Annotated in this window: 809 protein-coding genes, 25 tRNA genes, 3 rRNA genes, 16 pseudogenes and 2 riboswitches (2 of these 855 running past the window's edge); of the genes and pseudogenes, 488 read left to right on the top strand and 365 right to left on the bottom strand. The window is 62.3% G+C overall.

Annotation, left to right across the window (positions count from 1 at the left end; genetic code table 11):
- The 4 genes from AC5O5I_RS21445 to AC5O5I_RS21430 all read left to right on the top strand — a co-directional run.
- Positions 1-523, top strand: the final stretch of a protein-coding gene (locus tag AC5O5I_RS21445; RefSeq protein WP_494511527.1) for an NAD(P)/FAD-dependent oxidoreductase. Its footprint begins 797 nt before the window's first position; the window shows 523 of its 1320 coding nt (coding positions 798-1320); its start codon lies beyond the left edge, outside the window; it ends in the stop codon at positions 521-523.
- A 179-nt stretch (positions 524-702) separates the two neighbouring features.
- Positions 703-2031 carry an MFS transporter gene (locus tag AC5O5I_RS21440; protein WP_494511526.1) on the top strand — a complete coding sequence of 443 codons (1329 nt, stop codon included), beginning with the start codon at positions 703-705 and terminating at the stop codon, positions 2029-2031.
- A gap of 73 nt (positions 2032-2104) precedes the next feature.
- Positions 2105-2998 (top strand): dihydrodipicolinate synthase family protein, encoded by an 894-nt coding sequence (locus AC5O5I_RS21435; protein ID WP_494511525.1) that lies wholly within the window; start codon positions 2105-2107, stop codon positions 2996-2998.
- A gap of 12 nt (positions 2999-3010) precedes the next feature.
- Complete coding sequence (locus tag AC5O5I_RS21430) at positions 3011-4501, top strand: aldehyde dehydrogenase (RefSeq protein ID WP_494511524.1); 1491 nt, start codon at positions 3011-3013, stop codon at positions 4499-4501.
- Between the two features lie 189 nt (positions 4502-4690).
- Here the strand turns inward: AC5O5I_RS21430 and AC5O5I_RS21425 are convergent, their stop codons facing one another.
- Positions 4691-5161, bottom strand: a complete 471-nt coding sequence (locus tag AC5O5I_RS21425) for an RNA methyltransferase (protein ID WP_172229342.1) — start codon at positions 5159-5161, stop codon at positions 4691-4693.
- Between the two features lie 71 nt (positions 5162-5232).
- Positions 5233-5604: a YajD family HNH nuclease gene (locus AC5O5I_RS21420; RefSeq protein WP_172229340.1), complete on the bottom strand. Its 372-nt coding sequence runs from the start codon at positions 5602-5604 to the stop codon at positions 5233-5235.
- A gap of 132 nt (positions 5605-5736) precedes the next feature.
- Here AC5O5I_RS21420 and AC5O5I_RS21415 point away from each other — a divergent pair, with 132 nt between their 5' ends.
- A complete protein-coding gene (locus AC5O5I_RS21415; protein ID WP_172229338.1) occupies positions 5737-6015 on the top strand; it encodes a hypothetical protein in 279 nt (92 codons plus the stop codon).
- Positions 6016-6154: 139 nt separating this feature from the next.
- Here AC5O5I_RS21415 and AC5O5I_RS21410 read toward each other — a convergent pair whose 3' ends face one another.
- Positions 6155-8197 (bottom strand): S9 family peptidase, encoded by a 2043-nt coding sequence (locus AC5O5I_RS21410; RefSeq protein ID WP_494511523.1) that lies wholly within the window; start codon positions 8195-8197, stop codon positions 6155-6157.
- A 120-nt stretch (positions 8198-8317) separates the two neighbouring features.
- On the opposite strand from AC5O5I_RS21410, the gene AC5O5I_RS21405 reads away from it, so the two are divergent.
- The 5 genes from AC5O5I_RS21405 to AC5O5I_RS21385 all read left to right on the top strand — a co-directional run bounded on the left by AC5O5I_RS21405 (position 8318) and on the right by AC5O5I_RS21385 (position 12085).
- Complete coding sequence (locus AC5O5I_RS21405; RefSeq protein ID WP_172229334.1) at positions 8318-8815, top strand: MFS transporter; 498 nt, start codon at positions 8318-8320, stop codon at positions 8813-8815.
- 13 nt (positions 8816-8828) lie between these two features.
- The gene (locus tag AC5O5I_RS21400) at positions 8829-9602 is read left to right on the top strand and encodes a class II glutamine amidotransferase (protein WP_172229332.1); all 774 of its coding nucleotides are present in this window, start codon (positions 8829-8831) and stop codon (positions 9600-9602) included.
- A gap of 9 nt (positions 9603-9611) precedes the next feature.
- Positions 9612-10133: a DUF2937 family protein gene (locus AC5O5I_RS21395; RefSeq protein ID WP_494511522.1), complete on the top strand. Its 522-nt coding sequence runs from the start codon at positions 9612-9614 to the stop codon at positions 10131-10133.
- A gap of 329 nt (positions 10134-10462) precedes the next feature.
- Entirely contained in the window at positions 10463-11458 is a 996-nt protein-coding gene (locus AC5O5I_RS21390; RefSeq protein ID WP_494511521.1) for an IS110 family RNA-guided transposase, read from the top strand.
- A gap of 171 nt (positions 11459-11629) precedes the next feature.
- A complete protein-coding gene (locus tag AC5O5I_RS21385; protein ID WP_494511520.1) occupies positions 11630-12085 on the top strand; it encodes an REP-associated tyrosine transposase in 456 nt (151 codons plus the stop codon).
- A 129-nt stretch (positions 12086-12214) separates the two neighbouring features.
- Here the strand turns inward: AC5O5I_RS21385 and AC5O5I_RS21380 are convergent, their stop codons facing one another.
- The gene (locus AC5O5I_RS21380; protein ID WP_172229328.1) at positions 12215-13129 is read right to left on the bottom strand and encodes a LysR family transcriptional regulator; all 915 of its coding nucleotides are present in this window, start codon (positions 13127-13129) and stop codon (positions 12215-12217) included.
- A 129-nt stretch (positions 13130-13258) separates the two neighbouring features.
- Between AC5O5I_RS21380 and AC5O5I_RS21375 the strand changes: the two genes are divergently transcribed.
- From AC5O5I_RS21375 to AC5O5I_RS21350, 6 genes are all read left to right on the top strand, one after another.
- Positions 13259-14545 carry an MFS transporter gene (locus AC5O5I_RS21375; RefSeq protein ID WP_494511519.1) on the top strand — a complete coding sequence of 429 codons (1287 nt, stop codon included), beginning with the start codon at positions 13259-13261 and terminating at the stop codon, positions 14543-14545.
- Between the two features lie 9 nt (positions 14546-14554).
- Positions 14555-15337 carry a 5-oxoprolinase subunit PxpA gene (locus AC5O5I_RS21370; RefSeq protein ID WP_172285692.1) on the top strand — a complete coding sequence of 261 codons (783 nt, stop codon included), beginning with the start codon at positions 14555-14557 and terminating at the stop codon, positions 15335-15337.
- A complete protein-coding gene (pxpB, locus tag AC5O5I_RS21365; protein ID WP_494511518.1) occupies positions 15334-16020 on the top strand; it encodes a 5-oxoprolinase subunit PxpB in 687 nt (228 codons plus the stop codon). Before AC5O5I_RS21370 ends, pxpB begins: the two co-directional genes overlap by 4 nt.
- Entirely contained in the window at positions 16017-16934 is a 918-nt protein-coding gene (locus tag AC5O5I_RS21360; protein WP_172285695.1) for a 5-oxoprolinase subunit C family protein, read from the top strand. Before pxpB ends, AC5O5I_RS21360 begins: the two co-directional genes overlap by 4 nt.
- 266 nt (positions 16935-17200) lie before the next feature.
- Positions 17201-17962: an RHS repeat-associated core domain-containing protein gene (locus AC5O5I_RS21355; protein WP_494511517.1), complete on the top strand. Its 762-nt coding sequence runs from the start codon at positions 17201-17203 to the stop codon at positions 17960-17962.
- A 208-nt stretch (positions 17963-18170) separates the two neighbouring features.
- Positions 18171-18959 carry an RHS repeat-associated core domain-containing protein gene (locus tag AC5O5I_RS21350; protein ID WP_172285697.1) on the top strand — a complete coding sequence of 263 codons (789 nt, stop codon included), beginning with the start codon at positions 18171-18173 and terminating at the stop codon, positions 18957-18959.
- A gap of 110 nt (positions 18960-19069) precedes the next feature.
- Here AC5O5I_RS21350 and AC5O5I_RS21345 read toward each other — a convergent pair whose 3' ends face one another.
- The 3 genes from AC5O5I_RS21345 to AC5O5I_RS21335 all read right to left on the bottom strand — a co-directional run bounded on the left by AC5O5I_RS21345 (position 19070) and on the right by AC5O5I_RS21335 (position 22390).
- Positions 19070-20248, bottom strand: coding sequence for a vWA domain-containing protein (locus AC5O5I_RS21345; RefSeq protein WP_172285698.1), 1179 nt, complete (start codon positions 20246-20248; stop codon positions 19070-19072).
- A 13-nt stretch (positions 20249-20261) separates the two neighbouring features.
- The gene (locus AC5O5I_RS21340) at positions 20262-21107 is read right to left on the bottom strand and encodes an AAA family ATPase (RefSeq protein WP_013973748.1); all 846 of its coding nucleotides are present in this window, start codon (positions 21105-21107) and stop codon (positions 20262-20264) included.
- Between the two features lie 209 nt (positions 21108-21316).
- The gene (locus AC5O5I_RS21335) at positions 21317-22390 is read right to left on the bottom strand and encodes a DUF748 domain-containing protein (protein WP_172228909.1); all 1074 of its coding nucleotides are present in this window, start codon (positions 22388-22390) and stop codon (positions 21317-21319) included.
- Positions 22391-22524: 134 nt separating this feature from the next.
- Here AC5O5I_RS21335 and cysK point away from each other — a divergent pair, with 134 nt between their 5' ends.
- Positions 22525-23499: a cysteine synthase A gene (cysK, locus tag AC5O5I_RS21330; protein ID WP_172285699.1), complete on the top strand. Its 975-nt coding sequence runs from the start codon at positions 22525-22527 to the stop codon at positions 23497-23499.
- A gap of 42 nt (positions 23500-23541) precedes the next feature.
- Here the strand turns inward: cysK and AC5O5I_RS21325 are convergent, their stop codons facing one another.
- Complete coding sequence (locus AC5O5I_RS21325; protein ID WP_256676262.1) at positions 23542-23676, bottom strand: hypothetical protein; 135 nt, start codon at positions 23674-23676, stop codon at positions 23542-23544.
- Between AC5O5I_RS21325 and AC5O5I_RS21320 the strand changes: the two genes are divergently transcribed.
- Positions 23675-24610, top strand: coding sequence for an aspartyl/asparaginyl beta-hydroxylase domain-containing protein (locus tag AC5O5I_RS21320; RefSeq protein ID WP_172228905.1), 936 nt, complete (start codon positions 23675-23677; stop codon positions 24608-24610). The genes AC5O5I_RS21325 and AC5O5I_RS21320 overlap by 2 nt on opposite strands.
- A gap of 251 nt (positions 24611-24861) precedes the next feature.
- Here the strand turns inward: AC5O5I_RS21320 and AC5O5I_RS21315 are convergent, their stop codons facing one another.
- On the bottom strand, positions 24862-26514 hold the full coding sequence (locus AC5O5I_RS21315) for a cyclic peptide export ABC transporter (protein WP_494511516.1): 1653 nt from the start codon (positions 26512-26514) through the stop codon (positions 24862-24864).
- A gap of 34 nt (positions 26515-26548) precedes the next feature.
- A complete protein-coding gene (gene azu, locus AC5O5I_RS21310) occupies positions 26549-26998 on the bottom strand; it encodes an azurin (protein WP_172228901.1) in 450 nt (149 codons plus the stop codon).
- Positions 26999-27178: 180 nt separating this feature from the next.
- Between azu and AC5O5I_RS21305 the strand changes: the two genes are divergently transcribed.
- The 4 genes from AC5O5I_RS21305 (at position 27179) to AC5O5I_RS21290 (ending at position 55710) form a co-directional block, all read left to right on the top strand.
- Positions 27179-28162, top strand: a complete 984-nt coding sequence (locus tag AC5O5I_RS21305; protein WP_494511515.1) for a TauD/TfdA family dioxygenase — start codon at positions 27179-27181, stop codon at positions 28160-28162.
- 180 nt (positions 28163-28342) lie between these two features.
- Positions 28343-34810: an amino acid adenylation domain-containing protein gene (locus AC5O5I_RS21300; protein WP_494511514.1), complete on the top strand. Its 6468-nt coding sequence runs from the start codon at positions 28343-28345 to the stop codon at positions 34808-34810.
- A 1-nt stretch (position 34811) separates the two neighbouring features.
- A complete protein-coding gene (locus AC5O5I_RS21295) occupies positions 34812-47129 on the top strand; it encodes a non-ribosomal peptide synthetase (protein WP_494511513.1) in 12318 nt (4105 codons plus the stop codon).
- A 1-nt stretch (position 47130) separates the two neighbouring features.
- Entirely contained in the window at positions 47131-55710 is an 8580-nt protein-coding gene (locus AC5O5I_RS21290) for an amino acid adenylation domain-containing protein (protein ID WP_494511512.1), read from the top strand.
- Positions 55711-57451: 1741 nt separating this feature from the next.
- Here AC5O5I_RS21290 and AC5O5I_RS21285 read toward each other — a convergent pair.
- Together AC5O5I_RS21285 and pvdO are read right to left on the bottom strand one after the other, a co-directional pair.
- Entirely contained in the window at positions 57452-59911 is a 2460-nt protein-coding gene (locus tag AC5O5I_RS21285) for a TonB-dependent siderophore receptor (RefSeq protein WP_172286525.1), read from the bottom strand.
- 125 nt (positions 59912-60036) lie between these two features.
- On the bottom strand, positions 60037-60897 hold the full coding sequence (gene pvdO / locus AC5O5I_RS21280; RefSeq protein WP_494511511.1) for a dihydropyoverdine dehydrogenase: 861 nt from the start codon (positions 60895-60897) through the stop codon (positions 60037-60039).
- 190 nt (positions 60898-61087) lie between these two features.
- Here pvdO and AC5O5I_RS21275 point away from each other — a divergent pair, with 190 nt between their 5' ends.
- Together AC5O5I_RS21275 and AC5O5I_RS21270 are read left to right on the top strand one after the other, a co-directional pair.
- Positions 61088-61249, top strand: a complete 162-nt coding sequence (locus AC5O5I_RS21275; protein ID WP_172225539.1) for a hypothetical protein — start codon at positions 61088-61090, stop codon at positions 61247-61249.
- A gap of 116 nt (positions 61250-61365) precedes the next feature.
- Positions 61366-62247: a DMT family transporter gene (locus tag AC5O5I_RS21270; protein WP_494511510.1), complete on the top strand. Its 882-nt coding sequence runs from the start codon at positions 61366-61368 to the stop codon at positions 62245-62247.
- Positions 62248-62250: 3 nt separating this feature from the next.
- Here AC5O5I_RS21270 and AC5O5I_RS21265 read toward each other — a convergent pair whose 3' ends face one another.
- Both AC5O5I_RS21265 and AC5O5I_RS21260 read right to left on the bottom strand, forming a co-directional pair.
- Complete coding sequence (locus AC5O5I_RS21265; RefSeq protein WP_494511509.1) at positions 62251-62709, bottom strand: DUF4265 domain-containing protein; 459 nt, start codon at positions 62707-62709, stop codon at positions 62251-62253.
- A gap of 13 nt (positions 62710-62722) precedes the next feature.
- Positions 62723-63598 (bottom strand): DMT family transporter, encoded by an 876-nt coding sequence (locus AC5O5I_RS21260; protein WP_172286522.1) that lies wholly within the window; start codon positions 63596-63598, stop codon positions 62723-62725.
- A 649-nt stretch (positions 63599-64247) separates the two neighbouring features.
- On the opposite strand from AC5O5I_RS21260, the gene aceK reads away from it, so the two are divergent.
- Positions 64248-65963, top strand: a complete 1716-nt coding sequence (aceK, locus tag AC5O5I_RS21255) for a bifunctional isocitrate dehydrogenase kinase/phosphatase (RefSeq protein WP_494511508.1) — start codon at positions 64248-64250, stop codon at positions 65961-65963.
- A gap of 71 nt (positions 65964-66034) precedes the next feature.
- On the opposite strand, the gene AC5O5I_RS21250 is transcribed toward aceK, so the two are convergent.
- The 8 genes from AC5O5I_RS21250 to AC5O5I_RS21215 all read right to left on the bottom strand — a co-directional run bounded on the left by AC5O5I_RS21250 (position 66035) and on the right by AC5O5I_RS21215 (position 76685).
- On the bottom strand, positions 66035-67078 hold the full coding sequence (locus AC5O5I_RS21250) for a phytanoyl-CoA dioxygenase family protein (RefSeq protein ID WP_172286521.1): 1044 nt from the start codon (positions 67076-67078) through the stop codon (positions 66035-66037).
- A 3-nt stretch (positions 67079-67081) separates the two neighbouring features.
- Complete coding sequence (locus AC5O5I_RS21245) at positions 67082-69217, bottom strand: capsule polysaccharide biogenesis protein (protein ID WP_494511507.1); 2136 nt, start codon at positions 69215-69217, stop codon at positions 67082-67084.
- Positions 69218-69370: 153 nt separating this feature from the next.
- Positions 69371-69937 carry a GNAT family N-acetyltransferase gene (locus tag AC5O5I_RS21240; RefSeq protein WP_494511506.1) on the bottom strand — a complete coding sequence of 189 codons (567 nt, stop codon included), beginning with the start codon at positions 69935-69937 and terminating at the stop codon, positions 69371-69373.
- Positions 69938-69941: 4 nt separating this feature from the next.
- The gene (locus tag AC5O5I_RS21235; RefSeq protein WP_494511505.1) at positions 69942-71507 is read right to left on the bottom strand and encodes an LTA synthase family protein; all 1566 of its coding nucleotides are present in this window, start codon (positions 71505-71507) and stop codon (positions 69942-69944) included.
- 7 nt (positions 71508-71514) lie between these two features.
- Complete coding sequence (locus AC5O5I_RS21230) at positions 71515-72291, bottom strand: SDR family NAD(P)-dependent oxidoreductase (RefSeq protein WP_172225515.1); 777 nt, start codon at positions 72289-72291, stop codon at positions 71515-71517.
- Positions 72288-73607, bottom strand: coding sequence for a capsule polysaccharide biogenesis protein (locus AC5O5I_RS21225; RefSeq protein WP_494511504.1), 1320 nt, complete (start codon positions 73605-73607; stop codon positions 72288-72290). The genes AC5O5I_RS21230 and AC5O5I_RS21225 overlap by 4 nt, the downstream gene beginning before the upstream one ends.
- Positions 73547-75571, bottom strand: a complete 2025-nt coding sequence (locus AC5O5I_RS21220) for a capsule polysaccharide biogenesis protein (protein WP_494511503.1) — start codon at positions 75569-75571, stop codon at positions 73547-73549. The genes AC5O5I_RS21225 and AC5O5I_RS21220 overlap by 61 nt, the downstream gene beginning before the upstream one ends.
- A 178-nt stretch (positions 75572-75749) precedes the next feature.
- Complete coding sequence (locus AC5O5I_RS21215) at positions 75750-76685, bottom strand: phosphotransferase (RefSeq protein WP_256676294.1); 936 nt, start codon at positions 76683-76685, stop codon at positions 75750-75752.
- A gap of 404 nt (positions 76686-77089) precedes the next feature.
- On the opposite strand from AC5O5I_RS21215, the gene AC5O5I_RS21210 reads away from it, so the two are divergent.
- Positions 77090-78025: a KpsF/GutQ family sugar-phosphate isomerase gene (locus AC5O5I_RS21210; protein WP_172286030.1), complete on the top strand. Its 936-nt coding sequence runs from the start codon at positions 77090-77092 to the stop codon at positions 78023-78025.
- A 363-nt stretch (positions 78026-78388) separates the two neighbouring features.
- The gene (locus AC5O5I_RS21205; protein ID WP_494511502.1) at positions 78389-79405 is read left to right on the top strand and encodes an XcbB/CpsF family capsular polysaccharide biosynthesis protein; all 1017 of its coding nucleotides are present in this window, start codon (positions 78389-78391) and stop codon (positions 79403-79405) included.
- Positions 79406-79471: 66 nt separating this feature from the next.
- Here AC5O5I_RS21205 and galU read toward each other — a convergent pair whose 3' ends face one another.
- Positions 79472-80311: a UTP--glucose-1-phosphate uridylyltransferase GalU gene (gene galU, locus AC5O5I_RS21200; protein ID WP_172286033.1), complete on the bottom strand. Its 840-nt coding sequence runs from the start codon at positions 80309-80311 to the stop codon at positions 79472-79474.
- Between the two features lie 47 nt (positions 80312-80358).
- Positions 80359-81135 carry a S1/P1 nuclease gene (locus AC5O5I_RS21195; RefSeq protein WP_494511501.1) on the bottom strand — a complete coding sequence of 259 codons (777 nt, stop codon included), beginning with the start codon at positions 81133-81135 and terminating at the stop codon, positions 80359-80361.
- A gap of 279 nt (positions 81136-81414) precedes the next feature.
- Here AC5O5I_RS21195 and AC5O5I_RS21190 point away from each other — a divergent pair, with 279 nt between their 5' ends.
- On the top strand, positions 81415-86109 hold the full coding sequence (locus AC5O5I_RS21190) for a CDP-glycerol glycerophosphotransferase family protein (RefSeq protein WP_494511500.1): 4695 nt from the start codon (positions 81415-81417) through the stop codon (positions 86107-86109).
- Positions 86110-86409: 300 nt separating this feature from the next.
- Positions 86410-87093: an acyltransferase gene (locus AC5O5I_RS21185; protein WP_172286036.1), complete on the top strand. Its 684-nt coding sequence runs from the start codon at positions 86410-86412 to the stop codon at positions 87091-87093.
- Between the two features lie 164 nt (positions 87094-87257).
- Here AC5O5I_RS21185 and AC5O5I_RS21180 read toward each other — a convergent pair whose 3' ends face one another.
- The 10 genes from AC5O5I_RS21180 to kdsA all read right to left on the bottom strand — a co-directional run bounded on the left by AC5O5I_RS21180 (position 87258) and on the right by kdsA (position 97261).
- Positions 87258-88241 carry a CDP-glycerol glycerophosphotransferase family protein gene (locus AC5O5I_RS21180; RefSeq protein WP_172286037.1) on the bottom strand — a complete coding sequence of 328 codons (984 nt, stop codon included), beginning with the start codon at positions 88239-88241 and terminating at the stop codon, positions 87258-87260.
- Between the two features lie 11 nt (positions 88242-88252).
- Positions 88253-88672, bottom strand: coding sequence for a glycerol-3-phosphate cytidylyltransferase (gene tagD, locus AC5O5I_RS21175; protein WP_172286038.1), 420 nt, complete (start codon positions 88670-88672; stop codon positions 88253-88255).
- Positions 88673-88730: 58 nt separating this feature from the next.
- Positions 88731-89504, bottom strand: a complete 774-nt coding sequence (locus AC5O5I_RS21170) for an acyltransferase (protein WP_172286039.1) — start codon at positions 89502-89504, stop codon at positions 88731-88733.
- A gap of 35 nt (positions 89505-89539) precedes the next feature.
- Positions 89540-91069, bottom strand: a complete 1530-nt coding sequence (locus AC5O5I_RS21165; protein WP_172286040.1) for a stealth conserved region 3 domain-containing protein — start codon at positions 91067-91069, stop codon at positions 89540-89542.
- On the bottom strand, positions 91062-92054 hold the full coding sequence (locus AC5O5I_RS21160) for a capsular biosynthesis protein (RefSeq protein ID WP_172286041.1): 993 nt from the start codon (positions 92052-92054) through the stop codon (positions 91062-91064). Before AC5O5I_RS21160 ends, AC5O5I_RS21165 begins: the two co-directional genes overlap by 8 nt.
- A 128-nt stretch (positions 92055-92182) precedes the next feature.
- The gene (locus AC5O5I_RS21155) at positions 92183-93268 is read right to left on the bottom strand and encodes a polysaccharide biosynthesis/export family protein (RefSeq protein WP_494511499.1); all 1086 of its coding nucleotides are present in this window, start codon (positions 93266-93268) and stop codon (positions 92183-92185) included.
- Positions 93261-94367 (bottom strand): KpsE/RkpR family capsule polysaccharide export protein, encoded by a 1107-nt coding sequence (locus AC5O5I_RS21150; RefSeq protein ID WP_172286043.1) that lies wholly within the window; start codon positions 94365-94367, stop codon positions 93261-93263. Before AC5O5I_RS21150 ends, AC5O5I_RS21155 begins: the two co-directional genes overlap by 8 nt.
- A 50-nt stretch (positions 94368-94417) precedes the next feature.
- Entirely contained in the window at positions 94418-95071 is a 654-nt protein-coding gene (locus AC5O5I_RS21145; RefSeq protein ID WP_172286044.1) for an ABC transporter ATP-binding protein, read from the bottom strand.
- 12 nt (positions 95072-95083) lie between these two features.
- Positions 95084-95875: an ABC transporter permease gene (locus AC5O5I_RS21140; protein ID WP_172286045.1), complete on the bottom strand. Its 792-nt coding sequence runs from the start codon at positions 95873-95875 to the stop codon at positions 95084-95086.
- A 543-nt stretch (positions 95876-96418) separates the two neighbouring features.
- On the bottom strand, positions 96419-97261 hold the full coding sequence (kdsA, locus tag AC5O5I_RS21135; protein ID WP_172286046.1) for a 3-deoxy-8-phosphooctulonate synthase: 843 nt from the start codon (positions 97259-97261) through the stop codon (positions 96419-96421).
- Positions 97262-97594: 333 nt separating this feature from the next.
- Here kdsA and pgi point away from each other — a divergent pair, with 333 nt between their 5' ends.
- A complete protein-coding gene (gene pgi, locus AC5O5I_RS21130) occupies positions 97595-99259 on the top strand; it encodes a glucose-6-phosphate isomerase (protein ID WP_494511498.1) in 1665 nt (554 codons plus the stop codon).
- 75 nt (positions 99260-99334) lie between these two features.
- Here pgi and AC5O5I_RS21125 read toward each other — a convergent pair whose 3' ends face one another.
- Positions 99335-100372, bottom strand: coding sequence for a hypothetical protein (locus AC5O5I_RS21125; protein WP_172288819.1), 1038 nt, complete (start codon positions 100370-100372; stop codon positions 99335-99337).
- A 427-nt stretch (positions 100373-100799) separates the two neighbouring features.
- Between AC5O5I_RS21125 and AC5O5I_RS21120 the strand changes: the two genes are divergently transcribed.
- Positions 100800-101534 carry a hypothetical protein gene (locus AC5O5I_RS21120; protein ID WP_494511497.1) on the top strand — a complete coding sequence of 245 codons (735 nt, stop codon included), beginning with the start codon at positions 100800-100802 and terminating at the stop codon, positions 101532-101534.
- A gap of 287 nt (positions 101535-101821) precedes the next feature.
- On the opposite strand, the gene AC5O5I_RS21115 is transcribed toward AC5O5I_RS21120, so the two are convergent.
- A complete protein-coding gene (locus AC5O5I_RS21115) occupies positions 101822-102097 on the bottom strand; it encodes a DUF3077 domain-containing protein (RefSeq protein WP_172286839.1) in 276 nt (91 codons plus the stop codon).
- Between the two features lie 910 nt (positions 102098-103007).
- Between AC5O5I_RS21115 and AC5O5I_RS21110 the strand changes: the two genes are divergently transcribed.
- Entirely contained in the window at positions 103008-103343 is a 336-nt protein-coding gene (locus AC5O5I_RS21110; RefSeq protein WP_172228590.1) for a ComEA family DNA-binding protein, read from the top strand.
- Between the two features lie 185 nt (positions 103344-103528).
- Here the strand turns inward: AC5O5I_RS21110 and AC5O5I_RS21105 are convergent, their stop codons facing one another.
- Positions 103529-103696, bottom strand: coding sequence for a DUF2897 family protein (locus AC5O5I_RS21105; protein WP_172228589.1), 168 nt, complete (start codon positions 103694-103696; stop codon positions 103529-103531).
- Between the two features lie 181 nt (positions 103697-103877).
- Here AC5O5I_RS21105 and pyrF point away from each other — a divergent pair, with 181 nt between their 5' ends.
- Positions 103878-104579 carry an orotidine-5'-phosphate decarboxylase gene (gene pyrF, locus AC5O5I_RS21100; RefSeq protein ID WP_172286838.1) on the top strand — a complete coding sequence of 234 codons (702 nt, stop codon included), beginning with the start codon at positions 103878-103880 and terminating at the stop codon, positions 104577-104579.
- A 228-nt stretch (positions 104580-104807) separates the two neighbouring features.
- On the opposite strand, the gene AC5O5I_RS21095 is transcribed toward pyrF, so the two are convergent.
- Complete coding sequence (locus AC5O5I_RS21095; RefSeq protein WP_494511496.1) at positions 104808-105809, bottom strand: NADP-dependent oxidoreductase; 1002 nt, start codon at positions 105807-105809, stop codon at positions 104808-104810.
- 176 nt (positions 105810-105985) lie between these two features.
- On the opposite strand from AC5O5I_RS21095, the gene AC5O5I_RS21090 reads away from it, so the two are divergent.
- Positions 105986-106747 carry an SDR family oxidoreductase gene (locus AC5O5I_RS21090; RefSeq protein ID WP_172286836.1) on the top strand — a complete coding sequence of 254 codons (762 nt, stop codon included), beginning with the start codon at positions 105986-105988 and terminating at the stop codon, positions 106745-106747.
- 307 nt (positions 106748-107054) lie between these two features.
- Here AC5O5I_RS21090 and AC5O5I_RS21085 read toward each other — a convergent pair whose 3' ends face one another.
- Both AC5O5I_RS21085 and AC5O5I_RS21080 read right to left on the bottom strand, forming a co-directional pair.
- Complete coding sequence (locus AC5O5I_RS21085) at positions 107055-108050, bottom strand: IS110 family RNA-guided transposase (RefSeq protein WP_494511495.1); 996 nt, start codon at positions 108048-108050, stop codon at positions 107055-107057.
- 395 nt (positions 108051-108445) lie between these two features.
- Entirely contained in the window at positions 108446-109606 is a 1161-nt protein-coding gene (locus AC5O5I_RS21080; RefSeq protein ID WP_494511494.1) for an MFS transporter, read from the bottom strand.
- Positions 109607-109770: 164 nt separating this feature from the next.
- Here AC5O5I_RS21080 and AC5O5I_RS21075 point away from each other — a divergent pair, with 164 nt between their 5' ends.
- On the top strand, positions 109771-111159 hold the full coding sequence (locus AC5O5I_RS21075) for an aminotransferase-like domain-containing protein (RefSeq protein ID WP_494511493.1): 1389 nt from the start codon (positions 109771-109773) through the stop codon (positions 111157-111159).
- Positions 111160-111169: 10 nt separating this feature from the next.
- Here AC5O5I_RS21075 and AC5O5I_RS21070 read toward each other — a convergent pair whose 3' ends face one another.
- Complete coding sequence (locus tag AC5O5I_RS21070) at positions 111170-111913, bottom strand: outer membrane beta-barrel protein (RefSeq protein ID WP_172228584.1); 744 nt, start codon at positions 111911-111913, stop codon at positions 111170-111172.
- A gap of 405 nt (positions 111914-112318) precedes the next feature.
- Between AC5O5I_RS21070 and AC5O5I_RS21065 the strand changes: the two are divergent.
- Together AC5O5I_RS21065 and AC5O5I_RS21060 are read left to right on the top strand one after the other, a co-directional pair.
- Positions 112319-113398 (top strand): annotated as a pseudogene (locus tag AC5O5I_RS21065) (HAMP domain-containing protein); the annotation flags it as partial.
- A complete protein-coding gene (locus AC5O5I_RS21060) occupies positions 113387-114259 on the top strand; it encodes a methyl-accepting chemotaxis protein (protein ID WP_372242898.1) in 873 nt (290 codons plus the stop codon). The pseudogene AC5O5I_RS21065 and the gene AC5O5I_RS21060, both read left to right, overlap by 12 nt.
- A 152-nt stretch (positions 114260-114411) precedes the next feature.
- On the opposite strand, the gene AC5O5I_RS21055 is transcribed toward AC5O5I_RS21060, so the two are convergent.
- On the bottom strand, positions 114412-115602 hold the full coding sequence (locus AC5O5I_RS21055; protein WP_172286831.1) for a benzoate/H(+) symporter BenE family transporter: 1191 nt from the start codon (positions 115600-115602) through the stop codon (positions 114412-114414).
- Positions 115603-115779: 177 nt separating this feature from the next.
- Here AC5O5I_RS21055 and AC5O5I_RS21050 point away from each other — a divergent pair, with 177 nt between their 5' ends.
- On the top strand, positions 115780-116382 hold the full coding sequence (locus AC5O5I_RS21050) for a glutathione S-transferase family protein (protein WP_494511492.1): 603 nt from the start codon (positions 115780-115782) through the stop codon (positions 116380-116382).
- Between the two features lie 130 nt (positions 116383-116512).
- On the opposite strand, the gene AC5O5I_RS21045 is transcribed toward AC5O5I_RS21050, so the two are convergent.
- The 5 genes from AC5O5I_RS21045 to AC5O5I_RS21025 all read right to left on the bottom strand — a co-directional run bounded on the left by AC5O5I_RS21045 (position 116513) and on the right by AC5O5I_RS21025 (position 119288).
- A complete protein-coding gene (locus AC5O5I_RS21045) occupies positions 116513-116884 on the bottom strand; it encodes a glutaredoxin family protein (protein WP_172286829.1) in 372 nt (123 codons plus the stop codon).
- 60 nt (positions 116885-116944) lie between these two features.
- Positions 116945-117490, bottom strand: a complete 546-nt coding sequence (gene folE / locus AC5O5I_RS21040; protein ID WP_172228841.1) for a GTP cyclohydrolase I FolE — start codon at positions 117488-117490, stop codon at positions 116945-116947.
- Positions 117491-117559: 69 nt separating this feature from the next.
- The gene (locus AC5O5I_RS21035) at positions 117560-118120 is read right to left on the bottom strand and encodes a Smr/MutS family protein (protein ID WP_172228843.1); all 561 of its coding nucleotides are present in this window, start codon (positions 118118-118120) and stop codon (positions 117560-117562) included.
- Positions 118121-118291: 171 nt separating this feature from the next.
- Positions 118292-118612: a hypothetical protein gene (locus AC5O5I_RS21030; protein ID WP_172286960.1), complete on the bottom strand. Its 321-nt coding sequence runs from the start codon at positions 118610-118612 to the stop codon at positions 118292-118294.
- Positions 118613-118697: 85 nt separating this feature from the next.
- Positions 118698-119288 (bottom strand): cysteine hydrolase family protein, encoded by a 591-nt coding sequence (locus AC5O5I_RS21025; RefSeq protein ID WP_156859403.1) that lies wholly within the window; start codon positions 119286-119288, stop codon positions 118698-118700.
- Between the two features lie 180 nt (positions 119289-119468).
- On the opposite strand from AC5O5I_RS21025, the gene prmB reads away from it, so the two are divergent.
- On the top strand, positions 119469-120377 hold the full coding sequence (prmB, locus tag AC5O5I_RS21020) for a 50S ribosomal protein L3 N(5)-glutamine methyltransferase (RefSeq protein WP_494511491.1): 909 nt from the start codon (positions 119469-119471) through the stop codon (positions 120375-120377).
- Positions 120378-120487: 110 nt separating this feature from the next.
- Here the strand turns inward: prmB and AC5O5I_RS21015 are convergent, their stop codons facing one another.
- Both AC5O5I_RS21015 and AC5O5I_RS21010 read right to left on the bottom strand, forming a co-directional pair.
- Positions 120488-121270, bottom strand: coding sequence for a hypothetical protein (locus AC5O5I_RS21015; RefSeq protein WP_494511490.1), 783 nt, complete (start codon positions 121268-121270; stop codon positions 120488-120490).
- A gap of 65 nt (positions 121271-121335) precedes the next feature.
- Entirely contained in the window at positions 121336-122298 is a 963-nt protein-coding gene (locus tag AC5O5I_RS21010; protein WP_172228855.1) for an alpha/beta hydrolase, read from the bottom strand.
- A 235-nt stretch (positions 122299-122533) separates the two neighbouring features.
- On the opposite strand from AC5O5I_RS21010, the gene aroC reads away from it, so the two are divergent.
- From aroC to AC5O5I_RS20995, 3 genes are all read left to right on the top strand, one after another.
- Positions 122534-123625: a chorismate synthase gene (aroC, locus tag AC5O5I_RS21005; protein ID WP_172228851.1), complete on the top strand. Its 1092-nt coding sequence runs from the start codon at positions 122534-122536 to the stop codon at positions 123623-123625.
- 131 nt (positions 123626-123756) lie between these two features.
- A complete protein-coding gene (locus AC5O5I_RS21000) occupies positions 123757-124911 on the top strand; it encodes an MFS transporter (RefSeq protein WP_172286957.1) in 1155 nt (384 codons plus the stop codon).
- Positions 124911-125447 carry an oxidase gene (locus AC5O5I_RS20995; protein WP_494511489.1) on the top strand — a complete coding sequence of 179 codons (537 nt, stop codon included), beginning with the start codon at positions 124911-124913 and terminating at the stop codon, positions 125445-125447. Before AC5O5I_RS21000 ends, AC5O5I_RS20995 begins: the two co-directional genes overlap by 1 nt.
- Positions 125448-125572: 125 nt before the next feature.
- Here the strand turns inward: AC5O5I_RS20995 and AC5O5I_RS20990 are convergent, their stop codons facing one another.
- Positions 125573-125845: a DUF3509 domain-containing protein gene (locus AC5O5I_RS20990; RefSeq protein WP_172230193.1), complete on the bottom strand. Its 273-nt coding sequence runs from the start codon at positions 125843-125845 to the stop codon at positions 125573-125575.
- A 270-nt stretch (positions 125846-126115) separates the two neighbouring features.
- Between AC5O5I_RS20990 and AC5O5I_RS20985 the strand changes: the two genes are divergently transcribed.
- Positions 126116-126640, top strand: a complete 525-nt coding sequence (locus AC5O5I_RS20985; protein ID WP_172230195.1) for an ankyrin repeat domain-containing protein — start codon at positions 126116-126118, stop codon at positions 126638-126640.
- 59 nt (positions 126641-126699) lie between these two features.
- On the top strand, positions 126700-127230 hold the full coding sequence (locus tag AC5O5I_RS20980; protein WP_172286956.1) for a hypothetical protein: 531 nt from the start codon (positions 126700-126702) through the stop codon (positions 127228-127230).
- Between the two features lie 123 nt (positions 127231-127353).
- On the opposite strand, the gene AC5O5I_RS20975 is transcribed toward AC5O5I_RS20980, so the two are convergent.
- Complete coding sequence (locus AC5O5I_RS20975) at positions 127354-128292, bottom strand: ZIP family metal transporter (RefSeq protein WP_172286955.1); 939 nt, start codon at positions 128290-128292, stop codon at positions 127354-127356.
- Between the two features lie 126 nt (positions 128293-128418).
- Between AC5O5I_RS20975 and AC5O5I_RS20970 the strand changes: the two genes are divergently transcribed.
- The 4 genes from AC5O5I_RS20970 (at position 128419) to AC5O5I_RS20955 (ending at position 131758) form a co-directional block, all read left to right on the top strand.
- Complete coding sequence (locus tag AC5O5I_RS20970; protein ID WP_172230200.1) at positions 128419-128610, top strand: PLDc N-terminal domain-containing protein; 192 nt, start codon at positions 128419-128421, stop codon at positions 128608-128610.
- A 141-nt stretch (positions 128611-128751) separates the two neighbouring features.
- Positions 128752-130809: an LTA synthase family protein gene (locus AC5O5I_RS20965; protein ID WP_172286954.1), complete on the top strand. Its 2058-nt coding sequence runs from the start codon at positions 128752-128754 to the stop codon at positions 130807-130809.
- A 203-nt stretch (positions 130810-131012) separates the two neighbouring features.
- Entirely contained in the window at positions 131013-131249 is a 237-nt protein-coding gene (locus AC5O5I_RS20960) for a hypothetical protein (RefSeq protein ID WP_172229379.1), read from the top strand.
- A gap of 176 nt (positions 131250-131425) precedes the next feature.
- On the top strand, positions 131426-131758 hold the full coding sequence (locus tag AC5O5I_RS20955; protein ID WP_172229381.1) for a ribonuclease E inhibitor RraB: 333 nt from the start codon (positions 131426-131428) through the stop codon (positions 131756-131758).
- A 114-nt stretch (positions 131759-131872) separates the two neighbouring features.
- Here AC5O5I_RS20955 and AC5O5I_RS20950 read toward each other — a convergent pair whose 3' ends face one another.
- On the bottom strand, positions 131873-132673 hold the full coding sequence (locus tag AC5O5I_RS20950; RefSeq protein ID WP_494511488.1) for a cytochrome c: 801 nt from the start codon (positions 132671-132673) through the stop codon (positions 131873-131875).
- Between the two features lie 527 nt (positions 132674-133200).
- On the opposite strand from AC5O5I_RS20950, the gene AC5O5I_RS20945 reads away from it, so the two are divergent.
- The gene (locus AC5O5I_RS20945; RefSeq protein WP_172229385.1) at positions 133201-133932 is read left to right on the top strand and encodes an amidotransferase; all 732 of its coding nucleotides are present in this window, start codon (positions 133201-133203) and stop codon (positions 133930-133932) included.
- Between the two features lie 175 nt (positions 133933-134107).
- Here AC5O5I_RS20945 and AC5O5I_RS20940 read toward each other — a convergent pair whose 3' ends face one another.
- The 3 genes from AC5O5I_RS20940 to AC5O5I_RS20930 form a co-directional block, all read right to left on the bottom strand.
- Positions 134108-135079, bottom strand: a complete 972-nt coding sequence (locus AC5O5I_RS20940) for a magnesium and cobalt transport protein CorA (RefSeq protein ID WP_172229387.1) — start codon at positions 135077-135079, stop codon at positions 134108-134110.
- A 79-nt stretch (positions 135080-135158) separates the two neighbouring features.
- Positions 135159-135878 (bottom strand): lysophospholipid acyltransferase family protein, encoded by a 720-nt coding sequence (locus AC5O5I_RS20935; RefSeq protein ID WP_494511487.1) that lies wholly within the window; start codon positions 135876-135878, stop codon positions 135159-135161.
- A gap of 164 nt (positions 135879-136042) precedes the next feature.
- A complete protein-coding gene (locus tag AC5O5I_RS20930; protein WP_494511486.1) occupies positions 136043-136732 on the bottom strand; it encodes a crotonase/enoyl-CoA hydratase family protein in 690 nt (229 codons plus the stop codon).
- Between the two features lie 198 nt (positions 136733-136930).
- On the opposite strand from AC5O5I_RS20930, the gene AC5O5I_RS20925 reads away from it, so the two are divergent.
- Positions 136931-137020, top strand: a tRNA-Ser gene (locus tag AC5O5I_RS20925).
- A gap of 187 nt (positions 137021-137207) precedes the next feature.
- Here the strand turns inward: AC5O5I_RS20925 and AC5O5I_RS20920 are convergent.
- The 3 genes from AC5O5I_RS20920 to AC5O5I_RS20910 all read right to left on the bottom strand — a co-directional run bounded on the left by AC5O5I_RS20920 (position 137208) and on the right by AC5O5I_RS20910 (position 141210).
- The gene (locus tag AC5O5I_RS20920; RefSeq protein ID WP_494511485.1) at positions 137208-139340 is read right to left on the bottom strand and encodes a TonB-dependent siderophore receptor; all 2133 of its coding nucleotides are present in this window, start codon (positions 139338-139340) and stop codon (positions 137208-137210) included.
- Positions 139341-139524: 184 nt separating this feature from the next.
- Positions 139525-139905 (bottom strand): hypothetical protein, encoded by a 381-nt coding sequence (locus tag AC5O5I_RS20915; RefSeq protein ID WP_172287296.1) that lies wholly within the window; start codon positions 139903-139905, stop codon positions 139525-139527.
- A 123-nt stretch (positions 139906-140028) separates the two neighbouring features.
- Positions 140029-141210: an MFS transporter gene (locus AC5O5I_RS20910; RefSeq protein ID WP_172232454.1), complete on the bottom strand. Its 1182-nt coding sequence runs from the start codon at positions 141208-141210 to the stop codon at positions 140029-140031.
- Between the two features lie 107 nt (positions 141211-141317).
- On the opposite strand from AC5O5I_RS20910, the gene AC5O5I_RS20905 reads away from it, so the two are divergent.
- Positions 141318-142202, top strand: a complete 885-nt coding sequence (locus AC5O5I_RS20905; protein ID WP_494511484.1) for a LysR family transcriptional regulator — start codon at positions 141318-141320, stop codon at positions 142200-142202.
- 498 nt (positions 142203-142700) lie between these two features.
- On the opposite strand, the gene AC5O5I_RS20900 is transcribed toward AC5O5I_RS20905, so the two are convergent.
- A complete protein-coding gene (locus AC5O5I_RS20900; protein ID WP_172222889.1) occupies positions 142701-143450 on the bottom strand; it encodes a 3-oxoacyl-ACP reductase family protein in 750 nt (249 codons plus the stop codon).
- Positions 143451-143568: 118 nt separating this feature from the next.
- Between AC5O5I_RS20900 and AC5O5I_RS20895 the strand changes: the two genes are divergently transcribed.
- Positions 143569-144507, top strand: coding sequence for a LysR family transcriptional regulator (locus tag AC5O5I_RS20895; protein WP_172222893.1), 939 nt, complete (start codon positions 143569-143571; stop codon positions 144505-144507).
- A gap of 33 nt (positions 144508-144540) precedes the next feature.
- On the opposite strand, the gene AC5O5I_RS20890 is transcribed toward AC5O5I_RS20895, so the two are convergent.
- A complete protein-coding gene (locus tag AC5O5I_RS20890) occupies positions 144541-145011 on the bottom strand; it encodes a GreA/GreB family elongation factor (protein ID WP_172287294.1) in 471 nt (156 codons plus the stop codon).
- Between the two features lie 2 nt (positions 145012-145013).
- Positions 145014-145406, bottom strand: a complete 393-nt coding sequence (locus AC5O5I_RS20885) for a hypothetical protein (protein ID WP_172222899.1) — start codon at positions 145404-145406, stop codon at positions 145014-145016.
- Between the two features lie 89 nt (positions 145407-145495).
- On the opposite strand from AC5O5I_RS20885, the gene earP reads away from it, so the two are divergent.
- Together earP and AC5O5I_RS20875 are read left to right on the top strand one after the other, a co-directional pair.
- Positions 145496-146629 carry an elongation factor P maturation arginine rhamnosyltransferase EarP gene (gene earP, locus AC5O5I_RS20880; RefSeq protein WP_494511483.1) on the top strand — a complete coding sequence of 378 codons (1134 nt, stop codon included), beginning with the start codon at positions 145496-145498 and terminating at the stop codon, positions 146627-146629.
- Positions 146630-146677: 48 nt separating this feature from the next.
- Positions 146678-147250: an elongation factor P gene (locus tag AC5O5I_RS20875; RefSeq protein WP_172222905.1), complete on the top strand. Its 573-nt coding sequence runs from the start codon at positions 146678-146680 to the stop codon at positions 147248-147250.
- Positions 147251-147308: 58 nt separating this feature from the next.
- On the opposite strand, the gene AC5O5I_RS20870 is transcribed toward AC5O5I_RS20875, so the two are convergent.
- The 3 genes from AC5O5I_RS20870 to AC5O5I_RS20860 form a co-directional block, all read right to left on the bottom strand.
- The gene (locus AC5O5I_RS20870; protein ID WP_172285498.1) at positions 147309-147737 is read right to left on the bottom strand and encodes an organic hydroperoxide resistance protein; all 429 of its coding nucleotides are present in this window, start codon (positions 147735-147737) and stop codon (positions 147309-147311) included.
- A 139-nt stretch (positions 147738-147876) separates the two neighbouring features.
- A complete protein-coding gene (locus tag AC5O5I_RS20865; protein ID WP_494511482.1) occupies positions 147877-148332 on the bottom strand; it encodes a MarR family winged helix-turn-helix transcriptional regulator in 456 nt (151 codons plus the stop codon).
- Positions 148333-148389: 57 nt separating this feature from the next.
- The gene (locus tag AC5O5I_RS20860; protein WP_172222914.1) at positions 148390-149343 is read right to left on the bottom strand and encodes a LysR family transcriptional regulator; all 954 of its coding nucleotides are present in this window, start codon (positions 149341-149343) and stop codon (positions 148390-148392) included.
- Positions 149344-149455: 112 nt separating this feature from the next.
- Between AC5O5I_RS20860 and AC5O5I_RS20855 the strand changes: the two genes are divergently transcribed.
- Positions 149456-150205, top strand: a complete 750-nt coding sequence (locus AC5O5I_RS20855; RefSeq protein WP_172222917.1) for a sulfite exporter TauE/SafE family protein — start codon at positions 149456-149458, stop codon at positions 150203-150205.
- A 126-nt stretch (positions 150206-150331) separates the two neighbouring features.
- Here the strand turns inward: AC5O5I_RS20855 and AC5O5I_RS20850 are convergent, their stop codons facing one another.
- A complete protein-coding gene (locus AC5O5I_RS20850; RefSeq protein ID WP_172222920.1) occupies positions 150332-151183 on the bottom strand; it encodes a LysR substrate-binding domain-containing protein in 852 nt (283 codons plus the stop codon).
- Positions 151184-151279: 96 nt separating this feature from the next.
- On the opposite strand from AC5O5I_RS20850, the gene AC5O5I_RS20845 reads away from it, so the two are divergent.
- Positions 151280-151498 carry a DUF1127 domain-containing protein gene (locus AC5O5I_RS20845; protein WP_494511481.1) on the top strand — a complete coding sequence of 73 codons (219 nt, stop codon included), beginning with the start codon at positions 151280-151282 and terminating at the stop codon, positions 151496-151498.
- Positions 151499-151615: 117 nt separating this feature from the next.
- On the opposite strand, the gene AC5O5I_RS20840 is transcribed toward AC5O5I_RS20845, so the two are convergent.
- Positions 151616-152962: a class II 3-deoxy-7-phosphoheptulonate synthase gene (locus tag AC5O5I_RS20840; protein ID WP_172222927.1), complete on the bottom strand. Its 1347-nt coding sequence runs from the start codon at positions 152960-152962 to the stop codon at positions 151616-151618.
- 114 nt (positions 152963-153076) lie between these two features.
- Here AC5O5I_RS20840 and AC5O5I_RS20835 point away from each other — a divergent pair, with 114 nt between their 5' ends.
- Both AC5O5I_RS20835 and AC5O5I_RS20830 read left to right on the top strand, forming a co-directional pair.
- The gene (locus tag AC5O5I_RS20835) at positions 153077-153832 is read left to right on the top strand and encodes a spermidine synthase (RefSeq protein WP_172222930.1); all 756 of its coding nucleotides are present in this window, start codon (positions 153077-153079) and stop codon (positions 153830-153832) included.
- Between the two features lie 476 nt (positions 153833-154308).
- A complete protein-coding gene (locus AC5O5I_RS20830; RefSeq protein WP_172222933.1) occupies positions 154309-156000 on the top strand; it encodes a DEAD/DEAH box helicase in 1692 nt (563 codons plus the stop codon).
- A 150-nt stretch (positions 156001-156150) separates the two neighbouring features.
- Here the strand turns inward: AC5O5I_RS20830 and AC5O5I_RS20825 are convergent, their stop codons facing one another.
- The gene (locus AC5O5I_RS20825; protein ID WP_172222936.1) at positions 156151-156918 is read right to left on the bottom strand and encodes a DODA-type extradiol aromatic ring-opening family dioxygenase; all 768 of its coding nucleotides are present in this window, start codon (positions 156916-156918) and stop codon (positions 156151-156153) included.
- A 101-nt stretch (positions 156919-157019) separates the two neighbouring features.
- Between AC5O5I_RS20825 and AC5O5I_RS20820 the strand changes: the two genes are divergently transcribed.
- Complete coding sequence (locus tag AC5O5I_RS20820) at positions 157020-157670, top strand: thiopurine S-methyltransferase (protein WP_172222939.1); 651 nt, start codon at positions 157020-157022, stop codon at positions 157668-157670.
- A 52-nt stretch (positions 157671-157722) separates the two neighbouring features.
- On the opposite strand, the gene htpX is transcribed toward AC5O5I_RS20820, so the two are convergent.
- Together htpX and AC5O5I_RS20810 are read right to left on the bottom strand one after the other, a co-directional pair.
- Entirely contained in the window at positions 157723-158610 is an 888-nt protein-coding gene (gene htpX, locus AC5O5I_RS20815; RefSeq protein WP_003259721.1) for a protease HtpX, read from the bottom strand.
- A 233-nt stretch (positions 158611-158843) separates the two neighbouring features.
- Positions 158844-160055: a pyridoxal phosphate-dependent aminotransferase gene (locus AC5O5I_RS20810; RefSeq protein WP_172222943.1), complete on the bottom strand. Its 1212-nt coding sequence runs from the start codon at positions 160053-160055 to the stop codon at positions 158844-158846.
- A gap of 167 nt (positions 160056-160222) precedes the next feature.
- Between AC5O5I_RS20810 and msrB the strand changes: the two genes are divergently transcribed.
- Together msrB and AC5O5I_RS20800 are read left to right on the top strand one after the other, a co-directional pair.
- Positions 160223-160618: a peptide-methionine (R)-S-oxide reductase MsrB gene (gene msrB, locus AC5O5I_RS20805; RefSeq protein WP_172222947.1), complete on the top strand. Its 396-nt coding sequence runs from the start codon at positions 160223-160225 to the stop codon at positions 160616-160618.
- Between the two features lie 13 nt (positions 160619-160631).
- Complete coding sequence (locus AC5O5I_RS20800; protein WP_172222950.1) at positions 160632-161120, top strand: glutathione peroxidase; 489 nt, start codon at positions 160632-160634, stop codon at positions 161118-161120.
- Here AC5O5I_RS20800 and AC5O5I_RS20795 read toward each other — a convergent pair.
- Positions 161110-163467 carry a hybrid sensor histidine kinase/response regulator gene (locus AC5O5I_RS20795; protein ID WP_494511480.1) on the bottom strand — a complete coding sequence of 786 codons (2358 nt, stop codon included), beginning with the start codon at positions 163465-163467 and terminating at the stop codon, positions 161110-161112. The two genes, AC5O5I_RS20800 and AC5O5I_RS20795, sit on opposite strands and share 11 nt — an antisense overlap.
- A 183-nt stretch (positions 163468-163650) precedes the next feature.
- Here AC5O5I_RS20795 and AC5O5I_RS20790 point away from each other — a divergent pair, with 183 nt between their 5' ends.
- Together AC5O5I_RS20790 and AC5O5I_RS20785 are read left to right on the top strand one after the other, a co-directional pair.
- Positions 163651-164538: an ATP-binding protein gene (locus AC5O5I_RS20790; protein ID WP_172222957.1), complete on the top strand. Its 888-nt coding sequence runs from the start codon at positions 163651-163653 to the stop codon at positions 164536-164538.
- Positions 164539-165021, top strand: a complete 483-nt coding sequence (locus AC5O5I_RS20785; RefSeq protein WP_172222961.1) for a GAF domain-containing protein — start codon at positions 164539-164541, stop codon at positions 165019-165021.
- Between the two features lie 129 nt (positions 165022-165150).
- Here AC5O5I_RS20785 and AC5O5I_RS20780 read toward each other — a convergent pair whose 3' ends face one another.
- Positions 165151-165918 (bottom strand): hypothetical protein, encoded by a 768-nt coding sequence (locus AC5O5I_RS20780; protein ID WP_172231799.1) that lies wholly within the window; start codon positions 165916-165918, stop codon positions 165151-165153.
- A gap of 274 nt (positions 165919-166192) precedes the next feature.
- Here AC5O5I_RS20780 and AC5O5I_RS20775 point away from each other — a divergent pair.
- From AC5O5I_RS20775 to AC5O5I_RS20755, 5 genes are all read left to right on the top strand, one after another.
- Positions 166193-166268, top strand: a tRNA-Glu gene (locus AC5O5I_RS20775).
- A gap of 4 nt (positions 166269-166272) precedes the next feature.
- Positions 166273-166348, top strand: a tRNA-Gly gene (locus AC5O5I_RS20770).
- Positions 166349-166440: 92 nt separating this feature from the next.
- Positions 166441-166516 (top strand) — tRNA-Glu (locus tag AC5O5I_RS20765).
- Positions 166517-166519: 3 nt separating this feature from the next.
- Positions 166520-166595, top strand: a tRNA-Gly gene (locus tag AC5O5I_RS20760).
- A gap of 85 nt (positions 166596-166680) precedes the next feature.
- Positions 166681-166756: transfer RNA gene (locus tag AC5O5I_RS20755), tRNA-Gly, on the top strand.
- Between the two features lie 47 nt (positions 166757-166803).
- Here the strand turns inward: AC5O5I_RS20755 and AC5O5I_RS20750 are convergent.
- The 4 genes from AC5O5I_RS20750 to AC5O5I_RS20735 form a co-directional block, all read right to left on the bottom strand.
- Positions 166804-168315 carry a hypothetical protein gene (locus AC5O5I_RS20750; protein WP_256678546.1) on the bottom strand — a complete coding sequence of 504 codons (1512 nt, stop codon included), beginning with the start codon at positions 168313-168315 and terminating at the stop codon, positions 166804-166806.
- 63 nt (positions 168316-168378) lie between these two features.
- Positions 168379-170580: an autotransporter outer membrane beta-barrel domain-containing protein gene (locus AC5O5I_RS20745; RefSeq protein ID WP_494511479.1), complete on the bottom strand. Its 2202-nt coding sequence runs from the start codon at positions 170578-170580 to the stop codon at positions 168379-168381.
- 189 nt (positions 170581-170769) lie between these two features.
- Positions 170770-172767, bottom strand: coding sequence for a hypothetical protein (locus AC5O5I_RS20740; RefSeq protein ID WP_494511478.1), 1998 nt, complete (start codon positions 172765-172767; stop codon positions 170770-170772).
- Positions 172768-172823: 56 nt separating this feature from the next.
- Positions 172824-177806: an RHS repeat-associated core domain-containing protein gene (locus AC5O5I_RS20735; RefSeq protein ID WP_494511477.1), complete on the bottom strand. Its 4983-nt coding sequence runs from the start codon at positions 177804-177806 to the stop codon at positions 172824-172826.
- Between the two features lie 231 nt (positions 177807-178037).
- Here AC5O5I_RS20735 and AC5O5I_RS20730 point away from each other — a divergent pair, with 231 nt between their 5' ends.
- From AC5O5I_RS20730 to AC5O5I_RS20700, 7 genes are read left to right on the top strand one after another with little or no spacing between them, the layout of a single operon-like run.
- The gene (locus AC5O5I_RS20730; RefSeq protein ID WP_494511476.1) at positions 178038-179876 is read left to right on the top strand and encodes a hypothetical protein; all 1839 of its coding nucleotides are present in this window, start codon (positions 178038-178040) and stop codon (positions 179874-179876) included.
- A gap of 26 nt (positions 179877-179902) precedes the next feature.
- The gene (locus AC5O5I_RS20725) at positions 179903-182392 is read left to right on the top strand and encodes a hypothetical protein (RefSeq protein ID WP_494511475.1); all 2490 of its coding nucleotides are present in this window, start codon (positions 179903-179905) and stop codon (positions 182390-182392) included.
- A gap of 3 nt (positions 182393-182395) precedes the next feature.
- Complete coding sequence (locus tag AC5O5I_RS20720; protein WP_494511474.1) at positions 182396-184825, top strand: hypothetical protein; 2430 nt, start codon at positions 182396-182398, stop codon at positions 184823-184825.
- 4 nt (positions 184826-184829) lie between these two features.
- Complete coding sequence (locus AC5O5I_RS20715) at positions 184830-187478, top strand: hypothetical protein (protein WP_494511473.1); 2649 nt, start codon at positions 184830-184832, stop codon at positions 187476-187478.
- Positions 187475-187729, top strand: a complete 255-nt coding sequence (locus AC5O5I_RS20710; protein WP_494511472.1) for a hypothetical protein — start codon at positions 187475-187477, stop codon at positions 187727-187729. Before AC5O5I_RS20715 ends, AC5O5I_RS20710 begins: the two co-directional genes overlap by 4 nt.
- Positions 187726-188247 carry a hypothetical protein gene (locus AC5O5I_RS20705; RefSeq protein ID WP_494511471.1) on the top strand — a complete coding sequence of 174 codons (522 nt, stop codon included), beginning with the start codon at positions 187726-187728 and terminating at the stop codon, positions 188245-188247. The genes AC5O5I_RS20710 and AC5O5I_RS20705 overlap by 4 nt, the downstream gene beginning before the upstream one ends.
- Complete coding sequence (locus AC5O5I_RS20700) at positions 188244-192047, top strand: RHS repeat domain-containing protein (RefSeq protein WP_494511470.1); 3804 nt, start codon at positions 188244-188246, stop codon at positions 192045-192047. Before AC5O5I_RS20705 ends, AC5O5I_RS20700 begins: the two co-directional genes overlap by 4 nt.
- Positions 192048-192093: 46 nt before the next feature.
- Here AC5O5I_RS20700 and AC5O5I_RS20695 read toward each other — a convergent pair whose 3' ends face one another.
- The 6 genes from AC5O5I_RS20695 to AC5O5I_RS20670 all read right to left on the bottom strand — a co-directional run bounded on the left by AC5O5I_RS20695 (position 192094) and on the right by AC5O5I_RS20670 (position 200530).
- Positions 192094-193179 carry a fimbrial protein gene (locus AC5O5I_RS20695; protein WP_494511469.1) on the bottom strand — a complete coding sequence of 362 codons (1086 nt, stop codon included), beginning with the start codon at positions 193177-193179 and terminating at the stop codon, positions 192094-192096.
- 56 nt (positions 193180-193235) lie between these two features.
- Positions 193236-195731, bottom strand: coding sequence for a fimbria/pilus outer membrane usher protein (locus tag AC5O5I_RS20690; protein ID WP_172226194.1), 2496 nt, complete (start codon positions 195729-195731; stop codon positions 193236-193238).
- Positions 195732-195762: 31 nt separating this feature from the next.
- Complete coding sequence (locus tag AC5O5I_RS20685) at positions 195763-196518, bottom strand: fimbrial biogenesis chaperone (protein WP_494511468.1); 756 nt, start codon at positions 196516-196518, stop codon at positions 195763-195765.
- 93 nt (positions 196519-196611) lie between these two features.
- The gene (locus tag AC5O5I_RS20680) at positions 196612-197157 is read right to left on the bottom strand and encodes a fimbrial protein (protein WP_494511467.1); all 546 of its coding nucleotides are present in this window, start codon (positions 197155-197157) and stop codon (positions 196612-196614) included.
- Between the two features lie 446 nt (positions 197158-197603).
- Entirely contained in the window at positions 197604-198014 is a 411-nt protein-coding gene (locus AC5O5I_RS20675; RefSeq protein WP_172226203.1) for a PA2817 family protein, read from the bottom strand.
- A 68-nt stretch (positions 198015-198082) separates the two neighbouring features.
- Positions 198083-200530: an acyl-CoA dehydrogenase gene (locus AC5O5I_RS20670; RefSeq protein ID WP_494511466.1), complete on the bottom strand. Its 2448-nt coding sequence runs from the start codon at positions 200528-200530 to the stop codon at positions 198083-198085.
- 282 nt (positions 200531-200812) lie between these two features.
- On the opposite strand from AC5O5I_RS20670, the gene AC5O5I_RS20665 reads away from it, so the two are divergent.
- From AC5O5I_RS20665 to AC5O5I_RS20655, 3 genes are all read left to right on the top strand, one after another.
- Positions 200813-201436: a glutathione S-transferase gene (locus tag AC5O5I_RS20665; protein ID WP_172286056.1), complete on the top strand. Its 624-nt coding sequence runs from the start codon at positions 200813-200815 to the stop codon at positions 201434-201436.
- A 145-nt stretch (positions 201437-201581) separates the two neighbouring features.
- Complete coding sequence (locus tag AC5O5I_RS20660) at positions 201582-202514, top strand: ABC transporter ATP-binding protein (protein ID WP_172226212.1); 933 nt, start codon at positions 201582-201584, stop codon at positions 202512-202514.
- On the top strand, positions 202511-203290 hold the full coding sequence (locus tag AC5O5I_RS20655; RefSeq protein ID WP_172286055.1) for an ABC transporter permease: 780 nt from the start codon (positions 202511-202513) through the stop codon (positions 203288-203290). The genes AC5O5I_RS20660 and AC5O5I_RS20655 overlap by 4 nt, the downstream gene beginning before the upstream one ends.
- Here AC5O5I_RS20655 and AC5O5I_RS20650 read toward each other — a convergent pair.
- Positions 203174-203800, bottom strand: a complete 627-nt coding sequence (locus tag AC5O5I_RS20650; RefSeq protein WP_172231560.1) for a DUF2062 domain-containing protein — start codon at positions 203798-203800, stop codon at positions 203174-203176. The two genes, AC5O5I_RS20655 and AC5O5I_RS20650, sit on opposite strands and share 117 nt — an antisense overlap.
- A gap of 142 nt (positions 203801-203942) precedes the next feature.
- Between AC5O5I_RS20650 and AC5O5I_RS20645 the strand changes: the two genes are divergently transcribed.
- The 8 genes from AC5O5I_RS20645 to murB all read left to right on the top strand — a co-directional run bounded on the left by AC5O5I_RS20645 (position 203943) and on the right by murB (position 210822).
- Positions 203943-206216 (top strand): DNA internalization-related competence protein ComEC/Rec2, encoded by a 2274-nt coding sequence (locus AC5O5I_RS20645; RefSeq protein ID WP_494511465.1) that lies wholly within the window; start codon positions 203943-203945, stop codon positions 206214-206216.
- Between the two features lie 68 nt (positions 206217-206284).
- Positions 206285-206920, top strand: a complete 636-nt coding sequence (locus tag AC5O5I_RS20640; protein ID WP_172231566.1) for a MotA/TolQ/ExbB proton channel family protein — start codon at positions 206285-206287, stop codon at positions 206918-206920.
- Positions 206917-207351 (top strand): ExbD/TolR family protein, encoded by a 435-nt coding sequence (locus AC5O5I_RS20635; protein ID WP_172231569.1) that lies wholly within the window; start codon positions 206917-206919, stop codon positions 207349-207351. The genes AC5O5I_RS20640 and AC5O5I_RS20635 overlap by 4 nt, the downstream gene beginning before the upstream one ends.
- Positions 207351-208352, top strand: a complete 1002-nt coding sequence (gene lpxK / locus AC5O5I_RS20630; RefSeq protein WP_172230905.1) for a tetraacyldisaccharide 4'-kinase — start codon at positions 207351-207353, stop codon at positions 208350-208352. Before AC5O5I_RS20635 ends, lpxK begins: the two co-directional genes overlap by 1 nt.
- Positions 208353-208395: 43 nt before the next feature.
- A complete protein-coding gene (locus AC5O5I_RS20625; RefSeq protein WP_003247142.1) occupies positions 208396-208581 on the top strand; it encodes a Trm112 family protein in 186 nt (61 codons plus the stop codon).
- Positions 208578-209342: a 3-deoxy-manno-octulosonate cytidylyltransferase gene (kdsB, locus tag AC5O5I_RS20620; RefSeq protein WP_172230896.1), complete on the top strand. Its 765-nt coding sequence runs from the start codon at positions 208578-208580 to the stop codon at positions 209340-209342. Before AC5O5I_RS20625 ends, kdsB begins: the two co-directional genes overlap by 4 nt.
- The gene (locus AC5O5I_RS20615) at positions 209342-209806 is read left to right on the top strand and encodes a low molecular weight protein-tyrosine-phosphatase (RefSeq protein ID WP_172230899.1); all 465 of its coding nucleotides are present in this window, start codon (positions 209342-209344) and stop codon (positions 209804-209806) included. Before kdsB ends, AC5O5I_RS20615 begins: the two co-directional genes overlap by 1 nt.
- Positions 209803-210822 carry a UDP-N-acetylmuramate dehydrogenase gene (murB, locus tag AC5O5I_RS20610; RefSeq protein ID WP_494511464.1) on the top strand — a complete coding sequence of 340 codons (1020 nt, stop codon included), beginning with the start codon at positions 209803-209805 and terminating at the stop codon, positions 210820-210822. The genes AC5O5I_RS20615 and murB overlap by 4 nt, the downstream gene beginning before the upstream one ends.
- Positions 210823-210926: 104 nt before the next feature.
- Here the strand turns inward: murB and rne are convergent, their stop codons facing one another.
- Entirely contained in the window at positions 210927-214214 is a 3288-nt protein-coding gene (rne, locus tag AC5O5I_RS20605; protein ID WP_494511463.1) for a ribonuclease E, read from the bottom strand.
- Positions 214215-215013: 799 nt separating this feature from the next.
- Between rne and rluC the strand changes: the two genes are divergently transcribed.
- From rluC to AC5O5I_RS20590, 3 genes are read left to right on the top strand one after another with little or no spacing between them, the layout of a single operon-like run.
- Positions 215014-215970 (top strand): 23S rRNA pseudouridine(955/2504/2580) synthase RluC, encoded by a 957-nt coding sequence (gene rluC, locus AC5O5I_RS20600; RefSeq protein ID WP_172286050.1) that lies wholly within the window; start codon positions 215014-215016, stop codon positions 215968-215970.
- A gap of 3 nt (positions 215971-215973) precedes the next feature.
- Positions 215974-216648, top strand: a complete 675-nt coding sequence (locus tag AC5O5I_RS20595; protein WP_172233436.1) for an HAD family hydrolase — start codon at positions 215974-215976, stop codon at positions 216646-216648.
- A 6-nt stretch (positions 216649-216654) separates the two neighbouring features.
- Positions 216655-217650, top strand: a complete 996-nt coding sequence (locus tag AC5O5I_RS20590) for a S49 family peptidase (RefSeq protein ID WP_494511462.1) — start codon at positions 216655-216657, stop codon at positions 217648-217650.
- An 89-nt stretch (positions 217651-217739) separates the two neighbouring features.
- Here AC5O5I_RS20590 and AC5O5I_RS20585 read toward each other — a convergent pair whose 3' ends face one another.
- Positions 217740-218318 carry a Maf family protein gene (locus AC5O5I_RS20585; RefSeq protein ID WP_172232202.1) on the bottom strand — a complete coding sequence of 193 codons (579 nt, stop codon included), beginning with the start codon at positions 218316-218318 and terminating at the stop codon, positions 217740-217742.
- Positions 218319-218414: 96 nt separating this feature from the next.
- Here AC5O5I_RS20585 and AC5O5I_RS20580 point away from each other — a divergent pair, with 96 nt between their 5' ends.
- The 17 genes from AC5O5I_RS20580 to AC5O5I_RS20500 all read left to right on the top strand — a co-directional run bounded on the left by AC5O5I_RS20580 (position 218415) and on the right by AC5O5I_RS20500 (position 232173).
- Positions 218415-218942: a YceD family protein gene (locus AC5O5I_RS20580; protein WP_172232200.1), complete on the top strand. Its 528-nt coding sequence runs from the start codon at positions 218415-218417 to the stop codon at positions 218940-218942.
- A gap of 13 nt (positions 218943-218955) precedes the next feature.
- Positions 218956-219138, top strand: a complete 183-nt coding sequence (rpmF, locus tag AC5O5I_RS20575) for a 50S ribosomal protein L32 (RefSeq protein WP_003247154.1) — start codon at positions 218956-218958, stop codon at positions 219136-219138.
- A gap of 3 nt (positions 219139-219141) precedes the next feature.
- On the top strand, positions 219142-220152 hold the full coding sequence (plsX, locus tag AC5O5I_RS20570) for a phosphate acyltransferase PlsX (protein WP_172287012.1): 1011 nt from the start codon (positions 219142-219144) through the stop codon (positions 220150-220152).
- Positions 220153-220347: 195 nt separating this feature from the next.
- Positions 220348-221286, top strand: coding sequence for an ACP S-malonyltransferase (fabD, locus tag AC5O5I_RS20565; RefSeq protein ID WP_172287011.1), 939 nt, complete (start codon positions 220348-220350; stop codon positions 221284-221286).
- Positions 221287-221301: 15 nt separating this feature from the next.
- The gene (gene fabG / locus AC5O5I_RS20560) at positions 221302-222042 is read left to right on the top strand and encodes a 3-oxoacyl-ACP reductase FabG (protein WP_172229537.1); all 741 of its coding nucleotides are present in this window, start codon (positions 221302-221304) and stop codon (positions 222040-222042) included.
- A gap of 203 nt (positions 222043-222245) precedes the next feature.
- Positions 222246-222482, top strand: a complete 237-nt coding sequence (gene acpP / locus AC5O5I_RS20555; protein WP_008096410.1) for an acyl carrier protein — start codon at positions 222246-222248, stop codon at positions 222480-222482.
- Positions 222483-222671: 189 nt separating this feature from the next.
- Entirely contained in the window at positions 222672-223916 is a 1245-nt protein-coding gene (fabF, locus tag AC5O5I_RS20550; RefSeq protein WP_172229535.1) for a beta-ketoacyl-ACP synthase II, read from the top strand.
- On the top strand, positions 223916-224731 hold the full coding sequence (pabC, locus tag AC5O5I_RS20545) for an aminodeoxychorismate lyase (protein ID WP_494511461.1): 816 nt from the start codon (positions 223916-223918) through the stop codon (positions 224729-224731). The genes fabF and pabC overlap by 1 nt, the downstream gene beginning before the upstream one ends.
- Positions 224732-224735: 4 nt before the next feature.
- Positions 224736-225929, top strand: a complete 1194-nt coding sequence (gene mltG / locus AC5O5I_RS20540; protein ID WP_494511460.1) for an endolytic transglycosylase MltG — start codon at positions 224736-224738, stop codon at positions 225927-225929.
- Between the two features lie 9 nt (positions 225930-225938).
- Positions 225939-226571, top strand: a complete 633-nt coding sequence (tmk, locus tag AC5O5I_RS20535) for a dTMP kinase (RefSeq protein WP_494511459.1) — start codon at positions 225939-225941, stop codon at positions 226569-226571.
- Entirely contained in the window at positions 226564-227550 is a 987-nt protein-coding gene (locus AC5O5I_RS20530; protein WP_494511458.1) for a DNA polymerase III subunit delta', read from the top strand. Before tmk ends, AC5O5I_RS20530 begins: the two co-directional genes overlap by 8 nt.
- Positions 227551-227581: 31 nt before the next feature.
- Entirely contained in the window at positions 227582-228364 is a 783-nt protein-coding gene (locus AC5O5I_RS20525; protein ID WP_172229526.1) for a TatD family hydrolase, read from the top strand.
- A 341-nt stretch (positions 228365-228705) separates the two neighbouring features.
- Entirely contained in the window at positions 228706-229341 is a 636-nt protein-coding gene (locus AC5O5I_RS20520; protein WP_494511457.1) for a TetR/AcrR family transcriptional regulator, read from the top strand.
- Between the two features lie 97 nt (positions 229342-229438).
- On the top strand, positions 229439-230407 hold the full coding sequence (locus AC5O5I_RS20515) for a GTP 3',8-cyclase MoaA (RefSeq protein ID WP_494511456.1): 969 nt from the start codon (positions 229439-229441) through the stop codon (positions 230405-230407).
- Between the two features lie 66 nt (positions 230408-230473).
- Entirely contained in the window at positions 230474-231079 is a 606-nt protein-coding gene (locus AC5O5I_RS20510) for a DUF4823 domain-containing protein (protein ID WP_172231480.1), read from the top strand.
- A gap of 10 nt (positions 231080-231089) precedes the next feature.
- Entirely contained in the window at positions 231090-231650 is a 561-nt protein-coding gene (locus AC5O5I_RS20505; protein WP_172231477.1) for a DUF1285 domain-containing protein, read from the top strand.
- 106 nt (positions 231651-231756) lie between these two features.
- Positions 231757-232173 (top strand): cupin domain-containing protein, encoded by a 417-nt coding sequence (locus tag AC5O5I_RS20500; protein ID WP_172231474.1) that lies wholly within the window; start codon positions 231757-231759, stop codon positions 232171-232173.
- A gap of 129 nt (positions 232174-232302) precedes the next feature.
- Here AC5O5I_RS20500 and AC5O5I_RS20495 read toward each other — a convergent pair.
- Both AC5O5I_RS20495 and AC5O5I_RS20490 read right to left on the bottom strand, forming a co-directional pair.
- Positions 232303-232378, bottom strand: a tRNA-Asn gene (locus AC5O5I_RS20495).
- 73 nt (positions 232379-232451) lie between these two features.
- The gene (locus tag AC5O5I_RS20490; protein WP_494511455.1) at positions 232452-233648 is read right to left on the bottom strand and encodes an amino acid aminotransferase; all 1197 of its coding nucleotides are present in this window, start codon (positions 233646-233648) and stop codon (positions 232452-232454) included.
- 288 nt (positions 233649-233936) lie between these two features.
- Between AC5O5I_RS20490 and uvrB the strand changes: the two genes are divergently transcribed.
- Positions 233937-235952 (top strand): excinuclease ABC subunit UvrB, encoded by a 2016-nt coding sequence (gene uvrB, locus AC5O5I_RS20485; RefSeq protein WP_172228051.1) that lies wholly within the window; start codon positions 233937-233939, stop codon positions 235950-235952.
- Positions 235953-236032: 80 nt separating this feature from the next.
- Here the strand turns inward: uvrB and AC5O5I_RS20480 are convergent, their stop codons facing one another.
- Both AC5O5I_RS20480 and AC5O5I_RS20475 read right to left on the bottom strand, forming a co-directional pair.
- Positions 236033-237583, bottom strand: coding sequence for an MDR family MFS transporter (locus AC5O5I_RS20480; protein WP_172228050.1), 1551 nt, complete (start codon positions 237581-237583; stop codon positions 236033-236035).
- Positions 237573-238628 (bottom strand): HlyD family secretion protein, encoded by a 1056-nt coding sequence (locus AC5O5I_RS20475; protein ID WP_172287419.1) that lies wholly within the window; start codon positions 238626-238628, stop codon positions 237573-237575. Before AC5O5I_RS20475 ends, AC5O5I_RS20480 begins: the two co-directional genes overlap by 11 nt.
- 143 nt (positions 238629-238771) lie before the next feature.
- Here AC5O5I_RS20475 and gltX point away from each other — a divergent pair, with 143 nt between their 5' ends.
- The 12 genes from gltX (at position 238772) to AC5O5I_RS20415 (ending at position 244961) form a co-directional block, all read left to right on the top strand.
- Positions 238772-240253, top strand: a complete 1482-nt coding sequence (gltX, locus tag AC5O5I_RS20470) for a glutamate--tRNA ligase (RefSeq protein ID WP_172228048.1) — start codon at positions 238772-238774, stop codon at positions 240251-240253.
- A gap of 281 nt (positions 240254-240534) precedes the next feature.
- Positions 240535-240610 (top strand) — tRNA-Ala (locus AC5O5I_RS20465).
- A gap of 72 nt (positions 240611-240682) precedes the next feature.
- Positions 240683-240758 (top strand) — tRNA-Glu (locus AC5O5I_RS20460).
- Positions 240759-240811: 53 nt separating this feature from the next.
- A tRNA-Ala gene (locus AC5O5I_RS20455) sits at positions 240812-240887 on the top strand.
- 42 nt (positions 240888-240929) lie between these two features.
- A tRNA-Glu gene (locus AC5O5I_RS20450) sits at positions 240930-241005 on the top strand.
- Between the two features lie 60 nt (positions 241006-241065).
- Positions 241066-241141: transfer RNA gene (locus tag AC5O5I_RS20445), tRNA-Ala, on the top strand.
- 42 nt (positions 241142-241183) lie between these two features.
- A tRNA-Glu gene (locus AC5O5I_RS20440) sits at positions 241184-241259 on the top strand.
- 171 nt (positions 241260-241430) lie between these two features.
- Positions 241431-241970, top strand: coding sequence for a TetR/AcrR family transcriptional regulator (locus tag AC5O5I_RS20435; protein WP_172228047.1), 540 nt, complete (start codon positions 241431-241433; stop codon positions 241968-241970).
- Positions 241971-241985: 15 nt separating this feature from the next.
- A complete protein-coding gene (locus AC5O5I_RS20430; RefSeq protein WP_172287417.1) occupies positions 241986-242819 on the top strand; it encodes an alpha/beta fold hydrolase in 834 nt (277 codons plus the stop codon).
- An 81-nt stretch (positions 242820-242900) separates the two neighbouring features.
- A complete protein-coding gene (locus AC5O5I_RS20425; RefSeq protein WP_172228045.1) occupies positions 242901-243335 on the top strand; it encodes an acyl-CoA thioesterase in 435 nt (144 codons plus the stop codon).
- A gap of 51 nt (positions 243336-243386) precedes the next feature.
- A complete protein-coding gene (locus AC5O5I_RS20420) occupies positions 243387-244358 on the top strand; it encodes a tRNA dihydrouridine synthase (RefSeq protein WP_494511454.1) in 972 nt (323 codons plus the stop codon).
- Positions 244359-244517: 159 nt separating this feature from the next.
- Positions 244518-244961 (top strand): Hsp20 family protein, encoded by a 444-nt coding sequence (locus AC5O5I_RS20415; protein ID WP_172232658.1) that lies wholly within the window; start codon positions 244518-244520, stop codon positions 244959-244961.
- Positions 244962-245017: 56 nt separating this feature from the next.
- Here the strand turns inward: AC5O5I_RS20415 and AC5O5I_RS20410 are convergent, their stop codons facing one another.
- Together AC5O5I_RS20410 and AC5O5I_RS20405 are read right to left on the bottom strand one after the other, a co-directional pair.
- The gene (locus tag AC5O5I_RS20410; RefSeq protein ID WP_172287679.1) at positions 245018-248314 is read right to left on the bottom strand and encodes a PAS domain S-box protein; all 3297 of its coding nucleotides are present in this window, start codon (positions 248312-248314) and stop codon (positions 245018-245020) included.
- 62 nt (positions 248315-248376) lie between these two features.
- The gene (locus AC5O5I_RS20405) at positions 248377-249255 is read right to left on the bottom strand and encodes a LysR family transcriptional regulator (RefSeq protein ID WP_172218609.1); all 879 of its coding nucleotides are present in this window, start codon (positions 249253-249255) and stop codon (positions 248377-248379) included.
- Between the two features lie 132 nt (positions 249256-249387).
- Here AC5O5I_RS20405 and leuC point away from each other — a divergent pair, with 132 nt between their 5' ends.
- The 21 genes from leuC (at position 249388) to AC5O5I_RS20300 (ending at position 269464) form a co-directional block, all read left to right on the top strand.
- Positions 249388-250821 (top strand): 3-isopropylmalate dehydratase large subunit, encoded by a 1434-nt coding sequence (gene leuC / locus AC5O5I_RS20400; RefSeq protein WP_172218607.1) that lies wholly within the window; start codon positions 249388-249390, stop codon positions 250819-250821.
- Positions 250818-251462: a 3-isopropylmalate dehydratase small subunit gene (gene leuD / locus AC5O5I_RS20395; protein ID WP_494511453.1), complete on the top strand. Its 645-nt coding sequence runs from the start codon at positions 250818-250820 to the stop codon at positions 251460-251462. Before leuC ends, leuD begins: the two co-directional genes overlap by 4 nt.
- A 160-nt stretch (positions 251463-251622) precedes the next feature.
- Entirely contained in the window at positions 251623-252387 is a 765-nt protein-coding gene (locus tag AC5O5I_RS20390; RefSeq protein ID WP_172287676.1) for a class I SAM-dependent methyltransferase, read from the top strand.
- Between the two features lie 54 nt (positions 252388-252441).
- Positions 252442-253524, top strand: coding sequence for a 3-isopropylmalate dehydrogenase (leuB, locus tag AC5O5I_RS20385; RefSeq protein ID WP_172218601.1), 1083 nt, complete (start codon positions 252442-252444; stop codon positions 253522-253524).
- Between the two features lie 63 nt (positions 253525-253587).
- Positions 253588-254700: an aspartate-semialdehyde dehydrogenase gene (gene asd / locus AC5O5I_RS20380; protein WP_172218599.1), complete on the top strand. Its 1113-nt coding sequence runs from the start codon at positions 253588-253590 to the stop codon at positions 254698-254700.
- Between the two features lie 159 nt (positions 254701-254859).
- Positions 254860-255864, top strand: a complete 1005-nt coding sequence (locus AC5O5I_RS20375; RefSeq protein WP_172218597.1) for an aspartate-semialdehyde dehydrogenase — start codon at positions 254860-254862, stop codon at positions 255862-255864.
- 71 nt (positions 255865-255935) lie between these two features.
- Positions 255936-258680, top strand: a complete 2745-nt coding sequence (locus AC5O5I_RS20370) for a FimV/HubP family polar landmark protein (protein WP_494511452.1) — start codon at positions 255936-255938, stop codon at positions 258678-258680.
- Positions 258681-258775: 95 nt separating this feature from the next.
- Positions 258776-259636 carry a tRNA pseudouridine(38-40) synthase TruA gene (truA, locus tag AC5O5I_RS20365; RefSeq protein ID WP_172218593.1) on the top strand — a complete coding sequence of 287 codons (861 nt, stop codon included), beginning with the start codon at positions 258776-258778 and terminating at the stop codon, positions 259634-259636.
- A 62-nt stretch (positions 259637-259698) separates the two neighbouring features.
- The gene (locus AC5O5I_RS20360; protein WP_172218591.1) at positions 259699-260319 is read left to right on the top strand and encodes a phosphoribosylanthranilate isomerase; all 621 of its coding nucleotides are present in this window, start codon (positions 259699-259701) and stop codon (positions 260317-260319) included.
- Positions 260320-260539: 220 nt separating this feature from the next.
- Complete coding sequence (gene accD / locus AC5O5I_RS20355; RefSeq protein WP_172218589.1) at positions 260540-261433, top strand: acetyl-CoA carboxylase, carboxyltransferase subunit beta; 894 nt, start codon at positions 260540-260542, stop codon at positions 261431-261433.
- Positions 261433-262740, top strand: coding sequence for a bifunctional tetrahydrofolate synthase/dihydrofolate synthase (gene folC / locus AC5O5I_RS20350; protein ID WP_494511451.1), 1308 nt, complete (start codon positions 261433-261435; stop codon positions 262738-262740). Before accD ends, folC begins: the two co-directional genes overlap by 1 nt.
- A complete protein-coding gene (locus tag AC5O5I_RS20345) occupies positions 262724-263368 on the top strand; it encodes an SPOR domain-containing protein (protein WP_494511450.1) in 645 nt (214 codons plus the stop codon). Before folC ends, AC5O5I_RS20345 begins: the two co-directional genes overlap by 17 nt.
- Before the next feature lie 244 nt (positions 263369-263612).
- Positions 263613-264170 (top strand): CvpA family protein, encoded by a 558-nt coding sequence (locus AC5O5I_RS20340; protein ID WP_172218586.1) that lies wholly within the window; start codon positions 263613-263615, stop codon positions 264168-264170.
- Positions 264171-264212: 42 nt separating this feature from the next.
- Positions 264213-265718: an amidophosphoribosyltransferase gene (purF, locus tag AC5O5I_RS20335; protein WP_172218585.1), complete on the top strand. Its 1506-nt coding sequence runs from the start codon at positions 264213-264215 to the stop codon at positions 265716-265718.
- Positions 265719-265734: 16 nt separating this feature from the next.
- Entirely contained in the window at positions 265735-266946 is a 1212-nt protein-coding gene (locus AC5O5I_RS20330; RefSeq protein ID WP_172218584.1) for an O-succinylhomoserine sulfhydrylase, read from the top strand.
- Entirely contained in the window at positions 266946-267716 is a 771-nt protein-coding gene (locus AC5O5I_RS20325; RefSeq protein ID WP_172218583.1) for an SDR family oxidoreductase, read from the top strand. Before AC5O5I_RS20330 ends, AC5O5I_RS20325 begins: the two co-directional genes overlap by 1 nt.
- Positions 267717-267831: 115 nt before the next feature.
- Positions 267832-267907: transfer RNA gene (locus AC5O5I_RS20320), tRNA-Val, on the top strand.
- Positions 267908-267972: 65 nt separating this feature from the next.
- Positions 267973-268049, top strand: a tRNA-Asp gene (locus AC5O5I_RS20315).
- A gap of 100 nt (positions 268050-268149) precedes the next feature.
- Positions 268150-268226, top strand: a tRNA-Asp gene (locus AC5O5I_RS20310).
- A gap of 141 nt (positions 268227-268367) precedes the next feature.
- Positions 268368-268444, top strand: a tRNA-Asp gene (locus AC5O5I_RS20305).
- 201 nt (positions 268445-268645) lie between these two features.
- Positions 268646-269464: a DUF2242 domain-containing protein gene (locus AC5O5I_RS20300; RefSeq protein ID WP_494511449.1), complete on the top strand. Its 819-nt coding sequence runs from the start codon at positions 268646-268648 to the stop codon at positions 269462-269464.
- A 249-nt stretch (positions 269465-269713) separates the two neighbouring features.
- On the opposite strand, the gene AC5O5I_RS20295 is transcribed toward AC5O5I_RS20300, so the two are convergent.
- Positions 269714-270754 carry an AraC family transcriptional regulator gene (locus tag AC5O5I_RS20295; protein ID WP_494511448.1) on the bottom strand — a complete coding sequence of 347 codons (1041 nt, stop codon included), beginning with the start codon at positions 270752-270754 and terminating at the stop codon, positions 269714-269716.
- A 4-nt stretch (positions 270755-270758) separates the two neighbouring features.
- Positions 270759-271877, bottom strand: coding sequence for a nitrilase-related carbon-nitrogen hydrolase (locus AC5O5I_RS20290; RefSeq protein ID WP_172218577.1), 1119 nt, complete (start codon positions 271875-271877; stop codon positions 270759-270761).
- A gap of 267 nt (positions 271878-272144) precedes the next feature.
- Here AC5O5I_RS20290 and AC5O5I_RS20285 point away from each other — a divergent pair, with 267 nt between their 5' ends.
- Entirely contained in the window at positions 272145-274181 is a 2037-nt protein-coding gene (locus AC5O5I_RS20285; protein WP_172218576.1) for an NADPH-dependent 2,4-dienoyl-CoA reductase, read from the top strand.
- 135 nt (positions 274182-274316) lie between these two features.
- On the top strand, positions 274317-275210 hold the full coding sequence (locus AC5O5I_RS20280; protein ID WP_494511447.1) for a 1-aminocyclopropane-1-carboxylate deaminase/D-cysteine desulfhydrase: 894 nt from the start codon (positions 274317-274319) through the stop codon (positions 275208-275210).
- On the opposite strand, the gene AC5O5I_RS20275 is transcribed toward AC5O5I_RS20280, so the two are convergent.
- Both AC5O5I_RS20275 and AC5O5I_RS20270 read right to left on the bottom strand, forming a co-directional pair.
- Positions 275201-275746, bottom strand: a complete 546-nt coding sequence (locus AC5O5I_RS20275) for a cytochrome b (protein ID WP_172287434.1) — start codon at positions 275744-275746, stop codon at positions 275201-275203. The two genes, AC5O5I_RS20280 and AC5O5I_RS20275, sit on opposite strands and share 10 nt — an antisense overlap.
- 223 nt (positions 275747-275969) lie before the next feature.
- Positions 275970-276992: a DUF1853 family protein gene (locus AC5O5I_RS20270; RefSeq protein WP_494511446.1), complete on the bottom strand. Its 1023-nt coding sequence runs from the start codon at positions 276990-276992 to the stop codon at positions 275970-275972.
- Here AC5O5I_RS20270 and AC5O5I_RS20265 point away from each other — a divergent pair.
- The 11 genes from AC5O5I_RS20265 (at position 276991) to AC5O5I_RS20215 (ending at position 289102) form a co-directional block, all read left to right on the top strand.
- The gene (locus AC5O5I_RS20265) at positions 276991-277881 is read left to right on the top strand and encodes an NAD(+) kinase (RefSeq protein WP_016485536.1); all 891 of its coding nucleotides are present in this window, start codon (positions 276991-276993) and stop codon (positions 277879-277881) included. The genes AC5O5I_RS20270 and AC5O5I_RS20265 overlap by 2 nt on opposite strands.
- On the top strand, positions 277881-278852 hold the full coding sequence (locus AC5O5I_RS20260) for a metallophosphoesterase (RefSeq protein ID WP_172218573.1): 972 nt from the start codon (positions 277881-277883) through the stop codon (positions 278850-278852). The genes AC5O5I_RS20265 and AC5O5I_RS20260 overlap by 1 nt, the downstream gene beginning before the upstream one ends.
- Positions 278849-279736: a rhomboid family intramembrane serine protease gene (locus tag AC5O5I_RS20255; RefSeq protein WP_172218571.1), complete on the top strand. Its 888-nt coding sequence runs from the start codon at positions 278849-278851 to the stop codon at positions 279734-279736. The genes AC5O5I_RS20260 and AC5O5I_RS20255 overlap by 4 nt, the downstream gene beginning before the upstream one ends.
- A 13-nt stretch (positions 279737-279749) precedes the next feature.
- Entirely contained in the window at positions 279750-280010 is a 261-nt protein-coding gene (locus AC5O5I_RS20250) for a YeaC family protein (protein WP_172218569.1), read from the top strand.
- Complete coding sequence (locus tag AC5O5I_RS20245; protein WP_172218567.1) at positions 280007-280837, top strand: DUF2797 domain-containing protein; 831 nt, start codon at positions 280007-280009, stop codon at positions 280835-280837. Before AC5O5I_RS20250 ends, AC5O5I_RS20245 begins: the two co-directional genes overlap by 4 nt.
- 13 nt (positions 280838-280850) lie before the next feature.
- Positions 280851-283508: an aminopeptidase N gene (gene pepN / locus AC5O5I_RS20240; protein ID WP_494511445.1), complete on the top strand. Its 2658-nt coding sequence runs from the start codon at positions 280851-280853 to the stop codon at positions 283506-283508.
- A gap of 332 nt (positions 283509-283840) precedes the next feature.
- On the top strand, positions 283841-284866 hold the full coding sequence (locus tag AC5O5I_RS20235; protein ID WP_494511444.1) for a WD40/YVTN/BNR-like repeat-containing protein: 1026 nt from the start codon (positions 283841-283843) through the stop codon (positions 284864-284866).
- A complete protein-coding gene (locus AC5O5I_RS20230; RefSeq protein WP_494511443.1) occupies positions 284863-287262 on the top strand; it encodes an efflux RND transporter permease subunit in 2400 nt (799 codons plus the stop codon). The genes AC5O5I_RS20235 and AC5O5I_RS20230 overlap by 4 nt, the downstream gene beginning before the upstream one ends.
- A 151-nt stretch (positions 287263-287413) precedes the next feature.
- Complete coding sequence (locus tag AC5O5I_RS20225) at positions 287414-287704, top strand: DUF5629 family protein (RefSeq protein ID WP_172218561.1); 291 nt, start codon at positions 287414-287416, stop codon at positions 287702-287704.
- Positions 287670-288800, top strand: a complete 1131-nt coding sequence (locus tag AC5O5I_RS20220) for a lactonase family protein (protein ID WP_494511442.1) — start codon at positions 287670-287672, stop codon at positions 288798-288800. The genes AC5O5I_RS20225 and AC5O5I_RS20220 overlap by 35 nt, the downstream gene beginning before the upstream one ends.
- A 122-nt stretch (positions 288801-288922) precedes the next feature.
- A complete protein-coding gene (locus AC5O5I_RS20215) occupies positions 288923-289102 on the top strand; it encodes a hypothetical protein (protein WP_172218557.1) in 180 nt (59 codons plus the stop codon).
- Positions 289103-289222: 120 nt separating this feature from the next.
- On the opposite strand, the gene AC5O5I_RS20210 is transcribed toward AC5O5I_RS20215, so the two are convergent.
- The 15 genes from AC5O5I_RS20210 to AC5O5I_RS20140 form a co-directional block, all read right to left on the bottom strand.
- Positions 289223-289816 carry a glutathione S-transferase gene (locus AC5O5I_RS20210; protein WP_494511441.1) on the bottom strand — a complete coding sequence of 198 codons (594 nt, stop codon included), beginning with the start codon at positions 289814-289816 and terminating at the stop codon, positions 289223-289225.
- On the bottom strand, positions 289813-293457 hold the full coding sequence (locus AC5O5I_RS20205; RefSeq protein WP_172287141.1) for an AAA family ATPase: 3645 nt from the start codon (positions 293455-293457) through the stop codon (positions 289813-289815). Before AC5O5I_RS20205 ends, AC5O5I_RS20210 begins: the two co-directional genes overlap by 4 nt.
- Positions 293454-294692 carry an exonuclease SbcCD subunit D C-terminal domain-containing protein gene (locus AC5O5I_RS20200; RefSeq protein ID WP_172218551.1) on the bottom strand — a complete coding sequence of 413 codons (1239 nt, stop codon included), beginning with the start codon at positions 294690-294692 and terminating at the stop codon, positions 293454-293456. Before AC5O5I_RS20200 ends, AC5O5I_RS20205 begins: the two co-directional genes overlap by 4 nt.
- Before the next feature lie 145 nt (positions 294693-294837).
- The gene (locus AC5O5I_RS20195) at positions 294838-296469 is read right to left on the bottom strand and encodes a BatD family protein (protein WP_172218549.1); all 1632 of its coding nucleotides are present in this window, start codon (positions 296467-296469) and stop codon (positions 294838-294840) included.
- Positions 296466-298184, bottom strand: coding sequence for a vWA domain-containing protein (locus tag AC5O5I_RS20190; RefSeq protein WP_494511440.1), 1719 nt, complete (start codon positions 298182-298184; stop codon positions 296466-296468). The genes AC5O5I_RS20195 and AC5O5I_RS20190 overlap by 4 nt, the downstream gene beginning before the upstream one ends.
- Positions 298181-299257 (bottom strand): vWA domain-containing protein, encoded by a 1077-nt coding sequence (locus tag AC5O5I_RS20185; RefSeq protein ID WP_494511439.1) that lies wholly within the window; start codon positions 299255-299257, stop codon positions 298181-298183. The genes AC5O5I_RS20190 and AC5O5I_RS20185 overlap by 4 nt, the downstream gene beginning before the upstream one ends.
- Entirely contained in the window at positions 299250-299744 is a 495-nt protein-coding gene (locus AC5O5I_RS20180; RefSeq protein ID WP_172218544.1) for a DUF4381 domain-containing protein, read from the bottom strand. The genes AC5O5I_RS20185 and AC5O5I_RS20180 overlap by 8 nt, the downstream gene beginning before the upstream one ends.
- Positions 299741-300685: a DUF58 domain-containing protein gene (locus tag AC5O5I_RS20175; RefSeq protein WP_172218542.1), complete on the bottom strand. Its 945-nt coding sequence runs from the start codon at positions 300683-300685 to the stop codon at positions 299741-299743. Before AC5O5I_RS20175 ends, AC5O5I_RS20180 begins: the two co-directional genes overlap by 4 nt.
- A 4-nt stretch (positions 300686-300689) precedes the next feature.
- On the bottom strand, positions 300690-301649 hold the full coding sequence (locus AC5O5I_RS20170; protein ID WP_172286477.1) for an AAA family ATPase: 960 nt from the start codon (positions 301647-301649) through the stop codon (positions 300690-300692).
- Between the two features lie 255 nt (positions 301650-301904).
- Entirely contained in the window at positions 301905-303095 is a 1191-nt protein-coding gene (locus tag AC5O5I_RS20165; protein ID WP_494511438.1) for an MFS transporter, read from the bottom strand.
- Between the two features lie 56 nt (positions 303096-303151).
- A complete protein-coding gene (locus AC5O5I_RS20160; protein ID WP_172286479.1) occupies positions 303152-304366 on the bottom strand; it encodes a benzoate/H(+) symporter BenE family transporter in 1215 nt (404 codons plus the stop codon).
- A gap of 171 nt (positions 304367-304537) precedes the next feature.
- Positions 304538-305425 (bottom strand): dihydrodipicolinate synthase family protein, encoded by an 888-nt coding sequence (locus AC5O5I_RS20155; protein WP_172231368.1) that lies wholly within the window; start codon positions 305423-305425, stop codon positions 304538-304540.
- Between the two features lie 45 nt (positions 305426-305470).
- Positions 305471-306253, bottom strand: coding sequence for an aldolase (locus AC5O5I_RS20150; RefSeq protein WP_172286481.1), 783 nt, complete (start codon positions 306251-306253; stop codon positions 305471-305473).
- A 250-nt stretch (positions 306254-306503) separates the two neighbouring features.
- Complete coding sequence (locus AC5O5I_RS20145; protein ID WP_172231374.1) at positions 306504-306905, bottom strand: hypothetical protein; 402 nt, start codon at positions 306903-306905, stop codon at positions 306504-306506.
- The gene (locus AC5O5I_RS20140; RefSeq protein ID WP_494511437.1) at positions 306886-308286 is read right to left on the bottom strand and encodes a PAAR domain-containing protein; all 1401 of its coding nucleotides are present in this window, start codon (positions 308284-308286) and stop codon (positions 306886-306888) included. The genes AC5O5I_RS20145 and AC5O5I_RS20140 overlap by 20 nt, the downstream gene beginning before the upstream one ends.
- A 286-nt stretch (positions 308287-308572) precedes the next feature.
- Between AC5O5I_RS20140 and AC5O5I_RS20135 the strand changes: the two genes are divergently transcribed.
- The 3 genes from AC5O5I_RS20135 to AC5O5I_RS20125 are packed head-to-tail and all read left to right on the top strand — an operon-like array spanning position 308573 to position 309940.
- Positions 308573-309088 carry a hypothetical protein gene (locus AC5O5I_RS20135; RefSeq protein WP_494511436.1) on the top strand — a complete coding sequence of 172 codons (516 nt, stop codon included), beginning with the start codon at positions 308573-308575 and terminating at the stop codon, positions 309086-309088.
- Positions 309089-309133: 45 nt separating this feature from the next.
- A complete protein-coding gene (locus AC5O5I_RS20130) occupies positions 309134-309574 on the top strand; it encodes a GNAT family N-acetyltransferase (protein ID WP_494511435.1) in 441 nt (146 codons plus the stop codon).
- 48 nt (positions 309575-309622) lie between these two features.
- Positions 309623-309940, top strand: coding sequence for an aminoglycoside phosphotransferase family protein (locus tag AC5O5I_RS20125; RefSeq protein ID WP_494511434.1), 318 nt, complete (start codon positions 309623-309625; stop codon positions 309938-309940).
- Between the two features lie 81 nt (positions 309941-310021).
- Here the strand turns inward: AC5O5I_RS20125 and mtlD are convergent, their stop codons facing one another.
- The gene (mtlD, locus tag AC5O5I_RS20120; RefSeq protein WP_494511433.1) at positions 310022-312166 is read right to left on the bottom strand and encodes a bifunctional mannitol-1-phosphate dehydrogenase/phosphatase; all 2145 of its coding nucleotides are present in this window, start codon (positions 312164-312166) and stop codon (positions 310022-310024) included.
- A gap of 397 nt (positions 312167-312563) precedes the next feature.
- Between mtlD and AC5O5I_RS20115 the strand changes: the two genes are divergently transcribed.
- Positions 312564-312860 (top strand): DUF3144 domain-containing protein, encoded by a 297-nt coding sequence (locus AC5O5I_RS20115; protein ID WP_172229421.1) that lies wholly within the window; start codon positions 312564-312566, stop codon positions 312858-312860.
- Positions 312861-312965: 105 nt separating this feature from the next.
- Here the strand turns inward: AC5O5I_RS20115 and AC5O5I_RS20110 are convergent, their stop codons facing one another.
- Positions 312966-313859 carry a LysR family transcriptional regulator gene (locus AC5O5I_RS20110; protein WP_172229419.1) on the bottom strand — a complete coding sequence of 298 codons (894 nt, stop codon included), beginning with the start codon at positions 313857-313859 and terminating at the stop codon, positions 312966-312968.
- Between the two features lie 146 nt (positions 313860-314005).
- Between AC5O5I_RS20110 and AC5O5I_RS20105 the strand changes: the two genes are divergently transcribed.
- The 4 genes from AC5O5I_RS20105 to AC5O5I_RS20090 all read left to right on the top strand — a co-directional run bounded on the left by AC5O5I_RS20105 (position 314006) and on the right by AC5O5I_RS20090 (position 319207).
- Entirely contained in the window at positions 314006-315085 is a 1080-nt protein-coding gene (locus AC5O5I_RS20105; protein WP_494511432.1) for a 4-oxalomesaconate tautomerase, read from the top strand.
- A 72-nt stretch (positions 315086-315157) separates the two neighbouring features.
- A complete protein-coding gene (locus AC5O5I_RS20100; RefSeq protein WP_172229415.1) occupies positions 315158-316474 on the top strand; it encodes a dicarboxylate/amino acid:cation symporter in 1317 nt (438 codons plus the stop codon).
- 118 nt (positions 316475-316592) lie between these two features.
- Entirely contained in the window at positions 316593-317897 is a 1305-nt protein-coding gene (locus AC5O5I_RS20095) for a CitMHS family transporter (protein ID WP_172229413.1), read from the top strand.
- 56 nt (positions 317898-317953) lie between these two features.
- Positions 317954-319207, top strand: coding sequence for an OprD family porin (locus AC5O5I_RS20090; RefSeq protein WP_172229411.1), 1254 nt, complete (start codon positions 317954-317956; stop codon positions 319205-319207).
- A 55-nt stretch (positions 319208-319262) separates the two neighbouring features.
- Here AC5O5I_RS20090 and AC5O5I_RS20085 read toward each other — a convergent pair whose 3' ends face one another.
- Together AC5O5I_RS20085 and soxR are read right to left on the bottom strand one after the other, a co-directional pair.
- On the bottom strand, positions 319263-319511 hold the full coding sequence (locus AC5O5I_RS20085) for a CsbD family protein (RefSeq protein WP_172229409.1): 249 nt from the start codon (positions 319509-319511) through the stop codon (positions 319263-319265).
- 251 nt (positions 319512-319762) lie between these two features.
- Complete coding sequence (soxR, locus tag AC5O5I_RS20080) at positions 319763-320218, bottom strand: redox-sensitive transcriptional activator SoxR (protein ID WP_172230580.1); 456 nt, start codon at positions 320216-320218, stop codon at positions 319763-319765.
- 85 nt (positions 320219-320303) lie between these two features.
- On the opposite strand from soxR, the gene AC5O5I_RS20075 reads away from it, so the two are divergent.
- On the top strand, positions 320304-321401 hold the full coding sequence (locus tag AC5O5I_RS20075) for an efflux RND transporter periplasmic adaptor subunit (RefSeq protein WP_494511431.1): 1098 nt from the start codon (positions 320304-320306) through the stop codon (positions 321399-321401).
- Entirely contained in the window at positions 321398-324478 is a 3081-nt protein-coding gene (locus AC5O5I_RS20070) for a MexW/MexI family multidrug efflux RND transporter permease subunit (protein WP_494511430.1), read from the top strand. Before AC5O5I_RS20075 ends, AC5O5I_RS20070 begins: the two co-directional genes overlap by 4 nt.
- Positions 324479-324651: 173 nt before the next feature.
- On the opposite strand, the gene AC5O5I_RS20065 is transcribed toward AC5O5I_RS20070, so the two are convergent.
- From AC5O5I_RS20065 to AC5O5I_RS20040, 6 genes and pseudogenes are all read right to left on the bottom strand, one after another.
- Positions 324652-325389: a GntR family transcriptional regulator gene (locus tag AC5O5I_RS20065; RefSeq protein WP_494511429.1), complete on the bottom strand. Its 738-nt coding sequence runs from the start codon at positions 325387-325389 to the stop codon at positions 324652-324654.
- Between the two features lie 49 nt (positions 325390-325438).
- Positions 325439-326953, bottom strand: coding sequence for a DHA2 family efflux MFS transporter permease subunit (locus AC5O5I_RS20060; RefSeq protein WP_172227988.1), 1515 nt, complete (start codon positions 326951-326953; stop codon positions 325439-325441).
- The gene (locus AC5O5I_RS20055) at positions 326943-328088 is read right to left on the bottom strand and encodes an HlyD family secretion protein (protein ID WP_494511428.1); all 1146 of its coding nucleotides are present in this window, start codon (positions 328086-328088) and stop codon (positions 326943-326945) included. Before AC5O5I_RS20055 ends, AC5O5I_RS20060 begins: the two co-directional genes overlap by 11 nt.
- A 159-nt stretch (positions 328089-328247) precedes the next feature.
- A complete protein-coding gene (locus AC5O5I_RS20050; protein ID WP_494511427.1) occupies positions 328248-329666 on the bottom strand; it encodes an efflux transporter outer membrane subunit in 1419 nt (472 codons plus the stop codon).
- Positions 329667-329765: 99 nt separating this feature from the next.
- Positions 329766-330476, bottom strand: coding sequence for an AraC family transcriptional regulator (locus AC5O5I_RS20045; protein ID WP_172227982.1), 711 nt, complete (start codon positions 330474-330476; stop codon positions 329766-329768).
- A 210-nt stretch (positions 330477-330686) separates the two neighbouring features.
- Positions 330687-330809: pseudogene (locus AC5O5I_RS20040) on the bottom strand (GNAT family N-acetyltransferase); the annotation flags it as partial.
- 255 nt (positions 330810-331064) lie between these two features.
- Between AC5O5I_RS20040 and AC5O5I_RS20035 the strand changes: the two are divergent.
- The gene (locus AC5O5I_RS20035) at positions 331065-331991 is read left to right on the top strand and encodes a LysR substrate-binding domain-containing protein (protein ID WP_172227980.1); all 927 of its coding nucleotides are present in this window, start codon (positions 331065-331067) and stop codon (positions 331989-331991) included.
- Between the two features lie 101 nt (positions 331992-332092).
- Here AC5O5I_RS20035 and AC5O5I_RS20030 read toward each other — a convergent pair whose 3' ends face one another.
- The 4 genes from AC5O5I_RS20030 to lysA all read right to left on the bottom strand — a co-directional run bounded on the left by AC5O5I_RS20030 (position 332093) and on the right by lysA (position 337506).
- Entirely contained in the window at positions 332093-334579 is a 2487-nt protein-coding gene (locus AC5O5I_RS20030) for a TonB-dependent siderophore receptor (protein ID WP_494511426.1), read from the bottom strand.
- A gap of 113 nt (positions 334580-334692) precedes the next feature.
- Entirely contained in the window at positions 334693-335628 is a 936-nt protein-coding gene (locus AC5O5I_RS20025; RefSeq protein WP_172227978.1) for a FecR domain-containing protein, read from the bottom strand.
- 5 nt (positions 335629-335633) lie between these two features.
- The gene (locus AC5O5I_RS20020; RefSeq protein WP_172227976.1) at positions 335634-336134 is read right to left on the bottom strand and encodes a sigma-70 family RNA polymerase sigma factor; all 501 of its coding nucleotides are present in this window, start codon (positions 336132-336134) and stop codon (positions 335634-335636) included.
- A 139-nt stretch (positions 336135-336273) separates the two neighbouring features.
- Entirely contained in the window at positions 336274-337506 is a 1233-nt protein-coding gene (gene lysA, locus AC5O5I_RS20015) for a diaminopimelate decarboxylase (RefSeq protein WP_494511425.1), read from the bottom strand.
- Positions 337507-337628: 122 nt separating this feature from the next.
- Here lysA and AC5O5I_RS20010 point away from each other — a divergent pair, with 122 nt between their 5' ends.
- The gene (locus tag AC5O5I_RS20010) at positions 337629-338534 is read left to right on the top strand and encodes a LysR family transcriptional regulator (protein ID WP_172287309.1); all 906 of its coding nucleotides are present in this window, start codon (positions 337629-337631) and stop codon (positions 338532-338534) included.
- Between the two features lie 173 nt (positions 338535-338707).
- On the opposite strand, the gene AC5O5I_RS20005 is transcribed toward AC5O5I_RS20010, so the two are convergent.
- The gene (locus AC5O5I_RS20005; protein ID WP_494511424.1) at positions 338708-339061 is read right to left on the bottom strand and encodes a hypothetical protein; all 354 of its coding nucleotides are present in this window, start codon (positions 339059-339061) and stop codon (positions 338708-338710) included.
- Positions 339062-339336: 275 nt separating this feature from the next.
- On the opposite strand from AC5O5I_RS20005, the gene AC5O5I_RS20000 reads away from it, so the two are divergent.
- Positions 339337-344202 (top strand): NAD-glutamate dehydrogenase, encoded by a 4866-nt coding sequence (locus AC5O5I_RS20000; RefSeq protein WP_172286941.1) that lies wholly within the window; start codon positions 339337-339339, stop codon positions 344200-344202.
- A 158-nt stretch (positions 344203-344360) separates the two neighbouring features.
- Here the strand turns inward: AC5O5I_RS20000 and ppsR are convergent, their stop codons facing one another.
- Positions 344361-345179: a posphoenolpyruvate synthetase regulatory kinase/phosphorylase PpsR gene (gene ppsR / locus AC5O5I_RS19995; protein ID WP_012271263.1), complete on the bottom strand. Its 819-nt coding sequence runs from the start codon at positions 345177-345179 to the stop codon at positions 344361-344363.
- 190 nt (positions 345180-345369) lie between these two features.
- Between ppsR and ppsA the strand changes: the two genes are divergently transcribed.
- The 8 genes from ppsA to AC5O5I_RS19955 all read left to right on the top strand — a co-directional run bounded on the left by ppsA (position 345370) and on the right by AC5O5I_RS19955 (position 353599).
- Positions 345370-347745 carry a phosphoenolpyruvate synthase gene (ppsA, locus tag AC5O5I_RS19990; RefSeq protein WP_172286940.1) on the top strand — a complete coding sequence of 792 codons (2376 nt, stop codon included), beginning with the start codon at positions 345370-345372 and terminating at the stop codon, positions 347743-347745.
- 100 nt (positions 347746-347845) lie between these two features.
- The gene (locus tag AC5O5I_RS19985; protein ID WP_494511423.1) at positions 347846-348838 is read left to right on the top strand and encodes an alpha/beta fold hydrolase; all 993 of its coding nucleotides are present in this window, start codon (positions 347846-347848) and stop codon (positions 348836-348838) included.
- 221 nt (positions 348839-349059) lie between these two features.
- A complete protein-coding gene (rraA, locus tag AC5O5I_RS19980) occupies positions 349060-349551 on the top strand; it encodes a ribonuclease E activity regulator RraA (protein WP_172227770.1) in 492 nt (163 codons plus the stop codon).
- A 27-nt stretch (positions 349552-349578) separates the two neighbouring features.
- The gene (locus tag AC5O5I_RS19975) at positions 349579-350574 is read left to right on the top strand and encodes a zinc transporter ZntB (protein ID WP_172227772.1); all 996 of its coding nucleotides are present in this window, start codon (positions 349579-349581) and stop codon (positions 350572-350574) included.
- 100 nt (positions 350575-350674) lie between these two features.
- On the top strand, positions 350675-350947 hold the full coding sequence (locus AC5O5I_RS19970) for a CrfX protein (RefSeq protein ID WP_494511422.1): 273 nt from the start codon (positions 350675-350677) through the stop codon (positions 350945-350947).
- A gap of 2 nt (positions 350948-350949) precedes the next feature.
- The gene (locus AC5O5I_RS19965) at positions 350950-351774 is read left to right on the top strand and encodes a mechanosensitive ion channel family protein (protein ID WP_172227774.1); all 825 of its coding nucleotides are present in this window, start codon (positions 350950-350952) and stop codon (positions 351772-351774) included.
- 112 nt (positions 351775-351886) lie between these two features.
- A complete protein-coding gene (gene sigX / locus AC5O5I_RS19960) occupies positions 351887-352453 on the top strand; it encodes an RNA polymerase sigma factor SigX (protein WP_003248665.1) in 567 nt (188 codons plus the stop codon).
- Between the two features lie 111 nt (positions 352454-352564).
- On the top strand, positions 352565-353599 hold the full coding sequence (locus tag AC5O5I_RS19955) for an OmpA family protein (protein ID WP_172230820.1): 1035 nt from the start codon (positions 352565-352567) through the stop codon (positions 353597-353599).
- 70 nt (positions 353600-353669) lie between these two features.
- Here the strand turns inward: AC5O5I_RS19955 and AC5O5I_RS19950 are convergent, their stop codons facing one another.
- The 4 genes from AC5O5I_RS19950 to AC5O5I_RS19935 all read right to left on the bottom strand — a co-directional run bounded on the left by AC5O5I_RS19950 (position 353670) and on the right by AC5O5I_RS19935 (position 358557).
- Positions 353670-355340, bottom strand: coding sequence for a bifunctional protein-serine/threonine kinase/phosphatase (locus AC5O5I_RS19950; RefSeq protein ID WP_494511421.1), 1671 nt, complete (start codon positions 355338-355340; stop codon positions 353670-353672).
- Positions 355341-355349: 9 nt separating this feature from the next.
- Complete coding sequence (locus AC5O5I_RS19945; RefSeq protein ID WP_172230826.1) at positions 355350-356561, bottom strand: nitrate/nitrite transporter; 1212 nt, start codon at positions 356559-356561, stop codon at positions 355350-355352.
- Between the two features lie 194 nt (positions 356562-356755).
- Positions 356756-357331 carry an ANTAR domain-containing response regulator gene (locus AC5O5I_RS19940; RefSeq protein WP_494511420.1) on the bottom strand — a complete coding sequence of 192 codons (576 nt, stop codon included), beginning with the start codon at positions 357329-357331 and terminating at the stop codon, positions 356756-356758.
- An 11-nt stretch (positions 357332-357342) separates the two neighbouring features.
- On the bottom strand, positions 357343-358557 hold the full coding sequence (locus tag AC5O5I_RS19935; protein WP_494511419.1) for a CmpA/NrtA family ABC transporter substrate-binding protein: 1215 nt from the start codon (positions 358555-358557) through the stop codon (positions 357343-357345).
- A 146-nt stretch (positions 358558-358703) separates the two neighbouring features.
- Between AC5O5I_RS19935 and AC5O5I_RS19930 the strand changes: the two genes are divergently transcribed.
- Positions 358704-359729 (top strand): quinone-dependent dihydroorotate dehydrogenase, encoded by a 1026-nt coding sequence (locus tag AC5O5I_RS19930; RefSeq protein WP_172228292.1) that lies wholly within the window; start codon positions 358704-358706, stop codon positions 359727-359729.
- A 97-nt stretch (positions 359730-359826) separates the two neighbouring features.
- Here AC5O5I_RS19930 and rmf read toward each other — a convergent pair whose 3' ends face one another.
- Positions 359827-360042 (bottom strand): ribosome modulation factor, encoded by a 216-nt coding sequence (gene rmf, locus AC5O5I_RS19925; protein ID WP_003248687.1) that lies wholly within the window; start codon positions 360040-360042, stop codon positions 359827-359829.
- A 559-nt stretch (positions 360043-360601) separates the two neighbouring features.
- Between rmf and rlmKL the strand changes: the two genes are divergently transcribed.
- Positions 360602-362794 carry a bifunctional 23S rRNA (guanine(2069)-N(7))-methyltransferase RlmK/23S rRNA (guanine(2445)-N(2))-methyltransferase RlmL gene (gene rlmKL, locus AC5O5I_RS19920; RefSeq protein ID WP_172228290.1) on the top strand — a complete coding sequence of 731 codons (2193 nt, stop codon included), beginning with the start codon at positions 360602-360604 and terminating at the stop codon, positions 362792-362794.
- 94 nt (positions 362795-362888) lie between these two features.
- Entirely contained in the window at positions 362889-365273 is a 2385-nt protein-coding gene (locus AC5O5I_RS19915) for a sensor domain-containing diguanylate cyclase (protein ID WP_494511418.1), read from the top strand.
- Between the two features lie 68 nt (positions 365274-365341).
- On the opposite strand, the gene dacB is transcribed toward AC5O5I_RS19915, so the two are convergent.
- The 8 genes from dacB to AC5O5I_RS19875 all read right to left on the bottom strand — a co-directional run bounded on the left by dacB (position 365342) and on the right by AC5O5I_RS19875 (position 374375).
- Entirely contained in the window at positions 365342-366799 is a 1458-nt protein-coding gene (gene dacB / locus AC5O5I_RS19910; RefSeq protein WP_172228269.1) for a D-alanyl-D-alanine carboxypeptidase/D-alanyl-D-alanine endopeptidase, read from the bottom strand.
- A 200-nt stretch (positions 366800-366999) separates the two neighbouring features.
- The gene (locus AC5O5I_RS19905) at positions 367000-367344 is read right to left on the bottom strand and encodes a YggL family protein (protein WP_172286470.1); all 345 of its coding nucleotides are present in this window, start codon (positions 367342-367344) and stop codon (positions 367000-367002) included.
- A 41-nt stretch (positions 367345-367385) separates the two neighbouring features.
- The gene (locus AC5O5I_RS19900; RefSeq protein ID WP_494511417.1) at positions 367386-371015 is read right to left on the bottom strand and encodes an ATP-binding protein; all 3630 of its coding nucleotides are present in this window, start codon (positions 371013-371015) and stop codon (positions 367386-367388) included.
- Between the two features lie 8 nt (positions 371016-371023).
- Positions 371024-371641 carry a response regulator transcription factor gene (locus AC5O5I_RS19895; protein WP_172286472.1) on the bottom strand — a complete coding sequence of 206 codons (618 nt, stop codon included), beginning with the start codon at positions 371639-371641 and terminating at the stop codon, positions 371024-371026.
- A 286-nt stretch (positions 371642-371927) separates the two neighbouring features.
- Complete coding sequence (locus tag AC5O5I_RS19890; protein ID WP_172229141.1) at positions 371928-373259, bottom strand: deoxyguanosinetriphosphate triphosphohydrolase; 1332 nt, start codon at positions 373257-373259, stop codon at positions 371928-371930.
- Between the two features lie 91 nt (positions 373260-373350).
- Complete coding sequence (locus tag AC5O5I_RS19885; RefSeq protein WP_172229139.1) at positions 373351-373680, bottom strand: hypothetical protein; 330 nt, start codon at positions 373678-373680, stop codon at positions 373351-373353.
- On the bottom strand, positions 373677-374051 hold the full coding sequence (locus tag AC5O5I_RS19880) for a phage holin family protein (protein WP_172229137.1): 375 nt from the start codon (positions 374049-374051) through the stop codon (positions 373677-373679). The genes AC5O5I_RS19885 and AC5O5I_RS19880 overlap by 4 nt, the downstream gene beginning before the upstream one ends.
- Positions 374052-374060: 9 nt before the next feature.
- Complete coding sequence (locus AC5O5I_RS19875) at positions 374061-374375, bottom strand: ElaB/YgaM/YqjD family protein (protein ID WP_172229135.1); 315 nt, start codon at positions 374373-374375, stop codon at positions 374061-374063.
- 312 nt (positions 374376-374687) lie between these two features.
- Here AC5O5I_RS19875 and AC5O5I_RS19870 point away from each other — a divergent pair, with 312 nt between their 5' ends.
- The 5 genes from AC5O5I_RS19870 to AC5O5I_RS19850 all read left to right on the top strand — a co-directional run bounded on the left by AC5O5I_RS19870 (position 374688) and on the right by AC5O5I_RS19850 (position 378058).
- Positions 374688-375896 (top strand): ammonium transporter, encoded by a 1209-nt coding sequence (locus tag AC5O5I_RS19870; RefSeq protein ID WP_172229133.1) that lies wholly within the window; start codon positions 374688-374690, stop codon positions 375894-375896.
- 73 nt (positions 375897-375969) lie between these two features.
- On the top strand, positions 375970-376209 hold the full coding sequence (locus AC5O5I_RS19865) for a glutaredoxin family protein (RefSeq protein WP_172229131.1): 240 nt from the start codon (positions 375970-375972) through the stop codon (positions 376207-376209).
- Positions 376210-376316: 107 nt separating this feature from the next.
- Positions 376317-376748: a D-Ala-D-Ala carboxypeptidase family metallohydrolase gene (locus AC5O5I_RS19860; protein ID WP_172229129.1), complete on the top strand. Its 432-nt coding sequence runs from the start codon at positions 376317-376319 to the stop codon at positions 376746-376748.
- Positions 376749-376813: 65 nt separating this feature from the next.
- The gene (locus tag AC5O5I_RS19855) at positions 376814-377122 is read left to right on the top strand and encodes a transcriptional regulator (RefSeq protein ID WP_172229127.1); all 309 of its coding nucleotides are present in this window, start codon (positions 376814-376816) and stop codon (positions 377120-377122) included.
- Between the two features lie 51 nt (positions 377123-377173).
- The gene (locus AC5O5I_RS19850; RefSeq protein ID WP_494511416.1) at positions 377174-378058 is read left to right on the top strand and encodes a pseudouridine synthase; all 885 of its coding nucleotides are present in this window, start codon (positions 377174-377176) and stop codon (positions 378056-378058) included.
- 57 nt (positions 378059-378115) lie between these two features.
- On the opposite strand, the gene AC5O5I_RS19845 is transcribed toward AC5O5I_RS19850, so the two are convergent.
- Positions 378116-379681 carry a methyl-accepting chemotaxis protein gene (locus AC5O5I_RS19845; RefSeq protein ID WP_172229123.1) on the bottom strand — a complete coding sequence of 522 codons (1566 nt, stop codon included), beginning with the start codon at positions 379679-379681 and terminating at the stop codon, positions 378116-378118.
- 139 nt (positions 379682-379820) lie between these two features.
- Positions 379821-382562: an aconitate hydratase AcnA gene (gene acnA / locus AC5O5I_RS19840; protein WP_172287926.1), complete on the bottom strand. Its 2742-nt coding sequence runs from the start codon at positions 382560-382562 to the stop codon at positions 379821-379823.
- A gap of 224 nt (positions 382563-382786) precedes the next feature.
- On the opposite strand from acnA, the gene rlmM reads away from it, so the two are divergent.
- Complete coding sequence (gene rlmM, locus AC5O5I_RS19835; protein ID WP_172232018.1) at positions 382787-383851, top strand: 23S rRNA (cytidine(2498)-2'-O)-methyltransferase RlmM; 1065 nt, start codon at positions 382787-382789, stop codon at positions 383849-383851.
- 348 nt (positions 383852-384199) lie between these two features.
- Here rlmM and AC5O5I_RS19830 read toward each other — a convergent pair whose 3' ends face one another.
- A complete protein-coding gene (locus tag AC5O5I_RS19830) occupies positions 384200-384355 on the bottom strand; it encodes a hypothetical protein (protein WP_494512797.1) in 156 nt (51 codons plus the stop codon).
- Between the two features lie 363 nt (positions 384356-384718).
- Here AC5O5I_RS19830 and tusA point away from each other — a divergent pair, with 363 nt between their 5' ends.
- On the top strand, positions 384719-384961 hold the full coding sequence (gene tusA / locus AC5O5I_RS19825; RefSeq protein ID WP_027596647.1) for a sulfurtransferase TusA: 243 nt from the start codon (positions 384719-384721) through the stop codon (positions 384959-384961).
- Between the two features lie 60 nt (positions 384962-385021).
- The gene (gene pdxB / locus AC5O5I_RS19820; RefSeq protein WP_172224900.1) at positions 385022-386164 is read left to right on the top strand and encodes a 4-phosphoerythronate dehydrogenase PdxB; all 1143 of its coding nucleotides are present in this window, start codon (positions 385022-385024) and stop codon (positions 386162-386164) included.
- A 176-nt stretch (positions 386165-386340) separates the two neighbouring features.
- Here the strand turns inward: pdxB and AC5O5I_RS19815 are convergent, their stop codons facing one another.
- Positions 386341-386514, bottom strand: coding sequence for a PA1571 family protein (locus AC5O5I_RS19815; protein ID WP_172224903.1), 174 nt, complete (start codon positions 386512-386514; stop codon positions 386341-386343).
- A gap of 209 nt (positions 386515-386723) precedes the next feature.
- Between AC5O5I_RS19815 and AC5O5I_RS19810 the strand changes: the two genes are divergently transcribed.
- From AC5O5I_RS19810 to AC5O5I_RS19800, 3 genes and pseudogenes are all read left to right on the top strand, one after another.
- A complete protein-coding gene (locus AC5O5I_RS19810) occupies positions 386724-388487 on the top strand; it encodes an ABC transporter transmembrane domain-containing protein (RefSeq protein ID WP_172224906.1) in 1764 nt (587 codons plus the stop codon).
- A 142-nt stretch (positions 388488-388629) separates the two neighbouring features.
- Positions 388630-389313, top strand: a pseudogene (locus AC5O5I_RS19805) (methyl-accepting chemotaxis protein); the annotation flags it as partial.
- A gap of 165 nt (positions 389314-389478) precedes the next feature.
- Entirely contained in the window at positions 389479-390246 is a 768-nt protein-coding gene (locus AC5O5I_RS19800; RefSeq protein WP_391132624.1) for a methyl-accepting chemotaxis protein, read from the top strand.
- 46 nt (positions 390247-390292) lie between these two features.
- Here the strand turns inward: AC5O5I_RS19800 and AC5O5I_RS19795 are convergent.
- Positions 390293-390369: transfer RNA gene (locus AC5O5I_RS19795), tRNA-Pro, on the bottom strand.
- A gap of 81 nt (positions 390370-390450) precedes the next feature.
- The gene (locus tag AC5O5I_RS19790) at positions 390451-390672 is read right to left on the bottom strand and encodes a YgdI/YgdR family lipoprotein (protein WP_172224912.1); all 222 of its coding nucleotides are present in this window, start codon (positions 390670-390672) and stop codon (positions 390451-390453) included.
- Positions 390673-390857: 185 nt separating this feature from the next.
- Here AC5O5I_RS19790 and moaB point away from each other — a divergent pair, with 185 nt between their 5' ends.
- Together moaB and AC5O5I_RS19780 are read left to right on the top strand one after the other, a co-directional pair.
- The gene (gene moaB, locus AC5O5I_RS19785) at positions 390858-391397 is read left to right on the top strand and encodes a molybdenum cofactor biosynthesis protein B (RefSeq protein ID WP_494511415.1); all 540 of its coding nucleotides are present in this window, start codon (positions 390858-390860) and stop codon (positions 391395-391397) included.
- Positions 391381-392607, top strand: a complete 1227-nt coding sequence (locus AC5O5I_RS19780; protein ID WP_172224918.1) for a molybdopterin molybdotransferase MoeA — start codon at positions 391381-391383, stop codon at positions 392605-392607. The genes moaB and AC5O5I_RS19780 overlap by 17 nt, the downstream gene beginning before the upstream one ends.
- Here the strand turns inward: AC5O5I_RS19780 and AC5O5I_RS19775 are convergent.
- A complete protein-coding gene (locus tag AC5O5I_RS19775) occupies positions 392596-393843 on the bottom strand; it encodes a glycosyltransferase family 4 protein (RefSeq protein WP_494511414.1) in 1248 nt (415 codons plus the stop codon). The genes AC5O5I_RS19780 and AC5O5I_RS19775 overlap by 12 nt on opposite strands.
- 360 nt (positions 393844-394203) lie before the next feature.
- Between AC5O5I_RS19775 and yegS the strand changes: the two genes are divergently transcribed.
- Entirely contained in the window at positions 394204-395091 is an 888-nt protein-coding gene (gene yegS, locus AC5O5I_RS19770; RefSeq protein ID WP_494511413.1) for a lipid kinase YegS, read from the top strand.
- On the opposite strand, the gene AC5O5I_RS19765 is transcribed toward yegS, so the two are convergent.
- The 3 genes from AC5O5I_RS19765 to AC5O5I_RS19755 form a co-directional block, all read right to left on the bottom strand.
- Positions 395075-395734, bottom strand: coding sequence for a response regulator (locus AC5O5I_RS19765; RefSeq protein WP_172224927.1), 660 nt, complete (start codon positions 395732-395734; stop codon positions 395075-395077). The genes yegS and AC5O5I_RS19765 overlap by 17 nt on opposite strands.
- Positions 395724-396620 carry a sensor histidine kinase gene (locus AC5O5I_RS19760; protein WP_172224960.1) on the bottom strand — a complete coding sequence of 299 codons (897 nt, stop codon included), beginning with the start codon at positions 396618-396620 and terminating at the stop codon, positions 395724-395726. Before AC5O5I_RS19760 ends, AC5O5I_RS19765 begins: the two co-directional genes overlap by 11 nt.
- 376 nt (positions 396621-396996) lie before the next feature.
- Positions 396997-397506, bottom strand: coding sequence for a histidine kinase (locus tag AC5O5I_RS19755; RefSeq protein WP_494511412.1), 510 nt, complete (start codon positions 397504-397506; stop codon positions 396997-396999).
- Positions 397507-397857: 351 nt separating this feature from the next.
- Here AC5O5I_RS19755 and AC5O5I_RS19750 point away from each other — a divergent pair, with 351 nt between their 5' ends.
- Positions 397858-398793, top strand: coding sequence for a chemotaxis protein CheV (locus tag AC5O5I_RS19750; RefSeq protein ID WP_494511411.1), 936 nt, complete (start codon positions 397858-397860; stop codon positions 398791-398793).
- 56 nt (positions 398794-398849) lie between these two features.
- Positions 398850-399653, top strand: a complete 804-nt coding sequence (locus AC5O5I_RS19745) for an MOSC domain-containing protein (RefSeq protein WP_172224935.1) — start codon at positions 398850-398852, stop codon at positions 399651-399653.
- A 129-nt stretch (positions 399654-399782) separates the two neighbouring features.
- On the opposite strand, the gene AC5O5I_RS19740 is transcribed toward AC5O5I_RS19745, so the two are convergent.
- Complete coding sequence (locus AC5O5I_RS19740; RefSeq protein WP_172224938.1) at positions 399783-401708, bottom strand: transglycosylase SLT domain-containing protein; 1926 nt, start codon at positions 401706-401708, stop codon at positions 399783-399785.
- Positions 401709-401929: 221 nt separating this feature from the next.
- On the opposite strand from AC5O5I_RS19740, the gene AC5O5I_RS19735 reads away from it, so the two are divergent.
- The gene (locus AC5O5I_RS19735; RefSeq protein ID WP_172285874.1) at positions 401930-403858 is read left to right on the top strand and encodes an ATP-binding cassette domain-containing protein; all 1929 of its coding nucleotides are present in this window, start codon (positions 401930-401932) and stop codon (positions 403856-403858) included.
- A gap of 124 nt (positions 403859-403982) precedes the next feature.
- On the opposite strand, the gene AC5O5I_RS19730 is transcribed toward AC5O5I_RS19735, so the two are convergent.
- Positions 403983-404423: a universal stress protein gene (locus AC5O5I_RS19730; protein ID WP_172225638.1), complete on the bottom strand. Its 441-nt coding sequence runs from the start codon at positions 404421-404423 to the stop codon at positions 403983-403985.
- Positions 404424-404533: 110 nt separating this feature from the next.
- Here AC5O5I_RS19730 and AC5O5I_RS19725 point away from each other — a divergent pair, with 110 nt between their 5' ends.
- The 7 genes from AC5O5I_RS19725 to AC5O5I_RS19695 all read left to right on the top strand — a co-directional run bounded on the left by AC5O5I_RS19725 (position 404534) and on the right by AC5O5I_RS19695 (position 412937).
- Positions 404534-404971 carry a hypothetical protein gene (locus tag AC5O5I_RS19725; protein ID WP_172225636.1) on the top strand — a complete coding sequence of 146 codons (438 nt, stop codon included), beginning with the start codon at positions 404534-404536 and terminating at the stop codon, positions 404969-404971.
- Positions 404972-405458: 487 nt separating this feature from the next.
- Positions 405459-407606 (top strand): fatty acid oxidation complex subunit alpha FadB, encoded by a 2148-nt coding sequence (fadB, locus tag AC5O5I_RS19720; protein ID WP_172225634.1) that lies wholly within the window; start codon positions 405459-405461, stop codon positions 407604-407606.
- A 31-nt stretch (positions 407607-407637) separates the two neighbouring features.
- Positions 407638-408813: an acetyl-CoA C-acyltransferase FadA gene (gene fadA / locus AC5O5I_RS19715; protein WP_172225632.1), complete on the top strand. Its 1176-nt coding sequence runs from the start codon at positions 407638-407640 to the stop codon at positions 408811-408813.
- Positions 408814-408889: 76 nt separating this feature from the next.
- On the top strand, positions 408890-409141 hold the full coding sequence (locus AC5O5I_RS19710) for a DUF1653 domain-containing protein (RefSeq protein WP_172225629.1): 252 nt from the start codon (positions 408890-408892) through the stop codon (positions 409139-409141).
- A gap of 100 nt (positions 409142-409241) precedes the next feature.
- The gene (topA, locus tag AC5O5I_RS19705; protein WP_172225626.1) at positions 409242-411851 is read left to right on the top strand and encodes a type I DNA topoisomerase; all 2610 of its coding nucleotides are present in this window, start codon (positions 409242-409244) and stop codon (positions 411849-411851) included.
- Between the two features lie 286 nt (positions 411852-412137).
- The gene (locus tag AC5O5I_RS19700) at positions 412138-412653 is read left to right on the top strand and encodes a DUF6586 family protein (protein WP_494511410.1); all 516 of its coding nucleotides are present in this window, start codon (positions 412138-412140) and stop codon (positions 412651-412653) included.
- Between the two features lie 50 nt (positions 412654-412703).
- Positions 412704-412937 (top strand): hypothetical protein, encoded by a 234-nt coding sequence (locus AC5O5I_RS19695; protein ID WP_003248777.1) that lies wholly within the window; start codon positions 412704-412706, stop codon positions 412935-412937.
- Between the two features lie 50 nt (positions 412938-412987).
- Here the strand turns inward: AC5O5I_RS19695 and sulA are convergent, their stop codons facing one another.
- Both sulA and lexA read right to left on the bottom strand, forming a co-directional pair.
- Positions 412988-413464 (bottom strand): SOS-induced cell division inhibitor SulA, encoded by a 477-nt coding sequence (gene sulA / locus AC5O5I_RS19690; protein WP_172225620.1) that lies wholly within the window; start codon positions 413462-413464, stop codon positions 412988-412990.
- Between the two features lie 13 nt (positions 413465-413477).
- The gene (gene lexA, locus AC5O5I_RS19685; RefSeq protein WP_172225617.1) at positions 413478-414086 is read right to left on the bottom strand and encodes a transcriptional repressor LexA; all 609 of its coding nucleotides are present in this window, start codon (positions 414084-414086) and stop codon (positions 413478-413480) included.
- A 215-nt stretch (positions 414087-414301) separates the two neighbouring features.
- On the opposite strand from lexA, the gene AC5O5I_RS19680 reads away from it, so the two are divergent.
- Together AC5O5I_RS19680 and nagZ are read left to right on the top strand one after the other, a co-directional pair.
- Positions 414302-415009 carry a TetR/AcrR family transcriptional regulator gene (locus AC5O5I_RS19680; RefSeq protein WP_172225614.1) on the top strand — a complete coding sequence of 236 codons (708 nt, stop codon included), beginning with the start codon at positions 414302-414304 and terminating at the stop codon, positions 415007-415009.
- A gap of 83 nt (positions 415010-415092) precedes the next feature.
- Positions 415093-416091 carry a beta-N-acetylhexosaminidase gene (nagZ, locus tag AC5O5I_RS19675; protein ID WP_172225642.1) on the top strand — a complete coding sequence of 333 codons (999 nt, stop codon included), beginning with the start codon at positions 415093-415095 and terminating at the stop codon, positions 416089-416091.
- Positions 416092-416224: 133 nt separating this feature from the next.
- On the opposite strand, the gene AC5O5I_RS19670 is transcribed toward nagZ, so the two are convergent.
- From AC5O5I_RS19670 to mfd, 3 genes are read right to left on the bottom strand one after another with little or no spacing between them, the layout of a single operon-like run.
- Positions 416225-419542, bottom strand: coding sequence for a DEAD/DEAH box helicase (locus AC5O5I_RS19670; RefSeq protein WP_494511409.1), 3318 nt, complete (start codon positions 419540-419542; stop codon positions 416225-416227).
- 4 nt (positions 419543-419546) lie between these two features.
- Complete coding sequence (locus AC5O5I_RS19665; RefSeq protein ID WP_172285878.1) at positions 419547-420119, bottom strand: peptidoglycan binding protein CsiV; 573 nt, start codon at positions 420117-420119, stop codon at positions 419547-419549.
- Positions 420120-420128: 9 nt separating this feature from the next.
- Positions 420129-423578 carry a transcription-repair coupling factor gene (gene mfd / locus AC5O5I_RS19660; protein WP_494511408.1) on the bottom strand — a complete coding sequence of 1150 codons (3450 nt, stop codon included), beginning with the start codon at positions 423576-423578 and terminating at the stop codon, positions 420129-420131.
- Between the two features lie 167 nt (positions 423579-423745).
- Here mfd and AC5O5I_RS19655 point away from each other — a divergent pair, with 167 nt between their 5' ends.
- The 3 genes from AC5O5I_RS19655 to sthA all read left to right on the top strand — a co-directional run bounded on the left by AC5O5I_RS19655 (position 423746) and on the right by sthA (position 428003).
- Entirely contained in the window at positions 423746-425209 is a 1464-nt protein-coding gene (locus AC5O5I_RS19655) for a glyceraldehyde-3-phosphate dehydrogenase (RefSeq protein ID WP_172218532.1), read from the top strand.
- 196 nt (positions 425210-425405) lie between these two features.
- A complete protein-coding gene (locus AC5O5I_RS19650; protein WP_494511407.1) occupies positions 425406-426404 on the top strand; it encodes an FAD:protein FMN transferase in 999 nt (332 codons plus the stop codon).
- Positions 426405-426608: 204 nt separating this feature from the next.
- Positions 426609-428003 carry a Si-specific NAD(P)(+) transhydrogenase gene (gene sthA, locus AC5O5I_RS19645; protein WP_172218528.1) on the top strand — a complete coding sequence of 465 codons (1395 nt, stop codon included), beginning with the start codon at positions 426609-426611 and terminating at the stop codon, positions 428001-428003.
- Positions 428004-428051: 48 nt separating this feature from the next.
- On the opposite strand, the gene AC5O5I_RS19640 is transcribed toward sthA, so the two are convergent.
- Both AC5O5I_RS19640 and AC5O5I_RS19635 read right to left on the bottom strand, forming a co-directional pair.
- Positions 428052-428768 carry a glycerophosphodiester phosphodiesterase gene (locus tag AC5O5I_RS19640; protein WP_172218526.1) on the bottom strand — a complete coding sequence of 239 codons (717 nt, stop codon included), beginning with the start codon at positions 428766-428768 and terminating at the stop codon, positions 428052-428054.
- 31 nt (positions 428769-428799) lie between these two features.
- Positions 428800-429384, bottom strand: coding sequence for a PilZ domain-containing protein (locus AC5O5I_RS19635; protein WP_172218524.1), 585 nt, complete (start codon positions 429382-429384; stop codon positions 428800-428802).
- A 93-nt stretch (positions 429385-429477) separates the two neighbouring features.
- On the opposite strand from AC5O5I_RS19635, the gene AC5O5I_RS19630 reads away from it, so the two are divergent.
- Genes AC5O5I_RS19630 through AC5O5I_RS19620 form a run of 3 tightly spaced genes read left to right on the top strand, consistent with a single transcriptional unit; the run spans position 429478 to position 432721 of the window.
- A complete protein-coding gene (locus AC5O5I_RS19630) occupies positions 429478-430728 on the top strand; it encodes a lipoprotein-releasing ABC transporter permease subunit (RefSeq protein ID WP_494511406.1) in 1251 nt (416 codons plus the stop codon).
- Between the two features lie 7 nt (positions 430729-430735).
- Entirely contained in the window at positions 430736-431419 is a 684-nt protein-coding gene (lolD, locus tag AC5O5I_RS19625) for a lipoprotein-releasing ABC transporter ATP-binding protein LolD (RefSeq protein WP_172218520.1), read from the top strand.
- Positions 431420-431479: 60 nt separating this feature from the next.
- Positions 431480-432721: a lipoprotein-releasing ABC transporter permease subunit gene (locus tag AC5O5I_RS19620; RefSeq protein WP_172218518.1), complete on the top strand. Its 1242-nt coding sequence runs from the start codon at positions 431480-431482 to the stop codon at positions 432719-432721.
- Between the two features lie 136 nt (positions 432722-432857).
- On the opposite strand, the gene AC5O5I_RS19615 is transcribed toward AC5O5I_RS19620, so the two are convergent.
- Both AC5O5I_RS19615 and cinR read right to left on the bottom strand, forming a co-directional pair.
- A complete protein-coding gene (locus tag AC5O5I_RS19615; protein ID WP_494511405.1) occupies positions 432858-434207 on the bottom strand; it encodes a heavy metal sensor histidine kinase in 1350 nt (449 codons plus the stop codon).
- Positions 434204-434884, bottom strand: a complete 681-nt coding sequence (gene cinR / locus AC5O5I_RS19610; RefSeq protein WP_494511404.1) for a two-component system response regulator CinR — start codon at positions 434882-434884, stop codon at positions 434204-434206. The genes AC5O5I_RS19615 and cinR overlap by 4 nt, the downstream gene beginning before the upstream one ends.
- A 174-nt stretch (positions 434885-435058) precedes the next feature.
- Between cinR and AC5O5I_RS19605 the strand changes: the two genes are divergently transcribed.
- Positions 435059-435565 (top strand): cupredoxin domain-containing protein, encoded by a 507-nt coding sequence (locus AC5O5I_RS19605; RefSeq protein WP_494511403.1) that lies wholly within the window; start codon positions 435059-435061, stop codon positions 435563-435565.
- 68 nt (positions 435566-435633) lie between these two features.
- Positions 435634-436464, top strand: coding sequence for an NADPH-dependent 7-cyano-7-deazaguanine reductase QueF (gene queF, locus AC5O5I_RS19600; protein ID WP_494511402.1), 831 nt, complete (start codon positions 435634-435636; stop codon positions 436462-436464).
- Positions 436465-436567: 103 nt separating this feature from the next.
- Here queF and AC5O5I_RS19595 read toward each other — a convergent pair whose 3' ends face one another.
- Together AC5O5I_RS19595 and pcrP are read right to left on the bottom strand one after the other, a co-directional pair.
- Positions 436568-436831, bottom strand: coding sequence for a DUF4404 family protein (locus AC5O5I_RS19595; protein ID WP_172218508.1), 264 nt, complete (start codon positions 436829-436831; stop codon positions 436568-436570).
- Between the two features lie 122 nt (positions 436832-436953).
- A complete protein-coding gene (gene pcrP, locus AC5O5I_RS19590) occupies positions 436954-437517 on the bottom strand; it encodes an HAD superfamily inactivated hydrolase PcrP (protein ID WP_172218506.1) in 564 nt (187 codons plus the stop codon).
- A 201-nt stretch (positions 437518-437718) separates the two neighbouring features.
- Between pcrP and AC5O5I_RS19585 the strand changes: the two genes are divergently transcribed.
- On the top strand, positions 437719-438426 hold the full coding sequence (locus AC5O5I_RS19585) for an MlaA family lipoprotein (RefSeq protein ID WP_172286066.1): 708 nt from the start codon (positions 437719-437721) through the stop codon (positions 438424-438426).
- Between the two features lie 29 nt (positions 438427-438455).
- On the opposite strand, the gene AC5O5I_RS19580 is transcribed toward AC5O5I_RS19585, so the two are convergent.
- The gene (locus AC5O5I_RS19580) at positions 438456-438755 is read right to left on the bottom strand and encodes a PilZ domain-containing protein (protein ID WP_494511401.1); all 300 of its coding nucleotides are present in this window, start codon (positions 438753-438755) and stop codon (positions 438456-438458) included.
- A gap of 270 nt (positions 438756-439025) precedes the next feature.
- Between AC5O5I_RS19580 and rssB the strand changes: the two genes are divergently transcribed.
- Both rssB and rssC read left to right on the top strand, forming a co-directional pair.
- Complete coding sequence (rssB, locus tag AC5O5I_RS19575) at positions 439026-440207, top strand: two-component system response regulator RssB (RefSeq protein ID WP_172218540.1); 1182 nt, start codon at positions 439026-439028, stop codon at positions 440205-440207.
- Positions 440204-440686, top strand: a complete 483-nt coding sequence (gene rssC, locus AC5O5I_RS19570) for an anti-sigma factor antagonist RssC (protein ID WP_494511400.1) — start codon at positions 440204-440206, stop codon at positions 440684-440686. Before rssB ends, rssC begins: the two co-directional genes overlap by 4 nt.
- Positions 440687-440743: 57 nt before the next feature.
- Here the strand turns inward: rssC and AC5O5I_RS19565 are convergent, their stop codons facing one another.
- The 3 genes from AC5O5I_RS19565 to dusA form a co-directional block, all read right to left on the bottom strand.
- Positions 440744-442594 carry an alkaline phosphatase D family protein gene (locus AC5O5I_RS19565; protein ID WP_494511399.1) on the bottom strand — a complete coding sequence of 617 codons (1851 nt, stop codon included), beginning with the start codon at positions 442592-442594 and terminating at the stop codon, positions 440744-440746.
- A gap of 185 nt (positions 442595-442779) precedes the next feature.
- Complete coding sequence (gene tal / locus AC5O5I_RS19560; RefSeq protein ID WP_172218500.1) at positions 442780-443706, bottom strand: transaldolase; 927 nt, start codon at positions 443704-443706, stop codon at positions 442780-442782.
- Between the two features lie 170 nt (positions 443707-443876).
- Positions 443877-444887, bottom strand: a complete 1011-nt coding sequence (gene dusA / locus AC5O5I_RS19555) for a tRNA dihydrouridine(20/20a) synthase DusA (protein WP_494512782.1) — start codon at positions 444885-444887, stop codon at positions 443877-443879.
- Between the two features lie 96 nt (positions 444888-444983).
- Here dusA and AC5O5I_RS19550 point away from each other — a divergent pair, with 96 nt between their 5' ends.
- Positions 444984-446126, top strand: coding sequence for a tyrosine-type recombinase/integrase (locus AC5O5I_RS19550; protein ID WP_494511398.1), 1143 nt, complete (start codon positions 444984-444986; stop codon positions 446124-446126).
- On the opposite strand, the gene AC5O5I_RS19545 is transcribed toward AC5O5I_RS19550, so the two are convergent.
- From AC5O5I_RS19545 to AC5O5I_RS19505, 9 genes are read right to left on the bottom strand one after another with little or no spacing between them, the layout of a single operon-like run.
- Entirely contained in the window at positions 446095-446376 is a 282-nt protein-coding gene (locus tag AC5O5I_RS19545) for a pyocin activator PrtN family protein (protein WP_054903719.1), read from the bottom strand. The genes AC5O5I_RS19550 and AC5O5I_RS19545 overlap by 32 nt on opposite strands.
- A 10-nt stretch (positions 446377-446386) precedes the next feature.
- Positions 446387-446563 (bottom strand): hypothetical protein, encoded by a 177-nt coding sequence (locus AC5O5I_RS19540; protein ID WP_494511397.1) that lies wholly within the window; start codon positions 446561-446563, stop codon positions 446387-446389.
- Positions 446560-446793 carry a hypothetical protein gene (locus AC5O5I_RS19535; RefSeq protein ID WP_173890020.1) on the bottom strand — a complete coding sequence of 78 codons (234 nt, stop codon included), beginning with the start codon at positions 446791-446793 and terminating at the stop codon, positions 446560-446562. The genes AC5O5I_RS19540 and AC5O5I_RS19535 overlap by 4 nt, the downstream gene beginning before the upstream one ends.
- 39 nt (positions 446794-446832) lie before the next feature.
- Complete coding sequence (locus tag AC5O5I_RS19530) at positions 446833-447249, bottom strand: hypothetical protein (protein WP_012273088.1); 417 nt, start codon at positions 447247-447249, stop codon at positions 446833-446835.
- Positions 447250-447305: 56 nt separating this feature from the next.
- Complete coding sequence (locus AC5O5I_RS19525; RefSeq protein WP_494511396.1) at positions 447306-447665, bottom strand: hypothetical protein; 360 nt, start codon at positions 447663-447665, stop codon at positions 447306-447308.
- Between the two features lie 43 nt (positions 447666-447708).
- Positions 447709-448266, bottom strand: coding sequence for a hypothetical protein (locus AC5O5I_RS19520; protein WP_494511395.1), 558 nt, complete (start codon positions 448264-448266; stop codon positions 447709-447711).
- A complete protein-coding gene (locus AC5O5I_RS19515) occupies positions 448263-448592 on the bottom strand; it encodes a hypothetical protein (protein WP_494511394.1) in 330 nt (109 codons plus the stop codon). The genes AC5O5I_RS19520 and AC5O5I_RS19515 overlap by 4 nt, the downstream gene beginning before the upstream one ends.
- Positions 448589-448954 (bottom strand): HNH endonuclease, encoded by a 366-nt coding sequence (locus AC5O5I_RS19510; RefSeq protein ID WP_494511393.1) that lies wholly within the window; start codon positions 448952-448954, stop codon positions 448589-448591. Before AC5O5I_RS19510 ends, AC5O5I_RS19515 begins: the two co-directional genes overlap by 4 nt.
- Positions 448945-449565, bottom strand: coding sequence for a hypothetical protein (locus AC5O5I_RS19505; RefSeq protein ID WP_494511392.1), 621 nt, complete (start codon positions 449563-449565; stop codon positions 448945-448947). The genes AC5O5I_RS19510 and AC5O5I_RS19505 overlap by 10 nt, the downstream gene beginning before the upstream one ends.
- Positions 449566-449744: 179 nt before the next feature.
- On the opposite strand from AC5O5I_RS19505, the gene AC5O5I_RS19500 reads away from it, so the two are divergent.
- Positions 449745-450047, top strand: a complete 303-nt coding sequence (locus AC5O5I_RS19500; protein ID WP_256676225.1) for a hypothetical protein — start codon at positions 449745-449747, stop codon at positions 450045-450047.
- A 10-nt stretch (positions 450048-450057) separates the two neighbouring features.
- Here the strand turns inward: AC5O5I_RS19500 and AC5O5I_RS19495 are convergent, their stop codons facing one another.
- From AC5O5I_RS19495 to AC5O5I_RS19435, 13 genes are all read right to left on the bottom strand, one after another.
- Complete coding sequence (locus tag AC5O5I_RS19495) at positions 450058-450318, bottom strand: hypothetical protein (protein ID WP_494511391.1); 261 nt, start codon at positions 450316-450318, stop codon at positions 450058-450060.
- Positions 450315-451019 (bottom strand): hypothetical protein, encoded by a 705-nt coding sequence (locus AC5O5I_RS19490; protein WP_494511390.1) that lies wholly within the window; start codon positions 451017-451019, stop codon positions 450315-450317. The genes AC5O5I_RS19495 and AC5O5I_RS19490 overlap by 4 nt, the downstream gene beginning before the upstream one ends.
- Positions 451020-451081: 62 nt before the next feature.
- Positions 451082-451444: a hypothetical protein gene (locus AC5O5I_RS19485; RefSeq protein ID WP_494511389.1), complete on the bottom strand. Its 363-nt coding sequence runs from the start codon at positions 451442-451444 to the stop codon at positions 451082-451084.
- Positions 451419-451784, bottom strand: a complete 366-nt coding sequence (locus tag AC5O5I_RS19480) for a DUF7740 domain-containing protein (protein ID WP_494511388.1) — start codon at positions 451782-451784, stop codon at positions 451419-451421. The genes AC5O5I_RS19485 and AC5O5I_RS19480 overlap by 26 nt, the downstream gene beginning before the upstream one ends.
- A 72-nt stretch (positions 451785-451856) precedes the next feature.
- Complete coding sequence (locus AC5O5I_RS19475; protein ID WP_494511387.1) at positions 451857-452375, bottom strand: hypothetical protein; 519 nt, start codon at positions 452373-452375, stop codon at positions 451857-451859.
- A gap of 7 nt (positions 452376-452382) precedes the next feature.
- A complete protein-coding gene (locus AC5O5I_RS19470; RefSeq protein WP_494511386.1) occupies positions 452383-453000 on the bottom strand; it encodes a lambda exonuclease family protein in 618 nt (205 codons plus the stop codon).
- Positions 453001-453003: 3 nt separating this feature from the next.
- On the bottom strand, positions 453004-453762 hold the full coding sequence (locus AC5O5I_RS19465) for an ERF family protein (protein WP_494511385.1): 759 nt from the start codon (positions 453760-453762) through the stop codon (positions 453004-453006).
- Positions 453763-453769: 7 nt separating this feature from the next.
- Complete coding sequence (locus tag AC5O5I_RS19460; protein ID WP_494511384.1) at positions 453770-454894, bottom strand: hypothetical protein; 1125 nt, start codon at positions 454892-454894, stop codon at positions 453770-453772.
- A 294-nt stretch (positions 454895-455188) separates the two neighbouring features.
- Positions 455189-455410: a hypothetical protein gene (locus AC5O5I_RS19455; RefSeq protein ID WP_494511383.1), complete on the bottom strand. Its 222-nt coding sequence runs from the start codon at positions 455408-455410 to the stop codon at positions 455189-455191.
- The gene (locus AC5O5I_RS19450) at positions 455407-455628 is read right to left on the bottom strand and encodes a hypothetical protein (RefSeq protein WP_494511382.1); all 222 of its coding nucleotides are present in this window, start codon (positions 455626-455628) and stop codon (positions 455407-455409) included. Before AC5O5I_RS19450 ends, AC5O5I_RS19455 begins: the two co-directional genes overlap by 4 nt.
- Positions 455625-456161: a hypothetical protein gene (locus AC5O5I_RS19445; RefSeq protein ID WP_494511381.1), complete on the bottom strand. Its 537-nt coding sequence runs from the start codon at positions 456159-456161 to the stop codon at positions 455625-455627. The genes AC5O5I_RS19450 and AC5O5I_RS19445 overlap by 4 nt, the downstream gene beginning before the upstream one ends.
- Positions 456158-456352 (bottom strand): hypothetical protein, encoded by a 195-nt coding sequence (locus tag AC5O5I_RS19440; protein WP_494511380.1) that lies wholly within the window; start codon positions 456350-456352, stop codon positions 456158-456160. Before AC5O5I_RS19440 ends, AC5O5I_RS19445 begins: the two co-directional genes overlap by 4 nt.
- Positions 456349-456771 (bottom strand): hypothetical protein, encoded by a 423-nt coding sequence (locus tag AC5O5I_RS19435; RefSeq protein WP_494511379.1) that lies wholly within the window; start codon positions 456769-456771, stop codon positions 456349-456351. The genes AC5O5I_RS19440 and AC5O5I_RS19435 overlap by 4 nt, the downstream gene beginning before the upstream one ends.
- A 488-nt stretch (positions 456772-457259) precedes the next feature.
- On the opposite strand from AC5O5I_RS19435, the gene AC5O5I_RS19430 reads away from it, so the two are divergent.
- The gene (locus AC5O5I_RS19430) at positions 457260-457763 is read left to right on the top strand and encodes a hypothetical protein (RefSeq protein ID WP_494511378.1); all 504 of its coding nucleotides are present in this window, start codon (positions 457260-457262) and stop codon (positions 457761-457763) included.
- A gap of 17 nt (positions 457764-457780) precedes the next feature.
- Here AC5O5I_RS19430 and AC5O5I_RS19425 read toward each other — a convergent pair whose 3' ends face one another.
- From AC5O5I_RS19425 to AC5O5I_RS19410, 4 genes are all read right to left on the bottom strand, one after another.
- Entirely contained in the window at positions 457781-457990 is a 210-nt protein-coding gene (locus AC5O5I_RS19425) for a hypothetical protein (RefSeq protein WP_494511377.1), read from the bottom strand.
- A gap of 423 nt (positions 457991-458413) precedes the next feature.
- Complete coding sequence (bamE, locus tag AC5O5I_RS19420) at positions 458414-458722, bottom strand: outer membrane protein assembly factor BamE domain-containing protein (protein ID WP_494511376.1); 309 nt, start codon at positions 458720-458722, stop codon at positions 458414-458416.
- Positions 458723-458763: 41 nt separating this feature from the next.
- Positions 458764-459681: a hypothetical protein gene (locus AC5O5I_RS19415; RefSeq protein WP_494511375.1), complete on the bottom strand. Its 918-nt coding sequence runs from the start codon at positions 459679-459681 to the stop codon at positions 458764-458766.
- A 53-nt stretch (positions 459682-459734) separates the two neighbouring features.
- Positions 459735-460367, bottom strand: coding sequence for a S24 family peptidase (locus AC5O5I_RS19410; RefSeq protein WP_494512781.1), 633 nt, complete (start codon positions 460365-460367; stop codon positions 459735-459737).
- 287 nt (positions 460368-460654) lie between these two features.
- On the opposite strand from AC5O5I_RS19410, the gene AC5O5I_RS19405 reads away from it, so the two are divergent.
- From AC5O5I_RS19405 to AC5O5I_RS19180, 46 genes are all read left to right on the top strand, one after another.
- On the top strand, positions 460655-460852 hold the full coding sequence (locus tag AC5O5I_RS19405; RefSeq protein ID WP_197843788.1) for a Cro/CI family transcriptional regulator: 198 nt from the start codon (positions 460655-460657) through the stop codon (positions 460850-460852).
- A gap of 29 nt (positions 460853-460881) precedes the next feature.
- Entirely contained in the window at positions 460882-461091 is a 210-nt protein-coding gene (locus AC5O5I_RS19400; RefSeq protein WP_266034360.1) for a hypothetical protein, read from the top strand.
- An 18-nt stretch (positions 461092-461109) separates the two neighbouring features.
- The gene (locus tag AC5O5I_RS19395; RefSeq protein WP_119140677.1) at positions 461110-461322 is read left to right on the top strand and encodes a hypothetical protein; all 213 of its coding nucleotides are present in this window, start codon (positions 461110-461112) and stop codon (positions 461320-461322) included.
- A gap of 57 nt (positions 461323-461379) precedes the next feature.
- Positions 461380-461586 (top strand): hypothetical protein, encoded by a 207-nt coding sequence (locus tag AC5O5I_RS19390; RefSeq protein WP_027907143.1) that lies wholly within the window; start codon positions 461380-461382, stop codon positions 461584-461586.
- 19 nt (positions 461587-461605) lie between these two features.
- Positions 461606-461818 carry a hypothetical protein gene (locus AC5O5I_RS19385; protein WP_494511374.1) on the top strand — a complete coding sequence of 71 codons (213 nt, stop codon included), beginning with the start codon at positions 461606-461608 and terminating at the stop codon, positions 461816-461818.
- 122 nt (positions 461819-461940) lie between these two features.
- Positions 461941-462795 (top strand): Rha family transcriptional regulator, encoded by an 855-nt coding sequence (locus tag AC5O5I_RS19380; protein ID WP_494511373.1) that lies wholly within the window; start codon positions 461941-461943, stop codon positions 462793-462795.
- The gene (locus AC5O5I_RS19375; RefSeq protein WP_172286094.1) at positions 462792-463028 is read left to right on the top strand and encodes a hypothetical protein; all 237 of its coding nucleotides are present in this window, start codon (positions 462792-462794) and stop codon (positions 463026-463028) included. The genes AC5O5I_RS19380 and AC5O5I_RS19375 overlap by 4 nt, the downstream gene beginning before the upstream one ends.
- The gene (locus tag AC5O5I_RS19370; protein WP_494511372.1) at positions 463025-463783 is read left to right on the top strand and encodes an LvrA C-terminal domain-related protein; all 759 of its coding nucleotides are present in this window, start codon (positions 463025-463027) and stop codon (positions 463781-463783) included. The genes AC5O5I_RS19375 and AC5O5I_RS19370 overlap by 4 nt, the downstream gene beginning before the upstream one ends.
- Positions 463780-464505 (top strand): replication protein P, encoded by a 726-nt coding sequence (locus AC5O5I_RS19365; protein WP_494511371.1) that lies wholly within the window; start codon positions 463780-463782, stop codon positions 464503-464505. Before AC5O5I_RS19370 ends, AC5O5I_RS19365 begins: the two co-directional genes overlap by 4 nt.
- Positions 464502-464870 (top strand): hypothetical protein, encoded by a 369-nt coding sequence (locus tag AC5O5I_RS19360; RefSeq protein WP_494511370.1) that lies wholly within the window; start codon positions 464502-464504, stop codon positions 464868-464870. The genes AC5O5I_RS19365 and AC5O5I_RS19360 overlap by 4 nt, the downstream gene beginning before the upstream one ends.
- The gene (locus tag AC5O5I_RS19355; RefSeq protein WP_494511369.1) at positions 464870-465211 is read left to right on the top strand and encodes a phiTE_015 family protein; all 342 of its coding nucleotides are present in this window, start codon (positions 464870-464872) and stop codon (positions 465209-465211) included. The genes AC5O5I_RS19360 and AC5O5I_RS19355 overlap by 1 nt, the downstream gene beginning before the upstream one ends.
- A complete protein-coding gene (locus AC5O5I_RS19350) occupies positions 465208-465678 on the top strand; it encodes a hypothetical protein (protein ID WP_494511368.1) in 471 nt (156 codons plus the stop codon). Before AC5O5I_RS19355 ends, AC5O5I_RS19350 begins: the two co-directional genes overlap by 4 nt.
- Complete coding sequence (locus AC5O5I_RS19345) at positions 465675-465953, top strand: hypothetical protein (RefSeq protein ID WP_494511367.1); 279 nt, start codon at positions 465675-465677, stop codon at positions 465951-465953. Before AC5O5I_RS19350 ends, AC5O5I_RS19345 begins: the two co-directional genes overlap by 4 nt.
- A complete protein-coding gene (locus AC5O5I_RS19340) occupies positions 465953-466549 on the top strand; it encodes a recombination protein NinG (protein ID WP_494512780.1) in 597 nt (198 codons plus the stop codon). The genes AC5O5I_RS19345 and AC5O5I_RS19340 overlap by 1 nt, the downstream gene beginning before the upstream one ends.
- Positions 466546-466677 (top strand): hypothetical protein, encoded by a 132-nt coding sequence (locus tag AC5O5I_RS19335; RefSeq protein ID WP_265960000.1) that lies wholly within the window; start codon positions 466546-466548, stop codon positions 466675-466677. The genes AC5O5I_RS19340 and AC5O5I_RS19335 overlap by 4 nt, the downstream gene beginning before the upstream one ends.
- The gene (locus tag AC5O5I_RS19330; protein ID WP_494511366.1) at positions 466668-467258 is read left to right on the top strand and encodes a hypothetical protein; all 591 of its coding nucleotides are present in this window, start codon (positions 466668-466670) and stop codon (positions 467256-467258) included. Before AC5O5I_RS19335 ends, AC5O5I_RS19330 begins: the two co-directional genes overlap by 10 nt.
- Before the next feature lie 130 nt (positions 467259-467388).
- Positions 467389-467715, top strand: a complete 327-nt coding sequence (locus tag AC5O5I_RS19325; protein ID WP_026034491.1) for a hypothetical protein — start codon at positions 467389-467391, stop codon at positions 467713-467715.
- Positions 467712-468023, top strand: a complete 312-nt coding sequence (locus tag AC5O5I_RS19320; protein ID WP_494511365.1) for a hypothetical protein — start codon at positions 467712-467714, stop codon at positions 468021-468023. The genes AC5O5I_RS19325 and AC5O5I_RS19320 overlap by 4 nt, the downstream gene beginning before the upstream one ends.
- Before the next feature lie 306 nt (positions 468024-468329).
- The gene (locus AC5O5I_RS19315; protein WP_494511364.1) at positions 468330-468911 is read left to right on the top strand and encodes a putative metallopeptidase; all 582 of its coding nucleotides are present in this window, start codon (positions 468330-468332) and stop codon (positions 468909-468911) included.
- Positions 468912-468942: 31 nt separating this feature from the next.
- Positions 468943-469464, top strand: a complete 522-nt coding sequence (locus tag AC5O5I_RS19310; RefSeq protein WP_494511363.1) for a DUF2280 domain-containing protein — start codon at positions 468943-468945, stop codon at positions 469462-469464.
- Complete coding sequence (locus tag AC5O5I_RS19305; protein ID WP_494511362.1) at positions 469439-470719, top strand: terminase large subunit domain-containing protein; 1281 nt, start codon at positions 469439-469441, stop codon at positions 470717-470719. The genes AC5O5I_RS19310 and AC5O5I_RS19305 overlap by 26 nt, the downstream gene beginning before the upstream one ends.
- The gene (locus tag AC5O5I_RS19300) at positions 470716-472512 is read left to right on the top strand and encodes an anti-CBASS protein Acb1 family protein (protein WP_494511361.1); all 1797 of its coding nucleotides are present in this window, start codon (positions 470716-470718) and stop codon (positions 472510-472512) included. Before AC5O5I_RS19305 ends, AC5O5I_RS19300 begins: the two co-directional genes overlap by 4 nt.
- An 8-nt stretch (positions 472513-472520) precedes the next feature.
- A complete protein-coding gene (locus AC5O5I_RS19295; protein WP_494511360.1) occupies positions 472521-473651 on the top strand; it encodes a DUF2213 domain-containing protein in 1131 nt (376 codons plus the stop codon).
- Positions 473652-473663: 12 nt separating this feature from the next.
- Positions 473664-474149, top strand: coding sequence for a structural cement protein Gp24 (locus AC5O5I_RS19290; protein WP_494511359.1), 486 nt, complete (start codon positions 473664-473666; stop codon positions 474147-474149).
- Positions 474150-474167: 18 nt separating this feature from the next.
- Complete coding sequence (locus tag AC5O5I_RS19285) at positions 474168-475127, top strand: DUF2184 domain-containing protein (protein WP_494511358.1); 960 nt, start codon at positions 474168-474170, stop codon at positions 475125-475127.
- Between the two features lie 12 nt (positions 475128-475139).
- On the top strand, positions 475140-475520 hold the full coding sequence (locus AC5O5I_RS19280) for a hypothetical protein (RefSeq protein WP_494511357.1): 381 nt from the start codon (positions 475140-475142) through the stop codon (positions 475518-475520).
- Positions 475521-475563: 43 nt separating this feature from the next.
- A complete protein-coding gene (locus AC5O5I_RS19275) occupies positions 475564-475722 on the top strand; it encodes a hypothetical protein (RefSeq protein ID WP_494511356.1) in 159 nt (52 codons plus the stop codon).
- 36 nt (positions 475723-475758) lie between these two features.
- The gene (locus AC5O5I_RS19270; protein ID WP_494511355.1) at positions 475759-476283 is read left to right on the top strand and encodes a DnaT-like ssDNA-binding protein; all 525 of its coding nucleotides are present in this window, start codon (positions 475759-475761) and stop codon (positions 476281-476283) included.
- The gene (locus tag AC5O5I_RS19265) at positions 476280-477281 is read left to right on the top strand and encodes a phage minor head protein (RefSeq protein WP_494511354.1); all 1002 of its coding nucleotides are present in this window, start codon (positions 476280-476282) and stop codon (positions 477279-477281) included. Before AC5O5I_RS19270 ends, AC5O5I_RS19265 begins: the two co-directional genes overlap by 4 nt.
- 1 nt (position 477282) lies before the next feature.
- Positions 477283-477666, top strand: a complete 384-nt coding sequence (locus tag AC5O5I_RS19260; RefSeq protein ID WP_494511353.1) for a hypothetical protein — start codon at positions 477283-477285, stop codon at positions 477664-477666.
- On the top strand, positions 477666-478085 hold the full coding sequence (locus tag AC5O5I_RS19255) for an HK97 gp10 family phage protein (protein WP_494511352.1): 420 nt from the start codon (positions 477666-477668) through the stop codon (positions 478083-478085). Before AC5O5I_RS19260 ends, AC5O5I_RS19255 begins: the two co-directional genes overlap by 1 nt.
- Positions 478082-478495 carry a hypothetical protein gene (locus AC5O5I_RS19250; protein ID WP_494511351.1) on the top strand — a complete coding sequence of 138 codons (414 nt, stop codon included), beginning with the start codon at positions 478082-478084 and terminating at the stop codon, positions 478493-478495. The genes AC5O5I_RS19255 and AC5O5I_RS19250 overlap by 4 nt, the downstream gene beginning before the upstream one ends.
- 66 nt (positions 478496-478561) lie before the next feature.
- On the top strand, positions 478562-479725 hold the full coding sequence (locus AC5O5I_RS19245) for a phage tail tube protein (RefSeq protein ID WP_494511350.1): 1164 nt from the start codon (positions 478562-478564) through the stop codon (positions 479723-479725).
- 76 nt (positions 479726-479801) lie between these two features.
- A complete protein-coding gene (locus AC5O5I_RS19240; RefSeq protein WP_494511349.1) occupies positions 479802-480275 on the top strand; it encodes a phage-derived protein YdaY family protein in 474 nt (157 codons plus the stop codon).
- Positions 480276-480322: 47 nt separating this feature from the next.
- On the top strand, positions 480323-480532 hold the full coding sequence (locus tag AC5O5I_RS19235) for a hypothetical protein (protein WP_258653006.1): 210 nt from the start codon (positions 480323-480325) through the stop codon (positions 480530-480532).
- 10 nt (positions 480533-480542) lie between these two features.
- A complete protein-coding gene (locus tag AC5O5I_RS19230) occupies positions 480543-480704 on the top strand; it encodes a hypothetical protein (RefSeq protein ID WP_494511348.1) in 162 nt (53 codons plus the stop codon).
- Between the two features lie 71 nt (positions 480705-480775).
- Positions 480776-481126 (top strand): hypothetical protein, encoded by a 351-nt coding sequence (locus AC5O5I_RS19225; protein ID WP_392513903.1) that lies wholly within the window; start codon positions 480776-480778, stop codon positions 481124-481126.
- A gap of 56 nt (positions 481127-481182) precedes the next feature.
- Complete coding sequence (locus AC5O5I_RS19220) at positions 481183-484779, top strand: phage tail length tape measure family protein (RefSeq protein ID WP_494511347.1); 3597 nt, start codon at positions 481183-481185, stop codon at positions 484777-484779.
- A gap of 12 nt (positions 484780-484791) precedes the next feature.
- A complete protein-coding gene (locus AC5O5I_RS19215) occupies positions 484792-485262 on the top strand; it encodes a transposase (RefSeq protein WP_494511346.1) in 471 nt (156 codons plus the stop codon).
- The gene (locus tag AC5O5I_RS19210) at positions 485259-485738 is read left to right on the top strand and encodes a DUF1833 family protein (RefSeq protein ID WP_494511345.1); all 480 of its coding nucleotides are present in this window, start codon (positions 485259-485261) and stop codon (positions 485736-485738) included. The genes AC5O5I_RS19215 and AC5O5I_RS19210 overlap by 4 nt, the downstream gene beginning before the upstream one ends.
- Positions 485739-485740: 2 nt before the next feature.
- Positions 485741-486145, top strand: a complete 405-nt coding sequence (locus AC5O5I_RS19205; RefSeq protein ID WP_494511344.1) for a hypothetical protein — start codon at positions 485741-485743, stop codon at positions 486143-486145.
- Positions 486114-489167, top strand: coding sequence for a host specificity factor TipJ family phage tail protein (locus AC5O5I_RS19200; protein ID WP_494511343.1), 3054 nt, complete (start codon positions 486114-486116; stop codon positions 489165-489167). The genes AC5O5I_RS19205 and AC5O5I_RS19200 overlap by 32 nt, the downstream gene beginning before the upstream one ends.
- 56 nt (positions 489168-489223) lie before the next feature.
- Positions 489224-491161, top strand: coding sequence for a hypothetical protein (locus AC5O5I_RS19195; RefSeq protein WP_494511342.1), 1938 nt, complete (start codon positions 489224-489226; stop codon positions 491159-491161).
- Positions 491162-491187: 26 nt separating this feature from the next.
- The gene (locus tag AC5O5I_RS19190; protein ID WP_494511341.1) at positions 491188-492024 is read left to right on the top strand and encodes a hypothetical protein; all 837 of its coding nucleotides are present in this window, start codon (positions 491188-491190) and stop codon (positions 492022-492024) included.
- 97 nt (positions 492025-492121) lie between these two features.
- A complete protein-coding gene (locus tag AC5O5I_RS19185; protein ID WP_494511340.1) occupies positions 492122-492559 on the top strand; it encodes a structural protein P5 in 438 nt (145 codons plus the stop codon).
- A complete protein-coding gene (locus tag AC5O5I_RS19180; protein ID WP_494511339.1) occupies positions 492556-493095 on the top strand; it encodes a DUF2514 family protein in 540 nt (179 codons plus the stop codon). Before AC5O5I_RS19185 ends, AC5O5I_RS19180 begins: the two co-directional genes overlap by 4 nt.
- 35 nt (positions 493096-493130) lie before the next feature.
- On the opposite strand, the gene AC5O5I_RS19175 is transcribed toward AC5O5I_RS19180, so the two are convergent.
- On the bottom strand, positions 493131-493655 hold the full coding sequence (locus tag AC5O5I_RS19175; RefSeq protein WP_494511338.1) for a hypothetical protein: 525 nt from the start codon (positions 493653-493655) through the stop codon (positions 493131-493133).
- 70 nt (positions 493656-493725) lie between these two features.
- Here AC5O5I_RS19175 and AC5O5I_RS19170 point away from each other — a divergent pair, with 70 nt between their 5' ends.
- The 12 genes from AC5O5I_RS19170 to AC5O5I_RS19115 all read left to right on the top strand — a co-directional run bounded on the left by AC5O5I_RS19170 (position 493726) and on the right by AC5O5I_RS19115 (position 506354).
- A complete protein-coding gene (locus tag AC5O5I_RS19170) occupies positions 493726-493926 on the top strand; it encodes a hypothetical protein (protein ID WP_494512779.1) in 201 nt (66 codons plus the stop codon).
- Between the two features lie 75 nt (positions 493927-494001).
- Positions 494002-494361, top strand: a complete 360-nt coding sequence (locus AC5O5I_RS19165; protein WP_494511337.1) for a LexA family protein — start codon at positions 494002-494004, stop codon at positions 494359-494361.
- Between the two features lie 690 nt (positions 494362-495051).
- A complete protein-coding gene (locus AC5O5I_RS19160) occupies positions 495052-495606 on the top strand; it encodes a helix-turn-helix domain-containing protein (RefSeq protein WP_172218496.1) in 555 nt (184 codons plus the stop codon).
- Between the two features lie 27 nt (positions 495607-495633).
- Positions 495634-496980, top strand: coding sequence for a glutamine synthetase family protein (locus tag AC5O5I_RS19155; RefSeq protein ID WP_494511336.1), 1347 nt, complete (start codon positions 495634-495636; stop codon positions 496978-496980).
- Between the two features lie 84 nt (positions 496981-497064).
- A complete protein-coding gene (locus tag AC5O5I_RS19150) occupies positions 497065-497838 on the top strand; it encodes a gamma-glutamyl-gamma-aminobutyrate hydrolase family protein (RefSeq protein WP_172218492.1) in 774 nt (257 codons plus the stop codon).
- Between the two features lie 67 nt (positions 497839-497905).
- Complete coding sequence (locus tag AC5O5I_RS19145) at positions 497906-499264, top strand: aspartate aminotransferase family protein (RefSeq protein WP_172218490.1); 1359 nt, start codon at positions 497906-497908, stop codon at positions 499262-499264.
- Between the two features lie 197 nt (positions 499265-499461).
- The gene (locus AC5O5I_RS19140) at positions 499462-500016 is read left to right on the top strand and encodes a helix-turn-helix domain-containing protein (RefSeq protein WP_172218488.1); all 555 of its coding nucleotides are present in this window, start codon (positions 499462-499464) and stop codon (positions 500014-500016) included.
- Positions 500017-500132: 116 nt separating this feature from the next.
- On the top strand, positions 500133-500846 hold the full coding sequence (locus AC5O5I_RS19135; RefSeq protein ID WP_172218487.1) for a tellurite resistance TerB family protein: 714 nt from the start codon (positions 500133-500135) through the stop codon (positions 500844-500846).
- Between the two features lie 393 nt (positions 500847-501239).
- Positions 501240-501722 (top strand): formate dehydrogenase subunit gamma, encoded by a 483-nt coding sequence (locus AC5O5I_RS19130; protein ID WP_172218485.1) that lies wholly within the window; start codon positions 501240-501242, stop codon positions 501720-501722.
- The gene (locus AC5O5I_RS19125; protein ID WP_494511335.1) at positions 501716-503275 is read left to right on the top strand and encodes a formate dehydrogenase beta subunit; all 1560 of its coding nucleotides are present in this window, start codon (positions 501716-501718) and stop codon (positions 503273-503275) included. The genes AC5O5I_RS19130 and AC5O5I_RS19125 overlap by 7 nt, the downstream gene beginning before the upstream one ends.
- The gene (gene fdhF / locus AC5O5I_RS19120) at positions 503272-506154 is read left to right on the top strand and encodes a formate dehydrogenase subunit alpha (RefSeq protein WP_172218481.1); all 2883 of its coding nucleotides are present in this window, start codon (positions 503272-503274) and stop codon (positions 506152-506154) included. Before AC5O5I_RS19125 ends, fdhF begins: the two co-directional genes overlap by 4 nt.
- Positions 506151-506354 carry a formate dehydrogenase subunit delta gene (locus AC5O5I_RS19115; protein ID WP_172218479.1) on the top strand — a complete coding sequence of 68 codons (204 nt, stop codon included), beginning with the start codon at positions 506151-506153 and terminating at the stop codon, positions 506352-506354. The genes fdhF and AC5O5I_RS19115 overlap by 4 nt, the downstream gene beginning before the upstream one ends.
- A gap of 135 nt (positions 506355-506489) precedes the next feature.
- Here the strand turns inward: AC5O5I_RS19115 and AC5O5I_RS19110 are convergent, their stop codons facing one another.
- On the bottom strand, positions 506490-507353 hold the full coding sequence (locus tag AC5O5I_RS19110; protein ID WP_172218477.1) for a universal stress protein: 864 nt from the start codon (positions 507351-507353) through the stop codon (positions 506490-506492).
- Positions 507354-507504: 151 nt separating this feature from the next.
- Between AC5O5I_RS19110 and AC5O5I_RS19105 the strand changes: the two genes are divergently transcribed.
- On the top strand, positions 507505-508122 hold the full coding sequence (locus tag AC5O5I_RS19105; RefSeq protein WP_172218475.1) for a MiaE family protein: 618 nt from the start codon (positions 507505-507507) through the stop codon (positions 508120-508122).
- A 21-nt stretch (positions 508123-508143) separates the two neighbouring features.
- Here AC5O5I_RS19105 and AC5O5I_RS19100 read toward each other — a convergent pair whose 3' ends face one another.
- Positions 508144-508464 (bottom strand): ElaB/YgaM/YqjD family protein, encoded by a 321-nt coding sequence (locus AC5O5I_RS19100; RefSeq protein WP_172218473.1) that lies wholly within the window; start codon positions 508462-508464, stop codon positions 508144-508146.
- 124 nt (positions 508465-508588) lie between these two features.
- Here AC5O5I_RS19100 and AC5O5I_RS19095 point away from each other — a divergent pair, with 124 nt between their 5' ends.
- Positions 508589-508852: a hypothetical protein gene (locus AC5O5I_RS19095; protein WP_172218471.1), complete on the top strand. Its 264-nt coding sequence runs from the start codon at positions 508589-508591 to the stop codon at positions 508850-508852.
- Between the two features lie 21 nt (positions 508853-508873).
- Here AC5O5I_RS19095 and AC5O5I_RS19090 read toward each other — a convergent pair whose 3' ends face one another.
- Entirely contained in the window at positions 508874-509353 is a 480-nt protein-coding gene (locus tag AC5O5I_RS19090) for an LEA/WHy family protein (protein ID WP_172218469.1), read from the bottom strand.
- A gap of 133 nt (positions 509354-509486) precedes the next feature.
- Between AC5O5I_RS19090 and AC5O5I_RS19085 the strand changes: the two genes are divergently transcribed.
- Positions 509487-510611 (top strand): sigma-70 family RNA polymerase sigma factor, encoded by a 1125-nt coding sequence (locus tag AC5O5I_RS19085; protein ID WP_494511334.1) that lies wholly within the window; start codon positions 509487-509489, stop codon positions 510609-510611.
- Between the two features lie 143 nt (positions 510612-510754).
- Positions 510755-513181 (top strand): TonB-dependent receptor, encoded by a 2427-nt coding sequence (locus AC5O5I_RS19080; RefSeq protein WP_494512778.1) that lies wholly within the window; start codon positions 510755-510757, stop codon positions 513179-513181.
- A 116-nt stretch (positions 513182-513297) separates the two neighbouring features.
- Here AC5O5I_RS19080 and AC5O5I_RS19075 read toward each other — a convergent pair whose 3' ends face one another.
- On the bottom strand, positions 513298-514188 hold the full coding sequence (locus AC5O5I_RS19075; RefSeq protein WP_494511333.1) for a LysR family transcriptional regulator: 891 nt from the start codon (positions 514186-514188) through the stop codon (positions 513298-513300).
- Between the two features lie 102 nt (positions 514189-514290).
- Here AC5O5I_RS19075 and AC5O5I_RS19070 point away from each other — a divergent pair, with 102 nt between their 5' ends.
- The 6 genes from AC5O5I_RS19070 to AC5O5I_RS19045 all read left to right on the top strand — a co-directional run bounded on the left by AC5O5I_RS19070 (position 514291) and on the right by AC5O5I_RS19045 (position 519941).
- The gene (locus tag AC5O5I_RS19070) at positions 514291-515370 is read left to right on the top strand and encodes a polyamine ABC transporter substrate-binding protein (protein WP_172218463.1); all 1080 of its coding nucleotides are present in this window, start codon (positions 514291-514293) and stop codon (positions 515368-515370) included.
- A 25-nt stretch (positions 515371-515395) separates the two neighbouring features.
- Positions 515396-516361, top strand: coding sequence for an agmatinase (gene speB / locus AC5O5I_RS19065; protein WP_494511332.1), 966 nt, complete (start codon positions 515396-515398; stop codon positions 516359-516361).
- Between the two features lie 198 nt (positions 516362-516559).
- Positions 516560-516877, top strand: coding sequence for a hypothetical protein (locus AC5O5I_RS19060; RefSeq protein ID WP_172218459.1), 318 nt, complete (start codon positions 516560-516562; stop codon positions 516875-516877).
- A 23-nt stretch (positions 516878-516900) separates the two neighbouring features.
- On the top strand, positions 516901-518049 hold the full coding sequence (locus AC5O5I_RS19055) for a PQQ-dependent sugar dehydrogenase (protein ID WP_494511331.1): 1149 nt from the start codon (positions 516901-516903) through the stop codon (positions 518047-518049).
- A 189-nt stretch (positions 518050-518238) separates the two neighbouring features.
- Positions 518239-519345, top strand: a complete 1107-nt coding sequence (gene zapE / locus AC5O5I_RS19050; protein ID WP_494511330.1) for a cell division protein ZapE — start codon at positions 518239-518241, stop codon at positions 519343-519345.
- Positions 519346-519359: 14 nt separating this feature from the next.
- Positions 519360-519941, top strand: coding sequence for a DinB family protein (locus AC5O5I_RS19045; protein ID WP_172218453.1), 582 nt, complete (start codon positions 519360-519362; stop codon positions 519939-519941).
- A 156-nt stretch (positions 519942-520097) separates the two neighbouring features.
- Here the strand turns inward: AC5O5I_RS19045 and AC5O5I_RS19040 are convergent, their stop codons facing one another.
- The 6 genes from AC5O5I_RS19040 to trhP form a co-directional block, all read right to left on the bottom strand.
- Positions 520098-521096, bottom strand: coding sequence for an alpha/beta fold hydrolase (locus AC5O5I_RS19040; RefSeq protein WP_172218451.1), 999 nt, complete (start codon positions 521094-521096; stop codon positions 520098-520100).
- A 75-nt stretch (positions 521097-521171) separates the two neighbouring features.
- The gene (locus tag AC5O5I_RS19035) at positions 521172-521609 is read right to left on the bottom strand and encodes a YqaA family protein (RefSeq protein ID WP_494511329.1); all 438 of its coding nucleotides are present in this window, start codon (positions 521607-521609) and stop codon (positions 521172-521174) included.
- Complete coding sequence (locus AC5O5I_RS19030; protein WP_494511328.1) at positions 521609-522037, bottom strand: DUF411 domain-containing protein; 429 nt, start codon at positions 522035-522037, stop codon at positions 521609-521611. Before AC5O5I_RS19030 ends, AC5O5I_RS19035 begins: the two co-directional genes overlap by 1 nt.
- 14 nt (positions 522038-522051) lie before the next feature.
- Positions 522052-522915 carry a copper resistance protein B gene (locus AC5O5I_RS19025; RefSeq protein WP_494511327.1) on the bottom strand — a complete coding sequence of 288 codons (864 nt, stop codon included), beginning with the start codon at positions 522913-522915 and terminating at the stop codon, positions 522052-522054.
- Positions 522908-524596 carry a copper resistance system multicopper oxidase gene (locus tag AC5O5I_RS19020; protein ID WP_494512777.1) on the bottom strand — a complete coding sequence of 563 codons (1689 nt, stop codon included), beginning with the start codon at positions 524594-524596 and terminating at the stop codon, positions 522908-522910. The genes AC5O5I_RS19025 and AC5O5I_RS19020 overlap by 8 nt, the downstream gene beginning before the upstream one ends.
- An 81-nt stretch (positions 524597-524677) precedes the next feature.
- On the bottom strand, positions 524678-526012 hold the full coding sequence (trhP, locus tag AC5O5I_RS19015; RefSeq protein WP_494511326.1) for a prephenate-dependent tRNA uridine(34) hydroxylase TrhP: 1335 nt from the start codon (positions 526010-526012) through the stop codon (positions 524678-524680).
- A gap of 133 nt (positions 526013-526145) precedes the next feature.
- Here trhP and AC5O5I_RS19010 point away from each other — a divergent pair, with 133 nt between their 5' ends.
- The gene (locus AC5O5I_RS19010) at positions 526146-527210 is read left to right on the top strand and encodes an AI-2E family transporter (RefSeq protein WP_172286365.1); all 1065 of its coding nucleotides are present in this window, start codon (positions 526146-526148) and stop codon (positions 527208-527210) included.
- Between the two features lie 99 nt (positions 527211-527309).
- Here AC5O5I_RS19010 and phnX read toward each other — a convergent pair whose 3' ends face one another.
- Positions 527310-528137, bottom strand: a complete 828-nt coding sequence (phnX, locus tag AC5O5I_RS19005) for a phosphonoacetaldehyde hydrolase (protein ID WP_172228558.1) — start codon at positions 528135-528137, stop codon at positions 527310-527312.
- Positions 528138-528171: 34 nt separating this feature from the next.
- Positions 528172-529278, bottom strand: coding sequence for a 2-aminoethylphosphonate--pyruvate transaminase (locus AC5O5I_RS19000; RefSeq protein WP_494511325.1), 1107 nt, complete (start codon positions 529276-529278; stop codon positions 528172-528174).
- A gap of 112 nt (positions 529279-529390) precedes the next feature.
- On the opposite strand from AC5O5I_RS19000, the gene AC5O5I_RS18995 reads away from it, so the two are divergent.
- The 13 genes from AC5O5I_RS18995 to AC5O5I_RS18935 all read left to right on the top strand — a co-directional run bounded on the left by AC5O5I_RS18995 (position 529391) and on the right by AC5O5I_RS18935 (position 548502).
- Entirely contained in the window at positions 529391-530254 is an 864-nt protein-coding gene (locus tag AC5O5I_RS18995) for a LysR substrate-binding domain-containing protein (RefSeq protein ID WP_172228562.1), read from the top strand.
- A gap of 64 nt (positions 530255-530318) precedes the next feature.
- Positions 530319-531341: an AraC family transcriptional regulator gene (locus AC5O5I_RS18990; RefSeq protein ID WP_172286363.1), complete on the top strand. Its 1023-nt coding sequence runs from the start codon at positions 530319-530321 to the stop codon at positions 531339-531341.
- Positions 531342-531418: 77 nt separating this feature from the next.
- Positions 531419-535906 (top strand): NEL-type E3 ubiquitin ligase domain-containing protein, encoded by a 4488-nt coding sequence (locus tag AC5O5I_RS18985; protein ID WP_494511324.1) that lies wholly within the window; start codon positions 531419-531421, stop codon positions 535904-535906.
- 121 nt (positions 535907-536027) lie between these two features.
- On the top strand, positions 536028-540455 hold the full coding sequence (locus AC5O5I_RS18980) for a dermonecrotic toxin domain-containing protein (RefSeq protein WP_494511323.1): 4428 nt from the start codon (positions 536028-536030) through the stop codon (positions 540453-540455).
- A gap of 115 nt (positions 540456-540570) precedes the next feature.
- A complete protein-coding gene (locus tag AC5O5I_RS18975) occupies positions 540571-542217 on the top strand; it encodes an acyl-CoA synthetase (RefSeq protein WP_494511322.1) in 1647 nt (548 codons plus the stop codon).
- 13 nt (positions 542218-542230) lie between these two features.
- On the top strand, positions 542231-542998 hold the full coding sequence (locus tag AC5O5I_RS18970) for a 3-hydroxyacyl-CoA dehydrogenase (protein WP_172229047.1): 768 nt from the start codon (positions 542231-542233) through the stop codon (positions 542996-542998).
- An 11-nt stretch (positions 542999-543009) separates the two neighbouring features.
- Complete coding sequence (locus AC5O5I_RS18965) at positions 543010-544203, top strand: acetyl-CoA C-acyltransferase (RefSeq protein ID WP_172286983.1); 1194 nt, start codon at positions 543010-543012, stop codon at positions 544201-544203.
- Between the two features lie 8 nt (positions 544204-544211).
- The gene (locus tag AC5O5I_RS18960; protein ID WP_172229043.1) at positions 544212-545339 is read left to right on the top strand and encodes an acyl-CoA dehydrogenase; all 1128 of its coding nucleotides are present in this window, start codon (positions 544212-544214) and stop codon (positions 545337-545339) included.
- 13 nt (positions 545340-545352) lie between these two features.
- A complete protein-coding gene (locus AC5O5I_RS18955) occupies positions 545353-546126 on the top strand; it encodes an enoyl-CoA hydratase (RefSeq protein ID WP_172229041.1) in 774 nt (257 codons plus the stop codon).
- 513 nt (positions 546127-546639) lie between these two features.
- Positions 546640-547044 carry a TraR/DksA family transcriptional regulator gene (locus AC5O5I_RS18950; RefSeq protein ID WP_172229039.1) on the top strand — a complete coding sequence of 135 codons (405 nt, stop codon included), beginning with the start codon at positions 546640-546642 and terminating at the stop codon, positions 547042-547044.
- Between the two features lie 178 nt (positions 547045-547222).
- Positions 547223-547417 carry a hypothetical protein gene (locus AC5O5I_RS18945; RefSeq protein WP_172229037.1) on the top strand — a complete coding sequence of 65 codons (195 nt, stop codon included), beginning with the start codon at positions 547223-547225 and terminating at the stop codon, positions 547415-547417.
- A 408-nt stretch (positions 547418-547825) separates the two neighbouring features.
- Positions 547826-548296: a hypothetical protein gene (locus AC5O5I_RS18940; RefSeq protein ID WP_172229035.1), complete on the top strand. Its 471-nt coding sequence runs from the start codon at positions 547826-547828 to the stop codon at positions 548294-548296.
- A complete protein-coding gene (locus AC5O5I_RS18935; protein WP_172229033.1) occupies positions 548293-548502 on the top strand; it encodes a hypothetical protein in 210 nt (69 codons plus the stop codon). The genes AC5O5I_RS18940 and AC5O5I_RS18935 overlap by 4 nt, the downstream gene beginning before the upstream one ends.
- Positions 548503-548514: 12 nt before the next feature.
- Here AC5O5I_RS18935 and AC5O5I_RS18930 read toward each other — a convergent pair whose 3' ends face one another.
- From AC5O5I_RS18930 to AC5O5I_RS18900, 7 genes are all read right to left on the bottom strand, one after another.
- Complete coding sequence (locus tag AC5O5I_RS18930; protein ID WP_172233724.1) at positions 548515-548880, bottom strand: Na+/H+ antiporter subunit G; 366 nt, start codon at positions 548878-548880, stop codon at positions 548515-548517.
- Positions 548877-549155 carry a K+/H+ antiporter subunit F gene (locus AC5O5I_RS18925; RefSeq protein WP_003250109.1) on the bottom strand — a complete coding sequence of 93 codons (279 nt, stop codon included), beginning with the start codon at positions 549153-549155 and terminating at the stop codon, positions 548877-548879. Before AC5O5I_RS18925 ends, AC5O5I_RS18930 begins: the two co-directional genes overlap by 4 nt.
- A complete protein-coding gene (locus AC5O5I_RS18920; protein ID WP_172286981.1) occupies positions 549152-549640 on the bottom strand; it encodes a Na+/H+ antiporter subunit E in 489 nt (162 codons plus the stop codon). Before AC5O5I_RS18920 ends, AC5O5I_RS18925 begins: the two co-directional genes overlap by 4 nt.
- A complete protein-coding gene (locus tag AC5O5I_RS18915) occupies positions 549637-551316 on the bottom strand; it encodes a monovalent cation/H+ antiporter subunit D (RefSeq protein ID WP_494511321.1) in 1680 nt (559 codons plus the stop codon). The genes AC5O5I_RS18920 and AC5O5I_RS18915 overlap by 4 nt, the downstream gene beginning before the upstream one ends.
- Complete coding sequence (locus AC5O5I_RS18910; RefSeq protein WP_494511320.1) at positions 551313-551657, bottom strand: Na+/H+ antiporter subunit C; 345 nt, start codon at positions 551655-551657, stop codon at positions 551313-551315. The genes AC5O5I_RS18915 and AC5O5I_RS18910 overlap by 4 nt, the downstream gene beginning before the upstream one ends.
- A complete protein-coding gene (locus AC5O5I_RS18905; protein WP_172287075.1) occupies positions 551657-554572 on the bottom strand; it encodes a monovalent cation/H+ antiporter subunit A in 2916 nt (971 codons plus the stop codon). Before AC5O5I_RS18905 ends, AC5O5I_RS18910 begins: the two co-directional genes overlap by 1 nt.
- 149 nt (positions 554573-554721) lie before the next feature.
- A complete protein-coding gene (locus AC5O5I_RS18900; RefSeq protein ID WP_172287074.1) occupies positions 554722-555672 on the bottom strand; it encodes a DMT family transporter in 951 nt (316 codons plus the stop codon).
- 83 nt (positions 555673-555755) lie between these two features.
- Here AC5O5I_RS18900 and AC5O5I_RS18895 point away from each other — a divergent pair, with 83 nt between their 5' ends.
- Positions 555756-556319: a helix-turn-helix domain-containing protein gene (locus AC5O5I_RS18895; RefSeq protein ID WP_494511319.1), complete on the top strand. Its 564-nt coding sequence runs from the start codon at positions 555756-555758 to the stop codon at positions 556317-556319.
- 30 nt (positions 556320-556349) lie between these two features.
- On the opposite strand, the gene AC5O5I_RS18890 is transcribed toward AC5O5I_RS18895, so the two are convergent.
- Complete coding sequence (locus AC5O5I_RS18890; RefSeq protein ID WP_494511318.1) at positions 556350-556898, bottom strand: cysteine hydrolase family protein; 549 nt, start codon at positions 556896-556898, stop codon at positions 556350-556352.
- Between the two features lie 82 nt (positions 556899-556980).
- Between AC5O5I_RS18890 and AC5O5I_RS18885 the strand changes: the two genes are divergently transcribed.
- Entirely contained in the window at positions 556981-557964 is a 984-nt protein-coding gene (locus tag AC5O5I_RS18885) for a GlxA family transcriptional regulator (protein WP_172228314.1), read from the top strand.
- An 88-nt stretch (positions 557965-558052) separates the two neighbouring features.
- Positions 558053-558433 (top strand): antibiotic biosynthesis monooxygenase, encoded by a 381-nt coding sequence (locus tag AC5O5I_RS18880; protein ID WP_172228306.1) that lies wholly within the window; start codon positions 558053-558055, stop codon positions 558431-558433.
- On the opposite strand, the gene AC5O5I_RS18875 is transcribed toward AC5O5I_RS18880, so the two are convergent.
- A complete protein-coding gene (locus AC5O5I_RS18875) occupies positions 558412-559182 on the bottom strand; it encodes an alpha/beta hydrolase family protein (protein WP_172228304.1) in 771 nt (256 codons plus the stop codon). The two genes, AC5O5I_RS18880 and AC5O5I_RS18875, sit on opposite strands and share 22 nt — an antisense overlap.
- Entirely contained in the window at positions 559166-560284 is a 1119-nt protein-coding gene (locus tag AC5O5I_RS18870) for a DUF3182 family protein (protein ID WP_172287073.1), read from the bottom strand. Before AC5O5I_RS18870 ends, AC5O5I_RS18875 begins: the two co-directional genes overlap by 17 nt.
- A gap of 219 nt (positions 560285-560503) precedes the next feature.
- Here AC5O5I_RS18870 and AC5O5I_RS18865 point away from each other — a divergent pair, with 219 nt between their 5' ends.
- Positions 560504-562312, top strand: coding sequence for an aminopeptidase P family protein (locus tag AC5O5I_RS18865; protein ID WP_494511317.1), 1809 nt, complete (start codon positions 560504-560506; stop codon positions 562310-562312).
- 39 nt (positions 562313-562351) lie between these two features.
- Here AC5O5I_RS18865 and AC5O5I_RS18860 read toward each other — a convergent pair whose 3' ends face one another.
- The gene (locus AC5O5I_RS18860) at positions 562352-562633 is read right to left on the bottom strand and encodes a hypothetical protein (RefSeq protein WP_172228298.1); all 282 of its coding nucleotides are present in this window, start codon (positions 562631-562633) and stop codon (positions 562352-562354) included.
- A gap of 189 nt (positions 562634-562822) precedes the next feature.
- Complete coding sequence (gene rhtA, locus AC5O5I_RS18855) at positions 562823-563710, bottom strand: threonine/homoserine exporter RhtA (RefSeq protein WP_172228296.1); 888 nt, start codon at positions 563708-563710, stop codon at positions 562823-562825.
- A 627-nt stretch (positions 563711-564337) separates the two neighbouring features.
- On the opposite strand from rhtA, the gene AC5O5I_RS18850 reads away from it, so the two are divergent.
- The 6 genes from AC5O5I_RS18850 to AC5O5I_RS18825 all read left to right on the top strand — a co-directional run bounded on the left by AC5O5I_RS18850 (position 564338) and on the right by AC5O5I_RS18825 (position 571618).
- A 16S ribosomal RNA gene (locus AC5O5I_RS18850) occupies positions 564338-565874 on the top strand.
- A gap of 86 nt (positions 565875-565960) precedes the next feature.
- A tRNA-Ile gene (locus AC5O5I_RS18845) sits at positions 565961-566037 on the top strand.
- Positions 566038-566150: 113 nt separating this feature from the next.
- A tRNA-Ala gene (locus AC5O5I_RS18840) sits at positions 566151-566226 on the top strand.
- Between the two features lie 244 nt (positions 566227-566470).
- Positions 566471-569363 (top strand): 23S ribosomal RNA (locus AC5O5I_RS18835).
- Between the two features lie 143 nt (positions 569364-569506).
- Positions 569507-569622: ribosomal RNA gene (gene rrf, locus AC5O5I_RS18830) — 5S ribosomal RNA — on the top strand.
- Together the 16S, 23S and 5S rRNA genes with 2 tRNA genes alongside form the textbook arrangement of a ribosomal RNA operon.
- Before the next feature lie 187 nt (positions 569623-569809).
- Positions 569810-571618, top strand: a complete 1809-nt coding sequence (locus AC5O5I_RS18825; RefSeq protein WP_494511316.1) for an ABC transporter ATP-binding protein/permease — start codon at positions 569810-569812, stop codon at positions 571616-571618.
- On the opposite strand, the gene AC5O5I_RS18820 is transcribed toward AC5O5I_RS18825, so the two are convergent.
- Entirely contained in the window at positions 571615-572829 is a 1215-nt protein-coding gene (locus AC5O5I_RS18820; RefSeq protein ID WP_494511315.1) for an MFS transporter, read from the bottom strand. The genes AC5O5I_RS18825 and AC5O5I_RS18820 overlap by 4 nt on opposite strands.
- Before the next feature lie 324 nt (positions 572830-573153).
- On the opposite strand from AC5O5I_RS18820, the gene AC5O5I_RS18815 reads away from it, so the two are divergent.
- The 5 genes from AC5O5I_RS18815 to AC5O5I_RS18795 all read left to right on the top strand — a co-directional run bounded on the left by AC5O5I_RS18815 (position 573154) and on the right by AC5O5I_RS18795 (position 578216).
- Entirely contained in the window at positions 573154-575388 is a 2235-nt protein-coding gene (locus AC5O5I_RS18815) for a TonB-dependent siderophore receptor (RefSeq protein WP_494511314.1), read from the top strand.
- Positions 575389-575460: 72 nt separating this feature from the next.
- Positions 575461-575748 (top strand): iron transporter, encoded by a 288-nt coding sequence (locus tag AC5O5I_RS18810; RefSeq protein WP_494511313.1) that lies wholly within the window; start codon positions 575461-575463, stop codon positions 575746-575748.
- The gene (locus AC5O5I_RS18805) at positions 575745-577265 is read left to right on the top strand and encodes a PepSY-associated TM helix domain-containing protein (protein ID WP_494511312.1); all 1521 of its coding nucleotides are present in this window, start codon (positions 575745-575747) and stop codon (positions 577263-577265) included. The genes AC5O5I_RS18810 and AC5O5I_RS18805 overlap by 4 nt, the downstream gene beginning before the upstream one ends.
- Complete coding sequence (locus AC5O5I_RS18800) at positions 577262-577594, top strand: DUF3325 domain-containing protein (protein ID WP_494511311.1); 333 nt, start codon at positions 577262-577264, stop codon at positions 577592-577594. Before AC5O5I_RS18805 ends, AC5O5I_RS18800 begins: the two co-directional genes overlap by 4 nt.
- Positions 577595-577676: 82 nt before the next feature.
- The gene (locus AC5O5I_RS18795) at positions 577677-578216 is read left to right on the top strand and encodes a histidine phosphatase family protein (RefSeq protein ID WP_172287083.1); all 540 of its coding nucleotides are present in this window, start codon (positions 577677-577679) and stop codon (positions 578214-578216) included.
- 14 nt (positions 578217-578230) lie between these two features.
- Here AC5O5I_RS18795 and AC5O5I_RS18790 read toward each other — a convergent pair whose 3' ends face one another.
- Both AC5O5I_RS18790 and AC5O5I_RS18785 read right to left on the bottom strand, forming a co-directional pair.
- On the bottom strand, positions 578231-579016 hold the full coding sequence (locus AC5O5I_RS18790; RefSeq protein ID WP_172230977.1) for a sulfite exporter TauE/SafE family protein: 786 nt from the start codon (positions 579014-579016) through the stop codon (positions 578231-578233).
- Positions 579017-579121: 105 nt separating this feature from the next.
- Entirely contained in the window at positions 579122-579715 is a 594-nt protein-coding gene (locus AC5O5I_RS18785) for a helix-turn-helix domain-containing protein (protein WP_172287084.1), read from the bottom strand.
- 115 nt (positions 579716-579830) lie between these two features.
- Between AC5O5I_RS18785 and AC5O5I_RS18780 the strand changes: the two genes are divergently transcribed.
- The 3 genes from AC5O5I_RS18780 to AC5O5I_RS18770 all read left to right on the top strand — a co-directional run bounded on the left by AC5O5I_RS18780 (position 579831) and on the right by AC5O5I_RS18770 (position 582495).
- Positions 579831-580967 (top strand): NAD(P)/FAD-dependent oxidoreductase, encoded by a 1137-nt coding sequence (locus tag AC5O5I_RS18780; RefSeq protein WP_494511310.1) that lies wholly within the window; start codon positions 579831-579833, stop codon positions 580965-580967.
- A 12-nt stretch (positions 580968-580979) separates the two neighbouring features.
- Entirely contained in the window at positions 580980-581357 is a 378-nt protein-coding gene (locus tag AC5O5I_RS18775; RefSeq protein WP_172287086.1) for a RidA family protein, read from the top strand.
- Between the two features lie 73 nt (positions 581358-581430).
- On the top strand, positions 581431-582495 hold the full coding sequence (locus AC5O5I_RS18770; protein WP_172230989.1) for a YkvI family membrane protein: 1065 nt from the start codon (positions 581431-581433) through the stop codon (positions 582493-582495).
- Between the two features lie 69 nt (positions 582496-582564).
- Here the strand turns inward: AC5O5I_RS18770 and AC5O5I_RS18765 are convergent, their stop codons facing one another.
- The 3 genes and pseudogenes from AC5O5I_RS18765 to AC5O5I_RS18755 form a co-directional block, all read right to left on the bottom strand.
- On the bottom strand, positions 582565-583305 hold the full coding sequence (locus tag AC5O5I_RS18765) for a methyl-accepting chemotaxis protein (RefSeq protein ID WP_374045940.1): 741 nt from the start codon (positions 583303-583305) through the stop codon (positions 582565-582567).
- Between the two features lie 114 nt (positions 583306-583419).
- A pseudogene (mcpA, locus tag AC5O5I_RS18760) lies at positions 583420-584451 on the bottom strand (methyl-accepting chemotaxis protein McpA); the annotation flags it as partial.
- Between the two features lie 142 nt (positions 584452-584593).
- Complete coding sequence (locus AC5O5I_RS18755; RefSeq protein ID WP_494511309.1) at positions 584594-585472, bottom strand: LysR family transcriptional regulator; 879 nt, start codon at positions 585470-585472, stop codon at positions 584594-584596.
- Positions 585473-585570: 98 nt separating this feature from the next.
- On the opposite strand from AC5O5I_RS18755, the gene AC5O5I_RS18750 reads away from it, so the two are divergent.
- On the top strand, positions 585571-585999 hold the full coding sequence (locus AC5O5I_RS18750; protein WP_172230627.1) for a PACE efflux transporter: 429 nt from the start codon (positions 585571-585573) through the stop codon (positions 585997-585999).
- A 21-nt stretch (positions 586000-586020) separates the two neighbouring features.
- Here AC5O5I_RS18750 and AC5O5I_RS18745 read toward each other — a convergent pair whose 3' ends face one another.
- The 4 genes from AC5O5I_RS18745 to AC5O5I_RS18730 all read right to left on the bottom strand — a co-directional run bounded on the left by AC5O5I_RS18745 (position 586021) and on the right by AC5O5I_RS18730 (position 590061).
- Entirely contained in the window at positions 586021-587079 is a 1059-nt protein-coding gene (locus AC5O5I_RS18745; protein WP_172230624.1) for a hypothetical protein, read from the bottom strand.
- A 237-nt stretch (positions 587080-587316) separates the two neighbouring features.
- Positions 587317-587985: a GntR family transcriptional regulator gene (locus AC5O5I_RS18740; protein ID WP_172230619.1), complete on the bottom strand. Its 669-nt coding sequence runs from the start codon at positions 587983-587985 to the stop codon at positions 587317-587319.
- A gap of 16 nt (positions 587986-588001) precedes the next feature.
- Positions 588002-588706 carry a FadR/GntR family transcriptional regulator gene (locus AC5O5I_RS18735; protein WP_172230616.1) on the bottom strand — a complete coding sequence of 235 codons (705 nt, stop codon included), beginning with the start codon at positions 588704-588706 and terminating at the stop codon, positions 588002-588004.
- A gap of 44 nt (positions 588707-588750) precedes the next feature.
- Entirely contained in the window at positions 588751-590061 is a 1311-nt protein-coding gene (locus AC5O5I_RS18730) for a C4-dicarboxylate transporter DctA (protein ID WP_172230613.1), read from the bottom strand.
- A 469-nt stretch (positions 590062-590530) separates the two neighbouring features.
- Here AC5O5I_RS18730 and AC5O5I_RS18725 point away from each other — a divergent pair.
- The 3 genes and pseudogenes from AC5O5I_RS18725 to AC5O5I_RS18715 all read left to right on the top strand — a co-directional run.
- Positions 590531-590812: pseudogene (locus AC5O5I_RS18725) on the top strand (PAS domain-containing protein); the annotation flags it as partial.
- A 408-nt stretch (positions 590813-591220) separates the two neighbouring features.
- Entirely contained in the window at positions 591221-592096 is an 876-nt protein-coding gene (locus AC5O5I_RS18720) for a methyl-accepting chemotaxis protein (protein ID WP_494512776.1), read from the top strand.
- 13 nt (positions 592097-592109) lie between these two features.
- Positions 592110-593798: a putative bifunctional diguanylate cyclase/phosphodiesterase gene (locus tag AC5O5I_RS18715; RefSeq protein ID WP_172285619.1), complete on the top strand. Its 1689-nt coding sequence runs from the start codon at positions 592110-592112 to the stop codon at positions 593796-593798.
- A gap of 24 nt (positions 593799-593822) precedes the next feature.
- Here AC5O5I_RS18715 and AC5O5I_RS18710 read toward each other — a convergent pair whose 3' ends face one another.
- The gene (locus tag AC5O5I_RS18710) at positions 593823-595562 is read right to left on the bottom strand and encodes a sigma-54-dependent Fis family transcriptional regulator (RefSeq protein WP_494511308.1); all 1740 of its coding nucleotides are present in this window, start codon (positions 595560-595562) and stop codon (positions 593823-593825) included.
- A 223-nt stretch (positions 595563-595785) separates the two neighbouring features.
- On the opposite strand from AC5O5I_RS18710, the gene AC5O5I_RS18705 reads away from it, so the two are divergent.
- Genes AC5O5I_RS18705 through AC5O5I_RS18680 form a run of 6 tightly spaced genes read left to right on the top strand, consistent with a single transcriptional unit; the run spans position 595786 to position 601705 of the window.
- The gene (locus AC5O5I_RS18705) at positions 595786-596880 is read left to right on the top strand and encodes an ABC transporter ATP-binding protein (protein WP_494511307.1); all 1095 of its coding nucleotides are present in this window, start codon (positions 595786-595788) and stop codon (positions 596878-596880) included.
- Positions 596880-597977 (top strand): ABC transporter ATP-binding protein, encoded by a 1098-nt coding sequence (locus AC5O5I_RS18700; protein ID WP_172220666.1) that lies wholly within the window; start codon positions 596880-596882, stop codon positions 597975-597977. The genes AC5O5I_RS18705 and AC5O5I_RS18700 overlap by 1 nt, the downstream gene beginning before the upstream one ends.
- Positions 597974-598837, top strand: a complete 864-nt coding sequence (locus tag AC5O5I_RS18695) for a carbohydrate ABC transporter permease (RefSeq protein WP_494511306.1) — start codon at positions 597974-597976, stop codon at positions 598835-598837. The genes AC5O5I_RS18700 and AC5O5I_RS18695 overlap by 4 nt, the downstream gene beginning before the upstream one ends.
- Before the next feature lie 3 nt (positions 598838-598840).
- Complete coding sequence (locus tag AC5O5I_RS18690; protein ID WP_172220672.1) at positions 598841-599641, top strand: carbohydrate ABC transporter permease; 801 nt, start codon at positions 598841-598843, stop codon at positions 599639-599641.
- A 12-nt stretch (positions 599642-599653) separates the two neighbouring features.
- Complete coding sequence (locus tag AC5O5I_RS18685) at positions 599654-599926, top strand: DUF2160 domain-containing protein (protein WP_172220675.1); 273 nt, start codon at positions 599654-599656, stop codon at positions 599924-599926.
- 39 nt (positions 599927-599965) lie between these two features.
- Complete coding sequence (locus AC5O5I_RS18680) at positions 599966-601705, top strand: ABC transporter substrate-binding protein (protein WP_494511305.1); 1740 nt, start codon at positions 599966-599968, stop codon at positions 601703-601705.
- A gap of 148 nt (positions 601706-601853) precedes the next feature.
- Here AC5O5I_RS18680 and folD read toward each other — a convergent pair whose 3' ends face one another.
- A complete protein-coding gene (gene folD / locus AC5O5I_RS18675; RefSeq protein WP_172220681.1) occupies positions 601854-602708 on the bottom strand; it encodes a bifunctional methylenetetrahydrofolate dehydrogenase/methenyltetrahydrofolate cyclohydrolase FolD in 855 nt (284 codons plus the stop codon).
- Between the two features lie 270 nt (positions 602709-602978).
- Between folD and AC5O5I_RS18670 the strand changes: the two genes are divergently transcribed.
- The 11 genes from AC5O5I_RS18670 (at position 602979) to AC5O5I_RS18620 (ending at position 612806) form a co-directional block, all read left to right on the top strand.
- Positions 602979-603055: transfer RNA gene (locus tag AC5O5I_RS18670), tRNA-Arg, on the top strand.
- A 41-nt stretch (positions 603056-603096) separates the two neighbouring features.
- Positions 603097-603172 (top strand) — tRNA-His (locus AC5O5I_RS18665).
- A gap of 52 nt (positions 603173-603224) precedes the next feature.
- Positions 603225-603309: transfer RNA gene (locus AC5O5I_RS18660), tRNA-Leu, on the top strand.
- A gap of 44 nt (positions 603310-603353) precedes the next feature.
- Positions 603354-603429, top strand: a tRNA-His gene (locus tag AC5O5I_RS18655).
- Between the two features lie 354 nt (positions 603430-603783).
- Complete coding sequence (locus tag AC5O5I_RS18650) at positions 603784-604083, top strand: DUF6388 family protein (protein ID WP_172220684.1); 300 nt, start codon at positions 603784-603786, stop codon at positions 604081-604083.
- A gap of 247 nt (positions 604084-604330) precedes the next feature.
- Positions 604331-605644: a trigger factor gene (tig, locus tag AC5O5I_RS18645; protein WP_172285617.1), complete on the top strand. Its 1314-nt coding sequence runs from the start codon at positions 604331-604333 to the stop codon at positions 605642-605644.
- A 90-nt stretch (positions 605645-605734) separates the two neighbouring features.
- Positions 605735-606376: an ATP-dependent Clp endopeptidase proteolytic subunit ClpP gene (gene clpP, locus AC5O5I_RS18640; protein ID WP_027593952.1), complete on the top strand. Its 642-nt coding sequence runs from the start codon at positions 605735-605737 to the stop codon at positions 606374-606376.
- 108 nt (positions 606377-606484) lie between these two features.
- The gene (gene clpX, locus AC5O5I_RS18635) at positions 606485-607768 is read left to right on the top strand and encodes an ATP-dependent Clp protease ATP-binding subunit ClpX (protein WP_172285616.1); all 1284 of its coding nucleotides are present in this window, start codon (positions 606485-606487) and stop codon (positions 607766-607768) included.
- A 163-nt stretch (positions 607769-607931) separates the two neighbouring features.
- Entirely contained in the window at positions 607932-610328 is a 2397-nt protein-coding gene (lon, locus tag AC5O5I_RS18630; protein ID WP_172220693.1) for an endopeptidase La, read from the top strand.
- Between the two features lie 152 nt (positions 610329-610480).
- Positions 610481-610753, top strand: coding sequence for an HU family DNA-binding protein (locus AC5O5I_RS18625; protein ID WP_172220696.1), 273 nt, complete (start codon positions 610481-610483; stop codon positions 610751-610753).
- A gap of 181 nt (positions 610754-610934) precedes the next feature.
- Complete coding sequence (locus tag AC5O5I_RS18620; protein ID WP_172220699.1) at positions 610935-612806, top strand: SurA N-terminal domain-containing protein; 1872 nt, start codon at positions 610935-610937, stop codon at positions 612804-612806.
- A 72-nt stretch (positions 612807-612878) separates the two neighbouring features.
- Here AC5O5I_RS18620 and AC5O5I_RS18615 read toward each other — a convergent pair whose 3' ends face one another.
- Entirely contained in the window at positions 612879-613919 is a 1041-nt protein-coding gene (locus AC5O5I_RS18615) for a patatin-like phospholipase family protein (protein ID WP_494511304.1), read from the bottom strand.
- A gap of 176 nt (positions 613920-614095) precedes the next feature.
- Here AC5O5I_RS18615 and AC5O5I_RS18610 point away from each other — a divergent pair, with 176 nt between their 5' ends.
- The 3 genes from AC5O5I_RS18610 to AC5O5I_RS18600 all read left to right on the top strand — a co-directional run bounded on the left by AC5O5I_RS18610 (position 614096) and on the right by AC5O5I_RS18600 (position 616043).
- Entirely contained in the window at positions 614096-614374 is a 279-nt protein-coding gene (locus tag AC5O5I_RS18610) for a hypothetical protein (RefSeq protein WP_172220705.1), read from the top strand.
- Positions 614375-614388: 14 nt separating this feature from the next.
- On the top strand, positions 614389-615168 hold the full coding sequence (locus AC5O5I_RS18605; RefSeq protein ID WP_172220707.1) for a CHAD domain-containing protein: 780 nt from the start codon (positions 614389-614391) through the stop codon (positions 615166-615168).
- A 77-nt stretch (positions 615169-615245) separates the two neighbouring features.
- Positions 615246-616043 carry an acyl-CoA thioesterase gene (locus AC5O5I_RS18600; protein ID WP_494511303.1) on the top strand — a complete coding sequence of 266 codons (798 nt, stop codon included), beginning with the start codon at positions 615246-615248 and terminating at the stop codon, positions 616041-616043.
- A gap of 17 nt (positions 616044-616060) precedes the next feature.
- On the opposite strand, the gene AC5O5I_RS18595 is transcribed toward AC5O5I_RS18600, so the two are convergent.
- The 3 genes from AC5O5I_RS18595 to AC5O5I_RS18585 form a co-directional block, all read right to left on the bottom strand.
- Complete coding sequence (locus AC5O5I_RS18595) at positions 616061-616429, bottom strand: Mpo1-like protein (RefSeq protein ID WP_494511302.1); 369 nt, start codon at positions 616427-616429, stop codon at positions 616061-616063.
- 75 nt (positions 616430-616504) lie between these two features.
- Entirely contained in the window at positions 616505-617983 is a 1479-nt protein-coding gene (locus AC5O5I_RS18590) for a methyl-accepting chemotaxis protein (protein WP_494511301.1), read from the bottom strand.
- Positions 617984-618249: 266 nt separating this feature from the next.
- Entirely contained in the window at positions 618250-619044 is a 795-nt protein-coding gene (locus AC5O5I_RS18585) for a TatD family hydrolase (protein WP_494511300.1), read from the bottom strand.
- Positions 619045-619201: 157 nt separating this feature from the next.
- Here AC5O5I_RS18585 and AC5O5I_RS18580 point away from each other — a divergent pair, with 157 nt between their 5' ends.
- The 4 genes from AC5O5I_RS18580 (at position 619202) to greB (ending at position 622203) form a co-directional block, all read left to right on the top strand.
- On the top strand, positions 619202-620608 hold the full coding sequence (locus AC5O5I_RS18580) for an MltF family protein (protein ID WP_494511299.1): 1407 nt from the start codon (positions 619202-619204) through the stop codon (positions 620606-620608).
- 113 nt (positions 620609-620721) lie between these two features.
- Positions 620722-621159 carry a DoxX family protein gene (locus tag AC5O5I_RS18575; protein WP_172285676.1) on the top strand — a complete coding sequence of 146 codons (438 nt, stop codon included), beginning with the start codon at positions 620722-620724 and terminating at the stop codon, positions 621157-621159.
- 250 nt (positions 621160-621409) lie between these two features.
- On the top strand, positions 621410-621718 hold the full coding sequence (locus AC5O5I_RS18570) for a hypothetical protein (RefSeq protein WP_172220740.1): 309 nt from the start codon (positions 621410-621412) through the stop codon (positions 621716-621718).
- Positions 621719-621729: 11 nt separating this feature from the next.
- On the top strand, positions 621730-622203 hold the full coding sequence (greB, locus tag AC5O5I_RS18565; protein ID WP_172220743.1) for a transcription elongation factor GreB: 474 nt from the start codon (positions 621730-621732) through the stop codon (positions 622201-622203).
- Positions 622204-622247: 44 nt separating this feature from the next.
- On the opposite strand, the gene AC5O5I_RS18560 is transcribed toward greB, so the two are convergent.
- Complete coding sequence (locus AC5O5I_RS18560) at positions 622248-624755, bottom strand: ABC transporter permease (protein WP_494511298.1); 2508 nt, start codon at positions 624753-624755, stop codon at positions 622248-622250.
- Positions 624755-625438, bottom strand: coding sequence for an ABC transporter ATP-binding protein (locus AC5O5I_RS18555; protein WP_172285674.1), 684 nt, complete (start codon positions 625436-625438; stop codon positions 624755-624757). Before AC5O5I_RS18555 ends, AC5O5I_RS18560 begins: the two co-directional genes overlap by 1 nt.
- Positions 625439-625448: 10 nt before the next feature.
- Here AC5O5I_RS18555 and AC5O5I_RS18550 point away from each other — a divergent pair, with 10 nt between their 5' ends.
- The 3 genes from AC5O5I_RS18550 (at position 625449) to AC5O5I_RS18540 (ending at position 627493) form a co-directional block, all read left to right on the top strand.
- Entirely contained in the window at positions 625449-626054 is a 606-nt protein-coding gene (locus AC5O5I_RS18550) for an arylesterase (RefSeq protein ID WP_172231727.1), read from the top strand.
- A 58-nt stretch (positions 626055-626112) separates the two neighbouring features.
- Positions 626113-626403 (top strand): hypothetical protein, encoded by a 291-nt coding sequence (locus tag AC5O5I_RS18545; protein WP_494511297.1) that lies wholly within the window; start codon positions 626113-626115, stop codon positions 626401-626403.
- Between the two features lie 112 nt (positions 626404-626515).
- Positions 626516-627493, top strand: a complete 978-nt coding sequence (locus tag AC5O5I_RS18540; RefSeq protein ID WP_172285673.1) for a L,D-transpeptidase family protein — start codon at positions 626516-626518, stop codon at positions 627491-627493.
- A gap of 133 nt (positions 627494-627626) precedes the next feature.
- Here the strand turns inward: AC5O5I_RS18540 and oprI are convergent, their stop codons facing one another.
- Positions 627627-627878, bottom strand: a complete 252-nt coding sequence (gene oprI, locus AC5O5I_RS18535; protein ID WP_003259780.1) for an outer membrane lipoprotei OprI — start codon at positions 627876-627878, stop codon at positions 627627-627629.
- A gap of 506 nt (positions 627879-628384) precedes the next feature.
- Between oprI and AC5O5I_RS18530 the strand changes: the two genes are divergently transcribed.
- Complete coding sequence (locus tag AC5O5I_RS18530; protein ID WP_016500542.1) at positions 628385-628666, top strand: GNAT family N-acetyltransferase; 282 nt, start codon at positions 628385-628387, stop codon at positions 628664-628666.
- Positions 628667-628724: 58 nt separating this feature from the next.
- Here the strand turns inward: AC5O5I_RS18530 and AC5O5I_RS18525 are convergent, their stop codons facing one another.
- On the bottom strand, positions 628725-629801 hold the full coding sequence (locus tag AC5O5I_RS18525) for a 3-deoxy-7-phosphoheptulonate synthase (RefSeq protein ID WP_172285672.1): 1077 nt from the start codon (positions 629799-629801) through the stop codon (positions 628725-628727).
- Between the two features lie 232 nt (positions 629802-630033).
- On the opposite strand from AC5O5I_RS18525, the gene AC5O5I_RS18520 reads away from it, so the two are divergent.
- The 3 genes from AC5O5I_RS18520 to cysB all read left to right on the top strand — a co-directional run bounded on the left by AC5O5I_RS18520 (position 630034) and on the right by cysB (position 632709).
- Entirely contained in the window at positions 630034-630981 is a 948-nt protein-coding gene (locus AC5O5I_RS18520; RefSeq protein ID WP_494511296.1) for a putative 2-dehydropantoate 2-reductase, read from the top strand.
- A 127-nt stretch (positions 630982-631108) separates the two neighbouring features.
- The gene (locus AC5O5I_RS18515) at positions 631109-631606 is read left to right on the top strand and encodes a universal stress protein (RefSeq protein WP_172233833.1); all 498 of its coding nucleotides are present in this window, start codon (positions 631109-631111) and stop codon (positions 631604-631606) included.
- 128 nt (positions 631607-631734) lie between these two features.
- A complete protein-coding gene (gene cysB, locus AC5O5I_RS18510; protein ID WP_016485905.1) occupies positions 631735-632709 on the top strand; it encodes an HTH-type transcriptional regulator CysB in 975 nt (324 codons plus the stop codon).
- 39 nt (positions 632710-632748) lie between these two features.
- Here cysB and AC5O5I_RS18505 read toward each other — a convergent pair whose 3' ends face one another.
- The 5 genes from AC5O5I_RS18505 to rloA all read right to left on the bottom strand — a co-directional run bounded on the left by AC5O5I_RS18505 (position 632749) and on the right by rloA (position 638187).
- Entirely contained in the window at positions 632749-633483 is a 735-nt protein-coding gene (locus tag AC5O5I_RS18505) for a phosphoadenylyl-sulfate reductase (protein WP_172233260.1), read from the bottom strand.
- An 80-nt stretch (positions 633484-633563) separates the two neighbouring features.
- Positions 633564-634907 (bottom strand): aminodeoxychorismate synthase component I, encoded by a 1344-nt coding sequence (gene pabB, locus AC5O5I_RS18500; protein WP_494511295.1) that lies wholly within the window; start codon positions 634905-634907, stop codon positions 633564-633566.
- Between the two features lie 222 nt (positions 634908-635129).
- The gene (locus AC5O5I_RS18495; protein WP_172228877.1) at positions 635130-636110 is read right to left on the bottom strand and encodes an alpha-L-glutamate ligase-like protein; all 981 of its coding nucleotides are present in this window, start codon (positions 636108-636110) and stop codon (positions 635130-635132) included.
- A complete protein-coding gene (gene rloB / locus AC5O5I_RS18490) occupies positions 636110-637645 on the bottom strand; it encodes an osmotic stress tolerance membrane protein RloB (protein ID WP_172228875.1) in 1536 nt (511 codons plus the stop codon). The genes AC5O5I_RS18495 and rloB overlap by 1 nt, the downstream gene beginning before the upstream one ends.
- A gap of 5 nt (positions 637646-637650) precedes the next feature.
- On the bottom strand, positions 637651-638187 hold the full coding sequence (gene rloA / locus AC5O5I_RS18485; RefSeq protein WP_019470703.1) for a retropepsin-like aspartic peptidase RloA: 537 nt from the start codon (positions 638185-638187) through the stop codon (positions 637651-637653).
- A gap of 294 nt (positions 638188-638481) precedes the next feature.
- Here rloA and AC5O5I_RS18480 point away from each other — a divergent pair, with 294 nt between their 5' ends.
- From AC5O5I_RS18480 to prpD, 6 genes are all read left to right on the top strand, one after another.
- On the top strand, positions 638482-639198 hold the full coding sequence (locus AC5O5I_RS18480) for a GntR family transcriptional regulator (RefSeq protein WP_172228873.1): 717 nt from the start codon (positions 638482-638484) through the stop codon (positions 639196-639198).
- Positions 639195-640085, top strand: a complete 891-nt coding sequence (gene prpB / locus AC5O5I_RS18475) for a methylisocitrate lyase (RefSeq protein ID WP_172285670.1) — start codon at positions 639195-639197, stop codon at positions 640083-640085. The genes AC5O5I_RS18480 and prpB overlap by 4 nt, the downstream gene beginning before the upstream one ends.
- A gap of 117 nt (positions 640086-640202) precedes the next feature.
- Positions 640203-641330, top strand: coding sequence for a bifunctional 2-methylcitrate synthase/citrate synthase (gene prpC, locus AC5O5I_RS18470; RefSeq protein WP_172228869.1), 1128 nt, complete (start codon positions 640203-640205; stop codon positions 641328-641330).
- 272 nt (positions 641331-641602) lie between these two features.
- Entirely contained in the window at positions 641603-644191 is a 2589-nt protein-coding gene (gene acnD / locus AC5O5I_RS18465; protein WP_494511294.1) for a Fe/S-dependent 2-methylisocitrate dehydratase AcnD, read from the top strand.
- A 130-nt stretch (positions 644192-644321) separates the two neighbouring features.
- Positions 644322-645512 (top strand): 2-methylaconitate cis-trans isomerase PrpF, encoded by a 1191-nt coding sequence (gene prpF / locus AC5O5I_RS18460; RefSeq protein WP_494511293.1) that lies wholly within the window; start codon positions 644322-644324, stop codon positions 645510-645512.
- Positions 645513-645680: 168 nt separating this feature from the next.
- Positions 645681-647165, top strand: coding sequence for a 2-methylcitrate dehydratase (gene prpD / locus AC5O5I_RS18455; protein ID WP_494511292.1), 1485 nt, complete (start codon positions 645681-645683; stop codon positions 647163-647165).
- 133 nt (positions 647166-647298) lie between these two features.
- Here the strand turns inward: prpD and acnB are convergent, their stop codons facing one another.
- On the bottom strand, positions 647299-649908 hold the full coding sequence (gene acnB, locus AC5O5I_RS18450; protein WP_172228406.1) for a bifunctional aconitate hydratase 2/2-methylisocitrate dehydratase: 2610 nt from the start codon (positions 649906-649908) through the stop codon (positions 647299-647301).
- A 406-nt stretch (positions 649909-650314) separates the two neighbouring features.
- On the opposite strand from acnB, the gene AC5O5I_RS18445 reads away from it, so the two are divergent.
- Positions 650315-650782: a DUF1289 domain-containing protein gene (locus AC5O5I_RS18445; RefSeq protein WP_172228402.1), complete on the top strand. Its 468-nt coding sequence runs from the start codon at positions 650315-650317 to the stop codon at positions 650780-650782.
- Positions 650783-650855: 73 nt separating this feature from the next.
- Positions 650856-651470, top strand: coding sequence for a hypothetical protein (locus AC5O5I_RS18440; RefSeq protein WP_494511291.1), 615 nt, complete (start codon positions 650856-650858; stop codon positions 651468-651470).
- A 12-nt stretch (positions 651471-651482) separates the two neighbouring features.
- Here the strand turns inward: AC5O5I_RS18440 and queD are convergent, their stop codons facing one another.
- Positions 651483-651839, bottom strand: a complete 357-nt coding sequence (queD, locus tag AC5O5I_RS18435) for a 6-carboxytetrahydropterin synthase QueD (RefSeq protein WP_016392794.1) — start codon at positions 651837-651839, stop codon at positions 651483-651485.
- A gap of 234 nt (positions 651840-652073) precedes the next feature.
- Between queD and AC5O5I_RS18430 the strand changes: the two genes are divergently transcribed.
- The 5 genes from AC5O5I_RS18430 (at position 652074) to AC5O5I_RS18410 (ending at position 656048) form a co-directional block, all read left to right on the top strand.
- Entirely contained in the window at positions 652074-652382 is a 309-nt protein-coding gene (locus tag AC5O5I_RS18430) for a PepSY domain-containing protein (protein WP_172228398.1), read from the top strand.
- Positions 652382-652696, top strand: coding sequence for a PepSY domain-containing protein (locus tag AC5O5I_RS18425; protein ID WP_172228396.1), 315 nt, complete (start codon positions 652382-652384; stop codon positions 652694-652696). The genes AC5O5I_RS18430 and AC5O5I_RS18425 overlap by 1 nt, the downstream gene beginning before the upstream one ends.
- Positions 652697-653365: a response regulator transcription factor gene (locus AC5O5I_RS18420; RefSeq protein ID WP_172228394.1), complete on the top strand. Its 669-nt coding sequence runs from the start codon at positions 652697-652699 to the stop codon at positions 653363-653365.
- Positions 653362-654681: an ATP-binding protein gene (locus AC5O5I_RS18415; protein ID WP_172286991.1), complete on the top strand. Its 1320-nt coding sequence runs from the start codon at positions 653362-653364 to the stop codon at positions 654679-654681. The genes AC5O5I_RS18420 and AC5O5I_RS18415 overlap by 4 nt, the downstream gene beginning before the upstream one ends.
- A gap of 212 nt (positions 654682-654893) precedes the next feature.
- Positions 654894-656048 carry an HPP family protein gene (locus tag AC5O5I_RS18410; RefSeq protein ID WP_494511290.1) on the top strand — a complete coding sequence of 385 codons (1155 nt, stop codon included), beginning with the start codon at positions 654894-654896 and terminating at the stop codon, positions 656046-656048.
- On the opposite strand, the gene AC5O5I_RS18405 is transcribed toward AC5O5I_RS18410, so the two are convergent.
- Positions 656022-656888 carry a LysR family transcriptional regulator gene (locus AC5O5I_RS18405; protein WP_172286989.1) on the bottom strand — a complete coding sequence of 289 codons (867 nt, stop codon included), beginning with the start codon at positions 656886-656888 and terminating at the stop codon, positions 656022-656024. The two genes, AC5O5I_RS18410 and AC5O5I_RS18405, sit on opposite strands and share 27 nt — an antisense overlap.
- Positions 656889-657068: 180 nt before the next feature.
- Here AC5O5I_RS18405 and AC5O5I_RS18400 point away from each other — a divergent pair, with 180 nt between their 5' ends.
- On the top strand, positions 657069-658958 hold the full coding sequence (locus AC5O5I_RS18400; protein ID WP_172286988.1) for a propionyl-CoA synthetase: 1890 nt from the start codon (positions 657069-657071) through the stop codon (positions 658956-658958).
- A 61-nt stretch (positions 658959-659019) separates the two neighbouring features.
- Here the strand turns inward: AC5O5I_RS18400 and zapE (AC5O5I_RS18395) are convergent, their stop codons facing one another.
- Positions 659020-660090, bottom strand: coding sequence for a cell division protein ZapE (gene zapE / locus AC5O5I_RS18395; protein WP_494511289.1), 1071 nt, complete (start codon positions 660088-660090; stop codon positions 659020-659022).
- A gap of 131 nt (positions 660091-660221) precedes the next feature.
- Positions 660222-660464 (bottom strand): hypothetical protein, encoded by a 243-nt coding sequence (locus AC5O5I_RS18390; RefSeq protein WP_172228817.1) that lies wholly within the window; start codon positions 660462-660464, stop codon positions 660222-660224.
- A gap of 261 nt (positions 660465-660725) precedes the next feature.
- Here AC5O5I_RS18390 and AC5O5I_RS18385 point away from each other — a divergent pair.
- A tRNA-Gln gene (locus tag AC5O5I_RS18385) sits at positions 660726-660800 on the top strand.
- 151 nt (positions 660801-660951) lie between these two features.
- Here the strand turns inward: AC5O5I_RS18385 and AC5O5I_RS18380 are convergent.
- Genes AC5O5I_RS18380 through AC5O5I_RS18370 form a run of 3 tightly spaced genes read right to left on the bottom strand, consistent with a single transcriptional unit; the run spans position 660952 to position 666078 of the window.
- The gene (locus AC5O5I_RS18380; protein ID WP_172228815.1) at positions 660952-663339 is read right to left on the bottom strand and encodes a hybrid sensor histidine kinase/response regulator; all 2388 of its coding nucleotides are present in this window, start codon (positions 663337-663339) and stop codon (positions 660952-660954) included.
- A gap of 13 nt (positions 663340-663352) precedes the next feature.
- Positions 663353-663814: a response regulator gene (locus tag AC5O5I_RS18375; protein ID WP_172228813.1), complete on the bottom strand. Its 462-nt coding sequence runs from the start codon at positions 663812-663814 to the stop codon at positions 663353-663355.
- Positions 663815-663828: 14 nt separating this feature from the next.
- A complete protein-coding gene (locus tag AC5O5I_RS18370) occupies positions 663829-666078 on the bottom strand; it encodes an ATP-binding protein (RefSeq protein WP_494511288.1) in 2250 nt (749 codons plus the stop codon).
- A gap of 268 nt (positions 666079-666346) precedes the next feature.
- Between AC5O5I_RS18370 and AC5O5I_RS18365 the strand changes: the two genes are divergently transcribed.
- The 7 genes from AC5O5I_RS18365 (at position 666347) to AC5O5I_RS18335 (ending at position 672687) form a co-directional block, all read left to right on the top strand.
- Positions 666347-666874: a Csu type fimbrial protein gene (locus AC5O5I_RS18365; protein ID WP_172286018.1), complete on the top strand. Its 528-nt coding sequence runs from the start codon at positions 666347-666349 to the stop codon at positions 666872-666874.
- 30 nt (positions 666875-666904) lie between these two features.
- Entirely contained in the window at positions 666905-667441 is a 537-nt protein-coding gene (locus tag AC5O5I_RS18360; RefSeq protein ID WP_172226134.1) for a Csu type fimbrial protein, read from the top strand.
- An 18-nt stretch (positions 667442-667459) separates the two neighbouring features.
- Positions 667460-667993: a Csu type fimbrial protein gene (locus AC5O5I_RS18355; RefSeq protein WP_172226131.1), complete on the top strand. Its 534-nt coding sequence runs from the start codon at positions 667460-667462 to the stop codon at positions 667991-667993.
- 3 nt (positions 667994-667996) lie between these two features.
- Positions 667997-668500 (top strand): Csu type fimbrial protein, encoded by a 504-nt coding sequence (locus AC5O5I_RS18350; RefSeq protein WP_494511287.1) that lies wholly within the window; start codon positions 667997-667999, stop codon positions 668498-668500.
- A 39-nt stretch (positions 668501-668539) separates the two neighbouring features.
- On the top strand, positions 668540-669316 hold the full coding sequence (locus AC5O5I_RS18345) for a fimbrial biogenesis chaperone (RefSeq protein WP_172286015.1): 777 nt from the start codon (positions 668540-668542) through the stop codon (positions 669314-669316).
- Between the two features lie 108 nt (positions 669317-669424).
- Complete coding sequence (locus AC5O5I_RS18340) at positions 669425-671722, top strand: fimbria/pilus outer membrane usher protein (protein ID WP_494512775.1); 2298 nt, start codon at positions 669425-669427, stop codon at positions 671720-671722.
- The gene (locus tag AC5O5I_RS18335) at positions 671719-672687 is read left to right on the top strand and encodes a Csu type fimbrial protein (protein WP_494511286.1); all 969 of its coding nucleotides are present in this window, start codon (positions 671719-671721) and stop codon (positions 672685-672687) included. The genes AC5O5I_RS18340 and AC5O5I_RS18335 overlap by 4 nt, the downstream gene beginning before the upstream one ends.
- Before the next feature lie 42 nt (positions 672688-672729).
- Here AC5O5I_RS18335 and AC5O5I_RS18330 read toward each other — a convergent pair whose 3' ends face one another.
- A complete protein-coding gene (locus tag AC5O5I_RS18330) occupies positions 672730-673878 on the bottom strand; it encodes a M14 family metallopeptidase (protein ID WP_172226119.1) in 1149 nt (382 codons plus the stop codon).
- A 178-nt stretch (positions 673879-674056) separates the two neighbouring features.
- Between AC5O5I_RS18330 and AC5O5I_RS18325 the strand changes: the two genes are divergently transcribed.
- Positions 674057-675340: a dermonecrotic toxin domain-containing protein gene (locus tag AC5O5I_RS18325; protein ID WP_494511285.1), complete on the top strand. Its 1284-nt coding sequence runs from the start codon at positions 674057-674059 to the stop codon at positions 675338-675340.
- Positions 675341-675358: 18 nt separating this feature from the next.
- On the top strand, positions 675359-678382 hold the full coding sequence (locus AC5O5I_RS18320) for an NEL-type E3 ubiquitin ligase domain-containing protein (RefSeq protein WP_494511284.1): 3024 nt from the start codon (positions 675359-675361) through the stop codon (positions 678380-678382).
- 86 nt (positions 678383-678468) lie between these two features.
- On the opposite strand, the gene dkgB is transcribed toward AC5O5I_RS18320, so the two are convergent.
- Complete coding sequence (dkgB, locus tag AC5O5I_RS18315) at positions 678469-679272, bottom strand: 2,5-didehydrogluconate reductase DkgB (protein WP_494511283.1); 804 nt, start codon at positions 679270-679272, stop codon at positions 678469-678471.
- A 248-nt stretch (positions 679273-679520) separates the two neighbouring features.
- On the opposite strand from dkgB, the gene AC5O5I_RS18310 reads away from it, so the two are divergent.
- Positions 679521-684662: an NEL-type E3 ubiquitin ligase domain-containing protein gene (locus tag AC5O5I_RS18310; protein WP_494511282.1), complete on the top strand. Its 5142-nt coding sequence runs from the start codon at positions 679521-679523 to the stop codon at positions 684660-684662.
- 68 nt (positions 684663-684730) lie between these two features.
- Here the strand turns inward: AC5O5I_RS18310 and AC5O5I_RS18305 are convergent, their stop codons facing one another.
- Together AC5O5I_RS18305 and AC5O5I_RS18300 are read right to left on the bottom strand one after the other, a co-directional pair.
- Entirely contained in the window at positions 684731-685225 is a 495-nt protein-coding gene (locus AC5O5I_RS18305; protein WP_172232303.1) for a DUF934 domain-containing protein, read from the bottom strand.
- Positions 685209-686862 (bottom strand): annotated as a pseudogene (locus tag AC5O5I_RS18300) (nitrite/sulfite reductase). The gene AC5O5I_RS18305 and the pseudogene AC5O5I_RS18300 overlap by 17 nt, the downstream one beginning before the upstream one ends.
- A gap of 213 nt (positions 686863-687075) precedes the next feature.
- On the opposite strand from AC5O5I_RS18300, the gene AC5O5I_RS18295 reads away from it, so the two are divergent.
- Positions 687076-688149 carry an ABC transporter substrate-binding protein gene (locus AC5O5I_RS18295; protein WP_494511281.1) on the top strand — a complete coding sequence of 358 codons (1074 nt, stop codon included), beginning with the start codon at positions 687076-687078 and terminating at the stop codon, positions 688147-688149.
- A 378-nt stretch (positions 688150-688527) separates the two neighbouring features.
- Here AC5O5I_RS18295 and AC5O5I_RS18290 read toward each other — a convergent pair whose 3' ends face one another.
- Positions 688528-688743 (bottom strand): DUF2970 domain-containing protein, encoded by a 216-nt coding sequence (locus tag AC5O5I_RS18290; RefSeq protein WP_043201995.1) that lies wholly within the window; start codon positions 688741-688743, stop codon positions 688528-688530.
- A gap of 171 nt (positions 688744-688914) precedes the next feature.
- Positions 688915-692622, bottom strand: coding sequence for a methionine synthase (gene metH / locus AC5O5I_RS18285; RefSeq protein ID WP_494511280.1), 3708 nt, complete (start codon positions 692620-692622; stop codon positions 688915-688917).
- A gap of 175 nt (positions 692623-692797) precedes the next feature.
- Between metH and AC5O5I_RS18280 the strand changes: the two genes are divergently transcribed.
- The 5 genes from AC5O5I_RS18280 (at position 692798) to AC5O5I_RS18260 (ending at position 698318) form a co-directional block, all read left to right on the top strand.
- Positions 692798-695098 carry a fatty acid cis/trans isomerase gene (locus tag AC5O5I_RS18280; protein WP_494512774.1) on the top strand — a complete coding sequence of 767 codons (2301 nt, stop codon included), beginning with the start codon at positions 692798-692800 and terminating at the stop codon, positions 695096-695098.
- A gap of 207 nt (positions 695099-695305) precedes the next feature.
- Positions 695306-696340, top strand: coding sequence for an acyltransferase family protein (locus tag AC5O5I_RS18275; protein ID WP_172218735.1), 1035 nt, complete (start codon positions 695306-695308; stop codon positions 696338-696340).
- 58 nt (positions 696341-696398) lie between these two features.
- The gene (gene nfuA / locus AC5O5I_RS18270) at positions 696399-696983 is read left to right on the top strand and encodes a Fe-S biogenesis protein NfuA (RefSeq protein WP_172218736.1); all 585 of its coding nucleotides are present in this window, start codon (positions 696399-696401) and stop codon (positions 696981-696983) included.
- Between the two features lie 243 nt (positions 696984-697226).
- Entirely contained in the window at positions 697227-697835 is a 609-nt protein-coding gene (locus AC5O5I_RS18265; RefSeq protein ID WP_172218737.1) for an SCO family protein, read from the top strand.
- Positions 697836-698318 carry a copper chaperone PCu(A)C gene (locus AC5O5I_RS18260; protein WP_494511279.1) on the top strand — a complete coding sequence of 161 codons (483 nt, stop codon included), beginning with the start codon at positions 697836-697838 and terminating at the stop codon, positions 698316-698318.
- 49 nt (positions 698319-698367) lie between these two features.
- On the opposite strand, the gene AC5O5I_RS18255 is transcribed toward AC5O5I_RS18260, so the two are convergent.
- The 8 genes from AC5O5I_RS18255 to AC5O5I_RS18220 form a co-directional block, all read right to left on the bottom strand.
- Positions 698368-698595, bottom strand: coding sequence for a hypothetical protein (locus AC5O5I_RS18255; protein WP_172218739.1), 228 nt, complete (start codon positions 698593-698595; stop codon positions 698368-698370).
- Positions 698596-698669: 74 nt separating this feature from the next.
- Positions 698670-699503 carry an AraC family transcriptional regulator gene (locus AC5O5I_RS18250; protein ID WP_494511278.1) on the bottom strand — a complete coding sequence of 278 codons (834 nt, stop codon included), beginning with the start codon at positions 699501-699503 and terminating at the stop codon, positions 698670-698672.
- On the bottom strand, positions 699500-699814 hold the full coding sequence (locus AC5O5I_RS18245; RefSeq protein WP_172218741.1) for an AzlD domain-containing protein: 315 nt from the start codon (positions 699812-699814) through the stop codon (positions 699500-699502). The genes AC5O5I_RS18250 and AC5O5I_RS18245 overlap by 4 nt, the downstream gene beginning before the upstream one ends.
- On the bottom strand, positions 699811-700503 hold the full coding sequence (locus AC5O5I_RS18240) for an AzlC family ABC transporter permease (RefSeq protein WP_172218742.1): 693 nt from the start codon (positions 700501-700503) through the stop codon (positions 699811-699813). The genes AC5O5I_RS18245 and AC5O5I_RS18240 overlap by 4 nt, the downstream gene beginning before the upstream one ends.
- Before the next feature lie 96 nt (positions 700504-700599).
- Positions 700600-701295 carry a sel1 repeat family protein gene (locus tag AC5O5I_RS18235; protein ID WP_172218743.1) on the bottom strand — a complete coding sequence of 232 codons (696 nt, stop codon included), beginning with the start codon at positions 701293-701295 and terminating at the stop codon, positions 700600-700602.
- A gap of 138 nt (positions 701296-701433) precedes the next feature.
- The gene (locus tag AC5O5I_RS18230; protein ID WP_494511277.1) at positions 701434-702516 is read right to left on the bottom strand and encodes a hypothetical protein; all 1083 of its coding nucleotides are present in this window, start codon (positions 702514-702516) and stop codon (positions 701434-701436) included.
- Positions 702517-702555: 39 nt separating this feature from the next.
- Entirely contained in the window at positions 702556-703182 is a 627-nt protein-coding gene (locus AC5O5I_RS18225) for a LysE family translocator (RefSeq protein ID WP_172218745.1), read from the bottom strand.
- A 2-nt stretch (positions 703183-703184) separates the two neighbouring features.
- A complete protein-coding gene (locus tag AC5O5I_RS18220) occupies positions 703185-703973 on the bottom strand; it encodes a YqcI/YcgG family protein (RefSeq protein WP_172218746.1) in 789 nt (262 codons plus the stop codon).
- 161 nt (positions 703974-704134) lie between these two features.
- On the opposite strand from AC5O5I_RS18220, the gene AC5O5I_RS18215 reads away from it, so the two are divergent.
- Positions 704135-705055, top strand: coding sequence for a LysR substrate-binding domain-containing protein (locus tag AC5O5I_RS18215; RefSeq protein ID WP_172218748.1), 921 nt, complete (start codon positions 704135-704137; stop codon positions 705053-705055).
- Here the strand turns inward: AC5O5I_RS18215 and AC5O5I_RS18210 are convergent.
- On the bottom strand, positions 705036-705932 hold the full coding sequence (locus tag AC5O5I_RS18210; RefSeq protein ID WP_172218750.1) for a LysR family transcriptional regulator: 897 nt from the start codon (positions 705930-705932) through the stop codon (positions 705036-705038). The genes AC5O5I_RS18215 and AC5O5I_RS18210 overlap by 20 nt on opposite strands.
- A 116-nt stretch (positions 705933-706048) precedes the next feature.
- Here AC5O5I_RS18210 and AC5O5I_RS18205 point away from each other — a divergent pair, with 116 nt between their 5' ends.
- The 7 genes and pseudogenes from AC5O5I_RS18205 (at position 706049) to AC5O5I_RS18175 (ending at position 717161) form a co-directional block, all read left to right on the top strand.
- Positions 706049-707245, top strand: coding sequence for an MFS transporter (locus AC5O5I_RS18205; protein ID WP_494511276.1), 1197 nt, complete (start codon positions 706049-706051; stop codon positions 707243-707245).
- 84 nt (positions 707246-707329) lie between these two features.
- On the top strand, positions 707330-709690 hold the full coding sequence (locus AC5O5I_RS18200) for a DNA polymerase II (RefSeq protein ID WP_494511275.1): 2361 nt from the start codon (positions 707330-707332) through the stop codon (positions 709688-709690).
- A gap of 77 nt (positions 709691-709767) precedes the next feature.
- The gene (locus tag AC5O5I_RS18195; RefSeq protein ID WP_494511274.1) at positions 709768-714213 is read left to right on the top strand and encodes an NEL-type E3 ubiquitin ligase domain-containing protein; all 4446 of its coding nucleotides are present in this window, start codon (positions 709768-709770) and stop codon (positions 714211-714213) included.
- Positions 714214-714455: 242 nt separating this feature from the next.
- Positions 714456-715016, top strand: a complete 561-nt coding sequence (locus AC5O5I_RS18190; RefSeq protein WP_494511273.1) for a DUF4174 domain-containing protein — start codon at positions 714456-714458, stop codon at positions 715014-715016.
- Between the two features lie 171 nt (positions 715017-715187).
- Positions 715188-715481, top strand: a pseudogene (locus AC5O5I_RS18185) (HvfA family oxazolone/thioamide-modified RiPP metallophore); the annotation flags it as partial.
- A 143-nt stretch (positions 715482-715624) separates the two neighbouring features.
- The gene (locus tag AC5O5I_RS18180; protein WP_494511272.1) at positions 715625-716473 is read left to right on the top strand and encodes an HvfB family MNIO-type RiPP peptide maturase; all 849 of its coding nucleotides are present in this window, start codon (positions 715625-715627) and stop codon (positions 716471-716473) included.
- Positions 716466-717161 (top strand): HvfC family RiPP maturation protein, encoded by a 696-nt coding sequence (locus AC5O5I_RS18175; protein ID WP_172218771.1) that lies wholly within the window; start codon positions 716466-716468, stop codon positions 717159-717161. The genes AC5O5I_RS18180 and AC5O5I_RS18175 overlap by 8 nt, the downstream gene beginning before the upstream one ends.
- Before the next feature lie 51 nt (positions 717162-717212).
- On the opposite strand, the gene AC5O5I_RS18170 is transcribed toward AC5O5I_RS18175, so the two are convergent.
- The 3 genes from AC5O5I_RS18170 to AC5O5I_RS18160 form a co-directional block, all read right to left on the bottom strand.
- Positions 717213-717701 carry an HvfX family Cu-binding RiPP maturation protein gene (locus AC5O5I_RS18170; protein WP_172218773.1) on the bottom strand — a complete coding sequence of 163 codons (489 nt, stop codon included), beginning with the start codon at positions 717699-717701 and terminating at the stop codon, positions 717213-717215.
- A gap of 177 nt (positions 717702-717878) precedes the next feature.
- A complete protein-coding gene (locus AC5O5I_RS18165) occupies positions 717879-719165 on the bottom strand; it encodes a sensor histidine kinase (RefSeq protein ID WP_494511271.1) in 1287 nt (428 codons plus the stop codon).
- Positions 719162-719902 (bottom strand): response regulator, encoded by a 741-nt coding sequence (locus AC5O5I_RS18160; protein WP_172218777.1) that lies wholly within the window; start codon positions 719900-719902, stop codon positions 719162-719164. The genes AC5O5I_RS18165 and AC5O5I_RS18160 overlap by 4 nt, the downstream gene beginning before the upstream one ends.
- Before the next feature lie 218 nt (positions 719903-720120).
- Here AC5O5I_RS18160 and AC5O5I_RS18155 point away from each other — a divergent pair, with 218 nt between their 5' ends.
- From AC5O5I_RS18155 to tam, 3 genes are read left to right on the top strand one after another with little or no spacing between them, the layout of a single operon-like run.
- Positions 720121-720396, top strand: a complete 276-nt coding sequence (locus tag AC5O5I_RS18155; RefSeq protein WP_172218779.1) for a DUF2790 domain-containing protein — start codon at positions 720121-720123, stop codon at positions 720394-720396.
- On the top strand, positions 720386-720922 hold the full coding sequence (locus AC5O5I_RS18150) for a thioredoxin family protein (protein ID WP_494511270.1): 537 nt from the start codon (positions 720386-720388) through the stop codon (positions 720920-720922). The genes AC5O5I_RS18155 and AC5O5I_RS18150 overlap by 11 nt, the downstream gene beginning before the upstream one ends.
- A gap of 60 nt (positions 720923-720982) precedes the next feature.
- Positions 720983-721759 (top strand): trans-aconitate 2-methyltransferase, encoded by a 777-nt coding sequence (gene tam, locus AC5O5I_RS18145; RefSeq protein WP_172218783.1) that lies wholly within the window; start codon positions 720983-720985, stop codon positions 721757-721759.
- On the opposite strand, the gene AC5O5I_RS18140 is transcribed toward tam, so the two are convergent.
- The gene (locus AC5O5I_RS18140) at positions 721749-722120 is read right to left on the bottom strand and encodes a DUF2784 domain-containing protein (protein WP_172286389.1); all 372 of its coding nucleotides are present in this window, start codon (positions 722118-722120) and stop codon (positions 721749-721751) included. The two genes, tam and AC5O5I_RS18140, sit on opposite strands and share 11 nt — an antisense overlap.
- A 24-nt stretch (positions 722121-722144) precedes the next feature.
- Positions 722145-723065: a LysR substrate-binding domain-containing protein gene (locus AC5O5I_RS18135; protein ID WP_494511269.1), complete on the bottom strand. Its 921-nt coding sequence runs from the start codon at positions 723063-723065 to the stop codon at positions 722145-722147.
- Positions 723066-723309: 244 nt separating this feature from the next.
- Between AC5O5I_RS18135 and AC5O5I_RS18130 the strand changes: the two genes are divergently transcribed.
- The 5 genes from AC5O5I_RS18130 (at position 723310) to AC5O5I_RS18110 (ending at position 729472) form a co-directional block, all read left to right on the top strand.
- A complete protein-coding gene (locus AC5O5I_RS18130; RefSeq protein WP_494511268.1) occupies positions 723310-724626 on the top strand; it encodes an MFS transporter in 1317 nt (438 codons plus the stop codon).
- Positions 724627-724641: 15 nt separating this feature from the next.
- A complete protein-coding gene (locus AC5O5I_RS18125) occupies positions 724642-726033 on the top strand; it encodes an FAD-dependent oxidoreductase (protein ID WP_494511267.1) in 1392 nt (463 codons plus the stop codon).
- Between the two features lie 97 nt (positions 726034-726130).
- Entirely contained in the window at positions 726131-726841 is a 711-nt protein-coding gene (locus AC5O5I_RS18120; RefSeq protein WP_172218793.1) for a YebC/PmpR family DNA-binding transcriptional regulator, read from the top strand.
- A gap of 94 nt (positions 726842-726935) precedes the next feature.
- Positions 726936-727880 (top strand): LysR family transcriptional regulator, encoded by a 945-nt coding sequence (locus AC5O5I_RS18115; protein ID WP_172218795.1) that lies wholly within the window; start codon positions 726936-726938, stop codon positions 727878-727880.
- A 179-nt stretch (positions 727881-728059) separates the two neighbouring features.
- A complete protein-coding gene (locus AC5O5I_RS18110) occupies positions 728060-729472 on the top strand; it encodes a DOPA decarboxylase (RefSeq protein WP_494511266.1) in 1413 nt (470 codons plus the stop codon).
- A gap of 135 nt (positions 729473-729607) precedes the next feature.
- Here the strand turns inward: AC5O5I_RS18110 and AC5O5I_RS18105 are convergent, their stop codons facing one another.
- Complete coding sequence (locus AC5O5I_RS18105; protein ID WP_172286392.1) at positions 729608-730981, bottom strand: MFS transporter; 1374 nt, start codon at positions 730979-730981, stop codon at positions 729608-729610.
- A gap of 288 nt (positions 730982-731269) precedes the next feature.
- On the opposite strand from AC5O5I_RS18105, the gene quiC reads away from it, so the two are divergent.
- On the top strand, positions 731270-733177 hold the full coding sequence (quiC, locus tag AC5O5I_RS18100; protein WP_172218801.1) for a 3-dehydroshikimate dehydratase QuiC: 1908 nt from the start codon (positions 731270-731272) through the stop codon (positions 733175-733177).
- Positions 733178-733213: 36 nt separating this feature from the next.
- On the opposite strand, the gene AC5O5I_RS18095 is transcribed toward quiC, so the two are convergent.
- From AC5O5I_RS18095 to AC5O5I_RS18075, 5 genes and pseudogenes are all read right to left on the bottom strand, one after another.
- Positions 733214-733882 (bottom strand): class I SAM-dependent methyltransferase, encoded by a 669-nt coding sequence (locus AC5O5I_RS18095; protein ID WP_172218803.1) that lies wholly within the window; start codon positions 733880-733882, stop codon positions 733214-733216.
- A gap of 5 nt (positions 733883-733887) precedes the next feature.
- Positions 733888-734751 carry a diguanylate cyclase domain-containing protein gene (locus tag AC5O5I_RS18090; RefSeq protein WP_494511265.1) on the bottom strand — a complete coding sequence of 288 codons (864 nt, stop codon included), beginning with the start codon at positions 734749-734751 and terminating at the stop codon, positions 733888-733890.
- Positions 734752-734843: 92 nt separating this feature from the next.
- Positions 734844-736172: a TolC family outer membrane protein gene (locus AC5O5I_RS18085; RefSeq protein WP_494511264.1), complete on the bottom strand. Its 1329-nt coding sequence runs from the start codon at positions 736170-736172 to the stop codon at positions 734844-734846.
- Between the two features lies 1 nt (position 736173).
- Positions 736174-737514 carry an HlyD family type I secretion periplasmic adaptor subunit gene (locus AC5O5I_RS18080; RefSeq protein ID WP_172232859.1) on the bottom strand — a complete coding sequence of 447 codons (1341 nt, stop codon included), beginning with the start codon at positions 737512-737514 and terminating at the stop codon, positions 736174-736176.
- Positions 737515-737520: 6 nt separating this feature from the next.
- Positions 737521-739258 (bottom strand): annotated as a pseudogene (locus AC5O5I_RS18075) (type I secretion system permease/ATPase).
- 546 nt (positions 739259-739804) lie between these two features.
- Here AC5O5I_RS18075 and AC5O5I_RS18070 point away from each other — a divergent pair.
- From AC5O5I_RS18070 to AC5O5I_RS18055, 4 genes and pseudogenes are all read left to right on the top strand, one after another.
- The gene (locus AC5O5I_RS18070) at positions 739805-750631 is read left to right on the top strand and encodes a peroxidase family protein (RefSeq protein ID WP_494511263.1); all 10827 of its coding nucleotides are present in this window, start codon (positions 739805-739807) and stop codon (positions 750629-750631) included.
- A gap of 96 nt (positions 750632-750727) precedes the next feature.
- Positions 750728-750976, top strand: coding sequence for a helix-turn-helix transcriptional regulator (locus AC5O5I_RS18065; protein ID WP_494512773.1), 249 nt, complete (start codon positions 750728-750730; stop codon positions 750974-750976).
- Positions 750977-750995: 19 nt separating this feature from the next.
- Positions 750996-751226, top strand: a pseudogene (locus AC5O5I_RS18060) (type II toxin-antitoxin system HipA family toxin); the annotation flags it as partial.
- 69 nt (positions 751227-751295) lie between these two features.
- The gene (locus AC5O5I_RS18055) at positions 751296-751790 is read left to right on the top strand and encodes an isochorismatase family protein (RefSeq protein WP_494511262.1); all 495 of its coding nucleotides are present in this window, start codon (positions 751296-751298) and stop codon (positions 751788-751790) included.
- A 260-nt stretch (positions 751791-752050) separates the two neighbouring features.
- Here the strand turns inward: AC5O5I_RS18055 and AC5O5I_RS18050 are convergent, their stop codons facing one another.
- Both AC5O5I_RS18050 and AC5O5I_RS18045 read right to left on the bottom strand, forming a co-directional pair.
- Positions 752051-753619, bottom strand: a complete 1569-nt coding sequence (locus tag AC5O5I_RS18050; protein ID WP_494511261.1) for a sensor domain-containing diguanylate cyclase — start codon at positions 753617-753619, stop codon at positions 752051-752053.
- Between the two features lie 43 nt (positions 753620-753662).
- Positions 753663-754142 carry a hypothetical protein gene (locus tag AC5O5I_RS18045; RefSeq protein ID WP_494511260.1) on the bottom strand — a complete coding sequence of 160 codons (480 nt, stop codon included), beginning with the start codon at positions 754140-754142 and terminating at the stop codon, positions 753663-753665.
- Between the two features lie 131 nt (positions 754143-754273).
- On the opposite strand from AC5O5I_RS18045, the gene AC5O5I_RS18040 reads away from it, so the two are divergent.
- Positions 754274-754771: a GNAT family N-acetyltransferase gene (locus tag AC5O5I_RS18040; protein WP_172220334.1), complete on the top strand. Its 498-nt coding sequence runs from the start codon at positions 754274-754276 to the stop codon at positions 754769-754771.
- A gap of 168 nt (positions 754772-754939) precedes the next feature.
- Here the strand turns inward: AC5O5I_RS18040 and AC5O5I_RS18035 are convergent, their stop codons facing one another.
- The 7 genes from AC5O5I_RS18035 to AC5O5I_RS18005 all read right to left on the bottom strand — a co-directional run bounded on the left by AC5O5I_RS18035 (position 754940) and on the right by AC5O5I_RS18005 (position 763345).
- On the bottom strand, positions 754940-756277 hold the full coding sequence (locus tag AC5O5I_RS18035; RefSeq protein ID WP_494511259.1) for an OprD family porin: 1338 nt from the start codon (positions 756275-756277) through the stop codon (positions 754940-754942).
- Positions 756274-756708: a pseudoazurin gene (locus tag AC5O5I_RS18030; RefSeq protein WP_494511258.1), complete on the bottom strand. Its 435-nt coding sequence runs from the start codon at positions 756706-756708 to the stop codon at positions 756274-756276. The genes AC5O5I_RS18035 and AC5O5I_RS18030 overlap by 4 nt, the downstream gene beginning before the upstream one ends.
- 17 nt (positions 756709-756725) lie before the next feature.
- Complete coding sequence (locus AC5O5I_RS18025; protein WP_172220295.1) at positions 756726-757514, bottom strand: ABC transporter ATP-binding protein; 789 nt, start codon at positions 757512-757514, stop codon at positions 756726-756728.
- Positions 757511-758527, bottom strand: coding sequence for a FecCD family ABC transporter permease (locus tag AC5O5I_RS18020; RefSeq protein ID WP_172220292.1), 1017 nt, complete (start codon positions 758525-758527; stop codon positions 757511-757513). The genes AC5O5I_RS18025 and AC5O5I_RS18020 overlap by 4 nt, the downstream gene beginning before the upstream one ends.
- Positions 758527-759537 (bottom strand): ABC transporter substrate-binding protein, encoded by a 1011-nt coding sequence (locus AC5O5I_RS18015; protein WP_172220289.1) that lies wholly within the window; start codon positions 759535-759537, stop codon positions 758527-758529. The genes AC5O5I_RS18020 and AC5O5I_RS18015 overlap by 1 nt, the downstream gene beginning before the upstream one ends.
- A 111-nt stretch (positions 759538-759648) precedes the next feature.
- A riboswitch (cobalamin riboswitch) is annotated at positions 759649-759846 on the bottom strand.
- A gap of 27 nt (positions 759847-759873) precedes the next feature.
- Positions 759874-761040 carry an acetyltransferase domain-containing protein gene (locus AC5O5I_RS18010; RefSeq protein ID WP_172286003.1) on the bottom strand — a complete coding sequence of 389 codons (1167 nt, stop codon included), beginning with the start codon at positions 761038-761040 and terminating at the stop codon, positions 759874-759876.
- Between the two features lie 178 nt (positions 761041-761218).
- On the bottom strand, positions 761219-763345 hold the full coding sequence (locus tag AC5O5I_RS18005; protein ID WP_494511257.1) for a TonB-dependent receptor: 2127 nt from the start codon (positions 763343-763345) through the stop codon (positions 761219-761221).
- Between the two features lie 109 nt (positions 763346-763454).
- Positions 763455-763661, bottom strand: a riboswitch (cobalamin riboswitch).
- A gap of 163 nt (positions 763662-763824) precedes the next feature.
- Here AC5O5I_RS18005 and AC5O5I_RS18000 point away from each other — a divergent pair.
- The gene (locus tag AC5O5I_RS18000; protein WP_494511256.1) at positions 763825-764571 is read left to right on the top strand and encodes a hypothetical protein; all 747 of its coding nucleotides are present in this window, start codon (positions 763825-763827) and stop codon (positions 764569-764571) included.
- A gap of 33 nt (positions 764572-764604) precedes the next feature.
- On the opposite strand, the gene AC5O5I_RS17995 is transcribed toward AC5O5I_RS18000, so the two are convergent.
- From AC5O5I_RS17995 to lpxO, 3 genes are all read right to left on the bottom strand, one after another.
- A complete protein-coding gene (locus AC5O5I_RS17995) occupies positions 764605-765174 on the bottom strand; it encodes a GNAT family N-acetyltransferase (RefSeq protein WP_494511255.1) in 570 nt (189 codons plus the stop codon).
- A gap of 78 nt (positions 765175-765252) precedes the next feature.
- On the bottom strand, positions 765253-765597 hold the full coding sequence (locus AC5O5I_RS17990; RefSeq protein WP_013973174.1) for a carboxymuconolactone decarboxylase family protein: 345 nt from the start codon (positions 765595-765597) through the stop codon (positions 765253-765255).
- Positions 765598-765716: 119 nt separating this feature from the next.
- A complete protein-coding gene (gene lpxO, locus AC5O5I_RS17985) occupies positions 765717-766616 on the bottom strand; it encodes a lipid A hydroxylase LpxO (RefSeq protein WP_172220274.1) in 900 nt (299 codons plus the stop codon).
- A gap of 158 nt (positions 766617-766774) precedes the next feature.
- Between lpxO and thpR the strand changes: the two genes are divergently transcribed.
- A complete protein-coding gene (gene thpR, locus AC5O5I_RS17980) occupies positions 766775-767320 on the top strand; it encodes an RNA 2',3'-cyclic phosphodiesterase (protein ID WP_172220257.1) in 546 nt (181 codons plus the stop codon).
- A 6-nt stretch (positions 767321-767326) separates the two neighbouring features.
- On the opposite strand, the gene AC5O5I_RS17975 is transcribed toward thpR, so the two are convergent.
- The 6 genes from AC5O5I_RS17975 to AC5O5I_RS17950 form a co-directional block, all read right to left on the bottom strand.
- On the bottom strand, positions 767327-769759 hold the full coding sequence (locus AC5O5I_RS17975; RefSeq protein ID WP_172286005.1) for a TonB-dependent siderophore receptor: 2433 nt from the start codon (positions 769757-769759) through the stop codon (positions 767327-767329).
- A gap of 93 nt (positions 769760-769852) precedes the next feature.
- Positions 769853-770827, bottom strand: coding sequence for a FecR domain-containing protein (locus tag AC5O5I_RS17970; protein WP_172220252.1), 975 nt, complete (start codon positions 770825-770827; stop codon positions 769853-769855).
- Positions 770824-771330, bottom strand: coding sequence for a sigma-70 family RNA polymerase sigma factor (locus AC5O5I_RS17965; protein WP_494511254.1), 507 nt, complete (start codon positions 771328-771330; stop codon positions 770824-770826). Before AC5O5I_RS17965 ends, AC5O5I_RS17970 begins: the two co-directional genes overlap by 4 nt.
- 103 nt (positions 771331-771433) lie before the next feature.
- Positions 771434-772210 carry a ParA family protein gene (locus AC5O5I_RS17960; RefSeq protein WP_494511253.1) on the bottom strand — a complete coding sequence of 259 codons (777 nt, stop codon included), beginning with the start codon at positions 772208-772210 and terminating at the stop codon, positions 771434-771436.
- Positions 772211-772306: 96 nt separating this feature from the next.
- Positions 772307-775081 (bottom strand): amino acid adenylation domain-containing protein, encoded by a 2775-nt coding sequence (locus AC5O5I_RS17955; RefSeq protein WP_494511252.1) that lies wholly within the window; start codon positions 775079-775081, stop codon positions 772307-772309.
- A 157-nt stretch (positions 775082-775238) separates the two neighbouring features.
- Entirely contained in the window at positions 775239-775721 is a 483-nt protein-coding gene (locus tag AC5O5I_RS17950) for an Lrp/AsnC family transcriptional regulator (RefSeq protein WP_172220241.1), read from the bottom strand.
- Between the two features lie 123 nt (positions 775722-775844).
- On the opposite strand from AC5O5I_RS17950, the gene AC5O5I_RS17945 reads away from it, so the two are divergent.
- Together AC5O5I_RS17945 and AC5O5I_RS17940 are read left to right on the top strand one after the other, a co-directional pair.
- Positions 775845-776876 (top strand): histone deacetylase family protein, encoded by a 1032-nt coding sequence (locus AC5O5I_RS17945; RefSeq protein ID WP_172220238.1) that lies wholly within the window; start codon positions 775845-775847, stop codon positions 776874-776876.
- An 87-nt stretch (positions 776877-776963) separates the two neighbouring features.
- A complete protein-coding gene (locus AC5O5I_RS17940; protein WP_172287991.1) occupies positions 776964-778391 on the top strand; it encodes an amino acid permease in 1428 nt (475 codons plus the stop codon).
- A gap of 36 nt (positions 778392-778427) precedes the next feature.
- On the opposite strand, the gene catR is transcribed toward AC5O5I_RS17940, so the two are convergent.
- Positions 778428-779300 (bottom strand): HTH-type transcriptional regulator CatR, encoded by an 873-nt coding sequence (gene catR, locus AC5O5I_RS17935; RefSeq protein WP_172220232.1) that lies wholly within the window; start codon positions 779298-779300, stop codon positions 778428-778430.
- 135 nt (positions 779301-779435) lie between these two features.
- On the opposite strand from catR, the gene AC5O5I_RS17930 reads away from it, so the two are divergent.
- From AC5O5I_RS17930 to catA, 3 genes are read left to right on the top strand one after another with little or no spacing between them, the layout of a single operon-like run.
- Positions 779436-780557, top strand: coding sequence for a muconate cycloisomerase family protein (locus AC5O5I_RS17930; RefSeq protein WP_172287996.1), 1122 nt, complete (start codon positions 779436-779438; stop codon positions 780555-780557).
- Between the two features lie 21 nt (positions 780558-780578).
- Positions 780579-780869: a muconolactone Delta-isomerase gene (catC, locus tag AC5O5I_RS17925; protein ID WP_013973066.1), complete on the top strand. Its 291-nt coding sequence runs from the start codon at positions 780579-780581 to the stop codon at positions 780867-780869.
- 43 nt (positions 780870-780912) lie between these two features.
- A complete protein-coding gene (gene catA, locus AC5O5I_RS17920; RefSeq protein ID WP_494511251.1) occupies positions 780913-781848 on the top strand; it encodes a catechol 1,2-dioxygenase in 936 nt (311 codons plus the stop codon).
- Positions 781849-781950: 102 nt separating this feature from the next.
- Here the strand turns inward: catA and AC5O5I_RS17915 are convergent, their stop codons facing one another.
- A complete protein-coding gene (locus AC5O5I_RS17915; protein WP_494511250.1) occupies positions 781951-782880 on the bottom strand; it encodes an electron transfer flavoprotein subunit alpha/FixB family protein in 930 nt (309 codons plus the stop codon).
- 16 nt (positions 782881-782896) lie between these two features.
- Positions 782897-783646, bottom strand: a complete 750-nt coding sequence (locus AC5O5I_RS17910) for an electron transfer flavoprotein subunit beta/FixA family protein (protein WP_494511249.1) — start codon at positions 783644-783646, stop codon at positions 782897-782899.
- Positions 783647-783961: 315 nt separating this feature from the next.
- On the opposite strand from AC5O5I_RS17910, the gene AC5O5I_RS17905 reads away from it, so the two are divergent.
- The 3 genes from AC5O5I_RS17905 to AC5O5I_RS17895 all read left to right on the top strand — a co-directional run bounded on the left by AC5O5I_RS17905 (position 783962) and on the right by AC5O5I_RS17895 (position 788316).
- Positions 783962-785149 carry a porin gene (locus AC5O5I_RS17905; RefSeq protein ID WP_172232772.1) on the top strand — a complete coding sequence of 396 codons (1188 nt, stop codon included), beginning with the start codon at positions 783962-783964 and terminating at the stop codon, positions 785147-785149.
- Between the two features lie 139 nt (positions 785150-785288).
- Positions 785289-786452: a nitric oxide-sensing protein NosP gene (gene nosP / locus AC5O5I_RS17900; protein WP_172288192.1), complete on the top strand. Its 1164-nt coding sequence runs from the start codon at positions 785289-785291 to the stop codon at positions 786450-786452.
- Positions 786421-788316, top strand: a complete 1896-nt coding sequence (locus AC5O5I_RS17895) for a hybrid sensor histidine kinase/response regulator (RefSeq protein ID WP_172231498.1) — start codon at positions 786421-786423, stop codon at positions 788314-788316. Before nosP ends, AC5O5I_RS17895 begins: the two co-directional genes overlap by 32 nt.
- 29 nt (positions 788317-788345) lie before the next feature.
- On the opposite strand, the gene AC5O5I_RS17890 is transcribed toward AC5O5I_RS17895, so the two are convergent.
- Together AC5O5I_RS17890 and AC5O5I_RS17885 are read right to left on the bottom strand one after the other, a co-directional pair.
- Positions 788346-789011 (bottom strand): response regulator transcription factor, encoded by a 666-nt coding sequence (locus AC5O5I_RS17890; protein WP_172231495.1) that lies wholly within the window; start codon positions 789009-789011, stop codon positions 788346-788348.
- A gap of 57 nt (positions 789012-789068) precedes the next feature.
- On the bottom strand, positions 789069-789629 hold the full coding sequence (locus AC5O5I_RS17885; protein WP_172231492.1) for a PQQ-dependent catabolism-associated CXXCW motif protein: 561 nt from the start codon (positions 789627-789629) through the stop codon (positions 789069-789071).
- 218 nt (positions 789630-789847) lie between these two features.
- On the opposite strand from AC5O5I_RS17885, the gene AC5O5I_RS17880 reads away from it, so the two are divergent.
- A complete protein-coding gene (locus tag AC5O5I_RS17880; RefSeq protein ID WP_494510981.1) occupies positions 789848-791098 on the top strand; it encodes an IS256 family transposase in 1251 nt (416 codons plus the stop codon).
- Positions 791099-791172: 74 nt separating this feature from the next.
- On the opposite strand, the gene AC5O5I_RS17875 is transcribed toward AC5O5I_RS17880, so the two are convergent.
- The 3 genes from AC5O5I_RS17875 to AC5O5I_RS17865 are packed head-to-tail and all read right to left on the bottom strand — an operon-like array spanning position 791173 to position 793609.
- Positions 791173-791757, bottom strand: a complete 585-nt coding sequence (locus AC5O5I_RS17875; protein ID WP_172231489.1) for a LysE family translocator — start codon at positions 791755-791757, stop codon at positions 791173-791175.
- A 49-nt stretch (positions 791758-791806) separates the two neighbouring features.
- On the bottom strand, positions 791807-792637 hold the full coding sequence (locus AC5O5I_RS17870; RefSeq protein ID WP_494511248.1) for an AraC family ligand binding domain-containing protein: 831 nt from the start codon (positions 792635-792637) through the stop codon (positions 791807-791809).
- Positions 792638-792685: 48 nt separating this feature from the next.
- Positions 792686-793609 (bottom strand): LysR family transcriptional regulator, encoded by a 924-nt coding sequence (locus tag AC5O5I_RS17865; RefSeq protein WP_172287192.1) that lies wholly within the window; start codon positions 793607-793609, stop codon positions 792686-792688.
- Positions 793610-793713: 104 nt separating this feature from the next.
- Between AC5O5I_RS17865 and nfsB the strand changes: the two genes are divergently transcribed.
- On the top strand, positions 793714-794367 hold the full coding sequence (nfsB, locus tag AC5O5I_RS17860; RefSeq protein ID WP_172230965.1) for an oxygen-insensitive NAD(P)H nitroreductase: 654 nt from the start codon (positions 793714-793716) through the stop codon (positions 794365-794367).
- 54 nt (positions 794368-794421) lie between these two features.
- On the opposite strand, the gene AC5O5I_RS17855 is transcribed toward nfsB, so the two are convergent.
- Together AC5O5I_RS17855 and AC5O5I_RS17850 are read right to left on the bottom strand one after the other, a co-directional pair.
- The gene (locus tag AC5O5I_RS17855; RefSeq protein WP_172287190.1) at positions 794422-795576 is read right to left on the bottom strand and encodes a cysteine desulfurase family protein; all 1155 of its coding nucleotides are present in this window, start codon (positions 795574-795576) and stop codon (positions 794422-794424) included.
- A 192-nt stretch (positions 795577-795768) separates the two neighbouring features.
- Positions 795769-796695, bottom strand: a complete 927-nt coding sequence (locus AC5O5I_RS17850) for a LysR family transcriptional regulator (protein ID WP_172230959.1) — start codon at positions 796693-796695, stop codon at positions 795769-795771.
- Between the two features lie 140 nt (positions 796696-796835).
- Here AC5O5I_RS17850 and AC5O5I_RS17845 point away from each other — a divergent pair, with 140 nt between their 5' ends.
- The 3 genes from AC5O5I_RS17845 (at position 796836) to AC5O5I_RS17835 (ending at position 800114) form a co-directional block, all read left to right on the top strand.
- Positions 796836-798065, top strand: a complete 1230-nt coding sequence (locus AC5O5I_RS17845; RefSeq protein ID WP_494511247.1) for an acyl-CoA dehydrogenase — start codon at positions 796836-796838, stop codon at positions 798063-798065.
- A gap of 266 nt (positions 798066-798331) precedes the next feature.
- The gene (locus AC5O5I_RS17840) at positions 798332-799732 is read left to right on the top strand and encodes a PAAR domain-containing protein (protein WP_494511246.1); all 1401 of its coding nucleotides are present in this window, start codon (positions 798332-798334) and stop codon (positions 799730-799732) included.
- Positions 799725-800114, top strand: a complete 390-nt coding sequence (locus tag AC5O5I_RS17835; RefSeq protein WP_494511245.1) for a hypothetical protein — start codon at positions 799725-799727, stop codon at positions 800112-800114. Before AC5O5I_RS17840 ends, AC5O5I_RS17835 begins: the two co-directional genes overlap by 8 nt.
- Before the next feature lie 21 nt (positions 800115-800135).
- On the opposite strand, the gene AC5O5I_RS17830 is transcribed toward AC5O5I_RS17835, so the two are convergent.
- The 7 genes from AC5O5I_RS17830 to ribBA form a co-directional block, all read right to left on the bottom strand.
- Positions 800136-801200, bottom strand: coding sequence for a TerC family protein (locus AC5O5I_RS17830; protein ID WP_172287181.1), 1065 nt, complete (start codon positions 801198-801200; stop codon positions 800136-800138).
- A 186-nt stretch (positions 801201-801386) separates the two neighbouring features.
- The gene (locus AC5O5I_RS17825) at positions 801387-802694 is read right to left on the bottom strand and encodes a substrate-binding domain-containing protein (RefSeq protein ID WP_494511244.1); all 1308 of its coding nucleotides are present in this window, start codon (positions 802692-802694) and stop codon (positions 801387-801389) included.
- 280 nt (positions 802695-802974) lie between these two features.
- Positions 802975-804123 carry an ABC transporter ATP-binding protein gene (locus tag AC5O5I_RS17820; protein WP_172228800.1) on the bottom strand — a complete coding sequence of 383 codons (1149 nt, stop codon included), beginning with the start codon at positions 804121-804123 and terminating at the stop codon, positions 802975-802977.
- Between the two features lie 19 nt (positions 804124-804142).
- Positions 804143-804952 carry an ABC transporter permease gene (locus AC5O5I_RS17815; protein ID WP_172228802.1) on the bottom strand — a complete coding sequence of 270 codons (810 nt, stop codon included), beginning with the start codon at positions 804950-804952 and terminating at the stop codon, positions 804143-804145.
- A 6-nt stretch (positions 804953-804958) separates the two neighbouring features.
- Positions 804959-805876 (bottom strand): ABC transporter permease, encoded by a 918-nt coding sequence (locus AC5O5I_RS17810; protein WP_172228804.1) that lies wholly within the window; start codon positions 805874-805876, stop codon positions 804959-804961.
- Positions 805873-806898 (bottom strand): ABC transporter substrate-binding protein, encoded by a 1026-nt coding sequence (locus AC5O5I_RS17805; RefSeq protein WP_172228805.1) that lies wholly within the window; start codon positions 806896-806898, stop codon positions 805873-805875. Before AC5O5I_RS17805 ends, AC5O5I_RS17810 begins: the two co-directional genes overlap by 4 nt.
- A gap of 215 nt (positions 806899-807113) precedes the next feature.
- Positions 807114-808235: a bifunctional 3,4-dihydroxy-2-butanone-4-phosphate synthase/GTP cyclohydrolase II gene (ribBA, locus tag AC5O5I_RS17800; RefSeq protein ID WP_172228807.1), complete on the bottom strand. Its 1122-nt coding sequence runs from the start codon at positions 808233-808235 to the stop codon at positions 807114-807116.
- Positions 808236-808313: 78 nt separating this feature from the next.
- Between ribBA and AC5O5I_RS17795 the strand changes: the two genes are divergently transcribed.
- Positions 808314-808607, top strand: coding sequence for a DUF1330 domain-containing protein (locus AC5O5I_RS17795; RefSeq protein WP_172228809.1), 294 nt, complete (start codon positions 808314-808316; stop codon positions 808605-808607).
- A 158-nt stretch (positions 808608-808765) separates the two neighbouring features.
- On the opposite strand, the gene AC5O5I_RS17790 is transcribed toward AC5O5I_RS17795, so the two are convergent.
- Positions 808766-809785 carry an alpha/beta hydrolase gene (locus AC5O5I_RS17790; protein WP_494511243.1) on the bottom strand — a complete coding sequence of 340 codons (1020 nt, stop codon included), beginning with the start codon at positions 809783-809785 and terminating at the stop codon, positions 808766-808768.
- A gap of 146 nt (positions 809786-809931) precedes the next feature.
- Between AC5O5I_RS17790 and AC5O5I_RS17785 the strand changes: the two genes are divergently transcribed.
- The 6 genes from AC5O5I_RS17785 to AC5O5I_RS17760 all read left to right on the top strand — a co-directional run bounded on the left by AC5O5I_RS17785 (position 809932) and on the right by AC5O5I_RS17760 (position 814061).
- Positions 809932-810816 carry a LysR family transcriptional regulator gene (locus AC5O5I_RS17785; protein ID WP_494511242.1) on the top strand — a complete coding sequence of 295 codons (885 nt, stop codon included), beginning with the start codon at positions 809932-809934 and terminating at the stop codon, positions 810814-810816.
- Between the two features lie 84 nt (positions 810817-810900).
- Entirely contained in the window at positions 810901-811302 is a 402-nt protein-coding gene (locus tag AC5O5I_RS17780; RefSeq protein WP_172285232.1) for a hypothetical protein, read from the top strand.
- Between the two features lie 133 nt (positions 811303-811435).
- Complete coding sequence (locus tag AC5O5I_RS17775; RefSeq protein ID WP_172285231.1) at positions 811436-811657, top strand: MbtH family protein; 222 nt, start codon at positions 811436-811438, stop codon at positions 811655-811657.
- The gene (locus AC5O5I_RS17770; RefSeq protein ID WP_494511241.1) at positions 811654-812373 is read left to right on the top strand and encodes a thioesterase II family protein; all 720 of its coding nucleotides are present in this window, start codon (positions 811654-811656) and stop codon (positions 812371-812373) included. Before AC5O5I_RS17775 ends, AC5O5I_RS17770 begins: the two co-directional genes overlap by 4 nt.
- A 57-nt stretch (positions 812374-812430) precedes the next feature.
- Positions 812431-812982, top strand: a complete 552-nt coding sequence (locus tag AC5O5I_RS17765; protein ID WP_172226935.1) for a hydrolase — start codon at positions 812431-812433, stop codon at positions 812980-812982.
- Positions 812979-814061 (top strand): DUF1615 domain-containing protein, encoded by a 1083-nt coding sequence (locus tag AC5O5I_RS17760; RefSeq protein WP_494512772.1) that lies wholly within the window; start codon positions 812979-812981, stop codon positions 814059-814061. Before AC5O5I_RS17765 ends, AC5O5I_RS17760 begins: the two co-directional genes overlap by 4 nt.
- A gap of 47 nt (positions 814062-814108) precedes the next feature.
- Here the strand turns inward: AC5O5I_RS17760 and AC5O5I_RS17755 are convergent, their stop codons facing one another.
- From AC5O5I_RS17755 to AC5O5I_RS17715, 9 genes are all read right to left on the bottom strand, one after another.
- Entirely contained in the window at positions 814109-814972 is an 864-nt protein-coding gene (locus AC5O5I_RS17755) for a metal ABC transporter solute-binding protein, Zn/Mn family (protein WP_172226953.1), read from the bottom strand.
- Positions 814969-815868 (bottom strand): metal ABC transporter permease, encoded by a 900-nt coding sequence (locus tag AC5O5I_RS17750; RefSeq protein WP_172226957.1) that lies wholly within the window; start codon positions 815866-815868, stop codon positions 814969-814971. The genes AC5O5I_RS17755 and AC5O5I_RS17750 overlap by 4 nt, the downstream gene beginning before the upstream one ends.
- Positions 815865-816614 (bottom strand): metal ABC transporter ATP-binding protein, encoded by a 750-nt coding sequence (locus AC5O5I_RS17745; protein WP_172226960.1) that lies wholly within the window; start codon positions 816612-816614, stop codon positions 815865-815867. The genes AC5O5I_RS17750 and AC5O5I_RS17745 overlap by 4 nt, the downstream gene beginning before the upstream one ends.
- Positions 816611-817513, bottom strand: coding sequence for a metal ABC transporter substrate-binding protein (locus AC5O5I_RS17740; protein WP_172226963.1), 903 nt, complete (start codon positions 817511-817513; stop codon positions 816611-816613). Before AC5O5I_RS17740 ends, AC5O5I_RS17745 begins: the two co-directional genes overlap by 4 nt.
- 16 nt (positions 817514-817529) lie before the next feature.
- A complete protein-coding gene (locus tag AC5O5I_RS17735) occupies positions 817530-818099 on the bottom strand; it encodes a DUF6162 family protein (RefSeq protein ID WP_172226966.1) in 570 nt (189 codons plus the stop codon).
- Positions 818096-818416, bottom strand: a complete 321-nt coding sequence (locus AC5O5I_RS17730; protein ID WP_172226969.1) for a hypothetical protein — start codon at positions 818414-818416, stop codon at positions 818096-818098. The genes AC5O5I_RS17735 and AC5O5I_RS17730 overlap by 4 nt, the downstream gene beginning before the upstream one ends.
- Positions 818413-818952, bottom strand: coding sequence for a PA2404 family protein (locus tag AC5O5I_RS17725; RefSeq protein ID WP_172226972.1), 540 nt, complete (start codon positions 818950-818952; stop codon positions 818413-818415). The genes AC5O5I_RS17730 and AC5O5I_RS17725 overlap by 4 nt, the downstream gene beginning before the upstream one ends.
- Positions 818949-820142, bottom strand: a complete 1194-nt coding sequence (locus tag AC5O5I_RS17720) for a PepSY-associated TM helix domain-containing protein (protein ID WP_494511240.1) — start codon at positions 820140-820142, stop codon at positions 818949-818951. The genes AC5O5I_RS17725 and AC5O5I_RS17720 overlap by 4 nt, the downstream gene beginning before the upstream one ends.
- Positions 820143-820317: 175 nt before the next feature.
- The gene (locus AC5O5I_RS17715; protein WP_494511239.1) at positions 820318-821652 is read right to left on the bottom strand and encodes a lysine N(6)-hydroxylase/L-ornithine N(5)-oxygenase family protein; all 1335 of its coding nucleotides are present in this window, start codon (positions 821650-821652) and stop codon (positions 820318-820320) included.
- A gap of 172 nt (positions 821653-821824) precedes the next feature.
- Here AC5O5I_RS17715 and AC5O5I_RS17710 point away from each other — a divergent pair, with 172 nt between their 5' ends.
- Positions 821825-822271 carry a hypothetical protein gene (locus tag AC5O5I_RS17710; protein ID WP_172226981.1) on the top strand — a complete coding sequence of 149 codons (447 nt, stop codon included), beginning with the start codon at positions 821825-821827 and terminating at the stop codon, positions 822269-822271.
- Positions 822272-822376: 105 nt separating this feature from the next.
- On the opposite strand, the gene pbpG is transcribed toward AC5O5I_RS17710, so the two are convergent.
- Both pbpG and AC5O5I_RS17700 read right to left on the bottom strand, forming a co-directional pair.
- Complete coding sequence (pbpG, locus tag AC5O5I_RS17705) at positions 822377-823303, bottom strand: D-alanyl-D-alanine endopeptidase (protein WP_172226984.1); 927 nt, start codon at positions 823301-823303, stop codon at positions 822377-822379.
- A 191-nt stretch (positions 823304-823494) separates the two neighbouring features.
- A complete protein-coding gene (locus AC5O5I_RS17700; RefSeq protein ID WP_172285172.1) occupies positions 823495-824169 on the bottom strand; it encodes a polysaccharide lyase family 7 protein in 675 nt (224 codons plus the stop codon).
- A gap of 242 nt (positions 824170-824411) precedes the next feature.
- Between AC5O5I_RS17700 and AC5O5I_RS17695 the strand changes: the two genes are divergently transcribed.
- Positions 824412-824723: a DUF1654 domain-containing protein gene (locus tag AC5O5I_RS17695; protein ID WP_172230372.1), complete on the top strand. Its 312-nt coding sequence runs from the start codon at positions 824412-824414 to the stop codon at positions 824721-824723.
- A gap of 37 nt (positions 824724-824760) precedes the next feature.
- Here AC5O5I_RS17695 and AC5O5I_RS17690 read toward each other — a convergent pair whose 3' ends face one another.
- Complete coding sequence (locus AC5O5I_RS17690; RefSeq protein ID WP_172230414.1) at positions 824761-825582, bottom strand: S24 family peptidase; 822 nt, start codon at positions 825580-825582, stop codon at positions 824761-824763.
- Between the two features lie 164 nt (positions 825583-825746).
- Here AC5O5I_RS17690 and AC5O5I_RS17685 point away from each other — a divergent pair, with 164 nt between their 5' ends.
- Positions 825747-826061, top strand: a complete 315-nt coding sequence (locus AC5O5I_RS17685; protein WP_172230374.1) for a chemotaxis protein — start codon at positions 825747-825749, stop codon at positions 826059-826061.
- Between the two features lie 93 nt (positions 826062-826154).
- Here AC5O5I_RS17685 and AC5O5I_RS17680 read toward each other — a convergent pair whose 3' ends face one another.
- Positions 826155-826337: a hypothetical protein gene (locus AC5O5I_RS17680; RefSeq protein WP_172230376.1), complete on the bottom strand. Its 183-nt coding sequence runs from the start codon at positions 826335-826337 to the stop codon at positions 826155-826157.
- Between the two features lie 94 nt (positions 826338-826431).
- Entirely contained in the window at positions 826432-826779 is a 348-nt protein-coding gene (locus tag AC5O5I_RS17675; RefSeq protein ID WP_172230378.1) for a hypothetical protein, read from the bottom strand.
- A gap of 160 nt (positions 826780-826939) precedes the next feature.
- Here AC5O5I_RS17675 and AC5O5I_RS17670 point away from each other — a divergent pair, with 160 nt between their 5' ends.
- Positions 826940-827761, top strand: a complete 822-nt coding sequence (locus AC5O5I_RS17670) for a shikimate 5-dehydrogenase (protein WP_494511238.1) — start codon at positions 826940-826942, stop codon at positions 827759-827761.
- A gap of 89 nt (positions 827762-827850) precedes the next feature.
- Here the strand turns inward: AC5O5I_RS17670 and AC5O5I_RS17665 are convergent, their stop codons facing one another.
- The 3 genes from AC5O5I_RS17665 to AC5O5I_RS17655 form a co-directional block, all read right to left on the bottom strand.
- Complete coding sequence (locus AC5O5I_RS17665; protein ID WP_172230400.1) at positions 827851-828093, bottom strand: hypothetical protein; 243 nt, start codon at positions 828091-828093, stop codon at positions 827851-827853.
- 96 nt (positions 828094-828189) lie between these two features.
- The gene (gloA, locus tag AC5O5I_RS17660) at positions 828190-828717 is read right to left on the bottom strand and encodes a lactoylglutathione lyase (RefSeq protein ID WP_172230403.1); all 528 of its coding nucleotides are present in this window, start codon (positions 828715-828717) and stop codon (positions 828190-828192) included.
- A 222-nt stretch (positions 828718-828939) separates the two neighbouring features.
- Positions 828940-829299: a histone-like nucleoid-structuring protein, MvaT/MvaU family gene (locus tag AC5O5I_RS17655; protein WP_172230408.1), complete on the bottom strand. Its 360-nt coding sequence runs from the start codon at positions 829297-829299 to the stop codon at positions 828940-828942.
- Positions 829300-829664: 365 nt separating this feature from the next.
- On the opposite strand from AC5O5I_RS17655, the gene AC5O5I_RS17650 reads away from it, so the two are divergent.
- Both AC5O5I_RS17650 and cobF read left to right on the top strand, forming a co-directional pair.
- Positions 829665-830954 (top strand): OprD family porin, encoded by a 1290-nt coding sequence (locus AC5O5I_RS17650; protein WP_494511237.1) that lies wholly within the window; start codon positions 829665-829667, stop codon positions 830952-830954.
- A 65-nt stretch (positions 830955-831019) separates the two neighbouring features.
- Positions 831020-831769 carry a precorrin-6A synthase (deacetylating) gene (cobF, locus tag AC5O5I_RS17645; protein WP_494511236.1) on the top strand — a complete coding sequence of 250 codons (750 nt, stop codon included), beginning with the start codon at positions 831020-831022 and terminating at the stop codon, positions 831767-831769.
- Positions 831770-831808: 39 nt separating this feature from the next.
- Here the strand turns inward: cobF and AC5O5I_RS17640 are convergent, their stop codons facing one another.
- Positions 831809-832159, bottom strand: a complete 351-nt coding sequence (locus tag AC5O5I_RS17640; RefSeq protein ID WP_172285167.1) for a response regulator — start codon at positions 832157-832159, stop codon at positions 831809-831811.
- Between the two features lie 247 nt (positions 832160-832406).
- Here AC5O5I_RS17640 and AC5O5I_RS17635 point away from each other — a divergent pair, with 247 nt between their 5' ends.
- Genes AC5O5I_RS17635 through AC5O5I_RS17615 form a run of 5 tightly spaced genes read left to right on the top strand, consistent with a single transcriptional unit; the run spans position 832407 to position 838906 of the window.
- Positions 832407-835874, top strand: a complete 3468-nt coding sequence (locus AC5O5I_RS17635; RefSeq protein ID WP_494511235.1) for a response regulator — start codon at positions 832407-832409, stop codon at positions 835872-835874.
- Positions 835871-836692, top strand: a complete 822-nt coding sequence (locus AC5O5I_RS17630; RefSeq protein ID WP_172224700.1) for a CheR family methyltransferase — start codon at positions 835871-835873, stop codon at positions 836690-836692. The genes AC5O5I_RS17635 and AC5O5I_RS17630 overlap by 4 nt, the downstream gene beginning before the upstream one ends.
- Entirely contained in the window at positions 836689-837264 is a 576-nt protein-coding gene (locus tag AC5O5I_RS17625) for a chemotaxis protein CheB (protein WP_172224703.1), read from the top strand. Before AC5O5I_RS17630 ends, AC5O5I_RS17625 begins: the two co-directional genes overlap by 4 nt.
- Positions 837258-838484, top strand: coding sequence for a hybrid sensor histidine kinase/response regulator (locus AC5O5I_RS17620; RefSeq protein WP_172224706.1), 1227 nt, complete (start codon positions 837258-837260; stop codon positions 838482-838484). The genes AC5O5I_RS17625 and AC5O5I_RS17620 overlap by 7 nt, the downstream gene beginning before the upstream one ends.
- Before the next feature lie 44 nt (positions 838485-838528).
- A complete protein-coding gene (locus AC5O5I_RS17615; protein ID WP_172224709.1) occupies positions 838529-838906 on the top strand; it encodes a response regulator in 378 nt (125 codons plus the stop codon).
- 204 nt (positions 838907-839110) lie between these two features.
- On the opposite strand, the gene AC5O5I_RS17610 is transcribed toward AC5O5I_RS17615, so the two are convergent.
- The 3 genes from AC5O5I_RS17610 to AC5O5I_RS17600 are packed head-to-tail and all read right to left on the bottom strand — an operon-like array spanning position 839111 to position 841751.
- On the bottom strand, positions 839111-839692 hold the full coding sequence (locus AC5O5I_RS17610; protein ID WP_172287321.1) for a TetR/AcrR family transcriptional regulator: 582 nt from the start codon (positions 839690-839692) through the stop codon (positions 839111-839113).
- Positions 839693-839704: 12 nt separating this feature from the next.
- Positions 839705-840553 (bottom strand): 3-hydroxybutyryl-CoA dehydrogenase, encoded by an 849-nt coding sequence (locus AC5O5I_RS17605; protein ID WP_494511234.1) that lies wholly within the window; start codon positions 840551-840553, stop codon positions 839705-839707.
- 13 nt (positions 840554-840566) lie between these two features.
- The gene (locus tag AC5O5I_RS17600; RefSeq protein ID WP_494511233.1) at positions 840567-841751 is read right to left on the bottom strand and encodes an acetyl-CoA C-acyltransferase family protein; all 1185 of its coding nucleotides are present in this window, start codon (positions 841749-841751) and stop codon (positions 840567-840569) included.
- A 168-nt stretch (positions 841752-841919) separates the two neighbouring features.
- Here AC5O5I_RS17600 and AC5O5I_RS17595 point away from each other — a divergent pair, with 168 nt between their 5' ends.
- Positions 841920-842930: an AraC family transcriptional regulator gene (locus AC5O5I_RS17595; RefSeq protein WP_172224721.1), complete on the top strand. Its 1011-nt coding sequence runs from the start codon at positions 841920-841922 to the stop codon at positions 842928-842930.
- Positions 842931-842949: 19 nt separating this feature from the next.
- Here AC5O5I_RS17595 and AC5O5I_RS17590 read toward each other — a convergent pair whose 3' ends face one another.
- Together AC5O5I_RS17590 and AC5O5I_RS17585 are read right to left on the bottom strand one after the other, a co-directional pair.
- Positions 842950-844479, bottom strand: coding sequence for a catalase (locus AC5O5I_RS17590; RefSeq protein WP_494511232.1), 1530 nt, complete (start codon positions 844477-844479; stop codon positions 842950-842952).
- A gap of 106 nt (positions 844480-844585) precedes the next feature.
- On the bottom strand, positions 844586-845023 hold the full coding sequence (locus AC5O5I_RS17585; RefSeq protein WP_172287320.1) for a carboxymuconolactone decarboxylase family protein: 438 nt from the start codon (positions 845021-845023) through the stop codon (positions 844586-844588).
- 119 nt (positions 845024-845142) lie between these two features.
- Between AC5O5I_RS17585 and AC5O5I_RS17580 the strand changes: the two genes are divergently transcribed.
- Both AC5O5I_RS17580 and AC5O5I_RS17575 read left to right on the top strand, forming a co-directional pair.
- Entirely contained in the window at positions 845143-846393 is a 1251-nt protein-coding gene (locus tag AC5O5I_RS17580; RefSeq protein WP_494510981.1) for an IS256 family transposase, read from the top strand.
- A gap of 201 nt (positions 846394-846594) precedes the next feature.
- Positions 846595-847791: a CynX/NimT family MFS transporter gene (locus tag AC5O5I_RS17575; RefSeq protein WP_494511231.1), complete on the top strand. Its 1197-nt coding sequence runs from the start codon at positions 846595-846597 to the stop codon at positions 847789-847791.
- Here AC5O5I_RS17575 and AC5O5I_RS17570 read toward each other — a convergent pair.
- A pseudogene (locus AC5O5I_RS17570) lies at positions 847784-848119 on the bottom strand (MocR-like pyridoxine biosynthesis transcription factor PdxR); the annotation flags it as partial. The gene AC5O5I_RS17575 and the pseudogene AC5O5I_RS17570 overlap by 8 nt on opposite strands.
- Before the next feature lie 346 nt (positions 848120-848465).
- A complete protein-coding gene (locus AC5O5I_RS17565; protein WP_070383727.1) occupies positions 848466-848942 on the bottom strand; it encodes a helix-turn-helix domain-containing protein in 477 nt (158 codons plus the stop codon).
- 265 nt (positions 848943-849207) lie between these two features.
- On the opposite strand from AC5O5I_RS17565, the gene AC5O5I_RS17560 reads away from it, so the two are divergent.
- From AC5O5I_RS17560 to AC5O5I_RS17540, 5 genes are all read left to right on the top strand, one after another.
- A complete protein-coding gene (locus tag AC5O5I_RS17560; RefSeq protein WP_172830917.1) occupies positions 849208-849588 on the top strand; it encodes a hypothetical protein in 381 nt (126 codons plus the stop codon).
- A 233-nt stretch (positions 849589-849821) separates the two neighbouring features.
- Positions 849822-850352, top strand: a complete 531-nt coding sequence (locus tag AC5O5I_RS17555) for a hypothetical protein (protein WP_237141845.1) — start codon at positions 849822-849824, stop codon at positions 850350-850352.
- A gap of 59 nt (positions 850353-850411) precedes the next feature.
- On the top strand, positions 850412-850651 hold the full coding sequence (locus AC5O5I_RS17550) for an antitoxin VbhA family protein (RefSeq protein ID WP_070383730.1): 240 nt from the start codon (positions 850412-850414) through the stop codon (positions 850649-850651).
- Positions 850652-850868: 217 nt separating this feature from the next.
- Entirely contained in the window at positions 850869-851597 is a 729-nt protein-coding gene (locus tag AC5O5I_RS17545) for a metallophosphoesterase family protein (protein WP_494511230.1), read from the top strand.
- Between the two features lie 56 nt (positions 851598-851653).
- Positions 851654-852013 (top strand): hypothetical protein, encoded by a 360-nt coding sequence (locus AC5O5I_RS17540; RefSeq protein ID WP_070383732.1) that lies wholly within the window; start codon positions 851654-851656, stop codon positions 852011-852013.
- 36 nt (positions 852014-852049) lie between these two features.
- Here the strand turns inward: AC5O5I_RS17540 and AC5O5I_RS17535 are convergent, their stop codons facing one another.
- Positions 852050-852328 (bottom strand): hypothetical protein, encoded by a 279-nt coding sequence (locus AC5O5I_RS17535; RefSeq protein WP_081343586.1) that lies wholly within the window; start codon positions 852326-852328, stop codon positions 852050-852052.
- 178 nt (positions 852329-852506) lie between these two features.
- On the opposite strand from AC5O5I_RS17535, the gene AC5O5I_RS17530 reads away from it, so the two are divergent.
- The 3 genes from AC5O5I_RS17530 to AC5O5I_RS17520 all read left to right on the top strand — a co-directional run bounded on the left by AC5O5I_RS17530 (position 852507) and on the right by AC5O5I_RS17520 (position 855883).
- On the top strand, positions 852507-853493 hold the full coding sequence (locus AC5O5I_RS17530; protein WP_494512771.1) for a CaiB/BaiF CoA transferase family protein: 987 nt from the start codon (positions 852507-852509) through the stop codon (positions 853491-853493).
- A gap of 173 nt (positions 853494-853666) precedes the next feature.
- Entirely contained in the window at positions 853667-854986 is a 1320-nt protein-coding gene (locus AC5O5I_RS17525) for an MFS transporter (protein WP_081343589.1), read from the top strand.
- A 126-nt stretch (positions 854987-855112) separates the two neighbouring features.
- On the top strand, positions 855113-855883 hold the full coding sequence (locus tag AC5O5I_RS17520; RefSeq protein ID WP_070383745.1) for an IclR family transcriptional regulator: 771 nt from the start codon (positions 855113-855115) through the stop codon (positions 855881-855883).
- 12 nt (positions 855884-855895) lie between these two features.
- Here the strand turns inward: AC5O5I_RS17520 and AC5O5I_RS17515 are convergent, their stop codons facing one another.
- A complete protein-coding gene (locus AC5O5I_RS17515; RefSeq protein ID WP_081343590.1) occupies positions 855896-856966 on the bottom strand; it encodes an AbrB family transcriptional regulator in 1071 nt (356 codons plus the stop codon).
- A gap of 124 nt (positions 856967-857090) precedes the next feature.
- On the opposite strand from AC5O5I_RS17515, the gene AC5O5I_RS17510 reads away from it, so the two are divergent.
- From AC5O5I_RS17510 to AC5O5I_RS17495, 4 genes are all read left to right on the top strand, one after another.
- On the top strand, positions 857091-857993 hold the full coding sequence (locus AC5O5I_RS17510; RefSeq protein ID WP_070383746.1) for a LysR family transcriptional regulator: 903 nt from the start codon (positions 857091-857093) through the stop codon (positions 857991-857993).
- A gap of 120 nt (positions 857994-858113) precedes the next feature.
- Positions 858114-858272: a hypothetical protein gene (locus AC5O5I_RS17505; protein ID WP_172830919.1), complete on the top strand. Its 159-nt coding sequence runs from the start codon at positions 858114-858116 to the stop codon at positions 858270-858272.
- Between the two features lie 12 nt (positions 858273-858284).
- Entirely contained in the window at positions 858285-858509 is a 225-nt protein-coding gene (locus AC5O5I_RS17500; protein ID WP_070383747.1) for a DUF2188 domain-containing protein, read from the top strand.
- A complete protein-coding gene (locus AC5O5I_RS17495; RefSeq protein ID WP_070383748.1) occupies positions 858506-858934 on the top strand; it encodes an HhH-GDP family DNA glycosylase in 429 nt (142 codons plus the stop codon). Before AC5O5I_RS17500 ends, AC5O5I_RS17495 begins: the two co-directional genes overlap by 4 nt.
- Positions 858935-859215: 281 nt before the next feature.
- Here the strand turns inward: AC5O5I_RS17495 and AC5O5I_RS17490 are convergent.
- Positions 859216-859380: pseudogene (locus tag AC5O5I_RS17490) on the bottom strand (con-10 family general stress protein); the annotation flags it as partial.
- 305 nt (positions 859381-859685) lie between these two features.
- Between AC5O5I_RS17490 and ligD the strand changes: the two are divergent.
- The 3 genes from ligD (at position 859686) to AC5O5I_RS17475 (ending at position 863364) form a co-directional block, all read left to right on the top strand.
- Positions 859686-862469, top strand: coding sequence for a DNA ligase D (gene ligD, locus AC5O5I_RS17485; protein ID WP_237141847.1), 2784 nt, complete (start codon positions 859686-859688; stop codon positions 862467-862469).
- Positions 862470-862531: 62 nt separating this feature from the next.
- A complete protein-coding gene (locus tag AC5O5I_RS17480; RefSeq protein ID WP_070383750.1) occupies positions 862532-862894 on the top strand; it encodes a hypothetical protein in 363 nt (120 codons plus the stop codon).
- Positions 862895-863073: 179 nt separating this feature from the next.
- Complete coding sequence (locus AC5O5I_RS17475; RefSeq protein WP_301158920.1) at positions 863074-863364, top strand: hypothetical protein; 291 nt, start codon at positions 863074-863076, stop codon at positions 863362-863364.
- Between the two features lie 27 nt (positions 863365-863391).
- Here the strand turns inward: AC5O5I_RS17475 and AC5O5I_RS17470 are convergent, their stop codons facing one another.
- Together AC5O5I_RS17470 and AC5O5I_RS17465 are read right to left on the bottom strand one after the other, a co-directional pair.
- The gene (locus tag AC5O5I_RS17470; protein ID WP_070384469.1) at positions 863392-863628 is read right to left on the bottom strand and encodes a hypothetical protein; all 237 of its coding nucleotides are present in this window, start codon (positions 863626-863628) and stop codon (positions 863392-863394) included.
- Entirely contained in the window at positions 863603-863944 is a 342-nt protein-coding gene (locus tag AC5O5I_RS17465) for a hypothetical protein (protein ID WP_081343591.1), read from the bottom strand. Before AC5O5I_RS17465 ends, AC5O5I_RS17470 begins: the two co-directional genes overlap by 26 nt.
- Before the next feature lie 158 nt (positions 863945-864102).
- Between AC5O5I_RS17465 and AC5O5I_RS17460 the strand changes: the two genes are divergently transcribed.
- On the top strand, positions 864103-864336 hold the full coding sequence (locus AC5O5I_RS17460) for a hypothetical protein (protein ID WP_070383752.1): 234 nt from the start codon (positions 864103-864105) through the stop codon (positions 864334-864336).
- 14 nt (positions 864337-864350) lie between these two features.
- Here AC5O5I_RS17460 and AC5O5I_RS17455 read toward each other — a convergent pair whose 3' ends face one another.
- A complete protein-coding gene (locus tag AC5O5I_RS17455; RefSeq protein ID WP_070383753.1) occupies positions 864351-864731 on the bottom strand; it encodes a helix-turn-helix domain-containing protein in 381 nt (126 codons plus the stop codon).
- 167 nt (positions 864732-864898) lie between these two features.
- Positions 864899-865585, bottom strand: a complete 687-nt coding sequence (locus AC5O5I_RS17450) for a hydrolase (protein ID WP_070383754.1) — start codon at positions 865583-865585, stop codon at positions 864899-864901.
- Between the two features lie 208 nt (positions 865586-865793).
- Here AC5O5I_RS17450 and AC5O5I_RS17445 point away from each other — a divergent pair, with 208 nt between their 5' ends.
- A complete protein-coding gene (locus tag AC5O5I_RS17445) occupies positions 865794-866279 on the top strand; it encodes a RidA family protein (RefSeq protein ID WP_070383755.1) in 486 nt (161 codons plus the stop codon).
- Here AC5O5I_RS17445 and AC5O5I_RS17440 read toward each other — a convergent pair.
- Positions 866276-867262, bottom strand: a complete 987-nt coding sequence (locus AC5O5I_RS17440) for a LysR family transcriptional regulator (protein WP_172830920.1) — start codon at positions 867260-867262, stop codon at positions 866276-866278. The two genes, AC5O5I_RS17445 and AC5O5I_RS17440, sit on opposite strands and share 4 nt — an antisense overlap.
- 124 nt (positions 867263-867386) lie before the next feature.
- On the opposite strand from AC5O5I_RS17440, the pseudogene AC5O5I_RS17435 reads away from it, so the two are divergent.
- Positions 867387-867536: pseudogene (locus AC5O5I_RS17435) on the top strand (DUF6555 family protein); the annotation flags it as partial.
- A 771-nt stretch (positions 867537-868307) separates the two neighbouring features.
- The gene (locus AC5O5I_RS17430) at positions 868308-868739 is read left to right on the top strand and encodes a response regulator (protein WP_070383757.1); all 432 of its coding nucleotides are present in this window, start codon (positions 868308-868310) and stop codon (positions 868737-868739) included.
- On the opposite strand, the gene AC5O5I_RS17425 is transcribed toward AC5O5I_RS17430, so the two are convergent.
- Both AC5O5I_RS17425 and AC5O5I_RS17420 read right to left on the bottom strand, forming a co-directional pair.
- Positions 868705-869151 carry a response regulator gene (locus AC5O5I_RS17425; protein WP_081343592.1) on the bottom strand — a complete coding sequence of 149 codons (447 nt, stop codon included), beginning with the start codon at positions 869149-869151 and terminating at the stop codon, positions 868705-868707. The two genes, AC5O5I_RS17430 and AC5O5I_RS17425, sit on opposite strands and share 35 nt — an antisense overlap.
- 96 nt (positions 869152-869247) lie before the next feature.
- Entirely contained in the window at positions 869248-869661 is a 414-nt protein-coding gene (locus AC5O5I_RS17420; protein ID WP_070383758.1) for a low affinity iron permease family protein, read from the bottom strand.
- Positions 869662-869823: 162 nt separating this feature from the next.
- Between AC5O5I_RS17420 and AC5O5I_RS17415 the strand changes: the two genes are divergently transcribed.
- Positions 869824-870870: a zinc-binding metallopeptidase family protein gene (locus AC5O5I_RS17415; RefSeq protein ID WP_070383759.1), complete on the top strand. Its 1047-nt coding sequence runs from the start codon at positions 869824-869826 to the stop codon at positions 870868-870870.
- Between the two features lie 19 nt (positions 870871-870889).
- Here the strand turns inward: AC5O5I_RS17415 and AC5O5I_RS17410 are convergent, their stop codons facing one another.
- The 4 genes from AC5O5I_RS17410 to AC5O5I_RS17395 form a co-directional block, all read right to left on the bottom strand.
- Positions 870890-871138 (bottom strand): hypothetical protein, encoded by a 249-nt coding sequence (locus AC5O5I_RS17410; RefSeq protein WP_081343593.1) that lies wholly within the window; start codon positions 871136-871138, stop codon positions 870890-870892.
- Between the two features lie 372 nt (positions 871139-871510).
- Entirely contained in the window at positions 871511-871954 is a 444-nt protein-coding gene (locus AC5O5I_RS17405) for a DUF421 domain-containing protein (RefSeq protein ID WP_070383760.1), read from the bottom strand.
- A gap of 9 nt (positions 871955-871963) precedes the next feature.
- The gene (locus AC5O5I_RS17400) at positions 871964-872470 is read right to left on the bottom strand and encodes a hypothetical protein (protein WP_070383761.1); all 507 of its coding nucleotides are present in this window, start codon (positions 872468-872470) and stop codon (positions 871964-871966) included.
- An 11-nt stretch (positions 872471-872481) separates the two neighbouring features.
- Entirely contained in the window at positions 872482-872985 is a 504-nt protein-coding gene (locus AC5O5I_RS17395; RefSeq protein WP_070383762.1) for a CinA family protein, read from the bottom strand.
- A 184-nt stretch (positions 872986-873169) separates the two neighbouring features.
- On the opposite strand from AC5O5I_RS17395, the gene AC5O5I_RS17390 reads away from it, so the two are divergent.
- On the top strand, positions 873170-873334 hold the full coding sequence (locus tag AC5O5I_RS17390) for a hypothetical protein (protein ID WP_172830921.1): 165 nt from the start codon (positions 873170-873172) through the stop codon (positions 873332-873334).
- Positions 873335-873364: 30 nt separating this feature from the next.
- Here AC5O5I_RS17390 and AC5O5I_RS17385 read toward each other — a convergent pair whose 3' ends face one another.
- The gene (locus tag AC5O5I_RS17385) at positions 873365-874222 is read right to left on the bottom strand and encodes a glucose 1-dehydrogenase (RefSeq protein WP_070383763.1); all 858 of its coding nucleotides are present in this window, start codon (positions 874220-874222) and stop codon (positions 873365-873367) included.
- Between the two features lie 440 nt (positions 874223-874662).
- Here AC5O5I_RS17385 and AC5O5I_RS17380 point away from each other — a divergent pair, with 440 nt between their 5' ends.
- On the top strand, positions 874663-874929 hold the full coding sequence (locus tag AC5O5I_RS17380) for a hypothetical protein (RefSeq protein ID WP_070383764.1): 267 nt from the start codon (positions 874663-874665) through the stop codon (positions 874927-874929).
- Positions 874930-875020: 91 nt separating this feature from the next.
- Here AC5O5I_RS17380 and AC5O5I_RS17375 read toward each other — a convergent pair whose 3' ends face one another.
- Positions 875021-875254 (bottom strand): PLD nuclease N-terminal domain-containing protein, encoded by a 234-nt coding sequence (locus AC5O5I_RS17375; RefSeq protein ID WP_008091025.1) that lies wholly within the window; start codon positions 875252-875254, stop codon positions 875021-875023.
- Between the two features lie 19 nt (positions 875255-875273).
- Positions 875274-876476 carry a zinc-dependent alcohol dehydrogenase gene (locus tag AC5O5I_RS17370; RefSeq protein WP_070383765.1) on the bottom strand — a complete coding sequence of 401 codons (1203 nt, stop codon included), beginning with the start codon at positions 876474-876476 and terminating at the stop codon, positions 875274-875276.
- 272 nt (positions 876477-876748) lie between these two features.
- Here AC5O5I_RS17370 and AC5O5I_RS17365 point away from each other — a divergent pair, with 272 nt between their 5' ends.
- The 4 genes from AC5O5I_RS17365 (at position 876749) to AC5O5I_RS17350 (ending at position 879092) form a co-directional block, all read left to right on the top strand.
- The gene (locus AC5O5I_RS17365; protein ID WP_070383766.1) at positions 876749-877630 is read left to right on the top strand and encodes a manganese catalase family protein; all 882 of its coding nucleotides are present in this window, start codon (positions 876749-876751) and stop codon (positions 877628-877630) included.
- A gap of 14 nt (positions 877631-877644) precedes the next feature.
- Positions 877645-877875 carry a hypothetical protein gene (locus tag AC5O5I_RS17360; RefSeq protein WP_070383767.1) on the top strand — a complete coding sequence of 77 codons (231 nt, stop codon included), beginning with the start codon at positions 877645-877647 and terminating at the stop codon, positions 877873-877875.
- Between the two features lie 30 nt (positions 877876-877905).
- Positions 877906-878406: a YciE/YciF ferroxidase family protein gene (locus AC5O5I_RS17355; RefSeq protein WP_054881379.1), complete on the top strand. Its 501-nt coding sequence runs from the start codon at positions 877906-877908 to the stop codon at positions 878404-878406.
- A gap of 395 nt (positions 878407-878801) precedes the next feature.
- On the top strand, positions 878802-879092 hold the full coding sequence (locus tag AC5O5I_RS17350) for a hypothetical protein (RefSeq protein ID WP_256818917.1): 291 nt from the start codon (positions 878802-878804) through the stop codon (positions 879090-879092).
- Between the two features lie 302 nt (positions 879093-879394).
- Here AC5O5I_RS17350 and AC5O5I_RS17345 read toward each other — a convergent pair.
- Both AC5O5I_RS17345 and AC5O5I_RS17340 read right to left on the bottom strand, forming a co-directional pair.
- Positions 879395-879601: pseudogene (locus AC5O5I_RS17345) on the bottom strand (helix-turn-helix transcriptional regulator); the annotation flags it as partial.
- A gap of 24 nt (positions 879602-879625) precedes the next feature.
- Positions 879626-880006: an NUDIX domain-containing protein gene (locus tag AC5O5I_RS17340; RefSeq protein ID WP_070383768.1), complete on the bottom strand. Its 381-nt coding sequence runs from the start codon at positions 880004-880006 to the stop codon at positions 879626-879628.
- 161 nt (positions 880007-880167) lie between these two features.
- Here AC5O5I_RS17340 and AC5O5I_RS17335 point away from each other — a divergent pair, with 161 nt between their 5' ends.
- From AC5O5I_RS17335 to AC5O5I_RS17320, 4 genes are all read left to right on the top strand, one after another.
- Positions 880168-881541, top strand: coding sequence for a PAS domain-containing protein (locus tag AC5O5I_RS17335; protein ID WP_494511229.1), 1374 nt, complete (start codon positions 880168-880170; stop codon positions 881539-881541).
- 6 nt (positions 881542-881547) lie between these two features.
- Positions 881548-882810, top strand: coding sequence for an ATP-binding protein (locus AC5O5I_RS17330; protein WP_494511228.1), 1263 nt, complete (start codon positions 881548-881550; stop codon positions 882808-882810).
- Between the two features lie 99 nt (positions 882811-882909).
- Complete coding sequence (locus tag AC5O5I_RS17325; protein ID WP_494511227.1) at positions 882910-883344, top strand: NUDIX domain-containing protein; 435 nt, start codon at positions 882910-882912, stop codon at positions 883342-883344.
- Between the two features lie 227 nt (positions 883345-883571).
- Positions 883572-884111, top strand: coding sequence for an isochorismatase family protein (locus tag AC5O5I_RS17320; RefSeq protein WP_494512770.1), 540 nt, complete (start codon positions 883572-883574; stop codon positions 884109-884111).
- 200 nt (positions 884112-884311) lie between these two features.
- Here AC5O5I_RS17320 and AC5O5I_RS17315 read toward each other — a convergent pair whose 3' ends face one another.
- Positions 884312-885106 (bottom strand): OBAP family protein, encoded by a 795-nt coding sequence (locus AC5O5I_RS17315; RefSeq protein ID WP_494511226.1) that lies wholly within the window; start codon positions 885104-885106, stop codon positions 884312-884314.
- Between the two features lie 452 nt (positions 885107-885558).
- Positions 885559-885927 (bottom strand): helix-turn-helix domain-containing protein, encoded by a 369-nt coding sequence (locus tag AC5O5I_RS17310; RefSeq protein WP_367864081.1) that lies wholly within the window; start codon positions 885925-885927, stop codon positions 885559-885561.
- 192 nt (positions 885928-886119) lie between these two features.
- Here AC5O5I_RS17310 and AC5O5I_RS17305 point away from each other — a divergent pair, with 192 nt between their 5' ends.
- Positions 886120-886365: a hypothetical protein gene (locus AC5O5I_RS17305; protein WP_070384472.1), complete on the top strand. Its 246-nt coding sequence runs from the start codon at positions 886120-886122 to the stop codon at positions 886363-886365.
- A 107-nt stretch (positions 886366-886472) separates the two neighbouring features.
- Positions 886473-886815: pseudogene (locus AC5O5I_RS17300) on the top strand (DUF4113 domain-containing protein); the annotation flags it as partial.
- 54 nt (positions 886816-886869) lie between these two features.
- Here AC5O5I_RS17300 and AC5O5I_RS17295 read toward each other — a convergent pair.
- Positions 886870-887616 carry a DUF2971 domain-containing protein gene (locus tag AC5O5I_RS17295; RefSeq protein WP_070383769.1) on the bottom strand — a complete coding sequence of 249 codons (747 nt, stop codon included), beginning with the start codon at positions 887614-887616 and terminating at the stop codon, positions 886870-886872.
- Positions 887617-888900: 1284 nt separating this feature from the next.
- On the opposite strand from AC5O5I_RS17295, the gene mblB reads away from it, so the two are divergent.
- The 6 genes from mblB (at position 888901) to AC5O5I_RS17265 (ending at position 897617) form a co-directional block, all read left to right on the top strand.
- Complete coding sequence (gene mblB, locus AC5O5I_RS17290; protein ID WP_070383770.1) at positions 888901-890082, top strand: anti-phage 6A-MBL system MBL-fold protein; 1182 nt, start codon at positions 888901-888903, stop codon at positions 890080-890082.
- A complete protein-coding gene (gene cap2-3, locus AC5O5I_RS17285; protein WP_070383771.1) occupies positions 890079-892307 on the top strand; it encodes an anti-phage 6A-MBL system cap2_3 protein in 2229 nt (742 codons plus the stop codon). Before mblB ends, cap2-3 begins: the two co-directional genes overlap by 4 nt.
- A gap of 128 nt (positions 892308-892435) precedes the next feature.
- Positions 892436-893185, top strand: a complete 750-nt coding sequence (locus tag AC5O5I_RS17280) for a hypothetical protein (RefSeq protein ID WP_070383772.1) — start codon at positions 892436-892438, stop codon at positions 893183-893185.
- A gap of 208 nt (positions 893186-893393) precedes the next feature.
- Positions 893394-896192 (top strand): dsDNA nuclease domain-containing protein, encoded by a 2799-nt coding sequence (locus AC5O5I_RS17275; protein ID WP_070383773.1) that lies wholly within the window; start codon positions 893394-893396, stop codon positions 896190-896192.
- 768 nt (positions 896193-896960) lie between these two features.
- A complete protein-coding gene (locus AC5O5I_RS17270; RefSeq protein ID WP_070383774.1) occupies positions 896961-897326 on the top strand; it encodes a histone-like nucleoid-structuring protein, MvaT/MvaU family in 366 nt (121 codons plus the stop codon).
- Between the two features lie 90 nt (positions 897327-897416).
- Positions 897417-897617 (top strand): hypothetical protein, encoded by a 201-nt coding sequence (locus AC5O5I_RS17265; RefSeq protein WP_155766704.1) that lies wholly within the window; start codon positions 897417-897419, stop codon positions 897615-897617.
- 49 nt (positions 897618-897666) lie between these two features.
- On the opposite strand, the gene AC5O5I_RS17260 is transcribed toward AC5O5I_RS17265, so the two are convergent.
- Entirely contained in the window at positions 897667-898038 is a 372-nt protein-coding gene (locus AC5O5I_RS17260) for a hypothetical protein (RefSeq protein WP_155766705.1), read from the bottom strand.
- A gap of 337 nt (positions 898039-898375) precedes the next feature.
- A complete protein-coding gene (locus tag AC5O5I_RS17255) occupies positions 898376-899068 on the bottom strand; it encodes an HAD family hydrolase (RefSeq protein ID WP_070383776.1) in 693 nt (230 codons plus the stop codon).
- Positions 899069-899172: 104 nt separating this feature from the next.
- On the opposite strand from AC5O5I_RS17255, the gene AC5O5I_RS17250 reads away from it, so the two are divergent.
- Both AC5O5I_RS17250 and AC5O5I_RS17245 read left to right on the top strand, forming a co-directional pair.
- Positions 899173-899361 carry a hypothetical protein gene (locus tag AC5O5I_RS17250; protein ID WP_172830952.1) on the top strand — a complete coding sequence of 63 codons (189 nt, stop codon included), beginning with the start codon at positions 899173-899175 and terminating at the stop codon, positions 899359-899361.
- A 215-nt stretch (positions 899362-899576) separates the two neighbouring features.
- Positions 899577-899786 carry a hypothetical protein gene (locus AC5O5I_RS17245; RefSeq protein ID WP_070384473.1) on the top strand — a complete coding sequence of 70 codons (210 nt, stop codon included), beginning with the start codon at positions 899577-899579 and terminating at the stop codon, positions 899784-899786.
- Positions 899787-899794: 8 nt separating this feature from the next.
- On the opposite strand, the gene AC5O5I_RS17240 is transcribed toward AC5O5I_RS17245, so the two are convergent.
- Positions 899795-900292, bottom strand: a complete 498-nt coding sequence (locus AC5O5I_RS17240; RefSeq protein WP_237141854.1) for an SH3 domain-containing protein — start codon at positions 900290-900292, stop codon at positions 899795-899797.
- Between the two features lie 353 nt (positions 900293-900645).
- Positions 900646-901104 carry a DUF7693 family protein gene (locus tag AC5O5I_RS17235; protein ID WP_494511225.1) on the bottom strand — a complete coding sequence of 153 codons (459 nt, stop codon included), beginning with the start codon at positions 901102-901104 and terminating at the stop codon, positions 900646-900648.
- Between the two features lie 175 nt (positions 901105-901279).
- On the opposite strand from AC5O5I_RS17235, the gene AC5O5I_RS17230 reads away from it, so the two are divergent.
- Both AC5O5I_RS17230 and AC5O5I_RS17225 read left to right on the top strand, forming a co-directional pair.
- Positions 901280-901597, top strand: a complete 318-nt coding sequence (locus AC5O5I_RS17230) for a hypothetical protein (protein WP_081343597.1) — start codon at positions 901280-901282, stop codon at positions 901595-901597.
- Positions 901598-901858: 261 nt separating this feature from the next.
- Positions 901859-902551 carry a hypothetical protein gene (locus AC5O5I_RS17225; RefSeq protein ID WP_070383779.1) on the top strand — a complete coding sequence of 231 codons (693 nt, stop codon included), beginning with the start codon at positions 901859-901861 and terminating at the stop codon, positions 902549-902551.
- Positions 902552-903495: 944 nt separating this feature from the next.
- Here AC5O5I_RS17225 and AC5O5I_RS17220 read toward each other — a convergent pair.
- A pseudogene (locus AC5O5I_RS17220) lies at positions 903496-903871 on the bottom strand (transposase); the annotation flags it as partial.
- Positions 903872-904476: 605 nt separating this feature from the next.
- Between AC5O5I_RS17220 and AC5O5I_RS17215 the strand changes: the two are divergent.
- From AC5O5I_RS17215 to AC5O5I_RS17200, 4 genes are read left to right on the top strand one after another with little or no spacing between them, the layout of a single operon-like run.
- Positions 904477-905955: a site-specific integrase gene (locus AC5O5I_RS17215; protein ID WP_155766706.1), complete on the top strand. Its 1479-nt coding sequence runs from the start codon at positions 904477-904479 to the stop codon at positions 905953-905955.
- Positions 905933-907837 (top strand): hypothetical protein, encoded by a 1905-nt coding sequence (locus tag AC5O5I_RS17210; RefSeq protein ID WP_494511224.1) that lies wholly within the window; start codon positions 905933-905935, stop codon positions 907835-907837. Before AC5O5I_RS17215 ends, AC5O5I_RS17210 begins: the two co-directional genes overlap by 23 nt.
- Entirely contained in the window at positions 907834-909807 is a 1974-nt protein-coding gene (locus AC5O5I_RS17205) for a hypothetical protein (protein WP_155766708.1), read from the top strand. Before AC5O5I_RS17210 ends, AC5O5I_RS17205 begins: the two co-directional genes overlap by 4 nt.
- Entirely contained in the window at positions 909807-910211 is a 405-nt protein-coding gene (locus AC5O5I_RS17200) for a hypothetical protein (RefSeq protein WP_070383782.1), read from the top strand. The genes AC5O5I_RS17205 and AC5O5I_RS17200 overlap by 1 nt, the downstream gene beginning before the upstream one ends.
- A 449-nt stretch (positions 910212-910660) precedes the next feature.
- On the opposite strand, the pseudogene pdxR reads toward AC5O5I_RS17200, so the two are convergent.
- A pseudogene (gene pdxR / locus AC5O5I_RS17195) lies at positions 910661-911758 on the bottom strand (MocR-like pyridoxine biosynthesis transcription factor PdxR); the annotation flags it as partial.
- 176 nt (positions 911759-911934) lie between these two features.
- On the opposite strand from pdxR, the gene AC5O5I_RS17190 reads away from it, so the two are divergent.
- On the top strand, positions 911935-913185 hold the full coding sequence (locus AC5O5I_RS17190; RefSeq protein WP_494510981.1) for an IS256 family transposase: 1251 nt from the start codon (positions 911935-911937) through the stop codon (positions 913183-913185).
- A gap of 182 nt (positions 913186-913367) precedes the next feature.
- Here the strand turns inward: AC5O5I_RS17190 and AC5O5I_RS17185 are convergent, their stop codons facing one another.
- Positions 913368-913673 carry the 3' end of an 8-oxoguanine deaminase gene (locus tag AC5O5I_RS17185; RefSeq protein ID WP_172286758.1) on the bottom strand. 1053 nt of this gene lie beyond the right edge of the window, so only the last 306 of its 1359 coding nucleotides appear in the window; its start codon lies off the right edge, out of view; it ends in the stop codon at positions 913368-913370.

The raw sequence follows: 913673 nt of genomic DNA, 5'->3' as shown, positions 1-913673 counted from the left end.
CCCGCTGACCGAGCAAGAGCAGGCGCGCCTGGGTGGCAAACCCTACTGGGGCGTGATCCCTGCCGACCCGTTCGGCACCACCATGCGCCGCACCGTCGACAACCGCCTGCTGATTCGCAACAGCTTCAGCTACAACCCCGACGGGCGCAGCAACCGCAAATACCTGGAGCGTTTCGTCCAGCGTCACCGCGAATCGTTCGCCCGGCGCTTCCCGATGCTGCCCGGGGTCAACTTTGAATATACCTGGGGCGGTGCATTGGCACTGTCGCGCAACCACATGGGCTTCTTTGGCAAGTTGGCGCCCAATGTAGTTGGCGCACTGTGCTGCAATGGCCTGGGCGTTACCCGTGGCACGGTCACCGGCAAGTTGCTGGCCGACTGGCTGGCCGGTGACAAGAACCAACTGATCGAGTTTTTGCTGAATGCCCCCGGGCCTTGCGCCAACCCGCCGCAGCCTTTGGTTTCACTGGGCTTGAACGCCAACCTGATGTGGGGGCAGTTCCGCGCTGGCCAGGAAAGCTGAGCGCTGAGGAGTTGTAATTTGAATACTTGATGCCGGAGGTTATTTAGCCGGCACGGGCACTCTTTGCCCGAAATCAATGATTGGCCAGCAGGCCATTCACCCGGGGCTGAGTGCTGTATTCAGTTTCGCGGACTCGCTCGCCTTGAAAATGTGCATGTAGCAGAGTGGTAGGAACAACAATGACAAGTACCAATGTTTCGATTGAAGATGTACCGATCAACAACTTCCACCAGTTGCTGACCTTGCGTTCCGGTGGCGGTTCGTTCGTCGACGGCTATGTATTGAGCATCATTGGCGTGGCCATGGTGCAGATGTCTGCAGGCCTCAGCCTGACCAGTTTCTGGCAGGGCATGATTGCCGCCTCGGCGCTGATCGGCATTTTCTTCGGTGGCTTCTTCGGCGGTTGGCTGACTGACCGCTTTGGCCGCAAACGCGTGTTTTTCGTCGGCCCGACCTTGTTCATCCTGGCCTCGGTGGCGCAGTTCTGGGTGGAATCGGCGCTGGCCCTGTTCCTGCTGCGCTTTGCCATCGGCATTGCGGTGGGTATCGAATACCCGGTCGCCACCTCGCTGCTGGTGGAGTTCCTGCCCAAGAAAAACCGTGGCCCACGCCTGGCCACCCTGACCGTGCTGTGGTTCGCCGGTGCTGCCACTGCCTACCTGGCGGGTGAGGCGATTTTGCGCCACGGCGGCGACGATGCCTGGCGCCTGGTATTGGCCAGTGCCGCCGTGATCGGTGCGCTGCTGTTCGCAATTCGCCTGGGCACCCCGGAATCACCGCGCTGGTTGATCAGCAAAGGCCGTTCGGCCGAAGCCGAACAGGTGATCAAGCGCGTGTACGGCAACGGTTTTTCACTGAAAAACCTGCCGGAGGAGCCCAAGACCCACAAGCTGTCGTTCCTCAGCCTGCTGCACTCCGGCTACGGCAAGCGCATGCTGTTTGTCACCATGTTCTGGACCTGCTCGGTGATCCCGGTGTTCGCCGTCTACGCGTTCGCCCCCCGGGTGCTGGGCGCACTCAACCTGAAGGGTGACTGGGCATCGATCGGTTCGATCGCCATCACGTTCCTGTTCGTGGTCGGCTGCATCATCGGCACCCGCCTGCTGAACACCATCGGCCGCCGCACCACGTTGCTGCACAGCTTCTTCTGGTCAGGGCTGGCGCTGCTGGGCCTGGGTGCCTTCAGCAACGGTAACGAGATGCTCATCCTGGCCCTGTTCGGCGCCTATGCGCTGTTCATCGGTGGCGCCCAGGTGTTGCAGCTGGTGTACCCCAACGAACTGTTCCCGACCGAGATCCGCGCTGGCGCGGTGGGTGTGGGCACCTCGATGTCGCGCATCGGCGCTGCCGTCGGCACCTGGCTGGTGCCCATCGCGCTCGACAGCTACGGCATCGGCGCAACCATGTATGCCGCCGCCGTGGTCACCTTCGTCGGCCTGGCCTTCTCGCTCGCCCTGGCACCGGAAACCCGTTCGCTGAACCTGCAACAAGCGGCTTCGCTGGGCTGAACCCTTACAACCTGCCGCAGCGACGTTGCGCTGCGGCCTTTACAACACTGAGCAACGCACTGGAGAACCTACCGTGAAATTCGAAGGCATCTACACCCCGGCAATTACTCCGCTGGCTGCGGACGGCTCGATCGACAAGGCGGCGTTCGCCGAAGTCCTCGAATACCTGGTCGACTCGAAAATCCACGGCGTGATCATCGGTGGCTCCACCGGCGAGTACTACGCCCACACCACCCAAGAGCGCATCGAGCTGGCCGCCCAGGCCAAGGACGTGCTCAACGGCCGCCTGCCGCTGATCGTCGGCACCGGTGGCATCCGCACCGAAGACGCCGTGGCCTTCGCCCAGCACGCCAAGGAAATCAAGGCTGACGCCCTGCTGGTGGGCACCCCGCCATACGCGCTGCCGACCCAGCAGGAAATCGCCCTGCACGTCAAAGCTGTCGACGCCGCCGCCGGCCTGCCGATCATGCTCTACAACTACCCGGGCCGCATGAGCGTGAGCATGGGCGAGGAGTTCTTCGATGCCGTTGCCGATGTGAAAAACATCGTCGCCATCAAGGAAAGCTCCGGTGACATGGCCCAGCTGCACCGCCTGGCCATCCACCGCCCGAACATCCAGCTGTCGTGCGGCTGGGACGACCAGGCCCTGGAATTCTTCGCCTGGGGCGCCCAGAGCTGGGTCTGCGCCGGCTCCAACTTCATCCCGCGCGAGCACGTGGCCCTGTACGAGGCCTGCGTGATCGAGAAGGACTTCGCCAAAGGCCGCAAGATCATGGCTGCCATGATGCCGCTGATGGACTTCCTCGAAGGTGGCAAGTTTGTCCAGGCGATCAAGAACGGTGTAGCCCTGAACGGCCTGAAGACCGGCGGCGTGCGCAAGCCGCTGTACGACCTGAATGAGGCCGAGAAGCAAGAACTCAAGCGCGTGGTCACCGAACTCAAGGCCACCATCGCACAGATCAAATAAGGAGCCGGGACCATGGCTGATTTGCTGAGCAAGGAACAATACGCGGCCATTGCCGCCGAACTGCAGCTGCGCACCCAGGCGTTCATCGACGGTGAATTCCGCGACGCCATTTCGGGCCGCACCTTCGTCACCACCAACCCGGCTACCGGCAAGCAGCTGGCAGAAGTCGCCGCCTGTGACGTGCAGGATGTCGACGTTGCCGTGGCTGCCGCCAAGCGCGTGTTCGAGGAAGGCACCTGGTCGAAGATGCAGCCGAACGACCGCAAGCACGTGCTGCAGAAGTTCGCCCAGCTGCTGGAAGACAACGCCCACGAGCTGGCGGTGCTGGAAGCGCTGGACAGCGGCAAGCCGGTCAGCGAGTGCCAGAACGTCGACGTGCCGGAAACCATCCACACCATTCGCTGGCACGCCGAGCTGATCGACAAGATCTACGACGCCACTGCCCCGACCGGCAACGCTGCCGTGACCATGGTGGTGCGTGAAGCCATCGGCGTGGTCGGCCTGGTGCTGCCGTGGAACTTCCCGCTGCTGATGCTGGCCTGGAAAATCGCCCCGTCGCTGGCCGCCGGTTGCTCGATCGTGGTCAAGCCCGCCAAGGAAACCACCCTCAGCGCCCTGCGCGTGGCCGAGCTGGCCCATGAGGCTGGCATCCCGGCCGGTGTGTTCAACCTGGTGCCTGGCGGTGGCCGTGAAGTGGGCGAAGCCATTGGCCGCCACATGGACATCCCGATGGTCAGCTTCACCGGCTCCACCGATACCGGCCGCCTTTTCCTGAAGTACGCTGCCGAGTCCAACCTCAAGCGCATCGTTCTGGAGCTGGGTGGCAAGAACCCGGCCGTGGTCATGAACGACTGCGAAGACCTGAACGAAGTGGCCGAATTTGTCACTGCCGGTGCGTTCTGGAACATGGGCGAAAACTGCTCTGCATCGTCGCGCCTGATCGTCCACAAGGACGTCAAGGACGAGCTGCTGAGCCTGATCGGCAAGCACCTGAAGGACTGGAAGCTGGGCGACCCGCTCGACCCGGACAACCGCCTGGGCGCCATGGTCAGCAAGTCGCACTTCGAGAAGGTCAAGTCGTACCTGGAATACGCGGCCGAGCACAAGCTTGACGTCGTTCAAGGTGGCGAAGCGGAACAGGGCGTGTTCATTCAGCCGACCATCGTCGACAACGTTGGCCGTGACAACAAGCTGTTCATCGAGGAAATCTTTGGCCCGGTGCTGAGCGTGACCAGCTTCGAGACCATCGACGAGGCGATCGAACTGGCCAACGATACCGTCTACGGCCTGGCTGCCTCGGCCTACACCGGCAGCCTGCGCAATGCGCTGCGCCTGTCGCGTGAAATCCGCGCGGGCGTGGTCACGGTCAACTGCTTCGGCGAAGGTGATGTCACCACGCCGTTCGGTGGCTACAAAGAGTCTGGTTTCGGTGGGCGCGACAAGTCGATCTGGGCCCACGACCAGTACACGGAGCTGAAGACCATCTGGATCAACGCTTCGTGATCCGAGCAAGACCGGTGCTGTTCTGACGGAGCTCAGCACCTGGCCGCTTTTGTGGTGGCTGTGCGGGCCTCATCGCCGGCAAGCCAGCTTTCACAGGTACCCGCAGTCTTCACGGCCTGCGCACTTCCTGTGGGAGCTGGCTTGCCGGCGATGAGGCCGGTACAGGCACTGCAAGTGCGGCCTTTTTCCTTACTTGAACTTGGGCCCCGAACGGGTATTCAACCCTTTGGCCAAACGGTCATACAGCACCACATTCACCGTCGCCGCCAGGTTCATGCAACCTTCGGTCGGGATATAGATGGTCTCTTCACACCACGCCCGCACATCCTCGCTCAACGAACCATCCTCCGGCCCGAAGATATAGATGGCCCGGTCCGGGTGAGTGTATTCGGGCAGCGGCCGCGCGCCCTCCACCAGCTCTACCGCTACCGGTGTGCACCCCAGCGGGATGATGCGCTGCAGGTCGTCGATGCCGATCAGGGGAATGTCGTAGTGCACGCGCTTGGTGTCGGTGACGAAGTCACGGGCGCGTTCGTAGCGTTTGCCGGTATAGAACACCGAATTGACGCCATAGCAGCCGGCGGCGCGCATCACCGAGCCGACGTTTTCGGCAGACTTGGGGTTGAACAGGCCGATGCAGCTGTATCGTTTGTTTGCCACGTACCGGGGCCCTTCGCGAAAAAAGCGCGATTATACGGGCTGCCCGGTAGCAGCGGGGGGCGAATCGATGGTCAGTCTTTCTTCATCATCCCGGCCAGCGCGGCAAACGGGTTGTGGGTGGCCTTGGCAATGCTCGGGGTGCTGAGCGAGCCATCGCTGAAGTACTGCTGGTCGGTGTAGCGCGAGTGCTCGTTGTCGTGGCAGTACAGGCACAGCAGCTCCCAGTTGGAGCCGTCCTGCGGGTTGTTGTCGTGGTTGTGGTCACGGTGGTGCACGGTCAGCTCGCTCAGGCGCTTGCCGGCGAATTCACGGGCACAGCGGCCGCAGACGTGCGGGTACATTCTCAGGGCCTTGTCGCGGTAGCCCATTTCCTTGTCGCGCTTGGCATCGGCCAGGATGCGGTCCAGGCGCGCGGTGGCGGCGGCGGAAGAGGTGGCGCTCATGGTGTTTCCTTTGTTCTGATCAGGCAGATGACGGTTATGGCATTGAGTCTAGCGCGCTTGCCGGGCAGGCGGACAGGCGAAAGCTTCGATTTAGGCGTAGCCTGTAGGAAGGTTCCCGACAGGAGGTTGCTGATGTTTCACGCGATCCTCGCCGCGCTGGTTGTGGCTGGCCTGCCCTTGGCTGAAGCCGCCAGTACACCCCCCCGGCTGACCACGCCGGTGCCGGGTGCACCGGGTACGCCAACGCCCACGCCTTACCCGCAGATAACCCCGAGCACACCGCCCAAGGCCTATGACAGCCAGCCGGGGGCACCGTTGTTGCCGCCGATGCCGGTGCCCGGGCCGCCTAAGGACCAGCCATTGCCGGGGATCCGGCCAGAGCCTGCGAAGCCGGCGGGGCAGGATGATTGAACAACTCCGGTCGACACCAGCCCCCTGTGGGAGCGGGTTCACCCGCGAACACGGGCGAAGCCCGTGCCATCCTCCGCGGACCCTTTTTCGCGGGTAAACCCGCTCCCACAGGGACGGCGCACGGGCTCAACTGTAAATTTTACACCACACCCAGCTCGCCAAACACGAACGCATACTCCAGGGCCACATCCTTCAACCCCTGATACCGCCCGCTCATTCCGCCATGCCCGGCGCCCATCTCGGTCTTGAGCAGCAGCAGGTTGCTGTCGGTCTTGCGCGTGCGTAGCCGTGCCACCCACTTGGCCGCTTCCCAGTACTGCACGCGGCTGTCGTTGTAACCCGCCACCACCAGCATCGCCGGGTAGGCCTGCGCCTTCACGTTTTCATAGGGGGCGTAGGCCTTGATTCGCTCGTATACCTGCGGCTCTTGAGGGTTGCCCCATTCGTCGTACTCGGTCACGGTCAGCGGCAGCTCGGGGTCGAGCATGGTGTTGAGCACGTCGACGAACGGTACTTCGGCAATCGCACAACGGAACAGCTCGGGACGCAGGTTCAGCACCGCGCCGATCAGCAGGCCCCCGGCGCTGCCGCCACTGATGGCCAGGCGTTCGGCAGCGGTCACGCCTTCGGCGATCAGGTGCTCGGCGCAGGCAATGAAGTCGCTGAAGGTGTTGTGCTTGTGCTCCTGCTTGCCAGCGCGGTACCACGCCTCGCCCAGTTCGCCGCCGCCGCGCACATGGGCGATGGCAAAGGCCACGCCGCGTTCCAGCAGGCTCAGGCGGGCATGCGAGAACCACGGGTCCAGGCTCTCGCCGTAGGCACCGTAGCCATACAGGTAAAGCGGCACGGTCTGGCCAAGGTCCTGGCGGCGGCGCACCAGGCTGATCGGCACCTGGGTACCGTCCGCCGCAGTGGCCCACAGGCGCTCGCTGACATAGTCATCGGCATCGAATGCACCTAGCACCGGGGTTTGCTTGAGCACAGCCTGCTCGCCGCTGGCGAGTTCCAGCTGGCGTACCTGCGCCGGGCGGTTGAGTGCCTCGTAGCGCAGGCGGATGCGCGTGCTGGCGAACTCCAGGCTGTCCTGCACGTACAGGCTGTAGGCGGCGTCTGGTAGCTCGACGCGGTAGGCCGGCAGGCCCTGCGGGCGCACGTCGATGATCGGCAGGCCGCCCTCGCGCAGGCTCAGGGTCAGGGCGCCGGCATTCAGGCTGAGGCCTTCGAGCATGATCGCGTCGCGGTGCGGCACCAACACCTGCCATTGCTCACGGCGTGGTACCGGCGAGACCTGGGCGTGGTACAAGGCGAAGTTGATGCCGTCCTGGTTGGTGCGGATGAACCAGCGCCACTCGCCATCGAGCTGGCCGTGGTCGGGGAAGTATTCGTGGCCTTCGACCCGCGGCGCCAGGCAGGTGAACGGCGCCTGCGCGGTTTCGGCGTCCAGCACCCAGGCCTCGCTGGTGGTCTTGCTGTTCAGCAGCAAGACCAGCTGGCGTTCGGAGCTGGTGCGGTAGCAGTGCAGGAAGAAGCGCCCGTCAGGCTCTTCGAACACGGTTTGGGCGTTGTCGCTGCCCAGCGTGTGGCGACGCAGGCGCCAGGGCCGGTGGGTGTCGTCCAGCTCGGCGAAAAACAGTGTCTGGCTGTCGTTGGCCCAGGTCAGGCTGCCGTCGCAGTCGTCGAAGGGCAGGGTGGTGACGCTGCCGCTGGCCAGGTCCTTGACGTACAGGGTGTAGATTTCATCGCCACTGGTGTCGAGGCTGTAGGCCAGCAGGCGATGGTCGGGGCTGACATTGAACGCGCCCAGCGACAGGAAGCCGCCGTTGGCCAGGGCATTGGGGTCGAGCAGCAGTTGCTCGCGGCTTTCATCGACGGTGTTCGAATCGTCGGCCGGGCGCGGGCAGCGGTAGTGGCGCGGGTACTCGTCACCCGCGGTGGTGCGGGTGTAGTACAGGTAGGGGCCCCACGGTGCCGGCAGCGACAGGTCGGTTTCGAGGATGCGGCCTTTGATTTCTTCGAACAATTGCTCGCGCAAGGACGCCTGCTCGGCCAGGCAGGCCTCCTGGTAGGCGTTTTCGGCCTGCAGGTAGGCGAGCACCTCGGGCGTGTCGCGCTGTTGCAGCCAGGCATAGGGGTCGGCGGCCTGGGCCTGGTGGGCGATTGGGGGTTGGGGCTTGGTTGGCATTGAGGATCTCTTGATTGGGGTTGCCTGTGCCGGCCGCTTCGCTGCGGTACAGGCAAACACTGTGTGCGCCCGGAAAAGTGTTTATCATAGGCATCTCTTTGCCTGGCTTGCACGAACACCATGACCGAGAACGACTACACCCTCGCCTGGGGCCTCTATGCTGTCGCCGCCCTGGGCTGCCTGCTGGTTGGCTTCAAGCTCACCGGCTGGATGTGGCGCTGGCTGCGCGAACCGCTGCGGGTGGTACTGGCCGTGCTGCTGCTGACCCCGACCATCGTCGACCCGGTGAAGGAAAGCTTCGCCCCGGCCATCGCCATCACTGCTTTGGATGTCGCCTTCAAGGTTGGCAACAACGCCTGGCGCGCCGTTTCCGACTTCGCCATGTACGGTTTGATCGCGTTCGGCCTGTATCTGCTTTTCGTATTGCTGCGCTGGCCGCTGGAAAAGCGCGCCCGCGAGCGCCGCGCCCAGGCCGAAGCCGCCGCCCAGCGCGAGGTGGCCGAGGATGACCAGCTCGGCACCCAGGCCCCGCTGGCCGCCGAGCGCCACGACCGTTACCGTGACAACCCGCCCCCAGCCGCCCCGCGCGGCGGTGGCCGGGTCGAGCCCCGTCTGTAAGCGGAGACACGCCATGTGCGAACTGCTGGGCATGAGTGCCAACGTCCCGACCGACATCGTCTTCAGTTTCACCGGGCTGATGCAGCGCGGTGGCCGTACCGGTCCGCACCGTGACGGCTGGGGCATCGGCTTCTATGAAGGCCGTGGCCTGCGCCTGTTCCAGGACCCGGCGGCGAGCAGCGAGTCGGAAGTGGCCAACCTGGTGCAGCGTTACCCGATAAAAAGCCAAGTGGTCATCGGCCATATCCGCCAGGCCAACGTCGGCAAGGTCTGCCTGTCCAACACCCACCCCTTCGTGCGGGAAATGTGGGGCCGCAACTGGTGCTTCGCGCACAACGGCCAGTTGGGCGACTTCAAGGGCGAGGTCAGCTTCTACCGGCCGGTGGGCGACACCGACAGCGAAGCTGCCTTCTGCGACCTGCTCAACCGCATCCGCAGCGCCTTCCCCGAACCCGTACCGGTGGAACAGTTGCTACCGGTGCTGGTCGAAGCCTGTGCCGGCTACCGTGGCCGGGGCGTGTTCAACTGCATGCTCAGCGATGGCGACTGGCTGTTCTGCTTCTGCTCGACCAAGCTGGTGCACATCACCCGACGTGCACCGTTTGGCGCAGCGCGGTTGAAGGATGTCGACCTGATCGTCGATTTCCATACCGAAACCACCCCCAATGACGTGGTCACGGTGATCGCCACCGAGGCCCTGACCGAGAACGAGACCTGGCAGCGCTACGAGCCGGGTCAATGGGCCTTGTGGCGGCACGGCGAGTGCACAGCGCACGGCCAGAGCTAAGGACGCTGCATGTTCAGAAGTTACCTGCGGTTGCTGCTGTTCACCTTCGGCCTGCTGGCCGGTATCCAGGTCCCGGGGTTGGTCAAGGACTACAGCCAGCGCGTCGAAGCGCACCTGTTCGAGTCGCGCGAAGCGCTGGATGGCTTCCGCCAGACCGCCGAACGCTTCTTCGACGGCGACCTGCAGGCGCTGCTGCGGCATTACCGCAGCAGCGACGACCCGGTGTTCAACAGTGATGCCAACAGCATCGAAAGCCTGATGATCCGCAACGAACTGCTGGAAAACGAATGGCAGGCGCTGCAAGGGCCCTGGGCACAGCGGACCTGGCATGTGCTGGTGCAGGCCGACCCGCAGTTGCGTGAAGAAACGCTCAATAGCTACAGCTACCAGATTCTGCTGGTGCCCGAGGCGGTTGGCTGGGGGATTGGTGCAGGGTTTGTTCTGGCGTTCCTGGTCGAGAGCCTGTTGCTGGGGATTGGCTGGGTGATCCTTGGCGGGCGGCGTGGGGCGGTCAAAGAGAGCTGGCGCTGACGTTCGCCTTGAGCAATACAGTGCTTGGGATATCGAGCGCCGCCCGCGCGGCGCATCGCGGATGAATCCGCTCCTTGTATGTTGTGTCTGACCCTGACGAGAGAGGTTATTCTGGTCAGGTTCGAGAAGCACTTCCGGGGAGACCGATCGCTCCTGAAGGCAGGCTTGCCCTGACCTTGTATGTAGAGAGGTCCCCCGCCTCATTGCCCACTACGAAGAGTATCGAGAAGCCGACTAGTCGGACTTCGCATTACAAGGTTGCAGCGGCATGAATTTCGAGGTCGGGGAACCGGAGGCCATTGTTACCTAACTCACATGCGGTGGGAAGAATGAGTGTCTGTGTTGGCGTGGATATCGGTTCGCGTACTTCGATTGCTGGGGTGCGTAAAGATGGGCGCCCTGTCGGGCAATGGGACATCGCCCAGACACCCGCTGGCCGCAAGGCAGCGGTGAAAAAACTGCAGGCCCTCAAACCCAGGACGATCGTGATGGAGGCCACGGGGATCTATTATTTGGACCTCGCGCTTGAGCTGCATGCGGCCGACCTTCCTGTTTCAGTCATCAACCCCAAAAGTTTCCATAACTTCGCCAAGCTCATGCTGGTCAACAGCAAGACTGATGCAATAGATGCTCAGTTGCTAGCCGAGTACGGCGAGCGTATGACGCCGCGCTTGTGGACACCGCCAAGCCCTGTACAGCTTGAGCTCAGGGCCCTCGGTCGGCACATCAATCGGCTGGTAGGACACCGCACCAGGGCGAAAAATGAGCTGCATGCACTGCAGGCGACCGCTACGACCATTTCTATTTTGATCGAGGATCAGGAGGAGGCGATTGCCACCCTGGACACTCGCATTGAGCGCTTTCGTAAAGCAGGACGCGAACTGATCGCCCAATGTCCAACCCTCACCCAGCAATACAAGCAACTACTCGCAGGCCCCGGAATAGGAGAAGTTACGGCACTTGCAGCTTTGGCTGAATTGACCACACTGCCTGAACTGCTCAAGTCCTCTCAGGTAGCACGCCATGCGGGGCTGGATGTTCGACAGACACAATCTGGAACAAGCATCGACAAGCCAGGCCGGCTCGGTAAGAGTGGGAATGCGTATCTACGCGCAGCCATGTATATGCCAGCGTTGACTGCGGTGCGCTGTGACCCTTATGCAAAGGCCTTTTACGAGTCGCTGATCGGTAGAGGCAAGAAAAAAATGCAAGCTATCGCCGCTGTCATGCGCAAATACCTGACAGGTATCTGGGCATGCATGCGCGGGGATGTGCCATTTGATACGGCCAAGCTTTTCAGCTCTGAACACCTCAGAAAAGCTTGACCGCCAACAGAGTATCTACATTTGTTGCAACGTGCCTAACCTGTTGCGCCATGGTCGCCTGCTTTGGCGCATGACATGAACTCGGGACACATTTGCAAACCATATCGTCCGAGCACCAATTGCAGGCAATTCTAGGCTGAAACGTGAATCGACAATTCATGGATGACCGTCATGCTCAGCCCGAAAGGCTGCCTGCTGCGCCGCGGTAGGTGCTCAGAACCCGGCAGGCTCTATATGCTCACTACAGTCACTCAGAACCGCCACCCGTTGTTCGACAATTTCCAGCGCGCCCGCATCGTGATTCGCCATCTGCGCATGGCAGAGCAGGAGAACAGCTGCCATTCACTGGCCTGGGTTGTCATGCCTGACCATGTACATTGGCTGATCGAGCTGAAAGAAATAACTCTGAGCACACTGATGCGTCGCTTCAAAGCGAGGTCAAGCCACTGCTTGCGAAAGTCTGGAGCCCTCACGGTCCCCGTCTGGCAAGCCGGTTATCACGACCGCGCTCTGCGCAGGGAAGAAGATGCAGTCAAGGCCGCCAGGTACATCATTGCCAACCCATTAAGAGCAGGATTGGTGACCAGAATCGGTGACTATCCCCATTGGGATGCGATCTGGATCTGATCCCAAAGACTGACAACCATGGCCTGACAGGTGCGGCACGTTGCAACAAATGTAGGGGCGGATTCATCCGCGATGCGCCGCGCGGGCGGCGCTCGATCTCACAGGCGCGGAAAACCTAGCGGCGAACAGCTACGAAGCCAACACAATCCGTCGCCCCCCCACATCCCGCGCATACCGCTCCAGCACCTGCCGGCAGACCCCGACCACCTCATCCACCAGCGCCACCCCGGTTTGCCAGGCCACCACCAGCTCCAGGCTCGGCGGGGGTTGCAGCCCCGTCAGTAACACCAGCTCACCCCGGCCCAGCTCACCGTCCACCAGCGCCGGCGGCAGCGCACCAATGCCAAACCCGTCGCGCAGCAGCCGCGTAATCGCCGCTACGGAATTCACGCAGTTCAGTCGCGGCGCCTCGGCCCCCGCGCCCTGCAGCAGGCTCAGCACCTCCTGGTGCGGCCGAGAGTTCTTCGAGAAGGTGATGATGCGCTCACGGCCAAGCTCGGCCAGCGATGCATAGTCGCGGTGCTGGTGCGAACCGGCCGCCACCACCCAGCCCATCGGGTAACGTGCCAGGTCCAGGCTGCGGATCGACTGCTCGCGCAGCAGGTCGGTCTGCAGGATCACATCGAGAAAGCCCTTTTGCAGCTGCTCGCGCAGGTTCAGCGCAGTGTCGGCCACCAGTTCGATCTCCACCTGCGGGTAGCGCTCGGTCAGCTCGGCCACCAGCGCGCTCATCCAGGTGTGGATCACCGTGTCCATCACCCCGATGCGGATGCGTCCAAGCTTGGCCCGGTCACTGTCCAGCGACTGCTTCATGGCTTTGGCGGTTTCCAGCATGCGCTCGGCATATTCCAGCACCTTGCCGCCCTCCGGGGTCAGGCTGACGCCGCGGGAATCGCGCAGCAGCAGCTTCACGCCCAGGTCAGCCTCCAGCGCGGCGATGCGGCTGGACACCGAGGCCTGGGTGGTGAACAGCTTTTCTGCGGTCAGGCGGAAGCTCTTGAGCCGGGCGACCCAGACGAAGGTTTCGAGGAAGCGAAGGTTCATGATCAGTTTTTCTTGTTCCAGACCGGCGGTTTTTCTCGTTGGACGCAGGCGACACGGCCTCTGAACAATGACGCCCAGGCCGCGACCCTCAAGTCGCCTATAAAACAATACCAACAAGCCGAGGCAAGCATGAACCCCACCGGCGTGCAGCAGCAGGTCAGTTCCCCCTCTTCGTCCGGGCCATTCGCCTGGTATCGCGATATCGACTCACAACAACGGCGCACCTTCTGGAGCTGCAAGATCGGCTATGGCCTGGACGGCATGGACACGCAGATGCTCAGCTTCGTCATCCCCACGCTGATCATGCTGTGGGGCATCACCACCACCGAGGCCGGGTTGATCCACACCAGCATGCTGATCGCCTCGGCCGTGGGTGGCTGGGTGGCAGGCATTCTTTCCGACCGTATCGGCCGGGTGCGTACCCTGCAGTTGACGGTACTGTGGTTCGCCTTTTTCACCTTCCTTTGCGGCTTTGCGCAAAACTACGAACAATTGCTGATCGCCCGTACCCTGATGGGTTTCGGCTTTGGCGGTGAGTGGACCGCCGGTGCGGTGCTGATCGGCGAAGTCATCCGTGCCCAGGACCGCGGCAAGGCGGTCGGGATGGTGCAGTCCGGCTGGGCGCTTGGCTGGGGCCTTACCGCCATCCTCTATGCGCTGCTGTTCTCCTGGCTGCCGGCCGAGCAGGCCTGGCGTGCACTGTTCCTGCTGGGATTGGTGCCGGCGATCTTCGTCATCTTCGTTCGCCGGCTGGTCAAAGACCCGGAGGTGTACCGCGAGGCCAAGGCGGTGGAAAACGCCGAGGCACCTTCGCACTTCTACGAAATTTTCGCCCCCGGCATGCTGTGGACCACCGTGCGTGCGTCGCTGCTGACCACCGGCGCGCTGGGCGGCTACTACGCCATCACCTCGTGGCTGCCTACCTTCCTCAAGAACGAGCGCGGCCTGAGCGTGCTGGGCACGGGCGGCTACCTGGCCATGGTGATCGTCGGCTCGTACATCGGCTATGTGGTCAGCGCTTATCTGTCCGACCTGCTGGGGCGCAAGAAGAATTTCATCCTGTTTGCCGTGGGCTCGTTCGTCATCGTGCTGCTGTACACGCAGATGGCAGTCAGCGATGGGGTCATGCTGTGGCTGGGTTTCCCGCTGGGCTTCTTCGCCTCGGGGATCTTCAGCGGCATGGGGGCGTTCCTGACTGAACTGTTCCCCACCCGCATTCGCGGTTCGGGGCAGGGCTTCTGCTACAACATCGGCAAGGTCATCGCGGCACTGTTCCCGCTGATGATCGGCATGCTGGGCCAGAAAGTCCCGTTGGGCCTGGGCATTGGCGTGTTCTCGGCCGTGTCCTACGGCGTGGTGATCGTGGCCGCGCTGAGCTTGCCGGAAACACGCGGCAAACAGCTACAGGCGCGGTAAGGTAGGCATATGGACAACAAAAACAACGGAGGCCGCGCGGTGGAACGCCTGCTACTCAATTGCGACATGGGCGAGAGTTTCGGCAGCTGGCGCATGGGCCTGGATGCCGAAGTGATGCCTTACATCGATTGCGCCAACATCGCCTGCGGCTACCACGCCGGCGACCCAGGCATCATGCGCCGCACCGTCGCCCTGGCGCTGGAGCATGGGGTGCGCATCGGTGCGCACCCGGCCTACCCGGACCTGGCCGGTTTCGGCCGCCGCTCCATGGCCTGCAGCAACGAGGAAATCCGCGACATGCTGCACTACCAGATCGGCGCCCTGGACGGCATCTGCAAGGTGCTGGGCGGCCGCGTAGCCTATGTGAAACCCCATGGCGCGTTGTACAACGACATGATGGCCGACCCGCTCAAGCTGCGTACCGTGCTGGAGGCCGTGGCGGCCTACGACAGCACCTTGCCGCTGATGCTCATGGCCACGGCCGACAACCGCGCGGCCCAGGCCTTGGGCGACGAGATCGGCGTGCCACTGTGGTTCGAGGCCTTCGCCGACCGCGCCTACACCGCCAGTGGTCACCTGCGGTCGCGGCGCCTGCCTGGTGCTGTACACCACGACCCGGCGCTTGTGGTGGAGCAGGCCGTGCGCCTGGCCCGGGGCGACACGCTGGTGGCGGACGACGGCAGTGCACTGAAGCTGGTGGCCAGCACCCTGTGCGTGCATGGCGACAACGACAGTTCGGTGGCGGCTGTGCGGCAGATTCGCCTGGCCCTCGATGCACTGGAGCCACGATGAACCCACGCGTTGAAGTAGTGGCCTTCGATAGCCTGATGGTGCGCCTGTTCGAGCGTATCGACGAGGCCAACATGCCCTGGATGCTTGCCGCCAGCCAACGCTTGAGCGTGGCGTTCGGTGAACATTTGCTGGATCTGGTGCCGTCCTATACCACGCTGATGGTGCAATTCGACCTGCCGCCGGGCGAGGCGAGGGCATTGATCAAGCAAGCGCTGGACGGTTTGCGGCCAGACGCCGGCAGTGGCGGTCGCCGTCACGAAATCCCAGTGTGGTACCACGCCAGTGTCGGCCCTGAGCTTCCCGTGCTGGCAGCCCGCAGCGGCCTGAGCGAAGCCGAGGTGATCCGCTTGCACGGCGAGCGCGATTATCCGGTGTTCGCCCTGGGCTTCGCCCCGGGTTTCGGCTTCATGGGCCTGGTCGACGAACGCCTGGCCAGCCCGCGCCTGAGCACCCCACGCAAGCGAGTGGCGGCGGGCAGTGTCGGCATTGCCGAACGCCAGACAGCAGCCTATCCGGCGGTGTCGCCAGGCGGCTGGAACCTGATCGGGCGCACGCCCGTGCGCCTTTTCGACCGCGAACGTGAGGGCTACAGCCTGCTGCAGCCGGGGGACCGGGTGCGCTTTGTGGCGGTATCGAAGGCCGATTTCGTCGCCTTGGGCGGCGATGTGGAGGCGCAGGCATGAAGCAGTTGAGGATCGAAACCAGCACCGCGTTGTGCCAGTTGCAGGACGCCGGGCGCTTTGGCGTGCGCCACCTGGGCGTGACCCAGGGCGGGGCGCTGGACTGGGTGGCGATGCACTGGGCCAACTGGCTGCTGGGCAACCCGTTGGGAGCACCGGTGGTCGAGGTGACGCTGGGTGGTTTCTGCGTGGTGGCCGAGCAGGATTGCGTGCTGGCGCTGGCCGGTGCCGATCTGGATGCACGGGTCGAAGAGCAGCCGATCGCACCCTGGCGCAGCTTTGCCTTGGCCAAGGGGCAGCGTTTGACCCTGAAACAGCCGAAACGGGGTGTGCGTGCGTACCTGGCGGCGCCTGGCGGGTTCCAGGGCGAGGCGGTGCTGGGCAGTTGTGCCACCGTTGTGCGGGAGCAGCTGGGCGGGGTTGATGGTCAAGGTTCGGCGCTTGGCGAAGGCCAGGTGCTGGCGTTCGCAGATGCCGCGGTCAGCCTGCGCGAGGTGCCTGAGGCGCTGCGCCCGCGTCATCAGCCCAAGCCTGTGCTCGACCTGGTGATGGGCGCGCAGATCGGCGATTTCAGCGGTACCAGCCTGTTCGAAGCGTTCAACCGCGAGTGGACGCTGGACAGCCGCGCCGACCGCATGGGCATTCGCTTGCTGGGGCCGCAGTTGGTCTACCAAGGGGCGCCGATGATTTCCGAAGGCATTCCGCTGGGGGCGGTGCAGGTGCCGCCGGATGGGCAGCCGATCGTGTTGCTCAATGACCGGCAGACCATCGGCGGCTACCCGCGGCTGGGGGCGTTGACGCCGCTGGCGCTGGCGCAACTGGCGCAGTGCATGCCGGGGGCTTCTGTGCGGTTCAGGGCGGTGGTGCAGGACGAGGCCTGGCGGGAGCAGCAGCTTTATCTGGGGCGTTGGGTGTAAGGCTGCTGGCCTGTTTGCGGGCTCCTAGAGGGGTTACATAGGGAGCGGCGCATCCCTCCCTTTTTACGTTTTTTAAAGGCAGTACCTGATAATTTTGTCAGTTGTGGCGCGACCGCTGTTCGCCTAGGGTGAAGAGAGTGTCTTATCTTCTTCGTTGGCCACTGATGGAACCGTATTTGATAGGTGTGCCATTGAGTTTGTGTCGGTAAGCCACTGTGTGAAAATAGGGTGGTCTACATGTGTCGTTATCCGTGTTGGAGATTAGGGTGAGAGCCAATAAGCTCCGCATAAGTGTTAAGAAGTCTTCTTATACAATTTACGGTGGTGCATCAGAGTCGCACGCTTCACTCGGGTTTTCTGGTGAACGGCGAGATGTATTGAGTGGTTCGTATCTGCTGGGCTTAGGGCGTAGGATTTACAGCCCGATATTGATGCGGTTTTATAGCCCTGACCCAAAAAGTCCCTTTGGTGCTGGAGGGTTGAACCTTTATGGTTATTGCTTGGGTGATCCGCTAAATCGCATTGACCCCACGGGGCAAAATAGTAGGGTGGTTCAGGCATCACCTAAGCGTTCTAATGTTTTGCACCAACTGCTGGGTCGCGAAATGCATGGGGGGCGGGTCAGTCATTCATTGAAATGGGTAGATCATTCAAATATGTCAGAATATCTATTAGGATTCAAAAAAAGTGAGCTCCCCAGTTTGTATCGCTACATGACGAAGGAGGCGCTTGCCGATCTGTTTTCAGGGCATCTCGCGCAGAGTGGGATAACAAGGTTAGATGCGTACTATTACGAAAATAATGTGAAATTTTGGAATCGGATGGCGGAACTTCTGAAAGCAGCGGGCTCCGGGGCTGTGGCGTCAGCTAAAGCCGAAATTGCGCAGAAGGGCCTCAAGACCCTAATAGCGTTGTTTGAAAGCAGGCTTGATTTTTTCGATGGTCGAGGCCTGTTGGATAAAAACGATCCGTCGCATGATGAGATTGTCACGATGATGAACTCCGTGCGTGTGTCAAGGGGTGATTAGCTGACCGTATGGCGAGCAACTGAAACTTTTGCCAGTGGCCGTTTGCTGCTTCAGATGATACTAGTCTAGGAATGATTTATGTTTGACAGCGTTGGGTATGGTGATCCGATGCTTTTATGCTAAGGATCAGTTCAGGCAGGCGGAACGTGATAAACGTCATTGGATGTGTATTCGCGTATGCCATTTTTTGCTCCCGGCGCGCACTTGTATGAAAAGTGATGATCAATCGATTTTGGTTTATCAGGACTCAGCGGGTTCGGTGGCTACCCATTCATCCATCAAAACATGGGTGAATTATACGTATGCCCCTTATGGTTATTCTGAAGGTAAGACGGCGCATGATTCGCTGCTCCGATACACTGGGGAGCGATTCGACTCGTTGATTGATGGCTATTTTCTAGGCAGCGGAAGACGATTTTCAAGTGTGGTGAGGTCAGGTTTTTTGTCATATGACAGCCTCAGTCCCTTTGGTAGTGGCGGGGTCAATGGCTATAGCTACTGTGGTGGTGATCCGGTAAATTATACTGACCCGACTGGCAAAATTCGATTGCAAACCGGCACGTCGCGACCACTCAAGCGCACGTGGAGGGAAACGAAAAGGATGATTAATCAGTCCAGTCCAGCGGAGTTGATAACGCTAGTGCAAGATTCGCCGGATTATCTTCTGCATATCGAGGGGGCGGAAGCGTCAAATGTTCTAAATCATGTTTTGGCTTTGAGTCGTGATCCATTGGCCCCGGTGCCGAATGGTTTATTTGCCTCTTCCAATGAGATATTTCATGGTGTGCGTGAGCGACGACTCAAGGTTAATTCTAAACTCGACGCGTTTAGTCAGGCTCCGTCTCCTGAGGCGGCTGGGGAAATAGTTCAGCAACTTTATATCTTGAGGAATCAAGTTAAATTTGAAAGAGATCGTGCCCATCTCCGGCTGAAGTCGGTTGCCAGGCGGCTGATTGCCCCGATGCTTGAAGATATAAGCTCTTGGCGCCGACAGTAGGTGGTTTAGAACTCAACCCTTGTTCAAATCACGTCGCTGAAAATACGTAATTGCTCGCAAGGGGCTTCGGGCTGCTGTACTGCAGTGCGTCTCGCAGCCCGTCGTCTATCTCACTTGGACAAATACCGCATCCCTTCCTCCAACCCCTGCAAGGTCAGCGGATACATCTTGTCCTCGATCAAATCACGCACCAGGTGGGTGGAGGCGGTGTAGTCCCAGGCCTGTTTCGGATACGGGTTGATCCAGATGATTTTCCTGAATTTCTCCATGAACCGCTGGATCCACACATACCCGGCCTCTTCATTCCAGTGCTCCACGCTGCCACCCGGCTGGGTGATTTCGTACGGGGCCATGGCCGCATCGCCGACGAAGATCACTTTGTAGTCGTCGCCGTACTTGTGCAGCAGGTCGAACGTGGAATAGCGCTCCGAAGTGCGCCGCAGGTTGTTCTTCCACACCGACTCGTACACGCAGTTGTGGAAGTAGTAATACTCCAGGTGTTTGAACTCGGTCTTGCACGCCGAGAACAGCTCTTCGCAGACCTTGATGTGGGCGTCCATCGAGCCGCCGATGTCGAACAGCAACAGCAGCTTCACCGTGTTGCGCCGCTCGGGGCGCATCTGGATATTCAACAGCCCGGCGTCACGTGCGGTGTGGTCGATGGTGCCGTCGATGTCCAGCTCTTCTGCGGCGCCTTGCCGCGCGAACTTGCGCAGCCGGCGCAGGGCCAGCTTGATGTTGCGTGTGCCCAGCTCCACCTGGTCGTCCAGGTTCTTGTATTCGCGCTGGTCCCACACCTTCACCGCCTTGCCCTGGCGCTTGCCGGCCTCGCCCACGCGGATGCCCTCGGGGTTGAAGCCGCCCGAGCCGAACGGGCTGGTGCCGCCGGTGCCGATCCACTTGTTGCCGCCGGCGTGGCGCTCCTTCTGCTCTTCGAGGCGCTGCTTGAACGCCTCGATGAGCTTGTCCAGGCCGCCCAGCGACTGGATCTGCGCACGTTCCTCGTCGGTGAGCGAGCGTTCGAATTCCTTGCGCAGCCAGTCTTCGGGGATCAACGCCTCGATGTGCCGGTCGAGGTTTTCCAGGCCTTTGAAGTAAGCGGCAAACGCCCGGTCGAACTTGTCGAAGTGGCGCTCGTCCTTCACCAGGATGGCGCGGGCGAGGTAGTAGAACGCGTCCATGTCGGCGAACACCACGTGCTTTTCAAGGGCGTGGTGCAGGTCGAGCAGCTCGCGTACCGATACCGGCACCTTGGCTGCGCGCATTTCATTGAACAGGTTGAGCAGCATGGCCCGGCTCCTGTCAGCGGTTGCCGCGCCGGCTCATGAAGGCCAGGCGCTCGAGCAGTTGCACGTCCTGCTCGTTCTTCACCAGTGCCCCGGCCAGCGGCGGAATGGCCTTGGTCGGGTCGCGTTCGCGGAGCACCGCTTCACCGATGTTGTCGGCCATCAGCAGCTTGAGCCAGTCGACCAGCTCGGAAGTGGACGGTTTTTTCTTCAGGCCCGGCACCTTGCGCACGTCGAAGAACACGTCCAGCGCCTCGCTGACCAGCGACTGGCTGATGTTCGGGTAGTGCACATCGACGATCTGCTGCAGGGTGGTGCGGTCGGGGAAGGCGATGTAATGGAAGAAGCAGCGGCGCAGGAAGGCGTCCGGCAGTTCCTTTTCGTTGTTGGAGGTAATGATGATGATCGGGCGCTGCCTGGCCTTGATGGTCTCGTCGATTTCGTAGACGTAGAACTCCATCTTGTCGAGTTCCTGCAACAGGTCGTTGGGGAACTCGATGTCGGCTTTGTCGATTTCGTCGATCAGCAGGATGACCCGCTCTTCGGCCTCGAAGGCCTCCCACAACTTGCCCTTTTTCAGGTAATTGCGCACATCGTGGACCTTGTCCACGCCCAGCTGCGAGTCACGCAGGCGGCTGACCGCATCGTACTCGTACAGGCCCTGGTGGGCCTTGGTGGTGGACTTGATATGCCAGGTAATCAGACGTGCGCCGAACGAGGCCGCCAGCTGTTCGGCGAGCATGGTCTTGCCGGTGCCGGGCTCGCCCTTGACCAGCAACGGGCGTTCGAGGGTGATGGCCGCGTTTACCGCCAGCTTCAGGTCGTCTGTGGCGACGTAGTCGCGGGTGCCTTCGAACTTCATGGATCTGTCCTCTGCGGTAAGCCTGTACTGGCCCTTTCGCGGGTAAACCGTCTCCGACAGGTAGTTGCGACCTCTGTGGGAGCGGGTTTACCCGCGAAAGGGCCAGTACAGGCAGCACATATTTTGATTTGTTACCGACTATAACGCGGGCTTGGGCGGCTGCAAACGCAGACCGGGTATTCAGTCCCTGAATGCCCCGTCACTTCCCATCAGTCAGACTTCGGTGCCGGCTGCTCATAGCGTGCATTGAACGCCTGGATAAAGCCGTTTCGCAGGATCTGCAAGAACGCCTCGAAAGCGCTGATGTCCTGCTTGTGCACGCTGCCGCTCAGCTCAACACGGGTAGCGAACTGGTTTTTCGGCTGGTTCTTCAACACGGTCTCGGTCGCGCCTACCACTGCTTCCCATACCGAGCGGAAAAAACCTTTGTCCTTCTCCTTCACATCCTGCTGCCAGTCGAATACATCGACATCGCGCAGCAGCGGCTTTATGTAGCCGTTCAGGCGGCCATTCTCGGCCTGGGCCTCGATGACCACGTCGCCATGCCCGGCATTGAAGTCGAATTTTCCGTAGGCGCTGGCGAAGTCGTTGAGCTTGCGCAGCTCGATGCCGGTGGCGCGCAAGCGGAACTCGAAGTCATCAAAATCGCTGAACGGGTCGAAGGTGGCACGGCTTTCCACCTTGGCATCGCCCGCGATCAACGCAGTACCGTCGAAGCTTGCGTCGCGTCGGCCTTTCTGATCGCGAACATTGGTCAGGTTGCGGATATTCGCTTGCAGCCGGGTCGCCTTGAGGTCCACCGGCGGTTTGGAGTTGAAATTGCGGAAGGTGAGGGTGCCATTTTCGATGTGCACTTCGTCGAGGGTGATGGGCAGCAACTTCTCCAGCTGCTGGCGCCAGTCGGTGCCCTGGCCGGTCTGCGAGGCCTGCTTGCTGCCACCGTCGACGAAATTCAGCTCGGGGCGGTCGAAGGTTACTTTGGCCACTACGGCCTTGTCGTAGATCAGCGAATGCCAGCTCACCGACAGGTCGATCAACGGTGCATCAAGAAACGGCACCGGCACCTTGCCGCTGGTCTTGACGATCTTCAGCCCGTTGATCTGGTACGCACCGCGCCACCAGGCCAGGTCCACATCGGCTACTTGGCCACGGTAGTCGCCCATGTCGGCCAGCTTGTCGTTCAGGTAGTCGCGTACCAGGTAGGGCAGGGCCAGCTGCAGGGCGACCAGCAGCACGACCAGGCTGGCCAGGCCGATCAGCGGCCAGCGATAACGGGCTCTCATCGGGGTGTCTCCAAGGCGGGATGTGCGGTTGACCGCAACCCACCGCGCGGAGTTCGAACAGGCTTTACGGGTCACCGGCCGGGGCTTACCCTTGGGGTCTTACCCTGCTTTTTTTCATGCCAAGGACCCCTGCCATGAGCCGTATCTTTGCAGACAACGCCCATTCCATCGGCAACACGCCGCTGGTGCAGATCAACCGCATCGCCCCGCGCGGCGTGACCATCCTGGCCAAGATCGAAGGGCGCAACCCGGGCTACTCGGTCAAATGCCGCATCGGCGCGAACATGGTCTGGGACGCCGAAAGCAACGGCAAGCTCAAGCCGGGCATGACCATCGTCGAGCCCACCTCGGGCAACACCGGCATCGGCCTGGCCTTCGTCGCCGCTGCCCGTGGCTACAAGCTGATGCTGACCATGCCCGCCTCGATGAGCCTGGAGCGTCGCAAGGTGCTGAAGGCGCTGGGCGCCGAACTGGTGCTGACCGACCCGGCCAAGGGCATGAAGGGCGCCATCGAGAAGGCCAATGAAATCGTCGCCTCCAACCCGGCCCAGTATTTCCTGCCTGGCCAGTTCGAGAACCCGGCCAACCCTGCGATCCACGAGAAGACCACCGGCCCGGAAATCTGGAACGACACCGACGGTGCGGTTGATGTGGTAGTGGCCGGTGTCGGCACCGGTGGCACCATTACCGGTGTTTCGCGCTACATCAAGCATACCCAGGGCAAGGCCATCACCTCGGTGGCCGTGGAGCCGGTGGCGTCGCCGCTGATTACCCAGACTCTGGCCGGTGAAGAGCTCAAGCCCAGCCCGCACAAGATCCAGGGCATCGGTGCCGGCTTCGTGCCGAAAAACCTCGACCTGTCGATTGTCGACCAGGTGGCGACGGTGACCGATGAAGAGTCCAAGGCCATGGCCATCCGCCTGATGCAGGAAGAGGGCATCCTTTGCGGTATTTCCTGTGGCGCGGCGATGGCGGCGGCCGTGCGCCTGGCCGAAAAACCGGAAATGCAGGGTAAGACCATCGTCGTAATTCTGCCTGATTCCGGCGAGCGCTATCTGTCGAGCATGCTCTTCAGCGACCTGTTCAGCGAGCAGGAAAACCAGCAGTAACCGGCGTTTCCGCTGATCCGGGGCAACATCCGGCGGCGGGCTTCATTGCAAAATCTTCATCAATGCGATCCCGCCGAGGTTGTTTTTACCTCGGCGGGATCGGTTTATGATGGCAGGATGATTTTTCTGGAGTGCCAGGCCGCGCAGCCCTGGCGCTTCCCCAAGGAGTGAAAGCATGACCTTTTCCTTTGCAGCCAAGGCGGGTGTCTTGCTGGTGTTCTTCGGCAGCGTGCTGTTCGTGCACCTGCGCGGCAAGGCCCGGCTGCCGGTGTTGCGCCAGTTCGTCAACCATTCAGCACTGTTCGCGCCGTACAACGCCTTGATGTACCTGTTTTCCGGCGTGCCGTCCAAACCGTACCTGGACCGCCAGCGTTTCCCCGAGCTGGACGTGCTGAAGGACAACTGGCAGGAAATCCGCGAAGAGGCCATGCGCCTGTTCGACGAGGGCTATATTCGCGCCGCCGAGAAGGACAACGACGCCGGCTTCGGTTCATTCTTCAAGAAGGGCTGGAAGCGCTTTTACCTGAAGTGGTACGACAAACCGCTGCCGTCGGCAGAAGCGTTGTGCCCGCGCACTGTCGAGCTGGTCAGCAGCATCCCCAACGTCAAGGGCGCAATGTTCGCGCTGCTGCCCGGCGGCAGCCACCTGAACCCGCACCGCGACCCCTTCGCCGGCTCGCTGCGCTACCACCTGGGCCTGTCCACGCCCAACTCCGATGCCTGCCGCATCTATGTGGATGGCGAGGAATATGCCTGGCGTGATGGCGAAGACGTGATGTTCGACGAAACCTACGTGCACTGGGTGAAGAACGAGACCGACGTTACCCGGGTGATCCTGTTCTGCGACATCGAACGCCCGCTGAGCAGCCCGCTGATGTCCCGCATCAACCGCCAGGTGAGTGCCTTCCTCGGCCGCGCCACCGCGCCGCAGAATACCGACGACGAGCGCGTTGGCGGGATCAACCAGGCTTATGCCTGGAGCAAGCGCTTCAGCAACCGCATCAGCGGCCGTGTGAAGACGTTCAAGCGCGCCAACCCCAAGGCCTACCGCATCCTGCGGCCGGTGCTGGCGGTGGTGGTGGCGTATCTGTTGTATCGCTGGTTGTTCTGATTACAGGTTGTTCACGGCGCCTGTGGCGCAGCATGGCCAGCTTGTCCAGTTGGAGCCTGTACACACGATGCGAAGGCAATGGTGCTTCGTGAGTTGCTGCTTTATAGGAAATTATAGAGCGACTATAGAGCGACTATGGGCCGGTCAAAAAGGGCCGCTCAGCGGCTAATCAATCAGTCAAGGCTATGGGGCTGCGTAGCAGCCCCAATTGCTTGACTGACTGGCATTTCACTCAGCGGCCCTTTGCTGAGTTACGCCGGTTCGAGTGCCTCCACCACCTTCCCACGGCTAAGGTGCACCACCTTGTCCGCCGTATCGAAGTACCGGTCATCGTGCGAGATCACGATGATGGTCTTGCCCAACCGCTTCAGGTCCGGCAGCAGCTCGGTGTAGAACACCCTGCGGAACGTCGGGTCCTGGTCCGCTGCCCATTCGTCGAACACCAGCACCGGTCGCCCGTCGAGCCAGGCATTGACCAGCGCCAGGCGCTTGCGCTGCCCGGTCGACAGGTCGGTGGTGGTGAAGGCACCGTCGCGCACGCTGACCTTGTGCGCAATCTCCAGCCGCTCCAGATAACGCGTGGCGTCCTCGGGCAGGCTGTGCTCGTGTTCTGGCAGGTCGTCGAACAGGTAGTAATCGGCGAACACGGTGGTGAACAGCTGCCGGTAGTCATCCAGCCCCTCTGGGCCGACGGCCTTGCCGTTCAGGCGCACCTCACCGCGTTGCGGGGTGTACAGGCCTAGCAGCAGCTTGATCAGCGAAGTCTTGCCGCAACCGTTTTCACCGACGATGAACAGGATCTCGCCCGGCTCGATGCTCAGGTTCACCGGCCCCACGCGGAACGGTTCTTTACCGTCTACCGGCGGGTAGGCGTACTCGACGTTGTGCAACTCCAGGTGCGCGGTGGCGGCAGTGGCACGCTTGACCGGCGGCTCCAGCAGCAGGTGCGGCTCGGGGGAGGAGAAGCGCTCGGACAGATCAGCGATACGGCGGAACGCGATTTGCGCGCGACCGAGAATCGGCAGGTTGCCAATCAGCGTTTCCAGCGGGCCTTTCATGTACAGCAGCACCAGCACGAAGCCGCTCATCACCGCCGGGTCATTGCTCGGCCACAGCGATTGCAGCGCCAACGTCAGGCCGATGACCACGAAAAACAACATCGACCCCAGGCTCTTGGCCGCAACGAAGATGTTGATGGCACGGATATGGGTGTTGGCGATGAAGTCGGCGGTGCCCTGGATATTGCGCGTCAGCATGGCGTGGCGACGGCGGCGGTCGATGCGCAGCTCCTTGGCGCCTTCGGCGATGGCCGAGTAGTGCTTCTGCAGGTTGTCCTCGGCATCGCGGGCAGCGTTGAAGCCGGCCACGCCCTTTTGCCGGGCGATGTACTGCACGCCGCTGCCGATACCGATGGCCACCAGGGTGATGAGGAAGATCGGCCACGACAGGTAGGCCAGGTAGGCCAGGCAACCCAGCACGGTGGTGAGCGAGATGGCCAGTGGGGCGAAGGCGAAGGCGAAGTCGCTGATGGTGTCGACGTCACGGGTCAGCACCGGGATCAGACGGTGCGTGCGGTAGCGCTCGATCTGCTCGATGGGCGCCGACAGCACTTTGGCCCCCAGGTCTTTGCGCAGCCTGGCGATGACTTTCTGGCCGACATAGTTGGTGCCGCTGTCAGCGGCCACGCTGCTGACCAGCGCCAGTACGCACAGGCCGGCAAACGCCAGGATCACGCCCTGGCTCATGCCGCCGGCCGCATGCAGGCCCTGGTTGACGGTGGCTAGCAGGGCGGTGACGGCCAGGCCACCGACCATGCCCAGCACAACCGAGACGATCACCGCCGGGCGGTAGGGTTTGAGCAGGCCCAGCAATTCGCGGATGGCCCCGGGGGAGGAGGTTTTCATGAAGGGTGATCTCGCTGGTGGAGTGGGGGCGGGGTCAGCTGCCGAGGGTCAGGCTGCCCTTCATCAAGGTGCTGTGGAACGGGAACGAGCAGTAGAAGCTGTAATCGGTACCGGCCTTCAGCGACCGGGTATCGAGGCTGACGCTGTCTTTTTCGCCGCCGCCGATCAAACGGGTGTGGGCGATGACCCGGGTGTCGCCGGGTTTCACATAGTCCTGCGCCTCGCCGGCCTTCTGGCCGTCGTCCAGCACGCCCTGCATGTCGGCCTGGGTGCTCAGTACCCAGTTGTGGCCCATCACGTTCTTCGGCATGTCGCCGGGGTGGGTGAGGGTGACGGTGAACGAGGTGCAGGCCTTGGGCACGGTGATGGTGGCCGTGTCGAAGGTCATCTGGTCGGTGCCGTTGATTTCCACGGCGCATTGCTCTGCCGACCAGGCGGCGGGGGCCGTGGCGAGCAGGGCGAGGAGCAGGAGCTGGCGAGTCATGTACGGTTCCTGGGCGATAAAAGGGTGCACATCGTTCAGACGAACCGGCGCGCGCTGGCTTTACCTGTGTGTGCGGCCTTGGTGAATTTCCCGCAGGCCCGCTCGTTCATCTAGTCAGGCGCCGCAATGGCGCACATCCCGATTTCGCCGCCAACGCGGCCCTGGCTTGAGGTGACCGTCATGAGTGAACTGCTGAGCTTTGCGATCGAACCCCTGGACGCCGCGCGCGGCAACCTGCCGCTGCTGGTACGCGCGCCGGAACCGGGTATCGACCTGCTGGACGCCTTTGCAGCGTTGCAGCCGCTGGTGGACCGGCATCTGTTGCAAGCGGGCGGCATTCTGTTCCGCGGGTTCGAGGTTGGCGGCCCCGAAGCCTTCCGCCAATTCGCCGCGTCGTTTGCCCACCCGCTGCTCAACTACGAGTTCGGCTCTACCCCGCGCAGCAACGTGACCAAAGGCGTGTACACCTCCACCGAGTACCCGGCCCACCAGAGCATCCCGTTGCACAACGAGCAGGCCTATACCCTGGAATGGCCGATGAAGATCTGGTTCTACAGCGTGATCCCTGCCGAGACCGGTGGCGAAACGCCGATTGCCGACAGCCGCGAGGTATACCGGCGCATGCCGTCGCGTATTCGTGAGCGCCTGGTGGAAAAGGGGTTGATGTACGTACGCAACTACGGCAACGGCCTGGATGTGGAATGGTCCCAGGTGTTCAACACCGACGACCCGCGCCAGGTCGAGGCGTACTGCCGGGCGCATGCCATCGAGTGCATCTGGAAGGATGACGGCGAACTGCGCACCCGCCAGCGCTGCCAGGTGGTAGCGCGCCACCCGGTGACAGGGGATGACGTGTGGTTCAACCAGGCGCACCTGTTCCATGTATCGAACCTGCAGCCAGAGGTGCGTGAGTCGCTGATGGATATCGTGGAGGAAGAGGACCTGCCGCGTAACGTGTATTACGGCGATGGGACGACCATCGAAGATTCGTTGCTCGATGAAGTGCGCGGGGTGCTGGATGAATGCACCATCCGCTTCCCGTGGCTGGCGAACGATGTGCTGATGCTCGACAACATGCTGGCAGCGCATGCGCGGTCGCCGTTTACCGGCAAGCGCAAGGTGGTGGTGGCGATGGCGCAGGGGCACAGTGAGGTGTTGGGCTGACAGGTGCATGCCGCAAGATGTGCAGCGCCTGTGAGATCGAGCGCCGCCCGCGCGGCGCTCGATCTCACAGGCGCTGAACCTGCCATGGCGAACACCTTTCAGCCCCGCAGCCCTCCACTAAATAACCCCCCCACCCCTTCGTCTGACAGTTACCGCTCGACTGCCAGGACTCCGCTCGACATGAATGCCGACCAAACGCTCAAGCTCGCCCGCCGCTTCATCGAACTCAGCCCCGACAAGCGCCGTCTGTTCCTCAAGGCGCTGCAGGGCGAGGGCATGGACTTCTCCGTGCTGCCGATTGCACCCGGCGTGGACGTGGCCGAGCGTGACCAGCTGTCGTACGCCCAGCGGCGCATGTGGTTCCTCTGGCAGCTCGACCCGCAGGGCGCGGCCTACAACTTGCCCATGGCCGTGCGCCTGCATGGCCCGCTGGACCTGGCGGCGCTGCAGCACGCCTTCGATGCGCTGGTGGCCCGCCACGAAACCCTGCGCACCCGCTTTGTTGCCGACGGCGATGATGTACGCCAGCAGGTAGACGTCAGCGCCGCGCCCCTGCAGCTGCGCCAGGACGCCCTCACAGAGCTGGACGAGAACGCCCGCCAGGCCGCCATCGAAACCATCGCCGAAGCCGAGGCGCTGGCCCCCTTCGACCTGGCCAGCGGCCCGCTGCTGCGCGTGCGCCTGCTGCAACTGGCCGCGCAGGAACACGTCCTGTTGCTGACCCTGCACCACATCGTCGCCGACGGTTGGTCGATGAACGTGCTGATCGACGAATTCCTGTGCCTGTATGACGCTGCTGTAGCGGGCACTGAAGCCACCCTCGACGCGCTGCCGATCCAGTACCGCGACTTCGCCCTGTGGCAGCGCAGCTGGCTTGAGGCGGGCGAGCAGGAGCGCCAGCTGGCCTACTGGCAGGCACGCCTGGGCGACGACCATTCGCCGCTCGAGCTGCCACTGGACCGCACCCGCCAGGGCCGCCCCAGCTACCGCGGCGCTCGCCACGAATTCCCCATCGCCACGGACGTCACCGAGCGCTTGCGCGGCCTGGCACGCAAGCACAATGTCACCCTCTTCATGGTCCTGCTCGCCGCTTTCAAGCTGCTGTTGCAGCGCTACAGCGGTCAGGCTGCGATCCGCGTCGGTGTACCGATCGCCAACCGCAACCGTGCCGAGGGCCAGGGCCTGATCGGCTGCTTCATCAATACCCAGGTGCTGCACACCGAAATCGACCCGCTGCTGGACATCGCCGGTTTGCTGCAGCGCGTGCGTGAAACCGCCGTGGGCGCGCAAAGCCATCAGGACCTGCCATTCGAACAGCTGGTCGAGGCCCTGGATTTGCCGCGCAGCAGCGAAAGCCCGCTGTTCCGCGTGCTGTTCAACCACCAGGCGCAGGTGGCGGATGTGCAGGCCATCGAGACCCGCTCCGGCCTGCGCCTGGCGCCGATCGCACTGGAAAAGCACAGCGCCCGCTTCGACCTGGCGCTGGATACCCACGAGCGCGGCGGTCAGCTGCAGGCGGCCTTCACCTACGCGACGGACGTGTTCGATGCGGCCACCATCGAAACGCTCGGCGAACAGTGGCTGGCCCTGGTGCAGGCGCTGGCCGCTGAAACCGCTGGCGCAGTAGGTGAGCTTGCACTCCCGCGCCTGGCTACGGCCACCGGAGTGACAGACCCGGCCGATGATGCGCCGCTGGTGCACCAGCGGTTTGCCGCTGCGGCTCGCCGTCATCCCGAACGCACCGCAGTGATGGCCGCAGGGGAGCAGGCCAGCTTTGCCGAGCTCGATGCCCGTGCTGAAGCCATCGCCAACCGCCTGGTCGAAGCCGGGGTTGGCCCGGACAGGCTGGTCGGCGTGCTGGCCGACCGCAGCGTCAGCATGCTCGCCAGTATCCTGGGTGTGCTCAAGGCCGGTGGCGCCTACTTGCCGCTGGAGCCTGAACAACCGGCTGAGCGCTTGGCCTACATGCTTGCCGACAGTGGCACGCGTGTGCTGCTGGCACCTGGAAACTGGCAGGCCGAGTTGCCCGCCAACGTACAGCGCCTGGACTGGGCGCAAGGCGGCACTGGCAGCCCCGCACGAACCGCCCCGGCCGCGGCCAACCTGGCGTACGTGATCTACACCTCCGGCACCACCGGCCAACCCAAAGGCGTGGCGATCAGCCATGGCGCCCTGGCCAACTATGTCGATGGCATCACCGCGCGCCTGCCGGTAGAGCGCATCCGCAGCATGGCCCAGGTCTCGACCCCGGCTGCCGACCTGGGCCACACCATGCTGTTCGGCGCCCTGTGTGGCGGCCACACGCTGCATGTGCTGCTGCGCGAACAGGTACTGGATGCCGAAGGCTTCGCCGCCTACCTGGCCGAGCACCAGGTGGATGCACTGAAGATCGTGCCGTCGCACCTGGAGGCGATGCTGGTGGCGGGGCGCGCGGCGTTGCCGGGCCAGTGCCTGGTGCTCGGCGGCGAGGCCGTCAGCCCAGGCCTGCTGGGCAAGATCCGCCAGCTGGCACCGGCACTCAAGGTGCTCAACCACTACGGCCCGACCGAGACCACCGTTGGTGTGCTGGTTGCCGAACTGCACGACCAGACCAGCCTCGGCCAGCCGCTGGCCAACACCTGCGTAGCGGTGCTCGACCGCTGCCTGCAGCCGCTGCCGGCCAAGGCCAAGGGCGAGCTGTACATCGGTGGCGCCGGGCTGGCCCGCGGCTACCTGAACCGCCCGGCGCTCACCGCTGAGCGTTTTGTCCCCGACCCGAACGGTGGCCATGGCCAGCGCCTGTACCGCAGCGGTGACTGGGTGCGCCAAGGCAGCGACTTGCAGTTTGCCGGGCGCATGGATGGCCAGGTGAAAATCCGTGGCTACCGCGTCGAGCTGGCAGAAATCGAAAACCAGTTGCGCGCACTGGACGGCGTTGCCAACGCGCTGGTCCGCGTGCATGGCCAGGCACCGCAGCTGCAACTGGCCGCCTGGCTGGTGCCCAGCCAGTTGCCGAGCGACAGCCTGGCCTGGCAGGCGTCGATCCGCACCCGCCTCAAAGGCCTGCTGCCCGAGCACATGCTGCCGACCCACCTGATGGTGCTGGCGCAGCTGCCGGTCACGGTCAACGGCAAGGTCGACATCAAGGCCCTGCCGGAACCGGTCGCCAGCCAAGTGGCCTACCAGGCGCCGCAGACCCCGCTGCAAACGCAACTGGCGCAGATCTGGGCCCAGGTGCTGCAAGTGCCGCAGGTGGGCCTGAGCGACAACTTCTTCGCCCTTGGCGGCCACTCGCTGCTGGCCACCCAGGCGGTATCCCGAGTGCGCAAGCAACTGGGCCTGGACGTCCACTTGCGCACCCTGTTCGACACCGTCGACCTGCAGGCTTTCGCCCAGGCGGTGGCCGACGCCGAGCAGGGCACGGGCCTGGACATCGAAATCCTCGACCGCCAGCAGCCGCTGCCGGTGTCCCGTTCGCAGAACCGCCAGTGGCTGTTCTGGAAGCTCAACCCGCAAAGCCTGGCCTACAACACGCCGATGGCGGTGCGCATGCACGGCAATCTCGACCGTGACGCGGTGCAAGCGGCGCTGGACGCACTGGTTGCGCGCCACGAGTCACTGCGCAGCGTGTTCGTCGAAGCCGAGGGCCTGCCTTGGCAGCGCATCCTGCCGGCCGCCACGGTGCCGATCGGTTTCGAAGACCTCAGCGGCCAGGACCACGCCGCGCAAATGCGCAAGCTGGAAGCCGAAGCCTTCGTGCCGTTCGACCTGGAGCACGGTCCGCTGCTGCGTGCGCGGCTGTTCAAGGTGCACGCCCAGGAGCACCTGCTGTCGCTGACCCTGCACCATATCGTTTCCGACGGTTGGTCGATGAGCCTGCTGGTGCGCGAGTTCGCCGCCGCCTATAACGCGGCAGCCACCGGCCAGGCCCACGCCATCGAACCGCTGCCCGTGCAGTACGCCGACTTTGCCGCCTGGCAGCGCAAATGGCTGGCCGAGGGGCAGATGCAGGCGCAGATCGATTACTGGAAGGCGCGCCTGGAAGACGACTTCGAAGTGCTCGAATTGCCCGCCGACCGCATTCGCCCGCAGGTCAAGAGCTACCAGGGCAGCCGCTTCGACGTGCGCCTGCCGCTGGCCCTCACCGAGCGCCTGCGGGCGCTGGCGGTGACGTCCAACGCCACCTTGTTCCATGTGTTCCTGGCGGCCTACGCCATCGTGCTGTCGCGCTACAGCCGCAAGGGCACGTTGAACATCGGCGTACCGGTCACCAACCGCAACCGCCTGGAGCTGGAAGGGCTGATCGGCTTCTTCATCAACGTGGTGGTAGCCCGTATCGGCGTCGATGGCAGCCAGCCGTTCGCCCAGCTGCTGGCGGCGATCAAGGAAACCACGCTGCAGGCCCAGGCCAACAAGGATGTGCCGTTTCTGGAGGTGGCCGAGGCGCTGTACCCGGACCGCGACCAGGGCGTGAACCCGTTCTTCCAGGTGCTGTACAACCACCTGCGCGACCTGGGCGAGCAGGTGTCAGGCGATGCCCTGCACGGGCTGCAGGTCAAGGAAGTGGATCTGCTGGAGCCCGGCGCGCAGTACGACATCTCGCTCAATACCCTGGAGCGTTCCGATGGCGTGACCGCTTCGTTCAACTACTCCACCGACCTGTTCGACGCCCCGCGCATCGAGCGCATGGCCGGGCACTGGCAAGCGCTGCTCGAGGCCATCTGCGCCGAGCCGCAGCGCTGCATCGCCGAGCTGGATTTCCTCAGCGGCGAAGAGCGCCAGCAACTGACCCATGGCTGGAACCCCGCAGCGCAGCAAGGCAGCGGCCTGTGCGCGCACCAGTTGCTGCAGCGTCAGGCCGGTGAGCGGCCGGACGCGCTCGCGCTGATCTTCGACGACCAGCAGATGACCTACGCCGAGCTCGACCGTGCCAGCAACCAGCTGGCGCACCGCCTGCGTGCATTGGGTGTGGGGCCGGATCGCCTGGTCGGCGTGGCCGTGGAGCGTGGCCTGGGCATGGCCCTGGCATTGATCGCCATTCACAAGGCTGGCGGCGCCTACGTGCCGCTGGACCCGGACTACCCGCAAGAGCGCCTGGCCTACATGGTCGAGGACAGCGGCATCAGCCTGTTGCTGGCGGATGCGCCTTCGCGCGAGCGCTTGCAACTGGGCAAGCAGCTACCTTGCGTGGTGCTGGAACCGGGCACCGAATGGCTGCAGGCCTGGCCCTGCGAACCCCTGGCCAACCTGGCGGCGCTGCACAACCTGGCCTACGTGATCTACACCTCCGGCTCCACCGGCATGCCCAAGGGCGTGGCCATCGACCACCATGCCTTGTCGCTGTTCTGCCAGGTGGCCGGCGATTATTCGCGCCTGAGCCCGGACGACCGCGTGCTGCAGTTCGCCACCTTCAGTTTCGACGGTTTCATCGAGCAGTTCTTCCCGCCGCTGGCCCAGGGCGCCTGCGTGGTGCTGCGTGACCTGCGGCTGTGGGACACCACCACGCTGCTGGACGAGATCAACCGCCACGCGGTGACCGTGGCCGACCTGCCGGCGGCCTACTGGCGCCTGCTGGCGCTGGAGCGCCGCGCCCCGCAAGCCTATGGCCGGCTGAAGCAGATTCATGTCGGTGGTGAAGCGGTAGCGGAAGACGCCCTGCGTGCCTGGCTGGCCGATGGCCCGCCAGCGGTGCGCCTGCTGAATACCTATGGCCCGACCGAAGCCACGGTGGTTGCCACCACCTACGACTGCTCGCAGATGACCCTGGAGCAGATCAGCCAGGGCGGCGTGCCCATCGGCCGCGCGTTGCCAGGCCGCAGCCTGCATGCGCTGGACGAAGGCCTGGCGCCGACCCCGGTTGGCGTACCTGGCGAGCTGTTCATCGGCGGGGCAGGGTGCCTGGCGCGCGGCTATCACCAGCGGCCGTCGCTTACCGCCGAACGCTTCGTCCCCGACCCGTTCGACGCGGTTGGCGGTGGTCGGCTGTACCGCACCGGCGACCTCGGTTACTACGACGCAAACGGCCAGCTGGCTTATCGCGGGCGTGTCGACCACCAGGTGAAAGTGCGCGGGTTCCGCATTGAACTGGGCGAGATCGAGCAGTACCTGCGGGCGCACCCGGACGTGCGCGAAGCCACGGTGCTGGCTATCGAGCTGCCCGGCGGCAAGCAGCTGTGCGCCTATGCCGTGCCAGCCGAAGGCCACAACGGTGACCTGCGCCTGACGCTGAAGCAGTACCTCAAGGCCAGCCTGCCGGACTACATGATCCCGACCTACCTGGTGACCCTGCCGGACATGCCGCTGACGCCCAGCGGCAAGCTCGACCGCAAGGCCCTGCCATTGCCCGACCCGAACCAGCCGCAGCACGACTACCAGGCGCCGCAAAGCGAGCGCCAACAACAGCTGGCGAATATCTGGGCGCAGCTGTTGAACGTGGCCCGGGTCGGTCTGAGCGACAACTTCTTCGAGCTGGGCGGCCACTCCTTGCTGGCGGCCCAGGCGGTGTCGCGGATCAACGTCGAGCTGGGTCTGGATGTCCCGCTGCGGCTGATCTTCACCCACCCCGAGCTGCGCGCCTTCGCCCAGGCGCTGGAGGAACAGGCGCTGTCACTGAGTGACGACGGCCTGAGCGATATCGAAAAAATGATGAACGAATTCACAGAGGCCTGACATGGAACTCACAGCAGCACAACGTATCGCCCAACGTTTCGTCGGCCTCCCTGTGGAGCAACGCCAGCAGATCCTGGAAAAGATGCAGGCCAGCGGGCAGAGCTTCCGCTTGCTGCCCATCGTGCCAGCACGCCAGGGCCTGGCCCGTATTCCGCTGTCGTTCGCCCAGCAGCGGCTGCTGTTCCTCTGGCAGCTGGAGCCCGACAGCCCGGCCTACAACGTGCCGATGGCGGTACGCCTGAAGGGCGCGCTGGACCAGGCGGTGCTGCAGCAGGCGCTGGATGCGCTGGTGCAGCGCCATGAGTCGCTGCGCACGCGCTTCGCCTCGGAAGAAGGCGAGTTCCACCAGGAAATTCCCGACCACTGCCCGCTGCCACTTGAGCTGGTGATGTTCGATGGCGTCGCCGATGAGGCGTCGCTGAGTGTGGCGGTGGACGCCGCCCTGAAGCAGCCCTTCGACCTGCTGACCGGGCCGCTGCTGCGGGTGACCCTGCTGCGCGTGGCGGCCGAGGAGCATGTGCTGGTGCTGAGCATGCACCACATCATCTCCGATGGCTGGTCCAGCGACGTGCTGGTGCAGGAGTTCATCCAGCTGTACACCGCCTTGGCCGAGGGGCACCAGGCCGACCTGCCCGCCTTGCCGATCCAGTACGCCGACTACGCCATCTGGCAGCGTGCCTGGCTCGAAGCCGGTGAAGCGCAGCGCCAGCTGGCCTACTGGCAGGCCCAGCTGGGCGACGAGCAGCCGGTGCTGAGCCTGCCGCTGGACTTCGAGCGCCCGGCCACGCCAAGCCAGCGCGGTGCGGTGGTGCGGGTGGACATCGCTGGCGAACAGGCCGAAGCCTTGCGCAACCAGGCGCGCAAAGGTGGCCACACGCTGTTCGTGCTGGTTTTGGCGGCCATGGCAGTGGTGCTGTCGCGCTACAGCGGCCAGGCCGACATCCGCATCGGTGCGCCCAATGCAGGGCGTAACCGCAAGGAACTGGAAGGCCTGATCGGCTTCTTCATCAACACCCAGGTACTGCGCGTGCAGGTGGACGAGCGCGCGACCTTCGCCGCGCTGCTGGAGCAGGTGAAAGACGTGATCGGCGGCGCCCAGTCGCATCAGGAACTGCCATTCGAGCACCTGGTCGACGCCTTGCTGCCCGAACGCAACCTGGCGCACAACCCGTTGTTCCAGTTCAAGATCAACCAGCACGTGGCGGCCAGCGACGCCGGGCGCAAGCGCCTGGGCGCGCTGGAAGTGGAAGGCTTTGCCCGTGACGGCGGCGATGCCCGTTTCGACCTGGCGTTCGACTTCTCCGACAAGGCCGACGGCATCGAAGGCTACTTCACCTACGCCACCGACCTGTTCGCGCAGGCTACCATCGAGCGCATGGCGGGCTCGCTGCGCCAGGTACTGGACGCGCTGATCCGCGACCCGCAGCAGGCCATGGTGGACTGCCCGGAGGTGGCGAGCATACTGCCAGCCAGCACGCAGCCCTACCCGCATGGCGACTTCCTCGCCCTGTGGCGCCAGGCAATGGCGCCAGGCCAGGCCCACGGCGGCGTGCGCGCCGGTGACCGGTTCATGACCCAGGCCGGCCTGGAGGCAGCCTCCAACCGCCTGGCCGACTACCTGCGCCAACGCGGGGTCGGCGCGGGCAGCATCGTTGCCCTGTGCCTGCCGCGCTCCATCGAGTGGGTCAGCGCCGTGCTCGCCGTGCTCAAGACCGGCGCCGCCTACCTGCCGCTGGACGCCCAGCAGCCGCAAGAGCGCCTGCAGCAGCTGATTGCCGACAGTGCTGCGGCCGTGCTGCTGCACGAGGCGGGCGACCATCGCTTTTCGGCCATGCCAGGCGTGCAGGTGATTGCCTGCGATCACACCCAGTGGGCGACCTGCAGCGACAGCCCGGTCGAGGTGACCATCGCCCCCGCACAGCCGGCCTACCTGATCTACACCTCGGGCTCGACCGGCCAGCCGAAAGGCGTGGTGGTCAGCCACGGGGCGCTGGCCAGCTACACCCAGGCGGTGCTGGAACGCCTGCAGCTGCCGGCCGCGGCGAGCATGGCCATGGTCTCCACCCCTGCGGCTGACCTGGGCCATACCGTGCTGTTCGGCGCCTTGGCGTCTGGCCGCCTGTTGCACCTGCTGCCACAGGACCTGGCGTTCGACCCGGACGGCTTCGCCAGCTACATGGCGCAGCACAAGGTGGGTGTGGTGAAGCTGGTGCCGAGCCACCTGCAAGGCCTGCTGCAAGCTACCCGCGCTGCCGATGTACTGCCGGCCGAAGCACTGATCCTGGGCGGTGAGGCTTGCAGCTGGAGCCTGCTGGACAAGGTCCGCGAACTGCGCCCGGGTTGCCGGGTCATCAACCACTATGGGCCTACCGAAACCACGGTCGGCGTGCTCACCTTCGAGCCTGATCAGCCGCTGCCCGGCTGCCGTACGGTGCCGGTGGGGCGCCCGCTGGGCAATGCCTGCGCCCAGGTGCTGGATGGCTACCTCAACCCGATGGCGGCCCACGTGGCCGGCGAGCTGTACCTGGGCGGGCAGGGCGTGGCCCAGGGTTACCTGGGTCAGCCTGCGCTGACCGCCGAGCGTTTCGTGCCCACCGAAGGGGGTGCCCGCTTGTACCGCACCGGCGACCGCGCCCGGCTTGGCGCCGATGGCCTGGTAGAGTTCATCGGTCGCGCGGATGACCAGGTGAAAATCCGCGGTTACCGCGTGGAGCCGGGCGAAGTCGGCCGTGTGCTGCTCGGCCTGCCAGGCGTAAGCGAGGCCGCGGTGCTGGCCTTGCCTCTGGAAGGCGATACCGAGCGCCTGCAACTGGTGGCCTACGTGGTGGCCGACGGCGGGGTAAGCGTGCAGCAGTTGCAGGCGCAACTGCAGGCACGCCTGCCGGACTACATGCTGCCAGCGCAGATGCTGCTGCTGGAGCGCCTGCCGCTGACCGCCAACGGCAAGCTCGACAAGCGCGCATTACCGGCACCGGGGGCGGTCAGCCGCGGCTATGTGGCGCCAGAAGGTGAAATCGAAGAGAAGCTGGCTGCGGTGTGGGCCGATGTGCTGAAGCTGGAGCAGGTCGGCAGCAGCGACAACTTCTTCGAGCTGGGGGGCGACTCCATCCTCAGCCTGCAGATCATCGCCCGCGCCAAGCGCCAGGGCATCAAGATCACCCCCAAGCAGCTGTTCGAACAACAGACCATCGCCCAGCTGGCCCAGGTGGCCAAGCGCATCGAGGCCAGGCAGCCTGCGCCGACAGCAGTGATCGACAGCGCAATCACTGGCGAGGTGGCGCTACTGCCAGCGCAGGCGCGCTTCTTCGAAATGGATATTGCCCAGCCGGCGCACTGGAACCAGTCGGTATTGCTGAAACCGGCCAGCCCGGTGCAGCTGCAACCGCTGGAGGCGGCCCTGCGTGCTGTAGTTGAGCAGCACGATGCGCTGCGCCTGCGCTTCAGCCGTGGTGCCGGCCAGTGGCAGGCGCGCTTCCAGCCGCTGAGCAACGCGCCGCTGCTGAGCCAACGCAACCTGGCCGCGCTGAGCGAGCTGGATGCTGCTGGCAGCCAGGTACAGGCCAGCCTGAACCTGGAGCAAGGGCCGCTGCTGCGCGCCGAGCTGTTTGACTTTGCCGACGGCCAGCAGCGTCTGCTGCTGGTGGTTCATCACCTGGTCGTCGATGGCGTGTCATGGCGGGTGCTGCTGGAAGACTTGCAGCAAGCCTATCGACAAGTGCTCGGCGGCCAGGCCGTGAGCCTGCCCGCCAAAAGCACGTCGGTGAAAACCTGGGCCGAGCACCTGGCCCGCCACGCCAGCAGCCCGGCACTGCAGGCACAGCGCGATTACTGGTTGCAGGCGGTGGCCAGCGACAGCGCCGAGCTGCCGCGTGACAACCCGCAGGGCAGCCTGGCCAATACCCATGCACGCACCGCTGCCACACGGCTGGACGCCGAGCGCACCGCCAGGCTGCTGAAGCAGGCCCCGGCCGCCTACCGCACGCAGATCAACGACCTGCTGCTGAGCGCGCTGGCGCGCACCCTGTGCCAGTGGAGCCGCCACGACAACGTGCTGGTGCAGCTGGAAGGGCATGGCCGCGAAGACCTGTTCGACGACCTGGACCTGAGCCGCACCGTGGGATGGTTCACCAGCCTGTTCCCGGTACGCCTTACCCCCGGCAACGATATCGGCCAGTCGATCAAGGCCATCAAGGAGCAACTGCGCGCCGTGCCGGACAAAGGCATTGGCTACGGCCTGCTGCGCTACCTGGGCGATGCCCAAGTGCGTGAGCAGCTCGGGAACACCGCGCAGCCGCGTGTCACTTTCAACTACCTGGGCCAGTTCGACGCCAGCTTCGCTGCCGAAACCGGCGCACTGTTCACCCCAAGCGGCGAAAGCGCTGGCCGTACCCAGTGCGCCGGCGCCCAACTGGGCAACTGGCTGAGCATCACCGGGCAGGTGTACGGCGGCGAACTGTTCCTGGAATGGACCTACAGCGCCGACGTGCATCCCCCGGCCACCATCGAGGCCCTGGCGCAGGCCTACGAGCAGGCCCTGGCGGAGCTGGTCGAGCATTGCTGCGATACCCGGCATCAGGGCGTGACGCCTTCGGACTTCGCGCTGGCCGCGTTGACCCAGGCGCAGCTGGACAACCTGCCGCTGGCTGCCGGGCAGATCGCCGATGTGTACCCGCTGTCGCCGATGCAGCAGGGCATGCTGTTCCACACCCTTTACGACCAACAGGCCGGCAACTACATCAACCAGCTGCGCGTGGATGTGCACGGGCTGGATGTGCAGCGCTTCAGGCAGGCCTGGCAGGCCACCGTGGATGCCCACGACATCCTGCGCACCGGTTTTGTCCTGCAAGGCGACCTGGACCAGGCCGTGCAGCTGGTGCGCAAGGCTGTCGAGCTGCCGTTCAGCGAGCACGACTGGCGCGGCCAGCCGGCCCTGGAACAGGCCTTGCAGACCCTGGCCGATGATGAGCGCCAGCGCGGCTTTGACCTGGCCGCTGCGCCGCTGCTGCGGCTGGTACTGGTGCGCACCAGCGATGCCAGCCACCACCTGATCTACACCAACCACCATATCCTCATGGACGGCTGGAGCACCTCGCGCCTGCTGGGCGAAGTGCTGCAGCGCTATGCCGGCCTGGCGCCGCAAGCGCAGGCCACGCACTACCGCGATTACATCGCCTGGTTGCAGGGCCAGGACGCAGCCGTTGCCGAGGCCTTCTGGAAGGCCCAGCTCGCCACCCTGGATGCGCCGACACGCCTGGCCCAGGCCATCGCCGGCAGCGCAGGCGGCAGCGGCCATGGCGACTATCGCCTGGCCTTCGACCGCGAGCAGACAGCACGTATCGAAGCCTTCGCCCGGGCCAACCGGGTCACGGTCAACACCCTGGTGCAATCGGCCTGGCTGCTGCTGTTGCAGCGCTGCACCGGCCAGGCCAGTGTGTGCTTCGGCGCCACTGTCGCCGGCCGCCCGGCAGATCTGCCAGGCGTGGAAGAGCAGATCGGCCTGTTCATCAACACCCTGCCAGTGATTGGCGCGCCTCGCAGCGAGCAGACCGTGGCCGAGTGGATCGGCCAGGTCCAGGCCATCAACCTGGCCGCGCGCGAGTTCGAGCATACGCCGCTGTACGATGTGCAGCGCTGGGCCGGGCAGGGCGGTGACGCGCTGTTCGACAGCATCCTCGTGTTCGAGAACTACCCGGTGTCCGAGGCGCTGCAACAGGGGGCGCCCGGTGGCCTGCGCTTTGGCGATGTGGCCGTGCAGGAGCAGACCAACTACCCGCTGACCCTGGTGGTGGAGCTGGGTGCGACCTTGTCGATGCAGTACAGCCACGACCGTACGCAGTGGGGCGACGCAACCATCGGCCGCCTGGCGGGCTACTTTGCCAACCTGCTGCAGGCACTGGTGGAAAACGCGGACGCAGTGGTCGGTGAACTGCCGATGCTCGGTCAGCCAGAACAGCAACAAATGCTCGAAGGCTGGAACGACACCCACGCTGCCTACCCGGACGCGCGCAGCATTCATCAGCTCATCGAAGCCCAGGTGTTCGCCACTCCGGATGCCCCGGCCCTGGTATTCGGCGAGCACACGCTGACGTACGCCCAGCTCAACCGCCGGGCCAACCAGCTGGCGCACAAGCTGCGCGAGCAGGGCGTGGGCCCGGATGTGCTGGTGGGCATCGCCATGGAACGCAGCCTGGAGATGGTCATCGGCCTGCTGGGCATCGTCAAAGCCGGCGGGGCCTACGTGCCGCTCGATCCGGAATACCCGCAGGACCGCCTGAGCTACATGTTCGAGGACAGCCGCATCGCCTTGCTGCTGACCCAGTCGCACCTGCGCGAAACCTTGCCGATTCCCGCCGGCCTGCGCAGCCTGGACCTGGATGGCGAAAACCTCGAAGGCTACAGCGACGCCAACCTCAATATCGACGTGGCGCCGCTGAACCTCGCCTACGTGATCTACACCTCCGGTTCCACCGGCCGCCCGAAAGGTGCCGGCAACAGCCATCAGGCCCTGGTCAACCGCCTGTGGTGGATGCAGAAGGCCTACGGCCTGGACGCCAGCGACAGCGTGCTGCAGAAAACCCCGTTCAGCTTCGACGTGTCGGTGTGGGAGTTCTTCTGGCCATTGATGACCGGCGCCCGCCTGGTCGTGGCCCAGCCGGGTGCCCACCGCGACCCGCAGCTGTTGGTCGACACCATCAACCAGCACGGCATCAGCACGCTGCACTTCGTGCCGTCGATGCTGCAGGCGTTCATGACCCATGAGGCAGTGGAAAGCTGCGTCAGCCTCAAGCGCGTGGTGTGCAGCGGTGAAGCACTGCCGGCCGAGCTGGCCCGTCAGACCCTGCAACGCCTGCCCGCAGCCGGCCTGTACAACCTGTACGGCCCGACCGAAGCGGCCATCGACGTCACCCACTGGACCTGCCAGGCGGACGAAAGCATCAGCGTGCCGATCGGCCAGCCGATCGACAACCTGAAAACCCATATCCTCGAAGGCAGCCTGCAGCCAGCCGTGCGCGGCAGTGCCGGCGAGCTGTACCTGGGCGGCGTTGGTCTTGCCCGTGGCTACCACCAGCGCCCGGCGCTGACTGCCGAACGCTTCGTACCGGACCCGTTCAGCGACAACGGCGGGCGGCTGTACCGCACCGGCGACCTGGCGCGCTACCGCACCGATGGCGTGATCGACTACGCCGGGCGTATCGACCATCAGGTGAAGATTCGCGGCCTGCGTATCGAACTGGGTGAAATCGAAGCCCGCCTGCTGGAGCTGCCAAGCGTGCAGGAAGCGGTGGTGCTGGCCCAGGACGGCCCGAGCGGCAAGCAGTTGGTGGGCTATGTGGTGCCGGCCGACAGCACGCAGGACCACAGCGCCTTGCGCGACAGCCTGCGCGAAGCGCTGAAGGCAGGCTTGCCGGACTACATGGTCCCGGCGCACCTGCTGCTGCTCGACCAACTGCCGGTGACGCCAAATGGCAAGCTGGACCGCAAGGCCCTGCCGCAGCCGGATGCCAGCCAGTTGCAGGGTGAATACATCGCCCCGCAAACCGAGCTGGAGCAGCAGATTGCGGCGATCTGGGCAGATGTGCTGAAGCTGGACAGGGTGGGGCTTGACGACAACTTCTTCGAGCTGGGTGGCGATTCGATCATCTCGTTGCAAGTGGTTAGCCGAGCACGCCAGGTGGATATCCACTTCACTCCCAAGGACCTGTTCGAGGCACAGACGGTGCAAGCGCTGGCGCGACTCGCCTCGCGTGGCGACATCGTGCTGATCGATCAGGGCGCGGTGACTGGGGTTACACCGCTCACGCCCATCCAGCACTGGTTTTTCGAACAACCCATTGCCAAGCGCCATCACTGGAACCAATCGGTCCTTCTGACCCCAGGCGAAGCGCTTGACGCGCTGGTGCTCGATGCCGCACTGCAGGCATTGCTGAACCACCACGATGCCTTGCGTTTGCGCATGGTCAAGCATGGGGTGCAGTGGCAGGCGGAGTTTGCCGAAGCGGGTCATGTCCAGTTGTGGCAGCGGGATTTCGCCAGCATCGAGCAACTGGAGCAAGACGCCGCCCAAGCCCAGCGCAGCCTCGACCTTGAGCACGGCCCCTTGCTGCGCGCCATGCTCGGGACGCTGCCTGACGGTAGCCAGAGGCTGCTGTTGGTGATCCACCACCTGGTGGTGGACGGCGTGTCGTGGCGTGTACTGCTGGAGGACCTGCAGCAGGCCTACCAGGCCCTGGCCGCCGGGCAGCCGCTGCAACTTGCGCCCAAGACCACGTCGTACAAAGCGTGGGCCGAGCGTTTGCAAACCTATGCCGCCGCGCCGGAGCTGCAACAGCAACTGGGCTACTGGCAGGCGCAGTTGCAAGGCACCCGCGAAGCGCTGCCCTGTGATAACCCGCAGGGCAGCCGGCAACTCAGGCATGCTGCTTCAGTCAGCACCCGCCTGGATGCGCAAAGCACCCGACGGCTGTTGCAGGCGTGCTCTGTGGCCTATCGCACGCAGATCAACGACCTGCTACTGACGGCGCTTGCGCAGGCAGTCACCCAATGGAGTGGCCAGCCTGAGGTGCTGGTGCGCCTGGAGGGACATGGTCGCGAAGACCTGTTTGCGGGCATCGACCTGACGCGCACGGTGGGCTGGTTCACCAGCCTGTACCCGGTGAAGCTGAGCCCGCAAGCGGACCTGGCGGGTTCCATCAAGACCATCAAGGAACAGTTACGCGCCGTGCCTGACAAGGGCCTTGGCTATGGTGTGCTGCGCTACCTGGGCGATGCTGCCAGCCGCGAAGCCCTTGCAGCGTTGCCTGAGGGGCAGGTCGTTTTCAACTACCTTGGGCAGTTCGACGGCAGTTTCGACGGCGAAACAGGCTTGTTCACCCCTGCCAAGGAGCATGACGGGGCCAGGCAGGATGCCCAGGCGCCGCTGGCCAGCCTGTTGACCGTCAACGGCCAGGTCTATGGCGGCGAGCTGCGCCTGGAGTGGACTTTCAGCCAGGACGTGCACCACCGCGAAACCATCGAGCGGTTGGCCCAGGCTTACCTGCAGGCCCTGGGTCAGATCATCGAGCATTGCTGTGCGAGCGGGCATCGTGGCCTGACGCCATCGGACTTCCCGCTGGCTGCACTGAGCCAGGCACAACTCGACCAGTTGCCGGTTGCAGCGGCGCACGTCACCGATGTCTACCCCTTGTCGCCCATGCAGCAAGGCATGCTGTTCCACAGCATCTACGAGCAAGGCAGCGGCAACTACATCAACCAGATGCGCGTGGATGTGGATGGCCTGAATGTAGACGCCTTCAGGCAAGCCTGGGAGGCTGCCCTGCAAGCCCACGATATCCTGCGCAGCAGTTTCATCTGGCAGGGTGATCTGGGCCAGGCGGTGCAGGTAGTACGCAAGCGTGTAACGCTGCCGTTCAGCGAGCACGACCTGCGTGCCGAGGCTGGGCTGGATCAGGCCCTGGACGCCCTGGCAGATACCGACCGGCAGCTTGGGTTCGACCTGGCCGAGGCGCCATTGTTGCGTCTGGCGCTGGTGCGTACGGGGGCTGCGCGTCATCACCTGATCTTCACCTGCCATCACATCCTGATGGATGGCTGGAGCACTTCGCAGTTGCTCGGCGAGGTCTTGCAGCGTTATGCCGGCCAGCCTGTGGTGGCCACGACGGGCAGTTATCGCGACTATATCGCCTGGCTGCAGCGCCAGGATGCACGGGCTGCCGAGACATTCTGGCGGGGCCAGATGGCTGAACTCCACGAACCCACGCGCTTGGCCCAGGCGGTGCGCAGTGCCGAGCCAGAGGGCCAGGGGCATGAGGTGCATCACCAGGTGTTCGATGCCGCGCGTACCGCTCGGGTAGAGGCGTTTGCCCGCGCTCAGCGCGTCACCGTCAACACCTTGGTGCAGGCAACCTGGCTGCTGTTGCTGCAGCGTTATACCGGGCAGTCGTCGGTGTGCTTTGGCGCCACGGTCGCAGGGCGGCCGGCGGAGCTGGCTGGCGTGGAAGCGCAGATCGGATTGTTCATCAACACCCTGCCGGTGGTGGGCGCGCCGCAAAGCGAGCAAAGCGTTGCGCACTGGATCGGGCAGGTACAGGCCAGCAACCTGGCCATGCGCGAATATGAGCACACGCCGCTGTACGACGTGCAGCGCTGGGCGGGCCTGGGCGGTGAAGCGCTGTTCGACAGCCTGGTAGTGTTTGAAAGCTATCCGGTATCAGAAGCGCTTCAGCAGGGTGCGCCGAGTGGGGTGCAATTTGGCGCGGTGCAAGTGCGTGAGCAGACCAACTACCCGCTGACCGTGTTGGTGAGCCTTGGCGACAGCCTGGCCATCCAGTACCGGCATGACCGCGCTCAGTGGAACGGCGAGGCGATCGAACAGTTGGCGCATCACTTTGCAACGCTGCTTGACGCGCTGGTAAGCGATGCGGGCGCTGCACTGGGTGATCTGCCGCTGCTCGATGCTGCTCAGCACCAGCTTATCGTGCAGGACTGGAATCGCACGGCGGCCAGCTACCCGGCCGAGCGTTGCATTCACCAGCTGTTCGAGGCGCAGGTGGCCAGCGCACCAGACGCCGTCGCGCTGATCCACGGCGAGCAGACGCTCAGTTATGCCGTGCTGAATGCGCGGGCCAACCAGCTGGCGCACAAATTGCGCGAGTCCGGTGTCGGCCCGGAAGTACTGGTGGGTGTCGCCATGGAGCGGGGCCTGGACATGGTGGTCGCGTTGATGGCGATCCTCAAGGCGGGCGGTGCATACGTGCCGCTTGACCCGGGCTACCCGCAGGAACGACTGGTGTACATGCTGGAAGACAGCCAGTCGCTTTTGTTGCTGTCGCAATCACACCTGCTCGAACGTGTGCCGTCCAGCTTCCAGGCGCGCACGCTGCTGGTTGACCAGTTGCACCTCGACGGCTACGACGAGATCGACCCGGTGTGCCTGACTACACCGGACAACCTGGCCTACTGCATCTACACATCCGGCTCCACCGGCAAGCCCAAAGGGGTGCAGATCGAACATCGCAACGCCGTGGCGATGATCGCCTGGGCGCAGTCGGTCTACAGCCGGCAAGACCTGTGTGGCGTATTGGCGTCCACATCGATCTGTTTCGACCTGTCGGTCTGGGAGCTGTTCGTAACCCTGGGCTCGGGTGGTTACGCGGTGCTGGCAACCAATGCCCTGGAACTGCCCCACCTGCCGGCCAAGGACCAGGTACGCCTGGTCAACACGGTGCCGTCGGCCATCAAGGTGCTGCATGAAACCGGCCAGTTGCCGCCCGGCGTACGCATCATCAACCTGGCGGGAGAAGCGCTCAAGCAGGGGTTGGTCGACGCGCTTTACGCGACCGGCCATGTGCTCAAGGTATACGACCTGTATGGCCCGTCGGAGGACACCACCTATTCCACCTTCACCCTGCGCAGGCAGGGTGGCCAGGCCAATATTGGCCGGCCGCTGTCCAACAGTGCGGTATACCTGCTGAGCGAAGCCGGCGCGCCGCTGCCGACAGGTGTGGTGGGGGAGTTGCACATGGCCGGTGCAGGGCTGGCGCGTGGTTACCTGGCGCGCCCTGGCCTTACCGCTGAGCGTTTTCTCCCAGACCCGTTCGGCAAAGCGGGCAGCCGCCTGTACCGCACTGGTGACCTGGCCCGTTATGGCGCCGATGGCGTTATCGAATATGTCGGGCGCGTCGATCATCAGGTGAAGATCCGTGGTTTCCGTATCGAACTGGGCGAAATCGAGGCGCGACTGCAGCAGCAGGACACCGTGCGTGAAGCGGTGGTTCTGGCCCAGGATGCAGCGGGAGGCCAGCAACTGGTGGGCTATGTGGTGCCAAGTGATGCTGCGTCGGTTGAAAGCCAGGAAGCGCAGACGGCGCTGCGCGACACCCTGCGCGCCCAACTGAAAGCCAACCTGCCGGATTACATGGTGCCAGCACACTTGCTGCTGCTCGAGCGCCTGCCGTTGACACCGAATGGCAAGCTGGACCGCAAGGCTTTGCCTCAGCCGGACGGCAACCTGCGGCAAGCAGCTTATGTGGCGCCGGACACGGAGCTCGAACGTAAGGTTGCGGCAATATGGGCTGAAGTTCTGGGCGTGGAAAACGTATCTCTTACCGACAACTTCTTCGAGCTGGGCGGCCATTCCTTGCTGGCAACCCAGGCGGTAGCACGACTGCAGATCGAACTGGGCACGAACCTGCCACTCGCGTTGTTGTTCCAGACAGAGAACCTGCAGGCCTTTGCGCAAGAGGTAGGCAGTCTCGGTACCCGAAACGACGGAGACCTGGATGAGCTCCAGGACTTCATGGCAGAGCTCGAGGCGGTTTGAGATGCACACGGACAATAGAAACGCAGACCTGGTTTATCGCTTCATTCGTCTGCCGCAGGCACAGCAGAAGCTGTTTCTCGAGAAACTGGCGTCCAAGGGCGTCACCCTCGCGCAGCTGCCCATTCCAGTGGTCAGGAACGAAGTCGAACGCCCTGTGCTGTCCTATGCCCAGCAACGCCAGTGGTTCCTCTGGCAGATGGAACCTGACGGCTCGGCCTACAACATACCAACCGCGCTCCGGTTCCGCGGGCAGCTGGACCTGGCCGCCCTGCAGCGCAGCTTCGAGACGCTGATCCAGCGTCATGAGGCCTTGCGCACGACCATTGGCGAGGAAGATGGGCAGTTGCTGCAGGTGATCCACCCCTGCCAGCCTTTCGAACTGGCCCGTCAGGCCGTGGGTACCCTGGATGAGGGCGCTTTGCAGGCGCAGGTTGCACTTGAGGTACAGCAGCCATTCGATTTGGCTCGGGGGCCACTGTTGCGGGTGAAATTGCTGGATCTGGCGCAGGAAGAGCACGTGCTTGTGCTCACCCTGCACCATATCGTTGCCGATGGCTGGTCGATGCCGTTGCTCATCGATGAACTGGTAAGCCTTTATGAAGGCTACAGCCAGGGCCGTGAGGTGGCGCTGGCCGAACTGCCGATCCAGTACGCCGATTATGCGATCTGGCAGCGAGCATGGATGGACGCTGGCGAGCGCGAGCGGCAACTGGCGTACTGGATATCGCAATTGGGTGATGACCACCCGGTGCTCGAACTGCCCACCGACAGACCACGCCCGGCGCAGCAGAGCTACCGGGGCCAGCGGATCAACGTCGACCTGGGTGAGGCGCTTGGCCTGTCGCTCAAGCAGCTGGTACAACGCCAGGGTGCGACAGCCTTCATGCTGTTGCTGGCCAGTTTCCAGGTGCTGCTGCATCGGTATTCCGGGCAGGCTGATGTGCGAGTGGGGGTGCCCATCGCCAACCGGAACCGGGTAGAAACCGAACGGCTCATCGGCTTTTTCGTCAACACCCAGGTCATGCGTGCCGCGTTCGACACGCAGCTGACTTTCAGCGAATTATTGGCACAAGTGCGCCAGCGGGCGTTGGCTGCGCAGGTCCATCAGGACCTGCCATTCGAGCAACTGGTCGATGCCTTGCAGCCAGAGCGCAGTTTGAGCCACAGCCCCTTGTTCCAGGTGATGTACAACCATCAGACCCGAGTGAAAGGGGAGCGTCGCAGCTTGCCCGGCCTGGAGGTGGAGAGCCTGCCATGGCGTGTGCATGCGGCGCAGTTCGACCTGAGCCTGGACACTTTCGAGCACGAGCATGGCTTCAGCGCCACCCTGACCTTCGCAACCGACTTGTTCGATGCCGCGACCATTCAGCAGATGGCTGCTCACTGGCGCAACCTGCTGCAAGGCATCGTCGCCAACCCAGACCAGCGAGTGGCTGAACTGCCGCTGATGGATGACACTGACCGGCAGCATATCGTGGATGGCTGGAATGCAACGCAAGCCGATTATCCAGATGATACCAGCATTCATCAGCTGATCGAAGCCCAGGTGTTCGCCACCCCGGATGCCCCGGCCCTGGTATTCGGCGAGCACACGCTGACGTACGCCCAGCTCAATCGCCGGGCCAACCAGCTGGCGCACAAGTTGCGCGAGCAGGGCGTGGGCCCGGATGTGCTGGTGGGCATCGCCATGGAACGCAGCCTGGAGATGGTCATCGGCCTGCTGGGCATCGTCAAAGCCGGCGGGGCCTACGTGCCGCTCGATCCGGAATACCCGCAGGACCGCCTGAGCTACATGTTCGAAGACAGCGGCATCACCTTGCTGCTGACCCAGTCGCACCTGCGCGAAACCTTGCCGATTCCCGCCGGCCTGCGCAGCCTGGACCTGGATGGCGAAAACCTCGAAGGCTACAGCGACGCCAACCTCAATATCGACGTGGCGCCGCTGAACCTCGCCTACGTGATCTACACCTCCGGCTCCACCGGCCGCCCGAAAGGCGCCGGCAACAGCCACCAGGCCCTGGTCAACCGGCTGTGGTGGATGCAGAAGGCCTACGGCCTGGACGCCAGCGACAGCGTGCTGCAGAAAACCCCGTTCAGCTTCGACGTGTCGGTGTGGGAGTTCTTCTGGCCATTGATGACCGGCGCCCGCCTGGTCGTGGCCCAGCCGGGTGCCCACCGCGACCCGCAGCTGTTGGTCGACACCATCAACCAGCACGGCATCAGCACGCTGCACTTCGTGCCGTCGATGCTGCAGGCGTTCATGACCCATGAGGCAGTGGAAAGCTGCGTCAGCCTCAAGCGCGTGGTGTGCAGCGGTGAAGCACTGCCGGCCGAGCTGGCCCGTCAGACCCTGCAACGCCTGCCCGCAGCCGGCCTGTACAACCTGTACGGCCCGACCGAAGCGGCCATCGACGTCACCCACTGGACCTGCCAGGCGGACGAAAGCATCAGCGTGCCGATCGGCCAGCCGATCGACAACCTGAAAACCCATATCCTCGAAGGCAGCCTGCAGCCAGCCGTGCGCGGCAGTGCCGGCGAGCTGTACCTGGGCGGCGTTGGTCTTGCCCGTGGCTACCACCAGCGCCCGGCGCTGACTGCCGAACGCTTCGTACCGGACCCGTTCAGCGACAACGGCGGGCGGCTGTACCGCACCGGCGACCTGGCGCGCTACCGCGCCGATGGGGTGATCGACTACGCCGGGCGTATCGACCATCAGGTAAAAATTCGCGGCCTGCGTATCGAACTGGGTGAAATCGAAGCCCGCCTGCTGGAACTGCCCAGCGTGCAGGAAGCGGTGGTGCTGGCCCAGGATGGGCCGAGCGGCAAGCAGTTGGTGGGTTATGTGGTGCCGGCCAACAGCACGCAGGACCACAGCGCCTTGCGCGACAGCCTGCGCGAAGCGCTGAAGGCAGGCTTGCCGGACTACATGGTCCCGGCGCACCTGCTGCTGCTCGACCAACTGCCGGTGACGCCAAATGGCAAGCTGGACCGCAAGGCCCTGCCACAGCCGGATGCCAGCCAGTTGCAGGGTGAATACATCGCCCCGCAAACCGAGCTGGAGCAGCAGATTGCGGCGATCTGGGCGGATGTGCTGAAGCTGGACAGGGTGGGTCTTGACGACAACTTCTTCGAGCTGGGTGGCGATTCGATCATCTCGTTGCAGGTGGTCAGCCGAGCACGCCAGGCAGACATACGCTTCACACCCAAGGAGTTGTTGCAGCATCAGACCGTGCAAGGCCTGGCCGCGGTTGCCCGGCGCAGCGAAACACGGGAGCTGGAGCAGGGCGAGGTCAGCGGGCCTCTGCCACTGATTCCGGTGCAGCGCTGGTTCTTCGAGCAGGCGCTTGAGGTACGTGACCACTGGAACCAGTCGCTGCTGCTTGAACCTGGTGAAGCACTGGATGCGCGCTTGTTGAGCGCTGCACTGGCCAACCTGCATGCACATCACGACCTGTTGCGGCTCAATGCCTGGCACCAGGGCGAGCATTGGCACGCCTCGATTGGCGCGCCGACATCGGCCGAGCTGCTGTGGGTACGCGCATGCGCCGATGCCGAAGACCTGGCCCATCTGGCTGACCAGGCCCAGCGCAGTTTGAACCTGGCACAGGGGCCACTGCTGCGCGCCGTGTTGGCCACGCTCGCAGACGGCAGCCAGCGGTTGTTACTGGTCATTCACCATCTGGTGGTGGATGGCGTGTCCTGGCGGGTTCTGCTCGAAGACCTGCAGCAGGCCTATCAGGCGCATGCCCTGGGGCAGCCCGTGAAGTTGCCGGCAAAAACCAGCGCGTTCAAGGCCTGGGCCGAACAGCTGCAGGCATATGCCGGCGACCCGGCGCTGCAGCGTGAGCTGCACTTCTGGCGCGATCAACTGCAAGGCAGCAGCGATGTCTTGCCGTGTGATTACACTCACGGCGAAAACCGGCAGAAACACGCGGCGTCGGTCAGCACCCGGCTGGATTCGGCCTGGACCCGCAAGCTATTGCAACAGGCGCCGGCGGCCTACCGCACACAGATCAACGACCTGCTTTTGACGGCACTGGCCCGTGTCGTGAGCCGCTGGACCGAGCAGCCGCAAGTACTGGTGCGGCTGGAAGGCCATGGCCGCGAAGACCTGTTCGACGGCATCGACCTGAGCCGCACTGTGGGTTGGTTCACCAGCATGTATCCGGTCAGGTTGAGCCCGCAGCCTGAGTTGGCAGGCTCGATCAAGAGCATCAAGGAGCAGCTGCGCGCGGTGCCCAACAAGGGGCTTGGTTATGGCGTGCTGCGTTACCTGGGCAGCGCCGAAGCGCAGGAAACGCTGGCGGCTCTGGCCCAGGGCACGATCATCTTCAACTATTTGGGGCAGTTCGATGGCAGCTTCGACCAGCAGGCCAGCTTGTTCAAACCGGCCAAGGAGCACGCCGGGCCGAACCAGGATGAAAACGCGCCCTTGAGCGGCTTGCTGGCGCTCAATGGCCAGGTCTACGGCGGTGAGCTGATGCTGGGCTGGACGTTCAGCCGTGAGGTCTTCGACGCCGCGACCATCCAGCACCTGGCTGATGCGTATGCCGAAGAACTCAAGGCGGTGATCGAACACTGCTGCCAAGAGGATACCCGAGGCCTCACGCCATCGGACTTCCCGCTGGCCAGCCTCGACCAGGCACAACTGGACTGCCTGCCAGTACCTGCTGCGCAAATTGCCGACATCTACCCGCTGTCGCCGATGCAACAGGGCATGTTGTTCTACACCCTGCAGGAGTCGGAAGCTGCGCTGTACATCAACCAGACATCTGTCGATGTGCACGGCCTGGACATTGATCGCTTCGTCGCTGCCTGGAACCAGGTGATTGCCAGCCATGACATCCTGCGCACGGCATTCCTGTCGTCAGCGCAATGGGCCGAGCCACTGCAGGTGGTGCAGCGTCAGGCCAGCCTGCCACTGCGCGTGATGGACTGGCGGGGGCGCAAGGTGGCCAGCGATACACTGCAGGCACTGGCTGCCGAGGACGCTGCCGAGGGCTTCGATCTGACCTGCGCGCCGTTGATGCGGTTGACCTTGGTCCAGCTGGATGAACAACGCCTGCACCTGGTCTGGTCACGTCATCACATCCTGATGGACGGCTGGAGCAATTCGCGCTTGCTAGGTGAAGTGCTGCAGGTTTATCACGGCCGCTCCGTCAGTCATGTGGGGGGACGTTTCGGTGACTACATCCGCTGGCTGGGTGAGCAACCTGTCGGCAAGCTGGAGCAGTTCTGGAGCGCAAAACTGCGAGCGCTGGAGGGCCCGACGCTGTTGGCCGAGAGTGTTGCGCCACAGGCGGACGGCAAGCTTGTCGGCCATGATGCGCTGTACCTGCGCTGGGATGCGCAGCGTACGCAACAGCTGCGAGACCAGGCTCGGCGCCTGCGCGTCACGCCAAATACCCTGGTACAGGCAACCTGGCTGTTGCTGCTGCAACGCTACACCGGCCAGGACACCGTGTGCTTCGGCGCCACCGTGGCCGGGCGCCCCACCAGCCTGGCGGGTGCGGACGAGATGCTGGGGTTGTTCATCAACACGTTGCCGGTGGTACAGGCGCCACAACCCGAGCATATTGTCAGCGACTGGTTGCACCAGTTGCAGCACTACAACCTGGAGTTGCGGGACCATGAGCACGCAGCGCTGGCCGATGTGCAACGTTGGGCGGGGCGGCCTGGGCAAGCGCTGTTCGACAGCATCGTGGTATTTGAAAATTACCCGGTTGACGAGCGCCTGCGCGAAGGTGGGGGCGGTACGCTTCGCTTTGGCGAAGTGCGCAACCGTGACGTCACCAACTACGCCATGGACCTGGCCGTGCAGTTGGGCGAAACCTTCTCGGTAGAGTTCCTTTACCTGCGCAGCCGCTTCACCGAAGCCGCCGCCGAGTGCTTGCGCGGCAGCTTCGAAAGCCTGCTGACCGCCATGCTGGGCAACCCGCAGGCCACGCTCGGCAGCTTGGGTATGCTGACCCCTTCACAGGTGCAGCACGCCGACCTTCGCAACCGGCTGGCGGCCCCGCAGGGCGAGCAGCCGTTGCTTGCCGAGTGCATTGCCCTGCATGCCCGTGAGCGCGGCGAAGCCTTGGCGGTAATCTGTGGTGCCCAGCAGTTGACCTACGCCCAACTGGACGCGCGTGCCAACCGCCTTGCCCACCAGCTTATTGCGCAGGGCGCATGCCCGGAAACCTGCGTCGGCATAGCCCTGGAGCGGTCGGTTGAAGTGATCGTGGCATTCCTGGCAGTCATGAAGACCGGCGCCGCGTATGTACCACTGGATATCGACTATCCACAGGAGCGCCTGCAGTGGATCGTCGAAGACTCCGCCATGCACCTGCTGGTCACCAGCAGTGGCTTGCGCCAGCGCTTTGCCCAGGTTGCCCAGTGCGTCGAACTCGACCGGCAGGAACTGGAGCACCTGCCAGCAGATGCACCTCAAGCGCAGGCATGTGCCGACAACCTGGCCTACCTGATCTACACCTCCGGCTCGACAGGCAAGCCTAAAGGCGTGGCGGTCAGCCACGGGCAGATCCGCATGCATTGCCAGGCAATCGCCAGATTGTATGAAATGGACGGGCAAACCCGCGAGTTGCTGTTCATGTCGTTTGCCTTTGACGGTGCTCAGGAGCGTTGGCTGTCGACATTGTCCTCGGGCGGTTGTCTGGTAGTGCGCGACAACAGGCTGTGGACAGCCGAAGAAACCTGGCAGACCTTGCATGCCCAGCGCATCGACATCGCCTGCTTCCCGCCGGCCTATCTGCAACAGTTGGCAGAATTCGCCGAGAGCCAGCAGCAAGCTGCGCCGGCAGTGCGGGTGTACTGCTTTGGTGGTGATGCAGTACCCGATGCATTGTTCGAGCAGGTCAAACGTTCGCTGCGCCCGCGCTGGCTGACCAATGGTTATGGGCCCACTGAAACCGTAGTCACACCGCTGCTGTGGAAAGTGCCTGCGCAAGAGACTTGCGGGGCAGTTTACGCGCCCATCGGTGAGCGGGTGGGTGAGCGCACGCTGCACGTGCTGGACCATAACCTCAACCCATTGCCAGACGGTGTGGCCGGCGAGCTTTACATCGGTGGTGATGGCGTGGCGCGTGGGTATCATCAACGCTCAGCGCTCACAGCCGAGCGATTCGTTGCCGACCCGTTCGCCACCGGTGGCCGCCTGTACCGCACCGGTGACCGGGTGCGGCGCCGCGCCGATGGGGTTATCGACTTTTTGGGGCGGCTGGACAACCAGCTGAAAATTCGCGGCTTCCGCATCGAGCCTGGCGAAATCGAGGCTCGCCTGCGCAATCTGGCCGGCGTGCGCGATGCCGTGGTGGTGGCACGTGACATCAGCACAGGCAAGCAACTGATCGGCTACGTAGTAGTGGCCAGTTCCGACATCCGCGCCGAGCAGCTACGCGATGCCCTTCGCGCCGATCTGCCGGATCATATGGTGCCAGCGCAACTGGTGCTGATGCCCTCCCTGCCGCTCACTCCCAATGGCAAGATCGACCGCAATGGCCTCCCAGCACCTGAATTTTCCGCAGGCCAGGCGTGGGTTGCACCGCGCAATGCCGTCGAACAGGCGCTGGCTGATATCTGGCAGCAGGTACTGGAGGTGGAGCAGGTCGGGGTAGATGACAACTTCTTCGAGCTGGGTGGTGACTCTCTGCGCGTGCTCAAGATGTTGTCCAGGGTACGGGCTCGCGAAGATCTGCCGATCGAGCTGAAGCTGCGTGATGTGATTGCCCGGCCGACCATCGCCGAGTTGTCTGGCTATGCACCCAACGACACCAGCCTGGACCCACTGTTGTTGCTCAATAGCCGGCTGAATACAGGTACGCCGCTGTTCTGCCTGCATGCCGGGTTTGGCACTGTGTTCGATTACGAGCCGTTGGCACGCCAGCTGGAAGGCCGGTGCACGGTGTATGGCCTGCAATGCCGGATGTTGCTGGACCCCACCTGGGTGGACGATTCGCTCGACACCATGGCCATCGACTACGCGCAGTACATCCGGCAGAAACAACCCGAAGGCCCTTATCAGCTGGCCGGTTGGTCGCTTGGCGGTACGCTGGCGGTGCTGGTGGCCCGGGAGCTGGAAAACCAGGGCCAGCGGGTATCGGTGCTGGCGTTGGTGGACAGCTTTGTGCCTTCGGCAGGTCAACATGTGCAGGAGAGTGACTGGGCGGCTGACCTGTGCGGCTTCCTGGCGGTGGTTCTGGGGGGGGCGGTTGACGCGCTGACTGTGCCGGCGGTACCGGCTGGGTGCAGTAACGAGGACTTGGAGCAGGTGATCCAAGCCGCCCGTGCTGCGCAGAAGGTGCAGTCGGCTTACGCCGAAATTGGCAACGCTGACCTGGCGCAGACCTTTGTTGTGGCCATGAAGCTCAAGGAACTGTCGCGCCAGTTGAACCCGTTACCGACTACCAAGGCCGCGGCAGTTTGCTGGTGGGCCGATGAGGCAGCGCACGCGGGGAGTATTGCCGGTAGCTGCCAGGACATCGGTATCAATGCCGGGCACTATGACATCCTTCAACAGGCAGAGGTGCTCGAGGGCGTGATTGCCAGGCTGTTGCTGGAAGACACCGTTAACCCGTAAACCCTGTGAATCCACGCAGAGGTGAGAAGGGGCCGCATTAGCGTAATGCCAGTCAGTCAAGCAATTGGGGCCGCTTTGCGGCCCATCGCCGCGGTTCGTCGCCACGACAAGCCAGGCTCCCACAAGTACGGCGCATGGCTTGAATTAGATGCGGTCGGGGTGGGAGCTGGCCTGCCGGCGATGGGCTGCGCAGCAGCCCCATCCAGTTAAACAATTGGGGCCGCTGTGCGGCCCATCGCCGGCAAGCCAGGCTCCTACAAGTACGGCGCATGGCTTGAGTTCGATGCGGTCGGGGTGGGAGCTGGCTTGCCGGCGATGGGCTGCGCAGCAGCCCCATCAAGTTAAACAATTGGGGCCGCTGTGCGGCCCATCGCCGGTAAGCCAGGCTCCCACAAGTACGGCGCATGGCTTGAATTCGATGCGGTCGGGGTGGGAGCTGGCTTGCCGGCGATGGGCTGCGCAGCAGCCCCATCAAGTTAAACAATTGGGGCCGCTTTGGGGCCCATCGCCGGTAAGCCAGGCTCCCACAAGTACGGCGCATGGCTTGAATTCGATGCGGTCGGGGTGGGAGCTGGCTTGCCGGCGATGGGCTGCGCAGCAGCCCCATCAAGTTAAACAATTGGGGCCGCTGTGCGGCCCATCGCCGGCAAGCCAGGCTCCCACAAGTACGGCGCATGGCTTGAGTTCGATGCGGTCGGGGTGGGAGCTGGCTTGTCGTGGCGACGAACCGCGGCGATGGGCTGCGCAGCAGCCCCATCAAGTTAAACAATTGGGGCCGCTTTGGGGCCCATCGCCGGTAAGCCAGGCTCCTACAAGTACGGCGCATGGCTTGAATTTGATGCGGTCGGGGTGGGAGCTGGCTTGCCGGCGATGGGCTGCGCAGCAGCCCCATTAAGTTAAGCAATTGGGGCCGCTTTGGGGCCCATCGCCGGCAAGCCAGGCTCCCACAAGTACGGCGCATGGCTTGAATTTGATGCGGTCGGGGTGGGAGCTGGCTTGTCGTGGCGACGAACCGCGGCGATGGGCTGCGCAGCAGCCCCATTAAGTTAAGCAATTGGGGCCGCTGTGCGGCCCATCGCCGGTAAGCCAGGCTCCCACAAGTACGGCGCATGGCTTGAGTTCGATGCGGTCGGGGTGGGAGCTGGCTTGTCGTGGCGACGAACCGCGGCGATGGGCTGCGCAGCAGCGCCATTAAGTTAACCAATTGGGGCTGCTGCGCAGCCCATCGCCGGCAAGCCAGGCTCCTACAAGTACGGCGCATGGCTTGAGTTCGATGCGGTCGGGGTGGGAGCTGGCTTGTCGTGGCGACGAACCGCGGCGATGGGCTGCGCAGCAGCCCCATCAAGTTAAACAATTGGGGCCGCTTTGGGGCCCATCGCCGGTAAGCCAGGCTCCCACAAGTACGGCGCATGGCTTGAATTTGATGCGGTCGGGGTGGGAGCTGGCTTGCCGGCGATGGGCTGCGCAGCAGCCCCATCAAGTTAAACAATTGGGGCCGCTTTGGGGCCCATCGCCGGTAAGCCAGGCTCCCACAAGTACGGCGCATGGCTTGAGTTCGATGCGGTCGGGGTGGGAGCTGGCTTGTCGTGGCGACGAACCGCGGCGATGGGCTGCGCAGCAGCCCCATTAGCTTTAACTGACTGGCATTAGCCGCATTAGCGGCCCTTTTTTTGCGGCCTGTATGCCGGGCATGAAAAAACGGCGCTTCCCGAGTGGGAGGCGCCGCTTTTCATTGGGGGCATCAGAAGTCGTAGCGCAGGTTCAGCGTCGCGTTTCTTGGTGCGCCGTAGTGGCCGTAGTTGCCGGCCAGGCCCGCGTAGTACTTCTTGTCGAACAGGTTTTCCACATTCAGCGTGGCGGCCAGGTGCTCGCTGATCTTGTAGCGGGCCATCAGGCTGGTCACGGCGTAGTCTTCCTGGGCGATACGCGTGTTGTAACGGGTGGCCACTGACTGCTTGGAGTTCCAGTTAACGCCGCCACCGACGGTCAGGCGCTCCCACTCGCCCGGCAGGCGGTAAGTGGTCCACAGGCGGAATGTATCCAGCGGCAGTTGAGTGGTCAGGCGGGTGCCATTGGCATCCTCCGTGCGGGAGTGGCTATAGCCAGTATGCAGCTCCAGCCCGCGGGCCACTTCGCCGGACAACTCAAGGTCGAAGCCCTTGGTTTCTGCTCCGCTGACTGCGCGATAGGCGGTGGAGTTGGGTACGCCGGGGACAGCGAAACCTACGTCTTCTTCTGCAAGGTTGTCACGCTTGATCAGGTAGATCGCAGCGCTGGCATTCAGGCGGCCATTGTAGAACTCACCTTTCCAGCCCATTTCATAGTTTTGCCCGATAACCGGGTCAAGCACTTTACCGGTTCGGTCGCGGCTGGTCTGGGGCTTGAAGATATCGGTATAGCTGGCATACACCGATTGTTCGTCCGTCAGGTCGTAGATCAGGCCCGCATAAGGTGTTACCTCGCCGCGCTCCTGCAAATGGGTGGGGTTACCGGTGCCTGTGGTCAACACGACCTGGTCGGAGTCGGATCGATAACTGGTAGTGCGGGCACCGAGGATCATGTGCAGATCATCGGTGAAGTTGAGCCGGGTAGCGATGAAGTAACCGGTCTGGCGGATGAACAGGTCATAGTCCAGCAGCGGCGAATAACTGCCAGGCTGCGGCAAGCGGTTACCCCAGTTGTAGAAGTTGGCATCCACCGCCCCGGCCGTACCGGTGAAGTGGTTGTTCTCGTAATCCATGTAATCGAACCCGGTGACCAGCTCGTGGGTCTGGCCGAAGAGCTGGAACGGGCCCTGCAGGGTGACGTTGACGCCACGTTGTACCTGATGGGCATCCACCTCCAGGCGATCGAATGAGGCGTTGCCAGTGGCCTGGTCGAGGGTGGATACACCCGCGCCGGTACGATAGAACGCCGACAGCGAGTCGCGATCAACGTCCATGTAGTTGCCGGCCACTTTCAGCTGCCAGCCATTGCCAAGCTCCTGGTCCAGGCCAAAGGAGTAGTTCTTGGTGGTGTAGTCTTCGTACATCCAGCGTGGGCCGGAACTGGTGGAACGAGAGAAATGGGTGGGCTGGCCGTTGCTGAAGAACAACGGTACGCCCGGAGCGCCGTTGGCGTCGTAAGTCTGGTAATCCATGCCGAAACGCACGGTCGTGGTATCGGTGAGGTCTGCTTCCAGCACGCCGTACACCAGGTCGCGGTCCTGGCTGTACCAGTCCATGTAGCTCTGGTTGCTTTGCTTGGCTGCCACCAGGCGGCCACGCAGTTTGCCGCTTTCGATCAGCGGGCCGGAGACATCGGCCTCGGTGCGGTAGTAGTCCCATGAGCCGACACCGGCCTGCACATACGACTGGAACTCGCGCGTAGGGCGCTTGCGCACCATGTTGACCACACCGTTGGGTTCGCCGGCACCCGTCATCAGGCCAGTGGCGCCGCGGACGATTTCTATGCGGTCGAACATGGCCATGTCCATCAGCGTATTGGGCATGTTACGCGTCAGGTAGTCTTGTGTGGTATTCACGCCATCGAGCTGGTACGTGCTGATTTCCGAGCCGCGCGAGTAAATGTGAAAACGCTCGCCACCGTCCTGGGACATGGTGATGCCCGGGTTCTGCTTCAACACGTCGGTGATGCTTGCCAAGTGTTGGTCGTCCATCTGCTGGCGGGTGACAACGCTGATGCTCTGCGGCGTTTCGCGGATAGACAGATTCATGCGAGTGGCGGTGCTGGTGACGCCAGTAGTATAGGAACCCGTGCCTTCGGTAGTGGCCCCAAGGCCCATGCTATTGACGTTGGTCGCCGAAAGCTCGACCTGGCCGTCCTTTGCGGCTGAACTCGCCGTGACGGTGACCGTGTCGCCGTCGATCTGATAGCGCAGGCCGCTGCCCCCCAGCAGGATACGCAGCGACGAGGCGAGGTCGTGACGCCCCTTCAGCGTAGCGGAGCGGACCCCGCTGATATCTTCCGGGCTATACAGCAACTGGGTATCGGTCTGCTTGGCCAGCGCCTGCAACGCCGAGTTCATCGACTGCGCAGGAATATCCAGGGTCCATTCCTGCGCCTGCACCTGGGCAACCAGCGCCCCGGACAGGGCCATGCCCAGGCCAATGCGCGACAACGCGCGCTGTGGGCGAAGGGAATGACGGATCAGTAACGCTTTGGCAAGCGGGTTGAGCGGGCCGGGCAAGGACTTGGACATCTATTGCGGTCTCGTTGGCAGAGGGTTTTTTTCTATGTCAGCTATGGGACGCAGCACCTGCAAAAAACCGGAACGATTCTTATTGGCGATTTTTTTGTCGGCGCTGCGTTAACCGCGTCACAACTTCACAGTTCGCGTGCTACGCGAAAACCGAGGAAGTCGCCGCGGGTGGTCTTGAGGCGGTCGTTGCGGTTGGCCGAGCGCGAGAAGATCGGCGGCTCGCCCCAGTCGTTGCCACGCATGTGCGCGCGGATGCACTTGGGGTCCTGGATCCAGGCGCTGCCGTCGGCGGGGGCGCCTTGATAGCTTTCGTGGTAGCAGTCGGCAACCCACTCGTAGACGTTGCCGTGCATGTCGTACATGCCAAAGGCATTGGCCGGGTAGCTGCCCACCGGGGCGGTGTAGGTGTAGCCATCGCGTGGGCCGTAGGTGTTGGCGTGCTTGCTGATCTCGTACTTGCCCGGCTCGTCGAAGGGGAAGGGGAACGCACCGGTGGAACCGCCGCGGGCGGCGTATTCGCGTTCGGCTTCGCTGACCATGCGGTAGGGCTTGCCGGTGGTTTTCGCCAGCCACCGGGTGTAGGCCTGCACTTCGTCGTAGTCGACGCACACCGCTGGCTGGCGGGGGCCTTGCTTGTAGCTTGGCTTGCTGGCTTGGCACCAGCGGCCGGGGCGGTCGTCGCCACTTTTGATCACGGTGCCGGTGGCCTTGATGTAGGCATCCAGCTCGCCGGCGGTGACCTGGTAGCGGCTCATGGCGAAGGGCTTGGCGAAGGTCACGGTGTGCAAAGGGCCTTCGTCGGGCTGGCGGCCGACTTCGTCGTCGGGCGCGCCCATCACATAGCTGCCGGCGGGCAGCACGACCATTTCCGGGCAGTTTTGGCAGTCCTTGAACACGTCGCCTGGTTTGGCGGCATGGGCGTAGGCGCTGACCAGCAGCAGGCAGGTGATCTGGGCTGGCCGGTAGAGCCAGGTGGATACGTTCATCGGTGATCCTCGAATCGGGTGAATGCGTGCTGCGTTTCGCATTCAGACGAGACGGGGCGGTGAAAAATTAACCAGGGGGCGATGCGCTGCAGCCTGTGCGGGGCTCGCGGCAAAGCCGATGGCAGCAGTTGCCAGGCCCGATACACCGGGCTATAGTCCAGCCCATTGTTCTCTTCCTGAAGACTTGTTCATGCCAGCCAGCCCTTCCACCACAAGCTTTGCCATCGCGCCAGTCGCGGGCATGGTCGTGCGTGGCAGCCAGCAGCCGGTCATGATCAGTCACTACCCACCACCGGTCAGTGGCGTCGTAGGCGGCGTAGCTCCGCCTGCTTGCGTGGTCGTGCTGGGCTGATCGGCTTTAGGCCGCACCCCTTCGCACACGCAACCTACTGAACACGGTCGGCTACTTCCCACGCTGAAGCGCACGCCGTCCGTTTGGCTTTTTCGCCTAACATCAGGTGGCAATACATGTCTGTCATTACCAAAGCATCCGTGGCCTCGGCGGCCACTACCAGCCTGTTCGTCCTGCTGTGGAGCAGCGGCGCAATCGTCTCCAAACTGGGCCTGGCACATGCCAGCCCGTTCGCCTTCCTGCTGTTGCGCTCGGCACTGGCCCTGAGCGGCCTGCTGCTGATCGGGCCGCTGCTGGGCCTGCGCTGGCCGCGCAGCCGCGGGGCCATGCTGCGGGCACTGGGCACCGGGTGTGTGCTGCTGGGCGCCTACCAGATCTTTTACCTGCTGGCGCTCAATACCCATGTCACCCCCGGCGTGATGGCCACGGTGATGGGGGTGCAACCGATCCTTACCGTGGTGCTGATGGAACGCCAGCGTTCCTGGAGCCGGTTGTTCGGCCTGGGGCTGGGGCTGGGTGGCTTGATCATGGTGGTGTACCAGGGCATCAACCTGGGCGGGGTATCGCTGGCGGGCATGCTGTTTGCCTTGCTGGCGCTGGCCAGCATGACCTTTGGTTCGATCCTGCAGAAACGCATTACCGACAACCCGATGGGCACGCTGCCGCTGCAGTACCTGGCGGGCTTTGCCATGTGCGCTGTGTTCGCACCGCTGCAGCCGCTGCATGTCGAGTGGACCGGCGGCTTCATCGGCGCGCTGCTGTGGATGGGGCTGGTGGTTTCGCTGTTGGCGACCTTGCTGCTGTACCGGCTTATCGCCAAGGGCAACCTGGTCAATGTCACCAGCCTGTTCTACCTGGTGCCGGCGGTGACGGCGGTGATGGACCTGCTGATCTTCGGTAACCGCCTGGCACCGCTCAGCCTGCTGGGCATGGGGCTGATCGTGGTGGGCCTGCTGTTCGTGTTCCGCAAGCCCGCTGCGCGCTTGGCCGAGGCGTAAGCGCTAGCGGAATTCTTCGGGGATGGTGTGGCGCAGCACGCCTTCCTCGAAGTCCAGCAGGCCGGCTTCGCGCTGGGTGAGCAGGTAGTAGAGCAGGGTATCGAGCGAACGCAGCGACGGCACCTCGACCGCCAGCATCTTCACTGCCGGCTCGGTTTCACAGGCGCAGCCGAAATCGAGCAAGGCTGCACGTACCTGGTCGAGGGTTTCCGGTGGCCTGACCACAACCCGGAACACCGAGCTGCCACTGCTGCTGCGCAGTTCATCGAACCAGGTTTCGCCAGCTTCTTCACGGGTGCCGATGAGGTCGCCCGGGGCTATGCCGTAGACATGAAAGGGAATGCTGTCGACGCTGTATCCGCCTTCCACGGCCTTGGCCCACAACCCCTCGACCGAGGCGGGCGGGTAGCCGTTCGGGTCCTGTACCAGGCGGAACAGGACTTTTTTATATGCGTTGTCCATCGTTTACCCCGCGTCAGTTGCGTGCCGGGCGCAGCACCAGCCACAACGCTGCAGCAATCAGCAGGCCGCCGTACAGGTGTGCCAGCGACAATGGTTCGTCCAGCAGCCATGCCCCCCACAATACGCCGAATACCGGAATCAGGAAGGTCACCGTGCTGGCCTTGACCGGGCCGATTTCTTCCAGCAGGCGGAAGTACAGGATATACGCGAACGCCGTGCACAGCAGGCCCAGGCCCAGCAGCGACGACCAGACCTGCCAGCCACCCCAGCTGGCCGGTGGCTGGCTGATGGCGCTCCAGGCGAACAGCGGGCTCAGCAGCAGCGTGGCGCCCATCATGCTGCCCAACGCCGAGAGGCGGCTGTCGAGGCCGCTGACCCAGCGACGGGCAAGGAACCCGGCAAAGCCGTAGCAGGTGGTGGCCGCCAGGCAGGCGAGGGCGCCTTGCACCAGGGCCATGTCCAGCGCCACCGGGCCGGCGCCGCTGAGGATGCCGACGCCGAACAGGCCGAGGAAGATGCCGCAGAGCTTGGCCAGGGTCATCGGCTCGCGGAAGAACAGCACGCCCACCAGCACGCCCATCAGCGGTGTGGTGGCGTTGAAGATCGCCGAATAGCCCGCCGGCAGCACCTGCGCGGCCACCGAGTAGAAAGTGGCCGGGATACCGGAGTTGATCATGCCCAGCACCAGGCAGGCGCCAAGCTTGCCCTGGAAGTCCCAGCGCACGCGGGCGGCGGCGACGATGGCGACCAGGCCCAGGCAGGCGATGGAGACACGGAAGAACGCGGTCGGCACCGTGCCCAGCTCGGGTGCGATGATGCGCATGAACAGGAAACTCGCCCCCCAGACGGCGGCAAGTGTCAGCAGGCGGGCTAGGGCGATGGGGCTCACAACGGTCTCCGGAGGCAGGGCAGGGGCGCGAGTGTACGCCAGGGGGCGGTGCGATTCTTGTGCTTTCTTGCGCTGTAAACCTGTACCGGCCCATTCGCGGATGAATCGGACCACCGCACCGCGGCTCCTGCTTGCAGGAGATTGCCCAGCCCACAGGTCTCTGCTAAATCAGTCAGTTATGTGCAGTTCAATGTGAGATTGCCCAGCCCAGTGGGAGCGGGTTCACCCGCGAATGCGGTGGCGGCGACAACAGTGAATGCCCAAGGATATTGGCTGGCAGGTCCGGCCTCTTCGCGGCGGTTCGACGCCTCGATGAACCCGCTCCCACAGGGGCCCTGCTAAATCAGTAGTTATGTGCAGTCAATGTGAGATTGCCCAGCCCAGTGGGAGCGGGTTCACCCGCGAATGCGGTGGCGGCGGCGACAGTGAATGCCCAAGGATATTGGCCGGCAGGTCCGGCCTCTTCGCGGCGGTTCGACGCCTCGATGAACCCGCTCCCACAGGGTCCCTGCTAAACCAGTGAGTCATGTGCAGTTCTATGAGAGAGGGTTTACCGAGGCGTCGAACCGCCGCGAATGGGCCGGCACAGGCACCGCATTTCAAACAGGCCGACTAAGCTGTGTAACTCACCCCCATCGAGGTTTCCGGCATGCCCCAACCCTGGCCCGCTGTCGAAATCGCCCGCACCATCCTTGCCGGCTTCGACGACTACCGCGACCACTTCCAGCGCATCACCCTTGGTGCCCGCCAGCGCTTCGAGCAGGCGCGCTGGCAGGCTATCCAGCAGGCCTCCGCCGCGCGCATCACCCTCTATGAAGAAAAGGTCGCCGAGGTCAACGGCTGGCTGCGCCAGGCCTTTGCCGCAGAGGTGCTGCTGGACGTGGAGCAGTGGCCGTTGGTGAAAAACGCCTACATCCAGCTGATCGACCCGCGGCTGGACGACGAGCTGGCCGAGACGTGGTACAACTCGCTGTTCTGCAGCCTGTTCAGCCACGACCTGATCAGCGATGGCAGCATGTTCATCCACACCACCCGGCCGTCCATGCGTGGCCGTGAGCGCGCTGCGCAAACCCGCACCTATCGGCCTGAAGGTGGCATCAAGGGGTTGCTGCGGGCGGTGTTCGACGATTACCCGTTCGATACGCCCTACGGCGACCTGGACGGCGACCTTGCACGCCTGGAAGAGCAACTGCGCGAATGCCTGCCGGACTGGGTGTGCAAGGACCCGGCCCTGGCCGTTGAGCTGTTCGTGCCGGTGCTGTACCGCAACAAGGGCGCCTACCTGGTGGGCCGCCTGTACAACGGCGACGAGCAATGGCCGTTGGCGATTGCCCTGCTGCACCGCGAGGGCCACGGCATCGAGGCTGATGCGCTGATCACCGACGAGGCCGAGGTCTCGATCATCTTCTCGTTCACCCGCTCCTACTTCATGGCCGATGTACCGGTGCCGGCGGAGTTCGTCAATTTCCTCAAGCGCATTCTGCCGGGCAAGCACATTGCCGAGCTGTACACCTCGATCGGCTTCTACAAGCAGGGCAAGTCGGAGTTCTACCGGGCGCTGATCAACCACCTGGCCAGCAGCGACGACCGCTTCGTCATGGCGCCCGGGGTGCGCGGCATGGTCATGAGCGTGTTCACCCTGCCGGGCTTCAACACCGTGTTCAAGATCATCAAGGACCGCTTTTCGCCGTCCAAGACCGTCGACCGCGCCACGGTTATCGACAAGTACCGGCTGGTGAAAAGCGTCGACCGGGTAGGGCGTCTGGCCGATACCCAGGAGTTTGCCGATTTTCGCTTTCCGCGCAGCAAGTTCGAGCCGGAGTGCCTGGCCGAGTTGCTGGAGGTGGCACCGTCGACGGTGGCGCTGGAGGGCGAAACCGTGCTGATCCGCCACTGCTGGACCGAGCGGCGCATGACGCCGTTGAACCTGTACCTGGAACACGCCAGCGAAGCCCAGGTGCTGGAGGCGCTGGAGGACTATGGGTTGGCGATCAAGCAATTGGCGGCGGCGAATATCTTCCCTGGCGACATGCTGCTGAAAAACTTCGGCGTTACCCGGCATGGCCGCGTGGTGTTCTACGACTATGACGAAATCTGCTTCCTGACCGAGGTGAACTTCCGCCATATACCGCCGCCACGTTACCCGGAAGACGAAATGTCGGGTGAGCCGTGGTACTCGATCGGGCCGCACGACGTATTCCCCGAGGAGTTTCCGCCGTTTCTGTTTGCCGATATCGGCCAGCGGCGGTTGTTCAGCCGTTTGCATGGGGAACTGTATGACGCGGATTACTGGAAGGGGCTGCAGGCGGCGATTCGCGAGGGCAAGGTGATCGATGTGTTCCCCTATCGGCGCAAAGGCAGGTAGTTGCCACGCCAGCACCGCCGGCCCTGCGTCGATCGGGTAAACCCGCCCACACAGGGCAGGTTTACCGTGGGTCAGATATACGGCGCCTCATACGCATTCAACTGTTCCACAAACCGCCAATGGCTTTTCTTCCCGAACCCCATCAACCGCTTCAAGCGGATATCCCAGCGCATGTGGTGATTGGCAATCCACGGCAAGGCAAACAGGTGCGCCCCACGCCACGGTATGAACGGGTTACGCCGCAGGCTGGCGTAAATCTCTACCCGGTGGCTGGCCTGGTGGCTGGCACAGCGGGCATGGAAGCCCGAGGTGTCCGCCACCACCAGGGTATTGGCCGGCACGGCAAAGCGCCGTGGCGGCGGCAGGCCGAGGGCGGCCAGGTCGGGCTCGTCGATGCGGAACGACCCTTCGCGGTGCATCCGCTCGACAGACCGCGCCGCCCCCAGGCTTTGCCGGTATTCCCACGCCAGCCGCTCCGGCGTCAGCCGATGCGACCCCGGCACATAACTGAACGGCCCCTGGTCATCCTCCACATCATCCAGGAACAACCAGGCCTTGGCCGTGGGGTGGAAGGTGTCGGCATGCAGCCGGGTCTGCGGGTCCTGGTCGGCATTGGCCGCGTCAATCACGATCGACTGCAACTGATAGGTAATGCCACCGGTATTGGACGACGCATAGGCAATCAGGTCGCGCACACCCTTGTCCGCCACAAACGCAGCACTGGCCGGGTTACACGCCAGCACATCCTGGTCCAGGCTTACCCGGCGCGTTACCGCGCGGCCCTGGCGCATTTCCCAGCCAGTGCTGCGCAAGGCGCCCAGCTCGGCGCGCAATGCCGCAAACTGTTCGGCGGGCAGGGCGTTTTCACGGATGAAAAAACCGTTCTGCTCAAAATGCTCGCGCTCACCGGCATCCAGCCGCGAGGCCAGTGCCTGGCGGCGGTAGCCGGCCATGGCCATCGCCAGCTGGCGACGCTGTACATGCAAACCCAGCGCGTTCAGCCGGGCACTGCCCAGCACCGGGTTGTTCTCGAACGACTTGGCATGGGTAGCCAACTGCAAGCAATGCCAGGGGAGCGCCGCGTAACGGCCGATGTCCTTGATCGATACAGGCATGTTCTAGTCCTTTGATGGGGCCAGTGGCCGGCCGCAGCCGAGCATGGTCCGGGTATAGTTGAGCAACGGCGCCAATCGCTTGTTTGCCGCGCGCGCCGGGTGTGGCGCGCTGAGGCAGGCGAGGGCGTGCCAGGCATCGCAGGGCAAGTCTTGCTGGACGTCGGCATAGCGCGCATAGCGCAGCAGGGCGCCGGCTACCAACTGGTCCAGGGTCAGGCGCCGGGTTCGGCGCGGCAGTGGCTGGTGGTCCTCGGTCAGGCCCCAGCCGGCATAAAACGGCGTACCGTAGGTGACAACCGGCACACCGCGCAGCAAGGCCTCGAAACCGGCAGTGGAACTGAGCGTATGCAACGCATCGACCTGGCCATACAGGCCGGCGATGTCCACCCCGGCCAGCACCTGGTCCGCCAGCCCCACCAGTTGGGCGGGTGCCACCTGGCCCCGGCGCTTGCCGGCCTCTACGTCCGGGTGCGGCTTGTACAGCACCCAGGCATCCGGCAGCTGCGCCCGCACCTGTTGCAGCAAGCGCAGGTTGCACCCGGCACCGCCGCCGCTGCACAGCGCCGAGGCATCGTCCTCGACCTGGCCCACCACCAGTACCCGCAGCTGGCCCGGTTGCCCCAGCAGCGCGGGCCGCGCGTTGCTGCGCAGGTTGAACTTGCTGGCACCGCGGGCCACGATCTGCGCCCGCAGGCTTGCAGCCTCGGCCAGGGTTGCGGCATCGAAGGTGTCATGCTGCAGCAGTTGCTCCAGGTCGCTGGCAGACTGCGCATCGTAATGAATGCCACCCCGGTCCAGTACCAGCGACAGCGCCGGGCTGTTGCTGGCGCCCAGCCCCGTGGAGCGCAAAAAACCATCCTCGACTCGCCACAGCGGCACACCGGCCTGGCGCGCACGTTCGGCAAGGCCGGCCGGCTCGCGTGCCGCCCACACCAGCAGCCGGCCCTGTTCGGCGGCTACCTGCTGCACCAGCTGCGGCGTGTCCAGCGCAAAACGCAGCTGCCCCCAGCGGCTGGCAAAAAAGCGCCGGATATTGTGCTGCTTGTGCCGCTTCACCCCCAGCACCGTGGTCGGCCCGGCAAACCCGGCATCGCGGGCCTTCTTGCGGGCCAGCTGACGGGCAACGGTCAAGGCATCGGTCAGCTGGCCGGTCAACGGGTCCACATAGCGGCAATAGCGCACATAAGCCGCAGCCACCAGCTGCACCAGGTCTGGCCGGGCCTGGCGGCGGGGGATGGCCATGCGGTCATCGGTCAGCCCCCAGCCCGCATAGAACGGCAGCCCGAAACAGGTCACCGGCACACCCTGGATCAACGCCTCCAGCCCCGCCTGGCTGGTGCCCACGTACACCCGCCGGGCACGCCGCGCCAGGGACGCCCAGGCCACCGGCCGCGCCTCCAGCGCTACCCCACGCGCCTGCGCCGCTGCCAGCAGGCAGCTAGGCTTCTGCCCGCCCAGGCAGTCGGGGTGAATGCGCACGCGCACGTCGGCGCCGGGGTTTTCGGCCAGCGCCACATCCAGCATGCGCACATAGTCGGCCTCGCACAGCCCGCCGCCCGGGATCGAATAGTCCCCGGCCGTCTGGTCCACCACCAGCACCAACGGCCGCTCGCGGCCCAGCGGGTCGTCTGCGGGCAAGTCCTGGGCGTTGTTGTATTTACCGATGCCGCTGCTGCGCATCAAATCGATCAGTTCGCGGGCGCAGCCCAGCTCGTAGTCGCTGAGGGCCTCGGGCTGCTGCAGAATGTTTTCCAGCAGCGAAGGGCGGTCTGCCAGGTAGTGAATACCCACCGGGTCGACCACCATCGACATCGGCGTGTCGCCCTCGATGCCCAGCGAGGAAGACCGCAGAAAACCGTCCTCCAGCGCAACGTAAGGCAGCCCCCAGCGCTGGCACAGCACCCGGGCCTGGGCCGACGACTGCTTGTAGCCGATACCGGCAATGGCCTTCAGCCCCTTGGGCGCCTTGCGCCCGCGCCGCCACAGCCAGAAGGGCGGGCCTTCCGGGCCGAGAAACTGCGGCAGGTGCAGCACCTTCCAGGCCACCCATTGCGACATGATGCCGACCCAGCCGGTGCCGTCTACCAACGCCTGCGGGGGCGTGAACTGGCCGATGTTGACGGGCAAGTCAGCGCTCATGGCAACCACCGCATATAAAGGGCTGCACAGGCCTTGTGGGAGCGGGCATGCCCGCGAAGCAGGCGCCACCGTGGCTGGCAGCGGCGCAGCCGGTGTTCGCGGGCCAAGCCTGCCCCCACAGCCCCAAGGCAGCTGGTTGTTCCATAATGTGCATTACACCGCCCGCCACATGTTGCGCACCGGCGGAAACGGCACCCAGCGCTTGCGGCGCGGGGCAAAGCCGTTGTGCAGGTACAGCCGTTGCGCCCGAGGGTTGTTCAGCGGCACCTCCAGCTCGACCTGGGTAAAACCCTGGCCCGCAGCATGCGCACAGCACGCCTGCACCAACGCCGCCCCCACGCCTTGCTGGCGGGCAGCCTTGCTCACCCGCAGCCCGTACAGCAGGAACGGGTAGCGCCATTCTCGCAGCTCGCTCAGGCAAAAGCCGGCAAAGCGCACCCCGCCAGCCAGCACGCCGAACTCCCGAATGAACGGCCGCCAGCGCAAGGCAAACGGCCCACGCTTGCCATGTTTGAACGCGGCAAAGCCCAGCACCTGCTCGCCGTCGAAGGCCAGCAGTACACGGTCCCAGTTGATGGCCGCGCCCAGCAGGCGATAACGGCACGCCGTATCGCCGATCAGAAACGCCAGCGAGCCCCGCCCCTCGGCCAGCAAGCGGGCCAGGGCAGGGGCTGCGGCACGCTCCGGCGCCAGGTCCGATCCCAGAACGATGTGCACCACCTTGTCAGGCTACCCCGGCGCTGGCAGCCGGCGCATGCCGGCCTTGCGCAGGCGCCTGGGCATGGGTGCAGGCATGGCCGAGCAAGGTACTGGACAACTGCTGTACCGCCAGTGCACTGGCACGGCAGCCCGGTTGGTGGCGGTTGGACCAGATCAGGTAGTCGGTGTCGCCCGCGGGTGCGCCGATTGCCTGGTACACCCCAGGCAAGATCGGCACATGGTCACCATAGAAGCACAGCAGCGCCTCGTTCGGCCGGGCCATCAGCGTTTCGCGCAGCATGCCCAGCATGCGGTCGGCATTACAGATATGGCGCACATAAGGGCCCAGATCCTGCATGCCCGGTTGCAGCGGGCGGTCGAACCAGGCGGGCAGCTCGTGCGCGGCCGCGCTTTCCAGGTGCAGCGGGCCGTGGTTTTCCATGGTTACCGCATGGATGAACAGCGGCTGGGTACGGCCCGGCGCCTGCAGCAGTTCGCGGATCTTTTCCGCCACGGCGCAATCACCAATGAACGGCCCGGCCTTTTGCGAAGCGTCGAACGCCTTTACATCGATAAACTCGTCAAAGCCCAGCGCCGGCAGCACCTTGTTGCGCCCATAAAAGCCGCCATCGTAGGGGTGAATGCAGACAGTGCGGTAACCCTGCGCCTTGAGCGTGGAGGCGATGCTGGGCAGGCCCTGACGGGCCAGCACGCGGTACGGATTGAAGCGGTGCACCCCCAGCCGGCCCGTGGGGATACCGGTCAGGTAGGCGAACTCGGTACGCACCGTATTGGCGCCCCAGGCCGCGACCTGCAGCTTGCCCCGGGCCAGCGCCTGGCTGGCCAGCAGGTCGTACTGGTCGAGCACCTGCGGGCGCACGCCCGGCCACAGGTCGCGCACATCGAAGAACGACTCGCTCTGTACCGAGACCAGGTCTGGCAGCGTTGTGGGCTGGCCAAAGCCCGATGCAGCAGCGGCCTTCGCCGGCGAAGAGGCCGGCACAGGCTCACCCGCAAACGGCGACCCCAACCCCGCCCGGTCGACCGGCGCCCGCGCCGCCCAGAAGTACCGCCATAAACTGGCCGCCAACCCCCAGTCACGCACATCGCGCTCGGCATCAAAGCTCGGCTGCACCTGCCGACGCCCCAAACGCAACAGCCCCAGCCCCACCGCCAGTGGCAGCAGCGCCGCAAGCCGCGCACCCGGCACCTCGAAGCTCAGCCCCGCCCACAGGTAAACCAGAAAGCCCACCGCCAGCAACGCCGCCTTGCCGAAACCGAAAAACGGCAGGTACAAGCGCGGAAACTTCACTGCATCGCTGAAATATTCAAAGTCTGCACACACAAACGGCTCGCGCAGCGAGTGATACTTCGAATTGCTCACCAGCACGATCAACAGCCACAGCAGCAGCAGGTTCACGCCACTGAACAACGGCCGCGCCGTCAGCGCATACAGCAGCCCAAGCCCCACGCACCACAGCCCGGCATGCAGCATCCAGCAGTCGGCCGGGCGGCGCAGGGCAGGGCGGGGCACCAGCAGGCGCTCGACGCCAACGGTCAGCGCCAGGCCACCCAGAGCAACCGGCAACAAGGAAACATCAATCACTGTACTTCAACCCACGCAGGATCATCGAAGAAAGCCACTGCGGGATAAGCCCCAGCAGCCAGGTGCCCAGGTTGAGCGGAAACGGAAAGCTGATACGCGCCTGGTTCGCCGCCAGCCCGCGCTTGATCCGCCTGGCCGCTTTTTCGGCCGTCCACAGAAAAGGTTTAGGCCCAGGCATTTCGAAGCACATCTTCGACTCCACATAGCCCGGCACAATCACATTCACCTTCACCCCTTCCGGCGCCAGCCAGTCACGGATGGCCTCGCCATACACGCGGATCGCCGCCTTGCTGGCGCTGTAGGTTGGCGTCACCGGCAACCCACGCCAGCCCGCCAGCGAGCTGAACAGCGCGATCTGCCCATGGCCACGGCTGCGCATGGCCGGCAGCGCGGCCTCGACGGTGGCCAGCGCGGCCATCACGTTCACTTCCATCAGCGCCCGGCTGTCGTCCCAGGCCTCCGGCTCGCCATTGGCACCCACCGCCGTATTTAGCCCGGCCCCCACCAGCACCAGGTCGGGCTGATGGGCGTCGCTGACGCGCCGGACCATCGCCCGCAGCGCGTCCAGGTCGCGCACGTCCAGGGCCTCCAGCAACACCAGCGCCCCCAGAGCGCGGCACTGCTCGGCCATTTCGTCCAGGCGGTCCTGGCGCCGGCCTTGCAGGATCAGGGTCACGCCAGGGGCCGCGTAGGCCGGCGCCAGCGCGCCACCGATGCCGCCGGTGGCGCCGGTGATGAGGATGCAGCGAGGTGAAGCGTGCGAACTCATAGGTATTTTTCGATTCTTGAGGTTTTCGCCATCAGGACTTCCAGGCAGTTGGTCACTGCCATGTCCATGCCGCAGCCGGTGTAGAAGCCGCCGTTGACCTGGGTGGTGTGGATGACCGTGTTGCGGAAGCGATGGAACAGCTTGATATCCGGCATGTCCGGGTCGTGCCAAAAGTCCGCCAGGCTGCCCTGGTGGGTGAGGCCCGGCATTGCATAGATCGGGTCGGCCAAGGTGATGGTCGGGCGCCCGTGCAGCAACGCGGAAGCACCTGCAGTGCTGTTGACGGTAATCATGCCGTTGATGTGTGAGAGCAGCGTGGGCATATGCCCGCTCTCCATGAACTCGACCCGGTCGGCTACGTCGTATTCACGCGCCAGTGCTTCGGTAACGTGGCGATAGTTCACCAGCCCAGGTGTCAACGGGTGGTTCTTGATCAGCAGGCGGGCATTGAACGGGGCGTTCAGCGAGAACGAGTCGATCACGTGCTCGATGACCTGGGTCATGTTCTCGAACGGCGAGTGATCGCGGATCTGGGCGTCGCTGTCCAGCTGCAATGGCAGCAGGTAGGTAGGCTGGCGCTCACGGGCGACATCGGCGACCAGGGCATCGTCGCGGCTGCGGGCGCGGAGTAGGCGCAGGCCTTGGCGGATGAAGCCGGCGTACTCCACTGCGGCGTTGAAGGGCGCGTGGGTGCGGTATTTCGGGTAGAACAGCGCATTGAGGGCGCCGCCTGCGTGGTACATCACGTCATGGGCCGCGCGCGCGGTGAAGGACAACTTGAACGAGTTACCGTTCTGGTAGCGCGGAATGTACTTGCCCACGTCGCGGTACCAATCTGGGTCCTTTGGCAAGCGCGAGTTGTTGTTGACGCCGTCGCGCTCCAAGGTGATCCAGTAGGGGCGGAAGTAGCCTTCTTCGAATACGTGCACACGAATGCCCTGCAAGCGAGCGAGCGTTATCGCGGTGCGGTGCACCGGGCGGCAGTCGCCGAACAGGACAAGGTCGGTGATGTCCAGCCGGCGGAATGTATCGGCATACCAGCCTTCAAGACCATCGGCGTCACTTGGGCAAGCCATGTTTGGGCCATCCGCGCCGTATAGCTCATCACCAACGTTGAATCGCACGCTGTGCACATACTGGCCGATGTCCCGGAGTGCTTTTGCAAGGCGAGCAAAGAACGGTGAACTAACGCCTTGAAGGAACAAGAAGTTGCAGGTGGGAATGCGCAGCAGAGGACCACGCGGCGCCCTTGCACTCAGTCGGTCGGGCGCTTCATGCCCAACAAACTGCTCAAGCGTCGTTTCAAGTCCTGCCATCGGGAAGTAGCTCCGGGCTGCGGTGGTAGCGCATGCCAATTTTGTAGTTCGTACAGTATCTGTTCTGGTGTGGTGAAACGGTTAGTGATGCGGCTTACGTAAGTGGGGTAGAGGAGTAGTGTTCCCGCCACCAGTTGGTCCAAGGTCAGCTTTCGGCTTCGTCTCGCCTGCACCTCGGGTCGCAGGTCCATGTCCTGGGTCAACCCCCAGCCGGCATAGAAAGGCTGGCCGTAGGTGGTCACGGGCACGCCGCGCAACAAGGCTTCGAAGCCCGATTGCGAGGTCAGAACGTGTACTTCGTCGACTACTTCCAGTAGTTGCTGCAGCGGAGTGTCGCTGATGACTTCGTCGCACCAGTGCACTGTCTGTTCTTCATCATCGCCGCGAGGGCGAGTGCCTGCGAGCACTTCAGGATGAGGCTTGTACAAGACCCAGGCGTCGGGATTGCGTTCCCGGACGGCGCGTAATAAATGCAAGTTGCTGTGGATACGGTTGCTGCCAAAGCGGATGGATGCGTCGCCCTCCACCTGACCCGTTACCAGAATCACTTGCTGCACTGCTGTGGGCCTTTGCCACACGCAACCTGGCAGGTTGTACTTGGTCAGCCCTGCATTGCAGATGGCCAGCCGTAAAGACTTGGCTCGCTCTATCAAATGCGGGTCAAAGGCATGGTCGGCGAGAATCCGTTCCAGGCGCGATGTTCGGGTGGCGTCGTAATAGATTCCCAGGTCGTCAACAACCCAAGACAGGGGCCGTGCCTTGCCTGCACCCAAGCCGACGGAGCGTAAAAAACCATCCTCTACACGATGTACAGACTGGCGGTGGCCCTGTAGACGCTCGTCCTGCTTGCACCCCCAGGAAACCACCGACAACGAGTGCGAAAGACGCCTCTTGGGTTTGACGAACCGAATTGAGCTCCCATCGAAGAACAGCTTGGCAAGCGGCTCTTTCCAACGGCTGAAACCGCAAACCTGAACCTGTGCCGGTATCTGACTGCGCTGGCGCCGCTGCAGGCCCAGCCATTTGATCAGTGTTTCCGGCGTGCTTGGGCCGCTTCGTTCCGGGCATATATAGCGAGGGTAGCGAACCAGGCTTGCGTGAATCAGTTGGCCCAGGCTGACTGGCCTGCGGCGCACTGGGGCTGACAGGCGATCATCGGTCAACCCCCAGCCGGCATAGAACGGCATGCCCCAAGTGTGCACCGGCACGCCCCACAGCAGGGCATCGAAGCCGAGTTGCGAGGTCATGACATAGACGGCTCGCATTTTAGGCAGCAACTCAGCGGGGTGAATGTTCTCGGCCAAAACCCGCACGCGCGGATTTGCCGCCACTGAACTCAAATCGAAATGGCCGCTTTTGCGACCAGCCACCACATCAGGATGTACTTTGAGCAGGATGGTGCTGTTCGGGTAGCGGGCCAACGCCGCCTGCAGCATTGCTGCGAAGTCCTCGACGCTGGCGTTCTGCAACGAAGCATCACCCTTGGTCTGGTCTGCTACCAGCACACAGTTATCGGGTAGCGCGGGTATTTCGATGCGGGCACTGTTGTATTTCGAGACCCGCTGCTCCTGCCACAGTACTTGTAGCTCTGAAGCACGCACCTGCTCCTGCGCAGACAAAGGTTCAGCGATCAGTTGCTCAAGTCGAGAAGGCTGGCTGGCGTCATGATAGATGCCTACCGTGTCGACGATGATCGACAACGGAGGCTCCTCAGCCCCTAAACCCACAGAGCGCAGGAACCCATCTTCCAGTGTCAATACAGGCTTACCGGCGCTTTGAGCCTGCGTCATGGCAATGGCCGCACTTGGCTTGCGGCCCCAAGCCATTACCCAGTCCGATTGCTGAATGTCATCCACACCACCGCACTGCAGCTCAAAATCAGGCAGCAGCGCAGGCAGGGTGGCTATTCGCTGAGCCCCCTTGGAGAGGAGCAGCAAACGTGGGCGAGGTAAAACGTCATCCATAAACGTGCAGCAGCGTTCCGTGAAAGGGCGGCAAAGCGCTGGAAGGCTTCCGGATCCATTGAGGCTTTTAAGGGCGCGAATCTTAATACAAATTCACAAAATTAGGATGGCTTCTGTCGAAAAATTCCTAATTGTCCACAGGGATCTTCTTGATCTAGGCCACTAAAATGACATCATTTCACAGGAGCTTGAGGAGATAGTGGTATTTCTCCAGAAGCAGCGTCAGGCGATCCTGGTCTTTGTACTCCTGAATGGTTTCTGGGCGCAGGCAGTGATACAGAGCTGTAAGCAGGAAGATATAGCGCTGGTTCCTCGTGGCTTCCTCACGTTCAAAATGAGCGGCGAGTGCATCGCTGTAAGCTTTGTTGAACTGGGCTTCGGCGGCCAGGAATGCTGCCATCTCTTTGCGCCGGAAAAGGCTACCGAGGTACGCCCCGCCGTCGAACCCTATGCGGCCGACCTTCACCTCGCTCCAGTCGATCAGGTACAGGCGGCGCTTGCGAATGAATAGGTTTTTCCGCAGGTAATCCATGTGGCTGATGCACTTCGTGCTGCGTTGCGCCTGGCCTGCAAGTGTACGAAGCAGCGGCTTGAACGCAGTAAGGCGTTCGGCTAAACCAGCGAAGCGAGGGTCTTCAAGTGCCAGCTGCCTGAGTGCTGGGAGGCAGCGCGCAAAATTGAAGCGCGGACGCAGCAAGAACCAGGGGCGGAAGAAATCCATGCTCCAGAGTAAAGCCGCCTTGGAGCGGGGGCTGGCCTGAAGGTGGTCATGGCTTCGGTTTTCAAGCTCAGCAATACCGCGAGCCAAGTGGAAGCCGACTGCCTCCATGCGAGGCGGTTTGCCCCGCACGTACCGAGTGAAGATCAGGCTTTCCCACGGGGTTTCGATCACTCCCAGGCAAGGTGGGTAGCGAAAGTAGATAGAGCCTTTAAGCATGCCGTCTTGGCGGTGAAAGCGAGCTTCCTGGCTGCTGATGAACGCCAGTTTGCGAATCGATTTTTCCACGACGTCATACGGGTTACCCGTGATGGGGTCTATCAGGCGATGGTAGCGGACGTAATTCACGAACGACGCGTTTGAGGCCAAGTCGCGGCTGGTGATCGTCAACGGCATGCCCGCCCACTCCGGGAAAAACGTGTGGACGTGTTGCTCGAGCGAAGCTCGATGCCAACGGAAATGGGTTTTGCCGCGAGCGGTGGGGTGAGAAGAAGCAGTCATCAGGTCTGATCAAACATAGCCATCACGCTACAGTTTTTTTTGGGGGGGATATCCTGAGCCATCAGAGATCGGCACACAACAAAAAGTTCTAAGGCCTGTTGATGCGGCCGAAGTCATTGGAGGAGCGATGCGAAGCGCAAAACGGTCGTTCAGCATTGTCTGTTCTGCAGGCGCTGGCGGAGTCTCCGAAATGCGTGGAGCCGGAGCTATGGTGAGGCTGCGGTGCTAGAGTCCTTTGCTTCGGGTGCTAAAGACTTTAAGATTCACAGCCTCGCAAACCAGTACCGTCAGGGAAGGAAATGAATCACCTCACCATCGCCAAAGAAGCCCTCATTGCCCAGGCTCAAGCTGTTACTCAGCTAGCCGACAGATTGGATGGCGAGTTCCAGAAAGCGGTCGAATTGATTCTCGGCTGCAAAGGGCGAACGGTGGTTTGTGGAATGGGCAAATCTGGCTTGATCGGCCAAAAAATGGTTGCCACTTTCGCTTCCACTGGGACGCCAAGCTTCTTCCTGCACCCTGCGGAAGCCTTCCATGGCGACCTCGGAATGCTGAAGCCCGTGGATGTCTTAATCCTTATCAGTTATAGCGGTGAAACTGAAGAGTTGATCAAGTTGATTCCCAGCTTGAAATCGTTTGGCAATAATTTGATTGCCATGACGGCTAGCAGGACTTCTACGTTGGCACAGCACGCTGATATTTGGTTGGATATCTCGGTTGAGCGGGAAGTCTGCCCGAACAATCTCGCGCCTACTACGTCAACAATTGCGACCATGGCAATGGGTGATGCACTGGCTGTAGCGCTGATCGAAGCCATACAGTTCAAGCCCATGGACTTTGCGCGCTATCACCCCGGTGGTAGCCTCGGTAGAAAACTTCTGACACGTGTTTCGGATGTGATGCATAGCCCAGCACCTTTCGTAACCCCGTCAACCAGCTTTCATGATTGCCTGCTGGTGATGACGCAGGGGCGTCTTGGGTTGACCTTGGTGAGCGACGAAGGACGTCTGGTTGGAATCGTCACTGACGGTGACCTGCGTCGGGCCCTTCTCGACAACCCAGGTGTTGTCAATGAAAGGGTACGTGCTTTTATGACGGTGAGTCCGCATGAAATTGCCTCGGATGCCCTGATTTCTGAGGCAGAAGGGTATATGCATGAGAACAAAATTCGCGCTTTGGCTGTGAGGGATGTGTCGACAGGGCAGGTGAGTGGGGTAGTAGAGATCTTCGATTGATTAGCCTGAGTTCTCAATGCGGCGCTTGGCTCGCGATCGGCTAACCTGGGCTATGTCGTGTAGCCTGTTTCCGATGGCCGGTCGAGTCCCTGACACTGAAACTGAAATATTGGGAGTCCTATGATCAGCTAGGTAGGCACCTAGAGTTGATCATATAGTTCCATTATTTGGGGGTCAGGGTGATGCTAGTTACTGCCTGTTGTCTGATTTCTCTTATTTTGTTTTTTTCTGTATTAGGTTGGGCCTTTCACTTGAGTCACGATGACGATTACTGATTTTTGAGGGTTGGTGTCGAAAGTGTTGACTTGAGAGTGCTTTGCGTTTGATACTCGTATCCATTTTTTGAGGGGGTGCGAGACTCATATGGCGGTAAGAATAAAAAAAATTGTTTTGGGTGGGGAGGTAGCAGAGGCGCTGGCTGATCTGGGTTCCGTGGACTATTTTCATGTTGATCACTCTGAGCATGTTGGGTTCGAAAATCTTTTACATGTTAGTCGCAAGGTTCCTGCCGCCAAGTCGTGGGTAGTTGCTTTAGCGAATGCTGGATTCAGCTTGTATAAGTCTTGTGATGGTGTTTCTAGTTTCGTCAGAAATAGTGAGATTGCTAATTTTTGGCATAGGATAAAAGCTGGGGAATTTAAAACCTTCGGCGGCCTTGTATATCAACTGGAACTCCCTGAAAAACAGAAGGCTTCAAGAGTCCTGGTAGTGTTCTCATCAATCGGTGAGGATATCTTCACTTCAAGCCTGATGAGGCTTTTTACCTTTAATTTCAAATCTATCGGCAAATTTATTCCTGCGGATACGGCGGTGTTGCGCATTGCTGATGTGGGGGGGGTTGTGGGTAGCTTCTACTTGAATAACAATTCCGATAAGGAGTTTGCAGATCGTGTAACTGCACTGATCAATGAAGTGAGTAGTGGCTTGGGTGTCAAGGCTGACAGGGTCACTGTCTATGGAGCGTCAAAGGGTGGTACTGGTGCCTTGTACCATGGTGTTACGGGTGGTTTCAATGCTGTCGTAGTGGATCCCATAGTTTCTGATGAGTACTATGAGAAGGTATATGCTGACTCTCACTTTACAATCGGTACGTTCCCCGAAAGCAAGCAACAAGTTTTTGCTAGAGTCCTCAATACTGGGCGACAGTTAAAGCAGAAAATCTCCATTATATACTCATCACGGTCCCCGCAGTATGAGTACATAACGAAGATCGTAAAGTCGTCAGAGCTTGGAAGGCAGTTTAGTTATTTTAACTCGACAAACACATTGATTAATGATCATCCCGACGTGGGGGCGCAGACGGTGAATGTCGCGGTTATGCTGATAAACATGTCGTTGTATCAACTTCGGTCGGATTGCTGCAGTGTAGATGTTGTTTGATGGGTGAGGTGGCTAAAACTGTGCCTGTGATCTAGTAGAGGGGTCATCAAAAATGACCCCGATGCATCAGTAAGCCTTTCCAGATTTATAATAAGTTTCGAAACAGAAGTTGGTGGCGTCGATGTATCCTTCCGCGCCGCCGCAGTCGAAGCGCCTGCCCTTGAACTTGTAGGCTATCACGCAGCCGCTCTGCGCTTGTTTCATTAGCGCATCAGTGATCTGAATCTCGCCTCCCTTGCCTGGTTCGATGTCCGAAATGATGTCAAAAATATCTGGCGTCAGGATGTAGCGACCAATGATGGCCAAGTTAGAAGGCGCATCTTCCGGCTTTGGTTTTTCTACCATATTGGTGACGCGGTAGATATCGTCTCTTATCATGTCGCCAGCAATAACACCGTATTTGTAAGTGTCAGCTGGATCCACCTCTTGAATGGCGACAATCGAGCACCGGAACTGGTTGTAGAGTTTGACCATTTGCGTAAGAATACCGTCGCCCTCAGGGTTGACGCAGAGGTCGTCGGCTAGTACAACGGCGAAAGGTTCGTCTCCGATCAGTGGGCGACCGGTCAGAATCGCATGCCCTAACCCCTTCATTTCTGTTTGGCGCGTGTAAGAGAAGGAGCACTCATCGAGAAGTCGGCGGATGCCAACAAGATATTTCTCTTTGTCTGTGCCTTTGATCTGAGTTTCAAGCTCATAGCTTATATCAAAGTGATCCTCTAGAGCGCGTTTTCCGCGGCCGGTCACGATGGATATTTCGCTCAGTCCTGCATCCAGGGCTTCCTCGACCCCGTACTGAATAAGCGGCTTGTTAACAACAGGCAGCATCTCTTTCGGCATGGCTTTGGTGGCAGGCAAGAAGCGCGTTCCATAGCCGGCCGCAGGAAACAAGCATTTTTTGATCATGTGAAACCTTAGTTGAGCTTTAAGTGGAAACTACTGGTATAGAAAGTTTACTTGAATATTGAGTTGAGAAGGTTTCCAAGTCTTACCCCTGCTGCTAACAAGCGCTCGTCTACAATCTCGGTGTTTTCTTTGTAATAGCCATCACTCAGAGGGATTGGGCGTTTTGATCGTGCCAAGGCATAACTTCCGCCGTAGATTACCCGTTTCGCAATATCATGGCTTTCCATAGCCCAGTCTTCAGGTGTGTACTGCTCAATTCGCTTGGGGTGGCTGAGCAGTCGTTCGGCGATGCGCTCGGGGCTTTGATGCAGGCTTCTGATTATAATGGTGTCCCAGACTTTATGCAGTTTCCAGCGTTGACGGCTTGGGAGGGTGCGCATAACGCCGGTCTCGCGAATGGCGTGCAAGGGTTGGTGAACGTCCCCTACATAGTGTACAAGAAACTTCAAGGCTTGCTGAGTGTCGGGAGTGATTTCTTTGCTTTTTGCATACATCCCGAGCTGGGCTTCAGATTGGTAGATGCCTTCAATTACACACCTGTACTTGCCTGAACAGTCACGTTTGGCTGAGTAACTGCGGGCATTGAAAGGTATCTTCACGACATGGCTAATCTGGGGTACCGAATCGTTCCCCCGCATGTCATCTGCCCAAGAGGCTATATCTGAGATCTTGCCGCCAGCATCACGTTGTAGGAGCTGATCGATACCCTGTTTTGCCTCTGGAGACAATCTAGCTTCGGCGACCAGTGCGACAACCTTATGGCCTTCGACGCCCCATGCAAAAGAACTTTGGGAGTATGACGTAGCGAGAAAGTAGATCAGCATGAGTTGTAGGATCTTCAATGGATGCGGCCTGCTCACCTTTGTGTCAATAAATTCGCGCCAATAAATTGGCGACTTAGGTTTTCGGTTTGATTCGTTTGGTACCTAGGGTATCATTCGTCGTTTTCGAATCAAGCGTAAATGTGATGTCATCACGTGGCGCGCCAGAATACTGTAAGGCGCAAGCATAAAGGTTACGAGGATTAGAGCAACGATGGACTGTTAGCAGAAACGTTATTTTTTTAAGATTTTTTTGAGCTAAGTATTCTGAAAAGGTGCGTGATGACTGAAGTAGTAATTTTTGATGGCTCTTTGCCATTGCCTGAGGCTCTCAGTATTGAGGGTAAGCGACAAGTCAAGTTGGTCGGTGATGATACAGAAAATTTAAAGCTGCTTCGTACGCAGATTTTCTACCAATTGAAGTCGGATGGCACTACTGATTTTGACTGGGTGCCAACCTCGGAGCACGAGAGGGATGATGCGTCCCTGAGCGTCTCTCTGTTTGCTGGGGTGCCTGCAGACGTATTCCTCATGTTTGACCTGGCTGACCGGCAACATCTCCACCAGCTTCAGGCTGATGGCAGTTCGGTGCTTAGCAATTTCAAGAAAATCCTGGTGCCGGGCCTGTGGATGGCACGCAGTCTCTTGAATGATAAAAAGCTTGGTCTGAAATCCTCAGACGTCGTAGTAGTCGGATCTCCGAGGGTTGATTATCTTCGCTCATTGGCAGGGCGAGTCAATAAGCCAGATAGCAATGATGTACCACGCGTATTGTACGCGCCGATTCATGGTAATTGGTTTGATCACACTGGCAATTCGATGAGTTCGAATAGCCATTTTGAGGGCTTTTTGGACGAGTTGAGCCGTCATTGCACTTTGGTGGTGGCTGAAGATCAGCGAAATAAGCTGAATAAGAGACCGATCACACAAGAACTATTGGATGCTGATGTCGTCATTACAGACTATACGTCGGTAGCGTACGAAGCTTGGGCACTTGGCAAACCAGTGATTTTTCCTCGATGGATTGTGGGAGATGCCATCTTTGAAAAAGCACCCAAATCAGCGGAAGCAGAAATTTATAGCCGACGTTTGGGCTATCACGCTGAAAGCTTTGAAGAGCTGATTGAGTTCATAAAGTCTGGTAGTGGTTTACAAGTAAGCGGCGAGGTCAAAGAATTTTGCCGCGATTATCTGAGTAATTTTGATGAGTCCAATAGTGCTTCGAAAATATGTAATCTATTGAGCTATCTGAGTGAGCCAGACTCGGCAGTAGGTGAATCAAAAGTTCGCGCTGAAATCGATTCTTACTTGAAAGAAAAACACTGGGCGCAAGCGGAAGCAGCGCTTATGGGTTTGGTTTCAATCTATCCCGACGATGCAAGCTTGAATAATAAGCTGGCGATCGCGTATCAGGGGCAGCATAAGTGGTGGCAAGTAGTATCAGCGTTGAAGAATGTTGTCAGTATATTCAACGAAGATGCCGAGCTTTATCAGCGCTTGGGTACTGCTGAAAAAAAAATGGGGCACTTCCGTTCCGCCGCAACCGCCTATGAAAAAGCGATAAAATTCAGCAAATCGGTACCTGCGGAGTGGTTTTATCGATTGGGATATTGCTACGAAAGCGACTGCCATGAAGGCGCTTCAGATCAACAATCCGCTGTCGTTGCATACAAAAAAGCGTGTGAGCTTGATAAGAAACATAAGTCTGACAAATATGGTATCGGTGCTTTCCATGCTGCCGTCGGACGCTGGTCTAACGCTAGCAACGCATTCAGTGCACATAAAAGCGTCTTAAAGTTTGATTTTGACTTGAATTTCCGCTTGGGTAGGGCCCAGGAGCGCTGCTATCTCTGGGATGATGCGGAGGTTTCATATCGTACCGCCATTGGCTTGCGAATGAAATCGGCTGAATCCCATTTCCGCCTGGGTTTCACGCTTGAGCGGCAGCAGAAATATGCGCAAGCCTTCGAGTCCTACAAGTACGCGATCAAACTAAGTGGTAAAGGTCTTGCTGAATGGCGTTACCGCGCAGGGATGGTTTTGCTTAAGCTGGGTCGATTTGACGAGGCGTGTAACTTCTTCTTGGCAGTGACTGGCACTGGCGCACCTGTCGATTTTGAGGCGAAGCGCTACGAGGCGTCATTGATGTCTTACCGCGTTGAAAATGTCCGGTCTGACCTTCACCAGAATCCAGGCGAGAGCGCATCATGGTTCGAATATTACGAAGCCCAGCTTCAGCAGGGTAACACCGTTCTCGCTAAGGAGGGTTTGGCCAACGCTACGGTTTATGCTGATGAGAAAGCCGTTGGGAAATTGATTTCTCTTTCCAATGCGCTAACCAATAAACTGGATGAAGCGGCGCTTGTTGAAGCACGTCTACAGCGCGACTGTACGAATCCCGAAACTTGGGTTTCATACAGTAAGATCCAAGTCGCATTGGGTCGGGTACCGCAAGCAGCAGAGGCTATGCAGCAAGCTATCTGGCGCTCCAATGAGCACAAGCCAGCGATGTACTATGAGCTTGGTCGTCTGTTGGCGTTGGCGGGGCAATCACAGGAAGCTTGCGAAGCATTCCGCGCTTACAAAGTGATTCAGCGTCCGCATGGCGCATATGAAGACAAATTGCTTACCGATAACGCACTTAACTTTCATGCTACTTACAAAGAGTTTGTTGAAGTTCTTCCGATCATGGAGGATGCTATTTTGTATGAAGTGCATAACGGCTCTTCAATGGCATGTAACCCATTGGCGATCTTTGAGTACCTGCTCGCTGATGAAAGTTATCGCGATCGAAAGCATTTTTGGGTAATCAATGACATTTCAGGCGTGGAGGCGAAGTATCGAAGCCTCAAAAATGTTTTCTTTGTGAAACGAGGAAGCAATCTTTATCTGCGGTTGATTGCATCTTGCAAGTATCTAATTTGCAACGGTACATTTGCTGAATACTTTGTGAGAAAGCCAGGTCAGCAATATCTCAATACTTGGCATGGTACGCCATTGAAGACGCTGGGTAGAGCGATGAATACCCCGCCGTACACCCGCGCTAATACTGCGAGAAATTTCTTGCACGCAACTCACCTGATCTTCCCTAACGAGCATACTCGCCTCACTCAAGTTGAAGGTCACAGTATCCATCGTGTTTTGAATGGTGTTCAGCTGATTAGCGGCTACCCGCGGAATGATCAGTTATTCACCATCGATCAAGATAAGCTTGACACAATCCGACTTGCCCTGGGTATCACCGCCAGAAAGCCAGTTGTTCTGTTTGCCCCTACCTATCGTGGTAGTTGGAACTCTCCTCAGTTAGAGGCAGAATTCTTGATTGAGCAGCTAAAAAGCATAATCTCCGACGATTACACTTTGCTGTTCCGTGGTCATCATCTGGTTGAAAAGAAGCTCGCAGATCTAGATTTGCCAGTTAAGCTTGCGCCGCAGTCAATTGATACAAATGCATTGTTGCCTGTGGCAGATATTTTAATATCTGATTATTCTTCGATCATCGTCGACTACATGACGCTTAAGCGTCCGGTTCTGCATTTCATCCCTGACTGGGATGATTACAAAAGTGAGCGCGGGCTTTACTTTGAGCGTGATGAACTTCCTTGGCCGCAATGTGAAACAGCTGAGGAGTTGAGAGGTTTAATTCAGAGTGCCCTGAATAATCCAAGTCAGTACGTGAATGATGCGTATAACGAATTTCACGAGCGATTCTGCGGTGTGGAGGATGGCAAATCGACGCAACGGGTCGTTGAATTCTTCTTTAATCATCGGGAGCTGAAGAATACTCAGAGCGCCAAAAAACCAATTGTTGTACGTTCCGCTCTGGGTACGATCAATGGCGTTGCGACTTCAGCAATTTCCTTGGTGCAAAATCTAGCTGCCCAAGGCAATAAGGTAGTCGTGCTTTTGGATGCTGTAGAGTTGCGCAAAGAAGAAGCTGGTTTTGATGGGATTCGGAAACTAGAAGAAGTAGCAGACGTAATTTTCAGAACCGGCCGGAGCTCTATGAGCTTGGAGCAGCAGTGGGTTTCGGATAAATTTAACTCTGAAGGTGTCTTCTACTCCGAAACGATGCGCGATGTATATGATGGGGCGGCGAGACAGGAATGTTATCGCGTTCTGGGAGATCTCGAGGCAGAGTTTAGCGTCGAGCACCAAGGTTATCATCCTTTCTGGGCGGGCTTCATGGCCGCATTACCAGCAACTCGGCATTTAATTTACCTGCATAATGACATGCTGGAAGAGTCTGAGAAACGGCTACCGAACTTGAGAAAGGTATTCAAGTTCTATGATAAGTTTGATGCGTTTCTCAATGTATCAGAAAGCTCGATGAACATTAATAGGGAGAGCTTTAAGGCTATTAATCCGGAAATTGTGAGTTCATTCCATCTGGTTAGGAATGGACTGGATGTAAGTCGCATCATAAATGATGCTGAGTTGGATCTTGATGATGAAGGCCTGATTGCTCTTAAATCAGACACCAGGTTCAAGATTGTGAACGTCGCCCGTATGTGGCCTGAGAAGAATCAGGTGCGATTGATTGAGATGGCCAAGATACTCGTTGATGACGGCCATGACATAGCAGTATATATCCTGGGGACAGGCCCACTGCATGCGCAGCTCGAAAATCTTGTTAAAGAGCTTGGCCTGCACGACCGAGTAATGTTGCTGGGAGTTAAAAGAAATCCGTTCCCATTCGTTAAGGCCTCGCAGTGTCATGTACTGTCTTCCGATTATGAAGGTCAAGGCATCGTACTGCTCGAAGCGATGACGCTTGGAGTGCCCTGTGTTTCAACCAATATTCCAGGGCCCGATGATGTTCTGGAGAACGGGCTGGGTATCCTGACACCGCTCTCCGCAGAGGGCCTGGCAGAGGGCGTTAAGCAGGTTATTAGCGGAAGCTTCCAACCGCGCCATTTTGATGCTCGAGAGTATAATTCGATAGCTTATCGTGACTTCACAGTAGCCGCTCAGTGAAGGTGCGTGCTGGTTGAAGCCGGTACTTTACAATAATGGGGCACTTGTTGCCCCATTGTTGTTTTCGATGATAATAATGCCGGTGAATATCGAACTAGCTGTTAGTCGGCAATGTTTGGTTAAAGATGGTGCGCATATTCAGGGTTCTGCCCATTGCTCTAAGCTGGGGCTGAATTACAGTTTGCGCTCTCCCTGAAGAGTACGCTTTTTGCATTCATTGGTTTTGCCTCGAATTTTTATATCTTTGGTTGTCGTATCGCTGAAATTGTTCTTTTTATAATTTTGCACGGAGTATTTGATGTGGCTGTTAATGTTAAGAGGCTGAGTGCTTACGAAGACGACAACGGAAACAAAATTGAATTCAAGGGGGTCATAGAGCACAATGTTAATATTGTTTTTCGTGGCGTAAACAATAGATTGGTGGTGCACGAAGGCTTCGCAACTGCAAGTCTTACTGTTACTTTCGACTGTAATGATGCCGTGTGCACCTTAGGTGAAAATACTTTCCGCGGATTTATAAGGGTTGGGGAGAGTTGCGTGCTTTCGATCGGGCGTGGGGTGACTTGCACCGACAATGCTTATATCTCTACTGCGGAACACTCAAGCCTTAGTATCGGTGACGACTGCATGATAGCGGCATCCGTTCAAATAAGAGCAGATGATGCTCATCCTATATTTTGCGTCAAGTCGGGGGAGCGTCTCAATCTGCCTGAGCCAGTTATTATTGGTAATCATGTATGGATTGGGGCGCGTGCGGCGATCCTAGGAGGGACATCTATCGGGGATGGTTCAATCATTGGATTTGGCAGCATCGTTAAAGGAGTATTCCCTAACAATTGTATAGTTGCAGGAACTCCGGCAAGGCTCATTCGGAAAGATGTTGCATGGGAAAGGCCTCACCTAACTCTAAGCAAGCCATTTTTCAAGCCAGATGCATCTGCTGTGGAAAAATCGGTCTATTGGAACTTGACCAGCGAAAGCTGAATGGCTGGATATGATATGCCGCATAACCCGGAGCAGATCTCCGGGTTATGGCACTACAACACTAAGCTGATACTAACAAGGCTGATCGCAATTGCTCGCTAGCTATCGAGAGCGCCCATCCTGAAATTCTGTATTACTTGTGTGTATCAGCTCGGATCTCGAAGCTAGACCTGAACGGGTTTCATAACTTTTTTTGCTATTCGTAAATTCCCAGACTCCCAAACTTCGCTGACACAGTTTGCGATCAGTTCGTAAGACCTGCCCAGGGTTCGTCTAGGTAGGTAAGACTCCATGAACTGCAAGGTCCGCATGTCTGGTTTTTTTACTTCCCGAATCATATCCACCATTTCATCAAAGCTGTTGGCGTGTAGGCCCAATCGCTCATGGTAGATATGGCTCTCTGCGGAGCCCAAGTCGTCGTACAGGTTACCCTCGCCAATAAGCCAGGAAGGAAAAATTACAGGCTTGCCCAGCGCCCAGGCTTCATAGACGAGGGTTCCGCGGTCGGCGATAACCACATCCGCTTCGATCAGTTTCTCGAAGGTCGGCTTTTTCGACTCTCGCAAATTGGGATGCAGTGAAAAATCGTAATCAAAGAGCGCCCGTAGCCTATCCTCATAGGGGAGTATGCCTGGGTAGCTTGAAATTATCCCCGCTTTACTCTCAGCGTTATGTGTTGGAGCCCACAAGACTTTGATCTTACGAAAGGGCGACAGCTTAGCGATTTTGTCGGCCATCGTCTGCTCAGACAACTGCTTTTTCTGTGCGGCGAGCAGTGTATCTATTCGAGGCCAACCTACGACCTTAATTTGATTAGCTGACAGTTCCACACCCCGGGTGTTGAGCAACTTGCGCTTGAGCCAGTCGCCCGGTACGCAAACCGAGCGGTACTTATTGATCTCAAAGCCACGTTGTGGGTCGCGGCGGGTGAGGTAGTTTTTGTCGGCCAAGCCGTGGGACATCATGACGTGAGCTCGACGATAAATGAAGAACGTCACATTCACCGCCCCAGCGCGCGTGGACACTGGGGCTTGCGTCGACTCCCAATCGGGCAACTGAGCGCTTATGCCTGCAGCAAACTCCTCCTCCAGCAAGCGAAGATTTTCGCTTGCTACATAGGCGTAATGAACCTGTTTGGCGTGACTCATTGCATAGGACCTCAGGCGACCGCTGAAGTCGTTGGCGTTTTAAGGTGAGCCTTGATGAGGCTGCTGGAAATCTCTGGGGTGCGAGCCAAGTAAACGACTTCGCAAATGTCATTAAGGAAGTCAAATTTACCTTCCCAGTCATCGCCCATCACAAAAATGTCAACATTGTGCGCGATGATGTCTTCTCGCTTCTGCTCCCAGGTCAGTTCCGGGATGACGAGATCTACGTGGCGGCATGCTGCTACCAGCTGGCTGCGGTCGGCGTAGCTTGAGTAAGATTTTTTACCCTTGCCTTCGTTGAAGCTGTCTTCAGAGACTGCCACGATCAGGCGGTCGCCCAGTGAGCGCGCGCGCTCGAGTAGGCGAACGTGGCCGACATGGAACAGGTCGAAGGTGCCATAGGTGATTACTGTTTTAGCACGAGTGCTCATGTGATCTTCCTGATTATGAGTCGATAGAGGATATAGGTTGATTAATGGACTAAATACTTCAAAGGGCTTTGATAAAATCTCTGCATTCATCATCGACTTTGTAACGCGATCGAGACCACGTTACCCCGTGCTTGATTACTTTTGCCGGTATGCCGACCGCTAAGGAGCAGGCTGGTACATCTTTGGTGACTACGGACGATGCGCCAATGATTGCGCCTTGGCTGATTCGGTTGCCTGGGAGAACCATGACCCTCTTGCCAAGCCACACCCGTTGCTCGATAACCGTATGGGAGTCTTCGGAGTTGACCAGTTCAAGAGTGTCGATATCGACGATCCCATGGGCATCATGGCCTTGAATCACAACATCTTCACCGATCAGGCATTGCTTACCGATGCTGATGCCGTTGCCGTGTACCGCAATGTGGATTCCTCGGGAAGTAACGGCATCGCCTACACAGATCTTCGGCTTGAGGTTGTTAAGACGAATGTCGAATTTGCCCTCACACTTTGCCCCGATGAATACCTTTGCGTGACTTTGGCGGAACATCACCCGGATTTGAGCCGTGTCGCTTAGGATTACAAGTGTGCAGTTTGCAACCTTCTTTTTCCCCAAAAACTTAATTTCAACATTTTTCTTTCGCTGAAGAATGTCGTTGAAAATCTTGGCCGTGGTAAACAGTTTGCAGTTTGCCTCAAAGAGGTCCGGCAGTATCTGCTTGGCGGACAACTCGCTCAGGGCATATTCTTTGATCGGCAGTGCGTGCGTTTCTGCGTCCAGCATCGTATCGATACTGATCTCGGGAAAGATGGATTTAAAAATTTTTGCAATCACCAGTTTTTTCCTTGATCGAGCTTGCGTGAGCGTCTTTAAACGCTGGCCTGAGGGCGATGACGCTCCCACGGGGCGCTTTGGAATAGACGCTGATCAAAGAAAATCTGTGTCTGGTTTTTATAGGTCGTGTCTTCTGCGCTGCCGTTGCCATCGTTGAAGCATATGAGCTTGTACTTGAAACGCTCTTTGCTGACGACACGCGCAATGTTGGTCGGGCGAATAATGATGCCAGGAGCGTCGGCCTTGACGGCTAGGCCCGATGCATAGGCAAAGTGGTGATAAAGGAAGGATGTCAGGTTAATATCCTCCAAGCTGCGACGTTTCGCTGAGCGAGTCTTAGTGAAAACCTCTGGGAAGAGGTCTTCTATCTTGGTCAGTACGGACTTCTTCAAGCAATACGGTACATGCCTATGAAGGTTCTTTGCTTGGTAACCTGGGAACAGGTCACGTAACAATTTGCGCGAATTGCTGGCAGCCACCAGATAGTCGGGAGTTTCATCGGTGATTAAGTCACCTGCCATGCCGTAGGGTTCGAAATAGGCAAGTGAGCGGCCAATCTCATCGAAAAAGTCAGTAGGCAGACACGGTTGGCCCAGTACAAAGTCATCATTGAGGTAGATGAAGTTTTCGCACAGCCCTGGGATCCGATGAAGGCAAGCTTCGATGGCATGGGAATTGAAGTTTGGCAGCACGGTGGTGTCGGGGAAGATCTCAGTGTGATCGACCCACACCACTTTAGGATCTTCGCGCAGCCATTCCGGTCTCTGGCAATTGGAAACCACGTAGATTTTGTTCAGCCAGGGTGCATATTTGTTCAGCGAACGCAGCGAATAGCGCAGTTCGTCGTTGTTGGTGTAGCGGTCGGGGTCGAAACCTTCTTCTGGGAACGACTCTGTCCAGAGGGCCTGCCAGCCTTCATCGGCGTGATTCACCCAAGTGTAGACCGCATCGACCGACTGGTAATCCGCGCGCTCGGCTTTTGATGCGTAAATCTGTTCGAACATGTCGATTGGGAAACGGCGCTGCCAGGCACGACCCGAACGCATGGTGGCCTCACCGGAAGGTGCGAGGTCATACAGGTAGAAGTGCAGGACATGAGTCTCGCCGAGGATGTTGCACAGCTCAACGACAAAGTCTGGCCGTTGGGCCAATGCGGAACATACCGCTTTTACGTCAAAACGCTCGTCGGCTCGGGACGATATATTGAAGCCACCACCAAGCGTGTAGATTGTCACGTTAGTAGGTGTTGAATCTTTCAAGCCACCAATAAAACTGATGAGGCCATTAAGGTAACCACTCCACAGAACCAAGCTGTTGGGGTTAACTCCGTCCTCGGCGCCAATCCCTGCATTCAGATACTTGCGGATGTACTCGGGCAGGCCTAAGCGGTTTACCTCCAGGAGGTCGACACTGCGTGTCACCTGTTGGGGTTTGGCCTCAGTTTTGGTGATCGCCGCAGGAGGGGCATCTTTGAAGACGCGTTTACGGAACATGTCATAGAAAAACATGTTTGGATCCCGCAAAAATTTGCGAATCTTTTTGTACTTAACTGGTTTCTTATTCATTTAATAAAAATCTCAAACGTCGTTTGAAAGTATCAAATCTGTCTATGTGTCCAGGCTTGTTCTCGAACAGCGCGGAGTAATCATCGACGCTGCGTTCGGAGAGGCGACAGGCTTCGATAAAATCTTCTAGTAGGCTTTTGGAAACTTCGTCGCCCCAATGCCTGTCATGGGTCTCTACGAACTTTGAGTAATTAGACTCCCGCTTCTCTTTGTGCGCAACGATGCTGGGCCTTTCATGGTAAAGATGGAAAACAAAGTCTTTATTGAGTAGGGCATCGAGCGAGAGGCGGCCGAGCGCGCGCCGGAAACCGGAGGTGAATAGGGGAGACCGTGCGCTTCTGTTAGACATCATCTCTCTGCAGGGCTGCAGCGAGCCATGATGCTGTGCCAAGCGCATCATGAAATCGAAATCTTCGTAGCCATGCCCATTGTAGGACTCGTTGAACCGGCCGATCGCCACGTAGTCTGCGCTTTTCATCACGGTGACAGAAGATGGGTTGGCCAAGTGCAGAAATTCTTTTCGGGAAAACGAGAAATACTTGTCTTTGAGCTGAGCCGGCGTTGTTTTCCCTTTGCAGAGGTCTTTAGAGCCCTTGGCAGTCAGATACATACAGGGAAGGAAATAGAACGGAGAGTGCCCTCCGACTATCAGGCTTTTGTACTTTTCTAAGAGTGAGAAATCAGGCCAAATATCCACGTCCAAAAGGGCAATGAGTTCGGTGTTGATGACCTCAAATGCGCGGTTTCGGAGCAAGGCTGGGTTGACTGAACCAGTATAGTGCTTTTCGGCCAGGAGCGTAGTGTAGGTATTGTTCTGAAGGCACTTCTTTAGCCGACGATCATTCGCGCTATTATGATCGTTGAGCGAGAAGATCAGAGGAACGCGCGCACGCTCAGCGGCATCCGACATCCTGACGGCTTTTCGCAAGATATCCAGCGGGCGCTGTGATAAGTCGAGAGGTACGATAATCGATATGTCATTCATCGTTCAGATTGCTGCTTACTCAGGACTGTCGGTTCCGTCGGTGTACTCAAGAGCCTGTGAAAATGGGCTTGGCCATCTGACTCTTCGTGCCAGCATGCTCGGGTGGCCGAGCATGCTGGCAATGGCTATCAGTTAACGCCGGTCGCGCGCCCCAAAATCATGGTCTGCACGATAGGCGAAATGACTTTCTGCCACTCGTACACTGCTGCGTTAGTAACGTAGATCGTATCATCTGGCTTAACCATGACTTGGCGCGCATAGAATATGGCAGCCGGATCTCGTAGGTTGAGGCGCAATACAACAGGTTTTGATTTGCCGTTTTCCATGCGGAAGACGAAAACACCTTCGGCGTTGGCGCTACCTTCACGCAGGCCGCCCACGCTGCCTAGAGCATCCAGCAGGCTCGTGTTGCGGTCGGGGAGGTCTTTGAGGCCAGGCGAGGTAACTGCGCCCATGGCGACAAAGCGCTGGCGTGCTCTGTCCAGTACCACTTCGGAGTTCGGACGCAGGACCATGTTATTTCCGGCCAGCACTTCTTCGTAGTTGATCTGTTGAACTTGGCTACCATTGCGCACTGTCACGTTCACCAAGTGAGGCTCTAGTACCGGCCCGCCCGCTTGATTGACCGCATCCAGCAGCGTTAGTGGGCCCTGCAGAGTGCTGAAGCGACCAGGGGTTTTGACTGCGCCGGCAACTAGAACTGAGCCAGAGAGGTCTCCTACCAGTTCGATGTGCGTTTGTACGTCGGTGGTAATACCTTTGAGCTGGCGATGAATCATGGTTTCGACTTGATTCAAGGTCATGCCGGCCACGAACTGACGCCCGACGTAAGGCAATGAAAGCATCCCTTGCGAGTCGATGCGCGCCTTTAGTTGCGTGCCCCCAGTTGCCAGTGGTGCAAATAGGGACGAGCCCTCTGGCGCGGTGTCAGCGATCAAGACGTTGAGCGTGTCACCTGCCATCAAGCGCACTTCTGGCGACACAGGCTTGGTTACGCTGGCCAGTACTGGTGGCACGGTGCCGCGCATGTAAGGTGCGATGGTGTTTGCGCTGATGTCGACGAGGGTATAGGCCTCGGTCTTGCTTTCGATCGCCCCTTTATAGGGGCCCGCACCGGAAACCGTGCCACCGCAACCGGCCAGGCTCAAGCTTGCCAAGGCCAGTGCTGCCAACCTGAGCTTGAAGTTGTGAGAGACAGCCAGGGATTTAATCACGATGATCCTCGATCGAAGCCAGAATGAAGCGGGTGATGCCGTACAGCATCAGCAGGCCAAGCAAAATTGTCGCCAGGTTGTACCAGCGTTCTGGGTACAGGGCGAGCTGTGGGGTATTGGGGCTGACAACCGTGACCAGCGTGCGAATTTTTTTACTGGCTTCGATGCGCGCGTTATCCACAGCAGCAACGGCGGTTTTGTAGCTTTCTTCGGCAATGCCGGCGTCCAGGGTCAGTTGCTGGAAGCGCGAAGCCACCACGTTCAACTGTGAGCCTTGAGGGGAAGAGACCAACAGTCGTTTTTCCTTGGCCAACTGTTGGGTAATTGCTTCGACTTTCTGGCGTTGTTGGCGTACCTGAGGTGCATCGCCGCGCAGCTTGAAGGTCATTTCGGTGAGCATGGCCTGTTCTTTGGTGTACTGGCTTTCGAGGTCGGCAACGATGGTCGCGCGGCTCTGGGCAGTAGTGCCACCGTCAAGCACCTTGTTGACGTTCTGGAAGGTCAGCAGCTGCGTTTTTTGCAGGGCGTAGTTCTGGCGTGCGGTTTCCAGTTCGCCTTGGGCAAACTTCATCTGCTCGCGGGCGATGTTGTGGCTGACTTCGTTAACGAAGTGCTCACTGGCCTGCAGGATGGTGCGCAGCATTTTCTCGGAAAGTTCTGGTGTGAATGCCTGCACTTCAACGCGTAGCAAGCCGGTCGTTTCGTCATAATGGGCCGAGACCATGCGCTGGTAGTATTTGAGCAGGTCTTCGCGCTCGGCGTCCTTGTCCAGCCAGAAAAACAGGTCGCTGCGCTGTGCGGCGTACTGCTCAATCCAGTGCACGCGGTCTTCAAGCAGCAGCATCATGTCCATCGACGTGATGTACTCGCGAAGATACAGCGTCTCTTCCCGCGAGGCCGGGTTGGTACCGGTTAGCAGGGTTGCAAGGCCAGGGACCTGCGCTGCTTGGTTGTTGCCGTCTTGACGCACCACCACTTGGGATGAGCTGACGAAGCGGTCCACGGCGAACACGCCGTAGTAGACGACCGCCAGGACCATTGGTAGGACGACCATAGCGATTGCTAGGCCCCAACCCTTGAATTTACCCGTGCTGCTCATAATGTGATGCATCCTTGAGTGAAACAGTCTTGCTTGAAATTAATGGGGTATTACGCGCTGTAGGCCTTGATGCCTTCCATCACGTCTTCGTAGATCTCTATGCCGCCATCTTTAACAAGCAGGACGATGTCGCAGAGCTTCGAGATTTCTGACATGGAGTGCGAGACCAGCACGACATTGGAAGTTTTCAGCTTTTGCCGGAAAACCTTTCTGCACTTACGTTTGAACTGTGCATCACCGACCGACATTACTTCGTCGATCAGGTAGTAATCGAAGTCAAACGCCATGCTTAAGCCGAACGCTACCCGAGACCGCATGCCGGATGAATACGTCTTAATCGGCTCATCGATCCAGGTACCGATCTCGGCAAACTCCTGAACGTAGCGAATTTTCTCGCGCATGGCTTCGCCCTCCGCGCCATACACCCGGCAGACAAACTTGATGTTGTCTCTTCCAGACATGCTGCCTTGAAAGCCGCCGGTCAAGCCAACGGGCCAGGAGATGCTGCGGTCGGTGACGATCGTGCCGGAGTCTGGCACATCAGCGCCGCCCAGCAGACGCATGAGCGTTGACTTGCCAGCACCGTTGCGGCCGATTAGGCCGATGTTCTTCCCGGGTGGAATAGCAAGCGACAGATTCCGAAAGACATACCGGCGCCCTTTGGGGGTCAGGTATGACTTTGTAACGTTTCTCAATTCGAACACGGTACCTGGGTCTCATCCATTCTTGGTGGAAATCAAATGCAGCCTGCGCGCCCTGTAACTGCCTAGCGAAATGAACAACAGCACTAAGGTGAAGCCCGCCACGTACCCAATCGAGATGCCATCGACCATTGCGTAATTGGGCAGCACCTCGCCGCGGATCAGCTCGGTCAGGTGGAGGAACGGGTTCAGCAACAGTATTGGCATCAGCGCATGCGGGAGATAGGCAGCGGGAATGAGCACCCCAGAGATGAAATAGAGGGGAAAGAAGATCATCCGGATGACGAGTTTCAAGCTAGGCAGCGCGTGAGTGATCAGTGCCAGCAGCATGCCAAGGCTGAAGGCAAAAAGCAGGCCGAGCGCCAGCGTCATGAACCACATCAAGGGGTTATGGATGGACATGTCAAACCCCCACCACGCGAACCCGAACACAATCAGTGCGTACACCAGCCCGCTGATGCAGGCCTCAACGATCACGCGAGCGATATAGGTGTCGAGTGGCTTGATCTGCTTGTAACCAAACAGGGACCGGTTCTCCCGGAGGCTGTCCATCAGCCTGAGTGCGGTGTTGCGATACAGCAGGAAGGGTGCCATGCCTACGAGCACGAAGACCGGGTACTCGACCCCAGAGATCGTGCGCCCCCGGATCATGGTGTATAGCAGTGAGAAAATCAGAAGGTGGCAAATTGGCTCGATCAGGATCCACACTGCGCCCATGCGGCGATCCCCAATGCGGGCTCGCGCCTCGCGCAACACCAGCGCGAAGATGACTGATTTTTGAATCTGCAGCGACGAACGAGGCTTCAAGATGGTTACCGCAAAGCAAAGCAGCGCGCCTAGGCACGCCGGAATTCATCTTCACGAAAGGCCCGATTCCCTGAGCGAGTAGGCTGGGGATTTCCCGGATACTTCCATGTTCTAAGGGGCGCGAGGTTAATTCCCTGAGACGCAAGCGTCAAGAAAATTGAAGAAAATCCCATGTCGGGCTCAAGCCGATTGGCTCCAGTTGACGTGCTCGCATCAAGGCCAGCAGCACGCATATCCGTTTGTTTTTAACAAGCTCCGTATGTCGCTGATTCAGGCTTCGTCCTCTTCCTCTGCCATAGGACGCTTGCGTTCACGCTGATCGGTCATGATAGTTCGCTAACTAGTATAAGAGCCTGGCGATATCAGTAGGAAATGCGTTGTTTGTTAATGTATTAAAGCAGCATATTCGTTTTCGTTTAAGAAAGCCGCTGCTAGTTCCAAGGCGGCTTTATGCTTGTCTACATGGTCGTGAAATTCACAAGGTTCTGTCAGCGGCCGCTAAATGTTTCTGGCTGCTTGAAGAACAATGAAATTTCAAATTCATCATGAGATGGTCAGGGGGGCGAACGATTTAACCAAGTCGTCTAGCGCTTTGATCTGAGCCAAGAACGGCTCCAGTTTATCGAGTGGCAAAGCGCTCGGGCCGTCGCACTTCGCTTGATCTGGGTTCGGGTGCGCTTCCAAGAACAAACCCGCCAAGCCTACGCCCATGCCTGCACGCGCCAGGTCTACCACCTGATCACGCCGGCCACCTGATGCAGCACCCGAAGGGTCGCGATTTTGCAATGCGTGCGTGACGTCAAAGATGATAGGCAGGTCATCACACGTGCGCTTCATGACGCCAAACCCAAGCATGTCCACGACCAAATTGTCGTACCCCATGCAAGTACCACGGTCACACAGGATCAACTGGTCGTTACCAGCCTCCTTGAATTTGTGCACGATATTTTGCATTTGCGATGGGCTAAGGAACTGAGGTTTCTTGATATTGACAGGCTTGCCAGTCCTGGCCAGCGCGACCACAAGGTCGGTTTGCCGTGCAAGGAAAGCAGGAAGCTGCAACACATCAACCACTTCAGCAACCGGGGCAGCCTGATAGATTTCATGAACGTCGGTGATGATTGGTACGCCGAACTCAGCTTTCACTTTTTCAAAAATGCGCAGTCCTTCTTCCATGCCAGGGCCGCGGTAGGAATGGATCGAAGAGCGGTTGGCTTTGTCAAAACTGGCTTTGAATACATAGGGAATGCCCAGCTTCTCTGTAACGCGTACGTATTCTGCGCAGGCAGTCAGGGCAAGATCTTCGGACTCAAGAACGTTGATGCCGCCGAACAGAACGAAAGGAGTCGAGTTCGAGCATTCGATTGCTGGGGTGATTTTGATCATTTTTTACTCAATAACTCAAAGTGGAAGGAGCCTGTAGGATGTGGCGAGGGGAGGCTGTCATCATCCGCTTGCCGACCGTGATTGGTCTGATTCTACAATTTTTTGCCAGGTTGATCAGGGTTTACAGATGTAGTGAGATCCAGGCAGCGAGCCTCGTGTCTATCTGATCAAGGGGTTTTTTCAATTTTTCCAGAGGGTTTTTTCGCCTCTGAAAACCTCCCTTGCAGGCCTTTCCCTTCCCCGCGCGTGCTCAATGCCTATAATGGCGCCGAGTCTGGACCTGGCAATGACTGTCGGGGTCAAGCATTACCAAGCATCAAGGATCTCTCTGCAATGGCGTTCTACCGTACACCCCATGATGTCACTGCTCTGCCAACCTGGAAGGCGCTTCAGCAACACCGCGACGCCATGCAAGGTTTCAGCATGCGTGAGGCTTTCGCCACCGATGCCAACCGTTTCGACCAATTTTCCCTGAGCAGCTGCGGCCTGTTCCTGGATTACTCCAAAAACCTGATCACTGAACATACCCGTGACTTGCTGATTGACCTGGCGAACCAAACGGGGTTACAGGGCGCCATCAAGTCGATGTTCAGCGGTGAGCTGATCAACGCTTCAGAGGGGCGTCCGGTGCTACATACGGCGCTGCGTCGACCTGTGGCTGACAAGCTGTGTGTCAACGGAGTCGACATCATTCCCGAAGTGCACAAGGTACTTAACCAGATCACCGAGTTGGTCGCCCGTATCCACAATGGCTTATGGCGCGGCTACAGCGAAAAGCCCATTACCGACGTGGTCAATATCGGGATTGGCGGCTCGTTCCTCGGCCCTGAGCTGGTATCCGAAGCGCTGCTGCCCTACGCCCAGCGTGGCGTGCGCTGCCACTACCTGGCGAACATCGACGGCAGCGAGTTCCACGAACTGTCGGCAAAGCTGCGTGCCGAAACCACCCTTTTCATCGTCTCGTCGAAGTCGTTTAACACCCTTGAGACTCTGAAGAACGCAACTGCCGCACGTACTTGGTATCTGGCACAGGGGGGGACGGAAGCTGAGCTGTATCGTCACTTCATCGCTGTATCCAGCAATAAGACCGCTGCTGTGGCTTTCGGCATCAGCGAAGAGAACATCTTCCCCATGTGGGACTGGGTGGGTGGGCGCTATTCGTTGTGGTCTGCCATCGGTCTCCCGATCGCATTGGCTATCGGTACTGCCAATTTCAAAGAGCTGTTGTCTGGTGCGCATGCCATGGACCAACACTTCCAGACAGCGCCGTTCGACAAGAACATGCCAGTACTACTGGCCTTGTTGGGTGTGTGGTACGGCAATTTCTGGGGTGCCAGCAGCCACGCGATCCTGCCGTACGACCACTACCTGCGCAACATCACCAAGCACTTGCAGCAGCTAGACATGGAGTCCAACGGCAAGAGCGTGCTGCAGGACGGTACCCCAGTGAAGACTGAGACCGGTCCGGTGATCTGGGGCGGCGTAGGTTGTAACGGCCAGCACGCCTATCATCAGCTGCTGCACCAAGGCGCCCAGCTGATTCCGGCTGACTTCATCGTGCCGGTAGTGAGTTTCAACCCTGTGGCCGACCATCATCAGTGGCTGTACGCCAACTGTCTCTCGCAGAGCCAGGCGTTGATGCTGGGTAAAAGCCGTAGGGAAGCTGAGACTGAGTTGCGTGAAAAGGGTTTAAATTCTTCGGACATCGAGAAGATCGCCCCTCATAAAGTTATTCCAGGTAATCGCCCTAGCAATACGTTGGTGGTTGAGCGCATCAGTCCCCGACGGTTGGGCGCGTTGGTGGCGATGTACGAGCATAAGGTATTCGTACAGAGCGTGGTTTGGGGTATCAACGCCTTTGATCAGTGGGGAGTAGAGTTGGGTAAGGAGTTGGGGGAAGGGGTCTACCAGCGGTTGGTCGGTGGTCTTGATGAGCGTGCCGAAGATGGATCGACCCAAGGGTTAATTGACTATTTCCGTGGCCGGCATCGTGGCTGAACTCGGCGAATACTAACTCATGTGCCTGTCCGGTTGGGCAGCGGCTGCTCTCGCTGAGGGTAGCCGCAGGCATAACTAAGGCTCAATAAGCAGGAAGAGCAGCTTTCCGCCCCGTCCACCTTGGGTGCGAATAATTTGTAATGTTACCAGCTTTCCATCTTTAAGTTCTTGCAGTCCTTCGTTCTCGATTGAGTAAGCCTGAATACCCATTTCTGCGATTTGGGCGGAAAATGCTTCGGGTGACATATATTCAGATTTGATGGGCTTTCCATTCTTGTCAAAGAAATTGATACCAAAGTAGTTGTAAGGGCTAGTCTTGGTGCGAACGTCCCAGTACCCACCCATTGTCATCGCATATCCGTTATCCAAGACTGCAAATCCTTGATGCTTTGGTATATTCCATTTTTCCGAGTTTCGGTAGCCTGCATACTGAGGCGCAAAAGTTACCTCCCCAATGGTGTTGAATTCGCTGTCGAGAATCATATACCGGCCTCGGCTCTCCCCGAGACTGTCTTTAGAAATTTTAAATTTTTCGACAAACCACTCATTATCCTTGTGATAAAAGCTTTGAGCTACATTGTTGGCGACAGAGCCGAGCCTTTGTGTGTTGCCAAAGCCTGAGGGGGAATCGATAAGCAGAAGGCGAGCCAAGGTGTTGCCCGATCGTATGTAGGCTACATCGCCGTCTGTTTCTTTTTTAATTACCAGGCCTTCTGAAACAGTGGGTTGGGGCTCAGGGATGATATAGGTCATCATTATTTCGCCCGACTTCCAGTGGTATTTTTCAATTACGCCTCGAGTAGGTCTGCCGTTGGAGTATCGGAGTACGTAGACCAATTCGCGCTCTTCATCAATTTGAAAGCCCTGCGGATACGTATAGCGAGCATCAAGGCGCTCGATTGTCTCTTGATAATGGCTTGACTGAAAGTTTAGGGTTTTGAGGATCGAGAATTTGGGTTGATTTTGTGTTGATAGTGCCTCGTTAAACCTGCCAATCATCTTGTCGCGTGCAGCACTCGCGGCAGTCTGTTCGGTGTGGCTTTGTGCATAGGTGCATGTGGTTAATGATAATGTGGCAGTGAAGGCCATAACCAGCCTCAAAGACAGTGCCATCCGAGAGGTCTCCTTGTTTGGGGTGTCATCAAGCTAGTGCTTTCCTGGGTTTGTTACTATCCCTGACTACGTACAAATTCTGCGGTTCAAATTATTTTACTCATTCTCCAGGCTGGCGGTTGATGAAGTTAGGCGGAAGTCAGGGTTCAGTTTATCCACCATTTTTCTCGAATAGCCATCCTCTGCAACTTTACGACACGGCTTCTATCCTGGTCGAATACCCCCATAACATCATCCTGACGCACCACCTCATCGGTCAGCAGCCAACACGAGTCTGAGTCGACTTAGCCCACCCCCACAGTCCTCTTGCATCAAGACTGTCGTTAGCTACGTAAATATGGCACTCTGCCGCTGCGTCGCGCACTGTGAAACTCTACGTGTACCCGAGACAGGTCCCCATGTTGCCCGTCTTCCCGATCGTGAAACGATGAAAACCTTTAACCTCAAGAACCTTTTCATGCCGGATATCTCAGCAGGCACCGCCAGCCTGATCCACGCTATAGCATCTGCCACTGCTGTCATCGCAGCGTTGATCGCGGCCAGTGCGATGATACTTGCCCACATGACCTCGGACGTGAAAAGCCAGCACTCCGAATTGACGATTTCGCGGGCCTCGCAGGAGGTTGACGTCGTCAATGAATCGGATGTGCAGGCGCAGTTGGAAATCCAGCAGCTCCTGGAGCAGAACGAGACGCTCAAGGCCGAACTCGAACGTGAGAGGGCCGAACTGGAGCGGGAGAGGGCGGATAGGCTTAAGCTGGAAGCCAGCCTCAAGCCCCGAACGCTGACGCCGCAGGCGCAGGATGCATTCAAGGCGTTGGCGGTTGAGCTGAAGGCTAAAACGCTGGCACCGGTGGTACTGCTGAATATCCACAAGGATGATAAAGAGGCGGTTCGCTTTGCCAAGGAAATCGCCGTTGCGCTGACCAAGTCGGGTTTGCATGTGCAGATCAAGCAGTTGCCTCTGCAAAAGCACAATACCGGCACTCAGGTGGTTGTGTATGCCGGTGCGGGCAGTGATGAGCTTGAGCAGGCATTCAAGGCGGCGGATTTTGCTTCTGACATCAAACGGTCGGGGCAGAGTCCGCGGGTGAAAGTGGATGACGGGGAACCGATCGCCATATCGGCGTTTATCAGTGTTTATCCTCGAACTGTGATTTGAGGGCTGATAGGGGAATGCCAGTCAGTTAAATAATTGGGGCCGCTTTGCGGCCCATCGCCGGCAAGCCAGGCTCCCACAAGTACGGTGCATGGCTTGGCGGCGAAGTGCTGCGCAGCAGCCCCATTGGCCACCCAGGCGCGGGTTTGCCCACACGGGGCTGCTGGCCAGTTTTTACTGGCCATGTGGAGTTGTCGGTGCGGACGCATTCGCGGGTAAACCCGCTCCCACACAGGCTTGCGTTTTGCGGCGAGCGGGGAAGAGGCCTGCCGGGCTTGGGGTAGCGCCTTTCAGTGGCGTTTGTTCTTCGCAATCTCGATGTCGTTCATCAGGGCCTTGGCGATGGCCAGCAGATAGTCCGCTGCGCCCAGCATTTTGTGGTCATCTTCCATGTCGCCTTCGCGCACCAGGTGCTTGCAGTAGCCCAGCAGGACCGAGACGTGTTCATAGGCATCGTCGACGGGGACGCCGGGTTGCACGCGGAGCAGGTCAAGGGTGGGGTTGCCGGCTTCGAGGAAGGTTTCGATGCCTGCGGTGAGGATGGGGGAGTAATCGTTGTTTTTCATGGTAGTAGCTCCGGGTTAGTGGAACTGCCACGCGAATCTTTCTCACGGATCAGGGCGGCAGTCGTACACGGGGTGAGAAACCGAGGGAGCTACAAAGCTCGGCCAGACAGAAGTCTGCCCGGGTACGACCGCCATGACAGGCAAGCCAGGTAACTCGCAACAGGTTCTCACACCTGGTCACCAATATGGCGACCCGGTGAAGTTATCCCTGGGGCATTTCCCCGACAATTCAGCTGCTTCTGACTGGTGCGTAGGATAGTTCGCTTGCTCACCCAACCTGAAGAGGTGGGGCAAGGTTTCAGGAAAGTCTGACGCGCTGGCTATGCACTTGGGCTGGCGGGCGCATGAGTTGAATCTTGTTGTGCTTGTGACATCGAGCGCCGCCCGCGCGGCGATTCGCGGGCAAGTCGGATCGCCGCACCGTCTCTCCTGAATCTGTTTCGAGCCAGGACCGCCTGTGAGATTGCCTCTGGCCGCCTCGTTTGTTCCCTTTGATATCGAAAGGGACGCAGCTGCTCATGTTCAAGTCGTGGTTCGGGTTGATAGCAGCTGGGCAGTGGGGTACCAGCCTGCAGCGAAGCGCATTGCGGGCTGCGGGATGGGTTTTTCTGGGCGGGCCTTGTGCGCCGGGTGTTGTAAGGCGATGGGCGGGCAGGGGTGGGAAGGCGGTATTGGGCAAGCAGGGATTGGGCTACACGCGCGGGATCATTCCATTGATGGTCTTGGTTTTGCGCTCGCGGGAGTAAAACGGCTGTTTTTTGGGTGGGGGAAGTTGGCCAGGTTGTTGACCGATTCAGTAACCATTCGCGGCTGTGGGTGGCTGTCTGCAGGGCGCTGCAACCGCTAGGGTTTGTTGCGCAGCCGAAGGAAAACGGCTGCTGGCAAATGACCAACTGAAGGAGTGTTCACCATGCGCAATAACGTTCTGTCGTACCTGCTGCTGCCGCTGTTCGCCAGCTTGTCGTTCTCCCTTAGCGCCGCCCCGGCCGGTGCCATGGCGGTACCCGAGCCGGTGCCGGTGGTAAGCCAGCAGCAGGCCCAGCAGCCGGGGCGGCTGGACCTTAACAAGGCCGATGCGTTGACCTTGCAGAAGGAGCTGAATGGAATTGGTAAGGCGAAAGCCGAGGCTATTGTGGCTTACCGCGAGGCCCATGGGCAGTTTGCTTCGGTGGATGAGTTGCTGGAGATCAAGGGGATTGGGAGTGCGTTGCTGGAGCGTAATCGGGACAAGGTGATGGTGGAATAGAGGGCGGGGAGTGGGGCCGCTATGCGGCCCATCGCCGGCAAGCCAGCTCCTACAGGGATTGCATCAGGGCTGACAGGTGCTTGGCGCAAGATATGTAGCGCCGGTGAGATCGAGCGCCGCCCGCGCGGCGCTCGATCTCATAGGCGCCGCTAATACTCGCGCAGTCTGCGTTTAAGCCCGGCCCACTAACGGTCCTGCGCATCCTTGGCATCTGCCTCTGCATTGCGCTCATGCACCTTGCGCAGTTGCTCGTCGGTCAGTGGCAGTTTTTTTGCGGTGTCGCGCAGCATCATCAGCCCGCCGACGATCGAGCCAAGGGCTAAGATAAGTATCAGCCAGGCATACCAGGGCATTGTCGTTCTCCTTTACCGGGTACAGGCAGTGCTTGTATGAAATTTGAGCAAATTGCCGTTCCGTTGGTTCAATTATAGAACCCAGCCGCCGCCGGGCCAATTCCGTGACCCGCGGCCCCCAAAGCCTGCGCCACTTCGTTTACAATGCGCGCCGTTTTCGACTTGCCAAGAGACCCTGCCCATGTCCGCCTGCCAGACGCCCCTGATCGTCGCCCTGGATTTCCCTACCCGTGAGGCCGCCCTGAAGCTGGCTGACCAGCTTGACCCTGCGCTGTGCCGGGTCAAGGTGGGCAAAGAGCTGTTCACCAGCAGCGCTTCGGGCATTGTCGAAACCTTGTGCGACAAGGGCTTCGAAGTGTTCCTGGACCTCAAGTTCCACGATATCCCCAACACCACGGCCATGGCGGTAAAGGCCGCTGCCGAGATGGGCGTGTGGATGGTCAACGTGCATTGCTCCGGTGGCCTGCGCATGATGGCGGCCTGCCGCGAAGAGCTGGCCAAGCGCAGCGGCTCGCAGCCGTTGCTGATTGGCGTGACCGTGCTGACCAGCATGGAGCGTGAGGACCTGGCCGGTATCGGCCTGGATGTCGACCCGCAAGAGCAGGTGCTGCGCCTGGCGGCGCTGGCGCAGAAGGCGGGTATGGACGGCCTGGTGTGCTCGGCGCTGGAGGCCCCGGCACTGAAGGCGGCGCACCCGTCGCTGCAACTGGTAACCCCGGGTATTCGCCCGGCGGGCAGTGCGCAGGATGACCAGCGCCGTATTCTGACGCCGCGCCAGGCACTGGATGCCGGTTCGGATTACCTGGTGATCGGCCGGCCGATCAGCCAGGCGGCAGACCCGGCGCAGGCGCTGGCTGCGGTGGTGGCGGAGATTCGTGGGTAAATAGCCTGCGGTATTGAAAAAGGCCAGCACGCGTGTGCTGGCCTTTTCGTTTGGGGTTGGTGCAGTGTGTAGCACGACGTGCATGGCACCGGCTGCGCCGGTGTTCGCGGCGGTTCGACGCCTCGATAAACCCGCTCCCACAGGGATCGCGCATGCTATTGAATTTTGCGCGAGACCGTAGCTCCTGCGACACACACCGCTGTCCCTAAATTGGCCCCGCAGGGGCGGTTATACCTTCAGTACCAGCTTGCCAAAGTTCTCCCCGCTGAACAGCTTCAGCAAGGTTTCGGGGAACGTCTCCAGCCCGTCCACCACATCCTCCTTGCTCTTCACCTGCCCGGTGGCCAGCCAACCGGCAATCTCCTGCGCGGCCTTGCCGTAATCCTTGGCATGGTCCATCACCACGAACCCTTCCATGCGCGCGCGGTTAACCAGCAGCGACAGGTAATTGGCCGGGCCTTTTACCGCTTCTTTGTTGTTGTACTGGCTGATCGCGCCGCAAATGACGATGCGGGCCTTGAAGTTGATGCGCGTCAGCACTGCATCCAGAATGTCGCCGCCGACGTTGTCGAAGTACACGTCCACGCCTTTGGGGCATTCGCGCTTCAGGCCGGCCAGCACGTCTTCGGCCTTGTAGTCGATCACCCCGTCAAAGCCCAGCTCGTCCTTCAGGTACTGGCACTTCTCGGCGCCGCCGGCAATGCCGACCACGCGGCAGCCTTTGAGCTTGGCAATCTGCCCGACGATGCTGCCCACCGCACCGGCCGCACCGGAAATGACCACGGTCTCGCCGGCCTTGGGCTGGCCAACGTCCAGCAGGGCGAAGTAGGCGGTCATGCCGGTCATGCCCAGCGCCGACAGGTAGCGGGGCAGCGGGGCCAGTTTAGGGTCGATCTTGTGCAGGCCCTGAGGCTCGCCGGTGAAGTAGTCCTGCACACCCAGGGCACCGCTGACATGGTCGCCGGGTTTGAAATCGGGGTGGTTGGAGGCGATCACTTCGCCAACACCCAGCGCCCGCATCACCTGGCCCAGGCCCACGGGCGGGATATAGGACTTGCCTTCGTTCATCCAGCCGCGCATGGCCGGGTCCAGCGACAGGTACAGGTTTTTCACCAGCACCTGGCCTTCGCCGGGTTGTTCGGCAGGCACGCGCTCGAAGCTGAAGTCGTCACGGCGCACGGCGCCGACCGGGCGTTTGGCAAGCAGGAAGCGGCGGTTGGTCTGGGTCATGGCGGGTCCTTGTGGGCAGTGGAGGGTATAAGGCGTTCAATTTACCTTGTTGATGTAGGCAGGTGGCCAACATCACTGACAAGCATGGTAGCTCAACCGTTGGTGTGATGATGCTGCTCGGCCCAGTGGTGGCTGGCTATGCTCTGAATCCCTCCACCCTTGTACAGGAGCACGCGATGAGCATGACCTTTTCTGGCCAGGTAGCCCTGGTCACCGGCGCCGCCGCCGGCATTGGCCGGGCAACGGCCCTGGCGTTCGCCCAGGAAGGCCTGAAAGTGGTGGTGGCCGACCTTGACCCGGTTGGTGGCGAAGCTACCGTGGCGCTGATCCACGCTGCAGGGGGGGAAGCGCTGTTCATTGCCTGCGACGTTACCCGCGACGCCCAGGTGCGTCAGCTGCACGAGCGCCTGATCGCCAGCTATGGCCGGCTGGACTACGCCTTCAACAACGCCGGCATCGAGACCGAGCAAGGCCGCCTGGCCGAGGGCAGCGAGGCAGCGTTCGATGCCATCATGGGCGTGAACGTGAAGGGCGTGTGGTTGTGCATGAAGTACCAGTTGCCGTTGCTGCTGGCCCAGGGCGGCGGGGTGATCGTCAATACCGCCTCGGTGGCGGGGCTGGGGGCGGCGCCGAAGATGAGCATCTACAGCGCTTCCAAGCATGCGGTGATCGGCCTGACCAAGTCGGCGGCCATCGAGTATGCGAAGAAGGGCATCCGCGTGAATGCCGTGTGCCCGGCGGTGATCGACACCGACATGTTCCGCCGTGCGTACGAGGCCGACCCGCGCAAGGCCGAGTTTGCCGCTGCCATGCACCCGGTGGGGCGCATCGGCAAGGTCGAGGAAATCGCCAGCGCCGTGCTGTACCTGTGCAGCGATGGCGCCGCGTTTACCACCGGGCATTGCCTGACCGTGGATGGTGGGGCTACGGCGATTTGATTTTGGTTGGCTGATTGGGTGATGCTGCTGTTTCCAGGGGATCGGATCAGGGCTGACAGGTGCTTGCCGCAACATATGCAGCGCCTGTGAGATCGAGCGCCGCCCGCGCGGCGCATCGCGGATGAATCCGCTCCTACATTTGTTGCAACGTACCTAACCTGAAAGGTCATGGTTGTCAGCCTTGTCAGCTTGACTGGATTTCCCGGTTGGCCCCACTGCAGCCTGTCTCAAGCCAAGCACCAAGGCGGGCAACCCCGCTTCCACAGGCATGGCCACGTTGCAACAAATGTAGATACTCTGTTGGCGGTCAAGCTTTTCTGAGGTGTTCAGAGCTGAAAAGCTTGGCCGTATCAAATGGCACATCCCCGCGCATGCATGCCCAGATACCTGTCAGGTATTTGCGCATGACAGCGGCGATAGCTTGCATTTTTTTCTTGCCTCTACCGATCAGCGACTCGTAAAAGGCCTTTGCATAAGGGTCACAGCGCACCGCAGTCAACGCTGGCATATACATGGCTGCGCGTAGATACGCATTCCCACTCTTACCGAGCCGGCCTGGCTTGTCGATGCTTGTTCCAGATTGTGTCTGTCGAACATCCAGCCCCGCATGGCGTGCTACCTGAGAGGACTTGAGCAGTTCAGGCAGTGTGGTCAATTCAGCCAAAGCTGCAAGTGCCGTAACTTCTCCTATTCCGGGGCCTGCGAGTAGTTGCTTGTATTGCTGGGTGAGGGTTGGACATTGGGCGATCAGTTCGCGTCCTGCTTTACGAAAGCGCTCAATGCGAATGTCCAGGGTGGCAATCGCCTCCTCCTGATCCTCGATCAAAATAGAAATGGTCGTAGCGGTCGCCTGCAGTGCATGCAGCTCATTTTTCGCCCTGGTGCGGTGTCCTACCAGCCGATTGATGTGCCGACCGAGGGCCCTGAGCTCAAGCTGTACAGGGCTTGGCGGTGTCCACAAGCGCGGCGTCATACGCTCGCCGTACTCGGCTAGCAACTGAGCATCTATTGCATCAGTCTTGCTGTTGACCAGCATGAGCTTGGCGAAGTTATGGAAACTTTTGGGGTTGATGACTGAAACAGGAAGGTCGGCCGCATGCAGCTCAAGCGCGAGGTCCAAATAATAGATCCCCGTGGCCTCCATCACGATCGTCTTGGGTTTGAGGGCCTGCAGTTTTTTCACCGCTGCCTTGCGGCCAGCGGGTGTCTGGGCGATGTCCCATTGCCCGACAGGGCGCCCATCTTTACGCACCCCAGCAATCGAAGTACGCGAACCGATATCCACGCCAACACAGACACTCATTCTTCCCACCGCATGTGAGTTAGGTAACAATGGCCTCCGGTTCCCCGACCTCGAAATTCATGCCGCTGCAACCTTGTAATGCGAAGTCCGACTAGTCGGCTTCTCGATACTCTTCGTAGTGGGCAATGAGGCGGGGGACCTCTCTACATACAAGGTCAGGGCAAGCCTGCCTTCAGGAGCGATCGGTCTCCCCGGAAGTGCTTCTCGAACCTGACCAGAATAACCTCTCTCGTCAGGGTCAGACACAACATACAAGGAGCGGATTCATCCGCGATGCGCCGCGCGGGCGGCGCTCGATCTCACAGGCGCTGCATATTTCATGGCAAGCACCTGTCAGCCCTGATGCAATTTATGTTGGTAAATTTCCCGCCCCCACAAACCCATCCCAAGGCCTATCACCCCAAAAGCGGATCTGTCCGTGAAACGGCCCTGTCAGCCCGCCGCAAACCCACCCCGACACCCAGGCACCCCAGCACCAGCACCCCGCCAAACACCGCCAGGGCCAGCCCCGCCCCCAACCGGTCACTCAGCATCCCGGTAAAGATCACCGGCAAGCTGAACCCCAGGTACGCCAGCAGGAAAAACCCGGCACTGGCCCGGGTCTTCTCGCTGCCCGCCAGCTGGTTCACCGCTGCCAGCCCGCCCAGGTAGACAAACCCGTAGCACGCACTGCTGGCCGCCACCGCACCCAGCAGCACCGCAACCAGCTGCCCGGCGTGCGCGCCCCAGGCCAGCAGCGCATAACTGCACGGCAATATCACCAGCCCCAGCAAGGTGGCGGTGTGGCTGCTCAGGCGCCGTGCCATCGGCTGGAACAGCAGCCCGCAGCTGATCACGCAAAACGTCGAGAACCCCGACCAGTCGCTAAGGCCATGCTGGCGCAGGATGCCCGGCAGCAGGGCAATCACCAGCCCCACGCAGGCCCATGCCAGCAAAATCGCCAGGCCGTAAGGCACGCTGCCGCGCGGGTAAAAGGGCAGGCGCAGCATGGGGTGGCGCTGTGCCGGGCGCGGGTCGGGCAGGCGCCATGCCAGCACGACGGCCAGCGCCGCCAGCAACAGCTGCAGGTGGAAACTGCCGGGGGTCAGGCTGGGCCCGCGCAGCAGGAACAGGCTGGTCAGCGCGGCGCCCAGGCCAAAGCCCAGCGAAGTGCTGGCGGTAACCCAGTTGGCGGCGCGGGTGCTGTGCTCGCCGCCCATCAGTTCGCCCATGTAGGCCGTGGCGGTAGCCGAAGCCAGGCCGGTGCCAAGGCCCAGCAACAGGCGCGCCAGGGCCAGGGTTTGCAGGCTGGGGGCCAGCAGCATCAACACCGTGGCGTTCATCGACAGCGCCAGTGCCGCCAGGATGAGTGGCCGGCGGCCGACCCGGTCGGCCAGGCCGCCCAGGGCCAGCAGTACCGGGAGCACGCCTAGCACGTAGCCGGAAAAGGCCACGGCGGTGGCTGCCGCGCCTTGGCCAGACAGGTCGGCGTAGGTGATGTACAGCGGGGCCTGCAGGTTCACCGCCAGGGTGATCAGGCAGAGGGCGAAGGCCAGGCGGGCCGGGGCGCAGGGCATGGGGTTGGGTCCTGATTCTGGGTGGCTGTACCGGCATATTGGCGGGGTTTACCTGCGAAAACGCCGGGCCTGCTCACTGTGATCGCTGCCCCATCGCCTCTCCAGATACACCCAGCGCCCATTTATGCTTAACTGTTCGCTCAAAATCAGCGAACACCTGGCCCATGCACTTCCCCCTCGACCGCACCAGCACCACCCCCTTGGTGCAGCAACTCACCGACCACCTGCAAACCTGGATCAGCCAGCAACGCCTGCGCCCAGGGGCGCGCCTGCCGTCGATCCGTGCGCTGGCGCGCAGCCAGGCGGTCAGTGCGTCGTGCGTGATCGAGGCCTACGACCGCCTGGTCGCCAGCGGCTGGCTGGAGGCCCGCCACGGCACCGGCTTTTTCGTCGCCGAGCGCAAACCCGGGCTGCCGGTGGAAGACGCACAACCCTGGGGCGACGCGGGCGACGGCAGCTGGCGGCAGTTTCGCGAAGGCCATGAGCAACTGCTGAAACTGGGGTGTGGCTGGCTGCCCAACAGCTGGCGCGCCGCCACCGAGCTGGCCCAGGCCGTGCGCCAGGTCAGCCGCGGCAACCCGCAGGACCTGTTCGACTATTGTCCACCCCTGGGCCTGGCCAGCCTGCGCCAGCAGTTGCACAAACGCCTGGCGCAAGCCGGTATCGCCGCCGGCCCCGAGCGCATCCTCACCACCCACGGCGCCAGCCACGGGCTGGACCTGCTGGTGCGCACCCTGCTGCGCCCGGGCGACACGGTGCTGGTGGAAAACCCCGGCTACTACAACCTGTACAACCTGCTGCGCCAGCACCAGGTGCACATGCTGCCGCTGGCGCGCACCGCCGAAGGCCCCGACCTGGCTGCCCTCGAAGCCTTGCTGGCCGCGCACAAGCCGCGCTGCCTGTTCATCAACAGCCTGTACCAGAACCCGACCGGCACCAGCCTTACGCCCAAGGTGGCCTACCGCCTGCTGGAGCTGGCGCGCGAGCATGACCTGCGCATTATCGAGGACGACATCTATGCAGACTTCCAGGAAGGCCCGGCCACGCGCCTGGCCACCCTGGACAGTGAGCAGCGGGTGATCTACATGGCCAGTTTCTCGAAAACCCTCAGCAGCTCGCTGCGGGTGGGCTACCTGGTCGCCGACCCTGCGCTGCTGGCGCGCCTGGCCGAGCTGAAAATGGTCAGCGGCATCGGCACGTCGCGCTTTGCCGAACAGGTAGTGGGGCAGATGCTGGCCAATGGCAGTTATCGCAAGAGTGTGCAGCGCCTGCGTGTGCGCCTGGGCCAGCACATGGCCCGGTTGCTGCGGCAGCTGGAGCAGTGGGGGTGGCAGGTGTTCTGCGAGCCGTATGGCGGGATGTTCATCTGGGCGCGTATGCCGGGGCAAAGCTTTGCCAGCCTGGAGCGCCTGGCCCTGGCGCATGCCGTGTTGCTGACACCCGGCAGTGCCTTCGATTACCAGGGCGCCCCCAGCGACTGGCTGCGCATCAATGTCGCGTATGGGCAGGATACACGTGCCCAGGCCTTCCTTGAGCAAGCAGGCCGGTCATGATCCGCTCGGGCTAAAAGCTGATACCCAGTTTCACCCCATATTCATTGCGGGTCTGCTCGTCCGAATCGGTCATCAGGAACTGCCCGTCCAGGTCGTACTCGTAGCGGCTGTAATACAGCGAAGCAAGTACCGGGACGGAACCGTTCTGATTGAACAGCAGGCTAAGTTCGGCAAAGGGGTTGCTGGTATCTTTCAAATCAACGTCTTCGCTACTGATGCCATGTATTTCCAGTTGCGAATCGCCATTGATAACTTGCCGTATACCCGCTTCAAAACGCAGCGTGGCATTGTTGAAGCGGTAGTTGTAACCGGCGGCAATCTTGGCAAACGGGGTGCGGTTGGTGAGGTCGACGTCATAGCGGCTGGTATTGGGTTGCAGGCGGTTCCACTTGTAGCCGCCGCCCAGCAGCACGTCCAGCGAGTGGCGCTCGCTCAGCTCGACGCGCCAGCCCAGGTCCAGGTCGGCCTGGCCGTCCTTGAGCTTCTGGTTATGCTGCTTCGAGTACATGCCGCTGGCTTCTGCGTTGTAGACCAGGCCCGCCTTGGCCGTCATCTTGTTGCCGTAGCTGATGAACACGCCGCCTTCAGGCAGGTGCTCGGTGTCATTGCCGCGGCCATTCAATTCCAGCTCGGTGTAGCTGCCTTGCGCGCCCAGGGTCAATAGCGGCCCTGTGGAAGTGGCGGCGTGGGCAACAGTTGCAATACTGCCGAACAGCAAGGGGGTGACCACTGCAGTAAAAATGGCTCTTTTCATAAAGAACTCCATTGATGCACTACGGGTCCAGAGGGCGGGCCAGTTACGCATCACGATAGCGGTGTTTTTGCCGCGGTAGTGGCTCTTTAATATTTTTTTTGATGCCCCAGATTTGGCGCAAATTAAATGGCGCCAAGGTAACTTCATAAAGAAAGGAACGGAATAAATCGGGACTTGAGTTGCTTCTATTTAATATTGTTCCGGACTTTGTGAAGGATCAGGTTGGGCTAAGCTTGATGGCTTTGTGATGGCACTCGAAAATTCACCAGAAACGACATCAAGGCAGCCAAAAACGACAATACATAGCTATTTGACACTATTCCGGCGCCAAGCCCTTGTTCAGCGGCTGACAACGTTGCCACCCTTGGCCTCTGGATAACCTCACTGGCTGAAAGGGGATCGGCGATGGGCACGAGCAAGCATGGTGTGCTGGCCAACCTGGGCATGGCCCGCAAACTAGGCCTGGGCTTTGCCCTGGTGCTGCTGCTGACCGTGGCGGTGGCGGCCATCGGCATCGCCGCACTGCACAGCGTCGGCCAGCGCTTCGACGGTTTGCGCCAGTTGTCGCAGTTCAATACCGACCTGCTGCGCCTGCGCCAGCATGAGCAGGCCTTTGCCCTGAGCTCGGACATCCACCAGGCCGAGGCTTTGCGCACTGGGCTGCAGGGCCTGGCCGAGCGCGCCCGCAGCTTGCCGGCGCTGGCGGCGGCCGAAACCGAGCTGGCGGCTTACGGCCAGGCATTCGAGGCGTTTGTCGAGGCGGTGCAAGCCAAGGAGCTGGCGCTGGACACGGCCAGCTGGTCGGTGTCCAGTGTCGCCAACAACCTGGATGTGCTGCAGGCCGGGCTGGCCGATGACGGCGTGTATACCCTCAAGCAGTCCCAGGGCCAGCAGGGTGGCGAGTTTCTGGAGCAGGCCGCGCAGGTGGCGCAGGTTTCGCGCTTGATGCTGCAGGCCATGGACGAAGCACGGGTGCGCCTGGAAAAAAGCCGCAAAGGCGAAGAGGGCGCTGGCCAGCAACGCATCGCCCAGACAGTGGAGGCGGCCAGCCTGGTCGGCCAGCTGCAGGGCGCGGTGGGTGATGCCGGCTACCAGAGCGTGCTGGGCGAAGTGGCCGGGCACATTGGCAGCTTCTCGGAAAAACTCAATGAATACACTGACCAGCTGGCCCGTGAGCAAGGGCTGAAGGCGCAGTTGCAGGCCACTGCCGAGCAGGTGACTGGCCGTGTCGATCAGGCCTTCCGGGTGCAGCAGCAGGCCCTGCAGGCTGAGTTGCAGCGCAATGCCGTGGCCATCGCCCTGGCCACCGGCCTGGCGCTGCTGGTAGGCGTGCTGGCGGCCTGGCTGATCACCCGCGCCGTGGTCGGCCCGCTCAAGCAGGTGATCGCCCGCGCGCAGCGCATTGCCGCCGGCGAGCTGGGCTTTGCTGCCCAGGCCCCGCGCCGTGACGAAGTGGGGCAGCTGCTGCAGGCCATGCAGCAGATGGCGGTGGGCCTGTCGGGCATGGTCAGCGGCTTGCAGCAGGGTATCGAGCAACTGGCGGGCAACGCCCAGGCCTTGTCGGCGGTGACCGAGCAGACCAACCGTGAGGTCGGCAGCCAGAAGGAAGAAACCGAACAGGTGGCCACCGCCATGCAGCAGATGACCGCCACCGTGCACGATGTGGCGCGCAATGCCGAACAGGCGGCGCAGGCGGCCCAGGCGGCGGACGACAAGGTCGGTTCCGGCCAGCAGGTGGTGCGCCAGAGCATGCAGCGCATCGAACAGCTGGCGGCGGCGGCGGAAACCGCCAGCGCCGGCATCGATAGCCTCAGTGCCGAGATCCACACCATTGGCGACGTGCTGGCGGTGATCAAGAGCGTGGCCGAGCAGACCAACCTGCTGGCGCTGAATGCCGCCATCGAAGCCGCCCGGGCCGGCGAGCAGGGCCGTGGCTTTGCCGTGGTGGCCGATGAGGTGCGCGCGCTGGCGCGGCGTACCCGGCAGTCCACCGAACAGATCGAGGCCTTGGTTGCCAGCTTGCGCGGCAATGCCCAGCAATCGGTGGCGCAGATTCGCGGCAGTACCGAGCTGGTGCGCCTGGCGGTGGCGGATGCGTTGCACACGGAGAGTGCGCTGGGCAGCATTGCGGCGGCGGTGTCATTGATTCAGCAGATGAACCAGCAGATTGCGGCGGCCGCCGAGCAGCAGAGTTCGGTGGCCGAAGAGATCAGCCGCAGTGTCACGCAGATCCGCGGCAGTGCGGACCAGGCGGCGCTGGCGATGCAGGACAATGCCCGGTCGAGTATCGAGCTGGCGCAGCTGGGTACCGACCTGAAGGGGATGGTGGGGCATTTCCGGTTGTGATGCTGGCGGTTTTTGGGTTGCCTGTGCTGGCCTCTTCGCGGGTGAACCCACTCCCACAGGGATATCACTGTCCACCACAGGCTTCAGACCTTGTGATTACTCTGTGGGAGCGGGTTCACCCGCGAATAGGCCGGCACAGGCAATAAAAACCCTCAGGCCTTGCGGGGGTTAAGGATCACCAACGCCAACACCCCAGCCACGATCCCCCAGAACGCCGAGCCGATCGAGAACAGGGTCAGCCCCGAAGCCGTGACCATGAAGGTAATCACCGCCGCCTCACGCTCACGCGCTTCGCTCATGGCCACGGTCAGCCCGTTCATGATCGAGCCAAATAGCGCCAGCGCCGCAATCGACAGCACCAGCTCTTTCGGCAATGCGGCAAACAGCGCCGCCAGCGTCGCCCCGAACACCCCGGCAATGCCGTAGAAAATCCCGCACCACACCGCAGCGGTGTAGCGTTTGCTCGGGTCTTCATGGGCATGCGGCCCGGTGCAGATCGCCGCACTGATGGCCGCCAGGTTGACCCCGTGCGAGCCAAACGGCGCCAGCAGCAGCGAGGCAAAGCCGGTGGCCGAAATCAACGGCGAGGCCGGCACCTGGTAGCCGTCGGCGCGCAGCACGGCCACGCCGGGCATGTTCTGCGAGGTCATGGCCACCACGAACAGCGGAATGCCAATGCTGATAGTGGCTGCCAAAGAAAAGCTCGGCGTGGTCCACACCGGCTTGGCCACCTCCAGATGGAAGCCGCTGAAGTCCAGCAAGCCCAGCGCGCCAGACAACGCCGTGCCCACCAGCAGCGCCGCCAGTACGCAATAGCGCGGCGACAGGCGCTTGACCAGCAGGTAGCTGAAGAACATGCCCAGTACCAGCAAGGTGCGGTGCTGCGCGGCGACGAAGATCTCGCTGCCGATCTTGAACAGGATGCCGGCCAGCAGCGCCGACGCCAACGAGGCCGGAATGCGCTTGACCAGCCGCTCGAAACTGCCGGTCAGGCCGCACACCAGCACCAGCAGGGCGCAGGTGATGTACGCACCAATCGCTTCGCCATAGCTGACCCCGCCCAGGCTGGTGATCAGCAAGGCGGCGCCGGGGGTGGACCAGGCAATGGTGATGGGCGTGCGGTAGCGCAGCGACAGGCCGATGCTGCACACCGCCATGCCGATCGACAGCGCCCAGATCCATGACGAGATCTGCGCAGTGGTCAGCCCGGCGGCCTGGCCGGCCTGGAACATCAGCACCAGTGAGCTGGTATAGCCGGTCAGCATGGCGATAAAACCGGCGACAACCGCCGACGGGGAGGTATCTGCCAGGGGCCGCAGGCGTGCGGAAGTGGCATCGGTCATGAACAAAATCCTTGTAAAGGTGTAAGCAGTTTTTTCAGACTACAGCGCGAAAGGTTGATCCTTGCCATACAGCGGCCATTGCTTTTAGCCGTACAGTCGCCAACTATTGGGCGGGATTACACAACTGCACAGGTTGGCGCCCGACATGGGCATTTCTGTTTCACAGGGGGAGGGGCGATGTACAAGGTTTATGGCGATTACCAGTCGGGCAACTGCTACAAGGTCAAGTTGATGCTGAGCCTGCTGGGCAAGCCCTATCAATGGCACCCGGTGGACATCCTCAAGGGCCAGACCGAAACGCCCGAGTTCCTGGCCATGAACCCCAACGGCAAGGTGCCGGTGCTGGAGCTTGAAGACGGCAGCTACCTGTGGGAGTCCAATGCCATCCTCAACTACCTGGCCGATGGCAGTGCGTTCCTGCCCAGCGAGCCGCGCCTGCGCACTCAGGTTTTGCAATGGCAGTTCTTCGAGCAGTACAGCCATGAGCCGTACATTGCCGTGGCGCGCTTCATCCAGTTTTACCTGGGCCTGCCGGATGACCGCGTAGAGGAATACCGCAAGCTGCACAAGGGCGGCTACAAGGCGCTGAAGGTGATGGAGCGGCAGCTGCAGATGACCCCGTACCTGGTGGGTGAGCAGTATTCGATTGCCGATGTGGCGTTGTATGCCTATACCCATGTGGCGCAGCAGGGCGGGTTCGACCTGGCCGACTACCCGGCGGTACGGGCCTGGCTGGAGCGCGTCGCCAGCCACCCGCGGCATGTGCCGATGGTGGGCTGACCTTCAGCCTGTACCGGCCCTATCGCCGGCAAGCCAGCTCCCACAGGTAATCCACAATGCCTGGGCCTGTGGTAAACCTGTGGGAGCTGGCTTGCCGGCGATAGGGCCCGGACAGGAGAGCTACAAGCTGTCAGATGGCAGCAAACCGCTCATCCAGGTAGGCAATGATGGCCTTGGACTCATACATCCAGGTCACCTTGCCGGCCTCTTCAATGCGCAGGCACGGCACTTTCACCCGCCCGCCACCTTCCTGCAGGGCCTGGCGGTGCACCGGGTCGTTCTTGGCATCGCGCAGCGCCAACGGCACGTTCAGGCGGTGCAGGGTGCGGCGGGTCTTGACGCAGAACGGGCAGGCATGGAACTGGTACAGCGCCAGGCCCTTGGCCGCTTGCTCGACGCGGGCCTGGGCCGCGGCGTCGCGCTTGCGCTTGGCCGGGCGGCTGACCCAGTCACCGAACACGATGAGCTGGCCGAGGCCAACCCGCAGGGCTTTGACGATCATGGGCAACTCCTGAAATGCAAAAGGCCGACCCGGCAGGGTCGGCCTGGTGTCAGCGACCGATCACTTGATCAGGCTGAGGAACTCGCTGCGGGTGGCGGCGTTATCGCGGAACTCGCCCAGCATCACCGAAGTGATCATGCTCGAATTCTGCTTTTCCACACCGCGCATCATCATGCACATGTGCTTGGCTTCGACAACCACGGCCACGCCTGCGGCGCCGGTGACCTGCTGCACGGCTTCGGCGATCTGGCGGCTGAGGTTTTCCTGGATCTGCAGGCGGCGGGCGTACATGTCGACGATGCGCGCCACCTTCGACAGGCCCAGCACCTTGCCCTTGGGCAGGTAGGCCACGTGGGCCTTGCCGATGAAGGGCAGCATGTGGTGTTCGCACATCGAATACAGCTCGATGTCCCGGACCAGCACCATTTCGCTGTTGTCAGAGCTGAACAGCGCGTTGTTGGTGACTTCTTCCAGGGTTTGCTCATAACCGCGGCAAAGGTACTTCATCGCCTTTGCAGCCCGCTTGGGCGTGTCGAGCAGGCCCTCACGGGAGACGTCCTCGCCAATCTGGCTGAGGATCTCGGTGTAGTTCTGTTCCAGGGACATGGATCTACCTGTTGGAAAAATCGCAAAAACGAAGGGTACGGCGGCAACGGCGGCGCTGCAAGCGCGGCGTTACTCGTCGCGGCCTTCGAGCATGGTTCGCTTGAGCATCACATACACCGCGCCAGTGCCGCCGTGGCGGGCGCTGCACGAGGCAAAACCGAGCACCTGCTGGTGCTGGCGCAGCCAGGTGTTGACGTGGCTCTTGATCATCGGGCGCTTACCGTCCAGGCGTGCGGCCTTGCCGTGGGTCACGCGCACGCAGCGCACTTCCAGCTTGGTGGCTTCGGCGATGAAGTCCCACAGCGTCTCGCGAGCCTTTTCCACGGTCATGCCGTGCAGGTCGAGGCTGCCTTCGAACGGGATCTGGCCCAGCTTGAGCTTGCGCAACTGGCCTTCCTGCACGCCGTCGCGGCGCCACATCAGCTCGTCTTCGGCGCCAACGTCGATGACGAACTGGTCGGACATGCCGTCGATCACCAGGGCTTTGTCACTGCGCACGGTCGCCGCCTGGCGCAGGCCGGCCAGCTGGGTGCGGTCGGCCTTGGGCTTGCCGACTTCGGCGCGGTCGTGCCGGATCGGTTTGACACCGCGCACTTCGGCCTTGAACAGGGAAAAATCGTCGTCTTGCATGATGCCTCCACGTGGGCGGCGTAGTTTACGCGACTGTGGGGCCTTCTGCAGCCTGTGCCGGCCTCTTCGCGGGTAAACCCGCTCCCACAGGATCGCTACAGGCCCGGGCAATCCGACATCCCTGTGGGAGCGGGTTCACCCGCGAAGAGGCCCGCAAAGGCTATACACACATCAATCGTGTTTTTTCATCAGGTGCGGCGACAGGTTCAATTCCCGCCCCCGGCGCAAGCGAATGCGGCTGCGCCGCCAAAAGCGTACCCCCAGCCACAACAGCAGCAAGCCCGCCCCGGCCAGGATGCCGGCCAGCGGTTTGTTGGCGTTGAGTTCCGCCAGCGCAGGGTAGTTGCCCAGCAGGCCGGCAACCCCGGCCATTGCCAGCAGCACGCCAAGTGTCGCCAGCAGGGCCGACAGCCCAGCCGCCAGGCGAGCGCCCCAGTTACGCGGTTCGCGCGGGCGCAGGCGCTTGGCGTCAAAACTGCCTTTGAGCTTCATTCCGCTCTCCTCTGTGGATATCCGGAATTCGACCTGCTGCCGCCCATCGGGTTCCGCCCGGCTGCCGGGCGGTCGTGCCCGCCGTTCAGATCAGGCTGGCGGTGGGGGCCACGCAAGCGAAGTTGTCGGCCATCACGGCCATTTCGCATTGGTGGATCTGTGCGGCCGGAATCACCCCGTCCTTGAAGGCCAGGTCACGGGTGGCCGAGGCGTCTTCCACCAGGGTGCACCGATAACCATAGTCCTTGGCGCGGCGCACGGTGGTGCTGACGCTGGAATGGCTCATGAAACCGCAGACAATCAGGTCCAGGTGCCCCAGCGCCTGCAAGGTTTCGTGCAGCTGGGTGTTCTTGAAGGCGTTGGGCATGCGTTTTTCGATGACGGTTTCGCCTTCCAGGGGCTCCAGCCCCGGGATGAACTGGCCGGCCGGGCCTTGGGGGTCGAAGCGGCCACCAACGGTGCCCAGGTGGCGAACATGGATGATCGGACGGCCGCTCTTGCGCGCGGCGTCGAGCAACCTGGCGATGTTGGCCACGGCCTCGTCCATGCCCGACAGCTGCAGGGGCCCACTGAGGTACTCCTTTTGCGCATCGATGATGATCAGGCTGGCGTGGCTCAGCTTGGCCGGCGGGTAGTCGCGGCCAGTGAGGCGGAACATCGTGGTTGGAACGGACATCAATGGCTCCTTGAGCAGGGCTTTTGTACACCTATTCTCCCTTGCATTGGCGCCAATGGGAATGGTTGACAACGCAAGCGGCGTAGTTACTGGCTTGTGGCTAGCCTGGGGGCGATCCGGGGGAACAAATGTACGGCCTGGGCTGTTAGACTTTTGTACGGTCTGAAATAGGAGTACCCCGTGATCACATCCCGTCTGCGCACGCTGCGCGACTACATCCGCTGGGCGGTCAGCCGCTTCCACGAGCATGATCTGTTCTTCGGCCACGGTGCCGACAACGCCTGGGACGAGGCCCGCCTGCTGGTGCTGGGCGCGGTGCACCTGCCGTGGGAAGTGGCCGACAGCTACCTGGACTGCATGCTCGAGGACGACGAGCGGGTACGCCTGCAGCACCTGCTGAAACGCCGGATCGAAGAGCGCGTGCCGGCCGCCTACCTGCTGGGCGAGGCCTGGTTCTGCGGCATGTCGTTCATCGTTGACGAACGGGTGCTGGTGCCGCGTTCGCCGATTGGCCAGTTGATCGAAAAGCGCTTCGAGCCGTGGCTGGCCAGCGAACCGGCGCGCATCCTCGACCTGTGCACCGGCTCGGGTTGCATCGGCATCGTCGCCGCCGACGTGTTCCCCGAGGCCGAGGTGGTGCTGGCCGACCTGTCGTTCCAGGCCCTTGAAGTGGCCAACCAGAACATCGAACGGCATGGCCTGGACGGCCGTGTGTTCACCGTGCAAGGTGACGGCTTTAGCGGCTTGCCGGGGCAGCGTTTCGACCTGATCCTGTCCAACCCGCCGTATGTCGATGCCGAAGACTTCGACGACATGCCGGCCGAATACCACCACGAGCCCGAGCTGGGCCTGGCCTGTGGCAATGATGGCCTGGACCTGGTGCGGCGCATGCTGGCCGAGGCGGCAGACCACCTGACCGACAAGGGCTTGCTGATTGTCGAAGTGGGCAACAGCCAGGTGCATGTCGAGGCGCTGTACCCTGAGGTGGACTTCACCTGGCTGGAGTTCGAGCGCGGGGGGCATGGCGTGTTCATGCTGACCGCCGAGCAGTGCCGCCAGCATCAGGAACTGTTCAAAGCCCGGGTCTGACCTGCAGGGCCTCTTCGCGGGTGAACCCGCTCCTACAAGGCCATCACTGGCCTCGGGCCCGGTGCTATCCCTGTAGGAGCGGGTTTACCCGCGAAGCAGGCAACGCGGTCTCAGCGGGTAGCAATCCAGATCAGCAGCCCCGCCTGAAACACCGCAAATGCCACCAGGCAGGTGATGGTAAAGCGCAACCCGCTGTCTTCCCGGTGGTACTTGGCCACCCGCTCATCGCGCTCGCGCAATTGCGCTTCCTTCTCCAGCAATAGCTGGTCAGCCTGCTGCAGCAGGTTGGCGGCATCCAGAATGTCCACCCGCTGCAGGCGCTCGTTGCTCCAGGCCGCTTTCAGCTGGCCCACGGGCATGTCCACGGTGCGGCCCTTCAGGTGCTGGCTGTCTTCGTACTCCACGGCGATACCCACCCCGCGCAAGCAGTGGTCACGGCGCAGGCGCGAGTCTTCGCTCAGCGCATCCTTGCTCGGCAGCGCCATGCCCTCGACCCGGTAATGCGACCAGCGGCGTTGCAGCCACTGCGCAGCCTGGGCCAGCAGGAAGCGGCCGATGCCCCGGTTGACGGGCTCCAGTTGCAGGCCATGCTCGCTGCCGATACGCACCAGATGCTCGGCATGGTCGACGCGGATGTCCAGGCGGTTCTGCTCTTTGTGCACCTTCTGCCCGGGCAGCTGGATCTCCATGCGCAGCAGGCTGTGCGCCTTGTCATGGCGCTCGGCATAGCCGAACTGCACAAAGCGCAGCGGCCGCGCGCCGGTGCTGCGGTCGGTGGGCAGGGCGGCCAGGCGCAGCAGCTGGAAGTGTTCCGGGGCCAGGTCGGCCCAGGGCAGGGCAGGGGGTTGCTGGGCCTCTTCGGCCGGCTCTACGGCGGCGGGTGTGGTTGTCATCGGGGCTTGTCCTCGGCTATGCCTGCTGTATCGGCAGGCTTGCCAAGGACCTGAGCCTGTTCAGCTCACGCCGAAGGCAAATGCTGGATGAACGTCACAATCCGCTCACCCAGTTCCTGCGCCAGCGGTAGCTCGGGGTTGAGGTAGCTGTCGCGCTGCTGGCTCATGCCCTTGGGGCTGATGCGCAGCATGTGGTTCATGCCGTCGATCAACACCAGCTGCGCATCCGGCTTGGCGGCCTTCAGCCGTTGGGCATCGACCACGTCCACCTGCACGTCGTTGCGCCCCTGCACGATCAGCGCGGGCATGGGCAGGCGGGCAAAGGCTGCAGCCGGGTTTTGCCGGAACAGCGAAATCAGGTACGGCTGCACACTGGGGCGAAACACCTGGCGCAGCGGCGCCGGCACTTCCAGGCTGGTCTGCCCGGCCTGCAGGCGGTCGAGCAGGGCGCTGCCACCGGCCAGCTGCGCCGGCGGCAGGCGTTGTGCCAGCTGCTCGCGCAGCACATCGGCCAGCGGGCGGCCGCTGCCGGCCAGGGTGATCACGGCGCTGGCGCCGGCCCGCTCGGCGGCCAGGCTGGCGATCAGTGCGCCTTCGCTGTGGCCGATCAATATCAGCGGGCCAAAGCGCGGGTCGGCCTTGAGCTTGTGGCTCCAGGCGACCACATCGGCCACGTAGCGCTCCACGCTGAGGTCACGCTCGTCGGGCGTGGCCGGCTGGCTGGCAGCCACACCGCGCTTGTCGTAGCGCACGCTGGCGATATGCTCGTTGGCCAGCAGCAGGGCCAGGCGCTTGAGGTTGTCTACCCTGCCTGAAGCCGGGTTGTTGCCGTTGCGGTCGGTGGGGCCGGAGCCGGCGATGATCAGCACCACCGGTGGCGGGGTGGCCTGTTGCGGCAACAGCAGGCTGCCGTGCAGCACGCCCTGGCCGGTGTCCAGGTCAATCGGGCGTTGCAGCACGGTGGGGGCGGCGGCCTGGGCCAGGCCGGAGCACAACAGCAGGAACAAGGCGACGAGGCGCGACATCAGGCGGTACTACATGGGGAGATGAGGGTTTGACCCAATGTCTGCGGGAAGGTTCTCGGGCTTTGTATGGGGGTTCGGCCTCATCGCCGGCAAGCCAGCTCCCACAGGGAATCCACAATGCCTGGGCCTGTGGTAAACCTGTGGGAGCCTGCTTGCCGGCGATAGGGCCAGTACAGACAACCAATCCATCTGTATACTGCCGCTTTCGTCCATTTCAGGCTGATCTCGCGGAGCGTCCATGTCCGGCAATACCTACGGCAAGCTGTTCACTGTCACCACCGCTGGCGAAAGCCATGGCCCGGCGTTGGTCGCCATTGTCGATGGGTGCCCACCCGGCCTGGAAATTTCCCTCGCCGACCTGCAGCACGACCTGGACCGGCGCAAGCCCGGCACCAGCCGGCACACCACCCAGCGCCAGGAAGCCGACGAGGTGGAAATCCTCTCCGGCGTGTTCGAAGGCCGTACCACGGGCTGCTCGATCGGCCTGCTGATCCGCAACACCGACCAGAAGTCCAAGGACTACTCGGCGATCAAGGACCTGTTCCGCCCGGCCCACGCCGATTACACCTACCACCACAAGTACGGCATCCGCGACTACCGCGGCGGCGGCCGCAGCTCGGCCCGCGAAACCGCCATGCGCGTGGCCGCCGGTGCCATCGCCAAGAAGTACCTGGCCACCCAGGGCATCACCGTGCGCGGCTACATGAGCCAGCTGGGCCCGATCGAAATCCCGTTCAAGACCTGGGAATCGGTGGAGCACAACGCCTTCTTCAGCCCCGACCCCGACAAGGTGCCGGAGCTGGAGGCCTACATGGACCAGCTGCGCCGTGACCAGGACTCGGTAGGCGCCAGAATCACCGTGGTCGCCGAGGGCGTGATGCCGGGCCTGGGCGAGCCGATCTTCGACCGCCTCGACGCAGAGCTGGCCCACGCGCTGATGAGCATCAACGCCGTCAAGGGCGTGGAAATCGGCGCCGGCTTTGCCAGCGTTGCCCAGCGCGGTACCGAACACCGTGACGAGCTCACCCCCGAAGGCTTCCTCAGCAACAACGCTGGCGGCATCCTCGGTGGCATCTCTTCGGGTCAGCCGATCGTGGCGCACCTGGCGCTGAAACCGACCTCCAGCATCACCACCCCGGGCCGCTCCATCGACGTTGACGGCAATCCGGTGGATGTCATCACCAAAGGCCGCCACGACCCTTGCGTGGGCATTCGTGCCACACCGATCGCCGAGGCAATGATGGCCATTGCGCTGATGGACCACCTGCTGCGCCACCGTGCGCAGAATGCCGATGTGCGCGTGAATACCCCGGTGCTGGGCCAGCGCTGATTCCCCTGCACCGGCCCTATCGCCGGCAAGCCAGGTCCCACAGGTACCCCACAGTCTTCAGGTATGAGGTGATCCTGTGGGAGCTGGCTTGCCGGCGATAGGGCCGGCCCAGGTTCCCACAAGGCCACCCCATGCAACCCATCCCCTACTGGCGCCTGTCCACTTTCTACCTGTTCTACTTCGCCCTGCTCGGCTCCACCGCCCCGTTCCTGGCGCTGTACTTCGACCACCTGGGCTTTTCCCCGGCGCGCATCGGCGAGCTGGTGGCCATCCCCATGCTGATGCGCTGCGTGGCGCCCAACCTGTGGGGCTGGCTGGGCGATCGCAGCGGCCAGCGCCTGCTGATCGTGCGCCTGGGGGCGTTGGCGACCCTGGCGAGCTTCGCCCTGATCTTCTTCGGCAAAAGCTACGCCTGGCTGGCATTGGTCATGGCCCTGCACGCGTTCTTCTGGCATGCCGTGCTGCCGCAGTTCGAGGTGATAACCCTGGCGCACCTGCACGGGCAGACCGCGCGTTACAGCCAGGTGCGGTTGTGGGGCTCGATCGGCTTCATCCTCACCGTGGTGGGGCTGGGCCGGCTGTTCGAATGGCTGAGCCTGGATATCTACCCGGTAGCGCTGGTGACCATCATGGCGGGCATCGTCGCGGCCAGCCTGTGGGTGCCCAATGCCCAGCCGGTGGAGCAGGGCGAGCGCCGCAGCGCGGGTGGTTTCCTGCAGCAGCTGCGCGCCCCGGGGGTGATCGCATTCTATGCCTGCGTGGCGCTGATGCAGCTCAGCCACGGGCCGTACTACACCTTCCTCACGCTGCACCTGGAGCACCTGGGCTACAGCCGGGGTGCCATCGGCTTGCTGTGGGCGCTGGGGGTGGTGGCCGAAGTGCTGATGTTCATGCTCATGAGCCGCCTGTTCGCCCGCTTCAGCGTGCAACGGGTGCTGCTGGTCAGCTTCCTGCTGGCGGCTGTGCGCTGGTTGCTGCTGGGTAACCTGGCGGACGAGCCGACAGTACTGATATTCGCCCAGTTGCTGCACGCGGCCACGTTCGGTTGCTTCCATGCCGCCTGCATTGCCTTCGTCCAGGCCAGCTTCGGTGCCCGCCAGCAGGGCCAGGGCCAGGCGCTGTACGCCGCGCTGTCGGGTACCGGCGGCGCTTTGGGCGCCTTGTATTCGGGCTACAGCTGGAAGCTGCTGGGGCCCGCCTTCACCTTTGGTATGGCCAGTGCCGCAGCCTTGGCTGCAGCCGTTATCATGGCCCTTTGTTCGCAACCTGCCAGGACCCGCCCCTGATGAGCATTCTCAGCGTTTTCCACCCCGCCAGCCCGGAACTGCCGAACAAGGTGCTGACCCACCATGATGACATTGCCGCCACCCTGGCCGAGCAGGGCGTGCATTTTGCGCATGCCGAACACGGCCTGCGGGTGCGCCCGGGTTCGGCCCGGGACGAGGTACTGGATGCCTGCCGAGGGTACCTGGACCAGCTGATGACGGCGCATGGCTGCAAGGCCTTCGTGCTGCTCAACCGTGATGGGGAAGACCCGGCGCAGGTGGATGTGCGCGATGAGCATGTGCACGACAGCGACGAGGTATTTGCAGTTGTCAGCGGGCGCGCACAAGTTGGCCTGCGGCTTGCTGGAGGGGTGTACTCGGTGCTGTGCGAGAAGGGAGACCAACTGCTGGTCCCGGCGGGGACCCGGCGCTGGGTGGAGCTGGGTGATACGCCGTTTTGCCTCGCGGTGCGCGTGTTTGGCAGCGAGCAGGGCGTGGAACCGCGGTTTACCGGAGATCTGACTGCACGGGCATTCCCGGGGATTGACGAGCTGTAGTGGCCTCGCGGGACTCTTCTCGGGTAAACCCGCTCCCACATTGATTGACCGCGAACCCTGAGGGTTACGCGATCAGTGTGGGAGCGGGTTCACCTGCGAAGAGGCCCGTGATACCACCACAAAAATCAACGATAGGTCGGCAGGGCAAACCGCTGTTGGCTCTGCAGCATGGTAATCACCGGCAATTCACTGGCCTGCTCAGCCAGATCGCGGCGAATGGCGCTGATCGCCCAGGACAGCTGTTCGGCGCTGTGCAGTTGTCCGTAGGTCAGCACCCGGCGGGTCACCTTGCCATCGGCAGCACGCAAGGTCAGCAGCACGCCGCCATCGGGGCGGGGCTGGGTATTGACCTGATAAGCCGAGAATACCGAAACGAACTTTTCCTGGATGAGGTCCATATCAACTCCTGACAAAGGTGGTGTGGCAATCGTGATGAAGTAGATTGCAGTGACCGTGCCAGAAATTGATTTGCAGAAAAGTCCTTTTAAATCAGTGATTTATAAAGATTTTTCAGAGGGGTTACCGTGCATCCTGCAAGGTCGTGCAATTTGCACAGTGCATTTTGCACGGCCCGGCTTGTGCCTATCGGCTCGATAGAAACTGAACCTTTGACCCAAAGCGTGAGCCTGACAAACACTTAGGCACCGATTTCTGCCAGGAGGTTCCCGATGTCCAGCCAAACCGCGCCCGCCACCATGACTGCCGATGAAACCGCTGCCTTCGCCGAACAGGTGTTCGACACTGCCCGCCACGGCGATGCCGAAATGCTCGCGCGCCTGCTTGCCAGCGGCCTGCCGGCCAACCTGCGCAACCACAAGGGCGACACCCTGCTGATGCTGGCCAGCTACCATGGCCACCATGACGCGGTGCGCGTGCTGCTGGCGCAGGGTGCCGACCCGCTGATCGCCAATGACAACGGGCAACTACCCATCGCCGGCGCCGCCTTCAAAGGCGACCTGGCCATGATCCGCCTGCTGCTGGAGCATGGCGTGCCAGTGGACGCCTGCGCGCAGGACGGGCGCACCGCGCTGATGCTGGCGGCCATGTTCAATCGCAGCGACATCCTCGACTATCTGCTGGCACAAGGCGCCGACCCGGCCCACCAGGACGCCCGCGGTGCCACCGCCCTGATGGCGGCGCAGACCATGGGTGCCGTGGACGCCACGGCGCGCCTGCAGGCGCTGGCCGGCTAACAGCAAAGGGGCTTTTGCGGCTATCCTTGGCGACTTTTCACCCGTCGCAGGCCCCTTTCATGAAAACTCAGTTGCTCGAATTCATCAGCCTCATCGGCGCTGGCTGCATGCTCGAGGCAGACATCGAGCGCATTGCCGACGAGGCCGCCCAGGCCTACGCCGACCCGGCCGCCTTCCTGGCCGCCAACCCTGACATCAATTACGACGACAGCTTCCCCATGCCGCTGGGCGAATGGGTGGTGCTGGGCAGCCTGCCGGACACCGTGGTGTTCCAGGCTGACAGCTACCAGGACCTGTTCCAGCAGATCAGCGATTCATTCGACAACAGCGTGCCGTTCACCCTCAAGCCCAAGCAGCTGGCCCGTACCGAGCCGCTGACTGCACTTAACCGCATCCAGGTGCAGATGGGCGCGCTGAACAAAGAGGCCGGCGGTTATGTGCTGTTGAATTTCAGCCAGTTGCTGGATGACGAGCTGCAGATGGTAATGGTGGGGCAGCATGACCTGGCGCGGGTCCAGGCGCTTGGGGCCGAAGTGGGCATCAAGGTCGAGCCGGCCCTGGAAGCCCTGAAAGTGGCTGTCCACGTCTGATTTCGGCGTTTGCATCTTCGCGGGCTCGCCCGCTCCCCCAGGATCATCACTGGACCCAATTGCAGTGGAACACCTGTGGGAGCGGGTTCACCCGCAAATAGGCCGGTTCAGGTAACTTCAAGTTCAGCCCAGCGCGGTATCCAGAAACATCATCACCGCAAACCCGCCCATCAACCCCAGGGTCGCCGCTGTCTGGTGCCCGTTCCGGTGGGTTTCGGGTATCACCTCGTGGCTGACCACAAAGATCATTGCCCCCGCCGCCAGCCCCATGCTGATCGGGTAGGCCAGGGCAAAGCCGGTGGAAATCCCCAGGCCGATCACCGCACCCAGCGGCTCCATCAGCCCCGACCCGACCGCCACCAGAGCCGCCTTCATGTTCGACAGCCCGGTTGCCCGCAAGGCCAGGGCCACGGCCAGCCCTTCGGGGATGTCCTGGATGGCGATGGCGGTAGTCAGCGGCAGGCCGATGTTCATGTCGCCGTTGGTAAAGCTCACGCCAATGGCCATGCCCTCTGGCAGGTTGTGCAGGGTGATTGCCAGCACGAACAGCCACACCCGACTGAACCGCTCGGTTTCCGGCCCGACCACACCGACGGTTTGATGCTCGTGCGGGGTAAAGCGGTCCAGGCCCAGCATCAGCAGCACACCCAGCCCCATGCCCAGCACCACGGTGAAGGCCGCGGCGGGCCCGCTGCCGGTGATGTCCCGGGCGGCGTCCAGTCCCGGCAGAATCAGCGAAAATGAGCTGGCCGCCAGCATCATGCCGGCGGCAAAGCCCAGCATCACATCCTGGTTGCGCGTGCTGACATCACGCAGCACCACGGCCAGTACCGCGCCCAGGGCGGTGGCGCCGAAGCCGGCAAACCCGCCCAGCGCCGCCAGGTGCAGGTTTTCGGCATGGTCGCCATGAATGGCATTCCACAGGCTCGCCGCCAGCAGCGCCAGCACGGCCAGCAGGCTCAACGCCAGGCCGGCGCCCACCCACGGGCTGCTGGCTATCTGTTGCCGCCAGGCACTGAGGGGGGAGGGCGGGGCGGCGCTGTGACTCTGGGCTGGGGGCATGTGAACCTCGGATTCGGCGTATAAGGCAGTTTATGCAGTGACCGGCCCGCATTGCCAAGGTTTCCCCTCTATCGACGTGATAGCTGGCTATGCTGTGCAGCAAAGCCTTAGCACAGGAGCCATGGCATGGGGTCTACATTCAACAGCCTGGTAGGGCTGATCATACTGGCGCTGGATATCTGGGCCATCTTCAACGTGATCAAGAGTGGCCGCGAGGTGGGCATCAAGGTGTTGTGGATCTTGCTGATCGCACTGCTGCCGGTGGTGGGCCTGGTGATCTGGGCGATTGCCGGCCCGCGGGGGAATGCGCGCATTTGAAGGCCGGCGCAGACAAAACCGGCAACACCCTCGTGACAAAATTTTCACATTGGTTTAAACAGAATCCGCACCCGCACAATGCTGCGTTGGTCTAGCACCAGCGCCATCTCCGCAAACCGCAATCCTAGGACCTTCCCATTCATGGCTAACACGGACGCCCTGAAGCAACGGGGCGGGCGAGCGTCGTTCTCGCCGACCCTGAAATCCCACCTGGCCTACACGCTGCTCAGCGCCCTGGTGATCATGCTGATGCTCAGCCTCGTGCGCCTCGCGCTGCTGGTCTACAACAGCGACATGATCGGCGATACACCCTATACAACCGTCGCCGAGGGCTTCCTCAACGGCTTGCGCTTCGACCTGCGGGTGGTGGTGTACCTCAGCATACCGCTGCTGCTGGCCATTCTCAGCCCCTGGGCGATGGCCCGGCGTGGCGTGTTCCGTTTCTGGCTGACCCTCACCTCGAGCGTGGTGATGTTCCTCGGCCTGATGGAAATGGACTTCTACCGCGAGTTCCACCAGCGCCTCAACGGCCTGGTGTTCCAGTACATCAAGGAAGACCCGAAAACCGTCATGAGCATGCTCTGGTACGGTTTCCCGGTGGTGCGCTACCTGTTGGCCTGGGCCTTTGGCACCTGGCTGCTGAGCCTGTTGTTCAAGGGCATCGACCGCATCACCCGTGGCGATGGCGTGCAGCGCGTGGCGCCGTGGTACAACCGCCTGGCGGTATTCATGGTGATTCTGCTGGTGGCCGTGGTCGCCGCCCGTGGCACCTTGCGCCAGGGCCCGCCAATGCGCTGGGGTGATGCCTTTACCACCGACTCCAACTTCGTCAACCAGTTGGGCCTGAACGGCACCCTGACCCTGATCGACGCCGCCAAGAGCCGCTTCGGCGAAGACCGCGCCAACATCTGGAAGCCGGTGCTGGACCAGGCTGTGGCCACGCAAAGCGTGCGCGAGCAGTTGCTGACCGCCCACGACACGCTGGTCGATGCCGATGAGGCTGCCATCCGCCGCGACTTCCTGCCGCCGGCCGAGCGCACCCTGCCGATCAAGAACGTGGTGGTGATCCTGATGGAAAGCTTCGCCGGCCACTCGGTGGGCGCGCTGGGCAGCCCCAACAACATCACGCCGTACTTCGACAAGCTGGCCAAAGAAGGCCTGCTGTTCGACCGCTTCTTCTCCAACGGCACCCATACCCATCAGGGCATGTTCGCCACCATGGCCTGCTTCCCCAACTTGCCCGGGTTCGAATACCTGATGCAGACCCCGGAAGGCGGCCACAAGCTGTCGGGCCTGCCGGCCTTGCTCAGCGCCCGCAATTACGACGACGTGTACGTGTACAACGGCGACTTCGCCTGGGACAACCAGTCCGGGTTCTTCGGCAACCAGGGCATGACCACGTTCATCGGCCGCAACGACTTCGTCAACCCGGTGTTCTCCGACCCGACGTGGGGCGTGTCCGACCAGGACATGTTCGACCGCGGCAACGAGGAGCTGGCCAAGCATGATGGCAAAAAACCGATCTATGCCCTGCTGCAGACCTTGTCCAACCACACCCCGTACGCGCTGCCTAAAGACCTGCCGGTCGAGAAGGTTACCGGGCAAGGCCGCCTGGACGAGCACCTGACCGCCATGCGCTACTCGGACTGGGCGCTGGGCCAGTTCTTCGAGAAGGCGCGTAAAGAGCCGTACTTCAAGGACACCCTGTTCGTCATCGTGGGTGACCATGGCTTTGGCAACCACCAGCAGGTGACCGAGCTGGACCTGGGCCGCTTCAACGTACCGCTGCTGCTGATCGCCCCGGGTATCCAGGAGAAGTTCGGCGCGGTCGACCACACCGTGGGCACCCAGGTCGACATCGTGCCGACCATCATGGGCCGTCTGGGTGGCCAGGCCCGGCACCAGTGCTGGGGCCGCGACTTGCTCAACCTGCCTGAGGGCGACCAGGGTTCGGGCATGATCAAGCCGTCGGGCAGCGAGCAGATCGTCGGCCTGGTGCAGGGCGACCGTATCCTGATCGAGTCCAAGGATATGACCCCGCGCATGTACCGCTACCAGCTGGGCAGCGAGTTCAAGGCCGAGCTGATCGAAAGCCCGGACCAGCCGGAAATGCTCAAGAAGCTGGAAGCGTATATCCAGACGGCGACCAAGAGCCTGCTGGATAACACCGCGGGTGTAGTGCACGGTACGCCGAAGTAAGGCGGCAACAGGGGCCGCTTTGCGGCCCATTCGCGGGTGAACCCGCTCCCACAGGGAAGTCACAGGGCCTGAGGTTGATGGTATCCGTGTGGGAGCGGGTTTACCCGCGAAGAGGCCGGCACAGACTGAACATTCTCCCAACCCCAAGGTCAGTTATTCAGGCATCACACACCTTGTGGTATTTGATGGAGAGGGCTCGTTCAATGAAAGAGTGGGAAGTCATCTTTGCCGACCAGAAAGGCGAACCGTCCAGGTTGCTGCTGCATGCCGAGCATATCCCCAGCGAAGAGGACGCCGCGCGGGCGATCCGTTCGCACCTGTTCCCGGTGATGGACGAGCTTGACCTCAACGACTTCCAGGACCGCGCCATTTCCCCCACTGCACGCTGGCTCAAGGAACAGAGCGGCGTCACCATCACCAGCATCCACGAAGCGCCCTGAACCACACGTTTGCGTGGTGCCGTTGCAGGCACTACGCTGGTGGAAGGTGCCTGCCTATTCTGCGGGTTGGTGCCTTTTCTATTCGCGTCTTGCATCAGCTCGAACTGCGCGGCCACTGCCGGCAGGTGCGTAGTGCACGGAAAGTCTATCCATTGCTTTATTCAGGAGGACGATTCATGAGCAGCCAGAACGACGATATCAGCAGCAACGTCCTGCGCCAGATGAAAGCAGGCGGTTTCGACTTCACCCGGATCCACCCCATCGAGTTCTATGCCGTGTTCCCCGACGAAGCAGGGGCCCGCCGTGCGGCCGGGCAGTTTCGCGGTGAATCCCTCAATGCCCAGGTAACCGAAATGGGCGACGGTGCCTGGCACTTGGAGCTGAGCAAGGTCATGTACGCCACGTATGGCGGGATTGGCGATTTCGAGGAGGCGTTCGAGCAGCTGGTGACACCTTATGGTGGTGAAGTGGAAGGCTGGGGCGTCAAGCACGAACGGCTGACTGCCTGACGGTCCGTAGTGGCTTTTTCGCAAACTTGCCCACGCCCACAGATATTCACAAGGCCTGAAACCTGTGCGATCCCTGTGGGAGCGGGCATGCCCGCGAATGGCCAGGCACCGCAGTCAAGGCCTGCGCCCGGCCATATGCCCCAGATAGGCCAGCAGCGCATCCAGCTCCTGCTCACTCAACACGCTTTCGGCAAACCCCGGCATCTTCGCCTGCGGCCAGCGGCGCAGGCTCTGCGGGTCACGTATCAGCTTGCGCAGGTAAGCAGGCTGGAAATACTCGGTCGGGTTGTGCGGCACGTTCAAATCCGGCCCTAGCTGCGCATCTCCCGCGCCGTTAAGCGTATGGCACGCCAGGCAGTTCTGCTGGAACAACGCAAACCCCTGGCGCACCGGGCTGTCGCCAGGCAGCGTCGGGTCGGGCAGCAGCGCCGGAAAACGCTGCGCCACCGGCGACAGCTGGCGCAGGGTGGAAATCTGGAACGGCCACTGTTCCGGGCGTATGCCGCTGGCCTGCGGCGCCGTCCACACCAGGTAGAACGGCCCGGCGCTTGGCTTGCCCTTGCTCAGTGGCGGCCAAGGCTTGCTCGGGTCTTCCACGGCCAGCCAGGCCCGTGCAGGCCCTTGCTGCAGCAGCGGCGCAGCAGGCATTTCGGCGGCAAAGCCATCCAGCGCTACTGCTTGCAGGTGGTCGCTGGCGTTCACACCCTCCAGCAGTGCGGCCAGCGGCACCGCCCGATAGTGCATGGGGCGTTTATAGGACACGTCCTGTTCGATGCTGATTTCACGCGCCTGCGGGTGGCCGAGCAGTTCGGCGCTGCTCCACTCGCGCGTGCTGGCGCCCAGCGCCAGGTGCAGCTGCGCCGCCGACAGTGGCAGGCTCAGCAGCATCATCAACAGGGCAAGGCAGTGGCGCATGGGCAATCTCCGACCATCAAGGCCAGCAGATTACCTGTGCACTGCCCGTTGGCGCCACCGCCGCAGTCAGCCGAACAAACGTGTCAGGTTCGGCAAGATCAACAGCAAAGTCGTGGCGAAAAGAATGAGCCCAGCTTGGCGAATTTTCGATTGTCTGAACATGGCGGACCGCCTTCTTGTTGTTATTCCTGAATACCCGTTGGCTTCCCTGTCGTACTGCGGGTCGATCGCAGTGGCGTCGATGGCGCCTGAACTGCATGCCTCTTGTAAGTGCATATACATCCAACAGTAGGGTGTGTGTCAGGCATGTTTGAGAACCCTTTGTTCTAACCGTATAGCCGCACGATTCCGTGTGGCTATGAGGCCTTGTGCCAGCCGGCTGGCATGCTCTGACTAGACACTGGCGCAACTGCTGGCGACATACCGACAAAATGTGACCGTTCGTCAGTGCAGCCTACTTGCTTGTACGTGCCTTTCGCGTCAGTCTCTACAGCAGATTCCCACTCATGTCGTTCAGGACTATTCCTATGTCGTTACGCATCTGCATCCTTGAGACCGATGTCCTGCGTCCGGAGTTGACCGCGCAGTATCAGGGCTACGGCAGGATGTTCGAGCAGCTCTTTTCGCGTCAGCCGATCGCCGCCGAATTTTGTGTCTACAACGTGATGCACGGCGACTACCCCGCCGACAATGAAGTGTTCGATGCCTACCTTGTGACGGGCAGCAAGGCCGATTCGTTCGGAACCGATGCCTGGATCCAGACCCTCAAGGCGTATCTGCTGAAACTGTACGAGCGTGGCGAGAAATTGCTGGGTGTGTGCTTCGGCCATCAGTTGCTGGCGTTGACCCTGGGTGGCAAGGCCGAGCGCGCCGAGAAAGGCTGGGGCGTGGGCATCCACCGCTACACGCTGGCGGCCCATGCGCCGTGGATGGACCCGGAAGTGTCCGAGCTGACGTTGCTGATCAGCCATCAGGACCAGGTGACCCAGTTGCCCGAGGGCGCCACGGTGATTGCGTCCAGCGATTTCTGCCCGAATGCGGCGTACCACATTCGCGACCAGGTGCTGTGCTTCCAGGGCCACCCGGAGTTCGTCCATGACTACTCCCGCGCGCTGCTCGATGCGCGCCAGGCGTACCTGGGCGACGAGGTGTACCACAAGGCAGTGGCCAGCCTGGCCACCGAACACCAGGGCGACCTGGTGGGCGAGTGGATGTTGCGGTTTATCCAGCAGCCGGCCAGCAACCACGACGCCGCCTGATGGCCGGGGCCGCTTGGCGGCCCATCGCTGGCAAGCCAGGCTCCCACAGACCGCACCAAATTCAAGCCATGCGCCGTACTTGTAGGAGCCTGGCTTGTCGTGGCGACGAACCGCGGCGATGGGCTGCGCAGCAGCCCCATTAACCTTGACTGACTTGCATAGGGTCCGGGCTCTCCTACAGCCAGCCAGACCGCTTGAAGCTGGCATACAACCCTGTGCACCCCGCCACAATCACCCCCAGCACCACGAAATACCCGTAATGCCAGCCCAGCTCGGGCATGTTCTGGAAGTTCATCCCGTAAATCCCGGCAATGGCCGTGGGGAACGCCAGGATCGCCGCCCAGGCCGCGAACTTGCGTTGCACGATGCTTTGCCGTGACGATTCCAGCAGCATGCCGATCTCGATGGTCTGGCTGGCGATGTCGCGGATGCCGGCCAGGTCTTCCATTTGCCGCGTCACGTGGATCTGCACGTCGCGAAAGTACGGGCGCATGTTCTTGTCGATGAACGGGAAGCTCAGCCGCTGCAGCTCTTCGCTCACTTCCACCATCGGCGCCACGTAGCGGCGCAGGCGCAGGATGTCGCGGCGCAGGCTGTGCAAGCGGCGGATGTCCTCGTCTTGCAGCGAACCGCCGAGCACGCTTTGCTCCAGTTCTTCGATCTCGCCATGAATGGCCTCGCTGACCGGCTGGTAGTTCTCGGTCACGAAGTCGAGCAGGGCGTACAGCACGAAATCTTCACCGTGCTCCAGCAGCAATGGCCGCGCCTCGCAGCGCTGGCGCACCAAGGCATAGGATTTGGAGTGGCCGTTGCGGCAGGTGATGATGTAGCCGTTGCCGGCGAAGATGTGGGTTTCGATGAACTCCAGCTTGCCCTCGTGGCGCACCGGCGAATACGTAACGATGAACAGGGCATCGCCGAAGGTTTCCAGCTTGGGCCGGCTGTGTTTTTCCAGGGCATCCTCGATGGCCAGTTCATGCAGGTTGAACTGGCGCTGCAGGTTGGCCAGCTCCTCGGCGTTGGGTTCTTCCAGGCCGATCCACACGAAGTGCCCCGGCTTGCGCGCCCATTCGCTGCCTTCGTCGATGCTGATGTTGGTGACCTTTCTGCCGGCGCTGTACACCGCCGATGCCACGACTCGCCCCATGGTTGTGCGCTTCCCCGATTGAACACGGGTTACAGCTTGGGCCGTAGCCGGCGCGAGGGCAACCTGCACGGGCGCCGATTTAGCCTTCGGCCAATTCCGCTTCCATGCGGTCAATGCACTGCTGCATCTGCGCCCGGCACTGTTCGATCAGCACCGGCAGGTCCCGCACCGTCATGCCTGCCGTGGCAATCGGCGGCAGCGAGCGCACGATCACCGTACGCTGGCGCCAGCTGTTCAGGTTCAGTCGCCCGGCATAGCGGCTGACGCACACCGGCACGATCGGCACGCCAGCCTCGATGGCCATGTGAAACGCGCCTTTCTTGAAGGCCAGCAGGTGCTCGCCAGGGTTGCGCGTGCCTTCGGGGAAAATCCAGATGGAGGTGTCAGCCTGCAGCACGCGGGTGGTCTTGTGCATGGCCTTGCGCGCCTGGTAGGCATTGTTGCGATCGATCAGCACGTTGCCGCCCAGCCAGAACAACTGGCCGAACAGCGGGATCCAGCCCAGGCTTTTCTTGCCGATGGCCACAGTACGTTTTGGCACTGCCTGGCCGAGCACGAACAGGTCGAAGTTGGACTGGTGGTTGGCGATGATCACGCAGCCGGGCGGCTGGTCCCACAGCGGGCCTACCTCGGCCTTGACCTTGATGCGCATCAGCCAGGTAGCCGGCAGGCTGTAGAGGTGGGCGAACAGGCGGCTGTTGTCGGGGTTGAAGGGGCGGCACAGGCCAATGACCAGGCCAACGGCGCCGACGACAAGAAAATGCAGCGCCAGCAGGAGCATGCGCAACGAGTAAAGCATGGTACGACTCACACCAGACAGTCGCGGGGGAGTGTACGGGTGTGCACTGGTTGGGGCAAACCTTGGTGTAAGTCTGTTCCGGCCCTTTGGCGGGTAAACCCGCTCCTACAACGGGCATTCATACCTGTGTGGGAGCGGGTTTACCCGCGAAGAGGCCCGCAAGGTCAGCCCATATGCTGCTGATCCCGCTCGATCGCTTGGTCCAGCGCCTCCAGCAGCCCTTTGCGCACTTTCAGCTTGGTGTTCTTGTGCGCCAGCATGTTCAGCTTTTTCAGTTCCCGCGCCGCTGCCAGTGCCGCATCGTGCAACTGCTCGGCCGGCACCACCTTGTCGAGGAAGCCGGCATCCACCGCGCCTTGCGGGTCGAATACCTCGGCATTGATCACCGAGCGGTGGAAAGCCGAGCGGCGCAGGCGGTCGCGGGCCAGTTCGATGCCGGCATGGTGCATGGTCATGCCGATCTGCACTTCGTTCAGGCAGACCTTGTACGGCCCTTCGACGCCGATGCGGTAGTCGGCCGACAACAGCAGGAAGGCCCCTTTGGCCACGGCGTTGCCCGGGCAGGCGACCACCACCGGGAACGGGTGCGACAGCAGGCGGCGGGCGAGGGTGGAGCCGGCAGTGACCAGGCTGATTGCCTCTTTTGGCCCGCTGGTCATCACCTTGAGGTCGTAACCGCCCGAGAGAATGCCCGGCTGGCCGGTGATGATCACCACCGCACGCTCTTCGGTGGCGCGGTCGAGCGCGGCGTTGAAGGCGGTGATGACATCCGGCGAAATGGCGTTGACCTTGCCGTTGTTCAGGGTCAGGGTGGCGATGCCGTCTTCGGCGTGGTAGGTAATCAGCTCGCTCATGGCAGAGTCCTTTTGTTGGCGTGGCGACGACGTTACCCAGCGCCAGGGGCAAGGTAAAGCAGCAAGGCTGACTGGTCGGTCAGCGCTCAGCGTGGCTCAAGTGCAAATACATGAAAAATTTGAAAAAAATGCTTGCCAAAGGGAATGTCTTTCACTAAATTAGCGCACCTCGACAGGCCGCAGGGCTTGAAGAGAAACGGTGAAGTGTCCGAGTGGTCGAAGGAGCACGCCTGGAAAGTGTGTATACGAGAAATCGTATCAAGGGTTCAAATCCCTTCTTCACCGCCACATTCTACGAAAAGCCCCCGCGTTGAAAAGCTCGGGGGCTTTTTGTTTCTGCTACTTTTTTGGGGCCGCTTTGCGGCCCATTCGCAGCGCAAGGCTGCTCCTACAAATGACCGCGAACCTGCTGCTGACACGTTCTCGGTAGGAGCAGCCTTGTGCTGCGAATGGGCTGCAAGGCAGCCCCAACCCGCTAGAAGCTGACCGAAGCCGACAGCCGGGCAGTACGCGGCGCACCCTGGAACAGGTAGTTGTCCCCCAGGTAATCCCCCACATCGCGCCAGTAGCGTTTGTCGAACACGTTATCCACGGTCAGCCGCAGCACCGTGTCATACCCGCCTACCTGCGTACGGTAGCGGCTACCCACATCGAACACGGTATACCCGCCCACCTGCACATTGCCCGCCTGGCTCGCATACTTGCTGGCGCTGTAGCGCGCCCCACCCAGCAGCGCCAGCCCCGGCACCGGCAGGCTGTACTCCGCGTGCAGCGCAGCGCGGAACCTGGGCACATTGATCGCCTGATGGCCTTCGTAGGCATCGGTGCCGCTGTTCTGCACCCGTGCACGAATGGCCGCCGCGCTGGCCTGCACCTGCAGGTTCGAGGTCACCCAGCCGCTGGCGCCAAGCTCCAGGCCGGTGTTTTTCTGCCGGCCTTGCTGCACGTAGGTGAAGTTGCCGGCACCGTCCGGGCGCGCGTACTGGTAGGCCTGGCGGAGCTGGAACAGCGCGGCGCTGAGGCTCAGGCCCTGCCAGTCGTGCTTGAGGCCCAGCTCGAGCTGATGCGAGGTGGTCGGCGCGAGAATTTCGGCGGCATTGCTGGCAAACCAGGGCGCAGTCCCACCGGCTGACAGGCCCTTGGAATAGCTGGCATAGACGGTGGTGTTCGGCTGCGGCTTGTAGATCAGCGCAGCATTGGGCAGCAGCTCGTACTGGCGGGTATGGCGCCCGGCAACACCGGTCTCGTCCCAGGTCTTTTCATCCAGACGCACTTCGCGAGCGCCCAGTACGGTCTGCCATTGCTCGTTGAAACTGATGCGGTCGCTGATGAACAGGCCGTACTGGCGGCTGTCCAGGCGCCGTTCGCTGGCGCCGATCGGCTTGTCGGACGGGGCGAAGGCGGGGGCGCCACTGTAGATATTGCCGCTACCGAGCCACTCGTTGTAGTAGGGGCGCTGGTCCAGCGTGCGCCGCTGCGCGCTGGTACCCAGGGTCAGTTCATGGCCCACGCCCAGCGCCTCGAAGCGCCCGGCGAGCATGGCCTGTGCCTCATCGGTGCGGCGGGTGTCGTCGGGGCTGCGGAAGTCGTAGATGTCGTAGTCGCCATTGCTGGCGAAGAACGCGCCTTCGCTCGAGCCCCAGGCAAACGCGCTGTAGTCATCGATCACCACCTTGCTGCGCGAGGCGCTCAAGGTGCCGGTCCAGGCCTCGTTGAAGCGGTACTCGAAGCGCCCGCCCAGGTTCAGCGAGTCGTTCTGCACAGGTTTTGCCCACTGCTGGTAGGCCAGGCGGTCACTGGGGTCGATGCCGTGGGGCACTTGGGTGCCGCCGAGCAGCTGGTAGCCGGGCACCGAGCGTTGTTCGCGGTGCTGGTATTCGGCATCCAGTTGCAAGGTGGCATCCGGGCTTATCTGCCAGTCGAAGGCCAGCGAGGCGAAGTCGCGCTTGCCATCGGCGTGGTCGACGTAAGAGCGGATGTCCTCATGGGCCAGGTTGGCGCGCAGGCCAAACTGCTTTTCGCTGCCGAACCAGCCGCCCAGGTCGGTGGCCAGGTAGCGCTCGCCTTGTTCGTTGGTCGACACGGTGACGCTGCGCACGTCTTCGGCACGCTTGGTCACGTAGTTGATCAGGCCGCCGGGCTCCGACACGCCGCTCTGCAGGCCGGACAGGCCTTTGAGCAGCTCGACCTGCTGTTTGTTTTCCAGGGCCACGTTCTGCTCGCCGGCGATGGTCTGGCCGTTGATGCGGTAACTGCTGGCGGCGTTCAGTTCGAAGCCGCGCACGTTGAAGTTTTCGTAGTAGCCGATGGGCGCATAGCTTTCGCCCACCGAGGCGTCGCTTTGCAGCACTTCGCTGAGCTTGCGCACCTGACGGTCTTCCAGCAATTGCTGGCTGAACACGCTGACCGAGGCGGGGGTGTCGAGCAAGGGTGCGGGCTGGAAGCCGCCCACTGCAGCCTGGCGTGCCTGGTAGCCATCGTTGGCGTAGCTGTCGGAAACCTGCAGCGGGGCCAGTAACACGCTGTCTTCGGCAAGCACATTGGGGCAATGCAGGGCCAGGCCCAGGCTGAGCAGGCTCAGGGGCAGGCGGGGGTGACGCGGGGGCATGCGGGGCTCCTGGATGCGCGACACCTGTGCGGGCCTCTTCGCGGGTAAACCCGCTCCCACAGGGGCATCGCCACCCGTTGTAGGCGCGGGTTCACCCGCGAAGAGGCCCGCACAGGCCATGAAAAAAGGCGGCATCTTAGCAGCCGCCTTCAATACAAAACGATCCAGGCCTTGCGATATTCAGTCAGTCTGCGCGGGTTGGCCGCTTGTGCTGCCGCCAGTTGTCATCGATCTTCGACCAGGTCTTGCCATCGGTAATGGCCATGAGCTTGCGCCCATCCTTGAAGGTGGCCAGGAAGGTGGCTTCTTCTTCCTTGCCACCCAGCCACAGCCCGGCCAGCAACCCCACCGGCCCGGCCACCAACGCCCCGGCCACGCCCCAGCCAAGGGTGCTGCCGAAGCTGCGGCTGGACTCCAGGCTGGCCAGCCTCAGGTCGCTGATACGTGCCAGGGAAATCCGCTCGCCCGGGGAGGGGCTGCGCGGGGTCTTGAGTGTGAGCGATCCGTTGCGATACTCGCCTTCACCTTGCAAGAAATCGCCGGATTGCACCGTGAGTCTTGTCATAAAGTCGTCCTGTCAGGGAAAGGGCATTGACCAGCGCCTACTGAGCGCTGCCCGGGCAGGCAAGTCAACGGCAATACGACGGAGGGTAGTGCGGTGCAATGTCGCCCTCAGGCCGGCACGCGCCTACACAATTGATGTGGCAGGTTTGCGGTTCGCCAGCAGCCACGCCAGCAATGCGAGAGCGCCAATCACCAACCCTGCCACCACAATCCCCATCCAGCCCTGGCGCTGGAACAACTGCGTCCCCAGCAGCGACCCCAGTGCCCCGCCAATGAAATAGCAGGTGATGTACCCGGCATTCAGCCGCGTGCGCGCCTCGGGCCGCAGCGCAATGACTGCGTTCTGGTTGCTCACGTGCACCAGCTGCACCGCCAGGTCGAGCATCAGCACACCTAGCAGCAAGGCCAGCAGCGATTGCTGGGCAAACCCCAGCGGTACCCACGACAGCAGCAACACCACCAGCCCCACCGTGGTCCCCAGCGAGCCCTTGCCACGGTCGGCCAGGCGCCCGGCCCAGTTGGCCGACAGCGCGCCCGCCGCACCGGCCAGGCCGAACAGGCCGATCACTGCATCGGAATAGTGGTACGGGCCTTGCGCCAGCAGGAAGGCCAATGGCGTCCAGAACAGCGCGAACAGGCTGAACGCCAGCAGGCCGAGCAGCGAGCGCAGGCGCAGCACCGGCTCTTCGATGAACAGGCGGAACACCGAGCCGATCAGTGCGGGGTACTTCAAACCAGCATGGCTGTGGTGCTGTGGCAGGCTGCGGTACAGGGCCACGGCGGTGATCGCCATCAGTACGGCAGCCAGCACGTAGATGCTGCGCCAGCCGCCTAGTTCGGCCATGAAGCCGGCAGCGGTCCGCGCCAGCAGAATGCCCAGCAGCAGGCCGCTCATCAGCGTGCCGACCGCGCGGCCGCGCTGGTGCGGCGGGCTCAGCGCGGCGGCCATGGGCACCAGGATCTGCGCCACCACCGAGAACAGGCCGGTCAGCGCGGTGCCGAGCAGCAACCACGGCAGGCTCGGTGCGCAGGCACTGATGACCAGGCCCAGGGTGGCAATGACGGTCATCACGGTGATCAGCCGGCGCTGTTCGAACAGGTCGCCCAGTGGCGCCAGCAACAGCAACCCGGCGCCGTAGCTGAGCTGTGCGGCAATCACGATACTGCCTGCGCTGGCGGTGCTCAGGCCAAATTGCTGGGCAATGCTGTGCAACAGCGGTTGCGCGTAGTAGTTGCTGGCCACGGCCAGGCCGGTGGCGGTCGCCATCAGCAGGATCAGGGCGCGGCTGAGAGTGGGGGTGTTCATGCGGTTCTCGTGGCGGGCAGTAGTAAGTGGTGGTGATTATCTGGAAGTGTCAGGCATGACGCCAATGTATAGTTTTCAACTTATCAATCTCGAAAACAGATAGATCAATGAACCTCAAGCAGCTTGAGTACGCCCTCGCCGTGGCCGACACCGGCAGTTTTACCCGTGCGGCTGAACGTTGCCATGTGGTGCAGTCGGCGCTTAGCCACCAGGTGGCGCGCCTTGAGGCACACCTGGGCGTCAGCCTGTTCGAGCGCAGTTCGCGGCGGGTGCGCCTGACGCCTGCCGGCGAGGCCTTTGTGCTCAGCGCCAGGCCGGCGGTGGAGGCGGCCCGGCGCGTTGCTGATGATGTGGCGGCGGCTTGCGGCCAAGTGCGTGGGCGCTTGGCGATTGGTGAAATCAGCTCGCTCACCGCGCTGGACCTGGTCGACCTGCTGGCGGTGTTTCACGGCCGTTACCCGGATGTGGACGTGCGCTGGCTTACGGCCAAGAGCGAATTGCTGATCGCCGATGTGATCGAACGGCGCCTGGACGTGGGTTTCATCGGCCTGTGGCAGGGCGAAGTGGTGCAGGGGGTGCAGCATCGTTTGCTGGCCAGGGAAGCGCTGGTGGCGTTGTTGCCGCCGGGCCATCGGCTGGCGGGCAGGGCGCAGCTGGCGCTGGCCGATCTGGCCGGTGAAGTGCTGGTGGACTTCCCCGAAGGCACCGGGGCGCGACGGCAGACGGACGAGGCGTTTCAGGCGGCGGGGTTGCAGCATCGGGTGCAGTTCGAGATTGGGCATGTGCGTCTGGTCGAGAAGTTCGTGCAGCGGGGCATGGCGGTCGGCCTGGTGCCGGAGCGGGTGGCCGAAGGTATGGACGGCGTGGCGGTGGCGCGGTTGGTGGATGCGCCGGTGCGGCACCTTTATGCCGTGTGGTCATCCAGCCCGACACCGGCTGCCCGGGCGTTTTTGGAGGTGATGGAGCAGAGTTTGGGGGCTGGCGAAGGATGAGCCTTGTTCTATGGTCATGGAATCTCTCATTGGGATTGCATCAGGGCTGACAGGTGCTTGCCGCAAGATATGCAGCGCCTGTGAGATCGAGCGCCGCCCGCGCGGCGCTTCGCGGGTGTCCGCCACCACATCTTCATCGCCTGTCAGATCGAGCGCCGCCCACGCGGCGCTTCGCGGGTGAACCCGCTCCCACATTTGTTGCAACGTGGCCATGCCTGTGAGAAAGGGGTTGCCCGCCTTGGTGCATAGCTTGAGACAGGTGAGGCTGCAGTGGGGTCAACCGAGAAATCCAGTCAAGCCAACAAGGCTGGCAACCATGGCCTGACAGGTTTGGTGCGTTGCAACAAATGTGGGAGCGGGTTCACCCGCGAAGCGCCGCGCGGGCGGCGCTCGATCTCACAGGCGCTGAAAATGCTGCGGCAAGCACCTGGGAGCCCTGATGCGATTACAAAAACAGCAGACTTGCCCGCACACAGCCCCACACAGGCAACCCTCCAATCAGGCCGCAAACCCCCCATCCACTGTCAAACTGGCCCCGGTGATGTACCCCGCCTCAGGCCCCGCCAGGTAAGCCACGAAGCTGGCAATCTCATCGGCCTCGCCATACCGCCCGATCGCCATCAGCGGGATCAGGCTTTCGGCAAACTCGCCGCTGGCCGGGTTCATGTCGGTGTCCACCGGCCCTGGCTGCACGTTGTTCACGGTGATGCCCTGCGGCCCCAGGTCACGCGCCATGCCGCGGGTCAGGCCAACCAGCGCCGACTTGCTCATGGCATACGGCGCGCCACCGGCAAACGGCATGCGTTCGGCGTTGGTGCTGCCGATATTGATGATGCGCCCACCCTGGCCCATGTAGCGCGCCGCGGCCTGGCTGGCGACGAACACGCTGCGCACGTTGATGGCGAGGGTGCGGTCGAAGTCTGCCAGGTCAAAGTCTAGCAATGGCGCCACGGCAAGCACGCCGGCGTTGTTGACCAGGATGTCGAGCCTGCCGAAGGCCTTCACGGCGTCATCCACGGCCAATTGCACAGCAGCGGCATCGGCGCTGTCGGCGCGCAGCGCCAAGGCCTTGCCACCGGATGCCTTGACTTCATCGACGAGGGCCTTGGCCGGGCCTTCGGAACTGGCGTAGGTAAAAGCGACCTGTGCGCCTTCCTTGGCCAGGCGCCGCACGATGGCCGCACCAATGCCACGGGAACCGCCCTGTACCAGGGCCACTTTGCCTTCGAGGGTAAATTGCTTGGACATGCTCATCTCCTGCTGGAAGCCAGGCTGAAATGCCTTGGATGGGCGCAGTATCGGCGCTCGATTACCTGCTGATAAGATGGCAATCACTATCAGCAGAGTAAACCTTTGGTTGCCAATCATGGCCATGGAATCGTTCAACGCGTTGGAGTGCTTCATCCGCAGTGCCGAGGTCGGCAGTTTTGCCGAAGCCGCCAGGCGCCTCAGCATCACCCCGGCTGCCGTGGGCAAGCATGTCGCCCAGCTGGAAGCGCGGCTGGGGGTGCGGTTGTTCCAGCGTAGTACCCGCAAGCTGACCTTGACCGAAGCGGGGCAGCGTTTTCTTGGGGAGATCAGCGACAGCTTTCGCACTATCCAGTACGCCGTGGCCAACCTGGCCAGTTCCGAAGGCCAGCCTGCCGGGCTGCTGCGGGTGAGCATGGGCACGGTATTCGGGCGTTTGTATGTGTTGCCCTTGCTGGCTGAATTCCTTCGGCGCTACCCGGCCATTACCCCGGACTGGCATTTCGACAACCGCCAGGTGGACCTGATCGGCCAGGGTTTCGACGCAGCGATTGGTGGCGGTTTCGAGCTGCCGCCGGGGGTGGTGGCGCGCAAACTGACCCCCGCCCACCGGGTGCTGGTGGCGGCGCCGGGGTATCTGGATCGGCATGCACCGATCAACGACCCGCAGGTACTGCAGCGGCATGACGGCATCCTGATCCGCTCACCGCAGAGCGGGCGGGTGCGGTCGTGGCCGTTGACCAGCCGCTGGCAGGCGCAGCAGCCGCTGCAACTGCGCCAGGCGATGACCATGAGCGATTCGGATGCGGCGTGTGCGGTGGCCGAGCAGGGGTTGGGGGTGGCCCTGGTAAGCCTGCCGTTTGCCGTGCCCTACCTGCAGGCCGGGCGCCTGCGGCGGGTGTTGCCGGACTGGTACGTGGACGATGGGCATATCAGCCTGTATTTCGCCCAACACAAGCTGTTGCCCGGCAAGACCCGGGCGTTTGTCGATTTTGTCGTGGAGCAATTTGCCGAGCAGGGGTTGGCGGGGCGCTTCGATGCCTTGCAAACCCTTTGACTGTGTAGCGCCTGTGCCTGTCAAGAGGCCAGTTCAGACCACATCCACTATGAACAGTACCTGCGGCCCCAGGTTCACCTCGTCATCCACCTTCTTGCCGAGCAATTGCTGCCCCAGGGGCGAGCGCGGGGTGATCACCGTCACCAGTTCATCCCCCTGGCCAATCTTCAGGCCGGCAGCCTCGGGCCCGAGGAACACCCGGCGCTGGCCGCCGTGCTCATCTTCCAGCGTCACCAGGTTGCTGACCTGCACCCCGCGCGCCGGGTCATGCTCACGCAGCAGCAACTGCTGGTAGATCAGCAGCGCCTGGCGGATTTCGGCGCTGCGGCGGGCTTGCCCGGTAGCCAGGTACGAGGCTTCCAGCCCGAGGGTGTCGTACTTGTTCTCGGCGATGTTCTCTTCGGCGGTGGCGGTTTCGTAGGCTGTTTGCGCCGCACGGGTCAGCACCTCCAGATCATGCTCGAGGATGGCGACGATCTGTGCCAGCAGGTGGGGCTTGTTCATGGTCAGTAGCAGAACTCCAGCACGTTGGCCTGGCTTTTGTCGGTGGGCGCGGTGCGGTTCTGCTGCAGCCAGAACTGGCACCTGGGGCTGTTGAGGTTGCGCGGGTTGCCCTGGGCGGCATCGGCAGCCTGCTGCTGTTGCTGTTTGTTCAGGATGTGTTGGTAGCGTTCGAACATCTCACCCTGCGCGTCCATCGGCTGTGCCGCCGGGGTTACAGCCGGCGCGAGCGCCGGGGCCACGGCCTGGGCCACCGGCAGTACCTGGGCCGGCCACAGTTGCAGGGCCAGCCACAGGCTCAGGGCGATGGCGACGGCGCCAAGCCAGAGGCCGAAGGCTACACAGAGTATCAACGGCAGCGGCTTCAAAGTGATCTTCAGTTCACGTGGGCGGGGCATGGCTACCTCCTTGGCAGGGTGGGGCGGGGTGCATTGTCGCATGCTGTCGGGCAAAATCCGCGTTTTTCAGTAGGCAAGGGGAGGGGCACATGAAAGCCACCTGGGACATCTTCTGCAGCGTCGTCGACAACTATGGCGACATCGGCGTGACCTGGCGCCTGGCTCGCCAGCTTGTCGCTGAGCACAACCTGGCGGTGCGCCTGTGGGTGGATGACCTGAATGCCTTTGTGCCAATGTGCCCCGGGGCGGATGCCACTGCCGCCCAGCAATGGCAGCACGGCGTGGATGTGCGGCAGTGGCCGGCGACCTGGTTGCCGGTGGCGCCGGCCGAGGTGGTAATCGGTGCGTTCGCCTGCCTGCTGCCGCCTGCGTATGTAGATGCGATGCGCGCGCGCTCCGTGCCGCCGCTGTGGCTCAACCTCGAATACCTCAGCGCCGAAGACTGGGTGGAAGGTTGTCATGGCTTGCCCTCGCCACAGCCCAACGGCCTGCGAAAGGTGTTTTTCTTCCCCGGCTTTACCGAAAAAACCGGTGGCCTGCTGCGCGAGGGTTCGCTGCTGGCACGGCGTGACGCGTTCCAGCAGTCTGCCGACGTTCGCCAGGCATTCCTGCACGGGCTTGGCGTGCATCCAGCGCCGGGTGCACTGCTGATCTCGCTATTCGCCTACGAAAACCCGCAGTTGGCCAGCTGGCTCGATGCCTTGGCCACCGACGCCCAGCCCTGCCACTTGCTGGTACCGCAAGGGCGGGTTGTTGCCGGCCTTGGCCAGTGGCTGGGCGAAGCGCAGTTGAACGTAGGTGCGGTGCACAAGCGCGGGGCGCTGACCGTGCAAGTGTTGCCTTTCGTCAGCCAGGACGATTTCGACCGGCTGCTCTGGAGCTGTGATTTCAATGCGGTGCGCGGCGAAGACTCATTTGTACGCGCGCAGTGGGCCGGTCAGCCGATGCTATGGCACATCTACGTGCAGGACGAAAATGCCCATTGGGAAAAGCTCGAAGCATTTCTCGGGCATTATCGACGTGGCCTGTCAGACGCTGCCGACGCCGCACTGCTTGGCCTGTGGCGTGCCTGGAACATGGATCGCGACATGGGCCTGGCGTGGCAGGCGGCCCGCCAGCATTGGCCAGAACTGCAGCAGCACGCCCGCGATTGGGCAGCCCGGCAGGCCGCTCAGCCGGACCTTGCCATGACGCTGGTACAGTTTTACCGAAATTGGCTATGATATGCGGCCTCGATTTTTATAAATCCATCCAGATTCGGATACTTCGCAATGAAAACTGGTAAAGAACTGAAACCCGGTACCGTCCTGCGGATCGACAACGACCCGTGGCTGGTACAAAAAGCTGAGTTCACCAAATCGGGCCGTAACAGCGCGATCATGAAGACCAAGCTGAAGAACCTGCTGACCGGCTACAAGACCGAAACCGTCTACGGTGCGGACGACAAGCTGGACGACGTGATCCTGGATCGCAAAGAAGCGACCCTGTCGTTCATCAGCGGTGACTCGTACACCTTCATGGACACCACCGACTACACCATGTACGAGCTGAACGCCGAAGACATCGAAGCCGTTCTGCCGTTCATCGAAGAAGGCATGGAAGACATCTGCGAAGCCGTGTTCTTCGAAGGCCGCCTGGTATCGGTTGAACTGCCGACCACCATCAGCCGTCAGGTTGTCTACACCGAAAACGCTGCTCGAGGCGACACCTCGGGCAAGGTCATGAAGCCTGCCAAGCTGAAGAACGGTACCGAACTGCAGGTTGCCGACTTCATCAACATCGACGAGTGGATCGACATCGACACTCGTGAAGGTGGCGTGTACAAGGGCCGTTCCAAGAAGTAATCCTTCTTGCGAACTGCAAAAAAACCCGGCCAAGGCCGGGTTTTTTTATGCCTGGGATTTACACGGTCACATGCAACCGAACGTCCACATTACCGCGTGTAGCGTTGGAATACGGGCACACATGGTGCGCCTTTTCCACCAGCGCTTCGGCATCGGCCTGTGCCAGGCCCGGCAGGTTGATGTGCAGGTCGATGTCCAGGCCAAAACCGCCCGGGATCTGGCCGATGCCCACCTTGGCGGTGATCGACGCATCGGCCGGCAGGGCTTTTTTCTCTTGGCCGGCGACAAATTTCAAGGCGCCGATGAAGCAGGCCGAGTAGCCGGCAGCGAACATCTGCTCGGGGTTGGTGCCTTCACCCCCTGCGCCGCCCAGCTCCTTTGGGGTGCTCAGCTTGACTTCCAGCTTGCCGTCGCTGGAGCGGGATTTACCGTCACGCCCACCGGTGGAGGTGGCTTCTGCGATGTACAGCGGAGTGACCTTTTGCATCTTGAGCCTCGCTAATGTGCTGTGCGCTCCCGGTTGCAGGAGGGCAGGGTTGGTGTGGGATTTAAATTAGCGCGCAATTAGTTTGCGCGCAAGATAAATAATTGCCGGGCCGCCGAACGGCCATTGCACAGCATAGCAATCAGAGGTTTTTCTGCAGGTTCTCGCGCAGGTTCAGCAGGTCAGCCTGCAGTTGCTGAAGCTGCTGCAGGCTGCGCCCGCTGGCCTTCAGAATGCACTGCGGCACGTCCTTGGCCTTGTCTTGCAGGTCGCGGCCTTTGTTGGTCAGTTGCACCATCACCACCCGTTCGTCCTCGCGGCTGCGGTTGCGCTGCAGCAAGCCTTCGCTTTCCAGGCGTTTGAGCAGTGGGGTCAGCGAGCCCGGGTCGGTGAGCAGGTGCTGGCTGATCTCGCCCACGGTCAGCCCGTCACGTTCCCACAACACGAGCATGGCCAGGTACTGCGGGTAGGTCAGGCCCAGGGCCTGCAGCAGCGGTTTGTAGACTTTGGTCATCAGCAACGAGGTGGAGTGCAGGGCGAAACAGACCTGGTTGTCCAGCAGCAGCTCGTCACAGGAGGCTTGGGTGTCGGCGTTCATGCAGGTCCTTGGAATAATCAATGGGATAGTCTGGCACGCTGATCATTAGTGCGCGCGTTACTGGCGCAGTTCACTGCGCAAGGCCAGGTCCCAGGGTGGAATCGGGCTGAAGCGGCTCTTGAGAAATTCGAGCAGCAAACGGCTGCGAGAGTTCGTTTCATGTGCCAGGCGTAGCGCGTATATACCACTGGTCTCGGCTGCGGGCAGGCCGCCGTCGCAAAACAGCGGTATCAACTCGCCACGCAGCAGGTATTCGCTGATCAGCCAAGTGGGCAGGTGGGCGATGCCCAAACCGGCCAGCGCGCCGAACAGCAGGGTTTCGGCGTTGTTGGCGGCCATGCGCATGCGCGCGGGGCGGTACAAGCGGGTTTGCCCGGCCACGCTGAAGCGCCAGGCGAAAGGCGGCGCTAGGCCGTCCCAGTCCAGGCCGTGGTGCCCAGGCAGCTCGCTGGGGCAGGTGGGTATGCCGCGGCTGGCCAGGTAGGCAGGGCTGGCGCAGGCGATGCGCACCATGTACGCCAGCGGCGTGGCGACCAGGCGGGTGTCGGCCAGCGGGCCGGCGCGCAACACCAGGTCGACCTCGCCCAGGTGGCTGCCATGCATGTCGACAAAGCTGTCGATCAGGCGCAGTTGAACGTCCAGGCCCGGGTATGCCACCAGGAAATCAGCGATGGCCGGGGCCAGGTGACGACGACCGAAGGCCGCGGGGGCGTCGATGCGGATCAGGCCTTCGGGGGCGCTGCTCAGCGACACTGCCTCGGCCCGGGCCAGGCGCAGTTCCTCGATAATGCGCCGGGCCCGCTCGGCGAAGGCGTTGCCGGCGGGTGTGGCACGCACGGCGTGGGTGCTGCGGGTGAACAGGCGGCTGCCGACGGCGCTTTCCAGGTTGTCGATACGCCGGGCCACGGCCGATGGGGTCAGCGGGTGGCGGCGGGCGGCGGCGGAAAAGCTGCCAGTCTCGAGCACATCGAGAAACAGGCTCAGTTGGTCGGTCAGGGTGTCGGGGCTCATGGGTGCCTTGGTTTTGCGGAAAACGCACAGCCATTGTGCGTTGCTGTGCGTTTCCCCGCTAGCGCGCAATCGTTAGCATGCTCGCATTCATAGACAGGCGGACGAGGCCCTGATGATCGAGTGGTTGTTGTATATCGTGCTGGGCGCTGCGCTGGGCACCATGGGTGGCCTGTTCGGCATAGGTGGCGGGCTGATCGCGATTCCGGCGCTGGGCGTGCTGTTTGGGCTGGACCAGCAGCTGGCGCAGGGCACGGCATTGGTGATGGTGGTGCCGAACGTGCTGCTGGCGCTGTGGCGCTACCACCAACGCAACCGCATCGAGCTGCGCCACGCAGTACCGCTGGCGCTGTGCAGCTTCCTGTTCGCCTGGCTGGGATCGATCTGGGCAGTGGGGCTGGATGCGCACTCCATGCGCCTGGGCTTTGTCGGCTTTCTGGTGGCGTTGGCGGTGTGGAACGTGGCGCGCATGTTCATGAGGGTTACGCCGCCCAGTGCGGAGTTGCGCTATGCCTGGCCCTGGTTGGGGGTGCTAGGTAGCTTTGCCGGCACCATGGGCGGGTTGTTCGGGGTAGGTGGGGCGGTGGTGGCCACGCCGATCCTGACCAGCGTGTTCGGTACCACGCAGGTGGTGGCGCAGGGGCTGTCGCTGGCGCTGGCGGCGCCGAGTACCCTGGTGACGCTGGTGACCTATGGCGTGCACCAGAGCGTTGACTGGGGGGTGGGGATTCCACTGGCGGTGGGTGGCATGCTCAGCATCAGCTGGGGGGTGAGGCTGGCCCATGCCTTGCCGGAGAAGGTATTGCGGGCGATGTTCTGCGTGTTCCTGGTGGTGTGTGCGGTGATGCTCGGCTTTGAACTTTGAGAATTTGGGGCCGCTTTGCGGCCCATCGCCGGCAAGCCAGCTCCCACAGGCACCCCACAGTGTTCGGGCCTGTGATAACCCTGTGGGAGCTGGCTTGCCGGCGATGGGGTGCGAAGCGCCCCCGGCTTACTTGAACCCTTCGACGATATAATCGGCCATGCAGTCAGTAATCGGTGAAGGGTTCTGGGTACTGCGCACCAGCATCACATTGGCCACTGGCAACTGCGGTAGCCCATCCTGTTCACCCAATATGCGGATGTTTCCGCCAATCAGGCTTTGCAATTGCGCCGTCACCGCCAGCCCCGCTGTGACAATGGCAAAGATCGCCGCCAGGCTTGGGCTGGTATAGGCAATGCGGTAATCGATGCCCTGTGCCTCAAGCGCATTGCACGTCCAGGCGCGGCAGAAACAATCGGTGTTGAACAACGCTACAGGCATCGGCCGTTGCTCCTGCGGGCAGAAGCCTTCGGCAGCGGCCCATACCAGCCGTTCCTGACGCAGCAGCTGGCCAATCTCGTTGCCCGGTTCGCGGGTGACGATGGTCAGGTCCAGGTCCTGGCGCAGCATGAGTTGTCGCGAAGTATCGCAGTGCACCTCAACCTGGATCAGCGGGTAGGCCTGGGCAAAACTGGAGAGAATGGTCGGCAGAAAGCGCATGGCGTAGTCGTCTGGCGTGCCGATGCGCACCTGCCCGACCATGTGTGGCATGCGCAGGGTGTTGAACACCTCGCCGTGCAGCTTGAGGATGCGCCGCGCATAGCCCAGCAGCACCTGGCCCTCGGCGGTCAGGCGTACCTGCCGACCATCACGCTCGAACAGCTGGCGCTGCAGGATGTCTTCCTCCAGGCGTTTCATCTGCATGCTCACCGCCGACTGGGTGCGGTTGACGACCTCGCCGGCACGGGTGAAGCCGCCTTGTTCGGCGATGGCGACGAAGGTGCGCAGTACGTCCGGGTCGAGGCTCTGGTACTGGGACATTGCATCAATCTCTGAGATGCATGGCATCAGAAACATTCGTTGGATTGATCTTAAGCCCGGCGTGAAACTGAGGCCATCAACACGGAGGGCTTCACGATGAAAGGTCAAGTCAGCAGCATCCGGCAACCTGTGTTTTCCCTGAATCACCTGTGGCATGTTGCCTTGCAGCGCCCGTTGCGCTGGCTGCAACTGCACCGTCAGCGGCGGGAGCTGGCCAGTCTCAGCGATGCGATCTTGCATGACCTGGGGTTGAGCAGGGTAGATATCCAGCAAGAGGCCGAGCGGCATTTCTGGGATGATCCGCTGCGTAAATAGGCTGAGTTTGTCGGTGGGCTTACCGGCCTATTCGCGGGCACGCCCGCTCCCACAGGTACTGCACAGCTCTCAAGTCTTGTGCAAAACCTGTGGGAGTGGGCGTGCCCGCGAATGCTTTTAGCGCCGCACCTGCTTGAGCGTCTCGGCAATCAGAAAGGCCAGCTCCAGCGACTGGTCGGCGTTCATCCGTGGGTCGCAGTGGGTGTGATAGCGGTCCGACAGCGCATCCTCTGTGATCGGCCGGGCGCCGCCGATGCACTCGGTGACGTTCTGCCCGGTCATCTCGATATGGATGCCGCCGGCATGACTGCCCTCGGCCTGGTGCACCTGGAAGAACTGCTTCACCTCGTCCAGGATCTGCGCAAAGTCACGGGTCTTGTAACCGCTGCTGGCCTTGATGGTGTTGCCGTGCATCGGGTCCGAGCTCCACAGCACCTTGCGCCCTTCGCGCTCGACGGTGCGGATCAGCCCCGGCAGGTGATCGCCGACCTTGCTCGCACCCATGCGCACGATCAGGTTCAAACGCCCCGGGTCGTTGGCCGGGTTGAGCGCGTCGATCAGGCGGATCAGCTCTTCGGGGTTCATGCTGGGGCCAACCTTGACCCCGATCGGGTTGTGCACGCCGCGCAGGAACTCGACGTGGGCTCCGTCCAGCTGGCGGGTACGGTCGCCGATCCACAGCATGTGCGCCGAGCAGTCGTAGTAGTCGCCGGTCAGGCTGTCCTGGCGGACAAAGGCTTCTTCATAGTTCAGCAGCAGTGCTTCGTGGGCGGTGAAAAAGCTGGTTTCGCGCAGTTGCGGCGCACTGTCCAGGCCGCAGGCGCGCATGAACGCCAGGGTCTCGTCGATGCGGTTGGCCAGCTGGTGGTACTTGTCGGCCAGCGCCGAGTTGGCGATGAAGTCCAGGTTCCACTTGTGCACTTGGTGCAGGTCGGCAAAGCCGCCCTGGGCAAAGGCACGCAGCAGGTTGAGGCTGGCGGTGGCCTGGTGGTAGGCCTGCAGCAGGCGCTCCGGGTCGGGGATGCGGCTTTTCGGGTCGAAACCGATGCCGTTGACGATGTCGCCGCGATAGGCTGGCAGGGTGATGTCGCCGATGGTTTCATCGCCCGCCGAACGTGGCTTGGCAAACTGCCCGGCCATGCGCCCCACCTTGACCACCGGGCAGCCGGCGGCAAAGGTCATGACAATGGCCATTTGCAGCAGCACCTTGAAGGTATCGCGGATTTTTGCCGCCGAGAACTCGGCGAAGCTCTCGGCGCAGTCGCCGCCCTGCAGCAGGAAGGCGCGGCCTTCGGTGACCTCTGCAAACTGCCGGCGCAGCTCGCGTGCCTCGCCCGCGAACACCAGCGGCGGGTAGCTGGCCAGGGTTTGCTCAACCTTCAGCAGGTGCGCGGCATCGGGGTAGGTCGGTTGCTGCTGGATCGGCAGGGCGCGCCAGCTGTCGGGGCTCCACGGTTGGTTCATCTCGGGCTCGGTCTTGTAGGTTATAGGCTTCAGGCCATGGTATCAGTTGGCGCTGTGCTTGTTGCATCACGGGTGTTGACGGACAATGCGCGTTTTGCGCGGGCGGGTGTGAGCATGACGGCGGAACGGGAAGAGCGGCTACTGGCACGGGTGGAGGATGCCTTTGGCGTCATCAGCGTGTACGAAGTGGACGACTACCGCTTTCTGGAGTTCGGCGATGCCATCGAGCAGAGCTGCGTGTTCACGGCCGACCCCAGCTGGCTGGAGTATGACTACACCCGCGCCATGCTGGTCGGGGCGCTGTGCCATCCGCAACCGGAGAGCGCGCTGTTTCTTGGCCTGGGTGCCGGCACGCTGACCCAGGCCTGCATGAAGTTCCTGCCGCTGGAAGACATCGAAGCCATCGAGCTGCGCCCGGACGTGCCGCGCCTGGCCATGGAGCACCTGGGCCTGGATGACGACCCGCGGCTGTACGTGCGTATCGGCGATGCCCTGGAGTTGCTGCCCACGGCAGAGAAGGCCGACCTGCTGTTCGTCGACCTGTATACCGACCATGGGCCGGGGGTAGGGCACCTGGCGTGGAAGTTTCTGGAAAACTGCCAGCAGCAGCTGAACCCGGGTGGTTGGCTGGTGATCAACCAGTGGGCCACCGATGACGGCAAGCCGCTGGGCGCGGCGTTGCTGCGCGGGTTGTACCACCGGCATTACTGGGAGTTGCCGGTGAAGGAGGGCAATGTGATATTGCTGGTGCCGGCGGACCTGGAGCAGATGCTGGATATGGACGGGCTGCGAGCACGGGCGCAGGCTTTGGCCCCGACCTTGGGGTATGGCCTTGAAGGGTTGATCCGCGAGATTCGCCCCGCTACTTGATGAAACTGTGCTGTGGCTGCTGGCCCTATCGCCGGCAAGCCAGCTCCCACAGGGGGCGCTTTTGGCTTTAGATTCATGTACCCCTTCGCGAGTGCAGTGATCTCAACCGTGATGCTGTCCCTGTGGGAGCTGGCTTGCCGGCGATAGGGCCGGTGCAGGCAGTAAAGCATTATCGATTCAGCCCCAGGCCATCTGATGGCCCGATACTGGCGCCGCACCCTGAAAATATTCCTCACTTCCTGCGCTATTTCGGGTATAGTACGCGCCGGTCTTTTAGCGGACCTCAAAATCAGGTGGTGCAAATCCTCCGAGTCCAGCTTCGGCTGCACGTCCGCTAGGCGGACCTTCCCAAGTTTTCTTTTTCAATCGTTTTCGCAAATCCCCGCCGACAAAGCTGCCTGGGTGACCTTCCGGTCTTTCAAGGCATGTGCAGCTTTGCAGCATGGGTCTTTGCGGATGCACTTAGAGGCAGACCCATGACCCAGGAAACCGGCGGCTTCGCCGCTCTCGATCTTAATCCGAATATTGTTGCTGCCGTTCTGGCGACCGGCTACGAAGAGCCGTCCGCCATTCAGCAACAATCGATCCCGATCATCCTCGCCGGTCACGACATGATCGGCCAGGCGCAGACTGGCACCGGCAAGACCGCTGCCTTCGCCCTGCCGATCCTCAACAAGATCGATGTGAGCAAGCGCGAGCCGCAAGCCCTGATCCTGGCGCCAACCCGTGAGTTGGCGCTGCAAGTTGCTACCGCTTTCGAAACCTACGCCAAGCAGATGCCGGGCGTTAACGTGGTAGCTGTATACGGTGGTGCCCCGATGGGCCCACAGCTGCGTGCCATCCGTAACGGTGCGCAAATCGTCGTGGCCACCCCAGGCCGTCTGTGCGACCACCTGCGTCGTGACGAAAAAGTCCTGTCGACCGTGCAGTACCTGGTACTGGACGAAGCCGACGAGATGCTGAAGCTGGGCTTCATGGATGACCTCGAAGTGATCTTCGACGCAATCCCGGCTACCCGTCAGACCGTGCTGTTCTCCGCTACCCTGCCGTCGTCGATCCGCTCGATCGCCGAACGCCACCTGCGCGAACCCAAGCACGTCAAGATCCAGAGCAAGACCCAGACCGTCACCGCGATCGACCAGGCCCACCTGATGGTCCATGCCGACCAGAAGATCCCGGCTGTGCTGCGCTTGCTGGAAGTGGAAGAGTTCGACGCGCTGATCGCCTTCGTACGTACCAAGCAAGCCACCCTGGACCTGGCCGCCGCGCTGGAAGCCAAGGGCTACAAGGCTGCCGCGCTGAACGGCGACATCGCCCAGAACCAGCGTGAGCGCGTGATCGAATCGCTCAAGGATGGCCGCCTGGACATCGTCGTCGCCACCGACGTCGCTGCCCGTGGCCTGGACGTACCGCGCATCACTCACGTGTTCAACGTCGACATGCCGTACGACCCCGAGTCCTACGTACACCGTATCGGCCGTACCGGCCGTGCCGGTCGCGATGGCCGTGCACTGCTGCTGGTCACCCCGCGTGAGCGCCGCATGCTGCAGGTGATCGAGCGTGTTACCGGGCAGAAAGTTGCCGAAGCCCGCCTGCCGAACGCTCAGGCTGTGCTGGATGCCCGCATCAAGAAGCTGACCTCGAGCCTGGCGCCGCTGGTAGCCGAAGCAGAAGCCACCCATGGCGAACTGTTCGACCGCCTGACCGCCGACCTGGGTTGCAGTGCCCGTGCCCTGGCTTCGGCCCTGCTGCGCAAGGCCACCAATGGCCAGGCGCTGGACCTGGCAGCGGTAGAGCGTGAGCAGCCGCTGGTGCCGGGCGTGGGTGCCCCGCGTGGCGAGCGTACCGAGCGCTCGGACCGTGGCGAGCGCAGCGACCGTGGTGATCGTGGTGACCGCGAGCGCCGTGCGCCGCTGCCGCTGGCCGAAGGCCGCGTACGTTGCCGTACTGCCCTGGGTGCCCGTGACGGCATCGCAGCCAAGAACCTGCTGGGCGCGATCCTCAACGAAGGTGGCCTGGCCCGTGATGCGATCGGTCGTATCCAGGTGCGCGACAGCTTCAGCCTGGTCGAGCTGCCGGAAGACGGCCTCGAGAAGCTGCTGACCAAGCTCAAGGACACCCGCGTGGCCGGCAAGCAGCTGAAGCTGCGTCGCTATCGCGAGGATTGATCCTGGCGCAATAAAAAAATCCCCGGCCTCGGCTGGGGATTTTTTTTGCCTGAACCATTTTGCGGCTGCTGCGCAATCCATCGCGGCGCGCGGTCCCCTGTAGGAGCGGCCTTGTGTCGCGAAAGGGGTGCAAAGCGCCCCCGGCGATCTTCAGTCGAACCGATAAATGTCCATGCCCAGCGCTCCCAGGGTGAACCCCTGGTGCACCACCCCAAACCTGCCCCCAGCCCCCAGGGCAAAGAACAACGGCAGCAAATGTTCGTCACTCGGATGGTTACGCACGGCAAACGGCGCCTGCTGCCGATAGCCCAGCAATGCCTCCTGATCATCCGTCCGGAGCTTCTCCACCACCCAATCCCTGAACGCCAGCGCCCAAGGCTCGATCACCTCGGGCCCGGCGTGCCAGTCCAGCTCGCCCAGGTTATGGGTAATGCTGCCCGAGCCAATCAGCAGCACACCTTCGTTGCGCAACTGCGCTAGCGCCTGGCCGACCTTTACCTGCAGCAGCGGCCCCCTGTGGCTGGGCAGCGAAACCTGCACCACCGGAATACTGGCCTCCGGGTACATCAGTGACAGCGGCACCCAGGCGCCATGGTCGAATGGCCGCTGCGCGTCCAGCCGCGCTGGCAACCCCGCAGCCTGCAACAAGTCACTGACCTGGCCGGCCAGGCCGGGCTCGCCGGGCGCGGGGTATTGCACCGCATACAAGGCCGGCGGGAAGCCGTGGAAGTCGTGCCAGGTTTGCGGCTGTGCGCTACCGGTTACCAGCAGTTCGCGGCTCTCCCAGTGCGCCGACACCACCACGATCGCTTTCGGCCGTGGCAGAGCGTTGGCGAGCCCGGCCAGGGCTGGGCCACTGGCACCGGGGTGCAGGGCGAGCATGGGGGAACCATGGGAGATGAACAGGCTGGGCAGCATGGCGGGGTCCTGAGGGTTAAGATGCACTCATCTTCGAGCATGTACAGATCGAAATCCAAACCAAGTTTTACCAACAAACCATCTAAAAATCGGGAGTGATCATGGAGCCAGCGTTCTGGCAGCAGCGATGGGCAGACAATCAGATCGGCTTTCACCAGGCGCAGGTGAACCCCTACCTGCAGCAGTACTGGCCACAGCTGCAGCTGGCGCCGGGCAGCCGCGTGCTGGTGCCGCTGTGTGGCAAGAGCCTGGATCTGGTCTGGTTGGCGGGGCAGGGGTATCGGGTATCGGGCGTGGAGCTGTCGCGGCGGGCGGTGGAGGATTTCTTTCGCGAGCATGGTCTTGAAGCCGAGGTGCGGCAGTGCGGGGTCTTTGAGGTGTGGCGCAGTGGTGACCTGGAGCTGTGGTGTGGCGATTTCTTTGCGCTACGCAGTGAGGACATTGGCGACTGCGTGGGGCTTTATGACCGGGCGGCGCTGATTGCGTTGCCGGTAGAAATGCGTGCGAGGTACATGCAGGCACTATCGGCTTTGTTGCCGGAGGGTTGCCGAGGGTTGGTGGTGACGCTGGAATATGACCAGTCGCTGCTGGCCGGGCCGCCGTTTTCGGTGGGGGATGGAGAGTTGCGGCGCGGGTTTGCCGGCTGGCAGGTGGTTGAGCTGGAGGGGGTGCAGGTGATCGGGAGCAGCCCGAAGTTTGTGCAGGCCGGGGTATCCAGTTTGCTGGAGCGGGTTTACCGGGTCAGCCGCTGACAGGCGTACAAAAAAGGGCGACCGAAGTCGCCCTTTTCGTTTACTTGATGAATCAACCGCGACGGCGCAGGGCTTCGATACGGTCTTCCAGTGGCGGGTGGCTCATCAGCAGCCCGGCCAGACCGTGCTTCAGGCCGCCGTTGATGCCGAACGCCTTCATGGTGTCGGGCATGTGCACCGGCAGGCCTTGCTCCACGCGCAGGCGCTGCAGGGCGCCGATCATGGCGGCGGTGCCGGCCAGTTGTGCACCGGCTTCGTCGGCGCGGTACTCGCGGCGGCGCGAGAACCACATCACGATCATGCTGGCCAGGATGCCCAGGATCAGCTCGGCAACGATGGTCGCCACGTAGTAGGCGATGCCCTGGCCTTCTTCGTTCTTGAAAATGACCTTGTCGACGAAGTTGCCGATGATGCGGGCGAAGAACATCACGAAGGTGTTCACCACGCCCTGCACCAGCGCCAGGGTGACCATGTCGCCGTTGGCCACGTGGCCGATTTCGTGGGCCAGCACCGCGCGCACTTCATCGGGCGAGAATCGCTCCAGCAGGCCCTGGGAAACCGCTACCAGGGCGTCGTTGCGGTTCCAGCCGGTGGCGAAGGCGTTGGCCTCGTAGGCGGGGAAGATACCCACCTCGGGCATTTTGATGCCCGCCTCGCGGGACAGCTCCTCGACCGTTTGCAGCAGCCATTGCTCATGGCGGGTACGCGGCTGGCTGATGATCTGGGTGCCCGTGGTCATCTTCGCCATCCACTTGGAGATGAACAGCGAGACGAGGGAGCCGGCAAAGCCGAACACGGCGCAGAACACCAGCAGGCTGCTGAGGTTGAGATCGACGCCGTTGGCCGCCATGAACCCGTTGAAACCGAACAGGCTCAGGGTAATGCTTGCAACCAGCACCACCGCAAGGTTGGTGGCTACAAACAACAGAATGCGCATCATGGTTGTTACGTTCTCCTGACGGATAAGTTGTCGCTTACTGCGGGGTATATAAGGGCCCTGCGGCGCTGATTCAATCGGGCGACTATTTCAAACTGTGTACGGCGGAGTATGGCAGAGGATGGCGTGGGGGCTTTGGGGTAGAGCGTTGCAGGATGTAAGAAGCGGCGCATGCCCTGTGATGCGCCGCGCGGGCGGCGCTCGATGCAGGCGCCACCACAAAAAAACGCCGAACCTTACTGCGAATAAGTCCGCAGGAAATTGCCAATCCGCCCAATCGCCGCTTCCAGGTCATCCACCCGCGGCAAGGTCACCACGCGGAAGTGATCCGGCCACGGCCAGTTGAACGCGGTACCCTGAACGATCAGCAGTTTCTCTGACAGCAGCAAGTCCAGCGCGAACTTCTCGTCGTTGAGAATCGGGCAAACCTTCGGGTCGATCCGCGGGAACGCATAAAGCGCGCCCATCGGCTTCACGCAGCTTACCCCGGGGATGTCGTTCAGCAGCTCATAGGTGCGGTTGCGCTGCTCCAGCAGGCGGCCCGGCGGCAGCACCAGGTCGTTGATGCTCTGGTAGCCGCCCAGCGCGGTCTGGATGGCATGCTGCGCCGGCACGTTGGCGCACAGGCGCATGTTGGCCAGCATGTCGATGCCTTCGATGTAGCTTTGCGCGTGGTGCTTGGGCCCGGAGATGATCAGCCAGCCGGAACGGAAGCCTGCCACCCGGTACGACTTGGACAGGCCGTTGAAAGTCAGGCACAGCAGGTCGGGGGCCAGCGAGGCGGTGCTGATGTGCACGGCTTCGTCGTACAGGATCTTGTCGTAGATCTCGTCGGAGAACACCACCAGGTTGTGCTGGCGGGCCAGCTCCAGCATGCCCAGCAGCAGCTCTTTGGAATACACCGCGCCGGTCGGGTTGTTCGGGTTGATGATCACCAGCGCCTTGGTATTGGGGGTGATCTTGGCCTTGATGTCTTCAAGGTCGGGGAACCAGTCGGCCTGCTCGTCGCACAGGTAATGCACCGGCTTGCCACCGGCCAGGCTCACGGCGGCGGTCCACAGCGGGTAGTCCGGCGCCGGGATCAGCACCTCGTCGTTATTGTTCAGCAGCGCCTGCATCGACATCACGATCAGCTCGGACACACCGTTGCCGAGGTAGATGTCCTCGATGGTGACGCCTTCGATGTCCTTCTGCTGGCAGTACTGCATCACCGCCTTGCGCGCGCTGAACAGGCCCTTGGAGTCGCTGTAGCCTTGTGCGGTGGGCAGGTTGCGGATCACATCCTGAAGGATTTCATCGGGCGCCTCGAAGCCAAACGGCGCCGGGTTGCCGATGTTCAGCTTGAGGATGCGGTGGCCTTCCTCTTCCAGGCGCTTGGCGTGCTTGAGCACTGGGCCGCGAATGTCGTAGCAGACATTGGCGAGCTTGTTCGATTTGCTGAACTGCATGATGGGATCCCGGTTGAGAATACGCACAATGCCCCGCCGAAAGGTTTGAAAGGGCAGGGCGCGGGTGCCAGACTGAACGCCTGGCACACGAAGCCAACTAATATACGTGCCACCCGCGCCCCGGAAAAGACGGCGCGGGGTGAAATTCAGCCTGCCGAGGTCCCTACATGAAAAAGATCGAAAAAACCCTGGATGAATGGCGGTCGATGCTCGACCCCGAGCAGTACCAGGTCTGCCGCCTGAAGGGCACCGAGCGACCGTTCAGCGGCAAGTACAACAGCGAGCGCCGCGACGGCATCTACCATTGCATCTGCTGCGGCCTGGCGCTGTTCGATGCGCAGACCAAATTCGACTCCGGCTGCGGCTGGCCGAGCTTCTACGCACCGATCGAAGACAGCGCAATGATCGAGATCCGTGACACTACCCATGGCATGATCCGCACCGAAGTCACCTGTGCCAAATGTGATGCGCACCTGGGCCACGTGTTCCCCGATGGCCCGCCACCGACCGGCCTGCGTTACTGCATCAACTCGGTGTGCATCGACCTGCGCCCGCGCGACTGACAGGAGCCCGACCATGGCGGCATCGATGCTGGACATCCCCTGCGTGACCCTGGGCGGCGAGCACAAGAAGCTCGGCGACTTCCCGGGCAAGCTGCTGCTGGTGGTGAACACCGCCAGCCAGTGCGGTTTTACCCCGCAGTACAAAGGCCTGGAGCAGCTGTGGCAGCACTACCGCGAGCGCGGCCTGGTGGTGCTGGGCTTTCCGTGCAACCAGTTCGGCAAGCAGGAGCCGGGCGAAGCGCGGGAGATTGCGCAGTTCTGCGAGCGCAATTTCGGCGTGAGCTTCCCGCTGTTTCGCAAGGTCGAGGTCAACGGCGCGGGGGCGCACCCGCTGTTTGTCGAGCTCAAGCAGCGTGCGCCGGGCATTCTGGGTAGCCAGAAGATCAAGTGGAACTTCACCAAGTTCCTCGTCGATCCGGCCAGCGGCCAGGTCACGCGCTATGCCCCCACTACCAAGCCGCAGGCCCTGGAAGCGGACATCGAGCGCCTGCTCAGCCGTTAAGCGGCACCCAGTGGTCGACCAGCGCCAGTAGCTCTTCGCGGCGAAACGGCTTGGCCAGGTAGTCGTTCATGCCCGCCGCCCGGCAGCGTTCGCGCTCTTCGGGCATGGCGTTGGCGGTGAGGGCGACGATTGGCAGATCTGGCCAGCGCCCGCTGTGGCGGATGCGCCGGCTGGCCTCGTAGCCATCCATCACCGGCATGTTGCAGTCCATCAGTACCAGGTCGAACGCGTCTTGCTCCAGCAGCTCCAGGGCCTCGGCGCCCTGGGTGGCCAGTTGCACCTGGCAGCCGAGCTTGGCCAGCATGCCCTTGGCCACCAGCTGGTTCACCGGGTTGTCTTCCACCAGCAGAATCCGCGCGCGGCCTTGCTCGCGGCTGATGGCGGGGCTGGCCAGCGGGTGCTCGGGCTCCTGGCCTTGCAGGGTGCGGCGCAGGGTCTGGTACAGGGCGTTGCGGGCCAGGGGCCGGGCCAGTTGGTGCAAGGGGGCGAGGGCCAGCGACTGCTCACTGGACAGGAAATTGCCATAGGCGGTTACCAGCAGAATCGGTATTTTCAGCGCCGGGCGCAGCTCGAACAGGTGGTCCACATCGTCAGTGATCAACAGGTCGATGGTGGCGGCGTCCAGCGCAGTGACGCTGTCATGGCGCTGATAGCTCAGGCCCCAGCCGGGCAGCAAGTCCTGCAGCAGTTCATTGAGACCGCTGCCGGCGGCGCTCAGCGCTGCCACACGGCCATGCAGCGGCGCCGGCGGGATTGCTTCGGTGTGCACGGCCAGCGGCAGCTCGGCGGTAAACCAGCTGCCAAAGCCCGCTTCGGAGCGAATGTGCAGGTGGCCGTGCATTGCCTTGCACAGGTTGCGGGTCAGTGCCAGGCCCAGGCCGGTGCCGCCGTACTGGCGGGTAATGCCGGCGCCGGCCTGGGTGAACGGCTGGAAGATGCGCGCCTGGGCGTCTTCGGGGATGCCGATGCCGGTGTCGCGCACTTCCAGGCGCACACCGCCGACGATGGCCACCAGGCGCACGTCCACGCGGCCGAAGCGGGTGAACTTGAGCGCGTTGGACAACAGGTTGCTGACGATCTGCCGCACCCGTGTGGGGTCGCCGAGCACGCTGCTGGGGAAGTCGCGGGCGATCAGGCAGGTCAGCTCGACGCTTTGTGCGGTGTTTTGCGACAGCAGGTTGGCGGTGTCTTCGACCATCGAGCCCATGTCGAAGGCGATGCGCTCCAGCTCCAGCTGGCCGGCGTCGAACTTGGACAGGTCGAGGATATCGTTCAGCAACTCCACCAGCACCTTGCCCGAGTCGTGGGCGATTGCCAGTTGCTGGCGCTGCTCGCTGGGCAGCGGGCTGTCCAGCGCCAGGGCGATCATGCCGAGCATGCCGTTTAACGGGGTGCGGATTTCGTGGCTCATGTTGGCCAGGAAGGCGGCGCGCGCCTGGGCCATGTCCAGGGCACGGCAGCGAGCGATCTCCAGCTCCTGGTTGGACAGGCTCAGGCTGCTGTTGCTGGCTTTCAGCTCATTGGTGCGCGCCGAGACGATGTCTTCCAGCTCGTTGAGGTACTGGGTGAGGCGGTTTTCCGCCGTGCGCCGCTGTTCGATCTCGGTGGCCATGCTGACGAACTGCTGGTTGGCGACCTTCACCAGCACGCCGATTTCGTCGTGCTCGTGGCCGTGTGGGCATGCCAGGCGGGTTTGCCGCGGCTTGCGCGGGTCGCTGCCGCTGAGCGCGCCGATCACGGTTACCAGCGGCTTGGTCAGCATCATGTAGAACAGCCCCAGCAGGATGCCGGTGAGCACCAGGCTGCGGGCAAAGCCGTTGAGCAGGGTAATGCCGGCACGCTCCAGGAAGCGGCTGCCGAAGGCATAGGTGTCGACGTCCAGGTAGAGGGTGCCGAGGTACTCCTCGGGCATGTGGGTGAGGTACAGGCGCTCGTCGAGCTGGCGCTTCTCGCCGAACAGGAAGTCGCTCAGTGGCCGGTAGCGATCCTCCAGGCGGGGGCGCTCGACATCGGCCAGCACCGTGTCGTTGTTGTCGATCAGCCGTGCGCGGATGATTGCCGGCGACTGCAGCAGGCCGCGGGTGAGCTCCAGCGCCAGCTCCGAGTCGATGTTGTAGGCGATGCGCGAGGCCGGGTTGTGGCTGATTTGCAGCAAGGCACGCACTTCGCGGTTGATGGACGCGTCTTCGCTGGCATAATCGATGCCGATCTGGATGAGACTGAGCAATGTTCCCAGGATGAAGCCGACCAGGACTGTCAACCGGGCTTGCTTGTATGACAGGCGATTGGTGAACTTGATATCCATGAGTCCCGAGCCGGTTTCACGTCCCTTGCGCTGCGCAAGCATAGCCGAATAGCCCCGGCTGCTGGCGGGCCTGTCACACATTCAGCCTTGATAGCTCACCGGCCTGTACCGGCCTCTTCGCGGCTGAAGCCGCTCCCACAGGGATACCACAAAACCTGTGGGAGCGGCTTCAGTCGCGAAGAGGCCGGCACAGCAGGCCCCAAATCCGAATTTTCAGGAGCCCTGATGGACGCTCGCTTGATTGCATTTCTGGACCGCGCCGAATCGGTACTGGCGCGCCTCGAACCCTTGTTGCCGGCAGTACGCCCGGACATCGACTGGGGCACCACCCTGGCCGCGCGCTGGCAGCGCGATGGCCGTAGCGGCTACCTGCTGCCGCTGGAAGTCAGCCTGGATATCCGCCTGAGCGACCTGATCGGCGTCGACCAGCAGCGTGACCAGCTGGGCCGCAACACGCACCAGTTCATCAATGGCCTGCCCGCCAACCACGCGCTGCTGTGGGGTTCACGCGGCACCGGCAAGTCGTCGCTGGTGCGCGCCTTGCTGGCCGAACATGCCGGCGCCGGGCTGCGCCTGATCGAAATCGAACGCGACCACCTGGCCGATCTGCCACGGGTGGTCGAGCAGCTGCAGAAGCTGCCGCAGCGTTTCATCCTGTTCTGCGACGACCTGTCGTTCGAAGCCGGGGAGGGCGATTACCGGGTGCTCAAGAGCGTGCTCGACGGCTCGCTGGAGCAGGCCCCGGACAACGTGCTGCTGTACGCCACCTCCAACCGCCGGCACCTGGTGCCGGAGAAAGAAAGCGACAACGAGAACTGGAAGCGGGTTGACGGTGAGCTGCACCCCAGCGAAGCGGTGGAAGACAAGATTGCCTTGTCGGACCGCTTTGGCTTGTGGCTGTCGTTCTACCCCTTCACCCAGGACCACTTCCTCAATGTGGTCGAGCACTGGATCGGCCAGCTGGCAAGCCCGGCCGGCCTGCGTTGGCAGCGTGACGAAGCCCTGGACATCCTCGCCGTGCGCTGGGCTACCGGCCGCGGTAACCGTAATGGCCGTTGTGCCTATCAGTTCGCCCGCTACTGGGTCGGGCTGCAATTGCTGGAGCAAAAGTAAATGATCGACCTCAATGCCAGTGGCGCCGGCCTCGACGGCTACAACCTGCTGGCGGCGCAAGTGCAGGCACTGTTTGCCGACGAGCGTGACTTCATCGCCAACGCCGCGCAGTTTTCGGCGTTTCTGTACAACCAGGTGGACGACCTGAACTGGGCGGGGTTCTACCTCAACCGCAACGAACAGCTGGTGCTGGGGCCGTTCCAGGGCCAGGTAGCCTGTGTGCGCATTCCATTCGGCAAAGGTGTCTGCGGGGCGGCGGCGGCTACCCGGCAAACCCAGCGCGTGGAAGACGTGCACGCATTCCCGGGGCATATCGCGTGTGACAGTGCGTCGAACAGCGAACTGGTGATTCCGCTGGTGAAGGAGGGCAGGTTGATTGGTGTGCTGGACCTGGATAGTCCGAAGCTCGGTCGGTTCAGCGAAGCGGACCAAATTGGGCTGGAGCGGTTGGCGGCGGTTTTTCTGGCGTTGACTGACTGCTGATTGGTGTGTCGCCTGTACTGGCCTCTTCGCGGCTAAAGCCGCTCCCACAGGGACTGCATCAGGCTTGACGGCCTTGCGGTCCCTGTGGGAGCGGCTTTAGCCGCGAAGAGGCCAGTACAGGTTAATGCATCAGTCGTACATCACCTTCTTCTTCCAGGTCTCTTCCTCATCGGTCTTGAGCCCTTCAGTCAGTTCGTTCTGCTCGTCCTGCGCCGGTTCCATCTTGTCCAGCACCTGGGCGTTGGCGCGGGCCAGCAGCTTCTCCAGATAGGTCAGCTGCTCTTCATACACCTTTGGCTCCGGCTGCTTGCGCAGGTATTGCACGCCGCGCTCGAACGCCAGGCGGGCCTGGCCCGGCTGGTTCTTCTGCAGGGCCATCTGGCCGAGGCTGTTGAAGAACTCGATGTGCAGCAGCACCAGGATATGGCGGATTTCCTTGACCCAGTGCTTGGCCTCGGCGGCAGGCAGGAAGCCTTCCTGGGCGGCACGGGTGACCTGGTTGTGCAAGGCTTCCAGCAAGAAACGCACGTCCTTGGCCTTGACCTCGGTCTGGATCGGGTTGGGCGGGTTGTTGACCGGGATCTGTTCGCCCTGGGCTATCAAACCTTCAAGCTCGGCAATGCGCGCCTTGAGCTCGGCATTGTGCTTGTCCACCGCCAACTGGCGCTGGTTCAGGTTGAGCTCCAGACGGGTCAGCAGCAGCTTCAGCGCCGGGGTCATGAACTGGCCGGGGAAGGTCTCGGTGATTTCACCGCAGCGGCGCAGGCGGTCGGCCAGCTCGATCTTCATCCGGGCGCGCTCGAGCTTGCCGTTCTCGACCACATTGTTGAGGTAGCCGATCACGATCAGCAACGCGATACCCGCCACGATGAGCAGGGTGATCAGAAGTGGTGTCACCGTTAATGCCTCATTGAAGAAGAATTGCAGCTTTGAGTGTAGTGAGTTTGCGCGTGAGCGAACAGGCGCCGTATGTCTGTGCTGGCCCTCTCTCTATATCGACCACCTGACGCGCAGCTGCACCCCTACCGACCCGGAAGTCATTGATTTAAATAAATTTCTACAAAGGGGTTGACGCATGTTCCAACCATCCATAGAATGCGCGCCACTTGCAGCGTAAAGCACACAGCGAAACGCGGCAGGAAGTGAAAGCAGGCAGCAATGCCAGCAGCGTGTCCCCTTCGTCTAGTGGCCTAGGACACCGCCCTTTCACGGCGGTAACAGGGGTTCGAGTCCCCTAGGGGACGCCAAATTGCGGGAATAGCTCAGTTGGTAGAGCACGACCTTGCCAAGGTCGGGGTCGCGAGTTCGAGTCTCGTTTCCCGCTCCAAATTATCCGGCAACGCTTAACGGCGGGGCAGGAAATAGAAATCCAGTCTGAATCGTGAGGTTCAGGTCCTGGTGCACTGAAAAGTGTTGTGTGTCCCCTTCGTCTAGTGGCCTAGGACACCGCCCTTTCACGGCGGTAACAGGGGTTCGAGTCCCCTAGGGGACGCCAAATGCGGGAATAGCTCAGTTGGTAGAGCACGACCTTGCCAAGGTCGGGGTCGCGAGTTCGAGTCTCGTTTCCCGCTCCAGTTTAAATACTGTGGCGTCTATGCGGTACAGTGGTGGTGAAGGTCTTCATGGCGCTTCACGCCAATAGCGGTAAAGCTTCAAATTGCGGGAATAGCTCAGTTGGTAGAGCACGACCTTGCCAAGGTCGGGGTCGCGAGTTCGAGTCTCGTTTCCCGCTCCAAATACAAAAACGCCACTCTTTCGAGTGGCGTTTTTTTTTGCTTGGGATCAGGCCTTGTCTTCCAGCTGGGCAGCGGCACTCGGGAATTTCAACCAGCTCACCTTGTCGTCGAATGACACCTCGACGAGCACATGGAACTGGAAGGTGAGGGCCAATTCTCGCAGGTCGGTTTCGCTCACGTTACCCAGCACTATCTCGCCAGCTTCGGTAGGAACGGGTAGCGCATTGGCAATGGGTAGTGTGATTTCCACCTCGGTATTGGTGCGGCTCACCCCAAGGATCCAGGCGTTGACGAGCTGTGATGTATGCCGGAATTCCCAGTCGCCCAGCGTAAAGGTGGCGCTGCCCAGATTGCGCACGTTCAACGCGCCGTTGATGATTTTGGTGCACTGGACCGTTGGCAGGCCTTCGATTTTCCGTACTGTGACAAAGTGCAAAGGTGATGGCGGTACGTCAGGTTTGTCGATCTGGTAATGCAACTCGACCCGGCTGTTCATGTGCGGCGGCACATGCACGCGAGGGATCAGGTATTCACGTGCACCTGGCGAAGTGGGTGTGCTGGTGGAGTAGCCGCCGAGTGTGCCTGGTTCGCCCCAGTATGCGGTGACTGTTTCACCGGGCCTGATGTCGGCATCGTCCGGTATGACGAATGTGACGCCATTGACGGCCTTGCCTGGCTCCAGCGTGCTGAAGAAATCACTGCCTGTCGCCTCTTTGATGCGCGGCGGTGGCAGCTCGCGGGGTGGGGGGGACGGGTCTGATTTTACCGAGCGCGCCAAGGCTCGCTGAGTTGCCGTGCCGGCCCGGTCCTGGACTTCATAACGGGCAAAGCGAGTGCCGTTGCCGGCCTGGCGAATAAAGTCGCCTGTAAACACCAGCTTCAGCGTTTTGCTGCTACTTTGCGTACCCAGGAGTTCGATGTCCTCTTTGCTCAGCGTGATCATGCCGACCATCTGTTTCCCGACCGGGTCGTCGCTCCAGAACCACTTCACGGTGTCTCCTGGTTCGGCGCCAAGGAAGGGCGGGACTTCGGCCGTGACCTCGTCGTCATTGGCCTTCAGGTAGTCCTCGGTCACCCCATCACGAATGATTAGCGGGGGAAACTCCAGCTGGTCTTCATCTGGGAGCAAGGGGGGGGTCTTGTCGATGTAAACAGTCAGCGGCCGCGACTCGGAAAGTTCACCCGCGTAGTTGAGCACGTCGTAATGCAGATCATGCTCGCCTTCGATCATCAAGCGGACAGGTGCGAGGATATACAGATCTGCAGGCTGAATTGGCTTGTCGAACGCCTTTTTCTCGACCTCTTTACCATTCCAGTACAACGTCAGGTACTCGGTCCCCAGCTCTGGCGCCGAGTGTGCCCACAGCGGGAACTCGACGCGCAATGGCTTGTAGGTGGCGACAAACGCCACGACATTGGTCGGCGCTCCCTCCACATCAGGCACCAGGTCCAATACCGTTGGCGGAACGAGCAGTGCCGTATCCGTGGCCGGTGACGGCGCTGCGGTCGATGTATTGCACGGGGCTGTGGCTTCCTGGGTGGTTCTTTTACGAGTCATCGGCCTTCTCCGAGCCTGACGTTAAGACGAAAAAGGGAAGGCGCTACGGCCTTCCCTCAGTGTTCACCAGCTGTACCGCACCCCGAGATTGACGCCCCAGGGCTGTTCGATCTTGCTGCCGTGGCTGTAGTCGAAGTCGGCATGCGCTTGCCATTGCTCTGCCCATGACAGCGCCAGGCCCACACCAACCTCACCGCGCGTACCGGACAGGTCGTTGGCGAAGCGGTTGCCGTTCACCTTGATCTGGTTATCGTTGGCCCATTCATGCACGGCCGCGACGCGCAGGTAGGGCTGGAGGGTGCGCCCGTCCGCCGCGGTGAAGGTGCGCCCTGTTGTGGCGCCGAGCTTGCCCAGCAGCGAGCGTGTGCGTTCGCCCTCGGTACTCATACCGTTGTCCAGGCTGTAGTCCTTGCCCTGCACCACCAGCCCCGAGAGCTGCGCGAATGGCTCGAGGAAGTAGCCGTCTGCCAGGCTCAGGTGCCGGCCGACTTCCAGCGAAACCCCCAGCCCTTGACTGGTGTAGTCCCCCTCGGTTTTCTTGCCGTCGCTCAGGCGTACGTCCAGGCTGTTCTCGAAGCGGTTGAGCCGAGCCGTGGCGTCGAAGTAATAGCCGCTTTCGGCCTCGAACCAGCTGGTATAGGCACCGATGTGGTAGCTGTCGACGGTTGCAGATGAACCACGTGCCAGGTTGAGGTCGGACGTGCTGATGCCCGCCGTAACCCCGACCAGCCAGTTGCCATCACCGGCTGACAAGGGGGTATCGGCGCCGAACGACAAACCTTGCTGATGCTGCTGATAAGCCACGCCAGCGCTGGCCGCGACATTGTATTTATTGCCGAAGGTACGCACCCAGGCGCCGGAGTTGCCAGGGTTGCGTCGCACCTCACCCATGCGGCTGCGCAAGGTGCCTAGTTCGCCGTACCAGATGGTTGGGGCTGCGTTGGCCAGGGCCATGACCGATTGCGTACCAGGGCTGACCACTCGGGTAGTCAGGTCGAGGAACCAGTCGTTGTCGCCTTTGCGCACCAGGTCGTAGGAGTAGGCACCCAGGTCCACCGGCCCGCCTTGCAGTTCGAATTGCGCGTCGCCGCCGCCGGTGTGCACCATGTGCAGGCTGTTTTCCGCGTGCGGGTCGTGGCCACTGCTGTTGATCAGCAAGGTATGGTTGCCGCTGGCGTTGCCGGTCACGTCCAGTTTGTCCGATTGGCCGCTGCTGAAGTCAGCTTCCATCACGAAGGTGCCGTTGCCCGCCAGGCTGTCCAGCGAGAGGGTGAAGAACTCGTTCAGCTCGCCAAAGCGCACCGAGCCGCCATCCATGCTCAATGCGCCGACATGGGCATCGCCGACCATCACCCATTGGGCATTGCTGTCGATGGCCAGGCTGGCGACGTTTTCCAGGCGCCCTTTGAGAGTGGCAAAATTTTCGAGCTGAACTGCGGCACTGCCGCCTTCGGCGACGACGACGTCGCCCTCCAGCTGGCTGTCATTCACCCGCAAGGTCGCGTCAGCACTGTGCTCCACTTCCAGCAGCACGCCATTGCCCGCGCGCAGGGTCGAGCGGTTGAGCACGTCGATATGCGCAGAAGCCGGGCGAATGGCGCCGATACCCACGACGATTGCCGATCCGTTCACGCCCTCGACCAGGCTGTTGTCCACCACCAGCGTGGAGTTGCCCGAAGGGCTGCTGCCTTCGCGCAGGCGTACGCCGTTCTGGCTGCCGCTGATGGTGGAGCCTTCGCGGGCTATCAGCGTGCCGTTGAACAAATCGGCGCCCAGGCCGGCTGCGCCAGTGCCACGCAGCTCGCTGCGTTGCAGTTCGAGCGTACTGTCGTTGACCAGCGCGCCCTGGCGTGCGCCGCTTATGTTGCTGTCGATGACAAGCGCCTGCGAGTGCCTGCCCGCGCTGCCATCCGCTGTCAGGCTCAGGCCGCGGGACTCGCTCACCACAGTGGTGCGCTGCAAGGTAGCATCTGCCCCCCACAGGGTGAGACCGTTGGCATTGTTCAAGGCGTCGATACGGCTGTCGCTGAACGTGACTGTGGCGCCCGCCTCTGCAAACACCTGCAACATCTTCGCGCCATTGGCCGTCAAGGTGGCCGGACCTATGACGCGGTAACTGTCGAGTGCGCTGTCGGCATCGATCAGGGTGTCCTTGGTAACGTTGGTCTGGGCCCAGGCGGAGGTTGCCAGCAGCAGCGGGCTCAGTTTGCCCAGCAGGGTCAGATGCCGAAGAGAATAGAAAGTTGATCGCGGGTGGCTAGACATGGAATTTCCTTGTGTATATGGCTGCGTTTGTAAGATCCATCTCTCCTTTTTGTAGGGGGATCTTTCAGGCCGTCAGCCTATGTGCGCCACTTCGCGATGAATGTAGGAATTACCCTACAATTCACCAGGATAAGTCCTACATTTAGTGCTGGCGGCGGCCCGATTTCCAAAGGCCGCTGCCAGCGGCGGTCAGGGGCGGGTCAAATCGCAAGTGCTCCCTGTGCCGTTGTCAGCGATGCTGACTCTTTTTTCCGCGGGAGCCGATACCAGCCCTTTTCCGGGGAAGCTGTACTTCACCCGGCCGCGTGCCGCCAGCGGTGAAGGGACATAGATCGGCAGAATACGATCCTCGTACGGCTGAATTTTCCAGACGAAGCCGTCCTCGATCATTGATTGAGTCAGCGTCAGCGTTTCGGGGAGGCCCACGTCGATGGGGACTTCACCGTTAAGCCCCTGGACGACCGTCCATTCGAGCGTGATCTTGTCGCCAGGGACGAGGTTGTACTGGGCACTGGCCGGGATCCTGATCCTGAATGCAGGAGGGGCTGTAGCGTCGTCCGGGTCCCACAAGGATGAGCAACTCAGCCCCTCGAACTGCCCCGCATCCGGGGTAATCGTCACCGCGTCGGCATCGACGTACTGGCGCTCCGACTCTTGTTCATTGAGCGCGTCGGCTGCTGCGCGCACGGTGTAGTGCACCGGCAGCCTCGGGTTGTTGCCGGCCGCAAGGATGTACTTCCACAGGATCGTGACTTGTTTGACCGCGCCAGTTACCCGGTCGACCACCCAGCTAGCCTCGTCCATCAGGATGCCATTCCAATAGAAGTCGACGACCTGTCCGACCTCGATGCGGTCGTACAGATCGATACTCAGCGTCGCGTCCTTACCGGCGTCAGCCCGCACCAGTCGGTTGCTCTGCCCCGACTCGCTGGTGATCTGGGGTGCGGTCAAGTAAGGGTTGACAGGCGCCGGCCATTCGGGGTCCGGGTCGGGGCGCCCGGGGCCTGCGATGGAAAAGTCGACGTTGATGCCGTCATTTGCCGGGCCATAGGGCACCTCGCCGCGCAAGATTCGATAGCTGACGTTGGTGGCTTCTACACCTGTACTGGCGCCGTACTCCTCGCGCAATACCTCCGGGGGAACCGGGACGCTGATAGGGAAGGGGCGTGAGCCCACAGGCTCAGGGCGCAACACGGAGCCGGCTGGGGTTACCCCGTGCCATGTGACTTCGATGGTGTCACGCAAGCCGCGGTTCTTGTACTCCGGGATGTCCACCGTGACCCCGAGCTGCGCATCCTTCAGGTCAAGTGCGCCGTCCAGTGCCAGCGGTACTTGTGGTTTCTGCAGATCTTCCGGTTCGTCCCCGAGCACTACGTCGACCGAGCCCGGGAAAGCCATGCGGCTCTTGTTGGTCGCTTTGTCGAACTCGAAGTAGGTGATAAAGAAGCGGCCATCGCCCATGCGCCGTATCTGGTCGACCGGGATCATCACCTTGCGGTCATCGGGAACGGGCCCCTCGGCCACTGGCGTGCCGAATTCGCTCTGTTCTTCTGGCCATTTCTCCAGATAGTACAGCGTGAACGTATCGCCCGGCTGCTGATTTGCCCGGGGCGGTAAAATGGCTTCAATCCCACCGGGGTGCGCGGCCAGGTAGGTTTCGTTGATGTAGCCGGCGGGCAGCTGTACCGGATTCGGCACTATCTGTTCACCCCATGGCGGGATGCTGTCACAGATCAGCCTGATGGCCTCCGACCGACGGTGAACGCCCATGTAATCTTCGTGCCTGTAGCGGATCCATAGCGCGCCATTGACGGGGATATTGCCCTGAGGGTATGACAGGGGAATAGGGAAATCGTCCGGCACGATCGGCGGAAAGCATTCCTCCGGGGTGCCGATGTCTTTGAAAGAGTCATTGGTGCCGGTCAGGGAATATTCCAGCTGCAGTTTTTCCGATTCCAAGTCGGGGTCGTCCGGTAGAAATGCCCATGGCGGAATGCGGACTTCAAGATCATCCGTCAAGGCATTTCGGTGCAGAGTGCCGTCCAGGGGATCAATGATGCCTTTGACATCGGGGGCGTCCAGGCTCTTTGGGGATGGCTGAAGTTTGGCTGTTTTTGATTTCAAATAGTGCTTGCGGGTTAAATTGGCATCGGCTCGGGGGGAAGAAGTGCTCGCTGGCTTTTTCATTTTAATGTCCCTGAAAATAAATTTGATGATTTTAACCCTGGAGGGTATGTTGCTGTTTAATCTCTGGGGGAGGCGCCGGGTAAGTGCATGTTGCTGCGTAACTTGGATGGGCCAGCCTTTCCAGGCTTGGATGTAGGCCTAAAAATAGCTTTAGGTATATGTCTAGGGCGTGGCTTGAAAACAAAATACGGGCTGACAGCGTATTCTGCGAAGTTATTAGACTTATAACTGCCAGCTCTTGATTTAGGCGCACCCAACCAGAGCATCCCCCCCGCGATAGCACCCGTAACGCCAGCCGCGATATTAAGAATCAGGCCTATATTGCTTCGCGTTTCATGTCCGGAAAGGACACCTTCCGTTTGCACCGCCGTACCAGCCACTGTCAGCGTGGCTGTGATGATCGCCGCCGCGACCTGGGTGCCTACTATGAAGGCGCCTCCACCCGCTGCTACCGATACCGTCAATGCCGCTCCCGCTGCCGCTGCCGCTGCCGCACCCGTACCTCCTCCGGCTGCCACCGCCGCCGCCGCCGCACTTGCTCCGGCCGCCGCCGCCGCCGCCGCCGTACCTGCTCCGGCTGCCGCCGCCCCCGCACTTGCTGCGACACCTCCGGTGGCTGCCGTCCAGGCGGCAGCTACTGCAGGCGTTGCCGTACCATACGTCACCACAATCGCCACCACCGAGGCGATGGCGGCGAAAATGAAACCGACACCCATGCCGACCCAGCCCATCACACCGAGCTCCACGCGCGGCGAGATCCGATGCCGCTCAAGCTCCTGCCGCGACTGGCTGGTACCGCTGTAACCGGTGCTGAAATGCCCAGTAGGGTCGCGGAAGGTAACCGGGTTGCCCAGGCAGTAGCCGTAATAGTTCAGCCCCCCTTCGCCGAACGGGCTGAGCGAGTCCGGGCTGTGGAAGCGCATCAGCACCGTGTTGTAGGCGCGATAGCCGTTGCCCAGCAGGTACCAGCCGCTGTCCGGGTCAAGCGCCTCGCCGTTGTAGCCCAGCGCAGCCAGCGCAGGGTCGTCGCTGTGGCCTTCGCCGTATGCCGTATAACGTATGGCCCGCGTGCTACCGGCCTGGCTTTCGGCAATCACGCTGTGGCTGGCACTGGTGTGCAGCAGCAACGGTGAGTGCGCGCCGCTGCCGCTTTGCTGCACACCCAGCGGTTGCTCGCCGTGGTGCAGGTACAGTGTCTGCACGCCGTCACGCACGGCCAGGCGCAATCGTTCACCGTCATGCAGCAGCAGCGTGCGCTTGCCGGCGTCGTGGCGACTGACCAGCAGGCCATTGCCGTCATAGCCATAGGTATCGGGCTGGCCCGCAGCGTTCAGGCCCAGCAACCGGTTCTGGCTGTCATAACGCACCGGGCGGTTACGCTCGTCGCGGGTCAGGTTGCCATTGGCGTCGTAGCTGAACCAGGGGGCCGGCTCGGCACGCGCAGGCGTGTATTTGATGTGTTGCAGCTGGCAGGGGTCGCGTTCCGCATGAATGAACTCGGCCCTTTCCGGGCGCAGCACGCCGGTGAAACTGGTAATTGTGATCACGATATTGTTGAAGGCATCGAAGGTGAATACCTGTGATTCGATACCGCGGCCCAGCGTGTCGCGGGGCAGGTCCGGCCCCTTGCAGGTGTGCCGGACCAGACGCGCATGGCTGTCATAACCAAAGCCTTCTTCAAGACGCAAAACACCGGCGACATGCAGTGTGCGGCTGAGCATCAAGTCATCCGCGCCCCAGGCCGATTCCTGCAGGCGATCTGGCTGACCGCTCTGGCGCCAGGAGCGCTTTAATTCGCGATCATGATCATCATATTCAACCGCCGTTTGCAGCGAATGGGTGCCTGCCCGGTCGTGGCTGGTGATCAGTTGCACGCGGCCCAGCTCATCGTATTCGAAGACCGCCTGCAACTGGCCCTGAAGCGTGGATTTCAGGCGACCATCCGGGTAGTACTCGTGCGTGGTAGGTACACCATTGGCTTCTTGTGTACTTTTCAATCGGTCATGCAAGGTGCTGACGTGGGTCCTGCTCCAGGACTTGCCTGTGTGCACGTCGTCCCAGTGTTCTGCAGTCAGCTGGTTGGCCATGTTGTATTCGTAACGTCGCTTGCCTTGCCCGTTGTCACTGCTAAGCAAACGCGCGCTGGTGGGGTGATAGCCGAAGCGGGCGTGGTCTTCGGGCGCATTGTTGCTGGTCGGCATATTGGTGAGCTGCAGGTTGTAATCCAGCTCGATGGTGTCCCCGGCAGGGGTGATGTGCTGGCGTGGCATGCTTTCGCCTTCACGGAACACGTAATACTCAGTCCGCCCGCCCGTGGTAGCGCCGACCAGGCGGTCCAGCCCGTCGTGGTACTGCGCACCGATTTCGCGGGCGGGTAACGAGACGTTCGCCGGGGTCACCACCAGGCTGGCGGGTAGCTCTTCGCTGGAATGCTCGGCGTAGGTGCGGGTCAGCTGTGTATTGTTGGCCTGCCGGGTGCTCAGCATGCGGCCCCAGGGGTCGTAGGCAAATAGTGTGGTGTGGTTGCGTTCATCCTTTTCGCTAAGGGTGTGCCCGAGGCCGTCATAGGTGTAGCTGCGCTCGCCGAGCAGCTCGTCGAAGGCATCCAGGCGCTTGCGGCGCACGGGCTTGTTGAACAGGTTGAGCCAGGTCTCGGTCTTGCCGCTGATCGCCCGCGCCACGTGCGTTACCTGGGTTTTGACACCGTTACGGGTGTTTGTCCGGGTACGTGATTGCAGCTTGCCGCCTTCGCGCCAGGTGTAACGGATGGCGCCTTTGTGAGCGGCATTACCGATAGGATCGAGTACGTTGTGTTGTTCAACGCCATCCGGGCCAATGGAGCAGCATTGCTCACCCCAATCGTCATACCTCATGCGCTTGGTCAGCGTCAGGAACTGGCTACCTTGCAGCCAGTCGGTAACGGTTTCCTGGACCCGGTGGCCGAAAGCGTCGTATTCAAGGGCCATGACTTTGAAAAAGCTGCCCGGCCGTGAGGGATGAACGTTGTCCCTTTGCTCGAGGACAGGCCGGCCCAGGCCGTCCAGTACCGTCTCGGTAGTGATACCGCGCGCGTTGGTCACTCGATGCCGGGCGATGTCCCCGTCGCGGGCACACAGTTCATAGGCGTAGCGTCTGCCCGCCTCGAAGTCGGTCCCGGCCGATACCCGCTCACGGATAACACGGCGCAGTGCATCGAATTCCCAATGTGTTTGCACGCCGTTCTCATCGCATTCGAAGACCGTCTCACCGACCAGCAGCGAACGCCTTTCAGCGGTTGAGCGCAGCGCGCCGTCATAACCGATGAGGGTGGTGCGGGTTTCCAGTACCGGGTGCTGGCTGAGTGGGTCGACCATCCTCTTGAACTGATACTGGGTGGTGGTTTCCAGCGTGTTGCGTTTGAGCGTCTGCTGATAGAGGCGGCCATGCAGCAGGCTGGCAAACGGCGCGTCAATGTAGGCGCTCACCGTTTGCGCCAGCACCTCTGCCGGGTTGGCTTCCTGCACCAGTGTTTCGGTGTGCTCGACAACCATTGGGCTAAGCGTGATGGTGTCGCTCGCCAGCGGCGTCAGCGCGCGGTACCGATAGTGGCGGGTCAGGGTGGGTGCCGGCCCTTGGCCGTCGCTGGAGGGTGTGGTGGTCCGGCTCTTGAGGTGCCGAACGAAACCATTGGCATCCCCCGGGTACCCGTCTTCAGCCTCTACGCCGTACCAGGTATTGGTTTCGGTCACCCCGCTGGCCAGTTTCCGCCAGGTGATGTTGCCATGGGTGTCGTACTGTGTTTCGACCGTTTCCAGGCGGCTGCGGGTAATGTCGTTGGCCAATGACCAGCGGGTCTGCTCCCTGATCGGCATCTGCAGGGTTGGCGCCTGGTCGTCGAATGAGCCTGGCCTGAGGTTGTAGGTGGTGTTGATTTCATGAACGCAGTTGTTCTGGACGGTTCTGGTGGCAGTCAGCAGGTGGAAACGGTTGAAGGTACGGGTAACGCTCTGCAGTGGGTTGCTATCTGCGTCGCATAAGGTTTCGACGGTCTGATACTCGTAGTCGGCCGAGTACTTGTAGAGGTTGTCCAGCCCGTCGTCAGTCCAACCAATGCCACTGCCGAAGCCCAGGAAATTGTGCAAGCCCGGATAGGCATAGGCTCGCTGAAATGCGGGTTGTCCCTGACCTGGCTCGATGATGTGGCGGGTAACACGGGGCAAGGCCAGGGGGCGGCTGGTACCTGGGAACTGATGCCCACCATCCTGATAAAGCAAGTATTCCCGAGCGCCGGTAGGGGTCTCGACCTTGCTCAGGCACAGATGATCGAGCACCTGCCTGTATTCCAGGCGCCAGCTTGCATGCTCGGCGGTTGGCAAAACAACCGATTCGACCCAGTCGGTGTTGATCAGGTTCATCACATAGCGGGCGAAGGGCTGGCCGTCATCGCCCTGGTAAGGCCGTTCGCGCAACTCGATGCGGCCATCCTTGCGCTCTACTTCCAGAAGGATCTGCCCGCTGCCATCGGTGATCGAGCTGAGCATCATGTAGGCCGGGTTGAACGGCTGGTACGCCAGGCTGATGTGGTGCCCTGTCGCCGAATAGATCTGCACCGGCAGGGCGATGCGCCCGGTCATCCCGCCCATTTCTTCGAGAATTTCCACCACGCCAGAACGGTGTACCACCCGATAACGCGCGTTGCCACCAGGGCCGGCAGGTTCGCGATACAAATGAAAGTGCGCCAGCAGTTGCTCGCGCAGGTGCAGGCGGTTGCCGGCGGTTCCGGTGACCTTGAAAGTTTCACCGGTAGAGGTGGTGACGACTTGGTTGTGCGCAGTGAACTGGGTCAGTGACAGGTTCCAACCTTTGCCCCACCCAGAGTCGCTCTTGTTGAGCGGGCTGAAGTTGAGGCTGAGTTCCGGGTCGGGGCCCTGGAAGTCATTGGCGCGCAGGTCGGGAAGTTTGATCGACAACGTGTACTGGCCGGTGCGCGTATCGACACCGTTTTCCATGAAGCTCATGAAGTTAAGGGCGTTGGAGTGAATTGAAGGTTCTGAGCTCATGGTGGTGTGTCTCATCGTGTGCATGAGGAATGAACAAAGGCGTTTCAACTTTCAATGCGCCCATGCTGTACAGAGCTGGAACATGACAGCGCGGTGCTGCGGTACGGATCGACAGTAGTTGAAGTTACCTGGGCTGGCACCTAGCAGTTTTGCCAGGTGTCGAGCCACAGGGCGGGTGTTATATCTAGCTCAAGTTGCCGATTGGCCCTGTGTTGCAACGGAGACGCCACAATGGAAATGCCAGAGGTCGCGCACCTTGATGAAAGAAGTAACTCGGTCAGCCTGGATGCACTAGGCGATGCCGAGCTGGAGACCTGGATCAAATACCCCGGTATCGCCGAAGGGGATTACGTACGTGTCAACTGGCGAGGGTGCAGGGCGGACAATACGGCCGATGATATCTTTGGGGCTCGCCAAGTCCTTCGCCTGGACCCCGTAAAGGGCTGGGTGTTTCCAATCGCTAACGACAAAGTCAAGGCCTTGCGCGGTGGTCAGGTTTTCTACTCGTACATGCGAGTGACTGATGCAGGCGAGCCGCTCAGTGAGGAGTCCCTGCGTCGGGCCTTCTATGTCCAGCGGCCGGACGAAGGCTACTGGTCATTACCGGTTCCCCACCTTCAGGACGCCCATCAGGGGAAAATCGATGCCAGTGCGCTGAACCCTGAGGGCGTGCTGTTGGCGACAGCGCCGTATGCGGCCATGAGCGAAGGTGACGAGATTACGCTGACCTGGACGCCTTTCTATACCGAAACTGCAGAGGGCACGCCGGTTCAGCAGGAATATGTAGTTGAGGAGCGCGACATCGGTCAGCCACTGTTGTGGCACCTGGAATATGGCGATGTATACAACTACCTGTATGGTTACGGTTTGTTGCAATACCGCATCAAGTACGCCAGCGGTACTAGCAGCGAGTCCTTGGTGCAGCGCTTCGAAATCGTCTGGCCCGAACCTGAATCTGAACCCGAACCCGAACCCGAACCCACCGACCCGGCACCCGCGCCACTGTTGCCGCCACCCCGCATCGACGGGCATACGGGGGGCGCCCTGGACCCCGATGACGAAGCCTATCAAGACGGGGTGTGGTTGGAACTGGAGGTTGACCCGCAGATGCGAGTCGGTGATTCGTTGATGCTCTACGCCGTGGGGCCTCAAGTGACATTGCGAAGCCTGCGCGCGGATGTGAGCTCCCTGGACGGCAAGCGGGTTGCCGTGCTTTTGGACCGCGCGTGGCTGCAGAGCGACGAGAACCGTGGCAAGCAGGTTACTTTCAGCTATGAATTTGCGCGGCAAGGCGTGCAGAAGCGCTCCCAGGTGCTCACTGTGATACTGCAACGCAAACTCCACCTGCCGCTGCCGGTAATCAAACATGCAGTGCAGGAGCCTGGTGATGAGTCGCACCAAGCCACGGTCCACCCACGCAACCTGGGCAGTGGGGCTGAAGTCAGGATTCCGCAGGATGCAGAACTCGGCGAGGGAGAGGTGCCTGCGCCGCAGATCAGGCTCCACTGGCAGGGACACGGCAGCACAGGGAACGTCATCGTGCCTCAGCCTGCTTCTGGCGACCGGCGCTTGTTCAGGGTGCCGCGATCGGCAATGGCGGCCAACCTGGGCAGGCGGCTTGACGTGTACTACACCCTCACGCGTCACGGCGAGGCGCCTAGGGAGTCGCAAAAGTTTGACTTGCGGGTGGCCGATTTCGACAGCGCAAGTTACCTCCCTATCCAGGTTTCAGGCGTTGAAAACGGGCAGTTGAAATTGAGCGAAGTTCCAACGCATGGGGCCCTCTGCACGCAGGACAGTTGGACGTTCATGGCAGAAGGGCAATTGCTCGGCATCCAGGCAGAGGGTGAGCCGAGAACCGGTAAACCCGCCACTCATGTTCTACGCCCGCGCACGGCGGAAGTGACCGAGGATGAGTACTATGACGGCAGCATTGAAGCGCTTCTTCCCATACAGTTTCTCGAAGGCCTGAATTTGAACAGCACCCTGAGACTGACAGCATCTGCCAGTTTCGATGACGGTGAGACGTGGCGAGACTTTCGGTCTGCCGATATTAAACTGATTGGCTGAAATATAATTAATTTCGGAGGTTACCCGTGTCGAATAATTCGAAGGCGGCGCTGCTGGCGTGGCTTCAAGCCGGCGATCGAATGCTGAACTGCGATTCGATCTTTGCCATTAAAAAGGACAAGGCCAACCCCTTGTTGATCCAGGAATATATAAGGCGTTTTCACACAGGCTCCTACCTGGAGCCGATCAACGGCGAAACGCCTGCGGACAATGGTTATAAAGTTTATATGCAAAACTTTATCCTGGATCATCCGCGCTTGTCTTTTGACAACGCCGAAATCACAAGCTCGCGGGCCAGCCTGCGCATGAAGATCGTTGGCGGTAACCAGGTAGGGTTGAAGAAGGTCGGTGCACACTGGTATCCCCAGCGCATTGACCGGATTGAACCCCTGGTGGGCCCGGAGTTGCGCCTGCGCCTTGAGCTTGCCGACGTGCCAGGCTATGTGAATGAGGAGGCAGGCCTGATCCTCGATTTGCGCAACAGTGATGATTTTGTGGTGACCTTCTCCGATTCCAGACGTATTCGAGAATTGGGAGGCGATTTTTTCAAGACCTTGTTCAAGGCGTTGCCCGACAGCAAACGCATCTGGTCACTGGGGCGTATCGAGCAAGGTAATGATGAACTGCTTCGACCCGAGTCGTTCCGACTGTTCACTCAGCGTAATCCGGCGGTCGATCCTTCGCCGATGGAAGAGGATGATGAAGATGTTGATGGCGCGGTAGTTGGGTTGATCAGCATGGTTGCAGGCAGCGGGCAGCCAGATATACCAGGGCCGGAATACCGCTACTTGATCCCTGATGACAGTGACGTTTACTCGGCCAGTGTGCTTTTCGAGCGCAAACGCGTGGCGCTTGCGACCGTCATCAGGCTCCTTCCGCGTGACATTTTCAAGAACGTGGAATTCAAGATTGAGCGGACGCCAAACGGTGAGATGTCAGCGATCGCAACGGCGGGGGAGTTGGCCTTTCTGTCAGAGCGCAAGACATTTAGCTACCAAAGCGAAAACGCTAAAGGCAGCGTTCACTGTGAAATTGATGCTCTTCTGGTTACCGATAAAGTTCCCCTTGCAGGCATTTTGAAAATCAACGTGGTGGCAGATCGCGTCACGCTGGAACTGTTGATTGATCGGCATGAAGTTTTCACCCAACTGGAGGCGTACCGGGAAGTCAGCTACGCACCGCACCCCTGGGTGAACCCGGATTTTGTCGTGGGCATCTGGAAGTGTGAAACCAGATTAACAGTGCGCGGTGAATGGCGGATGAAGGATCTTCACGGCGCCACGTTGGAGTTGTCCAGCTTTATCGCACAACCAGGAATGCTCAAGTCCCCTGAGCGGCTCTTCCCATGGGAGGGGGAGTCGACGGGAGGGGCGCTGGATGTGAATCATATGATGTTTGTCCTGCTGCTCCCTTACACGTCCTACCTCGACATAGGCGACTTGAGAGCTTTTGGGCCGATCAGGGCCGCGCTCGCCAAGGACCTTGCCACCCAGTTACGTATGGATGAAGTGGTCGAGCAAACCATCAAGCTGAATTTCGGTGGCGCAATTTTGAGCCGCGAACAGCATATGCCCAATGACATCATCTGTTTCGGCCACGTCGACCCGCGGTCGACCACGTTCACCGTGACGCCGCTGGAAAAGATCCTGGTCCACGGCGACAAGTTGCAGCTTGCATGCGTGCCTGCGCAAGCCGGTGTGAAGTGGTCGGCCGAGTCGGTCGAGGGGGCGACGGACGACGCGGGCCATTTCGATCAGCATGCCAACGGCTTGTACTTGGCGCCGGGCAGCACAGGCATTCAGGGTGAGTTCACCCGAGTGCGGGTCACCGCCACGGATCCGGTCAGCGGTTTTTTCAGTTCAGCACTGCTCACCGTGGTCAAACACGCCCTTCAGGTCAGCCCTTTGCTGGACGTATGTCAATCGGGCGACGAGGGGGTCAGCCTCAAGGCCGAGCACGTGACCGGTGGTGAACTGCAATGGCGCATCCTGGGCTCACAACCCTTTGGCAAGCTGGCGCATCCGACCGGCACGGCCAACACCTATCACCCTGGCAAGGACGTGGTGGGGAAATCGTTCGTGGTCGAGGAGGTGGAGGTGCGCAACAGCCTGACCGATGAACGCCGGACGCTATGTATCGTCACCCAGATGACCGGGAACCGCCCCGCTGATGTGCTGGTGGACGAACGCGATGACAAGTTGGGCAGAGTCTGGCTTTCCATCAGTGCGGGGGGGGCGGCCGGCGTCAGTGAACTGACAGTCGCGTATGGCCCGGGGCGGATCGACATCGATCAGGGCGGTAAGCCTTACTACCAGGCGACCGCCGAGAGCCCTGCACATTTCTGCGTTGTCCGCGCCGTCTGGCAGCCCATGCCAGGGTTCCCCTTCAGCTTGGAGGGTTTCATCGTGTTGCCGCTGCCCTTGGGTGAGCACATCAACGCTTATCAGGCCCTCGAACAGGCTGCACAACGCGTGGGTGCACGAATGCTGTACAGCACATCAATGGAACAGGGCTAAATCATGGCTACCAATTATCTGTCGGTCATCACGGCTTGGATGAAGCAGCAAACAAGCCATCTTAACTGGGACCTCACATTTGCCACACGTCCCGAGCAACTGAACCAGCTGGTCGAGCAGGCGCATTTCAGTCAGGAGGACAGCGCTTGGGGCGATATCGAAGGCGAGATCGCCCTGCCTGGCTCCGGCGTTACCCATATCCTGACCGGCTACCGCATGGGGCCGCCAGTATTGGCGGCCATGCAGGCAGCGCATGCTTCGGCAAAGGTCCAGCAACGCATCGCCCTTGAGGGTGGTACGCACCTGAGCGTGGACAAGGTCGACGGCCTGCTCGGTCTGGCGGTGCATGATGTGCTGGACCCGCTGCCAGTGTCGCAGGCCCTGGTGCTTGCCAGCGATGCCCAGGGCGTGAGGGCCGACCTGCGCGATGGCACTGATACCGAACTCGATCTGGGCGGCGGCCTGCCCCAGCGCCTGGCCGCCGGGCGCTTCTTCAAGGATGTGCTCAGCGGCCTGGGCAGTGCCCGGCAAGTCTATCCTTTGGTGACGTTCAGGCGGCTGCCCAGCAACCCTTACCTGAACGTGCGCCGCAGTGAAGTACGTACCCATGTCAGTAAAGCCAATGGCACGCCTGCATTAGTCATCTTCGCAGGCGTTGACAACGGGCCGACGGGCGACTTCCCAGGCGAGGACTCCGGGTATCCTTTCCTGTTACCTGACGACCTGGAAACACCGGTGAGCAGCAGTGTGTTGCTGACCTCGCGCTTCCTGCATCGGGCCGCCTACGGTGTCGGCCTTGAGCATATGCTTGAAGGTGGGGCGTTCGACGCCACTTTCGACGCGGATAACAACCTGCAGCGCCTGGATGCCAAGGCTGGTCTGCTGCCTGTGCACCCCGGCACCTATGAGAGCAACGCTTATCAGTTCAGCTGTGAGGCGTTCGAGATTGCCGTGGCCGGCGCTCCGCTTGACGCCGATACCGATGCGCGGATCGCCAGCCAACACGGCCAAGGATGCTGCTGCTGCACATCAGCCCTGAGCAATGCGCAGGGCCAGGAGTCTCAGGCTGATTTCCAATCGCCCCTCAGTATCTCGTTCGAGCGTGATGAAGTACGTCAGCACTGGAAGTCCCACTGCACCCTGTCATTGACCTACAGCGCCAAGCCGAACGGAGCGGAGCAGACTCACACGGCGACCTTCCAGTTCGACCTGCAGACGTTGTTCAACTTGAATGAACCGGCGTCATCCGAGGAAAGCGCCGGCGGCATGCTGCTCGGGCAAGTGTTGTGGCCATGGCAGCAGTCGGCCGAAGTGACCCCTGTCAGTGGCCTGCCGAACAACATGCCGGCCGAACTACGCGAAGAGATCTGCGCGTTTGTCGCGTTCTTGATCAAACAGGCGGTACTGGAAGGCCTGGCCAAGCAGCTGACCGCGTTGATTCCGGAGCAAGTGCTGGACGGCGTCACGTTGGCGGGGTGGTACAAGCTCGCGCCGTTCCGGCACGAATTGCCCAATGGCATGGCCTTGTTTGCCAGTGACGGTGGCGCTGCCGGTTTTCGTATCGTCGATCCACCCATCACACTGGCCCCGGCACAGCGTCATGCCTTTACCGTCAACCCGCCGCTGGAAAACGTGACATGGTCGTTGCGGGAGCTCCCTGGCAGCGTCGGTGACCTTGGCCGGATCGATCCCGCTACCGGTGACTACCGGGCTCCTCCAGCGCATGCCATGGGAAGCGAGCCGATGCGCGCCACGGTTGTCGCCACTGACTCGAAAACCGGCCAGAACAGCACCACCCTAGTCACCGTGGTGCCCTCTGCAATGACGGTCAACCCGCTGGTTCAGGTGTGCTACGTCGATGACGCTTTTCCACTGACGGCCGGCACCCTGGGCGGAGCCTTGGAGTGGTCGGTGGCTGACGCCGGGGAGGACGGACGCGGTTCGGTAGCCCCCGATGCTGATGGCAAGCGTTGCACCTACACCACAGGTGCCAAGGTTGAAGGCAACGAAACCTATGTACTCGACGAAGTCAGGGTGCGCAACACGCTGACAGACGAGGTGCGCTCGACCTATGTGCTGGTGCGCCAGCGCGGCCCGGAGATCGCGGTGACGCTTACCCAACGGCCAGACGGCAAGTTCCAATTGCAGGGCCGCGCCTACGGTACGGACCTGGTGGACGTGGAGTGGAAACTGCCGATTGATGGTACTGGCACGATCGATGGCGAGAAAAACGACCAATACACGCCGCCCTTCGCTGATTCCGACGCGCGTTTCACCCTGATCATCGGCAAATGGGTGCTACCGGATTCCGAGTTCATCTTCGAAGGCCACCTGCTGCTGCAGCTGCCTTTGTCACAGCATTTTGCAGCCATGCATCGCGCCGCCAGCCCGGCAGGCCTGCGCGTGGCCCCTGCACCGTCGCTTGGAGGTTGAAGCCATGTTCTATTCATTGGAGCAACTGCTTGAAAAAATGAAGCAAGGATCGATGACGCTTGGCTGGGGCGCAGTCGCGGTGTACAGCCGTCGCCAGCTCAATCGTTTGCTCGAGCAGCAGTATCTGCAACGCCTTGCGGAGAACAACTTTCTTCCACCGTTCAGCGACATACTCAAGCGCAAGGCGGTGGGTCAGACAGTCTCGGTGGAAGGGCTCGAGTTCGGCACGCCGATGTTGTCATTCAGCAGCGCCTCGGTCAGCGACTCCAAGGCCACGCTGACCTTGAACATCATCAGCGGCACGCTGACCTTCAACGGGGAACTGCTGCGCAGCTATGTAATCACCGAAGCGCAGGGGCATTCGCTGACAATGGAGGTCGACCTCCAAACCGTGCGCGGTGAGGTGGCCCCCTATGGTCGGGTCGCGCTGAATCTGGCCAAGGGTGCGAAGTTCACCAGCAAGCTCTTCGATGATGAGGAGGAAGACAAGGACCACCTCCACCAACAGCTGGACAGGGCATTGGGAGATTGGCTAGGCGCCATGCCAGCGCGCTGCGTGATGTTTGAATTGGGCACGGTGGACTTCGCCGGTTATGACGAGTTGACCCCTACGAACTTCATACTGCGCACCCAAGCGGCCCCCGGGGCACGTATACGAAATGCAGACAATTACGGTGATGGCGCAGTGCTGGTGTTCATGCGCCTGCGTGGCAACGCTACTGATGGCGAACAGCCCGATGGCGCATACCCTTATCTGCTCCCCGAAGGCGACTATTCGGCCACGCTGGTGCTGAACAAGGATCTGTTGAAGCACGCTTCCGCAGAAGGCTTCGAGCTGCTCGCTACCCTGCTGTTTCCGGAACTCAATGCTTTCGTCAAGACGGCAGACCACACGCCGCTGGATCGAGCCCTGTTCGGCAATATAAACCCGTTGCTGATGAGCATGAAGGTTAAGCCGGCCATGGGTACGGTTGTGCCGGCGGGCCAAACGCATCAGTTCGAACTGTACGATGGCGAGGACAAGGAGCAAAAAGCCAGCGCCTGGTCAGCGCTCAATCCACAAAGCCATGACGATAAAGGGCATGGCACGATCAACGCCGATGGCCTCTACACTGCCCCCGCTGCGGACGAGGTAGGGGAGGATGTGCTGAACGTCATCATCACGGCGGAATTCAAGAAAGGTAACGATACCTACAAGGCCTCTGCTCGCTTGCTGGTGACGTCCGCGCAGGTACTGGCGATGCCCGTTGCTGGCGCCTATCAGCCCAGGCAGAGTGCAAATGGCATAGATGTGTGGAACGCGGGCAATGATCCGGTCAGATTCCGATTGCTGGGCCAGCCTTTGGGCGAGCTGGCGTATGTGGGAGGCGGGCGATCAAGGTTCGTACCGGGTGGACAAGCCCAGCGGCGAGTCATGAGTGTGCAGGAACTGCAGGCTGAGTCGGCGGAGCAGAACCGCACTGCTCTCGTTCTGGTTCACAACCAGCCCCTGGTGGCGCTCGACCCACCCTTCGTGCCGAAACAGGCCTTCGGTGGCACCACCCAGCTACGCGAAGTGAACCGCATCATGCCCAATGAACAGCGGCGCTGGCGAATGTTGTCAGGCCCCGGCAACGTGTCCCCATCGGGGCAGTTCACGGCCTCTACACAAGGCATACAGCAACCCAATGTGGTGGCCTGTGAAGTGGTGCGCAATGGCGTGGTATTCGCATCGGGCTATAGCGTGCTGAAAGAGACGCCGGTAAAGCCACTGAGCAGCTGGGTGGCACTGCAGCGCTTCACCGTCACGGTTGGCAAAAGCCCCGAGGGCGTGCGCGGGACAGTCGGCTCCAGTGGCTTCCAGCAACTGGAACTCGAGTTCACCGTGGAAACCTTGCAAGCGGATGGCGCGGACTACAAGTTGAGTCCGGCAGAAATTGCCACGCTCACGCTTTTCGACCGCGCAGGGCAGAAAGTTGCCAGCCTGTGCGACAACGAGGAAGGAATCGGCAAGGAGTATGGCAATGTCTGGCGTACCAGCCTGACAAAAAACCGGTTCGTATTGGCCAATGAAGGCCCCATGCAATCTGCAACGCCGCGTGGTCCGGAGGACCGGACCATACGCCAGACGCTCCACCTGCACCGCCGCGGAACGTCGGGGTCGCAAGTGTTTTACGCGGGTTTCAAGTCCGCGAGTGGCAGGTGGTTTTATTCCAATGACACGGATCATCGCAACGCCACCATCGAGGTTCAGGTGCGGACACCGGAGCCGTACAAGTCCAGCGATTATACGTTGACTCGCAAGCGTGTGGTTGGTGGTGGTGCAGTTATGGATCCTCCAGGCGTCCCTGTGGACCCGCAACATGAAGCCTTCGACCTGCACCCGGTCACTGAAGATTACTGGTTGCTGGACTACCGGAGCGGGACTTTCTATACAGCGGAGTTCATAAAATCCAAGGCGAGTGATGAGGATGGCGATGTCAACACGTCGATCGCTCGCTGGGAAAGCCCTTACTCGAATGAGCGCTTCTACAGTTACACGGGATATATGTTCCAGAATCATGGCGAGCCGGAACCCACTGCTGTTTCTTCGATAAACGAATCAAGGACCTGCTGGGGACGGAAGATTACCATCGCCCGGTGCGCTCGGAATACGAAGCGGGGCTGTTGGTGATCGCCAACCACCGAAACATGAATCGTGAGCTGGGTGAGGTTGATCCGAACGTGCTGTCGAAACTGTCCAAGCCATTACGCGTGCAGTTACATGATGCACTGGGGCATGTCCATGTGGTGCAACTCGATTATCTGCCTTCCACCACAATCGGTGATCGAAACGTATTGGTGCACAGCGTGCCTTCACGGCCAACGGCCGGCGATGACTCGATCATTCGCCTGGGTAACTTGAATGCGGGGGAGTCGGTATGAAATCAACAACCTTGAACAGCGTTTTCGCCTGTTTGCTCTCTGTGTGTAGCTTTGCCTGGGCCGATCAACCGAATTTGCCCAAGCAGCTCAATAGCAGAATCGAGTTTGCGCAAAAGATGGATGGCGAGCAGATGCCTGGCGGCCGGCAATGCTCAATCGGTATTCCGGAAAGTGGATACAAGCTTAATAAAATGTCCGATGCCGGGTGTGGCAATGACGTTGTGACGTTCTTCAGATTCGTCGATGTCCCGTCCACGACGAGCGTGCATTTATCATCCGAGCGGAGTTGCTCGGGGGGGGACTGGACGTTTGGTGTGCAGGCAATCAAGCACCCCACCACCTCGAAGTGGGTGGACATTCGAACGCTCAGAGGCGTGGACGTAGGAACTATCCTCCAACCGGGCCTGATTAAAAGTCATGATCGCTACAGTAGCGGAAATATTGAAGGCAAGCTGAGTTGCGCAGTTGTCTATGCGCCAGGAGGCTCCGCCTCTGTCGCAGAGGGAGAGCGACCATGAGCGCATCCACCGCTGTGCACTCCAACGCTTTCAATTTCTCTGCCTATATTGAAACCGGTGTCGATCCGCGTACCGGTCAATATACGATGTCCATCAAACTGCCTGCATTGAAGGGCAACGCCCTGCAGGGCCCGGATTTCGGTCTGACGTTGTTCTACAGCCCGTTGAACAACGAGGATTCCGGGTTCGGCAAAGGCTGGAATCTGCAACTTACGCAAGTGCGCAATAACCTCGTGACGCTGAGCAACGGTGAGTCTTACAAGATTACCGGTACCTCCTCGTCTACCGGGCGCCTGGAAATGAGCGAGCAGAAGCTGCGGCACTTCGACCTGTACCCGGAACCTGCAGGCCCCGACGGTGCCGAGCGTTTCCGTGTGGAGCATCGCTCCGGCCTGGTCGAGGTGCTGAAAACGATGGGCTCGGGCGCAGGCCAGGTTGCCTTGCCCGTCGAACTGCATTCGCCGCTTGGCCATGTGCTGTACCTGCAATACACGCCTTTTCAGAACGGTCACGTGCTGCTGAGTGAGGTGCGGGATGAGGATGAAACACTGCTGACGTTGCAGCGTGTGGGCAACAGCCGCGTCGAAATCCTGTGCTATCCCTACGGGGGCGCGGGCGGCGACCCGCTGGCGCGCTATGGCATGACCTTGAGCGGCAGCGACTTGCGGGTCAGCGAGATCACCCTGCCCACGGCCAACCAGGCACGTTGGCGATTCACCTATCGGGATGTGCGTGGGTACCTTTGTGTGAGCGAGGTGCGTACGCCTTTTGGCGGCCACGAGCGGATTTTTCACGAGGACGCCGGGCACCAATTCCCGCCCAGCGCCAACCGGGCCAATCTGCCACGGGTCACCCTTCACGAAACGCTGCCAGGTTTTGGCCAGCCTGCCAGCGTGGTGCGCTATGAATACCCCGACGCGCACAATTTCATCGGTGGCGGCAGTACGGTTCCTTGGTCTGATGAAGGCCTGGACAACCTTTACCGGGTAGACAAGGGGTATACCTACCAGACCGTTGAGCGTCATGAAGTGCAGGGTAGAACCGTGCGTTCGATCACGCGTACGTTCAACCGTTTTCATCTGCTGACCGACCAGGACACCGTTCAGGGAGACAAACGGCTGCAGGCGTTCAGCGTCTATGGGGAAGTGGACGGTTCGTTCGATCAGCAGCCGCCTTTCTTCCAGTTGCCCCACCAGGAAACCCAACGCTGGTCACTGGTCAGCAACCCTTTGAAGCAGCGCGAAGAAACGCAGGCGACAACCTACGATACCCACGGCAACGTGCTCACTCGCTTACTGCCGAACAAGGTGCTTGAGACCAATGTCTGGTATCAGGGCGCAGAGGAAGGGGACCCGCACGGTTTCGTGCGCAACCTGAAATCCAGGGAGGTGAAGCCTGCAGCTACAGGGCAGGGCAGTGCGCGTACCTTGATCCAGCAGTACCAGTACAGGCAGTTGACGCCGCTGGGCGGCTACCTGAAGAAAGCCTGGCGGTTGGTCGATGTCGAGACACTGAGCGAGCCTGGCGCACAGCCTGGCGAATTCCACGAAAAAGTGGCCAGGGTGTATTTCGACGCCACTGCCGAGCCATTCAGCTATGGTCGAGTGCAGTTGCAGACCCTGAGTTACCCGGGCGACGAGCCGGGCAAGGCCCTCGACACCGCAACGCATTACGTTTACAGCCTGCCTGACGACACGCGTGCATTGCAGACCCTGCAAACGCAGGTAGGTTTTGACGGCGAAACCAAGACCATTACCTTGCAGCATGGCCTTGAAACGGGTGAGCCGGTGCTCAATCGGGACGATAACGATGTCGAAATCCGCTATGAATACGATGCTTTGCGCCGAGTGGTTGTTGAAATCGTTGCGCTAGGCAAGCCAACCGAGGCTTACCGTCAGTATAAGTATTTCCTGTGCGCTTACGACAACGAGCAGGCTCAGCAATGGGCGTCCGATGTCAAGCAGGTAGAGACCCATACCCTGTTCGACGGCCTCAGTCGCCCGGTCTTCGAAGAGCGTGAAGACCGGGACAGCGCCACGTTCGCCGGTGCATCCCGGCCTATTTATCGCGCGCAATACGACGAGCTCGGCCAGCTGTCGAAGGAAACAGAGATCGATTGGCTGGGTGATCGCCTGCTCGAGTTGACCAGCACCTACCACTACGACGACTGGGGTCAGCAGTACAGTGTCACGCTGCCTGAAGGTGTGACCGAGGTCGAGGAAGTCGACCAGGTGGCAAGCAAGGATGGCCCGGTGCATCGCACCTGGCGAGAAGTGGGTGGGGTACGCTGTAGCGGTATCACCGAAACTTGGCAAAACCTGTTTGAAAAACCGTCGCGGATCGAGCGTTTTGCCCTCGACGGCAGTACTGTTGTCAGTCTGCAGGTCAATGAATACGACGGCCTCGGTCGCCTCAGCGCGGAAAAACGCGGGAGCGGTACCGGCCAGCGCATCGACCAATATCGCTATGACGTTTTTGACCGTGTTATACAACATGACCTGTCGGACCGTGCCAACAAGGTTTATCGTACGTACGCCCTTCATAGTCGCAATGACCTGCCTGAAAGCATCAGCGTGGGTAGTTCCGAGGCGACGGCGCGGTTGCTCGGTCTGCAGAAATTCGATGGCCTCGAGCGGCGCATCATGGCGACGACAGGCGGACGGCGACAGGTGTTCGAGTTCGCCCCGGGCGAACGGCAACCGTGCAGGGTGCGAGCGGCTGACGGCAGGGTGATCGAATACCAGTATGACCCCTCGCTCAGTGAGGAGCCGGTAACGCGGGTGTTGGCCGGAAAAACCGCGCAATATGACTACGACCCTAAAAACGCCAGGCTGAGGCATTGCGAAGAGAACAGTGCTGACGATGGCACCCGCTATCTCATGGACCGTGACTACTTCCTCGGCAATGGTGAGGTCCGGACAGAGACGCGGACCGTGGAAGGTGAAGCCTTCACCATGGTTTACGACTACAGCTACCGCAGTCGCCTGCGCGGTTACCTGGACGTGCTGAACCAGATGCAGTGCTACGAATATGACGACTTCGGCCGCCTGGTGAAAACTACGTTGAGCGCGCCGGTGGCTGCGAACTCCCGCTACCGGATGCGTCGTGAACCAGCAGCGCAGCAGTTGTTGCTGATATCGACGTTCGAGTATGACGAGCAGGGGCGCATGGCGTCCTACTCCACGCAGGATGTCGTGACGGGGCAGGCGTTGACCACCCGGCTTGATTATGACGAGTTCGACAGAGAGATACTCCGTACCTTCGATTTTGGCGACACCCTGCAAACCCTCAAGCAGGATTATGACCAGTTCGATTGCCTGAACTATCGAATCCTGGAAGAGCTCGACAAGAACGCTGACCCGAGCGACGCCAAGCTGCTGCGTCACGAAACATACCAGTATGATCGGCGTGGTAGGCTGCAGATATACACCTGCACGGGCCCCGCGGCGCCTGTCGACCCCTCCGGTAAGGTTATTGCCCGCCAGACGTTCGGCTTCGATGCGGTCGACAACATCACCTCGGTCATCACCCAGAGCCCTGGAGAGAGCCCACTGCGAACGCTGTACGAGTTCACCAATATCGCCGACCCGGCGCAACTGACCAGAATCGTCCCACCTGCCCCGCTGCTGCCTGTTGAACTGGAGTACGACTTGAATGGCAATTTGACCAGGGATGAGCAAGGCCGGGTGTTGATCTATGACTCACTCAACCGCCTGCTGGGGGTCGAGACCTCCACAGGTGAACACTGCCTCTATCATTACGACCCCGAGAACGTCCTGTCCGGGACCTCATCTGGCTGAGGGCTTACGCTGAAGCAAGGCCGGTGTCATGGCCGGCCTTGTTTTGCTAGCGGTAGCGAATGGTAAAGTTCAGGGCCCCTTTGGCAAGGCCAGCACCTACTGCGCTGCTCGCCTCCAGCTGATAGAAGCGAGCCTCGAAGTCCAAGGGTACCTCGCCCTTCTTCAAGGGTATCAGTTCGTGCTCCGTGCCCAGTTGCATCGGCTTCCCGGCGTAGAGCATCTGGATGCCCACGCCGCGTGCATCGGAGTCGTCGGTCAGGCTGAACACGTGTTCTCCCGCGGGGCCTACTGGCTTTGAACCATTGATGCCATGGAGCTCGATGGTGGCCAACGTCTCATTGTCCGGATCGCTATCCACCTGGCAATTGCTCAAGCGAATCCGGAAAGGCTTCGCGGTCGTGGTGAAGCCCGGGCCGGTGAAGTCTTTGGTGTTCCATTCGCCGAGATCCACCGGTAAGGCGCTGGTCGCAGCGAGTACATCGCACTGGGTCTGGATGATCGATGCCCGCAGGCTGAATTCGAGTACCTTGCCCAGGCCGGTATCCACGTGGCCAGTGATCAGTGGGCCGTCCACTACATGGATCCCAGGTGACAAGTCGCCCGTCTTGACCAAGGTGAGAGTGTGGTTAAAAAAGAACATCTCGACGGGGGCCAACCTCACTTGCTCGTACCAGGAGGTGAATGGCACATAGGGTGAAGGTTCCGGGTTGAATTGGTCGGTTCCCCCCTGAAACGGAAGCCCCATCATTATGATTGCGCCGACGCCTGGGATGCTGGTGTTCAGGATAGGCGCATCCGAAAGGTGGCTGTCAACAGTGGCTATGGGGGGGTGAACACCGAAGGAGGCTGCCATGTCGAAGTTGATTCGCTTGCCCTTGGGATCACAGGTAAGGACCAAAAGGTTTCTGTCAGGAAGAGACGTTGATCCGAAAGTGGCGATCGTTCTGCCGATCCGCGCGTCGCGCGGGACGTAGAGGGTGCCCAGGTCCCGTTCATATTGCATGATCCCGGCGCTGCGCAGGGGGTCGAACCAGCACCGCTCGTCTCGGTCGGACGTTGCCATAGCCTGAGCTGCTGGCCAGACCAGCGCCATCAGCAAGGCTCGGCGCAGGTTTTTCTTGATGTCTTTCATGGCTTTCCTGAAGCGCGTAGGGCAGCCACTTGCGAGGCTGCCGTGCGATTGATTTGCTAGATACAGGTGAGGGTTTGCAGGCGATAACCGTCGACCAGCGGAGCGGCCAGCGGGTCGACGTTTAGCTGGCAACTGGCCTCGGGCTGGTCGCCCCAGCTCACCAGCAAGGGGTGATCCACACTCGGGCTGGTGAGCATGACTACGCCGGCTTGCCCAACCATGCCGATCGGCTCGCCGTCTTTACCCAGCACCTGGGCACCAAAGGGCAGGGGCTGGCCGCCCGCGCCGTGCAGGGTCAGCACCAGGCGCGAGACGCGGCTGGCCTCAAAGCGTCGTTTCACCACTGCACCTCGCCGTGGCACCACTTGTGCGGTGCCATTGTCGATTTGCACATCAGGGTCCAGGCGGTCGGTTTCCAGCACGATCGCGTTGGCCCTGTAAGGTTGCAGGTGGGGCAGCAGTGCATAGCCGTGCGCATCGGTGCGGGTGCCGACCGCGTTCTGCAGGCCGACATCGGCCACGCCGGGGACTTCGACCAAGGCTGCGGTATCACCCAGGTAGCGACCGAATGCCAGCCCATCCGCGTGCAGCAGCACAGCGCCACTGGCATTCAACGACAGGCTGCGATAAACGCTGCCCTCGGTAATACCACCACTCAAGCTTGCGTAGGGCGCCTGGTGGCCGAGGGACAGGGCCGCAGTTTTACGGTCGCTTTCGTCACGGCTGAGGCTGGCGCTGTAGCTGAGTGCGCGTTCGGTGTCATTGCCGCTGAGCGTAGCGCGTTGGCTGTGGCCTCTGGCGTTGTGCTGCAGGCCGAAAGAGGCATTGAGGGGGCGGCCGAAATGCAATGGCATCGACACGCTCAGGCCGAACTGGCGATCGCTGCCGTAGCGGTCGGCCAATGACTGTGAGGCGAACAGGCTGTAACTGACACCGCGGTGATGGGTGTTGAAATTGAACTGATATTGCCGCTGGCTAGCACTGCGCTGCCAGTAGTCCTGTTGTGACAAGGTGAGGGTCATCGAACTGCTCCTGCCCAGGCTCTGGTGCACAGATGCCTCCAGCCGACTACGGCGGCCGCCGCTGAACTTTGCGTCATTGCTGCGCTGGCGCAGCGCCTCATCGAAGTCACGGTAACCTTGTGTCGAATAGCGGTAACCTGCGAAACGCAAGTTGGTATTGCTAGTGAACGCTTTACCGTACTTCAGTGCGTAGCTCGTACCCTGCACATCGCGCTCATGGGTGTTGTCTATTGTGCTGAATGCCTGAGTAACGTCGAAGGCCAGCGCCCCAAAGTTGCCGAGGTCCTTGCTCAGGCCCAAGTTGCCCGCGCGGTAGAACTCACTTGCCATCAACCCGCCGTAAAGGGTGGTGTTCCACTGGGTGCCAAGTGCCAGTGTGCCCTGCCAGAGCAGGGGGGTGTCGAGTCGAGAAGAAGGATTGTAGCGCCCCAAGGTTGCACTGTAGCGCCAGACACCCGGTCGCATCAGGCTGTTGATGGTCGAGAATGGCTGTATGAACCGCCGTACCTGGCCATCGGCCTCGGTCAGGACGACTTCCAGCTCGCCACTGCCTGCTGTGCTGAGATCGTCGATGGCATAGGGCCCGGCGCTGACGTATGTCGAATAGATCGGATAGCCATTCTGCCAGACCTCGACCTTTGCCCGGCTTTGCGCTACCCCGCGAATGATGGGGGCGTAACCGCGCTGATTGTCGGCCAGCATGCTCATGTCAGACGCCACACGCATACCCGAGATCGGGACTGAGCGAAACACGTCGCTGTCGGTGAAAGTTTCGCCAAGGGTCAGATTGGCACGGGTACCCGGAATATCCCGCTGAGCGAAAGTTTGCACTCTGGTCCATTCACGCCCGCCCTGGCTGTCGTGGCGCCAGGATTGTGTGCTGCGCAGGCGCCACTCGCCTAGATTGACGCCAGTGTTCAGGTACAGGTCGCCACTGTTGAAGCGGCCTGCGTAGCGATTGTTGCCTTGCAGGGTCGACGCTTGGTAGCTGATGAAGGCGGCATTGATACCGCTTTCCCAGCGAGACGGGTCGACCTGCCCGGCGCTGTCTCGGCGCATGGCGATCTGGGGGATTGAAATGCCCAAGTGCAGCTCCCCCGGTGAAAAGATGACTTGCGCGCCCGGCACCACTGCCGTGAGGTCCAGGCAATCTTTGCTCTGATCATCCGGGTTGGCCAGCGCTTCCAGGCGCAGGCCCCATTCGCCGAGCAGCTTTGCGGCAAGGCAAGGTTGCAGTTCGCCGTCCGGGTTCGGCTGGAAGTCGAGCTCATGTTGACCGACCGGTTCGAGGTTGACCTGCACGCTGACGCGGTAAACGCCAGGCGCCAGTGCCTGGTCGCTGGTGAGTTTGCTCAGGGACCAGACGCCAACCTCTTCAGGCTGGCCCGGTACCTGGCGCAGGAAGCCGCTCTGGAACCCTGAGTCTGCGTGTGCGCACGGCAGTGCGAGCAAGGCCGAGCCACCCAACACGCGCAACAGTGCGCTGCGCGGGCTGTGCGAAATGCACCAGCGTAGTGAGGGGAGGAACATGGTGATGTCCTTTGTTGCTGCGAGGCCGGCCCTAGTTGGGCAAATGAATAGGTGAAGTCAGCGGGGTGGTATATCCACCGTAGTCATTGATAACGGAAAATTCGGCGCGCAAGCCGGCGGTTCGGGTAATACCGTCAACGGGGTAATCCTGTGCAGCGAAGGGCGCTACCATGGCGGTGTTCCTTAGTTTGTGTTGCTGCCCTGGGCCATGCACGTTCAGGCGAATGAAGGTGACATGAAACGGTGAGGAGTTATCAACCCGCAAATAGGGCTTACCGTTTTTTTCTATCAATGAAAACTTCAGGGATTTCAATTGGCTGGTGGACGAACCTTTCAGTTGCTGCGGTCGATAAAACATCTTGATGCGGGTTCGCATCGCAATGTTGAGGGTGTTGCCAGGCGCGTCACTGGCTTCGGGTATTTCCTGAACATTGAGGAAAAACAGCGACTCGCGATCGTCGGGCAGTGTGCGAGGTAGTCCATTGATTTGCACAAGCTGCTCTTTGCCGGGTGGCAATTTGAACAACTGTGGTGCTGGCAGAAACGGTACGGCGGTTGTATTGTCATCGGCACTGGTGTTGATCCACGTCTGCACGGCATATGTCTGCGTGCTGGGATTGCGCACGACCACCGTTGTATTGCGCTTGTCACTGTGGAACACCAGTCGGGTATTGTTCAAGGCCAACGCCGCCTGGGCACTGGTAATGGGCAAGGTGTACAGCAATATGGCCATGCAGGCGCCCATGAACGGGCGCAGGCATGCCGCCGCTGGAAATAAGCCGGGCATGAAGGAGGTTCCTTTGGGACCCAGACGCCGAGGACGCCTGGGTGATGCAACGAAGCGAAGTGACACGCCAGGTCAGGCCGGGCGCGCTTTCTATCAGATGATATCGACGGTGAAGGTTACCACTGCAGAGGCTACGCCAGCGGTCACCGTAGGCGCAATGGAGCGGTAGTAGGCGTTAAACGACAGGCGCGTTTCATCAGTGTTATTCAGATCATACGCATCAGTGGCGATGCCGGGCTTGATGACTTTGCTGTCTTTATCACGCAGCGAAATGGCCACACCTTTTGCGCCGTCAGAGCCTCCTGTCACCGCGAAGTAGTCACCGCTTGGATCGGCGGTACCGGTGAAGGTGACGGTAGCGCTGTTGTCAGCGAAGCCGCATTTGGCCCCATCGCGAATTACCAGATCGAAGCGTTTGCCAACATATTCTTCACCCACGTTCTCGAACTTGCTGGCTGGCACGTCACCCAGGCGGATAGCGCTGACGGGACTGTTGTCACCAGGATTGACGATTTCAATCGGGCAGCCGTCGGCGGTAATGCGGCCTTCGAAATTCAGGGTGCTGGTGCTGGCGAAAGCCGAAGTGCCTGCGGTGAGGGTAAGCAGGCCGAGCGAAAGTGCCACGAGGGATTGTTTCATGGGTTCGATAATTCCTGAGTCAAGTTGTGATGGAGTACTGCTGAAGTCACGGCTATATGTGGGGCGTTATGCATTGCCACTGCTGCGCTTCGGCGCTGATTCTATTGATGGTACTTGGTTTATTTCAATGGGAATTTAAGCCGTTTATTTGTTATTTATTTATGTATAGGGGGCGGGGTTATTTACTGTTGTATTTTCTGTGTGTGGTGGCGGATATTTACCGATGCTGCGTTGAGTGCTGTGGGTGCAATAAGTGTTTTCTGAATTATGATTGGGATGCGTTACCGTCAGAGGGCATAACGTAATTGCAAGTAAGAGGGGCAAGCGGGGGAGCGGCGGGCGAGCGCAGGAGAACAGTTGTGTGCTGGCGACAAGGCAGAGGTGGCGCGGTGCCGAGAAGGTGCAGACGCCTCGCGGTGCAGGGTCGAGGCGTCGGGGAAAGGTTGCTAGTGCGAGCTGTCGCCGCCATTGAAACTCAGCAGTTGTTTTTCCTGGTGCCAGTCAAAAGGTTCATCGGCCTGTTCGGCCTCATAGCGACGCTCTTCCAGTTGCTGGTAGAGCGCCAGCTCATCATCCGGCATGAAGTGCAGGCAGTCGCCGGCAAAGAACCACAACAAGTCACGCGGGACCAGATGGGCAATCTGCGGGTAGCGCTGGATCACCTGGCAGATCAGGTCCTGGCCCAGGTACTGGCTTGCCAGCGGGTCCTGTGGCAGCAGCGTGAGCAGTTCGTCGAAGCGTTCGAGGAACAGGGCGTGGCTTTCTTCTGGCACCTGCTCTGCTTCACCCAGTGCCACCAGGATGGTGCGCAGGTGCTGGAGCAGTTGCAGGTGATATTCCAGGTGGGGGGTGGCCATGGAATGGGTCCTCGGTATGGCTGAAACGGGGGGCGGAGTATACGCCGCCCCCCGTTGCCCGCGAAGGGTCAGCGCACTTTGCCCGGTTCAGGTAGCAGCTGCGCCTTGTCGAAGGCATCGACATCGATCACCTTGCGGCGCGCCTGTTCGGCCTCGTGCAGGCGCTGGCCTTCGCCCGGCTGCAGCACGCCGGCCTCGACGGCGGCGTCGATGGCGGACTGGCCAGGTGCAGGCTGTACTTTTCCTTCTTTGATGGCCTGGTGCAATGCTTTACCTGTTGGCGCCGCATCGTCCAGCAGGTCGCTGGCCCTTTGCAAGGCTGCAACCGGGTCATCTTCGCCCTGCGGGCGATAGCAGCCCGCCAGCAGTTCTTCCAGCGCCGGGTCGCCCTTGCGACGGCCAATCAGCTCTGCCACTTCGGCATCCAGTTCATCGCAGGGGCCGGTATGGCGACGGCCGAAGGGGAACACCAGCACCCGCAGCGCGCAGCCGACGAAGCGGTTGGGGAAGTTGTCGAGCAGGCGGTCCAGCGCGCGCTCGGCCTGGCCCAGGCTTTCTTCCATGGCCCAGCGCAACAGCGGCTGCAGGTGTTCAGGGGAGCCCTGGTCGTGGTAGCGCTTGAGCGCAGCGCTAGCAAGGTACAGGTAGCTCAGCACATCACCCAGGCGGGCACTGAGGCGTTCGCGGCGCTTGAGCGCGCCGCCCAGCAGCATCATCGACAGGTCGGCCATCATCGCGAAGGCGGCAGCCTGGCGGTTGAGCGCGCGGAAGTAGCCCTGGCTCAAGGCATCACCGGGCACGCGCTCCAGGCGACCCAGGCCCAGGTTCAGCACCAGCGTGCTGGCAGCGTTGCCGGCGGCGAACATGATGTGCTTCATCAGCAAGTCGTCAAACTCGCGCAACGCCTGCTCACGGTCTTCGCGCCCGGCCAGGGCCATTTCCTTGAGCACGAACGGGTGGCAGCGGATGGCGCCCTGGCCGAAGATCATCAGGTTGCGCGAGAGGATGTTCGCGCCTTCGACGGTGATGAAGATCGGCGCCCCTTGCCAGTTGCGCCCCAGGTAGTTGTTCGGGCCCATGATGATGCCCTTGCCGCCATGCACGTCCATGGCGTGCTGGATGCATTCGCGGCCGCGCTCGGTGAGGTGGTACTTGAGGATCGCCGACAGTACCGAGGGCTTTTCGCCCAGGTCCACGGCCTTGGCCGTGAGCAGGCGTGCGCTGTCCATCAGCCAGGCGTTGCCGCCGATACGAGCCAGCGACTCCTGGATGCCTTCGAAGGCCGCCAGCGGCACATTGAATTGCTCGCGGATGTTGGCGTACTGGCCGGTGACCAGGCTGGTGTACTTGGCGGCGCCGGTACCGACTGCGGGCAGGGAGATCGAGCGGCCGACCGACAGGCAGTTCATCAGCATCATCCAGCCCTTGCCGAGCATGGCCTGGCCGCCGATGAGGAAGTCCAGCGGTACGAATACGTCCTTGCCGCTGTTGGGGCCGTTCATGAACGCGGCGCCCAAGGGCAGGTGACGCTTGCCGATATCCACACCCGGGGTGTCGGTGGGGATCAGTGCCAGGCTGATCCCCAGTTCCTCCTGTTCGCCCAGCAGGTGGTCAGGGTCGTATGCCTTGAACGCCAGCCCCAGCAGCGTCGCGACGGGGCCCAGGGTGATGTAGCGCTTCTCCCAGTTCAGCCGCAAGCCGATGACTTCCTCGCCCTGCCATTGGCCTTTGCAGATGACCCCCGTGTCGGGCATCGCGCCGGCGTCGGAGCCGGCCAGCGGGCCGGTCAGGGCGAAGCAGGGGATGTCATCGCCGCGGGCCAGGCGCGGCAGGTAGTGGTTGCGCTGCTCGTCGGTGCCGTAATGCAGCAGCAGTTCGGCCGGGCCCAGCGAGTTGGGCACCATCACCGTGGAGGCGAGGTCGCCGCTGCGGGTGGCCAGCTTCATGGCTACCTGCGAGTGGGCGTAGGCGGAAAAGCCTTTGCCGCCGTACTCCTTGGGAATGATCAGGGCGAAGAAGCCATGGTCCTTGATATGCGCCCAGGCTTCGGCTGGCAGGTCCATGTCCTGGCCGATCTGCCAGTCGCTGACCATGGCGCACAGTGCTTCTGTGGGGCCATCGATGAAGGCCTGTTCTTCATCCGTCAGCTTGGGTGCCGGATAGGCGAGCAGGGTGCGCCAGTCGGGGCGACCGCTGAACAGCTCGCCGTCCCACCACACGGTGCCGGCGTCGATCGCTTCGCGCTCGGTCTGCGACATCGGCGGCAGGGTGCGCTGAAACCAGTTGAACACCGGGCCGGTGAATACCTTGCGGCGCCAGTCCGGCAGCGCGACCAAAGCGACTTTGAGCGCCAGCACGATCCAGATCAACGTCAGCAGCCAGCCAGGGGCACTGCTGAAAATGCCCATCAGCAGCACATACGCCGCCATGGTGCCCAGGATCTGCAAGGGCGCCAGGCGCCGGTGCGTGAGGTACGCCGCGCCGACCACCAGCACTACCAACCACAACAGCAACATAATCGGTCCTCCTTGGAACCAAGGGCTTGAGCCGTCCCGGATAGCTTAGACGCAACGCCGGGAACGACAGGGTCAGAACAGTGACAGGGTGTGGCGGCGGGAGTTTCAGATCCTTGTTTTTCCGTACTTGCCCAAATCGCCGGCAAGCCAGCGCCCACAGGTCACCACGGGTTGAAGGTTTGCGTGGTACTTATGAGCGCTGGCTTGCCGGCGATCGGGCCGGTACAGGCGACGAAACTCTGGAGTAGACTGTGCCACCTGCGCATTCATAAGGACGTTGCCATGCTGAAGATCTGGGGCCGCAAGAATTCGAGCAATGTACGCAAGGCGCTGTGGATCGCCCACGAACTGGGCCTTGATTTCGAATCCATCGACGCTGGCGGCGCCTTCGGCGTGGTCAATGAGCCGCACTACCGCGCCCTTAACCCCAATGGCCTGGTGCCGATGCTCGAAGATGGCGACCTGACCCTGTGGGAGTCCAATACGATCGTCCGCTACTTGTGCGCCGAGTACGGCGCCCAGCAGGGCTGGTACCTGGCAGACCCGCGCCAGCGCGCCCTGGCCGACAAGTGGATGGACTGGACCACCTCATCCTTCGCCGCGCCGTTCCGCCCGCTGTTCTGGGGCCTGCTGCGCACCCCGCAAGACCAGCGCGACTGGGTTGCCATCAACGCTGCCCACAAACAGTGCGCGCAGTTGCTGGCCATCGCCGACGAAACCCTGGCCACACAACCGTACTTGTCCGGTGACCAGATCGGCATGGGCGACATCCCACTGGGTAGTTTCATCTATGCCTGGTTCGAGATGCCCATCGAACGCCCGACCATGTATCACCTCGAAGCCTGGTATGAACGGCTCAAGTCACGCCCGGCCTACCAGGCTGCGGTGATGACTGCACTGACCTGATCGAACACAACGCGTGCCTCGATAGTCATTATCAATACACATGACTGTACTTGTGCGGCCCGGCCTTGCACCATGGGCCGCACTCACTGCGCCAGTGACTTTGCCTGGCGTGTCCCGCACCTTTTTCCTCGGTAAGTGACCCGCTATGAGTTCCGCCCTGTCCATCCGACAGCTGACCAAGACCTACGGCAACGGTTTCCAGGCCCTCAAGGGCATCGACCTGGACGTTGCCGAAGGCGACTTCTTCGCCTTGCTCGGCCCTAATGGCGCCGGCAAGTCCACCACCATCGGCATTCTCTCCACCCTGGTGAACAAGACCAGCGGCACGGTCAACGTGTTCGGCCACGACCTGGACCGCGAGCCGTCGGCGCTCAAGCGCTGCCTGGGCGTGGTGCCGCAAGAGTTCAACTTCAACCAGTTCGAGAAAACCTTCGACATCGTCGTCACCCAGGCCGGCTACTACGGCATCCCGCCCAAGCTGGCCAAGGAGCGCGCCGAGCAGTACCTGACCCAGCTGGGGCTGTGGGACAAGCGCGACGTGCAGTCGCGTTCGTTGTCCGGCGGCATGAAGCGCCGCTTGATGATTGCCCGCGCGCTGATCCACGAACCGCGCCTGCTGATCCTCGACGAGCCTACTGCGGGCGTCGATATCGAGTTGCGTCGCTCGATGTGGAGCTTCCTCACCGAGCTGAACCAGAAGGGCATCACCATCATCCTCACCACGCATTACCTGGAGGAGGCTGAGCAGCTGTGCCGCAACATCGGGATCATCGACCACGGCACCATCGTCGAGAACACCAGCATGCGCAAACTGCTGGGCAAGCTGCATGTCGAAACCTTCGTGCTCGACATCAAGCAGGACCTGGCCAGCGCCCCTGTGCTGCAAGGTTACCCCTGCCGGCTGCTGACCCCGCATAGCCTGGAAGTGCAGGTGGACAAGGACATCGGCATCACCGCGCTGTTCGGCCAGCTGGCGCTGCAGAACATCGAAGTGCAGAGCCTGCGCAACAAGACCAACCGACTTGAGGAGCTGTTCGTGTCCCTGGTGGAAAAAAACCTGTCGAAGGTGGCGGTATGAGTGTGGAACTGCGCACCAACTGGGTCGCCCTCAATACCATCGTCTACCGCGAGGTGCGGCGCTTCTTGCGTATCTGGCCGCAGACGTTGCTGCCGCCGGCGATCACAATGGTCTTGTACTTCGTCATCTTCGGTAACCTGATCGGCCGGCAGATCGGCGACATGGGTGGCTTCACCTACATGCAGTACATCGTGCCGGGGCTGATCATGATGTCGGTGATCACCAACTCTTACGGCAACGTGGTGTCGAGTTTTTTTGGCAGCAAGTTCCAACGCTCGATCGAAGAGCTGATGGTGTCGCCAGTGTCGCCGCACATCATCCTTGTCGGCTATGTGCTGGGCGGCGTGCTGCGTGGCTTGGCGGTGGGGGTGATCGTGACCATCCTGTCGATGTTCTTCACCGACTTGCAGGTGCATCACCTGGGTGTGACGGTGGTTGTGGTGCTGCTGACCGCCACCATCTTTTCGCTGCTGGGCTTCGTCAACGCAGTGTTCGCGCGCAACTTCGATGACATTTCGATCATTCCGACGTTCGTGCTGACGCCGCTGACTTACCTGGGCGGGGTGTTCTACTCGATCAACCTGCTGCCGCCGTTCTGGCAGACCGTGTCGCTGGCCAACCCGGTGCTGCACATGGTCAACTCGTTCCGCTACGGCATTCTAGGGGTGTCGGATATCAGTATTGGTACGGCGATCACCTTCATGCTGGTGGCCACTGCGGTGCTCTATACCCTGTGCGTTCGCCTGCTGGTCAGCGGCCGTGGCATGCGTGCATGAGCAACGCAGCTTGCGCCGGCGCCACTGCCGGCCAATCCACCAGCGCCAGTACAGCAGGGTGGTGAAGTAGGCAGCGACGCCCAGCACCACCCCGCACACCACCGAACCCAGCAGAAACGGTTGCCAGACGGTCGCCAGCTGGTCGGTGATCCATTCGAAGGTGAGGGCGTCGGGCAGGCTGCGTGGCGGGACTTGCATCAGCCAGGCGCCGGTCATGTAAGTGACGAAGAACACCGGCGGCATGGTCAGCGGGTTGGTCAGCCACACCAGGCTGACGGCAATGGGCAGGTTGCCACGCACCGGGATCGCCAGCGCGGCAGCCAGCAACATCTGCATGGGGATGGGTATCAGCGCCGCGAACAGGCCTACCCCCATGGCCCGTGCTACCGAATGGCGGTTCAGGTGCCAGAGGTTCGGGTCGTGCAGCAGCTTGCCGAAAAAGCGTAAGGACTTGTGTTCGCGAATGCTGGTCGGATCCGGCATGTAGCGTTTGAAAAGTCGGCGCGGCATGTAGGCTCCCGGGGCGTTGATCGAGGCAGTATGCCCTTATTCCCGTTCAGCCTCGTTTAGAGTTTGTGACAATTGTTGAGCAAGCTGGGCCGACAATTGCGCTATGCCTCAGAAGGTGATTTCGCTTCTGGAGCTCTATCTCATGCGCACAGGGATGTTGGCGCTCGCGCTCGGGCTTCTGGCCCTGGGCTTTCTCCCCGCCTTGCCATCGGTCGGATGGCTGATGCTGCTGGCTGCCTGTGCGGTTGCCAGCCTGTTCGGCCGGCTGTGGCCGTTGGGGGTTTTCTTGCTGGGGCTGTGCTGGGCCTGCTGGTTGGCGCAGCAGGCGCTGGATGACCGCCTGGCCCCCGCGCTGGACGGTCGCACCTTGTGGCTGGAGGGCAGGGTGGTGGGTCTGCCGGCGCGCACGGCGCAAAGCGTACGCTTCGAGCTGCAGGCCGCCCAGTCGCGGCGGGCGCAACTACCAGGGCGCTTGCAGCTGAACTGGTTCGACGGGCCACCGCTGCGGGCGGGTGAGCAATGGCGGCTGGCGGTGACCTTGCAGCGCCCGGCCGGGCTGCTCAACCCGCATGGGCCAGACCGCGAAGCGCAATTGCTGGCGCGGCGCGTTGGCGCCACGGGCACGGTCAAAGCCGGGCAATTGCTGGCGCCGGTTACTGGCGGCTGGCGTGATTCGCTGCGCCAGCGCCTGTTGGCCGTGGACGCCAATGGCCGGCAAGCCGCGCTCGTGGCGCTGGTGCTGGGCGATGGCGCGGGCCTGGCCCGGCAGGACTGGCAGACACTGCAGGCCACCGGCACGGTGCACCTGCTGGTAATTTCCGGGCAGCACATCGGGCTGGTCGCTGGTTTGTTGTATGGCCTGGTCGCCGGGCTGGCCCGTTGGGGCCTGTGGCCTGCGCGGTTGCCTTGGTTGCCCTGGGCCTGTGGCCTGGCCATGGCTGCGGCGCTGGCCTATGGCTGGCTGGCCGGTGGCGGCGTGCCGGTGCAGCGGGCCTGCCTGATGCTGGCGGTGGTGTTGCTCTGGCGGCTGCGTTTTCGCCACCTTGGGGCGTTCTTGCCTTTGCTGCTGGCGTTGGTTGCCGTGTTGCTGGTCGAGCCGTTGGCGGCACTGCTGCCTGGCTTCTGGCTGTCGTTTACCGCCGTGGCCACGCTTATCTATTGCTTCAGTGCCCGCCTGGGCGGCTGGCGACCCTGGCAGGCCTGGACGCGTGCGCAGTGGGTGATCGCCATCGGTTTATTGCCGGTGCTGCTGGCTACAGGCCTGCCAGTCAGCCTGAGTGCGCCGCTGGCCAACCTGGTGGCAGTGCCGTGGATCAGCCTGGCAGTGTTGCCGTTGGCGCTGTCGGGTACGCTGCTGCTGCCGCTGGGCGGGGCAGGTGAGGCGTTGTTGTGGCTGGCGGGTGGGCTGCTGGACCTGTTGTTCCGAGGTTTGGACCTGGTGGCGCAACAGCGCGCGGCGTGGCTGCCGCCGGCCCCGCCACTGTGGGCCTGGCTGCTGGTGTGCGTTGGGGCGTTGCTGGTGCTGCTACCCCGCGGCGTGCCGCTGCGCGGTTTGGGCGGGGTGATGCTGCTGGCGCTGTGGGTGCCCCGGGAGCCAGTGCCGCTGGGGCAGGTCGAGGTGTTGCAGCTGGACGTTGGTCAAGGGTTGGCGGTGCTCTTGCGTACCCGCCATCACAACCTGCTGTACGACGCCGGGCCGGCCAGGGGGGATAGTGACCTGGGTGAGCGGGTGGTGCTGCCGACCTTGCGCAAGTTGGGGGTGGGCAGCCTGGACATGATGTTGATCAGCCATGCGCATGCCGATCATGCGGGCGGTGCAGCGGCCGTCGAGCGGGGCTTGCCGGTCAGGCGGATGATCGGGGGCGAAGCGCTGGAGCATGTTCAGTTGCAGCCGTGCAGCAGCGGCGAGCAGTGGGAGTGGGATGGTGTGCGTTTTTCGCTGTGGCGCTGGGCTGACGGGCAGAGCAGCAATGACCGCTCCTGTGTGCTGCTGGTCGAGGCGCAGGGTGAGCGATTGCTGTTGGCGGGTGATATCGAGGCCGCTGCGGAGCGGGCCTGGCTTGCGCAGGCTGACATGCCCCGAATCGACTGGCTCCAGGCGCCCCATCATGGCAGCCGGAGTTCGTCCACCGAGGCTTTCATCCGTGCGACGGCGCCGCAGGGGGTGTTGATTTCCCGGGGGCGCAATAACAGCTTTGGGCATCCGCATGCGCAGGTGGTGGAGCGGTATCGGCGGCATGGGGTGGTGATGCATGACACGGCGGTTGAGGGGGCATTGCGGCTGGTTTTGGGGGGGCACGGGGCGGTTGAGGGTATGCGCGGGCAGCGGCGGTTTTGGCGGGTTCGTGCGGCGCTCGATCTCGCAGGCGCTGAAAATGTCGCGGCAAAAACCTCCCGGCCCCCACCAATTCCCTGACCTCTGGCAGATGAGCCCTCGGCGCGCCTATGGTAGAGTGGCGGCCTTTTTCCGAAGGGGCGTTTACTGTGTGGGAATTGGTCAAGTCCGGTGGTTGGATGATGCTGCCGATCATTCTGAGTTCCATCGCTGCCATGGCTATCGTCGGCGAGCGCCTGTGGACCCTGCGCGCCAGTCGCGTCACCCCGCCGCACTTGCTGGGCCAGGTGTGGATCTGGATCAAGGACAAGCAACTGACCAGTGACAAGCTCAAGGCGCTGCGTGCCGACTCGCCACTGGGTGAAATCCTCGCGGCAGGCCTGGCCAACTCGCGCCATGGCCGCGAAATCATGAAAGAGTGCATCGAGGAGGCCGCCTCGCGTGTCATCCACGAGCTGGAACGCTACATCAGCACCCTCGGCACCATCGCCGCCATGGCCCCGCTGCTGGGCCTGCTGGGTACCGTGCTGGGCATGATCGACATCTTCAGCGCCTTCATGGGCTCGCAGATGACCGCCAATGCCGCAGTGCTGGCCGGTGGTATTTCCAAAGCGCTGGTAACCACTGCTGCCGGCCTGATGGTCGGCATTCCGGCGGTGTTCTTCCACCGCTTCCTGCTGCGCCGCATTGATGAGCTGGTGGTGGGCATGGAGCAGGAGGCGATCAAGCTGGTGGAGGTGATCCAGGGCGACCGTGAAGTGGAAGTGGCCGGAGGCAAGGCGTGAAGTTTCGGCGCAATCGCCAGCGGGAGAACGTCGACATCAACCTTGCGTCGCTGATCGACGTGGTGTTCGTCCTGCTGCTGTTCTTCGTGGTCACCACCACCTTCACCCGCGAGACCCAGCTGCGCGTCGAGCTGCCCGAGGCCGCCAGCGCCGAGCCGGCGCCGGCCGAGCAGGGCAAGCTGGTGGAAATCACCATCAGCGCCGAAGGCGTGTACTCGGTGAACAACCACCTGCTGCCCAAGAGCGACCTGGCCACCCTGAGCGAGGCGATCGAGCGTGAGTCGGGCGGCGACAACAAGCTGCCGCTGGCTATCAGTGCCGACGGCAAGACCCCGCACCAGGCGGTGGTCACTGCAATGGATGCCGCCGGCAAGCTCGGCTTCAGCCAGTTGCGCATGACCACCGTCGAGGCGGCCCAGGGCACGCCCTGATGGCCTTCGCCGACCGCCTGCTCGCTGCCTGGTACGCCGGCCACCCGGCGCTGGCGCTGCTGCGCCCGCTGGAGGCGCTGTACCGCCGTGTGGTCACGGGCAAGCGGGCGCGTTTTCTCAGTGGTGAAAGCGCCAGCTACCGGGCGCCGGTGCCGGTCATCGTGGTGGGCAACATTACCGTGGGCGGTACCGGCAAGACGCCGATGATCCTGTGGCTCATCGAGCACTGCCGCCAGCAGGGCCTGAAGGTCGGCGTGGTCAGCCGTGGCTATGGTGCCAAGCCACCACAGCTGCCTTGGCGGGTGCGGGCTGACCAGCTGGCTGCCCAGGCGGGTGACGAGCCGCTGTTGATCGTGCAGCGCACCGGCGTGCCGCTGATGATCGACCCCGACCGCTCGCGCGCGGTGCAGGCACTGCTGGCCAGCGAACCCCTCGACCTGATCCTGTGTGATGACGGCATGCAGCACTACCGCCTGGCTCGCGACCTGGAGCTGGTGCTGATCGATGCTGCCCGCGGCCTGGGTAACGGCCACTGCCTGCCCGCCGGCCCCCTGCGTGAGCCTGCCGAACGTTTGCAAGACGCTGACGCGGTACTGTTCAACGGCGCCAGCGCAGACCGCGCCGATGGCTTCGGCTTCTGCCTGCAGCCCAGCGCGCTGGTCAACCTGCGCAGTGGCGAGCGCCGCGCGCTCGATTATTTCCCCGCCGGCCAGCGTCTGCATGCGGTAGCCGGTATCGGCAACCCGCAACGTTTCTTCAACACCCTGCTGGGGCTAAACTGGCAGCCGCTGCCGCACCCCTTCGCCGACCATGCGCAATTCAGCGCCGAGCGCCTGGCTTTCAGCCCGCCGTTGCCGCTGGTGATGACCGAGAAGGACGCGGTTAAATGCCGGGCCTTCGCTGCTGACGACTGGTGGTACCTGGCCGTCGAGGCCCAGCCCACCGCGGCGTTCAGCGCCTGGTTCGACAGCCAGCTGCGGCGCTTGCTGCGCAAGCCCTGAGCTTTTTTCATTTTCCGGCCATCTGGCCTCAAGGAAGCCTCCAATGGACACCAAACTGCTCGATATCCTGGCCTGCCCGATCACCAAGGGCCCGCTCAAGCTCAGCGCCGACAAGACCGAGCTGATCAGCAAGGGCGCCGGCCTGGCCTACCCGATCCGCGACGGCATCCCGGTGATGCTGGAAAGCGAAGCGCGGACCCTGACCGACGACGAGCGTCTGGACAAATGAGCGTGAATTTCACTGTGGTGATCCCCGCCCGCCTGCGGTCCACGCGCCTGCCGGGCAAACCGCTGCTGCTGATCGCCGGCAAGCCGATGGTCCAGCATGTCTGGGAACAGGCGCGCAAAAGCGGCGCCAGCCGGGTGGTCATCGCCACCGACGACACCAGCATCTTCGAGGCCTGCCAGGCGTTTGGTGCTGAAGTGCTGATGACCCGTGTCGATCACGAGTCGGGCACCGACCGCCTGGCCGAAGTGGCTGCGCAGCTCGGCCTGCCCGCCGACGCCATCGTGGTCAATGTGCAGGGCGACGAGCCGCTGATCCCGCCGGTGATCATCGACCAGGTGGCCGCCAACCTGGCCGCTCACCCAGAGGCTGGCATCGCCACCCTGGCCGAGCCGGTGCATGAGCCGGAAACCGTATTCAACCCCAATGCGGTCAAGGTGGTCAGCGACAAGCATGGCCTGGCCCTGAGTTTCAGCCGCGCGCCGCTGCCGTGGGCCCGCGATGCCTTCGCCAATGACCGCAGCCAGTTGCCGCCGGGCGTACCTTACCGCCGCCACATCGGCATGTACGCGTACCGCGTCGGCTTCCTGCAGGACTTCGTCAGCTGGGGCCCGTGCTGGCTTGAGCAGACCGAAGCGCTGGAGCAACTGCGGGCCCTGTGGCATGGGGTGCGGATTCACGTCGAGGACGCCATCGAGGCGCCTGCCGTGGGCGTGGATACCCCGCAAGACCTGGAGCGCGTGCGGCGCTTGCTGGAGGCCTGATGCGCGTCCTGTTCGTGTGCCTGGGCAACATTTGCCGCTCGCCCACCGCCGAAGGCGTGCTGCGCCAGCAACTGCAAGCCGCCGGGCTTGCCGACCGGGTGCATGTGGCCTCGGCCGGCACCGGTGACTGGCACGTCGGCAAGGCCCCCGACAGCCGTACCTGCAAAGCCGCGCTGGCGCGTGGTTACGACCTGTCGCAGCAGCGTGCGCAGCAGGTCAAGGCGGCACATTTTGCCGAATATGACCTGATCCTGGCCATGGACGAGAGCAACCTCCGCGATCTGCGCGCCCTGCGCCCGCATACCTCGGCAGGTGAGCTTGACCTGTTCCTGCGCCGCTACGGTGCTGCACTGGATGAAGTGCCAGACCCGTATTACGGCGGTGCCGACGGTTTCGAGCAGGTGCTCGACCTGGTTGAAGCGGCCTGCCAAGCGCTGGTGCTGGAAATCAAGGGGCGGCTATGACAGTGCAGTGGCAGGAGCAGGTATCGCTCAAGCCGTACAACACCTTCGGCATCGACGTGAAGGCGCGGTATTTCAGCCAGGTGCACGATGACCAGCAAGTGCGCCAGGCCCTGAGCATGGCGCACCAACGGGGGCTGCCGGTACTGGTGATCGGGGGCGGGAGCAACCTGTTGCTGACCCGTGATATCGATGCGCTGGTGCTGCACATGGCCAGCCGCGGTCGCCGCGTGCTCAGTGATGACGGCGAACGTGTCGTAGTCGAGGCCGAGGCCGGTGAGCCATGGCATCCGTTCGTGCAGTGGACGCTGGCGCAGGGCTACTGCGGGCTGGAGAACCTCAGCCTGATCCCGGGTACGGTAGGGGCTGCGCCGATGCAGAACGTGGGTGCCTATGGGGTGGAGATCAAGGACGTGTTCGCCGGCCTGACCGCGCTGGACCGTGAGACCGGTCAGCTGCATGACTTCGGGCTGGCGGAGTGCGCCTTCGGTTATCGCGACAGCCTGTTCAAGCGCAGCCCGGGCCGCTGGTTGATCCTGCGTGTGCGGTTTGCCTTGAGCCGGACCTTGCGGGCGCACCTGGACTACGGCCCGGTGCGCCAGCGCCTGGCCGAGCAGGGCGTGACCCAGCCGACAGCTCAGGCGGTCAGTGATGCGATCTGCAGCATTCGCCGCGAGAAGCTGCCAGACCCGGCGGAGCTCGGCAATGCCGGAAGCTTTTTCAAGAACCCGGTGGTAGCGGTTGAGCTGGTCGAGCGTATTCGTGGCCAGCATCCGGGGGTGGTGGCTTATCCCCAGGCTGATGGGCAGGTGAAGCTGGCAGCGGGCTGGCTGATCGAGCAGGCGGGCTGGAAGGGCTATCGCGAAGGGGATGCGGGCGTGCATCGCTTGCAGTCTCTGGTGCTGGTCAACTACGGCCAGGCGAGCGGGGCGCAGATGCATGCGCTGGCGCTGGAGATCCAGGCGGATGTGCTGCAGCGGTTTGGGGTTGAGCTGGAGATGGAGCCTAATCTCTACTGATTCCTTGCCTGTACTGGCCTGTTCGCTGTTGCAGGCAAAACCCCCGGCCAAGAAAAAGCCCCGCCAGTTCGCACTGGCGGGGCTTTTTCATTCAGCCTTGGTTATCAACCGTGATGAGGCTTGTGCTCATCGGCGGCTTCCAGGGCTGGCTCCTCGGTAGTTACAGCAGCTTGCTGTGCGGCCTTGGCAGCAGCCTCGGCCTCACGCTTGCGGCGGCGCACTTCACGCGGGTCGTTCGGCGCACGGCCGTTGGACAGCATGACAGTGGCAGGCTCTACCACAGCAGGGGCTTCGACAACTGCAGGCTCGACCACTGCAGGTGCAGGCTCGGCCACCACTTCTGGCTGGGCTTCGACAACCGGGGCAGCTTGCTCGGCAACCGGAGCGATTTCGATCACGGCCGGAGCCTGTTCGATTTCACCGGCTTCGACAGCGGGGGCTTCTGCCGGTGCTTCAACAGCCCCGGCTTCGGCAACAACGGTCGACTCGATCACCGGTGCTGCTTCGGCAGCCGGCTCTGGAGCCACTTCCACCACAGGCTCGGCAGTTGCCTCGACCACGGCGACAGGCTCGCTGACCGGTTGCTCCACAGCTGGGGCAACGGCGGCTTCTTCAGCCTTGGCGACCGCTTCGACCTGCTCGGCTTTTTCAGCCTGCTCAACCGGCTGGACGGCTTCGCTGTTGTCGGTTTCTGCAGTGGCAGCGACTTCGGCGGTGGCGCGCTCGGCCTGGTGATTGGCCTGGGCCTCGGCGTCGGCGCTGATATTGCTGCTGGCGACAGCAGCAGTGACGGCCAGGCCGGCGGCCAGTTCGGCACCCAGCTCGGTGGCCTGGTGCTGCTGTGGCTGCTCTTCGCTGCCTTCTTCGTCGCCGTCGATCAGCTCGCCATTGGCATTGCGCTGGCGTTCACGACGATTGCTGCGACGACGCTGGCCACGGGAGCGGCGACGCGGGCGCTCGCCATCGGTGCCTTCTTGCTCGTCTTGCAGCAGCTCTTCGTTCGGCAGTTGCTCTTCGGCCAGCTCGGCAGCCTGCTCGGCTGTTCCTTCAGCGGCGCTTGGCTGACGCTCTTCGCGTGGTGGGCGCGGTGCACGTTCTTCACGTGGGGCGCGTTCTTCGCGGGGTGCGCGTTCTTCACGTGGTGCGCGTTCTTCACGTGGTGCACGTTCTTCACGTGGTGCACGTTCTTCACGCGGCGCACGTTCTTCGCGTGGTGCGCGTTCTTCACGCGGTGCACGCTCTTCACGTGGGGCGCGTTCTTCGCGTGGAGCACGCTCTTCACGGGCTACACGCTCTTCGCGTTCGGCTGGTGGGGTGGCGTCCAGCGGTTCACGCAGCTCGCGCACGCGCTCTTCACCGCGGTTGCTGCGGCGATCTTCGCGTGGCTGACGTGGTGCGCGTTCTTCACGCGGTGCACGTTCTTCACGTGGGGCACGTTCTTCACGCGGTGCACGCTCTTCACGTGGTGCGCGTTCTTCCCGTGGCTGACGCTCTTCGCGTGGAGCACGTTCGGCACGTTCTTCGCGCGGCTTGCGCTCTTCGTCGCGGCGGCCGTTGCGGTTGCGGCTTTGCTGGCGGCCGTTACGGCGTTCTTCGTTGCGCGGGCTGCGCTCGGCGGCCGGTTTTTCGGCGGCGGCGACAACCGGTGCGGCGGCGGGCTCGTCCTTGCCGGCGAACAGGCTGACCAGCGACTTCACCAGGCCCTTGAACAGGCTCGGCTCCGGAGCGCTCGGGGCTGGGGCGACGACGGGGGCGGCAGGCTGCGGCTCTTCAGCGGCGGCGGGAACCGGCGCGTTGGCGCGGGCCGGGGCAGTCTTGACCGCAGCTTCCTGGCGTACCAGGGTGCGAGTGGCGGTCGGCACCGGCGCCTCTTCGGTCTCGGCAGCCGCGATCTCGTAGCTGGACTGGTTGTTCAGCACTTCCGGGTTGTCGTCGCGCAGGCGCTGGACTTCGAAGTGCGGGGTTTCCAGGTGATCGTTCGGCAGGATGATGATGCGCGCACGGGTACGCAGTTCGATCTTGGTGATCGAGTTGCGCTTCTCGTTGAGCAGGAACGCGGCCACCGGGATTGGCACCTGGGCGCGTACCTCGGCGGTGCGGTCCTTCAGGGCTTCTTCTTCGATCAGGCGCAGGATGGCCAGCGACAGCGACTCGACGTCACGGATGATGCCGGTGCCGGAGCAGCGCGGGCAGACGATGCCGCTGCTTTCGCCCAGCGATGGACGCAGGCGCTGACGGGACATTTCCAGCAGGCCGAAGCGCGAGATGCGGCCAACCTGCACGCGGGCGCGGTCGGCTTCCAGGCATTCGCGTACGCGCTCTTCAACAGCGCGCTGGTTCTTCGCCGGGGTCATGTCGATGAAGTCGATGACAATCAGGCCGCCGATGTCACGCAGGCGCAGCTGGCGGGCGATTTCTTCGGCCGCTTCCAGGTTGGTCTGCAGGGCGGTTTCTTCGATGTCGCTGCCTTTGGTGGCGCGCGCCGAGTTGATGTCGATGGACACCAGGGCTTCGGTCGGGTCGATCACGATCGAGCCGCCGGACGGCAGTTCGACCACGCGCTGGAAGGCGGTTTCGATCTGGCTTTCGATCTGGAAGCGGTTGAACAGCGGTACGCTGTCTTCGTACAGTTTGACCTTGCTGGCGTACTGCGGCATCACCTGGCGGATGAAGGTGAGGGCTTCTTCCTGGGCATCGATGCTGTCGATCAGCACTTCGCCGATGTCCTGGCGCAGGTAGTCGCGGATGGCGCGGATGATGACGTTGCTTTCCTGATAGATCAGGAACGGCGCGGCGCGGTCCAGGGACGCTTCCTTGATGGCGGTCCACAGCTGCAGCAGGTAGTCGAGGTCCCACTGCATTTCTTCGCTGCTGCGGCCAAGGCCGGCAGTGCGCACGATCAGGCCCATGTCGCCCGGTACGGTCAGGCCGTTCAGGGCTTCGCGCAGCTCGTTGCGCTCTTCGCCTTCGATGCGGCGCGAGATGCCACCGGCACGCGGGTTGTTGGGCATCAGCACCAGGTAGCGGCCGGCCAGGCTGATGAAGGTGGTGAGGGCGGCGCCTTTGTTGCCGCGCTCTTCCTTCTCGACCTGGACGATGACTTCCTGGCCTTCGCTGAGCACTTCCTTGATGTTGACCCGGCCTTCAGGGGCTTTCTTGAAGTATTCGCGGGAGATTTCTTTCAGCGGCAGGAAGCCGTGACGTTCGGAACCGAAGTCGACGAAGGCGGCTTCGAGGCTGGGTTCGATGCGGGTGATCTTGCCTTTGTAGATGTTGGCCTTTTTCTGCTCGCGCGCGCCGGACTCGATGTCCAGGTCGTAGAGACGTTGGCCGTCCACCAGGGCTACACGCAACTCTTCGGGTTGAGTTGCGTTAATCAGCATTCTTTTCATGTTGTACCGTCGGTTTCCGGGCTGCCGGAAACGGCGTTCGGCACACACGACGTCTCATGGTCGGTGCCAAGGTGCGCAAAGGGTGGCGGGGCCACCCCCGTGTCGAGCGACGTTCGGCACCAGCCGGTTGCCCAGCCTGCCGTTGTCGCGACGACGCGTCCTGTTTGCTGCGGTGCCAACAAGGCCCCGGTGGCTTCGAATTGGAATCCGAATCAACCAAGCGGGCCTTGTGCACTCAGTCAGGAGGAGGAATCAACCTTCAGCCGTGGACGCCCGGGGGCATCTGTTCAGGACCTTATCCGCTCGCCGGCCATATCAGTGGGCCGGTGGCCGGACGCGGTGCTACACGGTCCGAGGGCTGTGCATCTCCACCCTGCACGTATCCCTGATAATTCGGGTGCTGCCGCGCGCTGAATCCGCAACGGGTTGCATTTTTCGCCAGCGCTGGTTCGACGCTGACGCCATTCATGTCCAAGGCAGGTATTTCCGAAGCATTCGCCGTGCGTTGCGTGGAAGCGACGGGGCGGGCAGAGGTACAGCGAAAAGAATCGGGTAAGCAGGTGAAACACCGCACTTGTCGTTTTTTTTCGGTCTTCTCTACACAGCGCTGGTGGCGATTCCAGGCAATTCGGTAAACTGGCGAAAACCCCGTAGGACGGCCTCGCGTCCTGGAGAATTGCGATGGTCAGGGACCGGCCAAGAGCCTGATTCCGCTGGCCTGCCGCTTTTGGCGGCGTTCGCGACTATAGCAGCAATGATTAAGTGCTTCAATTCCATAAAAAATTGTTATGATCCCGCCATGACGACCAATACCCCTCCGACTTCCGGCGTTCAGCTGATCGAAGTCGCGCCGGAGCTTGCCGGCCAACGCATCGACAATTTCCTCATCACGGCCCTCAAGGGCGTGCCCAAGACCTTGGTCTACCGCATCCTGCGCAAGGGTGAGGTGCGGGTCAACAAAGGGCGCGTCAAGCCGGAATACAAGATCCAGGCCGGTGACATCGTGCGCGTACCGCCGGTCCGCCTGCCCGAGCGTGATGCCCCGGCGCCGGTGGCCCAGGGCCTGCTGCAGCGCCTTGAGGCGGCCATTGTCTACGAAGACAAGGCCCTGATCGTGATGAACAAACCGGCCGGCATTGCCGTGCACGGCGGCAGCGGCCTGAGCTTCGGCGTCATCGAGGCGCTGCGTCAGCTGCGCCCGGACGCCAAGGAGCTGGAGCTGGTGCACCGCCTGGACCGCGACACCTCCGGCCTGCTGATGATTGCCAAGAAACGCAGCATGCTGCGCCACCTGCATGCCGCATTGCGCGGCGATGGTGTCGACAAACGCTACATGGCGCTGGTGCGCGGCCACTGGCCAACCGCAAAAAAACAGGTCAACGCGCCGTTGCTCAAAAGCAACCTGCGCTCTGGCGAGCGCATGGTCGAAGTCAACGACGAGGGCAAGGAGGCACTGACCCTGTTCCGCGTGCTGCGCCGCTTTGGCGATTTCGCCACCATTGTCGAGGCGCGTCCCATTACCGGTCGCACCCATCAGATTCGTGTGCACACCCTGCATGCCGGGCACATGATTGCCGGCGACAGCAAGTATGGCGACGAAGACTTCAGTCGCGAGATCCGTGACCTGGGCGGCAAGCGCCTGTTCCTGCATGCGTATGCGTTGACCGTGCCTTTGCCGGACGGTGGTGAGCTGAAGCTCGAGGCACCGGTGGACGAAGTCTGGGCGAAAACCATCGAGCGGTTGAGTGCGCCCTGATCCATGAAAAAAGCCTATGAACTACTGATCTTCGACTGGGATGGCACGCTGGCCGATTCCATTGGGCGTATCGTCGAGGCCATGAATGCCGCCGCCGAGCGTGCCGGTGAGGCGCAAAGCAGCGATGATGCAGTCAAGGGCATTATCGGCCTGGCGCTTGGCGAGGCCATCCATACCCTGTATCCGCACCTGGAGCCGGCGCAGGTCGAGCGCTTTCGTCAGCACTATGCCGATATCTACATGGCGCTGGATCAGCAGCCATCGCCGCTGTTCGAGGGCGTCATCGAATCGCTGGATGCGTTCCGCGCCGAGGGCTACCGCCTGGCGGTAGCGACCGGCAAGGCCCGGCGCGGGCTGGACCGGGTGCTCAAGGCCAATGGCCTGGACCAGTTCTTCGACATTACCCGCGCCGCCGACGAAACCCGTGGCAAGCCGCATCCGTTGATGCTCGAGGAAATCCTCGGCCATTGTGGTGTCGAACCGGGGCGGGCGCTGATGGTCGGCGATTCGGCCTTCGACTTGCTGATGGCCAGCAATGCTGGCATGCATTCGGTGGCTGTGGGCTACGGTGCCATGTCGCTGCAGGCGCTGGCCGAATTTGCTCCGCAGGTATGCATCGATCATTTTTCCCAGCTGCGCGAGTGGCTGGCAGGTTCCCTGATTCCACTTCCAAGGTAGGTAAGCATGGCAGACGAATGGAAAGCCCCCGAGGCCGAGGCCGAGCCCGAGGGGCGCGAAGAGCGCAAAAGCTGGAGGCTGCTGGAAAAGACCTTGCTGGCCAGCGTGCAGGAGCAGCGCCGGGCGCGGCGCTGGGGCATCTTTTTCAAGCTGCTGACCTTCGTGTATCTGTTCGGCCTGCTGGCGTTGTTTTCGCCGCTGATGGACATGGACAAGGCGGCGTCGCGCAGTGCCAGCCACACCGCGCTGGTCGAGGTGCGCGGGGTGATTGCCGATCAGGAGTCTGCCAGTGCCGACAACATCGTCAAAAGCCTGCGCGAAGCGTTCAAGGACGGCAAGACCAAGGGTGTGGTGATGCGCATCAACAGCCCGGGCGGCAGCCCGGTGCAGGCGGGTTACGTGTATGACGAGATTCGCCGCCTGCGTGCCGAGTACCCGGCCATCAAGCTGTATGCGGTGATTACCGACCTTGGCGCTTCCGGTGCCTATTACATCGCCAGTGCGGCAGACGAAATCTACGCCGACAAGGCCAGCCTGGTGGGCTCCATTGGCGTCACGGCGGCCGGTTATGGCTTTGTCGGCGCAATGGAGAAGCTGGGTGTCGAGCGGCGCTTGTACACGTCGGGCGAGCACAAGGCCTTCCTTGATCCGTTCTCGCCGCAAAAGCCCGAGGAAACCCGGTTCTGGCAGGGCGTGCTCGATACCACGCACAACCAGTTCATTGCCATGGTCAAGCAGGGGCGCGGTGACCGGCTGAAGGACAAGGAGCATCCGGAGCTGTTCAGTGGCCTGGTCTGGTCGGGTGAGCAGGCCAAGGCGCTGGGGCTGGTGGATGGGTTGGGCAGTGCCAGCTATGTGGCGCGTGAGATCGTTGGCGAGAAGGAGTTGGTGGACTTCACTGTGCAGGAATCGCCGTTTGATCGGTTTTCCAAGCGCGTGGGGGCCAGCGTGGCTGAGCACCTGGCGATGTGGATGGGGTTCCAGGGGCCGCAGTTGCGCTGAAGTTCGTCACGCATTTTGTGGTGTTTCTGAGATCGAGCGCCGCCCGCGCGGCGCTCGATTTCCCAGGCGCCACAACCCTCAAGCCAGGCTCAAGGAACCACCACCCCTTCCTTGGTCAACATATCCACCAGCCGAATCAATGGCAGGCCGATCAGGCTGGTCGCATCGCACCCATGGGTGCTCTTGAACAAACTCACCCCCAACCCCTCGGCCTTGAAGCTCCCGGCGCAATCCAGTGGCTGTTCCGCCGTCACATACCGCTCGATCCGCTCCCGGTCCAGCTCGCGCAGGGTCACGGTAAACGGTACGCAGTCCACCTGGCACTGCCCGGTGGCGCTGTTCAGCAATGCCAGTCCGGTCAGAAAGCTCACCTGCTGCCCGCTGCACTCCAGCAACTGCTCGCACGCCCGGTCGAACGTCTGGGGCTTGCCGAGCACCTGTTCGCCCAGTACCGCCACCTGGTCCGAGCCGATGATCAGGTGCCCGGGATGGCTGCCTGCCAATGCCTCGGCTTTCTGTCTGGCCAGCCGGCGCACCAGGTCCACTGCCGGCTCGTCAGCGAGGCGCTGCTCGTCTATATCGGGGCTTGCCCAGGTGAAGGGCAGGCGCAGGCGTGCGAGCAGTTCACGGCGATAGGCAGAGCTGGAAGCCAGTAACAGAGGAAGCATGGTAGACTCCTGAATCAGTTGAACTAATTCTATCACGCACGATGCCGCCTAATTTCCTTTGACAGGGGCGGGGGGCATCCCTAGAATGCTGCGCCTATGTTGAATGACCCGATTCCACCTCACGTTGACCCGCGCAAATTAGCCGATCGTGGCGTAACCCTTAACGGTTCGCTGCAGCTCGCTGATTTGGAAAGACTCTGCGACCCGCTTTCCGACAATGTCGGTACGGTGCAGGCGAAGTTCGATTTTGAACGAGATGAACAGCACGTGGTGGTTATCCACACCGAGCTGGACATCGAAGTCAAAATGGTTTGCCAGCGTTGTCTTGAGCTGGTCACCCTGCCAATCCACAGCGAATGTACTTACGCCGTGGTGAAGGAGGGTGCGAATACCCAGTCGTTGCCGAAAGGCTATGACGTGCTGGAACTGGGCGAAGATCCTTTGGATCTGCAGTCACTGGTCGAGGAGGAGCTTCTGCTCGCCTTGCCCATCGTGCCTGCTCATCATCCGGAAGAATGCCAGCAGCCGGCGGGCGCAGACGAGCCCGATTCGAGCAAGGACGAGGTATCGCGGTCCAACCCGTTCAGTGTTTTGGCGCAGTTAAAGCGTGACCCAAACGTTTAGGAGTTAATCAATTATGGCTGTTCAGCAGAACAAAAAATCCCGCTCTGCCCGTGACATGCGCCGTTCGCACGACGCCCTGTCGGAAAACGCGCTGTCGGTAGAGAAAACCACTGGTGAAGTTCACCTGCGTCACCACGTTTCGCCAGAAGGCGTATACCGTGGTCGCAAAGTGGTCGACAAGGGCGCTGACGAGTAATCCTTGTCCGCTCAGATCATCGCGATCGACGCAATGGGCGGGGACTTCGGTCCCCGCAGCATTGTCCAGGCTAGCATTGCCTGCCTTTCGGCTACTCCCTCGCTGCACCTGACCCTCGTCGGTCAACCCTCCCTCCTTGAAGATCTTGTCAGCGGCCTTGCGGCTGCAGATCGCGCGCGCCTGCAAATTGTGGCGGCCAGCGAGGTGATCGGCATGGACGAGCGGCCATCCCAGGCATTGCGGGGCAAGCCGGATTCGTCGATGCGCATTGCCCTCGAACTGGTGCGTGACGGCAAGGCCCAGGCCTGCGTCAGTGCCGGCAATACCGGTGCGCTGATGGCGCTCTCGCGTTTCGTGCTCAAGACGTTGCCGGGTATTGATCGGCCAGCCATGGTGGCGGCGATCCCGACCCAGGCGGGCTACTGCCAGCTGCTTGATCTGGGCGCCAATGTCGACTGCAGCGCCGAGAACCTCTACCAGTTCGCCGTGATGGGCTCGGTGGCCGCCCAGGCCCTGGGGGTGCACCGTCCGCGTGTGGCGCTGCTCAATATCGGTACCGAAGACATCAAGGGCAATCAGCAGGTCAAGCTGGCGGCCAGCCTGTTGCAGCATGCGCGGGGCCTTAATTATGTAGGCTTCGTGGAAGGTGACGGGTTGTATCGCGGTGAGGCTGACGTGGTGGTCTGCGACGGGTTCGTCGGCAATATCCTGCTCAAATCCAGCGAGGGGTTGGCGACGATGATCGGTGCGCGTATCGAGCGGTTGTTCAAGGGTGGCCTTTTGTCGCGGGCGGCGGGGGCGGTGGCCATGCCGTTGCTCAAGCGCCTGCAGGCCGACCTGGCACCGGCGCGACACAATGGCGCGAGCTTCCTTGGCTTGCAGGGTATCGTTATAAAGAGTCATGGCTCGGCTGGCGTGCAGGGCTTTCAGAGTGCCATCCAGCGGGCGCTGATCGAAATTCAGGAAAACTTGCCGCAGCGCCTGCATGGGCGGCTGGAAGACCTGTTGTTGTGATCTGTACGGCCGCTGTGGGAGCGGGTTTACCCGCGAGAGGGCCGTGGCTGAAGGAACAAAGACCTTAGGCAGAATCCCGATGAAGTGCTTAAATGTGACCGCTTGGTCCGTGTCTTCATCCAAGCTTTCAGATTCCGCGCCTGGCCGAGCGCCCGGCGCACCCTATCCGACGACAAGATCATAAGGGCTTGTTCAATGTCTGCATCTCTCGCATTCGTCTTTCCCGGTCAAGGTTCCCAGTCGCTGGGCATGCTCGCCGAGCTCGGCGCCGAGAAGCCAGTGATCATCGAAACCTTCAAGGAGGCTTCCGCGGCACTGGGTTACGACCTGTGGCAGCTGGTCCAGGAAGGCCCGGAAGAACAACTCAACCAGACCGACAAGACCCAGCCGGCCATCCTCACCGCGTCCATCGCGCTGTGGCGCCTGTGGCTGGAGGAGGGCGGCGCGCAGCCGGCCTTCGTTTCCGGTCACAGCCTGGGTGAGTACAGCGCCTTGGTCGCTGCTGGCAGCATCAGCCTGAAGGACGCCGTTCGCCTGGTCGAGCGTCGCGGTCAGCTGATGCAGGAAGCCGTGCCTGCCGGGCACGGCGCCATGGCCGCCATTCTCGGCCTGGATGACGCTGTAGTCGTGGAAATTTGCGCCGAAGCGGCCGAAGACCAGGTGGTCAGCGCTGTCAACTTCAACTCGCCAGGCCAGGTGGTCATCGCCGGTAACAAGGCCGCGGTGGAGCGCGCCATGGAGCTGTGCAAAGCGAAAGGCGCCAAGCGCGCCTTGCCGCTGCCAGTAAGCGTACCTTCGCACTGTGCCCTGATGAAGCCGGCAGCCGATCGTTTCGCCGATGAAGTCAACGCCATCGATTGGAAGGCTCCGCAGATTCCGGTGGTGCAGAACGTAACTGCTGCTATCGCAGCCGACCTCGATACGCTGAAAAAAGACCTGCTGGCCCAGTTGTATCAGCCGGTACGCTGGGTCGAGTGCGTGCAGACCCTGGCTGCCAACGGTGCGGTCAACCTGGTCGAGTGCGGCCCGGGCAAGGTTCTGGCTGGCCTGAACAAGCGTTGCGCCGAGGGCGTAACCACCTACAACCTCAACACCCCTGACGCCGTTGCCGCCACCCGCGCGGCTCTGGCCTGATTTGGAGAAGCTTGCATGAGCCTGCAAGGTAAAGTTGCACTGGTCACCGGCGCCAGCCGTGGCATTGGCCAGGCCATCGCCCTCGAGCTGGGCCGCCAGGGCGCGACCGTGATCGGCACCGCCACTTCGGCATCTGGCGCCGAACGCATCGCTGCCACCCTGAAGGAGCACGGCATTGCCGGCACCGGCATGGAACTGAATGTCACCAGCGCCGAGTCCGTAGAAGCTGTGCTGGGCGCCATTGGCGAGCAGTTCGGTGCTCCGGCGATCCTGGTCAACAACGCCGGCATCACCCGTGACAACCTCATGCTGCGCATGAAGGACGACGAGTGGTTCGACGTGATCGACACCAACCTGAACAGCCTCTACCGTTTGTCCAAGGGCGTGCTGCGTGGCATGACCAAGGCACGTTGGGGTCGTATCATCAGCATCGGCTCGGTCGTTGGTGCCATGGGTAACGCCGGTCAGGCCAACTACGCTGCCGCCAAGGCCGGCCTGGAAGGCTTCAGTCGCGCCCTGGCGCGTGAAGTGGGCTCGCGTGGCATTACCGTCAATTCGGTAACCCCGGGCTTCATCGACACCGACATGACGCGCGAACTGCCAGAAGCGCAGCGCGAGGCCCTGCAAACCCAGATCCCGCTGGGCCGCCTGGGCCAGGCTGATGAAATCGCCAAGGTGGTTTCGTTCCTGGCCTCCGACGGCGCAGCCTACGTAACCGGTGCTACTGTGCCGGTCAACGGCGGGATGTACATGTAACACTGCAACTCAATGTGACGGATTTCGTAAAAAAAGAGTCATACTGCGAGCCTAAAATCCGTTATAAAGCTGCAACCAGATTCCAGGCAGCGGGTAGGGTGGCCAGTTTTAAGGTGCGTTTAGCTTGAAAAGCAAACGTGTTTCTATAAAATTAGCCACCGGCCAGCTGCCTGACATATGTCCATTAGGAGTGAAAACTAGGTATGAGCACCATCGAAGAACGCGTCAAGAAAATCGTCGCCGAGCAACTGGGCGTCAAGGAAGAGGAAGTGACCAACGAGAAGTCCTTCGTCGACGACCTGGGTGCCGATTCGCTTGACACCGTTGAGCTGGTGATGGCTCTGGAAGAGGAATTCGAGACCGAAATCCCTGACGAAGAAGCCGAGAAGATCACTACCGTTCAAGCTGCCATCGACTACGTCAACAGCCACAAGGCCTAAGACGCTGTAGTCGACGCTTCTTGTCGGGAAAAACCGCACTGCCTTTGCCGGCGTGCGGTTTTTTCTTTGCGAGCGTCCTGCTTCGTTTGTCGGGGTCTCGATCCCCGAGCGTCGAGAGCTTGTTGCCATTTCATTCCGTTGCGTTGAATGCAATGGCAAGAAACTCTGTCATTAGAAAAGGAGAGTACTGTGTCGCGTAGACGCGTCGTGGTCACCGGTATGGGTATGCTGTCGCCACTGGGTACAGATGTACCGAGCACCTGGCAGGGCATTCTGGCTGGCCGCAGTGGCATTGGTTCGATCGAACACACGGACCTGTCTGCCTACTCCACCCGTTTTGGCGGCTCGGTGAAAGGCTTCGAGGTCGAGCAATACCTGTCGGCCAAAGAGGCTCGCAAGCTCGACCTGTTCATTCAGTACGGCCTGGCGGCCGGTTTCCAGGCCGTGCGTAATGCGGGCCTGGAGGTCACCGACGCCAACCGCGAGCGCATCGGCGTGGCCATGGGCTCGGGTATCGGCGGCCTGACCAACATCGAGGAAACCAGCCGCACCCTGCACGATTCGGGGCCGCGGCGTATTTCGCCGTTCTTCGTGCCGGGCTCGATCATCAACATGATCTCCGGTTTCCTGTCGATCCACCTGGGTCTGCAGGGGCCGAACTACGCCATTGCCACCGCCTGCACCACGGGCACCCACTGCATCGGCATGGCCGCGCGCAACATCGCCTACGGTGAAGCGGACGTGATGATCGCCGGTGGCGCCGAGATGGCCGCCTGCGGCCTCGGCATGGGCGGTTTTGGGGCATCACGCGCATTGTCCACCCGCAATGACGAGCCAAGCCGGGCCAGCCGCCCGTGGGACAAGGGCCGTGACGGTTTTGTGCTGTCCGACGGTGCCGGCGCCCTGGTGCTCGAAGAGCTGGAGCACGCCAAGGCCCGCGGCGCGACCATCTATGCCGAGCTGGTCGGTTTCGGCATGAGTGGCGATGCCTATCACATGACCTCGCCACCCGACACCGGTGAAGGCGCTGCCCGCTGCATGACCAATGCCTTGCGTGATGCCGGTATTCAGCCAGAGCAGGTCAGCTACATCAACGCCCACGGCACCTCGACCCCCGCGGGCGATGTCGCTGAAGTGGCGGCGATCAAGCGCGTGTTCGGCGAGCATGCCTACAAGCTGGCGGTCAGCTCGACCAAGTCGATGACCGGTCACCTGCTGGGCGCCGCCGGTGCGGTAGAGGCGATTTTCAGCGTGCTGGCGATCAACAGCCAGATGGCACCGCCCACCATCAACCTGGACGAGCCGGACGAAGGCTGCGACCTCGACTTCGTGCCGCACCAGGCGCGGAGCATGCCGATCGACGTGGTGTTGTCCAATTCGTTCGGCTTTGGTGGCACCAACGGCTCGCTGGTGTTCCGCCGGTTCGCCGGTTGATGCAAAGCTGGATCGACGGCCAGCCGGCTGCTGCAGTCAACCTGCAGAACCGCGGGCTGGCCTACGGCGATGGGCTGTTCGAGACCATCGCCGTGCGTGGCGGCCGGCCCAGCCTGCTGGACGGCCACTGTGCACGCCTGGCGCTGGGCTGCCAGCGCCTGGCAATCAGCGTCGACCTGGCGCTGGTGCGCGACGAACTGATGCGTTATGCCGGCCAGCTGGGTAACGGCGTAGCCAAACTGATCCTTACTCGTGGCGACAGCCAGCGTGGCTATGCCCCGGCTGCGACGGCCGCGCCGCGGCGTATCCTGCAGGGCAGCCCGTTGCCCAGCTATCCTGTGGAGCATGCCGAACACGGCGTGCGGCTGTTCCCCTGCCAGACCCGGCTTGGGGAACAACCCCTGCTGGCCGGCCTCAAACACCTCAACCGCCTGGAGCAGGTGCTGGCCCGCGCCGAATGGCAGGACAGCGAGCATGCCGAAGGCCTGATGCGTGACGGGCAGGGCAGGGTGATCGAAGGGGTGTACAGCAACTTGTTCATGGTCCGCGATGGTGTGCTGTTAACCGCCGACCTCCACCGCTGCGGTGTGGCCGGGGTCATGCGCGCGGCGTTGCTGGAACAGGCTGCGCTGCTGGGTATCCCGGTACAGGTTTGCGATTTGCCTTTCGATGCGCTGGAGCAGGCTGATGAAGTATTCGTTTGCAATAGCGTGTACGGCATCTGGCCCGTGCGTGGCGTAGCCGCGCTAAACTGGTCGCCGGGCCCGCTCACCCGTAAACTGCAGGCCGTTGCCCGTACGTTACTGGAAAACTGAATTCGTGAGACGCAAACTCCTGCTGTTGCTGGAAATGAGCTTGATCCTCGCCGGCCTGGCGCTTGGCTGGTCGGCGTGGAAGATCAACTCGGTCCTGGAGCAGCCCCTGCACGTAACGCAGGAACGCCTGCTTGACGTGCCCAATGGCACAAACCCCAACCGCATGTTCTACCGCATGCAGGCCGAGGGGTTGCTCGATGATGCCGTCTGGTTGCGCTTGTACTGGCGCTTCAACATGGCCGGTACCCCCCTGCACACCGGTGAATACCGCCTGACCCCGGGCATGACTGTCGAGCAGCTGTTCGATGCCTGGCGCCGTGCCGACGTGGTGCAGTACAACCTGACCTTGGTCGAAGGCTGGACCTTCCGACAGGTGCGCTCGGCCGTGGCCAGGCACGAAAAGATCAAGCACACCCTGGAAGGCCTGTCGGACACCGAGGTAATGGACAAGCTCGGTCATGCCGGCGTGTTCCCCGAGGGTCGGTTCTTCCCGGATACCTATCGCTTCGTGCGCGGCATGAGCGATGTCGAGTTGCTCCAGCAGGCCTACATGCGCCTGGATGAAGTGCTGGCCAAGGAATGGGCCGCACGCACCACCGACCTGCCGTACCGCGACCCGTATCAGGCGCTGATCATGGCCTCGCTGGTGGAAAAGGAGACAGGCATCCCTCAGGAGCGTGGGCAGATCGCCGGCGTCTTCGTGCGGCGCCTGCGCCTGGGCATGATGCTGCAGACCGACCCGACTGTGATCTACGGCATGGGTGAGCGCTATAACGGCAAGATCACCCGCGCCGACCTGCGCGAGCCGACGCCCTACAACACCTACACCATCACTGGCCTGCCGCCGACGCCGATCGCGATGGTCGGTCGCGAAGCGATTCACGCAGCCCTCAACCCGTCGGACGGCACCAGCCTGTACTTCGTCGCCCGTGGCGATGGCAGCCATGTGTTCTCCGACGACCTTGACGATCACAACTCGGCGGTGCGCGAGTTCCAGCTCAAGCGCCGGTCGGACTACCGTTCCAGCCCCGCGCCGCAGTCTGAGTCGCAGCCGGGTATTGATGAAGCCGCGCCGCCTGAAGCACCGCCGGCGGATGAGCCGGACGCGGAGCCAGAGCCCGATGCGCCACCTGCGCAGGATGCCCCTGCCGGTGGCGCGCAAGCGGCCGAACGGCCGACGCCCGACGAACAACCTTAAGGACTGCCTGTGAGCGGCTTGTTTATTACCCTGGAAGGCCCCGAAGGCGCGGGCAAAAGCACCAATCGTGATTACCTGGCCGCACGCCTGCGCGAGCATGGCCTGGACGTGATGCTGACCCGTGAGCCTGGCGGCACGCCATTGGCCGAGAAGGTCCGTGAACTGCTGTTGGCCCCCAGCGATGAGAGCATGGCGGCCGACACTGAGCTGCTTCTGGTGTTCGCGGCGCGTGCCCAGCACCTTGCTCAGGTGATTCGTCCAGCCCTGGATCGCGGGGCTATCGTCTTGTGTGACCGCTTTACCGATGCCACCTATGCCTACCAGGGCGGTGGTCGCGGTTTGTCGGTCGAGCGCATCGCGACCCTGGAGCAATTCGTCCAGGGCGACCTGCGCCCGGACCTGACCCTGGTCTTTGACCTGCCCGTCGAAGTGGGCCTGGCCCGGGCCGCCGCCCGTGGCCGCCTGGACCGTTTCGAGCAGGAAGGCCAGGGCTTCTTCGAAGCCGTGCGCGACGCTTACCTGCAGCGCGCCCAGCGCGAGCCGCAGCGCTACAGCCTGCTGGATGCCGCACAATCCCTCGAGGCTGTGCAGCGTGCCATCGACGCCCTGTTGCCAAGTATCCTGGAACGTTGCCGTGGCTGAGGCCTATCCATGGCAGCAGGCGCTGTGGCCACAGCTGGCCGGCCGCAGCCAGCACGCGCACGCCTACCTGCTGCATGGCCCGCAAGGTATCGGCAAGCGAGCGCTGGCCGAGCGGCTCATGGCCCGCCTGCTGTGCCAGCAACCGCAGGGCCTGGACGCTTGTGGCGGGTGCAAGTCGTGCCTGTTGCTCAGGGCCGGCAGCCACCCGGACAACTTCGTCCTTGAGCCAGAAGAAGCCGATAAGCCGATCAAGGTCGACCAAGTGCGCGACCTGGTGGCCTTCGTGGTGCAGACCGCGCAGCAGGGCGGGCGCAAGGTGGTATTGATCGAGCCGGTGGAGGCGATGAACGTCAACGCCTCCAATGCACTGCTCAAAAGCCTTGAGGAGCCTTCCGGCGATACTGTGCTGCTGCTGGTCACCCATCAGCCCAGCCGCCTGTTGCCGACCCTCAAGAGCCGCTGTCAGCAGGTAGCCTGTCCGCAGCCCAGCCTGGCGCAGAGCCGGGCGTGGCTTGCCGGGGCCCTGCCTGACAGCGATGAGGCCGAGCGTGACGAGCTGCTGACCCTGGCTGCCGGGTCGCCACTGATGGCGGTCAGCTTGCAGGCGCAAGGCGTGCGCGAGCAGCGTGCGCTGGTCGCCGACGGGGTGAAGAAGCTGCTCAAGCAGCAGCAATCGCCCAGTCAGCTCGCCGATGCCTGGAGCGGTGTGCCGTTGTTGCTGCTGTTCGACTGGTTCTGCGACTGGGCGCACCTGGTCCTGCGCTATCAGTTGACCCAGGACGAGGAAGGTTTAGGCTTGGCCGATATGCGCAAGGTGGTGCAATACCTTGCGCAAAAAAGCCCCCAGGCCAAGGTACTGGAAGTGCAGGCGTGGATCCTGGAGCAGCGCCAGAAGGTGCTGGGCAAGGCCAACCTCAACCGTGTCCTGTTGCTTGAATCGCTGCTGGCGCACTGGCTGCAATTGCCGGGCGCCCGCTGATTTTCCTTTTCTTCATGTGTGCCGTTATCCCATGCTCGTAGATTCCCATTGCCACCTCGACCGTCTTGACCTCAGTGCCCACCAGGGGTCGCTCGATGCCGCCCTGCAGGCAGCGCGTGAGCGCGGGGTCGGGCATTTTCTGTGTATCGGCGTCAGTGCCGAGAACGCTGGCGCGGTGAAGGCGCTGAGCGAGCAGTACGCTGATGTCGATTGCTCGGTGGGTGTGCACCCGCTGGACCTGGCGCCAGGCGAAACCCCGGCGCTGGAGTGGCTGCTGCGCGAGCTGGCCCACCCGCATGTGGTGGCGATTGGTGAAACCGGGCTGGACTACCATTACGAGCCGGAGGCAGCCGAGCTGCAGCAGGCGTCGTTCCGCTTGCACCTGGAGGCGTCGCGACAAACAGGCAAGCCGGTGATCGTGCATACCCGGGCGGCCAGGGCCGACACTCTGGCGCTGTTGCGTGAGGCCAGCCTGCCCCAGGCGGGCGTGCTGCACTGCTTTACCGAGGATTGGGAAATGGCCAAGGCGGCGCTGGACCTGGGGTATTACATCTCGCTGTCCGGCATTGTGACGTTCCGCAATGCCGATGCCCTGCGTGAAGTGGCGCGGCAAGTGCCGGTTGACCGCTTGCTGGTGGAAACGGATTCGCCGTATCTGGCGCCTATTCCGCATCGGGGCAAGCCGAATCTGCCGCAGTATGTGCGGGACGTGGCGGAGTATGTGGCTTCGTTGCGGGGGGCCAGCTACGAGCAACTGGCGGAGCAGACCACTGCCAACTTCAAGCGGTTGTTCCCGTTGGCGCGGGTGCGCTGATTCGCAGCCCGTGCGCAAGCAAAAAAAAACCCGGGTTCTGGGGGGGGAATCCGGGTTAAGACCATTAGGAGTAAAACAAAGGTACGCGGTCCCTGAGCACCTTTATCAGCGCGCCACTCGGGGGGGATGCGTCGCGCCAACACTTCAAGTATTGGCCAGGTTTGGCGCAGTGCCAGTGTTTATTGATCGTTTTTTAAACAGATTTGGAATACGCCGCGCTTTCATTCCTCCTTCAGCGAATGGCCGTAAGCATCGTGAAACACTGCCGTGCGTGGATGATCCGTGCAATTTCCCGCAAGATAGGCATAATAAACCGCTTCGATTGTCATCCAGTCCTTCCCATGCAGAAAGAACCTCGTAAGGTCCGTGAATTTCGCCGCCGCGAACAGGAAATCCTCGACACCGCGCTCAAGCTGTTTCTCGAACAGGGTGAGGACAGTGTCACCGTCGAGATGATCGCCGACGCCGTGGGTATCGGCAAAGGCACGATCTACAAGCACTTCAAGTCCAAGGCGGAGATCTACCTGCGCCTGATGCTCGACTATGAGCGCGACCTGAACGAGCTGTTGCACTCGGCCGACGTCGACCGCGACAAGGAAGCCCTGTCGCGCGCCTACTTCGAGTTCCGCATGCGCGATCCGCAACGCTACCGGCTGTTCGACCGCCTTGAAGAAAAGGTGGTCAAGGGCAACCAGGTACCGGAAATGGTCGAGCAGTTGCACAGCATTCGTGCCTCCAACTTCGACCGCCTGACCCAGCTGATCAAGGGCCGTATCAGCGAAGGCAAGCTCGAAGACGTGCCGCCGTATTTCCACTACTGCGCCGCCTGGGCGCTGGTGCATGGCGCCGTGGCGCTGTACCACTCGCCGTTCTGGAGCAATGTGCTGGAGGATCAGGAAGGCTTCTTCCAGTTCCTGATGGACATCGGTGTGCGTATGGGCAACAAGCGCAAGCGCGACCCTGAACCCTCGACCTGACACCCCGACAACACTCGGCAATGTGCCTGGGGCTTGCAAAAACCTGATTTATGAGTCAGGTTTTGCCAGCCCCCCATCATCAGTGCCGGAGTCATCCATGATCGTCGATCGTCAAGGCAGGCGTTTTCGCAACCTGCGTGTCAGCCTGACGGCTGCCTGCAATTATGCCTGCACGTACTGCGTGCCCGACGGCAAGCGCCTGGTAGCAGGACAGGACGAACTGTCCGCAGATGCCCTGGCTCGCGGCGTGGCCTACCTGATCGAAGCCGCCGGCATCGAACGCCTGCGCATCACCGGTGGCGAGCCTTTGGTCAGCCCGCGCCTGGATGCCTTCCTTGCCGCCGTGAGCAAGCTCGACCTCGACGATATCTCGCTGACCACCAATGGCCAGCTGCTGGCGCGCAAACTGCCGCAGCTGCAGGCAGCTGGTATTCGGCGCCTGAATGTGTCCCTCGATACCCTCGACCCCACGGCTTTCCGTACGATCGCCCGGGGCGGCGACCTGAGCAGCGTGCTGGCGGGCATGGAGCAGGCCAGTGCCTTGGGTATGCGGGTGAAAGTGAACATGGTGCCGATGCGCGGGCAAAACCTCGACCAGGTACTGCCGCTGCTGGATTATTGCCTTGAACGCGGCTTTGAGCTGCGCTTCATCGAGCTGATGCGCATGGGCCACCTGGCGCGTGACCGCAATGCCTTCCTGCAGCAGTTTGTCGGCCTTGATCAACTGCTTGCACTGATCGGCGGCAAGCATGCCTATGCCCAGGTCGACGCGCCGCTGGACGCCACTGCCTTGCGTTATCAAGTCCCCGGCAAAGGCCACTTCGGTGTGATCGCCAACGAGAGCGTCCCGTTCTGCCGCACCTGCTCGCGGCTGCGCCTGTCGTCTACGGGGTGGCTGCATGGTTGCCTGTCGTCGGGCAACCGTCACTTCATCGGCGACCTGCTGGAAAAGCCCCGCCATCAGGCGCTGCCGGCCTTGCAGCGGTTGCTGGTCAAGGCGCTGGCAGACAAGCAGGACCTGGCGTTTGCCGGTGGAGTGACGGTGATGAAAGTGATCGGTGGCTGAAGCTGGCGCAAAAGCTGCATCCGCCGGCTATTCGCCGGTTTTTCGTCGCCGGCCACTGGAGGAAAGATGCGTAGCCTGGTCTTGCTGCTGGCGCTGATGGCGCTGGGCGGCTGCATGAATGTCAGCGATATGGGCGAGGGCGTCCGTTACCACATGAGCGATGCTGGTCTGCTGGACCACAGCGAGACCCGTCGCACGCTGTCGATCCGCCTGCAGCCCGATTCCTTCATCTTCATCGGTCAGGGTGCATTCGTCCCCCCAGGCAAAGGGCCGGTGCCACGGCAGAACGCGGTGGCCGATGAGGCCTTCAAGAGCTTCGTCGAGTACTTCCCGCTGGTGCGCCGCGCGCAAGGCCCGCTTGGCCTGGAAGAGGCCATTGCCCAGGCCCGCGCTGTGGGCGCCGACTATGTGCTGTACACTCGCTTCGCGCGCACCGACGACCGTATCGGCAATGGTGACGAGTGGTATGACGAACAGGCCGTCGACCGGTTGGGCTGGGACACCGGCGTGGTGCAGATGATGCTGATTGAAACCAACACCCGCTACCTGATAGATACCGCTCGTATCAAGAGCCGTGGCGGTTTGTTGACGTTCCACGACAACACGCCGCGGGATTTGCTTGCGGCGCCGATGCGCGAGTACGCTCGTAGCCTTCTGGGCATGAGTGAATGAGGCAAGCAAGATGAGCGATTCGGGCAAGGCCAATGACCTCCTGGCACAAATCCCCAAGGCCAAGGGCCTGCCGCCGGTGCATCTGTGGAACCCGGATTTTTGCGGTGATATCGACATGCGCATCGCCCGTGATGGCACCTGGTATTACCTGGGTACACCGATTGGGCGCAAGCCGATGGTGCGGCTGTTCTCGACGATCATGCGGCGCGACGGCGATGACTATTTCCTGATCACCCCGGTCGAGAAGGTCGGTATTCGCGTCGACGACGCGCCGTTCGTGGCGGTGGCGCTTGAAGTGCTGGGTGACGGTGAGCAACAAGTGTTGCGCTTCACCAGCAATGTCGAGGACCAGGTCGAGGCCGGGCCGGCCAACCCGCTGCGCGTGGTGACCGACCCGCTGACGCAGGAGCCATCGCCCTATGTGCTGATGCGCAGCAACCTTGAGGCGCTGATTCATCGCAATGTGTTCTACCAACTGGTGGAACTGGCGGTGCCGCAGGCGATAGCGGGGGAGGAATGGCTTGGCGTGTGGAGCCACGGCGAGTTCTATCCGATCGGGCGTAGCCACTAAGGGCCCGGAGTCTGCTCTGGCCTCCTGCTTTTACCCCGGATTGGCCATTTGCCTCTCGCTTCCCGGGGCCTAACCTGCAGGCAATCGCCATGCAGGAGAAGCCCCCATGAAACCCGTAGCCCTCATCCTCTTCGGTCTGCTCGCCGCCCAGGCGCCTGTCTGGGCGCACGGCGACGTTGCCAGCCAGGTCAAGCTGCTGCAGCAACAGCAGCCCAGCAACGCCCCCGGCAAGAATGCCATCATGCTCACCGTCAGCTACGCACCTGGCGAGGCATCACCCGCGCATCAGCACCCGGGCGCGGTAATGGCCTACGTGCTTGAAGGCGCGGTGATATCGAAGCTGAACGGCGAGCCGGAGAAAACCTACAAAGCGGGCGATTACTGGTACGAGGCACCGGGTACCGTGCACAGCGTGTCGCGCAACGCCAGCGACACCCAGCCAGCCAAGCTGTTGGTCTGGAGCCTGGTAGAGGAGGGTAGCGAGGTCACATTGCCCTATCCGGCCTCAGGGGCTGCGCACTGAGCCTGGATCAACTCGCCAGTGACGCTCCGGCCTTCTTGCTCAAACGCCCGATGGGGAGGTCGAACCGGCTGTTAGGGGGGCGGGCACAAAAAAACCTCCAGTGCTTGCGCAACTGGAGGTTTTTCAAATTGGCTCCGCGACCTGGACTCGAACCAGGGACCCAATGATTAACAGTCATTTGCTCTACCGACTGAGCTATCGCGGAATCTGCGCATATCTTACTAATTGCCCGAGGGAAGTCAACCCTCCCCCAGGCAAATTATATTGCAATCAAGCAGTTACAGTACTTCGACGATGGCCTTGGTGACCACGTGGATGTTGCTCTGGTTCAGCGCAGCTACCGCAATGCGGCCGGTGTCCAGGGCATAGATACCGAACTCGTTCTTCAGGCGGGCGACCTGTTCAACGGTCAGGCCCGAGTAGGAGAACATGCCTGCCTGGCGGCCAACGAAGCTGAAGTCGCGGTTGGCGCCATATTCAGCCAGCAGGCTGACCATTTGCTGGCGCATGCCGTGGATACGCTGGCGCATCTCAGCCAGCTCGGTTTCCCACATCAGGCGCAGTTCTTCGCTGTTGAGCACGGTAGCGACGATGGTCGCGCCGTGGGTCGGCGGGTTGGAGTAGGTGGTGCGGATGACGCGCTTGACCTGCGACAGCACGCGAGTGCTCTCGTCCTTCGAGGCGGTGACGATCGACAGTGCGCCAACGCGCTCGCCGTACAGCGAGAACGACTTGGAGAACGAGCTGGAAACGAAGAAGTCCAGGCCCGACTCGGCGAACAGGCGTACAGCGAACGCGTCTTCGGCGATGCCGTCACCAAAGCCCTGGTAGGCCATGTCGAGGAACGGCACATGGCCCTTGGCCTTGACCACTTCCAGCACGTTTTTCCAGTCGTCCAGGCCCAGGTCGACGCCAGTCGGGTTGTGGCAGCAGGCATGCAGCACGACGATAGAACCGGCCGGCAGGCTGTTCAGGTCTTCGAGCATGCCGGCGCGGTTGACGTCGTTGCTCGGTGCGTCGTAGTAGCGGTAGTTCTGTACCGGGAAGCCGGCGGTCTCGAACAGTGCGCGGTGGTTTTCCCAGCTCGGGTCGCTGATAGCTACCACAGCGTTTGGCGAGAGGCGCTTGAGGAAGTCGGCGCCGATCTTCAGCGCACCGGTGCCGCCAACGGCCTGCACGGTGACCACGCGGCCAGCGGCCAGCAGTGGTGACTCGGCGCCGAAGATGAGTTTTTGCACGGCCTGGTCGTAGGTGGCGATGCCGTCGATCGGCAGGTAGCCGCGCGAGGCGTGCTGGGCGGCACGCTGGGTTTCGGCTTCGATCACGGCGCGCAGCAGCGGAATGCGGCCCTCCTCATTGCAGTACACGCCTACGCCCAGGTTGACCTTGTCGGTACGTGGGTCGGCGTTGAATGCTTCGTTGAGGCCCAGGATAGGGTCGCGGGGTGCCAGCTCGACAGCGGAAAACAGGCTCATTGTTACCTTGGCTCTGAATAGGAGTGTGATAGGACGTACACGCTCCAGCCGAATGCACTGAAGCGGTGCACAAACGGGGAGTCAGTATAGTGATACCGACCGGTCACCGCGACACTCTGGCGCACCTTTTCAGACGTTTTGCGCAAATATTTTTCGACCATTGGTCCAATTGCCGTGTCCACCGTAGCAAGCGTTCACAGCTGCGCCTTGAAAGCGCCACCCTAGGGGCGCATTTGGGTATAGACTACTGGCTAAATTTACAGTTGCTGCAACACCGCGAGGTCCGTCATGTCCGAGTTCCAGCTCGTCACCCGTTTTCAGCCGGCCGGCGACCAGCCCGAGGCCATCCGCCAGTTGGTCGAAGGTATCGAGGCGGGCCTGTCGCACCAGACGCTGCTCGGGGTGACCGGCTCGGGCAAGACCTTCAGTATCGCCAACGTCATCCAGCAGGTGCAGCGGCCGACGCTGGTGCTGGCGCCGAACAAGACCCTGGCCGCGCAGCTGTACGGCGAATTCAAGGCGTTTTTCCCCAACAACGCGGTGGAGTACTTCGTTTCCTACTACGACTACTACCAGCCTGAGGCCTATGTACCGTCGTCGGATACCTTCATCGAGAAGGACGCCTCGATCAACGACCACATCGAGCAGATGCGCCTGTCGGCAACCAAGGCGTTGCTGGAGCGACGCGACGCGATCATCGTGACCACGGTCTCGTGCATCTACGGCCTGGGCAGCCCCGAGACCTACCTGAAAATGGTCCTGCACGTGGACCGCGGCGACAAGCTTGACCAGCGCGCGCTGCTGCGCCGCCTGGCCGACCTGCAGTACACCCGCAACGAAATGGATTTTGCCCGGGCCACCTTCCGTGTGCGCGGTGATGTGATCGACATCTTCCCGGCCGAATCCGACCTCGAGGCCATCCGCATCGAGCTGTTCGATGACGAGGTGGAAAACATCGCCGCCTTCGACCCGCTCACCGGCGAAGTATTCCGCAAGCTGCCGCGTTTCACCTTCTACCCCAAGAGCCACTACGTGACCCCGCGCGAGACCTTGCTCGATGCCATGGAGGGTATCAAGGAAGAGTTGAAAGATCGCCTGGCGTACCTGCACCAGGGCAACAAGCTGGTAGAGGCGCAGCGGCTGGAGCAGCGTACCCGCTTCGACCTGGAGATGATCCTGGAGCTGGGCTACTGCAACGGCATCGAGAACTACTCGCGCTACCTGTCCGGTCGGCCCGCCGGGGCGCCACCGCCCACCCTGTACGATTACCTGCCAGCCGATGCCCTGCTGGTAATTGACGAGTCTCACGTCAGCGTTCCGCAGGTTGGCGCCATGTACAAGGGTGACCGCTCGCGCAAGGAAACGCTGGTCGAGTACGGCTTTCGCCTGCCCTCGGCGCTGGACAACCGGCCCATGCGCTTCGACGAGTGGGAGAATGTCAGCCCCCAGACCATCTTCGTTTCCGCCACCCCGGGCCCTTACGAGGCCGAGCATGCCGGGCGCGTGGTCGAGCAGGTGGTACGCCCGACCGGCCTGGTCGACCCGCAGGTCGAAATTCGCCCGGCACTGACCCAGGTGGATGACCTGCTTTCGGAAATCCGCAAGCGGGTCGCGGCGGGTGAGCGGGTGCTGGCGACCACGTTGACCAAGCGCATGGCCGAGGATCTCAGTGATTACCTGGCCGATCACGACGTGCGGGTGCGTTACCTGCACTCCGACATCGACACCGTGGAGCGGGTGGAGATCATTCGTGACCTGCGCCTGGGTACCTTCGACGTGCTGGTCGGCATCAACCTGCTGCGCGAGGGCCTGGACATGCCCGAGGTGTCGCTGGTGGCGATTCTCGATGCCGACAAAGAAGGTTTCCTGCGCTCCGAACGATCACTGATCCAGACCATCGGCCGGGCCGCCCGTAACCTCAACGGTCGGGCCATCCTTTACGCCGATAACATGACCGGCTCCATGCAGCGGGCCATCGATGAAACCGAGCGTCGTCGGGAAAAGCAGATCGCGTTCAACCAAGCCAACGGCATCGTCCCCAAGGGCGTGGTCAAGGACATCACCGATATCCTGGAAGGCGCCACTGTGCCCGGCTCGCGCAGCAAAAAGCGCAAGGGCATGGCCAAGGCGGCGGAGGAGAGCGCCCGTTACGAGGCCGAACTGCGTACCCCGGGCGAGATCACCAAGCGCATCAAGCAGCTCGAAGAGAAGATGATGCAGTTCGCCCGCGACCTGGAGTTCGAAGCGGCAGCGCAACTGCGCGACGAGATTACCCAGCTGCGCGAGCGGTTGATTACCAGCTGATTGCCACGTTATCTGCAATGGCCTCTTCGCGGGCGAGCCCGCTCGCTCAAGCGAAGAGGCCGCTACAGGCAACCGAAAATTCAGTGGGCTTCCCCAGCCTTCAACCCCTGCGGCAACTTGCGGGTCATCAACACCGCTATCATGCTCACTGCTAACCCGATCCCGACAAAGTGGAAGGCATCGTTGTAAGCCATGATCAACGCTTGTTGGTGGGTAATCTCGCTCAACTTGCCCAGCGCCGCACTGTCATTCCCCAGCCGCTCCGCCAGTTGCGCCAACCGTTCCGCCACCTGCGGGTTGCTTGGCACCACCGACTCCCTCAGGTAATCGAAATACACCTTGGTCCGCGCATCCAGCAGGGTGGCCAGCAGGGCAATACCAATCGCCCCACCCAGGTTGCGCAGGATATTGAACAGGCTCGAAGCCGAGCCGGCATCCTGCGGCTGGATATAGGCCGTGGCGATCAGCGAAATGGTCACCATGATCATCGGCTGGCCCAGCGCACGGATGATCTGGATATGGTTGAACTGCGGCCCCGCAAAGTCCGGGTTGAGTACACCCGAGCCGAAGCTGGCGGCGCCGAACAGGCAGAACCCCAGCGCACACAGCACCTTGGGTGAAATCACCTTCATCAATTGCGGCACCAGCGGGATCAGGAACAGCTGGGGAACGCCCATCCACATGATCACCTCGCCGATCTGCAAGGCGTTGTAGCCCTGGATCTGCGCCAGATACAGCGGTAGCAGGTAGATCGACCCGTACAGGCCGACGCCCATGCCCAGGCTGGCGATGCTCGACAGGCCGAAATTGCGGTTGCCAAGGATGCGCAAGTTGATCAGGGGATGCGGCTTGGAAAACTGCACGATGACAAAGGTGATCAGGCTGACCAGCGCAACGCTACCCAGGCCGACGATCAGGTGTGATTCCAGCCAGTCCTTGCGGTGGCCTTCCTCAAGAAATACCTGCAGGCAGCCCAGGCCCAGCCCGAGGGTGAGGATGCCCGCGTAATCGGTGCTTTTCAGCAGTTCCCAATGCGCTTCTTTCTTCTCCAGCCCGTACAGCAGGCCGGCGATCATCACCAGCCCCGGCGGAATGTTGATATAGAAAATGTACTCCCAGCCCCAGTTTTCGGTGAGCCAGCCGCCTAGAGTAGGGCCGATGGAGGGGGCGAAGGTGGCGGTCATGGCGAACATGGCCATGCCTTTGGCGCGGTGGTGTTCCGGCAGCTTGATCAGGGTAAGGGTAAACGCCAACGGGATCAGCGCGCCGCCGGTAAAACCCTGCAGGGCGCGGAACAGGATCATGCTCTCCAAATTCCAGGCCATCGAACACAGCAGTGACGAAAGCAGGAAACCGCCGGAGACCCACACCGCGAGCCGTCGCGCCGACAGCAGCTGCACCAGCCAGGCGGTCAGCGGGATCATGATGATTTCCGCGACAAGGTAGGAGGTGGAAATCCACGAGCCTTCCTCCAGGGTCGCCGACAGCGCGCCCTGGATGTCCTTTAGCGACGAGTTGGTGATCTGGATGTCCAGCACTGCCATGAAGGCGCCAAGCATCACGCTCATTACCGCAATCCAGTCGCGCCGGCTGGGCTCGGCAACAGGCCGCAGCAAAGCGTCACCGGCCATGGGGGCCTTCGTCTTCGCTGCGCAGGTCGACGGTGGCGGTGACCGACATGCCGGGGCGGATCCGCCCTCGCAGCGGGTTGTCGGCGCTGAAGGTCAGTTTTACCGGAATACGCTGCACCACCTTGGTGAAGTTGCCGGTGGCATTGTCCGGCGGCAGCAGGCTGAACTGCGCGCCTGAGGCGGCAAACAGGCTGTCGACCCGACCTTCGACGGGGGTGTCCGGGTAGCTGTCGAATACCAGTTCGGCGCGCTGGCCGGGCTGCATATGGCCGATCTGGGTTTCCTTGAAGTTGGCCTGCACCCAGATGTCTTCGTCCGGCACGATCGACAGCAGGTAGGCACCTGCCTGCACCACCTGGCCATTGCGGGCGTTGCGTTGGCCGATGGTGCCGCTAATGGGCGCGCGGATCTCGCAGCGGCTCAGGTTGAGCTCGGCCTGGGCCAGGTCGGCGCGGGCGTTGGCGATTTGCGCATCCAGGCGCTTGAGGTCGGCGTTCAGGGCGTTCACCTGCTGGCGCTGGCTTTGCAGGTCGGCGCGGGCCTTGTCGACCTGGGAGCCGGCCACGTGGCTGTCCGCCGACAGAGTGGTGACCCGTTCTTCAGAGACATAACCTGGCTTGCGCAGTTTTTCGGCGCGGCTCAGGTCCAGGCGCGAGCGGTCGAAGGTGGCCTGGTTGGCCGCCACCTGGGCCTGGCCGGCAGCGATCAGGCTGCCCTGCTGGGTCAGGCGGCTTTGCGCCTGGGCGTGTTCGGCCTCGCGGGTAGCCAGGGCAGCGCGGGCGCGTTCGATCGCCAGCTCGAAGTCAGCGGCCTCCAGGCGCACCAGCAAGTCGCCTTTGTCGACGTGCTGGTTGTCCTCGACCGGCACCGTGTCGATGCGGGCACCCAGCTGGCTGGAAATGCGGGTAATCTCGCCTTGCACGTAGGCGTTGTCGGTGCCTTCGTAGAAGCGGCCCTTGAAATACCAGTGGGCCAGAAAGGCGAGGGCGATGATGGCCACCAAGGTGAAAAAGATCGCCAGGCGGCGTTTGAGTTGGGTAGGCATGGCGGCTATCGTTGCAGAAATGTAAGCAAATTTAACAGTGGTGCAGGGCCCGTCGACAAGTGACGTTCGCGCCATTGCTGGAGCCCGGTGCCTGCCTCCTGCTAACATCCCGCCTTTGTTTCATCTTTCGTTCGAGACCCTCCATGACCACCGTACGCACGCGTATCGCGCCATCGCCTACCGGCGACCCCCATGTCGGCACTGCCTACATCGCCCTGTTCAACTACTGCTTTGCCAAGCAGCACGGCGGTGAGTTCATCCTGCGCATCGAAGACACCGACCAGTTGCGCTCCACGCGCGAATCGGAACAGCAGATCTTCGACGCCCTGCGCTGGCTCGGCATCGAATGGAACGAAGGCCCGGACGTCGGCGGCCCGCACGGCCCGTACCGGCAGAGCGAGCGTGGCGCGATCTATGCCGAATACGCCAAGCAGCTGGTCGACGCCGGCCACGCCTTCTACTGTTTCTGCACCGCCGAAGAACTGGAGCAGATGCGCGCCGAACAGCAAGCCCGCGGCGAAACCCCTCGCTATGACGGCCGCGCACTGCTGCTGAGCGCCGAGGAAGTGCAGCGCCGCCTGGCCGCTGGCGAGCCGCACGTGATCCGCATGAAAGTGCCGAGCGAAGGCGTGTGTGTAGTGCCTGACATGCTGCGTGGCGACGTCGAGATCCCGTGGGACCGCATGGACATGCAGGTGCTGATGAAGAACGACGGCCTGCCGACGTACTTCCTGGCCAACGTGGTCGACGACCACCTGATGGGCATCACCCACGTGTTGCGTGGCGAAGAGTGGCTGCCATCGGCGCCCAAGCTGATCAAGCTGTACGAATACTTCGGCTGGGAGCAGCCCAAGCTGTGCTACATGCCGCTGCTGCGCAACCCGGACAAGTCCAAGCTGTCCAAGCGCAAGAACCCGACTTCGGTCACGTTCTACGAGCGCATGGGCTTCATGCCCGAGGCGATGCTCAACTACCTGGGCCGCATGGGCTGGTCGATGCCGGACGAGCGCGAGAAGTTCTCCCTGGCCGAGATGGTCGAGCACTTCGACCTGTCGCGCGTCTCGCTGGGCGGGCCGATCTTCGACATCGAGAAGCTGTCCTGGCTTAACGGCCAGTGGTTGCGTGAGCTGCCGGTCGAGGAGTTCGCCACGCGCCTGCAGAAGTGGGCGTTCAACAGCGACTACATGATGAAGATTGCCCCGCATGTACAAGGCCGGGTCGAAACCTTCAGCCAGGTCGCACCGCTGGGCGGGTTCTTCTTCGAAGGCGCGCTGAAGCTGGACGCCAAGCTGTTCGAAAGCAAGAAACTGTCTGCCGACCAGGTGCGCCAGGTCATCCAGCTGATCCTGTGGAAGCTCGAAAGCCTGCGCCAGTGGGAAAAAGAGCGTATCACCGGTTGCATCCAGGCTGTGGTCGAGGCGCTGGAGCTCAAGCTTCGCGACGCCATGCCGCTGATGTTCGCTGCCATTACTGGCCAGGCCAGCTCGGTGTCGGTACTGGACGCTATGGAAATCCTCGGCCCGGACCTGACCCGCTATCGCCTGCGCCAGGCGCTGGACCTGCTGGGCGGTGTGTCGAAGAAAGAAAACAAAGAGTGGGAAAAGCTGCTGGCCTCAATCGCCTGATTCAGCTTTGCACCTGACCTGTGGGAGCGGGCGTGCCCGCGAATGCGGTGTTTGATCTACCATCGCATTCGCGGGCACGCCCGCTTCCACAGGTCCAGCTAAACCCGGAAAAACTAGGACAGGGCGGTAAGTGATTGTTATCTGTGAAAAAACTTTTGAATATTTTCGAAATTTCGTTTGACAGCAGTGCAATCCGATCTTAATATGCGCCCCGTCCACAGCGATGAACGAAAACGAAACGCCAGGCACCCAGCCAGCGATTCGGTTCAAAGCGACATTGTGGGGCTATAGCTCAGCTGGGAGAGCGCCTGCATGGCATGCAGGAGGTCAGCGGTTCGATCCCGCTTAGCTCCACCAAATTCCGCTTGGCAGCTCAGGCTGGCAAGCAAGACCGGGTCCAGCAACCGGGTCTTGAAGGTAAGAAGGTTCGTCCCCTTCGTCTAGTGGCCTAGGACACCGCCCTTTCACGGCGGTAACAGGGGTTCGAGTCCCCTAGGGGACGCCAGTTTTACACAAGCGATGTTTCATTATGTCGCTGGGCCGCGAGGCTAGAAATCCGGGGCTATAGCTCAGCTGGGAGAGCGCCTGCATGGCATGCAGGAGGTCAGCGGTTCGATCCCGCTTAGCTCCACCAATTTTGCCGCGGTTTGCGTAAGCAAGCCGGCACGAAGGTTACGTCCCCTTCGTCTAGTGGCCTAGGACACCGCCCTTTCACGGCGGTAACAGGGGTTCGAGTCCCCTAGGGGACGCCACTTTTCCTGCGTTTTGCAGGGCTTGAAAGGCTCGTCGATTATTGATGAGCCTTTTGTTTCGGGGCTATAGCTCAGCTGGGAGAGCGCCTGCATGGCATGCAGGAGGTCAGCGGTTCGATCCCGCTTAGCTCCACCATTTCTGCCAGGGTTCACGTTAGTGAATCTTCGCGAAGGTTACGTCCCCTTCGTCTAGTGGCCTAGGACACCGCCCTTTCACGGCGGTAACAGGGGTTCGAGTCCCCTAGGGGACGCCACGTTTACCCGCGTTTTGCGGGACTTTAAAGGCTCATTCGCTTATTGAATGGGCCTTTTGTTTTTCTCCCTCGCGAAAATTCCGCTGCCGACGGGCGGCGAGAAAATCTGCTTGCCAAAAAATATGATATGGATAATATTTCGATCATCATATTTTTCCCGGCGACCGCCCCATGAGCGACAAGAAGAGCAAAACCCGCGAACGCATCCTCGAGGCGGCGCGCAGTGCCTTGATCCAGCATGGCCCGGCCGAGCCTAGTGTGAGCCAGGTAATGGGTGCGGCAGGCCTGACGGTTGGCGGCTTCTATGCCCACTTCGAGAGCAAGGACGAGCTGATGCTCGAAGCATTCAGCCAACTGCTGGGTGAGCGCCGTGCCTTGCTTTCGCAGGTCGACCCCAGCCTCGATGGCGCCGGGCGGCGCGCGCTGGCCAGTGCGTTCTACCTGTCGCGCAAGCACCGGGATGCCGAGGTGCATGCCTGCCCGCTGCCGAACTCACTGGCAGAAATGCAGCGCCTGCCGGAAGCCTTCCGTGAGGTACTGGCCGAGCACATCGAGCTGATGGCAGCGGCCATGGTCGACCGCCCCGAGGATGCCGACAAGGCCTTGGCCGACCTGGCCCTCATGGTCGGCGGGCTGGCCCTGGCCCGCGCCTTGGGCACCAGCGACCTTTCTGACCGAATCCTGCGCGCCGCCAAATCGGCAGTGCTGTAACCCTGGAGCATGGCAATGACTACCCTGAGCTGGATTCGTGGCGTCAATGGCACCCTGGGCCGCCTGGCCCCCGAGCACGTCGCTGGCAAGATGCGCCGTGCCTTCATGACCCCGCGCAACCTGCCGCCACGGCACTGGGAATTGCCCATGCTGGCAAGTGCCGAGCGCATTACCTTGCGCTTCGGCCTGTCGGCATTACGCTGGGGGCAGGGGCCGACGGTGCTGCTGATGCACGGCTGGGAAGGCCGCCCCACACAGTTCGCCGCCTTGATTGAAACCCTGGTCCAGGCCGGGCACACGGTGGTGTCGCTGGAGGGGCCAGGGCATGGTCGCTCGCCGGGTGAGCAGGCCAACGTGGTGCTGTTTGCCAGGGCGCTGCTCGAGGCCGCCGCCGAGTTGCCGCCGCTGCGTGCGGTCATTGGCCATTCGATGGGCGCTGCCAGCGTGCTGCTGGCCTTGCAGATGGGCCTGCGCACGGAGGCGGCGGTGAGCATCGCGGGCCCGGCGCGGTTGCTGGGGGTGTTGCGAGGGTTTGCCCGTCACCTGGGGCTGCCGGCGCGTGCACGGGCTGCGTTCATTCGCCAGGTGGAGCGGGATGTGGGCATGCAGGTTGCGCGGCTGGATGTTACCGGTTACCAGCTGGAGCTTCCGGGGCTGGTAGTGCACGCTGCCGATGACGCCCTGGTGGCTGCCGATGAAGCCCAGGTCATTCACAAGGCCTGGTTCGACAGCCGGCTGTTGATGTTGGAGGCGGGCGGCCACCAACGGCTGCTAGCCGACCCGCGCCTGGGTGAAGCCGTGCTCGAATTGCTCGCCAGGGCGGGTGCGCCAGCGCGGCAAAGCGCCTGATGAGCCCGGTAAATCCATCCAAGGGCTGGACTTCCCCTGCCGGTCGCTGCTAAATCGCAATTTTGCGCCAAGGAAGCGAACATGAGCTGGGACCTGGCAACACCCTTCGTCATCGACCTGCGCGTCGGCAGCGAGGATATCGACGGCCTCGGCCACGCCAACAACGCCGTCTACGTGACCTGGCTGGAACGCTGCGCCTGGCGCCATTCCCAGCGCCTGGGCCTGGACCTGGCCGCGTACCGCCGGCTGGACCGGGCCATGGCCGTTGTGCGCCACGAAATCGACTACCTGGCCGCCGGCTATGAAGATGACGAGCTGCAATTGGCCACCTGGATCATCGACTGGGATCAGCGCCTGCGCATGACCCGGCGCTTCCAGCTCAAGCGCCCGCGTGACGGCGTTACCCTGCTGCGGGCTCGGACCACCTTCGCCTGCATCGAATTGTCCAGCGGCAAACCCAAGCGTATGCCGGCAGAATTTGTCGAGGGTTACGGCCAGGCGCTGATCGGCGGCTGAAACGCCGGCAATGTTTGCTAGACTGCCGGCTTTTTCCGCCGAGACCCCGACATGCAAATTGCCCTGGCCCCCATGGAGGGGCTGGTCGACAACATCCTGCGCGACGTGCTGACCCGCGTGGGCGGTATCGACTGGTGCGTCACCGAATTCATTCGCGTGTGCGACCGCCTGCTGCCGCCTTCCTCGTTCGACAAGCTCGCGCCCGAGCTGCGGCGGGGCGCCCGCACAGCCGCCGGGGTGCCCATGCGCGTGCAGTTGCTGGGCTCGGACCCGGTGTGCCTGGCCGACAATGCCGCACTGGCCTGTCAGCTGGGCGCACCGGTGATCGACCTGAACTTCGGTTGCCCGGCCAAGACCGTGAACAAGTCGCGCGGTGGGGCGGTGCTGCTGAAAGAGCCCGAGCTGTTGCACGCCATCGTGCGTGAAGTGCGCCGGGCAGTGCCCGCGCATATCCCGGTGACGTCGAAAATGCGCCTGGGCTTCGACAGCCCTGATGGCGCGCTGGAATGTGCCACGGCACTGGCCGAAGGTGGCTCTGCGCACCTGGTGGTGCATGCGCGGACCAAGGTCGAGGGCTACAAGCCACCGGCACACTGGGAGTGGGTGGCGCGGGTGCAGGACGTGGTCAAGGTGCCGGTGTTCGCCAATGGCGAGATCTGGACCGTGGATGACTGGCGGCGTTGCCGGGAGGTCAGTGGGGCCGAGGACATCATGCTGGGCCGTGGCCTGGTCTCGCGCCCCGACCTGGGCCTGCAGATTGCTGCGGCGCGTGATGGTCGGGATTATCAGCCGATGAGCTGGGATGACCTGCTGCCGTTGCTGCGCGAATTCTGGCGCCAGGCCCAGCACAAGCTTTCGCCGCGTTATGCGCCGGGGCGCATGAAGCAATGGCTGGCGATGTTGACCCGTAGTTACCCCGAGGCGGTGGTGCTGTTTGCCGAGTTGCGCCGGGAAGATGATTGCGCGCGGATCAGTCGGTTGTTGGGGGGGGATGCGCCTTCCTTCGAGGCCTGTGTAGCCTGATCGGGCCGATTCACCCGCGAAAGGCCAATCCAGAGCAATTATCCAGATTTTTTCTGCTTGCCCCTTGAAAGGATTTCTCTCGGCCATATCTCTTGAGTGCGCGATGCCGAAGTCGGGTCGCGTAATGACTTACTTGCTGAATCTCAGGAGTTCATGACCATGACTACCGCTTTCTCTCTCGCTCCACTGTTCCGTCATTCTGTTGGTTTCGACCGTTTCAACGACCTGTTCGAATCCGCAGCGCGTAACGAGGCCGGTAGCAGCTACCCGCCCTACAACGTGGAAAAGCATGCCGAAGACCACTACCGTATCGTGGTTGCTGCAGCCGGCTTCCAGGAGCAGGATCTCGACCTGCAGGTTGAAAAAGGTGTCCTGACCGTGACCGGTGGCAAGCGCGAAAATGCTGCCGCTGAAGTGACCTACCTGCATCAGGGGATCGCCCAGCGCGCCTTCAAGCTGTCTTTCCGCCTGGCCGACCATATCGAAGTCAAGGCCGCAGGCCTGGCCAATGGCCTGCTCAGCATCGACCTGCTGCGCATCGTGCCTGAAGAAGCCAAGGCCAAGCGCATCCCGATCAATGGCGACAAGCCAGCGCTGAACTGATCGCGCTGATGTGAAAAAAAGGGCACCTTCGGGTGCCCTTTTTGCGTCTGTGGTGATCAGTAATCCGCCGGCGCCTCCATCAGCATCTGCCGAAACTCCTGCAGCGGCAGTGGCCGGCTGTGCAGGTAACCTTGATACAGGTGGCAGCCCAGCTGTTCGAGAAACTCCAGTTGCTCGGTCAATTCGACCCCTTCGGCAATGACCGCCAGGTCCAGGCTGCGGGCCATGGCGACGATGGCGCGGACGATCTCGGCGTCGTTGGGGTCGATGGGCGCATCGCGGACGAAGGTCTGGTCGATTTTCAGCGCATCCACCGGCAGGCGCTTGAGGTAGGTGAGCGAGGAGTAGCCGGTGCCGAAGTCATCCATGGCAAAACTGACCCCGTAGCGCTTCAGCTCGCGCATCTTGCTGATGGTGTCCTCAAGGTTCTGGATGACGATGCCTTCGGTAATTTCCAGTTTCAGCATCTGCCGCGGCAGGCGGTAGTCGTCCAGGCTGCGCAGCACCCGGCCGACAAAGTCGTTCTGGCGGAATTGCCGCGGGCTGATGTTCACGCACAGGCTGAAATCATCGGCATCGATCAGCCCGTCGGCGAGCATGCGTGCGCAGGCATCGCAGGCTTCGTCGAGGATCCAGCTGCCAACTTCCAGTATCAGGCCACTTTCCTCGAGCACCTGGATGAACTGCCCTGGCGGTTGCTGGCCCAGCTGCGGGTGGTGCCAGCGCAGCAGCACCTCGGCGCCGACGATGCGGTTGTCGCGGGCGTCTACCTGTGGCTGAAAGTGCAGCGCCAGTTCACCGCGGGCCAGGGCCAGGCGCAGGTCGTTTTCCATGCGCAGCCGCTCGCTGGCGGCCTTCTGCATGGTGGTGTGGAACAGCTGGGTGGTGTTACGCCCGGAGTCCTTGGCCCGGTACAGGGCGATATCGGCGCGTTTGAGCAGGTCGGCCGGGGTGGTGCCATGGTCGGGGATCAGCGCCACGCCGATGCTGGGCGTTACCTGTAGCCGTTGGCCGTCCAGTGTCATTGGTTCGGCCAGCAGTTCGCGCAGGGTATCGGCCAGCTCGCGAACTTTCTCTTCCACCAACTCGCGGCTGCCCTCCAGGCCGCTGAGCAGTACCACGAACTCATCGCCACCCAGGCGCGCCACAGTGTCTTCCAGGCGGACGCTGGCCTCCAGCCGTGCGGTGATGATTTTCAACACCGTGTCGCCCACCGGGTGGCCCAGCGAGTCGTTGATGTGCTTGAAGTGGTCGAGGTCGAGGAACAGCAGGGCACCGCGCAGGTTGTGGCGCTTGAGCAGGGCGATCTGTTGGCTCAGGCGGTCCATCAGCAGGGCGCGGTTGGGCAGGTTGGTCAGCGGGTCATGGTAGGCCAGGTGGCGTATCTGCGCCTGGGCATTCTTCAGCTGGCTTACGTCGCGGGCGGTCAGCAGCAGGCAATCGATCTCGTTGAGGGTGATCGGCTCCACCGACACCTCCACGGTCAGGATGTCGCCGCGCTTGTTGCGCCCAAGCATCTCGCGGTGGTGCACCCGGCCGCGATCGCGCAATTCGCCGAGCAGGGCGGCGCGCTGCTTGTCATCGGCCCAGATGCCGAGCTCGTACACGGTGTGGCCGACCACCTCGGCGGTGCTGTAGCCGGTCAGGCGGCAAAAACCGTCGTTGATTTCCAGGTAGCGGCCGCTGTGGCGTTCGGTGATGGTGATGGCGTCGGGGCTGGAGTGGAAGGCCTTGGCGAACTTCTCCTCGCTGGACTTCAGGGCCGCCTCGGCGCGTTGCTGCTGGGTGATGTCGCGCAGGGTGGTGACGCTGCAGGGCTGGTCGTCGACGGTGATCAGGCGGCTGGAAATCACGCAGGTCAGCGGCGCGCCGTTGCGGTGGTTGACCACTACGGCGACGTTGCTAAGGGCCTGCTCGCGGATGACCCGTTCGATGCGTTGCGCGCGCTCGATGGACTCGGCCCACAGGCCGATTTCTTCGGCGGTGCGGCCGATCACCTGGTCGGTGGCCCAGCCGAAGGTCTGGGTGAACGCCGGGTTGATCTCGATGAACTGGCCGGTGTCTTGGCGGGTCACGCAGATGGGGTCGGGGCTGACCTGGAACAGGCTGGCGAATTTCTCTTCAGAGGCGCTCAGGCGCTGCTCGCGTTCCACCTGGTCGGTAATGTCGAGCAGGGTGCCGGCCATGCGCAGCGGGTTGCCCTGGTCGTCACGGTACAGCCGCGCGCGGCTTTCGATGTAGCGCGATATGCCGTTTTCCAGCTGTACCCGGTAGGTGATCTGGTAGTTGCCCGCCGGGCCTTCGCGCAGGCTGCGGTAGGCCTGGCGCATCGAGTTGCGCTCGTCCTCGGGCACCCCTTCGAAAAAGGCATCGAACGATTCGTGAAACGGGATGGGCGGCAGGCCGTGCAGCTGCGCAGCCCGCGCCGAGCCGTAGAGCATGCCGCTGGGGATATGCCAGTCCCAGGTGCCGAGTTGCGCCGAGTCCAGGGCCAGGTCAAGGCGTTCCTGGCTGTCCTTCAGGGCTTGTTCGGCGCGCTTGCGTTCGGTGGTGTCGACGAAGGTGCTTATAAGGAATGTCACGCCTTCCAGTTCGATGCCCTGGGTGCACAGGATCCCGTCATGTACCTTGCCGCTGGAGGCGCGGAACTGCACTTCGAGGATCAGCGGGCCGTTGTTGGCGCGGGTCGATTCAATCACCTGATGGCGCTGCTCGGGGTTGGCCCACAGGCCGAGCTCCAGGCTGGTCTTGCCGATCACCTGGCTACCGGGCCAGCCGAACATGTCCTCGAAGTGCTGGTTGACCTCGAAGATCATGCCGTCGTGGCGACGGGTCAGCAAAATGGCGTTGGGGCTCAGGTGGAACAGGGTGGCGAAGCGTTTTTCCGAATTGATCAGCGCGGTTTCGCGCTCGCGCTGGCGGGTGATTTCGCGGATTACCCCGATCATCTGCGGCCGCCCATGCTGGTCAAGGGTGAGGCTGCCGTTTATTTCCAGCCAGTGCAGGCTGCCGTCCGGCCAGCGGATGCGGTGGCGCATCGCCTGCTCCACCGGCTCGCCATTGAACACCGCCTGGAACACCTGGCGCGTGCGGGCGCGGTCTTCTTCGGGCAGCAGGTCGAGGTAGTCGACATCGGCCGGCAACGGGCGCTGCGGGTCGAAGCCGAACAGGGCCTGGGTACCCCGTGACCAGCTTACCCGGCCGCTTTCGATGTCCCACAGCCAGGCTCCCAGGCGCGCGCCGTTGAGCGCGGCCAGCAGTTGTGGGGCATTCTGCCAGGCTTGCTCCGATTCCTGGGGGTCGGCCGCCGGTATGCGCGGCAGGCGCAAAAAGCGGTTTGCTGATTTGGGCATCGGTACCAGACCTTTGGCGAATGACGCGTCCTTGAACTTGGAAATGCCGAGCTGACTACCGGTCAGGCGGGCCCTGCGTGGCTGTCGAGCAGTGCCATGAATGCCCTGGCTGCGTTCGACAGCGTTCGCTCCGTGTGCAGAATGTAGCCTAGCTGGCGCGACAGCTGTATGCCGGGCAAGGCGATGGGTGCAACCTGTTCGTCGAGCATGGTGCGCGGTAGCACGCTCCACGCTAGGCCGATCGAGACCATCATCTTGATGGTTTCCAGGTAGTTGGTGCTCATGGCGATGTTCGGCGTCAGGCCCTGGCTTTCGAACAGGCGCTGGACGATATGGTGGGTAAAGGTGTTGCCGCCGGGGAACACCGCCGGGTGGCGGGCGACATCCGCCAGGCTGACGGCCTGGTCGTTCGCCAGTGGGTGCTCGGGGGCGGCGACGAAATCCAGGGCGTCGTCCCACACCGGCACGGCCTTGACCAGATGGTGGGGCTCGGGGGCCAGGGTGATCACGGCAATTTCGGCGCGGCCATGCAGAATCTCATCGTAGGCCTGTTCCGAATCCATGAACTGAATATCCAGCGCTACGGCGGGGTGCTGGCGGGTGAATGCCCGTAACAGTGGGGGCAGGCGGTGCAGGCCGATGTGATGGCTGGTGGCCAGGGTCAGGCGACCGCTCACTTCCCCGGTCAAATTGGTCAGGGCCCGTCGGGTATCATCGAGCACATTGAGTATCTGGTAGGCCCTTGGCAGCAAGGCGCGCCCGGCCTCGGTCAATGTCACCTCACGACCCAGGCGGTCGAACAGGCGCACGCCCAGTTGCTGCTCCAGGCCGGCGATGCGTTTGCTGATGGCCGGCTGGGTCAGGAACAGGCGTTCGGCCGCCCCGGAGAAACTGCCGGTTTCGGCAATGGCGATAAAGGCACTGAGGTTGGCCAGATCCATGGGCTTGTATTCCTTTGGGTTATCCAAAGCATAAAAATTATGAATTTGAGTTATTCAATCTAACCCCATAGCATCGTCCATACAAGCCAAGGGGTTTTTGGCATAGAAAGAACGCTGATGAGGAACAGTCTGATGGCTGGCAAAACGCTCTACGACAAACTCTGGGAAGCCCATGAGGTCAAGCGCCGTGATGACGGCTCGTCCTTGATCTACATCGACCGCCACATCATCCACGAAGTGACGTCGCCCCAAGCCTTCGAAGGCCTGCGCCTGGCTAGCCGCAAACCTTGGCGCATCGACACCAACATCGCCACGCCAGACCACAACGTGCCGACCACGCCAGAGCGCAAGGGCGGCATCGAGGCCATCGCCGACCAGGTATCGCGCCTGCAGGTGCAGACCCTTGACGAGAACTGTGACGAATACGGCATCGTCGAATTCAAGATGAACGACGTGCGCCAGGGCATCGTCCACGTCATCAGCCCGGAGCAGGGTGCCACCTTGCCAGGCATGACCGTGGTCTGCGGCGACTCGCACACCTCCACCCATGGCGCCTTTGGTGCCCTGGCCCACGGCATCGGTACCTCCGAGGTAGAGCATGTGCTCGCCACCCAGTGCCTGGTCGCCAAGAAGATGAAGAACATGCTGGTGCGCGTGGAAGGCCAGTTGCCTGCCGGCGTTACCGCCAAGGACATCGTCCTGGCCGTGATCGGCAAGATCGGCACCGCCGGCGGTAACGGCCACGCCATGGAGTTCGCCGGCAGCGCGATCCGCGAATTGTCGATGGAAGGCCGCATGACCATCTGCAACATGTCCATCGAAGCCGGTGCACGTGTCGGCCTGGTGGCCACTGACGCCACCACCGTTGCCTACGTCGAAGGCCGCCCGTACGCGCCGAAGGGCGAGCAGTGGGAACGTGCTGTAGAAGCCTGGAAAGACCTGGTTTCCGATGACGATGCGGTGTTCGACACCGTGGTCGAACTGGATGCCGGCCAGATCAAGCCGCAGGTCAGCTGGGGCACCTCGCCCGAGATGGTCCTGGCCGTCGACCAGCGCGTACCGGACCCGGCCGCCGAGGCCGACCTGGTCAAGCGTGGCTCGATCGAGCGCGCCTTGAAGTACATGGGCCTGACCGCCAACCAGGCCATCACCGATATCCAGCTGGACCGCGTGTTCATCGGCTCGTGCACCAATTCGCGTATCGAAGACCTGCGTGCTGCGGCGGAAATCGCCAAGGGCCGCAAGGTGGCGGCTACCGTCAAGCAGGCCATCGTTGTGCCGGGTTCGGGCCTGGTCAAGGCCCAGGCCGAGCGTGAAGGCCTGGACAAGATCTTCGTCGAAGCCGGTTTCGAATGGCGTGAACCAGGCTGCTCGATGTGCCTGGCGATGAACCCGGACCGGCTGGAGAGTGGCGAGCACTGCGCGTCCACCTCCAACCGCAACTTCGAAGGCCGCCAGGGCGCCGGTGGGCGTACCCACCTGGTCAGCCCGGCCATGGCTGCCGCTGCTGCGGTGACTGGCCACTTCATCGATGTTCGCGAGTTGATCCAAGGGAGCGCAGCATGAAAGCCTTTACCCAGCACACTGGCCTCGTCGCGCCGTTGGACCGTGCCAACGTCGACACCGACCAGATCATCCCCAAGCAGTTTCTGAAGTCGATCAAGCGCACCGGCTTTGGCCCCAACCTGTTCGACGAATGGCGTTACCTGGACGTGGGGCAGCCCTATCAGGACAACAGCAAACGCCCGCTGAACAATGAGTTTGTGCTCAACCACGAGCGTTATCAGGGTGCCAGTGTATTGCTGGCGCGGGAGAACTTCGGTTGCGGTTCCAGCCGCGAGCATGCCCCGTGGGCCCTGGACGAGTACGGCTTCCGTAGCGTGATCGCGCCAAGCTTTGCCGACATCTTCTTCAACAACAGCTTCAAGAACGGTTTGCTGCCGATCATCCTCAGCGATGAGGAAGTGGACGAGCTGTTCAAGCAGGTCGAGGCCAACCCGGGTTACCAGCTGACCATTGACCTGCAGGCGCAGGCAGTGACCCGCCCGGATGGCAAGGTGCTGCACTTCGAAATCGACGCGTTCCGCAAGCACTGCCTGCTCAATGGCCTGGACGATATCGGCCTTACCTTGCAGGAAGGCGATGCGATCAAGGCCTTCGAGGGCAAGCACCGCGCCAGCCAGCCTTGGCTGTTCCGTGATGCCTGATTGATATAGCCGGCATTTGTACTGGCTGTGCCGGCCTCTTCGCGGGTAAACCCGCTCCCCCAGGAATACAACAGGTCTTAACACTGTGGGTTCTTTGTGGGAGCTGGCTTGCCGGCGATAGGGCCGACACAGGCAACAAAAAATACCAAAGGATTTAGCCATGACCAGCACCCAGCACACCGATGTGGTCCAGCGCCAGTTCGGCGAACAGGCCAGCGCCTACCTCAGCAGCGCCGTGCACGCCCAGGGCAGTGAATTTGCCCTGCTGCAAGCCGAGCTGGCAGGCCAGGGCCATGCCCGCGTGCTGGACCTGGGCTGCGGTGCCGGTCATGTCAGCTTCCACGTTGCCCCGCTGGTCGCCGAAGTGGTCGCCTACGACCTCTCGCAAGCCATGCTCGACGTGGTCGCCAGCGCCGCCAGCGAGCGCGGCCTGGCCAATATCACCACCGAGCGCGGCGCGGCCGAGCGCCTGCCGTTCGCCGATGGCGCGTTCGACTTCGTCTTCAGCCGCTACTCCGCCCACCACTGGAGCGACCTGGGCCTGGCCCTGCGCGAAGTGCGTCGGGTGCTCAAGCCTGGTGGCGTGGCGGCGTTCATCGATGTGATGTCACCCGGCAGCCCGCTGCTCGACACCTACCTGCAAACGGTCGAAGTGCTGCGCGACACCAGCCACGTGCGCGACTACTCCGCCGCCCAATGGCAGCGCCAGGTCAGCGAAGCCGGCCTGCATGTGCGCAGTCACACCCGCCAGCCGTTGCGCCTTGAGTGGAACACCTGGGTCGAGCGCATGCGTACGCCCGAGCCGATGCGCGTGGCCATTCGCCAATTGCAGCAAGCGATGGGTGAAGAAGTACGGCAGTATTACCAGATCGAGGCCGATGGCTCGTTCAGCACCGACGTGCTGGTGTTGTGGGCAGAGCGTTAAGAACCTTTCGGTGGGGCCCGCATGGCCGCACCGCGTGAATGAATAGAGGAAAGCATGAGCAAGCAGATTCTGATTCTCCCAGGTGATGGTATCGGCCCGGAAATCATGGCCGAAGCGGTCAAGGTGCTGGACCTGGCCAATGACAAGTTCCAGCTCGGTTTCAACCTCCAGCACGACGTGATCGGCGGCGCTGCCATCGACAAGCACGGCGTGCCGCTGGCCGACGAAACCCTGGAGCGTGCGCGCAAGGCCGATGCCGTGCTGCTGGGCGCCGTGGGTGGGCCGAAGTGGGACAAGATCGAGCGTGATATCCGCCCGGAGCGCGGCCTGCTGAAAATCCGTTCGCAACTGGGCCTGTTCGCCAACCTGCGCCCGGCCATCCTCTACCCGCAACTGGCCGATGCCTCGTCGCTGAAGCCGGAAATCGTCGCCGGCCTGGACATCCTCATCGTCCGCGAGCTGACCGGCGGCATCTACTTTGGTGCCCCGCGTGGCCAGCGCGAGCTGGAAGGTGGCGAGCGCCAGGCTTATGACACCCTGCCGTACAGCGAAAGCGAAGTGCGCCGCATTGCCCGTGTCGGCTTCGACATGGCCCGGGTACGTGGCAAGAAGCTGTGCTCGGTGGACAAGGCCAACGTCCTGGCTTCCAGCCAGCTGTGGCGTGAAGTGGTCGAAGAGGTGGCCAAGGACTACCCGGATGTCGAGCTGAGCCACATGTACGTCGACAACGCTGCCATGCAGCTGGTACGTGCACCCAAGCAGTTCGACGTGATGGTGACCGACAACATGTTCGGTGACATTCTGTCGGATGAAGCTTCCATGCTGACCGGTTCCATCGGCATGCTGCCTTCGGCGTCGCTGGATGCCGACAACAAGGGCATGTACGAGCCGTGCCACGGCTCGGCGCCGGACATCGCCGGCCTTGGCATCGCCAACCCGCTGGCGACCATCCTGTCGGTGTCGATGATGCTGCGCTACAGCTTCAACCAGACGGCTGCCGCCGATGCCATCGAGAAGGCGGTAAGCCTGGTCCTGGACCAGGGCCTGCGCACCGGCGACATCTTCTCGGAAGGCTGCCGTAAAGTAGGTACGCAGGAAATGGGCGACGCAGTAGTCGCAGCGCTGCGGAATCTGTAATCTCTCTGGCCCGCCACCCCAAATTCCTGGTGGCGGCCCACTTTTAGCAAAGGTGTAGTTGCGATGAAACGTGTAGGTCTGATCGGTTGGCGCGGTATGGTCGGTTCCGTGCTCATGCAGCGGATGCTGGAGGAGCAGGATTTCGACCTCATCGAGCCGGTGTTCTTCACTACTTCCAATGTCGGTGGCCAAGGCCCCAACGTCGGCAAGGATACAGCGCCGCTCAAGGACGCTTATTCGATTGAAGAACTCAAGACCCTCGACGTGATCCTGACCTGCCAGGGCGGCGACTACACCAACGAGGTGTTCCCCAAGCTGCGTGAAGCCGGTTGGCAGGGCTACTGGATCGACGCTGCTTCGTCCCTGCGCATGCAGGATGACGCAGTGATCATCCTCGACCCGGTCAACCGCAAGGTCATCGACCAGCAGCTGGACGCCGGTACCAGGAATTACATCGGCGGCAACTGCACCGTCAGCCTGATGCTGATGGGCCTGGGCGGCCTGTTCGAAGCCGGCCTGGTCGAGTGGATGAGCGCCATGACCTACCAGGCAGCTTCGGGTGCCGGTGCGCAGAACATGCGCGAGCTGATCAAGCAGATGGGCGCCACCCACGCGGCCGTCGCCGAAGACCTGGCCAACCCGGCCAGCGCCATCCTCGACATCGACCGCAAGGTGGCCGAAGCGATGCGCAGCGAGGCGTACCCGACCGAGAACTTCGGTGTGCCGCTGGCGGGCAGCCTGATCCCTTGGATCGACAAGGAGCTGCCAAACGGCCAGAGCCGCGAAGAATGGAAGGCCCAGGCCGAGACCAACAAGATCCTCGGCCGCTTCAAGAGCCCGATCCCGGTCGATGGTATCTGCGTGCGCATCGGCGCCATGCGTTGCCATAGCCAGGCGCTGACCATCAAGCTGAACAAGGACGTGCCGATCGCCGATATCGAAGGCATGATCAGCCAGCACAACCCTTGGGTGAAGCTGGTGCCGAACCAGCGTGAAATCAGCATGCAGGAACTGAGCCCGACCAACGTCACCGGTACCCTGAACGTACCGGTTGGCCGTTTGCGCAAGCTGAACATGGGTTCGCAGTACCTGGGTGCGTTCACCGTGGGCGACCAGCTGCTGTGGGGTGCCGCCGAACCGCTGCGCCGCATGCTGCGGATTCTGCTGGAGCGTTGATCGTTCTGCTGTGACCGAAAACCCGTGCTGGCGACAGCGCGGGTTTTTTTATATCCGCAAATGTTCATCGAGGCCGATACGAGAAGCGCATAGACGGCATTGGCCTCGCCCCAACAATCCGAGTAAAGTGCCGCTCCCGTTTCGCCAGAGGCAGCCCGCATGAACCCAACATTCGATATCGCCGTCGTCGGCGCCACCGGCAGCGTCGGTGAAACCCTGGTACAGGTCCTCGAAGAACTGGCGTTCCCGGTCGGCACCCTGCACCTGCTGGCCAGCATGGAATCGGCAGGCAGCAGCGTCATGTTCGCCGGCAAAAAGCTCAAGGTGCGTGAAGTCGACAGCTTCGACTTCGCCCAGGTCAAGCTGGCCTTCTTCGCCACCGGCGCCGCTGTCAGCCGCAGCTTCGCCGGCAAGGCGCTGCAGGCCGGCTGCTCGGTCATCGACCTGTCCGGTGGCCTGGACGATGCCCTGGCACTGGTGCCCGAAGCCAACGCCGAACGCCTGGCCGGCCTGGCACTGCCGGCACGCATTGTCAGCCCGTGCTCGGCCGCCGTTGCCCTGGCCGTGGCGCTGGCGCCGCTTAAAAGCCTGCTGGACATCGAGCGGGTGCAGGTGATGGCCGCGCTGGCGGTGTCTGCACAAGGCCGCGAAGCGGTCAGCGAACTTGCCCGGCAAACCGCCGAACTGCTCAATGCCCGCCCGCTTGAGCCGCGTTTCTTCGACCGTCAGGTGGCGTTCAACCTGCTGGCCCAGGTCGGCGCAGCCGATGAGCAGGGCCACACGCTGCTGGAGCGCCGCCTGGTCAGCGAGCTGCGCGTGCTGCTGGACTTGCCTGAGCTGAAGATTTCCGTGAGCTGCGTTCAAGTCCCGGTGTTTTTCGGCGATAGCTTCAGTGTGGCCGTAGAAAGCCGTCGCCCGGTCGACCTGGACGCCGTCAACCAGGCCCTGGAGGCGGCTGACAGCCTCGAGCTGGTGGAGCGTGATGATTATCCGACCCCGGTAGGTGACGCAGTGGGCCAAGACGTGGTCTATGTTGGTCGTGTGCGTCACGGTGTTGATGAAGACCAGCAGCTCAACCTCTGGCTCACCACCGACAACGTGCGCAAAGGCGCCGCGCTCAATGCCGTGCAAGTGGCACAATTGTTGATTAAACACATGCCGTAAAAGATACTGGCGAGCATATTTGTCCTGCTCCGCATGCAGGTTTCGGGACGATTCATACAAGGGAAGAGGTCATGCTTCGAATTCGCAAACTGGTTCTGGCCATGGCTGCAGCATCCGCGCTGTCGTCTGGCATGGCGAATGCCCTGGGCTTGGGGGAGCTGACCCTGAAGTCGGCACAGAATCAGCCGCTGGACGCCGAGATCGAATTGCTCGACGTGCGCGACCTCAAGGCGGCCGAAGTGGCGCCGAGCCTGGCGCCCCCGGAAGAGTTCAGCAAGGCCGGGGTGGCGTTTCCGACCTACCTCGAAGACCTGACCTTCACACCAGTGATCAACCCCAACGGCAGAAGCGTGCTGCGGGTGACCTCTAGCCAGCCGCTGCCGGGGCCAGTGGTCAAATTCCTGGTCCAGGTAATGTGGCCGCAAGGCCGTCTGCTGCGTGACTACAGCGTACTGCTCGACCAGGCCAAGGCCCAGGGCGACAAGCAGGCGGCCGGCAACGTTGCCTCGGCGGTCACCGGTGCCAGCAGTTACACCACCCAGCGCCGCGACACCTTGTGGCAGATTGCCGCGCGCAACACCCAGGGTGGCTCGATCCAGCAGACCATGATCGCCATCCAGGCGCTGAACCCGGACGCATTCATCGGCAACAACATCAACCAGCTGAAGGTTGGCCAGGTACTGCGCCTGCCCGACCAGCAGCAGGTCCAGAACATCGCGCAGGGCGAGGCCAACAGCGAGGTGGCCGAACAGTATGCCGCCTGGCGTGAAGGCCGCCGCCTGGGCCCGCGTGCCCGCCAGCTGGACGCCACCCGCCGTGGCGCCGCCGAGGCCGCGCCGTCGGTTATCGCCCAAGGTGACAACCTGCGCCTGGTCAGCCCGGGCAACCAGGCCAGTGGCGGTCAGACCAAAGCCCTCAGCGACAAGCTGGCCTTGGCCCAGGAAAGTCTGGACACCAGCCGCCGTGACAACGAAGAACTGCAAAGCCGCATGTCCGACCTGCAGAGCCAGCTGGACAAGCTGCAGCGTCTGATCGAGCTGAAAAACAACCAGCTCGCGCGCCTCGAAGGGCAGGGCGCAGCCACCCCGGCAACGGCTGCCGCTGCTGTGAGCCAGCCAGCCGCCGCTGCGCAGCCTTCGGTCGAGCCAGCGCCCGCTGCCGTCGACACCGCGCCCGAGTCGGCACCTGCTGCCGCGCCAGCGCCAGCGCCTGCCAGCCAGCCGGACAGCGCACTCCAGCAGATCCTCGGCAACCCGTGGCTGCTCTGGCTGATTGCCGGTTCTACCATTCTGGTACTGGCCCTGCTGCTGTGGCTGCTGGCGCGCAAGCGCAAGGCCCAGCAAGAGGCCGAGAAACACTTGCGGATGGCGCGGGCACTGGAAGAAGAGCAAGGCACGGGCTTTGACACCGATACCGATAGCCTTGATGGCGTTGAAGTCTCGGAGCCCAGCGTCACCCTGTCGCCAGCCGTGGTGGCCGCGTCGGCCGCCGCTGCCGTTGCTGCAGAAAAAGCGGCTGCGCCAGTCGCCGAACCGCTGCCCGAGCCTGAAACAGATCCGTACCCCGGTTTGCTGGCGGAGGTCGATCAATGCCTGGCCGAAGGCCGCCTGAACCGCGCTACCGAGCTGCTGGAGCCCGCCGTGGCCGCAGCGCCGCAGCGTGATGACCTGCGCCTGAAGCTGATGGACGTGTACGCCCGCCAAGGTGACCAGAGCGCGTTCGTCGAGCAGGAGCGCAAGCTGCCGGCAACCGAGCAGAATGCTGCAGAAGTCGCCGGGCTGAAGGAACGCTACCCGGCGATGCTCAGCCTGGCCGCAGCCGGCCTGGGTGCGGCGGCGCTGGCTGCCGAAATGGATGAGCAGTACGTGCAGGGCCTGCTGCAGGATCAGCCTGAAGCGCCAGCGGTGGCTGACGTTGTGCCTGAAGAAGTGCCGGAATTCGAGCCCGAGCCGGATGTTGTAGCGCAAGCGGAGCCTGAGGCAGCACTCGAGCCGGAGGCTGAACTGGATGCCTTCGACGAAGTGTCGACCCTCGATGAGCCAGGCCTGGACGAGCAGGACCTGGACAGCGCCTTTGACTTGAGCCTGGGTGAAGACCTGCCCGAAGAGGACCCGCTGGCAGCACCGCTGCTGGACGAGCCGCTGGCGCAGGCGCCCGAGCCCGACGAACCGGTACTGGATGAGCCTTCGCTGGAAGAGGCGCAGCCTGAAGAAGAACCGTTTGCCGTGGACGCCGAGCTGCAGGCTGAGGCCGATGCAGACTTCGAGGCCATGCTGGCCCAGGCCGAGCCCCAGCCTGCTGTGGACCTGTCCGATTTCGACCTCGATATCACCGAGCCTGTCACCCCGGCTGCCCCGCAAGCAGTGGCAGAGACCCCGGTGGATGTCGCTGCGGAGCTGGATGCCTTCGACAGCGTGCCGGCGTTCGACCCGATCTCCGATTTCGACCTGCCGTCAGACTTCGACCTGTCGTTGTCGCTGGAAGATGACTCGCCAGCCGCCAAGAGCTTCGCTTCGGAGCTGGACGACGTCAACGCCGAGCTGGACAAACTGTCGCAGAGCCTCGAGTCGCCGTCGCTGGAGCCGCACTTCACCAGCGAGGATGCGGCTGCACAGCCAGAGCCAGAGCCGCTGGACGACCTCGACTTCGACTTCTTCTCCGGCAGTGATGAAGTCGCCACCAAGCTCGACCTGGCCCGTGCCTATATCGACATGGGTGACAACCAGGGCGCGCGCGACATCCTTGATGAGGTAGTCAAGGACGGCGACGACACCCAGCGTCAGGAAGCCGAGGACATGTTGTCTCGACTGGTCTGATCGAGGTCCTGGAACGCGATACACCTTCAACGGCAGCCCTACGCGGCTGCCGTTGTCGTTATAATCCCCGCCATTCCGTACACCCCACAGGTTTCATGCTCTTGGACATCATCGACAGCGCCGCCACCGAATCTGCGGCCGAAGGCTACTCCCGTATCGCCCTGGGCGTTGAATACAAGGGCGCGCGTTACCGCGGCTGGCAGCGCCAGGCCAGCGGTGTGCCGAGCGTGCAGCAAGCGCTGGAGCAGGCGCTGTCCACGGTGGCCAACGAGCCAATCGCGGTGGTCTGCGCCGGGCGTACCGATGCCGGCGTACACGGCTGCGGGCAGATCGTGCACTTCGACACCCGCGCCGTGCGCGACGAACGCGCCTGGACCATGGGCACCAACTTCAACCTGCCGCACGACATCAGCGTGGTCTGGTCGCGGCCGATGTCGGCCGACTTCCATGCCCGCTTCAAGGCCTGTGCCCGGCGCTACCGCTACGTCATCTACAACGACCCGATCCGCCCGGCGCACCTGGCCGAGGAAGTTACCTGGAACCACCGTCCACTGGACGTCGAGCGCATGGCCGAGGCCGCGCAGTTCCTGCTCGGCACCCACGACTTCAGCGCCTTCCGCGCCAGCCAGTGCCAGGCCAAGTCGCCAATCAAGCACATCTACCACCTGCGCGTTACCCGCCATGGCCAGATGATCGTGCTGGACGTGCGCGCCACCGCCTTCCTGCACCACATGGTGCGCAACATTGCCGGGGTGCTGATGGCCATTGGTGCCGGCGAGCGCCCGGTTACCTGGGCGCGCGAGGTGCTGGAAGGGCGCAACCGCAGCGAAGGCGGGGTGACCGCACATCCTTACGGGCTGTATCTGGTGCAGGTGGAGTACCCGGAGGAGTTCGCGCTGCCCCAGCGTTACATTGGCCCACACTTTCTGACCGGTTTCGAGGCGTTGGCTGACTGACGGGCGCTAAAGTCATTTGCTAACATCCGGCCTTTCACCGTAACCAGCAGGGTTCGCTGTCCATGAGCAATGTACGCACCAAGATTTGCGGGATCACCCGCATCGAGGACGCACTGGCCGCTGCCGAAGCGGGTGCCGATGCCATCGGCTTCGTCTTCTATGCCAGGAGCCCCCGGGCTGTGGACGTGCTCCAGGCTCGGGCGATCATCGCCGAGCTGCCGCCGTTCGTGACCACGGTCGGGCTGTTCGTCAACGCCACGCGTTGCGAGCTGAACGAGATCCTCGAAGTGGTGCCGCTGGACCTGCTACAGTTCCACGGCGATGAAGCCCCGCAGGACTGCGAGGGTTTCCACCGCCCCTGGATCAAGGCCTTGCGCGTACGCCCGGGCGACGACCTGGAAGCAGCCTGCAAAACCTATTCGGGTGCTCGCGGTATTTTGCTGGACACCTACGTGAAGGGCGTACCCGGGGGAACCGGTGAAGCCTTCGACTGGTCATTGGTGCCGGCGCGCCTGAGCAAGCCAGTCATCCTCGCCGGCGGGCTGTCGGCCGATAACGTCGGTCGGGCCATTGCCCAGGTGCAGCCTTACGCGGTGGATGTCAGCGGCGGCGTCGAACAGGCCAAGGGCATCAAGGATGCGGCTAAAATCGAAGCCTTCATGCGTGCGGTGAAACAGGCGTGATGGCAGATGTGACGGCTGGCTGCGCGCCATCGTCCATAACTTTCGCAGCCCTGCGCGGCAGTCGTCAGTACATCTGACGGCAAAACAACACATTAGCGCTGGAGTGGCGCGCGGGAAGTCTCGCGGCCGGTCCAGCAACGTTCCATAAGATTTTGAGCTCAAGGGCAGGGCAGGGCCGGCGACACCGGTCCCCCGCCTGCCAATACTGGAGAAAGAAAGCATGAGCAACTGGTTAGTCGACAAACTGATCCCTTCGATCATGCGTTCCGAGGTGAAGAAGAGCTCGGTGCCAGAAGGCCTGTGGCACAAGTGCCCGGCCTGCGAGGCCGTGCTGTATCGTCCGGAGCTGGAAAAGACCCTGGATGTCTGCCCCAAGTGCAACCACCACATGCGCATCGGTGCACGCGCGCGTATCGACATCTTCCTCGACGCCGAAGGCCGTGCCGAGCTGGGCGCTGACCTGGAGCCGGTCGACCGCCTGAAGTTCCGTGATGGCAAGAAGTACAAGGACCGCCTGACCGGCGCGCAAAAGCAGACCGGCGAGAAAGACGCGCTGATCTCCATGAGCGGCACCCTGATGGGCATGCCGATCGTGGTCAGCGCCTTCGAGTTCTCGTTCATGGGGGGTTCCATGGGCGCCATCGTCGGCGAGCGTTTCGTGCGTGCTGCCAACTACGCGCTGGAAAACCGCTGCCCGATGATCTGCTTCTCCGCCTCTGGCGGTGCACGCATGCAGGAAGCGCTGATCTCGCTGATGCAGATGGCCAAGACCTCTGCCGTGCTGGCGCGCTTGCGCGAGGAAGGCATCCCGTTCATCTCGGTGCTGACCGACCCGGTGTACGGCGGTGTTTCCGCCAGCCTGGCAATGCTCGGCGACGTTATCGTCGGTGAGCCGAAGGCACTGATCGGCTTCGCCGGCCCGCGGGTGATCGAGCAGACCGTGCGCGAGAAGCTGCCAGAAGGCTTCCAGCGCAGCGAGTTCCTGCTGGAGCACGGCGCCATCGACCTGATCATCTCCCGTGGCGAACTGCGCCCGCGTCTGGCCCGCCTGCTGGCGCAGATGACCGGCCAGGAAACCCCGGAGCAAGCGCGTGAGGCGGCTGCCGTCGCGTGATGAAACAACGATCCCTGGGCGAATGGCTCGCCTACCTCGAGCAATTGCACCCCTCGGCCATCGACATGGGCCTGGAGCGGTCGCAGAAGGTGCTTGCCCGGCTGGCGCTGGGCAAGCTGGCGCCACGCGTGGTGACGGTAACCGGCACCAACGGCAAGGGTTCCACCTGCGCCTTCGTAGCCTCGCTGTTGCGTGCCCAGGGGCTGAAGGTTGGCGTGTACAGCTCGCCGCACCTGTTGCGTTACAACGAACGGGTGCTGATCGAGGGTCAAGAGGCCAGCGATCAGCAACTGTGCGACGCCTTTGCCGCCGTCGAGGCGGCGCGGGGCGAAATTTCCCTGACCTACTTCGAGATGGGCACTCTGGCCGCGTTCTGGTTGTTCTACCAGTCGCAGCTGGATGCCGTGGTGCTGGAAGTGGGCCTTGGTGGTCGCCTGGACACCGTCAATGTGGTGGATGCCGACCTGGCACTGGTGACCAGCATCGGCGTCGACCATGTCGATTACCTGGGCGATACCCGCGAACGGGTGGCCTTCGAGAAGGCCGGCATCTTCCGCCAGGGCAAGCCTGCGTTGTGCGGTGACCTGGATCCGCCGCAGCCGTTGCTGGACAAGGCTGCCGATCTGGCCGCGCCGTTGTTCCTGCGCGGGCGTGACTTCGACCTGAGTAGTGCCGATGGCAGCTGGAGCTGGCGCGGGACTGCGGCCGATGGCGCGCAAGTCGAACTAGGCGGCCTGCCGCTGCTCGACCTGCCCATGGAAAACGCTACCCTGGCTTTGCAGGCTTACCTGTTGATGGGCCTGCCTTGGGACGCAGGGCAAGTTCGCCAGGCGCTGCTGGATACCCGCATCACCGGTCGCCTCGACCGCCAGGTGCTGAGCTGGCAGGGCAAGCCGGTGGAGCTGCTGCTGGATGTGGGGCATAACCCCCATGCTGCGCAGTACCTGGCCCGACGCCTTGCAGCCCGGCCGCTCAAGGGGCGCCGCCTGGCGGTGTTCGGCCTGCTGGCGGACAAGGACCTGGGCGGTGTTGTCGCGCCGCTGCAGGGTCTGGTCGACCACTGGGCCGTGGCGCCGCTGGATACCCCGCGTAGCCGCCCGGCTGCAGAACTGGCTACGGCCTTGACGAACCTCGGCGCCGCAGTGAAGTCTTATGCCAGTGTCGACGCCGCCCTTGAGGGGCAATGCGCGCAGGCGACGGCGGATGACCAGATCCTGCTGTTCGGTTCGTTTTTCTGTGTTGCCCAGGCGCTGGAATGGCTGGAGCGGCACGCCCATGAGGGTGGAGTAGATGGCAGTGCTGGATAAAGGGATTAAACAGCGCATGGTGGGTGCGCTGGTGCTGGTGGCGCTGGCGGTGATTTTCCTGCCCATGCTGTTCACCCGCGAGGACGAGATGCGCCAGGTGCACGTCGAGGCCCCGCAGGCACCGGCCATGCCCAGCTTGCCGGAAGTGAAGGTAGAGCCGGTCGCCGTGCCTGAGCCACAGGTGATTCCGGAAGAACCGCAACCGGCGCCGGTGGTGGTCAACGAGTCGACGGCACCGGCCAGCCCCCCCAGCCAGCCGATCACGCCGTCGCCGCAGGCTCAGGCCCAGGCCCAGGCCCAGGCCCAACCGGTCAAGCCGCAGGCGTCGGCACCTGCAGCTAAAGTCGAGGCCAAGGCTGCAGCGCCCTCGAAGATCGATGTCAATGGCTTGCCGGTCAGCTGGTCTATCCAGTTGGCCAGCCTGTCCAACCGTGCAGGGGCAGAAAAACTCCAGCAGACCTTGCGTAGCCAGGGTTACAACGCCTATATCCGTTCGGCGGGTGGCATGAACCGGGTGTACGTCGGGCCGCTGATCGAGCGGGCCGAGGCCGAGCGCGTGCGTGATGCGGTCAACCGCCAGAACAGCCTCAAGGGCTTTGTCGTGCGCTTCCAGCCCGAGCGCAGCTGATAGCCGCGGGGCGGCTATGCCGCCCATCACCGGCAAGCCAGCTCCCACCTCGACCGCATCGGCCTCAAGTCATGTGCAATCCCGGTGGAAGCAGCTGTTTTCCCCAGATTCCAGAAGCTTGCGCGATCCCTGTCGGAGCTGGCTTGCCGGCGATGAAGCAAACACCAATCCAGCTGACATTCCGCTTACTCCCAGCCCTGCGCTCTGGTAAAATGCGCCGCCTCAAACGTCTGCAGGCAGCACCGTGGCATTTACCCTGGTTGATTGGGCGATCATCGCGATCATCGCCGTCTCCACACTGATCAGTCTCAAGCGCGGCTTCGTCAAAGAGGCTTTGTCCTTGCTCATCTGGATCATTGCCGGTGCGGTTGCCTGGATGTTCGGCGGTTCGCTCTCGGTGTATCTTGAGAGCTATATCCAGACGCCATCGATGCGCGTCATCGCTGGCTGCGCCATTCTTTTCGTCGCCACCTTGCTGGTGGGGGCCATGGTCAACTTCCTGGTCGGCGAGCTGATCCGCGTGACCGGATTGTCCGGCACCGATCGTTTCCTGGGCATGGCATTCGGTGCCGCGCGCGGAGCTTTGCTGGTGGTGGTGGCCATAGGCCTGATCAGCCTGGGGCCGGTGCAACAAGATACCTGGTGGCAGGAATCACGCCTGATACCACAATTTCTCCTGGTCGCCGACTGGTCGAAAAACCTGATCCTGGGTTTTACCGGCCAATGGACGCCCGGTGGACTGATCAGCGCTCCCGCTGATCTTCCGTTCAAGGAACAGTTGCTCGGGCCTGCTAAGCCCTGAGCGCTATTCACTCAAGTTTCGTCAAAGTAGGGGTTGCGTCGCATGTGTGGCATCGTCGGTATCGTCGGTAAGTCGAACGTCAATCAGGCGCTGTATGACGCGCTTACGGTCCTCCAGCACCGCGGCCAGGACGCTGCCGGTATCGTGACCAGCCATGACGGCCGGTTGTTCCTGCGCAAGGATAATGGCCTGGTGCGCGATGTGTTCCAGCAGCGCCACATGCAGCGCCTGGTCGGCAGCATCGGCATCGGCCACGTGCGCTATCCGACTGCGGGCAGCTCGACCTCGGCCGAGGCCCAGCCGTTCTATGTCAACTCTCCGTATGGCATCACCCTGGCACACAACGGCAACCTGACCAACGTCGAGCAGCTGGCCAAGGAGATCTACGAGTCCGACCTGCGCCACGTCAACACCAACTCCGACTCGGAAGTGCTGCTGAACGTGTTCGCCCATGAGCTGGCGGTGCGCGGCAAGCTGCAGCCCACCGAGGAAGACGTATTCGCTGCAGTTTCCCACGTGCACAGCCGCTGCGTCGGCGGTTACGCCGTGGTGGCGATGATCACCGGCTACGGCATCGTCGGTTTCCGTGACCCTAACGGCATCCGCCCGGTGGTGTTCGGCCAGCGTCACACCGACGAAGGCGTGGAGTACATGATCGCCTCCGAAAGCGTGGCCCTCGACGTGCTCGGCTTTACCCTGATCCGCGACCTGGCCCCGGGCGAAGCGGTGTACATCACCGAAGGCGGCCAGCTGTTCACCAAGCAGTGCGCCGAAGCGCCAAAACTGCAGCCGTGCATCTTCGAGCACGTGTACCTGGCGCGCCCGGACTCGATCATCGATGGCATCTCGGTGTACAAGGCCCGTCTGCGCATGGGTGAAAAGCTGGCCGACAAGATCATGCGCGAGCGCCCCGAGCATGATATCGACGTGGTTATCCCGATCCCGGACACCAGCCGCACGGCCGCGCTGGAGCTGGCCAATCGCCTGGGCGTGAAGTTCCGCGAAGGCTTCGTCAAGAACCGCTACATCGGCCGTACCTTCATCATGCCCGGCCAGGCCGCGCGCAAGAAATCGGTGCGCCAGAAGCTCAACGCCATCGAGCTGGAATTCCGCGGCAAGAACGTGATGCTGGTGGACGACTCGATCGTGCGCGGCACCACCTGCAAGCAGATCATCCAGATGGCCCGTGAAGCTGGCGCCAAGAATGTCTACTTCTGCTCCGCAGCCCCGGCTGTACGCTACCCCAACGTCTACGGCATCGACATGCCGAGTGTTCACGAACTGATCGCCCACAACCGTACCACCGACCAGGTGGCCGAGTTGATCGGCGCCGACTGGCTGATCTACCAGGACCTCCCGGACCTGATCGATTCGGTCGGTGGCGGCAAGATCAAGATCGATCACTTCGATTGCGCGGTATTCAACGGTGAGTACGTCACCGGCGATATCGACGAAGCCTACCTCGAGCGTATCGAGCAGGCCCGTAATGACCTGGCCAAGGTCAAGCACCAGGCGGTCAGCGCGATCATCGACCTCTACAACAACTGATTCAGGGAGCGACGGCATGACGGATCAATGGGATGCCGGGCGACTGGACAGCGACCTCGAGGGTGTCGGATTCGACACCCTGGCGGTACGCGCCGGTCAAAACCGTACACCGGAGGGCGAGCACAGCGAAGCGCTGTTCCTGACCTCCAGCTATGTGTTCCGCACGGCAGCCGATGCTGCTGCGCGCTTTGCCGGTGAAACACCGGGCAACGTCTACTCGCGCTACACCAACCCGTCCGTACGCGCCTTCGAGGAGCGGCTGGCGGCCATGGAAGGCGCCGAGCAGGCCGTGGGCACCTCCACCGGCATGGCGGCGATTCTGGCCGTGGTGATGTCGCTGTGCAGTGCCGGCGACCATGTGCTGGTGTCGCAAAGCGTCTTCGGCTCGACCATCAGCCTGTTCGAAAAATACTTCAAGCGCTTCGGCCTGCAGGTGGACTATGTGCCTCTGGTCGACCTCGGTGGCTGGGAACAGGCCATAAAAGCCAATACCAAGCTGCTGATCGTCGAGTCGCCATCCAATCCGCTGGCCGAGCTGGTCGATATCACCGCCCTCAGCGAAATTGCCCATGCTCGTGGGGCCATGCTGGTGGTCGACAACTGTTTCAGCACCCCGGCGCTGCAGCAGCCGCTGAAACTGGGCGCCGACATCGTGTTCCATTCGGCCACCAAGTTCATCGACGGCCAGGGTCGCTGCATGGGCGGCGTGGTTGCCGGCCGTGCCGAGCAGATGAAAGAAGTGGTGGGCTTCCTGCGTACCGCAGGCCCCACCCTCAGCCCATTCAACGCCTGGATCTTCACCAAGGGGCTTGAAACCCTGCGCTTGCGCATGCGCGCGCACTGCGAAAGCGCCCAGGCGCTGGCTGAATGGCTGGAGCAGCAGGATGGCGTGGAAAAGGTGCATTACGCCGGCCTGCCGAGCCACCCGCAGCACGAACTGGCCAAGCGCCAGATGAGTGGTTTTGGTGCGGTGGTCAGCTTCGAGGTCAAGGGTGGCAAGGAAGGCGCCTGGCGCTTCATCGACGCTACCCGGGTAATTTCGATCACCACCAACCTGGGTGACAGCAAGACCACCATCGCCCACCCGGCTACCACCTCCCACGGCCGCCTGTCGCCGCAGGAGCGAGAAGCCGCAGGTATCCGCGACAGCCTGATCCGCGTTGCCGTGGGCCTGGAAGACGTGGCCGACCTGCAGGCCGACCTGGCGCGTGGGCTGGCCGCGCTGTGATGGAGATCGGCGGCGCTGTGCCCGGCCACAACGGCCGGGTAGCCTTGGTAACCGGTGCCGCCCGCGGCATCGGCCTGGGCATTGCCGCGTGGCTGATCTGCGAAGGCTGGCAGGTGGTGCTCAGCGACCTTGATCGCTCGCGTGGTGCCAAGGCGGCCAAGGCCCTGGGCGACAATGCCTGGTTCATCACCATGGATGTCGCCGACGAGGCCCAGGTCAGCGCCGGGGTCTCCGAGGTGCTGGGCCAGTTTGGACGCCTGGACGCGCTGGTGTGCAACGCGGCCATCGCCAACCCGCACAACCAGACCCTCGAAAGCCTCAGCCTGGCGCAGTGGAACCGCGTGCTGGCGGTCAATCTCAACGGCCCGATGCTGCTGGCCAAGCATTGTGCGCCGTACCTGCGTGCGCACAATGGGGCGATCGTCAACCTGACGTCTACCCGGGCGCGCCAGTCCGAGCCTGACACCGAAGCCTATGCGGCGAGCAAGGGCGGCCTGGTGGCCTTGACCCATGCGCTGGCCATGAGCCTGGCCCCGGAGATCCGCGTCAATGCGGTGAGCCCGGGCTGGATCGACGCCCGCGACCCGTCACAGCGCCGTGCCGAGCCCTTGACCGAAGCCGACCATGCCCAGCACCCCACGGGCAGGGTAGGGACCGTCGAAGATGTAGCGGCCATGGTGGCCTGGCTGTTGTCGCGTCAGGCGGCTTTTGTCACCGGCCAGGAGTTTGTGGTCGATGGCGGCATGACCCGCAAGATGATCTACACCTGAGCGTGATGCTCTGCCCTGTCTTTTTGAAAAAAATTCAATGGGGCTATTGACTTAGCTTCGCCACCTGCGTAAATTTCGCGGCCTCAGCGAAGCAAACGCAACAAGCAACATCGCGGGGTGATTAGCTCAGCCGGGAGAGCATCTGCCTTACAAGCAGAGGGTCGGCGGTTCGATCCCGTCATCACCCACCACTTCCTGAGAGTTCCTGGTGCAAACGGTTTCGCAAGAAGCTGAATGCCGGAGAGGAATGCACTGCGCAGCGGTAGTTCAGTCGGTTAGAATACCGGCCTGTCACGCCGGGGGTCGCGGGTTCGAGTCCCGTCCGCTGCGCCATTTTCAAGTAACAGATGGGTGCCTGGCACCGGTCTGAAGCCACAAGGCAAATTGCCTTTGGCTGATCCCAGTTTCAATCGGGCGCAAGCCTGAACGATACGCAGCGGTAGTTCAGTCGGTTAGAATACCGGCCTGTCACGCCGGGGGTCGCGGGTTCGAGTCCCGTCCGCTGCGCCATCTTCGTTTCAAGGTCCCTAGAACACCTTGAAGCACACACAGAGGAAGCGATCACGTCATCGCTTTTTTTGTGCCTGCCCTGAGGCCACTGCGCCGGAAGGGTAGACCCAGGTTTCAATCGGGCGCAAGCCTGAATGATACGCAGCGGTAGTTCAGTCGGTTAGAATACCGGCCTGTCACGCCGGGGGTCGCGGGTTCGAGTCCCGTCCGCTGCGCCATCTTCGCCTCAAGGCCCCTTGAACGCCTTGAAGCTACGAAAAAAGCGACCTTCGGGTCGCTTTTTTCGTTTCTGCACCTGGCGATCCTCTGTCTTTACCCGGATTTACACCAACCTGACAGGTTCTTCACCGACCAGCGGTTCCTGTGCCTGCCTGCTGTGTTGCACAATAGGCACCTTCTCGACATACCCGGAATTCGCAATGACCAGATCTTCCGTCTTTGGTGCGCTCGGGCTGGCCCTGGTGCTGGCGGGGGTGAGCGGTTGCTCTTCGAAAAAGGCCGCCGTCTACGAGCACGAGAACTTCGATGACTCGGGCACCTACTCGCGCAGCTTTCCGGTGAGCGACGCCGGCTCTTGCGAGGCCGCCCGGCGTGCCTTGCTCAGCCAGGGCTACATCATCACCAACAGCGGCGCCAACCAGGTGGTGGGTAACAAGAGCTTTCAGCAGAACAGCGACAATCACCTGCAGATCAGCTTCAACGTCACCTGCGCACCGGACGCGAGTGACGAGCAGCGCTCGACCATGTTCGCCAACGCCCTGCAGGATCGCTACGCGCTGAAAAAGTCCAACACCTCTGCCAGCCTGGGTGTGGGGGTGCTCGGTTCGGTGTCGATGCCGATCGGCTCCAGTGACGACTCGATGGTCAAGGTGGCCAGCGAGACGGTGACGGCGGCGCAGTTCTATGACCGCTATTTCGCTTTGGTGGAGAGCTACCTGCCCAAGCCGAAGAAAGTGGACAAGCCCAAGGCCGAGGCGCCCAAGGCCGAAAAGCCGACCGTGACCCTCGGCCTGCCCGAGCAGGCTGTTGCGGCTCCAGCTCCAGCTCCAGCTCCAGCTCCAGCTCCCGCTCCGGCTCCAGCCCCAGCCCCTGAAGCGGCACCGGTGCCTGAGGCGGTAGCGGCGCCAGTAGTGGATGACAGCCAAGGCTCGCAGCCTGTGGTACCGCCCGCGGATGCGGCGCCGATTCAGGTACAGCAAGACGCGCAGCCTGCCGAAGCCGCTTCCCCCTCTCTTTGATCGACCGGTGCGGAACGTACACAACTTCTGTAACAGACGCGCGGCGATAACTTCCGGAACACCTGCTACGTTTACCACTCATAAGCTTGTCATCATTTCTTCACCCTACCTGCTTAGGTTGAAGGCGATACCGACCAAGATAAAATGAGCAAGAGGACGCAGGGCCATGGATGAATACCAGGAAGAACTACTCGAAACCCAGGCTTACGAACTGGACACCCCGGAACCGGCTGACGACGCCACTGAGCTTTAGCCCGCCCGCCGCTGGCTGCGGCGGAACTCCCCCGGCGTAAGGCCCGTCCAGCGCTTGAACGCGCGCTGGAAGGCCTCCGCCGACGCAAACCCCAACAGATAGGCAATTTCGCCGAAGGCCAGCTCCGTATCGCGGATGTAGGTTTCGGCGAGGTCGCGCCGTGTTTCGCTGAGCAAGTCGCGAAACCGCGTGCCTTCCTCGGCCAGCCTGCGGCGTAGCGTCCAGGTCGGCAGTTGCAGGTGCAGCGCCACTTCTTCCAGGTCCGGTTCACGGCCACCATGCAGCAGCGGGCCAAGCAGGTGCGTGATGCGCTCACCCAGGCTGCGCACCCGTGTGCGCTGCTGCAACTCGCCCTCGCAAAGTTGAAGCAGGTGCTGCCAGGTGCTCGGGCAATGCCGTGGGTTGGCCAGCTGCAGCGTAGTCTGGCTCAGGCGTAGCTGGTTGCCGTCGGCATTGAACTGCACGGGTGAGCTGCACAGGGGCTGGTAACTGGCAACATAGGCGGGCGCGGCGAATTCTATTTCCAGGCGTTCGGCGTGCACCGGCGTACCGGCCAGGTCCGCAAGTTGTGCCAGCCAGCCAGCCAGCAGCGAGTCGACCACAAAGCGGTTGTAGGCGTTGTAAGGGCTGATGGAGTAGAAGCGCAGCCAGGCACCGTGGGCATCTTCATGGAAGCTGGAGTGCCCACGGTAGTTGGCCGCATACAGCGGCTCGAAGCGCAGCAGGGTACGCGCCGCCTCGCCCAGGGTGGGCGCCTGGGCCGCAGTGACCCCGGCCAGGCCGGCATGCGCCAGGCGGCTCAGGCGCCCCATGTACAGGCCCAGCGCAGGCTCCCCGCACAGTTCGATGGCGGCGTGGCCCAGGTGCATGTAGCGGGGGATCGACAAGCGCGCGCCCGCTGTACCCAGGCGTGCCGCGTCCAGGCCATAGCGGCGCAGCAGCGGCTCGGGGTCATGGCCCAGCTGGAGCAGGGCTTCGCTCAGCGGCTGGACAAAGCCGACCGACAGGTCGCCCAGGCGCACGCGGGGGCGGGGCATGGGCCTACAACCACAGGTTCAGCAGGCGGGCGCCGGGGCTTGGCGTACCCGCCAGCAACTCACCCGACTGGCGTGCAAAGCCCTGGCCATCACCGGCCTGTTCCCAGAACTGCCCCCGCATGAACACGCTGATGCTGCTGACGCTGGCTCCGGCTGCCTCGGTCAGGCGTTGCCAGGCGGTGCGCTCGCTGACTTCGCCGCGCTGCAAGGCAAGCCCGTTGCTGGCCTGCTGATGACGATTGCCACGCCACGGCGCGTCCCAGCTGCCCTTGCCGGTCAGGAACACCGGGTTGGCAATCAGCTGTACCGACTGCTGTGCCAGCTGTTGGTGGTTCTGCGGGTACCAGCTGTCGCTGCCCACCAGCACGCCCAGGCGCCCGGCAGGGGTTTGCACGACCTGCAACGGGTGCTGGCGGCCATCGTGAACGTAGCGGCGCATTTCGCTGTCGGGGAACTGCTGGCGCTGGGGCTCGCCCAGCAGCGAGCCGTCACCGGCAAACACCACGCTGCTGTTGAACAGCGGGCCACGGCCGGCATGCAGTACGCCGTGTTTCACATAGGGCGCAGGCAGCACGATGGAGCCGGCTACCAAGGTAACGCCGAACTCCTTGGCCAGGCCGCCGAACAGTTGCTGGTAGTCCGCCGCCATCTGTTCGGCCTTCATGCGCAGGTGCGCATCGGCGCGCCAGTCGTCGCCGTCGCTGCCGAGCATGGCCAGGCCGTAGCGCAGCGGGTTGCTCAGCTCCAGCCATTGCAGGGCCTCGCGGCTTTGTGTCACCTGGTAAAGCTCGTTTTTCTCACCGCGCGCCCACAGCCAGGTGCCGATGTGCTCCGGCAGCACCACCACTGTGCGTGGGCTGACCAGCCCGTGGGCACGCGCCTGCTCCAGGTAAGCGGCCAGCTTGCGGTGCAGGCGCTGCAGGTTCTGGTAATCACTGGGGTAGAGCAGTGGCTCGACGCCCAGCAGGTTGCCGCGCTCACCTGGCACCCCATGGTTGAGTGCCAGCTCGATGCGCAGGTCGGACAGGTAGTGGCCTTCCGGGCGCTGCTGGGTCCAGAAGCCGTAGCCGCAAAGGGCGGCGATCATCACCAGCGCCAAGGCGCTTGCCAGGAGTTTTCGCATTGAACCGTGTCTATTTCAGTTGAAACCGTGACAAGGGTACGAGCAAACCGTCTGCCAGCGGAAGGTCATTTGTTCATAACCTGCTATCGACGCCACCAAGGATACCCCACCGGCACAATTGCGCGACCAGCTGTTCGATAGGGTCATGAACTTGTGAGTTAAGATCATTGAGCAGATTCAAACGGCTGTTTAATGTCGCTGACAGACAATCGACGGGGCCCGGTGAGGCACCCGCATTCCGTGATCACGCCACCTGGGGACCTTTCCATGGCCGCCGACCGCTACCCGCACCTGCTCGCACCGCTGGACCTGGGCTTCACCACCTTGCGTAACCGTACGCTCATGGGCTCGATGCATACCGGCCTGGAAGAACGCCCCGGTGGTTTCGAGCGCATGGCGGCGTATTTTGCCGAGCGCGCCCGTGGTGGCGTCGGCCTGATGGTGACCGGTGGTATCGCGCCCAACGATGAGGGTGGGGTGTACTCCGGTGCGGCCAAGCTCAGCACCGAAGAAGAGGCCGACAAGCACCGCATTGTCACCGAGGCGGTACATGCTGCCGATGGCAAGATCTGCCTGCAGATCCTGCATGCCGGGCGGTATGCCTACAGCCCGCGCCAAGTGGCGCCCAGTGCGCTCCAGGCACCGATCAACCCGTTCAAGCCCAAGGAACTGGACGAAGCGGGCATCGAGAAGCAGATCGCCGACTTCGTCAATTGCGCGGTGCTGGCCCAGCGCGCGGGGTATGACGGCGTCGAGATCATGGGTTCGGAAGGCTACTTCATCAACCAGTTCCTCGCTGCCCATACCAATCACCGTACCGATCGCTGGGGCGGCAGTTATGCGAACCGCATGCGCCTGGCGGTCGAGATCGTCAGCCGGGTGCGTGGCGCGGTGGGGCCGAATTTCATCATCATCTTCCGCCTGTCGATGCTCGACCTGGTGGAGGGGGGCAGCACCTGGGACGAGATCGAGCTGCTGGCCAAGGCCATCGAGCAGGCTGGCGCGACCCTGATCAACACCGGCATCGGCTGGCACGAAGCGCGTATCCCGACCATCGCCACCAAGGTGCCGCGCGCGGCGTTCAGCAAAGTTACCGCCAAGCTGCGCGGCGTGGTGAGCATTCCGTTGATCACCACCAACCGCATCAACACCCCCGAGGTGGCCGAGGCGGTGCTGGCCGAGGGTGATGCGGACATGGTTTCGATGGCTCGGCCGTTCCTGGCCGACCCGGATTTCGTCAACAAGGCGGCCGCCGGCCGGGCTGATGACATCAACACCTGCATCGGCTGCAACCAGGCCTGTCTGGATCACACCTTCGGCGGCAAGCTGACCAGCTGCCTGGTCAACCCGCGTGCCTGCCATGAAACCGAACTCAACTACCTGCCTGTGCGGCAGGTGAAGCGTATTGCCGTGGTCGGCGCAGGCCCGGCCGGCCTGGCTGCGGCCACGGTGGCGGCCGAGCGTGGCCACACGGTGACCCTGTTTGACGCCGCCAGCGAAATCGGCGGGCAGTTCAACGTGGCCAAGCGCGTGCCGGGCAAGGAGGAATTCAATGAAACGCTGCGTTACTTCCGCAACAAGGTGGCCAGCACGGGCGTGAACCTGCGCCTGAATACCCGTGTCGACGTCCAGGCGCTGGTAGACGGTGGCTTTGACGAGATCATCCTGGCCACCGGTATCGCCCCACGCATCCCGGCCATTCCCGGGGTCGAGCATGCCAAGGTGCTGAGCTACCTGGATGTGCTGCTCGAGCGCAAGCCGGTGGGCAAGGCGGTTGCGGTGATTGGTGCGGGCGGCATCGGTTTTGACGTTTCCGAGTACCTGGTACACCAGGGCGTGGCCACCAGCCAGGACCGTGATGCGTTCTGGAAGGAGTGGGGCATCGATCGCCATCTTGAAGCGCGCGGTGGTGTGGCCGGGATCAAGGCCGAGCCGCATGCCCCGGCGCGTCAGGTATTCCTGCTGCAGCGCAAGAAATCCAAGGTGGGTGATGGCCTGGGCAAGACCACCGGCTGGATTCACCGGACCGGGCTGAAGAACAAGCGGGTGCAGATGCTGAGCAGTGTCGAATACCTGGGTATTGACGACGCCGGCTTGCATATTCGCGTGGCGGACGGCGAGCCGCAGGTGCTGCCGGTGGACAACGTGGTGATCTGCGCCGGGCAGGATCCCTTGCGCGAACTGCAGGAAGGGCTGGTGGCGCAGGGGCAGTCGGTGCACTTGATAGGCGGGGCTGATGTGGCGGCCGAACTGGATGCCAAGCGGGCGATCAATCAAGGGTCGAGACTGGCGGCTGAGCTTTGAGGATGCCGGGGCCGCTATGCGGCCCATCGCCGGCAAGCCAGCTCCCACAGGTACCGCGTAGCTTTTCAGGCCTGTGGGAACTGGCCTGTCGGGGATGGGCGCAAAGCGACCCGATTTCCCTGTAAACTGCGATGCATGCATGCACTCGAGCTTCCCCCAGCCCCCCTGCAACCCCTGAGCCTGCATTGGCTGCAACACGGCGGGGTTGAAGCCGCGATCCTCCGCCTGGACCTGATCGACCCGCTGATCAGCGGCAACAAGTGGTTCAAGCTTCGCCATCATCTGCAGCAAGCTGGCAACAGCAAAGCCCCGGGCTTGATCAGCCTCGGCGGCAACCATTCCAACCACCTGCACGCGCTTGCCGCCGCCGGCAAGCGCTTCGGCTTTGCCACCGCCGGCCTGCTGCGCGGCCACGCCCAGGACACGCCCACGGTGCGCGACCTGCAGGCGCTGGGCATGGAGCTGCACTGGCTTGGCTATGGCGGCTATCGCGCACGCAACGAACCAGGGTTCTGGGAGCCCTGGCAGGCACACTACCCCGGTTGGCATTGCATCCCCGAAGGCGGCGGCGGGCTGGCCGGTGCCCAAGGCTGTGCACTGATCCTGCAGCAGGCGCGCTCACAAATCGCGACATTGGGCTGGTCGGACTATGACAGCTGGTGGCTGGCTGCCGGTACAGGTACCACCTTGGCCGGGCTGGTAATGGCCGAGGCGGGTGCGCACACCGTGCATGGCGCATTGGCCGTACCCAGGGATCATGGCGTGGCGGAAACGGTGGCGGCACTGGCAGGCGGACAAGGCTACCAGCTGCACGATGCTTGCCGGGGTGGCTTCGGCACGTTCGACGATGAGCTGCTAGCCTTCGTCGCCCACTGCGAGCAGCACACCGGCGTACCTCTCGAAGCACTCTACACTGGCAAGGCGCTGATGGCGCTGCGCGAACAGGTCGAGGCCGGGCTGTTCGCGCCCGGCACTCGCCTGATCTTCGTGCATACCGGTGGCCTGCAGGGTCGGCGCGGCTACTTGTAAGGCAGCATGCGCAGCAGCGTGTTGTCGCGCTGCACATAGTGGTGATACAGCCCTGCCAGTGCATGCAGGCCGATCAGCCAGTAGCCCCAACTGCCGATACGTTCATGCCAGCCTTTGATGAACTTGGCCTGGTCCGGGTCCGCGCCGATCAGGTGCGGCAGCTCCAGGCCGTAGAACGGCACCGGCTTGTCGGCGGCGCTGAGGATCAGCCAGCCGGCCAGCGGCAAGCCGATCATCATCAGGTACAGCGCCAGATGCATCAGGTGCGCCAGGCCGGTCTGCCAGGCCGGTGGCTTGGGCAGGATCGGCGGGGTCGGGCGGCTGAGGCGCACGGCCAGGCGTAGCCAGACCAGCACGAACACGCTGAGCCCGAGCATGAAATGCAGGTCTTTCATCAGGTTGCGTTCAGCGCTGTCCTTGGGGAACAGGCCGCGCAGTTCGATGCAGGCGTAGACGGCTGCCAGCAGCACCAGCATCAGCCAGTGCAGGGCAATCGACAGGCGCGCGTAATGGGTCGCGGGGGTGGATGAAACCATGGTCGTTCCTCGTCATCAGGTCGGGATGGCGCTCTTGTTGGCGCTCAGGTACCACTTTAAGGGTTACCGGGAACAGATCATTGCGCTGGGTCTGTGAAAACTGTGTTGTCTGTGCTGGCCCCATCGCCGGCAAGCCAGCTCCCACAGGTACGGCGTTGAGCCCGAGGCCTGCGCAGTACCTGTGGGAGCTGGCTTGCCGGCGATAGGGCCGGTACAGGCAACATCATGCCTCGGGCAAAAATGGCCAGCTGTCAGCCACCAGAAACACCCGCTCTGCCTCCTGCCAGGTACCGTCGGGATCCGGCTTCAGCCGCACCAGCAACTGCGCCGGCGCCTGCCGTGCCAACACATGCAGCCAGGCCGCAAACTGTTCTGCCTGCCAGCACTCACCCGCTTCTACCCGCGCCGGCGCCAGCCAGGCATGCCTTTGCAGTGGCTGCCAGCGCTCACCCTCAGCCATGACCCAGTCCCGCCGCCGCAGCCAACGCCCGCGCAGATGCTGCGGGTTGGCACCCGCCGGCGGCTCGGCATGTCCGGCCCATGGATAAAACAGGTAGCCGCCCAGCCAGGCATGTGCCTGCACCTGGCCAACCCCAAGCCGGGCCAGCAGAACGCGGCTGTGTGCCCCCGCCGACATCGGCAACTGGTGCTTCGCCAGGTGCCCAAGCTTGATCCCCAGCCGGTCATGGCAGCCCGGCCCCAGCCAGGTGCAGGGGTCGTGTCCGGAGCCTTCCGGCCCCAGATACAGCTTGATGGCCAGTTCCAGATGGTGCACCCCGTCGCGGTCGCGCAGCACCACGTCCAGCTCACCCAGGGTGTGCCCGCCGTCGCGGATCGCCAGGTTGGCCGCCAGCAGTTCGATGCCCGGCGCCTGGCCCAGGGCAAACTGCCACAGCCGTTCGTAATAGTGCCCCAGGCGCCCGCTACCCAATTTCGCCAGCCAGTCCTGCAAAGGGCGATCGTCGGCATCCAGCGCTCGCAGCCAGTCTTCAAGCTGGCGCGGTTGATCCGCCCAAAGGCTGCCTGCCAATGGGTGGCGCTGGGGGCAGGGCGGGGCACTGAGCAAGGGCGGCGACAGCAGCGCCCAGGCCAGGTCGCGCACGGCGGGGCGCTGCAGTTGCCGGGGCAGGTCGTCGATCTGGGCGAATGGCGTCATGCTGCGAGCATAGCCGGTTTGCCGCTGCCCGGTGGTTTCGCCCATAATCGGCGCATCGTCACCCGCCGCAGAGCCTCGCAGGAGCCCCATGGAGCAATTTCGCAATATCGGTATCATCGGTCGCCTTGGCAGCTCGCAGGTGCTCGACACCATTCGCCGACTGAAAAAATTCCTCCTCGACCGCCACTTGCACGTGATCCTCGAGGACACCATCGCCGAAGTGCTGCCCGGTCACGGCCTGCAAACCTCCACCCGCAAGCTGCTGGGTGAAGTCTGCGACCTGGTCATCGTCGTCGGCGGCGACGGCAGCCTGCTGGGCGCCGCGCGCGCCCTGGCCCGGCACAACATTCCGGTGCTGGGTATCAACCGTGGCAACCTGGGCTTCCTTACCGACATCCGCCCCGACGAACTGGAAGAAAAGGTCGCCGAAGTGCTCGACGGCCACTACCTGGTGGAAAACCGCTTCCTGCTGCAGGCCGAGGTGCGTCGCCATCACGAAGCCATCGGCCAGGGCGATGCGCTGAACGATGTGGTGCTGCACCCGGGCAAGTCCACACGCATGATCGAGTTCGAGATCTATATCGACGGCCAGTTCGTCTGCAGCCAGAAGGCCGACGGCCTGATCGTCGCCACCCCCACTGGCTCGACCGCCTATGCGCTGTCGGCTGGCGGCCCGATCATGCACCCCAAGCTCGATGCCATCGTCATCGTGCCGATGTACCCGCACACCTTGTCGGGCCGGCCGATCGTGGTCGACGGCAACAGCGAGCTCAAGATCGTGGTGTCCAAGGACCTGCAGATCTACCCGCAGGTGTCCTGTGACGGCCAGAACCACTTCACCTGCGCCCCCGGCGATACCATCACGGTCAGCAAGAAACCGCAGAAACTGCGGCTGATCCACCCGCTGGACCACAATTACTACGAGGTCTGCCGCACCAAGCTCGGTTGGGGCAGCCGCCTGGGGAGCAGGGACGACTGATGCTCGATCCGGCGCGAAGTTTCGACATCATCGGTGACGTGCACGGCTGTGCACTCACCCTCGAACGCCTGCTCGACGCCCTCGGATACAAGCGTGTAGCCGGCGTATGGCGCCACCCGAGGCGCCAGGCGCTGTTCCTTGGCGACATCGTCGACCGCGGCCCACGCATCCGCGAGGCGCTGCACATCGTCCACGACATGGTCGAGGCGGGGCAGGCGTTCTGCATCATGGGCAACCACGAATACAACGCCCTCGGCTGGGTGACCCCGGCGCTGCCCGGCAGCGGCAAGGAATACGTGCGTGAACATACGCCACGCCATGCCCGGCTGATAGACGAAACCCTCACCCAGTTCGCCCAACACCCGGGCGACTGGCACGACTTCGTCAACTGGTTCTACCAGCTGCCGCTGTTCATCGACGCCGGGCGCTTCCGCCTGGTGCATGCCTGCTGGGACCCACGGCTGATCGAGCCGCTGCGCCAGCAATACCCCGATGGGCGTATCGACCAGCATTTCATCCAGGCCTCGGCGGTAAGCAACAGCTTCGCCGCCACCGTGTGCAACCGCCTGCTGCGCGGCACCGACATGCGCCTGCCCGACGGCCTGACCCTGACCGGCGGCGATGGCCTGACCCGCGCCTTTTTCCGCACCAAGTTCTGGGAAGAAGACCCGCAAACTTACGGCGACATCGTGTTCCAGCCCGATGCCCTGCCCGAAGCGGTGGCCAGTGCACCGCTCAGCCACAGCCAGAAGAACGCCCTGCTGCGCTATGGCGAAGACGAGCCGTTGCTGTTTGTCGGCCACTACTGGCGCAGCGGCCATCCCGCGCCCATCCGCCCCAACCTGGCCTGCCTGGACTACAGCGCCGTGCTCTACGGCAAAATGGTTGCGTACCGGCTGGATGATGAAACCCGCATCGACCCGCACAAGTTCGTCTGGGTCGACGTCGACCGCCCACAGGCCAACCAATGAACATTATCGAAGTGATGCGCCTGCCGCTGTCGGTCGACCTCAGCGGCTTCGTCCACCTGCTGCAGCGCCTGCAGGTGCCGCACCGGGTCAGTGAAGAGGGCGAGGTCCAGGTGCTCTGGGCCCCCGATACCCTGGCCGAAGACGTCCGCGAACTCTACCAGCGCTTCCCGGAGGGTAACGCCGATATCCCGGCAACCGATGACCCCGCAGGAGCGGGTTTACCCGCTAATGGCCCCACGCAACCTTCCCTGGCAGCCCAGGCCAAAGCCTGCAAAATCACCACCCTGACCCTGCTGCTGTGCTTCATCGTCGCCGGCCTGACCAGCCTGGGCGACAACTTCACCACCATCAGCTGGTTCACCTTCCTCGACTTCCGCGTGCAGGGCGACTACCTGTACTTCACCTCGCTGGCACAAAGCCTGGATCAAGGCCAGTGGTGGCGCCTGGTGTCGCCCATGCTGCTGCACTTCGGCGTGCTGCACCTGGCCATGAACAGCCTGTGGTACTGGGAACTGGGCAAACGCATCGAACTGCGCCAGGGCCCGTGGATGCTGCTGGGCCTGACTCTGCTGTTCAGCCTGGTGTCCAACCTGGCCCAGCACTACACCAGCGGGCCGAGCCTGTTCGGTGGCCTGTCCGGCGTGCTGTACGGCCTGCTCGGGCACATCTGGCTATACCAGTGGCTTGCCCCCAACCGTTACTTCAACCTGCCCAAGGGTGTGCTGGTGATGATGCTGATCTGGCTCGTGGTGTGCCTGACCGGCGTGGTCGGCACCCTGGGCCTGGGCCAGATCGCCAACGCCGCGCATGTCGGCGGGTTGCTCATCGGATGCCTGACCGGGCTCTTGGGCGGGGCGCTGGCCCGGCGTAAACTGTCGGCTTGAATCAGGAGACACTATGTCCACTTTCGCGCAAATGATCGAAAACATCACCCCGGATATCTACGAGAGCCTGAAACTGGCCGTGGAAATCGGTAAATGGTCGGATGGCCGCAAGCTCACCGCCGAGCAGAAAGAACTGTCGCTGCAGGCCGTTATTGCCTGGGAGATGAAAAACCTGCCCGAAGACCAGCGCACCGGCTACATGGGCCCGCAGGAATGCGCCTCCAAGTCGGCGCCGATCGCCAATATTCTGTTCAAGTCGGACTCGGTACATTGATCGAACTCGCTCGTGGCTCTTTGAGCAAGATGACGGTAAGCCTGCAGGCACCGGTGGTGCAGTACAGCTTTCGCCTGGATGACACGCAGGTGCCGGTCAACCCGCTGATTGGCCAGCGCCTGCGCCTGGAATACCTTGGCGCCATTCACTGCAGCCATTGCGGCAAGCGCACCAAGACCAGCTTCAGCCAGGGATACTGCTACCCGTGCATGACCAAGCTGGCCCAGTGCGATGTGTGCATCATGGCCCCGGAAAAATGCCACTATGACGCCGGCACCTGCCGCGAACCGTCGTGGGGCGAACAGTTCTGCATGACCGATCACGTGGTCTACCTGGCCAACTCGTCGGGCATCAAGGTCGGCATCACCCGCGCCACCCAGCTGCCCACCCGCTGGCTCGACCAGGGTGCCAGCCAGGCCCTGCCGATCATGCGCGTGGCCACCCGCCAGCAATCCGGGCTGGTCGAGGATATCCTGCGCAGCCAGGTGCCAGACCGCACCAATTGGCGCACGCTGCTCAAGAGCGACGCCGAGGTGCTGGACCTGCCGGCCATCCGCGACCAGATCTTCGATGCCTGCGCCGACGGCCTGCGCGAGCTGCAGGGACGCTTCGGGCTGCAGGCCATCCAGCCGCTGGCCGACGCCGAAGTGGTGCAGATGCGCTACCCGGTCGAGGCCTACCCGACCAAGATCGTCAGCCATAACCTGGACAAGAACCCAGTGGTTGAAGGTACGCTGATGGGTATCAAGGGCCAGTACCTGATCTTCGATACCGGTGTGATCAATATTCGCAAGTACACGGCCTACCAGTTGGCCGTGCTCCAGTAAAAAGGACCTGCACATGCGTACCGAACAACCGCAAGTGATCTACCTCAAGGACTACCAGGCGCCCGAGTACCTGATCGACGAGACGCACCTGACCTTCGAACTGTTCGAGGACCACACCCTGGTCCATGCGCAACTGGTCATGCGCCGCAACCCCGAGCGCGGGGCCGGCCTGCCGCCACTGGTGCTGGATGGCCAGCAGCTGGAGCTGCAGCGCGCGGCCCTGGATGACCAGGAACTGCAGCCGGGCGACTACCGGCTCGAAGCCGACAGCCTGACCCTGCACCCCAAGGCCGCGAACTTCACCCTCGATACCAGTGTGAAGATCCACCCTGAAAGCAATACCGCGCTGGAAGGCCTGTACAAGTCCGGCAAGATGTTCTGCACCCAGTGTGAGGCCGAGGGCTTCCGCAAGATCACCTACTACCTCGACCGCCCGGACGTGATGAGCACCTTCACCACCACGGTGATCGCCGAGCAGCATCGCTACCCGGTCCTGCTGTCGAACGGCAACCCGACGGGCAGCGGGCCGGCCGAGGATGGCCGCCACTGGGCAACCTGGGAAGACCCGTTCAAGAAGCCAGCCTACCTGTTCGCGCTGGTGGCCGGTGACCTGTGGTGCGTCGAGGACAACTTCACGCGTCAGTCAGGCCGTGATGTGATGCTGCGCATCTACGTCGAGCCCGAGAACCTCGACAAGTGCGACCACGCCATGGTCAGCCTTAAGAAGTCCATGCGCTGGGACGAAGAAGTCTATGGCCGTGAGTACGACCTGGACATCTTCATGATCGTCGCGGTCAATGACTTCAACATGGGCGCCATGGAAAACAAGGGCCTGAACATCTTCAACTCCAGCTGTGTGCTGGCCCGCGCCGAAACCGCTACCGATGCCGCGCACCAGCGCGTCGAAGGTGTGGTCGCGCACGAGTACTTCCACAACTGGTCGGGTAACCGGGTTACTTGCCGCGACTGGTTCCAGCTGTCGCTGAAGGAAGGCTTCACGGTGTTCCGCGATGCCGAGTTCAGCGCCGACATGAACTCGCGCACGGTCAAGCGGATCGAGGACGTGGCCTACCTGCGCACCCATCAGTTTGCCGAAGACGCCGGCCCCATGGCCCACCCGGTGCGCCCGGACAGCTTCATCGAGATCTCCAACTTCTACACCCTGACCGTGTACGAGAAGGGCGCCGAAGTGGTGCGCATGGTACGTACCCTGCTGGGTGCCGATGGCTTCCGCAAGGGCAGCGACCTGTATTTTGAGCGCCACGATGGCCAGGCGGTGACCACCGACGACTTCATCAAGGCCATGGAAGACGCCAATGGCGTCGACTTCACCCAGTTCAAGCGCTGGTACAGCCAGGCTGGCACCCCCCGCCTGGACGTCAGTGAAGCCTATGATGCCGCCGCGCAGACCTACAGCCTGACCTTCCGCCAGAGCTGCCCGCAGACTCCGGACAAGGCGCAGAAGCTGCCGTTCGTGATTCCCGTGGAACTGGGTCTGCTGGATGCCGCAGGCAATGACCTGCCGCTGCAACTGGCTGGCGAAACCGCTGCCCAGGGTAGCAGCCGCGTGCTGTCGGTGACCGAGGCCGAGCAGACCTTCACCTTCCATGGCCTCAAGGCCAAGCCGCTGCCGTCGCTGCTGCGCGGCTTCAGCGCCCCGGTCAAGCTCAGCTTCCCTTACGACCGCGATCAGCTGATGTTCCTGATGCAGCATGACAGCGACGGTTTCAACCGCTGGGAAGCGGGCCAACAGCTGTCGGTGCAGGTGTTGCAGGAACTGATCGGCCAGCACCAGCGCGGTGAAGCGCTGCAGCTCGACCAGCGGCTGATCAAGGCCTTGGGCACTGTGCTGGGCAATGAATCGCTGGACCCGGCCATGGTCGCGGAAATGCTCTCGCTGCCGGGTGAGGCCTACCTGACCGAAATCAGCCAGGTGGCCGACGTGGATGCCATCCACAATGCCCGCGAGTTCGCCCGCAAGCAGATCGCCGCACAGTTGTTCGACGCCCTGTGGGCGCGCTACCAGGCCCATCGTGAGGTGTCGCGCGGCACTGCCTACGTGGCCTCGGCCGAGCACTTCGCCCGCCGCAGCCTGCAGAACATCGCGCTGTCGTACCTGATGCAGAGCGGCAAGCCGCAGGTGCTGGAGGCGACCCTGGAGCAGTTCGAGCACTGCGACAACATGACCGAGCGCCTTACCGCGCTGGCGGTGCTGGTCAACTCGCCGTTCGAAGCCGAGCGGGCCAAGGCGCTGGAAGCCTTTGCCGAGCACTTCAAGGACAACCCGCTGGTGATGGACCAGTGGTTCAGCGTGCAGGCGGCCAGCACGCTGCCGGGCGGGCTGGCGCGGGTCAAGGCGCTGATGCAGCACCCGGCGTTCACCCTGAAGAACCCGAACAAGGTGCGTGCGCTGGTCGGTGCGTTTGCCGGGCAGAACCTGGTCAACTTCCATGCGGCGGATGGCTCGGGGTATCGCTTCCTGGCCGACCTGGTGATCGAGCTGAATGCGCTGAACCCGCAGATTGCCTCGCGTCAACTGGCGCCGCTGACCCGCTGGCGCAAGTATGACGCTGCGCGTCAGGGCCTGATGAAAGGCGAGCTGGAGCGGATTCTCGCGTCTGGCGAGCTGTCCAGCGATGTCTATGAAGTGGTGAGCAAGAGCCTGGCGTAAGCCTGCTAGAAACCGGGGCTGCTGTGCAGCCCATCGCCGGCAAGCGCGGCTCCCACAAGATAATCACAAGCGCCGAAGGTTGTGATAGTCCTGTGGGAGCCCACAAGATAATCACAGGCTTGAAGGTTGTGGTATTCCTGTGGGAGCCGCGCTTGCCGGCGATGGGCCGCACAGCGGCCCCGGTTTTTTCCGGTTAACAAAACATAACGTCCCGCGCGTTGTAATCGCGCAACCTTCCCCGATACGATCCCCCCAAGCCTCTAACACAGGCTTTTCACAGCACAGACCCAACAAGAACAACACAACAGGGGATGGTCATGAAGCAGCGGGTGATGACGCAGACCAGGCGTGGTGCCTGGCCATTGGCCGCCAGCGCAGCGCTGGCGCTGGCATTGGGGGTATGGGCCGACAGCGCCCAGGCCGCCGCAGCCGACGAATACTCCACCGAATCGGCCAAGGCCAGCCAAAGCCTGCTGATCGGCGCCACCCATGCCGGCAAACGCCTGGTGGTGGTGGGGGATCGCGGCCACATCCTGTTCTCCGATGACCAGGGCAGCACCTGGACCCAGGCCCGGGTACCCACCCGGCAACTGCTCACCGCCGTGTTCTTTTTCGACGACAAGCGCGGTTGGGCGGTCGGCCATGACGCGCAAATCCTCGCCAGCAGCGACGGTGGCGCCACCTGGAGCAAGCAGTTCGAAGACCTTGCCCGCGAAGCACCCTTGCTCGACATCACCTTCCTTGACGCCCAGCACGGTTTTGCCGTGGGTGCCTACGGCGCCTTGCTGGAAACCACTGACGGCGGCCAGCACTGGCAGGACGCGGCCGAGCGCCTGGACAACCCCGACCAGCTGCACCTCAACGGCATCGCCCGGGTGCGTGACGCCGGGCTGTTCATCGTTGGCGAGCAGGGTGGCATGTTCCGCTCCGCCGACAACGGTCAAACCTGGGCCAAGGTCCAGGGTCCCTACGAGGGCTCGCTGTTCGGCGTGATCGGCACTGCCCAGGCACACACCCTGCTGGCCTACGGTCTGCGCGGCAACCTGTTCCGTTCCACCGACTTCGGCGACAGCTGGCAGCCTATCGAGCTGAAGGCCGCGCGCGGCGCGCTCGAATTCGGCCTGGCAAGCGCTACGCTTCTCGATAATGGCAACCTGGTGCTGGTCGGCAATGGCGGCAGCGTGCTGCGCAGCAGCGACGACGGCCACACCTTCAGCGTCTACAACCGCGCCGACCGCATTGCCCTGGCCGGCGTCAGCGGCCTGGCCGACGGTGGCCTGCTGCTGGTGGGACAGGGTGGTGTACACCTGGCCAGCGCCGAAGGTGCGGACCAGCCTGCCGCGCAGGTGCGTCCATGACCAGCAGGGAGAGCATCAGCATGCAGCCGCACCACCAGGACAAGGCCACACTGCTCGAACGCCTGATCTTCAACAACCGCCCCGTGGTCATCGCCCTGTGCGTGCTGGTCAGCATTTTCCTGTTCTGGCAGGCCACGCAGATTCGCCCCTCCACCAGCTTCGAGAAGATGATCCCGCTGCAGCACCCGTTCATCGAGCAGATGATGGAGCACCGCAACGACCTGGCCAACCTTGGCAACACCGTGCGCATCTCGGTGGAAGCGGTGAATGGCGACATCTTCGACAAGGACTACATGGAGACCCTGCGGCAGATCCATGACGAGGTGTTCTACATACCGGGCGTCGACCGCGCCGGGCTGAAGTCACTGTGGAGCCCCAGCGTGCGCTGGAGCGAGGTCACCGAAGAGGGCTTTTCCGGTGGCGAGGTGATCCCCAACACCTACAACGGCTCGCAGGACAGCCTCGACACTTTGCGTGACAACGTGCTCAAGTCCGGCCAGGTTGGGCGCTTGGTGGGCAACAACTTCAAGTCCAGCATCGTCGACGTGCCGCTGCTGGAGAGCTACCCCGACCCGCAGGACCCGGGCAAGCAGGTGAAGCTGGACTACCAGCAGTTCTCGCACCTGCTCGAAGAAAAGATCCGCGACAAGTTCCAGGCGCAAAACCCCAATGTGAAAGTGCACATCGTCGGCTTCGCCAAGAAGGTCGGTGACCTGATCGATGGCCTGGTGATGGTGGCGATGTTCTTCGGCGTCGCCCTGGCCATTACCTGTGTACTGTTGTACTGGTTCACCTGGTGTATCCGCAGCACCATCGCCGTGCTCATCACCACCCTGGTAGCGGTGGTCTGGCAGCTGGGGATGATGCATGCGGTGGGCTTTGGCCTGGACCCGTACTCGATGCTGGTGCCGTTCCTGATTTTCGCCATCGGTATTTCCCACGGGGTGCAGAAAATCAATGGCATCGCCCTGCAGTCGAGCGGCGCCGACAATGCGCTTACGGCAGCGCGGCGTACCTTCCGTCAGCTGTTCCTGCCGGGGATGATTGCCATCCTCGCCGATGCGGTGGGCTTCATCACCCTGCTGATCATCGACATCGGGGTGATTCGCGAACTGGCGATCGGCGCCTCTATCGGCGTGGCGGTGATCGTGTTCACCAACCTGATCCTGTTGCCGGTGGCCATCTCCTATGTCGGGATCAGCAAGAAGGCGGTCGAGCGCAGCAAGAAGGACGCGACCCGCGAGCACCCGTTCTGGCGCCTGCTGTCGAACTTCGCCAGCGCCAAGGTGGCACCGGTGTCCGTGGTGCTGGCGCTGGTCGCCTTTGCCGGTGGCCTGTGGTACAGCCAGAACCTGAAAATCGGCGACCTCGACCAGGGCGCGCCAGAGCTGCGCCCAGACTCGCGCTACAACCAGGACAACAACTTCATCATCAGCAACTACTCGACCAGCTCAGATGTGTTGGTAATCATGGTCAAGACCCCGTCCGAGCAGTGCTCGGTGCATGCGACCATGGCGCCGATCGACGAGCTGATGTGGACCATGCAGAACACGCCCGGCGTGCAGTCGGCAATTTCCCTGGTGACTGTGTCCAAGCAGGTGATCAAGGGTATGAACGAGGGCAACCTGAAATGGGAAACCCTGTCGCGCAACCCCGATATCCTCAACAACTCCATTGCCCGCGCCGACGGCCTGTACAACGGCGACTGCTCGCTGGCGCCGGTGCTGGTGTTCCTCAACGACCACAAGGCCGAAACCCTGGAGCGGGTCACTGCTGCGGCCAAGGCGTTTGCCGACAGCCATAACAAGGAAGGCCTGCAGTTCCTGCTGGCGGCGGGCAACGCCGGGATCGAAGCAGCGACCAACGAAGTGATCAAGTCGGCCGAGCTGACCATCCTGATCCTGGTGTATATCTGCGTGGCGGTGATGTGCCTGATCACCTTCCGTTCGTTTGCCGCCACCTTGTGCATCGTGCTGCCGCTGGTGCTGACCTCGGTGCTGGGCAACGCACTGATGGCTTACATGGGGATCGGGGTGAAGGTGGCGACCTTGCCGGTGGTGGCGCTGGGGGTGGGCATTGGCGTGGACTATGGCATCTACATCTACAGCCGTCTGGAAAGCTTCCTGCGTGCCGGGCTGCCGTTGCAGGAGGCCTATTACGAAACCCTGCGCTCGACCGGCAAGGCGGTGTTGTTCACCGGGTTGTGCCTGGCCATCGGGGTGTGCACCTGGATCTTCTCGGCGATCAAGTTCCAGGCGGACATGGGGCTGATGCTGACCTTCATGCTGTTGTGGAACATGTTTGGTGCGCTGTGGTTGTTGCCGGCGCTGGCGCGGTTCCTGATCAAGCCTGAGAAGATGGTGGGCAAGGAAGGGGGATCGATTTTCGCCCATTGAATCGCAGGGGGCCGCTGTGCGGCCCATTCGCAGCACAAGGCTGCTCCTGCCAGGGCGTTCGCGATCTGCTGTAGGAGCAGCCTTGTGCTGCGAATGGGCTGCAAAGCAGCCCCAAGGCTATAATGCCGGCTCATTTCAAATTGGTACCTCCATGTCCCCCCTCGCCACCGCCCTGCAGTCTTGCGACATGCTCCTGATCGACGGCCTGCATGCCTTCGACTTCACCAGCGACGAAACCGGCCTGACCATCGAATGCATGGACGGCCGTCAACTGCGCCGCTGGTCTTTCACCTCTGAACAAGTCGCCGCCGCCATCGCCAACGGTGATGAATGGCAGCTCGACGATGCCAATGGCGAGCATCGGCTAGTCTGTATGAGTGCCTTTCGTGCCCCGGATGAAGACCAAGATGAACCGGATCTGGACCAGCCTGCTGACCGCTAGCCTGATGAGCCTGACTTTCAACGCCCATGCCGCCACCTTGCTGGTCGGTAGCTACACCGATGGCGCCAGCCAGGGTATCTACCGTTACCAGTTCGACGAAAAAACCGGCCATATCGACCCCGTGCCGCAGCAGGTGGTGAAGAGCGTCAGCCCGTCGTGGCTGGTGCTGTCGGCCGATCAGCGTCAGCTGTTCACGGTCAATGAAACCCCCGGTGGTCACGCCAGCAGTTTCAGCGTCAGCACCAAGGGCGAGATCAAGCCCCTCAACCAGGTGACCACCAAGGGCGACGAGCCAACTCACGCCAGCCTCAGCCGTGACCAGCGTTACCTGTTCGTGGCCAACTATGCAGTTGCACCCGACCCCGGTGGCAGCCTGGTGGTGATCCCGGTGGCCAAGGACGGCAAGCTCAAGCCGCTGGTACAGCAGTTGCGGCACAAGCCCAGCGGCGTCAACCCCGAGCGCCAGGCCGGTGCTCACGTGCATTCGCTGGTACTGTCGCCCAACGGCCAGCATGTCTACGCCTGCGACCTGGGCGCAGACAAGGTGTTCATCTACAGCTATGACGGTGCCAGCGTGGACAAGCCATTGAGCCCGGCAAGCCCTGCTTCGGTGGACTTGCCGCCGGGCAGTGGACCCCGTCATTTGCTGTTCGACGCCAAGGGCCGGCATGCCTACCTGACGCTGGAAATGAGCGGCGAAGTGGTGATGTTCGACGTCAAGGACGCTGCGCTGCTCCCGCGCCAGCGCTTGCCGCTGACCGAACAGCCGGATGCGGCAGCCAAGGCGGCGGGGGGGCTGCACCTGTCGGCCGACGGGCGCTTCCTGTATGTCAGCAACCGCGGCACGGCGAACCAGATCGTGGTGTTCAGTGTGGGCAAGGACGATGGCCAGCTGACGCTTCTGCAGCGGCGGTCGGTAGAAGGCGATCACCCGCGCGAGTTTGCCCTCGACCCGAGTGACAACTTCTTGCTGGTGGCCAACCAGAAGAGCAACCAGATCGTGGTCATGCGCCGCGATCCGCGCAGCGGCAAGCTGCTGGAGACGGTGCAGACGCTGAAGCAGGAGGCGCCTTCGGACTTGAAGTTCCTGGAGTGATATCGATCGGCGTGATAATCGATACTGCCGCAATGAATTTTTGCATGCGGCCTCTGCGGCGTAAGTTTGATCCAAGGCCCAAACGGGCCACCGTCAAACCACCGCCGTCGAGGTCAGCCCAGATGAACTTCAATCTCTTCCCGGTCATCGCCGCATCCGCCATTTCTGCCTCAGTGGTACTGCCCACGCATGCCCATGCCGATTCCACTCGCAAGGCATCCGCAAACCACAGCTACACCGAGCAGTACCTGCGCCAGAGTGCCAACTTCCACGCGGCCCTGAGTGGCAAACATAACCATTGAATCCTGTACTGGCCCTATCGCCGGCAAGCCAGCTCCCACAAGGGATATGCAGGCCTCACGCCCAGCGCGGTACCTGTGGGAGCTGGCTTGTCGGCGATAGGGCCAGTGCAGGAGCAGATTTCATTTGGCCATGACCGACTTGAACAGCTCCGAAGCCAGCCACCTCTCCAGCCAGCTCCGCACCCGCGGATAAGCCGCCTCGGCGAACCACAGCGGTTCGACCCCGGCAAACTGGCGCATCAGGGGTAGCAACGCGGCATCGGCCAGGCTTGGATGGTCAGCCAGCAAGTTGCCCCGCCCATCCAGCAGGCCTTCGAGCTCCGCCAGCCAGGCCTCGGCCTGCAGGCGGTAATGCTCGCGGGAATGCTCGGGATAGCGCTCGGCATACTTGTACAGGTTTACCTGCACCTTGAACGTGCTGTCATTGCGCGCAATCAGATCCTCAGCTTGCTGCGCTGCGGCCGGGGCGCCTTGTAGCCGCCAGTCCTGCGGGTCGTTCTGCTCCAGCGCCCAGCGCATGATATCCAGGCTTTCCTCCAGCACCCCGGCACCGGTGTCCAGCACCGGCACCGTGCCCTTGGGCGACAAGGCCAGCAATTCTGCCGGCTTGTGCTTCATCGCCACCTCGCAGATCTGCACCTGGCACCCGGCATAGCGCAGTGCCAGGCGCGCACGCATGGCCCATGGGCAGCGGCGGAACGAGTAGAGAATCACCCGCACACCTCCACATCGCTCAGGCCATTGCCTTGACGACGCACCTGGATCTGCACCGGGATGCGTTCGTGCATCTCCTGTACATGGGAAATCACCGCCACCTTGCGGCCCTGGGCCTGCAAGCCATCGAGGGCGTCCATGGCCAGTTGCAGCGACTCGGGGTCGAGGCTGCCGAAACCTTCGTCGATGAACAGCGATTCGATGCGCAGGGTGCTGGAAGCCATCGAGGCCAGGCCCAGGGCCAGCGCCAGCGACACCAGGAAGGTTTCACCGCCCGACAGCGAGTGCACCGAGCGCAGCTCGTCGCCCATCTCGGTGTCCAGCACCAGCAGGCCGAGGGCGCTGCCGCCGCGCTTGAGGCGATAGCGCCGGGCCAGTTGGCGTAGCTGGGCGTTGGCGTGGTGCAGCAGCAGGTCGAGGTTGTAGCCCTGGGCGATCTTGCGGAATACATCGCCCGAGGCTGAACCGATCAGCCCACTCAGGCGCGCCCAGCGTTGCCACTGCTGGTGGGCCTGCTCGATTTCTGCTGCCAAGGCCTGGGAGGCCTGCTGGCGACGTTGGTCGTCGGCCTGCTGCGCACGCAATTCGGCGCATTGCTGCTCATGGCCGGCGAGGCGTTCGCGCAAGTCGGCCAGGGCTTGCTCCAGCGCTTCGGCCGAAGTTTCCACGGTGGTTTGCGCGGCGTGGTGCTGCAGGCGCTGTTCGCGCTCCTGCAGGAGCACGCGACCCTGCTCAATGGCTTTTTCGGCGCCTTGCAGGCGCTGGCGCAGTTCACTGACCTGGGCATCGTCCATGGCCAGCAATCGATCCAGCCCGGCGTCATCCAGTTCAGGGTGTTCGCTGCGCCACTGCGCAATCTGCCCTTGCAACTGCTGGCACTCGTTGTCCAGCGCCTGATGCTGTTGAGCATTGGCGTTGAGCTCGCTGGCCAGCTGCACGCCCTGGGTGCGCAACGCCTGCAGGCGCTGGGCGGTGTCGGCGTCGAGGGCGCGCGCGTGCTCCAGCGCGGCGTCCATGTGCTGTTGCCAGGCTTCGGCGCTGGCATGTTCGCCCAGCAGTTCGGCCAGCGAAGCCTGGGCCTGCTGGCGCTGCTGGTCGAGTGTGGCGAGTTTCTGCTGCAATTGCTGCAGCGCCTGTGCGCGCGCCTGTTGCTGGTCGCGCAGCTTGTCCAGCTGAGCTTGACGGGCTTGCTGTTCCTCCTGCTCGTCCTTGCGTTGTTCCAGTTGTTGCAGGCGCTGGGCGATTTGCTGATCGAGGGCGAGAAAGGCATTGGCCGGGTCGTCGTTCAAGGCCTTGAGGGCTTCATCGGGCAACACGCCGGCCAGGTCGTTCAGGCCTTGCTGCAGCTGCTGCTCGTCGTTTGCCAGGGCCTGATGCTGTTGCTCCAGATGGCGCTGGGCCTGCTGTTGGGCATCGTGCGCGGCTTGCAGCTGCTGGTTGAGGCGGGCGGCGTCGCGTTGCAGGGCGAGCAGCGCGCTCTGGCGCTTCTCGTCCTGGTTGATCACTTCGTCCAGACGCCGTAGCTGGCTGTCCAGCCAGGCGCGGCGGGCCTTGTCGTCCTGCGGCGCAAGTGCCGGCCACAGGCTGTGCGCCTGCACCTCGGCCATCAAGGGTTGCAGCTGCTCATCCAGTTGCTGCTGTTGCTGCTGATAATCCTTGAGCTGGGCGTTGATCACCCCCAGCTGGGTGCGCAGCTCCACCAGCGTGCTGTTGAGGTTTTCCACCTGCTTTTGCGCGGCGGCTTCTTCTGCCTGGTCATGGCGACCCAGGCTTTGCAGCAGCGCTTCGGGTTGATGGAAGGGATGCTCGGCGCTGCCGCATACCGGGCAAGGCTCGCCGTCGCGCAGTTGGGCACGCAGCTCTTCGACGCTCGTGTTGCGCGCCAGGCGCTGGCGTTCCAGCAACTGGCGGGTGAGGTTGAGCGCCTGCTCGGCGGCTTCCAGTTCGGCCTTGGCTGCGGTGCCCTGGCTGATCAGCTGCTGGCGCTGCTGCATGGCCTGCTGCTGGCGCTCGCGCACGGCATTCAGCTGTTGGCGCAGCTCCTGTTCACGGCCATGAAGGCGCGCGAGCACTTCAACGGCGCGTTGCTGCTTGCGGTTTTCCTGCAGCATGCTGCCCAGCAGGTCGATCTGCTCCGCCAGGGCCTGGGGCTCGGCCTTGGCCTCGCGGAACAGCAGGTCATGGGCGTCACGCTCGGCTTGCAGGTGCACATTGGCCTGGCTGGCCAGAGCTTGCAGGCCGGGCAGTTCTTCACGGCCTTTGGCCAGGCGGGCGCCGATCTGCATCACCTGCTTCAGTTGCGGCAGGTAGGCGTGCCAGGCGTTGGCCAGGCCCGCCAGGTGCTGGCTGTCGGCGAGCGCCGTGTCGATCTGTGCCAATTGTTGCAGGCTGCGCTGCTGATTGGCCTCCAGCTGCTGCACGTGCTGCTGGCCGTCGGTAACTTCCTGCTCGGCCTGTTGGCGGGTGCTGTGTTGTGTCACCAGCTCCTGATCCAGCCGCGCCAGGTTGTCCTGGACGGCAAAAGCCTGGCGCAGGCGCGGGGCATTTTCGCCGTGCTGTGCCTGCTTATCGGCAAGGGCCTGGCGCGCGGTGACCTGCGCTTGTTCGAGCTCGGTAGTACGCACCTGCAGTTCGGTTTGCTGCTGGTGTTGTTCAGTGATCCTCGTCGCCAGTGGCAGCAACTGCGCAGTCAGCGTCTGCTGGCGGTGAAACTGGTGGCGCTGCGGGGCCAGGCGCTCCAGGCGCGCAAGGTCCAGGCGTGGCTCGGCCAGCTGCTGCCAGTCCTGTTCGGCGGCCTGCAGGGCGTTGCTGGCCTCGCTGTGCTGGGCCTGCAGCTGGCGTTGTTCATTCAGCCAGCTGCGTTGCTGTTCCAGCTGGCGCTCGCCGGCCTGGTCGGCCTTGAACTGCTGCTGCGCCTGCTCCAGCTGCTGGTCGAGCTCGGCACGGGCTTCGGCGGCCATCGGCAGCAGGTGGCTGGCGCGGTCCTTCAGGGCGTTGTGGGTGTCGCCGGCCTCGCGGGCCTTGCTGAAGGCACGTTGGCCCAGGCGGGTGTAAATGGCGGTGTTGGTGAGCTTTTCCAGCAGTTCGCTGCGGTCTTTGTCGTCGGCCTTGAGGAAGGCGCCGAACTCGCTCTGGGCCAGCATCACCGCACGGGTGAACTGTTCGAAGTTCAGGCCCAGACGGGCTTCGACCAGTGCCTTGAATTCGTTCTTGGCGCTGGCCAGCACCTGCTCGCTGTCGAGGTCGTAGAAGCTCTGGCGGCTGAGTTGCAGCTTGCCGTTTGCCTTGTCGCGGGCGCGGTTGGCTTCCCAGCGCGAGCGGTAGCGACGGCCGTCGATGCCGACGAAATCCACCTCGGCAAAGCCGCTGCCGGTGCCACGGCGCAGCAGGTTGCGCGGGTCGGAGGTGGGGATCTCGCCGTCGGCGTCCGGCACCTTGGCCTCGCGGCCAATGTCGTTGAGCCGCGGTACGGTGCCGAACAGCGCCAGGCACAGGGCGTCGAGCAGGGTGCTTTTGCCGGCGCCGGTAGGCCCGGTGATGGCGAACAGGCCGGCACTGGCCAACGGTTCGGCGGTGAAATCGATGTCGATCGGGCCGGCCAGCGATGCCAGGTTCTTCAGGCGAATGGCGAGAATCTTCATGGCTGCTCCTCTTCCAGCTGCACGTCCTGCAACAGCAGGGCAAAGTCGGCCAGCGCCTGCTCGTCGGCGGGGTTGCCGTAGGCCTGTTCCCAGGCCCGGCTGAACAGGTCCTGCGGGGTCATCTGCGACAGTTCGACAAAGGCCAGGCCATCGTCTTCGGCATTGTTGCGGCCGGCGTATTCGGCGCTGATGCGGATCAGCCGCACGGCCTTGCTTTGGAGTGCGCTTTCGATCTGCTGGCGCAGGTCCGGTTGCGGTTCATCCAGTATCACCCGCACCTCCAGCCAGGGCTGGCGGTTGGGGTCTTCGAGCAGGTCGATCACCGGCAGTTCGGCCAGTTGCTGCAGCAGTTCGCCCAGCGGCGCCGGGCCGACCCGTTGCAGCGCCACGGCGCGCGGCACCGGGCGGGGTTCGATGCTGACCAGATCGCTGCCGTTCAGCTCCACTTCCAGCACCTGGTGCGGGTAGTTGACTTCGGCGAACGACAGCGGGATCGGCGAGCCACTGTAGCGGATGCGCTCTTCGCGGTTGACCTTCTGCGGCTTGTGCAGATGGCCCAGGGCGACGTAGCTGATGGCCTTGTCGAACAGCTTGGCCGGCAGGGCTTCGGCGTTGCCGATGATCAGGCTGCGTTCGGAGTCTTCCGACACCGCGCCACCGGCCATGTGGGCGTGGCTGATGGCGATCAGCGCCTGGTCTTTCTTGCGCTTTTTCTGCGCGGCGGCGATCAGTTGCTGGTGCACCTGGGTGATGCCCTGCAGGTAGTCGTCACCCAGTTGCGGGCCAGTCACTTCGGCCGGACGCAGAAACGGCAGGGCCAGGCACCAGGCGGCGACCTTGCCACGGCCGTTGGTCAGCGGGATCAGCAGGCGTTCGGCATCCAGCTGGCCCTCGTCCAGCCAGTGCACGCGGCCCAGGGCATGGGTGCGCAGGCGGCGCATGAGCGCGGCGGGCAGCTCGATGCGCGAGCCGGAGTCGTGGTTGCCGGCGATCATCACGATGTCCAGCTTGGGCTGTTGCTCGTGGGCCTGGACGATGAAGTCGTAGAGGCGTTCCTGGGCTTTGACCGGCGGGTTGACGGTGTCGAAGATATCGCCGGCGATCAGCAGCGCATCCGGCTGGCGCAGGCGCAGCTGGCCGAGCAGCCAGTCGAGGAAGCAGGCGTGTTCGAAGTCGCGTTCCTGGCCGTGCAGGCTTTGGCCCAGGTGCCAGTCGGAGGTATGAAACAGACGCATGGATGACCTGTTGGTGTCGAGTCGAGCAAGCGAGGGCTTGGCTGGGGATGGGCGTTGCGTGAAGGGGGTATGGTAACCCAAGCCGGAGAATTGTCGGCAGGCCCATTGTGATCCCCCCCCCCGGATACGCCGCCCACCAGCCGGATCATTTCGGATAAAGCGGCGGCAAGCTGCCATTCTCCCCAGCCGGCACCAACACCTGCTCCGCCGAGGGAATAACCCCGATCGCCCGCCACAAATCCTCCCCCTGCCAATACTGCCCGCTCTCGCTGTACAGCGCCCCGTTCAACCCATCCAGCGCATCCGACAACGGCACAAAGCGCGCTGCCATCTCAGCCAGGGTCTCCGGCTGCTGTCGCGCCCAGGCATCCAGCGCCTGGCGAGTGGCATGGGGATCATTGGCCTGGCACGCGCGCTTGAGGTCATCCAGCAAGGTGCGCGGGCTGGGCCCGGTCTGCGCGGCACGCAGCACCGCCGGTCGCGAGCGCGCACGCCACCACAGGGCAAAGCCCAGCACTGTGCTCAGGGCAAACATCAGGGTGGCCAGCTGCCACGGCCACAGCAGGGCGCTGACACTGCTGCTTTCACCCACCGGCGTGTCGGCGCTCAAGGCCGGGTTGTCCTGCACATCCAGTGTGCGCGCCGGCAGGCTGCTGTGCTCCAGATGGTCTTCGCGGGTGTTCCACCAGGTCACCTCCAGCGCCGGCAGCGCCAGTGTGCCGCTGTGGGTCGGCACCAGCGCTTCACGCTCTTCGCGGTTGGCTGTCATGCCACGCTCGCTGATTTCGTTGCGCAGCAACGGCTGGTCCGGGTAGCGGCGCAGGCCGGTGATTTCGGTGGCCGGCAGCGGTGGCAGCTGGGTGCTGGACAGGCCATCGGCACGCAGCGTGATGTTGCGCGTCAGCGAATCGCCAATCTGCACCTGCTGGGTGCCGGGGTCGGGGTTCCAGTGTTCTTCCAGGGTCAGGCTGCGCGCTGGCAACCACGGCACACCCGCGGGCCAGGCCGGCGGAATCGGCCGCACGGCCAGGCGCAAAGGCAGCGAGCTGACCTGCACCTGGCGACCGGCGCGGGCCGTGCCGTTGCCTTGCGGCGCTTCATCGCTGCTGGCAGCGGCGGTGGCGGTGAACGTCAGTGGCGGGATGTCGAGGCTGCCGCTTTGCTGGGCATACAGCGCATAGCGGGTCTCGATCACGCCGTGGCGCACACCATTGATTTCCTTTTCATAGGTGCGCGATTCGCCCAGCGGCTCGACCTTGGCATTTTCCAGTTGCAGCGGGCTGAGGCTGCTGTCGTCGTACAGCGCCACCGAATGGTAGATGCGCAAGGTCAGCACGGCCTGGGCCTGCACGTAGACCTCGGTGCTGTCGAGGGTTGCCTCGACGAACACTTGGGCGCTGTCCTGGCGGCTGGCATCGGCCTGCAGCACCTGCAGCTCGATCGCCTGGCTGTGCGACTGGCCCAGCTGTAGCTCGGGGATGCGCAGGCTGCCGCTGCGGCGTGGCAGCAGGGTGATGATCCAGCGGGTGCTGGCGCGGGTTTCACCGTCCAGCGTGTGCAGGCTGTTGAGCTGGCGCGTGCCGCGCACTTCGAAGTCGCCTTCCAGGGCGCGCAGGTCGGGCTTGCCGAACTGCGTCACGTCCTGGCTTTCCAGGGTCAGCTCCAGGCTTTCGCCGGCTTCCAGGCGGGTACGGTCAACACTCGCCTGTAGCAGCGGTTCGGCCTGGGCCAGTACGGCCCAGAGTGCACTGAGAATAAAGACGCCGAAGCGACTCATCGTGGGTTTTCCTGATGCAATTGCTGTTCATACCAGAATTTGCGCCGCAGCAGCTCCGCCGGATTATCCGGAATCTCCCGCAGCCATTGTTCCAGGGCCTGGCGCTGTTCGGCATCGAGGCTGGTCGATACCGGTCGCTGGGGCGGCTGGATGACGCTGTCATCCGCGCCTGCCTGGTTACCGGGTGTGGCCTGGGTGTTGTTGCTGCCTTCGCCGGGTTGTTCGGCGTTGGCTTGTGGGTCACCGCCGGGCGTGCCTTGCGCGGGGCTGCTGGCCGAACTGCTGTTGCCTTCGGTTTCGCTGCCGGGTGTGCTTTGGGCATCGCTGTGTGGCGGCTGTTCTTCGGCCTGGGCTTCGCGCTGTTGCAGCATTTGTTGCACCAGCGCCTGGTTGTCCAGCGCCAGTTGCAGGTCGGGCTGGCGCTCCAGGGCTTGCTCGTAGGCGTCGAGCGCGGCTTCCAGCTCGCCGCTGCGGGCCAGGGCATTGCCTCGATTGTAGTGGGCTGCGGCCGTGTCGCCTTGGGAAAAAGCGTCGGCGGCAGCGGCATAATCGCCGGCCTGGTACAGGGCCATGCCACGCCATTGCGGGTCGTGGAAGTGGCGCGCGGCGCTGGCCGGACGGTTTTGCTCAAGCAGGCGCTGGCCTTGCTGGTCGGGGCGCAGCCACAGGTCGTTGAACTCGAACGCCTGGCTGGGCTGAGGCAGTGCCAGCAGCAGCGGCAAACAGAACAGCCAGCCACGCCGGCCGGCGCAGGCGGCCAGCAGCAACAGCGGGATCAGCAGCCAGTAGCCCTGGTCGGCCCAGCTGTCCAGCTGCACGGTCTGGCCGTCGTTGCGGGCGCTGCGCGGGTTGTCGAAAAGGCCCAGGCCACGCAGGTCGAGGTCGTCAATGCGGGCATGGCGGTAGCGCCCCCCGGTGCCGCTGATGAAGCTTTTGAGGCTGCTGCTGTCCAGGCGCGGTACCAGGATGCCGCCCTGATCGTCCTTGAGGTATTCACCGTTGGCCTGGCGCACCGGTGCGCCTTCGCGGCTGCCGATGCCCAGCATCAACAGGCTCGGGCCCTGGCGGCCAAGGGCTTGGGCGATGCCCTGGCGCTCGGCTGCACTGAGCGCCGAACCGATCAGCAACAGGCGGCCCTGGCCCAGGCCGCTCTGGGCCAGCAGCGCCAGTCCTTTTTGCACGGCCAGGTCGGCGCGCTGGCCGGGTTTGGGCATGATCGACGGGTCGACGGCCTCGAGCAGATTGCGGGTGGTGGCCAGGTCATCGGACAACGGCACCAGTGTGTGCGCGGAGCCCGCATAGACCACCAGTGCAGTCTGGCTGTCGCGGCGGTGTTCGAGCAGGTCGAGAACCTTGCGCCGGGCCTGCTCCAGGCGGTTGGGCGGGCTGTCCTCGGCGAGCATCTGCGGGGTCAGTTCGAGCAGGATCACCAGCGGGTCGGCCGGGCGCTGGCGGTTTTCTTCCAGGCGCTGCCAGCTGGGCCCGAGCAGGGCCAGGATCACCAGCGCCCAGGCCAGGCCCAGGGCCACCCACGGCAGCTTGCTGCTACTGCCGCTGCCGCCACCCAGCAGCACGCCATGAAACGCCGGCGGTAGAATCATCTGCCAGCGCCCGGCACGTTTGCGCCGATGCCACAGCTTGTACAGCAGCCAGCCGAGCAGCGGCACGGCCAGCAGCCAGAGCGGGCGCAGCCATTGTGGCCACAGGTCGATCATCGCCGTCTCCTCAGACGCAGGCGCTTGAGGCGCTGGCGCCATTCCGGGTGCGGCTGCAGGAAGCTCGGCTTGCGCAGCAGGCGATGCAGCAGGTTGTCGGGCCATTGCACCGCTACTACCAGCAGCACGCTGAGCAGCAGCGCCAGGGCCAGGGGCCAGGCATACAGGGCCTTGGCCGTGCGCGCCTGGGTCGGTTGCTGGGCCACCGGCTCCAGTTGGTCCAGGGTGTCGCCAATGGCGTCCAGCTCGGCGCCGTCATGGGCACGGAAGTAGGCGCCGTGGCTGATGTCGGCGATTTCCTTGAGCGCGGCTTCGTCCAGGTCCAGGCTCGGGTTGAGGCCGAGCAAGCCGGGGGTGCCACTGGCTTCGGGGTTGGCGCCGATACCGATGGTATAGATGCGCACGCCTTCCTGGGCTGCCAGGCGCGCGGCGGTCAGCGGGTGGATCTGCCCACCGTTGTTGGCACCGTCGGTGATCAGTACCAGCACCCGGCTTTGTGCCGGGCGCTCGCGCAGGCGCTTGACCGCCAGGCCGATGGCGTCGCCGATGGCGGTGTTCTTGCCGGCGATGCCGATCTGCGCCTCCATGAGGAAGGTGCGCACGGTGCGCCGGTCGAAGGTGAGCGGGGCCTGCAGGTAGGCCTGGCTGCCGAACAGGATCAGGCCCACGCGGTCGCCTTCACGGTCTTGCAGAAAGTCGCCAAGCAGCGCTTTGACCAGATCGAGGCGGCTGATGTCTTCGTTCTCCCACTGCATGTCGGGGAAGTCCATGGACCCGGACACATCGACCGCCACCAGCAGGTCGCGGCCGCTGGCGGCCACCGGCACCGGCTCGCCCAGCCATTGCGGGCGGGCGGCGGCGCACAGCAGCAACAGCCAGATGATGACGAACGGCGCCTGCTGGCGCCAGGTTGGGAGGTTGAGCCGCGCACGGCGCCCGGCCAGGCTTTCCAGTTCGTTCAGGAAGCCCACCTTGAGCACTGGCTCGCCGCTGTCGGCGGCAGGCAGCAGCAGGCGCGCCAGCCATGGCAGCGGCAGCAGGGTGAAGACCCAAGGCCAGGCCAGTTCAAACATGCTTGCGGATCCAGGTTTCGACGGCCTGGCTGAGCCCGACGATGGCTTTGTCGTCGAGCTTGCACTCGGGTTTGTAGGCGCCTTCGACCAGCACCATCCAGCGGGTCAGGCCGGCGGCCGGACAGCGGTTGTCGAGAAACGCCAGCCACTGGCGGCCGTTGAGGGTATGGCTGTTGGCCCCCGGATAATGGTTGCGGCACAGGCGCTTGAGCAGGGCGTTGATCTGCTGCAGCCACGCACCGGCCGGGGCGCCGTCGTACGGGCGAGGCAGGCGGGCCAGCTCGGCCAGGGCTTCGACGCGCACCGGGTCGAGCGGTTGTTCGGCACGCACGATGCGGCGCTTGGTGGGGCGCCAGCGGCGCAGCCGCCACAGGCCCCAGGCCAGCAGCGGCAGCAAGGCCAGCAGCAGCCACCAGCCGATCGCGGGTGGCCACAGCCCGACCGGCGCCGGCTCGATCAGCGGGTGCAGCTGGTCAAGCGGGTTCATGAGGCGCTCCGCGGCCGCTGGGCGCTCATGTGTTCACGCAGTTGCTCGATCATTTCGCTCTGCGTGCTCAGTGGCAGCAGCACCACGCGCAGCTTCTGCGCCATCAGCTCCCAGCGCTCGATGCGCGCTTCGGCCTGCTGACGGTAGGCCTGACGCAGGTTGGCGTCGAGGGTGTCGAGCTCCAGCTGCGCGCTGCGCTGGGCAAAACGCAGCAGGCCGGCGGCGGGCAGGGCATGGTCGAGCGGGTCGGACACCGGCAGCAGCAGCAGGTCGCAATGGCGCGAGAGCATGGCCAGGTGCTGTTCCACCTGTGCGCTCAGCGAGCGCTCGTCGCAAATCACGATGGCCAGGCTGCCGGGGCGCAGCACTTCGCGGGCGCGGCGCAGGGCCAGGCCCAGGCTGTCGGCCCCGGGCGTGGCCTCGGTGTGCAGCCCCTGGTTGACCTTGGCCAGGCGGTTGAGCAGTTGCAGCAGGCTCTGCTTGCTGCGCCGGGGTTTGATTTCGTGGTGCTCGTTGTCGCCGAACACCAGCCCGCCGATGCGGTCGTTATGACCCAGCGCGGCCCAGCCGAACAGCGCTGCAGCCTGGGCCGCGAGCACCGACTTGAACATCAGCCCGGAGCCGAAGAACAGCCGCTGGCTCTGCTCGACGAGGATGAAGATTGGCCGCTCGCGCTCTTCGTGGAACAGCTTGGTGTGCGGCTCCTGGGTACGGGCGGTGACGCGCCAGTCGATGTTGCGCACGTCGTCGCCGGCCTGGTACACGCGCACCTGGTCGAAATCCACGCCGCGCCCGCGCAACTTGGAGTGGTGCAGGCCTACCAGCGGGCTGCGCTGGCCGGGCTTGGAAAACAGCTGGATTTCGCGCACGCGATGGCGCATGTCGATCAGCTCGGCAAGGCCGATGCGGATGCCGGGTTGTGCCAGCTGGGTGGTGGGCATGGGTTCAGGCAACGGCGACAACGTCGAGGATGCGCTGGACCACGCGGTCCTGGTCGATCCCCGCCGCCTCGGCCTCGAACGAGAGGATGATGCGGTGGCGCAGCACGTCGAACAGCACCGCCTGGATGTCTTCGGGGCTGACAAAGTCGCGCCCGGCCAGCCAGGCGTGCGCGCGCGAGCAGCGGTCCAGCGAAATGGAGCCGCGCGGGCTGGCGCCGTAGGCGATCCAGTCGGCCAGTTCGGCGTCGAACTTGGCCGGGGTGCGGGTGGCCATCACCAGCTGCACCAGGTATTCCTCAACCGCGTCGGCCATGTACAACCCGAGGATTTCCTTGCGCGCGGCAAAAATGGCCTGCTGGCTGACCCGGCGCTCGGGTTTGCTTTCGCCGCCCAGGGCTTCGCCGCGGGCCTGGGCCAGGATGCGTCGCTCTACCGCGGCGTCGGGGAAGCCGATTTTCACGTGCATCAGGAAACGGTCGAGCTGGGCTTCGGGCAGCGGGTAGGTGCCTTCCTGTTCGATGGGGTTCTGCGTGGCCATGACCAGGAACAGCGGCGACAGGTCGTAGGTACTGCGGCCCACGCTGACCTGGCGCTCGGCCATGGCTTCGAGCAGCGCCGACTGCACCTTGGCCGGTGCGCGGTTGATTTCGTCGGCCAGCACCAGGTTATGGAAGATCGGGCCCTGCTGGAACACGAAACTGCCGGTTTCCGGCCGATAGATTTCGGTACCGGTGATGTCGGCTGGCAGCAGGTCGGGGGTGAACTGGATGCGATGGAACTGTGCCTCGACGCCTTCGGCGAGCTCCTTGATGGCTTTGGTCTTGGCCAGCCCCGGAGCACCTTCCACCAGCATATGGCCATCGGCCAGCAGCACGATCAACAGCCGTTCGACCAGTTTTTCCTGGCCTAGGATCTGGGTGGAAAGAAAGGTGCGCAGCGCGATCAGCGCTTCACGGTGTTCCATCGTCGACGGTTCCTGGTGTGGGGCCGCAGGCGGCTGAAGTCAGCGGCTTTGGCAAGGGGTGATACTTTAATCCATCCGGGGGGGTGGCGACCAATGGCTGCCGGTAAATTTATCCAGGCTTGAGACCTGGGGGTACAGAAATGTCCTGCATGTCGCTGGGCCTCGCCTGATATTCCGCTGCAGTGGCTGGGCGCCCGTTGTACCCGGAGCAGGCCGACGGAACCCGCGCAGCGCTCCATTTCACAGGCGCTGCATCTATTGGGGCAAGCACCGCCTTGCCAGCTCCTGCGCCACAGTCAGCAGCACCGTCAGCAACATGAACACCATCGACGCAGCAAACACCCCGTTGGCCAGCCGCTGGTCAAGCATCCAGCCGAACCCCACCGGCCCGATGGCGCCGCCGATATTGAACCCGGTCGAGACCAGCCCGAAGGTTTTACCCTCGGCCCCTGGCGGCGCAGCCGCTTTGACCAGCATGTCTCGCGATGGGGCGATCACCCCGCTCAGCAAGCCGATCGCGCCCAGCACCACCACCAGCGGCCAGCCCTGCAGCAGCCCCAGGGCCACCAGCGCGGTCAGCGCCGCCGCCAGCGCGAAGGCCAGTGCCGCCACCAGGCCATGGCGGCGGGTACGGTCAGCCAGGGTTCCACCGCACAACACTCCCGCCGCGCTGCAGAGCAGGAAGGCGGTCAGTGCAGTGTTGGCCCAGGCCAGCGTCAGGCCTTGCCCCTGGACCAAAGCGGCCACGGAGAATTTCTCGATTGCACTGGTGCTCAGGTTGAGCAGGATGAACAGCACCGTCAACACGCCGATCATCGGCGTGAACAAGCGCACGCGGCCGGCCGCATCAGCGCAGGCGGCGGCAGTTTTGTTGCCTGGGCCAGCAACCTGATACACGCCGCTACCGGGCACCGAGATCAACAGCCACGCCGCAACCCCCAATGCCGCGCCCGTCGCCAGGGCTGCCTGCAGGCCGAACAAGGCGGTGATACCCAGAAATACCGCCGGCGTAACCGCCGCGCCGAGGAAGCCTGCGAAGGTATGAATAGAGAACGCCCGGCCCAGGCGGCTTTGCTCGATGCCCTTGGCCAGCAACGCATAGTCGGCAGGGTGGTACACGCCATTGGCCAGGCCGGCCAGGGCCATGGCCACCAGCAGCACCCCATAGCCTGGGCTGACCGCCACCAGCACGAAGCTGAGGCTTCCCAGCAGCAACCCGGCCTTGAGCACTTTGCGTGCACCGTAGTGGTCGACCGCATAGCCCAACGGGGCCTGCACCAGGGCGGAGACGATGTTGAACACCGCCAGGGCGACGCCGAGCTCGACGAAGCCGACCCCCATCAGGCCGGGAAGCACGGGCAGCAGGGCGGGGATCAGCATGATGTGCACATGGCTGACAAAGTGCACGGCAGCAACCTGGGTAAGAAGCTTGGGTGTTCGCGGCATATCGATACCTGTCGAGCGCTGCGCGCCTGTGGCGCGCGCTGAGGGAGTGGGCCCGTTTAACGGGCGCTGCGGCTGACCCGAGGAAGGCGGCCGTTCAGCGCCGCATGGGCCAGCAGGCCGATGACCAGGCCCCAGAAGGCCCCGCCAATGCCGAACAGGCTGATATTGGCCGCTGCCGCCAGGAAGGTGATCAGTGCCGACTCGCGAGCGCGGGCATCGGCCATTGCGCTGGCCAGGCTGCCGCCGATGGTGCCCAGCAGGGCCAGGCCGGCCAGGGTGGTAATGAACGTCCCCGGCAGGGCCATGAACACACTCGCCAGGGTCACCCCGAACACCCCCACCAGGATGTAGCAGACACCGGCGGCAATCCCCGCAACCCAACGCTTGCGCGGGTCTTCGTGGGCTTCCTTGCCGGTGCAGATGGCTGCGGTAATGGCCGCAATGTTGAAGGCGTGCGAGCCAAACGGCGCCATCAGCAACGAGCCCAGGCCAGTGACCGCAACGATCGGGTTGGCGCTGGTGGTGAAGCCGTCGTTGCGCAGCACCAGCATGCCGGGCATGTACTGGCCTGTCAGGGTGATCAGAAACAGTGGCAGGGCCACGCTGAGGGCGGCGTTGAGCGAAAAGCTGGGGGCGGTGAACACTGGCGAGGCGAATTCCAGCTTGAGCGCTGCCACGCCCACCTGCCCCTGAAGCAGCAGGTAGCCAAGCCCCAGCAGCAGAATGCCCACCACGGCGTAGCGAGCGCTGAAGCGCTTGAACGCCACGTAGGCGGCAATCAGCAGCCCGGCCAGGGCCGGGTCGACCGACAGCCCGGCGAAGGCACCGATGCCGAACTGCAGCAGGATGCCGGCCAGCAACCCGGCAGCGATCCCGGCGGGAATGACCCGTACCAGGCGCTCGAAACACCCGGTCAGCCCCAGCACCACGAAGCCGGCTGCCGAGAGCAGGTAGGCGCCGATGGCCTCGCTGTAGGGCACGCTGGCCAGAGCGGTGACCAGGAACGCGGCGGCTGGCGTGGACCAGGCGGTGATCACCGGTGCGCGGGTGTACCAGGACAAGGCCAGGCCGCTGAGGCCGACGCCGATCGACACCGCCCACACCCACGAAGCGGTCAGCTCCGGGCTCAATCCGGCCACTTTGGCGGCCTGGAACACCAGGATGAAGGTGCCGCCGTAATTGACGATGACCGAGACGATTCCCGCGATCACGGGGTGAAGGATGTCTGTCAGCCGTAGCGGTGCTGAAGAGCTTTGTGCAGGCGCGTCCATGGTTGCCTCTGTTTGCTGGATGCAGGTTTCAAATGACGGAACCCGCTGATTCAGCGGGCTCTGTATGCCTCGACCCTTTGTCGGGAAACACCTGAAGCTTCTGGCTCATCTGTTCCCGGCGGGGCGCTGCGCGGCGGCGGGGTGCTGCCGCGCAGGCGTCGGTGAGGTCGATCAGCCGCGCAACGTGTCCAGCAGGCCCTTCAGGCAACTGCTGCCCTGGGCGTCGAGCGGCTGCAGGGGCAGGCGGGGGGCGCCGACATCCTGGCCGAGCATTTTCAAGCCGGCCTTGATGGTGGTGGGCAGGCCGCGGCGGGTGATGTATTCCAGTAGTTCGTACTGGCGGTAGAACAGCGCCCGGGCTTCGGCCAGGTCGCCTTGCTGCACCGCCTGCCACAGTGCCAGGTTCAGCGCCGGGATCAGGTTGGGCGCAGCGGTGCACCAGCCGGTGGCGCCGGCCACCAGCGCTTCCAGGGTGAGCGGGTTGCAACCGTTGTAGAAGGCCACCTGGCCGTCGCTGGCCGTGAACAGGCGGTGCATGCGCTGGATGTCGCCGGTGCTTTCCTTGACCATGGTCACATTTGGCACTTCGTCGAGAATGCGCAGGATCAGCTCCACCGACAGGTCGGTGCCGCTGGTGCCCGGGTTGTTGTAGAGCATGATCGGGATGTCGATGGCCGCGCCGATCGCCTTGTAGTGGGCGATCACTTCGGCTTCGGTGAGCTTCCAGTAGGAAATAGGCAGCACCATCACCGCCGTGGCGCCGCAGGTCTGGGCCAGGCGGGCGCGTTGCACGGTGCGCGCGGTGGTCAGGTCTGAGACGCTGACCACGCTGGGCACGCGCCCGGCAATGCGTGCCTGGCTGAAGCGCACCACGCTTTCCCATTCGCTGTCGGACAAGTAGGCCCCTTCGCCTGTGCTGCCCAGTGGTGCAATGGCGTGTACGCCGTCGGCGATCAGGCGGTCGATGGACGTGCCCAGGGCCTCCAGGTCGAGCGTGCCGTCTGCGGTGAAGGGAGTGATGGTGTAGCCGATGACGCCGCGAATTACAGGTGTAGACATGACCAGGCACCTTTGCCGTTGTTGAGGAAAAGAGTACAGCTTCGATCAGCCCAGGCAGTCGCCGTGGGCACGCAAGGCACGGCGGGCGTAATAGCCGAACGCGGCGCCATGTCGTTTGGGGGTGGAGATCCAGTCATGGGCTTCCTTGCCCAGTGCCTCAGGGATGGGGCGGATTTCTCCGGCGCCCATGGCCAGCAGCTGCATCTTCGCCGCGCGCTCGAACAGCAGGGCGAGCACGCAGGCTTCTTCGATCGAGCCGCCGGCGATCAGCAGGCCGTGGTGGGAAAGCAGGATCGCGCGCTTGTTGCCGATCGCGTTGGCGATGATCTCGCCTTCTTCGTTGCCCACTGGCACACCGGGCCATTCCTGGAGGAATGCGCAGTCATCGAACAGCGGGCACAGGTCCATGTGCGAGATCGCCAGCGGCACCTCCAGCATCGACAGGGCCGCGCTGTGCAGCGGGTGGGTGTGGATGATGCAGTTGACGTCGGGGCGGGCGCGGTACAGCCAACTGTGGAAGCGGTTAGCCGGGTTGGCCATGCCACGGCCTTGCAGCACGGTCAGGTCCTCGTCCACCACCAGCAGGTTGGAAGCAGCAATTTCGTCGAAGCCCAGACCCAGTTGCTGGGTGTAGTAGGTGCCAGGCTCCTGCGCACGTGCGGTGATCTGCCCGGCCAGGCCAGAGTCATGGCCGCCGTCAAACAGGATGCGGCAGGTGAGGGCGAGTTTTTGCCGTGCGGTGTAGGTGTTGTCGGCCAGCGCCGTCAGCATCTGCTGCTGGGCGAGTTTGACCAACTGGTCCTTGGGGGTGTGCATGGTGGTCGTCATGGGGGTACCTGCCGGAGTGGGGCGGTTCTGGGCTGAGCGACGCGGGAGTCGTCAGGACACACGGCGATCATAATGACACTTTGTGTCATATGCAAGCGATGTGTCATCGCTGGTGTCTGTCATGTGAGGGGAGGGGGAGCGGCAAGGAAGCGTCAACGATAGGTCGGGCAAAAGGAGGACGACCCGCGAATGCGGGTCTGACTTGCTAAGTGCCTACACCCTTTTCGAGAGTTCACGAAGGGGTAACGATCTAATGACTCACCATCACATAGGCGACCGCTAGCCACGCTATGCCTATTAGTATGAGCCAGCTCGAAAAAACCAACTTTCGTCTCAGCCTTGTAGGAAAAGCCTTTAATTCATCAGCATCAACAACGCCTATTCTTGAATGAAAACGAGGAAAGGTCAGGAGGCCGCTGACAGCACAGACCACCATCCATCGCGATCGGTAGGTAGTGGTCCCCAAAAAGCGCTTCATCTGCTCTAAATAGGCATTGGTTCGAATAGAGCTATCAAGAACCTCAAACTCGCTAGACCATGCAACACAGCCGCTTACTGTCAGGCCAATAGCACTCAAAGCAAATGGCGCCGCTAGAAAAAATAGCTGGATTGTCAGTGGCCAACTATTGATATCAATCAGCGATGAATTCATGGATCTTTTCTCCAAGCACCTCCCCTACAGCCTCGCCAGCCAAACCCCCAGCCATCGAACCAGCTCTGACAAGAGCAATGCCGCACACTGGAGCCCCAATGCCTGCTGTGCCAATAGCGAAAGCCGCACAGACTGAAGTGACAGCTAGCCCGGAGATGAAGCCTCCCGCAGCACCACCAACAATACTCCCACTAAAACTTCCAGTTTCCCTGAGTCGCACCATCTTGCAAGCTTCGGTTTCTCCGGCTCGACATACCTCTTGGACTTTCAGGTAGGACGAAGTCCCACCCACCCCAATTGCTGCGTATCCTCCATATCCAAGGTACTTGCTTAGGCGCGCCACCTTATCCAGATGAGTCGCATACCCGGGAATCTGCCCCGGTCCGCCTGCTTTCGACCAATGGTGCACGAGGCTTTTGGTGGAGATATTCAAGCTCCTCCTCAAACGCTCATAGTTCCCAAGGCCCAACTGTTTGTTCAGAAATGCTGTTTTCAGCTGTCCATCCAGCTGCTGCAGAAGGCGCCGCCGTTCAGCGAAAAAGCCCGGGCTGTTCAAGTGGCCATGGCGCATGAACTCCCGCTGGTGCAACTGCTCGATACTCGTCAGTGTATGACTCACCTGCTTCAAACCTTGATCAAGCATGTCCTTGCCCACCCCCATGGACAGGCTGGCGTTACTGAGCAAGCCGGCGATTTCAGCTTGGTGATCCATCATGAAATCCGCTTCAGCGAAGTCGAGTACCTCCAGTGCGCGGCGTGCATGTTGCGCTGCTGCCATCAGTGCCCCCTCTTCGCGCGTGCAGGCATTGCCGTTGTCAGGATCACCGATAACGAAGATTTCCCCGGCCTTGAAGCCTTGTGCAAACGTCGGGTTGAGTCGCTGCAACCGGGAAATCGGCAACGTGGCATCGTGCTCGGCCAGTTGCAGCAGCACCTGAGGGAACGACATGCGTCGAGGGACTACGTAGAAGCCAGGCTCCAGCGTATCGGGCAATGCGCCTATCACAGGTTGTGAAATGCGTTCGGGGTAGACCGTGGGTGAGGGCTCGGCAAAGTGAGTATTGGCACGCCCCGCAATGGCATGCGGAGACGGCGGTGCTTCATACAACGGCGCGACCACCCGGTTGCTGCCCGGCGAACAGCCACAGACAACCAGCGCACCGTCCATGGCCACCCGCTGGCCATCGGAAATGAAGTGGTCCACACCTTCGGCGACAGTTCCCACCTGCCCACAACGAGGACATGGCGTAGTGTGGTCGCCTTCACGGAGCACCATTCGGCCTTCATCCAGATAACCATGCCCCGTCGCAATACAGACAGCGCCCGTCGTTGTGACATCACCATCTACTGCCTGACCTTTTCCCTCTAGGCTGACGCGCATATACAAATTCCCTGTGCATGGTTGAGGTTAAAAACCTAACACCAGCCAAGGGCGATCAAGTGGCCTGAAAAGAAATTCAGATTTTTCCTACAAGTTGTCTGGAGCTTATGTTGTCGAGTTAATTGAGATATTTCGGTGCAGCGAAACTCAACTTACCTACGGCACAGTTTCTGGTCGTCTGATTGAAAATAATTTACCTAGGAAAAGCCGTAGAACCGTCAGCTACCTGATAGTCCGCTGGACCGATCAAACAAGGCTACTTTCCAGTCCAGGCGTTGCCGCAGCTATGGCTTGCCATCAACGTGTGGCGGGCTCTCTCAGGGATGAAGTCATGACGGGCAGGAAAAGGGTCTTTCTTGGGTTCGCTGCAGCGCCGCTCATCGGTGGCCTGATGATGGGCGTGATCTTCAATGTGGTGACGTTTGCCGCCTTTGTGCGCAACCCCAGGTTGATCGGGGTGATGGGCCGCGGCGAAGGTATTCTGGCCATGTTCTTCTACCCGATCGGGTTCGAGATCGCTTTCTTGCTGCCGAGCTTGCTGCTGGGGCTGGTGGCGGTCTTGTCTGGGCTGCAGCGCACCTTGCGGGGCTGTGTCAGCGCAGGCCTGGCAGGGGGCAGCCTTGCAATGCTGTGGATTCTGGGGATCCTGGGATTGTTGCAGCAACCCGGTGAATACGACCTGATGCCCTCGCTGGGCGATGGTGTGATGATGTTCATCCTGGCTGGCCTTGCTTGTGGCTTGCCTGCATGCTTCGCCTTGCCCTCGGCACGGCTTCCCTGCACTGAACCTTGTCAATCGTGACGCGATTGATCGGGTTTTTCCCTGACCTGTCTATACGGTGAAGCAATGGTTCTCGAATCACCTGTGCGGCGTGCCCGGCAAGCCGACCTTGATGCGCTTTTTGATCTTGATGTCATCGCGCAGCGCGAAGAAAGCCGACGGGAGTTCATTGCCCGTGCGGTAGCTTGCGGCCAGTGCTGGGTGGCAACGGATGCTGACGATACTGAGCTGCTGTTGGGCTACGGCGTACTGGACCACTCATTTTTCGGGCAGGAATTCATCCCGCTGGTTGTGGTACTGGGTTCGGCACGTCGCCGTGGCGTAGGGGCAGCCATCGTTCGTGAACTGGAATCCCGGTCGCTCGGCGCCAAGCTGTTCACCTCGACCAACGCGTCGAACCTGCCCATGCAGGCGCTGCTCGGCAAACTCGGTTTCATCGGCAGTGGCCAGGTTGAAAACCTGGATGAGGGCGACCCTGAGCTTGTTTTTGTGAAGTTCAGGTGCTGATTGCGGCAATTGTGGGAAACCAGAACTGACAGGGGCGAAAACGCAAAATTGAACGAGTCAGTATTTGATCGGTACTTGAAGGTATGGGCGCTGACCATCGACGGTGATCCCTTCGCATCGCTCAATGGCCAATTGTTACCTGTTCGCCATGGCGATATACCGGCCATGCTGAAAGTCTCCCATAGCCCGGAAGAGCAAGTCGGGATCATCTGCGAGGCTGCCCATATCGATCGGCAAAGACTGATGCAATGGGCGTTGGCGTGGGCAGGGTTGTCGGCAACCTGGATGATGGAAGACGGTGTTGATCCGGTTGGTCGGTTCGAGCTGGCGAAACTCGCGGCATTGTTGCTTGATGGCAGTGCTTGACCGGGGCTGCAAAGCAGCCCCGGTCAAGCCTGTATAAACATTATCTGGCAGGCACCAGAGCCTGTCCGCTACATCAATAGGTCATGCACCTACGCAAAGGTCGTCTCGCCTGCTTGTTGCAGCCTCCTGCGGGTACCGCCGGAAGGCCGTGGCAATGGCGCTGATCAGTTGCGCGTCGCTGATCGGGTCCAGCCCGGGGAAACGCTTGCCGTTGTGGCTGCCAGCATGGGTCAGCACGGCCTCGACACTGCCATCGTTGTCCACATACACCTGCCTGATCGCCTGGGCCTCCAGGTTTTTTGCATCTCTGCAGCGTAGTGCATGATGAATGGCCAGGGCCGCACCCAAGGTCAGTGCCGGGGTTTCAATGGCATGCTTGCGTGCAAGGTCGATGCTGCTGAAGATGCGTTCGTTGCGTTGAAGCTTGCGCAAAGGGTCGCGCCCCACCCGGGCGCAAGGGTCTTTGAACGAGGTTGTACAGCGCTCCAGGAAGGTGTGGGCAAAACGGTCCACCACCTGCGCCATCTGCGGGTATTGCGCGACCAGTGCGGGCCCGACTTCCTGGCGGATCAGGCGTTCGGCCAGTTCGCTGACGCGTGCATCACCCATACCCTGGCCTACCGAGTCGTGGCCCAGCAGGCTTGCATACCAGGCAACGATGGCATGCGGGCCGTTCCACAGGCGGTTCTTGATGACCTGGATCTGGGTGATGTCAGACACTGTCGTCACCTGGCGCAGGCGTTCGAGCAGCTCGCTGCCGTGCTCTACATAAAGCGGCATGTCGGGTTCGCTGTTGAACAGGATCAGATGCAGCTGGTTCATCGCACTGCTGGGCTGGGCAAAGGGCCTGAAATGGCCAATCAGCCGTTCGTATTCAGGCAGGGCCGCAGCGGGCTTGCGGGTGTCGGCAGGTTCGTCTTCCAGGCTGTTCCTGAACATCTGCGACTTGATGCGCAGTTGTCGCACCAACGCGTCGTTGCCCAGTTTGGAGACAATGCGGCTGACCACAGTTTCGGCAAAATGGGTCTTCTGCAAGACCTGCTCGCTGATTGCCGGAGGGCACAGCAACGCCAGTTCAGCTTCAACGTGCCGGCGCACAAAGGCGCCGCCGCCTACCTTGTTCAGCACGATCAGCAGGGTCAGTTCGCGGCCACGGCGTTCAAAGCGTTGCAGCAGGCCCTGGGCAATCACCCTGGCCTGGCTGCGGATGGCCTGTTCGGGCAGGCTCAGGCCGATGATTTCGGCAGCGGTGTACATGTCGATCACGGCAGCATCATCGTCCATGTCGATCATGCGCACGTTGTCGATGGTCTGGTCGAACGAAGTCGCACCGTAGCGCACGCTGTAGCGGCCAAATGCGCTGACGCTCTCGCGCAGCATGCGCGAGCGGCTGGCGGCGATGATTTCGCAAGGCCGGGTATAGCCGTCCCAATGGGAGAATACCTGCGTCAGGTAACCGCCGCCGATGGCTCCGAAGCCATGAATGCCCACGCGGAACTGGTTCAACGAAGCCGGGAAGGGTTCGCTCAGCGCTGGCATGCCCAGGTCGGGTACGCACTCGCTCAAGTCGGCCAGGAACTCCTGCATGCTGCGGTAGGCTTTGAGTGCGCCGGCCTTGATTTCTGGCGCGGGCGGCTTGATGTCCTCGATGAGGATGGCCTGGCCTTCTGCGCGGATGGCCGAAAGCATGCCGTTTTCCGAGTCTTCGACCATGAAGCACTGGTCAGGCTCGCAATTGAGTGCGCGGGCGGCCTTGAGGAATATCTCTGGGTGGGGCTTGCCTTGGCTGACTTCATCACCGCACACGGTGATGTCGAAGTACTTGAGCACATTGGCGTTGATCAGGTACTCCTCGGCAATGGCACGGCGGCTGGAGGTGGCGACTGCCATGGTCAGCCCCGACTTGCGCAGCCGCTCCAGTACCTCCAGCAAGCCCGCCTTGATCGGGACGCCGTGGTTGCGCACGTACTCCAGCTCAAGTTCGTCCGCGCGCTGGCGGATTTGCGCATAAGGGAAGTCTTCACCGTTGTGCGCCTTGGCGAGGGCTTCGGCCTTCTTCGCGCTCAGGCCCAGCGAGCCGATCAGGGTGTGCTCGCCCAGGGCCTTGCCGAAGATCTCGAGTGAGGCTTGCTTCAATGTCTTGAAGCGCAAACGCTCGGTGTCGAAGAGGGTGCCGTCCATATCGAAGATGGCGCTGAAAATGCGTTTACCGTGGAAAAAAAGCATGGGGGTGTTGCCTCTGTTGTCGTGTCAGACATCCCGCCTGTGAATAGCGGGCATGGCGTGTGAGCTGCAGCGTTGGCAGTCAGGTAGGAGGGACACGATCGACAGGGGGGCGCTCAGGCGTGACGCACAGGTAAGGCGGGGCGGAGCGGGGCGTGCAGAGGAGTGTTGCGAGCTTCGAGGCCAGGCGTGCGCCTGGTTTGCCGTTAAGGTCACGCCCACTGGCTGCAATACGTTTTGCAGGCAGTGGGCGCAAATAGCGATGGATACGTGTGATTCCAAGCATAAGGTGCTTTGCTTCCTTTTCTGTAATGGGTGATCCTTTTTCAGCCTTGCACGTATGCGCCGCGACATGCAAGGCTTGGCCCCCGGTTCGACTCTCGCAACAAGGTGAAGCGCAATGACCCAAATTACCGACCAGGCCTTTTATGACCGCGCCGACGCGCATATCGAACTGGCGAACCAGCAGATCGAAAAACTCGAGGACCTGGGCAAGGTGAGTGCTTCGTTGACCTTTGGTGCGGCGCGCTTCAATGCCTGGATGAGCGCCCGCAGTTTCAAATCCGGGGCGGAGCTGGGTGCCGCGCGGGAGGAGCTGCTGAAGTATTTCTGCGATCAGTACCGGATGATGCTCGAGGACAACCTGGATGAGCATATCGAGCAGTTTGACCGGTATGTGCTGGGCAAGAGCGACTGAGCGCCAGGCTGGCGACGTGGGGTGTGGCACCGGCTGCTGCGCCCGTGTTCGCGCGTGAACCCGCTTCTACAGGGGGCGCATTGGCCCCACAACCCGGCTGCGCTTCTAGCGGTTGGGCCATTTCTCCAACAGGATCGACACGAACTTCTCCGCTGCAGGCGACAAAGAGGCCCCGCGGCGATAGACCAGCCCCAGCGTTCGGGTCACCTGCGGCTCGTTAAGCGGCACGCTGACCAGGGTCGGGTGGTCGGCGCTGGGCATTGCCAGGCTGGGCATGGCCGACACCCCTAGCCCGGCCTCCACCATGCCCAGCGAAGTGGACAAGTGCTGCACCTCATAGAACCATTTGGGCCGCAGGTTCAACCCGGACAACGCGTGGTCCAGCAGCATGCGATTGCCGCTCAGGCGGCCGACGCCGATCAGGCGGTAGTCGGCCAGCTCGGTCCAGGTCACGGCTTCACGGTTTGCCAGCGGGTGGTCGCGCCTGCAGGCCAGCACGAAATGCTCCTGCACCAGCGAGACGAACTCGATGTCAGGGTGCTGGCCGCTCATCATGTTGATACCGAAATCGGCCTCGCCACGCAGCACGGCTTCGAGCCCGTCATTGGCACTGAGGTCCAGCAGGCGAATGCGGATTTTCGGGTACTGCTGGTTGTAGTCGCGAATCACCGACGGCAGAAAATAGAACGCCGCCGTCGGGATGCAGGCGAGGGTGACCTGGCCGGTCTGGCGCTCGGCCAGTTCGCGGATGCTGAGGATCGAGTCCTCGAAGTCATCCAGCAGGCGCCTGGCCTTGGGCAGGAAATCGCGGCCCACGCTGGTCAGGCTGACCCGACGTGTGGTGCGCTCGAGCAACGAGGTGCCCAGGCCCTCTTCCAGCTTCTTGATCCGTCGGCTCAGCGCTGGCTGGGACAAGTGCAGCGCCTCTGCTGCTTCGTGGAAGCTGCCAAGTTCGGCGATTTTCACGAAAGATCGAATGTCTTGAAGCTCATATTCCATAGCGAATCCTGCCGGCGAACATTCCGCGATTATTTTGTGAGTCGCAATAATGGCTACGATATTTGCATTGGATTGATTTATCCATGCCTGTCACTCTTTTGCTCACAGCATCAATGATGCCCATTGATCAACAAGAGTGCGAAATCATGCAACGAATTCCTTGCGTCCTCATGCGCGGCGGCACCTCCAAAGGGCCGATCTTCCACGCCTGGGACCTGCCTGCCAATGTGGTCGAACGCGACGAATTGCTGATCAACCTGATGGGCTCCGGTCATGAACTGGAAATCGACGGCATCGGTGGCGGCAGCCCGCAGACCAGCAAAGTGGCGATCGTCAGCCCCTCGCTGCATGCCGACGCCGACGTCGACTACCTGTTCGTGCAGGTCATGGTCGTCCAGCGTCGTGTGGACACCGCACCCAATTGCGGCAACATGCTCTGCGCCGTTGGCCCGTTTGCCATCGAACAGGGGCTGGTCAAAGGCCAGGAAGGCAAGACGCTGGTGCGCATTCGCAACCTGAACACCGGTACCTTCGTCAATTCGCTGGTGGAAACACCTGGTGGTATCGTGCGCTATGAAGGCCGCACCGCCATCGACGGCGTACCCGGTACCGCCGCCCCGGTACACATTACCTTCCTCGACGCCGTCGGCAGCAAGACGGGCAAGCTGTTCCCTACTGGCCAGGCCAAAGATGTCATCGACGGCGTGCCGGTCACCTGCATCGACATGGCCATGCCCATGATGGTTGTAGCGGCCAGCCAACTGGGTATCACCGGGTCGGAAACCCCAGCCGAACTGGACGCCAACGGCCCCCTGCTCAAGCGCCTTGAAGCGCTGCGCCTGAAGGCCGGCAAGGCCATGGGCCTGGGTGATGTGAGTGGCATGGTGATACCCAAGCCGGTGCTGGTGTCCGAGCCTCGGTACGACGGCACCCTGCAGGTTCGCTATTTCATGCCGCACAGCTGCCACCGTGCACTGGCAATCACCGGTGCGGTCGGGCTGGCGACTGCCAGCGTCAGCCCCGGCACCGTGATAGGCGACCTGCTGGGCGAAAGCGCCGGGCAACTGACCGAGGTGCGCCTGGAACACCCGAGCGGCGGTATCGACGTTGCGCTGTCGCGCAGTGGTGCTGATGGCAAGACCCTGCAGGCATCGGTGGTACGAACTGCCCGGCGGCTCTTCTCAGGCTTCGTTTACGCCCCTACATTCCGCAGGTTGGCGGGGTAGGCACAGGCCGTTATTCAACCTGCACATTCGCAACAAGCGCATCCGCACAATTTCAACAATGGGTGATGCCTCATGAGACTCGCCAAATCGCTGTACTTCCAGATCCTCTGCGCCGTCCTGCTGGGCGTGGTGGTTGGGCACTTCTGGGCGCAACAGGCCGTGGCCCTCAAGCCGCTGGGTGATGCGTTCATCAAGCTGATCAAGATGATGATCGCCCCCGTGGTGTTCTGCACCATCGTCACGGGCATCGCCGGCATGACCGACAAGCGCTCGCTGGGGCGGTTGATGAGCAAGACCCTGTTGCTGTTCCTGGGCCTGACCGTGGTCAGCCTGACGATCGGGCTGGCGGCGGTGTACCTGTTCAAGCCTGGCGCAGGCATGAACATCGACCCTGCCACCCTCAGCACCGAAGGCCTCAGCCAGTACACGGCCTCGGCAGCCAAGCTGGGCGTGGTGGACTTCTTCATGCACATCATTCCCGACACCTTCATCGGCGCATTCAACAAGGGCGAAGTGTTGCCGGTACTGTTCATCGCCGTGCTCTGTGGTTTCGCGTTGTCATCGATGGGCGAGAAAGCCAAGCCGGTGCTGGATGTACTCGAATCCGCTTCCACCATGGTCTTCCGCATCTTTGGTTACCTGATGCGTTTCGCCCCGATTGGCGCCTTCGGTGCGCTGGCGTTTACCGTCGGCCAGTACGGCATTACCTCGCTCGGGTCGCTGGCCAAGCTGGTGGGGACGCTGTACATCGCCTGCGCGTTCTTCGTGCTGGTGGTGCTGGGCGGTATCTGCCGTGCCAATGGTTTCAGCCTGTGGAAACTGCTGCGTTACTTTCGCGAAGAGTTTCTGGTGGTGCTCGGTACTTCCTCGACCGAGCCCGTGCTGCCACGCATGCTGGAAAAGCTCGAGAAGCTGGGTTGCAAGAAAGGCGTGGTGGGCCTGGTGTTGCCGACCGGTTATTCATTCAACCTCGACGGCACGGCCATCTATCTGTCGCTGGCAGCCATCTTCATCGCCCAGGCCTGCAATATCGATATCACCCTTGGGCAGACGCTGACCATGCTGGCGATCATGCTGCTGTCATCCAAGGGTGCTGCCGGGGTGACGGGCAGCGGTTTCGTGGCCCTGGCCTCGACCCTGACCGTGATCCACGACATCCCGCTTGCCGGCCTGGCCCTGCTGATCGGCATCGACCGCTTCATGTCCGAGGCCCGCGCGCTGACCAGCCTTGCCAGCAACGCGGTGGCCACCGTGGTGATTTCGCTGTCGGAAAACGCCTGTGACCGGCAAACACTGTTGCGAACCCTGGACGGCGAGCAGCCGGCGCAAACCGCTGCAGTCGAACCCGAACAGCCGGCCTGGCCCGCAGAACCACGCCGTCACGTCTGAACGGCGTTATACCCAACCTGACTTGAACGCCCGCCCGGCATCACAGCGATGCCGGGCCGGGCAGGGGGCTGCCTGCCCGGCAGGTGGCCACGCACAATAAAAACAAGAGAGAAATACCATGCTCGCACTCCTGGGCCTGGTCATGGTGGTGACCTTCACCTACCTGATCATGAGCAAGCGCCTGTCGCCAATCGTTGCGCTGACCGTAGTCCCGATCGTTTTCGCTGTCGTCGGCGGCTTCGCGCCCGAGCTGGGCAAGATGATGCTCGACGGCTTGAAGATGGTCGCGCCATCGGCGGCCTTGCTGCTGTTCGCCATCCTGTTCTTCGGCCTGATGATCGACGCCGGCCTGTTCGACCCGTTGATCCGCAAGATCCTCAAGCGGGTCAACGGCGACCCGATCAAGATTGCCATCGGCACCGCACTGTTGTCGCTGCTGGTGGCGCTGGACGGTGACGGCACTACCACCTACATGATCACCTGTGCCGCCATGCTGCCGCTGTACAAACGGATCGGCATGAACCCGATGGTTCTGGCCACCGTGTCGATGCTGTCGCTGAGCATCATGAGCGGGCTGAGCCCCTGGGGCGGGCCCGCCACCCGCGCCATTGCCGCGCTGGGGCTGGACGCCACGGAGTATTTCATCCCGATGCTGCCGACCATGATCGGCGGCGCCGCCTGGGTGGTCTTCACCGCCTTCCTGCTGGGGCGCGCCGAGCGCCGCCGGATCGGCAACATTGCCCTGGAGTCCGGTGGTGGCAACTGCTACATCAAGGAAATCCTCGGCGACAACCCGCACAAGCGCCCGCGCCTGGCCTATGTGAACCTGGTGCTGGTGATTGCCGTGATGACCGCACTGGTGCTGGGGCTGATGCATGCCGCCATTCTGTTCATGATCGGCTTTGTCGCCGCGCTGATGATCAACTATCCGCAGCTGGACCTGCAGAAAGAACGCATCCTCGCCCATTCGGGAAATGCCATGACGGTGGTGCTGCTGGTGTTTGCCGCAGGTATCTTCGCCGGCATCTTCTCTGGCACCAAAATGGTCGACGCCCTGGCGCAGACCCTCGTCGACTGGATCCCCGAAGCCTGGAGCCACTGGTTTCCGCTGGTGGTGGCGCTGACCAGCATGCCGCTGACGTTCGTGTTGTCCAACGACGCCTACTACTTCGGGGTTGTGCCGATCCTGGCCAACGCAGCGGCGGCGTATGGCATCGACCCGGTAGAAATCGCCCGCGCTTCGGTGCTGGGGCAGCCGGTGCATCTGATGAGCCCGTTGGTCGCATCGACCCTGCTGCTGGTGGGCATGGTCGACCGTGACATCGGTGACTTTCAGAAAGCTACGGTGAAATGGGCGGTGCTGACCTCCCTGGTGATCACCGCGCTGGCACTGCTTACCGGAGCCTTGTCCTTCTTCGTCTAGGCGCTATCGGGCGCTCATTTACTGCTCATTCTGACAACAACAACAGAGTACCGATCATGTCCCGAGCTGTGTTCCGTGGGGCCACCTGTGGCCTGCTTTGCGGCTGGCTGCCTGTTGCCGGCGCCGGCGGATTCGTCGATGACAGCAAGCTCAAGCTGCAGCTGCGCAATGTCTATTTCAACGAGAACTTCCGTGATGAACAGGGCATGAGTGCCCGCGCCGCTGCCAGCGCCAAAAGCGAGCGGGTGGAGTGGGCGCAGGGTTTTCTGCTCGACTACCAGTCGGGTTTTACCCAGGGCACCCTGGGCGTGGGCTTCGATGCCGTTGGCCTGCTGGGCGTGCGCCTCGACTCAGGCCGTGGGCGCAGCGGGACGGGGCTTTTGCCGGTACACGATGACGGGCGTGCGGCTGACGCGTTTGCCAGCGCGGGGATCACGGCCAAGGCGCGTATGGGGCAGACCGTAGTGAAGCACGGCACCCTGCTGCCCAGGACGCCGGTGCTGGTCTACAACGATGCGCGGCTGTTGCCGCAAACCTATCAAGGCACGCAACTGACCAGCACCGATATCGCCGGGCTGGCGCTGACTGCCGGCCACCTGGACCGCTTCAAACAGCGCGACTCGTCTGACAGTACCGGGCTCTACCTGGATGGCTATGGTGGTGGGCAGGCGGGCGATTTCACCTTTGCCGGGGCCGATTATGCCGTAAGCAAACAACTGCGCCTGAGCTACTTCCATGGCCAGCTCGAGCATTTTTACCGCCAGGACTTCGTTGGTGTGGTCCACGACTTGCCGCTGGCTGGCGGAGTGTTTACCACGGACCTTCGTTACTTCAAGAGCCGGGACAGCGGAGCGGGTTACGCTGGCCCCATCGACAACGACATGTTCAGCGGGCAGGTGGCCTATGCGCACTCAGGGCATACAGTCGGCGCGGGTTATCAGGAATTGGATGGTGAAGCAGGCTTGCCTTACATCAGCGGTGCGACGGTGTATTCGTTCAGCAACGTGGGAATCGGCAAGTTCGTCGAGGAACAGGAACAGACCTGGATGGCCAGCTATGCCTACAATTTCGCTGCCGCCGGTGTGCCAGGGCTGACGTTCATGGCCCGTTACCTGAGCGGAGACAATAGCCGCTCGGGTGCCGCCGGTATCAAGGAGTGGGAGCGTGACGCGGAACTGGCCTATGTGGTGCAGGCCGGCCCGTTGCAGGGGCTGGGGGTAAAGCTGCGCAACTATGTGTACCGCTCTGACTTTGCCCGGGGGCGAGACAGCAACCGTTTGTACCTGACCTACGACATTGCCATCTGGTGATGGCCCGGGCCGGGTGGGTACCTGGCACCGGGTTGCGACGGCTTGCCGCCAGCGCTCAGCGGCGCAGCAGGCGAGATACCACCAGCGTGACGGCGGCGCTTATGGCCAGGGCGGTAAAGGGTTTTGCCTTGACGAACGAGGAGACGCTATCGAGTGCATCACCGTAGCTTTTGGTGACCTGCCCGGCGACCTGACGGCCATCACCCTCAGCTTCCAGTGCCGGGTCGTCAACCAGGCGACCGACTGCGCTCTGCGCCTTGCCTGCAAGGTTCTCTGCAACACCTTCGATTTGTTCGCGCTTCATGATGGGGTAAACCCTCCTGGGAAATGCATTGAGTTAGCAGCAGAAGGTTAGGGGACGGGGGTAACTGTTTAGTTCCAGTTGTGTGCAGGGGGGAGGCTGGACGGGGCTGATAGATGCTTGCCACAACATTTTCAGCGCCTGTGAAATCGAGCGCTGCCCGCGCGGCGCTCGATTTCACAAGCGCTGCAAATGCGTCGGCAAGCACCTGTCAGCCCTCATGCGATCCCGATGGCAGCTGGACAGCCACCACGCTATCGGGCTTTCCTCTCCAATATCCGCGCCCCGGCACCTTCCTTGCCCAGCACATCCTCAGGGTTGCGCAGCGGGCAATCCTCCAGCGACAGGCAACCGCAGCCAATGCAGTTGTCCAGGCTGTCGCGCAATGCCTCCAGCGTGCGAATGCGGGCGTTCAGGTCTTCGCGCCAGGCCGTCGACATCTCGCCCCATTGGGCCGCCGTAAGCTTGCTGTTGGGCGCATAACGGCTGAACGCGTGCTTGATTTCCTCCAGCGGAATACCCGTGCGCTGCGCCACCTTGATGATCGCCAACGTGCGCAGCACCAGCGAGGGATAGCGGCGCTGGTTGCCTGCCGTACGCACGCTGGCGATCAGCCCCTTGGTCTCGTAGAAGTGCAGCGCAGACACCGCCACACCGCTGCGCCTGGCCACTTCACCCACTGTGAGCATCCGCGTGTTGTCCGCTGCCATGCCAGTTGACCTCAAGTTAAGTTGAGCTCTTATAGTCCCGCCCGGTCTTCCCCGCAACCGCTTTTCCTGATGATCGGAGCACTGCATGAACAAACGGACGTTACTGGCCTGTGCTGGCGTTGTTGCCGGGGTGCTGGCCGCTGCCTGTGCGCTGGTGGGCAGCGGTGCGCCGCCAACCGCTGCGGCGGCGTGGCCGGCGACCAAGGTGGCGCTGGCCACCGCCGAGCAGGTGCCGCTGGCACGGCAGACCTTTGCTTCGGGGGAGCTGGAGGCCGTGAATCAGGTACAGGTGGCGGCCGAAATGGCGGGGCGTATTACCCGCATTGCCTTCGAGTCGGGGCAGGTGGTAACTGCCGGGCAATTGCTGGTGCAGCTGAACGATGCGCCGGAGCAGGCGCAACGGGTGCAGTTGCGGGCCAGGTTGCGTAACGCTGAAGTGGTACTGCAACGCAGCCGCAAGCTGCGGGCAGTGAATGCCGTGTCTCAGGAACTCCTGGATAACGCCGCCACTGCCGTGGATGTGGCCAGCGGTGAACTGCAGCATGTCGAGGCGCTGATCGCGCAAAAGGCCATCCGCGCGCCGTTTGCCGGCAAGCTGGGCATTCGTCGGGTGCATCAGGGCCAGTATCTGGGTGCTGGCGAGGCCATCGTCAGCCTGGCGGACATCAGCCAGTTGCATGTGAATTTTGCCCTGGGCGAACAGGCCGCCCCTGACGTGCATGTCGGCCAAGTGTTGGCACTGACGGTGGACGCCGCGCGCGGGCAAGATTTTCAGGCCAGGGTAGTAGCGGTCGACCCGGTGGTCAGCAAGGCGCGCCTGGTGCACGTGCAGGCAGCCTTGCCCAACCCGGACGGGCAGTTGCAGCCGGGCATGTATGCCGGTGTGCGCCTGGACGCCGCGCAGCCTTCGACCGTGCTGGCCGTGCCGGAAACCGCAATCACCTACACCGCCTACGGGCAGACCGTGTTCGTCGCCATCAACGATGCGCAATACGGCACCCGGGTCAAGCGGGTGCAGGTGACCACCGGCGAGCGCTGGCAGGGGCGAGTGGAAGTCACTACCGGCCTTGCCCCCGGTGACCGTGTGGTGGTGTCCGGCCAGTTGAAGCTCAGTGACGGCATGACGGTCGAGCCGCTGGCCCAGGACAGCCTGCAGGCCAGCCAGGGAGGGCGGCAGCCGTGAAATTCACCGATGTGTTCGTGCGCCGTCCGGTGCTGGCGCTGGTGGTCAGCAGCCTGATCATCCTGCTGGGGCTGTTTGCCATGGGCAAGCTGCCGATTCGCCAGTACCCGTTGCTGGAAAGCTCGACCATTACCATCAGCACCGAGTACCCCGGCGCCTCCGCCGAGCTGATGCAAGGCTTCGTGACCCAGCCGATCACCCAGGCAGTGTCGTCGGTCGAGGGCATCGATTACCTGTCCTCATCGTCGCAGCAGGGGCGAAGCCTGATCACCTTGCGCATGCTGCTCAACCGCGATTCGACCCAGGCGCTGGCCGAGGCCATGGCCAAGGTCAACCAGGTACGCTATCGCCTGCCGGAAAAGGCCTACGACCCGGTGGTCGAGCTGTCGGCAGGCGACTCCACCGCCGTGGCCTACGTGGGCTTTGCCAGCGACAGCCTGTCGATACCGGAACTGAGCGATTACCTGTCGCGGGTAGTCGAGCCGCAGTTCTCTGGCATCGAGGGTGTGGCCAAGGTGCAGTCGTTCGGCGGCCAGCGCCTGGCCATGCGCCTGTGGCTGGACAGCGAACAGATGGCCGGGCGCGGGGTGACGGCAGCGGACGTGGCGCAGGCCGTGCGCGCCAACAACTACCAGGCGTCCCCGGGTCAGGTGCGCGGGCAGTACGTGCTGGCCGATATCCAGGTGGACACCGACCTGACCCGGGTCGAGGACTTCCGTGAGCTGATCATCCGCAACGATGGCACCGACCTGGTGCGCCTGCGCGATGTCGGCACGGTCGAGCTGAGCGCGGCGGCCACCCAGACCAGCGCCACCATGAACGGCGAGCCTGCCGTGCATCTGGGGCTGTTCCCCACGCCGACCGGCAACCCGCTGCTGATCGTCGAGGGTATTCGCCAACTGCTGCCGCAAATCCAGCAGACCCTGCCTCCCGGCGTGAAGGTGGCGCTGGCCTATGAGACTGCGCGCTTCATCGACGCGTCGATCAACGAGGTGCTGCGCACCCTGGTCGAGGCGATGCTGATCGTGGTGCTGGTGATCTGGCTGTGCCTGGGATCGTTGCGCAACGTGCTGATCGCGGTGGTGGCCATTCCGTTGTCGATGCTGGGCGCCGCGGGCCTGATGCTGCTGTTCGGCTTCAGCCTCAACCTGCTGACTTTGCTGGCGATGGTGCTGGCCATCGGCCTGGTTGTGGACGATGCGATCGTGGTGGTGGAGAACGTGCACCGCCACATCGAAGAGGGCAAGTCGCCGGTCGCGGCGGCATTGGCCGGGGCGCGGGAAATCGCCGGGCCGGTCATTGCCATGACCCTGACCCTGGCGGCGGTGTATGCGCCGATCGGCCTGATGGACGGGCTGACCGGCACGCTGTTCCGCGAATTCGCCCTCACCTTGGCGGGCGCGGTGATCGTGTCCGGCATCGTCGCGCTGACCTTGTCGCCGGTGATGAGTTCGTTGCTGTTGCAACCCGGTCAGCAGCATGGCGCGATGGCCAACATGGCCGATCGGTTGTTTGCGGCGTTGACTGGCAGCTATGGGCGGGTGCTGGCCTATACCTTGTCGCATCGCTGGATCAGCGCTGGCGTGGCGCTGCTGGTGTGCCTGAGCCTGCCCTGGCTGTACCTGTTGCCCCAGCGGGAGCTGGCGCCACCGGAAGACCAGGCGGCGGTGCTGACCGCCATCAAGTCGCCGCAGCATGCCAGCCTGGATTATGTGGAGCACTTTGCCCTCAGACTGGACCAGGTGATGAAGTCCATCGGCGAAACCACTGATACCTGGATCATCAACGGAACCGACGGCCCGGCCGTGAGTTTCGGTGGTATCAACCTCAGTGCCTGGCAGGCCCGCGAGCGTTCCGCCGCACAGGTGCAGGCACAGTTGCAGCAGGCTGTGGCTGATATCGAAGGTAGTAGCATCTTCGCCTTCCAGGTTGCAGCACTGCCGGGCTCCAGTGGCGGCCTCCCGGTGCAGATGGTGCTACGCAGCGCCCAGGGCTACCCCGAGCTTTACCAGACCATGGAAGTGCTCAAGCAGCGTGTTCGCGACAGTGGCCTGTTCGCCGTGGTGGACAGCGACCTCGACTACAACAACCCGCTGATCAAGGTGCGCGTCGACCGGGCCAAGGCGGCCAGCCTGGGCATCAGCATGCAGGCCATAGGCGAGTCACTGGGTGTGCTGGTGGGTGAGCAGTACCTCAACCGGTTTGCCCTGTTCGGGCGTTCCTACGATGTGATTCCGCAGAGTATCCAGGACCAGCGCCTGACGCCTGCAGCGCTCAACCGTCAATATGTGCGCGCCGAAAACGGCAGCCTGGTACCACTGGCCAGCGTGGTGTGCCTGGATATCGAAGTAGCGCCCAACCGCCTGCTGCAGTTCGATCAGCAGAACGCCAGCACCCTGCAGGCAATCCCGGCGCCGGGTGTGTCGATGGGCAACGCCGTGGCATTTCTCGAACAGCTTGCCGCCGAATTGCCGCCGGGCTTCAGCCACGACTGGCAATCGGAATCGCGCCAGTATGTGCAGGAGGGTTTTGCCTTGATGTGGGCGTTTCTCGCCGCGCTGGTGGTGATCTACCTGGTGCTGGCGGCGCAGTACGAAAGCCTGGTCGACCCACTGATCATTCTGGTCACCGTGCCGCTGTCGATCTGCGGTGCGCTGCTGCCGCTGGCGCTGGGCTGGGCCACGTTGAACATCTACACCCAGATTGGCCTGGTGACGCTGATCGGCCTGATCAGCAAGCACGGCATCCTGATGGTGGAGTTTGCCAACGAGATCCAGGTGCGCGACAACCTGGATCGTGCTGCCGCCATTGTCCGTGCTGCACAGATACGCTTGCGCCCAGTGCTGATGACCACGGCAGCGATGACCTTCGGCGTGCTGCCGCTGCTGTTCGCCAGCGGCGCCGGGGCCAACAGCCGCTTCGGGCTGGGGGTGGTGATTGTGTGCGGGATGCTGGTGGGGACCTTGTTTACCCTGTTCGTGCTGCCGACGATCTATGGCTGGCTGGCGCGGGATCATCGGGTGAGCACGGGGCGGGGGCAGCAGTTGCTGGAAGCTGAACGCGTTTTGGGGATGTAAAACGCAGGGCAAGGGCTATGCCTTGGGTTCGTCGGTCAGGGCCCTGAGGGCTGCTTCGCAGCCCATCGCCGGCAAGTCAGCTCCCACGGGACCGCGCAGCCTTCAAGCCCGACGCGGTCCCTGTGGGAGCTGGCTTGCCGGCGATGGGCCGCACAGCGGCCCCGTGTGCGCGATCAGGATGGAGAACGGTCCCGGCGCATCTGGGTCACCAGGGTAAAGCGGTCATCCGGGTGCACCGTCTCGGAAACCGCCATCAAGTCACCATTCTCCTCGCGGTAATGGCGAATGATCTTCAACCCTGGGGATCCCGCCTCGGCCTTCAACGCCCGGGCCAGCTCCGCCGTCAGCAACACCGCCCGCACCTGCTGGTCGACCACCCCGATGGGCCGGCCAAAGTGCCGCTCGATCAACCCGGCAATCAACTGGTCGGGGTGCGCACGCGCCAGTTCGATGACTTCGGCATAGTCGCGCGGGGCGTACACATCGGTCCAGCACAGCGGCGCGGCATGATGCGCACGATCGACGCGAATGCTCGACACACAGAAGTAATGCTCCCCCGGCACCAACCCCAACCGCGCCGCCTCGCCTAGATCGGCGACGAAGTGGCTCACCTCCTGGATTTGCCGCTGTTGGGTCTGCGCCTGCTGGGCAATATCAGCCACGCTGGACAGCGACTGCGAATACCCCCCGCGCGGGCTGCTGGCCTCGACCCGAGTGCCCACGCGCTTGCGACGCGATACCAGGCCTTGACCGAGCAACTGGTCGATGGCTGCGCGCACGGTGTGCCGGCTTACAGCGTAAAGGGCGCACAGCTCATGCTCGGTCGGCAGCAGGCTGCCCACCGGATAATGGCCGCTGGCAATACCCTCCATCAGGTGCTTTGCCACGGTGGCGTAGCGCGTCGGATTCATGGTTTTGCTCGGTCGGGAATACGGGATGTCCGGCAGTTTAACAGCTGCCTCATGTGGCCCGCTGCGTCCGCAGCAGCAGTGCCGCCAGCGCACACCCCAGCAGTGCCAGGCAGGCAAGGTAGAAGGCATCACTGTAGGCCATCAGGTAGGCCTCGCGCCGAATGGTCCCCGCCAACCCCTCCAGCATCTGCTGCTGATGCGGCAACCAGCTTTGTACCGTCTGGTTGATGCGCTCCTGCACGCCTGGCTCGAACACCGTCACCTGCTCGTGAATACGTTCACTGTGAAAGCGCTCGCGCGTCGCCACCAGTTGCGTCAAACCCGCCGTACCCATCGCACCCCCCAGATTGCGCAGCATCGAAAACACCGCCGAGGCCGAACCCGCTTCGCGCTTGTCCAGCCCGGCCACCGCCAGCACCGACAAGGCCACCATGATGAAGGGCTGGCCGATGCCACGGACCACCGTCGACGGAATGATCACGTTGTCGGCACTGTCGGCGCTCAGGCTCGCCCCCAGCCAGCAGCCCAGGGCCATGATCAGAAAGCCGCTGGCGACCATGAACCTGGCACTGGTCCAGCCCATCAACCGTGGCATCAAGGGGGCTAGCAGCAGCTGCACCACGCCATAGGCGATCAGCGTTACGCCCACGTCGTGCGCACTGAAGCCCTGCAACTGCGACAGGTAGTTGGGTACCAGGAACACCAGGCCGAAGGTGGCACCGCCAAAGATGAACATCGCCACGCTGGCGACGCCGAAGTTGTAGTGGCCGAGCAAACGCAGGTTGATGAATGCACGCTGGCCGAACAGCTGGGTCACCACGAACACTACCAGGGCAATGCCGGCGAGCACACTCATGCCGACGATGAACGGCGAGCCGAACCAGTCCAGCCGGCCGCCTTCTTCCAGTACGATCTGCAGGCCACCCAGGCCTGTCACCATGGCCCCGATACCCAGCCAGTCACCTTTGCGCAGCAATTCGAGCTTCATCGGCCTGGCGTCGATAGACCAGGCGATGGCGAACAGCAGCGCGATGCCGGGGAACAGCTGCAGGTAGAAGATCCAGCGCCACGAAAAGGCATCAGTCAGCCAGCCGCCAATCGACGGCCCGGCTGCCTGCGCCACGCTGTTGGCCAGACTGAACAGTGCCATGCCCATGGCCATCTTGCTGGCCGGCAGCTCGGTGATGATCAGCTGGAATGACAGCGGGATCAGTACGGCTCCCGCAGCCCCCTGGACCACCCGGATGGCAATCATCGCTTCCAGGCTGGGCGCCCACGAGCAGGCCACCGAGGCGAGCAGGAAGATCAGCGAGCCGGTCCACATCACCCGGCGCAGCGAGAACACTTCCACCAGCCAGGCCGTCAGCGGAATCATCACGATTTCCGCCACCAGGTAGGCGGTGGAGATCCACGAGCCTTCCTCGAAGCTGGCGCCTAGCGAGCCTCGGATTTCTGGTAGCGCAGCGCTGGTGACATGCACGTTCATGCCGGCCATGAAGCAGCCGAACAGGCCCCCAAGCACTGCCACCCAGGCGCGCAGCGAGACGGTTTGCTCAGTGCGCATCGGCAACCTCTGCAGGGCGGGTGTCGACCGTGCTCACTACCGACATGCCGGGGAGTACTTTTGGGCCCTGCAGCGGTGTGTCGAGCAAAATGCGCACCGGGAAGCGCTGGACGATCTTGGTGAAGTTGCCGGTGGCATTGTCCGACGGCAGCAACGCGAAGACATTGCCCGAGGCGGGAGAGAAGCTGGCCACATGGCCCTGCAGTGGCTGACTGGCAAAGCTGTCTACCCGTATTTCTACCGGTTGCCCGGGGCGCATGCGGGCCAGTTGGGTTTCCTTGTAGTTGGCCACCACATAGGCTTGCTGCAGGGGTACGACTGCCAACAGCGGCTGGCCCGGCACCACGTACTGGCCGGCGCGCACGCGGCGTTGGCCGACCACCCCAGTGATCGGCGCGCGGATCACGGTGTCCTGTTCGTCCTGCTCGGCCAGCTGTCGGTGGGCCTGAGCGCGGGTCAAGGCTGCCGCGTGCTGATGCAGTTCGGCGTCAGCCTGGGCTGACCGGGCCTTGGCCATGGCCAGCTGTGAGCGTTGCTCGCGCAGCGCGGCCTGGGCGGCTTGCAGTGCGGCTTGCGCCTGGGTGGCACGGGCGCTGGCGGTTTCCAGGCGCTGCACGGTCGCAGCGTCGTCACGCACCAGGCCACGATAGCGTTGCATGTCCAGTTCAGTCCGGTGTTGTTCAGCGGTGGCGCTGCGCACGGCCGCTGCAGCCTGCAGGATGGCTTGTTGTTGCTGGTAGATACGCTCGTTCGCCACCTGTCGGCTGGCCTGGGCGGCTGCCAGTGCCGCCTGTGCCTCGGCCACGCCGGCACGGGCGTGGTCGCGGCGCGCGCGGTAGTCGCGGTTTTGCAGGCGCACCAGTACATCGCCGGCGTTCACTGGCTGGTCGTCAGCTACTTCGACCTCGGCCACGTAGCCGGCCACGCGTGGGCTCAGGGCTACCCAGTCGGCGCGGATGTAGGCATCGTCGGTGGTCTCCAGGTAGCGGCCGGTGGTGAGCCAGTAGCTGGTGAAGGCCAGCAGGGTGATCGCTGCCAGGCTACCGCTGGTGATGCAGGCCAGGCGGCGACGGGATCTGGCTCTTGTCTGTTGTGCAGTTTCGGCGGGTGCGGTTCGGTCTAAGGCGACATTCATGTTCGGTTTCCATTATTGATATAGGGGCTGCTAGGCAGCCCATCGCCGGCAAGCCAGCTCCCACCTCGACCGTGTTGACCTCAGGTGATGTGCAATCCCTGTGGGAGCTGGCTTGCCGGCGATGGGGCGCGCAGCGGCCCCATGGATTTTTGCTGCGGGCTACCACCGCCCGCCCAAGGCACGGAACAGGTTGACCTGTGCCTGCGCCAGTCGCCCTCGGGCCTCGACGTGGCTGGCCCGCAGGCGGATCAGTTCCCGCTCGCTGTCCAGCATGGCCAGCCCGTCAACCGTACCGGCGCGGTAATTGCCCTGGGCGAGGGCAAACCCACGCTGGCTGTGCACCAGCGCCGTATCCAGTGCCTGCAACCGCTGACGTTCACCGTCGTATCTGGCCAGCGCCTGGCGTACGTCCTTCAGCGCATTCAGCGCCACGCTGTGGTAATGGGCTACCTGCGCCTGCTGCAACGCCTCGGCCTTGCCAACCCGTGCCCGGTTGGCCTGCATGTTGGGGAACTCCCAACGGATCAGCGGGCCAATACCGAACATCACCGCGCGGCTGTCGCCAAGGTTGGCAAGGTGATGGTCCGAGGACGTCAGCGAGGCGCCGAAGCTGACCTTCGGGTACAGGTCGGCCCGGACGATGTCGGTTTCCAGGCTCGCGGCCTGCAGCTCGCGTTCGGCCTGGCGCACATCCGGCCGGCGCTCGAGCAAATGCCAGCCATCGCCAGCCGGCAACGGCAACGACAGCGTGGGTATGGCTGGGCACGTTGCGGTTTCGGCCACCGAGGCTTGGCCGCTCAGCATGCTCAGCTCGTAAAGCGCCATCTGCCGCCGCGCGGCGAGCATCGGCAGCTGCGCCCGCACCTGCTCGCGCAAGCCCGACAGGCGTTCGCTGTCGAGCGCTGTGGCCACGCCCGCCCGGTGCTGACGTTCGCTGAGCTGCACGCTGCGTTCGAGGGTTTGCAGCGACTGCCTCGCCTCGACCAGGCGCGCTGCATAGAGGCACTGGTCGAGGTAGGCGCGGCTGGTCTGGGTAACCACGTGCAGGCGCATCAGGTCCCGTGCTGCGGCACTGGCGTCGGCTTGCGCCCGGGCCCGCTGGATGGCGGCGCGCACCTGGCCCCAGACATCCACCTGGTAGGCCAGCTCGATGCCCGGGTTGAACTGCCATTGTGATGGCGCGTGGCTGTCGGTCGCTTCGGCGAGGGTCTGGTCATCGGTGCTTTTGCCGTAGGTGGCGGCAAAGCCTACCGAAGTCGATGGCCAGCGCTGCGCACCAAATTCGCCGATACCGGCCAGCATGGCCTGCACATTGGCTTCGGCCTGTGCCAGGTCCTGGTTGTGGGCCAGGGCTAGCTGTACCCAGCGGTCGAGTTGCGGATCCTGGAACAGCGCCCACCAACGTTGCGGCAATGGCTGCCTGCTGACACCGGCCGGTGCGTTCGCCAGCGGGTTTGCCTGCAAAGCTGCGGGTGGCTCGGCAAGGGTTGGTGGCCGGGCGCAGGCGGTCAACATGCAGAGCATGCCGATCGCGGCGCCGAACCGGGCAGGGAAGGGGAATGATTGCAGTAAGGGCATCACGAATGTCGCTCAAGGGTCGTGATGCGAGGTTAGCGAGGGCGGGGGTGACGGCGCTGCCGCAAGCGGGACAACCTTGCGCGCAAGTGGGACAACAGTTCAGGAGTGGCGCATGGCGCCGTTCTGCCAGTCACTGGGGGCGTAGCCGAGGATGCGCTTGAACATGGCGGCGAAGGCACTGGCGCTCTGGTAGCCGTGCTCCAGCGCTACGTTCAGGATCGGTTTGCCTTCAGCCAGGCACTGCTGACTGAGCATCACCCGGGCGCGGGCGCGCCATTCGCCATACGACATACCCAGCTCGCGCTGGAACAGTCGCGCCACGCTGCGCGCACTCATGTTCAGTTGTGCACCGCATTGTTCCAGGGTCAGGTCCTGGGCCGGGTCTTGCAGAAAGCGTTCGCACCAGGCGCCAAGACGAGGGTGCTGCGGCGTGGGCACAAAGGCATCGATGCGCCTGGCGGCCGCCAGTTCGCAAAGGATCAGCGCCCGTGCGTGCTCGCCATCACGCAGGTCCAGCATGCGCGAAGCGGCCAGGACCAGTTCGCGCAGCAGGCCGGATACCACGATCACCTGGCAGCGGTCGATGCCGGCGTCGAGCAGCAGGGTGCGCATGCACACCACGCCTTGCATGCGGACGGCATGGCTGACCCCGGCCGGCACCCATAACGCGTGCCCACCAGGGATTACCCAGTTGCCGCCCTCGCTGCTGACCCGCATCACACCGCTGGCGGCATAGACAAGCTGGTCTTCAGCGTGGCAATGGCTGGCAATTTCATCGCCGTGTCGGTAATCCATTCCCAATGCTTGCATGCAGTTCATCCTGTTTATTGGATCCAATTATATGGCGTTGGCTGGGTGCCGGGTTGCGAAAGGTGGCCTAGACATGAACTACCATGAACAAATATTGCTCTACTTCGACAATTCATGGCGAATGATTGCTTTGATCTATGTTTAAGAGAAGTAAATGGGCTGTAACGACCAGATTTAGACATCGTCCCTGCAGTACGCTTGCCCCCCTGTTCATGCCTCGGAGGGAACGTTCATGTGCAGCAAGGTGAACGGACGGCCTTCGCCGTCCAGCGGCGAGCGGCCGGTCTGGATGAAACCGTAATGCTGATGGAACCCCACGGCCTGAGGGGTTTGCGTAGATCGAGAGAGCCGCGTGATCCGTGTGGGAGCGGATTCACCCGCGAATGTGGTGGCGGAGACAACGGTGAATGCCCAAGGATAGTGGCCGGCAGGTCCGGCCTCTTCGCGGGTAAACCCGTTCCCACAGGGATCGCGCACGCATCAAAAATTTTGCGCAAGACAGCGCGCGGCTCCAGGGCCACGTGGACCTTGTGGGAACATCGGTCTTGTGCAAAATCCCTATGACAAGAACTCGGGCCGGGAGCGCCAATGAACCGAAACGAACTGCGCAAAGCCGATATCAACCTGATGGTGGTGTTCGAAGCCCTGATGCAGGAGCGCAACCTTACCCGTGCCGCCGAAAAGCTGTTCGTCGCCCAACCCACGGTCAGTGCTGCGCTGGCCAGGTTGCGCACGATGTTCAACGACCCGTTGCTGATCCGCGTGGGCAACCGCATGGAGCCCTCGGCCAGGGCCGAAGAGGTGATCAGGCTCCTGACCCCGGCACTGGACGCTATGTCCATCGCCCTCAGCATGACCCACGACTTCGATCCGTTGACCAGCAAGATGACCTTCCGGATCGGCCTGTCCGACGACGTCGAGTCGGGGTTGTTGCCGCCGCTGCTGCGGGCGCTGCGGGTGGAGGCGCCGAATGTGGTGGTGGTTGTGCAGCATGTCGATTATTGGCGTATCCCGGACTTGCTGGCCGCAGGCGATGTAACAGTCGGGATCAGCCAGACCAAGGGGCTGCCGGCCAATGCCAAGCGCAAGGTACTGCGCACCATGCAGGGCCGTGTCGTGCGCGCGGACAAGACAGCCACGCCACTGACCCTGGATGAGTTCTGCGCCCGCCCGCACGTTCAGGTATCGCCAACCGCCAATACCCAAGGGGTGGTCGATGACTGGCTGAAAGAGATCGGACGCGAACGCAAGGTGGTGTTGTCGGTGCCGCAGTTCAGTTCGTTGCCGGCAATTCTGGCCGGGACTGACCTGCTGGCCTGCTGCCCGGACTATGCCGCGCACGGCATGGAGCGCTGGGGAAACCTGCAGGCCGAGCAACTGCCGTTCGAAACCACGGCACTGGAACTGGCAATGGTCTGGCTTGGTACCACCGACAGCGACCCAGCCGAGCGCTGGCTGCGCAGCCGCTTGCAGCAATACATGGGCGGCGAGCGTGAAGTGGCGAACGGACTCTAGCCGCGATCATCGTGCAACTGTTCCACAGCTTTCCTCAGATAAAGCAACGGAGTGATGGTGCAAGACGGCGATGGGCCGCAAAAGCGGCCCCTGCTTTCTGGTTAGAACGTGCCTTGCAAAGTCACCATGAAGTTGCGCGGTTCGCCATAGAAGTTGCCCCAGGACGGCGCGCCGATGGTGGCGTAGTACTTCTTGTCGAACAGGTTGTTGCCGTTGAGGGCGACAGTCCAGTTCGGGTCGACGCGGTATTGCACGCGGCCATTCCACACCGTGTAGCCCGCCTGCTCGACGCGGGTAGTGCCGGTGGTACGGAAGTTATCGCTCTGGCTGTTCAGGCCGGCACCGAGGGTCCAGCGTTGCAGCGCACCGTCCAGCTGATAGTCACCCCACACCTTGAGCATGTGCCGAGGGATGAAACTGGAAGTGAAGGTCAGCTCGGTGGGATCAGTATCTTCGATGGTATTCAGGTACTTGGTCTGGGTGTAGGTGTAACCCGCCAGTAGCTGCAGGCGCTCGATGGGCGAGCCGCTGATCTCGGCCTCGAAACCCTGGGCGCGCACCTTGCCGCTGTCGGTGTAGCAATAGCCATCGCCTGACGGGCAGGCGTCGTTGAAGTCGCTTTCTGCGCGGTGTTTCTCGAGGGTGCGGAACAGGTTGAACGAGGTGTTCAACGCACCATTGAGCAACTCGCCCTTGATGCCGATCTCGTAGTTGGCACCGGTCTTGGGCTGCAGCGACTGCCGCTCGGCGTTCACTTTGTCACTCTGCGGCTGGAAGATGTCGGCGTAGCTGGCATAGGCGGTCCACTGGCCGTTCAGGTCGTACAGTACGGCGGCGAACGGCGTGACCTGGCCATTTTCCTGACTGCGGTTGTTCACCCAGTAGTCCCAGGCCGCGGTATAGGAGTCGCTCTTGTTGCGGTACCAGCTGACCCGCGCGCCCAGCACCAGGGTCAGCGGCTCTGCCAGCTTCAGGCGCAGGTTGGTGTAGGTGCCGTACTGGGTGGTGGTGGAATCGGTTGGCACGCTGCCACCGCGGCTCGGGTTGACCAGATAATCGGCCTTGGAAGGGCGGGGGAAGTTCGAGGATGGGTTGAACGGATCCTGCTTGCCGTCCAGCAGTATAAGTGCGAAGTAATCATGGGTTTTCTGCCGGCTGGCGTTGGCGCCGACGATCAGCTCATGCTGTAGGCCGAACGCCTCGAACTTGCCATCGACATAGCTATCGAAGCCGTAGTCGTCCTGGTCGTAGTCGAAACGACCGGCCCGCACGTTCATGCTGGCGGTGCCGGCGCCGACCGGTACCGTACCTTCGGAGTAGGCGTATTCGATGTCCTGGGTGTTGTGGGTATAGATCGAGGCGAAATTCAGCGTCCAGTCATCGTTGAAGCGGTGCTTGAGGTCGGCAAAGCCGGTGATGCGCTGGCTTTGCAGGTCGTTCCAGCTGGCGCCCAGGCAGGTGGAACGCGACAGCTTCAAGTCACTGCCATCGGCGTAGCGTGGCAGGCCGGAATAGCACGGGGTGGCATCGGCATCCTCGTAGGCCAGGCCGGCGCCAAGGGTGGTGTCGGCGGTAATGTCCCAGTCGATGGCGCCATACAATATCTGGTCCTGGCGCGTGGCCGTGTCGTAGAAATACTGGCGGTCCTGAAGCGTTGCCACGGCGCGACCGCGCACGCTACCCGATTCGTTGAGCGGGCCGCCCACATCGACCTGCCCACGGTAGTTGTCCCAGCTGCCGGCAGACAGGGTGACGGTGGTGGTGGCCTGTTCCTGGCCACGCTTGCGTACGAAGTTGACGCCGCCGGCGGATGAACCGGAGCCCTTCATCATGCCGGCTGCACCCTTGAGAATTTCGACCCGGTCGTAGAACGCCATGTCGCTGGAAAAGCTGTTGGCCTGCACGTAGTTGCCGCCTACGTCCAGCGGCACGCCGTCATACTGGTACTGGCCATCCAGGTTGAAACCGCGGGAGTAGAAGTACTTGCCGCCCATGGGCGAGTCGTACACCGTGATGCCGGGGGTTTTGTCCAGCACCTGTTCCAGCGTGTTGAGGTTCTGGTCGTCGAGCATCTTGCGGGTCATCACGGTGACCGACTGCGGGGTTTCCTTTAGCGTGTGCACGCCCTTGCCGATGGTGACGGCATGCGCGGTATACGATTGGGTGCCCTCGCTGGTTGCATCCAGCCGGTTGGCGTCGATGTTCAGTGGCCCCAGTTCCATCGCCGAACCGTTGTCTGCGGGTACCAGCACATAGCCGCCATTGCCCTGGCGGTGCGCCTGCAAGCCACTGTTGCCCAGCAGGCGAACCAGCCCTTCCTCGACGCTGTAGCTACCCTCCAGGCCTGCGCTGCTCAGGCTGCGCGTCTGGGTGGTGTCGAACGAAATGGTCACGCCGGCCTGCACGCCAAACTGGGTGATGGCATTGCCCAGTGGGCCAGCGGGGACGTGATAGGCGGTCTGGCTGTGGGCCATGGCCAGGCCAGGCATCAGCAGCAGGCCCGGTGCGCCGGCCAGGGACATGCCGAACAACACCAAGCGCACGGCCTGGCTCAGCTTGGTTGCAGGGGTGGGGTGCAGATGGGGCATTGCGTGATCCTTCCGTGTCATGGCAGAAAGTCGCTGTCGTCGCGGCTTGTGTCAGGGACGGGCGAGAATCGAAATCAGCAAGGTGTGGGTGAAGTTTTTTTTGCGGCTGTTGCTCAGGCAGGTTCCACGCTTGCCCAGTAACGGCTGAGGTAGCGCACTTTCACCGGCAGGGTTTTCGGCAGGTTGGCCAGTGCAATGTCGGTATCGTCGATGCGGAATGCTCCGGAAATGCTCATGGACCGGATCGAGGGTGCGCAGCGCAGCACTCCTTGTCGGTAACGCGCCAGTTCTTCGACAAAGTCGCCCAGGTGCCAGTCGTTCACGCTCACCATGCCTTGTACCCAGGCGGTCGAATTGACGGGCAGCGCATGGGTGATGGCGAAGTCGTCGCGGTCATAATTTACCTGCTGCCCGGCTTGCAGTCGCAGCACCCGCTCCGGGTGACGCTGCGGGCGTACATCGACAGCCGCTTGCAGCACGCCCACGCGCGTTTGCTGCGCAAGTTTGCGAATGCTGAACTCGGTACTACGGGCGAGTACGCTGCCGTCTTCGGTGTGCACGATGAACGGGCGCTGTTCAGGGGTAATGGTCGGGCGAACGAGTATTTCCCCATGGTACAGCTGGATTGCCCGCACTTTTGCGTCGTAGCGCACATCCACCGCAGTGTTCACGTTCATTTCAAGCTGCGAGCCATCATCCAGCTGCAAGCTGCGCCGTTCGCCGCCGCGGGTGTGTTGCTGGGCCAGCAAGGCGCGATAGGGCACCTGCTCGGCTGCCAGCCAGCCACCGCCGCCCATGGCCAGCAACAGGCTCAGCACCTTCAGCACATCGCGCCGCTGTGCCTGTGCCGCGCCCAGGCTGGACAGCGCCGCCTGCGGCGGCACCATGGCCCACTGCAGTTGCAGTTTTTCTACCCGCGCCCAGGCGGCAGCGTGTTGTGGGCTTGCCTGCAGCCACTGGCGCCAAGCTTGGGTGCGCGCCTCGTTGCTGGCGCCATCGTTGAGCTGCACATACCAGGTGGCAGCGGCTTCGAGCGTCTTGAGATCCATCGTCCTCAGCCTTCGACTGCCAGCAGGCAGCGGGTCATTGCCTTTATCAGATGGTTCTTCACGGTGGTAACCGACACGCCGAAACGCTCGGCAGCAGCACCGTAGGTCAGGCCTTCGAGTTGAACGGCGAGGAAGATGGCGCGGGTGTTGGCGCCGAGTTCGTCAAGCAGGCTGTCCACGGCTACCAACATTTCGATGATCGACAAGCGCACTTCCGGCGATACCTCTACCGGTTCCGGGCGCAGGGCCAAGGCCTGCAGGTAGGCCTTTTCGATGGTGCGGCGGCGGGCTTTGTCGATCAGCAGCGAGCGGGCGATAGCGCTGAGGTAGCTGCGCGGCTCGCGGATCGGCAGCTGGTTGCGGGCGGTCATTACCCGCAGGAAGGTGTCGTGCGCCAGGTCGGATGCATCGGCGGCATTGCCCAGGCGGGCGCGCAGCCAGCCCTTCAGCCAGCCGTTGTTTTCACTGTACAGCTGGTGCAGGGTCTGAGGATCGAGCGTCGACATGCGTCAAGACCGCAATATGAATGGGAATTGATCGCATTGTTGCCATAGAGGGGTCTGATTGCAAGCAGGGTTTGCGCTGTACCTGTGGGAGCTGGCTCGGCGGCGATGGGCTGCTAGGCAGCCCTCATTGGTGCGCTGCCTAGAAACCCGCTTCCAGCGCTAGCAGGTCCTGCACGGTCTGCCGCCGGCGGATCATGCGCAGCGCGCCGTTCTCGATCAGAAACTCCGGCAGCAAAGGTCGGCTGTTGTAGTTCGACGACATCGACGCCCCGTAGGCACCGGCATCGTGAATCACCAGCAGGTCACCCACCTGCGCCTGGGGCAGGTCCTGTGGGGTCAGTTCCTGGTCGTCCTGGGTGAACACGTCTCCCGACTCACACAGTGGCCCGGCCACCACGGTCGGTTGGCGCGGGCGGTCCACCGGCTGGCCGTTGGCGTCGAGCAGGGTCATGCCATGGTACGCACCGTACATCGCCGGGCGCATCAGGTCGTTGAAGCCGGCATCGATCATCACGAAAGTATTGCGCCCCACCTGTTTCACGGCACGCACCTCGGCCACCAGGTAGCCCGACTCGGCCACCAGGAAACGCCCAGGTTCGATCTCCATGCGCACGGGGTGGCCCAGCATGGCTTCGATTTCCTTGCGCGCCAACGCCCAGGTCTGCGCGTAGCGTTGCAGGTCGACCGGCTTGTCGGTGCTGCGGTAAGGGGTCGAAAGCCCGCCGCCGATGGAGAAGGCTTCGATGTCTACGCCCAGGCGGCCGATCAGCTCGATCATCGACCGGGCTACCTGCTCCAGGTGTTGGTAATCCACCCCGGAGCCAATATGCATGTGCACGCCGACCAGGTGCAGGCCGTGGGTTTTGATGCAGGCCAGCGCCTCGTCCAGTTCTTCATGCCAGATGCCGTGCTTGCTGTTCTCGCCGCCGGTGTTGGTCTTGCGGCTGTGGCCGTGGCCGAAGCCCGGGTTGATGCGGATCCAGACGCGGTGGCCGGGGGAGCGTTCACCCAGCTGGCGCAGCATGTCGATGGAGCCGGCGTTGACTTCGATCTTCGATTCCACCACCCGCTCCAGGGTTGGCCGGTCCAGTGCATCGCAGGTCAGCACCACGCCAGCGGGGTCGCCGTCCACGCTGGCACCGGCGGCAAAGGCCCGCTCCATTTCACCCAGCGACACCGCGTCCAGCACCAGGCCATGGGCGCGCATCAGGCGCAGCACGTGCAGGTTGGGGTTGGCTTTCTGGGCGAAGCGTACGGTGTCGAATACCTTCAGTTGTTCAACGCGCTTGGCGATGGTGCTGGCGTCGTAGGCCCAGAGGGGCGATCCATATTGATGAACCGCCGCGGCCAGGGTCGTGAAGGGTGCAGTCATGCTGGCATTACTCGTAGTGGGTAGATGTGCAGGATGCGTGAAAGAGCGGATTCAGAAAAATAGCTATTTTTCTACTCGCCATTCATATCTGATATACCCATCGTTGTTGCGCAGGTGTAGCCGTGAAACTGTCCGTCCGCCATATCGAAGTGTTCCGCGCCATCATGGCCGCTGGCAGCGTCACCGGCGCGGCGCGGCTGCTGTTCACCTCGCAGCCCACCGTCAGCCGAGAGCTGGCGCGGCTGGAGCAGGTCACCGGCCTGAACCTGTTCGAGCGCGAGGGCGGGCGCCTGGTGGCAACCGCCCAGGCGCTGCTGTTGATCGAAGAGGTCGAGCGCGCCTATCTCGGGCTGGAGCGCATCGAGCGCTTTGCCCAGGCCATCCGCAATTTCGAGCAGGGCCGGTTGGCCATCACCTGCCTGCCGCTGTTTTCCCAGACCTTGCTGCCCAAGGCCTGCCAGCGCTTCCATCAGCAGCACCGCGGCGTGAGCGTGAGCATTTTGGCGCAGGAGTCGCCGTTGCTGGAGGAGTCACTGGTTGCCCAGCAGCATGACCTTGGCCTGACCGAGGTCGAGCAGATACCGCGCGGCGCCTACGGCGAGCTGCTGTTCAGCGCCAACATGGTCTGTGTGCTGCCCCATGGGCACCCGTTGCAAGCCAAGGCTGAACTGGAATTGAGCGATTTCCATGAAGTGGACTTCATCAACCTGGCCAGCCTGGACACCTACCGCCAGCGCCTGGACCAGCACTTCCGTGCGGCGGGGGTGAACCGCCGCACGGTCATCGAGACCACCAGCGCCGCGTCGGTATGCGCCATGGTCAGGCAGGGCCTGGGGGTGGCGATCATCAACCCGCTGAGTGGGCTGGAGGCCGCGCAGGGCGGTTTGCCGATCCGCCGCTTGCGGGTGTCGGTGCCGTACCAGGTGATGCTGATCAGGCCCGACCACCGGCCGGCTTCGGCGGCGGTGGAGCCGTTTTGCGATGCGTTGCGGGTGCAGGCTGAAGCAATGCAGGCAGCATTGCGCTAGCGCCTGGCTCGGCTCAGGATTTTGTGCTGTCTGTACCGTCCTTATCGCCGGCAAGCCAGCTCCCACAGGTACTGCACATGGCTTGGGGCAGCGGTGGTCGGTGTGGGAGCTGGCTTGCCGGCGATGAGGCCAGTACAGGCAATACGGGTAGGCCCCTATGGGAAATCTGCGTTTCAGAGCTCGCAGATGAAGGTACCGGTCCCGGCCAGGATGTTTTCCAGGGTTTCCTTCACTTCATCCATGTCACTCAGGTCACTGGTCAGGTTGATCTCCAGCACCTCGTCCCCCTTCAGCGCATCACGGTCGCCGGCGGCGACTTCGATCAGCAGGCGCTTGGCGCTCAACGTCACTTTAAGCCCGTCCAGCGTCGACGGCTCGTCATCCAGGGTCAGATCGACGGTGTCTTCGTCCGGGTAGCGGGTCAGCAGGAACATCTGGCCCTTGTCGCTGTGGCAGCACAGCGTGGCCATGTTGTCTTCCTCGTCATCGCAAGGGGTGGCGAAGAGCAGGGCGGTATCGATTTGCATGGACAAGGCTCGGATCAAAGGAAACGGAAGGGAATTCTGACAGTCTTGCTTACATGCATAAACGTAAAGTTACCGCCCCTTGACCGAAATTGTCGCAGCGCTGCAAGCCTTGATGACCGATCAGTCGTTAAGCTTCGCCCAGCCCTGGGCGTGCCTGCGCACGTCCAACGTCTGGTTTTTACCGTCCGCCTTGCCACGGGTTGGCTATCGTTGACCCGTACACGGCGCACGCAGCGACGCTCCAACTAATACAAAGCCCAAGCGGAGTACCACAGATGGCGTTCTTCACCGCAGCCAGCAAAGCCGACTTCCAGCATCAACTGCAAGCGGCCCTGGCGCAGCACATCAGCGAGCAGTCCCTGCCACAAGTGACGCTGTTCGCCGAGCAGTTCTTCGGCATCATCTCCATGGACGAACTCACCCAGCGAAGGCTTTCCGACCTGGCCGGCTGCACCCTCTCGGCCTGGCGCATCATCGAGCGTTTCGACCCCGAATACCCGCAAGTGCGGGTGTACAACCCCGATTACGAACGCAACGGCTGGCAGTCGACCCATACCGTGGTCGAAGTGCTGCACCACGACCTGCCATTCCTGGTCGACTCGGTGCGCACCGAGCTCAACCGCCGCGGCTACAGCATCCACACCCTGCAGACCACCGTACTCAGCGTGCGCCGTGGTGCCAAGGGCGAGCTGCTGGAGCTGCTGCCCAAGGGCACCCAGGGCGAGGGCGTGCGTCATGAGTCGCTGATGTACCTGGAGATCGACCGCTGCGCCAACGCTGCCGAGCTGACAGTGCTGACTCGCGAAATCGAGCAGGTGCTGGCCGAGGTGCGGGTGGCGGTTGCCGATTTCGAACCGATGAAGGCCAAGCTGCGGGAAGTGGTGGCGCAGGTGGAACAGACCGCCTTCGGCCCGGCGCAGAACGAAAAGGGCGAGGTCAAGGCCTTCCTCGAATGGCTGCTGGACAACCACTTCACCTTCCTGGGCTATGAAGAATTCACCGTCAAAGGCGGCGCCGGTGGTGGCCAGATGGTCTACGACGAGCAGTCCTTCCTCGGCCTGCCGCGCCGCCTGCGCGTAGGTCTGACGGCAGAAGAGCTGCGCATCGAAGACTACGCCGTGGCCTACCTCAACGAGCCGCTGCTGCTGTCGTTTGCCAAGGCCGCGCTGCCCAGCCGCGTACACCGCCCGGCCTACCCGGACTACGTGTCGATCCGCCAGCTGGACGCCGACGGCAAGGTGGTCAAGGAACACCGCTTCATGGGCCTGTACACCTCGTCGGTGTATGGCGAAAGCGTGCATGCAATTCCGTATATCCGCGTCAAGGTCGCCGAAATCGAGCGGCGCTCGGGTTTCGACCCCAAGGCCCACCTGGGCAAGGAGCTGACCCAGGTACTCGAAGTGCTGCCGCGCGACGACCTGTTCCAGACACCGATCGACGAGCTGTTCACCACCGTCATGGCGATCGTGCAGATCCAGGAACGCAACAAGATCCGCGTGTTCCTGCGCAAGGACCCGTACGGCCGCTTCTGCTACTGCCTGGCCTACGTGCCGCGGGAAATCTACTCCACCGAAGTGCGGCAGAAAATCCAGCAGGTGCTGATGGAGCGGCTGAAGGCCAGCGACTGCGAGTTCTGGACGTTCTTCTCCGAATCGGTGCTGGCGCGTGTGCAGCTGATTCTGCGGGTCGACCCGAAGAACCGCATCGACATCGACCCCCAGCAGCTGGAACGCGAAGTCATCCAGGCCTGCCGCTCGTGGCATGACGACTACTCGGCGCTGGTAGTCGAGAACTTCGGCGAAGCGCAGGGCACCAACATCCTCGCCGACTTCCCCAAAGGCTTCCCGGCCGGTTATCGCGAACGCTTCGCCGCGCACTCGGCAGTGGTCGACCTGCAGCACGTGCTGAACCTGTCTGAAACCAAACCCCTGGCGATGAGCTTCTACCAGCCGCTGACCCAGGTTGGCGAGCGCATCCTGCACTGCAAGCTGTACCACGCCGATACCCCGCTGGCGCTGTCCGACGTGCTGCCGATCCTGGAAAACCTCGGCCTGCGCGTGCTCGGCGAGTTCCCCTACCGCCTGCGCCACGCCAATGGCCGCGAGTACTGGATTCACGATTTCGCCTTCACCTACAGCGAAGGCCTGAGCCTGGATATCCAGCAGCTCAACGACACCCTGCAGGACGCCTTCATCCACATTGTGCGCGGGGATGCCGAGAACGACGCCTTCAACCGGCTGGTGCTGACCGCTGGCCTGCCATGGCGCGACGTGGCGCTGCTGCGCGCCTACGCCCGTTACCTGAAGCAGATTCGCCTGGGCTTCGACCTCGGCTACATTGCCAGTACCCTGAACAACCACACCGATATCGCCCGCGAGCTCACCCGGCTGTTCAAGACCCGCTTCTACCTGGCACGCAAACTCACCCAGGACGACCTGGATGACAAGCAGCAGCGCCTTGAACAGGCCATCCTGACCGCACTGGATGACGTGCAGGTACTTAACGAAGACCGCATCCTGCGCCGCTACCTGGACCTGATCAAGGCTACCCTGCGCACCAACTTCTACCAGCCGGATGCCGATGGCCAGAACAAGTCGTACTTCAGCTTCAAGTTCAACCCCAAGCTGATCCCCGAGCTGCCCAAACCGGTGCCCAAGTTCGAAATCTTCGTCTACTCGCCGCGGGTCGAGGGCGTGCACCTGCGCTTTGGCAACGTTGCCCGCGGCGGCCTGCGCTGGTCCGACCGCGAAGAGGACTACCGCACCGAAGTGCTGGGCCTGGTCAAGGCCCAGCAGGTGAAGAACTCGGTGATCGTGCCGGTCGGCGCCAAGGGCGGCTTCCTGCCGCGGCGCCTGCCGCTGGGCGGCAGCCGTGACGAAATCGCTGCCGAGGGCGTGGCGTGCTACCGCATCTTCATCTCCGGCCTGCTCGACATTACCGACAACCTCAAGGACGGTGGCGTGGTGCCGCCGGCCAACGTGGTGCGTCATGACGATGACGACCCGTACCTGGTGGTGGCGGCCGACAAGGGCACCGCGACCTTCTCCGACATTGCCAACGGCATTGCCATCGATTACGGCTTCTGGCTGGGCGATGCCTTCGCCTCGGGCGGTTCGGCCGGTTACGACCACAAGAAGATGGGCATTACCGCGCGTGGCGCGTGGGTGGGCGTGCAGCGCCACTTCCGCGAGCGCGGCATCAATGTGCAGGAAGACCCGATCACCGTCATCGGTGTGGGCGACATGGCCGGCGACGTGTTCGGCAACGGCTTGCTGATGTCCGACAAGCTGCAACTGGTGGCAGCGTTCAACCACTTGCACATCTTCATCGACCCCAACCCCGAGCCGGCTTCCAGCTTCGCCGAGCGCAAGCGCCTGTTCGACCTGCCGCGTTCTGCCTGGAGCGACTACGACACCGGCATCATGTCCGAAGGCGGCGGGATCTTCCCGCGCAGTGCCAAGAGCATCGCCATCAGCCCACAGATGAAAGAACGTTTCGCCATCGAGGCCGACCGCCTGACTCCGACCGAGCTGCTCAATGCGCTGCTCAAGGCGCCGGTGGACCTGCTGTGGAACGGCGGCATCGGTACCTACGTGAAGGCCAGCAGCGAAAGCCACGCCGATGTCGGCGACAAGGCCAACGACGCGCTGCGGGTCAACGGCAACGAGCTGCGCTGCAAGGTGGTGGGCGAGGGCGGCAACCTGGGCATGACCCAGCTCGGCCGGGTCGAGTTCGGCCTGCACGGCGGCGCCACCAACACCGACTTCATCGACAACGCCGGCGGCGTGGACTGCTCCGACCACGAGGTCAATATCAAGATCCTGCTCAATGAAGTGGTGCAGGGTGGCGACATGACCGAGAAGCAGCGCAACCAGCTGCTGGGCAGCATGACCGACGAAGTGGGCGGCCTGGTGCTGGGCAACAACTACAAGCAGACCCAGGCGCTGTCGCTGGCTGCCCGGCGTGCCCGCGAGCGGATTGCCGAGTACAAGCGCCTGATGGCGGACCTGGAGAGCCGCGGCAAGCTGGACCGTGCCATCGAGTTCCTGCCGTCCGAGGAGCAGCTGGCCGAACGCCTGGCCGCTGGCCAGGGCCTGACCCGCGCCGAGCTGTCGGTGCTGATCTCGTACAGCAAGATCGACCTCAAGGAGCAACTGCTGAAATCGCGGGTGCCGGACGACGATTACCTGACCCGCGACATGGAAACCGCCTTCCCGCCGTCGCTGGTCAGCAAGTTCGCCGAGCCCATGCGCCGCCACCGGCTGAAACGCGAAATCGTCAGCACCCAGATCGCCAACGATCTGGTCAACAACATGGGCATCACCTTCGTCCAGCGTCTCAAGGAGTCGACTGGGATGAGCCCGGCCAACGTGGCCGGGGCCTATGTGATCGTGCGCGATATCTTCCACCTGCCGCACTGGTTCCGCCAGATCGAGGCGCTGGATTACCAGGTACCCGCCGAAATTCAGCTCACCCTGATGGACGAGCTGATGCGCCTGGGGCGCCGTGCCACCCGCTGGTTCCTGCGCAGCCGTCGCAACGAGCAGGATGCCGGGCGTGACGCCGCGCATTTCGGGCCGAAGATCGCGCAGTTGGGGCTCAAGCTGGACGAGCTGCTTGAAGGCCCGACCCGCGAACGCTGGATGGTGCGCTACCAGGGCTTCGTCGAGGCCGGTGTGCCGGAGCTGCTGGCGCGCATGGTTGCCGGTACCAGCCACCTGTACACCCTGTTGCCGATCATCGAAGCCGCTGACGTTACCGGGCATGATCCGGCCCAGGTGGCCAAGGCGTTCTTCGCCGTGGGCAGCTCGCTGGACCTGACCTGGTACTTGCAGGAAATCAGCAACCTGCCGGTGGAAAACAACTGGCAGGCGCTGGCGCGCGAGGCGTTCCGCGACGATATCGACCTGCAGCAGCGGGCGATCACCATCTCGGTACTGCAAATGGCCGATGCACCGGAAGACATGGACGCCCGTGTGGCACTGTGGGCCGAGCAGCATCGGGTGATGGTAGAGCGCTGGCGCGCCATGCTGGATGACCTGCGCAATGCTACCGGGACCGACTATGCGATGTACGCGGTGGCCAACCGCGAGCTGGTCGACCTGGCCATGAGCGGGCAGGCGGCGGTTGTGCCGTCCTGAGCTTGAGCTGAAATGAAAAACCCGGCAGAGATGCCGGGTTTTTTTATCCCTGTGCTGGCCTCATCGCCGGCAAGCCAGATCCGACAGGAATACCTCAGGCCTGAGGAAAGTGGCGTACCTGTTGGAGCTGGCTTGCCGGCGATGAGGCAGGTGCAGGCCTACTTGAACCGCCGCTCCACCCCTTTCTCCACCAGGATCTTCGCCGAAATTTCCTCCACCGAAAAATGCGTGGAATTGATGTTGGGAATGTTCTCGCGGCGGAACAGGCTCTCCACCTCGCGCACCTCGAACTCGCACTGGGCAAAGCTGGAATAGCGGCTGTTGGGCTTGCGTTCGTGGCGGATGGCGGTAAGGCGGTCGGGGTCGATGGTCAGGCCGAACAGCTTGTTGTGGTGCTTTTTCAGCACCGCCGGCAGCTGCAGGCGCTCCATGTCGTCCTCGGTCAGCGGGTAGTTGGCGGCGCGGATGCCGAATTGCATGGCCATGTACAGGCAGGTCGGGGTCTTGCCGCAGCGTGACACGCCGACCAGGATCAGGTCGGCCTTGTCGTAATAGTGGGTGCGCGCGCCATCGTCGTTGTCCAGGGCGAAATTCACCGCCTCGATGCGTTCCATGTAGTTGGAATTGCCGCCAATCGAGTGCGATTTGCCCACGGAATACGACGAATGGGCGGTCAATTCCTGCTCGAGCGGGGATAAAAACGACGAAAAGATGTCGATCATGAAGCCATTCGAGGTCGCCAGGATTTCACGGATGTCCTGGTTGACGATGGTGTCGAAGATGATCGGGCGTACCCCGTCACGCTCGGCCGCCGCGTTGATTTGCTGGACCATGGTGCGTGCCTTGTCCGGCGAATCGATGTACGGACGGGTGAATTTGTTGAAGGGAATGCTCTCGAATTGCGCGAGCAGACTCTGGCCCAGGGTTTCGGCAGTGATACCGGTGCCGTCGGAGATGAAGAACGCGGTTCGTTTCATTTGCGATCTGGGCCTTAAGCTGATGAAGATTCTTGGATATGATAAGTTCGGTTTGCCGAATGCGGCTGTCGGCATTCTGCCACACTTGCAGACCCTATTTTCCAGGTACAGGCCACAAACGCCCGGCCAAGTCACTGAAGACAGGCGGGCGCCTTTGAGCTTTTCCAACACAGTTAGTGGAGAGATCACCTTGGTAGAGTACGTAGTTTCCCTTGATAAGCTCGGCGTCCATGATGTAGAGCATGTGGGGGGCAAGAACGCATCCCTGGGCGAGATGATCAGCAACCTTGCAGGTGCTGGTGTATCGGTGCCGGGCGGCTTTGCCACTACGGCGCAGGCGTACCGCGATTTTCTCGAACAGAGTGGTCTCAACGACCGTATCCATGCCGCCCTCGACGCGCTTGACGTGGATGACATCAATGCCCTGACCAAGACCGGCGCGCAAATTCGCCAGTGGGTCATGGAAGCCGAATTCCCGGAGCGTCTGAATTCGGAAATCCGTACGGCCTTCGCCGAAATGGCCGCCGGCAATGACAACATGGCGGTCGCCGTGCGTTCCTCCGCCACCGCCGAAGACCTGCCGGACGCCTCGTTCGCCGGCCAGCAGGAAACCTTCCTCAACATCCGCGGCGTCGACAACGTGATCCGTGCGGCCAAGGAAGTGTTTGCCTCGCTGTTCAACGACCGCGCCATTGCCTACCGCGTGCATCAGGGCTTCGACCACAAGCTGGTCGCCCTGTCGGCTGGTGTGCAGCGCATGGTCCGCTCCGAAACCGGTACCGCTGGCGTCATGTTCACCCTCGACACCGAATCGGGCTTCCGCGATGTGGTATTCATCACCGGCGCCTACGGCCTGGGCGAAACCGTGGTGCAGGGTGCGGTCAACCCTGACGAATTCTACGTGCACAAGAACACCTTGCAGGCCGGCCGCCCGGCCATCCTGCGCCGCAACCTGGGCAGCAAGGCCATCAAGATGGTCTACGGCGAAGAAGCCAAGGCCGGCCGTTCGGTGAAAACCGTCGAAGTCGACCGCGCCGAGCGCGCGCGCTTCTGCCTGAGCGATGCCGAGGTCAGCGAGCTGGCCAAGCAGGCGATGATCATCGAGCAGCACTATCAGCGCCCGATGGATATCGAGTGGGCCAAGGACGGTGACGACGGCAAGCTGTACATTGTCCAGGCTCGCCCTGAGACGGTGAAGAGCCGTTCCAGCGCCAATGTCATGGAACGCTACCTGCTCAAGGAAAAGGGCACCGTACTGGTCGAAGGCCGCGCCATCGGCCAGCGCATCGGCGCCGGCAAGGTCCGCGTGATCAACGATGTGTCGGAAATGGACAAGGTGCAACCCGGCGACGTGCTGGTGTCCGACATGACCGACCCGGACTGGGAACCGGTGATGAAACGCGCCAGCGCCATCGTCACCAACCGCGGCGGGCGCACCTGCCACGCGGCGATCATCGCCCGTGAGCTGGGTATCCCGGCCGTGGTCGGTTGCGGCAACGCCACCCAGTTGCTCAAAGACGGCCAGGGCGTGACCGTGTCCTGCGCCGAAGGCGACACCGGCTTCATCTTCGAAGGTGAGCTGGGCTTCGACATCAAGCAGAACTCGGTCGACGCCATGCCTGATCTGCCGTTCAAGATCATGATGAACGTCGGCAACCCGGACCGCGCCTTCGACTTCGCCCAGCTGCCCAACGCCGGTGTCGGCCTGGCGCGCCTGGAATTCATCATCAACCGCATGATCGGCGTGCACCCCAAGGCGCTGCTGAACTACGCAGGCCTGCCTGCCGACCTGAAGGACAGCGTCGACAAGCGCATCGCCGGCTACAGCGACCCGGTCGGCTTCTATGTCGAGAAACTGGTCGAGGGCATCAGCACCCTGGCGGCCGCCTTCTACCCGAAAAAGGTCATCGTGCGTCTGTCGGACTTCAAGTCCAACGAGTACGCCAACCTGATCGGCGGCAAGCTGTACGAGCCGGAAGAAGAAAACCCGATGCTGGGCTTCCGTGGCGCTTCGCGTTACATCAGCGAATCGTTCCGTGACTGCTTCGAACTCGAGTGCCGTGCCCTGAAACGCGTGCGCAACGAAATGGGCCTGACCAACGTCGAGATCATGGTGCCATTCGTGCGCACCCTGGGCGAAGCCAGCCAGGTCGTCGACCTGCTTGCCGAAAACGGCCTGGCCCGCGGCGACAACGGCCTGCGCGTGATCATGATGTGCGAGCTGCCGTCCAACGCGATTCTCGCCGAAGAGTTCCTGGAATACTTCGACGGCTTCTCGATCGGCTCCAACGACCTGACCCAGCTGACCCTGGGCCTGGACCGTGACTCGGGCATCATCGCGCACCTGTTCGATGAGCGAAATCCTGCGGTGAAGAAGCTGCTGGCCAACGCCATTGCCGCGTGTAACAAGGCGGGCAAGTACATCGGCATCTGCGGCCAGGGCCCATCGGACCACCCGGATCTGGCCAAATGGCTGATGGAGCAGGGCATCGAAAGCGTGTCGCTGAACCCGGATTCGGTACTCGAAACCTGGTTCTTCCTGGCCGAAGGCCAAGGCGCAGCCTGACCTAGTAGAACGCGGGGGTACGTCTGGCGTACCCCTGCCTTTTTTTTCAGGGCGAGCTCCAGCGATGGAACCCGCCTTTTTTTGTGCGTCAAGCAACCTTATGCAAAGCAGCAGCACTTTATTTCCCGTGGCCCTGCTCAGTGCCGAACGCCGCGGCGACCTCAGCGAAGACGTGTACCGGATCAAGGCCGGCAACAGCCCTGACCCCAGCGTCGAGCTGGCCGTGACGCGCCTGGGGCTGGCCGATCAGGGCCCGGCCCAGGGTGTGCCGGTCATTCTCCTGCACGGCAGTTTTTCCAATAGGCGCTTCTGGTACTCCCCCAAGGGGGTTGGCCTGGGCGCCTACCTTGCCCGCGTCGGTTTCGATGTGTGGATCCCGGAAATGCGCGGCCATGGCCTGTCGCCGCGCAACCTCGACTGGAAGCACAACAGCGTGGCTGCCTACGCCCGTGATGATCTGCCGCTGATTGCCGCGTTCGTGCGCGAGCAATCGGGCCAGGCGCCGCACTGGGTAGGTCACTCACTGGGCGGCACAACCCTGGTGGCAGCGCTGGGCGGTGGTTTCCTGGCTGCCGAGGACGTTGCCAGCGTGGCGCTGTTCGGCACCCAGATCAGCCGTGTCTACTGGCCACTGAAAGTCCCGCCGTTGACCTGGGGTGCGAAGCTGCTGCTCAAGCGCTGGGGGCAGATTTCCGGGCCGCGTTTCAAGCGTGGACCGGAGGACGAGCCGATCGGCCTGGCCCTGGAGAGCATGCGCTGGCATGGCCTGTTCGGCCGCTTTGGCGACAAGAAGCACGACTGGTGGGCGGGGCTGGCCGAGGTGGATGTGCCGCTGCTGGCAGTGGCCGGTGCGGGCGACTTCCAGGACCCGGTGTGGGCCTGCCGCAAGCTGTTCGATCAGCTGGGCGGCGAGCGCAAGCAGTTCTTGCGGCTGGGGCGCGAAGAAGGCTTCGAGGCGTTCGGGCATGTCGACATGCTGGTCAGCAAGGCCGCGCAGGTGCAGGTGTGGCCGCTGGTGCAGCGTTGGCTGCGCAACCCGTTGATGCCGGTGCATGCGTCGACGGCGGCTGCAGAATCTGTGCCTGTCAGCTGATCTTGCTCTAGCTGTTCTGGCCCCATCGCCGGCAAGCCAGCCCCCACAGGGATACCGCAGGCCTCGAACCTTGTGGGTATCCCTGTGGCAGCTGGCTTGCCGGCGATAGGGCCAGGGCAGGTAGAACCCAACTGACTGCCCGGTCCCGGATGACTGCGACGGCCTCAAAGGTGTAGCCTTGGGTCGATCCCCGCTTTCGTTGTGACTGACAGGAGCTTCCCATGCAGCATTACGTAACGCCCGACCTGTGTGACGCCTACCCCGACCTGGTGCAGGTGCTGGAACCGATGTTCAGCAATTTCGGGGGGCGCGATTCGTTCGGCGGCCAGATCGTCACCATCAAGTGCTTCGAGGACAACTCGCTGGTCAAGGAGCAGGTCGAGCTCGATGGCACAGGCAAGGTGCTGGTGGTCGATGGCGGTGGTTCCCTGCGTCGTGCGCTGCTTGGCGACATGCTCGCCGAAAAGGCTGCCAAAAACGGTTGGGAAGGCCTGGTGATCTACGGCTGCGTGCGTGATGTCGACGTGCTGATCCAGACCGACGTCGGCGTCCAGGCCTTGGCCAGCCACCCGATGAAAACCGACAAGCGCGGCATCGGCGACCTCAACGTGGCGGTGACCTTCGCCGGGGTAACCTTCCGCCCGGGTGAGTATGTATATGCCGACAACAATGGCGTGCTGGTCTCGCCAAACCCGCTGAAAATGCCGGAGTGATGCGCCGCACGCGCTGATGGAGCTTTGATGTTCGAGGAAGACAACGCGCAGTGGGGGCTGGTGCATGCCCTGGTGCTCGATGGCAAAGGCGGCGCGCGCCCGATTGCCCGTACCGAACTGGACGACCTGCAGCTGCAACCTGAGCAGAGCCTTTGGCTGCACTGGGACCGCAGCCATCCGCAAACCCGCACCTGGCTGCTGCGCGACAGCGGCCTCAGCGAGTTTGCCTGCGACTTGCTGCTGGAAGAGAACACCCGGCCACGCCTGTTGCCCATGGTGGACGAGCAATTGTTGCTGTTCCTGCGTGGGGTCAACCTCAACCCCGGCGCCGAGCCCGAAGACATGGTTTCGGTGCGCATCTTCGCCGAGGCCCAGCGGGTTATCTCGCTGCGCCTGCGACCGTTGCGCGCCAGCGACGAAGTCTTGCAGCAGCTGGAGCAGGGCAGGGGGCCGAAATCGGCGTCCGAGCTGTTGCTGCTGATGGGCGAACTGCTGACCGAAAAGGTCCAGGGACTGGTCAGCGACCTGTCTGAACTGGTCGACCTTGAAGAGGAAAAGGTTGAATCCGACGAACGGTATACGCCTGAGCAGGGCAGCCTGCAGCAGATCCGCCGTCGCGCGGCCGGGTTACGGCGTTTCCTCGCCCCGCAGCGGGAAATCTACGCCCAGCTGTCGCGCAGCAAATGGAGCTGGTTCGCCGACGCCGACGCCGATTACTGGAACGAGCTCAACAACAGCCTGATCCGCTATCTCGAAGAGCTGGAACTGACCCGCGAGCGGGCTGCGCTGGTGCTGGAGAGCGAAGACCGTCGGCGCAGCGAGCGCATGAACCGCACCATGTACCGCTTCGGCATCATCACCTGCATTTTCCTGCCCATGAGCTTTATCACCGGGCTGCTGGGCATTAATGTCGGCGGTATTCCCGGGGCGGAAAACCCCTATGGCTTCCTGTTTGCCTGCATCGTCGTGCTGGGGCTGGCGGTGGGCCAGTGGTGGATGTTCCGACGGTTACGGTGGGTATAGATGCTCACGAATATTTCCCATGTTGAAACATTCGTCCCGATGCAATGTGTGACCCAGCGTTGGGCCACCTCGTCTCTTGCTGATACTGCGCGAGGTGCCTATGCACGATCCGTTTGAAGAATCCCTGCGCGACCTGCTCAAGGCGTCACCCTCCGGCAACGACCGGGACGACCGGGATGACGCTGCCTGCCTGGGTCGCGTGCTGAAAACCGCCAACCGCCAGGTTGGCGCGGGCGATCTGTTCAGCCTGCTCGGCCGCTGGTGCCAGGCGCTGCTGATCGCCGTGAACAATGGCTCGGCGCATGTCGCGCCGGTGCGTCGATACTCTTCCCGCAACGCTGCCAGCGGCAGCAAAGCAGATAAGGCCGATTGAATATGGAACTCGATCTCTGGACCCAGAGCCTGGTCACCGCGATGACTGCCCTTTGGACCAAGGTGGCGAACTTCATCCCCAACCTGTTCGGCGCGCTGGTCGTGGTGCTGCTCGGTTTCGTGGTGGCCAAGCTGCTCGATACACTGCTGTCCAAGTTGCTGGCCAAGCTCGGCCTGGACCGCCTGATGGCTGGCACCGGCCTGACCAAAATGCTGGGCCGGGTCGGCATCCAGGTGCCGATCTCGACCCTGATCGGCAAGATCGTCTACTGGTTCGTGCTGCTCATCTTCCTGGTCTCGGCCGCCGAGTCGCTGGGCCTTGAGCGGGTTTCGGCCACGCTCGACATGCTTGCCCTGTATTTGCCGAAGGTGTTCGGCGCAGCGCTGGTGCTGCTGGTTGGCGTGCTGCTGGCACAAGTGGCCAACGGCCTGGTGCGCGGCGCTGCCGAAGGTATCGGCCTGGAATATTCGGCGGGCCTGGGGCGTATTACCCAGGGCCTGGTGATCATCATCAGCATTTCGGTAGCCATCAGCCAGCTGGAGGTCAAAACCGACCTGCTGAACCACGTTATCGTCATCGGGCTGATTACCGTTGGTCTGGCCGTTGCCCTGGCGATGGGCCTTGGCAGCCGCGAAATTGCCGGGCAGATCCTGGCTGGCATCTACGTGCGCGAGCTGTACCAGGTTGGCCAGCAGGTGCGGATTGGAGAGGTCGAAGGCCAGATCGAAGAGATCGGTACGGTCAAGACGACGCTGCTGACCGATGATGGCGAACTACTATCGCTGTCCAACCGCGAGTTGCTGGAACAGCGTGTCAATAGCCGCTAACCGCACAAAAGCTGTTAATGTATGCCGCCGCGAAAATGACCCACGGGGTCTCGCGGCGACATTGACCTGACTGTCGGCCAGATCCGTTTTGAATAAAGTTCATTCGCCGCCCATGCGTTATGACCCCCGCGAGCTCACCGATGAAGAGTTGGTGGCGCGTTCGCATGAGGAGCTGTACCACGTTACCCGCGCCTATGAAGAGCTCATGCGGCGCTACCAGCGAACCCTGTTCAACGTCTGTGCGCGTTATCTGGGGAACGACCGGGACGCGGACGATGTCTGTCAGGAAGTGATGCTGAAAGTGTTGTACGGGCTGAAGAACTTCGAAGGCAAATCCAAGTTCAAGACATGGCTCTATAGCATCACCTACAACGAGTGCATTACCCAGTACCGCAAGGAGCGCCGTAAACGCAGGCTGATGGATGCCTTGAGTCTGGACCCTGTTGAAGAGGCGTCCGAAGACAAGGCACCAAAACCTGAAGAAAAAGGCGGGCTGGACAAATGGCTGGTGCATGTGAACCCGATTGACCGGGAAATCCTGGTGCTGCGTTTTGTCGCAGAGCTGGAATTTCAGGAAATTGCCGACATCATGCACATGGGCCTGAGCGCAACGAAAATGCGCTACAAGCGCGCGCTAGACAAGCTTCGTGAGAAATTTGCTGGCCTCGATGAAACTTAGTGGCGTGCAAATATCTCTAACGCAGCGGTGAGTTCTGCTAGACTTGCCGTCGAGTTGTCCCCCTTGTTTGTGGTGGGACTGCTTAACTATCACCAGATGGGGATTTAACGGATGAAACTGAAAAACACCTTGGGCTTGGCCATTGGTTCGCTTGTAGCCGCCACTTCGATCGGCGCTATGGCACAAGGCACAGGCGCTGTAGAAGTCGAAGGCTTCTACAAGAAGGAATTCTTCGACAGCCAGCGCGACTTCAAGAACGACGGCAACCTGTTCGGCGGCTCGATCGGTTACTTCCTGACCGACGACGTTGAACTGCGTCTGGGCTACGACGAAGTTCACAACGCTCGTGGCGAAGACGGCAAGAACATCAAGGGCTCGAACAGCGCCCTGGACGCCGTTTACCACTTCAACAACCCGTATGACGCCATCCGTCCGTACGTTTCCGCTGGTTTCTCGCACCAGTCGCTGGGCCAGACCGGCCGTGGCGGTCGTGACCACTCCACCTTCGCCAACGTTGGCGCTGGCGCCAAGTGGTACATCACCGACATGTTCTACGCCCGTGCCGGCGTAGAAGCTCAGTACAACATCGACCAGGGCGACACCGAGTGGGCCCCGAGCGTTGGTGTTGGCCTGAACTTCGGCGGTAGCCCGAAGCAAGCTGAAGTCGCTCCGGCTCCAGTTGCTGAAGTCTGCTCCGACTCCGACAACGACGGCGTTTGCGACAACGTCGACAAGTGCCCGGACACCCCGGCCAACGTTACCGTTGACGCTGATGGCTGCCCGGCTGTTGCCGAAGTGGTTCGTGTTGAGCTGGACGTCAAGTTCGACTTCGACAAGTCGGTCGTCAAGCCAAACAGCTACGGCGACATCAAGAACCTGGCTGACTTCATGAAGCAGTACCCACAGACCACCACCGTGGTTGAAGGTCACACTGACTCCGTGGGCCCAGACGCTTACAACCAGAAGCTGTCCGAGCGTCGTGCCAACGCTGTGAAGCAGGTTCTGACCCAGCAGTACGGCGTAGAATCTACCCGTGTTGACTCGGTTGGCTACGGCGAAACCCGTCCGGTTGCTGACAACGCCACCGAAGAAGGTCGCGCTGTTAACCGTCGCGTTGAAGCGCAGGTTGAAGCTCAGTCCAAGTAATTGGCCTGACGTTTCATGAAAAACCCGGCCTCGGCCGGGTTTTTCTTTGCCTGCGATTTGGGTTGCCTGCTCAGCCCTTGAGCAGGGTAAGCAGCAGTATCAGGTTGATCAGCAAGGACAGCAGGGCCAGGGTGCGCCACACTTTCAGCGGTTCGCGCTCCAGCAATGGCCGTGGCCGGTCGGGCAGCTCCTGGCGGTCACCGCGTTCGAGCAGCAGCAGCCAGTGTTCGGCAGTTTCGTAGCGCTGCGCCGGGTCGGCAGCCACCGCCTGCTGCAGGTTGTGCTGCAGCCATTCCGGCAGATCGGGGCGGTAGCGGGCGGCATTCACCGGCTGGCCGAAGCGCGGTCGCTGGAATGCTTCCACCTCGCCATAGGGGTAATGACCGGTCAGCAGGTGGTACAGCGTCACGCCCACGGCATACAGGTCCTGGCGCGGGCTGGGCGGTAGGCCTTCGAATGCGTCCGGGGCGATGTACGAGGGCGTGCCCGGCAACGTGTGCAAAGGGTCTTGGGACAGCCCCGGGCAGTACGCCAGGCCGAAGTCCAGCAGGCGCAGCTGGCCATCGCTGCCCAGGTGCAGGTTTTCTGGTTTGATATCGCGGTGCAGCACATTACGCCGGTGCAGCACGCCAACTGCATGCAACAGCTGCCGGGCGATTTCCAGCCACTGGGTGAGGGGCAGCGGGCCGTGCTCGGCCTGCAAAGCGGCCAGGCTCTGGCCGGGGTATTCGCGCATCACGTAGTACAGGTGCTGACGTTGGCTGGCGGGGTGCAGCTCGGGGAAGTGCCGGCCAGCGACCCGGCGCAGGAACCACTCTTCCAGCAGCAGCCCTTGCGCCGCGCCAGGCTCGTGCTCGCGCGCGGCGGGCAGGGTCTTGAGCAGCCAGGCGTGCCCTTGGCCGTCACGTACCCGGTACAGCAGTGACTGGTGGCTGTGCGCGAGCAGTTGCTCAACGCCCCAGCCGTCGATCACCTGGCCTCCGCGCAGCGGGCCCGGCAGCGGCCATTGCTGCAGTTGCGCCAGGGTATCGCCCAGGTTGCTGGTGCCCAACTGTTCGACCTGCACCAGCAAGGCACTGGCGTTGTCCTGGCTGCCATTGAGGAGTGCGCTGGCGACCAGGGTGTCGACGGCCACTTGCAGGTCGGGTTGTTCGCGCAGCACCGCCTGGATGTGCTGGTCGCCCAGGCTGGCCCAGACGCCGTCGCTGAGCAACAGAAAGCACTCGCCCGGCTGCAGTTCGCCCTCCAGGTAATCCACCAGCAGGTGTTGGTCCAGGCCCAGCGCGCGTTTCAGCACATGCTGCATGCCGGGTTGGTCCCACACATGGTCTTCGCTCAGACACTGCAAGTGCCCGGCGTGCCAGCGGTATGCGCGGCAGTCGCCGACATGGGCCAAGGTGAAGCGCCGGCCACGCAACACCAGCGCACTGAGCGTGGTGAGCAGTGGCTGGCCGCTGCCCTGGGCACGCAGCCAGCGGTTCTGTGCCAGCAGCAGGCGGTCCAGTGCCTGGGCCACGCTCCAGGTGGCCGGGGTGGCGTAATAATCCAGGGCCAGCGCCTGTAGGGTGGCGCGTGCAGCCAGGCCGCCGTCGGCGCATTGGCTGACACCGTCGGCGAGGGCGAACAGGTAGCCTTTGCTGGCAGCCAGCTCCGGCGCCGGGGTTACCAGGCGCAGGGCGTCCTGGTTTTCCGCGCGCGGGCCGGTGGCGCTGGCCTGGGCAAAGCTCAGTTGCAGATTCATCGGCGTGCCTCAGACCCGTGCTGCGGTAACCGCAGCCGAACCCCAGGTGGTACGCCAGCGCTGTTTCACCCCATGCAGGCCGAACCAGGCCAGCAGGCCCAGGCTGGCGAACAGCCACAGCGCCAGCTGGTAGTCACCGGTGTGCTGCTTGATGGTGCCAAGCCCCGCGGCCAGGAGGAAGCCGCCGATGCCGCCGGCCATGCCGATCAGCCCGGTCATCACCCCGATCTCCTGGCGAAAGCGCTGCGGTACCAGCTGGAATACCGCGCCGTTGCCGGCGCCCAGGCCGAGCATTGCACTGATGAACAGCGCCAATGCAGCGGCCGCGCTAGGCAGGTTGAAGCCGACTGCGGCGATGCAGATGGCCGCCACGCCGTACATGCCCAGCAGCGTGCGGATGCCGCCAAAGCGGTCGGCCAGGGCGCCACCGAGCGGGCGCATCAGGCTGCCGGCGAACACGCAGGCGGCGGTGTAGTAACCGGCAGTAACCGGACTCAGGCCGTACTGGTCGCTGAAATAGCCGGGCAGGGCGCTGGCCAGGCCGATGAAGCCGCCGAAAGTGACACTGTAGAAGAACATGAACCACCAGCTGTCACGGTCGCCCAAGGCCTTCAGGTAATCGGCCACCGCTTTCGGCCTGGGCCGTTGCGGGGCGTTGCGCGCCAGCAGGGCGAACACCACAAACGCGATTGCCAGCGGGATGAGTGCAAAGCCGAACACATTGTTCCAGCCAAAGCCTGCAGCCAGTACCGGGGCCAGCAGCGCCGCGAACACTGTGCCGGAGTTGCCGGCACCGGCGATGCCCATGGCCTTGCCCTGGTGTTGCGGCGGGTACCACTGTGAAGCCAGCGGCAGCGACACGGCGAACGAGGCACCGGCAAAGCCAAGGAACACGCCCAGCAGCAGCGCCTGCTCGTAGCTGTGCACGCCCAGGTGCCAGGCTGCAGCCAGGGCGACGATGACCACCACCTGGCCGATCAGCCCGGCGGTCTTGGGTGACAGGCGGTCGACCAGCACGCCCATGGCGAAGCGCAGGATCGCCCCGGCCAGTATCGGCGTAGCGACCATCAGGCCCCGTTGTTGTGCACTCAGTTGCAGGTCGGCGGCAATCTGCACCGCCAACGGGCCCAGCAGGTACCAGACCATGAAGCTGAGGTCGAAGTACAGGAACGCGGCGAACAGGGTGGGCACATGCCCGGATTTCCAGAAGCTGGTACTCATCGAACACCTCACTCGGCAATGCAACGGAACGAAAAAGACGCCGCTACCCGCTCCAGGGGGATGGAGGGGAGAGCGACGTCTTTGTCGGGATCAGGTGGGGCAACCGCCGTTGGTTACCGGTGAGGGTTATCGAGCAAGAGATGGGCCAACTTTTCGCGTGTGCTCGCCTACGGATTTTTGCGACATCTAATGCTCTACCCCAACATCTCATGCATCGCAATGATCTGCTCCGCCACCTGCACCAGCTTCTGCTGCCGGCTCATGGCCTGGCGCCTCATCAGGGTGTAGGCCTGCTCTTCATTGCAGTCTTTCATTTTCATCAGCAAGCCCTTGGCCTGCTCGATCCGCTTGCGCTCGGCCAGTTGCTGGTCGCGCGCCAGCAACTGGGCCCTCAGCGCCTGGTCACTTTCGAAACGGGCCATGGCCACATCCAGGATCGGCTGCAGCCGCGCCGCATGGATGCCTTCGACGATATAGGCGCTGACCCCCGCCTGGATCGCCTGGCGCATCACCTGCGGGTCGTGCTCGTCAGTAAACAGCACGATCGGCCTGGGCTGGTCGCGGCTGACCAGCACTACCTGTTCCATCACATCGCGGTCCGGGGAGTCAGTGTCGATCAGCACCACGTCGGGGCGCACCGTTGCGACGCAGGCGGGCAGGTCGATGGTCAGGCCTGGGGCTTCGGTAACCTCGAACCCGGCCTCGCTCAGCGCCGCCTTGAGGCGGCCGAGCTTGCTTGTGGTGTCGTCGATCAGCAGGATGCGCAACATGGTCGTCCCCCTCATACACCGGCGCGCGCATCGGGCAGGTCGCCCAGTGCATGCAGGCTGAAGCTGCGGGCATAGCCGTGGGGGTCGCTGCCGTCCCAGCGGGTGCCGTCGATCAGCAGGCTGCTGCGCAGTACCTGCGAAGGGCAGGCCACGCCCAGGCTTTGCGCGGCCTCGCGGAACAGCGCCAGTTGCTGTACCTGACGGGCCACGCCAAGGTAGTCGGGGTCTTCGCGCAGCAGGCCCCAGCGGCGGAACTGGGTCATGAACCACATGCCGTCGGACAGGTATGGCAGGTTGGCCCGGCCATGGTCGAACAGGCGCAACGCATGCGGGTCTTGCCAGTGGTTGCCCAGGCCATCCTGGTAGTGGCCGAGCAGGCGGGGTTCGATGCTTTCCACGGGGGTGTCCAGGTAGGCGCTGCCGCTGAGCAGTTGTGCGGTGCTGCGGCGGTTTTCCGGGCTCTGCTCGATGAACCGGCTGGCAGCAAGTACCGCCTTGATCAGTGCGCGCGCGCTATTGGGGTAGCGCTCGGCGAAGCCGCGGGCACAGGCCAGAACCTTTTCCGGGTGGTCTGGCCAGATCGACTGGCTGGTGGCCAGGGTGAAACCCTGGCCCCGGGCGACTGCATCGGCAGCCCAAGGTTCGCCGACGCAAAAGCCGTCGATGCGGCCGGCCTCGATGTGCGCGGCCATCTGCGCTGGCGGTACCACCACGCTGTCGACATCGTGCAGCGGGTGAATGCCTTGGCTGGCCAGCCAGTAATACAGCCACATGGCGTGGGTGCCAGTGGGGAATGTCTGGGCAAAGGTCAGGCGCGCGCCCTGTTGGTGCACCCGCTGCGCCAATGCTTCAGGACTGGTCACGCCCTTGCGCTGCAGGGCAGGCGACAGGTTGATGGCCTGTGCGTTCTGGTTCAGCCCCATGAGCACCGCCATGTCGCTGGCCGGTGCGCCGCCGATGCCCAGGTGTACGGCATAGACCAGGCCGTACAGGCAGTGCGCGGCGTCCAGTTCGCCACTGACCAGCTTGTCGCGCAGCCCGGCCCAGGAGCCCTGGCGCCTGAGGTTGAGGGTAAGGCCGTATTGCTGGGCGAAGCCCTGGGTGGCGGCCACCACCACCGAGGCGCAGTCGGTCAGGGCCATGTAGCCGATGTTCAGGCTGGGTTTCTCCGGCGTGTCACTGCCGTTGGCCCAGGCCAGCGGGGTTGCTCGGGGTACAGTATTCACAAGGTTCCTCGCCCGTACTGAGAAGGCTGTGGCCTTGCAGGTGCAACGCATGTGCCAGGGCTTGCAAGGCAGGCCATGATTTACTGTCCTGCCAGCCCCTCGCTGGCTATAATCGCCCCCTCACTCACCCTGAGCCTTGCCCGCCCATGTATACCCTGGCCCGCCAGCTGCTGTTCAAGCTTTCCCCGGAAACCTCCCACGACCTGTCCCTGGACCTGATCGGCGCCGGTGGCCGTCTTGGCCTCAACGGTGTGCTGTGCAAGCAGCCTGCGGCATTGCCGGTCACGGTCATGGGCTTGAACTTCGCCAACCCGGTGGGCCTGGCGGCAGGCCTGGACAAGAACGGCGCGGCCATCGACGGGTTCGCCCAGCTGGGCTTCGGCTTTGTCGAAATCGGCACGGTCACCCCGCGGCCACAGCCGGGCAACCCCAAGCCGCGGCTGTTCCGCCTGCCGGAAGCGACGGCCATCATCAACCGCATGGGCTTCAACAACCTGGGTGTCGATCACCTGCTCGGCCGCGTGCGTGCTTCGCGCTACAGCGGTGTACTGGGCATCAACATCGGCAAGAACTTCGATACCCCGGTGGAGCGCGCCGTCGATGACTACCTGATCTGCCTGGACAAAGTGTATAGCGCCGCCAGCTATGTCACGGTCAATGTCAGTTCGCCCAACACCCCCGGCCTGCGCAGCCTGCAGTTCGGCGACTCGCTCAAGCAGTTGCTCGATGCCCTGGCCGAGCGCCGCGAGCAGCTGGCCGTCAGTCATGGCAAGCGCGTGCCGCTGGCGATCAAGATTGCCCCTGACATGAGCGATGAAGAAACCGCCCTGGTGGCCGCCGCACTGATGGAATCGGGCATGGACGGGGTGATTGCCACCAACACCACGCTGGGCCGTGAAGGTGTCGAAGCGCTGCCGTATGGTGGCGAGGCGGGCGGCCTGTCGGGCGCGCCAGTGCTGGAGAAGAGCACGCACATCGTCAAGGTGCTGGCGGGTGAGCTGGGCGGCAAGTTGCCGATCATCGCTGCCGGCGGTATTACCGAAGGCCGCCATGCCGCCGAGAAAATCGCTGCCGGGGCGAGCCTGGTGCAGATCTACTCGGGCTTCATCTACAAGGGGCCGTCGCTGATTCGCGAGTCGGTGGATGCCATTGCGGCGCTACCGAAGGCTTGAACGGCAGGCATGAAAAAGGGCCCCATCAAGGGGCCCCTGGGCCGTAGCCCGCCGCCCGGATGGGGCGCGCATGGTAACTCGAATTCAGTGTCCTCGATCAGCCAACGGCGTGATTTTCGTTGAGTCTATGGATGCCAGCGGTGCCAGTCATTCCGTCCCAGTTATCACCGCGACCTTCACGCCAGCCGTTGATCCAGGCTTGGCGAACAGAAGGAAGATTGAAGGGGCAAAGTTCGCGGGATTTGCCGGTGACCCCGTATTGGTAGCCACGTGAATATGCTCTTTCCAACGGATCACGCTTAAGTCTTCTCATAGGGTGTTGCCCTCACTTGTTGACTGTAATGTCCCGTCGGCCTCTCCGAGGCCGGGCAGAGTCTTTCTGCCGGTTTGCGCTCGCTGCCGGCGTGGCGAGCTGAAGGTGCCGCCTCGTTGCGAAGCGGCCTGAGACCAGTTCTAACGAATGCGAGTCACCCTGTGAATGATCGATTTGTCATAAGGACGTAACCTTTCCGAGGGTGAGGAGATAAGTAAATAAATGCGACTCAACCTTGTTTGGCGTTGAGCCCGCTATGATCGGGGTTTGCCGATCATTGACGTCATTTCGCCAGCGCAGTTGGCGTGTGACAGAATAATTTGAAATGCGACGAAGGGTCACATGGGCCCGGTAATCGCCAGAATTTTTAATACTGCCTGATGATCTAAGCTGTCTTTGCCACTGGGCCAAGCGCAGATCGGTCAGGCGGCCCGGCCTTGCAAGGCACGCTTGCGTGCAGCAAAGGCCACCCGCACGCCTGCTGGAAGGCATGCGGGCAAACATCGCGGGGCGATGCGTCGCCCCGTCAGTCAAATAGCCCAAAGGCGCTGGATTACTCATGTCGGACCGTTTCGAACTTTATCTCACTTGCCCCAAAGGCCTGGAAGGCCTGCTCGCCGAAGAGGCCCGGAGCCTCGGCCTGGAGGAGGTGCGTGAGCACACCTCGGCCATTCGCGGCGAAGCCGACATGGAAACCGCCTACCGTCTGTGCGTCTGGTCACGCCTGGCCAACCGCGTGCTGCTGGTGCTCAAGCGCTTCTCCATGAAGAACGCCGACGACCTCTACGATGGCGTCAATGCGCTGGACTGGGCCGACCACCTGGCGGCTGACGGCACCCTGGCGGTGGAATTCAGCGGCCACGGCTCGGGCATCGACAACACCCACTTCGGCGCGCTGAAGGTCAAGGATGCCATAGTCGACAAGCTGCGCAACCGCGAAGGCCTGCGCCCATCGGTTGAAAAGATCGACCCGGACGTGCGCGTACACCTGCGCCTGGACCGTGGCGAGGCGATTCTCTCCCTCGACCTGTCGGGGCACAGCCTGCACCAGCGTGGCTACCGCCTGCAGCAAGGTGCTGCGCCACTGAAGGAAAACCTGGCAGCGGCGGTGCTGATCCGTGCTGGCTGGCCACGTATCGCCGCCGAAGGTGGCGCGCTGGCCGACCCGATGTGCGGCGTGGGTACCTTCCTGGTCGAAGCGGCGATGATCGCCGCCGACATCGCCCCCAACCTCAAGCGTGAACGCTGGGGCTTCAGTGCCTGGCTTGGTCACGTGCCAGCGCTGTGGCGCAAGGTGCATGACGAGGCCCAGGCGCGGGCGCAGGCCGGCCTGGCCAGGCCGCCGCTGTGGATCCGTGGCTACGAAGCCGATCCGCGGCTGATCCAGCCGGGTCGCAACAACGTCGAGCGTGCCGGGCTGGGCGACTGGGTGAAAATCTACCAGGGCGAAGTCAGCAGCTTCGAGCCGCGCCCGGACCAGAACCAGAAAGGTCTGGTCATCAGCAACCCACCCTACGGCGAGCGCCTGGGTGACGAAGCCAGCCTGCTGTATCTCTACCAGAACCTTGGCGAGCGCCTGCGTCAGGCATGCATGGGCTGGGAGGCCGCGGTGTTCACCGGCGCGCCTCAGCTGGGCAAGCGCATGGGCATTCGCAGCCACAAGCAATACGCGTTCTGGAACGGCGCCTTGCCGTGCAAGCTGCTGCTGTTCAAGGTGCAGCCCGACCAGTTCGTCACCGGCGAGCGCCGCGAGGCCCAACCTGAAGGCAGCGAACCTCGCCAGCAGGCCGCTGTGGCCAGCGAGCCGGCGCGTTTGTCGGAAGGCGCGCAGATGTTCGCCAACCGCCTGCAGAAAAACCTCAAGCAACTGGGCAAGTGGGCCCGTCGCGAGCAGGTCGACTGCTACCGCCTGTATGATGCCGACATGCCGGAGTACGCCCTGGCAGTCGACCTGTACCATGACTGGGTGCACGTGCAGGAATACGCCGCGCCACGTTCGATCGACCCGGAAAAGGCCCAGGCGCGCCTGCTCGATGCGCTGGCGGCCATCCCGCAAGCGCTGGGCATTTCGCCGCAGCGTGTGGTGCTCAAGCGCCGCGAACGGCAGAGCGGTACGCGCCAGTACGAGCGCCAGGCGACTGAAGGCCGCTTCCAGGAAGTGAGCGAAGGTGGCGTCAAGCTGCTGGTCAACCTCACCGATTACCTCGACACCGGGCTGTTCCTCGACCACCGGCCGATGCGCATGCGCATCCAGCGTGAAGCCGCCGGCAAGCGCTTCCTCAACCTGTTCTGCTACACCGCGACGGCTACCGTGCATGCGGCCAAGGGCGGGGCGCGCAGCACCACCAGCGTGGACTTGTCGAAAACCTACCTGGACTGGGCGCGGCGCAACCTGGCGCTCAATGGCTTCTCCGAGCGCAATCGCCTGGAGCAGAGCGATGTGATGGCCTGGCTGGAAGGCAACCGCGACAGCTACGACCTGATCTTCATCGACCCGCCAACTTTCTCCAACTCCAAGCGTATGGAAGGCGTGTTCGACGTGCAGCGCGACCACGTGCAACTGCTGGACCTGGCCATGGCCCGCCTGGAGCCGGGCGGCGTGCTGTACTTCTCCAACAACTTCCGCAAGTTCCAGCTGGACGAGCACCTGATGGCGCGTTACGCAGTCGAGGAAATCACAGCCCAGACCCTGGACCCGGACTTCGCTCGCAACAACCGTATCCACCGGGCCTGGCGCCTGCAATTGCGCTGAGGCGACGAGGTACATTGCGCGGCTGATGGCCAATAGCTATAACTGAGGGCAGGGCAAGATAATCCGCAGGACGCTGACGTGACGAGATGTGTGTATGTCAAAGCATGGCGTGCGTGCGAGGTTATCTGGCCTGTGCACAGAAGCGGTGTCCGCCTGGGCGCTCGCACTGGTGGCGCTGGTAGCGGGCGCTTTGTTGACGGCCGCCCTGGCGCTTGCCGCGCAGTCTTTATACAAGCAGCAGTTGCGCCAGCGTTTCGAGCTGCTGGCCAGCGAACGCTTCAGCCGTATCGCCGAGCGTTTTGACGAACAGCAGCAGCGCCTGGCCGGGCTGCGGCGGTTCTTCAGCTTCTCCCACGAAATTACCCCGCGCGAATTCGACGGTTATGCCCGGCCATTGCTCCACCGGACCTTGGCCTATGCCTGGGCGCCGCGGGTCGAAGCCGGGCAGCGGGCCGAGTTCGAGCGCCTGGCCGATTCCGGCTCGGGCTATGCGATCCGTGACCAGGACTCGCAAGGCCAGTGGCGCGATGCGCCACTGCGCGACCATTACTTCCCGGTGCTGTATACCCAGCCGGCTGAAATGCCCGGATTGCCGCCTGGTCTGGACCTGGCCGGGCAAGGTGTTCCTCAGGCGGCCCTTGCACGTGCCCTAGGACCGGACAGCATGGCGGTGTCCGAGCCAATTGCCCTGTTCGATGGCACCTCGGATGCGCGTGCCCTGCTGATGGTTGCGCCGGTGTTTTCCGATGCCAACCCCCACGGCGCGGCAGCGGGCTATGTGATGGCCTTGTTGAGCATGCGGCAGCTGGTCAGTGATGGCCGGCCGGTGGCGGCCGATGACAATCTGGTCGTTACTATTGTCGACCCGACCGGGCTGCAAGGCCCCGAAGTACTGTTCGACTCGCAGAACCAGGTCGCGCGTTTGTCATTGGCCAGCAACCGGCTGCTGCACCTGGCTGACCATCAATTCCAGTTGAGTATTCGACCGAGCCTGGCGTTCGTGCAGGCCAATCGTTCATCTGCGGTGCTGGCAATCAGCCTGCTGGGCGGGCTGTTGAGCCTGCTGCTCAGTGTCCTGCTGTACAGCCTGTTCAGCCAGAGGCAGCGTGCCCTGGCCCTCGTCGAGCAGCGCACCGCAGAGCTACGGGTCAGCGAGCAGTCGCTGCGTGGCACCCACAACCAGCTGCGCAGCGTGCTGGATGCTGCGACCCAGGTCGCCATCATCGCCACCAACCTCAAGGGCGTGGTCACTACCTTCAATGCCGGTGCCGAGCAGATGCTCGGCTATCCGGCCAGCGCGGCGATCGGCCAGTTGCGCCTTGAAAACCTGGTGCTCCCAGAGGAATTGAGCTTGCGTGCGCAGGCCATGAGCCTGCGCTTTGGTCGCCCCATTGCCGGCGGCCAAGCCATGTTTGCCGAGACGGTTCGGGAGCAGGGCTGCGAACCCGGCGAATGGACCTTGTTGCGCGCCGATGGCAGCCAGCTGGTGGCCAACATGCTGGTCACCGCCATGCTTGACGAGCAGGGTTTGTGGGTTGGCTACCTGGCCATTTGCATCGATGTGACCGAGCGGCGCCGGGTGCATGAGGCGCTGGCCGCGCGTGACCGCTTGCTGGAAAAGCTCAGTGCCGAGGTACCCGGTGGTATCTACCAGTATCGGCTGGATGCCGACGGCCACTCGTGCTTTCCGTACGCGAGCATGGGCCTGTACGACATCTACGAAGTCGATCTGCAGCAGTTGCGCGAAGATGCCACGCCGGTTTTCGAGCGTATTCACCCCGATGACCTGGACCGTGTGCGCCGTTCCGTCTGGTACTCGGCCGAACACCTGTCGCCCTGGCGGGAAGAATACCGCGTCTGCCTGCCACGGGCCGGCCTGCGCTGGGTGCGTGGCGAGGCCACACCGGAGGTGGGCGAGCAGGGCTGCACCCTGTGGCACGGCTATCTCACCGATATCTCCGACCTCAAGGGCGTGGAGGAGGAGTTACGGGCGCTGTCGGTCACCGACTCGCTGACCGGCATTCATAACCGCCGCTACTTCCAGGAGCGGCTCAAGGTGGAGCTGGAACGGGCTGATCGCGATGGCCTGGCGCTGGCGGTGATCATGCTCGACATCGATCACTTCAAGCGTATCAATGACCGCTTTGGCCATGCCGTGGGCGACCGGGTGCTGCGTAGCCTGTGTCAGCGCATCGGCCAGCGCTTGCGGCGTACCGATGTGTTCTGCCGGTTGGGGGGGGAGGAGTTCATGGTGCTGTGCCCGGGCAGCGATGCCGAGCAGGCACGGCTGCTGGCGCTGGAGTTGTGGCAAGGGCTGCGCAATCTGTCGGTGGAGGGGGTGGGCACGGTCACCGCGAGCTTTGGCGTGGCGGGGTGGCGGCCGGGGGAGGGCGCCGATGCGTTGCTGCTACGGGCCGATGCCGGGGTGTATGCGGCCAAGCAGGCCGGGCGGGACCGGGTGGAGGGCGAGTCGGCGTAACAGTTGTGGTTTGCCTGTCCCGGCGCTTCGCGGCGTTAGCCGCGCAAGCGCCGGGACGAACCGTGCAATCAGTTGGCAGCGGTGCTGCCGGCCAGCTTCGGCTGGCGATACAGGTCCAGCAGCACCTGGTCCAGCACTTGCGATGCGCCCCACGGTTTCGGGTCGTTGAGGATCGCCGCCACCGCCCAGGTATGGCCGTTGCTGTCACGGCTGAAGCCGGCAATCGCCCGCACGGTGTTCAGCGTGCCGGTCTTGATATGCCCTTCACCGGTCATGGCGGTGCGCTTCAGGCGCTTGCGCATGGTGCCGTCCATGCCCACCAGTGGCATCGAGCTCATGAATTCTGCCGCGTAGGGGCTTTTCCAGGCGGCCTGCAGCATCGCCGCCATTTCCCGGGTGCTGACCCGCTCGGCGCGCGACAGGCCAGAGCCGTTTTCCATCACCAGGTGTGGCGCGGTGATACCTTTTTTCGCCAGCCACTGGCGCACCACGCGCTGGGCGGCACGGGCATCGTCGCCATCGGCATCGGTGCGGAACTGCGCGCCCAGGCTGAGGAACAACTGCTGGGCCATGGTGTTGTTGCTGTACTTGTTGATGTCGCGGATCACTTCCACCAGGTCTGGCGAGAAGGCACGGGCCAGCAAGCGAGCGCTCTTGGGAACGTTTTCGACGCGGTCACCACCCTGGATGCTGCCACCCAGCTCGTTCCAGATTGCGCGGACGGCACCGGCAGCGTAAGTCGAGTGGTCGAGCAGCGACAGGTAGGTCTGCGAATTGCAGCCGTCACCCAGCTGGCCGCTGACCGTCACGCTGATGCCATCGGCCTGGGGTACCGGGTTGTAGCGCACATCACCGGTACACTGCCTGGACGCCACTGCCTTGACCTGGTTGTCGATGCGGATGCTGGCAATCGGTGGCTCGACCGCGATGGTGACTTTGCCGCCATCGTTGCGGGCCACGAAGCGCAGGGCCTTGAGGTTGACCAGCAGCGAGTCGGGCTTGACCAGAAAGGGTTTGTTAACATCGCCGCCGTCGTCGTTGAACTGCGGCAGGTTGGGTTGCACGAAATGACTGCGATCCAGCACCAGGTCACCGGTGATGGTGCGCACGCCGTTGGCGCGCAGGTCACGCATCAGCAGCCACAGTTTTTCCATGTTCAGTTTCGGGTCACCGCCACCTTTGAGGTACAGGTTGCCGTTGAGTACGCCGTTGCTCAGGGTGCCGTCGGTGTAGAACTCGGTTTTCCACTGGAAGGTCGGGCCCAGCAGTTCGAGGGCGGCGTAGGTGGTGACCAGTTTCATGGTCGAAGCCGGGTTCACTGAAACATCGGCATTGAACACGGTCGCGGTGCCGGGACCGTCCAGCGGCAGCATCACCAGTGACAAGGCGGTGTCTTGCAACTTGTTGGCCTTGAGGGCCTGCTGGACCTTGGCGGGGAGCGTGGTATTGACGGCGGCGGCCTGGCTGGGCAAGGCAAGTGGCAGCAGCAGGCCGGCAAGAATCAGGGGACGAAGCGTTTTGATCATAGCGAGTAAATACCCTGCGGCGAGGGGAATGGGCTTGGGGCTGTATGAGATGATGGCCCCACGACGAAAGCCTACGCATTATGCCCCAAGCGCAGCGATGATGCGCCACGTTCGACGGAAAAGCGCCCTTCCTGAAAAAGCACCGCGCATAAAAAAGGCCACCGCGAGGGTGGCCTTCTACCGATTGAACCAGGCGAGTATTACTCAGCCTTGTTGATCGGCTTTTCCGGGTACCAGGCGTCGAGCAGCGGGCTGACCTCGACTTTGGTCAGTTCGCTGCGACCTTTGAGCCAGGCTTCAACGGCAGCGCGTTGCTCTTCGCTGACTGAGCCGCGCTTGACCGAGCACACCAGGCCGAAATCGTCACCGCCTACATAGTCCAGGCCGTTGGCGTCCATGGCTTCAGCCAGAAACGCGTCGAGGAAAGCATCGATTGCCTGGTCATCCAGATCTTCCTTGAATTCCAGGTTCAGCTCGAAGCCCAATTCCTGAAACTCGTCGACACACAGCTTCTTGCGCAGACGACGGGAGCGGTTTGTGGCCATGAAACAATCCTCTTAGGTAATAACGCCGCGCAGTCTACCAGCTAACGCGCTTCGCTGCCTGCCTGAGTGCAGGTCGCTGCGGCCAGTTCCTTGGCCAGTGCGCGTTCCACCCGGCACATGTGCCGCGCCAGAGACTGGCGACGCAGGCGCAGCTGGGCGCAGGGCAAGCCACTGACCGCCAAGGCATCGCAGGCCGCCATCAGGCGGGGGGCTTCCAGCATGCGCGCGGCGCTGAGCACTTTGTGGGCGTGGTCGGCAATCGCAGGGCCGTCGTGCTCCGGGTGCAGCGCCATCAAGGTGGCCAGGTCGGCCTGCAGGCTCTGTTGCAACGCCAGCAGGAAGCGCTGGCGGTCGGCTGGCGCATGCCCGATGACTGCGGCCAGGCCGTCCAGGCTGTAGGGTGTGCGGCTGAGTTTTTTCTGCCGGCGCGGACGAATGCCCGCCAGGTGCTGGCTGAGGGTGCTCAGGCTGATGGGTTTGAGCAGGCAGTCATCCATGCCCGCACTCAAGCACTTGCGGTGTACTTCTGGCTGCGCGTTGGCGGTGTAGCCAAGGATGGTGCAGCGCAGACGCTTGCCATGGCGTTCTTCGGTGCGCACGGCGGTCGCCAGTTGATAACCGTTCATGTGCGGCATGTTGCAGTCGAGCACCAGCACATCGAAGTCGCCCGCCCGCCAGATGGCCAGGCCCTCGCGGCCATCGCGCGCGCAGGTGTGCTCCAGGTTCAGGTAGCCGAGCTGCTGCGCCATCAGTTCCAGGTTGGCCGGGTGGTCGTCGATCACCAGGACGTTCAGGCGTGGGTCGGGTACATCGAGGTGTTCAGGCAGCGGGGTGGGTGCTGCAGCATCAACCTGCTGCAGCGGCATCTTCATGCGCACCCGGGTGCCGACACTCTCCAGGCTTTTGATGCTCAGGCTGCCACCCATCATTTCGCACAGGTTGCGGCAGATCGCCAGGCCCAGCCCGGTACCCGCGCGGGCGCCCTGGCTGTGCGGGTTGGCCTGGATGAACGGGTTGAACAGGCGCTGCAGGTCATCGGCGTGGATGCCGATGCCACTGTCGCGCACTTCCAGCTCCAGCACTGCGGGCTTGCCGGTGTCGTCAGCCAGCAGGTCGACGCTGATGCGCACTCCGCCATGTTCGGTGAACTTGATGGCATTGCTCACCAGGTTGGACAGCACTTGCTTGAAGCGCAGCGGGTCGAGCCAGGCGTGGCAGCGTGCGGCCGGTGTGATCGTCACTTCCAGGGCCAGGCCTTTCTGCCGCGCCTGGCCATCGAAAATCCGCCCTACGGATTCAATCAGGGCGGCCAGGTCGACCGCCTCTGGCGCCAGTGACAAGTGCCCGGATTCGATGCGCACGATATCGAGGATATCGCCTATCAGGCCCAGCAGGTCCTTTGCCGAATGGTGGGCGAGCTCCAGTGCGCTGCGGTCCACCCTACCCTGGTCGGCGCGTTTTACCGCCAGTTCGAGCATGCCGATGACAGCATTCATCGGGGTGCGGATTTCGTGACTGATGGTGGCCAGGAAGGTGCTTTTGGCGCGGTTGGCATCGTCGGCCTGCTGCTTGGCCTGGCGCAGCTCCAGAACCAGTTGGCGGCGTTCGCTGATGTCGATCCAGCCGCCGATGATGCCGCGCACCTCACCCAGCGAGTCTCGGTAGGGGAGTATCCAGTGGTAGATGGTCATGTCCCGGCCCTTGATCCGGAGTGGCCGGTCCATGATCAGCGGCGAACCCTCGGCCATGACTTTCTGGTAGTCGGCCTGAATTTGCCGGCTCTGTTCGCTGTCGGCGAACAGGCTGCCGTCCAGCTGCTTGCCGATGATGTCGTCTGAGCGGGCCTGCACGGCTTCCAGGTAGCTGAAGTTGCAGCTTTGCAGGCAGCCCTCGCGGTCACGCACGTACATGGGGTGAGGCGTGCCATTGAGCAACGCGCGCATGAACGCGAGCTGGTCGTTCAGCGCGCGTTCGGCGCGTTGGCGCTGGCGAATCTGCAGGCGCAGCCGGGCGTTCCACAGCAGCGCCAGCAGCAGGAGCACGGCCGTACCCAGCACCACCTGCAGCGTCAGCCGACTGTAACCCTGGCCGTTACCGTCGTCATGCAGGCCGAAGCCGCGCCAGCGGTTGTTGATCACCCCCAGCTCTTCGGGCGAGATGCTCAGCAGGGCCTTGTCGAGGATCGACACCAGGGTCTGTGACGGTGCGCTGGTCGCCATGGCAAAGTTCGCCGGTTCGCTGCCGACGGTGGTGCGGATGACCAGCTCGGGGTTGCCGGCCAAGGCATGGTTGGCATCGATCAGGGTGGTGATGACGCCATCCACGGCGCCACTCTTGAGTAGCGCCAGGGAGTAGAACGCGCTTTCGGTTTCGACCCAGCCAATCTGCGGGTAATCCCGGGACAGCATGGCGTCCATGTCGCTGTAGCGCGTGATGGCGATGCGGTGCCCCTGCAACTGCTCCAGTGTGCCCAATGCCTTGCTGCCGTCGCGGCTGACCAGCACGTAGGCGCTTTCCAGATAAGGCCGGCTGATTTGCAGGTCGCCCTCGGGCACTCCGCCGCTGACCAACGCGGCGATGACATCCGCGCGGCCATCCTTGAGCCGGGCGAGCATGTCGGCGATGCCGCTGGCGCGCTGCACCTCGAATCGCAAGCCGGTGCGCAGGCGGATGAGCTCCAGCAGATCGGCGGTGATGCCACGAAAGTGCCCTGAACCATCGAAATAGGACAGCGGCGCAGCCGTATCATCGATCACCACGCGCATGACCGGGTGATCTTTGAGCCACTGCGCCTCGGCGGTGGTCAACTGCAGTTTGCGGTCGGTCAGCAACAGATCGCTGCCAGCGCTCCAGCGTTTGAAGATACTGGCGTGCACGGCCTGGGTCTGGCTGTCCAGGGTGGCATTCACCAGTTCCAGCAGCAGTGTGTCCTGCTGGCGCAAGGCAAAACCGAAGCCGATGGCCTCGTGCTTGCTGAAGTTGGCCATGCGCAGGCGGGGCAGGTGGCCGCGGCTGAGCTGGTAGTGAGTGGAGATGGTGTCGCCGATGAACACGTCGGCCTGGCCGAATGCCACGGCACTCAGGGCCTCGCTGGAAGAACCGAAAGCCTGCAGCCTGGCCTGGGGGTAGGTGCTGCGCACTTCCTGCCCCGGCAGATAATGGTAGAGCATACCCAGGCGCATGCCGCTCAGGCCCATGTCCAGCGCCCGGCTGTCGTCTTCACGCGTTACCAGCACTGGTTGATCGATGGCATAGGGCTGCGACAGCGCCAGGCCATCGCTGGCCGCTTCGTAACCGTTGGCGCTGCCCAGCAGGTCGATATCGCCGCGCCGCAGCGCCTCTACCGCCGCCTGGCGGCTGGAGAAACGCAGCACCCGCACCGGCAACTGCAAGGCTGCGCCGATCAGGCTTGCATACTCGGCGGTAAGACCCTGGTAGTCGCGCCCGCCACTGGTGATGTCGAATGGCGGGTAGTCCGGTGCCGAGGTGCCCAGCACCAGCTCCTGCCGGCTTTGCAGCCACTGCCGTTGTTCGAGGGTAAGCTCAGGCGGTGTCGGCCGGGCTGTCGAGCGTGCCAGCACTGCGTAGGTGGAGGTGTCGTGATGAGTCGCCTGTACCACGCCACTGCACAGCAGCAGGGCGAGCAGCAGGCGGGCGCCAGGGCGGGGCATGACCATGCTCAGACCAGCGCGTTGCGTTTGGCCATGTCGATCAGGTCGACCAGCGTATTGACCTTGAGTTTGTGCATGAGGCGCTTCTTGTAGGTACTGACGGTCTTGCTGCTGAGGAACATGCCCTTGGCAATATCCTTGTTGCAGCGACCCTGCGCAAAAAGTTGCAACACCATCAGTTCGCGGTCATTCACCTGGCGAAAGAGTTGCAGGTCGGCATCAACTGCCTGGTTGTGCTTGATTGCCTGGCTGGGGAAGTAGTTGTAGCCGGCCAGCACGGCCTTGATTGCACTGAGCAGTTCGTTGAGGTCTTCCTGCTTGCACACGAAGCCTGCGGCACCCGAATGCATGCAACGCACGGCGAACAACTCGGGAGACTGCGCAGTCAGCACCAGAACTTTCAGTGGCAAAGCCATGGCCTGGAAACGGGAAAGCACCTCCAGCCCGTCCAGCTTGGGAATGCTGATGTCGAGGATGACCAGGTCAGGGGCGGTTTCGCGAATCATCTGCATGGCGTCTACGCCGTTGTCCGATTCGCCGACGACCTTGTAGTTCTGGTTTTCCAGCAACATACGGACAGCCAGGCGGATGACGGGGTGATCGTCGACAATAAATATTGAATGCATGTTGAACTTCCCTGCGGGCGATGGAGGGTGGCAGGCAGCACCTTATCGCAGTTGGAAGTCGTCGGGCATACGAGGAAGGGCTATTAGCCCCATATGGGAAATGGCTTACAAGATAAAACAAAACAGACTACGAAATTGCCGTGTTCAATTCGATATCAGAGCGAGATTGGTAACTTTTCGGCGGTTTTTATTCGTGCTGTTTAGTTTGGTCGTTGTATATGTAGGAAGTTTCCTGCAATGCACGGGTGCGGCGCCGAGCGACGCCCATGCCACACCCGTGCCAGGTTCAGCTCGGGCTGGAGCGCCCGGTCATTTCCCGGGCCATTTCGCTGGCGTAGCTATCGGTCATGCCGGCAATGAAGTCGATCATGCGCAGAAAGGCGCTGTGCAGCGAACCGTGGGGGTCCGGCGCATTGTTGCCGATCAGGTCCAGCACCCGGCGGCTTTTGAAGGATGGGCTGCGCCCACCGTGCTGCTCCAGTGCAGCACCACAGAAGGTATTGAGCAGAATTTCCAGGGTGGTGTAGGCACCAATCTCGTGCAGGGTCTTGCGCTTGTCCTGGAAGATCTTGTTGCGCGCCATGTCCTTGGCCTGCAGCACGCAGCGCTTGGCCGGACCGTGCATGTGCTCGACCAGGTCGCCTGCCAGCTGCCCGGCCAGCAAGGCCCGCTGTTGTTCGACGAAGGCGTGGGCGGCGGCGTTGGTCAGGTGCTCGATGGCCTTGCCGCGCAGGATCGCCAGCTTGCGCCGACGGGAGTCCCTTGGACCTAGCTGGCGGTAGGTTTCCGGCAGGTCATCGCCGACCAGGTCCAGCAGCAACGCTTCGACTTCGGCGTATTGCAGCAGCTCCATTTCCAGGCCGTCTTCCAGGTCGATCAAGGCGTAGCAGATGTCATCGGCAGCCTCCATCAGGTACACCAGCGGGTGGCGGGCCCAGCGCTGGGGCTCCAGCTGCGGCAGGCCGAGCTTGCGGGCGATCTGCTCCAGCAGGGGCAGTTCGCTCTGGTAGCTGCCGAACTTGTGTTTCTTGTAACCCAAGGCGTCGGCGTGGCGAGCGCTCCAGGGGTACTTCAAATAGGTGCCCAGGGTGGCATAGGTCAGCCGGGTGCCGCCGTCAAACTGGTGATACTCCAGCTGGGTGAGTACGCGAAAACCCTGGGCGTTGCCTTCGAAGTTGAGGAAGTCTGCCCGCTCGTCGTCGCTCATGTCGTCCAGCCAGCCGCGCCCGGCGGCCTGCTGGAACCAGTGGCGGATGGCGTCCTCGCCCGAGTGCCCGAACGGCGGGTTGCCGATGTCGTGGGCCAGGCAGGCCGACTGCACGATCATGCCCAGGTCGCTGGGCGCGCACCAGTCCGGCAGGCTGTCGCGCAAGGTTTCGCCAACGCGCATGCCCAGGGAGCGGCCAACGCAACTGACTTCCAGCGAGTGGGTCAGGCGGGTGTGGATGTGGTCGTTGCTGGAAACCGGGTGCACCTGGGTCTTGCGCCCGAGGCGGCGGAATGCTCCGGAGAAGATGATGCGGTCGTGGTCTTTGTGAAAAGGGCTGCGGCCGAGCTCATCGGCGCTGTACAACGCTTTGCCCAGGCGTTCGCGGGTCAACAGGGTGTTCCATTCCAAGGCGCGGTCTCCGGTAGGTCGGTGAGCAGAGCATATCCTGCAAGCGCGGCCTTGTTTCGCGAAAGGGCCGCAACGCGGCCCTGCGCTCAGGTCACGGCCGGCGGTCGCCTTGCAGGTACAGGCGCACCAGCGGCAGCAGGCTGCTGCCCAGGCGTACAAGACGGGTCAGGTTGCCGCTGCGCACACCCTTGCCGGTCAGGAAGCCCAGCGCCACCACGGCGCCAATCCCCCACAGCGGCGCATGCTTGATGCCCAGCCCGCCCTGCAGCGAGCTGCCCATGCCGCGCACGCGGCGCAGTGGCTCGAGCAGTTGCCCGGACTCATGCCGGATTTCCTGGCGGTGCATTTCCATGCGCAGGCGCAGCAGCGCCTTGCGCAGTTCGCGCGGGTTACGTGTGTTGGGTAGTTCTGGCAGGTTCATGGCAACAGGCGCTCCCGGTCCTTGGCGAGTTCCTCGAGGGTGGCGCCGAACGGCGACGACTCGTCGAATACCGCCGCTTTCAGGCGAATCCCGCAATACAGCGCGGCCATCCCGTAGAACACGCACAGGCCGATGATGCCGGCCAGGCGATAGCTGTCCCACAGCAGCACCAGCAACAATCCGGACAGTGCGGTAAGCAACAGCAAGGCAAAAACCAGGGCGAGGCCTGCGAACAGCAGCAGGCTCAGGGTGCGCCCTTTCTGCTCCTGCAACTCGATGCCGAACAGTTCGATGTGGCTGTGCAGCAGCCCCAGCGCGGCCGCGCCCAGGCGCTTGCCCGAGGCGCTGGCGCCGTTGGCGTCATTCTCCATGGGATCCCCTCAGCGCCGGTTAGCCATCAGGCCGATCAACAGCCCGACGCCGGCGGCGATTCCGATCGCCTGCCACGGGTTGTCCTGCACGTACTGCTCGGCGCTGCCCAGCGCCGCCTGGCCGCGTTCACGCACCGAGTCCTGGGTCAGCTGCAGGGTTTCGCGGGCCTGGGCCAGGCGGTCGTGGATCTGCCCGCGCAGTTCGTCTGCCTGGTCGCCCGCCAGGTTGGCGGTGTCGGCCAGCAGCCTCTCGGTGTCGCGCACCAAGGCCTGGAAGTCAGCCATCAATATCTCTTGAGCAGTCTTTGCCGATTTGCTGGCCATGGGCCTCTCCCTGTTGATGAGTGTTGGTAGTTCGAGTGATAGCACACGCGGAAGGTTCAAGTGCCGATGCTGGTATGGGCCTTGCTAAGTCTTTGCCACGTTGCGGGGCGCCATAGGCGGTTTTTGCGCCGATTCAGGGCGCCAGCGCAGCGGGTTCCGATAAACCTTAACCCAATCCACGACAAACCCAAGAAAAAACCACGCAGGCTCCGCCCGGCACACCGAAACAGGGCAGGGGGTTGGCACCGAATCGGTGCATGGATGCAGGTTCTTGAACTGTCCTGGTGCCTTTTCAGCAGGTCTGCCTGATTCATGGAAAACATGCATAGTGCGATGGACTCCCTGGTCCACGGTTCCAATACCCTGTTCATTCTCATGGGCGCCATTCTGGTGCTGGCCATGCATGCAGGCTTCGCCTTTCTCGAAGTGGGCACGGTGCGTCACAAGAACCAGGTCAACGCCTTGTCGAAAATCCTCAGCGACTTTGCCATCTCGGCGCTGGTGTACTTCTTCATCGGTTACTGGATCGCCTATGGGGTCAATTTTTTCCAGCCGGCGGCAACGCTGGCTGCCGACCATGGGTATGCGCTGGTCAAGTGCTTCTTCCTGCTGACCTTCGCTGCGGCAATCCCTGCGATCATCTCTGGGGGCATTGCCGAGCGGGCGCGCTTTGTGCCGCAGTTGTGTGCCACGGCGTTGATCGTGGCGTTCGTCTATCCCTTCTTCGAGGGTGTGGTCTGGAACGGCAACCTTGGCCTTCAGGCCTGGTTGCAGGCACGTTTCGGAGCACCGTTCCATGACTTTGCAGGTTCCGTGGTGGTGCATGCCATGGGCGGCTGGCTGGCGCTGGCGGCGGTGTTGCTGCTGGGCCCACGCCGCGGGCGCTACCGCGACGGCCGGCTGGTGGCGTTTGCGCCTTCAAGCATTCCCTTCCTGGCGCTGGGGTCGTGGATCCTGATCATCGGCTGGTTCGGGTTCAACGTGATGAGCGCCCAGACCCTGCAGGGTGTCAGCGGCCTGGTCGCGATCAACTCGCTGATGGCCATGGTTGGCGGCACTTTGTCTGCTTTGCTGGCCGGGCGTAACGACCCGGGCTTTTTGCATAACGGGCCGCTGGCAGGGTTGGTAGCGATCTGCGCCGGTTCCGACCTGATGCACCCGATCGGCGCACTGGCCACCGGTCTGCTCGCGGGCGCGTTGTTCGTCTGGACATTTACCGCCGCACAAAATCGCTGGAAGATCGACGACGTTCTGGGGGTGTGGCCTCTGCATGGCCTGTGCGGGGTGTGGGGTGGCATTGCCTGCGGTGTCTTCGGCCAGGCTGCCCTGGGCGGAATGGGTGGTGTCAGCCTGAGCAGCCAGTTGCTGGGTAGCCTGATGGGGGTGCTGGTGGCATTAGCCGGCGGTTTTGCCATTTACGGCGCGATCCGGGCAGTGCATGGCTTGCGCCTGAGCCATGAGCAGGAGTTCCAGGGGGCGGACCTCTCGCTGCACCGGATTGGTGCCACCAGCCAGGATTGAGCCAGGTCAGGTGCAGGGTGGCCGGGACAGACCTAGAATAGGCATTTCTCAATGCCAAACCGGGACCTGCCCCATGCTGCCTGAATGCCAATTGTTCGGCACCCTCGGTTGCCACCTGTGTGAAGTGGCCGAGGCGGTGCTGATGCCTTTCGTCGACCGTGGGCTGCTGGTGGAGCTGGTCGATATCGCTGAACGCGAACACTTGTTCGAGCGCTATGGCCTGATCATTCCAGTGCTGCGACGCTGCGATAACGGTGCCGAGTTGCACTGGCCGTTCGATGCCGAACAGGTCGTGGCGTTTCTAGCGCAATGATGGCAGCAGAGGATCTGTAACCCTGCTCCATGCAGCGTGAGACGAGCTGATGATCAGGTGTCGGCCCCGCAGGGCCGGCACCCTCTCTATCGTCGGAATCGCTCGCCATGCTTATCACGCCACATTTCACGCTCGATGAAATGACCTTTTCCCAGCTCGCCGCCAGGGACGGGTCCGATAACACCCCCCCTCCCGAAGCCAGGGCCAATCTGCAATTGTTGTGTGAGACGCTTGAGCAGGTGCGCTCGCTGTTCGGCGCGCCAATCGTTATCAGTAGCGCTTTTCGCAGTGAAAAGGTCAACCGGTTGATTGGTGGGGCCTCGAATAGCCAGCATGTGCAAGGGCTGGCGGCCGATTTCACGGTAATTGAAGTCGGCCCGCGTGAAACCGTGCGGCGCATCAGCGAAAGTGCCGTGCCGTTCGATCAGCTCATCCTCGAGTACGACCAGTGGGTGCATCTGTCCGTGACCCGCGGCACGCCCCGCCGCCAGGTGTTGACCATCCGTAAGGGCGGCCGCTACCTGGCGGGGCTGCAATGAGCCACGTTGACGGCGACAAGGGGAAGTTCGTATGCTGTATATAAATACAGTATCGAGGTAACAGCATGCTCAACGTCGAGCAACTCAAGTACAGCGTCAACCGAATGCCCGTGGACCGGGTGGCCGACGCCGTTCTGGAACTGCGCCTCGAAGGCCTGGTGACCGATGACCGCACGCCATTTGGCAAGGTCCATTTCAATACCTGCTTTGCCGAAATCGAGGCCTTGTTCCAGCGCGCCGGCTACCACCGTGGGCTGGACGTGGTGGGTTACCAGGGGTTGCTTTACGCACTCTACGACCCTGGTCGCTGGGAGCCGGTGCAGGTGCTGCGCTGGCTCAAGGAACGCAGCGAGGCGATTTCCCAGGCTGGTTGAGGGCGTGGGCTTGGGCGATAATGCGCGGCCGTGATCGTTTCGAGTAGTGCCATGACCCCCTCTTTCGACCCCGCCCACCAGCAAGCCAGTACGGTATGCCTGCCACCCGGTAACTGGGCGACGGTTCTCGACTGCCTGTGTGATCACTTCAAGGCCATCGACCGGGACCAGTGGCTCGACCGGTTTGCCCGTGGCCGCGTGCTGGATGCCTGCGGCCGGGCGATTGCGGCCGAATTGCCCTACAAGCGGGGCATGCGTGTGCACTACTTTCGCGAAGTGCCAAACGAACGGCCGATTCCGGTGCAGGAGGTGGTGCTGCACGTGGACGAGCACCTGGTGGTGGCCGACAAGCCGCACTTTCTGCCGGTGACGCCGACCGGGGAGTACGTCGAGCATACCTTGCTGCGCCGGCTGATCCGCCGCTTGGGCAACCCGCACCTGGTGCCGTTGCACCGCATCGACCGGCATACCGCCGGGCTTGTGCTGTTTTCCGCCAACCCGCACACCCGCAGTGCCTACCAGCGGCTGTTCCCCGAACGGCGCATCGACAAGCGCTATCAGGCCATTGCTGCTGCCATGCCGCAGCGTGCGTTTCCGTTGGTGCACAAAAGCCGCCTGGTCCATGGCGAGCCGTTCTTCCGCATGCATGAAGTAGAAGGGGAGGCCAACAGCGAAACCCTGGCCGAAGTGCTGGAGAAGAATGGGGAGTTGTGGCGCTACGGGTTGTCGCCGGTGACGGGCAAGACCCATCAGCTACGTGTGCACATGGCCGCCCTGGGCGCCGGGATCAGCAACGACCCGTTCTATCCGCAGTTGCTACAGGTGGAAGATGACTACCAGCGGCCGCTGAAACTTCTGGCCCAGAGCCTGCGCTTCGAGGACCCGTTGAGCGGGGAAGTGCGCTGTTTCGAGAGCCGCTTGCAGCTGGATTGGTAAGCAGCGACATGCAGGCGCGGCTAAGCCCGCGCCTGCATCGAACGTCAGGCTCTGCCCTTAGCGGTTGAACCGTTCCACCAGCGAGTACTGGCTACCCGCCGTGCTGGTCAGCTCCTCGCTGAGCAGGGCCGAGTGCTGCGCCTGTTCGGCGGTCTGGTCGGCCAGTTCGGCGATGGTGCTGATGTTACGGCTGATCTCGTCTGCGACCGCCGTCTGTTCTTCGGTTGCGGCAGCAATCTGGGTGGCCATGTCGGTGATGTTGGCGACCGCTTCGCTGATGCCCACCAGGGCTTCGTCAGCCTGCATCACCCGGTCGACCCCTTCCTGCGCCTGGCGGTGACCGGTTTCCATGGTCAGCACGGCATTGCTGGCGGTTTGTTGCAGCTTGGCGATCAGGCCATGGATCTGCCCGGTGGATTCAGCGGTACGCTGTGCCAACTGCCGCACCTCGTCGGCCACCACGGCAAAGCCGCGGCCCATTTCCCCGGCTCGCGCCGCCTCGATGGCCGCGTTCAGCGCCAGCAGATTGGTCTGGTCGGCAATGCCCTTGATCACATCGACCACGCCACCAATCTCGTCGCTGTCCTTGGCCAGTTGCGTGACCGTCTGGCCGGTTTCGCCCACTGCCGCCGACAGGCGTTCAATGGCTTCGCGGGTTTCCCCGGCAATCTGCCGGCCCTGGGTGGTCAGGCGGTTGGCTTCCTGGGTGGCATCGGCGGTGCGTTGCACGTGGTTGGCCACTTCCTGGGTGGTGGCTGCCATCTGGTTGACCGCTGCGGCGACCTGCTCGGTTTCTACCCGCTGGCGCTCCAGGCCCGAAGAGCTTTTGTGCGCCAGGGCATCGGACTGACGGGCCTGGTCACTGAGGTGCTCGGCACTGTCCTGCAAGCGGGTCAGGCAGGTTTTCATGCGCGCGTCCTGGCTGAGCATGGCCATTTCCAGGCGCGCCTGCACGCCCCGGCTGTCGGTGAACATCTGCGCGATCAGTGGGTCGGAGGTGGTTTGTTCGGCCAGGCGCAGCAGGCGCTTGAGGCCGCGCTGCTGCCAGCTCAGGCCGAGTAGCCCGAGCGGAACCGAAAGCCCGGCGGCCAGGGCGAAGCCCCAGGAATGGCCAAGCCAGTTACCGATCAGGAAGCCCATCTGGCTGATCAGGATGAACGGCAGCCAGTCCTGCAGCACGGGCAGCCACTTGTCACGGCGCGGCACCGCCGGCTTGCCCTGGTTGAGGCGCTGGTACAACGCCTCGGCGCGACGGATCTGTTCGGCAGTGGGTTTGACCCGCACCGACTCGAAGCCGACGACCTGGTTGTTGTCGTAGATCGGCGTGACATAGGCGTTGACCCAGTAATGGTCGCCGGACTTGCAACGGTTCTTGACGATCCCCATCCACGGCTGGCCCTGTTTGAGCGTTTGCCACATATGGGCGAACACGGCAGGCGGAACGTCGGGATGGCGGACCAGGTTGTGCGGTGCGCCGGTCAGCTCTTCGCGGGTGAAACCACTGATATCGATGAAGGCATCGTTGCAGTAGGTAATCACGCCTTTGGCATTGGTGGTGGAGATCAACCGCTGCTGGGCAGGGAAAGTCCGTTCTCTCTGGGTAATCGGCTGGTTGTTACGCATGGCTTGTAAGTCCGCAGGGCTTTGGAGAGGTATCGGCAAGCCACGGCTTTTGTTGAATGGATATTTTTGTCAGATCGAGCGCCGCGCAGGCGGCGCCCGATCTCAGGAGCACCTGGAATCCAGAGCCAGACCTGCCGCCTCAGCCCGCGATCAGTTGGCGCAGCACATAATGCAGAATTCCACCCGCCTTGAAGTATTCAACCTCGTTCAGGGTGTCGATCCGGCACAGCACCTCGATCTGCTCCTGCTGCCCATCCGCGCGGGTGATGCGCAGGGGCAGGCTCATGCCGGGACGGATTTGCGCGCTGTCCAGGCCTAATACATCGATTTTCTCGTTCCCGGTCAGCCCCAGTTGCTTGCGATCGTGCCCGGCCGTGAACTGCAGCGGCAGTACACCCATGCCCACCAGGTTGGAGCGGTGGATGCGCTCGAAACTTTCCGCCAGCACAGCCTTGACCCCCAGCAGATTGGTGCCCTTGGCCGCCCAGTCGCGGCTTGAGCCGGTGCCGTATTCCTGGCCGGCGATCACCACCAGCGGGGTGCCTTCCTGCTGGTAGCGCATGGCCGCGTCATAGATCGACAGTTTGTCGCCGCTGGGGATGTGCAGGGTGTTGCCACCTTCCTCGCCCGCCAGCATTTCGTTGCGGATACGGATGTTGGCAAAGGTGCCACGCATCATCACCTCATGGTTGCCACGCCGTGAGCCATAGGAGTTGAAGTCGCGTGGCTCTACACCCTGCTCGCGCAGGTAACGTCCGGCGGGGCTGTCGGCCTTGATGTTGCCGGCGGGTGAAATGTGGTCGGTGGTCACCGAGTCGCCCAGCAGCGCCAGAATCCGCGCGTCATGAATGTCGGCGATCTGCGGCGGCGGGCCGCCGATGCCGTCGAAGAAGGGCGGGTGCTGGATATAGGTGGAGTCCGCCTGCCACACATAGGTCGCAGCCTGTGGCACCTCGATGGCTTGCCATTGGGCATCGCCGGCGAACACTTCGGCGTACTCCTTGTGGAACATTGCCGTGTCGACCTTGGCCACGGCCTCGGCGATTTCCTGCTGGGTGGGCCAGATGTCGCGCAGGTAGACAGGGTGGCCGTCCTTGCCGGTGCCGAGTGGGTCACGGGTAAGGTCCAGGCGCACGCTACCGGCCAGGGCGTAGGCCACTACCAGGGGCGGCGAGGCCAGCCAGTTGGTCTTGACCAAGGGGTGCACGCGTCCTTCGAAGTTGCGATTGCCGGACAGCACCGAGGCCACGGTCAGGTCGGCGCTGCCGATGGCCTTCTCGATCGGCTCGTCCAGCGGCCCGGAGTTGCCGATGCAGGTAGTGCAGCCGTAACCGACCAGGTCGAAGCCCAGCTGGTCGAGGTACGGGGTGAGCCCGGCTGCGTTGAAGTACTCGGTGACGACCTTGGAGCCCGGCGCCAGCGAGCTCTTGACCCACGGCTTGCGTTTCAGGCCTTTTTCCAGGGCCTTTTTCGCCACCAGGCCGGCGGCCATCATCACGCTGGGGTTGGAGGTGTTGGTGCACGAGGTGATCGCGGCGATTACCACGGCCCCATCACGCAGGGTGTGAGTCTGCTCCTGATGGGTGTAATCAATCTCGCCGGCCTGATCGGCGTTGCCCACCGCCACGCCACCGCCGCCTTCGCTTTCCAGGCGGCCGACTTCCTTGGCCAGCGGTTTGGGTTGCAGCTCGATGAAATGGTTGAAGGCTTGGCTGACCTCGCCCAGCGCCACACGGTCCTGCGGCCGTTTCGGCCCGGCCAGGCTGGCTTCGACCTGGTGCATGTCCAGCGCCAGGCTGTCGCTGAACAGCGGCTCCTGGCCCGGCAGGCGCCACAGGCCTTGGGTTTTGCAGTATTGCTCGACCAGTTGCACGGTCGCCTCGGGGCGGCCGGAAAGGCGCAGGTAGTCCAGTGTGACCTGGTCGACCGGGAAGAACCCACAGGTGGCGCCGTATTCGGGGGCCATGTTGGCAATGGTAGCGCGGTCGGCCAAGGGCAGCTCAGCCAGGCCGTCGCCGTAGAATTCCACGAACTTGCCCACCACGCCTTTCTTGCGCAGCATCTGGGTGACTGTCAGCACCAGGTCGGTGGCGGTGATGCCTTCGCGCAACTTGCCGGTCAGCTTGAATCCAATCACTTCAGGGATCAGCATCGACACGGGCTGGCCGAGCATGGCTGCCTCTGCCTCGATGCCGCCGACACCCCAGCCTAGTACGCCAAGGCCATTGATCATGGTGGTGTGCGAATCGGTGCCGACCAGCGTGTCGGGGAAGGCATAGGTGCGGCCATCTGCTTCGCGGGTCCAGACCGTGCGGCCCAGATATTCCAGGTTCACCTGGTGGCAGATGCCGGTACCCGGCGGCACCACGCGGAAGTTGTCAAAGGCGCTCTGGCCCCAACGCAGGAACGCGTAGCGCTCGCCATTGCGCTGCATTTCGATATCGACGTTTTCGCTGAATGCCTGCGGGGTGCCGTAGCGGTCGACCATCACCGAGTGGTCGATGACCAGGTCAACGGGGGACAGCGGGTTGATCCGCTGTGGGTCGCCACCGGCCTTGGCCATGGCCGCGCGCATGGCGGCCAGGTCGACCACCGCCGGCACGCCGGTAAAGTCCTGCATCAGCACCCGTGCCGGGCGGTACTGGATTTCGCGATCGGAGCGCCGATCGCTCAGCCACTGGGCGACGGCGCGCAGGTCGTCGCCGCTGACGGTCTTGCCGTCTTCCCAGCGCAGCAGGTTTTCCAGCAGCACCTTCAGCGACATGGGCAGGCGCTGCAGATCACCCAGCTGGCGGGCAGCCTCAGCAAGGCTGAAGTAATGGTAGGTCTGATCGCCGACCTTGAGGGGCTTGAGGGTGTTCAGGCTATCGAGCGAGGGCATTGCCAACTCCTTCTGCGCCGGTGCCCGGCAATTACTCAGGGTTTGCCGGTAGCACCGTTGTGTATCGGTCCGCACGGCACGGACCTGGCTGAATGGTCAGGTTAGACCGGTTTATGGCCCCTGACCCTTTTCTGGACCGGCGGGGCGTGTCGCAGGTTCCGAACTTCCTTTATCATCGCCGCCCTGCCGGCGCCTGTTGCGCGCCCGCCGTAGTGGAGTGAGAGATGAATACCCTGTTCATGCATTGCCGGCCCGGTTTCGAGGGCGAGGTGTGCGCCGAAATCAGCGAACACGCCGCCCGCCTGGGTGTTGCTGGCTATGCCAAAGGCAAGCCGCAAAGCGCCAGTGCCGAGTTTGTCTGCAGCGAGGACGGCGGTGCCGAGCGCTTGATGGGGGAGTTGCGCTTCAACCAGCTGATTTTCCCGCGGCAGTGGGCCCGTGGTGGTTTTGTCGAGCTGCCGGAAACCGACCGCATCAGTGTGCTGCTGGCCCATTTGGCCGACATGCCGGTGTTCGGCAGCCTGTGGCTGGAGGTGCTGGACAGCAACGATGGCAAGGAACTGTCCACCTTTTGCCGCAAGTTCGAAGTGCCGCTGCGCAAGGCCATGGAAAAAGCCGGCCGCCTGGTCGACGACGCCAACCGGCCACGGCTGCTGCTGACCTTTATCAGCGGCCGGCGGGTATTTGCCGGTGTTGCCGCCGCCAACAACAGCGCGCTGTGGCCCATGGGCATTCCGCGCCTGAAGTTTCCCCGCGAGGCGCCCAGTCGTTCGACCCTCAAGCTGGAAGAGGCCTGGCACCAGTTCATCCCGCGCGAGCAGTGGGAGCAGCGTCTGGGCGATGACATGACCGGTGTCGACCTGGGTGCCTCGCCGGGTGGCTGGACGTACCAGCTGGTTCGCCGGGGGATGCTGGTGACGGCCATCGATAACGGGCCGATGGCCGAAAGCCTGATGGACACCGGGCTGGTCCAGCACCTGATGGCTGATGGGTTTACCTGGCAGCCGAAGCATCCGGTGGACTGGATGGTGTGCGACATTGTCGAGAAGCCGGCGCGCACTACCTCGCTGATCGAGACCTGGCTGGGGGAGGGGTTGTGTCGCGAGGCGGTGGTCAACCTGAAGCTGCCGATGAAGCAGCGTTATGCCGAAGTGCGGCGGTTGCTTGATCGCATGGAGGCGACGTTCAAGGCGCGCAAGATTCGGGTGTCGATTGCTTGCAAGCAGCTGTATCACGATCGGGAGGAAGTGACCTGTCACTTGCGCAGGCTTGATCTGAAGGCGCGCTGAGCGTGAGAGCTTGAAGCTTGAAGCTTGAAGTTTGAAGTTTGAAACTTATGCGCCGGTTTTGATGCAGCGAACAGTCCATTTGCGATGGCGACGCTTACTCACCTTTTCGCCCTTACGGCGAGTCACTTTTTTTCTTGGAAAAAAGTAACCAAAAACCGCTCGCTCCCATCATCCGGCCCCTACGCTGCGCTTCGGGGTCCCCTCACTCCGGCCTTGCTCCCGGGAGGACCGCGCTGCAGGCCCCATCCTGGGGCCCAGCGCTTGACGGGCATCCATGCCCGTCACCTCCCTCCGCAAGGCCTGCGTTCGGCCTCCTGAAGTCGCGAAGATCAAGATCAAGATCAAGATCTACAGCAACAGCAACAGCAACAGCAACAGCAACAGCAACAGCTTCTGCTCTTGCTTTGCTTCGGCTTTTGCTTCTAAGCGCGCGATAGTCCAGGCGACACAGGTTGCGACTTCAGGAGGCCGAGCGCAGGGCTTGCGGAGGGAGGTGACGGGCATGGATGCCCGTCAAGCGCTGGGCCCCAGGATGGGGCCTGCAGCGCGGTCCTCCCGGGAGCAAGCCCGGAGCGAGGGAACCCCGCAGCGCAGCGTAGGGGCCGGATGATGGGAGCGGGCGGTTTTGGTTACTTTTGCCAAGACAAAAGTGACCCGCCGTAAGGGCGGAAAGGTGACTCAGCGCCACCCTCGCTAACGAATGTCTACTTGATGTGAATGCCCATGGCTTGAACCTTGAACTTGAACTTGAACTTGAACTTGAACCTGAACCTGAACTTGAACCTGAACCTTGGAGCCAGGTTCGCAGCCGGTGCTTGGACGACGTCGCGCGATGCGCGACAATGACGATCATTTGCGGAGCCCCACATGACCGACTTCACCCCTGACGCCGTCCTCGACGCCACCGGCCTGAACTGCCCGGAACCTGTAATGATGCTGCACCAGCACGTACGTGACCTGGCCGCCGGTGGCCTGCTCAAGGTCATCGCCACCGACCCGTCGACCCGCCGCGACATCCCCAAATTCTGCAACTTCCTCGGCCACGAACTGCTTCAGCAGCAAGAAGACGCCGGCACATTCCTGTACTGGATCCGCAAGAAAGCCGACTGAAACGCTCTGGAACACGCCCCACGTTGCGCCTACACTGCGTTCCCCAGACAGGAGAGCGCCATGCTGATAGTTGCCGACGAGAACATCCCGCTGCTCGATGCCTTCTTCCAGGGTTTCGGTGAAATACGCCGCTACCCCGGCCGAAGCCTCGATGCCGCCAGCGTAAAGGATGCCGACATCCTGCTGGTGCGGTCAGTAACCAAAGTCGACCGTCAGTTGCTCGAAGGCAGCCGGGTACGCTTTGTAGGCACCTGCACCATCGGCACCGATCACCTGGACCTGGACTACTTTGCCGAAGCCGGCATCCGCTGGAGCAGCGCGCCGGGCTGCAATGCCCGCGGCGTCGTCGATTACGTGCTGGGCAGCCTGCTGACCCTGGCCGAACTGGATGGCGTGGCACTGCCCGAGCGCACCTACGGCGTGGTCGGCGCCGGTGAAGTCGGCGGTCGCCTGGTGCGCGTGCTGCACGGGCTGGGCTGGAACGTGATGGTGTGCGACCCGCTGCGCCAGGCCGCCGAAGGTGGCGATTACGTCAGCCTCGAAACCATCCTTCAACGATGCGATGTGATCAGCCTGCATACTCCGTTGCAGCACGCTGGCGAGCACCCGACCTGGCACTTGCTGGGCCAGGCGCAACTGGCCCAGCTTCGTCCGGGTGCCTGGCTGGTAAACGCCAGCCGCGGTCCGGTGGTGGACAACGCCGCCCTGCGCGAACTGCTACTGGACCGTGAGGACGTGCATGCGGTGCTGGATGTGTGGGAGGGCGAACCGCAGGTCGACCTGCAACTGGCCGACCTGTGCACCCTGGCTTCGCCACACATCGCCGGTTACAGCCTCGACGGCCGCCAGCGTGGCACGGCGCAGATCTACCAGGCGCTGTGCCGCTTCCTGGGGGTGGACGAGCAAGTGCAGCTGGCTGATCTGCTACCCCGGCCGTCGCTCGCGCAGATCGAGCTGGATGCCAGCACAGACCTGGCCTGGGCGCTGGCGACACTGTGCCGCGCGGTGTACGACCCACGTCGGGACGATGCTGATTTCCGTCGCAGCCTCAGCGACGACCCGCAGCAACAGCGGGCGGCGTTTGACCAGTTGCGCAAGCAGTATCCGCCCCGGCGCGAGATCGAGGGGTTGGCGGTGCGCTTGCGTGGGGAGTCACCACAGCTTGCGCAGCTGGTCAGCGCTTTGGGTGGCGTGCTGGTCTGACAGAGTATTGCAAGCTCTACCGGCCTCTTCGCGGGTGAACCCGCTCCCACAGCAACCTGACCTGGCTCAGGTCCTGTGGAATCCCTGTGGGAGCGGGTTCACCCGCGAAGAGGCCGGCACAGTATTCAGGCAAATAAAAACCCGGCGCGAAGGCCGGGTTGCAATAAATTCGCCGATCAACCTTTGCGCACGCGCTCGCGCCGGCTTTTTTCCAGGTCCTCGCAGGCCTGCTGGATCATCTGCTCGGTGATTGGCACTTCGCGCCCCTGGCCGTCGATGATCGAACCGCACACCTGCGGTTGCGGGGTGGTCCGGGGCTTCTGGTTGTCGCTGTTGTGCTGCAAGCTCATGCATTGTCTCCTCATCAGGTACAAGCTCAAGGTAACCTTGCGCCGTGACTGGCCTGTGACAGCGGCCGCATCCCGGCACAACCAGTCCAACAGAAACCAGGATAAACCTCCATAGCCAGGTTAGATCGATCGGTTATAGCAACCTGCACCCGTTCCCACGGCCTGGATGAGTGGTAGTCTGCGGCTTCCCCGCCATTGTGGTTGCAGTCATGCCCGAATCGGTTTCCCCGCGCCAACGCCGGGCCTTGCGCCTGGCCTGGCAGTTCGTTCGCCCTTATCGCCGCCAGGTGCTGCTGGCCTTGCTGGCGCTGGTGGTCACTGCCGGCATTACCCTGTCGATGGGCCAAGGCATACGCCTGCTGGTGGACCAGGGGTTCATGACCCGCTCCGCGCACCAGCTCAACCAGACCATCGGGTTGTTCCTGCTGCTGGTGCTGGCTTTGGCTGTGGGCACGTTCAGCCGTTTCTACCTGGTATCGTGGATTGGCGAGCGTTGCGTGGCCGATATTCGCCGTGCCGTGTTCGACCACCTGATCGGCCTGCACCCGGGGTTTTTCGAAGACAACCGCAGCTCCGAAATCCAGTCGCGGCTGACCGCCGACACCACCTTGCTGCAATCGGTGATCGGCTCATCGTTGTCGATGTTCCTGCGCAACGCGCTGATGGTCATCGGCGGTGTGGTGCTGCTGTTCATCACTAACCCCAAGCTCACCAGTATCGTGGTGGTGGCCTTGCCGCTGGTGCTGGCGCCGATCCTGCTGTTTGGCCGCCGGGTACGCAGCCTGTCGCGGCAAAGCCAGGACCGGGTGGCGGATGTGGGCAGCTACGTGGCCGAAACCCTGGGGCAGATCAAGACCGTGCAGGCCTACAACCACCAGGGGTTGGACCGCCAGTTGTTCGCAGGCACGGTCGAGGCGGCGTTTGCCGTGGCCCGGCAGCGCATTGCCCAGCGTGCCTGGTTGATCACCCTGGTCATCGTACTGGTGCTGGGGGCGGTCGGGGTGATGTTGTGGGTAGGTGGCATGGACGTCATCGCCGGGCGCATATCCGCCGGCGAGCTGGCGGCATTCGTGTTCTACAGCCTTATCGTGGGCAGCGCTTTCGGCACGCTCAGCGAAGTGATCGGCGAGTTGCAACGTGCAGCGGGGGCTGCCGAACGCATCGCCGAACTGCTGGCTGCGCGTAGCGCAATCCTGCCCCCGACCACGGCGCTGACACTGCCGCAGCAGCGCGCCAGCGGGCGCATCGAGCTGCAGGAGTTGGTGTTTGCCTACCCTTCACGGCCATCGGTGGCGGCTATCGATGGCCTCAGCCTGGCCATCGAGCCTGGGCAGACCGTGGCCCTGGTAGGCCCGTCGGGGGCAGGCAAGTCGACCCTGTTCGATTTGCTGCTGCGCTTTTACGACCCCCAGCAAGGGCGCATCCTGCTCGATGGCCAGGCGATCACCGCGCTCGACCCCGACCAGTTGCGCCGGCAGTTCGCCCTGGTGGCGCAAAACCCCTCACTGTTTCGTGGCACGGTCGAGGCCAATATTCGCTACGGCCGGCCCGACGCGACCATGGCCGAGGTCGAAGCCGCGGCCAAGGGCGCCCATGCCGATGAATTCATCCGCCAGCTGCCGCAGGGCTACCAGACGCCACTGGGCGAGGGCGGCATCGGCTTGTCGGGTGGGCAGCGGCAACGCCTGGCGATTGCCAGGGCGCTGTTGGTCGACGCGCCGATCCTGTTGCTGGACGAAGCCACCAGTGCCCTCGATGCGCAGAGCGAACACCTGATCCAGCAGGCGCTGCCCAGCCTGATGGCCGGGCGCACCACCCTTGTGATCGCGCATCGACTGGCTACGGTGCAGCATGCCGAGCGTATTGCGGTCATCGACAAGGGCCGGCTGGTGGCAGTGGGCACTCATCGCCAGTTGATCGAGGAAAGCCCGCTTTATGCGCGGTTGGCCGCTTTGCAGTTCACTTCGGGGTAGGCTGTCGTTGCTCTGTAATATTTCTGTAGTAATTGCCTGAGAGTATTCAACTCAACTGTTGCGTAAGTGCTCGACCTGGCTGCCATTGCTTGATGGCAGCTTTTTTTTGGCCCGCTTTCTCCCCCTGGTTCCGAGACCCTCGATGTTGCGTAAATCCCTCAGAGTGCAAATTCTCTCGCTGCTCGGTGGCAGCCTGGTCGCGATGCTGCTGATCGCCCTGGTGTGCTTCCAGTTCCTGTCGTCGAGCGTGCGCAGTTATGCCGAACTGGTCGACGGGCCCCTGCGTGCCTCGCAATTGATCGACGAGGCCAACCTGCAGTTCAAGATCCAGGTGCAGGAATGGAAGAACGTGCTGTTGCGCGGGCGCCAGCCGGCTGACATGGACAAGTACTGGCAGCAGTTCCAGGCCCGCGAACAGCAGGTGCAACAACTGCTCGGGCAACTGATCGACAGCAGCGATGCGCGGCTCAAGGCGCCGCTGCAGCAGCTGCGCGAGACCCATCGCCAGCTGGGCCAGGCCTACGCGCAAGGCCGGCAGGCGTTTCTCGCTGCGGGGGGCGACCCGGTAGCGGGCGACCAGGCGGTGAAGGGGGTTGACCGCGCCGCCAGCGAGCAGATGAGCGAGCTGGTCGAGCAACTGCGGGCGGACGCGAGCCAGCGTGCGGCCCGCATCAATGCCAGCGCCGACCGCACCGTATGGCTGGGCCTGCTGGTGATGCTGGCCTCGGCGGTACTGGTGGGGCTGCTCAGCCTGTGGCTGGTGAACCGCAGCCTGATCGAGCCGATTCGCCAGTTGATCGAGTATGTCGCGCAGCTTAGCCAGGGCCGTTTCGCCGCCCGTGTCGACAGCCGCCGCGAGGACGAACTGGGGCGCCTGGCGCGGGCGGCCAACACCCTGCGCGACTTCCTCGCCGACACCGTAGGCCGGCTGCAGGACAACGCCCAGGAACTGGAAGGCGCCAGCGGCCAGTTGCGCAGCATTGCCGGGGACATGGCCCGAGGTACCCACGACCAGTTCCAGCGTACCGACCAGGTGGCCACGGCCATGCACGAGATGTCCGCTACCGCCCAGGAAGTCGCCCGCCATGCCGCGGAAGCCGCCCGCGCGGCGGATGATGCCGACCACAGCGCCCAGGCGGGCGAACAGGTCATGCAGCAGACCATCGACATCATTGGCGTGGTCAACCGCGAAATCGCTGGCACGGCGGCGGTGATCCGCGACCTGGAACATGACAGCACGCGCATCGGCAAGGTGCTTGAAGTGATCCGCGGCATTGCCGAACAAACCAACCTGCTGGCACTCAATGCGGCCATCGAAGCGGCCCGCGCGGGGGAGGCCGGGCGTGGCTTTGCGGTCGTGGCCGACGAAGTACGCAGCCTGGCCCAGCGCACGGCGGCATCGATTGCCGAGATCCACCAGATCATCGAAGCGGTGCAGTCGGGGGCGGTGGAAGCGGTCAAGGCCATTGAAAGCGGCCAGCAGCGCAGTGAGGAAGGGGCCGAGCAGGTGCAGCAGGCCGGGCAGATGCTGCAGCGCATCACCCTGGCAGTGGAGGCGATCCGCGACATGAACCGGCAGATCGCCACGGCGGCCGAGGAACAGACCAGCGTGGCCGAGGACATCTCGCGCAACCTGATCGAAATCACCCGCATTGCCACAGCCAACCAGGAAGCGGTGCAGCACACCGAACAGGCAGGGCAGCGCCTGCATGGGCTGTCGGGGCAGCTGGGTGAGGTCACCTCGCGCCTGAGCGCCTGACCGGGCACTAAAAAGCCCGCGCAAGGCGGGCTTTTTGAGCAGGATCTGGTCGGAGAGACAGGATTCGAACCTGCGGCCTTCTCGTCCCGAACGAGACGCGCTACCTGGCTGCGCTACACTCCGATGGCGAAAATCCTACTGCATCCCGTTTTGGCCCGCAAGCCCTTGTCGTTCAACGGCCGCTGACCAAAACAGGCGACTTGATCAGAGCTCTTTGACGGTGCGGATCTGGTCCTTGTTCAGGCGCGTGCGCTTGCCGTCCAGTTGCTCGAATTCGTAGAAGCCAGAGTCTTCATCATAGGAGGGTTTGTCGGTTGCCTGGATTTCGCGGCCATCATTGAGGGTGATGACGCTTGGGGTCGAGCAGCCGGCGAGGGCGCCCAGGCCCAGGGCGAGCAGGAAAGCGGGGAGGGTCCGTTTGATCATCGTGTTTCTCCAGTGCGATGGTGCCAGATGACAGTTATGACGCAACACGTTGGTGCAAGTTCCTTTTCAGTGCAGCATAGCGACAAATCCGTCCCGTTGATCCAGGGCAAGGCAGCTGGTCGCCACGCTGGGAAAGGTGCGCTGTGATATAACTGCGGCCATCCCATCTTCTTGTGACGGACCCCATGAAAGCCAAGGCAGATACCCCTTTCGTGCCGCTGCACATCGCCGTGCTGACGGTCAGTGACACCCGCACCTTCGACACCGACACCTCCGGCCAGCTGTTCGTCGACCGCCTGAGCGCAGCCGGCCATCGCCTGGCCGAGCGCGTGCTGCTGAAGGACGACCTGTACAAGATCCGCGCCCAGGTCGCCACCTGGATCGCCGATGACAACGTGCAAGTGGTGCTGATCACCGGCGGCACCGGTTTCACCGGCCGCGACAGCACGCCCGAAGCCGTGGCCTGCCTGCTGGACAAGCAGGTGGACGGTTTTGGCGAGCTGTTCCGGCAGATTTCCGTAGCGGACATTGGCACCTCCACCGTGCAGTCGCGCGCGCTGGCCGGGCTGGCCAACGGCACCCTGGTGTGCTGCCTGCCGGGGTCTACCAACGCCGTGCGCACCGGCTGGGACGGTATCCTCGCCGAGCAGCTCGACGTCCGTCATCGCCCGTGCAACTTCGTGCCGCACCTGAAGCAGGCAGCGGCCTGTGACAGCCGTGGCTGAGGCTAACCAGGCCCGGCCGCTGATGCCGGTGGAACAGGCCCTGGAGCAGCTGCTGGCGTTAGCCGAGGCGGCACCGATCGGCGAGACCGAGAACCTGCCGCTGGCCGAGGCCGAAGGCCGTGTGCTGGCCACCGACCTGGTGGCCTCGCTCGATCTGCCGCCCTGGCCGAACAGTGCCATGGACGGTTATGCCCTGCGCCTGGCCGATTGGCAGGGCCAGGCGTTGCCGGTCAGCCAGCGGATTTTCGCCGGCCATGCACCGCAGCCTCTGCAACCGGGCACCTGTGCGCGCATCTTTACCGGGGCGCCAGTACCGGAAGGTGCCGACTGTGTCGAGATGCAGGAAAACACCGAGGTGCTTGAAGACGGCCGGGTGCGCTTTCTGGAGCCGTTGCAAGCCCAGCAGAACATTCGCCCTCAGGGCCAGGAAACCCGTAAAGGCGAGCAGGTGATGAGCGCCGGGACCCGGCTGGGGCCGATCGAGCTTGGTCTGGCTGCCACATTGGGCCATGGCCGCCTGGACGTGGTCCGCAAAGTGCGCGTGGCGGTGCTCTCCACCGGTGACGAACTGGTCGAACCCGGCCTGCCGCTGGGGCCTGGGCAAATCTACAACAGCAACCGTCGGCTGTTGGTCAGCTGGTTGCAGAGGCTGGGCTGTGAGGTAGTCGATGCCGGCATCCTGCCGGATGACCTGGCTCTTACCCGTGCCTGCCTGGCCGGGCTGGGCGGGGTCGACCTGATCCTGTCTACCGGCGGGGTCTCGGTGGGCGAGGCCGACTACCTGGGTGCGGCCCTGCGCGAAGCCGGCGAGCTGGCCTTGTGGAAGCTGGCGATAAAACCGGGCAAACCGCTGACCTTCGGGCACTTCCGGGGCGTGCCGGTGATCGGGCTGCCTGGCAATCCGGCCTCGACCCTGGTCACGTTCGGCCTGCTGACCCGTCCCTATCTGCTGCGGCGCCAGGGTGTGGTGGATGTCACGCCGCTGCGTTTCGACATGCCGGCAGGCTTCGACTGGCCCAAGGCGGGAACACGTCGCGAGTACTTGCGGGCGCGCATCGAGCAGGGCCAGGTGCGCATCTACAAGAACCAGAGTTCGGGAGTGCTGCGCAGCGCGGCGTGGGCCGAAGGGCTGGTGGAGGTGCGCGAAGGCAGCACGCCGAAGCAGGGCGACAGTGTGCCGTTCATCCCGTTCAGCGAGCTACTTGGCTGAGCGCTCCAGCCACGCACTGGCCAGCGGCGCGGTCTGGGCCGATGCCGCCTGGGTCAGGCGCATGTGCACGTTCTCCAGTTGCTGCGCGGCCACGCTCCAGTCGTGGCGCTGGCGGGCGAACAGGCGCCCGGCATCGCTCAACTGGCTCATGCGCCAGGGCTGATTGAGCAACTGGGTGATCAGCAGCGCCAGCTGGTCGCTGTCATCACTGCCCAGGTAGTGCTCGCCGTTGTTGGCCGATAGGCCCGAGACGCCTTTGCCGGTAGTGATCACCGGCAGCCCGGCGGCCATCGCTTCGAGGATTTTCACCTTGGAGCCGCCGGCGTAACGCAGCGGCGCAAAGAACAGCGCCGAACGCCGCTGCAGTTCACGCAGGTCTGGGCGGTAGCCAAGCCATTCGATGCGTGGGTCGTTCCAGTGCAGTTTCCAGCTTGCCGGCATGGCATTCCCGGCGATCGCCAGGCGCACCGCCGGGTTGCTCATCCACACCTGCGGCATGATGTCTTCCAGAGCCCACTCGATGGCCTCCAGATTGGCGCCATACTCGAAGTTGCCGACAAACAGCAGGCGCTGGCTGTGCAGGGCGGGTTGCACGTGCTGGTAGAAATCACAGTCCACGCCATTGACCACCACGTTCACCGGGCGCCCGCTGATTTGCTCTATCAACTCTGCATCGTGGGCGCTGACCGCCACCAGTTCGGTGGGCTGGCGCAGCACCCGGTGTTCCCAGCGCCGGTAGCGCCAGCGGTCAAAGGCATTGAGCGGGCGCAACCACAGCGGCAGGCGGTCGTGGCTGGCACCGCCCATCACCGACTCCAGCGTGTGCTCGCTGAGCATGTAGGGCAGCCCGCGGGCCTGAAGGGCTTTTTCGAAGGGCTGGAAGCTGTAGCTGTGCTCGATCTGGATCACATCCCAGGGCTCGTCCAGCAACTGCTCGAAACGGTGTCGCAGACAAGGCGACAGGCCATTGATGATCGCGCGCATGGGGTAGTCGATGATGGGTGAGGCAAGCAGGTTGAGCGGGCTGTGCAGCGCACGGCGTGGCAGCACGATCAACCGTTCGACCAACGGCTCCAGGGCATCGCGGGCGGCATCGCTTAGGGGGATTTTCGACTGCACCAACAGGGTGATGCGGTGGCCGTGCTGTGCCAATGCACGTAGCAGGTGGTATTGCCGGGTCTTGCTGCCGCTGGTAGTGGGCCAGGGCAGGTATGGCAAGGTCCAGAGAATGCGCATGACGCGAAATCCTCGCTGAAGGCTGCGGATACGGGGCGCGTCCATGGCACTAGAGGGTATTTGCTGAGCATAGACGGGCATTCCGAAGCGTGGGAAAAATGACCGCCCGGCGCGATCAATTGCCTTGCTCGGAGCGGCTTGATGCCAGCCAGTCAAGCAATTGGTGCCGCTTTGCGGCCCATCGCCGGCAAGCCAGGTTCCCACAAGTACGGCGCATGGCTTGCCGGCGAGGGGCTGTGCAGCAGCCCCATTAGCCCCTGACTGGCAGCAGGGCCTGGCCTGTTTTTTTCAGGTGGCATGCAACGATCGATAGGCAGCAGTGGTCGAGATCAGGGTTGGCCAACTTACGGAGACGCGCACATGCAAGGGCGCAAGGCAATGCTGATCCTGCACGGCAAACAGGCAATGAACGAAGAACTGCGCAGTGCCGTGCACGACCTGCGCGATAGCGGCTGGGCGCTGGATGTGCGGGTCACCTGGGAGGCGGGTGACGCCCAGCGCCTGGTCGCTGAAGCGCTGGCGGCGGATTACACGCACATTGTCGCCGGTGGCGGGGACGGCACATTGCGTGATGTGGCCGAGGCCATGGGGCTGGCGGGGACCGAGGCCAGCCTGGCGCTGTTGCCGCTGGGTACCGCGAACGATTTCGCCAAAGCCGCCGGCATCCCCCTGGAGCCCGCCACGGCACTGGCCCTGCTGAACGTTCCGGCACAGCCAATCGACCTGGGCCAGGCCGGCGACCAGTTGTTCCTCAACATGGCCACGGGGGGCTTTGGCAGCCAGGTAACGGCCAATACTTCCGAAGACTTGAAAAAGGTACTGGGCGCCGCCGCTTACCTGTTCACCGGGCTGTCGCGCTTCAGCGAGCTGCAGGCAGCTTCGGTGGAGCTCCAAGGGCCGGACTTTCACTGGCAAGGGGACTTGCTGGCGCTGGGCATCGGCAATGGCCGCCAGGCGGGAGGCGGCCAGGCGCTGTGCCCGGAGGCTGTGGTCAACGACGGCTTGCTCGACATCGCCATCCTGCCCGCGCCGCAAGAGGTGGTGGGTGCGCTACGCGACTTGCTGGTCGGTGATGGCCTGTTCGTGCGGGCCAGGTTGCCCTGGGTCGAGATCAAGAGCTCGCGGGGCCTGGACATCAACCTTGATGGCGAACCCTTGCAGGCCGACAACCTGCGCTTTCAGGCCAGGCCTGCTGCGCTGCGCCTGCACCTGCCGGCAGGGTCGCCCTTGCTCAGTCGTCCAGGCTGATGATTTTCTCGCGCACGGCGAACAGCACCAGGCCCGCCACGTCATGAATCTGCAGGCGCTTCATGATCTGCGAGCGGTGGGTTTCCACCGTCTTGATCGAAAGGCCAAGCCCGGCGGCGATTTCCCGGGTGGATTTGCCGCGCACGATCAGGCGCAGGATTTCAAGCTGGCGGGCGGTGAGGTTGTGCCGCTCGCCACCGCCTTGCTTGCCCGGCTTGGTGTGCCGTAGCGCCTGGTTGATGACGGTATGGGCGATGGCCGGGCTGAGGTAGCGCTCGCCGTTGCGCACCGCTCCCAGGGCCTGCTCAAGCTCGGCGGCGCTGGTGTCCTTGAGCAAGTAACCATGCGCGCCGCTTTCCAGCGCACGCATGATCAGGTCTGGATCGGTGTGCATCGACAGGATCAGTACCTTGCAGGTACTGCCGCTGGCACGCAGCTGGGTGAGTGCGTCCAGGCCGCTGGTCGAACGCATGGAGATGTCCAGCAAGGCGATGTCCGGCGCCAACGTGCGCACCTGCTCAAGCAGCTGGTTGCCGTCGTCGGCTTCGCCGATCACGTCATAGCCGGGGATGTCGCAGACCAGCGCGCGGACCCCGGCACGAATCAGCGAATGGTCGTCCACCAGCAGCAATCTACAGGTCATGTGCAGCAGTACTCCTGGCGCGTTGCTGGGTGCGCGCAGCCCACGGGAACACCGCCTCGATCCGCGTCCCCGCGCCAAGGTGGCTGGTGATGTCGAGGCGGCCCTGCAGCGCCGTGACCCGATCTTGCATGCCGGCCAGGCCACGCTGGCCGGCGTTGTCCGGATGCGGGCCGGGAACGAAACCACGGCCATCATCATGGATCGACAGCGCCAGCCCCTCGGCAGTGCGTTGCAAGCGGATGACCAGATTGTGGGCCTGGGCGTGGCGCAACATGTTGGTCACGGCTTCCTGGGTGATACGGAACACGGCCATGGCCACGTCCTCGTCGATACCGCCCAGGCGCTGATTGCACGCCAGGCTCCAATGCACGTCGCTGCTGGCCAGGGTGCGCACAAGGTGCGCGCGCAGGCCCGCTTCCAGGCCAAGGCTGGCCAGTTGCCGCGGGTTGAGCAGGGCAGACACGTCGCGCACGTTGCCCAAGGTGTCATCCAGGGTGTTGCGCAGTGCGTCGCAGTGGCCCTGCAGCTCATCCGGCATGCGCCGTTGCAGCCACTGCAATTGCAGCTTGGCGGCGGTGAGCAGCTGGCCGATGTCGTCGTGCAGTTCCCGGCTCAGGTGCTGCCGTTCGTCTTCCTGCACCTTCAGCATGCGCTCGGCCAGCTCTGCCGGGCGCAGGCTGATCGATCTCGCGCTCAGGCCCAGATGCACGGCCGCACACAGCGTGGCGGCCAGCTGCAGTATCACCAGGCTGGTCGGGATGACCTGGTCGGCCAGGTACAGCACCACGTTGGCGACCAGCGAGGCCACGCACAGCCCGACCGTCGTCCAGCGCAGCAGGGCAGCACGGGAGCAACAACGCAAAGAAGTTTTCAAGCGTGGGAACATAGTTGGGGAAGCCACTGAAGTAGTGCTGATGGAGGCCTTGCACAATGCTGGTCAGAGGCTTTGGCGCAGTACTTTCGACGTTTTTTCGAGCATGTGATCTTTCAACCTTTGTTCAGGTTGCAAGCGTCTGTAGGGGCGCATATTACCACTTCGCATTGCATCGGTCGCGGCTGGGTAATGCTTTGAAACGCCTGCTGGTCGGGGGTTGGCGGCTAGCAAAATGCCATCTCTTGATTGGCTGGCATGCACTTGCCATGTAACTTGCTCGGCAAGGCTTCAACTTGGCCCGTCCGAAGGCGGCCGAACTTGGATGAACTTTCCAAGTTCGACCAGGGTGGAGCTTGAATAAGCGTGCTTAGTTACACTTTGCGTCGGGTTAGTGTGTACGCGACGCGCGGCTCTGGTATGGGGGAGGCGCCGTGTCCGTATGGGGGTGGATGCACACGCTGCCTTGTTCGTCACAGGAGCCGCAGGCGGGTGCGAAGGGTTGTTGCACGACCTTGGCCAATTCGCTCAGCAGCACCAGCTGCTCGCCGATGTCCAGGTTGAGACGCCCGGTGCGGCGGTCGGCCAGCTCCAGCTGCCAGGCCAGCAAGGTCAGGCATGCCGCTGTCGCGGGCAGGGCTTCACGTTGCAGGTGGCCGCCATGACACACCGGGGCGAGCAATTGTTGCAAGGCGGTGGTGTAGTGAGCGACTTCACGCAGGCCCAGGCGCGTGGCCTTTCGGGCAAGGCTGTCGAGGGCGTTGCCCAGGCCGTGGCAAGCGTCCGGGTCGTTGTCGATCAGTTCCAGATGCTGCAGGCATTCCTGTGCCTGGGTCAGCAGTAGCTGGGCATCCAGCATGAAGCCCTGCAGGGCTTCATCGAACGATAAGGCAGTGTCCATCTTCAGGTCCCCGCGCGTGAGGTAGGCGCAGGGGGTGGGCACGCCAAAACGATAGCTAGCAAAAGCCTGACTCCATTCATGCAATGAGAATGGCGTCACATTAATGGCTAAAGGATATCGCGAACATCAGGTTACGCCCGATTGCCGCTAAGGGTTTCCCTGATGCGGGGCTAAGGCGGGGAACTTTTGCGACCCCTTCGATTTACCCTGGGACGCCCGCAGTAAAGCATGATGGTAAAGTGATATCAATTGTCTTTGGCGCATTTTCCGACAAGGGTCAAGGTGTGCGCGAAGCCGCCGATAACGCTTGAATGATTACACTTTTTTCGACTGAAGCCTGGGGGTTTTCCAATGGCCGGCATTCTCGACACGGTAGACCAACGTACACAATTGGTGGGTGAGAACCGCCTGGAAATTCTGATGTTCCGCCTGGCAGGCCGTCAGTTGTTCGCGATCAACGTGTTCAAGGTCCAGGAAGTGCTGCAGCTGCCCAAGCTGACCCTGATGCCTCAGCGTCATGCCTTCGTCTGTGGTGTGGTCAACCTGCGGGGGCAGACCTTGCCGGTGATCGACCTGTCCCAGGCGATCGGCATGCGCCCGCTGCAGCCGACGCCGGACAGCACCATCATCGTCACCGAATACAACCGCTCGGTGCAGGCGTTTCTGGTGGGGGGGGTCGACCGCATCGTCAACATGAACTGGGAATCGATCATGCCGCCGCCTTCCAGTGCCGGGCGCCAGCACTACCTGACCGCCATCACCAAGGTCGATGAGCAGCTGGTGGAGGTGATCGATGTGGAGAAAGTGCTGGCCGAGATCGTACCGTACAACGCCCGGGTGTCTGGCGAAAAGCTCGCCGACCCGGTGCTGGCCCGCGCCTGCGGCCGCGAGGTCCTGCTTGTGGACGACTCCAGCGTGGCCCTGGCGCAGTTGCGCGACACCTTGTCCCAGCTGGGCATGAAGCTGCACGTGGCCAGTGATGGCCTGAAGGCGCTGCGCATGCTCAAGGCCTGGGCCGATGCCGGTGAGGACGTGTGCCAGAAGCTGCTAATGGTGTTTACCGACGCTGAAATGCCGGAAATGGACGGTTACCGGCTTACCACCGAAATCCGCAGCGATGCCCGCCTGCGTCAGCTTTACGTGGTGCTGCACACCTCGCTCTCGGGCAGCTTCAACGAGTCGATGGTGAAGAAGGTGGGCTGCGACAACTTCCTGTCCAAGTTCCAGCCCGATCGCCTGGTCGATGTGGTCAAGCAACGCCTGCTGCTGGATGCCGCCACTGCGTGATCCTTGCCTCTGCCGGGTATAAGCTGGGTTTTTCGGCATGAAGCGAGGCGGCAGGGATGTTTCTCAGTGAGCTGTATCGATACCCGGTGAAGTCTGGCCAGGCGCAAAGCCTGCAAACCTCACCGGTGGGTGTGTTGGGTTTGCAGGGCGACCGGCGCTGGATGGTGGTGGAGGAAGATAACGGACGCTTCCTGACCCAGCGCGCCTGGCCGCAACTTGGCCAGCTGCAGGCGCGCGATGACGAAAACGGCCAGTTACTGCTACAGGCGCCCGGGCTGGACCCATTGAGGGTGCCTGTACCTGCTGCCGATGAGGCCCTGCGCGGGGTCACGCTCTGGCGCGACACCCTGCGCGTGCCGGACGCTGGCGATGCCGCGGCGGCCTGGCTGAGCGAGTTGCTGGGCAAGGCCGTGCGGCTGGTGCATTGCCCGGAGCAGCGGGCGCGTTACTTGCCAAATGGCTATGGCTTCAACAGTGACCGGGCGGCGTTTCCGGATGGCTTCCCGTTGCTGCTGATTGGCCAGGGTTCGCTGGAGGCGCTCAACCAGCGCATTGGCCGACCGATGGAGATGCTGCGTTTCCGGCCGAACATGGTGGTGCAGGGCGCTGAAGCGTTCGCCGAAGATGGCTGGAAGCGCATCCGCATCGGCAGCCTGGAGTTCCGAGTGCTCAAGCCCAGCGTGCGTTGTGTGTTCACCACAATCGACCCAACAACCGGGGAGCGCAGCGCTGACCGTGAACCAATGGCGACGCTGAAGACCTTCCGCGAGAAAGAGGGCGATGTGCTTTTCGGGCAGAACCTGGCGGTGGATGGCAGTGGCTGGCTTGAAGTAGGCATGCAGGTGGAAGTTCTGGAGTGAATGTGTTGCCTGTACTGGCCCTGTCGCCGGCAAGCCAGCTCCCACAGATTCGTCACAGGTTCGAACACATGTGCCTTACCTGTGGGAACTGGTTTGCCGGCGACAGGGCCGGTACAGACTCAGGAAGCCTTACATGTCATCGAAATACCGCTCATGCCAGTCCACCAGCGGCTGCGGTGAGTTGAGCTTCTGCCCGTAGATCACCGAATACGACAGCACGTTCTGCACATACTGGCGCGTTTCGTCGAACGGAATCGACTCTACCCACACATCGAAGCTCAGGTGCTTGGCGCCTTTGAGCCACTGCCGCACGCGGCCGGGCCCGGCATTGTACGCCGCCGAGGCGAGCACCCGGTTGCCGTTGAACTGGCTGTGCACCTGGCTTAGGTAGGCCGCGCCCAGCTGGATGTTCTTGTCCGGGTTGAGCACCTGTGCCGGTGACGCCAGCGGAATGCTGAACTTGCGCGCGGTTTCCTTGGCCGTGGCCGGCATCAGCTGCATCAGGCCGCTGGCGCCCACCGGGGAGCGTGCGTCCTCCATGAAGGCACTTTCCTGGCGAGTGATGGCGAATACCCAGCTCGAATGCAGGCCGCGGACCTTGGCTTCGCGCACCAGGGTGTCGCGGTGGGCCATCGGGAAGCGGATGTCCAGGTCGTCCCAGTATTGCGCCTGGCTAATGGTACGGATGGCCGGGAAGTACCAGCGCAGGTCATAGCCAAGGCGTGCCTGGGCAACCATTTCGTCACGGCTGAAGTGGCGGCTGACGTGGTACCACTCGCGGCGGCCTTCGACGATCTGGCCGCGCGCGTGAAACTCCAGTGCACGCTGGATGCCCGGCGTGTTGCGTACCTTCTTGACCAGTTGCGGGCTCAACACCAGCGGCTTGTTGTTCAGCTGGTACGGCGTTTGCGCCCGGTCGGCAGCGAGGAAGCCATAAAAGTCGCGCTCGCGCGCCACGGTCTTGTACAGCAGCGGGATCTGCGGGTTGTTCGGCTGGGCCAGCTCCAGGCTGCGGGCCTGCCAGTATTTCCAGCGGCTGCTGCTGGCCAGGTCCTGAGGCAGGCGCCTGGTCAGTTCGTAGGCGTCTTCCCAGCGGGCCAGGCGCAGCAGCAGGCGCAGGCGCCATTCGCTGACGGTGTTGTCACGCAGTTCCGGGTCGTAGCGGGTCATCAGGTCGAGCGCGCGCGGGTCGTAGCGGCGTGCCAGGGTAAGGCCGATTTCACGGGCGATGGCGACCTTTTCGTCACGGGAGAAGTGCATGCGCTGGGCGTAGTCGTCGAGCAGCGCCATGGCCCGCTCCGGGTCCTGCCGAGCCAGGCGACGCAGGCCGAGGCTGACCACGTCGGACATCGCTTCGTTGACCGGGGTAAAGCGCGACGGCTGGTTGAGCAGTTCGGGCTTCTGCGCCACGTCGACCAGCAGGCGCCCCTGCGGGCCGAGGGTGGTCAAGGTCTTGACCAGGTTGTTGGCCAAGGCGTAGTTGCGCGCCTGGGCGGCCAGCTTGGTGCGTTCCCAGCGCTTGGCCTCGGTCAGCTGGCCTTCGGCTGCCCACATGCCGAACAGCGTGTCACACGCGGCAGGTTGCGACTTGCCGACGCTCCACAGCTTGTTGGCGGTGGCGTACCCCTCGGCCCGCAGGCCGTGGCTGAGCTGGTACTGGCCGTTGAGGCAGTCCAGTTCAGTGAAGTTGAGCTTGGGGTCGTAGTACTTGACGAAGGTATCCCACTCGCCGCGCTCGGCCAGCCAGCGCAACCAGCGCAGTTTCATCCAGTTGGCCTGGGGCAGGTCGCCATGCTTGGCCAGGAAGCCTTCGATCTCCTGGTTGCTGGCGCTTTTAAGGCGTGCGGTAAGCTCGTCGTAGGCCAGATACGGCGTCAGCGGGTAGTCGCTGAGGGCTTGGGCGTAACGCAGGTACGGGCCTTTGTCGCCCTTGGCCAGCGCACGCTTGGCCTCGTCATAGTACTGGCGTTGCGAGGCAAGGTCGGTGGCCTGCGCCGCGCAGGTGGCAGCGGTAAGCAGCAGGCAGGATGCAATATGTAACAGGCGGCTGCGCATGATACGTCCGGGCAGTTGAACCATGGGGAAGTGACGGCGGAGCCAGCACTGTTGGAAGCGATTGCCTTAGCTTAGCCGTTTGCCGGCAGCGGGTGAAAGCACTGTGCTTGTATCGGGATATTAAGTTCGACCAAATGTCGCCAGGCGCTGGCCGGTTGCCCTGGCGGATGCCGTCGGGGGCCAAGTCAGGTAGAATGCGCGCCCGATTTATGGAGACCAACATGACCCTGCTCAAATTCAGCGATGTGTCCCTCGCATTCGGCGCCATGCCGCTGCTGGACAAAGTGTCCTGGCAGATCGCTCGTGGTGAGCGGGTGTGCATCATCGGCCGCAACGGCACGGGCAAATCAAGCATGCTGCGCCTGGTCAAGGGCGAGCAGAAGGGCGACGACGGTGAAGTCTGGCGTGCCCCGGGCCTGAAGATCGGCGAACTGCCGCAGGAACTGCCGGTGGCCGACGAGCGCACAGTGTTCGATGTCGTGGCTGCAGGCCTGGACGGCGTTGGCGAGCTGCTGGCGCAGTTCCATCACCTGAGCATGAATATCCAGAACGACGAAGACCTGGAAAAGCTCATGCACGTCCAGCACGAGCTGGAAGCCCGGGATGGCTGGCGCTTGCAGCAAGTGGTGGAGAGCACCTTGAGCCGCCTGCAGTTGCCGGCCGACAAAACCCTGGCCGAGCTGTCCGGTGGCTGGCGCCGCCGTGTGCTGCTGGCCCAGGCGCTGGTGTCCGAGCCCGACCTGCTGCTGCTCGACGAGCCGACCAACCACCTGGACATCGGTGCCATTGCCTGGCTCGAAGAGGCCCTGCGCAGCTTCAACGGCGCGGTGCTGTTCATCACGCACGACCGGTCCTTCCTGCAGAACCTGGCCACCCGCATCCTTGAACTGGACCGTGGCGGCCTGATTGACTGGAACGGTGACTACGCCAGCTTCCTGGTGCACAAGGAGGCCGCACTGGCCGCCGAAGAAACCGCCAATGCGCTGTTCGACAAGCGCCTGGCCCAGGAAGAAGTGTGGATTCGCCAAGGCATCAAGGCGCGCCGCACCCGTAACGAAGGCCGCGTGCGTGCGCTGAAGGCCTTGCGTGTGGAGCGTGGCGAGCGCCGCGAGCGCCAGGGCAAGGCCAACATCCAGATCGAGTCGGCGGAAAAGTCCGGCAAACAGGTCATGGTGCTGGAAAACGTCAGCTTCCATCACGCCGAAGGGCCGATGCTGGTCAAGGACTTTTCCATGGTCCTGCAGCGTCAGGACCGTATCGGCCTGCTGGGCGCCAACGGTACCGGCAAGACCACCTTGCTCAAGCTGATGCTCGGCGGCCTGGAGCCTACTTCGGGCAAGGTCGAGCGCGGCACCAAGCTGGAGGTGGCCTACTTCGACCAGATGCGCCACCAGCTCGAGCTGGAAAAGACCGTGATCGACAACCTGGCCGAAGGCCGTGACTTCATCGAGATCGACGGCCAGAACCGGCACGTGCTGAGCTACCTGGGCGACTTCCTGTTCAGCCCTCAGCGTGCCCGCACGCCAGTCAAGGCATTGTCGGGTGGCGAGCGTGCGCGCCTGCTGCTGGCCAAGCTGTTCAGCAAACCGGCCAACCTGTTGGTGCTCGACGAACCGACCAACGACCTGGACGTGGAAACCCTCGAGCTGCTTGAAGAAGTGCTGGCCAACTACAAGGGCACCGTGCTGATGGTTAGCCACGACCGGGCCTTCCTCGACAACGTCGTCACCAGCACGCTGGTGTTTGAAGGCGAGGGCAAGGTGCGTGAATACGTGGGCGGCTACGAGGACTGGATTCGCCAGGGCGGCTCGCCGAAACTGCTGGGCGTGACCGAGAGCAAGGGTGGCAAGTCCGAGCTCAACAGCGCAGTGGTCGAGAAAGTCGAGGACAAGCCCGCGCCAGTTGCTGCAGCGGTGGCGGAAGACGCTTCGAAGAAAAAGCTCAGCTACAAGCTGCAGCGTGAGCTGGAGATGCTGCCGGGGCAGATCGACCAGGTCGAGAAGCGCATGGCAGAGGCCCAGGAAGAAGTGAATGCGGCGGGCTTCTACCAGCGGCCGATCGCAGAAACCTCGGCGGTGCTGGCGAAGATCGAGAAACTGCAGGGCGAGCTGGATGCCCTGGTAGAGCGCTGGGCCGAGCTGGAAGGCTGATAGTCGTCAGCCGGAGCTGGCCCTTCGCCGGCAAGCCAGCTCCCACAGGTACACCACAGGTTTCAAGCCGTGTGGTATCCCTGTGGGAGCTGGCTTGCCGGCGATAGGGCCGGGCCAGGTCAAGTCATTCCTTCTTCAGCAACCGCACTGCCAAGACATCGCACGGCGCACCATGCAGCACGTCATTGGCGGTGGAGCCCAGCAGCAATGCCAGGCCATGGCGGCCATGGCTGCCGACCACGATCAGGTCGCACTTCTGGTCCTTGGCCAGCTGGTGGATTTCCTGGCGCGGTTGGCCGTAGGTCAGGTGCGAATCGCCGCGCTGTATGTCCGGGTATTTGTTGAACAGGCGGTCCATGCGCTCCTTGGCCTGATCGAACTGTTGCTGTTGCAGCTGCGACAGGTCCATGGGCACGTCGCCACCGAATGCCATGGCCATCGGCTCGACGATATGTACCAGCGAAACCTTGGCATTCGAAGGTTTGGCCAGCGCCATGGCGCGCTTGATCACCGGGTCGCATTCTTCGGTCAGGTCGACGGCGACCAACAAATGTTCGTATTGCATGAGCGGTACTCCTGGCAATCGCGATAGAAGAAGTATGGTCGCTTTCGGGCGGGTCTTCCGTGAAAAATGGCTAACCAGCTCATTTGCAACGCTTTATGGGAACTACTGATATGACGGTATTACTGGTGGTGTCAATCCTTGCGCTGATTCTCAGCCCGCTTTCCTGGTTGCGCAGTTCGCGCAAGCAGAGCGAGCAGATGAAGCTGCGCCTGGAAGCACGGCGCATGGGCCTGGCCATGCAGCTGGCGCCGCAGCAGTGGCCGCACTGGCTGGAAAAGGAGCCGCCAAGCCCTTGTCCGCAGTACCACCGGGCACGCCGCCGCGGGCATGAGGACAGCTTCAGCTTCTGGCAGATCAGCCCGGGTGTGTGGTGGAACCAGTGGCGCGAACCCTGCGAAGACCCTCGCTTCATGGAGGCCTTGGGGCGCTTGCCCGCGAGCGTCTACAAGGTCGAGGCCGATGCGCGGATGATCGCCCTGTATTGGACCGAGCGTGGGGATACGGCTGTATTGCAGGATGTTGCCTACGTCCTTGAAACCTTGTCCTGACATTCCATAACGACAAAGCGGCGGCTTGGCTGAGCCCCTGAAGGGGTGGGGTGCCAAGTCGCCGCTTTGCGTTCTGCTGCGCAGAAAAGGCCAGGCAGGCCGGGTATTCATTCAAGCAAGTGGCAGTGTAGCCGCCAACGCTTGTCGCGCAAGCTGATGGCTGCAACGTGTTCTGCTGCGCGTGGTCAATCGCTGACATGAATGCTCGGCGATCACTGTCATCATGTTTTGTACCAGGACGATACAAAATGACCGGAAAGTCGCGTTTTCGCCGTGCTCGCGAGCATTTGACAACGCCGGTCTTTTCGGAGAATGTGTGCACACCCAAATCAAACGGGCGTATGAATTGAGCGTTTGTATGTCATCTCGCCAAGCCATACTCCCGACTAGCGCGCTGACGGGTGTGCCTGGGGCAGGGCAGCTAGGCCTGCTTCTGCTGCAGCGATCGGCGTGTACTGTTCAGCTTCCATATCGTGGAGATCAGTTGATGATTTACGAAGGTAAAGCCATCACGGTTAAGGCTCTTGAAAGTGGCATCGTCGAGCTCAAGTTCGACCTCAAGGGTGAGTCCGTCAACAAGTTCAACCGCCTGACCCTGAACGAGCTTCGCCAGGCCGTCGATGCCATCCAGGCCGACGCCTCGGTCAAGGGCGTGATCGTCAGCAGTGGCAAGGACGTGTTCATCGTCGGCGCCGACATCACCGAGTTCGTCGACAACTTCAAGCTGCCCGAGGCCGAGCTGGTCGCCGGCAACCTGGAAGCCAACCGTATCTTCAGCGCCTTCGAAGACCTCGAAGTGCCGACCGTCGCCGCCATCAACGGTATCGCTCTGGGCGGTGGCCTGGAAATGTGCCTGGCGGCCGACTACCGGGTCATGTCCAGCAGCGCCAAGATCGGCCTGCCGGAAGTCAAGCTGGGGATCTATCCGGGCTTCGGCGGTACCGTGCGCCTGCCGCGCCTGATCGGTTCGGACAACGCCATCGAGTGGATTGCCGCCGGCAAGGAAAACCGTGCCGAAGACGCGCTGAAAGTGGGTGCCGTCGATGCCGTGGTCGCCCCTGAGCTGCTGATGGCCGGTGCCCTCGACCTGATCAAGCGCGCCATCAGTGGCGAGCTGGACTACAAGGCCAAGCGCCAGCCGAAGCTGGAAAAGCTCAAGCTCAATGCCATCGAGCAGATGATGGCCTTCGAGACCGCCAAGGGCTTCGTCGCCGGCCAGGCTGGCCCGAACTACCCGGCCCCGGTCGAAGCCATCAAAACCATCCAGAAGGCCGCCAACTTTGGCCGTGACAAGGCCCTGGAAGTCGAAGCCGCAGGCTTTGCCAAGCTGGCCAAGACCTCGGTTGCCGAAAGCCTGATCGGCCTGTTCCTGAACGATCAGGAGCTCAAACGCAAAGCCAAGGCCCATGACGAGATCGCCCATGACGTGAGACAGGCCGCCGTGCTGGGCGCTGGCATCATGGGGGGCGGCATCGCCTACCAGTCGGCGGTCAAGGGCACTCCGATCCTGATGAAGGACATCCGCGAGGAAGCCATCCAGCTGGGCCTGAACGAGGCTTCCAAGCTGCTCGGCAACCGCGTCGACAAGGGCCGCCTGACCCCGGCCAAGATGGCCGAGGCGCTCAATGCCATTCGCCCGACCCTGTCCTATGGCGACTTCGCCAATGTCGACATCGTCGTCGAAGCCGTGGTCGAGAACCCCAAGGTCAAGCAGGCCGTGCTGGCTGAAGTGGAAGGTCAGGTGAAGGACGATGCGATCCTTGCCTCCAACACCTCGACCATCTCCATCAACCTGCTGGCCAAGGCGCTCAAGCGTCCGGAAAACTTCGTCGGCATGCACTTCTTCAACCCGGTGCACATGATGCCGCTGGTGGAAGTGATCCGTGGCGAGAAGTCCAGTGAAGTGGCGGTCGCCACCACCGTGGCCTACGCCAAGAAAATGGGCAAGAACCCGATCGTGGTCAACGACTGCCCGGGCTTCCTGGTCAACCGCGTGCTGTTCCCGTACTTCGGCGGTTTTGCCAAGTTGGTCAGTGCCGGTGTCGACTTTGTACGTATCGACAAAGTCATGGAAAAGTTCGGCTGGCCGATGGGCCCGGCGTACCTGATGGACGTGGTCGGCATCGACACCGGCCACCACGGTCGCGACGTGATGGCCGAGGGCTTCCCGGACCGCATGAAGGATGAGCGCCGTTCGGCCGTCGACGCGCTGTACGAGGCCAACCGCCTGGGCCAGAAGAACGGCAAGGGCTTCTATGCCTACGAGACCGACAAGCGCGGCAAGCCGAAGAAGGTCTTCGACGCTACCGTGCTGGACGTGCTCAAGCCGATCGTCTTCGAGCAGCGCGAAGTCACCGACGAAGACATCATCAACTGGATGATGGTGCCGCTTTGCCTGGAAACCGTGCGCTGCCTGGAAGACGGCATCGTGGAGACGGCCGCCGAAGCCGACATGGGCCTGGTCTACGGTATTGGCTTCCCTCCATTCCGCGGTGGTGCGCTGCGTTACATCGACTCGATCGGTGTGGCCGAATTCGTCGCCCTGGCCGATCAATACGCCGACCTGGGGCCGCTGTACCACCCGACCGCCAAGCTGCGTGAAATGGCCAAGAACGGCCAGCGCTTCTTCAACTGAGCGGTCAACGAGCTAGAGCGAGAGATTTGATATGAGCCTGAATCCAAGAGACGTGGTGATTGTCGACTTCGGTCGCACGCCCATGGGCCGCTCCAAGGGTGGCATGCACCGCAATACCCGCGCCGAGGACATGTCGGCGCACCTGATCAGCAAGCTGCTGGAGCGCAACGACAAGGTCGACCCGAAAGAGGTCGAGGACGTGATCTGGGGCTGCGTCAACCAGACCCTGGAGCAGGGCTGGAACATCGCCCGCATGGCCTCGCTGATGACCCAGATCCCGCACACCTCGGCGGCGCAGACCGTCAGCCGCCTGTGCGGCTCGTCGATGAGCGCGCTGCACACCGCTGCCCAGGCGATCATGACCGGTAATGGCGATGTGTTCGTGATCGGTGGCGTGGAGCACATGGGCCACGTCAGCATGATGCATGGCGTCGACCCCAACCCGCACCTGTCCTTGCATGCTGCCAAGGCATCCGGGATGATGGGCCTGACTGCGGAAATGCTCGGCAAGATGCACGGCATCACCCGTGAGCAGCAGGACCTGTTCGGCGTCCGTTCGCACCAGCTGGCCCACAAGGCCACGGTCGAAGGCAAGTTCAAGGACGAGATCATCCCGATGCAGGGCTATGACGAGAACGGCTTCCTGAAGGTGTTCGATTTCGACGAAACCATTCGCCCGGAAACCACCCTCGAAGGCCTGGCGTCGCTGAAGCCGGCGTTCAACCCGAAAGGCGGCACCGTCACTGCCGGTACCTCGTCGCAGATCACCGACGGTGCTTCGTGCATGATCGTCATGTCCGGCCAGCGTGCCATGGACCTCGGGATCCAGCCATTGGCGGTGATCCGCTCGATGGCGGTGGCCGGTGTCGACCCGGCGATCATGGGCTACGGCCCGGTGCCATCCACCCAGAAAGCCCTCAAGCGTGCCGGCCTGACCATGGCCGATATCGACTTCATCGAGCTCAACGAAGCCTTCGCTGCACAGGCCCTGCCAGTGCTGAAAGACTTGAAAGTGCTCGACAAGATGGATGAGAAGGTTAACCTGCACGGCGGCGCCATTGCTTTGGGCCACCCGTTCGGTTGCTCCGGTGCGCGAATTTCCGGCACCCTGCTCAACGTCATGAAGCAGAATGGCGGTTCCCTGGGGGTGGCGACCATGTGCGTCGGCCTCGGCCAAGGTATCACCACTGTCTTCGAACGCGTCTGATCGCGTAGCGGGACAGCAACCGGGGCCTTGTGCCCCGGTTTTGTTTTTTCAGGTTTTAATCAAGAGGGTGGGCAACATGCAGATACAACCAGGCGTTTACCGGCATTACAAAGGGCCTGAGTACCGTGTCTTCAGTGTTGCGCGGCACTCCGAAAACGAAGAGTGGATGGTGTTCTACCAATGCCTGTATGGTGATTACAGCTTCTGGGTGCGCCCCCTTTCGATGTTCCAGGAGTCCGTCGAGGTTGACGGCGAGCAGGTGCCACGCTTTGCTTTGGTCAAGGCCGAAGAAGGGCTGCCTGGGCTGCTGGGCAAGTCGCACGAGTGAACTTCCGCGCTTGACCTCACTCTTTTGCCACTATATATAGCGGTGCCGCGTCTGGCACCTGACGCGTTTTTCATCTTCAGATTCAGGAATACTCCGATCCATGGGCAAATCGCTGGTCATTGTGGAATCCCCGGCCAAGGCCAAGACCATCAACAAGTACCTGGGCAACCAGTACGTGGTGAAGTCGAGTATCGGCCATATCCGAGACCTCCCCACCAGCGGTTCGGCCAGCGCGAGCAAAGAGCCGGCCGCCAAGCGTGGCAAGGCTGCGGGTGAGGCTCCGGCGCTTTCGCCGAAAGAAAAGGCTCGTCGCCAGCTGGTGGCACGCATGGGCGTGGACCCCGATCACGGCTGGAAGGCCAAGTACGAGATCCTGCCCGGCAAGGAAAAGGTGATCGAAGAACTGCGCCGCCTGGCCAAGGATGCCGACACCATCTATCTCGCAACCGACTTGGACCGCGAAGGGGAAGCCATTGCCTGGCACCTGCGCGAAGCCATCGGCGGCGACGACACCCGCTACAAGCGCGTGGTGTTCAACGAAATTACCAAGAAGGCCATCCAGGAGGCGTTCTCGCAGCCTGGCGAGCTGGACATCGACCGGGTCAACGCCCAGCAGGCGCGGCGTTTCCTTGACCGCGTAGTCGGCTACATGGTTTCGCCGTTGCTGTGGTCGAAGATCGCCCGTGGGCTGTCCGCTGGCCGTGTGCAGTCGGTGGCGGTGAAGCTGGTGGTCGAGCGTGAGCGGGAAATCCGCGCGTTCATCCCTGAAGAATACTGGGAAATCCACGCCGACCTCGGCACCGCGAAAGACGCCAAGGTGCGGTTCGAGGTGGCGCGCGAGAAGGGCGAGGCGTTCAAACCGCTGAACGAAGCCCAGGCCATGGCCGCGCTGGCAAAGCTCAAGGCTTCCAGCTACAGCGTGGTCAAGCGCGAAGACCGCCCGACCAGCAGCAAGCCGTCGGCACCGTTCATTACCTCCACCTTGCAGCAGGCAGCCAGTAACCGCCTGGGCTACGGGGTGAAGAAGACCATGATGATGGCCCAGCGCTTGTATGAGGCCGGTTACATCACCTACATGCGTACCGACTCCACCAACCTGTCGGCCGACGCACTGGACATGGCTCGCAGCTACATCGAGCGTGAGTTCGGCAAGCAATACCTGCCGGAAGCGCCACTGGTCTATGGCAGCAAGGAAGGCGCCCAGGAGGCGCACGAAGCAATTCGTCCTTCCGACGTGAATACCCACCCGACCAAGCTGACTGGCATGGAGCGTGACGCCGAGCGTCTGTACGAGCTGATCTGGCGCCAGTTCCTGGCCTGCCAGATGCCGCCGGCGCAGTACCTGTCCACCAGCGTCACCGTGGCCGCCGGCGACTTCGAGCTGCGTGCCAAGGGCCGTATCCTCAAGTTCGACGGTTATACCCGCGTGCTTCCGCAGCAGAGCAAGCCTGGCGAAGATGACGTGCTGCCAGAAATGGTTCAGGGCGAAGTGCTGAAGCTTATGCAGATCGACCCTAGCCAGCACTTCACCAAGCCGCCGGCGCGCTTCACCGAAGCCAGCCTGGTCAAGGAAATGGAAAAGCGCGGCATTGGCCGTCCCTCGACCTACGCCGCGATCATCTCGACCATTCAGGACCGTGGCTATGTGACCCTGCACAACCGCCGGTTCTACTCCGAGAAAATGGGTGACATCGTCACCGAGCGCCTGTCGGAAAGCTTCTCCAACCTCATGGACTACGGCTTCACCGCCGGCATGGAGGAGAACCTTGACGACGTGGCCCAGGGCGAGCGTGACTGGAAGAACGTGCTCGACGAGTTCTACGGCGACTTCAGCAAGAAGCTGCAGACGGCTGAGTCCAGCGAAAACGGCATGCGTGCCAACCAGCCGACCATGACCAACATTCCGTGCAAGGAGTGTGGCCGGCCGATGATGATCCGCACCGCTTCCACCGGTGTATTCCTCGGTTGCTCGGGTTACAGCCTGCCGCCGAAAGAGCGCTGCAAGGCCACCGTCAACCTGGTGCCGGGCGACGAGATCGCCGCTGATGACGAAGGCGAGTCGGAATCCCGGGTACTGCTGGGCAAGCATCGCTGCCCGATCTGTGCCACAGCGATGGATGCCTACCTGCTGGACGAGAAACATAAACTGCACATCTGCGGTAACAACCCTGATTGTGTCGGCTATGAGATCGAGGAAGGCAGCTATCGCATCAAGGGTTACGAGGGGCCGAGCCTGGAGTGCGACAAGTGCGGCAGCGAGATGCAGTTGAAGACCGGCCGTTTTGGCAAGTTCTTCGGTTGCACCAACCCGGCGTGCAAGAACACCCGCAAGCTGCTCAAGAGTGGCGAGGCGGCGCCACCGAAGATGGACAAGGTGGACATGCCGGAACTCAAGTGCGAAAAGGTCGACGACACTTACGTGTTGCGTGACGGTGCTTCGGGGTTGTTCCTGGCTGCCAGCCAGTTCCCCAAGAACCGCGAGACCCGCGCGCCGCTGGTGCTGGAGATCGTGCCGCACAAGCATGAGATCGATCCGAAGTATCACTTCCTGTGCGATGCGCCGCAGAAAGACCCCGACGGCCGCCCGACGGTGATCCGCTACAGCCGCAAGACCAAGGAGCAGTATGTGCAGTCCGAGGTCGATGGCAAACCGACCGGGTGGAAGGCGTTTTACGACGGTAAAGCGTGGAAGGTTGAAGACAAGCGCTGATCTGACGGCGTTGTAATTGGGGCCGCTTCGCGCCCCATCGCCGGCAAGCCAGCTCCCACAGGTACAGCGCAGGTCTCGGGCCTGATGCAAACTCTGTGGGGCTGGCTTGCCGGGGGTGGGGCGCAAAGCGGCCCCAATCATTTAAACCGGCTCTAACAGGTACAGCGCAGGTCTCGGGCCTGATGCCCTCACTGTGGGAGCTGGCTTGCCGGCGATGGGGCGCAAAGCGGCCCCAATCATTTATGATGCGTGTATTCGCCTTGCAGCCCTATGGGAGGGCATAGAAATGGCCCAGGAACTCTACACCCGCACCAACCAGAAACTGTTCTTCGCTGGCCTGGCCCTGGAGTCCATGGCCAAGGCCGAGCAAAGCCAGGCCATGAACGCCCAGGGCCTGGTCCAGGCCGAGCGCGAGTCGGCGCTGTTCCACCTGAACGGCGCGTTGCTGGGGCTGTGCCATGAAATCGGTGGTTACTACCGCCTGCCGGTGGCCGCAACGGTCGAGCAAGCGCTGGCTGACGACGCGTTGAATGGCATCGCCATCCCTGAAGTGGCCGAACTGCTGGAACTGGCCCGTCAGCGCGAAACCTGGCTGGCGCAAATGCTCGGTGCTTATGCCGATTTGTTCCGACCACCGGTCGCCAGGAAAGCACCGAAAACCGACGTCACCCAGCCACTGATCCAGGCCGTAAATCTCGATGAGCCCGAACACCCCGCCCTATCACGTGCCGAGCTGGAAAGCTGGCGCAACAACCTCAAAGGCTTGGTGAGACGATTCCGCGACGCGTTGAGTGAGTGCTGACAGGCGCTGCGGCTGGTACAATATTCGCCTTTCGCGGAGAACTGCCATTTATGTCTACGTCTTTTCTGGAAATTGTCGAGTTGCCTGATGGCCGCATCGAACTGCGTCGCGCTGAGGATGAGGGCTCCCTGGTAACCCTGGATTTCTCTGAAGACGCCAAGGTATTCCTGCAGGGTCAGCACGTGGAGGTGGCCAAGGCCATGCTCAGTGTCGGTGTGCAGATGGCCGGTCGCCTGATGGATGGCGAGCTTGAGCGTGATGAAGGCCCACGTGTGCTGCATTGATCATGCAGCTCGGTATCAGGCTTTTCGAAATAACAGGCAAAGCCTGAACATCAGCCGAGGCGGATGTTCAGGCTTTGTGCGTTTCCGGCGCTGGCAGCGCGCAGCAATTGCTGGCGTGCAGTCGCGTTGACGCTGCCTAACCAGCTGACGACGGTGTGGCTGCGGCCCAGGCGCAAGGCTTCGCAGGCCAGTTGCAGCGGGCTCTGATTGCCGCGAGGTTGCAGCAGCAGAATGCGTTCACGGTTGAGTCCGGCATCGCGCAGCCAGGCCTGGGTCAGGCTCGACGGCGGGGCGATCAGGGTTAGCCAGCGGGCCTGGTCTTCTTCGCTCAGCTCGCGCAGCACGGGTGCCAGCAGGCTGTGGCAGTGGCCGGGGGCGCCGCGCAGTGTCAATTCGCTGAACAGCTCGGGCTGAATGTTCTTGCGTGCCAGCTCGCTGGCTTTCAGGCCGGGTAGCACGGGCTGTGCGAGAAATGCTTCGAACAGTGGCAACTGGGCCTGTTCGGGTGCGTGAATGAACTGCTGCATGACGCCTCCTGGATCAGCGGCGTATGACGCCGACGCTCAAGCCCTCGATCACCAGTTCCTGCTCTTTCAGGTCAACTTCGATGGGGGCGAATTCGGGGTTTTCGGCAAGCAGCCAGACTTTGCTGCCTTCACGCTTGAAGCGCTTGACGGTAACTTCGTCGCCGATACGGGCCACGACGATCTGGCCGTTGCGGGCTTCGCGGCAGGTGTGTACCGCCAGCAGGTCGCCGTCGAAGATGCCGACGTCCTTCATGCTCATGCCGTGGACGCGCAGCAAATAGTCGGCCTGGGGGTGGAAGAAGGCGGGGTTGATATTGCAGGATTGCTCGATGTGCTGCTCGGCAAGGATCGGCGCACCGGCCGCAACCCGGCCAATGATTGGCAGGCCGCTTTCTTCGGCCTTGGCTTCGAAGCCCGGGATACGGATGCCACGGGAAGCGCCCGGGGTCATCTCGATTGCACCCTTGCGGGCCAGGGCCTTGAGGTGTTCCTCGGCGGCGTTGGGCGACTTGAAGCCCAGCTTCTGAGCGATCTCGGCGCGGGTAGGCGGAAAGCCGTTGTCTTCCAGGCAGCGCTTGATGAACGCGAGAATTTCGGCTTGGCGTGGCGTCAGTTTCAACATGGTGAGCGCTCTGTCTTTTTGTACAGTGACTGGGATTATATACAGTACTGGATGCGCTGCAAGCCAAAAGGCGTAATAAACAGCGGGCATGGCACTTGCGGCCTGGCGCCTGGCGATTTTAAATGGCGACCGCCCGGTCACCGAACCTTGACAGAAGCAGGGCTGAAACGTATGTTTCAAACACCTGTTTGTCTGGCGGAGTAGTCGGAGTAGTCATGGCCCAATCGGAAACCGTTGAACGCATTCTCGATGCTGCCGAGCAGCTGTTCGCGGAAAGGGGGTTCGCCGAGACCTCGCTGCGGCTGATCACCAGCAAGGCCGGGGTCAACCTGGCGGCGGTCAACTATCACTTCGGCTCCAAGAAGGCGCTGATCCAGGCGGTATTCTCGCGCTTCCTCGGCCCGTTCTGCGCCAGCCTCGAGCGTGAGCTGGAACGCCGCCAGGCCAAGCCCGAGCAAAAGCCGACCCTTGAAGACCTGCTGGAAATGCTGGTCGATCAGGCGCTGGTCGTGCAGCCACGCAGCAACAATGACCTGTCCATCTTCATGCGCCTGCTGGGGTTGGCCTTCAGCCAGAGCCAAGGCCACCTGCGGCGCTACCTCGAAGACATGTACGGCAAGGTGTTTCGCCGCTACATGCTGCTGGTCAACGAGGCCGCGCCACGGATTCCGCCGCTGGAACTGTTCTGGCGTGTGCACTTCATGCTCGGGGCCGCCGCTTTCAGCATGTCCGGTATCAAGGCATTGCGGGCGATTGCGGAGACCGATTTCGGCATCAATACCTCGATCGAACAGGTGATGCGCCTGATGGTGCCGTTCCTGGCTGCCGGCATGCGCGCCGAGAGCGGCGTGACCGACCAGGCCATGGCAGCTGCGCAGTTGCGCCCCCGCAGCAAAAGCAGCGCCAGCACCGTCAAGGCTTGAAGGCTGGGCGGGGCAGGGCGCTTCGGCTAAGCTAGCGCCGCTTCTCTTGAGTCTTCAATGAAGGATTACCCATGACCGTCAGCCTGCAAGGCTCCCTGATGGTGGATGTCGCCGGTAAATGGCTGACCGCCGAGGACCGCCACCTGCTGCGCCAGCCCGAAGTGGCCGGCCTGATCATCTTTGCCCGCAACATCGACAGCCCGCGCCAGGTACGCGAACTGTGTGCGTCGATCCGTGCCATCCGCCCTGAGCTGATCCTGGCCGTGGACCAGGAAGGTGGTCGCGTGCAGCGCCTGCGCCAGGGCTTTGTGCGGCTGCCGGCCATGCGTGCACTGGCCGACAACGCCAACGCCGAGTACCTCGCCGAGCAATGCGGCTGGTTGATGGCAACCGAGGTCCTGGCGGTTGGCCTGGACCTCAGCTTTGCCCCGGTGCTGGACCTTGACCATCAGCGCAGTGCGGTGGTCGGCAGCCGCGCTTTCGAGGGTGACCCGCAGCGCGCCACGCAACTGGCCGGTGCATTCATTCGCGGCATGAACGCCGCCGGCATGGCTGCGTGTGGCAAGCACTTCCCAGGGCACGGCTGGGCCGAGGCCGATTCGCATGTCGCCATCCCGACCGATGAACGCAGCCTCGCGCAGCTGCGCCAGGCTGACCTGGTGCCATTCGCCCGTCTGAGTGGGCAGCTGGCAGCGGTGATGCCGGCGCACGTCATTTATCCGCAGGTCGATAACCAGCCGGCAGGTTTCTCGCGGCGTTGGCTGCAGGACATCCTGCGCGGTGAGCTGGGCTTTGACGGGGTGATCTTCAGCGATGACCTGTCGATGGCGGGTGCCCATGTGGTTGGCGATGCGGCCAGCCGTATCGAAGCGGCGTTGAGCGCGGGTTGTGACATGGGCCTGGTCTGCAATGACCGGGCGGCAGCAGAGCTGGCGCTGAGTGCGGCTCAGCGCATGAAGGTCAAGCCGTCGCCGCGGATTGCGCGGATGCGCGGGCAGGGCTTTGCGCGCACCGATTATCGCCAGCAGCCGCGATGGCTGGAGGCGTTGGGGGCGTTGAAGGAAGCGCAGCTGGTCGATTGATCTTCCCGGCCTCATCGCCGGCAAGCCAGCTCCCACAGGTGTGGCAGCGCATTCGAGGTTGATGCAGGCTTGCACCAGCCTCTTCGCGGGTTCAGCCGCGAAGAGGCTGGTACAGGCAACTGAGACTCAGGCTCTACCGCCCGCGCTTCCCAGGCAGCGGCGCAAACAGTGCCTCGATTTCCTCATCCCCCATCCGCCACTGCCCGGCGTGCCCGCCATCCAGCAGGCTGGCCGCCAGTGCAGCTTTCTCCTGCTGCAACGCCTGGATCTTCTCTTCCACCGTCCCCCGGGTGATCAGCTTGAACACGAACACCGGCTTGTCCTGGCCGATGCGGTAGGCGCGGTCGGTGGCCTGGTTTTCGCTGGCCGGGTTCCACCACGGGTCGTAGTGGATCACCGTGTCCGCAGCTGTCAGGTTCAAGCCCACGCCGCCTGCCTTGAGGCTGATCAGAAACACTTCGCTGTCGCCCTGCTGGAACTGCTGCACCGGTGTGCGCCGGTCGCGGGTATCGCCGGTCAGCAGGCTGTAGCGAATGTCGCGTTTCTCCAGCTCTTGCTGGATCAGCGCGAGCATGGAGGTGAACTGCGAGAACAGCAGAACCCGGCGGCCTTCGCTGAGCAGCTCCTCGAGCATTTCCAGCAACGCGCCCAGCTTGCCCTTGTCGGCCTGGTTGCCTTTGCTTTCCACGCCCTTGACCAGGCGCAGGTCGCAACACACCTGGCGCAGCTTGAGCAGCGCATCGAGGATCACGATCTGGCTGCGCGCAGCGCCATTGCGGGCGATCTCGTCGCGGACTTTCTTGTCCATCGCCACCCGCACCGCTTCGTAGGTGTCGCGTTGGGCATCGCTGAGCTCGACCCAGTGCACCATCTCGGTCTTGGCGGGCAGTTCGGTGGCCACCTGTTCCTTGGTGCGACGCAGCAGGAACGGGCGGATGCGCATGACCAGGTGGGCCAGGCGCTCGGCATCGCCATGGCGTTCGATCGGGTTGCGGTAATCCTGGTTGAAGCGCTTCAGGTCGCCAAGCCAGCCGGGCATCAGGAAGTGGAAGATCGACCACAGCTCGCCGAGGTTGTTTTCCATCGGCGTGCCGGTCAGGCACAGGCGCTGGCTAGCCTGCAGTTCGCAGACGGCGAGGGCGGCCTTGCTGGTACTGCTCTTGATGTTCTGCGCTTCGTCGAGCACCAGCACATGCCACGGCTGTGCGCGAAGCTGCTCGAGGTCGCGCGGCACCAGGGCGTAGGTGGTCAGCACCAGGTCGTATTCGTGCAGGTTGGCGAAGTGCTTGCTGCGCCCCGGCCCGTGCAACGCCAGCACCCGCAAGCCGGGTGCGAAGCGTTGGGCTTCGTCGAGCCAGTTCGGTATCAGGCTGGTGGGCATGACTGCCAGGGCCGGTGCGCTCAGGCGCCCGGACTCCTTTTCCAGCAGCAGGTGGGCCAAGGCCTGCAAGGTCTTGCCCAGGCCCATGTCGTCACCGAGGATGCCGCCGGTGTCCATCTCCCGCAGCGCCTGAAGCCAGTTCAGGCCCTGCTGCTGGTAGGGGCGCAAACTGGCGTGAAGCCCGGTGGGTGGCGCCACCTGAAGGTCGCGGGCATCGCGCAGGCGGCGGCCCAGGTCGCGCACGTGCTCGCCCCCTTCCCAGCGCAGGGCCAGGCCGTCGATTTCGTTCAGGCGCGCGGCGTCGGCACGCTCCATGCGCAGCGACGGGCCTGGGGTGTGTTCGTGCAGGTAGAGCTCACCCAGCGTGGCCATCACGGCCTTGACCCGGCCGTAGGGCAGGGCAACACGCAGGGCCGGGGTGTCGACGCGGCCGCGGTTGAGGTCGAGCAGCAGGTGTTCGTCGTCGCTGCGTCGGGCCAGTTCGCTGGGGCGCAGCAGTTCCGGGCTGCTGCGCAGCAGTTGCAGCACGATCGGCAGCAGGCTGTGGCGCTGGCCATCGACCACGATGCCGAGTTCCAGGTCGAACCATTCATGGCCGGGCGCTTCGTCGATGGTGGCGTACCAGTCGTCCACCTCCTGCAGGTTGAAAGCGAAGTCGCGGTGGATGTCGATGGCCCAGCCCGCGTCGCGCAGGCGTGGCAGGCCTTCGCGGGCAAAGTGCAGCCACGCTTCGTCGTCGGCTAGCTGGTACATTTCGCCGGCGCTGTCGGGCAGAGCCTTGCTCTGCCGGGTGGCGGCCTTGAAACCGAAATCGCGCAGCAGCTTGCGCAGCGCCTGCTCGGCCTGGGGCTGGCGGCGGATGCGCTGGCTGGTACTGCCCGCCAGGCGGGTCAGCGGCTTGTCGTCGCTGCCGCTGGCGTGCAGGCCGTCGTAGTTGAACGCCAATGCGGCCCGATGTTGCATTTGCCGCTGCATGCGACCGGTTTTCGGCATGTAGGCGGTGTATTCGAGGCTGCCGAGGGCCAGCAGGGGCGTCGGCGGGATATCGTCCAGCAACTGTTCCTGCACTTGCGTCGGGGTTGGCACGTTGTGGCTAAGGGCATTGAGCTTGTGGCTGAGCGGTACTACCAAGTGCTCGGGTACATCGGGCGCAATGGTCAGCTGCACGGCAACGTGCGGATCAAGGCTGTGCTCGACCTTGCCTACCTCTTTTGTCATGACATCGAAATAGTAGAGCGGCAACAGGGGGATGACGCAGCGCAGCATGTCCTCGCCGTTGTACCAGAGGCCTCGGTAGTTTCCGTTGTTCTGGCGCACCCAGCGAAACTCGCCACGGCGCACGGGGCCTTCATGCAGCAGCTCACGTGTGGGGTCGAAGAACATGCGCCCGGTTTCAAGGGCGCGCTGGAACAACTCGCCACCTTCATGGCCCTTCAGCTTGTAGCCGCGATCCTGGCCGCCGCCCTGATTCAGGGCCGAGAGCAGGCGCAGAATGCGGGTGTCTTCTTCCGTCACGAAGCGCGGGGGCTCATAGAGAAAGTCGTAGAGCGACTGCACGCGGCTGAAGCGGATGCCTTCTTCGGTCCGCGTGCCCTTGCGCACCTGCAAGGCGCAGCCGGCATCATCGACCAGCTGCAGCTCATAGCAAACCATGCGCCCGCGTTTGTCCTCGGTCGAGGCGGCTTTGGGCGGGGCCTGCTCCAGGCCGTTCAGCCAGTGTTGCAGTTCGGCAGGCAAGCTGGCCTGGCTGACTGGCGTGGTTGCACTGCCGTGGGAGTGAGGGGTGATGGAGAACAGTGCAGCCGCACAATGCTTGCAATTCTTTCTTACCGGGCAATCGCACTCGCCGTGCACATGGCAGCGGCCACCCGCCACGCGCAGTTCGATGGTTTGCCGGTAGTGGTTGTCGCCGCTGCCCTGGCAATTGGCGACCACTGTCGGCCCATAAATGCCCTCCAGTTCGACCCTGCCTTCCTCGGCATAGCGTTCTCCTCGCTGCAGGGCCGCCGCGCTGAACGATTGGGTCCAGTTCGGATAGGCGTTCGCCAGCTCGGCGGCGTCGTGTTTCATGGCTTTACTGCTCCATCATCTCCGGGTCCATCACCGGCATTTTCGGTGTGCCCGGCGCCGTGACCTTCAGCAGCACCGCCAGGTGGCCACCGTCGAGGAAGGTCAGCTGGCCGCCTTTGACGTTACTGTTGCTCTGCTTGAACTGCTCGCTTTGCAGCACGTTGCCGTTGCCGTCCAGCTGGTTGACCCAGAAGTTGGCCTCGACGGCGATGAAGCGGCCCTCGGCGATGCTCAGGTTGCCTTCGATGGGGAAGTGGCCGAACTGCTCGGCGCCTTCACCCAGGGCGATACGGCTGGGTTCGCTGCCCACCTGCTGTTGCCAGGCCTTGTGCATCAGCACGGTGTAGTCGGCGGTGGCTTCCAGGCGGGTGGCTTCATCTTCCAGCGCCAGGCGGCGTTCGGCGTCCTTTTCCAGGCGCGGAGCACCGGCGCTCCAGTCTTCCGGGGCGAACTGGCTGGTGATGGCGGGCACGCTGTTCTGCCGCACCAGGAGCATTTCTACCTGATACAAGCCTTCGGCGAAGGCGGCTGGCGCAAACAGCACCAGCAGCAGGGTCAGGCAACGGATGGCACGCATGAATCTTCCTTAGGCAGGCTGTGGGGTCAGGCGCTCGAACAGCGCCTCCAGGGTATTGAATCGCTCGTCGGGGCGTTCCATCGGGACCAGGAAGCGGAACTGGGTAGCGCCTTCGAACTTGTAGCGTTTGGGCTGGCTCTGGATCAGCTTGATCAGGGTCAGCGGGTCGACCGGCGTTTCGGCCTCGAACTCGAGCTTGCCGCCATTGGGGCCGGCGTCGACTTTCTTGATGCCGAGCTTTTCCGCGTGCAGCTTCAGCGAGGTCAGGCGCATCAGGTTCTTGGTCGGCTCGGGCAGCAGGCCGAAGCGGTCGATCATTTCCACCTGCAGGTCTTTCAGGCCTTCTTCGTCGGCTGCCGAGGCAATGCGCTTGTACAGGATCAGCCGCGCGTGCACGTCGGGCAGGTAGTCCTCGGGGATCAGTGCCGGCAGCCGCAGGTTGACTTCCGGGCCGCCGCCCAGCGGCTGCTCCAGGTTCGGCTGAGTGCCCTTGCGGATCGCCTTGACCGCGCGCTCGAGCATTTCCATGTACAGGGTGAAGCCCACGGCCTGGATCTGCCCGCTCTGGCCTTCGCCCAGCAACTCGCCGGCGCCACGGATTTCCAGGTCGTTGGTGGCCAGCACAAAGCCGGCGCCCAGGTCCTGGGTATTGGCGATCGCCTCCAGGCGCTTTTCTGCATCGCCGGTGACTTTCTGTCGGGTGGGCGTGAGCAGGTAGGCGTAGGCCTGGTGGTGGCTGCGGCCAACCCGGCCGCGCAGCTGGTGCAGCTGGGCCAGGCCGAACTTGTCGGCGCGCTCGATGACGATAGTGTTGGCGCTGGGCACGTCGATGCCGGTTTCGATGATGGTCGAGGCCACCAGCACGTTGAAGCGCTTGTGATAGAAGTCGCTCATCACCTGTTCCAGCTCGCGCTCGCGCATCTGCCCGTGGCCGATGCCGATACGCGCCTCGGGCACCAGCTCGGCGAGGTCGGCGGCGCATTTCTCGATGGTTTTCACATCGTTGTGCAGGTAGTACACCTGGCCGCCGCGCAGTAGTTCACGCAGCAGCGCCTCTTTGACCGTGCTCTTGTTCTGCTCCATGACGAAGGTGCGCACCGACAGCCGGCGCGCCGGCGGCGTGGCGATGATCGACAGGTCGCGCATGCCGGCCACGGCCATGTTCAATGTGCGCGGGATCGGCGTGGCGGTCAGGGTGAGGATGTCGACCTCGCTGCGCAGGGCCTTGAGCTGCTCTTTCTGGCGCACGCCAAAACGGTGTTCTTCGTCGATGATGGCCAAGCCCAGGTCCTTGAAGCGCACATCGTCCTGCAGCAGCTTGTGGGTGCCGATGAGGATGTCGATCTTGCCTTCGGCCAGGTCGGCGGCAGCGGCGGCGACTTCCTTGGCCGACTTGAAGCGGCTCATCACTTCCACGGTCACCGGCCAGTCGGCGAAGCGGTCGCGGAAGCTGTTGTAGTGCTGCTGGGCGAGCAAGGTGGTGGGCACCAGTACGGCGACCTGGCGGCCGCTGTGCACGGCGATGAACGCAGCACGCATGGCCACTTCGGTCTTGCCGAAGCCCACGTCGCCGCACACCAGGCGGTCCATCGGCTTGGGCGCCAGCATGTCGGCGCGCACGGCTTCGATGGCAGCCTGCTGGTCCGGGGTTTCCTCGAACGGGAAGCCGGCGCTGAAGGTGGCGTAGTCGGCGGACGGGTCGGCAAACGCATAGCCCTTGCGCGCGGCGCGGCGGGCATAGATGTCGAGCAGCTCGGCGGCCACGTCGCGCACCTGTTCGGCGGCTTTGCGCTTGGCCTTCTGCCAGGCTTCCGAGCCCAGCCGGTGCAACGGTGCCAGGGCGTCGTCGCTGCCGGTGTAGCGGGCGATCAGGTGCAGGTTGGCCACCGGCACGTACAGCTTGGCGTTCTCGGCGTATTCCAGCGTCAGGAACTCGGCAGCCTGGCCGTCGATTTCCAGCGTTGCCAGGCCCAGGTAGCGGCCCACGCCATGGTCGATATGCACTACCGGTGCGCCTTCCCGCAGTTCGGTCAGGTTCTTGATGACCGCATCGTTGGCGGTTTCGCCGCGCTTGTCGCGGCGCCGACGCTGCATCACCCGCTGGCCGAACAGGGGGCTCTCGGCCACCAGGGCGATGGCCGGGTCATCCAGCACCAGGCCGTCGTCCAGCGGGGCGATGGTGATCGCCAGGCGCTCGCTGCCGGTGATGAAGTCGGTCCAGCCTTCGACCGTGTGCGGCCGCAACTTCAGCCGCTCCAGCAGTTCCAGCAGCACTTCACGGCGGCCCGCCGACTCGGCAGTGAACAGCACGCGGCCGGGGAACTGGTCGAGGAAATGGGCCAGTTCGGCCAGCGGCTGATTGGCCTTGGCCTCGATCGCCAGGTTGGGCAGGGCGCGCGCGGGGAAGCGTTCGCGGCCCGTGCCAGGGTCGAGGTCTTCGCTGCTGACCACCACCCGTGGCCATTGCTTGAGCCGGGCGAAGCAGTCTTCCACGGGCAGGAACAGCTCGGCTGGCGGCAGCAGTGGCCGGCTCAGGTCGCCGCGGCGGTCTTCATAACGCCCGCGCACGTCGTTCCAGAAGTGTTCGGCGGCCTGCTCGACGCCGGGCAGCGAGAACACCTGGGTGTCGGCCGGCAGGTAGTCGAACAGGGTCGAGGTTTCTTCGAAGAACAGCGGCAGGTAGTACTCGATGCCGGCGGGGATGATGCCGCTGGCCAGGTCCTGGAAGATCGCGCTGCGGCGGAAGTCGACGTCGAAGCGTTCGCGAAAGCGCGCCTTGAAGCGGGTCACTTCCTCTTTCTGCATCGGGAACTCGCGTGCCGGCAGCAGGCGGATCGAGTCGACCTTGTCGATCGAGCGCTGGGTCTCGGGGTCGAAGGTGCGCAGCGTCTCGATTTCGTCATCGAACAGGTCGATGCGGTAGGGCAGCTTGCTGCCCATCGGGAACAGGTCGATCAGCGCGCCGCGCACGGCGAATTCACCATGCTCATAGACAGTATCGACGCAACGATAGCCACTGGCCTCCAGGCGCGTGCGCATCTGCTCCACGTCGATGGTCTGGCCCACGTCCAGCACCAGGCTGCTGCCCAGCAGGAACCGGGTGGGCGCCAGGCGGTGCAGGGCGGTGGTGACCGGCACTACCAGGATGCCGTGGGTCAGCTCCGGCAGGCGGTACAGGCTGGCGATGCGCTGGGAAATGATGTCCTGGTGCGGCGAGAACAGGTCGTAGGGCAGGGTTTCCCAATCGGGAAACGGCAGCACCGGCAGGTCTGGCGCGAAGAAGCGCAGCTCCTGTTCCAGGCGGTCGGCGGCCTGGCTGTCGGCGGTCAGCAGCAAGGTGAAGCGGCCAGCACTGCTGGCGGCCTCGGCAATGGCCAGGCTGAGGGCGGCACCGGGCAGGTTGCCCCAGGTTTGTTTGCCGGCCGTGGCCGACAGTTTCGGTAGGCGCAGAACTGACACGGGAGATTGCACTCCAAGCGTTGCGGCAAAGACACCGATTGTACCGGTGACGGTGCCGGCTGTCAGGCTCGAAAGGGCATGAACGCTGGCTTGCGTGACCGCGACAGGCGCTCATTGCCGGTTCCGCGTTGGGGCGTCATAATGTAGCCCCTTTTTTCTGTCCCTACATGTGGAAGGTTCCCGTGACTCAGAAGCCCGACCAGTGTCTTGGTGAGTGGATCGATCGTGAAGCCCTGGCTGAAGCGATGATCCCGCTTATCGGTCAGCTCTACCGCAACAACAATGTGGTGAGCTCGATTTATGGCCGCAGCCTGATCAACCGTTCGGTTATCTCGATCCTCAAGGCGCATCGCTTTGCGCGTCACCGTCAAACCGATGAAACCGAACTGTCCGTCCACGAGACATTCCCCCTGCTCAAGGCCATGAGCGAGCTGAAACTGGGCGCCGCTTCGGTCGACCTGGGCAAGCTGGCCAACAAGTTCAAGCAGGAAGGCAATGGCCGCACTGCCGAGCAGTTCGTCCGTGAAGAGCTGGCCGAAGTGGTTGGCCAGCAGAACGCCTCGGCGCGCAAAGGCACCGACGTCGTGCTGTACGGCTTTGGCCGTATCGGCCGCCTGCTGGCGCGCATCCTGATCGAGAAGACCGGTGGTGGCGACGGCCTGCGCCTGCGCGCCATCGTCGTGCGCAAAGGCGCCGAAAACGACCTGGTCAAGCGTGCCAGCCTGCTGCGTCGTGACTCGGTGCACGGCCCGTTCGATGGCACCATCACCATCGACGAAGCCAACAACACCATCACCGCCAACGGTAACCTGATCCAGGTTATCTACGCCAAGAACCCGAGCGAAGTCGACTACACCCAGTACGGCATCGACAACGCGCTGATCGTCGACAACACCGGCGTATGGCGTGATGCCGACGGCCTGGGCCAGCACCTGGCCTGCCCGGGCGCTGCCCGCGTGATCCTCACCGCACCTGGCAAGGGCGCGCTGAAGAACATCGTGCACGGCATCAACCACGGCGATATCGCTGCCGATGACAAGATCATCTCGGCCGCCTCCTGCACCACCAACGCCATTGTGCCGGTGCTCAAGGCTGTCAACGACAAGTACGGCATCGTCAACGGCCACGTCGAAACCGTTCACTCGTTCACCAACGACCAGAACCTGATCGACAACTTCCACAAGGGCAGCCGCCGTGGTCGTGCCGCGCCGCTGAACATGGTAATCACCGAAACCGGCGCCGCCACCGCTGCTGCCAAGGCACTGCCAGTGCTGAAAGGCAAGCTGACCGGCAACGCCATTCGCGTGCCGACGCCGAACGTGTCGATGGCCATCCTGAACCTGAACCTGGAAAAGGCCACCAACCGCGAGGAAATCAACGAGTACCTGCGCCAGACCGCCATGCACTCGGAACTGCACAAGCAGATCGACTACGTGGCCTCGCAGGAAGTGGTTTCGACCGACTTCGTCGGTTCGCGCCACGCCGGTGTGGTGGACGCCGAGGCGACCATCGCCAACGATAACCGCGTTGTCCTGTACGTGTGGTACGACAACGAATTCGGTTACAGCTGCCAGGTGGTTCGCGTGATGGAAGACATGGCCGGTGTGAACCCGCCAGCGTTTCCACGCTGATACGCTTGTAAGGCAATGAAAAAACGGGAACCTTCGGGTTCCCGTTTTTTTTATCCAGATTTTGTGTTGCCTGGGCTGGCCTCTTCGCGGGTGAACCCGCTCCTACAGGGATCGCACCGCGCCTGAGGGAATTATAATCCTGTGGGAGCGGGTTCACCCGCGAAAGGGCCAGTACTGGCAACCGAGAAACCAGAATTTGCGCACAGCCCTTCTGTTGATCCTGCTCCTGCTCACCGCCTGCAACCAAGGCCCCACCCTGGAGCGCCTGGGCGGCCCGACCATGGGCAGCAGCTACAGCATCCAGTATGTCCGCGAACCCGGCGGCCCGGCGCCGGCTCAAGTGCAGGCGGCTGTAGAAACCATCCTTCACGACATCGATCAGCACTATTCGACCTATCGCGGCGACTCCACCGTCAGCCGCTTCAACCAGCTGCCCGCCGACCAGTGCCTGGTGCTGCCGGCCGACATGCTCGCGCTGGTCACTCTGGGCCAGTACCTGGCAGAACAGAGTGAAGGCGCCTTCGACCTCACCGTCGAGCCGCTGCTCGACCTGTGGGGCTTCGGCCCGCAGGCCCGCCACGAGCAGGTGCCCGACCCGCACGCCTTGGCCCAGGCCCGCCAGCGCGTGGGCTACCAGCATCTGCACATCAAAGGCCAGGCCCTGTGCAAGGACGCCCCGGTACAGCTCGATCTCAACAGTATCGCGGCCGGGCATGCCGTCGACCTGATTGCCGCACGCCTGCGCGGCATGGGCATAACCAGCTTTGTCGCCGAGGCCACTGGCGAACTCAAGGCGGTCGGCCGCAAGCCCGATGGCAGTCAGTGGCGCATTGCCCTGGAGCTACCCCGTGAAGACCGCCAGATCGCCCGGCAGATCATCCCGGTCAACGGCCTTTCAGTGTCCACTTCGGGTGACTATCGGCACTATTTCGAGCAGAATGGCCGGCGCTATTCGCACACCTTCGACGCCCGCCTCGGGCGCCCGGTCGAACATGACCTGGCCGCTGTCACAGTGCTCGACAGCTCGGCGCTGCTGGCCGACGGCTACTCGACACTGCTGCTGATCCTGGGCCCGCAGCGCGGCTGGGATTTCGCCCTGGCGCATGGCTTGGCCGCGGTATTGGTGACTCGGGCCGAGGGTGGCTTCGTCTCCCGAGCTACGCCCGCGTTCGAACGGGCGGTGAAAGGCGAGTGAAAGCGCAAGCAGGGATGATTGCCGCCAGGGAATGGGTGAACCATATGTAGTGCGGGCTAAATTGGCCTACGACGCGACCAAGGGTTAATGTGCGCGGCGTTCACGCTTTATTAGACTGCACACGAATTTTCTCATGACGCCCCGGCGGCATGATCGCGCCCCGCAAGCGACCGTGGCTTGCGGGCCAGTTCTGAAGGAGTACGCATGGCTGTCTACAACTACGACGTAGTGGTGCTGGGTTCCGGCCCGGCCGGAGAAGGTGCGGCAATGAACGCCGCCAAAGCAGGGCGCAAGGTGGCGATGGTCGACAGCCGTCGTCAGGTCGGGGGCAACTGCACCCACCTGGGCACCATCCCGTCCAAGGCACTGCGTCACTCGGTGCGGCAGATCATGCAGTTCAACACCAACCCGATGTTCCGTGCCATCGGTGAGCCGCGCTGGTTCTCTTTCCCGGACGTGCTGAAAAGCGCCGAGCGGGTGATTTCCAAACAGGTGGCCTCGCGCACCGGCTACTACGCCCGCAACCGCGTCGACCTGTTCTTCGGCACCGGCAGCTTCGCCGACGAGCAAACCGTCGAGGTGGTGTGCCCGAACGGTGTGGTCGAAAAACTCAACGCCAAGCACATCATCATTGCCACAGGCTCGCGCCCGTACCGCCCGGCCGACATCGATTTCCATCACCCGCGCGTCTACGACAGCGACACCATCCTCAGCCTCAGCCACACCCCGCGCAAGCTGATCGTGTACGGCGCAGGCGTGATCGGTTGCGAATATGCCTCGATCTTCAGCGGCCTGGGTGTGCTGGTGGAGCTGGTCGACAACCGTGGCCAGCTGTTGAGCTTCCTGGACTCGGAAATCTCCCAGGCACTCAGCTACCACTTCAGCAACAACAACATCACCGTGCGCCACAACGAAGAGTACGAGCGTGTCGAAGGCCTGGACAACGGGGTGATCCTGCACCTGAAGTCGGGCAAGAAGATCAAGGCCGACGCCTTGCTGTGGTGCAACGGCCGTACCGGCAACACCGACAAGCTGGGCCTGGAAAACATCGGTATCAAGGTCAACAGCCGCGGCCAGATCGAGGTCGACGAGGCCTACCGCACCTCGGTGCCGAACATCTACGGCGCCGGCGATGTGATTGGCTGGCCGAGCCTGGCCAGTGCTGCCCACGACCAGGGCCGCTCGGCTGCTGGCAGCATCGTCGACAATGGCAGCTGGCGCTTCGTCAATGACGTGCCGACCGGCATCTACACCATTCCGGAGATCAGCTCGATCGGCAAGAACGAGCAGGAGCTGACCCAGGCCAAGGTGCCGTACGAAGTGGGCAAGGCCTTCTTCAAGAGCATGGCGCGTGCGCAGATTGCCGGCGAGCCGCAGGGCATGCTGAAGATCCTGTTCCACCGCGAGACCCTGGAAGTGCTGGGTGTGCACTGCTTCGGCTACCAGGCTTCGGAAATCGTCCATATCGGCCAGGCCGTGATGAACCAGCCGGGCGAGCAGAACAATCTGAAGTACTTCGTCAACACCACGTTCAACTACCCGACCATGGCCGAAGCCTATCGGGTAGCGGCGTACGATGGCCTGAACCGGCTTTTTTGAGCGGCTCCGACCGGTGGCCTGAGCCGGTCGGAGAGACCGATTTCAACCCTACCCGAGGGTGGTCTTGGCCAAACCGGGAAAGTCTGTAATCAGGCTGTCCACGCCAAAGTCAGCGAGCCGGCGCATCAATGCCGGTTCGTTGACCGTCCACACCGACACGTGCAAACCCTGGCCCTGCGCTTTGAGCAGGCGCTCGGGGGTGCACAGCGTCCAGTTCAATGCCAGCATCTCGCAGCCGTAGTTCTGCGCCACCTTCAATGGGTCGAGCCAGGCGTATTCGGCCACCAGCCCGCGTTTCACGTCGGGTACCAGCTCCAGCGCCGCACCCAGCACTTCGCGTGAGCTGGAGGTGATGGTGACCTTGTCCAGCAGGCCATATTGCTGGGCCAGTTCGCGGATCGCCAGCACGGTGGTGGCGGCACGGGTGCGCGAGGCGCTTTTCACTTCCAGCTGCCAGTGCTCGAACGGGCATTTTTCGAACAGTTCTTCCAGTTTCGGGATCGGGCAGGGCTGTACGTGGCCCGGGCCGCCTTTGCGCGCGTCGATCTTTACCAGGTCGGCGGCCGGGTGCTCGATCACTTTGCCGCGCCGGCCGGTAGTGCGTTTCAGGGTGGGGTCGTGGATGACCATCAGCTCGTTGTCGGCCGACAGGTGCAGGTCCAGTTCGCAGCGGCTGACGCCGTGGGACAGGCACTGGCGGAAGCTGGTCAGGGTGTTCTCGGGCGCTTCGCCCTTGGCGCCGCGATGGCCGTAGATCAGGGTCACGTTCGTTCCTTCAAATCAGGGAAAAATGGGCTCAGGAGGCGGGATCGTTCTGGTCCAGCTGCTGACGCCGTTGTTGTTGCTGACGCTGCAGTATGTAGCGGGCCAGCAGTTGACGCTGGGCGTCGGTCATGTCGATGAATTCGGTGCCCACTTCGAAGCCGCCGTCCGGGCGGGGGTCGCAATGGGTGATCTTGCCGCGCAGCAGCAGGCCATGGGCGCGCGGCATCAGCACCATTTTCACTTTGACCCGGGTGCCGGGAGCAATCTGCGTAGCTTGGGCGCACTCGATGCCACCTTCGGAGATGACCACAGGCAGGGGCTGGCCCACTTCGCCAAGCAAGGTATGGGCAACCACCGCGCTCAGCAGGTCGAGGCGCTTGTTCTGCGCACGCAGGAAGGCGGCGAGGGTGCGGTCCTTGTCGCTCAGCTGGCGCAGCAGGTGTTGCGACTCGAAGTCGGACAGGTGCAGCTCGCTGAGCAGGTTGAACAGCGGGGAATCATCTTGCAACACATCTGGGTCAAGGGCTTCGGCCGCGCTGAGGGGGCTGATTTGAAGTGCGATCCGATCTTCGATGCGGTAGTATTCGCGGCGATCTTCTTCGTCTAATGTCGTCATGGCGAACCCAAGGTAGCGGCGGTGGTCCGAGTGTAAAGCCGCCGTAGGCGCCTCGCCACAAGGACGTTCCCTTTCATCCGAACAAGCCCCGACATGTTCAGACCTCTTTTCGCATTTATCGGCACCCGTTATACCCGTGCCAAACGTCGCAATCACTTCGTCTCGTTCATTTCCCTGACCTCGATGATCGGCCTCGCCCTGGGCGTGGTGGTGATGATCGTGGTGCTGTCAGTGATGAACGGTTTCGACCACGAGATGCGCACCCGTGTGCTTGGCATGATTCCCCATGCCACGCTGGAGAGCGGCCAGCCCATTGCCGACTGGCCTGCCCTTGCCCAACAAGTAAAGCAGAATCCGCAGGTGCTGGCGGTAGCGCCGTTCACCCAGATGCAGGGCCTGCTGACCCATGATGGCAAGGTGCAGAAGGTGCTGCTCAACGGCATCGACCCGGCCCGCGAGCGCGAGGTGTCGATCATCGACAACTTCATCCTGCAGGGCCGTCTCGACCAGCTGGCGCCAGGCGAGTGGGGCATCATGATCGGCGACAAGGCAGCGGCCAAGCTGGGTGTCGCCGTGGGTGACAAGCTCACCTTCGTCGCCCCGGAGGTCAGCGTGACCCCGGCCGGCATGTTCCCGCGCATGAAACGCTTCACCGTGGTCGGCACATTCCACGTGGGCGCGGGCGAGATCGACGGCTATCTGGGCCTGACCAACATCAGCGACCTGTCCCGCCTGCACCGCTGGAAACCCGACCAGGTGCAGGGCCTGCGCCTGAAGTTCGACGATCTGTTCCAGGCGCCGCGGGTGGCCTGGAGCATCGCACAGCAGCTGGGCGAGCAGGAGTACTACAGCCGCGACTGGACCCGTACCCACGGCAACCTGTACCAGGCGATCCGCATGGAAAAGGCCATGATCGGCCTGCTGTTGCTGCTGATCGTGGCAGTGGCGGCGTTCAACATCATTTCCACCCTGGTGATGGTGGTGAACGACAAGCGCGGTGATATTGCCATCCTGCGTACGCTGGGCGCCACGCCTGGGCAGATCATGCTCATCTTCATGGTCCAGGGCACGGTGATCGGCGTGATCGGCACCTTGATCGGCGCCGTGGTCGGCATTCTGGCTGCGCTGAACGTCAGTGCCGCAATCGCCGGCATCGAGAAACTGATCGGGCACAAGTTCCTCAACGCCGACGTCTATTTCATCGATTACCTGCCGTCGCAGATCCAGGCCCAGGATGTGTACATGGTCTGCGCTGCGGCGTTGGTCCTGAGTTTCTTCGCCACCCTGTACCCGGCCTGGCGTGCGGCGCGCACCCAGCCTGCAGAGGCGCTACGTTATGAGTGAGTCGCGCATGAGTGATAAAGCCGTCCTGAGCTGCCGCAACCTGGGCAAGTCCTACGACGAGGGCCCGGAGTCGGTAAAGGTATTGTCCGGGCTCAACCTCGAGCTGCACGCCGGTGAGCGCATTGCCATCGTCGGCAGCTCCGGCTCGGGCAAGAGTACCCTGCTCAACCTGCTGGGCGGCCTCGACCGGCCGAGCCAGGGCAGTGTGTGGCTGGCTGGCGAAGAGCTGTCGGCGCTGGGCGAGCGCGCCCGTGGCCTGCTGCGCAACCGCGAGCTGGGCTTTGTCTACCAGTTCCACCACCTGTTGCCGGAATTCACCGCCATCGAGAACGTGTGCATGCCGCTGCTGATCGGCCGCACACCCATCCCCGAGGCCCGTGAACGTGCCGAGGCGCTGCTCAAGCGCGTGGGCCTGGGCCACCGCCTCAACCACAAACCGGCCGAGTTGTCCGGCGGTGAGCGCCAGCGTGTGGCGATTGCCCGGGCGCTGGTCAACCGGCCCGGCCTGGTAATGCTCGACGAGCCGACCGGCAACCTCGACCACCATACCGCCCAAGGCATTCAGGAGCTGATGCAGGAGCTGTCCAGTGCCTCGCGCACGGCGTTCCTGGTGGTCACCCACGACCTTGTCCTGGCGCGCAAGATGGACCGTGTGCTGAAGCTCGACGACGGCCACCTGGTCGCCATCTGATCGACTGCACGGGGCAGCAGTTGCCGCCCCGTTTTCCTGTTTTCATTGGGTGTTTCGTACATGTTCAGACCCTTGCCCATCTTCATCGGCGCGCGCTACACCCGAGCCAAGCGCCGCAACCACTTCATCTCGTTCATCTCGATGACCTCGATGATCGGCCTGTCGCTGGGCGTGCTGGCGATGATCGTGGTGCTGTCGGTAATGAACGGCTTCCAGCGTGAAATGAGCTCGCGCATTCTCGGCCTGGTGCCGCATGCCGCCATCCTTGGCGCGCAGCCGCTGGACGACTGGCGCAAAGTGGCCGAGCAGGCCATGCGCAACCCGGCGGTGATGGCGGCAGCGCCGATTACCGAAATGGAAGGCATGCTGTCTTACAAAGGTGCGATGCAGCCGATTCAGGTGAGCGGTATCGACCCGGACGAGGAGGGCAAGGTCTCGATCGTCGGCCAGCACATTGTCCAGGGTCGCCTGCAGGCCCTGCAGCCGGGTGAGTTCGGCGTGGTCATCGGCGAGCTGACGGCACGGCGCTTCCGCCTCAACACCGGCGACAAGCTGACCCTTATCGTGCCCGAAATCAGCAAGGAGCCGGGCGGCATTACCCCGCGCATGCAGCGCCTGACCGTGGTCGGCATTTTCAAGGTGGGGGCCGAGCTGGATGGCTCGCAAGCCTACATCCACATGGCCGATGCCGGTGAGATGCAGCGCTGGGCGCCGGGCCAGGTGCAGGGCGTGCGCCTGAAGCTGCACGACCTTTACGCCGCGCCGCAGGTGTCCAAAGCGATTGTCGCCGGGTTGGGTGACGCCTACCGCGCTGACGACTGGTCGCACACCCAGGGCAGCCTGTTCAGCGCGATGAAAATGGAAAAGACCATGATCGGCCTGCTGCTGATGATGATCATCGCGGTGGCGGCGTTCAACATCATCGCCACCCTGGTGATGGTGGTGAACGACAAGGGGCCGGACATTGCCATTCTGCGTACCCTGGGCGCCACACCGGCGCAGATCATGGGCACGTTCATGGTCCAGGGCAGCCTGATCGGTGTTGTCGGCACGCTGATTGGCGGGGTGCTGGGGGTGATTGCGGCGTTCAACGTCAGCCAGATCGTCGGTTGGCTGGAGCGGGTGAGCGGGCAGCACATCTTCACTTCGGATGTGTACTTCATCAGCAGCCTGCCGTCGCAGTTGCAGTGGGGCGATGTGGCAATTATCTGCAGTGCTGGCCTGGTGATGAGTTTCCTGGCGACCATTTACCCGGCCTACCGGGCGTCGCAGGTGCAGCCGGCGATTGGCCTGGCGGTTTGAATATCACTTGAGGGCCTGATCGCCGGCGAGCCAGCTCCCACAGGATGGCATCAGCGCCAAGGCCCGCGCTGTACCTGTGGGAGCTGGCTTGCCGTGGCGACGAACCGCGGCGATGGGCTGCAGAGCAGCCCCCGTTTCACTGACTATCAGGGAACCCGATCACAAACCGCGTCCAGCCACCCTCACACTCCGCCCGAATGCTCCCGCCATGCGCCTGCACGATCGACCGGGTGATCGCCAGCCCCAGCCCCGCATGCTCGCTGCTACCTTCCCGTCGCGCAGGGTCGACCCGGTAGAAGCGGTCGAACAATCGCGGTAACGCCGCCGCTTCAATGGACCCCCCGGTATTGGCCACGCTGATCTTCGGCCCCGCCTCCAGCGTCACCCGTATCTGCCCACCGGCCGGTGTGAACCGCAAGGCATTGTCGAGCAGATTGGACAGCGCACGGCGCAGCATATGCCGGTCGCCCTGCAGCAGGGCCTCACCCTCGCGCAGCATCTGCACATCGCTGTCCTCGGCCAGCGGCGCGTAATATTCAAGCAGTGCATCCACCTCTTCATGCAATGCCAGTGGCGCTTGACCAGGCACCAGCAGGCCATGGTCGGCCTTGGCCAGGAACAGCATGTCGTTGATCATCTGTGCCATCCACTGCAGCTCTTCGAGGTTGCCATGCAGTGCCTCGCGGTATTCCTCGAGGCTGCGCGGGCGGGTGAGGGTGACCTGGGTGTGGGTCAGCAGGTTGGACAGCGGCGTGCGCAGTTCGTGGGCGATGTCGGCCGAGAATGCCGAAAGCCGCTGGAAGGCGTCGTCCAGACGCTGCAGCATGGCATTCATGCTGGTCGCCAGCTCGGCAAGCTCTTCGGGCATCTGCGCCACCGGCAGGCGGGTAGTGAGCGAGCGGGCCGACACGCTGGCAGCCACCTGGCCCATCTGCCGCAAAGGGCGCAGCCCGCTGCGCACGGCCCAGGCCCCGAGCAGCGCCGTGGCCAGCGCCGACAGGCCGACGGTCAGCCAGATCAGGCGCTGCATGCCTTGCAGGAAGTGCTGATGGTGGGTGATATCGAGGTACAGGGTCAGCTGCGGTGACTGCGGGCTATCCTGTGCCAGGCGTACGGCCAGGCTGCGGTAGTCGGTACCAGGGGTGTGCAAGGTGGCAAGCCCGGCGGCTGGCGCCGGCGGCAGACCGCTGCGGCTTTCGAACCAGGTGGCGCCGTCGCTGCCACTGATGCGCAGCGCCAGGTCGGCCTGGTGGCTGAGCTCATTGCGCAGGGCAGGCAAGCGGGCCTGCAGCTCGGTGACGGCGGCAAGGCCGGCCAATTGAGTGCGAAACAGCGACAGACGCGAGTCCAGCAGTTGCTGGTCCAGTTCGACGAAGTGCTGCTCGCTGGCCCGGTTGAACAACAGACCGGCGCCCAGCGAGACGGCGGCGGTGCAGGCGGCGAACAGCAGCGCCAGGCGGCTGCCGAGGGACACCCGGCGTATCATTCGGTGCGCTCTTCGAGCACGTAGCCCATGCCGCGCACGGTGTGGATCAGCTTGTCGGGGTGTGGGTCGTCGATCTTCAGGCGCAGGCGGCGGATGGCAACCTCGATCACATTGGTGTCGCTGTCGAAGTTCATGTCCCACACCTGCGAAGCGATCAACGATTTCGGCAGCACCTCGCCCTGGCGGCGGAGCAGCAATTCGAGCAGGGCGAATTCCTTGGCGGTCAGGTCGATGCGCTTCCCGGCACGCTCTGCGCGGCGCCGGATCAGGTCCAGGCGCAGGTCGGCCAGGCCCAGGAGGGTGTCCTGGCTGGGGCTGGCGCCGCGGCGCAGCAGGCTGCGTACCCGCGCCAGCAATTCGGAGAAGGCGAACGGCTTGACCAGGTAATCGTCGGCGCCCAGCTCCAGGCCATGCACCCGATCCTGGACGGCGTCGCGGGCAGTTAGGAACAACACGGGTGTGTCCAGGCCGGCCTGGCGCACGGCCTGGAGGATCTGCCAGCCGTCACGGCCGGGCAGCATCACGTCGAGAATCAGCAGGTCGTGGTCGCCGCTCAGGGCCAGGAACTGACCGGTTTCGCCATCGGCGGCCAGTTCGGTGGCAAAGCCAGCTTCGCTCAGGCCCTGGCTCAGGTACTGCCCGGTGCGGGCCTGGTCTTCGACGATCAGCAGTTTCATGCGCTGTCCACTATCCGAGGGTTTGCTGCCACAGGGGGCGATTTGATGCTTGAAATGATACGTGACTATCCCGCGCCTCGCCCAAGCTGACAAAGTTGTAATCTGCCTGTCAGGTAGCTGCCAGTCGCCCGTGACTAAGGTGGCCTCATCCCGTTGTCTATTCCCGGAGTCATCATGAAACGCCTGTTCATCGCCGCCACCCTGGCCCTGGCCAGCCTGCCGACTGTTGCCAGCGAGGCGCAAACCTTCGCCTTTGGCGAACCGGCCCCGGCGGCCAAGGCCACCCGCACTGTCGAAGTGCTGCTCAAGGACATTGCCTTCGAGCCCGGCAACTTGCAGGTAAAAGCCGGGGAAACGGTGCGTTTCGTGCTGATCAACGAGGGCAAGCTGCCCCACGAATTCAACCTGGGCGACAAGGCCATGCACGCCGAGCACCAGAAGGAAATGATTGCCATGCAAGGCAAGCTGTTCACTGCCGGCATGAACCACGACGGCATGGATCACGGCCAGATGAACCACGGCGGTGGCCATGCCCACGCGGGCGGCAACACCGTGCTGGTGATGCCTGGCCAGCGCGCCGAGCTGACCTGGACCTTCCGCAAGTCAGCGCCCATCGAGTTTGCCTGCAACGTGCCGGGGCATTACCAGGCCGGCATGGTCGGGGCCATGACCATCGAGTGACTTGCCCTGCAAGGCAGCGGGCAAAACCGGTAGACTAAGGGCAATTTCGAACCTTCAGGTCAGTTTCCATGCATCCCGCTGCCGAACACTCCCCGCTGGGCAAATCCAGCGAATACATTGCCACCTACTCCCCGGACCAACTGTTCCCTATACCGCGTGCTGCCAAGTGGGCCGAACTGGGCGTCAGTGCCCAGACCTTGCCCTGGCAGGGTGTGGATTACTGGAACTGCTTCGAACTGAGCTGGCTGCTGCCGTCGGGCAAGCCGGTGGTAGCGATCGGCGAGTTCGCCATCCCGGCCGACTCGCCGAACATCATCGAGTCCAAGTCGTTCAAGCTGTACCTCAATTCGCTGAACCAGACGGTGTTCGCCTCGCTGGGCGAGTTGCAGGCCTGCCTGGAGAAAGACCTGTCTGCCGCCGCTGGCAAGCCGGTGGGTGTGAAGGTGCGCACGTTGGCCGAGGTCGAGGCCCAGGGGGTCGAGGCATTGCCGGGGCTGAGCATCGATGAACTGGACGTTGCCATCAGCAACTACGAACAGCCGCAGCCTGAGTTGCTGCGCTGCGACCCGGAGCGGGTGGTGGAAGAGGTGTTACACAGCCATCTGTTGAAATCCAACTGCCCGGTTACCGGCCAGCCGGACTGGGGGAGCGTGGTGGTCGAGTACAAGGGCAGGGCGCTGGACCACGCCAGCCTGCTGACCTACCTGATCAGCTTCCGTCAGCATGCCGATTTCCATGAGCAGTGCGTGGAGCGGATCTACCTGGACTTGAAGAACCTGCTGCAGCCGGAGCACCTGACCGTGTACGCGCGTTATGTGCGCCGTGGCGGGCTGGATATCAACCCGTATCGCAGCACAGGGGCGATCAGCCCGCAGAACAAACGCCTGGTTCGGCAGTAACGTTCAGTAGACCCTGTGGGAGCGGGTTCACCCGCGAATTCGTCGGTGGCACCACCGCGGCATTCGCGGGTGAACCCGCTCCCATAGAGTAAGTTGGGCTGCTTTAAATGCCCATGCTGTGCAGCGAGTTGGCAATGCTGCGCAGGGTGGCGGTGAGGTCGGGGTGATCGGCTTCGAAGCGTTCCACCGCCAGGTTCACCCCGTCTACCAGGTTGTTGTCCGGGGTGGCTTTTTCAAGTTTCAGTTGCGCTTCGATCTGGCGCGCTTCTTCGTGCAGCGCGGCCAGCTCTTCTTCCGAAAGCGGTACGTTGCGGTCCAGTTGCTCGCGCAAGCTGTTCAGGCGCTCTTGCAATTCGCGGGCAGGCATTGGCTGTTCTCCATCAATGGCTTGGCTAGCCATGGACCTCAGCGAAGCGGCAAAGGTTCTGGCTTGTCTTCAGCGTAATCCACCTGCCGCTGCTTTGCATGATCCGCGTCAACAGTGCTGTATCAGGGTTTTTCACCCTTGCGCCGGCGCAGGGCGATGTCCTGCAGGCAGGTGTCCAGGGCTTCCAGGTGGTCGATCACCGAGTGCACGCCCAGGCCGAACAGCTGTAGCGTCGCCTTGCCGCGGGCCAGGTCTTGTTCCTGTGTGGTCATGGTTCGCCATTGCTGCGAGCTGCGGTCACAGAATGGGCTGCAGGCGGCCAGGCCCACTGTCCACAATCCTGCGTTAAGGCCCGACTGCAGCAGCTGCGGGTCGCCGCTGACCAGTACGCAGCCGTCGAGGCGTTCGCTGTCCAGGCTCATAAGGGCCTGCCAGCAGGCGTTCGGCGCGGGCCAGCGCACGCCGTTGACCGAGTGCCCAGGCAGCCAGTCGGGCAGTACGTGGGCCAGCCGCTTGCTCTGGCTGGTAGTGAGGTCATCCAGCCAGATGCACGGTACCTGGCGCTGACGCAGGCCGGCGAGGGCGGCCAGGGCGCCGGGGGCAGGCGAGGGGTTGCCATTGGCGGCCTGCACCAGGCAGCCGCGCAAGCCGAACAGCACAGCGGTGAAGGCGGGTGCAGCGTCCATGGCAACGTCCCCCAAATAGTCCGCAGGCTATTCGGTGATTGTTACCGCTCTGTGACAGCGGGCCGGGTGCAACAGTTGTTCACAAAATATTGAGCAAAGTTGTGTAAAGCTGTTTATCAGCCCGCAAGCCTCTATACTGCGGCCTTACCAGCAGCGCGACCCGTTGCGCTTGCGGCCTAGAAATTCGATGGAGAAACACCTATGCGTAGGATCGGTGCCAGTGTGATCGAACGAGTCACCCAGGCCTGTGTCTGCGCCAGCATGCTGCTGGCGCCCGTGGCAGCCACCCAGGCAGCCACCGAGGAAGATCCCTGGGAAGCGGTCAACCGCCCGATCTTCCGCTTCAACGACACCGTCGACACGTATGCCCTCAAGCCATTGGCCAAGGGCTACCAGGCGGTTACCCCGCAGTTCCTCGAAGATGGCATCCACAACATCTTCCGCAACCTCGGTGACGTCACCAACCTGGCCAACAACGTGCTGCAGCTCAAACCCCATGCGGCGGGCGTTGACACTGCGCGGCTGATCGTCAACACCACGTTCGGCCTGGGCGGCTTCTTCGATGTGGGCACCAAGATGGGCCTGCAGCGTAATGACGAAGACTTTGGACAGACCTTGGGCTACTGGGGTGTGCCAAGCGGCCCGTACGTGGTCATCCCGCTGCTGGGCCCAAGTACGGTGCGTGACGGCGTGGCGAAGTACCCGGACAGCTACACCAGACCTTACCGCTACATCGACCATGTGCCGACCCGCAACTCGATCTTTGCACTGGACGTGATCGACACCCGCGCCAGCCTGTTGTCGGCCGAGAAGCTGATTCAGGGTGACAAGTACATCTTCATTCGCAATGCCTACCTGCAGAACCGCGAGTTCAAGGTCAAGGATGGCGAGGTCGAAGACGACTTCTGATCATGCGCCTGGGGGCTGCGGCCCCAGGCTTAATGCATCGCCAGGATGCGCAAGCCGAATTTCTGCTGCCCGCCCGGCTGGTCGGCAATCCACACCACCTCGGTGCTGGCATGCAGCCCCTTGAGTGCCGGGTGGTCGGAATCGATCCGCACCTCTACCTGATCCCCTATCTGAAAACGCAGCGGCGCCTGCACCTGCATGCCACCGCTGGACAGGTCCAGGCACACCGCTGCGATCACCTGGCCTTCGTGCAACAGGCTGACCTCGGTGTCGATGCGCATGCGGATGAAATCGCGTTTCTCGCTATAGCGGGAGGGCGTGTTGGGCATGCTGCATCCTTCTCATCGGGTTGCGCTGGTCGACTTTCTTATAACTCCCGGTGATTTGCCCTGTAAAGAGCGGCGAGGTCGACCCTTGCATGCTTGAAACGCCTGGCGGATGGGAGTACCGTCTGCGCCTTACAAGGTCGCTCTCACAGTTGCCGGGCAGGTGTTCTTGTCCTACAACTCAAGTAGAGTGTGACCCTAGAGAATTCCCGTAGCTGGCCGTCTGCCTTGCCGACACCGCTGCACCAACCCAAATCGGCGCCGTTCGCCCACATGCAGAAAACCAGTGCAACGCTGCTGATCATCGATGACGACGACGTGGTCCGTGCGAGCCTCGCCGCGTATCTTGAAGACAGTGGCTTCAGCGTCCTCCAGGCCGGTAACGGCCAGCAGGGCCTTCAGGTCTTCGACGAACACCAGCCTGACCTCGTGATCTGCGATCTGCGCATGCCGCAGATGGGCGGCCTCGAACTGATACGCCAGGTCAGCGAGCGTGCGCCGCAGTTGCCGGTGATCGTGGTGTCTGGTGCCGGCGTCATGAGTGATGCGGTGGAAGCGTTGCGCCTGGGCGCCGCCGATTACCTGATCAAGCCGCTGGAAGACCTGGCCGTGCTCGAGCATTCGGTACGCCGCGCCCTCGACCGTTCGCGCCTGGTGCTGGAAAACCAGCGCTACCGCGACAAGCTCGAAACTGCCAACCGTGAACTGGAAGCCAGCCTGCACCTGTTGCAGGAGGACCAGACTGCCGGTCGCCAGGTGCAGATCAACATGCTGCCCGAAAGCCCCTGGATGGCAGGTGATTTCGCCTTCGAGCACCAGATCATCCCGTCGTTGTATCTATCCGGTGATTTTGTCGATTACTTCCGCGTGGACGAGCGGCGCATTGCTTTCTATCTCGCCGATGTTTCCGGGCATGGCGCGTCGTCGGCCTTTGTCACCGTGCTGTTGAAATTCATGACCACGCGCCTCATGTTTGATCTCAAGCGCAGCAAGATGCGCGAGTTCAAGCCGTCGGAAGTGCTCAGCCACATCAACCGCGGCCTGATCAACAGCAAGCTGGGCAAGCATGTCACCATGGTCGGCGGGGTGATCGACGAAGAGTCTGGTCTATTGACCTACGCCGTTGGCGGCCACCTGCCGTTGCCGGTGCTGCACACCCCCGAGCACACCCGCTACCTTGAAGGCCGCGGCCTGCCGGTAGGGTTGTTCGATGAGGCCACCTACCAGGACCTGGTGGTGGAGCTGCCGCCGCAGTTCAGCCTCAGCCTGATGTCCGATGGCATTCTGGACCTTTTGCCGGGTGCCACGCTCAAAGATAAAGAAGCCGCCTTGCCGGAAATCGTCAGGGCAGCAGGTGGCAGCCTGGATGGGCTGCGTCAACGATTCGGATTGGCTACGCTTGGGGAGATGCCGGATGATATCGCCCTATTGGTGTTGAGCAGGAACCTTCAATGAGTACCGGTAGAATCCAGTTCGCCGAACAGTGTGGTACCTTCGTACTGAAGTTTGTCGGTGAAGTGCGCCTGACCCTGTGTTCGGCGCTGGATGCGACGATCGAGAAGATATTCACTGCGCTGAACTTCTCGGCGATTGTCATCGACCTGACCGAAACCGAGAGTATCGATAGCACTACTCTGGGCCTGCTGGCCAAGCTGTCGATCCTGTCGCGGCAGAAGGTGGGGCTGCTGCCTACGGTTGTCACCACCAACCCGGACATTTCCCGGTTGCTGCAGTCGATGGGCTTCGACCAGGTGTTCAATATCGTTGATCGCCCGATACCGTGCCCGGAATGCCTGACCGATCTGCCGTCTCAGGACCAGAACGAAGATGTTGTGCGGTCCAAGGTGCTCGAAGCGCACAAGATTCTCATGGGCCTGAACGATTCCAACCGTGAAGCCTTCCATGACCTGGTCAATGCGCTGGAACGGAGCTGATCGCTAGCCTGTGCTTGCATTGTTGCGGGCACAGGCAATCTGATTTTCCGCGCCTGGCTAGTCCCGAGCAACAAACTCGGTCGCCTCACGTCCCCCCGCGTCCAGCTGGTAAACCCGTGCCGGTCGCCCCTGTTCGTCGAAGAACACCTGCCCCAACCCCGCACCATTCCACAACCGCTCCCCGGCCTTGCTGTGGCTGGGCGTACGCGGCAGCACCTGCATTTCGCGCCGCTTGGTAAACCAGTTCAGCGGCGAGCGCGGTGAATAGAGCCAGCGGTTGAGCCGATCCAGTACATCCAGCAGCCGGCGCGGGAATTCGTTCTTGATCCCGCTACTGGTCACCTGCCACAAGTGCGGGCTGCGCTGGCGATGACGGATCAGCACCTCGTAGACGAACGAATAGTGCACATCCCCGGACAACACCACGTAGTGCCCTGGCGTACGAGAGTGGCGGAAGATATTGAGGATTACCTGCGCCGCTCCCCGGTGCGCCATCCAGTTTTCGGCATCCACCAGCAGCGGGTAGCCCAGCCAGCTGAACGCTTTCTGCACCGTTTCGATGAGTTTTACCCCAAAAATCGGTGCGGGCGACACGATGATCGCCGACGGATGGTCCAGCAGCGCTTGCTGCAGCTCGCTCAGCGCCTCCCAGTCCAACAGCCCGGACGGCTTGGCCAGGCTGCTTTCGCTGCGCCAGCGGCGGGTGCGGGTGTCCAGCACCAGCAGCGGCGGCTCAGTGGGCAGGCTGAACTGCCAGCCCTGAAAACGGAGCAGCTCGCCGATCAGTGCGTCCTGAGACTGGCTGTTCAGCGTCTGGCACTGTTCGACCAGTGGCTTGCAGCCGTCGGGGTCATTGCCCCAGGCCTGACAAAGCAGGTAGCCGAGCAGGGCATTGCCGATGATCCGCCGCGAGAACGGGTGGCCGTAGGCGGTTTCCTCCCACTGTGCCGAGAGGTTCCAGTCGTCGGTGATGTCATGGTCGTCGAAGATCATCAGGCTGGGCAGGTGAGCCATCACCCGTGCCACCTGGTCGAGGTTGTCGGCAAAGCCCTGGATCAGCGGCAGTTCCCGCTGATATCGGGCCTGGCGCTGGTCGTTGAGGCCGATGGGCATCTGCAGGTCCACCAGCTGCCAAGGCACAGGCGACCACACCAGCAGGTACATGGCCATCACTTCGGCGAAGGTCACCAGGTGGTTGTCGGCGTTGCTGGACGAGAAGATCGGCTTGCGCTTGCCACCAAAAAAGCGCTCGCGCAGGTTGTCGTTGACGGCCTGCGCCGGCAGCAGGTCGGCGCGGTGATAGTAGCTGGCGGGGTGCTGGTACAGCGCCTGGCTGTCGGGCACCACTGCCCCCTCCAGTGCTTCGTCGAACAGGCCCAGGCGCCCGATCAGGCTGTGGATGGCGCGCAGCATGGGGCCGGCGACATCGTCGGCGTATACCTGGTCGCCGGTCATCAGCAGCACGGCCGGGCGGTCTTCGGGTTTTGCACAAGTCTGCAGCAGGCGGTCGGCGCACAGCAGGCCGTCGGTGGCGGGGTGGTGCGGCTTGCGGCAAGAGCCGTGCAGCAGTTGGTCAAGTCGCTCGCGCAGCACCAGGCTGGGGCGCTGAGTGCCGGGGTAGAGCAGGTGCGGCGCCCAGCTGGCGATGCCTTGGCCGTAGAGCAACAGGTCATAGTCGAGCAGCTGGTTGCAGGGCAGCGGCTGCGCGAAGTGGATATCCAGCAGGTGGATGAAGGCGTGCCGGCCGACCGGGACGATCTGGCAATCGACCCGGGCCTCGCCTGCCGAGCAGGTGAATGCCGGTTGCAGCGGCTGGCTGGCGACCAGCCAGATGGCCAGGCGTTGGGGTTCCAGGCGGCGCAAGACCGGGCCGGCGAGTACAAGGGGGAGTGGGGCAGAGGGAGTCATCGAAAGCTCGGGTGGCTTATCGGGCCTCTTCGCGGGTAGATACGCCCTGCAGGGGCTTTCTCAGGCCTGTGGGAGCGGGTTCGCCCGCGAAGAGGCCCGGGATTCAAAACACGACTAAGGCCGGCGAAACAAAACGGGCGGAAAATGCTGAACATTTCCCGCCCGCCAGGCAAACCCGAAATGTATCAGGTTTTTTCAGCCATCAACTTCTCCAGCTTCTCCTGGTCCCGCGCAAACTGGCGGATACCCTCGGCCAGCTTGTCGGTGCCCATGGCGTCTTCGTTCATCGCCCAGCGGAACTGGCTTTCGTTCAGCTGCTGTCTCGCCTCGCCGGCGTTGCCCGGCTTGAGCACCCGTGGCAATTCACCCTGGTCATCGCTCAGTTGCTGCAGCAGCTCGGGGCTGATGGTCAGGCGATCACAGCCTGCCAGTTGCTCGATCTGGCCAATATTGCGGAAGCTGGCGCCCATGACCACGGTGTCGTAGCCATTGGCCTTGTAGTAGTTGTAGATACGCGTGACCGACTGCACGCCTGGGTCCTCGGCGCCCACGTATTCCTTGCCGGTGCTTTTCTTGTACCAGTCGTAGATACGGCCGACGAAGGGCGAAATCAGGAATACCCCGGCATCCGCGCAGGCCTGCGCCTGGGCGAAGGAGAACAGCAGCGTGAGGTTGGTCTGGATGCCTTCCTTTTCCAGTTTCTCGGCGGCGCGGATGCCTTCCCAGGTGGACGCCAGCTTGATCAGTACGCGGTCGCGGCCAACGCCGGCCGCTTCGTACAGCTCGATCAGCTTGCGCGCCTTGGCCAGCAGGGCAGGCTCATCGAACGACAGGCGGGCATCCACCTCGGTGGAAATACGCCCCGGGATGACCTTGAGAATGCCCGAGCCCACGGCTACCGCAAACTTGTCGCAGGCCAGGTCGACATCACCCTTGGCATCGCTTTTCACCTGCTTGAGCAGGTCGGCGTAGCCGGGGATGGCGGCGGCCTTCAGCAGCAGCGACGGGTTGGTGGTGGCATCCACCGGCTTCAGCCGGGTGATGGCATCCAGGTCCCCGGTGTCGGCGACCACGGTGGTGAACTGCTTCAGTTGTTCCAGCTTGGAAGTCATGGGCGTGCTCTGTCCTGTGCATTTACTCGACATTACCCGAGCCCCGACGGCCGCTCAAGGGCCTGCGGAACAGGGCTGGCCGGCGACGGCCGTTGCGAGAGGTGAACATTCGAGTCACAAGCTGCCACGAGGTTCCGCCGTCCATCCACCGCGTCGCCTGGCAAGCGTGATTACCGCCCCTGCAACAACTCCACCGCCTCGTCAAACACCGCCAGCGGCTGCGCCGCCTTGTGGATGTCCGCCGACAGCAGCTGGCGGAACCGCCGCGCGCCCTTGAACCCCTGGGCCAGCCCGAGGATATGCCGGGTAACGTGATGCATCGCGCCACCGCTTTCCATGTGCGCAACGATGTAAGGCCGCAACTGCGCCAGCACCTCGCTGCGGCTGACCACCGCCGCCCTGCTGCCGAACAGCTGCTGGTCCACTTCGGCCAGCAGGTAAGGGTTGTGGTATGCCTCGCGCCCCAGCATCACGCCGTCGAAGGTTTCAAGGTGCGCCTGGCATTCGGCCAAGGTCTTGATACCGCCGTTGAGCACCAGCTCCAGGTCCGGAAAGTCAGCTTTCAGCTGCGCCGCCACGTCATAACGCAGTGGCGGCACCTCGCGGTTCTCCTTTGGCGACAGCCCCTCCAGGATCGCGATGCGCGCATGCACGGTAAAGCTCCGGCAACCGGCCTCGCGTACCTGGCCAACGAAGTCGCACAGCTCGGCATAGCTGTCGCGGCCATTGATGCCGATGCGATGCTTGACCGTGACCGGCGTCGACACCGCATCCCGCATGGCTTTCACGCAATCGGCAACGAGGCCTGGGTGAGCCATCAGGCAAGCGCCGATCATGTTGTTCTGCACCCGGTCACTCGGGCAGCCGACATTAAGGTTGACCTCGTCGTAGCCGGCTTCTTGCGCAAGGCGCGCACAAGCGGCCAGGTCGGCCGGGACGCTACCGCCCAGCTGCAGGGCCAGCGGGTGCTCGGATATATCGTGGCGCAGGAAACGGTGGGCGTCGTTGTGCAGCAGGGCACCGGTGGTGACCATTTCGGTGTAGAGCAGGGTGTGTTTGGAGAGCAGGCGCAGGAAGAACCGGCAATGGCGGTCTGTCCAGTCCATCATCGGCGCAACAGAAAACCGCCTTACTACCGTATCTACTGGGCGGGCCGCGTTTTCTGGTGTTTCGGGGTGCATTCTGATTTCTCTCATTATCTATCGTTTACTACCTTTTTTGCTTATTCTCAAAAGCTCGTTGCTGAATTTCAGCAAAGGCAATTGGGGATTTAGCAAATGGGCACCATCACAACCCGCAAAAGGAAAGACGGGTCGACCACCTACGACGCCCAGATCAGGATCATGCGCAAGGGCGTGAAAGTCTATCAGGAAAGCCAGACCTTCGATCGGAAGACTACGGCCCAGGCCTGGATCAGGAAGCGCGAGGCTGAGCTGCACGAGCCGGGCGCGATCGAGAAGGCCAACCGCAGCGGCGTCACCGTCAAGCACATGATAGAAAAGTACCTAGACCAGTACGAGAAGCTGAGGCCGCTGGGCAAGACCAAGCGCGCTACGCTGCTGGCTATCAAGGAAACCTGGCTGGGCGACGTGGTCGACAGCGAGCTGACCAGTCAGAAGCTGGTGGACTATGCCATGTGGCGGATGGAGAAGGACGGCATTCAGGCGCAGACCGTGGGCAACGACTTGGCCCATCTCGGCGCCGTGCTGTCTGTGGCCAAGCCGGCGTGGGGCTATGAGGTCGACCCGCACGCGATGCCGGATGCGCGGAAGGTTCTGCGCAAGATGGGCGCCGTCACCCGCAGTCGCGAGCGCAACCGCCGACCGACCCAGGATGAACTGGGCAAGATCCTGACGTACTTCGAGGAGATGCGTGACCGCCGCAAGCAGGAGATCGACATGCTGCGCGTGGTGCTGTTCGCGCTGTTCTCCACTCGTCGCCAGGAAGAGATCACCCGGATCCGCTGGGATGCGCTCAACGAGAAGGATCAGTCGGCGCTGATCACCGACATGAAGAACCCAGGCCAGAAGTATGGCAACGACGTCTGGTGCCACATGCCGGACGAGGCGTGGCGAATCTTGAAGTCCATGCCGCGTGTTGCTGACGAGGTATTCCCGTACAACTCAAGATCGATCTCAGCATCGTTCACCAGGGCCTGCAACTTCTTGGAGATGGACGACCTGCATTTTCACGACCTGCGCCATGATGGCGTGAGTCGGCTATTCGAAATGGGGTGGGATATCCCGAAGGTGGCCTCTGTTTCCGGTCACCGGGATTGGAACTCGATGCGGCGCTATACGCACCTGCGGGGGAATGGCGATCCATATAAAGGATGGGAATGGATCGAGAAGGTGATAACGGGCCCCGTGATCGAGGCCCAGAAGAGGGTCAAGAGACGCGTCGAAGACCGCGACCCATGAGCTTGTCGTGCTCGGTCTTGGCCTTCTGGTGCTGCTCGTCGAGGTAGGTGGCCAGGTCGTTCAGGTGCACGCCCCGGGCTGACTTCTGGCTGCTCTCCATGCAGACCAGCGGAAGGTTGATCTCGCCACGGGCGACCTTGCCCTTCATCTTCTCCGGGGTCAGGTGGCTGAAATAGTCGAGGCACACGCGCTCGAGCGGGATGATTGCCTGGCCGCCGTACTGGGCCATGAGCAGGAAATGGGTGTTCATGTGAGCCTCCTCAGGCCAAAAAGTGGTGCCCGACCTGCGCCGCCCTGGCGGCGTCCTCGGTGCGGAACATGAGTTGGGTTTTGCTGGTGCGGCCCCAGCTGTCGTATTCCACGTCGACCCACCAGGCGCCGAACTTGCGGTACGGCTCGCCGAGGATCTTCGTGACGTAGCAGTCGATCAGGTTCATGGATGGTCGCCTCCCTCAACGATTGAATGCTCGACTGTGCGCGACCGCGGATCGGCATCGCCCAGGAAAACCATGTTCAGCGCGGTTTCCTGCAGGCTGCCCACCTCGTCGGTGCCTTCTTCGTCTTCGGACAGCACGGGCAGGGCCTGGTGGCGGATCATGTCGATGCTCAGGCCCTCGGGGATGTCGAACCTGGTGGTGATGGTGGTCTTGACGGTTATGATTGGCATGGGATGGTCTCCACGCCGCCGGTGGCGGCAGGTTGGTGGTCAGGCCAAGTCAGCCAGGGCGAAAACGATCCCGCGGCAATATGGCTCTTCGTCTTCCACGACTTCGAAGGTGGCGTGCGGGATCTCGGTTTTGTAGGTCCAGCTGTAGCCGTCCTCCTTACACCACAGGGCCTCGATCGATTTGGCCGACTTCTGTCGCTGCACGTACTCGGCGAGCTCCTCATCGCCATCCAGGCAATCGCGATCAGGGAGGACGCCATCTGCATCGACGAATGCGGTGCCACCGTCGTAGCAGCCGATCTCCTCACGCCGGGCGCCGTAGAATTCCATCAGGTCGTCGCTGGCTCCGCAGAGGATCACCAGGCCAGCGCTCTGTGCTGCGACGATCAGCGCGCCGGGGATGCGGGTCGGGTATTCGAGGCCGTTCAGTTGGGCGGCCAGTTCTTCTTTCGTCATGGCAATAGCTCTCCATGCCCGCGCATGTCGGCGGGCTTGAGTTGTAGGGGGAGGGGTTAGCAGTTGAAAGCGAACTGGAAATAGCGGCCGTCAGGAAGGGGCAGGGCTACAGTTCCGGAGAAGTCATCGCCTGACATGCCGCATTCCTGATCGACGTACACGTCGCCGAGGGCAAAGCCGTTGTCCTGAGGTGCTCCGGCCGGCTCGTCGACGATCTCGTAGTCATAGGTGTTTTCGGCCGCTTCGATCTCTTCCTCGACCTGGGCGAACACCTCATCACCAACCAGCGCCTTTACCATTTCCAGCACAGGGGCGTTGCGCGCCTGCTGATCCTGTAGGTACTGGGTATGCGCTTCGTCGGCCGCCCGCATGATCTCGAAGCATTCTTCATCGGTGATTCCGAAAATGTTGCTCATCGCGGCCCCCTGTAGATCAGGTAGGCCATGTAGGCGAGGGCGATCATTGCGCCACCTGCTTGCGGTAGCCGGCGTCGTAGAGCCTGAGGCCCATATTGATCTGCCCGGGAGTTGGGGATTCATGCCCGGTGTCCAGGCACATTTGTCGCGCAGCCCGCTGACGCTCTTCCTCTGCTCGTTGCTCAGGAGAGCTGAGCGGCCGGAAATCGTACTCGCTGAGATGGCCGCAGTTTTCTTCGCCGCCCTCGCGATAAGTGACCAAAAACAGCTGTGCGCCCATGGCGGTGATGGTCACTTCCTGAAATCCAGGCCGAGCCCAATCTTCTGTGGAGCGCTTGTTCTTCATTTCGATCTTCTGGCCAATAGGCGGAAGACCTTCGCCATCCCAGCGCGCCGGCCGCGGCGTGATGTACTGGACCTGGCCCTGCGTGAAGTTGTGCCGGTGATCGCCGGTGCCGCCGCCGTATGGATAGGCGCGATCCTCGGCGCCGACCACTGCGTACTGGTCCATGTTGATCCACACCTCGGTGATGCCATGGTGGGCGACCAGGCCGTGGCCGTCAGCCCACTCAGGCGCCTTGCTCCAGTCGATCTGGCTCACAGCTGATACCTCTCATCAATCCAGCGCCCAGGCGCCAGTGCGGGTGTAGGTTCGGGTTGTGTTTCGTGCGGGGAGAGCTGGCGCTGGTTGCCGGCGTTTTCCCTGAAAAGCTTCTTGCAGGCCTCGGATTTGCCAAGGTCATTGATCAGGCATTTCTCAGGTTCTGCCGGGGCGAGCATCCAGTTGGGCAGGCAGGCCATGCCGCTATCCGACTGCCAACAGGTGACGGCACGAGCCTTGTCTTCCTTCACTTCCAGGTGGCCTGGTTGCTCAATGCAGCCGGCCAGGGCGGCCAGCAGCAGGAGGCAGAGGGCGAGGCGGGTCATGGTTGGCTCACCTTTTCGAAGTGGAAGACGACCTCGGCGCCGGTCTCGGCGATCAAGCCGTAGGCCTTGGCCAGGCGGTAGATGGGGTGGTACTGGTTGAGGCTGTTGACGTGGCCGGCGAGCCAGCGGCGCCAGTCTTCCAGCTGCATGCGAGACTTGCTCAGGTTGCAGGGCACACAGGCCGGCATCATGTTGGCCACGTTGTGGTTCTGCAGCTGCTCGGCCACGCGCTTATCGGGTAACCGGATCACCGGGGCGAAGTGGTCGGCGTGCCACCGCTCGCCCAAGTCGTTGCCGCAATAGGCGCAGCGGCCGCCGTACTTCAGGCGGACCTGCTCGCGCTCGGCTTTCTTCAGGCGCATGGCTCTACCCTCTTGAATTCGACGACCCAGACCCATGGGTTGCCTTTCCATGATTCGTCGCCGTTGATGCTGCTCCAGAGGCATTCGAATAACTCAGCGGCAGTCAACGTCTCGTCGGCGTCTGGCACATGGCGGAGAAAGCCAACACCTTCCGCCTCTGCCTGCTCTTCGCTGATGTCCTGCAGAAGCTCTACACGTACGTCGGTGACCTCCAGCAGGATGCGGCTATCGCGCCGACGCATGTGAATGCTCGGCTTCCATGGGCCGCCGTAGTCAGTCCGGTTGTCGCACTCGCGATAGACCACCCAACTTTCGCCAGGCGCCTGCGCCACATTGATCTGCGCCCATGCCTCGCGCACCCACAGACGGTCACCTGGCCGGCCATACGGGCATACAATTGGATGCTCAGTCCCTTTGGCATCCATGCAGCTCTCGTCAAAAGTGTGCATGGGGCGCCAAGTCTCGTCTTCCTGCTGATGAAGCTCGAAGCTGCTATCAGCGCTCCGCATGCTGGGTTTGATCTCACGCCGCGTGACAGTCTTCTGGCCGTTTAGGATGGCGCGGACCATATGCCCGCTGAACAGGATCGGGCGTTCCTTTGCTTGAGACATAGCTTCGCCTTGGCCGCCATATCGCGGCAATAAGTTGTACAAATTATTGAATGTGTGGAGGTTTTTCGGCCGGTGGTCCGATTCAGTTCACAGTTCGGCCTTTTCCGGTTGTGCAGCTGCACCGCTTCGCTATGTTGGTCTTTGGCCATACACAAAAGACGTCAGTCGTAGGAGGCGGCATGCGAATTCGCGGAAACGTTTATTGGCAGTGGGCGGATCCCACACTCCACCACCGGGAACATGACGAAACTCTCGATGACGGGACGTTTATCGATGTTCAGGTGAGGCTGTCGCGGACGGGCAGCACCCAGATGTTTATCGGCGTCTATGCGCCGGCTGGGGCTGCGCTCCACGAGGAGGCATTCGACTCCCGCCCGGGCGAATCGATGACCAGGGCATTGGCCTGGGGGGTTGGGCGCGCTCGACGAATCGCCACCGAGGGCCTGGCTAAAACGGAGAAGCTTGTAGCCTGCTCGAAATAGAGGGGCGGGGTTACAGCTTAGGAGTACAGATGTTCTCTTGCGTGGCGGAATCTTCCGCGCGCATGAAGACCGCCATGTCGCCCATCTGCTCGACGATGAAGCGCTCTTCGTCAGCTGCGGCTGCGATGATCCTTTCCCGGCGCTTCGTGCAGAGTCGGCAATCGACCTTGGCCCAGTCTCCTGACAGCTCGGAGGATTCCGCTAGCCATGTGCCGCAGGGCGCTTGCTCAACGTCTTCCAGGTCGGTGAATGGTGCGAAGTGCGTCTTCATGACTTTGCCTGCGGCTCTGCGCTGGCGGATAGGGCGGTGCAGACCTTGCCTCGAAGCTTGTCGATAGCATCCCACCAATCTTTTCCGTACCGGTGAGCCAGCTTGGCGTGCCCGTCATGGGCGGTCATGATGTACATGAACTCGTCGGCTTCACGCAGCAGCGCCTGCGCCTCGGCCAGCTGGGCGCGCAGCCTTGCTCGCTCGCCAATCAACCGAGCTGCATGCTTACGGTGGTTTTCTCGCAGCCGCTCGACCTCGGCAGGGTCGGCGTGTGTATAGGCCTGCTCAATTTTCGCGAAACTGGCGGGGTTCCCGCACAGGTCCACCACGCTCTCCGGGGGAACACCATCAATCCATTCGGTGACGACTTCGCCCAGGTCATTGATCCCTCGCCACGCTACTGGCTGGCCCTGGTACTGCTCTGCAGGGGCGGTTTCGGTCATCGGCCCCAGACCAACAATCGGCAGCCCAGTAGCCGACGCATCCCGCTCTGCCTCTTCTTTGGTCCACCAGAAGGCAGTACCAACCATCCACGCTATAGGCTCGGCGTGGTGCTGCGGGGCTGGCTGGGCAAGGGCAGCCCGCAACTCAGGAAGCGCGCCCAGCGCTGTTGCTGTGTTCTTCCCGAGGTCAAGGCGCTCAAGCAGTTCGCGCGGCACGATGACCATCTCTGTGGTGCTGGATCGGTTTTCTGTGGGCATTGGTAACCTCGCCGGGGAGGCGTTATCGTTGAATAGGGGAAGGCGCTGGCTGGCAGCGCGGGTCAGGCTGATTTCGCGAGAAGAAGAACGCCGGTGTCGTCGGGGTCTTCACCGAGCATCAGGTCCGGCGTGCGCAGTTCACGGCTGATGCGGAACCGTTCCAGGCTCTGCTCCACATATTTGGATATCACTATTTCGTGGTGCGGCGCACTGAGGAAGTGGCGGGCCGCTTCAGGCCCTAATTCATGGATGCGGTGGATCAGCAGGGTCATAGCCTCGCCGTTTTCCTCGACCTCGGCCCATTGCATGATCTCGGCCAGGGCCTGGCGGGTGCCTGGGCGGGCTTTCATGCGCAAGTCTTCTTCCTGCAGGCGCTCGGCCTTGGCCCTGCGCTTCTCGTCACGCTGCTGCTGCGTCAGAGCCATCATCGCCTCCATTGCGCACAAAGCGGGTGCCCGGCCCGATGTCGAGCAGGTCGCACACGCGGTTGATGATCTTGAGCGCGGCGTCGAACACCTTGGCGTCGTCCGGCTCGCGGGCCAGCCGCTTCATGTTTGGCTGGTGCTCCAGGCATACCTTGTCGACCAGGCGTCGGGCCAGCCTGCGCAGGTGATCGGCGCTGTCGTGCTCCCGCAGGCTGAGCGAAAACGCCAGGGCCACATCGTCAGGCCGGTACTGGACGCCGCTGCGGGTGTTGTACAGCTTCTTGACCGGCCGATTCATCCAGGCCGGCAGGGTCACGACTCCAGAGGGTGCTTTCTGCATTTCGTTGCTCCGATAGGCCGCTTGGCGGCAGGTGGAACTGTTCTTGGCGCCGGCGCTGGCGGACTTGATGTTTCAGGCTGGACCGTCGCATCGCTTCCCCTCAACCTTCGGGTAGTCGACGCCGAACAGGTGGATGACCCTGCAGAACTTGCGGTCGGATATGCCCAGCCTGGTCTTGGCTTCGTGCCGGTTCAGGCCGGCGTCGCGCAATTCGATGAGCTTGGCGGCGAGCGCTTTGTCCTCGGCAGGGTCGGCATAGGCCCTGTTCTTTTCTCCATGGAAGCGGCGCGGGTCAGGCTGAAAGGCGAAGCCGCCATCCTGCGCCGCCCGGTAGAGCGTGGTCTGTGCCAGCCCGGTTTTGGCCATGGCCTGGGTGTAGGTCATGGTCTTGGCCAGTTCGCGCAACTCGGCCAGCTGCTGCTGACGTTTCTGCGCTTTCATGCCCAGCGGTTTAGGCTGCGCAGCGCGAATCTGCTCGATGTCGCGGTGCGGCCGGTGCGGAACGTACTGAAAACCGTCGAGCACGATGATGCTGCCTCCAGAGGCAAAGAAGGCTGCGGTTGCGGCCTCCAGGTCGATTGATTGGTTCATGCCCACCTCATGCTGCGATTCCGAGCACGCGATTCATGCGATCGTCGAGGATTTCGTAGAAGGTCTTTACGCGTTCGGAGAGCTTGCGGATCATCGCCTCGTCCCGGTAGGCACGCTTGACGAACAGCGGCATGCCCGGCCAGTAGCAGATGAAGTCGATCCACTCGCGCTCCGATACCCACAGACCGCCCTGGCACTGGGCGACGTGCTCTTTCGGGATCTCGCCGCCCAGGATCACGTCCACCTGCAGCTTCGGCAGCTTGGTCTTGATCTCGGTCAGGCCCTTGTCGCCTACCAGGGCGTCCGGCGAGTAGCCGATTCCGTGGTTGAGGATGATCCCAACTTCGGTCGTTTCGACCTCTTCGCTGTCGCGGTAGAGGTTGCGGGCAACACCTTCCAGCTCATGGCCACGCTCTGTATGCCGATTGCCGCTGAACGGATCGGCCGCTTCGCCGGTGATGCGTTCGCCGATGAGTGTGTTCATGTAGGTGAAGGCGCCGGCACCGAAGCCGGCCTCGCCCTTGCCGTTCACCAGCAGACAGTCCAGCTCGCTGCAGGTGATGATGCCCAGGCGCAGGTCGAGCCAGGCCTGAGTGCCTTGTTCGACATCTGAGATGATCTGCATGGTTTACTCCTGCGGCCGGTTGGCCGACTTGGTGAGGCGAGCGAGCACAACGTCGAACTCGGATTTGTAGACGTTGGCAGCGCAGCCGTACTTGGCGGTGAAGTTGTCGACCAGGACCTGGCTGCATTTTTTCAGCAGCTCATCGAGTTGGGCGGCTTGGCGCGGGGTGATGACCGGCTCATCAGGCACCTGTGTCGGTACGGCTCCTTGGCCGTCATCGTCTTCGCCGGTAGTGGTGAAGTTCAGAAGAGCGCCTGCCGTGTAGCGCTTCCCGTAGCTGACAGAACTGGCAACGGCTTGGACGGCATTCTTGCTGCCGGTAGCATCGGCTGGCAGGAGGATGGATGTCGTTTCCCTGTGGCCGTCTCTATGACTAAGGACGCCCTCAACCTCGATGCCTTTGTCGGTGCGTGGAATTCGGAAGGTGAGAGCAAAGCCGTGCTTCGCCAGGATGGGCTTCAACTCTTCGTTGATGTCCTCCCATAGGGCGTAGGTAGATTGGACGTTCTTGTACTTGTCCTTGATTGCGCCGCGCTCACGGATAACCGGAAGCTCTTCCTGCATGGCGGCTAGCGCGGCATCGAAGGCTTGCTGCGCCTGCTGCGCTTGGTGCTGGCGGTGCATCGCCATCAATCGCTCCATCTTGTCGATGTCTGCATTGGGCGACATTGCAACTTGCTGGATGATCTGCAGGATGGTCGCCGACTCAGCGGCTACAGCCTGTGGCTGGGAATGGGTTTCGACCCTGGCTACTTGGCTCATGGCGACCTCAGAAGTTGATGGTGATGTTCGGGACTTCGCGGCGGGCGATCTTGAGCACGATGGCCCTGGCCAGCTCCTCGGTGATGTTCAGTGACATCAACGCGGTTTTGGCCTCGCCCATGACCTTTGCCTTGTGGGCTTGGTCGCGCTCGCGGGCTTCTTGCTGTCGGAGGATCTCGGCAGCAGCTGCATCGGCGCGGCGGCGTTCTTCCTGGCGCGCCTGCTCGGCTGCCTCTTCTTGCCGTCGAGCGGCGTCTTGGCGCTCCTGCTCCATCCGCTGCTCGGCCGCAACGCGGTCGGCCTCGGCCTGAATCCGGGCGCGCTCGGCTTGTTCGGCCTGCAGCTTGAGTTGCAGGCGCTGGTTCTCGGCTTCACGCTCTTGTGCGGCAGCCTGGTCAAGCAGTTCCTGCTCGCGGCGGGCTGCGGCTTCACGCGCTGCCTGCTGCTCTTGGGCCACACGCTGACGCTCCGCCTCGACTGCGGCCTCCTGTGCCAGGCGGATACGGTCCTGCTCGGCCCGCTCTTCTGCTTCGCGGCGCAGGTGGGCAAGTTCGGCTTGCTCGGCGTCGTACTTCTGACGAACTGCCAGCGCAGCCTGCAAAGCTTTCAGCGAAGTCTCTTTGGTCCGTGCGGCCTCAGCCTCGAATTCCTCCCAGGCTTCACCCAGCTGGAACGCGGACAGTTCAGCGATGCGCGCCTGCAGCTGCTCGGCATCCAAGGCTCCCAGCTCGACTGCCAGATCCTTCATGCGGGTGATCGCGTCGTTGTGGCGGTCGATCCGAGCATCCTCGGCAGCTTCCCACTCGGTGAGCGGCCGGCGCGTTTCATCCCGCAGCGTGTCCATCTTGGTCACGAAGTCGCGTAGCTCAGCCTCGACCACCTTCGGCATTTCCTTGAGCCGGCGTAGGTAGTCGCGGCCAGGCTTTTCGACCGCGGTCTTCGACTTGCTGACCTTGGCGGCCAGGCTGGCGATGCGCTCGCGGCCCTTCCGAGTGGTCAGATCAGGCACTTCGCCTTCGATCTCGCCCTTCACCAGGTTTATGAATTGCTGCAGGCCGCCGGCCACATAGATGGCCGGGGCGTTCGCCTCGCTGATCTCTTCGATCTTGATCAGTTTCTGTTGTGCGGACATTGGTACACCTCGCGCCAGGCCGGCGCCGTCATTTGGAATAGGGGAATGCCAGGTCACCCAGATTGGAGGTGCCGCCCAGGCCCTGGCTGCGGTGGATGGTTGCGCGCTCTCGCCGCTTACGCTCCGGGTAGGTCCGGTTATCCCCTAAGGGCCCGCCGGGCTCGGGTGTGTATTCAGGAAGTGATACTGCCGGCCAGTGCGCTGGCGAGCATGAAGAAGGTGCAGGCGAAGAGCATGGAGAAAGAGCCGCGCCAGGCAGCGTAGCGGCGGGCGCGTTGGTAGCTGGTCATGGCTTTATCCCGGGAGGGTTGGCTTGGGGATGCGCTTGAAGTTCTGAACTGGCTGAAGCTTCGAAACGCCATACCAGTGGCACTGCGGGTTTTTGGCGATTGAGCGCAAGGAGGCAAGAATGCACCCTTTGTGCATCGGACCTCGAAATCCTCCGCCCAGGTAATGACGCAGATGGGCGTTGAACTTGATCAGGTCAAGATTGCTGTGGAAGTAGCGCTCGCTCATGCCCGCACCTCATACCCGACCGTCCACTCGCCGCAGATGCAGGCCCGACACTTCCAAGCATCTGGGTTCTCGATGCTGGCCAGCGCCGCCTCATTCACCGCGGCGGCGAACGTCGGGCCCTTGAACAGCATCAGGACGCGATCGGCCGGCATGGCCTGACCCTCGGGCAGTTCGGCGACCTGCTCGTCAATGAGCGTGGTGATGAGTGGCGTGGTCATGATGCCTCCTGCTTGCGGTAGCCGGCGGCCCAAAGGTCGCGGGCAACATCCTCATGGATCATCAGCTCTTGCATGTGGCTGGCGCCGTGGGTTCCGCGAGGGTGATCCTTCATGCAACGAATCATCTCGTTCAACCCGGCAGTGCGCTCTTCCTCAGCGATTTGCTCTGGCGTGCGGGCAGGCCGGAATGAAACTTCAAGCGCAAAGTGCGCCCACTCATCACCCGTCTCTTCGAGGCACATGATTTTCTTGTGCCCGTGGGCAGTTATTGTCACGCGCTGCCAGCTGCTGCCTTCGTCGTGGAATCGGCGTTCGCACACCGTTCCAACTGGCGGAAGGCCTTCGCCGCTCCACGGCGTGACAGGCGCGATGTAGTCTGGGTGATCGGCGAGAGAGGTAAGATCCCCCATCTTCCAGTCAACCACACGCCAGAAACCCTCAAAGAACCACCACTGGCCTTTCTCGTACTTTCGGAAGCCTTTGTTGCCGCATCCAGCTTCGATGAACTGGGTGCCTTCGGGGATATTGATCACGCGACCTCCTTGCGCCCATCAACGATCTTGTTGAGGCGCCCGCAGTAGTGGTTGAACTCTTCGATGGTGATGCGCTGGTCGGCCAGCATTTCGGTCAGGAGCTTCTGCACCATGACCTGCCAGCTCAGGTCGGTGCCTGGGTGGGCCATGGCGTCGAGCTCCTCGTCGATCAGAACGTGCGGGCTTCTCATTGAGCATCCTCGGCCTGGGCCAGAACTCCTTCCTTCGCAAACGGGGTCAGGAGCTGGCGGGCGATCTCTTCCAGCGCCGACTCCGGATTGGCCACGCTCATGATCTCCTCGGCTGCTGCCTTTGCATCGCTGGTGACCTTGCAGCGCGCCGCCAGGACCAGCCGGCCCAGCACAGAGTTGCTGATGCCGGCCAGGCCCAGCTGACCCATCACGAACTCATCCACCGCCTGGGCGAATCGCTCGAAGGTGACACCCTGCTTGGGCCGCATGCGGCGCTGAAACACGTAGTCGCGGCGCGCCATCAGCTCGGCTATGCCGTCGCCAATCCAGGCCTGCTCGGCGCTCTCTGCCGGGCTTTCGCTCACCGCCAGAGGCAACCTGTTGTCGTACTGCAGTTGTGCTGCTTGAAGTGCGCCCATGGCGTCCTCCTGGAGGTTGTGCGGCCGCATTGGTCGGGCACCAGGCGCAGTGACCAAACTGGGCGTGAAAAGCCAGCCTGGTGCCCGCCAATGCGGTCGAATTGAAGGGAGGGGTGCAGGCGGTGAGCGCTACCTCACATGCATCTGGTCTGGCCGGGCGGCCCCGGATTCGCCTGCGGTGAACGTCGATTCAGGTTGATGGTGGTGAGCATTACGTCGCATAAGGCCCACGGTGATGCGCTTTAAATCGATGAAAACTGCATCGGGGTGTGATCTGTCGCGTCCAAGCCAGCCGCCAGGTTTAACGCCGCGTAACCGGTTTTCATCTACCCCCGCGCTGGGGCAGCTACTTACTTGGCAGATCACACTCCGATGCAGCCTGCGATGGGGAGCAGGGCATCGGGCAGTTAGCGTCAGGCTGACGTAAAACTGGTGATGGCTCTTTGCCGCTGGTAATCTCGGGAGCGTTGAAATCAGAGGCGAAAGCCATGGACGAGAAGAATCTCGCTGTACTTCAGAAACTGCGGGAAAGCATGCAGGCGGGGCCAGCTTCAGATCCGTCTGAAACGCCACGCTCGGTCGCATGGCTGAAGATTCTTGCGCAGTCGCTATCTGAGCCCGAGCCGAAGAAGGTGAGCAGCACCAAGAAGCGAAAGAAATCGCCGGCCAACCCTTCGAAGGCCAATTCCCCAAAGCCGATTTCCACCCCTGCCAGCCACAAGAAACAGCGCCAGGAAATTCTGGAAGTTCAGAAACTCAGATCCCGCCTTCTCGCTGACAGATCGTTGGCAGCCAAGTACCGTGATTGCAGGGAGTGCGGCAGGCCTGTGCATGTGGGAGAGAACATTCCCTTGATTCCAGTGCGGTGCGACCGCTGCAGAGCGCGCGACGGTCAGTTTGATCTGGGTATAAAGTCGCCCAAAGGCAATGCATTTACCGAGACAAAGGTTGTACAGGGAGGCGCTCCAGGCCTCGGTAAGCGCAAGTCCTGACGCTTGCAAGAGGGCATCTACTCCCAGCCGTCTCGATCCAGCCAATCCCGGATGACCTTGAGGAGTCGGTCGCCATTCGATGTCAGGAAAACCATCAGCGACCCGACCATCGGGATCACCAAAACGATCGCCCAAATCGATCCGAGCGCTTTGAGGTAAAGGCAAAGCGAGACGAAGAACGCCGCCAGAGGCAGCCATACCTTCTTCTGTTGCGAGGTGATTTTCATGTCGCCGTTCCGTTGTGATTTCCCTGATACCCCTCGCGAGAAGGGCATCGAGGAAATCTGCCGCGACCCGCTACTGGCGTCGGTCGCTGGCTCAAATCTCGTTGTTCCTCCAGCCGCGGGCCTTTCGGCTTGTGCTCCCGCTGGATAACTGAACTCGGCGCTTTACGCTGCACGCCCGGGGCAGTTGCCACCCCTCTGGACTGTTGAGGCCTGTCCATCGCTGCCTTTGAATCTGGGCCGGTGTCGATCCGGCAAGGTGTGTCGCTAAAGAGCTGGGCCTGTGAGGGCCTCTGCAGTCCCTCGTGAGTGACCGCGTGAAACAAAAGTAGCACTGCTGTTATTGGTGAGTCAACAGCAGTGCTAATAATTTTCTTGCGCCCACAAAAAAGCCCGCGCTAGGCGGGCCTCATGGATTCTGCTGGATCACTCGTCAGGGCTTGGCTTGGCGATGTAGTCCTTCGGGATGTACGGCACGCTGCTCACCTTCCCGTCTTTCGTCTGGAAGGAAACGGATTTTGCGCCGCCGAAGGCAGTGGCGTGGGTGTAGACCCACATCTGGCCGTCTTCTCTGGAGGTGACCATGTAGGGGTTACCCATTATCTCGTAGAGCTGATCCTCGGTCATGCCAACCTTGACCTGGCTGGCCTGACCAAACGTAAATGGAGTGCCAGCGCAGCCAGCGAGGAGCGCTATAGACGCGGCGATGATGAATGCCTGAATCGAGCGAAGCATGGTGTTACTCCCTGATTTGATTCTGTGCGACGAGGTGACAGTCACAGCCGCAGGCTGGATGCGATTCCCAGGAGAGAGGAAATGCTCTCATCAGAAATGCCAGCAGGCCCGAGCCCCGAGATGTTCTCTTTGGCGAAAAATGCTTTCCCGCTTCGGATTAGGAAAGCCACCCTCTCTAAGCCTTTTGAGGCGCCGCCGATCCACCTGTGAGTTTTATCGATCTCGCCAGTGCGCCAGGCAAAAATGTTCTCAGGGGTGGCGGAGATAATGTTCCGCAGCGGGTTGATGATATTGAAAACCTCTTCATCCCGGTGAGTGGCGCTAAGGAATTCAAAGCCAGCTATTTCCCCAATCTTGATCTGCTTTGGAGGAACTACTCCCGACTTTCGGGCTGCTGGGTTCGTTTCAAAATACGCCTCGCGCTCAGCAAGAGTCCTGGACTCGTAGCGGTAAAGTCCCGGGTCTCTGATCTTCAGCTGATGGGATAGGGCCTGGTTTTCTTTGGCAGACAAGGCTGCACGGAGTGCGTGCCTGTGCGACTTGAGAGTTGTGTATTGATGCTTGGCCAGCAACAGATTTTCCAGCATTTGCGGAGCGTCCGCTTTCAGCTCAAGAATCCTGTGGATCTTTAGGCGCCGACTGTACAGTTCATCATGCCTTTTCATCTCAGTGGCGAAATCGGCCTTGAAATGATTGGTCCCGCAGTCTTTGCCAATGTTGGTTTCGAGGCCATCACTCGTGGTGATCACATAGCCATGGAGGTGGTTGGTGCCGCAGTCAGCAATGCCGCACTTGATCCTCGCCAGCTTGAGGTGATACGGGGCGATAATCTTCCCGAACTTCCTGTGCTGGTGCTTTGGGGCGAAGTAGAGCGAAGGCTGGTATCCCGGCCTACTGACGATTGACTCGATATCTGGCAGTGCAGGGACGTCATCAAAGCTGAGCTCAGTGCCGGCCATATTCCTTCCTTGTCATCTTCAATTCCTTTGTTTCACTCTTCAAATTCGGGGCGCTAAAGATCGCCGCCGCGCCAAATCACCTGGCCGATGATTCGGTGCTCGTTGTCCTCGCTACGGAAGAAGAACCGATCCGGATGCTGGTCCTTGTCGTCGTTGTCGCTGCGCAAGATCCATTTTCCAAATGGGCCCTGAATCAGGCGCTTCACAATCGCGCCATCCGCCCCGGCCAGTACAAACACCTGACGATCCATTGGCTCTATCCGGGAGCGGTCGACCAGCAGAACATCTCTGTCGTTGATCGTTGGCCACATGCTCTGACCTTCGGCGTAGATCACGATCAGCTGATCAGCTTTGGCGCCCTTGACCTTCAGCCAGTCGCGCTTGAACGCCAGGGTCGACCGGATCTCCACATGCGGGTTCTCGCTGCCTAAGCCGGCTGCTGCCTTGGCGTCGTACTGTGGGACAAATGCATAACGATCGTCCTCCGACTCAGGAACATCAGCGGAGGCGGGCAGAGGCGAATTGGCTGCCGGCGCGTCATGGTCAGGGTGCTGCGAAGAGGGTGCGCGCCTGATGCCAGCCGCAAGAGTAGGGCTTACCTCCGCAGGCTCGAAGTCCAGAGCCTCTGACAGCTTGACCAGCGCCTCAAGGTTGAGCGCGACCTTGCCCGTCATGTACTGGCTCACCGTGCTCTGGGGAGACTTCCATTCGCATCGTTCGCCAACTTCGGTCTGAGTCAACGGAGGCTTGGATGGATCTTCCCTGGATTCCTTGGCGCGCTTTTTGTAGATGTCGTGCAGCCGCTTCGCATCCGCGAGCTGCTCGGCAGACAGAGGAGTTCTGATCGGTTTCTTCATGCGCGTGATTTAGTAGCAGCGCTGCTTCTTTAGCAAACAGCACTGCTACTCTTTGTCCTTGAAAAATGTAAAACAGCAGTGCTAATATCTGATCAAACCCCTATGAGGCAGACCAGATGAACACTGTTTCCCTTGAGGAATACCTGGCCGGGCATGGAACCCAGAGCGACCTCGCCAAGGCTCTGGGGATTCAGCAAAGCGCCGTCTCCCAAATGTTCCGAGCAAAGCGGGACATCCGAATCACCATGCACGACGACGGGCACATCGAGGCGAATGAAGTTCGCCCGATCCCAGCTCGTAAGTCGGCCGCGTAACCAATTTTCAATCACAAGGAAATCCCTGAATGCACCTGGACCCCGCCAACAAACGCAGCGAAGTGATCAAGTCGCGTTGGAAGCCAGAGGAGGTAAGGAAACTGCGCATGGAGGCCCGCATGGCCGGCATGCAGTTGGCGACCTACGTCCACGAGCTGGCCAACCTCGGTCGCCGACTTGGCGCCGCTGACCTGCTTCGAGAAATGAACGGTGCCGGCGAGCAGGATAAATCGGCCTGAGGACCCTATGGAGGGCCTATGCCTGAAACCACCTTCGAATTGCTGCCAATCGAGGTGAAGGCTGAGGTTCGACAGCTGGCTGCCGACCTCGGCTGGAGCCTGGAGAGATCGACTGATGAGTACCTGGAGATGAGTCGATCGCTAGCCATCCAGGAGCAATTGAGACAAATGCGACACAGGGCGCCGGTGCTGGGCCTGGTAGGACATAAAAAGGCCCTCGATGGGGCCTAAATGCGGACCACGAAGTACCTCTTCATCCAGATAGATCGACCAGCAGGGGATCACTTGATGGCCTACGACGACAAAGCTCACCGCCACGACCACCAGGTCAAGGTCCGCTTGGATGACGAGGACTTCAACGAGCTGAAGGGTTACGCCCTGGAGCTCAAGGCGCAGCACAGCGTGCTGGCTCGGGAAATCATCCTGGCCGCGCTGGCGTTCAAGAAAGAGCACGGCCACCTGCCGCTGATCAACGAGAAGAAGGCCAGGGCCTGAATAGGTCCAGGGAGGATTGATGCCCGCAGTAATTGACGCAGTTCCGATGCACCAGGTTGAGGTCGCTCAGCTCAGGAAAGAGGACTACGCGGAGCTGAAAGCTTGGGCCGAAGAGGCCGGAGTGACGACGGATCAACTGGGCGCACAGATCTTGAGGGTGACCACCCAAATTCTCTCGCAGCGGGGCAAGCCCAAGAGCAACAACGTGGTGCCGTTCGCAGCGCCGAGGTAACCGTCCGATCTCTAATTAGGGACCCGGGCGCCAGTCCCTCATAAGGGACGCCAAATCGCAGAGACAAAAAAGCCGGGTTCGCGGCCCGGCTCTCTGCAAAACACAAATCTCTGAAGGGGATTATGCATATGCAGACCCAAAGTGTACAGGCCCTGAAAAGGGGCGCGCCACAAAATGCGAACCACGATTTCGTGGCGCGCACAGAAATCGTCACCTTGTTCGAAGGCGAGGCGGTGACCAGCACCGTCACTGTGGCCAGCGAAACAGGCAACGAGCACGCCAGCGTGATTGCTCTTGTGCGCAAGTACGAATCCGATTTCGCCGAGTTTGGAGGGGTCAGATTTCAAATCGAACCCTTTGAGACCGCTGGCGGTGCTCAGTCCCGTGAAATCGCCTTGCTCAACGAGCAACAGGCGACCCTGCTGCTGACCTATATGCGCAACACTTCGATCGTCCGCGAGTTCAAGAAACGGCTGGTCAAGGAGTTCTGGCGCCTGGCGAAAGCCGTCCCGGCCCAGCCCGCCGACCTCAGCAAGCTGGAAATCCTCCAGATGGCCCTGGAGTCGGAGAAGGCCCGCGTGCTGCTCACCGTCCAGGTCGAGGCCCAGGCCAAGAAGATCGACCACCTCGAGAACCTGTTCAAGGAAGGCATGAGCCACGTCCAGTTCTGCAAGGGCCTGAATGGGGTCAACGTGATGCAGGTGGGTCACTTCCTTGAAGGCCGCAACTGGCTCTACAACGAGAGCAAGTCCGGTACCCGCTACCGCGTCGCCGCCTATGCCCGCGACAAGTACATGACCGAGCACCAGCAGGAGATTACCCCGCACGGGAAAGAGGCCTTCATCAGCTACACGCCGATCCTCCTGCGTAAGGGCGCCGTGCGTCTGTACGAACTGTACCTGGCCGGCGAGCTGCCCATGAAGAAGAACTGGGACGGCCTGCACACCCACGACAAGGCAGTGCGGGGTGCAGCATGACCCGCCAGGACCTGCGCGACGACATCATCGCCTATATGAGCAAGCCAGAGCTTTCCGCTCGAGGTTGGTACTGCACCTGGTGGTTCCGTCATCACCTGCAGCACGGCGCCATCGGCACGCGGAAGATCCGCCAGGAGCTCGACCGCATGGAAAAGCTGGGGCTGGTGGTATCTGACAAGTCGCAGAGCAACAACACACTCTGGCAGCTCGCGCCCGCGAAGGTGACGCCATGAGCATCATCCGCGCGCCTCGCCCCGAGGCCAACTTCTACATGCTCAACAAGTCGATCAGCGAGGACGGCCGCCTGAGCTGGGCTGCCCGAGGCCTGCTGGTCTTCCTGCTGGGCAAGCCTGACCACTGGGCCGTGTCCGTCACTCACCTGCGCAACGAGACCGCCAAATCGTCGAAGCCTACCGGTCGTGACGGCGTGTACGGCCTGCTGCAAGAGCTGATCGCCGCTGGCTACGTCGAGCGCCGCCAGGACCGTGGAGAGTCCGGTTTGCTTGGCGAAACCCACTACGTCGTGTCGGAAACACCGCTTCCGGCTTTGCCGTATCCGGTTGAACCGCTTCCGGCTCAGCCGTATCCGGCAAATCCGACACTAGTAAGTATTGAAGGTAAGCAAGGACTGAAGGGAGTAAGGACTGACTCTCGCGAAGGCGAGTTGGTCGACTTCGAGCGCTTCTGGAAGATCTATCCACGAAAGGTAGGCAAGGCCGACGCCAAGAAGGCCTGGACGAAGATCAAGGTCACCGCTGACTTGTTCGACCTGATGGGCAAGTCCTTGGCCGCCTGGGCCGTATCGACAGACTGGACCAAGGACGGCGGCCAGTTCATCCCGCACGCATCCACCTGGCTGAACGGCAAGCGCTGGGAAGACGAACTGCCACAGCCGGCAGGTGCTAAGCAGGCAGCGCCCCGTCGCCAGAACAACGAACCCGACTTCAACGACTCATCCTGGGCCGAAGGGCTGATGGTGCGCACATGAAATCAGCAAACCAACTGATGGCTGCGATGCAGAACCGTCCGCCTGAGCTGCACGGCGGGCCGGTGGTGGTCTCGCTGGAGACTGCCGAGGTGGTCAACGACCTGTTCCGCCGCCTGCGCGGGATCTTCCCGGCCTGGCGCCAAGCGTGGCCATCCACCGAGGCCCTGGCCGCTGCCAAGGAGGAGTGGATCAAGGAGTTCGCCTCCGAGGGTATCCGCACGCTGGAGCAGATCGAGTTCGGCATTGAGAAGTGCCGCAAGCTGAAGAAGCCTTTCGCGCCGAGCGTGGGCGAGTTCATTGCGATGTGCCAGCCGACCCCTGAAGACTTCGGCATGCCGGCGCCGGCCGCTGCCTGGGTCGAGGCACTGATCGGCGCCTACAGCCACCAGGGCGTGAAGATCGCCGCCGAGGTCACCGGCCTGTTCGACCTGCGCGCTGCCCAGCAGAACGACAAGGGCCTGCAGGCGCGCTTCGACCGGGCCTACGACATCGTGCTGCGCCGCGCCAAGGAAGGCCAGCCCCTGGACGGAAAGATCGCCACCGGCATCGGCCACGACAGCCAGAAGAGCCTGATCGAGCTGGCCGACGAGTACGCAAGCCAACGCCAGGCCCGGTTGCTGGACCTCCAGCAGATCCCATCGAGCGCCGCCGCGTGCCGTGCACACCTGCTGGCCAAGTTGAACATCAAGCGCGCCGGGCAGCCGGCCGGAGAGGGCGTATGAGCCTGACTGATCGCGAATTGCTGGAGCTGGCGGCGAAGGCCGTGGGCATGGACACGAATCACAAATGGAACGATCAGCGGATGGACATGAATCCGCCTGTGCTGAGCCTTGTGGCGCACCGGGGCGGCGAGTTGGTTTCGACGGCATGGAATCCGCTCCGGCGGGATGCAGACGCCTTGCGCCTGGCTGTAGACCTCAGCCTCCAGGTGAAGCCCAGCGAGACTGGCGTCGACGTCTGTGACGAGTTCGGTGATGAGATTTGGTGCGCCTATACCCAGGCCAACAGCTGCCATTACGAGATGACTCGACGCGCCATCACTTGCGCTGCCGCCGAGATCGGCAAAGCCATGCAGGAGAAGCACTGATGGACACCAACAAGATGCGCGACATCTGCCGCGAAGAATTCGAGACAAGCCCGAAATTCAGGGGCATGGATTTCACTCGCGCGCCTGAAGCCCCTGATTATTACCTGAGTCCCTACGCCAATGGGGCCTGGGATGGGTGGAGGGCCTCCCGCGAGGCCGTGGTGGTGGAGCTGCCGCAGGTGGTCGCCTACGAGGCAGGCTACGACAGCCTGCGCGATAACGAGTACGCAGGTCTTCCGGATCAACTCCCTGATTTCGAATACGACGAGATTTACCCGCTCCACCGCAGCGATGAAGTTCGCGCCGCCATCGAGGCCCAGGGCCTGAAGGTGGCGCCATGACCGAGAAGATAAGCGTCAACAGCCAGGCCAAGCTCTCCGAGGCCATCACGATGATGACCCGGCTCTTCCGGGAGAAGAAATTCGTGGTGGTCAGCATGCGCCCGGGCAAGGACCGCACTCTGGACCAGAACGCCCTGTGGTTCGCCATGTACGAGCGTATCGCCAAGAGCACCGAGATGGGCGACGTGGAGGAGGTGCGCCGCTACTGCAAGCTTCACCACGGCGTGCCGATCATGCGCGCGTCCTGCGAGGAGTTCCGCGACGGCTACAACATGGCCCTGCTCAACCTGCCCTACGAGATCAAGCTGCGCTGGATGGGGCCGTGCGCCATGTTCGGGCCGGATGGCTTCCCGGTGACCCGCCTGTTCAATCGCGCCCAGGGCTGCCAGTACACCGACCGGATCGTCGAGGAGTTTGCCGCGCGTGGCGTGCACTTCGCCGACCTGCTGAGCGAGGAGGCAGCATGAGCCGGGATAAATTCACCATGCGCTACATCGCTTGGCAAGCGGCCACTGGCTTGATCGATCCCGACCTGTATGTCGAGGCATGGCAAGCCGCAAAGCACCTCAGCTATGTGCTTTTGGCTGTTGTAGTTCGAGCGCTAATGCTGATCACGTTCCCGGTCTCCGTTCCGTTTCTGTGGATGTTCTTCCGAGTGATGGAGCCGCTCAACAAGAAGCGCCGGAAGCGCCGCCAAGAAAAGCTGATGGCCGAATTCCGTCGTCGCCAGGAGGAGGAATGATGCTCGCAAAGGAGATCAGGCCGAAGAAGTGCAAGGCACCAGGTTGCGGAAAGCCCTTCAAGCCGGCCATGTCCACGCAGAAGGTGTGCAGCATCGCTTGTGCCAAGGCCATGGCCAAGGATCCGAAGCTGCAGAAGATCGCGGCCAAGGCCATCACCAAGCAAAAGCGCCAGGACCTCCAGGAGCGCCGTGAGAAGCTGAAGACGAAGGGGGAGCACCTACGGGAGGCCCAGCAGGCGTTTAACGCTTACATCCGCGAGCGGGACCGTTTGGCGGGGTATGCGTGCATCTCCAGCGGCCGCCCGCTCGACTGGAACGGCAACGCGGTGGATGCCGGGCATTTTCGTAGCCGGGGTTCTGCACCACACCTGCGCTTCGACGAGAACAACTGCCACGCCCAGTCGAAGCACGACAACCGCTACCTATCCGGAAACGTGGCTGAGTACCGCATTGGCCTGATTCAGCGTATCGGCCTTGAGGCTGTAGAGGCCCTCGAAAGGGACCAATCAGTCCGCCGCTACACCATCGAAGACCTGCAGGCCATCAAGGCCCTGTACAGGCAGAAGCTAAGAGACCTGCCAAAGGAGGCTGCATGAACTGGACACCAACTGACACCGGCCAGCTCCTGCTGCTGGCCATGGCCATCTTTGGCGCCTACTGCATCGTGCGGGGCATGCGTGCAGCGGCAAAACGAAAGCGTGAGGAGGGCGGCCCATGCAACTGAAGAGCGCACGGCAAGCGTGGCACGACTGCCTGTACACGGCCTGGGACAGCCAGGGCTCATTCATCGAGCAACTGGGCCTGCTGGGTGCCATGGTGCAAACGACCGAGAAGCAGCGGATGGCCAGCCATGCCGTGCACCAGGCTCTGGCGGGTGGTGTGCAGTCGGCTATCGGTCAGCTCGCCGGCAGCATCAAGGCGTTCGGCAACTTCATGTATTCGCCTCGGCTCGACGCCGACACCCAGGAGGATGCCGAGGAGGCGGTGTTCGTCATGGTGCAGCAGCGCTCGCCGCGTATGACCGCAGCCAAGCGTGAAAAGCTGGAGTATGTGGTGAAGGGTGTCATGGCCCGGTATCGGTACATGCACCAGGGCGGCCAGTCGGCAAACCCCGATCCACTGGAGTCGCCTGAAGGCTTCAGAGCCTGGATGGTGGCGCACTACGACGTGAAGCTTGAGTCCACCAACTGGGAGCGCGACTGGGCAGGGTTTGTGCGCCTGGCGTTCGATTGCTGCGAGGATCTGGACAAGGCCGCGCTGAGTCCGGTTGCGGCCGCAATCAACGAAATGCGAAGGGCCGCTTGAGGGCCTATTGCGTTCCCGTTCGGCTGGTGGCATGATTTCGCCATCCTGATAATTTTGCCTTTGGCAAACACCCACATGAACCCGGCCATTGCGCCGGGTTTTTTCGTTCATGCACAGCGAGAGGTCGAGCATGGAGTTCTTCCACCGCCTGCTCGAGAAGTTCGACTGGATGATTGCAGGCCTATTGGGGGCCTTGGTCGCGACCCGGTGGCACAAGGACGACCTGACCGACCGAAAGGCCTGGCTGCTCTTCCTGTTCACTGGCATGGCCTGTGCCCACTACCTCACCGGCATGGTCAGCAATTACTTCGGCATCACCGAGCCCCGCAGCGTCGCAGGCGTGGGCTTTCTTCTCGGCACCTTTGGCGGTTCGCTCATTGCCGCCATCAACCGAGCGATCAAAGCCGCCGATCTATGGTCTGTCATCAGGTCCAAGTTCGGAGGGCCTAGCTCATGACATACGAATACATCAATGCCATCGCGGCGGGGGTCATCGCAATCTGGGCGACCTGGTGCGTGCTGAGCGGAAAGGTGCGCGACGGGGTGATCGGCAAGGTGCTGTACGCGGTCATCGCCATCAGCGGCTACGCCATCCTGGCCCGGTCCGAGCGCATGTTCTTCACCGCCAATACGGCTTGGGCGACGCTGATGGTGTCCCTGGCCCTGGCGGGAATGCGGCACATGTTCATGCTCACCTACTGGCCACGGGTCAAACGGTGGATCTGCCGGCACCTGGATTGCGAGCGATGCAAGCCGGTTGAGTGATCGGCGCCACAGAATCGAGATGCGCAGTTTTGTGGCGCGAAGTTTTCAGCGTCTCCCGTTTCGGCGATCGCACTCCTCCTGAGCTTCGCCCCTAGTCATGTACAGGTCACGCCCGCGCTTGTTCTCGAGTGTGTCGTAGATCTGGAATCCTCTAGGAGCCTTGGTGGAATTGATCACTCCGTTACGAGCGGACCCGGTCTCAACTGCTATTGCGCTGCGAACTTCAAATCGGTCTGACATTTCTTGCCCTCGGTCTGGGGTAGGGAACATGGGATACTGGCTTCACGGAGGCAATAAGGGAAGCCCATGACGCGACCAATGCCACCGGCCGACCTGCTCGAGCAGGCCTTCCTCACGCTTAGCCCAGCTCCTGATGTATGGGAGTGGATACAGCAAGAAATCCTTGCCACCACTGGCAGCATCCACAACGAAGAACACGCGCACCTCATCGACGCCAGTGTCGGTGTCCTGTGGGCATCCTCAGCCTTCACCAAGAAGGGGCGCGATGTACTGGGCCAGGCCGAACAGCTGATGATCCGCGCAGGTGGATGGCAGAAGGCTCGGCAAGAGCAGCAGATGCGCGCCTGGTTCGGCGAGGAGCCCGACTTTCTCATCACCTTGGCCGGCGACTACTGCGCCCTGGTGGAGCATGAGCTCTATCACATCGCCCACAAGCTCGATAAGTACGGCGCCCCAGCGTTCGGCGATGACGGCATGCCCAAGCTTGAGATGCGTGGCCATGACGTCGAGGAGTTCGTCGGCGTGGTTCGCCGCTACGGTGCCAGCCACGACGTACAGCAGCTGATCGATGCTGCAAGCCGGCCGCCTGAGGTGGCCAAGATCAACATTTCGAGGGCCTGCGGAACCTGTCTGCTCAAGTCTGCCTGACCCCTGACAGACCTAAGACGGAATTGAACCTATGGCGGCCCTGAGCAACGAGGTGAAAGCCTTCATCGTTCAGGCCTTGGCCTGTTTCGATACCCCTGCGCAGGTAGCTGCCTCCGTCCGAGATGAATTCGGCATCGAGGTGACCCGGCAGCAGTGTGAATCACACGACCCTACCAAGAGCGCTGGCAGAGACCTGGCCAAGCGCTGGCGGACCCTATTCGAGGACACTCGCAAGCGTTTCCGCGAGGAGACCGCTGAGATCCCGATTGCGAACCGCGCCTACCGCCTCCGCGCGCTGGGCAGGATGGTAGAGAAGGCTGAGTCTATGAAGAACATGGCGCTTGCCATCCAGATCCTGGAGCAGGCCGCCAAAGAGGTGGGCGATATCTACCTGAATCGTAAGGTGGAGCCTGACAAGTCCCTGGACGACGAGATCAAGCGCCTGAACATCCAGAAGCTTCAGCGCGAACTGGCCGACCCCGACAAGGATGTGCCAGAGCCCAAGCAAGTAATCATTGGGGTTGAAGATGCAAGCGACCCTGAAGCTGAATAAACCCCAGTTCGATTTCATCAGCCACCCGAAGAAGTTCTCTGCATTCGTGGGCGGCTACCGCAGCGGCAAGACCTTCGTCGGCTGCGTGAGGCTATGTATCAACGCGCTGGAGCACCCGCGAATCCCGCAGGGCTACTTCGCGCCGACGTACCCGCACATCGCGGACATCTTCTACGACACCATTCCGGTCGTTGCTGAGGCGTTTGGCCTTGTGGCTGACATTGTCCCCAGTAACAAGCGCGTGCATCTCAGAGACCGTCGCGGGCGCCTCCTGTCCACCATCATCTGCAAGAGCATGGAACATCCCCACAAGATCGTGGGCTTCAACATTGCCCATGCCTTGGTGGATGAGATCGACTGCATGCCGATCAAGAAGGCTGACAGCGCCTGGAAAAAGATCATTGCGCGTATGTCGACGGTCTGGCCCAGCAGGCCAGAGAACACCATCGACGTGACCACCACCCCGGAGGGCTTCAACTGGGTCTATCGCAAGTTCGTCAAGGAGCTGGCGACCGACCCGGCGCAGAAAGAGTTCTACGGCATCGTGCACGCATCCACGCGGCAGAACGCCAAGAACCTGCCAAAGGACTACATCCCATCGCTGCGCCGGTCCTACCCGGCCAACCTGGTGGATGCCTACATCGACGGCCTGTTCGTCAACTTGACCTCTGGCAGCGTCTACCCGAACTTCTGCCGGCACAAGAACCACACCAACGCCACGATCCGCCCAGGCGAGCAGCTCCATGTCGGTATGGACTTCAACATCAACCGGATGGCGGCGACTATTCACGTCATCCGCGACGGGTTGCCCTTGCTGTTGGAAGAGGCCACAAGCCTGTTCGACACGCCCGCGATGATCGCTGAGCTGAAGCGGCGCTTCCCGGGGCACAGCATCACGATCTATCCCGATGCCAGCGGCAAGAACCGCAAGAGCGTCAACGGCAGCGAGTCCGACCATACGCTGCTCCGGGCGGCAGGCTTCCCTGTGATGGTTAACCCATCCAACCCAGAGGTTCGGGATAGGGTTCTGGCCGTCAACGCCATGCTCCTCAACGGTGAGGGTCATAGGCGCTACCTGGTGAATACCGACAACTGCCCGGTCACAACTCAGGTACTTGAGCAGCAGGCATACACCGACAAAGGCGAACCAAACAAGGACGGCACTGAAGACCCGGTCGACGCACTGGGGTACTTCATTGTCCAGCGCTTCCCGATTGCGGGCGGCTACACACTCGCAAACGTGAGCAACCAATGAGCGCATACACCTTCCTCAAGGACAGCCTGCAGAACCTTGTCGCTGGACTGGGTACTGCGCGCGACAAGGCATCCCACTCGCACTACGCGATTCCGGAGATGGACGACCTGCAGCTGCTGAACGCTTTTCGCGGTTCGTGGACTGCGCAGAAGGGCGTCAGCATCCCTGCCATTGATGCGTGTCGTAACTGGCGCAGCTGGCAGGCCAAGAACGAGCAGATCGAGCTAATCGAGGCCGAGGAAGAGCGGCTGAATGTAAAGGGCAAGATCCTTGAGGCGCTGCTGAAGGCTCGCTTGTTCGGCGGTGCGGCGGTGTTCATCGGCACAGGTGACCGCGACACGGCCTCTGAGCTGAAGCCTGATCGGATCAGGCAGGGCGGCATCAAGTACCTGGCGGTAATGACCCGGCGCCAACTCAGTGCCACGGAAATTGAGCAGGATCCGCAGAGCCCGCGCTACGGAAAGCCAAAGGCCTACCGCTTGCCTGGGTCGATGGTGGAGATTCACCCGTCTCGTCTGGTGATCTTTGTCGGCACGCCTCACCCAGACCCTGATCTGGCTGTAGGTACTGCATTCGGGTGGGGCGACTCGGTGCTGCTGGCTGCGCTGCCTGCCGTGCGTCGCTACGACGAGACCGTGGCCAACGTGGTCAGCCTTGTCTACGAGGCCAAGATTGACGTCATCAATATCCCGAACCTGATGACGAGCATGCAGGACAAGAATTACGAGCGGCAGCTGCTTGAACGTCTGCGGCTGGCGGCCACGGCCAAGGGTATTAACGGCACGCTGATCCTGGATGGCCAAGAGACCCATACATCCAAGTCGGCCAGCTTTAGCACGCTGCCTGATGTCATTGCCAAGACGGAGCAGGGCGTGGCCGGGGCATTCGATGTTCCCATCACGCGCATGTTTGGTCAGCCATCGAGCGGCTTGGGCGCGAACGGCGAAGAGAACACCCGCAACTACTACGACAACGTCGCGTCCCGGCAAAAGCTGGATATCAAGCCGGCCATGGGCGTGCTGGATGAGTGTTTGATTCGTTCAGCCCTTGGTGATCGCCCGAAGGAGATTCACTACACCTGGGCGCCACTCTGGCAGCCAACCGCAAAGGAGCGCGCCGACATCGGGAAAACCACGGCAGACACTATCAAGGTGCTCAAGGATTCGGGACTGTTCCCGGACGATGCGCTATCGCAAGCATCGGTAAACCTGCTGGTCGAGCAGAGCGTCATGCCTGGGCTGGAGGCGGCCATCAAGAAGTTCGGTGCCGAACTGCCGGACGAGGAAGATTTGGAGGTCGACGAGAGGGGTAACAAGACCCAGTCGCGCACTACCTCCCTCGGCGATGCAGCCCCGCGGCCGCTGTACGTTCAGCGCAAGGTCACCAACGGTGCCGACATCCTGGCATGGGCCAAGGCCCAAGGCTTCGATACCACAGTCCCGGCAGATGACCTGCACGTCACCATCGCATACAGCCGGCAGGCGCTGGACTGGATGAAGATCAGCGGTGACTGGGGCAGTCGTCAGGATGGCGGTATGACCGTCGCACCTGGTGGCGCTCGACTGGTTGAGCCGCTGGGCGGTGAAGGTGCTGTCGTGCTGCTGTTCAACTCGTCTGAACTGGCCTGGCGGCACATGCAGATCCGTGAAGCAGGCGCGTCGTGGGATTACGAGGAGTACCAGCCGCACGTGACCATCACCTACGCCGCTGGCGACCTGGACCTAAGCAAGGTTGAGCCGTACCGCGGCAAGATCGAATTCGGGCCGGAAATCTTCGAAGAGCTGAAGCCCTGAGGTAAATCATGATCCTTCAAGACTCTGTCACCGCTTCCAATGTGCGGCGGACGGCTGACGGCTACCTGGTGGCCGAGGCCAGGGTCGCCCGCACCGGTATTCAGGACTACCTGGGCACCGAGATCGACCCGGACAACGAGCACGGCCTGCGCGACAAGCCGATCGTCAAGGTGTACCGGCCCGAAAGCTCGGTATTCCACAAGGACGCCATGCAGTCCTACGCCTACCGGCCCATGACCAATGGTCACCCGGGCGGCGAGGGCGTCAACGCCAAGAACTGGAAAGACCACGCCATCGGCCAGACCGGTGGCGAAGTCGTTCGCGACGGCGAGTTCGTCAAGGTGCCGCTGGTGCTGATGGACGCCAAGGCCATCGAGGACTACGAGGCCGGCAAGCGTGAGCTCTCCATGGGGTACGGCGCTGAAGTCGTGTTCCAGGACGGGCAGACCGCCGATGGCGAGCACTACGACGTCTACCTCGGACCCATGAAAATGAATCACCTCAGCCTGGAGCATCGCGCTCGAGGCGGCGAGAAGCTTCGTATCGGTGACAAGCAACCAACCCCCACAGGAGGCCATGACATGGCTGATGCACTCCGTAAATTCCTTGTCGATGGCATTTCCATTGATGTCACCGAGCAAGGAGCCCAAGCCCTCGAGAAGCTGACCAAGCAGCTGGCCGACGCGGGCATCAACGTACAGCAGCTGAAGGATGCCCACGCTACGGCTCTGGCGGCAAAGGACAACGAGCTTGCCCAGAAGGATGCCGAGATCGACGGCCTGAAGGCCAAGCAACTCAGCGACGCCGACATCGACAAGCGTGTCCAGGCTCGTGCCGACCTGATCACCAAAGCCAAGACAATCGCCGATGCCGACTACACCGGCAAGGGCGATGCCGAGATCCGCAAGGCTGTAGTCATCGCCAAGCTGGGCGATGCAGCCATCGCCGGCAAGACTGAGGCCTACATCGACGCACGCTTTGACCTTCTGGTCGAGGACGCGGCCAAGAACCCGGCCGGCGACCCGTTCCGCCAGCACATGATCCAGCAGGACAGCAAGACCACCGGCGACGACGCCGAGAAGGCGCGCCTGCAGATGATCGCCGACATGCAAACCGCCCACCGCCCGGCCCAGGCCTAAGGAGAACCAGCAATGGCTACCTACCAAACCACTTACGGCGACCGCCCGGCCAAAGGTCTCGTCGGGCAGATCGCCAGCGAGGAGAAGTGCAACAAGATCTCCCGCACCGTAGAGAACGCTGAGGGCATCCGCTTTGGTGCCCCGGTCCAGCGCGGCTCGGGCGACCATGGCGTCGTGCCGTTCTCCGCTGGCGTGTTCATCGGCTTCGCGGTCCTGAACCCAGCCGTTCCGCCGGTTGCCCAAGGCTCCCAGCTGGTCGACGGCTACCCGCAGTACTTCACCGGTGCCTTCATGACCATGGGCCCGATGAAGGTCCAAGCTGGCGGCGCTGTCGTGGACGGTGGCGAGGTGTTCTACAACACGACCACCAATCGCTACGTCGCTGCAACCGGCGCTGGCATCGTCGGCCCGCTGCCTGATGTCGTATTCGACACCTCCGGAGCGAACGGCGACATCGTCGAAATTTCTATGGGCCTGCGCCCGATCGCTTCCGCCTAAGGCCGAGGGAACTACCACATGAATCGCTTCGAAGACGCTCAGGCGGCGCTCCCGTTCGTTATCGCCCAAGGCCGTAACATCGAGACCCGCGTCTACCAACGCCGCTACCCAGCCTTCAACTACGCCGCGCACGTGCCGGTCGTGACCGAAGGCCAGCCGTGGGCTATCGGCACCACCTTCTTCACCGTTGATACCGCCGGCGAGGCCAAGTTCCTCAGCGGCGCCGGTACCGACATGCCGTTCAACCAGGTTACCCGCGATCAAGCGTCGCATGACTTCGCCATGATCGGCTCCGGATGGGAGTGGAACCTGGAAGAAATCAACCAGGCTGCGCTGTATGGCGTCAACCTGAACGACACCAAGGCCATGAGCGCCGCGGATAAGGTTGAGCGCCTGCTGAACGACATCGCCATGCGCGGCTCGACCGAAAAGAACTGGACCGGCCTGCTGAACAGCACCATCGTTGCCCGCACTGACGCGGCCGCAACCGGCACCGGCAGCTCGACTTTCTGGGCGAGCAAGACCGTCGACCAGATCCTGGCTGACATCAACGGCGTGCTGAGCAGCGTCCGCACCAACACCAGCGAAGTGGAATGGGCGGACACCCTGCGCATGCCGCCAGACGCCTTCCGTGACTTGGCCACCCGCCGTATGGGGGCTGGTGACGGCTTCATGACCGTGCTGGAGTTCATCCGCCGCAACAACATCTACACCGCCGAGACCGGCCAGGCGCTGGACATCCAGCCGCTGCGCGAGGCCCGCAACGCCTCCCAGGACGGCGGTGGTCGTCTGGTTGCTTACCGCAAGGACCCGGAGGTGGTTCGCTTCCACCTGCCGATGCCTCGCCGCGTACTGGCGCCGCGCCAGAAGTCCATCATGGGCTTCGAGACCGGCATTATCGCCCGCACTGGCGGTACCGAGATCCGCCTGCCAGGCGCCTTCGCGTACCTCGACGAAATCACCGCCCCGGCCGCCTGATAGGAGATCACCATGAAAGTGACCAACAACTCCAAGGCGCCGCAGGGTGTGCACACCGCCACTGGCGTGGTTTTCCTTACGCCAGGTGAGTCCCGCGAGGTCGAGCTGACCGAGCAAGGCCACAAGCTGGCCTCCCGCCTGGACTTCCTGAAGGTCTCCGGCACTGCACCGAAGGCCGACGATGGCGACAAGGAAGCGCTGTTCGCCAAGCTGAAGGCGCTGGGTGTCGAGGCTGGCAAGAACTCCAGCCTGAAAACGCTGCAAGAGCGCCTGGTCGAGGCTGAAGCAAAGGCCAAGGAAGATGCCATCGCCAAGCTCAAGGAAAAGGGCATCGATGTCGGCGACGACGTCACCCTGGAAGAGCTGCAGGCCGAGCTGGCCAAGCACCAGTAACAACCCCGGGCGGTTCGCCGCCCACTTATTCGAGGATCAGGGCATGAGCCAGATCAATGCACAGCGCGTAGGCGAACTGGCGGTGGTGACTGGGCCAGGCTTCGAGTTCCGCAAGGCTGGCGAGCAAGCCGTGTTCAAGCAGACTGGAAAGGTTCCATCTCTGCGAGCGGCCAAGGCCTTCTGCAAGATGTTTACCTCCTGATTCACAGCCTACGGGCCACTTATTCGAGACATCCCGATGCCAGAATTTTACGGATCCGTTGCAGGCGCCGACGCCTATCATGCTGCGCGGGCTAATGCCGCCTGGGCTGGCAGCGATGAGGCGAAGCAGGCCGCGCTGGTTCGGGCATCGGCCTACATCGACGGAAAGTACCAGCAGCAGAACAGCTGCGGTCGCTGGGAGTCGATGTTCTCCGGCGTGAAGACCGGCGGCCGGGCGCAGGAACTCCAGTGGCCCCGTACCGGTGCAACGGACAACGAAGGCGCGGCCATCCCGCCTGACGAGGTGCCAGCGGAGATTGAGCGGGCCACCTACGAGGCGGCGCTGCGCGAGCTGGTGAACCCTGGCAGCCTGAGCCCTGACTACGTGGCCGCTGAGGCCATCAAGCGCCAGAAAGTCGACGTGCTGGAGATCGAGTATCAGGCCACGGCCACGACTGATGGCGGCGTCCCGACGCGCCCGGTGCTGACCGTAGTGGATGAGCTGGTGGCCCCGCTACTGCGCAGCAACAGGCTGTGCGGCGTGGCGGTGTTTGTCGTATGAAGGCCTCCGAGGTAGAGGCCGAGATCGAACGCCTTGAAGTAGAGGTGCAGCAGGCCTATCTGGATCAGGTCGGGCAGACCGTGCGCTATGTGAGCATCAGCGAGCTTGAGCAGGCGGTCGAGGACAACGACGAAGACCGGATAGCCGAAATCCTGTCGATCGGGCTATTCGCGCTGCTGGTCGAGCGCCTGCGCGCGGTGTATGCCCGGGGCGCGAGCAAGGAACTGGTGGCGGTGATCATCCCTGGCGTGCGCCGGGAGATCGATATGGGCCACGCTGACGTGACCTCGTTCCTGGCCAGCCAGGCCGCCGCACTGCGCGAGCAGGCTGCCCGCGAGCAGGCCGAAGCCGTGCGGGTGGTGCTGTCCATGGGTCGTGACCGGGGCGACACGGCTCGCACCGCTGCGCTGAACCTGGCCGGCAGGATGAGCAAGCAGACCGGCCGGCGAACTGGTGGTGTGGTTGGCCTGAATGGGCCCGCCGCCGAGGCATCCCAGCGAGCACGCGACCAGCTGGCCAGTGGCGACCCTGCGCGCATGCGCGAGTACCTGACCCGGCTGCGTCGTGATCCAGTCTTTGATGCGGCAGTCCGCGAGGCGATCGAGCAGAAGAGGCCGGTGCCGAAGGCGATCATCGACCGGGCGGCCTCTGCCTACGCCCAGCGCCTGCTTGGCACCTATGCCGAGGCCCTGGCCCAGACCAACACCTCTGAGGCCTATAACAAGGGCCGGGAGGAGGGCTGGAAGCAGCTAACCGCCCGCAGCAACGGCATGTACACCTTCGCCAAGACTTGGCGCTCCATGCGGGACAACAAGGTCCGGCACACCCATGCAGCAATGAATGGGCAGGTAGTCATGGCTGACCAGCCATTCACCTCGCCGAGCGGCGCGATGCTGATGTTCCCGTGCGACACCTCGCTCGGGGCTCCGCTCAATGAGCGCATCCGCTGCCGCTGCGTCGTCGAATATTCACTCAGGAAGACCAGCCAGGCGGTGTGACATGCCGATCAAGAGCACCATGCAGTCGTCCTTCGGGCGCCTGTTCGATACAGCGTTCGCTGAGGCGGTGCGCGACTTCACCGGCACCTACCCAGGCGAAGGCATCTGGGATCCGGTAGAGGAGGTGACCACCGCCCAGCCGGTCACCTACACCGGCCGCGGCGTGCTGAGCCGCTACAAGAAGGACCAGGTAGATGGCATCAACATCCTGGCCACCGATGTTCGGCTCATTGCCCTAGTCAACGAAGTGACCGACAAGCCGGCACCCGAGCACATCGTCATGGCTCCGGACCTGATTACCGGCCAGCCCAAGCAGTACCGGGTTATGGAAGCCACCACCGACCCGGTTGGCGTGCACTACCAGATTCAGCTGAGGGCAACCTGATGGCGGGCTGGTCGCTGTCGCCCGTGCTGTTCGCCGACCAGATCGAGGAAGACCTGGTGGAGATGCAGCGCAGCATAGTCATCCAGCTGGTGGAAGAGATCACGATTCATGCGCCGATCGACAGCGGCAACTACATGGCGAACAACATCGTCTCGATAGGCGCAGAGGACTACAGCGTCAACACCAAGCTGGACATCCTCGGCACCGAGACCAGAAGTGCGGCCCGTGCTGCACTGACCGATTTGAAGCCTTTCAGCACGGTGTTCGTGCAGAACAACAGCGTGTACGGCGAGATCATCGAGTTCGGCGGCTATCCGAGCGGCCCAAGCGTCAAGATCACGCCTGACGGCTACAGCCGCATGGCACCCAAAGGCGTGTACGGGATTTCCTTCATCGCCGTCACCGAGAAGCTGATATGACCGTACCTTTCGAGACAGTCCGCAAGACGCTCACGGCCCGGATGACTTCGTTCACGGGAATAGAGCAGGACCGGATTGAGTACCCGAACGCCGAATACCCGAATGGTGGGGTGTTCAAGCCTCCCGCAACCGGCCTCTGGTGCGCCTTCGAGATCCAGTACGCCACAGCCGGTTTCGCCGGCATGGCAGAAAAGCCGCATTACCGCCGGCCTGGTCAGGTTGTGATCCAGTGCTTCTGCCGCCGATCAACCGGGCTGTCAGCCATCAACAAGCTGGCCGACGCCCTGTCTGAGCACTTCCAGTCCTGGCAGAGCGGCCATATCGAGTGCCTTGAGGCATCCCAGCAGGATGTGGGCGACTTCGAGAGCTACCACCAGATCAACGTGAACGTCCGGTTCCGCGCCGGCTGACCAGCAAGACCATGAACCTCCCGCCTCGAGCGGGTTTTTTTATGCCCGCAGAAAGGAGACATGCGCATGTCCTCTGGCGCCCGCGTTACCAGTTACCTCATTCCCGAGGTCACCCCCGGCATCACCCCGACCACAGGCGACTGGGATACCCTGCGCCTGACCAGCAACACCCTCTCGCCGACCGTGAACACCCAGGTCAGCGACGAAATCACCGAATCGCGCATCAGCCAGGGTTCGGTGGTCTCCAGTACCGACATCCAGGGTGACCTGGTAGGCGAACTGTCCTACAGCACCTTCGACAAGCTGCTGGAAGCGGCCTTCTACGGAACCTGGGACGATGACGTCCTGACCGTAGGCAGCACGCGCCGGACCTTCACCGTCGCGAAGAACTTCAACGACGTGAACGTTTACGCCCTGTTCAAGGGTATGCACGTCTCGGTTTTCGCCCTGGATATCCCGTCTGACGGCAAGATCACTGCCACCTTCACCATGGCCGGCCTGGACTACGCCGATGGTGACACCAATACCGTAGCGGACATCAACCCGCCGACCACCACGCCGTTCATTAGCAATCAGAACGTTGGCTCCATCACGGTGGATGGCCAGAGCTTGGAGGGTCAGGCGTGTGTGTCTGCGCTGACCGTCAACCTCGACAACAGCCTGCAGGCGCAGCGCTGCATCGGTAACGGCAAGCTTGGGCCTGGTGCTCAGATCGCCACCGAGGCCGCGATCACGGGCTCCATCACCTTGGCCTGGTCACCGCTAGCTTGGCAGATCTGGAAGAACACCTTCACCCGGAAAACCGTAGCGGTCGAATTCCCGATCATCGATAGCCTGGGCAATCGCTATGACCTGTCGTTCCCGGCGCTGGAGGTCGACGGCGACCTGCCGAGCGGCGGCAAGCGCGAACTGATCGAGGTCACGCTGAACTACACCGTGGCCAAGCAGGCGCCGACCATTACCCGGGTTCCGTTCGTGCCAGTCACTAGCGTGTCGGTAACCCCGACCACTGCTTCGATTGCCGTTGCGGCAACCCGCCAGCTCACCGCTTCCGCGCTTCCATCTGGTGCATCCCAAAACGTCACCTGGAGCAGCTCGGCCCCATCGATTGCCACGGTCAGCTCCTCTGGTCTGGTCACCGGCGTTGCCGCAGGTTCGGCAGTCATCACCGCCACCAGCGTCTCGGATCCGACCAAGACCGCCACCGCGGCCATCACTGTCACCGCTTAACCCGCATCACCTTTGGCCGCCCCGGGTAGACGCCGCCCGGGGCGGTCCTTTTTATGGCGTGGCGTGAGGATGATTCATGGCTCTCAAGCTGAAAAAGATCGACACCACCAAGAACGCCGAGGCGCGCTGGGAAGAGTTCGACGCGGAAACCAAGGTCCTTCTGATGCCGCTGGACAACCAGCAGTACCAGATCGCCCTGGAGCGCATGCGTCGCCGCCTGGCGCGCAACGATGCCCAGTTCGGACAGGAATCGGTAGGCGTGATCGAGGGCGAGAAGTCCGAGCACGACAACCACTGCCTGCTCCTGGCCTCGTTCATCGTTCAGGACTGGCAGGGCGCCCAGGACGAGAATGGCAAGCCGCTGGCCTACAGCGAAAACACCTGCGCTGAGATGCTGCGCGGTGATTCCGATTTCTTCTACTTCGTTCTGCGCCGCGCCGCGGCCATTGCCGCCGACAACCGCAAAGAGCAGGACGAGATCAAGGGAAAGCAGTCGCCCGCTTCGAGTGGGAGCGGGAGTGGGGCCAGCGAACAGCAAAGCGAAGCCTGATCTACCAGAAGCTGCGAATCGCGGTACCGGATGAGCCTGAGCTGGACGTGATCACTGGTAGCCTGCTTAACGCATTCCGCAATGCGGCGCGCGGCCGGCGCTACCTGGTGGGTGCAGCAGCAGTGCAGCCGCTGAGGCTGTCAGCCCGTGAAATCACGGACTGGCTTGAGGTTCACCCGTTGCCGCTGCCCAGGCGATTGGTTGACGAGGTGATATTCGCCCTGGACGAGGCCGCGCTGGCGGAAGAAGAGGATTAAAGGAGGAGCCATGGCAGATCAGCAGGGGCAGACTGACGATGAAGCGGCGCAAGACGATAGCCCGCTTTCGCCTGAGGCAATGATCGAGGAGAAGCGCAAGGCAGATGAGCTGCTTGAGCGCCGGCTGTCGCGCCTGGAAGAAGCTGCCGGACTACAGCGTCTCACCACATGATTCTATGGAGTGGATAGCCAGCGGGTTTTCTGATTTATGATGGCGCTGAATTTCAACGCTCAGGATGACCCATGAAAAAGCTATTCGCCATAATCCTCACTTCTGCGCTGTGCACTAGCGCTTTCGCAGATGCGGTGCAGGATGCATATCAGGACGCATACGCATCTGCGCAAAACACCCTCACTCTTCACAAAAAGTGTGAAGATTCAATAAAGCGTGAGGATATGGCTCCCTGCCGAGACGCACAGAAATCGTACGACGAATTCAAAGCGAAGTCGGGAGCATTTCTCGCATCCGTCAAGCCAGAGGAACTGTTCCAGCATGTCACGCCAAAGCAGATGAGCGACATCACTAGCTTGAACAATCAAATCGGCGAATCGATGGACAACATTACGTCGTATTTGAGCAAGCGTAAGAAGTAGCGAGCGTGCGCTGACAGACCGGGCTAAGCCCGGTTTTTTTATGCCCGGAGAAAACCATGGCTTTGAAATCCCGCCTAGAACTTGAAGTAGATGGAAGGAGCGCCGAGCAGCAGGTAAACGACATTCGAGCTGCCCTGGAAGCCCTCGAGCAGGCTGGCGTCCGAGCAAGCTCAACGCTGCGAAAATCCGGCGGCGACTATTCGAACCTGGCGATGTCTCTGGCGAAGGTCCAGGCAGCCAACGACAAGGCCGTATCCTCGAACGATGCAGCTACAAAGAGCGCCGAGGCTGCAGCAAAGTCTGCTGCCAGCCAGCGCAAAGAGCTCGATAGCCTTCTCGGCAAGATTGACCCGCTTACCAAGAAGCTGAACGACTTGGCCGCCCAAGAAGCAGCCTTGGCTCAGGCTCGTGATTCTGGGCAGATTAACTCAGCCACCTTTGACGCTTACAGCCGAAAGCTGCAGGATTCGCTGAACTCGCTTGCCGGCGTGTCGAATGCCCAGAAGGTGGTGGGCGAAACGGCAGAGCAGGCTAGAGCCAGAATTCTCGCGATTGCCGATGCGTCGATGAAGGCCGCGCAGGAGCAGCGCAACCTCGCCAGCGTTGCGACAGGCCTGTCAGAGGCAGAGCAGGGCCTGCTGTCCGGAAACATGGTTCTAGCGGCCAATCAGGGGCACCTGGCCGAGTCCACCCAGAAGGTAGCGGCCGCCAATCGGCAGGCAGAGGTGGCCACTGAGGCGCAGACCGAGAGCCTGAACGACCTACTTGCGGCCATCGACCCAACAACGCGTGCGCTTAATCGCCTGGATGAGCAGGAGCGCAAGCTGGCCCAACAGAAGAAGATCGGGGCCCTTGATGACGATACCTTCGCTCAGTATCAAGGCAAGATAGACCAGGCGCGCGCGGCCCTGACCGGTTTCGATGACGGGCTGAACCGCACAGGCAACACCGCAAAGCAGAATGCGGCCGCTTTGCGAATGCTGCCTGCGCAGTTCTCCGACATCTTCATCAGCCTGCAGGGTGGTCAAGCCCCGCTGACGGTGTTCCTGCAGCAGGGTTCACAAATCAAAGACTCCTTTGGCGGGGTTGGCGAAGCAGCCAAAGCGATGGGCGGATACGTGCTCGGGCTAGTCAACCCATTCACCCTGGCTGCCGCGGCTGCAACCGCTCTCGGCGTTGCGTACTACCAGGGCTCGAAAGAGCAGGATGAATTCCGCAAGGCCCTGGTCGTAACTGGTAACGCTGCGGGTACTACAACCACTGAACTTGCTGCTATGGCCGAGCGTGTAGGGTCTATTGCCGGGACGACCGGTAGTGCAGCTGCTGCCCTGGCGCAAATAGCGGCGACAGGCAGGATCGCTATTGATCGATTCGAGGAAATCGCGGTTGCCGCTGTTTCGTTCGAGAAGGCTACCGGCAAGGCAGTATCCGAAACAGTTGCTGAATTTGCGAGACTGGGTGATGACCCGGTCCGGACTGTAGTCGAGCTGAACGACAAATATAACTTCCTCACGGCCTCGGTATTTGAACAAATCAAGGCTGCAAAAGAGCAGGGAGATAACGATGCAGCGGCTGCTATAGCACAAGAAGCGCTCGCAAAGGCGTTCACTGAAAGATCGTCCACCATCAAAGAGAATCTTGGAACCCTGGAGCGAGCCTGGAATGATTTAGCGGGTGCGGCGAAGGCTGGGTGGGATGCGATTCTCGACATAGGTCGTGAAGCAGATAAAGGGCCAGACATAACAGCCATCCAACAGAAGATCAACTACCTGAAATCGAACCTTGATACAGGGTTTGAGGAGCTGAACGCTCGGGAGCAGATAGCAGCCCTTCAGGCGGAGATCGACGCTTACGAGAAGAAAGCCAAGGCCGAGCAGGAATCTGCTCGCGCAGCAGCTGAAAACGCCCGCATTCAGCGTGAAGGGCAGCTTGCATACGAGGGATTTCAGAAGAGCGTAGAGCAGAACTTCACCAAGCAGCAGAAGATGAACAAGGCGCTCGAGGATGAGCAGAAGCGCATAAACGCAGCGCGCGCTGCCGGCTACGTCATCACCAAGCAGGAAGAAGAAGCTGCGCTCAAGGCTATCCGCAACAACCCGACCTACAAGGATTCGAGCACTACCAAGCCGGTCAAGGAAGACGCCGGCCAGCGCATGCTTGACGAGGCCCGCCAGCGCTACGCCGTGCTGCAACAGCAGAGCCGCGTAATAGCGGGGGAGGTCGAGCAGACGCAAAGGCTCGGCACCGAAGCCAAGATGCTGATCGAGCTCGAAACCGAGATCGCCAACCTCAAGGAGAAGAAGACCCTCACCACCTCGCAGAAGCAGGTTCTGGCGATGGCTGAGCTGAACCTGGCCCAGCAGAAGCAGAACGCTGAGCTTGAGAAGGCCAACCAGCTGACCCAGGCGAGGCTTGAAAACGAGGCGAAGCTGAAGGCTTTCAGGGAAAACCTGCAGTCCCAGCTTGAGCTGTCGCGTGAGGGCCAAGAGGTTGAACTGGCTGGGGCTGGGGAGAGTGACCGCCTGCGCCGACGTCTCCAGGAAGATCTGAAAATCCGGCAGGACTATCAGAAGCAACTGGATAAGTTGACCCGCGATTACAGCCGGATCGACAACCCGACGACGGCCGACACCGATCTGTACAAGGGCGAGACCGAGGCTTTGCGCGCGGCCCTGGCCACTCGCATGGTCGACCAACAGAACTACTACGCAGCGCAGGATGCAATGCGTGGCGAGTGGCTGGTCGGTGTGTCGGAGTCGTGGCAGAACTATGTCGACATCGCGACCAACTACAACGAGCAGGCCCGCTCGGCTACCGAGTCGATCCTTGGCGACACCACGTCGTCCATCTCCAGCAGCATCCAGGGGATCATCAAGGGCACGGAAAGCCTAGGTGACGCCTTCGGCAACCTGGCCGGCACCATCGCCAACTCGATGCTCAGTGCGTTCGCGGACATCACGGCGCGCTTCCTGGTGATGCAGGCGCTGAAACTTGCTGGCATCCAGACGGAAGCCACGCAGACGGTGGCAGCGGAGGGGGTCAAGACGACCGCCAAGCTGACAACGGATGCGGTTACCACTGCCAGCAGCCTGTCGTCGATTGGCACCGTACTGACCGCCAACCTGGCGGCAGCTGCCGAGACGCTGGCGTCCTGGGCGCCGGCTGCGCTGACGGCATCGATCGGTACGTTCGGCGCCGCGGCTGTTGTGGGCGGTACCGCGCTGGTCGCGGCATATGCGCTGCTCAAGGGCTTCTCGGAAGGCGGATACACCGGCTCGGGCGGTAAATACGAGCCAGCAGGCGTGGTGCACAAGGGGGAGGTGGTTTGGTCCCAGGCTGATATCCGGCGTTTCGGCGGCGTATCGGCGGTAGAGGGGTTGCGTACCGGCAACGTCACGCCGATCACTGCCGCACGCATGTCGGGCGGCGCGCCAAGCCAGTCCGGCACTACCAGCGCTTCTGGCATCCAGCAAAGCATCAACATCCACAACTACACCAACAGCCAGGTCGAGACCCGTCAGCGCTCCAATGGCGATATCGACGTGATCGTCAAGGCAGCCGTCGAGGAAGTGGCCGGCCAGTTCTCCGCAGGCTACGGCCAAGTCGTGGATGCCTACGAGGGCGCATACGGGTCCCGGCGGACTGGCTCCTAACGAGGAATGGCAATGATTCAATACCCGGCAGAATTGCCACTTCCTCTGCAGGAGGGGTATGGCCTGAGCACGGTTGATCCGATGCGGGCTACGCCGATGGTTACCGGTCGGTCGCGGTACCGGCGGGTAACTAGCAATCCTCCGACCTCCGCTCAGTTCACATTCAACTTCAGCCAGGAAGAGTTCGCCCTTTTCGAGGGTTGGTATACCTGGGCGCTGAACCTTGGCGTCGAGTGGTTCGAGATGCCACTTCAAACCGCTCTGGGCATGCAGGTGCACCTGGTGCACTTCAAAGGCATGTACACCGGCGTGGAACTGACTCAAATCAAGCGCTGGCGGTTCTCTGCTCGCTTGGAGTTCAAGAAGCGCCCGGTCTACACCGAGGACCAGTATCTCGGCGCCTACCTGGGCATGCCGCTCGACCAGTTCAACGACGGCCTGCAATCCATTCTTGAGAAGTGGCACACGGAGTACTTCGGATGAGCCTGATCGAAGAGTGCTACGCATCGGGGCGCGGGGAACTGGTCGACACCATCGAGGCGAGGGAGGAAGGGGGCACCGTCTCCCACCTGTACTGCTCTGGGTGGGAAGACCGGGTGTGCACAACGGAGGATGGCCGCACGCTCACCTTCATCGCCATGGCCATGGATCTGGCACTGCCGAAGAACGACAACAGCGCGTTCCAGAACCTGGTGCTTGGCCTGGACAACGTGACCGGCGAGGTGCAGGAGGTGGTGGAGGCGGCCAAGGCTGCCGACAAGCGCTTCATCATCACCTTTCGGCGCTACCTGGCCGAAGACCTCACGTTCCCGCAAGAGCGGTATCGGATGACGCTCCTGAGCCGGGAATATGAAGACGACGTGGCAAAACTCACCGCTGGCTTCTTCGACCTGCTCAACACCAACGGTCTCCGCACCATCCTGACCACCTCTCTGGCACCTGGCCTGAAGTACATCTGACCATGATCGAGAAATTCATGCGCGCCCCGTATCGCGAGGGTGCACGGGGTCCTATTGCCTTCGATTGCTGGGGCCTGTGCCGGGCGATTCGGCACGAGTTCTTCGGGCTGGGTTTGCTGCCATCCCTGGGTGCTGTGGGCAAGGACAAGATCCTAGCCAATACGAAAGCCTATCGGGCCCTCCGCAAAGCGATGGAGGAGTGCATGCCAGAGCCTGGTGCTATTGCAGCGGTGCTTCGCGGCAGAGCCCTGCTGCACGTAGGCACAGTGCTGATGAGCGAGGGAAGGCTGAAGGTGCTGGACACAAACCCCGGCGGCGCATGCCTCCGGACAACCGGCGAGTTCGAAGCCGCTCACCCCAAGGTGGTCTATTACCGTGATCGAGTTCTACCCGAACAAGCTGAGTGATACGGCGCCTCTCGGCATCTGGAAGACCGACCGCCGCATGTCTATCGAGGAGTGGCTGCAGTCCCTGGCCCCGTCGTATGAGCGCCGGGAAAGCCCGCCAATCAGCGTGCTGCTGAACGATGAGGTGATCGAGCAGCACCTGTGGCACAAGGTGCAGTTCAAGCCGTCCGACCTGTTCCAGATCTACCGCGAGCCAAAGGGCACCGACCCATTCTCCATCACCTTCGCCCTGTTCAAGGGCGCCAAGGCGGTGCTGAAGTCGATCATGCCCAAGATGCCCGGCATGCCTTCCAGTGCCGGCGCTCAGCAGGGCGACCCCATCGCCGAGGCGAGCGCCAAGGGCAATAAGGTGAAACTGGGTGAGCCAGTGCGCCAGGTGGCTGGACACCAGAGGGTGTATCCGGCCTATCTCGCCCAGCCTCGCCGGGTATATGTCGCGCCGCGCGACCAGCGAGTGGAAATGCTGCTGTATATCGGCGAAGGCGAGTACGAGGTGCCGCTCTCCAAGGTCAAGGTTGGCGAAACGCCGCTGATCTCCTTGGGCGCCGACGCGACGTTCACGATCTACCCGCCAGGTGCTGACCTTTCGGCAGATCCGGCGCACATCAACTGGTTCAACGCCCCAGAGGTCGGGGCAAGCTCCAGTGGCTCTGCAGGCCTCGAGCTGACCATGGCCGCCGACCTGACCCGGTCAGCTACGGCTTCGGCGTACCAATTCGTTGGCGAAACCATCAGCGTGCCGGCCGGCTCCGGCCAGTTCCCGGCTGACTGGTCGAATGGGATCATCATCCGCGTGCTCGCCCCGTACACCTATACGGTGATCGACGGCGGCGCCGGGCGCGACATCATCCGTGGCCCGCTGGAGATGCTCAACCCAGCCGCGGGCATGCTCATCGAGGTGGCCGGGGCAAATGCGGGCCTGTATGTGGTGCACAGCTACACGCCGTACAGCCCAGGCGTGCCGGCCAACCCCGGCACAGCGTCGACGCTGACCGGTTCTGCAACGCCGAGCCGGTACGACTTCAACGTCACGCCGCTGAGCTTTAGCCTGGTCCGGGGCGCATCCACCTACCCGGTGACGCTGAATACGGCCACGACCGACCTCGCCGGCCTCGTGTCTGCACTGAATACCCTGCTCAGCGGCACGTCATTCCAGGCGCAGCAGAGCAGCGGGCGCCTGCGCTTCGTTGAGTTGACCCCGTTTGCTGGCCAAGCCATCACAGCGACCGGAGCATCAACCATCTTGGGCTCGTCTCCAGTCGGGGTTACCGGCACGGCAGCGACCAGCGCCATTCCCGAGCAGCCAGCGGAAATGACGCTCGACTACGACGGCGGATCGCCGGTGGTCGGCCTGGCGCTCGGGCAGGGCCTGGCCACCATAGGGCCGCGCGGACTGCGGTACCGGATCACTGCCTACAGCACCAGCCTACTGGAAGTGGAGCGCCTGACCTCGTCCGGCTCTACCGATGCCGGCTGGCCAGGCTTCAACACGATGCAGACCGTCAACGGCCTGATCACGCTGGACGCCTCGAACCTTCAGGGCGGCTATCGCGGCCCGTTCGCCTGCTGCCCGGACAACGAGAAGGTCATCGAGCTGGAGTGGTCGGTCACCTACGCCAACGGCCTGGCCGGCATTGGCAGGGAAGGGCAGATCTACGAGATCCCGACCTACTACGTCTTCGAGTACCGCGACATGGATCTCGCCGGTCCCTGGACTGTGCTCGAGCAGATGAACTACGGCGGGTCGCTGGATGCACAGGGGTTCACCGGCCGCGTTGCGCTTCCCTATGCGATGCGTGCCGAGGCCAGGGTGCGCAAGCTTTACAAGGACCGCCCGGGCCGGATCAACGACGAAGCGCGGGATGATGCCACTTGGACGGATCTGCGCGGGCGGATGCAGAACTCGCCCACGAGCTACCCAGGCCTGACCGTGATGACCGCCAACATCCGGGGTGGAGACCGTATTTCGGCGCAATCGGAAAGCCAGGTGAGCGGCGAGGTAACCCGCATTCTTCCGCTGATGGAGGGCGGTACCGGACCAACCCGCGACATCGTGCCCTGGTGCATCTACCAGTTGAAGCAGCGAGGGTACACGGACGACGACCTGGATCTGCCCGAGTGGCAGGCCTTCCACAACACCTGCGTGGCCCGAGGCGATACCTATGACGAGACGCTGGAATCGACGATCACCGTCAAGGACATGATCAACAACGCGCTGGCGTGCGGGTTCGGCGAACTGGTGACCTTCCGGGGATTGCTGCGCCCGGTTCGTGACAGCGCCCGTGCCGCGTTCGACGTGACCTACGGCCCGAAGACCCAGACTTACTCTCCGCAGAACATGACCAAGATGCTGAAGATCAGCGGCGCCATGCCGTCGATCAACGACTTCGATGGCGTGGATGTGGAGTTCTTTTCGCGCACCACCTGGGCGTGGGAGACGGTCGAGTGCCGGTGGCCGGGTGACCTGGGCATCAAGGTCGAGAAGATCAAGATGCCCGGCATCAGCGACCGGACAAGGGCCTGGCGTATCGGCATGCGTCGGCGTGGCCACCAGAAGTTCCGGACCGACATCTACAGCTGGGAAACCGAGATGGACGGCAGCAACAGCGGCTATCTGAGCTTCGCGGCCGTTGCTGATGACGCGCCCAAGCGCTGCCAAAGCGCGATCTTGCTGGGCTTCGAGGTGACAGGGTCCGGAACGCTGCTGAGCTCATCGGAGCCTCTGGACTTCAGCGCCGGTGGCGAGCACCGGATCGGCGTGCGCAAGCTGGATGGCACGCTGTCCGGGCCGTGGACTGCCACGCAGGTTGATCAGTACACGGTGCGCGTCGATGCACTCGACTTCACGCCAGAGGTGGATGGCCCGCTGGAGCCGCCCCACATCCTGTTCGGGCCTGCAGCACGCTGGGCCTACCCGGTGCTGATCACCAGCTCCGACCCAGCCAATGGCAACACGGCGATGAAGGGCATGCCCTACGACGCCCGCGTTTACACCTACGACGACCAGTTCCCGCCGGCATGACGCCGCAGAAGTTACCAAGCCCGCCAAGTGCGGGCTTTTTTATTGAGGAAGATTAGATGAGCGGCCAACAGACCCTTCAGGAGCTGGACCGGATTGTCGGGACGACGAACGAGCTACTGCTGTCGCCCGAAGTGAAGATGATGGATGTTGGTGGCGGGGTAATCCGGCCAACCAATGCGATGGTGATGACGAACCTGGCGACATTGCTCGGCGGTGCCATGCCTTATGTATCAGTAGAGCTTGGCCTTGCTGCGACTGCCGACGGCACGAACTTCAGTGTGCTCTCCAGCGCCCAGGATGAGTACGTCAAGGTCTACAGGAACCAGGCAGGCGTTGCGGAATATGTGGACAGCTACCCGAACGCCGAGGCAACCCGTAGCGCAGATGTTTTAGCGCGCACAGCACTCAGCCAGACCCCGCCACGATCGCTGGATGATGAAATGCCGTGGGCAGTGGTGGACGAAAACTACCGGGCAATTCTCGGCGTGAAGAAGAACGGCGCGGCCCATGCTCTTCTCGATACTCTGCCAGGGCTGGACCTCTTGGGCGACTATGCCTGGGCGGTGGTAGATGCTCAGGGCGTGGTGCTGCTGGGCATCAAGTGGAGCGGCGAGGTGGTCACGTTCGGTCAGAGCACGGGCGCCGTTGCTGCCTACGCTGATGGTCCGGTGGGTGGCCAGGATATCTGGGTGCTGGTGGATGGCGTGCCGTACCAGGTCACGTCCAGTGGCGACAACTTCTCGCCGCAGGTGTCGAGCGGCCGGCTGTCCTATATCCGGCGCAGCGGCGCCGTAGCATCCGTGACAGTCGATATTCCACTGCCTGGATCTGTCGCTGATTTCGTAGAAACCATTATCCATATCGTCAGTTCTGGCCAGTCTCTATCCATGGGGGCAACCAGTACGACAGTTACGACCCAGGCCCCGACGGCAAACCGCCTGCTGACGTTCCAAGATGGAGTGCGCCTTACCGATCAAGACGCAACGCTTACCGAGGCCATGGTGGCCCCATTCAAGCCAATGGTTGGCAAGCTCCAAGAAACGCCAGTAGTTCAGTTGTCTGCCCAGCTCAACCGTCTTCGCGGCCTACCAAGCAATGCCGGGCTGTTGACCAGCGCACATGGACGAAACGCAATGGCGATTGCCCAGCTCAGCAAGGGAACGCTGTTCTACAACAACCTGATCGCTGGCGTTACGGCGGCCAAGGCCGAAGCCACCAGGCTTGGGAAAAACTACTTCGTCCCGTTCGTTGACTGGATTCAGGGCGAGCAAGACCGGTCCATGACCCAAGCCGCTTACACCGCTGCGCTGATTCAACTGCAGTCCGATTACGATGCCGACATTCGTACTGCTGGCGGCCAGAGCAGGCCGGTCAAGTTGCTGATGGACCAGGTGAGCAGCTTCACCAACTACGGCATGACCAGCAGCTTTGTGCCACTGGCTCAACTCCAGGCTGCTCTGGATTTCCCTGATCGCTTCGTGTGCGCTGGGCCGAAATATTGGGTGCCCTACAACACCGATGGCACACATATGACCGGTGACAGCTATTCAAGGATCGGGTGCATGCACGCCAGGGCGGCAGAATCCATCATCAACAATCGCACTTGGAAACCTACGCACGCGGTCTCGGCCGTCCGCGCTGGCAGCGTCATTCACGTCAAGTTCTACACCCCCTTCGGTAATCTGGTCGTCGACACCGGTGCAGTGACCGATCCGGGCAACTGGGGCATTCGCTACGTCGATGACAGCAGCAGTGCCACGGTTACCGGTGTGAGGCTGGTAGGTCGCGACACAATCGAAGTCACCCTGAGCGCGGTTCCGACTGGCATCAATCCCTTCGTCGGCATTGCGGACGCCGGTATCGCGGGAAGCCCTTCAGGCCCCACCAGCGGCGCCCGATCTTGCTTGCGCGACGAAAGCCCCGACCGGGATGGCTACGGGAGGCCCGTATTCAACTGGGCTTGCCACCAACGGATTGCCGTCGAGGCAACCTGATCATTATTTAGAAGAAGGAACATTTCATGGCTGGTCAGCTTATCCGACTACCAGGTGTCACTGCGGCTGCCGCTGCAGGCGCCCCACGAATCGTCATGACGGCGCCTGACGCTGTCGCCGCCAAGATCGCATCGCTCAAGCACGTCGTCAGCGCGCGGAGCATGACTGCGCTAAGTGGCGGCGGCGTTACAGGCCGCTGCCGACTCACGGGCAAGGTGCTCACACCGGCGGGAGCAAACATCGATCGCTGGCAGATTGTCACCCTTGCTGGCCGGGAAGCGCTTTACTCTGGCCCTGCTGCATCGGGCGGACAGGGCGCGGCCGCCTCGATTTTGCTGCCGGCGGGTAGCTATACCGAATCGTTCACTCTGGTATCTGCGTTTGCCTGGGATCCGGCTGACCGAGCTGGCAATTACCTTACCAACTTCATTGTTGGCTATCCTGATCCAGCAAGTCCAACTACCACAAGCTGTACGCTGCGGGCATGGGGGCAGCAGTACGCCACCGAGTCTGCTCGAAACCGCGTGGCGACCGGCACGAAAAGCGTTGGGTCGGTAACGAAGGTTATCCCTGAAACCACCTGGGGCATTTTTGTCTGCGACTTCAACTCTGAGACCCGCCGGATCTCGCTCTCGATCAACAGCGGAGATGTTTTCGATCAGGTCGTGGAAACCGGTTCTGTTACCGCCCTCGCAGAGGGTGCCTTCCTAGAAATCGGCTATCGGTATAGCAATAATGCCCTGCGCAACTCCAAGTTCGGCGACTTGTACACCTTCGAAGAGTCGCTGCTATCGACCGAGATCGGAGCAGGTCAGCTCAAGGAACTGGTAGCGGAGCTGAAAACCTACTACAGCATCGCCTGATCACAGCTTTCACCAAATGGCCGCCTCGAGCGGTTTTTTTGTGTCTGCAATTCATGCAGCCCGCCCAGAGCGGGCTTTCTTTCGCCTGGAGAAACCCATGACCACACCCCGCGGAGTGCGCAATCGGAACCCCGGCAACATCGATTTCAACGCCCGCAACGACTGGCAGGGCCAGATCGGCAAGGAGCCTGGCGGCCGGTTCGCGATCTTCGACACGCCAGAAAACGGCATCCGCGCCCTGGGAAAGCTGCTGATCAATTACCGGGGCAAGGACGGCATGCCTGGCGTGGGCGGCAAGGGCATCGACACCGTACTCGAGACGATCAACCGCTGGGCGCCGAGCAACGAGAACGACACCCAGGCCTATGCCGGCGCCGTGGCCAAGCGCATCGGCGTGCGCACCACCGACCCGATCAATATCAAGGACCCGGCCACGCTGCGCGGGATGGTGGTCAGCATCATCATCCATGAGAACGGCGGTAACCCGTATTCAGCTGCCATCATCGATGAAGGCGTGCGGCGGGCGCTGGCGTGACCTGGCTGGGGGCGGTACCGGCCTGGTGCTGGTGGCTGATCGCGCTGGTGCTGGTGGCTGGAGGCCAGGAAATTCGCGTGGGAGCGGGAAAGTCTGAGGCCGCTGCCGCCCGCGGCGAAACCGCAAGGGCACGAACAGAACTGGCAGACTACCGCCTGCTGGTGGCCGAGCGTGACCGCCGCGCCGCCGCCCAGGCCAGGGCCGAAGAGCAACGCCGCCAAGCCGTGGCGGACGAGGAGGGTGAGAGTGCACGACAGAAATTGGAATTGGCCCAGGGCCGCGCCGCTGCTGCTGAGTATGCTGCTAGCGGGCTGCACGGCGAAATCAAGCGACTGCGGGATGGCCAGCGAGCCACCTGCGTTACCATCGCTACCCAGCAGCGCCAGGCAGGAACCTCTGCCGTCGTGGTGCTCGGGGGATTGCTTGAAGACGCTGACCGAATGGCGGGCAGCTGCGCAGCAGCGCTTGAGCGAAGCCGAATAGCTGGGCTGGCGTGCGAGGCCGTGGTTGATCGGGTTAAAGCCCGTAGCGATTGACTATTTTCTGCACTGAAGGCATGCCATGGCTGGTTCTATTTAGGTCGCTCGGACTCAAAGGTGAATTTCTCGCCATAGGCAGATTTGTAGGTGATGTTCAGCTCCAGATGACCAGACAAAAAAGCATTGAAGTCAGTAATAATCGGGTTGTGTTCGATTGTGGCAATCGAGATTTCTTTTCCCGCCGGGAGCACAAAATCAGGCTTGAAAAATTCGGTCTGGACGAGCTTGCACTCCGGCACAAGCGCCACGGCATTTGCGATCAACGCCAGGCTGTCACCCGGAACCACTGTTCCTCGATTCATCAACGAAGCGGAAGTGATAATGGCGGGCCCTATGCCATCGTTTCGAAGCTCGATCTTGTATATTCCAGGTCTCTGCTCGAAATGCAGAGCCAGGTGGGGCTTTACCGAGAGACGATTGTGCAGCCTGGACAGGTAGGCCTGATACAGCGATGCGCCAAGAGCGCATAGCGCGACTACGCCGGAAGCAACTGCGAGAACGGGCTCCCACCAATCGGTGGATGTGACCGCTTCAACGTAGATGTATTGGATTTCCATTCTGATCCGCTATTGTTCCCAGGTATCCACTCGATGGGAGAGGTTCGTGGAGCGGAGAACTCTAGCAGGGTTGATTCAAGCAGGGGAGCCGCTAATCCAGCAGGCTGTCGACGCCCTGCGCGAGTATCACCAGGCTCAGGACCATGGCGCGCCGGCAGAAGATGTCGAGCGGTTGCGCCTCCTGGCCGAGTCGCTGTTCCAACTGGTTGCGGATTACCAGCTCCGGGTGGTTGCGAAGGCGCGAGGTAAGGATTTGCCGCCGTTGCATTAGGCCGCCGATCGGCAGTTGCCCGCGCAAGCGCGGCCATACGATACTGTATCCATATACAGCATATGGCCACCCATCATGAACGCAGCCCTACCCATCGAAGCCGACAACAAACTGGTCTCGATAGACGACCTGATCCACCTGCGCACGCCCAGCGTTTACCTGGTCAAGGTGGATGGCGACAGCATGCAGGGTGCCGGCATTTTTTCCGGTGACCTGCTGGTGGTCGACCGCCTGGTAGAATCCCGTTCGGGCCACATCATCATCGCCGCGGTGAACGGCGAAGCAACCTGCAAGCGCATGGTTATCCGCGACGGAAGGGTCGTTCTCATGGCGGACAATCCGAAATACCCGTCCCGGTACATTCTCGAAGGCGACCAGTTCGAGGTGTGGGGCGTGGTGGCCCACAGCATTCGGGATCATGACCGTGGACTGTGAGAAACACCGGCAGTGCCATACCGGAGTGCCCCCTCAATCCTGCCCAAAAAATGACCAAATCAATGGTCATCCTGCCTTCCTTGCTGAATTTTTGCTTTAGCAAATCTTCAAGCGTCGTTTCTACCCAGTAAACACTGGGCCTTCCCGTTTAATCGACCCGATCCATCATCGGTGCAACGGAAAACCGGCGGGACGGTTCCGCGCCTTGAATTACAGCGGATTCTTGGGGCATCTGGGGCACATATCTGATACCCGGCCGGATACTGCGCAGCCGGGTGGATTTGGGGAATGCGCATAGTCTACCAACTTGGCCTGCCATGCGTCTGGGCCGGTGATGGCTGGCGGTGCCATACCTGATCGTTCAGTGTATGGCTTGAGACAGGTGATGCTGCAGAGTGGCCAACCGAGAAATCCAGTCAAGCCAACAAGGCTGACAACCATGGCCTGACAGGTTTGGTACGTTGCAACAAATGTGGGAGCGGCGGTGCGGCGATCCGATTCACCCGCGAAGCGCCGCGCGGGCGGCGCTCGATCTCACAGGCGCCGAAACTGCCATGTCGATCACCTATCAGCCCAACGTGCTTGACTGACTGGTACTTGGGTAATCAGTCACCCCTCACTTGACTCGTGAAAATTTTAGTGTATTTTTTCATGAAAAATAACTCTAAAAATTTCACGGCAGTCCGAATCATGAAGATGCACGAAGAGCTTGAAGCCCTCGCAATCCTTGTTCACGACCTGCGCAAATTCAAGAACCTGACCCTGGGCGAGCTGGCCGAGCGGATCAACCGCTCGGTCGGCTTTCTCTCCCAGGTTGAACGCGGTGTCTCGCGCCCTACGGTTGCAGACCTCACCGCCATCAGCGAAGCGCTCGGTGTGTCCACCGCGTACTTCTACAACCTCAGCAAGCCCCGCAGCGTCAGCTGGGTCACGCGCCCCCACGAGCGGCGCACGCTGTATCTGGAATCGGGCATCACCGATGTGCTGGCGTCGCCCACCATCGCCGGCGCCTTCTCCATGCTCGACAGCCATCTCGAGCCAGGCGCCAGCAGTGGCGAGCCGTACCTCAGTGACCGTTCCGAGCAGGGCTGTTTCGTGCTTGAAGGCGAGCTCACGGTGTGGCTGGACCAGGGCGATGCCGTGACCCTGCAAGCCAACGACTGCTTCCAGCTGCACCCGCATGCGCAGTTTCGCTACGCCAACCTGACGGACAAACCCACCCGTGTGCTCTGGGTCTTCAACTGAATTCGTTCACCTCACAAGGACAAGAAGATGAGTGTCATCTTTCCGGATCTGCTGACTGAAGTGCGCTCGTTCCGGGCGCAGTACCCGGCCATACGTTATGTCGACCTGATTGCGCTGGATATCCCCGGGCACTTCTACGGCAAGCGCTACCCCATGGACATGCTGGAAAAAGTCGCCGCCGGCACGCCACTGAAGTTGCCGCAGAACTGTGTGCTCCTTGGTACCCAGGGTGGCCTGTACCCGATTGGTGACTACTGCTTCGCCGACGGCGACCCGGATGCTGCACGGCGCCTGGTGCCGGGTACTCTGAAGCCGGTGCGCTGGGAGCAGGAAATGATCGCCCAGATGCTTATCACCTCCGACGGCACCGCCAAACCTATCGAGTTCGAGCCCCGTGAAGTGCTGGCCCGCGTCATCCAGCGCCTGGCCAGGCGTGGTATCCGCCCGGTAGTGGCTTTCGAGCTGGAGTTCTACCTGTTCGACCGCAAGCTCGCCAACGGCCAGCCGCAATACCCACGCGACACCGCGAGCGAAGACCCGGACGACCAGCCGAACATGCACATCGAGCGCTTGTCGCGGTTCTCGTCGGTGCTGCACGAAATGGTCGATGGCGCCAACGAGCAGGGCGTGCCGGCCAACGTCATCACGGCGGAGCTGGGCCCAGGCCAGTTCGAGATCAATTTCTCCCACAGCGACGATGCCCTCAGTGCGGCGGACTGGTCGGCACTGTTTTGCCGCAGTACCCGTGGCATCGCCCTGAAGCACGGCTACCGTGCCAGCTTCATGAGCAAGCCGTACCTGCACGCACCGGGCAGCGGCATGCATGTACACGTAAGCCTGTACGACGACGCCGGCAACAACATTCTGGCCGGCGCCGAACAGCGCAAGCTGCGCCATGCGGTGGCCGGGTGCCTGGAGCTGCTGCCCCACTGCATGCCGATCTTCGCCCCCAACCACAACGCCTACCGCCGTTATGGCGCCATGGTCAACGCGGCGAGCAAGGCCAGCTGGGGCTTCGAAGACCGCGATGCGTGCATTCGCATACCCGAGTCCGACCCGCGCAACCTGCGCATCGAGCACCGCCTCGCTGGCGCCGATGCCAACCCGTACCTGGTGCTGGCCGCCATCCTCACCGGCATGGAGCATGGCCTGGATCGCGGCGTCGAACCTATCGCCCCGCTGAACGACAACCGCCAGAGCGGCATCGATTTCCCCAAGGATGCCCTCAGCGCCCTGGCCGCCATGCGGCACCACCCGGTCCTGAACGAGGGCCTGGGCAGTGAGTTCGTGATGGTCTATTGCGAAAACAAATACCAGGAACAACTGGACTTCATGCAGCACATCGATGCCCGCGAGTACCGCTGGTTCTTGTAGGTGCTGGCGCTCGAACAGCGACGCTGCGCCCTTTCTTTCTAGCGTTTCAATACAACGCGCAATATGGATTTGCCGGAGGAAGATATGCCCCGTGTGCCCGTTATCGGCATTACCGCATGCACCAGCATGATTGAACAGCATGCAACCCAGACCATCAGCGAGAAGTACGCGCGTGCGGCAGCCAAGGCCGCGTCCGGCTTGCCGATCGTGATTCCCAGCCTGGCAGAGCTGATGGACAGCGCCGATATCCTCGACGTGGTGGATGGGCTGATCTTCACCGGTTCGCCGTCCAACATCGAACCGTTCCACTACAACGGGCCGGCGAGTGCCGCAGGCACCCATCACGACCCTTTGCGTGATGCCACCACCTTGCCGCTGATGCGTGCGGCCATTGCCGCCGGGGTGCCGGTGCTGGGCATTTGCCGTGGGTTTCAGGAAATGAACGTGGCGCTGGGCGGCACCCTGCACCAGAACGTTCACCAGACCGGCGTGTTCATGGACCACCGCGAAGGCAAGGACGAGCCCATCGACAAGCAATATGGCCCGCGTCACGCCTTGCATATCGAGCCGGGCGGCATGCTCGAGCGCATGGGCTTGCCGGCGATCATCGAGGTCAATTCCATTCATGCCCAGGGCATCGACGTATTGGCGCACGGGCTGCGGGTGGAGGCGCTGGCGCCCGATGGCCTGGTCGAAGCAATTTCGGTACGCAACAGCAAGGGTTTTGCCCTGGCCGTGCAATGGCACCCCGAGTTTCAGGTGATGGACAACCCCCATTACCTGGCCATCTTCCAGGCCTTCGGCAAGGCCTGTCGGCATCGTTCGGTACTGCGCCAGACGCTGTTGAAGTCGGCCTGAATACCGACCGTCCCCACTGCAAAAATACCCGCGCAGCACGGCTGCGCAACTTGATGGAGTGAAGTCAATGCGTGAACAGAATTCGCAAACCCTCGCCTGGCAGGCCATGAGCCGTGACCATCACCTGGCCCCGTTCAGCGACGTGAAGCAACTGGCCGAGAAAGGCCCGCGCATCATCACCTCGGCCAAGGGCGTATACCTCTGGGACAGCGAGGGCAACAAGATCCTCGATGGCATGGCCGGCCTGTGGTGCGTGGCGGTCGGCTATGGTCGCGATGAGCTGGCCGAGGTTGCCAGTCAGCAGATGAAACAGTTGCCGTACTACAACCTGTTTTTCCAGACCGCGCACCCACCGGCGCTGGAGCTGGCCAAGGCCATCGCCGATGTGGCGCCGCAAGGCATGAACCATGTGTTTTTCACCGGCTCCGGCTCGGAAGGTAACGACACCGTGCTGCGCATGGTCCGCCACTACTGGGCGATCAAGGGCCAGAGCAGCAAGAAGGTCATCATCGGCCGCATCAACGGCTACCACGGCTCCACCGTGGCAGGCGCGGCCCTGGGCGGCATGAGCGGCATGCACCAGCAGGGCGGGGTGATCCCGGATATCGTGCACATCCCGCAGCCCTACTGGTATGGCGAAGGCGGCGACATGACCGAGGCCGACTTCGGCGTGTGGGCGGCCGAGCAGCTGGAGAAAAAGATCCTGGAAGTGGGCGTGGACAATGTCGCCGCGTTTATCGCCGAACCCATCCAGGGCGCCGGTGGCGTGATCATCCCGCCGCAGACCTACTGGCCGAAGATCAAGGAAATCCTCGCCAGATACGACATCCTGTTCGTCGCCGATGAAGTGATCTGCGGCTTCGGCCGTACCGGGGAGTGGTTCGGTACCGATTACTACGACCTCAAGCCCGACCTGATGACCATCGCCAAGGGCCTTACCTCTGGCTACATTCCCATGGGCGGTGTGATCGTGCGGGACGACGTGGCCAAGGTCATCAGCGAAGGCGGCGATTTCAACCACGGCTTCACCTATTCCGGGCACCCGGTGGCGGCTGCGGTGGGCCTGGAGAACCTGCGGATCCTGCGGGACGAGCAGATCATCGAGCAGGTCCGGGAAAAAACCGCGCCTTATCTGCAACAACGCCTGCGCGAGCTGGCCGACCACCCGCTGGTAGGCGAAGTGCGCGGCCTGGGCATGCTCGGTGCGATCGAGCTGGTGAAAGACAAGGCCACCCGTGCCCGTCATGAAGGCAAAGGTGTCGGCATGATCTGTCGCCAGCACTGCTTCGACAACGGCCTGATCATGCGCGCCGTGGGCGACACCATGATCATCGCGCCGCCGCTGGTGATCAGCATCGAGGAAATCGACGAACTGGTGGCAAAAGCGCGCACGTGCCTGGATTTGACGTACGAGGCGGTTCGTTAAGGATAGAGGGCCTGGCTGTCCATATTCAGCGCCTGTGAGATCGAGCGCCGCCCGCGCGGCGCTTCGCAGCACAAGGCTGCTACATTTGTTTCGGGACAATTATTCCTGAGGCAGCCGCGCCAAGGCATTTTGCTTTGTCAGGTGAATCATGTACTTTTCAGGGCATCAATTTCCCGTCCGAAAGTCGCGATTCAACTATGAAAGTGCATGAAGAAGTCGAAGGCCTGGCAGTACTGATTCGCGACCTGCGCAAGTTCAAAGGCCTCACCTTGGGCGAACTGGCCCAGCGCATCGGCCGTTCGGTGGGCTTTCTGTCCCAGGTCGAGCGCGGCGTATCGCGCCCGACCGTGGCCGACCTCACGGCCATCAGTGAAGAGCTTGGCGTGTCGACGGCCTATTTCTACAAGCTGGAAAAGCCCCGCGAACTCGACTGGGTCACCCGCCCTCACGAGCGTCGCACGCTGCACTTGGCCGGCGGTATCACCGATGTGCTGGCATCGCCCAGCATATCCGGCGCCTTCTCCATGCTTGACAGCCACCTGCAGCCGGGCGCCAGCAGCGGCGAGGCGTACCTGGACGACAGTTCGGAACAAGGCTGTTTCGTGCTTGAAGGCGAGCTGACCGTCTGGCTGGATGGCGGCGAGCCGGTAACGCTGCAGGCCAGTGACAGTTTCCAGCTGCAACCTCACGCAAGGTTTCGCTACGCCAACCTCACCGACAAGCCCACCCGGGTGCTCTGGGTGTTCAGCTGAGGCGAGGGCGCACCACAGTCATCCGCGTGGCTATCGCGCCAGACGGTCATGGCGTATCGCTTTGAGGGGACTATCGTTGCTTGTCTGGGCAACGACTACCAGCCGAGGGCGGAGCCATGAACACCAGTGATCTGCTTGAACAGTTACTCAGGGCCGGGCAAGGCTCGCAAGCGCAACAAGGAAGTGCCGGCCCGTCATCGCAGGACACCCTGGGCGGGTTGCTTGGCGGCTTGCTCGGTGGCGGCGGTGCCACGCGCGGCGGTGGCGGCCTTGGTGGTCTGCTGGGCGGTCTGTTGGGTGGCAGTGGCGGCAGCGCTGGCGGCTTTGCCCAGGGGCGCTCCGCGGGTGGCAGCAACTACGCGGCCTTGGCATCGTTGGGGATGATGGCGTTCCAGGCCTATCAAAGCTGGCAGCGCAGTCAGGCGGCAGCCCCGCAGGCGGCACTTCGTACGGTCGATCAATTGTCCGGCCCCGAGGCCGAGGGCCACAGCCATGCAATCCTGCGTGCGCTGATTGCGGCAGCCAAGGCTGACGGCCGTGTCGACGAGCAGGAACAACAGTTGATCTACGCAGAGATCAAACGGCAAACCAGCGACCCGCAACTGCAGCAATGGCTGGATGAGGAAGTCGGCAAGCCACTCGATGCTGCCGAGGTGGCCCGGTCGGCCCAGGACCCGGCCATGGCTGCGGAAATGTACCTGGCCAGCGTAATGCTGGTGGACGACCAGCAGGACGCAGAGCGCGCCTACCTGGACGAACTGGCCGCCGCACTGCAGCTCGATCCGGCATTGCAACTGCAGCTGGAACAGCAGGCCAAAGGCGCCGCTTGAACGGGCCAGAGGTTGATGTCGGCATGCGTTGAAACCGGGGAAACCGGGTTCTCTAGGTCCACGGGCCGCTCTGTTTCCTCGATGGTGCAGGCTTTTGCCGCGCTGCCAGGGCAGGGCACCTGCTACTGCAACCCCTGTACCTGCCCCTCCCGCAGCCAGAACCACCGCAGGTCGGTTTCAGAATGCGCCTGGTCGCTCGCACGCAACCCTCAAACGCTACAAGTGCCATGCTTGCAGGATGCCTAGGGACCAGTGCGCGCAGACGCGCGGCCGTGGGCGAGGAGGCCGCCAGCTCCACGCAACCGTGACGTGGCCGGCGCGCCGCAGCAGAACACGCCGGATACCTGCCCTTACAACAATTCAGGCGGGGTCCGTGATTCCGAGGTCCGCTGTATGCCTGATGAATTGCTCCACCTGCCCGTGATCCAGCGCATCCTGGCGCGCGACAAGGATACCCCTGGCGCGCTGCTGCCGATCCTGCACGCCATCCAGCACGACATCGGTTTCATCCCGGAAGCCGCCATTCCCGAAATCGCCCATGCCTTGAACCTCAGCCTGGCCGAGGTGCACGGGGTAATCAGCTTCTACCACGACTTCCGCACCGCTGCGCCAGCACGCCACACCCTGCGCCTGTGCCGCGCCGAGTCGTGCCAGAGCCGTGGCGCCGAGGCCCTGGCCGCGCAGCTGCGCGAGCAGCTGGCACTGGACGACCACGGCACCAGCGCCGACGGCGCCATCAGCCTGCGCCCGGTGTACTGCCTGGGCGCCTGCGCCTGCTCGCCGGCGCTGGAACTGGACGGCCAGGTGCACGCACGGCTCACCCCGGAGCGCTTGCGCGCCCTGGTGAACGGTTGCCGGGAGGACGCAGCATGCTGAAGGTGTACATCCCTTGTGATTCGATCGCCCGTGCCGTCGGCGCCGATCAGGTTGCCGATGCCTTGCAGCGCGAGGCTGCGCGCCGCCAGTTGCCGGTGGAGATCCAGCGCACCAGTTCGCGCGGGCTCTACTGGCTGGAGCCGCTGCTGGAGTGCGACAGCGTCCAGGGTCGCCTGGGTTTCGGCCCGGTCACCCCGCAGGACGTGCCATCGTTGCTCGATGCTTTAGCCGGCGAACCCGGCGGCCACTCGCTGGCGCTGGGGCCAGTCGAGGCAATACCTTATCTCAAGACCCAGCAACGCCTGCTGTTCGCCCGAGCCGGCATTACCCGGCCACTGTCGCTGGACGACTACCGCGCCAACGGCGGCTTTGCCGGTCTTGCAGCGGCGGTGGCCCTGGACGGGGCCGAAGTGGTCGCTGCCGTGCTCGATTCCGGTCTGCGCGGCCGGGGCGGCGCAGCGTTCCCGGCCGGCATCAAGTGGCGTACGGTGCGGGACGCGGGGGCCGGGCAGAAGTACGTGGTCTGCAACGCCGACGAAGGCGATTCCGGCACATTCGCCGACCGCATGCTGATGGAAGGCGACCCCTTCCTGCTGATCGAAGGCATGATCATCGCCGGCCTGGCAGTGGGCGCCGACAAGGGCTACATCTATGTGCGCTCTGAATACCCCGACGCCATTCGCGTGCTGAACCAGGCCTTCGCCCTGGCGCGTGATGCCGGCTACCTGGGCAGCGATGTCGCCGGCAGCGGCCAGGCGTTCGACCTGGAAGTGCGGGTGGGGGCGGGCGCCTATATCTGTGGCGAAGAAACCGCGCTGCTCGAATCCATCGAAGGCAAGCGCGGCATTGTCCGCGCCAAACCACCGCTGCCGGCACTGCAGGGGCTGTTTGGGCTGCCGACGCTGGTGCACAACGTGCTCACCCTGGCTTCGGTGCCCATCATCCTGGCCAAAGGCGCAGCGTTCTATCGTGATTTCGGCATGGGCCGTTCGCTGGGCACCATGCCGTTCCAGCTGGCCGGCAACATCCGCCAGGGTGGCCTGGTGGAACGCGCCTTCGGCCTGACCCTGCGTGAGCTGGTCGAAGGCTACGGCGGCGGCACAGCCAGTGGCCGGCCGCTGAAGGCCGCGCAAGTCGGTGGCCCGCTGGGTGCCTGGGTGCCGCCCAGCCACTTTGATACGCCCCTGGACTACGAAGCCTTCGCGGCCATGGGCGCGATGCTCGGTCACGGCGGCGTGGTGGTGGCCGACGACACCCTGAACATGGCCAGCATGGCGCGCTTCGCCCTGCAGTTCTGCGCCGAAGAGTCCTGCGGTAAATGCACCCCGTGCCGCATCGGCTCCACCCGCGGCATGGAAGTGGTCGACCGGCTGATCGCCAGCAGCGATTTCACCGAGCGCCACGACCAGGCGCTGTTGCTGCGCGACCTGTGCGACACCCTGCAATATGGCTCGCTGTGCGCCATGGGCGGCATGACCGCGTACCCTGTGGCCAGCGCCCTCAAGTACTTCCCCGCCGATTTTGGGCTGACCACCACGGAGGCCGCGCAGTGATCAATTACTTCGACCCCGATTTTGATAAAAGCAGCGACCTCGGCACTCCGGCCCGTGACAGCGAGGTACAGGTCAGCCTGCACATCGATGGCCGCGCCATCAGCGTGCCCGCCGGCACGTCGGTAATGCGCGCCGCAGCCATGCTCGGCACCAGCATTCCCAAGCTGTGCGCCACAGACAGCCTTGAAGCCTTCGGCTCATGCCGCATGTGCATGGTGGAAATCGAGGGCATGCGCGGCTACCCGGCGTCCTGCACCACCCCGGTCAGCGAAGGCATGCAGGTGCGTACCGAAACCCCGCGCCTGGCGGGCCTGCGCCGCAACGTGATGGAGTTGTACATCTCCGACCACCCGCTGGACTGCCTGACCTGCTCGGCCAACGGCAACTGCGAGCTGCAGACCGTGGCCGGCCAGGTCGGCCTGCGCGAGGTGCGCTACGGCTATGACGGGGCCAACCACCTGGCCGAAAAAAAGGACGTCTCCAACCCGTATTTCGACTATGAGCCGAGCAAGTGCATCGTCTGCAGCCGCTGTGTACGCGCCTGCGAGGACATCCAGGGTACCTTTGCCCTGACCATCACCGGGCGTGGCTTCGAGTCGCGGGTGGCGGCTGCGGGTGGTGAAAATTTCCTGGCCTCGGAGTGCGTGTCCTGCGGCGCCTGCGTGCAGGCCTGCCCGACCGCAACCCTGACCGAAAAGAGCCTGGTCCAGCTTGGCCAGCCTGAGCGTTCGGTCATCACTACCTGCGCGTACTGCGGTGTCGGCTGCTCGTTCCGCGCTGAAATGAAGGGTGACACGCTGGTGCGCATGGTCCCCGACAAGAACGGCGGTGCCAACCACGGCCACGCCTGCGTCAAGGGCCGCTTCGCCTGGGGTTACGCCACCCACCCGGACCGCATCACCAGACCGATGATCCGCAAGCGGCTGGAAGACCCGTGGCAGGAGGTCAGCTGGGACGAGGCGGTGAATTACGCCGCCAGCGAGTTCCGTCGCATTCAGCTCAAGTACGGGCGCGACTCCATCGGTGGTATCACCTCCAGCCGCTGCACCAACGAAGAAGCCTACCTGGTGCAGAAACTGGTGCGCACTGCCTTCGGTAACAACAATGTCGATACCTGCGCGCGGGTGTGCCATTCACCCACCGGCTATGGCCTGAAGCAGACCCTCGGCGAATCGGCCGGCACGCAAAGCTTCGATTCGGTGATGCAGGCCGACGTGGTGCTGGTGATCGGCGCCAACCCTACCGACGCCCATCCGGTGTTCGGCTCGCAGCTCAAGCGCCGCCTGCGCCAGGGCGCACGGCTGATCGTGATCGACCCCCGGCGCATCGACCTGGTCGATTCGCCGCACGCCCGTGCAGACCTGCACCTGCAACTGCGCCCGGGCACCAACGTGGCCATGCTCAACGCGTTGGCCCATGTGATCGTCACCGAGGGCCTGCTGGCCCAGCGCTTCATCGATGCCCGCTGCGAAACCGCAGACTTCGCCCGCTGGCGCGATTTCGTCAGCCTGGCGGACAACGCCCCCGAGCTGCTCGGCCCGGTCTGCGGCGTACCCGCCGAGCAGATTCGCGCCGCTGCCCGGCTATACGCCACCGGCGGCAACGCGGCCATCTATTACGGCCTGGGTGTGACCGAGCACAGCCAGGGCAGTACCGCCGTCATGGGCATCGCCAACCTGGCCATGGCCACCGGTAACATCGGCCGCGAAGGGGTAGGGGTAAACCCGTTGCGCGGGCAGAACAACGTGCAGGGATCGTGTGACATGGGCTCGTTCCCCCACGAACTGCCCGGTTACCGGCATATTTCCAACGAAGGGGTACGCGCCGAGTTCGAGCGGGCCTGGGGCGTGACCTTGCAGCCTGACCCGGGGCTGCGCATTCCCAACATGTTCGAGGCAGCGCTGGACGGTAGCTTCAAGGCCCTGTACTGCCAGGGCGAGGACATCGCCCAGAGCGACCCCAATACCCAGCACGTCACTGCTGCCTTGCGCGCCATGGAGTGCGTGGTGGTGCAGGATATCTTCCTGAATGAAACCGCCAAGTTCGCCCATGTGTTCCTGCCGGGCAGTTCGTTCCTGGAAAAGGACGGCACCTTCACCAACGCCGAGCGGCGTATCTCGCGGGTGCGCAAGGTCATGGAGCCGCTGGCCGGCAAGGCCGACTGGGAGGCAACCGTGGCCCTGGCCAACGCGCTGGGCTATCCGATGAACTACCAGCATCCGTCCCAGATCATGGAGGAAATCGCCCGCCTGACGCCCACCTTCCGCCGCGTCAGCTACGCCGAAATCGACCGCCAGGGCAGCCTGCAATGGCCCTGCAACGACGCCGCGCCGGACGGCACGCCGACCATGCACATCGACCAGTTCGTGCGCGGCAAGGGGCGCTTCATGCTGACCGGCTATGTGCCCACCGACGAGAAGGTCAACAACCGTTACCCACTGCTGCTGACCACCGGGCGCATCCTCAGCCAGTACAACGTCGGCGCCCAGACCCGGCGTACCGGCAACGTCGCCTGGCATGATGCCGACCGCCTCGAAATCCACCCGACCGACGCCGAAAGCCGTGGCATCCAGGACGGTGACTGGGTCGGCATCGGCAGCCGCGCCGGGCAGACCGTGCTACGGGCCAAAGTCAGTGCGCGGGTGGCGCCGGGGGTGGTGTACACCACTTTCCACTTCCCCGAGTCGGGGGCCAACGTGATCACTACCGACAACTCGGACTGGGCCACCAACTGCCCCGAGTACAAGGTCACAGCGGTGGAGGTGGTGAAGGTGTTCCAGCCGTCGCAATGGCAGCAGCGTTACCAGGACTTCAGTGATGAACAGCGGCGCCTGCTGCAGGAACGCCGTACAGCGGAGCAAGCCGAGGTACGCCGATGAGCAGCGACAACCTGGTCAAGATGGCCAACCAGATTGCCCATTACTTCGACAGCGAGCCAGACCGTGCGCTGGCGGTGCAAGGGGTGCGGCAGCATTTGCAGAGCTTCTGGACGCCGGCCATGCGCCAGCAGCTGGCAGCCTGGGTTGCGGCTAACGAAGGGGAGGGGGTGGACCCGAAAGTGCGCGAAGCATTGGCCTAGCGGCTGGTGCTTTTTGGGGCTGCTTCGCAGCCCATCGCCGGCAAGCCAGCTCTCACAGGTGCTGCGCATGGCTTCAGGTCAATGCGGTCGATGTGGGAACTGGCTTGCCGGCGATAGGGCCCTGGCAGGTCGAACTCAGCCGCGGGCCAGTTCGGCCAGGTGGGCGATGGCTTCTTCGCTTTTGAGTACCAGTACATCACCCTCCAGCTTGTCCAGCACCACTTCCGAGGTATTGCCGATCAACGCCCCGGTAATCCCGGTACGGCACACGGTGCCAATCACCGTTACCACCGCATCGAGCTTCTGTGCGGTATGCGGGATCAGCACATCCGCCGGCCCTTCAGCCACATGCAGGCACTCGTCGCTGATGCCGTACTCGGCCTGGAACGCGTTGCATGCTTCGCGGTAGCGCTGTTCGATGGTCTCGCTCAGCTGGTACGTCGGGTCCGAGGCCGACAGCATCGGCGACGGATGGGCACTGATGACGTGCAGCTCACCCTTGGCCAGTTTGGCGATCTCGAAGCCATGGTCGATGATGCTGGCATGCAGGCGGCGGTGGTCTTCGTCCTGGTTGCCCACGTCCACTGCGGCCAGCACCTTGCCCGCGGTCCAGGGCCGCTCGCTCTTGACCATCAGCACCGCACACGGGCACTGGCGCAGCAGCTTCCAGTCACTGGGGGTGAGCAGGGCCTTCTTCAGCGGGTTGTCCGGGCGGTGCTCCTTGATCACCAGCTCGCAGCCTTCGGCCTGCTGCACGGCAATGATGGATTCATGCAGGGTGTCGTGCCTGGCCTGTTCATGGGTGACGTTGTCATAACCGTCATCATGCAGCTGGCTGCTCAGCAGGCTCAGCAACGCGCTGTGGTCATGCCGCTTGTCGCACATCAGCAGGTGCAGGCGTGCGCCGGTGACGCCGGCAATCAGCTTGGCCCGGGTCAGCGCCCGGCTGTGGGCGTGGTCGGGGTCGAGGACGACGAGGATGCTGCGGACGGCTTGCATGGGGGCAACTCCCTTCAAAGGTGGCACCGGTGCTTGACTATAGCCGGTGCTACCCTGGCTGGCGCTTGATGTACATCAAGCATAGTCACTGGCGCCGACGGCCGCCGCCGGTATAATCGCCGACCCTGCCTGTTCTGTGTGGTCGCACCCTATGTCCCTGATCCCCGAAATCGACGCCTTTCTTGGCTGCCCGACGCCAGACGCCTGGATCGAAGCGGCGCTCGCCGACCAGGAAACCCTGCTGATCGACCACAAGAACTGCGAATTCAAGGCCGCCAGCACCGCCTTGAGCCTGATGGCCAAGTACAATACCCACCTCGACCTGATCAATATGATGTCGCGCCTGGCCCGCGAAGAACTGGTGCACCACGAGCAGGTGCTGCGCCTGATGAAGCGCCGCGGCGTGCCACTGCGCCCGGTCTCGGCCGGGCGTTATGCCTCGGGCTTGCGCCGCCTGGTGCGGTCCCACGAGCCGGTCAAGCTGGTGGACACGCTGGTGGTGGGGGCGTTCATCGAGGCGCGCAGCTGCGAGCGTTTCGCCGCACTGGTACCGCACCTGGATGAGGAGCTGGGCCGCTTCTACCACGGCCTGCTGAAAAGCGAAGCGCGCCACTACCAGGGCTACCTGAAACTGGCGCACAACTATGGCGATGAGGCGGACATCGCCTGCCGGGTGGAGCTGGTTCGTGCAGCAGAAGTGGAGCTGATCCAGTCACCGGACCAGGAGCTGCGCTTTCACAGTGGCATACCCTTGGCGCAGGCCGCCTGATCGCACCAGGCGGCCCGGCGTTCAGTTGCGCCGCCCCAGCAGCAGGCCGACCACCAGGCCGAAACCTGCAGAAATGGCCACCGTCTGCCACGGGTGGCCACCAATGTAGTCCTGGGTGGCGTCCACCACTGGCTGCGCCTTGTCACGCATGTTACCGGCGGCCTGGCGCGCCTGCTTGAGCTTGAGGCTGACCTGCGCGCGCAGGTTATCTGCCTCTTCGCCAACCAGGGCGGCGCTCTCGGTCAGCAGCTTCTCCGATTCTTCGATCAGCGACTGCAACTCGCTGAATACCTGGTCCTTGATCTGATCGCTGTCAGCCTGTGCGGCGTTTTTGCGGGCCATGAACTCGTCCTCGTCGATGGGGTGGTTTGAACAATGGATACTTGTGCACCGGAAAAGTTGCGTCGGCGTGACGGCGGCACGCTGGTGTAAGATAGCCGCCATTTACGGATCAGGCAGGTGAGTCATGAGTTTCAATCTGGCCAACATGAGCTTCGAGGAACGTGCGCAGATCGAGGCTGAAAAGGCCCGGCTGTTCGCGATGTGGCAGAGCAACCTGGGCAAGGCCAAGGGCGACGCTGCCCGGCTGATTGCCGAAAAACCGCGGCGCAAGGGCAAATGGGCCGAGTGGGTGCGCGCCGAGCTGGAGGGCATGACCCCGCCCGAATACGCCAGCATGGTGCGCAGCGAAGTCAACAAGCTGATGGCTGCCGCCAGCGCCAGCCGCTGATTGCAACCCGTCGGGCGCTTGTCAGTACGTGCCCTTGGGCAAGTCCAGCTTGCCCTCGTCGGTAAAGCGCACGGTGCCCAGCGGCCCACCGGCCAGCTTGCCGCGAAGCTTGTACGGCAGGCCCTGCAGCGAGTTCACCTGGCCCAGCCCATAGGCCTGGCGCAGGAAGGAAAATGCCGTGATGCTTACCGGCACCACAATTACTGCTTCGTCGTAACGGCCAATATGGCCTTGCTGGTCACTGACCCCGGCGGCCAGCGGTTGGCCGTTAACCTCCAGGTTCAGGGCGATGCCGTTGTAGTCGATGGCGGCCTCGTTGGGGTTTTGCACCCGCATTTTCACTGCCATGCGCATTTCCAGCTCCTGCCCGGGCAGCGGCTCGATGCCGATCACGCTGATGTTCAGCGGGTCGCGTGGCTGTAAAAGTGCACAGGCCCCAAGGCCGTAAGCCATCAACAGGACCAGAAGCCAGCGGGTAGAGCGGTGCAGAAGGGCAGTCATGGGGGCGGCCTTGCCAGAGAAAACACGCTGGCAGTGTGGCAAATACGGGTCGGCGTTGAAAGTGATCGTCGAGATGAAAGATACTGTTTCTCATTAACGCCCGATAATTTCTCCTACTGGCCTTTCCCAACCCATGCTGACGTCTCCCGTGTCGAGCCTGCTGGCGAGTTTCCAGGAGCACTACGACGACCTGCTGCAGTTTCTGACCCGGCGCATGAGCGACCGCCAGCGTGCGGCCGACGTGGCACAGGAAACCTACCTGAAACTGCTGCACATCGATGAGCAGGCGGTGCCGGTGCTGCATGCGCGCAGTTTCATCTTCCGTGTGGCTGGCAACCTGGCCATGGATACCTTGCGCCGCGAACGGCGCATTGCCGCCAGCCACGACGACAGCGACGGGGCAAGCGAGCTGGCGTGCCCGGCGCCGGCACCTGAGGCGGCACTGCTGGCTCGCGAGCGGCTGCAGATTCTTGATCAAGCGCTGTTGCAACTGCCTGCCAATGCCCGCCAAGCGCTGTTGCTCAACCGCATCGAGGGCCTGACCCAGGCGCAGATCGCACTGCGCCTGGGCGTTTCCGAGAGCATGGTGGCCAAATACATTGGCCAGGCCCTGCGCCATTGCCGCGGCTGGCTGAAACAGGCGGGCGTGGCGGCCTCGGTAGTCTTGCTGGTCGCGGCAGTAGCGGGCTGGCAGCAGGCGCCGATGCTGTTGGCCGATTACCACACCGGAGTGGGTGAGCGGCGGGTGATTACCTTGGCCGATGGCACACGCGTCACGTTGAACAGCGCCAGTGCCTTGAGCGTCACATACACTGACCGTGAGCGGCGGGTGGTGCTGGCGTCTGGTGAGGCCCTGTTCGAGACCGCTGATGATGCACGGCCTTTCGTGGTCGATAGCGCGGGTGAGCGGGTGCAGGGCAGTGCCGCCACCTTCAGCGTGCGCCGCGATGGCCGCGTGGTATTGGCGCAAGGCGAAGCCAAGGTCGGCGAGCATGAACTGGCGATAGCGGCCGATGCCAGCGTGCAGATGGCCTGGCAACGCGGCAAGCTGATCTTCAATGGCAAGCCGCTGGGCCAGGTGCTGGCCGAGCTTGAGCGCTACCGGCACGGGCATATCGTGCTGTCCGACCGCCAGCTGGCGGCGATGGAGGTGAGCGGGGTGTTCGACCTGGATGAACCTGAGGCCTTGCTGCGTACTTTGGAGCAGCGTTATGGCCTGAAGGTCACCTACCTGCCGTGGTTGGCCGTGGTGCATTGATCGGCATGTAGAAGCCGCAAAGAGGCCGGAGCGAAAAAAATTCATCCAGCACTGCAAGTTCCTGCAAGCCAGATCGTCGTAGTGGGACTGATCAGCAACCCATTCTCATCTACGACTTGTCTGGAAGCTCATTCGTGCCTCTGATGCTCAAGCCCTTGCACCACCGCCGCAGCCCTGTCCACCATGCCCTGATGTCCTGCAGTGCCCTGGCCATGCTGGCCGGCCCGCTGCCGACCTGGGCCGCCCCGGCGGCCGAGCCGGCCCAGGTTCAGGCCCGCCAGGTCCAGCTCGACCTGCCAGCCCAGCCCCTGGACCAGGCCCTGACCGCGTTTGCCGACCAGGCCGGGTTGCACCTGCTGTACACCACCGGCGATGTCGCCGGCCAGGTCAGCCCCGCCTTGCAAGGCAGCTACAGCATCGAGCAGGCGCTGCAGCAGCTGCTGGCCGGCAGTGGCATGCGCTGGCATTTCAGCGACGCCCGCACGGTCACCCTGCGCACGGCCCAGCCAGCGCCGCAGGCGGTCAACCTAAAGCCGATTCAGGTCAGCGTCGCCTCGCGTACCAGCACCGCGATCAGCGAAATCCCCGGCACGGTCTGGGTGGTCGACCAGCAGCAGCTGCGTGAGCAGATCGACAGCGGCGTCAGCCTGAAGGAAGCTATCGGCAAGCTGGTGCCGGGCCTCGACCTGGCCCCGGAAGGACGTACCAACTACGGCCAGAACATGCGCGGGCGCAACGTGCTGGTGATGATCGACGGGGTCAGCCAGAACAGCTCGCGCGGCCTGTCGCGCCAGTTCGACAGCATTTCGCCGTTCAACGTCGAGCGGGTTGAGGTGCTGTCCGGCGCGAGTGCCATTTATGGCGGCGGCGCCACCGGCGGCATCATCAATATCGTGACTAAAAAGGGCGAGCCTGGCCCGGCGCGCTTCGAGACCCAGCTAGGCGCCAGCAGCGGCTTCAACAACAGCGACGACCTGGCCACGCGCTTTGCCCAGTCGATCAGTGGCGGCAACGAGCGGGTCAATGCCCGCCTGGGTATCTCCGGCGAGCAGAACGAAGCCTTCTACGACGGTGCTGGCGACCAGATCTTCATCGACAATACCCAGACCGACCTGCAGTACAACCGCACCATCGACGTACTGGGCACCCTGGGCTTGCAGCTGAACGACCAGCAGAGCCTCGACCTGCTGGCCCAGTACTATGACTCGGGCAACCATGGCAGCACCGGCATCTACTTCCCCAACCTGAACTACAACGCGCCGTCTGACCTGGAAGACGCTGAGCTGCGCAGTGGTTATTCGTCCGACCTGGAGCCGCGTACCCGTCGCCTGCTGCTGAACGCCAACTACCACCACACCGATGTGCTGGGCCAGGACTTCTACCTGCAGGCGTCCTACCGCAAGGAAGACGACAACTTCTACCCGTTCCCGTACTACAACCGCGCCACGCCCACCGGCTCGCGCGGCGTGTACTTCGCCGCCTCGCAGCAGAACTTCGAGGTCACCAGCCTCAAGGGCCTGTTCGCCAAGCAGTGGGACACGCTGAAGCTGACCTACGGCGTAGATCTGGACCGCGAGCGCTTCAACGCCGAGCAGACCACCTTCAACGCCCTGACCTCGTCGGCGTCGGGTGGCCTTGACATGGAAAAGGAGAGCAAGGCCGCGCGTTACCCAAGCTACCGGGTCGACGGCGTGTCGGTGTACGCCCAGCTCGATTGGCATGCCAGCGACAACCTGACTCTGTCCGGCGGTGCCCGGCGCCAGCAGATGGACGTAGACGTCAGCGACTTCAAGGGCGTGTCCGGCGGCAGCAACGATTACCAGGTCAACCTGTTCAACCTCGGCGCCATCTACGACTTCAAGAACGGCCACCAGGTCTGGACCAACTACGGCGAAGGCTTCGACCTGCCGGACCCGGCCAAGTACTACGGCAAGCCAGGCTTGAGCGTGGCCGACAACCCGCTGACCGGCATCAAGAGTCGCCAGGTGGAACTGGGCTGGCGCTATGCTGACCTGGACTGGGATGCCCAGGCGGCGCTGTACTACATCTGGTCGGACAAGATCATCAACGTCGATTCGCAGACCCTGACCATCAACGTGGAAGAGCAGAAAAGCCGCGACTTCGGCTTTGAAGGGGCGCTGACCCGGCATTTCCAGACCGGTTGGGAAGCCGGTGGCACGCTGCACCTGACCCGCTCCGAGGAAGAGGCTGTGGATGGCGGCTGGATCAAGCGTGACGCCCGCTATGCGTCGCTGTCCAAAGCCACCGCGTTCGTCGGCTGGAAGGGCGATGGCCGCAGCGCGCGGCTGCAGGCCAACCACGCATTCAGCCTGAAGGACGATGCCGACCACGAGATCGACGGCTATACCACCTTCGACCTGCTGGCCAGCCAGGACACCGGCTTCGGCACCCTCAGCGCCGGCGTCCAGAACCTGCTGGACAAGCAATACAGCACGGTCTGGGGGCAGCGCGCGACGCTGTTCTATGCCCCGACATATGGGCCGGCGTACCTGTATGACTACCAAGGCCGCGGGCGTACCTACACGCTGACCTGGAGCATGGCTTACTGATGGTTGCTACCTGACCCGGCCACTGGCGCCGTCACTGGGGGAGCAACTGTCTCGCGCAAAATTTTTGAAGCGTGCGCGATCCCTGTGGGAGCGGGTTTACCCGCGAAGAGGCCGGTTCAGGCAAACGCTGCCAGCAAATCCTGCGCAAACGCCTGTTGCGCTTCGCCGACCACCTGCGCCCGGTGCCGGGCGAGGGTGAACGGCACGACAAAGTCCAGTCCCGCATCCAGCGCCCACAACAGCCCGTCGGCCTCCCACGCGCGTGCGCAATGACACGGCAGATAGCCGATATGCCGCCCCGACAGAATCAACGTCAGCACGCTCTCGATCTGTTCCGCCACCGCCATGCTGCGCCGGCTCTGGAACGGCTCGCCGCTTTTCAGAAACCGGTAGGGATGGCGTACTTGGTCGAGCTCCAGCAAGCGCTCAAGCTCAACGTCCGCCTCGCCAAACAGCACGTGCCCCTTGCCGCAAAACAGCCGCTGCCGCTCCTCGAACAGCGGCTGGTAGTCGAAGGCGGCCTGGCTGCCGGAAAAGTAGCTGATGGCGTAATCCAGCCGCTGCTCCAGCAGTAGTCGCTCCAGCTCCGCCGGCGGTGCACTGATCAGCTCCAGCTGCACCGACTCTTGCCGCGAGCGAAACGCGGCAATGGCCGCTGCCAGCTTCAGGCTCACCGCCCTGTCCTGGTTTTCCGCCATGCCGATACGCACGGTCCCCAGCAACCGCCCGGCAGCACCATTGGCCTGCTGGCGAAACTGCTCGATGTTCAGCAGCAGCGCGCGGGCCGCGTCCAGCAACAACTCGCCTTTTTCCGTCAGGCGAAACCCGCCCTTGCCGCGGCTGCACAGGCGGTAGCCCAGGCGCGCCTCCAGCTGTGCCATGCGCTGGCTGATGGTGGGCTGGGCAAGGCCCAGCACACCTTGCGCAGCGCTGAAGCCACCGGCCTCGACTACAGTGACGAACAGCCGCAGCAGGTGCAGGTCGGGATCGTGCACTTGTCCGAGCATTACATTGCTCCTGATGAATGTCAGCTTTGCAAACTTGCCATTCCTGCAATGTAACCCGGCTGGCATGCTCGCGGCATCCACCCATTTGCCGAGGTGTCCGTCATGCGTCGATCGTTGTGCCTGTTGTCCCTGGTCCTGGCCTTGCCGCTGCAAGCCGAAGAAAAGGTCGTCAACCTCTACAGCTGGGCCGACTATGTCGCCCCGCAAACCCTGCAGCAGTTCGAACGGGAAACCGGTTACAAGGTGCGCTACGACACCTTCGATACCACCGAAGTGCTGGAAACCAAGCTGCTGACGGGCGGCAGTGGCTACGATGTGGTGGTGCCGTCATCGACCGTGCTGGCCCGGGCGCTCAAGGCCAATGCCCTGCAGCCGCTGGACGCCCAGGGCATGCCTGGCTACGCCAACCTCGACAAGGACCTGCTAGCCAAGCTGGCCGAGGCCGACCCGGGCAACCGCCATGCGGTGCCGTACACCTGGGGTACCCTGGGCCTGGGGGTGAATGTGGAGGCGGTGCGCCAGCGCCTGGGCGATGTGCCGCTGGACAGCCTTGACCTGTTGTTCAAGCCTGAGTACGCCAGCCGCTTGAAGGACTGCGGCATCGCCATGCCCGACTCGCCACAGGAGGTGATCGGGGTGGCCCTGAATTACCTGGGCAAGGATCCTTACAGCCAGGACAAGGACGACCTGGCCGCAGCGCAGAACCTGCTGAACCAGTTGCAGCCGTCGATCAGCTACGTCGCCAACGGCCGGCAGATCAGCGACCTGGCCAACGGCAGCGTGTGCCTGGCGCTGACCTACAACGGCGATGCCGCGATGGCCGCCGACCAGGCGCGCCGGGCCGGCAAGCCGTTCGACCTGATCTATCGCATCCCCCGCGAGGGTACGCTGGTGTGGCAGGACAACCTGGTCATCCCCAAGGACGCCCCGCACCCCGAAGCGGCGCGGGCATTCATCGCCTTCATGCTCAAGCCCGAATCGGTGGCGGCGCTGACCAACACGCTGTTCTTCGCCAATGCCAACCAGGCGGCCACACCGTTGGTGGACGAGGCGGTGCGCAATGACCCGGACATCTACCCGCCTGCCGAGGTACGCCAGCGGCTGTACGCCGACCGCAGCATGGCCCTGGCCGACCTGCGTCAGCGCAACCGCCTGTGGACCGCCTTCCGCAGCCGTCAGTAACCCATAACGACAAAGGAGCCCGACCGTGGAGCAAGCCGCAAACAACGACCAGGCCATGACCCGCGACAGCCTGTATGGCACCGCCGCAGAAAGTACCTACGCCGGCATTACCAGTTTCGCCCGCCGCCGCTACAGCCGCGACCTGCGCGGCGTCGATGTGGTGGTCAGCGGTGTGCCGTTCGATACCGCCACCAGCAACCGCCCCGGCGCGCGCTTCGGCCCGCGGGCGATCCGCGCGGCCTCGGTGCAGCAGGCCTGGGCCCGCCACTGGCCGTGGGCGTTCGACCCCTTCGACCACCTGGCGGTGATCGACTACGGCGACTGCGCCTTCGACAGCGGCACCCCGCTGTCGGTGCCGGACAGCATCGAGGCACACGCCACGCACATACTGGAGGCGGGTTGCGCGATGCTCACCCTGGGCGGCGACCACTTCATCAGCTACCCGTTGCTCAAGGCCCACGCCCGGCGCCATGGCCCGCTGGCGCTGATCCACTTCGATGCCCACAGCGACACCTGGCCGGACGAGGAGGGCAAGCGCATCGATCACGGCACGATGTTCTGGCATGCCGCCCGCGAAGGCCTGGTGGACCCGGCCTGCTCGGTGCAGATCGGCCTGCGCACCACTAACGACGACAGCCAGGGCTTCGCCATCCTCGACGCCCGCCAGGTGCACCGCCAGGGCAGCGAGGCGGTAATCGCAGCGATTCGCCAGCGGGTGGGTGAGCGGCCGGTGTACCTGACGTTCGATATCGACTGCCTCGACCCCGCCTATGCGCCTGGCACCGGCACACCAGTATGCGGCGGGCTGAGCACGTTGCAGGCGCTGGAGATCCTCGGCGGGCTGCGTGGTATCAACCTGGTGGGCATGGACCTGGTGGAGGTGGCGCCAGCCTATGACCATGCCGATATCACTGCGCTGGCCGGGGCGACCCTGGCGATGGAGATGCTGTGCCTGTACGCGGCGCGGCACAAGGTGGACAAAGCTCGGTAACCTGCGCCCCATCGTGGAGGCTGCTGCGTGTTCATGCAGCAGCCACCTTGTGTCGCGAAGGGCTTCACAGCGGCCCCCTGGGCCCATACTGAAACATCAGGAATTATCTCCACGCGCATTCACACTTTTGCCGCGAACCCTTCGCGCCTTAGGCTATCAAACCCACCAGGCGCGGCATTTTCGTACAGGAGGTGAAGCATGACCCGGACACTGCCCATCCTGGCCCTCGGCCTGGCCTTGTGCCTGCCCGCGCAAGCCGCTTTCGCTCAACCGTTGCAGCTCGCTGCCGACCGGAACAACCCCTACAACAGCCCGATCCAGCGCGCCAACCCCAACAGCCGCCAGGGCAGCATGCCGGCCACGCCGCCAGTGCGCGGCCCGTCCACTGACCCCTACCAGCGCCCGCCGACCCTGGACAACCGCGGTATCGGCAACGGCGACAACCTGCGTCGCCAGCAGCAAACCCCGAACCTGGAACCGACCCGGCCACCGCGTGACAACCCGCGTGCGCCGTGACCTCTGTACGAAAGGAATCCTGCATGCTCCGAGCACACTGGCTAGCCACCCTGACCGCCGCCGTCCTCATGCCCGTGCTGGCACAGGCGGCATCCGAGCAAAAGTTTCGCAGTGAACAAGGCACGTTGACCGTCAGCACCGTGGCCGACGGCTTGCGCAACCCCTGGGCGCTGGCGTTCCTGCCCGGTGGCAAGGACATGCTGGTCACCGAGCGCATGGGCAACCTGCGGGTGGTCAACGCCGAGGGCAAGGTCGGCCCGCCGATCAGCGGCGTACCCAAGGTCTGGGCCGAGGGGCAAGGTGGCCTGCTGGATGTGCTGCTGTCGCCGGCGTTTGCCAAGAATCGCACGGTTTACCTGTCGTATGCAGAGGAAGGCAGTGACGGCAAGGCCGGCACAGCGGTTGGCCGTGGCCAGTTGTCCGAAGACCGCGCCCGGCTGGAGAACTTCACGGTGATCTTCCGTCAGCAGCCCAAGCTTTCGGTGGGCAACCACTTCGGTTCGCGCCTGGTGTTCGACCGCGACGGCTACCTGTTCATTGCCCTGGGCGAGAACAACCAGCGCCCCACCGCCCAGGACCTGGACAAGCTGCAGGGCAAGATCGTGCGCATTCTCCCGGACGGCGAAGTGCCCAAGGACAACCCGTTCGTCGGCAGGGACAGGGTGCGGCCGGAAATCTGGTCGTTAGGCCACCGCAACCAGCAAGGCGCTGCGCTGAACCCCTGGACCGGCAAGCTCTGGACCCACGAGCACGGCCCGCGTGGCGGTGACGAAATCAACATCCCCGAGCCCGGCAAGAACTACGGCTGGCCCATTGCGACCCATGGCATCAACTACTCGATGCTGCCCATCCCCGAAGCCAAGGGCAAGCATGTGGACGGCATGGTCGACCCGCACCATGTATGGGAAAAATCACCGGGCATCAGTGGCATGGCGTTCTATGACAGCCCGACATTCAAAGCCTGGGACCACAACCTGTTCATTGGCGCGCTGGCGAGCCAGGAGCTGATTCGTTTGCAGCTGGAGGGTGACAAAGTGGTGCATGAGGAGCGCCTGCTGGGCGACCTGAAGGCACGTATTCGCGATGTGCGGGTGGGGCCGGACGGTTTTTTGTATGTGCTGACCGATGACAAGGACGGCGCGCTGCTGAAGGTTGGATTGGGCGAGGGCTGAGGTGATGTGGGGGATCGCATCGGGCTGATAGGTGATTGCCGCTAGATATGCATCGCCTGTGAGATCGAGCGCCGCCCGCGCGGCGCTCGATCTCACAGGCGCTGAATATATTGTGGCAAACACCTGCCAGCCCTGACGCAACCCCCATGCTCTGCTTGCCGGCAATAAGCCCGGTGCAGATAATGACGCATGTCTATCGACCCCCAATCCTTGTATCAACAAGCCCTTACCACCCAAGGCTATGCCGCCGACCCCGCGCAAGCTTGTGCTGTCGAGGCCTTGCAAGCCTGCTTCCAGGCCATCGAACAGGCCTGCCCCACCCAGGGCATCTACCTTTGGGGCCCGGTCGGCCGTGGCAAGACCTGGCTGATGGACCAATTCCACCGCTGCTTGCGCGTGCCGAGCCGGCGCCAGCACTTTCACCACTTCATGGCCTGGGTGCACCAGCGCCTGTTCCAGCTCAACGGCACCGCCGACCCGTTGCTGGCCCTGGCCCGGGAACTGGCGGGCGAGATCCGCGTGCTGTGCTTCGATGAGCTGTTCGTCAACGATATCGGCGACGCGATCATTCTCGGCCGCCTGTTCCAGGTGCTGTTCGACCAGGGCGTGGTGATCGTGGCCACCTCCAACCAGCCACCCGAGCTGCTTTACCGCGACGGCTTCAACCGCGATCGGTTCCTGCCCGCCATTGCTGCCGTCCAGCGGCACATGCAGGTGCTGCCCGTAGCGGGTGAACAGGACCATCGCCTGCACCCTGGCGCCGAGCGGCAACGCTATTGGGTACAGCAAGCGGGGCAGCCCAGCCCGCTTGGCGAGGTGTTTGCCCAGCTCAGCCCGGACCACACTGGCACTGCTGAGCCGTTGCTCATCGGTTCCCGGCAGGTGCAGGTAGTGCGGCGCAGTGAACAGGCGATCTGGTGCCGTTTCACCGACCTGTGCGAGCAACCCCTCGCCGCCATGGAGTTCATGGCCTTGTGCGACCGTTTCCCTGCGATCCTGGTATCCGGCATTCCTGCACTGGGTGGTGAGCAGCGCGCCGGGCGCATCGCTCGCGGTACCGAGGATGGTGCAGCCAGGGTAGTGGCGGGTGATCGCCAACTACCTGCACTGTCACCCAAGGACGATGCGGTGCGCCGTTTCATTGCCCTGGTCGACGAATGCTATGACCGCCGGGTGGCGCTGTACCTTGAGGCGCAGGTGCCGCTCGATGACCTCTACACTCAAGGGTATCTGGCGTTCCCGTACCAACGGACCCTGAGCCGGCTACGGGAGATGCAACTGCAACGCTTCGCCTGAAAAGGAGCCAAGCCATGGAGCCGTTGTCGCATCACCTGCTGACCCAGGCCTACAACAATGGCTGGGCCAACCACCGTCTGTACAAGGCCTGCCTGCAACTTACCCAGGACGAATTCGTCGCGCCGCGCTGCAGCTTCTTCCCTTCGATCAAGGCCACTCTCAATCACCTGCTGACGGTGGACTGGTTCTATCTGCACATGCTGGAGTGTGAGCAGCGGGGGGAGCAGCCTGATACGGACAGCGAGCGCTTTTTTGACCCCGAGCAACCGTTTGCCACCAGTACACAGCTGCATGCCGAGCAAACTCAGGCCGATCACCGGCTGATTGCCTATTGCCGTGGGCTGCGCGATGGTGAGCTGGGGCGCTATGTGAGCATCGTGCGACCCGAGCGGGTGCAGCGCGAGCAGCGGCTGCGGTTGCTGGCGCACCTGTTCGAGCACCAGGTGCATCACCGAGGGCAGGTGCATGCGATGCTGAGCGACACGGCGGTGAGGCCGCCTCAGCTGGATGAGTTTTTCTGCGAGGAAGAAGCGGGGTTGCGGGCGCTTGATTTTGCCGAGCTGGGCTGGACGGAGCAGCAGGTCTGGAAAGTGTAGCGATTCCTGTCGGAGCAACTGCCGTGCTCAAAATCTGGAAGCTGGCGCGTACCCTGTGAGGGCGGGTTTACCCGCGAAGAATCCCACACGGTCATGGCACCGGCTTTGCCGGTGTTCGCGGGCAAGCCCGCGCCCACTGGGATCGCGCCCGCTTGCTCAGTTGCCCAGCCACTCGACCAGCGTGCGGTTGAACCTTACCGGCTCTTCGATCTGCGGCGCATGCCCCATGCCTTCGAAGGTGATCAGCTCGCCCTTGGGAATCATCTTGGCCACCTGCGGCCCGAGCACCGCATAGTTGCCCAGCCGGGCCTTGACCTCCGGCGGGGCGATGTCGCTGCCGATGGCCGTGCTGTCCTTGTCGCCGATCAGCAACAGGGTCGGCATCTGCAGGTCCTTGAACTCGTGGTACACCGGCTGGGTGAAGATCATGTCGTAGATCAGCGCCGAGTTCCACGCCACCGCTTCATGCCCCGGCCCTTGGTTCAGGCCCACCAGCATTTGTACCCAGCGCTCGTACTCCGGCTTCCAGCGCCCGGCGTAATAGGTCTTGCGCTCATACTCGCGCACGCCTTCGGCGCTCAGCTTGAGCTCACGGGCGTACCACTGGTCCACACTGCGGTAGGGCACGCCCAGGGCTTTCCAGTCTTCCAGGCCGATGGGGTTGACCATCGCCAGGCGCTCCACCTGCTGCGGGTACATCAACGCGTAGCGGGTGGCGAGCATGCCGCCGGTAGAGTGGCCAAGCACAATGGTTTGCCTGACGCCCAGGTGTTCCAGCAGGGCATGGGTGTTGTCTGCCAGTTGCTGGAAGCTGTATTGGTAATACGCCGGCTTGCTGGAGGTGCAGAACCCGATCTGGTCCGGGGCGATGACCCGGTAGCCTGCTTTGCTCAGGGCGTCGACGGTGGTTTCCCAGGTCGCGGCACAGAAGTTCTTGCCATGCATCAGCACCACGCTGCGGCCGTTGGCCTGGCCTTGGGCGGGCACGTCCATGTAGCCCATCTGCAGGGCCTGGCCCTGGGACTTGAAGTCGAAATGCTTGAGCGGGTGCGGGTAGCTGAAGCCTTCGAGCTGGGGGCCGTAGGTGGCCGACTCGGCGGCGATGGCCGGGCTGCCGGCGAGGCAGGCCAGGACCAGGGCGGTTGCGCGCAGCATGGGGGAACTCCGTGTAGGACCATGTAGGAAACGGCGACTTTACCAGCCACTGGACCACGCGGAGCGTGAAAGGTGTTACCAGGCGTGATGCCAGCCCAGGGTGATCATCGCCAGTACCGCATAGCGGCCCGCCTTGGCCAGGCTCACCAGCAGCAGAAAGCGCCAGAACGGTTCACGCATGATCCCGGCGATCAAGGTTAGCGGGTCGCCGATCACCGGCATCCAGCTGAGCAGCAGCGACCACTGCCCCCAGCGCTGGTAGCGCTGCTGTGCACGTTCCAGTTGCGCGGCGCTGAACGGGAACCAGCGCTTGTCACGCAGGTGCTCGATGGCCCGGCCCAGCAGCCAGTTGACCACCGAGCCCAGCACATTGCCCAGGGTTGCCACCAGCAGCAGGGCTGCCCAGGCTTCAGGCTGGCGCAGCAGCAGGCCGACCAGCACGGCTTCCGATTGCAGCGGCAGCAGCGTGGCGGCGCCGAAGGCGCTGAGGAACAGCGCCCACAGGCTGAGCATCAGTAGTTGGCGACCACGGTGTCCTGGTCATCCTCAGTCACGCCGATAACCTGATAGGCGTCTTTGTGATCACCCATTTCCATCCCGGGCGAGCCCATGGGCATGCCCGGTACGGCCAGGCCCTTGAGGTCGCTGCGCTTGGCCAGCAGGCGCACTTGCTCGGCGGGCACGTGACCTTCGACGAACTTGCCGTCGATCACACCGGTGTGGCACGACGACAGGCGCGGCGCCACGCCCAGGCGTTGCTTGACCGCGCTCATGTTCGGCTCGACGTGGTCGTTGACGGTAAACCCGTTGTCGCGCAGGTGGCTGATCCAGGCCTTGCAGCAGCCGCAGTTGGGGTCGCGGTAGACATCGATGGTCTCGGCGGCCTGGGCCAGGCCGGTGACAGCCAGCAGGCCGAGGGTCAGCAGGTGTTTGCGCAGCATGGTGAAGCACTCCTTTAGAAACGCAGGCGAATACCGGCGACCAGGCGGGTCTGGCCAAGGTCCTCGCCGTCTTCGCGGGCCTGGTCGGCACGGTTACCGTGCAGGCGATTGAAACTGACCCCCAGATACGGCGCAAAGCCGCGGGTGACCTCGTAGCGCAGGCGCAGGCCGACCTCACTGTCGGCCAGCCCCGCGCCTTGCTCGCGCCCGGCATCGTTGCGGCCGTAGAGGTTGGCTTCCAGGGTCGGTTCCAGTATCCAGCGGTTGGTCAGCAGCATAGCGTAAGCGGCTTCCAGGCGCAGCGCGGTCTGTTGCCGCTCGCCAGCGTAGGCGGTGGCTTGGAGCTCCAGGCCATACAGCGGCGTGCCCTGGATGCCGAAGCCGGCCCAGGTTTGGCCACTGGCGGGCTTTAAGTCCTGGCGCACGCCCGCCACCAGCTCCCACCACGGGCTGACGGCATGCCCCCACAGTGCCTGCAGCTCGGCCTTGTGGGTCTTGCCCTGCTCGCGTTCGCCTTCGCTGCGTAGCCACAGCCGGTCGATATCGCCGCCGACCCAGGCCGTGGCATTCCAGTTCAGGGCATGGCTGTTTTCGAAGTTCTGGTATTCGAGCTTGTCCACGGTCACTGCCCAGTTCATTGCCCGGTCGTGTACCTGATGCCCAGGCAGCAGCGGGAAGGCGGCACGGCGGTCGGTGTCGGTGAGGGCGGGCAGGGGCGTGCGTGGCCGGACGGGGGGGACTGGCGCATGGCCCATGCTTTGATGGTTCATCTGGCCATGATTCATGTGCTGCATGCCGGCGGCCAGTGCGCGTTCGCTGGCCAACAGGGCCAGCAGCGTCGCGCCTGCCACAAGGCTGCGGTTGCGGGTGTCATTCATCGACGCGTACCTCGCGGAACATGCCGGTCTCCATGTGGTAGAGCAGGTGGCAGTGATAGGCCCAGCGGCCCAGGGCATCAGCGCTCACCCGGTACGAGCGGCGGCTGCCAGGCGGGATGTCGATGGTGTGCTTGCGCACCAGGAACTGCCCATGTTCGTCCTCAAGGTCGCTCCACATGCCGTGCAGGTGGATGGGGTGGGTCATCATGGTGTCGTTGACCAGGGTGATGCGTACCCGCTCGCCGTAGGTCAGGCGCAGCGGCTTGGCATCGCTGAACTTGATGCCGTCGAACGACCAGGCGAACCGCTCCATGTGGCCGGTCAGGTGCAGCTCGATGTCGCGGGAGGGGGCGCGGCCGTCCGGGTCGGGGTAGGGGCTGCGCAGGTCGGCGTAGGTCAGCACCCGGCGGCCATTGTTGCGCAGGCCGATGCCCGGGTCGGCCAGGTTGGGGCGAGGGGCCATGGTCTGCATGTCCACCAGCGGGTTGCCGGTTTCGCTGGCAGGGTGTTGCTGCATCGCCGGCATGGCCGCGTGGTCCATGCCGGCCATGTTGCTATGGTCCATGCCTGCCATGCCGCCGTGGCCCATGTCGTCCATGCTCAGCACCGGCCGTGGGTCAGGTACAGGCACGGCTGCCTGCAACCCGGCAGTGCGGGCCAGGGTGCCACGGGCGAAGCCGGTGCGGTCCATGCTCTGGGCGAACAAGGTATAGGCGGGCAGGTCGCCCACGGTCACCAGCACGTCGTAGGTCTCGGCCACGGCAATGCGCAGCTCATCCACGCTCACCGGCGTCACCGGCAGGCCGTCGGCAGCGATCACCGTCAGTTTCAGCCCCGGGATACGGAAGTCGAAGTAGGTCATGGCCGAGGCATTGATCAGCCGCAGGCGCACGGTTTCGCCCGGCTGGAACAGGCAGGTGAAGTTGCCCTCCGGCGGCTGGCCGTTGAGCAGGTAGGTATAGGTGGCGGCGCTGATATCGGCCAGGTCGGTGGGGCTCATGCGCATGCGCGCCCAGGCCGTGCGCTCGGCAACGGTCTGCCGCCAACCGTCGTCGGCCACCTCATCGATGAAATCGCCGACCGTGCGCTTGTGGTAGTTGTACGCATCGGACTGTTTCTTCAGCGTGGCCATCAGCTGCTCCGGCGCCTGGTCCGACCAGTCGCTGAACAGCAGCACATGGTCGCGCTGGTAGCGGTGTGGTTCAGGTTCGCGCGGCTCGATGACAATCGCCCCGTAGACCCCGGCCTGCTCCTGCAGCCCTGAATGGCTGTGGTACCAGTAGGTGCCGCTCTGGCGCAGGGTGAACTGGTACAAGTAGTCGCCGCCGGGTTCGATGCCGGCAAAACTCAGGCCAGGTACGCCGTCCATGTTGGCCGGCAGGATGATGCCGTGCCAGTGGATCGAGGTGTCCTGCGCCAGGCGGTTGCGCACACGCAGAGTCACGCTGTCGCCTTCACGCCAGCGCAGCAACGGGCCGGGCAGGCTGTTGTTGATGGTCAGTGCGGTGCGCGGGCGACCGGTGATGTTCACCGGTGTCTGGCCGATGAACAACTCGAAGTGCTGGCCGGCCAGGTCCTGGCCTGCTGCGGCCTGGGCCAGCGGGCGCCACAGCCCCAGGCCCGTCAGCGTGGTGGCGGCGCCCAGGCCTTTGACAAAAGTACGGCGGGAGGGGTTGCGCAACATGGCGTAGCCTCATGCGGGTGAGCCGCGATGTTCGCCGCTGGCGCCTGTCAGGCAGCTGAGGTGCACATTACAGCGTTGTCAGCTGGCGGCTTCGCTGGCACCGATGTCGCGCATCAGCAGGGCGTACTCCAGGGCAACCTGCTCGGGGATCGGCAGGTACACCACATGGCCGTCACCCGGCGCCACCTCGATGGCCTGCTGCTGGCGGTTGCACAGGCGGTGCAGGTCGAAGTGGTAGTTGCCGCGCGGGGTCATCAGCTCCAGATGGTCACCCACGGCGAAGCGGTTCTTGACCTTGACTTCGGCCAGGCCATCGATGCGCACACCGGTGAGTTCGCCGACGAACTGCTGGCGCTCGGAGACCGAGTTGCCACGCTGGTAGTTCTGATATTCGTCGTGCACATGGCGACGCAGGAAGCCCTCGGTGTAGCCACGCTGCGCCAGGGACTCGAGGTTGTCCATCAACCCGCGGTCGAACGGCCGCCCGGCTGCGGCGTCGTCGATGGCCTGGCGGTACGACTGCACCGCACGGGCACAGTAGAAGTGCGACTTGGTGCGCCCTTCGATCTTCAGCGAGTGCACGCCCATGGCGGCAAGGCGCTCGACGTGCTGGATGGCGCGCAGGTCCTTGGCGTTCATGATGTAGGTGCCGTGTTCATCCTCGAACGCCGGCATTTCAGTGCCAGGGCGGTTGCTTTCCTGCAGCAGGAAAGCCTGCCCTGTGGGGGCGCCTGAGCCCAGGGTGGGCTGCACTTCGCGCACGATGTCGCCGCTGGCATTTTCGCTGGCGGGCATGGCGTCGTACTTCCAGCGGCAGGCGTTGGTGCAGCTGCCCTGGTTGGCATCGCGTCTGTTGAGGTAGCCCGACAGCAGGCAGCGGCCGGAATAGGCCATGCACAGGGCACCGTGGACGAACACTTCAAGCTCCATGTCCGGAACCTGCTGACGGATTTCCCCGATTTCTTCGAGCGACAGTTCGCGCGACAGGATCACCCGGCTCAGGCCAAGCTGCTGCCAGAACTGCACGCTGGCCCAGTTGACCGTATTGGCCTGCACCGACAGATGCACCGGCATCTGCGGGAAGTGCTGGCGCACCAGCATGATCAGCCCGGGGTCGGACATGATCAACGCGTCTGGCGCCATTTCGACCACCGGCGCCAGGTCCTTGAGGAAGGTCTTGAGCTTGGCATTGTGCGGGGCGATGTTGACCACTACATAAAATCGCTTGCCCAGGGCATGCGCTTCGTCGATGCCCTGGGCCAGGTTGGCGTGGTCGAATTCGTTGTTGCGCACCCGCAAACTGTAGCGCGGCTGGCCGGCATAGACCGCATCGGCGCCGTAGGCAAAGGCGTAGCGCATGCTCTTGAGGGTGCCGGCGGGGGCCAGCAGTTCGGGCTTGGCAGTAGGGATCATGTGCGCACCGGGGCAAAAGGCCCGGATGCTAGGCCCGACAGAAAACCCGCGTATTGATTTGCATCAAGGGAGTGGCGGCACTTTTACCCAAGCGGCAGGCACTAATATCCCAGAAGCCATTCGAGGATGTGAAATGAACGAAACCGCACTGCAGAACAAGGCCCTGGCGGTGCTCCTGGCGCTGGTGACGATTGCCTTCGTCTGGATTCTGCTGCCGTATTACGGTGCGATCTTCTGGGCGGTGATACTTGGCATCCTGTTTGCCCCGCTGCAGCGGCATCTGCTGATCCGTTTCGGCCGCCGACGCAACTTGGCCGCCGCCACCACCATGCTGGTGTGCCTGCTGGTGGCGATCCTGCCGGTGATCATCACCAGCGCGCTGCTGGTACAGGAGGGCGCCACGCTGTACCAGCGCATCGAGAGCGGGGAACTGGACATTGCCGGCTTTGTCGAGCGCGGCAAGGACATGCTCCCGGCGTTTGCCCAGCATGGCCTGGACAACATGGGCATGGGCAACCTGGACGGGCTGCGCGACAAGATCACCAAGTGGGCCACCCAGGGCAGCCAGGTGCTGGCCAGCCAGGCGTTCAACTTTGGCCAGGGCACGTTCGAGTTCCTGATCAGTTTCGGCATCATGATGTACCTGTTGTTCTTCTTCCTGCGTGAAGGCGCCGAGGTCGCCCGACGGGTACGCTTGGCGGTGCCGCTGCCCGAGCACCAGAAACGGCGCTTGCAGTTGAAGTTCAACCGCGTGGTGCGGGCCACGGTGAAAGGCAACGTATTGGTGGCCATCACCCAGGGGGCGCTGGGCGGCTTCATTTTCTGGGTGCTGGATATCCCCAGTGCGCTGGTGTGGGCGGTGCTGATGGCCTTTCTGTCGCTGCTGCCGGCGGTGGGCGCGGGTATCGTGTGGGCACCGGTGGCCGCGTACTTTCTGTTGACCGGGGCGATACTGCCGGGGGTGATCCTGTCCGCGTTCGGGGTGCTGGTGATCGGCCTGGTGGATAACCTCTTGCGGCCGATCCTGGTGGGCAAGGACACGCGCATGCCAGACTATCTCATCCTGGTGTCGACGCTGGGCGGGCTGGCGGTATTCGGGCTTAACGGCTTTGTGATCGGGCCGTTGATCGCGGCGCTGTTCGTGTCCAGCTGGGCGATCTTTGCGGCGAGTAAACCGCAGGTGCAGTTGCCGCAGTAGGGGGTTGCCTTGGTATTTTCAGCGCCTGTGAGACCGAGCGCCGCGCGGGCGGCGCTCGGTCTCACAGGCGGTGTAGATATTGTAGCGAACCTGGTTAGCTCAAAAGGCCTGTGGCATCTCACCCCTGCCAAGGCGCCGGTTGATGTCGGCAACCACTTCGGGCAGTTCGTTGATGGTGTCGATCAGGTAGTGCGGGCGCGAGCCGGCGAACAGCGTATGGATGCGCTTGCGCTCGCTTTCCAGCTGCTCGGCACTCAGCGCCCGATAGCTTTCCCAGCTCAGCCCCAGGGCGTTGCCCGAGCACACCAGGGCCACGGTCCACATACCCGCCCGGCGGCCTTCGAGAATGCCCGGCACGGTGTCGTCAACCTTCACGCAGGCCGCTACATCGTCAATTCCCAGAGCAATCACGTTGGCCAGGGCCTGGGCCGGCCACGGGCGACCATTCGGGGTTTCATCGGTGGCCACCACATGGTCGGCCACATAACCGTTCTGCGCCGCCAGCGCCACCACCTTGTCCATCACCACCTTGGGGTAGCCGGAGCACGAACCGATCTTCAGGCCGCCCTGGCGCAGCCCGGTGAGGGTGTCCAGCGCGCCGGGGATCAGCGCCGAGTGCACGGCGATCTTCTCGATCTGCAGGGGCATGAAGCGGTTGTAGAGGGCGGTGACGTCATCGTCCGTGGGGGTGCGGCCGAACACCTTGCGGTAGCGCTCGGCAATTTCCGGCACGTCGCACAGGGTGCGAATGTGGTCCCACTTGCCCATGCCCATCGGGCCTCGGGCCTCTTCGATGGACACCTGCACATCGAACTCGGCAAACGCCTCGACAAATATCTGCGTCGGGGCGAAGGAGCCGAAGTCGACCACGGTGCCAGCCCAGTCGAGGATGGCGGCTTGCAGCTGGGTAGGGTTGCTGTAGTTCATGTGCGCTAATTCCTGAATTCGGGTGGGCGGAGGGTCAGATGTCCAGCACTTCCATTTCCCGCAGCACCTCGGCCACGGCATTGACGGCGGCTTGCATGCCGTCCGGCCCGACCACGCCGATGCAGCCGACGCGGAAGGTTTCGACCTGGGTCAGCTTGCCCGGGTAGAGGATGAAGCCTTTGGCCTTGACCCGTTCGTAGAAGTCCTTGAACTGGTAGCGGGCATTGTTCGGCGCGTGGAAGGTAACGATGATCGGCGCCTGGATTCCGGCTGGCAGGAAGCTGTGCAGGCCGATGGCGGCCATGCCGTCGAGCAGGGTCTTGCAGTTGTCGGCGTAGCGCTGGTAGCGCGCCGGCAGCCCGCCTTCTTCGTTGTACTGCTGCAGCGCTTCGTGCAAGGCGGCGACCACATGTGTGGGCGGGGTGAAGCGCCATTGGCCGGTCCTGGCCATGTAGGCGTGCTGGTCGTGCAGGTCCATGGCCAGCGAGTGGGCGTTGCCTTCGGCGGCGGCCAGTGCGGTTTTTTCGGCGAAGACGAAGCCCATGCCCGGCACGCCTTCCAGGCATTTGCCGGAAGCGGCGATCAGTGCCTCGAAGGGGATTTCCCGGGCATCGATCGGCAACGCGCCGAAGGAGCTCATGGCGTCGATGATCAGGCGCTTGCCGTGGTATTTGATCACCTGGGCGATTTCCGCCAGCGGGTTGAGAATGCCGGTACTGGTTTCGCAGTGGATCAGCGCCACATGGCTGATGGTCGGGTCGGCGGACAGCAGGCGGTCGACATCGGCAGCGGTGGTTGGCTGGTCTTCGGCGGTTTCGAAGGTGGTGTAGCTGCGGCCCAGCACTTTGCAGATCTTCGCCAGGCGCTGGCCGTAAGCACCGTTGATCAGCACCAGGACCTTGCCATCGCGTGGCACCAGGGTGCCGATGGCGGCTTCCACTGCAAAGGTGCCGCTGCCCTGCAGGGGCACGCAGTGATGGCTGGCGCTGCCGTCGATGATCGCCAGCAGCTGTTCGCAAACGCTGGCGGTCAGTTGGTTGAAGTCACGGTCCCAGGAGCCCCAGTCCACCAGCATGGCCTGGCGGGTGCGGATCGATGTGGTTAGAGGGCCGGGGGTCAGCAGGATCGGGGCGTTGCTCATGCCGTTATTCCTCGCAAGCGGTGGGCTGAAACTACGAGGCCTAGGTTGCAATTCGCGCTGCCATCAATCAAATTGTTTGTTGTTATCTCAGCTATAAGTCAGGCCGATAGATATGAACCTGTTCCAGTTGCGCGCCTTCGATGCCGTTGCCCGCGAGGGCAGCTTTACCCGTGCAGCGCAGCGCTTGTTCATCAGCCAGCCGGCTGTGACCGGCCACGTCAAGGCGCTGGAAGAGCATTACCAGATCACCTTGCTGCGGCGCACCGCGCGGCGGGTGGAGTTGACTGAAGAGGGCACGCGGCTGGCGGCCATCACCCGCGCCATGTTTGGCCTGGCCGACGAGGCGCAGGCCATGCTCGAGGCCAACCGGCAGTTGCTCACCGGCCGCCTGGAAGTGGCAGCGGACGGCCCGCACCGGGTCATGCCGATGCTGGCGCAACTGCGTGAGCGTTACCCGGGCATTACCGTCAACCTGCGGCTGGGCAACGCCCAGGAAACCCTTGCTGCACTGCTCGGCGAGCATGCCGATGTGGCCGTGCTGACCGAAATCGAGCCGCGCAAGGGCCTGCACCTGCAAAACCTCTGCGAGTCGCGGCTGTGTGCGTTGCTGCCGGCCGGGCACGCCTGGGCTAGCGGAGCAGGGGACTTGCCGTTGGCCTCGCTGCATCAGCAGATCATGGTATTGCGAGAGCCGAGCTCCACCACCCGCCGCACCTTTGACAAGGCCTGCAGCCAGGCTGCGGTCCAGCCGCGGGTACTGCTGGAGCTCGACAGCCGTGAGGCGGTGACCGAAGCGGTGGCTTCCGAGCTTGGCATCGGCGTGGTGTCCTCCACTGAAGTTGCCCACGATCCAAGGGTGGTGGCGCGGCCACTGGCCGGCGAAGGCCTGGTCAACCAGCATCTGATTGGCTGCCTGGAGCGCCGCCGCGAATTGCGCCTGATCCAGGCGTTCCTCGGCTTGGCGGCCGGCGCATGAAGCATGACTGGTGTTTTTTCCAGTGCGGCTTAAGATGGCCGGCACAGAGCAGGCTGGGTGGCCAATGAGCGAGAAAGACACCATCTCCATGCAACTGGTGCGCGAGGCCCTGTTGCAGACTTGCCCGGCCGGGCAGCCCGACCATGCCCTGCTGGTGCGTGCCGGCATCGACAGTGCCCAACTCGACCTGCCCGAGGCGCGGGTCAGCGCCGAGGCTTATGCCCGCCTGTGGCGCCTGCTGGCGCGCCGCTGCAACGACGAGTTCTTCGCCATGGACCCACGCGGCCTGCGCAGTGGCAGCCTGGCGTTCATGTGCCGGGCGAGCATGACGCAGCCGACGCTGGGGGATGGCCTGGACACCGCACTGGCATTTCTGTCGCTGATGCTGGAAGACCTGCAACCGGGCCTGGTGCGCCAGCAGGGGCTGGCCGAAATTGTCATCAACGAGCCACGTGACGCGCCGCGTCGGGCGTTCACCTATTTCACCTTCTGGATGATCGTGCACGGCGTGGCCTGTTGGCTGGCCGGCCGCCGTATCCCGATTCTGGCTATCGACCTGCGCTGCGCCGAGCCGCCGTTCTGTGACGACTACCGGGTGATGTTTTCGGAAAACCTGCAGTTCCAGCGACCGCGTACGCGCATGATCATCAGTGCCGACTGCCTCGACCTGCCGCTCAAGCGCACGCAGGCCGAGCTGCAGCGTTTTCTGGCTGAAGCACCGGGCAATATCCTGGTGAAATACCGTGATCCTGCCAGCCTGGGGCGGCGGATCCGTACCGACTTGCTGCACCTGTCACCTGGCCACTGGCCGGACGGTGACACGCTTGCACGGCAGTTGAACCTGTCGCCTTCCACCTTTCGCCGCCGCCTGGCGGAGGAAGGGCAGACTTATCAGGGCCTCAAGGACAGCGTTCGCCGTGAGCTGGCCATCGCCTGGCTGAGCCAGCCCGAGCCTGCCCTGGACGATATTGCAGTGGGCCTGGGGTTTGCTGACAGCAGCTCGTTCTACAAAGCGTTCCGCAAATGGTTTGCCTGTAATCCGGGCCACTACCGTGCCCTGATTCACAAGCGTGGTAGTGGTGGCTAGCCTGCGACACCTTCCCGCTGCCCTGATCCGTGAACAGCGCTCATGTTGACAAGCCGGTCACTAACCAGGATGTCGCCATGTCTCCAGCTGCCTCCCCCAGCAAGCTGCTTCACCCCGCTGAAGATTTTATCGCCCGGCAGTTGCCGGGTTGGCTGAAAGCCGCCACCCCTCAGCAACTTGCCAGGTTGCAGAGCTGCCTCAAGGCTCACCTGGCCAGCCAGAAGCAAATGGCAAGCGTTGCCAGTCGCCTGCTGCCGCTGGATGGTTTTGCCAGGCAACGGTTGGAAAGCGCGCTCAGCCAGGACAGCCAACTGCACCTGAAGGTCGATCTGGACAAGCTGGAGTGGCGCGAGGAGCGTGCGCGGCTGGAGGTCAGCCTGGGTGTGTTGCCCGATTACCAGTCGTACTTCGTACGAGTGCCAGCACTGCAGAAGCTCCTGCAGAATTTCAAGGCGGGTGAGTCCTTTTTCCAGGGGACCGCGCTGACTTGCCCGAAAGGCGAGCAGCCTGAGCAAGTGGTGAGCGGTGATGTGGACCGGCTTGTCAGCCTGTGCCGGCAGGTGGACGTGGGTGCAGCCTATCAACGACACCTGGGAGAGGTGATGAGTACCGGTTTCAGCCAGGCGCTGGCCAAGGACAAGCGCCTGGCGCTTGCAGTAGCGCTGGAAGTGGCCGCAATCAAAAAGCAACTCATGGCCAACGATGTGCACATGCTGCGCCAGCTCTGCAGGGGCCAGCAGCCCACGTTCGGGCACCCTCTGCAGCTGCGCGGTGGTGCGCTGCAAGTGCTGGGTTGCCAGGTTGACGGTGCATTGGCTTTTGAGCTGATCGTGCCGGCACGCAGTCAGTCGACCTTCCCCTTTGGTGACCCTGAACGGTTGAAGCAAGTAGTGCTGTATCTGCCAGATGACCATGCGCAACCCCTGCGCGTATTTGCCAACTGGAACGAGGCGAACCGTGTACTCGCCACTGGGTTGGCTGACAAGGCATACAGGGCAGCGTTCGCGCGCCGTATAGCCCTGAACGACCGAGCGCAATATGAACGTGGCCTGGCTAACCGTTTGCAGGATAAGCAGCCTGATCTGGAACCCCGCAGGGTGCGCGCCACCGGCGATGTCTTTGCGTTGTCGGCAGCGTGGCACATACAGCGCGTCAAGGCCGATGCAGGCTTTCTCGCGGTTCCTACCTCGCAGGCTGATGGCAAGGCCTCGGCGCAGCGCTTACGCGATCTGGAAAGCACCGGGTTGGTGTTGCTCAACCTTGCAGGTCTGTTTGTGCCGGCCATTGGTGCACTGCTGTTGGCGGACCTTGGCAGGCACCTGCTCAGCGATGTCTTCGAAGGTGTACGTGATTGGCAGTCAGGTCATCAGCACGAAGCACTGCAGCATATGCTTCAGGTGGCAGTCAGCCTGGCCACCACCGGAGCGATTGTCATGGGCACGCATTTGGCCCGTAGCGCCTTTGTCGAGGCACTGGAGCCTGTGACTACCGAAGATGGCCGGGCACGGCTGTGGCGCAACGACCTGCAACCCTATCAAGCTGACCCGTTACCCGCTGAGGTAGCTGAAACTGACAATGGCTTGCTTACGGATGGCAAGCGCCATTGGCTGCGGCTTGAACAGGCACTGTACGGGGTGCGGCAGGATGCCAGGGGAGGATGGCGCTTGCGCCATGCCAGTGACCACGAGGCATACGGGCCGGTCGTGCGAAGCAACGCAGAGCGTGCCTGGTTGCTCGGTGGTGAGCGGCCACTGGAATGGCAGGGCGCGGCACTGTTGCTGGGGCGCCTATGGCCGTCGGCGCGCACAGTGAGTGCTGGGCGTGTGGCCCAGATGCTGAGTGTGGCGGATGTCGACGAGGAGTACCTGCGTGGTCTGCTGGTAGAGAGGCGGCGCCTGCCCGTGCAGCTGCGCGATACCTTGGAGCGCTTCGCCGTTGATGCGCGCATGGAAGCGTTTTTCGCCCAGTTGGAGGCAGGCGACGCCGATACCGAATTATGGCAGTGGTGTATCGACCATTTGCAATTGCAGGGGCAGCCGCTTGACGAGCAGGTGATTTCCATACGCCAAGAGGCGGCAAGGGTCCGCGAAGCGATGTTCGAGCATTTTTCAAGCTGCTACCTGGTGAAAGACCCTTTGCAGGCGCTGATACAACGGGACTTCCCAGCGTTGCCAGACGCCTATGCTCTCGATGCTCTTGACCACGCGACCGCAGCTATGCGCTTGCGCATGCAGGCTGAATCACGCATTCCGCTGGCACTCGCTGAACGTCTCCGGGCAACGCTTCAACTGGCACGTCTGACCCGTATGCGTGAGGCCCTGTATCTACCACACAGCTATCGACCCGAGCTGGTTGCCCTGGTGTTTGCCTTGTTGCGTCTGCACGGGCCAGCCGCAGCGGATTTCAACCTGGTGTTACGCCAGGATCGCTATGCCGGGCAAGCGCTGGCGCAGCTGTTCCCGGAGCGGGGAATGAAACAGGAACTGGTGCTGGTCCGGCGAAGCGGCGGTTTCCAGCTTTACGCCGGAAGCCTGGCGTATGAGCGTGAAATTGCCGAACCTCAAGGGCTCTTCGAAGTGCTGGCGGCCTGCTTGCCTGATACTTACCGGTCGCATCCGGGGTGGGCTGGCGCCGATGCGCCGGCAGCTATCCGCAGGCAGATGCAGGCATGGCTCCCCGACGAGCGTGGGCCGTTGCTGCGTTTGCTTGGATGGCGTGAGGCCAGGCCCCAGGCATCGACCATGCAACGCATGGAGGATGGGCGAGCAGGCTATTTGCTGGGTGGCTGTCAGTCGTGCATCAGTAGCCCGGATCGCGTGCTACGACAGCGGGTTCGGGCGTTGTACCCCGGTATCGGCGATGAAGGCACCGAGCACTACATCCAGGCTCTGCTGCTTCAGCCAGGGACTGTGTACGACAATCTGCTGCGCGCAGAACAGGAGTACCGACAGCTCGAGGGCCGCTTGCATGCGTGGGCCCGTGAGACACCCGGCAATCCCCGAGCTCGCCAGCAGGTCGCGGACTCGCTTTGCCGTGCCTGGCAAATGCGCAGCGATCGGTTTTCCCGGAGCATTGATCATCACGCAATGCTCAGCGTAAGCATCGTCGCCGCGCCTGTGGGAAGTCTTCCTGCCCTGCCAGCCGGGACGGATTTTTCCCATGTATCAGAGCTCACCCTCGCGGGGCTTGAGCTTAGCGACGTCCCACGGGGATTTCTCGCCTGCTTCCCGCGCTTACGAAGACTGGAGTTGAGCAATAATGCTTTGACCGAGCTGCCACCCGGGCTTGAGCGGTTGACCGAATTGCGGCAGTTGTTGATGCCGCGCAACCGCATCCGAATCCCTGCTGACCAGGTCAGCGTGCTGGCTCACCTGTCGAACTTGCGTTCGCTGGACCTGAGCAGCAACTTCTTGGGTGGTATCAACCTGCAGTTCAACCAGCTTTCCGGTTTACGGTTTCTGCGGCTGAACAATGCCCGGTTGTTGGCGTTGCCGCCAGGCCTGCAATGGTGCGGACTGCTGGTATTCGCTGACCTGCGCAACAACCAGATCGCCAATCTGCCTGATGCATTGTTCCAGGCCCCTTTGCAACTGCGCCGGGCGTTGCAGCTGGATGGCAACGTACTGCCAGCCGGCACGCTCGAGCGCTTGTATACAGTGGAGCGCCTGTTGGTGACGCCGCGCCTGGAACGTCGCGATCCGGTGAGGGATTTGTGGCTTGGGACCTTGGGGCCTCTGAAGCAGCAGGCTCATGCAACCGTGTGGGATGCGCTGGTTGCCGAACCCGACAGTCATGAACTGTTTGGCCTGCTTGCCAATCTTACGGGAACTGCCGAATTCAGGAAAACGCCAACTGAAATCGGGCGCAGGGTCTGGACCGTGCTACAGGCCTGCCACGACAATACTGCGACACGTATGGCGCTGTTCCACCTGGCTGCGGAACCCACTACCTGCGTTGACAGCGTCGCTACCACGTTCAGCCGTGTCGAAGTACGTATGCATGTTGAACAAGCCATACATGGCGGCGGCCCACTGGTAACGCGCGTTGCCCGCTTGCAATTGGCCAAGCGGCTGTTTCGCGTACACCTGGTTGAAAAAATTGCCCGACGCGATATGGAGGCCCGGTACAACGACGGGCGCTGGGCAAGAGGGGAGCGAGACGAGGAAGAAGTCGAGGTCAATCTTGCCTATCTGAGCCGACTGGCCCAACGCCTGGACCTTTTGGGGCAACCCCGGTACATGCAGTTTGAAAACTTTGCCCAGGTTTCGGCGAGCCAGATCGACGACGCTTACACCGAGGTGCTGCAAACCGAAATGACCGCACAACGTACCATTTTCATCAGTCAGCTAGATTTCTGGGTGGACGTGTTGCGCGCCGAACAGCCTGACGACTTCGATGAGGCTGAGGATCACTACAGCACCCTGATGGCAGCGCTGGAGGAGCATAAGAATGTGCTCTCCAGCGAGCAGTACATGCGTCAAGCCAATAGCCTGCGCGACGAACGTGACCGTGCCTTGGGCAACCTTGCGCGACGGCTGACCGTAGCGGCCATGCAAACCCCCTGAGTGCCTCGGACCGAGGTGGCACGCACTGTGCCACCCCGTTCAACCGCAGGCTTTCCCTCTGCTCGCGTTGCACGGGTGAGCAGACCATGAGCAGCTCCCGACCGCCTTTTCAGGAATTGCCATGACGTACGATCGTCGCCCTTCACGGTCTGTAAATGTTCCCCTTGACGGCCTGCACGATGAATTCATCGGCAGCAGGCTGCCGACCTGGCTCAAGCAAGCCACCCAAAGCCAGATACGCGTACTCCGCGATAGCCTCAACGCGCATCATGCAAGCCAGGCGCGGTTACGCGGTATCACCTTGAAGCTGCAGTCGCCCATGCAGTATGCCGAGCAGCAGTTTGCCAGTTTGTTGAGTGAAACGTTGCCCGAAGGCACGTCGCTCTCGCACCTGGAGTGGCTGCAGGTCTATCCTCGTTTCCCCGCCTCCCCGGGGGGCGTGCTGCCGCTCCCAAGGTATGGACAGAAACGCGAGAACGGGGTGTTGCGCCTGATGCGCAACTTTGCTGAGGGTTCGCGTTTCTATCTGGGAACGGGGTTGGTTGCACCTGGGCAGGAACAGGTCCTTTCGGGGGCGAGCGAAAAACTGGTCGTGGCATGCCGTACGCTGGATGCGGGGCAACGCTATCAGGATGAACTGGCAACGCTGTTCGATACAAAGGCTCAGCGCCTGCTGCGTGATGACAAACGTACCGGCCTGCGATTGGCTGCAGACGTTGCAGTGCTCAAAGGCGAAATCACCGAGCCGGTCAAGGATGCCCTGCATGCCCTGATAGACAAACCTTCAGAACCACAAACCGCGCAGTTGGCAGCTTACCCCGGGCTGTTCGAAGCGCTGGGTTGCGAGGTTGCCGATGGCATATGGGTACAACTGCGTGACGACAAGGGCACTGCCAAAGGGGGGATACTTTACCTTCCCAGTGACCCCGTACAAGTCTTGCGCTACTTCGATTCCCATACCGCCATCAACCACACCCTGGCAACCCAATTGAGTCATGCGTCATACCGCCAGGCATTTGCCCAACTGATTGGCCTGGAGCAGCGAGCGGCGTTCATGGGTACGTTGAAGGCGCGCCTCGCGGATGAGCAAACCGACCTGGCCCTGGAAGGCAGGGTGCAGCACGATGATGTGTTCGAGGCGCTGGCCGTGCAGCAGATAGAACGCCTGAAGGAGAACGGCAAGCTGCTGCTGGTCACTACTGCCGATGCAGACAGCGCCGCAGTGCGTGAGCGACATGAAGCCTGGCAGCGTGCAGGGCTCGAGGTACTCAACTTTGCGGGTTTGTTCATTCCGCTGGTCGGGGGGCTGCTGCTCGGGCAACTGGTGGCCCAGACCCTGGGCGAGGTTTTCGAGGGCGCGGTGGACTGGTCCAGAGGGCATCAACATGAGGCGCTGGAGCACATGCTTGGGGTGGCCGAGACCCTCGCGAGCACTGCTTTGACAGTGGCTGGCGTCGCCTTGGCACGCAGCGCATTCGTCACTGCGCTGGAGCCGGTGCGGCTCGCCAATGGCGCCGGGCGTCTGTGGTCAAGCGACCTGGAGCCCTATATCTGTACGCCTGACAAGATGGCTTTGCGCGAGGATGGCACCTACGGGGATGGCGAGCACCGCTGGATCAAGGCGGGTGGGTGCTTCTACGAAGTTCATCGTCCCGACCCTGAAGGCCCTTGGCGCCTTCTTCACCCAGGAAGGGCGGACGCCTATGGGCCGATTGTGCTGCACAATGGCGAACGCTGCTGGCGCTTGATGCTCGAAGCACCACAACAGTGGGACGACAGCGCGAAGATGCTCGAGACCCTATGGCCACACAACCCGCCTGTCGATAACGCAGACGCGCAGCGGATCATGCGCATGGCGGGCATCGATCAGGACGAACTGCGCGGCCTGCTTATGGAAAACAGGCGGGCGCCGACCAGTTTGCGCGAAGCCCTGAAGGCCTTTGATGCCAATGCACGGGTTGACAGTTTCTTCAGTCGCCTGGCGCTGGACATTGCCTCGGACGAGGATCTGGAGCTGTTTCAATGGTGTGAAAACCAGCCAGGGGTGGGACACGGGCGCACCAACGTGCTTGCCAGCAGGCGGCAACTGAGTGACTCCATGTTCAGCCATCTGACTCGCCAGCCTGTTTCCACGCAACCGTTGCTAAAACCGCTGATGGCGCTGGGGCTTCCTGAACCCTATGCCTGTGATCTGGCCGAGGTCGCCAGCAACCAGGCACGCCAGCAGTTCCTGGACAGCGGCCAGCTGCCGCTGGCCTTGGCGGAAAAAGCCAGGTCTCTGCGGGCGCTAGCCAAGGTGAGCAAGGCGCTGACCGGTATTTATGTGCCCAGTGCGTATTGCGACGAAACGGGAATGCTGGTTCTAGCCCTGCTCGATGGCGAAAGTACCGATTCGTTTAGCTTGTCGCTGAAGAAAAGTGTGGCGGACGCTGCAACGTTGAAATCCATCGGGGCTGCCGGGCAAGTTGCCGACCTTCGAGTGCTGGTGCGACAGCGAGGGGTCTTCAACCTGTATGACGGGCAAGGCAGGGCACTTGCAACCAACCCTCCGGCTTCGCCGGATATTTTTGACGCAGTGCTGGCGGCACTCGATTCGCGCGACATGCTGCACGAAGTGGGCTTGACCACTGGCGCCACGGCGCAGCAGCTGCGCGAGAAGCTTGTGGCCCGCCTGGGCACCCACGAAGAAATCGCGCGGCTGCTGGGCTGGGCAGCACAAGAGCGCTGGTTCAACCCAGGGCAACGGCTACCGGATGGCCGAGTCGGTTATCCGCTCAGCGACCGCCCTGCGCTACCCGTGACACCCAGGGAGCAGCTGCGAGCCGGCTTGATCAGGTTTTTCCCTGGCCTTGCCGGGTCGATAGAACAGCAGGTGGACCGATGGCTGTTGCAACAGATTCCGGTTGCCGAGGTACTCATGGCACTGGAAGACGACCTGACGCAGTTGACCCGGTCAATAGACCGCTGGGTGTCGGCAGACCTGAGCGACCAGTCGCGCAGGCGCCGCTTGATCGGGGAAAGGTTGCTGCGTGCCTGGCAAGGCTCGGGTGATCAGCTCTCGGTCGGTTCCAGCGGCCAACACCCGGGGCTGCGGTTGCATTTGAGTGACCTGTCAGCCGGCACGCTCCCCGAGCTACCTGGGCACATCGAGTTCTACCATGTAACCGCGCTGGTGTTGAAAGGCGCCACGTTGCGTGAAATTGCAAACGGCTTCTTGCAGTCTTTCACCTATCTTCAGGAGTTGGACCTGAGCGACAACCAGTTGCTGCGTTGCCCTCGTGAACTGAGTTACCTGACCAATCTGCGCCGGCTGCGTCTGGGGCATAACCAGATTCGACTGGACGCCCAAAGCCTGGACGCCTTGAACGGGCTGCCCCGGCTCAGCCATCTGGACCTGAGCCACAACAGCCCACTCGGCGCGTATGGGATGCGCTTCCATCTGCTGCCCCAACTGGTGGAGCTGAACCTGCGCCGCTGCGGCCTCAGCGAGTGGCCCAAAGGTCTGGAACTGTGCGGTTTTCTGGAAAAGGCAGACCTGCGGGACAATTTTCTGCAAGGTGTCCCCACAAACATACTTGCGATGCCAGTGGAGTTCCGCAAGAACCTCCTGGTCAGTGGCAATCGCCTGACAATGACAGACTTCGGCAAGCTCAATGCACTGGACACGTTACTGGAGGAACCTCACGCCGAGGTTGGCCGAGGCTGGTGGGTAGACAGCGACTCCGCGAGCCCTGAGCGTGGGAGGCTGTGGGATCGCTTGAACGCTGATACAGAAAATGCTCGGTTTTTCGATATGCTGGATCTCTTGCAGGAGCTGTCCGATTTCAGTTGGCCGAAATCCCAGTTGGTCTCCATGACCTGGAAGTTCATGGCAACCATGGACAGCGACCCGGAGTTTGCCGCAAAGGTACAAAGAGCTGCCGAATCTGCGGGCCTGGATAAGCCCGGCGTGCTGGACATGTACAGCAACACGCTGCAGCTTCAAGCGCAACACGATGCGGTGGCCGATTTACGGCTACACAAAGGCCCAGGGCTACTGGCGTTGGGCCGCGCCCTGCAACGCCTCGATAGTCTGAGTACATACGTGAGCGAGGAGCGGCTAAGGCTTGCTGAAACGGTCGAGCCTCAGGTATTGGCGTCACTTGGCTTGCGTTACAGGACGCGCTTGCGAGCCAGGCTCAAGTTGCCTTTCCAGCCCGCCCGGCTGCCGCCCGATCCCAACGTGATACCGCTGACGGGACTACGGCTGCAGTTGGCTGAGGACTTTGTGCGCCAGGCTGAACAGCTTGACCCGCTGACAGCAAGCCTGTGCAGGCGCGCATTCTGGCAGCGCTTTCTTGAACATAATTTTGCCCAACCCTTCAACAATCTGGATCAGCTCGCAGCCGAGCAGCGTTCGGTGCTGTCAGGCCGGCGAGCTGAACTGAGCGAAGCGCAATACCTGGACGAGGTACGTGTACTGGATGTGCAATTGCAGGTTGACCGGGTAGCCTTGCAACGTCAATTGACCCGAAATTACCTGATAAGCATGGACCGTGCCCTGGGCTGAGGAGGGCAGCGGCCAAACCAGTCATCCAGTTTGACAATTTTGGCCATTGCCGCAATGCCCGTGCGGCGCGAACATCGTCGGACCACTCCAAAAACAAGAAACCAGGAGTCCGACGATGCGCGATTACGCCGAGGCCGCTCGAGCGTTCGATCATGCCCAGGCCGCCAATGCGGCGCTGCATGATCACCTAGATGCCCTCAATGCCTGTGTCGAATGCTGTGACCGCCATGCCGGTGGGGGCAAGCCGGCGCTGGTATATGAAGACCGGGACGGCAACAGTGCCTGTTACAGCTTCGATCAACTCAAGGTCGAAGCGGCCCGCTTTGCCAATGTGCTCAAGGCGCAGGGCGTGGGCCCCGGCGAGCGTGTCGCCGGGTTGATGCCGCGTACGCCCGAGCTGCTTGTCACCATCCTCGCCACATGGCGCCTCGGGGCGGTGTACCAGCCCCTGTTCACGGCGTTCGGGCCCAAGGCCATCGAACACCGACTGGAGCAGTCGCACGCCCGGGTGGTCGTCACCGACAGCAATAACCGCAGCAAACTGGACGACGTGCATGCCTGCCCGACTGTTATCACGGTCAAGGCGCGCAGCGGCGAGCTGGATTTCGAGCAGTGCCTGCGCAGCGCCTCGGACGAATGCGAGCCTGTCATGCGTTCGGGCAACGACCCGTTCCTGCTGATGTTCACTTCCGGCACCACCGGCCCGGCCAAGCCGCTTGAAGTACCGTTGCGCGCTATTGTCGCCTTCCAGGGCTACATGCGTGACGCCATCGATCTGCGGCCTGAAGACAACTACTGGAACCTGGCCGACCCGGGTTGGGCCTATGGCCTTTACTATGCCGTTACCGGCCCGCTGTCGCTGGGCCACGCCACCACCTTCTACGATGGCCCGTTCAGCGTCGAAAGCTGCGCCCGGGTAATCGACAAGCTTGGCATCACCAACCTGGCCGGCTCGCCCACCGCGTATCGCCTGCTGATCGCGGCCGGCAAAGACTTTGCCGCGCCGGTCAAGGGCCGCCTGCGGGTGGTCAGCAGTGCGGGCGAGCCGCTCAACCCGGAAGTGATCCGCTGGTTCGCCGATGAGCTGGGTGTAACCATTCATGATCACTATGGCCAGACCGAACTGGGTATGGTGCTGTGCAACCACCATGGTTTGCAGCACCCGGTGCATCTGGGCTCTGCCGGCTTTGCCATTCCCGGCCACCGCATCGTCGTGCTGGACGAGCAGGGCAGAGAACTGCCTGCCGGCCAGCCGGGCATTCTCGCCGTTGATCGCGAGCAGTCGCCGTTGTGCTGGTTCGGCGGCTACCACGGTTTGCCGACCAAGGCCTTCGTCGGCAAGTACTACCTCAGCGGTGACACCGTCGAGCTTAACCACGACGGCAGCATCAGCTTCGTCGGGCGCAGCGACGATGTGATCACCACCTCGGGCTACCGGGTTGGCCCGTTCGATGTGGAGAGCGCGCTGATCGAGCACCCGGCGGTAGTCGAAGCAGCGGTGATCGGCAAGCCAGACCCGGACCGCACCGAGCTGATCAAGGCCTTCGTGGTGCTGGCCAGCGGGTTTGCAGGCAGCGCCGAGCTGGAAGAAACCCTGCGTCAGCACGTGCGCCAGCGTTTGTACGCCCACGCCTACCCCAGAGAAATCGAATTCGTCAGCGAGCTGCCCAAGACCCCGAGCGGCAAGCTGCAACGCTTCATCCTGCGCAATCAGGAAGTCGCCAAACAACAAGCGCAGCAGGCCACCCCTGCCAGCGCCTGAAAGGAAACCGATCATGCAAATAGCTAACAAGCATTTCATCGTCAGCGGCGCTGCATCCGGGCTGGGTGCTGCCACCGCGCAGATGCTGGTCGAAGCTGGCGCCAAGGTCATGCTGGTCGACCTCAATGCCCAGGCCGTCGAGGCCAAGGCTCGCGAGCTGGGTGACAACGCCCGCTTCGCGGTGGCCGACATCAGTGACGAGCAGGCTGCCCAGGCGGCGGTGGATGCGACCGTGAACGCCTTTGGCAGCATTCACGGGCTGGTCAACTGCGCCGGCATCGTCGGTGCCGAGAAGGTGTTGGGCAAGCAAGGGCCGCATGGCCTGGCCAGCTTTTCCAAGGTCATCAACGTCAACCTGATCGGCAGCTTCAACCTGCTGCGCCTGGCCGCTTCGGCCATGGCCGAAGGGCAGCCCGAGGAGGGCGGGGAACGTGGCGTGATCATCAACACCGCGTCCATCGCCGCCTATGATGGCCAGATCGGCCAGGCCGCCTACGCAGCCTCCAAGGGCGCCATCGCCAGCCTGACCTTGCCGGCCGCGCGTGAGCTGGCGCGTTTTGGCATCCGTGTGATGACTATCGCCCCGGGCATCTTCGAAACCCCGATGATGGCCGGCATGAGCGATGAAGTGCGCGCTTCGCTGGCCGCCGGGGTGCCGTTCCCGCCGCGCCTGGGTCGCCCGCAGGAATACGCCGCACTCGCCCGTCATATCATCGAGAACAGCATGCTCAACGGTGAGGTGATCCGCCTCGACGGTGCGCTGCGCATGGCTGCCAAGTAAGGAGAACCCTCATGACCCTCGCCAACGACCCGGTCGTCATCGTCAGCGCCGTGCGCACGCCCATGGGCGGCCTGCAGGGCGACCTCAAGAGCCTGACTGCACCACAGCTGGGCAGCGCGGCCATTCGTGGCGCCGTGGAACGCGCCGGCATCGATGCCGCCAGCGTCGAACAGGTGCTGTTCGGCTGCGTACTCCCTGCCGGCCAGGGCCAGGCCCCGGCGCGCCAGGCCGCGCTGGGCGCCGGGCTGGACAAGCACACCACCTGCACCACCCTGAACAAGATGTGTGGCTCGGGCATGCAGGCCGCGATCATGGCCCATGACCTGCTGCTGGCCGGCACGGCCGACGTGGTGGTGGCTGGCGGTATGGAGAGCATGACCAACGCCCCCTACCTGCTGGACAAGGCCCGTGGCGGCTACCGCATGGGCCACGGCAAAATCATCGACCACATGTTCATGGACGGCCTGGAAGACGCCTATGACAAAGGCCGCCTGATGGGCACTTTTGCCGAGGACTGCGCACAGGCCGACGCCTTCAGCCGCGAAGCCCAGGACCAGTTCGCGATTACCTCGCTGACCCGCGCCCAGCAGGCCATCAGCAGCGGCCGTTTTGCCGCCGAGATCGTGCCGGTTGAGGTTACTGAAGGCAAAGAGAAACGCACCATCAAGGATGACGAGCAACCGCCAAAGGCGCGCCTGGACAAAATCCCGCAGCTTAAACCGGCCTTCCGTGAAGGCGGCACTGTGACGGCCGCCAACTCCAGCTCGATTTCCGACGGTGCCGCGGCGCTGGTGCTGATGCGCCGCTCTGAAGCCGACAAGCGCGGCCTCAAGCCGCTGGCGGTGATCCACGGCCACGCGGCCTTCGCCGACACCCCGGCGCTGTTCCCGACCGCACCGATCGGTGCCATCGACAAGCTGTTGAAACGCACCGGCTGGAACCTCGCCGAGGTCGACCTGTTCGAGATCAACGAGGCCTTCGCCGTTGTCACCCTGGCGGCCATGAAGCACCTCGACCTGCCGCACGACAAGGTCAATATCCATGGCGGTGCCTGTGCGCTGGGCCACCCGATCGGTGCCTCGGGCGCGCGCATCCTGGTGACCCTGCTCTCGGCCCTGCGCCAGAACAACCTGCGCCGTGGCGTGGCGGCCATCTGCATCGGCGGTGGCGAGGCCACGGCCATGGCTGTCGAATGCCTGTACTGAGGTGAACCATGCTGGTAACTGACGAGCAACAACAGATCGCCGATGCGGTACGCGGCTTTGCCCAGGAGCGTCTCAAACCCTTTGCCGAACAGTGGGACAAGGAGCACCGCTTCCCCAAGGAGGCCATCGCCGAGATGGCCGAGTTGGGGCTGTTCGGCATGCTGGTGCCGGAGCAGTGGGGCGGTAGCGACACCGGGTATGTGGCCTACGCCATGGCCCTGGAAGAAATCGCCGCCGGTGACGGCGCCTGCTCGACCATCATGAGCGTGCACAACTCGGTGGGCTGCGTGCCCATCCTGCGGTTCGGCACCGAGCAGCAGAAAGAGCGGTTTCTCACGCCGCTGGCCAGCGGCGCCATGCTCGGCGCCTTCGCCCTGACCGAACCGCAGGCCGGCTCCGATGCCAGCAGCCTGAAGGCCCGCGCGCGCCTGGATGGCGACCACTATGTGCTCAACGGCAGCAAGCAATTCATTACTTCGGGGCAGAACGCCGGGGTGGTGATCGTGTTCGCCGTGACCGACCCCGATGCAGGCAAGCGCGGCATCAGTGCCTTTATCGTGCCGACGGATTCGCCGGGCTATCAAGTGGCACGTGTCGAAGACAAGCTTGGCCAACACGCCTCCGACACCTGCCAGATCGTCTTCGATAACGTGCGCGTCCCGGTCGCCAACCGCCTGGGCGGCGAAGGCGAAGGCTACAAGATCGCCCTGGCCAACCTCGAAGGCGGGCGGATCGGTATCGCTTCGCAGGCGGTGGGCATGGCCCGTGCGGCGTTCGAGGTGGCCCGTGACTATGCCAACGAGCGGCAGAGCTTTGGCAAGACCTTGATCGAGCACCAGGCAGTGGCTTTCCGCCTGGCCGACATGGCGACGAAAATTGCCGTGGCCCGGCAGATGGTGTTGCACGCCGCCGCGCTGCGCGATGCCGGGCGGCCGGCGCTGGTGGAAGCGTCGATGGCCAAGCTGTTTGCCTCGGAAATGGCCGAAAAGGTCTGTTCGGATGCCTTGCAGACCCTCGGCGGTTATGGCTATCTGAGCGACTTCCCGCTGGAGCGGATCTACCGCGACGTCCGGGTTTGCCAAATATACGAAGGCACCAGCGACATTCAGCGCATGGTTATTGCGCGCAATCTTTGAAGGAGCAGACTGCATGGCATTCGAAACCATCCTGTTGGACATTCACGGCAAGGTCGGCCTGATCACCTTGAACCGCCCCCAGGCCCTGAACGCGTTGAACGCGCAGATCGTTGGCGAGATCAACCAGGCCCTGGACCAGCTTGAGCGTGATCCGAACATCGGCTGCGTGGTGCTGACCGGTTCTGCCAAGGCGTTTGCCGCTGGCGCCGATATCAAGGAAATGGCCGACCTGCAGTACCCGCAGATCTACGTCGACGACCTGTTCAGCGACGCCGACCGGGTGGCCAATCGCCGCAAGCCGATCATTGCTGCAGTCGCGGGCTTCGCTTTGGGCGGCGGCTGTGAGCTGGCTATGATGTGTGACTTCATCCTGGCCGGCGACAATGCCAAGTTCGGCCAACCGGAAATCAACCTGGGTGTATTGCCTGGCATGGGCGGCACCCAGCGCCTGACCCGCGCAGTGGGCAAGGCCAAGGCGATGGAACTCTGCCTGACCGGCCGCTTGATGGGTGCCGAGGAAGCCGAGCGTGCTGGCCTGGTGGCGCGCATCGTGCCGCAGGCCGAACTGGTTGAAGAGGCGCTGAAAGTCGCGGCGACCATCGCCAGCAAGTCGATCCCGGTCAGCATGATGGTCAAAGAAAGCGTCAACCGTGCCTTTGAGGTGTCCCTCAGCGAGGGTGTGCGTTTTGAGCGTCGCGTGTTCCATGCAGCGTTTGCCACGCACGATCAGAAGGAGGGCATGGCTGCGTTTGTTGCCAAACGTGAGGCGCAGTTCAAGGACCGCTGAACAGCGAGGGCGCTGCAAAGGCAGCGCCCATTCACCTTGCACGGGCAGTCGGGGCGCGTAGTCAGGCAGTGCGCTCAGGTCTTGTTCCACGCCCTGTGTGTACCGATTGCCGAGTCATCGCCGCCGGATACAGCATCTCGCCCTCTTCGCCTTGAAGTTTATGCTGCTGCCTTCAAGCGTATCGAGCCTTTCAATAGCGGGCAGGTACCTTTCCCCATGCTCGGCGAGGGCCTGCATGAGCGGCATTGCGTCACGTAGCGCCTGGTAAGTGGTAGGTACACCATCAAGTCCGCCTGCGGGGAACCCCGGCATTACTTTGTTACCGCCTTGTCGGAATCCTGGCCGTTTCCGGCAAATTAGCCCGTGATTGCTGTTGCTCATGGCGACGTGGCGCCTTAGACTGCCGCCCCCTGTAAAAGAGTGCCGATTGGCGCTTGAAAAATTCCGCTGCCGATGCTCCGGCCTCGGCGGCACCTGAATCGCCTAAATGCACATTTTTTCATAGAGAAATCGATGACCAAGGAACAGTTGCTGGCCATGTCGGCCGATGACTACATGAACGCTGAACAGCTGGCCTTCTTCACTGGCTTGCTGCAGGCGATGAAAGTCGACACCCATGAACGCATCGAGCTCAGCCGTACCACCATCGAGGGCCTGGACACCCCGTCGGACCCGGCCGACGTGGCTTCGGTCGAGGAAGAGCGGAGCTGGCTGGTAAATGCCATCGACCGCGACCAGCGCCTGCTGCCACAGTTGGAGATGGCCCTGGACCGCATCTCTGACGAGAGCTTTGGCTGGTGCGATGACAGTGGTGAGCCTATCGGCCTGAAGCGCTTGCTGATCAGCCCGACCACCAAGTACTGCATCGAAGCCCAAGAGCGCCACGAGCAGCTCGACCGCCACCAGCGCCAGGTGTAACCCCGCGCGCGGTGCCAAGCCCCTCGGAGCAATCCCTGGGGCTTTTGCTGTTGGTTGCGGGCGGTCGGTTTTGTTGCTGCGGGCGTAATACTGCTGTACCGGGATCTGCTGTTTTCTCTACGCAACCACGCGTATCATGGCGCTATCGTTAGGGTGCTAATTAATTCCGGAGGGAATGATGAATAGCCGAGTCGATGTCGCGGTGATGATTGGTTCGGGTGTGCCGGGCATCCTGCAGGCACTGGGCAAGCGTGTTTGCTGGGTGGTGCTGGTCAATGGCGAGCGCCGTGGTACCGCCTTCGCCACGCGTGCAGAGGCGCTGGAGTGCCAGGCTGCCTGGCAGCAACAGCTGAAGAAGGGCCTGGCCGCCTGACCGTCTCAGGGCTTGCAGGTGATGATGCAGCGTGTTGCAGTGGCCGCTACAGTGTAAGAAATATGCTTTGCCTCTCGACGGATTTCAGTGTTTTCGTGCATATTCTTCTCCCAGTAATGTGTTGATGGATTACAGAGCCCGTTCTCGTGCGAGCTCCGGCATAATCTGCCGCCTTTTTGCTGGCCGGTTTGCTATCAGGCATTACGCTTCCCGCATCGGGAATATGCCGAAAGCCTGTCTTGAGGCCAGATCTGGCAAGCCAGAGTAAAGATTCCTGCGCGCTGCATCGCCAGCGAGCACAGACATTTCGCATATCGCTTTATTACTCTTTTCGCCTATCGACAAGAAATGGCCGTGCCTCACCGAACAGGGTTGAGGGCGGGTTGTAACCGGTTGAGGATTACTTCATTGGCAGTCAGCACTCTTGATACCCATGCGTTGTTCGCCTTGGGCGACTTGCGCGGTAAATTGGCCCAGCTGTTTCAGGGCCGCTTTATCTATGTCACCGAACAAAGCCCCGAAGGCTTGTACATGGCTGAAATCGACACCGAAAGTGCATTGGTGGTCGACGACAAGCAGCGCCTGGAACTGAAGGTCGGCGACCACTTCCGCGCCGCCGTATTGCCCAGCCGCGAAGGCGGCAAGCTGGAAATGCGTTTTCGCGAAATCAAACTGAATGTTTATGGCGTGGGCGATTACGCCTTCGTCTCGGTGCCCGAAGGGGACGGCATCGTGTTCCGTGAAGGCCACGGGGTAATGCTGGTGTTCGCCGCGCAGCAGCAGGTGCAGGAAGGCCTGGGCAAGTTGCTCAAGGCAGTGACCGGCAAGGTTGCGAAATGGCGCAAGGGCGAACTGACCACCTTCAAGGCCAGCGAATGACCCACGCTGACCGGGCGCCATCTCGGGCCGAGTTTCATCAGCAGCACCAGGCTGGTGCAATGGCTGAGGCTGCGCGTTTGCTGGCCAGGCGCGAGCAGTTGCAAGGCGCCTGGTTGAGTTGGGTGGCCGGTGAATTGTACCGGCTCGGCCCGCCAGCTTATGTCGCCATGGTCCGGCGGGAGCTACAGCGCCTCAGCCAGGGGTGAGCCGGCAACGCTTCAGTGGCCGCGGTCGCGGCCGCTGCTGACCTCTTCGGGTACTGGTTCTTTCGACATGCGCTTGCGGAACAGCGCCGCCCGCGCCAGCAAAAGCGTGGTTACCGGCACAGTGATCGACAGCAGGATCGGAATCAGCCATGCGTGCAGCACGGGTGCATCCTTGAGCCACGAAAAATAGATGATCGAGGCCAGTGCCACGCACCAGGCGCCAATGGTCGAAGCCAGTGCCGGTGGGTGCATGCGCTGGAAGTAATCCTTCAGGCGCAGCAGGCCTATCGCACCGATCAGGGCGAACAGGCTGCCGGTCAACAGCAGTGCAGCGGTGATCAGCTCCAGCCAGAACGGCAATACCATGTTTTCAGTCATTCGATCACCTCACCGCGCAGCAGGAACTTGGCCAGGGCAAACGAGCCGACAAAGCCGAACAGGGCAATCAGCAAGGCACCTTCGAAGTAGGTGTCACTGGCATAACGGATGCCCAGTACCAGCATGGTCAGCATGGCCAGGATATACAGGTAGTCCAGCGCCAATACCCGGTCCTGGGCGGACGGGCCACGGAACAGCCGGATCAGCGCAAGGCCCATGGCGAGGGCGAAGATGAACAGGCTGGCAAGAACAGCGTTGGCGAGCAGGCCTGTCATTGGAAAATCTCCATCAGCGGGCGTTCGTAAGTGTCTTTGAAGTGCTTGATGAAAGCGGCTTCGTCATCCAGGTCGAACACGTGCAGCAGCAGTACGCTGCGGTCCAGCGCCAGTTCGGACCAGACCGTGCCAGGCACTACCGTGGTGATCATCGACAGCGCCGCCAGGCCGTGCGCATCGCGCAGGGCCAGCGGGATGTGCACGAATGCCGAGCGTGGCGGCTGCTTGCCGGCACACAGCACACCACGGGCTACCAGCAAGTTGGACCGGATTACATCCAGGCCTACCCGACCGATCAGCCGGGCGATGACCAGTGGTCGCCGCACGTGGGCATGCTGTGGGCGCAGTGGCGCCATCAGCAGCGGCGCCAGCACGCCAAATGCCGCAGCCAGCAGCAGGTTGCCCGGGCTTAGCGACAGGTTCAACAGCAACCACAGGCCAAACAGCGAGACAGATAACAGCGGGGCGGGGAACAGTCGGTTCATGGCTGCACCTGTACGTCGAGCGAGGTGGGGCCAGGAATCGGCCGCGCGGACATCACGGCCTCTATATAGGCGTCGGGGGCCTGCAGGCTGGCGGCGGTGTCCTGGGTGTAGCGCAGCAACGGCTCGGCCTTGAGGCTGAGGATGATGCACAGGCCGAGCAGGATGACGATAGGCAGGCACTCGTAGCGGCGCAGCACCGGTGACTGGCGCTCCTCGGGTTTCCAGAAGCGCAGGATGCCGACGCGGCCAAATGCGATCAGCGAGGCCATGCCGGACAGAATCAGCAACGCCACCAGGCCCCAGCCCGCTGCACTCAGCGGCTGCTCGGGGGGTACCCCAAGCCCTTGCGGGTTGAACAGTGCACTGATCAGGTTGAGCTTGCCGACAAAGCCCGACAGCGGCGGCATGCCGATGATCAGCAGTGCGCAGGCGATGAAGCTGAGGCCAAGGAAGGCCATGGTCCACGGAATGATCTGGCCGATTACGGCTTTTTGTTCATCGTCGAGGTTGATGCCTTTGGGCGGGTGCAGCGATTCCAGCAGCGGCGGCAAGGCGCCTTCCTCGTCCTCCAGCGGCACTTCGTTGGCCGAGCGTGAGCGTTCGACCAGTTCGGCAAGCAGGAACAGCGCGCACAGCGCCAGCGTCGAGTTGACCAGGTAGAACAGCGCGGCACCGGTCAGCGCCGGTTGGGCGAAGCCGACAGCGCCCAGCAGGGTGCCGGCCGAGACCAGGATACTGAGGGCCGCCATGCGCTCCAGGCGTTGCGCGGCCAGGATCGAAACGGCCGCTACCGCCAGGGTGACCAGCCCACCGTACACCAGCCACTCACCGCCAAAGTGGGCCGAGGCCCCGGCCTGTCCGGAAAACAGCAGCGTCCATAGGCGCAGCACGGCATACAGGCCGACCTTGGTCATGATGGCGAACAGGGCGGCCACTGGTGCGCTGGCCGAGGCGTATGCAGGCACCAGCCAGAAGTTCAGCGGCCAGATACCGGCCTTGACCAGAAATGCCATGGCCAGGATCGCCGCACCGGCGTGCAGCAGGCCACGGTCGGCTTCCGGCACCAGCGGAATCTTCAGTGCCAGGTCGGCCATGTTCAGGGTGCCGGTGACGCCATACAGCATCGCCGCGCCTACCAGGAACAGCGAAGAGGCAAACAGGTTGATAGCGATATAATGCAGGCCGGCGCGGACCCGGGCGCGGCCCGAGCCGTGCAGCAGCAGGCCATAGGAGGCCGCCAGCAGCACCTCGAAGAACACGAACAGGTTGAACAGGTCGGCGGTGAGGAAGGCCCCGTACAGGCCCATCAGCTGGATCTGGAACAGCGCATGGAAACTGGCCCCGGCGCCGTCCCAACGGGCGCGGGCAAACAGCAGGGCGCTGAAACCGATGATGCCGGTCAGGGTCAGCAGCAGGGCCGACAGGTGGTCCACTACCAGCACGATACCGAATGGGGCCGGCCAGTTGCCCGGCAGATAGACGCCAATCGACTCTGCCTGGCCCTGGGTGCGTACCCACATCAGCAGGCTGACTGCGATGCCCAGGCCGGCGAAGGTCGACAGCAGGTTCAGTCGGGCCTTGAGCTGCCGATTTTTCTCGCCCAGCAGCAACATGACGGCTGCGGTGACCAGTGGCAGCAGGATAGGCGCGACGATCAGTTGGCTCATGCCGCTCATTCGTCACGCTCCCGACCGTCCACATGGTCGGTGCCGGTCAAGCCGCGCGAGGCCAGCAACACCACCAGGAACAGCGCGGTCATGGCGAAACTGATGACGATGGCAGTGAGCACCAGCCCCTGCGGCAGGGGGTCGGTGTAGTGCAGCAGGTCCTGGGTAACCCCGTCCTTGATGATAGGCTCCTTGCCGATGAACAGGCTGCCCATGCTGAAGATGAACAGGTTGACCCCGTACGACAACAGGCACAGGCCCATGATCACCTGGTAGGTACGCGGGCGCAGGATCAACCACACCCCCGAGGCGGCCAGCACGCCGATGGCGACTGCAATCACTTCTTCCATCAGACGGCTCCTGCTTGGCTGGTTTTCGACGGGGTGCCCGGGCGGTAGGCACGCACCGACTGGTGCGCCAGGGCAGTGAGGATCAGCAGCGTCGAGCCGACCACCACGGTGTACACGCCGACATCGAAGAACAGCGCGCTGGCCACGTGCACGTCGCCGAGCAGCGGCAGGTGCAGGTGGGCGGTGTGCGTGGTGAGGAACGGGTAACCGAGCAGCATGGCGCCAACCCCGGTCAGGGTCGCGCACAGCAGCCCGGTGCCCATCCAGCGCAGCGGCCGCAGGCTCATCTGTGCCTCGACCCACTGGGTGCCGGCCACCATGTACTGCAGGATGAACGCCACCGACATCACCAGGCCGGCGACAAAGCCGCCACCTGGCTGGTTGTGGCCGCGCATGAACAGGTACATCGACACCAGCAGGGCGATCGGCAGCAGCAGGCGCACCAGGACTGCGGGCACCATCATGAAGCCCAGCGCGGTGTCGGTGGCATGCCGCGGGTTGATCAGGTCGGTAACCACGTCCGGTGCCAGCTGGCGTTGCTGTGCCGGCAGTTGCATGCTCTCTTTCGGTGGGCGGAAGCGCCGCAGCAGGGCAAACACCGTCACGGCCACGGCCACCAGCACGGTGATTTCACCAAGGGTGTCGAAGCCACGGAAGTCCACCAGCATCACATTGACCACATTGGTGCCGCCGCCCTGTGGCAGCGCCCGGCTCAGGTAGAACGAGGAAATGTCGTTGGGTGTTGGCCGGGTCAGCATGGCGTAGGACAGCACGGCCATGCCACCACCCACCAACACCGCCAGCAGCAGGTCGCGCAGGCGGCGCATGCGCGCGCGCTCCAGGCTGCCGGGCAGCGGCGACACGCCTTCGATACGTCGCGGCAGCCAGCGCAGGCCTAGCAGGATCAGTACGGTGGTGACCACTTCCACCACCAGTTGGGTCAGCGCCAGATCGGGCGCGGAGAACCAGACAAAGGTGATACAGGTCATAAGGCCGCAAACGCTGACCATGATCAGTGCTGCCAGACGGTGATACTTGGCCTGGTAAGCGGCACCGATAGCGCAAGCAATGGCAATCAGCCACAGCGCGACGAACACCCCCGAACCCGGAATCTTCGGCCGCTCACCCCAGGTCAGGCCGCTGTAGAGCATGGGCGTGAGGCCAGCGAGGAATGCGGCTACCACCAGCATGAACAGCTGCGACTGCAGGCGACGGGTGGTGAGCAGGCGCTCTATGCGCCGTGCCATTACCATCAGCAGGACCTGGCCATGCTCGAACAGGCGCTTGCCGTTGAACCGTCCGATCAGCGGTGGATAGGGGAATCGGCCCAGCTGTAGCTGCTTGCGCAGCAACAGGTACAGGAGGATACCGCCGCTCATGGCTACCAGGCTCATGATCATCGGGGCATTCCAGCCATGCCAGATGGCCAGGCTGTATTCCGGCAAGGTGCCGCCGACTACCGGCATGGCCGCAGCGGCCAGCAAGGGGCCGACGGATTGCGCAGGGAATATCCCTACCACCAGGCAGGTCAGCACCAGCAGCTCGACCGGGGCGCGCATCCAGCGCGGCGGCTCGTGCGGGGTGTGCGGCAAGTCCTGGGCGGGGGGGCCGAAGAATACATCGACGGTAAATCGCAAGGCGTAGGCGACGCTGAAGGTGCCGGCCAGAGTGGCGATCACCGGCAATGTCGCTTCGACCCAGGCGGTGCTGCTGATGAACACGGTCTCGGCGAAGAACATTTCTTTCGACAGAAAGCCGTTCATCAATGGCACGCCGGCCATCGAGGCGCTGGCGACCATGGCCAGGGTGGCGGTGTACGGGACAAGGCGTATCAGGCCACTGAGGCGACGGATGTCACGGGTGCCGCTTTCGTGGTCGATGATGCCGGCGGCCATGAACAGCGAGGCTTTGAAGGTGGCGTGGTTGAGAATGTGGAACACCGCGGCGACGGCAGCCAGAGGGCTGTTCAGGCCAAGCAGCAGGGTAATCAGGCCCAGGTGGCTGATGGTCGAATAGGCCAGCAGGCCCTTGAGGTCGTTCTGGAACATCGCCGCGAATGCGCCGAGCAGCAAGGTAAGGGCGCCGGCGCCGCCGACGATCCAGAACCATTCCTCGCTACCGGAAAGCACCGGCCATAGGCGTGCCAGCAGGAACACCCCGGCCTTGACCATGGTCGCCGAGTGCAGATAGGCCGATACCGGAGTAGGCGCTGCCATTGCATGGGGCAGCCAGAAGTGGAAGGGAAACTGTGCGCTCTTGGTCAGCGCACCGAGCAGGATAAGCGGTAGCAGCACCGGGTACAGCGCGTGCTGGCGGATGGTGTCGCCGGCAGCCAGGACCTTGTCCAGGTCGTAGCTGCCGACCACATGGCCGAGCAGAAGCGCCCCCACCAGGAGGCATAACCCCCCCGCGCCGGTCACCATCAACGCCATGTAGGCGCCGCGGCGGGCGTCGGCGCGGTGGTGCCAGTAGCCGATCAGCAGGAACGAGAACAGGCTGGTGAGCTCCCAGAAGAACACCAGCTGAATCAGGTTGCCAGAGATCACCAGGCCCAGCATGGCGCCCATGAACGCGAGGAAGAAGGCGAAGAAGCGCGGTACCGGGTCTTGCGGCGACATGTAGTAGCGCGCATACAGCGACACCAGCGTACCGATGCCCAGTACCAGCAACGAGAACAGCCAGGCAAAGCCGTCCATGCGCAGCACCAGGTTCAGCCCCAGGCTGGGCAGCCACAGGAATTCTTCGCGAATCACACCGCCATCGGCAACCTGGGGGTACAGCAGTGCTACCTGGACAGTGCCGACCAGGGCCACGAGCCCGGCAAGCACGGACTCGGCGTTACGTGCGTTGTGCGGCAGCACGGCTGCCAGGCAACTGCCCACGAACGGCAGAAGCAATAGCACTATCAATGACATAGCGTTCTATTCTGAGAAGTTTGCCAAGGATCATACGTGCCGAGGGGATGATCACCAACACGCAAGCTGTCGCAGGATCCTACAAAGAGGCTGTGACAAGCTGTTTTTTTATAACATTTCTTTACAAAGCATAGCTGCTGTTTACCGCTTTACAGCCCGGCCTGGCGTTCGCCTTCTGCTTGCACTTCACGCGCGTCGGCAGCTTCGCGTGGGCGGCGTATTCTGAGCTCGCTGACCACTACGGCAATCACGATCAGCAAGCCGCCGAGCAGCGCCACGCCCGGCAGGCGTTCGCCGGCGAGGCGCCCGACGATCCCGGCCCACACCGGTTCTCCGGCATAGATGAGGGTGGCGCGAGTGGGTGAGACCGACTTCTGCGCCCAGTTCATCGCCACCTGTATGACCGCGCTCATGGCGCCCAGGCCCACGGCACTGGCCAGCAGCAGCCAGGAGAAGTCGGGAATGCGCTCCTGGGTCGGTACGATCATCAGGAATGCCAGCAGCGAGGCAGTCGCCAGTTGCACCACGGTCACCCGGCGCACATCGACCTGGCCGGCGTAGCGGCTGATCAGGATGATTTCGGCAGCGATGGCCACCGCGCTGACCAGCGTCACCATCTCTCCCTCGCTGAAGTGCAGGCTGCCGCCTTCCGGGCCGGCCAGCAGCATCAGGCCGACAAAGGCCAGACAGATGCCGATGCTGGGCATCAGGCCAGGGCGCCGGCCCAGGACCAGCCATTGCAGCAGTGGTACGAAGGGGACGTAGAGCGCGGTAATGAATGCAGACTGGCTGCTGCTGATGGTTTGCAGGCCCATGGTCTGCAGGCCATAGCCAAGCATGATGGTTACGCCGATCAGCATGCCGGCCTTCAGTTCGGTGAAGGTCAGCCCGGGTAACGCCCGCGCCGACACCACGCCAACGAACAGCGCGGCCGCAGCAAAACGCAGGCCGACGAAGAACATCGGGCCACTCACGGTCATCACGTTATGCACCAGCAGGAAAGTGCCGCCCCACAACATGGTGATGAACACCAGCACCAGTTCGGCCTTGCTCAGGCGAAAGGTAATGGCGGGGGTCGGCTTGTTGCTGGGCTGGCTCATGCTCTTGCGGACTCGGAGGGGGCGGCGCACAATCGCCGCAAAGTGGGCAGTATACTGCGCAATATCGACCAGTGAGCAATATAGTGCACAAAGATTCTTCGCACCGCGCATCCGTGCTGCAACATGTCAGCCACAACGTCCGCCGCCTGCGTAACGCTTGCGGCCTGAGCCAGACGGCGCTGGCCGAACGCTCCGGGGTCAGCAGGCGCATGCTGGTGGCCATCGAGGCAGGGGAAAAGAATGTCAGCCTGACCACTCTTGACCTGATTGCCGAAGCCTTGGGCGTGGCCTTCAGTACGTTGATTCAGGCACCTGACCAGCGTGATCCGGGGCGTATCTACGAACTGGCCTGGGCCGGCGAGTGTCCGCAGAGCCGGGCAGTGCTGCTCGGCACCAGCCCGGCCCGCCGCGAGGTGGAGCTTTGGGAATGGACGCTGGCGCCGGGCGAGTGCTATTCCAGCGAGGCCGATGCGGAGGGCTGGAGCGAGCAGATCTACGTGGCTGAAGGGCAACTGACGTTAGTCATCGAGGACATCGAGTTTCGCCTGCTTGAGGGGCAGTTTCATGTGTTCCCCAGCAATTGCCGGTATGCCTATCGCAACGATGCGACGGTGGCAGTCCGGTTCGTGCGCAATGTTGTGATCTGATCGAGTCTCATCGGCCACTCGGGACCTGTGTCAGTCCTTCATCAAATCGTCAGTCTTCACCACCTTGGCATAGGCAAACGCCAGCGCCGCCATCGCCGAATCATGTACCTGCGCTGCCGGCACCTGTTTGCCGTTGAACTCCAGCGGCAGCGTCGCACACGCATCGTGCGCCACGGTCACCTCATAGCCCAGGTCGGCCGCGGCCCGGGTGGCGGCGTCGATGCACATGTGGCTCATGCTGCCGGCGATGGTCAGGGCCTCGACGCCGTGCTCGTCCAGTGTCTGCTTGAGGTTGGTGCCAAGGAACGCATTCACCTTGTGCTTGAGCACCACGGGTTCATCCTGCAGTGGCTGGACCTTGGGGTGGATGGCCGCGCCAGGCGACTCAGGCGCGAAGAATGGCGCATCGGCGCTGTCGAACTCGTGGCGCACATGCACCACCAGGTCACCGCGCTGGCGCGCCGCTGCCAGCAGCCTGGCGGCATTGTCGGCTGCCTGGTCGGCACCCTCCAGGGCCCACTTGCCGCCCGGGAAGTAGTCGTTCTGGATGTCGATGATGATCAGCGCTTGCTTGCTCATGCTGCCTCCTGTGGCAGTAGTCGTTGTGTGAGGTTAGTTATAGGCTGTGTGCACCGACCTGACGATTGGCGTGACCGACACTATGCGGGCAAAAACTGACACCTCTGCCAACCTGGACATTGGCCTGCTGTTGTATCCCGGCGTGCAGCGCGCCGCCGTGCATGGCCTGGCCGACCTGTTCCTGGTGGCCAACCGGGTTGCTGCCGAGCTGGGCGCCGTCGACTTGCCGCCGGTGCGCATCAGCTATTGGCAGGCAGATGCGGCAGGGCAGTTGTTGCCAGCTGTTGATAGCTCGCCAGTCGTTGTACCGGGCCTGCGCGTACTGATCATTCCGCCAAGCCTGGAATCGGCACCACCGGGCGAGTTGCTCCAGCGCCACCGCGCGTCTTTGTGTCAGCTCCACGCGAGCGGCACAGTGCTGGCGTCGGTGTGTATCGGGGTGTTCTTCATCGCCGCCAGCGGCCTGCTCGATGGCCGCCCGGCCTGTACCCACTGGAACTACGTGCATGCACTCGCCCAGCGTTATCCAAAAGTGCGGGTAGAGGCTCAGCAGCCGTTGCTCGATGACGGTGACATTGTCACTTCGGCCGGGCTGATGGCCTGGACCGACCTGGGTCTGCGTTTGCTGGAACGGTTTCAGGGAGCAACGGTGGCGCGGGAGACGGCCCGCTACCTCGCGGTCGATCCGGTCGCGACGCCGTTACCTGGTGCGGTGTTCAACCCGCGCCTGGACCACGGCGACGAGGCTGTGCTGAAAGTGCAGCACTGGCTGCAGGGCGATCGCGGGCAGGATGCAGGCCTTGCTGCAATGGCGGCGTGCGCCGGGCTGGAGGAACGCACCTTCCTGCGGCGCTTTCGGGCAGCCACGGGTTTGCGCCCGACCGAGTACTGCCAGCAGGTCAGGGTGGGGCGGGCGTGTCGCTTGCTGGAATTCACCCGGCGCAATGTCGAGCAGATCGCCTGGGGCGTGGGTTACCAGGACGCAAGTGCGTTTCGCAAAGTGTTCCAACGCATCACCGGACTGACGCCGAGCGATTACCGGCGGCGGTTTGCGGTGACAGGGTAGGGCTCGGAAACCACTTGACCTTGACCTTGCTTGAGGTTTTACCCTGCCGTGCATCGCGCTGCATGCGTCCTTGACCAGGAGACCGTTGATGACGGCAAGCCCTCATGCCCTGTGGTTCACACAGATGATCGAATACCAAGTGCCGAGCATATACCAGCACGCCCTGGTCCAGGCCTTGGTAGCCCGCAGCGAGGCGCTGGCTAACCGCTGCGAAGGGCTGCAAGGTGTCAGCATCCAGGCCAGCGACGACGGCAGCCGGGTACTCCAGTACCTGCAGTGGCAGTCGCGTCAGACGTGGGCTGCGGCGGCTGCCTGCTTTGTCGAGGAGCCGTTCCTTGAACTGCTTGCCCGGCACCAGGCGCGTGGCGTCAACTTTGCCGCGTACCAGGCGGTACGCAGCCTGGTACGGGGTGAAGATGGCGGCCTGCATTGCCAGGTGGGCAACCCTCAGGCGTACCAGGGTGCATAGTGCGGATAGCGGTCCAGTCGGGCGCCGATGACCATTTCGCTGACCCAGGCCGCCAGGATCGAACTGTAGGCCTTCTGGCTCTCCTCGCTGGACAATGCGTGGTCGGCACCGTCGACAATACGATGGGTCAGCGAATGGGCGCTGATGAAAGCCGAACGGTAGCTCATCAGCGTGCTGTGCGGCACATAGTCGTCCTGCTCGGACTCCACCAGCAACACATCCCCGCTGAATTCGGCACAGGCCGCCAGCGCACGGTTGTCGGCCGGGCCCAGCGGTCGCTGGCGGTAGGCGTTCAGCCGTTGCCGGTCGAGGGTTTGCTTGGGCATATCCCATTCATCGTCCCAGTACATGGCGGGTACCCGCAGGGCCAGCCATCTGACCGACCGCTCGCGGGTCAGCAAAGTCGCCAGGTAGCCGCCATAGCTGCTGCCGATGATGGCGATCGCCTGCGGATCGACCGCGGGGTGGCCGGCAAGCCGGTCGTACGCCACCATCAGGTCCTGCAGGTTCTGCTCGCGGGTGACGGTCAGCCGCTGGCTTGCGGTTTTTTCATGGCCGCGCAGGTCGAAGGTCATGCATACGCAACCCAACCCGGTGATGTGCCGGGCACGGGCCAGGTCGCGTTGCTGGCTGCCGCCCCAGCCGTGCACGAAGAGAATGCCCGGCATCTGGCTGCCGGGGCTGACCAGGGTGCCAACGATGCTGTCGTTTTCAACTTGCAGTTCAACGGTTTCACTCTGAATGGCCATGCTCGCGAATCCGCGCAAATTTGCTGAGTTGTCCGAGTTCACTGTCGTTTCCTTGATAGAAGAGGGTGGCATCAGAGGGGAGGTCAGGGGTGCCGAACACTTCATGGGTGGACGCGTGCACTCGTTGCAATGCAGGGTCGTCGGCAAACGCCTGCAGGGCCAGCAGTTCGGCACTGCTGGCGCCGCCCAGGCGCCAGGACTGCTCGAGTACACCGCTGCGCAGGTGGCCTTGAGGGTCGCGGCCGCGAGCAATGTCGTAGTTGCGGCGTGAGGCGATGAAGCCCGGGAAGTGCTGCTCGGCAGCCTGCTCGTAGGCAATGGCCTGGTTGATCGCCAGGCGCAGGTGGTCTTCCAGTGGCAGTTGCAGCAGCGCCTGATAGTCGCCACGTACCACCACCAGGTCCGAGCCGCCATAGACCTCGGCTCCTTGATGGTCGTGGGTCAGCTGCTGGGTACCGTGATAGCTGCAGGTCAGGCCGGCAACGCGCACCTGGCCGACACTGAAGGTTTCGACCTTGCTCAGGTCTTCTTCAAGCACCAGTCCCCACAATGCCAGCTGCTGGTCGTCCATGCTGGCCAGCAGGGGCTCCAGCGCATCCGCGCTGTCGATAACCTGCTGCCCGCGGCCGGCACAGGCCAGCACAGGCTTGACCCGCAACGGGCCGTCCATCAGCAACAGCTGAGCAGCGGTACGGGCGTCGGCCTTGCTGAACACGGTATAGCCGCGCAGCAGGGCGTCGCTGGCCTGCCGGGCGAAGGCATCGGTCCAGCCAGGCGGGAAGCTTGCATTGGCGGGCAGGGGGTGGGAGATCGCCTTGGTCGCCATATAGGGGCTGGTGACCACGCCGCCGAACAGGTCCTGCTCGTCGCAGATGCCGATGGTGGCCTGTCGCTGGGGGTCGATCAGCGTTTCGGTGGGCAAGTAGTAGTAGCCGTCGTCGGCGGTTGGCGGGTCGGCCGGTTTCATGTGCGGGCAACCCAGCAGGCGCGCCAGGCCATCGGCAAGCTTCTGGTGTACGGCACGCTCGTGATCGGGTGTGCTGGCGCGGGTGTCGAGCAGCACCACGGCAGTTTTCGGCTTGCAGACACTGGGCATGGTCATTTGCCTGTGTGCAGTGAATGTACTGCGTGTGAAGCCGGCATCTTGCGGAAGTTCAGTAGGACGTGATCGGTGGTCCTCGCCCGGTTGTAGGAAGCGTCTGATTGCACAAGGCATGGCGGGCAATACATGCCTTGTCTTGGTCGACGTGATTGCAGGGGCTGGGCGGCTGTTCCATTATCGGAGCATTGGACCAACCGTGATGTAGCCGCAGGAGAGCGCATGAACGTTCAGACCACCCTTGAGCCAAGCGTACCGCAGCGACTGGCGCGCGTGCGCCAGACCATGGCCGCCGGCGGCATCGATGCCTTGCTGGTGCCTTCGGCTGACCCGCACCTTTCCGAATACCTGCCCGGTTACTGGCAGGGGCGCCAGTGGCTGTCGGGGTTTCACGGCTCCGTGGGCACGCTGGTGGTCACCCCTGACTTTGCCGGCTTGTGGGTCGACAGCCGCTATTGGGAGCAGGCGGAGCATGAGCTGGCCGGCAGCGGCATCGAACTGATGAAGCTTGTGCCGGGCAAACCCGGTGCGCTGGAATGGCTGGGTGAAAACGTCAAGTTGGAGGGTAGCGTCGCGGTGGATGGTGCGGTCATGGCCCTGGCGTCGGCACGCCAGTTGGGCGAACGGCTCAAGGCCCGTGGGGCGCGACTGGTGACGGACCAGGACGTGCTTGGGCAGGCCTGGGAAGGGCGCCCGGGTCTGCCAGGTAACCCGGTGTACCAGCACTTGCCGCCACACGCCACGGTGAGCCGGGCGGAAAAGCTCGCGCAGCTGCGCAAGGACATGCACGCCAAGGCGGTCGACTGGCACTTCATCGCTACCCTCGATGACATTGCCTGGCTGTTCAACTTGCGGGGCAGCGACGTCTCCTATAATCCGGTGTTCCTGGCATTCGCCCTGATTAATCAGCAACAGGCCATCCTTTTTGTCGGCCCGGACAAGCTCGATGCGCACCTGCGTCAGGTGCTGGCGGCCGACGGCATCGAGGTGCGCGACTATAACGAAGCAGGCCAGGCGCTGGGTGCGGTACCGGCCAGCGGCCGGCTGTTGGTGGATCCGGCGCGGGTCACCTGCGGCTTGCTGGATAACCTGCCTGCAGAGGTGGAGCTGGTCGAGGGGGTCAACCCCACTACCCTGAGCAAGTCATGCAAAGGTGGCGAAGACCTGGTGCACATTCGTCAGGTGATGGAGCAGGACGGCGCTGCCCTATGCGAATTCTTCGCCTGGTTCGAGGCCAGCCTGGGGCGGGAAGTCATCACCGAGTTGACCATCGACGAGCAACTGAGCGCTGCGCGTGCACGCCGCCCAGGTTTCGTTTCGTTGAGCTTCTCGACCATCGCCGCTTTCAATGGCAATGGCGCGATGCCGCATTACCGTGCCACCGAGCACGCACATGCGGTCATCGAGGGCGATGGTTTGCTGCTGATCGATTCGGGTGGGCAATACCTGGGGGGTACCACCGACATCACGCGCATGGTGCCGGTGGGCGAGCCCAGCCTTGAACAGAAGCAGGATTGCACGCGCGTACTCAAGGGCATGATCGCGTTGTCGCGCGCCAGCTTCCCGCGCGGGGTGCTGTCGCCGTTGCTCGATGCCATCGCCCGGGCTCCGCTGTGGGCTGACCAGGTCGATTATGGTCACGGCACGGGGCATGGGGTGGGCTATTTCATGAACGTTCATGAGGGGCCGCAAGTGATTGCCTACCAGGCGGCAGCCACGCCGCAGACCGCGATGCAGGCGGGCATGATCAGCTCGATCGAACCGGGCACGTATCGCCCCGGCCAGTGGGGCGTGCGCATCGAAAACCTGGTAGTCAACCGTGAGGCGGGCAAGAGTGCCTTCGGCGACTTCCTGAAATTCGAGACATTGACGCTGTGCCCGATCGACACCCGCTGCTTGCTGCCCAAGTTGCTGGCCGAGGAAGAGCAGCAGTGGTTGAACGACTATCACTCCACGGTGCGCGAGCGCCTGGCGCCCCTGCTCAATGGCGAAGCGCTGGCCTGGCTGGAGGCGCGTACCGCACCCCTCTAAGGAGCAAATTAAAAGGGCAGCTTCAGCGCTGCCCTGTTGCTACTTGCAGACGACGATCATGCTGCGGCTGGTGTAGCCCGCCGGGTTGATCCCGAACAGGTAGTCACCCTGCTCTTCGTCGGTGTCACCTGAGCGGGCGATGACCCTGTAGCCTCGTGCGCTGCACGAACTCGCGGCCTTGCTGTAGCACTTGTCCCATGAGGAGGAGAGGCCAGAGCAATTGATATGCAGCCCCTTCTTCCCGCGTTTGACCTCAGTCTTGGCCGTGGCGGCACATCCAGCAATTGCCAAGATGGCCAGGATGAGCAAAATACGTTTCATTCCTGTCCTTAAATGCAGGGCGGTCCAGTGTCTGGCCCTGTCGTTATCGCTTCGAATCTTCCTGAAAGTTCCCCAGCGTCCGTGGTCGGCTCAGTAGATAGCGTAAAGATGATGATTCTGTGACAGCTTAATCAGCGAGACGGGTCGCTTCAATCACTATTCCCGTCTCAAATGAAAATATTTCTCATATCAGTCTGCGGCGATGGCCGGGCTCGGCTCCTTGCGCATGGACAGGGTCGTACCGACCGAGGCGGTAATGATTGCCAGAATCGCCAGCCACTGGGTAACCGTCAGCACCTCGCCGAGGAACAGCAGCCCGGACAGCGCACCGAACGCCGGTTCGATACTCATCAGGGTGCCGAAGGTGCGCGCCGGAATGCGCGTAAGGGCAACCATTTCCAGGCTGTAGGGCAGGGCGGTGGAGAGTATTGCGACTCCAATCGCCATCGGGATCACGGCGGGCGTCAGGAGTGCGGCGCCGGCGTGGACAATACCGATGGGGGCGACGAACAGGGCGGCGACCACTACCCCTAGCGCCGCAGTCTGGATGCCGTGTTCGGCGCCGGCACGCTGCCCGAACAGGATGTACAGCGCCCAGCAGACACCAGCGCCCAGGGCGTAGGCAGCGCCCACCGGGTCGAGTGCCTGGCCGCTGTGGCCTGCTGGCAGCAACAGCAGCAGGCCGGCGATGGCCAGGCCGATCCACACGAAGTCGATCGCCCGCCGCGAGGAAAAGATCGCCACTGCCAGCGGGCCGGTGAACTCCAGCGCAACGGCGATACCGATCGGTACGGTTTGCAGCGCCATATAGAAGAGGAAGTTCATGCCGCCCAGGGCCATGCCATAGATGATGACATTGCGCAGTGCGCTGGCAGTCATGCGCACTCGCCATGGCCGCAGGATCAACAGCATGATGATGCTGGCGAAGATCAGGCGCAGGGTGGTGGTGCCTTGAGCGCCGATGATGGGGAACATGCTTTTGGCCAGGGAGGCGCCGGTCTGGATCGAGGCCATGGCGATGAGCAGCAGGCCGATCGGGAAGAGGGTAGCGGCCAGGCTGCGGGGCTGGGTGTTCATTTAGGTGGGGGAATCCTTGGGCGGGCTTGGGGGTGTGCGCAGTATAGTGCGCAAAGGTGGTTGGGTGGTGCAAGGGGGTCGTGGCGGGCACCTGGCGGTCTTGATATGGTCTTTTGCCCGTATATTTCACTTTCTTGAAATTAAAGGTTGACGCCCTTTCGAATCCCCTTATAATGCGCCCCACTTCCAGCGACAACGGAACGACAAACTCCTTGATATTCAACGAGTTAGGTAGTTCAGAAGATGCTGTAAGGGCTTCGATCGAAAGATCGGCAGCGGTGATAAAGGCAGTTGACAGCGGATTTAAACGCTGTATTATTCGCCTCCCGCTGCGAGAGATCGCAGCGAGCCAAGTGTTTGAAGCTAAACGAGTTTCTCGGAAAAAACTTCAAAATAAACGCTTGACAGGCTCTGAGGAAAGCGTAGAATGCGCGCCTCGGTTGAGACGAAAAGCTCTTAACCAAACGCTCTTTAACAAATTGAATCAAGCAATTCGTGTGGGTGCTTGTGAGTACGGACTGATAGTCAGAAAGATTATCAGCATCACAAGTGGCCATGCGAGAAATCACATAGTCATTTGAGATTGCTGAGCCAAGTTTAGGGTTTCTTAAAAACCCAAGCAGTATTGAACTGAAGAGTTTGATCATGGCTCAGATTGAACGCTGGCGGCAGGCCTAACACATGCAAGTCGAGCGGATGACGGGAGCTTGCTCCTGGATTCAGCGGCGGACGGGTGAGTAATGCCTAGGAATCTGCCTGGTAGTGGGGGACAACGTTTCGAAAGGAACGCTAATACCGCATACGTCCTACGGGAGAAAGCAGGGGACCTTCGGGCCTTGCGCTATCAGATGAGCCTAGGTCGGATTAGCTAGTTGGTGGGGTAATGGCTCACCAAGGCGACGATCCGTAACTGGTCTGAGAGGATGATCAGTCACACTGGAACTGAGACACGGTCCAGACTCCTACGGGAGGCAGCAGTGGGGAATATTGGACAATGGGCGAAAGCCTGATCCAGCCATGCCGCGTGTGTGAAGAAGGTCTTCGGATTGTAAAGCACTTTAAGTTGGGAGGAAGGGCAGTAAGCGAATACCTTGCTGTTTTGACGTTACCGACAGAATAAGCACCGGCTAACTCTGTGCCAGCAGCCGCGGTAATACAGAGGGTGCAAGCGTTAATCGGAATTACTGGGCGTAAAGCGCGCGTAGGTGGTTTGTTAAGTTGGATGTGAAAGCCCCGGGCTCAACCTGGGAACTGCATCCAAAACTGGCAAGCTAGAGTACGGTAGAGGGTGGTGGAATTTCCTGTGTAGCGGTGAAATGCGTAGATATAGGAAGGAACACCAGTGGCGAAGGCGACCACCTGGACTGATACTGACACTGAGGTGCGAAAGCGTGGGGAGCAAACAGGATTAGATACCCTGGTAGTCCACGCCGTAAACGATGTCAACTAGCCGTTGGAATCCTTGAGATTTTAGTGGCGCAGCTAACGCATTAAGTTGACCGCCTGGGGAGTACGGCCGCAAGGTTAAAACTCAAATGAATTGACGGGGGCCCGCACAAGCGGTGGAGCATGTGGTTTAATTCGAAGCAACGCGAAGAACCTTACCAGGCCTTGACATGCAGAGAACTTTCCAGAGATGGATTGGTGCCTTCGGGAACTCTGACACAGGTGCTGCATGGCTGTCGTCAGCTCGTGTCGTGAGATGTTGGGTTAAGTCCCGTAACGAGCGCAACCCTTGTCCTTAGTTACCAGCACGTTATGGTGGGCACTCTAAGGAGACTGCCGGTGACAAACCGGAGGAAGGTGGGGATGACGTCAAGTCATCATGGCCCTTACGGCCTGGGCTACACACGTGCTACAATGGTCGGTACAGAGGGTTGCCAAGCCGCGAGGTGGAGCTAATCTCACAAAACCGATCGTAGTCCGGATCGCAGTCTGCAACTCGACTGCGTGAAGTCGGAATCGCTAGTAATCGCGAATCAGAATGTCGCGGTGAATACGTTCCCGGGCCTTGTACACACCGCCCGTCACACCATGGGAGTGGGTTGCACCAGAAGTAGCTAGTCTAACCTTCGGGAGGACGGTTACCACGGTGTGATTCATGACTGGGGTGAAGTCGTAACAAGGTAGCCGTAGGGGAACCTGCGGCTGGATCACCTCCTTAATCGACGACATCAGCCTGCTGATGAGCACCCACACGAATTGCTTGATTCATTGTAAAAGACGATCAAGACCCAAAGTTGTACCGTTAGGTCTGTAGCTCAGTTGGTTAGAGCGCACCCCTGATAAGGGTGAGGTCGGCAGTTCAAATCTGCCCAGACCTACCATTTTGATTGGAATGGTGAGCACCCCATACCTCTGGATAAAGAGAGGTGAGGACGGCTCTTCTGCAGTTCAAATCTGCCCAGACCTACCATTACATGGTTTAGCCGCAGAATACGGGGCCATAGCTCAGCTGGGAGAGCGCCTGCCTTGCACGCAGGAGGTCAGCGGTTCGATCCCGCTTGGCTCCACCACTTTCGCTGTACACAGTCACTTGTCAGAACTTAGAAATGAACATTCGTGACTGAATGTTGATTTCTGACTTTTGTCAGATCGTTCTTTAAAAATTCGGATATGTGATAGAAATAGACTGAACACCAGTTTCACTGCTGGTGGATCAGGCTAAGGTAAAATTTGTGAGTTCTGCTCGAAAGAGCGACGTGCGAATTTTCGGCGAATGTCGTCTTCACAGTATAACCAGATTGCTTGGGGTTATATGGTCAAGTGAAGAAGCGCATACGGTGGATGCCTTGGCAGTCAGAGGCGATGAAAGACGTGGTAGCCTGCGATAAGCTTTGGGGAGTCGGCAAACAGACTGTGATCCAGAGATCTCTGAATGGGGGAACCCACTCAGCATAAGCTGAGTATCTTGTACTGAATACATAGGTGCAAGAGGCGAACCAGGGGAACTGAAACATCTAAGTACCCTGAGGAATAGAAATCAACCGAGATTCCCTTAGTAGTGGCGAGCGAACGGGGACCAGCCCTTAAGTTGGTTTGAGATTAGTGGAACGCTCTGGAAAGTGCGGCCATAGTGGGTGATAGCCCCGTACACGAAAATCTCTTATCAATGAAATCGAGTAGGACGGAGCACGAGAAACTTTGTCTGAATATGGGGGGACCATCCTCCAAGGCTAAATACTACTGACTGACCGATAGTGAACCAGTACCGTGAGGGAAAGGCGAAAAGAACCCCGGAGAGGGGAGTGAAATAGATCCTGAAACCGTATGCGTACAAGCAGTGGGAGCCTACTTTGTTAGGTGACTGCGTACCTTTTGTATAATGGGTCAGCGACTTATATTCAGTGGCGAGCTTAACCGAATAGGGGAGGCGTAGCGAAAGCGAGTCTTAATAGGGCGTTTAGTCGCTGGGTATAGACCCGAAACCGGGCGATCTATCCATGGGCAGGTTGAAGGTTAGGTAACACTGACTGGAGGACCGAACCGACTACCGTTGAAAAGTTAGCGGATGACCTGTGGATCGGAGTGAAAGGCTAATCAAGCTCGGAGATAGCTGGTTCTCCTCGAAAGCTATTTAGGTAGCGCCTCATGTATCACTGTAGGGGGTAGAGCACTGTTTCGGCTAGGGGGTCATCCCGACTTACCAAACCGATGCAAACTCCGAATACCTACAAGTGCCGAGCATGGGAGACACACGGCGGGTGCTAACGTCCGTCGTGAAAAGGGAAACAACCCAGACCGTCAGCTAAGGTCCCAAAGTCATGGTTAAGTGGGAAACGATGTGGGAAGGCTTAGACAGCTAGGAGGTTGGCTTAGAAGCAGCCACCCTTTAAAGAAAGCGTAATAGCTCACTAGTCGAGTCGGCCTGCGCGGAAGATGTAACGGGGCTCAAACCATGCACCGAAGCTACGGGTATCATCTTATGATGATGCGGTAGAGGAGCGTTCTGTAAGCCTGTGAAGGTGAGTTGAGAAGCTTGCTGGAGGTATCAGAAGTGCGAATGCTGACATGAGTAACGACAATGCGAGTGAAAAACTCGCACGCCGAAAGACCAAGGTTTCCTGCGCAACGTTAATCGACGCAGGGTTAGTCGGTCCCTAAGGCGAGGCTGAAAAGCGTAGTCGATGGAAAACAGGTTAATATTCCTGTACTTCCAGTTATTGCGATGGAGGGACGGAGAAGGTTAGGCCAGCCTGGCGTTGGTTGTCCAGGTTTAAGGTGGTAGGCTGAAATCTTAGGCAAATCCGGGATTTCAAGGCCGAGAGCTGATGACGAGTTGCCTTTAGGCGACGAAGTGGTTGATACCATGCTTCCAAGAAAAGCTCCTAAGCTTCAGATAACTGGGAACCGTACCCCAAACCGACACAGGTGGTTAGGTAGAGAATACCAAGGCGCTTGAGAGAACTCGGGTGAAGGAACTAGGCAAAATGGCACCGTAACTTCGGGAGAAGGTGCGCCGGCGAGGGTCAAGGACTTGCTCCGTAAGCCCATGCCGGTCGAAGATACCAGGCCGCTGCGACTGTTTATTAAAAACACAGCACTCTGCAAACACGAAAGTGGACGTATAGGGTGTGACGCCTGCCCGGTGCCGGAAGGTTAATTGATGGGGTTAGCGCAAGCGAAGCTCTTGATCGAAGCCCCGGTAAACGGCGGCCGTAACTATAACGGTCCTAAGGTAGCGAAATTCCTTGTCGGGTAAGTTCCGACCTGCACGAATGGCGTAACGATGGCGGCGCTGTCTCCACCCGAGACTCAGTGAAATTGAAATCGCTGTGAAGATGCAGTGTATCCGCGGCTAGACGGAAAGACCCCGTGAACCTTTACTATAGCTTTGCACTGGACTTTGAATTTGCTTGTGTAGGATAGGTGGGAGGCTTTGAAGTGGGGACGCCAGTTCTCATGGAGCCATCCTTGAAATACCACCCTGGCAACTTTGAGGTTCTAACTCAGGTCCGTTATCCGGATCGAGGACAGTGTATGGTGGGTAGTTTGACTGGGGCGGTCTCCTCCCAAAGAGTAACGGAGGAGTACGAAGGTGCGCTCAGACCGGTCGGAAATCGGTCGTAGAGTATAAAGGCAAAAGCGCGCTTGACTGCGAGACACACACGTCGAGCAGGTACGAAAGTAGGTCTTAGTGATCCGGTGGTTCTGTATGGAAGGGCCATCGCTCAACGGATAAAAGGTACTCCGGGGATAACAGGCTGATACCGCCCAAGAGTTCATATCGACGGCGGTGTTTGGCACCTCGATGTCGGCTCATCACATCCTGGGGCTGAAGCCGGTCCCAAGGGTATGGCTGTTCGCCATTTAAAGTGGTACGCGAGCTGGGTTTAGAACGTCGTGAGACAGTTCGGTCCCTATCTGCCGTGGACGTTTGAGATTTGAGAGGGGCTGCTCCTAGTACGAGAGGACCGGAGTGGACGAACCTCTGGTGTTCCGGTTGTCACGCCAGTGGCATTGCCGGGTAGCTATGTTCGGAAGAGATAACCGCTGAAAGCATCTAAGCGGGAAACTTGCCTCAAGATGAGATCTCACTGGGATCTAGAATCCCCTGAAGGGCCGTCGAAGACTACGACGTTGATAGGTTGGGTGTGTAAGCGCTGTGAGGCGTTGAGCTAACCAATACTAATTGCCCGTGAGGCTTGACCATATAACACCCAAGCAATTTGCTCATGCAGATTGCGGTGGTGAAGATGACACGAACCGAAAGTTCGCACTGTTCACAAAGCATCACAACTATCACATATCCGAATTCGCTGGGCTGTCCATCTGGACATTCTGGCTACAGAATTTCTTGACGACCATAGAGCATTGGAACCACCTGATCCCATCCCGAACTCAGTAGTGAAACGATGCATCGCCGATGGTAGTGTGGGGTCTCCCCATGTGAGAGTAGGTCATCGTCAAGATTCATTTCGCAAAACCCCTATCTGCGCATGCAGGTAGGGGTTTTGTCTTTCTGCCGCTCAAACATCAGCCGTACGCCGCTCCTACAGCATTCGCGCAACCAAGCCATCATGAAATGTCCGTCATGTATGCCTGCTGCAGCACACCACAGTGCTACGCTCGCGAAAACACTCTGCACGGATAATCACCATGGAAATGAACTGGCACCAGGCCCTCCAAGAAAGCCTGAGCTGGCTGGCGATCGCCTCGTTCATCACCCTTGTCTGCTTCACTGCAGCCGCCACCCTGGCCGTACGTTGCACGCGCTGGGGCAGCCAGTTCTGGCAGCTTGCGGGGCCTTATTTCAGTTTCAGGCGCAGTTGGCGGCCGCTGCTGGTGTTTGCGTTGCTGCTGATACTGACGCTGTTCTCGGTACGCCTGAATGTGCTGTTCTCGTTCTGGTACAACGGCTTCTACAGCGCCTTGCAGGCGCTTGACCAGGCGGCGTTTTGGTACCTTCTCGGGGTGTTCGCGGTCTTGGCCAGCATCCATGTGCTGCGCTCGCTGTTCACGTTCTACGTAAGCCAGGCGTTCAGCATTCACTGGCGGGTCTGGCTTACCAAGCGTCTTACCCGCGACTGGATGCACGGCGATGCCTACTACCGTGGCCAGTTCCTCGCCGAGCCGGTGGATAACCCCGACCAGCGCATCGAGCTGGACGTCAACGCCTTCGTCAACAACTCGGTGACGCTGGCCCTGGGGGCGGTCAGCGCGTTGGTATCGCTGGTGGCGTTTACCGGGATCCTTTGGGGGCTTTCGGCACCGTTGGCGGTGGCCGGGATTGAAATCCCCCGAGCGATGGTGTTTGCCGTTTACCTGTATGTCATCGTCGCCACCTGGATTGCCTTCCGTCTCGGCCGGCCGTTGATCCGCTTGAACTTCCTCAATGAAAAACTCACCGCCAACTTCCGTTACGCGCTGATGCGCCTGCGCGAGAATGCCGAAAACATCGCGTTCTACCAAGGGGCCCAGGTTGAGCGTAGTACGCTGCTGGGCCGCTTTGGCGCGTTGATCATCAATGCCTGGGCGCTGGTATTCCGAAACCTGAAGTTCAGCGGTTTCAACCTGGGCATCAGCCAGGTCGCCGTGGTATTCCCGTTCATTTTGCAGGCGCCACGCTTTTTTAGCGGGGCAATCAAGCTGGGCGATGTCATGCAGACGTCCCAGGCATTCGGCCAGGTGCAGGACTCGTTGTCGTTCTTCCGTGAGTCGTATGATGCTTTTGCCCAGTACCGCGCCACGCTTGACCGTCTCACCGGGTTCCTTGATGCGAACGCGCAGGCGAGCGCCTTGCCGCGTGTCCTCACGCACGAGCAGGCTCATGCCCTGGATATCGCCCGCTTGCAGGTGCTGCGCCCTGATGGGCACGCCCTTATCGCCGACCTGAATCTACGCCTGCACGCCGGTCAGGCGTTGCTGATCAAGGGGCCGTCGGGCAGTGGCAAGACCACGCTGTTGCGTGCGTTGGCGGGCCTCTGGCCGTACGCAGAGGGCCAGGTCAACCGGCCGACGGGTCATCAGGCGATGTTCCTGTCGCAGCGCCCGTACTTGCCGCTGGGTGACTTGCGTACGGTGATTGCCTATCCGGCAGCCAGCAAGGCTGAGGATGCCGCGCGCATGCAGCAGGCGTTGCGCCAGGTCAACCTGGCCCACCTGGCTGAGCGTCTCGACGTCAGTTGCGACTGGTCACATATCCTTTCGGTGGGTGAGCAGCAGCGCCTGGCGTTCGCCCGGGTGCTGTTCAACCGGCCTCAGGTAGTGTTCCTCGACGAGTCCACCTCGGCCATGGATGAAGGGCTCGAGCACACGTTGTATTCGTTGCTGCGCTCGGAAATGCCGGGTGCGTTGCTGGTCAGTGTTGGCCATCGCAGCACACTCGCAGGGTTCCATACACATCGGCTCGAGGTCGATGGGCATGGCGGCTGGTCTTTGCTTGAACAGCGACCCGCATTGGCCTAGCGTACCTTTGTGCGCAACAGCGTCACTCCCAACAGCGTGGCGCTGGCGAACCCTGCGCCGACCAGAAAGGTGGCCTGGAACCCTGCACCGTCCCATAACAACCCGGCTACCACGCTGGCTGCCAGCAGCGCCACACCGGTCAACAGGTTGAACACACCGAAGGCAGTACCGCGAAGGTTGGCGGGTGCACTGTCGGCGATCATCGCCGCGAAGATGCCCTGGCTGAAGCCCAGGTGCAGGCCCCAGGCAGCAACCCCCAAGGTCAGCCCGGCCCAGCCCGGCAGCAGGGCCAGCAACAGGTCGGCGGCCATCAGCAACCCCAGCCCGGCCAGCAATACACCGCGGCGGCCGACCCGATCGGAAAGCACCCCGGCAGGGTAGGCTGACAGTGAATAGGCCAGGGCCATCAGTACCAGGACCGCCGGCGCCCACAACGGTGCCAGGCCCATGTCCTGGGCGCGTAGCAGCAGGAACGCCTCACTGAAGCGGGCCAGGGTAAACAACGTGGCCAGGCTGATCAGGCGCCAGTAGGCTGGCCCCAGACGGACCAGTTCGCGCAGTGCCAGCGGCGCACGCACCGGCCGTGTCATGGTCGGTGTTTCAGGTTCGCGAACGAAGGCAACGAGAATGTAAACCGCCACGCATGCCGGTATCACCGCCACCCAGAACACCGTCTGGAAATGGCTTGCGGTCAGCCACATCAGCCCTATAGCCAGTAACGGTCCGAGGAAGGCGCCCACAGTGTCGAGCGTCTGCCGCAGGCCGAACGCGGCGCCGCGCAATTCGGCGGGCGTGATATCGGCCACCAGCGCATCGCGCGGCGCGCCACGGATGCCTTTGCCGACCCGGTCGACGAAGCGCGCCGCAGTCAGCCACTCCAGGCCGGAGGCCAGGGGAAATACCGGTTTGGTAAGCGCACCGAGGCCATAGCCCAGTACCGTGAGCAGCTTGCGTTTGCCCATTCGGTCGCTAAGCGCGCCCGAGAACAGCTTGGTGATTGACGCGGTGGCCTCGGCAATGCCTTCGATGACACCCACCGCCAGCACTGATGTGCCGAGCACGGTGACCATGTACAGGGGGAGCAGGGCGTGGATCATCTCCGAGGAGATGTCCATGAACATTGACACGAAACCCAGCGCCCAGACGCTTCGGGGGATCTTGGCCACGCTTCTGGCGGTGCTCGCCGGGCTGCTTTCTTCATTGCTGCGCATCAGGGGTCTCTGAACAGTTGCCACGTTCGAAACTGTAGGTGGCAACGTGCTGGATGCAAATCACCAGGGCCACAGGCCGCCATGCGGCCCATCGTGGTCTGCAGACTTCGATACCCAGCTCGCGGTGGTGCCAAAGGCCGCGCGTTTAGCAAAGTTCCGTTACAAACATGTAAACTTCGTAAATAAGATTTAAACCCATTTGAGAATCCCTATATTTACCATCCCTGTTGGCCGCCAAACTGTGTTTGCGGGGCCGGTGGGCGAAGGGCTCCCGGTTCCGACAGGGATGTGCCTTTTCGCTCATGATTCGCAGGAGATGTACCCATGCAGTGCAGAACTTCACCCAACAGGCTCGCCCTGGCGTTTGTCGCGCTGGCGTCGCCGGCCATGATGGCCACTGCAGCAGAGGCTGATGAACGGCCCGTGGGTGAGGTGCTGGAGGTACCGGTCGCGGACAATGCTCTGTTGATCCAGGACACCCTTATCACCGCTGAGCGCGAGGCGCGCCAGGCACTGGGCTCTTCGGTCATTACCGCCGAGGACATCAAGCGCCACCCGCCAGCCAATGACCTGTCCGACATCATCCGCCGCGAGCCGGGGGTCAACCTCACCGGTAACAGCGCCAGTGGCGCACGAGGCAACAACCGCCAGATCGACCTGCGCGGCATGGGCCCGGAAAACACCCTGATCCTCATCGACGGCAAGCCGTCCAGCGCGCGCAACGCCGTACGCTATGGCTGGAACGGCGACCGCGACACCCGTGGCGAGACCAACTGGGTACCAGCCGAAGCGGTCGAGCGCATCGAGATCCTGCGTGGCCCGGCGGCCGCGCGCTATGGCTCCGGGGCCATGGGCGGGGTGGTCAACATCATCACCAAGCGCCCCACGGACGAGCTCAAGGGCAGCATCAGCCTGTACACGCAGTTGCCGGAAGACAGCGCCGAGGGTGCCAGCCGCCGTGCCAACTTCAACCTGGGTGGTGGCTTGACCGATAACCTCGGTTTCCGCCTGTACGGCGGCATGGCCAAGACCGACGCCGACGACCTGGACATCAATGCCGGGCACGCGACCAGTGCACTGGTGGCAGGTCGCGAAGGAGTACGCAACAAGGACCTCAACGGGCTGCTGAGCTGGAAGCTGAACGACGAGCACCGGCTCGAAGCCAGCGCTGGCTATAGCCGCCAAGGCAACATCTTTGCCGGCGACACCATGAACAGCAACGGCGGTGGCGACGTTGACTTCGTTTCCAGCCTTTACGGCCATGAAACCAACGTGATGCAGCGCAGTACCTACGACCTGACCCACCTGGGCGATTTCAGCTGGGGTACCAGCAAGACCTCGCTGGCGTATGAATACGTACGCAACTGGCGCCTCAACGAAGGCCTGGCAGGCCGCACCGAAGGCGCCCCGAACGCAGAGGGCGCGGCCATGTCACGCCTGCGCAATACCCGCCTCAGCAGCGAAGTGAACCTGCCGTTCGCCACCGGCAATACCGAGCATGTCCTGACTCTGGGCGGGGAATACCTGTACGAAACCCTCAACGACCAGGGTTCGTTGCGCCCGCAGAGTTCGGACCCTGCCGGCGACGCTGGGCTGGTCGGCTTCGATCGCAGCAGCTCGAAGATGACCGCGCGCAGCTATGCGCTGTTCGCCGAAGACAACATCATCGTCGGCGACACCACCATTACGCCAGGCCTGCGTTTCGACCATCACGAAATGTTCGGCGACAACTTCAGCCCCAGCCTGAACCTGTCGCACAAGTTGACCGAAGCACTGTCGGTCAAAGGCGGTATCGCGCGCGCCTACAAGACCCCGAACCTGTACCAGTCCAACCCCAACTACCTGCTTTACAGCCGCGGCAACGGGTGCAGTGTGCAGCAGACCAACAACGGTGGCTGCTACCTGCAGGGTAACGCCGACCTCAAGCCCGAGATCAGCGTCAACAAGGAAATCGGCCTGCTGTACGACCGCGGCACCTGGCGCACCAGTGCCACCTACTTCCGCAACGACTACAAGAACAAGATCATCGGTGATACCGATGTGCTCTACACCATCGGTACCGGCAGCCGCGTGACCCAATGGGACAACGCCGGCAAGGCGCGGGTGGAGGGCATCGAAGGCAACTTCTTCATCGAGCTGACGCCCACCCTGGACTGGAACACCAACCTGACCTGGATGCTCGACAACGACAACCGCGAGACCGGCGAGCCGCTGTCGGTGATTCCGCAGTACACCGTCAACACCACCCTCGACTGGCGCGCCACCGAGCAGCTGTCGTTCCAGGTGGCGGGTACTTACTTCGGCAAGCAGAAGTCGCCGACCTACAACTACCGTACCCAGGAAAACTACGACCAGGCTGCGCAGCAGGACGTCGAGGCCTACGGCCTGGTGGACGTGAGTGCCGGGTACAAGTTCAACGCCAACTACGACGTGCGGGTGGGGGTGAACAACGTGTTCGACAAGCAGATACTGCGCGGTGGCAACGCCAGCAGCTCGGGTGCCAACACCTATAACCAGCCGGGCAGGGCGGTGTTTGCTGCGCTGAATATCAACTTCTGAGCCAAGGGTCGCTGCGCGGACCATTCGCGGCTTTATCCGCGAATGGGCCTACACATTGTTCAAGGAAGCGAAATGACTCGATCCCCCGCCTGGCTGCAGATTCTCTCCCGCAGCAGCGCCGCGCTGCTCGGCGGCTACGCCGTCAGCTATGCCGCCAGCGCTTGCCTGGCCCGCATCCTGCCGCTGGCTGCCACCGATGCAGTCATTGTCGCGACTCTGCCGGCGTTCCTGTTCTACACCGCCGCGATCCTCTGGGCGTTTGCCTGCCGTGATGCCCTGCGCGCCTGGGCGCCACTGGTGCTGGCGGCGCCCCTGAGCCTGATCGGCTTCTGGCCGCAGGTACTGGAGTGGCTGGCATGAAGAATACCTTCACCCAATCGATGGCCTGGCTGCACACCTGGTCCGGTCTGATCTTCGGCTGGCTGCTGTTCGCCATCTTCGTCACCGGTACCCTGGCGGTGTTCGACAAGGAACTCAACCACTGGATGCAGCCGGAAATACCGGCCAGCCAGGTGTCGCAGGCCGACGCTGCCGGGCGTGCCATCGCCTACCTGCAGGCCCACGAGCCACAGGCGGCGAACTGGGGCATCAGCCTGCCGAGCGAGCGTTCGCCGGGGTTGCGCGTGTCCACCGGCGAACGACGCCACGCTGGCGGGGTACAGCTCGATCCGAACACTGGCGAGGTGGTGGAGGTACGCGACAGCGTCGGCGGCAACTTCTTCTTCCGCTTCCATTTCACCCTCGACCTGCCGCGCAATTGGGGTATCTTCGTGGTCGGCGCACTGGCGTTGGTGATGCTCGCGGCGCTGGTGACCGGCATCGTGGTGCACAAGAAGTTCTTCAAGGAGTTCTTCACCTTCCGGCCGAACAAGGGCCAGCGCTCGTGGCTGGATTTCCACAACGCCAGCGCCGTGCTGTTGCTGCCGTTTCATCTGATGATTACCTACACCGGCCTGGTGATCTTCATGCTCATCTACATCCCTGCGGGGGTGGATGCGTTATTCGCCGGTGACACCCGCGCCTACTTCAAGGCTCAGGGCAATACCCGCCTGGAGCAGCCCCGTGGCCTGGCCAGGCAGCCGGCGGCACTGGTCGATGTGGCGCCGCTGCTAGCCCAGGCCGAGGCGCGGCTGGGCCCGCTGGGCGGCCTGAACATCCGCAACCCTAATACGGCAGCGGCGCGTGTCGAGATCCGCCCCGCGCTTGGCAACCGCATCGCCTTGGCCAAGGGCCAGGCGATGGTCTTCGATGGCATCAGCGGGCAATTGCTGAGCGACGTTCCCGAGTGGCGTGCGGCGCCCCTGACCCAGCGGGTCATGGTCGGCCTGCACTTTGCCCAGTTTGGCGGCTACCCGATGCGCTGGCTGTACTTCATCTGCGGGCTGGTCAGCTGCCTGATGATCGCCAGCGGCCTGGTGCTGTTCTGCGTAAAGCGCGGGCGCAAGTATGCCAATGCCAGTGCCGACGCTTCGGCACGGCGCTGGTACCGGCTGGCCGAGGTGTGCAACGTCGGCTTCGTCAGCGGCCTGTTGTTGGCGTGCGTTGGGCTGCTATGGGCCAGCCGCCTGCTGCCCGTGGAGCTGCTGCAACGGGAAAGCTGGGAGGTGCGGGTATTCTTCGGCGCATGGCTGCTGGGCCTGCTGCATGCCGGCATCAGGCCGGCATGCCAGGCGTGGGTCGAGCAGCTGCTGCTGACGGCATTGCTGTGCATTGGCCTAGGTGTGTTTGGCGGGCTTGAAGATGCGATGCGCCTGGGCGTAGTGGCGTGTGCGCTGGTGCTGGGGGTATTGCTTGGGCTGGTGGCCTGGCGGATAAGCCAGACTCAGCCGGAGGCGTTGAAGGCAACGGCGGGTCGGCAGATGGAGGCTGAAGCATGATGCTGTGGATCACAGGCGGCGTGGTGTTCGCGTACGCTGGCATGCTCGGGCTTTGCCAAGGGCTTGAGCGGCATTACAAGCAGGTATGGAACCGGCCCTGCCCACGTGCCTTGCGTATTGGCTTGCGAGGCGCGGGATGGCTGGCGCTGCTGGCCAGCCTGGTGCTCTGTGCCCAGGCTTGGGGCTGGGCCATGGGGCCGGTGGCCTGGTTTGCAGTGCTGTCTTTGGTGGGGGTGGTGCTGGTGATGCTACTGCCGTACTGGCCGCGGTTGGCGGTGGGGTTGGTGCTGGCGGTGCCGGGATGGGGGTTGGTGTCAGTAGTTGCCTGATCTGCGCTCATCGCGGCCAGCTTCGACATTGCTGCAGCAGCGTGCTAAACCATGCTCCCCCAGCACGCGCGAGAGAATACCGGTGAAAGCCGTCCGCCTGACCCTGATCTGCCATGCCCTGACCCAGGCCCAGAAGACCGGGCGCCTGCACTGTGTGGATGATGGCATCCTGCCGTTGACCGGGGCACCATGCCTCAACCTGGCAGGAATGCAACTGCTGACGGCCCCAGAGCGCCGGGCCTGCGAGACTGCAGCATGGATGGCCGGGCCGGCGCAGGTCGAGCCGGCATTGGCCGATTGCGACCTGGGGCGTTGGCAGGGTTTGACCTTGAAGCACTTGCAGGCCGAGCAACCGCAGGCGTTGGCCGAGTGGCTGGAAAATCCAGCCAGCGATGTGCACGGCGGCGAGACGTTTGTCGAGCTGCGCCGGCGTCTCGCTGGCTGGTTGGGCGGCTTCGATCAGCCAGGGGAATGGTGTTGCGTCACACACCCTTTGGTCATCCGGGCAGTGCTCATGAACCTGATGGACTGCCCACTTTCAGCCTTCCATGCGATTGACGTACTGCCGCTTTCCCGGTTGCAACTGAGCCGTGCAGGCCGTTGGCGATTGCGCATCGTATAAGGCGCGCTCTGCCTTCAGAAAGCCAGCTTGTAGCCGATCAGCAACAGCATCGCCGCCAGGCACGGGCGCAGCACACGGTCGGAGATGCGCCCGGTGAGGTGGCTGCCCAGATAGATGCCCGGCAGCGAGCCCAGCAGCAGATAGCCCAGCAGCGACCAGTCCATGTTGCCCATGCCCGCATGGCCCAGGCCTGCTACCAGGGTCAGTGGCACGGCGTGGGCGATTTCGGTACCGACCAGGCGGCGGGTGACCAGGAACGGGTACAGCAGGAACAGCGCCACGGTACCGAGTGCGCCTGCACCGATGGAGGTGAGCGTGACCATCACCCCCAGCACCACGCCGGTCAGCACGGTCAGGGTGTTCAGGCTGCGGTCGCTGAGGTGGTAGTGGTCACCGGCATGGCGGTTGGCGAAGGCCTGCAGGCGCGATTTGAACAGGATGGCCAGCGCAGTGAGGATCAGCACCACGGCAAGGCCTTGCTTGATAATGGCGTTGAGCGCCGAGGTATCGGTGTGCAGGGTGCTGAGGAACCACAGGGTCAGTGCAGCGGCGGGCACGCTGCCCAGGCTCAGATAGCCGGTGATCTTCCAGTCGATGTTCTTGTGTCGGGCATGCACCCATACGCCGCTGGCTTTGGTGATGGCGGCGTACAACAGGTCGGTGCCGACAGCGGTGGCCGGGCTGATGCCGAACCACAGCAGGATAGGGGTCATCAGCGAGCCGCCACCGACGCCGGTCATGCCGACGATGAAACCCACGACCAGGCCCGCAATGGTGAAACCGAAAGAACCTACATCCATACGCTACTCGACTGCCCAACTTTGCCCGTTATCGGATGCAGCCAGCATATAGATTTTTTTATAGCCAAATAGACTTGTTCGTTATTAGGTTATAACCGCGGCCGATCAGCGATCAGTCATCACCACCATCACGTGGGCAACGCCGCCGTCGTCGCTTTCCGACAGGTAGATGTGCCCCACCTGGCTGTCAAAATACGCCGTCTCCTGTGGCCCGATGCTCACCGCCTCACCGGTCTCGAACTCGATGCGCACACGCCCGCTCAGCACCAGCGCGAACTCCTGACCGGGATGGCGGATAAAATCGTCGAACTGGCCGCGTTCCCTGGCGATGATGCGGGCATAGGCCGGCGTCATGCGCCGTTCGGGAAAGTCGCCGGCAATCGGATAGTAATCATAGGTGCCGGTCGAATAACCCGCCGCTGCCGGCAATGAATCGACCACCACGGTCACCGGCACCGGGGCGCTCACCGTACCGCTGGCGCGTAGTAACTGGGCGATATCGACATTCAGTGCCCGCGCGGCAGCGGCAAGTTTTTCATAGCTGACCGACACCTGCGCCAGTTCCATTTTCGACAAGGTGGACAGCGGCACGCCACTGGCTTCGGACAATTGCTTGAGGGTCATCTGGCGTGCCTTGCGCACCTGGCGCAGGCGCTGGCCGACTACAGCGCGGTCTAGCAGGGGAAGGGCAGCGGGCATTCAGGGCTCTCGGCATGCGGCGTTGGTCGGGCATCTTACCTTGGACCCTTGCGCATTTCTAAATTCTCATATATTAGAATTCTCATAAATGATAATTAAGCTGGCAGGAGTGTGCATGATCCCGATCTACGACACCCTTATCATCGGTGCCGGCATTGCCGGTGCGTCGCTGGGCTATCGCCTGGGGGGTCAACAGCGGGTGCTGTTGCTCGAGCGCGAGTCGCAGCCTGGCTACCATGCCACCGGGCGCTCGGCGGCGATGTTCATGGAGGCATACGGCACCCCGCAGATCCAGGCCCTGACCCGCGCCAGCCGGGCGTTCTACCACGCCCCGCCGGCGGGTTTCTGCGAGCACCCGCTGCTGGAACCGCGTGGCTGCCTGTATGTGGCGAGCGTGGAGCAGCGCGAGCTGCTCGAGCAGACCCACGCGCAGAACGTGGCCAATGGCACCGAAGTCAGCCTGCTTGACCGCGACGCCGCGCTGGCCCTGGTGCCCAGCCTGCGAAGCGAGACCTTGGCCGGCGCGGTGCTCGAGCCGGGTGCCATGGACCTGGACGTGCATGCGCTGCATCAGGGCTTCTTGCGCGGCTACCGTGCTGCCGGTGGTGAACTGCGCTGCAATGCCGAGCTGCTCAGGGCCAGCTACCAGAATGACCTTTGGCAAATCGAGCTGGGCGATGGCAGCCACGTGCAGGCGCGCCAGCTGGTCAATGCCGCAGGTGCCTGGGCCGACCGCGTGGCCGAGCAGTGCGGCGTGGCACCGGTCGGCCTGCAACCCTGCCGACGCAGCGCCTTCACCTTCCCCGGCCCGGCGGACCACGACTTCGCCCGCTGGCCGGCCGTGATCGGCGTCGATGAAAGCTTTTACTTCAAGCCCGATGCCGGCCAGCTACTCGGGTCGCCAGCCAATGCCGACCCGGTCGAACCCCAGGACGCCGCACCGGAGGAATTGGATGTGGCCCTGGGCATCTACAACATCGAAGCCATGACCACCCTGGCGATCCGCCGCCCCAGCCACACCTGGGCCGGGCTGCGTTCGTTCGTCGCCGATGGTGACCTGGTGATCGGGTTTGACCCGCACGTCCCCGCGTTTTTCTGGCTGGCGGCCCAGGGCGGCTATGGTATCCAGTCGGCTGCAGGCGCCTCACGGCTGGCAGCCGACCTGCTGCTCGGCCAACCGCTGTGTCCCAGTCTTGTCCGCCAGGGGGTGGCCCCCGAGCGCCTGTCCCCGGCCCGTTTTCAACAACCGTGAAAGGAGCTTCCCATGAGCAATGACATCCAGCGTTTCCCCAGCAGCCTGCCGTTCCCGTTTTCCCGCGCGGTCAAGGCCGGTGGTTTTCTGTTCCTCTCCGGCCAGGTGCCAATGAGCAGCGCTGGCGAAGTTGTGCGCGGTGATATCCAGACCCAGACCCGCGCCGCCTGCGAGCGCATCGCCGACAGCCTGGCGGCCTGCGGTGCCAGCTTCGACCAAGTGGTCAAGGCCACGGTGTGGCTATCGGACATGAGCCACTTCGCCGGTTTCAACGAGGTGTACAAGGAGTTCTTCGGTGCCGCGCTGCCAGTGCGTTCCACCGTCGCCTCGGCGTTGGCGCTGGGCGTGGACGTGGAGATTGAAGTGCAGGCGTTTGTCGGCGACTCCTGAAACAGCGGTGCAGGAACGGGCTTGCCCGCGAAAAGGCCCTCAAAGGCACAACAACAATAAATCAGAGGTGCACATGAAAGAGCAGCTGAAGATTGCCGGCGCATTTGTCGGTGTGATTGTGGGGGCGGGGTTCGCTTCGGGGCGGGAACTGCTGTTGTTCTTTGTCGATTTCGGCCTGTGGGGGCTGGCCGGTGCGTTGGTCAGCGCCGCCTTGTTCACCTTCCTCGGCATGGCCCTGGCCGGGCTGGGCAACCGCCAGCAGGCGACCTCGCACAAGGATGTGATCCAGGCCATTTGCGGCCGGCACCTGGGCCGGTTCGTCGACTGGTTGATCACCTTCTTCATGTTCGCGGTCACCGTGGTCATGCTGGCGGGCGGTGGTGCATTGCTGGAGCAGCAGTTCGGCATCCCGGCACTGACCGGCAGCGTGCTGATGACGCTGGTGGTGGTGGGCATCGTGTGCCTGGACGTGCGCAAGGTGATCCTGGCCATTGGCGCCATCACGCCACTGCTGATCCTGGTGGCGTCGGCCATTGCGCTGTACGCGGTGTTCAGCCGTGAACAGAGTTTCGCCGCGCTCGATCAGCTGGCCGGCCAGCAGCAGGCCGGCACCCGCCACTGGTTGCTGGGGGCGTTTCTGTATGTGTCCTACAACATCGTCGCGGGTGCGCCGATCCTGGCCATTCTGGGTGGCTCGGCCAAGGGTGAGAAAACCGCCGTGTGGGGTGGCTTGCTCGGTGGTGCGGCATTGGGTGGCCTGATGCTGGTGATGAGTGCCGGGCTGTTGTCGCGCCTGGACAGCGTGGCCGACCTGCCGATGCCGATGCTGTCGATTGCCAGTGAAGTATCGCCGTTGCTGGGCCTTGTGATGTGCCTGATCATCTTCGGGATGATCGTCAACACTGCTGTCGGCACCATGTTCTCGTTTCTGTCGCGGCTGTTGCCAGCGGGCACGGCCAAGTTTCGCTGGGGGTCGGTGGTCACCGGGGTGGTGGCGTTTGGCTGCAGCCTGGTGGGGTTCATCAGCCTGGTGGGCGAGGTGTACCCGTTGTTCGGTTACCTGGGCTTTGTGCTGATGGCGGCCGTGTTGCTGGCCTGGGTGCGACGGGCTCGGGTGCGGGAAGCAGCTGTGGCTTGAAACGGGGCGATATCAACGGGCCTGTACCGGCGACAACAGCCATTGGCCGCTGCCGCCTGATGCCAGCGATTAGATCCTGAAGCTGCCCACCAACTGCTTCAAGCGCCCGGCCTGCTGCGCCAGCTGGTCGCAGTGGCGCAGGGTGTCGTTGAGGTTCTCCACCCCTTGCTGGTTCAGGGCGTTGATCTGGGTGATGTCCAGGTTGAGGCTTTCGACTACGGCAGTCTGCTCTTCGGTGGCGGTGGCCACCGACTGGTTCATGCCATCGATCTCGCCAATGCGCTGGGTAACGCTGGCCAGGCGCGCACCGGCCTGGTTGGCCACTTGCACGGTCTGTTCGCTGGAAACCTGGCTGGTGTTCATGGTGTGCACCGCTTCGCGCGAGCCCACCTGCAGGCTGGTGATCATGCGGTGGATTTCTTCCGCCGATTCCTGGGTGCGGTGCGCCAGGTTGCGCACTTCATCAGCCACCACCGCAAAGCCACGGCCGGCTTCACCGGCACGGGCCGCTTCGATGGCGGCGTTCAGCGCCAGCAGGTTGGTCTGCTGCGAGATGCCCTTGATCACGTCGAGGATCTTGCCGATCTCGTCAGTGCTGGCGTTGAGCGTTTCGATCTGCGCGCAAGACTCGCTGATGCGCTGCGACAGGGCAGTCATGGCACTGATCGCTTCTTCGACCACTTCACGGCCACCATGGGCCTGTTCGCTGGCGCCGCTGGCATGCTGGGAGGCATCGGCGGCGTTGCGGGCGATTTCCTGGGTGGCGGCACCCAGTTCGTTGATTGCCGCAGCCACGCTGTTGGTGCGCATGCTCTGCTCTTCAGAGCCGCTGATCGACGCGTTGGAGGCGCTGACCACTTTCTCCGACAGGTCATGCACCAGGCGGGTGGCGGATGACACTTCGCTGATGGACGCATGGATCCGTTCGACAAAGCGGTTGAACGAGGTCGCCAGTTCGCCGAACTCGTCCTTGTTCTGCACGGCCAGGCGACGCGTCAGGTCGCCTTCGCCCTCGGCGATGTCGCGCATGGCGCGGCCCATGGTGGTCAGCGGGCTCATCAGTACCGGAATCAGCAGGCCGAGCAGGCCGGCGATGGCCGCGACGGCAATCAACATGGCAATGATCGCCGAGGTGCGGAACTGGCTGAGCGCGGCGTAAGCCTTGTCCTTGTCGATCGACAGGCCGATGTACCACTGCGCCGATGGCAGGCCGGCCACAGGGGCGAAGGAGATGATGCGGTCCTGGCCATCGAGGGTGACATCCTGCATGCCGGCGGCAACCCGCAGGTTGCTGCCCGGGTAGATGTCCTTGAGGTTTTTCATCACCTGGTCTTTGTTCGGGCTGACGATCACCTGGCCATTGCTGTCGGCCAGGAAGGCGTGGCCGATGCCGCCGAAATCGACCGAGTTGATGATCTCGACCAGGGTGTCGAGGGTCACGTCGCCACCGACCACACCGATCAGCTGGCCATTGTCGCTGCTCTTGACCGGCGTGGCGATGGTTACCATCAGGCCGCCGACCGCGCCCTGGTAGGGGGCCGTCAGCACCGTCTGCCCGGCGCTGGCTGCGGCGCCATACCAAGGGCGCTGGCGCGGGTCGTAACCGGCGGGCATCTGGGTATCCGGGCGCTGGGTGAACACACCGTTGGCCTGGCCCAGGTAGGTGAACAGGAAATTACGCGTGTAGGAAGGCTGCTCGATCAGGCCGGCCAAGGTGTCGCCGGCGCCTTGCTGGCCGATGTCCTGGGCCAGGTTTTCCAGCACCAGGATGCGCCCGCTCATCCAGTTCTGCACGCTGCTGGCGGTCAGGGCACCGGATTGCTCCACCGAGGCTTCGATGTTCTGGCGGATGGTGTTGCGTTGCAGGTAGTCGTTGTAGAGCGTGAACAGGGCAAATGCCAGGACCACGACGCCGCAGGCGCTGAGCAGGATCTTGTGGCGAAATTTCAGGTTCATGTTTCGAGACCTTGAGCCAATGAGGGGAGGGCGCAGCGCGCTCATGACGCATTGCGGGGCCTATCGACCGGGATATCGGCTCAAGGGGTAAAATATTGAAGCGCCTACAGAAATTTCTTACAGGCGTTTCGACAGACGGTAATCATGGCTTGCCCAGTTGTTCGATCAACAGGCGTGCGGCCTGCTGCAGCGGCTGTTGTTTGCGCCAGAAGATGTGCACGGGTAACTGGAGTTCATTGCGTGTATTGCGAAAATCCAGACGTACCAGGCGCCCGCTGGCGATCAGCGGCGCTACCCGCGACAACGGCAGGTCGCCCCAGCCCAGGCCGGTTTCGACCATCTGCAGGGCCAGGTCGAAGCTGTCGGTAGACCAGTGCGTGGCGCCGATCAACGGGCGCGGGTCAGTCAGTGGCAGGTCACGGCTGCGTACCAGGATCTGCCGCACCCGGGTCAGGTCCTCCAAGTACTGGATGCGCCCCTCGCGCAGGGCGGGGTGGGCCGGCGACAGAGTTGCCACCAGCGACTCCATGCCGATGTGCTGAAAGCCGCGCCGGGCATCGACCTGCAGGCCGGCAAAGGCTACACAAAGGTCTACGCGGCCGCTGTCCAGCAACTGCAAGGCTTCCTCTTGCTGGGCGCTGAGCAGGGCGATGTCCAGCAACGGGTGACGCTCACCGAGGCGGGCAATGGCTGCCAGCAGCGGGCGGTGGTCGATGTCTGGCACCACGGCCAGCGTCAGACTGCTTTCCAGCCCCTGCGACAATTCCAGGGCATGTGCCTGCAGCAGCCCCAGCTGTTCGGCAATCAGTCGGGCGTGTGGCTCCAGGGCCAGCGCTTGTGCTGTAGCCCGAACTTCACGCGAGCCACGCTCGAACAGGCTGTAACCCAGTTCGGCCTCAAGGTTGCCAATGGCCATGCTCACGGCGGACGGCACCCGCTGCAGGGCTCGTGCGGCGGCAGAAAACGAACCGCGGTCAAGCACGGCGAGAAACAGCTGGATGTTGTCGCTGGAAAAATTCATGTCAGGCTCCTGTCAGTAGATCTGACAGCTGCTGACTTTTGCTGTCAAGCAGCGTGAAGCATTATCGCACCGCTTTTGTCATTCAGAGGAAACTCCCGATGCAGGGAATGAAACGCAAACTGGTCTACGTGACTTTCTATGAACTGATCGGGCTGTGCATGTCGACCCTCGGGCTGGCCTACCTGGCGGATACCCAGGCCTCCCATACCGGGCCGCTGGCGGTGATGATCACTACCATCGCCATGCTCTGGAACCTGATCTACAACACCCTCTTCGAGTACTGGGAGAGCCGCCAGGCCAAGCGTGGGCGCAGCGTGGCGCGGAGGGTGGCGCATGCCATCGGCTTTCAGCTGACCCTGGTGGTGTATCTGATCCCGCTGATCGCCTGGTGGCTCGGAATGACGCTGGTCGAGGCGTTGCTGGTGGACATGGCGTTCATTGTGCTGATCCCTTGCTACACCTTTGCCTACAACTGGGCGTTCGACCGGATGTTCGGGTTGCCAAATTCGGCCCTGGCCTCGGCCTGATCGGGCCGGCACAGGCAACCGCTAAGGCAGGCGGATGATCAAGGGTTCCTGCCGCTGCTTCACCGGCTGCTCCACACGTTGCTCAAGCGGCCGTGGTGCACTGGCCAGCAAACTGTCCTCAACCTGCCCCGACAGGTAATACACGCCCGCCATGGCCCCGCTCTGGCGGTTTTCCATCAGCTCTTGCCATTCCTGGTTCAACGCCACATTGAGGATCACCCGCAGCTGCTCGACCATCTGCGGCTGCTCGCGATCATGGGTCATCATCCCGTAGCCCGCCGCCGCAATCGAGATCATAGCACCCGCCACCTTGCCCACCGCTGACGCCACGGCACTGGCGATGCCCCGCGGGGCCAGGGTAGCCCCAAGCTTTTCACTGGCCTGGGTGGCCACCGAACTCAAACCCACATCGGTGTTACCCGGGCCTTTGCTGGCCTGCTGATGCAAATGCTGGCGCATGGCTTGCCAGGCCGGCTGCTGGTCCAGCGACTGGGCCCGCAGCAGCTGATACAGGCTGGCATTGCGTGCGTCCGGCGGCCCCAGGTTGATGGCGGGGATGCGGTTGAGGCGCTGGCTGAACTGCTCGGGCGGCGCGTTGTAGCGGCTGATGATGGCCGGTAGCTGTTGGCCGAGCAGTTGCAGATAGAGCTCGCAGGCACGGTCGCGAATACCCTCCGGGTTGATCTGCTCGGCCACCGGCTCGATCACCCGCTCGTGGTACTGCTCCTGCAGGTACAGCGCCAGGCGCTTTTCTGCAGGCTCCCGGCCCTTGCCACTGTCAAGCTTGTACCAGGCTACTTTCAAGGTCAGCCACTGCTGGGTCCAGTAGCCGGTGAACCAAGGGATGAAGTCGCTTTCGGTGCGTTGCTGCACCTGCTCCTTCCACACCCGCATCGAGCGCCGGGCATAGTCGTTGGCCGAGCCCGCAGCGCCGGCCGAGGCATCGATCAGATCCTGGTCGATGCGTTGCCAGGCGTCGGGGGTGAGCACCGCCGGCGGTGGTGGGGCAGGCGGGCGCTTGCCCGCGCAGGCGACAAGCGCCAGCAGCAGGCACAACAGCAGAGGGATACGAGAACTCACGCAACCGCCTCCCTGGTAGAGGCTGGGGTGGTTCTCGGAGTATAGGGTGGGGTTGCAGTCGCCGCTGCGCAGCCCATCGCCTGCCCGACGCGTTCCCTCTGTAGGAGCGGCCTTGTGTCGCGATGGGCCGCAAAGCGGCCCCAGGCTCTCAGCTGCGCAGCAGATATTGCCGGGGCCGCGTTGCGGCCCATCGCGACACAAGGCCGCTCCTACACAAGTAGCTGGATTGTGAATGGGTCATCCCAGGTCGAGCTTTTCTTCCAGGCGGTCCAGGTGCCTGTGCATCAGCCCCAATGCCGCTTCGGCGTCGCCTTGCTCCACAGCATCAATGATCGCCGCATGCTCTTCCCACGCGCAGTGGTCACAGCACGGTGACTCATAGCGCGCGATGATCAGCGAGGTCATCGGCACCAAACCGTTCAGAAACCGCGCCAGTGGCGCATTGGCGGCCACCTGCGCCAGTTTCAGGTGAAACTCCCCGCCCAGGCGGATCGCCGCGCAACGCTCGCCGCTCTCATGATGCTGGCGCTCACGCTCCACCAGTTGCCGTAGCTGGCGCACCTGCGCCGGCCGGGCGCGTTGGGTTGCCAGGGTGATCAGCGTGGTTTCGGCCAGGCGCCGGGCGCTGAGCACCTGGCGCGCCTGGTCCGGGTCGGGTGCGGCCAAGTGTGCGGTGTGGCTGGGGCGCTGCACCACCACCTGCTGGTCGGACAGGCGCCCCAGCACGCGACGGATCACGGTGCGGCTGACACCAAAGGCATGGCCCAGCGCCTGTTCGGGCAGCAGGCTGCCAGGCGGCAGGCGTTGTTCGAGAATGGCATCGAACAGCCGCGGGTAGATCTGCTCGGCCGACAGGCGGGTTTCGCCTGCCGCAAGCAGGGCAGGCAAGTGGGGGGCGGCGTTCATGGTCGCTCTCCTGGGGTCATGGATGCGGGTGTTCGTCCGGGATGTTCAGCGCTATGCCCATGCGCAGCCCTTCGGCCAGGATGTGCTGGCGCATCTGGGCACTGGCCTGGGCGCTGTTGCGTTCACGTATGGCACGTACCACGGCTTCGTTTTCTTTCAGCCGGGCCGCCAGGTGTTCGGGCGAGTTGCGCAGCATGTCGGCGCTTTGCTTGAGGGCATTGCCGGTCTGCTGCACCACGCTCTGGAAGATCGGGTTGGTGGTCAGGGCGAACAGCGCCTGATGGAAGGCGATGTAGGCCGAGACCCCGGCTTCGCTGTCATCGGCCTCCAGCGCTTCGCGCATGTCCATCAGGGTCAGGCGCAACTGGCCGATATCCTGGCTATTGGCTGATTGCGCCACCAGCCCGACGATGAACGGTTCAAGGGTGTAGCGCAGCTCCAGCACATCGGCCAGGCTGGCTGCGGCGCTGGTTTCCAGGCCCGGCTCCTGGGCGGCGGCGTCGGCATCCAGCACCAGCACGCCTTTGCCCGGCAACGAGCGCACCAGGCCCTGGGTTTCCAGCACGGTCACCGCTTCGCGCAGGCTTGGGCGGCTGATACCCAGTTGCTCGGCCAGGTCGCGCTGGCCCGGCAGCATGTCGCCGCTGCGCCATTGGCCACGGGCCAGGGCCTGGCGGAGCTTTTCCACCACTGAGTTGACGACGGTCGATGAGCTGATCACGGTTCGCTCCTGGAAGGGCCGGCATCAGTGCCGGCCACGTTCACTCAGAATTCCTGTTGATGGACATTGGGCTGTTTGCGCGGCGTGGGGGCGAAGCCGAGCTTGCCGTCGAGCACGTTCTGCGCACGTTCAAGGTCGATGTCCTTCTCCCAGCGGGCGATGGCCACGGTGGCGACGCAGTTGCCGATCAGGTTGGTCAGCGCACGGCCAATGCCCATGAACCAGTCCACCGCCAGCACCAGCACCAGGCCGACCACCGGAATCGCCGGTACCGCGGTCAAGGTGGCGGCAAGAATCACCAAGGCCGAGCCTGGGATGCCGTGAGCACCCTTGGAAGTCACCAACGACACCAGCAGGATGGTCAGCAGGTCGGTCATTTCCAGCGGCGTGCCAGTGGCGTTGGCAATGAACACGATGGCCAGGGTCAGGTAGATGGAGAAGCCGTCAAGGTTGAACGAGTAGCCGGTAGGGATAACCAGGCCGACGGTGGAGCTGCCGATGCCCAGGTGCTCTAGTTTGCGCATGATTTGTGGCAGCACGGCGTCGGAGGACGCGGTGCCAAGGACGATGGTCAGCTCTTCACGCAGGTACTTGATCAGTGGCAACAGCTTCAGGCCCGACAGGCGCATCACCGTGCCCAGCACGACCAGGACGAAACCGGCGCAGGTCAGGTAGAACAGTGCCACCAGGCCACCCAGGTGCTGCAGCGACTCCAGGCCGTACTTGCTGGTGGTAAAGGCGATGGCGCCGAATACGCCAATCGGCGCCAGGCGCACGATCATGCCCATGATCCGGAAGATCACATGGCTCAGTTCGTTGATCAACCGCGAAATCCCGGCGGCCGAGTCCCCGACCAGGTTCAGCGCACTGCCGAACAGCACCGAGAACAGCAGCACCTGCAGAATGTTGTTGTCAGCAAAGGCACCGATCACCGAGGTGGGGATCAGGTCCATGAAGAACGCCGTGGCACCGTGGATGTGCTGGCCACGCTCGGCCAGGCTGCTGGCATCGGCGCTGGACAGCTGCTCCAGGTGGATGTTGGCACCACTGCCAATGCCACTGCTGAAGGCGAAGATCAAGCCGATCACCAGGGCGATGGTGGTCAGCACTTCGAAGTAGATCACCGATTTCAAGCCGATGCGCCCGACCTTTTTCAGGTCACCCGCGCCGGAAATACCGCTGACCACCACGCAGAACACGATCAGGCCGATCAACATCTTGATCAGCTTGATGAAGCCGTCGCCGAGGGGTTTGAGTTGCAAGGAAAGGTCGGGGAAGCTGAGGCCGCAGGCAATGCCGAGGGCAAGGCCGAGCACGACTTGCAGGAATATCGAACGCGAGCACCATTTGAGCATGGAAGTGATCTCTGATCGGTGTCCTTGCTTCGGTAGCCGCACGGGGCGAAAGAGCGCAGGACTTAATTATTGTGGTCTTACCGGTTTGTTCAGCGCCAGGCCATAAAAGCGCGAAAAATCCCAGATTGCAAGGCTTTTTGGCCTTACCGGTCTGACCAGTTGTGGGGCAACTCGGCCCACCAGGCTCTAGTTCGGTGCGCACCGCAATCGGAATGCACAGAAAACAGTTCAGGGCATGGCCGGTGCCTGGTTACAGTTTGCAATCCGCTTGTAGCAATCCGCTTGCCAATCGCCGAGCCAGCCTCGACTTTTTTGATAACGCCATGATTCGTAAGGTTTATTTGCATTATGTGGCTGAAATCGTAGAATCCGCGCCCGACCGGGCAGTCAGCAACGGGCCGTTTGCGGGAAAATCCTCCCGACCCCGCCCCAAGCTGGCGCCTGGCGTTCAAATGAATGGAGTCTCATCGTGCGCCTCAACCTCCCGGTCACCCCGGTCGAGCAACGTTTCCCCCCTGGTCAGCGGCTGATTTCCGCCACTGATACCGCCAGCCTGATCACCTACTGCAACCCCGAATTCACTGCCATCAGCGGTTACAGCGAGGCCGAACTGATCGGCAGCCCGCACAACCTGGTGCGCCATCCGGACATGCCACCGGCGGTGTATGCGCTGATGTGGCGTTACCTGAAGGCCGGCAAGAGTTGGATGGGCATCGTCAAGAACCGCTGCCGCAACGGCGACTACTACTGGGTCAACGCCTACGTCACCCCCATCCTCGAAGGCGGGCGGGTGGTTGGCTACGAGTCGGTGCGGGTGTGCCCCACACGTGAGCAGGTGGCCCGCGCCGAGGCCCTGTATGCACGGCTGCGCAACGGCCAACCGGCCTTGTCGGCAGCGCACCGGCTGGGCTCGCTGGCTCAGGCCCTGGCCTTGCCACTGGCGGGTGGGCTGCTGGCGGTGGGTGCCAACCAGCTGTGGCCCGGCTTGCCGGGGCAGGGCCTTACAGCGGGCCTGTTCCTGGCCTACGGCTTGTGGGCGCGCAACGCCGTCGGACGGCAGTTGCAGCAGGTTGTGCAGGGCGCCGAGGGCACCTTCGCCGACCCGGTCGCAGCCTTGACCTACAGCGACTTGCCAGGTGCTGCGGGGCAACTGCAAGTGATGCTGATCAGTGAGGAGGCACGGCTGAAAACCGCGTTGACCCGCTTGAGCGACCTGGCCGGGCAAATGGCCGTGGCCGCCCATGATGCCGGGCAATTGTCACGCGGCACCGAAGCGGCATTGCTGGACCAGCGCGCCGAAACCGACCTCAGCGCCACGGCGATGAACCAGATGGCTGTTTCCATCGGCCAGGTGGCCAACCACGTACAGCTGACTGCCGCCGAGGCGCACACCGCGCACCTGCTGGCGGCGCAGGGCAGCCAGGTGGCCGATGCCAGTGGCGCGGCCATCCGCACCCTGGCCAGCACCGTGACCCAGATCAACCAGGCGGTCAGCCACCTGGCTGGTCAGACCGGCGCCATCGCCGACGCCGCCGGGATGATCCGCAGCATTGCCGAGCAGACCAACCTGCTGGCGCTCAACGCGGCCATCGAGGCCGCGCGTGCGGGCGAGCATGGCCGCGGTTTTGCCGTGGTCGCCGATGAGGTGCGGACACTTGCCGACAAGACCCGCCAGTCGACCTTGCACATCCAGGCCATCATCGACGCCCTGCGCAGTGGTGCCGAGGAGGCTGTGGAAATTGCCAGCCAAGGTATCATCGGGGCCGAGCAGGGCGTTGCCCAGGTGCAGGAGGCCCGGCAGGCACTGCATGGCATTCGTGACGCGGTGCAGCGTATCAGCGACATGAGCCAGCAGATGGCCACGGCCTCGCAGCAGCAATCGGCAGTGGCCGAAGACGTTTCGCGGCAGATCAATGGCGTGGCCGGCATTGCCCGGCACAGCGCCAGCAGCGCCAACGCCGCCGCTTCGCGTGGCGCCGAACTGGAGCAGGTGTGCGCCGGATTGCGTGCCCTGGTGGAGCGCTTCAACCGCTAAGGCAGGATGCTTTATGGATGACAACTACCGCGCGGCCGTGGATGCGGCTGCGATTTTTTCCGAAACCGACCTGCGGGGCAACATCACCTACGTCAACCAGCAGTTCTGCAGCATCTCGGGCTACAGTCGCGAAGAACTGCTGGGCGCCAACCACCGCATCCTCAACTCCGGCCTGCACGAGCCCGCGTTTTTCGTTGGCATGTGGCGGGCGCTGGCTGCGGGCGGGGTATGGAAGGGCGAGATCTGCAACCGCGCCAAGGACGGGTCGCTGTATTGGGTGGACAGCACCATGGTGCCGCTGGTCGACCCAGCCACCGGCCAGGTGCGCAAGTACGTGTCGATCCGCTTCGACGTCACCGAGAAGCGCCAGCTGCTGCATACCTTGCAGTGGCGGGTGGGCCATGATGTGCTCACCGGTCTGCCCAATCGTGCCTACCTGTCCGAACTGCTGAACCAGGCCTTGGCATACTCGCGCCAGGAGCACAGCCCGCTGGCGGTATGCATGCTGGACCTTGATGGTTTCAAGGCGGTCAATGACGGCTATGGGCATGCCATGGGGGATTTGCTGCTGATGGAGGTGGCGCAGCGGCTGAAGAACATCCTGCGTGGCGGTGATGCCGTGGCCCGGCTGTCGGGGGATGAATTCGTGCTGATCCTGCGCGATATGAATGACGACCGCCATCTGCATGGGGCCCTGCGTCGGGTGCTGCGCGCACTGGCGGCGCCCTATGAGGTGCGTGAACAGACCTTGGCGCTAAGTGCCAGCATCGGCGTTACCCTGTACCCCCAGGATGACGAAGACGCTGACACCCTGGTGCGCCATGCCGACCAGGCGATGTACGTGGCCAAGCAGCGCGGGCGCAACCGCTATCACCTGTTCGACGTGTCCCAGGAGCTGGAGCTCAAGGCCACCCACCAGACCGTGGCGCATGTGCGCCGGGCGCTGAACAACGGTGAGATGTGCGTGTACTACCAGCCCAAGGTCAACCTGCGCACGGGCCAGGTCCTCGGCTTCGAGGGCCTGCTGCGCTGGCAACGGCCCGGCCATGGGCTGGTGCTACCCGGCGACTTCCTGCCCTGGGTCGAGCAGACCGACCTGATCGTCGAAATCGGCGAGTGGGTGCTCGAACAGGCGCTGCACCAATTGCAGTCCTGGCAGCGCCAGGGCCGGTCTTGGTCACTGAGCGTGAATATTGCTGCACGGCATTTGCAGCGCAGCGACTTTGCCGAACGTTTGCAGCAACTGCTGGCGGCGTACCCCGAGGTGGCGCCGGCGCGGCTGGATCTGGAAATCGTCGAGTCGGTGGCCATCGACAACCTGCAGCACGTCAGCCGCTGCCTCGATGCCTGCCGTGCACTGGGCGTGTGCTTTTCGCTGGATGACTTCGGCACCGGTTATTCGTCGTTGAGCTACCTGAAGCGTTTGCCGACCCAGACGATCAAGATCGACAAGTCGTTCGTGCGCGACATCCTGCATGACCAGGACGACCTGGCGCTGACTGCAGCGGTGATCGGCCTGGCCCGGGCATTTGGCCGTGAGGTGATTGCCGAGGGGCTGGAGAGTGTCGAGCACGGCCGGGTGCTGATGGGCCTGGGTTGCGAGCTGGCGCAGGGGTACTGCATAGCCCGGCCGATGCCGGCGTCTGAGGTGGAGGCCTGGGCGCAGGCTTACCGGCAGCCGGCGCAATGGCGCGAGTGTTGAGTTGCCGGGCTTGCCGCCAGATCATCAGCCCCCACGCAGCCGCTTGTAAAGCGTGGTACGGCTGATCCCCAGCCTGCGTGCCACCGCCGACAGGTTGCCATCGGCTTGTGCCACCAGCACCTGCAAGTCCTCACCCTCGGTCGCAACCACCACCGGCACCTGCGACTCGGCCAGAAAACCCGCGGGCAGGTGTTCCAGCCCGACCGGGGCGTTGCCGGCCAAGGCCAGCGCTACCTGCAGCACACTCCCCAGTTCACGCAGGTTACCCGGCCAAGGGTGCTGGTCGAGCAGGTCGATAATGCCCGCTGGCAGCCGCGCAGGTTGCCCTGGGTCGCGGTAGCGCGCATGCAGCTGCTCTATCAATGCCCGCCGGTCAGCGCGCTCGCGCAGTGGCGGCAACACCAGCGCCAGGCCGGCGATGCGGTAGTACAGATCCTGGCGGAAGCGCCCGGCACGCACCTCGTCGGCCAGGTCGCGGTTGCTTGCCGACACCACCCGGATATCCACCGTCACCGGTTCGCCGCTGCCCAGCGGCTGGATGCTGCGCGACTGCAGTACGCGCAGCAGGCGGGCCTGGGTGGGCAGTGGCATGTCGCCGATCTCGTCGAGAAACAGGATGCCGTGGTCGGCCTTGCGGATCAGCCCCGGATTGCCCTTGTGGTGGGCACCGGTGAATGCCCCTTTGTCGTATCCAAACAACTCCGACTCCACCAGCTCGGCCGGGATTGCCGCACAGTTGACGGCGACCAGGGGCTGGTTGGCGCGGCTGCTGGCGCGGTGCAGGTCATTGACGAACACTTCCTTGCCGACGCCGGTTTCACCCTGTACCAGCACCGGGATGTCCTTTTCCAGCAGCAGTCCGGCCTGGGTCAGTGCCTTTTCCAGGCGCGGCTCGCCTTTGCAGCGGGAAGTGGCCGTGCGTGGGGGCTGCCACAGGCAATGAAAGCGGTTGCGCCCGGTGGCCTGCAGGGCGAAGGCCTGTTGCCGCGGATGGCTGAGCAATTGCTGCAGGGGCAACTGGAACAACTGCTCGATGTTCTGCTGCAGCGGGTTGCTGCCCAGCAGGCTGTCGGCCCGGTGATTGGCGGCCAGCACCTGCCCGCGCTCATCGAACACCAGCAGGCCGGCCCAAGGGCTGTCGAGGTTGTCGGAGGCGCTGTTGAAGAGCAGTTGCGCGTGCTGGTCGGCGTGCTCGGCGAGGATCAGGCGGTTTTCCAGGCTTTGGCCCATCATGCGCACCAGGCCCAGTGTCTGGCTGGCCGGCAGGTAGCCGTCACTGGCCACGTCCAGCCCCCCCACCAATCGCCGGGCGGCGTCGAACAGCGGGGCGGCGGCGCTGGACAGGTAGCGGTTCTGCCGCAGGAAGTGTTCGTCCTGGCCAACGTGGATCGCTTCGGCGCAGACCAATGCGGTGCCCAGGGCGTTGGTGCCCACGCCACGCTCGTGCCAATGGGCGCCGGCGCTGAACCCATGCTGCTGGCGTGGCTCGATGAACCGCCGCGAACCCCAGGTGTCGAGCAGGCAGCCGCTGGCGTCGGCCAGCATCACCAGGTAGCTGGCGTTGCCCAGCAAGTGCGTGTATTGCGGCAGCACCTCCTCGCGAGTCAGACGCAGGAGTGCCTGACGCCGCTCCAGCAGGGCACCGAGTTCGGCGCGGCTCAGGCAGTCGAAGTCCGGTGCGTGCTGGGGTTGCAGACCGTGTTCACGGCAGCGGACCCAGGAGGCCTGGATCAGCTGGGAATGGGTCGAAGCGGATGCGTCCATGGGCCTGTCCTGTGTGGTTATTGTCATGGGCCGACCGCTGTTCAGTGTTGTGCACGAGTGTTCATTGTCAAACCGGCGAGTGTTCAGTTGTGCAGCCATTGTGTTCACTTGTGAACCGGTGATTTGCCGGGCTTGCCGCGTTCGCCCCGGGCCAGAGCGGCGCGGCGCAACTGGCACGGAACTGGCTGTGCCCGGCAGACAACAACTACAGAAAGGCCACGCCATGTCCCTGGTGCTGGAGCAAGTCAGCCGCAGCGTCGACAGCCAGGCCTGGGTCGTCGATGCCTCACTGTGTTTCGAGCCTGGGTCGTTCAATGTGCTGCTGGGCCGCACCCTGGCCGGCAAGACCAGCCTCATGCGCCTGATGGCCGGGCTCGACCGCCCGGACTGCGGGCGTGTATTGATGGATGGCCAGGACGTGACCGGCGTGCCGGTGCGCCAGCGCAATGTGTCGATGGTGTATCAGCAGTTCATCAACTACCCGACCCTCAGTGTCTACGAGAACATTGCCTCGCCGTTGCGCCAGGCGCACATGGCCGAAGCGGAGATTCGCCGGCGGGTGCAGGAAACCGCCGAGATGCTGCGTATCGAAGCCTACCTGCAGCGCCTGCCACTGGAGTTGTCCGGCGGTCAGCAGCAACGCACGGCGATGGCCCGGGCGCTGGTCAAGGATGCCTCGCTGATCCTCTTCGACGAGCCTTTGGTCAACCTCGACTACAAGTTGCGCGAGGGTCTGCGCCAGGAATTGCGCGAGCTGTTTGCGGCGCGCCATTGCATCGCCGTGTACGCCACCACCGAGCCCAACGAGGCGCTGGCGCTGGGTGGCACCACCACCCTGGTGCACGAGGGCCGTATCGTCCAGAGCGGGCCCACCGCCGAGGTCTATCAGCGCCCTGGCAGCGTGCTGGCCGCCGAGCTGTTTTCCGAGCCGCCGATCAACCTGGTGCCTGGCCGAATCAGCGGTAATGAGGTGAGCCTGGCCCAGGCGGTGCACTTTGCCCGCAGTGCCGACTTGCAGCAGCTTGGCGAGGGCGACTACCGCTTTGGCGTGCGCCCCAGCCATATCACCCTGGTGCCGGCCCACGACGACGACCTGGAACTGGCGGTGTCGGTTGAGCTGGCCGAGATCAGTGGCTCGGAGACTTTCCTGCATGTGCGCAACGAACACTGGCGAATGATCCTGCACCTGCCAGGGGTTCACGAATACCAGGTGGACACGGCGATCCGCGTGTTCATCCCCACCCACAAGCTGTTCGTCTTCGACAGCACCGGTGCGCTGGTGCAGGCACCCGGCCTGCGCCAGACAAGGAGAGGGTGATGGCCGAAATTCGCCTGCGCCAACTGGCCCATAGCTATAGCCGCCACCCTGCCAGCGAGGCGGACTATGCCTTGCATGCGTTGGAACATGTGTGGGAGCAGGGCGGTGCCTATGCCTTGCTCGGGCCGTCGGGCTGCGGCAAGTCCACCTTGCTCAACATCATCTCCGGCCTGCTGACACCGTCCCATGGCGAGGTGTTGTTCGACGGCAAGCCGGTCAATCAGCTGTCGCCGCAGGCGCGCAACATTGCCCAGGTTTTCCAGTTCCCGGTGGTGTACGACACGATGACGGTGTTCGACAACCTGGCGTTCCCGTTGCGTAACCAGGGGCTGGACGAACCCCGGGTGCGAGCCCGGGTAGCGGAAATTGCCGAGGTACTCGACCTGGGAGCCGTGCTGCGCAAGAAGGCGCGCAACCTCAGCGCTGATGAAAAGCAGAAAGTTTCCATGGGCCGTGGCCTGGTCCGCGACGATGTGTCGGCGATCCTGTTCGACGAGCCGTTGACGGTGATCGACCCGCACCTGAAGTGGAAGCTGCGACGCAAGCTGAAGCAGATCCACGAGCAGTTCAACATCACCATGATCTATGTCACCCACGACCAGCTGGAGGCCTCCACCTTCGCCGACAAGATTGCGGTGATGCACGGCGGGCGCATCGTCCAGTTCGGCACGCCGCGCGAACTGTTCGAGCGGCCGCGGCACACCTTCGTTGGCTACTTCATCGGCAGCCCGGGAATGAACCTGATCGAGGTACGCGCCGACGCCCAAGGGGTGGTGTTCGGCGATGTTCATCTGCCGCTGCCCGACGGCCTGCGAGAACGCTTGGCGAGCACTGCAGGCGGGCGCTTGCAGGTCGGTATCCGGCCCGAGTTCGTGCAGCTGTGGGACAGCCCGCTCGACAACACCTACCCGGCCCAGGTGCTGGATGTCGAGGACCTGGGCACCTACCGCATCGTCACGCTGGAACTGGGCGGTGTGGCGCTGAAAGCGCGCTTGAACGAAGACCGCCCGCTGCCGGAGGGGCGGGCCTGGGTCAGCCTGCCGGCGCAGTGGCTGATGCTGTATGTCGATGACCTGCTGCTGGAGCCAGGGCCATGAACAAGGTGCACAACAACAAAGCCTGGTGGCTGGTGCTGCCGGTGTTCCTGCTGGTGGCATTCAGTGCCGTGGTGCCGATGATGACGGTGGTCAACTATTCGGTGCAGGACATCTTCGACCAGTCCAACCGCTATTTCGTCGGCGCCGACTGGTACCGCCAGGTGCTGCGCGATACGGCGCTGCACGACGCGCTGCTGCGCCAGTTCATCTATTCCGCCTGCGTGCTGCTGATCGAGATTCCACTGGGCATCGGCATTGCCCTGACCATGCCCACCAGAGGGCGTATGGCCTCGGTGTGCCTGATCGTCATGGCCATCCCGTTGCTGATCCCGTGGAACGTGGTGGGCACCATCTGGCAGATCTTCGGCCGCGCTGATATCGGCCTGCTCGGCGCCACCCTGGCCAAGCTCGGGGTCAGCTACAACTATGCCGGCGACCCCTTCGACGCCTGGCTCACCGTGCTGGTGATGGACGTGTGGCACTGGACTTCGCTGGTGGCATTGCTGTGCTACTCGGGGCTGCGGGCGATCCCCGACGTGTACTACCAGGCCGCGCGCATCGACCGCGCCTCGGGCTGGGCGGTGTTCCGCCACATCCAGTTGCCCAAGCTGAAGAACGTGCTGCTGATCGCGGTGATGCTGCGCTTCATGGACAGCTTCATGATCTACACCGAGCCCTTCGTGCTGACCGGCGGTGGGCCCGGCAACGCCACCACCTTCCTCAGCCAGACTCTCACGCGCATGGCCGTGGGGCAGTTCGACCTGGGCCCGGCGGCGGCGTTTTCGCTGGTGTACTTCCTGATCATCCTGCTGGTGTCGTGGCTGTTCTACACAGCCATGACCCATGCCGACAAGGAGTAGGCCGTGAGCACACGAAAATCGCTGGCGCTGCTGCTGTATTTCTTCTTCCTGCTGGTGCCGATCTACTGGCTGCTCAACATGTCGTTCAAGAGCAACACCGAGATCCTCGGCGGCCTCACCCTATGGCCGCAGGCGTTTACCCTCGACAACTACAGGGTGATCTTCACCGATGCCAGCTGGTACAACGGCTACCTCAACTCGCTGTACTACGTGTGCCTGAACACGCTGATTTCGCTGCTGGTGGCGCTGCCGGCGGCCTATGCCTTTTCGCGCTACCGCTTCCTGGGTGACCGCCACCTGTTCTTCTGGCTGTTGACCAACCGCATGGCGCCGCCGGCGGTGTTCCTGTTGCCGTTCTTCCAGCTGTACTCGTCGATTGGCCTGTTCGACACCCATATCGCCGTAGCCTTGGCCCACTGCCTGTTCAACGTGCCCCTGGCGGTGTGGATCCTCGAAGGATTCATGTCCGGCGTACCCAAGGAAATCGACGAAACGGCCTACATCGACGGCTACAGCTTTCCGCGCTTCTTCGTGAAGATCTTCATTCCCTTGATTGGCTCCGGCATCGGCGTCACGGCGTTTTTCTGCTTCATGTTCTCCTGGGTCGAGCTGCTGCTGGCGCGCACCCTGACTTCGGTGAATGCCAAACCGATTGCCGCAGTGATGACCCGCACGGTGTCGGCTTCGGGCATCGACTGGGGCGTGCTGGCAGCGGCGGGGGTACTCACCATTCTGCCCGGCATGCTGGTGATCTGGTTTGTACGCAACCATGTGGCCAAGGGCTTTGCCCTGGGCCGGGTGTGAGGAGGGAAACCCATGGAGTGGATGGCCTGGACCCTGCCGACGGCGCTGTTTTTTGCCGCCGTTGGCATGCTGCTGCTGGGCATGACCCTGCTCGAACTGCGCCGACCCTGTGTGCAGCGGCGGGGCTTTCTGCCGTTGGTCACCAGCCGGGGTGATCGTCTGTTCATCGGCCTGCTGGCCAGCGCCTACCTGCATCTGCTGGTGGTCGGTGTCAGCGAGTGGCCATTGTGGGTGGCCTCGCTGCTGTCGCTGGCGTGGCTGCTGGTGGTGCTGCGCTGGGGCTGAGCGAATGGCCCTGTGGGATAACTGAAACGGGAGATCACAATGTTCGATAACAAGCACAACAGGCGACATTTGACCCTGGCCGCATTGCTGGTACTGGCCAGCGTGCAGGGCACTGCCTGGGCCGACCAGTACGAAGATGCGGCAAAAAAATGGATCGGCAGCGAGTTCAAGCCATCGACCCTTACCCCTGAACAGCAGCTGGCCGAGTTGCAGTGGTTCATCAAGGCGGCCGAGCCGTTCCGTGGCATGAAGATCAACGTGGTCTCGGAAACCATTACAACCCACGAATACGAGTCCAAGGTGCTGGCCAAGGCGTTCAGCGAGATCACCGGCATCCAGCTGACCCACGACCTGCTGCAGGAAGGCGACGTGGTGGAAAAACTGCAGACCCAGATGCAATCGGACAAGAACATCTACGACGGCTGGGTCAATGACTCCGACCTGATCGGTACGCACTTTCGCTACGGCAAGGTGGAATCGATCACCGATCTGATGGCCAACGAAGGCAAGGACTACACCTCGCCGACCCTGGACCTGAAGGACTTCATCGGCATTTCCTTTACCACAGCACCTGACGGCAAGGTCTACCAACTGCCCGACCAGCAGTTTGCCAACCTCTACTGGTTCCGTGCCGACTGGTTCGAACGGCCCGAGCTGAAAGCCAGGTTCAAGGAGAAGTACGGCTACGATCTGGGCGTACCGGTGAACTGGTCGGCCTACGAGGACATCGCCAGGTTCTTCAGCGAAGACGTCAAGGAAATCGACGGCAAGCGTGTTTATGGTCACATGGACTATGGCAAGAAAGACCCATCGCTGGGCTGGCGCTTCACCGATGCCTGGTTCTCGATGGCCGGCGGAGGCGACAAGGGCCTGCCCAATGGGTTGCCGGTGGATGAATGGGGTATTCGCGTGGAGGACTGCCACCCGGTGGGCTCCAGCGTGACCCGGGGCGGCGACACCAACGGCCCGGCCGCCGTCTATGCCACCCAGAAATACGTGGACTGGATGCGCGCCTATGCGCCCAAGGAAGCCCAGGGCATGACCTTCTCCGAGGCCGGCCCGGTGCCGGCCCAGGGCAACATCGCCCAGCAGATCTTCTGGTACACCGCCTTTACCGCGGACATGACCAAGCCTGGGCTGCCCGTGGTAAATGCCGACGGCACGCCGAAATGGCGCATGGCGCCGTCGCCGAAGGGCCCGTACTGGGAGGAGGGCATGAAGCTGGGCTACCAGGACACCGGCTCGTGGACCTTCTTCAAGTCCACGCCCGAGAAGCAGCGTCTGGCGGCGTGGCTGTATGCCCAGTTCGTCACCTCGAAGACCGTATCGCTGAAAAAGACCATCGTCGGTCTTACCCCGATACGCGAGTCGGACATCAACTCCCAGGCCATGACCGACCTGGCGCCCAAGCTGGGTGGGCTGGTGGAGTTCTACCGCAGCCCGGCGCGGGTGCAGTGGACGCCCACCGGCACCAACGTGCCGGATTACCCGCGCCTGGCGCAGCTGTGGTGGAGCCACATCGCCGAGGTGGCCAGTGGCGAGAAGACCCCGCAGGAAGCCCTGGATGGCCTGGCCCGCGACCAGGACCGTATGATGGAGCGCCTGCAGCGGTCCAACGCCCAGGCCGCCTGTGCGCCCAAGCTGAACCCGGAGAAGGATGCCCAGTACTGGTTCGACCAGCCCGGTGCGCCGAAGCCCAAGCTGGCCAACGAGAAGCCCAAAGGCGAGACGGTCAGCTACAACGAACTGCTGAAATCGTGGGAGGCGGCCAGGAAGTGATCGGCTGAATACCGCGCTGGCTTCTTCGCGGGTAAACCCGCTCCCACAGTGATATCCCTGTGGGAGCGGGTTTACCCGCGAAGAAGCCGGCACAACCGCGCAAAAAAAACGGCACCTGCCAGAGGTGCCGTTTTCACTTCACGCGGTATTACTTGTGCAGCTCTTGCGCCGCATACAGCGTGTTTTCCAGCAGGCACGCCCGGGTCATTGGCCCGACGCCGCCTGGCACCGGCGTGATCCAGCCCGCGCGCGGCAGGGCGGTCTCGTAGACCACGTCGCCGACCAGCTTGCCATCTTCCTGGCGGTTGATGCCCACGTCGATGACGATGGCGCCTTCCTTCACCCACTCACCTTTGACCAGCCCCGGCTTGCCGGCAGCCACGACCACCAGGTCGGCGCGCCCTACGTGGCCGGCCAGGTCCTTGGTGAAGCGGTGACATACCGTCACGGTGCAACCGGCCAGCAGCAGCTCCATGGCCATCGGCCGGCCCACGATGTTGGAGGCGCCGACGATGACCGCGTCCATGCCATACAGGTCCTGGCCGGTGCTTTCCAGCAGGGCCATGATGCCTTTCGGGGTGCACGGGCGCAGCAGCGGGATGCGCTGGGCCAGGCGGCCGATGTTGTACGGGTGGAAACCGTCGACGTCCTTGTCCGGGCGAATGCGCTCGAGCAGCAGCGAGGCATCGAGGTGCTCGGGCAGGGGCAGTTGCAGCAGGATGCCGTCGACGGCCGGGTCATCATTGAGGCGATCGATCAGCTCGGTCAGGGCGTGCTGCGTGGTTTCGCTGGGCAGGTCGAACGCCTGCGAAATGAAGCCGACCTCTTCGCAGTCCTTGCGCTTGTGCGAGACATAGACTTGGGAGGCGGGGTCGGTGCCGACCAGGATCACCGCCAGGCCCGGCGTACGCAGGCCTTGCTGGCGACGCTCCACGACACGTTGAGCGATCTGCTGGCGCAGGCTGGCGGCGATCGCCTTGCCATCGATTAGGTGTGCAGTCATAGACGCGTGATTAACCATCGAGAAGGAAACAATAAAGAGGGCGTATTCTCGCACGACCCGCGCCAAGGGCAAAGGCGGGTGGTCGGGCAAATCCCCTAACCCCTTAAATAATTTAAATTTTTTTGAAAAAGGTGTTGACGACTTTCGGGGTCGCCTATAAGATTCGCCGCACTTGTCGGGCACAGCCTAGCACTGGTTGGCTAAGTCGGGCAGAATGAGTGGTTTGGCAGTTATCTGCCAAGTTCTTGTTCGGTTAGACTTCAAGCTTAAGCGCCCGTAGCTCAGCTGGATAGAGCATCCGCCTTCTAAGCGGATGGTCGCAGGTTCGAGTCCTGCCGGGTGCGCCATTAGGCGGCATTGGCAAGCAAGTAGGCGGTAATGCAATATGGTGGGCGTAGCTCAGTTGGTAGAGCGCCGGATTGTGATTCCGGTTGTCGTGGGTTCGATTCCCATCGTCCACCCCATATTCTTCAAAGGCGCCTCGATAGTATCTGGCGCCTTTGTTTTAAGCGTTACGCGGACGTGGTGAAATTGGTAGACACACTGGATTTAGGTTCCAGCGGCGCAAGCTGTAAGAGTTCGAGTCTCTTCGTCCGCACCATGCTTCTGTAAGGTTGTACCGCAACACCGCAGCACTGCAATATGGTGGGCGTAGCTCAGTTGGTAGAGCGCCGGATTGTGATTCCGGTTGTCGTGGGTTCGATTCCCATCGTCCACCCCATATTTTTAGAAGGCGCCTTGGTCGAAAGACCGGGCGCCTTTTTGTTTTGGATTTTAGGTGGTTGAAGTGGGGCTCGGCCCCTGGCGCCCGTCGAGATATCGAGTTGGAATGACAAGGCGGTCGCGCGCAATTGGCACAGGCCGCATTGGCCCGAAACAAATGGAGCAGCCTTGTGCTGCGAAGCGCCGCGCGGGCGGCGCTCGATCTCACAGGTGCTGCCAAACCCAAGCCGATCCCCTGTAAGCCCAAACGCATCATTTCCCCCTTGCAATCCCCTAGTGGCACCCCAATAAAACCTGATAGATTTCAGCCGGTTGAAACACCGGCCCAGTTGCCCGGCAGAGGAACCGCCCAATGATCGCAAAAGAAGCCCGCCAGGCCCTGGCACTGCAGCGTTTTGCCGAAGCCAACCCGCAGCTGCTCGAGGAAATCAGCGGGCTGGATGCGCGTGAGCAGGCCCGGCAGATCGAGTGGGCGTTCGAGGATGCGGCCGATGAGCAGGGCCTGCAGCCCTGGGAGTTGGCACTGCAACTGATCGCCGAAACCCCGGAACAGCTGCAGGCCATGCGCCTGGAGACCCACCGCGAGGTGGCCGAGGCGCTGGGGATGGAGTGGGAAGAATACTGCCAGTTCAACGAAATCGACCCTCAATAAAGGAGGCGAATTCGGGGTTGGCAGTTGTTTGACAAGGTATTTCGGCGACAGGCCGCCCGGCGCGGCCTGCAGCCCCAATTGAGGCAGGCTCGGCGGCATCCCGTGCGGGCCTTGAAAGTTAATCGACCGGCGTAGTTTCCCGTCGTCCCGAGTGGGGTGACTTCTGCAGCGCGACTCACTAGAATGCTTGCCCTTGATTCTGGAGTCGGGCTAACGCCGGCTAACGTCTGTGCAACGAGGAATATCCATGCAAGTTTCTGTTGAAAACACTTCCGCTCTCGAGCGCCGCATGACCATCGCCGTTCCGGCCGAGCGCGTCGAGAACGAAGTCAACAAGCGTCTGCAGCAGACTGCCCGTCGCGCCAAGGTTGCAGGCTTCCGTCCTGGCAAGGTACCGATGAGCGTGATCCGTCAGCGTTTCGAAGCTGACGCCCGTCAAGAGGCTTTCGGTGACCTGGTCCAGGCTTCCTTCTACGAAGCCATCGTCGAGCAGAAGCTGAACCCGGCAGGTGCCCCGGCCGTTGAGCCGAAGTCCTTCGAAAAGGGCAAGGACCTTGAATTCGTCGCCATCTTCGAAGTGTTCCCGGAGTTCACCGTTGCCGGCCTCGAGTCGATCAACGTCGAGCGCCTGAGCGCTGAAGTGGCTGACGCCGACCTGGACAACATGCTCGAAGTCCTGCGCAAGCAGAACACCCGCTTCGAGGCCGTCGAGCGTGCTGCGCAGATCGACGACCAGGTCAACATCGACTTCGTCGGCAAGGTCGACGGTGAAGTGTTCGCCGGTGGTTCGGCCAAGGGTACCCAGCTGGTGCTGGGTTCCGGCCGCATGATCCCTGGCTTCGAAGATGGCCTGGTTGGCGCCAAGGCTGGCGAAGAGCGCGTTGTCAACGTGACCTTCCCAGAGGACTACCAGAACCTGGACCTGGCGGGCAAAGCTGCCGAGTTCACCATCACCGTCAACAGCGTTTCGGCGCCTGTGCTGCCAGAGCTGAACGAAGAATTCTTCGCCCAGTTCGGCATCAAGGAATCGACCCTGGAAGGTTTCCGCACCGAAGTTCGCAAGAACATGGAGCGTGAGCTGCGCCAGGCGATCAAGACCAAGGTCAAGAACCAGGTCATGGACGGTCTGCTGGCCGCCAACCCGATCGAAGTGCCGAAAGCCCTGCTGGAAAATGAAGTCAACCGTCTGCGCGTGCAGGCTGTTCAGCAGTTCGGCGGCAACATCAAGCCAGAACAGCTGCCAGTCGAGCTGTTCGAAGAGCAAGCCAAGCGCCGTGTGGTGCTGGGCCTGATCGTTGCCGAAGTGGTCAAGCAGTTCGAGCTGAAGCCGGACGACGCCAAGGTTCGCGAGATGATCGAAGAAATGGCCTCGGCTTACCAGGAGCCTGAGCAGGTCATCTCCTGGTACTACAAGAACGACCAGCAGCTGAACGAAGTCCGTTCGGTTGTGCTGGAAGAACAAGTTGTAGATACTGTTCTGCAGAAAGCGACTGTGACCGACAAGTCGGTCTCGTACGAAGAAGCCGTAAAACCAGCCCAGGCACCTGCCGAAGCCGAGTAATACGTTTCTCTCGTAGGAAACTCCACAAGCCAGCCTTCGCGCTGGCTTGTGCGTATTCAAGCCATGACTATTTGGGAGTGAGCGCAGGACATGTCCCGCAATTCTTATATTCAGCAGAGCTCTGACATCCAGGCCGCAGGCGGCCTGGTCCCGATGGTTATCGAGCAGTCCGCCCGTGGCGAACGCGCTTACGACATCTACTCGCGCCTGTTGAAGGAGCGAGTGATCTTCCTGGTTGGCCCGGTCGAAGACTACATGGCCAACCTCGTCGTTGCGCAGATGCTGTTCCTCGAGGCGGAAAACCCGGACAAGGATATCCATCTGTACATCAACTCGCCGGGCGGTTCCGTTACCGCTGGCATGTCGATCTACGACACCATGCAGTTCATCAAGCCGGACGTCTCCACCATCTGCATCGGCCAGGCCTGCAGCATGGGCGCCTTCCTGCTGACTGCCGGTGCCAAAGGCAAGCGTCACTGCCTGCCGAACTCGCGCGTGATGATCCACCAGCCGCTGGGCGGCTTCCAGGGTCAGGCCACCGATATCGAGATCCACGCCCAGGAAATCCTCAATATCAAGGCGCGTCTGAACGAGCTGCTGGCCTACCACACCGGCCAGGACCTCGAGACCATCAAGCGCGACACCGAGCGTGACAATTTCATGAGCGCCTCGCGCGCGGCCGAGTACGGCCTGATCGACTCGGTCTACGACAAGCGGCAACTGGCCTCCTGAACCGGGGTGCCAGAGCAGGCAGGCGCCGAAAGCGCCTACCTGCGGACTTGAAAAAGCCCGCAATTGCCTTCATCTTGTGTTGCAAGCCTACCGGATTGGATCGATCGAATGACTGACACCCGTAACGGCGAGGACAGCGGCAAATTGCTCTATTGCTCCTTCTGCGGCAAAAGCCAGCACGAAGTGCGCAAATTGATTGCCGGGCCCTCGGTATTTATCTGCGACGAGTGCGTCGACCTGTGCAATGACATCATCCGTGAGGAGGTGCAGGAAGCCCAGGCCGAGAGCAGCGCGCACAAATTGCCTTCGCCGAAAGAAATCAGCGGCATCCTGGACCAGTATGTAATTGGTCAGGAGCGCGCGAAAAAGGTGCTGGCCGTAGCGGTGTACAACCACTACAAGCGCCTGAACCAGCGTGACAAGAAGGGTGACGAAGTCGAACTGGGCAAGAGCAACATCCTGCTCATCGGGCCGACCGGCTCGGGCAAGACCCTGCTCGCCGAAACCCTGGCACGCCTGTTGAACGTACCGTTCACCATTGCTGACGCCACCACCCTGACCGAAGCCGGTTATGTGGGGGAGGACGTCGAGAACATCATCCAGAAGCTGTTGCAGAAGTGCGACTACGACGTGGAAAAGGCCCAGATGGGCATTGTCTACATCGACGAGATCGACAAGATTTCGCGCAAGTCGGACAACCCGTCCATCACCCGTGACGTTTCGGGCGAGGGCGTGCAGCAGGCGCTGCTGAAGCTGATCGAGGGCACTGTCGCCTCGGTGCCGCCGCAAGGTGGCCGCAAACACCCGCAGCAGGAGTTCTTGCAGGTTGATACCCGCAATATCCTGTTCATTTGCGGTGGTGCGTTCTCGGGCCTGGAAAAGGTCATCCAGAACCGTTCCACCAAAGGTGGCATCGGCTTTGGCGCTGAAGTGCGCAGCAAGGAAGAAGGCAAGAAGGTCGGCGAGTCCCTGCGTGAGGTCGAACCGGACGATCTGGTCAAGTTTGGCCTGATTCCGGAATTCGTCGGCCGTCTGCCGGTACTGGCGACCCTCGATGAGCTGGACGAGGCTGCATTGATGCAGATCCTCACCGAGCCGAAAAACGCCTTGACCAAGCAGTATGCCAAGTTGTTCGAGATGGAAAGCGTCGACCTCGAGTTCCGCAGCGATGCACTCAAGGCCGTTGCCCGCAAGGCCCTGGAGCGCAAGACCGGCGCCCGTGGCCTGCGTTCGATCCTTGAAGGCGTGCTGCTCGACACCATGTACGAGATCCCTTCGAAGAAGGATGTCAGCAAGGTGGTGGTCGACGAGAGCGTCATCGAAGGCACCTCGCAGCCGTTGATGATCTACGAGAACAGCGAGCCACAAGCCAAGGCCGCGCCAGACGCCTGATTCAGGCAATGGCCGGTTTCCGGTTGCAAGCAAGAAGGGGCCTACGGGCCCCTTTCTGCTTTTCCTGCGCTAGCGCTTGTAATTTCCCAAGCGTGCCCCCACATTAGGTCCAAGCATCATTTCCACCGGTTTCCGGCCATAGGGCCGTTGTAGAGGCGAAATCATGAAGACAACCCTCGACTTGCCTCTTTTGCCATTGCGCGATGTCGTTGTTTACCCGCACATGGTTATCCCGCTGTTCGTGGGGCGCGAAAAATCCATCGAAGCCCTCGAGGCAGCGATGACGGGCGAAAAGCAGATTCTTCTGCTGGCCCAGAAGAACCCGGCCGATGACGATCCGGGCGAGGACGCCCTGTATCGCGTCGGTACCATTGCCACCGTGCTGCAGCTGCTGAAGCTGCCGGATGGCACCGTGAAGGTGCTGGTCGAGGGCGAGCAGCGTGGCGCCGTCGAAAATTTCACCGAAGTAGAAGGACACATTCGTGCCGAAGTGTCCCTGATCGACGAAACTGACGCCGCCGAGCGCGAGTCGGAAGTGTTCGTACGCACCTTGCTTTCGCAATTCGAACAGTACGTTCAGCTGGGCAAGAAAGTGCCTGCCGAAGTCCTGTCTTCGCTGAACAGCATCGATGAGCCCGGGCGCCTGGTCGACACCATGGCCGCGCACATGGCCCTGAAGATCGAGCAGAAGCAGGAAATTCTCGAAATCGTCGACCTGTCGACGCGTGTCGAGCACGTGCTGGCGCTGCTGGATGCCGAAATCGACCTGCTGCAGGTTGAAAAGCGCATTCGTGGCCGGGTCAAGAAGCAGATGGAGCGCAGCCAGCGCGAGTACTACCTGAATGAGCAGATGAAGGCCATTCAGAAGGAACTCGGCGATGGCGACGAAGGCCACAACGAAGTCGAAGAGCTGAAAAAGCGCATCGAAACCGCCGGCCTGCCGAAGGATGCCCTGGCCAAAGCCCAGGCGGAGCTGAACAAGCTCAAGCAGATGTCGCCGATGTCGGCCGAAGCCACCGTGGTGCGTTCGTACCTGGACTGGCTGGTGCAGGTGCCGTGGAAGGCGCAGAGCAAGGTACGCCTGGACCTGACCAAGGCCGAGGAAATCCTCGACGCCGACCACTACGGGCTGGAAGAGGTCAAGGAGCGCATTCTCGAGTACCTCGCGGTGCAGAAGCGCGTCAAGAAGATCCGTGGCCCGGTATTGTGCCTGGTCGGCCCACCTGGTGTCGGCAAGACCTCGCTGGCCGAGTCGATCGCTGCCGCCACCAACCGCAAGTTCGTGCGCATGGCCTTGGGCGGTGTGCGTGACGAGGCCGAAATCCGTGGTCACCGCCGCACCTACATTGGTTCGATGCCAGGTCGCCTGATCCAGAAGATGACCAAGGTTGGCGTGCGCAACCCGCTGTTCCTGCTCGACGAAATCGACAAGATGGGCAGCGACATGCGTGGCGACCCGGCCTCGGCGCTGCTCGAAGTGCTCGACCCGGAGCAGAACCACAACTTCAACGATCACTACCTGGAAGTCGACTACGACCTCTCGGACGTGATGTTCCTGTGCACCTCGAACTCGATGAACATCCCGCCGGCGCTGCTCGACCGGATGGAGGTCATCCGCCTGCCGGGGTACACCGAGGACGAGAAGATCAACATCGCGGTCAAGTACCTGGTGCCCAAGCAGGTCAAGGCCAACGGCTTGAAGAAGGAAGAGCTGGAGGTCGACGTATCGGCCATCCGCGACATCATCCGCTACTACACCCGCGAAGCCGGTGTGCGTGGCCTGGAGCGGCAAATCGCCAAGGTCTGCCGCAAGGTGGTCAAGGAACACACCGGGCAGAAGCAGGTCAAGGTCAAGGTCGCCAGCGAGCAGCTTGAACACCTGCTGGGCGTGCGCAAGTTCCGCTACGGCCTGGCCGAGCAGCAGGACCAGATCGGCCAGGTCACCGGCCTGGCGTGGACCCAGGTGGGCGGCGAACTGCTGACCATCGAAGCCGTGGTCATCCCCGGCAAGGGCCAGTTGATCAAGACCGGTTCGCTGGGCGATGTGATGGTCGAGTCGATCACTGCCGCGCAGACGGTGGTGCGCAGCCGCGCACGCAGCCTGGGCATCGCCGCCGACTTCCATGAGAAGCGCGACGTGCATATCCACATGCCCGAAGGCGCCACGCCGAAGGACGGTCCAAGTGCCGGTGTCGGCATGTGCACCGCGCTGGTGTCGGCGCTGACGCAGATTCCGGTACGTGCCGACGTGGCCATGACCGGCGAAATCACCTTGCGTGGCCAAGTCCTGGCCATTGGCGGGTTGAAGGAAAAACTGCTGGCGGCACACCGTGGCGGGATCAAGACGGTGATCATTCCGGAGGAGAATGTTCGCGATCTGAAGGAGATTCCGGAAAATATCAAACAGGATCTGCAGATCAAACCGGTCAAATGGATTGACGAAGTCCTGCAAATTGCGCTGCAATACGCCCCGGAGCCCTTGCCAGATGTGGCTCCGGAGATTGTCGCGAAAGATGAAAAGCGCGACGGCGATGCTAAGGAAAGAATCAGCACGCATTAGTAGTTTTTGGCTGGGGGGCTTTCCTTGACAGTTTTTTCGGGGCCTTGCTATAAAGCGGCACGCTATTGTCTTCAAGCCACCCAGCGCACGTTTCATAAGCTTTTCATTACATACTTAGAAACAAACTCAATAGAGAAATAAGGGGACTTAGAGTGAACAAGTCGGAACTGATTGACGCTATCGCCGCATCTGCTGACATCCCGAAAGCTGTAGCTGGCCGTGCGCTGGACGCAGTAATTGACTCCGTGACCGGTGCCCTGAAAGCAGGCGACGACGTCGTACTGGTTGGCTTCGGTACCTTCTCGGTCAAGGATCGCGCCGAGCGCACTGGCCGTAACCCGCAAACCGGCAAGGCCATCAAGATCGAAGCTGCCAAGGTTCCAGGTTTCAAGGCAGGCAAAGGCCTGAAAGACGCCGTCAACTAAGTCGTCTTTCAGCCGGACCCGGCCTGGCCAGGTCCGAGCACGGTGAAGGCGGGGCGCAAACGTTCCCGCCTGACACGTTTGCTAAGTAAAGGCGCATCCTCGGATGCGCCTTTCTTTTATCAGGTTTCTACCCACGCTCCGCGGTTGTCGACGCAGTGGTACAGCCGTTTCTGGGGGACGCATGCTGCAAAATATCAGGGACAATTCACAAGGTTGGATTGCCAAGACCATCATCGGCCTTATCGTCGTATTGATGGCGTTGACCGGTTTCGAAGCTATTTTCCAGGCCGCCACCCATAGCCAGGACGCCGCCAAGGTGAACGGCCAGACCATCAGCCAGAATGAGCTGAGCCAGGCGGCCGACATGCAGCGCCGCCAGCTTGTACAACAACTGGGCAAGGACTTCGATCCGGCGCTGCTGGATGACAAATTGCTGCGCGAAGAGGCACTCAAGGGGCTGATCAGCCGCAAGTTGCTGCTGCAAGGCGCCGAAGATGCCAAGTTCGCTTTCTCCGAGGCTGCGCTGGATCAGGTGATTCTGCAGACGCCGGAATTCCAGGTGGACGGCAAGTTCAGTGCCGACCGTTTCGACCAGGTCATCCGCCAGATGGGCTATGGCCGCATGCAGTTCCGCGACATGCTCGCTGAAGAAATGCTCATCGGCCAGCTGCGCACCGGCCTGGCTGGCAGCAGCTTTGTCACCGACCAGCAGGTCGATGCCTTTGCCCGCCTGGAAAAGCAGACCCGTGACTTCGCATCGCTGACCTTCAAGGCCGATCCGGCTGCGGTCAAGGTCAGCGACGAAGAGATCAAGGCGCACTACGACCAGCACGCCAAGGAGTTCATGTCGCCTGACCAGGTGGTGATCGACTACATCGAACTGAAGAAGTCGGCGTTCTTCGACCAGGTCAAGGTGACCGACGAGGAACTCAAGGCCCAGTACGAGAAGGAAATCGCCAACCTCGCCGAGCAGCGCCATGCGGCGCACATCCTCATCGAGGTCAACGACAAGGTCACCGACGCCCAGGCCAAAGCCCGCGCCGAAGAGATCGAGCAGCGCCTGGCCAAAGGTGAAGACTTTGCCGCACTGGCCAAGGAGTTCTCCCAGGATCCAGGTTCGGCCAATAGCGGTGGTGACCTCGGCTTCGCCGGCCCGGGGGTCTACGACCCGGCGTTCGAAGATGCCCTGTACACGCTGCAAAATGGCCAGGTATCGGCGCCGGTACGCACCGAGTTCGGCTACCACCTGATCAAGCTGCTGGGCGTGCAGGCGCCGGAAGTGCCAAGCTTCGCCAGCCTCAAGGACAAGCTGACCCGCGATCTGAAAACCCCGCTGGTCGAGCAGCGTTACGTCGACGCCAGCAAGCAGCTGCAGGATGCCGCCTACGAGGCTTCCGACCTGGGCCAGCCGGCTCAGGACCTGAACCTGAAAGTGCACACCTCTGCAGCCTTCGGCCGCGAGGGTGGTGAAGGCATCACTGCCAACCGTTCGGTGGTGCAGGCGGCGTTCTCCGAAGAAGTGCTGGATGAGGCTGCCAACAGCACCGCCATCGAGCTCGACCCGGAGACCACCGTGGTGCTGCGCGTCAAGGAGCACCGCAAGCCTGAACAACTGCCGCTGGAAGCCGTGGCCAGCAGCATCCGCGAACACTTGGCCAAGGAGAAGGCGACAGCCGAGCTCAAGGCCAAGGCGGACAAGCTGATTGCCGGCCTGCGTGATGGCTCCATCGCACCAGGTAGCGTGCACGAAGGGCAGGGTTGGAAGGCTTATGAAGCCGTCACCCGGGGCGAGGACGGTATCGACCCGGCCGAACTGCAGGCGCTGTTCCGCCTGAACAAGCCGCAAGCCAAGGACAAGCCGGTGTACGGCAGCGTCGTGCTGCGTGACGGTAGCCTGGTGGTGTTGCAGCTCAAGGGTGTCAACGAAGGCGCAACCGCCACCGACGAAGAGAAGCAGCAGATCCGCCGCTACCTCGCGTCGCGTGCTGGCCAGCAAGACTTTGCGGCCTTCCGCAAACAGCTGGAAGCCAATGCGGACATCACCCGTTACTAAGGTGATCGCTGCATGAAAAAGCAGGCCGCCCAGTGCGGCCTGTTTCGTTTCTGTCGCCAGTGCAGGCTGGCTCTAGCGTTTCATCCCTTCATAACTGTCCAGCGTATCCCGTGCAATCTCCCGCCCCAGGGCAATCAGCTCCGGTGCCTTGTAGAACTCGAAAAACCGGCACACGCGCTTGGGCACGTTGATCAGCACATCCGGTGGATAGCCGGCAATCTTGTACTGCGCAAGCGAGGTCTGCATGACCTCGAAGCTCTGGTTGATCAGGTCCAGCAGTGAGGCGGGCCCGACGTTGTCGATGATGAACGAGCCGGTCGCCGATTTCGGCGCGCCCTCGCGCTCGGGTGCCGCCGCCGGCTGCTGAGTGTCCGGGTCGGCGGCATCGCTCAACCAGGGGCTGGGCGGTGCCAGCCCTTCGGCGACGATTTCCTGTTCGATGCGGATCAGTTCCTCTGCCGGCTTGCGCCGGAACGGCAAGCGCGAACCCAGCGAGCTGAGCAAGGCATCGAAGCGCATCTTGAACGCCGCCGGGCGTTCGATCACCGGCAGCTGATACTGCTTCTGGTTCGTGGCGTTGAGGTTGACCGCGATGATCAGGTCGCAATGGCTGGACACCACCGGCACGATCGGCAACGGGTTGAGGATGCCGCCGTCGACCAGCATGCGGTTGCCTTGCATGACCGGCGTGAACAGGCTGGGAATGGCTGCCGAGGCACGCATGGCCTGGTGCAGGCAGCCTTCCTGGAACCAGATTTCCTGCTGGTTGGTAAGGTCGGTTGCAACCGCCGTGTAGGGAATGCGCAGTTGCTCGATGTTGATCTCGCCGACGATCTTGCGGATCTGCCCGAACACCTTGTCGCCGCGGATGGCGCCAAGGCGAAAACTGACATCGACCAGGCGCAGTACATCCAGATAGTCGAGGCTCTCGATCCAGTTGCGGTAATGCTCCAGTTTGCCCGCGGCATAGATGCCGCCAATCACCGCGCCCATGGAGCAGCCCGCTACGCAGGCAATGTCATAGCCGCGTCGCTCGATTTCTTCGATCACGCCAATGTGTGCATACCCCCGGGCACCGCCCGACCCCAGTACCAGTGCAACGCGTTTACTCATGAACATTCCCCGGCCAGTGCAACCATGGTCCTACAATGCACCTATCGCCACCTGTGCTTCAATGTAGCTCGCACTGAGCTACTGTGATAATGCTGGCCAAGTGAAGCAGCCGATCAGGGCACTTTTCAACAGCAGGGGCGTCAAATCGCCAACTTTTTACCTTTGAGGTGTCACCGATGAAAGCTTGGATCTGCCTTCCACTGATTGCCTTGGCCCTTGCTGGCTGTGCGGGCAAGACGGCCTACCGGGACAGTTGCGCAACCCAGCTGGATGCCGCCTGGAAGGAGCTGGACCTGGCCAAGTCCGAAGGCTTTGCCGGTGCCGTGAGTTACTCCAAGGCGTTGTCGCTGTTGACCGGGGCCAAGACCCAGCAGCAGTTCGAGGGTTACGAAAGCTGTACCCGCAAGGCCGAGAAGGCGCGTTTCTACATTCGTGAATCGCGCGCCGGGCGCTGACCAAGGAGCGTCTGATGTCTGCCATGCTCGATCACGTGGTTGCCCAGGTACTGGCCCTGCAAGTCCGTCTGCTGGCCTGCAGGGAGCGCCTGGCCGCCGATACTGACAGCGAGGCCTTGCACGATCTGCGCACCACCCTGCGGCGCCTGCGCAGCCTGCTGCGGCCATTGCGCGGGTTGCCCGGGGTGGAGCAGTTGGAGGAAGCCGCCAGTTCGTTGGGTACCCTGACCACGCCGTTGCGTGACCGCGAGGTGCTCGCGGCCGAGCTACTGGGGCGTGGTTACACCGGAGCCGGACAGCGACGCCTGGAAGGGCGTGGCAGGACCTTTGCCAGTGTTGCTGCCAGCCCCCAACTTACCAAGGTGCTGGCAATCGTCGACGCGTTTCCGCTGTTCCTGCGTGCGGCGGGCCGCGAGGGCCTGGTCAAGTCACTCGACAAGCGTATCGACAAACGCCTGGTCAAGCAGTGGCGCAAATTGCACCACGCCTTGCAGGACCCGGCCCACGATCGCCACCGCTTGCGGTTGTTGATCAAGCGCGCGCGTTATGGTGATGAGGCCTACCCGCAGCTCGACCATGCCGGCAATAAGCTGCAGCGATTACTGAAAAAGGCTCAGGGTGACCTGGGTGACTGGCATGACCGCCTGCAATGGTTGCTGCAAGTGCGCGACCATGCCGACCTGGCGCCGTGCAAAGTGGCCTGGGAGCGAGAACTGCACGAAGCCGAGCGTCAGTCGGATGTGACGCTGGATGCCCTGCAACAGGCACTGGCGCGGCGCCAGCCCGACAAATGACCGATATGCGGGCTGATCGCCAGGCGTTTGCTGGCTAGGATGGGCAGACCTTTTTCGCTGCAGGCAGGAGCCGGCCTATGAACTTCAATCAACTGCTCGACGCCGTGCGCGCCAGCCCCGAGTCGGTCAGCGTTCCACCCAGCTGGGCTCAGGGCCGGGCGGCCTTTGGCGGGCTGATGGCGGCCATGGTCTATGAAGCCATGCGCCTGAAACTCTCCGACAGCCGCCCTGTGCGCTCGCTGGCCATCAGTTTCGTGGCGCCGGCTGCGGCCGATGTGCCAATCCGTTTCGAGGTGGAGGTGCTGCGTGAAGGCAAGGCGGTCAGTACCTTGCTGGGCCGCGCCGTTCAGGAAGGCCAGGTGGTGACCCTGGTACAGGGTAACTTCGGGGCAGGGCGGCCTTCCACGGTTGAGGTACCGGCGCTGCCGGCCATGGACATGAAAGCCCTCGACGAGGCGGCCCCCGAACTGCCCTATATCAAAGGCGTAACCCCGGAGTTCATGCGGCATGTGGCGTTACGCTGGGCGGTGGGCGGGTTACCATTCAGTGGCAATCAGTCGCGCAAGATGGGCGGCTGGGTGCGCTTGCGCGACGTAGCCGAGGAACAGGTCACGGAGGCCCACCTGCTGGCGCTGGTCGATGCCTGGCCGCCGAGCCTGATGCCATTTCTGAAGCAGCCTGCGGCGGGCAGCACACTGACCTGGACCATCGAGTTCATCCAGCCCACGCCGACGCTGTCCACACTGGACTGGTGCCGTTATTGCGTAGAAACGGAGCATGCGCGAGACGGCTATGGACATGCTGCAGCAGCCCTGTGGACGGCCGAGGGCGAGTTGCTGGCCTTGAGCCGGCAGACTGTGACCGTATTTGCCTGAGCCCGCTACTGCTGCAGTCAATCGCGGTGCTTGTGCCGCTCCCGCCAGGCTTTCCACCAGCTCCCGCTCAGCACGAAGCGCGGAAAGGTGATGAACTGCTCGGTCAGCAGCCGCTTCACGGCGTCCTGGCGATTGGCGAACGGCTCGGGCTGCTCGGCCTCCAGGCGATGACCGTGGCGCTGCAGGCCCAGGCCGGCGATCAGGGCGATGATGCCAACGGCCAGTTGGCTCAGATCGAGGCCGAACAGGCCGGACAGCACCAGCAACGCACCCAGGATGAACAGTGGCACGGCAATCAGGTGCAATACCAGATTGGCCGGGTGACGGTGATTATGGTGGTAGCCGCGCCATTGCCAGGCGCGCAGGTTGGGCAGGCGTTTGCTCATGGGCATATCCTCTCGGTCATGCCCAAAGCTTAGTGCTGCCGCCGGCCTGGGGCCAATCAAGCCGGCCTATCGCGACTATAGCTTGAGCTGGCCAATGACTTTGTTCAGCTGTCCCGCCAAGGTCGCCAGTTCGGTGCTGGTGTTTGCCGAGCCCACCGTCTGCTGCACGGTCTGCTCGGTCACGTCGCGAATACTCACCACGGCGCGGTTCATTTCCTCGGCCACCTGGCTTTGTTGCTCGGCGGCCACGGCGATCTGGGTATTGCTTTCGCGCATCTGGGCCACCGCGCCGGTGATTTCAGCCAGCGCTGCACCGGCTTCCTGGGCCTGCCTGACGCAGTCGTCAGCCTTATACGAGCTTTCCTGCATGAATTCCACCGCATCGCGGGTGCCTGACTGCAAGGCCGAGACCATTGTGGTGATCTCGTCGGTGGAGGTTTGCACGCGCCTGGCCAGGTTACGCACCTCATCGGCCACCACTGCAAAGCCGCGGCCCAGGTCACCGGCGCGCGCCGCTTCGATGGCGGCGTTGAGCGCCAACAGGTTGGTCTGTTCGGCGATGCTGTGGATCACGCTGACCACGCTGTTGATCTTCTGGCTGTCTTCGGCCAGCTGGCGAATCATTTCGGCGGTTTGCTGCACGCCGCTGGACAGCCCGGAAATCGAATCCTGCACCCGGCTGACGACCTCCTGGCCACTGCCTGCCAGGGTGTCAGCGGTTTGCGACAGGTCGCGGGTGGCGCCGGCGTGCTGGGCAATATGGTGCACCGTCGCGGACATTTCGTTGATGGCTGTGGCGGCCTGGTCAGTCTCGCTCTGCTGGCCGAGCATGCCGTGGCGCACGTCGCTCATGCTGGCAGCCAGGCGTGCGGCGCCCGAGTCCAGTTGTGCTGCGGTGTGGGCGACGGTACTGACCACGCGGTGATAGGTGGCCTGCATGGCGTTGAACGCCCCGGCCATCTGGCCGACCTCGTCGCCACAGGCCAGGGGTACCCGGGCAGCCAGGTCACCGGTTTTTTCCACGTGCAGCATCACGTCCTTGAGGGTGTTGAGCTGGCTGAGCAGGAAGCGGATCAGCAGCTGCGAGGCGCCAAGCATGGCCAGCATCAGGATCAGCACGCACACCGCGTAGTTGCTGAAGCGCTCGAGGAAGACCTGGCGCAGGCTTGGCGACTGGGCCAGCACGGCGATTTGCTGATCACCGTTGCGTAGCACCTGCGCGCCGCGCAGCGGATTGTCGCCAAGGATCCAGGGGCCAGGCAGTTCGACCCAACCCTGGCCGTTACGCAGGGCGTCGAGGGCATTGCCGGCGAAGGTCGGCGTTTGCCCGGCGGACCATCGGATGACGTTGGCCGGCTGCGGCAGTGCTTGCCCAGCTGGCCAGGCCGCCAGCAGCTGGGCTTGTGCCGCCGCCTGTGCCTGGGCGGCTTCGGCGCGGGCGCGTTGCTCAAGGTGCACGGCGTAGAGCACCAGCAGCAAGGTCGTGACAAAGGCCACCGCGTTGACGGCCCAGAACTTGTACTTCAGGGAAACATTGCTAAGCCAGGCACCCATGGGCAGGTCTTCTCTGAGTTGAGCGGAAACAATATTGGCAAGGTGCCATCATTGTGCCTGTCCAATTCAGAGGCTTTGTTGATATGCATCAAGAGCTTGTAGGAACAACTGTCTTGCGCAAAATTTAAAAAAGCGTGCGTGATCCCTGTGGGTGCGGGTTTACCCGCGAATGCGGTGGCGGCGGCAGCGGTGAACGGCCAGGAGAAACTGGCCGCCGGGTCAGGCCCATTCGCGGGTGAACCCGCGTATGCAGGGTGGGTCAGATTTCAGATCTGGAAGAACGCCCGCGCAGTGGCAGTGGTATGCGCCGCCGTGTGCTCGATCGACTCACCCCGGTGCAAGGCCACCTCGCGCAACACCTCGGGCAGGAACGCCGGTTCATTGCGCCCGCTCTTCGGCTTGGGCCGCAGGCTACGCGGCAGCAGATAAGGCGCATCGCTCTCCAGCATCAGCCGCCCCTCGGCAATGTTGCCTACCAGCGGGTGCAGGTGGGTACCGCGGCGCTCGTCGCAGATCCAGCCGGTAATGCCGATATGCAGGTCCATGTCCAGGTAGGCAAACAGCGCGTCGCGCTCACCGGTAAAGCAATGCACCACTGCGCCGGTCAGGTGATCACGGTACGCCTTGAGGATCGCCAGCAAGCGCTCGTTGGCGTCGCGTTCATGCAGGAACACCGGCAGGCGCAGTTCGGCCGCCAGGGCCAGCTGTGCTTCCAGAGCTTTTTCCTGCAGTGGGCGAGGGGAGAAGTCGCGGTTGAAATCCAGGCCGCATTCACCCACGGCGCGCACACGGGGTTCGTTCAACAGTTGCCGTAGCCGGCCCTCACTGCCGGCATCCCAGGCCTTGGCATCGTGCGGGTGTACCCCCGCCGTGGCGAAAAGGTGCTCGCCGCACGGATCCAGTTGCTGGCACAGTTCCAGCGCCTGTTCGCTGACGTCCAGGCTGGTGCCCGTAAGCACCATTTGCGTTACCCCGGCTTCGAGCGCGCGCTCGACGATAGCCGCCTGTTGGTCGCGGAAACTGCTGTTGGTCAGGTTGACGCCGATATCGATCAGTTGCATGGTGCTACCTCGTGCCGCGGGGCGGCCAGCATAGCAAACATCTCGTTTTTCTGAAAAAACCAAGAACTTCATGCTGTTGCCGTGGTCTTTTACTGTCATTTATCACTTGGCGGTGCAAACCATGGATGCTGCCCACCGACCACGGACACGTTCTCCCATGCTGCGATGCTGGCTCATCTTGCTGCTCACGCTCGGGCTGGCCCTGACCGGTCCGGCCTATGCGCGCTTGCCAGGGCCGCAGCAGAACATTCCGCCTGCCAAGGTCCGTGACCTGCAACAGATCCGCACCAGCAAGGTGCTGCGGGTGCTGGTCAATCAGAGCCGCAACAGCTCGGGCGAGGTCAAGGGCGAGCCGGTGGGTGTCGAGTACTATCGCCTGCGCGCACTGGAACATTACCTGAACGCCCGCGCCGAGGATGGCCAGCATATCCAGCTGAAACTCATTCCGCGGGCCAAGGAGCAGTTGCTGGGCGCCTTGCAACGGGGCGAGGGTGACCTGGCTGCGCCAGGCGAGCTGCTCGACCCCAGCGTGGTGCGCGGCGTCAGCAGCACTGCGCCGATACTCGACCAGGTGCCGTTGATGCTGGTGGGGCGTAAAGGTGAACGTAGCTTCAGCAAGGTTGAACAGCTGTCCGGGCGTACCGTGGCCCTGACCAGCGCCAGCGCCGGCGGCCCGCTGATCCAGCAGCTCAACCAGCAGCTGGCGCTGCGCAAGCGTGCGCCGATCAAGGTGGAGTGGGTGGACTCGACGCTGGCAGTAGAGGATGTGCTGGAGATGGTGCAGGCCGGCATCTATCACCTGACTGTGGTCGAGCAGCCGATCGCCCGGCGCTGGGCGCGGGTCATGCCGCGCCTGCGCCTGGACAGCCGCGTGCACCTTGGGGCGCCGCAGGCCATGCGCTGGTATGTGGGAAAAGATGCGCCGCAATTGCTCGCCAGCGTTGATCGCTTCCTCAAGGGCTATCGTGCGCCGGACAATCAGGACGCTGCATTCGAGCGCATCTACCGCCGCCAGTATCGGGTGCACAACCCTTTGGCCAGCAAGGACCGCCAGCGCTTGGCCTCGGTGCGGGCGGTGCTGCAGAAGCATGGCGCGGCGCAGCAGATCGACTGGCTCAACCTGGCTGCGCTGGCCTTCAAGGAGTCGACGCTCAACCCTGCTGCGCGCGGCAGTGGTGGGGCCCATGGCCTGATGCAGATCACCCCGTCTGCAGCCCAGCGCGTGGGCGTGAGCAACACCGCCACGGTAGATGGCAATGTCCAGGCCAGCGCCCGCTACCTGGCGCTGATCCGGCGCAAGTTCTTTGCCAGCCCCAGGATCAACGAGCGTGAGCGCATGGCCTTTGTGCTGGCGGCCTACAACCTTGGCCCTGAGCGCGTTCAGGCCATGCGCGCCGAAGCGCGGCGGCGCGGCCTCAACGGTAACCAGTGGTTCTTCCAGACCGAGCGCGTTGCCATGGAGCAGGTGGGCATGGGGCCGGTCAATTTCGTCAACAGCGTCAACAAGTACTTCTTGGCGTTCAATCGCGAGCGCGCCGTGCTGGAGCGCGTAGTGAGGCGCTGACAAATCGATTTATTCGATTCTTATGTTAGATATTTCGCGATTTTCATATCTGACTAATCGATTATCATGGCGTCCATTCCAACACAGACTCTCCGTTTCAAGGACGCTTCGACATGAACAACGCTACCCTCAACGCCCTTTTCTCTACCCGTGCTGGCGCTGGCCTCAGTTTTATCCGCATCCTGGTTGGCCTGATCTTCATGGCGCATGGTGCACAAAAGCTGTTCGGCCTGTTCGGGGGCTACGGCCTGGAAGGCACCGGCCAGTGGATGGAAAGCATTGGCCTGGCCCCGGGCTACCTGATGGCGCTGCTGTCTGGCAGTGCCGAATTCTTCGGCGGCGTGGCTCTGGTGATCGGTTTGCTGGCGCGCCCGGCGGCCCTGGCCCTGAGTGTCACCCTGGTGGTGGCGATTTTCTCCGTGCACATCGGCAATGGCCTGTTCATGTCCAACAATGGCTATGAATTCGCCCTGGCCCTGCTGGCCGGCACCGTCGCGGTCATGATCGAAGGGGCAGGGCGCTTCTCGCTGGACCGCCTGATCGCCCGTTGATGAGCTGCAAGTCATAGCTGCAAGCCCCAAGCGAGAGCTGGCCGCGTGTTGCCCGCTCTTGCTTTGTGCTTGCAGCTTGTAGCTTGCAACTTGCAGCTCCTCGCTCTAGCATACCGCCTGCGCCGATTTAAACAGCTACTTGCGGGGCGCAGGATGGCCCTCCCAAGGTCTCCGAAATACCGCTAAAGCGCTGGTTCGGTGACGCCTCCCACCGCTGCCCAGCGGGATTCGCGAGGCGGAGAGAAGCACCATGAGTTGCCCACGTACCAGTGTCTGTTTGAGCCCTTTGCCTGCCAGCCAGGCGTCCCGCACACCGCGCATCCTGCTCGGCGGCCAGCATCAGCCCACCCTTTTGCGTCACCTCGAAGGTCTGTCCCGGCGCAAGGGCCAGGCGCGTGCATTCCTGATCCAGTTCGCCGATGCCTGCTGCCACCTTGCGCAGTACGGCAATGACCGTTTTGACCTGGCGGTGATCCAGGCCCCGGCGCCGGAGGTGGCCGCCGATGTCATCGGTCATCTGACCCGCATTGCGCGCCAAGGCCTGATTACCCGCCCCTGAGGAGCGCGCCGTTGAGCACCAATATCATCACCACCGCAGGCCATGAGGCGCTGAAGAAAGAGCTGGACCACCTGTGGCGGGTGTATCGCCCGGAAATCACCCAGAAGGTCGCCTGGGCGGCGTCGCTGGGTGATCGCAGCGAGAACGCCGACTACCAGTACAACAAGAAGCTGCTGCGCGAAATCGACCGCCGGGTACGTTACTTGCGCAAGCGTCTCGAGGACGTGAAGGTGGTTGCCTATTCGCCGCAGCAGGAGGGCAAGGTGTTTTTCGGTGCCTGGGTAGAGATCGAGAACGACGAGGGCGATACCAAGAAGTTTCGCATCGTCGGCTATGACGAGATTCACGGGCGCAACGACTACATCTCGATCGACTCGCCCATGGCCCGTGCCTTGCTGAAGAAGGCGGAGGGCGATGAGGTGGTGGTGCAGACGCCTACCGGTGAAGCAACCTGGTATGTGAGCGGCGTCAGTTACGATCAGTGAATTGATGCCGCCTGTGCCGGCCTCTTCGCCGGCACAGGCAGCCCTCAACTTTCCCGCAACACCGCCAGCGGGCTGGCATTCAGCGCCCGTCGCGTGCCCAGCACCCCCGCACCACCCACCAGCAGCGCTCCTGCCAATGGCAGTACCAGCAACCACGGATGTGGGCTCCATTGCAGGTCGAAGGCATAGCGGTACAGCACCAGGGTAATCAGCTCACAGCCCACGGCAGCCAACAGTCCGCTGGCCGCGCCCAGCAAACCGAACTCGATACGCCTGGCCTTGACCAGCAATGGCCGTGCCGCCCCCAGCGCGCGCAACAGTGCGCCCTGGCGAATGCGTTCGTCCAGCGTTGCCTGGAGGCCGGCGAACAGCACCGCCAGCCCGGCCGCCAGCACGAACAGCAATACGTATTCGACGGCCAACGTCACCTGGGCGAGGATGCTGCGCAACTGATCGAGCAGCGCATCCACTTGCAGAATGGTCACCGCCGGGAACGCCCGCGACAGCGCCACCACGTCCACGTCATGCCCCGGCGCCAGGTAGAAGCTGGTCAGGTAGGTGGTCGGCAGCCCCTGCAGCGTGCCGGGCTGGAAGATCATGTAAAAGTTCGGCTGGAAGCTGTCCCAGTGCACGCTGCGCAGGCTGCTGACCCGTGCCTGGCGTTGCTGGCCGCCGATGTCGAAAGTCAGCACGTCACCCAGCTGGACTTCAAGGCTGCGGGCCAGCTCCGCCTCTACCGACACACCGGGAGTCTCCTCGCCTGATGGCAGCGCCTGCCACCAGTTGCCGGCGGTGAGGGCGTTGCCAGCCGGCAGCTCGGCGGCCCAGGTCAGGCTGAGGTCGCGCTGCACCGCCCGCTCGCCCGCCGAATCCTTGCTGACCAGCTGTTGCACCGGTTGATCGTTGATTTGCACCAGGCGGCCGGGGGTTACCGGGTACAAGGGGGCGGAGGCGGCGTTGACCTGGTGCAGGCGCTGGGCAAACGGCTCGCGGTCATCCGGCAGAATGTTCAGGGCGAAGTGGTTGGGCGCATCCTTGGGTAGTTGCGCTTGCCAGGTGTCCAGCAGTTCGGCGCGCAGCAGGGCGACCAGTGCCATGGCCAGCAGGATCAGCCCGAAGGCCAGGGCCTGGCCGGCGGCGGCCGTAGGGTGGCGTAGCAGTTGGCCTAGCCCCAGGCGCCAGGCCAGTGGGGCGCCGGCCAACAGCTGGCGCAGGCTGCGCAAGCCGAGCAGCAGCAGCCCGCCGAGCAGCAGCGCGGCGACCAGGCCACCCCCCAGCAGGGCGAAGGTGAGCAGCAGATCAAGGCTCAGGCGCCACATGATCAGGCCCAGGGCAAACAGGGCGGCGCCATACACCACCCAGCTGCTGGGCGGAATTGGCAGCAGGTCGCGGCGCAGCACCCGCAGCGGTGGTACTTGCCCCAGTGCGGCAATGGGCGGCAAGGCGAAGCCGGCCAGGGCCACCAGCCCGGTACCGATACCGGCCAGGGCGGGGACGATGCCGCCAGCGGGTATCTCGCTGGGCAGCAGGCCGTGCAACAGGCGGAACAGGCCCAGCTGGGCCAGCCAGCCGAGCAGGGCGCCGGCCAGCGCTGCGACCAGCCCGAGCATGGCCAGTTGCAGGCAGTACAGGCCCAGCGCCTGGCGACGCGAGAGGCCCAGGCAGCGCAGCAGAGCGCTGGCGTCCAGGCGGCGTGCAGCATAACGGCTGGCCGACAAGGCCACGGCGACTCCGGCCAGCAGCACGGCCACCAGGCTGGCCATGTTCAGGTAGCGTTCGGCTTTGCCCAAGGCTCCGCCAATCTGCTGGTTGCCATCGCGGGTGTCACGCAGGCGCTGGTTGGCGGCGAGGTCTTTTTCCACGGCCTGGCGGTACCTGGCCAGCGCCTCGGTATCGCCGCGCCACAGGTCACGGTAGGTAACCCGGCTGCCCGGCTGGATAACGCCGGTGGCCTCCAGGTCAGCCAGGTTCATCATCACCCGTGGGGTAAGGCTGTAGAAATTGTTGGCACGGTCCGGTTCGTAGGTCAGCACGCGGCTCATGCGCAGGGTCTTCAGGCCCACGTCGATGCTGTCACCTACCGACAGCCCCAGTGCCGCCAGCAGGCGCGGTTCGACCCATGCCTCGCCCGGTGCCGGGCCGCCGCCTGGGGTTTCCTCAGCGTAGGGTGCCGGCGCGCTGCGCACTTGCCCGCGCAATGGGTAGGCGCCATCCGCCGCCTTGACGCTGGACAGCTGGATGCCATTGTCACCGCCCACAACGCTGGTGAACTCGACCACCTGGGCGTGGCGCAAGCCAAGCGCCTTGCCGGCATCAAGCTGCTGTTCGCGAGCTGCAGCGCTGCCCTGCAGCACCAGGTCGGCGCCGAGGAACTCGCTGGCGCGCAGCTGCATGGCGCCATTGAGGCGGGCGCCGAAATAGCCGATCGCGGTGCTGGCCGCCACCGCGACCAGCAGGGCGAAGAACAGCACGCGCACTTCGCTGGCGCGAATGTCGCGCAGCAACTGGCGCAGCGCCAGGCCGCACAGGCGGGACAGTGGCATGTGCTTCATCAGGCCACCACCGGCGCCACAAGGCGGCCTGCGTCCAGGCGAATCTGGCGCCGGCAGCGCCGGGCCAGGCGTTCATCGTGGGTGACCAGTACCAGGGTGGTGCCGCGCTCCTTGTTCAGCTCGAACAGCAAATCGCTGATGCGCTCACCGGTGTGGCTGTCGAGGTTGCCGGTGGGTTCGTCGGCGAACAGCACCGCTGGCTGCGCGGCGAAGGCGCGGGCGATGGCCACCCGCTGCTGTTCGCCCCCCGACAGCTGGCGCGGCGTGTGGCTCAGGCGCTGGCCCAGGCCGACGCGTTCGAGCAGGGTGCGGGCGTGTTCGCGGGCGTCGCGGCGGCCGTCCAGCTCCAGTGGCAGCATGACGTTTTCAAGTGCATTGAGGCTGTCGAGCAGCTGGAACGACTGGAACACGAAGCCGACATGTTCGGCGCGTACGCGGGCGCGCTGGTCTTCATCCAGCGGCCCCAGTTCGTGGCCGGCCAGGATGACCTTGCCGGCGCTGGGCTGGTCGAGGCCGGCGAGCAGGCCAAGCAGGGTCGACTTGCCTGAGCCCGACGCACCGACGATGGCCAGGCTGTCGCCCTGGGCCAGGTCGAGCGAGAGCGCATGAAGGATGGTCAGGTCACCTTCCGCGCTGGGGACCACTTTGCTAAGGTGCTGCGCAACGAGAATGCTGGGGCCCATGGAGAATCCGATGCGAGTGTGGTGGTTGAGTGCCGGTCTGGCCTTGTATTGCCTGGCCCAGAGCGCGGTGGCGGGAACACTGCTGGTTGTGGGCGATAGTATCAGCGCCGGTTTTGGCCTGGATACCCGCCAGGGCTGGGTCTCTCTGTTGCAGACCCGGCTGCGCGATGAAGGTTTCGATGAAAAAGTGGTCAATGCCTCGATCAGCGGCGACACCAGCGCAGGTGGCCAGGCGCGGTTGCCGGCGCTGCTTGCAGCGCATAAACCAAGCCTGGTAGTGCTGGAACTGGGCGGCAACGATGGGCTGCGCGGGCAGCCGCCCGCGCAATTGCAACAAAATCTTGCCTCGATGATTGAAAGCGCGCGCCAGGCCGGCGCCAAGGTAGTGTTGCTGGGCATGCGCCTGCCGCCCAATTACGGGGTGCGCTATACCACGGCGTTTGCCAAGGTGTATGAGCAGCTGGCAGCGGACAAGCAGGTGCCCCTGGTGCCGTTTTTCCTGGAAGGCGTGGGCGGCGTGCCGGAATTGATGCAGGCCGATGGTATCCATCCGGCCCAGGGTGCCCAGCAGCGCTTGCTGGAAAATGCCTGGCCGGCGATAAAACCCTTGCTGTGACGCTTTTAACGAGGGCGGCTTTCGGATAATGTTGCGCCCCCCGTTTCGAGTGCCCCCGATGCCGCGCCCTGCCTGGTCCCTGTTTGCCTACCAACTGATCGAGCCCGACGAGCAGCTCGACCTGTTCGCCTGCCAGGAAATCCGCGTTCACCTGGTGGCCCGTCAGCTTGAGCTGGGTGTGCCTGTCGACCGTACCTTGTGCGGTGGCCTGCTGCCAGCGCAGCCGCGCTGGTCGGGGGTGTCACGCTCGATCTATCGCGATGGCCGCCTGTGTGACCTGTGCCGTGCCATCCTCGATGCTCAACGACGCGGCATGCGCCCGGTCTGGCCAGAGCTGCACGGCAGCTGAACGACAGGCACCTTTCATCATCTGAAACGCTTGCAATGCGCCAATGCCTCCCGCTTGCATCGGTGCGGGTGTACAATCGATCCTCTTGACCACCTTTCGAAGGATTTACCGGATGTTGCCGCGCTTTCCTGCCGTCACCCGTAGCCTGTCCCTGGCCGCTCTGCTGGTAGCGGGCCCCGCTGCTGCGCTGGAGCTGCCACTGCCACCGCCCGGTGAAGACATCGTCGGCCAGGTGCAGGTGATCAAGGCGAAGTACGAAGATACCTTCGCCGACATCGGCACTGCCAACGACCTTGGCTACCTGGAAATGATCGCCGCCAACCCTGGGGTCGACCCCTGGCTGCCAGGCGCGGGCACCGAAATCATCCTGCCGACCCGCTACGTCCTGCCTCCGGGGCCACGTGAAGGCGTGGTCATCAACCTGGCCGAGTACCGCCTGTACTACTACCCGAAAGGGCAGAACGTGGTGCATACCTTCCCGCTGGGCATTGGGCGCGAGGGTTGGGGTTCGCCGATCGCCAATACCAAGATTACCGCGAAGACCCCGAACCCTACCTGGACGCCGCCTGCGTCGATCCGTGCCGAGCACGCCGCAGAGGGTGACATCCTGCCGACCGTGGTGCCGGCCGGCCCGGACAACCCGCTGGGGCCGTTCAAGTTCACCCTGGGCGTGCCGGGCTACCTGATCCATGGCTCGAACAAGAAGTTCGGCATTGGCATGCGTACCAGCCACGGTTGCTTCCGCATGCTCAACAACAACGTGCTGGAACTGTCGAAGATGGTGCCGGTCGGTACGCCGGTGCGCATCATCAACGAGCCGTACAAGTTCGGCATCAGCGCTGGCAAGGTCTATCTGGAAGCGCACACGCCGCTGGATGACCAGGGCAACCCGTCGGTGGTCGACAAGCACACCGCTGTTATCAACGCCTTGCTCAAGCGCGAAGACCTGGCCAATAACCTGCGCATGAACTGGGACATGGTGCGTGACGTGGTGGCTGCAGAAGACGGCATGCCAGTCGAGATTGCCGTGCCGGTGGAAAACCAGGGTGGCGCGCCGATGGTTTCGAGCATCCCGGCAGAACTGCAGTAAGGTTTTTTGCGACACGTCCGGGCCTGCCTTAGTGCAGGCCTTTTCGTATCTGGCCGGTGCATCCGGGTGTTGCGCAGGCAATAAAAAAGCCGACCCACAAGTGGGTCGGCTTCATAACAATCCGTGAGGATTATTACTTGCGGCTGGCTTTGTCCAGCATACGCAGAGCGCGCTCGTTGGCTTCGTCAGCGGTCTGCTGAGCCTTCTGAGCGGCAGCCAGTGCGTCGTCAGCCTTACGGTAGGCTTCGTCTGCACGAGCTTGAGCGCGAGCTGCTGCGTCTTCAGTCGCAGTCAGACGAGCTTCGGTTTCTTTGGATACGCTGCTGCAACCGGTAGCCAGAACTGCGGCCAGAGCCAGAGCAGAGAATTTCAGAACGTTGTTCATCGTGTTCCCCTTCAAGGACTTTCTATTAAATAGCCATCTCTCGGAAAAGAGAAACTGGCCGGCGTACATAGTACCCATTACTTGTAGTAAGTAAACTGACTCAGCGCAAGAACTGCAAAAAAAATGTTGCTTGACGTCGCGCCGACAAGATTTGCTACTCCGCTGTGAAAAAATCGTGCAGGGTTCGCAAGCGCTTGTAGTACAGAAACTTTTTTGTTGAACTAAGGGTGACTTTAACTGTCCTTCAGCGTCTTAAGCCCTACAACATCCGGCGGCTGTTGCGCGCGCAGGGAAGATCAGTGCTGATGGCGTTTTCGCCATTTTTAAGCGCTGCCACCTTGAGCAATCACGCTTGCGGCGCCTACTATCTTGTCAGTGCCGCAGATCCGAACCATTGCAATCGTTGAGTGGTCGAAGGGGCAACAGGTGGCGTAGAGGATTCTGTGCCGGATAAATCACCATCGGTTAAGGTATGGGTCTGCCGAGAAGACCTGCGAGGAGTAGTGATGAGCGAAGCGCTGACCATCCACCATGACCAGGCCGGTCATCAGTTCGAGACCACCGTGGACGGTCATCGTGCCTATCTGACGTATATGGATCTGGGCAAGCAGACGCTGGATATCTATCGCACCTTCGTGCCCAATGCCTTGCGCGGCCGCGGAATCGCTGCCGCATTGACCGAGCGGGCGCTGGAATACGCCGAGCAGATGGGTTACACGGTGATCCCGTCATGCTCCTATGTAGAGCGCTACATGGAGCGCCAGCAGCGGCATTCGAGCAAGGCTTGAATCGGTAATTCCGGATTTGAAATAAAAAGCGGGGCCGCGTTGCGGCCCCGCTTTTTATTCAGCCGCGTTTACGCTGCGGCAGCACATCCTTGAGCTTGGCATGCATGCTGCGCAGGGTCTTTTCGGTCGCGGACCAGTCGATGCACGAGTCGGTGATGGAAACACCGTACTGCAGTTCGTTCAAGTCTTTCGGAATCGACTGGCAGCCCCAGTTCAGGTGGCTCTCGACCATCAGGCCGATGATCGACTGGTTGCCTTCGAGGATCTGGTTGGCAACGTTCTCCATCACCAGCGGTTGCAACGCCGGATCCTTGTTGGAGTTGGCGTGGCTGCAATCGACCATGATGTTGGCCTTGATTTTGGCCTTGGCCAGGTCCTGTTCGCACAGGGCGACGCTGACCGAGTCGTAGTTCGGCTTGCCGTTACCGCCGCGCAATACCACGTGGCCGTACGGGTTGCCTTTGGTGGTGACGATCGACACGCCGCCTTCCTGGTTGATACCCAGGAAGCGGTGCGGTTTGGAAACCGACTGCAGGGCGTTGATGGCAACGGTCAGGCCGCCGTCGGTGCCGTTCTTGAAGCCGACCGCCGAGGACAGGCCCGAGGCCATCTCGCGGTGGGTTTGCGATTCGGTGGTGCGGGCGCCGATCGCCGACCAACTGATCAGGTCTTGCAGGTATTGCGGGGAAATCGGGTCGAGCGCCTCGGTGGCGGTCGGCAGGCCCATCTCGGCCAGGTCCAGCAGCAGCTGGCGACCAATGTGCAGGCCATCCTGGATCTTGAAGGAGTCATCCAGGTACGGGTCGTTGATCAGGCCTTTCCAGCCAACGGTGGTGCGCGGCTTTTCAAAATACACACGCATGACCAGGTACAGCGTATCGGACACTTCTGCGGCCAGCACCTTCAGGCGCTCGGCGTATTCGTGGGCAGCCTTGATGTCGTGGATGGAGCAGGGGCCGACCACGACGAACAGGCGATGGTCCTTGCCGTCGAGGATATTGCGCACCACTTCACGGCCGGCAGTCACGGTCTGCAGGGCCTTGGCGCTGAGGGGGATTTCCTTCTTGAGCTGATCGGGGGTGATCAGGGTCTCGTTGGAGGCAACGTTCAAGTCATCGATCGGTAAATCAGCCATCGTGTTACTCGTCAGGTCACGGGTGCCGGCCGCCAACTATCCCCGTGCGGCCCAGCAGCAAGAATAATCGCAGCGGGGAGCAGAACCTTAGCGCGTTACAGGTGGCGCGACAATGGGCTTTGCCCCGTCAGCGTGGGGTTTTTCCCTGATGGCGCGGGTTTGCCACGCATGGGCTGCCCAGCACTGCGCAACCTGTGTAAAAAGGGGGCTGACTTTATACCTGGAGATCGGCATGCATCTGCACGCACCGCGCATCGGCATCATCGGCAGTGGCGCAATCGGCGGCTTTTATGGGTTGATGCTGGCTCGGGCCGGCTTCGATGTGCATTTTCTGTTGCGCAGCGATTACCAGGCCGTTCGTGAGCACGGGCTGGCCGTGGACAGTGCGGTGCACGGTGCGCTGCAGATGAAGGTGCAGGCCTATGCCGATGCCACCGACATGCCGCCCTGCGACTGGTTGCTGATCGGTGCAAAGGCCACCAGCAACGACCAGCTGGCACCGTTGATCGTGCAAGCGGCTGCGCCTGGCGCCAAGGTGCTGCTGTTGCAGAATGGCCTGGGCGTGGAAGAGCAACTGCGCCCGGCCCTGCGCAGCGACATGCACCTGCTCGGTGGCCTGTGCTTTATCTGTGTCAACCGGCAGGCGCCCGGCGTAATCCGCCACCAGGCCTTGGGTGCAATCAACCTGGGTTATCACAGTGGGCCGGCCGCTGATGGCGGTGCTGCGCTGGTCAGCGCAGGCGCGGGATTGTTCCAGGCGGCAGGCATCGACTCGCAGGCAATGCCGAACCTGGCCCTGGCACGCTGGCAGAAACTGGTGTGGAACGTGCCCTACAACGGGCTGTCGGTGCTGCTCGGTGCCAGCACCACGCCGCTTATGGCCGACAGCCATAGCCGCGCTTTGATCCAGGCGTTGATGGCCGAGGTGGTACTTGGCGCGGCGGCGTGTGGCCATGCATTGCCCGAGGGCTATGCCGAGCACCTGTTCCAGGTGACCGAGCGTATGCCCGACTACTGGCCAAGCATGTACCACGACCATGTCTGCAAGCGCCCGCTGGAACTGCAGGCCATCTATGCCGAGCCGCTGGCCCGGGCGCGGGCTGCAGGTTGCAGCTTGCCGCGCATTGAGATGCTGTACCAGGCGCTGGCCTTCATCGATAACGCTGCGCAGCCCCGTTGAGGGCGGCGTCGGGCTCGCCGGGGTGGCGCTGCAGCCCGCGTCCGCAGTGCGCCGGACGGGCAGGCGTGGGGCTGGCGCGCTGCTAAGCTGAAGCTTGCTCTGCCGCAGCGGCAGTCGAGGAGGTCGAATGATTCGCTCCATGCTGTACGCCACCGACCTCGGTGTCTACGCCCCTTTTGTCATGCAGCACGCGCTGGCGCTGGCGCGTACTTTCAATGCCGAGTTGTATGTGATCCATGCGGTGGAACCGATGGGCCAGTTCGCCGAATCCCTCCTGCAAAGTTACCTCGATGAACAGACCCTCGACCAGTTGCACAGCCAGGGGGTGAACACGGTGATGGCCAATATCGAGCAGCGCGTGCTGGAAAACTTTCGTGAAGAGCTGGGTGAGGAGGCTGACCTGGCGGTGATCAAGGCGGTGCGGGTACGCCAGGGCGACCCGGCACAGGTGATCCTCGACCAGGCGCAGCGGTTGAGTGTGGACCTGCTGATTTTCGGTAGCCACAGCGCCGGCGCCGGGGTGGATGTGCCGCTGGGGCGTACGGCGGTGAGGCTGCTCCAGTTGTCGACGGTGCCGGTGTACATGGTGCCGTTGGCGCAGCATTTAGGACGTAGGAAAACATGAAGATGGCCGTAGGCCATTTGTGGCGGTATGTAACAAAATAGTTCTAGATTTATTTCCAGAACCACTAATATAGTTATATATCGTCGCTGCCTGCTGCCGCGGACTCATCGCTGAACCGAGGGGAATCTATGAAGCTTCAACAACTGCGCTACATCTGGGAAGTGGCGCACCATGACCTCAACGTCTCCGCGACGGCGCAAAGCCTGTACACCTCCCAGCCAGGGATCAGCAAGCAGATCCGCCTGCTCGAAGACGAGCTGGGTGTCGAAGTTTTTGCCCGCAGCGGCAAGCACCTGACCCGCGTCACGCCGGCCGGTGAGCGCATCATCAATACCGCTGGCGAAATCCTGCGCAAGGTCGAGAGCATCAAACAGATCGCCCAGGAATTTTCCAACGAGAAGAAGGGCACGCTGTCCATCGCCACCACCCACACCCAGGCGCGCTATGCCTTGCCGCCGGTGATCAGCAGCTTCATCAAGCAGTACCCGGAAGTGTCCTTGCACATGCACCAGGGCTCGCCGATGCAGATTGCCGAGATGGCCGCAGACGGCACCGTCGACTTCGCCATCGCCACCGAGGCGCTGGAGCTGTTCGGCGACCTGATCATGATGCCCTGCTACAAGTGGAACCGTTGCGTGGTGGTGCCGCAAGGTCACCCGCTGGCCAAGCTACCGAAGCTGACCCTGGAAGCGGTCGCCGAATACCCGATCGTGACCTACGTCTTCGGTTTCACCGGTCGCTCGAAGCTGGACGAAGCCTTCAACCACCGCGGCCTGACGCCGAAAGTGGTGTTTACGGCGGCGGATGCCGACGTGATCAAGACCTACGTACGCCTCGGGCTGGGCGTGGGTATCGTTGCCGGCATGGCCGTCGACGCCAAGCTCGACAATGATCTGGTGGCCCTGGATGCCAGCGAGCTGTTCGAGGCCAGCATCACCAAGATCGGCTTCCGCCGTGGTACCTTCCTGCGTGGTTTCATGTGCGACTTCATCGAGAAGTTCGCCCCGCACCTGACCCGTGAAGTAATGGCCAAGGCTATCCAGTGCCACAACAAGCAGGAACTGGAAGAGTTGTTCGCAGGTGTCGAACTGCCGGTGCACTGATTCAGAATCGCAGGGGGGCGCGAAGCGCCCCCGACAATTTCAGGCCTTGCTGATCAGGTTGCCCGCGTGCAACCCGCATTCCTTCTGCGTAGATTCTTCCCACCACCAGCGCCCCTCGCGCTCATGCTGGTTCGGCAGTACCGGCCGGGTGCATGGCTCGCAGCCAATGCTGATAAAGCCGCGCTCATGCAGGCTGTTGTAGGGCAGCTCCAGCATCCGGATATAACCCCACACCTCTGCACTGGTCATCTGCGCCAGTGGGTTGAACTTGTACAAGGTCCGTTCAGGCGTGGAGAACGCACTGTCGATTTCCAGTGCTGCCACCTGGCTGCGGGTGCCCGGGCTCTGGTCGCGGCGCTGGCCGGTGGCCCAGGCACTCACGGTGGACAGCTTGCGGCGCAGCGGCTCGATCTTGCGGATGCCGCAGCACTCGCCATGGCCATCCTTGTAGAAGCTGAACAGGCCTTTTTCCTTGACGAACGGATCAAGCTTGGCGCGGTCGGGGCTGAGGATTTCGATGGGCAGGTTGTACTGCTCGCGCACCTGATCGATGAACCGGTAGGTCTCCGGGTGCAGGCGGCCGGTGTCAAGGCTGAACACCTTGACCTGCTTGTTCAGCTTCCAGGCCATGTCGACCAGCACCACATCCTCGGCGCCGCTGAAGGAAATCCACAAGTCATCGCCAAAGTGCTCGAAGGCGAGCTTGAGGATGTCCTGCGGGGACTTGTTGGCATAGGTCGCGGCCAGGGCGGCGACGTCGAAGGGTAGGCTCATCAGGCGGTTTCCATCTTGGCTGTGGCGCTGTGCGCTCGTAGTGGGGTGATGGTAACAAAAAAAACGCGGGCCAGACGGACTCACAGGCCCTGCAGCGTCTGCATCAGCACCCGTACCTTGGCGATCGATTCTTCATACTCGGCCTGCCACTCGGAGTCGGCCACTACTGCACCGCCACCCCAACAGCTGACCTGCCCGTCCTTGACCAGCAGGCTGCGAATGGCAATCGAGCTGTCCATTTCGCCACGCACGTCCACATACAGCAGCGAGCCGCAGTACAGCGCTCGGCGCGCAGGCTCCAGCTGGTCGATGATCTGCATGGCGCGGATCTTCGGCGCACCGGTGATCGAGCCGCCGGGGAAGCTATCGCCGATCAGGTCCAGGGCGTCCTTGTCGCGGGCCAGCCGGCCGGTGATGCTGCTGACCAGGTGGTGCACATTGGGGTAGCTTTCCAGGCTGAACAGCTCTGGTACCTTCACCGAGCCGATCTCGCAGGTACGCCCAAGGTCGTTGCGCAGCAGGTCGACGATCATCAGGTTTTCCGAGCGGTCCTTGGGGCTGCGTAGCAGCTCCTGGGCATTGCGGGTGTCTTCCCCCGGGTCGCTGGCGCGCGGGCGGGTGCCCTTGATCGGCCGGGTTTCCACCTGGCCCTGGCTGACGCGGATGAAACGCTCGGGAGAAAAGCTCAGCAAGGCGCTGCCGTCGGCCAGTTGCTGGTAGCCCGAGAACGGCGTAGGGCAGGCGTGGCGCAGTGCCTTGTAGGCCTGCCACGGGTCGCCCTGGCAGCGGGCGCGAAAGCGCTGGGTAAGGTTGATCTGATAGCAGTCGCCAGCCTCGATGTAGCGTTGTACCTGGTCGAATGCAGCCTTGTACTGCTCGGGCTGCAGGTCGCCCGCCATCGGGGCGAGCAGCCGGAAGGCGCCGCTCTGCGTCTGGTCGCTGGCTTGGAACAGATTGATCAGGCGGTCGCGTTCGTCACTTGCCAGGCTTGGATGGAACACCAGTTGGCTGGTGCCGTACAGGTGGTCGCTGACCAGCGCCCAGGCATACAGCCCCAACTGTGCGTCCGGCAGGCCGAGGTCGTCCACGGCCAGGCTTGGCAACTGCTCCAGGCGGCGGCCGAAGTCGTAGCTCAGGTAGCCGATCAGGCCGCCGGCGAACGGTAGTTCGCAGCCTTCGGGCAGTTGCGCGTGGCCCAGTTGCGCCAGGCAGGCGCGCAGGCGCTGGAGAAAAACGCGGCCACTTTCATCGGGTTGCGCTTGCAGTTGTTGCAGCGGCCAGGCGCTGAGCAGGTCGAAGCGGCCGCGCTCGGCGCCGGGGCGGGCGCTGTCGAGCAGGATCGCGCCGGGGGCCTGGCGCAGGCGAGCGAAATAGGCGGCAGGGTCGGGCTGGTAGGGCAGGGGGTAGAGCGTACAGGTCGGCATCAGTGTGGACGGCGATGTAAAAGCGAGGAGGGCGATTGTAGACCTGTGCAGGAAAAGCGCCTAGCACTGGGCGCGACATTCAACATTGTGTTTGCCCCAAGGGGCCGCTGTGCGGCCCATCGCCGGCAAGCCCGCTCCACTGGTGCGGCGGAGCTCTCAGGGGCATGCGGTCCCTGTGGGAGCTGGCTTGCCGGCGATGGGCTGCAAAGCAGCCCCGGCAATTCAGCGGCCAGGCACGTGCCCGAACAAGCCCTGAGCTACCCGTACCCGCTGCTCGGCATCCTCGGTTACCCCATCCTTGGCCAACGCTTCGATGTGCGCCTCGACGGCATGGGTGCGCTGGGTCAGCCCGCAGTCGTTGGCAATCTGGATGTTCAGCCCCGGGCGGGCGTTCAGCTCCAGAATCAATGGGCCTTTTTCCTGATCCAGCACCATGTCGACACCGATGTAGCCCAGGCCGCACAGCTCGTAGCAGCCGGCGGCCAGCTTCATGAAGCCGTCCCAGTTCGGCAGCTGCACGCCATCTACTGCGTTGGTGGTGTCCGGGTGCTTGCTGATGATGTTGTTCAGCCAGGTACCGCGCAGGGTCACGCCGGTGGCCAGGTCGACACCCACGCCGATGGCACCTTGGTGCAGGTTGGCCTTGCCCCCGGACTGGCGGGTCGGCAGGCGCAGCATGGCCATGACCGGGTAGCCCATCAGCACAATGATGCGAATGTCCGGCACGCCTTCGTAGCTGATGCTCTTGAAGATCTGGTCGGGGGTGACGCGGTACTCGATCAGCGCGCGGTCGCGGTGGCCGCCCAGCGAGTACAGGCCGGTGAGGATGCTGGAGATCTGGTGCTCGATTTCCTCGTGGCTGATGATCTTGCCCGACACCGTGCGGTAGCGGTCCTCGAAGCGGTCGGCGATCACCAGGATGCCGTCACCGCCAGCGCCCTGCGCCGGCTTGATGACGAAATCGTTGCGCCCGCCAATGATCTGGTCGAGCTTTTCGATCTCTTTTTCGGTCTCGATGATGCCGTACATTTCCGGCACATGGATGCCGGCCGCCAGGGCTCGCTCCTTGGTGATGATCTTGTCGTCGACGATCGGGTACAGGTGGCGCTTGTTGTACTTCAACACGTAGTCCGCGTTGCGCCGGTTGATACCCATGATGCCCCGGGCCTCCAGGGCTTTCCACGTCTTGATCAGGCCAAACATCAGGCGTCAGCCTTCTTCAGGAATGCCTTGAAGCGCACCAGCTCGGTCAGGCGGTAGCCGCGGTAGCGACCCATCGCCAGCATGAAGCCCACCAGAATCAACAGCACCGCCGGGAAGGTGAATACGAAGTAGACCAGCTCCGGCACCATCATCAGCAGGTGCGCCACGGAGGCGGCGAACAGGGTGCCGATGGCAACTTTCATGGCATGGCCGCCACCACGCTCTTCCCAGGTGATCGACAGGCGTTCGATGGTCATGGTCAGGATCACCATCGGGAACAGTGCCACCGACAACCCGCGCTCAAGGCCCAGCTTGTGGCTGAACAGGCTGATGGCGGCGATCAGTACCACGACGAAGGTCAGCACCACCGACAGGCGCGGCAGCATCTGCAGCTTGAGGTGTTCCAGGTACGATCGCAGTGACAGCCCCAGGGCGGTGATCACCGTGAACAGCACGATACCGAAGCCCAGCTGGGTCTCGCGGAAGGCCAGGGCGATCAGCACCGGGGTGAACGTACCCAAGGTCTGCAGGCCGATCAGGTTGCGCAGTACCAGAATCACCAGCACGCCGATCGGGATCATCACCATGATCATGAAGGTTTGCTGGGTTTGCAGCGGCAGGCTGTACAGCGAGTACTCGAGGAAGTCGGCGTCGGTGTTCTCGTCGGTCAGCTTGGCCAGGCGGATGGCGTTCATCTCGCTGTTGTTCATGCTGAAGGTGACGTTGGCCTTCTTGCCGCCATCGACGGTGATCAGGTTGTCGTCACCGGTCCACCACAGCAGGCGGTCGCTGGGCAGGCCCTGCTCGCCGGTGTCCGGGTTGAAGTACAGCCAGTCGTTGCCGTTGAAGCTGCGCAGCCACAGTTCCGGGGTTTGCGGAGTATCGGCGACCAGGCGAATGGTGTGCACTTTCTCCATCGGCACATGGGCGATGGACAGCAGCAGGTCGATGACCTGGGCCTTCTTCATGGCCGAGGTGTCGCCGGCCAGCAGCAGCTTGACGTTGTCGTCGTTGAGGTTGTTGACCCGCTTGATGGTCTCGCTGACGAAGGTCTCGACGTCGGCGGAGTGCTGACGGATCGGCGCCATCAGGGCCTCGGCGGCGATCTTCTCAGGACCCTCGACGGCCAGGCTGTCGCGGAATGTGGCGCCTTTGACCGTGGTCTTCTCGTTGCTGTAGCGCTTGGTCAGCACCAGGCGGTAGTAGAGGGTCTGGTTGCCGTTGGCGCGGCGCGCCGACCAGGTCACCTTGCGGTTGCCGTCGGCACGATTGACGCTGACCCCGTAGTTGTTGGAGATGAAGCTCTCGTTGAGGCTGACGTAGTCGCGGTTCAGCGGCGGCACGAACATCTGCACCTTGACCGGGTCCTTGGTGCTGGCCACGAACTCGACCTTGGCGTCGATGTTCCACAGGTCGTCGGTCTCGTCCTCGGTCACCGGGATGCCGAGGAAGAAGATCTGATAAGCCGTGACCGCCACGCCCAGCAACACCAGTACGGTGATCAGGACTTTCAGATGGAGGGTAAGAGAGCGCATCGGGGTTACTCTGCTTTGGGAGCGTCGGTGGCACAGGCAGGTTTGCCGGCCGCGTATTTAAGGCTTGGGTCGACCAGCGCGTCGAAGTGCTTGAGCGCCTCGGAGCCGATCAGCAGCGGAAACTGGAACGCGCTGCGGTCGGTGAGGTTGACTTCGATGGTGCGCATGGCCTGGCCCATGCAGATTTCCAGTTCGATGACCGGGCGCGCCGTGTAGGCCTTGCCGGATTCTGCGTCATAGTCGCCGGCGCGGCGCTTGATCTTGCTCACGCGGGCCAGCGGGCGCTCGATCGGGTGCGAATGGGCGGCATCGATGGCCAGGTAGAAGCGCACCCAGCTTTCGCCGTTGCGCTTGAAACGCTTGATGTCGCGGGCACTGAGCGAGGCGGTCTTGGCGCCAGTGTCGAGCTTGGCCGCCACTTCCAGGTCCAGGTCGCCCAGGCGGGCGTATTCGTTGAGACCGTACACGGTCTTGCCCGCAGCCTGGCCAAGGGCCGGCAGCAGGGTGAGGCATAGCAGCATTAAAACGGGTGTAAGTCTCATATTCCGGGCGCGGTGCTGTGCAAGGTTCAGGGCAAGGCGACTGGCAACTACTGCGCAAGCTTCCTCGTTCATCTGTCAACAATCATGGCTGGATGACAGATAGGCTATCCATACTCCGTCGGAGGCGCGGCATTCTATCACGCCGACGTCTTGACGCCAGCGGTGCGCGATCTGACAGCGCAACCGTGGCGTTAGTTCGCCCTTAGACGATTGTCGACAATATTCATTTTTTCTTTGACTGCGGCCGCCGTTTTCGCTAATTTCTGGCAAAGAGATTTTCAAGGTGTCGACAATATGCAGGGCCTTTCTACCCCCACCCCGGTGCTGACAGACGAAACGGAAACGTTGTCCGAAAACGTCTTCCGACGCATTCAGGCGGCTATCGTCAAGGGTGAGATCGCCCCCGGCAGCAAGATTTCCGAGCCGGAGCTGGCGCGCACCTATGGCATCAGCCGTGGCCCGTTGCGCGAAGCCATCCACCGCCTCGAAGGCCAGCGCCTGCTGGTGCGCGTGCCGCATGTCGGTGCGCGGGTAGTGTCGCTCGACCACGCCGAGCTCATCGAGCTGTACGAGATCCGCGAGTCGCTGGAGGGCATGGCCTGCCGCCTCGCTGCCGAGCGCATGAGCCAGGCCGACATCGACGAATTGCGTCGGGTGCTCGACACCCACGAACGCGATGCCGCCTTCCAGGCCGGCCTGGGCTACTACCAGCAGGAAGGCGACTACGATTTTCATTACCGGATCATCCAGGGTAGCGGCAACCAGACCCTGGTCAAGATGCTCTGCGGCGAGCTTTACCAACTGGTGCGCATGTACCGCATCCAGTTCTCCGCTACGCCCAACCGGCCGCGCCAGGCCTTTGCCGAGCACCACCGCATTCTCGATGCCATTGCCGACCGTGATGGCGAACTGGCCGAACTCCTGATGCGCCGCCACATCGGCGCGTCCAAGCGCAATATCGAGCGTCACTACATGGACGCCCACAACAACAGCCCACGAGGTGAGAAATGACTCTGAAGAGCACCCCCGGTCAGCGTTTCCGCGATGCCGTTGCCGCTGAACATCCGCTGCAGGTGGTTGGCGCCATCAATGCCAACCATGCCCTGCTGGCCAAGCGCGCGGGCTTCAAGGCCATCTACTTGTCCGGCGGCGGTGTGGCCGCAGGCTCGCTGGGCCTGCCAGACCTGGGCATCAGTGGCCTGGACGACGTGCTGACCGACGTGCGTCGCATCACCGACGTGTGCGACCTGCCGCTGTTGGTGGACGTCGACACCGGCTTTGGCGCGTCGGCCTTCAACGTTGCCCGTACGGTGCGCTCGATGTGCAAGTTCGGCGCTGCCGCGATCCATATCGAGGACCAGGTTGGTGCCAAGCGTTGCGGGCACCGCCCGAACAAGGAGATCGTCACCCAGCAGGAGATGGTCGACCGTATCAAGGCCGCCGTCGATGCCCGCACCGACGACAGTTTCGTGATCATGGCGCGCACCGACGCCCTGGCCGTCGAAGGTTTGAACGCCGCCTTGGACCGCGCCGCCGCCTGCATCGAAGCGGGCGCCGACATGATCTTCCCGGAAGCCATCACCGAGCTGCAGATGTACAAGACTTTTGCCGACAGGGTGAAGGCACCGATCCTGGCCAACATCACCGAGTTCGGCGCCACGCCGCTGTACACCACCGAAGAGCTCGCCTCGGTCGACGTGTCACTGGTGCTGTACCCGTTGTCGGCGTTCCGCGCCATGAACAAGGCCGCCGACAACGTGTACACCGCGCTGCGCCGCGACGGCACGCAGAAGAACGTGATCGACACCATGCAGACCCGCATGGAGCTCTACGATGCCATTGGCTACCACGCGTTCGAGCAGAGCCTCGATGCGCTGTTTGCCCAGAAGAAAGGCTGACAGTTCCGTTTGTCGCTGCTGCGACCGGCCCTTTCGCGGGTGAATCCACGAAGGGGCCCGCCCAGGTTTCAATGATTAGCCAGATTTCCATAACAAATTCAAGAAAGGAGAAACACCATGGCCGAAGCAAAAGTACTCAGTGGCGCAGGCCTGCGCGGTCAGGTGGCTGGCCAGACCGCGCTGTCGACCGTGGGCCAGGCCGGTGCCGGGCTGACCTACCGGGGTTACGACGTGCGTGACCTGGCAGCCGCTGCCGAATTCGAGGAAGTGGCCTACCTGCTGCTGTATGGCGAGCTGCCGACCCAGGCCGAGCTTGCCGACTACAAACACAAGCTCAAGGGCCTGCGCGACCTGCCCCAGGCACTGAAAGAAGTGCTGGAGCGTATTCCGCGTGACGCCCACCCGATGGACGTGATGCGCACCGGCTGCTCGGTGCTCGGCACCCTGGAGCCAGAGCTCACCTTCGAGGCCCAGCGCGACAAGACCGACCGCCTGCTGGCGCTGTTCCCGGCAGTGATGTGCTACTGGTACCGCTTCACCCATCATGGTGTGCGCATCGACTGCAGCAGCGACGAAGACACCCTCGGTGGCCACTTCCTGCACCTGTTGCACGGCAAGAAGCCGAGCGAGCTGCACGTGAAAGTGATGAACGTGTCGCTGATCCTCTATGCCGAGCACGAATTCAACGCCTCCACCTTCACTGCCCGTGTTTGCGCCTCGACCCTGTCCGATCTGTATTCTTGCGTCACCGCCGCCATCGGCTCGCTGCGCGGCCCGCTGCACGGTGGTGCCAACGAGGCAGCGATGGAGCTGATCGAGCGCTTCCAGAGCCCGCAGGAAGCCACCGCCGAATTGCTGCGCATGCTCGAGCGCAAGGACAAGATCATGGGCTTTGGCCATGCCATCTACAAAGAGTCCGACCCGCGCAACGAGGTGATCAAGGGCTGGTCGAAGCAACTGGCTGATCAGGTGGGCGACAAAGTGCTGTACCCGGTATCCGAAGCCATCGACAAGACCATGTGGGAGCAGAAACGCCTGTTCCCCAATGCCGACTTCTACCATGCCTCGGCATACCACTTCATGGGCATCCCGACCAAGCTGTTCACCCCGATCTTCGTCTGCTCGCGCCTGACCGGCTGGGCGGCGCACGTCTTCGAGCAGCGCGCCAACAACCGCATCATCCGCCCAAGCGCCGAGTATGTCGGTGTCGATCAGCGCCAGTTCGTGCCGATCGAGCAGCGCTGACCGACCGAACCTGTGGGTGGCCTGTTCCGGCCTCATCGCCGGCAAGCCAGCTCCCACAGGTGTTGCACCGCCCTCGAGGCTTGTGCTGTGCCTATGGGAACTGGCTTGCCGGCAACGGGCCGGAGCAGCCAACACCCACAGGTGTTGCACCGCCCTGGGGGCTTGCGCTGTACCTGTGGGAGCTGGCTTGCCGGCGATGAGGCCGGAGCAGCCGACACATGACAGCGATTGGAAAGCTATCCACGACCGTACCGTGACCGAGCCTGATAATTATGAACACTGCATTCCGCAAGCACCTGCCAGGCACTGACCTGGACTATTTCGATGCCCGCGCAGCGGTCGAGGCGATCAAGCCCGGCGCGTACGCCGGCCTGCCTTACACCTCCCGCGTGCTCGCCGAAAACCTGGTGCGCCGCTGCGACCCGGCCACCCTCGACGCCTCGCTGGCCCAGCTGATCGAACGCAAGCGCGACCTCGACTTCCCGTGGTTCCCGGCGCGCGTGGTGTGCCACGATATCCTTGGCCAGACGGCATTGGTCGACCTTGCCGGCCTGCGGGACGCCATCGCCGACAAAGGCGGCGACCCGGCCGCCGTCAATCCGGTGGTGCCGGTGCAGCTGATCGTCGACCACTCGCTGGCCGTGGAATGCGGTGGCTTCGACCCACAAGCCTTCGAAAAGAACCGCGCCATCGAAGACCGCCGCAACGAAGACCGTTTCCACTTCATCAACTGGACCAAGAAGGCGTTCAAGAACGTCGACGTGATCCAGCCAGGCAACGGCATCATGCACCAGATCAACCTGGAGAAGATGTCACCGGTGGTCCACAGCGACCGCGGCGTGGCCTACCCCGACACCTGCGTCGGCACCGACAGCCACACCCCGCATGTCGACGCCCTGGGCGTGATCGCCATTGGCGTTGGCGGCCTGGAAGCCGAGAACGTGATGCTCGGCCGTGCCTCGTGGATGCGCCTGCCGGAAATCGTCGGCGTCGAGCTGACTGGCAAGCTGGCGCCGAACATCACGGCCACCGACCTGGTGCTGGCCCTGACCGAATTCCTGCGTAAACAGAAAGTCGTCGGCGCCTACCTGGAGTTCCACGGCGAGGGCGCGCGTGCCCTGACCCTGGGTGACCGCGCGACCATTTCCAACATGGCGCCGGAATACGGCGCCACGGCAGCGATGTTCGCCATCGACCAGCAGACCATCGACTACCTGCGCCTGACCGGCCGCGAAGAGCAACAGGTAAAGCTGGTGGAAACCTACGCCAAGGCTACTGGCCTGTGGGCCGACAGCCTGGCCGAGGCGGTCTACGAACGCACCCTGAGCTTCGACTTGTCGAGCGTGGTACGTAACATGGCCGGGCCGTCCAACCCGCATGCCCGCGTCGCAACCAGCGACCTGGCGGCCAAAGGCATCGCCGGCAGCTGGGAGGACGTGCCGGGGCAGATGCCTGACGGCGCGGTGATCATCGCCGCCATCACCAGTTGCACCAACACCAGCAACCCGCGCAACGTGATCGCTGCCGGCCTGATGGCGCGCAATGCCAACAGGCTGGGCCTGGCCCGCAAGCCGTGGGTCAAGTCGTCGCTGGCGCCGGGCTCCAAGGCCGTGCAGTTGTATCTTGAAGAGGCCGGCCTGGAGAAGGAACTGGAGCAACTCGGCTTCGGCATCGTCGCCTTCGCCTGCACCACCTGCAATGGTATGTCGGGTGCCCTTGACCCGGTGATTCAGCAGGAGATCATTGACCGCGACCTGTACGCCACGGCCGTGCTGTCGGGCAACCGCAACTTCGACGGCCGTATTCACCCGTATGCCAAGCAGGCCTTCCTGGCTTCGCCGCCGCTGGTGGTCGCCTACGCCATTGCCGGTACCATCCGCTTCGACATCGAGAAAGATGTGCTGGGTGTGGTCGATGGCAAGGAAATCCGCCTCAAGGACATCTGGCCCAGCGACGAGGAAATCGACGCCGTGGTGCGTGCCGCAGTGAAGCCTGAGCAGTTCCGCAAGGTGTACATCCCGATGTTCGCCATCGAGGAAGACCGCGGGCCGAAGGTCGCCCCGCTGTATGAATGGCGTCCGATGAGCACCTACATCCGGCGCCCGCCATACTGGGAAGGGGCCCTGGCCGGTGAGCGCACCCTGCGCGGCATGCGCCCGCTGGCGGTGCTGCCCGACAACATCACCACCGACCACCTGTCGCCGTCCAACGCCATCATGCTCGACAGCGCCGCCGGTGAGTACCTGGCGAAGATGGGCCTGCCGGAAGAGGACTTCAACTCCTACGCTACCCACCGTGGCGACCACCTGACCGCCCAGCGCGCCACCTTTGCCAACCCCAAGCTGTTCAACGAAATGGTGCGCAAGGCAGACGGCAGCGTGCAGCAAGGCTCGCTGGCGCGGATCGAGCCGGAAGGCAAGGTCACCCGTATGTGGGAAGCGATTGAAACCTACATGCAGCGCAAGCAGCCGCTGATCATCGTCGCCGGTGCCGACTACGGCCAGGGCTCGTCCCGTGACTGGGCGGCCAAGGGGGTGCGGCTGGCAGGTGTCGAGGCGATCGTGGCCGAAGGGTTCGAGCGTATTCACCGCACCAACCTGGTGGGCATGGGCGTGTTGCCGCTGGAATTCAAGCCGGGCACCGACCGCAAGACCCTGGGCCTGGATGGCAGCGAGACCTATGACGTGCTGGGTGCGCGGACGCCGCGGGCGACCTTGACCCTGGTCATCACCCGCCGCCAGGGTGAACGCCTGGAAGTGCCGGTGACCTGCCGCCTGGACACCGCCGAGGAAGTGTCGATCTACGAAGCGGGCGGGGTGCTGCAGCGCTTTGCCCAGGACTTCCTCGAAGCGACCGCCTAACCATGAGAGCGGGGCCGCTGTGCGGCCCATCGCCGGCAAGCCAGCTCCCACAGGGATCGCGCTGGCTTGCCGGCGCTGGGCTGCAAGGCAGCCCCGGGGGTTCATGATTATCAGACAGGACAGCAACGCAATGGCTCACGTACCGCAAGTAAAAATCCCCGCCACCTATATCCGTGGCGGCACCAGCAAGGGCGTGTTCTTCCGCCTGCAAGACCTGCCCGAGCGAGCGCAAATCCCCGGCCCGGCGCGCGATGCGCTGCTGCTGCGGGTAATCGGCAGCCCCGACCCCTATGGCAAGCAGATCGACGGCATGGGGGGTGCTACTTCAAGCACCAGCAAGAGCGTGATCCTGTCGCCCAGCATCAAGCCCGAACATGATGTCGACTACCTGTTCGGCCAGGTCAGCATCGACAAGGCCTTCGTCGACTGGAGCGGCAACTGCGGCAACCTGTCTGCGGCAGTCGGTTCATTCGCCATCAGCAGCGGCCTGGTCGACCCTGCGCGCGTTCCGCGCAACGGCATCGCCACCGTGCGTATCTGGCAGGCCAATATCGGCAAGACCATCATCGCCCATGTGCCGATCACCGAGGGTGAGGTGCAGGAAACCGGCGATTTCGAGCTGGACGGGGTGACGTTCCCGGCCGCCGAGGTACAGCTGGAGTTCCTCGACCCAGCAGCCGACGAAGACGGCGCAGGCGCTGCGATGTTCCCCACCGGCAACCTGGTCGATGACCTTGAGGTGCCAGGTGTCGGTACGTTCCAGGCGACATTGATCAATGCCGGCATCCCGACCATCTTCATCAATGCCGCGGACCTCGGCTACTCCGGCGCCGAGCTGCAGGGTGCCATCAACGGCGACCCGCAGGCCCTGTTGCGTTTCGAGACGATCCGCGCCCATGGCGCCGTACGCATGGGGCTGATCGACAACGTCGACCAGGCTGCCGGGCGTCAGCACACGCCAAAAGTCGCATTCGTGGCGCCGCCGAGCGCCTACACTGCGTCCAGTGGCAAGGCGGTGCAGGCGGGGGATATCGACCTGCTGGTTCGGGCCTTGTCGATGGGCAAGCTGCACCATGCAATGATGGGGACGGCTGCGGTGGCCATTGGCACCGCAGCGGCCATTCCGGGCACGCTGGTCAACCTCGCCGCTGGCGGGGGCGAGCGCAGCGCCGTGCGTTTCGGCCACCCCTCGGGCACCCTGCGAGTGGGGGCTGAGGCGCGCCAGGTGAATGGCCAGTGGACAGTGACCAAGGCAATCATGAGCCGCAGTGCTCGCGTGCTGATGGAGGGCTGGGTTCGCGTGCCTGGCGATAGCTTCTAGACGCACCACCGGCGCTCGGCTTCAAGCGGGGCCGCTGTGCGGCCCATCGCCGGCAAGTCAGCTCCCACAGGTACTGCACAAGTCTCCAGAGCTGTGCGATCCCCGTAGGAGCTGGCTTGCCGGCGATGGGCTGCACGGCAGCCCCAGCACTTTTGAAGGGAGCTGGATATGAGCGCCAACGCAGACCTCAACGACCGCCCGGACTACGACCGGGTACTGCAAACCCTGGCGGACTACGCCCTCAGCTACCGGGTCGAATCCCCCGAGGCGCTGGACACCGCGCGCAACTGCCTGATGGACACCCTCGGTTGCGGCCTGCTGGCCCTGCGGTTTCCCGAATGCACCAAACTGCTTGGCCCCCTGGTCGAAGGCACCGTGGTGCCCAATGGTGCCCGCGTCCCCGGAACCGCCTACCGTCTCGACCCGGTCAAGGCCGCCTGGGACATCGGCTGCACGGTGCGCTGGCTGGACTACAACGACACCTGGCTGGCCGCCGAATGGGCGCACCCCTCGGATAACCTCGGCGGCATCCTGGCGGTTGCCGACCACCTGTCGCAGAAGCGGGTGGCTGCCGGTGAGGCGCCGTTGCTGATGGGCGATGTGCTCGAAGCCATGGTCATGGCTCACGAGATCCAGGGTGTGCTGGCGCTGGAAAACGCCTTCAACCGCGTCGGCCTCGATCATGTGATTCTGGTCAAGGTGGCTTCCACCGCCGTGTGCGCCAGGCTGATGGGGGCCAGCCGCGAGCAGATGCTCTCGGCCTTGTCCCACGCCTTTGTCGATGGCCAGGCGCTGCGCACCTACCGCCACGCGCCCAACGCCGGTTCGCGCAAGTCCTGGGCCGCTGGCGATGCGTCCAGCCGTGGCGTACGCCTGGCCGACATCGCCCTGCGCGGCGAGATGGGCGTGCCCAGTGTGCTGACGGCGCCACAGTGGGGCTTCTACGACGTGCTGTTCAGCCATACCAACAAGGACCTGGCGCTCAAGCCGGCGGGCCAGCAGGAGCTGCGCATGCCACAGGCACTGGGCAGCTATGTGATGGAGAACGTGCTGTTCAAGGTCAGTTTCCCTGCCGAGTTCCACGCGCAGACTGCCTGCGAGGCGGCGGTAGCCCTGCACCCGTTGGTGCGCAATCGCCTGCATGAAATAGACCGCATCGTCATCACTACCCAGGAGTCGGCCATTCGCATCATTTCCAAGAGCGGGCCGCTGGCCAATGCCGCCGACCGCGACCATTGCCTGCAATACATGGTGGCTGTGCCGCTGATTTTCGGGCATCTGGTGGCCGAGCATTATGAAGACGCCTTCCATGCCAACCACCCGAGCATCGATCGGCTTCGCGAGAAGATGGAGGTAGTGGAGGACCCGCGCTTCAGCCGCGAGTACCTGGAGCCAGCCAAGCGTTCGATCGCCAATGCGCTGCAGGTGTTCTTCAAGGACGGCAGCACTACCGATCAGGTGGTGGTGGAATACCCGATCGGCCACCGGCGGCGGCGGGAAGAGGGGATACCGTTGCTGGAGGCCAAGTTCAGGGCCAACCTGGCGACGCGCTTTGCGCGGCAGCGGTGCCAGCAGATTTTCGAGCTGTGCAAGGACCAGCAAGGGCTGGAGCAGATGGCGGTGCATAGGTTTGTGGAGTTGTTTGTGATTTGAGGTTGTCTGTGCTGGCCTCTTCGCGGGCTTGCCCGCGAAGAGGCCAGCACAGGAGACACAAAAAAGCCCCGGCATTTCTGCCGGGGCTTTTGCTTGTAGCTTGTAGCTTGCAGCTTACAACTTGCTGCTCAGCTTACGCCTGAACCACCGGGATCTTGGCGTTGGCTGCCGCTTCGCGGAACTCGGCGATCTGGTCGAAGCTCAGGTAGCGGTAAACGTCGGCAGCCATGCTGTCGATGTCTTTCGCATACTGCATGTACTCTTCGACAGTCGGCAGCTTGCCGATGATCGAAGCGACAGCAGCCAGCTCGGCCGATGCCAGGTACACGTTGGTGGCGTCGCCCAGACGGTTCGGGAAGTTACGGGTCGAAGTGGAAACCACGGTCGAACCGGTCTGCACACGTGCCTGGTTACCCATGCACAGCGAGCAGCCTGGCATTTCCATGCGCGCACCGGCCTTGCCGTAGATGCCGTAGTAGCCTTCTTCGGTCAGCTGGTGAGCATCCATCTTGGTTGGCGGAGCCAGCCACAGACGGGTCGGGATGCCGCCCTTGACCTTCTCCAGCAGCTTGCCGGCAGCGCGGAAGTGGCCGATGTTGGTCATGCACGAACCGATGAACACTTCGTCGATCTTCTCGCCCTGTACCGAAGACAGCAGGCGGGCATCGTCCGGGTCGTTCGGCGCGCAGAGTACAGGCTCCTTGACGTCGGCCAGGTCGATTTCGATGATTTCGGCGTATTCGGCATCGGCGTCAGCCGACAGCAGCTCAGGGTTGGCCAGCCAGGCTTCCATGGCCTGGGCGCGACGTTCCAGGGTGCGGGCATCGCCGTAGCCTTCACCGATCATCCAGCGCAGCAGGGTGATGTTGGAGGTCAGGTACTCGGCAATGGCCTTTTCCGGCAGCTTGATGGTGCAACCGGCAGCGGAGCGCTCGGCCGAGGCGTCGGACAGTTCGAACGCTTGCTCGACAGTCAATTCGTCCAGGCCTTCGATTTCCAGGATGCGTCCGGAGAAGGCGTTTTTCTTGCCCTTCTTCTCGACGGTCAGCAGGCCGTTCTGGATGGCGTAGTAAGGGATGGCATGCACCAGGTCACGCAGGGTGATGCCTGGCTGCAGTTTGCCCTTGAAGCGCACCAGGATCGACTCTGGCATGTCCAGCGGCATGACGCCGGTGGCAGCGGCGAAGGCTACCAGGCCGGAACCGGCCGGGAACGAGATGCCGATCGGGAAGCGAGTGTGCGAGTCGCCACCGGTACCTACGGTGTCAGGCATCAGCATGCGGTTCAGCCAGCTGTGGATGATGCCGTCGCCTGGGCGCAGCGACACGCCGCCACGGGTGCGGATGAAGTCTGGCAGGGTGTGGTGAGTGGTGACGTCGATCGGCTTCGGATAGGCCGCAGTGTGGCAGAACGACTGCATCACCAGGTCGGCGGAGAAGCCCAGGCACGCCAGGTCTTTCAGCTCGTCGCGGGTCATCGGGCCAGTGGTGTCCTGGGAGCCGACGGTGGTCATCTTCGGCTCGCAGTAGGCACCTGGGCGCACGCCTTGGCCTTCTGGCAGGCCGCAAGCACGGCCGACCATTTTTTGCGCCAGGGTGAAGCCCTTGTCGGACGCGGCAGGCTGCTCAGGTTTCTTGAACAGGTCGACTGGGCCCAGGCCAAGCTCGGCGCGGGCCTTGTCGGTCAGGCCGCGGCCTACGATCAGTGGGATACGACCGCCAGCACGGACTTCGTCGAGCAGTACAGGCGTCTTCAGTTCGAAGGTGGTAACCAGCTCGTCGCTTTCGTGACGGCGCACTTCACCTTTGTACGGGTAGACGTCGATGACGTCGCCCATGCTCAGGTTGGTGCAGTCGAATTCGATCGGCAGGGCGCCGGCGTCTTCCATGGTGTTGTAGAAGATCGGAGCGATCTTGGTGCCGAAGCAGAAACCACCGGCGCGCTTGTTCGGCACGTACGGGATGTCGTCGCCGAAGAACCACAGCACCGAGTTGGTGGCGGATTTACGCGACGAACCGGTACCAACCACGTCGCCGACGTAGGCAACCGGGAAGCCTTTGGCGCGGACTGCTTCGATCTGCTTCAGCGGGCCGACCGAACCAGGTTGCTCAGGTTCGATGCCGTCACGGGCCATTTTCAGCATGGCCAGGGCGTGCAGCGGGATGTCAGGGCGCGACCAGGCATCCGGGGCAGGGGACAGGTCGTCGGTGTTGGTTTCGCCAGGCACCTTGAACACGGTCAGGGTGTACTTGTCGGCGATGGCCGGGCGGGTGGTGAACCACTCGCCGGCAGCCCAGGAGTCGAGCACGGCCTTGGCGTGGGCGTTGCCAGCCTTGGCTTTTTCGGCCACGTCGTGGAAGGCATCGAACATCAGCAGGGTGTGCTTGAGCTGCTCGGCCGCGACGGCGCCCAGTTCGGCGTCATCCAGCAGTGCGACCAGCGTTTCGATGTTGTAGCCGCCTTGCATGGTGCCCAGCAGCTCGGTGGCGTGCTTGCGGTCGATCAGTGGCGACTGGGTTTCGCCCTTGGCGACGGCGGAGAGGAATGCGGCCTTGACGTAGGCAGCTTCGTCGACCCCTGGCGGTACGCGGTTGGTGATCAGGTCTACGAGGAAGGCTTCTTCGCCGGCCGGCGGGTTTTTCAGCAGCTCGACCAGGCCTGCAGTTTGTTCGGCGTTCAGCGGCTGGGGCACGATACCCAGGGCGGCACGCTCTTCGATGTGTTTGCGGTAGGCTTCAAGCACAGTTATTTCCCTCATCAGTGGTCCCTAAAGGGGGTCCGGGACGCTTATCCAGCATTCGATGCACCCATGCGCTGCCACGGCTTTGTGGGCCGCCCAGCCAGGGTCGCAAAGAATCCTTACAGAAGCTGCTTTCAAAGTTTTACGCCTGCAGAACGGGGAGCTGATGAGGGCTGGCGCGGGCATGCGAGGGGTGCATGGCCCGGGCCAACGCCGTTCTACCGGATTAACTGTGCTCGTGACGCTTTGAAAACAGCTTCCAACGGACATTGTTGCCTTCGAAAAGGCCGGATGATTCTACGGTAAAAAACGCCCGAAGGTAAGGCGGCAAAGATGACTTTAAGCAGTGACCCTGGTTAGACAAAGGGCTAACATGGGGGCGTGTCCCACCGCCAAGCTGTTGTTTTTCATGTCCAACAAGTCCATCAAGACCCCTTGTGTCGGCCTGTGCTCCACGGTTTACGGAGACACGGTGTGCCGTGGCTGCAAGCGTTTTCACCACGAAGTGATCAACTGGAACGGCTATGACGACGCGCAGAAGCGCGCGGTGTGGCTGCGCCTTGAGCAACTGCTGGTGCAGGTGATGATGGCCAAACTGGAAGTGTTCGACAAAGGCCTGCTGCGCCAGCAACTGGAGCAGCGTTCCATCCGCTTTGTCGAGCAGCAGTCGGAATATTGCTGGGCTTACCAGCTGATTGCCCGCGGTGCGCGGATGATCCGAGAGCTGGAGGCGTATGGCATGGTGTTGCTGCCGGAATTCCGTGACTGGGAGCTGCCGCAGTTGCGTGACGCCATCGACCGGGAATTCTTCCTGCTGTCCGAAGCGCATTACCAGCGGTACATCGCTCCGGCTTTCCTCAAAAGCGCGTTCGAGTAGGCCCTTTCCCTCTGTTTACCCGTTAGCCGGCTGGCTAGCTTGGCGCCCTCGTGAACGAATGAGGAGCGCTTCCGTGGGCAACTACAACTTCAAGCCCGACCTGTGCTTCAACGCGCGGTGCTGGTGGCAGCTGGGAGGTGTTAGGGTTGAAGGGGAGTGGGGCGCTGCTGTCGACCACCTGGCGCCGCTGTGGGTGCGCTTCGAGAGTGGCGATGGCGAGGATGGCTGGTTAAGGGCGGAGCCGGAGGGCGCGCTCGAGCCTTCCTCCAGCCTGCGGGTGAAGCGGCCTGGCATTCTCTGCGACATCCTGTGGTTTGGCGTTTACCAGATATACGGGCAATTCACGTACGAAATCAGACCCGCCTATTTCGGCAAGACGGTTTACCTCTGGCCGCGACTTGAATATGCGATGACCAAGGATTTCGGCTATCTGGGCATGTCGGGGAGCCCGCAGCCAGCCGGTACTCACAACGCCCCGCAGTGGGGGGTGGAGGGCCTCGACCCGCGGCAGCTGGAGGTGGGTAAACGGCTGAGCAATCTCCAGCTGATCGATCCGTCGGGACGGACTGTCAGGCGTTACCGACAGTTCGGCCGCCCCTATCTGGCTACGCACCAAGGCGTGCGGGGGGCGCTAAGCCTGGAAGTGATGACCGTGCCTGTCCCGCCGCACCCCAGGCCTTTGGGCTAGCCGGCAGCGACGTCAGTCGCCGGTGTATTCGCAACCGCTGGTGCAGGTCTCGTGGATGCGCACCTTGGACAGCTCTGGCATCAGCGGCTTGACCTGTTCCCAGATCCACTTGGCGATCACTTCGCTGGTGGGGTTTTCCAGGCCCGGAATGTCGTTCAGGTAGTTGTGGTCCAGTTGCTCGTAGATCGGCTTGAAGATTGCCTTGACCTCGGCGAAGTCGCGGATCCAGCCGGTGTGCGGGTCCAGCGGGCCGGTCAGGTGCAGGCCGACCTTGAACGAGTGGCCGTGCAGGCGGCCGCACTTGTGCCCGGCAGGGACGTGGGGCAGGCGGTGTGCGGATTCGAAAGTAAATTCCTTGAAAATTTCCACGCGGGTTTGCTCTGTATGAATCAATAGTGTGTGCAGTCTAACAGTTCGCCTTGGCATCTTCAGCGCCTATCAGATCGACCGCCGCCCCTCATGCCTCAAGCCAGGCCCATCGCCAAGCCCCCATCGCCACGCGGCTGCGCTATCATCCCGCCAGCTGTTTTCAGGTTGAATTAAGGACCGCTGGTTAATCTTAACCCCGTAGACAACTTGCACAGTTCTCAGGAGAGAATGCCGATGAAAACCTTGACTGCCCTGTTCACCGCCGCTGCCCTTGCCCTGGGCGCCAATGCCGCATTCGCCAAGGACGTACAGCCCGACGAAGTGGTCAAACTGGTCAACGCCAAGACCATCAAGTCGCTGGACGAACTCAAGGCCGCCGCCGTGGCCAAGCACCCTGGCGCCACTGTCACCGACTCGGAGCTTGAAGACGAGTACGGCCGCTACATCTACAAGGTCGAACTGCGCGACACCCAGAACCTGGAGTGGGACGTGGCGCTGGACGCCAAGACCGGTGAAGTCCTGAAGGACGAGCGGGACAACTGATGATCCACCTACCACGCCCGGCGCGCTACCTGGCGCTGGCGCTGCTGGCCGTATGCTCCCTTGCTGCGGCCCGCGACCTTGACCAGGACGAAGCGCTGAAGCTGCGTCAGAAGGGCATCATCCTGCCGCTCGAACAACTGCTGCAAACCGCCCTGGCACGTCACCCCGGGGCGCGTTTGCTGGAGGCCGAGCTGGAAGAAGACGACGACCGCTACGAATACGAAGTAGAGGTGCTCACGGCTGAAGGTGTGGTGCGCGAGATCAAGCTCGATGCCAGCACCGGCGCCCTGCTCAAAGACGAGGAAGACGACTGAATGCGCCTGTTGCTTGTCGAGGACAATGTGCCGCTGGCCGATGAACTGACTGCCGGCCTGCAGCGCCAGGGCTATGCCGTGGACTGGCTGGCCGATGGCCGTGATGCGGTGTATCAAGGCCAGAGCGAACCGTACGACCTGATTATCCTGGACCTTGGCCTGCCGGGCCTGCCCGGCCTGGAAGTGTTGGCCCAGTGGCGCGCCGCCGGCCTGGCCACGCCGGTGCTGATCCTCACTGCCCGCGGCTCGTGGGCCGAGCGTATCGAAGGGCTGAAGGCCGGTGCCGACGATTACCTGAGCAAACCCTTTCACCCCGAGGAGCTGCAGCTGCGCATCCAGGCACTGTTGCGCCGGGCCCGCGGCCTGGCCAACCAGCCGACGCTGGAAGCCGCTGGCCTGCACTTGGATGAAAGTCGCCAGTGCGTCAGCCGCGAGGGCGTGGATATTCAGCTGACCGCCGCCGAATTTCGCCTGCTGCGCTACTTCATGCTGCATCCGCAGCAGATCCTGTCCAAGAGCCACCTGGCCGAACACCTGTACGACGGCGAAACCGAGCGCGACTCCAATGTGCTGGAAGTGCACGTCAACCACTTGCGGCGCAAGCTTGGCCGCAGTGTCATCGAAACCCGCCGTGGGCAAGGTTACATCTACGCGGGGAGTACCGGGTGAAGTCGATCCAGGCGCGCCTCAGCCTTGGCCTGGTGGCGGTGCTGGTGGTGGTCGGCGTGGTGCTGGCGCAACTGACCTTGTGGTTGTTCGAGGCCGGACTGCAGCGCTACCTGGAAAACGGCCTGCGCAAGGAAAGCGAGAACCTGCTGGTGGCCCTGGTACGTGGCCCGTCCGGGCTGCAGCTGGACGAGCGGCGTATTTCGGCGGCCTACCAGCGGCCTTTTTCCGGCTACTACTTCCGTATCGATTTCGATAACGGCACCTGGCGCTCGCGCTCGCTATGGGACCTGGACATGTCCAAGCCCTCTGCGCCGGGCCTTTCCGACAGCCATGAGCTGGGCCCGGAAGGGCAGCAGTTGCTGGCGTTGCGAGCGGACTATCGACGCTTGGGCCAGGATATCTCGATCACTGTGGCGCAAGACTATTCACCGGTGCGCGAAGGCTTTCGGCGCCTGCAGCAGATCGGCCTGGGCATGGGCCTGGTGGCGCTGATCCTGGTGCTGGTGCTGCAGCGCATTACCGTGACCCGCTCGCTACGGCCATTGGAGCGGGCGCGCCAGCAGATCGCCCAGTTGCAGCAGGGCCAGCGCTCGCAGCTGGATGCCGAGGTGCCCAGCGAGCTGGCGCCGCTGGTGGGGCAGATCAACCACCTGCTGAGCCATACCGAGGACAGCCTGCGGCGTTCGCGCAATGCCCTGGGCAACCTTGGCCATGCGCTGAAGACGCCGCTGGCGGTGTTGCTCAGCCTGGCCTCCAGCGAGCGCCTGAGAGACTTGCCCGAGGTGCGCGCGCAGATGCGTGGGCAACTGGAGCAGATCCAGCAGCGCCTGGCGCGTGAACTTAACCGGGCGCGCCTGGCGGGTGACGCGCTGCCCGGCGCGCAGTTCGATTGTGACGCCGAATTGCCCGGGCTGCTGGGGACGTTGGGCATGATTCATGGCGAAGGCCTGCTGCTGGCCAGGGATGTACCGGCCGGCTTGCTGCTGCCGTGGGACCGCGAGGACGTCCTGGAGCTGCTGGGCAACTTGCTGGACAACGCCTGCAAGTGGGCTGACAGCGAAGTGCGCCTGGGCATCACGGCGGATGCCGACGGTTATCGACTGTGGGTCGATGATGATGGGCCGGGTATCCCGGAGGGCCAGCGACAGCAGGTGCTGGAGCGGGGTTCGCGGCTGGATGAGCAGGTTGACGGGCACGGCCTGGGGCTGGGCATCGTGCGCGATATCGTGGAGGCCTGGGGCGGGCAGTTGGCGCTTCTGCAAAGCCCGCTGGGCGGGTTGCGGATATGTATCGAATTGCCGCGCAAGGCTCGATAGCGCCACTGCAATAATATTGCAGTACAGGCGCATTTTTTTGAATTAGCCCAAACGCGCACCACCCGGCAAAATCCCCCTCATGAAACCCTGCGGTTTCCATCTCTCCACGGACGGAGCCCCCTTGAAGATATTGCGCTCGCAATACAAGGCCCAGGCCAGCGCGGCTGGGCTTTCTTTTTTAACCAGAATAACCACAGATCCCGATTACCTACATGTCTGCCTCGCGTTCCGAAAGTCGTCTGCAGCGGCTGTTGCCCGCGCCCCTGAATATCCCCCCAAAAGAATGGTTGCGTGCCGGTATTGGCGGGCTGCTCGGTCTGTTCCTCGCGGGCTGGCTGACCAGCATGGCCTATGGGCCGAGCATCGCCTTGCACCTGCTGGGCCCGCTGGCGGCGTCGGCTGTGCTGGTGTTCGCGGTGCATTCCGGCCCGTTGGCGCAACCCTGGCCGGTGCTCGGCAGCTACGCCCTGGCTGGCGCGGTCGGCCTGGCCATGCGCCAGGGTTTCGGCGCCGAGCTATGGGTGGCCGCTGCTGCCTTGGGCATCTCGCTGCTGGTGATGTGCCTGCTGCGTTGCCTGCACCCGCCCGGTGGCGGGGTGGCGGTGAGTGCGGTGCTTGCCGACCCGGGCCTGACCGCGATGGGCGATCACCTGCTCGAGCCTGTGCTGCTCAATGCGCTGATCCTGGTGGTGGTGGCGATCATCTACAACCGGCTGACGGGCGTGCGTTACCCCAAAGGTGCGCTGCCGCGCAAAGACCTGCACCACACCCATGACCCGCTGCCCAGCGAGCGGGTCGGCATCCGCAGCGAAGACCTGGATCAGGCCCTGGAGGAGCTGGGTGAATTTGTCGACGTCACCCGCGATGAACTGGAGCGCATCATCCTGGCCACCGAGCAGCACGCCCTGCAGCGCAGCCTTGGCGGCATCACTGCGGGCTCGGTGATGGCCCGCGATGTACAGTTCGCCTCGCCCGATACCACCCTGGAGCAGGCCTCGAAAATGCTGGCCAGCCACCACCTGAAAACCCTGCCGGTGCTGCAGCAGGGCAAACTGGTCGGCATCGTCAGCCTCAGCGACCTGGTCGGCCCGGCCATGCAGCGTGGTGGTCGCGGCTGGCGCGGGCTGTTTGGCCGCAAGGTGGTGCGCATGGAGCAGGTGATGAGCCGGCGGGTCATCAGTGTCAGCAGTCAGCACCCGCTGGACCGCCTGCTGCCGCTATTGTGTGAGCAGGGTCTGCATTGCCTGCCGGTGCTCGAGGGTGACACGCTGGTCGGGGTGATCACCCAGACCGACCTGATTGCCGGCCTCAAGCGCCAGTTGCTCAGCAAGGCCGAAGCCTCAGATAGCCGGGTCCCAACGCTGTGACCAGTCGCTGGCGCCGGCGGCCACTAGCCGGCGCAGGATGGCAAAGGCCTGTTGCAGGGCGCCGCTGTCGCGCTTGCGCGGGTAAACCAGGAAAGTCGGGTAGGTGAACTCCGGCGCCTGCGGTACGCGCTCGAACACCCCACGGTCCAGGTAGGCCTGCACCACCCGGGTGCGGAAGTAGCCACTGCCGCCCTGGTCGAGAATGAACTGCAGGGCCAGCGGCCCCAGGTTGAAGCTCAGCGCCGGGCGTGCGCAGTCGGGCAGGGCGGCATCGTGCTGGCGGCGGAAGGCTTCGCCCCAGTCGATGTAGATATAAGGGTCTGGCTGGTCGACCCGGCGCACGCGGATCAGTTTCTCTTCCATCAACTGTTCCACCTGCAAGCCTGGCCCGTAGGTCGGCTGGTAGACCAGCGCGGCGTCCAGCAGGCCCATTTCGACCTTGCGCAGCAACGACTCGCCGTCACTGACCTCACTGCGAATGGCATGGGTGGGCAGCTCGCGGTGCAGGGCGCTGACCCAGTCGAGCATCATCGGGTTTCCCAGGCTCACCTCACCCCCCACATGCAGCACCTGCTGGCAGCCTTCGGGCAGTGGCAGATCGCGGCGCGCTGCTTCCCAGATCTGTACCAGCTGGTTGGCATAGCTGACGAACGCCTCGCCGTCGCTGGTCAGGCTGGCGCCGCTGCGGCTGCGCACGAACAGCTGGCAGCCCAGTTGCTGCTCCAGGCGTTGTACACGGGCGGTGATTGCGGTCTGTGACACGAACAGGCGTTCGGCGGCGGCGACCAGGCTGCCGCAACGCACGACTTCCAGAAAAGTACGGGCCTGATCGATATCCATGAGCTGCTCGGTGGCTGAGGGGTGGCCTATTCTAGAGGCTTTGCACTGTTGTGGGGCGTTTTTGCCGTTGTCTGCAAATTTGCAGGTCGGTTGTGACTTTAGTCCCATGGCGACGCGGGTGTAGCGGTCCATACTCAAGATTCGCCCTTCAATAACAACAAGTACCGGGTCCCCTTCGATATGAGCTACCAGCACAGCTACGCCCACTCCATTTCCGACCCTGCCGCATTCTGGGCGGAACAGGCCGCGCACCTGGCCTGGCACCGCAAGCCTGCCCTCACACTGCAGGAAAACGCCGACGGTACCCATCGCTGGTTCGCCGATGGTCGCCTGAACAGTTGCTACCTGGCCCTCGATCACCAGATCGAACAGGGCCGTGGCGAGCAGTTGGCGCTGATCTACGATTCGCCGGTAACCGGCATGCAGCAGACCTACACCTACCACCAGCTGCGCGACGAGGTGGCACGCCTGGCCGGCTTGCTGCGCCAGCTGGGGGTGAACAAGGGTGACGGGGTGATCATCTACATGCCCATGGTGCCGCAGGCGGCCATGGCCATGCTGGCCTGCGCGCGGATTGGCGCGGTGCACTCGGTGGTGTTCGGCGGCTTTGCTGCCAACGAGCTGGCGTTGCGCATCGACGACGCCCGGCCGACGCTGCTGCTGACGGCGTCCTGCGGGGTGGAGTTCGACCGGGTGATCGAATACAAGCCGCTGGTCGACCGCGCGCTGCAACTGGCCCGCCACCAGCCGCGCAAGGTGCTGCTGCTGCAACGGCCGCAAGCGCCTGCAGACATGCAGCCAGGCCGCGATCTGGACTGGCAGGCGGCGATGGCCAGTGCCAGGCCTGTAGCGCCGGTCGAGCTGGATGCCGCAGACCCGCTGTACATCATGTATACCTCGGGCACCACCGGGAAACCCAAGGGTATCGTCCGCGAAAACGGCGGCAATGCCGTGGCGCTGTGCTATGCCATGCGTCATATCTACGGCATGCAGGCTGGCGATGTGTGGTGGGGAATCTCCGATGTGGGCTGGGTAGTTGGCCATTCACTGATCGTGTACGGGCCGTTGATGAGCGGTTGCACCACGGTGTTCTACGAAGGCAAGCCAATCCGCACCCCGGACGCCTCGGCCTACTGGCGGGTGGTGCAGCAGTACAAGGTCAACGCGCTGTTCTGCGCGCCCACCGCCATGCGCGCGATCCGCAAGGAAGACCCGGAGGGCGAGCTGATCCGCAGGCACGACCTCAGCTCGCTGCGCCAGCTGTTCCTGGCTGGGGAAAAGCTCGATTCCAGTACCCACGAATGGCTGCAACGTGTCAGCGGCAAACCGGTACACGACCATTGGTGGCAGACCGAGACCGGCTGGCCGGTTACCGCGCCTTGCGTAGGGCTGGACGGCAGCGCGGCGAAACCGGGTTCCAGCAACCGCGCCGTGCCGGGCTATCACGTGCAGGTGCTGGATGACGATGGACACCTGGTGGGCCCCAACCACCAGGGTTCTATCGTCATCGCGCTGCCATTGCCGCCCGGGTGCAGCCAGACGCTGTGGGGCGACCACGAGCGTTACCTGCAGGCTTACCTGCGCACCTATCCGGGGTATTACCACACGGGCGATGGCGGTTATCTGGACGATGACGGGTTCGTCTACATCATGGGGCGCACGGATGACGTGATCAACGTGTCCGGGCACCGGCTGTCTACCGGCGAAATGGAGGACCTGGTGGCGCGGCACCCGGCAGTGGCGGAATGCGCGGTGATTGGCGTACATGATGAAATCAAGGGGCAGGTGCCGTTGGCACTGGTGGTGCTGAAGGATGGGGAGGGCATTGCCGAGGCGCAGTTGCTGGTCGACCTGGTAGGCAGCGTGCGCGAGGAGATTGGCCCGTTGGCGTGTTTCAACCGGGTGCGGCTGGTGAAGCGGCTGCCCAAGACCCGCTCGGGGAAAATTCTTCGCGCGGTGCTGCGCAAGATTGCCGACGGGCAGGACTATGTGCCGCCATCGACCCTGGATGATCCGGCGGTGCTGGGCGAGATCGAGGCGGTGCTGGCGGATTTGCCCAGGGCGGGCTGATTGACCCCGCCGGCCTCTTCGCGGGCCTGCCCGCCAAGAGGCCGGTACGGCCCGACCAGTACTAAAGCCCTGTCTGGTGCAGTTGTCCTAGCCGGCTGCGCGTACGCATCAGGTCGGCCAGTGGCCCGCCCAGGCTCTCTTCCAGCGGCCGTGTACCGATCAGTGTCAGCTGCCGGTCCTGGTCATACAGCACGTCCACCAGGTTGACGAAGCGCTGCTGAGCGGCCAGCGAGCACTCAGACAGATCATCCAGTCCATCGATGATCCACTCGTCGTACTGCCCGGCCAGCACCAGGTAGTCGATCACCGCCGTGGCCTTCTCGCAAAGGTCGTCAAAGGCCAGCACCACCCGCCGGCCATCGGTGGCCAACGCGCGCAACGGGCGCTTGTTCACCTCCAGCATCACCGGGCATTGCGCAGGCACGTTCAGGGCCTGGCGCTGCTCCGCATTCCCTGGCCAGACGTAGTGGCCCTGGGTAAAACGCTGATGCTCACGGTTGGCCGGCAGGCTGCGAAAGTCCGTGTCGCCGCCCACTTCCAGCACTTGCATGGCGCTGTTGATCAGGCGGATCACCGGCAGGAAGCGCTCATGGTACAGCGGGTTGGGCAACAGCCCTTCGGGGGCATAGTTGGAGGTCACCAGCAGGAATACCCCGCGCGCGAACAGGGCCTTGAACAGGCGGGTGAGCAGCATGGCATCGCCAATGTCATGCACATGGAACTCGTCGAAGCACAGTACCCGGCAGTCGCCCACCAGCTCGTCCAGGGTTGCGCGCAGCGCATCATCCAGCGCGCGGTGGCAATGCATGCCCTGGTGCAGGCGGGCAAAGAAGTCATGAAAATGCAGCCGCTGCTTGGCCTCGACCGGCACCGCCTGGAAAAAGCCATCGAGCAGCCAGCTTTTGCCCCGGCCCACCGAGCCATACAGGTAAAGGCTGCGGGGCTGCCCTTGCTCCAGCTGCACCAGTTGCTCGGCCATGCACTCGATCACCCGGCGCTGGCCTTGGCTGAGCTGGTAACCACGGCTTTGCGCCTTGTCCTCGAACCAGCCGAGCAGTTCGCTCTGGTGGTTGGCGGCGCCGCGCAGGCGTTGGCCGAACTGGCGTAGCGGGGCTGGGATCCAGGCAGACAAAGGCAACGCTCCTTGGGCGATGACGGGGGAGTGCGCAGCTTGCCCGACGGCGGCCATTTTGACCAATACAGAAAGTGCCCGGCAATCATCACTTCACCCGATAGGTCCGGTCACCTGCGTACGCCCGCGCGCTAAGCCTTGCGCTCCAGCTGGCGTTCGATCATGTACTTCACCGCCAGCCGGCGTTCCTTCAGGTGGCGCAGGTCTTCGTCGACAAAGTTGCCGGCCGAGATCGACTCGGCGGCCAGCACCTGGTTGTCGATGTCCATGTACTCGTCCAGCAGGCGGTCGAGCTTCTGGTCCTGTTGGCGGCGCTGCTGGACGATTTCGCGCGGGTAGTGCAGGTCCTGGTAGAGGTCGTGGGAGACAGGCATGGGTTCCTCCTTGGTCAATGCAGTTGGCTCACTTGATTGGAAGGGAGGAATGCGATTCTGTTAAAGCGGAGCGGGGGGAAAGCGACGGATGGTAGCGGCGCGCAGGGCGCAGATGACTAACCCGCTGTTTTTTGGCAATTTTTTTTCATCAGGGGGTTCACAGATCGAAACTTTGTTGTTAAAGTGCCGCGCATTCCAAGACAACAACCCAGTTGTCACTCAGTTGGAATTGTCAGAGCAGCCAAGCGCTGTATCCGATACAGGGGCGTCGCCAAGCGGTAAGGCAGCAGGTTTTGATCCTGCCATGCGTTGGTTCGAATCCAGCCGCCCCTGCCATTTTCCAGATTCAAACGTATTTAGCCCGGTGCTTGGAAAGATAAGCACTGGGCTTTGTCGTTTCTGTCATTTCTCCGCAACCTCTGTAGGAGCGGCCTTGTGTCGCGAAGGGCTGCGCAGCAGCCCCACTGCACGGTGAGTCTACCCTGGGCTAGCCGGAAATCCCCAGCATCTCGTTCAGCACCCGGGCCAGCTCATCGGCCTGCACCGGCTTCTGGATCACCAGGCTGCCCGGTAACTCCAACCCTTGGAGCTCGGCATACCCGGTCAGAAATACCACCGGCAGGTGCGGGTAGCGATCGCGTGCCGCCAGCGCCAGTTGTGCGCCGTTGAACTCGGGCATGGCAAAGTCGGTAAGCAGCAGGTCGATCTCGTCATCCAGCAGTGCCAGGGCCTGTTCGCCGCTGTGTGCCTGCAGCACCTGGTAGCCGTACTGGCGCAGCACATCGCCAAGCATGTCGCGCACCAGGTGGTCGTCATCCACCAGCAGTACCGTGCGGTTACCGCCGCTTTCGCTGAGCGGCTGGCTAAGTACCGGCGCCACGGCTTCGCTGACGATCTCACCTTTCACTGCCGGCAGGTAAACCGCCACCTGCGTGCCGCGCCCCGGGGTGGTATCGATCCGTACGCCGCCCCCGGACTGCTTGGCAAAACCGAACACCTGGGCCAGGCCCAGGCCCGAGCCCTTGCCGATGTCCTTGGTGGTGAAGAACGGCTCGAACACCTTGCCCAGCACCTCTTCGCTCATGCCGCAGCCGGTATCGCGGATACTCAGCATCACGTACTCACCGGGGTCCGGGTCTTCCGGGCGCTGCGGTCGGGCGTCGATGGAGGTGTTGCGGGTCGACAGGGTCAGCTGGCCGCCGTCCGGCATGGCGTCGCGGGCATTGATCGCCAGGTTGAGGATGATCATCTCGGTCTGGGTCGGGTCGGTCAGCGCCTGCCACAGCGTCTGGTCCAGATCCAGGCGTACCGACACGTTACCGCCCAGGGTGCGGCGCAGCAGCTCTTCCAGCCCGGCAAGGGTGCGGTTCAGGTTCAGCGCTACCGGTTCCAGGCGTTGGCGCCGGGAGAAGGCCAGCAGCTGCGAGGTGAGTTTGGCCCCGCGTTCGCCGGCTTCGCGGACGTGGGTGAGGCGGGTGCGGGCTTTGTCCAGGTCGCCCTTGTTCAGGTCACGTTCGAGGAAGCTGGCACCCGTGAGAATTACCGTCAGCAGGTTGTTGAAGTCGTGGGCCACGCCAGCCGTCAGCTGGCCGACCGCTTCCAGCCGTTGCATCTGCTGCAGCGCAGCCTCGATACGCTCGCGCTCGTTGATCTGCTCGCGCAGGCGCGCGTTGGCTTCGGCCAAGTCCAGGGCGGCTTCGCGCTCGCTGGTGATATCACGCGCCACCACGTACAGCAGGGTGTCCTCCGGCACTACCACCCAGGACAACCAGCGCTGCTGGCCACCGGCATGCAGGATGCGCCCGACGAAGCGCACACTGGTGCGGCCGTGGGAGAGGGCGGCCAGTTCGGTGAGCAGCAGTTCCTGGTCAGGCTCGGGCAGCAGATGCAGCAAGGACGACTGGCTCAAGCGCTCGCGTGAGAACCCCAGGCTGGCTTCCCAGGCGGGGTTGAGCGCGACCGGGGTCAGGTCCTTGTTCAGCACCGCCAGCAAGTCCTGTGACAGCTCCCAGGCGCGGTCACGCTCGCGGGTGCGTCGCTCGACCCGCTCGCCAAGCATTTCGTTCAGCTGGCGCAGCGCCTGGGTGGCCAGGCGTTGGCTGTGGATGTCCTGCAGCACCCCGGAAAAACGCACGCATTGGCCGTCGACGAACTGACTCTGGCCACTGCTGAGCAACCAGTGTGGGTCCAGGCCTGCAGGCTGGGCGATGCGGAACTCGACCCGATACTGGCCACCGCTCTCGGGGCGCATGGCGTATTCCACCGCCTCACGGACCATTTGCAGGTCGTCGGGGTAGATGCCGGCGTAAAACACCTCAAGCGTCATGTCGGTGCCGGTGGGCAGGCCGAACAACGTCTTGCAGCGGTCATCCCAGAGCAACAGACCTTCTTGCGGGCGCAGGTCCCAGGTGCCCATGCCGGCGGCGTCGATGGCAATGCGTGCGCGTGCCTCGACATCGGCCAGGGCCTCTTCGGCGCGGCGCCGGCGCTGGCGCTCCTGCACCTCGGTCAAGGCGCGGCGCACGGCCTTGGGCAGCAGCGGCAGGTTTTTCTTCAGGACATAGTCGGTAGCGCCCAGGCGGATCATTTCCACCGCGTGTTCTTCGCCGTAGATGCCGGACAGGAAGATGAACGGGGTGTCCGGTGCCAGGCGCTGGGCGATGGCCAGCACTTCGGTACCGGACGAGCCCGGCAGCACGCAGTCGCACAGGATCAGGTCGTAGCCGGCCTCGCGCAGGGCATGCTCGACGCCGACATGGTCGAACACCAGTTGCGCCTGCACATGCAGCCCGCTGCGCTCCAGGCGCATGAGGGTCAGCTCGGCGTCCATCGAGCTGTCTTCGACCATCAGTAGTTTCAGTGGCGTTTGCTGCATCGTTGCGGGAGCCTCAGTTGCTACCGCGACGGTTCAGACGCAGGGAGCCGGGTGGTGGTTCGTTGAGCACCGCCCAAAATACCCCGAGGTCGGAGATGGCGGCGACAAATTCCTTGAATTCCACGGGCTTGACCACGTACGCGTTCACCCCCAGTTCATAGGCGCGCAACAGGTCGGGCTCTTCGCGCGAGGACGTCAGCATCACGGTCGGGATGCTGCGCAGGTCGGCGGTGGCGCGCACTTCCTTCAACACTTCCAGGCCGTCGACCTTGGGTAGCTTCAGGTCCAGCAATAACACGGCGGGGTTGCCGTCGTCACGTTCGGCGTAGGCATTGCGGCGCAGCAGGTAATCGAGTGCGTCGGCCCCGTCACGCAGCACGATGACTTCGTTGGCCAACTGGCTACGCTCCAGGGCCAGGAGCGTCAGCTCCAGGTCCCGTGGGTTGTCTTCGACCAGCAGGATGGGTTTGAGCATGGGATTTCGGTGCCTCAGGTAGTTACGGGTTGGCGCGGTAGGGAAAAGTGAAAACTGGCGCCCTGGTCGATCTGGCCCTCGGCCCAGACGCGGCCGTCATGGCGCTCGATGATGCGGCGCACACTTGCCAGGCCAATCCCTGTGCCTTCGAAGTCTTCCATGCGGTGCAAGCGCTGAAACACGCCGAACAGTTTACCGGCATAGGCCATGTCGAAACCTACGCCGTTGTCGCGGATGCAGATTTCGGTTTCGCCCGGATGCTCCACCGCGCTCACTGTAATGCGCGCGGGCTCGCGGCCGCGGGTGTACTTGATGGCATTGGCAATGAGGTTGTGCAATGCCAGGTTGATGAACGCCGGGTCGCCGATCACTTTGGGCAGCGGGGCGATCTCCCAGATGATCTCGCGGCCTTCGTAGTCCGGTGCCAGTTCGTTGCGGATCGCCTCGACCAGGGCATTGAGGTCAACGTCCGACATGCGCAGGGCGGAGCGGCCCATTTGCGAAAAATTGAGCAGGTTGTCCACCAGGCTGCCGGCGAACTGTGCGGCTTCGCCGATATGGTGCAAGAAGCGCCTGCCACGCTCGCTCAGCCCCTGGCCTTCGATCTCGCCCAGCAGTTCGGTGTAGCCGGCAATGTGCCGCAACGGCGCACGCAGATCGTGGGACACGCTGTAGGAGAACGCTTCGAGTTCTTTGTTCGAGCGGCGCAGTTCGCCGGCCAGCTGGGCCAGCTCCTCGGCTTTGCGCAGGACGATGCCGAGCACGGCGGTGCGCAGTTCCTGCACGCCTTCGACGACCAGTGGGTGCCAGGGTTCGCAGTAGCCGTGCAGTTGTTCCTGCCAGCGCTCGAAACTGTGCCGGGGGTCGAGCTGGCCCTGCGGGCCGGCCTGTTTGATTGGCTGGCCGGCCCAGTTCACCGTGCGCACCTGCTCGGGGCGGAACCACAGCAGGTAGTGCGAGTGGATCTGCGAGATGGCCACCGCCAGCACGCCGCCGGCATGCCGCGCGAGCTCGGGGAGCTCGTCGATGTCGCGGCGCAGGTTGTCGCTCTGAAACACGCCTTCTTCGCCACGCTGGCCCAGCCAGTGCACCAGTGCCGTCACCTGCGCAGCGGGCGGGGTCTTGCCGAACAGGTCGCAACGCTCGGCCGAGATCACCGCAGCACCTTGGGCGCCAGCGAAGGCCAGCAGCACGTCGGGCAGCTCGCGCAGGCCGTCGCCGACGCTGTCGTGGTCGGCCATGGACGAGATCATGCGCACGATGTGCTGGCGCAGGTCCAGCAGCTTGCGTGTGCTGGCGTGGGCTTCTCGCGATTCGATCTGCAACGAAAGCACGCTGGCCAGCAGTTCGCTGGCGGTGCGCGTGCGCAAGTCCACGGTGCGCGGCTGCTGGTGGTGGCACGACACCAGCCCCCACAGCTTGCCGTCGACCACGATCGACAGCGACATCGAAGCCAGGGTGCCCATGTTGCGCATGTACTGCAGGTGCACCGGCGACACGCTGCGCAGTGCGGCAAAGCTCATGTCCAGGGCCTTGCCGGTACGCGGGTTGGCGGCGGGCAGCAGTGGGGAAGGCTGATAGTTGGCATCCTCGATTACGCGGATGCGGTTGACCCGGTACAGCTCGCGCGCCTGGCGCGGGATGTCCGAGGCCGGGAAGCACAGGCCCAGATAGCTGGGGTAGCCTGGGTCGGCCACTTCGGCCAGCACCTGGCCGTTGCCCTCGGCATCGAAGCGGTAGGCCTTGACCCGGCCGAAGCCGGTGATGCGCTTCAGTTGCACCACCGTCTGCTGCAGCAGTTCTTCGAGGGTGCCCGCCAGGTGCACGGTGCTGACAAAGCTGCGCACCACCGGGTAGTAGTCACCTTGCCCGGCCAGGTCTGCCGGCAGGCGCGGGGGTTCGAATTCGGTAATCAGGACCTGGTCGTGACGGTGCGCCAGCAGATGCAGCGGGGCGCTGAATGGCGCGCCCTGGCGCAGGTGCACGTCGCCGATATGGAACGGGAACGCTTCGTCTTCCGGTAGCCGCGCAAGGTGCCCGCGCAGGTCGAAGGCGTCGCTGACCAGATCGGCGAAGCGGTAGCCGATCAGTTCCCTGGCGGGTATGCCCAACCACTGTTCGACGTTCTCGCTGGCCTGCAGCACGCGCAAATCGGTTTCGTCCAGCACCAGCAGGAAGCCATGCGGCTGGACGCTGCCTGGCACCTGGATCGGTTCCAGGGCACAACGCTCCACGGCTTGGGCAAGCGTGCTGTCTGCGGTCATCAATGAAAACGCTCCTGTCATGTCGGTCCATGCTTGCCGCATGAGTCTGAGGCAGGATGATGGTGATACACCCTACCAGAATATCCACGCGGACACCGGCCTTTGGCTATTGGAGGCACGAGGAGGCAGAGGGGTTCGGCGCGTTGCGGTTTTTTTTTCGAAGGGGCTATTGCTTTGTTGCTAGCACAAAAAAACGGCTTGGCGCCGCCGCAATACTGGCATCTCGCTGCTACGCTCAAATTCAGCATAAAGTGATAAGGATAACAAGGTGACGGAACGCTTCCTGGCCGCGCTGTTGGGCCTGTTGTTGAGCGGCAGTGCCATGGCGGCAGACTTCCTGGTGGAAGTACGGGTACTGGTGCAGCGCGGCTGCATGCTGGTCAACCAGACTCGCGATGCCGGTGCGCAGGCGCTGGGGCAGATCGACCTGGGCGCCGCCGCACGGCTGGATGGCCCGGATGCGCCGCTTGCGGGTGCGTTGCTTGGTCAGCGCCCGCCGCGCCTGGAATGCAACCCCGACACCCCCTACCAAGTGCGCGTCGACGGCGGCCAGCATGGCGGTGTCGGTGAGGTACGCTTCCTGGCCAGCGATGACGCCAAGGCCCGGCCGATCCCCTATCGCCTGTACCGTGACGCCGCCTGGCGCGAGCCCTTGGCGGTGAACGTGGCGCAGTCGGCGCGGGTTCCGGACAGCGGCTCGGTCGAGCTGCCGCTGTATGCCCGTATCGACAAGCTGGCCTGGGTGCCGAACGCCGGCCGGTATGCCGACCTGCTCAAAGTCACGGTCACCTGGTAGGGACGTCACCATGCACAAGGATGCGACGCCATGAACCGTACCTCGATCCTGCTGCTTACCCTCGGCCCGCTGCTGGTCCCCGGCGGTGCGGCGCATGGCACCAGCACCGGGTTCATCCAGGCGCGGCTGGTGATCAGCGCGGCTTGCCAGATCAGCAGCAACGAGACGCAACCGGCCACCCTGGGCAACCCTGGCCTGCTGGACTTTGGCGAGCGTGGCCCGAACTGGGATCAGCCCTTGCGCAGCCGGGTCGATGAAGTGAGTGGGGAGGGCAGCCTGCAGATCAGCTGCACGCCTGAGGTGCGGGCTTTCAATGTGCGCATCAATGGCGGCCAGAATGGCGACGATGGCGTCCGCCGCCTGAGCAATGGTCGTGAACTGATCCCCTACCAATTGGCGGTCGACCCCGGCGGCAACAGCCGCTACGGCATCGGCCAGGCACGTGCCTTCACCATCAACAGCACCCAGCAGATACCGATCCCCATCTACGGTGTGGTAGTGGCGCAACCGCGCGCGCTGCCGGCCGGGCTGTACCGCGACACCCTCAGGGTGACTCTGGACTGGTAACAACGCAAGGAGACTCCGATGCGAACGAACCTCTCACGCTGCATCCTCGCCGGTCTGGGCCTGGCCCTGGCCTCTCAGGCCCAGGCCGCCACGGTGACCGGGACTATCAGCTCGACGCTGACCTTGATTGCAGCGTGTCAGGTCAATGGCAGCTCGGGTACCTCGGGGCTGAATTTCGGTAGCTTGAACTTCGGTACCCAGGACGCCTTGTTCGGCACTGCCGACGCCCAGGTGCTGGGCGGTACCGGCGCGGCGATGAGCATTCTGTGCTCGGCCGGCACGATACCGGCGATTCGCGTGCGCGCCGGGGCCCACGATGGCCAGTCGACCGGCGGCACCCGCGCGCTGGCAGATGGCGCCGGCAACTTCGTGCCGTACGACTTCTACACCGACTCCGGGCACACGCAGGTGCTGAATATTGACGCCACCATCACCCTACCGACCAGCACCGGTGTGGCGCAGCCCGTCAACCTGTACGGCCAGGCACGGGGCAAGGCGGGGCTGCCGGCCGGGGTCTACACCGACACGGTAGCCGTCGAGCTGTCCTTCTGAGCCATGCGTGCCTGGCTGGCAGGTGGCCTGACCGGCCTTGGCGTACTGCTGGCCGCGCCCTTGGACGCGGCAACCACCAGCACCTTCACGGTGACGGCGCAGATTGCCGCCGGCTGCCTGGTGGTCGGCGGTGTGACCAGTTACGGGGTGCTCAACTACGGCTCGCAGTCGGCGCTGTCCACCGGCATTCTCAGCACCGCCCTGGGCGGCAGCATGGTGACCTTCCAGTGCACGCCGGGCGTGGCCATGAGCATGAGCGTGGACGGTGGCCAGAACAGCGCGAGCGGCACGCGCAACCTCAAACGCTCCAGCGGTACCCAGGTGCTGGCGTACCAGTTGTACCGGGACGCGGCCTACAGCCAGACCCTGGGCATAGGGCAGAGCGTGGCCGTGGGCTATTCCGACCCGACGGTCATCAGGCTGCCGGTGTACGGGCGGGTTCAACTGACGGGCACGCTGCCGGCAGGGACCTACACCGATGTGGTGCAAGTGACGGTGACCTGGTGAATCCAGCGCCACCAATGACAAGAGTCTAAGGAGAGCTTCATGGGGGCAGGCGCGAAGTGGGCGCGTGGATTGATCGGTTTGTTGTGGCTGGCAAGCCTGCCAGCCGGGGCGGCTACCTCGGTGCTGATCTGGCCGATCGACCCGGTGCTGGAGGCCGACCAGAAAGCCGGGGCCCTGTGGCTGGAAAATCGCGGCACCGCGCCGGCCAACTTGCAGGTGCGGGTGTTCGCCTGGCGCCAGGGTGATTACCAGGAACAGTTCCAGGCACAGCGCGAGATCATCGGCAGCCCCCCGGTGGCCAACATCGCCCCCGGGCAGAAGCAGCTGATCCGCCTGACCCGCACCGGCCCTTCGCCGGCCGGTCAGGAGCAGGCCTACCGGATCATCATCGACGAAATCCCGCCCGCCATCCCGGTCGACAAGGCCGAGCCTGGCACCACCGCCGCCATTCGCCTGCAGATGCGCTATTCGGTGCCGCTGTTCGTCTATGGCGAGGGTTTGTGGGGCAAGGCCGACCCCGAGGGCAAACGCAATGCCGAAGGCGTGGGCAAGCCGCAGCTCAGCTGGCAGCCGGTGACGGTGCAGGGCAAGCCTTATGTGGAATTGCGCAATACCGGCCCGGTGCATGCGCGCCTGACCGATGTAGTGGTGCAGCAGGGCAGCCAGGCCAAGCCGCTGGCCGAGGGGCTGCTGGGCTACGTGCTGCCGGGTGCCAGCATGCGCTGGCCTGCACCGGTGGCCCCGAACAGTGGCAGCGTGCTCAAAGGGCGGGTGAACGGGCAAAGCAACGCGGACGCGATCCGCCAAGGCCAATGAGCCAGCGACTGAATGCAGCGCATGGGCCAGGGAGGACCCGGCAATGGTTGGAAACCGTGTGTGAAATGGCTGACGGCGACGACGCGCCGCTGGTGCCTGGGGCTGGCCATGGTTGGCCCGGGGCTGGCGCTGGCCGACGACCTGCCCCCACCGCCCACGGAGATCTCCGCCATCGCCGACGCCACCCTGTACCTCGACCTGCTGGTGAACCAGATGCCCAAGGCTGAGCTGGTACCGGTGCAGCAACGCGCCGGGCAGCTGTACCTGGACAGCGAAGTGCTGCGCGCTGCCGGCGTGTCGGTGCCGGGCAACCCCCTTGGCGAAGTGGCCCTCGATGGCATCCCCGGGTTGCACACCGACTACGACAGCCAGAACCAGCGCCTGCTGCTGCAGGTGCCGCCGGCCTGGCTGCCCGATCAGCAAGTGGGTGACCGCAGCCTTTACCCGCCCAGCGAGGCGCGCAGCAGCTTCGGTGCGCTGTTCAACTACGACCTGTACCTGAACGATACCGATGAGGGTGGCACCTACCTTGCGGCCTGGAACGAACTGCGCCTGTTCGACAGCTGGGGCACGTTCTCCAGCACCGGGCAGTGGCGCCAATCGTTCAACGGTGCGCAGGCCGCCGAAACGCGGCAGGGGTTCCTGCGTTACGACAGCACCTGGCGGTTTACCGACGAGCAGCGCCTGCTGACCTACGAAGCCGGTGACTTCGTGACTGGTGCCTTGCCCTGGACCAGCTCGGTGCGGGTGGGGGGCCTGCAGCTGTCACGCGACTTTGCGGCACGGCCGGACCTGGTCACCTACCCATTGCCGGCATTTGCCGGCGAAGCAGCGGTACCGACCTCTCTCGACTTGTTCATCAACGGCTACAAGTCCAGCACTACCGAGCTGCAACCAGGCCCTTACACGTTGACCAACGTGCCGTTCATCAATGGTGCAGGGGAGGCGGTGGTGGTCACCACCGATGCCCTGGGCCGGCAGGTGTCGACCACATTACCGTTCTACGTCACCAGCAGCCTGCTGCAGAAAGGCCTTTCGGACTATTCGCTGGCGGCGGGCAGCCTGCGCCGTGACTACGGCGTGCGCGATTTCGCCTATGGCCCGGGCGTAGCCTCGGGCAACCTGCGCTATGGGGTGAGCGACACCTTTACCCTGGAGACCCATGCCGAAACCGCCGAATCGCTGATGTTGGGTGGCTTGGGCGGCAACATGCGCCTGGGCAACTTCGGCGTGCTCAACGCGGCCTTGGCGCACAGTCAGTTCGATGGCGAGAAGGGCCACCAGGTCGCCCTGGGCTATCAGTACAACAGCCAGCGTATCGGCTTCAGTTATCAGCGCCTGCAACGCCACGGTGAATACGCCGACCTGACCCGGGTCGATACCCCGGACATTCAGCTGAGCAAAAGCAGCGAGCAGGTCACCGTCAGCGTCAACCTCAACGAGTACGGCAATCTTGGCGCCGGTTACTTCGACGTACGTGCCGGTGATGGCACCCGCACCCGGTTGATCAACCTGAGCTACAGCCGGCCGCTGTGGGGCAACAGCAGCGTCTACCTGTCGGCCAACCGCGAAGTCGGCGACAGCCAGTGGGCGGTGCAGGCGCAACTGGTGATCCCGTTCGACCTGCACGGCACCCTTGCCCTGGGCATCGAGCGCAGCAAGGAAGGCCAGAGCTTGCAGCGCGTCAACTACAGCCGTGCGGTGCCGGTGGGTACCGGCGTGGGTTACAACCTGGGCTATGCAACGGGCAGCGATCGCGATGCCTATCGCCAGGCGGATGCCACGTGGCGGCTGCAGTCGGTGCAGTTGCAGGCCGGGGTGTATGGCAGCAGCGGCGAGATGACCCGCTGGGCCGATGCCAGCGGGTCGCTGGTGTGGATGGATGCCGGGCTGTTCGCCGCCAACCGTATCGATGACGCGTTCGTGGTGGTCAGCACCGAAGGCTACGGCGATATACCGGTTCGCTACGAAAACCAGGAGGTCGGCCGCACCGATGCTGACGGGCACCTGCTGGTGCCGTACAGCAGTGGTTATTACCGCGGCAAGTATGAGATCGACCCGATGGACCTGCCGCCGGATATCCTCGCACCGGAGGTGGAGCAGCGGGTAGCGGTACGCCGGGGCAGCGGCTATCTGCTGGAGTTTCCGCTCAAGCGCGTGCTGGCGGCCAGCATCGAACTGGTCGACACCAGCCAGCACGTGCTCAAGCTGGGCAGCCGTGTGACCCACGAACAGTCCGGGAGCCAGGCCGTCGTCGGCTGGGACGGGCTGGTGTACCTGGAAAACCTCTCGCCCCACAACCGCCTGCAGGTGGAGCTTGAAGGGGGCGGCCAATGCCAAGTGGAATTCGACCTGCCCAAGGCTGAAGGTTCGATCCCCCTGGTTGGCCCGTTGGTGTGCAAATGAAGATCGGGTGGGGCGGGGTGTGGGCGTGTGTCTTGCTGTTGTCGGCGGGCTCGACCTGGGCCAAGTGCCTGGCGGTGCCGACCCTGCCTGTGGCATTTGGCACACTCAACTCGACTCAGGTGCGCACTGTGTCCCAGACGGCGTCTACCACCAATGCAGGCTTGCAGTGTAACGGTACGGTACTGAGCGTGCTCAGTAGCGGCGACTCGTTCAAGTTGACCGTGGCGCCGACAACCGGTGGATTGGTCGGGCCCACCGGCGATGTCATCCCTTACACGCTGTATGCCGACGCCACCACCAACTTTCCGATTACCCGCGGTGTAGCCTTTGAATTTGGTCGCACTGGTATCCTCGACCTGCTTGGGCTGCTCAATGGCACACCCAAGGCGGTGCCGCTGTATATGCGCACCCAGATAGGCAGTAACGTCGCTGCCGGGGTGTACTCGGAAACATTGACGATGAGCTGGGCGTGGAATTATTGCGAAGGGATTGCCATCGGCGGGCTGTGCATCGGGCGTGACAACAGTTCAGGGTCACAACCCCTTACGGTAAGCCTGACGGTGACCAACGACTGTCAGATCACTACGCCCAATATCAGCTTCGGCAGCGCGCCGGTGGTGGCAGGTTTTGCCACGGTCAACCAGAGCCTGAGCGTTTCGTGTACCAAGGGCAGCAACTATACGGTGGGGCTGGATGACGGCCAGAACGTCAGCGCTGGGCGCAGGCGAATGAAGTCGGCGGCCAGCAATTACCTGGCCTATGACATATTCAAGAGTGCCGGGACGGTGCGCTGGGGGGCGTCAGGGGCGGCGCGACGCGCGAGCACGGATGCCGATGTCAATCCGGGGCTGGGTACCGGCACGGGCAGCCAGGTATTCAACTACAACGCCAAGGTCTACACCGACCAGGCTACGCCGCCGGCGGCGAGCTATACCGACAGCGTGATTCTGGATGTGCAGTTCTGAACAGCGTTCACCGCGGGCTCGCAACGACCGCGCCAGGCAGGCTCAGCGCAAATCGCCAACCATCTTCGCCAAGGTCTCCAGCACCGCACCGGCCAGTGCCCTGGAGCGTGCTCCGGACCAACCGGCAACCGCATCAGGCGCATCATCATGGTCCTTGAACGGCATTTCCAGGGTCAATGACAGGCAGTCATGAGCCATCCCCACCGCGTTGCAGGCCAGGGTCGTATTAGCCTGCCCCGGCTGATCGCGGGTGTAGCCATGCACGGTCTGGAAGTCGCGGGTCAGGCTGCAGAGGGTGCTGCGGAACTGCTCCTCCAGCTTTGCCAGCCGCGGCGTGTAACCCGGGTTGCCCTCGCAGGCGGCGGTGAACACATGGGGGATTTCTTCGTCGCCATGCACGTCGATGAACGCATCCACGCCGTATTGCTTCATCTGCGCCTGGGCGAAGAACACCTCCGGGCTGAGCTCGACGCTGGCGTCCTGCCAGGCGCGGTTGAGGTCCTTGCCCTTGAAGTTGGTGCGCAGGTGGCCGAGGAAGGCGCCATCGGGGTTCATGTTGGGGATCAGGTACAGGTCGGCCTTGGCCAGCAGACCCTGGATCAGCGGATCGTTGGCTTGCAGGCGGTCGATCACGCCCTCCATGAACCATTCGGCCATGTGTTCGCCCGGGTGCTGCTGGGCAATCAGCCACAGCTTGCGCTTGCCTGCAGCGCCGTCGCCGGCGCGTAGCAGCGGGATGTCGCGACCCTGGACGCTACGGCCGCTGGCCAGCAACTCGACCCCTGGCAACTGGCATGCACGTTCGATCAGCTGGTTGTGACGGGCGCGTGGGTAGGGTTCGAAGTAGGCGAACCAGATCTGCGGCTGTTCTGCCGTTACCTCGAACGACAGGGCGTTGCCGTCGAACTGGCTGGGCACGCGGAACCAGCGCTGCTGGTCGTAGCTGGCCACGGCGTTGTAGCCGCTCCAGGCGTTCTTGTAGGACGAGCCGGAGGCATTGTCGAGGCTGAAGCGATGGACCTGCCCCGGTGTGAGCCCGCTGACCTTGAAGTGGAACCACTGGTAGTGGCCGCTGTGCGTGTCCGGGCGGATGTTCAGGTGCACATCAGCCGGGTTGCTGGCATCCAGCACCTGGATATTGCCAGAGTCGAAATCGCAGTCGATCTGCAGGGGGGACAGCGTCACGGTCATGTGCCGGGCTCCTTTGCGGGCGTTGTTGTAGGGGTACTGTACACCGATTGGCAGGATTGCTGTGCCTGTGCGTTTTTCTGGATGCGTGCCCGGTGGGAATAGGTGCGCAGACGTATCTACCGCCGCAGTCTTGCCTGGCAGGGTGTGATGGTGCCTTTGCCAAAAACAGAGGCCGAGCATGCCAACCCCCGTACGCCCTACACATTCCGAAGCTTCCATCGACAACCTGATCGCCAGCCGACTGCCCGTGTGGCTGAAGCAGGCATCAGCCACCCGCCTGCTCGAACTGCATGACTGCCTGCATGAGCAGCAGATCGTGCAGCAACGGGTAAAGGCGCTATTTGCCGGCCTGACGCCGCTGGACGCATTTGCGGCGCCCTTGCTCGAGAAAGCGCTTCTCGGGCAGATTTCGCGGGCACTGGATGTACGCAAGGCCACGCTGCAGTTTCAACTGATCGAGCATGTTCCTGCCGCCCGCCCGGAAGCACCGGGTACCGTCCAAAGGCGCACGCTGCGACACAGCTTGCTGGCCGCCGCGCTGCACAACTTCAGCGATGGCGAAGCCAGGTCGCTGGGTGTAACAGACCAATCGATACTGCTGGGCGCCGACGGCAAAGCCCTGCCCATGACGACCAGGGCCTTTGCCGAGCTCTGTCGCACACTTGACCTTGGCGGTCACTACCAGGCCTATCTCAAGGCGCACTTGAAGGCGCCGGGGGGCGGCGTTGCGACGCTGCTGGAGCGAGGCCAGCGTCATGCATTTGAAGCGGCCCTGCGCCTGGCAGCCCTGAAGGGCGAGATCCACGAGGAAGCGTTGGTGCAATGCCTGGCGATGATCACTGCTGCGTCAGGGACGGTCTCGCGCATGCGCCCGGCAGCGCTGCGTGTGCTTGGCAAGCGTGTGCGTGGCGCAGCGGCCTTCGAACTGCACCGCGACGGCCTGGGCCTGGGGCGTCTTGAGGGCGTGTTGTGCTGGCTGCCCGACGACCCACACGGCCCGATAAGCTGGCACCCTTCCTGGGACGGGCTGTTCCAGACCCTGAGCCAGCGCTATCGATCGCCAGGCTACCCCGGGTATTTTCAGCGCTTCATCAGCGAGCGTGACCGTGCGAGCTACACCGTGGCATTGAACAGGGCCCTGGCGCAGGGGGCCGTGGAGCTTGATGGGCGTCACGAGGTCATCAGCGAGCCGTTATTCCTGTTCCTGCGCAAGACCCAGCTCGACACCCTGTTCGACGATGCGCAGGTGCTGGCTGTGCCGACGGCGGTGCAGGACAGCGCCGAGCGTGATCGGCGCCTGCATTTCTATGCCGACACCGGTCTGGACCTGCTGGGGCTGGCCAGTTTCTTCGTGCCCGGCCTGGGCCTGCCGCTGCTGGGCATCGCCGCGCTGCAGGTGGTGGATGACGTCTATGAAGGGTATCTCGACTGGCGCTTGGGAGATCGTCAAGGCGCCTTGTAACATGCCTTCAGCGTTGCGGTGAATGTGGCGCAAGCGGCGCTGGCTGCCGGCACTGGCGCAGCTTCGGAGCGCCTGCTGCGCCGCGCGTTGTTTGTCGATGGGTTGGCGCCTGTGCAAACCGCAGAGGGCCACTATCAATTGTTCGATCCCGGCCTCTCGGCCTATGCGCTGAGCGATGACCACACCGCCGTTGGCCAGTACGCCAGGGTCGACGGCCAGGCCCGATTGCGCACGCATCAGGCCGCTTTTCAGGTGATCGGCGACGCGTTCGAGGACCAGTTGCATATCCGGCATCCCCAGCGTGAAGGGGCTTATGCGCCCAGGCTGCGACACTTGGGTGATGGAGCCTGGCGCCATGAACTGGACACGCCGCAGGCCTGGCAGGGCGTCGAGTTGCTCAGGCGTTTTGCCGGTGACCTGGCGGAGGTGGATGAGCAGGCGGCTCACGATGTACTGCAGGCGACGGGCTACGATGACGATCGCCTGCGCCGTTTGCACCTGGAAGAGAGTGCGGCGCCGGCACGTTTGCGCGATGCCCTGCAGCGCCGCCAGCTGCACGCACGATACCCCAGGCTGCAAGGGGCGGCGTTCGAACAGCATTTCATCGAAAAGCAGCGGGTGCTGTCGCCTGGCGCACAGCTGTTGCAGCGTGATTTTCCCGGTCTGACGGCCCGTGGGGCAACGGAAATCGTGCAGCAGGCTGACGAGTTGCTGGTGCAGCGCATGATCGACCGGCAACGGGTACCACTGGGCTTGGCCGAGCAAGCGCGCTGGCTGTTGAGGGACAGCCGACTGGACCGAGCATGTGCCGGCCTGACCATGGCCGTGGCGATCAACGCCGACAGCGAGCGCCTGGCATTCGCGTTGTTGGGGCAATCGGTGAGCTGGCCCGATACCTTACGGGTTGAACTGCACGACGCCGCGCGAGGAGGGCCACTCCTGGCGCAGGTGGGCAGTCCCTGCGCCACTGATGTGCGTGTCATCGTCAAGGGCCAACTCGGTTACCAGGCGTTGGACAATCCTGCGGCGCCGCTGGAGGAGGCGAACAAGCATGGCAGCTTGATGGCGGCGTTACTGCAGCAATTGAGCGACACGCAGCGGCAGGCGCTGGGTGCTGCGGGGCAATCGGCCGGTGAACTGGCGCAGGCGTTGGCCCAGCGAGCCTTCACACGGCGTGATGAGCTGGCCAGTTTGCTGGGCATGGCGCCCGTTCCTGGCCGCGTCCGCCCGCCCGTACGTTTGGGCGATGGCCGGCTTGGATACCCGCTCAATGGCCGTGGAGAAAGCAGCACCGAGTCGCTGCGCCAGGCAATCAGGCGCGTGCTACCCACATTCACCGATGACGATGTCGAGGAGTTCATGGCGTCAGCGGGCCGCCATGGCATGACGCCCTGGGGGCGGTATTTCCACGTGCATGACCAGCTGCGCTTGCTGGAGAACGCCTTGCACGCCTGGCGTCGCGAGTCTGCCAGCCCGGTTCAGGCGGTGCGGCGTGCCTGGGTGGCAAGGGTCATTCGACGCGCCTGGCAGCGGCAGAATCGGGACGCCCACGGCAACCTCCAGCTATTCATCCATGGCTGGCGGATCGGCGCGCTACCGCGTTTGCCTGACGCGGTCGACTTCAGCCACATTGCACGCTTGAGCCTGCGCAACATGAGCCTGCTGGATATCGAGCCTGGTTTCCTGCAGCGCTTCGGTCGGGTGCAGGGCCTGGACTTGCGTGGCAACCTGCTGACCGCAATACCACCCGGCATCGAGCAACTGGTCGAGTTGGTGGAACTCAACCTCTCCGACAACCATATCGCCCTGACCCGTGAGGGGAGCCAGCGCATCGCTGCGTTGCAGCGCCTGCAGTCACTGGACTTGCATCGCAATCTGCTTGGCCAGGCCCCGGACGTTCGTACGCTGCGCCGCCTGCGCAGCCTGAACCTGCGCATGACGGGGTTGCAGGCACTGCCCCAGGCGTTACTGGAGTCGCCCATGCTTGTGGTTCTCGACCTGCGCGAAAACGCCATCAGTGAACTATCGGAGCCGGTGCTCGACCTGTTGGAAACCCACATTGGCTTGGTCCATCTGCATGGCAATCCGTTGTCCCCACAAGCCTCGATGCAGTTGCACGCGCGACTCGCACGACGGGCGACAGATGTGATGCCGGCCCGTGATCATGAAGACGTGCTGGAAGATGAGCGCCTGCGTTGGCTCTACGGGGTCAGCCCGGCAGACCAGCCGATTCGTATGGCACAGTGGAGCCGTCTGGCGGAGGAAGAGGGCGCACAGGACCTGTTCCGTTTTTTCGCCGACTTTTCACGCTCCAACGATTTCCAGCGCCAACCTCATGAAATGTGCCGCAGGGTGTGGGGCATCATCGAAGCCTGCGAGTTGAACGGGGAAGTACGTGAAGCCGTGTTTCGCCAAGCCGCAGGCCCGCGTACCTGCGCGGACCAGATGCTGTTGATCCTCAGTACCCTCGAGGTGCGCACGCTGGCCGCCCAGCGTACCGCGGGGTTGCAGGGCGCCTACGCGATGCGGCCTTTGCTGCAGCTGGGGCGGGAGCTGTTCCGTCTGGATCAGGTCGATCGCATTGCCAGCCGGCATATCCAGCAGGCGCGCACGCGCAGTCCAGCCACGCAGGTTGATGATGTAGAGGTGCATCTGGCCTACCGGGTCGGCCTGTCGATACCCCTCGGCCTACCGGGGCAGCCCTCGGAAATGAACTACGTACACGCCAGCGGCGTGAGCAAAGTTGACCTGGAGCTGGCCGAGCGTGAAGTCTGGGCCGCCGAAAGCCGAGGAGCCCTAAGCCGTTCGCTGGCTGAGCGTGAATTCTGGCAACAGTACCTGCAAACCCTGCATGCCGACTGGTTCGAGTCCATGAACGCGCCATTTCATGAGCGGCTGGCGCTTCTTTTCGAGCAGTCCGAACAGTTGACCGACCGGGTGTTCACCGAAGCGATCGAGGCGGTGAGAACCGATCAGTCGGCGGCTGAGCGGGCGTTGTACCTGGAACTGACCCGGCAAGCCTATGACCGGCACCCGAACTGAAGGCGCCCTCACCGAAATGGCGCAATCCGGGAGCAGGCTCGCCCGCGAAATGGCCGGCTAACCCGTGCTCACAGGAAAAAGGGCTATCAATCCCAGGCAGGCGCCAGGCCGTCTGGGCTGACTTCACGGCCATTACGCTCCAGCGTGGCAATACGTGCCATGTCGTCGGCATCCAGCTTCAGGTCCCGGGCAAGCAGGTTGCTGGCCAGGTTTTCGCGCTTGGTCGATGACGGGATTACCGCATAACCCAGCTGCAAGGCCCAGGCCAGGGCAACCTGGGCGACCGTGGCCTTGTGCTTGGCGGCGATCTCGGCCAGCACCGGGTCTTTCAAGACCTTGCCGTACGCCAGGGTCATGTATGAGGTGACGGTGATGCCTTGTTCCTTGAGGAACGCGCTCAGCTTGGCATTTTGCAGGTAAGGGCTGAGTTCGATCTGGTTGGTGGCGATTTCGCCTTTGCCGACCACGTCGATGGCTTGGCGCGTAAGCTCGATAGTGAAGTTGGAAACACCGATTTGACGGGTCAGCCCCAACTGCTTGGCTTCGGCCAGGGCTGCCATGTATTCAGGCAGGTCCACACCGTTGCCTGGCGCTGGCCAGTGGATCAGCAGCAGGTCGACATGGTCGGTGCGCAGCTTTTGCAAGCTGTCACGCAAGCTGGGCACCAGCTTGTCGGCCGCATAATTGTCGACCCAGATCTTCGTGGTAATGAACAGCTCGCTGCGCGGCACGCCGCTTTCGGCGATGGCCTGGCCAACTTCGGCTTCGTTCTTGTAGATCTGCGCGGTGTCGATGACCCGGTAGCCCAGCGCCAGGGCCGACTTGACCGAATCGATGACGGCCTGGCCGGTGAGGCGGAAGGTGCCTAAGCCGAACGATGGAATGCTCATGGAAGTGCTCCTGCTGGTTGGCTGAGAATAAACCTGCACTCAGGTGTAGCCCGGTGCCAGTTCGAATGACGGCCAGTGTGCGGGTTTTATCGGGATTGATTAAGGCGAGTGGCGCGCAAGGTCTTTTGACCTGAAGACAAAGGTCGGAGCCGGTAAGCGAAAAGCAGCCGGCCGGGTGGTGCAATACCTATCCAGTTCTCAGGCCTCTGGAGTGGTGCAATCGCTGCTTTCGCCGAGAACAGCCAGCGATGCCCAATTCGACATTTTCCCCACACTCTGCCGATGCCCTGATCGCCAGAGGCCTGCCAGCCTGGCTGACCAATGCCTCGCTTGAGCGCCTTGGCACACTGCATGAGAGCCAGCAACGGCAACAGCAGCTACAGCAACGTCTGCACGACAGCCTGGCGCGCATCACCCCGGTGGCGGCGTTTGCCCAGCCATTGCTGCAGCAGGCACTGCAAGCACAACATCAGTTCAACCTGGACGTGCGCCAGGCCCAGTTGCGACGCAGCGTCCTGCAGCGCTTTCCTTCCTATATCGCGCATATTCCAGATGCGCTCAGAAGGCAGGTCTACCAGCACAGCCTGTTGCAATCGGCGCTGCACAACTTTACCGAAGCTGACACCTTCGCCAGCGGGCTAGTGCCAAGGGCTGACGTGCTGGATGGTGACGGTAAGGTGTGTGCCATTTCAGCGTCGGCATTTTTCAAGTTGTGTCGGTCACTCGACGTGGGTGGCCAGTACCAGCGGTACCTGCAGGCACATCTGGTGCCGGGAGGCGAGGCCGACTCGCTGATTGCGCAAGCTGCCCGGACGAACCTTGAAGCGGCGTTGCGGCTGTCGCTCGTCAACGGTGAAATCGCAGAACATGCCCATGGTCATTGTGCGCCGTTGCTTGCCCTGTGCGCGACGGGCGCTGCTTTGCCCGCTTGGGTCCGCCCAATGCAGCTGCGGGTATTCGGCCAGAAGGTGCGCGGCGCAGTAGCGTTTGAAATAGCCCATCAGCCAGCAGACGGTGAACGTTGCGAAGGGGTCCTGTGCTGGATCCCCGATGACCCTGAAGGCCCATTGACCTGGTACGCGTCCTGGGGTGTGTTGTACCAGACCCTGGGCAAACAGTTCCGTTTGCCCGGCTATGTCGAATTCTTCCAGCGCTTCATCGGCGAGCGGGACCGGGAGGCCTACACGCGTGCCTTGGCCAATGCGTTGAGCAAGCTCGCGGCGGATGCGCCAGTGATGCTGGATGGGCGTCATGAACCTATTGCAACGCCGTTGTTCGAGCACTTGCGGCAACAGCAGGTGGATACCCTGCTGGACAACGCCAAGGTACACGCGGTGCCTACCGCTGAGGTAGACGCGCAGGTGCGTGAAAAGCGCCTGCATTTCTACCTGAGCTTTGCTTTGGACGCCTTGGGCCTGGCGAGCTTTGCCTTGCCGGTACTGGCCTTGCCCTTGCTGGGGATCACCGCATTGCAGGTAGCGGAGGAAGTGTATGAAGGCTATGCCGACTGGCAGCTGGGCGACCGTCAGGCGGCGCTGGAACACTTGTACGCAGTGGCGCAGACCGTGATCATGACGGCTGTCAATGGAGGGGGCGGGGCCGCCGTGAACAGGCTGGCCCGTGCAGTCCATGTTGATGAGCTGGTACCGGTGCACACGGCTCCCGGCAAATTGAAACTGTGTGACCCTGCGCTGCCAGGCTATAGCGTCGAGCACCGGGGGGAGATCGGCCAGCTCGTCAACACGCAGGAGGGCGACTATGTGCGCACGCAGGTGGCGAGCTACCTGACATCGCTGGACCCCGACACTCAACAGCGGCGCATTCGCCATCCGGTGCGCTCCGATGCCTTCACGCCACTTCTGGAGGATAACCAGGCAGGTGGCTGGCGGCATGAACTTGAGCGCCCGCAACACTGGGAGGGCAGCGTAGAACTGTTTCAGGGGCTGGGGCACGATTGGGCGCAACTTGACCCGCAGGCGGTGGCTGAGGTGCTGCGCACCACCGGCCTTGGTGAGGATCAGCTTCGCCGCTTGCACGTCGACCATGCCCCGCCCCCGGCGCGCCTGCAGGATGCCGTGCAGCGGCATCAGCTGCATGCCCGCTCGCCCGGGTTACGCGGTGAGGCCTTCGAGCGACAGTTGCAGGCATTGCAGCCAGCGGCGACCGAGGCCGAAACCTTGTTGCTTCGGGACTTCCCCGGCCTGTCGGTAAACGGCGCCCGCGAAATCATCGGGCAATCCCCCGAGGCCCTGGTCGATACCCTGCATGCGCAGCAACGCGTGCCGCTGTCCCTGGCCGAGCAGGCCCGCTGGTACCTGCGCGATGCGCGACTGGATCGCGCCTGTGCAGGGCTGGTGCAAGTCGCGGCGATCAACAGCGACACCGAGCAACTGGCCTTGGGCCTGATCGCTGCCAGGGCGCCTTGGCGAAACGTTCGGATCGAACTGCGCAGCGAGTCTGTCAGGGGCGAGATGAGGGCATCGGCCGGCGCACAGTCAGCCGGTGAGGTGCGTACCCTGCTGAAAACCGCCGTGGGTTATCAAGCTCTGGATGCTCATGGGCAGGCGTTGCCCGGTGCCCAGGCCCAGGACAGTCTGTTCAGGGCGCTGCAGCTGCAGCTGGACCCTTGGCAGCAGCGCGTGTTGGGCGAGGCTGGTGAAGACCCTGAAGCGCTCGCTGATGCTTTGGCTGGGTGGGCTCGCGAGCAGCGCGACAGGCTCCCCGCGCTATTGGGTATGGCGCCCGTAGGCCTCGGCTTCAGGCCGCCGCTGCGGCTAGGTGATGGTCGCCTGGGCTATCCCCTGAGCGGCCGCGCAGAGAGCAGCAACGCTGCGCTGCGCCGGGGGCTTCAGCGGTTGTTCCCGCATGACGAAATCGATGTGGACCACTTCGCTGATGCTGCCCGTGGGCTGGGGCTTACGCCCTGGAACCGCTACTTGCAGCTCTGCGAGCAGTTGCAGGCGCTGGACCAGGCGCTGGGGCGCTGGCGGCGCCAGTCGACAGGGCCGCTGCAACTGATCCGGCGGGCGCGCATGGCCCGGCGCATTCGCCAGGCGTGGCAGCGCCGCATTGCCGATGCAAGCGGCGAGTGCGAACTGGTGCTGGATGGCTCAAGGTCAGGGTCGCTGCCAGCACTGCCCGAGACGGTGAGTTTCGACCATGTAACCCGGTTGACACTGCGTGACCTGGGCCTGGCGACAGTCAGCGAGCGCTTCCTGGGTCGGTTTCCAAATGTGCTGCGGCTGGATTTGTCGGGCAACCACTTGACGGCGGCCCCCGACACCTCACACATGGCCGTGCTCGGGCTGACCGACCTGAGCAACAACCGTATCGTCGAGGTGACCGAAGCGCAGGCCAGGCGTATACGCGCCAACCCTGCCTCGGTGCGCTTGCAAGGCAACCCGCTGTCACCGGTTGCGCTTGAGCGATTGGCTGTCGAAGCCTTGCCACCTGCCGAGCCCCGGGCGATGGCGGGTGACCCCTGGTTCGAAGATATGGCTGAACAGTTCGTCGCAGACTGCAGGACCGAGTGGCAGGTGCTTCAGCTGGAGGGCGGCGGCAGCGGTTTCTTTGCCTTCCTCGAGGAGCTGCGCGGGTCAGAAACATTCGCCCGCAACCCGCGGGATATTCGGCGCCAGGTCAATGAGTTGCTCTGGGGCATGTATCGCCATGAGATTGTTCGGCAGACGTTGTTCGAGCTGGCGACCATGCCGCGCCGCATCACCAGCCTCGATGAAATGATCGTCGGCATGAAGCTGGCTTTGCGAACAGCGGGGCTGCGTGGAAGGCCCCTGGAACGTGAACTACGTGACCTTGGGCGTGAGCTGTTCAGGCTCGAACAGGTCGATCGATATGCTGCCGCTCACATCGAGCGCCTGCGCCAGCGGGCTGAGCAATTTGATGAAAACGAGGTATACCTGGCCTTCAGGACGGCGCTTGCCAAACCGTTAGGGCTGTTCGGCCAGCCCGAATACATGAACCTGGAGCATGTCCAGAGCGTGACGTCGGCCGAACTGATCGAGGCCGAAGCTGCAGTCTACGAGGCGGAGACGGCCGAAGTACTCGGCGGGTTTCTGGCCCGGCAACAGTTCTGGCAGGACCACGTGCGAAGCGCGTATGCCGATCGGTTTGCGGGTATGAGCCAGCTCGATCCAGCTCGGCGCAGCGCTGAGGAGCAGGCGTTGACGCTGAGCCTGGCCCGCGGCAACTACTGGACCTGGTATCGACTGCAACCCCCTTATGGCCCTGGGATCCGTGCTTTCGCTCATCTGTCGCGGGCGCTGGAGCAGAGCCTTGAAGCGTGGCACGGGCAGCCTGGGGACCCTGAGTATGCAGGGCGAAAACATCTCGCTGACCTGCTCCGCCAGTTATGGCAGTCGCATTATCACGATAATGCCGCGCCACTTGATACCAGTATCGAAGGGGTACTGCTAAGTACCCTGCCAGAACTGCCAGCGGGCATCATGTTCGATCGGCTGCGTGCCTTCTCGTTATGTAACCAGCAGCTGTCGGTCATCGAAGCGGACTTCCTGCGGCGTTTTCCCAACATGGAAGACCTGGATTTGTCCGGCAACTGCCTGGCCGAACTGGACGGGCTCGAGCATCTGCCGCAGCTGCGCCGCCTGAACCTGGGCGGCAATCAGCTAGGGAGCCTGGCGGGCCTGCAGCATCTGAACCTGCTGACGGACCTGGACCTCAGTGGCAATCAGCTCGGTGAGCTGCCTGCCGCAGTCGAGCAGTTGGCGCAACTGAGCAACCTGGACCTGTCCTTCAACCGGATATCGGTGCTGGACGACCGCATCGCGCAGCTGTCAAACCTGGAGAGCCTGCACCTGCGCGGCAACGTGCTGGTCAGCCTGCCGGGTAGCCTTGGCCAGCTTACCGGCTTGCGAACGCTCGACCTTGGGGGCAACCGTCTGACAACGGTACCGGCCAACCTGAATCAACTGGGCAGGCTGACCCAGCTGTCACTTTACGACAACCTCATCACCCTGGACGCTGAAGGGCAATCACGGCTGGAGTGGTTTTCCCGTCTGGAAGTCCTTGGCCTGGGCCGCAACCCGCTGGGTGCCGCGCCGCAGTTGCGCTTCAATGTGCACCTGCGCTTTGTGTCGTTGCGCGCCACCGGCCTGCGCAGGATTCCGCTTCGCCTACTGCAAAGTTACCCCGACATGATCGTGGATTTGCGGGAGAACCGGATCGCGACCCTGAGCGCAGAAGCCATGGAGTGGATCGAGGCGCACCCGTGGGCAGCCGACCTTGCTCAGAATCACCTGAGCGAGGCGACCATGGCGCGCATCCATGAGGCTTTGATGCGGTTACGTGAGGAGCAGGCCAGAGAAGACCAGCAGCCAGAGCCAAGCATGAAATCCCCGAGCAGGGGCGGTTGATACGGGCGGCAGTGACGCCTGCAGGAGAGCAGGCTGGCCCACCGGGCGGTGGGCCAGTCGGGTAACGATCAGCGGCGGCGGAACAGCGGCAGCGGCTCGTCGGTGGCGGCCTGGTAGGTCACCGAGAAGTCCTTCAGGCTTTGCAGCGCGTCTTCCGGGTCCTTGTCGGCACGGATGGCGAATGCATCGAAGCCGCAACGTGCCATGAAGAACAGCTGGTCGCGCAGCACGTCGCCAATGGCGCGCAGCTCGCCCTTGAACTTGTAGCGGTCCCGCAGCAGGCGCGCATTGGAGTAGCTGCGCCCGTCTGTGAAGGCCGGGAAGTTTAGCGCGATGACCTGGAAGTGCTGCACGTCCTCGCCGATTTCTTCCGCTTCCTGGTCGCTGTCCAGCCACACGCCCAGGCCGCCGTCGCGGACCTTGAGCACGTGGGCATGGTCGCGCCACATTTGCAGCGGGACGATGTAGTCGTCGCAGTTGGTCAACTCGTCGAACGAGGTTTCCTTTGGCAGCAGGTGCCAGGTTTCGTCGACGATCTGGTTGTTCTTAATGATTCGCTGCATAGACGCGTTCCTTGAAGGGGTCGATGCCGATACGCTGGTAGGTGTCGATGAAACGCTCTTCCTCGGTACGTTGCTCGACGTACACGGCTATCAGCTTCTCGATCACATCGGCCATGGCATCCTGGGCGAAGGACGGGCCCAGGATCTTGCCCAGGCTCGCGCCGCGTGCGGCGTTGCCGCCCAGCGACACCTGGTAGAACTCCTCACCCTTCTTGTCCACGCCGAGGATGCCGATGTGACCCACGTGGTGGTGGCCGCAGGCGTTCATGCAGCCGGAGATGTTGAGGTCGATTTCACCGATGTCGAACAGGTAGTCCAGGTCGTCGAAACGGCGCTGGATGGACTCGGCGATCGGGATCGACTTGGCGTTGGCCAGCGAGCAGTAGTCACCGCCCGGGCAGCAGATGATGTCGGTCAGCAGGCCGATGTTCGGCGTGGCGAAGCCGCTCTCGCGCAGTTCCATCCACAGCGCGTGCAACTGGCGCTGCTCGACGTCGGCGAGGATGATGTTCTGCTCGTGCGAGGTGCGCAGGAAGCCGAAGCTGTAGCGCTCGGCCAGGTCCGCTACGGCGTCCAGCTGCTTGTCGGTGAGGTCGCCCGGCGCAACGCCGGTAGGTTTCAGCGACAGGGTCACGGCGACGTAGCCAGGGCGCTTGTGGGCGCGGGTGTTGCGCGAGCGCCAGCGGGCGAAGCCTGGAGTCTCGGCGTCCTGCGCAGCGTAGTCGATGTTTTCGAGCGCCAGGTATTCCGGGTCGACGAAGTGGCGCGACACGCGCTGTACTTCAGCCTCGGTCAGGGTGGTGTCGCCGCCACGCAGGTGGACCATTTCGGCCTCGACCTTTTCGGCAAACACTTCCGGGGTAAGGGCCTTGACCAGGATCTTGATCCGCGCCTTGTACTTGTTGTCACGGCGACCGTAACGGTTGTACACGCGCAGGATCGCGTCCAGGTAGCTGATCAGGTCCTGCCACGGCAGGAACTCGTTGATGAACGAGCCCACCACCGGGGTACGGCCCAGGCCGCCGCCGACCAGAACACGGAAGCCCAGCTCGCCGGCAGCGTTGCGCACCGGCTCCAGGCCGATGTCGTGCACTTCGATGGCGGCGCGGTCTTCCTGCGAGCCGTTGATGGCGATCTTGAACTTGCGCGGCAGGTAGGCGAATTCCGGGTGGAAGGTGGTCCACTGGCGGACGATCTCGCACCATGGGCGCGGGTCGATGATTTCGTCTGCGGCGACACCGGCGAACTGGTCGGTGGTGGTGTTGCGCAGGCAGTTGCCGCTGGTCTGGATGGCGTGCATCTGCACGGTGGCCAGCTCGGCGAGGATGTCCGGAATGTCTTCCAGCGCCGGCCAGTTGTACTGCACGTTCTGGCGGGTGGAAATGTGGGCGTAGCCCTTGTCGTAGTCGCGAGCGATCTTGGCCAGGGTGCGGACCTGGGTGGCGTTCAGCTGGCCGTACGGCACGGCGACACGCAGCATCGGCGCGAAACGTTGGATGTAAAGGCCGTTCTGCAGGCGCAGAGGGCGGAATTCTTCTTCGCTCAGCTCACCGGCCAGGTAGCGGCGGGTTCTGATCCCGGAACTGCTTGACGCGGTCCTCGATGATCCGCTGATCGTACTCGTCGTATACGTACATAAAAGTCCTGTCTCAGGCATGCAGCTATTCGCGCGCACGGCCGCGCACTCCGGTACGGAGCGGGGGAAAGATAGCAGGTTGCGGTTATGCGCTAAAGTGATGTTTTAGCATATGAAAAGAACCAAATGGACTATGTGAGACTGACTGCCATTTGTGCGCCAGGCCAGCCCTGGCGGTTATAATCTGGCGTTTGCTTCGCAGAGATGTCAGCCCATGCTCAAGGCCTTGTGCCAAAGCTTTTGCCTTGCCGTGCCATTGGCGGCAAGCGCGCAGCCATCGGTGGTTTTCCTTAACCCGGGGCTGTCGAATGAAACGTTCTGGACCAGTTATGCCAGCTTCATGCAGGCGGCAGCGGATGAGCTGGGCATGACCCTGCGGATAGAATACAGCGAGCGCCGTGCCGACCTGGCCCTGACCCAGGCCAGGGCAATCCTGCAAGGCCCACAACGGCCAGACTATCTGGTGCTGGTCAATGAACAGTACGTGGCGCCCGAGATCATTCGCCTGTCGCGGGGCAGCGGGGTCAAGCTGTTTCTGGTCAACAACGGCCTGACCTCCAGCCAGGCGCGCAGTATCGAGGCCCAGCCCGGCAAGTACGCCGAGCTGCTGGGGTCCTTGACCGCCAACGACGAGCAGGCGGGCTTCCAGATGTTGCAGCAGATGGCCAGGCAGTTGCCGCGCGACAGCGGGCCGGTGGACCTGGTGGCGTTTGCCGGGGTCAAGACCACACCGGCCTCGCAGCTGCGCGAGGAGGGCATGCGTCGCGCCCTGGCCGACTTCCCCCAAGTGCGCCTGCGTCAGGTGGTCTACGGCGGCTGGAGCCGCCGGCGTGCCTACGAGCAGGCGCAGCAGTTGCTGGAGCGTTACCCGGCTACCCGGCTGGTATGGTCGGCCAACGACGAGATGGCCTTCGGGGCCATGCAGGCGTTCGAGGAGGCGGGGCGCAAGCCCGGCGGCGATGTGCTGTTCAGCGCCGTCAACAGCTCGCCCGAGGCCTTGCGTGCGCGCCTCGATGGCCGCCTGAGTGCGCTGATGGGCGGGCATTTCACCCTCGGCGGCTGGGCCATGGTGATGCTCCACGATGACGCCCTGGGGTTGGCGGTGAACCGCGACGGCCTGCGCGAGCACCGAGTGCCAGTGTTGCAGGCAATCGACCCGGCCAAGGCCAGACGCTGGTTGAAGCTGCTTGAACGGGCCGACTATGGCGTCGACTTCCAGCATTACAGCGCTGAAGGGCGGCCAGCGAGCTATCGGTATCCGTTTCTTGCGTCACCTGTCGAATATTGAAAGACCCTGCTTGAGGGAAGGGCATTGCTCGTCTTAACTGCTGGTGGTGAAGTGCATTCCCATAACCACTACAAGAGGCAATGCAATGGGAAACTCAACCAAGGTCCGCAAAGCTGACAGCAGTGTCGATGCCTGGGCGATCCTCTGTCTGATCGTTCTGGTTGTAGTGACCGCTGTGTATTGGGTCAGCCACCAGTGACTTGAAACTCAAGACCGTGATGCAGCCAAAGCGCCTGCGGGAGGGAATCTCGCGGGCGCTTTTATTTTGCCTGTCAGGGCCTCGTCGCCGGCAAGCCAGCTCCCACAGGTTCACCACAGGCCTTAAAAACTGTGGTGGGCCTGTGGGAGCTGGCTTGCCGGCGATGAGGCCCTTGCAGGCTAACGGGTAAGGTGCAGGGCAAGTTGCACCAGGCCGATCAGCACGGCAATGAACACCAGGGTGAACAGCGTCCCCAGCGCAATGAAATGGCTGGCCTTGCCGTGGGTAAAGTCGCGGGCGCGGTTCTTGCCGCTTTGCACGCCGAAGGCGGCGGCGAGGATGCTGTGCAGCATCTGCCAGAAGGTCGGGGGTTTGCCCTGGCTGGAATCGTCCATGGTGGCTCCTGAGGGAATCAGAGGCAATCAGGGACAGTGTAGGCAATTGACATGAGGTTGCCTGTGCCGGCCTATTCGCGGGTGAACCCGCTCCCACAGGGACCGCATTGCCCTTGAGGCCTGCGCCGTACCTGTGGGAGCGGGTTTACCCGCGAAGAAGCCAGCACGGTCTTAGTTGTCGTAACCCAGGTTAGGCGCCAACCAGCGCTCGCTGACGCTGATGTCCTGCCCTTTACGCGCGCTGTAGCGCTCGATCTGGTCCTTGTCGACCTTGCCCACGGCAAAGTACTGCGCCTGCGGGTGGGCAAAATACCAGCCACTGACCGCCGCCGCCGGGAACATCGCAAAGTGCTCGGTAAGGAACACGCCGCTCGGGCCGGTCTCGCCGATGCCGGTGCCGTCCAGCAGGCGGAACAGGGTTTCCTTCTCGGTGTGGTCGGGGCAGGCCGGGTAGCCAGGGGCAGGGCGGATACCGCTGTACTGCTCCTTGATCAGCGCCTCGTTGTCCAGGTGCTCGTCGCGGGCGTAGCCCCAGTGCTCTTTGCGCACCTGCTCGTGCAGCCACTCTGCGCAGGCTTCGGCCAGGCGGTCGGCCAGGGCCTTGACCATGATCGAACTGTAGTCGTCGCCCTTGTCCTGGTAGGCCTTGGCCACTTCCTCGGCGCCGATGCCGGCGGTGGTGATGAACCCGCCCACGTAGTCGGTCACACCGCTGTCCTTTGGCGCGACAAAGTCGGCCAACGACCAGTTCGGTTTGCTGTCCGGCTTGATGGTCTGCTGGCGCAGGTGGTGCAGGGTGGCCAGCGCCTGGCCGTCCTCGCCATACACCTCGATGTCGTCATCAGCGACCTGGTTGGCCGGCCAGAAGCCGAACACTGCGCGGGCGCTGATCAGTTTTTCATTGATCAGCTTGTCGAGCATTTCACGGGCGTCCTGGTACAGCGCCGTGGCCGCCTCGCCGACCACTTCGTCGGTGAGGATGCGCGGGAACTTGCCGGCCAGGTCCCAGGAGATGAAGAACGGGGTCCAGTCGATGTACTCGGCCAGGGTGCGCAGGTCGATGTCTTCCAGCACCTTGACGCCGGTGAAGGAGGGCACCGCAGGCTGGTAGCCGGCCCAGTCGTACTTCGGTTTGGCGGCGATGGCCTGGGCGTAGCTCAGGCGCTCGGTGCGGGCGCTGCGGTTGGCGGTGCGCTCGCGAACTTCGACATAGTCCTGGCGGGTCTTTTCGACAAAGCCGGGCTTCAGCTCCCTGGACAGCAACTGGGTGGCAACGCCTACGGCGCGTGAAGCGTCGGTAACGTAGATGACCGCATCGTTGCTGTACTTGGGTTCGATCTTGACCGCCGTGTGCGCCTTGGAAGTGGTGGCGCCACCGATCATCAGCGGCAGCTGGAAGCCCTGGCGCTGCATTTCGCGGGCCACGTGAACCATCTCGTCCAGCGACGGGGTAATCAGGCCTGAAAGGCCGATGATGTCGCACTTTTCGTCGCGGGCGGTTTGCAGGATCTTCTCGGCGGGCACCATCACGCCCAGGTCGACGATGTCGTAGCCGTTGCAGCCCAGCACCACGCCGACGATGTTCTTGCCGATGTCGTGCACGTCACCTTTTACCGTGGCCATCAGGATCTTGCCCTTGGCTTCCGGCTTGTCGCCTTTTTCGGCCTCGATGAACGGGATCAGGTGGGCCACGGCCTGCTTCATCACGCGGGCCGACTTGACCACCTGCGGCAGGAACATCTTGCCGGCGCCGAACAGGTCGCCGACCACGTTCATGCCGCTCATCAGCGGGCCTTCGATGACCTCGATGGGGCGCGCGCATTGCTGGCGGCACTCCTCGGTGTCTTCGACGATATGCGCGGTGATGCCCTTGACCAGCGCGTGTTCCAGGCGCTTGCCGACCGGCAGCGAGCGCCAGGCTTCGTTCTCGACTTCCTTGGTGGCGCCGCCGCCCCGGTAGTCTTCGGCGATGGCCAGCAAGGCGTCGGTGCCTTCCGGGGTGCGGTTGAGCACCACGTCCTCGACCTTCTCGCGCAGTTGGGCCGGGATCTCGTCGTAGATCTCCAGTTGGCCGGCGTTGACGATACCCATGGTCAGGCCGTTCTGGATCGCGTGGTAGAGGAACACCGAGTGGATCGCCTCGCGCACCGGGTTGTTGCCACGGAACGAGAACGATACGTTGGACACACCGCCCGAGCTCAGGGCGTGGGGCAGATGATCGCGGATGTAGGCACAGGCTTCGATGAAATCGACGGCGTAGTTGTTGTGCTCCTCGATGCCAGTGGCGACGGCGAAGATGTTCGGGTCGAAGATGATGTCTTCTGGCGGGACGCCCACTTCGTTGACCAGGATGTCATAGCTGCGCTGGCAGATTTCCTTCTTGCGCGCGGCGGTGTCGGCCTGGCCAAGCTCGTCGAAGGCCATCACCACCACGGCGGCGCCGTAGCGCTTGCACAGGCGGGCGTGGTGCTTGAACTGCTCGACGCCTTCCTTCATGGAGATGGAGTTGACGATGCCCTTGCCCTGGATGCACTTCAGGCCCGCTTCGATCACCTCCCATTTCGAGGAGTCGATCATGATCGGTACGCGGGAGATGTCCGGCTCACCGGCGATCATGTTCAGGAAACGCACCATGGCCGCCTGGGAGTCGAGCATCCCTTCGTCCATGTTGATGTCGATCACCTGGGCGCCGGCCTCGACCTGCTGCAGGGCGACTTCCAGGGCTTCGGTGTAGTTCTCTTCACGGATCAGCCGGGCGAACTTGGCGGAGCCGGTGATGTTGGTTCGCTCGCCGACGTTGACGAACAGCGACTGGCGGTCGATGGTGAATGGTTCCAGGCCCGAGAGGCGGCAGGCCTTGGCGATTTCCGGGATCTCGCGGGGCTTGTACCTGGCCACGGCCTCGGCAATCGCCTGGATGTGCCCAGGGGTGGTGCCGCAGCAACCGCCGATGATGTTGAGGAAGCCGCTGGCGGCGAATTCTTCTACTACGGCGGCCATTTCTGCCGGGGTTTCGTCGTACTCGCCAAAGGCGTTTGGCAGGCCGGCGTTGGGGTGGGCCGAAACGTGGGTGTCGGCCTTGGTCGACAGCTCTTCCAGGTAGGGGCGCAGGTCCTTGGCGCCGAGGGCGCAGTTCAGGCCCACCGAAATCGGCTTGGCGTGGCGCACCGAGTTCCAGAACGCTTCGGTGGTCTGGCCCGACAGGGTACGGCCGGAGGCGTCGGTGATGGTGCCGGAGATCATGATCGGCAGTTCGACGTTGTCGTCCTCGAACACCTGTTGCACGGCGAAGATCGCGGCCTTGGCGTTGAGGGTGTCGAAGATGGTCTCGATCAGGATCAGGTCGGCGCCGCCCTCGATCAGGCCACGGGTGGCCTCGATGTAGTTTTCCACCAGTTCGTCGAAGGTGACGTTGCGGTAGCTGGGGTCGTTGACGTCCGGGGAGATCGAGCAGGTGCGGCTGGTAGGGCCGAGCACGCCGGCGACGAAGCGCGGCTTGTCGGGGGTTTCCAGAGTCTTGGCGTCGGCCACCTGGCGGGCGATGCGCGCACCCTCGACGTTCAGCTCGTAGACCAGCGACTCCATGCCGTAGTCAGCCTGGGAAATCTGCGTGGCGTTGAAGGTGTTGGTTTCGAGAATATCCGCGCCGGCATCCAGGTAGGCCTTCTCGATGGCGGCGATCACGTCGGGGCGGCTGAGCAGCAGCAAGTCGTTGTTGCCCTTGACATCGCTTGGCCAATCGGCGAAGCGCGTGCCACGATAGTCGTGTTCCTCGAGCCGGTAGCTTTGGATCATAGTACCCATGCCGCCGTCGAGGATCAGGATGCGCTCATTGAGTGCGTGCTGGAGTGCTTGGAGACGAGCGCTGCGGTCGGACATAGGAACTACCTGGTCGGGCAAATTTCAGAAGGTGCCGAATCATAACAAAGCTGCGCGGTTTTTAGGCGCATAGGCCATTTGCATGAAAACTGCTCATGTTGGTTTCATGCTGGCAAGAGCACCAGGGACGACCAGATAAATCGTGATTGCTTTCAAGAACCAGGACATTTCGCACATGGTGCATCGTTTTCTTGCTGGCGCCTTCGCCCTGTTGATCAGTGGCCTGGCGTTCGGGCAAGCCCCCCAGTCGAGCCCGGCCATTTCCTACACCCGGGATATTCAACCAATCTTCACCGAGAAGTGCGTGGCCTGCCACGCCTGCAACGACGCTGCCTGCCAGCTGAAGCTGGAAAGCCCCGAGGGTGCGCTGCGCGGTGCAACCAAGGTACCTGTGTACCAGGGTGAACGGAGCAAGGCGGTGCCCACCACGCGGCTGTTCTACGATGCCCACAGCGAAGGGGAATGGCGCAAGAAAGGCTTCTATTCGGTGCTCGACAACCAGGGCAGCCAGGCCGCCCTGATGGCGCGCATGCTGGAGCTTGGGCACAAGACCCCGCTTACGCCCAACGCCAAGCTGCCCGAGGACATCGTCCTGGGCCTGAACCGCAACAACATGTGCCCCTTGCCCCACGAATTCGACGCCTACGCTGGCGCCCACCCCAAGGAAGGCATGCCACTGGCGGTTACCGGGTTGACCGACCAGGAATACGACACCATGCGCCGCTGGCTGGCGGCCGGCGCGCCGGTGGAATATCAGCCGATCAAACCGAACGCGGCCGAGGCCCGGCAGATTGCCGATTGGGAGGAGCTGCTCAACCGCCCGGGTTCCACCGAGGCGCTGGTTGGCCGCTGGCTGTACGAGCACCTGTTCCTTGCGCACATCTATTTCGTGGGTGGCGAGCAGGGCCACTTTTTCCAGTGGGTGCGCTCGCGCACGCCGAGCGGCAAGGCGGTCGACCTGATCGCCACGCGCCGGCCCAACGACCCGCCAGGCACCGACTTCTATTACCGGCTGATCCCGGTGCAGGGGGTGATCGTGCACAAGACGCACATCACCTACCCGATGGGGCCGCAGAAGCTCAAGCGGGTCAAGCAACTGTTCTACGCCGGCGACTGGCATGCTGCTGCATTGCCGGGCTATGGCCCGCGTCACCGGGCCAACCCGTTCGAAACCTTCGAGGCGATCCCGGCAGTGGCGCGCTACCAGTTCATGCTGGATAACGCTGAATACTTCGTGCGCACCTTCATCCGTGGCCCGGTGTGCCGTGGGCAGATCGCCACGGACGTGATCCGCGACAACTTCTGGGCGCTGTTCCAGGAACCGGCGCATGACCGCTACATCACCGATGCCAAGTACCGGGGCGAGGCCACGCCGTTGCTGGCCATGCCCGGGCAGATCGATGATGTGGGCAGCGTGCTGGGCTTGTGGCATGCCTACCGCGACAAGCGCAACGAGTACGAGAAGCTGCGCCGTGAAGCCTATGCCGAAATGCCGGCACCGGGCTGGGCGACGCTGTGGGCCGGTAACGACAATGCACTGCTGAGCATTTTCCGTCACTTCGACAGCGCCGCGGTGAGCAAAGGCTTGATCGGCGATGTGCCGCTGACCATGTGGCTGTTCGACTACCCGCTGTTCGAGCGCACTTATTATCAGTTGGCGGTCAACTTCGACGTGTACGGCAATGTTTCGCACCAGTTGCAGACGCGCCTGTACTTCGACCTGATCCGCAATGGCGCCGAGGTCAACTTCCTGCGCCTGATGCCGGCCGATCAGCGCCAGGCAATCCTGAGTGACTGGTACCAGAACAGCGGCAAGGTGAAGATGTGGATGGATTATGAAGACATCGACACCGACACCCCGAGCGGCATCAAGCTCGACCCGCGCAACCCCAAGCGCGACTTTGGCCTGAAGCTGGTGGAGCGCACCGGCAGCCTGAACGCCGCGCCCGACCCGATCAACCGCTGCCAGGATGCGTTCTGCTCACGGCCGCAGATGAACGAAGCGTTCCGCAATGCCGAGCAGTCGCTCAGCCGCCTGGTGTCGCGCCCGGCCGCAGGGCTCAAGGTGATCAATCAGTTGCCCGAGGCGACGCTGCTGCGCATCGAGGCGCCGGGCGGCCAGCGCCAGGTCTACAGCCTGCTGCGCAACCGCGCGCACAGCAACGTGGCGTTCCTGCTGGGTGAGGCGTACCGCTACCAGCCGGGGCTGGATTCCCTGACCCTGTACCCAGGCGTGCTCAGCAGCTACCCCAACTTCATCTTCAACATCCCGACCGACGATGTGCCGGAGTTTGTCGAAGACATGGAGTATGCCAAGGATGATGCGGCGAGATTTGAACGCATTGTCATGCGCTGGGGCGTGCGCCGTAGCCATCCGCAGTTCTGGCATTACTTCCATGACCTGAACAGCTTCATCAAGGAAACCCAGCCGGTCGAGGCCGGGGTGCTGGACATGAACCGCTACGAGAACCTCTGATCGGGGTGGCTGACCTTTCCGATCAACCTGCGGTCGGAAATGGTGGGTGGTCCGGGGGCTGCGCTGCAGCCCAATCGCCGGCAAGCCAGCCCCCACAGGGGCCGCGTTGCTTTCGGTTGACGCGGTCCCTGTGGGCGCTGGTTTGCTGGTGATGGAGCGCACTGCGCTCCCGAAGACCTCAATGCACCGGCAATTGCAGGGTATTCCATGCTGTATTCGCTTCAGGCACTGCGGGCGTTCGCCGCCTGGGTGGTGGTTTGCCACCATTTCATGCAGATATTCTTCGACTTCCACGCAACCGGCCCGATCGGCCAGTTGCTCACTGACCGCGGCGCTGTCGGCGTCGATATTTTCTTCGTCATCAGCGGGCTGGTCATCTACCTGTCGACCTGCGACAAAACCATCGAACCGCGCCAGTTTCTGCTCAACCGCGCCTTGCGCATCGTCCCGGCCTACTGGTTCTACACGGCGCTGATGGCGCTGCTGCTCCTGGCCTTCAGCCAGTGGATGCCACACCAGGAATTCGACTGGCATCACCTGCTTCTGTCGTTGCTGTTCATACCGGCGGAAAACCCCGGTGGCTATGGCCTTTACCCGACCTTGAACGTGGGCTGGACGCTGAACTTCGAAATGTTCTTCTACCTGCTGTTCGGCCTGGCCTTCCTGGTGCGTCAGCGTCATCACCAGTTGCTGGTGACCGCCTTGTTGTTACTGCTTAGCGAGGTCCTGGGTCGGCTGGGCCTGCTCAGCCACTTCTACAACAACGGCATCATCTACGAGTTTTTGCTCGGTATCGGCCTGGGTGTGCTGTACCGCCGCGGGCTGATCCGCCAGGGGCGCTGGCTGCCGCTGGTATTGCTGGCTGCGGCGGGCCTTGCCATCTATCACCTGGATGCGTCCCTGCGCCTGCTCCACTGGGGCGTGCCCAGCGCGATGATCGTGCTGGCATTCATTGCCCTGGAGCCGATGTTCCAGGGCAACCGGCTGCTCAAGGCTTTGGGCGATTGTTCGTACTCGGTGTACCTCATCCATGTGCTGGTGCTGTATGCCGGCTGGTTCGCCAGCCAGCGCCTGCACCTGAACCCTTACCTGGTGTTCGCCCTGTGCGTGCCGTCCATTGGACTAATGTCGTGGTTCAGCTACCAGTGGCTGGAACGCGGCCTGTACCGGCGCATGCAGGCGTGGCTGGCGGCGCCACGGGGGCAGGCCCCGGAATACGCGCTTTCCCGAGTCAAATACTAGGACTTTGTACAAAGGCCGGGTTGGCGTACACTTGGCCGCAAGTCTGTGAGGAACCTACATGAGCGCTATAACCATTACCGACGCCGCCCATGACTACCTGGCCGATCTGCTCTCCAAGCAGAACACGCCTGGCATCGGCATTCGCGTTTTCATCACCCAGCCGGGCACCCAGTACGCAGAGACGTGCATTGCCTACTGCAAGCCGGGCGAAGAAAAGCCTGACGACACCGCCGTGGGCCTGAAGAGCTTCACGGCGTACCTGGACGCGGTCAGCGTGCCGTTCCTGGAAGACGCACTGGTGGACTATGCCACCGACCGTATGGGTGGCCAGCTGACCATCAAGGCACCGAACGCCAAGGTGCCGATGGTCAACGAAGACAGCCCGATCAACGAGCGCATCAACTACTACCTGCAAACCGAGATCAACCCCGGTCTCGCCAGCCACGGTGGCCAGGTCAGCCTGGTGGATGTGGTCGACGACGGCATCGCCGTGCTGCAGTTCGGCGGTGGTTGCCAGGGTTGTGGCCAGGCCGATGTGACCCTGAAGGAAGGCATCGAGCGCACGCTGCTTGAGCGTATCCCGGAGCTCAAGGGGGTGCGTGACGTGACTGACCATACCCAGAAAGAAAACGCCTACTACTGATGCAGGCGCGGTTTGTGTGGGGTGGCCTTCAGCCGTGAAAAGCCGCCCTCACAAAGCCTTCCCTTAGCAACAAACTGTTACGGTTTCAACCCCTGCGACAACAGGCCGCAGCCCGTATTCAAAGGGCTGTAGCCCATCACCGCCATGGTCGGGTAGAACCCCTGGGGGTGTCATGCCAGAATGCCCCGGTTTTTCGGTCGGCCCGTCCCAAGGGTCGGCACCTTCCCTGTAAAGGATGGTTTCATGAATGATCTATATACCCGGCGCGCCGTTGTCGCCGGGATGGGCGTTCTCGGGCTTGGTTTGCTGGCTGGCTGCAGCCCGGCCCGGGGGCTCGACTTCAAGTACGGCAAGAACATGAGCAACGAAATCCTGGGGCGCAAGTTCAGCCTCAAGGACCCGCAAGGCAACGTGCGAACCCTGTCGAGTTTCTACGGCAGCATGCCGATGGTGTTCTTCGGTTTCACCCAGTGCCCGGCAGTCTGCCCGACCGCGCTGGCGCGTGCGGCGCAAATCCGCAAGTTGCTGCGCGGCCGTGACCGCGACCTGTTCCAGGTGGTGTTCATTACCCTGGACCCGGAGCGCGACACCCCCGAAGTGCTCGACGCCTACGTCAAGGCCTTCGACCCGTCGTTCACCGCGCTCACTGGCACCCCCGAGGAAATCGCTGCGGTGGCCAAGGAGTTCAAGGTGTTCTACGAAAAGGTCCCGGCCGGCGATACGTACACCATCTCTCATTCGTCCACCAGCTACGTCTACGATACGCGTGGCACCCTGCGCCTGAGCCTGGGCCATTCCCTGAACGCCAAGGAATGCGCCGAAGACCTGGTCACCTTGATGGAGATCTGCTGAATGTCGATGCAACCGATCAAACGCGGCCTGGCTGCCCTGGTACTCATGGGCCTGGCCCTGCCGGCCCTGGCTCAGACCACTGTGAGCGATGCCTGGGCGCGTGCCAGCGTGCCGCACCAGCAGTCCACCGGTGCCTTCATGACCCTGACCGCCAGCAGCGACAGCAAGCTTGTGAGTGTGGCTTCGCCCGTGGCCAAGACCGTGCAGGTGCACGAGATGACCATGAACGGTGACGTGATGGGCATGCGTGAGGTAAAGGCCGTGGAACTGCCGGCCGGCAAACCGGTGACCCTGAACCCGAATGGCCTGCATGTGATGCTGATGGGCTTGAACGGCCAGGTGAAAGAAGGCGACAAAGTGCCGATGACCCTGACCATCGAAGATGCCAATGGGGCCAAGGAAACCCTCGACGTACAAGCCGACGTGCGTCCGCTCAACGCCGACGCTGGCGGTGGGCATGACCACATGCACATGCAACACTGACAGACCAAAGGGCCGCATTTAGCGGCCCTTTTCTTTTCAGCTGCGGCGCTCAGCTGCGAAAGCGCGGCAGCGGCCTGTCGAGTGTCAGCGAGGTCAGCGTTTTGCGAACCTGGGCCTCGTCGGCCTCCAGCGCCCTGAGGCTCGCGCGGATCTTGCCGGCGGCGGGCACATCGCCCTGCCGGTCGATCCAGTCGGCAATCTCCTTGCAGGCGCTGCTCAGGCAGGCTTGGCGCTGGTTCATCAGCGACAGCAGGGTGGTGAACTCTCTTTCGGACATGGCAGGATCCTCCATTCAGCCCTGTCAGTGTAGCAGCGCCTGAGCAGCTTGCCTGAGGCCGGGTGCCGCACCCTTCATCCGGGCAGGCAGGCACTGCGGTAGGCCCCGGGCGTCACCCCGTATGCCTGTTTGAACTGCCGGCTAAAATGGCTTTGGTCGGCAAAACCCAGGTCGAACGCCACCTGCGCGGCGGCCAGCCCACGCTTGAGCATTTCCCGGGCGCGCGCCAGGCGCCGCTGCTTCAGCCAGGCATGCGGCGGCAGCCCCGTGGCCTGGCGGAACACCCGGGCGAAGTGGAACGGCGACAGATTGACCGCCGCTGCCAGGGCCTCCAGCGAAGGCGGGTCGGCCAGCTGGGTTTCCAGTAATTCCCGGGCGCGGGCCACGGCCAGTGGCTCGTGGCCGGGGGCCGCAGGTTCGGCGCACTGCCCGTGCCGTTGCACCAGCGCAAGCACCGCCTGGCGCCAGGCGGTCTGTTGCTGCAAGGCACTGGCGCCGCCTTCGGACAACTGGTGCAGTTGGCTGAAGGCGAGGGCCAGGGCGGGGTCGTGAATCACGCTGTCCTTGAACCCTGGCATGCCGTGGCCGCCCAGTTCCAGCTCGTCGAGCACGCCGCTGACGCGCTGCTGCTCGGGGTAGAAACCGCGATAGCGCCAGCCTGCTTCGTGGGCGGTGGCGCCGGTGTGCAGCTCGTCAGGGTTGATCAGCACCATGCTGCCGACCGGTGCCAGGTGCTCGCTGCCACGGTGCCAGAAGCGCTGGGCGCCCGATTCGATCACGGTGAACACATAGCCTTCGTGCACATGGGGGGCGAAGCGCTGCTGGAAGTAGCGCGCGTGCAGCATCTCGACGTGGCCTAGTGCCGGCGCCTGCCACAGGTGTGTCTGTTCGCGCAGGCGCGTGCTCATGCCAGCCAGCTGCGCAGGAAGAAGAAGATCAGCATGCTCGCCAGCATGCTCAGCAACACGCTGCGGGTCAACAGTACCAGCGCAATCGCTACCAGTGAGCCCAGCAGGTAGGGGTTGAGCAGGCTCAGGTCAAGCTGGTGGTCGGGCATGAAGATGATCGGGCCGCAGATGGCGGTGAGCATGCCCGGCACTGCAAAACCCAGGAACTGCCGGGCATTGGAGCTAAGGCGCAGGGGCAGGCGCGGCTCCAGGAACGCATAGCGGTTGAGGAACACGATGGCGCCCATGGCAAAAATCAGGATCCAGGTCATGCGCGTGCTCCGGCAAATTTCTGGCAGACGAAACCGGCGCTCATGCCCAGCAGGCCTGCGGCCACCAGGGCGGTTTCCCAGTGCCAGTAACTGAACAGCACCGAGCAGAACAGCGATACCGCCACGCACACCAGCGTGGCCAGGTTGCGCACCAACGGTGCAATCAGGGCGACGAAGGTGGCAACGATGGAGAAGTCCAGGCCGTACTGGTCCAGGTGCGGGATGTTCTGGCCCAGCAAGATGCCTGCCAGGGTGAACAGGTTCCAGGCCACGTAGAAGGTCAGGCCCACGCCCAGGGCGTACCAGCGGTTGAACTGCTGCTGGTCGTAATGGCTGGTCAGGGCAAAGAACTCGTCGGTCAGCAGAAAGCCCAGGCCCAGGCGCCAGCGCAGCGGCTGGCCGGACAGCAGCGGACGCATCGACAGGCCGTACAGCAGGTGCTGCGAGGTCAGCAGCAGGGTGGTCAGCAGGATCGACGCCAGGTTGGCGCCGCCCTTGAGCATGCCGATGGCCACCAGCTGCGCGGCCCCGGCGAAGACGATGGCCGACAGCCCTTGGCCCTGCCAGGCGCTGAGGTTGGCCTCGATGGCCATGGACCCGGCCAGCAAGCCCCAGGGGGCGACGGCGAGGGACAGCGGCAGGATGGCGATGGCACCGTGGAGAAAGGCTTGGCGGGCGATGTGGGGCATGATGGCTGCAATGCGTGGACGTGGTAGAGCAGCATGCCAGACGGGGCAGGGGATGGCTTGAACGATCTTGCTGCTGCAGGCGTGTGAGGTAGCCGTTCAGGGGCGGCTGGTGAGCTGCCGCTGCGCCGTCACGCAGCCGTTGGTGTCCACCGCCTTCTGCAGCAGGCTCTGGCGGTGCTGCGGGTCGAGGTCACCGAGCAGGCGGTACAACTCGGCCTGATAGTCACGCTGGCGCCCCCACAACATTTCCAGACCTTGCGGACGGCTACGGTTGCAGACAAGACGCGGCGCCGGTTGCGGGTAGTAGGCAGCGTACACGGTGGCCATGTTGGGGATAGCTTCGAGTGCTGCGCGGTACTCGCTGCTGGCGTTGTAGGGCGCGCACCACGTGGCGATGGCGGGCGCCGGTGCGGCAAAGCCCTGCTTGAGGCTGGCTTCGAGTAATGGGCAGGCAGCATCGGCGATTTGCCCGGCCGGCAGGTAAGTCATGTAGTACAGCGCCAGGCGGTACTGCGCGACCGGATGGCCCAGGTCCACCGACTTTTTCAGTAAAGCGACCGCTGTCGGCAAGGTGTGCGCCAAGGCCTGGCCCTGGCGGCTGAGTTCGGGGTCGCCGCCTATGGAGGTGCGCAGCGTGCTGGCGCCGTCTTCCTGGTTGTCGGCCTGCTCCAGCAGCGGCAAGGCCTGACGGTACAGCAGGTCGGCATGTGGGTCGATGTTCACCTCCAGCGCGTGCCCGGCCAGCGGCATCAGCGCAACCAACAACGGGAGCAGGCTACGCGTGCGGCTCACGGGCGCACCCTATGGGCGAGCATAGGCGGGTGGACGGCTTCGATGTTCATGGCGGTCAAGCGTGCGCCTCGGGCAGATCGGAACGACGCCGTATTCTAGCCACCCAAGGGGGGTTGTCGGAAGAGCATCCGGCAACTCTCAGACGAGCTTGATCGGCGTGACCTTGCGCTGGGCGTGTTTTTCCTGGGCCAGGCCAAGCTTGGCAGTGATCACCTTGGCCAAGGCATTGTTGCCCAGGTCGTTCAGGTGCAGGCGGTCGATGAACAGGTCGGCGCCGAATACCGGCGAGCTGCTGAGCATGCCGTTCATGTCGTAGCAGGGCACCGGGTCGGCCTGGCTCTTGATGCGGCGGAAGAAGGCCGAGTGCAGCTGGCTGTCGAATGCGCCTTCCAGCAGCCGGTCGAAGTTCGCCGGTTGTTGTTCCAGCGCTGCCAGCATGGCCTGCTCGCCGCTGGGCAGGGTATCCCGGCACCAGGGCAGCAGCGGCTGGAGGATGAAAGTGAGGGTGGCGTGGCTGTCTGCCAGCAACCTGTCCCATTGGCGCAAGGTACGGCCAATGCTGTCCGCCGCGCGGGCCAGTCGCTTTTCCGGAGGGGACAACGCCCAGTTCAGCGGCGCCTTGACCGGAGGGGCTGTCAGTGCCTGGCCGATGCGCCGCCACAGCGGTTGGCGACGCGGCGGCGCGGCAGGTTGCATGCCTTCGCTGAAGCTGTTGAGAAAGTCCTGGTAGGCCTTGGCCTGCTGCGCGTCGCCGGGGCCGGCGACGACTTCGCACAGGGCTTCGTGGGCCAGGCTGTTGAGGCCGCTCAGCACGACCACATGGCCGAGCTGGCCAAACCGGTGCTGGTGAGTCAGGAACATCAGCAGTTCCTGGCTGGCATTGAGCCCGCAGCCGGCCAGGCTCAGCCAGACCTCGCCGGTGAGCATGGACAGGTGCGAGGCCACCGTGTGTTCGTCGGAGCTGGCGCCGATGCCCAGGGCGGTGGAGCCGCCGACCAGCAGGTTGATGCGCGATGCACCGCCGCGCTCGGCCGCCGAAAAACGCTTGCCGGCGCAATGGCTGTAGCGCAGGCCCAAGGCATCGGTGTTGATGGTGCCGGAGCGGTAGCCGGTTTCGTGCACATGCACGGTGTGCGGGGCACGGCGGCTGCCCAGCAGCAGAAAGCGCTGGTAGTCCTGTTGCAACGGCGAAGGAGCCGGGCTCGTATCAGTTGCGGTCATGGTCTTTCCTTCTGTTGCATCGGCTGCTCCGCAGCAGGTTCAGGCCGCCAGTTCCTTGAGGTTGTACAGCAGCCCGCCCGAGGCGATCAGCAGCAGGGCGACCCCCGAGGCCAGGCTGATGAAGCGGTTGCTGCGCTGCGAGGCAAGCTTGCCGATGGCGAATATGTACAGGCTGAGCACGGCGAAATCGATGGCCACCCACAGCAGTGACAGCACCACCATGCTTTTGCCGAACGATTCGGTGATCTGGATGAACTGCGGGAAGAAGGCGATGAAGAAAATGATGTCCTTGGGGTTGGAGATGCCCACCATGAAACCTTGCAGCAGGCCGCCACGGTCCGGCTTGGCGGACTCGGCCGGCGCATCCCCCGCGGGCGCTTGCAAGGCATCCTTCAGCGTGCCCATGGCGATGTAGCCGATGAACAGGCAGCCAAGCAGGCTCATGGTGCTGAGCCAGGCCTTGTCAATGGCGGCGCTGGTAAGGATGATCCACGCGGCAGCACCGATCAGCACCAGTGACGCCCAGTTGGTGCCGACGGCGGTGAACATGGCCTTGCGCGAGCCAGAGGCAGCCGCAGTGTTGACGATCAGCGCCACCACCGGGCCGGGGGTGGCGATAAGCAGCAGGACGGTGAGGGCATAGGTGGCGGTAAGTGCGGTATTCACGGTCAGTTCTCGATCAGTATGTCGGGGGTCGCCTGGTGTGCGGCATGGGCGTGGAACGGGCAGCGGGACGGGTTGAGCGACCCTGCCTCCTGCAGTTGGTACTGCTTCCACTCGTAGTTGTCGGTATCGCCGAAAAAGCCCAGGGTTTCAGGCATGACGCCGTTGTTGTAGTGGCGCACGCGGTCGCGGATGCGTTCACGGATGCGTTTGCCACTTTCGGTGTTGGCATTGGCCACTTCGTCGAAGTTTTCCCGCGGGTTGATGACGAAGGTGATGTGCTGCCCCAGGTTGCGGCTTTTCATCTGCTGGTGGCCGGGGAAATTCATGTTGATGAACAGCGGCATGCCGGCGTAGCAGAACGACCAGCCGTTGTCGTCGGGGTCGGTAGGGATGCCCTGCGGCCATGGGTGCGGGTCGCGGGCATGCACGCCGCGCAGCACCTTCCAGGCCAGCGCCTGCTGTTCGGCCAGGGTGCAGCTGGCGGCGGTTTCGAGAAACACCACCAGTGGGCTGCCGATACGCTGCTTGGGTTTGATCGGGGCGACGGTGCTGACATAGTCGGCCAGGCCCTGTGCAATATCATCGGCCAGTTGCTCGGCGCGGGCGAACAGGATGTGGCAGGTTTCACCGTTCACCGCCTTGCGGCCGAACAGGCAAGGGAATTCAGGGTTGGCGAGAATACTGCGAAAATGTTCTATGGTCTTGTACGTCCAGTGTTGCATGTTGCAACCATGTTCAGCGGCCAGCTCTAGCGCATCCAGGCGATAGCAATTTCCATATCCCGTAAACATGGATTTCCCCAGGCGTTAATTAAATTGAACGTTCCAGTCATATGCAGGCAGGATCTTGGTTATGTTTGTTATTTACCTGCATTTTCCGAGACGAACCTGACGTTGTAAAACGCGTGGAACTATGACCTACTATTAGTCTTGCTCATGCTTAAGGCGCCGCCATGTCAGAACGGATTCAGGCCTTGCACGCCCTGCGTGCCTTCGAGGTGGCCTCTCGTTACGGCTCCTTTACCCGGGCTGCGGAAGAACTGGCCTTGACCCAGGGTGCAGTGAGCCATCACATCAAAACCCTCGAAGCCATGTTCGGCTGCGACCTGTTCGAACGTCGCGGCCCCAAACTGAGCCTGACCGAGCACGGCCGGCTGCTCTCGCAGGAGCTGAAGGTAGGCTTCAAGATCATCGAGAATGCCTGTGCATTGCTGCGCCAGGACCGCTATGGCTTGCGCCTCAAGGCGCCGTCAACGCTCACCGTGCGCTGGCTGCTACGCGCGCTGGACGGGTTCAAGAAGATCGAGGACAACTGCAGCGTGCAGCTGTCGAGCGTGTGGATGGACATCGACAGCGTGGACTTTTACTCCGAGCCCTACGACTGCGCCATTCTCCTGGCCAACGGGCGTTTCCCCGCCGATATCGACAGCTGCAAGCTGTTCGATGAATGGTTGATTCCGGTGTGCCACCCCGATTACCTGCCGCAGGCGCAACCGGCGCTGTCCGACCTGAGCCAGTGCGAGTTCCTTCACCCGTCCCCGGACCGGCGCGACTGGCGGCGTTGGCTGACGCGCATGGACGCGCTGCACGTCAGCATCGACCAGGGGCAAGTGTTCGATACCCTCGACCAAGGCATTTCGGCTGCCCAGCAAGGCCTGGGCATTTCGGTGGTCGACCTGGTGCTGGCCAGTGCCGACCTGGCGGCAGGAAGGCTGGTGACCCCGTTCAAGCACGCAGTGGCCACCGGCGACGGTTACTACATGACCTGGCTCAAGGCCAGCCCCAAGGCGCGGCAGATGCACAAGCTACGCGACTTCCTGCTTGGCCAGGTCGCGCCGCTGGCGCACAAGGACATCAACTACCTTTACGGTTGAACACGCGTTCGAGCATGAAGTCGATGAACACCCGCAACTTCGGCGGCACCTGTCGCCCGGATGGCCACAGCAGGTAGAAGCTGCCGCGCCGCTCCATGAAGTCATCGAGCACGCTGACCAGCGTGCCGTTGCCAAGTTCGCGGCGCACGTTGAAATCGGGCAGGCAGGTGATGCCACGGTGGTTGACGGCAAAGCAGGCGCGCGTTTCGACGTGGTTGCAGACCATCGAGATGGGGATGTCGTAGGCGTGTTCGGGGTGCTCTTGGCGCAGCGGCCAGGTTTCCAGCTTGCCGGTGCTGGGGAAGCGGTAGTGCAGGCAGGTATGCGCCGCCAGGTCACGCGGGTGCAAGGGTGTGCCGCGTTCGCGCAAGTAGTCGGGCGAGGCTACCAGGCGGTGCTGGAAGTGCCCCAGGAACTTGGCGTTGAGCCGCGAGTCCAGCGGCTGCCCGCCGCGCATAACCACGTCGAAGCCTTCGCCGACGATATCCACCATGCGGTCCGAAAAGTCCAGGTCCAGTTCCACCTGCGGATACAGCGCCATGAACTCGGCCAGCGCCGGCATCACCAGCCCGGTAACCTGCGGCATGCTCACCCGCAGGCGGCCACGCGGGGTTTCGCTGGCTTGCGACAGCGCCTGCTCGGTGGCCTCGATCTCGGCCAGGATGCGCCGACTGCGCTCCAGAAACAGCATGCCCTCGGCCGTCAAGGTGATGCTGCGAGTGCTGCGGTGGAACAGGCGCACCCCCAGGCGGCTTTCAAGCCGCGCCACGCGCTTGCCCACGGCTGACGCGCTGACACCCAGCGACTGCCCGGCGGCGACGAAACTGCGGGTCTCGGCCACCCGGTTGAACACCACGAAGCCGCTGAGGCTGTCCATTGCATTTTCCTGATTACGGACATGAATGTCCTGGCTGAGCGGCATTGTACCCATCTTTTTCCCTAATGCCGCCCCCCGGCAGACTGTGCGCCTCTCTTCATTTCAAGGCCTCCGCAATGACCCAGACCTCATCCGCTGCGCTACCTGCAGCCAGCACCGAGCGCTTGCCGCTAAGCGGCTTGCTGGCGCTGGCGCTGACCGGCTTCATCGCCATCCTCAGCGAAACCTTGCCTGCGGGCTTGCTCGACCAGATCGCCGATGGCATGCACATCAGCCAGGCCATGGCCGGGCAGTGGGTGACGGCGTACGCGCTTGGCTCGTTGTTGACGGCCATTCCGCTGGTGACCCTGACCCAAGGGTGGTATCGCCGCCGGGCGCTGCTGCTGGCAATCGTCGGTTTCGTCCTGTTCAACGGGCTGACCGCCTTGTCGACCTCCAATACCCTGACGCTGCTCCTGCGTTTTTTCACCGGCGCTGCAGCGGGGCTGGCCTGGGGGCTGATTGCAGGCCACGCGCGGCGCATGGCGCCGGTGGCGCAGCAGGGTAAAGCCATGGCGGTGGCCATGCTCGGCGCGCCGATTGCCTTGTCGCTCGGGTTGCCGATCGCCACATGGCTGGGGGCATGGCTGGGTTGGCGCGCCACCTTCGTGGTGATCACCCTGGCGGCGCTGTTGCTGGTGATCTGGGTGTTGCTGTCGGTACCAGACTACCCCGGGCATGCCGCTGGCAAGCGCCCGTCGGCCATGCAGGTGCTGCGCACGCCGGGGGTAGGCATTGTGCTGCTGGTGATCCTGACGTGGGTGCTGGGCCACAATATTCTCTACACCTACATCGTGCCGCTGCTGGCGGCGGCCGGCATGGCGGCCGACATCGGTCCGGTACTGATGGTGTTCGGCGTGGCGGCACTGGCCGGGATCGGCCTGGTGGGGCTACTGGTCGACCGGCATCTGCGCACACTGGTGCTGCTGAGCCTGGCGGGTTTCGCGCTGGCTACCCTGGCCTTGGGGCAGGCGTCGTCATGGCTGGTGTACCTGAGCGTTGCGTTGTGGGGCGTCACCTACGGTGGCGCGCCGACCCTGCTGCAAACCGCCTGCGCCGACGCGGCGGGCGAGGGCGGTGATGTGGCGCAGTCGATGCTGGTGACGGTGTGGAACAGCGCCATTGCCTTGGGCGGGATCATCGGCGGGGTGCTGCTGACGGGGGCAGGTGTCGGGTCGTTTGGCGCGGTGGTTCTGGCATTGATTGTGGTGGCCTGGTTGTTGGCCTGGGCCGGGCGACGCGGCGGTTTTGTGAAGGGGGAGCGCCAGGCTTGAGGTTTTCAGCGCCACTAAAAGCCTCACGCCAGACCCGACAGCGGTAGAATCACCCATTCAACAGACAGGTAAGAGGTTGGCGCGGTGGAGTTGCAACAGGGCTTTGTCCTGACCCGGCATTGGCACGACACGCCCGACGGCACCTGCGTGGAGCTGTGGCTAGCCACCGACCAAGGCCCGCGCCAGCTGCGCCTGGCACCGCAGGTGTCGGTGGCGTTCATCCCTCAGGCGCAGGAGGCGCATGCCAGGGTGTTGCTCGGCAACGAGCCTGGCGTCGAGCTGCGCCCCCTGCAGCTCCAGGATTTCGACCACCGGCCGGTGCTGGGCCTGTACTGCCGCCAGCACCGCCAGCTGATGCAGCTGGAGCAACGCCTGCGTACTGCCGGCATCGAGGTGTTCGAAGCCGATATCCGGCCGCCCGAGCGCTACCTGATGGAGCGGTTCATCACTGCCCCGGTACAGTTCACCGGCCAACCGGATCCCCACGGCGTGCTCTGCAATGCGCAGCTCAAGCCGTTGAAGGGGTATCGCCCGCCGCTGCGCCTGGTGTCGCTGGACATCGAAACCAGCGAGCGCGGCGAGTTGTACAGCATTGCCCTGGAAGGCTGCGGCCAGCGCCAGGTATACATGCTTGGCCCGGCCAACGGCGATCCTGCTGACATCGACTTCGACCTGCACTATTGCACCGATCGTGCCGCGCTACTGAACTGCCTCAACCAGTGGATGGCCGAACACGATCCCGATGCGATCATCGGCTGGAACCTGATCCAGTTCGACCTGCGTCTGCTGCATGAGCATGCCGGGCAACTACAGGTGCCATTGGCACTGGGCCGCAATGGCGCGCCCATGACCTTGCGCAGCCAGGCCGGTGGCGGCCATGTGTTTGCCGATGCACCGGGGCGACTGCTGATCGACGGTATCGAGGCGCTGCGCTCGGCGACCTGGAGTTTCCCTTCGTTCAGCCTGGAAAATGTCGCCCAGACCCTGCTCGGCGAAGGCAAGGCCATTGACACGCCCTACCAGCGTATGGACGAAATCAACCGCCGCTTCGCCGAAGACAAACCGGCGCTGGCACGCTACAACCTCAAGGACTGCGAACTGGTCACGCGTATTTTCGCCCACACCCGCCTGCTCGAATTCCTCCTGGAGCGGTCCTCGGTGACCGGCCTTGCGGTGGACCGAAGCGGCGGTTCGGTGGCGGCGTTCTGCCATTTGTACATTCCGCAAATGCACCGCCTGGGCTTTGTCGCCCCCAACCTTGGCAGCCGCCCGGACGAAGCCAGCCCTGGCGGGTTTGTCATGGATTCGCGCCCGGGCCTCTACGACTCGGTGCTGGTGCTGGACTACAAGAGCCTGTACCCGTCGATCATTCGTACCTTTCTGATTGACCCGGTTGGCCTGGTCGAGGGGCTGCGCCAGCCGGACGACGTGCACTCGGTGGAAGGCTTCCGCGGTGGCCGCTTCTCGCGTACCCGGCATTGCCTGCCGGCCATTGTCGAGCGGGTGTGGCAGGGCCGGGAAGCGGCCAAGCGCGAGGGCAATGCACCGTTGTCCCAGGCGCTGAAGATCATCATGAATGCCTTCTACGGGGTGCTCGGCTCCAGCGGCTGCCGCTTCTTCGACCCGCGCCTGGCGTCGTCGATCACCATGCGCGGCCACCAGATCATGCACCAGACCCGCCTGCTGATCGAGGCGCGCGGCTATGACGTGATCTATGGCGATACCGACTCGACATTCGTCTGGCTCAAGGGGGCCCACGGCGAGGACGCAGCGGCACGCATTGGTCGAGAACTGGTCGCCGAAGTCAATCACTGGTGGCAGCAGCACCTGGGCGACACGCTGGGCCTGCACAGCGCGCTCGAGCTGCAGTTCGAAACGCATTTCCGGCGGTTTCTGATGCCGACCATCCGCGGCACCGAAGAAGGCAGCAAGAAGCGCTATGCGGGCCTGGTGCAGCAGCCCGATGGCAGCCAGACCATGGTCTACAAAGGCCTGGAATCGGTGCGTACCGATTGGTCGCCACTGGCGCGGGAGTTCCAGCAGGCGTTGTATGGCCGGGTGTTCCGCAATGAGCCCTATCGCGAATACGTGCGTGATTACGTGCAGCGCACCCTGGCTGGCGAGCTGGATGCGCAGCTGGTCTATCGCAAGCGCCTGCGGCGCCCGCTGGCGGACTATCAACGCAACGTGCCACCGCATGTGCGCGCCGCACGGCTGGCGGACGACTACAACCGGCGCATCGGCCGCCCCACGCAGTACCAGAAGGGTGGCTGGATCAGCTATATCATCACAACTGCGGGTCCCGAACCTTTGGAAAACCTGCAATCACCGATTGACTACGAGCACTACCTGAGCCGTCAGTTGCAACCGGTCGCCGATGCCATCCTGCCTTTTGTCGGGGATGACTTCAGTGCCCTGACAGGCAGCCAGCTGAAGCTGTTCTGAGCCGGTGGTAACGCCATAGTCCCTTTGGCCACTGCTACTGCTTAGCGTTGCACCTTTCGATGAAAAAGGGGCATTTCATGAGCAATAGTGAGGCGGGCGATAGCCTGGCGTTGGAGCAGGGGTATCAGGATGGCGTGATCGTGCGGGCACTGCCGGCCTGGATGCGCAACTTGAGCGCCGCCGGTGCAGGGCAGCAACCGGCATTGTCGCCGATACAACTCACGGCATTGGTCCGAGCGTTGAAAACCGGCTTGCAGTGCAAGCAACGGCTGAGTCTTGACCTGCGGGATATTCAGGGTATCGAGCAGTACTGCCGGCCGCTGCTGCAGCGCGCCTTGCGCGACGATTTTTCAGTGCTGGTCGACTGCAGCACCCTCTATCTGCGCCACCATTATTTCACTATTGCGCCCAGGCCCGACTGGGCGCTTGGCCGATTGCCCCAGCAGCAACAAAACGACTTCGACATTCCGCTTGTCACCGCAGCGCTTGCCAATTTTACCGAGGACGAAGCGCAGGGGCGTGGGCTATCGCGCAAGGATCGCGTGGTCGCCGGGGATGGCGCTACAGTTGCCGGCATGACGGCGGCTGCTTTTGCCGGTTGCTGCCGCAATCTCGACCTGGGAGCGCGCTATCAGGAGCACCTTCAGGCTGCGCTCGATGCGCCGGCTGAGCGCACGCCCAGCGGGCATACGGTCGCATCGTCCCTGGCAGCGCTGCTGGCCTCATCGATGCTGGTCGACGCCTGTCGCGCCAGAAACGACGGCACGCTGACTGCCGAAGAGCTTGAACTGGTAGTTGGCTTGTGTCACCACGGCCGGCTTGGCGCTTTAGGCACCCGGGCGGTGCATGCCCGGCAGCTGACAGCCTACGCTTGCAGGCTCGAGCAGATACTGGTGCTGGACATCACTGATGACTTTATCGGGTTCAAATCCAGCGCGCGGGTACTGGTGTACATCCCGGACGACCCGGTCAGCCCGTGGAATGTAGCGACTGATCTGGATGCATTCATCCGCAGCACCTTGGGCAAGCGTCTTGCCAAACAGCCGTATCAGCGGTTTTTCCGCCGGTTCATCCGCCGCCGCGACCGTCAGGCGTTCTTTGCCCAGGTAGCCGACGCCCTCAAGGACGTCGCTGACTGGGCAACCCGCGACATGGACCAGCACCTGTCCGATTACCCGCAACCATTGTTCGCCCACCTGGCCCAGGCATGGGTTGACCAGGTCAAGGACGACGCGGCGTTCATTGCGGTGCCAGTGAAGGACATCGACGCCAGGGTTGAGCAGCAGCGGCACAATCGGCTGGTCAACAGCGCCTGGATGACTGCCGGCGTGATGGGCCTGTTCGTGCCGCAGCTCAATGCCGTGTTGCTGGGCATTGCAGCCTGGGGCTTGCTCGAGGACGTGTTCCATGCGGTAGGCGCCTGGCGTGAGGGTGATGCCCGAGCAGCGCTGGACCATGTGCTGGACGTGTTCACACAGCTGGTTGAGCTGGGGGTTACGGCAGTGGTCATGCGCACCGTCAGCCGAGCGTGGCAGAGGGTAGACCCTATGGTAGTGGCACGTCTGGAGGACGGGTCTGAAAAACTGTGGCAGTTCGACCTGGCGCCGTTCCGCAGTGCTGCCCCCCCTGTACAGGCACTGGCCGATGCCGCAGGGGTCTACCGTCAGGGCGAACGCTGCTGGGTCAACATGGAGGGTAGCTTTTTCGAGGTCCTGCAGCGCCCGGACGACCTCTGGCAGATCAAGCCCGTCGACGGCTATGGCCCCCTGCTTCGGCATAACGCTTCCGGGGCATGGCGAGTCTGGTGCGAACAACCTGTCGAGTGGGATGACACCTACAAGATGTTCCAACGCCTGGGTGGCCCGTTCACCGAGCTGGCGCCTGTGCAGATAGACCACGTGTTGGCGATCCACGACATGACAGCAGAGCATCTGAGGGGGTTGCACGTGTGTAGCGGTGCGCCCCATGCCTGCTTGGTGGACACGGTGAATCGCGTGGCGGTGATGAACCGTATCCAGGCGCTGATCAGCCAGCTGCGCAGCACCCAGACGGTTCAGGACAGCGCTTTGCTGAACAGGGTCCGGCAAGGGGCGGAGACCGAAGCGCTGTCGGACGCCGAGCTGGCGGACCGGGTCTGGGGCACGCGGCATGCACTGCTACTGCAGTTGTACTATGAACGGTATCCCGTGACGCCGGCCACTTACGAGCTGCAGCGCGACTTCGAAAGCTTGCACCGCCTGGCAGCCGAGCAACTGCTGGGCGCTACGGACCAGCGCCTTGCCTACCATGCCGCCGACCTGGCAAGGCACATTCGTTGCGTGCGCGCGCATGAGGCGCTGTTGTTCGACCTGCCACAGGACCTGAATCTGGCGCGCGTTGTGCTGGCAGGCATGAGCCAGCTGCCAGGTGCAGCTGCAGGGCCCGGGTGGCAGCTGTTCGACGGCGATGCAGGCCAGCCGCTGGCCAGTACCGAAGGGGGGGCGGGATTGCTGCGGTTGAGGTTTCAGGGCGGTGCTTTTTATCTGAATGAACAACATGGACCGGGTGATCTGTTCGATCTCGTTGCCACCGGGTATAGCGACGAAGCGCATGCGGCGATGGGTATCGGGCAGCCGTTCGCTGCGCAATTACGTGCACGGCTCGCCGAGCATGTAGCGCGAGGACAGCTGGTCATTGCGAACGTACTGGGGATCAGGCGACCTACCGGTTTCTTCCTTCCCCCACAACGCTTTGGTCAAGGGCTGACAGGATACCCATTGAGTGGTTGCCGCTCTTGTATCGGCGCCCGCGGCACGAGGCGACGGCCAGCGGGTCTTGCTGCCCAGCTGCGAGACCTGTATCCGGGGTTCGGTGAGCAGCAGGTAGACGACTGGCTTACGCGCGCGCGGGCCTCGCAGCTTGATCCCACGATGATGCTGGTCGACCTTGAGCAGCAGTTGCGGATGCTGACCCGCCAGCTGCGTAGCTGGCAGCGGTCTACTGCCCGAATCTGGGCCTGGAATGCGCGTCGCCAGTTTGCGGTGACGCTAGAGCACTGTTGGCGTCGCCTGGGCCCACGCTCGTCGGGCGAAGGGCGTGTCTCCTTTGAGCTCAGCAGTTACACCAGCAACCTGGATGAACTGCCGGCCATACCGCAGCAAGTGGATTTTGCCCACGTTTCCCGGATCAACTTGAGAAACCTGCAGCTGCGCAGGGTGCCGGAGGACTTCCTCCACGTGTTTGCCAGGTTGACTGTGCTGTGCGTCACCAATTGCCGACTGCGCAGTCTGCCTTTGTCCCGCGAGTTGGCTTCACAGCTGGAAGTGCTGGACGTGTCCGGTAACCAGATCAGTCTGGATGGGCGCGCCACAGACCTGCTGGCCCGATCCCGCTCGCTTGTCTATTTGAACCTGTCGCACAATCCATTACGCCTGGCGTTTTCCATCGTCGAAATGCAGAGCGTTCGGACGTTGATGTTGGGCAACACCCAGTTGACAGAGGTGCCCGGTGGTCTTCTGCAAGCCGCACGGCTGAGGACGCTCGATCTTGCCGACAACGCCATCCGGACCTTGCCCTTTGGTTTCTACCGTTCCATTTTGTGGCTCGACGGCAGGGTGCGGCTATCAGGTAACCCGCTGCAGGGCGTACGCGATCAATGGCATGAACTGAATGATGACCCGGTTCCGACCATGCTCCGTTGGCTAGACCTTGTCACCAGCAGCGAGCGCGACCGCCTGGCCGATGCATGGGGCACGCTTGAAGCCCGGGCGGGTTCGCAGGACTTTTTTCATCTGTTGAAGAGGCTCACGACTTCCGCCGATTTTCGCCAGGCATTCACCAGCCGGTATCTGGCCTTGCGCGTACAGCGGATGCTGATGTACTTGGTGAAGCGCCCGGAGCTGCAAGCAGAAGTGTTCAGGCACGCCTTGAGCGAGTATTGCGAAGACAATGCGACGCTGCGCTTCAGCGATCTGGAGATCCGGGTGAAGGTCTGGAAGGCGCTGAACGAACACAGCGTTGTCGACACAGAGCGGGCGCTGCTTTCCATTGGCGCTCAATGCTGGCGGCTGGCAGCGCTTGATAGCCTGGCGGCGCTGCACGCCGCACGCGTGGGCAGGGCCGATGAATCGCTGGAGTTCGCCTTGGCGTACCGCCTGGCATTGATCGAGAATCTCGACCTGCCCATCGAGCACGACGAAATGCTCAACCCAGGAGTCGCCTTGCTTTCCGACCTGGACCTCGTCGTCGCAGCACGGCAGGTCCGCAATGCGCAGTCGCCGGACGCGCTGGCGGAATACCTGGTGTCGCAACGGTTCTGGAAAGCGTATCTGCAGAAGGCTTTTGGTGTGCGCCTGCAAGTTCCGCAGTCCATGCACGACGACCTCGAGGCAATGATGGAACGTAACGCGCCCGCTGAGGAAATCAATCGGCTCAATGACAGTGTGCAACGCAGGGAGCGCAACCTGCAGTTACAACTGACCCGCGAAGCGATCGCCACGCATTTGCCCGCCGTAGTATTGGCACCCCCTGCACCCCATGGCTGAGCGAAGCCGTACTGCAGCTGGATGCGATGCGTTACTACGGTGTGCAAAGGGCGCGTTGGACTATGCTCATCTGACAGGCGGGCGTATGGACTTTGTGGGGGCTTGGGCAGGTTGTCGCAAACGGTAATGCTCGGTTACTTTTCGTTGACACACCGATGCCCCCGGTTGGTTTACGCTCGTTCGTCGGATCTTTCTCCCTGATCTGTAGTCTTCTGGTTTATCGAGAGAATAAGGAGATACGCATGCTCGTCCGGTCACTGACCTTCGCCGCCCTGCTCGCTATCACAGGGCCTGTTATTGCGGCCGACAGTGATGCGCCGCTGGCCAAGGAACTGGGCAAAGCCAGACCATTGGTGGTCATTGCGCCCAGTAGCGCCGACCCGACCCTGCGCGGGTTGAACGAGGCGCTCAAGGACCCTGCCACTCAGGCGGGTTTCAAGGAGCGTAATCTGGTGTTGTACAGCGTTGCCCAGATGATCGGCAAGCGTGAGGACAAGAACCTGGAGCAGCAGACCACCATGGCGCTTATCCGCGAACTCAAGCTGGGTGCCAGCAAAGGCACCAAGGTGATTCTGATCGGCAAGGATGGTGAGCGGCACATGCTCAAGGATGACGACAGCGGCGGTACGATCGAGCCAAAGGACATCTTCAAGGCGGTCGATGAGCTGCCCGCCACCGAGAAGGCCGTTACAGCGCCCGAGCCCGTTGCGGCCGCCGCTGAACCCAAACCCAAGGACAGCAAAGCCGCCAAGCCTGCCAAACCCGCCAAGCCGGCGGCACCTCCCAAACCGCTGGAAGACTGATCCCCGGTAATGGCCCTGGCATGCCCAGGGCCATCTGCGCGGCATGTATCGGTCTGTATCTGGCAAGCGTACAGACCCATTTCCCTACAAAACAGCGCATCGCCTGATACATCCACGACAACTCCGCCCGGCCTAATGGCTCCACTTTCCAAACCAAAGTGGAGCATCACCATGACTCAAGTACGAAGCACCTTCGGCATTCTGGGTGCCGCCCTGATCGGCAGCATGGCCTTGGGCAGCAGCGCGTTTGCCGTCGAACCGCTGGCTCAGGGTTATCAGCTGGCGCAAGCCAAAGTGGCCGGCGAGGGCAAATGTGGTGAAGGGAAGTGCGGCGGCAGTGGCAAGGCCACGCAGGGCGAAGGCAAATGCGGCGGCAGCGACAAGGCCACCAACAGCGAAGGCAAATGCGGTGAAGGCAAGTGCGGAGCCAGCGCCAAGGCTGGGGCTGAAGGCAAGCATGCCGGCGCGTAGCTTGCCAGGCTTCACGCTGCCATGGCTTACGGCCTGTTCAGCCCCCTGACTGCCAAGGGCTGATCTTCTTCCCATGAAACGCCGCCACGCCCCTCCTGCTGATCAGGCGGGGCGTTGTGCCTGTTGGAGACCTGCCAATGCACTGCACACCTTCTTACGCTCTGCCTCTGCAGACAGGGCTCGGCCTGCGTCGCGGGCTGTTGCCCGACCTGCTGGAGATGCAGCCCGGCACAGTGGACTTTCTCGAATGCGCACCGGAAAACTGGATTGCCGTGGGCGGTGCCTATGGCAAGGGTCTGGCTCAATTGGCTGAGCGCTTCCCCATCACTTGCCATGGGCTGTCGTTGTCGCTGGGTGGCAGCGAGCCACTGGACCTGCATTTCCTCGACCAGACCCGTCAGTTTCTTGATCGCCACCAGGTGCGCTTGTACAGCGAGCACCTGAGCTATTGCAGCGATGACGGGCACCTGTACGACCTGATGCCTATGCCGTTCACCGATGAAGCCGTACGCCATGTGGCCGCGCGCATACGGCAGGCACAGGAATACCTTGAACGGCGCATTGCCGTGGAAAACATCAGCTACTATGCCGCACCGTACCAGGCGCTGAGCGAGCTCGAATTCATTCGCGCGGTTCTTGATGAAGCCGATTGCGACCTGCTGCTGGACGTCAACAACGTATTCGTCAACGCCTGCAATCATCGCTACGACGCCAGGGCATTCCTCAACGGCTTACCCAGGGAACGCGTGACCGGTATGCATGTGGCCGGGCATTTTGACGAGGCGCCCGATCTGAAAGTCGACACCCACGGGGCGCCGGTCAGGGAAGATGTCTGGGCCCTGTATGCCTTCGCTTGTGCCCGTTTTGGCGTGCTGCCAACGGTGCTCGAACGCGACTTCAACTACCCGCCACTGGCCGAGCTGCTCGCCGAAACGGCACGTATCCGCACTGTACAGCGTGCCTGGGGAGCTTCAATCCATGAATGAGACCCTGCGCGAACAGCAATACACCCTGGCCCGCCACCTGCGCGATCCTCAGCGCCATGCCCCGCCGCCCGGCCTGGAGGCGCGGCGCCTGAAGGTTTACTGCGAGTTGTTCTACGGCGCTATCGAAGGCTTGCTGGCTGGCAGCTTCCCGGTGATGCGCCAGGCATTAGGGGAACAGTGCTGGCATGCCCGCGTGCGTGACTTTTACGCCAACTACCGTAGCCAGACGCCGTTGTTTACCGAAATTGCCCAGGCCTTCGTCGATTACCTGCAGGGGGTGGAGCTGGACGCGCCCTGGCAGCTGGAGCTGGCGCACTATGAATGGATCGAGGCGCAGTTGTACCTGAGTGATGCCGAGGATGCGCAGCATGAGCCGGCGGGCGACTTGCTGGATGGCGAGCCGCTGTTGTCGTGTGTGGCGCGAGTGCTGGCTTATCGTTGGCCGGTGGAGCGTATTGGTGTGGATTACCAGCCAACGGTTGCGCCAGACGCGCCGACCTTGCTGCTGGTGTATCGCGATGCCGGCTTGCAGGTGCGCTTTGCGCGGCTGGCGCCGATGGCCTATCGGCTGCTGGTGGAGCAGGGCAGTGGACGGGCGCGGCTGGCGGCTGTGGGTGGGGATGTAGAGCAGGGGCTGGCGTTGCTGGAGGGACTGCGCGGGCAAGGCGTCATCATCGGTACCTGCTGACTGCACGTATTGGGGCGCGCGGCGATGGGCTGCGCAGCAGCCCCAGCGATTTCAGCTGTAGAACCGCGCCCTTAGCCAATGATCCAGGCTCAGGCGCCCAGCCCCCTTGAGCAGCAGTGGCAGCAACGCGACCAGGTAGATCAACGGCAGCTTGTAGTTGCCAAAGCCCTGGTCGGTGATCGCATACCCCTGGGCCAATTCGGCCACGCTTGACCAATGCGCCGGCCAGTGCACTGCCGCTATAGCCACTACCGTCACCACCACAAGTCCCAAAGATGCCAGCCGGGTACCGAGCCCAAGCAACAGCAGCAACGGCAGGATCAATTCCGCCCACATCGACAGCTGCCAGTTCAGCTCGGCGGGCAGCAGATTGAAGGGGAAGGGAAAGCTGGATTGCAGGTCGGCGAACCAGTTGCTGCCATTGAACTTCTCCAGGCCTGACTCAAAAAACTCCCACGCCAGAAACAGTCGTAGAGGCAGGTCGGCGCTCCACGTGCCGAAACGGTCGAAGTGGGCAAGGGTGCGAGTGAAGGTTGTCATGTGGGTGGTCTCTTCCAGGTAAAGTGCACCGGCGCAGCGGCGCTGCAGGCCGGGTGTGGTTGGATGACCGGGAGTGTGAAGGGGGCGGGTATCGGCAGTGTGTCGGGAGAGACGGATTGTGTATCGGATTGTAGAAACCCTTCAGAGAATGCTGGATTTTTGAAGCGGACCTGCCAGTCAGTTGAGCTCGATCTGAGCGCAAAGCCCGCCACCTTTGCGGTTGCTAAGGGTCAACCGCCCACCCATCGCCTGGATCAATTGATGAGCGATGGCCAGCCCCAGCCCGGTGCCTCCGGTGCTGCGGTTGCGTGACCCTTCTACCCGGTAGAACGGCTTGAGCACGTCTTCCAGCTCGCCACCCGGTATGCCTGGCCCGTTGTCGAGCACGCGGATCACTGTAGTGCCGCCCTCACTGCACACTTCGAGCTCCGCGGCGCCCGCAAACTTGAGTGCGTTGTCGACCAGGTTCACCAGTACCCGGCGCAGTGCGTGCGGGCGGGTTTGAAGCAGGCTTACGCTGCTGCCGCGGCGCTGGACTTGGGCGCCGCTGTCCTGGTAGTCGAACACCAGGCTGTCGAGGAAGGCATCGAGGTTGACCCGGCACGGGGCCTCGGTGCTGGTGTCCATGCTGCGGGCATAGGCCACGCCTTCGCGCACCAGGTGCTCCATCTCGCCCAGGTCGCTCCACAACTTGTCTTTCTCGAGGCCATCATCCATCACTTCGACACGCAGCTTCATCCGCGTGATCGGCGTTTGCAGATCGTGCGAAATGGCCGCCAGCAGCTGCATGCGCTCTTTGAGATGGGCAGCAATTCGTGCCTGCAGGGCGTTGAAGGCCGCAGCGGCGTAGCGCACCTCGCGCGGGCCGGTTTCATCCAGTTGCACGCTGGGCTTGTCCGGATCGAGGCTATCCACCGCACGGGAAAGGCGGGTAAGCGGGCCGATGGCCAGGCGTACCGCCAGCCAGGTGCACAGTAACAGCACCGCCAGCTGGATCAGCAATACCACTGGCAGCCAACGGGCCACCGGGACTGGGGTCGGGGTCACGTCGATGGTCAGCGGCGTACCGTCGGCCAGGGTGAGGTGGGCCTGGAAGTGCGCATTCGGGCCGGGGATCTCCTCGAAGGTCAGGCGGTAGTCACTCCCGATGGCCTTGACGATCGACTCGGCAGCCATGGGTGGGTCGCTGCTGGGCATGGCCTCGCCCGTCAGGCCCTGGTCCAGGCGGTAGCGGTAGGTGCGCCGTTCCAGGCGCGGCAGCCAGGCTGCGCGTTCGGCGGCGGGCAAGCGGTCGAGGATGGCCACTGAGGTGGCCACGTCCTGCTCCAGGTTGCTGAGCATCATCGAGCGGCTGCTGATATAGCGTTCGTAGGCCTGCAGGCCGAACGACAGGCCGTAGGCGAGCACCAGGCCGGTGAAGAAGATCAGTGCCAGGCGCGAGGCCAGCGTCCGTGGCCATTTCATGCGGGCGACTCGAGCAGTTGCACCGGCAGCGAGAACACATAGCCCTCGCTGCGCACGGTCTTGATGCAGCTTGGCTCGCGGGCATCGTCACCCAGGCGCTGGCGCAGGCGGCTGACCAGCAGGTCGATGGAGCGGTCGAAGATGTCGGCTTCACGGCCCTGGGTCAGGTTCAGCAGCTGCTCCCGGCTGAGCACCCGCTGCGGGTGGTCGAGAAACACCCGCAGCAGGCGGTACTCGGCGCCACTCAGGGCTACCAGGGTACCTTCGCTGTCGAGCAGATGACGCGCGGTGGTGTCCAGGCGCCACTGGCCGAAACCAAGCAGGCGGCTGCTTTCACTAATGGTCAGGTTGGGCGGCAGCATGCGCGTGCGGCGCAGCACGGCGTTGATGCGAGCCAGCAGTTCGCGTGCCGAGAACGGCTTGGTCAGGTAATCGTCGGCGCCCATCTCCAGGCCGATGATGCGATCGGTTTCGTCGTTGCGCGCGGTCAGCATCAACACCGGGGTGTTGCGGTGCTTGCCGGCGCGCAGTTCGCGGCACAACAGCAGGCCGTCGTCGCCGGGCATCATGATGTCGAGGACGATGAGGTCGACGCTGTTGGCTTCGAGAAAGGCGCGCATCTGCCGGCCGTCGGCGACGATGCTGGTGCGCAGGCCGTTCTTCTTCAGGTAGTTGCCGACCAGTTCGCGGATCTCGCGGTCGTCGTCGACGATCAGGATGTGATCGACGTGTTCCATGCGCAGCGTTCCTGTGTAAGTGGGCTTTGCCGCAGTGTACAGAGCACGCTCGCGCGTGCCTGCGGGGTTTTGTATTGCAGTGTATCTGGCCTGGGCATGGATACAGCAGGAAGCACATCACGCTTCGGGCGACACATATGGGATACCTGGCAGGCGTCAAATGGCTCTCGACCGGGGAGCAACACTCCCCATACCCAGTGCTACACAGGAGAGATGCCATGAACTTCAAGACCTTCGCCAGCGCCAGCCTGTTCGCCGTGCTCGGCTGCGGCGCTATCGCCGCCCAGGCCGCCACCGCCCCAATGCATGAAGGCAGCCCCATGCAGTACCGCTACGGCGATCAGTTGGATGTGAAAAAAGTACTGTCGGTTCAGGATGACCAGAGCAACGCTTGCGGCTTGGTGAATACCCGCATGGACTACCTCGATTCCAAGGGTCAGCAGCAGAGCGTGCAGTACCGCAGCTACGCCACCGGCGGTTGCCATGAGAACTGATCGACGCCTGCTGTTGCTAGTAGGAGGTATTGCCCTGGTCGCAGCCGGTCTGGGCCTGGCCGGGCAGCTGATGCCCCGTGACAGCTACGGCGCCATGCCGGCGCTGTCGGGCGCCAGCCATTGGCTGAACTCCGCGCCACTGGATGCTCCGGCGCTCAAAGGCAGGGTTGTGCTGGTGGACTTCTGGACCTGGGACTGCATCAACTGCCAGCGCAGCCTGCCGCATGTCAACGATTGGGCGCGGCGTTATGCCGACCAGGGGCTGGTGGTGGTCGGGGTGCATACGCCGGAGTACGACTACGAGCATGATCTGGATACCCTGCGCGACAAGGTGGCCAAGCTGGGGATCGGTTATCCGGTTGCGGCCGACAATGACTACAAAGTGTGGAATGCCTGGGGCAACCAGTTCTGGCCGGCGCATTACTTCGTCGACCGCAAGGGGCAGGTGCGCCATGTGCACTTTGGCGAGGGGGATTATGCGGGGCAGGAGCAGGTGATACAGGCATTGCTGGCGGAGCAGGAGTAAGGCCCTCACAGCCGGCAGATAGCATATGCTGTGCACATTGCCTGCCCAAAGGAGCCACACATGGCCTGGTCCGCCACCCAGTATTCCCTGTTCGAAGATGAACGCACCCGCGCCGTGCGCGACCTGCTTGCCGCCGTGCCAGCGCGCCCGGTGCGCCACGCCACCGACCTGGGCTGCGGCCCTGGCAACTCCACCGAAGTGCTGCTGCAACGTTACCCAGATGCCCAGGTAACCGCGCTGGACAGCGACCCGGACATGATTGACAAGGCCCGCCAGCGCAAACGCCTGTGTATCCCCCGGGTACGCACGGCCGTGGCTGACATTGCCGGCTGGTCCGCGCCTGAGCCGCAGGACCTGATCCTGGCCAATGCCTCGCTGCAGTGGGTAGCCGACCACGCCTCGCTGTACCCGCACCTGGTGCGCCAACTCAGTGAAGGTGCCAGCCTGGCCGTGCAAACGCCTGATAACCTCGACGAACCGGCTCACCGTCAGCTGCGCGAAATCGCCAGCCAAGGCCCCTGGGCGGCGAAGTTTGCAGACTTCCAGCTGCCGCCACGGCACAGCGCGGCGTTCTACTATGACCTGCTCAGCCCGCTGTGCACTCGCGTGGATGTGTGGCGTACCACCTATCACCACCCGCTGCCCGGTGGCGCGGAAGCGGTGGTGGAGTGGTTCAAGGGTTCGGCCCTTCGGCCCTACCTGGCACGCCTGGACGCGGCGGAACAGGCCATTTTCCTGCAGATGTACCTGCAGGCCATGCAGCGCGATTACCCGCCAGCCACCGACGGCAAGGTGCTGTTGCCGTTCCCGCGCCTGTTCCTGATCGCTACCCGCTAGGGCGGTGCCAGCGCCGGGCCGCGTAGCTGTAGATGCCAAGGTTGAGCAGCAGCACGAAACCGCCCATCAGCAACTGGATCTGCGGTGTGAGCCCTGTGGGGTAGATCAGTGGCCAAACGTAATGCTCGACGAAGCCGCCCTCGTAGCCCGCGTCACCCGCAGCTTCGCGCATTCGGTTTTCCCAGCGGGTGAGCGGGCAGCCCAACTGCAGGCATTCCACCGCCAGGCCCCAGGCCAGGGCTGGCAGGTGCAGCAGCAGGGCAGGGCGCCAACGCAGCACCAGCAACCCGCCGAACAGGACCAGCAGGATGAAGGCCAGGTGCAGCAGGACCAGACTGTCGGCGGCGAGGCGGTAGAGCATGGGTGATCGGTTTGCGGGGTGAGGTTATTCCAGCATAGCCGGGCTGGCAGTGCCGGCAATAGGCCCAGCCCAGACTTGCACCCCTTCCTCGACCATCTGCAAAAAGGTCGCCACCACCCCCCGCGTTCGCTGTTCGCGCAGGCATACCAGTGTTTCGGTCAGGTGCCGCTGGCAGTCAATGATCGGCAACGCACACACCCGCGCATCGGCACCAAACTCTGCCGCCGACACCACGCCCACGCCAATCCCCACCACTACCGCTTCACGCGCCGCCTCCCGGCCCTCCACCTGGATGGCCGGGCGTATCCGCAACCCGGCCCGCTGCATCTCTTCTTCCAAAGTCTGCCGCGTCACCGAGCCCGGCTCGCGCAGCACCAGTGGCGTGTCGTCCAGGTCGGCAAGGCTGATCGAGCCGCGGCTGGCCCACGGGTGGTTGTGCGAAACGAACGCCACCATCGGGTCGCGGCGCAGCGGCAGGCAATGCAGGCGCTGATCATCGACATCCCGGCCAAGCAGGGCCAGGTCGGCCTGGTAGCTGAACAGCCTGGCCAGCGATTCATCGGTGTTGCCGGTCTCGATCTTCACCTGGATGCCCGGGTAGCGCTGGCAGAAGCGGGCGATCTGCGGCAGCACGTGCACCGGCGCATCCACCGCCAGCACCAGGCTGCCGGTGTGCAGGGCGCGTGAGTCCTGCAGCAGCTCATGGGCCTCGGCTTCGCAGGCAAACAGGCGCTGGCTGATGCCCAACAGGCGCTCGCCCAGGTCGGTCAGTTGCACCGAGCGCTTGTTGCGGTGGAACAGCAATACACCGAACCGTTCCTCCAGTTTGCGTACCTGGTCCGACACCGCCGGCTGGGTAAGAAACAGCTTTTGTGCAGCGCGGGTAAAGCTGCCGTGCACGGCCACTGCGTGAAAGGCCTTGAGTTGTGCGTGGGAAACCGACATGACGACCTCAGTAACAAGCTGGGCTTATGTGTGAAATACGATAAATCGATTTTATTTATCAGTCAGCAACTGTTTCCATACCGTTCAGCCCGACGCGAACACCACAAGTGCCCGCCAGGGCCATGGCGCTCACACGGCGCCATCTGACCCGATGACAGCCTCGTCATCGCTGTGCGCAACACAACAACAAGACAGGCGTTTTTTCACATTCTGCCGGCACACTTGAGCAAGAGGTCAGACTCATATGAATAATTCCCTAGCCACGTTCAAACGCTGGCGCATGCAGATTTTTGCGATAACCTGGCTGGCCTACGCCGCCTTCTATTTCACCCGCAAGGCGTTTTCGGTGGCCAAGCTGGGCATCGCCGAAGACCCGGCCTTCATGCTCGACAAGGCCGCCATGGCCAACCTCGACGCCATCTACCTGGCCGCCTATGCGGTTGGCCAGTTTACCTGGGGCATGCTCGCCGACCGCTTCGGGCCGCGCGTGGTGGTGCTTGGCGGCCTGCTGATTTCGGCAGTGGCGGCGGTGGTGATGGGCAGCTATGCCACCTTCCCGATTTTTGCCACCTGCATGCTGGTTCAGGGGCTGGCGCAATCCACTGGCTGGGCCGGGTTGTGCAAGAACATCGGCAGCTTCTTCCCTGCCTCGCAGCGTGGCCGGGTGCTGGGCCTGTGGAGCTCCTGCTACGCCTTTGGCGGCCTGGTGGCCTCGCCGTTTGCCGGCTGGTGGGCCTATACCCTGGTCGGCACCTGGCATGCGGCGTTCTTCTCCAGTGCCGCGGTGGTGGCGCTGGTGGCCGTGCTGTTCTTCTTCCTGCAGCGCAACAAGCCTGAAGACGTCGGTTTGCCAGCGGTGGAGCCCGAGCCGCAGAGCATGGCCCCGGCCGGCAACCTGTGCAGTGTGTGGGCACCGCTGCAGGAGATCATGCGCAACCGCACGGTACTGACCCTCGGCCTGGCGTATTTCCTGTTGAAGCCGGCGCGCTACGCGATCCTGCTGTGGGGGCCGGTGATCGTCTTCGAGCAGATGCCGTCGGTGGGCAAGGTTGGCGCGGCAATCATCCCCACAGCCTTCGAACTGGCCGGACTGCTTGGCCCGATCATCATCGGCCTGGCCTCGGACAAGCTGTTCGGCGCCAGGCGCATGCCGGCGTGTGTCATCAGCCTGGTGCTGCTGACCGTGACCCTGGCGCTGTTCATGGCCGCCATGGGCACCGGCAGCGTGATGCTGGTGGTGGCCCTGCTGTTCGTGATGGGCCTGACCCTCTACGGGCCAGACTCGATGATCAGTGGTGCTGCTGCGATCGACTTCGGCACGGCCAAGGCCGGTGCCACCGCGGCGGGCTTCGTCAACGGTTGCGGTTCGGTGGGGGCGGTGCTGGGCGGGCTGCTGCCGGGTTACTTCGATGGCGTTACGGTGTTCATCGTGTTCGCCGGCTGCGCGCTGTTCTCGGCACTGGTGCTGCTGCCGCACTGGAACAGCCGCCCGGCCAGCGCTGCGCACAGTGCCGATGTGGCGCCGAACACCAGCATGGCAATCAAGCCACTGCGTACCTGAAAGGAAAGCGAGCGAATGAGACCGTTCTGGCTGCAACAGGCCCTGGATTCGGCGCAGGAGGCGGTGTGCCCGCCCCTGCAAGGCGATGCCCGTTGCGATGTATGCATCGTCGGCGGCGGCTACACCGGTCTGTGGACTGCATTGATGCTCAAGGAGGCAGCGCCGGCCCTGGATATCGTGCTGATCGAGGCCGATATCTGCGGTGCCGGTGCCAGTGGCCGCAACGGTGGGTGTGCGCTGTCCTGGTCGGCCAAGTACTTCACCCTCGAGCGCTTGTTCGGACCGGCAGAGGCTGTGCGCCTGGTGCAGGAGTCGGAGCGCAGCATCGGTGACATCGGCGCGTTTTGCACGGCCAATGGCATCGACTGCGACTATCGCCTGGACGGCACGCTGTACACCGCCACCAACGCGGCCCAGATCGGGGCGACCGACGCAGTAATCGCCGCGCTGGAGCACAAGGGCATCAATTCCTTCAGCCGTCTGCCGTTGCAGCAGGTGCAGCGCCTGGCAGGGTCGGCGCGGCACCTGGAGGGCTGGTTTTCACCCGCGGCAGCCACTGTGCAGCCAGGCAAGCTGGTGCGCGGGCTGCGCCGTGTGGCCTTGCAGCGCGGCGTGCGCATCCATGAGGGCACCGCCATGACCGGCCTGGAGCACGGCGCCCCGGTGCAGGTGCGCACCGCCCATGGCACGCTGCGTGCCGATCGCGTGGTGCTGGGCCTGAATGCCTGGATGGCGCGGGCCTTCCCGCAGTTCGAGCGCAGCGTGGCGATTGTCTCCAGCGACATGGTGATCACCGAACCGAGCCCCGACCTGCTGAGCCAGGTCGGCCTGGACAGCGGCATCAGCGTGCTCGACTCGCGCATCTTCGTGCATTACTACCACAACACCTCCGATGGCCGGCTGATGCTCGGCAAGGGCGGTAATACCTTTGCCTATGGCGGGCGCATGTTGCCGGTGTTCGACCAGCCATCGCCGTACCGGCCCTTGCTGCGCGAAAGCCTGGGCGGGTTTTTCCCGGCGCTGGCCGACGTGCCGCTGGCGGCCAGCTGGAACGGGCCGTCGGACCGCTCGGTAACCGGCCTGCCATTCTTTGGCCGGCTGGACGGGCAGGGCAATGTGTTCTACGGCTTTGGCTATTCCGGCAGCGGCGTCGGGCCGTGCCATATGGGCGGGCAGATTCTCTCGTCGCTGGCACTGGGGCTGGACAACCCGTGGACCCGCTCACCGCTGGTCAAGGGGCCGCTGGGGCTGTTCCCGCCCGAGCCGATCCGCTACCTGGGCTCGCTGATGGTGCGCAATGCCATCCGTCGCAAGGAGCGCGCCGAAGACCACGGCTTGCGCCCGCGCAGGCTGGATGTGCGCCTGGCGCGGTTTGCCGCGGCGGCGGGCAAGGCCGATAAAGGCTGATGCGATTTCTTGTCGATCCCGTGCCTGAGGGCGTATAAACTGCACCCACTTTTGGCCGGTCGCTTCCGGAACCGGCCGCTGAAACAAGAGAGTCGACATGGGCGCACAGTGGAAAGCCAAGCATAGAGAAACAGCTGCCAACGCCAAGGGCAAGATCATGGGCAAGCTGTCCAAGGAAATCCAGATCGCGGCCAAATCGGGCGCCGATCCCGACATGAACCCGCGCCTGCGCCTGGCCATCGTGCAGGCCAAGAAGGCTTCGATGACCCGCGAGACCCTGGACCGGGCAATCCGCAAGGGTGCCGGCCTGGACGGTGATGCCGTGCAGTACCACGCGGTCAGCTACGAAGGCTTCGCCCCGCACCAGGTGCCGCTGATCGTCGAGTGCCTCACCGACAACATCAACCGTACCGTCGCGCAGATCCGCGTGCTGTTCCGCAAGGGGCAGCTGGGTGCCAGCGGTTCGGTGGCCTGGGACTTCAACCATGTCGGCCTGATCGAAGCCACTGCCGAAGGCGATGCCGACCCGGAAATGGCCGCCATCGAAGCCGGCGCCCAGGACTTCGAGGAAGGTGAAGAAGAGGGCTCGACCCTGTTCATCACCGACACCACCGACCTCGACGCGGTGCAGAAGGCCCTGCCGGAGCATGGCTTCACCGTGACCTCGGCGAAGATCGGCTACACCCCGAAAAACCCGGTAAGCGCGGCCAGCCTCAGTGCCGAGGCGCTGGCCGAGGTTGAAGCGTTCCTCGAGGCCATCGACGAGAACGATGACGTGCAGAACGTGTACGTCGGTCTGACCGCGTAAATTCCGGGGCCGCCTTGCGGCCCTTCGCGGGCTGGCCCGCTCCCACAGGTATTTTGTAGGAGCGGGCTTCTGAATTTCACCGCAGGGAGCCTGCATGAACCCCGCTTTCGCCTCCCTCAGCCTTGCCCACCTGCGCACCCTCGACCACCTGTTGCAGCTGAAAAACCTCAGCCACGCCGCTGAGCGTCTGGGCGTCAGCCAGTCCGCCCTGAGCCGTCAGCTGGCCCACCTGCGCGAAGCCTTCGATGATCCGTTGCTGGTACGCCAGGGCCGTGGCTACGTACTCAGCGAGTACGCCGAAGCGCTGGTCGAACCCCTGCGGCAAGTCCTTGAAGAACTGCACGCCCTGCGCCAGCCCGCGGTGTTCGACCCGGCGCGTTGCGAGCGGCGCTTCTGCCTGGCCGCCTCGGATTACGTGGCCGAGCACATGCTGCCGTTGCTGGTCGCCGCACTGGAGCGTGAAGCACCCGGTGTGTCGCTGGAATACCGTACCTGGCAGGCCGGGCAGTATGCCTTGCTGGCCAGTGGCGAGATCGACCTGGCCACCACCTTGTTCGACGAGTCGCCGCCCAACCTGCACGGGCGCTTGCTGGGCGAGGACCGCGCGGTGTGCCTGATGCGCCAGGATCATCCGTTGGCCGCTCACACCACGCTCAGCCAGGCCGATTACCTGGCGCACAAGCATGTGCGTATCTCCGGCGGGGGTGACAAAGACAGCTTCATCGACCGCCACCTGCGCGCCCAGGGCCTGCAGCGGCGGGTCAGCCTGGAGGTGCCGTTCTTCTCGGCCACTGTGCAGGTGATCGCCAACAGCCTGGCTGTGGCTACGGTGCCAGAACATATTGCCCGGCAACTGAGCCGCCTGCATCACCTGGCCTGGCGGCCGCTGGGCTTCATCGACCACAGCCAGCGCTACTGGGTGGTGTGGCACCAGCGCCTGCAGGCTTCGGCCGAGCACCGCTGGTTGCGCAACCGGGTATTCGAGTTGTGGCGCCAGTCGCAGTTCGGCGTGCAGGGTGGGCATGCGGGTTTGCCATAGCAGGTATGCGTGATGCGGGGTTAATAGTCTGGGCACAGGTGCCTAGACTGGGGGCATTGTGTTGCCTGTACCGGCCCTTTCGCGGGTGAACCCGCTTCCACATCAGCGGGCGCTTGTGGGAGCGGGTTCACCCGCGAAAGGGCCGGCACAGGCAGCGGACTAACCTCAGGAGCCCCCACGTGACCCCAGAACAATTCCGCCAGTACGGCCACCAACTGATCGACATGATCGCCGACTACCGCACAACCGTCGGCGAACGCCCGGTCATGGCCCAGGTCGAGCCCGGGTACCTGAAGTCTGCCTTGCCTGCAGCTGCCCCCCGGCAAGGCGAGCCATTCGAAGCGATCCTCGCCGACGTCAACCAGCTGGTCATGCCCGGCCTGTCCCATTGGCAGCACCCGGATTTCTACGGCTACTTCCCCTCCAACGGCACCCTGTCGTCGGTACTCGGCGACTTCCTCAGCACCGGCCTGGGCGTTCTTGGCCTGTCATGGCAATCCAGCCCGGCCTTGAGCGAACTGGAAGAAACCACGCTTGACTGGCTGCGCCAGCTGCTCGGCCTGTCTGGCCAATGGAGCGGGGTGATCCAGGACACCGCCTCGACCAGCACCCTGGTGGCGCTGATCAGTGCCCGCGAGCGCGCCAGTGACTACGCCCTGGTGCGCGGTGGCCTGCAGGCCCAGCCCAAACCGTTGATCGTGTATGTCAGTGCCCACGCCCACAGCTCGGTGGACAAGGCGGCGCTGCTGGCCGGCTTTGGTCGCGACAATATCCGCCTGATCCCCACCGACACACGCTACGCCCTGCAGCCGCAAGCGCTGCAGGCGGCCATCGAGCAGGACCTGGCTGCTGGCAACCAGCCGTGCGCCGTCGTCGCCACCACCGGCACCACGACCACGACCGCCCTCGACCCGCTGCGCCCGATCGGCGAAATCGCCCAGGCCAACGGCCTGTGGCTGCATGTGGACTCGGCCATGGCCGGCTCGGCGATGATCCTGCCTGAATGCCGCTGGATGTGGGACGGCATCGAGCTGGCCGATTCGGTGGTGGTCAATGCGCACAAGTGGCTGGGTGTGGCTTTCGATTGCTCCATTTATTACGTACGCGACCCGCAGCACCTGGTCCGGGTGATGAGCACCAACCCCAGCTACCTGCAGTCGGCCGTGGATGGCGAGGTGAAGAACCTGCGTGACTGGGGCATCCCACTGGGTCGCCGGTTCCGTGCGCTGAAGCTGTGGTTCATGTTGCGCAGCGAGGGGGTTGAGGCGTTGCAGGCGCGGTTGCGCCGTGACCTGGACAATGCCCAGTGGTTGGCGGGGCAGGTTGGCGCGGCGGCAGAGTGGGAAGTGCTGGCGCCGGTGCAGTTGCAGACCTTGTGCATTCGCCACCGGCCGGCAGGGCTGGAAGGGGAGGCGCTGGATGCGCATACCAGGGGCTGGGCAGAGCAGTTGAATGCCAGCGGGGAGGCCTATGTGACGCCAGCGACGCTGGACGGGCGCTGGATGGTGAGGGTGTCGATCGGCGCGTTGCCGACCGAGCGCGGGGATGTCGAAAGGCTTTGGGCTCACTTGCAGGAAGTTGTCAAAAGCTGAAATCGCCCGGGCCGCTTCGCGGCCCATTCGCCGGCAAGCCAGCTCCCACAACGACCGCATCTGCCTCAGGCGTGATGCGATCCTGTGGGAGCTGGCCTGCCGGCGATGGGCTGCAGGACAGCCCCGTGCAACCTGTCAGTGGCTCACTGCCTGAAAGCTGCCTTTACGGCTGGCCTCATACGCCTCTTTCTCCATCGGCTTGGCCTGCGGATTACCCAGGTCTTCCATCGCCAGGCGATGAGTTTCCGGGGCAATGTAGGCCGCCAGGGCGCACACGCAAGTGATGAAGAATGCCAGCCCACCCACTACCAGCGGGATGTTGTCCGAGCCGGGTGGCGCCACCAGGGCGAACAGCGCTGGCAGCATGGCAGTCAGCATGGTGCCGATGTTCTGCGCGATGGCCATGGCCGATACCCGGTAGCGGGTCTGGAACAGTTCTGGGTAGAAGCTTGGGAATACCGCGTTGTAACCCTGGTAAACCATGCCCCACATCACGATCGAGGCGGCGAACGCCAGCGGTACGTTCTGGATACTGATCGCATACAGATAGACGAACGCCAGCAGACCCGAGCCCAGGCAGCCAGCGATCATGGTCGGGCGACGGCCGATCCTGTCCGACAGGTTGCCGACAAACGGGATCACCAGTACCGCAACGATGTTGCCGACCACCGGAATCCACAGATACACGCTCTTGTCGAAGCCGATGCCGTAGGCTGGCTGCACCGCGTAGGCCGCTCCGAAGATGGTGGCCACCACCGGAATCACGTTCATCAACGCCATGAACATCACCAGCACCATGTGCTTCCAGCTGTGGCGGAAGGCCTCGCTGATCGGCGACTTGGCAACTTTGTCCTGCTTCTCTTCCTTCACGAACGCCGGGGTTTCGTGCACTTCCTTGCGAATGATGAAACCGGCGATCAGCACGATGGCGCTCATCAGGAACGGAATGCGCCAGCCCCAGTCGTTGAAGGCTTCGCTGGGCATGAAGTAGGCCAGTGGCAGGAACACCGCCGCCGCCATCACCTGGCCGGCCTGCACGCCTTGCAGGGTGAAGCTGGCGTAGTAGCCGCGTCGGCCGAAGGGCGCGTGCTCCATGATCATCGAACTGGCCCCGGAGATTTCCCCGGCTACGGCAAAGCCCTGGATCAGGCGCAGTACCACCAGCAGGGCAGGGGCGAGGAAGCCGATGTCGTGGTAGGTGGGCAGAAGGCCCACTGCCATGGTCGACAGGCCCATCAGGAACATGCACAGCAGCAGTACGTTCTTGCGACCGCGGGTGTCACCCCAGTGGCCCAGCACGAAGGCGCCGACCGGGCGCGCCAGGTAGCCCACGCCGTAGGTGGCCAGCGAGGCAATGATGGCCATTTTAGGGTCGGTGTTGGGGAAGAAGATCTGCGGGAAAATCAGTGCAGCGGCCTGGGCATAGATGAAGAAGTCGTAGTACTCGAGTGCCGAGCCTATCCATCCACTGGCGGTCGCTTTCTTGGCTTGCGAGCTGGAGTGAGCCATCGTTGTCTCCGTTGTTATTGTTGTTTGCGCAGGTTCCGCCGGTGTTCTCGCCACGGCAGGAGGCGGTGGTCGGTGTGCCTGCGTCTGTGGTTCATGTTGACCACGGGCCAGCGGTCTAGCAATTCGTTAAAACGGGTTTTGTGCGATAATCGAACGCAAAACTAACCATTCCGTACAAAGGGATTGAAGCGACGACTTTACCTGCGAATAATCGATCGTGCCATAAACTGTGACAGGGGTTTTTACCTGCCTGGCACCGTCATTTTCCAACAATAAGGAACTCCCGCCATGCAGCGTTCGATCGCTACCGTGTCCTTGAGCGGCACCCTGCCGGAAAAGCTCGAAGCCATCGCCGCCGCCGGTTTTGACGGCGTCGAGATCTTCGAAAACGACCTTCTTTATTACGCTGGCAGCCCGCGTCAGGTACGCCAGATGTGCGCCGATCTGGGCATTGCCATTACCCTGTTCCAGCCGTTCCGCGACTTTGAAGGCTGCCGCCGCGAGCGCCTGCAGAAAAACCTCGACCGCGCCGAGCGCAAGTTCGACCTCATGCAGGAACTGGGCACCGACCTGGTGCTGGTGTGCAGCAACGTCCAGGCCGACGCCCTGGGCGAGGAGCAACTGCTGGTAGACGACCTGCGCCTGCTGGCCGAGCACGCCGGCAAGCGTGGCCTGCGCATTGGCTACGAAGCCCTGGCCTGGGGCCGCCACGTCAACACCTACCAGCAAGTGTGGGACCTGGTGCGCCAGGCCGACCACCCGGCCCTGGGTGTGATTCTCGACAGCTTCCATACCTTGTCGCTGAAGGGCGACCCGAGCGCGATCCGCGACATACCCGGCGACAAGATCTTCTTCGTGCAAATGGCCGATGCACCGATCCTGGCCATGGATGTGCTGGAATGGAGCCGCCACTTCCGCTGCTTCCCGGGGCAGGGCGAAATGGACATGGCCGGTTTCCTCGCGCCGATCCTCGCCACCGGCTACCGTGGCCCGCTGTCGCTGGAAATCTTCAACGACGGCTTCCGCGCCGCACCACCCCGGCAGAATGCCGCTGACGGCCTGCGCTCTCTGCTGTACCTCGAAGAGCACACCCGCCTGCGCCTGGAGCAGGAAGGCACGCCAATCGAACCCGGCGTGCTGTTCACCCCCCCTGCAGCCAGTACCTATGACGGCGTGGAGTTCCTTGAATTTGCCGTCGACGAAGCCGTCGGCGCGCGCCTGGGCAGCTGGCTGAAGCGCCTGGGCTTTGCCGAAGCGGGCAAGCACCGTAGCAAAGATGTGCAGCTGCTGCGCCAGGGCGATATCAACATTGTCTTGAACGCCGAACCGTATTCTTTTGGCCACAACTTCTTCGAGGCCCATGGCCCGTCGTTGTGCGCCACCGCGCTGCGGGTCAAGGACCAGCAGGCCGCGCTGAAGCGCGCCACGGCGTTCCGCGGCCAGCCATTCCGCGGCCTGGTCGGCCCCAACGAGTGCGAAGTGCCGGCGGTCCGCGCGCCGGATGGCAGCCTGCTGTACCTGGTGGAGCCGGGCACTGCCGGCCAGACCCTGTACGACACCGACTTCAGCCTGGACCAGGCCGCCACTGCCACTGGTGGCCTGCGCCGCATCGACCACATGGCCCTGGCTCTGCCGGCCGAGTCGCTGGACAGCTGGGTGCTGTTCTACAAAAGCCTGTTCGACTTCGCCGCCGATGACGAGGTTGTGCTCCCCGACCCCTATGGTCTGGTCAAGAGCCGCGCCTTGCGCAGCCAGTGCGGCACCTTGCGCCTGCCGCTGAACATCTCGGAAAACCGCAACACCGCCATCGCCCATGCGTTGTCCAGCTACCGCGGTTCAGGGGTGCACCACATTGCCTTTGATTGCGACGACATCTTCCGTGAAGTGGCGCGGGCCAAGCTGGCCGGTGTGCCGTTGCTGGAGATCCCGCTGAACTACTACGACGACCTGGCGGCGCGGTTCGACTTCGATGACGAGTTCCTCAGCGAACTGGCGTACTACAACGTGCTGTATGACCGCGATGCCCAGGGTGGCGAGCTGTTCCACGTGTACACCGAGCCGTTCGAAGAGCGTTTCTTCTTCGAGATCATCCAGCGCAAAGGTGGCTATGCCGGTTACGGCGCGGCCAACGTCGCGGTGCGCCTGGCCGCCATGGCCAAGGCCCGCAGCGGCGCGGCGCGCAAGCCGGTGCTGTAGGCCTCAAGGCGCCATTTCTTCTGTAGGAGCAGCTTCTCAGAGGTGTTCAGCCACCATCAGCAACGACTGCGGCACCGCACTCTGCGGGTGCTGCGGTTCCTGCAGGCTGACCAGTCGCAACCCCGCCATGTCCAGCGCAGTCAGCCAGCTGGCCAGGGTGCGGAAGTACCAGGGCATCACCTGCCAGGCCCCGGCAAACCCGGCAAACGACTCCTCCCGCCAGCCATCCTGGTAATCCCCGCCCGCCACGCTCCAAGGGTGCAGGGTCTGGATCACCAGCGCAGCACCGGGCCGCAGCAAACCTTTCAGCGCAGCCAGCAACGGGATGATGTCCTGTTGCAACAGGGCAAAGTTGGCACAGATCAGGTCATAGTCTTTACCCACAAAGGCCTGCCCATCGGCTAACTGTGCGTAGCTGGCCAGGTGCACCTCGGCCGAGCCGGCTGCGCGCGCAGCATCCACCAGCGTCCGGTCGCCATCGACGCCCACGGCTTCAATACCCCGGTCGTCCAGCGCCCGCAGCAACCAGCCCTCACCACAGCCCAGGTCGAGTACACGTGCGGGCATGCGGCCGAGGATAGCCAGCAGGATGGCCTGGTCGGTGACCTGGCGCCGGCTTTCGATGGCGCCGCTGCGCACCGCGTCGATCCAGGCCTTGGCATTATGCTGCCAGCTATCCAGCAGGGCGTTGTCGGAGTTGGGCATGCGTGTCACCGTTTCGCGGAGTAAAGATGCTTGACCCGGTACATGTCGCCATCGGCATGGCGCAACAGTGCGTCGGCATCTCTGCCGTCTTCAGGGTAGCAGGCCACCCCGATGCTGCAGGTGGGCGCCTTGATGCCGGACAGTTCTCCCTCTAGCGGCGCTGCCATGGCAGCGAGGGCACAGGCCACTTTCTCGGCAACGGCATCCTGCGAGGCCATGTCGTTCAGCAGCACGGTGAATTCATCCCCGCCAATTCGGGCCACCGTGTCGGTCGCCTGCATGCAGGCCTCCAGGCGCCGGGCCAGCGTGCACAGCACACGGTCTCCCACGGCATGGCCGTGAACATCGTTGATGCTTTTGAAGTCGTTGATATCGACAAACAGCAGTGCCAGCCTGCCACCCCGGCGGTGTGCATCGTGCAGGGCGGCGTCCAGCTGCTCATTGAACATGGCCCGATTGGCCAGCCGGGTCAGCGGGTCGTGATGAGCCAGGAAGCGCAGCGCGTCCTCGGCTTGCCGCTGGGCAGTCACGTCGCGCGCCACGCCGATGCGGGCCTCGGCCTCCTCGGACCACGATGCCGCCCACAGGATGTGCACGATGCTGCCATCCTTGCGGATGTAGCGATTGCGAAAGTCGTAATGCGGTTGGCCGTTCATCACCCGCACGATCGATGCGCGGGTGGCAGCCAGGTCGTCAGGGTGCATGTAGGCGGTGATCGGCGTGCCGACCAGTTCGCAGGCCCGGTAGCCCAGCAGGGCCTCGCAGGCATCGCTGACGAAGACGATCTGGTTGTCCCGGTCGACCACGAATACCGTGTCCAGCATCAGGTGGATCAGCCTGGGGTACAACGCTTGCAGGTCGACGGGCATGGGTCAGGGCGTCCTCGGCAGGATGGCCGATCATAGCCTGAAGGTGGAACGGGCAGCTACGGTGCAGTGACATGCCTGCGTGGATCCACCCATCAGTTGCTGACCATCAACTCCGGCCCTAGATAGCCGTTGATCTGCTCGATATCGTCATCCCCCAGGCTGCCCACCGACGAGGCCAGGCGCAGCCGTGACATCAGGTAGTTCAGCTTGGCCTCGAACAGGTCGTGGCGCGCGTCGTACAGCAGCTCTTCGGCATTGAGCACATCCGAGTTGGTGCTGGTGCCGCCTTCCTTGAAACCCTTGCGGGTCGAGGTCAGCGAGCGTTCGTTGGAGGCCACGGCCTTTTCCAGTGCATGAACACGCAGGGCGCCACTTTGCACGCCGCGGTACTCGCGGGTGGTGTCGGAAATCACCTCCTGGCGCGTGGCGTCCAGCTCGTCCAGGGCCTTGGAGCTGTTGGCGCTGGCCTGGCGGGTCAGGGCGCTGGTGCTGCCACCACTGTACAGCGGGATGTTCAGCTCCAGGCCGATCGAGCTGTAGTGGTTGCGCTGGTTCAGCTCGGAAATCGACTGGCTGCTGCCGGCGTTATAGCCGGCGACGAAATCCAGGGTCGGCCAGTGCCCCGCGCGGGCGCGATGCACTTCTTCCTCGGCCAGCTCGTAGTTGTGCCGCCGCGCATGAATCAGCGGGCTGTCGGCCTGGGCTTTTACCAGCCAGTCCTGCAGGTTGCCCGGCAGCAGCGGCGGTGTGCTGAAGCCTGGCTGCAGGGTGGTCAGGGCCTGGGGCGTTTCGCCGATGTACTCCTCCAGCTTGCGGCGGGTGTTGACCAGGTTGTCCTGGGCATCGATCAGGTCGGCCTCGGCCAGGTCGCGGCGGGCCACCGACTCGTCGATATCGGTGATGGTGCCGGCACCCAGCTCCTTGCGCCGCTTCGCCGAAGCCATCTGTTCCTCGAAGGCGCTCAGCTTGGCCTTGGCCAGGGTGATGGTTTCGCTGGCCAGCAGCACGTCGAAGTAGGCATCTGCCAGGCGCACGGCGGCGTCCTGGCTCTTGGCGTCGAACACCGCCACGCTGTAGTCGGCGCGTTGCTGGCCCTGGCGGTACTCGGCCATCTTCTGCTTGTTGAACAGCGGTTGGCGCAGGCGCACGTTGGCGCCTTTCGAATCGTAATTCAGGTCGTTGTCCTGGCCATTCTGGCGCTGGCTGCCATCGACCTTGTTGAAGTAGGCTGCCGCGTTGATCTGCGGCAGCAGGCCGGCCTCGCCGATGGCGCGGTTCTCGCCGCCGGCTTGTTTTTCATGCACCGCAGCGCGGTACATCGGGCCTTGGTACTGCAGCAGGTCCCAGGCTTGTTTCAGGTCCATGGCACTGGCCTGTACCGACAAACCCAGCAGGCACAACATCAGGCACGGGCGTTTCATGTCATTGCTCCTTGAACGCGGCGTCCACGCGTTCGAGCATCGGTTTGAGCAGGTAGCTGAGCAGGTTGCGCTCGCCGGTCTTGATGGTGACGGTGGCAGGCATGCCGGGGCGGATGTGGTTGCTGCCCAGCAGGCCCATGCCGGCTGGTGTCACTTCTACCTGGGCCAGGTAGAACGGCTGCTTGCTTTCTTCATCGAGCAGGCGGTCGGCGGAGATGGTCTTGACCCTGCCAGGAATATTCGGCGTCTGCGCATGGTTGAAGGCCGGGAAGGCAATGTCCACGGCCAGGCCCGGGACCATCTTGTCGATGGCCTGCACCGGGATCATTGCGTCGACCTGCAGCGGCTCGCCCAGCGGCACGACTTCCATGATCTTGGCCCCAGGCTGGATGATGCCGCCGACGGTAGCGATGCTCAGCGCCTGGACCATGCCGTCGATCGGCGAGCGGATAACCGTGTGGCTCACTTCGTAGTCCAGCGCGCGCAGGCGGTCGGCCAGGGTGGTGTTTTCCTTGGCGGTGTCGGTCAGTTGCGACTCCACTTCCTTCAGGTAGTCGTGCTGACGCTGCAGCATGCGCAGCTTGATCTCGGTGGCCTGGCTGCGCGCTCGGGCAATGTTGTTGAGGTTTTCCGCCTGGCCAGCGGACAGGTCGGCGTTGCTGCGCTCCAGCTCCAGCAGGCGGTTGCGCGGCACATAGCCCTCGGCTGCCAGCACCCGGGTGCCTTGCAGTTCCTGGTTGAGAAAGCCGATTTGCGAGGCGCGAGCCCCGTACACCTGCTGCAGGCCTTTAAGCTGCACTGCCGAGGCGGTAAGGTTTTCCTCGAGAATGCTCAGCTCGCCGGCCAGGCCCGCACGGCGGGTGTCGAGCAGGCGTTGCTGCAGGTCCATGGCCGCCAGCAGCCTGGGGTCACTGCCGTAGTGCTGGAGCAGGGCGGGGTCGAAGGCGACCGTGTCGCGGTCGTCACGCTCGGCTTCCAGGCGGTTTTCCACGGTCTTGCTGACAATGTACTGGGCGCTGAGCGCGCCCTGTTCGGCCACTGCGCGCAGGGCGTCGAGGCGTACCAGCTCCTGCCCTTTGTTCACGACATCGCCTTCGCGGACCAGAATCGCCTCGACGGTGCCACCGGTCAGGTGCTGGACCGCCTTGCGGTTGCTGGTGACCTTGACCGTGCCGGTGGCGACGATGCCGGCGTCCAGGGGCGCCAGGCACGACCACAGCAAGAAGCCGCCAAAGCCTGCGACCACCATCCACAAGCCCCAGCGTGCCGGCCGACCGGCATCGAGGTCGATCAGCTTGCTGGCATCGGCGGGAATCAGTTCGCTGTGTTGAATCATCTGCATGATCGGCTACTCCCGTACCTTTACCGAAGCCAACGGCGTCGCAGCGCCTGCGGGGATCACGCTGGCCTTGCGCAGCGCCGCGAACACTTCATCGCGGCTGCCCAGCATGTGTACCCCACCGTCACGCAGCATCAGCACCTGGTCGACTGCGCACAGCACATTGGGGCGGTGGGAAATCAGCACTACCGTGGCCCCGCGCGCCTTGAGCTCGGTCAATGCATCCACCAGGGCCTTCTCGCCAAGGTCGTCAAGGTTGGCGTTGGGCTCGTCCAGCACTACCAGGTTGGGCTCGCCATACAGGGCGCGGGCCAGGGCGATGCGTTGCTTCTGGCCGCCAGAACAGCGGGCTGCCATCGGCTGCCAGGCGGGTGTCGTAGCCCTGCGGGAAACGCAGGATCATGTCGTGCACGCCGCTGCTGCGTGCGGCGCGGATCACCGCATCGCTGTCCACCTCGGCGAAGCGCGCAATGTTTTCGCCGATGGTGCCCTCGAACAGCTCCACGTCCTGCGGCAGGTAGCCTAGCCACGGGCCGAGCTCGGCCTTGTTCCAGGTGAAGATGTCGGCGCCATCCAGGCGCACCTTGCCGGCCTGGGCGGGCCACACGCCCACCAGCAGGCGGGCGAGGGTGGACTTGCCCGAAGCCGACGGGCCGATGATGCCGAGGCTGTCACCCGCGGCCAGGCTGAAGCTCACCCCGCGCACGATGGTGGTGTTGGTACCCGGGGCGCCGGCAATCACGTTTTCCACCGCCAACATGCCCATCGGCCGCTGCAGGGACATGCTCGGTGGCCGCTGTGGGTAGTCCTGCAGCAGGTCGTTGAGCCGGCCCCAGGCCAGGCGGCAACCCAGCAGCTGCTTCCACGAGGCGATCACCTGTTCCACCGGCCCCAGGGCGCGGCCGGTCAGGATCGAGCAGGCGATCATCATGCCGGGGGTGATCTTGCCCTCGATCGCCAGCAGCGCGCCGGTACCGAGGATCACCGATTGCAAGGTGATGCGCACAAAGCGCCCGGTGCTGCTGATCAGCGCGGCGCGGTCGGAGGCCAGGGTCTGCATCTGCAGGATCCGCAAGTGGCCCTGGAACCAGCGCTTGCCGATCGACGGCAGCATGCCCATGGCTTCGATCACTTCGGCGTTGCGCAGGTTGTTGTTGGCGTAGCTGGCCGATGACAGGGCTGCCTGGTTGGCTTCGGCCAATGGCTTTTGCGTGGCCTTTTCAGTCAGGCAGGCCAGCCCCACCAGGATCAGCGAGCCGATCATCGTGACCAGCCCCAGCAGCGGGTGGATCAGGTAGCAGACCAGCAGGTAGATCGGTGTCCACGGCGCGTCGAAGAAGGCGAACAGGCCGTTGCCGGTGAGAAACTGCCGCACCTGCGCCAGGTCCTGCAGGGCCTGGGCCGGGTTGCCGCCGGCGCGGCTCAGGTTGCGCTCGAAGGCGGCGCTGAAGATGCGGCGGTTGAGGTCCATGTCCAGGCAGTTGCCGACGCGGATCAGCACGCGGATGCGCATCATCTCCAGTGCCGACATCAGCAGGAACAGCCCCACTACCAACAGCGTGAGCATGGCCAGGGTGGTGACGTTGCGGCTTACCAGAGCGCGGTCGTACACCTGCAGCATGTAAACGGCTGGCGTCAACATCATGACGTTTATCACGCCGCTGAAGGCGCCCAGGGCGTAAAAGCTGCGGCGCAGGCGAAACAGCGCATCGGCCAGTTCGCAACGGGTGCGTGGTGCCTTGGGCATCGGGGGCCTCCCTTCATCGCAAATCGGGAAGCCCTTGCGGCGCCCCGTACGGCGGTAGTTGTGGCTTCTTGGTCGGCTCGCAGACGGGTCGCTCTCAGGGCGAATAATCCAGAACGCTGCGTCGCTCCCACATGCAGCAGCGTAGGTTGCAATGAAACATCCAGTAATATCTTTTCGCTCTATAAATTCTTTGAACTTTTCATAAGTACCGGGAAAACAGCTAGTTGCATCGCATTACCATCGGTGGACGATTTTTTTGACGGGATATTGACAAGCTTTTCGCCTACGACTTTAGTCTGATGTATTCGGACCCTGTGCGAGTCGGGGGCGATGCATGTGCGTTACACCGCTGTATCGCACAGTTAACAGGGTTTCCGCCGTTTCGGCGGGGGCCAGCTTGCCGGCGATGAGGCCAGGGGCGTCATTACGACACCGCCCACCGGTCCCCAGAACCCTCATACAGAAACTGCGCACGTCAACACTGACTGGGCGCGGGACGGACCCTGTTGCCCTGAGATTTCTCCCGATTGATCGAGGGCAATTGCAATGGCCAATTTCAGCAAGTCGGACCTGGAGTTCATCCTCAAGCAGATTTTCATCGCCGAAGCTCACGCTGCCGGCGCCAGCCTGATCGACCTGCTGCCCAACGGCCAGGTGCCGTTCGGCCTGCGCACCGTCGATGGCAGCTACAACAACCTGGTCGCCGGGCAGAGCGAGTTCGGCGCAGCCGACAACGCGTTCCTGCGCCTGCTCGACGCCTCGTACCGTGCCAGCTATGCAGGCACCGGCACGGTCGTCGATGCGCAACCGCGCACCATCAGCAACCTGATCGTCGACCAGACAGCCAACAACCCGGCTGCGGTAGAGGCCAACGGTGGCGCCGCCCCGGTGATGAGCCCCGGCATCGACGGGGTGTTCGGCACGGCTGACGACAAACCGGTGTTCTTCATCCCCAACGTCTCGGCAGATGCCGGCCTTACCGCCGGCTTCAACGCCTGGATGACCTTCTTCGGCCAGTTCTTCGACCATGGCCTGGACCTGGTCACCAAGAGCAGCAGCGACATCGTGTTCATCCCGTTGCGCCCGGACGATCCGTTGTACAACGCCAACAGCCCGACCAACTTCATGGTGCTGTCGCGCGCCGTACGCACTGCCGGCGCCGATGGTGTGGTGGGTACCGCCGACGATGGCCAGCCCAACACCACCTCGCCGTTTGTCGACCAGAGCCAGACCTACAGCTCGCACCCCTCGCACCAGGTGTTCCTGCGTGAGTACATGCTCGACGCCGCAGGCGACCCGGTAACCACCGGGCGGCTGATCACCAACCGCGACCTGGGCGCCGATGGCAAGTTCGGCACCAGCGACGACGGCAATGGCGAAGGCGGCGGCATGGCCACCTGGGCAGTGGTCAAGGCCCAGGCCCGCGACCTGCTCGGCATCAACCTGACCGACGCCGATGTGCACAGCGTGCCGCTTCTGGCCACCGATGCGTATGGCAACTTCCTGCGTGGCCCCAACGGCATGCCGCAGGTGGTGATGCGCGTGAACAATGGCGCCGACGGCATTGCCGGCACCGCTGACGACGTCACCACGCTGGTCGAAGGCGACCGTGCCGCGCCCATCAGCCTGGCCAATGCCGTGCGCACCGGGCATGCCTTCCTCGACGACATTGCGCACAACGCCGAGCCGGTGGTGGTGGGTGGGGTGTTGCAGGCCGACGCCGATACCCTGGTCGGCAATGCGCAGCCTGTGGGGCAGGGCGGCAACAACCTGACCTACGACAACGAGCTGCTCGATGCCCACTACATTGCCGGTGACGGCCGGGTCAACGAGAACATCGGCCTTACTGCCGTTCACCACGTGTTCCACTCCGAACACAACCGCCTGGTGCAGCAGACCAAGGACACCCTGCTGGCCGCAGGCGACCTGGCATTTCTCAACGAATGGCTGATCGACGATGTCACCGCCATCCCCACCACGCCCGCCGGCATCGCCGCCTTGGTATGGGACGGCGAGCGGCTGTTCCAGGCTGCCAAGTTCGGCACCGAAATGCAGTACCAGCATTTGGTGTTCGAAGAGTTCGCCCGCACCATCCAGCCGCAGATCGACGCATTCCTCGCCCCCAACGGCTACGACACGTCGATCAACCCGGCGATCCTGGCCGAGTTCGCCCATGTGGTGTACCGCTTCGGCCACTCGATGCTGACCGAAACCGTCGACCGCTTCGACCCGGCGTTCAACCCGGTATCGGGCGACCCGAACAATCCCGACCAGCAACTGGGCCTGATCGCCGCCTTCCTCAACCCCCTGGCGTTCGCCGGCAGCGGTGCCACCGCCGACGAAGCGGCGGGGGCGATCATCCGTGGCGTCACTCGCCAGCTGGGCAACGAGATCGACGAGTTCGTCACCGAGGCGTTGCGCAATAACCTGCTCGGCCTGCCGCTGGACCTGCCCGCACTGAACATCGCCCGTGGCCGCGACACCGGCATCCCCAGCCTGAACGAGGCGCGCCGCGAGTTCTACGCCGCCACCGGCGACAGCCAGCTGAAGGCCTACATCAGCTGGGCCGACTTTGCCGACCACCTCAAGCACCCGGCGTCGCTGATCAACTTCATTGCCGCCTACGGCACCCACAGCAGCATTACCGGGGCTACCACCGAAGCGGCCAAGCGCGCCGCCGCAGTGGCCCTTGTGCTTGGCGGCAGCGGTGCACCGGCTGACCGCCTGGACTTCCTCAACGGCACCGGCGCCTACGCCAACGTGACGCTGGCGGGCAAGGACGGCATCGCCGGCACGGCCGACGACATCAGCGGGGTTACCGTAACGGGCGTCGATGCCATCGACTTCTGGGTCGGCGGCCTGGCCGAGAAGAAAATGCCGTTCGGCGGCATGCTCGGCTCCAGCTTCAACTTCGTCTTCGAAACCCAGCTGGAAGCGCTGCAGAACGGCGACCGTTTCTACTACCTGTCACGCACGGCGGGCATGAACTTCGGCACGGAGCTGGAAAACAACTCCTTCGCCAAGCTGATCATGCTCAACTCCGACGTCACCCACCTGTCCAACACCGTGTTCCTCACGCCGACCTTTACCCTTGAGGTGAACCAGGCCAACCAGTTCACCGGGCTGGGTACGGACGGCAGGGCCGACCCGACTGGCGGCATCGAGATCAACGGGGTAGAGATCGTCCCGCTGGTGATTCGCGACAACCCCGATACCGTCGGGCCAGACAGCAACTACCTGCACTACACCGGTGAAGACCACGTGGTGCTCGGCGGTACTTCCGGCAACGACATCATCATCTCCGGTGACGGTGACGATACCGTCTATGGTGATGCAGGCGACGATGTGCTGGAAGGCGGCGCTGGCAACGACGCGGTGCTGGGTGGCGCGGGCGACGACATCATCACCGATTCGTTTGGCGACAACCGCCTGGAAGGCAATGCCGGCAACGACGTGATCGTCGCCGGTAGCATGGGGGTTGCCGGCAACCTGATTCTCGGCGGTGACGGCCAGGACTTCATCATCACCACCGAGGACATCAGCACCACCTTCGGCGGCCAGGGCGACGACTTCATCCTTGGCGCCAAGACCAACCTGCCACCTACCGGCAACGAGGGCGACGACTGGATCGAGAAGGGCACCCAGGACGGTGCGCCTGGCGACAACTTCGCGCCGCTGCTGGGTGACGAAGTGGTCGGCAACGACATCTTCGTCGGTGGCGGCGGCTTTGACGAAATGATCGGCGAAGGGGGCGACGACATCTTTGTCGGCAGTGATGCCCAGGACAAGATGGACGGCATGTCCGGGTTCGACTGGGTGACCTACAAGAATGACCAGGTTGGCGTCACCGTCGACCTGAGCCTGGCCGCCCTTGCGCAGCCCCATGGCAACGCACCCAACCAGAACGCCGGTGTGTTCAACCCGGTCGGCGCCTCGCCGGCTTCCATCCTTGACCGCTTCGCCGAAGTCGAGGGCGTATCAGGCTCGAAATTCGCCGACGTGCTCAAGGGCGATGACGTCGATGCCGTGACCATCCTCAACCACGGCGGTGCCACCGGCAGTGCGCTGACCAACGTCGCGCTGATACGCGGCCTGCAGCAGTTCCTCAGCGATGCCGGGCTGCCCACCACCGGCTTTGCCACCGGCAACATCCTGCTCGGCGGCAATGGCAGCGACCTGATCGAAGGCCGTGGCGGCGATGACCTGATCGACGGTGACAAGTGGATCAACGTGCGCATCGCGGTGTATGCCGCAGGCGACGTCAACCACAGCGGCCCCGAGATCGCCAGTTTCGACAGCATGGTCGACATGATCCCGTTCATGCTTGACCGCACCTACAACCCTGGGCAGCTCAAGGCAGTACGCGAAATCCTGCCCGGCACCTCGACGGGCGGGGCTGCGTTCGACACGGCGGTGTTCTCGGGTGTGCAGAGCGAGTACGTGGTGACCCAGAACACCAAGGGTACGCTCGACGTTTCCGATGACGTCTGGACGGTGACCGATACCGTGGCCGGCCGTGACGGCATCGATACCCTGCTGCATGTCGAACGCCTGCAGTTTGCCGACAGCCAGCGCGTGCTGGTGACCGGGCTGAACGCGCAGGCTACCGGCAGCCCCACGGTCACCGATGGCAACGGCGGCGCGATCACCGTGGGCGACATGCTGACAGTGAGCGTGGCAGGTGTGCGTGATGCCGACAACATTGCTGCAGGCAACCCGCTCGGCACGCTGGCCAACAGTTCGGTGTCGTACTACTGGCAGTTCGAAGCCGACACTGGCAGCGGTGTGTTCGAAGACATCATCCTGCTGCCAGCCGGTGACCTGGCGTTCCAGAGCGCCGATGGCACCGCGTTCAAGGTGTCGCCGGACCTGGCGGGGCTGAGCCTGCGGGTCAAGGCGATCTACCAGGACGCCCATGGCACCACCGAAGTGCTGTTCTCCCAGCCCACCGGCGTGGTCCAGCCCGGTGCGCCTGTGCTGCCGACGCCGGCCACGCCGGTGGTGGACGCGGCTGACGGTGGCGCCGGCCTGCACATGGTGCGCTCCGACCTCAACTTCATTCTTGAGCAGATCAAGATCGCCGAAGCCGATGCCCATGGGCAGGACATCCTCTCGCTGATCCCCAACATCCGCGCGCCGCTGGGCCTGCGGGCGGTGGATGGCTCGAACAACAACCTGATGAACCTCAACGGCAACAACCACACCCAGTACGGTGCTGCCGACGCTGTATTCCCGCGCCTGAGCGACCCGGTATTCAACCCGGCCGAGGGTGCACCCGCCGGCTTCTTCGGCCCAGGCTCGCCCGCCATACCGGGTTCGTCGTACCAGCAGACCAGTGGTGCAGTGTTCGACTCGCAGCCGCGCACCATCAGCAACCTGATCGTCGACCAGACCTCCAACAACCCGGCCGCCTACGCCACTGCCTACGACCCTGGCGCGGATGGCGTGCTCAACTTCGGCACGCCGGGCAACGACGATGTGCTCAAGGACGGCGTGCGCGTGGTTGCCAGCCCGGGCCTGGACGGCCAGTTCGGCACCGGCGACGACCACGACGTGTACCTGTTCGAAAACACCGCTGCCGATGCCGGCTTGTCGGCGCCGTTCAACGCCTGGATGACCTTCTTCGGGCAGTTTTTCGACCACGGGCTGGACCTGGTCACCAAGGGCGGCTCGGGCACTATCTACATCCCGCTGCAAGCGGACGACCCGCTGTATGTGCCGGGCGGCTTCACCAACTTCATGGTGGTGACCCGCGCCACCAACCTGCCTGGGCCGGATGGCATCCTGGGCAACGCCGACGACATTCACGAGCACAGCAACACCACCACACCGTTCGTGGACCAGAACCAGACCTACAGCTCGCACCCCTCGCACCAGGTGTTCCTGCGCGCGTACATGATGACTGCCGATGGTCCGGTCGCCACGGGCCGGCTGATCACCAACCGCGACCTGGGCGCCGATGGCAAGTTCGGCACCGGCGACGATCACGAAATCGGCGGCATGGCCACCTGGAAAGTGGTCAAGGCCCAGGCCCGCGACCTGCTCGGCATCAATCTGACCGATGCCGACGTCGACAACGTGCCGCTGCTGGCAACCGATGCCTATGGCAACTTCATCAAAGGCCCGCATGGCTACCCGATGGTGGTGATGAAAGGCCTGGACGGTATTGCCGGTACGGCCGATGACCAGCAGGTGGAAGGCAACCCGCTGGCGCCGATCAGCCTGACCAACGCCGTGCGCACCGGCCACCAGTTCCTCGCCGACATCGCCCACAATGCCGTGCCGGTGTTCAGCGCCGGGGTGTTGGCGCCGGATGCCGACAACGTCGCCGGCAACGCCGTAGCCGTCAACCCGCAGACCGGTGCCAACCTGGCCTACGACAACGAACTGCTGGATGCGCACTACATTGCCGGCGATGGCCGGGTCAACGAGAACATCGGCCTGACCGCCGTGCATGCGATCTTCCATGCCGAGCACAACCGGCTGGTGGCGCAGACCAAGGACACGGTGCTGGACGCGCACGACCTGGTCTTCCTCAACGAGTGGCTGCTCAACCCGGTGAGTGCATTGCCGGTCACCCAACCCGAGATCGATGCACTGGTGTGGAACGGCGAGCGCCTGTTCCAGGCGGCCAAGTTCGGCACCGAGATGCAGTACCAGCACCTGGTGTTCGAGGAATTCGCCCGTACCGTACAGCCGCGGGTCGACCTGTTCTTCGCGCCAACCCAGGTCTATGACGTCGACCTCGATGCGTCGATCGTGGCCGAGTTCGCCCACACCGTGTACCGCTTCGGCCACTCGATGCTGACCGAAACCGTCGACCGCTTCGACATCGACTTCAACGTCATCAAGGACCCGGCCAGCGCCAACCCCGACCAGCAACTGGGGTTGATTGCTGCGTTCCTCAACCCGCTGGCGTATGCCGCCAGTGGCGTCACCCCCGAGGATGCCACCAGCGCCATCGTGCGCGGGGTCACCCGTCAGGGCGGTAACGAAATCGACGAGTTCGTCACCGAGGCGCTGCGCAATAACCTGTTGGGCCTGCCGCTGGACCTGCCGGCGATCAACATCGCCCGTGGCCGCGACGTGGGCATCCCTTCGCTGAACGCCCTGCGTCGGGACATCTACGGGCAAACCGGCGATACCCAGCTCAAGCCGTACACCAGCTGGGTCGACCTGGTGCAGCACCTGAAGCATCCAGAGTCGCTGATCAACTTCATCGCCGCCTACGGCACCCACAGCACCATCACCGGCGCTACCACGCTGCTGGAAAAACGCGCGGCGGCCATGGCCCTGGTGTTCGGCGGCAATGGCGCGCCGGCCGACCGCATGGACTTCCTCAACGGCAGCGGTGCCTGGGCCAACGTGACCCTGGTCGGCAAGGATGGCTTGGCAAACACCGCGGATGACCTGAAGGGGGTCACCCTCACCGGCGTCGACGCCATCGACCTGTGGATCGGCGGCCTGGCCGAAGAGAAGACCCCGTTCGGCGGCATGCTCGGCAGTACCTTCAACTTCGTGTTCGAAAACCAGATGGAGAAACTGCAGGACGGCGACCGCTTCTACTACCTGGAGCGTACCGCCGGGCTGTCGATGAACGCCGAGCTGGAAAGCAACTCGTTCGCCAAGCTGATCATGGCCAACACCTCGGCCACCCACTTGCCGGGCCTGGTGTTCTCCGACCCGGGCTTCTATCTGGAGCTGGACCAGAGCAAGCAGTACAACGATGGCCTGGGCAACGCCGACCCGCTGGGCGAAAACGGCCAGCAGGTGGTGTTCCGCGACAGCCCGCTGACGGCTGGCCCGGACACCAACTACATCCGCTATGCCGGTGGCGAGCACATCGTGCTGGGCGGTACCAACGGTGATGACATCCTGGTCTCCAGCGAGGGTGACGACACGGTGTGGGGCGATGCCGGCAACGACCGCATCGAAGGCGGCGACGGCAACGACCAGCTGCGCGGTGGGGCCGGCGACGACATCATCAGCGACATGGGTGGTGACGACAACATCCAGGGCGGCGACGGCAACGATGTGCTGCACGGCGGTAATGGCGTCAACCTGATCATCGGCGGCTTCGGCAACGACTTCATCGTGACCGGGGAAGATGCCTCCGAAGCCATTGGTGGCCAGGGCAACGACTTTATCCTCGGCAGCAAGGCCAACGAACAGGACATGGGTAACGAGGGCGACGACTGGATCGAAAAGGGCACCTCGGACGGTGCGCCTGGTGACAACTTCGACCCGCTGGGCAACGACCCGGTCATCGGCAACGACGTGTTCATCGGCGGTAACGAGAACGACAAGTTCAACGGTGAAGGCGGCGACGACATCATGGTCGGCAGCCTGGGCTTCGGCGACCGCTACATCGGTGGCTCGGGCTATGACTGGGCAACCTTCAAGGGCCTGGCCCAGGGCGTGTCCATCGACATGAGCGACCGCTTCTTCGATGTACCGCCGGTACCGGGTTCGGGCGCCTCGACGCTGGCGCGATTCGACATCATGGAGGGCCTGTCGGGGTCGGCGCATGGCGATTTCCTGCGCGGTGACAACGAAGATGCCACCAGCCTGCCGACGGCTGGCGCCACCGGCAGCGTGCTCACCAACATCAGCCTGATCAACGGCCTGTCCAGCCTGCTGGCAGCCGGGGCGACGTTCTACGACGGCGGCAACATCATCCTTGGCGGCAGCGGCAGCGACCTGATCGAAGGGCGTGGTGGCGACGATATCCTCGACGGCGACAAATGGTTGAACGTACGCATTAGCGTACGCGCCAACCACGATGGCAGCGGCCCGGAAATCGCCAGCTTCGACAGCATGGAGCCGATGGTGCCACTGATGCTCAACGGCACCTACAACCCGGGCCAGCTGGTGATTGTCCGGGAAATCCTGAGCGGCACCGACAGCTATGACACGGCGCTGTTCTCGGGGGTTGCCACCGACTATAGCGTGGTGGTCGATGGCAATTCGGTGATCGTCACCGACCTGGTGGCCGGGCGTGATGGTGTCGACCACCTGACCGGTATCGAGCGCCTGCAGTTCTCTGACCGCGCCCAGGCCTCTGGTGTGGGTACCGCCGTCAACGCGGGGCCCACGGGGCACCTGGTGATCCTCGACGATACCACCGGCGTGCGGGACGACACCCCGGTCAGCGGCCAGCTGCTGCGGGTGACCCCGTTGGCAGTGCATGACGCGGACAACGCCAGCGCGGCCAACCCCAGCGGTGCGGTCACCGGCCCGGTAGCCTATTACTGGCAGGTCGAGCAACTGCCGGGTTCCGGGGTGTATGAAGACATCACCTTCGTTGCCGCAGGTGAAGTGTCGCGGGCCATCGGCAGCACCTACCGGGTTACCGATGATGTGGCCGGGCTGAGCATCCGCGTTCGCGCGGTGTACCAGGACGCCAAGGGCACGCTGGAAATCGTCGATTCGTCGCCAAACAGCGCGCCAAGTGCCGGGCCGGCCGTGACCGGGCTGCTGGTGCAGAACCAGACGCTTACCGCCAACCCCGCGACCATCGTCGATGCCGACGGCCTGGGCAACCCGCAGTTCAGTTTCCAGTGGCAGTCCAACCGGGGGGTTGGCTGGGTCAACATCGCCGGGGCCATCGGCAGCACCTTTGTCCTGACCCAGGCGCAAGTAGGGCAGAACATGCGCGTGGTGGTCAGCTACGTGGATGACTTTGGCGTACACGAAAGCGTCGCCTCCGACATCCTGGACCCGGTGGCCAACGTCAACGATGCACCCACCGGTGCCGTGCTGATCAGCGACACCACGCCAGACCGGGGCCAGACGCTGACCGCGCTTACAGCCGGCATAGCCGACGTGGATGGGCTAGGCGCCTTCAGCTTCCAGTGGCAACAGGGCACGGGCGGCACCTTCAGCAATATCGTCGGTGCAACCGCGGCGACCTTCACCCCGGGCGTTGCCCAAGGCAACCAGCAACTGCGGGTGGTCGTGCGCTACACCGATGGCTTTGGCACGCTGGAGTCGCTGACCTCGGCGGCGACAGCAGCCGTGGTGGTTCCGCCGGGCGTGGTACTGACCGGCACCAACGCCGCCAACACCCTGACCGGTACGGTGGGCGACGATGTGATCTCGGGCCTGGGCGGCAATGACACGCTCAATGGCCTGGGCGGCGTCGACCAGCTGTTCGGGGGTGTCGGCAATGACATCCTCAACGGCGGTGACGACAACGACATCCTCAATGGCGAGGACGGCAACGACACACTCAACGGCGGGCTGGGTGCCGACGCCATGAACGGGGGCGCCGGCAACGACACCTTCGTGGTCGACAACACCGGTGACACGGTCATCGAGGCACTCAATGGCGGCACTGACCTGGTGCAGACCAGCCTGGCCAGCTACACCCTGGGTGCCAACGTCGAAAACCTGACCTACACCGGCAGCAGCGCCTTCACCGGTACCGGTAACGCGCTGGCCAACACCCTGACCGGTGGCGCCGGCAACGACGTGCTCAACGGCGGTGCGGGGGCCGACCGGCTGGTGGGTGGCGTGGGTAATGACACCTACACGGTGGATGACGCCGGGGACGTGGTGGTGGAGGCCACCGGGGCCGGTACCGATCTGGTGCGTACCACACTGGCCAGCTACACCCTGGCTGCCAACGTCGAGAACCTGACGTATACCGGGGTGGGCAACTTCACCGCTATCGGCAACGGCCTGGCCAACATCATCAACGGCGCGGCAGGCAATGACACGCTTGGGGGGGACGGCGGCAACGACATCCTCAACGGCAATGCCGGCAACGACACCCTCAATGGCGACGCCGGCAACGACCAGCTGTTCGGCGGCCTGGGTGCGGACCGCCTGAACGGTGGTGGCGGTGACGACAGCCTCGACGGCGGTGACGGCAACGACACGCTGCTGGGCGATACCGGCAACGACACCTTGCTCGGCGGGGCGGGCGATGACAGCCTCGACGGCGGCAACGGCGTCGATCTGCTGCAGGGGGGCGATGGCAACGACACGCTGTTTGGTGACGTTGGCAACGACACCTTGCTGGGGGGCGCCGGCAACGACTTCCTCAACGGTGCGGCGGGTAACGATACGGTCGTGGGGGGTGCCGGCAACGACACCATGATCGCCACTGACGGCAACGATGTGTTCCAGTTCGCTGCCGGTTTTGGCAACGACCTGATCATCAGCTTCGATGCCATTGCGGCGGGCGGCCAGGACCGGCTGGATATCACTGGCCTCAATATCACTGCGGCAACCTTTGCCGCCAGCGTCACCATCGCCGATGTCGGCGCGGATACGCTGGTCAGCATCGGCGCTGCCGACTCCATTCGCCTGGTGGGGGTGGCGGATGCGACCACGGTGACGGTGGCGGACTTCATCCTGGCGGGGTGAGGTGGGTGGCGGGGGGGCTGCTTTGCAGCCCTTCCCGGGCGGGAGCGCATCAGGGCTGACAGGCGCTGCATACCTTGTGGCAAGCACCTGTCAGCCCTGTTGCGATCTCTGATCAAGAAACTGCGCAAAGCAGCCGGGCTTTCCCAGGCCCAGCTCGCGCTACGTCACGGCATGAGCCGCGCTACCATCTCGGGGATCGAAAACAATTCGATCCCCGAGGTCGGTATTCGCAAGGTTGCCGCAATCCTCGAGGGACTGGGCTACGAACTGACTGCAATGCCCAAGCGGGGGCGCCGTACACTCGACGAGTTGAAGGGCGGGGGGATTCATGATCCGGCAGAGTGACCGCTTGTATATCGGTGCAGGCGGTTCGAAAGCCTGGCCCAAGCGCAAGAGGCTGGTACAGTTCGGGCGTACGGCATGCAACCTCACCGAAGCACGCTGCAACGAGTTGCTCGCCAGAGTGGCGACCGGGATGAACCGTGCGATGGGCGAGCTTTCGGATTACCGCATCAGCCATCCGCAATTCGATGAGGTAGGGGCGAAGATGGCCGCTGCATGGGCCTCGGGGTTGGCCAGGAGTATCGAGCCCTAGTTCACGGGGCGACTGCGTTATCAGCGTCGCGCTATACTCCGCGGCTTTTGCCCGTGCCGGAATCCGCCCATGCGCCAGGTTTTGCTCATCGTCGATGTCCAGTCCACCTTCAGCCCGCCGGAATGGCTGGTCGATGGCTTGCGACGGTTGTCGGCGAACATTCCCACCATCGCCTCGGTCGAGCTGCACGACGAGCAGGTCACCCCGTTCGAGCGTCAGCTTGGCTGGCACCCGGCGTCCGAAGACGAGAGCCTGATCGAGGCCGACCAGGTGTTCGTCAAGCATGGCTACGGGCAAAGCGCCGAGGCCATCGAGTACATCCGCCAACTGGGCGTGGAGCGGGTGCTGGTGTGTGGGCTGCAGACCGAAACCTGCGTGCTGGCCGCAGGCTTCGCGCTGTTCGATGCGGGGCTGATGCCGACCTTGGTCACCGACATGACGGTTGGCTCGTCGCTGGACCGCTCGGGCAAGCTGGGCATCGAGCTGTGGCAGCATCACTTCCGCCAGGTCACCACCTCGGCAGCGGTACTGGCCGAGCTGGCGGAGTCATCCACAGGCATGTAATCACTTTGCCGTCAGGCGACGCCAATGCTCAACCGGGCGCGCGGGCACGGATCGAGACAGGGCCAGTCTCGTACCCGGACTATGGCCATTACCTGGCAGTTTCGACCTTCTCCGGCTTCAAGGACTTCGCCCGGGCCTATCAGGCCAGGGCCACGGTCGAGGTCACGCCACAGATCACCGAGCTGGCCCGGCGCCGACGGGCGCACGGAAAACCTGGTGAACCTGCCAGGGCTGCTGTGCAGCCCAACGCCGGCAGGGGATCAAGTAACCGTTACCCGGTTGCGCCCCTGCTGCTTGGCCTGGTAAAGCGCCCGGTCGGCATCACTCAAGGCATCACCGGGCTCGCCGGTTTCGCCGCTCCAGCGTGCCACGCCCAGCGATACAGTCACCGCGCCTACCGGCGGCATCGGCGTGGCCTGAACTGTCCCCCGCAGCCGTTCGGCGACCGCTGCCGCCGCCTCCAGGCTCGCCCCCGGCAGCAGCATCAGGAACTCCTCGCCGCCGGTGCGGCACAGTAGGTCACCCTCGCGGCAGCAGCGGCGCATCAGTTCTGCCAGACGCCGCAGCAACTGGTCGCCGACCTCGTGGCCATGGCTGTCATTGACCCGCTTGAAATGGTCGATGTCCAGCGCGATTACCGCAAACGCCCGGCCCTCGGCTTCCAGCAGCGACAGGCTGAAATCCAGGCCGCGACGGTTGCCCAGGCCGGTGAGCGGGTCGGTCTGGGCGTCACGATTGAGCCGGCCGATGCGCTCCTGCAGCAGGTTCAGCCCGAACAGCAAGGCGCGCTTGAGCTCGGCCGCCTCGTAGTACCAGGCCGCCACTCGGTGCAGGCGCTCGGCAGTGCCAGCGCGGTCCATCGAACGGGCGCCTGCGGCCAGTTGCCAGAGTGGCCGGGCAATGGTCATCGCCAGCCACCACAGCAGCAGGCTGCCCACCAGCGCGAAGGGGGCCGAGGTGCCAACCACGTTGAGTATCAGGTGGCTCAGTGGCGCTACTGTCTGCGCCAACGGCTGCTGCGCCACAACGCCCCAGCCAGCGCTGGGCACGTTGGCGAAACCGGCGAGCATTTCCACGCCCTGGCTGTTGGTCAGTTGCCGGGTGCCGCTGCCCAGTGTGGTCAATTGGTCGATCAGGGCGTTGCCTTGCACCACCGAGCCCACCCGCTGACTGTCGGGGTGATACAACAGCCGCCGGTTACGGTCGACCACATACAGGTATGAACCGTCCTTGTAGAAGTGCTCGCCCAGCAGGCTGTTGAGAATGTTGCGCTCACGCAGGTACAAGCTGCCGCCAACGTACCCGAGGTAGCGGCCGTTGCTGTCGAACATGGGGTGCGACAGCGCCACCACCAGGTTGCTGGCCGCCGACACGTAAGGAGTGGAAACCAGCGGGCTGCGCGCCTGCAGCGCCTCCTGCACGCCGGGCGACTGCATACGGCTACCGACCAGGTGCCGCAGCGGCGCCGGTGAAATCGCCAGCAGCACGCCGTTGGTATCGATCACGAACGTTGAGTTGAAGGCCATGCTCTGGCCCAGGACGCGGTCGGTTTCCCCTTGCAGGGCTGCGCCGTCGCCCAGCTGCCGGCTTTGCACACCGGCACTGAACGACAGCTGCTGCAAGGCGTTGCCGATGAAGGTTTCGGTGATGGCTGCCAGCTTTGATGCATACACCCGGTTGGCTTCAAGGGCGTGGTCGATCAGCAGCTGGCGCTGCACCCGGTAGCTGGCAAAATAGCTGGCGCACAGCATGACCAGGGCGGTAAAGGCGCACAGCACCAGAATGAGTGTGCGTAGATCCAGGCGCAATCCGTGCTTGGCGTGTGGCAATCCTGACCTCGGTCGATGCGGTGGGTGGTGTGGGCAGCGGCGCTCAGGAACCGGCTTTTTGCAGCGCGCTCAGCTCGTCTTCCACCTGCTGCATACGCTGTTCTACCAGGGCTTGCACCTTCACGTCGCGGGCGCTTTCGCGCATCAGTGCGGTGAGTTTCTCGCTCAGGCGTTTGCCGGCTTCGGTGTCCTCCAGAGCGCGGGCCTTGGCCGGGTCCTGGGTGGCGGCCACGATGGTGGCGAACTCGGCGTCGCTGAAGTTCTTTTCGCTGTACAGCCGGAACAGGTCCTGGCGCTGGTCCTCGACGGTCAGGTGCTTGCGCAGCACTTGCTCGATGGTCGCTTGCGGCAACTGGGGGTGGGTGCGGTGCAGGAGCACGGCCATGCGTTCGATGTTGTGCGTGTAGGCATCCTGCAGCGGCAACTGGGCAAGGATCTGTTGTTCACGAGAGGGTTTCTGGTCGCAGGCGGCAAGGGCGGCAGTCAGCAGCAGGGGCAACAGCAACGTCTGGAAGCGAGGCATGAGGTGGCCTGGTCGGGCAGTGAAGACTGCCGATTATACCGATGTCCAGCGGGCCACGACGAGCCCTGTGATTTGCCTTGCGCGGCACACTGGGGTAGAACTCTGGCCTTTCGACCACTGCCATGAGCCACATGCCGAACTGCACCCTGCAACCTGTGGCGCGCGACGCCATTGCCGAAGTCGTGGCGTTTGTCGACAGCGCCCGCCGCGAGCTGTTCCCGATGCTGGCCAATGCACCGTTGCCGCGTGACCTGGCGCAGTTCGCCGAGACCTACCTGGACGGCGCGGGCTGCTTTCTGGAGGCCCGTGATGACGGGCAGCTGGTGGCGGTGATCGGCTATCTGCCTTATGACCACCGCTTTGCCCAGCTCGATTACCACGCCCGGCGGGTGGTCGAGGTGGTGCGCCTGTTCGTCTCGCCGGCCTACCGTCGGCATGGCCTGGCCGCGGCGTTGTTTGCGGCATTGCGCGAGCGAGCGGAGCAGGCGGGTGTCGACTGCCTGTACCTGCATACCCACCCGTTCCTGCCGGGGGCGATCGCGTTCTGGCAGCGGCAAGGGTTCGCGGTGGTGGATGTGGAGCAGGACCCGGTCTGGCAGACCACCCACATGCAGTTGCGCCTGGGCTGACAATGACAAAGTGCCGCGCTGGCCTCTTCGTGGCTAAACCGCTCCTGGAACTGCACATAGCTGACTGATTTAGCAGGGACCCTGTGGGAGCGGGTTTACCCGCGAAAGGGCCGGTCCAGCCAATACACGGATCAGCGCATCAGCCCCGACTCAAGCAACGCGGGGGTGTCAGAACGCCCACGACAACGGCCATTCCACCGCCAAGCGTATCTGGTCCCCATCCAGCTCTGCCTGCGCCGTATTGCCCCGGTGCACGTTATGCCTCAGCGAAAACGTGGTGCCCTTGGCTTTGCCACTCTGCACCACATAGCGCGCCTCCAGGTCCCGCTCCCAATGCTTGCCACCCTTGCCGTAGCCCAGGTACGCATAACCGCCCGCAGGGTCGACGTGGCTGCCATCGATATCGAACCCGCGCACGTACAACGCCGTCAGGTTCAGCCCCGGCACGCCGTAGGCGCCCATATTCAGGTCATAGCGGGCCTGCCACGACTTTTCGTTCGGCGCGTTGAAGTCCGACATCTGCACCGCGTTGGCAATGAAGATCGCCCCTCGGGTCACGTAATCGAAAGGCGTATCGCCGTGCACCTGCTGCCAGCCCAGGCTGAAACCGTGCGACCCTTGGTTGTAGCGCGAGACCAGGCTCCAGGTGGTGTTGTCGATACGCCCTGACAGCGCCTTGCCGGTGTCGGTGGTGCGGTACAGGTTGAGGTCCAGGCTGATACTGCGGCGATCATCCAGGGCATGGCTGAGCGTGCTGCCCAGGTAGTGCTGGTTCCAGCTGTCCTCGTAGCGTGAGCTGTAGAGGCTGCCGCTGAAGGCGGGGGCGGGGTTCCAGACTACGCCCGCCAGGTCGAAGCTGTTGCCCTGGCGGCCGTTGGAATAGTTCACCACAAAGCCTTGGTCGTGGCTGGACGCATTGCGGTCGGTACTTTCGTTGAAATGCCCGGCCACCAGCTTGAGGGTGTCGACCTCGTTGCTGGTGAGGAAGAAGCCGGTGGCGGTCTCGGGCAGCAGGCGGCTGTCGGACGAGCTGAACACCGGGGTCTTGATCCGTTGCTCACCATAAGACAGTACGGTGTTGGACAAGCGCAGCTTCAGCGCAGCCCCTGCGCGGCTGTACTGGTTTTTTGGGTGGCCAGCGTTGTCCACCCCCAGCAGGCGCGCCTTGCCCGCGCGGCCGCCGCCGCTGTCGAGCTGCACGCCCAGATAGGCATGGGCATCCACGCCGACACCGATCAGCCCTTGGGTGAAGCCGGACTGCACGCTGCCCATCAAGCCATAGGCCCATTCCTCGGCCTTGCCGTTGCGCTCGCTGCGCGGTTTGTAAGCATTGCGCGCAGCGCTGTTGCGCCCGCCATGCTTGAAGTCGCGCTGGTCGAACACGCTGCGGTTGAGGATGTTCCAGCTGCCATCCTCGACAACGCCATTGCTTTGCGACTGGGCGGAATCGGCCTGGGCGAAGGGGGCAAGGCCCAGCACCGACAGTGCCAGCAGCAGTCGGGTCATTGCCCGGCCCCAAGCTTTTGCAGTTGTGCTGCAAAGCGCGTTTTGGCCCGTGCCGGCAAGCTGGCGGGCAGTTCTGCAGCCGGCGCGTCACCCACCTGGATCAGCATCACCATGCCCATCGCCAGGTGCGCAATGCACTGGATGCCGTACACCCCGGGCACGCTGAACGTCTGCTCGAACGGCTGGTTCAGCTTGCTCTTGAACGGTTCGGCGCCGGCGGGCAGCAACCCTGCGACGCTGGCTGCGTTGTGGCCGCTCTGGGTGGGCAGGAAGCGCACGCTGTCGCCGGGGGCGATGTGCAGGTGGTCCGGCTCATAGACCATTGCCCCCTTGCTGCCACGGTTGAGCATTTTCACTTCATGCACCTCGGCCAGCGCGGCCGGGGCAAGCAGGGCGCTGGCGAGCAGCAGGGCGACAGGGCGCAACAGCATGGGCAGAACTTCCTGGTTCAGGGGGCGCGGAAACGCAGGATGCGCGCGCCGTCGAAAGGGTCGGTGAGGTAGCGGGCATGGACGCCAAAGGTGCTAAGCAGGCGTTCGGGGGTGAGTACCTCGAACGGTTTGCCGAGGGCGACCAGGCGGCCTTGGTCGAGTACCGCGATGCGGTCGCAGGTGAGCGCCTGGTTGAGGTCGTGCAGGGCCACCAGGGTGGTTACCGGCAGCGCCTGCACCTGTTGCAGCAGGCTCAGCTGGTGCTGGATATCCAGGTGGTTGGTCGGCTCGTCCAGCAGCAACACCTGCGGCCGCTGCGCCAGGGCGCGGGCGATGTGCACGCGCTGGCGCTCGCCACCGGACAGCGAGCCCCACAGGCGTGTGCGCAGGTGCAGGGCATCGAGGTCGGCCAAGGCTTGCTCGACGATGGCGCGGTCGTGCGAGGCAAACGGTGCCAGTGCCGACAGCCAGGGTGTACGGCCAAGGGCCACGGCGTCGAATACGCTGATCGCATCGAGGGTGTCGGCCTGCTGCTCGACCAGTGCCAGGGCCTGAGCAACACGACGGCGCGGCAACCGCGCCAGGGGTTCGCCCAGTAGCTGCACGCTGCCGCTGGCCGGTTTGCGCAGCCCCGCCAGCAACTTCAGCAGCGAGGATTTGCCGGAGCCGTTGGGGCCGACGATGCCCAGGGTTTCGCCACTCACCACATCGAGGTCGATAGCCTCGAGCACGGTTCTGCCGGCCAGTTGCAGCCCCAGGCCCTGGCAGCTCAAGGGCGCGAGCTGTAGCGCGGTCATGACTGTCATGGGCGCCCTCGACGGCTGACCAGAATCAAGGCGAAGACCGGTGCGCCGATCAGTGCGGTGACAACACCAACCGGGATTACCTGGCCGCTGATCAGCGTGCGCGAAAGGATGTCGGCGGCAATCAGGAACAGCGCGCCGCCCAGGGCGCTGGCCGGCAGCAGACGGCTGTGGCCGGGGCCGAGGATCAGCCGCAGGGCATGCGGGATTACCAGGCCGACAAAGCCGATGGCGCCGACGATGGACACCATCACCGCCGTCACCAGCGCCGCGCAGCTGATCAGCAGCAACTGGGTACGGCGCACCGGGATGCCCAGCGACGCAGCCGAATCGACGCCAAAAGTGAAGGCATCCAGCGCGCGGCGATGCCACAGGCACACCAGCAAACCGCACAGCGCCACCGGCACCGCCAGCCACACCGAGGGCCAGCGCACACCACTGAGGTTGCCCAGCAGCCAGAACAGGATGCCGCGCGCCTGCTCGGCAGTGGCCGACTTGGTGATCAGGAACGCTGTCAGGGCGTTGAACAGTTGCGAGCCGGCGATACCGGCGAGTATCACCTGCGCGTTGTTGCTGCTGGGCCCGGCCGCGCGGGCCAGCACCAGCACCAGGGCGAATGCCGCCACGGCGCCGATGAAGGCGCCGGCAGACATGCTCAGTGCCAGGCTGCCCAGCCCCAGCAGGCCGACCAGCACCGCGCCAGTCGAGGCGCCGGCCGACAGCCCGAGCAGGTACGGTTCGGCCAGCGGGTTGCGCAACAGCGCCTGCAGGATCACCCCGCAGGTGGCCAGGCCGGCACCGCAGGCTGCGGCGACCAGGGTGCGGGTCAGGCGGTAGTTCCAGACGATGCCGGCGTCGATCGGGTCGACCGGGTAGCCGGCCTGCCACAAATGGTTGGCCAGGACCTGGCCGACCACGCTCGGCGACAGGCTGGTTTCGCCGATTACGGTGCCGGCCAGCAGCGCCGCCAGCAGGGCTGCCAGGGCAACTGCGAGGCTGGGTAGCAGGCGGCTCATCACGGCGCTGCTTTACCGCTGGCGAAGGCACTGGCCAACGTCTGCACACCGCGGAACAGGCGGATACCCGCCTGCATGGCGTCGGCATCGAGGATGATGATGCGGTCGTGCCTGACCGCGTCCATGTTGCGGGTAACCGGGTCGCTGCGCAGGAATTCAAGCTTCTTCTGGTAGTCATCGGCGGGGAAGCGGCGACGGTCCATGCGCGCGATGATCAGCCAGGTCGGGTTGGCCTTGGCCAGTGTTTCCCAGCCCACGGTTGGCCATTCCTCACTGGACTCGACCACGTTGCGCACGCCGAGGCTGCGCAGCATGAAGTCGGCGACCCCTTGGCGGCCTGCCACGTAGGGGTCGATGTCCAGGTCGGCGCTGGAGAACCAGAACAGCGCCGAGGTCGCCGACAGGTCCTTGCCGGCCAATTGCGCCCTGGCGCTGTCCAGGCGGCCTTTCAGTTCGGTGTTCAGGGCGGTGCCGCGGTCCTGCACGTCGAAGATCTCGGCCAGCTGGCTGACGCTCTTGTAGATGCTGTCGACCTGGAACGCCTGCAGGCGAGTGCCGTCTGCGCCCACCAGGTTGTCCTTGCCTTCGCAGTCCGAGGGCAGCAGGTAGGTGGGGATGTTCAGTTCGTCGAACTGTTCACGGGTGCCGACCACGCCCTGGGCGCCGACCATCCATTCGAACTGCACCGCCACCAGTTGCGGGCGCTTGCCTGCTACCGCCTCAAAGCTGGGGTCGTTGTCGGCCAGGCGCGGCACTTTGTCGTTCTGTGCCTGGTATTCGGGCAGCACGTTGTTGAACCACAGCGAGGTACCCGCCAGTTTGTCACCAAGCCCCAGTGCGTAGAGCATTTCGGTGCCGGCCTGGCCGATGGTGACGGCGCGTTCCGGTGCCTGGGCGAAGGTCTGCGGCTGGCCGCAGTTATCGACAGTCAGCGGGTAGTGAGTGGCGGCGGCCTGGGCCAGGCCGGTAAAACCAAGGCCGGCGAGCAGGGTGGCGATGCGGGGCAGCATGCGGGGCGATCTCCTATCGGACAGTTCTGGTGAGGAACGCACGGACAGGCATCGCCGAGCCCCCGCTGGCGGCAGGGGCAACACTGATAGCCAATCCCGGACACCCCGCCGGTTGGTGAATGCAGGCCGGCAGGTCTCCTGACTGATGCGTCATGGCCCGGCTCCGGCCTTCCCGGGTCGGTCACCCAGTGGCATCGATGGAGCAGGCTCGGCATCTACAGTTGCGGGGGCAGTTCCGTTTGGCCCGTGTTGGCAGGCCTGGGATTCCCTATTATTTCCGTGGTGGAAACCGGCGGCCCGCATGGTAGACCATCACGCCGCCGGTTAAAACGCTTTTCAGAAGTACTTCAGCCAGGTGATGTCGCGCCGCCGCGCCTTCAGGCGGGCGAACCCGCGCACCGGCAGGTACAGCGAAACCGCCAGCAATACCGCGGCCAGCCATACCGCGGCGATGCCGTCAAAGCCGAAGTAGTCGCCCTGGTTGAGACCGAACAGCGCCACGCTGGCCAGGTACAGCAGCTTCAACACATACAGGTGCAGCAGGTAGAAGAACATCGGCGCCGCACCGAACACCGCCAGGGCGCTGATCCAGCGCGCCTGCCCGGCACGCTCGAAGGCGCGCAGCAGCAGCAGGCCACAGCCCAGGGTCAGGGCCAGGAACAGCAGCGACGGTGGGTATTTGGTGATGTTGAAGAAACTCATCAGGGTTTGCGTGAGGGTCGGGTAACCATTCCAGGGCGCCTCGCCGTAGCCGTTGAGCATGCGCAGCACGACAAAGCCCAGCAGTGCGATCAGCCCGGCCACCCGCAAGCGCTGCTGGCGTCGACCGGCTTCGCTGCCGCGCGCGAACCAGGGGCCCAGGCCGTAACCCAGGGCGATCACGCCGATCCACGGCAGCACCGGGTAGGAGGTGCGCAGGCGCAGGTTGTCGGAGAACTCCAGCCAGCCGCGGTCATGCAGGATCGCCCATGGCACGTGCAGGGCCGACTCCACACCGAAGTGCAGGCCATCAAGCAGGTTGTGGCCGGCGATGATGATCGCGCCCACGGCGATCAGGGCTGCGCGTGGCAGCCACACCAGCAGCGACAGGGCGATCATGCTGACGCCGATCGCCCAGATCACTTGCAGGTAGATCACGCTGGGCGGCAGTTGGAAGGTCCAGGCGAAGTTGACCAGGGTGAACTCCAGCACCACCAGGAACAGCCCGCGCTTGAACAGAAACGCCGAGACATCGCTACGGCCCTGGTACTTCTCGCCGTACAGCCAGGCTGACAGGCCGGTCAGCAGGACGAACACGGGCGCACACAGGTGCGCCAGGGTGCGGCTGACGAACAGCGACGGTTCGGTGGTGTCGATGGCCATCGGGTCGCCGACCTGATGGTGCAGGAAGAAGGTTTCGCGGACATGGTCCAGGAGCATGAACAGGATCACCAGGCCGCGCAGGGCGTCGATGCTCTGCAGGCGCTGGGTAAGCAGGGTAGGGGTGGCGCTGGCGCTTGTCATGGGGGATCGCTGGCAAGAATGGATGTCAAATGGAATGTTATCTTATAACTTATTGGGGTTTGATGGGTAGGGGTTTTTGTGTTGCCTGGTGGTTGCCACCAGATATGCAGCGCCTGTCAGCCCTGATGCGATCCCTATGCCAGCCCTGCCCCAAACAAGCCGACCCAGGCAACCCAGTTCAAAACCTATAATCCACCGTCGCAAACCAGGCCCGTGGCATCCCCATCAACCACTGCTCACCACTGAACGCCGACACCACATACTCCCTGTCAAACACGTTGTTCACCTGCAAGCCCAAACGCACATCCGGCAACACCCGCCAGGCGATATTGGCATCGACCACGGTATACCCGGGGGCGCTCTGGGTATTGGCGGTGTCGGCATAACGCTCATCCACGTAGCGCGCACCCACGCCGGCCTCCACCTGCTGGCCAAAGCCTTTGCTCAACCACAGGTTGGCCGTGCGCCGGGGCACGTTTGCCGGCCGGTTGCCCGCGCGGTCCTGGGCTACACCACCCACCGTCTCGTCAAAGTCGTCATACCTGGCGCGCACCAGCGACGCGTTTACCGACACCTGCCACTGATGCGCCAGCGCCAGCTCCAGGGTCGCCTCCAGGCCATCCGAGGTCTGCTGGCCGGCCTGCTGCTTGTCGTGGGTGAGCGGGTCGTCCACCAGCAGCTTGTTCTTGACGATATGGTAGGCCGCCAATGTCCATTCGCCGCGCCTCTCCCAAAAGCGCTGCTTAAGGCCCACTTCGGTCTGCTTCGCTTCGGTCAGGTCGTAGTGCATCTGTGCCGGGCTCAGGCTGATGAGGTTGTCTACCCCGTCCTCGCTGGTGGAATACTGGCCGTACAACGACAGATCCTCCGTCAGCGCAAAAACCAGCCCGGCGCGCCAGTTGCCGCCTTGCAGGCTGCGGTCGCTGCGGCTGTCAGTGCCCAGGTTGTCGCGGTCGATATGGTTCTGGTCACGGCGCACGCCGGTCACCAGCGACAGGCGATCGGTGAGTTGCAGGCGGTTTTCCGCAAACAGCGCGAAGGTGCCGGTGGTGGCGAGCGATTGCGGTCGCAGCGGCGAGGCGCTGTGGAAGTCGCCCGGTTGCGGCTGCCATGGGTCGATGTAGTCGCCGCCCACATCGTCGTACGGCGCATTGCTGTCGATGTTGAAACGGACCTTGTTGTACTCGGCACCCACCACCGTCTTGCTGGCCAGCCCGAACAGGCTGTGATCGAAGGCGAACGTCTGACGGTCGCCGAACTGCTCCTGGTTGTGCTTGATCTCCAGGTAGCTGCCGCGTAGCAGCTGCTGGCGCGCGGCGTCCCAGCTGTACGCCTCGGCATTGCGCCAGTGGCGGCGGCTTTTCATGTAGTACAGCTGGTTGCTGGCGCTGACCTGGTCGCTCAGCGTCCAGTCCGTGGTCAGGCGGGTCCACTCATCGACGTAGTGCTGCTTGTCGTTCTGCACGTTGTAGTTCTTGTAGCGCAGGCTGCTGCGGTAGTGGCCGTCGATCAGCGGCGTGCCGTAGTAATTGGCAGGCTTGGCATCGCCGCGCTCGTGGGCGAGGGTGAAGCTGAGGTCGTCAGTGGCGTCGAAGCGCAACGCGGCGCTGAGCGCCAGGCTGCGCGAGGGGGTGCGGTCAACCCAGCCATTGCCGGCTTGCTGGTTCAGCGTAAGCCGGTAGCTCAGGCGTTCGTCCAGGCTACCGCCACTGTCCAGCCCGAGCTGCTGGCGGTCCCATGAACCGTAACCCAGGCGCAGGTGATTGCGGATGTCGCCGCTGAAGGGCTTTTTCGGGATCACATTGACCACCGCACCGGTTGCACCCTCGCCATACAGCACCGACGCCGGGCCACGCAGCACGTCGATGCGCTCCACCATCCACGGGTCGACCGGGAATGTCTGGGTGCCCGCGCCGGCATACATGCGCGCGCCGTCGAACAGCGTCATCACCGAGCCGTGGCCGGTGAAGCCGCGAGCTGCAAGCCCCGTCCCGCCATCGCCTGGCGAGCCGATGTAGGTAATGCCCGGTGAACGGGTTACCGCATCCTGCACGCTGAGGTTGTTGCGCTGCTGGATCTGCTCGGCGCTGATGCTGCTGGTGCTGGCGGGTGTTTCCAGGGCACTGAGGCCCAGGCGCGACCCGGCCGTCGTCGGGGTGGCGAGGTCGAGGATGCGGTTGTCGAACGTGTCGGTGATGGCCGTTGACGGCAGGGCCAGAGGCTTTGGGTCGAAGTCATCGGCCTGGGCCGGCAGGGCGACGGCCAGGCAGGCCGCCAGGGGGTGAAGCTTGAAGATACGGGACATGTCGTTCCACTGCTGCAGGAATGAATGCATCCCGGTGGAAAACACGCGAAGGCTTGCCGTGCAGGCGAGCGCGCGCACGGATTCCGGCCTGCGCCCGCCCACCGCGGGTTGCCAAACAAGGCTTCAGGCCGGTCTCCGGGCTTGCGAGGGGCATGAAACCTTCACCTTCCCATGCCTGAGCACAGTGGTATCTCGAAGGGTTCGCTCGCTTACCGTTGCGGGGGCAGCGCCGGACTTGTCGTGGGCAACACGACGCACCGGCTTCCCGTTTCACCTTGCGCGCGGCGGCGCAGGGCACCTGAAACTGGCGCGCATATGACCACTGCACAGCACGGTCGTCAACCATCGGGCTGACAGGCAATCGCGTGATGAACGGCAGATTCCTGAATATTTGCTGAAGCTTTTTCGAACTATCGCGCCGCCGGGCGTTTCGGAATGTGGGCTAGCTACCCGTTTACACGTCATGGAGACATAGATGCATGCCTACTCATAACCTGCTCCGCCACACCTGCATCCTGGCCCTGATGGGCACCCCGTTGGCAGCCCATGCCGCACCCAGCACCGACCCTCTGTTCACCGTCGGCATTCTCGGCGCCTACGACGAATTCAAGTTTCAGGGCGGCAGTGAAACCCAGACCGAACACGTTGACGAAGGCGGCATCTTTGCCGCCTTTGGCAACAAGATGACCGCAGAGTCCGGTTTCATTTACCAGCTGGGTGCCGAAGGCAAGTATGCCGAGAAGCACGACAACAAACTCAAGGAGGGGCAGGCAGGGCTGGACCTGGGCTGGCGTGCGGCGGTGGATGCGCGCAACTTCGTCGATGTGATCGTGGGCGGCGGCTACATGTGGTCACGGTTTGAAACCGAGCACCGCAGGATCGAAAGCGAACTCACCTACAAGGCGCCGTTCGCCAAGGCGGCGTTGGGTTACAACCACCAGTTCGATGCGGCCACCTTGCGCGTGGAAGCCGGTGTACGGCGAACCCTCGATGGCCGGGTAAAGCTGAAGGTGGAAGACTTTGGCAGTGACAGTGCGGACATGAAAGACCGCACCAACCCTTATGCCGAGGTGACGCTGCTGATGAACCAGCAAGGCAACCTGCCGATCCAGGCGGGCGTGTACTACACCCGCACCGAATACCGGCTCGACGACGAGACGCTGTTGGCCGACAACACCGAGCTCAAGCGCGACGAGTACGGCTTCAAGATAGGCCTGGCCTTCTGATCCGGCGGCCCTGCAAACGCACCTGCAGGGCCTTTACCGACCGCGCCGCCGCGACACGCGTGCTTCGATGTTCTTGCGCCCGATCAGCAGCTGCGGTTTCTCTGTCACCGGCTCATCGGCCAGCCACTTGTACATCACCAGGCAGTCCACCAGCCCCAGGCGGGCATGGCGATAGGCCTTGGGCAGCCGGCCAACCGTTTCGAAGCCCAGCTTGTGCCACAACGCCACCGCCACCTCGTTGCTGGCCACCACCGAGTTGAACTGCAGGGCCAGAAAGCCTTCCTGGCGTGCCAGCTTCTGCGAATGTTCGCACATCAGGCGTGCCACGCCCCGGCCGCGGGCGCTCTCGCAGACCATGTAGCCGCAATTGCCCACGTGCGCGCCAGGGCCGGCCGCGTTGGCCTTGAGGTAATACGAACCCAGCAGCTCGCCATCCTCCTCTGCCAGCAGCGTGTGCAATGGCAGCTCCAGCCACAATTGGCGGGCCTGTTCGGCGTTCAGGGCGGGGTCGAATGCGTAAGTTTCGCGGGCCTGGACGGTGGCCTGGAAGGTCGGCCAGAAACGTTCGAAGTCTTCCGGCGTCATGGGGCGAATGTGGATCATGCGGGTTCCTGCGCGGGCTGGGCCGCCCAGTCTGGGCGGCGCGGCGCCGTCGCGCAAGGGTGGCGGCGCCGTTTGTGCTCAGCCGTTGGCCTTGCCCACTGCATCCATGGCCCGCGCCGAGTAGACCAGTGCGGCCCCGGCGTTCATCGCCACGGCCACGCCGAGCGCCTCGGCAATTTCCTCGCGGCTGGCGCCATGCTTGACCGCCTGCTGCGAGTGCACGGCGATGCAGCCGTCACAGCGGGTGGTCACGGCCACGGCGAGGGAAATCAGCTCGCGGGTCTTGGCGTCGAGGTGGTTGGTCTTGGCCCCCGCACCACTGGCGGTCATGTAGCCGGCCACGGTGTCGGGGGAGAGTTGCTTGAGATCGCCGATGCCGGCCATCAACTGCTTACGGTAGGCGTCCCAGTCCATCATGCTCATCGTCTTCACCTTGGGGTGGTTGCGAGTGGAGCTTTCAGGCTAGTCGAAGAGTGGCAGGTGTGAGGCTTGTACTTTGGTGGGTGTACGCAGGTCGTAGGCAAAACGGCCTGCGTTGCCGGTCAGATGTAGATGAACACCAGCAGCAGCGCGGCGACCACTGCCCACTTTTCCAGGTAGTAGCGTGTGCGGTTGCGCTTTTTCATCGCCTTGCCGCGCTCACGGATCTTGTAGATGCGGGTAAACAGCCGGTTGATGCCGCCGGTCTTGTCGCCGGCACCGTTGGGCGCTGCCGCGGCGGCCATGACCTTGCGGCTGAACCAGCGGTTGAACGCCGTGGCCCAGCGGTACTTGAGCGGGCGTTCGACGTCGCAGAACAGGATGATGCGATTGTGTTCGGTGTTGTTGGCCGCGTAGTGGATATAGGTCTCGTCAAAGATCACCCCCTCGCCATCGCGCCAGGAGTACTTCTCGCCGTCAACGTCGATATAGCAGCCATCGTCGTTCGGCGTGTCCAGGCCCAGGTGGTAGCGGTACGAGCCGGCGTACGGGTCACGGTGGCGCACCAGCTTGGCGCCTGGCGGCAAGGTGGCGAACATGGCGGCCTTGACCGTGCCGATGCCTTGCAGCAATTCGGTGGTACGCGGGCACAGGGCCATTGCCGACGGGTGGCTTTCGCCATACCACTTCAGGTAGAAGCGCTTCCAGCCAGTCTTGAAGAACGAGTTGAAACCGACGTCGTCGTAATTGTCGGACTTCTTGATTGCGCCCACGTGCAGCAGCTGGCGGCCCTCCTCGCGGATTTCCTGCCAGTGGTCCTGCAGCGGCTTCAGTTCGGGAAAGGCTTCGACCGGCAGGTAAGGCTTGGCCGGGTGCCTGGAAAACAGGTAAAGGAAGGCGTTGACCGGCGCCAGGAAGCTGGAGTGGTCACCCAGTTGGCGGGTCAGCTTGTGACGCACCCGGCCGCGCAGGTGAACATAGGCGATCGAGAAAACGAAGATAAGTACGAGTGCAATTTTCATGGACGTTTACTTGTCGAAAAATGGCCATGCGCCATGGCATAAGCCCGCCAGCATAAACAATCATGGGGGCAGTTTGTACTTATTGTTACGAAAGTGCGGGGCGACTTAGGTGTAATGCCCTACAGTCTTGCGCAAACGATTCATGTACGGGAGTTCACATGGTTCAGGATGTCCGCCCCAGCGGCGCCCCCTTCAAGCGGCTGTTTTTTGCCTTGCCGGTCAGTGATGCCCAGCGCCGTGCGCTGGCCGACTGGCGGCGCAGCCTGGGCATGCGCAGCGGCAAGCCGGTAGCGGCCGCCAATTTCCACGTGACCCTGCTGTTTCTCGGCGATGTGGATGCCGCCCAGGTGCCAGCGATATGCGCTGCGGTCGACCAGTTGGCGCTGCCGGCCAAGCCCCCCCGTCTGCTGCTCGACCGTTTGCAGGTGTGGCAGCGGGCCAGCGCCCTGGTGCTGGAGGCGCAGCAGGTACCACCGGCCCTGCTGCAACTGGTCTACGCCCTGCAGCAGGCCTTGCTACCGTTGGGCGTGCAACCGGCCAGCCGTGAATACCGCCCGCACCTCACGCTTTCCCGGGACTACCACGGCCAGCCGCCAGAGGCTGCTAGCGCGCCGGAGTTCTACCTCGCGGCCCGCCATTTCACCCTGTACGAGTCGCGCAAGGGCGCGTACTGGCCGCTGGCGCAATGGCCGCTGTCGGACTGAACCCGGTCAGAGTTCCGGGGTGTACTTCACCGTCAGCAGGAAGTTGCGCGGCTCGCCCCAATTGTTGCTGCCATTAAGCTGGTTGAACCCGGCAACCCAGTACTTCTTGTCAAACAGGTTGTTGGCGTTGACGGCAACGTTCACTTCCGGGGTCAGCTGATAGGCCAGCCGCGCGCTCCATACGGTATACCCGGGCACGGTATAGGTGCGCTCGTAGCCCAGGGTGTGGCTCTGGGTGGTGAAACCAAGGCCGGTGCTCCAGCGCTGGCCGTCCAGCGGCAGGGTGTAGTCGGCCCAGGCGCGCAGCATGTGCTTGGGTGTCCACTGGCTGAACGTGCGGCCTTCGTTCTCCGGGTCATCGAGGAACTTGGTGGTGTTGTAGGTGTAACCGGCAAACAGTTGCAGGCCGCTCAGCACTTCGCCGCTGATCTCGGCCTCGACGCCCTGGCTGCGCACCTTGCCGGCAGCGGTGGAGCAGTACCAGTCATCGCAGGCGAAGCCCGACGCCACATCGGTGACCGCGCGGTTTTCCTGGTCATAACGGAACAGCGCCAGCGACGCATTGACCCGGCCATCGAGCAGCTCGCCTTTCAGGCCTGTTTCATAGTTGCTACCGATTACCGGTTTGAGTGGCGTATTGCCCACGGCGCGTTCGGTCTGCGGGACGAACACGTCGGTGTAGCTGGCGTACCAAGCCCATTCGCGCGTCAGGTCATAAACGAACCCGGCATACGGCGTGACTTGCCCCGATTCGGTCATGCGGCTGGTCGGGTAACGGGTACCTGGGTCGCTCAGGCTGTCGAAGTCGATCGAGTCCCAGCGGTAGTCGAACCAGCTCACGCGCGAGCCCAGAATCAACGTCAGGTCCTGGGTCGGTTTGACGCGCCAGGCGCCATACAGGCCTTTCTGGCGAATGTCGTAGCTGGCCCGGTTGGAACGTGCAAGGTCGCCGTCGAAGACGCTGTCCCGGCTGGGCTCGGGGCGGTCATGATCGATATCGAAGATGTTGCCGCCGGCGTCGAAGTTGCGCCAGTAGGCGTCGTCCGAGGTCAGTTTGGCGTAGTTGCCGCCCACGGTGATCTCATGGGCCAGGGGGCCAGTGTCGAAGTGGCCGACCACGTTCATGTCCAGGCCCAGCTTGGTCGAGTGAAAATCGGTGAGCCAGTCGGCGTAGGTGATGCCGCTGCCATCTGCTGCAACGCCTTGGCCGGTGCTTTGCACGCGCTGGTGGGTGGACGTGTTGGTTTCATCCATGCGCACGGCAGCAGCCTTGAAGGCCCAGTCATCGTTGAAGCGGTGTTCGAGGTCCAGGTAGTAGGTGGTGACGTCGTTTTCTGCACGGCTCCAGCGGGCCCCGGTATAAGTCGACCGAGGCAGGTCAACCGCCTTGCCACTGGCGTAGCGTGGAATGCCGCGCAGCATCGGCCTGGACTGCTGGCGGCTGTAACTGATACCGCCGCCTACGGTGGTTGCGTCGCTGAGGTCGATGTCCAGTGCCCCATACAGCGAATGGTTCTTGCTCCAGACATAATCGATGAAGCTGTCGCTCTGGTCTTCGTCCGCGACAACCCGTCCGCGCACCCGGCCATCGCTGGTCAGCGGGCCGCCGGCATCCACTTGCAGGCCGTAGTGGTCCCAGGAGCCGGCTTTACCCGTCAGCGTAACTGTCGGCGCCGCCTGGCCACGCTTGCGCACCAGGTTGATCGCGCCGCCCGGGCTGCCGGTGCCTTGCAGCAGGCCGGAGGCACCGCGTAACACTTCGACGCGGTCGAAAAACACCAGGTCTTGCGTCGCCCAGTTGCCCAGCGAGTAGTTGTTGCGCTGGATCGGCACGCCATCGTACTGCCAGTCATCGATCTGGAAACCGCGCGAGGTCACCACCACGCCAGGGCCGATGCCTTGTGCGCCGACGATGCCGGTGGTGTGGTTGAGCGCGTCCTGCAGGTCGGTGATGCCCTGGTCGTCCAGTTGCTTGCGGGTGATGACGGTGACGGACTGGGGGATTTCCTTGAGGGTATGGGTGCCTTTGCCGAGGGTGACGGCGCGGGCGGCATACGAGCCGCTGCCCTCGCTGGTGGCATTCAGGTAATTGTCGGTGATGCTGGTGCTGCCCAGCTCCATGACATCGCCCCCCAGGCTGGCGGGCGCCACACTGAAATGCCCGTCGGCGGACACCCGCAACGCCAGGCCACTGCCGGCCAGGGCAGCTTGCATCGCCTGTTCGGCGCTCATCTGGCCGACCACGGCAGGCGCCTGCTTGCCGCGCACCAGCCCAGGCTCCAGGGCGATGATGTGGCCGCTTTGGCTGGCAATCCGGTTGAGCGTATGCGCCAGGCTGGCGGCTGGCAGGTCGAACGCCAGGGTTTGCGCCTGGGCGAGCACGTTGAAGCTGGTCACGGCGGCGACGAGGGGCAGGGCGCGGGGCCAAGGGTTGTACACGGATTACTCCCGAATGAGATGGCTGTCAGGAGGTATGTGGGACGAGCGCGGAAAACTTGCCAGAAATGCGAATGATTTTTACAAATATTTGCATCAGGCGGTTTTCAGGTCGATCAGCATCAGCCACGGGCCGAAGTGCTCGACCTTGATTGGCAGCGCTTCGGCCAACGCCGCCAATGCCTGCAGGGGCTGATCCAGCGCAAATACGCCCTGTACCCGCAGATCTCGCGCTGCCGGGGCCAGCCGGATGTAGCCACGCTGGTAGGGGCGCAACGCGTCGATCACGCTATGCAACGGCTGGTCGAGTACCTCAAGCCGACCCTCCAGCCAGGCAGCGCGCTGCTGCTGTTCGTCGGTCAGGCGCTCGATGTGGTGACCCTGCAGCAGGGCTGCCTGACCCTGCTGCAACTCGGTTGACTGGCCATCGACCAGGCTGACGCGGACACTGTGCTGCAGCACCACCACCCGGGTGGCGGCATCTTCCTGGCTGACCAGAAAGCGCGTCCCCAGCGCCTGCACCTGCCCCTGCGCCGTGCGCACCCGCAGCGGCCGCTGCCGGTCGCGCGCGACCTGGATCTGCAGCTCGCCGTGACGCAACACCAGCAGCCGTTGCCCGGCATCGAACTGCACGTCGACTGCGCTGGCGCTGTTCAGGCTCAGGCGGCTGCCATCGGAGAGGGTAAAGCTGCGCCGTTCGCCGCGGGCAGTATGCAGGTCGGCCAGCCAGCCCTGCGCCGTGTCGCTGCGCCAGCCGCCCCACAGGGCAGAGCCAAACAGGCCCAGGCTGGCCATGGCTCCGAGTACCTCACGCCGCGACCGGGTCGGCTGCAACAGCAAGCGGCGCGCCTCTGCGGCCTGGCCGGGGGCCCGTTGGTTGAGCCCGTGCAAGGCGGCTAGCGGCTGGCCAAGGCGCTGTTCCAGGCGGTTCCAGGCTTGTTGGTGAGCCGGGTCCTGCTGCAGCCACTGCCTGACGCGCTGCAGCAGGGCGTCGTCAGGCGTGGCGGCCCTGAGTGCAACCATCCAGTCGATGGCCTGCTCGCCGACGCGGTCCAGGGCGGGTCGGCTCATGGCTGCATCTCGCTCAGGTAGCATTGGCGCAACGCCTGCTTCATGTAGCGACTCACAGAGCGTTCGCTGATCTGCAGTTTGACGGCGATGTCGGCGTAGTTCATGCCGTCGAGCTGGCTATAAAGGAAGGTGGCCTTGACCACCGCTGGCAAACCGTCCAGTACCTGGTCGATGGTCACCAGAGCCTCGATCAACAGCAGTTGTTCCTCGACCGAGGGCGCTACCGCTTCAGGCAGCCGTGCCAGGTGCTCGAGGTAGGCTTGCTCGAGCTGGCGGCGGCGATGGCGGTCGAAGATCAACCGGCGGGCGATGACGGTGAGGTAGGCACGCGGTTGCTGGATGCTGTCCGGGTCGACCCGTGCCCCGAGCATCTGGCAGAACGTTTCGGCAGCGGTGTCCTCGGCGTCGGCGTGGTTGCGCAGGCGTTTGTGGATGTGCTGCAGCAACCAGCGATGGTGGTCGCTGAAGAAAAAGCCCAGTTTTCGGGTCGAGGTGCTGTCCAACGCCTGGCATCCGGTTGTGAGTGTGAATCGTTCTCAATGGTAGCCGGGTCGTCTGTTTTCCCGCAATGGGGTGATCTGCATATCCCTGGTCGCTCAGCTGCTGTCAGGCCGCGCGCTCCAGCGCATCCAGCAGGTCGACAAACTCCAGCGCCAGCTTGTGCCGGGGCGCCAGGTGCACCAGGGGGACCGAGGCCTGGTGTGATTCACGCATCTTGATCGAGCTGCTCAGGTACACCGGCAGTACCGGCAGGCCTTCGCTGCGCAACTGCTCGATCAGGGTCTGGTGCAGCGCGGTGCGCCCGGCAAACTGGTTGACCACCACGCCCTCGACCTGCAAGGCCGGGTTATGGTCCTGGCGCAGCTCCTCGACCTCGGCCATGACGCTGTGCAAGGCCTGGCGCGAGAAGCTGTAACAGTCGAACGGAATCAGCAGGCGCTCGGCTGCCACCAGGGCGCTGAAGGTGTAGAAATTGAGCGCGGGCGGGGTGTCGATGTAGATCCGCTCGTAGTCCTCGCCCAGCTCAACCAGCAGCTTGCGCAGCTTGTTGATCTTGAACTTGCTCTCCAGCTTGCTCTGCAGGTCGCTGAGGTCGGGGCTGGCGGTGACCAGGTGCAGGTTGCTGTAGCGGGTTTCGGTAATTGCCACGCGGTGCTTCTTGCCGGCGGCGGTGACCGGCGACAAGGTCTGGCGGAAGAAGTCGGCGATGCCGGCAGGGATGGCGTCATTGACCAGGCCGGTCAGGTAGTAGGTGGCATTGGCCTGCGGGTCGAGGTCGACCAGCAGGGTGCGGTAGCCCTCGGCGGCACTGGCGGCGGCGAGGTTGCAGGCGATACTGGATTTGCCCACGCCACCCTTCTGATTGAAAACCACACGACGCATGAGACGTTCTTCCATGAAATGAAAATGTCAGGTTGGGGTCAATCCTATGACGGCAACACGACAGTTTTATGACAAGGTTTGTTACAACCCGCCTTTTCAGCGTACTTCAGGCTTTACAATCACGGCTCCTGTGCCGGCGGCCTGCTTGCGCGTGCTCCAGCGCGTCAGCAGCCGGCGCGTCAGGGCATTCCAGCAGTAGCTCACCAGCACCCCGCCGGTGACGGCCAAGGCCACCTCGAACAGCGGATGATGGTAGAAGCGGTTTGCCAGCGACTGGAACTGGAAATGCGTCAGGTAGATATACAAGGTTGAAGAGGCGATCGCGGCGCCGGCCCTTGCCACCAGCGCGGGCACCGGCACCGAGCGGAACCAGATAAGCGCCAGCATCGCTGGCAGGGCGATGTCGACATATAGGGTGAAGGCCTCCCAGCCCACGCCGGCAATCGCCATCAGGTCAAGCTCGCCGACCACCAGCACGGCAACCGCGCTGGCCACCCATTTGCGCGCGGTGGTGGTGGCATGGTGCACGGCCATGCCCAGCAGCATCACTGCCAGGAAGTGTTGCGGTACCCGATTGAGCAAGGCGCTGGCGTCGAACACGAAACGGTTCAGCAGGACATCCAGCGCCACCATGGCGCAGCTGGCAATGATCAGGCAACGGAACGGGTCGGCAGCGAGAACCTGGCGCACCCGCCTGATCGACAGCAGCAGGCCGATCACCAGGAGCATCTGCACCAGTACTTCGATGTACCAGTAGTTGAACAGGCTGACCTCGCTGGCCGGAAACCAGTTGGACACCAGCAGCAGTGATTGCCAGTGCAGCCGGTCGAACAGCAGCTGCACCAGGGCGGTGTACAACAGGGTCGGCACCACGATGGCCGCCAGCGACGGCAGCAGTGTGCGCGCATCGCCACGCGTTTCGATGGCCTGCAACTGAAACCGGGCCAGGCTGATGCCGGAGACCAGGAACAGCACCGAGGTTTCGCCAACGATCAGCCAGTGGTCGAATTCGCTCATGTGCCCGACCACAATCAGCAGGATGGCGAGCATGCGCACGAATACCGGCATTTCCATCACCCGCCATGCGCCCTTGGCTGGCGCACTCAGTTCGGCCAGCTGGTTCACCGGCAGGGTTTCCCAGCGCTCCGGCAGGTGGCCGATCAGCTCCTCCAGCACCCGTGAGGCCTGCACGAACGACAGCGAATCGCCGCCCAGCTCGACAAAGCTCAACCTGGTGTCCAGGTGCGCCACCTGAAGGATCCGCGCCCAGGCTGTGCTGAGCTTCTCGGCGACCGGCGACAAGGGTTGCTCGGCGCTTTGCGCGAATGGCACCGGCAGGGCGCGTTTGTCGACCTTGCCGTTGGGGGTGAGGGGGATGGCAGGCAGGAATACGAACAGTGCCGGCACCATGTAGTCCGGCAACTGGCCGCTCAGCGCCCGGCGCAGCTTTTCAGCTGTAACAGGCGATGTCGCCACGCAATAGGCCACCAGCCGGGTCGCCGCACTGTCGTGGTTGGCCACTACCACGCATTGGCTGATGTGCGGGTGACGGCCGATGGCGTTCTCGATTTCCGCCAGTTCGATGCGATGGCCGCGGATCTTTACCTGGGTGTCTGCGCGCCCCAGGAAGCTGGCGCTGCCATCGGCCAGGTAGGTGCCCAGGTCGCCGGTGCGATAACAGCGGTCGTCCGGGTTGTCGGTGAACGGGTTGGCAATGAACTTGGCTGCGGTCAACTCCGGGTCGCCCCAGTAGCCATGCGACAGGTAAGGGCTGCGGATCAGGATTTCACCGGTTTCACCCTCGCTGGCCAGTTGCTGGGCCGGGTTGACGATCAGCAACTGGGCATCGGCGATGCCTTTGCCCAAGGGCACCTTGGCAATGTCGGTGGCCGGATCGAGCCTGTGGAAGGCCATTGCTTGCGGTGTTTCGGTGGTGCCATAGAAGTTGACGTTGCTGGCATTCGGCCCGATGGCGCGGACTTGCCGGTACAGCGCCGGGCTGAGCGCATCGCCACCCCAGAACAGCCAACGCAGTTGCTCGAACACCAGGCCATTGAGCCGCGCACCGGTTTCGATCAGCTTGCCCAGCGGCGGGGTCAGGTGGATAACGCTTACGCCGTGCCGGTGAATCCAGCTGGCCAGTTGCGAAGGGTCGGTCAGGGTCGGCTGGGTAGGGCAGGCGATGGTCGCGCCAATCGAAAGGGGCGTGAACACATCGCGGTAGACCGGGTCGTGGCCCAGGCCGGAGAGCAACGAGAAGGTGTCGGCCGGGGTAAAACCGTGCTGGCGTACATGCCAATCGATGAAGTGCACCAGCGGCGCGTGATGGGTGACGATACCCTTGGGCTCGCCGGTGCTGCCCGAAGTAAAGGTGATGTATGCCGGCTGCTCGGGCTCTATCGGCGGCAGCGGGGCTTGCTGGCAGGGGAACGCCTGCAGTGCCTCGGCAGGCCCTTCTGGCACTGCAACGGCAAGGGGGTGGTCGGCGTCGATTGTAGCGTCACCACAACCCAGCACCACGGCCGGCGTCAGGGTGCGGACGATCTGCTGTATGCGCGCGGCGGGGTAGGCGGCATCTGCCACGCTGAACGCCAGCCCGGCGCGCAGGCAGCCGAGCATGGCATAAATCAGGGCGGGGCTGCGGCTGGAGACGATGAGCACACGATCGGCGCTGCTGGCCGCGGTTGCCAGCAGAAAGGCGGCAATGCCCCGGCTGACCTGCTCCAGCTGGGCGTAGCTGCAGGTGGTGTGCTGGGCAATGATGGCGGTGGCATCCGGGCAGCGGCTCGCCTGCTTTAGAAAAGCGTGGAAAATCGGCTGCTCGGCACGGTACTCCAGGCACAGCGTCGGGTTCGGGCGCAGGTCCGGCATGATGGGTGAAGGCTCCGCATGAACGTAGGGGCTGGCTGGTAGCACAACGCTAGTGCAGGGTCGCCGATGGCGCCAATGGCAGTGACCGCCTTGCGATAGCCGGGGGCGCTGTGCCCCTTTCGCGACGCAAGGCCGCTCCAACATCAGCGTCAGCCTTTCAGGGTACGGGTATCCGCGACACCGCCTTCACTTCGCGCAGGGCCAGGCTCGACTGAATCGAGGCGATGCCCGGCTGGCGGCGCAACACGTCCTCGACAAATCGGCCATAGCTCTCCAGGTCACTTGCCAGCACCGTCAGCACATAGTCGGCCTCACCAGTCACCTTGTGGCACGAGAGCACCTGCGGCAGCTTGAGGATCACCTGCTCGAATTCGTCCGGCGCCTCGGCCGAGTGGTTGCCAAAGCGCACCTGGGCAAACGCCATCACGTCGTAGCCCAGCTTGCGGCGGTCGAGATTGGCCTGGTAGTCCTTGATGATGCCCAGCTCTTCCAGCCGCTTGCGCCGGCGCCAGCAAGGCGTCACGGTCATCGACAGGCGCTCGCCCAAGGCCGCGCTGGACAGGGTGCCGTCTTCCTGCAACAGGCGCAGCAGTTCGCGGTCGGTCTCGTCCAGCTGTTCGATAGCAAAGGCTTTGCTCATGAATGCACAATCCAGTGAATGTTTTGCTCAAGCATCCGGTTTGGCTGAGCATAAAGCAAAGCATTTTCAGCACTCTCTCGCGAAAATTGGTTATCCGCCAACACCTTGGAAAAGGACATTCGCGTGCTCACTGTCTTCAGCAACAACCACCGCTTGCACCATGGCTCGGAACTCAAGGACGGGGCGATCACACCCTCGTTCGAAAACCCCCGGCGAGCCGACACCGTGCTCGCGCGGGTGCAAAGCAGCGGCCTGGGCGATGTGATTGCCGAACAGGCCTTCGACCGCGCCTGTTATGTGGCAGCGCACAGCGAGCGCTATGTAAGCTTTGTGGAAAACGCCTGGAGCGAATGGGCCGCCACCGGCAAGACCCACGATGCCCTGCCGTTGGTGTGGCCGGTACGTGACCTGGCCATTGACCGCGAGCCGGGCTTCATCGACGGCAAGCTGGGCTTCTACGCCATGGACGCCGGGGCGCCGATCACCTCTGGCACCTGGGAGGCGGTGCGCAGCAGCGCCAACGTCGCCCTGACCGGCATGCAACGCATCCTCGACGGCGCCGACAGTGCGTTTGCCCTGTGCCGCCCGCCGGGGCACCATGCCGCCCGCGAATACATGGGGGGTTACTGCTACCTGAACAACGCCGCCATCGCCGCCGAGCGCTGCCTGGGCCAGGGCGCCAAGCGCGTTGCCGTGCTGGATGTGGACTTCCACCACGGCAACGGCACGCAGAACATCTTCTACGATCGCCCTGATGTGTTCTTCGCCTCCCTGCATGGCGACCCGCATGTTTCCTACCCGTACTTCTCCGGCTATGCCCATGAGCGCGGCGCGGGCGCGGGTGAAGGTTTCAACGCCAACTACCCGCTGGGCAAAGGCACGGTCTGGGCGCAGTACCAGCCAGCCCTGCAGGACGCACTCAAGCGCATCGTCGCGCACCAGCCCGAATTCCTGGTGGTGTCGCTGGGTGTCGACACCTTCGAGGACGACCCGATCAGCCACTTCAAGCTCACCAGCGAAGACTTCCTGCGCATGGGCGCCGAAATCGCCAGCGCCGGTATCCCGACCCTGTTCGTGATGGAAGGCGGCTACATGGTCGATGAAATCGGCATCAATGCCGTGAACACCCTGCAAGGTTTCGAAGCCGCACGCTGACCCGCGCCACACACCGTGGCCAGGCCTTACATGGGCCTGGCCCGGCGCACCACGACTAGCCAGACCAACAATAACAAGAGGTCGCCCATGCAAGACATGTCCGCAAGCCTTGAGCAAAGCAAACCGGCAGAGCCCGCCCGTGACGGGCACCTGCAACGCACGCTGGAAAACCGCCATATCCAGCTGATTTCCATCGGTGGCGCCATCGGCACCGGCCTGTTCATGGGCTCGGGCAAGGTGATAGCGCTGTCCGGCACCTCGATCCTGCTGGTGTATGCCATTCTCGGGTTCTTTGTGTTTTTCGTCATGCGCGCCATGGGCGAACTGCTGTTGTCCGATCTGCGCTTCAAGTCGTTCGCCGACATCGTCGCCCATTACCTGGGCCCGCGTGCCGGCTTTGTGCTGAGCTGGTCGTACTGGCTGAGCTGGAGCGTGGCGGTGGTGGGCGACGTGGTGGTGGTCGCCGGGTTTTTCCAGTACTGGTACCCCGATGCACCGGCCTGGCTGCCGGCGTTCTTCACCCTGTTCGTGTTGCTGGGGCTGAACATGCTGGCGGTGCGCATTTTTGGCGAGGTGGAGTTCTGGTTCGGCATCATCAAGATCGTCGCCATCGTCCTGCTGATCATCACGGCGGCGGTGATGATCGCCACCTCCTATACCTCGCCCAATGGCGTAGTCGCCTCGCTGTCCAACGTGGTTGCGCCCGGTGCGGTGCTGCCGCATGGCATCAGCGGCTTCTTTGCCGGTTTCCAGATTGCCGTGTTCTCCTTTGCTGGCACCGAGTTGATCGGCACCACTGCCGCAGAAGCGAAAAACCCGCATCGCTCGCTGCCCAAGGCCATCAACACCATTCCCCTGCGTATCCTGTTGTTCTACATCCTGGCGCTGGTATGCATCATCAGCGTGGTGTCCTGGGCCGAAGTGCCGGCCAACCGCAGCCCGTTCGTGGAACTGTTCCTGCTGGCCGGCTTCCCGGCAGCGGCTGGCATGATCAACTTCGTGGTGCTGACGTCGGCGGCCTCGTCGGCCAACAGCGGGGTGTATTCGGGTTGCCGGATGCTGTTCGGGCTGGCGGAGCGGCGTAACGCACCGGCCATCTTCGCCCGGCTGTCGAGGCTCAGCGTACCGCTGTACAGCCTGCTGTTTTCGGGAGTGTGCATGCTGATCGGGTTGAGCCTCTTGTTCATCATTCCCGAAGTGATGACCGTGTTCACCTTGATATCGACCGTTTCGGCGATTCTGGTGATTTTTACCTGGTCGATGATCCTGGCAGCTTACATTGCCTACCGCAAACGCAACCCGGCTGCGCACCAGGCCTCGTTGTTCAAGCTGCCGGGCGGGGTGCCGATGGCGGTGACTACCCTGGGCTTCCTCGGCTTTGTGCTGGTGTTGCTGGCGCTGCAGCCGGATACCCGGCTGGCGTTGTGCGTGATGCCGTTGTGGTTTGTGTTTCTGCTGCTGGCTTACCGGCGGCGTACACCTGTCAGCCCTGATGCAATTCACCAAAAATCATGAAATCCCCCAAAGACCCCTGCCACTGGCGGGGTCTGCTCATCCAGCCTGCTGCGCAATCAATGCCAGGCAGCGCTGAACGATCGGGCTCACATCCCCCTTGCGCCGGCTGAGGATGATCGGGCTGACCGCGCCACTGTCCAGCAAGCCTGCATACTCGATATCGGTGCGATGCTGCTGCTGCACCGACGCCGGCACCAGGGTCACGCCCACCCCGACTGCCACCAGGCCGATAGCGGTCTGCAACTCATTGGCCCACTGGCTGACGCGAATGCTCATGCCATGGTGAGCGAACAGCCCCAGCACATGGTCGGCATAGCTGGGCCGGGGGTTGGCAGGGTAGAGGATGAACGCTTCCCCGGCCAGCTGGGCAAGGCTGAGCGGGTTGCCCGCCAACGGGTGCCCCTTGGGCAGTACCGCAACCAATGGGTCTTCGCACAGCACCTGCTGGTGAATGGCCGGGTCGTCGATGCGAATGCGTCCGAAGGCAATGTCGATGCGCCCGCTTTTCAGCGCTTCCACCTGCTGCAAGGTGGTCATCTCGTTAAGGCCCAGCTCCAGCTCGCTGTCCTGGCGCAGCTCGCGGATCAGCTCTGGCAGCACGGCGTACAGGGTCGAAGGGGCAAAGCCGATGCCCAGCCACTGGCGCTGGCCCTGGCCGATGCGGCGAGTGTTGTCGCTGATGTTCTGCAACTGCTGCAGCACGGTGCAGGTCTGCTCATAGAAAAAGCGGCCAGCCTCGGTCAGCCGCAGCGGGCGCTCGCGCACCACCAGCAGCGTGCCGAGCTGGTCCTCGAGCTGGCTGATCTGCCGGCTCAGCGGCGGCTGGGCAATGTGCAGCAACTCGGCGGCGCGGGTGAAGTTCAGGGTTTCGGCCAGAACCTTGAAGTAACGCAGGTGGCGCAGTTCCATCAGACCTCCAGGGTATGGTGGGAGATTCATTTGATATTGGACTGCTGTCAGGCTCTCGCGCAATCCTTGACCAATCAAGTAAATGCACCATTCGGGCCTGCTGCTGGCAGCCCGACCTGACGGGACCTGGCAACAATGACAAGCGCGCTGATTGAACGTATCGAGGCAATTATCGTCGACCTGCCGACCATTCGCCCACACAAACTGGCGATGCACACCATGCAGCAGCAGACCCTGGTGGTATTGCGCGTACGCTGCAGCGATGGCGTGGAAGGCATTGGCGAGGCCACCACCATCGGCGGCCTGGCCTACGGCTACGAAAGCCCCGAAGGTATCAAGGCCAATATCGACGCACACCTGGCCCCCGCGCTGATCGGCCTGCCGGCAGACAACATCAACGCGGCCATGCTCAAGCTGGACAAGCTGGCCAAGGGCAACACCTTTGCCAAGTCGGGTATCGAAAGCGCCTTGCTCGACGCCCAAGGCAAGCGCCTGGGCCTGCCGGTGAGTGAACTGCTGGGCGGGCGCGTGCGCGACAGCCTGGAAGTGGCCTGGACCCTGGCCAGCGGCGACACCGCCCGCGATATCGCCGAAGCCCAGCACATGCTGGAAATTCGCCGCCACCGCGTATTCAAACTGAAGATCGGCGCCAACCCGGTGGAGCAGGACCTCAAGCACGTGGTGGCGATCAAGCGTGAACTGGGCAACAGCGCCAGTGTGCGCGTCGACGTCAACCAGTACTGGGACGAGTCCCAGGCCCTGCGCGCCTGCCAGGTGCTTGGCGACAATGGCATCGACCTGATCGAACAACCGATTTCACGTATCAACCGCGGCGGCCAGGTGCGCCTGAACCAGCGCAGCCCGGCGCCGATCATGGCGGATGAGTCGATCGAAAGCGTCGAAGACGCCTTCAGCCTGGCCGCTGACGGCGCGGCCAGCATCTTTGCCCTGAAAATCGCCAAGAACGGTGGTCCGCGTGCCGTGCTGCGCACCGCCCAAATCGCCGAGGCGGCCGGTATCGCCTTGTATGGCGGGACCATGCTCGAAGGCTCGATCGGCACCCTGGCTTCGGCCCATGCCTTCCTCACCCTGCGCCAGCTGACCTGGGGCACCGAGCTGTTCGGGCCGCTGCTGCTGACCGAAGAAATCGTCAATGAGCCGCCCCAATACCACGACTTCCAGCTGCACATCCCCCGTACCCCAGGCCTGGGCCTGACCCTGGACGAACAGCGCCTGGCGCGCTTCGCCCGCCGCTGATTCAATAGCAAGGAGACAATCATGCTGTTCCACGTGAAGATGACCGTGAAACTGCCGGTCGACATGGACCCGGCCAAGGCCGCCCGGCTCAAGGCCGACGAAAAGGAACTGGCCCAGCGCCTGCAGCGCGAAGGCACCTGGCGACACCTGTGGCGCATCGCCGGCCACTACGCCAACTACAGCGTGTTCGACGTGCCCAGCGTCGAAGCGCTGCACGATACCCTGATGCAGCTGCCGCTGTTCCCGTACATGGACATCGAGGTCGACGGCCTGTGCCGGCACCCCTCGTCGATCCACAGCGACGACCGCTGAGACGCACCTGTCGACCCGACAAGAACAATATGAGGTAAGCGCGATGACCGTGAAAATTTCCCACACTGCCGACATTCAAGCCTTCTTCAACGAAGTGGCTGGCCTGGACCACACCGAAGGCAGCCCGCGTTTCAAGCAGATCATCCTGCGTGTGCTGCAGGACACCGCGCGCCTGGTCGAAGACCTGGAAATCACCGAGGACGAGTTCTGGCAGGCCGTTGATTACCTCAACCGCCTGGGTGGCCGCAACGAAGCCGGCCTGCTGGCCGCCGGCCTGGGCATCGAGCATTTCCTCGACCTGCTGCAGGACGCCAAGGATGCAGCAGCCGGCCTGAGCGGCGGTACCCCACGCACCATCGAGGGCCCGCTGTACGTTGCCGGGGCGCCGCTGGCGCAAGGCGAGGTACGCATGGACGACGGCACCGACCCGGGCGTGGTGATGTTCCTGCAGGGGCAGGTGTTCGATGCCGATGGCAAGCCACTGGCCGGCGCTACCGTTGACCTGTGGCACGCCAATACCCAGGGCACCTATTCGTACTTTGACTCGACCCAGTCCGAGTACAACTTGCGCCGGCGCATCATCACTGACGCCGAAGGCCGCTACCGTGCGCGCTCGATCGTGCCGTCGGGGTATGGCTGCGACCCGGAGGGTCCAACCCAGGAATGCCTGGACCTGCTCGGCCGCCACGGCCAGCGCCCGGCGCATGTGCATTTCTTCATCTCGGCGCCGGGGCACCGCCACCTGACCACGCAGATCAACTTCGCCGGTGACCAGTACCTGTGGGACGACTTTGCCTACGCCACCCGCGACGGACTGATCGGCGACCTGCGCTTTATCGAGGACGCGGCGGCAGCGCATGACCGCGGCGTGCAAGGCGAGCGTTTTGCCGAGCTGGCGTTCGACTTCCATCTGCAGGCAGCCCAGGCGCCGGACGCCGAAGCGCGCAGCCACCGCCCACGTGCGTTGCAGGATGCCTGAACGCTACGGCAGCGCCTGCGTATGACCTGACTGCGAGTTGGTTTTTGCCTGGGCCTTTCCGTGCGGGGAGGGCCTGGGTTTTTTGTCGTCTTGGCTGTACGTTCAGAGCTGTTGTTGCAACTCCGGCACGGCCTCGAACAGGTCAGCGACCAGACCGTAGTCGGCTACCTGGAAGATCGGCGCTTCTTCGTCCTTGTTGATCGCAACAATCACCTTGGAGTCCTTCATGCCGGCCAGGTGCTGGATCGCGCCGGAGATACCGACGGCGATGTACAGCTGCGGGGCCACGATCTTGCCGGTCTGGCCGACCTGCATATCGTTGGGCACAAAGCCTGCGTCGACCGCAGCGCGCGAGGCACCGACGGCAGCGCCGAGCTTGTCGGCCAGGCTGTACAGGTGCTTGAAGTTGTCACCGTTGCCCATGCCACGGCCGCCGGAAACGACGATCTTGGCAGCGGTCAGCTCTGGGCGGTCGGACTTGGCCAGCTCTTCACCAACAAATACCGAGATGCCAGCGTTGTGCGCGGCACCTACCGCCTCAACGGCAGCGGAACCCCCTTCGGCAGCGACAGCGTCGAAGCCGGTGGTACGCACGGTGATAACCTTGACCGCAGCGCTGGATTGCACGGTGGCAATGGCGTTACCGGCATAGATCGGGCGCTTGAAGGTGTCGGCGGACTCGACCGCGATGATCTCGGAGATCTGATCGACATCCAGCAACGCGGCAACGCGTGGCAGGATGTTCTTGCCGTTGGTGGTGGCCGGGGCCAGCACGTGGCTGTAGGCCTTGGCCAGCTCGACGATCAGCGGCGCAACGTTTTCCGGCAGAGCGTGGGCGTAGGCGGCGTTATCAGCTACCAGCACCTTGGCCACGCCAGCGATCTTGGCAGCGGATTCGGCAACACCACCGACGTTCTGGCCAGCGACCAGCACGTGTACATCACCACCGATCTTGGCGGCAGCAGCTACGGTGTTCAGGGTGGCCGGGGCTACGGCACCATTTTCGTGTTCGGCGACAACCAGGATAGTCATTTCTGGCTCCTCATAATTAAAGCACCTTCGCTTCGTTCTTCAGCTTCTCGATCAGTTCGGCCACCGACTTGACCTTGATACCCGCGCTGCGGGCAGCCGGGGCTTCAACCTTCAGGGTCTTGTTGGTGGAGGCGAGGGAAACGCCCAGATCGTCAGGTTTGACGGTCTCCAGCGGCTTCTTCTTGGCCTTCATGATGTTCGGCAGCGACGCATAGCGTGGCTCGTTCAGGCGCAGGTCGGTGGTGACGATGGCGGGCAGGTTCAAAGCCACGGTCTGCAGGCCGCCGTCGATTTCACGGGTGACGTTCAGCTTGTCGCCCGCCACTTCGACCTTGGAGGCGAAGGTGCCTTGGGCGAAGCCCGTCAGCGCCGCCAGCATCTGGCCGGTCTGGTTGTTGTCGCTGTCGATGGCCTGCTTGCCGAGGATGACCAGCTGCGGCTGCTCCTTGTCGACAACGGCTTTCAGCGCCTTGGCCACGGCCAGGGAGTTCAGTTCGTCAGCGGCTTCGACCAGGATGGCCCGGTCGGCACCCAGGGCCAGGGCAGTACGCAGTTGCTCCTGAACGGCAGCCGGGCCCACCGATACCACCACGATTTCGCTGGCGATGCCTTGCTCCTTGAGGCGCACGGCTTGTTCCACGGCAATCTCGCAGAAGGGGTTCATGGCCATCTTCACGTTGGCCAGGTCGATACCGCTGTGGTCCGCCTTGACGCGCACCTTGACGTTGTAGTCGACGACTCGTTTGACACTTACCAGCACTTTCATAGGCTCTCCCTCGATCTGCGGGAGGCGGACAGCTGCCCACCTTGTAACGACAATAAGCGCGGCGGAGTGATTGCGGATCGTCCATTTCGACTAGCGTTTGCGCGGCGTACGCCTGCCAACGTCTCGAGCCGTGGCCGCCCGTGCGGCTTACAACCGAAGTGCCGGCACCGGGCCCAAGCCGGTGTTGCGCCCAAATCATCGCGCCACCTGCACCGGCCCAAAGCACCGGCAAGCCCGCGCCAAAGCAGCGTACCTGGTTGTCTGCGCGCTTCTGATAATCGCCTCCGACATCCAGTCCCCCGTTTGGAGCGCGCCATGCACAAAAACAATAAGCACCTGCCGCCTCGTTTCCTCGCAGCCGCCATTGCCAGCCTTTCGGCCCTCGGCCTGAGCGGCGTTGCCGAAGCCGAGATCATGCTGTACGACAAGGACCAGACGACGTTCTCCACCGACGGCTATATCAACGCTTTCTACGTGAACAGCAAGGTCGACCGCGAGGGCGAGCAGTTCGATCGCCGCCAGTCGCGGGTGAAGATGGGCTTTTTACCCAACTACCTGGGCTTCAACATGGGCAAGCAGGTGGATGACCTGAAACTTGGCGCGCGTGCCTCGTTCTGGGTGACCATCAACGACAGCGAAACCAACGGTACCGACACCGCCATCGACGTGCGCCAGTTCTACGGCACCGTGGCCAACCCCGAGTGGGGCGAGGTGCTGATCGGCAAGGACTTCGGCCTGTTCGCCCGCTCCAACATCCTGCTCGACGAGCTGCTGGCAGGCTATGGCCAGGTCAGTGACACCCTGGGACTGGTGGACGGCGGCGGTGTGTCTTTCGGCAACATCGGCAGCGGCTACCCGTACCCGTTCCCAACCTCGCAGATCACCTACCGCACGCCGGTGATGGATGGGCTGCGGGTGGCGGTGGGCATCATGGACCCGGTGGACACCAACGACAGCAGCCCGACCGGCAAGGCCTACCAGGAAAACCCGCGTACCGAGAGCGAAATCACCTACCAGTTCGACCTGGGCGGGGCGCAGGTCTACAGCTGGGTCAACGGCAGCTACCAGACCTCCGACAATACCGACCCGACCGTGCAGTCGGTGACCTCGAAAGGGGTCGGTTATGGCGTGCAGGCGAAGATGGGCGGGTTGTCGCTGACCGGTTCGGGATTTCAGGCCAAGGGCATCAACCCGTTCTTCACCAACAATGCCGGTGAACCGGTGTTGCGCAATGTCGACAGTGACGGCTACCTGTTGCAGGGGTCGTACAAGGTTGGCAAGAACCGGGTGGCGCTGTCCTATGGCAAGACCAAGGACGATGGCAACGGCGCGGTGGGCAGTGGTGCCGACTACGAGACCCGCGGGGTGGCGTTGTTCCATGACGTCAACGACAACCTCAAGCTGGTCGCGGAGTACAACCAGTTTTCCATTGACGGGCATGACACCAGCGCGCAGAACGAAGACACCGACACCTTTGCGGTGGGGGCGGTGCTGACCTGGTGAGCCGTGGCGGGGGGCAGGGCCGTGCACAGGTCGGCGAAATCAGGACCATGGAACTGGCCACCCGCTACCCAAGTAGCATTCGCCGCCCATACCCGCCTTCGTACACTGACCTTTCAGCCACCCCGCGCCGGAGACCCCCATGCAGCAGGCTCACAATGACGGCGTGGTCAGTGCCATGTCCCAGGCCAGCGACGCGCGGCTGGCAGCCCAGGAGCTGGCGCGGCAGCTGCTGCACCCGCACCTGGGCTTCGTGCTGTTTTTCTGCTCTGCCGAATATGACTTGCGCGAGCTTGCCGAGGCCCTGGAGCAGGGGTTCGGCGGCATCCGCCTGGTCGGTTGCACCAGCGCCGGCGAGATCACCCCGCTGGGCTATGGGCGTAATTGCGTGACGGCGGTGGGCTTCGATCATCGGCACTTTTCCATCGCCACCGGGCTGATCGATGAAATGGAGCGCTTCAGCCTGATCGACGCGCAGCAGATGGTCGAACGCCTGGTTGGCACCTGCCGCAGCAATACCCTGGCACCGATCAAGGGCCACACCTTTGCCCTGACCCTGCTCGACGGCTTGTCCAGCCGCGAGGAAATGGTGCTTGCCGCGCTCAGCGCGGCACTGGGGGACATCCCGCATTTCGGCGGCTCGGCCGGCGACGACAACTACCTCACCCGCACCCACGTGTATTTCGGCGGCGCGTTTCACCACGGCGCGGCAGTGGTGGTGCTGGTCAATACCTGGCTCGACTTCGAAGTGTTCACCACGCACCACATCCTGCCGCGTCACGAAAAGCTGGTGGTCACCGGCGCCGACAGTGCCCAGCGCCGGGTTTTCGAACTGAATGCCGAGCCCGCTGCCGAGGAATACGCCCGCCACATCGGTGTGCCGGTGCATGCGCTTGATTACCGGGTGTTCGCCGCCCACCCGCTGGCCGTGCGCATACACGACCAGTACTACGTGCGGGCAATCCAGCAGGTGCACCCGGACCTCAGCCTGAGTTTCTATTGCGCGGTGGAAAACGGCATCGTGCTCACGGCCATGACCCCAGGGCCGCTGCTGCCGAACCTGCAACAGTTGTTCGATGGCCTGCGCCAGCGCCTGGGCCAGCTGCTGCTGACCATTGGCTGCGACTGCTTCCTGCGGCGCCTGGAACTGGAGGGCCGCAATGGCCTGGAGCCAGTTGGTGCGTGCTTGCGCGAGCAGCGGGTGATCGGCTTCAACACCTACGGAGAACAGTTCAATGGCATGCACATCAACCAGACCTTCACCGGGGTCGCCATTGCCCGCCCCCGGCCTGCCGTCGGTCGCTGAACTGCAGGCCGAGGTCACCGGCCTGCAGCGCCAGAACCACAAGCTGCAGCGCATCAATGGCGCGCTGATCGAACGCATCGAGTCCGGCGTCACCCGCGGCAACGACCCCTATGCAGCGTTCCAGCATTCCGTGGTGCTGGCGGAACAGGTGCGCGAACGCACAGATGCCCTGAGCCAGGCCATGGCTGAGCTCAAGGCCCTCAACCGGCTGCTCAGTGAGGCCCGGCAGCGGGACGAAACTGCCCACCAGCACCAGATCCGACTGATCACCGACAATGTCCCGGCGCTGATCGCCTACCTGAACGCCGACCTGGTCTATGAATTCACCAACAAGGTGTATGAAGAATGGTACTGCTGGCCGCGCGGCGTGATGCTTGGCCAGAGCCTGCGCCAGGCCCACAGCGAGCAGCATTACCGGCGCCTGGAAGGCTACGTGGCGCAAGCGCTGGCGGGGGAGAGCGTAACCTTCGAATTTGCCGAAACCAACAGCAACGGCCAGGAGCGCTACATGCTGCGTTCCTACGTTCCCAACCGGCTGGCCAGTGGCGAGGTGGTGGGTATCTTCGTGCTGATCCGCGACATCACCGAGCGCCGTAACACTGCGCAGGCGCTGCACCAGGCTTATCAGCACCTGGAACTGCGGGTGCGCGAACGTACCGCCGAACTCACCACCCTCAACGACCAGCTACTGCGCGAAATCGAAGAACGCAGCCGGGTCGAGTCGCGCCTGCGAGAGGCCAAGCGCGAGGCCGAACAGGCCAACCTGTCGAAAACCAAGTTTCTCGCTGCGGTGAGCCATGACCTGCTGCAACCGTTGAACGCGGCGCGGCTGTTTACCAGCGCCTTGCTCGAGCGCGGGGAACCACACAACAGCGCCCACCTCGTACGCAACGTCAGCAACTCGCTGGAGGACGTGGAGAACCTGCTTGGCACCCTGGTAGATATTTCCAAGCTCGATGCCGGGGTGATCAAGGCCGATGTCGCCCCGTTCGCCCTCAGCGAGCTGATCGACAACCTCGCCGCCGAATATGCCCAGGTGGCGCGCAGCGAAGGGCTTGAACTGCACTTCGTGGGCTGTTCTGCCGTGGTGCGCAGTGATATCCAGCTGCTCGCGCGCATTCTGCGCAACCTGCTCAGCAATGCCATCCGCTACACCCGCAGCGGGCGCGTGGTGCTGGGTTGCCGACGCCTGCGCGGCGGTCTGCGGATCGAAGTGTGGGACAGCGGTATCGGCATCGCCGAAGAGCATCTGGAAGAGATGTTCCAGGAGTTCAGGCGCGGTGATGTACAGCGCCCGGACCAGGACCGTGGCCTGGGTCTGGGCCTGGCGATCGTGGAAAAGATCGCCGGCATTCTCGGCCATCGCATTCGGGTGCGCTCGTGGCTCGGCAAGGGCTCGGTGTTCGCCGTCGAAGTGCCGCTGAGCGCAGTCGCACCCAGCCCCCAGCCAAGCCAGGCGACCTGCGCACGCACACTCGAACGCCTGCGTGGTGCGCGGGTGTGGGTGCTGGATAACGATGCGGCAATCTGCGCCGGCATGCGCACATTGCTTGAGGGTTGGGGGTGCCAGGTAGTCACCGCGCTGTCGGAAGAAGACCTGGCGCGCCAGGTGGACAACTACCACGCCAGGGCAGACCTTCTGATCGCCGACTACCACCTGGACAATGACTGCAATGGTATCGACGCCGTGGCCCGGATCAATGCTCGCCGCGCCCAGCCCCTACCGGCGTTGATGATCACCGCCAACTACAGCAACGAACTCAAGCAGCAGATCCGCGAGCTGGGCCACACCCTCATGCACAAACCGGTGCGGCCGATGAAGCTCAAGACCGCGATGAGTCACCTTCTGGCCATGCCAATGTAGGCGCTGCCTTGCCGGTACGCCGGTCCAGCTCAGCGCCGCAGGTAGTCAGCGAAATCGATATCGCCAGCACTGAGGATGGCCTGCACGCGGTTGTGCACGTTCAGCTTGCGCAAGATCGCCGAAACGTGTGCCTTGACTGTGGTTTCGGCGATATCCAGGGTGTAGGCGATCTGCTTGTTCGACTCGCCCTTGGTCATGCGCTCGAGCACCAGCAGTTGTTTGCGGGTCAGCGCCTGGAGCATCTCGGGCGGGAAGCTCGGGGTGTCGTTGAGGCGCCGGCTGGTGCTGCTTTTCTGGGCGCGGATGATGTCGGGCGGCAGGTACACGTTACCGTTGAGGATCTGCTCGATCGCTTCGATCATCTGTGAGCGCGGCGAGGATTTGGTGATGAACCCCACGGCGCCGTAGGTAATGGCCTGCAGCACGACCTGCTTTTCCTGCTCGGCCGAGACGATCACCACGGGCGTGGTCGGCGCCTCGTTGCGCAGGGTGATCAGGCCATTGAGCCCGTGCATGCCGGGCATGTTCAGGTCGAGCAGGATCAGGTCGAGGTCCTCATGCGCCTGGGTCAATGCCAAGGCGCTGTCCAGGTCGGCCGTTTCCATGACCTCGCTGCCTTGGAAGCCATCGCTGATGACATTGTGGATGGCTTCGCGAAACAGTGGGTGATCGTCGGCAATCAGAATTTTGTACATGGCCTTTTCACCTCGTTTTTATTGGATAGGGCGGGCACGTGTTCGCAGGCAGTGTATTCAGGGGAAAGGCACCGGTTGGGCCGGCTGCAGCGGCAGGTTGGCCTGCTGCCAGGCGTCCAGGCCGTCGCGGTACCAGTACAGGTTGTGATAGCCGAGGGCTTTTGCGCGTTTTACCGCGTTCCAGCTCAACCAGCAATCGGCGCGGCAGTAAAACACCAGCGCTTGCCCCGGCTGCCCGGCGCTGGCTGCCTGCAGGTTACGCACGAAGTAGGCCTGCCAGGCCGGGCTCAATTCGCCGTCGCCGGTATTGGCCAGCCACAGGCTCCCGGGGAGGTTGCTGTGGGGTTCGTCCTCGATGAAGCGGCCTTGCAGCCATTGCCTGCGGTAGACGTCGATCAGCACCGGCCGGGGTTGCTGGCTCAGCAGCGTTTGCAGGGCAGCGGTATCGATGACCTGGCCGCCGTCGACTTGCTGTGGGGTCGGGCTGCGATAGAGGGTGGTGCGATAGCCTTCGGGGGAGAACATCGGCGCCGTGTCGGCCTGGGCCACGCTCAGTGACAGGCTGAGTGAAAGGGCCACCAGCAGAGGGCATGGGAGCCGGGGCAGGGCACGTGGCATGGGTTTTTTCCTTTTTGTTATGGAGCCATTACATGCCAGTGGCGGTGCTTTGTGAATGCGACGATAGACAGCAAAGGTAGTACTAAAGTAGTACGCGGATGGGGGCCGGTCTCCCCGCCTGCTGGCGGGGGCTGGCTTGGTCTTTTGGGGAGGGGGCTCACCTCTGGAGGGTGTCAGAAATTTTGTGTTCGGGCATAACATGAGTAAGAGGTGCATGTATGCCAACCAAAAAAAAACCGCTCCGAGAGTTACCAAAGGTTCCGCAAGAGCTGCTGGAACAGTTTTCCGCTGTTCCGCTGATGACCGCAGAAGCCATCGAAGAGGCCTCTGCGGCATTCAAGAAGGCGCTGATAGAGCGAGCCTTGAATGCCGAACTGGGTCATCACCTGGGCTATCCACCGGGCGCGCAGCGCCCGGAGGATGAAACAAACCAGCGAAATGGGAAGAGCGGCAAAACGGTACTCACTGGTGATGGCCCGCTAAGGCTGGATATCCCTCGTGACCGGGATGGCAGCTTTTCGCCCATTTTGATCCCCAAACATGAGCGCCGTTACACCGGTTTTGACGACAAGATCATCGCCATGTATGCCCGCGGTATGACGGTCAGAGAAATCCGTGCCTTTCTCTCCGAGCAGTATGGAACAGAGGTCTCGCCCGACTTCATCAGTTCCGTGACCGACGAGGTCATGGAGGAGATTGGCGCGTGGCAACAGCGGCCTCTGGAACCGATGTATCCGGTCATTTTCTTTGATGCTCTGCGGGTCAAAATTCGCGAAGAAGGCTTGGTTCGCAATAAAGCGATCTACTTGGCACTGGGCGTTTTGCCAGATGGAACGCGCGATATTCTTGGCATCTGGATTGAGAACACCGAAGGTGCGAAGTTCTGGATGAAGGTGTTCAATGACCTCAGGACGCGCGGCGTCGAGGATGTGCTGATTGCCGTAACCGACGGCCTCAAAGGCATGCCGGAAGCGCTCAGTGCAGTATTTCCGGAGACGACACTGCAGACCTGCATCGTCCACCTGATCCGCAACAGCCTCGCTTATGCGGCCTGGGACAAGCGTCGAGCCTTGGCCAAGGCTCTCAAACCGATCTATCAGGCCATCAACGCCCAGGCGGCTGAACAGGCACTGGATGAGTTTGAAAGCGGGCCTTGGGGCACGCAATATCCAACAGTGGTGACTGCCTGGCGACGGGCGTGGGATCGAGTGATTCCGTTCTTTGCTTTCCCACCGGCCATCCGGAAGGTGATCTACACCACCAACGCCATCGAGAGTATCAACGCTCAGCTACGCAAGATCATCAAAACCCGCGGTCACTTCCCGAACGACGACGCGGCGACCAAACTGATCTGGCTGGGGCTGCGCAACATCACAGCGAACTGGGGGTCAGCGGCGCATGACTGGAAAAGTGCGATGAATCAATTTGCGATTCTGTACGGAGATCGGTTCATCAGGCCAACCTGGTGAAATCAAGGCCTGCCGGGCGGCAGGCCGTTACCGGCCCGCACACAAAAAACCTGACACTCCCCACCTCTGCGGCTTCAGCTCAGCATGGCCACCCAGGCCGACACCAGCAACACTCCCGCCAATACCTGATTGAACACCCGCAACCGCTGCACCCCCTGCAACCACCGCGCGCTGCCTACCCCCAATGCCGCCCACGCCGCCATGCACGGCAGGGCAATCAGCAGAAACACCAACGCCAGCTGCCACACCGGCAGCGACGGTGCTGCAAATACGCCGACCACCGCCACGGCCATCAGCCACACCTTGGGGTTCACCACCTGCAACGCCGCCGCGCTCACGGCGCTGAAGCCGTGCGCCGTGGCGGCCTCAAGCGGTGCTGCCGCGCTGCGCAGCATCTTCCACGCCAGCCAGCTCAGCCACAGCACCCCGGCCCAGCTCATCATCTGTTGCGCCAACGGGTAACGCAGCAGCACCTCACCCAGCCCCAGACCGACCAGCAGCACGATCGCCGCAGCTGCCCCGCAGGCCGCAGCGATGGGCGCCAGGCTCGCGCGCAGGCCCAGGCGGGCACCGTGGGCGAGGATCAGCAGGTTGGTCGGCCCCGGGCTGATGCTGGACACCAGGGCGAAAAGGATGAAGGGCAACAGCGAGTGCGACATGATCAAGGGCTCCGGAAATCGAAGCACCATGCTCGCTGCCCACAGCCCGTCAGTCTGGAAGGTTTGAGCAGCGCCTGCGGTAGTCGGCCGGGGTCAGCTGGTAGGCGCGGCGGAACCAGCGCCCCAAGTGGCTCTGGTCGGCAAAGCCCAGGGCCACGGCCACTTCGGCCGGGGTCTGGCCCTGGGCCAGCAGGCGCCGTGCCCGGGCCAGGCGCAGCTGGATCAGGTAGGCATGCGGCGCCAGGCCGAATGCGGCCTTGAACGCGCGGGTGAGGCGGAAGCGGTCGATGCCGCAAGCCTGGGCCAAATCCTCCAGGCCAATGTCGCGTTCAAGGTTGGCATGCAGGTAATCACGTGCGCGTTGCGCGCTCAGCGGCAGACGCGGGTCTGGGTTGATACGCCGGCGCCAGTGCAGGTGACGGGTCAGGCAGGCCAACAGGTCGTCCATGGCTGTTTGCCTGACCATGCGCAAGTCCTGCTCATGCACGGCCCGGAAGGCGAGGGCGGTGGCACGCGCCAGGCGTTGGTCATGGCACAGGGTATCGGCAAAGCTGGGCAGGCTGCTGCCTGGTGCGTGCTCGAACAGCGCCCGTAGCTGCTGGTCGAGCCAGGCAGGCTCAAGGTACAGCGTCGAATAGGTAAAGCCTTCGTCGGTCGGCGCCAGTCCATCGTGAATGTCGCCGGGTTCGAGCAGGAAGACCTGGCCTGGCGTGCTGCGGTGGCGTACCCGGCGACAGTTGAACTGCTGCACGCCCTGTTCGGTCACGCCGACCAGGAAGCTGTCGTGCCAGTGCGGGTCATAGGCATGCCCGACGAAATGCGCCCGCACCGACTCGATGCCAGTGTCGGCGTCTTGCTTGAAGTCGATCCAGTTGCTCATGCGGGTGTGCCATTGGGGTAAATGGCTACCTTAGCGTAATGGTCCGGCTCAGTCTGGAACGATTGTGCAGCCGTTGCTCAGCGCCCGGCTGCGCAAGGCTTCGAAGCGCTCGCGCAGCCACAGGTGCAACTGCGCCACGGCAGGCGTCAGCTGTTTGCGATGCGGGCACACCAGGGTGACCGGCGTGGGCTCGCCGAGCAACTCGGGCAGGACGATTTGCAGCTCGCCGGCCGCGATGTTGGCGCTGACATCCAGCCACGACTTGTAGACGATGCCTTCGCCCTGAATGGCCAGGCGCCGGATGACATCGGCATCGTCGCTGACCAGCGGCCCGCGCACCTGCACGGTGCGGTTGCCGACTCGCCACTTGTCATACACCCGGTTGTGCTGCAGGTACAGCAGGCAGTCGTGTTGCTGCAATGCGTCGGGGGTGAGCGGGTGGCCGCGGCGTGCCAGGTAGTCCGGCGAGGCCACCAGTACCCGGCGGTTCCAGTCGGCCAAGGGCAGGGCGATGTAGTTGGCATCCTGGTTGAGGCCATAACGGATGGCCACGTCCACCGGGTCGCGGTTCAGGTCGGCGATCTGGTCGGACAAAAAAAACCGCAGTTGCAGGGCCGGGTGCTCGCGGCGAAAGGCGCTCAGCCATGGCAGCAGCATGTTGCGACCCATGTCGGAAGGTGCCGAAACCTGCAGCGTGCCGCGCAGTGTGCCCGGGTTGCCATGCAGGTCTTCATGGCCCTGGCGCAGGCTCTCCAGCACATTCAGGGCGGTGGGCAGGTAGCGCTCGCCTTCGGCGGTCAGGCGCAGGCTGCGGGTAGTGCGGGCGAACAGGCGTACGTCCAGGTCGCGCTCCAGGCGCTTGATCGCGGCGGCCACCTGGCCCGGTAGCAACCCAGCCTCATGAGCGGCGGCGGTGAAACTGCCCAGCACGCTGCTGCGGGCGAACAGTTCGAGGTCAGCGATGCGCAGCATTTTCACTCCGGCGATGAAAGTGTTGCTGCATTGTGCCGCTTTTTCTTTTCCGCAGGAAAGATAAGATGCGCGGCACATCTATTGTTCATTCCCGGAGTTGCTGCATGGATACCGTCTCGCTGGCCAAGCGCCGCTATACCACCAAAGCCTACGATGCCTCGCGCCGCATTCCCCAGGCCACCGTCGATGCCTTGCTCGAACAACTGCGCCACAGCCCGTCTTCAGTCAACTCGCAACCCTGGCACTTCATCGTCGCCGACAGCGCCGAAGGCAAGGCCCGCCTGGCCAAGAGCACGGCGGAGCGGTTTGCCTACAACTCGCCGAAATTGCTCGATGCCTCGCATGTGATCGTGTTTTGCACCCGCACCGAAATGACCGAAGCGCACCTGAACGGCGTGCTTGACCAGGAGGCCGCAGATGGCCGCTTCCGCGATGAGCAAGCGCGTGCTGCGCAGAACCAGAGCCGACGGTACTATGTCGACCTGCACCGCTTTGACCAGAAAGACGCGCAGCACTGGATGGAAAAGCAGACCTACCTGGCCCTGGGTACTGCCCTGCTGGGTGCGGCAGCACATGGGCTGGATGCCACGCCCATCGAGGGCTTCGACAGCCAGATCCTCGATGCCGAGCTTGGCTTGCGCGAGCGTGGCTTCACCAGCGTGGTGATCCTCAGCCTGGGCTATCGCAGCCAGACGGACTTCAACGCCGGCTTGAGCAAGTCGCGGTTGCCGGCTTCGCAGGTGTTCACTTTCCTCTGAAGCCGACGTGCGGCGGGGGCTACACCTCGTATAGCCGGCGGTTCCAGCGCCTGTTCACCACAATGCCGCCGACGCCGAAGCCAGTACTCGGGTAAACACTTCAAGCGCCTTGTCCACTTCGGCCTCGGTGGTGTAGCGGCCGATGCTCAAGCGCAGGCTGTTGCGTGCCTGGCGCTCATCCAGGCCCAGCGCCAGCAGCACATGCGAGGCTGCGTTGCTGGCCGAGTTGCAGGCCGAGGTGGTCGACAGCGCCAGCTCGCTGGCCAGCGCCGCACTGTTGAACCCCTGGCTGTCGATGCACAGGTTCAAGGTATGGGCGATGCGTTGGCTGGCGCAGCCGTTCAGAGAGACGCCGGGCAAGCCCAGCAGGCCTTCGCAAAGCCGCTTGGCCAACTGTTCAACGCGCACATGTTCGCTATCGCCAGGTTGGCCGGCGAGGGCAAAAGCGCTGCCCATGCCGGCGATCTGGTGCGTCGCCAGCGTGCCGGAGCGCAGGCCCTGCTCATGGCCGCCGCCGTGCATCTGCGCACGCATCAGCGCGCGCGCCCGAGGCCCGATGTAGAGCGCTCCGATGCCTTTTGGCCCGTATACCTTGTGCGCTGAAAAGGACATCAGGTCTACGGCCATCGTACTCAGGTCGATGGCCACCTTGCCCACCGCCTGCGCGGCGTCCACGTGCAGCAGGGCACCGTGGGCGCGCACATGTTCGCCAATAGTGGCAACGTCTGTGAGCGTACCCAGTTCATTGTTCACCGCCATCAGGGAGACCAGGCGCGTATCGGCGCGCAGTGCTGCTTGCACGCTTGCGGGCTGGATCAGGCCAGCCGCATCGGGTGCCAGGCGGGTCACGGCCCAGCCCTGGCGCTCCAGTTCGGCAACCGTGTCGAGCACCGCCTTGTGTTCGAGCTGGCTGGTGATCAGGTGCCCGGGCTGGCCGAGGCCCTGGGCAATGCCCTTGAGTGCCAAGTTGTTGGACTCGGTCGCCCCCGAGGTCCACACCAGCGCATCGGCCTGCGCGCCAACGCATTCGGCTACCTGCTCGCGGGCCTGTTCCACGGCGTGACGGGCGGCCTGGCCGAAGGCATGGCCACTGGACGCCGGGTTGCCGAAGTTGGCCTGGCTGCCCAGACAGGCGAGCATGGTTTCGATGACCCGGTCATCGACTGGAGTGGTGGCGGCGTAATCGAAGTAGAGCGGGGCGCTGGGCATTGGGGCGGGTCCGTGTCTGTCGCCGTGAAAGGGGCGATCGTCGAAGTAAGCGTACCCGCCGCTTTGAAGATGTTTTTTACTACCCGTTGCCAATTCGTCAAATGACTTGAGAAATAATTCCCTTTATCTGGTCCTCTGTAGAATATTTTTCTCTAGAGGGTGAGAGGTATGCCAAGTCCCTCACTCGTATGCTCATGCTGATTCCAGAACTCGCTCTTCCTCCGCAACCACGCGTTCGCACAACTCGATGATCTGCTCGCGCATCCAGCGGTTGGCGGGGTCCTGATCAGTGCTTTCATGCCAGTACAAGTGGGTTTCCAGGGCGGGAACCTCGACTGGCAATGGGTGGTAACGCAACTGGTGACGGCGGGCGAAGCGTTCCGGGACGGTCATCGCCATGTCGGTCTGCTGCAGCACCTGCGAGGCCATCAGGTAATGCTGCGAGCGCAGGGCGACCTTGCGCTGCACACCCATCTTGCCCAGCGCCAGGTCCACATAGCCCAGGCCGTTGCGCCGGCTGGAAATATGGATATGGGTCATGCCCAGATAACTGTCGAGGGTCAGCTTGCTGTCGGCCAGCGGGTGGCCTTGGCGCAGGGCGCAGACGTAGCGGTCTTGCATCAATTTGACGTGGCGTACCTGCGGGTCGGTGTTCAGCGGCGCGTCGATGGCGAAGTCCAGCCTGCCGGCGGCCAGTTCCTTGGTGGTCTCGCGGCGCTTGCACAGGAAGCTCTCGATCAACACGGCCGGTGCCAGGCGGCGCAGGCGCTGGAACAGCGGCGGCAAGATCACCGCCTCGGTCAGGTCGGTCATGCTGATGCGGAAGGTCTTGTTGGCCTGCTGGGGGTTGAAGATGCGGCTTTCCTGCACCGAGGTGCGCAGCAGCGCCAGGGCGTTGCGCACCGGGCCGATGATGTTCTGCGCCATGGGTGTGGGCACCATGCCTTGGGCGGTGCGTACGAACAGCGGGTCGTTGAAGGTTTCGCGCAACCGCGAAAGGGCGTTGGACACCGCTGGCTGGGTGATGCCGACAATCTGCCCGGCGCGGGTCAGGTTGGCTTCGGTGTAGATCGCGTCGAACACGATGAACAGGTTGAGGTCGACCTTGCTGAGGTTCATGGGCGCCGCTCTTTGTTGGAATTATCGGCCGATCATATATCGGTTATGAATGTTTATACACGCGGAAAATAGACTAGGTGGATGGGGGCTGGCTGCTCTAGGCTCTGGCCCATGTACTCCGAACCGTGAAGGTAGCCCCGATGGATTTCGCCTATTCGCCCAAGGTCCAGGCACTGCGCGAGCGCGTCAGCGCGTTCATGGACGCCCATGTCTACCCCGCCGAAGCGGTGTTCGAGCGCCAGGTCGCCGAGGGCGACCGCTGGCAGCCCACTGCAATCATGGAAGAGCTCAAGGCCAAGGCCCGTGCCGAGGGGCTGTGGAACCTGTTTCTGCCCGAATCGGAATACGGCGCCGGTTTGAGCAACCTGGAATACGCCCCGCTGGCGGAAATCATGGGCCGCTCGTTGCTCGGCCCGGAACCGTTCAACTGCTCTGCGCCGGACACCGGCAACATGGAAGTACTGGTGCGTTATGGCAGCGAGGCGCAAAAGCGCCAGTGGCTGGAGCCGCTGCTGCGGGGCGAGATCCGTTCGGCGTTCGCCATGACCGAACCGGACGTGGCTTCCTCGGACGCTACCAACATGGCCGCGACGGCCGTGCGTGACGGCGACCAATGGCTGATCAACGGCCGCAAATGGTGGACCTCCGGCGCTTGCGATCCGCGCTGCAAAGTGATGATTTTCATGGGCCTGTCCGATCCTGAGGGGGCGCGTCACCAGCAGCATTCGATGGTGCTGGTGCCCACCGATGCGCCCGGCGTGAAGATTGTCCGCCCGCTCCCGGTGTTCGGCTATGACGATGCCCCTCACGGCCATGCCGAAGTCCTGTTCGAGAACGTGCGGGTACCGTATGAAAACGTGCTCCTCGGCGAGGGCCGCGGTTTCGAGATTGCCCAGGGGCGCCTGGGCCCGGGCCGTATCCATCACTGCATGCGCTCGATCGGCATGGCCGAGCGCGCGCTGGAGCTGATGTGCAAGCGGGCGGTGGAACGCACCGCGTTTGGCCGGCCACTGGCACGCCTGGGCGGCAACGTCGACAAGATCGCCGACTCGCGCATGGAGATCGACATGGCCCGGCTGCTGACACTGAAAGCCGCCTATATGATGGACACGGTCGGCAACAAGGTCGCCCGCAGCGAGATCGCGCAGATCAAGGTGGTGGCGCCGAACGTGGCGTTGAAGGTGATCGACCGCGCCATCCAGATACATGGCGGGGCGGGGGTAAGCGGCGACTTCCCGCTGGCCTACATGTATGCCATGCAGCGCACCTTGCGCCTGGCCGACGGACCTGACGAGGTACACCGGGCGGCGATTGGCAAGTACGAGATTGGCAAGTATGTGCCGGTGGAGATGTTGCGAAGCGGGCGATGAATTACTGACTTCATTGTCAGACTGAAGCCATGCGCTCTTACAGGTGAGCGTATTTCGGCCTTGCCGTATGCGTCTGGCTGCAGTCGGATGAATTATATTTGTGATGTAGGAAATTTGATTTTCTCCGCCAAGAAAACCCCCGGCTTGTTCTGCAAAACATACTTTGGGCCATTTGTAGGAAACATCTGATTTTCGACTCAGGCCACTTGTATCTCCCATGCTGATGTTAGGTTTTAACCTCAACTTCGTGCACGGGGAGTTTGCATATGCGCACCAGTCTAGAGGGAAAAGGTCAGGCAGTAGATGGCGATGTAACCACAACGGGGGCGGTGTGTATTGCCACGGATGCAGGCTATCTCGACGAGGGCCGAATGGTGCTGCGCGAAGGTGATCACACCACGCCATGCCCCCTGTGTGGCCAGGAAGGGGTCATCGCCGAAGGGGCGGATTTCGTCATCTCTGACGGCCGGCGTGTCGCCATGGATGGTGCTCTGGTCCTCTGTGGCTGCCCGCCGGGCAGTAATCGCGTGGTCGCACCGTTGAGTGGAGCATTTGTGCCGATGCGCTCCGTTGCCCGACATGCGCCTACCCATTTTGCCGAGGCATCAACCCCCGTCTACCCCGAACGTTTTTCTCAGTCCGCGGTAGGTGCGATGCCCGGTACTCTGGAGCCTGGGTTCTACGTTATTCCGCGGCGCATGTCGTTCCCGCAGGTGCTGCTTGAACTGGCCGAACACGATGCCACGTTACCAATTTCCCGGCTGCAGCGGCTCAATCCTACGTTCGAACAGGGGTTCAAGGCAGGGGAAATTTTCGTCATCGGTGACCCTGACAACGGTGACGCCTGCACTCGCGAGGAAGGCCAGCTGATGGCGGCGGCGCAGCACGCACGCCGTGCGCTGGCGGTGCTGGATTTCGCCGAAGCGGATTTCATGATGGCGCACCAGGCCGAGATTGCGGGCTTGCTCAGCAATGCCAGCCAGTCCATGGGCGTGGGCAAGGATATGCTGGACCAGGGTTTGAAGCAGGTCAGTGGCACGTTGACCAGGATCGAGCAGTTGCATCAGCGGGAATTCATGCGCCATGGCCACCTGAACAGTCCAGGGTTCTTCGCTGAACGGCGGCAGCTCTTGAAGCAGCTGGATGGACAGTTGAAAGTGGCATTCCTTAACAAGCAACTGAACCTGGGAAGCTATGAAAGGCTGAAGAAGAGTTTGAACATTTCGACCAAGAGCCTTGTACACCACTGGTCAAAGGCCGGCGGGCCGGGGCAGATTCCGGGGTATGCAACGCATCTGGACAAGGTGGCGCGGCTTAGCAAGTACCTTCAATATGGTGGGTATGCTGCGATTGGGTTGGGGGGAGCTTCTTCATATTTAAAAGTGCAAGAGGTCTGTGGTGCAGGTGAAACTGAAGACTGCCGGAAAGTCCGACTCACCGAAACGGGGAGTTTCGCTGGTGGTATAGGGGGAGGGATGGTGGGAGGTTACATCGCAGGTGCTGCCGCTGCCGCGCTATGCGGTGTTTTCACGGTGGGTACCGGCGGCCTCGGTGTTCCCGTATGCGGGATTGTCCTGGTGGGCGCCGGCTCTGCGGCAGGCTCTATTGGTATTGGCGCGGCTGGCGAGAAGGTCGGTGAAATGATTTATGAGGTAATGGATGATTGACTTTGATAGCTGGTCGCCATACTTGCGAATAGCTTTCCTGGTTGCGCCCTTCATCATCGGACTTGTCGGTATCGCTATGAATGTCCAGATAGCACTGTCGTCGGACTTTGATATTGCTATTTCAGCTATTACCAGCAATCCCTATCTGGAACAGATGAAACCCGTATGGGGTGGAGGAAGCCTGAGGTCTCGATGTCTACTGTTGAGCACGGTAAGCGCGTTAGTTACATTTCCATGGCTACATTTGCGCTTGGGCTGGTTGGACAAGCCAGAACTTGAAAGGTTTCCACCCAAGTTGCGGCGAAAACTAGGAGCAGCTCTTTGGCTGATCCTGATTTCATCAGTCTGGGGAACGGTGGGTTATTTCATCATAAAGCAATGATCTCTGCTCAGTTTCTTGATTTCAGACCCGCATCTGCGGGTCTTCCTCTTTCTGGCCGGCTTTACGATCGGCATTTGTAGCTTGCCCGAGCGCCTGATCTACGACAGCCACCTTCTCCCCCCGCGTCTTGACCAACGAAACCACCACTCCACCCAGCAACAGCCCGAACGTCACCCCCAACGACAGCAACGCTGGCACCTTGCCCACCATGCCGTGATAGAAAATCTTGCACCCAATGAAGATCAACACCAGCGCCAACGCATACTTGAGGTAAACGAAGCGGTGCATCAGCGCCGACAGGGCGAAGTACAGCGAGCGCAAGCCAAGAATGGCAAAGATGTTCGAGGTATAGACGATGAACGGGTCCTGGGTAATGGCGAAGATCGCCGGGACGCTGTCGACGGCGAACACCAGGTCGGCCAGCTCGATCAGCACCAGCGCCAGGAACAGTGGGGTGGCATAGCGCAGCGCCTTGCTGTGCCCGGGCGGCGTCTGGCGCACGAAGAAGTGCGAGCCGTGTATCTGGTCGGTGACCCGCATGTGCCGGCGCACGAACTTCAGGATCGGGTTGTTGGCCAGGTCCGGGTGGCTGTCTTCCTTCGACAGCGCCATTTTCACCCCGGTAAACAGCAGGAAGGCGCCGAAGATGTACAGCACCCAGGCAAAATTCTGCACCAGCGCAGCGCCTACACCAATCATGATCGCCCGCAGGAACACGACGCCGAGGATGCCCCAGAACAGGACCCGGTGCTGGTAGCGGCGGGGGATGGCGAAGTAGCTGAAGATCATCGCCATGACGAACACGTTGTCCATCGACAGCGACTGTTCGACCAGGAAACCGGTGTAGAACTCCAGCGCCGACTGCGCCCCGAGCTGATACCACACTCCGGCGCCGAACAGCACGCCGACGCTGAAATAGCCCGAATACAGCAGCAGGCTTTCGCGCATTTCGATTTCCCGGTCCTGGCGGTGCAGCACGCCCAGGTCAAGCACCAGCAAACCGACGACGATGGCCATGAACACCAGCCACAACCAGGCGCTGGTACCGAGAAACGGGGTGGTGAGGAATGCCTGCAGAGCTGTCATGAGCCCCTCCTTGAATGTCGACGTTGCATGGCAACAGTGATCCGACATCACGGCGTGGCAGCCGTCAGAGGGGCCCGGTATCACATGAGCTTGAGCCTAGACCCGTTTGCCGATGATGCCGAATGGGGAGCTGTTACATTTCTTTGCCAGGCCGCTCCTACACAGGAATGTGCGCAGGCTTGTAAATCAGTACACCCACACTTCGACCCGCCGGTTGCGCAGTCGCCCTTGCTCCAATTCATTCCCGGCGACCGGCAGCTCATCGCCCATGCCTGTCACCTCCAGCACGGCCACACCATCGCGTGCCAGTTCGCGGCGCACTGCCTGGGCGCGCAGGCGCGAGAGCAGGGCGGCGCGGCCGGGTGTTTCCTTGGGGTCGCCAAACCCCACCAGCACGGTCTTGCTCTGCAGTTTGCCGGCCTGGCGCAGGTACTCGGCGACCCGCTGCACGTCACGCAGCGCCTTGTTGTCGAGGCTGGCACTGCCTTCCTGGAAGCGGAAGTTCACACTCAAACGCTGCGCCTGTTGCGCCAGGGTGCGATAGCGCGGCGGCATGCCGGCCTGGGGCGGCACAGGCTGCGCCTTTATCTGCTGCGAAACGAAGCCATGCTGGGCGACGATCGCCTGGCCTGCGGGGCTCTGGGCAAACTCGGCCAGGGCCTTGGCCTGCGGCCTGGGGTTGGCTGGCAGGTAGAAATACAGGCGCCGCGACAGCGGGTAGTCCTCGCTGGCCACCAGCGCCCGCTGCGGCAACATGGCCGGCGCGTCGCCTTCGGCTACCGCCAGTACCTTGGCCCCGTGCACTGCGGCCAGGCTGCTGAAGCCGATGGCCTGGCGGTCGGTGCTCACCCCTGCAGCCAGATCGTCGCTGGACTCGAAACGCCGTGCCACGGCCGAAAGTTCCTCATGCTGAGGCTCCAGCACCAGCGCCTTGAAGGTTTCATAAGTGCCGGAACGATCGTCACGGGCGTACAGATGAATAGCCCCGCCGGCGATGCCCAATTGCTCCCAGCGCTGGATCTGCCCAGAGAAAATCTGCGCCAGTTGCCTTGTGGTGAGTTGCGGCAGCGGGTTGTCGGGGTGGACGATGACTGCCACCCCATCCAGGCCGATGACTTGTTCGGCGGCGGCTGCGCGCAGGTCGCCCAGGGCCCGCAGCTGGCGTGCTTCGCGGTCATTGACCGGCCGCGAGGCGGCCGCCAGGTCGGCCTCGCCACGGCCGAGGGCGACGAAGCCGGTGCTGGAACCGTGGGCGGCGATATCGATGCGCATCGGCTGCCCAAGCGCATCGCGCGCGGTGATCACGGTTTCGTTGGCCAGCTTGCCTGGCTGCTGTTCGATGGCAGTGGCTTGTTGCGCCCGGAGTTGCCCTTGCACGAGGGCAGGCAACAGCGCTGCGCCGATGGTGTTGGAGCCTTGCACGCGCAAATGGCTGGGTTCGGCCAAGGTCGCTAGCGGTATCAGGGTGAGCAGCAAGACAAGCAGGCGGGGCATGCCGGGTGGCCCTGTGGCATAGAGTTGGCCGGCAGATTACGACAGTCGCGTGATGATAATGTGACGGCTTGGCCTGATGCCCGTCAGTGGCGTTAGTGGGGCTGCTGCGCAGCCCTATCGCCGGCAAGCCAGCTCCCACCTCGACCGCATTACCCTTCAGCCATGCGCTACACTGTGTGAGCTGGCTTGCCAGCGATGGGGCAGCAGGAATAGCAGCCATGCGCTACTCCTGTGGGAGCTGGCTTGCCGGCGATAGGGCCGCAAGGCGGCCCCGGCGATCTCAATGCGCCCCGGCCGATTTGCTCAGGTCACTCTCGGCCCATTCGGTATAAATGCAGGCATCCGCCACCGCCCAGCGCACCTTCACGCTATCGCCCGGCTGCATCGGCATCCCCGCAGCCGACAGCGCCTTCACCGTCAGCTCGGTACCGCCCGCAGTCACCACATGGCAGGTCTGGCTCTCACCCAGGAACAGCACCTCGCCCACCTTGGCACTGACCTCGTTCCAACCCGCCGGCAGCGGCTCGCGCGCCGCCTGTTCGACGGTCAGGGCCAAGGCCTTTTCCGGGCGCACCATGATCAGGGCATCCTGCGCAGCGGCCAGGCCTGCGGTCAGGCGAATGGCCACCGATTGGCCCTCGAAGCTGCCCGCGCCATTGCTGCTGGCCTTGATCCGCAGGAAGTTGGAGTTGCCCAGGAACGAGGCCACGAAGGCATTCGGCGGGTTCTGGTACAAGTCGTAGCCAGTGCCCAGGCCAACGATCTTGCCGTGGCTGAAGATGGCGATGCGCTGGGACAGGCGCATGGCTTCTTCCTGGTCGTGGGTGACGTAGACGATGGTGATGCCCAGCCGGCGGTGCAGTTGGCGCAGTTCGTCCTGCAGGTCTTCACGCAGCTTCTTGTCCAGCGCGCCGAGCGGTTCGTCCATCAGCAGGATGCGCGGCTCGTACACCAGGGCCCGGGCAATCGCCACGCGCTGCTGCTGGCCGCCGGACATTTGCGCGGGCTTGCGGTGGGCGAACTTGTCCAGCTGCACCAGCTTGAGCATCGCCTCGACACGCTTGTTGGTCTCGGCGCTGCTCAGCTTGCGGATAGCCAGGGGGAACGCGATGTTGTCGCGCACGTTCAGGTGCGGGAACAGCGAATAGCGCTGGAACACCATGCCGATATCACGCTTGTGTGGCGGCACGTTCACCAGCGACTGGCCCTCTACCAAAATCTCGCCGCTGCTGGGGGTTTCGAAACCGGCCAGCATCGACAGGGTGGTGGATTTGCCCGAGCCGCTGGAACCCAGGAAGGTCAGGAACTCGCCGTCCTGGATCTCCAGGTCGAGGTTGTCCACGGCGGCAAAGTCGCCGTAGTGCTTGTTCAGGCCGCGCAGGCTGACCAGGGTCTTGCCGTGCGCGTTGTCGTTGATCACTGCACTCATTGTTGTTTTCTCCGCGCGCTCAGGCGTTGACTTCGGTGCGCCGGCGCAAGGCGGCGGCAATGAACATGACAAGCAGCGACAGGCCGATCAGCAGGGTCGAGGCCACGGCGATGACCGGGCTCAGGTCCTGGCGCAGGGTGGTCCACATCTTCACAGGCAGGGTCTGCAGGTCGGGGCTGGCCATCATCACGCTCAGCACCACCTCATCCCACGACACCAGGAAGGCGAACAGGCCGCCGGCGATCATGCCCGGGCGAATGGCCGGGAATGTCACCTTGAAGATCGCCTGCAACCGCGAAGCGCCGCAGATCACCGCAGCATCTTCGATCGACTGGTCGAACAGCTTCAGCGAGTTGATGATCGAGATGATGGTGAAGGGCAGGGCGACGATCACGTGGCTGACCACAAAAGCGAACAGCGTGCCGGTGTAGCCGAGCTTGAGGAACAGCGCGTACACCGCCACCGCGATGATCACCAGCGGCACAATCATCGGCATGGTGAACAGCCCGTACAGCAGCTCGCGGCCGGGGAAGCGGCCACGCACCAAGGCGAACGCGCTGGGCAGGCCCAGCAGCACGGCGGCGATGGTGGTCAGCACGGCCACTTTCAGGCTGGCCAGTGCGGCGTCCATCCACTCCGGGTTGGAGAAGAACTGGCCGTACCATTTGAAGGTCCAGCCCGGCGGCGGGAACACCAGCCATTGCGACGAGCCGAACGACAGCAACACGATGAACACCACCGGCAGCAGCAGGAAGGCCGCGATGACCCCGGTGGTCAGGTACAGGCCGGTACGCAGCGGGCGGCCCATGGCATTGGGGGACAGGAGCATGGTGGTTTACCTCGCGTTGCCGACCGGGGATTCCGGCTGCAGCTTCAGGTACAGGTAGAAAAGCACCAGGGTGATCAACACCAACAGTGCGGCAGCGGCGCTGGCCAGGCCCCAGTTAAGGAACGACTGCACCTGCTGGATGATGAATTCGGGCAGCATCATGTTCTGCGCACCGCCCAGCAGCGCCGGGGTGACGTAGTAACCGAGCGACATCACGAACACCATCAGCGCCCCGGAGAACAGCCCCGAACGGCACAGCGGCAGGAACACCTTCCAGAAATTGGTCCACGGGCTGGCGCCACAGATGGAGCCGGCCTGCAGCACCATCGGGTCGATCGCGTGCATGGTCGCCTGCAGCGGCAGCACGATGAACGGGATCATGATGTAGCTCATGCCGATCACCACGCCGGTCAGGTTGTGCACCATTTCCAGCGGCGCATCGATGATGCCCATTGCCATCAACGCCTTGTTGATCACCCCCGAGCTTTGCAGCAGCACCAGCCACGAATAGGTGCGTGCCAGCAGGCTCGTCCACATCGACAGCAGCACGATGTTCAGCAGCCAGCGGCCCCAGCCCTTGGGCACCAGGGTGATGGCCCAGGCCAGCGGGAAGCCCAGCAGCACACTGATCAGGGTGACCACGCCGGCCACCGAGAAGGTGTTGAACAGCACCCGTGCGTAGGCCGAGTTGGCGAACAGCTGCTCGTAATTGCCCAGCCCTGGCGTGGGTTCCAATACCCCGCGCAGCAACAGACTGACCAGCGGGGCGAAGAAGAACAGTCCCAGGAACAGCAGTGCCGGCAGCAGGTTGCGGCTGCCTTTCCAGCGCTGGCTCAGGCTGACGCGGCGAGGGGCCGTTCCCGGGGCGCCGGTGCCGCTGGGGGCACCTTGCGCGTTATGCAGGGCGTTGATGGCGACTTTCATTTGACCAACCACTCATTCCAGCGCGCGGCGATGGCCTGGCCGTTCTTGGCCCAGTAGGCGAAGTCCAGAGTGACCTGGTCCTGGGCGTAGGCGGTCGGCAGGTTGGGGGCGAGGTCTTTGTCCAGCTTGGCCACGCTGTCCACGTTCACCGGCGCATAGGCTGTCTTGTTGGCGAACTCGGCCTGGCCTTCGGCACTGCTGGCATTGGCCAGGAACTTCATTGCCGCGTCCTTGTTTTTGGCGCCCTTGGGAATGACCAGGAAGTCGGCCATGACCAGGTTCTGCTTCCAGCTCACGCCCACCGGGGCGCCATCTTGCTGCAGGGCGTAGACGCGGCCGTTCCAGAACTGGCCGAGCGAGGCTTCACCCGAGGCCAGCAGTTGCTGCGACTGGGCGCCACCGCCCCACCAGACGATGTCTTTCTTGATGGTGTCGAGCTTCTTGAAGGCGCGGTCCAGGTCCAGCGGGTAGAGCTTGTCGGGCGTTACGCCGTCGGCCAGCAGGGCCAGTTCCAGCACGCCGGGGCTGGGCCATTTGTACAGGGCGCGCTTGCCGGGGTAGGTCTTGGTGTCGAACAGCGCGGTCCAGTCGACCGGCTTGTTGGCGCCCAGCTTGCCTTCGTTGTAGCCGAGCACGAAGGAGAAGAAGAACGAGCCGACGCCATGGTCGGAGACGAACCGCGGGTCGATCTTGTCGCGCTTGATCTGGTTGAAGTCCAGGGGTTCGAGCAGGCCTTCGCTGGCGGCGCGCAGGGCAAAGTCGGCTTCCACGTCGACCACGTCCCACTGCACGTTGCCGCTTTCGACCATGGCCTTGAGCTTGCCGTAGTCGGTGGGGCCGTCCTGGACGACCTTGATGTCGGTGGCCTTGGTGAAGGGTACGGCCCATGCTTCTTTCTGGGCGTCCTGGGTGGTACCGCCCCAGCTGACGAAGTTGAGGCTGTCGGCGGCCTGGGCGGCCTGGCATGCCAGGGTCAGCAGGCTGGCGGACAGCACTGCGGTTACACGTTTGCTCAACAGCATGGTTACGCCCTCGTTGCTTTTGTTATTCGAGGCGGGGCTGGGGTGCGCCCGCCAACAGTATTCGGGGAGCAGCTAAAACAAAGTGTCGTGGGGCCGTCTGTGATTGTAGGTGCCGGCCAGAAAATCTAAGGTCTACGGGATATCATATTATGGTATTCCAAACTTTTCGCAAGAGGGACGAGGCGACCGGCCATCACTCCGTCCCTGCAGGGCGCTCAGTCCGGGATCGCGGGCTCGAACGGAATGCTCTGCACCACCTCCAGCTCATATCCAGCGAGTCCTGCGTATTTCAGCGGTGGCCCCAGATGGCGCAACTTGCCCACGCCCAGGTCCTGCAGAATCTGCGCCCCGGTGCCCACTTCCGAATACACCTTCGACTGCCCTCGCTGGTAAGGCCGCACCGGCTGGGTCAGGTGCGGCACGCGCTCCAGCAATGCCTGGGAAGATTCGTGGTTGGCCAGGATCACCACCACGCCGGTACCTTCTGCGGCCACCTTCTGCAGCGCCGCCCATAGAGTCCAGTTGGCCGGGCCGGCATATTCGGCACCCACCAGGTCGCGCAGCGGGTCGATCACGTGAACCCGCACCAACGTCGGCTGCTCGCGGCGGATGTCGCCCATGACCATGGCCATGTGCACGCCCCCTTCGATGCGGTCCTCATAGGTAACCAGGCGGAAAGTGCCATGCACGGTCGGCAGCTCACGTTCGCCAATGCGCTTGATGGTCTGCTCGGTGCTCAGGCGGTAGTGGATCAGGTCGGCGATGGTGCCGATCTTGATACCATGCCGGGCGGCGAACACTTCCAGGTCAGGGCGGCGGGCCATGGTGCCGTCGTCGTTGAGCACTTCGACGATCACCGACGCCGGGCTGAAGCCGGCCAGGCGCGCCAGGTCGCAACCCGCTTCGGTGTGGCCGGCACGGGTCAGCACGCCGCCTTCGCGGGCGCGCAGGGGGAAGATGTGGCCGGGTTGCACCAGGTGTTCGGGGCGGGCGTCGCGGGCCATGGCAGCGGCGACGGTGCGCGCCCGGTCGGCGGCAGAAATGCCAGTGGTGACGCCGCTGGCGGCTTCGATCGACACGGTAAACGCGGTGCTGAACACGCTGCCGTTGGCCGGGACCATCTGCTCCAGGCCCAGGCGTTGGCAGTGATCATCGGTCAGGGTCAGGCAGATCAGGCCGCGCGCTTCGCGGGCCATGAAATTGATGGCCTGGGCGTCGCAGCGCTCGGCGGCGATCAGCAGGTCGCCTTCGTTTTCCCGGTCTTCGTCATCCACCAGCAGGACCATCTTGCCTTGCCGGTAGTCCTCGAGAAGTTCCTCGATGGTGTTGAAAGCCATGTTGCACGCTCACTGTGGTGGGGTGATTATTATGGTATACCATCATACACAATTATCGCCGTAGCAGGAGACCCGCGGATGAAGGCCTATTGGATCGCCCATGTGGACGTGACCGACCCCGAGCAATATCAGCAGTACACCCAGCGCGCCCCGGCTGCGTTCAAGGCATTCGGCGGGCGCTTCCTGGCCCGTGGCGGGCGCAGCGAGGCGATGGAAGGGCGGCCTACCCCTCAGCGTAGCGTGGTGATCGAGTTCGATTCGTACGAGCAGGCGGTGGCGTGTTACCAGTCCGAGTTGTACCAGGAAGCGTGCAGCCATCGGCGAGGGGTGGCGAAGGCCGAGGTGATCATCGTCGAAGGGTTCGAGCCCTGAGGTAATTGCTGAAGACCCTATCGCCGGCAAGCCAGCTCCCACAGGTAGCGCGTAGCCTTGTGGGCGACGCAAAACCTGTGGGAGCGGCGGTGCGGCGATCCGATTCACCCGCGAAAGGGCCAGACCTGTTTATGGCGATGCCGCATGGGTAGATACAGTTATTGAAGGTGTACTTTCAGCTCCGTGGCGGCCTGACGCATCGCCACCTTCACGGCCGGCACCTGGCTCAACGGGTTGAGCAGCCCATAGTCATGAATCATCCCGTTGTACCGTACCGAGGTCACCGTTACGCCCGCTGCATTCAACTTGCGGGCATACGCCTCACCCTCATCCCGCAACACATCGAACTCTGCCGTTTGCACCAGCGCCGGCGGCAAGCCTTTCAACTGTGTACTGCTGGCCCGCAGCGGCGAGGCGTAGATCTGTTCCCGCGCCTTGGCATCCGTGGTGTAGCTGTCCCAGAACCACTTCATCATCCCGGTAGTCAGGAAGTGCCCTTCGGCAAACTGCTTGTACGATGCAGTCTCGAAGCTGGCATCGGTTACCGGCCACAGCAGCAGCTGGAAGCGCAAGGCCGGGGTGCCGGCCTCTTTGGCCTTCAGCGCCACTACCGCCGCCATGTTGCCGCCGACGCTGTTGCCGGCCACCGCCAGGCGTTTGCCGTCCACGCCGATCTCCTTACCGTGCTCGGCTACCCACCGGGTCGCCGCGTAAGCCTGGTTGATCGCCGTGGGGTAGTGCGCTTCCGGCGACGGGGTGTAGTCCACATAGACCGCCACCGCCCCAGAGCCGACCACCAGATCGCGAATCAGCCGCTGATGGGTCGGGAAGTCACCAAGCACCCAACCGCCGCCGTGAAAGAACATGAACACCGGCAAGTCACCCTTCACATTGGCCGGGCGCACTACTTGCAGCTTGATCGACTCACCGTTGGCCTGGATGGTGTGTTCTTTCACCTCGATACCAGAAAGGTCGACCTTGACCGAAGCCTGGGCACCCGTCAGCACTGCCCGGGCGTCTTTCGGGCTGAGTTGTTCCAGCGGCTTGCCACCCCCATGTTCCAGGGCTTCGAGGAAGGCCTGGGTGTGTTGTTCCACACCTGGGCTGCCAGCGGCGAAGGCGCTGGAAACGGACAGGGCCAGAAGGGAAGCGGTAAGGGTTTTGTGGACAATGTTCATGAGCGAATCCTTTTTCATGCAAGTATTGAAAGTGGGCGTCTTGCCTGGCCTACAGGGCCATCGCTGCGACTTGTGCGTAGATTAGGCAGATGCACTTGCGGGAAAAAGCGGCTATAAAGCGTTTGACTGTCACCATGAGCGAGACAATGAACCCTTACGAAGATATGCGCATCTTTGCTCAGGTCATGGAGGCCGGCAGTTTCACCGCTGCGGCCGACCGCCTGGGCATGTCCAAGCAATCGGTCAGCCGGCGCCTGATGCAACTCGAAGAGCGCCTGGGTGTACGCCTGCTCAACCGCTCTACCCGGCGGCTGGACGCCACGCCGCTGGGCCAGCACTACTATCAGTCAGCCCTGCGCCTGCTGGGCGAGGTGCAGCAGGTGGAGCACGACATCAGCGGCCAGGCCCAGGCTTTGCGCGGCACGTTGCGCCTCAGCGCACCGCTGTCGTTTGCCATGGCGCACCTGGGCTGCCTGATGACCGAGTTCCTGCAGTTGCATCCGCAGGTGGATGTGGAGGTAGACCTGAGTGACCGCGCCGTCGACCTGATCGGTGAGGGATACGACCTGGCGCTGCGCATTGGCGCGCTGGAGGACTCCAGCCTGATCGCGCGGCGCATTGCCGGTGTCGAGCGAGTGTACTGTGCGAGCCCGGCCTACCTGCATGCCCAGGGCGTGCCCGCCGCGCCGGATGAGCTGGCCGGACATACCTGCCTTCCCTATGGGCATGCGCGGCAGGTGCAGTGGCAGTTCCGCCAGGGCGGCAAGGTGCAGGCGATCCAGGTGGCCGGGCGCATGCGGGCGAACAATGGCGAGTTGTTGCGCGATGCCGCGATTGCCGGGATGGGGGTAACGTATCTGCCGACGTTCATCGTTGGCCAGGCGTTGGCAGATGGGCGGCTGCTGCGCGTGCTGGACGCGTGGACGCCGCCGGCGTTGCAGCTGTCGGCGGTGTATCCGCAGCACCGCCAGGTGGCGCGGCCGGTGCAGGGCTTTGTGAATTTTCTGCGCGAGCGCCTGGTGCAGCTTTGAACTGCATGCCCGGCGGCGGATAAAGCCACTGCGGACGGGCTTTGCAACCATCGCGGCGCGACGTGTTCAGGCTATGCTTGCTCCATGAGCACACCTCCCTCTCTGCGCCAACCCTGCCCACCGGGTGCCTGCAATTGCGGCCGTGAACATCTGGTCGATCACCCGCAAGCGGCCCAACGCATTCTCCTGCTGACGCGTCAGGAGGAAAAGCGCCTGCTCGAACGCCTGGAAAATATCAGCGACCTGAATGATTTGCAGCGCCTGCAGCAACGGCTGTACGAGAACCTTGGCATCCGTGTCCACATCGCCCCCGGCTTCAACGAAGTGCGGACCATGCGCGGCATCGTCATCGAACTGGACGACCAGCCCGGCCTTTGCCGAAAGACCCGGCAAGCGATCCCCGCCGCGATCCGTCGTGGGCTGGAACGCAACCCGCAGGTCGCCTTCCGCCTGCTCGATAGCCATGACCTGCTGGGTGATGCCTGACGAACCAGCAAGGCCTGCCCTTGGCGGCCGAAACCGGTCATATCGGCTTAATTTTCCTGCTGCCTCCCACGTCTATCTGAAAGCCCCTCTGCGCAGTGCGCGCAGCGGCATTCATCACTCAAGGAGACAGGCAATGACTTCCGTTTTCGACCGCGACGATATCCAGTTTCAGGTAGTGGTCAACCACGAAGAGCAATACTCGATCTGGCCCGACTACAAGACCATCCCCAACGGCTGGCGTGCCGTGGGCAAGAGCGGCCTGAAGAAGGACTGCCTGGCCTACATCGACGAGGTCTGGACCGACATGCGCCCGCTGAGCCTGCGCCAGAAAATGGCCGAAGCCGCCGCCCAGTGACCACGGTGACCCTGCTGTGCCTGCCATATTCCGGGGCCAGCGCCATGGTCTACAGCCGCTGGCGGCGCAAGCTACCCGCCTGGCTGCAGGTACGCCCGGTGGAGCTGCCCGGGCGCGGTGCGCGCATGGCCGAACCGTTGCACACCGACATGCAGGCGCTGGCCCGGCAACTGGCCAGCGAACAGCGCCTGGCGGCCAGTGCCCCTTACGCGCTGCTCGGCCACAGTCTGGGCGCGCTGCTGGCCTTCGAGCTGGCCCACGAGCTGCAGGCGCAGGGCTGTCCGCCACCGCTGGCGCTGTTCGCCTGCGGCACAGCGGCACCGACCCGACGTGAAGACTACGACGGCAAGAACTGGCGCGAGCCCAAAAGCGATGTGGAGCTCATCAGTGAGTTACGCGAGCTGCAGGGTACGCCCGAGGAAGTGCTGGGCAATGCCGAGCTGATGAGCCTGACCCTGCCGACCCTGCGCGCCGACTTTCTGCTGTGCGGTACCTACGCCTACCGCCAGCGGCCTGCGCTGCAGTGCCCGCTGCATGTACTGGGCGGCACCGATGACCGGGCAAATGACGAGCAGCTTCAGGCTTGGCGCAAGGAAACCCAAGGCGCGTTTTCGCTGCAGATGTTCCCCGGTGGCCACTTCTTCATCCATGAGCATGAAGACAACGTGCTCGACGCGCTGACCGCGTCACTGCAGCCGCTTCGGCTGTCCGCCTGATTGACGTCACCGCTTGCCTGGGGGAGGCTAGGGCTTTTCCCAGGCAAGGGGCTGACAATGCTGATTGATCCACTCAAGGCCACGCTGCTGGTCGTCGACATCCAGGAAAAACTCATCGGCGCCATGAGCGACGCCGAAGGCACGCGTGCGCGCGCCCGCTGGTTGCTGGCGGCGACCGCCGAGCTGGAACTGCCGACGGTGATTTCCGAGCAGTACCCCAAAGGCCTTGGCCATACCCTGGCGGCGTTGCTGGCCGCAGCGCCGGCCGCCGAAGTGGTGGAGAAAAGCCATTTTTCCTGCGTGGCCGCCGGGTGCCTGCCGGCGAGCCTGATGGCACGTGATCAGGTGATCGTCTGCGGCATGGAGACCCACGTCTGCGTGCTGCAGACCGTGCTTGGCCTGCTGGCGCTGGGCAAGCAGGTATTCGTGGTCGAGGATGCCTGCGACAGCCGCACCCCGGCAAGCAAAGCGGCGGGCCTGGCCCGCATGCGTGCTGCAGGTGCGCAAGTGGTGACCCGCGAAATGGTGCTGTTCGAGCTGATGGGCAGTGCCAGCCACCCGCTGTTCCGCCACATCAGCAAAACCTACCTGGTCGGTGAACAGCCCTGAACGGTCGGTTACTGGCTATCGGCTTGATCGCCCTGGCGCTGCTGCAAGGCTGCGCCGGGCGTCGCGAGGAGGCCCCTGAAGCGGACCCGGCCAAGGTCCGCGGGCAATTGCTGCGGCTGTTGCCTGCCCAAACCAAGGACCGCGAGGGCTGGGCGCGAGACATCCAGGTGGCGTTCGAGGCCCAGCGCCTTGCCCCGAGCAAAAGCAACCTGTGCGCGGTACTGGCGGTGACCGAGCAGGAGTCCACCTTCAACGCCGACCCGCAGGTGCCCAACCTCGGGCGTATCGCCCGTGAGGAAATCGACCGCCGCGCTGCGCGTCTGAATATTCCCAGGCTGCTTGTCGATGGTTTGCTGAAAACGCCTTCGGGCAACGGCCAGAGCTACCAGCAGCGTTTGCAGGCGGTGCGCAGCGAAAGGCAGCTAAGCGAACTGTACGACGAGGTCATCGCCCGTGTGCCGTTGGGCAAGACCCTGCTCGGGGGGCTCAACCCGGTGCACACCGGTGGGCCGATGCAGGTCAGCATCGACTTCGCGCAACAGCATGCGCAGGATTACCCATACAGCCACGAAGGCAGCATTCGCCAGGAAGTGTTCTCCCGGCGTGGTGGCCTGTATTTCGGCATCGCGCACCTGCTGGGCTACCCCGTCAGCTATGACCGCAAGCTCTACCGGTTTGCCGATTTCAACGCGGGCTGGTACGCCAGCCGTAATGCGGCGTTTCAGGCAGCACTGAGCAAGGCGACCGGCGTGCAGCTGGCGCTGGACGGGGACCTTATTGCACCCGGAGCGATCATGCCCGGCACCACTGAACTGGCGGCGCGCAAGCTGGGCGTGAAGTTGGGGCTGCGCCACCCGCAGATTCGCAGCCAGCTGGAGGAGGGCGACAGCTTGGCCTTCGAGGACAGCAAACTGTACAGCGGGGTGTTTGCCCTGGCCGATGCTGCGGCAGGCAAACCGGTGCCAAGGGCGGTGCTGCCGGGCATTGAACTGAAAAGCCCGAAGATCACCCGCAAGCTGACCACGGCGTGGTTTGCCGGGCGGGTGGATGAGCGCTATAGACGGTGTTTGAAGCGTTAGATTCATGTTGCCTGTGCCGGCCCGCGAATAGGCCGGCACAGGCACCATCAGCTTTCGCTCAATGCCCCGACAACCTGGTCAACACTGGCCTTCAAACCGGCAAACGCATCCTCAGGGTCACTGTCCACCACCAACAGCTTCGCGCCGGCCGCCTTGATCACCTCAGCCACCGCTGCTTCCGGCTGCCGATGGTCCAGCACCAAGGCTACATCCTGTGCCTTCAGGTTTTCCCCCAGCGCCTTGAGCGCAGCAGCGTCCCATTCGGCCGGCAGCGCCTGCTCGACCACATCCAGGTTCAAGCCGCTGGCCAGGTAACCCAAGCGTTCGGACAGGCTCACCACCGTCAGGTTGTCGACCTTCGCCAGACGGGTCTGGCTATTGGCCGAAAGCTCCAGCAACTGGCGCTTGAGCCCCGCCAGGTTGACCTGGATCTTCGGCTTGTCGTCCGGCGACAGCCGCTCCAGGTCGTTGGCCACCACATCCGCCATGCGCCCGAGGTTGGTCGGGTTGAGCCACGGGTAGGCAGCATACGCATCGTCACCGCTCACCGCGATGCCGGGCAGTGCGCCATCTACCGGCCGTGCGGCATCGATCTCGACAATGCGGATGTTGCTGCGCCGGGCCATCGGGTACAACGGGTCGTCACGCCATATCGAGCGCACGCCGATCACCGCATCGGCCTGCAGCGCCGCCTTGTCCAGGCTGGCCCCGCCACGCCCGCTGAAATAGGACGGCTGGCGGCTGGCTGGCAGGTTGGCCGGCGCTGCGCGCTTTAGCTGCACTGGCGTGCCGTCCAGCAGGGCGCTGGCCAGGCTGTGGGTGACGGGCAGGGTGGTGAGTACTTGCGTGGCGAAAGACAGCGACGGCAGGCCGGCCAGGGCCAGCGCCAGGGTCAGGCGTTTCAGGTTCATGCCGGGTTTCCTTGCAGGCGGGGGACGAGGGCGCGCGCGAGCGCGGCCAGGGCGAAACAGATACCGGCGACCAGAATGATCGCGGCGCCCGACGGCACCGGCAGGTCGAACACGATCGGCAGCAGGATGCCGAACAGGGTGCTTACCGTGGCGATCAGCACCGAGACGAAGAAAAAACCTTTGAGCGACTGGCTGACCAGGCGCGCGGCAGCGGCGGGTATCACCAGCAGCGCCCCCACCAGGATCGCCCCGATCACCTTCACCGCGGCCACGGTTACCAAGGTCACCAGCACCACGAACAGGTAGTCCAGGGTTTTTACCGCCACCCCGCGCACGGCCGCCAGTTGCGGGTTGAAACTGGCCAGCATGATGCGGTTGTACAGCGGCAATGCCAGCGCCAGCACCAGCACCGCGACGATACCCAGCACTACCAGGTCCTGGCCGCTGACCGTCAGCACCGAGCCGAACAATACGTTCTCGAGGATGTGCACGTTGATCTTGCCTGCCAGCATCAGCAGCAGGCTGGCGCCCAGCGCCAGCGACACCGACAGGAACACGCCGATCAGCGTGTCTGGCGACAGCCCGGTGCGGTTGCGCAGGAAGTTGAGCAGGATGCCGAACAGCAGGCAATAGCCGAACAGGCTGCCGTAGGGCCCGGTGTAGGGCTCGCCCAGCAGAATGCCGACGGCTACGCCGGTCAGTGCGGCATGGCCCACCGCTTCGGAGAAGAAGGCAAAGCGCTTGACCACCACCAGGGTGCCCAGGCCCCCCAGCACCGGCCCGATCATCAGCCCGGCCAGCAGGGCATTGACCACGAAGCCATAGGCCAGTGCCTCGGGCAGATAGCCGGCGGTGGCCCAGTCCTGGACCAGTTGGCGGAATGCTTCAAAACTCATGATGCAAGGCTCTCGCTGCGCGGGTGGACGGAGAACAGCCCCAGCAGGCGCTCCGGGGTCAGGGCCTGAGCGGGTGGGGCGTCGAACAGCACCTTGCGGCTCAGGCCGGTCACTCGGTCGGCCAGGCGCAGCACGGCTTCCAGGTCGTGCTCGATCCACAGCACGGTGGTGCCAGCCTGGCGCCAGCGTTGCAGCAGCTGTTCGAACACCTGGATGCCGGCTTCATCAAGCGCCGACATCGGCTCGTCCAGTACCAGCAACTGCGGCTCGGGGATCAGCCCCTGGGCCAGCAGCACGCGCTGGCGTTCGCCGCCAGACAACGCGCCCATGCGCCGCCCGCGCTTGTCGAGCATACCGACCTGCGCCAGGGCCGCATCGATGGCCGGTTGCACGCGCCGGGACAGGCCGAGAAAGGCCGGGCGGCGCTGACACATGGCAGCCATGAAATCGTCGACGGTCATCGGCAGGCCACGGTCGAACTCCAGTGCCTGCGGCACGTAGCCGATCACTTCGCGTTCACCCGGCCAGTGCAGGGTCAGTTGGCCCTGGTGGGGCATCTGCCCGAGCAGGGTCTTGATCAACGAGCTCTTGCCACCGCCGTTGGGCCCGACGATGGCGTGCACGCTGCCGGCGGCCACGCTGAAGCTGACCTGTTCGAGGATGCGCGTGCGGCCCAGGGTCAGGTCGATGTCGGCGAACTCGATGCGTGGCCCGCTGGCTGCTACCAGGTTGGCGGCGGCAGTCATGCGCGGTTCTCCTGGATGGCGCGGACCACGGTGTCGAGGTTGCGCTTCATTTCCACTTCGTATTTTTCCTTGGTGTATTCGCCGTAGGAAATGTGCGTCAGTGGGTAAAGGCGCACGCCGGATTCACGCTGGATGGTTTCGACGTACGCCGACGGGAAGTCCATTTCCGAGAAGATCACCCGCACGTCCAGGGCCTTGAGCTGGTCGATGGTCTTTTTCAGCTGAGCCGGGCTGGGTTCGATGCCGTGGGCTGGTTCGACCACTGCAGTGACCTCGAGGCCGAAGTCGCGTACCAGGTAGTCGTAGGCAGCGTGGATGGTGGCAACCCGGAACGTGGCGCTTGGCGCTTCGGTGACCTTGGCCAGGGCCTCGGCCCGCAGGCCGCGCAGGCGCTTGGCATACGCACGGGCGTTTTGCGTGTACAGCTTGGCGTTGTCCGGGTCGAGCTTGCCCAGTTCGCGGGCGATGTTGTTGACCTGGGCGATGGTGGTGCTGATCGACAGGAAGGTGTGCGGGTTGACCACCTTGCCGGCGCCACGCGCGGCAATGCCGGTGGCCGCCAGCAGGGGTACGTTCTGGTTGGCCTCGATCGTGTTGATGCCGGGCTTTTCGCTGGCGGCGATCATGCGGTCGGCGAAGTCGTCATGGCCGACACCGTTGAGCACCACCACGTCCAGCGTGCCGATGCGCTTGATGTCCTCGGCGCGTGGCTCGTAGGCGTGGGGGTTGAAGCCTGCCGGAATCAGCGGCACCACCTCGGCCTTGTCGCCGACGATGTTGCTCACGTAGCTGTAGTAGGGGTGCAGGGTGATGCCGATACGCAGCGGCTTGCCGTTGTCGGCCAGCACCAGGGTCGGCAGGGCAAGGGCCACGAGCAGGGCGAGGGCGGAGCGGAACATGGGAGAGTCCTTCGGTTCAGTGACGGTGTTCGCGGGTAACCCCGGCGTCGTAGTGGCTGACCACCTGTTGCCAGCCGGCGGCGATCAATGCGGCCTGGCCGAGGTCGTCCGGGGGCACGGCGGCGCTGTCGCGGCGCAGCCAGACATCGGCTTGGCCGCTGCTGTCGGCTGGCAGAATCAACAGCAGGCTGCCGGCAACCTCTGGGGCCTGGCTGCGCCCCAGGTAGGCGCCGGCATCCAGCCATGACCACTGGTGCCCGCCGCGGCTCTGGCTGCCGACATCGACCACGAACGGCGGCAGGCCCTCTTCGGCCAGGGCCGGCACGCTGGGCGTGGCGGCGGTTTCTTCGCGCAGCAGCTGGATCTCGTCGAAGGCTACCCGCAGGTCGGTGTACAGGCCTTGCTCGGCGGCGGTAAGGTCGCGGCGGGCGTCGATCTGGTGGCTGGCAATGGCCTGTTCATCCTCACGCTCACCGCGCAGCAGCACCACACTGGCAGCGAGCACCACGATCAGCAGGCTGACCAGCAGCACATACAGGGTTTCGTGCCCGGCGCCGGCCGGGCGAATCACCTGGGCGCGGCTCATGGCTGCGGGATATCGGCGTAGTCGACTTCCACCACGTGCCCGGGGCCGGCGTCGAACAGCACGTAGAACTCGCCGTCAGGGCGCTTGAAGGTCAACGTCGAATCGTCGCCCAGCTTGCCGCCGACCAGCACTTGCTCGTCGTAACCGATCACATCCAGGGTCACCCCGGGGGCACCGCTGCCGTCCGAGAAGCCACCGGTGCATTTGACCTGGCCGCTGGCCAGCTCTTCGCACTCGCACATCGGGTTGTGCGCCAGGGCGGGGCTGGCGGCCAGCGCCAGCAGGGGCAGGGCGAGGGTGCGTAGCAGCTGTTTCATTTCTTGCCTCCTTGTTTTTCGAGCCAGGCCACGGTGGCCGGCGATGCCTTGGCGAGCGGGACCGACGCCTGGTGCATGCTGCCGTCCCAGCCTTCCAGGGTGATCCAGATCTGTGCGTCGGGCTTGGTGCGCGGCGGGATCGGCAGCGAGGTGCCCATGTTGTACGGCGCGCCGAAAAAAATCGTGCCGGCGGCTCGCAGGCTGCGCGGTTTGCCGATGCGCAGGTAGGCCGCCTTGACGTCCTTGACGCACGCCTTGCACAGCGCAGCGTTGAACGACTTGAAGTTGCCGGCCGGGCCGTCGGCGCGTGGCGGCTCGTCGCGCAGTTCGGCAAGGCTCAGGCTATAGGGGCCGACCTGGATGTCGCTGATCAGGTTGGCGCCCAGGCCGGCGTCGCCGCGAAACAGCCTGGCGTCGGCGAAGTACTTGGGCATGAAGCCCAGCGGAATGAGGATCAGCAGAATGTTCAGGTGAAACCGCCACTTCAGCCAGAACTGCTTCAGCGGGCTTGCGGGCAGGGCTTGGGCCTGGCTCATGGGTGCATCTCCACGGTGGTTTCACTGCGTGCCGCCCGCGGCGCCCGCTCGCTGCGCTTGATGGCGGCGGCGGTGGCCTGGGCGGTGCGTCTGGTCCAGATCAGCAAGCCGCTGAACACCATCATGGTGAGGACCAGACCGAAGAAGAACCACACCAGCTTGATCGGCAAACCGCCGAAGTCACCGGTGTGCAGCGGGCGCATGGACTCGGTGACGAACTCCAGGGCGGAGCGGTCGCTGATCTCGAACTGGCTGTCGACATTACGGGTGTAGGGGTTCACCGAGGCGCTCTGGAACATCAGCGGGTACCAGCCCGGCCCGGCCAGGGTGACATGACTGTAGGCGGTGGCTGGCAGCGAAATGAAGTTGATTTCCAGCCCCGGAATGGCCAGGCCGGCAATGCGCGCCGCTTCATCCAGGTCGATGCGCGGTGCCGGGCTGCCGTCCGCGGTTTGCGGTACGTCCTCACGGGCGATCACCGGCACGATGGGCCGGCTGGAAATTGTGATGTGGTTGTCGAACAGGATTGCCTGGATCAGGAACCAGGTGCCGGTGATGGAAATGACCGCAATGAACCAGATCGACCAGACCCCGGCCAGGCGATGCAGGTCGCCCCAGAAGATTCGCGAGCCATGGCCGGTGCGCACCGGTTTGAAGAAACCCTTCCAGAATTTCTTGTACACCACCAGCCCGGTGACCAGCGAAGCCAGCATGGGCAGGCCGAGCAGTGACACCAGATACCAGCCCCAACTGAAGCCATTGGTGAACGGCACCAGCCACCAGCCGTGCAGGGCGCGGGTGAAAGCCTCGAAGTTGAAGTCCGGGGTCTTGCCCTGGATGGCCCCGGTGTAGGGGTTTACATAAAGCGTCGGGCTGGTGCCGTCGGGCAGGGTCACGTTTGCTTTCACCGCAAAGTGCGAACCATCCGGCTGGCTCAGCCGTTCCACCACCATGTCCGGCTCGGCCTTGTTCAAGGCCTCCAGCACCTGCTGGAAGCTCATGCGCTGGACATCGGTATCGGGCTTGTTGGCACGCACGGCCGGGTCGGCCAACCAGACAATTTCCTGGCTGACCACGGCGAGCATGCCGGTAAAACAGACGATCAGCACAAAGAACCAGATCGGCAGGGCTAGCCAGCTGTGGACCAGGAACCACAGCCTGGATTTGGATTTTTTCGGTGATTTGGCCATCAGACGGTCTTCTGCAATGGGTGGTCGAGCGTGTGCCCAACCAAAGAGGGCTGTACTGATAAGGACGAATGAGAATCGAAAACCTGCCTTTTTAAATGCAAGCAAATGTTTCAAACGACAAGAGCCGGCCTGCGCACGAGGCGTCAGGCCGGCTTTTCGGTAGCTGGCGAAGGGGTCAGGCGCGGGTCATGGCCACTGCGGCTTGCGGCCTGCCGTGCAGTTGCGCCAGGTCGTGATACAGCGCCTGGCCGATTTCTGCTGCGCGCGCCGGCAGCACCGACAGCAGCGTATCGCTCAGCCCATGGCTGTTCTCGCAGAACCCTTGCAGGTACACCGAGGCCTGCAGGTCGGGGCTGGCCAGCACGCGGTAATGGCGGTCGACGCTGAAATCGTCCAGGTAGCCGGCCAGCGGCGCCAGCAGGTCGCGGTGCGAGCGGCGTTCGTAGCCGGTGGCCAGGATTACCGCATCGTAGCGGTGGGTTTGCTGCTGGCTGGTGGCCAGGTCGCGCAGGGTCAGCTCCAGCCCGTCGCGGGTGGCCACCACCGCCTCTACCTGGCGCCGGCACAGCACGTTGTGGCGGTGCTGGTGGGCGACTTTCTGCCGGTAGAGGATGCCGTAGATGCGCTCGATGAGGTTGAGGTCGACCACCGAGTAGTTGGTGTTGTGGTATTCGCCCAGCAGCTTGCTGCGCTGGTCGGCCGGTTCGTTGTAGACCAGGTCGGTGTAGTCCGGCGAGAAGATCTCGTTGACGAACGGGCTGTCGTCAGCGGGCTTGAGGGCGGAGCCGCGCAGGATCATGTCGACCTTGACCGACGGGTAGCTGTCGTTGAGGTCGATGAACGCCTCGGCGGCGCTCTGGCCAGAACCGATCACGGCAATGCGCATCGGTTTGCCGGCGCTGCACGGCAGCTTGTTGAGGCTGCTGAGGTACTGGGAATGGTGGAATACCCGCGGGTCGTCCTTGAACGCGCCGAACTTTTCCGGAATTTTCGGCGTGCCGCCGCTGCCGACCACCACCGAACGGGTACGGCGGCTGTATTCGCGGCCCTGTGCGTCGCGCGATACCAGGCGCAGGTGTTCGACCTGGCCGCCGTGCAACTCGGGTTCGATACGCAGCACTTCCTGGCCGTACACCGCCTGGGTGGCGAAATGCTCGGCGGCCCAGCGCAGGTAGTCGTTGTACTCCAGGCGGCAGGGGTAGAAGGTGCCGAGGTTGATGAAGTCGGCCAGGCGCTGCTTCTGGTGCAGGTAATTGACGAACGTGTACGGGCTGGTGGGGTTGCGCAGCGACACCAGGTCCTTGAGGAACGAGATCTGCAACTCGCTCTGGGTGGCCAGGGTCTCGCCGTGCCAGCGGTAGTCCTGCTGTTTGTCGATGAACAGCGCGTCGAGGGCATGGCCCTGGGACTCGGCGAGTTCCTCCAGGGCAATGGCCAAGGCCAGGTTGGAAGGGCCGAAGCCCACGCCGATCAGATCTTTGATGGTTTCCTGCTGTGCAGACTGGCTCATGGCTGCGATTCCCTGAATGGTCGAATGTGGACGCCCGCCGGGGCTCCGGCTCCTGCGCAAGTACAGATTGGAACGAGCCACCCGCGGGGGAATTTAAGGGGGCTAAAGAACTGCGTGGCGCGGCCGATAGGGGGGTTACGGCAGGGACCCAACTTCGAAGCAGGGAATCGACATGAGTGGAATTACGGCAGGCAACCTGATGATCAACGGCGTTTCAGCGCAGGCACTGAGCGCCACCGCCGCCACCGAGCGCGAGCAGGCCAGACAGGCCGGTGAGGCACTTGGCCCGTTGAGCGTGAGTAGCGACAGCATGAAGGTTTCGGCGGGTAGCCAGGCGCAACCTGCAGACAGTGAAGACAGCGGCGAATCGGAGTCGATGAAGGAACTGCGTCAGCTGATCAAGGATTTGCAGAAGCAGCTGGCCGAGGAACAGAAGCAGCTGGCTGCGTTGCAGAACAGCAAGATGGACGAGGCTGCCAAGACGGCCGCGATAGGGGCCAAGCAGGCGAGCATTGCCACCCTCAACGGGCTGATCCTCGCAGCGACCGCGCAGTTGCTGGAGCTGTTGCAGCAGGAAGGCGGCAGCAGCGCGGGCGGAATGGTCAGCGCCACGGCCTAGCTATTGACTGGCCACCCCACAGGGTCCCTGCTAAATCAGTAAGTTATGTGCAGTTCTATGAGAGCGGGTTCGAACCCGCTCCTGAAGGGGCGCCATGTCGGGCAACTACTCGGACGCCAGCCGGCTCTTGCTCTGGCGGTCCGACTTGTACTGCATGGCCACTGCCGGCGCCGGCTTGGCGCTGCCGGTTTCCAGCCACTGGCGCATACGGCTGGCATCGGCGAAGTGAGTGTACTTGCCGAAGGCATCAAGAATCACCATGGCCACCGGACGGTTGTCCATGCGGGTCAGCAGCACCAGGCAGTGCCCGGCTTCGTTGGTGAAACCGGTCTTGGTCAGCTTGATGTCCCAGTTGCTCTTGTTCACCAGGTGGTCGGTGTTACGGAAGCCCAGGGTGTAGTTGGGCTTGCGGAACGCCACGGTCTTTTCGCGGGTGGTCGACAGCTCGCTAAGCATCGGGTACTTGCGCGAGGCCATCAGCAGCTTGGCCAGGTCGCGGGCGCTGGACACGTTCTGGGTCGACAGGCCGGTCGGCTCGACGTAGCGGGTGTGTGCCATGCCCAGGCTGCGAGCCTTGGCATTCATCGCCTTGATGAACGCCGGATAGCCGCCGGGGTAGGCGTTGGCCAGGGTATTGGCCGCGCGGTTTTCCGACGACATCAGGGTAATCAGCAAGGTTTCGCGGCGGTCCAGTTGGCTACCCAACCGCACGCGCGAATACACGCCTTTCATTTCCGGGTTGTTGGCAATGGTCATGGTGAGCATCTCATCCATGGGCAGCTTGGCGTCCAGCACCACCATTGCCGTCATCAGCTTGGTCACCGAGGCAATCGGCACCACACGGTCGGCGTGGCTCGAATACAGCTCCTGGTTGCTGTTCAGGTCGATCAGCAAGGCGCTGCCTGAAGCAAGGTGCAGCTTGGAGGGGTCACGCTGGACCTGGGCCGGGGGTTGTGCAGCAGCGGTCGACGGAAGGGTCGCAGTACCTGTGAGCAACAGCAGCAGGCTGAGGATGGACAGGGATGTTTTCACGTTGAGGCTCACTAAAGGTTGGTATGTCGTTGGCTGTGCAAGGGTTTTCCCCCAAAAAACCGATGCATTGTGGAGTATGGCCCAAACGGTGTCGAATGCCTTATGACTAAAGGGCGCAAGGTGAAGGATATTTAATCCTGGCCTGAAATACCCGCCGGATCGGGACCGCGCAGCGGCCCCTTTTGCCGGGCTCAGGCATGCATCAGCGAGAGCTCGCTGATGATGCAGATCGAACCGTCATCAGCCGGTGTGGTATCGGTGTAGTCGAGCTGGTTGTACACCCCGCCATGAAACTCGAACAACTGCGGCGCCCAGGTGCTGTCCAGTTGCAGGTCGCCAGACGCGCCAGACACGCCGTTGCAACTGGCCGTGACGTTGACCACACCTGCGGCCGTGACATGGATGCTGACCTTGAACGCTGCCCCCAGCGCTACGCCTTTCAGCACCGTGGAGTTCACCGGATCGGCCTGGTTGTAGGTGCGCCGAAACCCCAAGGTGATATTGCCCTTGTTCCAGAACACCTTCACTGGCGGGCCGTCGTCCCCGCGCACGTGCATCTGGGCGATGACCACCTTCTGCGCTGCATTGACCTTGGTCAGCGTCATGGTCTGGCGATTCCAGTGGTCGCGGGCGCTGGACAGTGTCCAGCCTTGCGTTTCCGTCCACTCGCAGCGAGTCCTGTGCGTGCTTTTGCTGGAAGCGCCTTTGGTGGGGGCAGAGAACTGGATCGAGCCATCGCCGAGCACCTTGACGATGCCAGGAAACCGCACGACCGCTTCGGCACCGTTGAGCTCGAGGGCTACAGGGTTGGTTGCGGATACGGCCACCGGGGTGGCGATGGTGAGTTTGCTGATGTCTACGGTCATGGGAGCTCCTTGCGAAATACGGAGGATGGACGACGAAATGTGCGAGCGGCCACGGACGGGCTGCGTTAGAAAAGTTAGCCGTACGCTAAATAATCGTCAATAGCCCGTAGCTAAAATAATTTCGCGTGGCGATAAATTGCCCGCTGGCAAATTTTCTGTTGATAGGGGCTTTACGCTGGTTTCGGCGGTGAGATAAGCTTTCCCTGGCTACTGTACAAATATACAGATATCAGGATGAGGCTATGTCATATCACATGAAGTCGGCGCCCGAGCTACGCCAGGAAATGACCGGTATAGAGCGGCTGAGCCTGCGGGTGTCGTCGATGATCAACCATCCGCTCGCACAGACACAGCGTTGGGTGCTGGTCCATCGCCTGGATACCGACGGTGATGCGGAGTGGGACGAGGTGATGGGCCTGCTGTCGGAAACGCCCGAACTGGACCTTACCTTCAACGACGATGACAGCGTCACGGTGCGCTGGCAGCGCAGCAGCGTAGAAGCGCGCGACGACGTTATCGTCGAGCAGGGCAGCGACCAAGGGGCGCCTTTCTGATCATCAGCAAAAGCCCGTCGGGTTGGCGGGCTTCGTACTAGACCAGGTGTGCATTCCACACCAGCAGCACCCTGGCCTGGATATACGTCTCTTCACGGCGAATCATGCGGTCCTTGTGGCGGGTATTATCGGAAATCATCTCGAAGTGATCCTCGTCCGCAATCTGCAGCCGCTTGATGTAGATATGGTCACCCCAGGAGAAGAAGTAGATCCCGTCACCCACGAACTCGCGGATACTCACGTCGACGATCAGCGGGTCGCGGTGCTTGATGGTCGGCTCCATCGACTGGCCCCAGCCGGTGACCATCTTCAGGTGATGGTGCTCGCTGAACGCCACGCCCAGTTCGCGCAGATGGCTTGGGCTGACCCGTACATCGGTGAACATCTCGGGGTAGTCGTGGGGGATCTGGCCGCCGCCCATGGCCGCCCTTACGTCGTAGTGCGCGATCCACACTTCGTCACCAACCAGACCGGGCCGAGCCCGCTCAGCCTTCACCAGGGCAGCGTCGCCCGGTTCCTCTGCGGCGGCCAGCAGCCTTTGTCGGGTTACCTCGGAAATGCCTTTGCCGCTTCTGGCCAGCATCTGTTTGACCAGGTCGGCGGCAGACAACTTGCTGTCGACCTCGATCACTGGCTGTGCCTGGCCGGCGGGCGTCATCGCGTCGAACCAGCCCCGCGGCAAGCCTTCGATGCCCTCGATGCGCCGCGCCACGTCATCGCCCAGGTTCTTGGCGGTCTTGTCCGAGAGGATCTGGCTGAGGTGCGCAGGCGCCATTCCCCAGCGCTCTGCGCAGAGTCCCTTGCGCTGGCTGCCGATCAGCTTCACCAGGTTGTGCTTGCGAATTTCGTAGATATCCATAGGTGGAAGCATGCCAGTGTTTAGCTCGTTGCTAAATGGGCGCAAAGCTAAAATGGTGGTTGTGGTGAAATTAGCTGTAGGCTAAATTAAACCTGCAAACAAGGAAAGCCATCGAGACATTTTTCTCCAGGGCTGCTGACATCATCATGCGCAAAGAGGTTTACATGGACCCGACTGACCTCGGCCCGGGCACGGTTACTTGGCTGGGCGGTACAGGCACTGTGTTGCTGGGTGCATTTTTGTGGCTGCGCAAGTGGCTGTCGAGGGATGCCGCCGAGCGCGCGATGGACGCTGCGGATATCGCCGTGGTGCGCCGCCTCACTGAACTGCTCGATATCGAGCGCGACGCGCGTCGGGAGGCGCAAGCCAGGGCTGACCAGTTGGCCAGGGAGCGTAACGAGCTGGTGCTGACGGTGGGGCGGTTGCAGGGCAAGGTCGTGGCCTTGACCGGCCAGGTGAGCCGCAGTTCCCAGCCCTGAAGCCACGCCACCGGCTACCGGCAAGCAGCAAAAAAAAAGCCCGCCAGAGGGCGGGCCAGAAGGGCTTGGGGAGCAACACACAACAAATTCGGGTCAGGCAACCATAGTGCCTGGCTGCAACTGTTCAACCAATGCCTGGGCCGAGGCCAGGGTTGGCATCGGGCCGCTCACGGCTTCGCCGTTGCGCATCAGGTACCAGCACGCCAGCAGGCCCTGCTCACGCAATGAAACGGGGACAGCGCTGCCGACAACGGACATGATATGGATAGTGGCCATGGGGACCTCCTGTAGAACATGGCCCTACCATACGCAGCAGCCGGACGGGTTTGAAATCAACGCTGTCGATAGTGGTCATTAGTTCTATCAACCGTTACCAGCGCGGTGGGCCGTAGTACACCGGCGGCGGGCCATAGTAAGGGCGGTAGCCGGGCGGCGGTGGCGCCGGCGCGTAGTACGGCTGGTAGTACACCGGCTGGGGTGGCGGCTGCACGTACACGGGTGGCGGCGCGTAATAAACGGGCTGGCGCTCGACGTAGACGGTGCGGTCATGCCCACCATGAACCGTCGCCCCGACCACCGCGCCAACCACCGCCGCGCCCAGCAGAGGGCCCGGCCCATACCAACCACCACCGCCATGGCCGCCGCCGTGGGCGGCAGCAGGCCCGCTGATGGCCAGGGCACCGGCCAGCAGCACGATTCCGGGAATGTAACGGTTCATGGAACAACCTCGCAGTAAACCCCACTCTCGGGGCCTCATTACTATGACTCCGGTCTCTGTAAGCTGAGCACAGGGGAACGGTAAAGGTTGTGTAAGGGACGACCAGCGGTTAGCTCTGTTAGGGTGAACAAACGATTCAGTCATGACAAAGGAGCAGGTTATGTCGACAACTCCCAGCAGGGACACGGTGCTGTGCATTTCCCTGGCGGGGCGCCCTGGCACTTTCGGTGTGCGCTTTCACAATCACCTGTACCAGCAGTTGGGCCTGGATTTCTACTACAAGGCCATGCGCACCGATGACCTGCCGGCGGCGATAGGGGGCATCCGCGCGCTGGGTATCCGCGGCTGTGGAGTCTCGATGCCTTACAAAGAAGCCTGCATGGCCCTGGTCGATGAAATCGACCCGTCTGCGGCGGCCATCGAGTCGGTCAATACCCTGGTCAACACCGATGGTCACCTGAAAGCCTACAACACTGATTACCTGGCAGTGCGCCAATTGCTGGCGCAACACCAGGTGGACCCCGGCACCGCTTTTGCCTTGCGCGGTAGTGGCGGTATGGCCAAGGCGGTGGCCAGCGCCTTGCGCGATGCGGGCTTCACCGAGGGCATCATTGTCGCGCGCAACGAACAGGCCGGGCGGCAGCTGGCGGATGTCTGCGGTTACCGTTGGGTGGCGGAGCTGGGTGACCGCTGCCCGCCAATGCTGATAAATGTGACACCGGTGGGAATGGCAGGCGGGCCGGAGGCTGACCAGCTGGCGTTTTGCGAAAACGCCATTGCCGCGGCGGAGCGGGTGTTCGACGTGGTGGCCATGCCGGCGCAGACACCGTTGATCCGCCGCGCGCAGGCGTTGCGCAAGCCGGTTATCACCGGGCTCGAGGTGATCGCGCTGCAGGCGCTGGAGCAGTTCGTGCTGTATACCGGGGTGCGGCCGACATCAGCGCAGGTAGATGCGGCGGTGGCCTACGCCCGGGATATCTGACTTACCCGAGCTGGCCCTGTCGCGGGCAAGCCTGAATGCCAGTCAGTTAAGGCTTGCCCGCGAAGTAGCCAGCGCTGGCAAAAACAGCCTCAGAATACCTTCTGCCCGTCATCCAGCTGCTGGTCGACCAACGCCCGGCCATGGGCCAGCGACACATGCTGGGCATTCTCAAGGTCGGAGAAGAACTTCATCGGCATCGACATGCGCTTGCTGGTGTGCCCGTCCGGCGCGGTGATAAGACAGCCCGCGGCATAGGGCAGGGGGGAGTCGGGATGGGGCATCACGCTGGCGGTGATGGTGTGCTTGCGGTATTCACAGTGAAGAGATTGCATCGTCCTTACCTCGCTGTGGCATGTGAAGCAGTTACCTTCATATACCACAGCAAGCGGCCGGGAGTTCCCGGGCCGACGAGCGAGCCGCGCTGACGCTTAGCCTTTGAGCTCGGTCGGCTGGATCACTTCGACCCAGTAACCATCCGGGTCCTTGACGAACGCCAGGTGGTTCATGCGCCCGTCCTGCAGGCGTTTCTGGAACGGCACGCCCAGTGCCTCGAAGCGTGCGCAGGCTTCGCGCACGTCAGGTACCGAAATGCAGATGTGGCCGAAACCGCGCGGGTCGGTGTTGCCGTTGTGATAGGCAAACTCGGCATCGTTTTCGGTGCCGTGGTTGTGGGTCAGTTCCAGCACGCCGGGGATCGATTTCATCCACTGGTGGCGTGCGGCGTCATCGGCGGGGATCTGCGCCGGGTCGACCAGGGCCAGGAAGTACAGGCTGAAGGCGGCTTCGGCGAAGTCGCGCTTGTCCACCAGGCGGAAGCCCAGCACGCGGGTGTAGAAGTCCAGGGACTTCTCGATGTCCTTGACCCGCAGCATGGTGTGGTTGAAGACGAACTGGGCGGTGGCGGTATCCGGTTGTGCGGTGACACCCGGCAGGGTTTGCAGATCGTGCAGGCTCATGGGAACTCCTGAGGCAGGGCCGGGCGCAGGGCACCGGCAAAACAGACAGGCTGGCCATGATACGGCAGTGCGCCGATTGCGCAAACGAAAGCGCCCTGCACAAGGCAGGGCGCTGGAATTAGAGGCCCGCATGTGCGGGCGCGTGGGGTCGCTAGTCCTTTAGCTGTCTCGATACTGAGCCAGCCGTTGTGAAAAAAGTGTGAAGCCCATGTGCACGTTTCATCAGCGTACCCAGCTTTCTACGGTGGCGCCCCCGTACTCTTCCTTCCAGGCCTTGAGCCCGCGGTGGTTGCCACCCTTGGTCTCGATCCGCTCGCCGGTGTGCGGGTTCTGGTAAACCTTCACCACGCGCGGGCGGCGCTGTTGCTTGGGCGCTGCGCTGGGGGCCCGGCTGACCGCCTTCGGGTCGAGGATGGCGATGATATCGCGCAGGCTCTTGTCATAGCTTTTCATCAGGCCGACTAGTTTCTGCTCGAATTCGATTTCGCGTTTGAGGCCGGCATCCTTTTTAAGCGTTTCCAGTTGCGCCATCTGTTCCTGGAGCGCTTTTTCGGCAGCACGAAACTCTGCAAGTCTGGACACTGTATTCACTCCTGTACGTCAGTCGTGGCAGGGCGTGACGAACATTGAAGAAGCATAAAAAAACGCCGGCCACGCGGGTGGGTTACGCTGTTCGCTGATACCGAGTGTAGTCATTCATCGGTACTGGGTAAACTGCTAACTTTTTGCAAGTAGGGTGGGAACTTTCCTAGTTTTGCGGGCGGTAACTTTCGGAATTTCGCGGCATCACCCACGGGCGGATCTAGACCATGGTCCAATTGCCCGTGGCAGACGCCTTGCGCGACAATTTCAGATAATGGCCGGCGAATGTTCGGCCCTGTCGCAGTACCGTGGCCAGCGTGTGCCACAGGTTGTTAACTCGCCCTTGATTCTGGATGTTTCCTCGCATGTTTGCCCCTTTTCCTCTCGCCCCCGGGCGTCGTGTTGCCGGCCTGTTCCTGTTGTGTGCCGGCGTCAATGCCCAGGCTGCCGGTTTTCTTCAAGACAGCACTGCCAAGGTCGAAGCACGCAATGTCTATTTCAACCGGGATTTCCGAGACGGCCATAGCAGTTCCAGCCAAGGCGCTTCCAAGCGCGAAGAATGGGCGCAAGGCTTCATCCTCAATGTGCAGTCTGGTTTTACCCAGGGGCCGATAGGTTTTGGCGTGGATGCGCTGGGCATGTTTGGCTTCAAACTCGACTCCAGCCCCGGCGACAGTAACAGCGGCCTGTTGCCGTCCTCCGGACACGACCCACGCCACTCCGCCGACCAGTACGCAAAGATGGGCCTTGCCGCCAAGGTCAAGGTTTCCAGCACCGTGCTCAAATACGGCGCAATGATGCCGGATATGCCGCTGGTCAAGTATAACGACGGTCGTCTGCTGCCGACCATGTTCCACGGCGCCATGCTGACCTCCGAAGAACTGCATGACCTGAAGTTCACCCTGGCGCGCCTGGACAAATACACTGCTCGGGACTCCACCGACCGCCAGGACATTCGCCTGCATTGCAAGAACAAGCGCTATGCCTGCGATACCGAGGCCGACCACTTCGACGTGGCCGGGGTCGATTACCGCTTCAACGAGCGCTTCAGTGCCCAGTACCAGGTGGCCAAGCTGGAGAATATCTACCGTCAGCACTTCCTCGGCCTGGTGGCCAGCCAGCCATTGGCGGTGGGTAGCCTGTCGGCCGACCTGCGTGTGATCAAGAGTGACGATATCGGCAATGCCCGCGCCGGTGCAATCGACCACCGTGCCTTCAGCGGCATGCTTGGCTACAGCCTGGGCGGCCACAAGCTCAGTGCAGGCTGGCAGCGCATGTATGGCGACAGCGCCATGCCCTACCTGGACGGCAGCAACCCGTACCTGGTCAACTACGCTCAGGTCAACGACTTCGCTGCCGCCCAGGAGCGCTCCTGGCAAGTGCGCTATGACTATGACTTCAAGGCACTGGGTGTACCCGGCCTCACCTTCTTTACCCGCTATATCAACGGTGACCATATTCAGGTGCCGGGCAGCAGCGCCGAAGGCAAAGAATGGGAGCGCGACACCGAGTTCAAGTACCAGGTGCAAAGTGGCACGTTCAAGGACGTCAGTGTGCGCCTGCGAAACTCCACTTATCGCAGCAACTATGAAAAGTGGGCGCGGGACATGGACGAAACCCGAGTGATCGTCAGCTACAACTTCTCGATCCTGTAACCGGGCGCTTTGCCAAATACCGGCAGCCGCCTGACAATGGCGGCTGGTTCTGGAAGGGCAGGGCAATGAAAGACCTGTTGTTGATCGGCATCGGCCCGGGTGACCCGCGGCAGATTACTTATGAGGCAGTCGATGCGCTGCGCAAGGCCAGCGTGTTCTTCGTGCTCGACAAGGGCCCTGACAAGGACGAACTGGTGGGCCTGCGCAAGGCCATCCTGCAACGCTACCGACCAGAGGGCGGCTATCGCCTGATACAGGTGGCCGACCCGCTGCGCGATGGCCAGGCGGCTGACTATCTGGGCGCTGTGCAGGGCTGGCACCGCCAACGTGCGGCGCTGTATGCCCAGCTGATCGATCAGGAGGTCGGCGCCGGCGAAACCGGCGCCTTTCTGCTGTGGGGCGAGCCAGGCCTGTATGACAGCACCTTGCGCATCCTCGACCTGGTCCGCGAACGCGGGGTATCGCTGCGCTTGCAGGTTATCCCTGGCATCAGCAGCGTGCAGGCCTTGGCGGCGCGCCATCAGGTACCGCTAAACCGTATCGGCGAGCCGCTGGTCGTGCTGCCCGGGCGGCGCCTGGCCGGGCTGGGGGCTATCGACAATGTGGTGGTCATGCTCGACGGGCAGTGTGCCTTTGCGCAGCTGGATGACCCGGCGTTGGTGATCTACTGGGGCGCGTATCTGGGGACCGCGGATGAACTGCTGATTGCCGGGCCGTTGCAGGGGGTGAAGGCGCAGATCCTGGCCGTGCGCGAGCGGGAGCGGCAGCGCAAGGGGTGGATCATGGATACCTACCTGCTTCGCAGGGAGCTGTAAGCGTTGTTCCCAGTCCCCGCGAAGCAGGCGGCACCGTTGTTACGGTGCGCCCAGAATCGCCACCACCTTGTCGCGCAACTGGTCGATGCTGAACGGCTTGCCGATCAGGTGCATGCCTTCGGGCACATTCAGGTTTTCGGCATAACCGCTGGCAAACAGCACCGGCAGCAGCGGGCGCAGCTCGCGCGCTTTGTCCGCCAGTTCTTCGCCGCGCATGTCGGGCAGGCCGACGTCGGTCATCATCAACTCCAGCGACTGGGCCGGGTCTTCGAGAACCGTCAGCGCGGCATTAGCGTCTGCCGCCTCGATGACCGCGTAGCCCAATTCGTCGAGCACTTCGACCATCAGCATACGTACGATGTCGTCGTCTTCGACTACCAGAAGGGGCATGGTTGGGATCCTGTGCAAAATGAATGTCTTTAATCTGTGCACCGCATGGCAGCAGAAGTTCCCGAGGATACCGATCCCTGCAATCAGATGGAACGATTGGCGCCTGCCACCTTCAAATACTGGCTAAATGCCCCGCCAGACACGTCAAAGCTGGTTAGACTCGCTTAACAGGACGGCAGTGGCGGATAACAATAACGATTGATCGGCCACACTTTTCAATGGACTTTTCTTGCTCGGGCGTTTTCACATGATTCAAGCAGCCTCGATAGACCAGCGTAGCTTTCGCAAGCTGTTGAGCCGCAACATCGGCTTGCCCTTGGGCGTGGGCCTGCTGGGGGCCGTGGCGTTTGTCGCGGTCATCAACTACCTGCTTTCGGCCATGCAGTGGGTCGAACACACCGACCGGGTGATCGGCAATGCCAACGAAACGGTCAAGCTGTCGATCGACATGGAGACCGGCATGCGCGGGTTTCTGATTACCGGGGACGAGAGTTTTCTTGACCCGTACGAAGTAGCCAAGCCGCGCATTTTCAGCAGCCTGCACGGCCTGCGCGGCATGGTTGAAGACAACCCGCAGCAGGTCGACCGCATCGACCGGCTGATTGCGCTGCAGCAGGCCTGGAATGATTTCGGCAACGACATGATTGCCCTGCGCCGCAATGAAGGGCCCTATCGCGAACTGGTGGGCAATGGCCGCGGCAAACGCCTGACCGACGAAATTCGCAAGGAGTTCGACAGCTTCGTCACCACCGAGCAGCAGCTGCGCATGGCCCGCAACGACAAGGTCAGCAGCGTCACGGTAACCGCGATCTCTGCGTTCGTGCTGTTGATTGTGGGCCTCAGTGCGTTGCTGGCCTATCTGGGCCGTCGAGACCTGCTGGCGTTGTCCGAAAATTATGACCAGAACCTCAAGGCCCAGCAGCGCTCCGCCGAACGGCTGGAGCACCAGGCCTGGTTGCGTAATGGCCAGACTCAGCTGGCACAGCAGGTGCTGGGCCAGCTCACCCTGCCCATGCTGGGCGACAACATCCTGCGGTTTTTTGCGACATACCTGGGCAGTGTGGTCGGCGCGGTTTACGTGCGCGACGAGCATGGCCGCCTGGTGCGGGTAGCCTGCTATGGCCTGAGCGCCGAGGAGCAGGGGCGCGAGCAGGTGCATGGTGACCATCATGGCCTGCTGGCACAGTCGGTGCGAGAGGGCCGCCTGCTGCGCCTGGAGGACCTGCCCGAGGATTACTACCAGCTCAGCTCCGGCTTGGGCAGCGGCCTGCCGCGCAGCGCGCTGTTGATGCCGGCCATCGAGGATGGGCAGATCAACGGCGTGGTCGAACTGGGCTTCCTGCGCCCGCTGCACGAACGCGACGATGAGCTCCTGGAGCGCGTCGCCGGCAACCTCGGCATGTCCATCGAAAGCGCTCGTTACCGTCAACGCCTGCAAGAGGTGCTGGCGGAGACTCAACAGCTCAACGAAGAGCTGCAAGTGCAGCAGGAAGAGCTGAAAACCGCCAACGAAGAGCTCGAAGAGCAATCGCGTGTGCTCAAGGAGTCCCAGGCCCACCTGGAAACCCAGCAGGCAGAGCTGGAGCAGACCAACGAGCAATTGTCCGAGCGCACCGAGGCCCTGGACCGCAAGAACGACGAGCTGGTCCAGGCCCAGGAGCAGTTGCAGGCGCGCGCCGACGAGTTGCAGCGCTCGAGCAAGTACAAGTCCGAGTTCCTCGCCAACATGTCCCATGAGCTGCGCACCCCGCTGAACAGCTCGCTGATCCTGGCCAAGCTGCTGGCAGAGAACGGCGACGGCAACCTCAGCGAAGAGCAGGTCAAGTTTGCCGAGTCCATCTATTCGGCCGGCAACGATTTGCTCAACCTCATCAATGACATCCTCGACATTGCCAAGGTCGAGGCAGGCAAGCTGGAGGTGCGGCCAGAGACCACCCAGGTCGAACGCCTGGTCGAAGGCCTGCGCGGCATGTTCGAGCCGCTGGCCGGGCAGAAGGGCCTGAGCTTCCAGGTGACAGCCGAGCCCAAGGTGCCAGCCACACTGTTCACCGACCGCCAGCGCCTGGAGCAGATCCTCAAGAACCTGCTGTCCAACGCCATCAAGTTCACCGAGCGTGGCCAGGTCAGCCTGAACATCGGCCACCAGCCAGGTACCGGTATCGTGTTTGAGGTGCGCGATTCCGGCATTGGTATCGCTGCCGACCAGCAACAGGCCATTTTCGGCGCCTTCCACCAGGTCGATGGCACCAGCAACCGCCGGTATGGCGGTACCGGCCTGGGGCTGTCGATCTCCCGCGACCTGGCCCATCTGCTGGGCGGACAGATCAATGTGGACAGCAGCCCGGGCAAAGGCAGCGTGTTCAGCCTGATCCTGCCAGAACGCTACGAGACCGCCGGGCAAGACGTCGAGCCCCTGAGCCTGCGCCCGGCCGTGGATACCCTGCCACCCGCGCCGCAGTCGCCGGTGGCGATGGCGCCGAAACGCCCGGCGCTGGCCTTTGTCGATGACCGTGAGCGCGCGCCGTTCGATAACCGCTGCATCCTGGTGATCGAGGACGAGCCGAACTTTGCTCGCATCCTTTTCGACCTGGCCCACGAACTGGGTTACAGCTGCCTGGTAGCGCACAGCGCCGATGAAGGTTTCGAGCTGGCCGCCCAGTACATCCCCGATGCCATCCTGCTGGACATGCGCCTGCCCGACCATTCCGGCCTGACCGTGCTGCAGCGCCTGAAGGAGCAGGCCGGCACCCGGCACATTCCGGTGCATATCATTTCTGTCGAAGACCGGGTCGAGGCCGCCATGCACATGGGCGCCGTCGGCTACGCGGTCAAGCCCACCAGCCGTGAACAGCTCAAGGAAGTGTTCGCCCGCCTGGAGGCCAAGCTGACGCAGAAGCTCAAGCACATCCTGCTGGTGGAAGACGACGACCTGCAGCGCGAGAGCATTGCCCGCCTGATCGGCGACGACGACGTCGAGATCACCGCCGTGGGCATGGCCCAGGATGCCCTGGCGCTGCTGCGCGAGAACATCTACGACTGCATGATCATCGACCTCAAGCTGCCGGACATGCTCGGCAACGAGCTGCTCAAGCGCATGACCGCCGAAGATATCCGCGCCTTCCCGCCGGTGATCGTGTATACCGGGCGCAACCTGACCCGCGAAGAAGAAGCCGACCTGCTCAAGTACTCGCGGTCGATCATCATCAAGGGCGCGCGCTCACCGGAGCGCCTGCTCGATGAAGTGACGCTGTTCCTGCACAAGGTCGAATCGCAACTGTCCAACGAACGCCAGCGCATGCTCAAGACCGCACGCAGCCGCGACAAAGTGTTCGAGGGCCGCAAGATACTGCTGGTGGACGACGACGTGCGCAATATCTTCGCCCTGACCAGCGCCCTGGAGCACAAGGGCGCGATCGTCGAGATCGGCCGCAACGGCCGCGAGGCCATCGAGCGCCTGGAACAGCATGACGACATCGACCTGGTGCTGATGGATGTGATGATGCCGGAAATGGACGGTTTCGAGGCTACCCGCCTGATCCGCCAGCAACCGCGCTGGCGCAAGCTGCCGATCATCGCCGTGACCGCCAAGGCCATGAAGGATGACCAGCAGCGTTGCCTGCAGGCCGGTGCCAATGATTACCTCGCCAAACCGATCGACCTGGACCGCCTGTTCTCGTTGATCCGTGTATGGTTGCCGCAACTGGAGCGAATTTGACTAGCGAACGTAACACCGACATCGAAATCCGCTTGCTGATCGAGGCCATCTACCTCAAGTACAGCTACGATTTCCGCAATTATTCCGGCGCTTCGATCAAGCGCCGGATCCTGCATGCGCTGCGCCAGTTCGATTGTCTGACGGTGTCGGCGCTGCAGGAGCGCGTGCTGCACGACCCGGGCATGTTCATGCAGTTGCTGCAGTACCTGACGATTCCGGTCAGCGAGATGTTCCGCGATCCGGGCCACTTCCTGGCGCTGCGCAACGAGGTGGTGCCGCTGCTGCGCACCTGGCCATCGATCAAGGTGTGGATCGCCGGTTGCAGCACGGGCGAAGAGGTGTACTCGATGGCGATCCTGCTGCGTGAGGAAGGCCTGCTCGAGCGCACCATCATCTATGCCACCGACATCAACCCGCACTCGCTGGACAGGGCCAAGCAGGGCATCTACTCGATGCAGAGCATGCACGAGTATGCCGAAAACTATCGCCTTGCCGGCGGCCGCCGAGACTTTTCCGAGTACTACACGGCAGCCTATGGCAACGCCATCATGGACAGCACCCTGCGCGAGAACGTGACCTTCGCCGACCACAGCCTGGCCACCGACAGCGTGTTTTCCGAAACCCAGTTGGTGTCGTGCCGCAACGTGCTCATCTATTTCAACAAGGAGCTGCAGGATCGCGCCCTGGGCCTGTTCCACGAGTCGCTGTGCCACCGCGGCTTCCTGGTGTTGGGTAGCAAGGAATCGGTGGACTTTTCCGCCTACAGCGAGCGCTTCGAGCCGCTGGTCAAGCCCGAACGGATCTACCGCAAGTCATGAACGGTGTACGCGCGGTGGTGATCGGCGCCTCGGCGGGCGGGGTGGCGGCCCTGTTCACCGTGCTGGGCGCGCTGCCAGCCAATTTTGCCATCCCGCTGGTGTGCGTGCTGCACCTGCCCGATGACCGCCACAGCCAGCTGGCCGAGGTAATGCAACGCCGCTTGCGCCGGCCGGTGGTTGAAGCGCGCGACAAGCAAGCGCTATGCGGCGGGCAGATCTACGTGGCCGGGCCAGGCTACCACCTGTCTGTGGAACGCGATTTCAGCCTGTCGTTGAGCCAGGAGCCGGCGCTGCATTTCTCCAGGCCGGCGATCGATTACCTGTTCATATCCGCGGCCGATGCCTACGGCGCCGGCCTGCTTGGCGTGCTGCTCACAGGCGCCAATGAAGACGGTGCCCAAGGGCTTGCCTATATCAAGAACAATGGGGGCCGGACCATCGTCCAGGACCCCCGTGACGCACAGGTGGCGTTGATGCCCGAGGCCGCCCTGGCCCTGCACCAGCCCGACCATATTCTTTCTCTGAGTGGCATCGGGCAGTTGCTCGCGGCCCTGGAACCCAGCGCATGCTAAGCCCCACCATCGCCAAACTGCTGATCGTCGACGATCTGCCGGAAAATCTGCTGGCCCTCGCCGCCCTGATCCAGGGCGAGGACCGCGAGGTGCACCAGGCCCAGTCTGCCGAAGCCGCGTTGTCGCTGTTGCTCGAACACGAGTTCGCCTTGGCCATTCTCGACGTGCAGATGCCAGGCATGAACGGCTTCGAGCTGGCCGAACTGATGCGTGGCACGGAAAAGACCCGCAATATACCCATCGTCTTCGTCACCGCCGCCGGGCGCGAGATGAACTATGCCTTCAAGGGCTACGAAAGCGGCGCGGTGGACTTCCTGCACAAGCCGCTGGAGACCATGGCGGTCAAGAGCAAGGTGTCGGTGTTCGTCGACCTGTTCCGCCAGCGCAAAGTGCTCGACCGCCAGTTGCAGGCGCTGGAACGCAGCCGCCAGGAGCAGGAGCTGCTGCTGGCCCAGCTGCAGACGGCGCGGGGCGAACTGGAGCATGCCGTGCGCATGCGCGACGATTTCATGTCGATTGTGTCCCATGAGGTGCGCACCCCGCTCAATGGCCTGATCCTGGAAACCCAGCTGCGCAAGCTGCACCTGTCGCGGGGCAATCTGGAGGCGTTCATGCCTGAAAAGCTGCAGGCCATGGTCGAGCGCGACGAGCGGCAGATCAACAGCCTGATCAGGTTGATCGAGGACATGCTGGACGTTTCGCGCATCCGCACCGGCAAGTTATCGTTGCGGCCAAAAGTGTTCGACCTCAGCCAGCTGGTTGGCGGGCTTGTGGAAAACTTCACTGCCCAGGCCGCGGCGCTGGACACGCACATCGCCATTCAGCGCTGCGAGCCGCTGCGCGGTGAGTGGGACGAATTCCGGATTGAGCAAGTGGTGGCCAACCTGTTGTCCAATGCATTGCGATACGGTGAACGCCAGCCGGTGCACGTGCGCGTGTTCCGCCAGGACGACCAGGCCTGCGTACAGGTGCAGGACCACGGCATCGGTATCTGCGCGGCCAACCAGCAGCGGATCTTCCAGCAGTTCGAGCGGGTCGCGACGCAGCAGGCCAGCGGCGGGTTGGGCCTGGGGCTGTATATTTCGGAACAGATCGTCAACGCCCACGGCGGGCGGATACTGGTTGAAAGTGAAGTGGGTAAAGGGGCCACCTTCACCTTGCAATTGCCGCTGGCGACACGTGAACAACAAAACGACCAGGCTCGGGCAACCTCTGCGTAAGCCTGGGGTCTGATGGCCAACTGTAAGAATTTCAAGGCGTTAACATGAGTGAAGATGCACAAGACGTGGTGCTGGTGGTCGAGGACGAACCAGCGATCCGGATGATTTTGCGTGATTACCTGTCAGGCGAGGGCTACCACGTGCTGGTGGCGGAAGATGGCGAACAGGCATTTGCCATTCTGGCGAGCAAGCCGCACCTGGACCTGATGGTGACGGATTTTCGCTTGCCGGGTGGCATCTCCGGCGTGGAGATTGCGGAACCTGCGGTGAAGCTGCGACCGGATCTGAAGGTGATCTTCATCAGCGGTTATCCGGCCGAAATTCTCGAGTCCGGCAGCCCGATCGCCCGCACGGCGCCGATCCTGGCCAAGCCGTTTGACCTGGATACCTTGCATGAGAAGATTCAGGATCTGTTGCGCTGATCGCGGGTGAAGCCCAGACGGGGATCGCATAAGGGCTGACAGGTGCTTGCCACAACGTATTCAGCGCCTATGAGATCGAGCGCCGCGCGCGCGGCGCTCGATCTCATAGGCGCTGAATATGTCTAGGCGAACACTTGTCAGCCCTCAACCCTGCATCAGCAGCGGTCCGGCGATCCGATTTACCCGCGAAAAGACCGGAACAGGCTAGCCCAGGGTCCGCTCCAGCCCCCCCACCAGCATGCTCTCCATCAACCCCACCCCCTGCTCCTCGGGCAGTGCCCTGAACAACCCCGGCAACTGGTTCAGCAGCGTCGCCACCACATGCGCCGTGGCCACCCAGGCCTCGCCCTGCAATTTCGCCTGTGGCGCAATCAACCGCAGCAACCCCGCCTCATAACGCGCACGCAACAAGCCCAGGTGCGCCTGCTGAGCTTCGCTCAGGCAACAGAAGTCCCGCTCTGCCAGGCGAAACTGCAGCGGCCGCTCGGCATGCAACTGCCAGTGTGCGGCAATCAGGCAGCTCAACGCCGACGCCCCACGGGCCATGGCCCGACGGCCCTGGTCCAAGGTCGCCTGCAGTTCCTCGAACAATTCCTCGATCAGGTCGTACAGCAGGTCCTGCTTGCTCGGGAAGTGGTGGTACAGCGAGCCGGCGGTCAGCCCCACATGGGCCGCCAGCTCGCGCATGCTCACCTGGCCAAAGCCCTTTTCGGCGAATAGCGCCATGGCCCGGTCGCGTCGCTCCTCGAAGTTGGCACAGCGCATTGCGGCATTGACCGGCGGCATGGTGCCTGCTCCTCAATAGGTGAAGAAACCGCGGCCGCTCTTGCGCCCCAGCCAACCGGCCGCGACCATTTCCTTGAGCAGCGGGGCAGGGCGGTACTTGCTGTCGTTGAAGCCTTCATGGAAGGCCTCCATGATCGCCAGCAAGGTATCCAGGCCGATCAGGTCAGCCAGGGCCAGCGGGCCGATCGGCTGGTTGCAGCCCAGGCGCATGCCGGTGTCGATGTCCTCGGCACTGGCCAGGCCTTCCTGGCGCACGAAGATCGCTTCGTTGATCATCGGCACCAAGATGCGGTTGACCACGAAGCCTGGGCGGTTGCCTGCGGTGATCGGGGTCTTGCCGACTTTTTCGGTTACCAGCAGCGCCTGGGCGTAGGTGCTGTCGCTGGTCTGCAGGCCGCGAATGATCTCGACCAGCGCCATCATCGGCACCGGGTTGAAGAAGTGCACGCCAATGAAACGCTCGGGGTGCTCGATGCTGGCGGCCAGCTGGGTGACCGACAGCGACGACGTGTTGGTGGCGATCAGGCAGTCGGCGGCAACGTTGGCCGCCACCTGCTGCAGGATGCGCTGCTTGAGCTGCAGGTTCTCGCTGGCCGCTTCGATCACCAGCTGCGCGATGCCGAGCTGGGTGTAGTCGGTGCTGGTGCGGATCCTCGCCTTGGCCGCAGTGGCCTTGTCGGCGTCGAGCGTGCCTTTGTTGACCTGGCGCTCGAGGTTCTTGCTCAAGGTGGCCATGCCACGCTCCAGCGCTGCGTCGGACACATCCACCAGCAGCACCTGGTAGCCCGCTGCCGCGCAGACCTGGGCAATACCGTTGCCCATGGTGCCGGCGCCGATCACGGCGATCTGTTCAATGCTCATTTCTCAGGTTCCCTCAGACGCGCTCGAAGACCACGGCGATGCCTTGGCCGCCGCCGATGCACATGGTGGCCAGCGCGTAGCGGCCCTGGATGCGCTGCAGTTCATGGATGGCCTTGGTGGCGATGATCGCACCGGTGGCCCCCACCGGGTGGCCCAGGGAAATGCCCGAGCCGTTGGGGTTGACCTTTTCCGGGTCGAAGCCCAGTTCGCGGGCCACGGCGCAGGCCTGGGCGGCGAAGGCTTCGTTGGATTCGATCACGTCCAGGTCCTGCACCTTCAGGCCGGTCTTTTCCAGCACCTTGCGGGTGGCCGGGATCGGGCCCAGGCCCATCAGCTCGGGTTCGACCCCGGCATGCGCGTAGCCCACCAGGCGTGCCAGCGGCTTCAGGCCGAGCCGGCGTACCGCGTCACCCGTGGCCAGCACCAGGCCGGCCGCGCCATCGTTGATGCCGCTGGCGTTGCCGGCGGTGACGCTGCCGTCTTTCTTGAACACCGGCTTCATGCCGGCCAGTTGTTCGGCGGTCACATCGCCACGCACATGCTCGTCGACACTGAACTGCACGCTGCCCTTGCGGGTTTTCAGCTCCACGGGGACGATCTGGCTGGCGAAACGGCCTTCGGCGATGGCCCGGGCGGCCCGTTGCTGGCTGCTCAGGGCCAGTTCGTCCTGCATCGCGCGGGTAATGCCATGCTTGGCCGCCACGTTTTCGGCGGTGATGCCCATGTGGAAGTGTTCGAACGGGTCATGCAGGACGCCGACGGTGTAGTCGATGCCTTGCAGGTCACCCATGCGTGCGCCCCAGCGCGCCTGCGGCAGCAGGTAGGGGCCACGGCTCATGGATTCGGCGCCGGCCGCCACGGCCACGTTGGTATCACCCAGCAGCAGGCCCTGGGCGGCCGAGACGATGGCTTGCAGGCCCGAGCCGCACAGGCGGTTGACGTTGAAAGCGGGGGTTTCCTTGGGGATGCCGGCGTTCATCGCCGCTACCCGGGCCAGGTAGGCGTCCCGTGGCTCGGTCGGGATCACCGTGCCCATTACCAGGTGGCCGACCTGCTCGGCGGCCACGCCCGAGCGCTCGATGGCGGCACGGGTAATGGTGCTGGCCAGGTCGGCCAGGGGCAGGTCCTTGAGAGAACCGCCAAAGCCACCAATGGCTGAACGGACGGCACTGACGACATAGATTTCTGGGCTGCTCATGGAGGCTCCGATTGCGAAGGCATGGCGGGACCGGGGCAGGCTCTGCGAGAATGGCCGGCGGTCCCGGAGTGGGATCGAGTCTAGGCAAAGGCTCTGTTGCAGCCTATGCCGGAACTGTTCAAACAACCTGGCACTTTTTGCCACTCAGCATAGACAGCGAAAACCGCCATGCGCGATAGCGATTCGGTCGCCGTGTACTTCCTCAATGCCATGCTCCATGCCCTGCGCGACAGCCCTGGCGAGCGTGATGCCCAGTTGCGCGCGGTGGGCATCGACCCGCAACTGCTCGAGCAGCCCCAGGCACGGGTGCCGGCGAAGGCGTTCGCCGCACTGTGGCTGGCGCTGATCCAACGCCTGGACGACGAGTTTTTCCGCCTCGACAGCCATGGCATGCCGCTGGGCAGTTTTGCCCTGATCTGCCGCGGCCTGATCCTCGAGCCGAACCTGGAAAAGGCCCTGCGCCAGTGCATGGGCGGTTTCAGCCTGTTCCTGCGTGACCTGCGTGGCAACCTGACGCTGCGCGGCGGGCGCGCGCTGATCAGTGTGCAGTCGAGTATTGCCGACCCACTGACCCGGGTGTACGCCGAGGAAACCTACCTGGTGCTGATGATCGGCATGCTTTGCTGGCTGGCCGGGCGGCGCATCGCCATCGACCGCACCGAGCTGGCAGTGTCTCGCCCGGCCCAGGAAGACGACCTGCTGTTGTGGGGGCCGGACCTGCGTCTGGGCAGCGGGCGCACCGAGGTAGAGTTCGACAGTGCTTACCTGCGCTTGCCAGTGGTGCAGGACGTGGCGGCCCTGAAAACCTTTCTGCGCAGTGCACCGCAGGGGCTGGTGATCCGTTTTCGCAACCAGAACGGGCTGGTAGCCCAGGTATACCGGCACTTGCGGGCCCGGCGCTACGGGCAGTGGCCGACGCTGGCGGCGCTGGCGCAGCAGCAAGGGATCAGCGCCAGTACCTTCCGCCGGCAGCTGGAGCGGGAAGGGCGGTCTTACCAGCAGATCAAGGATGAGGTGCGCCGGGCGATGGCCTTCGAGCATTTGCGCGAAGGCGTACTGAGCGTTGCCGAGATTGCCGAGCAGGCCGGTTTCCAGGAGCCCAGTGCCTTCCACCGGGCATTCAAGAAATGGACCGGGCAGAGCCCGGGGAGCTATCGCGCCAGGCTGGCCGGGCGATAGCTGGCAACCTGCGCCACCTTCAGTCCTGCAGATCCGCCGCCAGTGCCTTGACCCGGGTCAGGTCGCCCTTGGCGATTTTTGCCACTCTGCTGCCGTACTCGGCATCGGCCTTGTACAAGAACGACAGGATGATGTGCTTGCTCTGGTCATCTGCGACGGACAGTGACTGACCGAAACTGTTGACCAGGTCACGCTGCTCGTTTTTCGAAAAGGCGCGGTAGAGGTCGCCTGCCTGCTTGAAGTTCTGTTCCCTGGCGATGCCTTGTTGCTGGGTGGTATCGCTCAAGGTCAGCTGGCTGTAGCGCGCCGACTCGGTGCTGCTGCGTGGCTGCAGGCGGCTGGGTTCGTAGTTGACCATGCCTTGGGTGCGGCCGGGATTGAGCAGGCCATCCTGGTTGCCATTGTTGACCGCAGCCCGCGGCTGGTTGATGGGCAGGCTGCCAGCGTTGGCGCCGATCCGGTACATCTGGGTGTCGGCATAAGAAAACAGCCGGCCTTGCAGCAGTCGGTCCTCGGAAGGCTCGATACCGGCGATCAGGTTGGAAGGGGCGAGGGCGACTTGTTCGGTTTCCTGGAAGAAGTTGTCGACATTGCGGTTGAGCACCATCTGCCCGACCCGCCGCTCAGGCACATCCGGCCAGACCTTGGTAGCGTCCAGCGGATCGAAATCGAAGCTTGCCAGCTGCTCGGGGCGCAGGGTCTGGATATACAGGTCCCACTTGGGGTGTTCACCACGCGCGATGGTACTTACCAGGTCTTCGGTCATGTGGCTGAAATGCTTGCCCTGGATCTGCTCAACGGCCTTGGGGTCGAGGTTTTCCTGGCCTTGCAGGCTTTTCCAGCGGAACTTCACATAGGTTGCTTCGCCCTTGGCATTGACGAACTTGTAGGCATGCACGCTGTTGCCGTCCATGTGCCGATAGCTTTTGGGCGTGCCTTGGTTGGAGTACAGCAGGGTCAGGGTGCGGGTGGCCTCCGGCATGTGCGACAACAGGTCGAAGCGCCGGGCGTCATTGCCCAGGTTGTTGCGCGGGTCGGGCTTGAAGGCATGCACCATGTCCGGGAACTTGATGGCGTCACGGATGAAGAACGTGGGGAAGTTGTTGCCGACCAGGTCCCAGTTGCCGGTGCTGGTGTAGAAACGCGTGGCAAAGCCGCGCGGGTCACGCAGCGTCTCCGGCGAGTGCAGCCCGTGCACCACCGAGGAGAAACGCACGAATACCGGGGTCTGTTCGCCGGGGGTGAAGAGCGGGGCCAAGGTCAATCCGGACAGGTCTTCGGAGGCCGTAAACAGGCCGTGGGCACCCGTGCCACGGGCATGTACCACGCGCTCGGGGACACGCTCGCGGTCAAACCGCTGGAGTTTCTGGACCAGTTGCACATCCTGCAGCAATACCGGGCCAGTGGCACCGGCGGTTTGCGAATGCTGGTTGTCACCAACGGCAGCGCCGTTGTCACGGGTCAGCGGCGCGGCCAGCAGGGTTGGGCTGGCCAGCAGGGTTGCGCATAGAAGGGCCAACGCAGAGCGGGTGGGGTGACTTGCAGGCATTGGAGGGCACTCACGGGATGATGGGAGTGCCGATCCTAGTGACGCCGCTGCTGCCGCGCAGTCAGGGCGCTCACCTCATGCTGTATGAAAACTCACCATCCGTGCTTCAGGCGGGGACCATGGCAAAGCCCACGCCGAAGCGGTTCCAGGCATTGATGGTGGCAATCGCCAAGGTCAGGTTGGCCACCTCGGCCGGTTCGAAATGTTCCTGCAGCGCTTCATACTGACCCTGCGGCGCGCCATGCTCCGGCAGGCGGGTCAGGCTCTCGACCCAGGCCAGCGCGGCGCGTTCACGCGGGGTGAAGTAGGCGGTTTCCTGCCACACGCACAAGGTTTGCAGGCGGGCTTCGGTCTCACCGGCCTTGCGTGCATCGTTGGCGTGCAGGTTGACGCAGTAGGCGCAGCCATTGATCTGTGACGCACGCAGGCGCACCAGCTCCAGCAGCGAGTTCTCCAGGCCGCTCTTGGCCAACGCCTGCTCCAGGCCGACCATGGCTTTGTAGGCTTCGGGGGCGTGCTTGGCCCATTCGATACGGTTGTGCATGGCTGTCTCCAAAGGGTGTGGGATGGGATGGGGTTACTGTAATGCCGCCCGTTGGTCACCCCGATAGGAGGGTGTCAGAAATTTTGTGTTCGGGCATAACATGAGTAAGAGGTGCATGTATGCCAACCAAAAAAAAACCGCTCCGAGAGTTACCAAAGGTTCCGCAAGAGCTGCTGGAACAGTTTTCCGCTGTTCCGCTGATGACCGCAGAAGCCATCGAAGAGGCCTCTGCGGCATTCAAGAAGGCGCTGATAGAGCGAGCCTTGAATGCCGAACTGGGTCATCACCTGGGCTATCCACCGGGCGCGCAGCGCCCGGAGGATGAAACAAACCAGCGAAATGGGAAGAGCGGCAAAACGGTACTCACTGGTGATGGCCCGCTAAGGCTGGATATCCCTCGTGACCGGGATGGCAGCTTTTCGCCCATTTTGATCCCCAAACATGAGCGCCGTTACACCGGTTTTGACGACAAGATCATCGCCATGTATGCCCGCGGTATGACGGTCAGAGAAATCCGTGCCTTTCTCTCCGAGCAGTATGGAACAGAGGTCTCGCCCGACTTCATCAGTTCCGTGACCGACGAGGTCATGGAGGAGATTGGCGCGTGGCAACAGCGGCCTCTGGAACCGATGTATCCGGTCATTTTCTTTGATGCTCTGCGGGTCAAAATTCGCGAAGAAGGCTTGGTTCGCAATAAAGCGATCTACTTGGCACTGGGCGTTTTGCCAGATGGAACGCGCGATATTCTTGGCATCTGGATTGAGAACACCGAAGGTGCGAAGTTCTGGATGAAGGTGTTCAATGACCTCAGGACGCGCGGCGTCGAGGATGTGCTGATTGCCGTAACCGACGGCCTCAAAGGCATGCCGGAAGCGCTCAGTGCAGTATTTCCGGAGACGACACTGCAGACCTGCATCGTCCACCTGATCCGCAACAGCCTCGCTTATGCGGCCTGGGACAAGCGTCGAGCCTTGGCCAAGGCTCTCAAACCGATCTATCAGGCCATCAACGCCCAGGCGGCTGAACAGGCACTGGATGAGTTTGAAAGCGGGCCTTGGGGCACGCAATATCCAACAGTGGTGACTGCCTGGCGACGGGCGTGGGATCGAGTGATTCCGTTCTTTGCTTTCCCACCGGCCATCCGGAAGGTGATCTACACCACCAATGCCATCGAGAGTATCAACGCTCAGCTACGCAAGATCATCAAAACCCGCGGTCACTTCCCGAACGACGACGCGGCGACCAAACTGATCTGGCTGGGGCTGCGCAACATCACAGCGAACTGGGGGTCAGCGGCGCATGACTGGAAAAGTGCGATGAATCAATTTGCGATTCTGTACGGAGATCGGTTCATCAGGCCAACCTGGTGAAATCAAGGCCTGCCGTGCGGCAGGCCGTTACCGGCCCGCACACAAAAAACCTGACACTCCCCCCGATAGCCAATCGCGCACATAAGCGGGAGGCCAATCGTGCATTCAGCTGCCCACTGCCACGCATCCAATCTCTTCATTTCTGCACGGCTCGCCAAGCCCGGATAATGGCCAGGTCCTGACACAGAGAACCGATTCACAATGAGAGCTGCATTGAACCTGTTGCTGGTGATCCTGCTGGCGCTGAACTTGCGGCCGATCCTGACCAGCATCGGCCCGTTACTCGAACCCATGCGCGCCAGCACCGGCCTGGGTTACCAGCAGGCGGCCTTGCTGACGGCGCTGCCGGTCTTGTGCATGGGCCTGGTGCCCTTGCTGCAACCCTGGCTGCGGCGCTGGATCAGCGAGCATGGCGGCATGCTGGGCGGCCTGGCCGCGATTGCCCTGGCCTGCCTGTGGCGGCTGCAGCTGGACAGCGCGTGGGCGCTGATCGCCAGCGCAGTAGTTGCCGGCCTGGGCGTGGCGCTGGTCCAGGGCATGATGCCCGGGCTGGTCAACCGCTGGTTCCCGGCGCGTCTGGCAGGGGCGATGGGCCTGTATTCGGCGGCATTGATGAGCGGCGGCGGCCTGGCTGCCGTCTTGGGCCCACATATCAGCGGCTACTTTGGCCACTGGCAGGTCGGCCTGGGCCTTTGGGCGATCCCGGCGCTGCTGGCGGTGCTCGCCTGGGCCGTGCTGCGGCCCCGGCAGCAACCGCCAAAGCTGGCCGGCGCCGCTGACGGGCACTGGTTCGGCACCCGCCGGGCCTGGTTGCTGGCCCTGTACTTCGGCCTGATCAACGGCGGCTACACCAGCATGGTGGCCTGGTTGCCGGCCTATCACATCGAGCACGGCGGCAGCGCCCAGGGTGGCGCCGACCTGGTGGGCCTGATGACGATCTTCCAGGTGGCCGGTGCACTGGGCCTGCCGCTGTTGCTGCGGCGCTGGACCGACCGTCGTCCCGGCCTGTGGCTGGCGCTGGCGATCCAGCTGGCGGGCTTCCTCGGCTTGCTGCTGGCGCCGACCCAGGCGCAAGGGTTGTGGGTGGCGATGATCGGTTTTGGCCTGGGCGCCTGCTTCAGCCAGAGCCTGACGCTGACCCTGGAGCATCTGAAAACACCTGCCCAGGCCGGTAGCCTGGCGGCGTTCGTGCAGGGCATCGGTTTCATCATCACCGGCATCGTGCCGTACATCACCGGTTGGCTGCGTGACGTGAGTGGTGACTTCCAGGCGTCGTGGGCACTGCTGACCGTGACAGTGCTGGCGATGCTGCTGGTGACCGCGTGCTTCAACCCGCGCGGCTATGCGGCGGCCATCGCACGCCCGGCCGTGATGGGCAAGGCCGCACCGGTCAGCTGAGGCGTTGCAGGGTGTCGCGCACCCGGTCCAGCGCCGGGTCGATGTCCAGCAACTCGATGGCGCCGAAGCCCAGCAGCAACCCTGGGCGCACCGGCGCTTCGCTGTAGAACGGCGCCAGCGAGTACAGGCCGACCTCCACCTTGCGCGCAAGGTTGGCCAGCAGTTCGACATCGACCCCAGGTTTGGCCAGGGCGCTGAGGTGGAAACCGGCGCTGGCCGGGATGGGGCTGAACCAGGCAGACAAGTCCCCACCCAGGCGCGCCAGGATGCGGTCGCGGCGGGCGCTGTAGACCTCGTGGCAACGACGAATGTGTTTGTTCAGGTGGCCTAGCCTTTACTCTATATATAGAGTGAGTACGGACAGCGCCCTGGCCCAGTAAAACCGGGTTTTTGGTTCATGGAAGCTTGTCCGTATGGCTGACGGAGGAAATGGACAGCTCGGATTTCGGGCGTGTGAAGCACTTTAGCGCAGGGGCATCTAGAGCTTCCTGCGAGCTTGCTGTCGAAAGCCAAGGAGCTCCCATAGGCGCACCCATGCTCATGATTATTTAGAAAACCTGGATGGGCTCAGTTTTCTTTTGCATCTCAGTTGCCTACGCAGACCCACCTGAGAAGGGTTTGGGTCAGCTCGGGTGGAAATGCGGCAGGCTTGAATAGGCATGTCCAGCTGCCTATCAGAATGATTCTAAAGATTTCCAGATTCTTCCCACAGTAGAGCGAGACAGGCCCAAGGTTTCGTAGATTTCCTTCTGGGTTTTCCCCTCTGCCTTCAATGATTTCACTGCATCGATTGTCTCTTGCGAGTGCCGCTTTCCGGCTCGTTCAGGTATCAGCTGCCCGTCGACGATATGGTTGGATATCTTTGCAACCACACCTGAATTTTCTAGGACTCTAAGCTCCTTTGCCAGGATCTTCAAAAGCTCAGAGGGCGCAATTCCATCATCAGTGCTCTCGGCCAAAATTTGTAGCGTTAACGGATGTATCTCTAATCCGTCGGCAACCTTTTGCAGGGTCTCAATGGTCACGCCGGTCTTTGCATTTTCGAGATTGAAAAGCGTGCGAGTTTCGACAGCCGGGACTGCCTCCCTTGTCAGGCCTCGGTCGGCTCTGATCGAGCGCAGAACTGCCGCGAGGGCTTCCCTCGTGAGCATTGTGCATCCTCAAATCCGAGAATACAGCCACATTGATCAATCTCGCGCCATGACTTATATTTCCGTATCTGACGCATTTGCGTGCTGGTACTCATGTCGCATCTAGAGATTCACAAGGGGGCATTGCCCCGATTTGCAGATGGCAGGGTACCCAGCGTGAACGATTCCCCTGAATTGACGAGGCCCGGTGTGCCCGGATTCAGGTGGTTGTCGGTTCGTACTTGATCCTTGCCGGTGCGAGGGTTGTGGAAAAGGGTGAGGGCGAGTGTTTGTAACGTACGGAAATGAGCTTCAAGGGCAGTTCAACGCGCCGGATGGTAGCCGGATGCTTTGGAAGTCGGTGGATGTGAGCCTGCGCGCTTACTCCTTCCTCGTGGAGGGTATGGGTCTGCAAGATGGTCGTTTCGGGCTGGTTGCTCACTTGGTCGACGATGTCCCCACGCTCCAGATGATGCAATCCGCAGAGACAATCAACCTGTTGAATGTCAGCAAGATCCATTTGATCACGCCTCCTTCCAGAAACGATCACGGCAAGTACTCCATGGAGGTTCTCGCTGAAATTCGAGTCGTTGCCGGTACCGAGGAGAAGCCAGTCTATGAATTTTTGACTGAGGATGGGCGGCTCTATACCAGCGCTCAGATGTAAGCATTGGAGATTTCGTATGACAATCCCTTCGTGTTTGAGACCAACATCACCTTCTGCCTAATGCTAGGTGATGTTCTTAGTAAGCAAGCGGCACTGAGTACCGTTATCTCGTTTCGCGCGTAGCTGTTTCAGCACCTTCAAGCATGCCTCCGTTCAGGTGGTGCGGTTGACTGTGCGCTCAATAATTGCAGGAGCACATTTTGATTAAATTTGATTGCAGACAGGTCACTGGAGTGATCGAGAAGGTTCGTGTCACCGCTACCGAGCAGGGTACTGTAACTGCTCACGTGGTCATTGATGGCCAGGTGCTGCCGAATATGCTTTTGCCAGGGAAGGTCTATGAAGAGATGGAGCCAGGGCAGCGCGTGACCCTGTACGGCTTCTTCACTAAGAAGAAGGACAAGATGCAGAACAAGGCCACTATCTACGCCATGAAGGGCGAGAGTGGGCTGCTTATCGCGGCAAAGGAGCTTCAGTTCAAGGTACCAATCTTGATCATGGTTTCCGCGATTCCTCTGATGATTCTCACCTTCGTTATTGGCTGCTTCGCGTCTCCATATCTGATCTATCTGGTGACGGGTAGCGAGGATCCGGATTACCTGGTGCCCACTACCTTCATCTGGGCGTTCTGGGAGGGCATCGCTGCAGGCGTGTTCATGCTCGGGTGCGCGATCAACTTCCTCAAAAAGAGCAACGACCTTGAGAGCTGGGCGCCAATCGGTGTCGCTGAGCTTTCTCAGCGTTTCAGCAAAGCCCTCAAGTAAGGCTTGATAGCCGGGCTTCCATTCTGATGGAGGCTTTGGCTAGCCGACGTGGAGCTGCCATGAACATTGATGAGATCGAGCGCGAGCGCCGGCGGGATGCTGTGGCAGCAGAAATCGCGTGTCTAGCTCTGGATGGAGGGAAGCTTGCCGCTGAACGCTTGGCTCGATTGCAGGATTATATAGATGGCCAAGTTACCCTTGAAGAGCTTAGGGCAGAGCTGATTGAAAGTATGCGACACGATAGGTGGGGTATCGCAGAGGAGGACGAAATGCGCCTAGCCTGGGATGACTCGGAGTGACTTGAATCTGCGAGCGCTAGCCGGCTAAAGCCGAAGGAGCGAGCTTTCTCCGGCGGCCCCACTTGGACTTCTCATCTGGAAGCTCCCATCAGATGCCTGGCCACAGCCGCGGCTCTCATCGAGCGCTTTACTAAACCCTCAAGCAGTTATCAGTAGCCGGGTCTCTGCGGAGTCACCGGAGAGACGATCAGCCCTCGGATAGGAGTCTGCTGACTCGATGAAAATTTTGATCTATTCAGATCTGCACTTGGAGTTCGCGGACTTCCAGCCACCTGCGACAGGTGCCGATCTGGTTGTCCTGGCCGGCGACATCTCTGTGCGTGGGCGGGGAGTGGCATGGGCGAACGACACCTTCGAATGCCCTGTGATCTACGTCTGCGGGAACCATGAGTTCTACAAGGGACACATCGATCGGACGCTCACCAAAATGCGTGACGCCGCTGCTGAGCACGTGCACGTCCTGGATAACCAAATCCTTATCATCGGTAATACGCGCTTCCTGGTCGCGACAGCCTGGACGGATTACACCGCCACTGGCGACTACAAGGCTGCGATGAGGGTGTGTGCCGAGTGGATGACTGACTTCAAGCGGATCCGGATCGGGGAGGGGTACAGCAAACTTCGGCCCGTAGATCTCATCGCTCGGAACATCGCTACTCGAGAGTTTCTGGCCACAGAGCTGGCGAAGGACTTCGACGGTAAGACCGTAGTGATCACCCATCATTGCCCCATTCAAGATGCCGCCGGCGATGGTCATGAAGGTCATCTTGGCGCGGCGTACTTCAACCAGTGGCATGACCTGGTCGCTCAGGCTGATGTCTGGGTTTTTGGTCACACGCATCACGCGGTCGACACGGTCATTTCCGGCTGCCGACTCGTATCGAACCCTCGAGGGTATCCGGGCGAGCGCACCGGCTTTTCGGCGGATTTCACCATCGAGATTTAAATTGCCGGGGGCGTTGCTTGAGCGACGAGCACCAGCGGCAGAAGTAGGAACAACAAATGTCAGATGAAGTCGTCATCGAATACCACGTCAAAGAGCTCTCGGATTTTCAGCTCAAGCGGATCTTGCGCGCGATGGCTTTGAGGTACCCGTCATCTGTTACCGGCTACCTGAGCGATGTTTTCATCACGTCGGAGTGCGCTGTCGGCATCGTTTTTGGTCACATCAATCCTGGGCAGTTTGAGCAGCGTTCGAATGGGCACATCCTACAGACGTCTCCTATCGAGCATCTCAGGAAGGTAGGGCGCTACTGGGTGGTCACCACGGAGGAGGGGCGGTTTGTGCTGACGTCTTTCAAGCGGGGAATGGGAAGAGCAAGTTTACGATCGCTCATGGGTACACTGATTAAAACAACGTAGCCAGCGCTTCCCTGCGCCGGATGAGCGATGCTGCGATCAAGCTTCCGACAGCAATGTTCGGCGTCGGTGGATACTACTCAGGATTTTGTAATCACGAATTCGGTCGTTGGAGAGATGACCGGCATCAACCAGGCCACGAATGTAGCCCTCGGCTTTGCCTCGGGCTTCGCGCAGTTCTCCTTCAGATGTGCTGCGGTGAATGTCATCAACGATGAGTTGCCAGCGCTGACTCTGGCGAGCACCAATCGGGTCTTCAGAGAAGTCAGGAGCAGTGAGAAGAATGTCGTAGTAGCCAGCAACAGGTGGATTGCTCAATTGCAGCGTTCCTCAAATTGAATCTGCTGCAAGGCTAGCATGCGCACATCTAATCGCTTGTTGCTGTTCAGCCTAGAGGTAGACATCTCGTGTGAAAGCTTCCGAGGGCTTCACAGCATAGGAGGTAAAACATGGTTCAACGGCGAGCGCCGCTTTCCACATCCAAAATCGTCGATGTATCGCCATCAGCAATGCCCAACACGGTAGCAAAGGCGATGCAGATCGAGTTCGATTTGGAGATGTGGTAACTGAGAATTTCCGGCCAGGTGCGATGGAGAAATTGGGCCTCGGTTACGAACATGTCAAAGCTATCAAGCCAGACATTATTTACAGCTCCATGAAGGGCTTCCTGCCAGGCCCCTATGAGAAGCGCACGGCGTTGGACGAGGTTGTCCAGATGATGACCGGTCTGGCCTACATGACTGGCCCAGAAGGCCGTCCACTGCGAGCCGGCGCCTCGGTAAACGATGTGATGGGCGGCATGTTTAGCGCCGTGTCGGTTCTTGCTGCGCTACTGCAGCGCAAGGAAACCGGACGTGGCCAATTTGTTCAGACCGGGCTGTTTGAAAACTCCGCCTTCCTTGTTGCTCAGCACATGATGCAAAAGGTCGTCACCGGTAAAGCGGCGGCACCGATGCCAAGCCGTATCTCGGCATGGGCAATCTATGACGTGTTCGAGACGGCCCAAGAAGGCGAGCAGGTCTTCATGGGCGTTGTGAGCGACAGCCAGTGGGTGTCTTTCTGCCAGGCTTTCGATTTCCCTGAATTGGGCAGTGACGCCGACCTCAGCCGTAACAATCAGCGTGTTCAGGCGCGAGATCGCATCATCCCATTGGTGCGCGAGCGCTTGTCCGGGATGGATAAGCAAACCGTTATGGCTCTTTGTGAAAAGGCCGGTTTGCCGTTCTCTCCAATTCAGCGACCTGAGGACATGTTCGAAGACGAGCACCTCAATCAATCTGGCGGCATGGCCGATCTCACGCTGCCGAGCGGCGAGCAGGTCAAAGTTCCAATGCTGCCTTTCGAAATGGATGGCCAACGCTTTGGCACCCGCCTGAATGTTCCAAATCTGGGCAGTCACTCGCAGGAGCTGCTGGCCCAGTTGGGGTACAGCGACGAGGAGATTACTCAGCTCGAGGCGACTGGCGCGATCAAAACATCTTGATCAAAACGGAGGCGGGTCTCCGCTAGAGGCTCGCTCCTGGATTTAACGAGAAGCTCGAAATGGCTCTCGAGCGAAATCAGCAGCACTAGAGGCACTGGAAGTACCTCAGGTCTGCGCTCACCGATGGCCCATCCAGCCACGGTATTCATAACAACAAAACCGAGGATACAGTCATGGCTAACGTCACGACCCCGGATACCAATTTTTCAATGCCAAAGCCTGATGCCACGTCTCCGCTGCAGCAACGGGCGATGAAAAAAGCCGCTTGGCGCCTCATCCCCTTGCTCGCCTTGGCGTACTTCTTCAACTACCTGGATCGCACCAGCGTTGGTTACGCTGCACTGCAGATGACCGATCAACTTGGGCTTACTGCAGCTCAATTTGGTCTGGGTGCAGGGATCATGTTCGTGGGTTATTGCCTCTGCGAAGTCCCAAGCAACCTCGCCATGTATCGATTTGGTGCGAGGGTCTGGATGGCTCGCATCATGATCACATGGGGACTGGCAGCTGCAGCCACCGCCTTCGTGATCGGCCCTTACAGTTTCTACGTTGTCCGCTTCCTCCTTGGCGTTGCGGAAGCTGGCTTTTTCCCTGGCGTGATCTTCTTCCTTACGCTCTGGTTCCCAGCGCAATATCGCACCCGCGTACTGGCTTGGTTCACGGTAGCAACCCCGATCTCGTTCCTGGTCGGTGGCCCGCTTTCGATCTACCTGCTGCAAATGCACGGCGCCTGGGGCCTTGCAGGTTGGCAATGGATGTTCATCATTGAGGGTCTGCCGGCCTGTGTGTTGGGTCTCATCACACTCAAGGTTCTCGCAAACCGTCCTAGCGAAGCCAAGTGGCTCTCGCAGGAGGAGAAGGATGCTCTGACTGGGATGCTGGAGAGCGAGAAATCCAACACCAAGAAAAACCACGGCTTCACTGCTGCGCTCAAGGATCCTCGCGTCTGGATCCTTAGCTCGATCACGTTCAGCTTCACCATCGGCACTTATGGTATCGGTATCTGGCTGCCTCAGATGCTGAAAGCCCAAGGGGTTGAAGTCAGCCTCATTGGATGGGTCGCTGCAATCCCTTACTTCTTCTCAACCATTGGCCTGCTGTTCTGGGCCAAGCATGTAGACAGAAGCGGGCGCGGTATCCTGAATCTGATTGTTGCCTTGGTTCTGGCTGGCCTGGCACTTATTTTCGCAGTGAACATGAACGCGCTGATTCCAGCGCTGGCGGGCATCACCCTGGCCCTGGTGGGTACGATTTCGGCGAAGACAATCTTCTATACGCTGCCGGCGAAGTTTTTGAGTGGCCAAGCTGCCGCTGGTGGTATTGCTCTCATCAACTCCATCGGTGCGTTTGGCGGATTCGTTGGGCCTTATCTGATGGGCTTCTTGAAGGACTACACGCATTCTTTCACTGCAGGCTTGATGGTGATGGGATGCATCCTGTTCTTCGCCGCCTTGATGGCGCTGTCCCTGCGATTCTTCATGCGTGATGCTTGATTGGAATCGCTAGTAGAACGGCGTACCGGCGCATGGACTAGCTGCTGATCGCACTCACAGGTAAGGTATCAATCATTTAGACGGCCCCTCTAAGGGGCCGCTTTTTTCAGCCGAGAAGAATGTCTGATGTCGCCAAAAGAAGAGACAGTGATCCCCGATACTTCCAAGAGCCCAGCCGAAGGAGGGGTGGCGGCGGTCGATAGAGCCTTCGCTATCCTGGGAGCTTTTGATCCTGACCGAAGCAGTCTTCCTTTGGCTGAGATCGCGAGGCGGACAGGTCTGTACAAAAGCACCATCCTGCGCCTGATGAGCTCTTTGGAAAGGGCGGGTTTCATTCGGCGTCTGGCTGATGGGCAGTACACCGTGGGTCACGAACCCTTGCGCTTGGCCCAGATCTATCAGGCATCCTTCCGTCTGCGCGATACGATTTACCCGGTGCTTGAGGCCCTAACTGAAGAAAGTGGGGAGACCTCTTCGTTCTATGTCATCGAGAACGATATTCGGGTCGTGCTCTTCCGGGTTGAGCCCAAACGCGCGGTACGCTTCAGCATCCATGAGGGGGATCGCTTCCCATTGCATGCCGGGGCTTCTGGAAAGATCCTTCGGGCGTTTGGCCCACCAGCTGATCGAGCTTTAGCTGATATACGGGAGCAATTCTGGGCGACGTCGTTCGGTGAGCGAGATCCAGATACGTCATCCATTTCCGCTCCAGTTTTCGGAGTGGCGAATGAGTTCAAGGGCGCCTTGACCCTGTCAGGCCCCTCGGAACGCTTCAACAAGGATCAGCTCCAAGCGGCCAGGCTTCAGTTGCTCAAGCGAGCTGCCCAGGCGACAAATCTGCTCGGTGGCAGTAATCGAGGGTTGCTCTGCGCATTGGAACAGAACGAACGCAAGTAAGGCTGGATCAGATCAACTCTGCGTCAGGCGGATAATCTGCCTGGCAAAGAAAGCCCCGGTGAGAATCACTCCGAAAAGACGCAGCGTTTGCATAGCTAGCACCATGCCGACATCGGCATGCGTCTCAACCGCGATGATGGCCATTGCATCGAGCCCACCTGGGCTGGTCGCGAGGTACATGGAAAGAAAATCAGTGCCGGTAGCATAGGCCAGGAGCCAAGCGCAGCCGGCACAGAGTGTGATCAAGATCAAAGCTCCGATGATCATCGCGGGCAAGTGCTTAAAGACGTAACGAACAGTATTTCGGTCAAAGCGCAGCCCGATGTAGCACCCGATGGCGCCGTAAGCTGTTGCAAGCAGCCAGGGAGGCATAGTGATATCCAGCACCCCGCTCAACTGCAATGCGCCTCCTACCAAAAGTGGCATCAGCAGCGCTCCAGCGGGCATTTTCGATCCAGCAGCGACTCCAAACAGGATCACCGCCAGGCTCAGTGAGATGTTTAAAAGGTCGGCTCTTTGAATAGGGTCAAGTGACTGAGTGACTTCATGTGCAATAGGGGTGGCACCAAGCAAGTGGCTGACCAGCGAACCGACCATCACGACACAGACCACTCTAACGTACTGCATAGTCGCCACCACTCGAGAGTCTGCACCGTATTCCTCGGCCATGGAAACCATCGCAGAAGCAGCACCAGGCGCCGTACCCCACGCGGCGGTACTGCCAGGAATTCCTCCGTATCGGACGGCTCCTAGGCCTACTGCAGCGCTCAGCAATACCGTGATAAGCGTTGCGAAGAGCATGATGTGCCATGACTGAACAAGCGATACCAGAACCGACAAGGTGACTGAGTGAGCTACTAGCAGTCCCACGCAGCCCTGGCCAAATCGGAACATCTGACGGTGCAAATGCATCTGCGCGCCACACACGCCGAACGCTATAGCGACAAGCATCGGCCCAAGGAAGAGGCCTGCCGGCACTGCAACGGCGTGAAGACCTTGTCCTACTGCACCGGCGATACCGATGAGCGCGCACCACTTCAATACTTGTGGGCAACGTTTCTTGGGGGTGTGAGGGTTGAGCAACGAAGTGGATCTCCTGGCGATGGCGCCATCGGTGGTAGCCCCGATGATTGGAAAATTATCGACGCCTGGAATGATCAAGTCTATTTTCTACTTTCGATAAACCAATAACTGAAATTCATGAATCATGGACTTTCGTGACCTTGCATATTTTGAAACCATCGCGGAGCTAGGGCATCTCGGTCGGGCTGCAGAAAAGCTCGGTCGCTCTCAGCCGGCGTTGAGCAAAAGTATTCAGCGACTGGAGGAATCACTCGGTGCGCGGCTCTTTCAGCGAGATGGCAGAAGAATCAAGCTGACTGATGTGGGCGAGCTACTGCTTGCCAGGGGTAAGCACCTGCGCATCCACATTGCTGAGACCGAAAGAGAGGTTAGGGACTATGCGAATGGCCTGGTTGGTAACATCCGGCTGGGTTGCGCTGCGAGCATGGCCGAGTACCTGCTCCCCCAACTGACCGAAGCACTCTTGGCTAGGGCACCGAAACTGACGCTGAAGCTCTCAATTGGTCAGGATGATGTTCTGCGGGAGGCGCTTAGGGCAGGACGTCTCGATGCCATCATTTGTCCCCTAATCACGAGAGATCCTGACTTCAAAATTTATCCAGTGCTTGAGGATGAAGCTGTAGTAGTCGCGAGCGTAGACCACCCCATTTTCTCAGCCTCGTTCGACCTTCAGCAGTTGTGCCGATACCAATGGGTGCTCCCTGGGCCAACGGTGACGGCCAGACGCTGGATCGACAACGTGTTCATATCAAGGCAGCTGCCACCTCCTAATGTCCAGATCGAAACCAATTCGATTTCTTTGCTCCCTCGCCTGATCGCTCGGACTCGACTCCTGAGCTTTCTTGCCCGGGAAACGCTTGAGTTTGGCCAAGGCATGTCTCGGCTTCGTGAGGTTCCACTGATTGAAACCACCATGAGCCGAACCGTTGCAGTGTCGATTAGAGCAGAAGGGTACTTACCACCTGCCGCCGCCGCCTTGGTTGATCTCTTGAGGGAGGAGGGTGGCAGCTTCTTGCAGGTGCCTTAGGCATCAAGCTTTTCGACCCTTGCACTGAAGTTTGCACCAGCTAATTGCTACATTCCGCTCAATCCTTTGAACGTTTGAATCTGGATGATTTTCAAAGGTAGAACGAACGGAGGAATAATCATGCAACCGAAAACCGAAGGACTTGAAGAGCAAGGCCCCAGCGGCGTGCCCTACATCAACGATCCGGAAAAGCCCACCTCGCCGCCCCTGAACGATGCCGACGCCACGGACGCAGCAGAGGCTGAGGAAGACATCCAGGACGACGCAGAGTCGATTTAAAGGAACAGCGCCATGGACAACTACCACCTGAGCCCAACTGCGGACGGCTGGGAGCTGAAGAAAGCCGGTGCGGAACGAGCATCCAAGCGAGCTGCCACGAAGCAGGAGTTGGTGGGTTCGCTATCCGATTTCTTTGAGGGCAAAACAGCCTCGGTGAAGATCCACAAGGCCGATGGCAGCATCGAGGAAGAGCGCACGTACCCACGCTCTGCTGATCCGAGGCGTACAAAGGGGTGATTCCAACCACGGCTGCTGACCTTGGGATTGAATTCAGTGATCCGAGTGGCCACGGGTTGTACAAGTGGCTGCTCGCGAGCTTTTTGATTGGGAAGAGGATTCGATCCTCGGTCGCAGTGGCGGCGTACCGGAATCTAGTTGATCGGCATGGGTTGGATACGCCTGAAAAATTGGCTGGCTGCTCCCATCGGGATCTCGTCAGGTTTTTGGGCCAGGCAGGATATGCGCGTTACGACGAATCCACTGCCTCGCGATTGCACGAGCTAGGTGTAGGCCTGGCTGCCGAACTTGAATCTCGAACGAATGCTCTAGAGAGCGGGTCAATGAAACCAGCTGAGTTTGACGCCTGGTTGCTCAGCTTCAAGGGCATAGGGCCGAAGACATTGGAAATCTTCAAGCGTGAAGCTGTTTTGGGAGAAAAGTAATGCGTGTAGTCGGATGGCTTTTTACCGGGCTGGGTTGTAGCGGTCTCTTTGTAGCTGTGGGGCTGATAGCCATGGCCGCGACTGGGCAGCTCGCTAATCCAGACCAAGGCTTCGCTTTGAGCCTGTGTACTGCCGCATTATCTGGCACATTGATCTTGTTGGGGAGACGTTGCCAGATTCGAAGCAAGCCGCTCCTGCCAATTCTTCTCGCTTCCTGACGTAAGTCTACGGGGCCGCAAAGTTGCCAGGGTGAAGAACACCCAGGCATAGCTCATACCCGCTTAGCGGTTTTCGCTATTGCGGCCACCACCGTGGGTGTTTTGCCCGCCATTGCGACCCGCCTCAGAAGCGCGCTCGCGGTCGTTGGCGAAATTCCCGCCCGACGCTTGGCCACCTTTACGGCCTGCTTCAGACGCTTTTTCGCGGTCATTGGCGAAGTTGCCTCGGTTGTTCTCAGCAGTGCCGCCTTGATTGCCGCGATTACCTTGATTGTTAGCCATGATCTTTCACCTCATGTGGCACACAGGAAAGTCTGTGTTCAACCCCGAGGGGTGAAAGCGGCTAGTTCGCTCACCTGAGTTTCGCTTTGCCCGACGGGTTGCGCTAAGGAAGCTGATTCCCGGACAGTGGCGAGTCAACTCTTAGCATCCCAATAGAACTGGTTCAGGCCCTGGCCATTCGGCGCGCGCGCTGAACTGAAGTCCTTTCTGCCTCCTCTAATTTGGACACGGTCTCAGAGGGGATTCGGGATATGGACGACACGGCCCTGGCATTGATGATCTTTGCGGCGGATCACCCGGACGTGCTTGCCCAAGTCCAAGCCTTGAGTGAAGCGGAAGCGCTGGAGGCTGGCGAGCCGCTGTCGGCGCTACGCGACACCATGGTTGTCCAAATCCTCACGGCTGAAGCCAACAAGCGAGGCGTTTCCCTCGAGGAGCTGGTTCAGGCGCTTATCGGCAAGAGCGACGTGGAAGAGGAAGATTCGAGCGTCCCAGGCTTGGTAAAGTACAACCGCATGCGTGATTTCAACGCCTCACCTGAACCATCGGGTGCGGGGAAATCCACTAAACGTTCGAAGCGCGCAGCTGCTCATGCCTTGCAGTTTTGCGTTCAAAAGCACGATGCCACTCGACTGCACTACGACTTCCGCCTGGAGCTTGATGGCACGCTGAAAAGCTGGGCAATACCCAAGGGCCCATGCCTGGATCCGAAGGTGAAGCGGCTTTCAGTGCATGTCGAAGATCACCCGCTAGATTACGCCTCCTTCGAAGGCACGATTCCGGAAGGGCACTACGGTGCCGGAGATGTCATCGTCTGGGATCGTGGAATATGGCTGCCTCAGGGTGACCCCGCTGAGGCCTACAAGAAAGGTCGCATGAAGTTTGAGCTGCAGGGTGAGAAGCTCTCTGGCCTATGGAACCTTGTCCGGACGAGCATCGAGGGTAAGCAGGAACAATGGTTTCTGATCAAGCATCAGGATAAGGTCGCCAAGCCGCTTGCTGATTTCGACATTGTGGTCGAGATGCCTAACAGCGTGCTCAGCGACCGCACCATCATCCCTAAGAGGCGCGGTCGGGCGAAAGCAACGTCATCCAAGTCGAACCCTCCCACAACCGTCAGCGGGCCGAGCACAGAAGGCGCTGTGGCTGCAGCACTGCCTGAGAAGCTCTCTCCGCAGCTAGCGACCCTGGTTGACTCCAGCCCTCGAAGCGAGGAGTGGCGCTACGAAATCAAGTTCGATGGTTACCGCATGCTGTGCCGCGTCGATGGAGATGACGTCCGGCTGTTCACCCGCAATGGTCACGACTGGACTGCGAAGTTGCCCAAGCAGGCGGCGGCAATCGCCTCGCTCGGGCTTGTAACGGCCTGGCTGGACGGCGAGATCGTCATACCGGATGAAAACGGCGTGCCGAATTTCCAGTTGCTACAGAATGCATTCGACGCCGGTAAGAGCCAGGGCATCGTCTACTACCTCTTCGACTTGCCGTATCTCAATGGCGCCGATCTTCGGCAGGTGTCGGTTGAGAGCCGCCGTGGACTGCTCAAGCAGCTTCTCGCTGACTCGACCGACCCGCTGCTGAGGTTCTCCGAAGACTTCACCGAAGACGTGGACGCCTTGATGAACAGCGCCTGCCAGATGCGTATGGAGGGACTCATCGGCAAACGCTTGGGCAGTCCTTACGTATCCCAGCGCAGTGACACGTGGATCAAGCTCAAGTGCAAGCATCGCCAGGAGTTCGTCATCGTCGGCTACACCGACCCGAAAGGCGCGAGAAGCGGCTTTGGGGCTCTCGTCTTGGCTCTCACTGACGAAGATAGCGGAAAGCTGCGATACGCCGGCAAGGTCGGCACTGGTTTTACCGAGTCGACCCTCGCCACCATCCTCGAAACGCTACTGCCGCTGGAGCAGAAACAGGTGCCGGTGATGAACCCACCGAAAGGTGTCGACGGCAAAGGCATTCACTGGTTGCAACCTACGCTGTTGGCCGAGGTCACCTTCGCTGAGATCACCTCGGACGGTGTGGTAAGGCACGCGGTGTTCCAAGGTATCCGGACGGACAAGCCCGTCCGGGACATCACAGAGGAGCAGCCGGCGCCTGCGCCCAAGGATCGAAAGTCAGCCCAGGCGAAGTCGGAAGACAAGCCCTCGGCCACCAAGGTGCGGATCACTCACCCTGAGCGTGTGATCGATCCCAGTAGCGGCCTCACCAAACGAGACCTCGCCGAATACTACGCGCAGGTCTCACCCTGGCTTCTTCCTCACCTGAAAGACCGGCCTATTGCTCTGGTCAGGGCGCCCGAGGGAATTTCCGGTGAGCTGTTTTTCCAGAAGAACGCTGACCGCCTCGCCATCCCGAACATCACTACGGTGCCGAAGGCCGAAGCAGGCAAAGCAGGTATGGTCATCAACAGCGTCGAGGCCCTGGTCGGTGCCGTGCAGATGAGCACCATCGAACTGCACTCTTGGAATGGCACGACCGACCACATCGAGCAGCCAGATCGCTTCGTGTTGGATCTTGACCCTGATCCCGCGCTGCCTTGGAAGGCCATGGTCGAAGCCACCCAGCTGACCTTGGTAGTGCTCGATGAGTTGGGTCTGCAGTCGTTTCTCAAAACCAGTGGCGGCAAGGGCATCCACATCATGGTGCCGCTCACGCCTAAAGCTTCGTGGGAAGAAGTGAAGGATTTCAGCCAAGCCATCGTAAAGTACATCGCCAAGCTGATCCCGGATCGGTTCTCCGCCGTGCTAGGCCCGAAGAATCGTATCGGCAAAATCTTCATCGACTATCTGCGCAACGGCAAAGGGGCCACCACCGCCAACGTCTTCTCGGCACGGGCCAGGGAGGGACTCCCTGTGTCGGTGCCCATCTTCCGGGACGAAATTGTCGAACTGCAGTCGGCGGCCAAGTGGAACATCAAGAATGTTCAGGAGCGGCTGGACGAGCTTGGTGATAATGATCCCTTGGGAGGTATGGACAACGTTTCACAGCTGATCACGCTGGAGATGAAACGCAGAATCGGAATGAAATCTTAAGCCCCGGACAAGACTCAATGTGATGCGGAGCCGGGAGGCTTAGGAGAACGTAAGGAAATGCCATGTCAAGACAGAATAGAGACCAAGCCGAGCTTCTCCTAGCCGAGGTACTGGCAGCGGCTTGCCTAGCGGCTGAGGGAAACGCCGGCTCTAAGCAAGACCGACACCTCATAAGGCGGGTAAGGCAACAGGCCGATGAGGCTTTGTGTCTACGGCAGATATCCGTCTATGCACAGGTGGGTGCAATTCGAGAAATGCAGCTCACGAGCGCAGAGGTTCACGAGTTTGATCTGGATGGCCTTCGATACGTAGTGATGAGGAAGCGTGGACAGCAGGTGGTGCTCGACCTGACCCGGCTCCGTTCTTACGAGGGAATCCTTCGCGTAAAGAAGTGGGCCAGGTCAGCCCTCAGAACCAATCTTTGAAGGCCTTCAAAATCCTCGGCCAACCGGAGCTGTGCTGAGACCGCCCTCCGTCAGATTGCAGCTAGTCACATCCCGTCATATTGCTAAGCCATTATCTGCTCGCCGGTGATTGCCTTGCCGCTTCGCTGCGCTATGGTAAGTGCACCCCACAAATAAGACTAAAGTCGTAGGAGGTCGGCATGCGGATTCGCGGTGATATGTTTTGGAAATGGGCAGACCCAACGCTCCACCACAGGTCTCACGACGAGACGCTGGACGACGGCACGACCATGGACATTCAGGTGCGACTGTCGCACACGGGCAACACCCAATTGTTCATCGGTGTATATGCCGGGACGGGTATGGCACTCCACGAAGAAGCTTTTCTGTCGCGCCCAGGTGAGTCGATGACTAGGGCCCTGGCATGGGGGGTGGGACGTGCTCGATGCTTTGCAACCAATCAGCAGCCTGCTGAACGGCAGGTAGCGTAAAGCTCCGATCAAGAGGGTGGTGGCGACCTATTGGCCGCCATCCAGATGATTCCACTCGCTATACGCCGACTTCAAAACTTGGGGAAGGCGAGGAAGCTCACGCCTGATTTCGCTCAACGCTTCAGTGCTTCGAATCCACTCCGTCAACCACGCGATCAGCATCGGTCGAGTAGTGGGGCAGGGCGCTACTTGCTTTTCAAGCTCGTCGGCTACCTGAGCAAGAAGCTCCAAGTGCGCATCAAGCTCTGCAATCTGATTTGCCATGGGCATCAACCTCTTTCACGTTTTGACGGCAGCTTGCTTCACTGCACTCCATCCCAATCTCAGCCAAGGCTCGTCCTCTGCCAGCGCCCCATACCATCGCCCGCGTAACCGTCTCGCCAGGCCGCTTAGCGTAAGCTTCTTCAATCAGCGCCAAGCCAGAGCGCTCATAAATCCCAATGAACAACTGAGTGTCTCCGGTGCGGGAAAGCCTCACTTGGACATCCAGCCGCGCTCCGTCTGCGAGTATCTCTTCATGAGAATGGTGTTTTAGGCTCGGATCGGCCCAAGACCAAAATACTGCTCCACGATGTCGCATCCTTGCCTCCTGTTTACATCTCCATCAGGACAGCCTAGCCCGTTTCGTCTGTACGGGAGTTTTCAATCATCTCGGGACATTTCAAGCCCAGTCCACTACGAGTTGCCTTGATGCTTTCATAGAGTCGGACTAATACTAAAGCACTGCTAAGAAGAGGGATGGTCATGCAGGCCCGCTTCATTGTAATCCCCGCCATGCCTCAAGAGAGAGAGCAATTCCCTCGCCGAATCGGCGTCCCTGCTGCCCTTGGTGCGGGGTACGACCTCTACGACACCCATGGCAAAACACGACTGGCCTTGAACTACCCCACCCGGGCGGAAGCGGAGTACGACTGTGCAAGTCGGAATAGCCAGGAAGGCGCTAGCGGCGCTAGCTTAGTAGGATGTGGATAGCGAACCTGTCCCTGCTAAATGGCCTGCTGCTGCCATGCCTGAGGTGTCATCCCTACAGATCTCATAAACGTCCGACAGAAATGCGGCTGGTCGTAGAAGCCGCACTCTAGGGCGATCTCGGCGAGCATCATCGTCGATGCCTCTAGCAATTCTTTACTCTTCCTGAGGCGCTGCTCACGCAACCACTGTTGCGGAGAGACATGCGTGGATTCCTTGAACATTCGCGAGAAATGGCTGCGTGACAAGCCGCAGGCTTCGGCAAGTGCAGTGACCGATATACCTGTATCCAGATGATCCAACATCATTTGCTTGGCAGTGGTCACCTGCCAAGGTTTGAGCCGTCCCGTCCACTGAATCGCGACGGTGGCTATCACGATACCGTTAGCACTGTTCATGGGGATCAATTCATCCTGAAAAACCTGAAGGTGGTTGATCCGGGCAGCGCGGTTCGCTGAAGCCTCTTCTATGGCTTCAGAACATTCCGTCTCGATGGTTTAGCCCGGATCAGCTCGTTCCAGCCCTTGGTTGTCGATCAGAAACCAAGCCTGGGGCTGATTAGGTCTCAGATCGGCGCGGCCACGGGTGCCAAGGTGGGGCCGTGCTGAACGCGCTCTGGCGCTTTGTGCACCATGGTGTACGCGTAGTCGACGCCCATGCCGTAGGCGCCTGAGTGTTCCTTGACCAGCTCCATCACCGCATCGTAGGTGTCGCGGTTTTTCCAGTCGCGCTGCCATTCCAGCAGCACCTGTTGCCAGGTCACCGGCACCACACCTGCCTGGATCATGCGCTGCATGGCGTAGTCGTGGGCATCCTTGGTCGTGCCACCGGAAGCGTCGGCAACCATGTAGATCTCATAGCCTGCATCGTGCATGGCCGACAGTGCGAAGGTGGTGTTGCAGACCTCAGTCCACAGGCCCGAAACGATAATCTTGTTTCGACCGTTCTTCTTCAGCGCATCACGCACTTTCTGATCATCCCAGGAGTTCATGGACGTGCGCTCAAGCAACGGAGCATCAGGGAATACCGCGAGCAGTTCGGGGTAGGTATGGCCGGAGAAACTCTCGGTTTCGACCGTGGTGAAGATGGTGGGCACATTGAAGATCTTGGCCGCCTTGGCCAGGCCTACGGTGTTGTTCTTCAGCGTTTGCCGATCAATGCTCTGCACGCCGAAAGCCATTTGCGGTTGCTGATCGATGAAGATCAATTGGCTGTTGAGCGGGGTCAGGACTTCAGTGTGTGGATTGCTCATTGTTCTTCCCTTTTACTGAACGGTGGCGAGAGTTTGCTCGGCGGGTCGTCGCCGAGTGCCAGCACAAGATAGCGAAACACTGAGTGAATCGGTGGCGCAATTTTGCGCCCTTGGAATCGCATTCATGCACCATGGATGGCGTCCAATCCGGTGCTAGGATCTCGGCCAGTCGGATCACGTCGATCCATTTTTCGCCAAGGAGAATCCAATGGCCGCTTCACGACCTTTCAACGACGACACCGCCTACTGGGGCGTTTCATGGGAAGAGGGCTACGGCTATCCGCAAGCGCGGCGAGTTGGGAACGAGATCTTCATCTCGGGTCAGTTCAACCATGATGAAGAGGGTAATCTGGTAGCACCGGCGCCGCTGGATGCTGACGGTCGTCCGAGCGATTTCTCGTCGATGGGCGAACAGATGCGGGTTTCCTACGACAACATTGCCAAGTTGTTGGCCTTGTATGGCGCCACGATGCAGGACGTCGTTGAAGAGACGCTGTATGTGTTGGACATGGACGCGGCCTTTGCCGTGGTCGGCAAGGTGCGCAAGACGGCCTATGGCACCAAGCGCCCGCAGGCAGCCAGCAATATCATCGGTGTATCGCGGCTCGCCCAGCGTCCACAGCTGATCGAGATCGTGTGCCGTGCCGTGATCGGCGCCCAAGCAAAAATGACCGGCGCTCCCGGTTCCAACTAGGAAACCGGAATGGCCTGCTGACCTTCGACTAGCGGTTTGAGGTCGGCCACGGCAGCCGCGCAGAACGTCATGAACGCTTTCACCCGCCAGGACTTCCTGATGTCTTGGTGGGTAAGCAGCCACAGCTCATCCTGAAGTTCCTGCACCACTGGCCCGGCACGAACTAATCCTGGGGTAATGTCGCCGAGCATGCAAGGGAGGAAGCCATAACCGAGGCCTGCCGCAATAGCGGCGCTGGCTGCCGCCACAGAATCGGTGCGGTAAGAAATATGCTCCGGCGGCACCCGACATTCGACGTAGCTCGTTGCCTTCAACCCGCACAGGCCTCCCGAGTAGGACACCCACGACTGACCCTCAGCGAAGGGGTCGGCAATCGCCGTTTGCTTGACGCTTCGATACGGAGCCCAGGCGATGTTGGCTAGCTTGCGCCCCACGAGGGTATCTGCCGGTTTTTTCGTCGCACGTATCGCGATGTCCGATTCGTCTCTCGCCAAACTCAGCGTCTGGTTACCAACCAACACTTCAATGGTGATGCCCTCATTCAGGGCTTTGAAGTCCGCGATGATCGGCGTGAGAAAGTACAGCAGCAGCGAGTCGCTGGTGGTGATTCGCAGTTTTCCCAAAGGGCCCTGACCGGCACGAGAAACCCTACGAGTGACACTGACGATGTCCAGTTCAACGCGCTCGGCCAGTGCACGCAGCTCTGCACCTTCGGCAGTCAACAGATACCCCGCCTTGCGATGATCGAACAGCGCGACCCCAAGTGTCTTCTCAACCTGCGCAACCCGGCGCGAGACGGTGGAGACATTGATGCCAAGCTTCTTGGCGGTGGCGGCTCGGTTGCTACAGTTACTCAGGGTTTTGATGATCCGCAAGTCGTCCCAGGACAGCTGGCTGACAGCTTCAGCGACATCCCACTTCGGGCTGTTGGCTTCTGCAGGGATGGGCTGGGTACTTACAGGTGACGGCTTCACGACAATCATTCCAGGAAGGGAGGGCTGATGATACGAGAAGGGGCTTAGCCAACCAAGGTGTGGTTTGGGGTCATGCCAGGGGTGCGGGCAAAAGAAAGCCCGCTGCTAGGCGGGCTAATGGGAGCTTCTTGAACTGCACGGCGATCATCGGACATTCATCATCCGTTTCGAGAAGATGGATAACGCTACTGCTTGGCACTGGGCGAGTTGCGATGCTGATGTTGGCATTATTCCGAGGTTTGGTCAGCACAAGATCCACAAGGCGGATGGCACCATCGAAGAAGAATGCACCTACCCGCGTTCTGCTGATCCGAGGCGTTCAAAGGGGTGATCCCAGTCACCGCTAGTGACCTTGGAATTGAGCTCAGCGAAACGAGCAGTCACGGTTTGTACAAGTGGCTGCTCGCAAGCTTTCTCATCGGTACAAGGATTCGCTCAACTGTCGCGGTGGAGACCTATCGGAGCTTGGTTGAACGGCATGGCCTGGATACCCCCGCCAAGCTCGCCCGATGCTCTCACCAACAGCTGGTCGTATGGCTTGGCCAAGCTGGTTATGCCAGATATGACCAGTCCACTGCGAGACGACTGCATGCGTTGGGGAAGGGGCTGTCCAGTGATTTGGATGCTCAGCTCAGCAGCTTACGCCAGGGTCTCATTGACCTGCCCACATTCCAACGCTGGCTTTTAAGTTTTGGGAATTGGCATTAAAACTTTGGAGATTTTCATGCGAGAAGCTGCCGCACTGCTCGATAACGAGAGGCTGTAAGGACTCTTGGAAGGGCACGACTGAGACCGCCGCCCTAGGCTATCAGTGCGAGCCTAAGTGCATGCCAGCGTTGGAACTTTACGCAATCAACTGCCACCTCCAGGGCGAGCCCGGCCGATACTATCCTCAAGGTGAACAGACCCAACGCCAGAGCACTATGGCGTTTCCGCAGTGCGGAGGTGCGTTTCGAGCGGCGTATCATCATGATTGTGTGCGGATGGCCATAAGCCTTCATCGACCCGATGCCATTAGCATGGAACACTGGAAGATCTCAGGACGGGAGGTTACATGAAGCTCGAGGCCGAAGGACTATCGCTACGCGGACACACAGTGCTGGTCGTGGAAGACGATTTAACACTCAGAACGCTGCTCGTAGACATCCTGATTGAGCTCGGTGCTCATGCGTGTGGTTTTGGTAATGCGGAGGATGCCCTCATCCATCTTCTTGAAAACCACGGCAACTGTTCGTTGATAATCGCCGACCACGGTGTGCCTGGCACACTCAAGGGAGTGGAGTTCCTGCAGATGGTGGGGGAAAAGTGGCCCGACATTCCCACTATTCTGACTTCCGGTTTCCAGTTGGAGAGCTTAGGTGAAGGTCTATCCAGTGAATTCTTATTCAAACCATGGTCGGTCGAAGAGCTCACTGCGACAATCGCCAAGGCCTTGGTTCGCAAGCCCAGTATTACGCAGCAGGACGTTGATCAACATCCTGCATGAGGTAAGGCCTCACGCACTCTATGAAACGTTCTAGCGGCCAGGGTTTTTGGAGGAAGTGGGTGCCTTGAGGTAGTGCCTCACTCATTTCAGGATGATAGCCGCTGGATACGATGACGTCGGTGTCTGGCAGTTCCTTACGTGCGATCCAAGCCAGGTGCAATCCTGTCGAGGCTCCCGGGGTCTGGACATCGGTAATCACCAGTGACCATGGTTGCAGTCTCAGCATCGCAATGCCTTCATCGGCAGTCGCCAGCGCAGTCACGGCTGCGCCTAGATCTTCCAGCAGCATCGTGATCATTTCTCGGAGGGCGGGTTCATCCTCCACCAGAAGAACGGAGGGAGGCATATCGGGGAGTTTTGGCTCAATCATCAGGATACTCTTATCCAAGCGCACGTGAATAAAGCCATCCATCTTTGAACCGCCGCAATGGCATGGCGACGCGCGATATCATTCCGACATCGCTTTCGCCGGGAAAATTCACTCGCACTATCTGAAAGACATTTCACATCATTTTATAGCGGCTTCGCTGGGGGCTTGAGCGGGATCGGCGTCGGCCGTAGGTACTTCCTGATCACATTTCTCGCCCATCGCCCGGTACTCCTTTCGCAGCGCATGCAACTGCTTGTTGTCCAGTGCTTCGAGGTCAAGGACGGATCGCTCGGCAGACTTTGTCGCCCGGATCAGCTCGTCCAGCTTGAGATGGATGATGTCGTTGTCCCGGTTTTGAGTGTTCTGAATTAGGAAAACCATTAGGAATGTGATGATCGTGGTGGAAGTGTTGATAATGAGCTGCCACGTATCGTTGTAATGAAACCAAGGCCCGGAGGCTGCCCACATCGTGATTAGTACGATGGCGATGAGAAAAGTGCTTGGCCTGCCAGCGTGGTCTGACAGCCGTTGGCAGAATTGCGCGAATTTCATGATGCTCTCCCTCTGATACGTTGCGCTTACTCAGTTGACCGCCCGCGTGATCAGAAATCATTTTTTACATTTGGCGGATGCAGCGAAAGGTGGGCACGATCACTTTGAACAGCGGCGGCGCAAGCAGGGTCAACCGCTACGACTTTGCTTTGGAGGGTAGTCATGGAAGTCGAGCCGCTGTTGACAGAGCTCTTGATGGCGCGTGGCCCAGGTGGGCAGGAAGATGAGGTACGTTCGATTTGTCTGCGAGAGCTCACTGCATTCTGTGATGACTTGAAAGTCGACAGGGCGGGGAACGTCATAGGCCTGATCAAGGCTGCGCATGACAGTGATCCTGGCGAGGCAATCAGGGTTATGGCGCACCTGGATGAGATCGCCATGATCGTAAAAACGGTCGAGGCTGACGGGACGCTTAGGGTTGTCGCGCTTGGTGGAGCTCAGCCGATCTGCTTTGGCGCTTGCCCAGTCGACATGCTGGGCGACCGAACGACACTTCCGGGCGTTCTCTCTTACGGCTCGATGCACAACAGTGGCAGCACCCCCACAGGCCGGGACGTATTGGCTGGCGACGTTCACTGGAATGATGTTCATGTGGTTACTCGTCTAACCAAAGCCGCCTTGGAAGAAGCGGGTATTCGACCAGGGTCGCGCGTGGTGCTGAGTCAGCACTGGCGCAGGCCATTCATCGTCAACGACTGCATTGCCGCGCATTTCCTTGATGATCGAGCGCCTGTCACCGCCGTGATTCATTCCGCTGCCTTGCTCAGCAAGCGTCGGCATTTGCTCAAGCAGGATGTCTGGGTGGTGTTGACCACACTCGAGGAGGAGTCCAACGCTGGTGCAATGTATGCAGCCCGCACGCTACCGGGGGATACCACCATCGCGGTTGAAGTAGGGCCCGTACTGACTGAGTACGACACGCGGCTATGCGCAGGCCCGATTATCAATGCCGGCGATCAGAAGGGCTATTACAGCCGGACGGTGATCCATGGCTTGCTCGAGGCTTCCCGTCGTGCCGGTTACGAGCCCCAGGCAGCTTTACTGTTGGACTTCGCCTCGGATGCCAGTGCTGTAATGAGCGCAGGAGTCTGCGCGCGTGCGGGCTGCATTGCCATTCCAACTGAAAACACGCATGGGTTCGAGTTGATCCATTCGCAGGGGATTTCAGCCTGCGCCGCGACGCTCGTCGAGTATCTGATCGACCCTTAGACTACCTGTTTCAAGCTGGTCATGACCGCAGCTCGGCTGTTGTGTTCTTCCTCCAACCCCTGAGGTTCATAAGACACAGCACTACCTGAAGCACAATCAATGCCCACGCTTGTGCATGCCATCCCCAGACCGTCCATAAAATGTTGCTTGCGATAAAGCAACAGAAGCCCACTTTGCGCCGCCCAGGGCGATGCGATCCAATACACCAGGCTGCCAGCACTGTGACCGCCATCGCTGGCCATTCCAGCAGCTCAACCCAATTTTCCATCAAACCATTCCAGACCGTTTCCATAAACCTTGAGCCTCTTCAAACGGTCAATCCGCTTGTAGTAATCCGGATTCTCTCGGATTTGGAGTTCACTCTGGAGGACTGGGTTCCGCATACGATATGGCAGGTGAAGCGATCCATTAACGCTCAGAGTCGTAACCGCTGATTGCCAGGGCAGCGCGCATCGCAGCAAGAAAAGACCATGATTTTGGCGATGATGGAGCAGGGGCAGATTTTCGACACTAGCAAAGTGCGAAACTGGCTGACCACCCACCGGAGTCTGATGCCTACATCAATAATTGAGCCTCACCACGCCCTTCTCCTTAGTTAAATAGGGGGGCGCCGTAGCCTGCCCGAGGCTCCTAGAGAATGTCACTCCTCGGGAATAATCGAGATCTTGCCGTTGCGCTCGACAATGGCAAATTTGATCTGCTCCACTTTTTCGATTCCCTGGCTATCGCGCGCAGATTCAAGAATATCGTCTTCAGTGAGTCGCGCTCGGTGCATACGGTGGTGCAGAAAACGGCCATGCTCAACGACCAGCGTAGCGTGGCCGTCCAGCAGTCGCGCCAAAGGCTTGGAATTGAGTTTCGCGAGCGACAGTCCGACATCCAGGACGATCAGCGTCGCGATGACCAACATGGCATTGGTGAAGGAAAAATCATCGCCCAGCAAAGCCTGTTGGGTCGCTTCGCCGATGATTAACAGCAGCACAAAATCAAAGGTCGTCAAGTCAGCTAAGGAACGTCTGCCTGCAACGCGAAACAACAGCATGAGGGCGATGTACATGCCTGCTGCGCGAAGGATTGAATCCATTACTCGCTCCTAAGGGAATAGGAAGGTAGAGAAGTGGACTGCACTGGATGGGCCTGCGCGCACCGCGCATTCCAGTGTTCCAACATACTCGCTGCGTAAGGTCAGATAGAGCGTGGCAACGCCATTCTCGCTGGTTCCCAGTTGCAGCAAGATGGCCTTGCCCTGTGAGAGCGAGGCTTGGGGTTGAGGTTGTAAGGTTTCGATGCTGGCTTCGCGCAGTAGTGAACCATCGAGCTGCACCATGATGGGTTCTCGGGCGCTGCCGCGTACAGTGATGCGCAAGCTGTCAGTTGTGCCACTGCGGCTGAGGCGTTGATACTCAACATGCAGACGGCCATCAGCGCTCGTGACCTGAGCATTGCTGAGTGGGCCATTACCGAATACGCCGGCCAATCCAAGTAAGACAATGACGACCAACAGGTACCAACCCACGCGTTCGAAGCGCCAGACGCGCTGCTGCATGGTCATGTCTTCCTGGACAGGCTGCTGTCTCGACACCAGTTCATCATCCGCCATAGCCCTAATCCTCAGGCGCGCTCCCCACGAAGCCAGCGCTCGTGATAATGGATCAGGCGGGTCAGTCCGTAGACGGCCCCGTCATGCATGACTTGCGCTCGCTCTCCAAAAAAACGCTGGGTACGGGTAAATACGGCAATTGGTTCCCCGGCAAATGCCCACGCAAAGCACAGCGTGCCGGGTAGAACCCCAGATGCTGGGCTAGGCCCGGCTACACCGGTAGTTGCAATAACGACGTTGGCATCGCTGTCCTTCAAAGCCCCTAGAGCCATCTCCCAGGCGACTGGTTCGCTAGTGAGCCCGTATCGTTCGATGGTCTCCGCGCTTACACCTAGCAAACGCTTCTTGGCGGAGGGGGAATATACTACGTAGCCGCTTTCGAGCACCTCGCCTGTACCTGGGAATGCCGCTAGCAGAGCGACCATGCAGCCTGCTGTGCAGGACTCGGCAGTCGTAAGTACCAGATGGTGGTCTTTGAGGTATCCAAGCACGGCCAGTACGGGATCACTTGCCATTTTGATGTCGACTCGTTGTTCTTTTGTGGTGGACGTGTCAGCTATGTAAATGGTTCACCGGTTCAGCGTAGGTTCGCTTGGGTTCTTGACTTGAACTTCATTTCCCGCGTCAGCATCAATTTAGGTAGCACGGAGCTGGGCTCCGAAGTGTTATTTGAATGACAGAGGTAAGGGTAGGGTAGCCATGAAAAAGCACACCGACACCGGGCATAGGCCCCATGCCCCGTCAAAATCCCAGGGTGAAGAAGAACGCGACAACGATGCTCATCGACCGGACGGCTCATCAGGCACCGATCATGATTCGACCGCACAGAAAGCAGCGCGTAATGAAGGGGAGAAGAAGCACTGAGGCCAGCAACAGCTGGCCTCAGTGCTTTCATCAGAGGATGGGTTTGCCGCCGGTTATCCCGTAGCGTGAACCCGAGATGTAGCTGGCCTCATCAGAACCCAGCAAGACATAAATAGGCGCGACCTCCACCGGTTGCCCTGGTCGCCCCATTGGGTAGCTCGAACCGAAGTTCTTCACGGCTTCATCCGGCATGGTGGCAGGTATTAGCGGTGTCCAGATCGGGCCGGGGGCTACGCTGTTGACCCGTATGGCTTGCTTGCCGAGCAGCTGGGCGAGGCCGGCGGTGAAATTTGCAATCGCACCTTTGGTGGCGGCATACGCCAACAGGCTGGGTGATGGGTCGTCGGAGTTGACCGAGCTGGTGTTGATGATCGAACCGCCTTTTGGCATCGAAGGCAACGCGCGTTGGCAAATCCGGAAAATGGCGGTGATGTTGGTATCGAAGGTCTTCACCCATTCATCGTCGTCAATTTCGGCCAGGCTTTCATGGGCCATCTGGAACGCGGCGTTGTTCACCAGGATATCGATGCGACCGAACTGCGCCACGGTCTTGTCGACAACGTCGTAGCAGTGCTGTTTGTGTGCCAGGTCGCCAGGCAGCAGCAGGCACTGGCGTCCAGCGGCCTCGACCCAGCGCGCTGTTTCCTGAGCATCTTCGTGTTCATTCAAGTAGGCAATGGCAACATCGGCGCCCTCGCGGGCGTAGGCAATAGCCACCGCGCGCCCGATGCCGCTGTCGGCGCCGGTGATCAGGGCGATTTTGCCTTCGAGCCGATTGTTGCCGATGTAGGTCTGCTCACCGCAGTCTGGATACGGCTCCATCTTGCGTTGTGAGCCTGGCACGCTTTGCGGCTGAGAAGGAAACGGGGGAGTAGGGTAGTCGCTCATGGGGGGAAGCTCCTGCAGTTGGGAACGCTCATGACCGTTCGAAACGTACGAGAGGCTGGTGTTGAGGTGAATTCAGGAATAGTACGACGGACGGTCAGCTTGCCATCGCCGGTGACTCTCGAGGATTGAATCTAACAATCGCTATCAGTCTCACCGAGGCACGGGTAGGGCCAGGCTTGACCTGGAACAGTCCTCCGGTAGGACTCAACCTATGAGCTCAAAGTACCCCGTCATCATCGTTATATGAGTCTGGGATATTGCTGGTGAGCGACCCAGTCTAGATCCAGAACAATCAGCAAACCTCTGATCTGAACGTCCCAGAGCGCCCAATCATCTTTACCCATTCGTCTCGAGAACCTCATCCTAGGCCACTAAAGCTGCTCTTCTGAACCTTTGAGGCATTGACGACTCAACCGAGCATTGACGAGAGAGGGCTCGCGATGCGCACCTTTGAGAGAGACTTCTTCGCACCTCAATCGTTAAAGCTCAAATGTTTGGCCGCGTGGTTTCGGGTGCTAGAGGACAGGGCATGGCGTATGGAATCGCCGGACGACTATCACGAGGAATTGCTTCGACGGGCGGATGAAATGGATCGTCAAGGAATCGTTTCCTGGCAGGAGTGGCGTGATCTACGTCTCCAGGCTGATGCTGCTTACCTCAGAGCGGTAGCCGGGGACGATTTTCCCTCACGGTTTTTCGGGAGCTGAGGTAGGGGATACCGCTGCGCTGCGCCCTGAGGTAGGGGAGGGCTTCATCGACGCCGCGCCGGTATCCACGTAGGTCAGTTCAAATGACATGTCAGCCCTTACTGTGTTCGTCTGACGTAGGCCCAGTCCCGCGTTTAATCCCGCGCGGGCCCGCAATTCCCCAAACGGCTAGTCCAACCAGCGGTAGAGCCAGGATCAACAAGGCCCACATGGCTTTGGTCGCATCGGTCTTGTCGCTTCGAAACACGCTGACTATCGCCCACAGGTCGATCAACAAAAGAATCGTTGCTACCGCGATCCAGAAGTACGTACCAAGATCGTTCATAGGTTTGTCCTCCGATGGCTTACACGTAATCGCTCCCTAACGTTCCAGAGGCCGCCCCTGGAACGAGGATGACTTTCCGGCAGTTATCCTGTTTTTGATCGAACATTTTGTAGCCCATGGCAGCCTCTTCCAGGGCTAGGCGGTGAGTCACGATCAGTTCCGGTTGCAGGCGCCCGGCTTCTATGTGTTCGAGCAGTTCCGGTAGGTATTTCTGCACATGGGTCTGGCCCATCTTGAACGTCAACCCCTTGTCGAACGCATCGCCAAACATGAAGGCGTGAATGAAGCCGGCATACACCCCCGGCACACTGACTACGCCCCCGCGCCGCACGGCGGCAATGCTTTGGCGCAGGGCCTTGCCGCTGCTGCCTTCGAGCTTGAGTGCCGTCATGACGGTTTCTGCAGTGCTGCCCTTGGCCTCGAAGCCAACGGCGTCGATCACCGCGTCGACGCCCCGCATACCCGATGTTTGTCGAATGATGCTGTCGGCGGGATCATCATCCTGCTCAAAGTTGATTGGAATTACGCCGTAGGCGTCGCGGGCGTAGCCTAGGCGGTAGTCGTTGTCATCCACCATGAAGATGGTCTGCGCGCCGAGCATTCGCGCGCACGCCGCGCTGAGTAGACCCACTGGCCCCGCGCCGTAAATGGCGACTGAGGAACCTTGGCCTATCTCGGCGTTGATGACGGCCTGCCAGGCGGTCGGCAATATGTCGGAAAGAAAAAGCACCTTATCGTCAGCTAAGGCGGTGGGCACCTTGAAGGGGCCGACATTGGCTTTGGGTACCCGCACATAATCGGCCTGGCCGCCTGGAATACCACCATAGAGATGGCTGTAACCGAACAACGCAGCGCCTGGTGGGATGCCTTTTTTGTTGATGATCGATCCGCGCCCGGTGTTTGTGGTCTCGCAGGCAGCGAAGAGATCGTGTTGACAGAAGAAGCAGCTTCCGCAAGCGATAACGAAGGGAATCACCACCCGGTCGCCTATTTGTAGATTGGTGACGGCGCTGCCGGTGTCCTCGACGATCCCCATGAACTCATGACCGAAAATATCACCCGCTTCGGTTTCTGGAATTTTGCCTCGATAAAGGTGCAAATCAGATCCGCATATCGCCGTGGCGGTGACCCTCAGAATGATGTCGTCAGCTTCCTCGATGATGGGATCAGGGACGTTATCGACCCTGACGTCGTTTGCTCCGTGGTAGGTCAGTGCTCGCATCGTGCGTTCTCCTGCATAGAGTTCAGAGGTTATGCAGGGGAAGCCTTGGGCATTAAGAAAGTTCAGCCAAACTGAGTCAGTGGTTAACTTAAGCGCTAAATGTTGGGGTGAGGTTATTTTTGTTTACCTATAAAACTTGGCTTGAACCTTTTCAACCTTGCCATTCGTCCTGAAAACTCGTGGTGCGTTAGCACGTATCGAGTGCAGCTTGCTCCCACGAATAGAAAGGCGCGCATTTATTTGAGCGCTTGATCAGCCGCGAGGAGTAAAACATGTTTATTCACAATAAGCGCTTGCAATATACGGTGCGCGTTGCTCAGCCCAATCCAGGCCTTGCAAACTTGCTTTTAGAACAGTTCGGCGGCGCTCAGGGTGAGCTGGCCGCTGCCAGTCGATACTTCACCCAGGCCCTCGCCGAGGATGACCCAGGCCGCAAAGACCTGCTGATGGACATCGCCACTGAAGAGCTGAGCCACTTGGAGATTGTCGGCTCGATCATTGTGATGCTTAACAAAGGTGCCAAGGGCCGACTTGCTGAGGGGGTCGAAGAGGAGGGAGAGCTGTACCGAGCCATCAATGGCGCCGGTAACGATTCCCACATTACCAGCATCCTCTACGGCGCCGGCGCTCCGCTTACCAACTCGGCAGGGGTGCCATGGAGCGCGGCCTATGTGGACACCATTGGCGAACCGACGGCTGATTTCCGCTCCAATATCGCTGCCGAAGCGCGGGCGAAGATCGTGTACGAGCGCCTGATGAACGTGACGGACGACCCTGGCGTGAAAGAAGCGCTGGGTTTCTTGATGACACGAGAAATCGCACACCAGCTTTCTTTCGAAAAAGCGCTGCACGCCATCCAGCCTAACTTCCCTCAGGGCAAGCTTCCTGGCATGCCGGAGTTCACCAACAAGTATTTCAACATGTCGGGTGAGCCGAATGTGCGTGGCCCTTGGAATGAAGGCGAGGAGTGGGAGTACGTCGAGAATCCCTCGGCTGCCGTTGATGGCGGAGATGGCACCGCTTCGGTGGAACTGGCCGCTCCTGATCTCGCGATATTGGAAGCCATGAAGCTGCGGACGATGTCGGATCCAGCCAGCAATCCGGTCACCGGGGCGGATCTCGGCTCGGGCTTGGTCAACGGTAAAGATGACTGATTGAAGGAGGCCCCATGAGCACTTCGAGAAGAAGGGATAAGGCTCAGGCTGACATCGGCTTCGAGCATCTGATGAGCGCGGCGGTCGCAGAGTTTGAGGCCGACTCACGCCTGGCTTGCCGAGCGATGCGGGTAAAGATGGCGATAGGCATGTTTGGCGTAGGCTCGGTGCTGCCCAACGATCTGCCCCTGAAGCTTCCCACTGAGTCCTTACACGGGAGTCTGGTAAGCCACACCTTGCAGTGAAATCGATTTTCACACCAAAGGAGAATGACGATGGTTGCTCGCAAAACAGTAGAAGATCTGTTCATCCATGAGCTTTCGGACGTGTACAGCGCTGAGAAGCAGATCACCAAAGCATTACCGCGCCTGGCTCGGGCATCTACCAACCCGCTTTTGGCTGATGCGTTCACCTCACATCTGGCGGAAACCCAGGGGCAGATAGAGCGCATTGACCAGCTGGTGGAGTCGGCTGGATTGAAACTCAAGCGGATGAAGTGTGTAGCCATGGAGGGGCTGATTGAGGAAAGCAAAGAGCTGCTGGATGAAATCGAGAAGGGGGCAGTACTCGATGCGGCGCTGATAGGGGCATGCCAGAAGGTCGAGCACTACGAAATCGCCAGCTACGGCACCCTGATTGCGATGGCCAAGCACCTTGGCATGGAAGAGGCTGCCTCGCTATTGGCAGACACCCTCGCAGAAGAAAAAGCCGCTGACGAGAAGCTATCAGCGATTGCCGAAGAGGGCGGCAATCAAGCAGCAACACTCGAGAAGTGAATCTGTGGAGCCCGGCTTTCGCCGGGCTACTCGACAGGCACTGTGCTCGTGAATGTGGTGTCTGATTCTGGGCTTGAAGTCATGCGTTCCATGAGCCTGTCTAAGGGCTTGGGGCAGCGCTGAGTCATACGCCGGGCTCAGGTATAGCCAGAAAAGCAAGACTTCGCCATGAAGTTCAGATGGTCAATTAATTGGACAGCTGTGGGCCAGCAGGCGCCATGATATCGAACGACTTCTCAGATAAGAGAAGGAGAGTTGTACAAGAAAATTTATTTGTATCGGAAATCAGGCCAGTTGTCTGATACCCATATTTGTCCACGCCACAGTCATTGAAGCGCTGTCGTGTTTTGCTATGGTTAGGTTTCCGTATAAGACTAAAGTCGTAGGAGGACGGCATGCGTATTCGTGGTGATGTTTTTTGGGATTGGGCGGATCCAGTGCTTCATCATCGCACCCATGACGAGGAACTCGATGACGGTACGACTATCGATGTTCAGGTCAGACTATCGCGCACAGGTCAGACGCAAATGTTCATCGGCGTGTACGCAGGAAGTGGAATGGCGCTGCATGAGGAAGCTTTCGAATCCCGCCCCGGCGAGTCAATGACCCGAGCATTAGCCTGGGGGGTTGGTCGAGCAAGGCGTCTGGCGACAGATCAGCGCCCTAATGTGAAACAAGTGGCCTAGCTGCAGCCAGTATCCGTGGCCGTTGGCTCAAGCGTCAGCGGCCACAACCGTCTCCTCTCAAAAGCCAATCCCATTTACCAGCGTTAGGGTCAGCCATTTGCTCATCGTCCCGTAAAGTCTTTAACACCGTGTACTGAAAGTCAGCTCGCATCCGCAGATTTGCGCAGTCTGGGACAAGCCATTTGAGGCTTCCAAAGCCCTGAGCGACCTCAGTACCTGGCCACAAGCATTAAGATGAGCCGTTATTAGGATCGATGGGGATAGCATTCCCGACCTTGCTAAATAGTCTCTTGTTTCCATGCCTAGGGCGTCATCCCTTCGGATCTCATAAACGTTCGACAGAAATGTGGTTGATCGTAGAAACCGCACTCCAGCGCGATCTCGGCGAGCATCATCGTCGATGTCTCTAGCAGTTCTTTACTCTTCCTCAGCCGCTGCTCACGCAACCACTGCTGAGGAGAGACCTGTGTGGATACCTTGAACATTCGCGAGAAATGGCTTCGGCCCAACAGCGCCAGCCTCGGGATTCTGCGCTACCTGTGATTGATCAGGCCTTCTCGCTTCAGCAGCTTGATGTTGGTTTGCTTCACGATCACCGCTGCCAGTTCATGATCACTGAACCAGCGGCATTCCACGATTTCGTGACCCGCGCTCGGCAGCATCGTGGGTTCGATAGACATTTGATAAAGGTAGTGTTCTTCGTCATCGAAGATGTAATGGCCCAGAAACCGAGCGCCAGTGAAGGGCAGGCTTGTCTCCTCCTTCAGCTCTCGTTTTGCCGCGTCAACATGCCCTTCGCCAGGATCAATCTTGCCGCCTGGCAGTGACCATTCAGGAGCTTCCTTGCGGACAAAAAGAATCTTCCCTTTCTGCAAGCAGATCACTGTCGAATGCATCTCTCGTAGGTTGGTCATGTTCAGTCCTCCTCTATGTACGGAGGGCCTGAGAATCACGGGGAAAGTTCACGTTAAACGACGATGTGAGCGTTGGCGACTGCCAGCTTTTGTCAGACCAGCACGCCGGTGCATGGATCTTGAGTTAGATTTATAGGTCTACCCCGATGGTGCTTTTTCCTATGGATTACGGTGATCAGCGCTCAGCAATCGAATCGTTCGTGACGAACGACGGCCAGATTGGTACCCAGATGCGTCGAGTAGATTGGGCCGGCACTTCTCTGGGTGATCCAGGGTGCTGGCCGGTTCAGCTGCGCCACGCCGTGAGTTTCTTGCTCAGTTCGGATCTGCCCACTGCACTTCTTTGGGGTGCCGACAGCACACTGCTCTACAACGACACCTGGATCCCTGCCATGGGGCACCGTCATCCCCTAGGGCTGGGCAGGCCCGCGCACGAGGTCTGGACGGCTGTGTGGGGGCGGGTCGGTCTGCAGCTCGAAGCGGTAATGGAGAAGGCAAGCCTATTATTACTTTCCGATGCGGAGTTTCCGGTTCGCCTGGATCGAGAAAAGCCGTGGGCGTTCAGCTTGAGTCCTTTGAGAGCCCCTGAGGGGCACATCGTTGCTGTCCTGGTGCAAGGGCAAGAAGTACAGCCGTCAGCCCTTGAACCAGTACCGTCGCACATTATGCTGGGTCGAGATCGCCGTATGTTCGACCAGGCACCGGGGTTCATCGCCATCTTCCGAGGCCCTGACCACATCTTTGAATTCGTCAACGAGGCCTTCAGGCGCAGCTTTGGTGATCGAGGCTATCTCGACCGCTCTGTACGTGATGTATTCCCCGATCTGGAAGGGCAGGGTTATTTTTCCTGGCTGGATGAGGTGTTCAAGTCGGGCGAGCGGTTTGTCGCTACCGGCACGCCTATTTCGCTGCTCTGGCAATCAGATGGGGCCGAGATCCGCTACCTCGATTTCGTGTATGAGCCTGTATTCGACGATGCCGGTGTAGTGACCGGTATTTTCTGCGAAGGCTTCGATGTCACGAAACGAGTGGAGACCGAGCGGGCGCTTAGAGAGGAAAGCCGCACGCTTGAGATCCTTCGAGACATCAATGCGGCGTTCGCCAGTGACCTGAACCTTGAACGGATCGTGCAAAACCTCACGGATGCAGCAACGTCGCTCACAGGAGCAGCTTTTGGCTCGTACTTTGCCAACGAGGTCGACGATGCCGGCGCGCATCTGAAGCTTTATACCTTGTCAGGTGCTGATCGCTCGGCCTTTGAAAAGTTGGGTCATCCTCGTGCCACTCCGGTGTTTGCACCTACTTTCCGGAATGAAGGTGTCGTTCGATCCTTGGACATCCTGGCTGACCCTCGCTATGGCCAGTTCGAGCCCCATCATGGAATGCCCAAGGGGCATCTGCCCGTACGCAGTTACTTGGCGATCTCGGTGGTATCGAGAACAGGCGATGTCCTGGGAGGGTTGTTTTTCGGTCATCCTGAACCGGGAAAATTCACTGAGCGGCACGAGCGGCTGGTAGTCGCCCTGGCCGCCTAGGCAGCAGTGGCCATCGATAACGCCCAGCTTTATCGGCAGGTACAGCAGGCGAAAGCCACACTTGAAGAGCGGGTCGCTCAACGCACAGGCGAGCTTTCACAGGCCAACGAAGCCCTTCGCCAAGCTCAAAAAATGGAAGCGCTTGGGCAGTTAACGGGCGGAATTGCCCACGACTTCAACAACATCCTGGCGGCGATTCTGGGCAGCGCCGATTTACTATCACGGCGATTGAAACAGGGGAAAGGGGAAGCTGCGGCGCGCCTGTTGGAGGGAATTCAAGTCAGCGCCAAGCGAGCAGCATCGCTGACTCAGCGTCTGCTCGCATTCTCACGGCGGCAGACGCTCGATCCTCGGCCTACGGACGTCAACGTACTTATCGATGGTCTGGTCGACCTGATCAATCGCTCGGTGGGCCCGGCAATTACTGTCATCACGCATCTGGAGCCGGATCTAGGGTTGTCCCGGATTGATCCTGCCCAGTTGGAGAGTTCGCTGCTCAACCTGGCGATCAACTCGCGTGATGCCATGCCCGAGGGGCGCGGTGCGATCTCCATCACTACGCAGACAATCGAACTCGACGACCTGATGGCGGGTCGTGCCGACCTGCCTCCAGGCGAGTACATCGCGATTTCTGTCACTGACTCGGGAAGCGGCATCTCCCCGGAGAACATCCAGCGGATATTTGACCCGTTCTTCACCACCAAGCCACTTGGCCAGGGCACCGGACTGGGGCTATCCATGGTGCACGGTTTTGTACTGCAGTCCGGTGGCCAGATTGATGTGCATTCCCAAGAAGGTGTGGGCACGACGATCCGCCTCTTGCTGCCAAAATTCGAAGGGCAACTGGAATTACTCGAGGGCGAGGCCAGGCAGAGTGCGCTTAGCGGTCAACGGGGCGGGAGAATTCTAGTAGTCGATGACGAACCTATCGTGCGCATGTCCATCGTGGAAGCCTTGATGGAGGCCGGATATGAAGTTGATGAGGCTGAAGATGGATCTAGCGCCATGCATACGCTTCGCTCGTGCCCGCCTTATGATCTGCTCGTTACCGATGTCGGGCTTCCAGGTGCGCTGAATGGACGTCAAGTGGCAGATGCCGCTCGTGAGGCTTTTCCAGACCTTCTGGTTCTATTCGTGACCGGTTTTGCAGAGGCATCGGTTTTGAAAGGTGGATTCCTGACACCTAGCACGGCAGTGATCACAAAACCGTTCGACATTCAGGTACTCCTGAACAAGGTGACGGTAATGCTGCACCAGCCCCAGACTTGAGCCGGGTGCCGGAACTCGACTTCCTCCCCGGCAGTCATCAGCATAAGGAAGTTCGTCCCAGCGTTCAGGATGTCGCGCGTTCTTTAGGTGCGATCCCTCATGAGCGTCATCAAGCATCGTCCAGCAAGGGCAAAGGTAACGATCATCTGTTCTCGAAATGACCAGGTTCTTCTTGTTCGAAGGAAGAGCGCCAAATGGAAGTTTCCAAACGGTCTGCTTGAGAGAGGTGAGGCCCCGACCGTGGCTGCCGCTAGAGAGCTTTGGAATGCCCTATCGTTGCACTGCTCAGGCCCGCATCTCGTGGGCACCATTGAGGTTGGCAATGTGCTCCACCATATCTTCACCACTGATTTCACTGATGGCTGCAGCGTTGCGCTGGGGAGAGGCATTGTCGCGTGTAAGTGGATCGGCTGGGAGGAGCTGAGTTCCACCATGCTAAAGCCTACAGCCGCGGCCTTGCTTTCCCGGGGCCTGCAACAACTTATCCATCTCGATGAAGTGGAAGCGCTGACATCGGAACCCGCTGAAATTTGAACGGACGTATGAAGTTTGCGGTGGCTCTAACGTAAGCGTCCGCCCAACAGGCCATGCGCGAGCACGACCGGAATCCAGGTACGTGAAGCAGCCGCTCATCACTGGTCTTTTGTCGGCACCGATTCCCTATCGAGACTGCACTGCTTGTTGAAGGGAGGTCGTTGCAGCACACTGAGCATCCATCGTAAGGAAACGGCCGCATATGAAGGCTACGCCTCACACCCCCCCTGATTATCCTAGATGTTCAAGATGCTATTGATCAGCCTATCTGGAATGGCAAGAGCCACCCTGGTTATCTGTCCGTCATCCAGCGCCTTCTGCGGCACTGGCGATCAAATGGCTGGCGCGTCCTTCATGTGAAACATGATGAAAAGAATCCCACCTCCAGCTATCACGTTCACGGCCCCTGGAATGGAATCAAGAAAGAAGTTGCTCCGATAGAGGGCGAGGCTGTCATCATCAAGCATGAGAACTGTGCCTTCATAGGAACCCGATTGGATGCCATTCTGAGAAGCATGCAAGTAAAACGTATTGTTCTGGCTGGAGTTGTGATTCATAACAGCATGGATGCGACTATCCGAGCGGGGAAGGCACTTGTATACGAAATTATTCTCCCAGCGGATGCCACAACTGCCGTACCCGTCAACAGGTCAAACGGAACGTGCTGGGACGCCTTGACCGTTTATGAGCTGACCTTAGCAATATTGGGCACTGAATATGCCCAAGTTATGTCATCAGAAGATGTGATCGCACAGTTCTGCTTTTGAAGCAGTGCCTGGCACCCACTCATTCGACAGCACGACTGCAGTGGCCAGCTCGCCTTGAGCGCCGCTAACTGCCCAAAACCTGTGAGGATGGAAGCCCGGAGGGCCGCAACTTAGCGAAGCCAGGTTGCGGTTTACGACAGCGTACCCGATAGGGGCACGTTCAGTCTTTCCTGCCGGTGCCTCGAGGCGTAGCTCTAAGGCTACTGGCTTGACCGGCTGTTCGCTTTCTCAGTTGTCGATGTAGCGGGCTGATGCAGATGAGCGTCGGTTGGATCGGTGATTTGAATGACATTGCCGTGCTGCCAACCATCCGCCTTGGGATCAGCCGCAGGGATTTGAATGTCAGCCCGCTGAGCTTTCGTTTTTGCCGCATCCACTCTCAGACGCCGATTCCGCTGCTCGACCATCGTTGGATCAGCCTGGCCATCCGCTATGAACCCCATCATCAACTGCGGGACGCCCACCGGTAGGGCTTTGTCCTGGTCGGTGTGCCACGTGTGCCATGTCTTCCCATAGGTATGCGCAAGCCGCTCCATCAGCGCATGTTCAGCAGGTGCAGGAATACCTGGTGCAATCAACTGACCGGACGAGACTTCATACCCATGGCTGTGCCACATCGCCTTCTCCTTGGCCGGCAGACCAGCAAACAGCTTCTCGTCGATGATGTACTCGATACCCATGATCTTCGCTTCCTCGGTGTTACCGTCGAAGATGACGCACTGGATGACATCCTCATTCAGGATGGAGCAGTAGTGATGCGCTTCCATCTGCACATCAGGATGTCCGTTGTAAAAGTGGAAGCCATCCAGGTAGGCATTGATAGCCTCGATGGGCGGCTTAGCCTGCAAGGACGCTGCCCCGGCTTCCAGCAATTGGGTCTTGGCTGATTCGGGCCTGCCGGGTGTCTCCACAGGCGACTTCGTCTCAGGAGCAGAGCAAGCCCACAGGAGGCTACAGGCCAGGGGAAGGGTTATGAATCTGATGAGTTGTGGCATGGGAGTGGCTCTAGCGAGTGTCCTTAAGGGACAGCCTGGGCGAGCAGAACGGACAATTCAGAAGACAAACGGCCTGGGTCGATGACGAATTCCAGGCAAAAGAAAGCCCGCTGCTAGGCGGGCTAATGGGAGCTTCTATCACACGTAGGGATAGGGCGAGTGTTGCCGAGGTGTCGTGAAAATTGGGTGAAAGAAAAGTCCCGACAATGTCATCAGGGGTTTATCCCAACACAAAGTCAGCCATATGCGCGTGATCTGCGTCTGAGATTTGCGACGGTTCACGTCGTTGAATCTTGTGGTCAAAAAGGGCAAGCGGAGCGCGCCGGCCCAAAGGGCCAGAGGCGTGAGGATGGAAGCCCGTTAGGGCCGACCCCTGGCGACGCCAGGGATCGGTTCACGACAGCCGTCCCCGATTAGGGGCACGTCCAGGGGCATGATTGGATCAAGCAGTTTCACACAGGCCTGAAGCTACCGTCTGGGTCGCATTTATGATGCCAATCGGATGCCACTAGGGTGGGGACTTCTTCCAAGCGAGGTAAGCCACCATCACGCTCCAAGCTCTCAATTTCCAAGCGAAGATCATCGATAAGCTCCGCTGAGGATTTCCCAGATTCCAAGCTCAAGGTCAGGGTCAGCAGCGTCAGTGAGCTCACCTCCAGCCGCTGACTCACCTGCTCAAGCTTATCTAGCGTCAGGCTGGACTTACCGCCTTCGAGCTTTGAAAGAAACGTTCTACTCGTGTCACCAAAGTCCCGCTGCGTGATTTTTCGCTGACTGCGTAGCGCCCGAAGGACAATGGCGAAAGACGATTTCAGTGACATATGCGATCTCTCCGCTTGAGCGTATCCCCGGTGAAATCCACGTGGAATTTCTGCGCAGCTTCGAAGCCCTGGGGCTGGCCTGGCCTTGCGGTCAGGAAGAGCTACCGTTCCGTCGAAACACTGTTGATGCATCCAGTATATCTCGCTAAGCTCGTGAGGAGAACATTTGTACTACTCGCGGTGATGAGAGTTATGAACAAGCCAGACCAGACCCTTGATGATCGCTTTGCTTTTTTCTCGCGCGAGGAACTGCTCGAGCAGCAGTGCCTGTTGCTTGAGAGCGAGTTGGCGGTGATGGGCGAGGAATTGATGGCCTCTCGCGAAAAGATCGCCACCTTGGTTTTGATGTGGACGGGCGTCAAAGCTGAGCTGCAGAAGGCGGAGACAGAATTGACACAAGCGAGGTATGAGCTTCAGGTCAGCAGCGTGGCTCATTGAGCATCTCGCACCCTGCTCCGGTGCAGGTAAAGCTCACGGTGTCCAACCAAGGGATATGGGAGGGGCGACTGCATGCTGGTCAAGTCACCCCGGCAAATCAGCCATAGGTGAATGCGCCATTCCCAACTGACGATACGCGTTTGCTGACAAATGCCGCGCAGGAGGGAGTGGAGCGGGTGTACCGGGAGGGCTTCCGCTACAGCAAGGCAGAGGTTCTGCTGCTCGACCTCAGCCAACCGAACGACATCACCGGTGATCTGTTTGCGGCAGCTCAGCCGGTGGCGAGTGAAAAGCTGATGGGTGCTGGATGCGTTGAATGGCAGGTGGGGTAGGGGCACCATGCGGTTGGCGACTGTGCCAGTCGATCCCTCCTGGGGCATGCGGCGGGAGATGATGAGCCAGAGCTTCACCACCCGGGTTGACGAGCTCTGGACGGTTTACTGCAAATAAGGCGGTAGCACCTGAGCAAGGCCAGGGATTCCATTTCCCTGGCCCTAAGCAACCTTATCGGTTGTCTTCAGTTACGTACGGACGGAAACCGAGTGCAAAGAAGTTGTCAAGGAGGAACGCCTCCCGGAATTCGATTCCGGGTGTAAGGCGAAGAATTTCGTAGACATCTCGCTTATCCACATCAGGCATGCGCGCGCCGAAGATGATGGCGGAGACGGGTGCTGGAGCTTGATAAAGCTTCCCGCCAACATCCATGATTGCTCGCCACTCCTTCTCGTAGCTCCATTGCTTGGCTTTGGTGAACAGGCAGTCATCCAAAAAGGTCTGCGTGGCGCCGGCAGGCAGGTTTTTCACGGACAGTGACGGGTATACATCGGTGTACTTCACCGGTCTGGCCATGGTTTTCAGCGGGGAGGTTTCATCGATTTTGTACTCAATGCAGAAGCCCTTGTGGTTCGCGGCGTAGTGAGACCACATCAGGATTTCATCGGGTGCCTCGCTGAGGCAGAGCACGCCAATGTTCTGCATGAGCGCGCCGAGTCCGTCGCGAAGCCGCTCATAGGCAAGCTCATCCTCCTCGCTCGGCACCTTCAGTGAGTCCTCCACCACAGCATTTTGTGTGGCTTTCTCGACCGCGTGGGCTACGGACTCTGCCAGCTTGCTGCGGTCGAGGTTGATGGCGCAGTCAAACGGATCATTGAAGGAGGCCGGGGTGGAAAGCCAGACTTTTTTGTCGGCCAAGGACTGCAGCGAGTACTGCGTGACGCTTTGGTATTTGTACAGGTGGGAAGGTGTGGTCATGGTCTTGGTTCACTAGGCAGATGGTATGTCGCTTGATTGGCGGGTGGCTTTGCTGCGCAACATCAGACTTTAGCCCGGAAGCAAAGGCTGAAGCTATTTACCTCTGGACTTCTGAGGCCGCATCCCGATTGCTCACCGACTGGGAGCCGCCGCTCGGTCGGCAAGCTATGGCTTCATGATGGCGCGAATGTAGTACAGCAAGCTGCTCACGTCAGTGGCTTACTGATGAACTCCTCCAAAATCTCGTTGGTGACCTCAAAGTCGCGATTTTTCGTGCCCCAGCCGACGGTGCAGAATTTGCAGCCTTGCCGTGTTGGTGATTGGGTAGGTGGCCTAAGCGTAAAAATTAGACGAAGGGGGCAGAGGTGATTTGGACGCACCGTGCGGCATTCCAGGCGCCTGTTGGTGCGGATATGGCCAGCATCCATTTCCACGCGGTAGTCGTGAAATTTCTTATCCACTAAATGAATTGTTCTCAAGCGCGAATGAACTCATCTGGATGTTTTTCCATATGATGGTTCTGAGCGTGGTGGTAACCGTCGGCTCACGTTGAAGACTAACTCTAGAGTCAGATTTCGTGCGAGGTCGTTTCGCTTTAACTGGGGCGCTACGGTAACGATAATGCAACTTTCCCGTCGTTATTTTGACAGGATAAAAATGTCGACTTCCAGGCGCTAATTTGTCTTCGACACTATACGTCGCGGAAGAAGACTCAGACGATTCCCTTGATTGTAACAAATGATTTCATCCAAAATTTGTTAACCCCTTGAAACACGCGGGCTGTGCATCCGTACAGTCAAGAGATGGGATCCAACTGAAGGCTTGCGCGCTATCTATTCGTGCGGCAGTGGCTTGCAGGCGCTTTGATTTTTGAATATGTTGTATTCAGCTTGGGTGACACGTACTAGATGTAGTGTTTCCTTTGCGGCCTCGAAACGGATTTCTTGGGGTGGTGCTTTTGTGAGTTCGGGAAGCCGATGGCTTACCTACGCCACAGCGGCCAGCGAAGAAAGGGTGGGGTGATGTGCATTTGATGGTTCGTCCAGCACGCTGTCTTGGTCTTTCAGGAAGCCGATGCTGACTACTCTAAAGCCCCCTCGATTCTCCCGAAATCCGCTCTCAGCACATATTGCGTAAACATAAATCGCCAAAGCGATGAATCATCCGTGCTGCGCATTAATTTTGAGCGCGGTGGTGCATCAGCATAAACGTTTTTCAGTTAGTGGAAGATGACGCTCGGCTATTGTCTGGGTGTTGTTTTTCAAATAGTGCATGGAGGTTCGAGTGCCCGCTAAATTTACTTTCTTTCAAGTCGGCAACGGGGATATGACCCTGGTACGCTTGGCAGACTTCAACGTCACAACGATCTTGATCGATTGCCATATTCGGTCGAAAGCTGATGATCCAAATGATGACACCCCCGATGTGGCTCGGGCGCTGCGAGAGCGGCTATTGCGTGACAACAAGGATCGTCCTTATGTTGACGCCTTCATGCTGAGCCACCCCGACAAGGATCATTGCGGTGGACTGAGCAAGCATTTCTGGCTGGGCCACCCCGACCAGTACCCGGATGACAAAAAAGATCGCTGGGAAAAGCGGATCATCATCCGAGAGCTCTGGTCGTCCCCTCTGGTCTTCCGGCGGCGGTCGAAGAATCACACACTTTGCGAGGACGCGCTTGCGTTCAATAAAGAGGCTCGTCGGCGTGTTCAGCACTGGCGTGATTACGGCTGGGCTCTCAGCGGTAACCGCATCAAGATTATGGGTGAGGACGTCGACGGCAAGACTGATGACTTGCGCTCGATCCTGGTGAAGTCAGGCGAATGGTTCAGCGACATCGATGGGTCATCTTCGTCTGTATTCAGGGCCCAACTCCTGGCTCCTGCTCCTCATGAAGATGATGCTGCGCTTGAGGAAGAGCTGACCAAGAACGAGTCGAGCATTGTCATGAACATGCACATCTCGCCCTCTCAATTCAGCACCAAGCGTACCCGGTTCTTCGTAGGTGGTGATGCCGAGGTTCTCATCTGGGAGCGGATGTGGAAACGCTTTGAGGATGACCCAGAAACGCTCGCTTACGACTTGCTCCTCGCGCCACATCACTGCTCGTGGCACACCCTGTCCTGGGACAGTTGGTCGGGTAAAGGCGAAAACGCCAGGGTGTCCGAGGCTGCGCGCAATGCTCTGGGCCAGGCAAAGCAGGGAGCGACGATTGTCTCCAGCAGCAAGAAGATCGTTGACGACTTTAACGATCCACCTTGCATCCGCGCCAAGCGTGAATATAGGTCGATTCTGCGCCCAGTGGATGGGTGGTTCGCCTGTACGGAAGAGAGCGGCTCCAAAGGCGTGCTGGAATTGGAATCGGCCTCTGACGGTACGCTGATCAAAGCTGCGGTAGCGGTCGCCGCAGCCGCGACCTCGGCTGCAGCGGCTGCAGCCCCTCGCGCAGGCGCTCCTAGAAAATGACCAGTTTCTATGCGGTCGGTGACCCAATGGGCGATCAGCCCGAGCCTGTTCATGCCTGCACCCGAGCGTTGGTGAAGGCATGCAAGGGGGCCTCTGGCGTCGAGTTCCTGGAGCTTCGGCAGGAGGCTGAGGAAGGGGGAGTAACCGAGTACGTCGTCATCGAGGCGGGCGACGGCACGATTGCCAGGGCCAACCCTGGAGGAATCCACCGCGTAGAGACGCTAGCCATCGCCGTGAATCCACGGCTTCGTGTTCCGGTGACTGTGCATGCGCTTCGCAAGGATTTTCCTGCGCTGTCACATCTTCATGGCTCGGCGCCCGGTACGCCGAAGATCCTGTGCCTCTACGATGTGGAGTGGAGTGGCGTAGAGCGCATCTGGACGGCTGAACGGTTTATTGAGCGAATGTTCTGGTGGCTGCGTGAGTCATCGGAGCTACGTCTGCACCGTGAAGATCAACCGCTGGAGCAAATGTTCTACGCGAGCCCATTCCAGCTCATCCTGCCAGCGCTAACACCGGCGCAGCTAGCGAGTGACGATTGTAAACTGCACGTCGTGATGACAGACAAAAGCGACAAGATCACGTTGCGGGCGGTCATGGATTTCAGTGGAACGACCCAGCAAAGCAATTACCGTTTACTCAATGTCATGGTGCCGCCCGTTGAGCCAAAGTCGATGGCCATGTTCCCGCTCAACCTTGGTGAGTTGCATGATCAGTTAGTGGAGTGGGGCAGCGAGCTTTCTGCGCAACTTTCAAGTGCTGTGCGTGAAGCAGCTTCTGTGGGGCTAAGTCGGGCGGCTCAGAACGAAAACCAAGGCATCTTGATCCTGGCTTGGGTACCCAGGCTTCGCAATGGCGAAGCTGATCGGATGGATGTCAAAGGCTACATGCTGGAGATTAATCTCTTTGATCTGGCAGCTTCATTCGAGATGCTGGCACCGCCGAACGCGGACGGTGTTTGTTATCCCGCCGTGCAGTTGGGAGGTTACACAGGGGAGACCTGGAAGGGGCTTGGCCTCAGGCCTGTGGAGGTGCGATCTTCGCTGAACGCGGCGTTTGCCCGAGACCTCTCTGCTGTCGATCCCGATACTGCAACTTTCAAGGGTGTGCTGGCTGGTGTAGGTGCGTTAGGAGGGATGCTTGCCGACATCTGGGCTCGCTTGGCCTGGGGCACTTGGACGTATGTTGACCCGGATTTGCTCCTTCCCCACAACGTGGCCAGGCATGTCGCAAACGACAGGTTTGTCGGTTTACGCAAAGCGGATGTGCTTCGGAGGATGGTAGGGCAGATCTATCCGGGCGAGCCGATACCCGCTGCGATCTGCGACGGCATTCTCGCAGACGATCCTCGCATCAATGAGGCCATAGAGCACGCTGACCTTTTGATCGATGCCACCACGACGCTGGCTGTGCCTCGCGACTTGTCGCGACGTGATCATTCAACCCGCATGGCAAGTGTCTTCCTTACTCCATCAGGGATGTCGAATGTCATTCTGCTAGAGGACTCGGCACGGTTGCAGCGTTTGGACGCCCTTGAGGGCCAGTATTACCGCGCAATCTTGAACAACCCTTGGGGCGAAACCCATCTCGTTAACCACCTTGGCGATCGGTGGGTAGGTGGCGGATGCCGGGATATATCGTTCCGCATGTCGAATGAAAACATCCATGTCCACGCAGGACTGATTTCCCGGAAGCTGCGCAAGGTAGTAATCGGTGCCGAAGCCAAGATTCTGATATCGGCGTTGGATGATGAATCGGGCAGTGTGGGATCCCATGAGGCCATGGTGCACACCGTCAACCGCGCAACGGTTGGAGAGTGGTCGGTAACGTATGACAGTGGGCTTATCGACAAGATCAAGGCACAGCGGCATGCGGCTCTACCTAACGAAACTGGTGGATCCGTTCTCGGTATCACTGACTTGAAGACGAAGACCATCGTCCTAGTCGATACCCTGCCACCTCCACCCGACAGCGAGTCGAGCCCGACCCACTTCATCCGGGGCAAGGAAGGTCAGTTAGAGGCACTGCGGAAGGTGCACGATCTGACTGCTGGCACCGTTGATTATGTCGGGGACTGGCATTCCCATCCGAACGGTTGTTCCGTCAAGCAGAGCGCCGATGACGTTGTCCTGTTTGCCACGCTGGTGAGCCGGATGCAGACAGAAGGTTTACCGGCACTGATGCTGATCATTTCCGATGCTGATCTCGGCGTTTATGTGAGGTGAGCCTTGGGGTACCGGTTTTCAACTTTGGTTAGTTGTTGGCGAGCGGCGACATTGCGGGGCACGCCAAGATGATCGACGTGTGCTTGTTCGATTGATACCCAAATACCGTGCACTGCGTGAGGGGTGGTATGGATTTCAGCAAGGTTTTTGATGCGTATAAGTACAAGGCCAGGGTAAAACCAGCTTTGCTGTTGGTGCTGCCGGTAGTCATTTATGTCATGGCTTTCTTCGAAGCTGCGCGATCCTTGAACGGGGTGATCGCAACCTTCCTGGTATCGTTCGGCGTCGTCGCATTTGCCGCGAGCCAAATGTCGAGCAAAGGCAATAAGCTCCAGGAAAAACTTTTCAAGGCGTGGGGGGGTGCCCCAACCACCATCGTGCTGAGGCACTCTGACGACACGTTGGAGCGGCCCACGAAAAAACGCTACATGCATCGCCTGGCGGATCTCATAAAGGATTTCACCGTCGTCACGGAAGAGGAAGAAAAAAAAGACCCGAAGGCTGCAGATAATGTGTATCGGTCTGCGGCGAACTTCCTGCGTGAACAGACGAGAGATACGAAAAAGTACGCCATGATCTTTGACGAAAACGTGGAGTATGGATTCGCCCGGAATCTCACGGCTTGCAAGTCGACAGGCATCCTAGTGGCCCTAACCTGCGTCGCGCTCTGCTTGGTGACTCTGTATCACACGATAGGTTTGCCTCTGCAAGAATTGAGCTTAGATGCGTTAGCGAAGCATCCGGTCTTGCTCGCAGCCACAGGAGTCGAACTGGTCATATTGCTTTCCTGGATCTTCTTGGTGAACCACGATTGGGTTCGGGTTAGAGGTTTTGCCTACGCGCAGCGCTTGTTTGCTAGCTGCGAACAGGTCAGCTAATGCATGCTGACCTGCGGTGTCCGCAGTTGGAAGAGGGCGACTCTCGTCGCCGGAAGCTGGAGTCGTGGATTAACTGGTGTGGCGAGCCGAGGTGGCTAGCGCTTCTGCTCGATCTTTTACAACGATCACCATTGAATGTTGCACCGTCACCTGTACTCGGTTCTGCCTGAGCACAAAAGTCTTCTGCATAAAGTGAAGTGGAAACCCTATGCAATCTGATGACCAGCTCAAAACCGTGGACGTGCTCGATCCTGCCCAGCTCAAGCGCATCGAGTCTCTGCACAGAGGTTTCCTGTATCAGCACCTGTATGGTGTGGGCTGCTTGTTTATGGCGCAGGCTTCGGGTGTCAAAGAGGTGCTTGTCGAGCTGGATGAAGATATCGAGCTTTGCACTGATGCCGGGAGAGTCTATATCCAGGTCAAAACCCGTTCTCAGCCGCTGATGCCTGGCGACGTTGCAGGCGCATTGGAGCGCTTTGAGCAGGTTCGACAGGCGCATGAGCTTGAGGGCCGTGCTGGTAATCCAGAGTTCGTGATCGTTGCGAACCAGCCACTAGGAAAAACGCTTCAAACTGCGGTGGACGAGAATAAGACGCCTGCGGATCTGATCTACCTTTACCCCGACTCGACAGCCCCGCGCCCTGATTACCTTCCTCCTGCGTGGGCAACGCTGGAGGAGGCGGCCGTGTGGTGCGCAGATCAGGCTGAAAAACTGCAATTCTCGCTTCTTTCGCCTTCAACGCTGACTTGGAAAATGGCGTCATTGGTGATGCTGGCGTCCGCTGGCGGTGACGGAAACGCCAGGCACGTATTCCGCACTCCGGAATTGCCAAGCTTGTTCGAGCAGTTAATCGTTCAGCTCCAGGATTTTCCTACGCTGCCTACATCCTACAGGCCTCAGCAGAGCGAACCTGCCCTTGCATCAGCCGAGCGGGTGCGAATCATTTGCGGTTTGTCGGGCGCCGGGAAAACGACTTGGGCTGCCCATGCGGCTCTGCATAGCCCCGAACCATGTGCCTACTACGACGTTGGTGATCTTCCAGGGCCCGCACTCGCGAGCTCAATCGTGCGCGAGCTTGCCTCCAAGTTTTCCCATAAAGACCCTGAGGGCATTCGGCAAATTCTGTTGCCTGGTGCCAGTGGTTACGAGGCGATTCGGGCATTCGACCGTTTTCTGGAGCAGGCTAAGGCATCCTTGGTGGTTGTGATCGACAACGCACATCGTGTTCCAGTAGTTCACCTGCGCGATTTGCTGAATGCCACCCGGCATATCCGTTTCACGCTTCTGTGCCAGCCTCATGAGAACGTCCGGGAGCTTGAGGCGATCATGAAGTTGCGGCGTGAGACGCTTCTCGGTTGGGATCTGGATACCGTGGCGAGGGTCGCCAGCGACGCCGGCGCATTCGGCAGTGCTCAGGCATTTGAGCAGCTCCGGACATACTCGGGTGGCTTGCCACTGTACGTTGACAGCGCCGTTACGGTTGCCCTCTCGGGGTACGGCGGAGATATCGAAGCACTCTGCATTGACCTCAGGCAGCAATCAAACCTAGTGGAAACGGCCCAAGAGGTCATACTGGCTCGCGTTTACGATGGTTTCGAGCAGGTTACCCAGAACGCGCTTGCGGTCGTCAGCCTTGCTGATATCGGGCTCACCCATGAGGAAATCGTCCAGCTGCTATCGGCGACGCTCAAGTTATCCCAAGGCGGCGCAGTTGCGGCCATCAAAAAAATTCAGGCCACAGGTACAGTTGAGGTTTTCGGCGCCAAAACACTCAAAGTCCATGATGCTGTCCGTACTTTAGGGCTGCGTCACCTAGAGCTCATGGGCGAGCCGGTGATCACTGAGGCGTTGGTTACGCTGAAAGAACTACTTATTCGGAGCCTGGAGCAGCACCGTGATGTTTCGCGGTTTTCTCTGCTCACGCGTGTATTCATCAGACTCAACGATGTCATGACCCTGATTGGCCTCGCAGGCGAGGAAATGTTCTACGAAATGGGTATATCTGTCGATATCACCTCTAGCTTGAAGCGGGCACTTGACGCAGATGAACTCGACCCACACCAAGCATTCTGGGCGCTTGATGCCCTGGTATTTTCCTACATGCGAGAGGGGCGCTTTGACGAAGCGGCTGATCCTCTCTCGATGATGCAGCGGCTTCTAGATACTCACGGATTCGAGACACGCGAGCAAGTCGCGTGGGCGATGCGAAAAGTGCTTTTGGCTTCCGACCAGGGCCGTAAGGAAGAGGTTGAACAGGCAGTAGCGTATGCTGCGCCAAAAATCTCCGATCCTGATTACCGTCGCGTCTTCGATTACAACCATGCAGTCGCACTGTGGAAACTGAAACGCCACAAGGCTGCGGAGGCGATGTGCCAGAAAGTTGTCCGTGAATATTTTGAAATCCTGGGGCTAACGCCTCAAACCGTGATGGGCAAAAATTCGGATGTGCTGTGGAAAATCATCAAGCGACCACCTGATGTCCATGAGCACATCAAACACCTTGCTGACGCCCTGGAAGTTTACGCAAAAGCTCGCGAAGGTCAGGGGCTGGAAGCGCGTCTGCAACGTATCCACGCCATGAAATTTTATGGAATGGTTGAGGGGTACGAGTCGATAGTGCGGGTCGGGCAAGATTTGGCGGATGAGTTTGTCGGGGCCAAAGACTATGAGGGCGCAAAGGAGGTCTTGGAGCAGCATGTCCTACCCATCGTCACTCAGGTAGGTCTTATTCGCAGGCTGGTTCAGGTCAGAAGTCAGTATGCGGTGATACTGGCTTGGTGTGGTGATCACCACGGTGCGATCTCCGAAATTAGGCGGCTAGACCCCTACGTGGAAGGACTGGAGGATTGGCAGAAGCGGGAGTTGAATGGCCAAACTGCGCTGATTGGTGGCATCACCCGCGAAAGCAGACGTGTGGCGTTCCGTTCTCATGTGGGAACAGTAGGTCGTAACGAACCTTGCCCGTGTGGCTCAGGGCGGAAGTTCAAAAAGTGCCACGGGGCATAAGTCGCTAAAAAACGCATGTCATACTCTTTTCAATGATACCTCAAGGCTGCTCAATCCAGCGGCCTGGAGGAAGCGATCTACACAATGGTAATGGTTTCCCCAACGAAGCTGATGATTAAAGAGGCTTCCTTGCGTGATGTTACCGTCTAGCTCAAACGCTGTGACTAGGGCAGCAATGTTCGGAACGTCTCCGATATCGTAGGAAGCGGAGTATCGAAGTGATTGCTGACCGGTGGGGATAGAGCTTGAGCGTGTGCCTGATAAACCTCGCCTGACGATGCCTAGCATGACGGTCAGGCGTGAGCGTAACAGACGGCCTGTTTAGTAATTGCTGGAAAGAGAAAGCCTAGGGGGAGGCAGGGGGCTTATAACACGGTGGTATGACTAAAAAAAATTGCCAAAACGAGTGTGAAAAATTCAGTGGAAGCATTCCCCAATCAACGTCAGGAGGTACAGCGCAGGGCCTTAGATTGGCATTAACACTGGTTCGAGTCACCTCATGAAACCTCGCAGTCGGATGTTAAGTGAGCCGGACTACCAGTTTCCCTTTAGTATTAATGCTCATCCAGTGCCTCCGCAATCATGATGGCGACGAAGACGGCCAAAGGGATGATCACACTACTCGCCTTGCTGATTTAGAAGCAAGTATTGGTAAATCTCCGTATAGAGTTGAACAAGACTGCCAATGCGTACTCAAAATGTAAGTAGGGCAAGCTAAAAATGGTGTACAGTATCCTACTAATTTCATCTGGTTTTGAGGAAACATCTATGTCCCGTCTCGCAGAATTCCGTAAGCTTGAGCAAACATTGGCCGCACAGCTGGCCGAACTGGAGGCTATGAAGGGCTCCTCCGAGCTGCAGGCGGAGATAGAGTTTGAGACCAAACTGCGTGATCTGCTGAACAAATACGGTTTCAGCCTGCGCGACATCATCAACATTCTGGATCCTCAAGCTAACCGTCGTGCCGCCGCGCCAGCAGTAGCTGAAAAGTTCCCGCGTCGTGCTCGCCAGGTGAAGCAGTACAAGAACCCGCACAACGGCGAGATCATCGAAACCAAAGGCGGCAATCACAAGCTGCTGAAGGAGTGGAAAGCCGAGTACGGCGCTGATGAAGTAGAGTCCTGGCTGGCCTGAGAAGATTACTCTGAACACGTGCAAAAACCGCCATCCGGCGGTTTTTGCTTTTCAGCTTGGCAAGCCGACGACGCTAATAGGTGACTCAGAATGCAGGACGACTACAAAGCGCATTTGCGAGAAGCCACGAAGGGATTTCACTACTGCGATTTGGTAATGACATCTGAAGAGGCAGCAGACTTGAAGGCGCTCGTGCAAGAATTGGAAGCGGCACGTCAGCATCCATCTCTGGCGGGCGTGTTCAGGAGCGTTTTAGAGGATACGTGGTGTGGTGATGAGCCAACAACATGACCTGTCTCTACGGATAGCATCCGAAATTGACCGCTCGAGATGTCTAGAGTCATAAAATGCCTTCAGCGACCCATGAGGGCAGGCCAGGCTCAATCCAATCAGCCCCGCTTGAAGACGTCATCACCATCCCAAGCTCTTTCAGTCGTGCTAAATCTGCGACAGCCTCTGCTGGTGGAAGCCCTGAGCTTATTCCAGCATCGTTAATGAGCTTGCTGCTTCTGAAGAAGCGGAGAACTCGATCGCGAAGGTTTTTGCGGTTGAACGCATCAAGGATGTGGTCGACCTCTGCGATACAAGTCATGAGCTTGAATTCCAACAGCTCGGTTTCACCTACCTGCAGCTGGTTCCAGCGGCTGATTGCTCTGGGCAGACGCCACAAACGGGAATGAAGGTCAAGCTGTTCGCTGTGCTTGATGTACATCAACGCAGCGCGGTGCCCCGCTGGCTCGCTGTTGAGCAACTGATCGTGATGGCCCAATACCGCGACGATGCGAGGCGAGGATCGATAGCTGGATCAAGACAATCCTTCTTTTGGTCAGATCCACTCTGTTCCGTGACACCCCATATCTGGGTCAGCGGCGCGTCTGCCGCCTCAATGAGCTTCGCTAGACAGCTGGCGGTTTGGGGCGCAATAAGGCCATTCAACTCCGCTGCCTTCTTTGCCAGCTCCTCGACACTGGCCAAGATGGACGGCGGGATGAACAGTGAGGGAGGTGCTCCCCGTTAGTTGCCGCCCGCACTTGGAGATGGATGCTGGCTCATCGATCCAACTCCCTGGGGGCATTCCACGTGAATGAGCCTGGCGACTGACTTCGCTCAGTGGACTGTGCGACGACCAGCTCAACGAACTGCACGAGCTTTCGGATGGTTCCGGTACCTGATCGATCAAGATGAAAGCCTTTGATGCCAACAGTACGAGGGCCATCTCGGTCGCAGCGTGGTGAGTCTCCGATCATTGCTACCTGGGCCACGTCTCCGAACAGGTGGCCAGGCACAACCCCAAGATCATGGCACACGGCGCGGTAGATCGCTGGGTCGGGCTTGGTGACCCCGAGCTCGTAGCTGAACGAATAGGCGTTAAGATCTGGCAGTAGCTTCTTCACTGCAGCCCCATAGGGTGCAGCGAGGTTGCTGCAGACGGCGGTAGCTATGCCGTGCTCATGGAGGATGGCGATCGCATCGCGGGCATCATGGAACACTTCGATTGATTCGATCTCGCGTTGAAGGTCAGACTCGATTTCAGACATGCGTGACGGTGTAACCTGGATGCCGAGGATGTCAGCAGCTTCTCGAACCCCGGTATCAATAGTCATCAGTTTATGGAGGTCGCCTGGGCTAGGGCGCCGACCATTCTTCGCGCCTTCTCGGAGCAGCCGGCGATACGGGTGTATAGGTGTCCCGATCCGCAGGGTTGTGCCGAAGGCGTCAAAGATCACTGCTGTGCTTGCCATCCGTATCTCCGTGGTCGACCAGGCGGGAGCGAGAGTACACTAAGCCCTCAGATGGAGGATGCCAAATCATTGAGGCTCAAGAAGTGAAGAGAACTGTGTTGGGTATGGCCGAAGCGGGCGAGCCGTTGCTCAGGCAGGCTCTTGAGGCAATTCGAGCTCATAACGCCGCCCAGGCTGATGGACTTCCAGCAGAGGAAATCGAACGCCTTCGACTCAAGGCGGATCATCTCTACCAGACAGTGATCGACTACCAGCTGCACAGCGCAGGCATCCTGGGTGAGTCAGTTCATTGATGGAGGCGCAACTGTGACGATTCGACAGCTCCGTAATGACGACGAGTACGAGCAGCCCTCAGAGAGGTCTCGCCACTGTTCGACAATGAGCCAGAACCTGGTACCGAAGAGGCCGAGGTTTTCGAGGCGGTGGTCTTATTGATCGAAGCATATAAGACTGAGCATTATCCTGTTGAAATCAGCACTGAGCTGCCTACCCGCAGGGAGTAGAGATGATGCAGAAGGATCTCAGCAAGGTATTGCTTCCAGACCATCCGATGTACACCGACGCGGTGGATGCTTTGAAACGGTACCACCAGGCTCAAGCCAACGGTGTGACGGGGACTGAGCTTGAGCGCCTACGTCTCATGGCGGAGCATCAGTTTCAAGCAGTCACCGACTACCAATCGCACGCGCTCGGTGGGCCAGCAAAGCCCAGTCACTAGAGCTCCTGCTACACGCCGTACCGCTTATTCCCTCCAGAGGTGATGCAGTAGCGACCGCCTCTGGGGCCTATGCAAATTCGACCAGAAGAGCAGGGGCACGATGAGCCATACTCGGGCGTATTGATGCGCGCTGGCTGGGGAGCCGGGCGGTCTCTTTTCGGCTGCGGGGTAGCGAAGCAGTTGGAGCCGCTGCAGAGATTTCTGTATGAGATCCATCGCTGCGGTTGGCCGTCGAGGCTAATGCGTGCCCACTCTTGTTTCTGCTCATAGACCTGCACCTTTTCCCCGCGCTTGAGGCTGGAGATAACTTTCCCTCCCGGTTGAGTACGCAGGTTCAGCTTATCCGCGTTCACGAAATGCACAGGCGCCGAGGCTTGTGTAGGTTGTGGTGCTGGTGATGAGGTTGATGCCAATGTGCTCACCGGCGCCTGGGTGACTGGAGGCTGAGTTTTGGACGAATCCTTCTTGCCGACAGCCCAGCCCACCACGAAGAGAACCAGCAGCATCAGAAACCATGATTGACCATTCTTGCGCATATCCATTGCACCCTTGAAGTAAACTCTGTCCTTTTCAAGCAGTAGCCGGCTGCGTCGCCGAAGCATCGATAGCCCAGGTCGGTAATGTAGGCGTGGCGAGCAATTTTCCATCTACCATCGCTTAAGATATTCAGCTTAGCCGAGAGCTGCGGGTGGGAAGGGCAGCCGTCTTTGCGGACTCAAGCCATCTTCGAGAGGTTGCTGAATGAGATGCAGCAAGCGGAGCGCGCCGGCGTGACGGATAGAAGCCCGAAGGGTCGAGACGTCGTCGACGACGGCTTGATTCACGACAGCCGGGCCTGGCAGGGCACGCTCTCATCGCTCTACAGGGCTTTCAACATCCGCGCCAGGGTCTGATGCTCCCACGTCGATAGCAGAGCGATCGGATCTGTCCGATCACCTGGGTCGAACTCCCAGCAGTTACCCTCCGGGCTCACGCATCGCTCGCAGTAGTCCATCTCATCGCAGTCGTTGTAGATCGTGATCCACCATCCCTCTACATCGATTTGGAAATGGCAGGTGTACAACTGCGCCCAGGACTGGCTGCCTACCTTAGTCATTATCCGGCGTCCGAGCACGACCTCTCGCAGCACCTGGCAAACCTCCCGAGCAGTCAGTGCGCCTGATGATGTGTCTTGGCGGTCATATTGAGTCATAAGCAGCTCAAGGCTCTCGGTTATCCAGTCGAAGATAATACCCTGCGCCAAAGGTGGTACAGGAAGCACACCGGCTTGGAGCAGGCGTTGGCCGGGCGAAGTGACGAATAAAAAGCTGGAGTACAAATGTACTCCGCTGGGCTGACGTAGACTGACGCACCAATCTTGCTCATCGAGTAGGCTGGTATGTAACGCTTCCTCGATTGACGATTCACGCGATCTTGCGATCCGTTTAACCCTCCTGTGCAGCGGTTGAAGCGTCTTTGGTGTCCATGGTGTATCAGCTGACGAGATTTGCGCTATGCATCCTACAACACCCGATGGTCGCTACTTCGTAGTCAAAGGTCAGCTCTGGCGCTGCAGCAATCCCTCGCTTTCTGATGAGGAGCGTCAGCACCTTCTGTACGACCTGATGGAAGCACGGCGAGCAGTGAAGGAAGCCAAAGCCCTGGATGACGAAGACAAGCTGCATGCTGCTCGAGCAGCAGTGGAGCGGGCCAAAAGAGCACTAGGGGAGAGGGGCCTGGTGTGGTGGGATGACGGCAGTCCGGACTACAACCGTCACAAGGCAATCAACACGCCCTACGCTGAGTGGTACCGCTCACTGCCCGAGACATAGCTATCATGTGCGTGGAGCTGATTTACGGCGTCGCGGCACTAAGGTGGTGCCTGCCGATGCGCCATCTTCCTTTTTGCACCGAGTTCAAGATGCCCTTCAGCGGGGACGATTAAGTCTGCCCTAGCCGTGGACGCAGTTCTTAGTGGCGACTTGACCCCAACTTATAAGATCGAGTAGGAAGCGAGCGTAGCATCTTGGTTGGTGGCCTACTATGGGGAAGGCGGATCAGTATCTCTTACCCTTATCAGGAGCATTCCCAAGATGGAAATCTTCGACGACCCATCGGAAAAAGCGGCGGCATTGCTACACCGTCTGGGTGTCCATGAATTGTCTTCGGGAATCTGGGCGTTCACGGACGTGGACGTCGCGAGCCACGGCCATGTGCATCACTCTCAGCAACCGGTTGCTCTTGCTGCGTACGCCGCCATCAACCCGACGTTTGCAGCTGGTCGCTTTCCCGGATACACGCTGATCGACCTGGTTGAAAAAGTACGTTGCATGGACGGCACAGAAAATGCCGCCTTGGCGAAAGTTTGCCAAGTACATCCACCGATAGACTGGTCAACCAAGGAACGAGGGGAAAGGTTCGGAGAGGTCGCTTGGCACATCGTTAAGAAATACGAGCTGGGTGCCTGCTTCACTCAAAGTAGGCCGTGGGGGATCCAAGAAGGTAGTCATTACTGCATGCGTCCATGCGGCTTCGATCATGATCGGTCAGAGCCCGACCCTGAGGGCTTAAAAGCGATGCGCCGTGCGTACAGAGAAATGACCGATTTACAGCGTGTGATGGTACTGACGCTGCTTCACTTGTATTCCCCAGGAAAGGACGACTTCTACCTGATAGGTGGCTGTCCAACCAAGATTTCTGCAGCTGAAGCACTTGGAGTTTTGCGAGCAAATGGAACTGCGATAAAGGAGTGGGGGCTGCTCGTAACTCATTACGCAGGCTGGTGATGCTGCCCGCGCGCCTGATTGGCGCGCTCGTCTGGCATTCCGAAGTGCTAAGGTGGCGCCTGCCGAAACACCATCCTCCTTTCTGCACCAAGTTCAAGGTGCCCGTCAGCTGAGAGATTGCATCTGTCCTAGCCATGGACGCAGTTCTTAGTGACGACTTCCCCGGCAGCGAACCGGAAAGTGCTGTTCAGAGAAATTATCGCTGGGGGATAATTATTGCTGAGTCATAATTTCAACTAATTCTCCAGCCTCCGAATCGGCCCTCCTGCTTTTGGGCTTGTGATCCGATCAGAAAGGGGCTCAAGCGATATAACGTGGTGGCGTCATAGCCGGCGTTTAGCCGAATTCTCGAATGGCCTGCTGCACCTGCATCCTTCCGTCTCAGCATTGCATCGATTATTCGGGCAGCAGCCCGCCTAAGGCTTAACGCTCTCGGCTACTAGCTCCGCTATACCTTGCCGCACGGCATCAATGTTGTCGTCGAGGGTCGCCAGGGCTCCGTTCACATTGCCGACCACTGCGCTCGCTCCTCGATTACCAACCCATTTGGCTAGCTCTTCGACGGCGACACGCAGGCATTCTAGTCATGGCTGAGGCGCTCAAGGACTTCAGCAGCTGTCCGTAGCTCTTTCATGATTAGCGTGTCCTGGTGAGGTGGCAGTAGACCTTGTACACGGCCTCGGTTAGTAAAGCTGGTATCTGATCCTAACGTAGACTTCGCAACAAGCGGAGCGCGTAACCTTTATGGCTGCGGCCTCGCTGAACGCAGCCTGCATGGCCGGGTAGTGGAGATTGCTGGCCATCGTATAGCAGGGCTGGGAGGCACCTTCGAGTCGCAAGTCTGGCTACCAGGCAGCCCTGATACCGGCATCCAGAACTACGGGGACTTCCTCGAGCGCTTGGCGCTCAGACCTCAGCACGAAGACATCGTAGCTACGAAGCAGCAGAAGGAAGCGCAACGGTATTCCGTTGGCGTCGCGGAGCATGTGGATTTTTGTTATGGGGCCGCCGCGACTGCGGCTTAGAGCGTCGACAGGCTCGTCAGGCCCCTTTTCCCGGCTTACGTACTGCCGTTGAGTCGATCATCCAGGTTTGCAGGTCGATCAAATCTTGCTCATTCAATCTCAGGTGCAAGTCTTTTAGCAGCTGATTCAATATCCTCTGGTTTCGCCAGCCCCGAAATCATTGATACACCGTCGGCCACGGGCCAAATCGATCCGGCATATCTCGCCAAGCAGCACCAGAGTAGAGCACCCAGACCACGCCATCGAGCATTAGCGGGTCGCTCAGACGCGGTCGCCACTGGCCATGGGTTTCCATGAGATCGGAGATCACATCTCAGGCCTCGTCCGAGAGTAGGTATTGCATTGCTATCACAGAATTCTTTTCCGTAGATGGCAGAGAACCCTACAGAAATTCAGCTTCCGAAGGCCTCGATTCAGCTTCTCGGGAATTCATACGGAACCTAGGGGGGGGAGATCGGCTATCTATGCCAAGGGACTGAAAACTACGCCTAACTGCAATGCGTGCGCAGTCAGAAAACATCACCTCAGGGTTGACCTCACCATCTCGAAAAGCGTCATCTGCTAGGACGCGCTTTACCCATAAAAACCAAAAATCATCTTAGGAGCGTACGAACCCTATACCGTCCGTCGGACGGGGAGTCCGAAAAGGGACAGTGCGGTCAATAGATAACTTGTTGATTTATATTAAATTTAGTCAGAAAGTTAAATAAACGATATATATATATTGACACTTTCTTGCGGAAAAATCAATAAGATTTCGCCGTGTGGCTTTTCGAGCTGGATCGATTGAACTAGTATGGGGCTTAATTAGAATTCGTTTAACTATTGAGCAAGAAAATTTCGAAGCCCAGTATGCATCGCTGAATTTATTTGCCTCTTAAAATAAGATAGGTGATATTTATGCGATATGGCCAAGCCGTTGGTGAAATTAAGATTAATATGATATCTGAACTTCCGGCCATTCAACCAATCGCACTGGGCGGCTGTCCATGCTCAACTAGTTTAGAGGATGATAATGAAGAAATAGATGAGGCACGTTTCTACCCTTCGCCGGGTCTATTGAGTGATGAGTTTCGCTATGTTCCGATTGAGGACGCAGAAGCTGCAGCGGTTTATCACTATCCTGCCTTAGTTCATAAAGCGGACGGCTCGCCGTGGATGCTAGGCAATCTTTACCTTACGGATCTAGCTTTTGATTACCCCCCAGTATCTCGCTCAACTTTGAAAAAGGTTGCATTGAGTTTGGTCGATTTTATCAATGTTATGGTGGATCTTGAAATTGACATTTTTTCTTTCCCTTTGAGGAAGTCAGCGCGCCCCACTTATGCATACAGTTCTTATTTGAGTGAGAGGGTAGCTCTGAATCCAAATGCGTTTGAGACTTCAAATCAACATGTATCAAGGATTGAGGACTTCTACCGTTTTCTAGAGTTGAAGCAAGGTTTGAAACCGGAAAATCCGATGTGGAAAGAAGTAAAGAAAACTTTTCGATATGTTGATCAGCATGGATTTGGCAGGTTGAAAGAGATAATTGTAACCGATTTGCGCTTGAAGTCTAGAAGCCGTTTAAAAAAAGGCGGGGCTAATCGAAAGTTAAGGGCTTACGATGAAGATGAGCAGGTTGCAATCATTGATTCTCTTCTTGAAATCGGCAATACAGAAATGACTTTAGCTTTTCTAATGGCATTAATGGCCGGCCCTCGAATGCAAAGTGTGTTTACTATGCCAAGATCAGTATTGTCAGGTAGCCCAGGAGCAGACTATCTGTCATTACCTATCGGGTTGGGGGCTTTAATCGATAGTAAATATGATGTTCAAAATAACTTATTTGTTCCCTTGTTTTTGGTTGGCATGGCGAAGGTGTATTTGAGATCTGAGCGATACAAGGCGCGTGATGAAAAGTCCTATTTGGCAGGACGGAAAGATAACTATATTTTCCTCACGAAGTCAGGGCGGCCGTATTATTCGCAAAAAAATGATCCTAATCGCGGTAAGTATAAAAACCCACAGGAGGGCGGTGCTATTTACGCCTTCATACGCAATCAACTTGAACCGTCCCTTAAGCGTAAAGGGCTTCAGATTGATGTGAATTTCCATAATCTCAGAGCTACATTTGCGAACAACTTGGTGAAGGGGCTTCTAGATCTGTATGAGAAGAACAAACTTACAATGACTCAAGTTGTGCTTACCGTGAATGAGCGACTGGGTCACAGGAGTATTGAGACTACGGAACAATATATCGAAGATATCAAGCGTGAAAAAGTTCAAGCGCTAAGTCAAAGCAAGTGGGAGGAGTTTCTCGAAGTGCGAATAAAACGCGCGTTTGGCGAGGTGAAGGCGAATGACACCCCTAATAATGAAACCGATAGTCCTGTCTGAAATTTCTGCCAGAGATTGCTTTGGGCTGATTGCAGAGCTTCAACCTAGTGAAATTGCTTTAATAGTTCCATGTGCTGGTGGTTATCTTAATTTCGCAGCTCTAGCGTTCAAAGTGCGGGCGCACAACGGTCTTAGATCTAAGAGTGAGGTTCTAATTTCTAGTTTTGACGCCGGGCAGGCATGTTTTGTAAAAGAGTGGGCATTGGCGATGGCTGAAAGGTATTACCAAGGGGTAGCAGCATCTAGTTTGAAAAAAGAGTTCTTTAATGGGCGCTGTCTGATTGAATGGTCTGAAAAAAATGGTCATCCTCAGCTGTTCAATAATTGTGAAGAGTTTCATCGTGCCTTAATTGGCTACTCGAAATACCTAAAATCGAGTGTGGGGGCGGGAAGGCACAATAATACAGCCAATTATGCCTTGAATATTGCAATGGGGCTTAGTGTGATTGCTTTTCCTGATGTGGAGTACAATTTTTATATCGGTATATCGCCTATTCCATACTGTAAGGATTCAATAAGTCACACTGAGCCTCCGGCGACTGAAGAATTGGACGATTTCATTTATCCGATATCTCAGATGTTTATAAACCTTTATGATTTCATCACTGGGGGTAGACGTCTGCCTCATTCATTTGTAATCGGTGATGATACAGTCTGGATTCTTCTAGGTCATCAGCTGTTGATGTCTGAATCAGTTCTTCAGGGATCATTTCGCGAGTGGGGTACTTTCCCATGGAAATATGTACGAGATCGAAGCCTTGCTCGCATGAAAGAGGAAGGCAAAGATTTTCATGAATGTGTGCGGGACGAGATGTCCGTGCTTGATAAAAAACGTTCGATGCCATATCCACATAGAAATTACTATAATCCGGGGCGGAAGTTAATCTTTCCGGAGTCATTATCTGGTAGGCCACTTCATGCCTTGTGCAGGCTAGCCCATGATTGCTTTATTTCAATGTTTACTTTGGCTACAGCTGCAAATTTGCAGCCTCTTCAAAATATAGTTTGGGACGAGTTCTCTTATATGGAGCGAGGGGCGCAAAATCAGCGTGTAATAAAGAATCGTGCTCACAAAGAAGTAAATATTGGTTTTGAGGCACGGTTTGCAAAAGAATTTGAATGTTATCTTGCAGTTAGAAAGATTTTAGTGGGTGAGTCTGATTTCAAGTTTCTTTTCGGGCATTTCATATATGGCAAGGCGCCTTGTCAAATGCCCGAACAATACCCAGGGGATATGCTGTGGCCGCTCAAGAAATTTGTTTTCCCTAAAATTGCTTTTTTGGGAATGAAAAAATTAAGGGCGTACCACTTGCATCATAAAAGGAATGTGGATGGTGTATTAGTGTCGTCGATGGCCGGGAATCACAATATTAGGACATCGCTGGAGTCATATTCGACTGGTTATATGGAGGCGAATATTGAAGAGGCAACCTTGTTTTTTACCGCTGTCGGAGATCGAGCGCGCGAAATAATGGTATCTAGTAAAGATATATCATCGGGAGGATGCGCAAGTGGTGCCAGGGATTCCGATCCGATGTTTGATAATGGTTCTATAGTTTCTGATTGCAAGAATTTCTTAGGATGTATTTTTTGCAGAAACTTCTTTGTTCATATTAATGAGGTTGATATTCGGAAAATATTTAGTATGCGCTACGTAATTGAGCAGTTCAAATTGATTCAGAGTTCGGCTGCCGAGTTTGATGAGTTTTGGGGGGCATCGATTGTGAGGCTGAATCTCTTGATTGATAAACTGAGGTCGTTAAATGAAGGCGCGAAAGCCATTTGCAATAAGGTTGAGAAAGAAGTCTATGACGCAGAGGAACTCTCTCCTTACTGGCAGAGAAAGCTAGATATGTTGGTTCGCATAGGAGTACTAAGATGAGAGCTGCTAGATCTACTTTTATCCAAGAATATTTGCCTGGAAGTATTGAGTCTCCTTGGAGTTCCGACTCTGAGGCTTTCTCTTACCCTGATCCGCTGTTTGTAGTCTCCGGAACTGTTGATGGACAGAATGTAACATATTTCTATCAGGATACTTGGAGGCTACATTTTTTATCTGAAACATTGAAGACGAATGATACTCTTCATTTTGCTTCTTCTGGTGGGGGAAGTTCCTCTAGGGAAGCCCTAAATGTTGTGCAGTCGAAATGTGTGATTCTTGTTTTGCTAAAGCATGCTTTAAAGTCGGTTGGGGTTCCTCTTGGGATTGCATCGTTGAATAGGTATAACATCTTGCTGGCGCGTATTCGTGAGTACTGCTGCAAAAGTAAAGTGACAGTTCATCAGGCACTTTCAGATCCTCATCATGTTGAGGAAATTTTTAACAAGTGGATAAATGAGTCGAAGCCTAAGACTATTGATTTAGAGGCGTTGCTTATTAAGCTTTCATATGTTCCATTTCGCTATCTAGGTTTTAAGCCAGCACCTAGGCGGGTGATTTCAAAATCAAGCCAAAGTCAAAAGGCAAAGTCGTATGCGCAAACAGCAGTGATTCCGCCGTCTATTTATTTCCAATTGCTCAATAATTATAAGGCTGTGCTGGATAAATTTTCATCAAGCTTCGACGGTATTCGTCATTTTGTTTTAAAGGCATCAAGAGATAAAAAGTTTGCAAGGAATAAAAAAAGAGCTGGAATTTTTATGGAATGCGCTTGTGATATCGGGCTGGCTGAATATTTCAAGAGCTATAATGTGGGTTCTTTAAAGTCACTGTCAAAACATATTGGAATGGTGCAGTACTGTTGTATTATGTTGATTTATGTTTTTTCGGGTATGCGCAACTCTGAAGCTTACAGTCTTGGTGGGAAGTCTCTCAATAGGGTTATTGATGGTGAAAGCGGCGCTGTTAAGCGGCGTTTTTTGCTAGGTGTAACAACCAAGTTGAAGGTTCGCCCTACTCCAGCTAAGTGGGTTACTTCTGTTGATGTGGAAACCCCATTTTCAGTAGCGTGTAAAATAGCTGAGTTAATCTATAATGTTCATGGTATTGACTTCAATAGTCAGCCGATTTTTATTGCGATTTCGTATTTGCCATTCAGCCCTGGTTTAGCTGCGCCTGATTCATTGGGTTCTAAAAGACCCGTTTGGGGAAATTTTGATCCTGAGTATTATGAGCCAATGCTGAATACCCCGTTGATTAGTGAAGCTGACATCTGTGTGCTGGAAAGTATTACACCCACTCGCATGTGGCGGGGTGAGCAGGAATATTCCATTGGAAAAAAATGGCCTTTGTCGATTCACCAGATTAGGCGTTCAACTGCTGTGTACGCCATACGTAGTGGCTTGGTAAGTCTTCCTGCTCTAAAAATGATGCTACAGCATATTACTATTGAGATGTCTATTTATTATGCTCGCGGTTCTAGTTTTTCGCCTGATTTGCTTAAAGAAGCAGGCAATGATAAGGCTGCTTTCGTGAACGTTTATCAGAGCGCTGAGTTGCAAGTTAGAGCTTGGCAATATACGAATGAGTTTATATTTTCAGATGAAGTTCTCCATGGGCCGCATGGTATTTGGCTGCGTGGGAAGGCCAAAGCGCTCCGTGAACCAATTAAATACGCAGAAGTTTTGGAGCAGACCCTCGCGCGAATGAAAAAAGGTGAGCTATTTTACCAGCCGACAGTTGTTGGGGGATGTATTTCTACTGAGGTTTGTCACAAGCGAATTTCTGTAAACTTTCTTGGGTGTAATGGCTGTAAGTCTGCTGCCATCAAGCCCTCAAAAGTCCTAAAGCTCATCGAGGTTCAAGAGGCTCTGGTTTCTACATGTGAGCCTAATAGTCCAGAATTTAACGCGGAAAACCAAACTTTATTCGAGCTTAAAGAGTTTTCCAAAACCATGAGGGTGGCCGGGTGATGGACGACGGTCTAAAGATTTACTGGGATGCGTTGAGCCGTATGGAAGAGGGTATCCCATTGATTGTTTCCCCTGACGCAGAGATTAACTACGATACAGTAGCTTTAGAGGCTGGGCGAAGTCGAGGATCTCTGAAGGTAAGCCGCCCGCAGCATGCAAATATTCGAGATGCGATAGAACGAGCAGCGAAGAAGGTCAACGATGCCCACTCTGCGGGCGTCCCAGTTAGCAAGGCTGAGCTTAAAAGGAAAGTTAAGGCAGAGCGCGAAAGGGCAGAAAGTTTCAAGGCACTGTCAGACCAAATTCTTGCTCGTGAAATCATGTTGTTGCGGCATGTCGCAAAACTTGAAAAGGAAATTGATCGGCTTGAGGGGCTACGAATTGTTAAATTTCCAAAAAAATAACCACAGTTGGAAATTTGCCAAGAGCGCTTTGAGAGTGTGATGTTGATCTAGCGAATAGTTATGGTGCATCCCGCACCTGATATTTATTAAATCAAAACTTCGGTAGCAACAAAACTATATGGTCGTCGATTGCATATCAGGTTACCTTATTCAGAGTCTCCTCTGCAATTTGAAGTTTTCGCCCAAAGCCCCGCGCCTTTAATACTCAAACGTTACTCTAGTAGGGCTGCCTTATGCAGTCAGAAGTCCCGCAGTTCGTGATGTCCGCACCCAGTGTTTAATTTCTCTCGGTTAATAAATTATTTGAGCTAATCAAGTTGGTGGCATTTGAGTCATGCCGTGGTCAGGTTTTGGCGAGCTATTAGATGCTAAGCCACTTTAAGATATCTATCTTCTGGCTGTACACATGCAGCTCTAGAGTACAATGTTTTCGCTGTTAACTATAGAGTATCGCCAAGGAACCGCGCCAGCGCCCACTGCAGCAGGGTCGGGCTGTGCCAGTCACTCAGGTGTTTGGCCACGCAGGCGGCCTGCAGCACGGCGGGGGGCAGCACGGCGTAGCCCAGGCGCAGCTCTGCCAGCAGCGTCTTGGAAAACGTCCCCACATACGCCACCAGGCCATGGCGGTCCAGGCGCTGCAGCGCATCCGAGGCTGGTCCGTGGTAGCGGAACTCGCAGTCGTAGTCGTCTTCGATGATCAGCGCACCCAGTTCGGCGGCCCGCGCCAGCAGCGCGTGCCGGCGCCGCTCGCTCATCGGCATGCCCAGCGGAAACTGGTGCGACGGCGTCACGTAGATCAGCCGGGTGCCGTCGGCAATCTGCTCCACGCACAGGCCTTCATCGTCTACCGGCACCGACTGCAGGCGTGCGCCCAGGGCCAGGAACAGTTGCCGGGCTGGCGGGTAGCCGGGGTCTTCCATGGCCACCTGGCAACCCGGCTCGACCAGCACCCGGGCGATCAGGTCCAGCGCCTGCTGGGCGCCGTTGCACACCAGCAGGTCGGCTGCGCTGCAGTGCACGCCGCGAGCATAGGCGATGTGGTGGGCGATGGCTTCGCGCAGCTCTGGCAGGCCCTGGGCCGGGAACTGCCGATCGGGGTGGCGCTGGCTACGGCGCAGGGCGTAGTTCAGGCAGCTGCGCCACTGGTCGAACGGGAACTGCGCCTTGCTCGATGCGCCGCCGATGAAATCATAGCGCGACGGCGCTTCCAGCTGGCGCCGGCCAAGCACTGTCGCGCGTTGCTGCCAGCGTTCGAGGGACGCAGCACCGGCCAGGGGGATGGCCGCAGATTCGCTGCTACGCAGGGGCAAGCGCGGGGTGATGAAGGTGCCACGGCCGACCACGCCGCTGAGCAGGTTGTCGTAGGTAAGGCGCGAGTAGGCCTCGGCCACGGTCTTGCGTGACACGCCCAGTTGCTCGGCCAGCAGGCGGGTTGGCGGCAGCTGGGTGCCGGCGGCCAGGTGGCCGCTGTCGATACCGGCGCGCAGTTGCTGGTAGAGCTGGTCGGCGAGGCCTTTGCGGCCTTCCAGGCGGATGTGCAGTTCCATGGGGCGGTCCGGGGCGGGGGAGTGCTCAGGATAGCGGATTGGCTGGGTGAGGGCATGGAGCTGGAAGAGCGGTACTCGTGCGCCGGTGTTGCAGGTGTTTGCCACAAGATATGCAGCGGCATTGGAGGGTGTCAGAAATTTTGTGTTCGGGCATAACATGAGTAAGAGGTGCATGTATGCCAACCAAAAAAAAACCGCTCCGAGAGTTACCAAAGGTTCCGCAAGAGCTGCTGGAACAGTTTTCCGCTGTTCCGCTGATGACCGCAGAAGCCATCGAAGAGGCCTCTGCGGCATTCAAGAAGGCGCTGATAGAGCGAGCCTTGAATGCCGAACTGGGTCATCACCTGGGCTATCCACCGGGCGCGCAGCGCCCGGAGGATGAAACAAACCAGCGAAATGGGAAGAGCGGCAAAACGGTACTCACTGGTGATGGCCCGCTAAGGCTGGATATCCCTCGTGACCGGGATGGCAGCTTTTCGCCCATTTTGATCCCCAAACATGAGCGCCGTTACACCGGTTTTGACGACAAGATCATCGCCATGTATGCCCGCGGTATGACGGTCAGAGAAATCCGTGCCTTTCTCTCCGAGCAGTATGGAACAGAGGTCTCGCCCGACTTCATCAGTTCCGTGACCGACGAGGTCATGGAGGAGATTGGCGCGTGGCAACAGCGGCCTCTGGAACCGATGTATCCGGTCATTTTCTTTGATGCTCTGCGGGTCAAAATTCGCGAAGAAGGCTTGGTTCGCAATAAAGCGATCTACTTGGCACTGGGCGTTTTGCCAGATGGAACGCGCGATATTCTTGGCATCTGGATTGAGAACACCGAAGGTGCGAAGTTCTGGATGAAGGTGTTCAATGACCTCAGGACGCGCGGCGTCGAGGATGTGCTGATTGCCGTAACCGACGGCCTCAAAGGCATGCCGGAAGCGCTCAGTGCAGTATTTCCGGAGACGACACTGCAGACCTGCATCGTCCACCTGATCCGCAACAGCCTCGCTTATGCGGCCTGGGACAAGCGTCGAGCCTTGGCCAAGGCTCTCAAACCGATCTATCAGGCCATCAACGCCCAGGCGGCTGAACAGGCACTGGATGAGTTTGAAAGCGGGCCTTGGGGCACGCAATATCCAACAGTGGTGACTGCCTGGCGACGGGCGTGGGATCGAGTGATTCCGTTCTTTGCTTTCCCACCGGCCATCCGGAAGGTGATCTACACCACCAATGCCATCGAGAGTATCAACGCTCAGCTACGCAAGATCATCAAAACCCGCGGTCACTTCCCGAACGACGACGCGGCGACCAAACTGATCTGGCTGGGGCTGCGCAACATCACAGCGAACTGGGGGTCAGCGGCGCATGACTGGAAAAGTGCGATGAATCAATTTGCGATTCTGTACGGAGATCGGTTCATCAGGCCAACCTGGTGAAATCAAGGCCTGCCGTGCGGCAGGCCGTTACCGGCCCGCACACAAAAAACCTGACACTCCCCGGCATTGAGATCGAGCGCCGGCCACGCGGCGCTCGATCTCATAGGCGCTGCATATGTTATGGCATACACCTGTCAGCCCAGACGCGTTACCCTAGTGGGCCCTACCGGTGACGCAGCCGCCTACTCGCCCCCAACCAACCGCCGCGCCAGCTGGTTATGCCGCTCCAGCACCCGCGGCAGGTCGACCGTAGCCAACTGCCCATCCTTCACCACCACCCGCCCATTGATCACGCTGGTGTGCACCTGCGTCGGCGTACAGAACACCAGCGCCGCCAGCGGGTCATGATGGCCACCGGCATAGGCCACGTGGCCCAGATCGAAGGCGACGAAGTCGGCCACCATCCCCGGCGCCAAGGCGCCGATGTCATTGCGGTTGAGCACCTTGGCGCCACCCAGGGTGGCGATCTCCAGGGCCTCGCGCGCCGT

The sequence above is a fragment of the Pseudomonas sp. 9_2_1 genome, from assembly GCF_059295275.1.
Note: the sequence above shows the minus strand (reverse complement) of the source record. Positions and strands in the feature narration are given on the sequence as shown.

Coding starts and splice junctions, on each gene's coding strand:
- AC5O5I_RS20480 (WP_172228050.1), bottom strand. CDS start 237,583: ATGGCCGGTGACGCTTTGCTGCGGCCTGTTGCCGAGCCCAGCCGGCGC.
- AC5O5I_RS20840 (WP_172222927.1), bottom strand. CDS start 152,962: ATGAACCAACCGTGGAGCCCCGACAGCTGGCGCGCCCTGCCGATCCAG.
- AC5O5I_RS20190 (WP_494511440.1), bottom strand. CDS start 298,184: ATGATCGACCTGTGGCCACAATGGCTGCGCCCGCTCTGGCTGCTGGCC.
- AC5O5I_RS20895 (WP_172222893.1), top strand. CDS start 143,569: ATGGCCATGGAATCGTTCAACGCGTTGGAGTGCTTCATCCGCAGTGCC.
- AC5O5I_RS17505 (WP_172830919.1), top strand. CDS start 858,114: ATGCAACCGAAAACCGAAGGACTTGAAGAGCAAGGCCCCAGCGGCGTG.
- AC5O5I_RS17430 (WP_070383757.1), top strand. CDS start 868,308: ATGAAGCTCGAGGCCGAAGGACTATCGCTACGCGGACACACAGTGCTG.
- AC5O5I_RS17625 (WP_172224703.1), top strand. CDS start 836,689: ATGAACGGTGTACGCGCGGTGGTGATCGGCGCCTCGGCGGGCGGGGTG.
- AC5O5I_RS17390 (WP_172830921.1), top strand. CDS start 873,170: ATGAAAAAGCACACCGACACCGGGCATAGGCCCCATGCCCCGTCAAAA.
- rloB (WP_172228875.1), bottom strand. CDS start 637,645: ATGCGCTCTCTTACCCTCCATCTGAAAGTCCTGATCACCGTACTGGTG.
- AC5O5I_RS17650 (WP_494511237.1), top strand. CDS start 829,665: ATGTTTGCCCCTTTTCCTCTCGCCCCCGGGCGTCGTGTTGCCGGCCTG.
- AC5O5I_RS17420 (WP_070383758.1), bottom strand. CDS start 869,661: ATGAAATTCGCGCAATTCTGCCAACGGCTGTCAGACCACGCTGGCAGG.
- AC5O5I_RS18095 (WP_172218803.1), bottom strand. CDS start 733,882: ATGCCCAACTCCGACAACGCCCTGCTGGATAGCTGGCAGCATAATGCC.
- AC5O5I_RS18930 (WP_172233724.1), bottom strand. CDS start 548,880: ATGACTGAAAACATGGTATTGCCGTTCTGGCTGGAGCTGATCACCGCT.
- pabC (WP_494511461.1), top strand. CDS start 223,916: ATGCAAAGCTGGATCGACGGCCAGCCGGCTGCTGCAGTCAACCTGCAG.
- AC5O5I_RS20095 (WP_172229413.1), top strand. CDS start 316,593: ATGCTCGCACTCCTGGGCCTGGTCATGGTGGTGACCTTCACCTACCTG.
- AC5O5I_RS20935 (WP_494511487.1), bottom strand. CDS start 135,878: ATGCTTTACTCGTTGCGCATGCTCCTGCTGGCGCTGCATTTTCTTGTC.
- AC5O5I_RS19435 (WP_494511379.1), bottom strand. CDS start 456,771: ATGGGCGCACTTCAAGCAGCACAACTGCAGTACGACAACAGGTTGCCT.
- AC5O5I_RS18215 (WP_172218748.1), top strand. CDS start 704,135: ATGTCAGAACGGATTCAGGCCTTGCACGCCCTGCGTGCCTTCGAGGTG.
- AC5O5I_RS20020 (WP_172227976.1), bottom strand. CDS start 336,134: ATGTCGACGCTCGATCCTCAGACCCTGCACCAGCTGTACAGTGAAAAC.
- AC5O5I_RS18130 (WP_494511268.1), top strand. CDS start 723,310: ATGAATAATTCCCTAGCCACGTTCAAACGCTGGCGCATGCAGATTTTT.
- AC5O5I_RS21320 (WP_172228905.1), top strand. CDS start 23,675: ATGACCTTTTCCTTTGCAGCCAAGGCGGGTGTCTTGCTGGTGTTCTTC.
- AC5O5I_RS17370 (WP_070383765.1), bottom strand. CDS start 876,476: ATGCGAGCACTGACCTACCACGGAGCAAACGACGTCAGGGTCGATAAC.
- AC5O5I_RS19105 (WP_172218475.1), top strand. CDS start 507,505: ATGTCCCTGATCCCCGAAATCGACGCCTTTCTTGGCTGCCCGACGCCA.
- AC5O5I_RS17200 (WP_070383782.1), top strand. CDS start 909,807: ATGGACGACGGTCTAAAGATTTACTGGGATGCGTTGAGCCGTATGGAA.
- AC5O5I_RS19160 (WP_172218496.1), top strand. CDS start 495,052: ATGAAGATGCACGAAGAGCTTGAAGCCCTCGCAATCCTTGTTCACGAC.
- AC5O5I_RS20025 (WP_172227978.1), bottom strand. CDS start 335,628: ATGGATCTCAAGACGCTCGAAGCCGCTGCCACCTGGTATGTGCAGCTC.
- AC5O5I_RS20735 (WP_494511477.1), bottom strand. CDS start 177,806: ATGAGCTCAGAACCTTCAATTCACTCCAACGCCCTTAACTTCATGAGC.
- AC5O5I_RS20795 (WP_494511480.1), bottom strand. CDS start 163,467: ATGCTTGCGCAGCGCAAGGGACGTGAAACCGGCTCGGGACTCATGGAT.
- AC5O5I_RS19700 (WP_494511410.1), top strand. CDS start 412,138: ATGGCCCAGGAACTCTACACCCGCACCAACCAGAAACTGTTCTTCGCT.
- AC5O5I_RS18405 (WP_172286989.1), bottom strand. CDS start 656,888: ATGGATATCGATCAGGCCCGTACTTTTCTGGAAGTCGTGCGTTGCGGC.
- AC5O5I_RS17670 (WP_494511238.1), top strand. CDS start 826,940: ATGTCGACAACTCCCAGCAGGGACACGGTGCTGTGCATTTCCCTGGCG.
- AC5O5I_RS19845 (WP_172229123.1), bottom strand. CDS start 379,681: ATGCGTAACAACCAGCCGATTACCCAGAGAGAACGGACTTTCCCTGCC.
- AC5O5I_RS21340 (WP_013973748.1), bottom strand. CDS start 21,107: ATGAAGTTCGAAGGCACCCGCGACTACGTCGCCACAGACGACCTGAAG.
- AC5O5I_RS18335 (WP_494511286.1), top strand. CDS start 671,719: ATGAAGATCGGGTGGGGCGGGGTGTGGGCGTGTGTCTTGCTGTTGTCG.
- AC5O5I_RS19290 (WP_494511359.1), top strand. CDS start 473,664: ATGGCTACCTACCAAACCACTTACGGCGACCGCCCGGCCAAAGGTCTC.
- AC5O5I_RS19985 (WP_494511423.1), top strand. CDS start 347,846: ATGCAAAGCAGCAGCACTTTATTTCCCGTGGCCCTGCTCAGTGCCGAA.
- AC5O5I_RS20900 (WP_172222889.1), bottom strand. CDS start 143,450: ATGTCCAAGCAATTTACCCTCGAAGGCAAAGTGGCCCTGGTACAGGGC.
- AC5O5I_RS18810 (WP_494511313.1), top strand. CDS start 575,461: ATGACTCGATCCCCCGCCTGGCTGCAGATTCTCTCCCGCAGCAGCGCC.
- gltX (WP_172228048.1), top strand. CDS start 238,772: ATGACCACCGTACGCACGCGTATCGCGCCATCGCCTACCGGCGACCCC.
- AC5O5I_RS18175 (WP_172218771.1), top strand. CDS start 716,466: ATGAATGAGACCCTGCGCGAACAGCAATACACCCTGGCCCGCCACCTG.
- AC5O5I_RS19035 (WP_494511329.1), bottom strand. CDS start 521,609: ATGCTCAGCCTGTGGGCGCTGTTCCTCAGCGCCTTCGGCGCCGCCACG.
- AC5O5I_RS18530 (WP_016500542.1), top strand. CDS start 628,385: ATGAGCGAAGCGCTGACCATCCACCATGACCAGGCCGGTCATCAGTTC.
- AC5O5I_RS17750 (WP_172226957.1), bottom strand. CDS start 815,868: ATGAGTTTTGAAGCATTCCGCCAACTGGTCCAGGACTGGGCCACCGCC.
- azu (WP_172228901.1), bottom strand. CDS start 26,998: ATGACTCGCCAGCTCCTGCTCCTCGCCCTGCTCGCCACGGCCCCCGCC.
- AC5O5I_RS19150 (WP_172218492.1), top strand. CDS start 497,065: ATGCCCCGTGTGCCCGTTATCGGCATTACCGCATGCACCAGCATGATT.
- AC5O5I_RS20930 (WP_494511486.1), bottom strand. CDS start 136,732: ATGAGCGAGCTGATTACCTACCACGCCGAAGACGGCATCGCCACCCTG.
- msrB (WP_172222947.1), top strand. CDS start 160,223: ATGAAAAAGATCGAAAAAACCCTGGATGAATGGCGGTCGATGCTCGAC.
- AC5O5I_RS17415 (WP_070383759.1), top strand. CDS start 869,824: ATGGAAGTCGAGCCGCTGTTGACAGAGCTCTTGATGGCGCGTGGCCCA.
- AC5O5I_RS20945 (WP_172229385.1), top strand. CDS start 133,201: ATGTCGTTACGCATCTGCATCCTTGAGACCGATGTCCTGCGTCCGGAG.
- AC5O5I_RS18980 (WP_494511323.1), top strand. CDS start 536,028: ATGACGTACGATCGTCGCCCTTCACGGTCTGTAAATGTTCCCCTTGAC.
- AC5O5I_RS20670 (WP_494511466.1), bottom strand. CDS start 200,530: ATGTTGCTGTTGTGGTTGGTAGTGCTGGTGGTCGGCGCGGCGTACCTC.
- AC5O5I_RS21205 (WP_494511502.1), top strand. CDS start 78,389: ATGGCGGTAAGAATAAAAAAAATTGTTTTGGGTGGGGAGGTAGCAGAG.
- AC5O5I_RS19580 (WP_494511401.1), bottom strand. CDS start 438,755: ATGCCCAACACGCCCTCCCGCTATAGCGAGAAACGCGATTTCATCCGC.
- cysK (WP_172285699.1), top strand. CDS start 22,525: ATGAGCCGTATCTTTGCAGACAACGCCCATTCCATCGGCAACACGCCG.
- AC5O5I_RS18750 (WP_172230627.1), top strand. CDS start 585,571: ATGCAGGGAATGAAACGCAAACTGGTCTACGTGACTTTCTATGAACTG.
- AC5O5I_RS19875 (WP_172229135.1), bottom strand. CDS start 374,375: ATGGCCAGCAAATCGGCAAAGACTGCTCAAGAGATATTGATGGCTGAC.
- AC5O5I_RS19280 (WP_494511357.1), top strand. CDS start 475,140: ATGAAAGTGACCAACAACTCCAAGGCGCCGCAGGGTGTGCACACCGCC.
- AC5O5I_RS21190 (WP_494511500.1), top strand. CDS start 81,415: ATGACTGAAGTAGTAATTTTTGATGGCTCTTTGCCATTGCCTGAGGCT.
- AC5O5I_RS20995 (WP_494511489.1), top strand. CDS start 124,911: ATGAGCATTCTCAGCGTTTTCCACCCCGCCAGCCCGGAACTGCCGAAC.
- AC5O5I_RS20655 (WP_172286055.1), top strand. CDS start 202,511: ATGAGTGTGGAACTGCGCACCAACTGGGTCGCCCTCAATACCATCGTC.
- AC5O5I_RS20155 (WP_172231368.1), bottom strand. CDS start 305,425: ATGTCTACACCTGTAATTCGCGGCGTCATCGGCTACACCATCACTCCC.
- AC5O5I_RS17360 (WP_070383767.1), top strand. CDS start 877,645: ATGAGCACTTCGAGAAGAAGGGATAAGGCTCAGGCTGACATCGGCTTC.
- AC5O5I_RS18890 (WP_494511318.1), bottom strand. CDS start 556,898: ATGAGCAAGCAAGCGCTGATCATCATCGACATCCAGAACGACTACTTC.
- phnX (WP_172228558.1), bottom strand. CDS start 528,137: ATGAACTACAGCAACCCTACCCAGCTGCAAGCCGCCATCCTCGACTGG.
- AC5O5I_RS19830 (WP_494512797.1), bottom strand. CDS start 384,355: ATGCCCGTCACCTCCCTCCGCAAGCCCTGCGCTCGGCCTCCTGAAGTC.
- AC5O5I_RS18595 (WP_494511302.1), bottom strand. CDS start 616,429: ATGAGCAAACGCCTGCCCAACCTGCGCGCCTGGCAATGGCGCGGCTAC.
- AC5O5I_RS18600 (WP_494511303.1), top strand. CDS start 615,246: ATGAACTTCAATCAACTGCTCGACGCCGTGCGCGCCAGCCCCGAGTCG.
- AC5O5I_RS19975 (WP_172227772.1), top strand. CDS start 349,579: ATGTTCGAGGAAGACAACGCGCAGTGGGGGCTGGTGCATGCCCTGGTG.
- AC5O5I_RS19360 (WP_494511370.1), top strand. CDS start 464,502: ATGAGCCTGACTGATCGCGAATTGCTGGAGCTGGCGGCGAAGGCCGTG.
- AC5O5I_RS17400 (WP_070383761.1), bottom strand. CDS start 872,470: ATGGCGGATGATGAACTGGTGTCGAGACAGCAGCCTGTCCAGGAAGAC.
- AC5O5I_RS17225 (WP_070383779.1), top strand. CDS start 901,859: ATGGAAATCTTCGACGACCCATCGGAAAAAGCGGCGGCATTGCTACAC.
- AC5O5I_RS20965 (WP_172286954.1), top strand. CDS start 128,752: ATGGCTAACACGGACGCCCTGAAGCAACGGGGCGGGCGAGCGTCGTTC.
- AC5O5I_RS19320 (WP_494511365.1), top strand. CDS start 467,712: ATGACATACGAATACATCAATGCCATCGCGGCGGGGGTCATCGCAATC.
- AC5O5I_RS18695 (WP_494511306.1), top strand. CDS start 597,974: ATGAACAAGGTGCACAACAACAAAGCCTGGTGGCTGGTGCTGCCGGTG.
- AC5O5I_RS18860 (WP_172228298.1), bottom strand. CDS start 562,633: ATGAAACGTATTTTGCTCATCCTGGCCATCTTGGCAATTGCTGGATGT.
- AC5O5I_RS21430 (WP_494511524.1), top strand. CDS start 3,011: ATGGCTGATTTGCTGAGCAAGGAACAATACGCGGCCATTGCCGCCGAA.
- AC5O5I_RS18115 (WP_172218795.1), top strand. CDS start 726,936: ATGAACCCCGCTTTCGCCTCCCTCAGCCTTGCCCACCTGCGCACCCTC.
- AC5O5I_RS17190 (WP_494510981.1), top strand. CDS start 911,935: ATGCCAACCAAAAAAAAACCGCTCCGAGAGTTACCAAAGGTTCCGCAA.
- AC5O5I_RS17675 (WP_172230378.1), bottom strand. CDS start 826,779: ATGAACCGTTACATTCCCGGAATCGTGCTGCTGGCCGGTGCCCTGGCC.
- AC5O5I_RS21055 (WP_172286831.1), bottom strand. CDS start 115,602: ATGACCGATGCCACTTCCGCACGCCTGCGGCCCCTGGCAGATACCTCC.
- AC5O5I_RS19040 (WP_172218451.1), bottom strand. CDS start 521,096: ATGCTGCGCGCAACCGCCCTGGTCCTGGCCTGCCTCGCCGGCAGCCCG.
- AC5O5I_RS18505 (WP_172233260.1), bottom strand. CDS start 633,483: ATGAGCCTACCCTTCGACGTCGCCGCCCTGGCCGCGACCTATGCCAAC.
- AC5O5I_RS18610 (WP_172220705.1), top strand. CDS start 614,096: ATGAAAGCTTGGATCTGCCTTCCACTGATTGCCTTGGCCCTTGCTGGC.
- AC5O5I_RS20200 (WP_172218551.1), bottom strand. CDS start 294,692: ATGCGTCTGTTTCATACCTCCGACTGGCACCTGGGCCAAAGCCTGCAC.
- AC5O5I_RS21380 (WP_172229328.1), bottom strand. CDS start 13,129: ATGAACCTTCGCTTCCTCGAAACCTTCGTCTGGGTCGCCCGGCTCAAG.
- AC5O5I_RS17815 (WP_172228802.1), bottom strand. CDS start 804,952: ATGCTCCTGTCCCCCAATGCCATGGGCCGCCCGCTGCGTACCGGCCTG.
- AC5O5I_RS18815 (WP_494511314.1), top strand. CDS start 573,154: ATGCAGTGCAGAACTTCACCCAACAGGCTCGCCCTGGCGTTTGTCGCG.
- AC5O5I_RS21050 (WP_494511492.1), top strand. CDS start 115,780: ATGTACAAGGTTTATGGCGATTACCAGTCGGGCAACTGCTACAAGGTC.
- AC5O5I_RS18805 (WP_494511312.1), top strand. CDS start 575,745: ATGAAGAATACCTTCACCCAATCGATGGCCTGGCTGCACACCTGGTCC.
- AC5O5I_RS18250 (WP_494511278.1), bottom strand. CDS start 699,503: ATGAGCACGCGCCTGCGCGAACAGACACACCTGTGGCAGGCGCCGGCA.
- AC5O5I_RS20910 (WP_172232454.1), bottom strand. CDS start 141,210: ATGAACACCCCCACTCTCAGCCGCGCCCTGATCCTGCTGATGGCGACC.
- AC5O5I_RS17440 (WP_172830920.1), bottom strand. CDS start 867,262: ATGATTGTCGTGAAGCCGTCACCTGTAAGTACCCAGCCCATCCCTGCA.
- AC5O5I_RS20850 (WP_172222920.1), bottom strand. CDS start 151,183: ATGTCCCAGTACCAGAGCCTCGACCCGGACGTACTGCGCACCTTCGTC.
- AC5O5I_RS18180 (WP_494511272.1), top strand. CDS start 715,625: ATGCACTGCACACCTTCTTACGCTCTGCCTCTGCAGACAGGGCTCGGC.
- AC5O5I_RS18425 (WP_172228396.1), top strand. CDS start 652,382: ATGATCCACCTACCACGCCCGGCGCGCTACCTGGCGCTGGCGCTGCTG.
- AC5O5I_RS17910 (WP_494511249.1), bottom strand. CDS start 783,646: ATGAAAGTGCTGGTAAGTGTCAAACGAGTCGTCGACTACAACGTCAAG.
- fabG (WP_172229537.1), top strand. CDS start 221,302: ATGAGCCTGCAAGGTAAAGTTGCACTGGTCACCGGCGCCAGCCGTGGC.
- AC5O5I_RS18615 (WP_494511304.1), bottom strand. CDS start 613,919: ATGAGTAAACGCGTTGCACTGGTACTGGGGTCGGGCGGTGCCCGGGGG.
- AC5O5I_RS18775 (WP_172287086.1), top strand. CDS start 580,980: ATGAGCAATGACATCCAGCGTTTCCCCAGCAGCCTGCCGTTCCCGTTT.
- AC5O5I_RS20790 (WP_172222957.1), top strand. CDS start 163,651: ATGGACGCTCGCTTGATTGCATTTCTGGACCGCGCCGAATCGGTACTG.
- AC5O5I_RS20420 (WP_494511454.1), top strand. CDS start 243,387: ATGCAAATTGCCCTGGCCCCCATGGAGGGGCTGGTCGACAACATCCTG.
- AC5O5I_RS20425 (WP_172228045.1), top strand. CDS start 242,901: ATGAGCTGGGACCTGGCAACACCCTTCGTCATCGACCTGCGCGTCGGC.
- AC5O5I_RS19225 (WP_392513903.1), top strand. CDS start 480,776: ATGAAAAAGCTATTCGCCATAATCCTCACTTCTGCGCTGTGCACTAGC.
- AC5O5I_RS19860 (WP_172229129.1), top strand. CDS start 376,317: ATGCTTATCACGCCACATTTCACGCTCGATGAAATGACCTTTTCCCAG.
- AC5O5I_RS18125 (WP_494511267.1), top strand. CDS start 724,642: ATGAGACCGTTCTGGCTGCAACAGGCCCTGGATTCGGCGCAGGAGGCG.
- AC5O5I_RS18585 (WP_494511300.1), bottom strand. CDS start 619,044: ATGCAACTGATCGATATCGGCGTCAACCTGACCAACAGCAGTTTCCGC.
- AC5O5I_RS19870 (WP_172229133.1), top strand. CDS start 374,688: ATGGAAAACATGCATAGTGCGATGGACTCCCTGGTCCACGGTTCCAAT.
- leuB (WP_172218601.1), top strand. CDS start 252,442: ATGAGCAAGCAGATTCTGATTCTCCCAGGTGATGGTATCGGCCCGGAA.
- AC5O5I_RS20100 (WP_172229415.1), top strand. CDS start 315,158: ATGAGACTCGCCAAATCGCTGTACTTCCAGATCCTCTGCGCCGTCCTG.
- AC5O5I_RS20085 (WP_172229409.1), bottom strand. CDS start 319,511: ATGAAGCGCGAACAAATCGAAGGTGTTGCAGAGAACCTTGCAGGCAAG.
- AC5O5I_RS20650 (WP_172231560.1), bottom strand. CDS start 203,800: ATGCCGCGCCGACTTTTCAAACGCTACATGCCGGATCCGACCAGCATT.
- AC5O5I_RS20035 (WP_172227980.1), top strand. CDS start 331,065: ATGAACCGAAACGAACTGCGCAAAGCCGATATCAACCTGATGGTGGTG.
- AC5O5I_RS18390 (WP_172228817.1), bottom strand. CDS start 660,464: ATGCCTGTCTCCCACGACCTCTACCAGGACCTGCACTACCCGCGCGAA.
- AC5O5I_RS20330 (WP_172218584.1), top strand. CDS start 265,735: ATGACGGATCAATGGGATGCCGGGCGACTGGACAGCGACCTCGAGGGT.
- AC5O5I_RS18275 (WP_172218735.1), top strand. CDS start 695,306: ATGCTGTATTCGCTTCAGGCACTGCGGGCGTTCGCCGCCTGGGTGGTG.
- AC5O5I_RS20975 (WP_172286955.1), bottom strand. CDS start 128,292: ATGCCCCCAGCCCAGAGTCACAGCGCCGCCCCGCCCTCCCCCCTCAGT.
- AC5O5I_RS17520 (WP_070383745.1), top strand. CDS start 855,113: ATGTCGCCAAAAGAAGAGACAGTGATCCCCGATACTTCCAAGAGCCCA.
- aroC (WP_172228851.1), top strand. CDS start 122,534: ATGTCCGGCAATACCTACGGCAAGCTGTTCACTGTCACCACCGCTGGC.
- AC5O5I_RS18295 (WP_494511281.1), top strand. CDS start 687,076: ATGCTCAAGGCCTTGTGCCAAAGCTTTTGCCTTGCCGTGCCATTGGCG.
- AC5O5I_RS19335 (WP_265960000.1), top strand. CDS start 466,546: ATGAACTGGACACCAACTGACACCGGCCAGCTCCTGCTGCTGGCCATG.
- AC5O5I_RS20890 (WP_172287294.1), bottom strand. CDS start 145,011: ATGAACAAGCCCCACCTGCTGGCACAGATCGTCGCCATCCTCGAGCAT.
- AC5O5I_RS18765 (WP_374045940.1), bottom strand. CDS start 583,305: ATGCGCACCAACAGCGTGGCTGCGGCAATCAACGAACTGGGTGCCGCC.
- AC5O5I_RS17775 (WP_172285231.1), top strand. CDS start 811,436: ATGACTTCCGTTTTCGACCGCGACGATATCCAGTTTCAGGTAGTGGTC.
- AC5O5I_RS19045 (WP_172218453.1), top strand. CDS start 519,360: ATGGAGCCGTTGTCGCATCACCTGCTGACCCAGGCCTACAACAATGGC.
- AC5O5I_RS17580 (WP_494510981.1), top strand. CDS start 845,143: ATGCCAACCAAAAAAAAACCGCTCCGAGAGTTACCAAAGGTTCCGCAA.
- AC5O5I_RS19505 (WP_494511392.1), bottom strand. CDS start 449,565: ATGTCTCAAGCAAAGGAACGCCCGATCCTGTTCAGCGGGCATATGGTC.
- AC5O5I_RS17380 (WP_070383764.1), top strand. CDS start 874,663: ATGCGCACCTTTGAGAGAGACTTCTTCGCACCTCAATCGTTAAAGCTC.
- AC5O5I_RS17875 (WP_172231489.1), bottom strand. CDS start 791,757: ATGTCGCACTCGCTGTTGCCCTTCATCCTTTTCGCCCTGGTGTCCAGC.
- AC5O5I_RS19010 (WP_172286365.1), top strand. CDS start 526,146: ATGAACGAAACCGCACTGCAGAACAAGGCCCTGGCGGTGCTCCTGGCG.
- AC5O5I_RS20950 (WP_494511488.1), bottom strand. CDS start 132,673: ATGCGCCACTGCCTTGCCCTGTTGATGATGCTGCTGAGCCTGCCACTG.
- AC5O5I_RS17615 (WP_172224709.1), top strand. CDS start 838,529: ATGAGTGAAGATGCACAAGACGTGGTGCTGGTGGTCGAGGACGAACCA.
- AC5O5I_RS19395 (WP_119140677.1), top strand. CDS start 461,110: ATGCCTGAAACCACCTTCGAATTGCTGCCAATCGAGGTGAAGGCTGAG.
- AC5O5I_RS17905 (WP_172232772.1), top strand. CDS start 783,962: ATGCACAAAAACAATAAGCACCTGCCGCCTCGTTTCCTCGCAGCCGCC.
- AC5O5I_RS20885 (WP_172222899.1), bottom strand. CDS start 145,406: ATGCCCCGCCCACGTGAACTGAAGATCACTTTGAAGCCGCTGCCGTTG.
- AC5O5I_RS17205 (WP_155766708.1), top strand. CDS start 907,834: ATGAGAGCTGCTAGATCTACTTTTATCCAAGAATATTTGCCTGGAAGT.
- AC5O5I_RS17410 (WP_081343593.1), bottom strand. CDS start 871,138: ATGGAAAATTGGGTTGAGCTGCTGGAATGGCCAGCGATGGCGGTCACA.
- AC5O5I_RS19110 (WP_172218477.1), bottom strand. CDS start 507,353: ATGCAAGCCGTCCGCAGCATCCTCGTCGTCCTCGACCCCGACCACGCC.
- AC5O5I_RS18550 (WP_172231727.1), top strand. CDS start 625,449: ATGCGAGTGTGGTGGTTGAGTGCCGGTCTGGCCTTGTATTGCCTGGCC.
- AC5O5I_RS18730 (WP_172230613.1), bottom strand. CDS start 590,061: ATGCTCAAATGGTGCTCGCGTTCGATATTCCTGCAAGTCGTGCTCGGC.
- AC5O5I_RS18280 (WP_494512774.1), top strand. CDS start 692,798: ATGGTGCATCGTTTTCTTGCTGGCGCCTTCGCCCTGTTGATCAGTGGC.
- AC5O5I_RS20145 (WP_172231374.1), bottom strand. CDS start 306,905: ATGAATTCATCGCTGATTGATATCAATAGTTGGCCACTGACAATCCAG.
- tal (WP_172218500.1), bottom strand. CDS start 443,706: ATGACTTCCAAGCTGGAACAACTGAAGCAGTTCACCACCGTGGTCGCC.
- folE (WP_172228841.1), bottom strand. CDS start 117,490: ATGTCCCTGGAACAGAACTACACCGAGATCCTCAGCCAGATTGGCGAG.
- AC5O5I_RS20990 (WP_172230193.1), bottom strand. CDS start 125,845: ATGGACCTCATCCAGGAAAAGTTCGTTTCGGTATTCTCGGCTTATCAG.
- AC5O5I_RS20705 (WP_494511471.1), top strand. CDS start 187,726: ATGAAATCAACAACCTTGAACAGCGTTTTCGCCTGTTTGCTCTCTGTG.
- AC5O5I_RS18245 (WP_172218741.1), bottom strand. CDS start 699,814: ATGACCTGGATCCTGATTTTTGCCATGGGCGCCATCGTGTTCCTCAAC.
- AC5O5I_RS19545 (WP_054903719.1), bottom strand. CDS start 446,376: ATGAACACCCATTTCCTGCTCATGGCCCAGTACGGCGGCCAGGCAATC.
- clpP (WP_027593952.1), top strand. CDS start 605,735: ATGTCCCGCAATTCTTATATTCAGCAGAGCTCTGACATCCAGGCCGCA.
- lon (WP_172220693.1), top strand. CDS start 607,932: ATGAAGACAACCCTCGACTTGCCTCTTTTGCCATTGCGCGATGTCGTT.
- AC5O5I_RS17735 (WP_172226966.1), bottom strand. CDS start 818,099: ATGAGCCGCGCCCAGGTGATTCGCCCGGCCGGCGCCGGGCACGAAACC.
- AC5O5I_RS20730 (WP_494511476.1), top strand. CDS start 178,038: ATGGAAATGCCAGAGGTCGCGCACCTTGATGAAAGAAGTAACTCGGTC.
- AC5O5I_RS18870 (WP_172287073.1), bottom strand. CDS start 560,284: ATGACCATGCCCAGTGTCTGCAAGCCGAAAACTGCCGTGGTGCTGCTC.
- AC5O5I_RS19450 (WP_494511382.1), bottom strand. CDS start 455,628: ATGACCACGCCACTCATCACCACGCTCATTGACGAGCAGGTCGCCGAA.
- dacB (WP_172228269.1), bottom strand. CDS start 366,799: ATGATCAAAACGCTTCGTCCCCTGATTCTTGCCGGCCTGCTGCTGCCA.
- AC5O5I_RS20345 (WP_494511450.1), top strand. CDS start 262,724: ATGGCAGTGCTGGATAAAGGGATTAAACAGCGCATGGTGGGTGCGCTG.
- AC5O5I_RS20750 (WP_256678546.1), bottom strand. CDS start 168,315: ATGACTCGTAAAAGAACCACCCAGGAAGCCACAGCCCCGTGCAATACA.
- galU (WP_172286033.1), bottom strand. CDS start 80,311: ATGATCAAAAAATGCTTGTTTCCTGCGGCCGGCTATGGAACGCGCTTC.
- AC5O5I_RS19135 (WP_172218487.1), top strand. CDS start 500,133: ATGAACACCAGTGATCTGCTTGAACAGTTACTCAGGGCCGGGCAAGGC.
- AC5O5I_RS19745 (WP_172224935.1), top strand. CDS start 398,850: ATGTTTCTCAGTGAGCTGTATCGATACCCGGTGAAGTCTGGCCAGGCG.
- gloA (WP_172230403.1), bottom strand. CDS start 828,717: ATGAGCCTGCACGATCTGCAAACCCTGCCGGGTGTCACCGCACAACCG.
- AC5O5I_RS20510 (WP_172231480.1), top strand. CDS start 230,474: ATGCGTAGCCTGGTCTTGCTGCTGGCGCTGATGGCGCTGGGCGGCTGC.
- AC5O5I_RS19730 (WP_172225638.1), bottom strand. CDS start 404,423: ATGCAATACGAACATTTGTTGGTCGCCGTCGACCTGACCGAAGAATGC.
- AC5O5I_RS19000 (WP_494511325.1), bottom strand. CDS start 529,278: ATGAGCAACGCCCCGATCCTGCTGACCCCCGGCCCTCTAACCACATCG.
- AC5O5I_RS20835 (WP_172222930.1), top strand. CDS start 153,077: ATGACGGCGGAACGGGAAGAGCGGCTACTGGCACGGGTGGAGGATGCC.
- AC5O5I_RS20165 (WP_494511438.1), bottom strand. CDS start 303,095: ATGCCGCGAACACCCAAGCTTCTTACCCAGGTTGCTGCCGTGCACTTT.
- AC5O5I_RS17405 (WP_070383760.1), bottom strand. CDS start 871,954: ATGGATTCAATCCTTCGCGCAGCAGGCATGTACATCGCCCTCATGCTG.
- AC5O5I_RS18715 (WP_172285619.1), top strand. CDS start 592,110: ATGGATGACAACTACCGCGCGGCCGTGGATGCGGCTGCGATTTTTTCC.
- AC5O5I_RS17210 (WP_494511224.1), top strand. CDS start 905,933: ATGAAACCGATAGTCCTGTCTGAAATTTCTGCCAGAGATTGCTTTGGG.
- AC5O5I_RS18360 (WP_172226134.1), top strand. CDS start 666,905: ATGAACCGTACCTCGATCCTGCTGCTTACCCTCGGCCCGCTGCTGGTC.
- lexA (WP_172225617.1), bottom strand. CDS start 414,086: ATGTTGAAACTGACGCCACGCCAAGCCGAAATTCTCGCGTTCATCAAG.
- pxpB (WP_494511518.1), top strand. CDS start 15,334: ATGAACCCACGCGTTGAAGTAGTGGCCTTCGATAGCCTGATGGTGCGC.
- tig (WP_172285617.1), top strand. CDS start 604,331: ATGCAAGTTTCTGTTGAAAACACTTCCGCTCTCGAGCGCCGCATGACC.
- AC5O5I_RS18965 (WP_172286983.1), top strand. CDS start 543,010: ATGACCCTCGCCAACGACCCGGTCGTCATCGTCAGCGCCGTGCGCACG.
- truA (WP_172218593.1), top strand. CDS start 258,776: ATGCTCTTGGACATCATCGACAGCGCCGCCACCGAATCTGCGGCCGAA.
- AC5O5I_RS18160 (WP_172218777.1), bottom strand. CDS start 719,902: ATGGAACACGTCGATCACATCCTGATCGTCGACGACGACCGCGAGATC.
- AC5O5I_RS17990 (WP_013973174.1), bottom strand. CDS start 765,597: ATGAGCATGATGGACTGGGACGCCTACCGTAAGCAGTTGATGGCCGGC.
- AC5O5I_RS19265 (WP_494511354.1), top strand. CDS start 476,280: ATGAAGGCCTCCGAGGTAGAGGCCGAGATCGAACGCCTTGAAGTAGAG.
- AC5O5I_RS18370 (WP_494511288.1), bottom strand. CDS start 666,078: ATGACCGCAGACAGCACGCTTGCCCAAGCCGTGGAGCGTTGTGCCCTG.
- AC5O5I_RS18015 (WP_172220289.1), bottom strand. CDS start 759,537: ATGCTGCCCCGCATCGCCACCCTGCTCGCCGGCCTTGGTTTTACCGGC.
- AC5O5I_RS21440 (WP_494511526.1), top strand. CDS start 703: ATGACAAGTACCAATGTTTCGATTGAAGATGTACCGATCAACAACTTC.
- AC5O5I_RS17575 (WP_494511231.1), top strand. CDS start 846,595: ATGAGAGCTGCATTGAACCTGTTGCTGGTGATCCTGCTGGCGCTGAAC.
- AC5O5I_RS18780 (WP_494511310.1), top strand. CDS start 579,831: ATGATCCCGATCTACGACACCCTTATCATCGGTGCCGGCATTGCCGGT.
- AC5O5I_RS18260 (WP_494511279.1), top strand. CDS start 697,836: ATGTCGATGCAACCGATCAAACGCGGCCTGGCTGCCCTGGTACTCATG.
- bamE (WP_494511376.1), bottom strand. CDS start 458,722: ATGCTTCGCTCGATTCAGGCATTCATCATCGCCGCGTCTATAGCGCTC.
- AC5O5I_RS17350 (WP_256818917.1), top strand. CDS start 878,802: ATGCGTATTCGTGGTGATGTTTTTTGGGATTGGGCGGATCCAGTGCTT.
- AC5O5I_RS19550 (WP_494511398.1), top strand. CDS start 444,984: ATGGGCACCATCACAACCCGCAAAAGGAAAGACGGGTCGACCACCTAC.
- AC5O5I_RS18520 (WP_494511296.1), top strand. CDS start 630,034: ATGCATCTGCACGCACCGCGCATCGGCATCATCGGCAGTGGCGCAATC.
- rlmKL (WP_172228290.1), top strand. CDS start 360,602: ATGTCGGACCGTTTCGAACTTTATCTCACTTGCCCCAAAGGCCTGGAA.
- AC5O5I_RS19620 (WP_172218518.1), top strand. CDS start 431,480: ATGTTCAGACCCTTGCCCATCTTCATCGGCGCGCGCTACACCCGAGCC.
- thpR (WP_172220257.1), top strand. CDS start 766,775: ATGGTTCAGGATGTCCGCCCCAGCGGCGCCCCCTTCAAGCGGCTGTTT.
- AC5O5I_RS20855 (WP_172222917.1), top strand. CDS start 149,456: ATGATCGAGTGGTTGTTGTATATCGTGCTGGGCGCTGCGCTGGGCACC.
- fadA (WP_172225632.1), top strand. CDS start 407,638: ATGAGCCTGAATCCAAGAGACGTGGTGATTGTCGACTTCGGTCGCACG.
- topA (WP_172225626.1), top strand. CDS start 409,242: ATGGGCAAATCGCTGGTCATTGTGGAATCCCCGGCCAAGGCCAAGACC.
- AC5O5I_RS18685 (WP_172220675.1), top strand. CDS start 599,654: ATGGAGTGGATGGCCTGGACCCTGCCGACGGCGCTGTTTTTTGCCGCC.
- AC5O5I_RS21125 (WP_172288819.1), bottom strand. CDS start 100,372: ATGGCACTGTCTTTGAGGCTGGTTATGGCCTTCACTGCCACATTATCA.
- AC5O5I_RS17545 (WP_494511230.1), top strand. CDS start 850,869: ATGAAAATTTTGATCTATTCAGATCTGCACTTGGAGTTCGCGGACTTC.
- AC5O5I_RS18240 (WP_172218742.1), bottom strand. CDS start 700,503: ATGCCCCACATCGCCCGCCAAGCCTTTCTCCACGGTGCCATCGCCATC.
- AC5O5I_RS19945 (WP_172230826.1), bottom strand. CDS start 356,561: ATGAGTACCAGCTTCTGGAAATCCGGGCATGTGCCCACCCTGTTCGCC.
- AC5O5I_RS18030 (WP_494511258.1), bottom strand. CDS start 756,708: ATGCTGTTGCGCCCTGTCGCCCTGCTGCTCGCCAGCGCCCTGCTTGCC.
- AC5O5I_RS19095 (WP_172218471.1), top strand. CDS start 508,589: ATGAGTTTCAATCTGGCCAACATGAGCTTCGAGGAACGTGCGCAGATC.
- AC5O5I_RS17700 (WP_172285172.1), bottom strand. CDS start 824,169: ATGACCGTAGACATCAGCAAACTCACCATCGCCACCCCGGTGGCCGTA.
- AC5O5I_RS17310 (WP_367864081.1), bottom strand. CDS start 885,927: ATGTCACTGAAATCGTCTTTCGCCATTGTCCTTCGGGCGCTACGCAGT.
- AC5O5I_RS17470 (WP_070384469.1), bottom strand. CDS start 863,628: ATGGCAAATCAGATTGCAGAGCTTGATGCGCACTTGGAGCTTCTTGCT.
- AC5O5I_RS17385 (WP_070383763.1), bottom strand. CDS start 874,222: ATGAGCGACTACCCTACTCCCCCGTTTCCTTCTCAGCCGCAAAGCGTG.
- AC5O5I_RS18135 (WP_494511269.1), bottom strand. CDS start 723,065: ATGTCGGTTTCCCACGCACAACTCAAGGCCTTTCACGCAGTGGCCGTG.
- AC5O5I_RS18755 (WP_494511309.1), bottom strand. CDS start 585,472: ATGAATTTTTCCAGCGACAACATCCAGCTGTTTCTCGCCGTGCTTGAC.
- AC5O5I_RS20865 (WP_494511482.1), bottom strand. CDS start 148,332: ATGAACGCCGACACCCAAGCCTCCTGTGACGAGCTGCTGCTGGACAAC.
- AC5O5I_RS17215 (WP_155766706.1), top strand. CDS start 904,477: ATGCGATATGGCCAAGCCGTTGGTGAAATTAAGATTAATATGATATCT.
- AC5O5I_RS20810 (WP_172222943.1), bottom strand. CDS start 160,055: ATGCAGTTCAGCAAATCGAACAAGCTCGCCAATGTCTGCTACGACATT.
- AC5O5I_RS19855 (WP_172229127.1), top strand. CDS start 376,814: ATGCTCAACGTCGAGCAACTCAAGTACAGCGTCAACCGAATGCCCGTG.
- trhP (WP_494511326.1), bottom strand. CDS start 526,012: ATGATCCCTACTGCCAAGCCCGAACTGCTGGCCCCCGCCGGCACCCTC.
- AC5O5I_RS18575 (WP_172285676.1), top strand. CDS start 620,722: ATGAACAACGCTACCCTCAACGCCCTTTTCTCTACCCGTGCTGGCGCT.
- AC5O5I_RS19075 (WP_494511333.1), bottom strand. CDS start 514,188: ATGCTCGGACAAGTGCACGATCCCGACCTGCACCTGCTGCGGCTGTTC.
- pcrP (WP_172218506.1), bottom strand. CDS start 437,517: ATGGACGCTGCACCCGCCTTCACCGCTGTGCTGTTCGGCTTGCGCGGC.
- AC5O5I_RS19930 (WP_172228292.1), top strand. CDS start 358,704: ATGTATACCCTGGCCCGCCAGCTGCTGTTCAAGCTTTCCCCGGAAACC.
- AC5O5I_RS21000 (WP_172286957.1), top strand. CDS start 123,757: ATGCAACCCATCCCCTACTGGCGCCTGTCCACTTTCTACCTGTTCTAC.
- sigX (WP_003248665.1), top strand. CDS start 351,887: ATGCGTTATGACCCCCGCGAGCTCACCGATGAAGAGTTGGTGGCGCGT.
- AC5O5I_RS19490 (WP_494511390.1), bottom strand. CDS start 451,019: ATGCCCACAGAAAACCGATCCAGCACCACAGAGATGGTCATCGTGCCG.
- AC5O5I_RS20230 (WP_494511443.1), top strand. CDS start 284,863: ATGACCAGCAGGGAGAGCATCAGCATGCAGCCGCACCACCAGGACAAG.
- folC (WP_494511451.1), top strand. CDS start 261,433: ATGAAACAACGATCCCTGGGCGAATGGCTCGCCTACCTCGAGCAATTG.
- AC5O5I_RS18770 (WP_172230989.1), top strand. CDS start 581,431: ATGAAAGAGCAGCTGAAGATTGCCGGCGCATTTGTCGGTGTGATTGTG.
- AC5O5I_RS17475 (WP_301158920.1), top strand. CDS start 863,074: ATGCGGATTCGCGGTGATATGTTTTGGAAATGGGCAGACCCAACGCTC.
- AC5O5I_RS19230 (WP_494511348.1), top strand. CDS start 480,543: ATGGCAGATCAGCAGGGGCAGACTGACGATGAAGCGGCGCAAGACGAT.
- AC5O5I_RS17565 (WP_070383727.1), bottom strand. CDS start 848,942: ATGCTCACGAGGGAAGCCCTCGCGGCAGTTCTGCGCTCGATCAGAGCC.
- AC5O5I_RS19850 (WP_494511416.1), top strand. CDS start 377,174: ATGACCCCCTCTTTCGACCCCGCCCACCAGCAAGCCAGTACGGTATGC.
- AC5O5I_RS21415 (WP_172229338.1), top strand. CDS start 5,737: ATGTTTCACGCGATCCTCGCCGCGCTGGTTGTGGCTGGCCTGCCCTTG.
- nosP (WP_172288192.1), top strand. CDS start 785,289: ATGCAGCAGGCTCACAATGACGGCGTGGTCAGTGCCATGTCCCAGGCC.
- AC5O5I_RS18705 (WP_494511307.1), top strand. CDS start 595,786: ATGTCCCTGGTGCTGGAGCAAGTCAGCCGCAGCGTCGACAGCCAGGCC.
- AC5O5I_RS18265 (WP_172218737.1), top strand. CDS start 697,227: ATGAATGATCTATATACCCGGCGCGCCGTTGTCGCCGGGATGGGCGTT.
- AC5O5I_RS18570 (WP_172220740.1), top strand. CDS start 621,410: ATGAGTTGCCCACGTACCAGTGTCTGTTTGAGCCCTTTGCCTGCCAGC.
- AC5O5I_RS19305 (WP_494511362.1), top strand. CDS start 469,439: ATGCAAGCGACCCTGAAGCTGAATAAACCCCAGTTCGATTTCATCAGC.
- cobF (WP_494511236.1), top strand. CDS start 831,020: ATGAAAGACCTGTTGTTGATCGGCATCGGCCCGGGTGACCCGCGGCAG.
- murB (WP_494511464.1), top strand. CDS start 209,803: ATGACAGTGCAGTGGCAGGAGCAGGTATCGCTCAAGCCGTACAACACC.
- AC5O5I_RS21220 (WP_494511503.1), bottom strand. CDS start 75,571: ATGGATGACGTTTTACCTCGCCCACGTTTGCTGCTCCTCTCCAAGGGG.
- AC5O5I_RS18345 (WP_172286015.1), top strand. CDS start 668,540: ATGGGGGCAGGCGCGAAGTGGGCGCGTGGATTGATCGGTTTGTTGTGG.
- AC5O5I_RS21110 (WP_172228590.1), top strand. CDS start 103,008: ATGCGCAATAACGTTCTGTCGTACCTGCTGCTGCCGCTGTTCGCCAGC.
- AC5O5I_RS18210 (WP_172218750.1), bottom strand. CDS start 705,932: ATGGACAGCCTCAGCGGCTTCGTGGTGTTCAACCGGGTGGCCGAGACC.
- AC5O5I_RS21315 (WP_494511516.1), bottom strand. CDS start 26,514: ATGAAAACCTCCTCCCCCGGGGCCATCCGCGAATTGCTGGGCCTGCTC.
- AC5O5I_RS21250 (WP_172286521.1), bottom strand. CDS start 67,078: ATGCCTGTATCGATCAAGGACATCGGCCGTTACGCGGCGCTCCCCTGG.
- AC5O5I_RS19190 (WP_494511341.1), top strand. CDS start 491,188: ATGGCTGGTCAGCTTATCCGACTACCAGGTGTCACTGCGGCTGCCGCT.
- AC5O5I_RS19240 (WP_494511349.1), top strand. CDS start 479,802: ATGGCTCTCAAGCTGAAAAAGATCGACACCACCAAGAACGCCGAGGCG.
- AC5O5I_RS21230 (WP_172225515.1), bottom strand. CDS start 72,291: ATGAGTTCGCACGCTTCACCTCGCTGCATCCTCATCACCGGCGCCACC.
- AC5O5I_RS20280 (WP_494511447.1), top strand. CDS start 274,317: ATGCATGCACTCGAGCTTCCCCCAGCCCCCCTGCAACCCCTGAGCCTG.
- AC5O5I_RS18700 (WP_172220666.1), top strand. CDS start 596,880: ATGGCCGAAATTCGCCTGCGCCAACTGGCCCATAGCTATAGCCGCCAC.
- AC5O5I_RS21085 (WP_494511495.1), bottom strand. CDS start 108,050: ATGAGTGTCTGTGTTGGCGTGGATATCGGTTCGCGTACTTCGATTGCT.
- AC5O5I_RS20685 (WP_494511468.1), bottom strand. CDS start 196,518: ATGCCCGGCTTATTTCCAGCGGCGGCATGCCTGCGCCCGTTCATGGGC.
- AC5O5I_RS19130 (WP_172218485.1), top strand. CDS start 501,240: ATGCCTGATGAATTGCTCCACCTGCCCGTGATCCAGCGCATCCTGGCG.
- AC5O5I_RS19885 (WP_172229139.1), bottom strand. CDS start 373,680: ATGAACCTGCCAGAACTACCCAACACACGTAACCCGCGCGAACTGCGC.
- lpxK (WP_172230905.1), top strand. CDS start 207,351: ATGGCCTTCGCCGACCGCCTGCTCGCTGCCTGGTACGCCGGCCACCCG.
- AC5O5I_RS17955 (WP_494511252.1), bottom strand. CDS start 775,081: ATGCCGGACCTGCGCCCGAACCCGACGCTGTGCCTGGAGTACCGTGCC.
- AC5O5I_RS20260 (WP_172218573.1), top strand. CDS start 277,881: ATGCTCGATCCGGCGCGAAGTTTCGACATCATCGGTGACGTGCACGGC.
- AC5O5I_RS20505 (WP_172231477.1), top strand. CDS start 231,090: ATGAGCGATTCGGGCAAGGCCAATGACCTCCTGGCACAAATCCCCAAG.
- AC5O5I_RS21195 (WP_494511501.1), bottom strand. CDS start 81,135: ATGCTGATCTACTTTCTCGCTACGTCATACTCCCAAAGTTCTTTTGCA.
- AC5O5I_RS18820 (WP_494511315.1), bottom strand. CDS start 572,829: ATGCGCAGCAATGAAGAAAGCAGCCCGGCGAGCACCGCCAGAAGCGTG.
- AC5O5I_RS21400 (WP_172229332.1), top strand. CDS start 8,829: ATGTGCGAACTGCTGGGCATGAGTGCCAACGTCCCGACCGACATCGTC.
- AC5O5I_RS18915 (WP_494511321.1), bottom strand. CDS start 551,316: ATGAGCGGCATGAGCCAACTGATCGTCGCGCCTATCCTGCTGCCACTG.
- dkgB (WP_494511283.1), bottom strand. CDS start 679,272: ATGAGCATTCCATCGTTCGGCTTAGGCACCTTCCGCCTCACCGGCCAG.
- AC5O5I_RS19195 (WP_494511342.1), top strand. CDS start 489,224: ATGAGCGGCCAACAGACCCTTCAGGAGCTGGACCGGATTGTCGGGACG.
- AC5O5I_RS20105 (WP_494511432.1), top strand. CDS start 314,006: ATGCAACGAATTCCTTGCGTCCTCATGCGCGGCGGCACCTCCAAAGGG.
- rssB (WP_172218540.1), top strand. CDS start 439,026: ATGCAGAAAACCAGTGCAACGCTGCTGATCATCGATGACGACGACGTG.
- AC5O5I_RS20405 (WP_172218609.1), bottom strand. CDS start 249,255: ATGGATCTGGCCAACCTCAGTGCCTTTATCGCCATTGCCGAAACCGGC.
- AC5O5I_RS20615 (WP_172230899.1), top strand. CDS start 209,342: ATGCGCGTCCTGTTCGTGTGCCTGGGCAACATTTGCCGCTCGCCCACC.
- AC5O5I_RS20905 (WP_494511484.1), top strand. CDS start 141,318: ATGAACCTCAAGCAGCTTGAGTACGCCCTCGCCGTGGCCGACACCGGC.
- AC5O5I_RS19670 (WP_494511409.1), bottom strand. CDS start 419,542: ATGAAACACGACGCCGCCGAGCTGGCGAACGCCTATCCGAACTGGACC.
- AC5O5I_RS19250 (WP_494511351.1), top strand. CDS start 478,082: ATGACCGTACCTTTCGAGACAGTCCGCAAGACGCTCACGGCCCGGATG.
- AC5O5I_RS20000 (WP_172286941.1), top strand. CDS start 339,337: ATGGCGTTCTTCACCGCAGCCAGCAAAGCCGACTTCCAGCATCAACTG.
- AC5O5I_RS19085 (WP_494511334.1), top strand. CDS start 509,487: ATGCTGACGTCTCCCGTGTCGAGCCTGCTGGCGAGTTTCCAGGAGCAC.
- AC5O5I_RS18525 (WP_172285672.1), bottom strand. CDS start 629,801: ATGGCTGATTTACCGATCGATGACTTGAACGTTGCCTCCAACGAGACC.
- AC5O5I_RS20265 (WP_016485536.1), top strand. CDS start 276,991: ATGGAGCAATTTCGCAATATCGGTATCATCGGTCGCCTTGGCAGCTCG.
- AC5O5I_RS17805 (WP_172228805.1), bottom strand. CDS start 806,898: ATGCTGTTGAGCAAACGTGTAACCGCAGTGCTGTCCGCCAGCCTGCTG.
- AC5O5I_RS20160 (WP_172286479.1), bottom strand. CDS start 304,366: ATGGACGCGCCTGCACAAAGCTCTTCAGCACCGCTACGGCTGACAGAC.
- AC5O5I_RS20680 (WP_494511467.1), bottom strand. CDS start 197,157: ATGAAACAATCCCTCGTGGCACTTTCGCTCGGCCTGCTTACCCTCACC.
- AC5O5I_RS21285 (WP_172286525.1), bottom strand. CDS start 59,911: ATGTCCAAGTCCTTGCCCGGCCCGCTCAACCCGCTTGCCAAAGCGTTA.
- AC5O5I_RS18330 (WP_172226119.1), bottom strand. CDS start 673,878: ATGACCGTGACGCTGTCCCCCCTGCAGATCGACTGCGATTTCGACTCT.
- AC5O5I_RS21015 (WP_494511490.1), bottom strand. CDS start 121,270: ATGACAACCACACCCGCCGCCGTAGAGCCGGCCGAAGAGGCCCAGCAA.
- AC5O5I_RS19145 (WP_172218490.1), top strand. CDS start 497,906: ATGCGTGAACAGAATTCGCAAACCCTCGCCTGGCAGGCCATGAGCCGT.
- AC5O5I_RS18020 (WP_172220292.1), bottom strand. CDS start 758,527: ATGAGCCGCCTGCTACCCAGCCTCGCAGTTGCCCTGGCAGCCCTGCTG.
- AC5O5I_RS19655 (WP_172218532.1), top strand. CDS start 423,746: ATGTGGAAGGTTCCCGTGACTCAGAAGCCCGACCAGTGTCTTGGTGAG.
- kdsA (WP_172286046.1), bottom strand. CDS start 97,261: ATGATCAAAATCACCCCAGCAATCGAATGCTCGAACTCGACTCCTTTC.
- AC5O5I_RS20325 (WP_172218583.1), top strand. CDS start 266,946: ATGGAGATCGGCGGCGCTGTGCCCGGCCACAACGGCCGGGTAGCCTTG.
- AC5O5I_RS18785 (WP_172287084.1), bottom strand. CDS start 579,715: ATGCCCGCTGCCCTTCCCCTGCTAGACCGCGCTGTAGTCGGCCAGCGC.
- asd (WP_172218599.1), top strand. CDS start 253,588: ATGAAACGTGTAGGTCTGATCGGTTGGCGCGGTATGGTCGGTTCCGTG.
- AC5O5I_RS17375 (WP_008091025.1), bottom strand. CDS start 875,254: ATGAACGATCTTGGTACGTACTTCTGGATCGCGGTAGCAACGATTCTT.
- AC5O5I_RS20300 (WP_494511449.1), top strand. CDS start 268,646: ATGACCAGATCTTCCGTCTTTGGTGCGCTCGGGCTGGCCCTGGTGCTG.
- AC5O5I_RS20955 (WP_172229381.1), top strand. CDS start 131,426: ATGAGCAGCCAGAACGACGATATCAGCAGCAACGTCCTGCGCCAGATG.
- AC5O5I_RS19460 (WP_494511384.1), bottom strand. CDS start 454,894: ATGTCCGCACAACAGAAACTGATCAAGATCGAAGAGATCAGCGAGGCG.
- AC5O5I_RS17275 (WP_070383773.1), top strand. CDS start 893,394: ATGCAATCTGATGACCAGCTCAAAACCGTGGACGTGCTCGATCCTGCC.
- AC5O5I_RS19465 (WP_494511385.1), bottom strand. CDS start 453,762: ATGAGCCAAGTAGCCAGGGTCGAAACCCATTCCCAGCCACAGGCTGTA.
- yegS (WP_494511413.1), top strand. CDS start 394,204: ATGCAAGGGCGCAAGGCAATGCTGATCCTGCACGGCAAACAGGCAATG.
- AC5O5I_RS19380 (WP_494511373.1), top strand. CDS start 461,941: ATGCATATGCAGACCCAAAGTGTACAGGCCCTGAAAAGGGGCGCGCCA.
- AC5O5I_RS17395 (WP_070383762.1), bottom strand. CDS start 872,985: ATGGCAAGTGATCCCGTACTGGCCGTGCTTGGATACCTCAAAGACCAC.
- leuD (WP_494511453.1), top strand. CDS start 250,818: ATGAAAGCCTTTACCCAGCACACTGGCCTCGTCGCGCCGTTGGACCGT.
- rloA (WP_019470703.1), bottom strand. CDS start 638,187: ATGAGACTTACACCCGTTTTAATGCTGCTATGCCTCACCCTGCTGCCG.
- AC5O5I_RS17500 (WP_070383747.1), top strand. CDS start 858,285: ATGGACAACTACCACCTGAGCCCAACTGCGGACGGCTGGGAGCTGAAG.
- AC5O5I_RS17610 (WP_172287321.1), bottom strand. CDS start 839,692: ATGCCGCCGGTCAATGCCGCAATGCGCTGTGCCAACTTCGAGGAGCGA.
- AC5O5I_RS19595 (WP_172218508.1), bottom strand. CDS start 436,831: ATGCCTGCCCGCGAATTGCAAGAGCGCCTGAACAGCTTGCGCGAGCAA.
- AC5O5I_RS17270 (WP_070383774.1), top strand. CDS start 896,961: ATGTCCCGTCTCGCAGAATTCCGTAAGCTTGAGCAAACATTGGCCGCA.
- AC5O5I_RS18945 (WP_172229037.1), top strand. CDS start 547,223: ATGAATAGCCGAGTCGATGTCGCGGTGATGATTGGTTCGGGTGTGCCG.
- AC5O5I_RS20820 (WP_172222939.1), top strand. CDS start 157,020: ATGGAGCCAGCGTTCTGGCAGCAGCGATGGGCAGACAATCAGATCGGC.
- AC5O5I_RS21410 (WP_494511523.1), bottom strand. CDS start 8,197: ATGCCAACCAAGCCCCAACCCCCAATCGCCCACCAGGCCCAGGCCGCC.
- AC5O5I_RS19260 (WP_494511353.1), top strand. CDS start 477,283: ATGCCGATCAAGAGCACCATGCAGTCGTCCTTCGGGCGCCTGTTCGAT.
- AC5O5I_RS21405 (WP_172229334.1), top strand. CDS start 8,318: ATGACCGAGAACGACTACACCCTCGCCTGGGGCCTCTATGCTGTCGCC.
- AC5O5I_RS18740 (WP_172230619.1), bottom strand. CDS start 587,985: ATGAACGCCGCCCCCCACTTGCCTGCCCTGCTTGCGGCAGGCGAAACC.
- AC5O5I_RS21095 (WP_494511496.1), bottom strand. CDS start 105,809: ATGACCCAGACCAACCGCCGCTTCCTGCTTGCCAAACGCCCGGTCGGC.
- AC5O5I_RS19635 (WP_172218524.1), bottom strand. CDS start 429,384: ATGACGACATTAGACGAAGAAGATCGCCGCGAATACTACCGCATCGAA.
- clpX (WP_172285616.1), top strand. CDS start 606,485: ATGACTGACACCCGTAACGGCGAGGACAGCGGCAAATTGCTCTATTGC.
- AC5O5I_RS17870 (WP_494511248.1), bottom strand. CDS start 792,637: ATGAGCAACTGGATCGACTTCAAGCAAGACGCCGACACTGGCATCGAG.
- AC5O5I_RS19965 (WP_172227774.1), top strand. CDS start 350,950: ATGGAACTCGATCTCTGGACCCAGAGCCTGGTCACCGCGATGACTGCC.
- AC5O5I_RS19390 (WP_027907143.1), top strand. CDS start 461,380: ATGGCCTACGACGACAAAGCTCACCGCCACGACCACCAGGTCAAGGTC.
- AC5O5I_RS19155 (WP_494511336.1), top strand. CDS start 495,634: ATGAGTGTCATCTTTCCGGATCTGCTGACTGAAGTGCGCTCGTTCCGG.
- AC5O5I_RS20715 (WP_494511473.1), top strand. CDS start 184,830: ATGTTCTATTCATTGGAGCAACTGCTTGAAAAAATGAAGCAAGGATCG.
- AC5O5I_RS20065 (WP_494511429.1), bottom strand. CDS start 325,389: ATGAATCCGACGCGCTACGCCACCGTGGCAAAGCACCTGATGGAGGGT.
- AC5O5I_RS21210 (WP_172286030.1), top strand. CDS start 77,090: ATGAATCACCTCACCATCGCCAAAGAAGCCCTCATTGCCCAGGCTCAA.
- AC5O5I_RS19480 (WP_494511388.1), bottom strand. CDS start 451,784: ATGCAGAAAGCACCCTCTGGAGTCGTGACCCTGCCGGCCTGGATGAAT.
- AC5O5I_RS21335 (WP_172228909.1), bottom strand. CDS start 22,390: ATGAGAGCCCGTTATCGCTGGCCGCTGATCGGCCTGGCCAGCCTGGTC.
- lpxO (WP_172220274.1), bottom strand. CDS start 766,616: ATGAAAATTGCACTCGTACTTATCTTCGTTTTCTCGATCGCCTATGTT.
- ribBA (WP_172228807.1), bottom strand. CDS start 808,235: ATGGCTTTCAACACCATCGAGGAACTTCTCGAGGACTACCGGCAAGGC.
- AC5O5I_RS18495 (WP_172228877.1), bottom strand. CDS start 636,110: ATGTTTGGCCTGATCAAGACGTGGAAAGCCCTGGAGGCCCGGGGCATC.
- acpP (WP_008096410.1), top strand. CDS start 222,246: ATGAGCACCATCGAAGAACGCGTCAAGAAAATCGTCGCCGAGCAACTG.
- AC5O5I_RS17790 (WP_494511243.1), bottom strand. CDS start 809,785: ATGAACATTGTCCACAAAACCCTTACCGCTTCCCTTCTGGCCCTGTCC.
- AC5O5I_RS21225 (WP_494511504.1), bottom strand. CDS start 73,607: ATGGCAGGACTTGAAACGACGCTTGAGCAGTTTGTTGGGCATGAAGCG.
- AC5O5I_RS17605 (WP_494511234.1), bottom strand. CDS start 840,553: ATGAGCATTGAACAGATCGCCGTGATCGGCGCCGGCACCATGGGCAAC.
- AC5O5I_RS19400 (WP_266034360.1), top strand. CDS start 460,882: ATGCACCTGGACCCCGCCAACAAACGCAGCGAAGTGATCAAGTCGCGT.
- AC5O5I_RS18380 (WP_172228815.1), bottom strand. CDS start 663,339: ATGCAGCAAACGCCACTGAAACTACTGATGGTCGAAGACAGCTCGATG.
- pabB (WP_494511295.1), bottom strand. CDS start 634,907: ATGCCGACCTGTACGCTCTACCCCCTGCCCTACCAGCCCGACCCTGCC.
- AC5O5I_RS19485 (WP_494511389.1), bottom strand. CDS start 451,444: ATGGCTCTGACGCAGCAGCAGCGTGACGAGAAGCGCAGGGCCAAGGCC.
- AC5O5I_RS20005 (WP_494511424.1), bottom strand. CDS start 339,061: ATGCAAATCGATACCGCCCTGCTCTTCGCCACCCCTTGCGATGACGAG.
- AC5O5I_RS18560 (WP_494511298.1), bottom strand. CDS start 624,755: ATGAAGCACATGCCACTGTCCCGCCTGTGCGGCCTGGCGCTGCGCCAG.
- AC5O5I_RS18085 (WP_494511264.1), bottom strand. CDS start 736,172: ATGAAACGCCCGTGCCTGATGTTGTGCCTGCTGGGTTTGTCGGTACAG.
- rluC (WP_172286050.1), top strand. CDS start 215,014: ATGACGACCAATACCCCTCCGACTTCCGGCGTTCAGCTGATCGAAGTC.
- leuC (WP_172218607.1), top strand. CDS start 249,388: ATGGCTGGCAAAACGCTCTACGACAAACTCTGGGAAGCCCATGAGGTC.
- AC5O5I_RS17880 (WP_494510981.1), top strand. CDS start 789,848: ATGCCAACCAAAAAAAAACCGCTCCGAGAGTTACCAAAGGTTCCGCAA.
- AC5O5I_RS20390 (WP_172287676.1), top strand. CDS start 251,623: ATGACCAGCACCCAGCACACCGATGTGGTCCAGCGCCAGTTCGGCGAA.
- AC5O5I_RS20275 (WP_172287434.1), bottom strand. CDS start 275,746: ATGGTTTCATCCACCCCCGCGACCCATTACGCGCGCCTGTCGATTGCC.
- AC5O5I_RS17540 (WP_070383732.1), top strand. CDS start 851,654: ATGTCAGATGAAGTCGTCATCGAATACCACGTCAAAGAGCTCTCGGAT.
- AC5O5I_RS20645 (WP_494511465.1), top strand. CDS start 203,943: ATGCGCACAGGGATGTTGGCGCTCGCGCTCGGGCTTCTGGCCCTGGGC.
- rssC (WP_494511400.1), top strand. CDS start 440,204: ATGAGTACCGGTAGAATCCAGTTCGCCGAACAGTGTGGTACCTTCGTA.
- AC5O5I_RS20740 (WP_494511478.1), bottom strand. CDS start 172,767: ATGAAAAAGCCAGCGAGCACTTCTTCCCCCCGAGCCGATGCCAATTTA.
- pepN (WP_494511445.1), top strand. CDS start 280,851: ATGCGTACCGAACAACCGCAAGTGATCTACCTCAAGGACTACCAGGCG.
- AC5O5I_RS17600 (WP_494511233.1), bottom strand. CDS start 841,751: ATGAGCAGCCCAGAAATCTATGTCGTCAGTGCCGTCCGTTCAGCCATT.
- rlmM (WP_172232018.1), top strand. CDS start 382,787: ATGAATACCCTGTTCATGCATTGCCGGCCCGGTTTCGAGGGCGAGGTG.
- AC5O5I_RS17695 (WP_172230372.1), top strand. CDS start 824,412: ATGTCATATCACATGAAGTCGGCGCCCGAGCTACGCCAGGAAATGACC.
- moaB (WP_494511415.1), top strand. CDS start 390,858: ATGAAAGCCAAGGCAGATACCCCTTTCGTGCCGCTGCACATCGCCGTG.
- AC5O5I_RS18255 (WP_172218739.1), bottom strand. CDS start 698,595: ATGTCCGAAAGAGAGTTCACCACCCTGCTGTCGCTGATGAACCAGCGC.
- AC5O5I_RS18000 (WP_494511256.1), top strand. CDS start 763,825: ATGCCTACTCATAACCTGCTCCGCCACACCTGCATCCTGGCCCTGATG.
- rraA (WP_172227770.1), top strand. CDS start 349,060: ATGCAGCATTACGTAACGCCCGACCTGTGTGACGCCTACCCCGACCTG.
- catC (WP_013973066.1), top strand. CDS start 780,579: ATGCTGTTCCACGTGAAGATGACCGTGAAACTGCCGGTCGACATGGAC.
- AC5O5I_RS20475 (WP_172287419.1), bottom strand. CDS start 238,628: ATGCCTACCCAACTCAAACGCCGCCTGGCGATCTTTTTCACCTTGGTG.
- AC5O5I_RS17840 (WP_494511246.1), top strand. CDS start 798,332: ATGCGCACCAGTCTAGAGGGAAAAGGTCAGGCAGTAGATGGCGATGTA.
- AC5O5I_RS18885 (WP_172228314.1), top strand. CDS start 556,981: ATGCGGGCAAAAACTGACACCTCTGCCAACCTGGACATTGGCCTGCTG.
- AC5O5I_RS19345 (WP_494511367.1), top strand. CDS start 465,675: ATGAGCCGGGATAAATTCACCATGCGCTACATCGCTTGGCAAGCGGCC.
- AC5O5I_RS18055 (WP_494511262.1), top strand. CDS start 751,296: ATGCGCCAGGTTTTGCTCATCGTCGATGTCCAGTCCACCTTCAGCCCG.
- AC5O5I_RS21150 (WP_172286043.1), bottom strand. CDS start 94,367: ATGAGCAGCACGGGTAAATTCAAGGGTTGGGGCCTAGCAATCGCTATG.
- AC5O5I_RS19355 (WP_494511369.1), top strand. CDS start 464,870: ATGGACACCAACAAGATGCGCGACATCTGCCGCGAAGAATTCGAGACA.
- AC5O5I_RS20500 (WP_172231474.1), top strand. CDS start 231,757: ATGAAACCCGTAGCCCTCATCCTCTTCGGTCTGCTCGCCGCCCAGGCG.
- ppsR (WP_012271263.1), bottom strand. CDS start 345,179: ATGAAACGAACCGCGTTCTTCATCTCCGACGGCACCGGTATCACTGCC.
- AC5O5I_RS17685 (WP_172230374.1), top strand. CDS start 825,747: ATGGACCCGACTGACCTCGGCCCGGGCACGGTTACTTGGCTGGGCGGT.
- tam (WP_172218783.1), top strand. CDS start 720,983: ATGGCCTGGTCCGCCACCCAGTATTCCCTGTTCGAAGATGAACGCACC.
- AC5O5I_RS19070 (WP_172218463.1), top strand. CDS start 514,291: ATGCGTCGATCGTTGTGCCTGTTGTCCCTGGTCCTGGCCTTGCCGCTG.
- AC5O5I_RS17315 (WP_494511226.1), bottom strand. CDS start 885,106: ATGCCACAACTCATCAGATTCATAACCCTTCCCCTGGCCTGTAGCCTC.
- AC5O5I_RS20665 (WP_172286056.1), top strand. CDS start 200,813: ATGCTGAAGATCTGGGGCCGCAAGAATTCGAGCAATGTACGCAAGGCG.
- AC5O5I_RS21045 (WP_172286829.1), bottom strand. CDS start 116,884: ATGATCGTCAAAGCCCTGCGGGTTGGCCTCGGCCAGCTCATCGTGTTC.
- prpD (WP_494511292.1), top strand. CDS start 645,681: ATGAGCGCCAACGCAGACCTCAACGACCGCCCGGACTACGACCGGGTA.
- AC5O5I_RS18190 (WP_494511273.1), top strand. CDS start 714,456: ATGCTCGTCCGGTCACTGACCTTCGCCGCCCTGCTCGCTATCACAGGG.
- AC5O5I_RS19030 (WP_494511328.1), bottom strand. CDS start 522,037: ATGCTGCGCAAACACCTGCTGACCCTCGGCCTGCTGGCTGTCACCGGC.
- AC5O5I_RS18150 (WP_494511270.1), top strand. CDS start 720,386: ATGAGAACTGATCGACGCCTGCTGTTGCTAGTAGGAGGTATTGCCCTG.
- AC5O5I_RS20590 (WP_494511462.1), top strand. CDS start 216,655: ATGGCAGACGAATGGAAAGCCCCCGAGGCCGAGGCCGAGCCCGAGGGG.
- AC5O5I_RS19300 (WP_494511361.1), top strand. CDS start 470,716: ATGAGCGCATACACCTTCCTCAAGGACAGCCTGCAGAACCTTGTCGCT.
- AC5O5I_RS19090 (WP_172218469.1), bottom strand. CDS start 509,353: ATGACTGCCCTTCTGCACCGCTCTACCCGCTGGCTTCTGGTCCTGTTG.
- AC5O5I_RS17835 (WP_494511245.1), top strand. CDS start 799,725: ATGATTGACTTTGATAGCTGGTCGCCATACTTGCGAATAGCTTTCCTG.
- AC5O5I_RS19295 (WP_494511360.1), top strand. CDS start 472,521: ATGATCCTTCAAGACTCTGTCACCGCTTCCAATGTGCGGCGGACGGCT.
- AC5O5I_RS18555 (WP_172285674.1), bottom strand. CDS start 625,438: ATGGGCCCCAGCATTCTCGTTGCGCAGCACCTTAGCAAAGTGGTCCCC.
- earP (WP_494511483.1), top strand. CDS start 145,496: ATGAAAGCCACCTGGGACATCTTCTGCAGCGTCGTCGACAACTATGGC.
- AC5O5I_RS18995 (WP_172228562.1), top strand. CDS start 529,391: ATGAACCTGTTCCAGTTGCGCGCCTTCGATGCCGTTGCCCGCGAGGGC.
- AC5O5I_RS19325 (WP_026034491.1), top strand. CDS start 467,389: ATGGAGTTCTTCCACCGCCTGCTCGAGAAGTTCGACTGGATGATTGCA.
- AC5O5I_RS19970 (WP_494511422.1), top strand. CDS start 350,675: ATGCACGATCCGTTTGAAGAATCCCTGCGCGACCTGCTCAAGGCGTCA.
- AC5O5I_RS20845 (WP_494511481.1), top strand. CDS start 151,280: ATGAAAGGTCAAGTCAGCAGCATCCGGCAACCTGTGTTTTCCCTGAAT.
- AC5O5I_RS20915 (WP_172287296.1), bottom strand. CDS start 139,905: ATGACAAGACTCACGGTGCAATCCGGCGATTTCTTGCAAGGTGAAGGC.
- AC5O5I_RS19205 (WP_494511344.1), top strand. CDS start 485,741: ATGATCGAGAAATTCATGCGCGCCCCGTATCGCGAGGGTGCACGGGGT.
- AC5O5I_RS20595 (WP_172233436.1), top strand. CDS start 215,974: ATGAAAAAAGCCTATGAACTACTGATCTTCGACTGGGATGGCACGCTG.
- AC5O5I_RS21215 (WP_256676294.1), bottom strand. CDS start 76,685: ATGCCGTTGACGATCACCAGCCGCGACTTGGCCTCAAACGCGTCGTTC.
- AC5O5I_RS18375 (WP_172228813.1), bottom strand. CDS start 663,814: ATGCTCAAACCCATCCTGCTGGTCGAAGACAACCCACGGGACCTGGAG.
- AC5O5I_RS18350 (WP_494511287.1), top strand. CDS start 667,997: ATGCGTGCCTGGCTGGCAGGTGGCCTGACCGGCCTTGGCGTACTGCTG.
- AC5O5I_RS19440 (WP_494511380.1), bottom strand. CDS start 456,352: ATGAGAAGCCCGCACGTTCTGATCGACGAGGAGCTCGACGCCATGGCC.
- AC5O5I_RS18195 (WP_494511274.1), top strand. CDS start 709,768: ATGAGCAATAGTGAGGCGGGCGATAGCCTGGCGTTGGAGCAGGGGTAT.
- AC5O5I_RS19915 (WP_494511418.1), top strand. CDS start 362,889: ATGTCAAAGCATGGCGTGCGTGCGAGGTTATCTGGCCTGTGCACAGAA.
- AC5O5I_RS21070 (WP_172228584.1), bottom strand. CDS start 111,913: ATGAAAAGAGCCATTTTTACTGCAGTGGTCACCCCCTTGCTGTTCGGC.
- AC5O5I_RS19175 (WP_494511338.1), bottom strand. CDS start 493,655: ATGGAAATCCAATACATCTACGTTGAAGCGGTCACATCCACCGATTGG.
- AC5O5I_RS17250 (WP_172830952.1), top strand. CDS start 899,173: ATGGCCGAAGCGGGCGAGCCGTTGCTCAGGCAGGCTCTTGAGGCAATT.
- AC5O5I_RS17590 (WP_494511232.1), bottom strand. CDS start 844,479: ATGCCTGCAAGTCACCCCACCCGCTCTGCGTTGGCCCTTCTATGCGCA.
- AC5O5I_RS17425 (WP_081343592.1), bottom strand. CDS start 869,151: ATGGATGGCTTTATTCACGTGCGCTTGGATAAGAGTATCCTGATGATT.
- oprI (WP_003259780.1), bottom strand. CDS start 627,878: ATGAACAACGTTCTGAAATTCTCTGCTCTGGCTCTGGCCGCAGTTCTG.
- AC5O5I_RS17710 (WP_172226981.1), top strand. CDS start 821,825: ATGAGTGGAATTACGGCAGGCAACCTGATGATCAACGGCGTTTCAGCG.
- AC5O5I_RS19220 (WP_494511347.1), top strand. CDS start 481,183: ATGGCTTTGAAATCCCGCCTAGAACTTGAAGTAGATGGAAGGAGCGCC.
- AC5O5I_RS19940 (WP_494511420.1), bottom strand. CDS start 357,331: ATGTTGCGCATCCTGCTGATCGACGACACCACAAGCAAGCTCGGCCGC.
- AC5O5I_RS21060 (WP_372242898.1), top strand. CDS start 113,387: ATGCAGCAGATGGCGGTGGGCCTGTCGGGCATGGTCAGCGGCTTGCAG.
- AC5O5I_RS17830 (WP_172287181.1), bottom strand. CDS start 801,200: ATGACAGCTCTGCAGGCATTCCTCACCACCCCGTTTCTCGGTACCAGC.
- AC5O5I_RS20860 (WP_172222914.1), bottom strand. CDS start 149,343: ATGAGCCCCGACACCCTGACCGACCAACTGAGCCTGTTTCTCGATGTG.
- AC5O5I_RS21390 (WP_494511521.1), top strand. CDS start 10,463: ATGAGTGTCTGTGTTGGCGTGGATATCGGTTCGCGTACTTCGATTGCT.
- prpF (WP_494511293.1), top strand. CDS start 644,322: ATGGCTCACGTACCGCAAGTAAAAATCCCCGCCACCTATATCCGTGGC.
- AC5O5I_RS17745 (WP_172226960.1), bottom strand. CDS start 816,614: ATGACTGCCGCCGCCAACCTGGTAGCAGCCAGCGGGCCACGCATCGAG.
- AC5O5I_RS20255 (WP_172218571.1), top strand. CDS start 278,849: ATGAACATTATCGAAGTGATGCGCCTGCCGCTGTCGGTCGACCTCAGC.
- AC5O5I_RS21115 (WP_172286839.1), bottom strand. CDS start 102,097: ATGAAAAACAACGATTACTCCCCCATCCTCACCGCAGGCATCGAAACC.
- pdxB (WP_172224900.1), top strand. CDS start 385,022: ATGCTGATAGTTGCCGACGAGAACATCCCGCTGCTCGATGCCTTCTTC.
- AC5O5I_RS20745 (WP_494511479.1), bottom strand. CDS start 170,580: ATGTCTAGCCACCCGCGATCAACTTTCTATTCTCTTCGGCATCTGACC.
- queF (WP_494511402.1), top strand. CDS start 435,634: ATGCATCCCGCTGCCGAACACTCCCCGCTGGGCAAATCCAGCGAATAC.
- AC5O5I_RS17365 (WP_070383766.1), top strand. CDS start 876,749: ATGTTTATTCACAATAAGCGCTTGCAATATACGGTGCGCGTTGCTCAG.
- metH (WP_494511280.1), bottom strand. CDS start 692,622: ATGTCCGACCGCAGCGCTCGTCTCCAAGCACTCCAGCACGCACTCAAT.
- AC5O5I_RS17730 (WP_172226969.1), bottom strand. CDS start 818,416: ATGAAACAGCTGCTACGCACCCTCGCCCTGCCCCTGCTGGCGCTGGCC.
- AC5O5I_RS19565 (WP_494511399.1), bottom strand. CDS start 442,594: ATGACTCCCTCTGCCCCACTCCCCCTTGTACTCGCCGGCCCGGTCTTG.
- AC5O5I_RS20690 (WP_172226194.1), bottom strand. CDS start 195,731: ATGTTCCTCCCCTCACTACGCTGGTGCATTTCGCACAGCCCGCGCAGC.
- AC5O5I_RS19430 (WP_494511378.1), top strand. CDS start 457,260: ATGGACGAGAAGAATCTCGCTGTACTTCAGAAACTGCGGGAAAGCATG.
- AC5O5I_RS17550 (WP_070383730.1), top strand. CDS start 850,412: ATGAACATTGATGAGATCGAGCGCGAGCGCCGGCGGGATGCTGTGGCA.
- AC5O5I_RS21375 (WP_494511519.1), top strand. CDS start 13,259: ATGAACCCCACCGGCGTGCAGCAGCAGGTCAGTTCCCCCTCTTCGTCC.
- AC5O5I_RS20180 (WP_172218544.1), bottom strand. CDS start 299,744: ATGAACCCGCTTGACCAGCTGCACCCGCTGATCGAGCCGGCGCCGGTC.
- AC5O5I_RS19710 (WP_172225629.1), top strand. CDS start 408,890: ATGCAGATACAACCAGGCGTTTACCGGCATTACAAAGGGCCTGAGTAC.
- AC5O5I_RS18220 (WP_172218746.1), bottom strand. CDS start 703,973: ATGTTTACGGGATATGGAAATTGCTATCGCCTGGATGCGCTAGAGCTG.
- AC5O5I_RS21385 (WP_494511520.1), top strand. CDS start 11,630: ATGCTCAGCCCGAAAGGCTGCCTGCTGCGCCGCGGTAGGTGCTCAGAA.
- AC5O5I_RS18005 (WP_494511257.1), bottom strand. CDS start 763,345: ATGTCCCGTATCTTCAAGCTTCACCCCCTGGCGGCCTGCCTGGCCGTC.
- AC5O5I_RS20150 (WP_172286481.1), bottom strand. CDS start 306,253: ATGACGACCACCATGCACACCCCCAAGGACCAGTTGGTCAAACTCGCC.
- AC5O5I_RS20225 (WP_172218561.1), top strand. CDS start 287,414: ATGTCCCCCCTCGCCACCGCCCTGCAGTCTTGCGACATGCTCCTGATC.
- folD (WP_172220681.1), bottom strand. CDS start 602,708: ATGACTGCACACCTAATCGATGGCAAGGCGATCGCCGCCAGCCTGCGC.
- AC5O5I_RS17780 (WP_172285232.1), top strand. CDS start 810,901: ATGAGCACACCTCCCTCTCTGCGCCAACCCTGCCCACCGGGTGCCTGC.
- AC5O5I_RS19630 (WP_494511406.1), top strand. CDS start 429,478: ATGTTCAGACCTCTTTTCGCATTTATCGGCACCCGTTATACCCGTGCC.
- AC5O5I_RS20290 (WP_172218577.1), bottom strand. CDS start 271,877: ATGCGAAAACTCCTGGCAAGCGCCTTGGCGCTGGTGATGATCGCCGCC.
- cysB (WP_016485905.1), top strand. CDS start 631,735: ATGAAGCTTCAACAACTGCGCTACATCTGGGAAGTGGCGCACCATGAC.
- AC5O5I_RS17680 (WP_172230376.1), bottom strand. CDS start 826,337: ATGGCCACTATCCATATCATGTCCGTTGTCGGCAGCGCTGTCCCCGTT.
- AC5O5I_RS18880 (WP_172228306.1), top strand. CDS start 558,053: ATGACGGCAAGCCCTCATGCCCTGTGGTTCACACAGATGATCGAATAC.
- AC5O5I_RS18985 (WP_494511324.1), top strand. CDS start 531,419: ATGTCTCCAGCTGCCTCCCCCAGCAAGCTGCTTCACCCCGCTGAAGAT.
- AC5O5I_RS17740 (WP_172226963.1), bottom strand. CDS start 817,513: ATGTTCCGCTCCGCCCTCGCCCTGCTCGTGGCCCTTGCCCTGCCGACC.
- AC5O5I_RS20215 (WP_172218557.1), top strand. CDS start 288,923: ATGAACTTCAATCTCTTCCCGGTCATCGCCGCATCCGCCATTTCTGCC.
- AC5O5I_RS18605 (WP_172220707.1), top strand. CDS start 614,389: ATGTCTGCCATGCTCGATCACGTGGTTGCCCAGGTACTGGCCCTGCAA.
- AC5O5I_RS20580 (WP_172232200.1), top strand. CDS start 218,415: ATGTTGAATGACCCGATTCCACCTCACGTTGACCCGCGCAAATTAGCC.
- AC5O5I_RS19530 (WP_012273088.1), bottom strand. CDS start 447,249: ATGACGAAAGAAGAACTGGCCGCCCAACTGAACGGCCTCGAATACCCG.
- AC5O5I_RS19955 (WP_172230820.1), top strand. CDS start 352,565: ATGAAACTGAAAAACACCTTGGGCTTGGCCATTGGTTCGCTTGTAGCC.
- lysA (WP_494511425.1), bottom strand. CDS start 337,506: ATGACTGCACCCTTCACGACCCTGGCCGCGGCGGTTCATCAATATGGA.
- AC5O5I_RS21160 (WP_172286041.1), bottom strand. CDS start 92,054: ATGAATGACATATCGATTATCGTACCTCTCGACTTATCACAGCGCCCG.
- rne (WP_494511463.1), bottom strand. CDS start 214,214: ATGAAAAGAATGCTGATTAACGCAACTCAACCCGAAGAGTTGCGTGTA.
- AC5O5I_RS21080 (WP_494511494.1), bottom strand. CDS start 109,606: ATGCCCTGCGCCCCGGCCCGCCTGGCCTTCGCCCTCTGCCTGATCACC.
- AC5O5I_RS18650 (WP_172220684.1), top strand. CDS start 603,784: ATGATCGCAAAAGAAGCCCGCCAGGCCCTGGCACTGCAGCGTTTTGCC.
- AC5O5I_RS19880 (WP_172229137.1), bottom strand. CDS start 374,051: ATGGAGAATGACGCCAACGGCGCCAGCGCCTCGGGCAAGCGCCTGGGC.
- AC5O5I_RS17510 (WP_070383746.1), top strand. CDS start 857,091: ATGGACTTTCGTGACCTTGCATATTTTGAAACCATCGCGGAGCTAGGG.
- AC5O5I_RS20525 (WP_172229526.1), top strand. CDS start 227,582: ATGCTCGTAGATTCCCATTGCCACCTCGACCGTCTTGACCTCAGTGCC.
- AC5O5I_RS17855 (WP_172287190.1), bottom strand. CDS start 795,576: ATGCCCAGCGCCCCGCTCTACTTCGATTACGCCGCCACCACTCCAGTC.
- AC5O5I_RS17725 (WP_172226972.1), bottom strand. CDS start 818,952: ATGAGCCAGGCCCAAGCCCTGCCCGCAAGCCCGCTGAAGCAGTTCTGG.
- AC5O5I_RS18680 (WP_494511305.1), top strand. CDS start 599,966: ATGTTCGATAACAAGCACAACAGGCGACATTTGACCCTGGCCGCATTG.
- AC5O5I_RS21395 (WP_494511522.1), top strand. CDS start 9,612: ATGTTCAGAAGTTACCTGCGGTTGCTGCTGTTCACCTTCGGCCTGCTG.
- AC5O5I_RS18970 (WP_172229047.1), top strand. CDS start 542,231: ATGCAAATAGCTAACAAGCATTTCATCGTCAGCGGCGCTGCATCCGGG.
- AC5O5I_RS18925 (WP_003250109.1), bottom strand. CDS start 549,155: ATGACAGGCCTGCTCGCCAACGCTGTTCTTGCCAGCCTGTTCATCTTC.
- AC5O5I_RS19495 (WP_494511391.1), bottom strand. CDS start 450,318: ATGAAGACGCACTTCGCACCATTCACCGACCTGGAAGACGTTGAGCAA.
- AC5O5I_RS18035 (WP_494511259.1), bottom strand. CDS start 756,277: ATGACCCGACTGCTGCTGGCACTGTCGGTGCTGGGCCTTGCCCCCTTC.
- AC5O5I_RS18950 (WP_172229039.1), top strand. CDS start 546,640: ATGACCAAGGAACAGTTGCTGGCCATGTCGGCCGATGACTACATGAAC.
- quiC (WP_172218801.1), top strand. CDS start 731,270: ATGCAGCGTTCGATCGCTACCGTGTCCTTGAGCGGCACCCTGCCGGAA.
- AC5O5I_RS20830 (WP_172222933.1), top strand. CDS start 154,309: ATGACCCAGGAAACCGGCGGCTTCGCCGCTCTCGATCTTAATCCGAAT.
- AC5O5I_RS20625 (WP_003247142.1), top strand. CDS start 208,396: ATGGACACCAAACTGCTCGATATCCTGGCCTGCCCGATCACCAAGGGC.
- AC5O5I_RS20825 (WP_172222936.1), bottom strand. CDS start 156,918: ATGCTGCCCAGCCTGTTCATCTCCCATGGTTCCCCCATGCTCGCCCTG.
- AC5O5I_RS20585 (WP_172232202.1), bottom strand. CDS start 218,318: ATGCTTCCTCTGTTACTGGCTTCCAGCTCTGCCTATCGCCGTGAACTG.
- AC5O5I_RS19140 (WP_172218488.1), top strand. CDS start 499,462: ATGAAAGTGCATGAAGAAGTCGAAGGCCTGGCAGTACTGATTCGCGAC.
- AC5O5I_RS19310 (WP_494511363.1), top strand. CDS start 468,943: ATGGCGGCCCTGAGCAACGAGGTGAAAGCCTTCATCGTTCAGGCCTTG.
- AC5O5I_RS21035 (WP_172228843.1), bottom strand. CDS start 118,120: ATGCAAGACGACGATTTTTCCCTGTTCAAGGCCGAAGTGCGCGGTGTC.
- AC5O5I_RS19210 (WP_494511345.1), top strand. CDS start 485,259: ATGAGCCTGATCGAAGAGTGCTACGCATCGGGGCGCGGGGAACTGGTC.
- AC5O5I_RS17720 (WP_494511240.1), bottom strand. CDS start 820,142: ATGGCCAAATCACCGAAAAAATCCAAATCCAGGCTGTGGTTCCTGGTC.
- AC5O5I_RS20030 (WP_494511426.1), bottom strand. CDS start 334,579: ATGCCCCATCTGCACCCCACCCCTGCAACCAAGCTGAGCCAGGCCGTG.
- AC5O5I_RS21290 (WP_494511512.1), top strand. CDS start 47,131: ATGCACACGGACAATAGAAACGCAGACCTGGTTTATCGCTTCATTCGT.
- AC5O5I_RS18955 (WP_172229041.1), top strand. CDS start 545,353: ATGGCATTCGAAACCATCCTGTTGGACATTCACGGCAAGGTCGGCCTG.
- AC5O5I_RS17445 (WP_070383755.1), top strand. CDS start 865,794: ATGGCCGCTTCACGACCTTTCAACGACGACACCGCCTACTGGGGCGTT.
- AC5O5I_RS19510 (WP_494511393.1), bottom strand. CDS start 448,954: ATGCGCCTGAAGAAAGCCGAGCGCGAGCAGGTCCGCCTGAAGTACGGC.
- AC5O5I_RS17795 (WP_172228809.1), top strand. CDS start 808,314: ATGAAGGCCTATTGGATCGCCCATGTGGACGTGACCGACCCCGAGCAA.
- kdsB (WP_172230896.1), top strand. CDS start 208,578: ATGAGCGTGAATTTCACTGTGGTGATCCCCGCCCGCCTGCGGTCCACG.
- AC5O5I_RS18710 (WP_494511308.1), bottom strand. CDS start 595,562: ATGGACGCATCCGCTTCGACCCATTCCCAGCTGATCCAGGCCTCCTGG.
- AC5O5I_RS19385 (WP_494511374.1), top strand. CDS start 461,606: ATGCCCGCAGTAATTGACGCAGTTCCGATGCACCAGGTTGAGGTCGCT.
- AC5O5I_RS17635 (WP_494511235.1), top strand. CDS start 832,407: ATGATTCAAGCAGCCTCGATAGACCAGCGTAGCTTTCGCAAGCTGTTG.
- AC5O5I_RS20135 (WP_494511436.1), top strand. CDS start 308,573: ATGGCTTGCCATCAACGTGTGGCGGGCTCTCTCAGGGATGAAGTCATG.
- AC5O5I_RS17690 (WP_172230414.1), bottom strand. CDS start 825,582: ATGGATATCTACGAAATTCGCAAGCACAACCTGGTGAAGCTGATCGGC.
- AC5O5I_RS17245 (WP_070384473.1), top strand. CDS start 899,577: ATGCAGAAGGATCTCAGCAAGGTATTGCTTCCAGACCATCCGATGTAC.
- AC5O5I_RS17355 (WP_054881379.1), top strand. CDS start 877,906: ATGGTTGCTCGCAAAACAGTAGAAGATCTGTTCATCCATGAGCTTTCG.
- AC5O5I_RS18340 (WP_494512775.1), top strand. CDS start 669,425: ATGGTTGGCCCGGGGCTGGCGCTGGCCGACGACCTGCCCCCACCGCCC.
- AC5O5I_RS20920 (WP_494511485.1), bottom strand. CDS start 139,340: ATGCCCCCGCGTCACCCCCGCCTGCCCCTGAGCCTGCTCAGCCTGGGC.
- AC5O5I_RS18080 (WP_172232859.1), bottom strand. CDS start 737,514: ATGCAGATGATTCAACACAGCGAACTGATTCCCGCCGATGCCAGCAAG.
- AC5O5I_RS17265 (WP_155766704.1), top strand. CDS start 897,417: ATGCAGGACGACTACAAAGCGCATTTGCGAGAAGCCACGAAGGGATTT.
- AC5O5I_RS19695 (WP_003248777.1), top strand. CDS start 412,704: ATGTCTACGTCTTTTCTGGAAATTGTCGAGTTGCCTGATGGCCGCATC.
- AC5O5I_RS18310 (WP_494511282.1), top strand. CDS start 679,521: ATGCCCAATTCGACATTTTCCCCACACTCTGCCGATGCCCTGATCGCC.
- pyrF (WP_172286838.1), top strand. CDS start 103,878: ATGTCCGCCTGCCAGACGCCCCTGATCGTCGCCCTGGATTTCCCTACC.
- AC5O5I_RS17970 (WP_172220252.1), bottom strand. CDS start 770,827: ATGAGCCGACCCGCCCTGGACCGCGTCGGCGAGCAGGCCATCGACTGG.
- AC5O5I_RS19755 (WP_494511412.1), bottom strand. CDS start 397,506: ATGGACACTGCCTTATCGTTCGATGAAGCCCTGCAGGGCTTCATGCTG.
- AC5O5I_RS17995 (WP_494511255.1), bottom strand. CDS start 765,174: ATGATCCACATTCGCCCCATGACGCCGGAAGACTTCGAACGTTTCTGG.
- AC5O5I_RS17890 (WP_172231495.1), bottom strand. CDS start 789,011: ATGTACAAAATTCTGATTGCCGACGATCACCCACTGTTTCGCGAAGCC.
- AC5O5I_RS18825 (WP_494511316.1), top strand. CDS start 569,810: ATGGAAATGAACTGGCACCAGGCCCTCCAAGAAAGCCTGAGCTGGCTG.
- nfsB (WP_172230965.1), top strand. CDS start 793,714: ATGGATACCGTCTCGCTGGCCAAGCGCCGCTATACCACCAAAGCCTAC.
- AC5O5I_RS18960 (WP_172229043.1), top strand. CDS start 544,212: ATGCTGGTAACTGACGAGCAACAACAGATCGCCGATGCGGTACGCGGC.
- AC5O5I_RS17620 (WP_172224706.1), top strand. CDS start 837,258: ATGCTAAGCCCCACCATCGCCAAACTGCTGATCGTCGACGATCTGCCG.
- AC5O5I_RS19245 (WP_494511350.1), top strand. CDS start 478,562: ATGTCCTCTGGCGCCCGCGTTACCAGTTACCTCATTCCCGAGGTCACC.
- AC5O5I_RS20980 (WP_172286956.1), top strand. CDS start 126,700: ATGAAAACTCAGTTGCTCGAATTCATCAGCCTCATCGGCGCTGGCTGC.
- AC5O5I_RS18430 (WP_172228398.1), top strand. CDS start 652,074: ATGAAAACCTTGACTGCCCTGTTCACCGCCGCTGCCCTTGCCCTGGGC.
- AC5O5I_RS20875 (WP_172222905.1), top strand. CDS start 146,678: ATGAAAACTGGTAAAGAACTGAAACCCGGTACCGTCCTGCGGATCGAC.
- AC5O5I_RS21305 (WP_494511515.1), top strand. CDS start 27,179: ATGAGTGAACTGCTGAGCTTTGCGATCGAACCCCTGGACGCCGCGCGC.
- AC5O5I_RS17765 (WP_172226935.1), top strand. CDS start 812,431: ATGCTGATTGATCCACTCAAGGCCACGCTGCTGGTCGTCGACATCCAG.
- AC5O5I_RS19905 (WP_172286470.1), bottom strand. CDS start 367,344: ATGGCCACAAACCGCTCCCGTCGTCTGCGCAAGAAGCTGTGTGTCGAC.
- tusA (WP_027596647.1), top strand. CDS start 384,719: ATGACCGACTTCACCCCTGACGCCGTCCTCGACGCCACCGGCCTGAAC.
- AC5O5I_RS19680 (WP_172225614.1), top strand. CDS start 414,302: ATGGCCCAATCGGAAACCGTTGAACGCATTCTCGATGCTGCCGAGCAG.
- AC5O5I_RS21165 (WP_172286040.1), bottom strand. CDS start 91,069: ATGAATAAGAAACCAGTTAAGTACAAAAAGATTCGCAAATTTTTGCGG.
- AC5O5I_RS18910 (WP_494511320.1), bottom strand. CDS start 551,657: ATGGAAGAAGTGATTGCAGTCGCCATCGGCGTGCTGGCCGCCTCGGGG.
- AC5O5I_RS17640 (WP_172285167.1), bottom strand. CDS start 832,159: ATGCCCCTTCTGGTAGTCGAAGACGACGACATCGTACGTATGCTGATG.
- AC5O5I_RS19790 (WP_172224912.1), bottom strand. CDS start 390,672: ATGATCAAACGGACCCTCCCCGCTTTCCTGCTCGCCCTGGGCCTGGGC.
- AC5O5I_RS20700 (WP_494511470.1), top strand. CDS start 188,244: ATGAGCGCATCCACCGCTGTGCACTCCAACGCTTTCAATTTCTCTGCC.
- AC5O5I_RS20985 (WP_172230195.1), top strand. CDS start 126,116: ATGTCCAGCCAAACCGCGCCCGCCACCATGACTGCCGATGAAACCGCT.
- AC5O5I_RS18040 (WP_172220334.1), top strand. CDS start 754,274: ATGCCGAACTGCACCCTGCAACCTGTGGCGCGCGACGCCATTGCCGAA.
- AC5O5I_RS19800 (WP_391132624.1), top strand. CDS start 389,479: ATGGCCCGAGGTACCCACGACCAGTTCCAGCGTACCGACCAGGTGGCC.
- AC5O5I_RS19900 (WP_494511417.1), bottom strand. CDS start 371,015: ATGCCCCGCCCTGGCGCCCGCCTGCTGCTCGCCCTGCTGCTGTGCAGT.
- AC5O5I_RS17595 (WP_172224721.1), top strand. CDS start 841,920: ATGCGCGATAGCGATTCGGTCGCCGTGTACTTCCTCAATGCCATGCTC.
- AC5O5I_RS17305 (WP_070384472.1), top strand. CDS start 886,120: ATGAACAAGCCAGACCAGACCCTTGATGATCGCTTTGCTTTTTTCTCG.
- AC5O5I_RS20075 (WP_494511431.1), top strand. CDS start 320,304: ATGAACAAACGGACGTTACTGGCCTGTGCTGGCGTTGTTGCCGGGGTG.
- AC5O5I_RS18355 (WP_172226131.1), top strand. CDS start 667,460: ATGCGAACGAACCTCTCACGCTGCATCCTCGCCGGTCTGGGCCTGGCC.
- AC5O5I_RS18480 (WP_172228873.1), top strand. CDS start 638,482: ATGCAGGGCCTTTCTACCCCCACCCCGGTGCTGACAGACGAAACGGAA.
- AC5O5I_RS19605 (WP_494511403.1), top strand. CDS start 435,059: ATGAAACGCCTGTTCATCGCCGCCACCCTGGCCCTGGCCAGCCTGCCG.
- purF (WP_172218585.1), top strand. CDS start 264,213: ATGTGTGGCATCGTCGGTATCGTCGGTAAGTCGAACGTCAATCAGGCG.
- AC5O5I_RS20110 (WP_172229419.1), bottom strand. CDS start 313,859: ATGGAATATGAGCTTCAAGACATTCGATCTTTCGTGAAAATCGCCGAA.
- AC5O5I_RS20285 (WP_172218576.1), top strand. CDS start 272,145: ATGGCCGCCGACCGCTACCCGCACCTGCTCGCACCGCTGGACCTGGGC.
- AC5O5I_RS17260 (WP_155766705.1), bottom strand. CDS start 898,038: ATGTACATCAAGCACAGCGAACAGCTTGACCTTCATTCCCGTTTGTGG.
- AC5O5I_RS18865 (WP_494511317.1), top strand. CDS start 560,504: ATGAACGTTCAGACCACCCTTGAGCCAAGCGTACCGCAGCGACTGGCG.
- AC5O5I_RS19475 (WP_494511387.1), bottom strand. CDS start 452,375: ATGAACCAATCAATCGACCTGGAGGCCGCAACCGCAGCCTTCTTTGCC.
- AC5O5I_RS18720 (WP_494512776.1), top strand. CDS start 591,221: ATGCTGATCAGTGAGGAGGCACGGCTGAAAACCGCGTTGACCCGCTTG.
- AC5O5I_RS18155 (WP_172218779.1), top strand. CDS start 720,121: ATGAACTTCAAGACCTTCGCCAGCGCCAGCCTGTTCGCCGTGCTCGGC.
- AC5O5I_RS18800 (WP_494511311.1), top strand. CDS start 577,262: ATGATGCTGTGGATCACAGGCGGCGTGGTGTTCGCGTACGCTGGCATG.
- AC5O5I_RS18170 (WP_172218773.1), bottom strand. CDS start 717,701: ATGACAACCTTCACTCGCACCCTTGCCCACTTCGACCGTTTCGGCACG.
- AC5O5I_RS19815 (WP_172224903.1), bottom strand. CDS start 386,514: ATGAGCTTGCAGCACAACAGCGACAACCAGAAGCCCCGGACCACCCCG.
- nfuA (WP_172218736.1), top strand. CDS start 696,399: ATGAGCGCTATAACCATTACCGACGCCGCCCATGACTACCTGGCCGAT.
- AC5O5I_RS17850 (WP_172230959.1), bottom strand. CDS start 796,695: ATGAACCTCAGCAAGGTCGACCTCAACCTGTTCATCGTGTTCGACGCG.
- AC5O5I_RS18205 (WP_494511276.1), top strand. CDS start 706,049: ATGACCCAGACCTCATCCGCTGCGCTACCTGCAGCCAGCACCGAGCGC.
- prpB (WP_172285670.1), top strand. CDS start 639,195: ATGACTCTGAAGAGCACCCCCGGTCAGCGTTTCCGCGATGCCGTTGCC.
- AC5O5I_RS20430 (WP_172287417.1), top strand. CDS start 241,986: ATGACTACCCTGAGCTGGATTCGTGGCGTCAATGGCACCCTGGGCCGC.
- AC5O5I_RS20115 (WP_172229421.1), top strand. CDS start 312,564: ATGACCCAAATTACCGACCAGGCCTTTTATGACCGCGCCGACGCGCAT.
- uvrB (WP_172228051.1), top strand. CDS start 233,937: ATGTCCGAGTTCCAGCTCGTCACCCGTTTTCAGCCGGCCGGCGACCAG.
- AC5O5I_RS19375 (WP_172286094.1), top strand. CDS start 462,792: ATGACCCGCCAGGACCTGCGCGACGACATCATCGCCTATATGAGCAAG.
- pvdO (WP_494511511.1), bottom strand. CDS start 60,897: ATGAACGTATCCACCTGGCTCTACCGGCCAGCCCAGATCACCTGCCTG.
- AC5O5I_RS19100 (WP_172218473.1), bottom strand. CDS start 508,464: ATGGCCCGCAAAAACGCCGCACAGGCTGACAGCGATCAGATCAAGGAC.
- fadB (WP_172225634.1), top strand. CDS start 405,459: ATGATTTACGAAGGTAAAGCCATCACGGTTAAGGCTCTTGAAAGTGGC.
- AC5O5I_RS18905 (WP_172287075.1), bottom strand. CDS start 554,572: ATGTCATTGATAGTGCTATTGCTTCTGCCGTTCGTGGGCAGTTGCCTG.
- AC5O5I_RS20375 (WP_172218597.1), top strand. CDS start 254,860: ATGAACCCAACATTCGATATCGCCGTCGTCGGCGCCACCGGCAGCGTC.
- AC5O5I_RS17960 (WP_494511253.1), bottom strand. CDS start 772,210: ATGCGTCGTGTGGTTTTCAATCAGAAGGGTGGCGTGGGCAAATCCAGT.
- AC5O5I_RS17585 (WP_172287320.1), bottom strand. CDS start 845,023: ATGCACAACCGTATCGAATGGGCCAAGCACGCCCCCGAAGCCTACAAA.
- AC5O5I_RS18445 (WP_172228402.1), top strand. CDS start 650,315: ATGTCCAACAAGTCCATCAAGACCCCTTGTGTCGGCCTGTGCTCCACG.
- AC5O5I_RS19665 (WP_172285878.1), bottom strand. CDS start 420,119: ATGCGTGCCATCCGTTGCCTGACCCTGCTGCTGGTGCTGTTTGCGCCA.
- prpC (WP_172228869.1), top strand. CDS start 640,203: ATGGCCGAAGCAAAAGTACTCAGTGGCGCAGGCCTGCGCGGTCAGGTG.
- AC5O5I_RS19255 (WP_494511352.1), top strand. CDS start 477,666: ATGGCGGGCTGGTCGCTGTCGCCCGTGCTGTTCGCCGACCAGATCGAG.
- AC5O5I_RS17465 (WP_081343591.1), bottom strand. CDS start 863,944: ATGCGACATCGTGGAGCAGTATTTTGGTCTTGGGCCGATCCGAGCCTA.
- AC5O5I_RS20675 (WP_172226203.1), bottom strand. CDS start 198,014: ATGGCCACCCCCCACCTGGAATATCACCTGCAACTGCTCCAGCACCTG.
- AC5O5I_RS18410 (WP_494511290.1), top strand. CDS start 654,894: ATGTCTGCCTCGCGTTCCGAAAGTCGTCTGCAGCGGCTGTTGCCCGCG.
- AC5O5I_RS18070 (WP_494511263.1), top strand. CDS start 739,805: ATGGCCAATTTCAGCAAGTCGGACCTGGAGTTCATCCTCAAGCAGATT.
- AC5O5I_RS19215 (WP_494511346.1), top strand. CDS start 484,792: ATGATTCAATACCCGGCAGAATTGCCACTTCCTCTGCAGGAGGGGTAT.
- dusA (WP_494512782.1), bottom strand. CDS start 444,887: ATGCACCCCGAAACACCAGAAAACGCGGCCCGCCCAGTAGATACGGTA.
- AC5O5I_RS20175 (WP_172218542.1), bottom strand. CDS start 300,685: ATGCCCACCACCCAGCTGGCACAACCCGGCATCCGCATCGGCCTTGCC.
- AC5O5I_RS21265 (WP_494511509.1), bottom strand. CDS start 62,709: ATGGACAACGCATATAAAAAAGTCCTGTTCCGCCTGGTACAGGACCCG.
- AC5O5I_RS20415 (WP_172232658.1), top strand. CDS start 244,518: ATGACTACCGCTTTCTCTCTCGCTCCACTGTTCCGTCATTCTGTTGGT.
- AC5O5I_RS17930 (WP_172287996.1), top strand. CDS start 779,436: ATGACAAGCGCGCTGATTGAACGTATCGAGGCAATTATCGTCGACCTG.
- catA (WP_494511251.1), top strand. CDS start 780,913: ATGACCGTGAAAATTTCCCACACTGCCGACATTCAAGCCTTCTTCAAC.
- AC5O5I_RS19740 (WP_172224938.1), bottom strand. CDS start 401,708: ATGCGCAGCCGCCTGTTACATATTGCATCCTGCCTGCTGCTTACCGCT.
- AC5O5I_RS19765 (WP_172224927.1), bottom strand. CDS start 395,734: ATGACCTGTAGATTGCTGCTGGTGGACGACCATTCGCTGATTCGTGCC.
- AC5O5I_RS17255 (WP_070383776.1), bottom strand. CDS start 899,068: ATGGCAAGCACAGCAGTGATCTTTGACGCCTTCGGCACAACCCTGCGG.
- AC5O5I_RS19370 (WP_494511372.1), top strand. CDS start 463,025: ATGAGCATCATCCGCGCGCCTCGCCCCGAGGCCAACTTCTACATGCTC.
- AC5O5I_RS18580 (WP_494511299.1), top strand. CDS start 619,202: ATGCTGCGATGCTGGCTCATCTTGCTGCTCACGCTCGGGCTGGCCCTG.
- AC5O5I_RS17525 (WP_081343589.1), top strand. CDS start 853,667: ATGGCTAACGTCACGACCCCGGATACCAATTTTTCAATGCCAAAGCCT.
- AC5O5I_RS20205 (WP_172287141.1), bottom strand. CDS start 293,457: ATGAAGATTCTCGCCATTCGCCTGAAGAACCTGGCATCGCTGGCCGGC.
- AC5O5I_RS19365 (WP_494511371.1), top strand. CDS start 463,780: ATGAAATCAGCAAACCAACTGATGGCTGCGATGCAGAACCGTCCGCCT.
- AC5O5I_RS18120 (WP_172218793.1), top strand. CDS start 726,131: ATGGGCGCACAGTGGAAAGCCAAGCATAGAGAAACAGCTGCCAACGCC.
- AC5O5I_RS21245 (WP_494511507.1), bottom strand. CDS start 69,217: ATGAGCGCTGACTTGCCCGTCAACATCGGCCAGTTCACGCCCCCGCAG.
- acnA (WP_172287926.1), bottom strand. CDS start 382,562: ATGCCCTCGCTCGATAGCCTGAACACCCTCAAGCCCCTCAAGGTCGGC.
- ligD (WP_237141847.1), top strand. CDS start 859,686: ATGGACGACACGGCCCTGGCATTGATGATCTTTGCGGCGGATCACCCG.
- AC5O5I_RS18165 (WP_494511271.1), bottom strand. CDS start 719,165: ATGAAATGGCCACGGACGCTGGCCTCGCGCCTGGCACTGATCTTCTTC.
- AC5O5I_RS17480 (WP_070383750.1), top strand. CDS start 862,532: ATGTCAAGACAGAATAGAGACCAAGCCGAGCTTCTCCTAGCCGAGGTA.
- AC5O5I_RS20940 (WP_172229387.1), bottom strand. CDS start 135,079: ATGGGGCGAGTCGTGGCATCGGCGGTGTACAGCGCCGGCAGAAAGGTC.
- AC5O5I_RS21120 (WP_494511497.1), top strand. CDS start 100,800: ATGAAAACCTTTAACCTCAAGAACCTTTTCATGCCGGATATCTCAGCA.
- AC5O5I_RS17845 (WP_494511247.1), top strand. CDS start 796,836: ATGGATTTCGCCTATTCGCCCAAGGTCCAGGCACTGCGCGAGCGCGTC.
- AC5O5I_RS20185 (WP_494511439.1), bottom strand. CDS start 299,257: ATGTTTGAACTGGCCTGGCCTTGGGTCTTCACCCTGCTGCCGCTGCCA.
- AC5O5I_RS20250 (WP_172218569.1), top strand. CDS start 279,750: ATGTCCACTTTCGCGCAAATGATCGAAAACATCACCCCGGATATCTAC.
- AC5O5I_RS17825 (WP_494511244.1), bottom strand. CDS start 802,694: ATGCCCCGCCTGCTTGTCTTGCTGCTCACCCTGATACCGCTAGCGACC.
- AC5O5I_RS17940 (WP_172287991.1), top strand. CDS start 776,964: ATGCAAGACATGTCCGCAAGCCTTGAGCAAAGCAAACCGGCAGAGCCC.
- AC5O5I_RS20050 (WP_494511427.1), bottom strand. CDS start 329,666: ATGCCCTTACTGCAATCATTCCCCTTCCCTGCCCGGTTCGGCGCCGCG.
- rpmF (WP_003247154.1), top strand. CDS start 218,956: ATGGCTGTTCAGCAGAACAAAAAATCCCGCTCTGCCCGTGACATGCGC.
- AC5O5I_RS20060 (WP_172227988.1), bottom strand. CDS start 326,953: ATGCGCACTGAGCAAACCGTCTCGCTGCGCGCCTGGGTGGCAGTGCTT.
- AC5O5I_RS20045 (WP_172227982.1), bottom strand. CDS start 330,476: ATGCAAGCATTGGGAATGGATTACCGACACGGCGATGAAATTGCCAGC.
- AC5O5I_RS19340 (WP_494512780.1), top strand. CDS start 465,953: ATGCTCGCAAAGGAGATCAGGCCGAAGAAGTGCAAGGCACCAGGTTGC.
- AC5O5I_RS17455 (WP_070383753.1), bottom strand. CDS start 864,731: ATGAACAGTGCTAACGGTATCGTGATAGCCACCGTCGCGATTCAGTGG.
- acnD (WP_494511294.1), top strand. CDS start 641,603: ATGAACACTGCATTCCGCAAGCACCTGCCAGGCACTGACCTGGACTAT.
- AC5O5I_RS20360 (WP_172218591.1), top strand. CDS start 259,699: ATGAGCAATGTACGCACCAAGATTTGCGGGATCACCCGCATCGAGGAC.
- AC5O5I_RS18140 (WP_172286389.1), bottom strand. CDS start 722,120: ATGCTCTACCGCCTCGCCGCCGACAGTCTGGTCCTGCTGCACCTGGCC.
- AC5O5I_RS19415 (WP_494511375.1), bottom strand. CDS start 459,681: ATGGCCGGCACTGAGCTCAGCTTTGATGACGTCCCTGCACTGCCAGAT.
- AC5O5I_RS20295 (WP_494511448.1), bottom strand. CDS start 270,754: ATGCCCCGCCCCCGCGTGCGCCTGGGCGACCTGTCGGTCGGCTTTGTC.
- AC5O5I_RS17885 (WP_172231492.1), bottom strand. CDS start 789,629: ATGCCACGTGCCCTGCCCCGGCTCCCATGCCCTCTGCTGGTGGCCCTT.
- AC5O5I_RS17755 (WP_172226953.1), bottom strand. CDS start 814,972: ATGAACCTGAAACGCCTGACCCTGGCGCTGGCCCTGGCCGGCCTGCCG.
- AC5O5I_RS18935 (WP_172229033.1), top strand. CDS start 548,293: ATGACCCACGCTGACCGGGCGCCATCTCGGGCCGAGTTTCATCAGCAG.
- sulA (WP_172225620.1), bottom strand. CDS start 413,464: ATGCAGCAGTTCATTCACGCACCCGAACAGGCCCAGTTGCCACTGTTC.
- AC5O5I_RS20370 (WP_494511452.1), top strand. CDS start 255,936: ATGCTTCGAATTCGCAAACTGGTTCTGGCCATGGCTGCAGCATCCGCG.
- AC5O5I_RS19425 (WP_494511377.1), bottom strand. CDS start 457,990: ATGAAAATCACCTCGCAACAGAAGAAGGTATGGCTGCCTCTGGCGGCG.
- AC5O5I_RS21300 (WP_494511514.1), top strand. CDS start 28,343: ATGAATGCCGACCAAACGCTCAAGCTCGCCCGCCGCTTCATCGAACTC.
- soxR (WP_172230580.1), bottom strand. CDS start 320,218: ATGGCAGCGGACAACACGCGGATGCTCACAGTGGGTGAAGTGGCCAGG.
- AC5O5I_RS17230 (WP_081343597.1), top strand. CDS start 901,280: ATGCATCCTACAACACCCGATGGTCGCTACTTCGTAGTCAAAGGTCAG.
- AC5O5I_RS19585 (WP_172286066.1), top strand. CDS start 437,719: ATGCGTAGGATCGGTGCCAGTGTGATCGAACGAGTCACCCAGGCCTGT.
- AC5O5I_RS20130 (WP_494511435.1), top strand. CDS start 309,134: ATGGTTCTCGAATCACCTGTGCGGCGTGCCCGGCAAGCCGACCTTGAT.
- AC5O5I_RS19115 (WP_172218479.1), top strand. CDS start 506,151: ATGAGCAGCGACAACCTGGTCAAGATGGCCAACCAGATTGCCCATTAC.
- AC5O5I_RS19750 (WP_494511411.1), top strand. CDS start 397,858: ATGGCCGGCATTCTCGACACGGTAGACCAACGTACACAATTGGTGGGT.
- AC5O5I_RS19615 (WP_494511405.1), bottom strand. CDS start 434,207: ATGATACGCCGGGTGTCCCTCGGCAGCCGCCTGGCGCTGCTGTTCGCC.
- AC5O5I_RS19535 (WP_173890020.1), bottom strand. CDS start 446,793: ATGCCAATCATAACCGTCAAGACCACCATCACCACCAGGTTCGACATC.
- catR (WP_172220232.1), bottom strand. CDS start 779,300: ATGGAACTGCGCCACCTGCGTTACTTCAAGGTTCTGGCCGAAACCCTG.
- AC5O5I_RS18875 (WP_172228304.1), bottom strand. CDS start 559,182: ATGGCCATTCAGAGTGAAACCGTTGAACTGCAAGTTGAAAACGACAGC.
- cap2-3 (WP_070383771.1), top strand. CDS start 890,079: ATGACCAGTTTCTATGCGGTCGGTGACCCAATGGGCGATCAGCCCGAG.
- AC5O5I_RS20055 (WP_494511428.1), bottom strand. CDS start 328,088: ATGAATGTCGCCTTAGACCGAACCGCACCCGCCGAAACTGCACAACAG.
- AC5O5I_RS20960 (WP_172229379.1), top strand. CDS start 131,013: ATGAAAGAGTGGGAAGTCATCTTTGCCGACCAGAAAGGCGAACCGTCC.
- AC5O5I_RS18090 (WP_494511265.1), bottom strand. CDS start 734,751: ATGCCCGTCGACCTGCAAGCGTTGTACCCCAGGCTGATCCACCTGATG.
- AC5O5I_RS21360 (WP_172285695.1), top strand. CDS start 16,017: ATGAAGCAGTTGAGGATCGAAACCAGCACCGCGTTGTGCCAGTTGCAG.
- AC5O5I_RS19725 (WP_172225636.1), top strand. CDS start 404,534: ATGACGGTATTACTGGTGGTGTCAATCCTTGCGCTGATTCTCAGCCCG.
- AC5O5I_RS19405 (WP_197843788.1), top strand. CDS start 460,655: ATGAACACTGTTTCCCTTGAGGAATACCTGGCCGGGCATGGAACCCAG.
- AC5O5I_RS21075 (WP_494511493.1), top strand. CDS start 109,771: ATGCACTTCCCCCTCGACCGCACCAGCACCACCCCCTTGGTGCAGCAA.
- AC5O5I_RS19165 (WP_494511337.1), top strand. CDS start 494,002: ATGAACGCAGCCCTACCCATCGAAGCCGACAACAAACTGGTCTCGATA.
- AC5O5I_RS19270 (WP_494511355.1), top strand. CDS start 475,759: ATGCCAGAATTTTACGGATCCGTTGCAGGCGCCGACGCCTATCATGCT.
- AC5O5I_RS19080 (WP_494512778.1), top strand. CDS start 510,755: ATGCTCAAGCCCTTGCACCACCGCCGCAGCCCTGTCCACCATGCCCTG.
- AC5O5I_RS21025 (WP_156859403.1), bottom strand. CDS start 119,288: ATGTCCGTTCCAACCACGATGTTCCGCCTCACTGGCCGCGACTACCCG.
- AC5O5I_RS19470 (WP_494511386.1), bottom strand. CDS start 453,000: ATGCAGATCATCTCAGATGTCGAACAAGGCACTCAGGCCTGGCTCGAC.
- AC5O5I_RS17240 (WP_237141854.1), bottom strand. CDS start 900,292: ATGCTGCTGGTTCTCTTCGTGGTGGGCTGGGCTGTCGGCAAGAAGGAT.
- AC5O5I_RS20695 (WP_494511469.1), bottom strand. CDS start 193,179: ATGAAAGACATCAAGAAAAACCTGCGCCGAGCCTTGCTGATGGCGCTG.
- AC5O5I_RS21350 (WP_172285697.1), top strand. CDS start 18,171: ATGAAAAGTGATGATCAATCGATTTTGGTTTATCAGGACTCAGCGGGT.
- accD (WP_172218589.1), top strand. CDS start 260,540: ATGAGCAACTGGTTAGTCGACAAACTGATCCCTTCGATCATGCGTTCC.
- AC5O5I_RS20195 (WP_172218549.1), bottom strand. CDS start 296,469: ATGAGTCGCTTCGGCGTCTTTATTCTCAGTGCACTCTGGGCCGTACTG.
- AC5O5I_RS20090 (WP_172229411.1), top strand. CDS start 317,954: ATGTCCCGAGCTGTGTTCCGTGGGGCCACCTGTGGCCTGCTTTGCGGC.
- zapE (WP_494511330.1), top strand. CDS start 518,239: ATGTCTATCGACCCCCAATCCTTGTATCAACAAGCCCTTACCACCCAA.
- AC5O5I_RS19515 (WP_494511394.1), bottom strand. CDS start 448,592: ATGACCCGCCTCGCCCTCTGCCTCCTGCTGCTGGCCGCCCTGGCCGGC.
- AC5O5I_RS21090 (WP_172286836.1), top strand. CDS start 105,986: ATGAGCATGACCTTTTCTGGCCAGGTAGCCCTGGTCACCGGCGCCGCC.
- AC5O5I_RS18790 (WP_172230977.1), bottom strand. CDS start 579,016: ATGGATGTAGGTTCTTTCGGTTTCACCATTGCGGGCCTGGTCGTGGGT.
- AC5O5I_RS18900 (WP_172287074.1), bottom strand. CDS start 555,672: ATGAGCCAGCCCAGCAACAAGCCGACCCCCGCCATTACCTTTCGCCTG.
- AC5O5I_RS19315 (WP_494511364.1), top strand. CDS start 468,330: ATGACGCGACCAATGCCACCGGCCGACCTGCTCGAGCAGGCCTTCCTC.
- AC5O5I_RS19525 (WP_494511396.1), bottom strand. CDS start 447,665: ATGAGCAACATTTTCGGAATCACCGATGAAGAATGCTTCGAGATCATG.
- AC5O5I_RS18620 (WP_172220699.1), top strand. CDS start 610,935: ATGCTGCAAAATATCAGGGACAATTCACAAGGTTGGATTGCCAAGACC.
- AC5O5I_RS17295 (WP_070383769.1), bottom strand. CDS start 887,616: ATGACCACACCTTCCCACCTGTACAAATACCAAAGCGTCACGCAGTAC.
- AC5O5I_RS20520 (WP_494511457.1), top strand. CDS start 228,706: ATGCAGAAAGAACCTCGTAAGGTCCGTGAATTTCGCCGCCGCGAACAG.
- AC5O5I_RS17460 (WP_070383752.1), top strand. CDS start 864,103: ATGGTCATGCAGGCCCGCTTCATTGTAATCCCCGCCATGCCTCAAGAG.
- AC5O5I_RS18420 (WP_172228394.1), top strand. CDS start 652,697: ATGCGCCTGTTGCTTGTCGAGGACAATGTGCCGCTGGCCGATGAACTG.
- AC5O5I_RS20870 (WP_172285498.1), bottom strand. CDS start 147,737: ATGCAAAAGGTCACTCCGCTGTACATCGCAGAAGCCACCTCCACCGGT.
- AC5O5I_RS18230 (WP_494511277.1), bottom strand. CDS start 702,516: ATGACCGCAACTGATACGAGCCCGGCTCCTTCGCCGTTGCAACAGGAC.
- fabD (WP_172287011.1), top strand. CDS start 220,348: ATGTCTGCATCTCTCGCATTCGTCTTTCCCGGTCAAGGTTCCCAGTCG.
- AC5O5I_RS17340 (WP_070383768.1), bottom strand. CDS start 880,006: ATGACCAACCTACGAGAGATGCATTCGACAGTGATCTGCTTGCAGAAA.
- AC5O5I_RS19055 (WP_494511331.1), top strand. CDS start 516,901: ATGCTCCGAGCACACTGGCTAGCCACCCTGACCGCCGCCGTCCTCATG.
- AC5O5I_RS19760 (WP_172224960.1), bottom strand. CDS start 396,620: ATGTTCCCACGCTTGAAAACTTCTTTGCGTTGTTGCTCCCGTGCTGCC.
- AC5O5I_RS19865 (WP_172229131.1), top strand. CDS start 375,970: ATGCTGCCTGAATGCCAATTGTTCGGCACCCTCGGTTGCCACCTGTGT.
- AC5O5I_RS18305 (WP_172232303.1), bottom strand. CDS start 685,225: ATGCAGCGAATCATTAAGAACAACCAGATCGTCGACGAAACCTGGCAC.
- AC5O5I_RS19735 (WP_172285874.1), top strand. CDS start 401,930: ATGACCCTGCTCAAATTCAGCGATGTGTCCCTCGCATTCGGCGCCATG.
- AC5O5I_RS21420 (WP_172229340.1), bottom strand. CDS start 5,604: ATGAGCGCCACCTCTTCCGCCGCCGCCACCGCGCGCCTGGACCGCATC.
- rhtA (WP_172228296.1), bottom strand. CDS start 563,710: ATGAACACCCAGCCCCGCAGCCTGGCCGCTACCCTCTTCCCGATCGGC.
- AC5O5I_RS20515 (WP_494511456.1), top strand. CDS start 229,439: ATGATCGTCGATCGTCAAGGCAGGCGTTTTCGCAACCTGCGTGTCAGC.
- AC5O5I_RS17665 (WP_172230400.1), bottom strand. CDS start 828,093: ATGCAATCTCTTCACTGTGAATACCGCAAGCACACCATCACCGCCAGC.
- AC5O5I_RS20410 (WP_172287679.1), bottom strand. CDS start 248,314: ATGCCCAAATCAGCAAACCGCTTTTTGCGCCTGCCGCGCATACCGGCG.
- lolD (WP_172218520.1), top strand. CDS start 430,736: ATGAGTGATAAAGCCGTCCTGAGCTGCCGCAACCTGGGCAAGTCCTAC.
- AC5O5I_RS18540 (WP_172285673.1), top strand. CDS start 626,516: ATGTTGCCGCGCTTTCCTGCCGTCACCCGTAGCCTGTCCCTGGCCGCT.
- AC5O5I_RS19350 (WP_494511368.1), top strand. CDS start 465,208: ATGACCGAGAAGATAAGCGTCAACAGCCAGGCCAAGCTCTCCGAGGCC.
- mtlD (WP_494511433.1), bottom strand. CDS start 312,166: ATGCTTTTTTTCCACGGTAAACGCATTTTCAGCGCCATCTTCGATATG.
- AC5O5I_RS21325 (WP_256676262.1), bottom strand. CDS start 23,676: ATGCTTTCACTCCTTGGGGAAGCGCCAGGGCTGCGCGGCCTGGCACTC.
- AC5O5I_RS20720 (WP_494511474.1), top strand. CDS start 182,396: ATGGCTACCAATTATCTGTCGGTCATCACGGCTTGGATGAAGCAGCAA.
- AC5O5I_RS18290 (WP_043201995.1), bottom strand. CDS start 688,743: ATGGACGATTCCAGCCAGGGCAAACCCCCGACCTTCTGGCAGATGCTG.
- AC5O5I_RS18990 (WP_172286363.1), top strand. CDS start 530,319: ATGAGCGAGAAAGACACCATCTCCATGCAACTGGTGCGCGAGGCCCTG.
- AC5O5I_RS21180 (WP_172286037.1), bottom strand. CDS start 88,241: ATGAGTCACGCCAAACAGGTTCATTACGCCTATGTAGCAAGCGAAAAT.
- AC5O5I_RS17450 (WP_070383754.1), bottom strand. CDS start 865,585: ATGAGCAATCCACACACTGAAGTCCTGACCCCGCTCAACAGCCAATTG.
- AC5O5I_RS19025 (WP_494511327.1), bottom strand. CDS start 522,915: ATGAATGACACCCGCAACCGCAGCCTTGTGGCAGGCGCGACGCTGCTG.
- AC5O5I_RS19500 (WP_256676225.1), top strand. CDS start 449,745: ATGCGAATTCGCGGAAACGTTTATTGGCAGTGGGCGGATCCCACACTC.
- AC5O5I_RS19285 (WP_494511358.1), top strand. CDS start 474,168: ATGAATCGCTTCGAAGACGCTCAGGCGGCGCTCCCGTTCGTTATCGCC.
- htpX (WP_003259721.1), bottom strand. CDS start 158,610: ATGATGCGCATTCTGTTGTTTGTAGCCACCAACCTTGCGGTGGTGCTG.
- AC5O5I_RS17325 (WP_494511227.1), top strand. CDS start 882,910: ATGAGCGTCATCAAGCATCGTCCAGCAAGGGCAAAGGTAACGATCATC.
- cinR (WP_494511404.1), bottom strand. CDS start 434,884: ATGAAACTGCTGATCGTCGAAGACCAGGCCCGCACCGGGCAGTACCTG.
- AC5O5I_RS20970 (WP_172230200.1), top strand. CDS start 128,419: ATGGGGTCTACATTCAACAGCCTGGTAGGGCTGATCATACTGGCGCTG.
- AC5O5I_RS18105 (WP_172286392.1), bottom strand. CDS start 730,981: ATGGCTCACTCCAGCTCGCAAGCCAAGAAAGCGACCGCCAGTGGATGG.
- AC5O5I_RS18325 (WP_494511285.1), top strand. CDS start 674,057: ATGCCAACCCCCGTACGCCCTACACATTCCGAAGCTTCCATCGACAAC.
- AC5O5I_RS19895 (WP_172286472.1), bottom strand. CDS start 371,641: ATGCATTCAATATTTATTGTCGACGATCACCCCGTCATCCGCCTGGCT.
- AC5O5I_RS18515 (WP_172233833.1), top strand. CDS start 631,109: ATGATTCGCTCCATGCTGTACGCCACCGACCTCGGTGTCTACGCCCCT.
- AC5O5I_RS21345 (WP_172285698.1), bottom strand. CDS start 20,248: ATGCTGCTCAACCTGTTCAATGAAATGCGCGCAGCCAAGGTGCCGGTA.
- AC5O5I_RS17785 (WP_494511242.1), top strand. CDS start 809,932: ATGAACCCTTACGAAGATATGCGCATCTTTGCTCAGGTCATGGAGGCC.
- AC5O5I_RS20660 (WP_172226212.1), top strand. CDS start 201,582: ATGAGTTCCGCCCTGTCCATCCGACAGCTGACCAAGACCTACGGCAAC.
- AC5O5I_RS18975 (WP_494511322.1), top strand. CDS start 540,571: ATGCGCGATTACGCCGAGGCCGCTCGAGCGTTCGATCATGCCCAGGCC.
- AC5O5I_RS17820 (WP_172228800.1), bottom strand. CDS start 804,123: ATGAGTGCAGTGATCAACGACAACGCGCACGGCAAGACCCTGGTCAGC.
- AC5O5I_RS20270 (WP_494511446.1), bottom strand. CDS start 276,992: ATGGGGCTCCTGCGAGGCTCTGCGGCGGGTGACGATGCGCCGATTATG.
- AC5O5I_RS18545 (WP_494511297.1), top strand. CDS start 626,113: ATGCCGCGCCCTGCCTGGTCCCTGTTTGCCTACCAACTGATCGAGCCC.
- pgi (WP_494511498.1), top strand. CDS start 97,595: ATGGCGTTCTACCGTACACCCCATGATGTCACTGCTCTGCCAACCTGG.
- AC5O5I_RS21105 (WP_172228589.1), bottom strand. CDS start 103,696: ATGCCCTGGTATGCCTGGCTGATACTTATCTTAGCCCTTGGCTCGATC.
- AC5O5I_RS20800 (WP_172222950.1), top strand. CDS start 160,632: ATGGCGGCATCGATGCTGGACATCCCCTGCGTGACCCTGGGCGGCGAG.
- AC5O5I_RS17280 (WP_070383772.1), top strand. CDS start 892,436: ATGGATTTCAGCAAGGTTTTTGATGCGTATAAGTACAAGGCCAGGGTA.
- AC5O5I_RS19810 (WP_172224906.1), top strand. CDS start 386,724: ATGCCCGAATCGGTTTCCCCGCGCCAACGCCGGGCCTTGCGCCTGGCC.
- AC5O5I_RS19275 (WP_494511356.1), top strand. CDS start 475,564: ATGAGCCAGATCAATGCACAGCGCGTAGGCGAACTGGCGGTGGTGACT.
- AC5O5I_RS21270 (WP_494511510.1), top strand. CDS start 61,366: ATGTCTGTCATTACCAAAGCATCCGTGGCCTCGGCGGCCACTACCAGC.
- AC5O5I_RS21370 (WP_172285692.1), top strand. CDS start 14,555: ATGGACAACAAAAACAACGGAGGCCGCGCGGTGGAACGCCTGCTACTC.
- AC5O5I_RS17715 (WP_494511239.1), bottom strand. CDS start 821,652: ATGAGCCAGTCTGCACAGCAGGAAACCATCAAAGATCTGATCGGCGTG.
- AC5O5I_RS19060 (WP_172218459.1), top strand. CDS start 516,560: ATGACCCGGACACTGCCCATCCTGGCCCTCGGCCTGGCCTTGTGCCTG.
- AC5O5I_RS18400 (WP_172286988.1), top strand. CDS start 657,069: ATGAGCTACCAGCACAGCTACGCCCACTCCATTTCCGACCCTGCCGCA.
- AC5O5I_RS19540 (WP_494511397.1), bottom strand. CDS start 446,563: ATGAACCTGATCGACTGCTACGTCACGAAGATCCTCGGCGAGCCGTAC.
- AC5O5I_RS21275 (WP_172225539.1), top strand. CDS start 61,088: ATGCCAGCCAGCCCTTCCACCACAAGCTTTGCCATCGCGCCAGTCGCG.
- AC5O5I_RS19455 (WP_494511383.1), bottom strand. CDS start 455,410: ATGAGCGAGCGCTACTTCCACAGCAATCTTGACCTGATCAAGTTCAAC.
- AC5O5I_RS20435 (WP_172228047.1), top strand. CDS start 241,431: ATGAGCGACAAGAAGAGCAAAACCCGCGAACGCATCCTCGAGGCGGCG.
- AC5O5I_RS17950 (WP_172220241.1), bottom strand. CDS start 775,721: ATGAGCAAAGCCTTTGCTATCGAACAGCTGGACGAGACCGACCGCGAA.
- AC5O5I_RS19775 (WP_494511414.1), bottom strand. CDS start 393,843: ATGCGCATTCTCTGGACCTTGCCATACCTGCCCTGGCCCACTACCAGC.
- AC5O5I_RS20220 (WP_494511442.1), top strand. CDS start 287,670: ATGAACCGGATCTGGACCAGCCTGCTGACCGCTAGCCTGATGAGCCTG.
- AC5O5I_RS19950 (WP_494511421.1), bottom strand. CDS start 355,340: ATGAATCTGCAACTGAGCTTTGCCCAGGCCAGCGCCACCGGCCCGCGC.
- AC5O5I_RS19125 (WP_494511335.1), top strand. CDS start 501,716: ATGCTGAAGGTGTACATCCCTTGTGATTCGATCGCCCGTGCCGTCGGC.
- AC5O5I_RS20785 (WP_172222961.1), top strand. CDS start 164,539: ATGATCGACCTCAATGCCAGTGGCGCCGGCCTCGACGGCTACAACCTG.
- AC5O5I_RS19330 (WP_494511366.1), top strand. CDS start 466,668: ATGCAACTGAAGAGCGCACGGCAAGCGTGGCACGACTGCCTGTACACG.
- AC5O5I_RS18010 (WP_172286003.1), bottom strand. CDS start 761,040: ATGACAAGCGCCAGCGCCACCCCTACCCTGCTTACCCAGCGCCTGCAG.
- AC5O5I_RS18025 (WP_172220295.1), bottom strand. CDS start 757,514: ATGACAGTCATGACCGCGCTACAGCTCGCGCCCTTGAGCTGCCAGGGC.
- AC5O5I_RS21295 (WP_494511513.1), top strand. CDS start 34,812: ATGGAACTCACAGCAGCACAACGTATCGCCCAACGTTTCGTCGGCCTC.
- AC5O5I_RS17915 (WP_494511250.1), bottom strand. CDS start 782,880: ATGACTATCCTGGTTGTCGCCGAACACGAAAATGGTGCCGTAGCCCCG.
- AC5O5I_RS19185 (WP_494511340.1), top strand. CDS start 492,122: ATGACCACACCCCGCGGAGTGCGCAATCGGAACCCCGGCAACATCGAT.
- AC5O5I_RS21030 (WP_172286960.1), bottom strand. CDS start 118,612: ATGAAGCTCAAAGGCAGTTTTGACGCCAAGCGCCTGCGCCCGCGCGAA.
- aceK (WP_494511508.1), top strand. CDS start 64,248: ATGCCCCAACCCTGGCCCGCTGTCGAAATCGCCCGCACCATCCTTGCC.
- AC5O5I_RS18920 (WP_172286981.1), bottom strand. CDS start 549,640: ATGAACCGACTGTTCCCCGCCCCGCTGTTATCTGTCTCGCTGTTTGGC.
- sthA (WP_172218528.1), top strand. CDS start 426,609: ATGGCTGTCTACAACTACGACGTAGTGGTGCTGGGTTCCGGCCCGGCC.
- AC5O5I_RS17810 (WP_172228804.1), bottom strand. CDS start 805,876: ATGAAAGTCGCCATCAACGCCCTGCATAACGCGCAAGGTGCCCCCAGC.
- AC5O5I_RS20140 (WP_494511437.1), bottom strand. CDS start 308,286: ATGCGCGTCAGCCTAGAGGGAAAAGGTCAGGCAGTAGATGGTGATGTC.
- AC5O5I_RS20490 (WP_494511455.1), bottom strand. CDS start 233,648: ATGAGCCTGTTTTCCGCTGTCGAGCTGGCACCCCGCGACCCTATCCTG.
- tagD (WP_172286038.1), bottom strand. CDS start 88,672: ATGAGCACTCGTGCTAAAACAGTAATCACCTATGGCACCTTCGACCTG.
- AC5O5I_RS20235 (WP_494511444.1), top strand. CDS start 283,841: ATGACGCAGACCAGGCGTGGTGCCTGGCCATTGGCCGCCAGCGCAGCG.
- rmf (WP_003248687.1), bottom strand. CDS start 360,042: ATGAGAAGACTTAAGCGTGATCCGTTGGAAAGAGCATATTCACGTGGC.
- AC5O5I_RS18590 (WP_494511301.1), bottom strand. CDS start 617,983: ATGGGTGCCTGGCTTAGCAATGTTTCCCTGAAGTACAAGTTCTGGGCC.
- AC5O5I_RS17335 (WP_494511229.1), top strand. CDS start 880,168: ATGGATTACGGTGATCAGCGCTCAGCAATCGAATCGTTCGTGACGAAC.
- AC5O5I_RS17865 (WP_172287192.1), bottom strand. CDS start 793,609: ATGCTGCGCATCGCTGACCTCGAACTGTTCGCCCGCAGCAGCGTGCTG.
- AC5O5I_RS20170 (WP_172286477.1), bottom strand. CDS start 301,649: ATGGAACACCGTGAAGCGCTGATCGCGCTGCGCACCTTTCTTTCCACC.
- AC5O5I_RS18045 (WP_494511260.1), bottom strand. CDS start 754,142: ATGCCTCGCTTCCAGACGTTGCTGTTGCCCCTGCTGCTGACTGCCGCC.